This is a genomic window from Roseibium polysiphoniae (genome assembly GCF_014842925.1).
GTDB classification, from domain to species: Bacteria; Pseudomonadota; Alphaproteobacteria; order Rhizobiales; family Stappiaceae; genus Roseibium; species Roseibium polysiphoniae.
This window is the reverse complement of record NZ_JACYXJ010000001.1, coordinates 115,344-769,485: the sequence shown is the minus strand read 5'-3', so window position 1 is coordinate 769,485 and position 654,142 is coordinate 115,344. Positions and strand designations below refer to the sequence as shown.

591 protein-coding genes, 1 tRNA gene and 4 pseudogenes (1 of these 596 running past the window's edge) are annotated in these 654,142 nt (G+C 58.7%); 264 read left to right on the top strand and 332 right to left on the bottom strand.

What is annotated here, in order from left to right; genetic code table 11:
• Positions 1-127 precede the first annotated feature (127 nt).
• Together IG617_RS03510 and IG617_RS03505 are read left to right on the top strand one after the other, a co-directional pair.
• Positions 128-367: pseudogene (locus IG617_RS03510) on the top strand (integrase core domain-containing protein); the annotation flags it as partial.
• Between the two features lie 59 nt (positions 368-426).
• Entirely contained in the window at positions 427-855 is a 429-nt protein-coding gene (locus tag IG617_RS03505; RefSeq protein WP_192107312.1) for a hypothetical protein, read from the top strand.
• Positions 856-951: 96 nt separating this feature from the next.
• Here the strand turns inward: IG617_RS03505 and IG617_RS03500 are convergent, their stop codons facing one another.
• The 6 genes from IG617_RS03500 to IG617_RS03475 all read right to left on the bottom strand — a co-directional run bounded on the left by IG617_RS03500 (position 952) and on the right by IG617_RS03475 (position 8,875).
• The gene (locus IG617_RS03500) at positions 952-1,113 is read right to left on the bottom strand and encodes a hypothetical protein (RefSeq protein WP_162858358.1); all 162 of its coding nucleotides are present in this window, start codon (positions 1,111-1,113) and stop codon (positions 952-954) included.
• Between the two features lie 43 nt (positions 1,114-1,156).
• A complete protein-coding gene (locus IG617_RS03495) occupies positions 1,157-1,357 on the bottom strand; it encodes a hypothetical protein (protein WP_153769338.1) in 201 nt (66 codons plus the stop codon).
• Between the two features lie 102 nt (positions 1,358-1,459).
• Complete coding sequence (locus IG617_RS03490) at positions 1,460-3,523, bottom strand: cyanobactin maturation protease PatG family protein (protein WP_192107311.1); 2,064 nt, start codon at positions 3,521-3,523, stop codon at positions 1,460-1,462.
• A gap of 428 nt (positions 3,524-3,951) precedes the next feature.
• The gene (locus tag IG617_RS03485) at positions 3,952-6,081 is read right to left on the bottom strand and encodes a S8/S53 family peptidase (RefSeq protein WP_192107309.1); all 2,130 of its coding nucleotides are present in this window, start codon (positions 6,079-6,081) and stop codon (positions 3,952-3,954) included.
• Positions 6,082-6,088: 7 nt separating this feature from the next.
• Positions 6,089-7,213 (bottom strand): phosphatase PAP2 family protein, encoded by a 1,125-nt coding sequence (locus IG617_RS03480; protein ID WP_192107307.1) that lies wholly within the window; start codon positions 7,211-7,213, stop codon positions 6,089-6,091.
• Positions 7,214-7,234: 21 nt separating this feature from the next.
• The gene (locus IG617_RS03475) at positions 7,235-8,875 is read right to left on the bottom strand and encodes a hypothetical protein (RefSeq protein ID WP_192107305.1); all 1,641 of its coding nucleotides are present in this window, start codon (positions 8,873-8,875) and stop codon (positions 7,235-7,237) included.
• A gap of 130 nt (positions 8,876-9,005) precedes the next feature.
• Between IG617_RS03475 and IG617_RS03470 the strand changes: the two genes are divergently transcribed.
• The gene (locus tag IG617_RS03470; RefSeq protein WP_192107303.1) at positions 9,006-9,215 is read left to right on the top strand and encodes a hypothetical protein; all 210 of its coding nucleotides are present in this window, start codon (positions 9,006-9,008) and stop codon (positions 9,213-9,215) included.
• Positions 9,216-9,813: 598 nt separating this feature from the next.
• Here IG617_RS03470 and IG617_RS03465 read toward each other — a convergent pair.
• On the bottom strand, positions 9,814-10,758 hold the full coding sequence (locus IG617_RS03465) for an SDR family oxidoreductase (protein ID WP_192107301.1): 945 nt from the start codon (positions 10,756-10,758) through the stop codon (positions 9,814-9,816).
• Positions 10,759-10,926: 168 nt separating this feature from the next.
• Between IG617_RS03465 and IG617_RS03460 the strand changes: the two genes are divergently transcribed.
• Positions 10,927-11,820, top strand: coding sequence for an AraC family transcriptional regulator (locus IG617_RS03460; RefSeq protein WP_192107299.1), 894 nt, complete (start codon positions 10,927-10,929; stop codon positions 11,818-11,820).
• Positions 11,821-11,874: 54 nt separating this feature from the next.
• Here IG617_RS03460 and IG617_RS03455 read toward each other — a convergent pair whose 3' ends face one another.
• From IG617_RS03455 to IG617_RS03425, 7 genes are all read right to left on the bottom strand, one after another.
• Entirely contained in the window at positions 11,875-12,411 is a 537-nt protein-coding gene (locus tag IG617_RS03455; protein WP_192107296.1) for a ricin-type beta-trefoil lectin domain protein, read from the bottom strand.
• Between the two features lie 32 nt (positions 12,412-12,443).
• Positions 12,444-13,007, bottom strand: coding sequence for a YbhB/YbcL family Raf kinase inhibitor-like protein (locus tag IG617_RS03450; protein WP_192107293.1), 564 nt, complete (start codon positions 13,005-13,007; stop codon positions 12,444-12,446).
• Positions 13,004-14,011, bottom strand: a complete 1,008-nt coding sequence (locus IG617_RS03445) for a YHYH protein (RefSeq protein ID WP_192107292.1) — start codon at positions 14,009-14,011, stop codon at positions 13,004-13,006. Before IG617_RS03445 ends, IG617_RS03450 begins: the two co-directional genes overlap by 4 nt.
• A 74-nt stretch (positions 14,012-14,085) precedes the next feature.
• The gene (locus IG617_RS03440) at positions 14,086-14,727 is read right to left on the bottom strand and encodes a PEBP family protein (RefSeq protein ID WP_192107289.1); all 642 of its coding nucleotides are present in this window, start codon (positions 14,725-14,727) and stop codon (positions 14,086-14,088) included.
• Positions 14,728-14,883: 156 nt separating this feature from the next.
• A complete protein-coding gene (locus IG617_RS03435; protein WP_192107287.1) occupies positions 14,884-18,240 on the bottom strand; it encodes an error-prone DNA polymerase in 3,357 nt (1,118 codons plus the stop codon).
• Positions 18,237-19,715, bottom strand: coding sequence for a Y-family DNA polymerase (locus tag IG617_RS03430; RefSeq protein ID WP_192107285.1), 1,479 nt, complete (start codon positions 19,713-19,715; stop codon positions 18,237-18,239). The genes IG617_RS03435 and IG617_RS03430 overlap by 4 nt, the downstream gene beginning before the upstream one ends.
• A complete protein-coding gene (locus IG617_RS03425) occupies positions 19,630-20,217 on the bottom strand; it encodes an ImuA family protein (protein ID WP_192107283.1) in 588 nt (195 codons plus the stop codon). Before IG617_RS03425 ends, IG617_RS03430 begins: the two co-directional genes overlap by 86 nt.
• A 197-nt stretch (positions 20,218-20,414) precedes the next feature.
• Between IG617_RS03425 and IG617_RS03420 the strand changes: the two genes are divergently transcribed.
• From IG617_RS03420 to IG617_RS03410, 3 genes are all read left to right on the top strand, one after another.
• The gene (locus IG617_RS03420; RefSeq protein ID WP_192107281.1) at positions 20,415-21,236 is read left to right on the top strand and encodes a bifunctional allantoicase/(S)-ureidoglycine aminohydrolase; all 822 of its coding nucleotides are present in this window, start codon (positions 20,415-20,417) and stop codon (positions 21,234-21,236) included.
• 7 nt (positions 21,237-21,243) lie between these two features.
• Positions 21,244-21,738, top strand: a complete 495-nt coding sequence (locus IG617_RS03415; protein WP_192107279.1) for an ureidoglycolate lyase — start codon at positions 21,244-21,246, stop codon at positions 21,736-21,738.
• 63 nt (positions 21,739-21,801) lie between these two features.
• Positions 21,802-22,356: a hypothetical protein gene (locus IG617_RS03410; RefSeq protein WP_192107277.1), complete on the top strand. Its 555-nt coding sequence runs from the start codon at positions 21,802-21,804 to the stop codon at positions 22,354-22,356.
• 74 nt (positions 22,357-22,430) lie between these two features.
• Here the strand turns inward: IG617_RS03410 and IG617_RS03405 are convergent, their stop codons facing one another.
• From IG617_RS03405 to IG617_RS03390, 4 genes are all read right to left on the bottom strand, one after another.
• Positions 22,431-25,517 (bottom strand): efflux RND transporter permease subunit, encoded by a 3,087-nt coding sequence (locus IG617_RS03405; RefSeq protein WP_192107274.1) that lies wholly within the window; start codon positions 25,515-25,517, stop codon positions 22,431-22,433.
• Between the two features lie 33 nt (positions 25,518-25,550).
• The gene (locus IG617_RS03400) at positions 25,551-26,648 is read right to left on the bottom strand and encodes an efflux RND transporter periplasmic adaptor subunit (RefSeq protein ID WP_192107272.1); all 1,098 of its coding nucleotides are present in this window, start codon (positions 26,646-26,648) and stop codon (positions 25,551-25,553) included.
• A 23-nt stretch (positions 26,649-26,671) separates the two neighbouring features.
• Positions 26,672-27,238: a TetR/AcrR family transcriptional regulator gene (locus IG617_RS03395; RefSeq protein ID WP_192107271.1), complete on the bottom strand. Its 567-nt coding sequence runs from the start codon at positions 27,236-27,238 to the stop codon at positions 26,672-26,674.
• 247 nt (positions 27,239-27,485) lie between these two features.
• On the bottom strand, positions 27,486-29,105 hold the full coding sequence (locus IG617_RS03390) for an EAL domain-containing protein (RefSeq protein ID WP_209008231.1): 1,620 nt from the start codon (positions 29,103-29,105) through the stop codon (positions 27,486-27,488).
• A gap of 182 nt (positions 29,106-29,287) precedes the next feature.
• On the opposite strand from IG617_RS03390, the gene IG617_RS03385 reads away from it, so the two are divergent.
• The 3 genes from IG617_RS03385 to IG617_RS03375 all read left to right on the top strand — a co-directional run bounded on the left by IG617_RS03385 (position 29,288) and on the right by IG617_RS03375 (position 33,700).
• Positions 29,288-30,184, top strand: coding sequence for a sugar kinase (locus IG617_RS03385; protein WP_192107269.1), 897 nt, complete (start codon positions 29,288-29,290; stop codon positions 30,182-30,184).
• 123 nt (positions 30,185-30,307) lie between these two features.
• Positions 30,308-31,495: a hypothetical protein gene (locus IG617_RS03380; protein WP_192107267.1), complete on the top strand. Its 1,188-nt coding sequence runs from the start codon at positions 30,308-30,310 to the stop codon at positions 31,493-31,495.
• A gap of 63 nt (positions 31,496-31,558) precedes the next feature.
• Entirely contained in the window at positions 31,559-33,700 is a 2,142-nt protein-coding gene (locus IG617_RS03375) for a hypothetical protein (protein ID WP_192107265.1), read from the top strand.
• Positions 33,701-33,716: 16 nt separating this feature from the next.
• Here the strand turns inward: IG617_RS03375 and IG617_RS03370 are convergent, their stop codons facing one another.
• From IG617_RS03370 to IG617_RS03360, 3 genes are all read right to left on the bottom strand, one after another.
• Positions 33,717-35,507, bottom strand: coding sequence for an ABC transporter ATP-binding protein (locus tag IG617_RS03370; protein WP_209008230.1), 1,791 nt, complete (start codon positions 35,505-35,507; stop codon positions 33,717-33,719).
• Between the two features lie 148 nt (positions 35,508-35,655).
• Positions 35,656-37,437: an aspartate--tRNA ligase gene (gene aspS, locus IG617_RS03365; RefSeq protein WP_192107436.1), complete on the bottom strand. Its 1,782-nt coding sequence runs from the start codon at positions 37,435-37,437 to the stop codon at positions 35,656-35,658.
• 173 nt (positions 37,438-37,610) lie between these two features.
• Positions 37,611-38,237: a ParA family protein gene (locus tag IG617_RS03360; RefSeq protein ID WP_192107263.1), complete on the bottom strand. Its 627-nt coding sequence runs from the start codon at positions 38,235-38,237 to the stop codon at positions 37,611-37,613.
• Positions 38,238-38,462: 225 nt separating this feature from the next.
• Between IG617_RS03360 and rnd the strand changes: the two genes are divergently transcribed.
• Positions 38,463-39,638, top strand: a complete 1,176-nt coding sequence (gene rnd, locus IG617_RS03355) for a ribonuclease D (RefSeq protein ID WP_192107261.1) — start codon at positions 38,463-38,465, stop codon at positions 39,636-39,638.
• A gap of 77 nt (positions 39,639-39,715) precedes the next feature.
• Here the strand turns inward: rnd and IG617_RS03350 are convergent, their stop codons facing one another.
• The 4 genes from IG617_RS03350 to IG617_RS21520 form a co-directional block, all read right to left on the bottom strand.
• Positions 39,716-41,242, bottom strand: coding sequence for a Ppx/GppA phosphatase family protein (locus IG617_RS03350; RefSeq protein ID WP_192107259.1), 1,527 nt, complete (start codon positions 41,240-41,242; stop codon positions 39,716-39,718).
• Positions 41,243-41,259: 17 nt separating this feature from the next.
• Positions 41,260-43,479 carry an RNA degradosome polyphosphate kinase gene (locus IG617_RS03345; protein ID WP_192107257.1) on the bottom strand — a complete coding sequence of 740 codons (2,220 nt, stop codon included), beginning with the start codon at positions 43,477-43,479 and terminating at the stop codon, positions 41,260-41,262.
• Between the two features lie 107 nt (positions 43,480-43,586).
• Positions 43,587-44,270 carry a P-loop NTPase family protein gene (locus tag IG617_RS21525; RefSeq protein WP_192107255.1) on the bottom strand — a complete coding sequence of 228 codons (684 nt, stop codon included), beginning with the start codon at positions 44,268-44,270 and terminating at the stop codon, positions 43,587-43,589.
• Positions 44,271-44,282: 12 nt separating this feature from the next.
• Positions 44,283-45,368, bottom strand: coding sequence for an AI-2E family transporter (locus IG617_RS21520; protein WP_192107253.1), 1,086 nt, complete (start codon positions 45,366-45,368; stop codon positions 44,283-44,285).
• A 276-nt stretch (positions 45,369-45,644) separates the two neighbouring features.
• Here IG617_RS21520 and purM point away from each other — a divergent pair, with 276 nt between their 5' ends.
• The 3 genes from purM to IG617_RS03320 all read left to right on the top strand — a co-directional run bounded on the left by purM (position 45,645) and on the right by IG617_RS03320 (position 48,719).
• Entirely contained in the window at positions 45,645-46,727 is a 1,083-nt protein-coding gene (gene purM, locus IG617_RS03330) for a phosphoribosylformylglycinamidine cyclo-ligase (protein WP_192107251.1), read from the top strand.
• Complete coding sequence (gene purN / locus IG617_RS03325; protein WP_192107249.1) at positions 46,724-47,377, top strand: phosphoribosylglycinamide formyltransferase; 654 nt, start codon at positions 46,724-46,726, stop codon at positions 47,375-47,377. The genes purM and purN overlap by 4 nt, the downstream gene beginning before the upstream one ends.
• A gap of 217 nt (positions 47,378-47,594) precedes the next feature.
• On the top strand, positions 47,595-48,719 hold the full coding sequence (locus tag IG617_RS03320; RefSeq protein ID WP_192107247.1) for a DNA alkylation repair protein: 1,125 nt from the start codon (positions 47,595-47,597) through the stop codon (positions 48,717-48,719).
• A 12-nt stretch (positions 48,720-48,731) separates the two neighbouring features.
• Here the strand turns inward: IG617_RS03320 and IG617_RS03315 are convergent, their stop codons facing one another.
• From IG617_RS03315 to pcaQ, 9 genes are all read right to left on the bottom strand, one after another.
• The gene (locus IG617_RS03315; RefSeq protein WP_192107245.1) at positions 48,732-50,831 is read right to left on the bottom strand and encodes a molybdopterin-containing oxidoreductase family protein; all 2,100 of its coding nucleotides are present in this window, start codon (positions 50,829-50,831) and stop codon (positions 48,732-48,734) included.
• Between the two features lie 119 nt (positions 50,832-50,950).
• The gene (locus tag IG617_RS03310) at positions 50,951-51,997 is read right to left on the bottom strand and encodes a YHYH protein (protein ID WP_209008229.1); all 1,047 of its coding nucleotides are present in this window, start codon (positions 51,995-51,997) and stop codon (positions 50,951-50,953) included.
• Between the two features lie 228 nt (positions 51,998-52,225).
• Positions 52,226-54,163 carry a sulfate adenylyltransferase subunit CysN gene (gene cysN / locus IG617_RS03305; RefSeq protein WP_192107243.1) on the bottom strand — a complete coding sequence of 646 codons (1,938 nt, stop codon included), beginning with the start codon at positions 54,161-54,163 and terminating at the stop codon, positions 52,226-52,228.
• Positions 54,163-55,092 carry a sulfate adenylyltransferase subunit CysD gene (gene cysD / locus IG617_RS03300; protein ID WP_153769374.1) on the bottom strand — a complete coding sequence of 310 codons (930 nt, stop codon included), beginning with the start codon at positions 55,090-55,092 and terminating at the stop codon, positions 54,163-54,165. Before cysD ends, cysN begins: the two co-directional genes overlap by 1 nt.
• 74 nt (positions 55,093-55,166) lie before the next feature.
• Positions 55,167-56,015, bottom strand: coding sequence for a 3'(2'),5'-bisphosphate nucleotidase CysQ (cysQ, locus tag IG617_RS03295; protein ID WP_338109932.1), 849 nt, complete (start codon positions 56,013-56,015; stop codon positions 55,167-55,169).
• 230 nt (positions 56,016-56,245) lie between these two features.
• Positions 56,246-57,634, bottom strand: coding sequence for a TRAP transporter large permease (locus tag IG617_RS03290; protein ID WP_192107240.1), 1,389 nt, complete (start codon positions 57,632-57,634; stop codon positions 56,246-56,248).
• A complete protein-coding gene (locus tag IG617_RS03285) occupies positions 57,627-58,124 on the bottom strand; it encodes a TRAP transporter small permease (RefSeq protein ID WP_192107238.1) in 498 nt (165 codons plus the stop codon). The genes IG617_RS03290 and IG617_RS03285 overlap by 8 nt, the downstream gene beginning before the upstream one ends.
• Before the next feature lie 67 nt (positions 58,125-58,191).
• Positions 58,192-59,220, bottom strand: a complete 1,029-nt coding sequence (locus IG617_RS03280) for a TRAP transporter substrate-binding protein (protein WP_192107236.1) — start codon at positions 59,218-59,220, stop codon at positions 58,192-58,194.
• Between the two features lie 200 nt (positions 59,221-59,420).
• Positions 59,421-60,347, bottom strand: coding sequence for a pca operon transcription factor PcaQ (gene pcaQ, locus IG617_RS03275; RefSeq protein WP_192107234.1), 927 nt, complete (start codon positions 60,345-60,347; stop codon positions 59,421-59,423).
• A 149-nt stretch (positions 60,348-60,496) separates the two neighbouring features.
• Between pcaQ and pcaD the strand changes: the two genes are divergently transcribed.
• The 9 genes from pcaD to pobA all read left to right on the top strand — a co-directional run bounded on the left by pcaD (position 60,497) and on the right by pobA (position 68,823).
• A complete protein-coding gene (gene pcaD, locus IG617_RS03270) occupies positions 60,497-61,291 on the top strand; it encodes a 3-oxoadipate enol-lactonase (protein WP_192107233.1) in 795 nt (264 codons plus the stop codon).
• A gap of 31 nt (positions 61,292-61,322) precedes the next feature.
• Positions 61,323-61,673 (top strand): 4-carboxymuconolactone decarboxylase, encoded by a 351-nt coding sequence (pcaC, locus tag IG617_RS03265; protein ID WP_192107432.1) that lies wholly within the window; start codon positions 61,323-61,325, stop codon positions 61,671-61,673.
• 67 nt (positions 61,674-61,740) lie between these two features.
• Entirely contained in the window at positions 61,741-62,499 is a 759-nt protein-coding gene (pcaH, locus tag IG617_RS03260; RefSeq protein WP_192107231.1) for a protocatechuate 3,4-dioxygenase subunit beta, read from the top strand.
• A gap of 3 nt (positions 62,500-62,502) precedes the next feature.
• Entirely contained in the window at positions 62,503-63,129 is a 627-nt protein-coding gene (gene pcaG / locus IG617_RS03255; protein WP_192107229.1) for a protocatechuate 3,4-dioxygenase subunit alpha, read from the top strand.
• 79 nt (positions 63,130-63,208) lie between these two features.
• Positions 63,209-64,066 (top strand): CoA transferase subunit A, encoded by an 858-nt coding sequence (locus IG617_RS03250; RefSeq protein ID WP_192107227.1) that lies wholly within the window; start codon positions 63,209-63,211, stop codon positions 64,064-64,066.
• A gap of 11 nt (positions 64,067-64,077) precedes the next feature.
• Positions 64,078-64,848, top strand: a complete 771-nt coding sequence (locus IG617_RS03245; protein WP_192107225.1) for a CoA-transferase subunit beta — start codon at positions 64,078-64,080, stop codon at positions 64,846-64,848.
• 11 nt (positions 64,849-64,859) lie between these two features.
• The gene (gene pcaF, locus IG617_RS03240; RefSeq protein WP_192107223.1) at positions 64,860-66,065 is read left to right on the top strand and encodes a 3-oxoadipyl-CoA thiolase; all 1,206 of its coding nucleotides are present in this window, start codon (positions 64,860-64,862) and stop codon (positions 66,063-66,065) included.
• A 3-nt stretch (positions 66,066-66,068) separates the two neighbouring features.
• Positions 66,069-67,409 carry a 3-carboxy-cis,cis-muconate cycloisomerase gene (gene pcaB / locus IG617_RS03235; RefSeq protein WP_192107221.1) on the top strand — a complete coding sequence of 447 codons (1,341 nt, stop codon included), beginning with the start codon at positions 66,069-66,071 and terminating at the stop codon, positions 67,407-67,409.
• Between the two features lie 241 nt (positions 67,410-67,650).
• Positions 67,651-68,823 carry a 4-hydroxybenzoate 3-monooxygenase gene (gene pobA / locus IG617_RS03230; RefSeq protein ID WP_192107219.1) on the top strand — a complete coding sequence of 391 codons (1,173 nt, stop codon included), beginning with the start codon at positions 67,651-67,653 and terminating at the stop codon, positions 68,821-68,823.
• A gap of 81 nt (positions 68,824-68,904) precedes the next feature.
• On the opposite strand, the gene IG617_RS03225 is transcribed toward pobA, so the two are convergent.
• From IG617_RS03225 to IG617_RS03210, 4 genes are all read right to left on the bottom strand, one after another.
• On the bottom strand, positions 68,905-69,192 hold the full coding sequence (locus IG617_RS03225) for a hypothetical protein (RefSeq protein ID WP_192107218.1): 288 nt from the start codon (positions 69,190-69,192) through the stop codon (positions 68,905-68,907).
• A 165-nt stretch (positions 69,193-69,357) separates the two neighbouring features.
• Positions 69,358-70,230 carry a helix-turn-helix domain-containing protein gene (locus IG617_RS03220; RefSeq protein ID WP_192107216.1) on the bottom strand — a complete coding sequence of 291 codons (873 nt, stop codon included), beginning with the start codon at positions 70,228-70,230 and terminating at the stop codon, positions 69,358-69,360.
• Positions 70,231-70,343: 113 nt separating this feature from the next.
• A complete protein-coding gene (puuE, locus tag IG617_RS03215) occupies positions 70,344-71,255 on the bottom strand; it encodes an allantoinase PuuE (protein ID WP_192107214.1) in 912 nt (303 codons plus the stop codon).
• Between the two features lie 366 nt (positions 71,256-71,621).
• Positions 71,622-71,996: a hypothetical protein gene (locus IG617_RS03210; protein WP_192107212.1), complete on the bottom strand. Its 375-nt coding sequence runs from the start codon at positions 71,994-71,996 to the stop codon at positions 71,622-71,624.
• A gap of 346 nt (positions 71,997-72,342) precedes the next feature.
• Here IG617_RS03210 and IG617_RS21980 point away from each other — a divergent pair, with 346 nt between their 5' ends.
• Genes IG617_RS21980 through IG617_RS21515 form a run of 3 tightly spaced genes read left to right on the top strand, consistent with a single transcriptional unit; the run spans position 72,343 to position 77,599 of the window.
• Positions 72,343-72,897: a PadR family transcriptional regulator gene (locus IG617_RS21980; protein ID WP_192107210.1), complete on the top strand. Its 555-nt coding sequence runs from the start codon at positions 72,343-72,345 to the stop codon at positions 72,895-72,897.
• A 26-nt stretch (positions 72,898-72,923) separates the two neighbouring features.
• A complete protein-coding gene (locus tag IG617_RS03200; protein ID WP_192107208.1) occupies positions 72,924-74,027 on the top strand; it encodes an efflux RND transporter periplasmic adaptor subunit in 1,104 nt (367 codons plus the stop codon).
• Positions 74,024-77,599, top strand: a complete 3,576-nt coding sequence (locus IG617_RS21515) for an efflux RND transporter permease subunit (protein ID WP_192107206.1) — start codon at positions 74,024-74,026, stop codon at positions 77,597-77,599. The genes IG617_RS03200 and IG617_RS21515 overlap by 4 nt, the downstream gene beginning before the upstream one ends.
• 76 nt (positions 77,600-77,675) lie before the next feature.
• Here IG617_RS21515 and ndk read toward each other — a convergent pair whose 3' ends face one another.
• Complete coding sequence (ndk, locus tag IG617_RS03190; protein WP_153769394.1) at positions 77,676-78,098, bottom strand: nucleoside-diphosphate kinase; 423 nt, start codon at positions 78,096-78,098, stop codon at positions 77,676-77,678.
• A gap of 331 nt (positions 78,099-78,429) precedes the next feature.
• Between ndk and IG617_RS03185 the strand changes: the two genes are divergently transcribed.
• The 3 genes from IG617_RS03185 (at position 78,430) to IG617_RS03175 (ending at position 81,899) form a co-directional block, all read left to right on the top strand.
• Complete coding sequence (locus tag IG617_RS03185) at positions 78,430-78,948, top strand: DinB family protein (protein WP_192107204.1); 519 nt, start codon at positions 78,430-78,432, stop codon at positions 78,946-78,948.
• A gap of 121 nt (positions 78,949-79,069) precedes the next feature.
• Positions 79,070-79,924 carry a DUF4344 domain-containing metallopeptidase gene (locus IG617_RS03180; protein ID WP_192107203.1) on the top strand — a complete coding sequence of 285 codons (855 nt, stop codon included), beginning with the start codon at positions 79,070-79,072 and terminating at the stop codon, positions 79,922-79,924.
• 88 nt (positions 79,925-80,012) lie between these two features.
• Positions 80,013-81,899 carry an ABC-F family ATP-binding cassette domain-containing protein gene (locus IG617_RS03175; protein WP_192107201.1) on the top strand — a complete coding sequence of 629 codons (1,887 nt, stop codon included), beginning with the start codon at positions 80,013-80,015 and terminating at the stop codon, positions 81,897-81,899.
• Between the two features lie 108 nt (positions 81,900-82,007).
• Here IG617_RS03175 and IG617_RS03170 read toward each other — a convergent pair whose 3' ends face one another.
• The 4 genes from IG617_RS03170 to IG617_RS03155 form a co-directional block, all read right to left on the bottom strand.
• On the bottom strand, positions 82,008-82,727 hold the full coding sequence (locus tag IG617_RS03170; protein WP_192107199.1) for a deiodinase-like protein: 720 nt from the start codon (positions 82,725-82,727) through the stop codon (positions 82,008-82,010).
• Complete coding sequence (locus tag IG617_RS03165) at positions 82,724-83,191, bottom strand: MarR family winged helix-turn-helix transcriptional regulator (RefSeq protein ID WP_192107197.1); 468 nt, start codon at positions 83,189-83,191, stop codon at positions 82,724-82,726. The genes IG617_RS03170 and IG617_RS03165 overlap by 4 nt, the downstream gene beginning before the upstream one ends.
• Positions 83,192-83,329: 138 nt before the next feature.
• Positions 83,330-84,568 (bottom strand): saccharopine dehydrogenase family protein, encoded by a 1,239-nt coding sequence (locus IG617_RS03160; protein ID WP_192107195.1) that lies wholly within the window; start codon positions 84,566-84,568, stop codon positions 83,330-83,332.
• 94 nt (positions 84,569-84,662) lie between these two features.
• Positions 84,663-85,760, bottom strand: coding sequence for a carboxynorspermidine decarboxylase (locus tag IG617_RS03155; RefSeq protein WP_209008226.1), 1,098 nt, complete (start codon positions 85,758-85,760; stop codon positions 84,663-84,665).
• Positions 85,761-86,076: 316 nt separating this feature from the next.
• On the opposite strand from IG617_RS03155, the gene IG617_RS03150 reads away from it, so the two are divergent.
• Complete coding sequence (locus tag IG617_RS03150; RefSeq protein WP_192107193.1) at positions 86,077-86,646, top strand: dimethylsulfonioproprionate lyase family protein; 570 nt, start codon at positions 86,077-86,079, stop codon at positions 86,644-86,646.
• Between the two features lie 93 nt (positions 86,647-86,739).
• Here the strand turns inward: IG617_RS03150 and IG617_RS03145 are convergent, their stop codons facing one another.
• The 4 genes from IG617_RS03145 to IG617_RS03130 all read right to left on the bottom strand — a co-directional run bounded on the left by IG617_RS03145 (position 86,740) and on the right by IG617_RS03130 (position 90,373).
• Positions 86,740-87,135, bottom strand: a complete 396-nt coding sequence (locus IG617_RS03145; protein WP_192107191.1) for a rhodanese-like domain-containing protein — start codon at positions 87,133-87,135, stop codon at positions 86,740-86,742.
• A gap of 38 nt (positions 87,136-87,173) precedes the next feature.
• On the bottom strand, positions 87,174-87,806 hold the full coding sequence (locus IG617_RS03140) for a class I SAM-dependent methyltransferase (protein ID WP_209008225.1): 633 nt from the start codon (positions 87,804-87,806) through the stop codon (positions 87,174-87,176).
• A gap of 96 nt (positions 87,807-87,902) precedes the next feature.
• Entirely contained in the window at positions 87,903-88,355 is a 453-nt protein-coding gene (locus IG617_RS03135) for a DNA polymerase III subunit chi (protein ID WP_192107186.1), read from the bottom strand.
• A 518-nt stretch (positions 88,356-88,873) separates the two neighbouring features.
• Positions 88,874-90,373 (bottom strand): leucyl aminopeptidase, encoded by a 1,500-nt coding sequence (locus tag IG617_RS03130; protein ID WP_192107184.1) that lies wholly within the window; start codon positions 90,371-90,373, stop codon positions 88,874-88,876.
• Positions 90,374-90,595: 222 nt separating this feature from the next.
• On the opposite strand from IG617_RS03130, the gene lptF reads away from it, so the two are divergent.
• The 6 genes from lptF to rsmA all read left to right on the top strand — a co-directional run bounded on the left by lptF (position 90,596) and on the right by rsmA (position 98,249).
• Positions 90,596-91,783 (top strand): LPS export ABC transporter permease LptF, encoded by a 1,188-nt coding sequence (gene lptF / locus IG617_RS03125; protein WP_192107181.1) that lies wholly within the window; start codon positions 90,596-90,598, stop codon positions 91,781-91,783.
• A gap of 3 nt (positions 91,784-91,786) precedes the next feature.
• Complete coding sequence (gene lptG, locus IG617_RS03120; RefSeq protein ID WP_192107179.1) at positions 91,787-92,881, top strand: LPS export ABC transporter permease LptG; 1,095 nt, start codon at positions 91,787-91,789, stop codon at positions 92,879-92,881.
• Between the two features lie 49 nt (positions 92,882-92,930).
• The gene (locus IG617_RS03115; protein ID WP_209008224.1) at positions 92,931-95,300 is read left to right on the top strand and encodes an LPS-assembly protein LptD; all 2,370 of its coding nucleotides are present in this window, start codon (positions 92,931-92,933) and stop codon (positions 95,298-95,300) included.
• A gap of 162 nt (positions 95,301-95,462) precedes the next feature.
• Entirely contained in the window at positions 95,463-96,383 is a 921-nt protein-coding gene (locus IG617_RS03110) for a peptidylprolyl isomerase (protein WP_192107175.1), read from the top strand.
• Positions 96,384-96,387: 4 nt separating this feature from the next.
• A complete protein-coding gene (pdxA, locus tag IG617_RS03105) occupies positions 96,388-97,407 on the top strand; it encodes a 4-hydroxythreonine-4-phosphate dehydrogenase PdxA (RefSeq protein ID WP_192107173.1) in 1,020 nt (339 codons plus the stop codon).
• A complete protein-coding gene (rsmA, locus tag IG617_RS03100; protein ID WP_192107171.1) occupies positions 97,407-98,249 on the top strand; it encodes a 16S rRNA (adenine(1518)-N(6)/adenine(1519)-N(6))-dimethyltransferase RsmA in 843 nt (280 codons plus the stop codon). Before pdxA ends, rsmA begins: the two co-directional genes overlap by 1 nt.
• Here rsmA and gmk read toward each other — a convergent pair.
• The 7 genes from gmk to fabD all read right to left on the bottom strand — a co-directional run bounded on the left by gmk (position 98,246) and on the right by fabD (position 104,737).
• A complete protein-coding gene (gene gmk, locus IG617_RS03095; protein WP_192107169.1) occupies positions 98,246-98,950 on the bottom strand; it encodes a guanylate kinase in 705 nt (234 codons plus the stop codon). The genes rsmA and gmk overlap by 4 nt on opposite strands.
• Positions 98,951-98,954: 4 nt before the next feature.
• Positions 98,955-99,848, bottom strand: a complete 894-nt coding sequence (locus IG617_RS03090) for a YicC/YloC family endoribonuclease (protein WP_192107167.1) — start codon at positions 99,846-99,848, stop codon at positions 98,955-98,957.
• A gap of 12 nt (positions 99,849-99,860) precedes the next feature.
• A complete protein-coding gene (mltG, locus tag IG617_RS03085) occupies positions 99,861-100,985 on the bottom strand; it encodes an endolytic transglycosylase MltG (RefSeq protein WP_192107165.1) in 1,125 nt (374 codons plus the stop codon).
• Between the two features lie 145 nt (positions 100,986-101,130).
• Entirely contained in the window at positions 101,131-102,396 is a 1,266-nt protein-coding gene (gene fabF / locus IG617_RS03080) for a beta-ketoacyl-ACP synthase II (protein WP_192107163.1), read from the bottom strand.
• 75 nt (positions 102,397-102,471) lie between these two features.
• A complete protein-coding gene (locus IG617_RS03075; RefSeq protein ID WP_153769414.1) occupies positions 102,472-102,708 on the bottom strand; it encodes an acyl carrier protein in 237 nt (78 codons plus the stop codon).
• A 300-nt stretch (positions 102,709-103,008) separates the two neighbouring features.
• The gene (gene fabG, locus IG617_RS03070; RefSeq protein WP_192107161.1) at positions 103,009-103,746 is read right to left on the bottom strand and encodes a 3-oxoacyl-[acyl-carrier-protein] reductase; all 738 of its coding nucleotides are present in this window, start codon (positions 103,744-103,746) and stop codon (positions 103,009-103,011) included.
• Positions 103,747-103,792: 46 nt separating this feature from the next.
• Entirely contained in the window at positions 103,793-104,737 is a 945-nt protein-coding gene (gene fabD, locus IG617_RS03065; RefSeq protein ID WP_192107159.1) for an ACP S-malonyltransferase, read from the bottom strand.
• Between the two features lie 249 nt (positions 104,738-104,986).
• Between fabD and IG617_RS03060 the strand changes: the two genes are divergently transcribed.
• The 10 genes from IG617_RS03060 (at position 104,987) to IG617_RS03015 (ending at position 114,477) form a co-directional block, all read left to right on the top strand.
• Entirely contained in the window at positions 104,987-105,280 is a 294-nt protein-coding gene (locus IG617_RS03060) for a hypothetical protein (protein WP_192107157.1), read from the top strand.
• 233 nt (positions 105,281-105,513) lie between these two features.
• Positions 105,514-105,957, top strand: a complete 444-nt coding sequence (gene rpsF, locus IG617_RS03055) for a 30S ribosomal protein S6 (protein ID WP_153769418.1) — start codon at positions 105,514-105,516, stop codon at positions 105,955-105,957.
• A gap of 6 nt (positions 105,958-105,963) precedes the next feature.
• Complete coding sequence (gene rpsR, locus IG617_RS03050) at positions 105,964-106,212, top strand: 30S ribosomal protein S18 (RefSeq protein ID WP_153769419.1); 249 nt, start codon at positions 105,964-105,966, stop codon at positions 106,210-106,212.
• Positions 106,213-106,329: 117 nt separating this feature from the next.
• A complete protein-coding gene (rplI, locus tag IG617_RS03045) occupies positions 106,330-106,923 on the top strand; it encodes a 50S ribosomal protein L9 (RefSeq protein ID WP_192107155.1) in 594 nt (197 codons plus the stop codon).
• Between the two features lie 358 nt (positions 106,924-107,281).
• On the top strand, positions 107,282-108,766 hold the full coding sequence (locus IG617_RS03040; protein ID WP_153769421.1) for a replicative DNA helicase: 1,485 nt from the start codon (positions 107,282-107,284) through the stop codon (positions 108,764-108,766).
• 151 nt (positions 108,767-108,917) lie between these two features.
• The gene (alr, locus tag IG617_RS03035; RefSeq protein WP_192107153.1) at positions 108,918-110,057 is read left to right on the top strand and encodes an alanine racemase; all 1,140 of its coding nucleotides are present in this window, start codon (positions 108,918-108,920) and stop codon (positions 110,055-110,057) included.
• A 14-nt stretch (positions 110,058-110,071) separates the two neighbouring features.
• A complete protein-coding gene (gene radA / locus IG617_RS03030; protein WP_192107151.1) occupies positions 110,072-111,466 on the top strand; it encodes a DNA repair protein RadA in 1,395 nt (464 codons plus the stop codon).
• A gap of 81 nt (positions 111,467-111,547) precedes the next feature.
• Positions 111,548-112,165 (top strand): CvpA family protein, encoded by a 618-nt coding sequence (locus IG617_RS03025; RefSeq protein WP_153769423.1) that lies wholly within the window; start codon positions 111,548-111,550, stop codon positions 112,163-112,165.
• Between the two features lie 98 nt (positions 112,166-112,263).
• Positions 112,264-113,736, top strand: a complete 1,473-nt coding sequence (gene purF / locus IG617_RS03020) for an amidophosphoribosyltransferase (protein WP_153769424.1) — start codon at positions 112,264-112,266, stop codon at positions 113,734-113,736.
• Positions 113,737-113,745: 9 nt separating this feature from the next.
• A complete protein-coding gene (locus IG617_RS03015) occupies positions 113,746-114,477 on the top strand; it encodes an SDR family NAD(P)-dependent oxidoreductase (RefSeq protein ID WP_192107150.1) in 732 nt (243 codons plus the stop codon).
• Between the two features lie 100 nt (positions 114,478-114,577).
• Here the strand turns inward: IG617_RS03015 and IG617_RS03010 are convergent, their stop codons facing one another.
• From IG617_RS03010 to IG617_RS02990, 5 genes are all read right to left on the bottom strand, one after another.
• The gene (locus IG617_RS03010) at positions 114,578-115,369 is read right to left on the bottom strand and encodes an inositol monophosphatase family protein (protein WP_192107149.1); all 792 of its coding nucleotides are present in this window, start codon (positions 115,367-115,369) and stop codon (positions 114,578-114,580) included.
• A 96-nt stretch (positions 115,370-115,465) separates the two neighbouring features.
• The gene (gene der / locus IG617_RS03005; protein WP_192107148.1) at positions 115,466-116,908 is read right to left on the bottom strand and encodes a ribosome biogenesis GTPase Der; all 1,443 of its coding nucleotides are present in this window, start codon (positions 116,906-116,908) and stop codon (positions 115,466-115,468) included.
• A 41-nt stretch (positions 116,909-116,949) separates the two neighbouring features.
• Positions 116,950-118,302, bottom strand: a complete 1,353-nt coding sequence (locus IG617_RS03000; RefSeq protein WP_338109931.1) for an outer membrane protein assembly factor BamB family protein — start codon at positions 118,300-118,302, stop codon at positions 116,950-116,952.
• Complete coding sequence (locus IG617_RS02995; protein ID WP_192107147.1) at positions 118,299-118,979, bottom strand: tetratricopeptide repeat protein; 681 nt, start codon at positions 118,977-118,979, stop codon at positions 118,299-118,301. Before IG617_RS02995 ends, IG617_RS03000 begins: the two co-directional genes overlap by 4 nt.
• A gap of 203 nt (positions 118,980-119,182) precedes the next feature.
• Positions 119,183-119,764, bottom strand: a complete 582-nt coding sequence (locus tag IG617_RS02990) for an NnrU family protein (RefSeq protein ID WP_192107146.1) — start codon at positions 119,762-119,764, stop codon at positions 119,183-119,185.
• A gap of 235 nt (positions 119,765-119,999) precedes the next feature.
• Between IG617_RS02990 and IG617_RS02985 the strand changes: the two genes are divergently transcribed.
• Entirely contained in the window at positions 120,000-120,299 is a 300-nt protein-coding gene (locus IG617_RS02985; protein ID WP_192107145.1) for a PilZ domain-containing protein, read from the top strand.
• A gap of 114 nt (positions 120,300-120,413) precedes the next feature.
• Here the strand turns inward: IG617_RS02985 and IG617_RS02980 are convergent, their stop codons facing one another.
• From IG617_RS02980 to IG617_RS02955, 6 genes are all read right to left on the bottom strand, one after another.
• The gene (locus tag IG617_RS02980) at positions 120,414-121,547 is read right to left on the bottom strand and encodes a Gfo/Idh/MocA family protein (RefSeq protein ID WP_192107143.1); all 1,134 of its coding nucleotides are present in this window, start codon (positions 121,545-121,547) and stop codon (positions 120,414-120,416) included.
• 9 nt (positions 121,548-121,556) lie between these two features.
• Positions 121,557-122,303 carry a sugar phosphate isomerase/epimerase family protein gene (locus IG617_RS02975; RefSeq protein ID WP_192107141.1) on the bottom strand — a complete coding sequence of 249 codons (747 nt, stop codon included), beginning with the start codon at positions 122,301-122,303 and terminating at the stop codon, positions 121,557-121,559.
• A gap of 166 nt (positions 122,304-122,469) precedes the next feature.
• Positions 122,470-123,558 carry an ABC transporter ATP-binding protein gene (locus tag IG617_RS02970; RefSeq protein ID WP_192107139.1) on the bottom strand — a complete coding sequence of 363 codons (1,089 nt, stop codon included), beginning with the start codon at positions 123,556-123,558 and terminating at the stop codon, positions 122,470-122,472.
• 5 nt (positions 123,559-123,563) lie between these two features.
• The gene (locus IG617_RS02965; RefSeq protein ID WP_420826137.1) at positions 123,564-124,409 is read right to left on the bottom strand and encodes a carbohydrate ABC transporter permease; all 846 of its coding nucleotides are present in this window, start codon (positions 124,407-124,409) and stop codon (positions 123,564-123,566) included.
• A gap of 97 nt (positions 124,410-124,506) precedes the next feature.
• Positions 124,507-125,403 carry a carbohydrate ABC transporter permease gene (locus IG617_RS02960; RefSeq protein ID WP_153769434.1) on the bottom strand — a complete coding sequence of 299 codons (897 nt, stop codon included), beginning with the start codon at positions 125,401-125,403 and terminating at the stop codon, positions 124,507-124,509.
• Between the two features lie 139 nt (positions 125,404-125,542).
• Positions 125,543-126,781, bottom strand: coding sequence for an ABC transporter substrate-binding protein (locus IG617_RS02955; RefSeq protein ID WP_420826136.1), 1,239 nt, complete (start codon positions 126,779-126,781; stop codon positions 125,543-125,545).
• A 538-nt stretch (positions 126,782-127,319) separates the two neighbouring features.
• On the opposite strand from IG617_RS02955, the gene IG617_RS02950 reads away from it, so the two are divergent.
• On the top strand, positions 127,320-128,396 hold the full coding sequence (locus IG617_RS02950) for a LacI family DNA-binding transcriptional regulator (RefSeq protein ID WP_420826129.1): 1,077 nt from the start codon (positions 127,320-127,322) through the stop codon (positions 128,394-128,396).
• Positions 128,397-128,417: 21 nt separating this feature from the next.
• Here the strand turns inward: IG617_RS02950 and IG617_RS02945 are convergent, their stop codons facing one another.
• On the bottom strand, positions 128,418-129,437 hold the full coding sequence (locus tag IG617_RS02945) for a LacI family DNA-binding transcriptional regulator (RefSeq protein ID WP_192107134.1): 1,020 nt from the start codon (positions 129,435-129,437) through the stop codon (positions 128,418-128,420).
• Positions 129,438-129,692: 255 nt separating this feature from the next.
• On the opposite strand from IG617_RS02945, the gene IG617_RS02940 reads away from it, so the two are divergent.
• The 5 genes from IG617_RS02940 to IG617_RS02920 all read left to right on the top strand — a co-directional run bounded on the left by IG617_RS02940 (position 129,693) and on the right by IG617_RS02920 (position 135,660).
• The gene (locus IG617_RS02940; RefSeq protein ID WP_192107132.1) at positions 129,693-131,324 is read left to right on the top strand and encodes a sugar ABC transporter ATP-binding protein; all 1,632 of its coding nucleotides are present in this window, start codon (positions 129,693-129,695) and stop codon (positions 131,322-131,324) included.
• The gene (locus IG617_RS02935; protein WP_192107129.1) at positions 131,305-132,312 is read left to right on the top strand and encodes an ABC transporter permease; all 1,008 of its coding nucleotides are present in this window, start codon (positions 131,305-131,307) and stop codon (positions 132,310-132,312) included. The genes IG617_RS02940 and IG617_RS02935 overlap by 20 nt, the downstream gene beginning before the upstream one ends.
• Positions 132,313-132,396: 84 nt before the next feature.
• Positions 132,397-133,344: an ABC transporter substrate-binding protein gene (locus tag IG617_RS02930; RefSeq protein WP_192107421.1), complete on the top strand. Its 948-nt coding sequence runs from the start codon at positions 132,397-132,399 to the stop codon at positions 133,342-133,344.
• 71 nt (positions 133,345-133,415) lie between these two features.
• Complete coding sequence (locus IG617_RS02925; protein WP_254170409.1) at positions 133,416-134,471, top strand: sugar phosphate isomerase/epimerase family protein; 1,056 nt, start codon at positions 133,416-133,418, stop codon at positions 134,469-134,471.
• A gap of 16 nt (positions 134,472-134,487) precedes the next feature.
• Complete coding sequence (locus IG617_RS02920; RefSeq protein WP_192107127.1) at positions 134,488-135,660, top strand: Gfo/Idh/MocA family protein; 1,173 nt, start codon at positions 134,488-134,490, stop codon at positions 135,658-135,660.
• A gap of 24 nt (positions 135,661-135,684) precedes the next feature.
• On the opposite strand, the gene IG617_RS02915 is transcribed toward IG617_RS02920, so the two are convergent.
• The 4 genes from IG617_RS02915 to IG617_RS02900 form a co-directional block, all read right to left on the bottom strand.
• A complete protein-coding gene (locus IG617_RS02915; protein ID WP_192107125.1) occupies positions 135,685-136,842 on the bottom strand; it encodes a glycosyltransferase family 87 protein in 1,158 nt (385 codons plus the stop codon).
• Between the two features lie 361 nt (positions 136,843-137,203).
• Positions 137,204-137,617: a transcriptional repressor gene (locus IG617_RS02910; RefSeq protein WP_192107123.1), complete on the bottom strand. Its 414-nt coding sequence runs from the start codon at positions 137,615-137,617 to the stop codon at positions 137,204-137,206.
• Positions 137,614-138,438 (bottom strand): iron chelate uptake ABC transporter family permease subunit, encoded by an 825-nt coding sequence (locus tag IG617_RS02905; RefSeq protein WP_192107121.1) that lies wholly within the window; start codon positions 138,436-138,438, stop codon positions 137,614-137,616. The genes IG617_RS02910 and IG617_RS02905 overlap by 4 nt, the downstream gene beginning before the upstream one ends.
• Positions 138,431-139,297, bottom strand: coding sequence for an ATP-binding cassette domain-containing protein (locus tag IG617_RS02900; protein WP_209008221.1), 867 nt, complete (start codon positions 139,295-139,297; stop codon positions 138,431-138,433). The genes IG617_RS02905 and IG617_RS02900 overlap by 8 nt, the downstream gene beginning before the upstream one ends.
• A gap of 215 nt (positions 139,298-139,512) precedes the next feature.
• Between IG617_RS02900 and IG617_RS02895 the strand changes: the two genes are divergently transcribed.
• Complete coding sequence (locus IG617_RS02895; RefSeq protein ID WP_209008220.1) at positions 139,513-140,490, top strand: bifunctional helix-turn-helix transcriptional regulator/GNAT family N-acetyltransferase; 978 nt, start codon at positions 139,513-139,515, stop codon at positions 140,488-140,490.
• A gap of 79 nt (positions 140,491-140,569) precedes the next feature.
• Here IG617_RS02895 and IG617_RS02890 read toward each other — a convergent pair whose 3' ends face one another.
• The 4 genes from IG617_RS02890 to IG617_RS02875 form a co-directional block, all read right to left on the bottom strand.
• Positions 140,570-141,322: an SDR family oxidoreductase gene (locus IG617_RS02890; RefSeq protein WP_192107119.1), complete on the bottom strand. Its 753-nt coding sequence runs from the start codon at positions 141,320-141,322 to the stop codon at positions 140,570-140,572.
• An 88-nt stretch (positions 141,323-141,410) separates the two neighbouring features.
• Positions 141,411-142,196 (bottom strand): CDP-alcohol phosphatidyltransferase family protein, encoded by a 786-nt coding sequence (locus IG617_RS02885; RefSeq protein ID WP_192107413.1) that lies wholly within the window; start codon positions 142,194-142,196, stop codon positions 141,411-141,413.
• A gap of 112 nt (positions 142,197-142,308) precedes the next feature.
• Positions 142,309-143,028: a phosphatidylserine decarboxylase gene (locus IG617_RS02880; RefSeq protein WP_338109936.1), complete on the bottom strand. Its 720-nt coding sequence runs from the start codon at positions 143,026-143,028 to the stop codon at positions 142,309-142,311.
• Between the two features lie 125 nt (positions 143,029-143,153).
• Positions 143,154-144,095: a LysR family transcriptional regulator gene (locus IG617_RS02875; RefSeq protein WP_192107115.1), complete on the bottom strand. Its 942-nt coding sequence runs from the start codon at positions 144,093-144,095 to the stop codon at positions 143,154-143,156.
• Positions 144,096-144,189: 94 nt separating this feature from the next.
• Here IG617_RS02875 and IG617_RS02870 point away from each other — a divergent pair, with 94 nt between their 5' ends.
• Positions 144,190-144,372, top strand: coding sequence for a hypothetical protein (locus IG617_RS02870; protein WP_192107113.1), 183 nt, complete (start codon positions 144,190-144,192; stop codon positions 144,370-144,372).
• 32 nt (positions 144,373-144,404) lie between these two features.
• Here IG617_RS02870 and IG617_RS02865 read toward each other — a convergent pair whose 3' ends face one another.
• The 3 genes from IG617_RS02865 to IG617_RS02855 all read right to left on the bottom strand — a co-directional run bounded on the left by IG617_RS02865 (position 144,405) and on the right by IG617_RS02855 (position 148,607).
• Positions 144,405-146,237 (bottom strand): ABCB family ABC transporter ATP-binding protein/permease, encoded by a 1,833-nt coding sequence (locus IG617_RS02865; RefSeq protein WP_254170431.1) that lies wholly within the window; start codon positions 146,235-146,237, stop codon positions 144,405-144,407.
• 101 nt (positions 146,238-146,338) lie between these two features.
• Positions 146,339-146,824: a metalloregulator ArsR/SmtB family transcription factor gene (locus IG617_RS02860; RefSeq protein ID WP_192107109.1), complete on the bottom strand. Its 486-nt coding sequence runs from the start codon at positions 146,822-146,824 to the stop codon at positions 146,339-146,341.
• Between the two features lie 211 nt (positions 146,825-147,035).
• The gene (locus IG617_RS02855; protein ID WP_192107107.1) at positions 147,036-148,607 is read right to left on the bottom strand and encodes a LysM peptidoglycan-binding domain-containing protein; all 1,572 of its coding nucleotides are present in this window, start codon (positions 148,605-148,607) and stop codon (positions 147,036-147,038) included.
• A gap of 242 nt (positions 148,608-148,849) precedes the next feature.
• Between IG617_RS02855 and IG617_RS02850 the strand changes: the two genes are divergently transcribed.
• The gene (locus IG617_RS02850; RefSeq protein WP_192107105.1) at positions 148,850-149,458 is read left to right on the top strand and encodes an LOG family protein; all 609 of its coding nucleotides are present in this window, start codon (positions 148,850-148,852) and stop codon (positions 149,456-149,458) included.
• A 61-nt stretch (positions 149,459-149,519) separates the two neighbouring features.
• Here IG617_RS02850 and rarD read toward each other — a convergent pair whose 3' ends face one another.
• From rarD to cysS, 5 genes are all read right to left on the bottom strand, one after another.
• Entirely contained in the window at positions 149,520-150,482 is a 963-nt protein-coding gene (gene rarD, locus IG617_RS02845) for an EamA family transporter RarD (protein ID WP_192107103.1), read from the bottom strand.
• Between the two features lie 25 nt (positions 150,483-150,507).
• Positions 150,508-152,103, bottom strand: coding sequence for a citramalate synthase (gene cimA, locus IG617_RS02840; protein WP_192107101.1), 1,596 nt, complete (start codon positions 152,101-152,103; stop codon positions 150,508-150,510).
• Positions 152,104-152,105: 2 nt separating this feature from the next.
• A complete protein-coding gene (locus IG617_RS02835) occupies positions 152,106-152,594 on the bottom strand; it encodes a GFA family protein (RefSeq protein WP_192107098.1) in 489 nt (162 codons plus the stop codon).
• Positions 152,591-152,959 (bottom strand): endonuclease domain-containing protein, encoded by a 369-nt coding sequence (locus tag IG617_RS02830; RefSeq protein WP_192107096.1) that lies wholly within the window; start codon positions 152,957-152,959, stop codon positions 152,591-152,593. The genes IG617_RS02835 and IG617_RS02830 overlap by 4 nt, the downstream gene beginning before the upstream one ends.
• A 209-nt stretch (positions 152,960-153,168) precedes the next feature.
• Positions 153,169-154,572, bottom strand: coding sequence for a cysteine--tRNA ligase (gene cysS, locus IG617_RS02825; protein WP_192107094.1), 1,404 nt, complete (start codon positions 154,570-154,572; stop codon positions 153,169-153,171).
• 344 nt (positions 154,573-154,916) lie between these two features.
• On the opposite strand from cysS, the gene IG617_RS02820 reads away from it, so the two are divergent.
• The 3 genes from IG617_RS02820 to IG617_RS02810 all read left to right on the top strand — a co-directional run bounded on the left by IG617_RS02820 (position 154,917) and on the right by IG617_RS02810 (position 157,310).
• The gene (locus tag IG617_RS02820; protein ID WP_209008219.1) at positions 154,917-156,581 is read left to right on the top strand and encodes a L,D-transpeptidase family protein; all 1,665 of its coding nucleotides are present in this window, start codon (positions 154,917-154,919) and stop codon (positions 156,579-156,581) included.
• Between the two features lie 119 nt (positions 156,582-156,700).
• Positions 156,701-156,889, top strand: a complete 189-nt coding sequence (locus IG617_RS02815) for a sugar transporter (protein WP_192107092.1) — start codon at positions 156,701-156,703, stop codon at positions 156,887-156,889.
• A gap of 76 nt (positions 156,890-156,965) precedes the next feature.
• Positions 156,966-157,310 (top strand): ArsR/SmtB family transcription factor, encoded by a 345-nt coding sequence (locus IG617_RS02810; RefSeq protein ID WP_192107090.1) that lies wholly within the window; start codon positions 156,966-156,968, stop codon positions 157,308-157,310.
• 107 nt (positions 157,311-157,417) lie between these two features.
• On the opposite strand, the gene IG617_RS02805 is transcribed toward IG617_RS02810, so the two are convergent.
• Complete coding sequence (locus IG617_RS02805; protein WP_192107088.1) at positions 157,418-157,936, bottom strand: CreA family protein; 519 nt, start codon at positions 157,934-157,936, stop codon at positions 157,418-157,420.
• Positions 157,937-158,190: 254 nt separating this feature from the next.
• Positions 158,191-159,138: pseudogene (locus IG617_RS02800) on the bottom strand (MBL fold metallo-hydrolase); the annotation flags it as partial.
• On the opposite strand from IG617_RS02800, the gene IG617_RS21770 reads away from it, so the two are divergent.
• From IG617_RS21770 to IG617_RS02790, 3 genes are all read left to right on the top strand, one after another.
• Positions 159,137-159,259 (top strand): hypothetical protein, encoded by a 123-nt coding sequence (locus IG617_RS21770; protein ID WP_276529802.1) that lies wholly within the window; start codon positions 159,137-159,139, stop codon positions 159,257-159,259. The pseudogene IG617_RS02800 and the gene IG617_RS21770 sit on opposite strands and share 2 nt — an antisense overlap.
• A 287-nt stretch (positions 159,260-159,546) precedes the next feature.
• Positions 159,547-160,044 carry a MarR family winged helix-turn-helix transcriptional regulator gene (locus tag IG617_RS02795; RefSeq protein WP_192107084.1) on the top strand — a complete coding sequence of 166 codons (498 nt, stop codon included), beginning with the start codon at positions 159,547-159,549 and terminating at the stop codon, positions 160,042-160,044.
• A gap of 340 nt (positions 160,045-160,384) precedes the next feature.
• Positions 160,385-161,713, top strand: a complete 1,329-nt coding sequence (locus IG617_RS02790; protein WP_192107082.1) for a DUF2865 domain-containing protein — start codon at positions 160,385-160,387, stop codon at positions 161,711-161,713.
• Here the strand turns inward: IG617_RS02790 and gltX are convergent.
• The 6 genes from gltX to IG617_RS02760 all read right to left on the bottom strand — a co-directional run bounded on the left by gltX (position 161,673) and on the right by IG617_RS02760 (position 169,146).
• Positions 161,673-163,037: a glutamate--tRNA ligase gene (gltX, locus tag IG617_RS02785; protein ID WP_192107080.1), complete on the bottom strand. Its 1,365-nt coding sequence runs from the start codon at positions 163,035-163,037 to the stop codon at positions 161,673-161,675. The two genes, IG617_RS02790 and gltX, sit on opposite strands and share 41 nt — an antisense overlap.
• Positions 163,038-163,126: 89 nt before the next feature.
• The gene (locus tag IG617_RS02780) at positions 163,127-164,344 is read right to left on the bottom strand and encodes an MFS transporter (RefSeq protein ID WP_192107078.1); all 1,218 of its coding nucleotides are present in this window, start codon (positions 164,342-164,344) and stop codon (positions 163,127-163,129) included.
• A 125-nt stretch (positions 164,345-164,469) separates the two neighbouring features.
• Positions 164,470-166,164: an NAD+ synthase gene (locus IG617_RS02775; RefSeq protein WP_192107076.1), complete on the bottom strand. Its 1,695-nt coding sequence runs from the start codon at positions 166,162-166,164 to the stop codon at positions 164,470-164,472.
• Between the two features lie 36 nt (positions 166,165-166,200).
• On the bottom strand, positions 166,201-166,740 hold the full coding sequence (locus IG617_RS02770) for a response regulator (RefSeq protein WP_192107075.1): 540 nt from the start codon (positions 166,738-166,740) through the stop codon (positions 166,201-166,203).
• Positions 166,741-167,033: 293 nt separating this feature from the next.
• On the bottom strand, positions 167,034-167,624 hold the full coding sequence (locus IG617_RS02765; RefSeq protein ID WP_209008218.1) for a GNAT family N-acetyltransferase: 591 nt from the start codon (positions 167,622-167,624) through the stop codon (positions 167,034-167,036).
• Between the two features lie 139 nt (positions 167,625-167,763).
• On the bottom strand, positions 167,764-169,146 hold the full coding sequence (locus tag IG617_RS02760) for a class II 3-deoxy-7-phosphoheptulonate synthase (protein ID WP_192107074.1): 1,383 nt from the start codon (positions 169,144-169,146) through the stop codon (positions 167,764-167,766).
• Between the two features lie 194 nt (positions 169,147-169,340).
• On the opposite strand from IG617_RS02760, the gene IG617_RS02755 reads away from it, so the two are divergent.
• Positions 169,341-170,063 carry a VIT1/CCC1 transporter family protein gene (locus IG617_RS02755; protein WP_192107073.1) on the top strand — a complete coding sequence of 241 codons (723 nt, stop codon included), beginning with the start codon at positions 169,341-169,343 and terminating at the stop codon, positions 170,061-170,063.
• Positions 170,064-170,150: 87 nt separating this feature from the next.
• Positions 170,151-171,308, top strand: a complete 1,158-nt coding sequence (locus tag IG617_RS02750; protein ID WP_192107072.1) for a carboxylate-amine ligase — start codon at positions 170,151-170,153, stop codon at positions 171,306-171,308.
• Here the strand turns inward: IG617_RS02750 and IG617_RS02745 are convergent.
• The gene (locus tag IG617_RS02745; protein ID WP_209008217.1) at positions 171,290-171,943 is read right to left on the bottom strand and encodes a gamma-glutamylcyclotransferase family protein; all 654 of its coding nucleotides are present in this window, start codon (positions 171,941-171,943) and stop codon (positions 171,290-171,292) included. The two genes, IG617_RS02750 and IG617_RS02745, sit on opposite strands and share 19 nt — an antisense overlap.
• On the opposite strand from IG617_RS02745, the gene IG617_RS02740 reads away from it, so the two are divergent.
• Positions 171,942-173,132 carry an aminotransferase class V-fold PLP-dependent enzyme gene (locus IG617_RS02740; RefSeq protein ID WP_192107070.1) on the top strand — a complete coding sequence of 397 codons (1,191 nt, stop codon included), beginning with the start codon at positions 171,942-171,944 and terminating at the stop codon, positions 173,130-173,132. The genes IG617_RS02745 and IG617_RS02740 overlap by 2 nt on opposite strands.
• Before the next feature lie 163 nt (positions 173,133-173,295).
• Positions 173,296-174,837 carry a diguanylate cyclase domain-containing protein gene (locus tag IG617_RS02735; protein ID WP_192107068.1) on the top strand — a complete coding sequence of 514 codons (1,542 nt, stop codon included), beginning with the start codon at positions 173,296-173,298 and terminating at the stop codon, positions 174,835-174,837.
• A 74-nt stretch (positions 174,838-174,911) separates the two neighbouring features.
• Here IG617_RS02735 and gor read toward each other — a convergent pair whose 3' ends face one another.
• The 3 genes from gor to rpiA all read right to left on the bottom strand — a co-directional run bounded on the left by gor (position 174,912) and on the right by rpiA (position 177,712).
• On the bottom strand, positions 174,912-176,288 hold the full coding sequence (gene gor / locus IG617_RS02730) for a glutathione-disulfide reductase (RefSeq protein WP_192107066.1): 1,377 nt from the start codon (positions 176,286-176,288) through the stop codon (positions 174,912-174,914).
• Between the two features lie 146 nt (positions 176,289-176,434).
• Positions 176,435-176,944: a DUF2059 domain-containing protein gene (locus IG617_RS02725; RefSeq protein WP_192107064.1), complete on the bottom strand. Its 510-nt coding sequence runs from the start codon at positions 176,942-176,944 to the stop codon at positions 176,435-176,437.
• A gap of 57 nt (positions 176,945-177,001) precedes the next feature.
• Positions 177,002-177,712: a ribose-5-phosphate isomerase RpiA gene (gene rpiA / locus IG617_RS02720; RefSeq protein WP_192107062.1), complete on the bottom strand. Its 711-nt coding sequence runs from the start codon at positions 177,710-177,712 to the stop codon at positions 177,002-177,004.
• A gap of 261 nt (positions 177,713-177,973) precedes the next feature.
• Here rpiA and IG617_RS02715 point away from each other — a divergent pair, with 261 nt between their 5' ends.
• The 3 genes from IG617_RS02715 to IG617_RS02705 all read left to right on the top strand — a co-directional run bounded on the left by IG617_RS02715 (position 177,974) and on the right by IG617_RS02705 (position 182,591).
• On the top strand, positions 177,974-179,725 hold the full coding sequence (locus IG617_RS02715) for a methyl-accepting chemotaxis protein (RefSeq protein ID WP_192107060.1): 1,752 nt from the start codon (positions 177,974-177,976) through the stop codon (positions 179,723-179,725).
• Positions 179,726-179,817: 92 nt separating this feature from the next.
• Positions 179,818-180,486, top strand: a complete 669-nt coding sequence (locus IG617_RS02710; RefSeq protein WP_192107058.1) for an HAD-IA family hydrolase — start codon at positions 179,818-179,820, stop codon at positions 180,484-180,486.
• Between the two features lie 245 nt (positions 180,487-180,731).
• Positions 180,732-182,591 (top strand): tetratricopeptide repeat protein, encoded by a 1,860-nt coding sequence (locus IG617_RS02705; protein WP_192107056.1) that lies wholly within the window; start codon positions 180,732-180,734, stop codon positions 182,589-182,591.
• 38 nt (positions 182,592-182,629) lie between these two features.
• Here IG617_RS02705 and IG617_RS02700 read toward each other — a convergent pair whose 3' ends face one another.
• From IG617_RS02700 to IG617_RS02690, 3 genes are all read right to left on the bottom strand, one after another.
• Positions 182,630-183,553 (bottom strand): class I SAM-dependent methyltransferase, encoded by a 924-nt coding sequence (locus tag IG617_RS02700; protein ID WP_192107054.1) that lies wholly within the window; start codon positions 183,551-183,553, stop codon positions 182,630-182,632.
• Positions 183,554-183,590: 37 nt separating this feature from the next.
• Positions 183,591-184,772 (bottom strand): acylneuraminate cytidylyltransferase, encoded by a 1,182-nt coding sequence (locus tag IG617_RS02695; RefSeq protein WP_192107052.1) that lies wholly within the window; start codon positions 184,770-184,772, stop codon positions 183,591-183,593.
• Between the two features lie 75 nt (positions 184,773-184,847).
• A complete protein-coding gene (locus IG617_RS02690) occupies positions 184,848-185,420 on the bottom strand; it encodes a radical SAM protein (protein WP_192107050.1) in 573 nt (190 codons plus the stop codon).
• Between the two features lie 449 nt (positions 185,421-185,869).
• On the opposite strand from IG617_RS02690, the gene IG617_RS02685 reads away from it, so the two are divergent.
• Complete coding sequence (locus IG617_RS02685) at positions 185,870-186,550, top strand: TylF/MycF/NovP-related O-methyltransferase (RefSeq protein WP_192107048.1); 681 nt, start codon at positions 185,870-185,872, stop codon at positions 186,548-186,550.
• A gap of 20 nt (positions 186,551-186,570) precedes the next feature.
• On the opposite strand, the gene IG617_RS02680 is transcribed toward IG617_RS02685, so the two are convergent.
• The 3 genes from IG617_RS02680 to IG617_RS02670 form a co-directional block, all read right to left on the bottom strand.
• Positions 186,571-187,083: a KdsC family phosphatase gene (locus IG617_RS02680; protein ID WP_192107046.1), complete on the bottom strand. Its 513-nt coding sequence runs from the start codon at positions 187,081-187,083 to the stop codon at positions 186,571-186,573.
• Complete coding sequence (locus IG617_RS02675) at positions 187,083-188,033, bottom strand: N-acetylneuraminate synthase family protein (RefSeq protein WP_192107044.1); 951 nt, start codon at positions 188,031-188,033, stop codon at positions 187,083-187,085. Before IG617_RS02675 ends, IG617_RS02680 begins: the two co-directional genes overlap by 1 nt.
• 258 nt (positions 188,034-188,291) lie before the next feature.
• Entirely contained in the window at positions 188,292-189,104 is an 813-nt protein-coding gene (locus IG617_RS02670; RefSeq protein ID WP_192107042.1) for a ferredoxin--NADP reductase, read from the bottom strand.
• Between the two features lie 375 nt (positions 189,105-189,479).
• Here IG617_RS02670 and IG617_RS02665 point away from each other — a divergent pair, with 375 nt between their 5' ends.
• Positions 189,480-190,490, top strand: coding sequence for a GlxA family transcriptional regulator (locus IG617_RS02665; RefSeq protein ID WP_153769487.1), 1,011 nt, complete (start codon positions 189,480-189,482; stop codon positions 190,488-190,490).
• Positions 190,491-190,515: 25 nt separating this feature from the next.
• On the opposite strand, the gene IG617_RS02660 is transcribed toward IG617_RS02665, so the two are convergent.
• A complete protein-coding gene (locus tag IG617_RS02660) occupies positions 190,516-191,265 on the bottom strand; it encodes a sulfite exporter TauE/SafE family protein (protein ID WP_192107040.1) in 750 nt (249 codons plus the stop codon).
• Positions 191,266-191,368: 103 nt separating this feature from the next.
• Here IG617_RS02660 and IG617_RS02655 point away from each other — a divergent pair, with 103 nt between their 5' ends.
• The 3 genes from IG617_RS02655 to IG617_RS02645 all read left to right on the top strand — a co-directional run bounded on the left by IG617_RS02655 (position 191,369) and on the right by IG617_RS02645 (position 194,896).
• A complete protein-coding gene (locus IG617_RS02655; RefSeq protein ID WP_192107038.1) occupies positions 191,369-192,604 on the top strand; it encodes a winged helix-turn-helix domain-containing protein in 1,236 nt (411 codons plus the stop codon).
• A gap of 154 nt (positions 192,605-192,758) precedes the next feature.
• Positions 192,759-192,953, top strand: a complete 195-nt coding sequence (locus IG617_RS02650; protein WP_192107036.1) for a YgaP family membrane protein — start codon at positions 192,759-192,761, stop codon at positions 192,951-192,953.
• Positions 192,954-193,225: 272 nt separating this feature from the next.
• Positions 193,226-194,896, top strand: coding sequence for a formate--tetrahydrofolate ligase (locus IG617_RS02645; protein WP_192107034.1), 1,671 nt, complete (start codon positions 193,226-193,228; stop codon positions 194,894-194,896).
• A 19-nt stretch (positions 194,897-194,915) separates the two neighbouring features.
• Here IG617_RS02645 and IG617_RS02640 read toward each other — a convergent pair whose 3' ends face one another.
• The gene (locus tag IG617_RS02640) at positions 194,916-195,992 is read right to left on the bottom strand and encodes an FAD-binding oxidoreductase (protein WP_254170408.1); all 1,077 of its coding nucleotides are present in this window, start codon (positions 195,990-195,992) and stop codon (positions 194,916-194,918) included.
• A 4-nt stretch (positions 195,993-195,996) separates the two neighbouring features.
• Positions 195,997-197,229 carry an aromatic ring-hydroxylating oxygenase subunit alpha gene (locus IG617_RS02635; RefSeq protein WP_420826135.1) on the bottom strand — a complete coding sequence of 411 codons (1,233 nt, stop codon included), beginning with the start codon at positions 197,227-197,229 and terminating at the stop codon, positions 195,997-195,999.
• Between the two features lie 291 nt (positions 197,230-197,520).
• Between IG617_RS02635 and IG617_RS02630 the strand changes: the two genes are divergently transcribed.
• The 7 genes from IG617_RS02630 (at position 197,521) to IG617_RS02600 (ending at position 203,594) form a co-directional block, all read left to right on the top strand.
• Positions 197,521-198,222 carry a corrinoid protein gene (locus tag IG617_RS02630; protein WP_192107029.1) on the top strand — a complete coding sequence of 234 codons (702 nt, stop codon included), beginning with the start codon at positions 197,521-197,523 and terminating at the stop codon, positions 198,220-198,222.
• A 4-nt stretch (positions 198,223-198,226) separates the two neighbouring features.
• On the top strand, positions 198,227-198,913 hold the full coding sequence (locus tag IG617_RS02625) for a DUF1638 domain-containing protein (protein ID WP_192107027.1): 687 nt from the start codon (positions 198,227-198,229) through the stop codon (positions 198,911-198,913).
• A gap of 118 nt (positions 198,914-199,031) precedes the next feature.
• Positions 199,032-199,343 (top strand): virulence factor, encoded by a 312-nt coding sequence (locus IG617_RS02620; protein ID WP_192107025.1) that lies wholly within the window; start codon positions 199,032-199,034, stop codon positions 199,341-199,343.
• Positions 199,340-200,221, top strand: coding sequence for a methylenetetrahydrofolate reductase (locus IG617_RS02615; RefSeq protein ID WP_192107023.1), 882 nt, complete (start codon positions 199,340-199,342; stop codon positions 200,219-200,221). Before IG617_RS02620 ends, IG617_RS02615 begins: the two co-directional genes overlap by 4 nt.
• On the top strand, positions 200,218-201,180 hold the full coding sequence (locus IG617_RS02610; protein WP_192107021.1) for a methyltetrahydrofolate cobalamin methyltransferase: 963 nt from the start codon (positions 200,218-200,220) through the stop codon (positions 201,178-201,180). The genes IG617_RS02615 and IG617_RS02610 overlap by 4 nt, the downstream gene beginning before the upstream one ends.
• An 11-nt stretch (positions 201,181-201,191) precedes the next feature.
• Complete coding sequence (locus IG617_RS02605) at positions 201,192-201,545, top strand: hypothetical protein (RefSeq protein WP_192107019.1); 354 nt, start codon at positions 201,192-201,194, stop codon at positions 201,543-201,545.
• Positions 201,546-201,551: 6 nt separating this feature from the next.
• Positions 201,552-203,594 carry an ASKHA domain-containing protein gene (locus IG617_RS02600; protein ID WP_192107017.1) on the top strand — a complete coding sequence of 681 codons (2,043 nt, stop codon included), beginning with the start codon at positions 201,552-201,554 and terminating at the stop codon, positions 203,592-203,594.
• Positions 203,595-203,604: 10 nt separating this feature from the next.
• On the opposite strand, the gene IG617_RS02595 is transcribed toward IG617_RS02600, so the two are convergent.
• The 4 genes from IG617_RS02595 to IG617_RS02580 all read right to left on the bottom strand — a co-directional run bounded on the left by IG617_RS02595 (position 203,605) and on the right by IG617_RS02580 (position 209,754).
• On the bottom strand, positions 203,605-204,960 hold the full coding sequence (locus IG617_RS02595) for a ferredoxin reductase family protein (RefSeq protein WP_276529801.1): 1,356 nt from the start codon (positions 204,958-204,960) through the stop codon (positions 203,605-203,607).
• A 158-nt stretch (positions 204,961-205,118) separates the two neighbouring features.
• The gene (locus IG617_RS02590; RefSeq protein WP_254170407.1) at positions 205,119-205,961 is read right to left on the bottom strand and encodes a DUF1194 domain-containing protein; all 843 of its coding nucleotides are present in this window, start codon (positions 205,959-205,961) and stop codon (positions 205,119-205,121) included.
• A 105-nt stretch (positions 205,962-206,066) separates the two neighbouring features.
• A complete protein-coding gene (bmt, locus tag IG617_RS02585; protein ID WP_192107014.1) occupies positions 206,067-207,071 on the bottom strand; it encodes a betaine--homocysteine S-methyltransferase in 1,005 nt (334 codons plus the stop codon).
• 121 nt (positions 207,072-207,192) lie between these two features.
• Positions 207,193-209,754: a GcvT family protein gene (locus IG617_RS02580; protein ID WP_192107012.1), complete on the bottom strand. Its 2,562-nt coding sequence runs from the start codon at positions 209,752-209,754 to the stop codon at positions 207,193-207,195.
• 308 nt (positions 209,755-210,062) lie between these two features.
• Here IG617_RS02580 and IG617_RS02575 point away from each other — a divergent pair, with 308 nt between their 5' ends.
• From IG617_RS02575 to IG617_RS02565, 3 genes are all read left to right on the top strand, one after another.
• Entirely contained in the window at positions 210,063-211,634 is a 1,572-nt protein-coding gene (locus IG617_RS02575; protein ID WP_192107010.1) for a trimethylamine methyltransferase family protein, read from the top strand.
• Positions 211,635-212,093: 459 nt separating this feature from the next.
• A complete protein-coding gene (locus tag IG617_RS02570; RefSeq protein ID WP_209008216.1) occupies positions 212,094-219,704 on the top strand; it encodes a type I polyketide synthase in 7,611 nt (2,536 codons plus the stop codon).
• The gene (locus IG617_RS02565) at positions 219,701-221,086 is read left to right on the top strand and encodes an aminotransferase class I/II-fold pyridoxal phosphate-dependent enzyme (RefSeq protein ID WP_192107008.1); all 1,386 of its coding nucleotides are present in this window, start codon (positions 219,701-219,703) and stop codon (positions 221,084-221,086) included. Before IG617_RS02570 ends, IG617_RS02565 begins: the two co-directional genes overlap by 4 nt.
• Positions 221,087-221,104: 18 nt before the next feature.
• Here IG617_RS02565 and IG617_RS02560 read toward each other — a convergent pair whose 3' ends face one another.
• Genes IG617_RS02560 through IG617_RS02540 form a run of 5 tightly spaced genes read right to left on the bottom strand, consistent with a single transcriptional unit; the run spans position 221,105 to position 227,429 of the window.
• Positions 221,105-221,902, bottom strand: a complete 798-nt coding sequence (locus tag IG617_RS02560) for an SDR family NAD(P)-dependent oxidoreductase (protein ID WP_192107006.1) — start codon at positions 221,900-221,902, stop codon at positions 221,105-221,107.
• Between the two features lie 27 nt (positions 221,903-221,929).
• Positions 221,930-223,621 (bottom strand): capsular polysaccharide export protein, LipB/KpsS family, encoded by a 1,692-nt coding sequence (locus IG617_RS02555; protein ID WP_192107004.1) that lies wholly within the window; start codon positions 223,619-223,621, stop codon positions 221,930-221,932.
• Positions 223,618-224,925, bottom strand: coding sequence for a capsule biosynthesis protein (locus tag IG617_RS02550; protein WP_192107002.1), 1,308 nt, complete (start codon positions 224,923-224,925; stop codon positions 223,618-223,620). The genes IG617_RS02555 and IG617_RS02550 overlap by 4 nt, the downstream gene beginning before the upstream one ends.
• Positions 224,909-226,309: a capsule biosynthesis protein gene (locus IG617_RS02545; RefSeq protein ID WP_192107000.1), complete on the bottom strand. Its 1,401-nt coding sequence runs from the start codon at positions 226,307-226,309 to the stop codon at positions 224,909-224,911. The genes IG617_RS02550 and IG617_RS02545 overlap by 17 nt, the downstream gene beginning before the upstream one ends.
• Before the next feature lie 19 nt (positions 226,310-226,328).
• Positions 226,329-227,429: an SLBB domain-containing protein gene (locus tag IG617_RS02540; RefSeq protein WP_209008215.1), complete on the bottom strand. Its 1,101-nt coding sequence runs from the start codon at positions 227,427-227,429 to the stop codon at positions 226,329-226,331.
• A gap of 291 nt (positions 227,430-227,720) precedes the next feature.
• Between IG617_RS02540 and IG617_RS02535 the strand changes: the two genes are divergently transcribed.
• The 5 genes from IG617_RS02535 to IG617_RS02515 all read left to right on the top strand — a co-directional run bounded on the left by IG617_RS02535 (position 227,721) and on the right by IG617_RS02515 (position 237,130).
• Positions 227,721-228,923 (top strand): AGE family epimerase/isomerase, encoded by a 1,203-nt coding sequence (locus IG617_RS02535; RefSeq protein ID WP_254170406.1) that lies wholly within the window; start codon positions 227,721-227,723, stop codon positions 228,921-228,923.
• Positions 228,924-229,060: 137 nt separating this feature from the next.
• The gene (gene folD, locus IG617_RS02530) at positions 229,061-229,972 is read left to right on the top strand and encodes a bifunctional methylenetetrahydrofolate dehydrogenase/methenyltetrahydrofolate cyclohydrolase FolD (protein ID WP_192106996.1); all 912 of its coding nucleotides are present in this window, start codon (positions 229,061-229,063) and stop codon (positions 229,970-229,972) included.
• A gap of 293 nt (positions 229,973-230,265) precedes the next feature.
• A complete protein-coding gene (locus IG617_RS02525) occupies positions 230,266-232,221 on the top strand; it encodes an autotransporter assembly complex protein TamA (protein WP_192106994.1) in 1,956 nt (651 codons plus the stop codon).
• A 15-nt stretch (positions 232,222-232,236) separates the two neighbouring features.
• Complete coding sequence (locus IG617_RS02520) at positions 232,237-236,592, top strand: translocation/assembly module TamB domain-containing protein (RefSeq protein WP_192106992.1); 4,356 nt, start codon at positions 232,237-232,239, stop codon at positions 236,590-236,592.
• A 160-nt stretch (positions 236,593-236,752) separates the two neighbouring features.
• Positions 236,753-237,130: a helix-turn-helix domain-containing protein gene (locus IG617_RS02515; RefSeq protein WP_192106989.1), complete on the top strand. Its 378-nt coding sequence runs from the start codon at positions 236,753-236,755 to the stop codon at positions 237,128-237,130.
• 4 nt (positions 237,131-237,134) lie between these two features.
• Here the strand turns inward: IG617_RS02515 and IG617_RS02510 are convergent, their stop codons facing one another.
• Positions 237,135-238,157, bottom strand: coding sequence for a YeiH family protein (locus tag IG617_RS02510; protein WP_192106987.1), 1,023 nt, complete (start codon positions 238,155-238,157; stop codon positions 237,135-237,137).
• Positions 238,154-239,173, bottom strand: coding sequence for an Ldh family oxidoreductase (locus IG617_RS02505; protein ID WP_192106985.1), 1,020 nt, complete (start codon positions 239,171-239,173; stop codon positions 238,154-238,156). The genes IG617_RS02510 and IG617_RS02505 overlap by 4 nt, the downstream gene beginning before the upstream one ends.
• 280 nt (positions 239,174-239,453) lie before the next feature.
• Here IG617_RS02505 and IG617_RS02500 point away from each other — a divergent pair, with 280 nt between their 5' ends.
• Complete coding sequence (locus tag IG617_RS02500) at positions 239,454-240,911, top strand: NAD-dependent succinate-semialdehyde dehydrogenase (RefSeq protein ID WP_192106983.1); 1,458 nt, start codon at positions 239,454-239,456, stop codon at positions 240,909-240,911.
• Between the two features lie 93 nt (positions 240,912-241,004).
• Here the strand turns inward: IG617_RS02500 and IG617_RS02495 are convergent, their stop codons facing one another.
• The 3 genes from IG617_RS02495 to IG617_RS02485 form a co-directional block, all read right to left on the bottom strand.
• A complete protein-coding gene (locus tag IG617_RS02495; protein ID WP_192106981.1) occupies positions 241,005-243,788 on the bottom strand; it encodes an EAL domain-containing protein in 2,784 nt (927 codons plus the stop codon).
• Positions 243,789-243,846: 58 nt separating this feature from the next.
• On the bottom strand, positions 243,847-244,902 hold the full coding sequence (locus IG617_RS02490; protein ID WP_338109930.1) for a FecR domain-containing protein: 1,056 nt from the start codon (positions 244,900-244,902) through the stop codon (positions 243,847-243,849).
• A 169-nt stretch (positions 244,903-245,071) separates the two neighbouring features.
• Positions 245,072-245,794 carry a glycerophosphodiester phosphodiesterase family protein gene (locus IG617_RS02485; protein ID WP_192106977.1) on the bottom strand — a complete coding sequence of 241 codons (723 nt, stop codon included), beginning with the start codon at positions 245,792-245,794 and terminating at the stop codon, positions 245,072-245,074.
• A 371-nt stretch (positions 245,795-246,165) separates the two neighbouring features.
• On the opposite strand from IG617_RS02485, the gene IG617_RS02480 reads away from it, so the two are divergent.
• From IG617_RS02480 to IG617_RS02460, 5 genes are all read left to right on the top strand, one after another.
• Positions 246,166-246,747, top strand: a complete 582-nt coding sequence (locus tag IG617_RS02480; protein WP_192106975.1) for a YceI family protein — start codon at positions 246,166-246,168, stop codon at positions 246,745-246,747.
• A 107-nt stretch (positions 246,748-246,854) separates the two neighbouring features.
• Positions 246,855-247,439 (top strand): cytochrome b, encoded by a 585-nt coding sequence (locus IG617_RS02475; RefSeq protein WP_192106973.1) that lies wholly within the window; start codon positions 246,855-246,857, stop codon positions 247,437-247,439.
• Positions 247,440-247,460: 21 nt separating this feature from the next.
• Positions 247,461-248,018: a YceI family protein gene (locus IG617_RS02470; RefSeq protein ID WP_192106971.1), complete on the top strand. Its 558-nt coding sequence runs from the start codon at positions 247,461-247,463 to the stop codon at positions 248,016-248,018.
• A gap of 145 nt (positions 248,019-248,163) precedes the next feature.
• The gene (locus tag IG617_RS02465; RefSeq protein ID WP_192106969.1) at positions 248,164-249,801 is read left to right on the top strand and encodes a fumarate hydratase; all 1,638 of its coding nucleotides are present in this window, start codon (positions 248,164-248,166) and stop codon (positions 249,799-249,801) included.
• A 149-nt stretch (positions 249,802-249,950) separates the two neighbouring features.
• Entirely contained in the window at positions 249,951-251,153 is a 1,203-nt protein-coding gene (locus IG617_RS02460; protein WP_192106967.1) for a hypothetical protein, read from the top strand.
• A gap of 681 nt (positions 251,154-251,834) precedes the next feature.
• Here IG617_RS02460 and IG617_RS02455 read toward each other — a convergent pair.
• Positions 251,835-252,476, bottom strand: a complete 642-nt coding sequence (locus IG617_RS02455) for a hypothetical protein (RefSeq protein WP_192106965.1) — start codon at positions 252,474-252,476, stop codon at positions 251,835-251,837.
• Positions 252,477-252,751: 275 nt separating this feature from the next.
• Between IG617_RS02455 and IG617_RS02450 the strand changes: the two genes are divergently transcribed.
• Positions 252,752-253,168 (top strand): hypothetical protein, encoded by a 417-nt coding sequence (locus IG617_RS02450; RefSeq protein ID WP_192106963.1) that lies wholly within the window; start codon positions 252,752-252,754, stop codon positions 253,166-253,168.
• Between the two features lie 116 nt (positions 253,169-253,284).
• Positions 253,285-254,127, top strand: a complete 843-nt coding sequence (locus tag IG617_RS02445; protein WP_192106961.1) for an urea carboxylase-associated family protein — start codon at positions 253,285-253,287, stop codon at positions 254,125-254,127.
• A gap of 53 nt (positions 254,128-254,180) precedes the next feature.
• Here the strand turns inward: IG617_RS02445 and IG617_RS02440 are convergent, their stop codons facing one another.
• Entirely contained in the window at positions 254,181-255,392 is a 1,212-nt protein-coding gene (locus IG617_RS02440; RefSeq protein ID WP_192106959.1) for a multidrug effflux MFS transporter, read from the bottom strand.
• Between the two features lie 144 nt (positions 255,393-255,536).
• Here IG617_RS02440 and IG617_RS02435 point away from each other — a divergent pair, with 144 nt between their 5' ends.
• Positions 255,537-256,118 carry a TetR/AcrR family transcriptional regulator gene (locus IG617_RS02435; protein WP_192106957.1) on the top strand — a complete coding sequence of 194 codons (582 nt, stop codon included), beginning with the start codon at positions 255,537-255,539 and terminating at the stop codon, positions 256,116-256,118.
• Positions 256,119-256,272: 154 nt separating this feature from the next.
• Here IG617_RS02435 and IG617_RS02430 read toward each other — a convergent pair whose 3' ends face one another.
• Positions 256,273-256,482 carry a cold-shock protein gene (locus tag IG617_RS02430; protein WP_153769525.1) on the bottom strand — a complete coding sequence of 70 codons (210 nt, stop codon included), beginning with the start codon at positions 256,480-256,482 and terminating at the stop codon, positions 256,273-256,275.
• A gap of 687 nt (positions 256,483-257,169) precedes the next feature.
• Positions 257,170-258,282 (bottom strand): COX15/CtaA family protein, encoded by a 1,113-nt coding sequence (locus IG617_RS02425; RefSeq protein WP_192106955.1) that lies wholly within the window; start codon positions 258,280-258,282, stop codon positions 257,170-257,172.
• Positions 258,283-258,433: 151 nt separating this feature from the next.
• Here IG617_RS02425 and IG617_RS02420 point away from each other — a divergent pair, with 151 nt between their 5' ends.
• On the top strand, positions 258,434-258,649 hold the full coding sequence (locus IG617_RS02420; RefSeq protein ID WP_153769527.1) for a DUF2842 domain-containing protein: 216 nt from the start codon (positions 258,434-258,436) through the stop codon (positions 258,647-258,649).
• On the opposite strand, the gene IG617_RS02415 is transcribed toward IG617_RS02420, so the two are convergent.
• Positions 258,609-259,604, bottom strand: a complete 996-nt coding sequence (locus tag IG617_RS02415) for a polysaccharide deacetylase family protein (RefSeq protein ID WP_209008214.1) — start codon at positions 259,602-259,604, stop codon at positions 258,609-258,611. The two genes, IG617_RS02420 and IG617_RS02415, sit on opposite strands and share 41 nt — an antisense overlap.
• Positions 259,605-259,815: 211 nt before the next feature.
• On the opposite strand from IG617_RS02415, the gene IG617_RS02410 reads away from it, so the two are divergent.
• Positions 259,816-261,051, top strand: a complete 1,236-nt coding sequence (locus IG617_RS02410) for a GNAT family N-acetyltransferase (protein ID WP_192106950.1) — start codon at positions 259,816-259,818, stop codon at positions 261,049-261,051.
• Between the two features lie 64 nt (positions 261,052-261,115).
• On the opposite strand, the gene IG617_RS02405 is transcribed toward IG617_RS02410, so the two are convergent.
• Both IG617_RS02405 and IG617_RS02400 read right to left on the bottom strand, forming a co-directional pair.
• Entirely contained in the window at positions 261,116-261,667 is a 552-nt protein-coding gene (locus tag IG617_RS02405; RefSeq protein WP_192106947.1) for a hypothetical protein, read from the bottom strand.
• Between the two features lie 150 nt (positions 261,668-261,817).
• Entirely contained in the window at positions 261,818-264,184 is a 2,367-nt protein-coding gene (locus IG617_RS02400; protein ID WP_192106945.1) for a GumC family protein, read from the bottom strand.
• A gap of 226 nt (positions 264,185-264,410) precedes the next feature.
• Here IG617_RS02400 and IG617_RS02395 point away from each other — a divergent pair, with 226 nt between their 5' ends.
• The 6 genes from IG617_RS02395 (at position 264,411) to IG617_RS02370 (ending at position 270,523) form a co-directional block, all read left to right on the top strand.
• A complete protein-coding gene (locus tag IG617_RS02395) occupies positions 264,411-264,938 on the top strand; it encodes a polysaccharide biosynthesis/export family protein (RefSeq protein ID WP_420826134.1) in 528 nt (175 codons plus the stop codon).
• A 107-nt stretch (positions 264,939-265,045) separates the two neighbouring features.
• Positions 265,046-266,275: a glycosyltransferase family 4 protein gene (locus IG617_RS02390; protein ID WP_192106942.1), complete on the top strand. Its 1,230-nt coding sequence runs from the start codon at positions 265,046-265,048 to the stop codon at positions 266,273-266,275.
• Between the two features lie 125 nt (positions 266,276-266,400).
• Positions 266,401-267,909, top strand: a complete 1,509-nt coding sequence (locus IG617_RS02385) for an undecaprenyl-phosphate glucose phosphotransferase (protein WP_192107395.1) — start codon at positions 266,401-266,403, stop codon at positions 267,907-267,909.
• A gap of 2 nt (positions 267,910-267,911) precedes the next feature.
• Positions 267,912-269,180 (top strand): O-antigen ligase family protein, encoded by a 1,269-nt coding sequence (locus tag IG617_RS02380; RefSeq protein ID WP_192107393.1) that lies wholly within the window; start codon positions 267,912-267,914, stop codon positions 269,178-269,180.
• Between the two features lie 44 nt (positions 269,181-269,224).
• A tRNA-Pro gene (locus tag IG617_RS02375) sits at positions 269,225-269,301 on the top strand.
• Between the two features lie 514 nt (positions 269,302-269,815).
• Complete coding sequence (locus IG617_RS02370) at positions 269,816-270,523, top strand: hypothetical protein (protein ID WP_192106941.1); 708 nt, start codon at positions 269,816-269,818, stop codon at positions 270,521-270,523.
• A 38-nt stretch (positions 270,524-270,561) separates the two neighbouring features.
• On the opposite strand, the gene IG617_RS02365 is transcribed toward IG617_RS02370, so the two are convergent.
• The 5 genes from IG617_RS02365 to IG617_RS02340 form a co-directional block, all read right to left on the bottom strand.
• Positions 270,562-271,413, bottom strand: a complete 852-nt coding sequence (locus tag IG617_RS02365; protein WP_192106940.1) for a hypothetical protein — start codon at positions 271,411-271,413, stop codon at positions 270,562-270,564.
• Between the two features lie 840 nt (positions 271,414-272,253).
• Positions 272,254-273,516, bottom strand: coding sequence for a TRAP transporter large permease (locus tag IG617_RS02355; RefSeq protein ID WP_192107390.1), 1,263 nt, complete (start codon positions 273,514-273,516; stop codon positions 272,254-272,256).
• A gap of 53 nt (positions 273,517-273,569) precedes the next feature.
• Positions 273,570-274,124, bottom strand: coding sequence for a TRAP transporter small permease subunit (locus tag IG617_RS02350; RefSeq protein ID WP_209008212.1), 555 nt, complete (start codon positions 274,122-274,124; stop codon positions 273,570-273,572).
• Between the two features lie 65 nt (positions 274,125-274,189).
• Positions 274,190-275,212, bottom strand: a complete 1,023-nt coding sequence (locus tag IG617_RS02345) for a TRAP transporter substrate-binding protein (protein ID WP_192106938.1) — start codon at positions 275,210-275,212, stop codon at positions 274,190-274,192.
• Between the two features lie 38 nt (positions 275,213-275,250).
• Positions 275,251-275,757 (bottom strand): gluconokinase, encoded by a 507-nt coding sequence (locus tag IG617_RS02340; RefSeq protein WP_276529803.1) that lies wholly within the window; start codon positions 275,755-275,757, stop codon positions 275,251-275,253.
• Positions 275,758-275,951: 194 nt separating this feature from the next.
• On the opposite strand from IG617_RS02340, the gene gntR reads away from it, so the two are divergent.
• A complete protein-coding gene (gntR, locus tag IG617_RS02335) occupies positions 275,952-276,959 on the top strand; it encodes an HTH-type transcriptional regulator GntR (protein ID WP_254170405.1) in 1,008 nt (335 codons plus the stop codon).
• Between the two features lie 150 nt (positions 276,960-277,109).
• On the opposite strand, the gene IG617_RS02330 is transcribed toward gntR, so the two are convergent.
• Positions 277,110-278,480 carry a sensor histidine kinase gene (locus tag IG617_RS02330; RefSeq protein ID WP_192106934.1) on the bottom strand — a complete coding sequence of 457 codons (1,371 nt, stop codon included), beginning with the start codon at positions 278,478-278,480 and terminating at the stop codon, positions 277,110-277,112.
• On the bottom strand, positions 278,477-279,145 hold the full coding sequence (locus IG617_RS02325; protein WP_192106932.1) for a response regulator transcription factor: 669 nt from the start codon (positions 279,143-279,145) through the stop codon (positions 278,477-278,479). Before IG617_RS02325 ends, IG617_RS02330 begins: the two co-directional genes overlap by 4 nt.
• A gap of 142 nt (positions 279,146-279,287) precedes the next feature.
• Here IG617_RS02325 and IG617_RS02320 point away from each other — a divergent pair, with 142 nt between their 5' ends.
• The 5 genes from IG617_RS02320 (at position 279,288) to IG617_RS02300 (ending at position 285,443) form a co-directional block, all read left to right on the top strand.
• Positions 279,288-280,376, top strand: coding sequence for a type 2 periplasmic-binding domain-containing protein (locus IG617_RS02320; protein ID WP_209008210.1), 1,089 nt, complete (start codon positions 279,288-279,290; stop codon positions 280,374-280,376).
• Positions 280,377-280,472: 96 nt separating this feature from the next.
• Positions 280,473-282,503 carry a tripartite tricarboxylate transporter permease gene (locus IG617_RS02315; protein WP_192106930.1) on the top strand — a complete coding sequence of 677 codons (2,031 nt, stop codon included), beginning with the start codon at positions 280,473-280,475 and terminating at the stop codon, positions 282,501-282,503.
• A complete protein-coding gene (locus IG617_RS02310) occupies positions 282,500-283,585 on the top strand; it encodes a 4-oxalomesaconate tautomerase (RefSeq protein ID WP_192106928.1) in 1,086 nt (361 codons plus the stop codon). Before IG617_RS02315 ends, IG617_RS02310 begins: the two co-directional genes overlap by 4 nt.
• Positions 283,586-283,594: 9 nt before the next feature.
• Positions 283,595-284,413 carry a universal stress protein gene (locus IG617_RS02305; RefSeq protein WP_192106926.1) on the top strand — a complete coding sequence of 273 codons (819 nt, stop codon included), beginning with the start codon at positions 283,595-283,597 and terminating at the stop codon, positions 284,411-284,413.
• A gap of 52 nt (positions 284,414-284,465) precedes the next feature.
• On the top strand, positions 284,466-285,443 hold the full coding sequence (locus IG617_RS02300) for a D-2-hydroxyacid dehydrogenase family protein (RefSeq protein ID WP_192106924.1): 978 nt from the start codon (positions 284,466-284,468) through the stop codon (positions 285,441-285,443).
• Here IG617_RS02300 and IG617_RS02295 read toward each other — a convergent pair.
• Complete coding sequence (locus IG617_RS02295; protein ID WP_209008209.1) at positions 285,415-286,467, bottom strand: AbrB family transcriptional regulator; 1,053 nt, start codon at positions 286,465-286,467, stop codon at positions 285,415-285,417. The genes IG617_RS02300 and IG617_RS02295 overlap by 29 nt on opposite strands.
• A gap of 66 nt (positions 286,468-286,533) precedes the next feature.
• Between IG617_RS02295 and IG617_RS02290 the strand changes: the two genes are divergently transcribed.
• The 5 genes from IG617_RS02290 (at position 286,534) to IG617_RS02270 (ending at position 292,401) form a co-directional block, all read left to right on the top strand.
• Complete coding sequence (locus IG617_RS02290) at positions 286,534-287,232, top strand: GntR family transcriptional regulator (protein WP_254170404.1); 699 nt, start codon at positions 286,534-286,536, stop codon at positions 287,230-287,232.
• A gap of 1 nt (position 287,233) precedes the next feature.
• Positions 287,234-288,613, top strand: a complete 1,380-nt coding sequence (gene tcuA / locus IG617_RS02285) for an FAD-dependent tricarballylate dehydrogenase TcuA (RefSeq protein WP_192106919.1) — start codon at positions 287,234-287,236, stop codon at positions 288,611-288,613.
• Positions 288,603-289,667: a tricarballylate utilization 4Fe-4S protein TcuB gene (gene tcuB / locus IG617_RS02280; protein WP_192106918.1), complete on the top strand. Its 1,065-nt coding sequence runs from the start codon at positions 288,603-288,605 to the stop codon at positions 289,665-289,667. The genes tcuA and tcuB overlap by 11 nt, the downstream gene beginning before the upstream one ends.
• A gap of 197 nt (positions 289,668-289,864) precedes the next feature.
• Positions 289,865-291,088: a cytochrome P450 gene (locus tag IG617_RS02275; protein WP_192106912.1), complete on the top strand. Its 1,224-nt coding sequence runs from the start codon at positions 289,865-289,867 to the stop codon at positions 291,086-291,088.
• A gap of 92 nt (positions 291,089-291,180) precedes the next feature.
• Entirely contained in the window at positions 291,181-292,401 is a 1,221-nt protein-coding gene (locus IG617_RS02270) for a glycerophosphodiester phosphodiesterase family protein (protein ID WP_192106911.1), read from the top strand.
• 42 nt (positions 292,402-292,443) lie between these two features.
• Here the strand turns inward: IG617_RS02270 and IG617_RS02265 are convergent, their stop codons facing one another.
• The 6 genes from IG617_RS02265 to IG617_RS02240 form a co-directional block, all read right to left on the bottom strand.
• Positions 292,444-293,037 (bottom strand): MerR family transcriptional regulator, encoded by a 594-nt coding sequence (locus IG617_RS02265; RefSeq protein WP_192106910.1) that lies wholly within the window; start codon positions 293,035-293,037, stop codon positions 292,444-292,446.
• A 50-nt stretch (positions 293,038-293,087) separates the two neighbouring features.
• Positions 293,088-293,399: an integration host factor subunit alpha gene (locus IG617_RS02260; protein WP_153769555.1), complete on the bottom strand. Its 312-nt coding sequence runs from the start codon at positions 293,397-293,399 to the stop codon at positions 293,088-293,090.
• A gap of 151 nt (positions 293,400-293,550) precedes the next feature.
• The gene (locus IG617_RS02255) at positions 293,551-294,528 is read right to left on the bottom strand and encodes a beta-ketoacyl-ACP synthase III (RefSeq protein ID WP_338109929.1); all 978 of its coding nucleotides are present in this window, start codon (positions 294,526-294,528) and stop codon (positions 293,551-293,553) included.
• The gene (gene plsX / locus IG617_RS02250; RefSeq protein ID WP_192106908.1) at positions 294,525-295,589 is read right to left on the bottom strand and encodes a phosphate acyltransferase PlsX; all 1,065 of its coding nucleotides are present in this window, start codon (positions 295,587-295,589) and stop codon (positions 294,525-294,527) included. Before plsX ends, IG617_RS02255 begins: the two co-directional genes overlap by 4 nt.
• A gap of 156 nt (positions 295,590-295,745) precedes the next feature.
• A complete protein-coding gene (locus IG617_RS02245) occupies positions 295,746-296,309 on the bottom strand; it encodes a YceD family protein (protein WP_192106905.1) in 564 nt (187 codons plus the stop codon).
• A complete protein-coding gene (locus tag IG617_RS02240) occupies positions 296,299-296,889 on the bottom strand; it encodes a ubiquinol-cytochrome C chaperone family protein (RefSeq protein ID WP_209008208.1) in 591 nt (196 codons plus the stop codon). Before IG617_RS02240 ends, IG617_RS02245 begins: the two co-directional genes overlap by 11 nt.
• An 81-nt stretch (positions 296,890-296,970) precedes the next feature.
• On the opposite strand from IG617_RS02240, the gene IG617_RS02235 reads away from it, so the two are divergent.
• Positions 296,971-297,408, top strand: coding sequence for an outer membrane protein assembly factor BamE (locus IG617_RS02235; RefSeq protein ID WP_192106904.1), 438 nt, complete (start codon positions 296,971-296,973; stop codon positions 297,406-297,408).
• A gap of 76 nt (positions 297,409-297,484) precedes the next feature.
• Here the strand turns inward: IG617_RS02235 and IG617_RS02230 are convergent, their stop codons facing one another.
• From IG617_RS02230 to IG617_RS02220, 3 genes are all read right to left on the bottom strand, one after another.
• Positions 297,485-299,623, bottom strand: coding sequence for a sodium-translocating pyrophosphatase (locus IG617_RS02230; protein WP_192106899.1), 2,139 nt, complete (start codon positions 299,621-299,623; stop codon positions 297,485-297,487).
• 261 nt (positions 299,624-299,884) lie between these two features.
• Positions 299,885-301,102, bottom strand: coding sequence for an MFS transporter (locus IG617_RS02225; RefSeq protein WP_192106898.1), 1,218 nt, complete (start codon positions 301,100-301,102; stop codon positions 299,885-299,887).
• Between the two features lie 291 nt (positions 301,103-301,393).
• The gene (locus IG617_RS02220) at positions 301,394-302,263 is read right to left on the bottom strand and encodes a LysR substrate-binding domain-containing protein (RefSeq protein WP_192106897.1); all 870 of its coding nucleotides are present in this window, start codon (positions 302,261-302,263) and stop codon (positions 301,394-301,396) included.
• A gap of 149 nt (positions 302,264-302,412) precedes the next feature.
• Between IG617_RS02220 and IG617_RS02215 the strand changes: the two are divergent.
• The 8 genes and pseudogenes from IG617_RS02215 (at position 302,413) to IG617_RS02180 (ending at position 308,132) form a co-directional block, all read left to right on the top strand.
• Positions 302,413-303,125 (top strand): annotated as a pseudogene (locus tag IG617_RS02215) (class II aldolase/adducin family protein).
• Between the two features lie 9 nt (positions 303,126-303,134).
• The gene (locus IG617_RS02205; RefSeq protein ID WP_192106891.1) at positions 303,135-303,866 is read left to right on the top strand and encodes an HAD-IA family hydrolase; all 732 of its coding nucleotides are present in this window, start codon (positions 303,135-303,137) and stop codon (positions 303,864-303,866) included.
• Positions 303,863-305,038: an aminotransferase class V-fold PLP-dependent enzyme gene (locus tag IG617_RS02200; RefSeq protein WP_338109928.1), complete on the top strand. Its 1,176-nt coding sequence runs from the start codon at positions 303,863-303,865 to the stop codon at positions 305,036-305,038. Before IG617_RS02205 ends, IG617_RS02200 begins: the two co-directional genes overlap by 4 nt.
• Positions 305,039-305,213: 175 nt before the next feature.
• Complete coding sequence (locus tag IG617_RS02195) at positions 305,214-306,044, top strand: competence protein CoiA (protein ID WP_192106887.1); 831 nt, start codon at positions 305,214-305,216, stop codon at positions 306,042-306,044.
• A gap of 605 nt (positions 306,045-306,649) precedes the next feature.
• Positions 306,650-307,003, top strand: coding sequence for a hypothetical protein (locus IG617_RS02190; protein ID WP_192106885.1), 354 nt, complete (start codon positions 306,650-306,652; stop codon positions 307,001-307,003).
• A 149-nt stretch (positions 307,004-307,152) separates the two neighbouring features.
• Entirely contained in the window at positions 307,153-307,362 is a 210-nt protein-coding gene (locus tag IG617_RS02185) for a cold-shock protein (RefSeq protein WP_192106883.1), read from the top strand.
• Between the two features lie 134 nt (positions 307,363-307,496).
• The gene (locus IG617_RS21585) at positions 307,497-307,736 is read left to right on the top strand and encodes a hypothetical protein (RefSeq protein ID WP_254170403.1); all 240 of its coding nucleotides are present in this window, start codon (positions 307,497-307,499) and stop codon (positions 307,734-307,736) included.
• A 21-nt stretch (positions 307,737-307,757) separates the two neighbouring features.
• Entirely contained in the window at positions 307,758-308,132 is a 375-nt protein-coding gene (locus tag IG617_RS02180) for a DUF6481 family protein (protein ID WP_192106881.1), read from the top strand.
• A 65-nt stretch (positions 308,133-308,197) separates the two neighbouring features.
• Here the strand turns inward: IG617_RS02180 and IG617_RS02175 are convergent, their stop codons facing one another.
• Complete coding sequence (locus IG617_RS02175) at positions 308,198-309,085, bottom strand: LysR family transcriptional regulator (protein WP_209008207.1); 888 nt, start codon at positions 309,083-309,085, stop codon at positions 308,198-308,200.
• A gap of 92 nt (positions 309,086-309,177) precedes the next feature.
• On the opposite strand from IG617_RS02175, the gene IG617_RS02170 reads away from it, so the two are divergent.
• Both IG617_RS02170 and IG617_RS02165 read left to right on the top strand, forming a co-directional pair.
• Entirely contained in the window at positions 309,178-310,359 is a 1,182-nt protein-coding gene (locus tag IG617_RS02170) for an MFS transporter (RefSeq protein WP_192106877.1), read from the top strand.
• A 499-nt stretch (positions 310,360-310,858) separates the two neighbouring features.
• Entirely contained in the window at positions 310,859-312,130 is a 1,272-nt protein-coding gene (locus IG617_RS02165) for an MFS transporter (protein ID WP_192106875.1), read from the top strand.
• 10 nt (positions 312,131-312,140) lie between these two features.
• On the opposite strand, the gene thiL is transcribed toward IG617_RS02165, so the two are convergent.
• From thiL to IG617_RS02095, 14 genes are all read right to left on the bottom strand, one after another.
• The gene (gene thiL / locus IG617_RS02160) at positions 312,141-313,181 is read right to left on the bottom strand and encodes a thiamine-phosphate kinase (RefSeq protein ID WP_192106873.1); all 1,041 of its coding nucleotides are present in this window, start codon (positions 313,179-313,181) and stop codon (positions 312,141-312,143) included.
• A gap of 2 nt (positions 313,182-313,183) precedes the next feature.
• Positions 313,184-313,741, bottom strand: a complete 558-nt coding sequence (nusB, locus tag IG617_RS02155) for a transcription antitermination factor NusB (RefSeq protein ID WP_153769587.1) — start codon at positions 313,739-313,741, stop codon at positions 313,184-313,186.
• 4 nt (positions 313,742-313,745) lie between these two features.
• The gene (gene ribH / locus IG617_RS02150) at positions 313,746-314,195 is read right to left on the bottom strand and encodes a 6,7-dimethyl-8-ribityllumazine synthase (RefSeq protein WP_192106870.1); all 450 of its coding nucleotides are present in this window, start codon (positions 314,193-314,195) and stop codon (positions 313,746-313,748) included.
• A 155-nt stretch (positions 314,196-314,350) separates the two neighbouring features.
• The gene (locus IG617_RS02145; RefSeq protein WP_192106868.1) at positions 314,351-314,965 is read right to left on the bottom strand and encodes a riboflavin synthase; all 615 of its coding nucleotides are present in this window, start codon (positions 314,963-314,965) and stop codon (positions 314,351-314,353) included.
• 32 nt (positions 314,966-314,997) lie between these two features.
• Positions 314,998-316,122, bottom strand: a complete 1,125-nt coding sequence (ribD, locus tag IG617_RS02140; RefSeq protein WP_192106866.1) for a bifunctional diaminohydroxyphosphoribosylaminopyrimidine deaminase/5-amino-6-(5-phosphoribosylamino)uracil reductase RibD — start codon at positions 316,120-316,122, stop codon at positions 314,998-315,000.
• Positions 316,123-316,184: 62 nt separating this feature from the next.
• Positions 316,185-316,661, bottom strand: a complete 477-nt coding sequence (gene nrdR, locus IG617_RS02135; RefSeq protein WP_192106865.1) for a transcriptional regulator NrdR — start codon at positions 316,659-316,661, stop codon at positions 316,185-316,187.
• Between the two features lie 24 nt (positions 316,662-316,685).
• Positions 316,686-317,999, bottom strand: a complete 1,314-nt coding sequence (glyA, locus tag IG617_RS02130; RefSeq protein ID WP_192106864.1) for a serine hydroxymethyltransferase — start codon at positions 317,997-317,999, stop codon at positions 316,686-316,688.
• 196 nt (positions 318,000-318,195) lie between these two features.
• Positions 318,196-318,429, bottom strand: coding sequence for a DUF6898 family protein (locus IG617_RS02125; protein ID WP_153769593.1), 234 nt, complete (start codon positions 318,427-318,429; stop codon positions 318,196-318,198).
• Positions 318,430-318,540: 111 nt separating this feature from the next.
• Positions 318,541-319,791, bottom strand: a complete 1,251-nt coding sequence (locus IG617_RS02120; RefSeq protein ID WP_209008249.1) for a L,D-transpeptidase family protein — start codon at positions 319,789-319,791, stop codon at positions 318,541-318,543.
• Between the two features lie 431 nt (positions 319,792-320,222).
• Complete coding sequence (ldtR, locus tag IG617_RS02115) at positions 320,223-320,735, bottom strand: transcriptional regulator LdtR (RefSeq protein WP_153769594.1); 513 nt, start codon at positions 320,733-320,735, stop codon at positions 320,223-320,225.
• A gap of 153 nt (positions 320,736-320,888) precedes the next feature.
• A complete protein-coding gene (gene mmsB / locus IG617_RS02110; RefSeq protein WP_192106863.1) occupies positions 320,889-321,782 on the bottom strand; it encodes a 3-hydroxyisobutyrate dehydrogenase in 894 nt (297 codons plus the stop codon).
• Positions 321,783-321,856: 74 nt separating this feature from the next.
• The gene (locus IG617_RS02105; RefSeq protein ID WP_153769596.1) at positions 321,857-322,270 is read right to left on the bottom strand and encodes a DUF6163 family protein; all 414 of its coding nucleotides are present in this window, start codon (positions 322,268-322,270) and stop codon (positions 321,857-321,859) included.
• 12 nt (positions 322,271-322,282) lie between these two features.
• Positions 322,283-323,317, bottom strand: coding sequence for an enoyl-CoA hydratase/isomerase family protein (locus IG617_RS02100; protein WP_192106862.1), 1,035 nt, complete (start codon positions 323,315-323,317; stop codon positions 322,283-322,285).
• A 47-nt stretch (positions 323,318-323,364) separates the two neighbouring features.
• On the bottom strand, positions 323,365-324,504 hold the full coding sequence (locus IG617_RS02095) for an acyl-CoA dehydrogenase family protein (protein WP_192106861.1): 1,140 nt from the start codon (positions 324,502-324,504) through the stop codon (positions 323,365-323,367).
• Between the two features lie 352 nt (positions 324,505-324,856).
• On the opposite strand from IG617_RS02095, the gene IG617_RS02090 reads away from it, so the two are divergent.
• The 6 genes from IG617_RS02090 (at position 324,857) to IG617_RS02065 (ending at position 332,800) form a co-directional block, all read left to right on the top strand.
• On the top strand, positions 324,857-327,046 hold the full coding sequence (locus IG617_RS02090) for an EAL domain-containing protein (protein ID WP_192106860.1): 2,190 nt from the start codon (positions 324,857-324,859) through the stop codon (positions 327,044-327,046).
• 161 nt (positions 327,047-327,207) lie between these two features.
• A complete protein-coding gene (hemB, locus tag IG617_RS02085) occupies positions 327,208-328,245 on the top strand; it encodes a porphobilinogen synthase (protein ID WP_192106859.1) in 1,038 nt (345 codons plus the stop codon).
• Complete coding sequence (locus IG617_RS02080; protein ID WP_192106858.1) at positions 328,242-329,495, top strand: threonine ammonia-lyase; 1,254 nt, start codon at positions 328,242-328,244, stop codon at positions 329,493-329,495. Before hemB ends, IG617_RS02080 begins: the two co-directional genes overlap by 4 nt.
• Positions 329,496-329,571: 76 nt before the next feature.
• Positions 329,572-330,060 carry an RDD family protein gene (locus IG617_RS02075; RefSeq protein WP_192106855.1) on the top strand — a complete coding sequence of 163 codons (489 nt, stop codon included), beginning with the start codon at positions 329,572-329,574 and terminating at the stop codon, positions 330,058-330,060.
• Positions 330,061-330,186: 126 nt separating this feature from the next.
• A complete protein-coding gene (locus IG617_RS02070; protein ID WP_192106853.1) occupies positions 330,187-332,019 on the top strand; it encodes a sodium:proton antiporter in 1,833 nt (610 codons plus the stop codon).
• Positions 332,020-332,047: 28 nt separating this feature from the next.
• Entirely contained in the window at positions 332,048-332,800 is a 753-nt protein-coding gene (locus IG617_RS02065) for an arginyltransferase (RefSeq protein ID WP_192106851.1), read from the top strand.
• A gap of 56 nt (positions 332,801-332,856) precedes the next feature.
• Here IG617_RS02065 and IG617_RS02060 read toward each other — a convergent pair whose 3' ends face one another.
• A complete protein-coding gene (locus tag IG617_RS02060; protein ID WP_192107378.1) occupies positions 332,857-333,507 on the bottom strand; it encodes a uracil-DNA glycosylase in 651 nt (216 codons plus the stop codon).
• Between the two features lie 14 nt (positions 333,508-333,521).
• The gene (locus IG617_RS02055; protein WP_192107376.1) at positions 333,522-334,112 is read right to left on the bottom strand and encodes a LabA-like NYN domain-containing protein; all 591 of its coding nucleotides are present in this window, start codon (positions 334,110-334,112) and stop codon (positions 333,522-333,524) included.
• 367 nt (positions 334,113-334,479) lie between these two features.
• Between IG617_RS02055 and rpoZ the strand changes: the two genes are divergently transcribed.
• From rpoZ to recO, 9 genes are all read left to right on the top strand, one after another.
• Positions 334,480-334,881, top strand: coding sequence for a DNA-directed RNA polymerase subunit omega (gene rpoZ / locus IG617_RS02050; RefSeq protein ID WP_192106850.1), 402 nt, complete (start codon positions 334,480-334,482; stop codon positions 334,879-334,881).
• Between the two features lie 105 nt (positions 334,882-334,986).
• Positions 334,987-337,233, top strand: a complete 2,247-nt coding sequence (locus tag IG617_RS02045) for a RelA/SpoT family protein (RefSeq protein WP_192106849.1) — start codon at positions 334,987-334,989, stop codon at positions 337,231-337,233.
• Positions 337,234-337,263: 30 nt separating this feature from the next.
• Positions 337,264-337,845 carry an orotate phosphoribosyltransferase gene (gene pyrE / locus IG617_RS02040; protein WP_192106848.1) on the top strand — a complete coding sequence of 194 codons (582 nt, stop codon included), beginning with the start codon at positions 337,264-337,266 and terminating at the stop codon, positions 337,843-337,845.
• Positions 337,846-337,894: 49 nt separating this feature from the next.
• A complete protein-coding gene (locus IG617_RS02035) occupies positions 337,895-338,485 on the top strand; it encodes a DUF2062 domain-containing protein (RefSeq protein WP_192106847.1) in 591 nt (196 codons plus the stop codon).
• 36 nt (positions 338,486-338,521) lie between these two features.
• Complete coding sequence (acpS, locus tag IG617_RS02030) at positions 338,522-338,947, top strand: holo-ACP synthase (RefSeq protein WP_192106846.1); 426 nt, start codon at positions 338,522-338,524, stop codon at positions 338,945-338,947.
• Positions 338,948-339,071: 124 nt separating this feature from the next.
• The gene (gene lepB, locus IG617_RS02025) at positions 339,072-339,815 is read left to right on the top strand and encodes a signal peptidase I (protein WP_192106845.1); all 744 of its coding nucleotides are present in this window, start codon (positions 339,072-339,074) and stop codon (positions 339,813-339,815) included.
• A gap of 30 nt (positions 339,816-339,845) precedes the next feature.
• On the top strand, positions 339,846-340,553 hold the full coding sequence (rnc, locus tag IG617_RS02020; RefSeq protein ID WP_192106844.1) for a ribonuclease III: 708 nt from the start codon (positions 339,846-339,848) through the stop codon (positions 340,551-340,553).
• Between the two features lie 122 nt (positions 340,554-340,675).
• Positions 340,676-341,575 carry a GTPase Era gene (gene era, locus IG617_RS02015; protein ID WP_192107374.1) on the top strand — a complete coding sequence of 300 codons (900 nt, stop codon included), beginning with the start codon at positions 340,676-340,678 and terminating at the stop codon, positions 341,573-341,575.
• 68 nt (positions 341,576-341,643) lie between these two features.
• Positions 341,644-342,420, top strand: a complete 777-nt coding sequence (gene recO, locus IG617_RS02010; RefSeq protein ID WP_192106843.1) for a DNA repair protein RecO — start codon at positions 341,644-341,646, stop codon at positions 342,418-342,420.
• 55 nt (positions 342,421-342,475) lie between these two features.
• On the opposite strand, the gene IG617_RS02005 is transcribed toward recO, so the two are convergent.
• Positions 342,476-342,823, bottom strand: a complete 348-nt coding sequence (locus IG617_RS02005; RefSeq protein WP_192106841.1) for a hypothetical protein — start codon at positions 342,821-342,823, stop codon at positions 342,476-342,478.
• A gap of 114 nt (positions 342,824-342,937) precedes the next feature.
• Entirely contained in the window at positions 342,938-344,926 is a 1,989-nt protein-coding gene (locus IG617_RS02000) for a putative bifunctional diguanylate cyclase/phosphodiesterase (RefSeq protein ID WP_338109927.1), read from the bottom strand.
• Positions 344,927-345,279: 353 nt separating this feature from the next.
• Between IG617_RS02000 and parC the strand changes: the two genes are divergently transcribed.
• From parC to IG617_RS01985, 3 genes are all read left to right on the top strand, one after another.
• Positions 345,280-347,529 (top strand): DNA topoisomerase IV subunit A, encoded by a 2,250-nt coding sequence (gene parC, locus IG617_RS01995; RefSeq protein WP_192106840.1) that lies wholly within the window; start codon positions 345,280-345,282, stop codon positions 347,527-347,529.
• 124 nt (positions 347,530-347,653) lie between these two features.
• The gene (locus IG617_RS01990; protein ID WP_338109935.1) at positions 347,654-348,814 is read left to right on the top strand and encodes an iron-containing alcohol dehydrogenase; all 1,161 of its coding nucleotides are present in this window, start codon (positions 347,654-347,656) and stop codon (positions 348,812-348,814) included.
• Positions 348,811-349,254, top strand: a complete 444-nt coding sequence (locus IG617_RS01985; protein ID WP_192106838.1) for an acyl-CoA thioesterase — start codon at positions 348,811-348,813, stop codon at positions 349,252-349,254. Before IG617_RS01990 ends, IG617_RS01985 begins: the two co-directional genes overlap by 4 nt.
• 64 nt (positions 349,255-349,318) lie before the next feature.
• Here IG617_RS01985 and smpB read toward each other — a convergent pair whose 3' ends face one another.
• Complete coding sequence (gene smpB / locus IG617_RS01980) at positions 349,319-349,798, bottom strand: SsrA-binding protein SmpB (protein WP_192106837.1); 480 nt, start codon at positions 349,796-349,798, stop codon at positions 349,319-349,321.
• Between the two features lie 67 nt (positions 349,799-349,865).
• Complete coding sequence (gene dapA / locus IG617_RS01975; RefSeq protein ID WP_192106836.1) at positions 349,866-350,744, bottom strand: 4-hydroxy-tetrahydrodipicolinate synthase; 879 nt, start codon at positions 350,742-350,744, stop codon at positions 349,866-349,868.
• Positions 350,745-350,958: 214 nt separating this feature from the next.
• On the opposite strand from dapA, the gene IG617_RS01970 reads away from it, so the two are divergent.
• The gene (locus tag IG617_RS01970; RefSeq protein WP_192106835.1) at positions 350,959-351,885 is read left to right on the top strand and encodes an alpha/beta fold hydrolase; all 927 of its coding nucleotides are present in this window, start codon (positions 350,959-350,961) and stop codon (positions 351,883-351,885) included.
• A 140-nt stretch (positions 351,886-352,025) separates the two neighbouring features.
• Here the strand turns inward: IG617_RS01970 and IG617_RS01965 are convergent, their stop codons facing one another.
• The 5 genes from IG617_RS01965 to parA all read right to left on the bottom strand — a co-directional run bounded on the left by IG617_RS01965 (position 352,026) and on the right by parA (position 363,830).
• Entirely contained in the window at positions 352,026-353,144 is a 1,119-nt protein-coding gene (locus IG617_RS01965; RefSeq protein WP_192106834.1) for a porin, read from the bottom strand.
• Positions 353,145-353,628: 484 nt separating this feature from the next.
• The gene (locus IG617_RS01960; protein WP_192106832.1) at positions 353,629-354,738 is read right to left on the bottom strand and encodes a porin; all 1,110 of its coding nucleotides are present in this window, start codon (positions 354,736-354,738) and stop codon (positions 353,629-353,631) included.
• A 716-nt stretch (positions 354,739-355,454) separates the two neighbouring features.
• On the bottom strand, positions 355,455-357,551 hold the full coding sequence (pbpC, locus tag IG617_RS01955; protein WP_338109926.1) for a penicillin-binding protein 1C: 2,097 nt from the start codon (positions 357,549-357,551) through the stop codon (positions 355,455-355,457).
• Between the two features lie 6 nt (positions 357,552-357,557).
• The gene (locus IG617_RS01950) at positions 357,558-363,098 is read right to left on the bottom strand and encodes an alpha-2-macroglobulin family protein (protein WP_192106830.1); all 5,541 of its coding nucleotides are present in this window, start codon (positions 363,096-363,098) and stop codon (positions 357,558-357,560) included.
• Between the two features lie 78 nt (positions 363,099-363,176).
• A complete protein-coding gene (gene parA, locus IG617_RS01945; protein WP_192106828.1) occupies positions 363,177-363,830 on the bottom strand; it encodes a ParA family partition ATPase in 654 nt (217 codons plus the stop codon).
• Between the two features lie 140 nt (positions 363,831-363,970).
• Here parA and IG617_RS01940 point away from each other — a divergent pair, with 140 nt between their 5' ends.
• Positions 363,971-364,939: an aldo/keto reductase gene (locus IG617_RS01940; protein WP_192106826.1), complete on the top strand. Its 969-nt coding sequence runs from the start codon at positions 363,971-363,973 to the stop codon at positions 364,937-364,939.
• A gap of 60 nt (positions 364,940-364,999) precedes the next feature.
• Here the strand turns inward: IG617_RS01940 and IG617_RS01935 are convergent, their stop codons facing one another.
• From IG617_RS01935 to phnC, 5 genes are all read right to left on the bottom strand, one after another.
• Positions 365,000-366,205 carry a lytic murein transglycosylase gene (locus tag IG617_RS01935; protein WP_192106824.1) on the bottom strand — a complete coding sequence of 402 codons (1,206 nt, stop codon included), beginning with the start codon at positions 366,203-366,205 and terminating at the stop codon, positions 365,000-365,002.
• An 87-nt stretch (positions 366,206-366,292) separates the two neighbouring features.
• Positions 366,293-367,627 (bottom strand): phosphonate ABC transporter, permease protein PhnE, encoded by a 1,335-nt coding sequence (phnE, locus tag IG617_RS01930; protein WP_192106822.1) that lies wholly within the window; start codon positions 367,625-367,627, stop codon positions 366,293-366,295.
• An 11-nt stretch (positions 367,628-367,638) separates the two neighbouring features.
• A complete protein-coding gene (gene phnE / locus IG617_RS01925) occupies positions 367,639-368,487 on the bottom strand; it encodes a phosphonate ABC transporter, permease protein PhnE (protein ID WP_192106820.1) in 849 nt (282 codons plus the stop codon).
• A 75-nt stretch (positions 368,488-368,562) separates the two neighbouring features.
• Positions 368,563-369,483, bottom strand: a complete 921-nt coding sequence (gene phnD / locus IG617_RS01920) for a phosphonate ABC transporter substrate-binding protein (protein ID WP_192106818.1) — start codon at positions 369,481-369,483, stop codon at positions 368,563-368,565.
• A 52-nt stretch (positions 369,484-369,535) separates the two neighbouring features.
• Positions 369,536-370,378 carry a phosphonate ABC transporter ATP-binding protein gene (phnC, locus tag IG617_RS01915; protein WP_192106816.1) on the bottom strand — a complete coding sequence of 281 codons (843 nt, stop codon included), beginning with the start codon at positions 370,376-370,378 and terminating at the stop codon, positions 369,536-369,538.
• A 332-nt stretch (positions 370,379-370,710) separates the two neighbouring features.
• Between phnC and IG617_RS01910 the strand changes: the two genes are divergently transcribed.
• The 3 genes from IG617_RS01910 (at position 370,711) to IG617_RS01900 (ending at position 372,734) form a co-directional block, all read left to right on the top strand.
• Complete coding sequence (locus IG617_RS01910; protein ID WP_192106814.1) at positions 370,711-371,337, top strand: LbetaH domain-containing protein; 627 nt, start codon at positions 370,711-370,713, stop codon at positions 371,335-371,337.
• Positions 371,338-371,540: 203 nt separating this feature from the next.
• Complete coding sequence (locus IG617_RS01905) at positions 371,541-372,134, top strand: L,D-transpeptidase (RefSeq protein ID WP_192106813.1); 594 nt, start codon at positions 371,541-371,543, stop codon at positions 372,132-372,134.
• Positions 372,135-372,356: 222 nt separating this feature from the next.
• Positions 372,357-372,734: a hypothetical protein gene (locus tag IG617_RS01900; protein ID WP_192106812.1), complete on the top strand. Its 378-nt coding sequence runs from the start codon at positions 372,357-372,359 to the stop codon at positions 372,732-372,734.
• 81 nt (positions 372,735-372,815) lie between these two features.
• On the opposite strand, the gene IG617_RS01895 is transcribed toward IG617_RS01900, so the two are convergent.
• The 4 genes from IG617_RS01895 to IG617_RS01880 all read right to left on the bottom strand — a co-directional run bounded on the left by IG617_RS01895 (position 372,816) and on the right by IG617_RS01880 (position 375,519).
• Positions 372,816-373,181: a gamma-butyrobetaine hydroxylase-like domain-containing protein gene (locus tag IG617_RS01895; protein WP_192106811.1), complete on the bottom strand. Its 366-nt coding sequence runs from the start codon at positions 373,179-373,181 to the stop codon at positions 372,816-372,818.
• Between the two features lie 51 nt (positions 373,182-373,232).
• Positions 373,233-374,669: a cryptochrome/photolyase family protein gene (locus tag IG617_RS01890; protein ID WP_192106810.1), complete on the bottom strand. Its 1,437-nt coding sequence runs from the start codon at positions 374,667-374,669 to the stop codon at positions 373,233-373,235.
• 92 nt (positions 374,670-374,761) lie between these two features.
• The gene (locus tag IG617_RS01885) at positions 374,762-375,193 is read right to left on the bottom strand and encodes an SRPBCC family protein (RefSeq protein WP_192106809.1); all 432 of its coding nucleotides are present in this window, start codon (positions 375,191-375,193) and stop codon (positions 374,762-374,764) included.
• Positions 375,190-375,519: an ArsR/SmtB family transcription factor gene (locus IG617_RS01880; RefSeq protein ID WP_192106808.1), complete on the bottom strand. Its 330-nt coding sequence runs from the start codon at positions 375,517-375,519 to the stop codon at positions 375,190-375,192. The genes IG617_RS01885 and IG617_RS01880 overlap by 4 nt, the downstream gene beginning before the upstream one ends.
• Positions 375,520-375,900: 381 nt before the next feature.
• Between IG617_RS01880 and moaA the strand changes: the two genes are divergently transcribed.
• Together moaA and IG617_RS01870 are read left to right on the top strand one after the other, a co-directional pair.
• Positions 375,901-376,893, top strand: coding sequence for a GTP 3',8-cyclase MoaA (moaA, locus tag IG617_RS01875; protein WP_420826133.1), 993 nt, complete (start codon positions 375,901-375,903; stop codon positions 376,891-376,893).
• A 4-nt stretch (positions 376,894-376,897) separates the two neighbouring features.
• Positions 376,898-377,236 (top strand): hypothetical protein, encoded by a 339-nt coding sequence (locus IG617_RS01870; RefSeq protein WP_192106806.1) that lies wholly within the window; start codon positions 376,898-376,900, stop codon positions 377,234-377,236.
• Positions 377,237-377,248: 12 nt separating this feature from the next.
• Here IG617_RS01870 and IG617_RS01865 read toward each other — a convergent pair whose 3' ends face one another.
• Positions 377,249-377,968, bottom strand: a complete 720-nt coding sequence (locus IG617_RS01865; protein ID WP_192106804.1) for a DUF3306 domain-containing protein — start codon at positions 377,966-377,968, stop codon at positions 377,249-377,251.
• Positions 377,958-378,500 carry a DUF3305 domain-containing protein gene (locus IG617_RS01860; protein WP_192106802.1) on the bottom strand — a complete coding sequence of 181 codons (543 nt, stop codon included), beginning with the start codon at positions 378,498-378,500 and terminating at the stop codon, positions 377,958-377,960. The genes IG617_RS01865 and IG617_RS01860 overlap by 11 nt, the downstream gene beginning before the upstream one ends.
• A gap of 187 nt (positions 378,501-378,687) precedes the next feature.
• Between IG617_RS01860 and IG617_RS01855 the strand changes: the two genes are divergently transcribed.
• Positions 378,688-380,757: a 4Fe-4S dicluster domain-containing protein gene (locus IG617_RS01855; protein WP_254170402.1), complete on the top strand. Its 2,070-nt coding sequence runs from the start codon at positions 378,688-378,690 to the stop codon at positions 380,755-380,757.
• A 77-nt stretch (positions 380,758-380,834) separates the two neighbouring features.
• On the opposite strand, the gene IG617_RS01850 is transcribed toward IG617_RS01855, so the two are convergent.
• The 15 genes from IG617_RS01850 to apbC form a co-directional block, all read right to left on the bottom strand.
• Positions 380,835-382,064: a multidrug effflux MFS transporter gene (locus IG617_RS01850; RefSeq protein ID WP_192106800.1), complete on the bottom strand. Its 1,230-nt coding sequence runs from the start codon at positions 382,062-382,064 to the stop codon at positions 380,835-380,837.
• Between the two features lie 101 nt (positions 382,065-382,165).
• Positions 382,166-383,035, bottom strand: a complete 870-nt coding sequence (locus IG617_RS01845; protein ID WP_192106798.1) for a DMT family transporter — start codon at positions 383,033-383,035, stop codon at positions 382,166-382,168.
• A gap of 99 nt (positions 383,036-383,134) precedes the next feature.
• Positions 383,135-384,148, bottom strand: a complete 1,014-nt coding sequence (locus tag IG617_RS01840) for a DUF6352 family protein (RefSeq protein ID WP_192106796.1) — start codon at positions 384,146-384,148, stop codon at positions 383,135-383,137.
• A complete protein-coding gene (locus IG617_RS01835) occupies positions 384,148-384,642 on the bottom strand; it encodes a DUF6505 family protein (RefSeq protein WP_192106794.1) in 495 nt (164 codons plus the stop codon). Before IG617_RS01835 ends, IG617_RS01840 begins: the two co-directional genes overlap by 1 nt.
• 23 nt (positions 384,643-384,665) lie before the next feature.
• Entirely contained in the window at positions 384,666-385,451 is a 786-nt protein-coding gene (locus tag IG617_RS01830) for a biotin/lipoate--protein ligase family protein (RefSeq protein WP_192106792.1), read from the bottom strand.
• A 31-nt stretch (positions 385,452-385,482) separates the two neighbouring features.
• Positions 385,483-385,674 (bottom strand): DUF6494 family protein, encoded by a 192-nt coding sequence (locus IG617_RS01825; protein ID WP_153769650.1) that lies wholly within the window; start codon positions 385,672-385,674, stop codon positions 385,483-385,485.
• A 158-nt stretch (positions 385,675-385,832) separates the two neighbouring features.
• Positions 385,833-386,003 carry a hypothetical protein gene (locus IG617_RS01820; RefSeq protein WP_192106790.1) on the bottom strand — a complete coding sequence of 57 codons (171 nt, stop codon included), beginning with the start codon at positions 386,001-386,003 and terminating at the stop codon, positions 385,833-385,835.
• A complete protein-coding gene (locus tag IG617_RS01815) occupies positions 386,000-387,388 on the bottom strand; it encodes a c-type cytochrome (protein WP_209008203.1) in 1,389 nt (462 codons plus the stop codon). The genes IG617_RS01820 and IG617_RS01815 overlap by 4 nt, the downstream gene beginning before the upstream one ends.
• 9 nt (positions 387,389-387,397) lie before the next feature.
• Entirely contained in the window at positions 387,398-388,525 is a 1,128-nt protein-coding gene (locus tag IG617_RS01810; protein WP_254170401.1) for a formate dehydrogenase subunit gamma, read from the bottom strand.
• Positions 388,526-388,679: 154 nt separating this feature from the next.
• Positions 388,680-388,886 carry a hypothetical protein gene (locus IG617_RS01805; RefSeq protein ID WP_192106788.1) on the bottom strand — a complete coding sequence of 69 codons (207 nt, stop codon included), beginning with the start codon at positions 388,884-388,886 and terminating at the stop codon, positions 388,680-388,682.
• A gap of 94 nt (positions 388,887-388,980) precedes the next feature.
• Positions 388,981-389,580 carry a formate dehydrogenase FDH3 subunit beta gene (fdh3B, locus tag IG617_RS01800; RefSeq protein WP_153769653.1) on the bottom strand — a complete coding sequence of 200 codons (600 nt, stop codon included), beginning with the start codon at positions 389,578-389,580 and terminating at the stop codon, positions 388,981-388,983.
• Positions 389,581-389,594: 14 nt separating this feature from the next.
• Positions 389,595-392,492, bottom strand: coding sequence for a formate dehydrogenase subunit alpha (locus tag IG617_RS01795; RefSeq protein WP_192106786.1), 2,898 nt, complete (start codon positions 392,490-392,492; stop codon positions 389,595-389,597).
• A gap of 93 nt (positions 392,493-392,585) precedes the next feature.
• Positions 392,586-392,777, bottom strand: coding sequence for a twin-arginine translocation signal domain-containing protein (locus IG617_RS01790; protein WP_192106784.1), 192 nt, complete (start codon positions 392,775-392,777; stop codon positions 392,586-392,588).
• A 98-nt stretch (positions 392,778-392,875) separates the two neighbouring features.
• Positions 392,876-393,484: a TorD/DmsD family molecular chaperone gene (locus IG617_RS01785; protein WP_192106782.1), complete on the bottom strand. Its 609-nt coding sequence runs from the start codon at positions 393,482-393,484 to the stop codon at positions 392,876-392,878.
• 576 nt (positions 393,485-394,060) lie between these two features.
• Positions 394,061-395,251 (bottom strand): iron-sulfur cluster carrier protein ApbC, encoded by a 1,191-nt coding sequence (apbC, locus tag IG617_RS01780; protein WP_192106780.1) that lies wholly within the window; start codon positions 395,249-395,251, stop codon positions 394,061-394,063.
• A 261-nt stretch (positions 395,252-395,512) separates the two neighbouring features.
• On the opposite strand from apbC, the gene IG617_RS01775 reads away from it, so the two are divergent.
• From IG617_RS01775 to IG617_RS01745, 7 genes are all read left to right on the top strand, one after another.
• Positions 395,513-396,190 (top strand): SDR family oxidoreductase, encoded by a 678-nt coding sequence (locus IG617_RS01775; protein WP_192106779.1) that lies wholly within the window; start codon positions 395,513-395,515, stop codon positions 396,188-396,190.
• 42 nt (positions 396,191-396,232) lie between these two features.
• On the top strand, positions 396,233-396,829 hold the full coding sequence (locus IG617_RS01770; protein WP_192106777.1) for a GNAT family N-acetyltransferase: 597 nt from the start codon (positions 396,233-396,235) through the stop codon (positions 396,827-396,829).
• A 217-nt stretch (positions 396,830-397,046) separates the two neighbouring features.
• Positions 397,047-397,508, top strand: coding sequence for a BLUF domain-containing protein (locus IG617_RS01765; RefSeq protein ID WP_192106775.1), 462 nt, complete (start codon positions 397,047-397,049; stop codon positions 397,506-397,508).
• 104 nt (positions 397,509-397,612) lie between these two features.
• Positions 397,613-398,491, top strand: a complete 879-nt coding sequence (fdhD, locus tag IG617_RS01760; RefSeq protein ID WP_192106773.1) for a formate dehydrogenase accessory sulfurtransferase FdhD — start codon at positions 397,613-397,615, stop codon at positions 398,489-398,491.
• 53 nt (positions 398,492-398,544) lie between these two features.
• Entirely contained in the window at positions 398,545-399,201 is a 657-nt protein-coding gene (mobA, locus tag IG617_RS01755) for a molybdenum cofactor guanylyltransferase MobA (RefSeq protein ID WP_192106771.1), read from the top strand.
• Positions 399,198-399,719, top strand: coding sequence for a molybdopterin-guanine dinucleotide biosynthesis protein B (mobB, locus tag IG617_RS01750; protein ID WP_192106769.1), 522 nt, complete (start codon positions 399,198-399,200; stop codon positions 399,717-399,719). Before mobA ends, mobB begins: the two co-directional genes overlap by 4 nt.
• On the top strand, positions 399,712-400,974 hold the full coding sequence (locus IG617_RS01745; protein ID WP_192106767.1) for a molybdopterin molybdotransferase MoeA: 1,263 nt from the start codon (positions 399,712-399,714) through the stop codon (positions 400,972-400,974). Before mobB ends, IG617_RS01745 begins: the two co-directional genes overlap by 8 nt.
• An 11-nt stretch (positions 400,975-400,985) precedes the next feature.
• On the opposite strand, the gene IG617_RS01740 is transcribed toward IG617_RS01745, so the two are convergent.
• Positions 400,986-401,633, bottom strand: a complete 648-nt coding sequence (locus tag IG617_RS01740) for a glutathione S-transferase family protein (protein ID WP_192106765.1) — start codon at positions 401,631-401,633, stop codon at positions 400,986-400,988.
• 202 nt (positions 401,634-401,835) lie between these two features.
• Between IG617_RS01740 and IG617_RS01735 the strand changes: the two genes are divergently transcribed.
• Complete coding sequence (locus tag IG617_RS01735; RefSeq protein ID WP_192106763.1) at positions 401,836-402,252, top strand: hypothetical protein; 417 nt, start codon at positions 401,836-401,838, stop codon at positions 402,250-402,252.
• A gap of 59 nt (positions 402,253-402,311) precedes the next feature.
• Here the strand turns inward: IG617_RS01735 and IG617_RS01730 are convergent, their stop codons facing one another.
• Positions 402,312-403,310: an MBL fold metallo-hydrolase gene (locus IG617_RS01730; protein ID WP_192106760.1), complete on the bottom strand. Its 999-nt coding sequence runs from the start codon at positions 403,308-403,310 to the stop codon at positions 402,312-402,314.
• 142 nt (positions 403,311-403,452) lie between these two features.
• On the opposite strand from IG617_RS01730, the gene IG617_RS01725 reads away from it, so the two are divergent.
• The 5 genes from IG617_RS01725 to IG617_RS01705 all read left to right on the top strand — a co-directional run bounded on the left by IG617_RS01725 (position 403,453) and on the right by IG617_RS01705 (position 408,242).
• The gene (locus tag IG617_RS01725) at positions 403,453-404,361 is read left to right on the top strand and encodes a LysR family transcriptional regulator (RefSeq protein ID WP_192106758.1); all 909 of its coding nucleotides are present in this window, start codon (positions 403,453-403,455) and stop codon (positions 404,359-404,361) included.
• 257 nt (positions 404,362-404,618) lie between these two features.
• Entirely contained in the window at positions 404,619-405,395 is a 777-nt protein-coding gene (locus IG617_RS01720) for an ABC transporter substrate-binding protein (RefSeq protein ID WP_192106756.1), read from the top strand.
• Between the two features lie 94 nt (positions 405,396-405,489).
• Positions 405,490-406,203, top strand: coding sequence for an ABC transporter permease (locus IG617_RS01715; protein ID WP_192106754.1), 714 nt, complete (start codon positions 405,490-405,492; stop codon positions 406,201-406,203).
• The gene (locus IG617_RS01710; RefSeq protein WP_192106752.1) at positions 406,200-407,030 is read left to right on the top strand and encodes an ABC transporter permease; all 831 of its coding nucleotides are present in this window, start codon (positions 406,200-406,202) and stop codon (positions 407,028-407,030) included. Before IG617_RS01715 ends, IG617_RS01710 begins: the two co-directional genes overlap by 4 nt.
• Before the next feature lie 60 nt (positions 407,031-407,090).
• Complete coding sequence (locus IG617_RS01705) at positions 407,091-408,242, top strand: trans-sulfuration enzyme family protein (protein ID WP_192106750.1); 1,152 nt, start codon at positions 407,091-407,093, stop codon at positions 408,240-408,242.
• On the opposite strand, the gene IG617_RS01700 is transcribed toward IG617_RS01705, so the two are convergent.
• Positions 408,239-409,147: a LysR family transcriptional regulator gene (locus IG617_RS01700; protein WP_192106748.1), complete on the bottom strand. Its 909-nt coding sequence runs from the start codon at positions 409,145-409,147 to the stop codon at positions 408,239-408,241. The genes IG617_RS01705 and IG617_RS01700 overlap by 4 nt on opposite strands.
• A gap of 359 nt (positions 409,148-409,506) precedes the next feature.
• Here IG617_RS01700 and IG617_RS01695 point away from each other — a divergent pair, with 359 nt between their 5' ends.
• Positions 409,507-410,388, top strand: coding sequence for an NAD(P)-dependent oxidoreductase (locus IG617_RS01695; protein WP_192106746.1), 882 nt, complete (start codon positions 409,507-409,509; stop codon positions 410,386-410,388).
• Positions 410,389-410,423: 35 nt separating this feature from the next.
• Here the strand turns inward: IG617_RS01695 and IG617_RS01690 are convergent, their stop codons facing one another.
• A complete protein-coding gene (locus IG617_RS01690; protein ID WP_192106744.1) occupies positions 410,424-410,927 on the bottom strand; it encodes a DUF302 domain-containing protein in 504 nt (167 codons plus the stop codon).
• Positions 410,928-411,034: 107 nt separating this feature from the next.
• Entirely contained in the window at positions 411,035-411,517 is a 483-nt protein-coding gene (locus IG617_RS01685) for an Lrp/AsnC family transcriptional regulator (protein WP_476705544.1), read from the bottom strand.
• A 236-nt stretch (positions 411,518-411,753) separates the two neighbouring features.
• On the opposite strand from IG617_RS01685, the gene IG617_RS01680 reads away from it, so the two are divergent.
• Entirely contained in the window at positions 411,754-412,728 is a 975-nt protein-coding gene (locus IG617_RS01680) for a sulfurtransferase (protein WP_192106740.1), read from the top strand.
• Between the two features lie 51 nt (positions 412,729-412,779).
• On the opposite strand, the gene IG617_RS01675 is transcribed toward IG617_RS01680, so the two are convergent.
• Positions 412,780-413,412 (bottom strand): uracil-DNA glycosylase family protein, encoded by a 633-nt coding sequence (locus tag IG617_RS01675; RefSeq protein ID WP_192106738.1) that lies wholly within the window; start codon positions 413,410-413,412, stop codon positions 412,780-412,782.
• Positions 413,413-413,547: 135 nt separating this feature from the next.
• Here IG617_RS01675 and IG617_RS01670 point away from each other — a divergent pair, with 135 nt between their 5' ends.
• Positions 413,548-415,086, top strand: a complete 1,539-nt coding sequence (locus IG617_RS01670; protein ID WP_192106736.1) for a sensor histidine kinase — start codon at positions 413,548-413,550, stop codon at positions 415,084-415,086.
• 16 nt (positions 415,087-415,102) lie between these two features.
• Here IG617_RS01670 and cobT read toward each other — a convergent pair whose 3' ends face one another.
• On the bottom strand, positions 415,103-416,128 hold the full coding sequence (gene cobT, locus IG617_RS01665) for a nicotinate-nucleotide--dimethylbenzimidazole phosphoribosyltransferase (protein WP_192106734.1): 1,026 nt from the start codon (positions 416,126-416,128) through the stop codon (positions 415,103-415,105).
• 129 nt (positions 416,129-416,257) lie between these two features.
• Here cobT and IG617_RS01660 point away from each other — a divergent pair, with 129 nt between their 5' ends.
• The 4 genes from IG617_RS01660 to IG617_RS01645 are packed head-to-tail and all read left to right on the top strand — an operon-like array spanning position 416,258 to position 419,378.
• Positions 416,258-417,085 carry an adenosylcobinamide-GDP ribazoletransferase gene (locus tag IG617_RS01660; protein ID WP_192106731.1) on the top strand — a complete coding sequence of 276 codons (828 nt, stop codon included), beginning with the start codon at positions 416,258-416,260 and terminating at the stop codon, positions 417,083-417,085.
• Positions 417,086-417,130: 45 nt separating this feature from the next.
• Positions 417,131-418,426, top strand: coding sequence for an alpha/beta hydrolase (locus IG617_RS01655; protein ID WP_209008202.1), 1,296 nt, complete (start codon positions 417,131-417,133; stop codon positions 418,424-418,426).
• Between the two features lie 29 nt (positions 418,427-418,455).
• A complete protein-coding gene (locus tag IG617_RS01650; RefSeq protein ID WP_192106729.1) occupies positions 418,456-418,674 on the top strand; it encodes a DUF1289 domain-containing protein in 219 nt (72 codons plus the stop codon).
• Positions 418,674-419,378 (top strand): retropepsin-like aspartic protease family protein, encoded by a 705-nt coding sequence (locus IG617_RS01645; RefSeq protein WP_192106727.1) that lies wholly within the window; start codon positions 418,674-418,676, stop codon positions 419,376-419,378. The genes IG617_RS01650 and IG617_RS01645 overlap by 1 nt, the downstream gene beginning before the upstream one ends.
• Positions 419,379-419,381: 3 nt before the next feature.
• Here IG617_RS01645 and IG617_RS01640 read toward each other — a convergent pair whose 3' ends face one another.
• The 3 genes from IG617_RS01640 to IG617_RS01630 form a co-directional block, all read right to left on the bottom strand.
• Positions 419,382-420,230 carry a sulfite exporter TauE/SafE family protein gene (locus IG617_RS01640; RefSeq protein ID WP_192106725.1) on the bottom strand — a complete coding sequence of 283 codons (849 nt, stop codon included), beginning with the start codon at positions 420,228-420,230 and terminating at the stop codon, positions 419,382-419,384.
• A gap of 115 nt (positions 420,231-420,345) precedes the next feature.
• Complete coding sequence (dusA, locus tag IG617_RS01635; protein ID WP_192106723.1) at positions 420,346-421,383, bottom strand: tRNA dihydrouridine(20/20a) synthase DusA; 1,038 nt, start codon at positions 421,381-421,383, stop codon at positions 420,346-420,348.
• A gap of 93 nt (positions 421,384-421,476) precedes the next feature.
• Positions 421,477-422,169: a GntR family transcriptional regulator gene (locus IG617_RS01630; RefSeq protein ID WP_192106721.1), complete on the bottom strand. Its 693-nt coding sequence runs from the start codon at positions 422,167-422,169 to the stop codon at positions 421,477-421,479.
• Between the two features lie 337 nt (positions 422,170-422,506).
• Here IG617_RS01630 and IG617_RS01625 point away from each other — a divergent pair, with 337 nt between their 5' ends.
• Positions 422,507-423,250, top strand: coding sequence for an SDR family NAD(P)-dependent oxidoreductase (locus IG617_RS01625; RefSeq protein ID WP_192106719.1), 744 nt, complete (start codon positions 422,507-422,509; stop codon positions 423,248-423,250).
• Between the two features lie 66 nt (positions 423,251-423,316).
• Here IG617_RS01625 and IG617_RS01620 read toward each other — a convergent pair whose 3' ends face one another.
• Both IG617_RS01620 and IG617_RS01615 read right to left on the bottom strand, forming a co-directional pair.
• Positions 423,317-425,389, bottom strand: a complete 2,073-nt coding sequence (locus IG617_RS01620) for a putative bifunctional diguanylate cyclase/phosphodiesterase (RefSeq protein WP_192106717.1) — start codon at positions 425,387-425,389, stop codon at positions 423,317-423,319.
• A gap of 198 nt (positions 425,390-425,587) precedes the next feature.
• Positions 425,588-426,028, bottom strand: a complete 441-nt coding sequence (locus IG617_RS01615; protein ID WP_192106715.1) for an Lrp/AsnC family transcriptional regulator — start codon at positions 426,026-426,028, stop codon at positions 425,588-425,590.
• Positions 426,029-426,154: 126 nt separating this feature from the next.
• Between IG617_RS01615 and IG617_RS01610 the strand changes: the two genes are divergently transcribed.
• Positions 426,155-427,063 (top strand): DMT family transporter, encoded by a 909-nt coding sequence (locus IG617_RS01610; RefSeq protein ID WP_192106712.1) that lies wholly within the window; start codon positions 426,155-426,157, stop codon positions 427,061-427,063.
• A gap of 27 nt (positions 427,064-427,090) precedes the next feature.
• On the opposite strand, the gene IG617_RS01605 is transcribed toward IG617_RS01610, so the two are convergent.
• The 4 genes from IG617_RS01605 to IG617_RS01590 form a co-directional block, all read right to left on the bottom strand.
• Complete coding sequence (locus IG617_RS01605; protein WP_192106710.1) at positions 427,091-427,579, bottom strand: universal stress protein; 489 nt, start codon at positions 427,577-427,579, stop codon at positions 427,091-427,093.
• 145 nt (positions 427,580-427,724) lie between these two features.
• A complete protein-coding gene (locus IG617_RS01600) occupies positions 427,725-429,422 on the bottom strand; it encodes a methyl-accepting chemotaxis protein (RefSeq protein ID WP_192106708.1) in 1,698 nt (565 codons plus the stop codon).
• Between the two features lie 364 nt (positions 429,423-429,786).
• A complete protein-coding gene (locus IG617_RS01595) occupies positions 429,787-431,844 on the bottom strand; it encodes a trypsin-like peptidase domain-containing protein (protein ID WP_192106706.1) in 2,058 nt (685 codons plus the stop codon).
• Positions 431,845-432,057: 213 nt separating this feature from the next.
• Entirely contained in the window at positions 432,058-434,220 is a 2,163-nt protein-coding gene (locus IG617_RS01590; protein WP_192106704.1) for a TonB-dependent hemoglobin/transferrin/lactoferrin family receptor, read from the bottom strand.
• A gap of 484 nt (positions 434,221-434,704) precedes the next feature.
• Here IG617_RS01590 and IG617_RS01585 point away from each other — a divergent pair, with 484 nt between their 5' ends.
• Complete coding sequence (locus IG617_RS01585) at positions 434,705-435,247, top strand: peroxiredoxin (RefSeq protein WP_192106702.1); 543 nt, start codon at positions 434,705-434,707, stop codon at positions 435,245-435,247.
• Positions 435,248-435,343: 96 nt separating this feature from the next.
• On the opposite strand, the gene cydX is transcribed toward IG617_RS01585, so the two are convergent.
• The 6 genes from cydX to IG617_RS01555 all read right to left on the bottom strand — a co-directional run bounded on the left by cydX (position 435,344) and on the right by IG617_RS01555 (position 444,321).
• Positions 435,344-435,463: a cytochrome bd-I oxidase subunit CydX gene (cydX, locus tag IG617_RS01580; RefSeq protein ID WP_192106700.1), complete on the bottom strand. Its 120-nt coding sequence runs from the start codon at positions 435,461-435,463 to the stop codon at positions 435,344-435,346.
• A gap of 13 nt (positions 435,464-435,476) precedes the next feature.
• Positions 435,477-436,634 carry a cytochrome d ubiquinol oxidase subunit II gene (gene cydB, locus IG617_RS01575; protein ID WP_192106698.1) on the bottom strand — a complete coding sequence of 386 codons (1,158 nt, stop codon included), beginning with the start codon at positions 436,632-436,634 and terminating at the stop codon, positions 435,477-435,479.
• A 4-nt stretch (positions 436,635-436,638) separates the two neighbouring features.
• On the bottom strand, positions 436,639-438,231 hold the full coding sequence (locus tag IG617_RS01570; RefSeq protein ID WP_192107357.1) for a cytochrome ubiquinol oxidase subunit I: 1,593 nt from the start codon (positions 438,229-438,231) through the stop codon (positions 436,639-436,641).
• A gap of 179 nt (positions 438,232-438,410) precedes the next feature.
• On the bottom strand, positions 438,411-440,120 hold the full coding sequence (gene cydC / locus IG617_RS01565) for a thiol reductant ABC exporter subunit CydC (protein ID WP_192106696.1): 1,710 nt from the start codon (positions 440,118-440,120) through the stop codon (positions 438,411-438,413).
• Entirely contained in the window at positions 440,117-441,907 is a 1,791-nt protein-coding gene (cydD, locus tag IG617_RS01560; RefSeq protein ID WP_192106694.1) for a thiol reductant ABC exporter subunit CydD, read from the bottom strand. The genes cydC and cydD overlap by 4 nt, the downstream gene beginning before the upstream one ends.
• Positions 441,908-442,821: 914 nt before the next feature.
• Complete coding sequence (locus IG617_RS01555) at positions 442,822-444,321, bottom strand: CoA-acylating methylmalonate-semialdehyde dehydrogenase (protein ID WP_192106692.1); 1,500 nt, start codon at positions 444,319-444,321, stop codon at positions 442,822-442,824.
• 155 nt (positions 444,322-444,476) lie between these two features.
• Between IG617_RS01555 and IG617_RS01550 the strand changes: the two genes are divergently transcribed.
• Positions 444,477-445,358, top strand: a complete 882-nt coding sequence (locus IG617_RS01550; RefSeq protein ID WP_192106690.1) for a LysR family transcriptional regulator — start codon at positions 444,477-444,479, stop codon at positions 445,356-445,358.
• Between the two features lie 48 nt (positions 445,359-445,406).
• Here IG617_RS01550 and IG617_RS01545 read toward each other — a convergent pair whose 3' ends face one another.
• Positions 445,407-446,261 carry a DUF6030 family protein gene (locus IG617_RS01545; protein ID WP_192106688.1) on the bottom strand — a complete coding sequence of 285 codons (855 nt, stop codon included), beginning with the start codon at positions 446,259-446,261 and terminating at the stop codon, positions 445,407-445,409.
• A gap of 165 nt (positions 446,262-446,426) precedes the next feature.
• On the opposite strand from IG617_RS01545, the gene IG617_RS01540 reads away from it, so the two are divergent.
• The 7 genes from IG617_RS01540 to IG617_RS21920 all read left to right on the top strand — a co-directional run bounded on the left by IG617_RS01540 (position 446,427) and on the right by IG617_RS21920 (position 453,666).
• The gene (locus IG617_RS01540) at positions 446,427-447,140 is read left to right on the top strand and encodes a class II aldolase/adducin family protein (RefSeq protein WP_192106686.1); all 714 of its coding nucleotides are present in this window, start codon (positions 446,427-446,429) and stop codon (positions 447,138-447,140) included.
• 3 nt (positions 447,141-447,143) lie between these two features.
• Positions 447,144-448,037 carry an ROK family protein gene (locus tag IG617_RS01535; protein ID WP_192106684.1) on the top strand — a complete coding sequence of 298 codons (894 nt, stop codon included), beginning with the start codon at positions 447,144-447,146 and terminating at the stop codon, positions 448,035-448,037.
• A gap of 42 nt (positions 448,038-448,079) precedes the next feature.
• Entirely contained in the window at positions 448,080-448,784 is a 705-nt protein-coding gene (locus IG617_RS01530; RefSeq protein ID WP_192106682.1) for a hypothetical protein, read from the top strand.
• A gap of 11 nt (positions 448,785-448,795) precedes the next feature.
• Positions 448,796-449,413 (top strand): methyltransferase domain-containing protein, encoded by a 618-nt coding sequence (locus IG617_RS01525; protein ID WP_192106680.1) that lies wholly within the window; start codon positions 448,796-448,798, stop codon positions 449,411-449,413.
• A gap of 708 nt (positions 449,414-450,121) precedes the next feature.
• Positions 450,122-451,951, top strand: coding sequence for a hypothetical protein (locus tag IG617_RS01520; protein ID WP_192106678.1), 1,830 nt, complete (start codon positions 450,122-450,124; stop codon positions 451,949-451,951).
• Between the two features lie 52 nt (positions 451,952-452,003).
• Positions 452,004-452,738 (top strand): glycosyltransferase, encoded by a 735-nt coding sequence (locus IG617_RS01515; RefSeq protein WP_192106676.1) that lies wholly within the window; start codon positions 452,004-452,006, stop codon positions 452,736-452,738.
• Between the two features lie 160 nt (positions 452,739-452,898).
• Positions 452,899-453,666 carry an FKBP-type peptidyl-prolyl cis-trans isomerase gene (locus IG617_RS21920; RefSeq protein WP_192106674.1) on the top strand — a complete coding sequence of 256 codons (768 nt, stop codon included), beginning with the start codon at positions 452,899-452,901 and terminating at the stop codon, positions 453,664-453,666.
• 12 nt (positions 453,667-453,678) lie between these two features.
• On the opposite strand, the gene IG617_RS01505 is transcribed toward IG617_RS21920, so the two are convergent.
• Positions 453,679-454,611 (bottom strand): DMT family transporter, encoded by a 933-nt coding sequence (locus IG617_RS01505; RefSeq protein ID WP_209008201.1) that lies wholly within the window; start codon positions 454,609-454,611, stop codon positions 453,679-453,681.
• Between the two features lie 209 nt (positions 454,612-454,820).
• Between IG617_RS01505 and IG617_RS01500 the strand changes: the two genes are divergently transcribed.
• A complete protein-coding gene (locus IG617_RS01500; protein ID WP_254170400.1) occupies positions 454,821-455,384 on the top strand; it encodes a MarR family winged helix-turn-helix transcriptional regulator in 564 nt (187 codons plus the stop codon).
• A 24-nt stretch (positions 455,385-455,408) separates the two neighbouring features.
• Here IG617_RS01500 and sthA read toward each other — a convergent pair whose 3' ends face one another.
• Positions 455,409-456,809: a Si-specific NAD(P)(+) transhydrogenase gene (gene sthA, locus IG617_RS01495; RefSeq protein WP_192106670.1), complete on the bottom strand. Its 1,401-nt coding sequence runs from the start codon at positions 456,807-456,809 to the stop codon at positions 455,409-455,411.
• Between the two features lie 29 nt (positions 456,810-456,838).
• Here sthA and IG617_RS01490 point away from each other — a divergent pair, with 29 nt between their 5' ends.
• From IG617_RS01490 to IG617_RS01470, 5 genes are all read left to right on the top strand, one after another.
• Positions 456,839-457,129 (top strand): hypothetical protein, encoded by a 291-nt coding sequence (locus tag IG617_RS01490; protein WP_192106668.1) that lies wholly within the window; start codon positions 456,839-456,841, stop codon positions 457,127-457,129.
• Entirely contained in the window at positions 457,095-458,375 is a 1,281-nt protein-coding gene (locus IG617_RS01485) for a hypothetical protein (protein ID WP_192106666.1), read from the top strand. The genes IG617_RS01490 and IG617_RS01485 overlap by 35 nt, the downstream gene beginning before the upstream one ends.
• Before the next feature lie 75 nt (positions 458,376-458,450).
• The gene (locus tag IG617_RS01480) at positions 458,451-458,594 is read left to right on the top strand and encodes a hypothetical protein (RefSeq protein ID WP_192106664.1); all 144 of its coding nucleotides are present in this window, start codon (positions 458,451-458,453) and stop codon (positions 458,592-458,594) included.
• 171 nt (positions 458,595-458,765) lie between these two features.
• The gene (locus tag IG617_RS01475) at positions 458,766-460,943 is read left to right on the top strand and encodes an anthranilate synthase (protein WP_192106662.1); all 2,178 of its coding nucleotides are present in this window, start codon (positions 458,766-458,768) and stop codon (positions 460,941-460,943) included.
• A 270-nt stretch (positions 460,944-461,213) separates the two neighbouring features.
• The gene (locus IG617_RS01470; protein ID WP_192106660.1) at positions 461,214-461,582 is read left to right on the top strand and encodes a hypothetical protein; all 369 of its coding nucleotides are present in this window, start codon (positions 461,214-461,216) and stop codon (positions 461,580-461,582) included.
• An 82-nt stretch (positions 461,583-461,664) separates the two neighbouring features.
• Here IG617_RS01470 and IG617_RS01465 read toward each other — a convergent pair whose 3' ends face one another.
• The 4 genes and pseudogenes from IG617_RS01465 to IG617_RS01450 form a co-directional block, all read right to left on the bottom strand.
• Positions 461,665-462,825: a methyl-accepting chemotaxis protein gene (locus tag IG617_RS01465; RefSeq protein ID WP_192106658.1), complete on the bottom strand. Its 1,161-nt coding sequence runs from the start codon at positions 462,823-462,825 to the stop codon at positions 461,665-461,667.
• An 80-nt stretch (positions 462,826-462,905) separates the two neighbouring features.
• Positions 462,906-463,427, bottom strand: a pseudogene (locus IG617_RS01460) (PAS domain-containing protein); the annotation flags it as partial.
• Positions 463,428-463,632: 205 nt separating this feature from the next.
• A complete protein-coding gene (locus tag IG617_RS01455; RefSeq protein WP_192106654.1) occupies positions 463,633-464,724 on the bottom strand; it encodes a metal-dependent hydrolase in 1,092 nt (363 codons plus the stop codon).
• A 162-nt stretch (positions 464,725-464,886) separates the two neighbouring features.
• On the bottom strand, positions 464,887-465,927 hold the full coding sequence (locus IG617_RS01450) for an alpha/beta hydrolase family protein (protein WP_192106653.1): 1,041 nt from the start codon (positions 465,925-465,927) through the stop codon (positions 464,887-464,889).
• A gap of 48 nt (positions 465,928-465,975) precedes the next feature.
• Here IG617_RS01450 and IG617_RS21875 point away from each other — a divergent pair, with 48 nt between their 5' ends.
• The gene (locus tag IG617_RS21875; RefSeq protein ID WP_192106652.1) at positions 465,976-467,085 is read left to right on the top strand and encodes a helix-turn-helix domain-containing protein; all 1,110 of its coding nucleotides are present in this window, start codon (positions 465,976-465,978) and stop codon (positions 467,083-467,085) included.
• A 114-nt stretch (positions 467,086-467,199) separates the two neighbouring features.
• Here the strand turns inward: IG617_RS21875 and ilvD are convergent, their stop codons facing one another.
• Positions 467,200-469,044: a dihydroxy-acid dehydratase gene (gene ilvD / locus IG617_RS01440; protein ID WP_192106651.1), complete on the bottom strand. Its 1,845-nt coding sequence runs from the start codon at positions 469,042-469,044 to the stop codon at positions 467,200-467,202.
• A gap of 370 nt (positions 469,045-469,414) precedes the next feature.
• Here ilvD and IG617_RS01435 point away from each other — a divergent pair, with 370 nt between their 5' ends.
• Positions 469,415-470,653 (top strand): GGDEF domain-containing protein, encoded by a 1,239-nt coding sequence (locus tag IG617_RS01435; protein WP_192106650.1) that lies wholly within the window; start codon positions 469,415-469,417, stop codon positions 470,651-470,653.
• Positions 470,654-470,808: 155 nt separating this feature from the next.
• On the opposite strand, the gene IG617_RS01430 is transcribed toward IG617_RS01435, so the two are convergent.
• Both IG617_RS01430 and IG617_RS01425 read right to left on the bottom strand, forming a co-directional pair.
• Positions 470,809-471,909: an alkene reductase gene (locus IG617_RS01430; RefSeq protein WP_192106649.1), complete on the bottom strand. Its 1,101-nt coding sequence runs from the start codon at positions 471,907-471,909 to the stop codon at positions 470,809-470,811.
• 119 nt (positions 471,910-472,028) lie between these two features.
• Positions 472,029-472,640 carry a TetR/AcrR family transcriptional regulator gene (locus tag IG617_RS01425; protein ID WP_192106648.1) on the bottom strand — a complete coding sequence of 204 codons (612 nt, stop codon included), beginning with the start codon at positions 472,638-472,640 and terminating at the stop codon, positions 472,029-472,031.
• 125 nt (positions 472,641-472,765) lie between these two features.
• Here IG617_RS01425 and IG617_RS01420 point away from each other — a divergent pair, with 125 nt between their 5' ends.
• A complete protein-coding gene (locus IG617_RS01420; protein WP_192106646.1) occupies positions 472,766-473,776 on the top strand; it encodes an LLM class flavin-dependent oxidoreductase in 1,011 nt (336 codons plus the stop codon).
• 4 nt (positions 473,777-473,780) lie between these two features.
• Here IG617_RS01420 and IG617_RS01415 read toward each other — a convergent pair whose 3' ends face one another.
• From IG617_RS01415 to IG617_RS01395, 5 genes are all read right to left on the bottom strand, one after another.
• The gene (locus IG617_RS01415; protein ID WP_192106644.1) at positions 473,781-474,488 is read right to left on the bottom strand and encodes an ABC transporter ATP-binding protein; all 708 of its coding nucleotides are present in this window, start codon (positions 474,486-474,488) and stop codon (positions 473,781-473,783) included.
• Positions 474,485-475,240 carry an ABC transporter ATP-binding protein gene (locus tag IG617_RS01410; protein WP_192106641.1) on the bottom strand — a complete coding sequence of 252 codons (756 nt, stop codon included), beginning with the start codon at positions 475,238-475,240 and terminating at the stop codon, positions 474,485-474,487. Before IG617_RS01410 ends, IG617_RS01415 begins: the two co-directional genes overlap by 4 nt.
• The gene (locus tag IG617_RS01405; protein WP_192106639.1) at positions 475,237-476,208 is read right to left on the bottom strand and encodes a branched-chain amino acid ABC transporter permease; all 972 of its coding nucleotides are present in this window, start codon (positions 476,206-476,208) and stop codon (positions 475,237-475,239) included. The genes IG617_RS01410 and IG617_RS01405 overlap by 4 nt, the downstream gene beginning before the upstream one ends.
• Positions 476,205-477,128, bottom strand: coding sequence for a branched-chain amino acid ABC transporter permease (locus IG617_RS01400; RefSeq protein WP_192106637.1), 924 nt, complete (start codon positions 477,126-477,128; stop codon positions 476,205-476,207). The genes IG617_RS01405 and IG617_RS01400 overlap by 4 nt, the downstream gene beginning before the upstream one ends.
• An 88-nt stretch (positions 477,129-477,216) precedes the next feature.
• The gene (locus tag IG617_RS01395; protein ID WP_192106635.1) at positions 477,217-478,398 is read right to left on the bottom strand and encodes an ABC transporter substrate-binding protein; all 1,182 of its coding nucleotides are present in this window, start codon (positions 478,396-478,398) and stop codon (positions 477,217-477,219) included.
• 221 nt (positions 478,399-478,619) lie between these two features.
• Here IG617_RS01395 and IG617_RS01390 point away from each other — a divergent pair, with 221 nt between their 5' ends.
• The 5 genes from IG617_RS01390 (at position 478,620) to IG617_RS01370 (ending at position 483,675) form a co-directional block, all read left to right on the top strand.
• Positions 478,620-479,162: a hypothetical protein gene (locus tag IG617_RS01390; RefSeq protein WP_209008200.1), complete on the top strand. Its 543-nt coding sequence runs from the start codon at positions 478,620-478,622 to the stop codon at positions 479,160-479,162.
• A gap of 240 nt (positions 479,163-479,402) precedes the next feature.
• Positions 479,403-480,395, top strand: coding sequence for a sialic acid TRAP transporter substrate-binding protein SiaP (locus IG617_RS01385; RefSeq protein WP_192106633.1), 993 nt, complete (start codon positions 479,403-479,405; stop codon positions 480,393-480,395).
• Positions 480,396-480,484: 89 nt separating this feature from the next.
• Positions 480,485-481,042 (top strand): TRAP transporter small permease, encoded by a 558-nt coding sequence (locus IG617_RS01380; protein WP_192106631.1) that lies wholly within the window; start codon positions 480,485-480,487, stop codon positions 481,040-481,042.
• Positions 481,043-481,046: 4 nt separating this feature from the next.
• Entirely contained in the window at positions 481,047-482,327 is a 1,281-nt protein-coding gene (locus IG617_RS01375) for a TRAP transporter large permease (RefSeq protein WP_153769724.1), read from the top strand.
• A 166-nt stretch (positions 482,328-482,493) separates the two neighbouring features.
• Complete coding sequence (locus tag IG617_RS01370; RefSeq protein WP_254170420.1) at positions 482,494-483,675, top strand: lytic murein transglycosylase; 1,182 nt, start codon at positions 482,494-482,496, stop codon at positions 483,673-483,675.
• Between the two features lie 7 nt (positions 483,676-483,682).
• Here IG617_RS01370 and IG617_RS01365 read toward each other — a convergent pair whose 3' ends face one another.
• Complete coding sequence (locus tag IG617_RS01365; protein WP_192106629.1) at positions 483,683-484,360, bottom strand: TetR/AcrR family transcriptional regulator; 678 nt, start codon at positions 484,358-484,360, stop codon at positions 483,683-483,685.
• Between the two features lie 124 nt (positions 484,361-484,484).
• Here IG617_RS01365 and IG617_RS01360 point away from each other — a divergent pair, with 124 nt between their 5' ends.
• Complete coding sequence (locus IG617_RS01360) at positions 484,485-486,521, top strand: NADH:flavin oxidoreductase (RefSeq protein ID WP_192106628.1); 2,037 nt, start codon at positions 484,485-484,487, stop codon at positions 486,519-486,521.
• A gap of 38 nt (positions 486,522-486,559) precedes the next feature.
• Here IG617_RS01360 and IG617_RS01355 read toward each other — a convergent pair whose 3' ends face one another.
• The 5 genes from IG617_RS01355 to IG617_RS01335 form a co-directional block, all read right to left on the bottom strand.
• Positions 486,560-487,327, bottom strand: coding sequence for an SDR family NAD(P)-dependent oxidoreductase (locus tag IG617_RS01355; protein ID WP_192106627.1), 768 nt, complete (start codon positions 487,325-487,327; stop codon positions 486,560-486,562).
• Positions 487,328-487,501: 174 nt separating this feature from the next.
• Positions 487,502-488,854, bottom strand: coding sequence for an adenylate/guanylate cyclase domain-containing protein (locus tag IG617_RS01350; protein ID WP_192106626.1), 1,353 nt, complete (start codon positions 488,852-488,854; stop codon positions 487,502-487,504).
• Positions 488,855-488,990: 136 nt separating this feature from the next.
• Positions 488,991-489,815, bottom strand: a complete 825-nt coding sequence (locus tag IG617_RS01345) for an MBL fold metallo-hydrolase (RefSeq protein ID WP_192106625.1) — start codon at positions 489,813-489,815, stop codon at positions 488,991-488,993.
• Between the two features lie 11 nt (positions 489,816-489,826).
• A complete protein-coding gene (locus tag IG617_RS01340) occupies positions 489,827-490,282 on the bottom strand; it encodes a Crp/Fnr family transcriptional regulator (protein ID WP_192106624.1) in 456 nt (151 codons plus the stop codon).
• Between the two features lie 89 nt (positions 490,283-490,371).
• On the bottom strand, positions 490,372-492,966 hold the full coding sequence (locus IG617_RS01335; RefSeq protein ID WP_192106622.1) for an ABC transporter ATP-binding protein: 2,595 nt from the start codon (positions 492,964-492,966) through the stop codon (positions 490,372-490,374).
• A 197-nt stretch (positions 492,967-493,163) separates the two neighbouring features.
• Here IG617_RS01335 and IG617_RS01330 point away from each other — a divergent pair, with 197 nt between their 5' ends.
• The 8 genes from IG617_RS01330 (at position 493,164) to IG617_RS01295 (ending at position 500,555) form a co-directional block, all read left to right on the top strand.
• Positions 493,164-494,384: a glycosyltransferase family protein gene (locus IG617_RS01330; RefSeq protein ID WP_192106620.1), complete on the top strand. Its 1,221-nt coding sequence runs from the start codon at positions 493,164-493,166 to the stop codon at positions 494,382-494,384.
• Between the two features lie 51 nt (positions 494,385-494,435).
• Positions 494,436-495,656 carry a glycosyltransferase family 4 protein gene (locus tag IG617_RS01325; RefSeq protein WP_192106618.1) on the top strand — a complete coding sequence of 407 codons (1,221 nt, stop codon included), beginning with the start codon at positions 494,436-494,438 and terminating at the stop codon, positions 495,654-495,656.
• Between the two features lie 26 nt (positions 495,657-495,682).
• Positions 495,683-496,834 carry a glycosyltransferase family 4 protein gene (locus IG617_RS01320; RefSeq protein ID WP_192106617.1) on the top strand — a complete coding sequence of 384 codons (1,152 nt, stop codon included), beginning with the start codon at positions 495,683-495,685 and terminating at the stop codon, positions 496,832-496,834.
• Positions 496,831-497,985, top strand: a complete 1,155-nt coding sequence (locus IG617_RS01315) for a glycosyltransferase family protein (protein ID WP_192106616.1) — start codon at positions 496,831-496,833, stop codon at positions 497,983-497,985. Before IG617_RS01320 ends, IG617_RS01315 begins: the two co-directional genes overlap by 4 nt.
• On the top strand, positions 497,982-498,743 hold the full coding sequence (locus tag IG617_RS01310) for a polysaccharide deacetylase family protein (protein ID WP_192106615.1): 762 nt from the start codon (positions 497,982-497,984) through the stop codon (positions 498,741-498,743). The genes IG617_RS01315 and IG617_RS01310 overlap by 4 nt, the downstream gene beginning before the upstream one ends.
• Before the next feature lie 180 nt (positions 498,744-498,923).
• Positions 498,924-499,565: a nitrile hydratase subunit alpha gene (gene nthA, locus IG617_RS01305; RefSeq protein ID WP_192106614.1), complete on the top strand. Its 642-nt coding sequence runs from the start codon at positions 498,924-498,926 to the stop codon at positions 499,563-499,565.
• Positions 499,562-500,221 carry a nitrile hydratase subunit beta gene (nthB, locus tag IG617_RS01300; RefSeq protein ID WP_192106613.1) on the top strand — a complete coding sequence of 220 codons (660 nt, stop codon included), beginning with the start codon at positions 499,562-499,564 and terminating at the stop codon, positions 500,219-500,221. The genes nthA and nthB overlap by 4 nt, the downstream gene beginning before the upstream one ends.
• Positions 500,208-500,555, top strand: a complete 348-nt coding sequence (locus IG617_RS01295; protein WP_254170399.1) for a nitrile hydratase accessory protein — start codon at positions 500,208-500,210, stop codon at positions 500,553-500,555. The genes nthB and IG617_RS01295 overlap by 14 nt, the downstream gene beginning before the upstream one ends.
• A 16-nt stretch (positions 500,556-500,571) precedes the next feature.
• Here IG617_RS01295 and IG617_RS01290 read toward each other — a convergent pair whose 3' ends face one another.
• A complete protein-coding gene (locus IG617_RS01290) occupies positions 500,572-501,468 on the bottom strand; it encodes a LysR family transcriptional regulator (RefSeq protein WP_192106611.1) in 897 nt (298 codons plus the stop codon).
• A 97-nt stretch (positions 501,469-501,565) separates the two neighbouring features.
• On the opposite strand from IG617_RS01290, the gene IG617_RS01285 reads away from it, so the two are divergent.
• On the top strand, positions 501,566-501,853 hold the full coding sequence (locus tag IG617_RS01285; RefSeq protein WP_192106608.1) for a DUF1330 domain-containing protein: 288 nt from the start codon (positions 501,566-501,568) through the stop codon (positions 501,851-501,853).
• A gap of 106 nt (positions 501,854-501,959) precedes the next feature.
• Here IG617_RS01285 and IG617_RS01280 read toward each other — a convergent pair whose 3' ends face one another.
• From IG617_RS01280 to IG617_RS01245, 8 genes are all read right to left on the bottom strand, one after another.
• On the bottom strand, positions 501,960-502,556 hold the full coding sequence (locus IG617_RS01280) for a class I SAM-dependent methyltransferase (RefSeq protein WP_192106606.1): 597 nt from the start codon (positions 502,554-502,556) through the stop codon (positions 501,960-501,962).
• 65 nt (positions 502,557-502,621) lie between these two features.
• Positions 502,622-503,809 (bottom strand): ABC transporter permease, encoded by a 1,188-nt coding sequence (locus IG617_RS01275; RefSeq protein ID WP_246541345.1) that lies wholly within the window; start codon positions 503,807-503,809, stop codon positions 502,622-502,624.
• A complete protein-coding gene (locus IG617_RS01270) occupies positions 503,806-504,831 on the bottom strand; it encodes an ABC transporter permease (protein ID WP_192106604.1) in 1,026 nt (341 codons plus the stop codon). Before IG617_RS01270 ends, IG617_RS01275 begins: the two co-directional genes overlap by 4 nt.
• 112 nt (positions 504,832-504,943) lie before the next feature.
• A complete protein-coding gene (locus IG617_RS01265; RefSeq protein WP_192106602.1) occupies positions 504,944-506,839 on the bottom strand; it encodes an ABC transporter substrate-binding protein in 1,896 nt (631 codons plus the stop codon).
• Positions 506,836-508,722, bottom strand: a complete 1,887-nt coding sequence (locus tag IG617_RS01260; protein WP_192106600.1) for a dipeptide ABC transporter ATP-binding protein — start codon at positions 508,720-508,722, stop codon at positions 506,836-506,838. Before IG617_RS01260 ends, IG617_RS01265 begins: the two co-directional genes overlap by 4 nt.
• Positions 508,723-508,887: 165 nt before the next feature.
• Positions 508,888-510,774, bottom strand: coding sequence for an adenylate/guanylate cyclase domain-containing protein (locus IG617_RS01255; protein WP_192106598.1), 1,887 nt, complete (start codon positions 510,772-510,774; stop codon positions 508,888-508,890).
• Positions 510,775-510,962: 188 nt separating this feature from the next.
• Entirely contained in the window at positions 510,963-512,156 is a 1,194-nt protein-coding gene (locus IG617_RS01250) for a CaiB/BaiF CoA transferase family protein (protein WP_192106596.1), read from the bottom strand.
• Between the two features lie 33 nt (positions 512,157-512,189).
• Positions 512,190-512,681: a class I SAM-dependent methyltransferase gene (locus IG617_RS01245; protein WP_192106594.1), complete on the bottom strand. Its 492-nt coding sequence runs from the start codon at positions 512,679-512,681 to the stop codon at positions 512,190-512,192.
• 174 nt (positions 512,682-512,855) lie between these two features.
• Here IG617_RS01245 and IG617_RS01240 point away from each other — a divergent pair, with 174 nt between their 5' ends.
• Both IG617_RS01240 and pepN read left to right on the top strand, forming a co-directional pair.
• Positions 512,856-513,689, top strand: a complete 834-nt coding sequence (locus IG617_RS01240; RefSeq protein WP_192106592.1) for an alpha/beta hydrolase — start codon at positions 512,856-512,858, stop codon at positions 513,687-513,689.
• A 47-nt stretch (positions 513,690-513,736) separates the two neighbouring features.
• Positions 513,737-516,379: an aminopeptidase N gene (gene pepN, locus IG617_RS01235; protein ID WP_192106590.1), complete on the top strand. Its 2,643-nt coding sequence runs from the start codon at positions 513,737-513,739 to the stop codon at positions 516,377-516,379.
• A 28-nt stretch (positions 516,380-516,407) separates the two neighbouring features.
• On the opposite strand, the gene IG617_RS01230 is transcribed toward pepN, so the two are convergent.
• Positions 516,408-516,974, bottom strand: a complete 567-nt coding sequence (locus IG617_RS01230; RefSeq protein ID WP_209008197.1) for a helix-turn-helix domain-containing protein — start codon at positions 516,972-516,974, stop codon at positions 516,408-516,410.
• Between the two features lie 146 nt (positions 516,975-517,120).
• On the opposite strand from IG617_RS01230, the gene IG617_RS01225 reads away from it, so the two are divergent.
• The 3 genes from IG617_RS01225 (at position 517,121) to IG617_RS01215 (ending at position 520,955) form a co-directional block, all read left to right on the top strand.
• Entirely contained in the window at positions 517,121-517,870 is a 750-nt protein-coding gene (locus IG617_RS01225; protein WP_192106588.1) for an AzlC family ABC transporter permease, read from the top strand.
• On the top strand, positions 517,863-518,159 hold the full coding sequence (locus tag IG617_RS01220) for an AzlD family protein (RefSeq protein ID WP_192106586.1): 297 nt from the start codon (positions 517,863-517,865) through the stop codon (positions 518,157-518,159). The genes IG617_RS01225 and IG617_RS01220 overlap by 8 nt, the downstream gene beginning before the upstream one ends.
• Before the next feature lie 441 nt (positions 518,160-518,600).
• Positions 518,601-520,955, top strand: coding sequence for a sensor histidine kinase (locus tag IG617_RS01215; RefSeq protein ID WP_192106584.1), 2,355 nt, complete (start codon positions 518,601-518,603; stop codon positions 520,953-520,955).
• A 120-nt stretch (positions 520,956-521,075) separates the two neighbouring features.
• Here IG617_RS01215 and IG617_RS01210 read toward each other — a convergent pair whose 3' ends face one another.
• The 7 genes from IG617_RS01210 to IG617_RS01180 all read right to left on the bottom strand — a co-directional run bounded on the left by IG617_RS01210 (position 521,076) and on the right by IG617_RS01180 (position 529,725).
• Positions 521,076-521,591, bottom strand: a complete 516-nt coding sequence (locus tag IG617_RS01210) for an arsenate reductase ArsC (RefSeq protein ID WP_192106583.1) — start codon at positions 521,589-521,591, stop codon at positions 521,076-521,078.
• Positions 521,584-521,934 (bottom strand): ArsR/SmtB family transcription factor, encoded by a 351-nt coding sequence (locus tag IG617_RS01205; RefSeq protein ID WP_153769757.1) that lies wholly within the window; start codon positions 521,932-521,934, stop codon positions 521,584-521,586. Before IG617_RS01205 ends, IG617_RS01210 begins: the two co-directional genes overlap by 8 nt.
• Before the next feature lie 98 nt (positions 521,935-522,032).
• Complete coding sequence (locus IG617_RS01200) at positions 522,033-525,047, bottom strand: bifunctional [glutamine synthetase] adenylyltransferase/[glutamine synthetase]-adenylyl-L-tyrosine phosphorylase (RefSeq protein WP_420826126.1); 3,015 nt, start codon at positions 525,045-525,047, stop codon at positions 522,033-522,035.
• Positions 525,025-526,470: an ATP-binding protein gene (locus IG617_RS01195; protein WP_192106581.1), complete on the bottom strand. Its 1,446-nt coding sequence runs from the start codon at positions 526,468-526,470 to the stop codon at positions 525,025-525,027. Before IG617_RS01195 ends, IG617_RS01200 begins: the two co-directional genes overlap by 23 nt.
• The gene (locus IG617_RS01190) at positions 526,454-527,140 is read right to left on the bottom strand and encodes a response regulator transcription factor (RefSeq protein WP_276529799.1); all 687 of its coding nucleotides are present in this window, start codon (positions 527,138-527,140) and stop codon (positions 526,454-526,456) included. The genes IG617_RS01195 and IG617_RS01190 overlap by 17 nt, the downstream gene beginning before the upstream one ends.
• 188 nt (positions 527,141-527,328) lie before the next feature.
• Positions 527,329-528,867 (bottom strand): Do family serine endopeptidase, encoded by a 1,539-nt coding sequence (locus IG617_RS01185; RefSeq protein ID WP_192106579.1) that lies wholly within the window; start codon positions 528,865-528,867, stop codon positions 527,329-527,331.
• A 120-nt stretch (positions 528,868-528,987) separates the two neighbouring features.
• Positions 528,988-529,725 carry a glutathione S-transferase gene (locus tag IG617_RS01180; RefSeq protein WP_209008195.1) on the bottom strand — a complete coding sequence of 246 codons (738 nt, stop codon included), beginning with the start codon at positions 529,723-529,725 and terminating at the stop codon, positions 528,988-528,990.
• Positions 529,726-529,966: 241 nt separating this feature from the next.
• Between IG617_RS01180 and IG617_RS01175 the strand changes: the two genes are divergently transcribed.
• On the top strand, positions 529,967-531,040 hold the full coding sequence (locus IG617_RS01175; RefSeq protein WP_192106576.1) for a DUF2336 domain-containing protein: 1,074 nt from the start codon (positions 529,967-529,969) through the stop codon (positions 531,038-531,040).
• Between the two features lie 19 nt (positions 531,041-531,059).
• Here IG617_RS01175 and IG617_RS01170 read toward each other — a convergent pair whose 3' ends face one another.
• Positions 531,060-532,295 carry a bifunctional alpha/beta hydrolase/OsmC family protein gene (locus tag IG617_RS01170; RefSeq protein ID WP_192106575.1) on the bottom strand — a complete coding sequence of 412 codons (1,236 nt, stop codon included), beginning with the start codon at positions 532,293-532,295 and terminating at the stop codon, positions 531,060-531,062.
• Positions 532,296-532,539: 244 nt separating this feature from the next.
• Here IG617_RS01170 and IG617_RS01165 point away from each other — a divergent pair, with 244 nt between their 5' ends.
• The gene (locus IG617_RS01165; protein ID WP_192106572.1) at positions 532,540-533,535 is read left to right on the top strand and encodes a DUF2336 domain-containing protein; all 996 of its coding nucleotides are present in this window, start codon (positions 532,540-532,542) and stop codon (positions 533,533-533,535) included.
• A 24-nt stretch (positions 533,536-533,559) separates the two neighbouring features.
• Here the strand turns inward: IG617_RS01165 and IG617_RS01160 are convergent, their stop codons facing one another.
• The 9 genes from IG617_RS01160 to IG617_RS01120 all read right to left on the bottom strand — a co-directional run bounded on the left by IG617_RS01160 (position 533,560) and on the right by IG617_RS01120 (position 542,547).
• A complete protein-coding gene (locus IG617_RS01160) occupies positions 533,560-534,039 on the bottom strand; it encodes a cytochrome c-type biogenesis protein (RefSeq protein WP_192106570.1) in 480 nt (159 codons plus the stop codon).
• 5 nt (positions 534,040-534,044) lie between these two features.
• Positions 534,045-536,030: a heme lyase CcmF/NrfE family subunit gene (locus tag IG617_RS01155; protein ID WP_192106568.1), complete on the bottom strand. Its 1,986-nt coding sequence runs from the start codon at positions 536,028-536,030 to the stop codon at positions 534,045-534,047.
• Positions 536,031-536,092: 62 nt separating this feature from the next.
• Complete coding sequence (gene ccmE, locus IG617_RS01150) at positions 536,093-536,527, bottom strand: cytochrome c maturation protein CcmE (RefSeq protein ID WP_192106566.1); 435 nt, start codon at positions 536,525-536,527, stop codon at positions 536,093-536,095.
• 40 nt (positions 536,528-536,567) lie between these two features.
• Positions 536,568-537,722, bottom strand: a complete 1,155-nt coding sequence (ccmI, locus tag IG617_RS01145) for a c-type cytochrome biogenesis protein CcmI (protein ID WP_192106564.1) — start codon at positions 537,720-537,722, stop codon at positions 536,568-536,570.
• A 101-nt stretch (positions 537,723-537,823) separates the two neighbouring features.
• Positions 537,824-539,236: a hypothetical protein gene (locus IG617_RS01140; protein ID WP_192106562.1), complete on the bottom strand. Its 1,413-nt coding sequence runs from the start codon at positions 539,234-539,236 to the stop codon at positions 537,824-537,826.
• 352 nt (positions 539,237-539,588) lie between these two features.
• Positions 539,589-540,026, bottom strand: coding sequence for an RT0821/Lpp0805 family surface protein (locus IG617_RS01135; RefSeq protein ID WP_192106561.1), 438 nt, complete (start codon positions 540,024-540,026; stop codon positions 539,589-539,591).
• Positions 540,027-540,182: 156 nt separating this feature from the next.
• Positions 540,183-541,592, bottom strand: a complete 1,410-nt coding sequence (locus IG617_RS01130) for an ATP-binding protein (RefSeq protein WP_209008194.1) — start codon at positions 541,590-541,592, stop codon at positions 540,183-540,185.
• Positions 541,582-542,250 (bottom strand): response regulator transcription factor, encoded by a 669-nt coding sequence (locus tag IG617_RS01125; RefSeq protein ID WP_192106560.1) that lies wholly within the window; start codon positions 542,248-542,250, stop codon positions 541,582-541,584. The genes IG617_RS01130 and IG617_RS01125 overlap by 11 nt, the downstream gene beginning before the upstream one ends.
• 33 nt (positions 542,251-542,283) lie before the next feature.
• Positions 542,284-542,547: a hypothetical protein gene (locus IG617_RS01120; RefSeq protein WP_209008193.1), complete on the bottom strand. Its 264-nt coding sequence runs from the start codon at positions 542,545-542,547 to the stop codon at positions 542,284-542,286.
• Positions 542,548-542,670: 123 nt separating this feature from the next.
• Here IG617_RS01120 and IG617_RS01115 point away from each other — a divergent pair, with 123 nt between their 5' ends.
• Positions 542,671-543,486, top strand: coding sequence for a DUF1194 domain-containing protein (locus IG617_RS01115; protein ID WP_209008192.1), 816 nt, complete (start codon positions 542,671-542,673; stop codon positions 543,484-543,486).
• Here the strand turns inward: IG617_RS01115 and IG617_RS01110 are convergent.
• The 10 genes from IG617_RS01110 to IG617_RS01065 all read right to left on the bottom strand — a co-directional run bounded on the left by IG617_RS01110 (position 543,474) and on the right by IG617_RS01065 (position 552,868).
• Positions 543,474-544,169: a helix-turn-helix transcriptional regulator gene (locus IG617_RS01110; RefSeq protein ID WP_192106559.1), complete on the bottom strand. Its 696-nt coding sequence runs from the start codon at positions 544,167-544,169 to the stop codon at positions 543,474-543,476. The genes IG617_RS01115 and IG617_RS01110 overlap by 13 nt on opposite strands.
• Positions 544,170-544,180: 11 nt before the next feature.
• Positions 544,181-544,552, bottom strand: coding sequence for a VOC family protein (locus IG617_RS01105; RefSeq protein ID WP_192106558.1), 372 nt, complete (start codon positions 544,550-544,552; stop codon positions 544,181-544,183).
• A gap of 87 nt (positions 544,553-544,639) precedes the next feature.
• Complete coding sequence (locus IG617_RS01100) at positions 544,640-545,035, bottom strand: hypothetical protein (protein ID WP_192106557.1); 396 nt, start codon at positions 545,033-545,035, stop codon at positions 544,640-544,642.
• Positions 545,032-545,247: a hypothetical protein gene (locus IG617_RS01095; RefSeq protein ID WP_192106555.1), complete on the bottom strand. Its 216-nt coding sequence runs from the start codon at positions 545,245-545,247 to the stop codon at positions 545,032-545,034. The genes IG617_RS01100 and IG617_RS01095 overlap by 4 nt, the downstream gene beginning before the upstream one ends.
• A 55-nt stretch (positions 545,248-545,302) precedes the next feature.
• On the bottom strand, positions 545,303-546,235 hold the full coding sequence (locus IG617_RS01090; RefSeq protein ID WP_192106553.1) for a glycoside hydrolase family protein: 933 nt from the start codon (positions 546,233-546,235) through the stop codon (positions 545,303-545,305).
• A 39-nt stretch (positions 546,236-546,274) separates the two neighbouring features.
• Complete coding sequence (locus IG617_RS01085) at positions 546,275-547,000, bottom strand: DUF2793 domain-containing protein (protein ID WP_192106550.1); 726 nt, start codon at positions 546,998-547,000, stop codon at positions 546,275-546,277.
• On the bottom strand, positions 546,993-550,880 hold the full coding sequence (locus tag IG617_RS01080; protein WP_192106548.1) for a baseplate multidomain protein megatron: 3,888 nt from the start codon (positions 550,878-550,880) through the stop codon (positions 546,993-546,995). Before IG617_RS01080 ends, IG617_RS01085 begins: the two co-directional genes overlap by 8 nt.
• Positions 550,868-551,335, bottom strand: coding sequence for a C40 family peptidase (locus IG617_RS01075; protein WP_420826132.1), 468 nt, complete (start codon positions 551,333-551,335; stop codon positions 550,868-550,870). The genes IG617_RS01080 and IG617_RS01075 overlap by 13 nt, the downstream gene beginning before the upstream one ends.
• Positions 551,316-552,209 (bottom strand): DUF2163 domain-containing protein, encoded by an 894-nt coding sequence (locus IG617_RS01070; protein WP_192106543.1) that lies wholly within the window; start codon positions 552,207-552,209, stop codon positions 551,316-551,318. The genes IG617_RS01075 and IG617_RS01070 overlap by 20 nt, the downstream gene beginning before the upstream one ends.
• Positions 552,210-552,232: 23 nt before the next feature.
• Positions 552,233-552,868, bottom strand: a complete 636-nt coding sequence (locus IG617_RS01065; protein WP_192106541.1) for a DUF2460 domain-containing protein — start codon at positions 552,866-552,868, stop codon at positions 552,233-552,235.
• A 92-nt stretch (positions 552,869-552,960) separates the two neighbouring features.
• Between IG617_RS01065 and IG617_RS01060 the strand changes: the two genes are divergently transcribed.
• Positions 552,961-553,215 (top strand): HP1242/YdcH family protein, encoded by a 255-nt coding sequence (locus IG617_RS01060; RefSeq protein WP_192106538.1) that lies wholly within the window; start codon positions 552,961-552,963, stop codon positions 553,213-553,215.
• Positions 553,216-553,237: 22 nt separating this feature from the next.
• Here IG617_RS01060 and IG617_RS01055 read toward each other — a convergent pair whose 3' ends face one another.
• From IG617_RS01055 to IG617_RS00990, 14 genes are all read right to left on the bottom strand, one after another.
• Entirely contained in the window at positions 553,238-553,828 is a 591-nt protein-coding gene (locus IG617_RS01055; protein WP_192106536.1) for a phage tail tape measure protein, read from the bottom strand.
• An 18-nt stretch (positions 553,829-553,846) separates the two neighbouring features.
• Entirely contained in the window at positions 553,847-554,002 is a 156-nt protein-coding gene (locus IG617_RS01050) for a phage tail assembly chaperone (protein WP_192106534.1), read from the bottom strand.
• Positions 554,002-554,391, bottom strand: coding sequence for a gene transfer agent family protein (locus IG617_RS01045; protein WP_192106532.1), 390 nt, complete (start codon positions 554,389-554,391; stop codon positions 554,002-554,004). The genes IG617_RS01050 and IG617_RS01045 overlap by 1 nt, the downstream gene beginning before the upstream one ends.
• Positions 554,392-554,400: 9 nt before the next feature.
• A complete protein-coding gene (locus IG617_RS01040; protein ID WP_192106530.1) occupies positions 554,401-554,814 on the bottom strand; it encodes a phage major tail protein, TP901-1 family in 414 nt (137 codons plus the stop codon).
• Positions 554,815-554,848: 34 nt separating this feature from the next.
• Entirely contained in the window at positions 554,849-555,262 is a 414-nt protein-coding gene (locus IG617_RS01035) for a DUF3168 domain-containing protein (protein ID WP_192106528.1), read from the bottom strand.
• Positions 555,259-555,579, bottom strand: coding sequence for a phage head completion protein (locus IG617_RS01030; protein WP_192106526.1), 321 nt, complete (start codon positions 555,577-555,579; stop codon positions 555,259-555,261). Before IG617_RS01030 ends, IG617_RS01035 begins: the two co-directional genes overlap by 4 nt.
• Entirely contained in the window at positions 555,576-556,145 is a 570-nt protein-coding gene (locus tag IG617_RS01025) for a head-tail connector protein (protein WP_192106524.1), read from the bottom strand. The genes IG617_RS01030 and IG617_RS01025 overlap by 4 nt, the downstream gene beginning before the upstream one ends.
• Before the next feature lie 172 nt (positions 556,146-556,317).
• Positions 556,318-557,604: a phage major capsid protein gene (locus IG617_RS01020; protein WP_192106522.1), complete on the bottom strand. Its 1,287-nt coding sequence runs from the start codon at positions 557,602-557,604 to the stop codon at positions 556,318-556,320.
• Positions 557,601-558,077 carry an HK97 family phage prohead protease gene (locus IG617_RS01015; protein WP_192106520.1) on the bottom strand — a complete coding sequence of 159 codons (477 nt, stop codon included), beginning with the start codon at positions 558,075-558,077 and terminating at the stop codon, positions 557,601-557,603. Before IG617_RS01015 ends, IG617_RS01020 begins: the two co-directional genes overlap by 4 nt.
• Positions 558,074-558,274 (bottom strand): hypothetical protein, encoded by a 201-nt coding sequence (locus IG617_RS01010; protein ID WP_192106518.1) that lies wholly within the window; start codon positions 558,272-558,274, stop codon positions 558,074-558,076. Before IG617_RS01010 ends, IG617_RS01015 begins: the two co-directional genes overlap by 4 nt.
• A 21-nt stretch (positions 558,275-558,295) precedes the next feature.
• Complete coding sequence (locus tag IG617_RS01005) at positions 558,296-558,574, bottom strand: hypothetical protein (protein ID WP_192107443.1); 279 nt, start codon at positions 558,572-558,574, stop codon at positions 558,296-558,298.
• Positions 558,571-559,812, bottom strand: coding sequence for a phage portal protein (locus IG617_RS01000; RefSeq protein ID WP_192106516.1), 1,242 nt, complete (start codon positions 559,810-559,812; stop codon positions 558,571-558,573). Before IG617_RS01000 ends, IG617_RS01005 begins: the two co-directional genes overlap by 4 nt.
• A 66-nt stretch (positions 559,813-559,878) precedes the next feature.
• Positions 559,879-561,252 carry a DNA-packaging protein gene (locus IG617_RS00995; RefSeq protein ID WP_209008191.1) on the bottom strand — a complete coding sequence of 458 codons (1,374 nt, stop codon included), beginning with the start codon at positions 561,250-561,252 and terminating at the stop codon, positions 559,879-559,881.
• The gene (locus IG617_RS00990; RefSeq protein WP_192106515.1) at positions 561,143-561,688 is read right to left on the bottom strand and encodes a hypothetical protein; all 546 of its coding nucleotides are present in this window, start codon (positions 561,686-561,688) and stop codon (positions 561,143-561,145) included. The genes IG617_RS00995 and IG617_RS00990 overlap by 110 nt, the downstream gene beginning before the upstream one ends.
• 1,251 nt (positions 561,689-562,939) lie before the next feature.
• Here IG617_RS00990 and IG617_RS00985 point away from each other — a divergent pair.
• Positions 562,940-564,562: an FMN-binding glutamate synthase family protein gene (locus tag IG617_RS00985; RefSeq protein ID WP_192107334.1), complete on the top strand. Its 1,623-nt coding sequence runs from the start codon at positions 562,940-562,942 to the stop codon at positions 564,560-564,562.
• 38 nt (positions 564,563-564,600) lie between these two features.
• Here IG617_RS00985 and IG617_RS00980 read toward each other — a convergent pair whose 3' ends face one another.
• On the bottom strand, positions 564,601-565,185 hold the full coding sequence (locus tag IG617_RS00980) for an NAD(P)H-dependent oxidoreductase (protein WP_209008190.1): 585 nt from the start codon (positions 565,183-565,185) through the stop codon (positions 564,601-564,603).
• Between the two features lie 357 nt (positions 565,186-565,542).
• On the opposite strand from IG617_RS00980, the gene IG617_RS00975 reads away from it, so the two are divergent.
• Positions 565,543-566,184, top strand: a complete 642-nt coding sequence (locus tag IG617_RS00975) for a TetR/AcrR family transcriptional regulator (protein ID WP_192106513.1) — start codon at positions 565,543-565,545, stop codon at positions 566,182-566,184.
• A gap of 77 nt (positions 566,185-566,261) precedes the next feature.
• Here the strand turns inward: IG617_RS00975 and IG617_RS00970 are convergent, their stop codons facing one another.
• Positions 566,262-567,743 carry a methyl-accepting chemotaxis protein gene (locus IG617_RS00970; RefSeq protein WP_192106512.1) on the bottom strand — a complete coding sequence of 494 codons (1,482 nt, stop codon included), beginning with the start codon at positions 567,741-567,743 and terminating at the stop codon, positions 566,262-566,264.
• Positions 567,744-568,103: 360 nt separating this feature from the next.
• Positions 568,104-568,595, bottom strand: coding sequence for a YcgN family cysteine cluster protein (locus IG617_RS00965; RefSeq protein WP_192106511.1), 492 nt, complete (start codon positions 568,593-568,595; stop codon positions 568,104-568,106).
• 84 nt (positions 568,596-568,679) lie between these two features.
• Between IG617_RS00965 and IG617_RS00960 the strand changes: the two genes are divergently transcribed.
• The 4 genes from IG617_RS00960 to IG617_RS00945 all read left to right on the top strand — a co-directional run bounded on the left by IG617_RS00960 (position 568,680) and on the right by IG617_RS00945 (position 573,028).
• Positions 568,680-570,890, top strand: coding sequence for a transglycosylase domain-containing protein (locus IG617_RS00960; RefSeq protein ID WP_192106509.1), 2,211 nt, complete (start codon positions 568,680-568,682; stop codon positions 570,888-570,890).
• Positions 570,887-571,621, top strand: a complete 735-nt coding sequence (locus IG617_RS00955) for a DUF1214 domain-containing protein (RefSeq protein WP_192106508.1) — start codon at positions 570,887-570,889, stop codon at positions 571,619-571,621. The genes IG617_RS00960 and IG617_RS00955 overlap by 4 nt, the downstream gene beginning before the upstream one ends.
• Positions 571,618-572,178 (top strand): DUF1254 domain-containing protein, encoded by a 561-nt coding sequence (locus IG617_RS00950; RefSeq protein WP_192106507.1) that lies wholly within the window; start codon positions 571,618-571,620, stop codon positions 572,176-572,178. The genes IG617_RS00955 and IG617_RS00950 overlap by 4 nt, the downstream gene beginning before the upstream one ends.
• 151 nt (positions 572,179-572,329) lie before the next feature.
• Positions 572,330-573,028 (top strand): aspartate/glutamate racemase family protein, encoded by a 699-nt coding sequence (locus IG617_RS00945; RefSeq protein WP_192106506.1) that lies wholly within the window; start codon positions 572,330-572,332, stop codon positions 573,026-573,028.
• 6 nt (positions 573,029-573,034) lie between these two features.
• On the opposite strand, the gene IG617_RS00940 is transcribed toward IG617_RS00945, so the two are convergent.
• The gene (locus tag IG617_RS00940; protein ID WP_192106505.1) at positions 573,035-573,367 is read right to left on the bottom strand and encodes a putative quinol monooxygenase; all 333 of its coding nucleotides are present in this window, start codon (positions 573,365-573,367) and stop codon (positions 573,035-573,037) included.
• A gap of 82 nt (positions 573,368-573,449) precedes the next feature.
• The gene (locus IG617_RS00935; RefSeq protein ID WP_192106503.1) at positions 573,450-574,061 is read right to left on the bottom strand and encodes a dimethylsulfonioproprionate lyase family protein; all 612 of its coding nucleotides are present in this window, start codon (positions 574,059-574,061) and stop codon (positions 573,450-573,452) included.
• 138 nt (positions 574,062-574,199) lie between these two features.
• On the opposite strand from IG617_RS00935, the gene IG617_RS00930 reads away from it, so the two are divergent.
• Complete coding sequence (locus IG617_RS00930; RefSeq protein WP_192106500.1) at positions 574,200-574,589, top strand: RidA family protein; 390 nt, start codon at positions 574,200-574,202, stop codon at positions 574,587-574,589.
• Between the two features lie 25 nt (positions 574,590-574,614).
• Here IG617_RS00930 and IG617_RS00925 read toward each other — a convergent pair whose 3' ends face one another.
• Positions 574,615-575,802, bottom strand: coding sequence for a diaminopropionate ammonia-lyase (locus IG617_RS00925; protein WP_192106498.1), 1,188 nt, complete (start codon positions 575,800-575,802; stop codon positions 574,615-574,617).
• Positions 575,803-575,903: 101 nt separating this feature from the next.
• Here IG617_RS00925 and IG617_RS00920 point away from each other — a divergent pair, with 101 nt between their 5' ends.
• On the top strand, positions 575,904-576,383 hold the full coding sequence (locus IG617_RS00920) for an Lrp/AsnC ligand binding domain-containing protein (RefSeq protein ID WP_192106496.1): 480 nt from the start codon (positions 575,904-575,906) through the stop codon (positions 576,381-576,383).
• Between the two features lie 230 nt (positions 576,384-576,613).
• On the top strand, positions 576,614-578,155 hold the full coding sequence (locus IG617_RS00915; protein ID WP_192106493.1) for an ankyrin repeat domain-containing protein: 1,542 nt from the start codon (positions 576,614-576,616) through the stop codon (positions 578,153-578,155).
• Positions 578,156-578,216: 61 nt separating this feature from the next.
• Here the strand turns inward: IG617_RS00915 and IG617_RS00910 are convergent, their stop codons facing one another.
• The gene (locus IG617_RS00910) at positions 578,217-578,720 is read right to left on the bottom strand and encodes an isochorismatase family protein (protein WP_192106491.1); all 504 of its coding nucleotides are present in this window, start codon (positions 578,718-578,720) and stop codon (positions 578,217-578,219) included.
• Between the two features lie 92 nt (positions 578,721-578,812).
• On the opposite strand from IG617_RS00910, the gene IG617_RS00905 reads away from it, so the two are divergent.
• Positions 578,813-579,748: a GlxA family transcriptional regulator gene (locus tag IG617_RS00905; RefSeq protein WP_192106489.1), complete on the top strand. Its 936-nt coding sequence runs from the start codon at positions 578,813-578,815 to the stop codon at positions 579,746-579,748.
• A 45-nt stretch (positions 579,749-579,793) separates the two neighbouring features.
• On the opposite strand, the gene IG617_RS00900 is transcribed toward IG617_RS00905, so the two are convergent.
• Both IG617_RS00900 and IG617_RS00895 read right to left on the bottom strand, forming a co-directional pair.
• Positions 579,794-580,657, bottom strand: a complete 864-nt coding sequence (locus tag IG617_RS00900; RefSeq protein WP_209008188.1) for a hypothetical protein — start codon at positions 580,655-580,657, stop codon at positions 579,794-579,796.
• 81 nt (positions 580,658-580,738) lie between these two features.
• Positions 580,739-580,948, bottom strand: a complete 210-nt coding sequence (locus tag IG617_RS00895; RefSeq protein ID WP_192106487.1) for a hypothetical protein — start codon at positions 580,946-580,948, stop codon at positions 580,739-580,741.
• Positions 580,949-581,133: 185 nt separating this feature from the next.
• Between IG617_RS00895 and IG617_RS00890 the strand changes: the two genes are divergently transcribed.
• Positions 581,134-582,288 carry a DUF2336 domain-containing protein gene (locus IG617_RS00890; RefSeq protein ID WP_192106485.1) on the top strand — a complete coding sequence of 385 codons (1,155 nt, stop codon included), beginning with the start codon at positions 581,134-581,136 and terminating at the stop codon, positions 582,286-582,288.
• A gap of 32 nt (positions 582,289-582,320) precedes the next feature.
• Here the strand turns inward: IG617_RS00890 and IG617_RS00885 are convergent, their stop codons facing one another.
• From IG617_RS00885 to IG617_RS21870, 3 genes are all read right to left on the bottom strand, one after another.
• Positions 582,321-582,695, bottom strand: a complete 375-nt coding sequence (locus tag IG617_RS00885; protein ID WP_192106483.1) for a DUF1491 family protein — start codon at positions 582,693-582,695, stop codon at positions 582,321-582,323.
• Positions 582,696-582,759: 64 nt separating this feature from the next.
• Positions 582,760-583,488, bottom strand: a complete 729-nt coding sequence (locus IG617_RS00880; protein ID WP_192106481.1) for a peptidoglycan-binding domain-containing protein — start codon at positions 583,486-583,488, stop codon at positions 582,760-582,762.
• A 14-nt stretch (positions 583,489-583,502) separates the two neighbouring features.
• Positions 583,503-585,347 carry an ATP-binding protein gene (locus tag IG617_RS21870; protein WP_192106479.1) on the bottom strand — a complete coding sequence of 615 codons (1,845 nt, stop codon included), beginning with the start codon at positions 585,345-585,347 and terminating at the stop codon, positions 583,503-583,505.
• Positions 585,348-585,678: 331 nt separating this feature from the next.
• Here IG617_RS21870 and IG617_RS00870 point away from each other — a divergent pair, with 331 nt between their 5' ends.
• Both IG617_RS00870 and IG617_RS00865 read left to right on the top strand, forming a co-directional pair.
• Positions 585,679-586,143: a DUF5330 domain-containing protein gene (locus IG617_RS00870; RefSeq protein ID WP_192106477.1), complete on the top strand. Its 465-nt coding sequence runs from the start codon at positions 585,679-585,681 to the stop codon at positions 586,141-586,143.
• A 349-nt stretch (positions 586,144-586,492) separates the two neighbouring features.
• On the top strand, positions 586,493-586,927 hold the full coding sequence (locus tag IG617_RS00865; RefSeq protein ID WP_192106475.1) for a SufE family protein: 435 nt from the start codon (positions 586,493-586,495) through the stop codon (positions 586,925-586,927).
• Positions 586,928-586,944: 17 nt separating this feature from the next.
• Here IG617_RS00865 and IG617_RS00860 read toward each other — a convergent pair whose 3' ends face one another.
• The 10 genes from IG617_RS00860 to IG617_RS00815 all read right to left on the bottom strand — a co-directional run bounded on the left by IG617_RS00860 (position 586,945) and on the right by IG617_RS00815 (position 595,202).
• On the bottom strand, positions 586,945-587,769 hold the full coding sequence (locus tag IG617_RS00860) for a DUF6456 domain-containing protein (RefSeq protein ID WP_192106473.1): 825 nt from the start codon (positions 587,767-587,769) through the stop codon (positions 586,945-586,947).
• A complete protein-coding gene (locus IG617_RS00855; RefSeq protein WP_192106471.1) occupies positions 587,766-588,179 on the bottom strand; it encodes a helix-turn-helix domain-containing protein in 414 nt (137 codons plus the stop codon). Before IG617_RS00855 ends, IG617_RS00860 begins: the two co-directional genes overlap by 4 nt.
• 317 nt (positions 588,180-588,496) lie before the next feature.
• Positions 588,497-588,913, bottom strand: coding sequence for a Ros/MucR family transcriptional regulator (locus IG617_RS00850; RefSeq protein WP_192106469.1), 417 nt, complete (start codon positions 588,911-588,913; stop codon positions 588,497-588,499).
• A 351-nt stretch (positions 588,914-589,264) separates the two neighbouring features.
• Positions 589,265-589,609, bottom strand: coding sequence for a monovalent cation/H(+) antiporter subunit G (gene mnhG, locus IG617_RS00845; protein ID WP_192106467.1), 345 nt, complete (start codon positions 589,607-589,609; stop codon positions 589,265-589,267).
• Complete coding sequence (locus tag IG617_RS00840; protein WP_192106465.1) at positions 589,606-589,962, bottom strand: cation:proton antiporter; 357 nt, start codon at positions 589,960-589,962, stop codon at positions 589,606-589,608. The genes mnhG and IG617_RS00840 overlap by 4 nt, the downstream gene beginning before the upstream one ends.
• Positions 589,959-590,435 (bottom strand): Na+/H+ antiporter subunit E, encoded by a 477-nt coding sequence (locus IG617_RS00835; protein ID WP_192106463.1) that lies wholly within the window; start codon positions 590,433-590,435, stop codon positions 589,959-589,961. The genes IG617_RS00840 and IG617_RS00835 overlap by 4 nt, the downstream gene beginning before the upstream one ends.
• Positions 590,436-592,019, bottom strand: coding sequence for a Na+/H+ antiporter subunit D (locus IG617_RS00830; RefSeq protein ID WP_192106461.1), 1,584 nt, complete (start codon positions 592,017-592,019; stop codon positions 590,436-590,438). It lies immediately after the preceding gene.
• Positions 592,020-592,024: 5 nt separating this feature from the next.
• Positions 592,025-592,402 carry a Na+/H+ antiporter subunit C gene (locus tag IG617_RS00825; RefSeq protein WP_192106459.1) on the bottom strand — a complete coding sequence of 126 codons (378 nt, stop codon included), beginning with the start codon at positions 592,400-592,402 and terminating at the stop codon, positions 592,025-592,027.
• On the bottom strand, positions 592,402-592,821 hold the full coding sequence (locus tag IG617_RS00820; RefSeq protein WP_192106457.1) for a Na+/H+ antiporter subunit B: 420 nt from the start codon (positions 592,819-592,821) through the stop codon (positions 592,402-592,404). The genes IG617_RS00825 and IG617_RS00820 overlap by 1 nt, the downstream gene beginning before the upstream one ends.
• On the bottom strand, positions 592,821-595,202 hold the full coding sequence (locus tag IG617_RS00815) for a putative monovalent cation/H+ antiporter subunit A (protein WP_192106454.1): 2,382 nt from the start codon (positions 595,200-595,202) through the stop codon (positions 592,821-592,823). The genes IG617_RS00820 and IG617_RS00815 overlap by 1 nt, the downstream gene beginning before the upstream one ends.
• 521 nt (positions 595,203-595,723) lie before the next feature.
• On the opposite strand from IG617_RS00815, the gene msrB reads away from it, so the two are divergent.
• Entirely contained in the window at positions 595,724-596,128 is a 405-nt protein-coding gene (msrB, locus tag IG617_RS00810; protein ID WP_192106452.1) for a peptide-methionine (R)-S-oxide reductase MsrB, read from the top strand.
• On the opposite strand, the gene IG617_RS00805 is transcribed toward msrB, so the two are convergent.
• Entirely contained in the window at positions 596,129-598,147 is a 2,019-nt protein-coding gene (locus tag IG617_RS00805) for a hypothetical protein (protein WP_192106450.1), read from the bottom strand.
• Positions 598,148-598,625: 478 nt separating this feature from the next.
• On the opposite strand from IG617_RS00805, the gene IG617_RS00800 reads away from it, so the two are divergent.
• On the top strand, positions 598,626-599,594 hold the full coding sequence (locus tag IG617_RS00800) for a hypothetical protein (protein ID WP_192106448.1): 969 nt from the start codon (positions 598,626-598,628) through the stop codon (positions 599,592-599,594).
• 22 nt (positions 599,595-599,616) lie between these two features.
• Here IG617_RS00800 and IG617_RS00795 read toward each other — a convergent pair whose 3' ends face one another.
• Entirely contained in the window at positions 599,617-600,066 is a 450-nt protein-coding gene (locus tag IG617_RS00795; RefSeq protein ID WP_476705543.1) for a winged helix-turn-helix transcriptional regulator, read from the bottom strand.
• 128 nt (positions 600,067-600,194) lie between these two features.
• Here IG617_RS00795 and IG617_RS00790 point away from each other — a divergent pair, with 128 nt between their 5' ends.
• From IG617_RS00790 to IG617_RS00765, 6 genes are all read left to right on the top strand, one after another.
• Positions 600,195-601,043 carry an SDR family oxidoreductase gene (locus IG617_RS00790; RefSeq protein WP_192106446.1) on the top strand — a complete coding sequence of 283 codons (849 nt, stop codon included), beginning with the start codon at positions 600,195-600,197 and terminating at the stop codon, positions 601,041-601,043.
• 84 nt (positions 601,044-601,127) lie between these two features.
• Positions 601,128-602,381: an MFS transporter gene (locus IG617_RS00785; protein ID WP_254170398.1), complete on the top strand. Its 1,254-nt coding sequence runs from the start codon at positions 601,128-601,130 to the stop codon at positions 602,379-602,381.
• A 189-nt stretch (positions 602,382-602,570) separates the two neighbouring features.
• On the top strand, positions 602,571-603,956 hold the full coding sequence (locus IG617_RS00780) for a TadE/TadG family type IV pilus assembly protein (RefSeq protein ID WP_276529798.1): 1,386 nt from the start codon (positions 602,571-602,573) through the stop codon (positions 603,954-603,956).
• A gap of 221 nt (positions 603,957-604,177) precedes the next feature.
• The gene (locus tag IG617_RS00775) at positions 604,178-606,262 is read left to right on the top strand and encodes a S9 family peptidase (protein WP_192106439.1); all 2,085 of its coding nucleotides are present in this window, start codon (positions 604,178-604,180) and stop codon (positions 606,260-606,262) included.
• Positions 606,263-606,424: 162 nt separating this feature from the next.
• Complete coding sequence (locus IG617_RS00770; protein ID WP_192106437.1) at positions 606,425-608,041, top strand: ABC transporter substrate-binding protein; 1,617 nt, start codon at positions 606,425-606,427, stop codon at positions 608,039-608,041.
• 164 nt (positions 608,042-608,205) lie between these two features.
• Positions 608,206-608,550, top strand: coding sequence for a hypothetical protein (locus IG617_RS00765; RefSeq protein ID WP_192106435.1), 345 nt, complete (start codon positions 608,206-608,208; stop codon positions 608,548-608,550).
• 6 nt (positions 608,551-608,556) lie between these two features.
• Here IG617_RS00765 and IG617_RS00760 read toward each other — a convergent pair whose 3' ends face one another.
• Positions 608,557-609,480, bottom strand: coding sequence for a LysR family transcriptional regulator (locus IG617_RS00760; protein ID WP_192106432.1), 924 nt, complete (start codon positions 609,478-609,480; stop codon positions 608,557-608,559).
• A gap of 103 nt (positions 609,481-609,583) precedes the next feature.
• Between IG617_RS00760 and IG617_RS00755 the strand changes: the two genes are divergently transcribed.
• From IG617_RS00755 to IG617_RS00745, 3 genes are read left to right on the top strand one after another with little or no spacing between them, the layout of a single operon-like run.
• The gene (locus IG617_RS00755; RefSeq protein WP_192106429.1) at positions 609,584-609,895 is read left to right on the top strand and encodes a putative quinol monooxygenase; all 312 of its coding nucleotides are present in this window, start codon (positions 609,584-609,586) and stop codon (positions 609,893-609,895) included.
• Between the two features lie 14 nt (positions 609,896-609,909).
• Positions 609,910-610,125, top strand: a complete 216-nt coding sequence (locus IG617_RS00750; RefSeq protein ID WP_192106427.1) for a DUF2798 domain-containing protein — start codon at positions 609,910-609,912, stop codon at positions 610,123-610,125.
• A 23-nt stretch (positions 610,126-610,148) separates the two neighbouring features.
• Positions 610,149-610,523 (top strand): RidA family protein, encoded by a 375-nt coding sequence (locus tag IG617_RS00745; RefSeq protein WP_192106425.1) that lies wholly within the window; start codon positions 610,149-610,151, stop codon positions 610,521-610,523.
• Positions 610,524-610,556: 33 nt separating this feature from the next.
• Here IG617_RS00745 and IG617_RS00740 read toward each other — a convergent pair whose 3' ends face one another.
• From IG617_RS00740 to IG617_RS00730, 3 genes are all read right to left on the bottom strand, one after another.
• A complete protein-coding gene (locus tag IG617_RS00740; RefSeq protein WP_192107328.1) occupies positions 610,557-611,489 on the bottom strand; it encodes a c-type cytochrome in 933 nt (310 codons plus the stop codon).
• A gap of 10 nt (positions 611,490-611,499) precedes the next feature.
• Positions 611,500-611,955 (bottom strand): c-type cytochrome, encoded by a 456-nt coding sequence (locus IG617_RS00735; protein ID WP_192106423.1) that lies wholly within the window; start codon positions 611,953-611,955, stop codon positions 611,500-611,502.
• A gap of 194 nt (positions 611,956-612,149) precedes the next feature.
• The gene (locus IG617_RS00730) at positions 612,150-612,749 is read right to left on the bottom strand and encodes a superoxide dismutase (protein ID WP_153769847.1); all 600 of its coding nucleotides are present in this window, start codon (positions 612,747-612,749) and stop codon (positions 612,150-612,152) included.
• Between the two features lie 294 nt (positions 612,750-613,043).
• Here IG617_RS00730 and IG617_RS00725 point away from each other — a divergent pair, with 294 nt between their 5' ends.
• Positions 613,044-613,619, top strand: coding sequence for a TetR/AcrR family transcriptional regulator (locus IG617_RS00725; RefSeq protein ID WP_192106421.1), 576 nt, complete (start codon positions 613,044-613,046; stop codon positions 613,617-613,619).
• Positions 613,620-613,630: 11 nt separating this feature from the next.
• The gene (locus IG617_RS00720; RefSeq protein WP_192106419.1) at positions 613,631-613,918 is read left to right on the top strand and encodes a YciI family protein; all 288 of its coding nucleotides are present in this window, start codon (positions 613,631-613,633) and stop codon (positions 613,916-613,918) included.
• A 14-nt stretch (positions 613,919-613,932) separates the two neighbouring features.
• Here the strand turns inward: IG617_RS00720 and IG617_RS00715 are convergent, their stop codons facing one another.
• Entirely contained in the window at positions 613,933-614,808 is an 876-nt protein-coding gene (locus IG617_RS00715) for a DUF6159 family protein (RefSeq protein WP_192106417.1), read from the bottom strand.
• Positions 614,809-615,033: 225 nt separating this feature from the next.
• Between IG617_RS00715 and IG617_RS00710 the strand changes: the two genes are divergently transcribed.
• The 4 genes from IG617_RS00710 to IG617_RS00695 all read left to right on the top strand — a co-directional run bounded on the left by IG617_RS00710 (position 615,034) and on the right by IG617_RS00695 (position 617,656).
• On the top strand, positions 615,034-615,714 hold the full coding sequence (locus IG617_RS00710) for a thermonuclease family protein (RefSeq protein WP_192106414.1): 681 nt from the start codon (positions 615,034-615,036) through the stop codon (positions 615,712-615,714).
• A 119-nt stretch (positions 615,715-615,833) separates the two neighbouring features.
• Positions 615,834-616,169, top strand: a complete 336-nt coding sequence (locus tag IG617_RS00705; protein ID WP_192106412.1) for a hypothetical protein — start codon at positions 615,834-615,836, stop codon at positions 616,167-616,169.
• Between the two features lie 133 nt (positions 616,170-616,302).
• Positions 616,303-617,490: a YbfB/YjiJ family MFS transporter gene (locus tag IG617_RS00700; protein ID WP_209008185.1), complete on the top strand. Its 1,188-nt coding sequence runs from the start codon at positions 616,303-616,305 to the stop codon at positions 617,488-617,490.
• Positions 617,483-617,656, top strand: a complete 174-nt coding sequence (locus tag IG617_RS00695; protein WP_192106410.1) for a hypothetical protein — start codon at positions 617,483-617,485, stop codon at positions 617,654-617,656. The genes IG617_RS00700 and IG617_RS00695 overlap by 8 nt, the downstream gene beginning before the upstream one ends.
• Before the next feature lie 18 nt (positions 617,657-617,674).
• On the opposite strand, the gene IG617_RS00690 is transcribed toward IG617_RS00695, so the two are convergent.
• Positions 617,675-618,532, bottom strand: a complete 858-nt coding sequence (locus tag IG617_RS00690; protein WP_192106408.1) for a branched-chain amino acid aminotransferase — start codon at positions 618,530-618,532, stop codon at positions 617,675-617,677.
• A gap of 227 nt (positions 618,533-618,759) precedes the next feature.
• Between IG617_RS00690 and IG617_RS00685 the strand changes: the two genes are divergently transcribed.
• The 4 genes from IG617_RS00685 to IG617_RS00670 all read left to right on the top strand — a co-directional run bounded on the left by IG617_RS00685 (position 618,760) and on the right by IG617_RS00670 (position 621,904).
• Positions 618,760-620,025 carry a SulP family inorganic anion transporter gene (locus IG617_RS00685; protein WP_192106407.1) on the top strand — a complete coding sequence of 422 codons (1,266 nt, stop codon included), beginning with the start codon at positions 618,760-618,762 and terminating at the stop codon, positions 620,023-620,025.
• Positions 620,026-620,100: 75 nt separating this feature from the next.
• The gene (locus IG617_RS00680) at positions 620,101-620,529 is read left to right on the top strand and encodes a VOC family protein (RefSeq protein ID WP_216859542.1); all 429 of its coding nucleotides are present in this window, start codon (positions 620,101-620,103) and stop codon (positions 620,527-620,529) included.
• Positions 620,530-620,644: 115 nt separating this feature from the next.
• Positions 620,645-621,307, top strand: a complete 663-nt coding sequence (locus IG617_RS00675; RefSeq protein WP_192106404.1) for a haloacid dehalogenase type II — start codon at positions 620,645-620,647, stop codon at positions 621,305-621,307.
• 192 nt (positions 621,308-621,499) lie between these two features.
• Positions 621,500-621,904 (top strand): PilZ domain-containing protein, encoded by a 405-nt coding sequence (locus IG617_RS00670; RefSeq protein ID WP_192106402.1) that lies wholly within the window; start codon positions 621,500-621,502, stop codon positions 621,902-621,904.
• A 15-nt stretch (positions 621,905-621,919) separates the two neighbouring features.
• On the opposite strand, the gene IG617_RS00665 is transcribed toward IG617_RS00670, so the two are convergent.
• The 3 genes from IG617_RS00665 to IG617_RS00655 all read right to left on the bottom strand — a co-directional run bounded on the left by IG617_RS00665 (position 621,920) and on the right by IG617_RS00655 (position 626,999).
• Positions 621,920-622,678, bottom strand: coding sequence for a helix-turn-helix transcriptional regulator (locus tag IG617_RS00665; RefSeq protein WP_192106400.1), 759 nt, complete (start codon positions 622,676-622,678; stop codon positions 621,920-621,922).
• Between the two features lie 176 nt (positions 622,679-622,854).
• Positions 622,855-625,020: a methylmalonyl-CoA mutase gene (gene scpA / locus IG617_RS00660; protein WP_192106398.1), complete on the bottom strand. Its 2,166-nt coding sequence runs from the start codon at positions 625,018-625,020 to the stop codon at positions 622,855-622,857.
• Positions 625,017-626,999: a methylmalonyl-CoA mutase family protein gene (locus IG617_RS00655; protein ID WP_192106395.1), complete on the bottom strand. Its 1,983-nt coding sequence runs from the start codon at positions 626,997-626,999 to the stop codon at positions 625,017-625,019. Before IG617_RS00655 ends, scpA begins: the two co-directional genes overlap by 4 nt.
• A gap of 539 nt (positions 627,000-627,538) precedes the next feature.
• Here IG617_RS00655 and IG617_RS21510 point away from each other — a divergent pair.
• Positions 627,539-628,240 carry a helix-turn-helix transcriptional regulator gene (locus IG617_RS21510; RefSeq protein ID WP_192106393.1) on the top strand — a complete coding sequence of 234 codons (702 nt, stop codon included), beginning with the start codon at positions 627,539-627,541 and terminating at the stop codon, positions 628,238-628,240.
• Between the two features lie 390 nt (positions 628,241-628,630).
• Here IG617_RS21510 and IG617_RS00645 read toward each other — a convergent pair whose 3' ends face one another.
• Both IG617_RS00645 and IG617_RS00640 read right to left on the bottom strand, forming a co-directional pair.
• A complete protein-coding gene (locus IG617_RS00645) occupies positions 628,631-629,038 on the bottom strand; it encodes a DUF4332 domain-containing protein (RefSeq protein ID WP_192106391.1) in 408 nt (135 codons plus the stop codon).
• Between the two features lie 44 nt (positions 629,039-629,082).
• On the bottom strand, positions 629,083-629,472 hold the full coding sequence (locus IG617_RS00640; protein WP_192106389.1) for a DUF2780 domain-containing protein: 390 nt from the start codon (positions 629,470-629,472) through the stop codon (positions 629,083-629,085).
• Between the two features lie 174 nt (positions 629,473-629,646).
• On the opposite strand from IG617_RS00640, the gene IG617_RS00635 reads away from it, so the two are divergent.
• The 4 genes from IG617_RS00635 (at position 629,647) to IG617_RS00620 (ending at position 634,190) form a co-directional block, all read left to right on the top strand.
• Positions 629,647-631,197 (top strand): helicase HerA-like domain-containing protein, encoded by a 1,551-nt coding sequence (locus tag IG617_RS00635; RefSeq protein WP_192106387.1) that lies wholly within the window; start codon positions 629,647-629,649, stop codon positions 631,195-631,197.
• A 213-nt stretch (positions 631,198-631,410) separates the two neighbouring features.
• Positions 631,411-632,799: a dipeptidase gene (locus IG617_RS00630; protein ID WP_192106385.1), complete on the top strand. Its 1,389-nt coding sequence runs from the start codon at positions 631,411-631,413 to the stop codon at positions 632,797-632,799.
• A gap of 72 nt (positions 632,800-632,871) precedes the next feature.
• Positions 632,872-633,453, top strand: a complete 582-nt coding sequence (locus tag IG617_RS00625) for an LOG family protein (protein ID WP_192106383.1) — start codon at positions 632,872-632,874, stop codon at positions 633,451-633,453.
• 149 nt (positions 633,454-633,602) lie between these two features.
• Positions 633,603-634,190 (top strand): DUF1131 family protein, encoded by a 588-nt coding sequence (locus IG617_RS00620; protein WP_192106381.1) that lies wholly within the window; start codon positions 633,603-633,605, stop codon positions 634,188-634,190.
• A gap of 26 nt (positions 634,191-634,216) precedes the next feature.
• Here the strand turns inward: IG617_RS00620 and IG617_RS00615 are convergent, their stop codons facing one another.
• Positions 634,217-635,248 carry a phytanoyl-CoA dioxygenase family protein gene (locus IG617_RS00615; protein ID WP_192106379.1) on the bottom strand — a complete coding sequence of 344 codons (1,032 nt, stop codon included), beginning with the start codon at positions 635,246-635,248 and terminating at the stop codon, positions 634,217-634,219.
• 139 nt (positions 635,249-635,387) lie between these two features.
• Between IG617_RS00615 and meaB the strand changes: the two genes are divergently transcribed.
• Together meaB and IG617_RS00605 are read left to right on the top strand one after the other, a co-directional pair.
• Positions 635,388-636,386, top strand: coding sequence for a methylmalonyl Co-A mutase-associated GTPase MeaB (gene meaB / locus IG617_RS00610; RefSeq protein ID WP_192106377.1), 999 nt, complete (start codon positions 635,388-635,390; stop codon positions 636,384-636,386).
• Positions 636,387-636,397: 11 nt separating this feature from the next.
• Positions 636,398-636,991 (top strand): pyroglutamyl-peptidase I, encoded by a 594-nt coding sequence (locus IG617_RS00605; RefSeq protein ID WP_192106375.1) that lies wholly within the window; start codon positions 636,398-636,400, stop codon positions 636,989-636,991.
• A 45-nt stretch (positions 636,992-637,036) separates the two neighbouring features.
• Here the strand turns inward: IG617_RS00605 and IG617_RS00600 are convergent, their stop codons facing one another.
• The gene (locus tag IG617_RS00600; RefSeq protein ID WP_192106373.1) at positions 637,037-638,074 is read right to left on the bottom strand and encodes an aldo/keto reductase; all 1,038 of its coding nucleotides are present in this window, start codon (positions 638,072-638,074) and stop codon (positions 637,037-637,039) included.
• Between the two features lie 137 nt (positions 638,075-638,211).
• Here IG617_RS00600 and IG617_RS00595 point away from each other — a divergent pair, with 137 nt between their 5' ends.
• Together IG617_RS00595 and IG617_RS00590 are read left to right on the top strand one after the other, a co-directional pair.
• Positions 638,212-639,117 (top strand): LysR family transcriptional regulator, encoded by a 906-nt coding sequence (locus IG617_RS00595; protein ID WP_192106371.1) that lies wholly within the window; start codon positions 638,212-638,214, stop codon positions 639,115-639,117.
• 52 nt (positions 639,118-639,169) lie between these two features.
• Complete coding sequence (locus IG617_RS00590) at positions 639,170-640,582, top strand: TIGR03808 family TAT-translocated repetitive protein (RefSeq protein ID WP_192106369.1); 1,413 nt, start codon at positions 639,170-639,172, stop codon at positions 640,580-640,582.
• Positions 640,583-640,591: 9 nt separating this feature from the next.
• Here IG617_RS00590 and IG617_RS00585 read toward each other — a convergent pair whose 3' ends face one another.
• From IG617_RS00585 to IG617_RS00565, 5 genes are all read right to left on the bottom strand, one after another.
• Positions 640,592-641,392 (bottom strand): dimethylarginine dimethylaminohydrolase family protein, encoded by an 801-nt coding sequence (locus tag IG617_RS00585; protein ID WP_192106367.1) that lies wholly within the window; start codon positions 641,390-641,392, stop codon positions 640,592-640,594.
• 30 nt (positions 641,393-641,422) lie between these two features.
• Positions 641,423-642,451, bottom strand: a complete 1,029-nt coding sequence (locus IG617_RS00580; RefSeq protein ID WP_192106365.1) for an asparaginase — start codon at positions 642,449-642,451, stop codon at positions 641,423-641,425.
• Between the two features lie 41 nt (positions 642,452-642,492).
• A complete protein-coding gene (locus IG617_RS00575) occupies positions 642,493-643,677 on the bottom strand; it encodes an aminotransferase (protein WP_192106363.1) in 1,185 nt (394 codons plus the stop codon).
• A gap of 377 nt (positions 643,678-644,054) precedes the next feature.
• On the bottom strand, positions 644,055-645,596 hold the full coding sequence (locus IG617_RS00570; protein WP_192106361.1) for an alanine/glycine:cation symporter family protein: 1,542 nt from the start codon (positions 645,594-645,596) through the stop codon (positions 644,055-644,057).
• Between the two features lie 19 nt (positions 645,597-645,615).
• Positions 645,616-646,050: a universal stress protein gene (locus IG617_RS00565; protein ID WP_192106359.1), complete on the bottom strand. Its 435-nt coding sequence runs from the start codon at positions 646,048-646,050 to the stop codon at positions 645,616-645,618.
• Between the two features lie 245 nt (positions 646,051-646,295).
• On the opposite strand from IG617_RS00565, the gene IG617_RS00560 reads away from it, so the two are divergent.
• On the top strand, positions 646,296-647,879 hold the full coding sequence (locus IG617_RS00560; protein ID WP_192106357.1) for a SulP family inorganic anion transporter: 1,584 nt from the start codon (positions 646,296-646,298) through the stop codon (positions 647,877-647,879).
• 134 nt (positions 647,880-648,013) lie between these two features.
• On the top strand, positions 648,014-649,822 hold the full coding sequence (locus IG617_RS00555; protein WP_209008183.1) for an adenylate/guanylate cyclase domain-containing protein: 1,809 nt from the start codon (positions 648,014-648,016) through the stop codon (positions 649,820-649,822).
• A gap of 29 nt (positions 649,823-649,851) precedes the next feature.
• On the opposite strand, the gene IG617_RS00550 is transcribed toward IG617_RS00555, so the two are convergent.
• The 3 genes from IG617_RS00550 to IG617_RS00540 form a co-directional block, all read right to left on the bottom strand.
• Positions 649,852-650,403 (bottom strand): GNAT family N-acetyltransferase, encoded by a 552-nt coding sequence (locus tag IG617_RS00550; RefSeq protein WP_192106352.1) that lies wholly within the window; start codon positions 650,401-650,403, stop codon positions 649,852-649,854.
• An 11-nt stretch (positions 650,404-650,414) separates the two neighbouring features.
• Positions 650,415-651,545, bottom strand: a complete 1,131-nt coding sequence (locus IG617_RS00545) for a type III PLP-dependent enzyme (RefSeq protein ID WP_192106350.1) — start codon at positions 651,543-651,545, stop codon at positions 650,415-650,417.
• Positions 651,546-652,214: 669 nt separating this feature from the next.
• Positions 652,215-653,285, bottom strand: a complete 1,071-nt coding sequence (locus IG617_RS00540) for an EF-hand domain-containing protein (RefSeq protein ID WP_192106348.1) — start codon at positions 653,283-653,285, stop codon at positions 652,215-652,217.
• Between the two features lie 200 nt (positions 653,286-653,485).
• On the opposite strand from IG617_RS00540, the gene IG617_RS00535 reads away from it, so the two are divergent.
• Positions 653,486-654,142: the 5' portion of a response regulator gene (locus IG617_RS00535; RefSeq protein WP_209008182.1), read on the top strand. 120 nt of this gene lie beyond the right edge of the window; 657 of the gene's 777 nt are visible here — the first part of the coding sequence; the start codon lies at positions 653,486-653,488; its stop codon lies off the right edge, out of view.

Here is a 654,142-nt window from a genome sequence, read left to right as displayed (position 1 = left end):
CACCCGCCTCATGCTCGGCGAGGATCCCGATGATCTGCTCGTCCGTGAATCTTGTTCGCTTCATTGTCCGTCCTCAAATTGGGTCGGACTCTAATCGACAGTGGAGGAAAAATCCCGTGGCAGGTCACATTACATCGCCCCGGGCAAACCGATGCAAAACGGCTTTGTCGAAAGCTTCAATGGCCGCCTTCGGGACGAGTGCCTCAATGAGCACCTGTTCCGCAGCTATCGCCACGCCCGAGAGCTGATCTCGGCCTGGCGCGACGATTACAATCACAATCGCCCACATACGAGCCTCGACGGGCTCGCCCCGTGGCAGTATCACCAACGGTCAATAGAGGACCAAAGCCTGAACACAGCAAACTAAAAAACGCGGACCCCTTGGGGAGCAGGTCACCCACTCTGTTCAAACCGAGCATCGCGGCCATGTGTGCGGAAATTCGCAAGCTCTCTCCTATGCACATCGATGCTGGCCGTCACGGACAGTCGTATGCCAAGAAGAACTACGCCTACCTCCAGGGCAAACACAGGCCAGAGTGGCCGTTGCAGGTCGTGGAAATCGATGAATGCAAGGTCTCGCTTCAGACCATTTTTCAAGGCGATCCCGTCTGGCAACGAAAGGACAACACGGCAAGAAAGGAGCTGGAGGAAGAAGTTGGGTGCTTACAGCTTTCGGCCGCGATCGAAGTTCGCATGAAGTGCATCCTGGCGATGCGGCTGGCTCGCACGGCAACGACTGATCTTGCCATTTCTACCCTGAAAATGGCGAGGTCTGACAAGAATGATCTGGCCAAAGCCGCGGGTTGCGAAATACCCCGGGATATGGCCAGCCGCATCCAGACTGCATGGGCGTGAACATGTCGACGCGAAAGTCAAAGTGTTTCTGCGATTGAAGCAGGAAAGCGCGGACCAGAGAAGAAACGGCCCTTGGGAGGGCCGTTTCAAGGGGTGTTACCGGAACAATCCGCGGAGTGCTTTTTTGCCGAGATCGATTGCGATCGGTGCGGCAGCAGAGGCAAGTGCGCCCCAGAACGCCGGAGCAACGCTTGAATCAATTGCAGAGTTAATCCGGTCTTCACGGTTGATGGACGGGGCTTGATAAGGAAGTTTCATTTTCAATTCTCCAAAAGTGGTTTTGTTTGAATTTGGCCAGGTTTCAAAGGCCGTCGATTGCGGACATTGCAAAGTCTTTTGCAGCGTCCTTTGCGTGGGGAGCGAGGTAGCGCACAGCAGACTGCAGTCCGCCGGTTACGTCATCCCAGTCCAGCCCGAAAAGAGCCGGATCTACGCCTTGCTGGATCGCGGAATTCAGACGATTTGCGCGATCAATGGAAGGGGATTGATAAGGTAGTTTCATTTAAAATACTCCTTTTAAAATAAAGGGCTTATGCCCTGATGGCACAAGATTTGTGCCCATTATGAGCCGCGCCAATTTCCGGCGCGGCGCATCCCGAAAAACTCAGTAGGCGCGCCAGCTGCGCAGTGGGCCAAAGGTGACCGGCATCAGGCCCGTGACATCAACGGTGTAGCGATAGATCATCCGTGCTTCTTCATCACGTTTGAACGGGTTGAAGAACTCGCAGATGATGTCCCAGCAATCAGTTCCGGGTCGGCTGACCGGGCTGCGTTGAACATTCATCGCATTCAGTTCCAGCTTCTTGTTGAAGGCATCCTGAAAAATCTCGCCGGCCACATGGGCGTTGGTGGCTGCAAAGTTCATGGCGCGATGCTGAGGCTCTGCTCCCCGATTGCGGAGCTCGTAATAAATCCGTTCGAGGAAGTTGCGGAGACGATCAATCTCTTCCTGCTTGGCGCTTGGTTTGAGAACGGCCTTTGCCAACTCGTGGGGTGTCCAAGAGAACATCCCGCGCAGGATTGGTGAGACCACGGCAACGGTGTGACCGTTATAAAGCCGGGTTTCGCCGACGATGTTACCGGCAATGGACACTCTATCGATTTTGTCTTCGCTTGGCTTTTGGTCCTGATCGCATTGCTCTGCCATCAAGTCAGCTGTCTTGGTCTCGGGTGTGGCAACCTTTGAGAGGTTCAGGCCCGTCTGATTGATGAGGAACTCGATCATTCGGCCGAACTGTTGAACCGCAAATTGGTTCTGGGGCCGGATTACATAAATCGGGATGCCATCTATCTTGAGGGTCCACTCCAGGGCTGTGGCGGAGTCCAGGAAAGGCGTGCTGCCGTCTGCGTCCCGGAACGTGAGGAAACGGGCCATGGCGATCTCGTTTTCCGGGATCATCGGCTTCAGGTGCGGATGCTGTTCGCCCAGCGAGTGCATTGCTTGCTGGAAGTAGTCACGATTGGTTTCATTGGTAAAATCGTAACCGATGGTGCCGATCGCGAAGACCTTTTTGTCAGCCATGATGTTTGACCCGGCATGCTGCGGGCGCACAGTGTTTGGCTGGGCATGTACGAAGTTTTCAGGGGCACTGTCGCGGATTTGGGCGTGTGTCCGTGGGGCTGCTGGTGATGCATTGAACTCGGCAGCTGGTTGTTGTGTTTGTGCCGGTGCGACATCGGTACACTCTGCCGCCGGTACAATAACTTCAGGAAGACCTGCGGGTTCAACCGAGGTTGCTTCGGGAGCAATGGCGTCAACGCTGGTATCAATCTCAGACATTAAATCAATCCTTTCTAAAACATTTTTTTGAAGAGCCACCTGCTCCGCCCAAATCGGGCGGAGGTTTTCGTGCAAGAGCACGAGATCCAGACGCCTAAAGGCAGTAGGCTTGTCGTCTCCCGAGTGGCTCAATTGGCAGGGGACACAAGAATTCGAGAAAAGCGCTTCCAGTTCAGCCTGCTGGATGTCCGGGCAAGACTGGCGGACAAGGGCGCATAATCCGCTGACCATCGGGGCGGCGAAGCTGCTGCCGGAGATCTTTGCGGTTCCGCCCTCGGCTTGAACACGGATGTCGACACCTGGGCCCAGCAACATCTTGCGGATGAGACGGGGCCCTGTGTTGTTGAAGGATGCAGGTTGCCCTTCAATATCGTGGGCGCCGATGGCCAAAACGGATGATAGGCTGGCTGGGACGGTGTCAGTGGGAAGTCCGTCATTGCCCACGGCTGCAACAATTTGAATGTTGTTTTCTGCGCAGCGTTCCACCGCGTCTCGCAACTCGTCGGTGGGGTGTCCGGTGTTTGAGAGGTTGGCACCGCTAATGTTGATTATCTGGGCGTTTTCGGCGCAGGCGGCATGGATCGCTTGGGCGAGGGTCAGCTGTGAACAGCCTTGAAGGTTCCCTGCTGCATCTTCTCGAAAAACCAGGATTTGGATGCCGGACGCATTGGGGGCAATTCCTGACTTCTTGCCCAGGATGATACTGGTGACCGCAGTGCCGTGAAGTGTGTGATCAGGACCGTCCACCGGGTCGATCTTTTGACCTGCCAGACTTGGGTTGTCGGGATCAAAATTTCCGTCAAGCACAGCGATTTTGATGCCTTCTCCAAATTTGGCGCGTTCTTGGATGGCACGCAGTGCTTCAAACTGATCGCGTAGAACATACATGTCCTGCTCCGGAAAACGGGTTGTGTCCGGCCAAGTCGGCGGACCAAAAAATATTTGTGAGAATTTCGGTTGACGGTTGCGGCCATCTGGCCGCAACCGTCCGGAAAATCAATTTTGTTTCAAATGCTTAAGTCAAAAGGCGTCCAGGCGAACCCGGACAGGCAGTATGAAATGACCCAAAACAGGCCAAGGATCACTGGCGGAAAAAAAGCTGGTTCCTCCCAGAGAGGTCAGGAGTTTTGGGATCAATCCCTTCTCCCCCTGACCTGAAGAAAGATTAACAAGTTCCAAAAAGATGAGAGAGTGAATTGACCGTGAAACTTTCTCGTTCACCCCGTGAGACAAAGTTTCACGCCGTGAGGAAAAAAAAGCCCGCGGAATAGCCGCGGGCAGGAAGATCCAGGAAGAAATGTGAATTTGGCAGGTTTCTATCCCGCCTTGGACACAGGAGGAGCGGTGTGGATCCCGACACATGCCTTGTGCTGAACCATTGTGGTGTCATCATCGGCTTCAGTTGAAGGAAGATCCAGTTCCGCTCCGAATCCATCGAGAAGCGGTCGACCAGCCGCTGCATTGCGCACCATCAGCCTTGCGACTGAGGGCGCTGCCGCACTGGTGCCAATCAGCTTGCTGCGTGTTCCAGAAGTCGTTCCTATGGACCAGATGCCAGGTTGCGTGCGGCTTTGGTCGGTCACAGCAGAGACCTCAGGCTGCGGCCCCCAGGACACATAGCTTCCATCCGGCACCTTCTTCACGCCGCCGGCCCCAGAATAGTCCGAAGGGTGGCCCGATTGCAGGATGTATCCTGAAACCCGGGTGGTGCTGGCGGAGGCTGCTACTGCATTCGTTGCGCCAAAGCCGGAAATGTTTGGAACGTCTGCTGAATATTTCCGGACCGGATTTTTCGGTCTGACGAATTGCATTGCCTGAGGGTTTTCTGGTGCAAGCAAATAGCTCTGCCGTCCATGGGTTTTCAGGTCGCTTGGATCGTCGTCTCTTTGCAGCCAAAGCAGGATGTTTTCCCCCTCTCCAAGTTTCGAAGACTTCGGAGATCGAGACAGCTCTACAGTCCATGTGCCCGATGGAGCTTTGCGGGCGACGCCGCGGCGGTAGATCGTCGGGATGAGCGCGATCATAATACGCCAGCGGTTTCCGCGGTGCTTGTCTGCCGACATCTGACCGATCACCTCACCCTTCAATTCGATTTCTTCAAACCGTCTGGGATCACCATCATCTTGACCGGACAGGTCCATGTCCGGCGAAATATCGATGCTGGTTGGGTTCGGTCCGCCCGGCCTGTCTGGCGGCGTCAAAGTAACTGTGTAGCCCGCAGGATCAATTTCTTCCGGCAACCACATTTCCAGATAACTTGAGGTGCCATCATCCGGCTGCAAATGCCAATGAACCCTCAGCTTGTCCTGGTCAAAATCCTGCTCGGAAAACCTGCCATGTATGCGTGATTGAAAATTGTTGCCAATTGGCATGACAATTTCTGTTGCCGCTTGTTCCTCCCGCCGAAGTTTTAAAAGCTCTTCGATGGAGATTTCCATCTCCGAATTGCCGTCGTGACGACCGGCACTCCAGCCGTAGGAAAAATTCACCACCAGCGGAAGTTCGGGGCTTTCGAAATGCCGAGCAATCCTCCGTGAACGCTCAAAAATGTAGTGCAGGGCGGACAGCATGTACATTTCCTTGCCGAAGCCGGATGTGTCCCACGCGATGGTATTGGGCAGCTGAACGCCGATGATAAGAATGTCGTCATCCAGCGGATAATCGGGATAGATAGACCCGTTTCCTGCCGCCAGACCCAAGACATGTGCTCCGTGGGTGGCATGGCGCATCAGGTGGTTGCCGAGCTCCGGCATATCAGGAGCAGTCGCCTTGGCCTGACGATATAGCTGTCGTTCGTCAGCTGGGAACTGATTTCTCAGTCCGTCTATTTCGGCATTCACGAATTCGCGGCCAAAGGGAACACTAGCGGTCGGCTCTGCTCGGCCGGATTGGAGCCAGCAATGACTGATCCGTGTGCCGCCATCGCTGTTGAGGAAACAGCGATGGGCAAAAGGCAGAGCATCATCAATCACACCGATAATGGCTTTCGGTTTCCGTGGTGGCGGGGTCCATTCGGAAGGTGCGGTATCAACTCTATAGTCGTTGACCCAAGACCCTGGCGCGGCCGGAAAGTTGACCCGAAATCGAGGCGAGATGGCAGCCGGTTGGCGCTTGGCTTGCGTGCGTGCAGAACCCAGCATTCTCGCAACTGTGGTGTCTTGCTGAACGCGCCGGCGTGGATCGTTCATTTGCGGGTCATGGAATGCAAATGGTGTGATCTTCAGCGATTTATGGTCAGGCTTCCACAACGGGGGAAGGCGAACACTCATCTGGTCGCTATCCTGCGGCAGCCCATCTCCTTCCATCAGGGCGGTGTAATACCCAGATGGCCCTTGTGCGATGGCAGGGAAGGCAAACGGTCGGCCCAGCTCTTCAGAAAACACCCAACGCTCATACGGACCGGCGTACCGCTCGATCCGCTCTTCATGAGCTCGCTTGAGGTACATGGTTGCCTCAAACCTTCTGGGTTTCGGTTAGGGCGTTGTCCCACAGCCAGCTGAAATGCGGTGCTGCGGAGGTCTGGAACTGACCGCATGAATGAAGTCCCATGGTTCCGCCGTTCTGTGTGAAGTCAAAATCGGAGAAGTCCTGATTTTGGGGTTCGTAGCGCAGCTCTTCAATCGGCACGCCGGTATGACCGGCAAGGTTTAATATGATCTTTCCGATTGCCGTACCAAGCGTCGCCCCGGCCCAACTATCGATCGGGTAATGAACGCCCGCGACGGTTCGGTTTACAGCAATGCGCTCGGCCAATCCCCGCATCATGACAATGCGGTTGTCCACATCTTCAAATCCGCCCCAGCTTTTGGCCAGCGCTTCAAGAACCGTGAGAACGGCATAGGCTTCCGTCGCATGTGCGGAAGGAAAACTGCCATGCCCTGGCGTCGGGATCATCGGCAGGATACGGCCGTCGATCTGGTCCGGACGGCGGACAGCCAGTGCGTGTTTGGCAATCATGGCCATATGCGCTGCAACCACCTGCGTTGCCGTGATCAGCTCAACGGTGCTCTTGTGTTGTGCCACATGCATGCCAAGGATCATCGAGAAATACTCGGTTGGGAACCCGAGCTGTGAGACAATTTCCGCCCCGCGGTCTCCGCGCAGGTCAGCATAGTCGCGAACATGCGAGCATTGTTCGGCAAGCAGCGCATCTGAGGGCAGGAGCAGTTCCACAAGGTCATGATTGTCGAAGGATAGTGCGATGGAGCGAACGCTGTTTGTATCCTTGGCCTCATAGGAAACTCGGCTCAGAAATTCGCTTAAATAAAGCGAGCCGCGCACCCATGTTGCCCAGCGGTTGTTGTTGGCTGTGTCGTTGAAGGAAAGTGGCGTGCCCGAGATTGCAGCGCCCGGAGGGGTCAAGTGCAAAAGCCCTTCGGCAGTGGTTTGCAGGCCATGGGTGGTCACGGCGGAGTAGCCGCCCGGGTCTTGCGCGCCCAGGAAGCCGCCAATGCCGGTCATCCCGCCGATGCCGCCAATTCCCCCGATCCCTCCGATGCCGCCGATGCCCCCTATCCCTCCAATGCCTCCAATGCCGCCAATGCCGCCGATACCACCAATTCCACCATATTGGGCCATTTCAAAAATCCTTTAACCATCTCAATTAATTCCCGAGGCTGCCATGGCTTTAAGGGCACGGCGACCAAGCTTCTCCTGCGAAACCGGGTGGCTTCGCTCGTAATGTTGCAAACTGTAGGAAGGCCAGATCCGCAGCAGCTCTTCTGCCGCCGTCCGCGCTTCTTCGCGCCGGTCCATAAAATGAAGGGCTGTTATCTTGGCGCGATGCGTGGACAGGTGCTGGTCATTGGTTGTCAGAGAGCGGTTGGCGTAGACCAGTGCGTTCTCAAAATCGTCTGCGGCGATATAGGCCGTGCTTGCAAGACTGTCGTAGTAATAGTTAAAGGGATCGATCGGGGAGAGTTTACGGGCCTGCTGATTTGACGATACGGCTGCTTCCCCGTCGTTCAAGAAGGCTTTCAGCGAGCCGCGCAACAACCACGCCAGGCTCTCGTTCGGGTTGACATCCAGTGCTGATTCAAAGCGTTGGTCGGCGGTTGAAAAGTCATGCACCAGGTTGTTGTGCGCAAAACCGTCGATGGTCAGACTGAGGCTCGATTCCGGATCGAGATCAAGCGCTTTGGCGGTGCAGTCGATAGCCAGTTGCGTGTCCCGCTTCTGGTCCATCGTATAGCCCTTCATGACATTCAGAACATACCATTTTGCCAGCCATGCGTGGGTTTCGGCCAGGTTCGGTAGGCGGCTCGTCGCTTCGCTCAAGAAGTCGCGGGATTTCAGAAAGTCCCGTATCGTTGCGCGGTGCATCAGGCCAACCCCGGAGATCAGAAGGTTTTGGTCGGACACATCGTTCAGCGGTTGCATTCGGCTGCTGGCGATCGCGGTGTCGGAAATGGATTTGGCAACCGTGCGCGCGATATGTTCGATTTGCATCGCTGCGTCATCCAGATAGCTCAGGTTCGCGATCTGGAAATTCCGGTTCCAGAGGATCTGGCCGGACTTGGCATCGAGAAAATCAATGTCGCAGATGATGCCGCTGGCCGAGCGCCGCAAGAAACCGGTGGTAAGAAAATCAACCCCAAGTGTCTTCTGCACTTCCGTGACAACGGTGGTTTTTTCAGCCATTGCGCGCCCGGACAAATGGGAGATGACGCTCAGGAACCTGGAGCGAGACAGAACCCGGCAAGCTTGCTCTCCGATCCAGTCCCCCAATGCCTTCAGGCTTGGATCATCGCCAAGATGGCCGAGGGGCAACATGGTGACCGAGGGTCGGGAGTGCCTTAACGTTGCAGCCGGCATGCTCTGGCACAAGGTTTTCACCTGTGCCGGATTTTCACGGATGGCGGCCACCCATTTGCGAAAGTCCTTTTCTACAACATTCAGATCTTCCAGAAACGCACCGGCGCTTGGGTCGCTGATAAACCGCAGGCGCGCCAGGTCCAGCTCCACATCCGTGTTGGTGGTGCGAAACAGCGTGTCAAACTCGCGTCCCAAGAGCTTTCTGAGATCCGCCAGCGCCCGGCGGAGATTCTGGTGGCCACAGTCATAGCCGGAATAGCCCCACAGGGTATTTTGCAGAAAGGTTCTGGTGCGCCGTCCCATAGGCGCGGTTGCCAGAATGGCAATCAGTGCGCGGTGTTTGGCCCCGCGTATTTCGATGGTGTCCCGCGCCTTTAACCGAACGGCACAAGTCCCGAACAAAGCGATTTCCAGAAATGTAGCCATGATGTGTTACCCCGTTGCAACCAGTACCATTCTGCGGCAGTGGAAACAAAGGGCCTCACAGTAATTTCACAGAAGCCCCATGACTTGCGTTGTTATGATAAAGAAAACAAAGACTTTGAGGTGTGTTTTCATGTCCCAGGGAATAGGGGTAAAAGATCTGGTTGAGTATTTTCGAAACTGGATTTTTGAGCGTCAAAAAGTAATCAGTCTTATCGAAAGCGGGCGGTTGTCGGACGACGAAAAAACGTCCTTGTCGAACATGGTTTTTGTCATCGACCGCATCGGTCCGGCAGATTTGGAGCCACAGGATTTAAACTCTACCAAGCAGAGCGAAATTTAACATGTCTGGAAAAGTGCTTTCTGGAGAGGGGCACACCAAGAGCGGCCAACGCAAAATCTCACGACCTCCGAGCCCAGAGCACGACAGGTCAAACGGCTGCTTTAACTTTCTTTGTACCGAAACCCGCCAATCCCCTCCCGGCCCCATTTCAGACTTTAATCAACGAAGAAGCTGTCGAGTCAGCACTTGATAATATGGCTCGCTGATGTGTCAGAAAGCCTGTTCGCACGCCCTGCCCGACCCAAAAACTCTCGGATGGGAATAGACTCCAAGGTTGTCCTTAAACGGGTCTTGCGACGAGAGGTTCAAAACTTTGGTTCCGTTTGGAACAAAACTTTGGTCCTCCGATATCACGGACATTCTTCCACTAATGATTCCAGAAAGTTACAGACCCCGTTGTTCAATACTTTGGTCCTCTCACCAGAAGATGTCCCGAGTCGCATAGGATGGCCAATTGAGGCCAATAAACGGCTCAAACGGCCCTGAAACACAAAAACCCGCCCATCGGAGATGATCGGGCGGGTTTTCATTGTGGTTCTGCGCTTCACCGGTCGAGCGCTGGACGGCGCGCTGCTGGCGGGAAGACCCAAAGAGAAGCTTAGACCGACCAGGTCAGGGAGGTCTTTTGCTCGGAGATGGTCCAGAGTTTGGCCGCAGCGTCCCGGTCGAGGGCGCAAGGGTCCAGCGGGCAGGCATCGACTGGGCCGACCGTCTCTGCTCTTTTCGTCGGGCCATAGAGCGTTTCCGTCGCCACGTTCTCTTCCGCCGCGCACATGACCTCGGGCCAGGCCCCCTTCTCCGCCGATTGCGCGATGATGGGCGCAAGGATGGCCCAGACGATCTTGTTGAACGTGCTGGCGGTATCCTTGAGCAAGTTGGTGCGTGACGCGCCTGGATGGCAGACCTGGACCGTGACAGCCTTGCCAGCGGCCTGAACCCGGCGCTGAAGTTCGTAGCCAAAGACCATCTGCGCCAGCTTGCTCTGGGCGTAGGCGTTCCAGGCAGTGTAGTTGTGATCGAAGTTCATGTCCTCGAACTTGATCCGCTTCAGCCCCATCTTGTAGGCGTTGCTGCCCACCACCACGATGCGGCCGCGCGACGCCTCGATCCGCTCGAACAGCAGACCGCAGAGGAGAAAATGACCGAAGTGGTTCACCCCCAGCTGGCTTTCAAAGCCGTCCACGGTGAGGTTCTGCCGTGGCACCTGGGCAATGGCGGCATTGCAGATGAGCGCGTCGATCCGGGGCGTTTTTCGCAGCAGTTCGCCAGCAGCTGCGCGCACGCTCGCCAGCTCTGCCAGGTCCATTTTCACGAAGGTCACATCGGCAGTCTCGCCAAACTCTTCCCTCAGGGCGGCGATGGCGGCCTCTGACTTCGCGGTGCTGCGGTTCAGCATCACTACGCCAGCGCCCCTGGACAGAAACGCCCGGCTGGCCTCGAAGCCTGCTCCGCTGTTGGCGCCGGTGATGACAAATGTCTTGCCCTTGAGAGAGCCAAGGCGCTCCGGCGTCCAGCCCTTCGATCCAAAATTGCCCTTGGTCATTTCATGCTCCTGATGTCGGCCGCTCTGTTGCGAGCGGCAGGTATCTCATCGTGTTGAAAGAGCATATAAATCTCACCAGTCAGGCGTAGTAGCCGCATTTATCGCGAATACATGCCTAATTGTATCAAGTGCGTTGATACTGTGAATTTCGGACGCTAGGTTCTGCCCATGAGCAAAGAGCAGATCAGGCACCTTGTTGAAAAGAGCGTGCACGAAGACGGACTGATGGACACCGGCGTGGCGGGCGTGAAGCTGTTTCGCGCAAGCGATCCCGTCCCTTGCGCCCCCGCAGTCTATGAGCCGAGCGTGATTGCGATCGTCAACGGGGTCAAGGAAGCCGTTCTGGATGGCAAGAGATATGTCTACGACAGCAGCCAATACATGTGCTGTCCCATCTCCATGCCGGTGGAGGCCGGCACACCTGCCGCATCGCGCGAGACACCTCTTCTGGGCATCTATATTTCCCTGGATACGCGTGTCATGACCGAGCTGGCCATCGAACTGGAAAGCGTCGCCGGGGCGAGCCGAATGCAAAACGACCCCGCCATACCGCAAGGGTTCACGCTCGCGCGCTGGGATGACGGGTTTACCGAAGCTCTCTTAAGGCTGCTGCAGTTGAGCCAATCTCCGGCCGATATGACCGTCCTTGGCGAAGGCCGGCTGCGCGAGCTTTATTATGCGATCCTGAAAGGGGATGCGGGATCGGCCGCCCGGCGCGCCTTTGGCGTCGGCAATGAGATTGCCCGGGCGATCAGGTATCTGTCGACCCGGTTGAGCGAGCCTGTCACTATCGAGGAGATTGCCGACCAGGCCGGGATGAGCCGCGCCGTGTTTCACCGCAAATTCAGACAGGCGACGACCATGTCGCCGCTCCAGTTTGTAAAGGCCATGCGCCTGAACCACGCCGCCATGAAGATTGCGGGCGGCAAGACCGTGAATGAGGCAGCGCTGGACGTGGGCTATGTCAGCTCGTCCCAGTTCAGCCGCGAATTCAAACGCATGTACGGGCAATCCCCCAGACAATGGGGCCAGGCCGCGCATCCCTCAGCCAGACTGGCGTGAGAGCCGGCGCGATGGTTCCTGCCGGTCTGAGGGGTGCACTCGTGGTCCATCAGATCATTCGACGGAGCTGCGCACATTCCATGTCTGATAGGCGGCTTTCGCTTCGTCACAGGCTTGCAAGGACAGACCCTTGATCTGATTGACATTGCTGCGCCCCGAGCGCGTGTCCTCGCCGAGCGTGAAGCACATGGCCGGCGCGGCTGCCGGACTGATTGCGCCTTGACCGGAGAAGATGAAACTCTGGGCCTGACTGCCGTCGCATTCGGCCAGATCCACGGCAGTCCCAGGTTCGGTTGTCGAGACCTTCGCGCAGACATCAAATTTCGGCATATAGAGGACACCCTCGGCGAACCTGTCGGTTTCGAACGTCTGATCGACGCCAAGAGAGCCGCCGGGGCTGTAGCAGGTGTGGCCTTGCAGACCGTCATCAGGATTTGCCTGTTCGCCCTGCGCGCGGGCGATATCAAGACAATAGCCGGCCTGCGTGTTGTCGAGCATGTCGGTGAGATAGATCTCCACCTCCTCGGAATGGGCAGTCCCGGCCATGAGCAGGGTTCCGAGGAGCGCGGCTGGCAGAAGGCGCTTCGTCATGGGATGGTTTCCTCTTCAACGAATGAAAGCGATCAGTTTTGAAACGTCAGACTGCTCTGAGCAATCACATTCCCTGTGAGAGCGGCAGTCATTTTTGCCCAATCGACCGCCTTGCTGTCTTGATTGGGCAAGATTTCGAGTGTTGCATCAAGTGCATAGAGCGTGATGGTGTACTCATGCACAGCTGCGCCGGGTGAACACGGTGGAGTATATCCCGTTTTATTGTTGTCCTTGTCGGAACCTTCATCGCCGAGAGATGCGGGATTGCCCTTGGGGATCGCGGTCGTTTCCGCGGGGATATTCCAGAGAAGCCAGTAGTGACTGGGGGCATCGCGCCCTTTGAGGGTTCCGCGTGGATAATGATGCATGATCAAGGCAAAGCTCTTGGTCCCGTCGGGAACGCCCGTCCACTCAAGTGGCGGCGACACGCCTTCACCGCCGTCCCGCGTGCATTTTAGATCGGCGGGAAGACGGCCGCCCTCCTCCAGGGCCGGGCTTGTCAGCGTAAAGACCAGCTCTGCTGCAACGCCACCTACGATGCAGTTCAGCGTCGCGAGAAAGGCCATGCCCGCAGCAAGTCGGAACGGTGGTATCATCGGCAGAAATCTCCGGTTCTGATCTTGCCGGCGTTGGTCACGGTCTTGGTTTCGAAGATATAGCAATCTTCGGTGTCAGACGGACGATAGCGAATATAATAGTCCTCGCCCTTATAGCTGTAGTCCATGCTGCGACGGCCATCTTCTTCCTGGGTAAAGATCAAGTTCTCGACCCCGCCCGCAGGAGGACGGCCAGGCTCTGTTCCGCGCCCCGTGGCTTCATTGCTAAGAGGGGCCGTGCGCGGGAGATCGCGAAGGTCTTCAACCTCTCCCATCAGGCATTGCACGATATAGGGGGCATCTTCGGAGGTGTGGTAGCGATAGCCAAAGATCTCATCCGACTGGCCGTTGCAGACATCCAGCATCCCTTCGACAACCGGCGTGCCGTCGGGATTGTTGTCGCCATAGATCGGGAATCCGTCAAAGGCCCAACCGATGATGGCGTCGTCGCCTGCATTTTCCATCTGTGCGATCATGCAGACAGGTTTGATATGATAGTGATAATCGTCGCCGCGACCCGCGTGGCCACCACAGGCATCAAGCTGTTGTGTCTGATAGGTGTCGTGCCGGGTCTGGTGGTGATAGAGATCTTCTTCGGTCATCTCACCGCCGCCAGTATAGTCGAAGATCGGCACGCCATTGACCGCCACGCCAAGTGCCGCGTCATGGGTTTGCGGCGTCTCGCTTAGCACCGGAGCCAGCGGGATCGGGGCATCATACTTCTTGGCGGGAACCGGCACTTGTTCGTTGGTGCCGACGATGCCGGTCATCAGCTCATGATCGGGATAGGTGTCCGACGAGATGATCGCCTTTCCGTCCTTGCAAGTGACCGTCACTTGATCGGAAAAACCGGCCTCTGCAACCGAGGCTTTCACTGCATCGCAACGGGTCTGTGCATCAAGGGTGTGATCCTCATGCGCCTGCACCGGTGCGGCAAGGGCTATGACAGAACCAAGGAGAAAGGCGAGCGTCCTGCGTTTTTTGGCGGTAAAGTTCTGCTTCATGGGGCTTTCTTTCAACACCCGTTCGGCGATGTGTGTTCCGTCGAACGGGTAGATCTCTTGGCCAGAAATACGATTTAGTCCACAACCAGGCGGCAGAGCACCGTGTTGCTTTGCTCAAGATCAGGGCCCCAGATGAGTTCGGCGTCTGGATCCCAATCGATCCGGTCGTAGCCGCCCTTTGGGCTGACCTCGCGCGCGGAATAGACATCCGCCTTAGGCCAGGCTGAGGCGTCAAAGCCAGGCTGGTCCCAGCCGGCGGGCTCCGCCTTCGTCTCAAAACCGCAGGCGCCTTCCCCCGCAACAGGGTTCTTGTCACCTTCGCAAGACTTGTCCAGTGGCGCGGTGTGGGTCACGAGGCACTGCCAATCGGCGTTGCTGACCGCTACCGTGTCGCCGGCAGCGTTCTTGATCTGGAGGATGATGCCGCCATCTCCCATCTGCTGCCGTCTTGTGCCGATGTATTCAAGACCAGTGTCGTTCTGCTTGAAGTCCTTGGCGATAAAGCCGACGACGAAAGGCCGCTCGACCTCGAAGTCAAAGCTCTCGGCATTGAACGAACGCTCGGTCGTGATGGGAACATGATCTTCGGCGACTTGCGTCCCGTTGACCCGCATCTCAAACCAGTTGTCAGCCCAGACATCTGCCGAAAAGGGTTCGGCAGTAAGGGCGGTCGCGGAAAGGGAAAGCAATGTGGCTGCGATGGTCACGAGCTTCATGGCAATGATCCTGATGTCTGGTTGGCTTTAGGATGTGCCTAACACAGGTTTATGGTCCCCGATTGTCGATAATTGTATCGAAATGTAGGGCGCCGCCATAGCTGCCCTGCGTCATCCGGCTGGCCCGCATTTCCTTGAGAAAGGCGCCGGCGGAATTCAATGGAAATCCCGGCTGGGAAAGAGGTGCTTGGCCTGCTCGCGGGGGTGACGCGCGGTGGGGCGTTGACGGATGGGGCGGGGAGCCTCGTCGGCTTGCGGCTGGGTGATGCCGATGGCCTCGTCCAGAGGATGCCCCAGATCCGCCAGACGGTGGGACAGGTCTTCGATATGATCCGCGATGAGATGAACGACGATGCCTTCACGCTCGAGCCGCCCGGTGACACGCAGCAGGCGCCCGCCCATGACAATACGGCGAAAACGGTCATAGACCCTTGGCCAGACCACGACATTGGAGACACCGGTCTCATCCTCCAGGGTGAGGAAGATGACGCCGGAGGCCGTGCCCGGGCGCTGGCGGGTGATGACGAGGCCACAGACACTGGTGCGCCTGAGCGGTGCATCGATCAGCTGATCGTGGGGTGTAAGGCCAGAAATGGCGGGACGCAGAAGCTCCATCGGATGAGCCCGCAGCGTGAGCCGCATGGCCACATAATCCTCGACCACCTCCTCCCCCAGGTGCATGGCCGGCAGCTCTACCTTGGGTTCGCGAATTCCTTCTCCATCCAGCGGGTCGGAGAAGAGCGGCAGCGGCTTTGGCGCACGGATCGCCCGCACCTGCCAAAGCGCATCCCGGCGTGTGAGCCCCATCCCGATAAAAGCATCCGCCTCTGCAAGCCGTTCCAGCACGGAGGGCAGCACCCCTGCCCTCAACCAGAGGCTTTCAGGATCGGGATAGCCGTTGCCCCGCGCCGCCACGATCCAGCCTGCGTCTTCTTCCCGAAAACCCTTGATCTGCCTGAAGCCGAGCCGCAAGGCCCATGTTCCATCGGCGCGACGCTCAAGCGTGTTGTCCCATACGCTGCTGTTCACGCAGATGGGCCGAACTTCCACGCCGTGCTCGCGAACATCCCGCACGATCTGGGCCGGGGCGTAAAAGCCCATCGGCTGGGAATTCAAAAGCGCGCAGGCAAAAATCGCGGGATGGCGGCATTTGAGCCAGGAAGACACATAGGTCAGCATGGCGAAGGCCGCGGCATGGCTTTCAGGAAAGCCATAATCGGCGAAGCCCTCAATCTGGGAAAAGCAGGCCTCTGCAACCTCCCGGGAATAGCCGTTTGCCAGCATGCCCTTGACGAAACGATCCCGGTGATGGGCAATCGTCCCCATGCGCCGAAAGGAAGCCAGAGAGCGGCGGAGCTGGTCCGCCTCCTCGGCGCTATAGCCGGCCCCGACCACGGCGATCTGCATGGCCTGCTCCTGAAACAAGGGCACACCGAGGGTCTTGTGGGTGACCTCCGCTAGCGCTGGACCGAAAGGTTCCGGTTTCTCAAATCCCTGCCGCCGCCTGATATAAGGCTTGACCATACCACCCTGAATGGGACCGGGCCGGACGATCGCCACCTCGATGACGAGGTCGTAAAACGTTCGCGGCTTCATACGCGGCAAGAAGTTCATCTGCGCCCGGCTTTCGACCTGGAAAACCCCCACCGCATCGGCCTTGCACAGCATGTCGTAGGTCGCCTTGTCCTCCTGGGGCACTGTGGCGAGTGTAAAATCCATCTTCTCGTGGCTCGCCAGAAGCTCGAAACTCTTGCGCAGACAGGTCAGCATGCCCAGAGACAGGACGTCGATCTTCAAAATTCCCAAGGCATCGATGTCGTCCTTGTCCCATTCGATCACTGTCCGGCCTTCCATGGCCGCGTTCTCGATGGGGCAGAGCTCGTCAAGACGGCCGCGGGTGATGATGAAGCCGCCGACATGCTGGCTCAGATGTCGGGGAAAGCCGATGATCTCGCCGATGAGGTGAATGGTCTGGGCAAGACGGCGGTTTTCCAGGTCCAGGCCGAGCTGGCGTGCCTGTTCCGGATCGGCGCCCTTGTTGGACTGCCCCCAGATCTGGCCGGACAGACTGGCGGTCACATCCTGGCTGAGCCCCATGACCTTGCCGACCTCGCGGATCGCGGCCCGGGTGCGGAAGTGGATTACGGTGGCGCAAAGCCCGGCACGATGGCGCCCGTATTTTTCGTAAATCCACTGGATGACTTCCTCGCGTCGCTCATGCTCGAAATCCACGTCGATATCCGGCGGTTCGCCGCGATGGCGCGAGATGAAACGCTCGAACACCATGCCGATCATGTCCGGGGACACATCGGTGATCGCAAGCAGATAACACAGGATCGAGTTGGCGGCCGAGCCCCGCCCCTGGCAGAGAATTCCCCGCGCGCGCGCCTCCGCAACAATATCGTGCACGGTCAGAAAATAGGCCGCATAGCCAAGCTCCCCGACCAGGGCGAGCTCCTTGTCGACGAGCTCATACACCCGTTTCGAGGCCCCGTCCGGATAGCGGCGCCCAATACCCTCGCGCACCAGCCTTTCAAGGCGCTCCTGAGGAGCTTCTCCCTTCGATATCTCGTCGGGGTACTCATAGCTGAGCTGGGACAGGTCAAAGCTGCACCGGGCCGCGATCTCGAGCGTTCGTCGCAGCGCGGCCGGATGAGAGCTGTAAAGCCGGGCCATATCCGGCTCACCCTTGAGCCGGCGCTCCGCATTGGGAAGCGCACGGGTGCCGATCCCGTCGATGGTAAGCCCCTCGCGCATGCAGGTCAGGACGTCGGCAAGCTGCCGCCGGGACCCACGGTGCATGAGCACATCACCGACCGCCACCATGGGCGCCGAGGTCTTGAGGGCCAGCATGGCACAGGCATCGAACCAGATCCGGTCCGAGCCGTCATAACGGGGTGCTGCGCCAAGGAAGACATGACCGGGAAACCGGCGGTGCAGCCTTTGAACAGGTTCGCAGGCGGCGGACAGATCACGCGGCGGCAAAGCGATCAGGATCATGCCCCGGCAGCCCTGTTCAAGATCGGCAAGATCAAGATGGCATTCGGCTTTCTCCGCCCGTTGCTTGCCAAGGGTAAGCAAGCGCGCAAGCCGGTGATAGGCCGCCCTGTCCGTGGGCAAGGCGAGCCATTCGACCGGACTATCACGCAGCACCAGACGGGTCCCGACGATCAGCTTCGGCAGCTGTACAGTGTCAGGCCGCTGCAAGTAGATGGACACCCCTGCTTCCTGTCGGGAACTGTGATCGAGCTGATGAGTTGAGCGAATGCGCAGCGCCTCTTCAGCTTCCTTTCGGAGGGTTTTCAAGGCTGAATAGGCCCGAACCACCCCGGCCAGCGTGTTGCGGTCGGTGATGGCGATGGCCTCAAGACCGAGTTCGGCCGCGCGCAGAACCAGCTCTTCAGGATGAGAGGCTCCGGTGAGAAAGGTGAAATTCGACGTCACGCAAAGCTCCGCGTATCCTTGCGAAAACCCTCCGAAGTTTTGAAGATCCGAGCCGCAATGGAGGGTCATGCAAATTCCCCTTGCACGAACCAGCCGGGGCTTTGCGGAGTGTGGAAGAGCCAGAGGCGATGGCCCTGCCTTGTGTTGACTTTCCAATAGTCGCGGACGCCGGAGCGCCAATTGTCGTCCTCCAGCCACCACTCGGCAGCAATCCGTTCAGGTCCCGTGGCCCGTGCCGTGGTGAAGGACATGCGCCGCCAGCGAAATCGCTCGGGCGGGCGATTGCCTTGCCCCATGATCGGTTCGGGCGGAAACATGCGGATCGGCCGTGGACGAAAGCTCGTCCAACCGCCTCTGGGCTCGCTGAAAGCAGCAGGAACAACGGAGAAAGCCCGTTCAGGCACATGACTGTCGACCGGCTGAAACCGTTGAATGTTCTCCAAACCGATCCTTGTGCCGATCCGGGTCATGAGATCATCGAGCTGGTCCTTGCACACGCTTGCGACATGGCTGACCTGCTCGGGCGGCAAGGGCAAGACTTCAACCGCCTCCAGGCGTATCCGGTCGATGCCGTAGCCCGCGTCGACATCTGCAACCCCGCGCGCGAACAGGGGCAGGATACGCTGGGCATCACGCAATGGGCGCGCCAGGCGCAATTCGACCGTCCGCGCCTCCTGGTCAACCCGGCTCAGGGTCAGACAAAGGATGCGCGCGCCAGCGCCATTTTCCTGCAGCTTGCCGCAAAGCCGGTCGAGCAACCGCGCCGTCACACCCATCACGTCATCAACCAGCCCGATCGGCTCGGGCATCGTCATGCGCACGCCATAATGAGGAGGATCTGAAAGAGGTGAAATCTCCTCATTCTGGCGCCCGAGGGCCTGGTCAAGACGGCGGAGCAGGGTGAGGCCGAAACGGCGGGCCAGAGGAGCCCGATCCGTGGTCTCAAGATCGGAAATGGTCCGCAGACCCAGACGCTGAAGCCCCGTGACCAGTTCCGGTTCCAGACGTAACGCCGTCACGGGAAGCGCGCCAAGCGTCTCCAATGGCCTTCCCGGCTCGCATACGCCTTCGCCGTGATGGGCCAGCGCCCAGGCAGCTCCGCGGCTGTCGGCCAACCCAAGACGGACAGACACGCCGGCCCGCATAAGCCTCTGGCGCATGTCGGCCAGCATCGGCGCTTCACCCGAAAACAGATGCGCGGAGCCAGTGATGTCGAGATTAAGACCGTCAGTGCCGTCGATCCCAACCCAAGGGCAATAGCGCAGGGCCCATCGCTGCAGGGCCTGAAGAAAACGCATGTCGGCCGCCGGGTCGGCGGGCCTGCTCTGCAACTCGGGGCAAAAGGCACGGGCGTCGGAATAGGACATGCCCCGATACAGCCCCTGCCGCTCGGCTTTTGCATTCAGGCAGTACAGCCGGTTGGCGTTCTTGGTGTTGAGTGTCAGCGCGAAAGGGCCATCAACCGGACGCGCCCTTAGAACCCGGTCGCTCGCCAACCGGGGAAACCACATGGAGACGACGCGTTTGCGGATCCCACCGAACATTCCAGGCTCCGTTTGTTCCCTTTTTGTTCTTAATAATACTCCAATGCATAAGAGTCGAGTCTTCTCTCTCGGGATCAAACACCGGCGATACGTGCCAACGGGTCTCGGCTGCGTTGGAGCCCATGCCCTCAGGGATAATGCAAAGCCCTGTCGTGTTCCCTGCCCTGGCCGCCAGTTGCAGCCTCCGGCCTTCGCGCAGGTCCAGTGGCTGGATGATTTCGATCACGACAAATGAAAGCGCCTCATTCCGGAGCGCTTCTTCGGCAACGGCAAGACCATCGGCCTGGCTGCCCGGCCGCGCCAGAAGAAGATGTGTGGGATCCAGCAAAGAGGACAGCCCCACAGGATAAAGCTCTTCCCGCGACCAGTTCTTGCTCACCCATAAGGCAGACCCTTGCGCGGCAGACAGCGCGATGGCGGCAAAGCTCAAGGCGGAAGGGCCGCAAACTTCATGCACGCGGGCGCTTTGCAGGGGAAAGGAGGTGAAACGTTCTTGCGACATGAAACCAAAATGGCAGTGAATGGCCTCTTTTTCCAGCCTGTATAAACAGACGAGGGTCCCCTTCTTTGGCAGCAGCACAAAAGCTTGGACGCGCCGCCCTCGCCTCCGTAATATCTTGCCGGATCACATCAATTCGCAAGCTGACCCAGGGCTGCAGCGCCCGGTCCGGCATGCGTTTCCAGTTGCAAGGACTTGGAATGAGCAACAGCTCCTATTATGCGCCCCCCGGCGGCCATCCGCCCCAAACGCAGCTTCTCACCGACCGCGCCATGTTCACCGAAGCCTATGCAGTGATCCCCAAGGGGACCTTGCGCGACATCACGACAAGCTTTCTCCCGTTTTGGGACAAGACGCGCCTGTGGGTGATTTCACGACCCTTGTCCGGCTTTGCCGAGACCTTTTCGCAATACATCATGGAAGTGCAGCCCGGCGGCGGCAGCCAGAAGCCGGAGACGGATCCGGAGGCCGAAGGCGTTCTTTTCGTTGTCGAGGGAAGCTTGAGCCTGACCCTGTTCGGCAAGGTGTTCCAGATGGAGGAAGGCGGTTACGCCTATATCCCCCCTGCCACCGACTGGCAGCTGCTGAACGAGAGCGACGCTCCGGTCAAGTTTCACTGGATCCGCAAGGCCTATGAGAAGGTCGAAGGCCTCGACACGCCGACGGCTTTCGTCACCAATGAAAAGGACGTCACGCCAACGGCCATGGCCGGAACGGAAGGCAAATGGGCCACGAGCCGCTTTGTCGACCCGCAAGACCTTCGCCACGACATGCATGTGACCATTGTCACCTTTGAACCCGGTGCCGTCATTCCGTTTCTGGAAACGCATGTGATGGAACACGGGCTCTATGTGCTGGAAGGCAAGGCGGTCTACCGGCTCAACCAGGATTGGGTCGAAGTGGAAGCCGGTGACTACATGTGGCTGCGCGCCTTCTGCCCACAGGCCTGTTATGCGGGCGGGCCGGGAAAATTCCGCTATCTGCTCTACAAGGACGTCAACCGCCACATGAAGCTGCGGTGAGTTGATCATGTCCAGGACAATCACCATTGAAAGCCTGACACGAGAGGCCTTTTCCCCTTTCGGAGACGTCCTTGAAGCGACGGGCGAGCCGGACAAGGTCATCAATCAAGGGCTTTGTGGACGCTATCACGATCTGGTCGACATCGATCTGTCAGGTGACGGGGCAAAGGCTGGAATAAGCCTGTTCAAGTCGGACAGGCGCACCCTGCCCTATCGTCTGGAGATGGTCGAGCGGCATCCTCTGGGCAGCCAGGCCTTTTTGCCCATGACCCATGAGTCGTTTCTGGTCATCGTGTGCCCTGACGAGAACGGAAAGCCGGGAGAACCCCGTGCCTTCATGACCGCGCCCGGCCAGGGCATCAATTTCCACAAGGGAACCTGGCACGGCGTCCTGACGCCCTTGTCAGAACCTGGCCTCTTTGCCGTCGTCGACCGCATTGGTCCGGGAGACAATCTGGAAGAGGTCTGGTTCGACGAGGCTTATTTGGTCGCGCAAGGCTGATCATTTTCTTTCCTTTTACATCGGTCAGACCATGGCCTGCCGATCACCTGGAGACTTGATTTCATGAACACTTTGCGATCCGCCTGCTCGGCTCTTGCCGGTGCCATGTGTATGTCGGCAAGTCTGATCTCGGCGGCTCACGCCCAGGACGGCGGTTATGACGTTTCCAACCTCCCCGCAGCCATCGCTGCGATTGGGACCGAGCAGCTGGACTGCTATCTGGATGACGCCGTTCCCGCCTTCGGTTTTCAAAAGCTGGACCTTGCCGACGGCGCGACGCTCTATGTGGTGCCCTGTCAGAACGGCGACGTGAACATTGAATCCTACCTGGCGCGGCTCGAGCCGGACAGCAGCGTTACACTGTTCGCATTTGCCGTTGAACCAGGGAGTGGCGCTGAAACCTACCCCTCGGCCATCAACCCGGAAGTCCTGAAGAATGGGCTTGTCGTTCAAACCAGCTCTTTCTACGGACCGGATGCCAATTGCGGCGTGTTCGACATCCATGAACTGAACGAAGATGGCACGGCCTACACTCTGGTTGAACGTAGAGAAAAACCGGAATGCTCGGGCGACTACGCGCCACCGCAGGACTATCCCGTGGTCTGGTCGGCTCGCTGACCTTCAAAAACGGTTCGAACCAAATAAAAAGGCGGCCTTAGAGGCCGCCTTTTGCATATTCATTTGCAGATCACTCAGGCTTGCGCCGTTTCCGCCGTAGCGACCTTCTTGTCCTTCTTCGGCGGGCGGACCCGGAAGAACAAGGCGTAGAGCACCGGTGTCGCAATCAGGGTCAGAACCGTGGCGAAGGCCAGGCCGCCCATGATAGTCACGGCCATGCCGCGGAAGAACGCGTCGTAGAGCAGTGGTGCCATGCCGAGGATGGTGGTGATCGCCGCCAGCATGACCGGGCGCATACGCGACACGCTGGCATCGACGATCGCCGTGTATTTTTCCCGGCCCTCACTGATCAGAAGGTCAATTTCCTCAAGCAGGACGATGGCATTCTTGATCAGCATGCCCGAGAGGGACAGGAAGCCGAGCAGCGACATAAAGCCAAAGGCCGTGTCCGTTCCAAGCAAGGCCAGTGCAACGCCGTTGATCGACATGGGCACCATCAGCCAGATGATCAGCGGTTGGCGCACCGATCCGAACAGGAGGATCGAAATGATCAACATGATCAGGAAACCGAGCGGCAGCTGCGCCCCAAGCGATGCCTGCGCATCATTGGTGCTTTCGTATTCCCCGCCCCACTCCAGCGCATAACCGGCAGGAAGCTGCATGGCTTCGATCTGCGGCCGCACGCGGGCCAGAGCAGATGCCGCGGTTTCCGTACCTGTTGTTTCCGCCTTGACCGTCAGTGTCCGGACGCGGTCGAGCCGGTGGATCAACGTGTCCTGTGGCTCCATGACGAATTCGGACACGACCTGATCCACAGGCACATAGCGGCTCTGACTGGAGCTCCAGACCAGGGTGTCGTAGATCGTCTCGGTGGCGGAAACACCGTCCTGACGCTCCTTGCGCACGATGATCGGGATGGTCTCATCCCCGTCGCGATAGCCACCGGCCTGCACGCCGTCGGTCGCAAACTTCAGGGACTGGGACAGATCCTGCCGTGTGATACCGGCAATCCGCGCGCGATCTTCGTCAAACAAGGGGCGAAGCACCAGCTCGCGCTGACGCCAGTCCGTGCGCACATCCCCCAGTTTGTTGTCAGGCTTCATGAAAATGGCCTGAGCCTCATCCCCGAGCGCCTTGAGCACATCCGCATCCGGGCCTGAGAACCGCGCTTCGATCTTCGATCCCGTGCCGGGGCCGAAGACAAGCCGTTTGGTCATGATCTGGGCCGCCGGGAAGTCGGCATAGAAGCGTTCGCGCAATTCAATGGCCAGCAGATCGATGTCGTCACGGCTTTTCGTGCGGATGATCATGTGGCCGTAGGAGGGATTGGCCGATTCCGGTGAATAGGTCAGCATGAACCTCGTTGCACCGCCTCCGGCGTAGGTCGTGACCGTCTCCACGCGGTCGTCAGCCAGGACAACAGCTTCCATGGCCTTCAGGTCACGTTCGGTCGCGCGGATGTCCGTGCCCTGTGGCGCCCAATAATGCACATAGAAGATCGGCGTGTTGCTGTCGGGGAAGAAGGCCTGTTTCACGCTGCCGAAACTGATCACGCAGGCCACGGTCACCCCGATCAGGATCGCGACGGTCAGCAGTCTGGCATGAAGCGATCCGACCAGGAGCCCCCGGTAGAGCCTGTAGAGGATGCCCTTATAGGGATCGTGCTCCGGTCCAGCTTCGGTGGTGCGGAAAAAATACTTCCCGAAGAGCGGCGTCACCGTGACCGCGAAGACCCAGGACAGCAGCAGCGAGATGCCGATGACCGCAAAGAGCGAGAACAGGAATTCACCCGTCGCATCAGGTGAAAGGCCGATGCCGGAAAAGGCCATGATCCCGATGACCGTCGCGCCAAGGAGCGGCCATTTCGTCTGGTTCACCACCTGACTTGCCGCCGGAATTGCCTTCTGCCCGCGCTGCATGTTGATCATCATGCCTTCGGCCACCACGATGGCGTTGTCGACCAGCATGCCCATGGCGATGATCAGCGCCCCGAGCGAGATCCGCTCCATCTCGATGGTGAAGATGCGCATGAACAGGACGGTTGCCATCACAGTCAGCAACAGAACCGTCCCGACGACGAGGCTTGCGCGCCAGCCCATGAAGAGACAGAGCACACCGATCACGATGACAACCGACATGCCCAGATTGACGATAAAGCCGTTGACGGATTCATCGACAATGACGTTCTGCTGATAGATGGGCTGGATTTCCATGCCGAGCGGCAGATTGCCCTCGATCTCGGCAAGTTTTGCCATCACCCGCGCACCCACGTCGACAATGTTGGTGCCATCGATCTGTGAAACGCCGAGCGTTACTGCTTCCTGACCGTCATGATGGATCAGAAGGCTCGGCTCTTCAGGCTCGCCCAGCTCAAGCGTCGAGAAATCAGACAGGCGGATCATCGCAGTCGAGCCCGGCTTGCCGACGGTGAGGTCTCGGATGCTGCCATATTCGTCAAAGGCAGACGCTGTCATCAGCTGGATGCGCTTGTCGCCGGAAAGTCCCGAGCCATTGGTCTGAATGGCGTTTTCCGCGGACAGCACATCTGCAACATCGGTTAAGGAGATGCCGAGGCCGGCCATCTTCTCCTGCGAGATGTTCAGATAGATATTGTCCTCAGGTTCCCCTGCAATTTCGACCTTGGCAACGCCTTCCACGGTCAGGAGTTCGCGCCGGATCTTCTTCACGGTCTGGCGGATTTCCCGGCGCGAATAACCATCGGCGGTGAAGGCGTAATAGAGCCCGAAGACGTCCCCGAAGCTGTCATAGACCAGAGGTGGCTGGACCCCGTCGGGAAGGTTTCGGGTTTCGTCGTTGACCTTGCGGCGCAGTTCATCCCAGACCTGCGGCAATTCGGAGCCGTCGTAGGTGGGCTTGATTTCCACCTCGATCCGCGAAAGCCCGGGCTGTGAGACAGACGTAATCTTGTCGAGTTGAGGCATCTGCTGGATTGCCGTTTCCAGCTTCTCCGTCACCTCGGTCTCGACTTCGGCCGCTGTCGCGCCCGGATAGGCGGTGATTACCTGCGCCTGTTTGATGGTGAAGGCAGGGTCTTCAAGACGGCCGACTGTGCTGAGGCCCCAAAGCCCCCCCAGAAACGCCAGGAGCACGATCATCCAGGTGTTGACCGGCTTTTCGATTGAGTATCGAGCTATATCCACGGGAATTTATCCGAAATGGCTGTCGTTGCGGGATCAGGGAAGCGGACGGATGGTCTGGCCTTCGCTCAATTGAGCGACGCCGGCCGAAACGATCCTGTCCCCTTTGGCGACGCCATCCGTGACCGGAATATAGTCTCCGGTCACGACACCGACCTCCACGGGCACCTTGGTGACCGCACTGGAGCTCTCGTCAAACCGCCAGACATAGGCCTTCCGGTCTCCGTCCACCGCAACCGATGACGTGGGCACCAGCAGGCTCTTTGCCAGATCCAGCCCCTCCGGCCGGAGCTTCACGATCACAGCCGCCGTCATGCCGGGATAGATCTGCGCATCCGGCTTGCTCTCCATCGCCAGAGTGATCCGGTAAGTCTGTGTCACCGTGTCCACTTCCGTGGAATGCTCGCGATAGACCAGCGGAAATTCCTGTCCCGGAATGGAAGGAAACTCCGCATGAAGTGATGCGACCTGATCCTCAGAGACCTTAGCGAAAAGCGCCTCGGGCACGTTGATGTCGATCTGGATCTCGGAAACGTCCTGCATGCGAACGACGGCCGTTCCAACGCTTACAGTTGTAAAGCTGTCGACCAGCCGCCGGGTGATGATGCCGTCGAAAGGCGCGTGAATCTCGGCGTATTCGAGGTTCTGCTCGGCCGCGGCGAGAGCTTCGACCGCCAGATCATGTTCATTCTTCTGGTCGTCGTAGCTCTTTTGGGAAATGACCGAACGGTCGCGCAGCGTTTCCAGCCGGTCCAGATCCTGCTTGGCCTGCTTGAGCCGCAGTTTTCCTTCGCGGACCGCGCGCTCGTAGTCGGTCGGATCAAGTTTGGCGACCAAGGCCCCATTGTCGATTTCCTGGCTTTCGCGCACCGGAAGCTCGACCAACTTGCCGGCAACCTGGAAGGACAAGTCGACCGTCTGCACCGCCTCGACGCGGCCAGTGAAGCGGCGCGACTGAAGGCCAACCTGGTCTGAAACGGTGAAGATCTTCGCCGGCCGTGGCTGGGCACTCAGGGCAGCCTCAGCTTCCGCGACCTGGTCCGGCCCCTCTTCCTGACACGCTGCGACGAAGGCCGCAAGCATGATCACAGGCGCAAGACGCCGCAAGAAAACACTTTGATTGAGCACACTCATGTCCTGTCTTTCAATCTTTTGGCTCAGCGCCGGCCTTCGACATTCACGCGGCGACGAAGCTCGGCCAGCACAGCCAGACGCTCCTCATCCGTGTGAAGGGCCACACAATGAGCATTCGAAAATTGCAGTCCTTCCAGCGCGGACCAAATCACCAGCGCGCCTGTCAAATCTGCCGTTTCTGTTTGTATGTTGGATTTCAACCGGCTTTTGAGCTCGAGAATCGGAGCCACAAGACCAGGAAAGCTCAAGTTTGCGACCATCAGAGCTCTTGCGACCGACAGTTCGTTCTCGATCCAGCGCTCTGTGACATCGATCATCGCAGCCAGCGTCGGGCTGTCGGCATCCAGATAGAGCTGACGCCGCTCCTCAACATCGACCGCGAAACGATCCGCAACATGCTGCACCATGGCAACGACCAGAATGTCCTTGGTCGGAAAATTGTAGAGGACGCCTCCTTTGGAAAAGCCGCTGCGTTCGGCCACCGCGTCGATGGTCAAGCTGAGCGCACCCGCCTCGCGCACGATATCGAGTGCAGCACCAAGGATCTCGATCTTGGTTGTCGGCGGCTTCCGGGTCTGGCGCAGGTTCATGTTTGACCAATCATGCAGGGATCACTCCTGGGCAGGCTTCTTGGCGCTCCACCACTCGGCGACCTCATCGTAAACTTGCGAGTTTAAATAATCCGTCCGGTCGGTACAGACAAGTGCTAAAAATTAGGCAGATATCGCGAAAACAAGCCCGTGCGACATCAATCGCCTGGCTGGAGGGACATGGACAGGAAATGAAAGCGCAATCTGGTGGAGCCTGCCGCCTCACGCGACCCCGCGAAAAACGACTCTAGGCGGCCTCGCCTGCCGCTGCGGCTTCTTCTTCGGCAGCCTTTTTGGCTGCGTCGCGCTCCGCAAGCTCAAGATTGAGAGCGAATTCAAGATATTGGTTGGCAGGCATGGGTGCTGCGAAATAATAGCCCTGAGCCGCTGTCACACCGAGTTCACGCAGTCTTTCGATCTGCTCTTCCTGCTCGACGCCTTCCGCGATGATGCCCATTCCCAGATTGTCGGCAAGCTCGACCATCGAATCCACAATGGTCGTCGAACTGTCGTCGTCGCCAATCGCATCAATAAACATCTTGTCGATCTTTATGATGTCAATGCCCAGCTTCTGGAGATAGGCCATGCCGCCATGGCCGGTGCCCACATCATCAAGCGCCACACGAACACCAAGCGCCTGCAACTCGGCGATGATCTTGCGCGCAAGCTCAAGATCCTCCAGCGGGTAGCGCTCGGTCACCTCGACCACGATCTGCTGGAAGGAAATATCAGACCCCTCGTAGATGGACTTGATATCGTTGACCACATCCCGATTTCGGAAATGTCCGGCGAACAGGTTGATCGAAAGCTTCAGATCCGGGTTTTCCAGATGAAGCTTGCCGACCTCCTCGCAGGTCTGCTCCATCAGGTGCCGCGTCATGTCAAAGATATGGCCGTTTCTCTCGGCATATTCCATGAACTGCCCCGGTGACACGATCATGCCGTTTGGCCGCCGCCACCGCATGAGAACCTCACAACCGCGAAGCTTACCGGTCTCGATGTCCATGACCGGCTGGTAGTAAGGGATGAACTCGCCATTGCGGATCGCGGCGATGAAGTCGTCGTTGGCTTCATTTTCCGGCCGCCAGGAGAACCAGACGCCAATAGCGACGAAGAGCAAGGCAAAGGCAGCACAGGCGGTCGCTGCAATGATCTTCAGATCGTGAACAACCTGGATCGCCGCCGACTTGGGCGCAACCAGTGTTGCCTCCAGCGGATACCGCCCGGACCGGACCTGGACCACGATGGCATTGTCCGGATTTGAGCTTTCGGAATTGTAGCCTCCGGTCTCGAACCAGAGAATATCGTTGCCAAGCCGCAACTCCGCACGCCGGTAGGCCCGCAGATACTCAGGTCCCGGGTCGGAGGCAATGGCAACCGGCGTCACTTCGGCAAAAAGGCGATAGCCGTTGCCCAGGTCCCAACTGACTACGGCGACGCGCGCACCCAGGAACGACTTGTCCAGCATGCCGATGCCAACCAGCGGTCCATCCTGCTGAAGGATCGGCAGGATGGCCTCTCCTGTCAGTTCCATATCCGGAACGATGCACATGCGCTTGCCATCCCGGTCAACAAGACCGATGGCATCTATGTAGCCTTCGCTGGAAATCACCGACTGCAACAACCCGCGATCTTCCGCATCGCAGGTCTGAATATCGTCACGGTCCAGGCGCTGAAGTGCGGAAACCGTACTGCTGATCGCGTTGTCGGCGCGCTGGATATAGCGTTCGCCCATCGCCTCAAGTTCACGCTCTGCCTGACTTTCAGCGTATTGATTCAAAATCATATTGGCCGCGAAGAGCGGCGCGGTCGCAAGAACAACCGCAATAACGACCGCCCTGACAAATATGATGTAACGCTGTGACAACGACTGCCCCGCAGGTGAACAAACTCTTTAGAACAATGCTCTAAAGGCGTAAACAACCACTGAACACCCTGTCATATTTAACCGATATCAAGGCGTTCGGTGACGCCGTAGACGATAGATCTTCGGGAGATGACTGGCTCCAGGTTTCAGGGTCAGCGCAGCGGGCAACGAAGGAGGCATTCATGCAGGCACTTTTCATCGGTCAGGCCTATATTGACGTAACCTTTCTCGCCGACTGCCTCCCGACCGGAGATGAAAAGGCAATTGCGCGCGACTATGCGGTCAGCTTCGGCGGCAACGCGGTGACGGCAGCGTTTTGCTGCGCCAAGCTGGGCGGCAAGCCTGAGCTCATGTGCTCTGTCGCCGACGATTGGCTTGGCCGCATGTTCCGCGACATGGCGATGCAATACGGCATCACGGTCCACAGCCGGAAGGTCAAGGAATCTTCGCTGTCCTTCATCATGCCCAAAGGCGGCAAACGCGCCATCGTCCGGTGCCGCGATGATGAGTATCTTCACCCTTTCCCGCCCTTGACTATCACGGACCTGCGCGCGCTTCACCTGGACGGCCATATGCCCGATGCAGCGCTCCACTATGCCAAGGCGTGCCGCGAGGCGGGAAAGCTGACCTCTCTGGATGGCGGCGCCGTGCGGAGCAATACCGACGAACTGCTTGAATTCATTGACGCAGCTGTCGTCTCTGAACGATTTTGCCAGCAACTGGGCAAATCCACCGGCGAAACCCTGAACTATCTTCGCTCGAAGGGCTGCCCGATCGGGGCAGTTACACTCGGCGAACATGGCACTGTCTGGTATGAGGGCGATGGCCCGGACACAATTTTGCCCGCGCTTGATGTTCCTGTCGGCAAAGTCATTGATTCCAATGGGGCGGGCGACATTTTTCACGGTGCCTATATTACATCCTATCTGCGAAACCCTGAGGCCGGATGGAGTGACCACTTCCGATTTGCCCGTGGTGCATCGACCCACTCGATCCAGCATCTTGGCAATGAAGCGAGCCTGCCAACGGCAGACGACATTCAACGCGCTATTTCAGAATTTCCTGAGAAAGCAGCCTAAGTTCCACCTGCCTGTCCTGTCGCGAAATCAGGCAGCCCCATCATCTCTCCTTGCGTCGCAACGAGCTCTGGCTCATCGTGCCTGCGGCAGGGATCCAGACCGCAATATGATCCGGAGATTTACATGAAACGCCCAATTCACAGCTCACGCTCCACGCTCACCGCCGGTGTCTGGCTCGGAGCTATGGCGCTTGCATTTTCTGCAGAAGCTTTCACACCAAGCGGCAACCAAACCGCAGATGCATTCCTGGAACTCCTGGAAGCCGAAGGCCGCACGGTTGAAAGCTACTCTTCTGTTGAAGAAAGCGGCGACACGGTCTCCATCCTGGATATCCAGCTCAAGGATGAAGCCGACTCGGACATGTCCGCCTCAATCGGCAAGATTGACCTGACCGGCGCCGTCCAGCTTGCAGGCGGCCGGACCAAGGTTGATGCGCTGGCTCTGTCGGATCTGACGATGGAAGCGTCGGATGGCTCTCTCCATGTTGCCTCCTTTTCCTCAACCGACATGGTTCTGCCTTCAGCGGCAGAAATGGCCGGATCGGACGATGTTCCGCCGATCGCTCCGTCCTACGGAGAGGTCGAGATCCTGGATGCAACGGTCACGGACGACGAGGACAACCAGGCGACCGTTGAACGTATTTTCATTGCGATCGATGCCATGGACGGCGATCTGCCGACCGCCTCGCGTTTCAACATCAAGGGCCTGGTCCTTGACGCCGAAACCATCGACGACGACGCCAGTGAGACAATGGCCGACCTCGGCTATGAGAAAATCACGGTCGACATCGAAGGGGCGGGTAAATGGGACCCCGATGCAGCCACCGTCATCGTGGAGAACCTCAAGTTGACCGGCGAGGACGCTGGCACCTTTCAGATCGACTTGAAATTGGGCGGCGTCACCCGCGACCTGGTCAACAAGTTGAACGAGACACAGGGCGAGCCAGAGGATGCTCTTGGTTTGATCCAGGGTGTGACCGTCGAAACCATTTCACTGAAGCTCGACAACGACAGCATTGTCGAACGCGTTCTCGACCGGCAGGCCAACGAGGCCGGCATGGAACGATCCGAGATGGTCGCTCAGCTTGAAGGCGGCCTGCCCATGATGTTGTCGATGCTTCAGAACCCCGAGTTTCAGAACAAGGTTTCAGCAGCGCTCGGAAGCTTTCTTCAAAGCCCCGAGACCTTGAAAGTCACGGCATCCCCGTCAGCACCTGTTCCGGTTGCTCAGCTCATGGGAACCGTCATGATGGCACCGCATACCCTGCCGCAGGTCCTTGGAATTGACATAGCTGCCAACGAAGACAACTAACGGCAATAAAAACAAGGAAGCCCGGTCAGCACGGCCGGGCTTTTTACTGACCGGGAGGACGTCATGATCAAGCCAACCCAAGACTTGCGGCCAAATCTAATTGGCAGGCTCGCCGCTGTGGGTATGACACTGGTAATCATGATCAGTGCATCGCCCGTTTCGGCTCAAACGGGCAAGGAGGCTGAGGCGCCAGCTCAGGCAACGTCGGCCGAAACCGCGTCCAATGCAGCCACGGGCCTGTTGACCGGATGGTTCGCAGATCTTGATGCCAGCGATGCGTTTTCCGCAAGCTATTCGGCCATCCTGCCCGGCGAACGAAACCGCTCAGCAGTCATCAAAGACGGTGTGCTGAGCTATGAGCTTCCAAGCGACGGCTTCTTCGGTGCAGGTGATCTGAAATTGAGTCTCCGCTTCGATAAGATCGATTTTGATGGCCTTCGCCTGATGGACGGCAAGGTGCATGCGGGCGCAATCGAGGTCCCCGGATCACTGGATATTTCCATCGCGCTCGTGCCAGAACAACCAGACAGCGCTGAAGATACTGCCGTGCCAACGAACACTGGCAGCACCATTGAGATCAGCTATGAAGATCTCCTGATGGAAGGCCTTTCTCTGCCCGTTTCCCTGCCAGATGCGCAGTCTGCGCCAGGCCCGTCGGCACTTGTTCTTTCCTATCTGACCGCACTGCGCGACGTGAAGATCGCACGCGCCTTCGCGACACAGGCCACAGCAACAAGCCGCTTTGATACAGGTGCAATGAGTTCGGCGCTCTATGAAGACATCGTCTTGATCGCCCTTGAAGACGGACGCATCGCGGAGCAGACCGTCGGGAAAATTCGCACAATCGAGGAGATCACGCCGGACCAAGTCCAGTCTCCGCTCACCAATATGGACCTGACTGTTCATGACTTTGTTTTGCGCGGTCTCGACATGGTCCCCCTTATCGCGCTCTTGGGCGGACCTGTGGACGCCGACCGAACAGTTCTGCTCGACCGCGAGGAATTGTCTAGCATCGAATTTTCGACAGATGACGTCTCGGGCACCATCGGCAATGTCCTGATCGAGGACATAGATCTTCTCAGCCTGGAACCACTTTCATTCTTCCCGCTTCTGGACCAGGAGGCCGCCGGCGAGCCAGTGGCAGAACGTGACCTCGCCGCCGCGGCAATGGAAGCCATCGGCGTCATCTCTCTTGGCCGTTTCCAGATCGATGAACTCGAGGTGGAGGCCGAAGATGGCAAGGGATCGATCCGCCGTATCCTTGCCCGTGAGCTAAGCGGTACGGGCGCACGGGAGCTCTCCGTGGATGGCGTGGACATCGAAGTGGTGGACGGAGGCAGCGCCTATGTCGCACACGCAGGGTTAAGCCGGCTGGCTTTTCCGCCCTTCGCCGCACTGCTGGCTCTCGAAGATGTCGCTGAGCCGACCCCGAGCCAGATCCGGGAAGCGCTTCCCACCGTCGGAAAAATTCTGCTGAGCGATCTCGACCTGAACATCGGATCTGCCTCGTCCGATCCGTCAGGCTCAACAGGCAGCACCTGGTTTCAACTGGATCTTCTGGAACTCCTACAGGGCGGATTTGTCTCGAACATACCGACCAGAACTTCCTTGATCGTCGATGGCATCGGCATGCCGACAAGTCTTTTGGACAATTCCGCGCTTGAAACCATGCTGGAAAAGCTCAACGTCAGCGAAGTCGAGATCAATCATGCCCTCTCCTTTGCCTGGAATCCGGATACAAAGGACCTCCTTCTAAGGAACATATCCCTGCAGCTGCTCGACGGCGGAGAGGCGTCTTTATCGCTTGTGCTCGGCAATGTTCCGCCGGCCCTTTTCACAAGGCCTGAGCTTGCCCAGATCGCTCTTGCCTCGGCGACGTTCAAGTCGGGACATCTGAGGCTCGAAAGCGCGGACTTGGTCGCCGCTTTCATTTCTGATGAGGCAGCGAAAAACAGCCTTTCAGAAGAACAGCTTGCCGAAGGTCTGGTCGAGACACTACGCGGTGAGCTCGGGGCCTTGTCGGACACTCAATTCGGCGCTGACCTGATTGCAGCAGTCCGGAAATTTCTCGCAGATCCCGACGAATTAGCCATCGACCTGACGCCGGCGGCACCGGTGCCCATGACCGAGTTGCTCGGCCTTGCGGTGACGAATCCGAACAAGATCCCTGAGCGCCTCGGAGCCCGAGTCACAGCGACGCAGTAGTGCAGAACGGCGGGGTTTAACCGGCGTCCTGCTTGGTCTGCTCCTGAAATTGCAGGTCGCACAAACGGCGATAGATGCCGTCATGGGCATAGAGGCTGGCGTGTGTGCCGCTCTCGACCAGCTTCCCCTTGTCAAGGACGTGGATCTGATCGGCATGGCGCACCGTCGAAAGGCGATGCGCGATCACCAAGGTGGTCCGTCCTTCCATCAGGCGGGTCAATGCGGTCTGCACCTTGGCCTCGGATTCTGCATCAAGGGCAGAGGTCGCCTCATCGAGCAGGAGGATCGGAGCGTCGCGCAGCATCGCGCGTGCAATGGCAATACGCTGGCGCTGGCCTCCGGAAAGGTTCCCCCCGCCTTCGCCCGCCGAGGCCTCATATCCACCAGGCAGGGACATGATAAACTCATGGGCGTTGGCGTCTCGGGAAGCCCGAATGATGTCTTCCTCCGACGCATCCGGCCGTCCAACAGCAATGTTTTCCCGCAGTGACCCGTCAAACAGGAAGGTATCCTGGGTCACAAAGGCGATGTTCGCCCTCAAAGAGGCAATGCGCACATTCGCCAGGTCCTGACCGTCGACAAGCACTTGGCCGCTTTGAGGCGCGTAAAACCTCTCAATCAAACTGAACAGGGTGGACTTCCCTGCCCCGGATGCGCCAACCAGCGCTGTTGTCCGCCCGGCTTCGGCGGTCAGCGTCAGGCCGTTGAGGGCCGCGCTTTCGCCATAGGCAAAATGCACATCCTCGAACCGGACCTCTCCCTCGCTCACAACAAGATCCGTGGACGTGGGGTTGTCCTTGAGCACGGGAACGTCATCGATCAGCTCATACATCAACCTGACGCCGACAAGGCTATTGTTGAGGTTGACCTGCAAACGGGCGAGACGGCGCGCGGGATCATACGCCATCAGGAGCGCTGCAATAAACGAGAAGAAGGCGCCTGGATCCTGCTGGCGCTCGACGACGGAATAGCCGCCATAGAGAATGACCAGAGCAATTGCGAAACCGGCCAACGTATCCATCAGGGGCGACGTCCGAGCGGTGAGCGACACAATCTTGTTTGACTGCCGCTCCACATCCGAGACTGCATTATTCATTCGCCCCTGCATCGTCGGCTCGACGCCAAAAGCCTTGACGACGCGAATACCGCGGATCGTTTCCTGCAGGGCCGACATGATCTGTGTACTGGAAACGAACTGCATTTTTGCGTATTTGCGCACGCGTCGGATCAGGACGCCAACGCCGAGCACCGCAGGCGGCATCACGAGAAGGGCAAAGCCGCTCAGGAGCGGATCCTGAATGATCATCACGGTAACAAGAGCAATCACCGTCAACACGTCGCGGCCTAGTGCGATGACAACGGTGTCGATGACCGATCTGGTGTCCGTTGCACCACGACTGATGCGCACGGCGATGTCACCGAACCCAGTCTTGTCGAAGTAGGAAATATCCTGCTCCGACATGTGCTTGAACAGCTTTTTTTGTAACTTCGCGACAATCGCATTTCCAATACGGCCCAGAACCAGCATTTGTCCGTAGGCAGCGCCCCCCTTGACCAAGAAAATTGCCATCACAGACAGGGCGATGACGTAGATCATCTGCTTGTCGCGATTGATGAAAACCTCGTTGATCACATCACGGAGGATCCAGACACTCGCAGCCGTCGAGGCCGCGACAAGGCCCATGAAAATAAAGGCAAGGACATAACGGCTGGCATATTCGCGAGCGTTCTCGCGGATCAGCCGCTTGATCAACTGCACGGACCCGTCCGGATCGTTCAACATCTGCCACTTGGCTGGATTAAGCAAAATTGTCTCTTTCAAGCAAAAGGGCCGGTTTCCCGGCCCTCGAGATATTCATCGGCCAAATCATCTGACTTGCCCCATATAAGCGGATCGGCCTCAGGGCGCCAGCTGTTCAGGCAGCTTTCTGCCCGTCAGCTATCCCTGCCGATACTCAGCTTTCTGGCAGGTTCAGACGCAGATGAAGCTCACGCAGCTGGGCCGCCTGCGGATCCGATGGTGCGTTCATCATCAGGTCTTCCGCCTTCTGGTTCATCGGGAACATGATGACCTCACGGATGTTCGCCTCATTGGCCAGCAGCATGACAATCCGGTCAATCCCGGCCGCGCAACCGCCGTGGGGGGGCGCACCATACTGAAAGGCTGTGACCATGCCGCCGAAGCGCTTTTCAACTTCTTCCTTGCCATAGCCGGCAATCTCGAAAGCCTTGTACATGATCTCCGGCTTGTGGTTCCGGATCGCACCGGAGACCAGCTCGTGACCGTTACAGGCCAGATCGTACTGGTAGCCCAGGACTTCCAGGGGATCACCTTCAAGCGCTTCCATCCCGCCCTGAGGCATGGAGAACGGGTTGTGCTCGAAATCGATCTCGCCGGTGTCCTCATCCTTTTCATAGATCGGGAAGTCGACAATCCAGGCGAACTCGAACTTGTCGAGATCTGTCAGACCCAACTCTTCTCCGATGATGACACGGGCCTTGCCGGCAACGGTCTGGAAGGCCTTCGGCTTGCCGCCGAGGAAGAAGGCTGCGTCGCCGACTTCGAGACCAAGCTGCTGGCGGATAGCTTCTGTCCGCTCCGGACCAATGTTCTTTGCCAGCGGACCTGCGGCTTCCATGGAGCCGTCTTCCGCCTTGCGCCAGAAGATATAGCCCATACCCGGAAGGCCTTCGCCCTGGGCAAACTTGTTCATGCGGTCACAGAACTTGCGGCTGCCACCTGTCGGCGCAGGGATCGCGCGAACTTCCGTGCCTTCCTGCTTGAGAAGGTTTGCGAAGATCGCAAAGCCGGAATCTTCGAAGTGCTCCGAAACGACCTGCATCTTGATCGGGTTGCGCAGATCCGGCTTGTCGCTGCCGTACCAGAGCGCCGCGTCCTTGTAGGAGATTTGCGGCCAGTTCCGATTGACAGGACGGCCGCCGCCGAATTTTTCGAAACAGCCAGCCAGCACCGGCTCGATGGTGTCGAAAACGTCCTGCTGGGTGACATAGGACATCTCGAGATCGAGCTGGTAGAAATCGGTTGGCGAGCGGTCGGCCCGTGGGTCTTCATCGCGGAAACAGGGCGCGATCTGGAAATACTTGTCGAAGCCCGACACCATGATCAGCTGCTTGAACTGCTGAGGGGCCTGCGGAAGAGCGTAAAACTTGCCCGGATGCAGACGGGACGGCACGAGGAAGTCTCGTGCCCCTTCAGGCGACGACGCGGTGATGATCGGTGTCTGGAATTCGTTGAAGCCGATGTCCCACATACGCTGACGCAGATCCGCAACCACATTGGAGCGCAGCATGATGTTGTTGTGGAGTTTCTCGCGCCGCAGATCGAGGTAGCGGTACTTCAGGCGGACTTCTTCGGGATAATCCAGGTCGCCAAAGACCGGCAGCGGCAGCTCTTTCGCCGCGCCAAGCACTTCCATGTCCCGAATGAAGATCTCGACTTCGCCGGTGCCAATGTCCGGGTTGATGGTCTCGTCCGTGCGCTTCTTCACATCGCCGTCGATGCGAATGCACCACTCCGAACGAACAGTTTCAGCCAGCTTGAAAGCCTTGGAATCAGGATCGATCACACACTGCGTGACACCGTAATGGTCACGTAAATCGATGAAGAGCAGACCTCCGTGATCGCGGACGCGGTGGACCCAACCGGACAGGCGAGTGGTTTCGCCGACATGGGTTGCGCGCAAGTCGCCGCACGTGTGACTACGGTAGGGATGCATGAATTCCTCGACAGTTTCAAAAGCCAATGGGATCTTGTCGCCTCTGCCGGATGGCAGGCTACGTCGGCTGGAAAAGCCACGTCAGCGGGGCAAAGTCAAGGGACCGAGCCATAAACGGCCAGCTTATTGACCGCTTGGGTAAAGATACATCGACCTGATCGACCGGGGCCGAATCAATCCAGCGCCTGCAGCAATGGATGCCATTGGCTCCGGACATCCGCAGAGGCCGTGTCCTTGTAGTCAAAAATGCCGCTCCCGCGGGCTGCTTCGCGTGCGTAAATAACGCGATCGCCAATGCGGCACAGCACCGGATACCCCTTTTCAGACAGGGTCTCTTCAAGGTCGCCAAGCTGCGTGGAACGACGGTTGACCCGGTTGGCGATCACATGGATGTCCGCCTTGCCCTTGCGCACCCGCTTCACCTCGGAGATGCCATCCAGAAACTTTAAGGTCGCATCCCAATCAAAGACGGAGGGCAAGACAGGCACGACGATGTCGCTGGCTTCCGCAATCAGGGACTTGGCCAACTCACTCCGCAATCCTCCGGGTCCGTCGATGATGATCACATCGAGATCCCTGCCCTTGTCTTCGCCGATGTTTTCCGCCTTGGCCCAGTTGAGCGCCTTGATCGGCGCCATCGACTTGCTGCGGCGCTTGACCCATTCGAGAGATGACTTTTGTCGATCCGCGTCAGCCAGCGCCACATCTGCGCCGCGTGCAGCAAAGGAAACCGCGAGGTTCGTCGCCAGAGTGGTCTTGCCGCAGCCCCCTTTGGAGTTGACAACCAGTATCTTACGCATATGCCAGTTCCCTCTTTTCCCTGTTCGTTTCGAGCCGGCCCCAAGCCCCTGTCACCGTCAAGCAGCTGACCCGTTAGCGCTTATTCGCCTGTCGCCTTCATGCAACAGTTCCTGTGCAGAGTTACAATAAGCGCACTTATTGCACCTCCACGACCAAAGACCAAGCCTTCCCCCGCGATTTCGTGGCGACAAAGTGGCGAGACTGCGATATAGCTCCCGATCACCATGCATGTGATTACGAATACAACAGAACTCGCCAACGCTTGCGAGCGCCTCGCCGCCCACGACTATGTCACGGTCGACACAGAATTTTTGCGAGAAACGACTTTCTGGCCGAAACTTTGCGTCATTCAGATGGCTGGTCCGGACATGGCCTTCATTGTTGACGCCCTTGCGGACGGATTGGATCTCGAGCCGTTTTTCGCGCTTATGCGCGACGAGAGCCTGACAAAGGTGTTTCATGCCGCACGCCAGGACATCGAGATCGTCTTCAAGTTGGGCGGTCTGATACCCGCGCCTCTTTTTGACACGCAGGTTGCGGCAATGGTCTGCGGCTTCGGCGACTCGATCTCTTACGACCAGCTGATCTACAAGGTCACGGGCGCACGGATCGACAAATCCTCACGCTTTACCGATTGGGCGCGCCGCCCGCTGACCCAGAAGCAGCTGGACTATGCCCTGGCTGACGTAACACACCTGCGCGATGCCTATCAGTTCCTGAAGGCCAACCTGGCAGAGCAAAACCGCAGCCATTGGGTCGAGGACGAGATGAAAATTCTCACCTCGGAAGGCACCTATCATACGGAGCCCGCCAATGCCTGGCAGCGGCTCAAGATGCGGGTGCGCAAGCCCATCGAGCTGGCCGTCATGATGGAAGTTGCCGCCTGGCGCGAAACCGAAGCCCAGGGTCGGGATGTGCCGCGCAGCAGGGTGCTGAAGGACGACGCCATCTATGAGGTCGCTGCCCAGCAGCCGCAAACTGCGGAGGCTCTCGGCCGACTGCGGACAATTCCGCGCGGCTTCGAGCGGTCCAAATCGGCAGATGAAATCCTCAAGGCCGTCAAACGCGCCATGGCCATTCCGCGGGACGAGCTGCCCAAGCTGCCCAAGGGCCGCCAGGCGCCCGACGGATCCGCCGCTGCGGTCGACCTTCTCAAGGTGCTGTTGAAGCTCGTTAGCGAGGCCCATGGCGTTGCATCCAAGGTGATTGCCACGGTCGATGACCTTGAAAAGATCGCGGCCGACGATCACGCCGATGTTGCGGCCATGAAGGGCTGGCGCCTGGAACTCTTCGGAGAAACCGCGCTGAAGCTGAAACGCGGCGAAGTGGCTCTGGCCTTCCGCGACCGCCAGATCGTTGCGATCGAACAGCAGCCGGAAAACGCAGAAGCGGCTGAGTAGCACTTTCCAACAGTTGAAACAAAAAACGCGCCAGATGGCGCGTTTTTTGTCAGTGGCTCAGCGAGATCCAGCTGCGTTTATGTCGGCAGCACGGCGATCATGCCTTTCGAGCCGATAAGCTTGGCAAATTGCCCGAGACGCTTGCGCAGACGCTCGCCTTCAAAGGTCGACAGATTGGCCGGAAGACGCAGGATAACCATTTCATCGTCTGCCAGAACGGATGTCTGCGGCAAGACCCCTGGCATTGAGGCACTCAACAGGGACGCCACCCGAAGGGCCGCGCCCAGGATCCGCGCGCGCTGGCTCAGACGCTCTGTCGACAGCTTGCGGATCACAGGTGAAAGCCCGTCCTCGTTCAGGCCCTGGTGGCGATAGAAGACGGAGGCCGCCAGATAGGCACGTGCGGCATGATCCAACCCGACAAAGGCGGCATTGGAGATAATGTTGAGGCTCTGCTCGCCCCGGTAGTCAGGATGAGCACGCCAGCCGATGTCGGACAAAAGACACGCCGCATGGCGCAAATGCCGCTCCTGTTCCGTCTCCTCGATCTCGAGTGCGTCGAAAATACCGTCCGTCCACGCAATCAGTTCCTCTGCGTGTTCCGGCGAGCGAGCGCGCAAAATCGACAGCTCCCGGGCCGCCTCGATCACCGGATCCTGCGCCTGGATTTCCGCTGGCAGCTTTTCATGCAGAAGTCCCTCACGCACGCCTGTGGCCGACAAGACGACCTTGTCAGCACGCATGGAGCGCAGGATCTGTTCCAGCACGACAGCGCCAAAGGGCACGAGTGCACGGCGCTGCTTGGACACGACCTCGGCTGAATCGACGCCTTCCAGGTTGACCTTCTGCAGCGACTTGCAGAAGGCAATGGCCTCCTCGCCGTCGATCTCGTAGTTGTGCATCACGTGGAGCGGATATTTCTTCTGCTGCTGGTGCAGCCGTGCAAGAGAGCGCCAGGTACCGCCGACCGCATAAAATACGCGCTCGCCATCGGCCATATCCGGCCACTTGTAGTTGGACAGGCATTCCTCGGCGATTTTCTGCGCCTTGGAGATCTTGCCGTCCGCCTCTTCCTGAATGCGCAGGCCGCCAAGCGGAAACGTGGTGCCCTTGCCCGGTTTGTCGCCGGCCAATTGCACAAGCTCCAGACTGCCGCCGCCCATATCGCCGACGATGCCGCGCGGTTCCCAGAAACCGGCGACGACACCAAGAGCGGAATAATAGGCCTCTTCGTTGCCGTTGAGGATCCGAACGGGTTCGCCCAGGACCTCTTCCACGCGCGCAACGAATTCCGCCCCGTTTTCCGCATCACGCGCGGCGGCAGTGGCAATTACATGGGTCTCCTGAACCCCGATGTGATCTGACAGCGCGCGAAAGCGGTCCAGAGCACCGAGCGCGAGTTGAACCGATTCATCGGAAAGCCGGCCAGTTGCGGCGATGCCTCGGCCCAATCCTGCGAGCACTTTTTCGTTGAAGAGCATGGTCGGCGTCCGCGCCTTGCGCTCATAGACGACCAAACGCACGGAGTTGGACCCGATGTCGACCACAGCGATGGGACCTGAGCCATTGAGCCGACCCCGGGCCGGAGAAAAACGATCAGTCATTTCGTCCAATTTTCGCCTTAGCCCCGTTCCGGGCGCTTTAGAAACGGACGCGGGCGATCGCTCTTGAGCGACTTTCCACGACCGGACAGTGACGGATTTGTCATGAAATAGCGATGGGCGTTGAAGGGCTCTTCGCTCGGCGCGGGAACAACCCGTTCATGGCTGCCGTCTGGCAGGATGCGCCAGCTTTGCTGGTTGTCCTTGAGGTTTGCGACCATGATCTGATCGAGGACCTGTTCGTGCACCGTTGCGGTCTGCAGCGGCACCAGAACCTCTACCCTGCGGTCGATGTTGCGCGGCATCAGATCTGCGGAACCGATGTAAACATGCGCCTGCGGCGACGGCAGACCGTGCCCATTGCCAAAACAGAAGATCCGCGAATGCTCAAGAAAACGTCCAACGATGGACTTCACCCGGATATTCTCCGACAGGCCTGGAATGCCCGGGCGGAGACAGCAAATTCCGCGGATGATCAGATCGATCTGAACGCCGGCTTCACTGGCGCGGTAGAGCGCGTCGATGATCTGGGGATCGACGAGTGAGTTCATCTTCATCCAGATCTGCGCCGGGCGTCCCGCCTTGGCATGGCCAATCTCGGCCTCTGTCAACTCCAGCATACGCGAGCGCAAATTGACCGGAGATACCGCAAGAGCCTTCAATTCCGCGGGCTCGGCATAACCGGTGATGTAGTTGAAAACGCGTGCTGCTTCCTGGGCGATGTTCGGATCGTCGGTGAAGAACGACAGATCCTCGTAAATCCGAGCGGTGATCGGGTGATAGTTGCCAGTGCCGATGTGGCAATAGGTCTTGAGCTCACCGTGTTCACGGCGAACCACCATGGACAGCTTCGAGTGGGTCTTCAGCTCGATAAAGCCGAAGACCACCTGAACACCGGCGCGTTCCAGATCGCGTGCCCATTTGATGTTGGCCGCTTCGTCAAAGCGGGCCTTCAACTCGACAAGGGCGGTCACCGACTTGCCAGCTTCTGCTGCCTCGGCCAGAGCCTTGACGATGGGCGAGTTGTTTGATGTGCGATAGAGCGTTTGCTTGATCGCGACGACATCGGGATCCTGCGCCGCCTGCCGCAGATATTGAACGACCACATCGAAGGATTCGTAAGGGTGATGGACGACGATGTCCTTCTGCCGGATCGCCGCAAAACAATTACCACCATGCTCGCGGATCCGCTCTGGGAAACGGGCCGTATAGGGCTCAAACTTGAGGTCATTGCGTTCAAGGTCGACCAGCTGGGACAGATTGTTGAGCGCAAGAAGGCCGTCAGCGAGGAAGATCTCATGGTCTTCCACATCAAGCGCGCTGGCGACGAATTCACGCAGCGCTGGCGGCGTTGTGTCCTGGATCTCGAGACGGATGACCGAACCGCGACGGCGGCGTTTCAATGCGCTTTCGAACAGGCGCACCAGGTCCTCTGCTTCTTCCTCGATTTCCAGGTCGCTGTCACGGATGACGCGAAAGGCGCCTTTTCCAAGGATCTCGTAACCCGGGAAGAGCCTTCCAATGAAAAGGCCGATCACGCGTTCAATCGCCACGAAGCGGGTTGCCCCTTCCGCACCGTTCGGCAGCTGAACGAAGCGTGCGATCTGACCGGGAATGCGGAGCAATGCGATCATCCCGCGCCCGCCACCGACAGGCGCCAGCTGGAAGACGATCGAAAAACCAAGATTTGGAATGAAGGGGAACGGGTGAGCCGGATCAATCGCCAGCGGCGTCAGCACCGGGAAAATGTAGGACAGGAAATAGTCTTCAAGCCACGACCGGTCCTCATCACTGATGGTCCGGGTGTCGAGGATCTCGATGCCCTTTTCCGCAACTTCGGTCCTGAGCTCACGCCAGATCGACTGCTGCGAAGCCTGAAGACCGCGCACTGCCTCGGAGATCTTTTCGAGCTGCTCGGCCGGTCCGAGACCATCATCCGAACGATGGGTCACGTCCGCTCTTTGCTGACCGCGTAGGCCCGCAACGCGAACCATGAAGAACTCATCGAGATTGTTCGCTGAAATGGAGAGGAACCGCACGCGCTCAAGAAGCGGATGGTTGCGGTTCATCGCTTCTTCGAGCACCCGGTGATTGAATTGAAGCCACGACAATTCCCGGTTCATGAACCGCGCGGGAGAATTTGCAAGATCGCTGATCTCGGTTCCCGGATCCGTCGTCAGAGAGTTGGGGGCGTTCGCCGAGGCCTCAACTGCCTTTGATAGATCGACGCTCTCGTTCATCCCCGTCTCCTTCACGCTGGCAGTTTCCAGCGTACCACCTGATTTCGCGACACCTGACACAGCCGGACGGCTCACAAGACCGACTGTCCAGCGCCGTTTCAAACGTTTCAGCCGTTGCTCGCCTGTACGACTTCGAGCACCCTTCCCGCAAGAGGCTTTGTGATCTTCACGCGGCCCGCAAGCGCTTCCCGATCAATGGCATCGACGGCCCGGCCGGCGACCCCAAGGGAGCGCTCCATGCGGACAACCAGATACTCAACTACTCCCGGATCAATGACAATTTGACGATCTGCGAAGAGTTTCACCAGGACCTGGCGCAAAAGACTGTCGTCCGGCTCAAGAATTTCGACAGGTGTCGCAGCCCTCAGGCGCGACACCAGGTCCGGAAGGGTTAGGTTCCAGGCCGTCGGCCACGTACGACTGGTGATCAGAACGCGCACGCCCGCCTGACGGGCGGCATTGAGCAGATGAAACAGGGCGGTTTCGTCCACACCTTTGTGCGCATCTTCCAGCGCAACGGCACCAGCGGCAACCAGACCCGTCACGCTTTCGACGGTCAGATCTGCCGCCGCGAGGACCGCTGCATCGGTATCCTCATGCCATGCTTCCACGAGATGGGTCTTGCCGGCTCCGACCGGCCCGGCCAGCACAACAACCGCCGAGGGCCAGTCCGGCCACCGCTCCAGGAGATCGAACGCGGCGCGGTTGGAGCTGCCGACGAGATAGTCATCCCGGCCAAGCGCCTGCTCATGCGGCAATTCCAAGGGCAGCTGACGAGGTGGTTCCGCCATATCTTAAAGCGCCTATTCCTCCAGGGCCGCCTCCTGGCGCCCGGTCCCCGTGTACAATGGGCTCGCTAGGTACTGCCTCAGGGCAAAACGCGCAAGTACACCGATCATGGCGGCTGCGGGAACGGCGATCAGCATCCCCACAAATCCAAAGAGATATCCAAAGGCAAACAGCGCAAACATCAAAGCGACCGGATGCAAGCCCGTGCTCTCTCCGACCAATTTGGGCTGCAGGACATTTCCCTCTAGAAACTGGCCAACCGCGAAGATGATACCAACCACAACGATCATGGTCCAATCGGGCCAGAACTGAACCAGAGCCACCCCGAGCGACACGATAAATCCGAGCCCAGCGCCCACAAAGGGAATGAAGCTGACAAGGCCGGCGCCCATGCCGATAAGAAGACCAAAATTCAGCCCGGCCAGCATGAGGCTGATGGCGTAGAACAAGCCAAGAAGCACACAGACGGAGACCTGACCACGCACGAAGCCTGCGACGGCCTTGTCCATCTCCCCTGCGAGCGAACGAATGGTCGTAAGGTGCTGCCGTGGCAACCAGCCGTCGATCCGCGCGACCATACGATCCCAGTCGAGCAACAGATAGAACGCAACGACCGGCGTGACGACGAAGAGCGACAAAACGGAGAGAAGTGCCTGCCCACCGCTCCAGATCGATTTGGCAAGCCCCGCGACCCATCCAGCACCCTGACCAATCAGATCTCCCATGGACGACTGCAGGTCCTCACCCGTCAAGCCAGACATGCCAAGCAACCGCTCTCCAAGATTGCTCGAGAGGAGGCCTTGAAGCTGTTTGACCAATTCGGGGAGTTTTTCAAGGAATGACGCGAGCTGACTCCCAAGAACCGGCAGCACCATCAGGAAAAACACGACAAGAACGACGACGAAGGTGAAGAGAATGCAGAGCGTTGCCCAAAGGCGCCCCATGCCCTTTGTTTCGAGCCAGTCACAAACCGGGTCAAGCAGGTAGGCGACAGCCATACCGGCCACGAATGGCAGCAGCACTTCGGAGAAGACCATCATGAACGCGATGAAAGCAATCAGCGACAGCAGCCAGAACTGAACGTGTCGGCGAAGGTTCATATCAGTCTCTCCATGTTCGTGCGGTCCGGCTCTGTCAGGCGCGGTTGACTGTTCAACCGTTCAAGCTCTGTCGCACTTAGGAATGTCGACCGGCAAAGGTCAAGACCACGACGCAGTCCGGCGTCCTGTGGCAAACGCGCATTGGATCGGGCATTTGCGCGCTCTTCCACCTGTTTCCACTACGGCTGGTCTCGCCCTCCCCTTGTATTCCGCAAAGACAGCCTGTAAGCGCGTGCGTATCTGTTTGGATCCAAGCCGCATGCATCGGAGAGCCTCATGAGCGACACCAAGCCCTCTGGAGATAACGGTCTGACCTATGCCCAGTCCGGCGTCGACATCGATGCAGGCAATGAGCTCGTTCGGCGTATCAAACCTCTGGTCAAGGCGACGTCCCGTCCAGGCGCTGACAGCGATATTGGCGGCTTTGGCGGCCTCTTCGACGTCAAGGGCGCCGGCTTCAAGGATCCGATCCTGGTTGCCGCCAATGACGGTGTCGGCACAAAGCTCAAGATCGCCATCGATACGCGGCAGCATCGCACGGTCGGGATCGACCTGGTTGCCATGTGCGTCAATGATTTGATCGTTCAGGGCGCAGAGCCCCTGTTCTTTCTGGACTACTTTGCCTGTGGTGCGCTCGATCTCGAGACAGCGACCGATGTGGTGGCCGGGATTGCAGACGGCTGCAAGATGGCGGGATCGGCGCTTATCGGCGGCGAGACGGCCGAGATGCCGGGTATGTACGCCGAAGACGACTATGACCTTGCAGGCTTCTCTGTAGGCGCTGTCGAGCGCGGAGAGATCTTGCCACGCAAGGATGTCGGCGCTGGCGACGTCCTTCTGGGCCTCGCGTCCTCCGGCGTCCACTCCAATGGCTATTCCCTTGTTCGTAAGATCGTCGAGCTGTCAGGTCTCTCATGGGAGGACCCAGCTCCTTTCGCTGAAGGCAAGTCCCTTGGCGAAGCGCTGATGACGCCGACCAGGATCTACGTGAAGCCGCTGCTTGCTGCTCTCAAGGCTTCTTCAGGCATCAAGGCACTCGCCCATATCACCGGCGGCGGCCTTCCGGAAAACCTCCCCCGGGTCCTGCCGGCAAACACTTCTGCGAAAATCGATCTCGGCGCGATCGATTGTCCCCCTGTCTTCAATTGGCTTTCCAAGTCTGGTGGTGTTGCCGAAGCAGAGATGCTGCGCACCTTTAACTGTGGGGTCGGCATGGTTGTCGTCGTCGCCGCGGATGAAGCCGACAAGATCAGCGAAATCCTCACCGGTGAAGGCGAGACAGTTTTCCGTATCGGTGAGATTTCCGACGCTGGTGACGCGCCGGTTGTCTTTGCAAATTCCCTGGGCCTTGGCGAATGAGCCCCCGCAAAAAGGTTGCGGTGCTGATTTCCGGGCGCGGCAGCAACATGATGTCGCTTATTTCTGCGGCCATGTCACCAAGCTACCCGGCAGAGATCGGTCTTGTGGTTTCCAACAAGCCCGACGCCGCAGGTCTGACCAAAGCAGCTGATCTTGGTATCAAGACCGCAGTGGTGGACCACCGGGACTACAAGGGCGACCGTGAGGCTTTCGAGCATGCTCTCAATGGCCTCCTGAAGGACAATGCCATCGAACTGGTGGCGCTCGCCGGCTTCATGCGTCTGCTCACGCCTTTTTTGGTCAACGAGTGGCGCGACCGCATGATCAACATTCACCCGGCGCTGCTTCCGAGCTTCAAGGGTCTCAACACCCACGAGCGGGCGCTGGATGAAGGTGTCAAACTGCATGGCGCCACCGTGCATTTCGTCTCTGCGGAAATGGATGACGGTCCGATCATCATGCAAGGGGCCGTGCCCGTGCTCGAGGGCGACACACCTGAAACCCTCGGTGCTCGCGTCCTTGGCGTCGAGCACCAGATCTACCCCAAGGCGCTTGAACTGGTGGCAAATGGCAAGGCCAAGGTCAAAGGCCAGAAAGTGTCGACCACTGGCAGCGACGCCTCGGGTTCTGACGCTCTGATCGCGCCCTGACCTGATTTCGACCGCGTAACGCTCTCTCCATTTCAAATGCGCTCTGGAAACCTGCGGCGCATTCGGGCTTGCTCCTGACATAGCGTTGTCAGGAGGCTGCGTGCCGTCGTCCGTTTTCAGCCCTTTGCCGTCTTGCCGATCACGACCTGCGGGTGTCATCAGAGGTGTGTTTTCCGGACCTGTCCGGACCTCTTCACCTCACAGGGATGCGCCTAAAATGGCTGAGCCACTGAAATACCTTTTTAATCACGCACTGGTCGAAGGCATGGCGGACCATTTCTCACGCCATTGGTCCGGCTTTGATGCAAGGGGCTTTCAGCAGAGCGTTCTGGATGGCTTCGACGAACTGGAGTTGAAACAGCGCTCCAACCGGGTGCTGGAGGGACTAAAGACCTATCTGCCTGAGGACTATGAAAAAACGGCGGAAATCTTTCTCGCTTCGCTTGCTCCTGATGACGATGCCGATCTTGCAGGTGCAGCGATTACAGAGGCGGGAATCGCAGGCTGGGCGATCGCGCCGATGTGCGATTATGCCGGCCAGTTTGGCGCGGCGCATTTCGAAACGTCTATGGACCTGATGAAGGAGCTGACCAAGCGCCTGACAGCAGAGTTCGGCATCCGCTACATCCTCCTGCGCGAGCCGGAACGGTGTCTTCAAACGCTGACAGGCTGGATCGACGACCCGAGCCGTCATGTTCGCCGCCTCATCTCGGAGGGCACACGTCCCCGTCTGCCCTGGGCGATGCGATTGCCTGCCTTTATTGCCGACCCCGCGCCTGTCCTGCCTTTGCTGGAAGCACTCAGGGATGACCGCGAGGAATATGTTCGCCGGTCGGTCGCCAATCATTTGAACGACATTTCCAAGGACCACCCGGATGTCATCGCCGATCTTGCCCGGCGCTGGAAGGACAATGGGGACAGAAACAGAGGTCGGTTGATCAAACACGCCTGCCGCAGTCTCATCAAACAGGGCCACCCGGGCACATTGTCGGCCCTGGGTTATGGCAGCCCGCAAATCTCAGTCGAGGCGTTTCATGCCACTGAGAGGGTCACCCTCGGCGACGCCATTGAGTTCGGCATCACACTCAAGTCAACAGCAGAAACGACACAGCCCCTGGTGGTCGATTTCGTCATCCATCATCGCAAGGCCAACGGTAAAACCGCCCCCAAGGTCTTTAAATGGAAAACCTTCGAACTAGAGTCCGATCAGGACATCCGTCTGCTGAAACGGCACAGCATTCGCCCGATCACCACCCGCACCTACTATCCCGGGACACATTCGATCGAAGTTCAGGTCAATGGACAGAGCGTCGCAAAGGCCGACTTCGAACTGGACGTTTAATCTCTCGGCGCTTTAGGCCTTGCGGATCCAAACAGCGGTATCGTGAAACGCTGCCCCGCCGTAGGGAGCGACCGGATCAGCACCGACGAGCGTGTTGATGCCCTTGCCGTCGACAAAGGCGTCATTCGGCCAGATCCCCTCAGAGATCACGGTGCCTGGCGTCAGATGCTCGTAAAACCGGGCGTGCAGGGTGATGATGCCGCGGTCATTGCCCATCTTCACAAGATCGCCGTCCGATATGCCATGGAGGGCGGCCTCATCTGGCAGAAGCCAGACTTCGGGCCGCTTTTCCTTCTTCCGCCCACTTTCGGTTTCATTGAAACTGGAATTGAGGAAGGAACGTGCTGGCGCAGTCACCAGGCGGAAGGGGTGGCGATCGTCAGCGGCCTCAATGGCATCCCATTGATCCGGCAGCTCGGGCATCGTCGTCCAGGGTCCCATCGCCTGCCCCGACGCTGGCTTGTTCGGCGCTGCCGAGCGGCCCCAATCCGGACGGAAATGAAACTTCCCATCCTCGTGGCCGAAACCGTTGAGAAAGTGGGAGGTCTCAAAGTCAGGCTGCAGATCGATCCAACGCGTCGTCTCAAGCTCTTCCAGAGTTCCGTAACCGGAGTGCTGCAACATCCAGTCGATATGCTCGCGCGCGGTCATTTTGAAGCCTGGATGATCCGGCGCGCCGAGGCGGCGCGCCAGTTCGTTCAAAACATAGAGATTTTCCTTTGGCCCCTCGGGTCCCTCAACAACTTTTGGCCCCAACAACAGATGCTGCTGGCCGCCCCCCTTGTAGAGGTCGTCGTGTTCGAGGAACTGGGTCGCTGGCAAGACAATGTCCGCCATTTGCGCCGTTTCGGTCATGAATTGCTCATGCACCACCGTGAAAAGATCCTCGCGGGCGAAGCCCTTTTTCACAAGTTCCTGTTCTGGGGTTACCGACACAGGATTCGTGTTTTGGATCAACATGGCCTTCACCGGCGGGCCGCCGAGAAGTGCCGCCTCATCGCCGGTCAGGATTCGTCCAATCAGGCTCTGGTCAAGTGCGCGGACAGACGGGTCCTTCAGATCAGGCGCTTCGATCATGGATTTGTCGAGTTCGTAGATGGCGCCATTGTTGTGGAAGACGCCGCCACCTTCATGCTGCCAGCACCCAGTCACGGCACCGATGGAGGCTGCAGCATGCATGCCGACCACGCCATTACGCGAGCGCGTGAAGCCATAGCCGAGACGGAAGAAAGTTCTAGGAACCTGACCGATCAACCGGGCAACTTCTTCGATCTGTGCAACATCGAGCCCGGTGACGGCTGCCGCCCATTCCGGAGTCTTTGACTTTAGATGCGCCTCAAGTTCGAGAGGACAATCGGTAAACTTGGCCAGATAGTCACGGTCCGCCAGGTCATCGCGGAAGAGAATATGCATTATCGCGCAAGACAGAGCCGCATCTGTGCCTGGCCTCAGGACCAGTCCGATGTCCGCCTGTTTCATGGTCTCTGTCCGGTAGACATCGATCACGATGATCTTGGCGCCCCGCTTCTTGCGGGCAGTGATCGCGTGGGTCATCACGTTGACTTGGGTCGCGACCGGGTTGGTTCCCCAAATGACGATCTGGTCGGAGACGGCCATCTCGCGCGGATCAGGCCCTGCAAGCTTTCCAGTGCCTGCCACATAGCCAGTCCAGGCCATGTTGGTGCAGATGCTGTCGAACTGCAGCGAATAGCCCTTGGCATGACGGAAGCGGTGAATTGAATCGCGCTGAACCATCCCCATGGTGCCAGCGTAGTGATAGGGCCAAATGCTCTGCGCGCCGAACTCGGCTTCGATGTCGAGGAACTTTGTGGCGATCAGGTCGAGTGCGGCATCCCAGGAGATCTCTTCAAAACGACCCTCTCCCTTGGCGCCAACCCTGCGCAGCGGCTTCAAAAGCCGGTCCTGGTGGTAGAGACGCTCGGAGTAACGCGCCACCTTCGCACAGATGACGCCCGCGGTATAAGTGTTCAGCGCCGAGCCGCGAAGCCGCCCCACCTTTCCATCTTCCAGAAGTTCGACATCCAGCGCGCAAACCGATGGGCAATCGTGCGGACAGGTAGAAAATGCAGCGGGCTTAACGGACTTGTTCATGGGGAGCGATCTTTCATGGAGACGCTGCAAAGTCATTGGGAACAGGTCAACTGTCAAGCAAAAGCCCGCGCGAGCGCGGGCCTTCGCACCACTCAAGTCTATGCTATCCTGTCAAGGATCTAGCTGCCCGAGCACGGCATCTTGCCGCCACGACGTGCACCTTCGGGACGCGGGCCGGCTCCTCTGGGGGGGCGCATTTCTGCGCCTTGGCCAGGACGTTCGCCGCGTCCGGCAAGCCGTGCCCGTCTCGCTCCGCCACCGCCTTTCAAGCGGCTAAAGCTCTGATCAGGGAACCCCATCCAGCAACGGGGAATGAATGGAAAGCTGTCGGTCAACACATAGTGATACGTGCCATCTGGGTACTCGGGCGTTGCCGCAAAGCGGCCGTTGCACTGGTCCAGATCACCCCTGCCATCCTGATATGCGTAATCCTGGGTAAAGACGCCGTTATAGGGGCCGCCGGGGCCGCTCGGTCGGGTCCCAGATTTTATAACGTAGCTGCTCTTCAGCTTCTTCATTGATGAAGGTTTGGCCGGATCGGAATAGCCATAATTGCCATAGATCGGAAACCCATCCGCCGCATATCCGATCAAGGCTGGTGTCTTTCGACCGCCATTTTGAGCAAACAGACCGGTCGGAATGCCGTGATAGTGGTAAGTACCGTCAGGCTGAACATGGGCGTTGAACTTGTCCAGGCCCAACCTGCAGGCGCCGCCCTTCGCCTCGTAGTTCCATCCAGACTGCCTGTCATTTTGCCAGGTTTCAGCAGTTCCCGGATCCATGAGCACACCGTTCAGAGCAATGCCGAAAGGTTTATTACCGATGGCCGTTGCCCGGTTGTTCCTCTTCGGCTCAAGCGGTATGGCGAGTTGATAGTTTTTCTTGTTGATCGCGTGCGGGTTGCCGCGGTTGGGGAACTTCCCAGGCGTAATGTTGGGATAGCCGTTGGCAGTGATGATCCGCTTGTTCCCCGAAACAGAGAATGTCGCTGAAGCTTCTGCCGAAGAGACAAACATATCCCACAAGGCCTCGGCAGCCGTCTGTTCGATGACTTCGGTTTCGCCCTGCAAATGTAGGCTGCTCTCGTGAGCGCCGACCCCCAATTGCATCGAGATCAAAAAAGCGCCCGTGACCAGCGGCTGAAAAAGTTGATGTTCGAATTTCATGTCTCGTTCCCATACCGTATTGGCCCACGTCATCAGGAACTTGCTGCGTCAAAACCTGATTTCCAAGCCCAAGGTCACCGGGAATTTGTATCGAGATGTAGGCTTGGAAACATTACGCAGAACACAGAAACCCGGCGGTCTCGATTTGAGACGCCGGGCTCATTTGCGGTAATATTCTGAAGCGGTGAAAAAACTAGGCTGATCATCCAGCCGAGACTTCTTCAGTGCTTAACCTCCGGCGTTAGGCGCCAGAAGATACCCGTTTTCTCTTAGGTATTTGATGACTTCTTCTGCGACGTCTTCGGGGTCTTTTCCAACGTTTTCGAGACGCAGTTCCGGGTTTTCCGGAGCCTCGTAGGGGCTGGATATACCGGTGAAGTGCTTGATCTCACCAGCCTCGGCCTTGGCGTAGAGCCCCTTCGGATCGCGTTTCTTGCACTCTTCCAGCGGCGTATCGACAAAGACTTCGATGAACTCGCCTTGTGGCAGCTGCTCGCGCGCCATCTGCCGCTCGGAGCGGAATGGCGAGATGAAGGAGACGAGTGTGATCAGGCCGGCATCAGCAAAGAGCCGTGCCACCTCACCGACCCGGCGGATGTTCTCCACCCGGTCCACATCCGTGAAGCCCAGATCCTTGTTGAGGCCGTGGCGCACATTGTCACCGTCCAGCGTGTATGTGTGCCGGCCTTCCAAATGAAGTTTCTTCTCCACGATCGAGGCAATGGTCGACTTGCCCGAGCCCGACAGACCTGTGAACCACAGCACGGCCGGCTTTTGGCCAAGGCTGTCCGCACGGGCGGTCTTGTCAACCTCAAGCGCCTGCCAGTGGATGTTGGTCGCCCGGCGTAGCGCGAACCAGACCATGCCCGCGCCAACCGTAGCGTTGGTCACACGGTCAATCAGGATGAAGGAGCCGGTGGTCCGGTTGGCCTCATACGGATCAAAGGCCACGGGAGCTGCCAGTGCCAGGTTGCAGAAGGCAATCTCGTTGAGCTCCAGCTGCTTGCCGGCCACATGCTCGAAGGAGTTGACGTTGATCTTGTGCTTGATCTCCGTCACCGTCGCTGTGACTGTCTTGGCACCCATCTTCATGATGTAGGAGCGGCCAGGCATCAGCGCGTCTTCGGCCATCCAGATCAGATGAGCTGCCATCTGATCGGCCACATCCGGACGCGATCCGGCAGCTGCCAGAAGGTCACCGCGAGAGATGTCGATTTCATCTTCAAGGGTGATCGTGACCGCTTCGCCAGCCCTTGCCAAAGGTGCCTCGCCCTGGGGCGTGAGGATCTGGTCCACCTTGGATGTCTTGCCGGAGGCCGAGACGACAAGCTCATCACCGACCTGAACGGATCCGGCAGCGATCGTGCCCGAATACCCACGGAAGTCGAGGTTCGGTCGGTTGACCCATTGCACCGGCAGGCGGAACGGCTGGGCCAGTTCATGTTCGCCGATCTGGACCCCTTCCAGATGCTCCAGAAGGGTCGGACCATTGTACCAGCCCATTTTCTCGCCGCGCCCGGTGACATTGTCGCCATAGCGCGCAGACATGGGAATGGCTTCAAGGCTTTCGAAGTCGAAGCCGGCGGCAAACGTCTCAAAGTCGCTCTTGATCTCGTTGAAGCGCTCTTCGGAGAAGTCGACCAGATCGATCTTGTTCACCGCCAGCACCACGTGGCGAATGCCAAGCAGCGAGGCAATGAAGGCGTGACGTCGGGTCTGAACCATCAATCCGTGGCGGGCATCCACTAGAAGCACGGCCAGATCGGCGGTCGAGGCGCCTGTCGCCATGTTGCGGGTGTATTGCTCATGGCCCGGCGTATCGGCAACAATGAACTTGCGCTTGTCGGTGGCGAAGAAACGGTAGGCCACATCAATGGTGATGCCCTGCTCGCGCTCTGCCTCCAGACCGTCCACCAGAAGCGCCAGATCAATGTCTTCGCCCACAGTGCCGTGTTTGCGGCTGTCTTTTTCCAGGGACGCCAGCTGATCTTCAAAGATCAGCTTGGTATCGAACAGCAGACGCCCGATCAGCGTGGATTTGCCGTCATCCACCGAGCCACAGGTCAGGAACCGCAGCTGGTCCTTTTGCTCCTGCGCCAGGATGTAATCGGTGACCGCCTCTTGCGGGGCTGTGCTTGTCGCCGTGGATGTATCTGTGCTCGACATCAGAAGTAGCCCTCGCGCTTTTTCTTTTCCATGGACGCGCTGTCGTCGTGGTCGATCAGACGGCCGGAGCGCTCGGATGTCCGTGCGATCAACATCTCCTTGACGATGGCTTCAAGCGTATCGGCGTCAGATTCAATCGCGCCGGTCAGCGGATAACAGCCAAGAGTGCGGAAGCGGACCATCTTCTCCATGACCTCTTCACCCGGCTGGATCTCCATGCGCTCGTCATCGACCATCATGAGCATACCGTCGCGCTCGACCACCGGGCGCTTGGCGGCCAGATAGAGCGGCACCATCGGAATGTCCTCGGTCAATATGTATTGCCAGATATCAAGCTCGGTCCAGTTAGACAGCGGAAACGCCCGGATGCTCTCCCCCTTGGCGACACGCGCATTGTAGACGTTCCAAAGCTCTGGACGCTGGTTCTTCGGGTCCCAGCCATGAGAGGCATTGCGGAAGGAGAAGACACGCTCCTTGGCGCGGCTCTTTTCTTCGTCGCGCCGCGCACCGCCGAAGGCTGCATCGAAGCCGTACTTATCGAGTGCCTGCTTCAGAGCCTCGGTCTTCATGATGTGAGTGTGGACCGAAGAGCCATGCGAGAACGGGCCGATGCCCTTTTCCAAACCCTCCGGATTGGTATGAACGAGCAGGTCCAGCCCCAGCCGCTTGGCCGTCTCGTCCCGGAATGTGATCATGTCCCGGAACTTCCAGGTCGTATCCACATGAAGGAGCGGAAACGGCGGCTTGGAAGGATAGAAGGCCTTCATCGCAAGATGAAGCATGACGCCGGAGTCCTTGCCGATCGAATAGAGCATCACCGGGTTGCGGAATTCGGCCGCAACCTCGCGGATGATGTGAATGCTCTCCGCTTCCAACCGACGTAAATTGCTCAGACGTTCGGCCGTCAGGCCTGTTGCCGTGATGTCCATCAGGATCAACCTTTTACAGCTCTCACCAGCCCTTGTGGGAACCGATGCAATAACAAATACGATTCAAACCCAGCTTACGCGGGCTCTGGAACGATCCCTGCCTCGGCCAGGAGCGCCGTGTCGCTTAGCGCGACAAAATGCGGATTGAGAAGATCGGACTTGGTCGCTCCAGCTGGAACCCGGTAAGCGCGAGGTTGCCAGCTCTGCGCCTCAAGAACCTGACCGCCTGCGGCCCTCAAAACAGCATCGCCCGCTGCAATGTCCCACTGCATGGTCGGAGCAAGCCGCGGATAGAGATCCGCCCTGCCTTCGGCCACGACGCAGAGCTTCAGGGACGACCCGAACGACACGCACTCGGCAACCTTGAACCGCTCGATGAACGCAGCGGTTTCCGGAGACAAATGCGAGCGGCTGGCCAAAACAGAAAGGCCCTCAGATGGCGCCTTGCGCACTGTGATCGGCGCCGCATCGACAATCTCGCCATCGACGACCTTCGCCTTGAAAGCCCCCTCGCCGGAGGCATCTCCTGCTGCCAAATCAGCTGGAAGCCTCCCCCCCCAGTAGATGTCGCCAAGCACCGGAGCGTAGACGACGCCAAACACCGGAACGCCCTGGTCCACCAAAGCGATGTTTACCGTGAACTCGCCGTTGCGGCTGACGAATTCCTTCGTTCCATCCAGCGGATCCACCAGGAAATAGCGCTCACCGACCGCAGGGAGTTTGCCCGCTTCAACAGCTTCTTCGGCAACCACAGGAACAGAGGGAAATGCCTCGGCAAGCCCCGCTAGAATAACAGCCTCGGCCCGCTCATCCGCAACCGTCACAGGAGACCCGTCAGACTTCGTCTCAGCCGAAAAATCCTCGCCGTAAACAGACAAAATCTCAGAACCAGCTGAAACGGAAAGAGATAAAAGAAAAGGCACTTGAGAGTGGCCTTGAACTGGATCGGGCACGTTAAATCCTAGTGAGTTTGAATTTCCTGGGAAACTAGCCCCATTCCCCCGATGCCGTAACACATGGCATTTCTCTCAGGAGCACGTGGCGGGGTTTTTTAATCTCAAAAACGGGTTTTGACAAAAAATACTATATCAAAACGAAAAACCCCTCGCTGGTCAGGCAAGGGGTTTTGAGATCTGATGGCAATTTACTCCGGCTAACTGAGCACGGTTGGCACCAGAAGAACGAGCATCGGAAAAGCTATGATCAATCCAATCCGAATAATCTCAACCAGGAAGAATGGCACCACCCCACGGAAAGTCTCCGACATGGGGATGTCCTTCGCCAGCGCATTGATGATGAAGACATTCAACCCAACGGGAGGCGTAATGAGCCCAAGCTCCACCACGATCAGAGCAAGGATTCCGAACCAGATCTTCAGATCTTCCGCATCCATGCCAAATGTGGAAGTCGCAGCCGTTGCGTAGTCGCCGCCATTCAGGTCAATCAGGACCGGCCAGAAAAACGGCACGACAACCAGAATCATCGCGAGCGATTCCATAAAGCAACCGAGAACCACCAAGATCAGGAGCATGAGCACCAGTATCAACCAGGGGTCAAGGCCGCTGGTGCCCGCCCACGTGGCCATCGCCGACGGCAAGCCTGCCCGTGTGAAAAAGCCCTTGAGCACCTCGGCACCGAACAGAATGAAATAGATCATCCCGCTGGTAACAGCCGTTTCCAGCAAAGCAGTCTTCACACCGCCAAAGCGCAGTCCTTCGTCGCTCCAAAACCGCTGCGCAAATCCATAGACCAAGATGGCAAAGACACCGACCCCGGCGGCAGGTGTGGGCGTGAACAGACCGATCCCGAGGCCAACGATGATCGAACCGAAGATCAGCAGAACCGGAATGAGCTTGAGGAGTGCACGACGCCTTTCCGCCTTGTCCATGTCAGAAACCGATGGCGCCAGCTCGGGTTTCCACCGAACAAGGAGCGCGATCACTGCAATGAAGAAGACCACGGCAATAATGCCCGGGATCATGGCGGCCCGAAACATCTCGATGATCGAGGCTTCAACGATGACCGCATAGATCACGAGCGCCACGGATGGGGGGATCAGGATCCCGAGTGTTCCGCCAGCGGCCAGCGCACCTGTCGCCAGACGCGGGGAGTAATTCAGCTTACGCAGTTCCGGCAGTGCCACGCGGCCCATGGTCGAAGCCGTGGCAAGTGACGACCCGCATACGGCGCCAAATCCGGCACATGCGCCAATGGCTGACATGGCCACTCCGCCGCGAAACCGCCCCATGAGCGCGTTCATGCCTTGGAAGAGATCCCGGCTCAAATTGGCCTGGCTGGCGAGATAACCCATAAACACGAAGAGCGGAACGACCGACAGATCGTAGTTGGCCATGTTCGACCAGAGCAGCGATTTGAACTGCTTTACATATGGGCCAAACCGGACATAGGAGGCCGTCAGGGACAGGGCGTATGTGCCGCCGACGCCGACGAGCAACATTGCCAAGCCGACCGGCATCCGCAGTGACAAGAGAAAAAACAGCACGGCGAGACCGGCAATGCCGATGAATTCCATTTCACCCATGGGATTTGGCTCCGAAGGCCTGCACCAGAGAAATGAGCGCCCAGAGCGCCATCGACACAACACCCGGCAGATACCATGGCCACTCAGCCCAGCCCAAAACGGCAGTCATCGTGTTGTCAGAGCGGGTCTCGAGCATGCCGATCCACATCCAGTAAGCAAGAAAGACCGCCAGAGCCATGGTCAGCAGGAGCCACAGCTTGTCGAGTGCCTGTTGCAGCCATTGGGGAAAGGCCTGAACGAAGAGCTCAACAGCAACATGCCCGCGCTTCATCTGACAGTAGGGAAAGAAGCTGAGCGCTGCCGCACTGATCGCCAGACGGACAAAATCCTCATACCCAGGCAGGGCAGACACATAGATCCCGAAATTCTTCAGGATTGAGTCGAGAATCAAAGCGCCGACATTCACCGCCGTTACCAGCACAATTGCAATCACAAGCACGCCACCCAAGAGTGCCCAGAAGCTGATCGCACGCTGCAGCAAAGAGTACATTTTTCAGACCTTGGAAAAGAAACGAACGGCGCTCACACGCCGTTCGTACAGTAGATAAGCCGGAATGCTAGTTGCCGCTGGCTTTGGCGACAGCAGCGCGTGCGGCGTCCACCATGCCCGAACCGTCAAGTCCGTTGCCATTGGCGTCAGCAACCCAGCGTTCAACGACGGGAGCCATCTTGTCTTCAAACACGGCATACTCGTCATCGGACAGGGTGATCAGCTCACTGTTCTCACGAATGAGTTTCTTTCCGCCCTCTTCACTGGCATCCCAGACAGCGCCATAGGTTTCAGCGATATTTCCCATGGAGTGATCATCGATGACCTTCTTCAGATCGTCCGGAAGGCTTTCGTAGCTGTCGTTGTTCATCCCGATCATGAAGGTCGCCGTACCGAAGCGGTAGCTGTTCGGTCCTTCGGTCGAGTGCTTGGTCAGTTCCTGGATCTTGAGCGGCGCCACGATCTCGAAGGGAATCAGCGCGCCAGCAACAATGCCCTTGGACAGAGCTTGCGGAAGGGCTGGAACCGGCATGCCCACAGGCTCGGCACCCAATGCCTCAATGGTCCAGCCGCCAATGCGTGACGGGGTCCGGAGTTTCATGCCGACCAGATCGTCCGGCGTACGAACCGGCTTGTCGACCATGTGAAAGACCTGCCCGCCATGTGTGTGAACGAGGATCGGCTTGACGTCCTTGAAGTCGTCCTTGATCAGGTCCCAGGAATTGGCGATCGCAACGGTTGTTTCCTTGGCGGAGCCGCGATGAACGGTGGGAAGCTCAAACACTTCCGTGCGCGGGAAAACACCCGGCGTGTAGCCCAGAACCGTCCAGACAATATCGACGACACCGTCGCGTGCCTGGCGATAAAGCTCCGGCGGCTTGCCACCGAGAGACATGGCCGGAAAGATCTCAACCTTGATGCGGCCGCCGGATGCCTCTTCGACACTCTTGGCCCAGGGCTCGATCATCTTGGTCTGTGCCGGAGCCTTCGGACCAAGAAAATGGTGAAATGTCAGGGTGACTTCCTGTGCACTGGCTGATGCAGCCAGCATGGTTGCAGTGGCGAGGCCAACCGCAACGGACATTATACGCTTCATACCAAACCTCCCATTCAGTCATACACAATGAGCCAAGGCTTCAAGACGCAAACGCAGTGCATTCGCCCTCCCAAGCCTGACGACAGTGTACCCGAACGCTATGCCATGTCGTTCGTTATGTAAAATAAGCAATCATAGGCAATGAATAATCACTGGTTATGCATTGCCCTTGTCATTTTATGCAGACTAGCTCGCTCCGGTCACAGATGTATGGACATCTTTTCAGCTGATGCCCTCAGAGCGCTCTGGAACATCAACAAGGCCGGGGTTGGCGGCGCATCTGCACGAGTTGTCAGTCCAACCGGACCTGTTGTTTCCGACGTTTCCAGAGGCAATTCAACAAGCTCACCTGCGGCAATGTCACGCGATACGACACCGCTCGAAATGATCCAGACCGCATCAGTGTCGAGCGTATAGGTTCTGCCGAAGGAATTTGAGATGGTCTCGACCCTCTTCGGCAATCGGGTAATGCCATGCGTGATCAAAAGCCGTTCGATATAGGGGCGAATGATCGCCTCCTTCGTCGGATACAGAACCGGGAAGTCGGCAATCCTCCCCAGATCACCGCTCTTTTCATACAAGAGCGGGTGACCTCGCCGAACCACAAACGATACGCTTTCTGAATACAGATGTGCGAAGGACAAGCCAGCCATCTGCTCGGGGTCAGCCAGTCGTCCGACCACAAGATCCAGTTCGCCGACCCGCAGCCGGCTTAGGAGAAACGTGTTCGGCCCCGTGATGAGCGTCAACGTGGTCTCGACACTCTCGGACTGGAAGGTCTGAACTGCATCGGGGACTATGCGGGCGGCGACGCTCGGCAGCACGCCTACATTGAGATAAGATTCGCCGGACATGCGCGCCTGCGCGACACTGTCCAACCCTTGCTTCAACGCCGCCAGACTTGCGCCAGCGTAGTGCAGAAAGACCTCGCCGAACTGTGTCAGTGACACCCCCTTGCGGCTACGCTCGAAAAGACGCACCTCAAGGATATCCTCGAGCTCTTTGAGCGTCTTGGAGACCGCGGGCTGGGTGATCGAAAGTGCATCAGCTGCCTTGACCAAACTCCGCCTTCGGGCAACCTCCAAAAAGCACTGGACATGCCTGTACTTCACTCGAGGATCAATCATGACACTATTCCCAAAAGTTATTTTTCTCGCTTGATTTCTCATTTTACATAACTGAACAAAGAGTAAAATATGCAATCAATCAAAAAGTCACGACAAACCGACAAGCTGCCTGGTCCGCTTCAGGACCGGCGTGAGGAGACACCAGCCAGATGAATATGATCAGGGCGAACGGCCAGGTCCTTCATTTTGCCGATACCGGCGAGCAGGACTTACCGGTTCTTGTCTTCGCCAACAGCCTTGGGACAGACTTCAGGATCTGGGATCGTGTTTGCGCGCAACTTGCCGGAAAGTTCCGGCTCGTGCGCTATGACAAGCGCGGACATGGATTGAGCACGGCCTCTGCGTCTCCCTATGCCATGGACGACCATGTCGACGATCTGACTGCACTTCTGGACGCGCTCCAACTGACATCAGTCATTATGGTCGGACTTTCGGTTGGCGGTCAGATCGCCCAGGGCATTGCTCTAAAGCGTCCAGAGCTGGTCCAAGCTCTGGTGCTCTGCGACACCGCAGTAAGGATCGGTGATCACAAAACGTGGACTGCGCGGATCGAAGCGATCGACGCCGGCGGCATCGAGGTCCTGGCAGAAGCCATCCTTGAGCGCTGGTTCTCTGCAGATTTCAGGACCCAACGCGCTGACGAACTCGAAGGCTGGCGCGCCATGTTGGTTAGAACGCCCAGGCAAGGTTATCTCGGTACCTGCGCGGCGATCCGGGGAGCCGACTTCACGCAGCAGGCTGCCCAACTGAAGCTTCCGGTTCTTTGCGTCTGCGGAACGGAAGACCTGGCAACCACGCCTGAGTTGGTCCAGGCCACCGCCGGCCTCATCGAAAACGCGCGCTATGTTCCCATCGAAGGTGCGGGTCATCTGCCCTGCATCGAGTTTCCCGATGAGCTTGTTGGCGCCATGACCGATTTCTTTCAGGAGAACAGTCTTGTCTGATCGCAACCCAGATTCCCGATATGAAACCGGCATGGCCACCCGGCGCAGCGTTCTGGGCGACGCTCATGTCGACCGGGCCAGTGAAAACATGACGGATTTCGACATCCCGTTTCAGACGATGATCACAGAAGGTGCCTGGGGCACGGTCTGGTCCGGCGATGCACTGACAAAGCGGGAAAGGTCCATCGTGACCATCGCTCTACTTGCAGCACTCGGACATGAAGAAGAGTTGGCAATGCACGTTAGAGCGACTGCAAACACCGGCGCGAGCGCAGAGGACATTCGGGAAGCCCTGATGCATGTGGCAATTTATGCAGGCGTTCCTGCAGCCAACACCGCGATTAAGGTGGCCAAGGAAGCCCTGCTGGGATTGAAGACGTAAGCTTTTCGCTTCTTGAGGAGGAGCGCGAAGAAATGCCCAGAAGGCATTACGCTACCGGGAGAAACCCATGACAATTGAACGATCGAACAGCGAGCGAACGGTTCGGATGGCCGGAGAGTATTTTCAACGCGACCGCAACCTCCAGCCCCCCGCCTATACACCAACCTATAAAACGTCGGTCACCCGGTCTCCGCAAAAGGCATTGCTGTCTCTGGAGCAGTCCTTGTCGGAGCTGACCGGGCCGGTCTTCAATCACAATGACCTTGGCCCGCTCGATCATGACATGATCCTGAACTACGCCAAGGATGGCGAGCCCATTGGCCAGAGGATCATCGTTCATGGACGCGTGATAGATGAAAGCGGTCATGGCGTCCCAAACACGCTGGTTGAAGCCTGGCAAGCGAATGCGGGCGGACGCTATCGGCACAAGAAAGACACCTATCTCGCGCCCATCGACCCCAACTTCGGTGGCTGTGGACGGTGCCTGACCGATGATGAGGGCTACTATTTCTTCCGCACCATCAAGCCGGGTCCCTACCCCTGGCGCAACTACGTCAACAGCTGGCGTCCGGCTCACATCCACCTGTCGGTGTTCGGCCCCTCCTTCACGCAGCGCCTGATCACACAGATGTATTTCGAGGGTGATCCGCTGATCGACATCTGCCCGATCGTCAAGACCATCCCGGACGAAGACGCGATCAAACGCCTGGTCGCGCCGCTCGATCTCAACGCAAGCATTCCCCTCGACTGCCGCGCCTACAAGTTCGACATCGTCCTGCGGGGCCGCCGCTCGACCCTGTTTGAAAACCGTCTGGAGGGCAATTGAGCCATGGTTCAGCCTCTGAATTATTTCAAGGAAACCGCCAGTCAGACCGCTGGCCCTTACGTCCACATTGGCCTTGCGCCCGACTATGCCGGTTTCGACATTTTCGAGACCAACTTCTCCAACGTGGTTGCTGGTCCCGACACCAAGGGCGAGCGCATCAAGATTGAAGGCCGCGTCTTCGATGGAACGGGCGCCCCCGTACGCGATGTGCTGATCGAAAGCTGGCAGGCCAACTCGGACGGCAAATACAGCCATCCGGAAGACACGCAGCAAAAGCCCGTCGAAAAGGATTTTCGCGGCTGGGGCCGGATTTGCTCGGACTTCGAAACCGGTGTTTTCACCATCGAGACGATCAAGCCCGGCCCGGTTCCCGGCCGGAACGGCAAGACCCAGGCGCCCCACATCAGTCTCTGGATTGTCGCGCGCGGCATCAACATCGGCTTGCAGACCCGGCTCTATTTCTCGGATGAAACAGCCGCCAATGGCGAAGATCAGGTGCTCAACTTGATCGAGCAGGAAGACCGGCGCAAAACACTGATCGCGCAACGCAGCGAACGGGACGGCGAGACGGTCTACAGCTTCGACATTTACCTGCAGGGTGACAACGAAACGGTCTTCTTCGACGTCTGACCGGCGCCCGTCCCCCAACAAAACGACCGACCCGCACTTCCCCTGCGGGTCGCTTTCACGAGACCAACGAGTAGGAACCATGGCGAAATTTCAGTCCCTGGCCGATGCGGTTGCCGACAACCTCAACGATGGCGACAGCGTCGCCTTTGAAGGCTTCACTCATCTGATCCCGCATGCCGCTGCCCATGAGGCCATCCGCCAGGGTCGCAAGGATCTGACCGTGATGCGCATGACCCCGGACATGATCTACGATCAATTGATCGGCATGGGCTGCGTGAAGAAGATGATATTCTCCTTTGCCGGCAATCCCGGTGTTGGCCTGCTGCGCCGTTTCCGGGATGCCCTTGAAAACGGTTGGCCGCACCAGCTTGAGATCGAAGAACACAGTCATGCGGCCATGGCGAACGCCTATGAGGCGGGCGCGGCCGGCCTGCCCTGCGCCATTTTCAGAGGCTACCGGGGCGCCGAGCTGACACGGGTCAACCCGAACATCAGGTTTGTCGAGTGCCCCTTTACCGGTGAAAAGCTGGCCGCGGTTCCCGCTCTTCGTCCCGATGTTGCGGTCATCCACGCCCTCAAGGCAAATCGCAAAGGGGATGTGTTCCTCGAGGGTATCACCGGCGTTCAAAAGGAAGCCGTTCTGGCTGCCAAACGCTCGATCGTGACCGTGGAGGAAATCGTTGATGATTTCGAAGGTCTCTCGCCAAATGCGACGGTCCTGCCCGCCTGGACCGTAACCTCCATTGCTGTCGTGCCAGGCGGCGCTCACCCGTCCTACACCCAGGGCTATTACGGCCGGGACAATAGCGCCTACCTGGAGTGGGACAAGATCGCGTCCGACAGGGACAAGTTCATGGACTGGATGAAGGCCAACGTCCTTGACCGGACGCCGGATATTTTCGCCGGCCGTGTTGCACACCTGAAGACCCAAGGCTGAGGAGCGCGGAGATGAGCACCTTCACCCCGACCGAAATGATGACGGTTGCCGCCGCCCGCGCGCTGTCCAACGATGATGTCTGCTTCGTCGGCATCGGCGCCCCTTCGGCAGCCTGCAACCTGGCGCGCCTGACCCATGCGCCCGATATCACCCTGATTTATGAAAGCGGCACCATTGGAACCGCCCCAACGGTGCTGCCGCTGTCCATCGGTGATGGCGAACTGTGCGACACTGCGCTGAACACCGTCTCGGTGCCGGAGATGTTCCGCTACTGGCTACAGGGTGGACGGATCACCGTGGGCTTCCTTGGTGGCGCACAGCTGGACAGGTTCGGCAATATCAACACCACTGTCGTCGGCGACTATGACAAGCCGAAAGTTCGCCTGCCAGGCGGCGGCGGCGCGCCTGAAATCGCCATTTCCTGCGGCGAGATCTTCATCACCATGAAACAGTCGACCCGCGGCTTTGTCGAGAAACTCGATTTCATCACATCGCTTGGTCATGGCAAGGGCGGCTCGGACCGTGCCGATCATGGCGTCCACACCAAGGGACCGACACGGCTTATCACCGATCTCGCAGTCTGGGAGACTGATCCACAGACCAAGGAGTTCACCGTCACCTCGTTGCATCCTGGTGCTTCTCGGAAGGACGTTGAGGACACCGTTGGCTGGCCTGCAAAGTTCGCAGATCATGTGATCGAGACGCCGGCGCCAAGCGCGGAAGAGCTGCAGGTCTTGCGTGATCTGCATGCCCGCACCAAAGCCGCCCACGAAGGCCAATAAGGGAGTCTGCCATGCAACGCGCCTATATCTGCGACTACATCCGCACCCCTTTCGGTCGATTTTCCGGTTCGCTTGCCCCGGTTCGCGCCGACGACCTGGGAGCGATCCCGATCGAGGCCTTGATTGAGCGCAACACGGATGTGGATTGGGCTGCCGTCGATGAGGTGATCTATGGCTGCGCCAACCAGGCGGGCGAAGACAACCGCAATGTCGCCCGCATGTCGTCGCTTCTTGCCGGGCTGCCTGAAACGGTTCCCGGCACCACGATGAACCGGCTTTGCGGCTCGGGTATGGATGCCATCATAACGGCCTCGAGAGCGATCATCTCCGGTCAGGCGGATCTCATTGTTGCGGGAGGCGTCGAAAGCATGTCGCGGGCGCCTTTTGTCATGCCAAAAGCCGAGACAGCTTTCAGCCGGTCGAATGAGGTGCACGACACGACCATCGGTTGGCGGTTCATCAATCCCCTGATGAAAAGACAGTATGGTGTCGATTCCATGCCGGAAACGGGCGAGAATGTCGCCGAAGACTTTTCGATCTCGCGCGAGGACCAGGATGCCTTCGCCTATCGCTCGCAAAAGAAAGCGGCGACAGCCCAGGCGAGCGGCCGGCTGGCGAAAGAAATCGTTGCCGTGACGATCCCGCAGCGAAAGGGTGATCCTGTGATTGTCGAAAAAGATGAGCACCTGCGCCCGGACACCACCCTTGAAACGCTGGCAAAACTGCGCGCGCCTTTCCGAGACGGCGGCACGGTGACAGCCGGCAACGCCTCTGGTGTCAATGATGGCGCCGCCGCGCTGCTGATTGCGTCTGAAGACGCAGTCCGCAAATACGGTCTCACACCGATCGCCCGCATCGTCGGCGGCGCAACCGCCGGTGTTCCTCCGCGCATCATGGGCATCGGCCCTGCGCCTGCCACACGCAAATTGTGCGAGAGGCTTGGCATTGCGCCGAAAGACTTCGACATCATTGAGTTGAACGAGGCTTTCGCTTCACAAGGTCTTGCGGTTCTGCGTGATCTCGGACTTGATGAAACTGCTGAATTTATCAATCCGAATGGTGGTGCCATTGCCATTGGCCATCCACTCGGAGCCTCAGGCGCCCGGATCACGGGAACTGCGGCACTGGAACTGAAAAAACGTGGCGGCAAGCTGGCCCTGGCAACGATGTGCATCGGAGTCGGTCAGGGCATCGCCGTCGCACTGGAGAGCGCTTAGAATATGGGGCCGACTGCCTTCGACAGCCAGATCACGGGTGCGCTTCTGACAGCTCCTGAGACCGCCGCCCTTTTCGAGGACAAGGCCGTCATCAAAGCCATGCTGGAGGTCGAAGGCGCGCTCGCATTGGCGGAGGCCGACTGCGGTCTTATTCCCGCAGAGTCGGCAAAAGCCATCGCAGCGACCTGCCAGGGCCTTCTGATTGACCCGATCAGCCTCGCGGAGGGGACTGCAAAAGACGGCGTCGCCGTCCCTGCCCTGGTTGCGCAACTCCGCGCAGCGGCCGGTTCTGAGCATGCCAGTTTCGTTCATTGGGGCGCGACCAGTCAGGACATTTGCGACACAGGGCTTATCTTGCGGCTGCGCACCGCACTTGATCTTCATGAAGCATCTCTGAGGCAGCTTGCCGGTCAACTGGCAAAGCTCGCGGATGCGCACCGCAACACGCCAATTGCTGCAAGGACACGCATGCAGCAGGCGACCCCAACGAGTTTTGGCTTGAAGGCCGCCGTCTGGCTCTCCGGCCTTTTGCGCCATCTGGAGCGGCTCGACGGCATCAAGTCCCGGCTTTTGTTGCTTTCATTTGGTGGAGCAGCAGGCAATCTCTCCGCCCTTGGCGAGCGCGCGGTCGCTGTTGAAACGAACCTTGCCGCGCGTTTGAACCTTGGCGTTTCGCCAGCTCCCTGGCACACGTTGCGCGACGGTCTTTACGACTACGCCGGCTGGCTGTCGCTCGTGACGGGGACCCTCGGCAAGATCGGCACCGACATCGTGCTGCTGGCGCAGAATGAAATTGCGGAAGTGCGCCCGGGCGGCGGCGGTGGTTCCTCGACCATGCCGAACAAGGTCAATCCGATCGGCGGGGAAGTTCTTGTCGCCATTGCACGCCAGAATGCGGGGCTGCTCGGCACGCTTCAACAGGCGGCGCTTCAGGAGCATGAAAGGTCGGGCGCCAACTGGACCCTTGAGTGGCTGACCCTGCCGCAAATCGTCCTCTCGACAGGCAGCGCCCTGGATCATGCAAACCGGCTTATCGGAGCGCTCGAGGTCAAAGGCGAGACCATGCGCGCGACGATCGAGACATCGAATGGCCTGCTGCTTGCCGAGGCAGCCAGTTTCGCGCTGGCAGAACACATGCCGCGTCCAGAGGCGCAAGCACTCGTCAAGAACGCCTGCAAACAGGTCAATGAAACCGGGACACATCTCTTCGATGTCCTTAGAGGTCTCAGCGATGCCCCCATTGCCTGGGCAGACTTGAAGGATCCCGCGCACCACATGGGCGCAAGCGATGTCATGATTGATCGCGTTCTGGAATCGTATCAGCATCTTGACCTGAAGCGCTAAGATATCGATTCAGCGTCTTCGAAAGTTGAGTCAGACATTTTCGTTCATCTTTTGATTGAAACTCGGCGAGGCGCGACTACGGTCACAGGCTAGCTGACACTCTGCAACAATGCCGAGTGTCGGCCGCCCTCAAACGATCAGTCAAAATGTCCAAGTCTTCGATCAGATGGTCCATTCCGTTTGCCGGCCTGGCTCCTAAGATCCTCCCAACACATCGAAATCGTCCTGGGGAGGATCGTTCATGCGCACACAGGTTGTCATCATCGGAGCTGGCCCGTCGGGACTGCTGCTGTCCCAGCTTCTGCATCTTGCCGGTGTCGACTGTGTGGTCCTGGAGCGACGTGATCCCGAATATGTGCTCTCACGTATCCGCGCCGGTGTTCTCGAACAGGGCATGGTGGACATGCTGGAACGTGCCGGTGTTTCGGACAGAATGCGCAAGGAAGGCCTGCCCCATGACGGCTTCACGCTGAGTGTTACCGACACGCGGCTGCGGATCGACCTCAAGGGCCTGACCGGCGGCAAGAGCGTCATGGTCTACGGACAAACCGAAGTCACCCGGGACCTCATGGACGCGCACCGGGCGCGCGATGGCAAGGTCATCTATGAGGCGTCGAACGTGGCGCCCCTCGACTTTGACGGCCCCAATCCGCGTGTCACCTATGACAAGGACGGCACGAGCCACGAGATCGCCTGTGATTTCATCTGCGGTTGCGACGGATTCCATGGCGTTTCACGCGCGTCGGTGCCGGATGGTGCCATCACCGAATACGAAAAGGTCTACCCCTTCGGCTGGCTCGGGATCCTGTCCTATGTGAAGCCGGTCGATCATGAGCTGATCTATGCCAACCATCCCAATGGCTTCGCTCTTGCCTCCATGCGCTCAAAAAAACTGAGTCGCTATTACATCCAGGTTCCCACCGGAACGGACGTCAATGCTTGGTCTGACGATGCGATTTGGGATGAACTGAAGATCCGTCTTGGCAGCGAAGCTGCCGACCGGATCGAGACGGGTCCTTCCATCGAAAAGAGCATCGCGCCCCTGCGCAGCTTCGTCGCCGAGCCCCTGCGCTTTGGCCGTTTGATGCTCGCAGGAGATGCGGGTCATATCGTTCCGCCGACAGGCGCAAAGGGGCTGAATCTCGCAGCCTCCGATATTCACTACCTCTCCGAAGCCCTGATCGAGTTTTACGGAGAAAATTCCGCCGCCGGGATTGACAGTTACTCGCAAAAGGCCCTGGCACGTATCTGGAAAGCGGAGCGCTTTTCCTGGTGGATGACGATGCTTCTCCACCAGTTTCCCGACCTTGGGCCCTTCAACGCGCGCATGCAGCAGGCGGACATGGATTACCTTGCGAGCTCCCATGCGGCGCAGGTCAGTCTGGCGGAGAACTACGTCGGCCTGCCCTACTAGGACGTCTCGCCAATCAAACAAAAGCCCCGGAGCATCGCTGCTCCGGGGCTTTTTGCTGAATGGGGCCTGTCGCCGGGACTTTCAGTCAATCCTGCGTGCGATGTCCCCAAGTTCCTTTTCAACGGCCCCCAAAAGAGCCGTGGGCATATAGACACCCGCAGCGTGGAGGCGGACAAAGATGTCTCCCATCTCGTCGAGATCGACCGCGTGATAGGCTCTTTGAGACAGAACAATAAGTTCATTGCCATCAACGACCAGTCTCTCGACCGTGCGCTCAGCGGCGTCTGTGTTTAGGGCAACCATGAGAGAAAAACCAAACATGAAAGCTGCAAAAATAAAGACGAGAAAATAGCGGCTCGAGAGGTTCATGCGACACGCACCCTTCGTCAAATTAACAAATCATTAACTCTTCGAAAGTGATAGGTCGCCAGGACACTGGGCACAATGAAAGGTTGTGCTTCGCACCCCAAATTCCAAACAAATGGTTAACTCACCCAGTCAAATCCAAGTCATCAGAAGATGATACATCTCTGATCAAACAGCGTGGCGCGCGCGAAAGTCGGCCGGAGCTTCTCCGGTTTCCTTTCTGAACACCCTGGAAAAATATGCTGGATCTTCATAGCCAAGATCGTAAGAGACCTGGGAAATACTGAGGTCGGAGAATGCGATAAGGCGGCGCGCCTCCAGAATCACCCGGTCGCGAATGCTCTGCGCCGCGGTCCGTTCGGCGAACAATCGACAATATCTGTTCAGCCGCTGCGTCGTCAAACCCATCTCGGCGGCATAAAAGTCAGGGGAACGCTGCGTTCTGAAATGTTCATCAACCAAGGCGCGAAACCGAAAGAGTGAGAATCCCGGCGTTCGGTCAAGTTCACCCACGTCCGCTTTCTTGGAAAAGAGCAAGACAAGCGCCAGACTGAGGAGTGGACGAAACATGTCGCGCCGTCTCCGCCCGTTGCCGAATTCCTCCGCCATTTCTTCAAGACAGAATGTCAAACGCCGCAGGTCTTCCCGCTCCAGCTCGAACACCAGATTGGATGCGGAATGCAATGCAGATCGTTCTGCCTCGGCACGGTTTTCTTCGCGCCCGCCAAGGTAATCGTGGCTGAAGGAAACAACATAGCCCTGGGTATCTGGCGTAAACGTCCAGCCGTGGACTGCACCGGCGGGATTGAAGACCGCCATCTTGGGAGAAATCTCCCGTTCGCCGGTGTCGTCGACAAGATGGCCGGCGCCCTGCGTGATCATCAGCATCTGAAACAAGTGTGCGTGACTGTGTGCACCCAACGACCAGCCGTGCGGCTTCGACCGGGTCCGGATGGTCTCGATATGAAAGAAATCGAAATCCTCAACCGGGTCATTCTCACCGTAGAGGTGGTATCTGGGTATTGGGGTCGCCGAGGCCATGTGCCGGTTTTGGGCTCCTGATGATCAAAAGAACAAGAGAGGTTCCTGTTTGATCACCTTACCCCAGACCATCAGGCCTCGCCAAACGATCGACAACCAGATCCTGGTTGCCCCTACCCTCGCGCATGATGGGCATGCCAGTGCCAGGCAATGTCGATGCGGCGGGCGAGCCAGGCCTTGTCGTGGGACGCCACATAGTCCAGGAACCGCGCCAATGCAGCTGCACGGCCGGGCCGGCCCACCAGCCTGCAGTGTAGGCCAATGTTCAGCATCTTGGGCGCACCAGCCTCGCCTTCCGCGTAAAGCACGTCGAAAGCGTCCTTCAGATAGGCAAAGAACTGATCGCCGGAATTGAAGCCCTGAACGGCCGCAAAGCGCATGTCATTGGTGTCGAGGGTGTAGGGAATGACCAGATGGTCGCCATCGGGCCCGTCAACCCAGTAAGGCAGGTCGTCTGCGTAGCTGTCGCTGTCGTATAGAAAGCCACCTTCTTCCATGACCAGTTTTTGCGTCTGCATGGAGCATCGACCCGTGTACCAGCCGAGTGGCCGCGAACCGGTCACCTCTTCGTGGATGCGGATCGCTTCGCGCATCTGTTCGCGCTCGACCTCTTCAGGCATGTCCGCGTATTCGATCCACTTGAGCCCATGGGATGCGATTTCCCAATCGGCCTCTTTCATCGCGGCGACAGCTTCCGGGTTGCGTTCCAGCGCTGTTGCGACGCCATAGACCGTCACCGGGATTGAGCGGCTGGTGAACATGCGCCACAAGCGCCAGAAGCCTGCGCGCGATCCATACTCGTAGATGGATTCCATGTTCCAGTGTCGTTTACCCGGCCAAGGTTGCGCGCCGACGATTTCAGACAGAAACGCTTCGGAGGCAGCGTCGCCGTGCAAAATATTGTTCTCTCCGCCTTCTTCATAGTTAATGACAAATTGAACGGCCACATTGGCCTCCCCGGGCCAATTGGGCTGCGGCGCAACCCGTCCGTAGCCAACCATGTCGCGCGGATAAGACGATGTCATTTCACGGAAATCCTGATCAGTATCTAGTTGTCTGAGCAAACCCCAACCGGCGCCATGTTGCAAGCGCACAATCACCCCGAAACAGCTGAAGAACGGCAACGCCTCGTCAAAAATACTATTGTATCAAATTTTAGCGGATCGGTTTCCTCGGCTTTAGAAAGTGGATGCCTAAAAGCGGCTCAACAGCTTTTCAAGGAGATGGCTATGCATCTTACATCCGCCGGACTACTGCTCCTGCTCACGGGCGCAACAATGACGCTTTTCGCAGACTTCGATCCAGTCCCTGCGCACGCACAGACTCCAACGGTCCACATGCAGGCCGCCGCGAACCAGCACTAAGGCTGGTCTTGTCAGGACCCGCCTCGATCAGGTCGCGTGTTTCTTGCCGACCCGCGCAGGCACCGGAGCCAGCTGGTGCGTAGTTCCCAGCATCGACGGCCAGTCCTGCTGACGTTTTCCTCCATCACCGTCTTTCGCGCTCAGTATCATGATGGCTGAGCCCATGACCACCGAGGTCAGCGTGATGATGAAGCCCGCCGCCAGCATCACGATGGGCAAGATCGGGTCTTCGGATCGGGTCACAAGCACCCTCAAATTGCCGATGTTGGCCCAGAACACGCCGGCCAGAAAGCCTCCAGAGATCGCCACCCCGAGCACGCCGTTGATCGCCAACAAACGGAACAACGGGTTTTTCGGCAGCATATTTCGGATTGAACGGGAAGATCTGTTCAGCCACAGCATGCCATTTTCCCTTTCTTGCGATGGTTCGTCTGCATTCGGATCGATATCCAAGACCCGACGAACACATTCTGAAGATGGGTCCTAGTCTAGCGCTGAGCCGGATTGGGCAGCAATGCGGCAAATTTCCTTGTTTGCGCCCCGATTGTCGAAGCATCACAAACCTGTTATATCGGCCACATATATATAGACACGATATATATAGAGCGAGTACCCAGTCAAATGACTGATGGTCTGACCATCGGCTATGACGTGCTGGGTCAGAATGCCGGCAAATTGCCGCGACTCGGATGAGCCGAGAAGCGGAGCCTTGAAGCGGCGTTGATTTTCTCGACGCAGGAGTGATGGAATGAGCGTTCGCAGCCTCTGTCTGGCGATCCTCAGTTTTGGCGATGCCACGGGATACGAGATCCGCAAGGAGTCGACCGAGGGCAAGTTCAGCTATTTCGAGGATGCGAGCTTCGGCTCCATCTATCCGGCCCTGGCGCGGCTTGAAGCCGATGGTCTTGTCACGGTGCGCGAAGAGCTGCAGGACGGAAAGCCGACGCGCAAGGTCTATTCGATCACTGAGGCCGGCCGCGCCGAATTCCTAAAAGGTCTTACCGAACCCCAGGCCGCCGACACATTCAAATCACCGTTCCTCCTGGTTGCTCTTTATGCCGAGCACATCGGGCCGGACGCCATCGAAAAAGCCATTGAGCGCCGCCGCAGTCAGGTTCAGGCAGAACTCGACACGCTGGTCGCCCACGGCTGCGACGACTCAGACCCCGCTTCCTGCTGGACGCGGTCTTATGGCGTCGCCTGCATGACTTTTACGCTTAACTACCTCGCCTCCCATGGCGAGGAACTTGTTCGCATTGCCCAAGGCGCTAGCGGCTTCTCCCAGGCCGCAGCAGCCGAATAGGCAAACGAGAAATCTTGGAGTTATCCATGCGCTTGAAATTTTCATATATTCTGGCCCTTGGCCTTGCAGCCGGCATCGGCGCCTGGATGTATTCCGGTACGGTCGTGATTGGTGGACGCGCTGACAGCCCCAACGCGACACCACCTCCGGCGGAACGTCAGGATGCGTCGACAGATGCACTCTTTCGCGTGAAAGTCGCTCATCTGACGGCAACCGAACGCAAGGCCGTTCTCGACATTCGCGGACGGACGGAAGCGCACGCGAAGGTGCAGGTGCGCTCGGAAACCGCAGCCCGTGTCATCGAACGGCCGGCAAAGGAAGGCTCGCGGATCGCCGCAGGCGACATCTTGTGTGTGCTCGACAAGGGCACACGGGAAGCAAGCGTGCTCGAAGCCAAGGCGATGCTGGCCCAGGCCGAACTCGACCATTCCGCCGCGACACAGCTCTCGACCAAAGGCTTTACCGCACAGACCCGCGTCGCCGCAGTTCAGGCCTCTCTCGATGCTGCGCGTGCGCGTGTTGAGGAAGTCGAACTTGAGTTGGACAGGACCATCATCCGCTCGCCCATTGGCGGCATTATCGAAAGCCCGATGGCAAACATTGGCGCCCGCCTTAATATAGGTGACACCTGCGCGACTGTGGTCGACACGGATCCGATGACAGCCATTGGCCAGGTTTCGGAGGTCGACATCGCCAAGGTTTCCGTCGGCATGGCGGCAGAAGTCGAGCTGATCACCGGTCAAACCTTTGACGGCGTGGTGCGCTACATCTCTCCGGCGGCTCACCCCGACACCCGTACCTTCCGGATCGAGGTTGAGGTTCCCAACCCAGACGGGATCGCCCGTGACGGCGTGACGGCACTGACCCGTTTGCCGCTGGCGAGCGAAAAAGCCCACAAGATCTCGCCGGCGATCCTGACCTTGAACGATGCCGGTCAGGTCGGCCTGCGCGCAGTTGGTGACAACAACACGACAGAGTTCTTCCCGGTGACGGTGCTTGGCGGTGAACAGGACGGTGTCTGGGTCGGCGGACTTCCGGAAAGCGTAACCGTGATCACCGTCGGTCAGGATTATGTGACCGATGGCCAGATGGTTGAACCGGTTCTAGAGACCGCCGAGGTGGCCCAATGATCGACATGCTCGAAGGCGTTCTGCGCCGCCCGAAAACGGTTTTCGTGCTGATGCTGGCGCTGCTTGTCGCCGGTGTCTTCACCTATATCGCCATCCCCAAGGAAGACAGCCCGGACATTGACGTCCCGATCTTCTATATCTCAATCGCCCAGTCGGGCATTTCTCCAGAAGATGCGGAGCGCCTGCTTGTGCGCCCGATGGAGACGGAGCTGCGCGGCCTTGACGGCCTCAAGGAGATCACGGCAATTGCCTCTGAAGGCCACGCCGGGATCGTGCTTGAATTTGATATCTCCTTTGACAAGGACGAGGCCCTGGCCGACGTCCGCGACAAGGTCGACCAGGCCAAGGGAGAACTGCCCGCCGAGGCCGAAGAGCCGACGATTGCGGAAACAAACTTCGCGCTTGTGCCGACGATCACCATCGCGCTTTCAGGCAATGTTCCGGAGCGGACGCTCTATCGCCATGCACGGCGGCTGAAGGATCAAGTTGAAGCAATTGACACGGTTCGCTCCGCCGATCTTGCCGGACACCGGGAAGAACTGCTTGAAATCCTGATCGATGCCCAAAAGCTCGAGGCCTATTCGATCAGCCAGCAGGAGTTGCTGTCGACACTCACGCTGAACAACCAGCTGGTTCCAGCCGGCTACATTGACGGTGGCAAGGGCCGCTTCAACGTCAAGGTCCCTGGGCTCGTAGAAACGGCTGAGGATGTCTATTCGCTGCCGATCAAGCAGAACGGTGAAGGTCTTGTCACGCTTGGCGATGTCGCTGAAATTCGTCGAACCTTCAAGGACGCCAACAGCTACACGCGCGTGAACGGCCGGCCGGCAATTGCCCTTCAGGTCACCAAGCGCATCGGTACGAACATCATCGAGAACAACGCAGCTGTGCGTGCGGTGGTGGAAGAAGCATCGAAAGACTGGCCCTCCACGATCAAGGTCGACATGATGCTCGACCAGTCCTCGAACATCTTCGAGGTTCTGGGCTCGCTTCAATCATCGATCCTGACGGCCATCTTCCTGGTGATGATTCTGGTGGTTGCGGCCCTCGGCCTGCGATCAGCGCTGCTTGTTGGTATTGCTATCCCGACCTCCTTCATGGTCGGCTTCCTGATCCTTGGTGGCATGGGATACACGGTCAACACGATGGTCATGTTCGGCCTGGTTCTGACCGTCGGCATGCTCGTCGATGGCGCGATCGTCATGACCGAATATGCCGACCGCAAGATCTCGGAAGGTATGGAAGACCGCGAGGCCTATATTCGGGCCGCCAAACTGATGTTCTGGCCGATTGTCTCGTCAACGGCCACGACACTGGTTGCCTTCCTGCCGATGCTGCTTTGGCCCGGTGTTGCAGGCGAGTTCATGAGTTACCTGCCGATCATGGTGATCATCGTGCTGTCAGCCTCACTGGTCACCGCAATGGTGTTCCTACCGGTGACAGGTGGCATCTTCGCGCAGGTCTCTCATTGGGCATCACGGAATGCGACCGTGCTTCTTGCCCTCGTGTTCGCGGCCCTGTCCGCAACGATCCTCATGAACGCCCCTGTCCTGCCGAGCCTGATGGCCGGCAATGTGCCTGAGGATCTTCTCGGCAATGTTCTGGGCCTTCTGGCAGTCGTCACCTTCGTGGCGGTCGGGGTGGCGAGCTTCTATGTGCTCCGGCCGTTCGTGCACTGGTCACAGGAGCGCGCCAAGGCAAGGCATGAGGCGGAAAAGGCAGATGCACAGGCCCTGTCCGGATCGAACACCTTCGACGTTCGCAAGGTCAAAGGTGCAACAGGTCTTTATGTGCGCGGCCTCAAGCTTCTGGCCGGCAATCCCATCGGCAATATCGTCACCATCGTCCTGATGCTTGGCGGCTGCTTCATGATCTTCACTTCTTTTGCCTCCAATCCGACCGGCGTCGAATTCTTCGTCGATGAAGAACCGGATCAGGCCGTTGTGCTGATCTCCGGCCGCGGCAACATGTCGGCGGCGGAGTCCCTTGTCCTGGTGAAGGAAGTCGAAGCGGAAGTCCTTCAGGTGCCCGGCGTCGAAAACGTCGTCAGCTCGGCAAATGTGCCCGGCGGCGGCGGTGGCCCGGACTTCATCGGCGGTGTGCAGGACAAGCCTGCGGACGTCATTGGAGAGCTTCAGCTTGAGCTGGCGGATTTCTGCTGCCGGCGCGAGGCCAAGGAAATCTTCGCTGAGATCCGTGAACGCACCGCCATGCTTCCCGGCATCAAGGTCGAGACACGCAAGATCGAGGGCGGCCCTCCGACAGGCAAGGACGTTCAGCTGGAGATCAAGTCCACGGACTATGACACCCTGGTTGAAAATGTCGCGCTTGTCCGGTCCCATTTGAACAGCATGGATGGCCTGATCGATCAGGAGGACGACCGTCCCCTGCCCGGCATCGAATGGCAGATCGCCATCGACCGGGAACAGGCAGGCCGTTACAACGCGGACATCGCGTCTGTCGGATCCATGGTTCAGCTTGTCACCAACGGTGTCTTGATCGGCAAATATCGCCCGACCGACAGCGAAGACGAGGTGGACATCCGCGTCCGGCTGCCAGAGACGGAGCGGACCGTCGACCGATTTGACCAGCTGCGCCTCCAGACGCCGCTTGGCCTCGTGCCGCTCGCCAATTTCGTCGATCGTTCGCCGGCCCAGAAGGTATCGTCGATCACCCGTCGCGACGGGCTTTACTCCATGATGCTGAAAGCGACCGTCGATCCTGCATCCGGTTCGACGCCGGACGAAAAGGTCAAGGAACTGGACGAATGGCTCAAGGCTCAGACCTGGCCGGACAACATCTTCCTCGAGTTCCGCGGCGCGGATGAGGACCAGAAGGAATCCGGCGAGTTTCTGATGAAGGCGATGGTCGGATCGTTGTTCCTGATGTTCCTGATCCTGCTGACCCAGTTCAACTCGTTCTATCAAACGTTCCTGACCCTCTCGACGGTGGTCATGTCCGTGATGGGCGTGTTGCTTGGAATGTTGATCACGGGACAGAGCTTCTCGATCATCATGACCGGCACCGGGGTCGTCGCGCTGGCCGGGATTGTGGTCAACAACGCCATCGTCCTGATCGATACGTTCAACCGCTTCCGTGAAGACGGACTGGAGCCGCTCGATGCCATCTTGAAAACATCGGCTCAGCGTATCCGTCCGATCCTGCTGACCACCATCACCACCATCGCGGGTCTTATCCCGATGGCGACGAAGGTCAATTTCGACTTCTTCAACCAGGTGACGGCATATGGCGGCATCACGGCGGTCTGGTGGGTTCAGCTTTCGACCGCAGTCATTTCCGGTCTTGCCTTTTCGACCATCCTGACGCTGGTCATGATCCCGGTCATGATCGCGCTTCCCAGCGTCTGGGTCGGAACCTGGCAGCGCCTGCGCAATCGGAAGGCTGCTGGTCAGAGCCAACCGCTTGAAGAGAGGTCAGAGGTTGAGGAGAAAGCCGAGCCGGCTGCTCCGCTGACTGAAGAAGAGCGGCCTGCCGCCAAGGTGGTGGCGCTGGAAAAGCGTCCGCAGGAAAACAACCGGCCGCTGGAAGGACTTCCACACGCAGCCGAGTAAGCTCACAGCAAACTCCAAAAGCAAAGGCCGGCCCCGCAAGGGACCGGCCTTATTCATTTCAGCGAAGAAATGTGGCTTAGCCGACGATTTCGTTGCCAGCGAACCAGAACGCGATTTCTTCAGCAGCTGTCTCTGGAGCATCTGAGCCGTGGACAGAGTTTTCGCCGATCGAAAGCGCGAATTCCTTACGGATCGTGCCTTCGGCAGCGTCTGCAGGATTGGTCGCGCCCATGACTTCACGGTTCTTGGCGATGGCGTCTTCGCCTTCGAGTACCTGAACGATGGTCGGGCCTGAAGACATGAACTCGGTCAGTTCGCCGAAGAACGGACGTTCGCTGTGAACTGCGTAGAATGCTTCAGCCTGGCGCAGGGACATCCAGACGCGCTTGGACGCAACAACGCGAAGACCGGCTTCTTCGAGCTTGGCAGTGATCGCACCGGTCAGGTTGCGCTTGGTTGCATCCGGCTTGATCATGGAAAATGTGCGTTCGATCGCCATGGTTCTTCATTCTTTCCTGGGTTGGAGCTTCAAAAGCCCGTCAAAATCGCTGCGGCGAGCCATTGCCCGGCGCCGGTTCGAATTTGCGCTTCCTATATCTTTGCGGCGGAACAACTGCAAGGGGCTAGCCCATGACAGTTTCATGTCCAGATCCATGAAATCCGCGAAAAGAAGAGCCGCCAACAAGCGATAAAGATCAAATACAACCAAAAATGGTTTATTCCCTTGCCACAGCCGCCTATTCGTTATTAAACCCCCCCTCGTGATTTATGCATACATTGTAAAATTTGCGATGCAGGTCACAGCGGCGGGATTGGGGGGGACTGGGTTCATGAGAGCCTTTGTGCGGATGATGACGGAATACAATCGCTGGGCCAATGACCGACTGTTTGCAGACTGCAGAACGGTTGACCCGGTCGAGATGAACCGGGATTTCAAGGCGGAGTACGGTTCCATCCATGGGACCCTTGATCATATCCTTCTAGTCGATCGTCTCTGGCTGGCGCGATTTGCCAACCAGCCCGATCCCTTCACGAGCTACCAGGACATGGTGACCGAGGACTTCGACGAACTGGCCGAGCAACGCGCCTACACGGACGAAGACCTCACGCTGTTTTCAGATTCGGTGACCGAGGCACAGCTGGCGAAGGACATTCAATTCAGCACCATCCGCGACCCGCAACAGCTCGCCCAGCCCCTTGGCTCGGCGATGGTGCATCTCTTCCATCACCAAAGCCAATACCGGGCGCAGGTTCAGGTGTTCCTGCATATGCTGGGCGCCCGCTCACAGATCCTCGATCTGCTTCATTTCCAGTGCCAGACCCGCCTGGGCGTCATCTCGTTTCCCTGACCGCCGCGTATTTTTCAGCCCCTGCACATGATGAAACTCTGGAACTTGTCAGTTTCCAGGCTTACTTTCCAATGATCCGAAGCTGTTTCGCGTGGCTTCCGGCTCGAGCAGGAGAGTGAAGATGCCCACCGCGACGCTTGGAAAATGGCTGGACCTTCGTCCTCTCCTCCTTCTGCTCGCGCTGTTGGCATCTGCGGTATTGGCTCCTCCGGCACGCGCCGAAAGCAGCCTCCACGACCGCATGAAAGCCCTTTCCCCGGGGGCGTTGGAAGAGCTTTTCGTCTTTGTCGCCGGGAACACACTCTTCACGCTGCATCACGAAGGTGGCCACATGCTCGTGTCCGAGCTGGGTTTGCCCATCCTTGGCCAGGAGGAAGATGCGGTGGACAACCTGGCGACTGTCACCATGCTCTCGTTCGGCAGCGAAGACATGGACCTGCTGCTCTCCAACGCTATGATCGGATGGTTTCTCGCGGCCGAGACAGACCACGAGGATCTGATCTTCTATGATGACCACGATCTGGATCTTCAGCGTGGATACAGGATGCTATGCCTGATGGTCGGCAGCGACCCGGCCGCTTTTGCAGATCTCGCCTTCGATCTCGATCTGCCGGATGAACGTGCCGAAACCTGCAGCTTCGACTATGAGCAAGCCGCAATCTCCTGGGAGATTGCCACCGAGGCGTATCTGCGCAGCGAATTTGACACACGTCGTCAAATAGCGGTTCGCCACGATGATCCCGGCGTGGAGTTCGAACAGCTGTCGGTCTTTCTCAAGGAAAGCGAGCTGATGGAGACTGTCGCCGAAGAGCTGGACGGTCTTTACAAGCTGCCCGACCCTGTCACCTTTCGGGCGGCGACCTGCGGCGAAGAAAACGCCTTCTGGGACCCTCAAAGCCGCGAACTGACGCTGTGCTACGAACTGGTAGCGGGGTTTGCCGAGATCTATTTCTCGGCGCTGATGAGCGACGGCTAGAGGACTTTGTGCACCATCGGGCGGCTTTCTTACCTCAGGCGTGCGCTAGGGGCTTGAAAGCTGCGGGAACCTCGGCCATTGATCCGCAATGCTACAAATATCCGACCTCACCTACCGCATCGGCGGACGCCTGTTGATCGAAAACGCCAGTGTAACGCTGCCTGCACGGACCAAGACCGGTCTTGTGGGGCGCAACGGCACGGGCAAATCAACGCTCTTCAAGCTGATCACCGGCGACCTCAGCTCTGAGAGCGGCTCGGTCAGCATCCCGAAACAGGCGCGGATCGGTCAGGTTGCGCAGGAAGCGCCCGGCACCGAAGAGAGCCTGCTCGATGTGGTGCTGAAGGCCGACACGGAGCGCGCTGATCTTCTCGCCGAGGCGGAGACGGCAACTGATCCGCAGCGCATCGCTGAGATCCATGTTCGTCTCGCCGATATTGACAGTCATACGGCGGAAGCAAGGGCTGGCGCGATCCTGTCCGGTCTTGGCTTTGATGCCGAGGCGCAGCAGCGCCCCTGCTCCGCGTTCTCCGGCGGCTGGCGCATGCGCGTGGCCCTGGCAGCAGTTCTTTTTTCGGAACCCGACCTTCTGCTTCTTGATGAGCCTACCAACTACCTCGATCTGGAAGGCACCATGTGGTTGGAAAACTACGTCGCACGCTATCCGCATCAGGTGCTGCTCATTTCCCATGATCGCGACCTCCTCAACAAGGCCGTGGACAGCATTGTTCATCTGGATCAACGCAAGCTGACCTTCTACCGCGGTGGCTACGACAGTTTCGATCGCCAGCGGCGCGAGACCATGGTCCTGCAGCAGAAGGCCCGGGAAAAGCAGGATGTTCAGCGCAAGCACATGCAAGCGTTTGTCGACCGCTTCCGTGCCAAGGCCTCGAAAGCCCGTCAGGCGCAATCGCGTCTGAAGATGCTGGAGCGCATGGAGCCGCTTACCGGCCTGATGGAAGACAGCTCGACGCCGATCCACTTCCCGGACCCTAAGGGACGCCTCGCGCCCCCTATCCTGAAGCTCGAAGATGTTTCCGTGGGCTATGATGGCAAGCCTGTGCTCAAGCGCATCACTGCCAGCATCGATCCCGATGACAGGATCGCGCTCCTGGGCGCAAACGGCAACGGCAAGTCGACCTTCGCCAAGCTGATTTCCGGTCGACTGGAGGCCATGGGCGGCGACATCACCAAGGCGTCGAAGCTCAAGATCGCGTTTTTCGCTCAACACCAGATGGACGAACTGCGACCGGCCGAGAATGCAATTGCCCACGTCCGCTCGCTAATGCCCACAGCATCTGAGGCTCAGGTCCGTGCACGCGTGGCCGGCTTCGGTCTACCGACCGAGAAGATGACGACTCCGGCAAAGGACCTGTCGGGGGGCGAAAAGGCGCGTCTGCTGCTCGGTCTTGCAACGTTCGACGGCCCGAACATGATCATCCTCGATGAGCCGACCAACCACCTGGACATCGACAGCCGTGAAGCGCTGGTCATTGCTCTCAACGAATATCAGGGGGCGGTCATCCTGATCTCGCACGACCGCCATCTGGTCGAGGCTTGCGCGGATCGCCTCTGGCTGGTGGGCGATGGCGGCGTCACGCCCTACGAGGGCGACATGGACGACTATCGTCAGTTGATCCTCAAGGGGCCTGACGCCAAGAAAAAGAAGCCCAAGGAAGAAGAGGCTCCAAAGCCGAAGGCGGAAAAGCCACAGGAAAAACGCAAGGACGCGGCGGTCAAGCGCACTGAGCTCAAGCCCCTGCGCAAGCGGATCAAGGATGCCGAGACGGAAATCGCGCGGCTTCAAAAGAAATTGGCGATGATCGACGAGGAACTTGCCGATCCGGGCTTTTACGTCGCGGATGCGGCGCGCGCGGCCAAGTTCGTCAAGGAGCGGGCCTTCTGCGAGAAGAAGCTGAACAAGACCGAAGAGCAATGGCTCGAGCTTTCCGCCCAGTATGAGGAGGCAGGCTGAGACCACAGCCTTCGAGCGCTCCAAGTGTCTCAACAAAAAAGCCCCGGCAAAAACCGGGGCTTTTTTTTTATTTCAGACCGCCATCAGCGTACTATAACGCCCTCAAAGCTAGCAGATTGTTTCACCGGAGTACTGCGCGGGTTTTTTGAAGAGTAATCTCCAATTGCGCTTGAAGACATTCGTCCAGACCAGAAAAGGCAGACCTTTGAAGAAGTCCGCGGCGGAGCCCTTTCCGGCATTCTTCATCGTTCGGATCGCAACGGTCGGCACTGCTGGCCGAAAGAAGCTTCTCGCTGTGATTGGTCGCCCCTCAACCAGCTCCCGGAGTGCCTTTCTGGTCGAAGATGGATTGTTCCAATCCGACCGGAACACGACACAGCCATTCTTGTTGATGATGAAGACCGCATTGGGCATGCTGCCATAAGCTTGGTGTGCAAGACCTTCAAAGGTATCGATGAAGACAGTTCTCGTCTCACCGTCAGCCTCCTTCAGCTGACGTGCACAGGTCGCCTTGTCCTCAAAACTCTTGTGGCCGGGAATGTTGCTTCCAGGATGTGCTTCGCGCACATACAGAACCGCGAAACTGAGATTGCTGAACTCCCTCTCGAGTGGCTGCATGATATTCCGGCGGCTTTGGAACAACGGACAGGTTCTGCTTCCCATTTCCAGAACCAGAAACTCGCCCGAAAAATCGAGTAACCTGCGGATTTCGCCATCTGTTGTCTCCAACGTGAAATCCTTGGCTTTTCCGCCAAGATCGACACCGTCAATGCGGTCAAAATCATAGTCGCTGGTCGAAAACTCATCGTAGTTGTAGCTTGCCATCATGCGCCCCTCTTCTTTCGTGGACCGGCTTCAGAAGTTGCCGACATGGTCTCGGTTATTTTTCTGAGTGTTCTGGTCGTCGTTTCCAGGTCTTCGGGCGAAACCCCTGCGACGGCCTGAGCGAGCAAAGCCTTTGCAATCGGAACAAGACTGCCCTTGAGTTCTGCCCCGTAGCGACTGACATCGATGATGCTTCGCCTTCGATCACGAGGATCTTCGGATCGCGTGACAAAGCCCTTGCGCTCCATCGTGTCGATCAGGCGGGTCACAGTGGTTCTGTCCTTGAAAGTGACACTTGCAAGGTCGCCCGGTGTTTGCGGCCCCTTTTCCCAAAGCACTATCAGAAGGGCCCACTCTTCCGCACTAACGGTGTGACCTGCCTCACGAAACCTGGCTGTGAGCTCGCCTCTGCTGAGAAAGCCAAGTCGGTTCACCCAATGCAGGAAGATATTTTCATAATCAAACATACGTGTATTATACAATAATTGCATATTACACTCAATAATCTGATCGCAGAAATGTCTGAAAACCTGGCAGCGGCTCAGCCAACAAAAAAGCCCCGATAAAAACCGGGGCTTTTCATTTCCATGGTCTGCGTCAGAGCATCAGAAGGTCAGCGGGCGCTCGCCGGCTTCGTCCTTGATGTAGGTCGGCAGACCGATGCGGTTGAGAATATTGAGGAACGGCTTGGGGTCGAGTTCCTCGACGTTCTTCATCGTTTCCACATCCCATGTGCCATCGGCAATGAGCATGGCCGCGGCCACTGGCGGAACGCCAGCGGTGTAGCTGATGCCCTGCGAGCCGACTTCATTGTAGGCGTCCTTATGGTCAGCGACGTTGTAGATGAAGACCTCTGCATTCTTGCCATCAGTCTTGCCCTTCACCAGGGTCCCGATGCAGGTCTTGCCGGTGTAGTCGGGCGCCAGCGAGGACGGGTCAGGCAGGACCGCCTTGACCACTTTCAGCGGCACCACTTCCAGACCTTCAGCCGTCTTGACCGGCTGCTCGGAGAGAAGGCCGAGGTTCTTCAGAACCGTGAAGACGTTGATGTAGTGATCGCCGAAGCCCATCCAGAAGCGCACATCGGCCTGCGGATAGTTGGTTGCCAGCGAGTGAACCTCATCATGGCCGGTCATATAGGCTTTCTGGGTTCCGACAACCGGCAGATCCCACTCCTTGCCGACCTCGAACATCTTGTTCGACTGCCACTTGCCCTGCTGCCAGGAATAGACCGTGCCGGTGAACTCGCGGAAATTGATTTCCGGATCGAAGTTGGTGGAAAACCAGCGGCCATGGGACCCGGCATTGATATCGACGATGTCGATTTCGGAGGGCTCGGCGACATAGTCATCGATGGCAAGCTTGGCATAGGCATTGACGACGCCCGGATCAAATCCGACACCGAGGATCGCCGTGACCTTCTTCTCGGCGCAGCGCTCGCGGCGCTTCCATTCGTAGTTTCCGTACCAGGGCGGTGTTTCGCAGATCTTTTCCGGATCTTCGTGGATCGCAGTGTCCATGTAGGCGGCGCCCGTCTCCAGACAGGCTTCCAGCACATACATGTTGACAAAGGCAGAGCCGACATTGATGACGATCTGCGCACCGGTGTCCCGGATCAGAGCAGCCACTGCCGCCGTGTCCATTGCATTGAGGGCATGAGCCTTCAAAACGCCGTCAACCTTCAGACTGTCCTTTTCGCGGATGCTTTCGATAATCCGCTCACACTTCGCAACCGTGCGCGAAGCGATGTGAATATCGCCGAGCAGGTCGTTGTTCTGCGCACATTTGTGCGCCGTGACCTGCGCGACGCCACCGGCGCCGATGATGAGTACGTTTTGTTTCATTTGGCCCATAGTCCTCCTTGGGTCGGGTTGGCATTCCAGTTGTCGGAAGCCGGGGACCCGGCTTCCCTTCGCAGCAGCTTTACGAGGGTAACCCTCAGGAAAGTGCCGATGCGAAGTCGTCGTAGCCGAAGCTACGGCAAACGTTTACAGACCCATCCAGTTCCTTAACGGCAATGGATGGCATCTTGACACCGTTGAACCAGTTTTTCTTGACCATCGTGTAACCGGCTGCATCCTGCATCGAGAGACGGTCGCCAGGCTTCAAGGGTTCCTCAAAACGAAACTCGCCAAAGATGTCTCCGGCAAGGCAGGATTTTCCGCAAATCATCCATTCTTCCGGTCCGGCATTCGGCAACACCTTGGCGGTTTCCCGGTAGATCAGCAAATCCAGCATGTGAGCCTCGATCGAACTGTCGACGATGGCCAGGTTCTTGCCATTGAACAACGTGTCGAGAACGGTCACCTCCAGTGTCGTCGAGCCGGTGATCGCCGCCTCGCCCGGCTCCAAGTAAACCTGTACCTCATTCTCACCGGCAAACCGCTTCAGCCGTTCCGCGAACTTCTCAAGCGGATAGCCCTCGCCCGTGAAGTGAATGCCGCCGCCCAGGCTGATCCAGTCCATCTGACGGATAAGAAACCCGAAGCGCTGTTCGATGTGGCTGAGCATGCCATCGAAGCGGTCGAAGTCATCGTTCTCACAGTTGTTGTGGAACATGAAACCGGAGACCCGGTCGATGACTTTCGCGATCTGATCAGGATCGTGTTCGCCAAGGCGCGAGAACGGACGCGCAGGATCCGCAAGGTCGAACTCGGATGTGGAGACGCCCGGATTGACGCGCAGGCCGCGAATGTGACTGGCCGATTGCCTGTCGAACCGCTCAAGCTGTCCGATGGTGTTGAACAGAATCTTGTCGGAAGAGGCGATGACCTCGTCGATTTCGTCATCCGCATAGGCGACCGAATAGGCGTGGGTTTCGCCCGGAAACTTTTCGCGGCCGAGCTTCACTTCATAAAGAGAGGATGACGTCGTGCCGTCCATATACTCGCTCATGAAATCAAACACGGACCAGGAGGCGAAACACTTCAGCGCCAGCAATGACTTGGCGCCCGAGTTTTCACGCAGCCAGGCAATCTTCTCCATGTTCGGCAGAAGCTTTGACTTGTCGATGAGGTAGTACGGCGTGGAGATCATCTCATGCCCTTCTGATATCGGCGCAACAGCGCGCAGCGAAAATCACGAAGGGCGCCGATTAGCGCGTCTGGCCGTCACACTCAACGGAAATCGACCCTTCCGCCTGCAAAATCCTCGTTCAGGTCAAGGACCAGCTGATGCATGAGAGGGCATCTGGAGCTCCATCCTGTATCGTCAACAGCTGAAAGGCGGCAGGAAGCCCGTCCCATCAGGCACTTGCACCGAGTAAAACGCTTGCGCTCGCTCTTTGGCGCAGTATAGCGTTTTGGCCGAGCTTTCCAGATTTTCAGCCCCTCCTTTCTCGTTAGCGCCCTGCATGATGGATGTCCTCAAAATAGCCCTCGGCAACCATCTCGTCGCGGCCGATCTACCGGAGGCTTTGACCTCGGGTCTGAAAGACACATTCGCGCGAGACTGGGCCCTGCCTGCTGATCCGGACACCCGGGCACCGATCTGCACTTTGCTAGAGGCAGTTGCCGCGCTCGCCCCGAACGAGGGCACCATTGGCCAGCTGGCATCGGCGCTTGTTCCGATCCTTCCAAAGCTTGTTTGGGTGGTCGACTACCCGGAGCACCCCGTGTTGAAGAAACGTTTCGGCCATGCCGTGCTGCACGTTAGCCCCGACCTCCTCATAGGTTGCAACATCCTCGCGGCGGAGACCGACTATCCGGCCCATAGGCACGCTGCGGATGAGCTTTATGTTCCTATGACGAATGGATCGACGGCTTACTGGCAGCAGACGGGACAAACGCGGCATGTTTCGCCCGGGGAGATTATCCGCCACGCTTCGCGAGAGGCGCATGCCATGAGAACCGGTGCAGAGCCGGTTTTGAACCTGTGGGTCCAGTTCGGGGAAGCACCAGGTGGCCCCACCTGGTTCACTTGAACGATGCGACCGCCTGCATTGGTACAGGAATGGTCAGGAATTCGCACAGATTTCCCACATGCATTCAACAGGCGTTCAACAAGCTTTCAACAGCTAGTCCTCAGGCTTTTCCACCGGACCACCGGCTTTGACCCAGTCAACAAATCCATCTTTCAGATGAGCACATTCAAAGCCCATGTCGTTCAAGGTGGCGGTCGTTAGGGCAGACCTCCAACCAGCGGCGCAGTGAAAGACAAAGGTTTTGGCCTCACCGAACACGTCCTTGAAATAGGGGCTCTCGGGATCGACCCAAAATTCAGCCATGCCGCGTGGACAGTGAAAACTGCCTGGAATGAAGCCAGAGCGTTGACGCTCACGAACATCGCGCAGATCGACAATCACCACATCAGGATCAACCATCATGGCGATGCCATCCTGAGTTTCCACCTCGCGGATGCGCGCGCGGGCCCTAGCCACCAGTTCGGCGGATGAGATCTTCAGCTTTGCCATGGGGCCTCCTCCTCAGGGGCGATTTAACTTGGGGCAATCTAAGACTTGCGGAATTCCGCAAGCACATGCGGGATCGTGCGATCCGGGCGAGCCAGCTCATAGTCTTGAAAGTGCTTCAATGTCAGGCCGTGATCCTCGAAGCTCCGCCACTCAGAGGGCATGAGAGGCCAAGGTGGCCCGTCCGCCTCACTGCCCTCTTCTCGCGTTCGACTGATCAGAAGCAACGTGCCGCCTGGCGCGACCAGTGACGCAATGGCCGGGATTGCGTCCGCACGAAGAGGATCTTTCATCGCCTGGATAGTATAGCACTCGTGAACGAGGTCGAAAGCGCCCTTCCAATCCTCCGGGAGCGCGAAGAGGTCGCCCGCGATATAATCGACTGCGCTTTGCGGAAAGCGCTTTTTCGCCCAAGCGATGGCCTCGCTGGCGAGATCAAAAGCCGAAGTCTTGTATCCAGCGGCAGCCAGCGCTTCGGCATTGTCACCAAGTCCGCAAGCCACATCGAGGGCGCGGCGTCCCTGGCCCGGATTTTTGGCGAGCCAATCCACAAGCACTGCCTTTGGCGCCAGATCCGCCCAAGGCACAGCCGCAGGATCGCCGCCCGCCTCCAGATAGACCGTTTCAAACCAGGCCTGACGATCTTCAGCGTCGCCGCCGGTTGCGCCAGTCAATCGATCATTCCGCTGCCTGGCGGCCTCGCGCCTTGCAAGAAAGTCGCCTGACTTAACATAGTCGTCGTTGTGCACGTTACACCCCTTCGATCCTAATCACGCCTTGAGTTCCCAGCCGCCGTTTTCACGCTGCCGCCAGTAGGTCACCTGAAAGCCCTCGGACTTTGCATCCTTCCAGCGCTGCCGTGCATCACCAAGCGCGTCTGGATCGTTGCCGTCGAACATATAGACGGCACGCTGATAGCCAGCCAGCGGCGGCGGCGCGGCCCTATCCACAAGAAACCGCACATCTGCGGCGTTCGGATTGTCTGCTTCGCTGGTCAGATAGATCGGTTGCTGTTCGGCAAAGCCGTCGGCCTTTGTTCCATGAGGCAGGAAGCTGTCGTCCTGAAACGTCCAAAGATGTGCATCAAGTGCCTCACATCTCTGCTGAGATCCAGCCTGCACGACAACCCGCCAATCGCGCTCAAGGCACTTTTGCAAAAGAGCAGGAAGGGCGGCTTCCAGCGGTTGGTGCATCAGATGATAGAAAAGCACGTCGACGGTCATGAACTTCTCAATTGCCTTCTTCAGCAGCGGACGCTTTCAAGATTCGCGTCCTCTCATGTCGCCACCGCGTCGATCACCCAAAGACCAAATATGCTCGATCCACGGGTGCGACAGCCAGATGTGATGCGGTTGCGCAACACATCGAAATGACCTTGCGGAATTGCGATTGCCAGCATGGACATGTGCCGCGAGTCGTATCATTAACCCTTCGCAAATGTCGATTAGCTAGAGAATTGACCAGGGATATTTCGTGAATCAAATCACGAAAGACGCTGGTCCGGCGTATCAACGGACACGACGTTTCGGGGGACTGAATGATTACGCGCGTTGTTGTGTTTTTTACACTCGTCTTTGCCATTGCAGGCGCTACTGCCAGCCTTGGCCTGGTTGTGACGGAAGAAGCCACGGCCTGCCAGGCCTACAAGACCTGCTAACCGAGCGTTCTTGTTGGCACCGAGCTAAACCAGACAGATTGAAAACCCGCCGTAACCGGCGGGTTTTTTGTTTCTGCGACCGGCTTACGCCTCGTAGAAATCGGCGACGAGACGATCCAGCAATCTAACGCCATACCCAGTCGCCCAGCTCTGGTTGATTTCATTCTTTGCAGGACCGAAGGCCATGCCTGCAATGTCGAGATGTGCCCAGGGAACATCATTTGCGAAGCGTTGCAGGAACTGGGCCGCGGTGATCGAACCCGCGGTCCGGCCGCCCGTGTTCTTCACGTCCGCATTGGGCGTGTCGATCAGCTTGTCGTAGTCCTTGCTGAGCGGCAGCCGCCATACGGTTTCTCCGGAGGCCTTGCCTGCGGCATCCAGCCTTTCAGCCAGCTCGTCATTGTTCGAGAAGACGCCCGCGTTGACATGACCAAGCGCCACAAGCACCGCGCCAGTCAGCGTTGCCAGGTCGATCATGAACGCCGGTTTGAAGCGATCCTGCGTGTACCAGAGCGCATCGGCAAGCACGAGGCGGCCCTCAGCATCCGTGTTGAGGATCTCGATGGTCGTGCCGGACATGGCGGTCAGGATGTCGCCTGGACGATAGGCATTGGCATCAGGCATGTTCTCAACCAGCCCAATGACGCCGATCACGTTGGCCTTGGCCTTGCGTGCAGCGAGGGCGTGCATAAGGCCCGTTACAGCCGCCGCGCCGCCCATATCGCCTTTCATTTCGTCCATACCAGCGCCGGGTTTGAGAGAGATGCCGCCCGTGTCAAACACGACCCCCTTGCCGACGAAGGCCAGCGGAGCCTCCCCCTTCTTGCCACCGTTCCAGCGCATGATCGCCAGGCGTGGTGGACGGACCGAGCCCTGTGCCACTCCGAGCAATGCGCCCATCTTGAGCTTCTTCATTTCCTTTTCGGTGAGGATCTCAACCTCGACGCCGAGTTTTTCGAGACCACTGGCCGTTTTGGCGAATTCCACCGGTCCAAGGTCATTTGGCGGAAGGTTGACCAGATCTCTCGCCAGGCACACCCCATTGGCCACGCCCTCACATGCCGACCAAGCCTTCTTGGCCGCCTTCACATCGTCAACGGCGATTTCCAGCTTGGTCGCAGTAGGCGCCTCGTCGTCCGCTTTTTTCGTCTTGTATGTGTCAAAAACATAAGAACGGAGCTTGGCGCCCATCGCGATGGTGGCAGCATCTTCCGCTGAGACGGGCTCATCGCCTGCAACATCCAACAGCAAGGTCGCCCTGTCGGCTTTCGCTCCTTTCAGGAGCGCCTGGACCGATCCGCCCAGTTTCAGCCAGTCCTCTTCGGCCAGTTCAGCAACATTGCCCAGCCCGACAAGAATAACCCGGTCAAGTTCCAGCCCGGCAGGTGCGATCAAATCCAGCGTCGTCAACTTCTTGCCGGTGAAGCCGCCGACCGAGGCCGCACGCTCCAGACCACCCGCCAGTCCACCCAAGAGCTCTGATGTCGCTGCGCCGAGCGTCAGTCCCTCGCCTGCCAGCAAAACAGCGACACCTGCCTTGGGCGCGCCCGACTTTACAAAAGTTACCTTGGTCAGTTTGGTCATTTTCATTCCCGATGATGCTTGGCCGGTGTGGTCGGCCATATTTCCCGCACAGATGGTGCAGAGGCTGTACATGATCATGGTGCCTTGCCCTGCGCTCGGCAAGTGCTGAGAAATTAATCAAGATTAACCAAGTTTGTTGGTGGGCCGTTCACCAAAAACCGTGTTATTGCGTTGAGAGCATTTGACTTCACTCATTCGGCCTGGTGCCGGTAACCGAGCGGCATGAAGACACTCGAGCGATACATCATCAAGCGCGCGTTTTTCGCCTTTGCCATGACACTGGCAGCGATGACGGGGGTGGTCTGGGCAACACAAGCCCTCCGGCAGCTTGATCTGGTCACCTCCAAAGGCCAGACCATCGTTCAGTTCATCAGCATCACAATGCTCGCGATGCCGTTCCTTGTGGTCATCGTGGCGCCCTTTGCGCTTATGATTTCGCTCATTCTCGTGTTGAACGCGCTTTCCAGCGACAGCGAGCTGATCGTCATCAATGCGACAGGCGGATCCCGCTATCTGGTGCTGAAACCAGTCATGATATTCGCCGTGTTCGTATTCGGGCTCAGCGCATCCATGTCGCTCTACTTCGCACCGCTTGGCCTTGGCGAGCTGCGTGAGGAAATTGCGAGGGTGCGCGCAGATCTGATCGCGAACATCGTCAAGCCCGGGCGCTTCATCACGGTCGAGGATGGATTGACGTTCCACATTCGCAACAGGTCGGGCAACGGCAATCTTGATGGCCTTCTGCTGCACGACACCCGTGATGAGGAAACCGCATTTACGTACCAGGCTGAAACGGGCCAGATCATCGAAGCTGCAGACCGGACGCTCCTGGTCATGCAGAACGGTACGATACAACGCCGTCCGAAGGCCGAAGGCGACATTTCCATCGTCCGCTTTCAGTCTTACGCCTTTGATCTTTCCAATCTGATCCCGGAAGCTTCCGACCCGGTTTTCAAGGCGAGCGAACGGTCCACGCGAAACCTGATGGACCCGGATCCAGATGACGGCTATGCCAACGAGCATCCAGACAAATTGCAAACCGAGTTGCACGAGCGGTTCAGTCAGCCGCTCTACTGCCTCGCCTTCGCGTTGATTGTGTTTGCGTTCCTCGGGCGGGCGCGCACGACACGCCAGAACCGTTCCGTCGCCGTTCTGGCATCCATATGCGCTTGCATTGCGCTGAGGACAGCCGGCTTTGGCATCACTGCCATCACCGGGGCCAACTCCACGCTTCTGACCATGCTCTATTTCGTGCCGACTGCCGGTATTGTGCTGGCGCTCTGGGCGATCATGCGCGACGAGCACATGCCGATGCCGCGCTGGATCAGGGAATCTGTCGACCGCCTCTCGATGATGATCGACAAGATCGCCGCGCGTTTGAATGGTCAAAGCACCGGCGGAGCGTCATAAGCCATGATCCTCGGCCGGACTCTTGGACTTTATTTTTCGGGTCGTTTTTTAAAGGCGATCCTGGGGCTTTTTCTGCTCGCGACAGTCCTGATCTTTCTGTTCGACGTCCTTGAACTTGTTCGGCGCGGGGGAGACCGGGATGGCTTTTCGGTCCTTCGCGTCAGTCTGATCTCGCTGTTGCGCGTTCCCCTTTTGCTCGAACAGGTGATCCCTTTTGCCGTTCTCTTTGGGTCCATAGCCGCCTTTGTGAGCCTCAGTCGCGCCCTCGAACTCGTTGTCACCCGTGCCGCCGGCATCTCCGTTTGGCAGTTCACGCTGCCAGCGCTTCTGGTCGGCCTCGTGCTCGGCATCCTTTCCATCACGGTTTACAATCCGGCCGCGGTCTGGCTGCAGCAGAAATCGGACGAGGCGGCGGCGGGACTGTTTGGCTCAGACCAGGGACTGCTGCTGCAGACGACGGGAGATGTCTGGGTCCGGCAAGATGGCCTTGACGGAGAGTCGGTCATGCTCGCAAAGCAGCTGCTCAATGGCGGCGAGCAACTCTTGACCGTGACGATTTTCACCTTCGACCGGACCGGCACATTTCAAGAGCGCATCGAGGCGAGCGAGGCGCGATTGGGCAATCAGATCTGGTATCTCAAGGATGCAACGGTCTACACCACCGAGCGTGATCCACAGACCTACGGAAGCTACGAGGTCAGCACCTACCTGACCGCCACAGAGGTGCGCGAGAGCATCGGATCACCCGAATCAATTTCATTCTGGAACCTTCCACGCTTCATCGAGTTGGCGCGAAACGCCGGATTGCCGGCCTACCGGTATGCCCTGCAATATCAAACTCTTCTCGCCCGTCCCCTGCTTTTGATGGCAATGATTTTGATCGCAGCGGCGGTTTCTTTGAGGGTTTCGCGTTTTGGAGGTCTCGGCGGAATGATTCTGGGTGGAATCATCGCTGGCTTCGTGCTTTACGTTCTATCTGAGCTCGCGAAGGACTTTGGGGGAGCGGGCATCGTCCCGCCCACAGTCGCAGCGTGGGCTCCGGGGATTTTTGGAGTGCTTATGGGGCTTACCATCCTGTTGAATCAGGAAGATGGGTGAAGAACGCGTGATTTGTCCTTCGAACATTTTTCCTGGACCGGATGCACGGTTGACCGCGCGCGGGAAGCGAACCGCAGCGCGAACCCTTTCGCTCAGCCTCACTCTCACTATTTCGCTTTTTGCAGCAGGCGCTGCTGGTTACAGCACACCAGCGCGCGCCCAGAGCAGCATAACTGACACGCTTGCAAGCCAGGTCAGTGCAGATGCGCAGATGATGCTGGAATCCGCCCAGATCACCTATGACTTCGACCGCGACGTCATTGTCGCATCGGGCAATGTCCAGGTGTTCTACGACGGTTATACGGTCGAAGCTCAACAGATCGTCTTCAACCGCGGGACACAGACGTTGACCGCCCGTGGCAATGTGGTGATGACGGAGCCTAACGGAACGGTCGCCCAGTCTCAGGAAATGATCCTGTCAGAGGATCTCGCCGAGGGTTTTGCCCGGGCGCTTCAGATTGACACGCCGGAGCGCACCCGCTTCCTGGCCGAACAGGCGAGCCGCACTGACGGCAATGTCACGACTTTCGAAAATGGCGTCTATACGGTCTACACCAAACCGACCAATCCGCCGGACAAGCCCCCCTTGTGGCGTATTCGGGCGGCCAAGATCATTCACGACGAAAAAGAACGGACAATCTACTACGAAGATGCGTCGCTGGAGTTCTTCGGAACCCCCATCGCTTACGCGCCGTTCTTTTCGATGCCGGATCCAACCGTCAAGCGCAAATCGGGTTTCCTTATGCCCGGTGGCATCGTGTCGGACAGTCTTGGTTATGGGGTCACTGTTCCCTATTATTGGGCGCTCAGTCCCAATTACGACCTGACGACGACCCTGTCACCGATGACCAAGCAGGGTCTGCTCGGCGAAGCCTCCTTCCGTCACAGGCTTGTATCCGGGTCCTATACGATTGCCGCAGCCGGGCTGTTTCAGGCACGCCCATCCGAATTCGCCAACACCAGTGGTGACGGACGCTGGCGCGGAGCCGTCAAGACCACAGGTAATTTCAAGCTTTCGGAAAACTGGGATTACGGCTGGAACCTGACCTACAAGAGCGACCGTGTTTTCCTGGAGGACTACTCAGCGGTTGGCTTCGATGACAACGGCGAAACCTCTGAGATCTATCTAGAAGGTAATACCGTTCGCAATGGACTGACGTTCCGTGGCTATGCTTTCTCGCTCTCACAGGAAGACTACACCGGCGACGCGGACAACGACCCCAGCTCGGACTTTTCGCCACTTGGGCAGTCCCTTCAGGACAAGCAGCCATTTGTGTTGCCTGTAATCGACTATGACTACGTCTTCTCAGACCCGATTGTCGGTGGTGAATTGTCCTTGACAAGCAATTTCACCTCTCTGACGCGCGCAGAGACGGATGCGTTCCAGGCAACAGGTTCTGATGTTGACCAGTTCCGGGGTGTCGATGGGACCTTCTCTCGTCTTTCGATGCAAGGCGAGTGGCGCCGGACGTTCATCGATCCGCTCGGCCAGGTCTTCACACCTTTTGCCTATGTTCGCGGTGACCTTTTCTTCCTCGCCTCGGCCGACGAGGATGTAAACGCCCTTACTGGCGAAACGTTTGTTGGCCGTGCGATGCCAGCCGCCGGTCTTGAGTACCGCTATCCCTTTATCGCCACATTCGATGGCGGCAACCAGATCCTTGAACCGGTCGCTCAGATCGTGGTTCGCCCGAATGAACAGCGGATCGGCGAACTGCCAAACGAAGACGCCCAAAGTATCGTTTTCGATGCGACGACGCTCTTTGACTATGACAAATTTTCCGGTTTCGACCGGGCCGAAGGCGGATCACGGGTCAACGTGGGTTTGAACTACAAACTGCAGCTGAACAGCGGATACTATCTGAGCGCCTTGTTCGGACGCTCCTACCAGATCGCCGGCGAAAATTCCTATGCGACCTCCGACATCCTTGGGGCGACGTTGGATTCGGGTCTCGAAACCGATCAATCAGACTATGTCAGCAGCCTCTATCTGGACACGCAGTACGGCGTCAGGGTCGGAGCCCAGGCTCGGTTCGACAACGAGGATTTCCAGATCCGCCGGTTTGAAGCACAAGCAACCGGCACCTATGGCCCAGTGGTCTCGTCGATCGCATACGCCTTCCTTGACGCCCAGCCGAGCCTGGGGATCGACGACCCGCGCGAAGAAGTCCTTGGCTCTGCGAGCTTGCGACTGAAAGAGAACTGGCGCGTATTCGGGTCACTGCGCTACGACATTGAAAACTTCGACATGGTCCAGGACGGTTTCGGGCTTGGCTATGACGACGAAGGCTTCTCAGTGTCGCTGTCCTATGCCGAGGACCGAAGCCGGAACAACGACGAAGAGGTCGACCGGACCATCTATCTTCGGGTTGGACTGCGCACGATTGGCAACACGCAGGTTTCGTCCGGCGTTCAATAAAAAAGATGGCCGGCACTTCTATTTCCGGACTTTGCCAAGTTTCCGACACATCCGTGCGTCCTAAAGAGGGCATTCTTTGAATTTGCCGTCAGTTTGTGCAAGATCATCGGCAACATAAAACGTGAGTCATCAGGCCGCTTTGTCGGCGCGGACAGGGTTTCAATGCGCTTCAGGTTCCTAACTCTTTTTCTTCCGATTGTCCTCATGGGCACCCCGTTGCCGAGCGTTGTTGCCCAGACCTCAATCAAGGTCATCGTCAACGATGAGGCAATCACCTCCTATGACATTCAACAGCGGGCGCGCCTGATTACGATGACGCAGCGCAAGGGCGGCGCGACGGCACGGCGCATGGCGGAGCAGGAGCTGATTGACGACAAGTTGAAGCTGACCGAAGCGGCCCGTGTTCGCATTTCCGTCTCTGACAGTCAGATCAATGGCGCCTACGGCAACATTGCTCGAAACGTGAAGATGAGCCAGTCGCAGTTGTCGAACGCACTGCGCCGGGGCGGCGTCAATCCGCAAACGCTCAAGGACCGCCTCAAGGCACAACTTGCATGGTCACAGGTCGTGAGACGCCGCTTCCAGGCCGAGGTAAAGGTCACGGAATCCGACGTTATTGCGGCGTTGCGCAAGTCTGACAAGAAAGACCAGAATACGAGTATCGAATATGATCTGAAGCAGGTCATCGTGGTTGTTCCAAAGAAGGCCAGCGGCGGCTTCAAATCCAAGCGCAAGCGCGAGAGCGATCAAATTCGCAAGGCCTTCAACGGCTGTGAACAAGCCGGCTCTGTTCTTGGACAATACAGCGAAGTTGTTTTGCGCCCGGTTGGGCGCCGGCTCGAGACCGAGTTGCCGGAAAATATGCGCGATAGCGTCAACGACACCGAACCAGGGCGCTTGACGAAGCCCCAGCAGACCGGTCGTGGCTACGAAATGATCGCGGTCTGCAGCAAGCGGGAAATTCAGTCTGACATCGCGGCACGAACCGAGATGGAAAGCGAGCTGCGCGCGAAGGAAGGCGAAGCCCTGTCCCGCCGCTACCTGATGGACCTGCGTCGGCGTGCCACGATCGTAGAGCGCTAAGCCGATGGTGTCCGTCAAGACGCCGCTGGCCGTGACATGCGGCGAGCCGGCAGGAATTGGGCCAGATATCACTCTGATGTCCTGGGCCGCGCGCAAGACGCTTTCACTTCCCACGTTCTACTTGCGTGGCGATCCAGGTTTCATTGGACGCCGAGCACGGCGCCTGGGCCTTGACGTTCCGGTCCAGGTTGTGGAACCGGAAGAAGCGATAGGCTGCTTTTCCAAGTATCTGCCCGTGGTGGCGACCGGTGATCCGGTGGATGATCGGCCCGGCGAAGAGGCTGAGGAAACGGCTCACGCTGTGATCGCCTCGATCGAAGCTTCAGTCCAGGATGTTCGTGAAGGCCGGGCGGGAGGTGTTGTCACCAACCCGATCAACAAGGCTGCACTTTACAGTGCCGGCTTCACCTATCCCGGCCACACCGAATTTCTCGGGCATCTCGCCAACACGCATTGGCCTGATGGCCCGTACCTGCCTGTCATGATGATCGCCGGACCCGAACTGATGGTTGTACCGATCACCATCCATATTGCCCTCAAGGACGTTCCCTTAGCGCTCACTGAAGACCTTATTGTCGAAACCGGACGTATCACTGCAAACGACATGAAAACGCGCTTTGGCTTCTCGGCACCTCGCCTCGCCTTCTGCGGCCTCAATCCGCATGCCGGTGAGAATGGCGCCATGGGCACGGAAGACCAGTCTGTCATTGCGCCGGCGCTCGAGAGATTGCGCTCCGAAGGCATCGACGTCACGGGCCCCTTGCCCGCCGACACAATGTTCCACCCGCAAGCCCGTCAGCAGTATGACTGCGCACTTGGCATGTATCATGATCAGGTTCTGGTGCCTGCCAAGACCATTGGCTTCGATGAATCCGTCAACGTGACACTCGGCCTGCCCTTCGTCAGAACATCTCCCGATCACGGAACGGCCTACGCATTGGCCGGCAGCGGCAAGGCCCGGCCGGACAGCTTCGCCGCGTCGCTTCGCATGGCTGCTGTCCTTTCTGATCCGAGCACCCTTTGATGGCTCAGATTGACGACCTTCCTCCTCTTCGTGAGGTCATTGCGACCCACAGCCTTGATGCGCGAAAATCACTGGGACAGAACTTTCTTCTCGATCTCAACCTCACATCCAGAATTGCGCGGGCAGCCGCTCCGCTTGATGACTGTACCATTCTGGAGATTGGACCCGGACCGGGGGGCCTCACGCGTGCGCTTCTTGCCGCTGGTGCCAAACGTGTCATAGCCATCGAGAAAGACACGCGCTGCCTGCCGGCTCTGTCAGAGATTTCCAGCTACTATGATGGCCGCCTCGAAGTCATCGAAGGCGATGCATTGAAAATCGATCCGGTTGCCCTTGCCGGAGGTGACAAGATCAAGATCGTTGCCAATCTTCCCTATAATGTGGGAACGCAACTTCTGCTCAATTGGATCACCACCGAGGACTGGCCGCCTTTCTGGACCTCCCTGACCTTGATGTTCCAGAAGGAAGTCGGTGAGCGGATCGTCGCCCAGCCCGGTTCCAAAGCCTATGGGCGGCTGGCTGTGCTTGCGGGATGGCGGACCACGGGCGGCATGCTCTTCGACCTTAACCCGAAGGCATTCACGCCACCGCCCAAGGTCACGTCGACGGTTGTTCAGCTCATGCCGCGGGAAAAACCTTTTGCCTGTTCGAGGAAAATGCTCGAGAAAGTCACGGCGGCTGCTTTCGGCCAGCGACGCAAAATGCTGCGTGCCAGCCTCAAGTCACTCGGAGGCCCGGCGGATGACTTGATCGAAGCGGCCGGCCTCACGCCCACCGCACGGGCAGAGGAAATAGACGTCGAAGGCTTTGTAAGGCTCGCAAACTGCTATGCAGAACGCTAGCGCCCCCGTGTCAGCGCGTCCTGCAGGTCGTCAACCATACCGTTCATCAGTTTGGCGACAGCCCCAGAGCGCTTCTGCTTTAGGCGTTCTGCCCTGAGGATCGAACGTACGTTCTCATAAGCGCGTTCAAGGTCCTCATTGACGACCACATAGTCGTATTTCGACCAGTGGCGCATCTCTCCGACCGCCGTTTCCAGACGGCGCATGATGACCTCTTCCGGGTCTTCTCCGCGACCACGCAGCCGCGCCTTCATCTCGTCGATAGACGGAGGAAGAATGAAGACAGAGACAACGTCCTCACGCATCTTTTCATAGAGTTGGAACGTGCCCTGAATATCAATGTCGAAGAGGATGTCCTTGCCGGTCTCGATGGTCTTCTCGACGGGACCGCGAGGTGTCGCATAGAAATTGCCGTGAACCTCGGCCCATTCCAGAAGCTCGCCACGTTCCTTCATCTCCTCAAACGCTTCAGGCGTGCGGAAATGATAGTGAACGCCATCCAGCTCGTTGGAGCGACGCGGGCGGGTCGTGACAGAGATCGAGAGGTCCAGATTGTCTTCCCGCTCCAGAAGCATGCGGGCAATCGTCGATTTGCCCGCGCCCGAGGGCGACGAGAGGACCAGCATCAGGCCGCGCCGCTCTCGCTCGGCCTGATCAGCACTGACCATCGTGCTTGCCTTTTCAGCCGGTGTCTCGGACATGGCCCTACTCCAGGTTCTGTATCTGCTCGCGCATCTGGTCGATGACGGCCTTGAGGTCAAGACCGATGGCCGTCAGCTCAACGTCATTCGATTTCGAGCAAAGCGTATTGGTCTCGCGATTGAATTCCTGCGCCAGGAAATCGAGACGCCGGCCAATGGCACCACCGGCAGAGAGCAGTTCGCGTACGGCATCCACATGAGCGTGAAGCCGATCAATCTCTTCACGAATATCAGCCTTCGTTGCGAGAATTGCCGCCTCCTGATGAAGACGCTGCGGGTCCAATGCACCGCCTGCCGCATCCAGCAACTCGGCAACCTGCGCAGAAAGGCGTGCCTTGATCGCTTCAGGCTGGCGAGAGGGCAACCCCTCGGCTCGACCCGTCAAACTCGCAACCGTGTCGATCTGCTGTGTGATGATGGCGTTGATGGCAGCGCCTTCACTCCGGCGCATGGCCACAAGTTCATCGAGCGCCCAATCAAGGCTTTCCAGCAGTGCCACGAACATGGCCGCCCGGGTTTCCTCATCGTCTTCCTGCTCCTTAAGCTCGAAGACGCCCTTTTGTGCCAGAATACCGTCAAGGGTTGGAGGGGCAACGTCGGGAACACGCGACCGCAGCAACTCAATTGCTTCCAGAACAGATTCCAGGGCGCTCTCATTCACAGTCAGGGCTGCTTCACCCTCATCGCGCTTCATGGACAGGCCGACGGAAACGTTGCCGCGTTTGAGAACCTTCGCGCATCGTTCACGGATCTTTTGTTCGAGATTCTCCAGGCCCGCGGGAATACGGATCCTGACGTCGAGGTTCTTGCCGTTGACGGACCTCAGTTCCCAAGTCCAGCGGACGACGCCTGCTTCGCCCTGAATGCGGGCAAATCCTGTCATACTGGCAAGCGTCATATCGTTCTCCACTTAGTTCGATTGCGAAGCCGGCTGGTTCTTTTCGGCCTCACGCCGTTCTCGCTCAATCTGCCGCCATTTGCGCACGTTCGCCTGATGTTGCTCATAGGTCTCAGCGAAGATATGCCCGCCGGTGCCGTCTGCGACGAAGTAGAGATCCTTGGTGCGAGATGGATTTGCTACTGCTTCCATAGCTGCCCGGCCGGGATTGCCAATGGGACCTGGCGGCAAACCATTGATCTGATAGGTGTTGTAAGGGGTTTCTTTTCTCAGCTCGGATTGCTTGATCGCTGACCGATCTTTCAACCAGGCTTCACCACCATGGATACCGTACAGGATCGTCGGGTCGGACTGCAGTCGCATGTTGCGATTGAGCCGGTTGACGAAGACACCTGCCACACGTGGACGCTCATCCGCCTTGGCCGTTTCCTTCTCGACGATGCTTGCCAGGATCACCAATTCTTCCGGCGACGCGATCGGGAGGTCCTCGCTGCGGCGCTCCCAAATTTCAGACAACAGAGCGCTCTGGGCCTCCGTCATCTGATCGATGATCTGCTGACGGGAACTGCCGCGAGTAAACGTGTACGTCTCTGGCAGGAGTGCGCCTTCTTCCGGAATCTCTGTGATTTCGCCCACAAGGACCGGGTGGGAGCGAACGCGCTCGAGGATCTGCGCCGTCGACCAGCCCTCTGGCACCGTCACCGAGTGGGTCACGGCATTGCCCTCAACCAGATCAGTCATGACATCCTGCATGCTGGTTCCGGCCTTGAAGGCATATTCACCGGCCTTCAGTTTCGTTGCGTTCTTGTAGAACCGCACGCCCGCATTAAAGACCAACTCATCAACGAGCGTGTCCTCGATAACGTTTTGGGCCTTCAACCGCTCGGTGATGCCTGAAAGACCTGAACCGGAGGCGATGACAACCGTACTGTCCTCCGTGAGGGGACCTGCCTGCTCGAAGACCTGCTTGCCGAAATAGAGCGCTGCGCCGGCGCCAAGCAGCGACAGCACCGTGATCGAGATCACCATATTGATCAGGATCACGACTGGATTTCGCACGTGGCGTGAGCGCGGCGGGGGTCCCGGCGCTGGTTCCGGCTGGATCGCTTCGCGCGGGCTTTTCGGCTTGATGCGCATCTAAAACGCTCCTTCTGATAAGTCCGGATCAGATCCGGTCGACCACTCCGGCGCAGCTCATCAAATACTCGTAGCGTAAAAAAGGCGCTGCCGAAGAAAAACGCCGCCTGAGCTCACGCTAGACGGCGAAATGCGGATACGGCGCTTACGCCGCAACTTTCTTGAACACCAAGGAAGCATTGGTGCCACCAAAGCCGAACGAATTCGACAGTGCCACATCAATGTTCATTGCCTTGGGCTTGTGCGCGACCAGATCGATCTCGGTCTCAATCGATGGATTGTCGAGATTGATCGTCGGCGGCGCCATGCTGTCGCGAATTGCCAGCACGGAGAAGATCGCCTCCACAGCACCCGCAGCACCCAGCAAGTGACCAATAGACGACTTGGTCGACGACATGGTCAGCTTGCTTGCAGCATCGCCAGCAAGGCGTGTGATCGCGCCCAGCTCAATCTCATCGCCAAGTGGTGTCGATGTGCCGTGAGCATTGACGTAGTCCACATCTGCTGCACTCACACCAGCCCGCTTGAGAGCCGCTTCCATGCAGCGATAGGCGCCGTCGCCATCCGAAGCTGGTGCTGTTATGTGGTGCGCATCGCCCGACAGACCGTAACCGACGATTTCAGCGTAGATCTTGGCGCCGCGCGCAACCGCATGCTCGTATTCTTCGAGCACGACAACGCCAGCGCCCTCGCCCATAACAAAACCATCGCGGTCCTTGTCATAAGGGCGCGAACCTTTTTCAGGCCGGTCGTTAAATCCGGTGGACAACGCCCGACACGCGGCAAAGCCAGCAAGCGACAGGCGGCAAACGGGCGATTCCGTTCCTCCAGCGACCATCACATCGGCATCACCGAAAGCGATCAGGCGGGACGCATCGCCAATGGCATGTGCGCCGGTCGAACACGCGGTCACGACCGCGTGGTTCGGGCCCTTGAGGCCATGACGGATGGAGACATAGCCACCAGCCAAATTGATCAGGCGCCCGGGAATAAAGAATGGCGACAGGCGGCGAGGCCCCTTGTCGGCCAGAACATGCGCCGCTTCCTCGATCCCCTGAAGGCCACCGATGCCGGAGCCAATCAGAACACCTGCGCGAATCTGGTCTTCATATGTTTCGGGCTTCCAGCCACTGTCAGCCAGCGCCTGGTCAGATGCGGCAAGGGCATAGATGATGAAATCATCGACCTTGCGCTGTTCTTTGGGTTCCATCCAGTCGTCGGGATTGAATGCCCCTTCGGCAGATGGATCGCGCGGGATCTGTGCTGCGATCTGGCATGCCAGGTCGTCGACCTTGAAGTTGGTGACCTTGTTGGCACCGCTCTTACCTTCGAGGATCTTCTTCCAAGAGACATCAACGTTTCCGCCAAGCGGAGACACCATGCCCAATCCTGTTACAACAACTCGCCTCATGAACCCGCACTTGTTTCGGGCAGACAGCCGAAATCGGTCTTGCCTGCCCGTCCATTCGTCATCAAGTCCGGCGAATTAGCCGGCGTTCTTTTCCAGGAACTTAACAGCATCGCCAACCGTCAGGATGGTTTCAGCTGCATCATCCGGAATTTCTACACCGAATTCTTCTTCGAAAGCCATGACGAGTTCAACGGTGTCGAGGCTGTCTGCGCCCAGATCGTCGATGAAGCTTGCAGCTTCCACAACCTTTTCAGCGTCCACGCCGAGGTGCTCGACAACGATTTTCTTAACTCGATCCGCGATATCGCTCATTTTCTATTTCCCTGAGTTTATAGTCTTAAAGCCGAGGCGCCAGTTCTCACCAGTTCTTCGACTTAATCACCGGAATTTCTATCTGCACATTGCACGGGAAAGGTCCATCGTCCCTTTGGGACCGTCGAACCTTCACGGCGTTGAACACGTTCTGGAAGGGCCAGATCTGCAAAACAGTTCGCCACCCTATCCCTTGGAACAATCGGCGGCTAGGTAACACACTTTATCTGCCTTGACCAGCCGCTCCCGGCCGCGCGTACGCGGCCCGGTTTCTTTTTGCCGGAAATTAAATTCCGCCTTTTAAATCATGGCCATGCCGCCATTGACGTGCAGGGTCTGTCCCGTGACATAAGCTGCTTCATCACTGGCGAGATAAACGGAAGCGGCCGCGATCTCGTCCGCTTTGCCCAACCGGCCCGCCGGAACGCTCTGCAGAATTGATTCCTTCTGCTTGTCGTTCAGTTCGTCGGTCATCGCTGTCTCAATGAAGCCGGGAGCGACCGTATTGACGGTGATGTTGCGGCTGGCAACTTCCCGCGCAAGCGACTTGTACATGCCGATCATGCCGGCCTTGGCCGCCGCATAGTTGGTCTGTCCGGGATTTCCGGTGACGCCGACAACCGAGGTAATTCCGATGATGCGGCCCGTCCGGCGCTTCATCATGCCCTTGATGGCAGCACGGCACAGGCGGAAACCAGACGTAAGGTTCACTTCCAGCACCTGATCCCACTCGTCGTCTTTCATCCGCATGAAGATGTTGTCACGGGTGATTCCGGCATTGTTGACCAGAATGTCGACCTTGCCGAGCTTCTCTTCGGCCGCCGGGAGCAGCGCATCGACAGCGGCACGATCAGAGAGATTGGCCGGTGTCACGAACGCGCGCTCACCGAGGTCCGCCGCGAGAACTTCCAACTTCTCTGCACGCGTGCCCGAAAGGGCGACAGTCGCGCCTTGCGCATGAAGTGCACGTGCGATGGATTCGCCAATTCCGCCGGTGGCACCCGTGATGAGCGCTGCTTTCCCCTCGAGGGTGAACATGGTGCTTCCTTCCTTTGGATCGCGACCCAGGCCTTAAAGCTTGGGATCAGCCGTTCAATTTTTCAATGAGAGCGTCGATGTCTTCTGGCGAATTGACTGCGATGCCTGTGGTTTCCTTGGCAATGCGCTTGACGATGCCGGTCAGCACCTTGCCGGTACCGACCTCGACGAATGTGTGGACGCCTTCGCTTGCGAGCCATTCGATTGACTCGCGCCAACGGACGGTTCCCGTCACCTGCTCGACCAGACGCTTGCGGATCTCGCCCGTGTCAGAAATGGGTTGCGCCAGAACGTTTGCGACCAGGGGCACCTTCGGCGCCTTGATGTCGGCGCCTGCCAGTGCTTCGGCCATGGCATCGGCTGCCGGAGCCATCAATGAACAATGGAACGGGGCGCTGACCGGCAACAACAATGCGCGGCGGGCGCCTTTTGCCTTTGCGATGTCAATTGCGCGCTCAACGGCGGCAACATGGCCGGAGACAACAACCTGCCCCGGCGCATTGTCGTTTGCTGCCTGACAGACTTCACCCTGCGCTGCTTCGCGTGCAACGTCCTGGGCAGCTTCGAAATCGAGCCCGAGGAGCGCGGCCATCGCACCCTGACCGACCGGGACGGCGTTTTGCATGGCGTCGCCGCGCACGCGAAGAAGCCGAGCAGCGGTCGCAACATCAAAAGCGCCGGCGGCTGCCAAGGCGGAGTATTCACCTAGAGAGTGACCAGCGACGAAGCTGACGCTACCTGCCAGATCGAGACCCTTTGATTCCAGAACTCGCATGGTTGCCAGGCTAACGGTCATGAGCGCAGGCTGCGCATTGGCCGTCAGAGTTAGGTCAGCTTCAGGGCCGTTCCACATAACGTCGGAAAGCTTCTGACCAAGCGCTTCATCGACTTCTTCAAAGACTGCTTTGGCTTCGGGATAGGTATCAGCCAGAACCTTGCCCATGCCAACGGCCTGACTTCCCTGTCCGGGAAACGTGAATGCGATGCTCATGTGAGACGTGCCTCCGACGACTTGTTCTCTTGTTTTTATTATCAGGCTTACGGGGATTGTCTGGCCCGGCCAGCTGACACAATGGCTGTGGAAGATCGGAAAATCCACTCTTGGGCGCGAGGCTATCGTACGGAGCACCCATGACTGTCAAGAGCTGCGGCCAGATTTGCCCGTATTCAAGGTGTTTCAAGACTGCAACCTGCTAGGCTAGGTTCCAGTTCGCTTGTGACAAAGGACCGGAGAAACGAAATGGCCAGCATTAAGATCCCTCTGCCGAAAGAACCCAAGCAGATGGTGACAGCGATCGTAGCCTATGCCGGCGTAGCAAAGCGGCTGCATCTGGAACTCTCACATCTTGCAGAAACGACAGATATCGATCTGGACGCCATTAAGGCCGATCTGATCAACGAGGCCAAGAAGGCAGTGCCGGCCGGCGACTTCACCAAGGATGAGGTCGGGCTTTACAATACAATGTTTGAAGCGATCGAGACGATCTTCAAACCCATCGACCCAGCACCCCAGGGGCTAGGCCCCAGGTGCTGATCGGATCGACGGTTCCGAAGTCCCTTGCATTTCCGCAAAGATCGGGTATACCCCGCGACGCAACCGGAAACTTGGCCGGGGGCTGAACGGAAGGGCGTGCAAACGTCAGGACACATAAAACTGTCTGTCTTCCCGTGTCTCCGCTCTCGTTTTAGAATTCTCGTTCCTTTCCGGAGGTCACGAGGAGGCTTCGCGCCAGTTTCCGAATTGAAACCAAGGAAAGGCTTTTTTCCATGCCTCTTTACGAGCACGTGTTCCTGGCTCGCCAGGACGTTTCGGCCCAGCAGGTCGAAGCCCTCGTCGAACAGTTCAAAGGTTTGATCGAAACCGCTGGTGGAACTGTCGGCAAGGTGGAAACTTGGGGACTTCGCTCCCTCGCATACCGCATCAAGAAGAACCGCAAGGCTCACTATACTCTGATGAACCTCGACGCTCCGCATGCTGCGGTTGCCGAGATGGAACGTCAGATGGGTCTGAACGAAGACGTTCTTCGCTTCATGACCTTCAAGGTCGACGAATTGGACGATGAGCCGTCTGCCATGATGCAGAAGCGTGACCGCGACGACCGTCGTGGTGGACGCGGCGACCGCTTTGGCGGTGGTGAGCGTGGCGGCGACCGTGGTGGTCGTGGTGGTGATCGGGGCGAACGCGCTCCGCGTCGTGCAGAAGGGGAGTAACAGATCATGGTTGATATCGCACAGATTCCGAGCCGTCGTCCGTTCTTCCGTCGTCGGAAGACCTGCCCGTTCTCCGGTGAAAATTCACCGAAGATCGACTACAAGGACGTTCGCCTCCTGCAGCGCTACATTTCCGAACGTGGCAAGATCGTACCGAGCCGTATCACCGCCGTTTCTGCAAAGAAGCAGCGTGAACTGGCCCGTGCCATCAAGCGCGCTCGCCTGCTTGGCCTGCTGCCTTTCGTCATCAGCTAAGCTGACCCAAAAGCCCGGGGCCATCCCCGGGCTCCCGGATTGAGGCCGACCGGATCCCTTGTGATCGGCCTCTAACCGTCTTCGTGAAAGGCGGGACAGACCGCAGGAGTTACTCCAATGCAAGTTATCCTTCTTGAGCGCATCGCCAAGCTCGGACAGATGGGCGACACCGTCCGCGTTCGTGACGGCTATGCCCGCAACTTCCTTCTGCCCCAGGGCAAGGCTCTTCGTGCAAACAAGGCCAACATGGCCAAGTTCGAAGGCCAGCGCGCCCAGCTGGAAGCCCGCAACCTCGAGCGCCGCGAAGAAGCATCTGCTGTCGCTGCAAAGCTCGACGGCGAGAGCCAGGTCATGATCCGTTCTGCTGGTGAAACCGGCCAGCTCTACGGTTCCGTTTCCAAGCGCGATATCGCTGAGGGCCTCACCGCAGCAGGTTTCTCTGTTGCGCGCAGCCAGGTTGAGCTCAACACGCCGATCAAAACCATCGGTCTTCACAACGTTCTGGTTGCCCTGCACCCGGAAGTCGAAGTCACGGTCGTGATCAACGTCGCGCGCTCTGAAGACGAAGCAAACCGTCAGGCTGCTGGTGAAGATCTCACCGCTCCTGAGCAGGACATCTTCGAATTCGAGGAAGACGAAGAAGACGAGACCGAGGGTGAAGGTGAAGAAGGCGAAGCTTCTGAGGAAGTCGCCGAGGAAGAAGAAGCCTAATCGGCTTCAACGCCTCTCACCTGACCGAATACAGAACGGCGCTTCTCGGGGCGCCGTTTTTGTTTTCAAGGCACTTCAACTTTCGGCATTTTTACCTGTTCAAAGGAAACCTCTCCGCTCAGGTAAAACGCGCGAGTTTACCGTATTTTTGCGCATACGTTAATTTTTGTTAACTATTTCAATAGCTAAGCTTATCAGGCCTCCGAGTCTCTTTCTGTCTGCGACGTCAAGACGTTGCTCCAGATTTCCCCGATGATTTCGACCCGGCTAAGGGAATCGGAGTCAAGATTTTTGATTCCTTGAAGCGCCGCTCAAGATCCGGTTAGACGATACCCACACGGGTCATTCGGGGGACGCCATGAAGGGCAAATTACAGTCAGTTGAAACTGAAGATGCTGCACAGCGACTAGCGCCGCACAACGCGGAAGCAGAGCGCCAGCTCCTCGGTGCGATTCTGGTCAACAACGAGACCTACTATCGCGTTTCTGACTTTCTCGAGCCTTTCCATTTTTTCGTTCCTCCGCATCAGGACATCTACGAAAAGATCGGGCAGCTGATCCGGGCCGGAAAGACCGCCTCGCCGATCACTCTGAAGACCTTCTATCCCGCAGACACCAAGATTGCCGAGCTCAGCGCGACACAGTTCCTGTTGCGGCTCGCGGCGGATGCGGCGTCGATCATCAACGCGGAAGACTATGGGCGAACGATCTATGATCTGGCCATGCGCCGGAACCTGATCCGGATCGGCGAAGACATGGTCAACATCGCCTATGACGCGCCCATTGACGTTCCGCCCAACCAGCAGATCGATGACGCGGAGCGCCGCCTGTTCGAACTTGCAGAAACCGGGCGGCAAGAGGGCGGTTTTGTTAGCTTCGGCGATGCACTTACCGAGACCATCGAGATGGCGCATGCTGCGTGGAATCGTGAAGGCGCGCTGTCTGGCATTTCGACTGGCCTGACCGATCTTGACCGGCTTATGGGCGGCCTGCAGCATTCGGATTTGATCGTGCTGGCGGCACGTCCCGCGATGGGCAAGACCTCTCTGGTTACGAACATCGCCTACAACATTGCTCAGGCCTTTCAGGCCGAAGAACAACCGGACGGCTCGCTCAAAACGGTGAACGGCGGTGTGGTGGGTTTCTTCTCGCTTGAAATGTCCGCCGAACAGCTCGCGACACGTATTATTTCAGAACAGACGGAGGTTTCCTCGTCGAAGATCCGGCGCGGAGACATTACCGAGGAAGAATTCACCAAGCTGGCGGGCGCTGCCCAGCACATGCAGACTGTTCCCCTGCACGTCGATCAGACCGGCGGCATATCCATCGCCTCCCTTGTCGCACGTGCACGGCGGCTGAAGCGCCAGCGCGGCCTCGATCTGATCGTGGTGGATTATATCCAGCTTCTGTCGGGCACATCCAAGACCGCTGGCAACCGCGTCCAGGAAGTGACGGAAATCACCACGGGCCTCAAGGCGCTGGCCAAGGAATTGAATGTTCCGGTCCTCGCCTTGTCCCAGCTGTCTCGTCAGGTGGAAAACCGGGACGACAAGCGCCCGCAACTTTCTGACCTTCGCGAATCCGGCTCGATCGAGCAGGACGCCGATGTGGTCATGTTCATCTATCGAGACGAATATTATCTGTCGAAGACCGAACCGGAAGAAGGGTCTCCGGAGCACGAAGTCTGGCGGGACAAGGTCGAGCGGGTCAAAGGTAAGGCGGAAATCATCATCGCCAAGCAGCGTCACGGGCCAACCGGAACGGTGAACCTGCACTTCGAAGGCCAATACACCCGCTTCTCAGATCTTGCACAAGACGACTACATGCCCGACCGGCACGACTAGCAGGCACCTGTTCAGAGGCCGCTTCTGCGACACTCGGTCGTGCAAAGGCCATGGCTTGGCCTTTGTGTTGGGCTTATCCTGACATTGCCGTGCCAATTCAGTGGCCGATTCTATCAACCGGACTTCAAGAGGCAGCTCCTTGCAGTACGTCATGCGCGCAACTGATAACCTCGCCGGCGGGCGTCTGACAATTGATCGCGATGCCATCGCTGCAAACTGGTCTCTCTTGAAGGGGCTCCTGAAGCCGGGCACGACTTGCGCAGCGACCATCAAGGCTGATGCCTACGGGACCGGTGCCACGAGCACGGCACAGCGTTTGTGGGAAGCAGGCTGCACGACGTTTTTCGTCGCCCTGCCAGAGGAAGGTGCATTAGTCCGCTCAGCGCTGCCTGATGCCACTGTCTATGTCCTCGGCGGCCTCTTTCCCGGCACCGCGTCAGACCTTGCGGGTGCGAACCTCATTCCGGTGCTGAACTCGGTCGCAGAGGTTCGGGAATGGGCAGGTTTTTGCAAGGCAGAAAGCAGAGCCTTTCCTGCCGCCCTGCAGCTGAACACGGGCATGAACCGCCTCGGCATGGATCCTGAAGAATTTGCAGATGTCATGGCGCAGAAAGAGCTGACCGGCAGTTTCGACATTGCCCTGCTCATGACCCATTTGGCCTGCGGCTCCGATCCGGAGCACCCTCTCAACCGACAGCAACTCAATACCTTTGTCGCGGCGACACAGCCCTTCAGCACCCTGCCGCGCTCGATGGCAAACTCGGCTGGCGTTTTTCTCGGACCGGACTACCATTTCGATCTGGCGCGGCCGGGGATCTCGCTCTACGGCGGCAAGGCGCTGGACACTGCGCCGAATATCATGTCCCCGGTTGCCATGGTCGAGGCCAGGGTCATGCAGATCCGCAACGTGCCCAAGGGCCAGACCATTGGCTATGGCGGGGCGGAGACTGTGACCCGTGACAGCAAGATTGCGCTGGTCGCAGCCGGCTATGCGGACGGGCTACATCGACGCGCTGGCTCCAGCGATGATCGGCCGGGCGGCTTTGGCGTCATCGACGGCCACAAGGTCCCGCTGATCGGCCGGGTCTCGATGGACATGATCGCCCTGGATGTGACTGACGTTCCAGGCGAAGCCGTCACGCGCGGCTCCTTTGTGGAAATGCTAGGTCCAAATGTTGCGGCCTCCGATCTTGCAGCTTATGCCGAGACCATTGACTACGAATATCTCACAGGTCTTGGACGGCGCTATCATCGCCGCTACGCCGCCCTGCCCGCGCCACAAGAGCGCTGAGGAGTTTCCGTCTGATGGCACGCCGTTCCACAAGCTTCGTTTGCCAGTCATGCGGGGCGGTCTATCCCAAGTGGACGGGACGCTGCGAATCCTGCGGCGAGTGGAACTCCATCGTCGAAGAGCAAGCCAGCGGTGGTGTTGGTGGCGGTCCGGCCAAGACCAAACCGACCAAGGGCCGCATCGTTCCTCTGGTCGGCCTTCAGGGGGACACCAAGGAAGCCCCAAGGATCCAGAGCGGCATCAAGGAACTCGACCGGGTCACCGGTGGCGGTTTTGTTCGTGGTTCGGCGCTGCTCGTTGGCGGTGATCCTGGCATCGGCAAGTCGACGCTCCTGATCCAAGCCGCAGCCGCCTTCGCCCGTCTGGGGCACAAGGCCGTCTATATCTCCGGCGAGGAAGCCATTGGCCAGGTGCGCCTCCGCGCGGAGCGTCTCGGTCTAGCGGATGCTCCTGTCGCTCTTGCCGCCGAAACCAGCGTCGAGGATATATTGGCCACCCTGCAGGATGGAGAACCGCCTGCCCTGCTGATCCTGGATTCAATTCAGACGCTGTGGACCGAACAGGCTGATTCTCCTCCTGGAACGGTGACCCAGGTTCGCGCGTCGGCCCAGGCGATGGTCCGCTATGCCAAGAAGTTCGGGACCACGCTTGTTCTCGTCGGCCACGTCACCAAAGACGGCCAGATTGCAGGACCACGGGTCGTGGAACATATGGTCGATGCTGTTCTTTATTTCGAAGGCGATGGCGCGCATCAATTCCGCATTCTGAGATCGGTGAAAAACCGTTTCGGGGCGACCGACGAGATCGGCGTCTTTGAAATGACCGGGGCAGGTCTGTCGGAAGTTGCCAACCCTTCGGCGCTTTTCCTAGGCGAACGATCGACCAACTCCCCGGGCGCTGCCGTTTTTGCCGGCCTCGAGGGTTCGCGCCCGCTGCTGATTGAGGTGCAAGCACTCGTTGCTCCCTCGCCGCTCGGCACACCGCGGCGCGCGGTGATCGGCTGGGACACCGCTCGCCTGTCGATGATCCTGGCAGTACTGGAAGCGCGCTGCGGTGTGCGCTTTTCCCAGCACGACGTCTATCTGAATGTCGCCGGAGGTCTCAAAATCAACGAGCCGGGAGCGGACCTGGCTGTCGCAGCGGCACTTGTCTCCTCACTCAGCGGGCTTGCCCTTCCGGCCAATTGCGTCTATTTCGGCGAGATCAGTCTGTCGGGAGCGATACGACCTGTCGCTCAGGCGCAATCAAGGCTGAAAGAGGCCCATAAACTGGGTTTCGACAAGGCATTCTGTCCGAAGGGAAACCTGAAGGATGGAAGGCGTACAGATTTCGCGGCGACGGGCCTCGAGGAACTCGGGGGTTTCATCGCCAAAATTGCAGCAAAGGGTGGATCGGGCGCAGACGCCTGAGTACCGAAGCCCATTGCCTTATGATGCCGACCCGGCGCGCGAAGCGCCGTGGCAGGCACGGACTAGGGACTGAACAGACACATGCCGATCACGCTGCTCGACGGAATACTTCTCGTCATCATGCTCATCTCGGCTGTCCTGGCCATGATCCGTGGCTTTGTGCGTGAGGTCCTGTCCATCGCGTCCTGGGTCGCCGCCGCCGCTGCCGCCTTTCTGCTATACAAGCAGGTCCTGCCCTACGCGAAACAGTATATAGCTCACGATCTCGTGGCGCTCGGCGCATCCGTCGCCGTCGTCTTCATCGTGACGCTGCTGATCGTCTCCTACATCACCATGCGGATTTCCGACTTCGTTCTGGACAGCCGGATCGGCGCTCTGGACCGGACACTCGGTTTCGTCTTCGGAGCCGTGCGTGGCATGCTGCTCGTCGTCGTTGCGCTGATGTTCTTCAACTGGTTCGTTCAGCCGGAACAGCAGCCGGGTTGGGTTCTCAAGGCGAAGTCCCGCCCGATCTTGATTTCCGTGGGAGAGCGACTTGTAGCCGTGCTGCCAGAGGATCCTGAGCGCGCAATCATGGACAAGCTTCGCAATGGCAACGCCGCCGGAACGACAGGTGGCGAGGGTGAAGGCGAGGAAGAAGCTGGATACAGCGCCTCTGAGCGGCAAGGGCTCGAACAGCTCACCACCGGCAGCAACTGACCCAGACTGGAGCGGTAAAACGCTCGTGGTCCAGCGCCGACGTTACGATTTACGATGCCCTGCGCGGCTTGACGCGTGGTAACACAAGGAGCTTCGCCATGCTGGGCGAGACCGATCTCAATGAGTGCTTCGATCCCAATGCCGACCGGCTGCAGGAAGAGTGTGGCGTCTTTGGCGTCCTCGGTCATGAGGATGCAAGCGCGCTGACTGCACTCGGGCTTCATGCCCTGCAGCACCGTGGCCAGGAAGCTGCCGGTATCGTTACCTACGACAACGACCAGTTCCGCGCCGAGCGCCATCTCGGGCTTGTTGGCGATCATTTCTCCAACGCCGAGACCATGGCCCGGCTGACAGGCATGGCCGCCATTGGCCATGTGAGATATTCCACAAGCGGCGAGACGATCCTGCGCAACGTGCAGCCGCTCTTTGCCGAATTGGAAGGTGGCGGCATCTCGATCTGCCACAATGGACATTTCACCAACGCCATGACGCTGCGTCGGCAGCTCATCCAGGACGGTGCTATTTGCCAGTCCACATCCGATTCCGAAGTTGTTCTTCAGCTTCTTGCCCGGTCACGGGAGAAGAAGATCGTGGATCGCTTTGTCGAGGCGATTTCCAAAATGGAAGGCGCCTATGCACTGGTCGCGCTGACCCGCAAGAAACTGATCGGCGCGCGCGACCCCTTCGGCATTCGTCCGTTGGTGCTCGGCGACCTCAACGGCGCTCCTGTGCTTGCCTCAGAGACCTGCGCACTTGATATCATCGGTGCAACCTTCATTCGCGAGATCGAAAACGGCGAAGTGATCGTCTGTACGCCAGGCGGCATCGAATCCTTCTTCCCCTTTGGCAAACGCCCTGCCCGTCCCGACATCTTCGAATACATCTATTTTTCGCGGCCAGATTCAATCCTGGGCGGACGCAGCGTCTATGACGTTCGCAAGGAATTCGGCCGGCAGCTCGCCCGTGAGGCGCCGGTTGAAGCCGATGTGGTCGTGCCGGTTCCCGATTCCGGTGTACCGGCTGCGCTCGGCTACTCCCAGGAAGCAGGCATTCCCTTTGAGCTGGGCATCATTCGAAATCACTACGTCGGCCGCACGTTCATCGAGCCGACGCAGGCGATCCGGACGCTTGGCGTCAAGCTGAAGCATTCGGCCAATCGGAGCCAGATCGAGGGCAAACGTGTTGTCCTGATCGATGACAGTCTGGTGCGCGGCACAACATCGGTGAAGATTGTCCAGATGATCCGCGATGCCGGCGCCTCGGAAGTTCACTTCCGCCTGTCCAGCCCCCCGATCCGCTATTCGGACTATTACGGCATCGACACTCCCGTCCGTGAAAAGCTCCTTGCTGCCAAATACAATCTGGAAGAAATGCGCAACTACATCGGCGCCGATACTCTGGCGTTCCTGAGTGTTGACGGCGTTTACCGGGCCATGGGCCATGAGGGGCGCGACAAGACCAACCCACAGTTCACCGACCATTGCTTTACCGGCGACTACCCAACGCCACTCACGGATCTGTCCGAAGAGCAGGAGTTCGCGCATCCGCCCCGCCTGGTTGAAGTGAGCTGAGGACGCTGGATGTCTAATGATTTTGAAGGCCAAGTGGCGGTCGTCACCGGCGCCTCACGCGGCATCGGCTATCAGGTTGCCAAAGAGCTGGGGAGCCGAGGCGCGCACGTGATCGCCATTGCCCGGACCGTTGGCGGGTTGGAAGAGCTGGACGACGACATCAAGGCTGCGGGCGGCCAATCAGCAACGCTCGTGCCTCTCGACCTGACAGACTACGACGCTCTTGATCGGCTCGGCGCGGCTATCTACGAGCGCTGGAAGAAGCTGGACATTCTTGTCGGCAACGCTGGTCAGCTTGGCGTTCTTGCGCCGCTCGGACATATCAGCCCGAAAGACTTCGACAAGGTCATGGGCGCGAATGTAACAGCCAACTGGCGTTTGATCCGCTCGCTCGATCCACTGCTGCGTCAGTCACCTGCCGGACGCGCTGTGTTCCTCACATCTCATCACGCGCGCGAGGCGACGCCTTTCTGGGGGCTTCAGTCGATTTCCAAGGCCGCTCTCGAGGCCATGGTGCGGACCTATGCTCATGAGACCGAGAAAACGACGCTCCGCGTCAATCTCTTCGATCCAGGACCGGTTCGCACTGGATTGCGCGCCAAAGCCATGCCGGGCGAAGATCCGGATAAATTGCCTCAACCGGCAGATATCGTTCCTGACCTGCTGACAATGCTCGGAAGCGACGTCACAGCGACCGGTCACCTTTTTGATCGCTCACGCGGCACGCTCGCGGCGCTCTAAGGGCCCGTTCTCGCTTTAGAATCAGAAAGGCGCTTCCTGAGCGGACGCGCCTTTTCTTTTTTCAGGCTGCTTAGAGCAGAACGATTTGCGCTCAGTAGCGCTACCGCCGCGGGCCGAAAGACGCCTCGACAATTTCAGCAATGTCCTTGAAGACGCCTGGCCCGCCGACGACGACACGGGTGCCATTGGTCAGCGTATGGTCTGCATCATAGGGCGCGACCATGCCACCGGCTTCCTCGGTGATCAGCATGCCAGCCAGGCAATCCCAGGCGTTCATGTGGGATTCGCAATAGCCGATGAGGCGGCCGGAGGCCGCATAGGCCAACATGAGGCCACCGGAGGCATTACGGAAGAAAACACCACCCTTGGAGACCAGTGCGCCGATGCAGTTGATGGCGTCGCTGGCTTCGGTCCGTCCGTTGAAGCCGACACCCAGGGAGCCATTGGACAAGCTGTCGCTGTCGGTGACCTTGATGGGCCTGTCATTCACGAAGGCGCCTTCGCCCTTGGCGGCGCGGAACGTCTCGTTCGCATTGGGATCATGGATGACGCCGACGATGGTTTCGCCGTTGTAGACGCAAGCAATGATTACACACCATTGCGGGATACCTGCAACGAAATTGGCAGTCCCATCAATGGGATCGATAACCCAAGTGTAGCCGGATGAGCCTTCGACACGGCCGTGTTCCTCGCCAACGATGCCGTCCTGCGGATAGGCTGCAGCCAGTTCCTTGCGAACCAGAGTTTCCACGTCGCGATCAGCTTCGGAAACCAGGTCCTGATGACCTTTTTTCGTTACCGTCAGGGTCTCGAGGCGGCGGAAGTATTCCATTCCCAGTTCACCGGCCTTGCCGGCCAGAGTTGCGGCAAAATCGAGCCGTTCGGACGCCATCAAATGTCTCCTTGAAGGAAAATGGAAAGAAAGGAACAGGACGGCCCCGGAGGCGGGGCCGCTATCACTTAAGTGTCTTTTACGACGGAAAGTTGACTATTGAATCTTGCGCTTTTTCTTCACCGCGTAAGGATTCTCGCCCTTTCGATAGGAAAAGCGGATCGGCGTTCCGTGAATATTGAACGTCTCACGCAGCTTGTTCACAAGATATCGCGTGTAGCTCTCGGGCAACTGCTCGGGACGAGACGCAAAAGCAATGAAGTGAGGCGGCCGCGTCTTGGCTTGGGTCATGTAGCGAAGACGGACGCGGCGGCCGGCAACTGCGGGCGGTGGATGGTTGATGGTGACCTTGTCCAGCCAGCGATTGAGCTTCGACGTGGAGACACGGGAGTTCCAAGCCTCATACGCCTTGAAGACGCTTTCAAACAGCTTGTCGATGCCCTGCCCCTGAATGCCGGACATGGTGACGATCTGAACACCGCGGATCTGATTGAAATAGCGCTCATTCGCATCCTTGATGCGTTTCCAGGCCGCTTCCCGGTCCTCGATCAGGTCCCACTTGTTGACCGCAACGACCAGTGCCCGGCCTTCGCGGGCGACCAGTTCGATGATCTGCAGGTCCTGCTTTTCAAAGGAATTGGTCGCATCCAGCGTGATGACGACGACCTCAGCGAACTTGATCGCGCGAAGGGCGTCTGCAACGGACAACTTTTCCAGCTTCTCCTGAACCCGCGCCTTGCGGCGAATACCGGCCGTGTCGAAAAGCTTGATGTGACGCTCATGCCATTGCCATTCGACGGAAATGGAATCGCGGGTAATCCCGGCTTCCGGTCCCGTCAGCATGCGGTCTTCGCCAAGCATCGAATTGATCAGCGTCGACTTTCCCGCGTTGGGTCGTCCGACGATGGCAACCCGCAAGGGGCGCTCGGTGGTGCCAACCGGCTCGTCTTCCTCGAGCGGCTCACCATCTTCATCAACTTCGATGTTGGTGCGCGCTTCCTCGACTTCGACACCCTCTGCCGCCAGAGCCTCTTCTTCATCAATCCGGTCGACCAGCGGTTTCAGCGCGTCATAGAGATCGGACAAGCCTTCCCCGTGCTCGGCTGAAATTCCGATTGGCTCGCCCAGGCCAAGAGAGAAGGATTCGTAGAGACCGCTCTGGCCAGCCCTGCCTTCCGCCTTGTTGGCAAGAAGGATCACGGGCGTTGTGGTCTTGCGCGCGACTTCCGCGAAATGGGCGTCCAGCGGTGTGACGCCGGCACGGGCGTCAATGACAAAGAGAACCGCATCGGCTTCTGCGATGGCTTCTTCGGTCTGATGACGCATGCGGCCTTCAAGGCTCGCATTGTCCGCGTCTTCAAGGCCTGCCGTGTCGACAATCGTAAAACGCAGATCGCCAAGGCGCGCATCGCCCGGCCGGCGGTCCCGCGTTACGCCCGGCGTATCATCCACCAGGGCGAGCCGTTTGCCGACAAGACGATTGAACAACGTGGACTTGCCGACATTCGGCCGTCCGATGATGGCGACTTTTGCGCCCACGATCATTACTCCTGATAAGCCGCGCTGACCCGGCGTCCGGGTCAGTTAAATGCGGCGACGGCGTCATCGCCGTCCAAAACGATCATTCGCCCACCGGCGACGATCGGGGTCACATAGACCTTGGTCTTTACGTCATAGGTGGCCATGATGTTGCCGGAAGTGGCATCAACCATCGCCATCCGTCCGTCGCTGGATATAGCGACAAGCGCGCCATTCGCAAGCACCGGACCGGCCCAATTGCGACGTTTCTTCTTTTTCTCGGGCCGCGGCAAGGTCGTTGCCCAAAGCGTTTCGCCAGTCTTGCGATCCAGGGCAACCATGCGGTCATCCAGATCGATCATGAACAGCGCATTGCCCGAGACGACCGGCGTGTGCACACTGCCCAGGTCCTGTTCCCAGAGCCTTTCGCCCGACTTCAGGTTCGACGCGATCGTGCGCCCGGCGACTCCGGTCGCATAGACCGTGTTGCCAGAGACGATCGGGCTTGCCGAAACATCTGCAAGACCTGAAACGGCAAGTGTGCGGAATCCGCGCGCAACGCCGTCGATCCAGGCCGGTTCACCGGTCTTGATGTCGAGCGCCATGATCTCGCCCGAAGAGAACGGAACGACGACACGATTGCCAGAAATCGCGGGGCTTGCAGACGACAGAACGCCCGCGGTTTCCTCGATGCCGACATAGTTCCAGGCCTCGGTGCCATCTTCCTGGTTCAAGGCATAGACTTCGTTGGACTGGGTCACGACGATGACGAGGCCATTGCCGGCAACCGGCGCGCCACGTGCCGGCGTGCCCAGATCGCCTGTCCACAGAACCTGACCTGATGCGGCATCAAGTGCTGCGACCTGCTGATAGCCGGTCGCCGCATAAACGATGTTCCCGGACACAACGACGCCACCACCCGGTGCAACATCCTTCTCGCCTTCCGGACGCAAGGCGCGTGTCCAGAGACGTGCACCGCCTGTGCTGAACGCAATGACATCGCCATTGGGCTTGTAAACAAAAATACGTCCAGCCGCGCTGACCGGACGCGCAGATCCACGCAGGGCATCCGAGGTGAAACTGCCACCTGAAGCGCCAATCGATGCGCGCCAGACGCGCGAGCCCGAAATACTGACAGCAATATTGCCCGGGTCGTTGGTCAGACCGCCACCAGCGGTGGTCCAGTCCTGGCCGCCCGAGGCTTTGCCGACCGACGCAGCACGGCCCTCGACAACGGCAGCAGGGTCCGCGCCGTCAAAGACAGGCTTGCGGTCGCCGGGAAGGATCTTCTCCTTGGAGAAGGGATTCAGACTGTCAGAGAATTCAGAAACGCTGCCGCAGCCGGACAGAAGCAAGGAGAACGCCACAGCCGCGCCGAACGCGCGCGCGGCGGCCAGACCAGAACGCTGTATCACTGGGCAGCTCCGTCGCTATCGTCAGCCGCACCGAAGGCGGCATCAATCACCTGGGAGAGAATCCCGACCCGGCGCGCCACATCTGTCGGCGTTGCCGGATCATCCTCCAGAGCAGCGATCCAAGACCGCGCCGTTTCAACATCGCCGGCTTTCCATGCGGCGACAGCGAGGATTTCACGCGCTGCTGCACGGAATGGTCCATCTTCTCCGGTCAGGCCTTCCACCCGGTCGGCAACCGCAGCATAGTCTTCCGTGTCGACGGCCACATAGGCCGCACGCAGGCTCGCAATATCGCGCAGGGTGGCATCGACGCTGCTGTCGCGCGAGAGCGCGTCAAATTCGGCCAGGGCCTCGGTTGTGCGTTCTTCGCGAACCATGTCGGTCGCGGCCCGCAATTTTGCGAGAGCCGGATAGCCACCGGTCGCGTCAGACAGTTCGGCGAACTTCTGCTCCGCCAGCGCAACATCTCCGCTTTCGGAAAGGCGCACGGCTTCAAAGAATGCATCACCTGCCTGCTGTGACTGGCTCTCCTGCCAGTAGAGCCAGCCTCGATACCCGCCGGTACCGACGACGATCAAGACAGCAGCAGCGATAACCCAGGGGCCGAGGCGATCCCAAAGCCGACGGTACTTCTCCTGGCGGATGTCTTCATCGACCTCACGAAAAATATCGGACATGCGTGTCTTGTTCCTGCATTCAGTTTGTTATGCCGACCGTCCATCGCCTCTGTGCGACAAATCAGTTGGCAGGCGCGACACAATATCGACATGCCTCCCAGGAGGCAAACGCCAGTATCGGCTTCTTTTCAACGGTTTGATGGCGCAAGTTAGGCGAGGAGACGATTTATTTCCAAGCCCTTCTGCTCCAAGGTTTCCCGTGCTTACGTCAAGGGGTAGCCAATGACAAGCTCGTGACCCTTCCAGACGAACAAACCATAGGCCACAAGCCCCCCCAGAATGACGAGAACTTCCAAATAGGGACGGCCCTGATCAAGGCTGACCGAAACGATCGGCCCCTCCTCGACGCGCCGTTTCAAGGAAATCCGATCAACCACTGCCCAGGCGAGAAAACTGCCGAACAAGAGCACTGATGCAAGATCTCCGCGCACAAGCAGGTGCGAGAATGCCCAGAGCTTGATTGCAATCAGCATCGGGTGGCGAAACGTTCTCTTGATACGCCCCTGCACATAGGCCCCGATGAGCAGGATAAAGACCGGGATCATGAACAGCATGACCACGTGCCTTGTCCATTCAGGCGGATCATAAAGCATCGGAAGATGCTCAACGCGCGCTGCGCCATAGCCAGTGATGATCAGATACAGTCCGACAGCGGAAATCAGGGAAAAGGCGATCCGATACCCGGCCCCGCCGAAACGTCCGATCAATTTTTCTCGAGTTTGAACAAACATCGGCAGACAGTGAATGCCGAGAAAGACGGCAAGGCCGATAACAAGCGCGTACATGAACCACTCTCCCAAGTTCGTCCTGGCCGAACAGTCGGCAAAGGCGATGGGAACGTCAAGCACGGTCTTGAAGCACCAAGGCTTGATCAAAGGCGCGAGGCGTGGCCCCGCAAAGAAAAAGCCCTAAATTGCGCCGATTTTCGCCCGAAACGGCTGCGACTCTACAATTGAAACAAGCATTTGTTTAGATTCCAGTCCTACAATCCTTCTCTAGATGTATATCGGGACAAAAGCCATGTCTGACGGACAGGACACAATCGAAGAACGGCGCAGCGGCCCTCGCAAGCGGACCCTGAAATCAGGACGTATCGTTTTCGGTGGGCTTTCACAGGTTTTCAACTGCACAATCCGCAACACGAATGAGGACGGCGCGCTTTTGATGCTGCCGAACTCCCTTGGTGTTCCTGGTGCATTCCTGCTCTATGTCGACAATGAATGTACGCGGCGCCCCGTGGAAGTCGTGTGGCGCAAGGAAGACCGGATGGGCGTTCGCTACACCGGTCCGGCTGAAAGCACGCTGAACCGCGCCTCTTAAAAAATCAGCTTGAATGAGCCAAAAACGGCAGCGCCTCACGGCGCTGCCGTTTTTGTTTCTCAATTGGTGTTCACGCTCCAGGGCCAACAGAACCCTGAAGCGCGAGGGAAAGCGTCAGCGCAGCATCGCCAGCGCTTCGTCCTTGCCAAGACTTGCAGGCCGCGAGCACGGCGTCTCGATGTCGACAAAGCTTCCGGTTTCGCCGGACTTCAGGATAGAGGTCATGACATCGACCGCATGAAGCGCTCTGTCCAGGGAACAGCGATAATCCCGCCCTTCAACAAGAGCCTGCGCCATATCGGCCAGTCCGGCGGCCCGGTAGTTGGCCTTCATGCCGTCGCCATGTTCCTCATTCGCGATACCGAAGGGATGACCGTCGTCAGTAAGGGTCTCCGCCTTGCCGTCACTGCCGGTCAGAACCACATCCCCGCCGAAAAAGTTCGGGTCGGGAACATAAAGCGACCCTTCGGTGCCATAAAGTTCCATGTTTTCATGACGATGCGCCCAGACATCCCAACTCGCTGACAGGGTGATGGTCGCCCCGTTTACGAATTCAAGCAACGCATGGATGTTGGTCGGGGTCTTGACCGGGATTTGCTCGCCCGCTCTTGGCTGGCTTGATATCGTTCGCGTCGGTGTTGCCATGGAGGTCAGGGCCGCGACCCGTTTCACCGGCCCCACGAGATTGACCAGATTGGCGATGTAGTACGGTCCAAGATCCAGAATAGGTCCGCCACCTGGCAGAAAGAAGAAGTCCGGGTTCGGGTGCCATTGCTCCATGCCATGGCTCATGACGTGGCATGTGCCGGAGGTAATCTTTCCGACGCGGCCTTCATCGATCGCCCTGCGCGCGCGCTGGTGCGCACCGCCCATGAAGGTGTCTGGCGCTGAACCGACCTTCAGCCCCTTCTCCGACGCCAATTTCTGCATTGCCTTGCCGTCTTCCAGGGTCAGCACCAAGGGCTTTTCCGAGTAGACGTGTTTTCCGGCGGACAAGATCTCCTTCGAGACCGGCCAGTGGGCATCCGGGATGGTCAGATTGACCACGATATCGATGTCATCGGCCTCAAGAAGGTCATGCACCGTGTCGGCACGCACACCGTATTCCTTGCCCCGCGCTTCGGCCGCACCCCGATTGAGATCCGCGCAGGCGCGCACCTCCACGCCCTTGAACAGCGGCAGAAACTTGAAATAGGTGGTGGAGATGTTTCCGCATCCAATGATGCCCACACCAAGAGTGTCGCTCATATTCTTGCCTTACCAGGTCTGAGAGGCTTCAAGGGAGCGCTGCGCGAAACGGGTCGCATCACTCGGCTTGTCGTGTTCCATGATGAACAATTGCGTCGGCGTGGCCTTCAAGGTGTCGATGAGCTTTTTCCAGTCCATCGTGCCCTGGCCCACATCCGCCCAGCCATCTTCGTCTTCGCATTCTCCGTTCGGAGCAATGTCCTTGACGTGAACGGCGCTGAGGCGCTCGCCATAGGCCTTGATCCATTCAAGAGGGTCTCCGCCGCCGCGCACGATCCAGGCGATATCAGCTTCCCAACTAATGTTGGGAGCGTTGTCCAAAATGAGCTTCATCGGAATGGAGCCATCGGCCAGCGCCACGAACTCGAAGTCATGGTTGTGCCAGCCGAAGGTCATGCCACGGGCACCGTACCGCTCGCCAAGAGCTTCAAGGCGCTTGGCAAAGGCAACCCAGCCCGTAGCGTCTTGAGGCCGCTCGCTCGCGTCCAGATAAGGGCAATAGATATGGGTGATGCCGAGAGCCGATGCGATCTCGCAAACCTTCTCTTCGTCTTCTTCGAGCATATGGATCGAGAAATGCCCGGAAGGCATGGTCAAGCCGGTCGCGTCGAGCGCAGCGCGGGTCGCGCCAGTGTCCTCATAGACACCGCCATAGCCTTCCACCTGCGCATAGCCCGCGTCGGCCAACATCTTCAAAGTGTCGGTCAGCGGTGGAAAGTCGCGCGCGCTGTAAAGTTGAAACGAATAATCGCTCATGATCGATCTCCTGTGTAGGCCGTGGGGCCCTGTCTCAATTGGATGAGCCTGCCGCCCGGGGCGCTGGAGGGTAGACACCCGACCGGCAGGCTTCAGATCCGCGGATGAATGCGGACCGTGTGGGTCTGCCTCGTGCGCAGGCAGAAATGTGTGGGGCCTCGGGGCCCTAGATCCGCTCTTCCGTGTTGGCATCGAAGACGGAGGCATGGTCGAGATCAAAGGTGACGACGACCTCTTCGCCGGGGCTAAAGCGGGAATTGCTTTCCGTACGCACGGACATGGACTGATCGCCAAGGCGCAACCAGACGAGGCTGTCGGCGCCCATCGGCTCTTCGAGCTCGACCACGGCGGGCAAGGATGGGCCGGAGGTCTGGTCTCGGGTCAGGGTGAGGTGTTCCGGGCGAACGCCAAAGATTACCTTCTGGCCGTCCGACATGGTTCCTTGCGCGTCATAGCCGGCAAGCGGCACCAGGAGATTCTCACCAAGGCGCACTGATGGCGTACCATCCTGGAGTTCGACCTGCCCCTTGAGGAAATTCATGGATGGCGAGCCGATAAAGCCGGCGACGAACAGATTGACCGGCTTGTTGTAGATGGTCAGCGGCGTATCGAGCTGCTGAATGATCCCGCCCTTCATGACCGCGATCCGATCCGCCAGGGTCAGAGCCTCGATCTGATCATGCGTCACATAGATCATTGTGTTCGTCAGGTTCTGATGGAGACGCTTCAACTCGACCCGAAGCTCGGCACGCAGCTTTGCGTCGAGATTTGACAGCGGTTCGTCGAAGAGGAAGACATCGACATCACGCACGAGCGCACGGCCAATGGCGACACGCTGACGCTGGCCGCCCGACAATTGTGCCGGCTTGCGCTTCAGCAAAGGCTCGATCTGCAGGATTTCAGCGGCCCGCTTGATGCGTGCTGCGATCTCGTCCTTCGGCAGCTTGGCGATCTGGAGGCCGAAGGCCAGATTCTTCTCAACCGTCATCTGCGGATAGAGTGCATAGGACTGAAACACCATGCCGATGCCCCGGTCCTTGGGTTCTTCCCAGGTGACGTTCTTGCCCGAGATAAAGACCTGTCCCTCGGAGATATCAAGAAGGCCTGCGACGCAGTTCAGCAATGTGGATTTGCCGCAACCCGACGGGCCGAGCAGAACCAGAAACTCGCCTTCGTTGATGTCGAGGTTCAGCGAACTCAAAACTTCCAGAGATCCGAAGCGCAGTGTGAGATCGCGGACTGAGACACTTGTCATGACGGTTACCCTTTCACCGCGCCGGCCGCGATGCCGCGCACGAACAATTTTCCGGAAACGAAGTAGACGCAAAGGGGAACCAGTCCGGTGAGGATCGTGGCCGCCATGTTGACGTTGTATTCCTTCACCCCTTGGGTCGAATTGACGATGTTGTTCAGCTGCACGGTCATCGGATAGAGGTCCGGCTTGGTGTAGATCACACCGAACAGGAAGTCGTTCCAAATACCCGTGACCTGCAGGATGATGGCCACAACGAAGATCGGCAGGCTCATCGGCAGCATGATGCGGAAGTAGATCGCCCAAAAGCCCGCGCCATCGACCCGCGCCGCCTTGAAAAGCTCTTCGGGCACAGAGGCAAAATAGTTCCGGAAGAGCAGCGTCAGGATCGGCATTCCGAAGACCGTATGCACGAGCACAAGGCCGGTCAGGCTGCCATAGAGACCGATTTCCCTGAGCATGATGACAATCGGATAGATCATCACCTGGTAGGGAATGAAGGCCCCCACAATCAGGATGGTGAAAAAGAGCTCCGCGCCCTTGAAGCGCCAATTGGCCAGTGCGTAGCCATTGACCGAGGCAATGGCGATGGAAAGCACCACCGAAGGCACAAGGATCCTCACGGAATTCCAGAACCCCCGGGAAAGCCCCTCGCAATTCAGCCCGGTGCAGGCTTCGGACCAGGCTTTCACCCAGGGCGCGAAAGTGACTTCGACGGGCGGTGAAAAGATGTTGCCCAGGCGGATTTCCGGCATGCCTTTCAGCGAGGTCACCACCATCACGTAGAGCGGCAGCAGATAATAAAGCGCAACCACGATCAGCGTGCCGTAGAGGATGATATTGCGACGTGTCAGGACGCGCTTGGGCTTCTCGCCGCGCGGTCCTTCCGAGACGGATCTATCGCCGGCATCACCTTGAGCCGAAAGAGAATTGTTGTTGAGATCTGCGACTTTATCCACGACGCGATTTCCCCCCGAATTCCAGATAGGCCCAGGGGACCACAACGATGACAACAGACAGCAGCATCATGGTCGAGGCGGCAAAGCCCTGACCCAAGTTCTGCGAGAGAAACATTGCGTCATAGACATATTTTGCGGGCACTTCGGAGGCGATCCCCGGACCTCCGCCGGTCTGCGCGACGATCAGGTCGTAGACCTTGATGATGCCGGACGCGATGAGCACCAGCGCCGTGATGAAGATGCCGCGCATCATGGGAATGACGATAAAGACGTAGGTTTTCCAGACCGGAATGCCGTCGACGCGGGACGCCTTCCAGATGTCCTCGTCGATGCCGCGCAGGCCGGCGAGCATCAGGCACATGATCAGGCCCGTTTCATGCCACAGCCCGGCGATCAGAACACCATAGATGACGATGTCGGGGTTATAGAGCGGATCGAAGTTGAAGTTCTCGAAGCCCATGCTTCGGACCACGTTCTGGACGCCGAAATCCGGGTTTAAGATCCACTGCCATGCAAGGCCGGTGACGATGAAGCTGAGGGCAAACGGATATAGAAAGATCGTCCGAAACGTGTCTTCGAACCTGATCTTCCGGTCCAGAAGCGCTGCGAGCAAAAAGCCGACGACCATGGCAAAAACCAAGGAAAGCGCGCCGTAGATGGCCAGATTTTCGATGGAAATCAGCCACTTGTTGCTGGACCACAAGCGCTCGTACTGCGCCAGCCCAACAAACTTTTCCTTCGGCAGCAGCTTGGAGCTGGTGAAGGAATAAAGAACCGTCCAGGCCGTTCCCCCGACGAACACGATGCCTGCGGTTGCGATCATTGGGATCGCTGCCACCTTGGCGCTCAGGTTCCGGTGCCATCTGAACGGGCGCTTTGCAACCGCCATGCTTGAAGTGCCTCTTTTCGGGTCGCTTGATGCAAACCTCAGCCGTTCCCAGGCGCCTCAGTCGGGCGCCCGGATCTTGAAGCCGATCTCGCGCCGCCTCTTTCGGGGGCGCGAGATCGCAGTTCTTGCTGTTCAGGTGTCAGCTAGCGTTGGAGATGATCGACGCGAAACGTGACTGGGCAGTCTCGGCCGAGATCGATGGATCGTTGAAGAACTCGACGAAAAGGTCGTTCACCTGTGTCAGGTCGTCTGCCGACAGCAGCTGATCCGGCGCCTGGATGATGTTCCCCTTGGCGAGGATATCGAGGCCCTTTTTCATGCAGTCATTGGCAGCGTCCAGGTCAACATCGCCGCGAACGGGCAGCGATCCCTTCTTGAGATTGAAGGCAACCTGCGTCTCCGGCGAGATCATGACGCTGGCGAGCTCTGCCTGGGCAGCTGTCACCTCGGCATCATCCACTTTCGGGAAATAGAAAGCGTCGCCACCAGTCTGGATCACTTCATTGACGCCAAGACCGGGAAGACAGGTGTAGTCTTCGCCAGCGACCTGTCCGGCCACCTGAAACTCACCCTGTGCCCAGTCGCCCATGATCTGGCCGGCAGCCTTGCCGGTGATCACCATGCTTGTTGCATCGTTCCAGTTCTGGACGTTGGAATCCTTTGCCATGTCACGGGCAGCAGATGCGGCCTCAAACACTTTCGCGAGCTCTTCGCCACCTGCAAGTTCGGCGTCCTTGCCACCGAAGACGGCGGTATAGGCATCAGGCCCTGCAAGAGCGACGAGAAGCACTTGGAATGCCAGCGTCGTTTGCCAAGGCTGCTGCCCCATGGCCAGCGGGATGATTCCTGCTTCCTGCAACTTCGGCGCTGCGGCAGCATATTCTTCCCAGTTGCTTGGGACCGGAACACCAGCTTTTTCAAAGGCCGCGTTGGAAAGCCACAACCACTGTTGCGAATGGATGTTGACCGGCACGCAATAAATGCGACCATCCAGGGTGCAGCTGTCGAGCAGGCTGGACGGGCGAACGACATCCTTCCAATTGCCGGCTTCGGCAACGTCGGTCAGATCACGCATCAAGCCCGCCTCCACAAGCTCCTCTGCCTGACGACCATGGTTGAACTGCGTCGCAGCCATTGGATCACCGCCGGTGATGCGGGAGATCATGATCGGACGGGCGGTGCCGCCGGATCCGGCGATCGCGCCGTCAACCCACTTGTTGCCGGTCGCGTCGAAAGCCTTGGCAAACTCGGCCACGGCCGCAGCTTCGCCGCCGGACGTCCACCAGTGAGTGACCTCCAGATCGGTCGCGAGTGCCCCTGCTCCCAAAGGCATTGCAACAGCTGCCATCAGCAACCCTGCCCGCTTCATTCCTTTTATCGAACCACGCATTTTATTCCTCCCATAACTGCGTTTTACTGCAACGTTATAGTTAGAGCCTAATCCGGCTTTTCGAAATTTTCAACACGGCTTTAAAAAGTAGGTGTGCCAGTGCGAAGAGCAATCTGGAAAAACAAAGATCAACATCCGGAAACTCTGCACTATTGTCCATAATCGAGATATTATCTAATTGTTTTGATGATTACATTCAATTTTTCGGAACCAATTTTGCACACGCTAAAAGACCTATTCGCAGGCGCAGCACAACCAAGTCACCCCAGACGTACGGGGTGCTCTTCAGCGTGAGAACTTGCGTTTTTTCTGCAACGTTTTAGTATTTCAGGAGTGATCTTTCCTCGCCGCCTACGCACGCTCAGCCCTGGCAAAATTGCAGCGTCTTACCCGATGGCCGCGAATGACCAAGGCGTCCGCAGCAGGAAACAACACAGAAAATAGGCTTTCCCGGCCGATCTTGGGGCTTTAGAAGGTCTGAAATAAAACAATTGGCTTTGCGCAAACTCCGGGCAGGATCCGCGACGTGACCGACCAGACAACCAACGACCTGCAACGTGAGGCTGGCACCTCCGGAGATACCAGCGCGCCGAAACTTGCAGCTGGACAGCGCCCGACGCTCAAGACCATCGCCTTTATGACAGGCCTTGGCATTACGACCGTGTCCAAGGCGCTCAAGGATGCTCCGGACATCGGCGAAGCGACCAAGAAGCGGGTTCGCCTTGTTGCCGATCAGATCGGCTATCGTCCCAACCGCGCCGGCGTGCGCTTGCGGACGGGCAAGACCAACGTCATCAGCCTGATTCTCAATACGGAAGAAGAGATCCTCGGTCTGACAAGCCAGATGATCCAAGGCATCTCGGAGGTTCTTGCCAGCACCCCCTACCACCTGGTGGTGACCCCCTACACGCATGCGAGCGACCCGATGTCCCCCGTGCGCTACGTGGTAGAGACCGGCTCGGCCGATGGCGTCATTCTTTCGCGCACAGAACCGGAAGATCTGCGGATCCGCTATTTGCATGACAAGAAACTGCCCTTTGCCACGCATGGCCGGACGGACATGGGCATCGCCCACGCTTTTCATGACTACGACAATGCTGCTTTCGCGCGGGATGCGGTGGAAATTCTTGCCAAGCTCGGCCGCAAGAGGCTGACCCTTGTCGGACCGCCAAGAAACCTCACCTACTCACGTCATATGAGCGAGGGCTTTCTGGAGGGCATCGCCAAATACGACCTGCAGCAGGTGCCCATGCCCCCGGTGACGATTGACGATGACATTCACAAGCTCGGAGATGCGGTTCATCAGCTGATGACCAGCGATCAGGCACCCGACGGGATCATCTGCGGAAGCGGCAGCGCCGGCATTGCCGCCGCCTTTGGAACAGAGAAAGCCGGGGTAACCCTCGGAAAAGAAGTCGATATCGTCTCGAAGCAATCCTCGTTTGACATGCTCAAGTGGTTTCGCCCCGGCCTCAATGTCATTGACGAGGATTTTCGCGAAGCTGGACGGGACCTGGCACGCAAAGTCCTGGCCCGTATCGAGGGAACGCCGGCGGAAGACCTGCAGACCCTTGCCTACGCGCCGCCCCCAAAGCAGGACTGACAGCTGCGCTGGCTGAGGGGCTCAGTCCGACTCGCGGTCGATCTCGCGCGGTGCGCCGGTGCTGCCACGAATGATCAGCTCGACCGGTAGAATGACCGCCCCTGTCCTCACCGGCTTGCCTTCGACCATATCCAGCATCTTGGTCATGGCCGCTTCGCCGATCAGTCGGCGCGGCTGGCGGATGGTCGTCAAAGGCGGCGTCGTGCAGCTGGAAAACGGAATGTCGTCAAAGCCAATCACCGAGAAATCTCCCGGTACATTATAGCCGCGCTGGCTCAGGGCCAGCAAAACACCGATGGCCATATCGTCATTGGCGCAGAAGAAGGCGGTAGGCAGCGCATCGCGTATGAAGAGCCGCTCAACGGCAAGACGCCCGCCCTCGATTGAGAAGTCACCATCCAGGGTCAGCTCCGGGTCGACTGTGAGCCCGCTTTGACGAAGGGCCAGCTCATACCCCGCCCTGCGTTCGCTTGAGAGGATGTTGTTCGGCGGACCCGAGATATAGGCAATCCGCCGATGACCCAGCTCGACCAGGTGATGAACAGCCGTTCGAGCTCCATGCTGGTTGTCGACGCCGACAAAGGGAACGCTTTCCTCGCAGATCTCCTCGCAGGCCGCCACGATCGGCGGAAGGTGTTGACGCACCTCTGCCGCGCCAAAGGGCAAATGGCCGGTCATCAGGACGATGCCGTCCGCCTTGTTCGACCTGGTGTAGGTCAGATAGGTCGCCTCCGTCTGGGGATCGTTCTCCGTGTTACCGATCAAAAGACCGTATCCACGCCTCGTGGCCACCGCTTCCAGACCGAGTAGAATATTTGCGAAAAACGTGTTCGAGATGTCCGGCACCATGGCCAGGATCATCTTGGACGACTTGCTGCGGAGGCTTTGCGCCATCGCGTTTGCGGTGAAGCCCGTCTTGGCGATCGCCGCATTGACTTTCTTGCGCGTGGTTTCGGCCACTTTGCCGGGATGATGAATCGCACGGCTCACGGTCGCAATCGACACGCCCGCCATCCGCGCCACATCCTCAATCGTCGCCATCTCACGCACTTTCAAACAGTCAACTCCCAGCGCAACCCCGTGCTTTTAGGCGATTTTCGGGTCAACAAGCAAGCGAGCCGAAAGTGTGAACAGAATGATAATGTAAACCTTTACATCAAAAATGAAAACGTTTACATAATTTCCATCAGGAGGAAACTGGCACTGCCGGAGGATGTGATGCTGACCCGTCACGTCCTGGTGTCACGTCAGGATGATTTTATCGTCCGGCGCAAACGGCGACCTGGGAGGAAGACCATGAGCGAACTTCGCACCGGCATTGCTGGTGGCGGCGGGCAAGCTGTTGCGGGCCCTGCCCCGTCGAACGCGCCTGCACAGTACAGGCAGCCCGTGCTGTCCGCGCGGCATATCTCCAAGTCCTTTGGCGACATCCAGGTTCTGTTCGGAATTGATTTCGATGTGCTCCCTGGCGAGGTCCACGCGCTGATCGGCGAGAACGGCGCCGGCAAATCCACCTTGATGAAGATCCTCTCCGGCTATCATCAGCCGACATCTGGCAAGCTGCATCTGGACGCCCAGGAAGTGATCCTGCCCCCTGATGGTCAGGCCGAAGATCTCGGTGTTGTTCTGATCCATCAGGAGTTCAATCTGGCAGAGCAGCTTTCGGTCGAAGAGAACATCTTTCTCGGCCGCGAACTTCGCCGCGGCTGGTTTATCGATCATTCAGCCATGCGCCGACAGACCGAAGAGCTTCTGGCTCATCTGAATGTCGATATGGCGCCGGACGCCACCGTCGCGAGTCTGTCCGTTTCGCAAAAGCAGTTCGTTGAGATCGCGCGGGCGCTGTCACGCAAGGCGCGTGTGCTGATCATGGACGAGCCGACGGCGGTGCTGACGCCGGATGAAACCAGCGCCTTCTTCGAACAGATCCGCCTGATGCGTGAGCGGGGCGTTGGTGTAGTACTCATTTCGCATAAGCTTGATGAGGTCAAGGAACTGGCCAATCGCGTGACGGTCCTGCGCGACGGTCATCAGATCATCACCACGGATGCGGATGAGCTGACCGAAGACGACATGGCACGTCATATGGTGGGCCGCGATCTTTCGGACATGTTCCCGCCGAAGAATGAGCCGGATTTTGATGCGCCGCTGGTTCTCGAGGTTGATGGCCTGAGTGTTGGAACCGCGCTTCGCGACGTCTCATTCAACTTGCGCAAGGGTGAGATCCTGGGGTTCGCCGGGCTTATCGGCTCCGGGCGCTCGGCACTCTTCGAAGCCATCATTGGCCTGCGTCAGCGCACGGGTGGCATTACCCGGTTGAATGGCGAAACGGTCGAAATGACGGCCCTGGACCAGGCTCGCGATCGCGGCATTGCCTATCTGACCAAGGACCGAAAGGGCCAGGGCCTTCTTCTCAACGACGGCTTGAAGGTCAATCTTACCCTGTTTGCGCTTCGGCAGTTCAGCAACAAGGGACTGATTGATGACACGCTTGAGGACGCCGCCCTCGAACGCGCCATTCGGCGCTTCGACATTCGCGTCCGGGACCGATCTGTACCCGTTGGCGCTCTTTCAGGCGGAAATCAACAGAAGCTGCTCCTCGGCAAGGTCCTCGAGATCGACCCGAACATCCTGATTGTCGACGAACCGACGCGCGGCATCGATGTCGGAACCAAGCAGCAAATCTACAATTTCATCGCAGCGCTGGCTGCGGAAGGAAAATCCATCGTCCTCATCTCTTCGGAAATGCCGGAAATCATCGGCATGAGCCATCGGGTCGCCGTCATGCGGTCCGGTCGCCTGACCGGCATCCTGCAGGGCGAAGAGATCGAAGAACATGAAATCATGCGTTATGCGACCGGGCTCAAGAGCCAGGGCACAGCAGACGCAACGGGGGGAACCAACACTCATGCAGACCATGTCGCGTAAGGCCGCAGCCATCGGCTTCGGCCCGTTCGATCTCAAGACCTGGGGACCACTTCTTGCGCTCATAGGGCTGATGGTTCTGGGCACGGCCCTGAACACGTCGTTTCTGTCGGAAGGCAATATCTCCAACATTTTGACACGGAGTGCCTTCATCGGGATCATCGCGGTGGGCGCGACCTTCGTGATCACAGCCGGCGGCATTGACCTGTCGGTCGGAGCCATGGCAGCGGTGATTTCCGGGGTGATGATCATCTCGATGAATGCGCTGATGAATGTCTTTGACAGCGCCAGCCTGATCATTGCCTGCGGCATCCTCTTGTCGCTTGCACTTGGTCTTCTTGCCGGCGCATTCAACGGGCTTGTGACGACGAAAGGCAAGATCGAGGCCTTCATCGTAACCCTCGGCACCATGGGCATTTTCCGGTCGCTTGTGACCTACTTTGCCGATGGCGGAACGCTCTCGCTCGATTTTACCATCCGCGGAGCATACCGGCCGTTCTACTATGGCGACATCCTCGGCATACCGGTTCCGGTCATCGTCTTTGCGGTGGTCGCGGCGATCGGCTGGGTCATTCTCAACCGAACCGCTTTTGGCCGCCACTGCCGTGCGATTGGCTCGAATGAGGCCGTGGCCCGCTATTCCGCCGTTCAGGTCAACCGGGTCAAGACCCTGACCTACATCGTTCAGGGGCTTTGCGTCTCCCTGGCGACGATCATCTATGTTCCGCGTCTTGGCTCGGCCTCCTCTTCGACCGGTGTCCTCTGGGAACTGGAGGCGATTGCCGCGGTGATCATCGGTGGCACGGTGCTCAAGGGCGGATCTGGCCGGATCGGCGGCACGGTGATCGGCGCGATCATGCTGACCATGATCGGCAATATCCTCAATCTGACGGATCTGATTTCCAACTACCTCAACGGTGCGGTTCAGGGCGTCATCATCATCGTCGCGGTCTGGCTGCAGCGCGGTGGTTGGAAAAACAAAGGCCAGTGAGCCCAAGAAACTTGCGCCGCGGTGTCCCGCCCGGCGCACGACCGGGACAGACCCGGAAAACTGGGAGTGGAGGAAAACATGAAGATGACAGGTAAATTCCTGGGACTGGCGGCAGCTTTCGCCATGTCTCTCGCCGGACCGGCACTTGCTGCCGACAAGGTCAAGATCGGGGTATCCATCCCCTCAGCGACCCATGGCTGGGCCGGTGGCTTGAACTATCATGCAAATGTCGCCGTCGACCGGATGGAAGAACTCTATCCCAACATCGACATGATCCTGGTCACCGCGTCCGATGCTTCGGCCCAGGCCAACGATCTTGAGGATCTCGTCAGCGTCCACAACGTGGATGCCCTGGTGATCCTGCCTTTTGAATCCGAGCCCCTGACCGACCCCGTCCGGATGGTCAAGGAAAGCGGCGCTTTCATCACCGTTGTCGACCGTGGCCTCAGCCAGGATGGCATCGAGGACCTTTATGTTGCCGGCAACAACCCGGAGCTTGGCCGTGTTTCGGCCGAGTTCATCAAGGAAAAGCTGGGCAACAAGGGCGACATCGTCGTTCTGCGCGGCATTCCGACCGTGATCGATGAAGAACGCGTCGACGCCTTCATGGCCGGGATCGAAGGCACCGACATCAAGGTCCTCGATATGAAACATGCCAACTGGAACCGGGACGACGGTTTCGAGGTCATGCAGGACTTCCTGTCGCGCTTTCCGAAGATCGATGCGGTCTGGGCCCAGGATGACGACATCGCCATTGGCGTGATCGAGGCGGTCAAACAGGCTGGCCGTGAAGACGAGCTGTTCATTCTCGGCGGTGCCGGCATGAAGGACATCATCAAGCGCGTCATGGACGGCGACCGTCTCGTTCCGGCAGACGTTCTCTATCCGCCGGCAATGATCGCCACCGCGATCGAGCTGACGACATTGAACTATGTGTCCAATGCACCGGTCACCGGACGCTTCATTCTGGGTGCCCCGCTGGTCACTCCGGAAAATGCGGCGAACTATTACTTCCCGGACTCGCCGTTCTAAGCACAGCGAGCCAACCTTGGCAGGCGTCCGACAGGAGGACGCCTGCCCTTTTTTCGTTTGGGAGAACAGACATGAAGACCATGAAGGGGCCGGGTTTGTTCCTGGCTCAGTTTGCGGGAGATGCCGCGCCTTTCAACTCGCTCGAGGCCATCGCGGACTGGGCTGCGGACCTTGGATACAAGGGCCTGCAGATTCCGACCTTCGATGGCCGCCTGTTCGATCTTGATCAGGCAGCTGCGTCCAAAGGCTATTGTGACGACATCAAGGGCATGCTTGCCGACAAGGATCTAGCGGTCACCGAGCTCTCCACGCACCTTCAAGGTCAGCTGGTTGCAGTTCACCCTGCCTTCAACGAAGCCTTTGACGCCTTTGCGCCGGAAGCTGTTCATGGCAACCCCGACGCGCGCACCGAATGGGCGGTCGACCAGATGAAAAAGGCAGCCGTTGCAAGCCGTCACTTCGGTCTGGATGCCAGCGTCAGCTTTCCAGGCGCCCTCGCCTGGCCTTACGTCTACCCATGGCCGCAGCGGCCCGCCGGTCTGATCGATACCGCCTTCGAGGAACTGGCAAAGCGCTGGAAGCCGATCCTCGATATCTATGACGAACACGGCGTGGACGTTTGCTACGAGATCCATCCAGGCGAGGATGTCTTTGACGGTGCCACCTTCGAGATGTTCCTGGATGCGCTCAACGGTCATGCGCGTTGCTGCATCAACTACGATCCGTCGCATTTTGTCCTGCAGCAGCTGGACTATCTGGCATTCATCGACATCTACCACGAACGCATCAAGGCGTTTCACGTCAAGGATGCCGAGTTCAATCCGGACGGCCGTCAGGGCGTCTACTCAGGCTATCAGCCATGGGTTCAGCGGGCGGGTCGTTTCCGTTCACTTGGCGATGGACAAGTGGATTTCGCCGGCATCTTCTCAAAGCTGGCTGCCTATGACTACGACAGCTGGGCGGTTCTCGAGTGGGAATGTGCGCTGAAGCATCCCGAAGACGGCGCAGCGGAAGGCGCACCCTTTATTGCCGACCACATCATTCGCGTCACCGAACATGCTTTCGATGACTTCGCAGGCGGCGGCACGGACGCTGCAAAGAACCGCCGAATGCTGGGATTGAGCTAGAGAAAAGGCACACGACATGACAATCGAAAGCACTGGCAAAACGGGTCACGCCGGCGCCATTCGCCTCGGCATGGTCGGCGGCGGACAAGGGGCGTTTATTGGCGGCGTTCACCGGATCGCCTCGCGCATTGATGGCGACTATCAGCTTGTGGCCGGGGCCCTTTCCTCCGACGCGGAACGTTCCAAGGCCTCCGGGGCCGAGCTCGGCCTGGCGCCGGAACGTTGCTACGCCGACTTCGACGAAATGGCACAGGCAGAAGCGGCCCGCGCCGATGGCATCGAAGCCGTGGCCATCGTCACGCCGAACCATATGCACTTCCCGGTCGCGAAGGCCTTTCTCGAAGCCGGTATCCATGTCATCTGCGACAAGCCGCTGACATCGACCCTGAAAGACGCCGAAGCCCTTGCCGAGGTTGCAGGAGACGCAGGGCGCCTGTTCGTCCTGACCCACAATTATTCCGGCTACCCAATGATCCGCCAGGCGCGGGAAATGGTGCAATCGGGAACGCTTGGTGCCATTCGCCTTGTTCAGATGGAATACGTGCAGGACTGGCTGACGGAAGACCTGGAGTCCTCGGGTCAGAAGCAGGCCTCCTGGCGCACCGATCCTGCGCGGTCGGGTGCAGGCGGCTGCATCGGCGACATCGGAACACACGCCTATCAACTTGGCGGCTTCGTCTCGGGACTGAAGACCGATACCGTGCTCGCCGACCTGACAAGCTTTGTTCCCGGCCGCAGGGTCGATGACAATGTCAGCGTGCTACTGCGCTTTGAAGGCGGCGCGAAGGGCATGCTCTGGGCGAGCCAGGTGGCGCCTGGCAACGAGAACGGTCTGTCCTTGCGCGTCTATGGCGACAAAGGCGGCCTTGAGTGGCACCAGGAACAGCCCAACCATCTCTGGTACACGCCGTTCGGCGAACCCAAACGCCTGATCACGCGCGGCGGTTCGGGCGCAACCCCTGCCGCCGAGCGTGTGACCCGTGTGCCAGCCGGACACCCGGAGGGCTATCTCGAAGGCTTTGCCACCATCTACCGCGAAGCGGCAGAGGCCATCCGGGCTGCGCGCACTGGCGCGTCGGTTTCAAAGGACGTTCAGTTCCCTGGCATTGCCGACGGCCTGAGCGGCATGCGTTTCATTGATGCCTGCATACGCTCCTCGAATGAGGGCGCGGTCTGGACGAAGGTCTGACTTCAACTCAGTGAGCGAAGAGTTTTACTGGACCGGTCGGGGCGTTGTCTCAACGTTTCCCGTCCGGTCAAGAAGCCAGACCGCACCGAACAGAACGAACCCCGTTAGAAGCGGCATAAAACCGGTAAACCAGGACGTCGCGTTGGGATCGATGTGGACCAGAAAAACCGCGACATAGGGCGCGATCCAAAGCAGTCCTGCCGCCAGCTGGAACCAAAGAGGCCATGGCGCTCTACCGGTCGCGAGAAGCAGCAGCGCGACAGAGACATGCAGCCAGTCGTACATCATGAAGGATGGCGCCGCGAAAGCCGCAGCGAGCAACGTGACGCCAACGCGTTCTTCTCGACTTCCGATGTCCCTAACGTACCAAATCAGGCAGGCAGACAAGAAGATCGCTATCACTTGAGTCAAGAGCCGGACACTGTCAGGCGCTCCCAGCTTCCCCGCCATCGTATGTAAAGTCGGCATCAGGTCCAGCAAGAAACCTGCCTGAGTTGCATGTCCGCCGCTGACCAAGGAACCGACAAAAGCCGTCCAAATTGAGAGCTGGTAGATAACAACCGAAAGCAACATCAGCAGAAGCGTTGCAATGGTCGCGACCAGTATCGTCTTCCAATACCCTCTCGCTGCGAGGAAAACAGGTACAAGCAGACCGTATTGCGGCTTGATCGTTGCAAAAGCTAACAGGAGGCCGCTCAACACCGGCCGCTTCCCTGCATTCAAGAGCGCATAAGTCAAACAGAAGGTCACAATCGGTGACAACTGAAGGTAGTCGAGGGTGAAAAATATTCCCGGTGACAGAGCAAGCAAGACAAATGCCGAAAGGGTCGATTTAGGCGCCCAGCAGAAAGCCAACCCAACGAGCGCGAGCGCCGAAACCACCAAATAGGTGACCTTCGCCATCGGATAGGTCAGCGACGCAAATGGCTGCATGAACAGGAGCGCATGAGGCGGGTTCAAGAACAGCAGGTTCTTGTTGCTCTCAGAGAACGGCTCCTGAAAGACCTCAGGGATGTAGGACTGCGCCGCCTGTCCAAGACCGGCAAGTTGCCCGGCCCTGTAGAAGGCCGCGATGTCTTCGTTCTCAGCGGCTCCAAGAGATGCCGGTAGTACAAAGATCCCGCTAAAGTTCGCCCAGACGGCGAGAATGGTGATCATGCTACCCAGCATGATCGAAAGCATGAATATCGTGCCTCCTGGAAGAAACAATTCAGCCTTCTGAATGCGCGAAAAAGTCGGAAATACCGGGAAGAGTACCGCGGACTCCGAACGACGAAACTCGGAAGAAAAAGACATTATCAAACTCAAACAATGAATAGCAGCGTCGAGATTGAAATCAGGGTTGTCACAATTGACTTAAAGCTACGTTTACGTGCAATTCTTTCTGAGCTTATCCCGGTCCGGCGTCACGCATTCAACGGCCTGGAACGCAATTTCGCTGCTGCCGCCAAAGCATGAGGGGCTCCGGAGATCATCGCGATCGCGCAATTGAGAACGACGTTAGCCGTCCAGGATACCGATCCAGAGACCCACAGGCAGTGCGTCAGTGCGCCGTGCAGGTTCGGCAAAGGCCGCGCAGCTCGATCGTGGTTTTGGCCATCTGAAAGCCTTCACCCTTCGCCCAGTCCTTGAGCATATCCAACGCCTTGTCGGGGGTGAATTCTGTCACCAGACCGCACTGCTCACAAATGGCAAATGCGGCACTGTCGTGGGACGTACAGCCCGGATGACGGCAGGCGACAAAGGCGTTCAGGCTTTCAAGACGATGCACCATGCCAAAATCCACGAGCTTGTCGAGCGCACGATAAACCTGCAACGGAGCCCGGAAGCCGTCTGCCCGCAAGAGATCCAGGATGGCATAAGCCGTCAAAGGGCCGTTCGAACCGGTGAGTGCACCCAATACAAGGGCCTGGTTCTTGGTCAGAGACGGTTGATCGTTTTCATGATGCGCGCTCACGAGATTTCTCCCTCACGATTCTTTTTGTCGCCCCTGCCAAAGGACATAGGCATGAGGCTGACCATGAAAAGCGTCAAGGCCGCCACGACAATCGAAGGCCCTGAAGGGGTATCCCACTCCAGTGAGCCAAACAAGCCGCTGATGACTGCGAGTGCGCCAAACAAGGCGGACAGAACTGCCATCTGTTCTGGACTCGTCGAAAACCTGCGGGCGGTGGCTGCCGGCATGATCAATAGCGCGGTGATCAGCAGGACACCGACGATCTTCATGGCAATGGCAATGACGGCCGCCATCAGGAACATGAAGACCAGATTGACCCGTTCCGGGTTCAGACCTTCGGCCGCGGCAAGATCCGGATTGACCGTTGCGGCAAACAGCGGCCGCCAGATCCAGATCAGAACCGCCAGCACCATGGCGCCGCCCACGTAAACCACACCAATATCGGATCGCGACACTGCCAGGATATCGCCGAACAGCAGTCCGAGCAGATCCATCCGGACCCAGGTCATGAAGGCCAGACAGACCAAGCCGACCGCAAGGGCTCCATGAGACAGCAATCCAAGTAGGGCATCTGAAGACAGGGTCTCCCGCTTGCGCAGAAGAATCAGAACGAGCGAGAGGGCGGCAGAGACCACAAAGACCGCGAGCGTCGTGTTGACCTCCAGGAGAAGCGACAGGGCAACGCCGAGAAGCGCGGCATGAGAAAGCGTATCGCCGAAGTAGGCCATCCGGCGCCAGACAATGAAGCAGCCGAGCGGCCCCGCAACCAGGGCGACGCCGACGCCAGCCAAAAGCGCACGCATGAAGAAGTCATCAAGCATGGGTTTTCACCTCGCTGCCTGTGGCGACTTCGGCGTGCCCATGGTGGTGTGTATGATCATCAGCGCAATGCTCCCCGGCGCAGTCGTCCGTCACCGAGCCGTCCGCATGGCGCACACGCCCGTCAGGAAGATGGACATGATCGTGATGATGCTCATAAACCGCCAGGGCCGCGCCCGCGCGATGCCCGAAAAGCTCCCGGAAAGCAGGACTTTGGGAAACTGCCGTTGGCGTGCCGCGGCAACAGACATGGCCGTTGAGGCAAACGACCTGATCGGTCGCCGCCATCACCACATGCAGGTCGTGGGAAATCATCAAGATCCCGCATCCGAGCTCTTCGCCGAGCTTGGAAATCAGATCGTAGATCGCGATCTCGCCGGAATAGTCGACACCCTGCACCGGCTCATCAAGCACTAACAGGTCGGGTTTGCGCGCAATGGCCCTTGCCAGAAGGACCCGCTGCATTTCACCGCCTGACAGGTGGCGGACCTCGGCCTGCATGAGATGAGACACACCTGTACGCTCAAGCGCGGCTTTGGCCTCACCTTCATCCAGACGGCTGGTCAGGCTCATGAAACGGCGCACATTCAGAGGCAATGTCCAGTCGATCATGAGCTTTTGCGGCACATAGCCGATTCGCAGGCCGGGCCGGCGGTATGCTTTTCCATCCGTCGGCTTGAGGATGCCAAGCGCCATTTTCGCGGTCGTCGACTTGCCCGATCCATTCGGCCCGATCAGCGTGACGATCTCACCGGCAGCGACCGAAAGGTCCACGCCTCTGACCAGCCATCGTTCGGAACGGCGAACGCCAGCCTGCTCCAGCCGAAGCAGACAGGACTTCTCATTTTCAGATGTCACCAAGGACACTCTCCGGAGGACCACAAGCTGCGCCAATCGGAGCGTTTCGAACCGAAGGGCATGCTCATCATGTTATAATATTACTATATAGGCTGTCGAAACCGAGACCGCAATCACCTGGAGCCCAAAGAGGAAGGACATCGCTCCTCCTACCGCAAGATTGACCGAATACAAAACATGGCTTGCCAAAGTCCGAGCCAAACACCAATATAGTTGCATTGAACAACTATATTGGTGTGATGATGATCCCGACCTGCCCTGAACCGATTGATGAGATCCGAGAAGCATCCCGGGCGCTCGTGCGCGAGTTCGGCTTTCTCGACAAGACGCTGGCTGGAACCGATCTTTCCCCATCAGCTGTGCATGCGGTGATCGAACTCGGTCTTGCCGGGGAGCTGACGGCAAAGGAACTCTCCTCACGCCTGACGCTCGAGAAGTCGACGATCAGCCGTCTGCTTCGGTCGCTGGAAGACAGGGGCGAGGTCGCCGCGTCGCGCCGCGAAGAAGACGGCAGATCCTACGGCCTGCGACTGACGGATCAGGGGCGCGCCACCTTCGAAGCTGTCACCTTGTTCGGCAAGGAAATGGTTGTAGAGGCCCTGCCCCATCTGGAGGCTGCATCGCCAAAAGATCTTGCCTCGGCGCTCCATGACTATGCCAGCGCTCTTCAAACGGTGCGGACGGGTGTGAAACCGTCCTCCAGATTGCCTGGTTTCGAGATTCTCGAAGGCTATCAGACAGGCATGATCGGCGATGTTTCGGCTCTTCACGCCCGGACCCACGGCCCAATCGTCGGCAACGGCCCCGCGTTCGAGAGCGTCGTCTCCAAGGCGATGGCTGAGTTCATGACCCGGATTGACCATCCGCTCAACAACAGCTGGAACGTCGTCGAGGATCGCCAGATCATCGCCTCGATCACCATCGATGGCCAGGACCTCGGCGACAACATTGCGCATTTGCGCTGGTTCATTCTCTCAGAACGCCTCAGAGGCAAAGGCTTGGGCAAACGCCTTCTGGCAAAGGCCCTCGCTCATTGCGAAATGCAAGGATTTGACGAGATCCATCTCTGGACACTCAAGGGCCTGGAACCTGCAAGAGCGCTCTATGAAAGAAACGGTTTTTCACTGGTCGATGAATACGAGGGCGACCAATGGGGACGCAGTGTCACAGAACAAAAATTCGTCAAAAAGAGCTGACGTCATGCGTCGGCATTAGTTCAGTCAAAAGACTGGGCCGCCGGCCATACCGGCAGCCCAGTCTGACTGGTGGTTCAGTCTAGACCTTGTAGATGGAATTTCCGCCGTCGCACAGCAGGGCGGCGCCAGTGATGAAAGACGCCTCATCAGACAAGAGATAGCGGGCCGTGCTGGCGATTTCCTCTGCCTTGGCCATGCGCTTGAGCGCATGCAAACCAGAGATAAAGGCGTGAAACTCCGGGTCACTGCCGGCCATGTCCGTCAGAGTTCCACCGGGCAGAAGCGCGTTCACACGCAGATTGTTGGCGCCATGTTCCGCGGCAAGCACTTGTGTCAGGCCGACAAGTCCCGCTTTTGCCGCTGCATATGCCCCCATCCCCGGAAACCCGATCGTGTGGCCCACGAAAGACGACGTGAAGACAATGGAACCACCGCCTTGTGCCTCGATCGCAGGAACCTGGTATTTTGCCGCGAGAAATGCACTGTCGAGATTGGTCTTCAGCACCGCCTGCCAATTTTCATAGGACATTGCAGGCACATCGGACATGTCTCCAACCGCGCCCGCATTGTTGAACGCCGCGTTCAGGCCGCCGAACCTTTCGACAGCCAGATGCACCAACGCCTTGTTGTAGCTTTCATCAGTCACGTCGCCCGAAAGGACAACCGCTCGTGACGCCCCCTCACCCAAGCTTTGGCAAACCTCTTCGAGAATTGCTTCTCGCCGCGCTGCAAGGATCAGATTTGCACCGGCTTCCGACAGAAGTCTTGCTGCGGCGGCACCAATGCCACTGCTCGCCCCGGTCACGATAATCGTCTTGTCTTCAAATCTCATCGTCTGGCTCCTCATTGAAAGAGGATGCCTAGATATGCGGGGTTGGGCGCGCGAGAAACCCGATTTGCGAGCAGGCTGTTTTGGAAAATCAGCCCGCGTCGTGCTTGTCGCGATCGCCCAGATGATCGAGATCCGTGTCTTCGCAATCGCCATCGTCATCAGCTGCAAGTGTCTGATCAGATTTCAGATATGCCCGGTGCGAGCGCCAGGAAAAGGGGATCGACAGGAGGTAAAGAGCAGATCCGAGAGCCAGCATCTGGAAAGGATAGCTGACGGTCAGCGCAACGATCAGAACGGCGACGACAAAGAGGGGCAGCACATAGTCGCGGCGGACCCTCGTCCCCACGCGCTTGCCCGAAAAGGTGGGCAGGCGACTGATCATCAAAAACGCCACTCCGATCGCATAGAGAGCAACTCCGGGCGCGAACTCAGGCCAATGTGGCAAGAGCCCAAGAAACTCCCAATAGATCGGCATCAGCACAATCAGCGCGCCCGCAGGTGCGGGTACCCCGGTGAAGAAATTCGCGGCCCAGGCGGGCTTGTGTGGATCGTCGAGAGCGACGTTGAAGCGCGCAAGGCGCAGGGCAGCCGAAATGGCGAAAACCAGCGCTGCAATCCAGCCAAGAGAGCCCGCCTCGTTCAAGATCCAGACGTAAAGCATCAAGGCTGGTGTCACGCCGAAATTGACGAAATCAGCCAGTGAGTCCAGCTCTGCGCCGAAGCGTGACGTGCCCTTGAGCATACGAGCCAAACGTCCATCGAGCGCGTCGAGGACGGCAGCCACCAGCACAGCTCCGATCGCGAACTCCCAGCGGCCTTCAAACGCCATGCGAATGGCGGTCAGGCCGGAGCACAAGGCCATCAGTGTGACCATGTTCGGCAGGATCAGGCGCAAAGGTACACGCCGGAAACGGGGCTGCCGGCGCTCGGATTTTCCGACCGTGTCCGCGTCGTGCTCGTCAAGAGAATCGGTCACCAGCTCGTCCTCAGCTGACGCGTGTCAGCGGTTGGGCCTTGCCGCCGTTTTCGGAAAGATTTGCCAGCACGGTCTCGCCAGCGATCATGGTCTGCCCCAGAGCAACCCGGGGAACCGTGCCTTCGGGAAAATAGACGTCAAGCCGGGACCCGAAACGGATCAGGCCAAAGCGTTCGCCAGCGCCAATGCTCTCACCTTCGCGCACAAAGCAGACAATCCGGCGCGCCACCAAGCCTGCAATCTGAACCACGCCGATCCGGACCTCGCCACGTTCGATCACGAGGCCGTTGCGCTCGTTGTGCTCGCTTGCCTTGTCCAATTCGGCGTTCAGGAACTTGCCTGCCCGATAGGCGACGCGCGTGACCTTGCCGCCCATGGGCGCGCGGTTCACATGGCAGTTGAAGACATTCATGAAAATCGACACACGCAGCATTGGTTCGCTGCCAAGTTCCAACTCTGCCGGCGGCATGACGGGACCGACGTGGCTGACGACGCCATCGGCTGGCGAGACAATCAGATTGTCGTCAACGGGCGTCACACGCGCCGGGTCGCGGAAGAAGTAGCAAACCCAGCCTGTCAGGATCAGACCGATCCAGAACAGCGGATCGACGAACCAGCCGATAACGACCGTCGCAACCAATGCGATCGCGATAAAGGGCCAGCCCTCGCGGTGGATCGGAACGAAGGCCTTGGTGACGGAATCGACGAGTGACATTGGTGTTTCCTTGATTGGTCCGGCTGCCAGGCTGCGATTTGAAATCGGGGCGCCGAACTGACAGCGCCAATAGGCACTGTTCTGTTTTTCGTTTCTGTTGCGGTTCTAGCGGCTTTTTGGCCGGGAATGAACCGTTCTCATCAAACCGATGGCGGTTTTCCCGCTTCGGAGGCCCGACTGCCGCGATAATCGGTCTCCCAATAAGGCGGCTTTCCATATTTCGACTTCAAGAAGTCAATAAAGGCCGAGACTTTTGGCGGCGTGTATTTGCCAGGCGGATAGACGGCGCAGATGTCACCCGTGCGCGCGATCGGATAGTCTTCCATCACCGAGACGACCCTGCCATCCCGCAGGTCTTCCCAAACGTGAGAGATGGATTTGACACTCAGGCCGAGCCCGTGGACGGTGGCGTCATAGGCAAAATCACCACTATCGCCATAAATCGAGTGGGCCACGCGATGCGCGATCTCGCCATCAGGGCCATGGAAGTACCAGAAAGGCATGGCCTCGAGGCCGATACAATCGTGATTGATCAGGTCTGAGGGAGACTTGGGCGTCCCCTTCCGGGCGATGTAATCAGGCGAGGCACAGAGAGCCCGTTTGTTGCTGCCGAGCCGCCGTGCAACAAGCGAGGAATCGGGCAAGGGCGCGCCCCTGATTGCCATGTCATAACCTTCGGCAACGATGTCGACGATCCGATCCGTGCAATCAATTGCGATCCTGATGTCAGGGTAGAGCTCCCTGAATTCGCGCAGGTGTGGAAGCACGTGTTTTCGGCCAAAAAACATGTTGCAGGAAATGCGCAAGACGCCACTTGGTGCTTCGCTGACAGCCTCTAGATGACCAAGTGCCATGTCCATCTCTGACAAGGCAGTGGTGGTGTGCTCCAGAAAGAGCCTCCCGGCCTCGGTCAACGTGGTGCGGCGGGTCGTGCGTGCGAAGAGCTGAGCCCCAACAGCGCGCTCAAGCGTCGTCAGCCGGGAACTTGCAGCAGAGGGAGACAGGCCAAATTCGCGCCCGGCGGCGGACAGGTTGTTCAACGCAGCAACACGTGTGAAGAACCTTAGATCGTCGAGACGCATTATCCCAAAACTCCGAATGATCCTACCCAATCAAGCCTGATTATAGCATTCAATAGCACATGCGACACTCCTCTCATCACGAAAGGAGACCAACATGTTCCACACCGGAGATGAATTCGAAAGACGCGCACGCCTGCATCGTCATCAGGCCATACGCGCGCTTTTTGGCCTGCTGCTTGGCGTCAAAAAGGAGGCGCCGCAGGAACGATCGGTTTCCGAGACCGTCAAAAAGACAACCGAGCGCGCCTGCCTGCCAACTCAAAACGAAGCCGCCTGAATTGAGACGGCTTCGTTAAAAAGCACTTGGGATCAGACGGGTTCGCCCGCGCGAGGACCGCGCTGAACAACGCCAAGTTCGTCGGCCTCCTTGGCGGCCCGCAACCGTTCTTCCGCTTCATCTGCCTCGCGCTGGCGTGCCCACATGGACGCATAGAGCCCGCCCTTTGCCATCAACTGCGCATGCGTGCCACGTTCAGCGATTTCGCCGGCCTCCAGAACAATGATCTGATCTGCATTGACCACAGTGGACAACCGGTGTGCGATCACAAGCGTCGTCCGGTTCTTCGACACCTGATCCAGAGCCGTCTGGATTTCGCGCTCGGTATGCGTGTCCAGCGCGGAGGTCGCCTCATCCAGGATCAGGATCGGCGGTGCCTTGAGGATGGTTCGGGCGATTGCCACACGCTGTTTTTCGCCGCCAGACAGCTTCAGTCCACGCTCGCCGACTTCCGATTGATAGCCATCAGGCAACCGCTCGATAAAGTCATGGATCTGCGCCATGCGTGCGGCTTCCTTGACCTCTTCATCGGTTGCATCCGGACGGCCATAGCGGATGTTGTAGGCGATGGTGTCGTTGAAAAGGACCGTGTCCTGCGGAACCATGCCGATGGCGCTGCGCACGCTCTCCTGGGTCACATCGCGAACATCCTGATCGTCGATGCGCACCGCTCCGCCACTGACATCATAGAAGCGGAACAAGAGCCGTGAGATCGTTGACTTGCCTGCACCGGAGGGGCCGACGATTGCAACCGACTTGCCGGCAGGAACCTCAAAGTCGATGCCCTTCAGGATCGGCCGATTCTGATCGTAGTGAAAGCGGACATTGTCGAAAACAATCCGCCCCTCGACCGCCCGCAGGTCCTTTGCATCGGCCTTGTCCTCAATTTCGGCGGGAACGCCGAGCAGATCGAACATGCTTTCGATATCGGCGAGGCCCTGGCGGATTTCGCGGTAGATGAAGCCAATGAAATTGAGCGGGATGGAGATCTGCATCAAAAGCGCATTGATCAGGACGAAATCGCCGATGGTCTGGGTGCCTGCCATGACGGAGCGCGCCGAGAGCACCATGCAGGCTGCCATGCCGATCCCGAGGATCACGGTCTGGCCCAGGTTCAACCAGGCAAGAGAGGTCCAGGTCTTGGTGGCTGCTTTTTCATATTTCTCCATCGACACGTCGAAGCGTGCCGCTTCCATCTTCTCGTTGCCGAAGTACTTGACGGTCTCGAAGTTGAGCAGGCTGTCGATGGCCTTTGAATTGGCGTCGGTGTCGCTATCGTTCATCTCGCGGCGAATGGCGATCCGCCAGTTGGACGCCTTGATGGTGAACCAGACATAGGCAACGATCATCAGGGCGACGATCGCCAGATAGTCCAGGCCGAACTGATACCAGATCACGACCGCCATGATGGCGAACTCGAGGACCGTCGGGATCCCGTTGAGGATGGTGAAGCGAACGATCGCCTCAATGCCCTTGACCCCGCGTTCGATCACACGAGACAGACCGCCGGTCCGCCGCGCCAGGTGGAACCGCAAGGAGAGCTCGTGCAAGTGCCGGAATGTGATGTTCGCCAGTTGACGTACCGCGTGCTGCCCGACGCGGGCAAAGAGCGCATCGCGCATCTGGTTGAAGGCAACAGCGAGGACGCGAGCCGCATTGTACGCCAGCACAAGCATGATCGGCGCAACGAGGAACGCCGGCAGATTATCGGTCTCTCCCGTCAGTGCATCCGTCGACCAGGCAAAGAAGTAGGGCGAGAACACCGTCACCACCTTGGCAATCACCAAGGCGACGACCGCAAGCAGGACCCGACCTTTCAGGTCCGGACGGTGAGCTGGCCAGATGTAAGGCCACAGGTTGATCAGTGTGGCAAAAGTGGATCCCTCGTCCGCGCTGACAGGGTTTGCGGGCTGCGGATCAGCGCCAGTTGCACCCGTATCGGCAGAAGACTGTGAGGTCTGATCGGTCAAAGAGTGTCTCCAGACGGAATTTCTGTCTTATCGGCAGTGTCGCCGCCCTTGCCTTCAAGGTAGGCGGCTGGCGGCGTGAAAGATGGTGCCGACGCTCCACTGCCCGCTTTCAGGACGGCAGAGAAAAAGGTCTCGGCTGCTGCACTCGCCTCGTGAAGCCTGTCGACATCAAGGTCATAGTGGCAGCAGCGTCCGCGGGTACAGCAGGTCAGCAAACCGGCCTCTTTCAAAACCTGCAGATGCTGTGAAACCGTCGACTGGGCAAGGGGCAAGGCCTGAACAATATCTCCGCAACAGGCATCAGGTCGGTTCGCGAGGGCTTCGATGATCGCAATCCGGGCAGGATGCCCCAAGGCCCTGAAAATGCGCGAGAGATCCGAGTTTGGATCCTGGCCGACATTGTCTCGCCCGCACTCATTCGAACTGTCACGCAAAGACGATCCTTCGCCGGCCCGCGTCGAACCGGTTCGCTTGCCATCCATTAAGCGTCCTCTCCACCTGCCCGGCACATTAAGATTGCACCGGATCTCATCGTAAATATGCGATGAATTAGATGTTTAACAAGGGCGTGAGATCAATTTTACAGATAAGCGCACAGGCTGATGGCGCTAGACCACGTCGAACAGCGCACAAAACGGAGCCGCCGCATCCAGACAGGCTGCGGCGGCTTCATAAAACTCGCGTAAGGTTGTTTTAGTTCTGTTCAGGCGCCCAGTTAAGATCGTCCTCAGGGGTCAGGAACACCTGCCCGGGATAGATCAGATCAGGATTGCGGATCTGCTTCTTGTTGGCCTGATAGATCGTCGTGTAACGAACGCCATCCCCATAGAGACGGCGGGAAATACGCCACAGATTGTCGCCCTTGCGAATGATGACATTCGGCAGAGGCTTGGAGACCGTCACGCCCGCGCTCTCGGAGTTGTCGGCGGATTGACCGGAAGCAACGACCTTGGTCAGGACAATGGCTTCTGCTTCCTTTTCAAAGGTCACGGCAGCGCGCGCCAGAACCTTGCCATCAGCACCAACCATATCCGCGCGCACCTCAACCGAGCCGGGCGCAAGGTCCCGCCGCTCTTCGATCAGCCAACGGTCATTGCTGCCGATAACCCCGTCTCCAATCAGGGCGTCGGCAACATAGACCTGTATCGTGTTTCCAGCCTTGCCAGTCCCGGCCACATAGATCTTGCCGGCCTCAGATTCGACCGCATCGACGGTAACCGTGAGCGCCGCAGGATCAGAGCTTGCCTCTTCGGTTGGCGACGGCGTCGAGGCCACTGCTTCGCTTGAAGGCTTCTGGACGGGTGCCGGTTCTTCAGCGCTACCAACATTGGCGGCCGCGGTTTCGGCAATCGGTTCTCTGACAGGTTTGGCAACCGGGTCTGCCGGACTTGCTGTTTCGACTGGCGCAGGTTCGTCAGTGGCCTCCGACTGCGCCTCTGAAACAACGTCCTCGGCACCTTCAGCAGCCACGTCCGGTGCCGCTGGCTCGACCGCCGCCACAACGGTTTCATCGACAGCGGGTGCGCCCACTTCCGGACTGGTATCGCCGGTCACGTCAGAAGCGGCATCTGCGACAGCCTCAGTGGCAGGAGCTGTTGTCTCCTCTGCTTCCGTCACCGCGACCTGTTGTTCTTGCTCAGGAGCGGCTTCGGCTGGCGCAGTTTCGGAAGGCGCGGCTTCAGCGAGTTCAGGCTTTTGAAGCAAGGTCGACGGCGCATCCGGGCTGTTCAAAACCACGAGGGGCTGCGACGTGCCGTCTTCGGGGACCGATACAGCCAGACGCTGGCTCGAATCGCCGGTCGATGTTCCGTCCGCATTCTGGGTCTGAAGACCGACATCATAGTCACCAGATGGCAGCGGTTCATCCAGAATGATGGTCCACTCGCCCTTGTCGTTCGCTATGCCCTTGCCAACGACTTCTCCGTTTGCCGTCAGTGCCACGATGGCTCCCGGCTCGGAACGTCCTGCAACCACCGCATCACCGGTTGGCTCAACGCCGACCACATCAAACAGAAGGGTTTCTGCCGGCGCGGAGGCAACATCAGGTTCTTCCGCGGCACTGTCTGTGTCATCCGCCGCGCTGGTTGCGGCGACCTCTTCCTCGCCGGACGTGTCGGCAGGCTCTTGCGTCGATTCTGCAACCGATTGCGTTGCGGGCGCCTGGTCGTCATCGCCACTGTTCGAGTAAATATACCCGGTGACCAGCGCGGCGCTCCCTACAAAAAAGGCAGCAATAACGGCCTTGATCAAAGCAGTGTTCGTCATTCTGACTTCCCATCCGCGGCGCGGAAACCCTGTTCCTTCCCCACCGTCAAGATCTTTTCCTGACTGGCTAAAGCATCAGGTCAGCTTCAGCAGTCGGTAAACTTTCACTAAGGCTATGAATATACGCCTTTTTGTATCGCGGCAAGAAATCCGCACCCTGTTTGAAAGGCTTGCCACATTTATGATCTGGGCGCTCAAATGCTGCGCTTGACCTTGCGACCTGCCGGTGCAAAACAAATCAGATGAAAAAAATTCAAAGCGTCTGCGTCTATTGTGGTTCCAGCTTTGGGACCGACCCTGTTTATGAGGCAACCGCCACACGCCTCGGGCAGTTGCTGGCCGAAACCGGTTTGCGTCTCGTCTATGGCGGGGGCTCTGTCGGCCTGATGGGGACCGTCGCCAAGGCGGTTCTGGACGAAGGCGGCCAAGTCACTGGCATCATTCCACATTTCCTCGAAAAACGCGAAGAAATGCTGGACGCTGTCAGCGATTTGACGATTACGGAAAACATGCATGAGCGCAAGCAGCTCATGTTTCAAAAGGCCGACGCCTTCATCGTCCTTCCCGGCGGGATCGGCACGCTTGAGGAAGCGGTCGAGATGATGACCTGGGCTCAGCTTGGCCAGCACAAGAAGCCTGTGCTTCTGGCCAACGTCAACGGGTTCTGGTCACCGCTGCTTGAATTGCTCGATCACATGCGCGCCCAGGGCTTCATCCGTCCGGATCGTGAGGTTCCCTACCTGGTTGCCGACCGAATCGAAGACGCGATTCCCATGTTGACGGATGCCGTCGGCGAAGGTTCGGACGCACCCGACCTTCAAGACAATCGCGCTCCGATGGAAAAGCTCTAAAACTGCCGCTTTTGCCGTATGATGATCGCGACCTGTAAAGGCGAATTGCCTTCCCCCCTCATCATGCAGGCGTCGTGACAGCTCGTTCACGCTCCCTGTTCCAGCGACGCAGGGAGTCGAAGCTAAAGACGGCCAGTGCGACCCAGATGATGACGAATGTCATCAGCGTGGTCTGATCGAGTGGTTCGCCCCAGACAAACACCGCCATGATGAAATGCAGCGAGGGAGCGATGTACTGGAGCAGACCGACCAGCACCAGCGGCAGACGCCGCGCTCCGGCGGAAAACATGACCAACGGCACCGCCGTCACAGCTCCACTGCCGATCAATGCCACCAGGACCCAGGGCTGCTCAAGCACAAAGGCATCGGCGCCCCAGCTCAGGTTCAGCAGCAAATAACCAAGTGCAATTGGCGAAAGCAGGCTTGTCTCGATGAAAAGGCCAGGCGTTGCACGCACCGGAATGATCTTGCGCAGATAGCCATATCCGGCAAATGAGAACGCCAGGAACAGCGAAACCCACGGCAGACCGCCGGCAAGAACAGCCTTTGTCGCGACAGCGAGCGTTGCAAGCCCCACGGCCACGCCTTGAAGCCGCGTCAGTTTTTCCCGAAGAACGACCAGCCCGAGCAGGATGCTTACAAGCGGGTTGATGAAGTAGCCCAATGAAATATCGAGCACTTTCTCCTGACCGATGGCCCAGACGAACACCAGCCAATTGAGCGATACAAGTGTCGCCGATATAGACAAGAGGCCGACCAGTTTTGGTGTCCGCCAGATCTCCAGCACTTCGTCGAAGCGGCGCATCAGCACAAGAAATAGCCCGACGAGCAGCACAGCCCAGACAATCCGATGCGCCACAATCAAATCGGCACTGACCGTGTCGGTCAGCTTGTAATAGGCTGGCAGGAAACCCCAGAGACCATAGGCGCCGAATGCATAGGCAAGGCCGACCTTGATTTCGGCCTGATCACCTGACGCAGCTGGACCGTTGGGACGGGTCGCAGGACCGGGCGCCTTGCTCATGCTGATGCCTTTCGAAGCGCTGACGTCAGGCAGATTCGGCCTTCAGCAACGCATAATTGATGGAGTCGACCAGGGCCTGAAAAGAGGCGTCAACAATGTTGCTGGAAACACCAATTGTGAACCAGCGCCGATGCGCGCTCGTGTCGTGGCTCTCGATCAGAACCCGCGTCACAGCCCCTGTGCCGCCATTGAGGATGCGAACCTTGTAGTCGATCAACTCAAGCCCGTCGATGGCGGCCTGGTATTTTCCAAGATCCTTGCGCAGCGCCATGTCGAGCGCATTCACGGGCCCATTTCCTTCTGCAACCGACATGCGTTTCTCGCCGTCAATGTCGAGCTTGACCACAGCCTCCGAAACGCTGACCAGCTCGCCGATGGCATTATGACGGCGTTCCACCATGACCCGGAAAGAGTTCACGGCAAAGAACCGAGGAACTTCCCCCAGTGCCCGGCGCGCCAACAGTTCGAAAGATGCATCAGCCGCTTCATAGGCGTAGCCTTCGGCTTCCTTTTGCTTCACATCGGCCAAGAGATGGTCGAGGCGCGGATCCGCCTTGTCGACAGCAATTCCTAGCCGCTGCAGTTCGCCAAGCAAATTGCTCTTGCCGGCCTGATCAGAGACGAGAACACGCCGGCGGTTGCCGACGGCTTCCGGCGCCACATGCTCATAGGTCTGGGGATCTTTCAGGATCGCGGAGGCGTGGATGCCGGCCTTGGTCGCGAAAGCGGTCTCGCCGACATAGGGTGCGTGCCGATTGGGTGACCGGTTCAGGATCTCGTCAAAGGCGTGGGAGATTGACGTGATCTCGGCCAGCTGCTCCTTCGCAACACCAATCTCGAAGCGGTCCGAATAAGCCGGTTTCAGGAGGAGTGTCGGGATCAGGCTGATCAGATTGGCATTGCCACAGCGCTCGCCGATGCCGTTCAGCGTGCCCTGGATCTGCCGTGCGCCAGCGTCAACGGCCGCCAGCGCGTTGGCAATGGCATGGCCCGTGTCGTCATGGGTGTGAATGCCCAGATGGTCCCCCGGGACAACGGCCTGAACCTTCGTGACAATGTCCTTGATCTCGTCGGGCAAGGTGCCGCCATTGGTGTCGCACAGCACGACCCAGCGCGCACCGGCGTCATGGGCGGTTTTGGCACAAGCAAGCGCGTAGTCCGGATTGGCCTTGTAGCCATCGAAGAAATGCTCGCAATCGATCATCGCTTCACGTCCGGTGGCAACGGCCGCCTTTACGGTGTCCGCGATAGACTCGAGATTCTCGTCGTTGGTGCAGCCGAGCGCGACCTTGACGTGATAGTCCCACGACTTGGCGACGAAGCAATAGGCATCCACATCCGCTGCCAGGATCTGCTGCAGCCCAGGATCATTGGAAACGGAGCGCCCGGCCCTCTTGGTCATGCCGAAAGCCGTGAACCTGGCTTTCTGCGTGCGTTTTTCGGCAAAGAACTCGTCGTCAGTCGGATTGGCGCCGGGATAGCCGCCCTCCGCGTAGTCCACGCCCAGACGATCCAGCAGCTCTGCAATCACGATCTTCTCGGTGACAGAAAAATCGATGCCGCTTGTCTGGGCTCCGTCGCGAAGCGTCGTGTCAAAGAGATAAAGGCGTTCCCTGGTCATGTTCAAACCTTGTCGTCCGGTGCTGGCGTTTCCCAGCTTTTTGTATCGTGATCGGGGTGTTGGTGATTTTCGACCCCGGCAAAGACCGCTTCGGCAGCGGCCTGGTCGTCAGGCGAGCGCTCAGGCAGCTCCGTCAGCCCTTCACACCAGGGCAAGCGGCTTTCAGTGCTAAGCTGCAGCACCGGGGCAAAAAGTTTCGGCTCATCGAGAGAGGCAATGGTCACATCAATGTTCGACGCCTCGAATTCATAGGTCAGCGGCGTGCCGCAATTGCCGCAGAAGCCGCGGCGCACGAGGTTGGAACTTTGAAAATAGGTTGGCTCACCACGAGTCCAGCTCAGATTTTCCGTAACGACAAGCGCAGCGAAGGGACCACCGACGGCCTTCTGGCACATGCGGCAATGGCAAATCGTCGGCCGCTTCAAACCGGATACACAATAACGGATGGCCCCGCATTGGCAGCCTCCAGAATGGATATCGGACTCACTCATGAGTGCTCCTCCCGACAAACAGCAAGTATGCGGCGGCAGACACCATCCAGATCGTGATGCACCTCCGCAAGCCAGAACCGAAGGACCGTCCAGCCCAAAGCCTTCAGTTTGGCATCACGCCTCACATCGGCATCGGAAATGGACGTCTCGCCGTGTTGCGACCCATCCAGCTCAATGATCACTTTTCGGGATGGCGCAGCGAAATCGACAATGAAACCTTCAATGGGCATTTGCCGGCGAAAGCCGATCCCGCCCAGTCGGTGCGCCCGAATGACTTGCCACAGGCGCTTTTCCTCCGGTGTCATCTGCTTGCGAAGGCGTTTGGCATTCGCGCGCACATAGCCGGGCTGCGTGTGTCTGGGCATGAGACCGTGTTCCCCCCCTCTGTCGGCTCGCGCCGACATCTCCCCCTCCAGGGGGGAGAGTGGAGTGTGTGGGAACGCTCTCATTTTCACAACCGATGGTGAGTCAAGATAGAAGCCTACACCACGCAGCAAAGCCCCCTCTCCCCCCTGGAGGGGGAGATATCCCTGCAAGGGACAGAGGGGGGGAAATGCTGCGCCCATCAAAAACACTAGCGTTTGACTTCCCAGGCGGTCACACGTTTGCCGGTTTCGGAGTCTTTTGAATCCATTAGCTGAATTCCTTCAGAAACCAGTTCATCGCGAATACGGTCCGCCTCGGCGAAGTTCTTGACCTCGAAGAAGGCCAGGCGCTCAGCAATCCGCGCCTCGATTGAGCCCGTGTCGAGGGAAGCTATGTCAACGGCCACCGGCGCGACCCCGAGCAAGGTCGCGGAAGCCGAATAGACCGCAAGCTTTTCCGGATCGCGAGCAGCCTCACCGGCCAGCGCATGGAGCGCCTGGATCGCCGCTGCTGTGTTGAGGTCGTCGCCCAGCGCGTCCATCACTTCGCCCGAAGGCAAGGCGTCTGTTTCAATAACTTCCGGCCACTTGCCGAGCAGGCGTTCAGCCTCCTCCAGCCGCTTGACCGAGAAGTCGATCGGTTCGCGATAGTGGGTCATCAGCATGGCAAGACGCAGGACTTCGCCCGGCCACTTGCGACCGCCGAACTTGTCGGGCTCCAGCAGGTCATGGATGGTGACGAAGTTGCCTTCAGACTTGGACATCTTCCGGCCCTCCACCTGCACAAAGCCATTGTGCAGCCAGTAGTTGGCCATCTTGTCCGTGTCATGGGCGCAGCAGGACTGGGCAATCTCGTTTTCATGATGCGGGAAGATCAGGTCCAGCCCGCCGCCGTGAATATCGAAGACCTTGCCGAGGTGATGCTCGCTCATGACCGAGCATTCGATGTGCCAGCCGGGACGGCCCCGGCCCCAGGGGCTTTCCCAGCCTGGCTCGTCGCCGGTGGAGAGCTTCCAAAGGACAAAGTCACCCGGGCTTTTCTTATGTTCATCAACCGCGATGCGTGCACCAGCCTTCTGGTCCTCGAGATTGCGTTTCGACAGGCCGCCATAGGCCGGCATCGATGCCGTGTCGAACAGCACTTCACCGCTGGCCTCATAGGCATGGTCCTTCTCGATGAGGGACTGAATCATCGAGATCATGCCATCGATATGCTGCGTGGCGCGGGGCTCCACGCTCGGTTCCAGGCATCCGAGCGCCTTGACGTCGGCATGAAACTGATTGGCGGTTTTCTCGGTGACCCTGGCGATGGCCTCATTGAGCGGCAGATCCGGGTAGTCGCGCAGCGCACGGGCGTTGATCTTGTCATCGACGTCGGTGATGTTGCGGACATAAGTGACGTGCTCGGAGCCGTAGAGATGGCGCAGCAGGCGGAACAGCACATCGAATACAATCACAGGCCGGGCGTTGCCGATATGGGCGAAGTCATAAACGGTCGGCCCGCAGACATACATGCGCACGTTTTCAGGATCGATCGGGACAAAGTCCTCTTTCGACCGGGTCAGCGTATTGGTGAGCTTCAGTCCCTTGAAACCGGGCTTCGCTGCGCTCATGACAAAGATCTCCTGACCGGCTGGCCGGGCGATCCGTCTCAAGGTGCGTGATGCAAAGAGGGAACGGCCACAGCCAGCGGTGTCGCTAGCTGCAAATAATGGTGATCGAAATGATGTTCCGTGTGGCCGTCATCATGGGGAGTTTGTCGCCTCTTTCGCCCGACCGGTCAAGCCTGCAGCTTTACAAACGACAGGCTTTGTTAAAATGGCCACCGTTCGGCCGCACAGATCGGCCGAAAGCTGGACAACCACGCCGCATGGACTAGGCTCTTTTCATGGATTCGGACGGCGCGACCCGCGGGGACGCCCACCACAGTTGCAAGGTCAAGCTCCGGGGGGACGTGATGACAATTGGAATTCGAGCAGTCGGTCAAAAGAGATACAGCTCCAGCCTTTTCACCGCCGTCTTCCTTGCCCTTATGACCGGGCCGATCGGCGGACCACTCGCGATCGCACAGACAGAAGTGCTCCTTCCTGCTGAGACGCCGACCAAGGCGGCCGCGCCCTTGAGCTTCGCCTTGCTGGCGGAGATCGGCAGCCGAGACGTCGACGAGAGTGTCGCTGCCTTTTATGAAGCGCGCGGCTATGCACCGATCTGGCTCGATACGGACGGGCTTCAGGAACGCGGACATTTGACCCTGGCTGCTTTTGCCGCCGCCAATGATCATGCGCTCAACCCGGACAACTATGGCCCGCTTCTATTTGCCGAAAGGTTGGACGCCGCACAAAGCGATGAAGACTGGGCAGCTCTTGAACTGGACCTGACCGCGCAGTTCATCCGCTACGCGACACACCTGTCCTCAGGCCGCGTTCAGCCGAATGAAATCAACAAGGCGCTCAATATATTCCCGCATGTGCCCGAACCGGTCGACTTGCTAACCCAGGCCAACGAATCCGTCGATTTCAGTGCCTATCTCGAAGCGCTTTCCCCCAACACGCCGAACTACGCAAGACTGAAGCGCCGGCTTACCCAGTACCGGGACAAGGCAGCGCTGGGCGGCTTTACGGTCATCCCGGATGGCGAGGTTCTCAAGCCCGGCATGGAGGATGACAGAACGGCCCTGTTGCGCCAAAGGCTTGCCGAAGAAGACTATATGCTGGCCACGGACCACAGCGGAACGGTCTACGACGGTGCGCTCGTTGAAGCGGTCAAGGAGTTTCAGGAATATCACGGGCTCTCGGTCGATGGCGTGATCGGCAAGAACACCCTGGCAGAGATCAACGTCCCGATCCGGCAGAAGCTGATCCAGATGGAGCTCAATATGGAGCGCCGCCGCTGGATGCCCGACTTCCTCGGCGACACCTATGTCTTCGTCAATCTCGCCGACCAGAATCTCAAGCTGGTGAAGAACGGCAAGACCTGGCACACCACACGGGTGGTCGTCGGCAAGCCCTACCATGCCACACCGGTCTTTTCCGACGAGATGACCTACGTGGAAATCAACCCCTACTGGAATGTCCCCTATTCCATCGCCACGAAGGAATATCTGCCGAAACTGCGACAGAACCCGAACGCGCTGTCTGCACAGAACATTCGGGTTTTCAGCGGCGAGCAGGAAGTGGCGCCGACACAGGTCGCCTGGAACTCCTATTCGGGCAGCAACTTTCCGTTCAAGCTCCGCCAGGACCCGGGCGGACGGAACGCGCTGGGCCGCATCAAGTTCATGTTTCCCAACCAGTTCAACATCTACATCCACGACACACCGTCCAAGACCTTGTTCGACCGGGCGCAGCGGGACTTCAGCCATGGCTGCATCCGCGTATCAGACCCCTTCGCGCTTGGAGACGTGTTGCTTTCGGACCAGGGATATGACCGCTCACGTCTTGAAGCCATTCGGGATGCGGGAGCTCGCAAGGTGCTCAAGCTGGAAGAGCCGGTTCAGGTCCATCTGACCTATCTGACGGCATGGATGAACAAGGATGGATCGACGCACTTCCGGCGCGACATCTATGATCGCGACGAGGTGCTTCTGAAGGCCCTGGCGCGCGCCATGACCGAGAACCTTTGAGGCATTCCGACCCGCGTTAAACAAACTGAACCCTATCTGAACGAGACCCTCAGGGGCGGTTCAAGGGCCCTCTCCTATTGTCATCCTCATCAACCCCAGATGCGGATCAGGAGCGGGTCATGTTTCAACGTTTGTTTGCAGTCGTTTTTCTCACAGCCGTTCTCGGCGCCCCCTTCGCAGGTCTCTTCAGCCTCGCCGGCGTCACCGAAGCGTCGCCCGCCGTCAGCCAGCAGCGCAGCATGTGCATCACCACAGGCGTTGGCTGCGGTTCCGGCCACATCCTCCTGCCGGCCATTGGCAGGATGTGACAAATCGATTTAAAATTCAGCGCCTATCGTAGCGTATTGCTTGCGATTTCAGGAGGATTTGGGCATTGTCTCGCTCATGAACCAAGAAGCTCTTGAAGATAACGCTGAAGATGCGGCCCGTTTTTTGAAGATGCTGGCCTCCGCCCCACGCCTCCTGCTCTTGTGCAATATGTTCGATCGGGAATGCAGCGTCGGGGATCTGGCGGAGAAGACCGGCATGCGAATGCCGACCGTCTCGCAACAACTTTCTCTCCTGCGCGCGCAGGGGCTCGTGGAGACCCGCCGCGAAGGCACGACAATCTATTACCGACTGGTCAGTGACGCTGCCCAGGAAGTGATGGCTGTGCTCTACAAACATTTTTGTGCGGAAGGAGCCGATCCTGCTGCGGCAGGCCTTCTGGAGATGGCCAGCGCTGACTGAGGCCAGTTGCTTCAGCCTTCGGCGCGCTTCAGAGCATATGCCTCGCCAGAAACCCAAAGGACCGCCAAGAGCGGTCCTTTTCTGTTTTGTACCGGATCAATCGGACATCAATCGTCGAGATAGTCGCCGCAACGCGGGGGCGTTTGATCTCCCCACGGCATCAAAGGCACGGTCGAGGTCGAGTTTTTCGGGCTGCCTTCGATCAGCTTGTCGGAATAGACAAGATAAACCAGGACGTTGCGTTTGACGTCGCAGCCACGCACGATGCGCATCTTCTTGAAGACGAAGGAGCGGCGCTGACGAAACATTTCCTCGCCCTGCTCGAATTTTTCCGTGATTTCAATGGGACCAACCTGCCGGCAGGCAAGAGATACGTCCGAGACTTCCTCGGCGACGCCAACCCAGCCAGAAATCCCGCCCTTTTCCGGCACGGTGAAATGACAGGCCACGCCAGAGACGATGGGATCATCGATCGCATAAGTCGCCAGTTTGTGGTCCGGCGTCAGGAATTTCCAGACGGTCGATTTCTTGAAGATGAGGTCGGGCTCATCCGCAGCTGATGCAACGATCGGCGAGAGTGCCAGTGCAGACAGACACAGAGAAAGAGCAAGAGACGTTATGCGCATTGAGACATCACCGCGTTTTGATCAGGTCCACCCTGATGTGGGCGGTAAACGCGGCAATGTCCAGTCAGTTACAAAATACGAGATGCTTGTCAGGCGTTTTCCGGCTCGCGGACCTTGCCGTCGGCTGCTTGATCCTCGGACGTAGCAGCTTGCTCTTCGGAGGTCTCTACGACCTCTTCCAGGACTTCTTCGTCCAGATTGTCATCTTCGGTGATTTCTGCTTCCGGGCTTTCCGCGAGAGGCTCTGCCACCAAGCCGTGAAGAGCGTCCCACAGATCGCGATCCCGTTCGGCGGTCCAAACCTGAGGCGTGTCGAGACCATGAGCCTCATCATAGGCCCGAGCGACGTTGAACGGCAGACAGTGATCGTGGATCGCATAGTCTCCAAATAGCGGATCCATGACGGATTTCACTGTCAGGAACGTGTCCTTGATCCCCATGCCGGACGCCACGCAGTCGGCGGCGGTGTCGCGCAAGGTGGTGATAAAGGCCTCGGTGTGCTCAAGCGCTTCCATAACGGCACTGCTGCCGATGACCGCATCTCCGCGTCCGGGCATGAGAGCCGACGGCCTGAAGGCACCGATGCGATTGAGTGCACGCGGCCAATCGCCCAGATGGGCGTCGCCGCAGTAGCAGGCAGATTTGGACTCAACCAGATCGCCGGAATACATGACGCCAGCATCGGGAACCCAGACCACCGCATCTCCCATCGTGTGCCCGCGGCCGAGATGCATGATGCGCACATCTCGGTTGCCGAGGTTCAGCGACATGGATGAGGCGAAACTCAGGGTCGGCCAGGTAAGACCGGGAATGCTGTCGGCGTCCTTGAACAGACGTGGGAACCTTGCATATTCGGACTTCCAGTCCGCTTCCCCGCGCTCTTCGATCAAACGACGCGTCAAGTCGGACGCAATGATCTCACTTGCGCCATATGCGCTCGCGCCCAACACCCGAACCGCATGGTAGTGGGTCAGCACGACATGCTTGATCGGCTTGTCCGTGACTTCCCGGATCCGCTCGATGACCTGTTCTGCCATGGCGGGCGTTGCCTGGGCGTCGACCACGAGGACGCTGTTGTCACCAATGATGACACCGGTGTTCGGATCGCCCTCCGCAGTGAAGGCGTAGCAGCCCTTGCCGATCTCGGTGAAGCTGATCTTCTTGTCCTCAGTGTCGTTGGCGGAAGCAAAATCGTTGCTCATGGCAGCTCTTTCATTTTCCGACCCGGCCGAGTTTCTCTTCGTCCCAGGTCTGATTGGTCCAGGCTGGCTTCTTCTGCCCGGATTGCAGACTTTCGCGCCGGACCTTGAAAAGGCTGCATAAAATTCTGCATTCTAAGACGGTCTCAGGTTCGCGGACCGATTCGCAAATCTTGGCGGTCATCACGTGTGACAATTTGCAGTTTTTCAACAGATTGATGCCGCCGCGCAAGGAAATACAAGATATTGTTGTCTTTATGGCAATAGCCAACCCGCAAAGAGTATTGTCACAATGTTCGAGGGTGCTTGCTTCCGTTGAATCGGTCATTTCTCAGCTAAAGACTTTGGCGCGGCCAGGAACGCCTATAAAGTGGCCCTTGCCAAGGCCATGAGAACGAAAGACTTGAGCGCATGAGCGACGAAGATATTCCAGCGCAGAAGACCGACCGCCTTTGCGGGTCTTCCGACAGTGTGCTGGCGCTCGAGGACTTCCTTCCCTACCGCCTCAATCTCGTGTCCGAGACCGTGAGCTATTCGTTTGCCCGGCTCTACGGCGAACAATTTGGCATGACCCGACCGGACTGGCGCGTCATCGCGATCATCGGGCAATGCGGACGCGTGACCGCCAAGACGATCGGCGAGCGCAGCACGATGCACAAGACCAAGGTCAGCCGCGCCGTCTCGACCCTGGAAAAACGTGGCTTCGTCGTTCGCACGCCCAATCCAGAGGACATGCGGGAGATTTTCCTGGAACTGACCCCGGCCGGCCAGAACGTCTACAATGCGCTGGTTCCGCAGGCCTTTGCCTTCACCCGGCATTTGACGGATGCGCTGAGTCCGGAGGAACGGGAACAGCTTGAGACTATCTTGAACAAACTTGTTCAGTCAGCCGCGACCTTCGACGGTTAGGCTTCGAGGTCACAAAAGGAGTTGGTCGGTCGTTGAGCGCTTCTGGATAAAGCGTTGAAAAAGCAGGTTTCTGTCTGATCGAGAATGCAGTCTCGGTCCGGAGTCCCCAAGCTGGTGCCAAGGCATATGCAACAGCCGGTCTGCACCTGAGGATGTCATTGATGCTCGCACATTAACTCCAAATCAGCGCTTTGCTTGCTATGGTGGTTTCACCTGCCGATATTGGTGAGTGGCAGGTGGCGTTTCTGACGCCGATGGGACAGGTTGCACGATGGGATCTGAGTGGCAGGTACGGCGCCTTTTCGGGGCAAGCCGCAGCGCTTTGGTGTTGGTCGCAGTGATGTGCGCCTCTACTGCGGCGGAGGCTGCGACATGCGCGGCCATTCGGGCGGAGCTGGCGAGCCTCGGCAAATCGTCCTCGCGATCAGTCAGTCCCGCGGCGCAGAAGTGGCAGACAGCGCAGCGCCAGCAAAGCAAGGCCATTGCGGCCGCCGAGCGCGATGCACGCTTCTTTCGCTGTGATAGCGCTCCCCAGTCCCCCAAGTGCCAGGGGCTGGGAAACAAGATCAAGCGCATGCAAAAGAACCTGCGTGCCATCGATCGCAAGCTGGCTCAGTCATCCGGCCCGTCAAAGAACAATGTCGAAAGCCGGCGCCGACGCTTGCAGGCAAGCCTGGCCGCGCAAAAATGCAATGCGCCCAAGCCCGCCCGAACCGCAAAGACCGATTTCGGCGGCAATGGCTTTTTTGGCAAGATTTTCGACAAGAAGGTCGAGCAACCTGCCGCAGCCACCGACCAGAACTATCGCACCTTGCCGAATGGCCTTGTCGTTCAAAGGCCCAGAAGAGACCTTTTGCTCGCCCGCTCGCACGATCAGGATCTGACTCAGCTGAAGTCACGCGCGAGCCTTGCCCGGGAAACGCGGTCCAACAGGACCCACATTCCCTCAGGCGGGACATTCCGGACCCTTTGTGTTCGCACCTGCGACGGTTATTTCTTCCCGGTCAGCTTTTCGACAGGTCAAAGCCAATTTGCGGATGACGCAGCCCGTTGCGGTGAAATCTGTCCTGCGGCTCCGACCGAGCTGTTCGTCCATCGCAATCCCGGCGGCCTGGCGGAGGAAATGATCTCCCTTGCCGGTGTTCCCTATGCCGAAACGGAAAACGCTTATCGGTACAAAACCGAATTTGTTCAAAACTGCAGCTGCCGCGACAGCCGAAACACTGCCACCGAGAGCAAGATGACGCCGCTTGCGGGGCACAACAGCGGAGCTTGGACCACGGAGGACGGCCGCGTACAGGTGTCCTTAAGGCTCGATGGGCCAGCGCCATTCTTTGACGGCAAGACTGCCCCACTGCGAAACAGCTGGAGCCAGGATCCGTTGTTGCCTGATCAGCTGCCGAGAGGGACCGATCCGGCCACCCGCATGGATCTGGAAGGCGGCTTCAACGCGGCGATCCGCATTGATGAAGCTACAGAAGAAGCGGGCGTTGCAACGGCAGGCGCCGATACGGCTTCGGACGAGCTGCCGTTGCTGACATCCCGCGCAGCCCAGAAAGCGTCCGCCCCCGAGCCGGTTTTCACCAAGCTCGAGGAAAAGGATCAGACACGGCAGGCGCCAAGCGGGCCTATCCGGGTAGTCGGTCCAGAATATTTTGTCGCCCAATAAGCGGAAGCAGGGCTTTCATGTCCGGCCCATGATCGAGCCCGGTCAGCGCACGGCGCAACGGCATGAACAGCCCTCGCCCCTTTCGGCCCGTCTCGGCCTTCAGAGCTGACGTCCAGGTGCCCCAGGTTTCTTCGGTGATATCGCCTTCCGGCAGGAAATCGCGCGCCTTTGCAACAAATTCGCGATCTTCTTCTTCCACCTTGCTGTCGACGCTGCCGTAGACGATCTGCCAGTAGTGCTGCGCATCGGAGACCTTTTCACAGTTCTCCCGAATAAGCAGCCAGAAGGTCTCGCTCGCGCGAATACCCAGCGACCGGAGCCGATCCTCCACCACCTCATAGGGCATGTCGTGGACCAGTTTCGCATTGAGGCCGTCGAGATCTGCCGGATCAAACTTTGCGGCAGACCGTGACACGGACGACAAGTCGAATTTATCAGCCAGAACCTCGAGATTCGGGACCGGCTCAACCGCCTGACTGGTGCCGGTCAGCACCGCCAGCGAAGCGACCGCCATGGGCTCAAGCCCTGCCTCGCGCAGAGAGCCAATGGAAAGAGCCCCCTTTCGCTTCGAAAGACCTTCGCCGTCGCGGGTCGTCAGAAGATTGTGGTGGCCGAAGGTCGGCATCTCGGCGCCAAGTGCCTTGAAGATCGCGTATTGAACGCCGGTGTTGGCGACATGATCTTCGCCTCGGATAACGTGGGTGATGCCCATGTCGATGTCGTCCACGATGGACGGCAGCGTATAGAGATAGGTTCCATCTTCGCGGATCAGCACGGGATCGGAGAGCGAGGCCAGATCCACTGACTGCTCGCCGCGGCAAAGATCCGTCCAGGTCACTTCTGTCCGCCGCGGCGCAAAGGGATCGCCGTCGTGATTTGGCAGAAGGAAACGCCAGTGAACCTTGCGCCCCTCGGCTTCAAAGGCGGCTTTTTCATCGGCGCTGAGCTTCAATGCCGCCCGATCGTAGACCGGAGGCCGGCCAAGGGCTCTGGCCCGCGAGCGGCGGCGCTCCAGCTCATCGGCGGTTTCATAACAGGGATAAAGCAGTCCCTCGGCCTTCAGCTTTTCTGCAGCAGCGTCATAGGCAGCAACGCGATCCGACTGCCGCTCGACGCGGTCCGGCTGAATGCCGAGCCAGGCCAGGTCAAGCTCGGTGGCGTCGGCAAATTCTGCTTTCGACCGTTCCTTGTCGGTGTCGTCGAAGCGCAGAACAAAGGATCCGCCGTTCTTTTTGGCAAAAAGCCAGTTGAACAATGCGGTTCGGCTATTGCCGATATGGATATGGCCAGTCGGGGACGGCGCAAAGCGAACTGTAACGGTCATAGACCTTGAGGTACCTCCCTGCCTGCGTTGCCGCAAGCCTTCTTTGGCGTTTTACCCGGCTGCGCGATCTCAGCCGCGCTAAACCGGTTTCAAGTTCTATGGCCCCGTCTTTCAGCAATACGCGAAGTCAGGAAGAGCAGTCCAGTGACCAGGGCACAATATCCACCCATGCCCATCAATTGCACGTCGTAGGAGACGTGAAAGTCAATCAGAACGCCGATCAAGCCGGGCCCTGCGGCAGAGGCGAACACCATCATCGCAAAGGCAACGGACCGGATGGCGCCGATGTGGCGTGTTCCGTAGAGCTCGGGCCACAATGCGCCGCCAAGCGTCGCTGTAAAGCCGTTGCTGATGCCCAAAAGCCCCATGAAAACAAAAGCGGCTGCCTCGACGTGAATGTTCGCCAGAACGATGCATGCCAGGGTCAGCGGCAAAAGCATGAAGGGCAGGACGCCGCGGGCCGAGAAGCGATCAATCAGCACCCCCAGCGTCAGGGACGAAAGGATCGCAACCAGCGCCATGACGACGAAGGCTGCGGCAAAGAGCTCTAGCGACCAACCGCGCAAATCGACCAGATAGACCTGATTGAAGAGAATCGCCGTTCCGATGAAGGGCGGCGCAAGGACACCGGCGGAAACACCCCAGAACACCGGATCAAACAATGCCTCACGGCGCGTCCATTGGCGCCCTTCCACCTTCTGACCATCACCGTCGAGAGCTTTCGGCTGGCGGTCCTGCTTGAGCAGCCACAAGATCACTGGCAGCGCGAAAAGAAAAACCAGCGCGGCGGCAGCTGCCCAACTCATGCGCCACCCCAAAAGGCCCGACGTCAGGACAAAGAGCGCAGGAAAACAGCTTTCGGATGCCGGAAAGCCAAGGCTCGCGATGGACACCGCCCTGCCCCGTTGCGCGGAAAACCACCGCCCCATGGCCGTCATCGACGTGTGGGTCATCATGCCCTGCCCGCTCAGGCGAAGGCCGAAAATCACGAAGAAGAGCATCCAGACCGAACTGACATTTGCCATCGCCACACAGAGGCCAGTCAGAGCGAGCATCACGACGAGGGCAACGCGTTGTACAGGGAACGCATCGACGCTGCGCCCGACCCAGGGCAGACAGATCGCCGAGCCCAGTGTGGCGATCATATAGAGCAGCCCAAAATCGCCGTGGCTGAGATCAAACTCCTCGCGCAAATGGCCTGATGAGAGCGAAATATAAAAGGTCTGGCCAAAGCCCGAAAATGTGGTCAGCAGGAACCCTGCTGCAAGCCAGCGGCTGTTGGCGCGCAGGAACGAGGCATAGGACAAAGCACATCCAGACAACGATTGGGGTCAGGGCCGGCAGATTGCAGGCCCCAAGGGAAATTGGTTTTGCACGGAAAGATCCCGTGCCATTTAGTTGAAATCAGGAAAGGCGCACCAGTCAGGCTGCCTCAGCTGCGGTCTCGGAAACGATTGGTAATCGGGTAGCGGCGATCACGACCGAAATTCCGCTCAGTGATCTTCACGCCAGGAGGTGCCTGACGCCGCTTGTATTCTGCAATATACAACAGATGCTCGATCCGGTGAATGAGCGCCTTGTCGTGGCCCCGCTTTTCAATTTCGCTGACCGACATCTCATGCTCGACGAGACAGGAGAGGATATCATCCAGAACATCATAGGGTGGCAGACTGTCCTGATCGGTTTGCCCCTCGCGAAGCTCGGCAGTCGGCACCTTGGAAATGATGTTTTCCGGAATCACGACCCCTTCCGGGCCAAGAAGCCCCTCGGGCCGTGTCGTGTTGCGCCAGCGAGACAGGTGATAGACCTGCGTTTTATAGAGGTCCTTGATCGGGTTGAAGCCGCCATTCATATCGCCGTAGAGGGTCGCATAACCGACGGACATCTCCGACTTGTTGCCCGTGGTCACCACCATTGAGCCAAACTTGTTGGAAATCGCCATCAAGATGACGCCGCGCGCACGGGACTGAAGGTTTTCCTCCGTGGTGTCCTGTTCGCAGCCGGAGAACATGGTGGCCAGGACACGCCCGAACCCTTCGACAGGCTCGGCGATCGGTACGGTGTCATGGCGAATGCCCAACAGCCTTGCGCAGTCATCGGCGTCCGTAATGCTTTCCCGCGAGGTATAGCGGTATGGCAACATGATCGCATGGACCTTGTCCGCGCCAAGCGCGTCGACGGCCATTGCGGCGCAGATGGCAGAATCGATGCCGCCAGAGAGCCCAAGCACAACGCCTGGAAAGCCGTTTTTCAGCACATAGTCGCGCAGCCCCAAGACACAGGCGCGCCAGTTGGCCTCATCAATTCCGGGCAGAGCACTGACCGGGCCATCCGTGCAGACCCAGACCTCATCGTCATTGCGAACCCATTCGGAGATCGCGAGACTGGTTTCGAACTGAGGCATCTGAAACGCCAGGGACCGGTCGGCCTGCAAGGCAAAAGAGCCACCGTCAAAAACGAGTTCGTCCTGCCCGCCGAGCTGATTGCAATAGATCAGCGGCAATCCGCTTTCGACAACCCGCGCAACAACGACCTGCAAACGCTCTTCGGCGCGGTGGCCCCAATAGGGCGAGGCGTTGGGAACAAGCAGGATCTCCGCGCCGGTTTCGGCAAGGCACTCGCAAACTTCGTCGTTCCAGATGTCTTCGCAGATCGGCACGCCGATGCGAATGCCGCGGAAATCCATCGGCCCCGGCAAGGGACCGGCTTCGAAGACACGCTTTTCGTCGAAGACACCATAATTCGGCAAGTCATTCTTGTAGCGGATGGCCTGCACCTCGCCGCCGTCCAGGAGGGCGACCGCGTTATAGAGCTTGCCATCCTCGTCGAGCCAGGGCGTTCCCACCAGCATCGCCGGACCGCCGTCCGCAGTCTGGGATGCCAGCGCATCGACCGCCTTCATGCAGTGGCTGACAAAGGCATGCTTCAAGACCAGATCTTCGGTAGGATAACCGGCGATCGCGAGCTCTGGATAGAGCACCAGATCGGCGCCCAGATCGGCTGCCTCCTGTCGTGCAGCGCGGATCAGCTCGGCGTTGCCGGCAACGTCGCCGACCGTCGGATTGAGCTGCGCAACAGCAAGGCGGAAACGTCCATCGAGGGCGGCAGGCTTGGATGTGCTGGTCATAAGGCTGATTTAACCCGGCTTTTATGCCGTGGCAATCTAAAGCAGCGCCATGGAAACAGGATCTTTCTTCACTCTCGCAGACGCTGCTGCAGCCTTTGTGCCTTGCGCTGCAACACCCGATCTTTTCGGCGTGGCAGCAGCCTGGCCATAAACGCCTTTGCAGCGCCCGTGCAATTCCTGCTTTTGCAGGATATCGCCGATCCGGTCGAAGAGAACCGCGGGAGACACCGGTTTGGCGATAAAGCCGTGCACGCCGAGTTTCATCGCCTCAACGATGGTCGCCTTCTGCGAATGCGCGCTAACGACGACGACCGGGATCGTGCTGATGAATTTGTCCTTGTCGGACCTCAGAATCTTGATGAAATCTGCGCCGCTTACAGGCGCCATCGCCCAATCCACCAGAATGAAATCCGGTGTCCGGTCCAGAACGATTTCGAGGCCATCGGCGCCATCTGACGCTTCGTAGATCTGTCGCACGCCAAAGCCACTCAGCACCGAGCGCAGGATGCTCCGCATGTGAATATTGTCTTCAATGACAAGAAAAGAAGTCTGAGACAGATCCCAAGCCCTGTTCATTCTACCTAGCCCCCACGCTACAACCCACGTGCGAGATATGCGCGCCTCGCGTTAAAACGCGATTACCAAAATTATCGATAGTCGGACATGACGGGAAAAATCTGGAAATAAGCGGACAAAAAAACGGGGCAACACCAGCGCCTACCGAAGACGTGGTCCTGCAGGTGCTGCTCTCCGAGCTAGATCGACCCTCACCCTTTGTCCGGAGATCTACGGGTTGACCGTGCAAGAACTGACACAAGGGCAGCTGACACGGAGGACAATAGTATTCCCGATCTGTCCCTGGGTCTGCGCTATGACACCGGGCGCTCCATAAAGCAGTGAATTTCTGACTGCCCGATTTCCTCAAAACCGTGCCGGCGATAGAGCGATCCCACCGGATTCCAATGTAGATGCTCAAGCCTGACAGGCAGTCTCAACTCATCAGAAATTGTCAGGCAATGGCGTAGCACCTGCGAGCCAATTCCTTGCCTTTGGAAGTCGGGAAACAAATAGAACTCACCGAACCGGACATGGTCCGGCGAGACCTGAAAGGACAGCGTTCCAATACGCCTATCCCTCTTTCTAATTTCAAAGAACGGTTTCGCGGCAAAACGTTGAAGGTGCAAGTTACGCTGAAAACTCTCGTCCCAGCCCCAACGAACAGCAATATGCGGCCCCATCGCCGCACGTTTGGCGTCGAAGGCAAATTCTATGTCGCCCTGCAGCGTTCCAAGCCGTGGAAAGGTTAGCTCAGGCTTCAAGTCAGGGATATCCATGCCGCCAGAATAGCGTGTCGGCAAAGGCACTTCCAACAGGCGAATTGAAGGTGATACGCGTATCCGCGCTGACGTCACAGGAATTGAAAAATTGCGATTTGTACTTGATTGAGATTTTTCAAACATGACCGAGCTCCCAAGTCCTGTAGGACTTGGGGGCTCGGGTTGGTTTTATACCATGCGCCCACATATGCGTGCGGCGCCGGGACCGAAGTCACACCGTCTTCAATCGCCAAACCGCTGTATTCAGCGGCTCAGACCATCGTCAACCGTTGACGGCGATCGGGTCGTCGTGACGGCCCTCGCGTTCAGTCTTGAGGTTTTCCGCAATCAGGAAAGCCAACTCAAGCGCCTGATCGGCGTTCAAACGCGGATCACAATGGGTGTGATACCGGTCACCCAGCTGGTCGGCGGTCAGCGCATGGGCACCACCGGTGCACTCGGTGACATTGCGACCGGTCATTTCCACGTGGATGCCACCGGCATGGGTGCCTTCAGCACGATGCACGGCGAAGAAGGATTCGACCTCCTTCAGGATCCGTTCGAATGGCCGGGTCTTGTAGCCGCCAGCGGAAATGGTGTTGCCATGCATCGGGTCGCAGGACCAGATCACGGACTTGCCTTCCCGCTCCACGGCGCGGACCAGCTGTGGCAGATGATCGAAGACCTTGTCCGAGCCGAAGCGGCAGATCAGGGTCAAACGGCCAGGCTCATTGTCCGGGTTCAAGATGTCGATCAGCTCAATCAGGCCTTCCGGCGTCATGGACGGACCACACTTCAGACCGATCGGGTTCTTGATGCCGCGGAAGAACTCCACATGCGCATGGTCAGGCTGACGTGTGCGGTCGCCGATCCAGAGCATGTGGCCAGACGTGGCATACCAATCACCGGAGGTGCTGTCGACGCGCGTCAGGGATTCTTCATAACCAAGCAGAAGGGCCTCATGGCTCGTGAAGAAATCGGTCGAGCGCAGCTGAGGAACCGAGGTGGAATCGATGCCGCAAGCGCGCATGAAGGCAAGCGCTTCGGTAATCCGGTCCGCCAGTTCCTTGTAACGATGACCCTGCGGGCTGTCGGAGATGAAGCCGACCATCCACTGATGCACCTGGTCGAGGTTCGCGAAGCCACCCTGGGCAAAAGCACGCAGCAGGTTCAGCGTTGCCGCCGACTGGCGATAGGCCATGCTCAGGCGGTTCGGATCCGGAATGCGGCCTTCCGAGGAGAAGGCGATGTCGTTGATGATGTCACCGCGGTAGCTGGGCAGCTCGACGCCATCCTTGGTTTCCGTGTTGGAAGACCGGGGCTTTGCGAACTGACCGGCGATGCGGCCGACCTTTACGACCGGCTGGCTCGCCGCATAGGTGAGCACGACAGCCATCTGCAGGAAGACACGGAAAAAGTCGCGAATGTGATCGGGATGATGCTCTGCAAAGCTCTCCGCACAATCACCACCTTGTAGCAGGAAACCCTTTCCAGCCGCGACATCGGCAAGTTGGCGCTTCAGATCACGCGCCTCACCTGCAAAAACCAGCGGCGGATAGGTCGACAGACGTTCTTCCACGTCCGCCAGGGCCTTTTCATCGGGATATTCCGGAACCTGCAAGATCGGCTTGGATCTCCAGCTGTCCGGTGTCCACTTCTCCGCCATTTCAACTACTCCTGAAACGGGACCGGGCGTCCCAAAATAACATTTCTCGCCATGCCCGGATAATTTTCTTTCACGCAGTGCCCCTCATGTGGAGCAAACGTGCGGCCTTATACACGGCTCTTCCATTCAAGACCACAGGCTGGCACTTTAAAAATGCCAGCAATTGCCAGCCAATTTCATGAAAGATCTTGTTGATGCCTCTAGAGCACAGCCACGCCCCTCAAGACATCGCTCAACGCCTCAACGCAGGACCCAAGATCAGCTACCTGAGAGACTGGGTCTATGGCGGCATAGATGGTGCAGTGACGACATTTGCCATCGTGGCCGGGTCACTCGGGGCCAATTTGTCTCCAGCCATCGTTCTCATTCTCGGGCTCGCCAACTTGCTGGCGGACGGCTTCTCCATGGCAGCGGCGAATTACTCCGGCACCAAGTCGGAAGAAGACGACTATCAGCGGCTTGAAGGCATCGAAGAAAAGCACATCCGTCTTGCGCCTGAGGGCGAACGCGAGGAGGTTCGCCAAATCTACAAGGCGAAGGGCTATGAGGGAGAGGAACTGGAAACTCTTGTCGCCATCATCACCTCGCGCCGCCAGACCTGGATCGAGACCATGATGCAGGAAGAATACGGCATGGCAGCGGTGCAGCGATCTGCCCTCAAAGCTGCCCTGTCCACATTCGCAGCGTTTGTGATCTGCGGCAGCCTGCCCCTTATCCCCTTCGTCTTCGGTCTGTCTGCCTCCGGGACCATCACCACCGTGATGACGGCCTGCGCCTTCTTCCTGATCGGCTCAATCAAGGCGCGCTGGTCGACCCAGAACTGGTTTTTCTCGGGCCTGGAAACAACCGCCATCGGAATGGCCGCCGCCGGCATCGCCTGGCTGGTCGGATATCTGCTGCATGGGCTCATTGCCTAGTCGCGAAGCCCAGACCTTGCTACGCACGTCCGCCCTGCGCTTTTTCCCTGACTTGACCGCTCTGCGAAGCCGTCGGATGCTCGAGACATGACTGAGCCGTCCTTCACCTTGGGTATCGAAGAAGAATATCTTCTCGTTGATCTGGAAACCGGAGATCTGTCGAGTGCTCCGCCCAAAGAGCTCTTTTCGGACTGCGAGGAAGCGCTTGAGGGCCGCGTCAGCCCGGAGTTCCTCAAATGCCAGATCGAAGTCGGCACAAGGGTCTGCTCGACAATGGCAGAGGCACGTGCGGAACTGGCGTTTCTACGCCGCACGATCGCAGACAAAGCCCTTCACTACGGTCTCGCGCCAATTGCAGCTTCAACCCATCCGTTCGGCGACTGGATGGATCAGGCCCATACCAACAAGGACCGCTACAATGTCATCGCCGATGATATGCGGACCGTTGTCGACCGTCTCCTGATCTGTGGCATGCATGTGCATATCGGGATCGAGGACGACGATCTGCGGTTCGACCTTTTCAACCAGCTGACCTATTTCCTGCCGCACCTGCTTGCCCTCAGCGGATCCTCTCCCTTCTGGCAGGGCCGAAAGACAGGGCTCAAGTCCTACCGGCTGGCCGCCTATAACGAGATGCCACGCACGGGCCTTCCCGAGCGTTTCCCAAACGCTGATGCCTATCGCGAGACTGTTGATGTCCTGGTCAGGACCGGCGTGCTTGAGGATGCGACCAAGATCTGGTGGGACCTCCGGCCGTCCGACCGGTTTCCGACGCTCGAAATGCGGATCACCGACATCTGCCCCCGGCTGGACGACGGAATTGCTCTGGCCGCGCTGTTTCGATGCCTTTGCCGGATGCTCGCCAGAATGAGGGCCCAAAACCTGCGCTGGCGGGACCAGTCCCTGTTCCTGATCGCTGAAAACCGATGGCAAGCGGAACGCCACGGAGTATCTGCCGAGCTCATCGATTTCTCGCGCGGTCAACGGATTCCAATGACGGCCCTTGTCGAAGAACTCATCGAACTTGTTGCGGAGGACGCAGACGCGTTCGGCTGCCAGGCCGAGATCGCTCATTTACGAAAGATCGCGCAGGAGGGAACGTCTGCAGACCGCCAGCTCCGGACCTACGAGACGGCAGTAAGCTCAGGCAAGAGCGAGCGGGAGGCGCTCAAAGCGGTCGTGGCAGAGCTTGTCGAAGAGACCATCGCCACAACCGAGCCGGAAGCTCACGCCTCCGCCAGATAAGTCACCTTCTGATCGGCAAGGTGATCGTCGATCATTTCCTGAAGCTCAGGCTGCAGCGACACGGCGCGCGGATAGACGGGTGCATTGCGATCGGCGAGGATCGGAACGTGCCAGCCTCTGGTCGTTTCGATGAAATGACGAATGCCTTCCTCGCCCCAAAACGCGTGGAAGCCCGCCAGAACGCAGTCGACATAGCTTTGCAGGATCGGATTGTCGGCGCAGCCCCAGCCATAATGCTCCGGTTTTGAGCGATACAGGAACATGGCGTCGTCACCAGGCTTTCCTTCCGCATCACAGCGGAAAGCGCTGCCGACGCCGTCAATGCGATGATAGCGCCCTTCGCGCTTGTCGAGTTTTTCAAGCCCAGCCTTGGGTTCGCGCGCGCTGATTCCCCTGATGGAGGTCGTCTCCTCAGGCGCCACACTGAGCGCACAAACGCCCTGGCCCTGCATATTGGCGCCGCGGATCCGCCACTCGCGCACCCAGCCCGTCAGCGATCCGGGTTGAACCTGCGTGTCGGAGCCAAGCGTTGCCACATTGACGAGAGAGCCGTAGCCGAAATAGGTAATGGTCATGAGCTTCATGTAGTTTCCCTGCGAGCGCTCGTAAAGCCTCCCGCCCAAGGACTGCCCCATGCCTTCTGATCTGGATTTGAATGCCGATGACATCACCCTGCTGCGCGGGGACACCCCTGGCTGCGCCAACCGGATCCACTTCAACAATGCCGGAACAGGGCTCGCGCCGCTGCCCGTCCTCAATGCGGTCAAGCAACATCTCGACCTTGAGGCCGAGATTGGTGGCTATGAAGCGCATAGCGCCAACATCGGCGCGCATGAAGCGTTTTACGCCAACACCGCCGCGCTCCTGAACGCTGACAAGTCCGAGATCGCCTTTATCGAGAACGCGACCCGGGCCTGGGACATGGCCTTCTATGGCATCGATTTCAGACCGGGCGACAGGGTCATCACCGGGCGCGCCGAATATGTCTCCAATTTCGTCGCGCTGCTTCAGATGAAAAAGCGTGCCGGGATCGAGATCGATCTGATCGAAGACGACGAGCATGGTCAGATCGACCTGAAGGCGCTCGAAGCTGCAATCACCCAGAAAACCCGGCTGATCGCCCTAACCCATATTCCTACTTTCGGCGGACTCATCAATCCGGCCGAGGACGTTGGTGAAATCGCCGCCCGGCACAAGCTCCTATACCTTCTCGATGCGTGCCAATCGGCCGGACAGGTCCCGCTCGACGTCAAGGCCATTGGTTGCCATATGCTGTCTGGTACGGGACGGAAATATTTGCGCGGACCACGTGGCACCGGGTTCCTCTATGTCAGCGATGCCGTTCTCGACCAGCTTGAACCGCCATTTGTTGATCTGGAGGCAACCTCATGGACCGGTCCGGAGAGCTATGTGCTGAAGCCGGATGCACGTCGTTTCGAGAACTGGGAACGGTATTTTGCAGGTCAGATCGGCCTTGGCGTTGCGGTTGGCTATGCGCTCGGCTTCGGCGTGGATCGCCTCTCCCGCCGGATCATTGATCTGGGTGCGACCCTGCGCAATGGCCTTTCGGAGCTGCCCGGGGTTCAGGTGCATGACAAGGGCCTGGACAAGGGCGGTATTGTTACCTTCCTCGTTGAGGGAGAGGATCCCGTTCTGACCAAGGCCAAGCTCGCAGAAGCCAACATCAATGTGTCTGTCTCGAACGCAACATCGTCACAGATCGACCTGCCCGCTCGCAATCTTTCCGCTTTGGTGCGCGCGTCCGTTCATGCGTTCAACACGAACGAAGAAATCGAAACGCTGCTCGACGTTCTTCGGACGTAGTCCTAGCGGTATTTCGGTCGAAGACGCGCGAGAATACCCCTGCGTCTTCCACCAATTAGAGCCTGTTTTTTCTCTCTTTTCGCTGAAACTCGGCACCTCGCATTAACCCCTCGATGCTATTTTTTGGCCCAGAGACTTCGATCAAGGACCAGGATGGACCTTCGTGGCTGAACAGCATAACCGCAGATATACCGACCGAGACGATGGGCAGTCGCGGCAACGTATTTCCAGTCTGGCGTTCCTTCTCGCCGGCCTATTGATCGCGGTGACGTCGGTCTCCTTGCTCTTCGTCGGGTATATCGCGACGCAGGCGTCGGACGAACAGGCGATCCGCAACGAACGCCGGCTTTTTCACACGACGCTTGCAGATCGGGAACGGCTGATTGTGCGGGAGATGGCCGCGATCGCCCGCTGGGACATGTCGGTTGAGAAAATCGTTCTCGACTTCGATTATGAGTTCGTTCGCGAGCACGTTGGCAGCCTTTGGCTGAACCACGGGCACAACCGCAGTCTTGTTGTCTCAGGCGAAGGACGCATCCTTGCCGAAACGTTCCGGGACTACACCCACATCAGCAACCGGTCCCTGAGCGAAACGCCGGAACTGATGAATTTGCTGGAAAAGGCGCAGACGCTTTACAGCAAGAACCGGGTGCGCGTGCCCGGCGGTTACAGCTACAAGTCCATCCAGTCGTTGGCTCCATCCGAATTCGCAGCCATTTCCTTCGTTGAAATCGACGGGAAAATCGCGCTGGCCGCAGCGATGCCGATCATTCCCGACCACGAGACCGTTCGGCTTCCCGATGGCGAACCAACGATCCTCATTTCGGCAAAGTTCGTCGACGAGCCATTTCTGCGGGATCTCAACGCTCAGCTCTCCTTCAAGGAAATGGCCTTTTCCCGGACGGTGACCGAGATCCAGAACGGCCCGGGACACCTGGTGAACAACATCAAGGGCGAAAGTCTTGGCGCTTTTGTCTGGGTCAGCGAGACCCGTGGCGACACCATCTGGCCGACCGTTGTTCCGGTGATCCTGCTGCTATCCCTGGCTCTTGCAGCGCTCGCCTTTGGCATTGCCTGGCGTATCGGCAAGCTGACGACCTCTCTTCAGGCCAGTGAAAGGCAAAATCGCTATCTCGCCTTGCACGACACGCTTTCAGGTCTGGCGAACCGCCTGCAGTTCAATCGGGTTCTTGCCGCTTCAGTCAAAAACCTGCCCGCAAAACCATTTGCCGTCATCCACTGCGATCTCGACGAGTTCAAAGCCGTAAACGATACACACGGTCATGCGGCAGGCGACGAGGTCATCAAGACCGTCGCCAAGCGCATGAAGGAAGTCGTTGGCCGCGGCGGATTGGTGTCACGCCTTGGCGGCGATGAGTTCGTCATCCTCATGCGGACGGTCACCGATCGCAAAGGGTTGAGGGAGCTTTCAAACCAACTGATTGCCTCGATCGCCCAGCCGATAGAGTTCGCAGAAGGTGCCGAAGCAGAGGTCGGATTGAGTATTGGCATCTCTCTCGCGCCAGACCAGGGCGCCGACGGCGAAGCTCTGGTCGCAGCGGCCGATGCAGCGCTCTATTATTCCAAGCAGCACGGCCGCGGCCGGATGGTCTTTTCCAGCGACCTGCCAGCGCTCGCAAAATCCGAACTCGACGAAAGCGGTCCGGAACCGGCGATCGCTGCTGGCGCAGCAAGCTCTATCTAAAAGCAAAAAGCCGGGGGACGGTCTGATCCCCTGGCTTCTCGACTTTCTTCAACGAAGGCGAAATAGCGCAGCGCCTAGCCGCGAATGCGTTCTGTCGGCTCGCGCATGGTGACCAGTTCCTCGGCAGCAGTCGGATGAACTGCAATCGTGCGATCGAAGTCGGCCTTGGTCGCTCCCATCTCGAGCGTGATGCCAAGCACCTGCGCAAGTTCGCCTGCATCCGGTCCCATGATGTGGACGCCCAGCACCTTGTCAGTATCCGCATCGACGATGATCTTCATCAGCATCTTCTCGTCACGGCCGGACAGCGTATGCTTCATCGGACGGAAGGTCGACTTGTAGATGTCAACGTTCGACGTGACCTTCAGCGCTTCTTCCTGGGTCAGGCCGACCGTGCCGAGCTCTGGCTGGGAAAAGACCGCGGTCGCAATCAAGCTGTGGTTCACCGTCCAGGGCTTGTTGCCGAAAATCGTGTCGGCGAAGGCATGCCCTTCGCGAATGGCGACCGGCGTCAGATTGGCGCGATTGGTCACATCGCCGACCGCATAGACCGACGGAACCGATGACTTGGAGGACGCATCCACCTTGATCGCGCCGATGGCATCCATCTCAACGCCTGCCTGCTCCAGACCAAGGCCCACCGTATGCGGCTTGCGTCCGATCGCATGCATGATCTGGTCTGCTTCCAGCGTTGCCCCCTTTCGGGTCTTGCCCGAAAGCGTGCCGTCTGCCTTTTTCGCGATTTCCGTAAAGGTATCGCCAAGAACGACGCGGATGCCCTTTTTCTCCATCTCGTCACGCACAGCCGTGCGCAAATCCATGTCGAAACCGCGCAAGATCTCATCGCCGCGGTACATCAAGGTGGTATCAACACCAAGACCGTTGAAGATCCCGGCGAACTCGACCGCAATATAGCCGCCGCCGACAACCACAACCTTTTGCGGCAAGTCAGCCAGGTTGAATGCCTCATTCGAGGTGATCACATGTTCGCCGCCGATAAGATCGTCATCAACATTCGGCGAGGCGCCAACTGCAACCAGGATATATTTCGCGGTAAAGGTCTGGCCGGTCGCAAGCAGGCGAACCGTATTCGGTCCCTCCAAAACAGCGCGGCTGTCATGGGGTTCGACGTTCGTCCGCTCCAAATTGCGCCGATAGATTCCCTCTAGCCGGGTGATCTCCTGGTCTTTCGCTGCAACAAGCTTTTCCCACGAGAACTGGCGTTCCCCGACACTCCAGCCGAAGCCTTCCGCGTCTTCGAACTCTTCCGAGAACTTGGACGCATAAACAAAGAGCTTTTTCGGCACACAGCCGCGAATGACACAGGTTCCGCCATATCGGAACTCTTCCGCGATTCCGACCTTCGCGCCATGAGTGGCTGCGATCCGGGCTGCACGCACGCCGCCCGAGCCGCCGCCAATGACAAAGAGATCATAATCAAAGTCGCTCATGGGATCCTCATTGTTTGGTTTGGCCGCTCGCGGGCCTGTTCCGCATCACCTTGAAAGATAAGCGGATATCGGCGTTGATCTTTCAAAAAACAAGGCCGCAGAAGCGGCCTTGTTGCAATTCGGCGTCACGAAGCAGTGAATGACGATTATTCTGCGGCGCGCTTGTCGAGCTCTTCGCGAACAAGGGTGACCATCTCGGTCGAAATCGCATCCTGCCACTGGCGCGCGGCACCAATCGCCAGTGCGGTGATGGTCGGGCCATTTTCAGCGAGCTTTGTGCCGATCGGCGAGCGGTAAAACTCAGCAAGCTGATTAAGTTCTTCTTCGGAGAACCGGCGCGCCCAGATTTCATAGATCGAGTTGTTCAATTCGCTGCGACGCGGCGCAAGCTTCAGCGCCACTTCTGTCGAAACGTCGACAACTTCCTGGGTGCGGGATGGGTCGGACTGGATGAACAAGGTGCGCGTCTGCTCAGCAAGAAGCGGTAGAATGTCATCGAACGATCCCAGAGCCTTGGTTTCCTTGACAACCTGACGAGCCGCTTCGATGTGGCTCTCGCTGAACTCCTGCGCTTGAGCGCTGAGCGGAAGAAAACCGGCGAAGAAAAGAGCTGCACCGACAAAGGGACCAGCGGTCAGCAAGGACTTAAGTTTCATAGTCGAACTCCATCACGGACAGGTCGTTGTACGCCACCTGTCGTCAAATTCCAAAAATCAATTTTCGGCGTCTTGCGCTGTGGCTTCCACAACGAGCACGCCATCAGCTCCGGCCACATAGGCCTTGTCCGCAAGACCGATGAACAAGCCGTGCTCGACAACACCAGGAATGGCCGCCAGGTCTTCTGCAAGGCAGGCAGGATGCTCTATGCGGCCGAGCGCAGCGTCGATGATGTAGTGCCCACCATCTGTGACGAAAGGATGATCCTTGCCGCCACGCAAAACCAGGTCTCCTGACAAACCGTTTTCCGCAAGCGCGGCCTCAATCGCATTCCATGTCGCGGCCAAGCCAAACGGCATCACTTCGATCGGCAGAGCAAATGCGCCGAGCACATCGACCACTTTGCTCGCGTCTGCGATCACAATCATCCGTTTGGAAGCCGCCGCAACGATCTTCTCGCGCAACAGTGCGCCGCCGCCACCCTTGATGAGAACGAGCGAGGGATCCAGCTCATCCGCACCATCAACCGTAAGATCCAGTTGAGGCTCTGCCTCAAGAGTGGTCAGTTGAATCCCTTCGGATAGAGCCAGTTCGCGCGTGCGCTCGGATGTCGGAACGCCGATGACATCAAGACCATCCCGGACGCGCGCGCCCAAGGCTTTGACAAAATGCTCTGCCGTAGAGCCGGTTCCGATCCCCAGCTTCATTCCGGGCATCACATCCTCAACAGCACGCTCGGCGGCAAGGCGCTTCCACTCATCACTCATTCTGCTCGTCATCCCTCATCCGCAGCAGATTTTCACGAAGCAAAGGATCCATGTTGCGAGGGGCCAAGTATGAAGCCCTGCAAATTTGCTTCGCGCGGTCATCTGAGCGGCGTGATTAGCACGCCTTTGATGAGCGGCAAAGGGCAAAGCACCCGTTTGCCGACGAGAAGATGAAAACACGCCGTTAACAAATTAACCATAAGCTTCAAATTACAATTTCTCAATTACTTAAAATTTCCGTTGGTGGAGGAGCCGCAGGGAATGAAACTTCTTAAGCTAAAACGACAATCACCGGAAGTTTCTGCGCCGATACAGTCAGATCCGCCAGTTCTTGAAAGTGAACAAGAATCCACCGATACCAGCGGAATGATGGCTTTTGCGCTCGATTCCATCGAGGATGACCTTCAGGTCGCAGCCAAAGACGTCAGCAAGGACGCGGCTGCGGTTCAGGAGAAGATCTCCGAGCAGATCCAGCTTCTCAGTCACATTCAGGCCGAGAGCGGCGGTCTTCGCGAACAAAGCGCAGAGGCTGCCTCAAACGCGACGGCCCTCGCTGATTCCATCACCGAACTTGCAACGTCCAGCAACGAGATTGGCAAGCAAGTTGTTCTCTCGAACCAGCTGGCGGAACAGGCCCGCGACGTGGCAGATGAAGCCAACGCGGGTGTGCTCGACCTGAAGACCGCGATTGAGGATATCGCCAACGTCGTAAAGCTGATTTCCGATGTTGCCAAACAGACCAATCTTCTTGCGCTGAACGCAACGATTGAGGCTGCCCGGGCCGGAGAAGCCGGCAAGGGCTTCGCGGTCGTCGCCAATGAAGTGAAATCCCTCTCCGTCGAAACGCAAAACGCCACCGATGAAATCGTCGCCAACATCGATCGACTGCAGGTTTCTGCCGAGACCAGTATCGGCTCGGTCAATCGCATCATCGACGTGATTGGTCAGATCCGGCCAAGCTTTGCCGCGGTTGAAGAAGCCGTTCAGGAACAGATCGGCACGACGAGCCAGATTGGTGAACGTGCGAGCGAAACCGCGACGTTTGTTCAGGATGTCACGGGCCGCGCCGATGCGATCGATGCCTCGACAAATGACGCCCTCCTGGTCGCCAATGAAGCCAGTCAAGCCAGTGCCGATATGGGCGTGTCCGCCCGCAATCTCGGCAATCGGTTCACAATGATGATCCGTCAGAGCGCGGTCGGCGACCGACGGAAATCGGACCGTCTTCCGATCAAACTCAAGGGCCATGTTGGCGCGGGCGGTCAGAAGATCGCCATTGAGACGATCGACATTTCCGAGGGCGGACTCCTGTTCAAAGGGTTCAGCGAAGGGTCCCTGGCCACCGGCCAACAGATCAAGATCTCGCTCAATGGTCTCGAAGGCTGCGATGCCAGGATTGTCCACATTTCCGAAAACGGCGCTCATTGCGCTTTCTCTTCGCAGAGTGAGGGCTTCACGGCGGCGCTCGGCCAGCTGATCGAACGCATTCATGCGGACAACCGCGTCTTCGTGGAGCGGGCCCAGGCGGGAGCGGACAAGATTGCCGCAGCCATGGAACATCTTCTTTCCACCCGCCGGCTGACCGTCGACAGCCTGTTCGACACGAAATATCGGCCGATCGAAGGCACGGACCCGCAGCAATACAGCACGGGCTGCATCACACAGCTCGAAGAAGTCATGCCTGAGATCCTGGAAGAAATCCTGTCTCTGGACCAGAGCATGGCATTTTGCACGGCTGTCGACAGGAACGGATATCTGCCGGTTCACAACAAGGCCTATTCCCATCCGCAACGTCCGGATGACCCGGTATGGAATGCGGCCAATTGCAGAAACAAACGCATTTTCGATGACCGCGCGGGACTCAGTGCCGGACGCAATACTCGGCCCTTCCTGATCCAGAGCTACGCGCGGGACATGGGCAATGGTAAATTCGTCTGGATGCGCGAAGTCGATGCACCGATCATTGTGGACGGCAGGCACTGGGGCGGTTTCCGGACGGCCTACAAGCTCTAAAACAGCGAACGTGCGCAGATCCCTTGTCGCGAAGGATTGGAAAGGCTAAGCAGCGGGGCCTCTGATGCCTTCTGCCTTCGAAAGGCCTGCCTATGTCTGTTCTTGTCTTCGATCTCGACGGCACGCTTGTGTCTTCCATGTCAGACCTGACGGCAACGTTGAATGCCGTCCTCGTCGAGAATGGACATCGCGCCGTCGCGCCGGAGAGCGTGCGCGCGCAGGTCGGCCAAGGTGCAAAAGCGCTCCTGCAGAAAGGTCTCGAAGCAAACGGCGTCGCCTGGACCGACGATGACATCACGCCATTGTTCGGCCAGTTTTTGACCTACTACGAGGCGCATATAGCCGATCAAACCCGCCCCTTCCCCGGGGCGATCGACGCGATGATACAGCTGCGGGACGCAGGCTGGCGGCTAGCCGTCTGCACGAACAAGATCGAACGGCTGACACACGCCCTTCTGAACGCCCTCGACATGACCCGTCATTTCGACGCAATTGTCGCGCGCGACACGTTTGCAAATGCGAAGCCTCACGCGGAGCCCGTGCTGGGCGCCATTTCCCGCGCCGGTGGCGCCTGGGAACGATCAGTCATGATCGGTGACACGGCGACAGACATTGACGCCGCCCGCGCTGCGGGCATTCCGGTCGTCGCGGTAGACTTCGGCTACACGCAAGTGCCCGTCTCGGATCTGGGACCAGATCGCATCATTTCCCACTTCAACGAGCTGCCCCAAGCTATCCTGGACCTGCGGCTTTCATCTTGAATAACGAGCCCCACTCGGACTAAGTACCTTGCTGCCATGCCAGCTGATTGACCGGGCAGGATCGTGCTTTCAATGGTGCGCACCAACGCGGCTAGACCACGTTAGGCAGTGGACATGGGCGTCTTTCCACGAAAAATCGCGCCAATGCGGCACCCTCACTGACCTGTCCTCCCCCTCCGGAAGCACTGGCTGCTAGACTTGCCCAAATTGATTCCCGCGGGTGACAGGTAAGGACCGATAGAAAGATGGCGCCAAAGACTGCAGCCAATCCATTGATGGAAAAGATGCACAAGGCGCTCGCCTACCAAAAGCAGGGCGAGATCGAAAAGGCACAACGGCTTTACAAGCAGGTCCTGAAAAAGGTGCCCAACAATCCCGACGCCAATCATCTGCTGGGCGTCTGCTATCGTCAGCTCGGCTTTCCGAAGCGCGCCATGGAGTACATCCAGAAGGCCATCAAACTTGCCGATGACCGCGCGCCTTTTTACGCCAATCTGGCCAGGGCGATGTCCGATCTTCCAGGCACAACGCCGGAGACCACGCTGGCGGTAACCCAAAAGGCGCTTTCTCTTGATCCCAACATCATCGAAACGCAAAACCTACAAGCGATCGCACTGAGCAAGCTGGAGCGTCTGGAGGAAGCCGAGGAGATATTCCAGCGCCTTATTGTCCGCCACCCTGAGCATCCCGATGCCTATCGGAACTACGCCATTCTCCTGCGGGACAACGGCGATCACGACAAGGCAGCGGTTTTCTTTTTCAAATGCACACAGCTTGATCCGGACAATCCGGAAAACTACATCCAGCGCGCAAGGGCCAGACACGAGGCAAATCAGCTCAAGGAGAACGACGCGGAATTGAAGAAGGCCTTGGAACTGTTTCCGGACAATGGCGATTTGCATCACGAGTTGGCCCGCAACTTGTTCAAGCAAAGCCGCACTTTCGAAGGCCTTCCGCACGCGGAGTTTGCAGCAAAACAGGACCCTGACAACTACCATAAGCATGTCACGCTTGGCGTTCACCATAACGCAATGGGCGTACTGGACAAGGCAGCGGTTTCTTACAAGAAGGCGCAAGCCGTTGCGCCTGGAACACTACCAGTTGTCGATTGGAACTTATCTCTTGTTCATCTGGGCATGGGAGAACTTGGCCGGGGTTGGGATTTGCACCGCGCCCGGTTTTTGGACACGAACTCCACGACACTTTGCCGCAAGTTCGAAAGGCCCGAGTGGGACGGAGAGCCTCTCACCGGCAAGTCCATCTTGCTTTGGCCAGACCAAGGCTTGGGTGATGCGCTGCGCAGCGGGACCATTATTCCCGATCTTCTGGAGACCGGCGCCCGTGTACTCATCGAGCTGCCTCCGAAAATTCGGGAGGCCTTTGCCTTCAGCTTTCCTGAAATTGAAATTCGACCAACCGCTTTCGACTCGGCGACCATGATGGCTCAAACCCACGACTATGACTTTCATTGCTCACTAACAGATCTTGCGAAGTTCTACCGTCGATCCCACGAGGATTTTGAAAAAGCAAAATTTCCCGCCTTTACTTTCGACGCAAAAAGGGCACGCGAGTATCTTCATCGCCTGAATGGCTATGAAGAGAAGCCAATAGTCGGAATTAGCTGGAGGTCAAAAAACCTCGCAGAATACCGGGCAAGATACTACCTGTCTGCGCCTGAGATTTCGCCAATTCTGGAGTTTGACGACGTTATATACGTCAACTTGCAGTATCTCAGCATTGAGCGCGAACGTGACTATCTGGCCCAAAAAAGAGAATTCAACTTTCACCATTTAGATGACGTTGACCTATTTGACGACATCCATGCTGCAGCGGCTCTAACTGCCTGTTGCGACCTTGTGATATCGGCCAACACCAGCGTTGCCGATATCGCTGGGTGTTATGGCATCCCATGTTGGCGCTTTGGTCCTCCGGAGGCAATTATCATGCTCGGCAAGGACTATATTCCCTGGTCCCCTTTCACAACGCACTTCCCAGTCGCTGAAGAGGAACCGGCCGTTGCTGTCGTTCCACGCCTAAAAAGTGCGCTGGACATCTGGCTGAAGACTTTTTCACCAGATCAACGCAACGCGCGGCTTGGCCTTTAGGTGGTTTGAACCGATAAAAACGTCGCCCATCAGCGATCTCAAATCCCGGGAGCAGTAGCAACCGCAACGAGCGTGTCTGTCGCGTCTATCTTGCGCAGAGCCGCCTCATATGCCGCTGTGAGTTCGGGCGTATCGAGTATCGAGAGAGTTGACTTATGTCCACCTGGCTTTGCATTCGCGAGCCAAGTCATGTGATTGGACAAGGGGTAGCGCTGGACCCCTTCAATCATAACCTGTTCAAACCCGGCATATGAAACCATCCGCCGTAAGCTCTCCCGTGTATGCAACAGCAAATGCTGGCTCCAAAGGGTAAAGACCTTAAATGCTTCGCAACGAACCTGCGACAAAAGAAGGTCGCTTGCGTGCGGGACCTCGATGATAAGTCGTCCACCTGGTTTCAGCTTGGCCCTCATAGAGGCCAGATCATTTAATGGATCGGGAAGATGCTCAAGTACGTGAAAGCAAAAAAGCGCATCCAGCGAAGCATCTTCGATCTCCTGCAATGAGCGGACGCAACTAATGCCGTCCTGCCGGAGAGCCTTCACAAAGCTTTCCTGCAGCTCGATGCCGATTACGTCTCCTGCATCTGACGAAACAGCTTGGAGAAAAGCGCCTTCCCCACAACCAAAATCAGCAATGCGTTTGCCTGTATAGAATTGGTCATAAGATTTCGACCGTCGCAATGCATCAGCTTTGACCTCATAGTCACGAGCGCCCGCTCGCGCGACGCTCTGCTGCCGATACCCACCGTCGCAATAGGTCTCGTCTCCAACATAAAATGTGTCAATCAATACGACGCCAGAAAGTCTGTCGCGATGGACAATGAGAGGTTTCACATCACGCGTCTCTTCCGCATAGATCTCCAAAGTATCTGCACTCGACAGGTTCAGAACCTCAAGGGTCTCCCGAATCCGATTGCGGACTTCACGTGCATTGGCTGAAGGTCCACCCTTCAAAGTCATGTCGTCTCCAATCCCCTGTCCGCTGTAGCACGCGGTTTCAATTGCCGAGGAGTTTCCTCGAAATCAACAAGTCACAAAACTCACGCACAGCGCCCTGCCCGCCGCGTCGCTCCAGAACAACATCAGCCTGCGCCTTTACCTCCGATTGCGCACTGCATGGTGCGGCACTGAGACCACAGGCAAGCATCGCAGGCAAATCGCTGATGTCCTCGCCGATGAAGGCGATCTCGCCCCACTCCAGTCCCTTGGCAAGGCGCCATTCGTTCAAAACTTCTTTCTTGTCATAAGGGTGGGATCGAAATTCCATTACAAGCTTGCGCGCTCGCGCTGCAGCTAGTGGACTATGCTCACGCTCAAGCATGAGAAGGTCGGTTCCCCGGCCAATCAAAAGATCCAGCCCCATCTCGTCACTGCGATTGCACCTGATAGATTCAATTCCGTCAACGGAAACGAATACGCTGTTGTCAGTATGAACGCCTTCAAAAGCGCTTACCAACGCTTTAATCGGCGCTATCGCGTCCATATTGATCGCACCTGTGAAAGGCTCGGTCTTGATGAAAGCCTCGGCAATGTCCCAGTCCTGGGAGGTGTCTATCTCGATCCAGGTCGAGTCCAAAGGCACAAGTATCGTCTTTCCGCAGTAGCGATTTTCCGTCTCGAGAAACTCTGGAACGCGCATGGCGTAGACGGCGCCATTTTCGCGATATCGTGCGGATATGTCCTGTCGGCGGATTCTGGGCAAGCTGGGGTCGTGATTAAGCCCTACGCCTGCGCCGTGCTCATCGACTTCCCAGTAGAAGCCGTGATCGTCAACGACAGATATTGCGCTGGTCGCATCCTCAGACAAAAGAGCTTCAACCACCTGATCAACATGGTGTGCGAGTGTGAAGGGAGCTGTGCATTGAAGAAAGACAAGAACGTCCGGCGGGTCCGCTAGCAAGGACGGCTCGTTGCGAAGTAGATGTATCAGCGCCGATTCCGAACTGGCAGTTGGCCCGCTCAGCTCATCCGGGCGCTGAAACCCGATCGCACCATACTTATGCGCCACTGAAAGAATTTGCTCAGAGTCACTGGATACGAACACATCGGAAATGAACCGCGACCCGCGTGCGGCGCGAACCGTTCGCCCCACAAGAGGAATCCCGTTCAGCGGACGAATGTTCTTCCCCGGCAGCCCAACCGATCCACCACGGGCCGGAATAGCGGCAACAATTTTCATTTCAGAGGCTCCAGGACCGCCCAATTTCCTCTTTCCGCTCCATCACTCATTCCCCGGCCTTTCTCGCGAAAACGGTCACGAACAGCACGCCAGCTGAGCCTTCTCAAATCCGTGGTCACGAATGGTCTTTGCGTCGTGTGCGATCTTGAGGATGATGTCATCGCCCTCACTATGGGCAACAGCATCCAGTTCTGGGATCCAGCCAAACAGATCGGTTCGAAACTGGGTCGCCAGTCCGCCGCCGCTTACGAGCATTGCGTCAGGATCAACCGCCTTGATCATCCGAGCGATTTGAGTTTGCCACTTCAGCGTGGTGATCAGGCCTGACAATCCTATCACATGCTGGCTGCCGACCTTATTGAGCGTTCGCGATATAAGACCGCCTGCTTCTTCGAAGGTAAGCGTTCTGCCATGTTCCAAGCCACGCTTGGCAGCATCTTCATCCCGCACGCGATAGATGTTGAGATCAATAATGGTCGGTTCTGCGCCATATTCGCGCAGACGCGCGGCCAGCAACGCAGGACCAAAAGACGGATTGTTGGGTTTGGCCTGTTCCCGGATCGGCATATTGATGAGCGTGACTTTCACCCCCGTCAGGGATGTATATTTAAGCTCATCAAGAAATGCCCCGGGAAAAACAACGTTCATTCGTCGTGCCTGCTATGCCCTGATTTGCGCTCTGTGCGACCTGCGGGCGCTGTCCCAGATGCACACCTGTTCAACCTTAAGTCCTTGCGGCCTAAAGCCATGTCATAATACTGGAGACGGCAGCTAAAAATGCAGCGGGTATAGGCTTATACCCCATATTCGCATCAGTGCCAGCGGGCTCCGAATCTCGTCTAGAAACATTTGCATTAGTTGAATCGTCTCACAAGTGAGATTTATCACCATGGCTCACCGCCCTCCACTGGTGGTGAAGTCTTCAGCGAACTGCCCAATATGGTTAGGTGCCCAGGGTAACGCTTGCCATCATCTTGTTGATAGGTTGGCGCAGCTCGGGCTCTTGACTTGCTCGACAATCTCGAAGGCCTACGATCTAGCTACGGTCGAAATGCCGGTCGAGCCTAGAAATACATACGTAAGCAGGGACACGCTCCATGGCCTCCTCTTCCCTTGAGATCCGGGACCTCAAAAGTGACGATATCTGGGACCATGAGAACGGCTATTTCTGGTTCTCGGAACCTTCCCGCTTAAACAAGGCGCTCGCGCAGTATGACCTGTACAAGATGATTGTGGACTTGCCTGGCGACGTGTTCGAGTTCGGCGTTTTCAAGGGCTTGTCTCTTATCCGGTTCGCGACCTTCCGCAATTTCATGGAGGATCAGACCTCTCGCAGGATCGTCGGTTTCGACACGTTCGGAAAATTTCCGACCACGAACATCCTCTCAAGCGACGACCTCAAGTTTGTTGATGATTATGCATCTGAAGCGGGAGATGCGCTTGCGAAGCAGGATCTCGAAGCCATTCTCGAGAGGAAGGGTTTTACCAACACGAAGCTGATTGAAGGCAATGTATTCGACACTCTGCCCGAATACCTCTCTAGCAATCCCGCCACGAGAATCGCGCTCCTGCATCTGGATATGGACGTGATGGAGCCGACTGACTTCGCGCTGGAGCTTCTTTACGACCGCGTCGTTAAAGGCGGCATCATCATGTTCGATGACTATCAGGCCGTCGCAGGCGCCACGATTTCTGTGGATCGCTTTATCGAGAAGACCGGATTGAAGCTGGAAAAGTTGCCCTACTACCGGCAACCCGCGTTTGTCAGAAAGCTATAATTTCAGCGTTGAACCGCTCTTCATGTCGCCGACTGCAACATCTGTTCCTTGATCAGCAGATCACTCAGCTCCCGAACCGCGCCGTCGCCTCCGCTGCGGCTCAGCAGAATTGTTGCGACCTGCTTGATTTCAGGGTGCGCATTTGCCGGAGCTGCCGCCAGCCCACAAGCCTTCATACACTCCAGATCGTTGATATCATCACCGATATAGGCAATTTGGCGCCACTCAAGGCCATGGTCCTTTCGCCAATCGTCCAGGAATGACAATTTGTCGATCACCTTGTGGGCAACGTCCATCTGGAGTTTGGCAGCTCGTGCCGCGACAACCTTGTTGGCCTCACGCGATAGCATCAGCAGACGGACGCCGCGATCCCGCAATCGCTCAATGCCCATGCCGTCAGCGCGGCTGCACCTTACGAACTCACTTCCGTCTTCACCGATCAGGACGCTGTTGTCGGTATGCACACCGTCGAAATCGGTAATGACTGCCCGAATTTGATCAATCGGCTTTGCGACCTCCGAGCAGTTCGACATCAGGAGACCTTGTTGAGCAGCTTCTTGCTTTGAAAGGCCTGCGTGCCTTCGCGCCACTTCAACTTGTGCCGCTGAGGCACTTCAATATCGAGAATATCCATCGGCTTATAAGTCAACGCCGATGCAACTGTCTTGATATCGGAACAAAGCTGGCGCAGTTCCTGAGGCTCCAGACTGGCGGAATGGTCAGTTCCCTTCCAGGCGCGGTCGAGCGTGAAGTGCCGCTCAATGTAGGAGAAACGGCCCTGGCCGTAGCGCTCTGCTCCTGCCGCACCAAGGGCTGTGGCAGCGACATCAATAGCAATACCGAGGTGATGACCCGAAAAGCCGATTGCTCCGACCCGGTCGCCATAGCGCTCTTGCAAATGATTTATTTCGAGAAGGCAGACGTCCTCGGGCGGAACCGGATAGCCGGACGTGCACGCGTAGACCACCAGGTCCTTGGCCCGACCCAAACCTTCATAAAACGAAATCAGCGCATCGAGTTCAACGCGTGTCGTCATGCCGGTTGAAACGTGGATCTCGCCGTCGAATTCCCGGCAGACAAACTCCTGAACATCGAAATTCTGATTGGTCGCAGACGGCACCTTTATCATCGCCGGTTTCAGCGCGACAATCTCACTTGCGGACACGAGATCCCACACAGACGTCGAATATTCTATGCCGTGACGTCTGCACTCTTCTTGTAATTCCCTATGCTGCCCTGCGGAGAACTCGAGGAATTCGCGATGCTCACCATAGGTTCGGCCATAGGAATTTTTCGGCACAGGATGAGGGCTGTTGTAAACGCTCTCTGACAGAAGTGTTTTGTTGTCGCGCTTTTGAAACTTCACGACATCGGCGCCACATTCACGAGCGGCGATCTCAATCATCCGGCAAGCAATTTCCATGTCGCCTTTGTGATTGCATCCGACCTCGGCAATCACGCTAATTCCGCAGTCGCTTTTCATGTCGCGGGCTGTCTCTTGGAGTGTATAGCGCCTGTAAGCGCCTAAATGTTTGGCAAGACTGTAGCCACTGGCGGTTTAATGCGAAGCCATTTTACGCTTTTCCCACCGATTTCTGGCAAATTCGGCCGCGAAAAGTCAGCCTCTGCCAATCTCGCATTCCCCGGCACACTTTTGAGACGGCGCCAAACAGCAATGCCCGGCAGTGCCGGGCATTGCTTAAACGGTTAAGAACTGCATGCCGTGGCGCTTGTTATTTGCTCAACCAACAAACGCGCGTTCGACGACGAATTCGGCGGGTTTGTTGTTGGCGCCTTCGGTCAGGCCGGCTTTCTCGAGCAAGACCTTTGTGTCCTTGATCATGTCCATGGAGCCGCAGATCATGCCGCGATCGATCGCCGGGTCCAATGGCGGGACGTCCAGATCGGTGAACAGCTTGCCGTTTTCGATCAGGTCGGTGATGCGTCCCTTGAACGGATAGTCCTCTCGCGTCACCGACGCATAGTGGACCAGCTTCTCCTGAGCGAGTTCACCAATCAGCGGATCGTTCTTGGTCGCTTCGACCAGGTCGAGGCCGTATTTCAACTCCGCCACGTCGCGGCAGGTATGGGTCACAATGACCTGCTCGAACTTTTCATAGGTGTCCGGATCGCGGATCAGGCTGGCGAAAGGAGCAAGCCCCGTGCCGGTGGAGAACATATAGACGCGTTTTCCGGGGACCAGGGCGTCATTGACCAGGGTTCCGGTCGACTTCTTCTTCATCAGCACGGCATCGCCCGGCTGGATCGTTTGCAGGTGCTGGGTCAGGGGGCCGTCGGGCACCTTGATGGAAAAGAACTCCAGCTCCTCGTCCCAGGACGGGCTCGCAATCGAATAGGCGCGGTAGAGTGGCTTGCCGTCAATCATCAGGCCGATCATGACAAATTCACCGGACCGGAAGCGGAAACTGGCGGGCCGCGTCATGCGGAACTTGAAAAGACGGTCGGTGTAATGCTGGACCGAAGTGACTTCCTGGACGTAGGCGCCGGCAGGCGCGGCAGCTTCCAGATCGGCAGCCTTGGCAAGAACGTTCATGTTGTTTGGACTTCCGCTCACGATAGTGTCGACATATTCAGGCTACTCTCTAACACCTGCCCAGCCTTGATTTGAAGCAATGACGGTCTCTGATTTGCACAATTGGCAGAAAATTGATCCCGATCGCCCCTCCGGCACCGGCAAATTTCCCTGCCGCCAAGGCACGTTTCTCCATCTCTGGCTCACAAAAGTGCATTTGGCGCAAAAATCGCCCAGAAATGGCTGAAGCGTTGTGCAGGTGCTTGGTGACTGCACCACAACGAGGGAATAATTAAGTTCAAGTGCAGGACTTGTTTGACAGAAACGAGAATCCGAAGCACTCTCGAAATAATAAAAAAACTTACACTTTCCAGACACTTCAAAAGGACTGAAACCATGTCCGAACAGGAACAGTATTCAGAAGGAAAACGGATAGCATTCGTAATCCTTGATCGCTTCTCGATGATAGCGTTTTCATCGGTCATAGAACCTCTGCGACTAGCAAATAGGCTGATCGGAAAAGAGTACTATACCTGGAAGACTTACTCCTTAGACGGCAATCCTGTCACGGCGAGCAACGGCGTCGAAATTTCGGTTCAATCTTCTATTCGCGAACTGGAAGACGCTGACGTTACACTTTTGTGTACTGGGCTGGATGTTGAGCGGCTTCCGGTCGACCCGGAGCTGGGCAAACGCCTGCGCCGCCTGAACGCGATGGGCCGAACTTATGGCGCCATCTGCACAGGGTCCTATCTGCTTGCCAGATACCATCTTCTGGACGGTCGCCGTTGCACCATTCACTGGGAAAACCTGCGCTCATTGCGCGAAGAATTCCCGGACGTTGAAGTGCGGGCCGACATCTTCGCCATCGACCGCAATTGCATTACCTGCGCGGGCGGCATGGCCTCCATGGACATGATGCTGCGGCTGATCGCGATCCAGCATGGCGCACATCTGGCCCATGAGATTGCTGAAGTGTCACTCTACCAGAACATCCGTTCCGGCGAGAGCGCCCAGCGCCACGACGCAGAGGCGCGCACGGGAATTTCGAACGCCAAGATCCTTGATGCGGTGCGTATCATGGACCTGCACATCGAAGACCCACTGAGCTGCCAGCAGCTCGCGATGACCGTCAGCCTGTCCCCGCGCCAGCTGGAGCGGCTTTTCCGCCGTCACTTCAACTGCACGCCCGGCCAGTATTACCTGCGCCTTCGCCTGGAGACCGCTCGCGATCTTCTGCGCAGAACAGGCCGGCCTGTGCTGGATGTCGCGCTTGCTTGCGGTTTTGCCTCAACCTCGCATTTTACAAAATGCTACCGGGAGCGATTCAGCTGCACGCCGACCGAGGAACGTCAGACCTACCAGTGGGGCAGTGACGCAGCTGGAGCGCGCCAGGCGGTTCGCTGACCAGAACCGCTGAAGCGAAACCGGGTCAGCCTGAGAAAAACGGTCTCACGACGATGAAGAGACCAAGGATCAGGAGACCGGCATAAAACAATTTCCGGAAGAGGCTTTCCGATAGCCTCTTCCGGATCGCCTGCCCCGCGAAGAAGCCCAGGAATGCGGGAGCTGTCGCCCAAAGCGATGTCAGCCCCATATCCGATGTCATCAGGTTGTTTCCCGAAAGCGTCAGCGCCAGTGCAATCGTTGAGCCGAGAAACAGCATGCCCATTGCCTGCACGAACTGATTGCGGTCAAATCCCAGGCTTTGCAGGTACATGACCCCAGGCACGGCATAGGACCCGACCATTCCGGTCAGCACGCCATTCACCGCCCCGAAGACAACACCGAAGGACTGCTCCCGCCTTGCGGGCGTCTTCATCTGATAACCGGAAAAACCAAGAAGGGCGTAGGCGACAAGCACAACGCCCAACAGGGAGGACATCAGGGAGAGGTCAGCCCCTTCCAGCACCAGACCTCCGAGCCAAACCATGCCGGTCGCCAGGAGCAGAAAAAGCCAAATTCGTTTCAGCACCTCCAGGGCGTGCCCGCCGGTCAGGGCCTGCAGGACATTGGTGGCAAAGGTCGGCACCAGCATCAACGCCATGGCCGTCGGAAGGTCGGTGACAACTGTCATCAGGCTGAGCGCAACCGTTGGCAGTCCAAGTCCGATGACACCTTTCACAAGGCCGGCCAGAATGAAGACACCAATGATCAGGGGAACAAGAATCGGATCGGTCATCCGGGAAGGCTAATGAATGCGGCCCGAGAAGGAAACCACTCGGCAATCGCCACCTCGCATTTCGGGTTCACCTCGCGCGCTAGATACTGCTACCAATTGTCAGATGACCAAGCCTCTCGACACGGCCGCCCTGCCGCATCTTCCCAATTCCACCGCCCGCCGCCTGTTCATGTCGCGGCATGGCCTCTTGCAGACACCCAAGGGGCCCGGCAAAGGCGCTGATTTGCTCGAGGTCATCGAAGACCTCGGCTTTGTTCAGCTTGACAGCATCAACACCGTCGCGCGGGCGCACCACATGATCCTAGCAGCCAGGCGACCGGCTTATCGCGAGAAGTTTCTGAAGGCACTCTACGAAAAGGACGGACACCTGTTCGAGCACTGGACGCACGATGCTTCCGTGATTCCGATCCGTTTTTATCCCCACTGGAAACTGAAGTTCGCGCGGGATGCTGAGAAGCTGAAGAGCAGGTGGCGCAACTGGCGGCGTGATGGCTTCGAGGAAAAATTCGATGCGGTGCTGAAGCGGATTGAAGCGCATGGGCCGGTGACATCCGGAGATGTGGGTGAGGACGAAGAGCGCAAGAGCCGCGGCTGGTGGGACTGGCACCCTTCCAAGACGGCGCTTGAATACCTCTGGCGCTCGGGCCAGCTTGCCGTCTGCCGCCGCGACGGTTTTCAAAAGGTCTATGATCTGAGTGACCGGGTCATCCCGCAACCGCAACTGGCTGCCCTGCCCGCCCCTCAGGAAACGGTCAGCTGGGCCTGCCAGGAAGCTCTCACGCGGCTGGGCTTTGCCACCTCCGGAGAGATCGCCGCATTCTTTGATATCGTGACGCCGCTTGAGGCAAAGAGTTGGTGTGCGCAAGAACTCGCCGCAGGCCGGATCATCGAGGTTCAGGTCGGCTGCGGCGAAGGCCACGCGCCGCGGCGCAGTTTTGCCTTCCCGGAAGTTCTGGCCGAGGCAGACGCTTTGGACGCAGCGACGTCGCGCCTGCGCATCCTTTCCCCCTTTGATCCGATGCTGCGGGATCGGAAGCGCGCAGAACGTCTGTTCGGTTTTCACTACCGGATTGAAGTCTTCGTGCCTGAACCCAAGCGCAAGTACGGCTATTACGTCTTCCCGGTTCTGGAGGGCGAGCGGCTGGTCGGACGTATCGACATAAAGGCGTTTCGAGCCGAAGACAGGCTTCAAGTCACGGCCTTTTGGCCGGAACAGGGCATCAGATCGTCGAAGGGCCGTCTCGCCAAACTTGACGGCGAACTGGCGAGAATGGCGAGGTTCGCCGGGGTCTCCAGGGTCGACTATACCGACGGCTGGCTCCGTACGCCGCTCAGCTGAGCTTTCTCATCCTCTACGGACACCTGCACTCTACGTGAACCTCCGCAGGACGCTTTGCCGCAAGGATATCTTCTGGCAAGACAAGCGCAAAGCGTATATGTTCACTTTATCGAATATATATCTTGGCCGAGTTGGCCCTGCTGGAGACTGTAAAATGTCCATGGAACGCAAACTGATCTTCGTCGCTGGTGCAATCGTCCTGGCCTCCGTCCTTCTCGCCGTCTACCAGAATCAGAACTGGTTATGGCTGACAGGCTTCGCCGGCGCCCACATGATGTTCGCTTCAGCCACCAACATGTGCCCTCTCGTTCGTTTTCTGACACGCAACAGCAAGGCAGAACTCAGCTGAGCCACCTGCTCCATCTGCTCTCGCTTCGTGCGCCAAGGGAACGAGTGTGAGCTTGCAGCCCCGAAGCCAGCCGGTGCGTTCGCGCCTCGGCCGTCTTTGGGTTTCCTGCGCACCCCTCATAGTGTCGCTTTCACTCCTTGGACTGTCGTATCTGTGATCTTTGTTGCAGCGCGCATACCTCTAGCGTCTTGAACGACATCAAATAAGCTCTCGCCAACGGCAAGGCGGCAGTAAATATAAGTCATCACGATCGCACGAGAGGAAGCCCAGGCATGAGCAGTGATATCGAGATTGCGCGCGCGGCGAAGATGCAGCCCATTGCCGATATCGGCGAACAACTTGGAATTCCAGAAGACGCCCTCATCCCCTTCGGCCGAACGAAGGCCAAGATCGGGAGCGATTTCCTGAGGTCTCTCGCAGACCGACCAGATGGAAAGCTTGTTCTCGTCACGGCGATCAGCCCCACACCCGCCGGTGAAGGCAAGACCACGACCACTGTCGGGCTCGGCGATGGTTTGAACCGGATCGGCAAGAAGACAGCCGTATGCCTGCGCGAACCTTCTCTCGGTCCCTGTTTCGGCATGAAGGGTGGAGCCGCTGGCGGCGGCAAGGCGCAGGTCGTGCCCATGGAGGACATCAACCTCCATTTCACCGGTGACTTTCACGCCATCACCTCTGCGCATAATCTCCTGTCGGCGCTGATCGACAATCACATCTACTGGGGCAATGCGCTGGAGATCGACACCCGCCGTGTCACCTGGCGCAGGGTCATGGATATGAACGACCGCGCCCTGCGGACGATCGTCAGCTCCCTAGGAGGTGTCTCAAACGGATTTCCCCGAGAAGCCGGTTTCGACATCACGGTCGCTTCCGAGATCATGGCAATCCTCTGCCTCTCAACCAGTCTGGAAGACCTGCAGGACCGCCTCGGCAACATCATCGTCGCCTACAGGCGCGACAAGAGTGCGATCACGGCGCGCGAACTTGAGGCAGACGGTGCGATGACTGTCCTTCTCAAGGAGGCAATCCAGCCAAACCTGGTCCAGACCCTGGAAAACAACCCGGCCTTCGTCCATGGCGGCCCGTTTGCCAACATCGCCCATGGCTGCAACTCGGTTATGGCGACAAGGTCCGCGCTCAAACTTGCCGACTACGTGGTGACGGAAGCGGGATTCGGTGCCGATCTGGGCGCCGAGAAATTCTTCGACATCAAGTGCCGCAAGGCGGGGCTTTCCCCCAAGGCGGTGGTGATTGTCGCAACCGTCCGTGCGCTCAAGATGAACGGCGGTGTCGCGAAAGAGGACCTGGGATCAGAGAATGTCGACGCTGTGACAAAGGGCTGCGCCAATCTGGGCCGGCACATCGAGAACGTCAAACAGTTCGGCGTGCCTGCGGTGGTCGCGATCAATCACTTCACCGCCGATACGGATGCGGAAGTCGCCGCCATCAAGGCCTATTGCGCCAACCACGGCACAGACGCCGTCCTGGCGACGCATTGGGCAGATGGAGGCGCGGGCACTGAAACTCTCGCGCACAAGGTGGTCGAGCTTGCCGAAAGCGATACCGCCCAATTTGCTCCGCTTTACAATGACGAGCTGCCGCTGTTTGAGAAAATCGAGCAGATCGCGAAGCGGATCTACAGGGCAGATGAGGTTCTCGCTGACAAATCGGTGCGGGATCAACTGCGCCGCTGGGAGGCCGATGGCTTTGGACATCTCCCAGTCTGCATGGCCAAGACCCAGTATTCTTTCTCGACGGACCCAGCCCTGCGCGGCGCACCAACCGGTCACAGCGTGCCGGTGCGCGAGGTCAGGCTTTCGGCGGGCGCCGGTTTCGTAGTGGCAATCTGCGGAGAGATCATGACCATGCCCGGTCTGCCGAGCGTTCCTTCAGCGAACCACATCGGGCTGGACGACAACGGTCAGATCGAGGGGCTATTTTAGCCCTACGACCGGGCGGCGTTCACACGTCCACATCCACCTTGCCGATGGGATGCGAGCAGCAGGCGAGAATATAGCCGTCAGCGATCTCGTCTTCCGAGATGCCGCCGTTGTGCACCATATGCACCTCGCCCTTGCGCTTCTTGACCTTGCAGGTGCCGCAAACGCCAAAGGTGCAGCCTGAGGGAATGTTGAGGCCGGAGGCGCGTGCAGTTGCCAGAACCGTATCCGTCTCCATGCATTTGGCCGTGACACCGGACAGGGCAAAGCGGATTTCGGCACCCGCATCCTCATCAGGCACAACGTCATCAACGGCCGGTAGTTCTTCAACGGCCTGCGCCGGCGCATGGAAGCTTTCCTGATGGTAACGGTCCATATCAAAGCCGAGGCCCTGGAGCGCTTCGCGGACCGCCTGCATGAAGGGCTCGGGGCCACAGCAATAGACCTCACGTTCCAGATAGTCGGGCGCCATAAGCCCGAGCATCAGCTGATTGAACTGGCCCTGGTAGCCTGTCCAGGGACGATAGAGGTCCGGGCCATCAACAACGAACTTCAGATTGATGCCCTGTGACCGGCTGGCCATATGCTCAAGCCGTTCCCGGAAGATGATTTCCGACGGGCGGCGCGCGCAATTGATGAAGACGATATCCGGCTCTGACCCCAGGTCGAACATCCAGGTGGTCATGGACATCATCGGCGTGATGCCAGATCCCGCAGAGATAAACAGATATTTGTCTGAAGGATGATGGACCATGGAGAAATGGCCCGCCGGGCCAATCGCCTTGATCTTCATGCCAGGCACCAGGTTGTCCAGCATCCACCGTGTGCCAATGGAGTTTTCCTGGGCCTTCACGGTGACAGACAACGAGCGCGGACGCGATGGTGAAGAGGAGATCGTGTAGGTCCGGTGAAGCGGGCCGCCTGGAACAGGGATCTCCAGTGTCAAAAACTGACCGGTCAGATAGTCGAACAACGCACCGGAGGGCGCGCGGAACGAAAAGGTCATCGTGTTGGGCACTTCCGGAATCACGGAAACGCATTCCAGCAACTCGCTGTCTTGCCAGACACCGGTGCCCTGGATTGGAGATACGTCGCTCAAGGTCTTACTCCGCTGCAATCGCTTGCGGCGCGACGCTGCGGCGCAAGGTGTCCAGGTACCAGTCTACAAATTGCAGCACGCCAGACTCCTGCGACGGTGAATAGGGACCAGGCTCATAAGCCGGTGAGTTGATGCCGTTCTGGTTGTCCTCAACCACCTGACGATCCTCGTCATTGGTCGACATCCAGACTTCGGTCAGGTGCTGAAGGTCGTAATCGCGCCCCTCGACCGCGTCCTTGTGCACAAGCCACTTGGTCGTCACCTGGGTTTCCATGGGCGACACAGGCGTGACACGGAAGACGATCGAGTGATCGGCAAGGAAATGATTCCAGGTTGAGGGGTAGTGGAATTTCAGCAAGGTGCCGGCGTCGGGCAGCATGACGCGACCGAGCCACGGCGTGACCGCAAATTTTCCGTCCATGGTGTAGCTGAGTGCACCCTCCTTGAGCGGCATGCGCGCCAGACGGAACTGACCGTCTTCGGCCAGATGGAACTGCGAGGGCAATCCCTTGGCTTCGCAGCGGTCGAAATGCGACTGCAGGTGCGGCGGGGTCTCGCCGCCCTCGCCGATGCCCGACACGGAAGGATCATCCGGGAACGTCCGGCAGAGCGCAGGGTGATTGCCGCCGCAATGGTAGCATTCACGGTTGTTTTCCCACACCAGCTTCCAGTTTCCGTTCTCGGTAATCGTGCTTTCGAAAGCGACTTTCGCATTCTCGAGCCCATGGGGCGTGAGATAAGGCCGCGCAGTTTCTGCAAAGCGCTCGAAGTCGGGCGGCGTGTCCGCGAGGCAGATATAGACCAGCCCCTCAAGCTCGCGGCAGGCGACTGATTTCAGGCCATGTTTGGAAGCGTCGAAGTCTGCCCCCATGTCACGCGCCCACAGAAGGCTTCCGTCGAGTTCGTAGGTCCACTGGTGATAGGGGCAGACCAGCTTGGGCGCATTGCCCTTTGCCGCCTTGCACAGGATCGAACCGCGGTGACGGCAGGTGTTGTGGAAGGCACGGATCTCGCCATCGGTTCCGCGAACGAGGATGATGCCATAATCACCGACACGGTGCGTGACGTAGCTGCCCGCCTTGGGAAGCTCGCAGGTGGCGATGGCAAACAGCCACTCTTTGTAGAAGAAGGTTTCCAGGTCCATCTGGTAGATGTCCGGATCACTGTAAAATGCCTGCTCGAGGGCATGACCTTGGCGGTGGCGATGCAGCAGTTCGAGCGTTTGTTGAGCCGTCAACATGGGCGTGACTCCAGAAGCCTGTAGGCGAGAATATGCGATGACAAGAAACCGTATGTCTCCATTGTGCTTAGCACCACAAGAACACACCGCATTGCAACGAAACCGACACCGAAATGCCGGTTTCGGACACGCCTGTCCTCTGGGCTGATTATCGGCGGATTCACTTGTGGATGAGTGGGGCCAAATCTGTCGCAGGTGCGACTTCGCACGTCGTTTTAAAGATACCCCGACCGCCGACCCGGATTCATTGTCGATGACAGGCGCATACCAGCCAGGGACGGAGCCACCATGTCGGACGATGATATCGATCTCGCCAGCCTCACCGACGACGAACTCGTCGAGCAGATGCATGACGACCTCTATGACGGCCTGGCGGATGAAATCCAGGAAGGGGTCAACATCCTTCTGGGACGTGGCTGGACACCCTATGACGTCCTGACCAAAGCCCTTGTCGAAGGCATGAGGATTGTCGGCGTCGACTTCCGCGATGGCATCCTGTTCGTTCCAGAAGTTCTTTTGTCCGCCAATTCCATGAAGGCGGGCATGAGCATTCTGCGGCCTCTTCTGGCCGAGACCGGCGCGCCGAAGGTCGGCAAGATGGTCATCGGCACGGTCAAGGGCGACATTCACGACATCGGCAAGAACCTGGTTTCCATGATGATGGAAGGCGCCGGTTTTGAGGTGATCGACATTGGCATAAACAATCCGGTCGAAAACTATCTGGCCGCATTGGAAGAGCACAAGCCCGACATCCTCGGCATGTCGGCCCTCCTGACCACGACGATGCCCTACATGAAGGTCGTGATCGACACGATGATCGAGAAGGGCATTCGGGACGACTATATCGTCCTGGTCGGCGGCGCGCCGCTCAACGAGGAATTCGGCATGGCTGTCGGCGCCGATGGATACTGCCGCGATGCGGCGGTGGCCGTAGAAAGCGCCAAGGACCTGATTGCGCGCAAGCACAATCAGCTGGCCGGCAAGGTCTGAGACCATGTTGCGGGAAGAGGCAGTGTCCGCATTCGACACCCCTCTCCCTCACGGTGAAGATCGCGCGCCTGCACGTGCGAAATCGGTTCTCGTCATCGCCTGCGGCGCCCTTGCCCGCGAGATCCTGGCGATTTGCGCGGCCAATCAACTCGATCATGTCGAACTGACATGCCTTCCTGCCCAGCTTCACAACACCCCCGACAAGATCCCCGAAGCTGTCAAAGCCACAATCGAGGAAAACCGAGACCGCTACAGCGAGATTCTGGTTGCCTATGCCGATTGCGGCACCGGCGGTCTTTTGGACCGGGTTCTCGAAGACACTGGCGCCCGGCGGATCGACGGCGCGCATTGCTACGCGTTTTTCGCCGGCCTTGAGGCGTTTGACCGGCTTGAACAGGATCAGCTCGGCACATTCTATTTGACCGATTTTCTGGCACGGCACTTTCAGACGATGGTGGTCGAACCGCTTGGACTCGACTGGAACCCCGAACTGCGTGACCTTTATTTCGGCAATTATTCGCGCGTGCTCTACATGGCGCAGACCGATGACCCCTCGCTTGAAAACGCCGCCCGGTTTGCCGCAAAGAGGCTGGGCCTGCCCTTCGAGATGACCCGCACCGGATACGGCTTGCTGGGCGATTTCCTGAACGCTCCGGGCAACGCCTCTGACCCGGGCAGCCAGCGCTCATGAGACAAAGTTTCCCTGCGTCGTTTTTCCATTCCGCCATGACGCAATCCCTCGTCTGGACACGCGACCGGCCCGACACTGTTGGTCCAGACGCGCTCGGGGGAGGAGCGAGGGAGCACTGATGGCACATAAAATCATCGTCTACTGGCGGGATATTCCGGCCCAGGTCCTGATCAAGAAAGGCCGCAAGGCTTCGCGCCGTGAATTGCCGCCGGTCTTCATGGAGGCGATTGACGCCTGCGCGATGAAAGTCGGCGCGAAGGACAGCGAAGCCTATCTCGCCGAATGGCGCCGATCCGACCCGGTCGAGGTCTCCGATGATCTGGAGCCGGAGGCAGACAGCGCGCTCGCAGAGATTGTCGACACCTATCAAAAGCCCTTGATCAAAACCCTTATCGCCAACGCCGGTTGGGCAGCTGGAGACAGAGCATGATGCAGATTGCAACGCCCCTGCCCGCTTCCACCGAGATGTCGCCTCGGCAAGTCTTGGAAAAACCGGAGCTTCTTGAGCTCATTCCTGCCGGAACGCGCGTTTATGTGACGGATCTCGGCAACGCGCCGGAGGATCAGATCGTCGCAGCCAGCGCACGGCTGACAGAGAATGGCCATCTGCCGGTGCCGCATATGGCCGCGCGGCGCTACCCCAACCTTGCGGCTTTCGAGCGGCGGATCACGCGTCTCACACAAGAGGCAGGCGTCCGCCACGTCCTGGCGATTGCCGGCGAAGCGGAGTTCAGCGGGCCCCTCACCTCATCCGTTGCGCTGCTTGAGACCGGACTGTTCGACAAGCTTGGCATCCAAAGCGTTGGCGTGGCGGGTCATCCGGAGGGAGCACCAGATATCCCCCCTGAGATCATCCGGAATTTCCTTGAACGCAAGCATGAGCTGGCAACGGAAAGCGACGCCGATTTTCACATCGTCACCCAGTTCGGCTTCGACCCGGTGCGGCTGAACCTCTGGCTCGACACGCTGACACAATGGGGCAACCGGTTTCCGGTCCATGTCGGCGTTGCAGGGCCTGCCAAAATGACCACCCTGCTGAAATACGCCGCTTTCGCCGGGGTCGAAAACTCCCTCAATTTCCTGAAGAAACGCGGCGGCTCCGTGGTCTCCATGCTGACCGGATATGACCCGGAGACAATGGTCGCGCCGCTCGAGGCGCGTCTCCAGCGCGAACCGGAAACACCGCTGGCTCAGATCCATGTCTACCCGTTCGGCGGCATTGCCAAGACATCCGAGTGGCTCAATACGCGCGGCAGCTGGTCCTTTCGGGACGCAGGCAGTGTGACACCCCAGGAGATCGCCCAATGACCCGCACCGTTGTTGCCTCGGCCACGAAAGAAATCACGATCGGCTTCGATCAGCCGTTTTGCGTGATCGGCGAACGGATCAACCCCACGGGCAGAAAGAAGCTTGCGGCGGAAATGATCGCCGGCAATTTCGACACAGTCACCGCAGATGCACTGGCGCAAGTCGCTGCCGGTGCCACGATGCTCGACGTCAATGCCGGCGTCACAGCCGTCAATCCGAACGAGACCGAACCTCCTCTGCTTGTTCAAACACTCGAGCTGGTTCAAGGGCTTGTCGATGTCCCGCTTTCCATCGATTCCTCTGTGACGGCGGCCATTGAGGCCGGCCTGAAGGTCGCCAAGGGCCGCCCGCTGGTCAATTCGGTGACGGGAGAGGAAGAGAAACTCGAAGCAATCCTGCCATTGATCAAGAAATACGATGTGCCTGTGGTCGCCATCTCCAATGATGAAACCGGCATCTCGGAAGATCCCGATGTCCGCTTCGCGGTCGCCAAGAAGATCGTTGAGCGCGCAGCCGACTTTGGCATTCCGGCGCATGACATCGTGGTTGACCCGCTGGTCATGCCGATCGGCGCAATGGGCACGGCCGGGGACCAGGTGTTCAAGCTGCTCAGACGGTTGAAGGAAGAGCTGAAGGTGAATTCGACCTGTGGTCTTTCCAATGTTTCCTTCGGCCTGCCCCATCGCCACGGCATAAACTCGGCGTTCATTCCAATGGTGATAGCATCAGGCATGACCAGTGCCATCATGAACCCCTGCCGACCACAGGAGATGGAAATGGTACGGGCCGCAAATGTTTTGGCCGGACACGATGCCAATTGCCAAGACTGGATAATGGCCTATAGAGATCACGTACCCGCATCAGGGTCGAACGCAACAGCTTCCCCGGACATGACGAAAGGGGATGGTGGGCGACGCAGAGGTGGCCGAGAAGGCCGCCGGCGCCAGAGCGCAAGCTAAAGGAATATTGAATGGGCCGAAAGAACACCCTGGCACGCGACTTCGCGAGCCTCTGGTTTCACGCGCCACTGGTCATCGCCGCGAGATCACAAGCGATGGCGACAGCATATCTGACCGGACAGTCTCAGGACGATACGGAGATCAACAAGATGTTCTCCGAAAAAGCCGCTGCAACCGCGGAAGGCACGCAGGCCTTCAACAAGGTCATGATCGAGGGAACGGTCGCCGCGATGACGGCCATTGCCTGCGGACGCACGCCCGTATCAGCAGCGATTACCGGCGAAAAAGCCGCCGGGGCGTTCATTGGCCCCTATGCCAAGCGGGTACGTTCGAACTCCGACCGTCTGGCCTCCAACAAGGGCTGATCGACCGTGAGCGAGGCCCCGCAAACCGCGAAAGTCGTATTCCAGCCCAGCGGACGGCGGGGCACATTCCCAATCGGCACGCCTCTGCTGGACGCGGCTCGCTCGCTCGGGGTCTATGTGGAATCTGTTTGCGGCGGGCGCGGCATTTGCGGCCGGTGCCAGGTCCAGGTTTCCGAAGGCGCATTCGCCAAGGAGGCTCTGACAAGTTCGGCCGAACACCTTGGAGACGAAAGCGAGGCGGAGGCCCGCTACCGCTCACTGCGCAATATGCGCGCTGACAGAAGGCTCTCCTGTCAGGCGAAAATCCTCGGCGATCTCGTGGTCGATGTACCGACCGACGCACAGACCAATCGGCAGGTTGTGCGCAAGCGCGCAGAGGCCAAGGCCATCACGCCGAAATCCTCGATTTCGCTCGTCACCGTCACGCTTGCCGAACCAGATATGGAGACGCCTCGCGGTGATGCGGATCGGCTGCGCGAGGCGGTTCGCGATAAAATCGGACGCGATCAATTATCGAACGATTTTATCACGATAGATCCGTTTCTTCTTCCAGAGATTCAAAAGCTTCTGCGCCAGGGAAAGTGGTGCGTGACGGCAGCGGTTCACCACGATGGTGACGCGCCGGCTTCCATTGTTGCTCTCTGGCCGGGTGAAAAGACCACTGTCTACGGACTCGCCGTCGACATTGGTTCAACAACCATTGCAGCCCACCTTTGCGACCTTGCCACCGGCAGAACCGTGTCGTCCGCCGGCACGTCCAATCCGCAAATTCGCTTCGGCGAGGACCTGATGTCGCGCGTCTCCTACGTGCAGATGAACCCGGCCCGGCTGCCCGATCTGACACGCACCGTGCGCGAGGCGATCAATGCCCTGATCGGAAAACTTGCTGCGGACGTCGGTGCCGAGCGCACCGATATTCTTGATGCCGCCTTCGTTGGCAATCCGGTGATGCACCACCTTTTCCTCGGCATCGACCCGGTCGAACTTGGCGGCGCGCCCTTTGCTCTTGCGGTTTCTGATGCGCTCCATCTCAAGGGCCGGGATCTGGATCTGGAAATGAACCCGGGCGCTCAGATCTACATGCTGCCCTGTATTGCAGGCCACGTGGGTGCGGACGCAGCCGCTGCGACCCTCGCAGAAGCCCCCGGTTCGAGCGACGAGATCACACTGCTGGTTGATGTTGGTACCAATGCCGAGATCGTTCTCGGCAACCGGGAGCGTCTTCTGGCGGCCAGCTCACCGACAGGCCCGGCCTTCGAAGGCGCGGAAATCTCGTCCGGTCAACGGGCAGCTCCCGGCGCCATCGAGCGCATTCGCATCGACAGGAACACGTTGGAGCCCCGCTACAAGGTCATCGGTCTTGACGAGTGGTCGGATGAAGAGGGCTTTGCCGGGAAGATCGATCAGGTCGGTGTCACCGGCATCTGCGGTTCAGGTATCATCGAGGCGGTGGCCGAAATGTTCCTCTGCGGCCTGATCACCGAAGACGGCGTCATTGATGGCGCGACGGCCGCACGCACGCCGCGTATCGTCGCCACCGGGCGAACCTTCTCCTATTCGATTGCCACGGATGGCATCGAGATCGCGATCCAGCAGACGGATATTCGCGCGATCCAACTTGCCAAGGCCGCGCTCTATGCCGGCGTCAAACTCCTGCAGGACAAGCTTGGCACCAACCGCATCGACCGCATCCGTCTTGCTGGCGCCTTTGGCAGCTATATTGATCCGAGCTACGCCATGGTGCTGGGTCTCATCCCCGACTGCCCACTGGACGGCGTGTCGGGTGTGGGCAATGCCGCGGGAACGGGCGCCCGCATGGCTTTGCTCAACTCAGACCACCGCCGCGAGGTGGAAAAAACCGTGCGCGACATCGAAAAGATCGAAACGGCACTCGAGCCGAAATTCCAGGAGCATTTCGTCAACGCGATGGCCCTGCCGAACAAGGTCGACCCGTTCGAGCACCTGCGCGCCGCGATGTCATTGCCTGAACGCCGCGAACCGCCCGGGGACAGCGGCACACCAAGGCGCCGCCGCCGTCGCCAGAGCTAGCTGGTCGCTGTTATTCGCCAGGTTGGGTCCGCTGCTCCCTACGGCGTGCAAGCTCCGAAAGACCACGGTCCAACAGCCAGTTCGCGAGTTTGCGTAGGCCGATGCCGGACCGCATCTCGAACTCCTCGAAATGGAAGCGGGATCCGCGCAACCCCTTGGAGATAAGTTCTGTCCTCAAAGCTGATCGCATGGCTTTCGGACCACAGAAATAGACATGCGTGCGCCCGAGATCCGCAGCCGCTTTAGCGGCAATGATGTCTGGTGTCAGCCGCTCGCCATTTGCCGAAGAAAGCAGGACCAGCTCAAACGCTGGAACATCGGCTGCAAGCTGCCTGAATTCCTCTGCAAAGAAGGCGTCTGACTCTTCGCGGACGCAGTAGTAGAGCGTGACCGGCCCGCTCTCACGCGTCTTCAGGCTTTCGGCAAAGGCAATAAACGGAGTAACGCCTATACCTGCGCCGATCCAAACCTGCGGGTCGCGGCCTGATGGCAAGGTGAAATGACCGAAAGGACCGGTCACAGTAGCGTCCCCGCCCTCATCCAGGTTTTGGCCAAGCCGCCGGGTGAAATCTCCCAGATCCTTGATGGAAAAGCGCAAGGAGCCGTCTTCGGCAGGAGCACTGCTCAAGGTGAAAGGATGCTCCTCACTAAGACCTGACTGCGCGAGCTGCAGGAATGCAAACTGGCCGGCCTTGTGACGCATTCCCCTGCCCTTGGGCGTCAGCGTGATTTCGGTCACCGTCCCCACATGCCTGATCGCCTTGACCACGTAAGCATGACCGACGGGCAGCATCGGCCGCAGCAGGATCATGTAGAGGTAGCTCGCCAGGCCCAGCAGACAGAATGCAGACACATAAAGACCGAGCGGCTCGGCGTTCTGGAAGGGCTTTTCGATAAAGAAGAAATGGAAAGCGCCCATGGCAAAGAAGACACCGATAAATCGATGCGTCCATTTCCACAGATGATAGGGAATGAAGGTGATGACGGAGGCGAAGCCAAGGATCAACAGGCCGTAGAGACTCACCTCGCCAATGTCTTCGGCTATGCCGGACAACGCCTCACCACGAATACCGTCCATTTCAGCATCAATGATGTCATGCAGTCCAAGAGCAGCAATCGCGATCACGGCGATCCATTTGTGCAGCACATAAATCCGGTCCAGGCTGCCGAAAAACGTCTCCAAACCTTTGATCCGGGTCGCAAGAAACTGGTTGATGCCCATTAGGATCAAAGATGCTGACCCCAGATACTGACTGAATGACGCGCCGGCGTCATGCTGGCCAGCAAGCCCCGCAAACCAATAGACAGGCCAAAGCGTGGCCGCAGCTATGAGTATAACTCCGAAAATACGCAAACAATCCCCCATGACACCGCGCTTTTCGCGTCCGCGGTATATCGAAAAACACTGTTTTTCTCAGAGGGTCCTAGAAGAACTATGTAACAGATTCAACAAACGAAAATTTGCACCTGTCATTTCTGGCGACTTTCACTTGCACCAAGTGCCTGTTTTTCTTCTATACGCATTCACCGATCGAAATCGTCGTATTGCCACATGCGTTGCTGCCTGATCTTTTCGCCGATCAGGCAGTCATAGGGCTTTTGAAACAAGAGCTGGGCGCGCCAGACGCGTGGCACCGACAGGTCGTACCCGATCTCCAGGACCAGCTTGCGCCGCACAGCTTCAGCAAATTGATCCCAGGCGTTCACCGGGACCACAAAGCTGCCCGGACCGCCGATAACACAACGCCGGTAATACTCGTCGAGATCATCGATGTTGAACTGCGACCCCAACCCACCGCGTGTCATCATCGGTAGGCCATTGATCGTAATGCCCTGCTTCAGCGCCTCGTCGCGCGCCTCGGTCACCGGAAGCCCCTGATTGTTCGGACCGTCGCCCGAGATGTCGATCACATGCCGATCCGCCAGATAGGGCAAACTGTCGAAAAGGCTGGTGCCGTGCTGGATGGCGCCGGAAATCGATGTTCGCCGCGCGCCTACGCTGTTGCCTTCCAACAGCTGCGCTGCGATCGCCGCCGCATCAGCCGGGCTTTCAACAAGTGTCCAGCCGAGGATTTCGCGGGAATGAAAATTGCCCGCCCATTCGAACATCGTGATGGCGATCCGCCGATAGGCTCCCTGGCCGATGGCCCTGATGACCTCCGGGCTGGAAATGGCCGATGCATAGCCTTGCCGCTGAATGCGCAGTTCTTCGTAAGACATCGAGCGAGAGACGTCGACGGCCAAAACCAATGCGACATCGATGCGCTCCTGCGCCTTCAGCGGGAGGCACGCAAAAAGAAGAGCAGCGATTATGACGCCGGCAGCCGGCTTCAACGCACGGATGTATCCCATGGGAACAGGGTACATCAATTTGGCACAGCTCCCTAGGCTCGATCCTTTAAGACCTGCCTAAAGATCGCACTCCACCTGCTCAAATTGGCGGTTTCAGCCAAAAGCCGGACGCAGAAAGAGTTAGCCCCGCCGGCGGTTCCGGCGCGGAGATTCACCGCTTTCGGCCGCCTTGTTCGGCGGTGACACCAACGGGCCAATGCGCTCGATGACATCTTCCACAGAGGGACGATCTGTCTTCTCATGGCTGTCCAGCGCGCCGCGCATCGCTGCAAGATGCGACGCGGAGGTGCCACAGCAGCCGCCGATGATCCGCGCGCCCGCATCAACGGCAAGGCGCGCATAATCTGCCATCAAGTCAGGCGTTCCCGAATAGATCAGATCCTTGCCGCTGATCTGCGGAATGCCGCAGTTTCCCTTGGCAACCACGATCGCCTCCGGATCGGCTTCTGTAATCTCCAGGATCGCCGCCAGAAGGTCGGAAGCGCCAACGCCGCAATTCGATCCGATGGCGACAGGCGTGCAGGAGAACTCCGCGCGCAGATCGTTCAGGCCCTTGGGTGGCAGACCCATCATGGTCCGTCCGGCTGTGTCGAAGCTTGCCGTAAGAATAAGTGGCACGCCCTTGTCTTTCGCCGCTTCGCTGGCGGCTTTCATTTCTTCCGCCGCCGACATGGTCTCGACCCACAAGACATCAACCCCCGCCTCGACCAATGCTTCCATCTGCTCGGAAAAGGCCTCTACCGCTTCTTCGTACGTCAGGGCTCCGAGCGGCTGAAACAGCTCGCCGGTCGGTCCGACCGATCCGCCGATCAACACTTCTCGTCCAGTCTCAGCCGCCGCTTCACGGGCACGGTCAACGCCGGCTGCGTTCAACTCACGCACCCGGTGGGCGTCGTTGCTGAGCTTGAGCCGGTGCTTGTTGCCACCAAAGGTGTTGGTCAGGATGATATCCGCACCAGCGTCCAGAAAACCCTTGTGCATTGCCCGGATCTTGTCGGGCTCGTCCACATTCCAGAGCTCGGGCGCATCGCCGGATTGAAGCCCCATGTCGAACAACGTCGTGCCGGTGGCGCCGTCGGCAAGAAGAATGCCCTTCTCTGCCAGATGCTCTTCCAGTTTGGACATTTGAGTGTCTCTCTTTATCTTTTTGCATCAGTCGGCCAGAGCTTGAGCAAGGAAGCAATACCGGTGACTCGATCTAGTCAAACCGACCAAACCAGCCCTGATCTCGCCCCGCCACTCAGGCCTAGCTGCGCGGCTTCAGGTTCTCCGGATCATAGAGCGGCTTGTAGCCGACGGCGACCACTTCGACCGGATACGTCTCCGAGAAATACTCGACCTCCAGCTTCCGGCCTACCTGGCAATAGTCATAGGGCAGATAGGCAAGCGCGATGTTCTTGCCGATGGTCGGCCCGTAGGCAACGGAGGTGGTGTAAGACAGGCGCCCCAGCTCGTCGACCAGGGCTTTCCCGGTTCCTGGCGCCATGACCGGCATGGCCCCGACCGGGTAGCGCTGAACACCGCTGGCGTCGGTGTTTTCGCTCATGACCAGGGTACAAAGCATGGCCGGCTGATGCTCACGCGCCTTATACTCGACGTGTTTGGCCTTGCCTCGAAAATCAGCCGCCTTGACTTTAGGACGGGCCAGATCGCTTTCCATCAGATTGTATTGCGTCAGCAGATCGGCGTTTTGCAGACGCAGGCTCTTTTCCATACGCCTGGAGTTGGCATAGGTTTCGACACCGACAGCCATGATGCCCAGCGCGCGCAGGGCATCCCAGACAGCCAGGCCATCTTCATACTTCATGTGAAGTTCCCAACCCTGCTCACCAACATAGGAGAGCCGGAGCGCCGTCACTAGCTTGCCGGCAATCTCGATCTGGCGGATCGCGGCGAAGGGGAAGTTTTCCGGATCGAGCTGAGCCGGGTCGGCAACCGCCTTTTTCAGTTTTTCGCGGGCGTTCGGACCCCAAATGCCGATGGTGGTGAACTGCTCGTTCACATCGGTTACCGTGACATCGAAGCCCTTGTCGGCCGCGACACGCTTTGCATAGTGGTAGTCACGCGGGCCCGCATCAGCACCATCAATAACGCGGCAGCGATCCTCCATCCGGATCACGGTCAGATCGGCACGGACCATGCCCTCATCATCAAGGAAGTGGGTGTAGATCCCCTTGCCGATGTTGCCGTCCCCGCCGATCTTGGCGGCGCAGAGCCATTCCATCAGCTCGACATGATCCGGGCCTTCGACGTCGAACATGTAGAAATGCGACAGGTTGATGAGGCCGCAGTCTTCACTCAGGGCCAGATGCTCGGCATTTGAAACACGCCAGAAATGGCGGCTGTCCCATTCATTTTGTCGAACAGGAACCTTGTCGCCATACTTTTCAAGAAGGTGTTCGTTGGCCGCGTAGCCATGTGCTCGCTCCCAGCCGCCAAGTTCCATGAAATAGCCGCCGAGTTCCTTCTCGCGCTCATAGAAAGGCGAGCGCTTGATGTTGCGGCTCTTCGCATAGGGCTCACGCGGGTGGATCGCCGGGAAGTAGATCTTCTGCGCGGCTTCGTAACAGCGGTCCTCGATATAGCTCTCTGTCAGCTGGTGACCATAGAAGCGCGAATAGTCGATCGTCGCGTGATCGATTTCGGTGCGGCCGTCAGTGATCCAGTCCGCGATCAGCTTGCCGTATCCAGGTCCGTCCTTGACCCAGATCGCAACACAATACCAAAGCCCGCGCACCTTCTGGCTCTCGCCGCAAGATGGACCGCCCGCCGCAGAGACCTGGAGCAGGCCATTGAAGGAATGGCTTTCATTATATCCCAGCTCGGCAAGGACAGGCGTCAATTCCATGGCGCGCTCTAGTGGCTCGATCACCTGTTCCATTTCCAGGTCCCGCTGCGACGGCGACAAGCGCGCTTCTTCCTTGGACTGGAGATCGCGAGGATGACACATGCGTGGATTGGTCGGCTCGTAGTAGCCCCACTCGATCTGACCGCCTTCGGTCGTCTTCGGGTCGCCCGTGTCGCGCATATAGGCCGAGTTGCCCTGGTCGCGCAGCAACGGATAACCGATATCCTTGCCGGTGCCTTCAAACTCGTTGTAGGGACCAAAGAAGGTCAGTGGGTGGTCGACCGGCATCACCGGTAGGTCCTCTCCGACCATATCGGCAATCATGCGGCCCCATAGGCCGGCACAGACGATGACGTGATCGGCCATAATGGTGCCGCGATGGGTCACCACGCCCTTGATCCGACCGTCCTCGACCAAGAGGGATTGTGCGGGCGTGTTCGCAAAGGCTTTCAGCTTGCCGGTTTTTTCGCCTTCGTCCACCAGCTTGCCCGCAACGGTCTGCGAGCGCGGAACAACAAGACCCGCATCCGGATCGAACATGCCGCCCTGAACCTGGTCTTCCTCGATCAAGGGGAACATCGCCTTGATCTCGGCCGGATCAACGAGACGGACGTTGGTGCCGAATGCCCTGCCGGACGTCACCTTGCGCTTGATCTCTTCCATCCAGGCGTCATCGCCCGTGCGCGCCACTTCGAGACCGCCAACGCGTGCGTAGTGTCCCATTTTTTCGAAGAAATCGATGGAGTACTGCGTTGTCCAGACGGAGAGATAGTCATGGCTTGTCGTGTAGCAAAAGTCTGAGGCGTGGGCCGTCGAGCCGATGTCAGTCGGGATGCCGGACTTATCGATGCCGACGATGTCATCCCAACCGCGTTCGATCAGATGGTGTGCGACGGACGCGCCGACGATGCCACCAAGACCGACGATGACGACTTTTGCCCTGTCAGGAAATGCTGACATTTTTCAATCCTTTTGCATGTTCTCGGGCAAGCAGCTGCTGCCGAGCGACAGGTCTCCGTTGAGCGATCAAATTAGGCACTCGGAGAGACCTGAATTTGCCCCGGACCGACATGCGCTGTTCTTAAGCCGCCATTGCCGTTTTCACGCCTGACCCTGGGTTCCAGACACTTCCTGCCCCGCGGACATTTGAACCATGCCGCTTTTGGAGTAGGAAAGGACGGAACAAAGCTTCGGCATTTGGTCAGTCCGCGTCAGGATAACCATGAACAAGTGCGACAAGCGCGATCAAGATGCCGAGGGAGCCCCACATGACCGACCAGGCCGATCCAAGCCTTTCCGCAAGCGCCGCGCCTCGTGCTTCGGGCCGCAGAGGGCGATCAGCGCGCAAGGAACGCCGCCAGTCGGGCTCGGGCCAGATCTTTGCTCCCTATCTCAGCCGAAACATTCCGGTTCTCGATTACCTGAGCGATGAAGGCTGCGAAAAGATCGAAGCACAAACCGATCGCATCCTTGCGGAAATCGGCCTGGAGTTCCGGGACGACCCCGAAGTTCTCCAGATCTGGAAAGAAGCGGGCGCAGAGGTTTCCGGCGAACGAGTGCGTTTTCCCAAGGGAATGCTGCAGGAACTGGTCAAGACAGCTCCCGCCCAGTTTACCCAGCACGCACGAAATCCGGCGCGAAATGTTGAGATCGGCGGCAACAATACCGTGTTTGCACCGGTCTACGGCCCCCCCTTCGTCACGGACCTGGACCAGGGGCGCCGCTACGGGACGATTGAAGACTTCCGCAATTTTGTGAAGCTGGCCTATATCTCGCCGTTCCTCCACCACTCTGGCGGCACCGTTTGCGAGCCTGTTGATCTGCCGGTCAACAAGCGCCATTTCGACATGGTCTACAGCCATCTCAAATATTCGGACAAACCGTTCATGGGGTCGGTGACCGCACCGGAGCGGGCGGAAGATTCGGTCAAGATGGCGCAGATCGCCTTTGGCGAAGATTTCGTCGACCAGAATTGCGTGATGATCCAGCTGATCAACGCCAATTCTCCCCTGGTTTTCGACGGCACAATGCTTGGCGCCCTGAAGGTCTACGCGCGCGCCAATCAAGCCTGCATCGTTTCGCCCTTCATCCTTGCCGGCGCCATGAGCCCCGTCACGGTCGCAGGGACCCTTTCGCAGGTTTTGGCGGAAGCACTCGCCGGCTGCGCTCTGACACAGCTTTTGCGTCCAGGTGCACCGGTGGTCTTCGGTGCCTTTGTAAGTTCCATCTCCATGCAGTCCGGCGCACCGACATTCGGCAGCCCGGAAGGCACATTGCTGCTGAATGGCGCCGCCAAGCTCGCAAGGCGAATGGGCCTGCCCTACCGCTCAGGAGGATCTTTCACCGCCTCCAAGTTGCCCGATGCACAGGCCGCGCAGGAATCGGCTCACACAATTACGGCCACCGTTCAGGCAGGCGTCAATTTCTGCCTCCATTCGGCTGGCTGGCTCGAGGGTGGACTGTGTTCTTCCTACGAGAAATTCATTCTTGATGCGGACCAGCTCGGCATGATGCATGTTCTGGCAAGAGGCATCGACCTTTCAGATGAAGCCATGGCCATGGATGCGCTCGAGGAAGTGGGCCCGGGAGGGCATTTTCTCGGCGCCGAGCACACGCAGCGCAACTTTGAAAGCGCATTTTACAGGTCGTCGATTGCCGACAACAATTCCTATGAGCAGTGGCTTGCTGACGGCCAGATGGACGCCGCAAAGCGCGCAAATGCCATTTGGAAACAACAACTTCAAGAGTACACAGGTCCGGACATCGACCCCGGAATCGATGAAGCGCTGCTGTCTTTCATGGCCGAACGTAAAGCGTCCTTTCCGGACAGCAATGTTTAGCATGCGATGAGAGGCGAGATACTCTCGCAAGCTCGCGTAGCTAAATTCTCTGGTGTGCTTCGTTAGGCTTGAGCGGGATCTTCCAAGCCACTCGAGGCTCATTTAACGGGAACGGCTTTGCGGCCCCCTTTGTTCCTTCGCGCCTTATACCCCTCAATTGCACATCTTTCCTCTAAACACCGCAGGAAGAGCCATTTTCAGCGCTATTTCGGAGTTTCATTTTTTCCAAATGCTCTTATTGATATCCATTCCCCTTCGGCGGAAGACCTGAACCATTATAGTGGCAACTGCAGAACCGCTGGGGTACTATCGATTTTAGAAATTTTAAAAGCTGCGCCTGAGGGGGCGTTTTCAAGTTGAAGGGGACCGAAGTCAGAATGTTAATAGCTTAATCTCAATAGATTTTTTGAACCACAATTGTAGAAATCGCGTCAAGCGTCGTGTAGTGAAGGTCGACTTGTGGCATCCCTTACCTCCAATATTGATATTCTAGGTTTCTCCAATCGGCTGCCGGGCGCGAATTCGTCAGATGAATTTTGGAAGCTGCTCGCAGATGGCACCTGTGCCGTCACCTCCATTGAAGAGGATCGTTGGCCCCTCGCGCGATTGGGTCATCCAAACAAGGCCGCTCCTGGAAAGTCATACACATGGGCAGCAGGTCAGATTGATGATGTCTGGGGCTTCGATCCTTCGTTTTTTGGAATCTCTCCACGCGAAGCCCTGCAAATGGATCCGCAGCAACGGCTTTTGCTGCAGTTGGTCTGGGAAGCCCTGGAGCACGCGAATGTCAAGCCAAGTGACCTAGCGGGCAGCAACACTGGGGTTTATGTCGGCGCATCCTCGCTCGACTATCATCACCGGTTTCTGGTTGACACTGCCAATTCGGACATGCAGTTCATGACCGGCAATACCTTGTCGATCGTGTCGAACAGAATCTCCTATATCTACGATTTGCGTGGACCGAGCTTTACCGTCGACACCGCCTGTTCCTCCTCACTTGTCGCGCTCCATGAAGCTGTTGCAGCGCTTGAAAGCGGCCAAATCGACACGGCGATCGTTTGTGGTGTCAGCCTGCTGCTCAGCCCCTTCGCATTTGTTGGCTTTTCCCGTGCCACGATGCTGTCTCCGACCGGCCTGTGTCAGGCATTCGATGCCAATGGCGACGGTTATGTGCGCTCTGAAGGCGGCGTGGCGATCGTCCTTCGCGCAAATCGGGCCGGAAAGCTCAAAGGCAGCCGTAGCCACGGCAAGCTGCTTGCCAGCGGCATCAATGCCGACGGCCGTACTGTCGGCATGTCCCTGCCTTCGCCCTATGCGCAGGCAGACCTCCTGCGTGAAATGTATGAAGGCCTTGGTATCTCGCCGAAAGATCTCGCCTTCGTTGAAGCACACGGTACAGGAACACGGGTCGGAGATCCGGCTGAAGCGGACGCTCTTGGCAAGGTGATTGGCCAAAAACGCGATGCGGTTCTGCCGATTGGTTCGGTCAAGACCAATGTGGGACATCTGGAGCCGGTCTCCGGCCTTGTTGGCCTTCTCAAAGCGCTTCTTTCGCTGAAGAACGACTCCTTTCCGAAATCTCTTCATTTCCGCGACCCAAATCCGGATATCCCCTTCGAAGAACTCAATCTTCAGGTCGCTGCAGAAGCCGTACCTCTCGCGAAGTCAGAAAAACCGCGTCTTGCTGGAATCAATTCCTTCGGCTTTGGCGGCACAAATGCCCATACCGTGGTCGCAGATGGTGACGCGGATGATGCCAGTGTCAGCAGCTGCGATCCTACAGCGCCACTGGTTCTGACCGCCCGCTCAAAGGAAGCCCTGAAAGAGCTGGCTGGATCTTTCCGCGATCTGATGAAGGAAACCGACGAGGAAGGAGCGGCGCATCTCGGCATGAGCTCGGCGCACGCTCGTGACCTTTTGTCGGAGCGCCTGATTGTGCAAGGCGCGACCGGCGATGAAAAGATCGCCGCGCTGACGGCCTATCTTGAAGGCGATGCGGGAAGTGAAACTGTATCCGGCGACGCGATGCGCTCGGCGGATAATGTCGGTTTCGTTTTTTCCGGCAATGGCTCCCAATGGGCCGGCATGGGGCAGGACGCCTACCAAAAAGACGCCGTCTTTCAGGAAACCTTCGAGAAAGTCGACCGGATTTTCATGGGTGTTGGCGGCTGGTCACTTTTGACGACCATGTTTGCGGAAGATCTGGAAAGCGATATCGAGCGCACCGAGATCGCCCAACCGTTGCTGTTTGCGATCCAGGTCGCGATCGTTGAATCCCTGCGAAGCCGCGGCGTTGAGCCGGACGCAGTCGCCGGTCATAGCGTCGGCGAAGTGGCCGCGGCCTGGTGTTCGGGCGCTTTGTCGCTGGAGCAAGCCGTGACGGTGATCCACGCAAGGTCTACCGAGCAGGAGGTGGTGCGGCACCTGGGCTCGATGGCGGCGTTGCTGCTGCCGGCGGAAAAGGCAATTGCTGCCATTGAAGCCAGTGGCCTGCCACGGCTGGAACTTGCGGCGATCAACAGCCCGCGCAGTGTGACAATTTCAGGCGACACGGACAGCCTTGACGCATTTGCCAAGTTTGCGCGCAAAAACAAATGGGCGATGCGGCGTCTGAACCTCGCCTATCCATTCCACAGCGCTCTTGTCGACCCGATCAAAGAACCACTGCTGAAGAGCCTCGCGAGCGTCTCTCCGGAAGCGCCCAAAATCCGCTTCTACTCGTCCGTGGACGCGGATGAAGAAGCCGCGATGCTGGACGCCGACTACTGGTGGCGTAACGTTCGTCAGCCAGTGCTCTTTGCCGATGCGATCAGCAACATGATCGATGGCGAAATCGGCGTTCTCGTGGAAATCGGCCCCAAGGCCGTGCTCGGCACCTACATGAACGACGTGCTACGCGGCGCCGGCAAAAAAGCCAAGGTTCTGGCGAGCCTCGACCAACCGGGCAAGAATGCCAAGCCGATTGCCAACCCTGTGGTTCACGCGGCAAGTGGCATCCTTGCCAGCGGAGGCAAGGTCGATCTTTCCAAATTTGTTGGGACTATGCCTGCCTCGCTCGCGGACCTGCCGCTCTATCCCTGGCAGAACACCAAGATCAAACCAGAGCCGACGACTGAACAGGTGGATTTCATCTTCGGGCAGACGTGGCCATTGCTCGGCTATCGTTTCCGCAAGGATACGGCCGAGTGGTTCAACCATGTCGACGCGGATGCCATTCCCTGGCTTGCCGATCACAAGGTCGAGGAGTCTGTTGTCTTCCCGGCTGCTGGCTATACGGAAATGGCCCTGCGCGCCGCTTTGCGCTGGACCAAGGGAGAGACTGTCGAACTTCGTGATCTGGACATTCTCCGTCCGATTGTGATCGAGGACTCCGAGACCTTCGAGACCCAGGTCAGAATCTCTCCGGATGACAAGGTGATCGAGATTCTCTCGCGCCCGCGTCTCCAGGAGGGCGATTGGGCCCTGAACGCACGTGGCCACTTTGTGTCTGTTTCCAACGACAGCCGTGCGTCCTGGATCAAGACCGAAGAAACGGTTTCATCGACCCTCGATCACGACGAACTTTATGAGATTACGCGCAGCTTTGGCCTGGAATACGGACCTGCCTTCCGGCGTGCGGAGAAAGTCGTTACACATGATGAGCGCACCGCGACCGTCTACCTGAAGCCACAGAGCGAAGTCCTCGCAAAGAGCGAACTTGCCCTCTGTCCGACGCTTGTCGACAGCGGTTTTCATGGACTTTTCGCCCTGCTTCAATCCGTTGAGGGCGTTCCTGAAAAAACCAGTTTCCTGCCAATTCGCATTGGCTCTCTGCGTTTGCTAAAGTCAGACACACCGCCTTCAACCGTGCGTATCAAGGTGACGAAAGCCTCGCCGCGTTCGATCGAAGCCAGTTTTGAGTATCTGGATGCTGAGGGCGACGTCATTGCCCGGCTGTCGCAAACTCGCTTCCGCGCAGTAAAACTGGGGCGCGAGACGCGTCCGAACGAACTGGTCTACCGCCAGCTGGCAGCGCATTTGCCGGAAGCGGACCGTCTGTCGCCGGTCGGCCAGGTAATCGGCGGAGACTTTGTCGCGTTCGCCGCCGCAGGCGGCCTTACGTCCGATACGCCGCAAGACCTTTCCGACCAGACTTTGCTTGTCGAGGCGCTTGGCAGAACAATCAGCCATGAAACGCTGTGGTCCTATTGCAAGGATGGTATCCTTGATGCCGACGACCTTTTGTCGACCGAGAGATGGTCAGAAAGCTCGAAGCCACTTGCATTTTCCTTGCTGAACTGGCTCTGCGAAAGCGGTTTGGCCCAAGCGGCGGAGGAAAACCGCTGGACACTGGGTGATCCGTCCGAAGGGCCTGGCGTCGACACCCTCATGCAGACGATTGCGGTCGAAGCTTCCCGGCACATCGCCGAAGCTGCCTTGCTTGCGAGACTTTCAACTGACCTTCCTGAGCTCCTTGCGAACGGTTTGAAGAGCACGGCTCGCGACCTTTATGCAGGTGGATTGTTCGAAGCTTACATAACGGCCTCTCCAGCGGCCCTCGCCCTGACTAGCGCCCAGAAGAAACTGGTGTCGGAAGTGATCTCGGGTTGGCCGGAAGCGCATCCTTTGCGCGTCCTGGTTCTAGGGGCGACCTCCCTCGACATCCCGCAAACCGTCGATGAGTTACTTGATCCGCGCCGGATGGATGCGGTCGTTACGGATGCAAGCGATGCGGTCCTGGGCCGTGCCGCCCGCCTTTGGTCTGGCAGCACTTCCAGTGAATTCGTCGAGTTTTCTGATGAAGCATTGGCTGCGAAGGCTCCCTACGACCTTCTGATTTGCGCCTCTTCGCTTTCGGATTTTGATCAGGACCAGCGCGGTCGTCTGGCCGGGCTTTTGGCCCGGGACGGTCTGCTTCTGGCGGCCGAACACCTGCCCTCACCGCTGACCGATCTTCTCATGGGTGTCGGCGCGGACTGGTGGGACGATGGCGCGCTTGGTGACTTCCCTGTCTCGCGCCAGGGATCTGATTGGTCCCAGTCCTTGACGGCAGTAGGATTTGAACGTGTAGAGACTGCAGCGCTCGATAGCGCTGACGCAGAAGTTGATCTGATCGCGGCGCGCGGCGCGGTGCTGAAAGCCGCCAATGACGATGCGCTCAGTGCCGATCCTGAACAGGAAACAGCCGAGCCCGTTGATCAGCCAAACACCAATTGGCTGCTGATTGCCGACGGTCAAGGCCCCTCGAAGAAGCTTGCCGATGCTGTTTCATCCAGCCTGTCGCGAGACGGAGCGGCGACGCGCCTGGCGGTTCTCGGCGACGAGACTGTGCTCACCGATGACGGCGTGCTCAACATCAATTTCGATGCCGAGCTGGAGACCCTGAAACCATTCGTCACGGCAAGCGATCTGCGGATTGTGTATCTCCTCGGTGCCTATGACGGTGACAAGGATGCGCTTTCATCTGCCGACCACCGCATATGGCCGCTGACAAGATTGCTCAACGCCATCGGCGCCGATGATGCCGCCGTCACGATTGTGGCGCCGGGCGGCGCACAGGATCTTGCCGGTGGCTCAGCACATTGCCCGGCACAGACCGCGACCTGGTCTTATGGCCGTGTAGCCATGAACGAGTTCCCCCAGGCGGGTATTCGGCTGATCGACCTGTCTCCCGACCTTGAACCAGGCATTGCGGCCGTCCGCCTTGTCGAGGAACTACAACGTCCGAATGGCGAACGGGAAATCATCATCGAAGGCGGCAAGCGCTCCGGCCTGCGCATCCTGCAAGGTGGTGTTCTGCCTGAAGCAACCTTGCCGGCGGGCGCTGAACCTGGAATGCGCCTCGACATACTGCGGCAGGGCGCGCTTGACCAGCTGTCCTGGCAGGCAATTGCCCGCCCGCGCCCTGAAAGCTCGGAAGTGGAAATTGCGGTCGAGGCAAGTGGCCTTAACTTCCGCGATGTCATGTGGGCACTGGGCCTTCTTCCCGAGGAAGCCCTGGAGGACGGGTTTGCCGGTCCGACGCTGGGGATGGAGTGCTGTGGCACTGTGGTCTCCTGCGGTCCAAATGTGACCCGCTTCCAACCGGGCGACAAGGTGATAACCTTCGCCCCGGCGTGTTTCGCAAGCCATGTGACCGTGGACGAAAGCGGCTGTGCGCCGATGCCGTCCAATGTGTCCTCCGAAGAAGCTGCAACGATCCCGGTTACCTTCCTGACCGCGTATTACGCCCTGGTTCATCTGGCCAAGCTGTCGGACAGCGAAACGGTTCTGATCCACGGCGGTGCCGGCGGCGTCGGCCTTGCGGCCCTGCAAATCGCGAAGTGGCGTGGAGCCAAGGTCATCGCGACCGCCGGCTCGGTCGAAAAACGTAACTTCCTCAAGCTGCTTGGCGCGGATGTTGTCCTTGATTCCCGCTCTCTCGAGTTCGTCGATGCGGTGATGATTGACACCGATGGCGAGGGCGTGGACGTGGTGCTGAACTCGCTGTTTGGCGAGGCCATGGAGCGCAGCATCGAGGTCCTGAAGCCATTCGGCCGCTTCCTAGAACTGGGCAAGCGCGACTATTATGGCAACACGCGGATCGGTCTGAGACCGTTCCGGCAAAACCTGACCTATTTCGGCATTGACGCTGACCAGCTGCTGACCCGTCAGCCGGCGCTGGCAGAAGATCTCTTCACAGATCTGGTCGGCCTTTTTGAAGATGGCACCCTGAGTCCACTGCCGCATCGGGTTTTCGATGCCAATCGGGTCGTCGATGCTTTCCGCCTGATGCAGCAAGCCGGACACATCGGCAAGATCGTGCTGCGCCCACCGAGCGTGCCGGTCAGCCTGCCTGAAGCCTCGACGCTTTCCTTCAAGGCGGACGCAACTTACGTAATTGCGGGCGGCTTCGGCGGCTTTGGTGTCGAACTGCTCAAGCGCCTGGGAGATATGGGCGCGCGTCACCTTGCTGTTCTCAGCCGTCGTGGAGACACGACCGAGGAAGCACAAGCTGCCATCGCCGAGCTTGCAGGCGCTGGCGTTACCGTCCGGGCGTTTGCCTGCGACATCACCGATGAAGCTGCGATGTCCGGCGCCTTTGAAGCAATTCGCGCCGATATGCCTGAGATCAGGGGTGTGTTCCACACCGCGATGGTGCTGAATGATGTGCTGATCGCCAACCTTGATCACGAAGGCCTTTCCAAGGTGCTCGCCCCAAAGGTTCGCGGGGCCGAACTCCTTGACGCCCTGACGGTCAATGATCCGCTCGATCATTTCGTGCTCTACTCATCTGCCACAACCCTTGTCGGCAACCCGGGACAGGCAAACTACGTTGCCGCCAATGGCTATCTGGAGGCACTTGCCCGCAAGCGCAGAGCTGAAAGCCGCCCTGCCCTGACCGTTGCCTGGGGGGCAATCTCGGACGCGGGATACCTGACCCGCAACGAGGATGTGAACGAGATGCTGTCCCGCAAACTTGGCCGCCATGCGCTGTCGGCAAAAGAAGCGCTCGATGGCCTGGTGGCCTTGATGGCCCTGCCGCAAGAGAGCCTCGAGACGGCAGCCGTCGGCTATGCCCGCATCGACTGGCAATCAGCGCGCAAGGACCTTGCCCTGCTGGATACTCCACTCGTCAGCCTTCTTGGCCTTGGTGATGGTGATGACGGATCAGCCGGCGAAGGCGCCATCGACCTTCACGCGCTTCTGGAGGGAATGGACAATGTGGCGGCGGCACAGACCGTCGCAAAGCTTCTGGCTGGCGAAATCGGCAAGATCCTCCGGATCGCACCGGAAGAGATCGACGCTCACAAGCCACTCTCCGAGATTGGCATGGATTCGCTGATGGCTCTGGAACTGCGTATGAGCGCAGAGCGCCAGTTGGGCATCGACATTCCGTTGATGTCGCTTGCAAACGGCGCAACCCTGATCGATCTGTCCACGCGCGTTGCCAACCGCGTGCTCGGGGAAACCGGCGAAGACACCATCTCCTCGGACAGCCGTCAGCTGGCCAGTCAACATGTTGCCGATGATCGTACAGAGACAGAGGACCTTAGCGATATTGCCGACAAGGTCGAAAGCAAGAGCCGTGAATTGGGGTCGTTCCTATGACTGACAGCAAAGACAACCCCAAGGGAATGGCCGCCAACGAGCGCGCCAAACTGATGGACAGCCTCAGATCCGGGCATCGGTCTTCGCGCCAGCGCAGACCCGAGTCCAAGACCGTCACGGCGCCTCCGCCAAAACGCAAAGCCTTTGACTTTCGCGAGCTGCCGCAGATCAAGCAGCTGCAAATGCAGCGGGCGGCTGCGGACATGATGGGCATCGAAAACCCCTTCTTTCGTCCCCACGACGGGCTTGCGGCCGGAACCACCGAGATCGACGGCAAGACCTTCGACAATTTCGCCTCCTACAACTACCTCGGTCTGAACGGACACCCTGAAATCAACGAAGCGGCAGCACATGCTGTCGAGACGTTTGGAACCAGCGTTTCCGCCAGCCGCATCGTTGCCGGCGAACGCCCTCTCCACGGTGAGCTGGAAGATGCTCTGGCACGGGTTCACGGTGTCGAGTCTGCCATTGTCATGGTGTCCGGCCACGCGACCAATGTGACGACCATCGGGCATCTGATGCGCAAGGGTGATCTGATCCTGACCGACAGCCTGGTGCATAACTCCATCGCCGAGGGTGCGCGGCTTTCGGGTGCGACCCGTATCAATTTCCCGCACGACGATCTGAACGCCCTGGAGAAGCTCCTGGCCGAAAACCGGCACAAGTTTGACAACGTTCTGATCATCGTCGAGGGCCTTTACTCGATGGATGGTGACTTCCCGGACCTGAAACGGGTCGTCAAGCTCAAGCAGTCCTATGATGCCTGGCTCATGGTCGACGAGGCCCATTCGATCGGTGTATTGGGTGAAACAGGCAAGGGTATTGCCGAACACTATGGTGTTGATCCCCAAGAGGTCGAACTCTGGATGGGAACGCTCAGCAAGACCTTTTCGTCCTGCGGCGGCTATATCGCCGGGTCCCGGGTGCTTTGCGAATACCTGAAAGTGACGGCACCAGGGTTTGTTTTCTCGGTCGGCCTGGCGCCAGCTTTGACGGCTGCCGCCATTGCTTCCATTTCCGTCATGGAACGCGAACCAGAGCGGGTCAAAAAGCTGCAAGCCAATGGGCAGCTCTTCCTGAAGCTGGCGCAAAAGGCAGGGCTGGATACCGGCCCGAGTGCTGGGTACTCCGTTGTCCCGGTGATCGTCGGCGATTCCGTACGCGCGGCCATGTTGTCCAACAGGCTGCTGGCGCGGGGCGTCAACGCACTGCCGATCATTTTTCCGGCGGTCGCGGAGAAATCAGCGCGGCTGCGGTTCTTCATCACGAGCGAGCACACCAGCGAGCAGATCGAACGCGCTGTTCGGATCACTGCGGAAGAACTCGCCGAGCTTTCCGGAGAAGGCAGCGCCGTCGACAAGCTTATCCGCGCGACACGCTAAACAGAGCGCTCGTACCGGCTACTTTCTGAAGCGCGGATCTTCCTCGATCTCCGCTTTGAAGCCGCCCATGAAGAGATCTGAAATGCGGGCCGGCAGAAGATTTTGCAGCCGTATCCCCGTCGCCAGCACGAAGGGAAACGCGTAGAAGGCGCGTTTTCGTTCGATCGCCTGACGCATTTTGCGCGCAGCTTTCTCGGCAGACATCTCGAAGGGCTTCGAACCTTTATGGCGGGCCGACATCGGTGTTGTCACGAACCCCGGGCAGATGATCGAAACATCCACGCCGAAGGGTTTCAACCAACCGCGAAGGGAATGCCCGTAGGCGATCACGGCTGCTTTGGACGCAGAGTAGCTCGGCATGTCCGGCAAGGCGCGCATACCCGCAAGCGAGGCCACCAAGACGATATGACCACGTCCTCGCAATCGCATCGCCTCGACCACACCCATCACCGTATTCACCGCGCCGCGGTAGTTGATATCCAGCTGCCTGTCCGCCTCGGCGTCGCCTTCACGGCTCCTGTTCGGGCCCAGACCTGCAGTGACCCCGGCATTTGCAATAATCATGTCGACAGGGTGCCGGGCATCCAGATCGGCTAGAAAACTGTGAAGCGCATCTCTGTCGCGTACGTCGAGCGCAGCTGTTTCGACGGCGGCACACTGCTCGCTGACAGCCGCCGCGAGAGCCTCAAGCTTCTCACGGTCCCTTGCGATCAAGACCAGCTTGCGGTTTGGACGTGCCAATTCGTGCGCGAGTGCGACACCGATACCGCCGCTCGCACCTGTCATGACAATCACGTCTTGAACATCATGGCGCATTTTCAAGCCTTCCAAAATTCTACAGTCTCAAAGACCGATCTTGCGACCTAACCAGGACGCTCTGCGCAAAAAGTTTGCCTTGAAAACATGCCATCTGTTTCGCCGCAGCCCTGCCAAACGCTCGATCAGAAACTCCGGCGTACATGGCAAAAGGGTAACCGGGTCAATCGTTCTAGAATAGACACAGAGCGCCAGGTAAACCACTTCTTCAATGGATCTTTCGCGCGTCCGGCGCTCGCTTTGTGTCAGATCTTCGCTCAGTCCCCACCCTGCATAAAAAGGCAGCCCGTGGACCGTAACATCCTTGCCGCGAATGAGAGCCTCAAAGCCCGACAATGAGGAGAAAGTCTCAATCCTGTCAACAGCTTCAATCAGGTCGATGATATCTGCGTGCCGGGCGATTTCATCCGCGTGCTGGAGAACCTCATGGGTTTCCAACTTACCTTTTCGCAAGCCGGTTTCCACATCAGGATGAGGTTTGAAAACAATGTGTGCCGCAGGCCAGCGCTCGCGGGCGATGCGAAGCAGGTCCCGGTTGACATTCGGCGTGTTCGCACAGTCGATGGTCGTTGACTTTGACTTGCGGACGGCGGCGTCATCGGCAACCTGTCCAGGTACGAGAACGAGCTGCTTGTCTTTGGGAAACTTAAAACGACGGGCCTTGCCGAAATTGTACTTTGATACGCGTGCGGCGATCATTGCCTTGATAAGCGTAGCTCCACGCTCCCACTCCTCGGGCGAAACCTCGTAGGTCTCGAGCAGGGTTTCAAGACGACTGGGCCGCGAAGGGTCATAGTAGATCCCGGTGTCGTCCATCGCCAAGGCCGCGCCTTTGGCCAGCCCTGCGCCGAGCCCCACCGATCTGAGAAAACCGTCCTCGATCCGAAGCAATTGAACCTGGGCGTCGCGACAGGCCAGTTCAAACTCCGGACGGGTTCGCCCGGCCCACGACAAGACGCGACCGCCAGTCTTCGAGGCTTCTGCGAGGGTTTCCGCGTCGCTGTCATGAAAACTGACGCCACCGCCCGTTCCCTTGAAGGTCGCGTTGATCGCCGGGTGGTTCCAGTATTGTGCGCCATAGCAGTGGGAGGGAACGTCATTGGCGTTCCAGCTTTCCTGCATCATCCCGGCGACTGACAGCATGTTCTCGAAGCTGCAACGGCTGCCATCATAAGGTTCGAACCAGCGGCAGTGATGCTTCAAAAGGTTGCCTAGGTATTTGTCGAGGTCTTCGCCCTGATCCTCTACCGCAGCGGCCCACCTTGCCCAAAAGCCCTTGGGTTGCAGTGTCCCCGCCTTCGGCTGATCGCCGTTCAGCAGGCTACGAAGGGTCGCATTCTCGCTTTCCGGGTCACTGAGAATGCCATTGTCCAGGTCAGATATATTCTCACGCCAGCGCAGGAGCATCTTGCCGGCGGAGACGTCCGAGCTGCCATCCTCGGTAAGAAGGCTCGCTATCACGGCGCCCTCGAAGCTTTCCAGATCCTTCGCAGTCTTTGCGGAAATTCCGATATGAACCAGCGACGCCGGGAAAAACTTCTCATCAATCGCAAATGGCCCGGGCAGGATGACTGTCAATTGTCGCGCGCCATCGGCCACGTTCTTGCGATGCCGTTGGTAGAGCGCCTCGTCGGGGCCAATGAGAAGACCGTCCAATCCAGCGAACTTGGGCTTAAACGGCTTCAGCGCCGGGTCGATGACTTTAGGTTCGTGGTTCATAGCGGCACACCGAGCGCACGTGCCTTTTCAAGCCGCGGCGGGACAGGACTGAAGGCGCCGGGTTCATTGACGCTTAGATCCAGGATCCTTTGAGCCATGTTCTTCGCCGCAGCTTCAACGCCCTCGCGATTGTGGATCGAACCACGCACCTGGACCGTCGCTGCGATGGCTCTCAGATAGTCGGTGAGCAACCCAAGGTCCGGCCGCTCCGGTGACGTCCAGAAGCCGGACAGATCTCCCTGATGGGTCATGCCCTCGATGTCATAGTGCGCTGGCATCAGGCTTTTGACGGGAACACCGGCTTGCATCGCCTCAATGCCCGCCGTCGAATTCAGTGTCACAAGTCCCGAGGCGCCATCGAAAAGATCTCCAAGCCGTCCGCCGTCAAGAAAAACGATCCGCTCCGCCAACTGATGCCGTGTCTTGAGCTCTGCAACAACGGCCGGCCAATTTTCAAACCCGACGTCCAGAGGATGGGTCTTGATGACAAGCTGGCTCGCAGGCGGCGCATTCTTGGCAAAAGAGGTGACAACCGTTTCGATGACTTCAGCGAAGCTTTTGTAGGGCGAATGAGCGCGTAGCTGAAAGTCGCCCTCCAATTGAAGGGGAAAAATAAAGTAGGGATTGCCGGTTGCCCGCAAGGCGTCGATCTGCCGCCTCACCAAACGGTCTCTTCGTCGTTCGGTTGACAGACGCCAGGCGCCGCGCAGGTATTCAAGAACCGGCGGATAGAGCGTGTGCCGTTGGTAGTGCGGATAGAGCGGCTTAAGAAAGACATTTGTCAGATTGTAGATGACATCGGGCACAATCTCGAGCGCCGTGGACTTCGGGAACAGGGGCGCAAAATCTATGTCACCAACGCGATTTGCAATCGCCCGTATGGCATCCCCATCATTGGGAAACCGGCTCAAGGTGGCAAGGCCTTCCCGCTCAAGCGTCATCCAGCCGGACCTCAGTAGTCCCAGCTCCGTCACGAAGACCCGAATGCCCCGTTTGTTCGCCTCGGTAATCGCTGCCTTGTGATAGATGCGTTGATCCCCGTGGAGGACGAGATCGGTTATCCCTTCGCGCTCCAGAAACCCGGCGATATGGCTTGGCCAGGCATCGGTCTTATTTTTGAAGGAGCTCGTCCCGGCCCCGTGCCAATGAAGCCAGTCACCTGAGCAGAAGTTGATCCGCCGCACCCGGCAACCTGCCGCCAAAAGTTCTGTGCCCAGCTTCTTGTAGAGCGGAGACAAGGGTCCCTGCAAAAACAGAAATGTCCGGCGCGAAGCGTCCGCTGGCAATTCAGCCCTGCCAGACATGGGTCCAGCGTTCTGTCTTGCCGCGTGACGCGATCTGTTCGTCGAATGTTGTTGCAATTCCCAGATCGCGCGCCCGCTTCAACCGCGGAGCCACATCACAAAGCGCGCCAGGGAGATTGACGCTTCCAGCCGCCAGCCTGCGTGCGATTTCATAGGCTCCCGCGCGCCTGCCATTGTCCGTATAAAAGCAACCCTTGACCTGTATGGTCGCCGCGAGCAGACGTTCGAGTGCATCAAGAAGCTCAGGGTCCGGTTTACTGCCTTCGCGCCAGAAGTCATCAATCGGTTTCTGGCAGGTCAAGCCATTGATATCATAGAGGGAAATACCAAGAACCTTGGTTGGGCAAGACACCCGCAGAGAATGCAGCCCCGAGGTCGAGTTGATCGTCAGGGCCCCAGCAGAATGGCGCAAAAGCAGATCCAGATTTCCGCCGTCGATCACATAGACGCGTTTCTTGACGCCATAGCGCTTGGCGATGGTGCGCAAGATCTTGCGCCAAGGCTCCATGCCGTTGTCGAGGGGGTGAACCTTGAACACCAGCCGCGCTGCAATGGGCGCAGACTTAGCGAAAGATCTGATAACGTCTTCAGCCGCTTCTGCAATGTGGTCAAACGGCGAATTGTAGCGCAGTTGATAATCGCTCTGCAGCTGAAGGGGAAAGACGAAATAGGGGCAGCCTGACGATATGACGTCGTCGATCAGGTGGGCCGCATTTCTGGCCCGCCGGCGAGAGAGCATGAGTCTCGGTATGTTGCTCAGGTAGTCGACCAGCGGGTGATAGAGCTTGTCGCGGACATAGCGCGGATAGAACGCAGCGAAGAGCACGTTCGACATATTGTAGGTGACCTCGGAAACCGCTTCAGCTTCAAAGGAAAACGGAAAAAGAGGCCGCCTGTCAATTTCCGGCAAACCTGCTGCGGCTTCGCGAATGATGTCAGGATCTTTTGGAAAGCGGGAATGCGCCGACATCCCGTCTCTTTCCAGAGTAATCCAATCCGGACGCAGGTATCCGAACTCATACGTGGTGCAGGTCAGCCCTAAAGAATTCCCGACCTCGGCTGCAGCCGAATGATAGGGAACGCGATCCGCGTAGTAGATCAGATCAGTGACGCCATTTTCTTTGCAAAATTTCGCAAGCCACTTTGGCCAATCCGCAAGCGTCCCCCGATAGGAGCGGGCACGCTTGTCGTGCCAGGAAAGCCAATCCCCCGGGCAAAGGTTGAGGCGCAAGGTTTTGCATCCCAGCAACTCGAGCTCGTCAGCGATTGTCCTTGCGAAGATCGAGGGGGGCCCTTGCAGGAACAAAAAGACCTTTTGTTTGGCAGCAGGCTTGCTCACACCACACCCGATTTCCTCGGCGTCGGGCGGATCGCCCGACACCATTGCGCATCTTTAAAGGAGACTACTCGGTAATACCCTGGACGGTCGAGACATTGCTGATCAGCGGCGCGATGATCTGCAAGAACTTGCCGAACTCGGCAGTCGGATGGTTCGACACGTAAAGTATGTCCTTGTCACGCATTTCGAAGAAACGCGACAGGAAGAAGCCATTCGGATCGCGCAAACTCAGCTGATAGACAACCGGCACCAGTTTTTCATTCGCAACATGCTTCGCCAGCTCCGGGCGAATATCCCGAACAAGATCGGAGTCTTCATAGCGGAAGAGGAAAATACCTCCAGAGTCGGCCTTGAAATCGTTGAGCCCGCCAACCGTCGCGAGTGCTTCCGCAAGTGTCACACTCTTGGTCTTGAACGGAACAAGCTGGTTCGATTTCACCGCGCCAAATGCCGAGAAAGTCCGAGGCCGGTGTGACAACAGAATGTTGTCATTTGGCGACACGAGAACATTGTTCTCCGGGTAGTCGATCAGGTGCTCCATGCGGGTCGTACCCGAGCGGCGACCGCGTTTGAGCGTGACCACGGTTTCATAGGTTGCCTCGCGGGAACCTCCAGCAGTAGCAACCAAGTCAAGGAGCCGGGTCTGACGTAGCGGCAACGGATAGACACCAGGCTTGGCGACATCGCCAACCACGACCGCCGTCTTGCTCAATTTCTGCTGCAAAGACACGAGCACCTGGGGCTCAACAGCCTTGCCAATCAACTTGTTCTGGATGGACTGGCGTAAGCCTTCAACGCTCAACCCAGCGGCGCGAATGCGGCCAGCATAGGGTATGAAGATATAGCCAGTCTCATCAATCACAGCCGGTATCTGACTGCTTCCGCTGTCGGAACTGGAGAACAGACCATCTGGAGCAGCCTCCCATATCCCGACCGTGAGAGTATCGCCCACGCCAAGAAGCGTGCTTGAGCCGCCGCTGCCTACACCGCGGAACTCATTTGCAAACGCCAGCGGTCGATATCGCTTGATCACGTCGATGTTTTCACGATCGATTCGGATGATCGAATAACCGTTCTGGGAGGAATCTGCCTCTATATCCTGTGAAGAGATATTGATCGCCCCAGGCCCATCGCCCGGCAGCGCCGCACATGACGCAAGTGCCATGGACAAAATAACTAAAGCCGCAAATCTCATTACAAACCCATTCCACCCAACCAATCGCAGGCTTGGTAACACGCCCAGACGCACCGTGTCCAAGAAAGCTTCGTGATTTTTGGTCGCGCATCAATTATCTGTTGTTCCCCGGCAACACTCCACTCTGAAATCGTTAACGAATTGAGATCAGGTCACTTTTTTCCGGCGCTTTGCTGCCGCAAGGGAATAGAAAAGGGCAATATTTCGGTTTGATTGAGCGAATCGCCCTTTGCTCCAGAGAAGCCTAGATCGGATGTCCTGATGGCCAACGCAATTCCTTCTGTCGCCGCCGAAATGTCCGTCATCAAGACCGCCAGCAAGCTCTTGAACTGGCTGATTGACGACGCCCTGCCTGTTTGGTCGACCAAGGGCGCTGACAGGCAAAACGGCGGGTTCTATGAAGCTCTTGAATTGCAGACGGGCGAAGGCTGCGCCGTTCCCAAGAGAGCGCGCGTGCAGCCAAGGCAGATCTATAGTTTCATAGAAGCCGGCCGCCTTGGATGGGACGGTCCAGTCAACGATCTCGTCGCCGGGGGACTCGATTGGTATCTGGAGCACTATGGTCTTGAAGACGGTTTGATCGCGGCAGCAGTCGCGCCGGACGGTGCCGCGGCCGACGCGAGCTTTGACCTCTACAATCACGCGTTTGCACTGTTCGGCATGTACCAGGCCGCCGAAGTTCTGCCCGAGCGCAAGACGGAGCTCCTGGCCCGCTCGAGGGACATGCTGGCAATGCTGCGCCGTCAATACGGGCATACAGAGCGCGGATTTCGAGAGAAAAACCCGGACGAGCCTCCGCTTTGCTCCAACCCGCATATGCACATGTTCGAGGCTGCGCTCGCCTTGGAGCAAATTGACACCTCTGGACCATGGCTTGCCCTCTCCGACGAGATTGCCGGTCTTGCCATGGATTGCTTTATTGATCCGGTGAATGGCGGCCTGAGGGAGTTTTTCGACCTTGACTGGTCGCCCATGCCGGATGATCGCGGACGTGTGATGGAGCCTGGCCATCAGTTTGAGTGGGCCTGGCTTCTGGTCAGATGGGGCACCTTGCGCGGCAACGCCAAAGCGCTGCAGATGGCGCGGCGCCTCTACCAGATTGGCGAAACCCGCGGGATCGACACGGATCGGCAAGTGGCGATCATGGCGTTGAACGACGATTTCTCAGTGCGCGACCCGCTTGCGCGTCTGTGGGGGCAGACGGAGTGGATCAAGGCTGCGGTGGCTCTTGCCGCCCATTCAACGGGCATCGAACGCGAGGCCTATCTTGAGGACATCGTCCGCAGTTCAGATGCGCTTTTTCTCTATCTCAACGCTGCACCGGCTGGCCTTTGGAAGGACAAGCTCAGGCAGGACGGTTCTTTTGTCGATGAGCCCGCGCCAGCAAGTTCCTTTTATCATATCGTTTGCGCGATCGCGGAGCTGGACCGCATCGCGAAAACACTCGTCCACGCCGCGGACTGACAATTTTCATCCTACGCGTTGGCCCCGACCCGGAGACATGACGCACAAGCAGATCTCGATGCCCGGTTTTCGGGCTTTCCCGATCGGCTTCAGCTTTCTATAGAGAGCATGAGTTTCAGATACCAAGGGGACCGGCCATGTCACAGGCACGCATCATTGACGGCAAGGCGATAGCCGCATCCGTACGCGACGAGATCTCAAGCCGTTCGGCAGCGCTGTTCGAGGCCAGCGGCGTGCGTCCGGGGCTTGCCGTCGTGCTTGTTGGCGAAGACCCGGCAAGCCAGGTCTACGTCCGCAACAAGGACGCCACGGCGGCCGCATGCGGTTTCCATTCCGTCAAGCACACGCTGGACGCAGACACGTCGGAAGCAGATCTTCTGGATCTGATCGGGCACCTGAATGAGGATGCTGCGATCCACGGCATTCTCGTACAGCTGCCGCTGCCCGGTCATATCGACGAAAGCAAGGTGCTGCGGCTGATCAAGCCGGAGAAGGATGTTGATGGGTTTCATCCGGTCAACGTCGGCCTGCTGACAGCCGGGGAGCGCGACACTGCCCTTGTTCCCTGCACGCCGGCCGGAAGCCTTGTTCTGTTAAAGAGGACGCTGGGCGACACGCTCTCCGGCATGAACGCCGTGGTCATTGGACGCTCGAACATCGTCGGCAAGCCCATGGCCAGCTTGCTTCTGCAAGAAAGCTGCACGGTTACGATCGCCCACAGCCGGACCAAGGATCTGCCAAACGTTGTGCGCGCGGCGGATATTGTGGTGGCTGCGGTCGGGCGTCCGGAAATCGTGCGCGGTGACTGGATCAAGCCGGGTGCAACCGTCATTGACGTCGGAATCAACCGAATTCCGGCGCCTGAACGCGGCGAAGGCAAGAACCGTCTCGTCGGCGACGTTGCATTCGATGAGGCCGTCGGCCATGCAGGGGCCATTACGCCGGTCCCGGGCGGCGTTGGACCGATGACCATCGCGATGCTCATGGCGAATACTCTGACCGCGGCGCGCCGGCAGCTTGGTCTCGCAGAGGAAGCTGCTCTTTTCTAAGCAGCTTTTGGGCCCAGACGGCGCGCGAGAACCTGCGCCCAGTTGTTTTCAAGGCTTTTCCATGGTCTATCGGGTGTCAGGGTCTCTTAACCAAGAGACCCTAAACTTTCAAAGGGGATGGAACAGTCTGGCGGACAGAACGAGGGCAATATTCAGTCCTTTGATCAACCTGGACACGACCCGTAACGGGACCTCCCTGACCTGCCGCTCTATGACGCTGGCAGGACCGATCGAGCAGGCGGCAGTAAGTGGTGAGTCGACCGTCTAAAGCGCGCAGGACCAGCGCCCGCGCAATGTTCTGGAGTTCAACTGCCAGCCTCTCGGTTGGCGGCAGTGTTTCTTTGTGCCTGCGTAAGAGCCTCTCCTGCCTGACCCTCGTGGCTTTGTCCGTACTGCCTTTGGGCATGATGTCAGAGCCCGCCGCGGCCTATGAGCTTTTTGGCTTCAAGTTTTTCGAGAAGGAAACCGAGCCGGTCGAAACGGTGCCGGATCCCCTGCCCTACACGACAGAATTGACGGTTTCGGGCGGCCAGGAAGATCTGCAGAAAAGCCTCAAGGCCGTCTCGCTCCTGGTCACAAAGGAAAAACAGTCTCCCTCGGGACAGGCGGGGCTTCTTTCCCGCGGTCTTGCTGATCTCGACCGGCTGGTCGCCCAGCTCTACACCAGCGGCCACTACGGCGGTACCGTCGACATCCGGTTTAACGGCACGGGCCTCGAAACGGCGCTTGAAACCGGTACAATCCCCGGTGCGCGCCCGGTCGTCACCACGATCAATGTTTCGCCGGGGCCTCAATTTACCTTTGGCCGCATTGAGATCGACGCAGCTGGGGCCGACGGCCCCCTTCTTTCCGAAGAACCCTCCTTTTGGGGTCTGACGCCGGGAGACACGGCCAGCTCCGGTAAAATTCTCCAGGCGGAAAGCCGGATCGTTCTGGTCCTGCGCGGACGAGGCTATCCGAAAGCCAAGATCAGCGAACGCGTGATTGTCGCAGATCACGCGACCAACAAGCTGGACGTTCGAATCGCCGTCGAAACAGGCCCTCAGGCGACCTTCGGCACTGTCAGCGTTGGCGGAACCGAGGTCACGGACCCGGAGTTCGTCGCGCGGCAGGCGATGATCCCGGAAGGCACGGTCTATTCGCCGAAAGAACTAGAGGACGCGCGGAAGCGGTTGAACAACCTCGGCATTTTCTCCTCGATCCGGCTAGTCGAAGGTGATGTGATCGGCCCGGATGGCCGCTTGCCGATCACGATCGAGGTCAGCGAACGCAAACGCCACGTAATTGGTGCCGGCGCCTCATGGTCAAGCACGGAAGGCTTTGGCACGGAAGCCTATTGGCGGCGCCGAAATCTCTTTGGCCGCGGAGAGCTGCTGTCCATCGAAGGCTCGGTCGGGCGTATTGGCAATTCCGAACTTGAAGAGATGGAGTATTCAGCGCGGATCGCGTTTGAAAAGCCGGGTGCGTTCGGCCCACTGACCAAGTTCACCACAAGCCTTGGGGCCAAGCAGGAAGCGCCGGACGCCTACACCAGCCGCAGTGTGACACTGGATGCCTATCTGGCACGCGAGTTCAGCGAAAAACTTCATGGCCGGGCCGGCGCAGAGATCTTCTACGCCAATGAGGAAGACGCCTTTGGAACCGGCGACTATCTCCTTGTCGGCCTGCCCGCAGACCTGACCTACGACAGCCGCGACGACAAGCTCAATCCCTCGAAGGGGATCTTTGCTGCCGCAGCGGTCGAACCGGCCTATGACACCCTCGGCCAGAACGCCATGGTGTTCCTCAAGGCGACGGCCTCCAGCTACATCGCCCTCGACAAGGCGAAGCGTTTCATCCTTGCAGGCAAGATCTCGGGCGGCAGCATTCTTGGGCCAAGCGTCGAGGACATCCCGGCCAGCAAACGCTTTATCGCCGGTGGCGGCGGATCGATTCGCGGCTATGCCTATCGGAATGTCGGGCCGCGAGTCGATGGCGAAGTCGCGGGCGGGCGCAGCCTTCTGGAACTTTCCGGAGAGGTTCGCGTCAAGATGACCGAGACCATCGGTGTCGTCGCCTTTGTCGACGCCGGGAATGCCTATTCGGACAGCACTCCGGACTTTGATGAGCCTTTGAAGATAGGCGTGGGTGCTGGCATAAGGTACTTTACGCCGATCGGGCCGCTTCGTATCGATGCCGCGGTGCCTCTGGATCCGGAACAGGATGATCCCGACTTCGCGCTTTACGTCGGTCTCAGCCAAGCGTTCTAACCTCGGAAGAGCGATTTGAAACGACTTCTCAAAGGCCTCCTCTGGCTGGTTTTGCTTGTTGCCTTGCTGCCTGTTCTTGCCCTTGCCGGCATGCAGTTCGAGGCGGGGCGGACATTTGTCTCCGTCCTGATCAGCAAGGTTGCCTCGTCTCCCGAGCAAACCATTGAACTGGAAGACCTTTCCCTGAGCTGGTCCCTTGATGCCGGTCTCGGTGCACTTCGGATTTCGGACAGGAACGGCGTCTGGCTGGATGCAAATCGTCTTGACGTGACCTGGTCACCCCTCAGCCTTTTGAGAGGCAAGGTGGACATTGAGACCGTTCATGCCGAGGCGATTGCGCTTTTGCGCGAACCTCTACCTGCCCCGGCCAGCCCTGACGAAGAGACAGACGAGGAGGAGCCACAGAGTTTCGGCCGATCCGCACCGGAAGCCCGCCTTGGCAAGCTGACGATTGACAAATTCGTGCTCGCCGCGCCGCTCTTGGGCGAAGAACTTTCCCTCGCCGTCAATGGCTCCGCGGTGGTTTCAAACGACCCGCTGGATCTGGCGGCCAAACTCGACATTCAGCGCATCGACGAGAGCGGCGGAACGATCCTCGCAGACATACGCTTTGCACCGGATCTCGAAACGCTCGACTTCGATTTGACCGTCCGCGAACCGCGCGAAGGGCTCGTCGCACGGTTGCTGGATGTTCAGGATCTGCCGGCGCTGGACCTGACCCTGACCGGCAATGGGCCTCTCGACAATTGGGCAGCAGAGCTTGCCCTCGCCCTTGACGGCCGCGAGACGGTGAGCGGAAAGGCCGTGCTCAAGGAAGCAGGCAGCAATCGTCAACTGGATGTGGACCTCGATGGCAGCCTCGCGCCGTTGATGCCTGACCTTGCGACCGCGTTCTTTATCGGCACGACAGATCTCAAGGGCACCGCTGTCTTTGACGAGAGTTTTCAACCGACCTCGGCGGACCTCACGCTCAAAACCCAGACACTCGAGTTTGCAGGGCGCGGCAACTACGACCTTTCGACGGAGACCGTTGGGGCCTCGGCAAATCTCAAGGTCAGCGCCGGTGATGGCAACCTGATCGCTCTCGACGTGACCGACCGGCGGCTGGCCTTTGGTCCGTTGTCCGTGGACACTCAACTTTCCGGAACACTTGAAAACGCCACCTGGACGGTCGACGTGCTGGCACAAAGCCTGTCCACGACCGAAGGTGATATCGGTCAAACCCACCTAAAACTCGCCGGTACCAATGCCAAATTGACACCAGAGCAGCAGAGCAGCGATTTCACGCTTGATCTGAGCGTAGACAACTTGCGTCCCTCAGACGCAAAGCTGCAGGCCATCTCTGGCAAGAGCGACCTTTCGGCGAACGGCGCGGTTTCCGCATCCGACGAACAGATTTCCCTGCAAGCTGCGCGGCTTGTAACGCCGGCGGGAACGCTCGACCTGGCATCTTCCGTCTTTTCGCCAGACCATTTCGACACGAGCGGCAAGGTCGGCCTGGGCAACCTGTCCATGTTCTCGGCGCTGGCCGGGCAGCCTCTGGCAGGTTCCCTCGCCCTGACGTTCCAGGGCAAGGGCGACCCCGCAGACAAAAAGGCCGATCTTGATGTTACCGCGAACGGCCGCAATCTCAGCCTGGGCCTCGCGCAGCTGGATGCGCTCTTGCGCGGCTCAACAACCCTGACAGCCAAAGCGAAAGTCGACGGTGTCGATGATCTCGAGCTGACGTCTCTGGTCTTGAAGGCGCCGGGGCTGGACACATCAGGCACCGCCAGTCTTGATGCAGACGCGCTTTCGGCCAGGCTCACCGGCGCATTTCCCGACCTGTCGCTCTTGAACCCGGAAGTCGCCGGAACGCTCAAGTTCGCGCTTTCCAGTGACGGCCCGGTTTCTGCGCCCGAGATTGCCGCGGACCTTTCCTCGGAAAATCTTGTGCTGTCCGGAACACCGCTAGAAAAATTCAAGCTGACGGCGGAGGCAACCGCCTCCGCGTCCGCTCCTCAGGGCCGCATCGAGACATCCGGCGAGCTCAATGGCGCACCGCTGACACTGACCGCGGATCTTTCCAGCGCGGACGGTGCCGCAACCATCGAGAATCTAAACGCGGAAGTCGACGGCAACCGGATCACCGGACGCTTTGAGATCGCCGACCTTGCAAAGGCGCCCGACAGCCTGTCGGGGCGCCTGACGATTGATGCGCCGACGCTGGCGGCTCTTTCGCCGCTTGCCCTGCGCCCGATCAGCGGCAGCCTCACCGGCGACATCGAGGTTACGGCCACAAATGACACGACGCAGGCCGTGACCCTCGACATCAAGGGCAGTGCGCTGTCCGCCGACAGCCTCGAGATCGGCGACCTGACGGCGAATGCCAAGGTGACGACACCTTTCGACGCGCCGCGCGTCAACGGGTCGGTACTGGCCACTCAAATCATCGCAGGCAGCATGCCGATCCAGAGCCTCAAGCTGGATGCAGACAACCAGGGCGCGGAGACAGCATTCACCACCGCCGTGCGCCTGACCGATGGTGCGAGCGCCGACGGTCTCGACGCCAGTGGCCGCATCGTTCAGGCCGATGAGACAATCACTCTGGATCTCGAAGCCTTCGATGGCACCTATCAGGGTCTGAAGACCTCCCTGAAGGAACCTGCGCGCGTCACCTATGCGGGCAATGTTGCGCAGATCGAGAGCCTGATCCTTGCGCTTGGCTCGGGATCTCTTTCCGTGACCGGAAGCGCCGGGGACCAGCTGGACATCGCTGCCGAGCTCAATGCCGTGCCACTCGCGCTGGCAAATGCCTTTGCCCCCGGAACAGGCCTTGGAGGAACACTATCGGGCAAGGCGACAGCCAAGGGGCCAGCTGCCGAACCTGTCGCAGACTGGACGCTGACTGCAAACGGTCTGACGGCAACCCAGCTTTCCAGCAACGGTTTGCCGGGGTTGAATGTCGAAAGCACCGGCACGTTCAAGAACAACCTGGTGACCCAGAAGACAACCGTCAGCGGCGCGGAGGGACTTGCCCTGACCGCAGACGGCCGCATCGGGATCGAACGTCCCCAATCGCTGGACATCGCGCTCAGTGGACGCTTTCCGCTGGCCTTCCTGCGCCGTCCGTTGACTGAAGCGGGACTGCGCGCCAAAGGCGGCATCGATCTTTCCGGCTCCGTGTCGGGTACCCTCGCCTCACCCCAATACGCGGTAACGGCAAAGCCGAACGGCATTTCCCTGACCGAGCTGACGACCGCACTGACGCTTCAGGACGTGACCGGCTCCATCGACGTGACACCTGCCGGAATCACGCTTTCCGCGCTACAGGCCAAGCTGTCGAGCGGCGGATCGGTGTCTGCGTCCGGAACGGTCGGTCTCGGGCCGGGTCTCGAGGCCAACATCAAGGCCAAGGCCGACCAGGCCCGCTACATCGACCCTGGCCTGGTGACCTCAGTCGTGGACGCCGACATCACTGTCAGTGGCCCTCTTTCGAGCAGCTCCCAAGCGGCCCTCATTTCCGGACTGATCACGATCGGGAAGGCCGACATCTCGATCCCCGAGACCCTGCCCGGCTCGGTGTCGCCTGTCGCTGTGCGCCACCTGAATGCGCCCAAGGCGGTCCGCGAACAATTGGCCGAACTTGGCGCGGACAAGCAGGAAAGACAGACCGAAGACACACCGGGCCTGCCACCGAAGCTGGATGTGAAGGTTTCGGCCCCCGGACGGATCTTCGTGCGTGGCCGTGGTCTCGATGCCGAGCTTTATGGCGATCTCACCATCGCAGGGACGACAGAAGACCCGCAGGCGGTTGGCGCCTTCTCGCTCAAGCGCGGCCAGATGGATATCCTGACGCGGCGCCTGGCTTTCTCCAAGGGGTCAGCCACCTTCTACGGATCCCTGACGCCGATCATCGACTTTCTTGCCTCGACGACTGTCAACAGCACCACTGTCAACGTCAGCGTCGAAGGGCCTGCCGACGACCCGGTCATAGGCTTCACGTCCTCGCCCGAGCGTCCACAGGACGAAGTTCTGGCACTGCTTTTGTTCGGCAAGGAGATGGGTTCGCTTTCGCCCAGCCAGATCGCCCAGCTTGCGGCGACCATCGCGACGCTGACCGGGGGCAATGACAACGGGCCTCTGGCACAGATCCGCAAGTCGCTTGGCCTTGATGCGATCGACGTCAACACGGACGGCGATGACGGCCCCAGCGTAGGTGTCGGCAAATACCTTAATGACAACATCTATCTCGGCGTCGAGCAGGGTGTTGGCGAGGGCGGCAGCCGGGTCAAGGTCGACATCGATCTGGACCGTGGTCTCAAGGTCAGGGGCGAAGTCGGCGCTGACGGTTCGTCCAAGGCGGGCATCTTCTTCGAAAAAGAATACTGATGTCACAAGGCCCGAGGGCCTTGAAAATTCTGACAATGTGCAGGTTCGAGAGCGTCCGGCTCTGTCCGCAAGCCGACCCTCAACTTATCGACCATTGTCATTCGGGTCGTGCCTGTGTCAGGTTTGGCCAATCAAAAAGAGCAAATGAGGAAACAATTTTATGATCCGCCCGAAAGCTGCCAGCGATCCGTTCACACCTCCTGCGACGGACTACACGCTTGGGGAGCGGATCTGCCGTGCACGCGATTCCGTCGGATTGTCGACCGCACAGCTGGCCCGGCGCCTTGGTGTGAAGACCACCACCCTTCAGGGCTGGGAGAGCGATCGTTCCGAACCGCGTTCGAACAAATTGGTCATGCTCGCCGGCCTGCTCAACGTCAGCCCCACCTGGCTGCTTGTCGGTCGTGGAACCCCGCCGCAGATCGATGATGCGCCGGCAGCCAATGCAAGCATGCGCCAGTCCCTTGACCGGGTGCAGGCGCAGGCCCTCGCCCTCGTCGACGAGATCGAACGCCTGAAGCTTTCTCTCGACGACTGAAGCCTTAAATCTGCAGAACGAAGAGCGTGATGCCGAGGGCCATGGCCGCCAGGAAGATGGTCTCGGCAACGATCACGCCGATATGCCGTGGTCCGAGCGCGGCCATCGCCCGGAGCGAGGTCTTGACGCCCAGCGCCGAGATCGCAGCGATGAGCAGCCAGCGCGAGGACACCTGCAGGCCTTCCTGAACCACGGGCGGGATCACACCGGTCGAGTTCACCAGCAGCAGCGCGGCAAACGCCACAGCAAACCAGGGGAAGGACGCCTTGCCCGAGTTGGCAGCGGTTCCGTTCTTTTTGGCCGCGTAGCCATAGGCAAAGGCCAGGATCAGCACCACGATGGGAAGCATCGCCACGCGCAGCAGCTTGACGTAGGTGGCAATGTCGCCGGCCTCGTCGGATACCGCATAGCCGGCGCCGACGACCTGGGCGACGTCATGGATCGTCGCTCCGAGCAGAATGCCGATGCCCACATCCGAAAAGCCGAACAGGCCGAAGACAATCGGATAGGAAATCATGGCGATGGTCGACAGGGTCGTCACGGCGATCACCGTGAAGAGCGTGTCGCGCTCCGCTTCACGGGTTTGCGGCAGGGCCGAGGAAATCGCCAGGGCCGCCGAGGCTCCGCAAATGGCGACCGCGCCGCCGGTCAAAAGGCCGAAATCGCGGCTGCGCCCGAGCAATTTCGCTATGATCCAGCCAAACAGAATTGTCGCTGACACGCAGAAGATCACCAGCAGGACCGGCCCAATGCCCAGAGACTGGATCTGCTGCAGCGTGACGCGCGCGCCGAGCAAGGCAACGCCGATCCGCAGCAGCTTGCGTGCCGTGAACTCGATGCCCTGGACGCAGGGACCTTCCTGGGACAGGAAGTGAAAGGCGATGCCCAGCAGCAGCGCAAAGAGCATCACCGGCCCGCCATAGTGGTCGGACAGGAAACCGGCAGCCCCTGCGATGGTGAAACACAGCAGAAGGCCCGGCAGAAGGGTCGCGGCTTGATCGGAGAGCTTACGGATATTCAAGGTCATGCGGCTTCCGGTCCCTTTGCAAGATGACGGACTTCCTCAAGGATCGGGGTCGGCAGGCTTACCCCTTCCCGTTCGGCCCTCTCCCGGAGAGCGAACCTGCGGCTGCCCGGCAACCGGGCGCCCTCCTCGCCTTCAACCGCTTCAACCAGCGTGGTGATGCGGTCGCCGAAGACACCGCCCGAGATCATGCCCGGGTTCAGCGCAAGGATCACCTGGCCAAGGTCCGGCACACCGCCGTCGCCGGTAAAGAGGCTTGAGGCTTCAAACCCGAAACTGCCGCCAACAATCGCCGCCGACATGACCTCGACCATCATGGCGAGCGCTGCGCCCTTGGCTTCGCCGATGGGCAGCATCGTGCCAGCTATGGCCGCGGTGGGATCCGTGGTCGCATTGCCATCCTTGTCCAGCGCCCAGGTGTCGGGAATCGTCGTGCCGGCCCGTTCCGCCGCCATCACCTTGCCACGCGCGACGCGCGACATGGCCAGATCAATGACCAGCGGCTCACGGCCCGGCACGGGCGCGCCAAAGGCAATCGGGTTCGTGCCGAACATGGGATTCTTGCCGCCCCAGGGCGCAATCGCCTTATGCGCATTCCCGAAGACAAAGGACACCAGCCCCTTTTGAGCCAGCGCCTCACAATGGGAGCCGCCCTGTCCGAAGTGATGCGAATGCCGGATCGCGGCCATCGCGATGCCGTGCGCCCTGGCCATCTCCGGCAGGGTGTTGAGCACCAGGTCAATGGCCGGATAGGCAAAGCCATAGCCCGCATCGACCCGAAGAAGCGATGAGCTCACCTTTTCGAGCGTCGGCGTGACCGTTCCTTTCACCTTGCCTGTCCGAAGCTGCGCCACATAGGACGGCACGCGGGACAGACCATGTCCAGGCTGCCCGGACGCTTCCGACAGAACAAGCGCATCGGTTACGAACCTTGCATTTTCTTCGGAGGCGCCGTTGGCGGTCAAGGCGCTGAAAACGAGGCCGCGCGCTTCGTCGAGCGAAATGGTGGTGTGGGTCATTGGCAAGGGTCTTTAAACCGGAGGAGATGGCAGGCCACTTCCCAATAACGATCCTGCGCCCCGGTGGCAATACGCCGCGCCAATCGAGAGCCCGATCCCATCAGGAACACGTGTTGCCGCTCTCGTTGAGCTTGACCCGTGTCGCCGCACATTGTTTGCTGCTGCCATCTTCAGTCTTCGCCGGGCGGACGGTGATTCCGTCCCAGTCCCCGGCAATTCAAACATCTCCGAACCGACCAGACCGAAAAGGGTCTGGGGCATGGCCAGAAGGGAACCACAGATGAGTCTCGACACGACCCTTATGAAAGAAGCCGTCTACATTGCGGGCGAATGGATCCCGGCAGACAGCGGCAAGACCATTGAGGTCATCAATCCGGCCACCGGCGACACCATTGGCACGGTGCCTCATTGCGGCGGCGCGGAAACCGCGCGCGCCATCGATGCCGCCCATGCCGCTTTCGGCCCCTGGAAGGCCAAGACGGCTGCCGAGCGCGCCGGCCTGATGCAGAAGCTGGCCGATGAAATCATGGCCAACATCGATGCGCTGGCCGAAATCCTGGTCACCGAAATGGGCAAGCCCCTGGCCGAGGCAAAAGGCGAAATCGCCGGCGGTGTGAATTACATCCGGTTCTTTGCCGAGGAAGCACGCCGGGTCTATGGCGACATCATTCCCTCTCCCTGGACCGGCAAGAAGATCTTCGTCACCAAGGAAGCGGTCGGGGTTGTCGGCGCCATCACGCCGTGGAACTTCCCCAATTCCATGATCGCTCGCAAGCTGGGCGCGGCCCTGGCAGCGGGCTGCACCATGGTCATCAAGCCCTCGGAACTGACGCCTTTTTCCGCCCTCGCCTATGGCGTCCTGGCTGAAAAGGCCGGTATCCCCAAGGGCGTGATCAACGTCCTGACCGGCGATGCGCCCGAGATCGGGACGGAGATGTGCTCCAATCCCAAGCTGCGCAAGATCACCTTCACCGGCTCCACCCGGGTCGGCAAACTGCTGGCGTCCAACGCAACCGCCAACATGAAGAAGATCTCGATGGAACTGGGCGGCAACGCGCCCTTCATCGTCTTCGACGATGCGGACATCGACCGGGCTGTTGCCGGGGCGATCGCGTCCAAGTTCCGCAACTCCGGCCAGACCTGCGTTTGTGCCAACCGGATCTATGTTCAGGCCGGGATCTATGACGCCTTCGCCGCCAAGCTCAAGGCAGCCGTCGAGGCCGAACTCAAGCCGGGCAATGGTCTGGAAAGCGGCTCCACGCAGGGCCCGCTCATCGACGAGCGTGCGATCACCAAAGTGTCCGATCACCTCCAGGATGCTCTCGCCAAGGGGGCAACCCTGATCAGCGGCGGGGAACGGGCCGGCAACGTCGGCACCTTCTTCCAGCCGACCATCGTGACCGGTGCCACCTCGGAGATGAAAATCGCCACCGAGGAAACCTTCGGTCCCCTGGCCGCGCTGTTCAAGTTCGAGACTGAAGCCGAGGCCCTGGAGCTTGCCAATGCGACCGAGTACGGGCTTGCCTGCTACTTCTACAGCCAGGACCTTGGCCGGGTGTTCCGGGTGATGGAAGAGCTGGAGTATGGCCTGGTCGGTGTCAACGAAGGTGTCATCACCACGGAAGTTGCGCCCTTCGGCGGCGTCAAGGACAGCGGCATGGGCAATGAAGGCTCGAAGTATGGCCTCGATGACTACCTGAACATCAAATACTCCTGCATCGGCGGCCTCGGTCAATAGGCCCTTCCGCCCGGACCCGCTGGACGACACGCAAACAAAAGCCCCGCAGGACCTCCTGCGGGGCTTGTTCGTCGGAACAGCGTGACACCAACATTATGCGGCGGTCTTCAGCAGCTGCGCGATGCCATCCGCACGGATGGGCTTTCCGAACAGATAACCCTGGCCGATGTCGCAGCCGAGCGCGCGCAGCTTTTCCTCCTGCTCTTCCGTCTCGATGCCCTCCGCAACGACCTTCATCTTGAAAATGCCTGCAAGGCTGACAACTGAACTCACGATCGCAGCCTGAGGCCCCTCATCGCAGACTTGATCGATGAAGGATTTGTCGATCTTGATCTTCGAGAACGGGAACCGGGGTATGTATCCGAGACTGGAATAGCCTGTCCCGAAGTCATCGAGAGCAAGACTACAGCCCATCTGTTTCAGCGCGTCGATCGTCGTATCCAGTTGAAGCCGGTCATCGACAAAAAGCGACTCCGTCAATTCCAGATCCAGAAAATGGGGCGAAAAGCCTGTCTCGGAAAGCGCGTCCTGGATCGCATCAACAAAATCAGGCGCCGTGAACTGGAGCGGCGAAACATTGATTGCAAGACGGAGCGGCTCTGACCAGGCCATTGCCTCTTTCATCGCCTGTTTCATGATCCAAGTACCGAACTCTACGATGAGCCCGCTTTCTTCGGCGATCGAAATAAATTCAGCCGGAGAAATGTCGCCCAGAGCGTCATTTTGCCAACGCATCAAGGCTTCGACACCCAACAGCCGCCGGTCCTTCAGATCCACAAGAGGCTGGAAGACAACATGGAGCTCACCTTTTTCCAGTGCGCGAGCGAGTTCTGTTTCCAGCACTCTGCGCCTTTGCAGATTGAGCCGCATCGCCTCTTGGTAGCGAACAATCGAATTGCCGCCAGCCTGGCGGGTGACGGAAAGGGCATTGCCTGCCTCACGCAATGGCGCCTCGGCGTTGAACGCCCCCTCGATCAAGAGCGTGTAGCCCACACTGACCGTGACAGGTATTCGGCTGCCAAGCAGAAGATATTCGCCTTTCAAAACATCGGCCATCAGCTTCAGGCGCTCCTGCAACACATCTTCCGACGCCACAGAGCAGAGGCATGCGAGACGGTTATCGCCGATGGACGCGGCAAGGCCAGGACCAGGCAGTACGGTGATCAAGCGTCCGGCCATCGCTTTTCGTAGGAGGTCGGCGACGCTGAAACCGAGAGACGCAACGATTTGATCTATTCCATCCACCGCGATCAGAGCAACACAGTGGATCTGGTCTTCGCATGCATCAGCGGTACGGAGCGCCTCGAGGCGCTCCTCGAAACCGTTGCGATTGATCAGGCCGGTAATCGGGTCGTGGCTAGCAAGGTAGGCAAGATGGTCGGCGGCCCTGCGCTCGTCGGTGACATCGCGGCACGTAAGGCTCACCAGGCGCACTTCGGCTTCGGAGAACGATGTTTCCTGATTGAGATCAACCTGGGCGGAGCAGGTCACGATAAATTCGATGGTACGCGTTTTGCCATCTGGCAGTTTGATGGAAGCTTCCTGAATTCGGGCTTCATGATCGTTGACTTCGGCACAGCTCAAAGCCCTGTCGACTTCCTGTATCATCACGTCGGGCAGGCACTCCTTTGCAGAGATCCCGACTTTCACCGGATTTGGCAAGACCTGAGTTGTGGCACGGCTGGCCGCACGAATGATCCGGTTCTGATCAACTACGAGAATGCCATCAAAGCTGTCATCGAACACCCGCCCGAGCATCAACCGGCTGTTTCGGGTCTCAAACTGCGAAATGCGCAGAAGCAGCTTTTGCAGGCCTATCTGGCTCAGCGTCATGAAAGCGAAGAAAAACACAAGAACGACGTGCGCGGCGGCTGTGTCCGGTATCACGGGCGCCCGAAACTGGATGACAAGCGCCAGAGCCTCCAGACTCAACCCAATTGCTAAGAGCAACAACGCTCTTAAGCGCCAATCCACGCGCACCAAGGTCAGGACAGGCAACGCCAGTATGATTGCAAGCAGGAGAATTTCCAGCCCGCCACGATGGGTCAATGCGCGATCCTGTGCAATCGACTCCGCCGCCAGGGCCTGGATCACAGCGCCGGGCAAGACACCATAAAGGGGCACGGAAAACAGATCTCTTAGCTCCTGGGCGCTGGCTCCAATCAGTATTTTCTTGCCCTTTAGCTTGTCTGCCCCAACCTCACCGCTCAGGACGTCGACAAAAGAAAAGCGCTCAAGGCGATCTGCGGCGATCCCGAAATCGATGTGGAACATCTCGCCGACAACACCGCCGTGCCCGCCCAGCAGAGACGCCAGGGAGAGAACCGGCTCGCCATCGAACTCCTCCGCCCAGAGGGCTTGCCAAACCCGGCCGTCCGCATCGATCGGAACGCTCACAACGGTAGGCCACGCTTCGCCCGCAAAGTCGTCAATCGGCCGATTGACCACTGTCTCAGAGGATGCCGAAGCGCCCGGCGCCGATGCGTTCTGACGAAACATCGCGAGGCTGACGATGCCACCGGCACGTTCAATCGCTGCGGCAAAGGCCGCATCATCATGCTGATTGGACCGGCTGCTGAAATCAATGTCGAACGCGACCTCAGCGACCTCAAGATCAACAAGGGCATCAAGGAGATCGCCGTAGACCTTACGCGGCCAGGGCCACACGCCCACCTCTCTCAGGCTCTTTGCATCCAGGTCGACGATCACGATCTGGCCGGTCGGTTCACGTTCGGTCAGCGAAAAGCGAAACTCGTCAATCGCCCGCTTGAGCGGAGCAAAAACCCCTGAAACCTGAAGGAAAGCTATCACTAGAGCAATAGCAATATAGGCAAGGAGGGTCGAATTGATCCCGCTTCTTGCGGCAGTCGTTGCCAAGCGGTTCACCTGCTGATCCCCCTTAACAAGATGGATAGATCACCCGAACGGAAAAGCATCAGTCCTCGTTGCCCTTGCCGTTGCCGCCTGCGTTTGAGTTTCCGGAATTTCCGTTACCGTTGCTGTTGCCACCGGCGTTGGAATTGCCGCTGTTGCCATTTCCATTGCCACCAGCGTTCGAATTGCCGGAATTGCCGTTACCGTTGCTGTTGCCGCCGGCGTTGGAATTGCCGCTGTTGCCGTTTCCATTGCCACCAGCGTTCGAATTGCCGGAATTGCCGTTGTCGTTGCCGTTGCCGCCGGCGTTGGAATTGCCGCTGTTGCCGTTTCCTGCGCTATCTGTCTCGGTATCGCTGGTGGAACCAGAAGAACTGGATGTGCTGCTTGAGGTCGCTTCACTTGTTGTCGTGGGAACATTTGTTACAGCAGGCGTCACGAAAGTCGGCGCTGCCTTGGCGCCTTTTTTCACCGTCGGCAGGACTTTGCCGCCTACGGTCAGCCCAACTTTTCTCTCCGGCTCGGTCGACGCCAGCTGCCCCGGCCCAAGGTTGACGCGATCACCTGATGCGAAGTCATTCACGCCGACAAGCCCACGTTCGACAGACACGCGCGCGGTTTTCTTACCGACTTTGACGGCAAAACGCGTCCCCTTGACCACTGCGGCAAGAAAAGGGGTTTCGACTGAAAAATGCGGCCGTGAGCGTTTGACAACATCGATTTGCAGATCGCCACTCTTTTGCAGAAGCGTAGTCTTGCCACCCTTGCTGCGATATCGCGACAAAGCAAAGGTCGTATTCGGCCCGACAAGGATCGTTTCAGCTCCACGCGCGATAAGCGCTCTTGCGCCCTTGCGCGTTGCGACCGTGAAGCCCTTTTGAAGTGGCATTCCGGTCTTGGCTCGAAATGCCTTCACACCGGGAGCCACGAGATACACCGTTCCCGATACCCGCTTGATCACCCAATCGGCGGCAAAGCCCGGTCCGGAGACTAAACTCAGACCCACGACCAGTAGGAACAGAGGAGCGATCTTGCGGCAATAGCCCTTCTGGGCCTGCCTTCGCTTCAGACTCCGCGCAAATGCCCAAGCGAAGGTTTTCTGAAATTGATCCGTCACAGCAATGCATCTCATTTTCTTTGAAACCCACAAAGAAAATACATTGCTGTATTTAACAGATGAGAAACACGCAATTTCTAACGTCAATTGCATGAAATATCACTAACTACATCTTAACACCAAGACATAGTGAAACCTTGAAAAGGAACGCTGCGTCATTTTTTTAAGTTCAGTCTACGTCGGCAAGAAGATCGGCTTCAACCTCGCGAAAGAGGTTCACGGCGTCGATGTTCATCTGCTCGACGCCGCAGCGCACCGCGGTTTCAAAGACAGCCCTTTCCGAGCCGCCATAGAACATCTGGGTCAGGAGCCCGGCTGCCTTTGCCTCGGAACAGCGCTCGGGCGTCAGAGTGTTCTCGTTGAACTCGAGGATATGCGCCCCGAGAGCCACGGCGCGTTCGACTGAGCCGACATGCTCAAACAGCACCATCCGGCGAAAATCAGGCACCCGAGCGCGGGTCTCGGCGCGAATGCCCTGATCGAAGGAGAAGGTCCAGGCGTCGGCCAGCAGACGGCGCGAGGCAAGCTTGTCCCGCACTCTTGCCGGATCGGCCAGCTTGATTTCCGCGTAGGTCGCGATCCGGCCCTTGCATGCATCCAGAAAGGCGTCGAGACGCGGCACGCGCTCACCGGCAAACTCGGCTCCAAACCAGCTGCCTGCATCCAGCTCATCGATCTCGGCAGACGTCATGTCGGAGAAATAGCCGCTGCCGTTGGTCGTGCGATCCACTGTCTCGTCATGCATGACGTAGAGCACATCGTCCTTGCTGGTGCGAATATCGAATTCGACCGCAAAGGCTCCGAGGGCAATGGCACCTTCAAGGGAGGCCATGGTGTTTTCCGGAGCGGTTTGACTTGCCCCCCGGTGGCAAACGATTTTGGCCTTGTGCACGGGCCTCTCCCTGATTTTTGATCTGGCGCCCGCATCACGACGTGATGTAAAACCCCGTCATGTCACGGGAGCGCCCGGGATTTGATGAAAAATTGCTGCTTCGAGACTGCCACGATTCGAGTGATCAGCAGATGACAAGCCGGCAACAATCAGGGCGATTGTTTCAGTTTCAATGCGCGCCGGAGATTGCATCGCGGTCGCCGTCTTCAAGCGATCCGGGCATTGCGTTCATTTGATGACAATCAAACGCGCAACTGTTCACTTACATTTGACAGTCAGTCAAATTGTCACACGCAGGATCATGTCTATTTGTCGCCCATGGCACTCGATCCCGAGAGCCTTTGCGACTCTCTCGAATTGAGGTTTTTAAAATGATCCGTTTCGCATCTTCCGCCCTCGCGTTTTCGCTTCTGGCCGGCGCTGCCGTTGCCGAACCTGTCGCCTACGACTTCGACAAGTCCCACGCAAACCTTGCCTTTTCCTACAATCACCTTGGCTACTCGACCACCGAAGGCCGTTTTGGCGAGTGGGAAGGCACGCTTCTGATCGACCAGGATGCGCCGGCCAATTCGTCGATTGAGTTCGTCATCGACGTGAATTCCCTCGACACATTCTGGGCCGACCGCGACAAGCATTTCCTCAGCGCAGATTTTTTCGAAGCGGAAAAGTTTCCAAAAGCGAGCTTCAAGAGCACATCGGTTGAAAAGACCGGTGAAAACACGCTGAAGGTCACCGGCGACCTGACCATCAAGGACGTTACCAAGCCCGCCGTTCTGGACGTGACCGTCACCCAGATCGGCGACCACCCGATGGCCAAGAAACCAGCGGCCGGTTTTGCCGTCACCAGCACGATCAAGCGCTCGGACTATGGCATGGACAAGTTTGTTCCCTATGTAGGTGACGAGATCACTGTCACCTTCCACGCCGAGACTCTGAAAGCGGCTACAAACTAAGGCCTTCTGGGCCTCCCGGCCGGTGTCACCCCTCGGCACCGGCCCCCTTCTTCATTGACACGGCCTGCCGCCGGAGCTTGCTCCAGTTCAGCCTTGTGGAGTGCGTCATGATCCGCAATACATCCGGTGGTTACGGCCGCGTCGCGATTGTCTTTCACTGGACAATGGCGCTTCTGATCCTGGCGATGCTGGCGCTCGGTCTTTACATGACCAGCCTTCCGCCCACGGACCCGGAAACGTTCCGGCTCTACCAGCTGCACAAGTCCCTCGGCTTCGTGGTGCTTGCGCTTGCGGTGTTGCGTCTTGCCTGGCGGCTCGTGAACCCATCGCCGAAGTTGCCCGATGGCATGAAAGCCATCGAAAAACTGGCCGCTCACCTGGGTCACGCTGGTCTTTATGCCTTCCTGTTTGCCATGCCGATCACTGGCTGGATGATGGCTTCGGCCTCCCCCTGGGGCATTCCGACCATCGTCTTCGACGTCCTGCCGGTGCCGCATCTGCCCGTGCCGGAAGCGCTCGGAACACAAGCCGAGGCAGAGGCCATCTTCAAGCTCCTGCATGAATACGGTGCCTACCTGCTGATAGCGCTGATTGTTGCCCATGCAGCAGCTGCCCTCAAACACCATTTCATTGCCCGCGACGACACCTTGAGACGCATGCTCTCCACCGCCCCGGCGCGCGCCAAGATCTGACCCATTTCGAAGGAAATCATCATGCCGCTGAAATCAGTCCTCTCTGCCGCCGCCCTGTCAGTCAGCCTGCTGGCACCGGGCATTGCCCTGGCTGACACATGGACCGTCGACCCAGCCAAGAGCCAGCTTGCCTTTGAGGTCGTTCAGGCCGGATCGCCGCTGACGGGCGTTTTTGAAACCTGGACCGCCGAAATTGAATTCGATCCGGACACGCCGGAGACAGCCGAAATCTCCGCCGAGATCACGACGCTGAGCGCCGCCACCGGCAACCAGCAGTTCGACGGCACCTTGCCCGGCCGCGGCTGGTTCAATGTCAATGAATTCCCGGTCGCGACCTTCACGACCACGGAGGTCAGCCCGGCAGGGGACGGCGCCTATGTCGCCAATGGCACATTGACGATCCGCGACATCTCGCTGCCGATTGCACTCGCCTTCACGCTCGACATTGAAGGAGATACGGCGACAGCCAAGGGCGAGGCCAAGGTCAACCGCACCGACTACAAGCTCGGCGCCGAAGTGAACGGCGATACAGTAGGTGAAGTGGTCACCGTAACGCTTGATCTGACGGCAACGCGCTGATCGCGGCAAAAAACATCGGCTTCGACAAATTGGGAAGGCAGCGGCGCTTGGCGTTTGCTGCCTTTTTGCCTTATGACACGCACATCCGTTTTGCCACGCGCCCTGTGTCTGCTCAGCGCGCCAGCCAAACCAAGAAGGCCCTGAGATGAACGCTCCGACGACCCCGCCCAAGTACCAGCACAGTTCCCTGTTTCCCTTGAGCGAGGACAAGACGCCCTACCGCAAGCTGACCTCAGACCATGTGAAGACCGCCGAATTCAACGGCGAGGAAGTCCTCATGATCGAACCGGAGGGCCTGCGCCTTCTGGCCGAGGAAGCCTTCAAGGACATCAACCACTACCTGCGGCCCGGACATCTGGCCCAGCTGCGCAAGATCCTGGACGATCCCGAGGCGACCGAAAACGACAAGTTCGTGGCCTTTGACCTGTTGAAGAACGCCAACATCGCCGCCCATGGCGTCCTGCCCATGTGTCAGGACACGGGCACGGCGATCATCATGGGCAAGAAGGGCCGCCGGGTGTGGACCGACGGCACCGATGAAGCGGCCCTGGGCGAAGGCTCGCGCGATGCCTATTTCAAGAAGAACCTGCGCTACTCGCAGCTCGCGCCGATCTCCATGTTCGAGGAAAAGAACACCGCCAACAACATGCCGGCGCAGATCGAGCTCTATTCCGACGGAGAAGACGCCTACAAGTTCCTGTTCATGGCCAAGGGGGGCGGCTCGGCCAACAAGACCTTCCTGTTCCAGGGCACGCCCTCGCTCCTGACCCACGACCGGATGATCGACTTCCTCAAGGAAAAGATCCTGACGCTCGGCACGGCGGCCTGCCCGCCCTATCATCTGGCCATCGTCATCGGCGGCACCTCGGCCGAGATGAACCTGAAAACGGCCAAATACGCCTCCGCGCGCTATCTCGACAACCTGCCGACACAGGGCTCGGAAGACGGCCATGCCTTCCGCGATCTGGCCATGGAAGAAGAGATCCACAAGCTGACCCAGGCGACGGGCGTCGGCGCCCAGTTCGGCGGCAAATACTTCTGCCACGATGTCCGCGTCATTCGCCTGCCCCGCCATGGCGCGTCCCTGCCCATCGGGCTGGCAGTGTCCTGCTCGGCGGACCGCCAGGCGGTCGGCAAGATCACCAAGGACGGCATCTTCCTGGAACAGCTGGAAATGCAGCCGGACAAATACATGCCGGAGATCACCGACGACCATCTGGACGACGAGGTCGTTCACATCGACCTGACCCGGCCCATGTCCGAGATCCTGGGCGAACTGACCAAACACCCGATCAAGACCCGCCTGTCCCTGACCGGCCCCTTGATCGTGGCGCGCGATGCGGCCCACGCCAAGCTGCGCGAACGGCTGGAAGCGGGCGAGCCCCTGCCCGACTACATCAAGAACCACCCGGTCTATTATGCCGGCCCGGCCAAGACCCCCGATGGCATGCCGTCAGGCTCCTTCGGCCCGACCACCGCGGGTCGGATGGATTCCTTCGTCGACCAGTTCCAGGCCGCCGGCGGCTCCATGGTGATGCTGGCCAAGGGCAACCGCTCGCCCCAGGTCCGCCGTGCCTGCCAGGCCCACGGCGGCTTTTATCTCGGTTCGATTGGCGGCCCGGCTGCCCGTTTGGCGCAGGACTGCATCAAGAAGGTCGAAGTGGTCGAATACGAAGAACTCGGCATGGAAGCGGTCTGGAAGATCGAAGTCGAAGACTTCCCCGCCTTCATCGTCGTCGACGACAAGGGCAACGACTTCTTCAAGGAACTGAACCTGGGGTGATCTGCACCTGAAACCGGTTTGAAAACGCGAAACCCGCTGGCTGGGAGGCTGGCGGGTTTTGTTTTGTGTCGACTATTGCGAACCAAATGCTAACCCCTATAAGCTCGCAATGGTTGCACTTATCTACATGATTGCCGTGGATTAAATTGATGGCAGAATTTCTCAGTCAGGCTAATGAGCAAGACTTCCCACTACAGAAAAAAAATATCAACATATACAATTATAGTGGCGAAGATCACCTAACCAATACAAACAACTACGCCGCATATTTGCAAGAATTTTCAAAAATTCTTGGAATTAGTATTCATTATAATGTAATATCTGAGCCTAAATACTCAATATTTCCTTATATAAACTTAGAAAAGGCCCTTATTCAAGGAACTTTACTCGATGCCATTCGACACCTCGTAAATCAAATGTCATTTGTGTATGCAAATATAATTCAAGATATTCTAAATGACAAAACGACTGCAGAGAACGGAAGCTCGAAATCTTATTTCAAGATAAAGTATCCATCAATAGAACCAACGGGCCTGCGAAATTTCGTTGCATCACATCATGACCCCGAGGAAATTGCAGGAACCTTTTTGGGAGACCTCAAGGCTGACTTTCCCGAATTCATTGCCAGCATTCAGGCGCCTGAACGCAGAATCATCGAGCAAGCCATTTCTGAGTACGGTGATTGGCTATCTGAAAAAAGCAAGAAAAAACTGGATGACGCGACCAAAGTTCTATCAAAAGCACAACAGCGAACAGAAGAAGCTCATCGGAAGACTGACGAAGCTCTTAGCGCGGAAGAAGCTGGAGAAACCGCTGAAGGCCTCGAACGCCTCACCGCACATTGGAAAGATAAGGCCCAACATCATCAGGTAAGAAGATCAAGTAATATAATTCTTTTTGTAAGTATACTGGCAGTTTCACTTCTTGTTTTGATGCTCAGTCAAGCAGGAATTCTCCAGGCTTCGATAGTCAGGCTCTGCGGAGACTCAGCCTTTTGCCCGACACCTTGGCAACGGTTTTTGCATGACGCGGCGCTTGCAGCCAAAACAAATGGAAGTTGGATATTTGCGATCCTGAGCCTGAAAGGCGTTCTAATACCTATACTGGGAGTTACTTGGCTTCTACGTATTTTGAGTAGACAAAACAACGCTCATTTCGCTCTTGAAAATGACGCACGCCAACGATTAGCTTTACTATTCTCATTCGTTCGGCTTCAAGAACTACCTGAAGTCAAGCTTACCGATGACGAACGCTTACTCATTCTACAGCAGCTTTTCAAACCCGCTGACAGCCCTGCAAAAGATGACGGCCCACCCACTGCGACCGAACTATTGTCCAAGTTTAAAACTTAATGAGCACCATTGTTAAGCTTCAGGAGTTGACCGTCGTGGTCCTGCGATGCATGCAGTGGCGTTACCATAGGCACGACGTTGCAGTCTCGCCGGGCGTCGCCGGGACAACCGCGAACGTGGCGGGCTACCCCAGCCTTCGCAGCGGTCATCCCCGCCCCGCGAAACGGAAATGTGCGGGGATCCAATGCCCCTTTCGGCGGAACGGAACATGGGAGTGGGTTCAAAGGTTGCCGCAAATCCAGGTAGCTTGAGCCGAACTACTCCGGGAATGAGTGGATCCCCGCACAAGGTGGGGATGACGCCGGTGGCTGGCGCAGCGTCAAATGTAACGAACGCTCACCCCTTCCCCGTCATTGCAGGACCTGATCCTGCAATCCATGCCGTGACGTCTCCAGGCAGCACGGCTTCTGATTGCCGCACGGCAACGGCATGCCCCCCCCCAAAAAGCGGAAATGGGGTCGAGCCATGGGATGAACGCCGATGAGTGGTGCTGGGTGGGAGGCACCCATCGCGATCCGCGCCATTTTTCGAGGCAGCGCTGCGTCACAGCGATTGACGCCGACGCGCTAGGCTCGGCCTTGTTTCGAGGATGTACCGATCGCCGAAGACATGCGGGCGTGTCGAGATGCACGACACTGCCCGCCCCTACCGAGCCTCTTAGCGCCTGACGCCGCAAGAGCGTCAGAATGTCCGCTGGTCACACTTGCTTTTCAGGAGATTGGTCGCTTCAGACGCGACTTGCGTCGCGATTTCGTCCGGGGCAGCGCCTGCGTAGACGAGAAAGGACAGGGTCTCGCCCGAAGACGGCATCTCCGTTTCGATGCACGCGGCCACATAGTCCGCTTCCTTGCTGTCCAGATTCCGCTTCTCGCCTTTTTCCCAGCAGGCGCCAAACATGTTGATCCGGAACGGCAATTTGTTGTTGCACGCGTTGCTGGGGCTCAAGTCCTTGCCGATCTGACTTCCGTCCTTATAGGCGCGGATTTTCAGGTCAAAGCCCTTCGTATCGGCTGGAAAGGTGAACGCGCCGGGCCCTTCGTAGTGACGAAGGCCGCACAGCACCTCGCCCTTCTCAAGCGCCGCCCATTTGATTCCCCCCATGAGGGTGCTTCCGATTGCCGGCAACCAGTCAGCGGCCGTGTCCAGCACATCGATGCTGTTCCCGCCCGAAACGGTGCACATGGCCGTGACTTTGAAGTCGTCGTCGACGTCTGCCGTTGTAAATCCGAAATGATTTGTCTGCTTGGTGTCATAAGCCTGTGCGGACACAGCGATTCCTGCTGAAAAGATCACTGCAAGAACGCTCAACTTCAATAGACGCATAATATCTCCCTCGTGAAATCATGTTCAGGATTTCCTGATGGATATCCTAGTCTGTGCCGTTTGAATTGCAATCACATCAAAGGCGGGAAACTGCGCGGCATGAGCGTGGGACGCCAATCAAAATCAGACAAATTCCGGCGTTTTCCGCCCCTCTTGTGATCGGGATCACGTCTCTGCCTCAGCGTTCCGGATTTACTGAACATGGCATTCAGACCGGGTTCAGCCGAAATGCAGATAGTGATGATCACGCACCTTGAACACACAGGAGACACGTCATGAAAACAACAGCCCTTGCCGCAACCCTTGCCCTCGCGGCCCTTTCGTCCTCCGCATCGGCAAACGATCTGGCAGCGCCCGGCGAAACCGCGCTGAAGGTCACCAAGCTCCAGATGGGCATCAAAGGGCCAGCTGTTGCCGCCTGCCCGGCAGACGCCGAACTCAACATCTGGGTCTTCACCAACAAGGAAGGCACGGTTCCTGTCTATATCGCCAAGGCCGGCGGCGGCGTGACCGGACCGCATCAGGTGACCACCAAGAAAACCGCAAACGGCACCTACATGGGCACCTATTTCCGAGATCTTACCATTCATCAGCCGATCGATGCCCGTTACCGGGCTTCTGCGCCTCAACACAAGCAGCTGTCCAATTGGGTTCCGTTGAAGGCAAGTTGCTCGTTCGGGCTCGGCGGCTAGGCCTCCCCGCGCCTTTCACGCCTGGTCATTGGCCCCTAGTCATCGCCTGCGGGCCATGCCAGTCTGGCCGCGATGCGGAGATCGTTCCGCAGGCACGACGTGACCAGAGTTTTTCCATGAACCAACCTCAAGATGCCGCCACCCGCCGGGCTGTGAAGCCGGTGATCTGTTATCCGCCGGAAACATTGCCCGAGCCGGATCTCAGCCTTTATGCCGCCGCCCGTGAAACGGCTGAAAAGATTGATGAAGTGCTTGTCGCCCCGCGCGAGGCCGCCAGCATCAAGGTGCCGGCCGGCCATTTCCTGAAGATGTCCTCCGTCGAGGGCTCACAGGTCGGCGATCTCAATCTCTTCAACCTGCATGACCTCAGCGAACGGTTCTATTCAGGCAAGACGCGGGCGCTGCACGGCACCCACGTGACCACCGGCGACCGGCTGTGGTCCTCCTTCCCGACCCTGCGCCCCATGGCGACGGTGACGACGGACACGCTCGACTGGTACGGCATCGATGAATTCGGCGGTTCGGTGCATGACGTGATCGGGACGCGCTGCGATCCATATACGGGCAAGGTACTGAGCGGCACGGATTACCATCATTGCTGCCATTCGAACCTGACCCGGGCGCTGGCCGATGCCCGCAAACTGCCGCTTGAAGAGTCCGAGCGTCATGTTCACGACGTGCTCAATGTCTTCATGTGCACCGGGTTCACCCGGGACACGGGCCAGTATTTCATGAAGGCCAGCCCGGTGCGTCCGGGCGACTATCTGGAGCTTTTCGCCGAGATCGACCTGCTGGCGGTTCTGAGCGCTTGTCCGGGCGGTGATTGTTCATCCGAACACACCAGCGACGTTGCCGCCTGCCATCCCCTGTTGATGGAGGTCTTCCGCCCGGGCGACGGCACGCTCGGCAACTGGTCGCAGCCTGCGGTCAATGGCTACGACCGGAGCCACGGCCGCTAAGCCTCAGATCAGAAACAAGGTGCTGCGGACGATGGTCTCCGCAGCGCCTGCATTCAGGTGGTGGCCACTTCCTGTGGCCGGATCAGGCGGCCTGCAAACCAAAGCGCCAACGCGGCCAGAGCCGGGACAAAGATCCCGATCGCCATGGGAGACGCATCCTCCGCCGTCATGAGGGCTACCACGGTCGAACACAGGAAAGCGATCGCAAACTGGCATGCGCCCAGGAGCGCCGAGCCGACGCCCGCCCCTCCGCGCGCTGCCTCCATGGCAATCGACATGGCATTGGCGCTCAAGAGACCGACGAACCCGATGGCGAACCAGAGCGGCACCACGAAGACCCACAGGTTCTGTGTGGACGACAGGGCAAACAGGCCGCCGCCAAGGAGAGCAAAGACCGGCAGGCAAGCGGTCAGAAGAAACTCCGGGCTGTAGTGGTTCAAGAGCCTCGTGTTGACGTGGGAAAACACCGCCAGCGATGCCGCGACCAGACCGAACAACAGGCCATAGGTCATGTTGTCGAGGCCATAGACACCCTTGAAAACTCCTGCCGACGCCGTGATGAAGGCGAACATGGCTGCCTGAACCAGCGCGGCGACGAAAGCCGGGATCAGGAAGCGCGGATTGCTGACCAGTCTGGCATAGCCCTTGAAGGCGTCACGGAACGGCGTATCGCCGCGCTGTTCCTTCGGCAGGGTTTCCGGCAGGACGATCATCGACAGGGTTGCGGATGCAAGACCGAGGATCACCATGAAGACGAAGATCGACTGCCACCCCCAGGCGGTCAGGAACAAGCTGCCGACAAAGGGCGCCATGACCGGGCCGATGGTCATGAGCATCACCAGCACGGTCATGGTCTTTGCAGCTTCCCTGCCCTCGAAGAGATCGGTGACCATGGCACGGCCGACGACCATACCGGCACAGGCGCCAATGGCCTGAACCGCGCGCAAGCCGTTGAAGATCGTTACATCCCCGACGAGAAGCAAGGCGACCGAGGTGACGGTGAAGACCGCGATCCCGACGATCAAAGGCCCCTTGCGCCCAAAACCGTCGATGGCAGGCCCCATGATCAGCTGACCGACGCAAAGCCCCAGAAAAAACAACGACAGGGAGAGTTCGACGGCGGCATCGCTGGCGCCCAGGCTATGGGCGAGCTGATCCAGGCCTGATAGATACATGTCCGTCGCCACGGGCGGAAAGACCGCCAGCAGCGCCAGAACAGTGACGAGCAGGACATAGGGCGTCCCGGTTTTCGCCGAGGTTGGCATGAAGGTTCTCCAAGGGGCGTTTTCAGCCGCCATTGTTTTTGGGTCGCACAGCTCCTATTAAGAAACTGCAGTTCCGTATTTAAATACGAGACTACCGTCTCTTATTCAAGATGGTGCTGCAGATTTTTATTCGGGAGAAGAAAAATGACCGAAATCCCGCGACAGGCCGGACGGCCCAGGGAGGAAGCGACCGCACCGGCGCTGATGGACGCCGCGCGGCGGCTGGTCCGAACGAACGGCTACGACAAGGTCTCCATCACGCAGATCATCAAGGAAGCTGGCGTGTCACGGCAATCGCTTTACCGTCGCTGGCCGACCAAGGCGGATCTGGTGCTTGAGGCCTTCTTTGAATCGGCCTCTCAAGGCGCCTTCGGCGACGAGCGTCACCCGGACCAGGGGTCTGCGCGTCAACGCCTGCTTGATCTGTTGATCAGCATCTTCGACCACATCGCCCGCGATGGCGCCGCCATGCGCAGCCTGATTGCGTCTGCCCAGGAGGATCCGCAATTTCGCGCCAGCTTCATCGAGAAATTCGTTCTGCCACGCGAGGAAATCGTGACCGACATCCTTCAGCGGGCCGTTGAAAGCGCTGAACTGCCGCCACAGAGCGATGTCGCAATGCTCTCAGCAATGATCCATGGCGCATTCTGGTACCGGATGCTGAACGACTGGCCGCTTAATACAGCCTTTGCCAAGGCAATGGTGTCTCAGATCTTCGGGTCCTGACGGCGCCCAGCCTTGCCGTCTCGGCAACAGCTTTTGAGCCGCTGAAAATTGTTATCCCTCAAAATGCAAAAAAGGCCGGGCGTTGGCCCGACCTTTTTCAATCTTCATTTTCAAGTCGCGCCAGCCATTCCGGCAGCGCCCTGAAAAATAAGACTTAGACTTCCTGCAGGTTGTCCGCAGCGGACTTGCCGGAGCGACGGTCCTGAACAACTTCAAAGCTGACCTTCTGACCTTCGGTCAGAGGCTGCATGCCAGCGCGCTCAACAGCGGAGATGTGAACGAACACGTCGTTGCCGCCATCTTCCGGCTGGATGAAGCCGAAGCCTTTGGTGGAGTTGAAGAACTTAACGGTTCCAATAGCCATAACGATTTTCCTTTTCAATCGGTCATGTAGGGGTGCCTTTGGCAAGATTGCCTCGGGCGATTAGCTCGACGTTGAGAGGAAAGATCGTTCAGTTCGCGGTTGCCCACGCCGTAACAAGTTCTTCAAGCAATATCGATGCGCAGGAAATAGTCCTAGTTCGTGACCAATTCAAGGCTTTTCACCCGGAAAAAACGAATAATACCAGACTGGTCCCTGCCGACCCTGTCAGAAACACTTATCCCCCCTCATCAAACCTGCCGTATTATCACCCCTGTTCCTGCCATCACGGGGCCGCTAATGGACCGTCCGTTCGCGGTGGCGGGGACCGGGTTTCGAGGGGCTCTCTGCCGTGTAACGGATGGCAGAGGGCGCCGGTGACTGGCAGCTTGAGACTTCGGCGGGGAGTGACGCCGTATCTCTCGGGCGCGTTTCGTATCTGGCAAGCCGGAGGACGCTCTACTTCCGGCGCGCAGAAAAGAGAAAGACGCAAGTTCGGTCATTTGGGACACGAAACCTGGGCAGGCGCAACGGCCTTGTCACTTCCCACATTCCCAATACCGCCCGGCAAGTCCGGAACGCCTGCCATCCCGTTTCTGACGGGAAACCGAGAACCAGCCAAAACGCCGGGGAGAGGAGATCCTGCGGTGGACCTGGTGCTGCCAGCGAGTTGGCGCAGGTGCTCTGCGCCTAGCTTTCGACTACGGCGGGCCGTGGATAAGGTCCCTTCAACATCGCCAGATAGTCTACCGCAGCACCCAGAACGAAGACAGCGAAGGCCTGATGCCACAGGGCCAGATGCAGCGGCACAGACATGACCAATGTGGCAATGCCGAACACCACCTGAAGCGCCACGAAACCGACGATATGACGAGCTGGCATCATCACCTGCTTGCGGCCGCTGACCTTTTTCGACCGGATCATCAGCCAGAGTGCGACGACCACGAGCACATAGGCGGTGACCCGGTGCTGGAACTGGACGGTCATGACGTTCTCGAAGAGGTTCGCCCACGCCGGAGACATGGCCAGAAGGCCCTTCGGGATCACCTGCCCGTCCATCAGCGGCCAGGTGTTGAACGTGAAGCCGGCGTTGAGCCCGGCCACCAGACCACCCATGAAGATCTGCAAGAACACCAGCGCAAGGAACAGCCAGCCGACACCGCCGAGTGCCCGCGCCTCCTCTGCATTGGCGCTCTCGCGCGGGGCAAGACGGCGTGCAATCCAGAACAGATAGGCGAATATCACGCAGGCAAGGGTCAGGTGGGCCGCAAGGCGGTATTGGCTGACGTCAATCCTGTCGACGAGGCCCGACGCGACCATGTACCAGCCAAGAGCGCCCTGGAGGCCGCCCAGAACCAGACCAACAACGAGGCGCGGCTTGAGCCAGGGTTCGATGCGGCCCTGGATCCAGAAGATCGCCATGGGAACGAAGAAGGCAATGCCGATGAACCGGCCCAGCTGACGGTGGCCCCACTCCCACCAGAAGATGAACTTGAACTCTTCAAGGGACATGCCCTTGTTGACCACCTCATACTGAGGAATCTCGCGGTACTTGGCGAATTCCTCTTCCCATTCGGCAGCCGACAGCGGCGGGATGACGCCATGGATCGGTTTCCACTCGGTGATGGAAAGACCTGATTCCGTCAAACGTGTCGCGCCGCCGACAACCACCATAGCCAATACCAGCAGGCAAATGCCATAGAGCCACCAACGGATCAAAGTGCGATTGCGCTCAAGGCGCGAAGACCCTGCGTTGGCGCTGGCAAGCCCGGCGTTGTCACCTGTCTTGGAGGAAGCAGACATTTCCCATCCCGTCTTTGAACCCGGGATCACTGCCCGGATTTGACCTAACACCGGGGGAGATATAGGTGCATGACAATGGCGGCAAGTCGCGGGCCGGTGTTTGCGACACTCTAACGCTGCAAAACCCTATCAGAAAAGTGAGTTCCCCAGCATGGTTCCCTCATTTCGAAAGTTCGTCGGCATGGTGGTTCTTGTGGTGTTTGTGATCGTCTATGCGCTGGTCGCCATGGTGATCGGCGACATGACCTTGCAACAATCCTCGACACTCATGCGCCTGGCCTATTTCGCCGTGGCAGGACTGGCCTGGGTCATTCCGGCCGGCGCCATCATCTGGTGGATGGAAAGAGGCGGGAAACGCCCGACCTGAAGCTGCGGCCACGGCAGGCCCAGCGGGCCACGTGGTAAAGGGCGAAAGGCGCACCGGTCAGATATTGGTCGATCACATAGGGATCCTGGAAACGGCCGTTCAGGGAGACCCTGGGAAGCAGCATCGGATCGCGGGCATTCACCGACTTGAGCAAGCCGGGAAAGGTTGTCACGGCCGAGTTGAAACCAGCTTCACTCAGGATCTGTGCGTCCCGTTTGCTGACCGCGATCTTGTTGCCATAGGGATAGGCGAAGTGTTTCGGCTTGCGCCCTAGCTCCTGCTGCATGCGCTCGATCCCGCGCTGGATGTCTGATCTGGCGTCTGCAGCTCCAAGACGTGCCAAAGCATGATGCGCATGGGTGTGGGCCGCCAGGGTCACCAGCGGATCTTGCGCCAGCTCCCTGAGTTCGTCCCAGGTCATCATCATCTCGTCGGCGAGACCTGCCAGGTCGAAATCATAACGCTCCGCCAGCTGGCGAATGATCTCGCGCTGCTGCTTTTCGTCGACTTCCTGGGTCAACCATCGTGTGAGCTGCTCGTAGCAGGCGTCCTTTTCCGCCACCGTGCGACAGGAAATCGCCTCACCTGCCGTTTCGGCTGACAAGCGGATCTCGTCATTCTGACCGATGATGCGCTCAAGCGCGATCCACCAGAGTTCGGTCTCGCGGTCGATAAGCCCCGTCGCCACGTAGATGGTGAAGGGAACATTCAGCTCTTTCAGGATCGGGTAGGCAATCTTGAGATTGTCGCGGTAGCCGTCGTCGAAGGTCAGGGCTGCATAGCGCTGATTGCCATAGCCGCTCTTGAGAAGATCAACCGCTTCATCAAGCGCGATGATCTCATAGCCGTTGCCGCGGATCTGCTCGATCGACTGGCGCAGGAACTCCGGGGTGATTTCAAGATGCAGATTTGGCTGATATTCGTCGTCACGCGCAGGGCGAACGTGATGCATCATGAAGATTGCACCACAACCCTGAGTAAACGGCGCCATAACACGGCCAAGCCCACTGCTGCGCAAGAGCTTGAAAGCATTTTGGAATATTCTTTGACGAGCACCCATTTGTGTCGGTCGACCCCTGATTTCTGGCAGCAGATTAGGCACTGTTTCTTTAATTTTTATTGCTATTTGTCTCTAGAGTTGAACGAGCAGGATGGAAACCGAGCACATGGTAGCGACCGGGGCAAACGCCCTTGCATCAGACCCTGATGAGCGCCTCGTCGGATCGGCCGATAAAACCACAGGCTGCAACCGACAGACGGTCGAACTGCGCCTGGCGCGGCTGGATGATTTCGCCTCCGCAAGTGACTTCATCGCCCAGCTGGGCGAGGACAGGCTCACCCTGCCCTACCATGAAGCGTCCTGGATCAAAGCCTGGCAGACAAGCTTTGGCGAGATAGAACGCTGCGAACCGGTTCTTGTCGCAGGTTTTCTGGATGAGCAAGCCGCCTTCTTCCTGCCGCTTGCCCTTCAGAAGAAGGGGCCGCTGCGCGTTCTTAGCTTCCTGGGTCAGAACAAGGCCAATCAGTCCACGGGACTGTGGCGCCGTTCAGCCGTGGGCGCTGTGGCACCAGCTGTTCTACAGCGGCATTTGTCGGCGCTCGGAAAGACGTTCGAGGCGGACCTTCTGCAATTGGCCAATCTGCCGGAATATTTGGGCGAAAGCCCCAATCCGCTTTGTTTGGGTGAGCTCGTTCAAAGCCCGAGCCCGGTTTTCATCGGGCCCTTGTCAGACGATTTTGATGATCTGTTCCGGACCAGTCACAGCAAGGCCGCGCGTAAAAAACTGGCCAAGAAACAAAAGTCCCTCGAGGCTGCCGACAACTTCCAGATTGTCTGCGCGACGACTGACGCTGACATCGAGCGCGGACTCACTGCCTTCCTTGAGCAAAGAGCGGTGCGCGCCGCAGCGACCGGAATTCCGAATGTCTTCACGGGCGAGAAGGAAAAGCTGTTTCTCGAAACCCTGCTGAAGTCAGGCCAGCAACAGGAAGAGACTGGATTGAACCTCTGGTGGCTGGAATGTGAGGGCGAGATTCGGGCGACCTATCTCAGCTGCCGGTCGGGCGACCGGCTGATCGGTTATGCCAACAGCATTTCCCATGATAACATGACAGCTCACAGCCCAGGCGTCGTGCTGCTGAAGGAAATCATCGCGAGAGCCTGCGCGGACCCGGGCCTCCATTGCCTCGACCTTGGCCTTGGCGATGAACGCTACAAGCGATCCTGGAGCGAGGCGGTCGCGCTTTTCGACAGCTCCACGCCCCTGACGTTCAAGGGCAAGATGGCGTTTTTCGCCTTCAGCAAGAAGCAAGTCCTGAAAGCGCGGATCCGAAAATCAGAGACCCTTTGGCCGCTCGTGCGCAAGATGCGCGCCCTGAAAGCACGTGTGCGGCCGAGCTAGATTTGCACACATCGCTTTAAGCACCGGATCCATAAGTCCCGATGCAAATCAGAGCGCATCGCCTTCATTCAGCGTTGGCGGCTTTCCAGTGCTTGGTTATTAAAGCAGGCTCCAGCGCAAATGCAAAAGTATATACGAATGCACCGAGCCACAGAGTGTTCAGCGCAATCAGCAAAAGCTCCGGCGGCATGAGCACATACTTTGGTGAGAATTGACTACTATTGAATTTTACGATTGGCGTTATTACAAATACAAATACAAACCCAAAATACGCTACGTAAAAATCTTTTCTGTATTTAAAATAGTTAAAACCACTTTTATTTACAATATATTTTATCTGGCACGTAGAAATATATAATAACATCAATACATACAGTATACAAAATACAAATAATATCATCATTGATTCTAAAATAGAATAATAATCAGCCCCATATCTATCGACTATTTCTTCTAAAAATAGCCAATCCGGAAGAAGGACGCGGGAAATCCTGTCAATAAAATCAACGGAGAAAACCGTAAAACCCATCATGTGGAAGATACAGTTTGCGAGAAAAAAAACAACTATAGCTCTGTATACGCTCTGGTATTTGGCCTTTACGCGATCTTTTTCCATCACCTTCCCATAAGCTTATGGGATTTTTGGATCCCTATACGAAGCACAACCTATAGCCGTATAATATATCTGTTGAACGATTTCGAACCCGTCACTGCCTTTCCTGTACAAAACTGGCTCAACCGTGAAAAAGCTGGATATTTTCGGCGCTTAGGCCGCCCGACCCGACCCGCGGCGCTTTTGGTTGCCCTGAGCAATCACCTCGACTGCAGCGCCCGTGTTTCGAGCCAGAAGGCGCGCTGCGCTCTTCAGCTCATGGTCATAGCTCGCATCGCCGGACATCAACAGGACACGATCGGCCCTGCGCAGAAGATTTGCGCTCGCAAGCGAGCCGTCAATGGCTCCAAGGTCGATCACGACCGCATCATAGGTGTCGGCGATGGCGTCGACCGCCATCTGGAAGCGTTCGCCGTTGGCCATCTGGTCATCGATCTGCTGGGTTCCGGCTTCAATGATGTGCGCCGGAGAACCGGCATCGCGATAGACCACCTTGGAAAAGACCACGTCGCCAGCGACGAGATCGGAGAAGCCTTCCGCCGCTTCCGGTGTCCCGATCTCCGGAAACACTTCGAGAAGCAGCACGCCCGCCCCTTCTTCCGCGGCGCCGCGTGCCATCTCGAAGGCGCGGTTGTGTGACACAGCGGGGTCGTCGACGCTCAGCACGACTATAACGCCCTCGACGGCAAGCGGTGCCGGGCCGTCTTCGGGCGCGACCGCAAGAGCAGCATCAATCTTGCTCGCGCGATCATACTGTTGATCGGCGCGATCGGGCTGAATATCACGCTTGTCTTCACGAGCGCGTGCCGCTGGTTTGGCAAGGTCCACCGCGCGTTCCAGCAAGGTCTTGCGGCTGGTCTCCCTGATCGCCTTTTCCTCGGGTTCGGCAGCGACAGCAGGCTGCGGAGCTGGTTCTGGTTCGGCCTCAACGTGTCTCGCGTCGGCAGCCATCTCCTGAACATAACGGGCTGCGGCCTGTTTTTCATCGCCATAGGAAAAGCTCGCAGACATGGCGACGCCCTGGGCAGCGGCCGAGGAAGGCCAGTTGCCATAGTGCCCGCCGCCCGGAGGTGTCGGCTCCTGCGGCTGGCGCAGCGACGCGGAATCATAGGCCACCGGATAGAGCACGTTGCCCGATAGAAACTCGCGCATGATCACGAAGGTGCAGCCGATCACGAAGGTCGCCAGGGCGGCAATGATCGTGATGGCGATCACCTTCGGCGCGTAGGGTTCGATCGGAACCGCCGCCCGTGAAATGATGCGCGCATCGGCTGGCAGGGCCTGCGCCCGCAGCCGGGTGTCGGCATCGCGGAAACTGCCGATCAGCTGATCCAGCTGACGCGCCTTGGCATTTGCCTCCCGCTCCAGCTCCGCCAGACGCACCTGGTCCGAATTGGTCTGGGCCGCAGCGACCTTGAGCTCACCAAGACGTCCTTTCAGAGCCTCAGCCTGCTGGTTGGCGACCTTGGCGTCGTTCTCCAGACCGACGAGCACCTTGCGCGCTTCTTCGCGGATGAGCCGGTTGTAGTCAGCCAGCTGCGACTGCAGCGCCTTCAGCTGCGGATGGTTCGGCAGCAAGGTGATGGACAGTTCAGCGATGTTCGACTGGATCGCCACCTGCCGTTCGCGCAGACGCTGAATCAGGAGAGAGTCGAGAACTTCACTCGCGGTTTCGAGCGAGCCACCGGATTTCAAGAGCTCCCGGATCAGGTCCGCCTTCGCCTGGGACTCCGCCTTGTCGGCCTGCGCCTGCGAATAGCTGCTGCTGATCTCCGCCAATTGCTGCTGGTTCAACGTCAGATTGTCGGTTCCCATCAGGAGATCGGCATGAGCGCGAAAATCCTCGACCGCCTTGCGTGCGGCCTGGACTTCCGCTTTCAGGCTTTCGATCTGGGGTTCCAGCGATGTGGTGGCAAATTCAGTGGTCTTGCGCTTTGCGCTGGACTGAAGGGCAATATACTCATCAAGAATTGTGTTGGCGACGGCCGCGGCCAGTTCCGGATCCTGTGCGGAAAAGTCGACGGCAATGACGCGCGAGCCTTCAAGCCGGTAGATTTCGAGGTTTTCGTAGAAGACCTTCAGCACCCGCTCTTCGGGAGAAATGCGGGCCGGATCGCGGGAGATACCCAGCATCACAAGCGCATCGCTGACAATGCCCGCACCGCTGTCGGCCTCGAATTCGGCAATGGACGCAAGACCAAGGCGCTTTGCGACCCGGCGCGCCAGATCAGCCGATTTCAGCAGCTGCACCTGACTGGCAACACCTTCATTGTCGAGAACCGCCCGTTCCTCTTCAACGCCGCGTGTGGTGCCGGGATAATCGGAGTCCTTGCTCTCGATCAGCACCCTCGCCTCGCCCCTGTATTTGGACGGAACGAACTGAAGGACTAAAAAGACACTTGCCGCGACGATGAAAACCAGCGGCAACAGCCAGCGCAAGGCGCCGCCGATTGCCCTCAGCAGGCCAGCCAGGTCGAGCGCCATGTCATCATCTTGCACCGCGTTGCGGGTCGAACTCATTTCAATACTCCAGAACGAACTCCGCAACTATGACGAATTAGGGTAAGCGATCGGTTAAGCCCCTGTCCGGCGCACGGAAAGCGGCGTTAATTTTTGTCTCGGCAATTTTGACAGTGTTTCATGGCCGTCCGAAATCTCTTCACCGAGCATTAACCATGACTTGCGATGGTGCGAATGACCTTTAGGAGAGTCGTGAATGCCCATCAGACTGTTTCTTGTTCTGGCCATGTGCGCCAGCATGGTGGCTTGCAGTGGCTACAAGCGCCCGCCAACCGCGTTCCATGAAACGCTGACACAACCCTATCGCCTGGATTCCAGCGACAGGCTGCGGATCATCGTGTTCGGTCAGGACGACCTCTCCAATACCTATGTCATTGACCAGGCAGGCTATATTTCCTTCCCGCTGGTGGGCAGCGTGGCCGCGCGCGGCAAGACACAGCAGGAGCTGTCAGCCGAGCTTGGGCGCAAGTTGCGTCAGGGTTACCTGCGTGATCCGGACGTCTCGGTCGAAGTCGACACCTACCGCCCCGTCTTCGTCATGGGCGAAGTGCAAAACGCGGGCCAGTACACCTATGTGGCAGGCATGACCGTGCAGAATGCCATAGCGACCGCAGGTGGTTTCTCGACCCGGGCACAACAGCAGGATGTTGACATCACCCGTCAGATCAATGGTGAAATCCTAAACGGCCGTGTGCCTATTTCGGACCCCTTGCGGCCGGGAGACACGATTTACGTCCGCGAGCGCTATTTCTGATCCTGTCCCTGGGTTAACCGGGGACTCATCTCCCTTCTCTACAGTGCAGGCATTCAGCTTCACGGGTTCAAAAAGAAACCTGGAGGCTGCAACAGGGAGCCTGCACCATGACCAAGGATCCGCTCCGGATCATTCACTGCGTACGCTCGCCGATCGGCGGCATATTCAGGCACATCAAGGACCTCGCGACCAGCCAGGCAGCGGCAGGTCATGAAGTCGGCCTGATCTGTGACAGCACGTCCGGCAGTGACTACGACAATGCCATCGTCGAAGACCTGCGCCCGCAGCTTTCGCTCGGCGTCGCAAAGTTTCCGATGCAGCGTCAACTCACGCTTCAAGACCTGCGTGCGACACGTGACCTTTACAGACATATTCGCAGCCTCAAGCCCGACGTTCTTCATGGCCATGGCGCCAAGGGCGGCGCGTATGTGCGGACCATCGGAACGTTGCTGCGCTTTCAGGGCCAGGAAGTCACCCGGATCTACTGCCCGCATGGCGGCAGCCTCCACTACGATCCAAACCGGCTGGAAGGACGCGTCTATCACACCATCGAGCGCCTCCTGTCGCGTTTGACGGACGGGTTGATCTTCGTATCCGACTATGAATATGCCGCGTTTGAAACCAAGGTTGGTCACCCGCAGGCCCCGGCCCGGGTCGTCTACAACGGTCTTCAGCCGAGCGAATTTTCTCCGGTCTCCGAGAATGAGGACGCTGCGGACTTTCTTTACATCGGCATGCTGCGCGATCTGAAGGGCACCGATCTCTTCATTGACGCGCTCCACAACATCAAGCTCAAGACCGGCAAAGCGCCGACGGCACATATTGTCGGCGAGGGTCCGGACGAGACCCGATATCGCAAGATGGTCGAGACGCTTGGCCTGAGCGACACTGTCACCTTCCATGGTGCACTGCCGGCGCGTCAGGCCTTCCGCATGGCAAAATGCGTGGTGGTGCCGTCGCGGGCTGAGGCGATGCCTTACATCATTCTGGAAACGGTTGCCGCACAGCGGCCGCTGATCGCCACCCGTGTCGGCGGCATTCCGGAGATTTTCGGCCGCTATGCCTCGCGTCTGATCGAACCGGGTCACATCGACAAGCTGACCACCGCCATGGAACGGGCGATGGCCAACCCGGAGGCGATGCAGGCTGCTGCAGTTGAGCAGCGCAGCTGCCTTGCCGAGACATTCTCCATCGACCTGATGAGCGATCGCATTACGACGCTCTACCAGCAGGTCCGCGGACAATTGCCAACTGACAAACCCATTTCAGCCCCCGCCGCAAGCGTTTCATCGACGTCATCGGCCCAATCCGTTTATGCCAGATCGAGCAACAGATAATGAAAAACCTGGCGCCAGAAGCAGACAGTTCTTCAGAGCCAAACTCCACCTTTCGGTCAGCCCCTGATCTGAGGAGCAGGTTGACAAGCGGCCTGCGCCGGACCGGCGCAGAGCCGACCGCGCCAATGAGCCATGAGACCAATTCGGCGCCGTCCGGGCCTTCGGTCCACTCGCCGGCCAGCGGCGGCCTGTCGAACGAGGCACAGGAAATTGCAGAATCCCTGCATGATGACGGCGTATCGGTGCCAGTCCTGACGGGAACCGTTCGCCTGGTGGACATGGTGCTTATCGCCGCCACCGGCGTCATCGCAGCCATGACCGAGGCGGGTGCGACGCAGCTAGGCCTGGTCCATGGCATTGCCGTGGCGATTGCCATGCTGTTCTCCCTCGCCTTCTTTCAGGCCTCCGACGCCTATCAGGTGTCCGTCATGCGACGGGGCCTGTCCCAGATCGGCCGGATCGGCGCTGGCTGGACGCTCGTCTTTGCCATGATCTTCCTCATTCAGATGACCACGGGTCTCGGGTCCGGCCTGTCCCAGAACTGGATCGGCGCGTGGTTCGTCCTCGGAATGACCGGGCTCGTGAGCGCCCGTCTCGTGGTCTATCGCATCGTCCGCCACTGGATGGAAAGCGGCCGCCTGGAGCGCCGCGCCATCATCGTCGGCGGCGGCACGGCAGCAGCCGACCTGATCCATGAACTGGAATCCCAGTCCGACAATGATATCCGCATTTGCGGTATCTTCGATGACCGTGCCAACGACCGCTCCCCGCCGGTCGTGGCCGGTTATCCGAAGCTTGGCAACATTTCGGCCCTGGTCGAGTTCTCGCGCCTTGCCCGGATCGACATGCTGATCGTCTGTATTCCGCTGCGGGCCGAACAGCGAGTCTTGCAGCTGCTGCGCCGGCTTTGGGTGCTGCCCGTCGACATTCGCCTGTCGGCCCATACGGACAAGATCCGCTTCAGAAACCGCGGCGCGTCCTTCATCGGCACGGTTCCCTTCGTTGACGTGGTGGAAAAGCCGATCACCGACTGGGACATGGTCGCCAAGCGCGTGTTCGACGTCGTGTTTGCGAGCCTGGCCCTCATCGCCCTGTTTCCGGTCATGATCGCGGCTGCGATTGCCATCAAGCTGGACAGCAAGGGGCCTGTGTTCTTCCGCCAGAAGCGCTACGGCTTCAACAACGAGATCATCGATGTTTTGAAGTTCCGCTCCATGTACACGGAAATGGCCGATCCTGACGCCAAGTCGGTTGTCACCCGGAACGACAGCCGGGTCACCCGGGTCGGACGCTTCATCCGCAAGAGTTCCATCGATGAATTGCCTCAGCTGTTCAACGTTCTGCGTGGTGACCTGTCCCTCGTCGGTCCCCGCCCTCATGCGGTCAACGCCCATACGGACAATCACACCTGGGACGAAGTGGTCGACGGTTATTTTGCCCGCCACAAGGTGAAGCCCGGCGTGACCGGATGGGCCCAGATCAACGGCTGGCGCGGCGAGGTCGACCGGCCGGAAAAAATCCAGAAGCGGGTCGAATGCGATGTCTACTACATCGAGAATTGGTCGATCCTGTTTGACCTGAAGATCCTCTTCATGACCCCCTTCAGCCTGTTCAACACAGAGAACGCCTATTGAGCATGGGGACCGCAGATCCCCGGACGATTGGCACCGTCCGGCCACGGCTTCCGGTGCGCGCAAGCAGCATCGGTGACGGAGCCCTGTGGCTGGCCGCCTTTCTGTCCGGGTTCGTGATCCGCGAACCTGCCCCTTACGAGCTCTATATGGTCGGCCTGACCGTCGTCTGGCTTGCCTTCGACCTGAAGCTGCGGCGCGAGTTCGGTCCGCTGATCGTCTGCATGATGCTCTACATCACCGGCGGCATTGCCGCGATCCCGCTGGCGCGGGAGATGGACGATGCCATCATCTATATTGCCGTTTCAGGCTTTCTCGCCATCACGGCGATCTTTTATGCCGCCATTCTGGCAGAACGGCCAGAGCGTTATCAGCTGATCGAAAAGGGCTATCTGGCCAGTGCCGTGCTCGTGTCACTGTTCGGCATCGCCGGCTATTTTCACTTGTTTCCCGGCGCCGATTTCTTCACGCTCTATGATCGGGCGCGCGGCACCTTTCAGGACCCCAATGTCTTCGGCCCGTTCCTGGCCCTGCCCACCGTCATCCTGATCCAGCGGCTGTTGACGCAGCCCTTGCGCCTGTCTCTCGCCTATCTGCCGGCGCTCGCGATCCTGGTGCTGGCGATCTTTCTCAGCTTTTCGCGCGGCGCCTGGGTCGTGCTCGCGGCAGCCTCGATGATCGTCTACCTTCTGGCGCTCATCACCGAGCAAAAGGCGGTCCGCCGGCTGCGCCTTCTGGCGCTCGGCGCCCTCGGCATCGTCGCGCTCATTGCGCTCCTCGGCGTTGCCCTGTCCATTGACAGCGTCGCGGAAATGTTCGAGCAGCGCGCGCGCCTTGTGCAGGACTATGACGGCGCGCGTCTTGGCCGCTTTGCCCGCTATGCCCTTGGCTTCCAGCTGGTGATGGAACATCCGCTCGGCCTGGGAGCGCTGGAGTTCAACAAGTATTTCCCCGAGGATGAGCACAATGTCTATCTGAAGGGGTTCACCACCTATGGCTGGCTCGGCGGCACGGTCTATCTGCTGCTGGTCGGCTGGACGCTCGCCCGCCTGACGCCGCTGCTGTTCAAGGTCCGCGACTGGACCCCCTTCGTCCATTGCCTCTTTGCCATTCTGGTGGCCCATGTGATCCTGTCGATCATCATCGATACGGACCACTGGCGGCACATGTACATGCTGTACGGCCTCGCCTGGGGCCTGATTGCGGCCGACAGGCTCGAGCGGCCGCGCGGCCTGCACTTCTCTCGCACAAGAACTGTGGACCAAGGCGCATGAAGCGCCTTGCGCTGAGGCAGCGAACCGGTTAGGTAGGTCCCGTTCGGGCAGTAGCGCAGCCTGGTAGCGCACTTCACTGGGGGTGAAGGGGTCGTCGGTTCAAATCCGGCCTGCCCGACCATTTTCCGAACATTTTGGCATTTTCATCGATAGGTTGATCGAACTCCGGTCAACCTTTGATCGGCCTGCCCATGGCTTTTTCGCGATAGTGCAGCGCGCAACTTCGTTTGGCAAAACGCGCAACTTCACTTGGCATCCAGTTTTAAGTTTGGGCAATTTGTTGCTTTCGGACCAGAGCAGCCATTTGATGTCGCTCCTATCAGCTTCCGCTAAGCGCCCTCAATTCGGTCATTCAGCTGCTTGGGTTCAACTTCCACCACCGGACATTCGTTGCGAGTCGAACAAACGACCGGGATGCGGACAGAGCGATCTTTCGCTGCGGCTGCGCCAACGGCCGATTTTTGAAAGCTGCTCGTCCAAATAATCGGCCTATTGCCGACCGTTGGTTTCCCAATTGTCAAACATGTTGCGCAATTTTTCGAGGACGCGAGGAAACCGCTTAAGTTAATATCAAGCCGGTTTTATCATCACTGCGGTCACTGTTGCGCATGTGACAACCCAAGGCGCTAGAAAAGATGGCGAGAAAACCCCCAGTTTCACAGGACGCGCGATTTCACTATGAAATTTGGTCCGGACCGAGCAAAGAACACGAAGCGCAAAAACCAAGCATCAGTTACGTTGAAAATCATAATGCAGACTGGGATTATGGATTAGCCTCGGACGATTACAAGTTGGCTACTGATGCTTTGATCGCTGAACAATTGAGCAATCCGCACTTGGGAAATTGGACTGCACCCATTTGCCATCTCATCCGGCAAACTATGGAACTACAGCTCAAATCTTTGCTTCAAATGATTGCTTGGAAGACGGGTGCTGCAGAAAACAATCTCACATTCACCCACGATTTGGGTTCACTATGGTCCCGTGGCAGAAGTTTCCTGATCGAGAACGGTTATGCCATAGCAGATGACAAACGTTTGAAATTTGCAGATCGATTGGTTGAAAACCTGCACGCGATCGATCCGGCTGGTGACCTCTTTCGTTTTGGGACTTCCAAACATCAAGCCTTCGGAAAACTCAAAACCTATGATCGGGTCGGATACGATCAGGGACTTTTGTTTACGGAATTTGACCGGGCACATTCGTGTCTGGCCCATTGGACTTCGGTTATAATGCGGCAAATGATTGCGGAAGAAGAAGGATGGACAGAAGATCCGTACTTTGATGCGGATGATTTCCCCAGAGATGATCCAAACATGGAGCCACCTTCTGGTGGAGAATAAGTTTTGAAAAATTGCTCTGCAATCTTGGAGATTGATCGTCAACGCAAGGGGAGATCGGAGCGCCAGTTAGTTATGTCACCGAGCGCGGACGCCGAAGCTTTCACGCGTGCCTCCATGCCCGGATCAACATTCGGCCCAAACCCAACCGATTTGACGGCGGTACGATAACTTTCTTCCCACAGCGGTAATTCTACGAAGCGTACGGGGCCATAATGACCCTCTCTTTGTTGAACAGCCAACGCAGGTGTTTCATCCCCGTCGCTGCGGTTTCCACCCGAATCGAATAGCCCGTACTCCGCTTTGCTATCAGTGATCGTCAGCCGAGATATGCGTATCTCCATTTCCGAGCGAAACCGTGGGTCCTTGAATGCGTATAGATCAAGTACAAACCAAGTCGCGAGTTCCGCCAGTTCATCGCGGTCCTCCGGATTTTCTTCATACCGGCTTTGCAGCATCGCAAGGCCGGCATTCACAAAATCTCGCAGATAGTCGGGATCATAAGAAACACGTCTAATTGCAATACCGGCGCGCTCAGCGAGCCAATAGGCATCGAGCCCCAGTACACAGCCTTTGCCCCCATCCGCATATCTGTCCCATAGTCCAGCATCGTCCGGGTCTTCGGTGAAGCAACCGATCATCATAACAGTCGCTGGTTCGTGGGTAATCAATTTGATATTCACCAAGAACCGGGGCACTTCTTCGATCCAGACTTCGCGATTTTGATATGCTTCTATGAATTTTGACTTTGCATATAGATACTCGGACTTATCATTCATCATCGAAAATTCTGATAAGCGCAGCACATTGCTTTGAAGAATAGCTTCTGCTGCCTCGACAGAAGTGTAGTGGTACAGAATCTGCCCCTGTACGGCCTCATAAAAATGTTTCACTAGGGACGCTCGCTATATTGACTGCTCACTCTTTTGCGCAAGCTTGCACCGTCAAAAAGCGCAGTGTTCAACGCCTTGCTCAACAATTGCTGCACCCTCTGCTATAGTCACAACATTTGTACGCGGTTCATCCGCACCCGTGGCCGGAAGAGCAACGTAATCCTCTCCCATCATCATTTTGTAATGTCCACCTTGATCAGTTCCCTCGAAAATTCTTTGGAACACGTTGAGGTTGCGTGCAATCATCTAAGCCAAACATATTGCCTCCCAACAACGACCCGATCCAATGTCAGCATCCTTATCTCGATCAAAAGAGACAATCAGCACGATCAAGTCAAATGGCAGCTTTCCCTCATCATTGCCCGCAAGCCGTCAGTCCGCTTCTGGCCCCAAGCTGGTCATGAGTTCAATTCGCAACCGACATCCCAAACCACTACCGTCTTACAAGATAGGCAGCCTTGAGAGTTCTCCATGCATAAGCCGCTGCCAGGGGGGCGACTCCGTTACCGGCTGACCGGGATCGCTTTACCCGGTTGGCAATCCCATTCGCCAATCCAAAGAATTCGGGTTGAAGATCCAGACGCCCGGACAGGTGCGTGTCCCAGGTTTCAAGGTCACATGGAGAGGGTGCGAAGATGGGTAAACCGGCTTTTTGAAGGTTCGTTAAACCCATCCCCGTCATGGTGAGCCAGAGGGTCGTCCTGAACCGGAAAGCGCCCTTGTCGACCTGGTCAATGACAAGCGAGCCGTCGTAATCATCTGCCCCAAATGCCGGCTGAACAAAAGAAAAAGGCCACCGCTCGGTCTGAGCGATGGCCGGTCGTCTTTGCGTCCGCCAGGTTACCTGCCGGTGATCCAGGGCGCTGCAATCAGAATGGCCAGTGCCAGCATCTGCATGGCGATGAATGGCAGGAGCGACCGGAAGATGGTTCCCAGCGATATGTCCGGAGGCGCGACGCTCTTCAGATAGAAGGCCGCGGGCCCAAATGGCGGCGACAGGAAAGACACCTGCATGTTCATGCAAAAGAGCACGCCGAACCAGACGGGGTCGTAGCCAAGCTGCGTGATGATCGGCACGAAGATTGGCATGGTCAGAAGGGCAATGCCAACCCAGTCCAGGAACATGCCGAGGACGAACAGGATCAGCATCATGAACAGCAATATGATGGTCGGATCGTCCGAGATGCCGGTGATCAGCGCCGAAACGAACTTGATGCCGCCCATCAGGTTGAACACGCCAACCAGGGCACTGGCTCCGATCCCGATCCAGACGATCATGCCGACGGTCTGAAGGGTCTGCAGCGCCGCCCCTTTCAGCAGGCCGAGCGAGAATTCGCCGCGCAAGATGGTGGATACAAGCACGCCGGCGACGCCGACAGCCGAGGCTTCGGTGATGCTTGCCACGCCGCCATAGATCGAGCCTAGGACACCGGCCACGACCAGCAGAGGCAGGAACAAGCCTTTCAGGAGCCGAAGCTTTTCACCTATGGAAACAGGCTCTTCGTCGGGAATGGGGGCAATGGCCGGGTTCAGGTAGGCCCGGATCAGCACATAGGCCACATAAAAGCTCGCCAGCATGAGGCCGGGGATAAAGGCGGCGGTGAAGAGATCGCCGACGGAGACGTTCGCGGTCAGACCATAGATGATGAGCACGATGGACGGTGGCACCATCGTGCCGAGTGCACCGCCTGCGCAGACCACGCCGATCGCGAGCTTCTTGTCATAGCCAAGCCGGAGCATCTGCGGCAGCGCGACCAGGCCGAGCAGAACAACCTCCCCGCCGATGATGCCGCTCATCGCCGCCAGAATGACAGCCACCACGATGGTCTGAATGGCGACGCCGCCCCGCAGGCGCCCGCCCAGCAGTTTCATCGCATCGAAGAGATCGCGCGCAATGCCCGATCGGTCCAAAATGGCCGCCATCAGGACAAACATGGGCACGGAAACAAAGACGAATGACGATACGAAGGTGTAGACCCGGCTCGTGATCAGGGGAACGACCATCGGCCCGAACCAGCCAAGGGCGAACACCAGGGCAACGAGCAGCGTCACGAACGCCAGCGGAATGCCGGAGACCAGCAGCCCCAGGAGCATCACGAACATCAAAAGGGTACCGCTCTCGATCCCGAGCGATTGAAAAGATCCGAAAATGTCAGTCACCGGCGCCCCCGCGCGTAGTTAAAGGCCAGGAGCAGAAACTGGACGGCCATGACCGCCAGAACGGCCAGGAGAAAAATCTTGATCGCACCTGGATAGACCGGGTCCCAGGCACTGCCGGACCGCTCCAGACGGAAGCTGCCATCAGGCCGAAATGCGGCTCGGAGAACCATGGTCCACGCCGCCCATGAAAAAATCGCGCTCGCACCGGCGCAAACCAGCGAAATCACGATGTCGAGAAGCCTGCGCAGACGCCTGGGCAGAACGTCATAGATCAGAACGACCCGGATGTGCTTGTCGCGCGCAGTACAATAGAGCCCGCCGTAGATGAAGGCCGTTCCGCAGAGAAAGATCGTGGTTTCATGCGCCCAGATGGTCGGCGCATTGAACAGGTAGCGAAGCAGCACTTCATTGATGAGAATGACCATCGACAGGACGATGCCGATGGCGAACACGATGCCACCCCGGTCGATCCACCGGCCAAGCATCCCGGCCTCGGCAATGGCACCCGGGTCTTCTTTTTCGATTGCGTGAGCGTCTTCCAAGTCGGACACCTGAGCTTCCCTCCTTCCAATAAAAACGGGCGCCAGGGGCGCCCGTTCTCATTTAACCACTCAGATCACTGCATCAGGCCGTTTTCTTTGAGGTAGCCGGTCAGGACGTCATAAACGCGCTGCGCGTTTTTGGAGCGGCCCGCAACCTTCTCCCATTCGCCCTTGGCGATGGTGCGGAACTTGGCACGTTCCTCGGGTGCCCAGTCAATCACGGTCACTTCACCGCCTGCCTTGGCTTCCTCGATCGCCTTCATGTCGCGTTCGGCCAGCGCTGCAACCTGGCTGCGGGAAAACTCGGCAACACTTTCGGTCAGGGCTGCCTGTAGGTCAGCCGGAAGGGCATCCCACTTGGCCTTGCTCATGGAGATCTCGACCAATGGCATGGAGTGGAAGCCGGGATACACGGGGAAAGGCGCAACGCCGTGCATGCCCTGGGCATGGTTGGTCGAGAACACGGTGTAATCCGCCGCATCGATCACGCCCTTGTCCAGCGCCGTGAAGACCTCGGAGCCCGGCAGGTTGACCGGAGCGGCGCCAGCTGCCGCAAAGACCTGCTGCACGAGCCCTTCAGGTGCGCGCATCTTCAGGCCCTTAAGGTCATCAACACCGTTGAGCTGGACCTTGGAGACGAAGGCCTCAAGGCCGGGTGTGGTCGCACCGATGAAGTGCAATCCATAGGGCTCAAGAAGCTCATTCATGAGTTCCTTGCCGCCGCCGTTGTCCATGAAGGCAAACATTTCGTCGGGAGACGACCAGGCGCCAACCGGATTGGCAACGAGACCAAAGGCCGGGTCCTTGCCGGAGAAATACGACGTGTCTGTGATGTGACCGTCGAGAATGCCGGCCACGATCGCATCCTGTGTTTCGTTGTGCGCAACAATGGATTCCACAGGCAACAGTTCGATGGCGATACGCCCGCCCGTCTTGTCGCTTATGCTTTCAGCCCAGCCTTGCTGCAGCTGAAAATTCGGATTTCCGGCGGGATCGGATGACTGAAAACGGAACTCGAAGTCCGCGGCCAGCGCCGAAGAGGCAAAGGCCCCGATGGCGACGGTCGCCAAAGCGATTTTGGAAAATTTCGTCAACATTTTTTTCCTCCCAGGTTGTGCTGCATCGTCCGAAATTGTCAGACAATGCTTTGTGCGGGCGCACCCATGCGCCGCAATTCATCAAGTGCCGTCACGACCACATCGTCGATCGGCACATTTATCTCGAGGGCAATGCCGCTTTCATCGTCTTCAAGCGGCTCCAGAATATCCAGCTGACTATCCAGCAGCCCGGCTCCAACGAAATGGCTTGTGCGTGCTGCAAGCCGTTCGGCAATCAGCGCCCGGGGACCGGCCAGGTGCAGAAAAACGCTATTCCCAAGCGCGCCACGGATACGATCGCGGTAGGCGCGCCGAAGACAGGAGCACGCCACAACGGCGCCACCCGTCGACTGGACCTGCCGCTTTGCAGCGGCGGAAACCGCATCAAGCCAGGGCAACCGATCCGCGTCGGTCAATGGCAGGTCCCGAGCCATTTTGCGCCTATTCTCATCGCTGTGGAAATCATCGGCCTCCACCATCGCCACGCCGAGTGCGTCGGCCAGCCGGCGGGCCAACAGGCTCTTCCCCACACCGCAGACCCCCATCACAAAGACAGGACTTGCAGCGACGGGTCTTGAGGCATTCCCCCCTGTCTCCCCATGATCCATTTTTATCGTTGCCCTTGTTTCTTCACGGCACATACAAAATGACAGCGCTAACATTTGTCAAATGATTAGTTTTCATCTAAGTTCAAAACCCGTAATGAATGAATGATAAATTACTGATTTTACGAGGTAATTTGAAAGCAAATTTATCAGATGTCGCCAAGGAAGCCGGTGTTAGCGCTATAACAGTGTCGCGCGCACTTCGCCATCCGGACAAGGTGTCGAAGAAGACGCTGGACAAGATCATGTCCGTCGTCGACCGTCTCGGCTATATCCCCGACCCCGCCGCGCGGGCGCTCGCGGTCGGCAAGACCAATGTCATCGGTGTCGTCGTTCCCTCGGTCACCAACAACGTCTTTTCAGACGTCATGCGCGGCATCTTTGAGACATCGGAGGGATCTAAATGGCAGATCCAACTCGGAAATTCGCGCTACTCGCCGCTGGAAGAAGAACGGCTCGTACGAACCTTCCTGAGCCAGAAACCGGCGGGCCTGATCCTGTCGGGCCTTGAGCAATCGGAGGCGACCTCGAAACTGCTGATGAATGCCGACTGCCGGATTGTCCAGATCATGGAATGCGGCCCGGCGCCCTATGACATGATGATCGGCTTTTCCCATATCGAAGCGTCGCGGGTCGCAACGCGCCACCTCCTCGAAAAGGGTTACAAGAAACCCGGTTACATTGCGGCACGGCTCGATCCGCGCAGCCAGCGGCGCCTGCAAGGTTTCGAAGAAGTCACCACCGCTGCAAAGCTCTACGATCCGGCACGGATCGTGACCACCCCCCGGCCCTCAACCGTGACGCTCGGCTGCGAACTCACCGCAGATCTTTTGTCCAAGGCACCTGATACCGACGCGATCCTCTGCAACAATGATGACCTGGCGCTCGGCGCACTGTTCGAATGCCAGCGGCGGGGATTGAACACCCCGAACGAAATTGGCATCTGCGGTTTCAACGACCTGGAGATGATGGCCGTGGCCAATCCTGCGATTTCCAGCGTACGCACCCACCGCCTTCAGATTGGACAGCAAGCCATGAGCATGATGGACGCGGCCCTGGCTGGCCCCGAGCCCGACCCGAGCGTCATTGACGTCGGCTTCGAAATGAGTGCGCGTGAAAGCACGAACCGCTCCGCCAAATAGGCGGTAACTCGGCGGCGCGGCAGAAACATTTTTCGCCAATATTTTCAATTCAATAGAGTGGATTTCTGGCAATCTGAATCATGCAGTTGGCATCTGAACATTCGCCACATGCGGTTCCGAGATTGCGGACATGCGCGGGCCGCAGGCCCCTCAGGGATCGTATTCCATGGTCAACGTCAGGCTCGCCCCCTTGTCGACCTGGTCAATGACAAGCGAGCCGCCGTGATGTTCGGCGACGGACAGGGCAATGGCCAGTCCAAGGCCACTGCCGTCGGAGGGTTCTACCTGCGAAAACCGGCCAAACGCCGCATCGCGTTGTTCCGGTGAAAGCCCCTTGCCATCGTCGGCGACCGTGACGCGCGCAGCCACCTCATCGCAGGCGCAGTGAACGCTGATGGCGCTCAAGCCGTCACCACCATGTTTGAGCGCATTGTCGATCAGGTTCTTGATGGCCTCGGCAACAAAGAACCTGTCGCCACAAACCGGTATCGCCTGGTCGGGAGCAACCAGTTCAAACTCGATGCCCCTGGACAGAACAGAAGGGCCGATATCTGCGCAGATTTCCTGCACCAGGGCTCTCAGATCATATTCCACCGGTGCTGTCTGGGTGACGGGCTGCTTCAAGCGCTCCAGTGACAGCAGCTGGTCGGCAACCCGTGCGGAAGCGCGGGCCGCATTGACCAGTTCTGCTGTTCGCAGGTCCCTGTCGGCCATTGTAGGGGCATCCCTGACGGCCTCTGCCATGGACTGAACCGCCGCCGCCGGATTGCGGAGCTGATGCGCCGCATCGGAGATAAACACCTGTTGTGCCCTGATGCTTTCTTCGACCTGCCCGAACAGGCGGTTCAGCGTTCGCACAATTCCCTGAACCTCGACAGGGACCGGACGTCGGATTTCACTCAGATCGTTGGGCGAGCGAATGGAAATTGCGTCCTGAAGGTCCAGCAGAGGGCGCAGGCCGCGTTCGACGCCGAACCAGACGACCAGGGCAAGGGTCACCAGAAGCGCGACCATGACCGCCACCAGCCGGATCGCCAGCTCAATCGCGAAGGCCTGACGATCGGCCAGTCTCTGCCAGACCGTGACCGTGGCGTCGGCGGTCAGATTGTCCATCGTGATGCGTTCGGTCACGCTCAACACCCTGACGCGTTCGCCGCGATAAGTGGCCTCGAAAAAGCGCGGCGCATAGCCTTCATCGGCGCTGCCCCCGGGCAACGCCGGCGGATAGGCGTAGCCGGTGATGTAGATGCCGCCAGGTCCCGTCGCGTGGTAAAAGACTTCACCGCCCGAAACGTCTTCGATCAGGTCGCGGGTTGAGGGCAGCAAGGCGTCGCCATCCGAGATGGCCACATCTCGGGAAATGGCCAAAGCGGCGGATAGAAGTGTCCTGTCGAAAAGCTCTTCCGAGGTTTCCTGGGCGGTGGTGTAACGCCAGTATCCCAGGAGTATGGCCATCAGAACGAGGGGTGTCAGGATGAGCGCAAACAGCCGGGTTCGCAGCGAAGTTCCACGCCAGATCATCCAGTGACCTCAATCATGTATCCCAGACCACGGGCGGTCTTGATCGAGATGCCGTGCTCGGCCAGACGGCGCCGCAGCCGGGAGACATGCGGCTCGATCGCCGTGTCGTCCATATCGGCGCCAACCCCATAAACGTGATTGATCAATTGCGACTTGGAGACAATGCGTCCACGCCGCTCGAGAAGGCATTCCAGAACGGCCAGTTCGCGGCGCGGAATTTCCAGTCTTTCGCTGCCGGCCCGCACCTGTCTCGTCGTGCGATTGAACTCCAGTGCGCCAAAGGTCTCGCTGACGCCGATCTCGAGATCCTTGCGCCGCGACAGGGCCCTGATCCGGGCCTCCAGCTCATCCATCTCAAAAGGCTTGACCAGATAGTCATCCGCGCCCGTGTCCAGCCCCTGGACACGGTCTTTCGTTTCACTGCGTGCGGTCAGAAGGATCACCGGCGTGCTGTCTGCCCGGGCGCGCAATGAACGCAGAATTTCAAGTCCGCTCTGTCCGGGCAGGTTGATGTCGAGCACCACAAGGTCGGCGCCGTCCTGCGACAGGAACACATCCGCATCATCGCCATCATGAAGGATATCGACCGCATGTCCACGATCGCGGAGCCGATAGGCAATGGCATTCGCCAGGGCCTTGTTGTCCTCTATGATGGCAATTCGCATTTTTCTTGCTCCTGCAAGCTTATTGCAAGGTTGGCTTTCAATGGTGGCGACATTGAACGGGGAATCAATCCCCGAAATCATAGTGACATGCTCTGAGGCGAAGAGGCGCTAAAGTGCATGTCAGGTCAACTGGGAGGATCTAATGACCATTTCTAGCTTTGTGCGCAATGCTGTCTGCGGACTTGTTGCCACCACCGCCTTGACTGCGCCTGCAGTTGCGGAAGTCGATTTCGCCGGCAAGACAATCGAATGGGTGATCCCGTTCTCCGAGACAGGCGGTTCAGCCAAATGGGCCAACTTCTTTGCGCCGCTTCTGGCTGATGCATTGCCGGGCAAGCCCACCGTTGTGGTCAAGTTCATGCCGGGCGCCGGCTCCACCAAGGGCGCAAACTGGTTCCAGAAACAGAAGTATGACGACGGCACGCTGCTTTTCGGATCTTCCGGTTCGACACAGTTCCCCTATCTGCTTGGTGACCCTCGTGTTCGCTATGAATACAAGGACTGGAACGCAGTCATGGCTTCCGGCACCGGCGGCGTCGCCTATCTGAATGCCGACGATGGCGCAAAGTTCGACGGCACCGCGAATGCCCTCAAGGACACGAACTTCATTTATGGCTCCCAGGGCGCAACCCGTCTTGATCTGGTGCCGCTTCTCGCCTGGCAGATGCTTGGGATGAAGGTCGAGCCGGTCTTCGGCATCAAGGGCCGCGGTGATGGCCGCCTGATGTTCGAACGCGGTGAAGCCACCATCGACTACCAGACATCTTCCGGCTACCTGAAGGGCGGCGTCGACCTGGTTGAACAGGGCAAGGCCGTGCCGATGATGACCTGGGGCGCATTGGACGCCGACGGCAACATCGTTCGTGATCCGACGTTCCCAGACATCGCGACCTTCAAGGAAGTCTGCGAAGCAACGGATGGTTGCGAGACCTCCGGTGAAGCCTGGGATGCCTGGAAAGCCTTCTTTGTCGCCGGGTTCCCGGTTCAAAAGCTGGCCTTCCTGCCTGCAGGCACGCCGCAGGATGTCATCGACACCTACACCGCTGCCTTTGAAGCGGTCGTTGCCGATGCAGACTTCGCGAAGATCTCCTCAAAGCGCGTCGGCAAATATCCGGTCTTCACCGGTGAAGGCGCACAGACAGCTCTTGGGACGGCGACAAACGTTCCGGCGGAAGCAAAGACCTACGTCCTGAACTGGCTCAAAGAAGCCTACGGCGTTGAGCTCAAGTAAGTTTCAGCCTCGGCCGGGTGCGCGGCTCTCCCCATCGACCACAGCCGCGCTCCCACCCGCCTGATTTCCTGATAAATTTTTAGAAAGGCAGCTTCCATGGAAGCGTTCGACGTAGCTCTGCCTGCGCTCGGAGAAGCGTGGGCTCTGATCCTGCAACCCGTTGTCCTGGGATACCTGTTTCTCGGGGTCGTGATGGGGCTCGCGGTCGGGGTTTTCCCCGGTCTCGGCGGCATCGCAGGTCTCTCGCTTTTGCTGCCTTTCATGTTCGGCATGGACCCGATCCTCGGCCTTGCACTGATGATCGGCATGGTCGCGGTTGTGCCAACCTCCGATACATTCGCATCGGTCTTGATGGGCATTCCAGGCTCGTCGGCGTCTCAGGCCACCGTGCTGGACGGCTTTCCGATGGCAAAGAAGGGTGAAGCCGCGCGGGCGCTTTCGGCCGCGTTCGCCTCGTCGCTGTTCGGCGGTCTGATCGGCGCCAGCTTCCTCACTGTCTTCATTCTCGTCGCCCGGCCCATCGTGCTTGCCTTCGGCTTGCCGGAAATGCTCATGATCACGATCCTGGGGCTTTCCATGGTCGCGGTCCTTGCGGGCCGCATTCCTCTCAAGGGGCTGGCTGCGGCTGGCCTCGGACTGATGGTCGGCACGATCGGCGAGGCGGATGCGGGCGGCAGCCTGCGCATGGCGACCTATGACATTCCCTATCTGACGGACGGCCTCAAGCTGGTCATCGTCGGTCTCGGTGTCTTTGCAATACCGGAAATCGTCTCCCTTCTCCGGCAAGATCGTTCGATCGCAAAGGGCTCAAGTCTTGGCGCTGGATGGGTCGAGGGGATCAAGGACTGGTTTGCCAATATCTGGCTTTCCGTGCGGTGCTCGATCATCGGCGTTGTCGTCGGCATTATTCCTGGCTTGGGCGGATCGGTCGTCGACTGGATTGCCTATGGCCATACAGTCCAGACCACAAAGGACAAGAGCAACTTCGGCAAGGGCGAAGTCCGCGGTGTGATCGGACCGGAGAGCTCGAACAATGCCAAGGAAGGTGGCGGACTTGTGCCGACGCTTCTGTTCGGCATTCCAGGTTCCGGCTCCATGGCGATTTTCATTGGCGCGGTCGCCCTGCTCGGCTCTGGTGACATTGAAGTCGGCCCCGGAATGCTGAAGAGCAATCTGGACATCACCTACTCCATCGTCTGGCTGCTTGCCCTTGCAAATGTCCTGGGAACGGTTCTGTGCATCGCAGCCTCTGGCGGCATCGCCAAGTTGACCACGATCCGCTTTACCTATCTTGCGCCGTTCCTGTTCATGTTGATCAGTTTCGCTGCGTTCCAAAGCGGTCAGAACTTCGAAGATCTCCTTGCCTTGTTTGCCATCGGCCTCATTGGCATCTTCCTGCGCCGTTTTGACTGGTCGCGCCCGGCGTTCCTCATTGGCTTTGTCCTTTCAAACCCGGTCGAGAAGTTCACCAATCAGGCTTTTCAGATCGCAAGCTTCCGCTTTCGCGAGAGCTTTGAAAGGGGCATCGACTACGTCTTCAGCCCGATCGTGATCGTGCTGATCATCATCACGGTCGTGTCCGTCATTTTGGGAATTCGCCAAGCCAAGACGATCATGGCCGAGGGCGACGTCCAATCGGGCTCGAAGCGCGCGCCGCTCGTCTTTTTGCTGGTGATCGCAGGTTACCTGCTGTTCGCGCTGGTCAACGCCAACATGATCCCCGACTACAATATGACCGACAAGGTCATTCCACTGGTCGTTGGCGGCCTGTCCCTGGCCTGCTGCTCGATCCTGCTCATCCAGATGATGCGTCGGCCCGAAGGTGATGTGATCTTTGCGGACAAGGAAATTGCCGGCGAAGATGCGGACGCACCCTATGGGCTCTGGCCGACACTGGCGTGGTTTGCCGCGCTGATCACAGCGACCTGGTTTGTAGGGTTCATTCTGGCGCTGGTCGGTTTCCTGATCACGTTCCTCAGGGTTCGCGCCGGCTGCGGCTGGGTCAAGACCTTGGCCCTGACCGGTGCGGGGATCGGCTTCATGTGCCTCATGGCCGGTGCATTGAACCGGGACTTTCCTCCTGGTCTCCTTCAGGGAGCGGCCGATCTGCCGTGGCCGCTGAAATGAGCCAGACCGCGATCCCATTCATCTTCATGCGTGGCGGGACGTCCAAAGGTCCCTACTTCCGGCGCGAGGAAGTGCCTGCCGATCTGGAGGCTTTGTCAAAGGTCCTGATCGACGCCGTAGGAGCCGGTCATCCACTCAACATCGACGGCATCGGTGGCGGCGCCGCGGTGGCCACAAAGGTGGCGATGTTGTCCGCGTCCGACGATGACTGGGCCGACGTCGACTATTTCTTTGCCCAGGTCTCCGTTGAGGAAAAGCTGGTCGACTTCAAGCCGACCTGTGGCAACATCCTGTCCGGCGTCGGACCGGCGGCGATTGAATTGGGTCTGGTGAAACCCACCGGGGATGAGACGGAGATCCGCATCCGGGCCGTCAACACCGGCGCCCAGGTGATTTCCAGGGTCCAGACGCCTGGCGGTGTTCTCACCTATCAAGGCGACACAGAAATCGCGGGTGTGCCTGGTGCCGCCGCACCGATCCTGCTGTCCTTCATGGGCGTTGTCGGGTCATCCACCGGAGCCTTCCTGCCAACAGGAAACCTGAGAGATACTGTTCAGGGAATTGAAGTCACCTGCATGGATGTCGCCATGCCGCTGGTGATCGCCCGCGCGAGTGACTTTGGTCTGACGGGGCACGAAAGCGCGGAGCAGCTCGACGCCGACACAGCCTTCTTCGAGCGCATGGAAGCAATCCGCATCGAGGCGGGCAAAAGAATGGGTATGGGAGACGTCTCCAAATCGGTGACGCCAAAATTCGGTCTTCTGGCCCCCGCCAATCAGGGGGGCACGATTGCCGCGCGCTACTTTATGCCCTGGAAAACGCACCCGACCATGGCCGTGACAGGTGCGCAGTGTCTTGCGTCATGCGCCCTCACCCCCGGCTCCGTTGCAGATGGTCTTTTGACACGCCCGTCGACCAGTCCTGTCGAAGTCGTGCTCGAACATGCCTCCGGCACGATCGATGTCCTGGTCGACTATTCCTCGGACAACGGCTTCGAGTTGAAGTCTGCCGGTCTGGTGCGCACCGCCAGAAAACTTGCAGACGGGCATGTCTATATCCCTGACATTGTCGCAATCGGATAGGCGGTCAGAATGAGCATCTACAATATCCTCGTGGCCTTCAACGGATCGGAAAGCGCCGTTTCGGCACTGAAATATGCCGCGTCTCTTGCCCGCAATGGCGCGCATGTCACGGCGCTTCTGGCTCACTCCAAGCATGAGGTGATCGAAAGTCGGGCGGCATGGGTTCCTGCCAAGGCGAAGGAAATCATCGAACAGGCAAATGCCGACATTCTCGACGAAATCGAGACGCGGTTCGAGGCCATGCGCGACGGTTTGGCACTTGGTGACAGACTGCACTTCCAACGCGAGGCGGGCCGTGTCGATGCGGTGATTTCCGAATGCGCGCGCGGCTACGACATTCTGATCATGGGGCAGGATCGCTCTGAAGGCACGGATGAACACGTCATGCAGCACCCCGATCGCATTGCCTTGATGAGCGGGCGTCCGGTCCTGATCGTGCCGGAAGGGTATGATTCTGTCGCCAGGCATGAGCGCGCGGCGATTGTCTGGGACGGTAGCCGCGCCTCCGCCAGGGCTCTCTCGGACAGTCTAGGTGTTCTTGAGGACCAAGGCGAGGTCACGGTTCTGACCGTGGAGGACCAGCCCACACCACGCCCCGTTTTGGAGCTCATGCAGCACCTTGAACGCCATAAGATCAACGCAAGCCACAAGGTCATTGCACCGGTGCCTGGTATCGCTCGGGCACTGATCGCCTATTGCGCGGAAAATGATCCCTGCGTGCTGGTCATGGGCGCCTATGAGCACTCAAAGTTTCGCGAGGACTTCCTCGGCGGGGTCACCGCAAGGGTTCTTAAAAACACCTCGATTCCGGTCCTTCTGTCGCACTGATACGGCGGAGAACCGCGAACCATCTAAGTCAACACAGCCGGATTGAAGACCGATGAAAGTCCATATTCTCGATGATTGGTTTGATACGCTTCGCGGCCTGCCCTGCTATGACAAGCTCGATGGTCAGGACGTCACAGTCTGGAACGACCATGTTGAGGACGAGGCGTTGCTGGCAGATCGTCTGAAGGACGCCGACGTGCTGGTCCTGTTTCGCGAACGCACCAAGGTGACCCGGACGCTGCTGGAGAAATTGCCCAACCTGCGCCTGATCAGCCAGCGCAGCGTCTATCCTCATGTTGATGTTCCCGCATGCACGGACAATGGCGTTCTGCTGTGCTCCAACATGCATGCTGGCACACCGTCCTATGCAGCCGCTGAACTGACCTGGGCTCTGATCATGTGCGGGATGCGTCAGCTTCCCAAACAGATGGCCTCCGTCAAAGCAGGCCAGTGGCAAATGGGCGTGGGCAAAACCCTGCGGGGACGACGTCTCGGTCTCTACGGCTACGGCCGTATCGCCAAGACAGTCGCCGGCTATGCCGAGGCGTTCGGGATGAATGTCGTCTGGTGGTCATCCGAGGACGGGCGCGCACGCGCGAAAGCGGACGGCGCAGTTGTTGCCGACAGTCGGGAGGCCTTCTTTGGCGACAGTGATGTGGTTTCAGTCCATGTCCGGCTGAAGCCGGATACAAAAGGCATCATCACTTCGGCAGATCTCGCGCAGATGCAGCCAGGTTCGGTCTTCGTCAACACATCCCGTGCAGGGCTGATCGCCCCTGGAGCTTTGCTCGACGCTCTGAACACTGGCCGGCCCGGCACAGCGGCCATCGACGTTTTTGATGTCGAGCCGCAATCTGACCCCGCCGACCCGCTCCTCGCTCATCCCAATCTCATCGCGACGCCCCATATCGGCTTCGTCACCGAGGATGAGTTCGATCTGCAGTTCTCAGATATTTTCGATCAGGTGAAAGCCTATGGCGAAGGCGCTCCAATCCACATGATCAACCCCGAGGTCTGGCGCGCTGGATGATCGCAGCTATGAGTGGCGCCCCGGTGATCACCAGGACGATCCGGGTCAGATGATGGGCGATGACAAAACCAAGGTCTGAGCCCGTCACGATCGCCAGAACCGTCATTTCCGCCTGCCCTCCCGGGGCAAAGGCAAGAAAAGCCTCGATCGGATGACCAAGTCCGAAATGCATCACGATCCAGCTGAACACGGCTGAGAGCACCGCGAGCACGGCAACATAGGAAAGTCCGGCTGAAACGATCCAGCGAAATTCCGACAAGGTCATGCCGACGAAGTGAACCCCGATACCGGCTCCGATCAGGAACTGCGCCGCGAGGATCGCCTCGCGCGGTGGGCGCATGTGGATCACATCTGTCAGGGACAGAATCGCGGTCACAATCATCGGCCCGAGGATGGACGCCCCGAAAAGACCAATCCGCTCTCCTCCTTTCCAGCCAACGATGGCCGCCAGGGACATGATCAGCAGCTCTGACAGGGGGAAGCCCATAACCGGTTCGCCCAGCGGATGGCTCAGGCCTGCGCCATAAACATTCACGAGCAGCACTGGCGCAATGGTCACGATGAACAGGATCCGTGTCGCATGGACCAGCGACAGCGAGCGGGCGTTCCCGCCGGCCTCGGTTCCGAAGATCACCATGTCCTGAAGCCCGCCGGGCATCGCCGCATAGTAGGCGGTCGGGCGGTCAAAGCCCCACACACGCTGGAAGAACGGCACGCCGATCAGGCCGCACAGCCCGATGAAGATCGGCACGAGGGCGATCGACCCAGCCATGGCGGGGGCATTGGCAAAGAGCGCAGGCGAAATCGACGCACCGATCGCCACCCCGAGGATCGAGCGTGCGCCGACGGATATGGCTCCGAAGCCTTTCAATTCCATCCCGGATAACGCTGCCAGCAAACAGGCAATCATCGGCCCGAAGAGAAACGGCAGCGGCAGGTCGAACAGATAGAACACCGCGGTTCCAGCACAGGACACTGCGAGTGTCGCGGCACGCATTTTCACGGTTCGACTGGAGAAGGACATCCGCATTTCACCTGATTGACATTTATGTATCCAACTGTATACATTTGGATGCGAAAAGCAAGGATCATGTTTGAGATGACATCCGAGGACAATCTGCAAGACGGCACACAGGAAGGCCCGCAAGGAAATTCCGCTTACCGGCAACTTCTCGAAGAGATCCGGTCTGGCCAGCTGAATTCAGGCGACAGGTTGCGGGAAACCGAACTGGCGGAGCGATTGGGCGTGAGCCGCACGCCGGTGCGCGAGGCCATTCGCCAGCTTGAGGCCGATGGCATCGTCTTCCACGTCCCGCGCCAGGGAGCGACCATCCGCCAGCTCGATTATTCAGAGGTCATGGAGCTCTATGAGATGCGAGCGGTGCTTGAGGGAACCGCGGCGCGCCTCGCCGCTCAAGCTGCCTCCGAGATCGAAATTGAAGAGCTGGAAGCGCTCAATCTCGAGCTAAAGGCGGCGGGAAGCTCGCCGGATGCGATTTTGCTCAATCGCCAGTTCCATGCAGCCATCATGGACGCGGCCAAGAACCGCTTCCTGCTCGGTGCCGTCACCACCTTGCAGAAGACGCTCATGATCCTTGGCCCCACGACATTGAGCCAGGCCGACCGCGCCGAACGGGCGATTGAAGAGCATTTCGGGGTTCTGGAAGCCATCAAGGCGCGTGACGGTCGGCTGGCAGAGGCAGCGATGCGCTCTCACATTGAATCTGCACAGCGTGTTCGTGTCCGCGCCTTGCGGTCCCGCCCGTTCTTCGACGAGGGGCTGCTGTAAGATGGCACATGATGTGGTTGTCATCGGTGGCGGGAATGCGGCTCTTTGCGCAGCGATGACTGCGGCAGAAGCCGGCGCCAGCGTGTTGATCCTCGAGACGGCTCCCAAGGCCTATCGCGGTGGCAACTCACGCCACACGCGCAACTTCCGCTGCATGCACAAGGGGCCATTGGGTCCGCTTGTCGATGACTACAGCGAAGACGAATATCTGGCCGACCTGATGAAGGTGACGGCCGGAAAGACCGATGGAGACCTCGCCAGGCTTGCGATCCGCAGCTCCGAAGAATGCCTCCCCTGGATGCAGGACCATGGCGTGCATTTCCAGCCGTCCCTGTCAGGCACCCTGTCTCTCGCTCGCACGAATGCCTTCTTCATGGGCGGCGGAAAATCGCTGGTCAACGCCTACTACCGGACCGCTGCAAAACTCGGCATCGACGTTCTGTATGAGGCACAGGTCACCCATCTGGAACTTGCTGGCGATCAGATCGCGTGGATCGACTACAGCCACGGTGGCGAGATCCACCGCATCACGCCCAAGGCGGTCGTTGTCGCATCCGGCGGATTTCAGGCCGACACGGAGTGGTTGACCCGCGCCTGGGGCCCGGCAGCGAAGAACTTCCTTATTCGCGGGACGCCCTACAATCGCGGCGTGGTTTTGGCCGATTTGCTGGATCAGGGTGTACAGTCGGTCGGGGATGCCGATCAATGCCACGCCGTGGCCATCGACGGCCGGGCACCCAAGTTCGACGGCGGCATCGTCACGCGTCTTGACTGCGTTCCCTTCTCCATTGTCGTCAACAAGAACGCCGAGCGCTTCTACGATGAGGGCGAGGACGTTTGGCCCAAGCGCTATGCGATCTGGGGCCGGCTGGTGGCTGCTCAGCCCGATCAGGTCGGCTATGTCATCATCGACGCCAAGTCCCTGAACCTCTTCATGCCGTCGGTGTTTCCACCTTTGAAGGCGGACACGATCGAGGATCTCGCGAGACAGATGGGATTGCCTGCCGATAGGCTGCGTTCGACCGTCGATGACTTCAACGCTGCCTGCGGGGATCAAACCGGCTTCCATCCGACAGAGCTCGACGGTGTGGCGACCTCCGGACTGACGCCTGCCAAGACCAACTGGGCCCGGCCGATCACCGAACCGCCGTTCTACGGTTACTCGCTGCGCACCGGCGTAACCTTCACCTATCTCGGCCTGAAGGTCGATGAGAACGCCCAATGCAGCACGCAAGACGGTCCCATCAAGAACCTCTGGGCTGCGGGTGAAACCATGGCCGGGTCCATTCTCGGCCAGGGCTATCTGGCCGGCTTCGGGATGACCATCGGCACAGTCTTCGGACGTATCGCGGGCCGGGAGGCCGCAGCCCATGCAAGCTGATCTGATCCAGGAAGCCCGGCGTCAGGCCGAAATCTGCCACGCCTGCCGCTATTGCGAGGGCTATTGCTCCGTTTTTCCGGCCCTCCACCGTGAGCGGTTCCTGACCGACGGCGACATCACCCAGTTGGCCAATCTCTGCCACAACTGCAGAGGCTGCTACTACGCCTGCCAATACACTGCGCCCCATGAATTCGACCTGAACCTGCCCAAGGCCCTGGCGGAGGTTCGGCGTAACAGCTGGGAGAGCTATGCTTGGCCTGCCCCGGTGGCCCGCAAGTTCCACACCCACGGCGGTGCCATCGCAATTGCATCGGTTCTGGGGTTCGCTGCCATGTTTTTGGCAATCCGCCTGATCGGGTCGGCTGGCGGGGACGGGTTCTACGCTGCCTTTTCGCATGGCGCGATGGTGGCGATTTTCCTGCCGGCGTTCTTCTTCCCCCTGGCGAGCCTTGCCATCAGCTTGAAGAAATACTGGTCATCGGTCGGTGGCACACGCATCGACTTGAAGTCCGTCGCGCGCGCATTCGGCATGGCCGCCGAGATGAGAGATCTTTCCGGTGGTCACGGCGATGGCTGCAATTTCGAAGAGGAAGATCGTTTCTCCCACGCCCGGCGCCATGCGCATCAGGCCATTCTGTACGGCTTTCTTCTGTGTTTTGCGTCCACCTCCGCAGGCACACTGATGCACTATTTTCTCGACATGCCGGCTCCCTATCCGCTGTGGTCCCTGCCGAAGCTGTTCGGTATTCCTGGTGGGGTGCTGCTGACAGGTGGCTGCGCCTGGATGATGTCTTTGAAACTACGGTCGGACCGCACCCTCGGAGATGGCAATGCCTGGGGCGGCGACTTCGGCTTTATCGCGCTGCTCGGGTTTGTCGCGCTCAGTGGTCTGGCGCTCTACGTCCTTGGGAGCACGGCCGCAATGCCCCTTCTTCTGGCGCTGCATCTTGGATCTGTGTTGAGCTTCTTTCTGCTCACGCCCTTCACCAAGATGGCCCACGGCTTTTACCGGCTGACCGCATTGATCCGGGATGCGCAACAAAAGCAAGCATAGTCACCCGAGAATCTCTCGCTGGAGCTTCTTGTTTGCGCCAACGTAGCTAGAGAGAGATGGCAAGATGTCATCTCGATCCAACTCTACAACCCACTGCAAATCCGCTTTTCTCAAGACTTTCAATTCGCTAGGCTGACACATTGGCAGATGGATTCAATCCGTTCTGCCTGAGTGCTTTCGTCAGTTCCGGACCCATCATGCCCCTCGCCTTCGATCCGCTTTCGCCTGACTTTGCCCGGGATCCCTATCCGTTTTATGCAGCTTTGCGCGAGACGCCCGGGCTGACGTATTTCGAGGACTTCGACATCTGGCTGGCGGCGCGGTTTGAGGACGTGGGCCAGATCGCCCTGCATCCGGCAATGGTGCGCTCGCTGGAGGGACTTGTCAGCCCTGAGGAAATCGCGGAGCAGAAGCGGGCGGGCAACTGGCACGACATGGCGAACCATTCCCGCTTTGTGCAATTCTCCCTGCTCGACAGTGATGGCGCGGTGCATGACCGGCTGCGCAAGCAGGTGTTCAAGCTGTTCACGCCCAAGATGGTCAACACGCTGCGCAGCGAGATCCAGACCTATGTGGACGGCCTGATCGAAAGTTTGAGCGACCGCAAGGAGATCGACTTCGTCGAGGATCTGGCCGCTCATGTGCCCGGTCACATCATCGGCCGGGTGCTTGGGGTTCCCGATGCAGATTGTCCTCAGCTCAGGGTCTGGTCCGAGAACATCGTCCAGTTCTTCGACATCGATCGGTCGGACGCGCGCAAGGAGCTGGCCGAGCGCAACACGACCGAGTTCTTTCATTATCTGCAAGGCCTCAAGGCGGAGCGCTTGAAAGCCCCGAAAGACGATCTGATGTCGGCGATGATCGTTGCTGAACAGGCCGGGCTGATGAACGAGGACGAGTTCTTTTCCACCGCCATGCTGATCCTTATGGCGGGCCACGGATCGACCATCGATGTGCTGGGCAGCGGTCTGCATGCGCTGCTGAAGTTTCCGGATGAGATGCAGCGCCTGCGACAAGACCCCGGCCTGATGAAGACAGCGGTGCAGGAGATGTTCCGCTATGAGAGCCCCCTGCCCTTCTTTCATCGTTACACGACGGAAGAGGTTCAGATCGCAGGGCAGAGTTTTCCGGCCGGCACGAAATTCGGCGTGCTCTATGGGTCTGCGAACCGGGACCCGGCACAGTTTCCAGATGCCGACCGCTTTGACGTGGCCCGCGCTCCCAACTGGCACATTGCCTTTGGCCGCGGCGCGCACTTCTGCCTCGGCAACCACCTGGCGCGGCTCGACATGGACATCATCTTTTCCGCGCTCTTGAAGCGGTTCTCGTCCATCGAGTTGACCGACCCGGAGCCTATCTACAAACCGGGTCTCTCCGTCAGGGGTCCGGCGTCTCTGGGAATTCGCTGGCAAGCTGCGTGAACAGCGATATTGTATTGTCCCAATGCAGCGTCATGGTCCCGCAACGCCATGATCTGGCGCTGACTTTCCCTTCCCCATTTCCAGGAGCTTTCATGCACCGCCTTTCCTTCACCTGTCTGATCGCAGCCGGCGCGACGCTCGGCGCCTCCGGGTTTGCCAACGCCGACACCCAGGTTCACCTTGGGCCGCGACCGCTTTACCTGGTGGACCAGATGGAAGATGGGGCGCTGAAGGACAAGCTTCTGGCCTGCGCCGCCACACCGGCTGCAAAAACCGACTTTTCCATTGGTCACCGCGGCGCTGCCCTGCAGTTTCCCGAGCACACGGCGGAAGGCTATGTCGCCGCCGCGCGGATGGGCGCCGGTATCATCGAATGCGATGTCACCTTCACCAAGGACAAGGAGCTGGTCTGCCGCCATGCGCAGGACGATCTGCACACGTCGACCAACATCCTCGCGACAGATCTGGCCGACAAGTGCACGCAAAGCTTCACCCCGGCCGGCAGTGGCTCGGACGCCACAGCAGAGTGCCGGACCAGCGACCTGACCCTGGCTGAATTCATGTCGCTCAAGGGCAAGATGGATGGCCGCGACAAGACCGCGGCAACCGTCGAAGACTACATGGCGGCCACCGCAGGCTGGCGCACGGACCTTTATGCGCCCACGGGCACGCTGATGACCCATGCTCAGTCGATCGAGCTGATCAAGGCCCAGGGCGGCAAGTTCACGCCTGAGCTGAAGTCTCCCGCCGTCAAAATGCCCTTCGATGGTTTCTCGCAGGCCGACTACGCTCGGAAGATGATCGACGAGTACAAGGCTGCCGGCGTCGCCCCAGAAGATGTCTGGCCCCAGTCCTTCAATCTGGACGACGTGCTTTACTGGATTGAAAACGAGCCGGAGTTCGGCAAACAGGCTGTCTATCTGGATGGCCGCTACGGCCGCAACGGGATCGATCCGAGCAATGCGGAAAGCTTCAAGCCGTCCATGGAAGAGCTGAAGGACATGGGCGTCAATTACCTGGCGCCGCCCATCTGGATGATGCTGGCTCTGGACGACGACAAGCAGATCGTACCGTCCGTCTATGCCCTCGCGGCCAAAGAGGCCGGTCTCAAGCTGATTGCCTGGACGCTCGAGCGCTCCGGTCCGCTCGCCTCAGGGGGCGGCTGGTACTTCCAGACCGTCAAGGACGCCATGGACAGCGACGGGAAGCTCTACGAAGTTCTCAACGTCTTGTCTGAAGATGTTGGTGTGGAAGGCGTTTTCTCTGACTGGCCGGCCACTGTGACCTATTACGCCAACTGCATGGGCAAGTAGAAACGCATCAGGCGGTCGCCCTCTTGGCGGCTCGCCTCTTTGCTATCGCGCCTGATCCAGAATGCGCTTGCACTCAAGCAACTCAAACAGCGTGGACTGAAGCCGGCGGACGTCGTCCTTGGACATGGCCTCCGGCGCGTCCGCGGCCTGACCGGCTTCCTTTTCAGACCGGAAGCGGTCCATGAAGCGCATGGATCCGGGTGCTTTTTCAGCCGCTTTGCGTGCGGAGGTCTCCGGCAGAACGTCGCGAGGCGTTGCCTCCTCCGGCGCAGCGTCATCGGCCTGCGGCACCGGCGGTGTTTCCACCACCTTGGGCTTTGAGACGGCTTGCTGGGTGGCAGGAACCGGCAGCGCATCTTCGCGCCAGATCTGCATGACGAAACGCGGGCCCTGCTCTTTCAGGATCCGCTGCACACCCTTGATGGTGTAACCTTCACCGTACAAGAGATGGCGAATGCCGCGCAAAAGCTCTACGTCATCTGGACGATAATAGCGCCGGCCGCCGCCGCGCTTGAGCGGCTTGATCTGGGTAAAGCGCGTTTCCCAGAATCTGAGGACATGCTGCGGCAGATCCAGATCATCCGCCACTTCGCTTATGGTCCGGAACGCATCCGGGCTTTTGTCCTGATTGGTCATGTTCGCTGGATCACAAGAGGAAGGTCCGGCTGCAAGGCCCGCTCAACCGATCAGGAGTTCTGGCCGGTCAGGGCGTCGTTGATCCGCTGCTTCAGCACGTTGCTGGGCTTGAAGACCATGACGCGGCGCGGAGAAATCGGCACTTCTTCGCCGGTTTTCGGGTTTCGCCCGATCCGCTCGCCCTTGGATCGAACGACGAAGGACCCGAAGGAAGACAATTTGACGGACTCTCCCGTCAAAAGGCACTCCGAGATTTCCGAAAGAACCCGCTCGACCAATTCAGACGACTCCGTGCGCGAAAGGCCAACCTTTTGATAGACCGCTTCACACAAATCGGCGCGCGTGATAGTTCTGCTGCCCATGACCACTCCCCGGCGAAGCCAACGATCTGGCTGATTTTGCTATAGAACTTACCGTATCCGGTTACGCTATTGCCTCACGGCAAACTGGTCAACAGGGACTCTGCAGTTCAGCCGAAATAACACCTAGTCTTTTCGACCAAGTGACGCGCCCTCACCAGCGCAGCAGAGCCGATCCCCAGGTAAAGCCGCCGCCCATGGCTTCAAGAAGAATGATGTCGCCTTCCTTCACCCGGCCGTCACGCACAGCCGTGTCGAGCGCAAGCGGGATCGAGGCAGCCGAGGTGTTGCCGTGGAGCTGAACCGTGGTGACCACCTTCTCCGGCGCGATGCCGAGTTTCTTGGCACTGGCGTCGATGATCCGCTTGTTGGCCTGGTGGGGAATGAACCAGGTCAGATCTTCAGAGGACAGGCCTGTGGCCTTGTAGGCGTCCTCGATAACGTCGGTGATCATACCGACCGCGTGTTTGAAGACCTCACGGCCTTCCATGCGCAGGTGGCCGGTTGTCTGGGTGGCCGACGGACCGCCGTCAACGTAGAGCTTTTCCTTGTGCTGCCCGTCCGAGCGCAGGTGCGAGGTCAGGATACCCCGGTCGGCGATGGTTCCCTCGCCTTCCCGCGCTTCGAGAACCACAGCCCCGGCGCCATCGCCAAAGAGCACGCAGGTGGTGCGATCTTCCCAGTCAAGAATGCGGGAAAATGTTTCCGCGCCGATGACAAGTGCCCGTTTTGCCATGCCAGTGCGCAGATAGGCATCGGCGGTTGCGAGCGCATAAACAAAGCCGGAGCACACTGCATGGACATCAAAGGCAAAGCCGTGATGGATGCCAAGTCGATGCTGCACGGTGACGGCGCTGGCCGGAAAGGTGTTGTCGGGCGTGGCGGTCGCCAGAATGATGAGATCGATGTCCTGTGCATCGACGCCGGCGCTCTCCAGCGCAGCCGTGGCCGCATTGAACGCCAGATCGGAGGTTACCTCGCCTTCGGCGGCAATGTGGCGCTGCTTGATTCCTGTCCGCTGGACGATCCATTCGTCCGAGGTATCGACCGTCTTTGCCAGGTCGTCATTGGTCAAACACTTGGCTGGCAGGTAGCTGCCGGTTCCAAGAACGGTCGAACGGATCACGCTCACAAATCACCTTCCGGGGTAGGCGCGGCGTCGGCGAAGCGGCCGCGATGATAATGCACAAGGTCCTGAGCGATCTTGTCGGTCAGGCCATTTCGAACCATGTCATAAGCCAGATCAATGGCTGCTGCATAGCCTTCTGCGTCTGTTCCACCGTGGCTTTTGATCACAATGCCATTGAGGCCGAGAAACACGCCGCCATTGACCTTGCGCGGATCCATCTTCTCGCGCAGCCGGTCAAAGGCGCTCTTTGCGAAGATGTAACCGATCTTGGACATGAAGGTGCGGCTCATGGCAGAGCGCAGGTATCCGCCGATCTGTTTGGCGGTGCCTTCTGCGGTCTTCAGCGCGATGTTGCCGGCAAAGCCCTCGGTCACGACCACATCAACGGTGCCCTGACCAATGTCGTTGCCTTCAACAAACCCGGCGTAGGACAGCGAGCGCAGCGGCGTTTCGCGCAGGAGGCGGCCGGCAGTGCGCACCTCTTCCAGGCCCTTCACCTCTTCAACGCCGATGTTCAAGAGGCCGATAGAAGGTTTTTCAACGCCAAACAGCGCGCGCGCCATGGCTCCGCCCAGAATCGCAAAATCGATCAGCTGCTGGGCATCCGCGCCGATGGTCGCGCCCACATCCAGCACCACGGATTCGCCGCGGGCCGTCGGCCAGATCGCCGCAATCGCCGGGCGCTCAATGTTGGCCATCGTGCGCAGGCAGAACTTCGACATGGCCATCAGGGCGCCTGTGTTGCCGGCAGAGACCGCGACCGCTGAGTCGCCTGTCTTCACGGCCTCGATCGCCCGCCACATGCTGGAGCGCCAGCGCCCCTGGCGCAGCGCCTGGCTTGGCTTTGCGTCCATTGCGACCGACACGTCGCAATGATGGAATGTCGAGGCGTCGCGCACACGCGGATACTTTTCCAGAAGCGGCAGGACCACCTTCTCGTTGCCATAGAGCAGGAAACGGATATCCGGATGACGGACGAGCGCAATCTCGGCGCCCGGAATCACGACTTCCGCGCCGTTATCACCGCCCATTACATCGAGGGAAATTGGAATGGTTTTCGCCATAGCCGGTCTTTTGAAGTGCTTTCCTTGGTCGGCCAGACTGCGATTATCTTGGCGCAGGACCTGAGCTCCACCGCATCTTTCGGAGCTCCTAAACGGTGGCGAACATAACGCTTTCCAGCTGTGAAACAACCATTTTCAAGCCGTCATCCTGAGGTTTTAGGCCTCAGGTTCGTCCTTCAGCTTTGCCAGAGCCGCAAATGGCGACGGCGCCGGTTCGTGCTCTTCCGCGTCATCGGTCTCAACGGCTTCGAACTCTGCCCCGGGCTTGCGCGGAAACGCGTCGACATTCAACGCCAGCTGCTCGCAGACAACGGCTCCCAGATCGAGAACCCCGTCAACCATCACGTCCGGCGGATCAAGGGTCTCCAGTTCGATCTCGATCTCCCCTTCATCGTTCAGGTCGCGCGGGCGTTTTGGACGGCTGGACACCGGCTCAAAGGTCCGATCGACTTCATCGAAGAGCTCCTCAACGAAGGGCTCGAGCGTCACGACGCAGGTGCGCTGCAACTTGCCTTTCACGGTTCCGGTGACACGTACACCGGCCTTGCGCCACGGCTTGAGGCGAAGGTCCGCGGTCAAGGTTTCAATGCCGTCGAGCTCATAGGCCTTTGCAATCCGCTGGCGCTCTCCCTCATTGAGTTCAAGCACCACCTGACGCTCTTCATTGCCCAGACGGTCACCCGCGATCTTGTGCGAAAAGGGGAAGGTCTCAGTTGCCATTTTCTTCTTCCTTGTCGGCAAACGGCTCGGGGTCCGGGAACGTCAGCCCGCCGGAGATGATAGCCTCCGGTGTCTGGCTTTTCAGGTCCGCGGCCGCGGCGATCAGATAGCGCGCCAGCGCCTTTTCCGAGCCTTTGCTGTCCGTATCGGGATAGATATTTCGCGTCAGGGCCTCGGCCAGACCATCCACGTCACCTTCTTCAAGGGCTGGCATATAGGCATCGGCACGGCCATAAAAAGCCTCTCCCAGCGCCTTGATCTTTTTCGGCACGCGCACATCGGACACGCCCATCTCGCGCAAGCTTGCATCCATGTCGTTAAAGAAGACGTCGAAGACCCTTTGCGCGAAATCCGAGATGTCCTTGCTTTCGCAGCGCAACCGGCCGAACAGAAGCACCGCATGGACGACGATCATGTCGAAGCGGCCATCGACCGTGTCTGGAACGGCCATGCGTTCATAGAAGGGCATTTGCCGCGCTTGAGCCACGATCTGTGAATAGACCTTGAGCTCTGCGTCGTGCTTTTTGCGGCGGAAGAGGCCGAAGAGCATGGTGATCTCCATGATAACTGGTGTTGCCATGTGCCCTATCCCACGATAGGGACTTTGCCAAGAAACGATTGTTGACACCGGCCGTGATGACGGCCCTACAGGAAGACCCGCATGAATATCAAGGCGCATGCCGTCCTCATCCCGCTTCTTGTCGCCCTGCCGCTCGGCGGCTGCTTCACGCAGACCTATACCCACGGCCACGTCATTTCCAATGACATGCTGTCCCAGGTCCAGGTTGGCTCTTCCAAGGAACAGGTTGAGATCGTTCTCGGCTCGCCCTCGACAACCTCGAGCCTCAGCGGCGACGCCTACTACTATATTTCGCAGGTCACCGAGACGACGGCCTTTCTTGCGCCGGACATCGTCGAACAGCGGGTGGTCGCGGTTTATTTCGACGAAGACGGCTACGTACGTGACCTGGCCAACTACGGCCTGCAGGATGGAAAAGTCATAGACTTCATCTCGCGCAAGACACGCACCGGCGGATCGGATTATGGCTTCCTGACCCAGATTCTGCGCGGCGCTGCAAACCCAAGCCTCGGCCTTTAAGGCAAACACATCTTCGAATGCGAAAGCTCCGGCAGGGCCTGCCGAGGCTTTCTTTTTTTCGAAGTGCTGACGACAATCAGTGCGCCAAGACCGCCAGCAGCAAGAGCGCAACGATGTTGGTGATCTTGATCATCGGATTCACCGCCGGACCTGCGGTGTCCTTGTAGGGATCGCCGACCGTATCGCCCGTGACGGACGCCTTATGCGCTTCCGAGCCCTTATGGTGGGTGACGCCGTCCTTGTCGGTGAAGCCGTCCTCGAACGACTTCTTGGCGTTGTCCCAGGCTCCGCCGCCAGCCGTCATGGAGATGGCGACGAAGAGACCGGTGACGATCACGCCAAGCAGCATGGCGCCAACCGCCGCGAAAGCCTCCGACGGCGTTGCAACGGCCCGCACCACAAAGAAGACAAACAGTGGCGAGAGCACCGGCAGGAGCGAGGGAATGATCATTTCCTTGATCGCCGCCTTGGTCAGCATGTCCACGGCGCGGCCGTAGTCAGGCTTTTCCGTGCCCTGCATGATGCCCGGCTTTTCCTTGAACTGGCGGCGCACTTCCTCGACCACGGCGCCCGCAGCCCGGCCCACCGCTGTCATGGAAATGCCGCCAAACAGATAGGGCAGCAGACCGCCAAACAGCAGACCGGCAACCACATAGGGGTTCGACAGGGTGAAGAGCGTGTCGACGTCAATGCCCTCGAAGATCGACCCGGGCTCTGCCGTGGAGGCAAAGAAGCGCAGATCTTCCGTATAGGCGGCAAAGAGCACCAGCGCGCCGAGGCCTGCAGACCCGATGGCATAGCCCTTGGTGACAGCCTTGGTCGTGTTGCCGACCGCATCAAGCGCATCCGTTGTGGCACGCACTTCGGCCGGCAGATCCGCCATTTCCGCAATCCCGCCGGCATTGTCCGTGACCGGACCGAAGGCGTCGAGTGCGACGACCATTCCCGCCAGGGCCAGCATGGTCGTCACCGCGATGGCGATGCCGAACAGTCCGGCCAGAGCGTGGGCCACCAGGATGCCCGCGATGATGATCAGCGCCGGCAGTGCGGTGGCTTCCAGCGACACGGCCAGTCCCTGGATCACATTGGTGCCGTGACCGGTGACGGACGCCTGGGCGATAGACCGCACGGGGCGGTATTCCGTGCCCGTGTAATATTCCGTCACCCAGATGATCAGTCCGGTCACCAGAAGGCCGACGATGCCGCAATAGAAAAGGTCCATCGCGGTAAAGCTGACGCCTCTTGCCGTCGTGTAGACGGTGCCCGCGCCAAGCCAGCTGAGTGTGATGATCAGGAACGCGACGGCCGACAGCACCGCGGTGGCGATGAAGCCCTTGTAGAGCGCACCCATGATCGAGTTGTTGCTGCCGAGCTTGACGAAGAAGGTGCCGATGATCGAGGTCACGACACAGGCCGCACCAATGACCATGGGCAGAAGCATCAGCTGTTCAGCGACAGCCCCGGTGAAGAAGATCGACGCCAGAACCATGGTCGCGACCAGGGTCACGGCGTAGGTCTCGAACAGATCCGCTGCCATGCCGGCACAATCGCCGACGTTGTCGCCGACATTGTCGGCGATGGTGGCCGGATTGCGCGGATCGTCTTCGGGAATGCCCGCCTCAACCTTGCCGACGAGATCGCCGCCGACATCTGCACCCTTGGTGAAAATGCCGCCGCCCAGACGGGCAAAGATGGAGATGAGCGATGCGCCGAAGCCAAGCGCAACCAGGGAATCGATCACGACCCGGTCGGTTGGCGCATAGCCCATGGGTCCGGTCAGGATGGCATAATAGACCGCAACGCCCAGAAGCGCGAGGCCGGCAACCAGAAGACCAGTGACGGCGCCTGACTTGAAGGCGATCTCAAGACCGGCAGCCAGGGACTGGCTGGCGGCCTGGGCCGTGCGCACATTGGCACGCACAGAAACCATCATGCCGATGAAACCGGCCAGGCCCGAAAGAACCGCGCCGATCAGAAAGCCGATTGCGGCCGTGCCCGACAGCAACAGCCAAGCCAAAACAAAAACGACCGCCCCGACAATGGCGATCGTTGTGTACTGGCGTGTCAGATAGGCCTGAGCCCCTTCCTGAATTGCGCCGGCTATTTCGCGCATGCGCTCCGATCCGGCATCGGCGGCCATGACCGACTGGATGGCCCAGCCCCCGTAGGCAATGGACAAGAGCCCACAGACAATGATGACGACTAACTCGCTCATAATTCCTCCCAGAAATGTCGCGAGCCCGATGTCAGCTGGTTTGTTCTTGTGTTTCGATCCGGCTCGCCCTTGACCGAACCGGCAAGACCGGTCCGTCAACACGGGAACTACGATAGCAGCAAAAATCCAAGTGCCGTCAAGTTACTCGTTGAATTAACTTAAAACTCACCCTTGGGCATTTTAAGACGCGATGCAGCAATTTACTGGCACGCAATGCAGCATTCACTTTTCTTTTCTTGCGGCGCAACAAGCACTTGACCCTCAGACGGCGTTGTTTCGCCGTTCATGGGTCAAAAGCCAGCCAAGCAAAACCAGGCAGAGCAAAACGAAGGGAAACACCAACCAGTTGACCGTCGACCAGCCGAAGACATCCAGCAACTGGCCGGAGGAGAAGGAGGCAAAGGCGACAAAGCCGAAGACCAGGAAGTCATTTGTGGCCTGCACCATATTGCGCTCTTCAGGCTGATAGGTGTCGGTCAGCATGGCTGTTGCGCCAATGAAGCCGAAGTTCCAGCCGAGGCCGAGCAGAATCAGTGCGCTCCAGAAATGCACCAGCTCGATGCCCATCAGCGCCACGATGGCACAGGCGGCCAGCATGGCGAGACCGATGGCCACGATGCGCTCCTTGCCGAAGCGGGCGATCAGGCTGCCGGTGAAGAAGCTGGGGCCGAACATGGCCAGAACGTGCCACTGGATGCCCAGCGCCGCATCGGTCTCCGACAGACCGCAGGCAATCATCGCCAGTGGTGTTGCCGTCATCACCAGGCTCATCAGCGCATAGGATGTGACGCCGCAGGCAGCGGACACGATGAAGCGCGGCTGGGCCATGATCTGGCCAAGCGGCCGGCCACCGCGGGGCGTGCCCTTGACGTGCACGGGCTTCGGGATCTTCAGGAAGGCAACCAGCACGAGCGAGATCAGCGCGAGGCCGGACTGGGCCACATAGGTGCCGGCAAAGAGGATCGGGTCAAAGGCGTCCTTGGTCCAGATCACGGTCTGGGGGCCGACAATGCCGGCCAGCACGCCGCCGGCCATGACCCAGGAGATCGCCTTGGGCTTGAACGCGTCGCTGGCGGTGTCTGCGGCTGCAAAGCGGTATTGCTGGGCAAAGGCATTGGCAAAGCCAGTGAGGCAGGCGCCCAGGGAAAACAGCAGGAAATCCTCAATGAAGATGGCAAAGGCGGCTAGAAGACCGGCCACACAGCCCATCAAGCAGGCAGCCATAAAGCCCGGCCGGCGACCGAAGCGGCGCATGATCATGCCGGCCGGCAAGGTACCCAGCGCCGTGCCCAGCACCATGGCCGAGACCGGCACGGTCGCCAGCGACTTGTTCTCCTCCAGCAGCATGTAGCCGACCAGGGAGCCGGTGATGATCACGATCGACGCGGAGGCCGCGCCCACGGCCTGGGCCATGGCAAGCAACAGCGCATTGCGGCGGGCCAGGCGGTCATCGACAGCGGCGGAAGCAGAAACAGACATGAGAAATCCGGAGTTCACCCGGCCCGGGGCCCCGGACCGATTCATAAGACGCACAATAGCGCCCCTCTCCTACACCAGCTTTGCCCCTGAGGCAGCAATTGATTGGCGGGAGGGGGAAGCGGGGGTGAGGAGCGAGAGAAGCGGGCATTCACGAGAGCTGCTCGGACCCCTGCAGTCGGCCCAAAGGCTGACATCGGCGCTCGGTGCGGCGAATGCCCGGAAAGAGCCCATACCTCCCAACTTTCTGCGATGAAGCGAATGTCGGCTTCCAAGGTCGCGGCCCGGATGCCCTCAAGCGTGGTTGCGAAGGCTTGAAGCAAAAGATGCAAGAATGATCCCTGAGACAAGCTCGTTGTTCGGCGCGGTTTTTTCTGAGCAATGAAGTGAGATGGCGACTTCTGGCAGCGGTGGCAAAGCGATTTGCCCGTCAACGATTTGCAAAGTGGCCGGGATACAGGACGCTTCCATGACACCCAAGGTTGAACCGTCGAGAAGTGCGCGTTCGATCAACCCGATGCTGCGTGTTGAGTAGGCGACCCGCCATGTTCTCTCTGTCTGTTTGAGCGCATCCATTGCAACCACTCGGCTTGCGCAGTCATGCGGCCAAAGGGCCAGCGACAAACCGGCCTCGGGATCATCTGTAAAGCCGGGTGCGGCCACCCAGTGGAGCGGCTCGTAGCATATGATCTGTCCAGATACAGAGCCGGATGTGTGGACCCCAATCGCGATATCTAGGTCTCCGCTACCAAGTGCCCGGAGCAAATCCGGCGTGTTCTCGCAAACAACCTCGATCTGAAGTCGCGGATGTTGCGCGCCGATAATCGACAGTATCTTTGGCAGCACGAGAGTTGCGTAGTCGTCCGGCGCACCGATGCGAACGCGACCCTCAGCCTCGGGGTGCCGAAGCTGCGAAAGCGCAGCATCGTTCGCGAGAAGGATGCGCTTCGCGTAGACCTTCAGCGCTTCCCCGGTCGGGGTGATTGCAACCGATTGGCGTGTCCGCTCAAAGAGCGGCTTGCCCACGATCTCTTCCAGACGCTTGATCTGAAGGCTGACGGCGGATTGTGTCCGCGCGACAGACTGCGCAGCTTTGGTGAAGTTCAGGTGAGCCGCAACCGCCATGAACGACCGCAACAGGTCGATTTCGAGATCACGCTGCATAACCGATATTCCCAATGCTCATCAATATTAGAAATATAATTCGTTTCTCACATAACTGAAAGAGCGATACCTCGGGTCCAGCCTTGGTGCCTGAACGGCTTCATTGCTGAGAGAGACGACAGCGGCCAAAGTTGGGAAGGTATCAGAACATGAACGAGGCGAAGGCGCGACTGGACCTTGCGGCCGTCCATCGGATTTCGGCGATGGAGGGCTTGAATGAGGGAACCTGGACTCATTTCAGTTGCAAGCTCAAAAGCGGTGAACAATACCTCGTCACCCCCGGCTCCACCCATTTTTCAATCGTCTCCGCTAGCTCCTTGCTCCTGTATGCCCGGGATGGTGAGCTGATCTCCGGGGACGGTGAGGCGAACCATGACGCTTTGCCGATCCATCTTCCGATTTATGAAACCCGGCCAGATGTTGGCTGCATCCTGCACTTCCACTCTCCGCACGCGACAGCGCTGACGGTTCTCGAAGACATGCGCTTCGACACACGATTGAGCCAAACAGCAGCCTACTTTCATGGGAAAGTTAGCTATCTGACGACCTACGCCGTGCCGCGCACCAACGCGGCTGAAGGCGACGAAATGGCTGAAGCCTCGGCGCAAAGAAGGTTCTTTTCATGAAGAACCACGGCGTTCTGATCGCCGCGTCATCTCTCGCCGACGCATCGGTATCGGCCTACCAGCTTGAACGGGCCTGCCAGATACAACTCCTCGCGACAGCAACCGGGGCCAGCACCGAACGCATGAGCGAGGAATTCGCTGAGATGCTCGCCCAGGAAGAGTGCAACGGCGAACCCGGTTATCTGGACGGCATGAAGCGCCTCCTTGAGCGGGCACAGCCGGATTTCAGGGAATAGGACAGCGACATGGACGATTTGAAAGAACTGTTTGCCAAGAACAGGCCAACGACACTCACCTTCGATTGCTATGGAACGCTCGTTGATTGGGAAGGTGGAGCCGCCAAGGCGCTGCGAAACATCTACGGTTTTGCAGAGCAGCTCGTATCCGACGACGTGCTGATAGACCTATTCCTGGAGTTGGATGCGCTAGTCATTCGCGAAGGGATATTTCCCTACAGTGCAGTCCTCCAGATTGTTGCGGATCGCATCGCTGAAAAGCTGCTCGGAAGCCCGACCCCTGAACTCAGCAAGGCCTTCCCGCAATCCCTCCCATCTTGGCCAGTCTTCGCAGAAACGAATGAGGCTCTGACGCAGCTCTCACAGCACTTTCGCCTGGCGATTATCTCGAATGTCGATGACGATCTGATCGCAGGGACACTGACCCAGATCAGTGCCCCTTTCGATGAGGTCATCACCTCTCAACAAACCTCAACCTACAAACCGGACAGGCCGATCTTTGAGGCTGCTCTGCGCAAACTGGATGAAGAGCCGGGTCGCATCGTCCATATCGCCGAAGGTCTCGGCGAGGCTCGCCCCGCGACCGCGTTGGGCATGAAGAGTGTTTGGGTGAAACGCTCAAAGCGCTCCGATGACGGTAGCAAAGCCATCCCAAATGCCAACGCGCCAAGTCTCATGGCGATTGTCGAGGCCGCACAGTCCAGCCTCGTGGCGCCCCATCAAATCAAAGCAGGTAAATGATGATCGATATTAAAAGAATCCGCTCGGAAACTCCCGGCTGCCAGCACGTGCTACATTTCAACAGCGCAGGTTCATCGTTGATGCCCGCACCGGTTTTTGATGCGCTGCAGCGCGTCCTGCGCGGCGAGAACGAGGTTGGCGGCTATGAGGCGGAACGGCGCGCTCAAGATGACATTCAAGCCTTCTACACCGAGTTCGCCGGTCTGCTGAACGCCGACCCCGACGAGATCGCCTATATCGAGAACGCAACTCGGGCCTGGGACATGGTTTTCTACGGGCTGAACCTGAAGGCGGGTGACAGGGTGATCACTCACGAATCCGAATACGCATCCAATTACCTCGCCTTCCTGCAACAGTCTCGGCGTCTCGGATTCGAGATTGATCTGGTGCCGTCTGATGCCTCCGGCCAGATCGACGTGGAAGCCTTGGATGGCATGATCGGACCGAAAACGAAGCTCATCGCAATCACCCATGTCCCAACGCAAGGGGGGCTGGTGAACCCTGCTGCCGAAGTCGGGAAGGTCGCAAAGAAACACGGCGTTATTTACCTACTCGATGCCTGCCAGTCTGTTGGTCAGCTTCAAGTCGATGTCGCAGAGATCGGATGTGACATGCTTTCCGGCACGGGACGTAAGTTCCTGCGCGGCCCAAGAGGGACCGGGTTCCTCTATGTCCGAAAGGAAATTCTCGACCAGATCGACCCACCATTTGTTGATCTGCACTCTGCAACCTGGACCGAGACAACCGGATACGAGCTGGCGGACGGCGCGAGGCGTTTTCAGAACTGGGAAAGCTTCGTCGCGGGGCGCGTTGGTTTGATGGAAGCGGTGCGATATGCCCGTGCCTTGGGGATGTCCCACATCGAAGACCGCGTTATCAAGCTCGCGCAGGATCTGCGCGACGAGCTATCAACGGTGAATGGCGTTTCCGTGCATGACCTAGGGCAAAAGAAATCCGGGATTGTCACATTCACCAAAGACGGCATCGAATCCAAAGCAATCGCAGACACTCTTCGCGATCAAGGGATCTATGTGTCCGTCGCGCCTGTCACCGGAGCCAGACTGGACTTCGAAGCCCGCAACCTTCCGGCAATGATCCGGGCGTCCGTGCATTACTTCAACACGCACGATGAGATCGCTCGGTTTGTCGATGCGGTGAAGGTGATTTGCTGAAAGCGGCCGTTTAATCTTCAAGCTCAAACGGCAGCAAAGTCCGCATTGCAGACCTCTGTGCGGAGCGCAGCCAAGGTCTGAAACGAGCCCAAAGATACCAAAACCAAATTGGGTACCTTTCTCTAATTCCCGGTGATATGGAGCGGATGTTGGACACAAGCAGAGCGGAGGCTCTATGCAATACGCAATTGTAGATGATGGCCGTCGGGAAGCGTTTCGAGGCGGCAGGGGGACCTGCCCGACTTGTGGTGCCAGCATGCATGCTAAATGCGGTCCCCGAGTCATTCACCATTGGGCGCATCAAGGTCGGCGTAATTGTGATCCGTGGTGGGAAAACGAAACCCAATGGCATCGTGAGTGGAAAAATTTGTTCCCTGAACCGTGCCGAGAGGTTTCTCATACTGCGCCAAATGGCGAGATCCACCGTGCTGATATTAAAACACCTACTGGCATCTACATCGAGGTGCAGCACTCAAGAATGACCGATGCTGAGCGCATTTCTCGCGAAGCCTTCTACCAAAATCTCGTTTGGGTGATCGACGGAAAGCCATTTCGCAAAAACTTTGACATATACCACATGCTGCCAGACCCAATGTCCGACTTGGCGCAGGACTTGGTATGGTCCAAAGCGGCACGCCGTATGAACGGTGCGAACCGTGGCCTGTTCTTTCGTGTTTCGGCGAATCAGGACGATTTTCCGGGAGCAACAAAAGCCACGTTACGCTCCGGATGGATTGAGGGGATTGATAAAATTGAAGCCGAAGTGAAGGCAAGCTACCGTGGACATCACCAATATGATTGGGTCCGCCCCCGGAAAACATGGCTCGATGCTACTTGCCCAGTTTACATTGATTTCGGTGATGATTGGCTTTGCAGGTTGGAAGTTTACGATGAGACGGGGTTGAAATGCATTCGCTTGGTTGCCAAACGACAGTTCATTCATGACGTAATGACAGAAGCATCCGTGGCCGACATCGCTTCGCGGTTCTATTCAATTTCGAGCTGAGCGGTTAGCTACAACCGAGGTAACACAAAATAGAATTGATTACCTTGCTATATAGCGAGTAGCAGCTTGGTCCGCAGACCCGCCGTTTGTGTAGAGCGCAGCGAACTGTCGCATCCCGCCATTTCAAAAATTTGCTGCGTTGGAACGAAAGTCAGCTTGCGGGGCCCGTTATCAAGCCGATGAACGTCCAAAATGAAGGCGCATCGCAGTCTTCGATTGAGCTGACGGTGAAGGAAGCTCAGAGGCAAGTCGTGCAAAAGCCCCGACCAGCTGGAAGAGCTGTTTGCACCCGCAGCGCCTCCCCTCCTGCGTCATCCCCGACGTGATCGGGGATCCATTGGCACCCGAACCGTTTGTCTAGGTGCACGAGAGTCGCCGAAAGACCTCGGCGCGTTCGCCACTTTCTCCTGGCCTGCGAGGTGGATTGGATCCCCGATCACGCCGGGGATGACGGCCTGTCGGGTTTGACCCTCCGATGCCTTGTCTTCGTGTCCGCTGTCATCCCCGCCTTCGTCGCCCAGGCCAGAGACGCGCCGCAGAACGCGGATCTGACACGACAGAGCATGTGAGGAAGCGCTGCTTGGATCCTCGGGACAGGCCCGAGGATGACTGCCGATGGCTGGGCGGTTCAGACACCCGACCCTTCTCGCGATGAGCATTTGCTTTGCGTCTCGAAGCATGGCGGCGCAATCCGCCGAAGCGGCCATTCGTTGCACCGTCGAAGACCATTACCGCAAGACGGCGGCTGTGCGGACAATCCCGCCGTTCAATCCTTTGACGGTGAATCAGCGATGGGTCTCAACGCCGACCGGCGCCGCAAGTTATTGAATTTGCATATGCTGGAGGGGCACGCTGTGGAGCCGATCAACAGCCAGCACCTCAGATCAGCCTGTGTTGTGGCCCGTGCAAGTGCAATTTTCCCTCACCTAAAAGTTGACATTCTGCCTGAAAACCCCTAGAAGTACGCATCGATATTTTTTTGCTGAGCTATGGTTACAACGCGTTTGGCACCGCGTTCTGAACGAATTCTCCCTTTAAAGCATCGCTATCATCAGCCGCTAGCCCTTGGCTTGTCGGTTCCTCTCTCTATGCTATGAAAGGGTTCATCATGACCACTGGCACAGTAAAATGGTTCAATTCCACCAAGGGCTTCGGCTTCATCCAGCCTGACAATGGCGGCCCGGACGCATTCGTCCATATCACCGCTGTCGAGCGTGCTGGCATGAACGAAATCGTTGAAGGCCAGAAAATCGGCTACGACATGGAGCGCGACACCAAGTCGGGCAAGATGTCCGCCTGCAATCTGCAAGCCGCCTGATAGATCCGGAATCTGCTTTCCCTTGACCTCGGATGTACTGGCACCGTCGAAAGCATGAGACCAAACAAGGTCAGGCAAGTTGCCTGGCCTTTTTCGTAACTGCTCACCGGTGAGCGGCCTCCACGAGGAAAGCCATGTCCGAGAATTATAGCAAACTCCGCCAACAGGCCGAAGTCGCCTTTGGTAAAACCCAGTCGCAACTCTTCGAACGCAAACGTGCGATTGAAGACCTGAACTCGATCGTAATCGCCCGCGACGAAAAGACCCAGAGGCTGCGAGAGGCTCGGCTTGCCAAAGAATTGCAAGACTGCATGGCCTCAGAAACCAAGCCCTCTTCGAAACGCGCAAAAAAGTCTTTAAGTCGCTCGGCGTAACCCATCAATTGGAATTGAGATTTGAAGAATATTAGAAACAACGAACACTCCGACCGCCGCAGCGCTGCGAAAGACGCCAAGGCAGCTCTTGTTGAGGCTTTTCGTGCTGCCAAGGAAACTGCAGAACCGACCCGAGAAGCCAGACAGATGGAACGGCGTTTGGTCGCGGAAGCTCGTGACAAGCGCCGCGCCGAGCGCGAGCAGGTGAAGCTTGATGAGCGAAATCGCGTTGCCGCGGAAGCAGCAGCACGAGATGCGGCCGTTGCTGCGGCAGCTAGAGCTGAAATCGACGCGCGCGAGTTGGCTGATAAGAACCGTATCGAACGCGTCCTGCAGGACGAAGCAGCCCGTAAAGCTAAACGCGACCAGCGCTACGCAAATCGAAAGGCCCGTTAGGCCTGAAAGTGTCATGACGCGAAAGTCGTCGATTTGCCAGGCAAACTGAAGGCCGCACAAACACCTCAGCCTTCGCCAATGGTTCCCAACCAGTCCAGGAAAACGCCCAACCGGCGCAGACCCGAGACGCGGGTGAGATAGAGCGCGGAGATATCCAGCGGTTCCACATCAAGCTGACCAGGGAACAACTCAACCAGGCGTCCCGCGCGCAGGTCTTCGGCGATCATGAAATCAGAGAACCGTGCAATGCCCAGACCGTTCAGCACCAATTGACGCACCGCTTCGCCATTGCCAGCGGTCAAAGCCGGAGACACACGCACCGGGGCTTTGTGGTTGGCAAAGCGCAAGGTGTTTATGTGCTCGGGTATGGCGAACCGCACTTGCTCCAGCTTCGCGAGGTCGGCTGGCGTCTCCGGCCAACCGTGGCGATCAAGATACGCCGGGGCGGCCACCAGTTTCCAGGCTGTGCGCCCCAAGGGGCGATGCAACATTTCGCTATCGGGCAGCGGACCCAGCCGAATGGCAACATCTGCATGACTGCCAATCAGATCCACCAGCATGTCAGTCATGTCGATCGACAACTGGATGTCCGGGTATTGCGCGCGAAACTCTGGCAGACGCGGGGCGAGGACATGCAGGACATAAGGTACGGGCGCGTTGACACGCAGAGGTCCAGCGGGGGCCTGGCCGCTCGTTGCTATTTCTTGCAGGCTTTCGCTGCGGTCCAGAATTTCGCGCGCCTCGGCCAGAACAGCGGCGCCTTCGGGCGTGATTTCGATGGACCGCGTGGTGCGCCTGAGCAATGTGACGTTCAGTTGCTCTTCCAGCCGGGTGACCGAGCGGCTGAGTGTTGACGCGGAAACGCCCCTGCGCCGCGCGGATTCAGCGAAGCCGCCATCATCGACGATCCCGACAAAAGCAGCGAGGTCCCCCATGCGCAATAATTCGTGCACTTTTTGCAATGATCCATTCCAGACATGTCTATTCTCGCAATAGATAATGACAGGCATATACGGCGTCGACATCAAATTTATGGAGAGAACCGATGCCACTTGCCCTATGGGCGCTGACCATCAGCGCTTTTGCCGTCGGAACGACCGAGTTCGTTATCGTTGGCTTGCTTCCCACCATTGCCGCCGATCTTGGCGTCTCAACTCCCTCTGCTGGCCTGCTCGTCAGCCTGTATGCACTGGGCGTCACCATTGGTGCACCGGTGCTGACCGCACTGGCCGACCGGGTGCCGCGCAAGACACTGTTGCTGCTCCTGCTGGCGCTGTTCACGGTCGGCAATGCCTACGCCGCCTTTGCGCCCGATTATAACAGTCTTGTCGTTGCGCGCTTTATCACCGGTCTCGCCCACGGCGTTTTCTTTGCCATCGCCTCGACCATCGCCACTGACCTGGTGGAACCTCAAAAGGAAAGTTCGGCCATTGCCTTGGTGTTCCTCGGCCTGACAGTCGCTTTGGTGACAGGTGTGCCTTTGGGGACGTTCATCGGTCAAAACTTCGGCTGGCAGTCGACCTTCCTTGGCGTTGTCGCTCTTGGCGTGATCGGCTTTGTCGCCTCTGCCGTCCTGGTGCCAGCCAATCTGACCCGTACCGCGTCTGCCGGGATCAAGGCGCAGTTGCAGGTGCTGACGTCGCCGCGGTTGCTGCTGGTCTATCTGATCACGGCCGTCGGCTATGGCGGTAACTTCATCGCCTTTACCTTCCTTGCGCCGATGTTGAATGAAGTCACCGGCCTGTCCGCAGGAGCCATCAGCCTTGTGATGCTGCTTTACGGCGCCTCTGTCGCTGTGGGGAACATCGCAGGCGGCAAGTTGTCGGACCGTATCGGTGCCGTGCCCGCACTGACCCTGATCTTTGCAGGTCTGGCGGTGGCGCTGCTGGCGCTTGGGTCGACCCTCACCAACCCGATCGCAGCCATCGCGGTTACTGCCTTTTGGGGCGGCTTTGCCTTCGCCAACGTGCCGCCGCTGCAATCCTATGTCGTGCAGATCGCACGCGAGGTCTCACCCGGTGCGGTTGATGTGGCTTCTGGACTGAACATCGGTGCGTTCAATCTTGGTATTGCCGGCGGGGCATTCGCCGGTGGGTTTGTTGTAGAAGGCATTGGACTGGCCGCCACGCCTTACATCGCTGCTGGCGTTGTGGTTGTCGGGATCGTTCTGGTGCGCCTTTCAGGTCGCTTGAACGTCCCCTCGCCGCAGATCGTCGCCGCCGAATAGGCTCCCCTTGCCCCGCCGTAGCACTCCAGCGAGCGGCGGGGCGAGACACTCAACTGGTGCCACCTGTCAACTACCTTGCACAGACAGCGAACGACTGCTTTCAAGATCAGGTTGAGCCCTCGAACGTCCGAAATGAGGGCGCATTGCCGTCTTCGACTTGACTGACGGCGAAGGTGCATCAGTAGTAAGTCGACCATGTGCGGAAACGCTGCATGGATCCTCGGGACAAGCCCGAGGATGACCACCGATGTGTTGGGGGCGGGGGCGCGACGCTCGCTGCCCGCCTCGCCAGGAGCGCGAGCTGCGCGTTTCAAGAGCTGATCGCCAGTCGGTCTTGAACCTCTCGCAGGCCCTGCACACGCACCCGGTCCTCCCTCTTCTTCCCTCTCTCCCTGTCGCAAATGGACGATCATGTGGCGCTGCAGCATGAGCGGTGCGTTTGGGGTCGTGCGATTGGTCCGGAAGCATCGCAACGCTGCGAGGCTCAAGAGGGCTGATCATGGTTCAAGTGTTGCACGGGATCTGGGCGCTTCTGATCGGCGTGGTCTTCATCATGCTGGGCAACGGCATGCAGTTCACCCTGATCGGCCTGCGCGGCGGGATCGAGGGGTTTTCGGCCGCTGAACTTGCCATCATCACCTCGGGCTATTTCGTCGGCTTCCTGTCCGGCGCGCGCCTCGCCTCCAAGCTCATCCGGCGCGTCGGTCATGTGCGCGTGTTCGCGGCCCTCGGCAGCTTCATGTCGGCGGGTGTGATCGCCTTTCCGCTGCTGACCGAGCCATGGGCCTGGACGCTGTTGCGGCTGCTCGTCGGCTTCTGCATGTCCGGCATCTATGTCACGGCGGAAAGCTGGCTCAATGATGCGGCGACCAACGACACCCGCGGCAAGGTACTTTCGACCTACATGATCGCGCAGACGCTCGGCATCATCGGCGCACAGGGTCTTTTGACCCTCGGCGACGCGGGCACCTCCACGCTCTTCATCTGCGCCTCGATCCTTGTTTCGATCTCCTTCGCGCCGATCCTGTTGTCGGTGGCAAAGGTTCCAGCGGCCGAGGTCGCCCGTCCCATGCCATTGCGCGATCTATTCCTGCAGTCGCCGCTCGGCACGGTGGGGATCTTCCTGCTGGGCTGTATCTATGCGACGCAATCGGGCATGGGTGCGGTCTTCGGGACACAGATCGGGCTTGCCCCTGACCAGATCGCGTTTTTTGTCGCCATGCTGTTTGCCGGCTCGCTGCTGCTGCAATATCCAATCGGCTGGCTGTCGGACCGGATGGACCGGCGCAAGCTGATCTTCGGGTCGGCGTTTCTCGGAGCCCTGGCGTGTGTCATGGGCTGGCTCAACGGCGGCGAGCTCTGGCACATGATGGCGGCAGCGTTCTTCGCCGGCGGCGTGACCGCCCCGCTCTATGCGCTGTTCCTGGCCTATACCAACGACACACTGCCGCTGGAAGACATGGCGGCGGCCTCCGGCGGGTTGGTTCTGAGCTTCGGCATCGGCGCGATTTTGGGGCCGCTCATCACCGGCTGGGCGATGGAAGAATATGGCCCGTCCGCCTTCTGGCTCGTGCTGACCCTGACCTTCGGCGCCATCGCGCTCTATGCGCTTTACCGGATGACCCAACGGTCCATGGTGCCGGTGGAAGACACCGAGAGCTATCTGAGCGTCTTGCCGACCGCCTCGCCCGTGGCCGTCGAGGCAGCCGGCGTCTGGGCAGCAGAACAGGCTGAAGCTGAGGCTGAGGAAAGCACCAGGACCGACTCCTAGCCCCCCCCCTTTAAAAGTGCTGAAATCCGGGAAACTGGTCGATCGGAAGCGGACCATCAGCCCCTTGAAGCTGCAGGTGTCCGCTGCCGGGCGTGACCTTGCCGATACGTGTGACCGGGCAGCCGGCCTTCCTGGAATCAGCCTCGAAGGTGCTTGCCCTGTCTTCCGGCACACAAGCCAAAATTTCATAGTCATCGCCGCCATTGAGGCAGGCCTGAAAGGTCGGTTGATCGGCCTTCGAAATGGCCGTCAGCGCTGACGACAGCGGCACGTCGGCAAGCTCCAGCAGGAGATCGACGTCAGACGCCCGAGCAAGGTGAGCCGCGTCTGCCAGAAGACCGTCGGAGATGTCCATGGCGGCGCTGGCGCTGGCGCGGACCGCGCCGCCGAGCTTCACCTTGGGCTGGGGCAGCAGGTAACGGTCGAGGATATGGCGATGATCGCTCTCAGAGAGGCCCATACGGTGGGCGAAGCCCGGATCAAGCCGCGCTTTCAGACCGGCAGCGGCATCGCCGATGGTGCCGGTCACATAGAGAAGATCGCCAGGCGCCGCTCCGCTCCGCCGCACCGCAGTGCCGACGGGTGTTTCACCAATGGCCGTCACAGAAATCTGCAGACCCTCTCCGGTGCGGATGGTGTCTCCGCCCAAAAGGACTACATTGAAAGCAGATTGATCGCCGGACAGACCGCAGCAGAAGCGCTCCAGCCAATCTTCGCGCCAGTCGTCAGGCAGTCCAAGCCCAAGCAGGTAGGCGGTCGGAACAGCGCCCTTGGCGGAGAGATCCGACAGATTGACCCGCAGTGCCTTGGCGGCGATCGCCTCGGGCGGGTCGTCTGCAAAGAAGTGGACGTCGGCGGCCAGCATGTCCTTGGTCAGAACCAGCTCGTGGCCGTCATGAGGCGCATAGACCGCCGCGTCGTCAGTGAGGCCGAGGCTGCCCGGATCGCTGGCCAGGGGCGCCAGATAGCGCTTGATCAGCTCAAACTCGCCAATCCTTTGATCTGGGCTGGCTTGCTCTGGTCCTGCCTCTTGCGGCCGGTCACCGGCCATCGTCACGCCTCGCCGGTGCCAGCCTCGTCCGGCTGCACGTCGGGCGCCACGAATTCGCTGTTGCGCAGGTCATGGGCCAGCCGGTCCAACACGCCGTTGACAAGACCCGGCTCGTCTTCCTGGAAGAACGCCTTGGCGACATCGATGTATTCGGAAATGATCACCCGTGCCGGCACATCCTTGCGCCGCAGCAGCTCAAACCCGCCGGAGCGCAGGATGGCGCGCAACAGGCTGTCGATGCGCTTCAGCGGCCAGCCTTCGCTCAAGGCTGTGTGAATGAAGGGATCGAGGAATTTCTGATCCGCAACAACACCCTTGACGATGTCCTTGAACCATTGTTCGTCCGCATCGCGGTATTGCTCGCCGTCCAGCTCCTTGCCGAGACGGAACGCGGTGAATTCGCTCACCACATCGGAGAGCGGCGCACCGCCCACATCCATCTGATAGAGCGCCTGCACAGCCGCAAGACGGGCAACGCCGCGCTTGTTCGCCGGGCGCGGACCATCGTCTTTCGGTTTTGAGTCCGTATGGGGCTTCGATTGCTCGACCTTGTCGGTCATATTGTTAAACTCCGAGCCTTTCGCGCAGGGCGATCATGGCCAAGGCTGCTTCAGCTGCCGCGCCGCCCTTGTTCTTTTCACTGACCTTTGCCCGTGCCCAGGCCTGGGCGTCGTTTTCTACGGTCAGGATTCCGTTGCCGATCGCCAGGTCCGCGTCGACCATCAGATCCATGATGACCCGAGCCGATTCATTGGCGACGATATCATAGTGGGAGGTTTCGCCGCGGATCACTGCGCCCAGAAGCACAAATCCATCGTAGAGCTCACCATCGTTTTCCATAGCGGTCATAACCATCGAAAGGGCCGCAGGAATTTCCAGAACGCCAGGCACAGCGATGCGCTCGTAAGTTCCGCCTGCCGCCTCGATCGCCTGGATCGCGCCTTCGGCGAGGGCGTCTGCAAGATCGTCATAGAAACGGGCTTCGATGATCAGGATCTTCGGTGCTGAGGCCATGGGTCCATTCGTCTTTCTTGAGGGTCGCGACAGGAACCATGCCCGTGCGAATTTGTCCACCCCGTTCCCTGCCCCGGCGGGCTATCGCTGGGGAGAAAAACAAGGTCTGGTAAACGCGAGCCGCTCTGGTCGGCTGCGCCAATCGCTGCCTTCAGTTACGCCTCGTGCGTGAATTCCGCAAGACGTGCTGCATAACGGGCCATCATGTCGACTTCAAGATTCACGAGATCGCCCTCCTGGCGGTCGCCCCAAGTGGTGACGGCGAGCGTGTGCGGGATCAGGAAAACGGAGAACAGCAGCCCCTCGGCCTCATTGACCGTCAGAGACGTCCCGTCGAGGCAGACCGAGCCTTTCTTGGCGATGAAAGGCGCGACTTCGCGGGAGACTTCAAACTGGAAGTAGACGCTGTCTTCGTGGTCGGTCCGCTTTGTGATCTTCGCGGTGCCATCGACGTGGCCGAGCACGAGATGACCGCCCAGTTCCGTACCCATGGCGAGGGAACGCTCCAGGTTCAGTTTCTGGCCGGCGGACCATTGGCTGGCCGTTGTCAGCGCAAGGGTTTCTGCCGCCGATTCAACCTCGAACCAGTTGCTCCCGTCAGCGCCATGGCCCTTGGCCGTCACCGTGTGGCAGGGACCGCCACAGGCAATGGATGCACCAAGATCGATGCCATTGGGATCATAAACAGTCTTGATGCGAGTCCTGATCCCCGCCGGAATCTTCTCGACCGACAGGATCTCGCCAAGGTCGGTGACAATACCGGTGAACATGTCAGGCCCCACTTCCAGTTTCAGATGCAGATTCAGGTGCGTTTGCGCAAATAAAGATAGGCGTCACCATTCAGACGACCGCTGTCGATACATTGATATCTGGGATCGGCCAGCACCGCTTCAAGGTCAAGACCGTGCAGGGCCGGTATGCCGCCCGCACCGACCTCAACCGCTCCCGTCACCACACACAGATCATCGACACATTCCGTGCTCAGGAAGGCGCTGGCAATACGTGATCCGCCCTCGATCATCAGCCGCGTGATACCACGGGTTCCAAGCGCGCGCAGGGCCACAGACGGCGCGATACGGCCCTCTTCCAGCGGAACGCGCACGATCAGCACGCCCTCATTCGCCAAGGCCTTGATCCGCTCGGGATCGGCGTCGTTGCCTGCAATCAACCAGACCGGCACATCTGCGGCAGTCTGAACCAGCTTTGAGTTTAGCGGCAGCTTCGCCGCGGCGTCCAGAACCACCCGGACCGGAGACTGATCCGCCATGCCCGGCAGGCGGCAGGTCAGCTGCGGGTCATCAGCCAGGGCGGTGCCGATGCCCACGAGTATCGCGTCATGGGAGGCGCGGAATCCATGGACGTGGCGCATGGACAAGGGGCATGAAATCCTGACCTGACCGGCGCCAGGGCGGCCGATGAAACCATCCTGCGAGACCGCCAGTTTCAAGAACACATGGGGGCGCTGTTCGGTGATCCGAAGTGCGAAGCCATGGTGGAGGTCTGCACAGGCCTTTGCCTCGACGCCAACAACCACGTCGATGCCCGCCTCTTGCAACATCGCGATGCCCCTGCCTGCAACGCGCGGATTGGGATCGCGCATGCCGATCACCACACGGGTGATGCCGGCCTCGATCAAGGCGCTGGAACAGGGCGGCGTGCGTCCGAAATGGGAACAAGGCTCAAGGGTGACATAGCAGGTCGCGCCACGTGCCCGCTCGCCTGCCTGGCGCAGGGCGTTTACTTCCGCATGGGCGCTGCCTGGACGGGAGGTAACACCACGGCCGACAAGAACATCGTCGCCGTTTTCATCCTGTGCGACGATAATCGCGCCCACGGACGGGTTGGGCCACACACGTCCCAGGCCGCGGCGCGCAAGACGCACGGCCGCCAGCATGAAACGGCGATCCTGTTCGGCACTGGTCGTCATGAGTTTCGTGTCACCCTCTGGCTGGACGATTGAGGCATGAGCGCACGAGCGGGCGCTCCGTCCTACAGCTCGACCAGAGGCTGGCCATCCGGTCCACTCAATTCATCGAGAAGTGCCTCGAAATCCTTGGCTTCCCGGAAATTCTTGTAGACCGATGCAAAGCGGACATAGGCCACGTCATCGATTCCCTTCAGGCCTTCCATGACATGGTTGCCGATGGTCTCGGCAGTGACATCGCTTTCACCGGAACTTTCCAGCTGGCGGACGATGCCGCTGACCATCCGCTCGATCCGCTCAGGCTCGACCGGCCTCTTGCGCACGGCGATGGACACCGAGCGCATGAGTTTTTCACGATCAAACGGCACGCGGCGTCCTGACCGTTTCAGCACCATGAGTTCGCGCAGCTGCACGCGCTCGAAGGTGGTGAAGCGTCCGGCACAGGTGTTGCAGACCCTGCGCCGGCGAATGGCCGTGTTGTCCTCGGTCGGACGCGAGTCCTTGACCTGGGTTTCATCACCGCCGCAATAGGGACACCGCATGCTGTTCTCCGTTAGGCGGCCAAATCAGGCCGGATAGATCGGGAAGCGAGCCGTCAGGGCCTCGACCTTCGCCTTCACCGCAGCTTCGACGGCGGCATTGCCATCTTCACTGTTTGCAGCTTTCAGGCCATCGAGAACTTCCGTAATCAACAGACCAACTTCACGGAACTCGGCAATGCCGAAGCCGCGGGTCGTTGCTGCTGGTGTTCCAAGACGGATTCCCGAGGTGATCATAGGCTTCTGCGGATCGTTCGGCACACCGTTCTTGTTACAGGTGATGGCTGCGCGGCCAAGGCTGTTTTCAGTGTCGCGACCGGTCAGCATCTTGGGACGCAGATCAACCAGCATCAAATGGGTGTCCGTACCGCCGGATACAATCTCGACACCACCTTCACGCAGTGTTTCGGCCAGCACCTGGGCATTGGCACGCACGGATTTGACGTAGTCCTTGAAGCCTGGCGCCAGCGCTTCGCCGAAGGCCACGGCCTTTGCAGCGACGACATGCATGAGCGGGCCGCCCTGCAAGCCTGGGAAAACCGCAGAGTTGATCTTCTTGGCGATCGCCTCGTCATTGGTCAGAACCATGCCGCCGCGCGGTCCGCGCAGGGTCTTGTGGGTGGTCGTGGTCGCGACATCTGCATGAGGGAACGGGCTCGGATGCTCTCCGGCCGCCACAAGACCGGCGAAATGAGCCATGTCGACCATCAGGAATGCGCCGACTTCGTCAGCAACTTCCCGGAACTTGGCAAAATCGATCTGGCGTGAATAGGCGGAGCCACCGGCAATGATCAGCTTCGGCTTGTGCTCACGAGCAAGCTCGGCCATCGCGTCATAGTCGATCAGGCCCGTTTCGAGATCCAGACCGTATTGAATTGCGTTGAACCACTTGCCAGACATGTTCGGACGGGCACCATGAGTCAGGTGACCACCTGCATCCAAGCTCATGCCCAGGATGGTGTCACCTGGCTTGATCAGCGCCAGGAAGACAGACTGGTTTGCCTGGCTGCCCGAGCTCGGCTGAACGTTGGCAAAATCGCATCCAAACAGCTTCTTGGCACGATCAATCGCCAGATCTTCGGCGATATCGACGAACTCGCAGCCACCGTAGTAGCGCTTGCCCGGATAGCCTTCAGCGTATTTGTTGGTAAGAACCGAGCCTTGCGCGTCCAGAACAGCCTGGGACACGATGTTTTCAGAGGCGATGAGCTCGATCTCATGCTGCTGACGACCGAGTTCCTTTTGGATCGCACCGAACAGCTCGGGATCGCTCTCGGCAAGCGGACGCGTGAAGAAATCGGAGAAAGAAGACTGGCTGGTCGCGGAATCCGTCAAAGACATCGCACCTTCCTTTTCAGCTGGAGCTCGACAAGTGGGGCACTATGCCCTGCAGCGCGACATCGGCATCAGCAGCCTGCCGCATTCTGTTGGCGTCGGAACTACCATAGAGACGACAGCGATCCAAGAGCCACGCCGACGCAGGGCCTCACAAAACCGACACCCTTTGGGCGAAACATATTTGAGGATCTTGCTCGCGTCAGACAACGCGGCCGCGTGCCGGTGATGGCGCGGCTGGCGGCGCTTCGCGCTCGATCCGGCGCAAGAGTTTGCGAACAGCGAGATTTTTGAGATCTGCCGAGGCGGCCTTGGACGGCCCGATGACCACCACTTCGATGCCCGTCGATGCGTCAATCGCCGTCACCTTGACCTGTTGGCCGACGGGATGAAACTCGATGTAGATTTCGCCTGGAACGGGACCTTGGCGGCTCATGGATGCAGACTCATTCCGCGATCAGATAACTCAGAACCATGAGAAAGACACGCCCGGCCGGACTTGGCAAGACCTGCTCCAAGTCCGGGACCGGTCGAGATCATGTGTTGGTCAGAGACGCGCCGTGAACCCGGCAATGTCATCTGGGGCGGAATACAGACCATCGCGGTTGTAGATATCATCGCGGAACTGGATGACACCATCAGCAGTCGACCAGGCGGTGATGTAGGTGAGATAGAGCGGAATGCTCGACTTGAGCCGGACATCCTCGCGCTCGCCTACGCGGATCATGTCGTCAACGCGCGCACGGTTCCAGTCCGGTGTGGTGGACTGAAGCAGCCAGGTCACGAGTTCCTTGACGTTCTGCACACGCACGCAACCTGAGGAGTGGAAGCGATAGTCACTGCCGAAGAGAGACTTCGAAGGCGTGTCGTGCAGATAGACCTGATGCTGGTTGTGGAAGTTGATGCGCACGCTGCCGAGGGAGTTGATCTCGCCCGGTTCCTGACGGAACTGATATTTCGTCGCTTCTTCCGTGTTCCAGTCGATCTGCTGCCAGCTGAGCTCATTGCCCTTCCAGTCGAAGATCCGGATCTTGTTCTTGGCCAGATACTGAGGGTCTTCCTTCATCTTCGGGATCAGGTCCTTGCGGATGATCGAGACGGGGACGGTCCAGTAGGGGTTAAAGTTCAGCTCGTAGATCTTGCTGTTGAGGATCGGCGTCTGCCGGTCGATCTTGCCAACAACTGCGTTGTGGCGCGAGCGGACATGGCCGTTTTCAACGGCTTCGATCTCGGCTGCGGGTATGTTGACCATCACGTAGCGGTCGCCCAGGAAACCCGACATGGCACGCAGGCGTATCAGGTTGGTCTCAAGCTGACGCAGGCGCACCTCAGCGGGGACATTGAGCGCCGTCACTGTGGAACTGCCCAGAACACCGTCCGGGATCAGGCCGTGGCGCATCTGGAACCGGCGCAGACCCGCGTCAACGTAGGAATCGAATGTGTTGGAAAGGCCGGCGGTCTGTTCAAGATCGCCAGAGGCCATCAGACGCTTGCGCAGTTCAAGAACGCGCGCATCCTTTGCGCCGATACGCAGCGGGCGCTTGCCGGCATCGCTGACCCGGCCCCAGCCGCCCAGCTGCACAATCCGTGAATAATGGTCGATTGCTACGGAGATGTAATTTGCCGTTTCGGGTGAAAGCGTCGGGTTCGACGACTTCATCGCCTGCAGCGATTCCATCGTCGCATCGAAACGATCTTCCCACTCAACGCGCTGCTGATGCTGACGCAGAGCTTGAAGAGGAGACTGTGACTCGGCGATCGCGGTCACGCTAAAGCCGACCAACATCGACGACAGCATCGCGCCACAGACGGCGAACCTGCCAAGGTCGCCCTTTCCGCCAAAACGCGCGGCTTTTGCTACAGTAGAGCGCAGCAGTTCGGGACGGAAATCAAAAGATCGGCCAAGGTTCATCATCGTGCACATCACCAGTCGAAATTCGCAGCTAGGAACTTACGTGGTGCCTAGCATTATCTTGCTTAACAAAATGGCGTCAAAAAAGGCCAGCTGGGCACATCATCTTCGCACAATCCCCTTAACCAAGCCATTTCAATGTGTCCAGATCATGTCGCAGTGCCACAATTGAGCTCTGACGAAACGCATCCGCAGGCAAATTTTGGTCAAGCGGGCGACTTCCTTCCTGCCCGACACGAGGCCGATGGCAGAACGAGGAACGCCGTCCCAGTTTACCCGGAACGGCGTTTCTCGTCATCTGGATCTGTCGCTAAATTTTAGAGACGATACAAGATCTGGTCGGTCCAGAAGCGTTCCAGACGGCGGAGAGACTTGTTCAAGGAAACAAAGTCTTCCGGTCCGATCTCGCCCACCTGCTCCACCGACAGCATGTGACGCTCGTAAAGATCATTGACGATCCTTGCGACTTCCTGGCCCTTGTCGGTCAGGGAGACACGGACCGAACGGCGATCCATGCGCGAACGCTGATGGTGAATGTAACCGGTCTCGACCAGTTTCTTCAGATTGTAGGATACGTTTGACCCCAGGTAGTAGCCGCGTGTCCGCAGCTCGCCTGCCGTCAGTTCGGCGTCGCCGATGTTGAATAGGAGCAGAGCCTGCACACTGTTCACATCGGACCGGCCCATACGGTCAAACTCATCCTTGATAACATCGAGGAGTCGACGATGCAGCCGCTCAACGAGCGTCAGCGCTTCCAGGTAGAGCGGTTTGATTTCCGTCTCCCCTTCGCCCTGTACCACTGCATCGACTGCCCTTGTTGCGGTGATCATATGTTTGCGCCTCTATATACCTGTCACTCGGTGGATATTTTTCCCACCTTGATCATCACAGTACACAGACGCTTCTAAAATCCGCTTAAGAGACACGCTGAATCAGAAGTTAAATGTTTTCAGGCGTTTGTCCAAAGGCTTGAAACATTTGATTCATGATGTTCCGCGCAGGTATTTCACGATACCCGAGAAGTCGACGCCTTCACCGCCTGAATTGCAGAACAGGGAGTAAAGCGCGGCGGCCTGCGCCCCCAGTGGCGTCCCTGCCCCTGAGGAATGTGCTGCGTCCTGGGCCAGCTTCAGATCCTTGAGCATCATTTCAGCCGCAAAGCCAGGCTGGTAATCCCGGTTCGCCGGAGAAGACGGCAGGGGTCCCGGGACGGGACAATAGGACGTCAACGCCCAGCACTGCCCAGAAGCGGTTGAGGAAATGTCGAAAAGTTTCTGCGGATCGAGACCAAGTCGTTCAGCAAGGACGAAGGCTTCGCTGACACCGATCATCGAAATGCCGAGGATCATGTTGTTACAGATCTTGGCAGCCTGCCCGGTGCCCGCGTCACCGGCGTGAACGATCGTCTTGCCCATGATGTCCAGAAACGGCTTGGCGGCAGCAAATGCATTTTCGGGTCCGCCGACCATGAACGTCAGCGTTCCGGCCGTCGCGCCGCCGACACCACCAGACACGGGTGCGTCGACCATCGGCATGTCCTTGCCGGCAGCAGCGGCGGCGACAACGCGCGCGCTGTCGACGTCGATCGTGGAGCTGTCAATCAAGAGCGTGCCAGGACGTGCGTTGTCGAGGATGCCGCCTTCGCCCTGATAGATCTTGCGCACATGGGCACCGGCCGGAAGCATGGTGACGATCACATCAGCGCCTTCGGCAAGATCGGCAACGCTCTCGGCACGGCTTCCACCTGCAGCCTCGAGCGCAGCCAGTGCTGCCTCGGACAGATCAAAGCCGGAGACCTTATGGCCTGCCTTGACCAGGTTGGCAGCCATGGGGCCGCCCATATTGCCAAGCCCGATGAAACCGATGTTCGTTGCCATGTTTTCCTCCCGATGGCGAATGACTGAAAACCCGGCGCCAGGGCCAGGACGAAGATGATCCCGACAAAGTCCCGCTAATTGGTGCGGTTCTCACGCTCCATCAGATACATGAGCAGGAGATAGATGGCGATCGTCAGAATGTAGAAGGAGATCTCGTAAGGGCGGCGCCCATAGATATCGGAAAAAAGGGAATGCATCACGATCTGGCTCATGGCGCGAAAGAGCCACATCACCGTTCCCCAGGACACCGCCAGCCAAAGGCCCGTGGCCGCCACGAGATCGAGCACGGCGAAAAAGACGGTCGCTGCCTGCCATTCGATTGGCATGTCCCAGAACCACAGGCCGCGCCAGGGCACGAAGCCGACGATGCGCGCCCAATGGATGATGCCACCGCCGACCAGGAGCAGCGCAATGCCTCTGAGATACCAGATCAGGACCGTGCTCCACGGCGGGCGCGTTTTGATAAGGTCCTGGAAGCTGGTGATCATGGCCGGATCCGATCAGGTCAGTGGAAGGTCGCCTGTTGTTGGTTCTTCGAAATACGCCTGCAGATCGGCGCTGTCTACCTGATCTAACTGATCGGGCTGCCATTTTGGCGCATGATCCTTGTCCACAAGCACCGCGCGCACGCCTTCAAAGAAGTCATGACCTTGGAGAACCTGGCTGACAATTCGGTATTCGAGTTTCATACAGCCATTGAAATCCAGGGAAGCGCCCCGGCGCATCTGCTCAAAGGCGAGATGGACGCTGGTCGGGGATTTTGAGCGGATGGCAGCGGCGGTCTTTGCTGCGAATTCATGGCCTGAAGCGTCAAGCTGCTCCATAATTGCCGACACCGAGCCGGCAGAAAAGGCCGCTTCAACCAGATCGGCTTGTTTCATCAATTCGGACGCACCAGCGTCGACGGCACAGGCTTCGATTGCGCCATCGACGTCGTCACTCGTTTCCAGCGCCTTCAAAAGCTGCTCGACGCCGTCCCGGTGAATGGTGTGGGTCAGGACACCGGTTTCATAGGCGTCCGCCTGTTTCAGGCGCCCGGCGCTCATGGCGCAATAGGTGCCGGTGAAGCGCGGCATGCGCGGCAAAAAATAGGTCCCTCCGACGTCCGGAAAGAAGCCGATGCCGGTTTCGGGCATGGCGAACATCGTGAATTCCGTGCCGACGCGGTGACTTCCATGGGCAGAGAGACCGACACCGCCACCCATGACGATGCCGTCAATCACTGAGATATAGGGCTTGGAGAACGCCTTGATCTGCGCGTTCAGCAGATACTCATCGCGAAAGAACTCGGGAAGCCCAGCCTCTCCCGCCAGCTTCATGTCATAGATCTTGCGGATGTCGCCGCCGGCACAAAAGGCTTTTTCCCCCGGCCCGGTCAGGACCACATGGCGAATGCTGTCATCGCCGGCCCATTCTGTCAGCTTTGCCGCCAGTGCGGTGACCATCGGGTGATTGAGTGCGTTGAGCGCCTTGGGGCGATTGAGCGTGACAACGCCGGCAAAGCCGCGCTGTTCGAAGAGAATGTCGTCGGTCAAGGGCGAGGCCTCCTGGGGATCCGAAATTTCTAGCTGAAAGGGCCCGGTCACTCCGCCAGAAGCTGGCGGGCAATAATGACGCGCATGATCTCGTTGGTGCCTTCCAGAATCTGGTGCACGCGCACATCGCGCAGGTAGCGCTCGATCGGATAGTCGCGCAGATAGCCATAGCCGCCATGAAGCTGCAGCGCTTCGTTGACCACCTTGAAGCCGGTATCAGTCGCCAAACGCTTCGCCATAGCTGCCATTTTGGTGGCATCCGCAGTCTTCCCGTCGACAAGACCGGCGGCCTTGTGGAGCAGCAACCTTGCCGCCTCCAGCTCGGTTGCCATGTCCGCTAGACGGAACTGCAAGGCCTGGAACTCTGCCAGGGCTTTGCCGAACTGCTTGCGTTCCTTCAAATAAGCTGTTGAACGGTCGAGACAGGTCTGGGCAGCGCCGAGCGAACAGGCGCCGATGTTGATGCGTCCTCCATCGAGGCCGGCCATGGCGATCTTGAAGCCTTCGCCTTCGGCACCGAGCCGGTTTGCCTTGGGGACGCGGCAGTCCTGAAAATTAACCTGAGCGGTTGGCTGGCTCTTCCAGCCAAGCTTCACTTCCTGCGCGCCAAAGGACAAGCCGGGCGTGTCCTTGTCGACCACGACACAGCTGATTCCCTTGGGGCCCTCCCCGCCGGTCCGCACCATGGTGACATAGACATCACTGACGCCGCCGCCGGAAATGAATGCCTTTGAGCCGTTCAAAACATAGTGATCGCCATCCTCTCTAGCCGACGTCCTGAGACTGGCCGCATCCGATCCGGATCCCGGCTCAGTCAGACAGTAGCTGGCGAACCTGGCCATGGTGCAGAGATCGGGCAGATAGGCTTTGCGCAGCTCCTGCGACCCATAGGTGTCGATCATCCAGGCGCCCATGTTGTGAATGGAGATATAGGCGGCCGTCGATGTACAGCCTTTGGCCAATTCCTCGAATATGATCGCCGCATCGGTGCGCGTCAGGGACGAACCACCAACATCCTCGCGCACATAGATTCCGCCAAATCCGAGAGATGCCGCCTGACGCAGGGTCTCCTGGGGGAAATACGCCTTTTCATCCCATTCCCGGGCATAGGGCTCCATCTCGTCTCGCGCAAAGGCCGAAGCCATGTCGCGAAACGCACGCTGATCCTCACTGAGCGAAAAATCCACTGCTTGTCCTCCCAAGAATGGCCTCGCGCGTTGGCCGCGAGATCCGCAATCCTCCTATCAAATGCGATTACGCTGTTTTGACGTAAACGTCAAACAAATCAAAAAAGCGAAATATAACAATAGGTTTGTTAGATACCTTCATTCCGTCGCGCTCAAAATGGACAGATTTAAGCTGGCCTCAGGCAGCACAACTTTCTTAGTCGGCTTATAATAACTACCGACACTCTTCGGCTTTCCGCCCATGTCATTTTCTACGATTTATATTATTATTTACAACTTTCACTCTCATATCACGTTGGAGTTACGCCACGCCTTTTGGCATATGCGCCGAGGCCTCGTTGCGGAGCAATAAATGCAAAGTACAAATCGCACGGATGCGAAAATATCCCGGCTAAAAACCGGAATTCTGGATCTATCTGAGCGATTTGAACACAATCCATACTTTATCGCGACACACCGAAGCTTGGCGCTCTCGCTGCCGCTGATCATGCTCGGCGCCATCGCCCTGCTGCTTCGGCACCCGCCCTTTCCGGCATTTGGCTTTCTCAAGAGCCCGCACTTCACAAGCTTCTGCGATGCGCTGATCGACTGTAGCTTCGGCATCGCGGCGCTGGTCGTACTGATCGGGTTCTCGATCACGTTGACGAACCTTCAGCCGTGGAGACCGGGTCAACTGCGTGCGAACTCGGCATTGACAACAATGGTCGTGGTTTCCTGCTTTTTCGTCATCGTCGCCCCAGATGGCGATGCAGGTTTCTTGGAGGTTCTGTCCCTCCGCGACAACATCCTCACTGCGCTGGCAACATCGGCCCTCGCAAGTTGGCTGCTGTTCAGGCTGTCGCAGTTTCGCGCCCTCCGTTTACCTGTCGGCGCGTTCGGGCATGATCCGCTTATTGGTGATGTCTTTCTGCTCATGCCGGCCGCCATGGCGACAATCGTGATTTTCTGCATCGCCAAGATGCTGTTGATGATCAGCATTGCCCCCGGGCTCGAAGCATTGTTCGCAAGTTTTCTGGTCTCCATTCCCGCAATGGCGAATGACCAGCTGATCTATTCGCTTCTTTATGAATTCTCTGCCCAGGTGCTTTGGTTTTTCGGCCTTCACGGGCCCAACATTCTTTCCCCGGTGCATGAGGTCGTTTTCGATCAGGCCGCTGATGCAAACGCGCTGGCCGCGCGCGCCGAAACGATGCCTCCCTATATTCTCACCGCGCAGTTCTTTGACTTCTTCACCCGCATGGGCGGGTCAGGCAGCACCCTTTGCCTCATTCTCGCGCTGGTGATCGCAGGAAAAACGGCCACAAGCCGAAAGTTCGCGTTCATTGCGCTGATACCGGCCCTGTTCAACGTCAATGAGCCATTGATGTACGGGATCCCTCTTGTTCTCAATCCGCTCTATGTCATTCCCCTGATCACCACGCCTTTGGTGCAAGCCTTCGTCGCCTACAATGCAATCGACCTCCACCTTGTGCCGCGCATAACCGAATATGCCACCTGGACGACACCGGTCTTTGCCAGCGGTTACCTGATCACGGGCTCCATCGCGGGCTCTTTGCTGCAGGTCGTCGGTCTGGTGATTGGAACGCTGATCTACGTCCCCTTCGTTCGACTGTCTGAACAGGTGGGCATGCTGAGGAATGTCAAACTTCTGGAAACACTGAATAACCAGGTTGAGAGCCAGCACGCGCAGTTTGCCGGTGCTCACCTTCTCGAAATGCATGGGGCTGAAGGTCGGCTGGCGACAACGCTGGCCCGCGACCTTGACGAGGCCGTGAAAAGCTCCAATCAGCTGTTCCTGGAGTATCAGCCGCAAATCAATGTCAGAAACCGGGAGGTTTCGGGCACGGAAGCGCTGCTGCGTTGGGAGCACCCGTCTCTTGGCCGAATTGCGCCTCCCCTGATCATCGCATTGGCCGAAGAAAGCGGATATCTGGACGAGCTCGGCTTCTTCATCCTGCGCGAGGCTTGCACGAAACGCGCTGAATGGAGCCACTGGCTTGCGGAGGATTGCACGCTCGCCGTCAACGTCTCGCCTCGCCAGCTCAGCAACCCCGACTTCTGCGAAAAGGCTCTCCACATCATTCGAGAAAGTGGGCTGACACCCAAACAGGTCGAACTGGAGATCACCGAGACCAGCGCCCTGCTCCCGGACAAACGCGCCGTGCTGACACTTCATGAACTTCGGATCGCCGGCGTCAGGATCGCCCTGGATGACTTCGGCATGGGGCACACATCGATCCACTATCTCAAGGAATTGCCTCTCGACACGATCAAGATCGACCGGTCCCTGACAAATGTTGCCCTCAACAAGGCAAACGAGTTGATTGTAAAGAGCATTCTGGAACTAGGCGAGTCTATGAGCATCTCGGTCATGGTGGAAGGCATCGAGGAAGAGGAACAGCTCGAAAGGTTCATGTCGCTCGGCTGCACCGTCTTTCAGGGCTACCTCTTCAGCAAGCCCATGCCAGCTGTCGCCTTTCCGTCTTTTGCCCAGTCGCTCTATATGGAAGACGCCAAGCAGAGCGAGAGCGCACCAGCCTGAGGCCCTACCCCTGCATCGCTTGTATTGGGCCATCAGCCTGGCGAACAGCAATGCTTGAGCTCGGCTCACTTGACTTCGATGGCCGCCTCGCGCCATTGAGGTCGTAAGGTTGCGCCGAACAGGCGTTCGCACCACGTCCTCCTCCAGCTAGGAACCCGCACATGCCTTCGTCTTCCCGTCCCCCCGCGATCACTTCCGAGTCTATGGATGAGATCCTTGGGGGTCGCCGCATGCGCCGCAACCGGGGCTCTGACTGGAGCCGGCGGCTGGTGCGCGAAACGGTGCTGACGGTCCATGACCTGATCTGGCCGATCTTCGTCGTTGAAGGTACCGGCATCCGTCAGGCCGTGGCATCCATGCCCGGCGTCGAGCGCCTCTCCGTAGACGAGGCCGTCAAGGACGCGGTGAAGGCAGAAAGTCTCGGTATTCCGGTTCTGGCCCTCTTCCCCTACACGGACGATGCGCTTCGCGACGCGAGTGGCAGCGAAGCCCTCAATCCGCAAAACCTTGTCTGCCGCGCCTGCCGGGAGATCAAGAAACTCGGGTTGAACATCGGCCTGATGACGGATGTTGCGCTAGACCCCTACACCAGCCACGGGCACGACGGACTTCTGGACGGTGAAACCATCCTCAACGACGAGACGGTCGATCAGCTTTGCCGCCAGGCCCTGACCCAGGTCGAGGCAGGATCCGACATCATCGGACCTTCGGACATGATGGACGGCCGGGTGGCGGCCATTCGCGGTTCGCTCGACAACGCCGGCCTTCGCCACACCCAGATCATGGCCTATACTGCCAAATACGCGTCTGCCTTCTACGGCCCGTTCCGGGATGCCATCGGAACCAACGCCACCTTGATCGGCGACAAGCGCACCTACCAGATGGATTGCGGCAACACGGATGAAGCCATCCGCGAAGCCGAACTGGACATCTCCGAGGGCGCGGACATGATCATGGTCAAGCCGGGACTACCCTATCTGGACATCGTCTGGCGCCTCAAGGAAAGCTTCCGCATGCCGACCTATGCCTATCAGGTATCAGGTGAATTCGCGATGATCGAAGCGGCGAATGCCAACGGCTGGATCGACGGAGAGCGCGCCATGCTCGAAAGCCTGATGGCTTTCAAGCGTGCGGGCGCCGACGGCATCCTCACCTATTTCGCGCCGCGGGTGGCGAAGCTGCTGACCGAGCGCACATGAGTGACGCTTTTTCTCACTCCGATCCGGCGCAAGTCACGATCGAGGGTATCCGCAAAGCCGCTGATCTCATCAGCGGCGCGGTTCTCAAGACGCCCTGCCTGCCCGCTCCGCGCCTGTCACGACTGACCGGCGCCGATGTCTATGTGAAATACGAGAACATGCAGGTCACCGGCGCCTTCAAGGAACGCGGTGCCCTGGTCAAGCTTTCCAGCCTAGGCGAGAGCGAACGCAAACGCGGCGTGATCGCCGTTTCCGCCGGCAACCACGCCCAAGGGGTTGCCTATCATGCCGGGAGACTGGGCATACCGGCGACGATCGTCATGCCGGCCCTGACCCCGTTCGTGAAGATTTCCGCGACGCGCGACTATGGCGCAGAAGTGGTTCTGATCGGCAACACGCTCGCGGAAGCAAAGGCCGAGGCAGACAGGCTCGCCGCCGAGAAGAACCTCGTCTGGGTGCATCCTTATGATGATGCCCACGTCATTCACGGTCAGGGCACCATCGCGCTTGAAATGCTCGAGGCCCAGCCGGATCTCGACACGCTCGTCATTCCGGTCGGCGGCGGGGGACTGATTTCCGGTATGGCCGTCGCGGCAAAGGCAATCAAGCCGAGCATTGAAGTCATCGGCGTGGAAACCGTACTATATCCAGGCATGTGGGGCGCGATGCACGGCAAGGACGTTCGTTGTGAAGGCGCGACCATTGCCGAAGGCATCGCCGTGCGAGACATCGGCCTGCTGACCACTGAGGTCGTCAAACAGACCGTCGACGAGATCATCCTTGCCAAGGAAAGCACGATTGAGCAGGCGATCAACGCCTATCTGACGCTCTTGCGAACCATTGCCGAAGGCGCTGGCGCGGCCGGGCTTGCCGGAATGCTGACAGATCCGGACCGCTTTGCCGGCAAGCGTGTCGGTCTCGTGCTGTGCGGCGGCAACATCGACCCGCGGCTCTTGTCCAAGATCGTGGTCAGGGAGCTTGCACGAGATGGGCGGCTGGTCTCCATTCGCATCGACACGCCAGACCGTCCTGGTGTCCTGGGCGAGATCGCAACCACCATCGGCGACATGCAGGGCAATGTGGTGGACGTTGCCCATCACAGGCTGTTCCTGAACGTTCCGGCCAAGGGCGCAACCCTTGACGTTACCTTTGAGGCCTTCGACAGACCTCATGGCGAGGAGATCGTCACAGCCCTCCGGCAGCGTGGATTTACGGTCCGCCACCTTGAAATCGGCGAGCGGATGGACTGACGGAGAGCAACCTCCGATTTGCAATTTAGGGGGAACGTCCCCAAATCAAGCGCTGAATACAAACGGAGACCTGCACATGTCCGCCGACTTTTCCAATGCCGACGAACGACGCGATGCCTATGACGCGCTTGTGCAGCCCGAGCTGTTCGAGGGGGTGCGGACCCGCAGGATGTTTGCATTCCTGATCGATGCGATCGCCGTCGCGATCCTGTTCCTGCCCGCCGCCGTGCTGGTTTTCTTCCTTGGCATTTTCACGCTCGGCCTTGGATGGCTGTTGTTTGCAGTGCTCAGCCCGATCCTGCCAATCGCCTACACGGCCTTTACCCTTGGCGGGCCAAACGCGGCAACGCCGGGGATGCGCGCGATGGGCCTTGAGATGCGCCTCTGGTATGGGGCCCGTCCCTATCCGCTGCTGGCGGCTGTCCACGTCATACTGTTCTGGTTTTCCATATCGCTTCTGACGCCCCTGATTTTGCTGATCTCGCTGTTTTCGGATCGCAAACGGCTGCTGCATGACATTGTGCTGGGCACACTTGTGATGAATTCCGAGGCTTTGCGCCGCTAAATCCGTCCGGCAGGCATGAGATTTCACATTCGCTGGTGAACAAGCGAGTTGGTTCTTTCACTTGCTGCCACCGATGCTCTAAAGTGCTGACCTTGGGCTTCGGCCAGGATCGCAACGGGCTGGTGAATGCTGGTAATTGATTTCCCCATGGCGCTGACCTTTCTGGTCCTGGTGTCCACGGTCGTTCTTTATGCAACCGAGCGCTACGCCATTGAGGTCATCGCGCTCGGGTCGGTTGTCGCCTTCATGGCGATTTTTACGATTTTTCCAGTCGAGGTGGACGGGGCACCGATCGTTCCGGCTGATTTTCTTGTCGGCTTTTCAAATTCGGCACTGATAACGGTGATCTGTCTTTTGATCATCGGCCAGGGGTTGTTTCAGACAGACGCGCTTGAATACCCCGCCAAGATGATTGTGCGCTGGAGCCGGGGTCGGTCACATCTGGCGACTGTGCCGGTTCTGCTGGCGGTGGCTGTCTTGAGCGCCTTTTTGAACAACACGCCGGTCGTCGTGATGTTCCTGCCGATCCTGAGCGCAGTTGCCGCGACCATGGGACAATCGTCTTCCCGTGTTCTGATGCCGCTTTCCTTCATCGCGATCCTCGGCGGTATGACCACGTTGATCGGTTCGTCCACCAACCTTCTGGTCGCCAATTTTGCGGCCCAGACATCGGATATTCGGCTGAGCTTTTTCAGCTTTACCGCCATTGGCCTGCTCATGGCGGGCACCGGCTCCATCTATGTGCTGTTCCTCATGCCTCGGCTGCTCAAGCCGCGCAAAACGATGGCCGACGAAATTCAGGGCGCGTCCGGCAAGCAGTTCATCGCCCAGATCAACATCACCTACGGGCACCCGCTCGTGGGCGTCGAATCCGTTTCAGGCATGTTTCCGGCACTCAAGGACATGACCGTTCGCCTCGTCCAACGGGGCGAGAAGCCTCTGCTTCCGCCCTTCGAGAATGTGGTTCTGTCGCCTGGAGACACGGTGATTGTTGCCGCGACCAGAACGGCCCTTGCCAATGCGCTTTCCAGGCGTCAGCCCCTGCTCGACACGGAAACCACCGGGCAGACGGACAATGGCGAAGCCACCGGCACACCACCCGGGTCCATGACCCTGTCCGAAGTGGTCATCGCCCCTGCTTCTCGGCTGATGGGCCGCACTTTGCTGCAATCGGGTTTCCACGCTGAAACCGGCTGCGTGGTCATGGGCATCCAGCGCCGGAGCCGCATGCCGCGGATGGCAATGAACGACATGCGCCTGGAAGCCGGCGACGTTCTGCTGGTCGCCGCGAGCGCAGAACAGATCGCCCGGCTGCGCGGCAACCGCGATGTTCTTCTGCTTGACTGGTCGACCGCAGAGGTCCCACGCCGTGTCTATGCGCCCCGCGCCCTGGCCATTTTCGGCGCTGTCGTTGGCCTGGCCGCTTTCGGCATTGTGCCGATTGTCGCCGCAGCAACCGCGGGCACTTTCGCCATGGTGGCCTCAGGGTGTTTGAACATCCGGCAAGCCATGCGGGCAATCGACAGCCGCATCTTCATGCTCGTCGGAGCCTCGCTCGCCGGTGCCGTTGCGCTTCAGGCAACGGGTGGCGCCAACTTCATCGCAACCGGCCTGGTGGAGCTTCTCGACGGGAGCTCTCCGTCCGTCATGCTCTCCGCGCTGTTTCTGATTGTCATGATTTTGACCAATTTCCTGTCGAACAATGCGGCAGCAGTACTGTTTACGCCGATCGCCGTTGATATCGCCAATCAAACGGGACAATCGCCGGAAGCATTTATTGTCTGCCTGATCTTTGCGGCGAACTGTTCCTTTGCCACACCGATCGGATACCAGACAAACCTGATCGTCATGGGTCCGGGCCACTATCGTTTCTCGGATTTTCTGAGAGCCGGAACGCCTCTGGCGATCCTTTTGTGGTTGACCTTCTCACTGGTCGCGCCATGGTATTATGGGCTTTAGGCTGCCCTTGGGAGAGTAACGAGGACAAGTGACGCGCCACCCGACGGACCATCCTCAGTTCTATCTGACCGCTCCGGCGCCCTGCCCCTATCTGGACGGGAAACAGGAACGGAAGGTGTTTACACATCTGATTGGCCAGCACGCGCCCTCGCTCAACGATGTGCTCACCCACGGCGGCTTCCGGCGCAGCCAGAACATTGCCTATCGGCCCGCCTGTGAAGACTGCCGCGCCTGTATTTCGGTCCGCGTTCGCGTTGATGACTTCGAATGGACCAAATCCCTCAAGCGCCAATGGAAGCTCGGCAAGGATGTTGTCGGCGCACGACTGCCGCCCGCTCCTTCCGCCGAACAATATGATCTTTTCCGATCCTATCTGACCGAGCGCCATGAAGATGGCGGCATGACGGAGATGAGCGTCCTGGACTATGCCATGATGGTCGAGGACACGCACGTCGAGACGATGGTCCTCGAGTACCGCAAAAGTGGCCCCGACAGCTTCATCACCGGCGTTGGCGAGGGACCGCTTCTGGGTGTCGCGCTGACCGATCAGCTCGCAGACGGCCTTTCCATGGTCTATTCCTTCTACGATCCGGAAGTGACCGGCGTTGGCCTTGGCACCTACATGATACTTGATCACATCCAGCGGGCGCGCCGTATGGGTCTGCCTTATGTCTATCTGGGCTATTGGGTCGAGGGATCGCCGAAGATGGCCTACAAGGCACGCTTTCAGCCTCAGGAACATCTTGGCCCAGACGGCTGGACGCTTTCACCTGGCCAATAAAGCCAGTAACCGCGCCTTCTCGCATCAATTGAGGCGCTGATCAGACCTGCAGCCCTCTAGGCTTCAGGCAGAAACTCTCGAATGTCTGAAAAAACGGACCGGAACATCTCGGTCGTCAGCCGACCCGTGTTCGTGTTGTAGCGCGAGCAGTGATAGCTGTCGAACATCACCAGATTGCGAACACCCAGCTCATGGCGCGCGCCATGGCCGAAGGCAAAGCTCGCGCGGCGCAGCTCCATCGCGGACAGGAAGGTTTCATGCGCAATGCGGCCCAGGGCAAGGACGGCACGAATGCTGGGATTGTCATCAAGCGTCGACAGGAGAAACGGCCGGCAGGCCTTGATCTCTGCGCCCGTCGGCTTGTTCTGTGGAGGCAGGCAGCGCACCGCGTTGGTGATCATCGCATCGCGCAGCTGAAGACCGTCATCCGGCCGGGCGTCGTAGTGTCCCGTCGCAAAGCCGAAATCGAGCATTGTCTCATAGAGAAGATCGCCGGCGTAGTCGCCGGTGAAGGGCCGACCGGTGCAATTCGCACCGCGCATGCCCGGCGCCAGGCCCACGATCAGGAGTCGTGGATCTGTTGACGTGAAAGAGGGGACAGGTGCGTTGAACCAATCAGGATGCTGCGCATTCATCTCCTCGCGAAAGGCGACAAGGCGCGGGCAAAGGTCGCAATCAAGCGGCGGATCGGTCGGCACCGTCCCCATCATCACATCAGATCTCAGTAGTCGTCATCTTCATCATCGATGTCGTCCGCGACGGGCGCAGGACGAACTGGACGTTCAGACGGATCACGACCGATCTTGTTGGCAAGTGTCGACAGGTCGATGAAGTGATCGGCCTGACGGCGCAGATCGTCTGCGATCATCGGCGGCTGTGTCTTCAGGGTCGACACAACACTGACCTTGCGGCCACGACGTTGCAGCGCCTCAACAAGATAACGGAAATCACCGTCTCCGGAGAACAGGACCACGTGATCAACCGTCTCAACGATCTGCATCGCATCAACAGCCAATTCGATGTCCATGTTACCCTTGACCTTCCGGCGGCCGGAAGAGTCGACAAACTCTTTCACAGGCTTGGTGATGACCTTGTAGCCATTATAGTCAAGCCAATCGATCAGCGGACGGATCGAAGAATATTCCTGGTCTTCGATGAGCGCTGTGTAATAATAGGCGCGAAGCAGATATGCTTGTCCCTGAAATTCTCTTAACAGCCGCTTGTAATCAATATCAAACCCAATCGCCTTCGCAGTCGAATACAGGTTTGCACCATCAATAAATAAAGCAACTTTCTCTCGTGCATCAAACATTGTCGAGGGAACCTTTCTTATTGTTGTACAGCCTCCCGGAGCAGCGATCAAAAGACGCAAATTTCTGCGCCCCGCGACCCACTATCACGCTGCATATAGTTCCGGCTGGGCCTGTTGACGACCCTCTAGCCTTGCTTTTTCTTTACCCGTTCGGTCACAAGTTTATTTTTGTTACTGACCGATATCTTTGCCCTACACTATCTACATCTGCTCAAGCAATCATAAAGAGCCTGCAAGAAAGGGTTCTGCAAGGTTTTCGCCAGCAAAATGGACATCAAACGCCCGCGGGCTTTCTCGGGGGTTGCTTTCGCGAAGCCTGAACAGTATACGCTGATCAATCAGGATCCCCAAACTATGGAGACGTCGTATGGCGCGCGTGACCGTCGAGGACTGCATCGACAAGGTCGAGAATCGTTTTGAGCTTGTGCTTCTGGCCGCTCATCGCGCTCGCATGATCTCGAGCGGTTCGCCGCTGACACTGGACCGGGACAACGACAAGAACCCTGTCGTCGCCCTCCGTGAGATTGCCGAGCAGACCGTAAGCCCGGAAGACATGAAGGAAGATCTGATTCACTCCCTTCAGAAGTACGTCGAAGTCGACGAGCCGGAAGCCGAAGCTGTGCCGCTCGTCCCGTCGAGCGCATCTCAGCAGACGACACAGGTCAATGCCGTGGACGACAGCGCCGTCGAGTTCGACCGTATGTCCGAGGAAGACCTACTGCGCGGTCTCGAAGGCCTTGTTCCGCCGGAACGTTCGGACGACATTTGATCGCATTGACTGCGACATCCCAGGTGGCCGGTTTCGGCCACCTGTTAAGACGGAGCGGCCCCGCTCCATGTGTTTCCCCGGCTATCATGTGAGTCGGTTCCGGCCATGATGCGCCAATATGAACTCGTAGAACGGGTCACCCGATACAATCCCGACGCGGACGAAGGCCTTTTGAACAAGGCCTATGTTTACGCGATGCAAAAGCATGGCCCGCAGACGCGCGCCTCTGGCGACCCCTATTTTTCCCATCCTCTCGAAGTTGCTGCCATCCTCACCGATCTGCATCTGGATGACGCGACCATTGCCGTCGCGCTCCTGCATGACACCATCGAGGACACCGACGCAACGCGGACGGAAATCGACACCCTGTTTGGCGAGGAAATCGGCAAGCTCGTAGATGGGCTGACCAAGATCAAGCGACTTGATCTTGTCTCACGAAAGGCCAAGCAGGCCGAAAACTTCCGCAAGCTGCTCCTTGCGATCGCTGACGATGTCCGGGTTCTGTTGGTCAAGCTGGCCGACCGCCTGCACAACATGCGCACGCTCTACCACATGCCCGAGCACAAGCGTGGACGCATCGCCGAAGAGACGATGGAAATCTATGCGCCCCTGGCCGGACGCATGGGCATGCATGACATGCGCGAAGAGCTGGAGGACATTGCCTTCAAGACGCTCAATCCGGATGCCTATGAGACGATTTCCGAGCGGCTTGCAGAGCAACGGGAAGACAATGCCGAGCTGATCCTCGAGATCGAGCAAACGCTGACCGAGCGGCTCGCCGAAAGAGGCATGGCGGCGGTGGTCAAGGGCCGTGAAAAGCGGCCTTATTCAATTTTCCGCAAGATGCAGCAGAAGTCGCTCGGCTTCGAGCAGCTTTCCGATATCTACGGCTTTCGCGTTACGGTCGGAACGCTGGAAGCCTGCTATCGCGTCCTGGGTGTCATTCACACCACGTGGCCAACGGTTCCGGGCCGCTTCAAGGACTATATCTCGACGCCGAAACAGAACGACTATCGCTCGATCCATACGACCATCGTCGGACCGTCGCGCCAACGTGTCGAACTGCAGATCCGGACGATCACGATGGACCGTGTGGCGGAACTGGGCATTGCCGCCCATGCACTCTACAAGGACGGCGAGACCGGAGGCCGCAACATTGCGCGGCACACCGAGGATTGCCGCGCCTACGAATGGCTGCGCCGCACGATCGATTTGCTTGCCGAAGGCGATACGCCGGAAGAGTTCCTGGAAAACACCAAGCTTGAACTGTTCCACGACCAGGTTTTCTGCTTCACGCCGAAGGGGCGTCTGATCGCCCTGCCCCGTGGGGCCACGCCGATCGATTTCGCCTATGCCGTCCATACCGGCATCGGTAACACCTGCGTCGGCTGCAAGCTGAACGGCAAGATCATGCCGTTGGTGACAGAGCTGCGCAATGGCGACGAAGTGGAAATCATCCGCTCGAAGGCTCAGACCCCGCCCCCTGCATGGGAAGCCATTGCGATCACCGGCAAGGCACGTGCGGCGATCCGCCGGGCGACTAGGGAATCTGTTCGCACCCAATACGGCGCATTGGGCGAACACATACTAAAGCGCGCCTTTGCGCGCGCCGACAAAAGCTATTCCGAAGAGCTTCTCGAAACGGCACTTACCGAGCTCAACCAGGCCAGCATCGCAGACCTACTGGCCGCGGTCGGGCGCGGCGATGTCAGCGCTCAGTCCGTGCTGAAATCCGCCCATCCCGATTATCAGGATGACAGGGCCGCTCTGACCAGCCCCATGCCGGAAGAAGGCTGGTTCGGCCTGGAAAAGGGAGCCGGCCTCAAATTCCGTATTCCCGCCAATGAGCTGGACGAAGCAGTCAGGGATCACGTCGCCAAGAACGATGACCCTTATGGACCGGCCCTGCCAATCCGTGGGCTATCGGGCGACATTCCGGTCAGCTTCGCACCAAATGGCGGCGCGGTGCCAGGCGACCGCATTGTCGGCATCTTGACACCCTCTGAAGGGCTCACGATCTATCCGATACAATCGCCGGCGCTGAAGGAATTTGATGATCAGAGCGAACGTTGGGTCGACGTTCGGTGGGATATCGATGTAGACAACCCAGAACGTTTTCCGGCGCGGCTTTCGATTTCGGCAGTCAACGAACCGGGTTCTCTTGCGGCGATCGCGCAAACGATTGGCGAAAACAGCGGCAATATCGATAATGTGAAAATGGTGCGCAAAGCGCCAGATTTTCACCAGATGATCATTGATCTCGAAGTATGGGATCTGAAACACCTGAACCGGATCATCAATCAGCTCCGGTCAAGAGCCACAGTCTCCAGCGTTACGCGGGTGAACGGCTGAGGCAGGCAACCGGAGAGGAGCAGCCATATCATGACGCGCGACGAAGTCTTGCAACAGTTTCGAGAAGCCGGTGCCATCATGGAAGGCCATTTCATCCTGTCATCCGGCCTTCGCAGCCCGACCTTTCTGCAAAAGGCGCGCGTGTTCATGTATCCGGATCGGACGGAGATCCTCTGCAAGGCATTGGCCGAGAAGATCAAGGCCTCCGATCTGGGCCACATCGACTACATAATTTCTCCAGCAATGGGCGGGATCATTCCTGGCTATGAAACGGCCCGTCACATGGGCATTCCGGCCATGTGGGTGGAACGTGAGGGCGGTGAATTCCGGCTTCGCCGCTTCGAGCTGCCCAAGGGCGCCCGCGTGATTGTGGTTGAGGATATCGTTTCCACCGGCCTTTCCAGCCGGGAAACTGTTACATCACTTGAAGGCCTTGGTGCGAATGTCCTTGCTGTTGCCTGTCTGATTGATCGATCTGCGGGCGAAGCGGATGCAGGCGTGCCAATCATCGCCTTGGCGGACTACAAGGTTCCTGCTTATGAGGCTGACAAGCTGCCGCCGGAACTTGCGGCCATTCCGCCCGTAAAACCGGGAAGCCGCGGCCTCGCCTGACGGGCGGAGCGAGCAACTTTACACTGACGAGAAAGTAGCCGCAGACCAGATGCTGTTCCGACGTCGAAAAATCCCCACGAGAGTTGAACGCCTGCGGGTCGCCGTCTGGCCTCGGCACAGCTGGGTTCGCTCGACGCGCTATTACGGCAAACGGGTTCTCAGGCTGACAGCGACGCCCCATGCCATCGCCATCGGATTTGCTGCGGGAGCCTTCGCCTCTTTCACGCCGCTGATCGGCTTTCACTTTCTCTTGTCCTTCGCGCTCGCGTACGTTGTTCGCGGGAACCTGATCGCCGCCGCCCTTGGCACGTCCGTTGGCAATCCGCTGACGTTCCCGCTCATCTGGGCCTCAACGTTCAAGCTCGGCGGCTGGATCTTGAGAGGCAAAGCGCCAGCTCCCGGACATGTGGAAATTCACGAGCAGTTTCAGGCGCGCCTTTTGACCAAATCGGTGGATATGCTTCTGCCGATGCTCAAGCCCATGCTGGTCGGTGCAATACCGCTTGGACTGATTGTCGGCACCGTCAGCTATTTCATCGTCTTCAAGAGTGTCGAGGTCTATCAGAGGCGCCGCCGGCATTCCCTGGCGCGCAAACGCGGCCTGCTCTCCGACGACATGAACGGCGACATTGGCGAATAGGCACGCTATTTTCTTCAAGACACACGGAACCGCCCCATGATCCTTGGCATTGGCAGCGACCTGATAGACATCCGGCGGATTGAAAAGACGCTGACCCGCTTCGGTGAGCGCTTCACAAACCGCGTCTTTACAGAAGTTGAGCGGGCGAAATCCGACAGGCGCGCCGAGCGTGCAGCCTCCTACGCCAAACGATTTGCCGCCAAGGAAGCCTGTTCAAAAGCGCTCGGCACAGGGCTGAGAATGGGTATTGCCTGGCGCGAAATGGGAGTGGTCAACCTCCCCTCGGGCAAACCAACCGTCGCATTGACTGGCGGAGCGGCGGAGCGCCTGATAGCGATGACGCCGGAGGGCTTTGTTGCGCGTGTGGACCTGACGATCACGGATGATTTTCCGCTGGCGCAAGCCTTTGTCGTGATCACAGCATGGCCGGCCGACTGGCCTGAGGCGCCGAACCCGGACTGACCACGATGCCGCAGCGCATTGCCTCTGCCGTTGCAAGCAGATAAGAGTTTCGCGGGGCAATGATTAAGCCACTTCAGTTTGCGGCGGTTCTGCCGGCAAGCATCAGCCAAGGGACGACAAAAGCGTGACGGACACCAAGACGGACAAGGACGGCGGTCTCTACGAAACGGTCAAGATCATCGTACAGGCGCTGTTGCTGGCCCTGATCGTGCGAACCTTTTTGTTCCAGCCATTCAACATTCCTTCCGGTTCGATGAAGGATACCCTGCTGATCGGCGACTATCTCTTTGTCTCCAAGTTCAGCTACGGTTATTCGCGCTATTCGTTCCCTATGGGTCTTGGTCCGTTTTCAGGCCGGATCATGGGATCAGAGCCTGAGCGCGGCGATGTGGTGGTCTTCAAGTTGCCGAAAGACAACTCGACCGACTACATCAAGCGCGTCATCGGTCTGCCCGGAGACCGGGTTCAGGTCATCGACGGTGTCGTCCACATCAACGATCAGCCGGTGGAACGCGAACAGATCGACGACTACATCGAAGACACCGGCTTCGGCGTTCAGCGCGTCGCGCGGTACCGCGAGACCCTGCCCAACGGTGTAACCTACGATACGCTGGATCTGACCAGCCGCGGCACGTTGGACAACACGCGGGTCTATGAAGTTCCCGAAGGACACTACTTCATGATGGGCGACAACCGCGACAATTCCACCGACAGCCGGGTGCTCTCTGCTGTTGGCTACGTGCCGTTCGAGAACCTCGTCGGACGCGCTGAAATCCTGTTCTTCTCCGTGAAGGATGGCGAACCGGCCTGGATGGTGTGGAAATGGCCCTGGACAGTGCGTTGGGACCGAATTTTCAAGACGCTCTGACGCGAAAAAACAAACGCCAAGGACACCGCCATGCCGCGCGATGATACCGGCAAAGCCATGACCGAGCTGAAACAGCGCCTGGGGCATGACTTTGCGGACGACAAGCTTTTGACGGTTGCCCTGACCCATGCAAGCGCGCTCGATCCATCCGAAAGTGTGACGGGCAGCTATCAGCGGCTGGAATTTCTCGGTGACCGCGTCCTCGGGCTCGCTGTTGCGACGATGCTCAACGAGCACTTTCCAGATGCGGATGAAGGTGAGCTGGCGCGGCGCTTCAACCATATGGTCAAGCGCGAGACCTGCGCCGAAATAGCAGCCGAGCTGCGCATTGGCGAAGCCATGCGGATCGGCCACAGCGAGGCGCAGACCGGTGGACGCAAAAAGGCCGCTCTTCTGGCCGATATCTGCGAAGCGGTGATCGCTGCCATCTATCTCGACGGTGGGTTCGAAGCGGCTGAGCGTTTCATCCAGCGCCTTTGGGAGCCTCGTATGCTAACCTGGAGCGGTCCCTTGCGCGATGCAAAGACCACGCTTCAGGAATGGGCCCAATCGAGAGGGCTGCCGACACCGCGCTATGACGTTATCAGCCGCGACGGTCCGGACCATGCGCCGCGATTTATCGTTGGTGTTACAGTCCAAGGACTGGCCCAGGGCAGCGGCAAGGGCGGATCGAAGAGAATTGCAGAACAGAGTGCGGCGGAAGCCGTTTTGCGCCGGGAAGGCGTGTGGAACGAATAGGACCGGTCTTGAACCAGAACAACGACAACAATGACGGCGACTTCGACGAGGGTCATGACGATGACCTGCCGCAAAAGGCGCCCAGATTCGACATTCCCCTACCCGATCCGGACGTCGCGCCCATGCCTGACGACACGCGTGCGGGGCTCATTGCCCTGATCGGTGCGCCGAATGCCGGCAAGTCGACGCTGATCAATCAGCTCGTTGGCACAAAGATTTCGATCGTCACGCACAAAGTGCAAACGACACGAGCCATCGTGCGCGGTGTCGCGATGCACGGCAAGTCCCAGCTTGTTCTGGTCGACACGCCAGGCATCTTTCAACCCAAACGACGACTCGATCGCGCCATGGTCGACACGGCGTGGGGCGGCGCGCGTGATGCGGATGTCATCGCGCTGCTCATCGATGCGCGCAAAGGTATCGACGAAGAAGTCGAGGCCATCATGAAACGCCTTGAAGGCATCAAGACACCGAAGGTGCTGATCCTCAACAAGATCGATGTCGCAAAGCGCGAGAAGCTGCTCAAGGTGGCCCAGGCGGCCAATGACATCATCCGCTTCGATGAGACCTTCATGGTGTCGGCCCTGAATGGTGATGGCGCGGAAACCGTTCTGGATTATTTCGCCGAGCAGGTTCCCGAAGGCCCTTGGCTTTACCCGGAAGACCAGCCCTCCGACCTGCCGCTTCGTATTCTGGCAGCCGAGATCACGCGCGAGAAACTCTTCGAACGGCTGCACCAGGAACTGCCCTACATTTCGACCGTCGAAACCGAGAAGTGGGAAACCCGAAAGGATGGTTCTGCCCGGCTCGAGCAGACCATCTACGTCGAGCGGGACAGCCAGAAAAGCATCGTCCTTGGTCATCGCGGCCAGACGATCAAACAAATCTCGCAGTCGTCCCGTCACGAGATCTCCGAGATCATTGAAGCGCCGGTGCACCTGTTCCTTTTCGTCAAGGTGCGCGAGAATTGGGCCGACGATCCGGAGCGCTATCGTGAGATGGGGCTGGATTTCCCCAAATAGCGCCTAGCAGCACACGAATGCGGCCTGTTTTTGAGGCGCCTATGCTTGCCCTCGGCTAAGGTTACATCATGGAATGGACCGAAACCGGCATTGTGCTGAGCGCACGCAAACATGGCGAAGTCGACGTCATCCTTGAGGTGATGACCCAGGAGCGCGGTCGGCACCTCGGGCTGGTGCGTGGTGGCCGCTCGCGAAAGCACCGACCGGTCCTGCAGCCTGGCAATTCTGTTCAATTGAACTGGCGTGCCCGCCTGCCTGCCCATCTTGGGACTTTTTCTGCGGAACTCGTGCAGCCACGTGCCGCGACATTGATGGGCTCTTCGCTCGGGCTCAACGCCGTTCAACACCTGGCAACACTGGTTCGGCTTTTTCCAGAGCGCGATGCGCACCCTCAGATCTATAACGCGCTCGAGCTCGTTCTGGATCATCTGGATAGCCCCGAGATCGCCGGGCCACTTCTTGTCCGGTTTGAACTCGAACTCCTCAACGAACTCGGCTTCGGTCTCGACCTCACCTCCTGTGCGGCGACAGGGCAACAGGACGATCTGGCCTATGTCTCGCCCAAATCCTCTCGCGCTGTCAGTCGCGATGCAGGCAGGCCTTATCATGACAAGCTTTTGCCGCTGCCTGCCTTTCTGGTGGAGGGCCAGCGTCAGCAGGGCAGTGAAATCAGTTTCACGGACATTTCTGAGGGTTTTCGGCTGACATCGTTCTTTCTGGAGCGCGTCCGGCAGGCGTCTCAAAACAGTCCTTCGAACAGGCAACCTGTCGACCTGCGAGCGCCCATGCTCACGGCGCTGGAAAAGCAGTATCGCCAGAACCAGCCTTGGAATTTCATTGACTAGTCATGCAAAAAGGGGCTCAAGGCCCCTTCTCGCATTGACAAATTTTACGGAAATCTCAGCGGCCGACTGGCCGTTCGATGCTGCCGTTGCCGTAGATCTTGCGATACCCATCGCGGCCCTTGGGACCTTTGCTTCCAGCAACCGGGGCATCAATCGGTTTTTGTCCAACCTTGAGCAGGCGACCAGAGCGATCCGTACCGATGTTGATGAAACCCGGGTTCGACTTTTTCTGACTGGCGCCGGCAACCGGGGCATCAATTGAAGCGCCCGGCTTCAGGAAGATCAGATCGCCATGGCTGCGAGAGAGCGAGGTAAAGCCGGCACCCTGTGCAAAGACGCTTGCGGGAAGAACGACGATGGCTGCTGCGAGTGCTGCGGACTGAAGAATGAACTTGCGGGTCATGGACTTGCTCCTGTTTTTCGATGGTTCGATCACCGACCCTTGCCGGTAAACAGGAGATGGGAGGGGCCTCAATCACCTTCAAAACACATGAGTGTTGTCGTCGCGTGATGTCGATCAGGCCCTCAGAGGAACGGCCTCTGCGTCCTCCCCCTGGGCGAGGAAGTTCTTCACATCCTTTCCGGCGATTGGCCGGGAATAGTAATAGCCCTGGACCATGGACGCGCCGAGGCTCCTGACCACCTTGAGCTCTTCCTCTGTTTCCACGCCCTCGACGATACAGCCAATGCCCATGTCGCGGCTGAGGTTCAACAGCGACTTGACGATGCCGTATCCCGCAGATCCGGTGCAGATGTCACTCACGAACGAGCGGTCGATCTTGATCTTGTCGAGCGGAAAGCTGTGAAGGTGCTTGAGACTGGAATAGCCGGTGCCGAAATCATCCAGGGCGATCCGAACACCGATTGCCTTGAGCGCGGTGATCACACGCATGACATGCTCGAAATCCTGGATCATTGCCGTTTCGGTGAGTTCAAAATCGATCCTCTTCGGGTCGAAACCACTCTTGCGGATCTGGTCTGCAAGATGCGAGGCATGCTGGAGCGTCGCGACATTCTTGGCCGACAGGTTAAAACAGAGACGAATGTGCTCGGGCCAAGCCTTCGCTTCCGTCAACGCCTTTTGAAACAGGATCTCTGTCAGCTGGTCGATAAAGCCACACCGTTCCGCCACACCGATGAACACATCTGGCACGACTTCACCGAGGGTTGGGTGGTTCCATCTGGCCAGGGCTTCAAAGGCCAGGACCTCGTTGCTTTCAATCTGAACGATCGGCTGAAACGCGACCGAAATTTCATCGCAAAAGCCGGATGCATAAAAACCGCGCTCAATCTCGCGCGTCCTCAAGATTTCCTGCTTATGCTCTTCCCCAAACAGAAGAACCAGTCCGCCCTTCGCCCTTTTGGCCTGGTAGAGCGTGTAGTCAGCCATTTCGTAAAGCTTGTTGGCCGAAGCTTCGCCTTCGGACCGTCTTGCAAACCCGACCGAGCCCCGAATGCTTAACACGGTCTCTTCAAAGGTGAAGGGATCGCTCAGGAGGTCGCAGATACGCTGGCCGAGATCAAGCAAGCGCTCATCGTCATAATCACTTTGGATCATGATGCCGAATTCGTCGCCGCCCAGTCGCGACAGGAAAATATCGTCGTCAGAGATCGCCACGAGCCGGCTTCCCACTTCCTTCAGCAGGAAATCTCCAACCCGGTGACCGTAGATGTCATTGACCGACTTGAACCCATCAAGGTCCAGCAACCCGACCGCGAGCGGCTTCTCCCGATCCGTTTCGCTCTGCAAGATCTCTTCCAGCCGAGCAAAGAAACTACGGCGGTTCGGCAACCCCGTCAGACTGTCCAGATTGGCCAGACGATGGTTTTCATCGCTGAGCTTCTGCGTTTCCTCCTGACGCTGAACCAGCTCTTTCTGTTGCTTCAACAGCACCTTGCGGGAAACGATCAAGGCCTCAAAGTCCTTGTAGTTGATCCACAAGATGGCAAGCATCGCCATGGAAACCAGGAAGACATTGAGTGATTTGGCAGCGAATACAGAATTTCCCGAGATCAGAACGATAGCGATGAATGCACCATTGGCAATCAATGTGACACTGAAGGCCGCGGCGCGCACATGCATCAGGCAGAAGATGCAGCCGACGACCGTGATGCCGATGAAAAACGCGACATGGCTCTGGGCGAATGGATCGCCATAGGGAAACAGCAGCAGGCCCCAAAGACTGAAGCAAACCGCCAAGACCGATCCGAATGTGAACGTGCGCCGCAGGGCTTTGGCCGCGTCTTTTGGGCTTGGCTCATGATTGCGCGATTGCCACCAATAGACTGTTCGGACACCCGCAACGATGGTCAGCCCGACAGGCACATAGACGGTCAGATAGATCGGAGCTGTCTTGAAGAAGGTCGTGACCAAGGCCCATGCGTTGACCACAACAAGGAAGTAGAGAAGCGGAATCTGTCGGGAGTTCGCCCGGTGCTGGGCCAAAACAAGATCGTCGTTTATCCCTGCCGTCTTGAAAAGTCTGATAAAATCAAACGTCTTCACCTGAAATCCAATCTTCCCAAAATCAATCGATCCAAAATGAACGCTTGCCGCAGGCCCTCGCCTGCCGTCTCCGGATCGTCCAGAATCGCATTCTTACCTAACGGCATTTACAACGGCTTAATCCGAGCTTTCGGCGCCGTCAAAGAATACATTGTTTTGCGATGATGATTAATTCTACTTTGATGAAAGAAACTCACGGCTGCTTCATGCGCTATCTTCAACCCTTAGCATTTACTCAACCGCGTATTTCACGCCTCTCCCAACGGTGCAAAACGGTGAAAAACTGCCGATTATGAGCGCATTTTCGTTCGGGCTGATTGTACGGAACGTCCAGACCGGCTACCTGATTATTCATGGGTAATGAGCTGATTCCGCCGGATGGCGTTGAGGGAATTGATCTTCGCGAAGCGCTGGAAGAGCGCTACCTCGCCTATGCGCTGTCGACCATCATGCACCGGGCACTTCCGGACGTGCGCGATGGGCTCAAACCCGTGCATCGCCGCCTTCTCTACGCCATGCGCCTCCTGAAGCTAGACCCAGGCTCCGGCTTTAAGAAATGTGCGCGCGTCGTCGGTGACGTGATCGGTAAGTACCATCCCCATGGCGACCAGGCGGTATATGACGCCCTTGTTCGTCTGGCTCAGGATTTCGCGCAGCGCTACCCTTTGATCGAAGGCCAGGGCAACTTCGGAAATGTGGACGGCGATGGCGCTGCCGCCATGCGTTACACCGAAGCGCGCATGACCGATACCGCCAAGCGCCTGCTTGCAGGGCTGGACGAGGACGCGGTCGATTTCCGGGAGACCTACGACGGCGAGGACAAGGAGCCCATCGTTCTGCCGGCCGGTTTCCCGAACCTTCTGGCCAACGGCTCCTCAGGCATCGCCGTCGGCATGGCGACCTCGATCCCGCCGCATAACGCTTATGAATTGTGCCAGGCGTCGCAGCACCTGATCAAGAACCCGAACTGCGAGGCAGAGGAGCTGCTGCAGTTCATCCAGGGGCCGGACTTTCCGACCGGCGGCTTGTTGGTGACCGATCAAGGCGCGACGCGCGAGGCCTATCTGACCGGCCGCGGCAGTTTCCGCGTTCGGTCGCGATGGGAACGCGAGGAGCTGGACCGCGGACAGTGGCAGATCGTTGTCACCGAGATCCCCTACCAGGTTCAAAAGTCGCGCCTGATCGAAAAGATAGCCGAGCTTTTGATCGCCAAGAAGCTGCCACTTCTCGATGACATTCGCGATGAAAGTGCGGAAGACGTTCGGGTTGTGCTCGTGCCCAGGTCGCGGAACGTCGATCCAGCGATCTTGATGGAATCACTGTTCAAGCTGACCGACCTTGAAAACCGGTTCTCGTTGAACATGAATGTCCTGTCCCAGGGCAAGGTTCCCATGGTCATGGGCGTCAAGCAGGTGCTGCGCGAATGGCTCGATCACCGTAAGGAAGTGCTGGTTCGACGGTCTGAGTACCGTCTGGCTCAGATCAATCACAGGCTCGAAGTTCTCGAAGGCTATCTTGTTGCCTATCTGAACCTCGATGAAGTGATCCGCATCATCCGCGAGGAAGATGATGCCAAGGGCACCTTGATCAAGACCTTTGAACTGACCGATGTTCAGGCTGAAGCCATCTTGAACATGCGACTGAGGTCGTTGCGCAAGCTCGAAGAACTCGAGATCCGCAAGGAACACGACAAGCTTTCCGCGGAAAAAGACGGACTGATCAAGCTGCTCGGATCCGATGCGCGCCAATGGACGAACATCAGCAAGGAAATTGGTGAGATCTCCAAAGCCTACGGCCCCGAGACCGACATCGGCAAACGCCGAACCGGATTTGCGGATGCGCCAGAGCATGACATCGTCGACATACAACAGGCGATGATCGAAAAAGAGCCGATTACAGTGATCGTTTCGGAAAAAGGCTGGATCCGTGCCCTGAAGGGACATCAGGCGGAGCTCGGGAACCTGTCCTTCAAGCAAGGCGACAAGTTGAAGCTGTCGTTCCATGCCGAGACGACAGACAAGATCCTGCTCTTTTCCACCGGCGGCAAGTTCTTCACGCTTGGTGCCGACCGGCTGCCGGGCGGGCGCGGGCACGGCGAACCGATCCGCCTCATGGTCGAGATGGACGAGGCCCAGGACATTATCAGCGCCTTTGTGCACAAACCGGGACGCAAGCTCTTGCTGGCAAGCAATGAAGCACGCGGCTTTGTCGTTCTGGAAGACGACCTGATTGCCAACACGCGCAAGGGAAAGCAGGCTCTGAACCTCACCGCGCCGGCCGAAGCGACGCTTTGTGTCGAGGCCAGCGGGGACCAGGTGGCCGTTATTGGTCAGAATCGCAAGTTGCTGATCTTCCCGCTGTCTCAGATCACGCAGATGACGCGCGGCCGCGGTGTGCGTCTGCAAAGATATCGCGACGGCGATCTGTCGGATATTCGCACCTTCAAGGGCGATGATGGTCTGACCTGGATGGACGCTTCCGGGCGCAGCTTCAACCGCTCCCTGGAGGAATTGGCCGAATGGTGCGGCGAACGCGGCCAGGCTGGGCGCCTGCCGCCGTCCGGTTTCCCGAGATCCAACAAATTCGGAACGCCTGGCCTTTAATGAGCGCCAGTCGTTTCTGCCTCGGCATATTGGCAGAGCCGGATGTCACGAATTTTCCTCGACGCGGCCACCGGGCCAAGTCATCCTGATGAAAAGAGAATCCATTTCGTCGGGGGAGCAAATGATCCGCAGTTTTGCCTTTAATACCAGCGCCAGAATTTTGTTTGAAAATGGCGCTGCCTCGCGGATCAGCACTTCAGGCGCGCCTTTTCTCGGCCCCCGGCCCTTCATCGTCACTGACAAAGGCATCATTGCGGCTGGGCTGCTGGAGGAGACGATTGCCGACCTTTGCGAGAGCGGCCATTCCCTTGAGCTTTTCACTGCGGTGACGGCCGATCCGGCGCGTGCTCTTGTGGATCAGGCCGTGGAGGCCGCGCGACATCACGAGGCGACTTCGATCATCGGTTTTGGCGGCGGATCGTCGCTGGACGTCGCCAAGCTCGTAGCGCTGCTTCTTGGCAGTGATGAAGACCTGGACGAGGCTTGGGGTGTTGGCAACGCAAAAGGCCCACGCCTGCCGCTCATTCTCGTTCCGACAACGGCGGGAACGGGGTCTGAAGTCACACCAATTTCGATTATCACGGTCGAAGACGATGAAAAGCGCGGGGTTGTCTCGCCCGTTATCTTGCCCGACCTGGCCGTTCTTGACCCCCAACTCACCATTGGCTTGCCCGCGCATGTCACAGCAGCAACGGGCATCGACGCCATGGTCCACGCAATCGAGGCCTATAGCTCCACCAGTGACAACAACAACCCGGTGTCCAAGGCACTTGCTGTCGAGGCACTGAAACTTCTCGGCGCGAACATAGAATCCGCCGTGTTTGAGCCACGCAACGAGGCCGCCCGCGGCGCGATGTTGCTGGGCTCCATGCTCGCAGGGATGGCCTTTGCCAATTCCCCGGTTGCGGCAGTTCACGCCCTCGCCTACCCAATCGGCGGCACGTTTCATGTGGCCCATGGACTGTCCAATGCTCTGGTTTTGCCGCATGTTCTTCGCTTCAATGCGATCAAGGCTGCCGACGCATACTCCGATCTTGCGCCGCGCGTCTTTCCGGAACTGGCCATGCTGAACGACAAGCAGGACCGCGCAGCGGCTTTCGCGGATGAACTGGGGCGTATGACCGAACGGCTGGGCCTGCAAACGACGCTTAGAGAGGTCGGCATCCGTTCTGAGGATCTGCCGAAGATGGCAAGAGACGCGATGAAGCAAACACGGCTCTTGATCAACAATCCACGGCCCCTTTCAGAAGCGGATGCCCTTGCGATCTACGAGGCGGCGCTTTGAGCGTGCGACCCACACCTGCCGCCAGAAACAGCTTCGCGGAATTTCGTCAAATCGCCACGCGCTGGATGGATGTGGATATCTACGGGCACGTCAACAACGTACAGTATCTGAGCTTCTTCGATACGGCTGTAAACGGTTGGTATGTCGACAAGGGATTGATCGATCCAGCGCGTTCACGCAACATTTTCCTGGTTGTCGAGACCGGGTGCCACTACTTTGCAGAACTGAAGTTCCCTGAAACGATCGATACAGGCATCAAGGTTTCAAAACTTGGTTCATCGTCAGTGGTTTACGAGATTGCCTTGTTCAAGGAAGGCGAAGCTGAAGCAGCCGCTCAAGGACGTTTCGTTCATGTGCTTGTCGACCGAGAAACCCGCCGACCAGCCCGCATCCCCGACGCCATGCGCGAGGTTTTGATGGGCCTGAGCGCCACGACATAACGAGAGGCTGGAGCGTGGACAGCCCGCGGTAAAACCCACAGGTTATCCACAGACTGCACACAGGTTATCGGTAGTTTTTCATAATCCTGGATTTCTCACGGTCCCAGTCGCGTTTTTTCTCGGTTTCGCGCTTGTCATGGACCTTTTTGCCGCGCGCCAACGCGATCTCGAGCTTCGCCCTGCCCTGCTCGTTGAAGTAGAGCTTGAGCGGAACGATGGTCTTGCCTTCCTTTTGCACGGCACCGGCAAGCTTGCCGATCTCACGCTTATGCAGCAGGAGCTTTCTTGGGCGCCGCGGCTCGTGATTGAACCGGTTTCCCTGAAGATATTCGGGGATGTAAACGTTGTAGATCCAGATCTCGCCGTTGTGCTCGGCCGCGTAGGATTCGCCGATGTTCGCCTTGCCGGTGCGCAAGGATTTCACCTCGGTTCCCTTCAGCTCGATACCGGCTTCCACAGTGTCTTCAATTTCAAAGTTGAAACGGGCCTTCCTGTTGTCGGAGATGATCGTCCGACCGGGAGGACCTCCGTGTTTGGGGGCCATTTTCTTCTTGTCCTTGTCACCTGGAACCCGGCGTGGTCGCCGGGTTCCGTCGCCTTTTTAAGGCTCGTTAGTTGATCAGGCCGGCATGTACCATGGCCGAACGGATCTCGACCTGTGTCTCCTCAGACACGGGCACCAGCGGCAAGCGAACATTGTTGTCCAGCTTGCCCAGCAGCGACAGCGCATATTTTGCACCGGTCGGGTTCGGTTCAATGAACAGAGCCTGATGCAGTGGCGCCAACCGGTCCTGAATCGAGATGGCGGTTGCGTAGTCGCCAGCCTGACAGGCAGCCTGGAACTCTGAACACAGCTTCGGTGCGACATTCGCTGTTACCGAGATGCAACCGGTTCCACCATGCGCATTGAAGCCAAGCGCAGTGATATCCTCGCCGGAGAGCTGAACAAAGTCAGGACCACACAGGTGGCGCTGCTGGCTCGCCTTTGCAAGGTTCGCGGTCGCATCTTTCACACCGGCAATATTTTTGCAGGTCTTGAAAAGCTCAGCCATTGTTTCCGGGGTCATGTCGATCACGGAGCGACCAGGGATGTTGTAAATATAGATCGGGATTCCGACCGCTTCATCAATCGCCCGGAAATGCGCCTTCAAACCAGCCTGGTTTGGCTTGTTGTAATAAGGCGTGACGATCAGCAGCGCGTCCGCACCCGCCTTTTCAGCAAAGTTTGCAAGATCAATTGCTTCGGCCGTGTTGTTAGACCCGGCACCAGCCATCACCGGAACGCGTCCGCCGGCGGCCTCGATGCAAAGCTCAACCAGCCGCTTGTGCTCATCATGACTGAGCGTCGGGCTTTCACCGGTCGTGCCCACAGGCACGAGGCCGTTGCTACCCTGTTTTATCTGCCAATCGACAAAGTCCTGAAACCGTTTCTCATCAAGCGCCCCGTCCTTGAACGGTGTGATCAGCGCTGGAATCGATCCCTTGAACATTTCGGTTTCCTCTATCGGTTTGGCAGTCAATATCAGGCCGCGCCTGAATGGATCGGCACCATAGTCGTCTGCCGGTTTCGGGGCAATCCCAAACCCTTTAGCCCGCTGAGTATCTTGCGCTTTTGCCGCATCAGTGACCTTGCGGATCTGGCTATCTGGTCGCAGCTCTCCTACCATTTGCTCAAACGGAAAAATACCGAGAGGAAAACAGGCCATGGAGAACAACCACACTAGCGAATCCGCGGCACGTGCCGGCCCGGCGACATGCCCGGAACCGATCACTTTCCGCTGGAAGAGCCATGACGGGCTGAACCTTCATGGTGTCGATTGGCAGCCGGATCCTTCAGTCGCAGCGGACTTTCCGCCGATCCTCTGTCTTCCGGGACTGTCCCGCAACACAAAGGACTTTCGCGAAATCGCCCAGTTCCTCCAGCGCCAGGGACTGAGGGTCATTGCGCTTGACTACCGGGGGCGCGGGCAAAGCGACTGGGATCCGGAATGGCACAATTACGCAATCCCCATCGAGGGCCACGATATTGATGCGGCCATCAATCACCTTGATCTGCAACGCTTCTCGATCCTCGGCACCTCCCGCGGCGGAATTCATGCCATGGCAATGGCCGAGAGATTTGGCCCCGATCGGATTGCCGCGATCGCGCTCAACGACATCGGCCCTCATATCGAGATGAAGGCCATCCATCGGATCGCCGCGACGCTCGGCAAAACCATGAGCTTTCCCAGCAAGGCCGTCTGCGGCGAAAGGTTGAAGAGCCTTCTTGGTCAGCAGTTTCCCAAGCTGTCGCGCGACAACTGGATCCATCTCGCCGAGCAACTCGGCGCGGAAACACCCGGTGATTTCCGGCTGGAATATGACCCTGCGCTCGGCAAGACATTGGCCCTAAACGATGAAGCGGCGCCGATTCCGGATCTTTGGCCCTTGTTCGAGACGATCGCGCCGATACCCGTGCTCGTTTTGCGCGGTGAACACTCTGATCTTCTGAGCAAAGAAACCTGTCAGAAGATGGCCGGAGTGCACCCCGGCACCGAGTGTTTGACGGTCCCCGACGAAGGTCACGCTCCGCTGCTGTGGGATGAGCCGACGCAGAGCCGGATTCTTCAATTTCTCGCAAGGCACTCTTAGGCGGCCTTTTCGAAGCACTGCTTTTCCGAAGGCTTTCCGGAAGCTGCCCACGCCGAAAACAATCAAAAGAAATCAAATCGAAAAAGCAAAAAGCCCGGCGTTGCCGCCGGGCTTTTCTTCAATCCTAGGAAAGGATCGAATTAGAACGTGCGCTGTACGCGGAAACCAGCGAGGATCTCGTCCTGGTCGCCGGCACCGTCAACGTCGGTGTTCGCATAGCCCATGTCGACACCGAGCGTGAGGCCGGAAACCGGCGTCCAAGCAACAGAACCGTCGATTGCCCAACGAGTCACGTCAGTGGTAGAGTTGCCGAGGTCAACGTCCATGTAGGAACCGTCGAGAGCGAGACCAACGGTCGAAGTTGCCTGGTGGTAGACACCAGCAGACAGAGAGTAACCAGTGGAGGTGTCGCCGTTTGGAGCGGCGTCATAGACAGACTGGCCGTTGTAGGAGTCGCTAGAACCGATGTAAGCCAGAGCGCCATCAGCATACTGAGCCTGGAACGCAATGTTGGAACCGGAAGCAAGCATAGGCAGATCGATGATCACACCACCACCGATGGCCCAACCAAGAGCGCCGTCGTCAGAAGCACTTGCCGGACGAACGTTGTGGAGAGCAGCCATGATCTGTGCTGAACCCCAACCCTGGTCAACGCGCAAGTTAGCGACGAAGTCAGGAATCTTGTGGCCAGCGTAGTCACCAACTTCACGGAAGGTTCCGTCTTCAACGGAGAGAGTTGCAGAGAAACCGTTACCGAAGGCTGCGGTGTAAGCAGCAAGATCGGTGGTCACATCAGACCAGTTACGAGTGACAACACCCTGGTTGGCCTGGCCGGTGAAGAAGTCGAAGAACGAAGTTGCGTGACCGAAAGTCAGGCCGCCCCACTGGATGTAGGCTTTGCCGAGCTTGGCATCATCATCAGATTCAATTTCATACTCGATGAATGCGCGCAGCAGACCGAATTCGGTGTTTGTTCGAGCGTCGAGGTACAGGTAGCCCTCTGCATTGAAGTCGAGAGCTTCATCGCGACCGCCCCAAGTGCCGTCATCGGCGAAGTTGTTGGCGACGTAGTTAGCACGAACACGACCACCTACACGCAGGCAAGTTTCGGTGCCCGGGATGTAGTAGAAGCGAGCGCCGTAAGCGTCACAGACGCGAACGTAGTCAACTGGCTCCGGAGCAACCGGAAGATCGGCAGCCTGGGCGCCGGTGGCAGCAGCTGCAGCAGCAGCGCCGAGCATAAGGCTCTTAAAGTTCATTTCTGACCTCCAAATCAGTCATGTTAATGACGACTTGCCTCATTGAGGCTGGGCATCTGCCGCTAGTCATCTAATCCCCGCGAAAATCTCTGGAGATGCCCTGACCCGAATGTTGGATATCCGGAAGTGCAAACCAGTGCGGCCCGAAAGCCGCTCGCAAAATGACCATACGCATCGGGATTGGAGTCGCAACAACGAAAAGCCGAACAGACCCGCCACGGCTTTGTTTCAAATTCCGGTGTTGCGTGAATGACACAGATTTGGCGTTCGCAGTAAGGTTTCGTTAGGAAAGAAGACCCGCCTAAAGCGAAAATCACCGCATTTTCAGTTCTCAACGCTCCCCGCACGATCGTATCAACCGGCTCAAAGCGCGTTCTGATTCCCCCTTTAGAACGGGGACAGCCCGGCAGGGTGGAATCTGCCGGGCTGCATGACTGACCGGAGATCAGAAGATCAACTGGCCAGGATTTTTAGGATCCTGAGATCAGAACGTGCGCTGAACGCGGAAACCAGCAAGGATCTCGTCCTGATCGGCATCATCGACTTCGGTGCTCGCGTAACCAACATCAACACCAAGCGCCAGACCGGAAACCGGAGCCCACTGAACGGAGCCGTCGATTGCGTAGCGCGTCACGTCGGTTTCATCGCCAAGCTCGAGATCCATGTAGGAGCCATCAAGCGCCAGACCAATGGTCGATGTTGCCTGGTGGTAGACACCGCCGCCAATTGAGAAGCCGGTGGACGTGTCACCATCAGCTGCATAGTCGGAATAATCCGAATCCGCACCGATGTAGGCCAGTGCGCCATCAACATAAGTTGCCTGGAACGCGATGTTGGAACCGGAGGAAAGCATCGGCAGGTCGATGGTCACACCACCACCGATTGCCCAACCAACGGAACCGTCAACCGATGCATCCTCGGGGCGAACATTATGGATCGCGCCCATCACCTGAGCGTTACCCCACCCTTGATCGACACGCAGGTTTGCAACAACGTCCGGGAACTTCGAGCCGGCATAGTCGCCATTTTCCCGGCTAGTGCCATCTTCAATAGAGAGCGTTGCGGAGAAACCATTACCGAATGCAGCGGTGTAAGCAGCAAGGTTTACCGTGGTGTCGGACCAGTTGCGACCAACGACACCGATGAAAGCCTGACCGGTGAAGTAGTCAAAGAAAGACGTCGCGTGGCCGAAGGTGAAGCCGCCCCACTGAACGTAGGCCTTGCCAAGCGAGAAACTTTCGCCGCCGTTGGTGTTGGTACCGTAGATCTCTGTGAAGGTACGCAGCAGACCGAACTCGGTGTTGGTGCGGCTATCGAGATAAAGGTATCCGCGAGCATAAAAGTCGTAACCGTCTTCTGAACGATCGCCCCAATCGCCGTCGTCCGCGAAGTTGTTGGCAACGTACTGAACACGAACGCGGCCACCTACGCGCAGGCAGGTTTCGGTGCCCGGGATGTAATAGAAGCGCGAACCGTAAGCGTCACAGACGCGAACGTAGTCGACGGGCTCCGGAGCGACCGGAAGGTCGGCAGCCTGGGCGCCGGTGGCAGCAGCTGCAGCAGCAGCGCCGAGCATAAGGCTCTTAAAGTTCATTTCTGACCTCATAGATCTCTTCTGGTCCAGCAAGCCGCTTATCGGCAAGCTTCGCCAATTCGTAATTCACGCGGCCCATACATTACTATTTGTAATTCTAAGGTTTGCAGGACCCGCCGTTCACGAAATGAAAAAACCACAGCGAGACTCGATCACGCAAGACAGATTGTAATTACACTGCTCTGTTTAGTTTTTGTGTGCTATTTTTGCAATATATTGTTTTTGCTGTTTATTTTATCTCGATGAAGAAATCCATTGAACATCACTGGAATAGATCAGAAGAGGACACCCTCCACATCACCTTCGCACCCAGAAACTCTCTCGACCCGACAGAGGATTTTTTTCTCGCAAAATTACATATTTTTGTTATTTAAAATTACACTATTACGTTTACTTATCACTTTTTTCGTGAGCAAATTACACTAATGAGTATAGTTTGCATTTAAGGTGTTTATCTTCACTTTCAAGAGATGAAACAGGTCTCTTGAAAACACCGAATACGAGCCTGAAAAGACAAGGCCACAGGCTTCAAAACGGAAGTTTCCGAACGGTAATTGCAGAAGTGTCGAATCGGACAGCTCAGCGAGGGATACCTTCCCCGCCCCTAAGCCCTACAAGCCCATCATTTGGGGCTTGCGTTGCGGATGAAGCGGCGCGCAAGACGCACGAAAGCCGGCGGACTTGAGGGGGCATCTCTGAAACACCAAGCGCTCAATCTAGCGGATGAACAGATCGACAGTATCGCTGAGACCCGCTGAATCGACGACGGTTATGCTCGTCGCACCCGGACCTTCGGGCTCAAACGACAATTGGGAGGCAAAGCTTCTTGCCGACATCGGCTGGCCGTCGACGAACCAGCTAAAGGGCCGCGTTCCCCCCTGAAGCTTGACGACAAGTGGCAATGTCTGCCGCCCCTCCCCCAGTCCGAGGTCAATCGTGCCAGACTGCGGCGGGTAACTGATCTCCAGAGAACGGAGCGCGCCAGCGGCCGGTTTGTGCACTCTCGCAGCGCGCAATGGCAAAGGCAGGTCAGCAGCCGCCATCTTCAAGGTCCCGCTGGGTGCAGCCGGGAGTGGGGCGGGGGATTTCTTCAGCCTTTGAAAGGCTTCGAACAACAGCGGAACAGCAGAACCGGCGCCGGTCATTCCTGGCAATGGCGTGCCGTCAGCACGTCCAACCCAGACGCCAACAACATCCCGGCCGTCGTAGCCCATCGCCCAGGCATCCCGATAGCCATAAGCGGTGCCGGTCTTGTAGGCGATCTGGTTGGCACCGGCGGCGCGGGGCTGCGGCAACCCGGCAAGCACATCGCCAACATGCCATGCAGCGACCTCTTCCAAGATCCGGCGTGACCTTGGGCGGTCGCTTCCAGATGCCTCCAGGTGCAGTGAAATCGAATGACCGCCATTTCCAAGCGCGCCATAAAGCTGGGTCAGATCCCACAGACTCATTCCAAGGCCACCAAGACCAATCGCCAGTCCGGGAGCATCCGCACCGCCAATGACAACCCCTGCCCCACTTCGCTTGAGTCTTGCCACCAGCTTTGCTGGCCCTACGGCTTCGAGCAGCTGGATCGCAGGCGTATTCAAGGAGAGCTGCAAGGCCTCTCGGACGCTGACCCGTCCCTGATAGGCCAAATCAAAGTTGGTGGGCTTATAGCCACCAATGTCGATGGGACGGTCGTCAATTGTGCTTTCGGGATGCGCAATGCCGTCTTCGAACGCCAAGCCATAGATGAAAGGCTTGAGCGTTGATCCCGGCGACCGGATGGCGCGGGTCATGTCAATGTGCCCCAATCGCGCTTCATCCATCAGATTCGGCGACCCGACGCTCGCCAATACCTCGCCGCTTTGATGATCTGCAACGAGGAGCGCTGCAGAGACCTTTGGACCCATAGCATCTATGCGTTGATCAATCAGGGTTTCCAGTGCCCGCTGAAGAGACGCATCCAGGGTCAGGCGATGGATAGTTTCGATTTCTTTCGAGGCGACCGCTGCTCTTGCGGCATGCGCTGCGAGGAAAGGCATGGAGCGCCGTCTGACCGGCACATTCTCCTCACGTGCTGCATCAGCATCGCCCTGTGACAGCACGCCGGCAATGACGGCACGATCCAGCACACGATCACGCGCCGCCTGCGCTGCCGATTTAAACCTGTCCGGTCGCCGCGCTTCCGGTGATTGCGGCAAAGCAACGAGCAGTGCCGCCTCCGCAGGTGTCAGGCGTCGCGGTTCCTTGCCAAACCAGGTCAGTGCGGCTGCCCGTATTCCCTCCAGATTTCCGCCGAAGGGCGCGCGCAGTGCATAAAGCTGGAGGATGTCCTCCTTGGAAAGATCTGATTCCAGCCTCAGTGCCGCGAGGATCTGATGGTATTTGGCCGAAAGGCTGCGCGTCGGCCGCTCTTGCAGCAGGCGCGCAGTCTGCATTGTGAGGGTCGAAGCGCCCGAAACGACATGGCCAGAGGACAGCAGCTGATAAGCTGCGCGGAGCATGGCCGAGACATCAACTCCGTGATGCTGATCAAATCGATGATCCTCATAGGCCTTGAGCATCTTCCAATAGAGCGGATCGACGTCGCGAACGGCGACGGGCAAGCGCCATTTCTCGTCCGGTGTGGTGAAGGCGCGCAAAAGCTGCCCATTGCGATCAAGAACAGTCTTTGAGATCGTCAGATCGGCTGGGGCCAGGCTCGGAGGCAGGGCCCGGTAGTCCAGATAGACCTTGCCCAGACCCGCCACGGTAGCAACACTGAAGACAGCCAGGGCGATGGCAGAAAACCGCCACCGTTGTTTGGTTCCTGTGCGCAAGCCCTTCACGCCTGTCTACCGAACCGGTCCAAGAACCGACAGACGACCCGTGCCGGTGATTGCGCGGCGCTCGGGCCGATACATATCCTCGACGGACGCCGGAGGATGCGCATAATTGCCCGGTGTCACGGCACGAGCGAGATACGCAAAATTCAATTCCGAGCCGCCTGAGCGCGTCTGATCGACAGAAACCTCGAACCTGTCGCCGTGGAACTGGGCGTGCTCGGGCTGATCGACGGTCTTCAGCCATCGAAGCGCGCCGATATCGCCGGAACGGACCAACCGTGGATTATCAATGGCAAGGCCCGCTGGAATACGATCGACCACCATCAGGCGTCCCGGCGTGTCGGTCAGGGCGCGAACAGTGACGACAACAGCGAGGCGTGTGCTGACCGGAACCGCCCCGGGATCAACCAGGTTGCCATCCAGATCAAAAATCTGACGTTCAATGACATAGTCCGTACCACCGGCAGGTTCTGGCAACAGAGGTTGGCCGGACACCGAAACCAGCAGTTCAGTGCCCTCGCCACCCCGGTTTTCAATGCGGGTTATTTCGCGCTCAAGCGTCAGGCCGGAGAATGACCAGACAAGCCGTCCGGGTGTCTCCTCGCCATTGATCGCAATTTTGGTGGCCGTCGCCTGCTCATTGAGCTCGCGTGCGGCCATCAAGAGCCAAGCCATGTCTTGCGTGGAATAATAGGACCGGCCCTCCTGGGCAGCCTTCACGAAATCACTGGCACGAGACTGGTCCGGGCTGTCGGCGTCTGACGCCGACACATAGGTGAGAACGCCGGCACCATCGCGCAGCGCAGATCCATAGTCCGCCCGGTAACCGCTCTTTGAACGTTCGCCCAACGCCAAGGTCGCGGCCCTGAAACCTTCCTCGGCACGTTTGGCCTCGCCGTAGAGAGCCAGACTTGCGGCAAGCTGCGCCTTGGCAAGCGGCGTTGAGAAGGCGCCAAGCTTGGCATCCAGATAATATCTGAGATCCCCCATGGACGCCCGGCTGTTGCGGGCAAGCACATAGAGGCCATAGGCGATTTCCTCGCCGCCTTCGGTGAAGTCGGAGGCATAGGCCAGGCGGTTTTCTAGGTTGTCCAGCGCCGTTTCGAAGGCCAGTTCAGGCACTTGATAGCCTTCCTCGCGCGCCCGGGTGAGGAAGTCGACCACATAGGCGTCGAGCCAGGGATCATAGCTGCTGTAGCTGTTCCAGAGTCCGAAGGATCCGTCAGATGACTGGTTTGCCAGAACCCGCTGGATCGCCTTGACGACCCGTTCCCGTATCTCCGGATCTTCCCCAAGGCCAGCGGCAGTTGCCACCTGGTTCAGATAAAGCAGCGGCAGGGCCCGGCTGGTTGTTTGTTCGGTGCAGCCATAGGGATAGCGGTCGAGCGCATCCAGAAGACCGGCCACATCGATACGAGCTGCGCCTCCGGCCGTCACTTTGACCGACACGGTTTCGGGCCGCAGCCCTTCAAAGCTTCCCGCATCGAGAGAGAGACCCGCGCCCCCAGAAAGAGTGAAACTGGACCTGCGAACCACATCTGGCTGGGTATCGCGCACATCCAATCGCATCCGTTTGACCACCTCCGTGCCGTCGGGGGCCGCCAAAGCTGCGATGATCGTCGTGCTGCCTTGCTCGTCGAACGCGGAGACCGGCACTCGAACAAGGGTTTTCTCGCCTTCACCAAGCTCCAGCTGACGCACCTGAGGGCCCTCGCGGTCCAGACCGGCCGGTCCTTCTGCAGACAGGGTAAGGTCGTAGACGCCTGCAGGACCTTCGACGTTGTCGATCTCAAGCTGCAGCCGTGAAACATCGCCGGGTGCCAGGAAGCCAGGCAGACTCGCGGTCAACACCATCGGCGCGCGAATCTCGACGTCCTGAGATGCGTGACCAACGCCCTCCTTCGTCCAGGCCACGGCCATCAACCGCAGTGTGCCATTGAATTCAGGTATCTCGAAACGTACGACAGCCTTGCCCTCGTCATTCAGCGCGACGAGACCGGAAAACAGCGCCAGCGGCTCTTCATCCGGGGGCGGCGCTTCAAGGCGCATGGCCATGGCATCACCACCAGAGCGGACCTTGCCGCGAACGCCAAGCGTGCGATCGATGAGCTGGCCGTAGAGGTCGCGCATCTCCGCACCCAACCGCCGCTGGCCGAAGTACCAGTCCTCTGGTGCTGGCGGCTCAAACCCTGTCAGGTTGAGGATGCCAAGATCGACGCCGGCGAGCGTTACGTATGCCTGGGTGCCGGCAGCAAGTCCCGCCACCTCGATGGGCACTTCCAGGGTCGTGGACGGCCGCAGGGTTGAAGTCGCAGACAGGCTGATATCAAGATCACGCTCCCCCGGCTCGACCTTGAGCCAGGAAAGCCCGACCGACCGAGACGGCATCCGTTTGTTCTCAAGGTCCATGGGACGATAAAGGCTCGCGGTCACATAGGCCCCTGCCCCCCATTCTTCCGTTACCGGCAGGCCAACTTCTGCCTCACCACCTTCTACTTCGATCGTCCGCGAGTTCAACAATCCACCTGAGACGACGTTCACCACGGCGATTCCATCCATTTGGGACGTCAGGCGCAGGGTTGCCGTTTCGCCGGGACGGTAACTTTTCTTATCGAGACCAACATCGAGATAGTCGGGCGTCTCGGATGTGGCATCGGCAGTGTACCAGCCCGCCGAGAATTCGACGCTGGTTGCCGTCGCCTGAGGTCCGCCGGATTGAACTTCAAGCCGGTATCGGCCCCACTCCACGGGCAAAGACAGGCTTCCGGCCTGTCCGGCTTGTATCGACAAGTCGCCGTTTGCCACGCGCTTGGTCGTGGTGATCGGCTCATAGTTCCACGAGCCATCGGTCCGGTACCATTGATAACGGCGTTCGATGCGCGAGAGAGTCCAGGAAAGGTCTTCGGCTGCGCGCGGCGTACCGTCCTCACCGAGCAGAACCACGTTGAAAGAGGCCGGGCCGCCTTCGTCAACACCGCCATCGAACAGCGGCTTGAGGCCGATCTTTTCGCCATCCTGGGCAACCGGCAAATTCAACCTGCGCTCGACATAACGACCGCCGGTCTCCACCAGTCTTGCCACCAGCTCGCCCTTGTAGAGGCCGGTGATCCCGGCAATTTCCGGCAAGGTCACGCCGAAGGACAAGCCACCATTGGCATCGGTCTTCAGGCCAGACGGCAGCGTTTCGCGTGTCGGATAGGAAATGTCGTCGGCAAGACCAAAGATGTACCCCGGCTGACTGGGGAGCTCCCGGGTTGACGTCACGATGATGTCGCCTTCCAGGGTCTGACCGCTCGCTGGGGAGCCATAAAGGAACCTTGCCTCGACGGACACCGGTGTTGCTGCGCTGCGGCTGAAGGACTCGGCGCTGGTTTCCAGGTCGAAATCCACACGTTCAGGCTGATAATCCTCGACCAGGAACGTAGACTGGGACAATGCATCGCCCTTGGGATCCACGAAGACCTTCCAGGACCAGACGCCCTGTTGTGCCCCGGCGTCCAGGCTGAAGTCCTTAAGATGACCACCGAGACCGGCGTCCTGCACCAGATAGCGCGAATGTTCGACGCCATCGGGACGATCGAGAACAAAAGTCAGAGGCAGGCCCTCCTGGGCCACAGCCCTGGACGTGCGGATGAGCGCCTGAGCATGCACTGTCTCGCCAGCCTTGTAGATTCCGCGGTCTGTCCAGCCGAAGACATCAAGAGGTCCCGGCGCCGCTCGCCCTTCGACGCCACGGTCGCTCAGGTCGAAAGCGGGCTTTCTCAGATCCAGGAAGGAATAGTCTCGGGCCTGCGTTTCAGCGACCACAAGGCTTGGCGCCATGCCGCCCCGTCCGCGGCCAAGCCCGGGCGCAAAGCGGCCAAAACCGTCGTCGTCCGTGGTCACCTCGCCGAGGATTTCGTTGTTGACCGCAAGAAGCTTGAGCGACACGCCGGGGATGGCTTCGGCAGTGTTGAGAGAACGAACATTCACGGCGATGCCGTCATTTCCGCTCAAGGAGGACAGACCCAGATCGGAGACAATGAACCACTGCGTCGCAAGTGGACCCCACTTGTTCTGCGTGTCGAGCTTGGAGCGGGCCGTCATTGCGTAAACGCCCGGCTTGATATCGAGACCGATCTCGTTCAGCGGCACAGCCGTGGTGATGTCCCTGTTGAGGCTGTTTTCCGTTTCGACTGTTCCGGACCAGACCTTCTCGCCCAGATCATCCGTCAGTTGTTCGGCCTGATAGCTTCCCAATTGACGGAGGAATTTGCCGTCGCGCACAACACCTGCCAATGCACGGTCGCCGACGCGGAAGATCTCTGCGGCGACTTCGCTCGTGTTCACTGAAACGATGGGGATCGTCGGCTCGCCGCCGGCGGGCAGAACATAGGCGCGGCCGATGAACTGAACGGATGGCGCGCGATCGCGGACGTAGATGTTGAGGTCCACCGATTTCTCAAGAACCTCGCCGTCTGCCGCGGGCAAACCGCTTCTCACGCTCAGGCGGTATCTTTCGCCATGGGTAACGCCATCGACGCAGACCTGTGCCCCGTCGGCCTCAACAGAGGTCGTTCCCTGCCCGGTGACGGAGACATAGGGCGAGAAATCGGTGTTACGCGGCAATGAAGACGAGAAGACCACACAGATGCGCGGCGCGGCGGCGTCGGCTGCCACCGTGTGATTGAGAATCCGGAAGCCGTGTTCTGCGACCATCTGATCGTAGCGGCGGCGAAGACCGGGAATTTCATCCAGCGCAAGAGCGGCGCGCAGGGCCTTGATCGCCGGCTTCCACTGCTGGCGCGCAGCAAGAGACGATCCTATCAGCTCGAGAGAACGCGCGCGTTCAGTTGCACTTATGGAGCGCAGATAGGCGTTGATGGACGAGGATGTCGCGTTTTCCTGTTTGCGCTGACGCTCCTGCCAGTCTTTTGGGCTCTGCATCAGCTGGGCCATGGCGAGCCCCTGCCAGGCTTCCAGGTCGCCGGGTTCCAAAGCAATAAGCGCTCCGAAATCAGCCTCTGCGACAGGTCCGTCCTTGTTGAGTATTTTCTGACGTGCCTCGCGGCGCAGCTGGTCTGCTGTCAAACTGGTCGTGATAGGGCTTTGCTGCAAACGGGCAGAATATGTCTCAGCCGTTTCAAGCAGACTACTTTCCAGAAATCCTAGATCTGCCTTGCGGTCGGCCTGTTGGTCTTCCCGTGGCTGCTCGACTGAAACGACCCGGCCGGCAATCGCTCCGACGAAGCTCTGCAACTGACCGAAGTCAGACTTCAAAAAACACCAGCCGGCCGAGGTGTTGTAGGTAAAGGCGCGGCACATGTTGTCGGCGAGACACACAGCCTCACAGCCTGACAGGTCAACGTCCTTGACGGTCCGGTAGTCGCCGCCAAAAAAGTCGGCATCTTCGATGGTGACGATACGCCTTTCTTGCGCGTGAACCGGAACCGCAAGCGCCAACGCTGCGAAAGCACCAATGGCAGCGCAAATGGCAACCCACTGGGGCAACAGTGACCTCAACCGCCGACCACCGACCTTCGCGGCTTCCAAGACATACCGAAACGACATAACCACCTCCCCCTGGGGCATCGACAAACCTGCCGATGGGTAACGGTACACGCGATCATGACGTTGCCAAGGCAGAAATTAAAAATTGTCGGGCTGAAAGCGCTGGACCAGCTCCGAGATAAAAGCAGCGACCTCTTTCGAGGCCTTGCCTGAGGGCGCGATCTCCATCACCGTCCTGCCCGTGCCCATGGATGATGCAAAGGCCGTCCGGTTGCCAAGCCGTGCTTCGAAGATCTCGAAGCCGGACTTCGCAATCGCCTCTGTCATTTCCTGTGTCAGAGCCGCGCGTGGCGGCACACGGTTGAACAGGAGCACTGCCTCGGTGTCTTCCCGCTCTGCCAGCTGTATCGTCTGCCCGGTCGCCCAAAGATCAACGGGTGTGGGCTGTATCGGGACAATCACGAGGTCAGCTGCATCGATGGCCGGTTTCGCTTCGACATCGGTTTTCGGCGGCGTATCAATGACGACGAATTCATGGGACCGCGCAAGGGACTTCGCCTCCCTTCGCGAGCCCCAGCCAGAAGCTGTTCGAAACGCCAGACCTGTCTGATCTTCGCCGAGCAACTCCTCACGCGCCTCGAACCATGTGCCGAGGGAGCCCTGCGGATCCACATCCAGTACAGCGACAGGCCCTTCCGCCACCTTCGACAAGGCAACAGCGATATGAGCAGCCAGCGTTGTCTTGCCCGAACCACCCTTTTGTTGTGCAACCGTCAGAATATGCCCTGCCATTTTGATCCTCCAACCCCACCCGCAAATATACTGCGCCGCAATATCGACCGTGACAACTGCTTCTCCCAAACACGGTCTTTACGAGCGCGACCGGATCATATCTTTATCGTCGAAACACCCTGTCATTTTGGAGGACTGTCATGAAACTCGTTCCCTTGGGGCGCACCGGCATCAAGGTGTCAGAACTTTGCTTCGGCACCATGTCCTTTGGCGGCGACGCTGATGAGACCGCAGCTGTGGCTCTGTATGGCGCATGCAGGGATGCAGGCATCAATTTTTTCGACTGCGCGGATGTCTATTCCGATGGCGCCGCCGAAGAAATCCTGGGACGGCAAATCGCTCACGAGCGCGATGAGCTTGTCATTACATCCAAGGTCTGGGGCCAGACCGGAAAGGACGCCAACTCAGGCGGAACAAACCGGCGCCATGTGACCAGGGCCATCGACGCAAGCCTTTCGCGGCTTGGAACAGACCGGCTGGATGTCTATTTCGTTCATCGTTTCGACGACGAGACACCTTTGGAAGAAACCTTGCGCGGGCTCGAGGACGTGGTCCGCGCGGGCAAGGTTCTTTACCTCGGCGCCAGCAATTATGCCGCTTGGCAGGTGGCAAAGGCACTCGGTATCAGCGCGAAGGAAGGCTGGGCACGGTTCGATGTCCTCCAGCCGATGTACAATCTGGTGAAACGCCAGGCAGAGACCGAAATCCTGCCGCTGGCTCAGTCAGAGAACCTCGGCGTGATTTCCTACAGCCCTGTGGGCGGAGGCCTGCTTTCGGGCAAGTACCGGCCCGGCGTAAAGCCCGATGGCAGCCGGCTTGCGGAAAACGCCATGTATGCCGCGCGCTACGGCGAAGATTGGACCTATGAGACGGCAGAACGCTTCACGATGTTTGCAGAGAAGATGGGCGTTCACCCCGTGTCCCTCGCGGTTGCCTGGGTTGGCGGGCACGACGGTATCACGGCGCCGATCATCGGAGCGCGGCATACGGAGCAGCTAAAGCCGTCATTGCAATCCATCGACATCGACATGACCGAAGAGCTTCGCAGCGAGATTTCGGCCTTGTCGCGGACGCCGCCGCCTGCGACTGACCGGCTGGAAGACCAATAGCCTCAGACGATAAGCGCCCCGGTTTCTGACCGGGGCAGCTCTCGCATCACAACTGCGCGCTTACTGGCCACCAAGCTTGTTGTAGATCGTCCAGCCGGGACGACCTGTCACAGGAAGGCCATAGCGGGCTTCCGCCTTTTTGATGCCCGCGCGGGTGGCAGGGCCCACCTTGCCGTCAGGCTCGCCGACATCGAAACCGTTGCGATTGAGCAATTTCTGCAGCTCCAGCCGCTGTGCCCGCGACAATCCCGGATCATTGGTCGGCCAAGGCGTCTTGAAAGGCTCACCGCCGGAAACAAGCTCAGACAGCAGCGCAATCGCGAGCCCATAGGACGTCGAGGCGTTGTAGGACCGCAGTGCCTTGAAATTGCGGGTGAGGAGAAACGCGGGTCCGTTCGCCCCGGCAGGCCGTATCAGGGCGGTTTCCTGCCTGCTCTTGAACTTGCTGCCGTCGATGTTCCTGAGGCCCCGTTTCGTCCATGTGCTCATGGATGCATATTTCTTGCGCCCCGACGGACCTGAATAGCCTTTGGGCACCTTCACCTCGAAACCCCAGAGGCGGCTGTCGCGCCATCCCGCGTTCTTCAGGAAGTTGGCCGTCGATGCCAGGGCATCGGGCACGGAGTTGACCAAGTCTTTACGGCCATCACCGTCGAAATCGACCGCCAGACTGATGTAGGTCGAGGGCATGAATTGGGTCTGGCCGAACGCACCTGCCCAGGATCCACGAAAATCGCTGTGGGGTACGTCACCGCGCGAGGCAATCTGCAGGGTCTTGATCAGCTCACCGCGGAAGTATTTAGAACGCCGCCCACCGGCACACGCCAGGTTTGCGAGCGCATGAGGCGTATAGAAATCGCCACGGAACTGGCCATAGTCGCTCTCGATGCCCCAGACAGCCAAAACGACGTGACGATCAACACCGAAGCGTTTTTCGACCGACGACAGCGTGGAGCGATGTTTCTTCAGGAGTTTCTTGCCGTCGGCGATCCGCTGCGGATCCACCAGAAACGCCATGTAGTCCCAGATCTGGGTCTTGTGTTCCGGCTGCGAGGTCGAGAAGCGAATGACCTTCTCATCGTAGGCAGCGCCGGAGAGCATCTGGTTGGCGACCTGGGGCCGAACCCCGGATTTCACAGCCTGAGCCTTCAAGGCGTTCACGCAGCTGTCGATCGACGCCGCTTGCGCCGGAATGCCACCGGAAAGAGCCAATAGTCCTGAGATAAGCCCGGAAAGACACACGCCTTTCCGGGTTAAAGCCGACATTTCAAATCGCATTTCCAGCCCCGCAGATCGCCGAATCGATGCCAGACACGCTGACAATCTATCGAGTCTGAATTAGGGCAAACACTGCTATTTGCCCTCGATCAGCTTGCGGCGCAGCCAGCTCGATGTCTGGTCCATCGCGATCACGACGAGGATCGTCAGGATGATGATGTAGCTGGTGTTCTCCCAGTCGCGGGAAGTCTTCATCGTTTCTACCAGCATAAGGCCGATACCGCCAGCACCAAGCGCACCAATCACAGTCGCCGAACGCGTATTTGATTCTAGATAGTAGAGCACCTGAGATAAAAAGACCGGAAGAATCTGTGGGATCACACCAAATCGATACCGCTGCAACTGGTTGGCACCTGTCGCCCGAACACCCTCTACCTGCTTGTTGTCAATGTTCTCAAGCGCTTCAGAGAACAGCTTGCCGAGTGAGCCCGTGTCGGTGAAGGCGATTGCCAATGCACCGGTCAGCGGGCCAAGGCCGAAAGCCCGGATGAAAATCAGCGACCAGATCAGCATGTCGATGCCGCGCAGGAAGTCGAACAGACGCCGCGTTCCAAAGCGCATGAACATTGATGGCGTAAAGTTGCGAGCAGCGAGGAAGGCGAGCGGCAGGCCGAAGGCAGCCGCCGTTATGGTTCCAAGCACGGCCATCATGATCGTTTCCAGCAGCGCGAGGAAGATCTCGCCATGCTGCCAGTCTGGATTGTCCAGGAACTCATGCACAATGTGCCAGAGATTTGAGTATTCCGGATCCAAGCGATCAGCGCTGAGTGCCAGTGCATAGAGCTGGCTGAAGGACATGCCATAAAGGTCGGAGTTGAAGGAGAACCAGAAGTTTTCCCAACCGCCGAAGAAATTATGCACCTCGATCTTGGTGCGTGTCACCTGCACACGCCGGTCAAGGGTCGGGCGCGCATCAAGCTTCTTGGGGTTCGTTTTCAGCCAGTCCGGTTGATCTCCGGGTGGCACAGTTATGTCGACCCCGGAATTGGTCGCCGTCGCAGTGATGACGCCGTAGCCGGGAACCGTGAAGTTCATGGTCTTGTCGACGATCTCGACGAGATAGCCCTCGCCCAGATCCACAACCGAATTGGAACCGTCAACCTGGACCCAATCGGGATAGTTGGTGTCATCATAGGCCGCCCGGCGCTCGCCCTCGATGGCGACTTCAAGCTGATCCCTGCGGATGTTCTTGGTGACGTGCACCTTGTAGGCGACGGAGTCGGTCGCGAGGATGGCGGCACGGTCCGGCTGCGCCTTGGACAAGAGCCCGGCGACGTCGAAGGCAAACCATGTGTAGATCAGGTAGCCAAGGATCACCAACGGAACGAGCATGGTGAAAAGGGTTCTGTTGCGGACTTTGGTCCAGACCAGATCAGGCGTGATAACCGGCTCAAGGGTATCGATGGACATGGATTTTTCCCTTAGTGAGCTCGGCCGGAGCCGACCAGCTTGCCGCGAAGGTAGGACGAGACCTGGTCGATCAGCATGATGGTGAGGAAAAGCAGCACAAAGATCGCAGCGGTTTCATCGCCGGCTCCCTGCCCCCAACCGATGGTGCGTCGCAGCTCCTGGCCGATGCCGCCGGCACCAACGAAACCGAGGATGGCCGACGCACGCACATTGATTTCCAGGCGCAGCAGGAAATAGCTCAGGTAGTTGGGCGCGACCTGCGGCAACACCGCGTAGCGGATGCGCTGCAACCAGCTGGCGCCACAGGCGCTCAGACCTTCGATCGGTTTGCGATCGATATTCTCGTTCACCTCGGAGAATAGTTTGCCAAGTGCACCCGCGGTGTGAAACGCGACTGCAATCATGGCCGGGACCGGGCTCGATCCGAGGACGAAAATCAAAAACAACGCTACAATAAGTTCTGGAAAGGCACGCATGATGTCCATCATGCGGCGCACGACCGGGATCAGCGGGCCCCAGCTGTCGACGTTTCGGGTCGACGCCATCGCCAGCACGAGCGCCATGGCGCCGCCGATCAATGTTGCCACACCGGCGATATTCAAGGTTTCAAGCATCGCCGGCACGTATTGAATGATCAGACCGAAGAATGCAGGTCCGGCGTTCCAGGCCTCAAGGACAATTTCACCGGGGTAGTCAAAGAATTTCGAGAGCCCCTGAAGGAAGCCGCCGGAGTTCATTTCGTTTGATTTCGAATATCCGGAAACCAGAACGGCAACGACCAGCAACAATCCGATCAGGGAGTAAAGCTGGCGACGTTTGCGTAAGGAGAGGATTTCCTGCTCCAAAGCGGCGACGGCCATGTCCAAAGTCCTTAAAAGAAGTCCAAAGAAAACGCGGGCCGATGAGCGGCCCGCGTTCCTGTTTCAAAAGAACGATTAGTTCTTGTTCTTCGCCTTGCGCGCTTCAACGATGTTGACGTAGGCTTCGTGGGTGATCGGCATGAAGCCCTTGGTCTCACCAGCTGCGATGTTGTAGGCGCAGTCAGGGTCCATGGAGTTCAGGGAAGCGATCAGGCCAGTCATCTTGATCTTGACGTCAACCGGCAGCTTCTTGGACAGAACAATCGGACCTTCCGGAATGACCGGGGACTGCCAGATCTGCTGCAGTTCGGTCATGTCAACCAGACCAGCATCAGATGCCTTGCGCAGGGCGCCGGAGTTGTAGCCATCTTCCCACTCGCCAAGGCCGTCGGCCCAGGTTACGCCAGCGTCGATGTCGCCGTTGGAAACCGCAACGATTGTCTGCTCATGACCACCGGTGAACTTCACGTCGCCGAAGTATTCGCCCGGCTTCATGGAGTAGCCTTCCTGCGGGATGGCGATGGACGGGATCAGGTAACCGGATGTGGAGTTCGGATCACCGAAGCCGAAGACCTTGCCCTTCATGTCGTCAAGCGAGTTGATCTCGCTGTCAACGCGCGCAAAACCGATCGAGTAGTAGCCGTAGCCGCCATCGACGTTGACCTTGACGAGAACCGGATCAACAGCTTCCGGGTCGGTCAGGTGAACCTTCGCGTAGGAAGAAGCACCAAGCCATGCGAGGTCGAGGTTGCCGCCGAGCAGGCCTTCGATAACGCCGTTGTAGTCGGCAGGAGCGAAGAGCTTGACCGGAACGCCGAGAAGATCAGCAGTCTTTTCTTCGAGGCACTCGTAAGCGCGCAGGCGGTCGGAAGCGTTTTCGCCGCCGAGGATGCCGATGCGGAATTCGGTGATGTTGTCTGCAGCAACTGCGGAAGTTGCATTCAGGGCAAGCATGCTGACCGCAGCAAGGGCGGCAAACTTAGAAACGAGGTTCATCTGGGGCACTCCCAAAGAGATGGATATTGATGACGTTTGAAAGCAACCGGGTCTAAACCACAGCCGCAGCTGCCGGCGTCATCGCACCGGCAGGATCTGTTTTCCGAACGCTTGCGTCCGGTGTATCGATGGCGGTCGATGTCGCCGCCTCGTTGAAACTCTCGTCGGCGCCGTAAATCTCGCGGGCCACATCGGTGGTAAGCAGCTCCGGCTCGCCGTCGAACACAACCTTGCCATCACGCATTCCGATGACGCGGTCGCAATAGTTGCGCGCAGTATCGAGAGTGTGGAGGTTGCAGATCACGACCTTGTTGTCGCGTTCATGGATCTCGCGCAGGGCGTCCATGACGATCTTGGCGTTCATCGGATCGAGCGATGCGATCGGCTCGTCAGCCAGAACCATGTGCGGGTCCTGCATGAGAGCGCGGGCAATGGCGACGCGCTGCTGCTGTCCGCCGGACAGTTCCTCTGCCCGTTTGGTCGCTTCCTGGACGATGCCGAGGCGATCAAGCGCTGCAAGCGCCGTGTTCACATCATCGGCGCTGAAGATGTTGAACATGCTCTTGAGCGTCGACTGAGCGTTCAACCGGCCGAGCATGACGTTGGTCACGACATCAAGGCGCGGGACAAGGTTAAACTGCTGGAAGACCATGGCGCAGTCGCGCTGCCAGCGGCGCATCATGGCGCCCTTGAGGCTCAGGATATCCTCGCCATTAAAAATGATCCGGCCGGATGTTGCCGGCGTCAGGCGGTTGATCATCCGCAGAAGCGTGGACTTGCCCGCTCCGGAACGCCCGATGATGCCGACCATATGCGGCTTGTCGATGGTGAAGCTGACCTGGTCAACCGCTGTGCGGGTGCCAAAGTCCTTTGTGACGCTTTCGAAGTGGATCACCCGGAGGCCCTGTCGCTGAATTAAAATTTCCAGCTGCGACAAGAGCCACGACTATATTACAGAGAAATGACAAGAACCTCTTGTCGCCTTGAAGTTTTGACAACTAATAAATGACAGTTCAGTGACATAAAAAATTCATACTCAATAGAACCAGGAGATACTTCTGAATTAAACCGATATTTTCAAATACATATCGTGATTCAACCCTCTTCCGACCAGACCTGACGCTCTATATGACTTTAAAAATTCATCAAAACGTCATCAAAATGCAATCCAACCCGATCCGCGGCGGCGTAATCACGGCAGGTTCTTTCTTTCCTGCAAGGTGACAAATGCCCGGTCCAGCCGACAAATCCGCCCTGACCTCCGCCCCGAACATTCATCCTGATGCGATCGTATTGGAGTCAGAGCTCGGCATCTGGACCGAAGTCGGTGCTCATACTGAGATGCGCCAGAGCCAGATGGGCGACTATTCCTACATCGTCCAGGGCGGTGACGTCGTCTGGTCAACCACTGGCAAATTCTGCTCCATCGCCCGAAATGTGCGCTTGAATCCAGGCAATCACCCGACCTGGCGCGCGTCGCAGCATCATTTCAGCTATCGCGCTGCAGCGTATGACTTGGGTGACAACGACGACAGTTTCTTCGAGTGGCGAAAGAAGGACTGGGTGACGCTTGGCCACGACGTGTGGATCGGCCATGGGGCAACAGTGCTTGCAGGTGTTTACGTGGGAACCGGTGCAATCGTTGCTGCCGGCGCGGTCGTCTCCAAGGATGTGGTACCCTACACGATCGTCGGCGGCGTTGCTGCCAAGGAAATCAAACGCCGCTTCTCGGAAAGCCAGGGCGACGCTCTGCAGGAGATCGCCTGGTGGGACTGGGATCATTCGACGCTCAAAGCCAGGCTTCCCGACTTCAGAGCCCTTTCGATCGATGCCTTTATCGAGAAATACCGCTAGCAGAACGTCTCAGCAGCGCCAGCAAAATCACTAAAATCCCGCTTTGCGTGTACCAACGCCACCGCTCGCGCTCACAAATCCGTGAGCAGGCCTTGATGGACGGCGCCATGTGATAGCATTAACCCAACGGCAAGGCTAAAACTCTAGGATTAGATGAGTTTAATTTCGTCTAGTTTTTAATACCGAACCATTGGGGACTTAGGATGGGAAAGGGAATTTTCGCGATCTGCGCGATGCTGATCATGTTTGTGACCAGCGCAGCGTTCGCCGCACCGGGTGGTCAGTTTTTCGATCCGAACACCAAGAAATGGGTGACCTACGGTCCATCCTACGGTGGAAAGTCGCCGATCCGGCGGAAAAAGGTCAGCTATAAGGGGCCTTACAGCCCTGGAACCATCGTCGTCGATACGGAAGAGCGCCGCCTCTATCACGTTCTGCCAGGTGGCAAGGCCATGAAATATGGCATCGGCGTCGGCAAGGACGGCTTCCAGTGGTCCGGCACGCACCGGATCACCCGCAAGGCGGAATGGCCGGGCTGGACACCTCCGCCGCAGATGCGTGCTCGCGAACGCGCCAAGGGCCGGATCCTGCCGGCACACATGAAGGGTGGCCCGAACAATCCGCTGGGCGCACGCGCGCTCTACATCGGCTCGACCCTTTACCGCGTACATGGCACCAATCAGCCTTGGACAATCGGCAGCGCCGTTTCATCCGGCTGCATTCGCCTCGCGAACGAAGACATCATCCACCTGCACAAGAACGTCAGCGTTGGATCGAAGATCATCGTCAAGCGCTGATCTCTTTCTGAGATCCGTCGAAAAGCCGGCCTTGCGCCGGCTTTTTGCATTTAGGGCGCCCCTCAGACAGCTGGCATCTCGCTCCTTTCTCTGGCTAAATGAGAAAAAAGGGAGAGCCAGATGCCTTGCCAAGAACTTGGGAGAACAAGGGGGCGTCAGCCATCAGCAGCGTCATCCCAGCACTCAACAGCCAGGTGCAATATCCTGAACCTGGGGCTGTCGATGGTCCTACTGATTGCAGTTCAATCGAGTCCTGCGAAAGCACAGACGCCTTTGGCCGAACGCGGACTGGCCCTTTCGAAACTCCATTGCGCCCGTTGCCATATCGTCAGCGAGTCGGACCGCTTCACTGGCACATCCTCGACGCCGTCTTTCAAGATCATGATCGAGTTTCTAAAGGACTGGGAAGAACGTTTCGGCAGCTTCATGGCGCGGAACCCGCACCCTGCCCACATCCGGCTGGACGGGGACGACCCGCGGCCCGAACACCTGCCGGCAACCATTCGCGAAGTGATTCTTTCACTCGACGACATCGAAGCGATCCTAGCCTACGTGGACCAGATGGCAGTTGATTTGGGAAAGAAACAGCCTGACGACTGAGAACTCCATCAAGTCACGGCCGGCCGCAGCGGCAAGACTATCACCGTTTCCTTTGTTGGATCTCCGGCGGTGGAAACGACCCTACCGTTCGCGGGTAAGGCCTTTTTCTTCCAGTTCGTTCAGATACCCGCCCCAGTGCTTGTCCTTTTCGTTGGCAAGCTCGAGGAAATAGTCCCAAGTGAAGATACCGGTGTTGTGCATGTCGTCGAAATGAATGCGGACGGCATAGTTGCCGACCGGTTCGATCTTCATGATGCCGACATGCGATTTACCCGGCACCGTCTTTTTCTGCGAGGGGCCATGTCCCTGGACTTCTGCAGAGGGCGAACACACGCGCAGATATTCGGCGCTGTATTCATGGGTTTCGCCCGTATCGAACGACACGAGCAGCGTCTGCTTGTCATTCTTCAGGCGCAGTTCCGTCGGCCAGGTTTTCTGTTCGCTCACGTGCGGTGTCTCCAGTGCTTTGCGCGGACGATAAGCGCGTCACAGCAAAGATCAAGCCGCGTCTTCGTTTGCCTGCTTCACCAACTGGTAGCCCTCCAGAGCGGCATCGCGGGCCTTGAAATGATCCACGATCGGCCTGGGGTAGGTTTCCCCGAGCCGGAGACCTGCCTTTTCGAGCGCTACCTTGGGCGCTTCGAAGGGAGCGTTGAGATAGGTTGTATCGAGCTCTTTCAGTTCCGGCACCCATTTGCGCACATAGTCACCTTCCGGGTCGAACTTTGCGCCCTGGGTCATCGGATTGAAAATCCTGAAATAAGGCGAGGCATCGGCTCCACTGCCGGCCACCCACTGCCAGCTCGCCGAGTTGTTGGCCAAGTCCGCATCCAGCAGCGTATCGCGGAACCAGGCCTCGCCATGGCGCCAATCCAGACGCAGATGCTTGATCAGAAAGCTGGCGACAATCATGCGCACGCGGTTGTGCATGTATCCAGTCTGCCAAAGCTCGCGCATGCCGGCGTCAACAATCGGATAGCCGGTTTGGCCGGACTGCCAGGCCCTGAGGTCTTCTTCGCTCTCGCGCCATGGATAGGCGTCGAAACCTGGCTTCCAGTTCGCATGCGGGATCGTCGGGAAGTGGTAGAGCAAGTGATAGGCAAACTCGCGCCAGCCAATCTCGCTGAGAAACTTGGCGGCATCCTTGTCGAGGCCGTCCCTGTGCTCCGCAGCGGCAAGCGTCTCCTGCCGGATCTGACCTGGCGAAATCTCGCCGAAATGAAGATGTGGGGACAATCTGGAGACGTTTGGCAAATCCGGCCGGTTGCGCAGTTCGCCGTAGCCTTCCAGATCCTTTTCAAGAAAGGCACTCAGGCGCTCTCTCGCTCCCTGTTCGCCAGGCGTCCAGAGCCGGTCCCAACCTTCGGCCCAGTTCGGCTGCGCTGGCAGAAGCTCCAAGTCATCAATCGTGCTTTCTGCTTCGAAGGAGGCCAATTCAAGTTTTTGAGGACGTGGGAGTGGCGCTGAAAAAATCTTCTGTTGGGCCGCGCGCCAGAACGGCGAATAGACCTTGAACGGACCGCCGGTTTTTGTTTCCAGCTCCCAGGGTTCGAACAGAAGAGACGCCTTGAAACTGCGGACATTGACGCCCGCCTCTTTCAAGCTCGCCTTGATTTCGCTGTCTCTTTCGATGGCCTGCGGTTCATAGCACCGATTCCAGTGAACGGCCTCCGCACCGGTCTGTTCGACCAGCGCTGGAAGCGCGACCCTCGCGTCACCGCGCAGGATCAAAAGGTCGCCCAGGTCCTGTTTCAAAGATCTCAGACTGTGGTGGAGCCACCAACGGCTCGCACCACCAAGAGCATGCGTCTCCCCGCTTGTTTGCGGGTCTTCCAGGATAAACACCGGAAGAACTTTTCCCTGCGCGGCGGCTTCGCTCAAGGCAGGATTGTCGGAGAGGCGGAGGTCCTGACGGAACCAAACGATGGTGATCATGAGCCATTCTTTGTGAGCGTTTTCAAAGCTTACGCAAGTGTGGGGCTTCAGATCACAGAAAATATCGCTTGTCCGCAAGGACCCCTGCTCTCCTATGCGAGGATCAAGGCCTTGATCGTGTCGCGCAGCTTGCCAAAGTGCTCATCCCAACCCCGGTCAAGGGCCGTCAGAAGAGACATGGCTGCCTCTCCCGCCGCAGCCTCAACGCCTTCATGGTTCAAGGAAAGTCGCGTACCGCCAGCTGTTTCTTCCAGTTCCCAGGTCACTTTTGTCATGGCGCCATTCAACGGCTTCACCGTGAAGGACCAGACAAGCCGGCTGACGGGCCGCATTTCGAGCACCGAGCCCCAACAGAGCTTTTCGCCGCTGTCGCGATCGAGCAAGGCGTAATCCTCACCTTGCACCAGATCAGCATTTGCCGGATGGAACCACTTTGCCAGCTTGTCCTTCTCCGTCAGAAAAGCCCATACGGTTTCACGCGGGGCCGCAAAAAACACAGTTTTTACAACAATGGTACCAGTCATTCCTGTTCTCCCGTTTCACTTTCAATGGCCGTTTTCAAGCTGGCAAGACGTTCGTCCCAGAACTGGTCGAAATAGCCGAGCCACTCGATGGCACTCTTCAATCCGGCCGGTTGAAGCTTGTGAATGCGCTCACGCCCTTCCGCCCGGCTGGTGATCAACAACCCGTCCTCAAGCATGACCAGATGTTTCTTCACCGCCGCGCGGGTCATGTCGAAATGGCCCGCGATTTCACCCAGCGTCATGCTGTCCTTCTTCAGAAACATCAGGATTTGCCGCCTGGTCGGATCAGCCAGAGCGCGGAAGGTCTGCTGCGGACCGAGATTCATTGGCTCCTCCCCTTTCCAGTGGACAGCCCTGAAGGCGCTTCATCCAGCAACATCGCTCTTAACTCCCTTCGCTCATAATGATACCAAAAAGTATCATATTAAAATGATACCTGCAAGTATCATTTTTTTCTCGAAGAATTTCAGAGAGCAGGGAAAGGAAAACGACTCAAAACGGCGGAGTGAAGCTGGGTCAAAAATCTTTGTCCTTTCCGGATATTGCGCTTGGTCCAAATTGCATTAGGTTGGTTTCAAGTGCCGAAAAGGCATCCGGCCGGACGCGCGGCGGGATAAAGGGAGAGATGAATGTCGGGTGGTACGACGGACCGTTCAATGTCCACTTCAGCGCCCATCGATCTGGGCAACACCCCCAGGGAAAAGCCGATGATGATCGACCCGTTCGGGCGCGCTGTGTCTTATCTAAGGGTTTCGGTGACAGACCGCTGCGATTTCCGCTGTGTCTACTGCATGGCCGAGGACATGACGTTTCTGCCCAAGCGCGAGGTTCTCTCGCTTGAAGAACTCGACCGGCTTTGCACAGCCTTCATCGAAAAGGGCGTCCGCAAGCTCCGTTTGACCGGCGGCGAACCGCTGGTCCGCAAGAACATCATGAGCCTGATCCGTGGCCTGTCGCGTCATATCGACAGCGGCGACCTGGAAGAGCTGACAATCACGACCAACGGCTCCCAGCTTGCCAAACTGTCGTCCGAGCTGAGCGATTGCGGCGTGAGGCGGATCAACGTCTCCATGGACACTCTGGATGCAGATCGTTTCAAGGCGATCACCCGCTGGGGAGACCTGGGCAAGGTCATGGAGGGCATTCAGGCCGCGAAAGACGCCGGCCTCGCCATCAAGATCAACATGGTCGCTCTGAAGGGCGTCAACGAGCATGAGATTATTCCGATGATGGAATGGTGCCATGCCAATGGTCACGATCTGACCCTGATCGAAACCATGCCGCTGGGCGAGATCGACGGTGACCGGACGGATCAGTACCTACCCCTCTCGCTTGTCCGCGCGCGCATGTCCGATGCCTTTACGATGGAAGACATTCCCTACAAGACAGGTGGCCCTGCCCGCTACATGGCGGTGAAGGAAACCGGCGGCCGTATTGGCTTCATCACGCCGATGACCCACAATTTCTGCGAAAGCTGCAACCGGGTCCGCGTGACCTGCACCGGTCAGCTTTACATGTGCCTCGGCCAGGACGACATGGCCGACCTGAGGGCGCCATTGCGGGCCTCGGAAGGCAACGAGCTTCTGAGCGCTGCCATCGATGAAGCCATTGGCCGCAAGCCGAAGGGACATGATTTCATCATCGACCGTCGCACCAAGCAGCCCGCCGTTACACGGCACATGAGCGTGACCGGCGGCTAGCACCATGGGCGCCGAGCAAGATCGCAGCTCGAAATCGGCCTCCTCGTTGGATGGCAGTGGAGGAAGGCTTGTCGCGCTTGCGATCGCAATTTCTTGTCTTGCATTGATGGTCTGGCTTGGCCGCGAGGATGTTCCCTTCGTGCGTGATGCCATCGCGATGGTCACGGGCAAGGAACCAGAAGCGCAAACGTCAGGCAATCCGGAACTTGATGCCTGTCTCTCCAACCGTGTCGGTGACATCGACCAGCTGCTCGCAGAAGGCATGATCAAGGACAGCCAGTACCCGTCCTTCAAGCGCCGCGCGACATCCTATTGCGAAACACAGTTTCCGGCGGGTGGCTAGAATCCACGATCTCTAGTCCGTCGAGAAGCTCATGCGGCGGCGGATCGGCACCTTCTGGAGCGGGGTTTCCTGCTCCGCAGTGGCCTCAGAGGTTTCAATTGCCATCTGCCCCTCGGCGTGGTCCGGCAAGGGAAGCTCTTCCGCCTCTTTCAGTTCTTCGACTGGGGTCGGCTCACCTTCTTCCTCTGGTGAAACAGACTGCTTCGTCTCAGCGTCGGTCTCAAGATTCGAGGTTTCACCGGAGGCCAGACGTTGGCGTGCATCCGCAAGCCTGGCTGACTTCTCTTCCATTTCCGCGGCCACTTCCTCGGCCTTGTCGGCGTAGCCCTTGCCGACTTTCCAGGCGCTCTGGAAATGTTCGAGAGCGCCCTCGGCAACTCTGAAGTCCTCATCATAGTCGTTAAGACCGTCGACCACCGCGAGAACAGGATTGCTGCGCCAGAGTTTGCGAAGGGCAGCATTCTTGAGTTCCGTTGGAACCCCCTTTTTCATGAAGACGGTGAAATCGGATTCATAGACAAGGCTGTCCAGATCAACAGCTTCGGCGGCCTCACGATTGGCTACAAGTTCCGGATCCTCCGGCGTGTCTGGCGCAGCCGCGCCGTCTTGAGCATCCAAGATCGCCGGTTCGCTGGCTTCATGGGAGGCCGCTTCTGCATCGTCCGCTTCGCCCCGCTTGCGACGGGACCAGCGCTGAAGAAAGCCTTCGCCTTCGGAGGTCTCACGTGTCATCGCGTGTTGTCCCCTCGCGCCGTCCTCCGGGCTCAAAAATCGGCACCTTGCCGAATTTCAGCTCTTCCCCGGAATGCGGCACGCGCTTTCTCTTCCTGAATTTCTCCGGATCAGGCATCTGCTTCAAATAGTCGACCATCCAATGAAGAATTTCGGTTGGGACCGGCAGACGCTCAACCATACCTTCGCCGGAATCAAGTGCGCCCATGGCCTCATAAGGATCTGCGGTGACACCGCGCACCTTGAAGGGAACCGGCTCACTGTCAGCGTCGTCCAGCATCACCCAAAGCGCTGGGGCCTCGGTCTCAATGTTGGCATCATACGCCTCTCCCATGCGCCGGTGCAGGGTCAGGGCAACCGGACCGAAGGTGAAGACACGAGCGTCGCCATTCGGTTCGGCTTCCTGCCATGTTCCATCGCCGCCAGAATCAGGCAGAACGGCGACCGGCAGCCAAGTGTGATCGACCCAGGCATGTTGGCTCTTTCGCTGTTCCAGAACGATGCAGACCTGACGTGTGATCTCGACTTCCAAGGCGTATTCTCCCGATCTCTCAAGTTCATTTTAGGCCATTTGCGGTCTCGGGCAAACCTTTGAAAAAACGAGGATCATTTGCAGTGAGGGGCAAGAGTTTCACCCCAGTTCGACCTTGCAAATGATGTCACCGCCTATAAACTTGGAATAATTATAAAAACGGGGCCAGCCCCACCGGAGAACGCCGATGTCAGCTTCCCAGATGCCTGCCAGCAAAGGCCGCATCCTCGTCTGCAACTGTTTCAAGACAATGGCGCTCGATGACACGGCCCAGGCTCTCGGCGAGCGCCTTGCCGCCCCTGTTTGCAGTCAGTTGTGCCGCGACGAGATCAACGTATTTGAGACCGCACTCGAGGGTGACAGCCCGCTGACCGTGGCATGTACCCAGGAAGCGCCGCTCTTTCGCGAGATTGCCGAAGAAGCTGGCACTGAAGATCGGGTTCGCTTCGTCAACATCCGGGAAACCGCGGGCTGGTCCGCCGATACGGTCGACCCGACACCAAAGATCCTCGCTCTTCTGAAGGATGCAGATAACGCCTCGGCTGCAAGGCCGACGCCGGTCAAAACCATTGCATCCGATGGTCTGTGCCTGGTCTACGGTGCCGGGCAAGCTGCCCTGGATGCCGCATTGGCGCTGGAAGACAGCCTTTCGGTGACATTGGTTCTCACGTCGAGTGACGATGTCGTTCTGCCCTCCGTGCTGCCGTTTCCGATCTTTCGCGGCCACATCAAGACGCTCAAAGGCTCGCTCGGAACCTTTGACGTCGTGCTCAACGGCTATGCGCCGATGCTTCCCTCTTCGCGACGCACGCCCGAATTTCTGATGCCGCGCGACGGGGCAAAATCAAGCTGTGCGCTGGTCGTTGACCTCAGCGGCGAGATCGCTCCGATCACCGCGCCGCAAAAGCGCGATGGCTACCTCCGCGCGGACCCTGCCGACCCACTCGCCGTCGCGCGTATCTTGCGGGACGCGGGCGACCTGGTCGGGGAGTTCGAAAAACCACTCTATGTTGCCTATGACGCCGATATTTGCGCCCATAGTCACGCAGGCAAGACCGGTTGCTCCAACTGCCTCGACGCCTGTCCTGCGGGCGCGATCCAGTCGACGGGCGAGAAGGTAGCAATCGACGCTGGCATCTGCGGCGGATGCGGCAGCTGCGCAGCCAGCTGCCCGACCGGCGCCATCAACTATCAGTATCCCCATCGCGAAGACCTGCTTGGACGCGTTCAAGGCCTCCTGATCGGCTATCAAGAGGCAGGCGGAAGCGCACCTGTGCTTCTCATTCATGACAGCGACCATGGCGCAGATGTCATTGGTGCTCTGGCCCGTTTTTCGGACGGCTTGCCGGGCAATGTCCTGCCCATGGGTCTTCATGCCGCCACAGGCTTTGGCCATGAAGCGATGATTGCTGCCTTTCTTGCCGGGGCTGAGCGGATCTTGTTCCTGAGTGATCCCGCCAACCGGGATGAGCTGCTGCCGCTGAAAAACGAGGCCGAGCTTGCCCGTGCCCTTGTCACTGGAATGGGACACACTGCCGAGAACAGGATCACGATTGTCTGTGACAGCGATCCGGACAAGCTCGCCGAGGCGCTGTCTGCTGGACCGGTTGCCTTGCCGTTGATCTCAGCGCCGCGGCGAATTGCTCCCGTGGGCGGCAAACGGGACGTGGCCCGCCTGGCCATCACGACGTTCCACAGTGCATCGCCAGATGCTCCGGCTCTTTTCCCCTTGCCGGAGAAAGCTCCTTACGGCCGGATTGAGATTGACAGCGACGGCTGCACGCTCTGCCTAAGCTGTGTTTCGGCTTGTCCGGCAGGTGCGCTTTCCGACAACCCGGATCGCCCTCAGGTCAGTTTCATTGAATCAGCCTGCGTCCAATGTGGCCTGTGTCAGACCACCTGCCCGGAAAACGTCATCTCGCTCGAGGCTCGGTTCAACACGGAAGCTTCGGCCATGCAGCCAGTGGTTCTCCATTCGGAAGAACCTGCGACCTGCACCTCCTGCGGCAAGGCCTTTGGCACCAAGTCCACCATCGAGCGGATCAAAAGCCAGCTGGCAGGCAAACATCACATGTTCCGTTCGGACGCTCAGGTCAATCTGATCGAAATGTGCGACGACTGCCGTATCAACGCGCAGTGGAACATGGAGGACAGCCTGCTACGGACCAGCCCGCGCCCACGTCTGCGCACCACGGATGACTATCTAGAGGCTCAGGAAAGCGGTCTTTCGGTCGAGGATTTCCTCAAAGAGCATTAGAACTCCGATGCGGACACACAAAAAAGGCGATGCCCAGAAATGGCGTCGCCTTTTTTCTTGGTCCGGAGACGGAGGTGTCAGGCGCGGCGTTCCAGGGCAACGGCCGCAAAGACGCAGCTGTAGGCTCCGATGGTTCCCAAAGCCATCACTGTCACCATCGGCCAGATAGACGCGGGCCACATGGCGTCGGACAAAAGCCAGGCGACAAGAGCACTGGTAAAGGCGCCCAGTCCGATCTGAAGACTGCCGCTCAGGCCTGAAGCCGCACCGGCAAGTTCCGGCTTCACACTGACCGCGCCTGAAACGGCGCTTGGCAGGCAGATGCCGTTGCCCAGACCGATCATGAACATGGGGAGAAACAAGGCAAGCGGATGCGCCAGACCAAGCCCGGCATCAATGATCAATGCGACGATCGCAATCGCCGGCAGCGCTGATCCAACCACCACCATCTTCAGGATGCCGACGCGTGCGGCGACCCGGCCAGAAATGCCATTTCCAACGATGTAGCCTACCGCGACGAACATGAAGTACAGCCCCATCTCGGCGGGGCCCATGCCGAACTTTTTGGCGGCAATAAAAGGCGCGCCGCCCAGGTAGGCGAAATAGACGGATGACGTGAACATGGCTGTCAACGCATAGGCCCAGAACAGCTTGTGACGGCCAAGGCTGCGATAGTTGCGCCAAAGTCCCGATAGCCCCCCGCTGGAGGTCCTTTTGTAATTCGTCTCATGAAGGTTGAACAAGGACGCAACAAGAACGACTACACCGAGCCCGACCATCAGGTAGAATCCCCCCTGCCACCCGTAGCTTTCGTCCAGCAGCCCGCCGAACACCGGACCGAGCATTGGACCGACGGTCATGCCCATCGTCACGTAGCCAATCATGCTGGCTGCCTTGTCGCGCTCATAAAGGTCGCGAACGATGGCACGGCCCAAAGAAAGGCCGGCGCAGCCGCCAATCGCCTGCACGACACGTGCGAGGATCAAGATCTCTATGGTCGGAGCCAACAGGCAGAGAACGCTTCCGACCACATAAAGCGCCATCCCGGCCAGAATGACGGGGCGCCGACCATAGCGATCCGACAAGGGCCCCAGGAAGATCTGCGCCAAGGCAACTGCGGCAAAATACACCGACATTGTCAGCTGGACCGTCGCCGTGGTGGTGTCGAATGCCTCGACCATGCCGGCAAGAGATGGGAGGAATATATTCATAGAAACGGGCGCGACCGTCGAAATCGCGATCAAAATCGCAAGTGACGGGACCCGTCTCGGGGCCGTTTCATATGCTGTCGATGTCTTGGTTGTCATGCGGCGGACGCAGGCCCCTCGCGGAAGGATGGATTGTGGACAATAAGAGGCGCATCCGGCGAAAACAAGCTCACCGGATGAGAAGAAAGATGTTGATTTGACTATCCGCCTGACAGACGCCTTTCGCGCCAGAAGCTGTAGATGCCAGTCAGAATGATGATCGTTGTTCCGATGATTGTCATGGCATCGGGAACCTCGCCCCAGACGAGGAACCCAATTGCCAGCGCCCATAAAACCGCCGAGTATCGAAAGGGAGCGACTACGGAAATATCGCCGGAGCGCATGGCCAGAATGATGAAGATATAGCCGAAGAGGATAAACCCGGCAGCGCCGGACAAACTCAGATAATCCTGAAGGGCCATCGGCTGCCAGCCCTCTGACACCGAGAGCCCAGCCCCCATGATCGTTACGCCCACAGCCGTCATGAGACTGACGCCATAGGTCGGGATTTCCTCAGGCATTTGCCGGGTCGAGAGATCGCGTATCGCCATGAACATGACGCCTGCCAGCGCAACGAGCGCCCATGCGTCGAAGCCTTCGAACCCGGGCCGGATGATGAGCATCACACCTGTCAGGCCGACGCCAATTGCCGTCCAGCGCCGCCAGCCGACGGGCGCCTTGAGGAAGATGGCAGCAGCTGCGGTCACGACCAGGGGCAGCGCCTGAAGAATTGATGTGGCATTTGCGATGGGCATGCGCATCAAGGCGGTCAGATACAGGAGCGTCGCACAGACCTCGGCAAGGGTTCTGAGAAGAACCATCGGATGGATGAGAAGCCGCGCCGAGCGGAACACGCCAGTGACCTGGCAGACGATCGCCAGCAGGACAATACAGATCGCGCCACGTACAAAAATCATCTGCCCGAGTGGCAAATTGTCGGATGAAAACTTCACCAGGGTGTCATTGAGCAGGAAAGCAGCATTCGCCACGAGCATCGCACCAATTGCAGGCCCGTTGTCTCGAATTTCCAAAACAGCTCTCCATGAAAAGCGAACAGGGGCATGCCCATTCGCCGACCCTGCTTAGACCTTGGTGATCGACCGCGCAATGCCGGTTTTTATCGAAAGCACCTAGCTTCCGGACGCCAACGGCAGGTTCACCAGAAGGTTTTGTGGCTTCATCCGAATCTTGTTGTCACGGCTCATGGCGAGACCAAGCCAGACCGGTTTGCCGCGCAGATCCGACCGCATGTACGTTCGGTTCTCGAAGTCCATTCTGAAAAGGCAAAGGATGCGCATATTGTCCGCCTCGGAAATGCCTTCCTCGTTGTAGAGCGCGTTGAGGATCGCCGTGGCGTCCGCATCCAGACCAATGTGCCAGGACCATTGCTCGTCGCGGATCTTTTGAACCGGCTGGATGCGGACATCCACACCGGTGAAATGGCGGATCCAGTCCTCCAGCACACGCGCAAATGCGTCCGGTCCAGGTTGGGTAAAGCGAAAGTCAAGCGCTGTATCAAACCGGTCGGAGCGATCCCAGTAGATCTCGCCATTTTCCTCGCCGATCACATCGAGCGCAACTTCTCGCATGGGCGTTCCTGCTTCCATGAGAAGTGCTCCCAAACCACCAAGGCCGCCTGTTTCAGACATCATCTCGACGATCTCCGCGTCGGCGATGGTGACGGTGCCTTCGTTCAGGCTGACCATCTGCTCGCGAAAGAAGAGCTCAGCGGCGCGCAGGCGAACGGGATCCTGGCAGTTGCGCAAAATGTTGCGCAGGATCAGATGAACCAATTGGTCGATGAAGACCGGCGGCACGGAAATGGTCTGCGCCTTGAAAAGCGCAGCATACGCCGCCTCAACGGTCTTGTGTTTCAACAGGTGATCGCGAAATCCCAGAACAACGCGATAGTTGTCCGCCGTGTCCTGATCGACCATCGGCGCGAGATCTTTGTCGCTCACCTCGGTAAAGGGATCGGTCATGAGCTGCTCGAAGAGCCGGTGCTCGACCTCGCAGGACTCTTCCACCGGATGGATCTCCGGCCGGGTCAGATAGGCTCGCACCAGGTCAGGTGTGACACGCAGCCAGCCGTTGCCTTCCCGTTCAACGAGGTGATATCCGGCAGACTTCCAAAATGGCCACATCAGGGCTCCTCCACCACGTCCCAGACCAGCGCATGCGGCTTTTCTCCGGGCGGGGTCACAATATGAAAACGTTCCTTGATAAGACCGTCGTCGCCGATTTCACGTTTCAAGGCAAGCAGGGTGTTGAGCGCCGCACCTTCGGCAAGCTCCCGTCCGAAGGCGACTTCTTCGCGCGCGGCCGCCAGCGCTGCCTCTTCGCCAGGTGCACCAAACTGGTCCAGAAGATGACCCGCCAGCAGTCTTTCGCAGTTGGCGACATCCTCCTCACTCGCCTCAGAAACGCTGACGACGGTTGTGAACCCGAAAGAACCAAGCGCAAGGAAGCCACTGACGAAAGCTTGCCTTTCCTTTCCAGCGATTTCGGCAGGATCACCGTAGCGACCGAGTGAAAAGACGAAGCTACCGGGAATGGCCCACTCGTTTTCAGCGGCCACCACCGGAAAAACATGGCTGTCGGAAGCGTCGAAACGGATCGCACGCAGCAGTCGCGGCATGGCTCAGGCCTCCTGGTTGCCGGTCAGACTTCGGGCTTGTCGTCTTGACCAACGACAGGCAAGGCACAGGTTTCTGGCGAAAGGTGATCGGCCGCTGCGAAAACCCGCGCGTCGTCGCCGACCTTCAGCAACAGGTTGCCCTGATTGTCCAGGCCCATGAAGTTGCCGATGACGGGTGTTTGGCCCTTAACAAGCGACACGGACTTTCTGTAACCATCGCAGCGGAACAGCCAGGCTTCATGCACTGGCTTGAAGCCGTCGCTCTCCCAGCGGTGAACCCATGTCAAAAAGTGGCGCGCAAGGGATTCAAGAGCTGGAACGGCTTCAACGTCCACGCCCCCCTCGTCCCAAAGGGTCGTCGCCGCAAGATCCTCTCCCGGCTCGGCATCCGACGTGGGCTTCAAGCCCAGCTCCAGGCCGACGACCATCCAGTCGGGCGCACCGTTCTCGTCATCGCCTTCGCTAACAACCATCCGCGCCATTCCCAGGCTTGCCCGGTTGGCGTTGATTGCTGTGGGCCAATTCCAAGAGATTCCCATCTCCGGCGGACAGATCGCCCCGAGCGCATCTGCAGCCGAGACCATCAGCACGAAGAGCATTTCCTGAACCCGGCTGCGCTCCACATCCGGTTCGAGCACGATTGCAAAAGCGATTGTCTCCGTGGCGCACGACCAAAAGAGATCGCCAGCCTCCCCTTCTCCACTTCCAGCTGCCGATACGGCTGCTTCGAAAGGATCAAGCGGTGGCAAAACCGGATGGCCACTCAACAAGGGTGGCAGCGAGGGATTGAAATTCAGCGGCTCGTTCATGGATAGGTTCTCTGGATCGTCGCAAGCCGCATCAGTCGAGTTCGATCTTGCCCTTCACCTCATGAACGAAGTCCGCGCCATCAATCGTCAGCGTGACCTTTGCGTCCAGCGCGCCGGAAGAAAGGTCCGCCTTGCGGACGTAGTCTTCCAAAGCTTGCTGCGAGGTCACGCCAACCTGCTTGAGGAACTTGCGCATGGACATGTTGAATGTGTCGTTGTTCATCGATGGGTCTTTCATGGACTGAAGGCGAACGCCTGAACTGATCGTGATATTGAGAGCACATCAGTCAGAGACTTCGCGGGTTGCAAGTCGCTGACATTCTGATTCAACCAGCTTCGAGATTGAATCCGAACCGCGCCTTAAAACACTGTTATAACTGCTTAATCATGAGCGCCTGAGCGGTGCCCCATACCCGGGTCCAGACGGACAGCGTCGTTCTTGTGACTGGTATTGACGCTGACGGCCGAATAGTCGAGCTGCTTGGTTAGAACGAACCAGGCTCCTAAGCTGATCAGGGACATGGCACAAACGCCAAAAACGAATGCCTTCATTGGGCTATTTCTCCCGTGGGGTTGGACGGAGGGTTTGGATCCGTCGCGCGTTTCAGGAAGGCCACCAGCGCATCGCGGTCTTCTACGGATTTAAGGCGCTGGATTGGCATTTTCGATCCTGGCGTGATCACATCCGGACCGTAGTCAAACAGGTCAGAGATTGTGTTCTCGTCCCAAATGAAATCGGCGGCCAGCAAGGCCGGCGAATAGGCATAACCGGGCAAGGTGCCGGCCTTGCGCCCAAAGACGCCATAGAGCGTTGGACCGGCCCGATTTCCCCCGTCCGGCGTCAGAGTATGACAGACGGAGCACTTGCGAGCGAATTGGAGTTCGCCAGGATCATCGGTATCAGACACCTGGAACCGGCGCGGAAAGTCCACCTCGATCGGCTCGAAGGGCTTGCGCGGCGCGACTTGCCAGAGATGAAGCTCATCATCGAGGCCTGCGTAAAACAACGCATGTCCAGAGTGCGTGAACGCCAGGCCCCAGACCGGACCATAGGGATTTTGAAATTCCTCCAGAAGCTCCCAGGTTTCGGTATCGAAGACGCGGATGACTCCATCACCACCACCACTGGCGGCCCGTTTTCCGTCTTGTGAGATCGCAAGAGACAGAACCGGCCGGCTATGTGCCGGAAGGACCTTTGTTTCCGCTCCGGTCTCGATATCAAGCACGCCAACCTTGCCATCGGTGACACCGAAAAGAAGGCTTCGTCCATCGGGCAAGGCCTTGAGCGCATTGACGCCCCAGCCAAGGTTGACCAGTTCCCGTTCGAAAGACCCGCTGGCGAGATCAAATTGACGGATCCCGCCGTCATAGGACGCGGTGAAAACCTTCTTGCCGCTTGTCGAAAAGGCGACGGCATTCACGTTGCCCCGGTGGGCATCAAGCGTTGCCACAAGACCCGGCTCAGTGGCCTCAAGATCGTAAATCCGCGCTTCGTTCTCCCAGGATGCGATCGCAACGTGGCGCCCGGTTGGAGAGACAGCAAGGCTGAGCACCTTTTCGCCGCGGCCTGGAAACCGGTGCTGGATGGTGCCCGTTGCAAGATCCCAGACGATCACGTCGCTGTCGTCGGCCACAGTGACCGCCCTGTTGCCAGGAAGGAACGCGGCGTCATTGACCGCAGCGTTGTGGCCGGTCAGCCGCAGAGGATCGGAAAGCTTGCCATGCGCATCGGGCTCTTGCCAGAGCAACGCCGTGTAGTCAAAGGACGTCGACAGCAGACGATCGCCGTCCCGCTCAAGCACTACAGATTTCACGGGACCGCCGTGGCCGACCAACCGGTCGGGCCAGTCCGCCGCAGCGGGTCCTGTCACTGTCAGAAGCCCGGCGACCGGCAGTGCCAAAACACCAGCTGCGATGCGCCATGACGCCCGGTTCATTTGAGTGTCCTACTCGGCAGGTTGCGGCGCAGATCCGCTGCCGGGGGCGTCATGAATATCGTCCTGGTTTTCTTCGACCCAGAGAGAATGGTGTTCCTTGGCCCAGTTCAGATCCACTTCACCCGATCCCATCGCGTCAAAGGCGCGTTCCATGCCGATGGACCCGATGTAGATGTGACCGAAGATCACGCAGATCATGAAGACCGCCATGATCGAATGCCAAAGGCTGTTGAGCTGCTGCTCCTGCAGGACTGTCAGCGCCGTCGGCAGCTCGGTTCCAAGGATCATGTTGATCTTGCCGAAAGTGCCGGCAAAGAAGTGCGTGGTGAACGGGAACATCAGCGCCCAGCCCGAGATTGACAGGGATACGCCCCCGACGATCACCAGCCAGAACAGGATTTTCTGCCCCGCATTGAACTTTTTGGCTGGCGGATGCAGCTTCGACGAGAACATGCCACCGCCTTGAAGCAGCCACTTGATATCCGTGCGGTCCGGCAGATTGTGCTTCACCCACATGACCAGGATCATCACAAGCCCGGCCATGAAGGCGAAGGCGAGATAATTGTGCAGATATTTGCCCATCTGGGTAATGAAGCCGAAGGCTCCATCCCCGATCAGGGGTTTCAACACATAGCGACCATAAAGAATATTCAACCCGGTCAGGCCGAGAATGACGAAAGACACGGCCAGCATCCAATGGCCTAGCCGCTCGACCTCGCGGAACCTCGTGATTGTCTTGTCCGATGGCCCAGCTTCGATGCGAATCCGGCCACGAATGGCGTAGAACAGACCGAGAATGACGATCGTACCGAGCAATGCCCAGCTGGCGTAGAGTGACAGAGGACCGTTGCGAAGTGAGCGCCAGGCCTCGCCCTCGGACTGGATCAGGGTGCCTGCCTTCTTGTCCGGGATCGATACGTTGCCGTTCACGCCCTCGCGCACGGCACGCCAGTAGTCGGACTGGGAGTTCACGCCCAAAGTGTCGCCCGGAACAGCGCCGCCGATCGGGTTCTGTTGATCAACGGGGTCCTGCCTCAGGGACTGCGCCAGCGAATGACCCGGCAGCAAGACAACACATGTCAGCAGAAGGCAAAGCAAGACAAATGCGCTCAAGATCGTCCGCATCGCTGTTGTCATCCCGTTCCCGTCCATAGGATCCTCCTGGGTCAATTCATGTCTGCTGTCACGCAGTGGTCCGACCTTTGCCCGCTGGATGCCGCCTGCCCCTGCAAGGCCGGATCTGCGACTGCGGTCGAACCTTCTTTGAAATCATCAATCGGCACGCAGCCGATCAAAATTGCTGCTTCATGCCTCGTGCGCGAAGCTCGCGGCGTTGTTCTTCCGTCAGTGCATGGTCCTGCTGGCCGTGATAGACGCCCTTTTCCAGCGTGATCACACGGTTTTCTTCAGATTCCCGGCAGCCAGTCAGGGCGGTGAGGCCCAGCAGAGAGATGGCCAAGGCCAGTTTTGCAGACCGTCTGGTCAATTCACAGCTCATCTACGCTTTCCTGCAGTTTCATGGCGAAAGAACGGAGACAGCTGGTGAGCCGCCTCCGTCCCTGTTTCGTTTCATTGCACAGAAGAAGCGGAACCTAAAAGTTTCCGGCCTTCTGATCATATGCAGTGCCCCAGCCCCAGGCGCCGGAGCCAAAGCCACGAGCGACCACGCGCTCGCGGTAGATCGCGGAGACAACGTCACCGTCACCTGCCAGCAGCGCCTTGGTCGAGCACATTTCCGCACAAAGCGGCAACTTGCCCTCGGCCAGACGGTTGCGCCCGTATTTCTGGAACTCGGCAGCCGAGTTATCTTCTTCCGGGCCACCGGCACAGAAGGTGCACTTGTCCATCTTGCCGCGGGAGCCAAAGTTCCCGACCTGCGGATACTGCGGCGCGCCGAAGGGGCAGGCATAGAAGCAATAGCCGCAGCCGATGCAAAGGTCCTTGGAGTGCAGCACCACGCCCTCGTCGGACTGATAGAAGCAATCCACCGGACAGACGGCCGTACACGGCGCATCCGAACAATGCATGCAAGCGACCGAGATCGAGCGCTCACCAGGCTTGCCGTCGTTGATCGTTACAACACGGCGGCGATTGATGCCCCAAGGCACCTCGTTCTCGTTCTTACAAGCAGTAACGCAGGCGTTGCACTCGATGCAGCGTTCAGCGTCACAGAGGAATTTCATACGTGCCATGAGTCTTCCCTCCCTTAGGCTGCGCGCTCAATGCGGCACAGAGTGGCCTTGGTTTCCTGCATCTGGGTCACGCTGTCGTAACCGTAAGTCTGAGCAGTGTTGGTTGCTTCACCGAGGACATATGGATCGGAGCCCTTCGGATACTTGGAGCGCTGGTCCTCGCCCTGGTAGTGACCACCGAAGTGGAACGGCATGAAGGTCACACCGCGGCCAACGCGTTGGGTGGTCATGGCCATGACCTTGACCTTGCCGCCTTCAGGACCGTGCACCCAGACCATCTCACCATCACGAACACCGAGGTCGTTCGCGTCAGCAGGGTTGATCTCGATGAACATGTCCTGCTGCAGTTCAGCAAGCCATGGGTTGGACCGGGTCTCGTCACCACCGCCCTCGTATTCGACCAGACGGCCGGAGGTCAGGATCATCGGGAAGTCCTTGGAGAAGTCATTCTCCTGGATCGACTTGTAGGCCGTGGGGACACGCCAGAAGGTCTTATCCTCATAGGTGGCATACTTGTCGAGAAGATCCCGGCGATTGGTGTAGAGCGGCTCGCGGTGGACCGGCACCGGATCCGGGAAGGTCCACACGACGGCGCGGGCCTTGGCGTTGCCGTAAGGCGCACAGCCATGCTTGATCGCGACGCGCTGGATGCCGCCCGAAAGGTCGGTCTTCCAGTTGGTCTTGTCGCCGGCAACTGCCTCGATGGACGCGCGTTCGTCGTCCGTCAGGTCGCCATCCCAGCCAAGGCTCTTGAGCATCGCCATGGTGAACTCGGGATAGCCATCCTGGATCTCGGAATCGACCGGCCAGGAATCTTCAGCCAGAAGATTGTCACCATCCCGTTCAACGCCGAAGCGCGCGCGGAACGGCATGCCGCCTTCGGCGACCGGCAATGACGGATCATAAAGATTCGCAGAGCCTGGATGGCCCATTTCGGCTGTGCCCCAGCACGGCCACGGCATTCCGTAGAAATCGCCGTCGCATGGCCCACCGAGCGCCCGAAGCGTCGTGCGGTCGAACGTATGCTGGTTCGCCATATGGAGCTTCATGCGCTCCGGCGACTGACCGGTGTAGCCGATCGTCCACATGCCCTTGTTGAACTCGCGGGTGATGTCTTCAATCAGCGGCTCTTCGCCATTGACTTCGATGTTCTTGAACATCTCGTCGGCAAAACCGAGCTTCTTGGCCAGCTTGTACATGATGGTGTGGTCAGGCAGGCTCTCGAACAGAGGCTCGACAACCTTCTCACGCCACTGCAGCGACCGGTTGGACGCCGTGACCGAGCCGTAGGTCTCGAACTGGGTCGTCGCCGGTAGAAGGTAAACGCCATCCTTGCGGTCCGACAGAACGGCCGACATGGTCGGATAAGGATCGATCACGACCAGCGTGTCGAGCTTTTCCATCGCCACTTTCATGTCCGGAAGACGGGTCTGGGAGTTCGGGGCATGTCCCCAGAACACCATGACCTTGGTGTTTGCCGGCTGCTGCAGCTTGTCTTCATCCTCGAGGACACCATCGATCCAGCGGGACACGGGAATGCCCTTCTGGTTGATCATGGCGACATCCTTGCCGTCAGCGCCCTTCATGGTGTTGAAACGACCGCGAATGTAGTCGTTCTCAACATCCCAGACGCGGGACCAATGAGCCCATGCGCCATCGGACAGGCCATAATATCCGGGCAGCGTATCGGCGAGAACGCCAAGATCCGTTGCACCCTGAACGTTGTCGTGGCCGCGGAAGATGTTGGTGCCGCCACCAGCCTTGCCCATGTTGCCGAGGGCAAGCTGTAACACGCAGTAGGCGCGGGTGTTGTTGTTGCCGTTGGTGTGCTGGGTGCCACCCATGCACCAGATTACGGTGCCGGGACGGTTGTTCGCGAGGGTTTTGGCAACGCGTTTCATCTGAGAGCCGGGAACGCCCGTGACACGTTCGACTTCTTCAGGATCCCAGTTAGCGACTTCGGCCTTGATCTGATCCATGCCCCAGACACGCTGGCGGATGAATTCCTTGTCTTCCCAGCCATTTTCGAAAATGTGCCAGAGAATGCCCCAAACCAGCGCAACGTCCGAGCCTGGACGGAAGCGAACATATTCCGTTGCGTGTGCCGCGGTGCGCGTAAAGCGCGGGTCGCAGACGATCAGCGGAGCGTTGTTTTCTTCCTTTGCCTTCAGCACATGCAGCAGAGAGACAGGGTGTGCTTCGGCCGGGTTGCCGCCGATGATGAAGATGGCGCGGGAATTGTGGATGTCGTTGTAGGAGTTGGTCATCGCTCCATAGCCCCAGGTGTTGGCAACACCTGCAACCGTGGTGGAGTGACAAATACGCGCCTGGTGGTCGACGTTGTTCGTGCCGAAGAAGGCAGCGAACTTGCGCATCAGATAGGCCTGCTCGTTGTTGTGCTTTGCAGAACCGAGCCAGTATACGCTGTCCGGACCCTCGGCATCGCGGACCTGAAGCATCTTGTCGCCAAGTTCTTCGATCGCCTGATCCCAGGAGATGCGCTCCCATTTTCCGCCGACCAGTTTGGTCGGGTACTTGAGACGGCGCTCGCCGTGAGCGTGTTCGCGCACCGAAGCGCCCTTGGCGCAATGGGAGCCGAGGTTGAACGGGCTGTCGAAACCAGGTTCCTGGCCGACCCAAACACCGTCCTTGACCTCAGCCAGAACCGTACAGCCGACGGAGCAATGGGTGCAGACCGACTTCTTGATGTCGACCTTGCCAACCGTTGCCGCCTGAGCCTGCGCTTTTTGCACCATGCCGCCGGAGGCAGCCGTCACAGCAGCAAGACCGCCAGCCGCTACGCCTGAGCGCCGCAGAAAGGTTCTACGATCCATTGTCGCCGAGCTGAAATCAGCAAAGGCGGAGGACAAACGGCCGCGCCGCGCGACCCCACTTGTCTTTTTCCTGAGCATTCTCGTTTCTCCCTCAAACGGGACAGCACAAGGGTCACCCTGCCAGTCCCGGGCTTGCCGCTTCATCGCGTCTGAAGCAGCGAGCCAATTGCTTTAAAAGCGTGCGGTTTCGTAGACTTTCTTGACGTGGTCGGTTTCCCGATACCCGGTACCTGCGTCCGTTCCCGCCTCAACAGCTTCTGCGCCACCGGCAACGATTGATGCACCACCTGCGAGGGTGCCGAGACCGGCAAGCTTCAGGAAATTGCGCCGATCGGCGGTATCCTTCGTTTTTTTGTCCGTCATCGTTTCACTCCAGCTCTCTGATTTTCCGCCATCCAGCCTCTCCAGACCATGGACAGCGACATCCAGCTTCTCGGCGCCGCGACGCGCCGCTTTCCGACTTACTCTGTCATGGCGAAAGCGTCGGCCTCCACCGCCATGAAAACACGTCCGAGCGCCCCGACAGCTGCGTAGAACGCGTCCGTATCAGTTGCGCTGAGATCCTTGAAGAAATGTCCGGCCCAGGATCCGATGTGTTCAACGAAAAACTGCCGTTGCTCATCAAGGGTCGCCACCTGGCCGAAATCTCCCGAAATGAGACCTTCCATCATCTGCATGAGGGCTGCGATGTGGTCCTCTGGCTCCGAAACACCTTCCGAGCGCTCGATGCCATAGCGAGACATGGTGGCGCGAAGGTCAGCCAGCGGCTTCTCGTGCAAGAAGCCGGTGAGATAATAGGATCCGTAGGGGACAAATTCGCCGCGGCCGAGACCGATAAAAAGATCTTCATAGGCCCGGGAGAGGTTTTCGGCGGTCGCACTCTCAGCAGCGGCCGACAGACCGGCGAGCGCTTGGCCTACAGGCGTATCGTCAGACTGAAGACCGCGAATGGCCTGCAGATCCTCGTTCGACGGAGCTGCCTGCAGCATCCGGCCGATGAAACCATATAGGATTGCACGATCCGCATCTTCAGACGCGATCTCGGCTTGAACCGACGTCACCTGTGACATCCAAAATTTCTCCCTCAGTGGCCGATGATTGCTCCGAATGACAACGGTCGCAAATGAAATCATTTTTGCATCGCAGTATTGAATGCAAATTCATGCTTTTAGAATACTTTTAGATTCATCTCTGAAATTAAAATAACAAAAGACACTAAAACGGCATTTCAGGATGCGCTGCAGCAACCGGGAAAGCGTGTTCTGATTTGAATCAGCGTTGATAAATCAAGCAGTTCGACGACAAGAGAATCTCGCCGAGCACTCCCGTGAGGCGGTCAGAATAGGGGCAGGCCTTCGGCATTTACAAATATAAATCAGATACTTAAGAATCATCACGCCACGCTATCAGTACCCCTACGCAACTTTTACAATGGGTCAGGCAAGGTTTCGCGGAATGATTTTATCGCGCCAAATCGGCCAACTATATTGCATTGCACAACGACACTCGATGAAAAAGACCTTTTCACCAGCATCAAAGCTGTACCCAAAGCTCATAAAAAAACCGACCCGCATGACGGGTCGGCTTCAGGCTGATTTGGTCAGCGTAACGAGCTCGGCATCTGGCGAAAACCGCCGTCTTGGACGCTACTCCATCACGATATTGGGGGCGATTCTTGCCCCCTCACCTTCATAGCGAGCGATTTCCTCCATAACTCGCGATGCGATGGCGCGGTAGACCGTCGTGTGCGCACCATCGGGGTCGGAGACGACAACCGGCGTACCTGCATCCGATGTTTCTCGGATCTGCATGTCGAGCGGAACTTCTCCAAGGAAAGGCACGCCAAGTTTTTCCGCTTCGGCCCGGGCACCGCCGTGACCGAAAATATCGTGCCGTGCGCCGCAGTCCGGGCAGAGGAAGTAGCTCATGTTCTCGACAATTCCGAGCACCGGTACATCAACCCGGCGGAACATGTTGAGCCCCTTGCGCGCATCAATGAGTGCCAGATCCTGAGGCGTTGAAACGATAACGGCGCCAGCCAGCGGCACCTGCTGAGCCATGGTGAGCTGCGCATCGCCGGTGCCGGGTGGCATATCGACGACAAGAACGTCGAGTTCGCCCCAGGCGACTTCCCGCAGCATCTGGGTCAGGGCGGAAATCACCATCGGGCCGCGCCAGATCATCGGCGTCTCTTCTTCGACCATGAACCCCATGGACATGACCTTGATGCCGTACCCTTCCAGCGGCTTCAGAATCCGGCCAGAAACGGGTTCCGGCCGGCCTGTAACATTAAACAGACGCGGAACGGACGGACCGTAGATATCGGCATCCAGCACCCCGACCTTGAGGCCGTTGGCCTGAAGGCCCAGCGCCAGATTGGCCGTGGTCGTCGATTTGCCGACACCGCCCTTGCCCGACGCGACTGCGATGATCGTCTTGACGCCCGGCACGCCCGGCTTCTGGCCGGTCTGCTCTGGAGCCTGGCTCTTCGCTCTCGCCTGCATGGGCGGGGGAACATCTCCGACCTGCGCCTTGCTGGGCGCGGGACGAACAGGAGCTGCAGGTGCAGACCCGGAGCTCCCAGCCGCCTTTTCAGCTGTCAGTGCGACCATGGCCGCTTCGACACCGTCGATCTCCTTGACGACCTTCTCCGCCGCCTGACGAAGGGGCTCGAGTTGCTGGGCACGTTCGGCCGGCACAGTGATCGAGAAAGCCACACGGCCGTCTGACACAAATACATCCGAGACAAGACCAAGTGACACCAGATCCCCCTCGAGATCCGGTCCCTTGACCTTGGACAATCGGTCCAGCACGGCTTCCTTGATCGCTTCGCTCATTGAAAATTCCTGATTTCGCATCCCTAGGCCGGGCAAATCACCCGGCGGTTGTGCTTAACGTAGTCATGCTTGGTCCGGCGTCAATGAAACCGGCGACACAACATGCCCTGCACCTTTGGTCTTCGCTCGCAGTCGTAAAGACCATTCCAGGGAAGATCACCTTTGCATGGTGTCGCATCAACCTATAGGTCTTTGGTGACCTCATATCCTGGCCTTGCGTTCGGCGCTTTGGCCTCACCTCTATCTGCAAGAGCGTTTTCCATGACAAGCATTCTGATCACTGGCGCAAATCGCGGAATTGGCCTGGAGCTCGCCAAAGCAGCGGTCGACAAGGGCTGGTTGGTCCACGTTTCGGTTCGAACACAGGCGCAGGCTGAAGAGCTGTCTTCTTTGCTGCCGGATGTGCAAACGATGGTCTTTGACGTGACCGACCAGGAGGCAATTGCAAAGGCGGCGGCCGGTTTGAGGGCACCGCTCGACGTTGTGATCAACAATGCAGGCGTCATCGGGCCGGACAGACAGTCCACTTTGAACATGGACTTCGAAGGCTTTGCCCAAACCCTTGCGATCAACACGCTTGCTCCGCTTGCGATCGCCCAGGCGTTTTTGCCTCATCTGCGCCAGTCGGAACACGGCAAGATCCTGACGGTCTCCAGCCAGATGGCCTGGATGGGCTATGCCAAGTCCGACCGGATCGCCTATCGATCCTCGAAAGCTGCGGTCAATAAGGTCATGCAAGGTCTTGCGACCGACCTAGAAGCCGAGAAAATTGCCGTTTGTCTGATCGATCCGGGCTGGGTGAAGACCGATATGGGCGGTGCGGAAGCTGACAACGATGCGGGAGATGTTGCCAAAGGCATTTTGAAGATCGCAGAGGACCTCAAGATTTCAAAGACGGGCGCATTCTTCAAGTGGACGGGCGAAGAGCGGCCGTTCTAGTCTCGATCCCAGACGCAAGATTCGTTTTCAAAGGCTCCCCCAATGTGCTGGCCCGATCCCTTTTGCACCCAAGGCAATTTCGTAAGCCTGGTTCCGCTGAGTCTTGACCATGCGGACGATCTTGCCGCCGCAGCCGCTGACGGGGATGTCCACAAGCTGTGGTACACGAGCGTACCGGCGCCCAAGGCCGTTCCGGCGGAGATCGAGCGCAGGCTGGGCCTTCAAAAAGAAGGTTCCATGCTGCCTTTCGCCATTTTGGGCAAGTCCAGCGGCAAGGCCGTCGGCATGACAACCTACATGAACATCGATGCGCTCAACCGACGCGTCGAAATCGGCTCGACATGGTATCGCAAGGCCGTGCAGCGCTCGCCGTTCAACACTGAGTGCAAGCTACTCCTGCTGCGGCACGCATTTGAGGAACTGGACTGTATCGCGGTCGAGTTCCGGACCCACTTCCTGAACCGGCAGAGCCGGACCGCGATCGAACGCCTTGGCGCAAAGCTCGACGGCATATTGCGATCCCACCAACAGATGGAAGACGGATCCCTGCGCGACACGGTCGTCTATTCCATCATCGCCAGCGAGTGGCTTGCCGTGAAAGCAAACCTCGCCTGGCAGCTGGAAAAACCACGCAGCTAATCTTTATCTGCTTTATCCGCCAGCTATATTGTCACTTTTTCTATTCGCAAATCCTGCAATCTAATCACTTTTAAAGTTCAACCCAAATCAATCAGATGCATAATCCAAATTATACTATTGGATTCAGACTATTTTCATTCCCAAGCGACAGCGTTTCCTTTCGAGATAATTTTGACTTCGCAGCAGTCAAAAGCTCATCGCAAGAAAGGGTAACAAGATGCAGGATCTTTTCTATCTTTGCTACAAGAGCGAGATGTCGGACACACAGGACCGAGCGGTCGCGGACGCCCAGGTCGCCAATATCCTGGATGCGGCACGACGGCATAATTCCTCGGCACGCGTGACCGGCTGTCTTCTCTTTACCCACGACTACTTTTTTCAGATCCTCGAAGGTTCGGAAAAGGACGTCAAAACCACCTTTGCCCGTATCAGCAAGGACACGCGGCACAAGAATATCGAGGTGCTGAGCCAGGGCGCGCTCGACATGCGCCGGTTCCCTGAATCGTGGATGGGCTTTTCGGAACACGCTGTTTCGGAAGAAGCGCTTTTCGGAGAGATCGGAGAGGCCATCGCCGACGCAGACGGCAACCTCACCTACTCGGAAGCGATGGTGGTGTTGAGCAACATTGCCCACCTGATGGATCCATCCAGCGACCAAAGGGCGACGGCCACAGGCTGAAGCCGGGTCAAATCGTGGTTGCGACGCTTCGCACGCCGGTTAAGCCCTTGCGCTCTATTCCACGGCTCTCATAATCTGGCGGAGTAATCCACCGGAGTCGTTTCTTGACCGACAGCTACCTTCTGCGCCCGGAGCCTGAAGCCGAAGGCCTTTCCACATCCGTGGAAGGGATCGATCAGGACGGGCAGCCCGTGACCACACGCGTTGTCACCGAAAAGGCGCTCACGCTCTTTCTCAATTCCCAAGAAGTCGTCACGATGATGACCATCGGCGACCATCCGGATTTGCTCGCCGTAGGTTATCTGAAGAACCAGAACATGCTGCAGGCGGACGACGTCATCACCGGCATCGACTATGACGACGATCTTGAAGTGGTCGTGGTCCGCACGGAACGCGAGACCAACTACGAGGAAAAGCTGAAGAAGAAGGTGCGCACCTCTGGCTGTGCGCAGGGCACGGTCTTCGGCGATGTCATGGATGGTTTTGAAGGCATCGAACTGAAGCAATCAGCCGAGCTCAGGACCTCCTGGCTATACGCCCTGACCAAGGCCATCAACACAACGCCTTCACTCTACCTGGAGGCTGGCGCCATCCACGGCTGCGTGCTCTGCCAGGGCGACAAACCCCTTGTCTACATGGAAGACGTCGGTCGCCACAACGCTGTCGACAAGATCGCTGGCTGGATGACGCTCAACCAGGTGACGCCCGCTGACAAGATCTTCTACACCACGGGCAGGTTGACCTCGGAGATGGTGATCAAGACGGTCATGATGGGCATTCCAATTCTCGTCTCGCGTTCCGGCTTCACGGCCTGGGGCGTTGATCTGGCAAGAAAAGCCGGTCTGACCCTTGTCGGGCGCGCACGTGGCAAGCGATTTGTCGCCCTCGCGGGCCAGGACCGCATAACATTCGACATGGCGCCGGAAGCCGCTGACGACGAACCCGCCGACGCGCGCCGCAAGGGTGCTTTCAGCGATGGCTGAGGCAGACCGCCACCAGATAGAGCGCCCACAGGCTCATGGAACTTGAAAACACAATGACATTGCAACCGTCCCATCCGATTTCTCCGAACAAGGTTCTGGCCTGCGTGCTTGCGGGCGGCCAGTCGCGCCGGATGGGCGGCGGCGACAAGACCCTGCTGGAGATTGGCGAAAAGCCAATGCTGGCGCGGGTGCTGGACCGTTTGCGGCCTCAGTGCGACAAGATCATTCTGAACGCCAATGGCGATGCAAAACGGTTTGCCGCATACGAACTGCCGGTTGTCCCCGATACAATCGGCAACTACGCGGGCCCCCTCGCCGGCATTCTGGCGGGACTGACCCATGCTCGCACGCATATGCCTGAGGTCACCCACGTGGTATCGGTCGCGGGCGACACCCCGTTCTTTCCGACGGATCTGGCAAACAGGCTTTGTGCCGCCGTGACGTTTGACCGCCCTGTGATCGCGCTTGCGACATCCAAGCACAAGCTGCACCCGGTCTTTGGCCTTTGGCCCGTCGAGCTAGCTGATGATCTGACAAACTGGCTGGCCGCAGGCGAAAGCGGCAAGGTGCTGGCTTGGGTTGATCGTCACGACAGCGTCGAAGTTGACTTCGCCGACGATCCGGTCACCGGTCTTGATCCGTTTTTCAATGCAAACCGACCCGAAGACATCGCCACCGCACATAGAGCGCTTGAAAGAAATTCTGCATGAGCAACAATCGTGTCTTCGGCGTCACCGGATGGAAAAACTCCGGCAAGACGCAGCTTGTCGTACGACTGGTGGAAGAATTCACGCGGCGCGGCTTCAAGGTTTCAACGGTCAAACACGCCCACCACAACTTCGACATCGACCGTCAAGGAGCGGACAGCTATCGGCACCGCGAGGCAGGGGCGAGCGAGGTCGCATTGGTATCGGGCCGCCGCTGGGCGCTGATGCATGAGTTGCGCAGCGAGGACGAGCCGCCACTGGACGCCATACTTGACCGTCTGGCGCCCTGCGACCTGGTGATCATCGAGGGCTACAAACGGGAAAGCCATCCAAAGATCGAAGCAAGGCGCCGGGAGAGCAAGAATTCCGAACCGCTGTCGGAAAGCGATCCGGCCATTGTGGCCATTGCAAGCGATCACGCTATTTCTGACCAAAGACTTCCGGTCTTCGACCTTGATGACATTTCATCAATTGCCGACTTCATCGCTGCCGTGAGCGAATTGAAAGAGACAGATGGCTGATACAGGCAAACTGCTGGACGACTGCTTCCTGCACGACCGGGACAGGCTTCGTCATCACGAAGCCCTCGATATCTTGCGTGAACGCTTGTCGCCTGTTGCCGGCACCACTCGAATTCCACTCGAAGAGACATTCGGCCGAATTCTGGCGGAAGAGATCGTTGCGAACCGCGATGTGCCACAGGCGGACAATTCAGCGGTCGACGGTTATGCCTTTCGCTTCACCGACCATGATCCGGCGGGCGGCTTCTTCCGTCTGGAACAACGCATTGCGGCGGGCCATCCGAGCGCAACCGAGATCGGGCCCTGGGGCGCCGCGCGCATTTTCACCGGCGCCATCATGCCGCCCGGCTGCGATACGGTCGCCATGCAGGAAGACTGCGAGCTTCACGACCAAGACGGCCAGTCTTTCGTCATCGTCCCGGCCGGGCTGAAACCGGGAGCCAACTGCAGAAAAGCCGGCGAGGATGTCGTCGCTGGAACGGTGCTGCTCCACCCCGGACACCTTCTCAGACCCCAGGACGTTGCTGCCATTGCCTCGACAGGACAGGCACAGGTGCTGGTCTATGAAAAACTCAAGATCGGGCTGCTGTCGACGGGTGACGAGATCCGGCGACCGGGCACGGATCTGGACGCTGGCGAAGTCTACGATTCCAACCATTTCCTGCTGCGGTCGCTCACCGAAACATTGCCGGTGGAGATCGAGGATCTTGGCGTTCTGAAAGACGACGCCGCATTCATCGAAGAAACGCTGTCTAATGCGAGTGAGCGCTGCGACGTTCTGCTGACAACAGGCGGCGCAAGTCGCGGCGAAGAAGACCATATTCTCACAACGCTGGACCGGCTTGGCAAACGGCACATGTGGCAACTCGCCATCAAGCCCGGGCGTCCAATGATGTTCGGCCAGATCGGGTCCTGTGTCTTCCTGGGTCTTCCCGGCAATCCGGTCGCGGCGATGGTGTGTTTCCTGCTCTATGCGCGGCCGGTGCTAAGCGTTTTGGGCGGCGGTCCGTTTCTGGAAGCCCGTCGCTTTCAGGTGCCCGCGGATTTCTCCGTGCCACGGAAGAAGACGGACAGACGAGAATTCTACCGCGGTATTCTGGCCAGCGATGAGACGGGCAGAACCATCGCACGTAAGTTCGAGCGCGATGGTTCCGGTCTGATCACAGGCCTGCGCGAAGCCGACGGGCTGATTGAAGTCCCCGAAGAGGCAACGTCGGTAGAGCGCGGCAGTCTGGTTGACTTCCTGCCCTTCTGACGTCAAAAAACCTAGACTTCTTCAGCCTCTATGATCCAGGTCTCATCAAGGGCTGCCTTTTCCCATTCCTTCCAGGCCGGCAGTGTTCTCATCTTCTCCAGATAGGCTGTCGCAACCGGGTCGCTCGTCGCCTCATAGGTTGCAAAACGGCTCACGACAGGCGCGTACATCGCGTCGGCCATGGTGAAGCCGCCGAAGAGAAACGGGCCGCCTGAGGTTTCGAGGCAGTCGCTCCAAAGACCAACAACGCGGTCGATGTCCTTTTGGACCGATGCGCTGACCGCAAGCGCCCCGGCCGGCCGGTGAAAGTTCATCGGGAATGCGGAGCGCATAGCCGAAAAGCTGGAGTGCATTTCGGCCGAAGCTGCGCGGACACGGGCCCTCGCAGATCTGTCCGCAGGCAGGAGGCCGGCACAGGGATAAATCTCGGCTATGTATTCGATGATCGCCAGAGACTCCCAGACCGTCAGGTCTCCATCCTTGAGCACCGGCACCTTCACCGTCGGCGAAAAGGTCTTGAAGGCCGGATTGCCGTTGTCGAATTCAAACGGGACAAGTGTTTCGCGAAACGGGATGTCGTTTTGCCTGAGGGCCAGCCAGGGCCGGAACGACCAGGACGAATAGTTCTTGTTTCCGATAAACAGCTCAAGATCAGGCATCAGGCTTCTCCTTATGGGCAGACAAGCCAACCGGCAAAACCTTTCCGATGGACCGCTTTTGCCTATCTAAGACGAGCAACGAAGAGCGTCCAATTCAATAAAATCATGTTTTCAATGAGTATTTTCGATCGGTAACATTGGCATCCGCCTTGCTTGACTCTCAGCTCAAAGCTGAATGCGTGTTTAAGAGGCAGGATTTGCAATGACTTCTACCGGGCCGATTTCGTCCGCCGTTACATTACCCCAATCGAAGCAAACATCTTCGGACGCAGATGCCGACACCGCCGCGTTCAATTTTGAGGATGTGCGCCAGACCATGATGCAACGCTATCTGGAGTGGACCGAGTTGCCAGAGGATCAGCGAATCCGGCACCGCTATCTCAGTCACCATGGCCTCGACGAAAGTGGTCTGTCGAACCTTTCGCCGTCCGAGCGCGCCATCCATGAGGAAAAGATCGCGGAGATCAGCAAGCATCCGGTCTTGAGCAATGCGACGGAAAACAACGCAATCGGCGATACGCTCAGCCGTCCTGTGCTGTCCTTGCATGCTGTGCTCGGCCTCGCCGAAACAACCGAGGAAAAAGCACGCGCGCCACGAAGCGCAGCGCAACAAGGCTGAGACATGGAAACAAAGGCTCCGGCATAGCTGAACATAAGCCACGCCGGAGCCCTTATATCCTAGTTGCTGTACTGCCAGTCAGCCGGTGCGAACCGATAGCCATCTCCGGAACGCGCCACGTGGCCGAAGCCAGGGAATGGCAGATGAGACCCGGCGACAAGGTGACCGTCGCTGGAAACCTCATCCAGAACCTTGCGGCGGGTCTTTGCCGCCTGCGCAGGATCGGTATCGAACGCGATCCCCCAGTCGGGCTGGGCGAATTGCAAGCTACTGACGTGAACCGCGTCGGCAATGATAAACAAACCATCATCGCCACCGTCGACACGGAACCCCACATGACCCGGCGTGTGCCCCGCAAGATCCACTGATGTCACGCCGGGAAGCAGCTCCTTGTCGCTACCAAAGAGTGTCTGGTTGGCGGCGTAGGCATCTGCGGACTTGCGTGCTCCAAGGAAGAACGGCTTGAAGGCGTCTGGCGCCGCATTCAGGGCCGCGTCATCAAACCAAAAGCGGTAATCGGTTTCAGGCAGCAACAGCTCTGCATTTTCAAAGGCCTTGCTGCCGTCCGGCTTCAAAACCCCGAAGAGATGATCAGGATGCATATGAGTAATCAGCACCGCATCGATCTGCTCCGGAGTAACACCGGCCGCCGCCATGGCACCGCCGAGCTTTCCGAGTGTTGGCCCCATCTGGTCGGAGGTGCCCGCGTCAACGAGAACCAGCTTGTCACCGGTGTTCAGAAGGAACGCGTTGATCGGCAGGCGGTAGCCCGAACCTTCCACAAAAGCTTCCTTGCGCAGGTTTGCGGCGATGTCTTCATCGTGCCCGAGGACCTGCTCTGAACCGATATCCAGGTATCCGTCCAACAAGGCCGTTACTTCAAAGGACCCGACCTTTCGGCGAATTGCGCCGGCCATTGGCTGACCTGCCAGCGGCGCGCTTGCACTTGCAGAGGAAACGGAAAGGCCTCCGGCGGCGACCAGCGCAGAGCCTGCTGCCAACGTCGATGCGCCAGTCAAAAAACCGCGGCGATCCAATCTTGTGCTTGCTTCCGACATTTCAAATACCTCACTGCCATGTGTGACCGCAACGCAACCAACGCATTGCCTGAATTGCCACGGCTGAGAGATGATCTATTTCTTTTGATTTTGAAGCGGGCCATTCCTTATATTTCTTATTCGCGCTGCTTATATATAAACGATGGACAAGATCTCCACTCTCTCCAGTTTCGTCGCCGCCGTTGATCTGGGCAGCTTTTCCGCTGCCGCCAACTCGCTCGGCATCTCGCAGCCCGCAGTCAGCCAGCAGGTGCGCGCACTCGAGCGGCAACTCGGCGCACGTCTGCTGAACCGGACGACCCGGCGTTTGGCGACCACGGAAGCCGGTGAGCGGTACTACATTCATGCGAGAGATATTCTTGAGCGACTGGCCGAGGCCGATCAGTCGGTCCGTCGTTTCGATGATGAGATGACCGGCTGCCTGTCGATCGGTGCGGCGCCGGGTTTCAGCGAAGGTCTGCTGGCAGACTTCTTCATCGGCTTTCAGAAGCGAAATCCGAAGCTATGCCTGAATCTCTCGCTTTCGGACAATTTTCAGGACCTGATCCACGAGGGGCTGGATGTCGCCATTCGGCTCGGAGATATCCGCGACGATCGGCTGATCGTGAAGAAGCTCGGGCTGGCCGAGCGCGGCCTTGCGGCCTCTCCTGAATACCTGGACACCCATGGCAGGCCCCAAGTGCCTGAAGATCTGGTGCGCCATCGCTACCTGCTCTACTCACAGCTCCAGACAGGGCATGACGTGCCCTTGACCAGTACTGAGGGTGAACGGCGAACCGTTCGTATCACACCGACACTGCGCGCCAACAATTCCTCCCTGCTCCGTCGCGCGGCGCTTGCAGGTCTCGGGATCGGTCTGGCCCAAAATTGGTTGCTGGACCCACTCGTGAAGGAGGGCCAGCTCGAGTATGTCCTGCCCGAATGGAGCTATGCGCCTCAGCCTGTTCACGCGGTCTACCCCTCGAACCGCTACATTCCGTTGAAAGTCCGTCATTTCGTTGAGGAGATTTCCGGCTTCTTCATCGAGCAGGGAGCGGTCAAAAACCGCTGAGCGAACCACTGCCCCATAAAAAGCTTTTTAGATGCAAGATCTTACTCGCACGCATTTCGGAAATGCGAGTTGTCCACAAAAGTGCCCGCGAGTTTCCGCTAGGATGCGCAATCAGCACACGAAAACAGAGCCTTAACTCACGGTTTTTTTGTAGGCACGCTTGAATTTTGGGCGGAAGTGTATGGAATAGGGGTGTCGGGTAAAGAATGGCGTTGTGAAGCCACATCAGCCCTCAACAGTTATCAGGGGATTTTTACATGCGTATTAAGCATTTGGCAGCGGCAACCGCTCTCGTTTTGGCCGCGGTCGGCAGTGCGGAAGCGAAAGACTGGTCCAAGGTCCGTATTGGAACAGAAGGCGCCTATCCTCCCTTCAACTCGCTTACCGCCGACGGCAAGCTGGTCGGCTTCGACATCGACATTGCCGACGCACTTTGCGAGGAAATGAAGGTCGAATGCGAATTCGTCGTGCAGGATTGGGATGGCATGATCCCGGCGCTTCAGGCCGGCAAGTTCGATGCAGTGATCGCCTCCATGTCGATCACCGAAGAGCGCCTGCAGAAGGTCGACTTCACCAACAAATACTACAACACTGGCCCTGCGATCGCGGTCCCCAAAGACAGCGCGCTGACCGGCACCACCGACGAAGCGTTGAAGGGCGCGCTTCTGGGCGCTCAGTCTTCGACAACGCATTCCAACTATGCGGAAGAAAAGTTCCCTTCCGCCGATCTCAAACTCTATCCGACCCCGGATGAGTACAAGCTAGACGTCGCCAGCGGCCGCATCGACGCCGTGATCGATGATGTTGTTGTTCTCTCGGACTGGCTCAAGAGCGATGACGGTGCCTGCTGCAAGCTTCTCGGAGCCCTGACGCCGGATCCGGAAATCAACGGCATTGGCGCTGGCATCGCGATCCGCAAGGAAGACGGCGACCTGAAGGCCAAGTTCAACACGGCCATCGAAGGCATCATTGCCAGCGGCAAATACAAGGAAATCAACGACAAGCACTTTGATTTCGACGTCTACGGCGGTTAACACCGGTCTCGGGATTGATCTTGGGCGCGGCAGCATCCGCCTGCCGTGCCCATCATCTCGCTGAAACAACATCCGGAGAGGCATCGCCAGGCGCATGAACGAGGCTTTGACGCTCATATCCTTTGGCGACGCCGGTTGGGGTGATGAAATCGCCCAGGGCGTGTTCATTACGATCACGCTGGCGCTGGCAACGCTGCCCTTCGGTCTCTGCCTCGGCTTTTTTCTGGCGCTTGCGAAAAAGGCCGACGATCCGTCGATGCGGATGGCGGCAAACATCTACACCACCATCTTTCGCGGCCTGCCTGAACTCCTTACGCTCTTCCTCGTCTATTACGGCGTTCAGATCGGCATTCAGCAGCTGGTGAAGTTCGCCGGATTTGACCTCTATATCGAGGTCAATTCGTTTGTGGCGGGCATGGTCGCTCTTGCTCTGGTCTTTTCCTCCTATGCGTCCGAAGCCTTTCTGTCTGCCTTTCGAGGGATACCCCAGGGCCAATATGAAGGCGGCTATGCGCTTGGTCTCTCGCGTGGCCGCACAATGTGGCTCATTGTCCTGCCACAGCTCATCCGGCTCGCCCTGCCGGCGCTCGGAAACCTCTGGCTGATCCTGCTGAAAGAGACGGCCCTCGTGTCCGTGATCGGCCTGGCGGATCTGGTACGCCAGGCGGGCATTGCGGCGAGAGTCACCAAGGAACCCTTTCTCTTTTTCGGAATCGCCTGCCTGATCTATCTCCTGCTGGCGATGATTTCATCTTTCGGGCTGGTTCGCATCGAGCGTTGGTCCAAACGAGGTGAGGCCGCTCGATGAGCTCCCTTGTGCAGTCCATAACTCCTCGCCCAGCGCCAGCCCGGCCCGCACGCGCCTGGAGCGCAACGCGCATTGCCGGGCATGTTCTGATGGCGATGTGGATCATCGCAGGCGCATGTCTCGTCTATTATCTGGCTTCGAATATCTTTAGCCCCTTCGTGCAAAAGTACTGGGGCAAATATCTCGAAGGCTTCGTCGTCACGCTTCAGATCGTCTTTGTTTCGCTTGGACTTGGCGCAGCTCTCTCGGTGCCGATCGCACTGGCCCGTGCATCCAAGGTGGCGCTGCTTCGCTGGCCTGCCTACGGCTACGTCTATTTCTTCCGCGGCACCCCGCTGCTCGCCCAGACATTTCTGATTTATTACGGCGCCGGGTCATTCAGGGCAGAGCTGACAGACGTTGACCTGTGGTGGTTCTTCCGCGACGCCTGGTACTGCATCATTTTCGCCTTCACGCTCAACACGTCCGCCTATCAGGCCGAAATTCTGCGGGGGGCCGTCGAGAATGTATCCAAGGGACAGTGGGAAGGTGGCCGCGCCCTTGGTCTGACGCAACCGGTGATTTTCTTCAAGATCATCCTGCCGCAAGCCCTTATGGTTGCGCTCCGGCCCTATGGAAATGAGATCATCCTGATGATCAAGGGTTCGGCCATCGCTTCCATCGTCACCATCTACGACCTGATGGGTGAAACCCGGCGTGCCTTTTCGCGATCCTATGACTTTCAGGCCTATATCTGGGCTGCGGTCTTTTACCTGATCGCGGTAGAAACCCTGAGGCGCATCTGGGATCGTCTGGAAGCCAAACTGACCCGGCACCTGAAACGCTGACAACGTTTCTCAGGTCTTCTATTTTTCTCTCCACCTCTTTGCCCTTCAAGGATCCCGGCCATGGTGAAAACCGATCTTCATACGGACAGCCTGCTCGCGCACGGTGGCGGAGGCTTCGATGCGGCAACAGGAGCTGTCGTCCCTCCCATCCAGACGGCCACGACCTTCGTGCGGGACGAGAATTATGATCTGGTCAGCGGCAATCATCTCTACAGCCGGGACGACAATGACCTGTTCCGCAAGACAGAAGGCTTGATCGCTCACCTTGAAGGCGCCGCGGACAGTCGGCTGTTTGCCTCGGGCATGGCGGCCATTGCGGCGATCATGCGCACGGTCAAGCCTGGCGGAACCATCCTGCTCCAGTCCGACATTTACTGGGGCACTACACTCTTCTTCCGCAAGAATTGCGAGCGGACGAACATTGCCCTGATCGAAGTGGATGCGTCCGACCTGTCTGTTCTGAAGGACACAATCGAAACGGCACAGCCTAACCTGATTTTCCTTGAAGTTCCGAGCAACCCTTTCCTGGCCGTGGTGGACATTGCTGCCGTTGCTAAGCTCGCCGAATTGACCGGTTCCACCGTCTGCGTCGATGCGACCGCTGCAACGCCGCTGATCATGAAGCCCCTGTCCAAGGGTGCTGATCTTGTGGTGCACTCAGCAACCAAGGCGCTGAACGGCCATTCGGACGTACTAGGCGGGGTGGTCTCCACCGCTTCGGCGGATACCGAGGCATGGCAATTTATCTGCGCAGAACGCCACGATGCCGGCGCGGTGATGGGATCTTTTGAGACTTGGCTGCTTCTTCGCGGCCTGCGCACTCTGTCACTCCGGGTTGAGCGAATGAACGCCAACGCCCAGGCTCTGGCCAAACATTTCGCTGCCCATCCGAAGATCGCCGAGGTGCTTTATCCGGGCCTTGAAACACACAAGGCTCATGAGCTTGCCAGCAACCAGATGAGTGGCGGCTATGGTTCCCTCATGTCTTTGATCATGAAGGGATCGCGCGAAGATGCGCTCAAGGTAACGGCTGCCTTAAACCTGTTTCAACGAGCAACCTCTCTTGGCGGCGTTGAAAGTCTAGTGGAGCACCGCGAAACCATCGAGGGGCCTGACTCAGGCATCCCCGACACACTGCTGCGGCTTTCGATCGGGATCGAACACATCGACGACCTGATCGGCGACCTGGAGCAAGCTCTCAACACGGTCTAGGCCGTTGAAGCCGCGCAGCAAGCCTCGGCTTCGCGCGCGCGCTGCCTGATCCAGGTGATAAAGGCCTTGAGTGGCGGGCGGGGAACCCCAGGCTTCCTGACAAGGTAATAGCCCGATGTCTGGGGCTTCATGTCCTCGAACAACACGCGCAAGGTGCCGGCCTGAATGTCGTTCTCGACGAACACCCTTGCGGTCGCGGAGATACCATCTCCTCGGCGCAAGCCATCCAGAACCATGTAGCCGGGCAAATGGGTGATGTTCAGCTTTGCACGCGGAACCACTCCTTGTCCCTCGAGCCAGATCGACAATTCGTTGGTGCCCAATTCCTGCAGCCAGGGGAAGTCCTGGATATCCGATGGATCGGTGAGTTCGCGGTCGCCCAAGAGCTTGTGCGCGCCAACCACGACGTAGTTTGAAGCCAGCAGCTGTTGGGCCTCCAGCCCGGGCCAATCGCCGTTGCCAAAGCGGATTGCGAGGTCAACACCGCCGGGAGCGAACTCAACCACGTCGGCCGTCGGATTGAGCATGAGTTCGACGTGCGGGTTTTCCTGCCGGAAGTCAGAGATACGCGGCATCAACCAACTCACCGCAAAGGACGGCGTCATGGTGATGTTGAGCGGCCGTTCCTCATCGTTGCGCCGCAAGTCCTCGACCGTTTCGTAAATCCCCGCAAACGCATCACGCAGCCCCGCCGCCAGATGTTCGCCATCCGATGTCAGGCCAAGTCCCCGCCCCTCCCGCACGACCAGCTGCGTTCCAAGTTGCCCTTCCAAGCCGCGAACCTGCTGGCTGACGGCGGCATGGGTGACATTGAGTTCACGTCCTGCTGAGGAAAAGCTCTTTTTCTCTGCCACAGCAGAAAACGCTCTCAAGGCGCTCAGTGAAGGCAGTCGCCGCCAATCCATATGTAAATCCAACTTACATTTCAAAATTTTTGCTGACTCGCATCAAAACAGCAGAAGCGCGATATTTCAAGCATCGAAGCACTGGAGGAATGTAAGTCATGCTAAACATATATGCATCATCCCTGCTGACCGCGAGCCGGTTCACCCCATTCACACGTCCCACCAGCACCTTGACTGATGGGCTTGCAAAAAAGACGCAGACGCCGTCCATTAAGCTCATCAAGCGGTATCGCCCACGGTTCTGGATCTGATCAGTTTGCCTGAAGGATCCCGGCGAAAACCTGAGCGAAAACCCGATCAGACTGACAGGCCCGGCCACTAGCCGGGCCTTTCCTTGCAAGCGGAGGGAGCCAGGGAACATGGCAAAAGTTGCATTCATTGGACTTGGAGTGATGGGTTATCCGATGGCAGGATACCTCAAGACCAAGGGCGGACACGATGTCACCGTCTACAATCGCACCACCGCCAAGGCGGAAAAATGGGCTGCGGAGTATGGCGGTTCTTTTGCCAAGACGCCGAAAGAAGCCGCAGAAGGCTGTGATTTTGTTTTTGCTTGCGTGGGCAACGACGCGGATCTCAGGTCCGTGACCACTGGCGAAAACGGCGCATTTCACGGCCTCAAGGACGGGGCCATCTTCATCGACAACACGACCGCTTCTGCCGAAGTTGCCCGCGAGCTTTATGCGGCGGCGAAAGCGCGCGGATGCGGCTTCATCGACGCACCTGTGTCAGGTGGCCAGGCTGGTGCTGAAAACGGCGCCCTGACCGTTATGTGCGGCGGCGATGCCGACGTCTTTGAAAAGGCCCAACCGGTCATCGAGTGCTTTGCGAAGTTCGTCGGTCTGATGGGCGAAAGCGGCGCAGGCCAACTGACCAAGATGTGCAATCAGATCTGTATCGCAGGCCTGGTGCAGGGCCTGTCGGAAGCTGTTCATTTCGCCAAGAAAGCCGGGCTTGATGTCCCAAGCGTCATTTCGGCGATCAAGGGCGGAGCCGCCCAGTCCTGGCAGATGGAAAATCGCTGGGAAACCATGAACGCTGGGCAGTTCGAATTCGGCTTTGCCGTCGACTGGATGCGCAAGGATCTGGAGATTTGCCTCAACACGGCCAATGACACCGGCGCACGTCTGCCAGTCACAGCACTGGTCGATCAGTTCTACGCTGAGGTTCAGGCCATGGGCGGCAATCGCTGGGACACGTCCAGCCTGATCGCTCGTCTGGAAAACGCCGACAAGAAGTAGTCCGACGTCATCCAGACACAGGACCTTGCAGCCGGCTACTCGCCGGCTGCCTCCTTCACGATGCCATCCAACAGCGCATTGACCTCTCCGATCGCCTTTTTCGAAGCCTCGGAACCGGTTTCAGCAAGATGGCGAAATCCGACCATCACCGTTCCCGGATCAGTGGCCGCCTCGTAAGCGAAGACCGCGTATGGGCAATAGGCAATGTTCGCGATGTCAGCTTCCATCACCTTGCGTGACAGGTTGGCGGAGCAGAAAAGCATGGCTTCGGCGTTGGCGTAGAGATCCTTCGCGCCACCGACATCATCCTTGGTGCGCGCCAGCATCTCGCCGATGTGTGACGTATAGTCGATCACAAGCCCACGATTGACGATCGCAGATTCCAGATCGAACCGCACATCCTCAAAGTCTCCGGTCACCTGGTAGACGGTGACGCCCTCCGGCCCGGACCCTTTCGCCATATCGGCCGACGACGCTCCGACCGGCATGGCAAGCGCCAAGCCGGATGCAACCAAGGCTGTCTTGAACAAACCAGTCATCACTGTTCCTCCCGTGTGAAATGACGGCTTCACAATAGTGGAAACATTGCCATTCGGCTTGAGACATCTCAAATCTCATATGTTTTTTAGCCGCAGCTGGATGCGCCTCACTCCCCCCTCGGCTTCTCCTTGGGCACATAGGCCAGCGGCAACTGCGTTGTGTATTTGATCTGCTCCATCGCAAAGGTCGTCGACACATCCGTGATATCGATCTTGGCGATCAGCTTCTTGTAGAAGGCATCATAGGCCTCGATGTCCGGCACGCAGACCCGGAGGAGATAATCCACCTGTCCGGCCATGCGGTAGAATTCGACCACCTCCGGAAACTCGCTGATCACATCTGCAAATTTCTTTAGCCAGTCCTCAGAGTGCTGGCTCGTGGTGATCGCGACAAAGGCGGTCACCTTCGCATTCACCTTGGCGGGATCGAGCAAGGCGACACGCGCCGTGATCACGCCCTCCTCCTCCATCTTCTGAATCCGCCGCCAGCAAGGCGTTGTCGACAGACCAACCCGGCGGCCGATCTCAGCGACGGGAACAGTGCAATCCTCCTGCAGGATGGAGAGGATACGGCGGTCGATACGGTCAATCATTGCTCTGACACTCCAGATCCGTCAGGCCGTTTGGACAAAACCAGGCCGGATTCAGTTTCCGAGGCGGCAGACCCTCCTTGGAATGAATTTCCAATTCGAGTCCCCCAAGGAGAATTTGAGATTTTTCTTCTAACATCAGGCGCCTTTACGCTTGATGAACCCCATCTAGAGTGCCAATTCCATCATCACAAGAGAATTTTTTTCCAAACCCATCACACATTGGAGAGATCCGGATGCTTGGAAGCCTCAAATCCCTTTCCGGCCCGCTCGCCGGTTTCATCACAGCGATGACGGTTCTTGCAGCCCCCGTTACTGCGGCACCTGACGTGACCCCGCTTGTGTCGACCGAATGGCTTGCATCGAACCTGAACAATGACGAGATCGTCGTCATCGACACCCGCTCGAAGATCTCCAAGTCCGGCAAGGATGACTATCTCAAGGGCCATATCCCGGGAGCCGTCTGGTCGGAGTATCCGGGGTATTGGCGGACCGAACGGGATGGCGTCGTCGGTGTCCTGCCGTCCGTTGAGAAGCTGGAAGCTGCTCTTTCCGAGTTGGGCGTGTCCGAAGACAAGGCTCTCGTCATCATCCCCGCCGGTTCCTCAAGCCTCGAATTCGGCTCAGCGGCACGTATCTTCTGGACCATGAAGTACCTCGGCCATGACGCAGTCGCGATCCTCGACGGCGGACATGCAGCTTGGGTTGCAGAAGGCCGCGAGCTTGAAACAGGCGACGTCACGCCCGAAGGCGATCTGTTCGTCGCTGAAGTCCGCGATGAGCTTCTGGTCTCCACGAACGAAGTCGCTGAAGCGATGGGCACGGAAACAGTTCTTCTGGACGGCCGTCCTGAGGCACAGTTCTCCGGCAAGCAGAAACACGGCAAGGCGACCCGCTTCGGGCACATTCCCGGTGCGGTCAACTTCGATCAGGACAAGTTCTACAACAAAGGCTCGAACCGCTTGAAGGACAAGGCCGAGATCGCTTCGCTCTTGCCGGCAAGCCTCAAGGACAACTCAGCCAAAGTGGTGTCCTACTGCAACACCGGGCACTGGGCCGCGACCAACTGGTTTGTGCTGACGCAGGTGCTCGGACAGGAAAATGTCACACTCTATGACGACAGCATGGTCGGCTGGAGCCGTGACGAAAGCCTGCCGATCAAGGCGACGGCAAAACCGGAACAGCCTACCAAACAAGTCAAAACCAACTGATCACTGGGTCTTTACAAAAGACCTTTGACTCAGCCTGACTGATCGCCCGGCTCATAAGAGCCGGGCGATTTTTTGTTGTAGTACCGGAAGAAGCTCGCTCTCGAACCACGCATTCTTCTTCAGCCAGCTGTTGTTTCGCCAGGACGGATGGGGCATTGGCACCACCGCCGGACAACGTTCAGCCTCCAGGTATTCCCTCCAGTTCCCCACTGTCTCGGTCAGGCTTTTCTTCTTGTCTCGTCCCAGATGGTAGGCCTGCGCGTATTGGCCGATAACAAGGATCAGCTCAATTTGCGGCATGGCGGCAAAGATCCGGTCGTGCCAGTGCGCGCGGCATTCACGGCGCGGCGGCAGGTCGCCGCCCTTGCTGTCCAGTCCGGGAAAGCACAGGCCCATGGGGACGATCGCAACTTTCGTGGCATCATAAAACGTATCAGCGTCGACCCCCATCCACTGTCGGAGGCGATCTCCCGAGGGGTCGGTGAAAGGCCGCCCGCTTTTGTGGACCCTTGTTCCAGGCGCCTGACCGCAGATGCAAATCCGAGCCTGGTCCGAGAGCTGAATGACCGGCCGGGGCTCGTGGGGAAGCGGCGCGGCCAGTGGCTCCTCAACACAAATGCGGCAAGCAGAAATCTCCTTTGCCAGATCTCTCAGCTCATCCTTTGCCCTTGCTGCGCCAGGCACCCGTTTCTCCCAACCCTCGGTCTTTGCTTACGTTTCGTTTACCACATACCTGAGGGCGATCTTAAGAAATCGTGAGTCAGATAGGTCAAACGACAACCTACCGATCAAGCTTTTGAAAAGAGTGTTCCGACGGACATGGGATACGAGGCCCGCACCATCCGCGACGAGAAGACCGCCATCAACCGGAAACGGGCGATGCGTCGGCGCGAGGTTGCGCGGACGGTCCGCGATGTGCGCACGCGCATCGGATCCAGCGACAGCCTGCCCAATGACTTCGAGCTCGAGCGACAGCACCTTTTTGCGGACACGCGCCTGAACTCGGCCTTTGCCGTCCCGATGCTTGCCCTGATCGTTGCGGCCATTTCGTCGCTCTGGATCCATCCGGCGCTCGTCGGCTTCTGGTTCATCCTGAATTTCTGCATGCATCTTCTGGCGATCGGAACCTGCCGGGCCTATGAAAAGGCGCCTTCCGCCAGCCGGCAGGAGAAACCATGGCTGCGGCGCTTCACGCTGAGCGACCTGCTTTACGGCAGCAGCTGGGCCCTGTTCTTTCTCTTGCCGAAGCAGAACCAGACGGGCGACGGATTTCTGGTCTTCCAGTTCGCCACAATGCTGATCGTGGTCGCGATCACGACCATGCAATCGGCCACCCTGCCCCGCGCCTTGCTGGCGGGCACACTACCGGTCTCGCTGACGGTCACGGCGACTTTTTTGAAGCAGCCAGAACCGATCCACTACACGCTCGCGGCGATGGCGGTCGGCGCTCAGGGCTTCTTCTTCATTCTGGGCAATCAGCTACTTAAGAACGCAAATACGATGCTCGAGTACCGAGCAGAGAAAGATCACCTGATCGCGGAGCTGGAAACAGCCAACGCGTTGTCAGACGAATCCAGACGCCGGGCGGAAGAGGCAAACCTTGCCAAGTCGCGCTTTCTGGCCACCATGAGCCATGAACTGCGGACACCGCTGAACGCCATTCTCGGTTTTTCCGAGGTGATGAAGGACGAAGTCCTCGGCCCGATGCAAAACGCCAACTACAAGAGCTACGCTGCTGATATCCATCATTCAGGCGCACATCTTCTGAACCTGATCAACGAGATCCTCGACCTGTCGCGGATTGAGGCCGGGCGTCATGAATTGCAGGAAGAAGCGATCTACATCGACGCCCTCGTGGAAGAGTGCTGCAAGATGATGCAGATCCGAGCCAAGGCCAAGGACATCAGCATCCAGGAAAGCCACACCGGCGACCTTCCGCGGATCTGGGGCGATGAACGCGCCCTGCGCCAGGTTATCTTGAACCTCTTGTCAAACGCGGTGAAATTCACCCCCGTCAATGGCACGGTCCAGATCACGCTGGGACGCACGGAAGATGGCGGCCAGTTCGTGTCCATCAAGGACAACGGCCCAGGCATTCCTGAAGCCGAAATCCCCGTTGTGCTGCAAGCCTTCGGACAGGGCGCTGTTGCGATCCAAAGCGCAGAACCAGGAACCGGTCTCGGTCTCTCGATCGTTCAGGCGCTTGTCGCCATGCATGGCGGCCACTTCGATCTGCGGTCCAAGTTGCGCGAAGGCACCGAAGTGATCTTCACCCTGCCCAAGTCACGGGTGATGGAAAGCATGCCGGCCTATGAAACCCCGGCCGATCGGAACGCCCAGTACCGCCATCGCGCATGACGCGCAGACCCGCGGCTTAGCCGTCTTTAGAGGCCACACCTGCATCAGCGAACGTCGCCATACCGGAGTGCATTTCGGCCGCGGCCTTGACGATGCCGGCAGCAACGGCCGCGCCTGATCCTTCGCCGAGACGCATCCCGAAATCGAGAAGAGCCGACTTTTCCATCAGATCCAGTGTGCGACGGTGAGCGGCTTCCGCAGACACATGTGCAAACAGACAATGATCCAGACCGCTCGGATCCATCGCATAGACCACCGCAGCCGCCGCGGTGGTGACGAAGCCATCGATGATCAAAGGCACGCGCTGAAGGCGTGCGGCAATGATGAGGCCGACCATGGCTGCGATTTCACGCCCACCGACACGCCGCAGGACTTCCAGAGGGTCTTTCTCGCCGTTCAACCGTGCGACGGCTGCCTCAACGGCCACGCGCTTACGTGCAAGGCCTTCATCGTCAACCCCGGTGCCACGACCGATCCAGTCTTCCGCCGAGCCACCGAACAGCCCGTTGAGGACCGCTGCAGCGACCGTCGTATTGCCAATTCCCATCTCGCCCAGGCAGATCAGATCGATACCACCAGCCAAAGCCTCCATACCGTAGGCCATGGTCGCGGCACAATGAGCCTCGTCCATCGCGTCTTCTTCGGTGATCGATGGGGTCGGCATTTCAACGGCAAGATCAAACACCTTCAGACCGACGTCATTTGACCGGCAGATCTGATTGATCGCGGCGCCGCCAGCCGCGAAGTTCTCAACCATCTGACGGTTGACTGAACTTGGAAAGGCGGAGACGCCCTGGTCGGCAACACCGTGGGCTGTTGCGAAGATCGCAACAAGCGGACGTGTCACCTTTGGTTTTTCATTGCCGGACCAGGCTGCCAGCCACTCGGCAATTTCCTCGAGCTGCCCCAGTGAGCCAGCCGGCTTCGTCAGCTGTGCGTCGCGCGCCCGGACCGCCGCCAGTGCACCTTCGTCCGGACCCGGCATGGATTGCACCAGATTACGGATATCGTCGAACGGCAGGGCGGATTCAGAAATGGACATGGGGGCGTTGCTCCGGAGGTAGCCTGTTGGGGCCTGTTATGAGCCTATTGTCATCGGTCTCAGGTCTTGGTTCCACAGTTGCGCCGATCTATAACGGCCACCGGACAAAAAACAAGGTTGGGATACGTCATGGACAGGCAAGAGGACCGGCACAGGCTTGATCTGCGCCTCGCCCTGGCGGACCTTGTCGCCGACACAGCCGCCTGCGTCCGGTTCTTTTCCCGTTTGCCGGTGCCCAAACTCTGCAGCGCAGACGATCCGGCCCGCCTGCCGGACTTTTCCCAAATTTCCAGAGCGATTCCACTCGCCGGCATCGTGGTCGCCATGCCGGCGGGCCTTCTCGTTCTGCTACTCGGGCTGAGCCAGCTGCCCACGCTCGCCTCCGGCTTTCTCGTTGTTGGCATGCTCGCCATGGTCACCGGAGCCCTTCATGAGGATGGGTTGGCGGATGTCGCCGACGGTTTCTTCGGTGGACATACGCCGGAAAGACGCCTCGAGATCATGAAGGACAGCAGGATCGGCGCCTTTGGCTCAATCGCGCTCATCGTGTCCCTAGGCCTGAAAGCGGTACTGATCGCGGCCCTGCTTGACCGCTACACGCCGCTGGAAGCCATGGTGATCCTTCTCGGCGCCGAAAGCCTCGGCCGGACGCTGATTGTCTGGCAGTGGTCTACCTTGCCAGCGGCACGGCCGGACGGACTTGCGCACCGCTTTGGCGTTCCGATATCAAAAACATTCAAGCAGGCATGTATCTTTGGAGCAGCGTGTCTGTTGCCGACCCTGCCGGTGCTTCCGCTGCCCTCTCTTGCCCTCGGGTTGATCCTAGCCCCCCTCGCCGCCCATGGTGTCGGCATGCTTGCGAAAGCCAGGATCGGCGGCTTCAGCGGCGATGTACTTGGCGCAGTTCAACAGGTCGGCACTTTGGTTTTTCTCGCTGGCTGCCTCGCGGTCGCTTAGGCTCCATGAGGAAACCGTTGCGAGCATTCGGAAAGACTGGCATTGATGCGTGAGTGGATCGCGCAGGACAAGGCCGCGCATCGGGAGATCATGTTGAGCGCGTACCCTGACCAGACAATCGCCGGAACCATGGCCGGGGCTCAGTCATCGACCAGCGGCAGGTTGCTGGCGTGGCTCTTCGTTTTCATCGCCAGTATTTTTCTCGTTTCCTGCGGCTCCCGGCCTGAAAGTGGCGCGCTCGCGATCAGCACGGCGAACGCCCCGGGGGCGGTTGAGCATGAAATTCTGATCTATACCACGCGCGAGAAAGACGACCGTCCCGACACCTATTTCAACGGCGAACGCGGCGAAGGTGTCAGTTATGCCAAGGCGACGGTTTCAGTCCCGCCCGAGCCGGCCCACAAGCCCGGACAGATCGAATGGCCATCTAGACTGCCCGGCGATCCGGAAAAAGAGTTCACTGCCCGCTCTGCGTCCTACATCGCCGACAAGGCCGCCATGCGCCAGGAGCTGAACGCGAAGCTGATGCAGCTCCCCAAGGGAAAGCGCGACGTTTTCCTCTTCATCCATGGCTACAACACCATGTTTGCCGAGGGGCTCTACCGGTTCACCCAATTCGTCCATGATGCGGACTATCCGGGCGTACCAGTGCTGTTCACCTGGGCCTCACGCGGTCAGCTAACCGATTATGTCTACGACCTGAACAGCGCGCTTGTCGCCCGCACCGCGCTCGAGGAAACGATCCGCGACCTTTCCAACAGCAAGGCCGAGCGGATTGTCATTTTGGCCCATTCCATGGGCAACTGGCTTCTGATGGAAACGGCCAGGCAGGCCCCTGCAGCTGACCTGAAACGTCTGAGCTCCAAGATCGAGCAAGTGGTCTTGGCTGCCCCAGACATTGATATCGACGTTTTCAAGGATCAGCTGCGCGCGCTCAGCAAAAAGGCCAAGCCCAAAAAACCCTTCATCATTCTCGTCTCAGAGGACGACCGCGCCCTGGGCATCTCCCGGAGGATCGCCGGTGGTAAGGCGCGCGTCGGAGCCTATGACAATGAGGCAGAACTGGCGGAGCTTGGTGCAATCGTTGTCGACCTGACCAAGGTCGAGAGTGGGGATTCCGCGAACCATTCCAAGTTCGCTCAAATAGCGGCGCTCAGCCCGGAACTCCGTGCGGTGCTCCAGCAACGGGACCTCAACACTTACAACCCACGCGAGCCAAACCAGATTGGTCAAGCAAGTCAGGACCTTGGCACCTTTGTCGCGAGCACTGCGCAGATCGCGATCACACTGCCGGTGGCTGTGCTGACCGCTCCGATCACGCTTGCGACCGGTGGCCGTTAGGCGCTTTTGCAGGCTAACTGCTCTGGCAGATGACCACTTCAAAGCCTATATCCTCGAGCATGAAATCACCCTGCACCAAGATTTGCCAGATCGACAGAACCAACGGCCTTTGCCTGGGCTGTTATCGCACCCTCGATGAGATCGCGGGTTGGGGCCGAATGTCCGATGCGGAGCGCGAAGTCATTCTGCTCGGCCTGGAGGGACGGCGAGCAACTCGACCTGAATCGCTTGCCGAGATGACTGACTGATGCGCGGCATTCGAGGCATCGTCATAGGCGTTCTGATCACGGTCATGGCCGGTGCGGGGCTTTATGCGCTTGTCGACTTTTCCGGCGATCCCGACAATCTCGATTTTGATCAGACCGGCCCGCGGATCGTCGCTCTTTCGGTCCTTGCCTTTGTCTTTGTTGCAAGCCTTGTCTTCGGCCAGCCGCGGGTTCGCGACATTGTGCAAGGGGTGTTCTTCTGGGGTGGTCTGTTGGCGCTTCTCGTCGTTGGATACACGTTCCGGGCAGACCTGATCCAGGGTGGCTACCGGGTGCTCGGCGCGCTTGCACCGGGTCTTGCCGTACCTCAAGACGACGGCACCATCCTTATTGTCCGTGACGCCAGCGGGCATTTTTCCCTGGAAGCCAATACCAACGGCGCAAAGACCCGCTTTCTGCTCGACACAGGTGCAAGCGCCGTTGTGCTGACGCGCGAAGATGCGGCCCGTGCGGGCTTCAGTGATTCAGAGCTGACCTTTTCAGTCCCGGTTCAGACCGCCAACGGCGGCGCGCTGGTGGCTCCGGTCAGGGTCCGGACGCTCTCCGTGGGCGATCTCTCGCTCACAGACGTACGAGCCTTTGTCGCGCGCGAGGGGGCACTGGACACGAGCCTCTTCGGCATGACCGCGCTCAATCGCCTGTCCAGCTGGCGGATCGAAGGCGATCGGCTCGTCCTGACGCCCTAAGGCTCAATAGCCATTGAGGCTGAGCAGGAAGCGCAACGCGACCACCAGCAGGAAACAACCGAAGAAGATTTCCATTTTCCGCCTCGGCAGCGAATGGGCGACCTTCACGCCGAAGGGTGCCGCAAAGGTTGTCACCGGAATTATCAGGGCGACACCGAGCAAATTGACGTAGCCAGCCGAGAACGGAGGCAGGTTTTCAGCGCCCCACCCTGCCCAGATCAATCCGAGGGTCCCGGGTATTGAGATCATCAATCCGGTTCCCGATGAAGTCGCCACCGCTTGATGGATGGAGCGGCCATAAAGCGTCATGAAGGTGTTGTTCATCACGCCGCCGCCGATGCCCATCAGCGTCGAGAAAAAGCCGATGGCCGCCCCGCACAGTGGCCGGATCGGAAATCCGGGAATGTCGCTGCCAAGGCGCCAATGGGGTTTGTCGAGAAGCATACGCGCTCCAAGAACCAGCGCGATCACGGCAAAGATCGCCTTGAGGCCGTCGCCGGAGACATAGGCTGCAACAAGCGATGCGCCAACGACGCCAAGCGGCAGTGGAATGAGCCAGGACTTCAACAGCTCCAGATCCGCTGCACCACGTTTCTTGTGGGCCATGAACGACCGGATGGAGGTGGGCACAATGATCCCGAGCGACGTGGCCACCGAGATATGCATTCGAACGCCCTCATCCACGCCCAACACAGTCAGAAACTGATAGAGCACTGGCACGAGCACAGCGCCTCCACCGATGCCGAACAGTCCGGCGAGAAACCCTGCGATCAGGCCTGAGCCGACCAGAGCGAGTCCGAGGCCGACATACTCCATGATCTGGCTGTCACCAGAAATTGCGCTGAAATCCATGGGGGTTTGCCTTGAAGAGGGAAATTAGTTTCAAACGAGCATAAGGTACGCCGATTCCCGTGGGCAATCACTTGGACGAAACGAGAAAGCTGTTTCGCCGCCTTTAGGCTCGCGTTTAGGCAGCGGTATCAGCTCTCAAGTCACCGTCATCAGTGCTGTCGCATGGACGCACGGCCGAAAGCGCCTGTTCGACCACTTCCAGACCGGCGTCCGGCTTGATCGCCTCGACGGTCAGGATCCTGCGCCAGGACCTTGCGCCCGGTCGCCCGTGAAAAAGGCCGAGCATGTGACGCGTCATGCGCGCAAGCTTCACGCCTTGTTTCATCTGCGCTTCGAGGTAGGGCATATAGGCCTCGACCGCCTGCCATGGCGATACATCCTCGCAAGTCTCGCCATAAATCCGGCGATCGACCTCACCCATGAGCTGGGGCGTATAATAGGCAGCGCGACCGAGCATGACGCCGTCAAGATCGGGCAGGAAGCTTTCGGCCTCCTCCAGCGTTGCGATGCCGCCGTTGACACCGATGAAGCGATCTGGAAAGCGCTGCTTGAGACGGCGAACGCGATCGTAGTCGAGCGGCGGAATATCCCGGTTTTCCTTTGGGCTCAGGCCTTTCAGCCAGGCTTTGCGCGCGTGAACCCACAATGCATCTGCACTTTCGACAAATACGGCGTCCGCCATGGCATCCAGCGCGGGCTCCGGGTCCTGCTCATCGACACCAATGCGGCATTTGACGGTCACCGGAATCTCGACCGCTGCCTTCATGGCCGAAACGCACTCAGCCACCAGTTCAGGTTCCTGCATCAAGCAGGCGCCAAAACTGCCCGACTGAACGCGGTCAGACGGGCAGCCCACATTGATGTTGACCTCGTCATAGCCGTAATCCTCGACGATCTTCGCGGAGGTGGCCATGTCCTTGGGATCAGAACCGCCAAGCTGAAAAGCCACGGGATGCTCGATCTCCGAAAAGCCCAGCAAATGCTCGCGATCGCCATGAATGACCGCGCCGGTCGTCACCATCTCTGTATAGAGCAACGCATTGCGGCTCAGTTGCCGGTGCAGCGCCCGGCAATGGCGATCGGTCCAGTCCATCATCGGGGCGACGGCAAAGCGTGGCTGATGGCCGGAGTAAAGGCGGTTTTTGGTCGTCATGAGCGGGTGCATATCACTCCGTCGCCATTTTCGCAAAGGCAGGACCTGCATGGCACGTCTCCAGTTTAGCCGCTCATCGAACGTGTCCGAGCCTCACTCAGTCTCGGTCTCGAAGTAATTTGCATTGATGGTCGAAATTCTCTCGATCGTGGCATCAAGCCGGGAAAGATGGATCATGCCTGCCTCCACCGCCTTCTCTTCATCGCCGCCAGTCACCGCTGCGACGATGGCGCTGTGATCGTCAAGCAGCTGGGGCATCCTGTCCTCCTTGGCAAGACCCAGCATGCAGAGGCGGTCGACCTTGGCCTTCTCCGCTCTGATGACATCGAATGCGAAATCTACTTTTGCGATCTCGCAAAGAAGCTCGTGAAACGCGTAGTCGAGGGCGCCGAACGCCTCGTAGTCCTGCTCGGCGATCACCTTGCGCTGGTCGGCAAGGCATTTCTCCAGCAAGGCCGCCCCGCCGTCATCACAGAGCCTCGCTGCGCGCCGGAAGACTTCGGCTTCGACAGCGGCACGAACGAAGCGCGATTTTTCAATCTCCCGGGATGAAAATCGCTTCACCTCGGTCGCCCTTTGCGGCCTGATCAGCAGAAGGTTCAGGTTTTCCAGTCTGCTGAAGGCATCGCGCACCGGCTGCCGTGACACGCCGAACTTCGCAGCAATATCCGCTTCGGAAATCCTGTCGCCGGGCCTCAGACGCATGGACGTGATGTCATCGTAGAGATCATCGAAAATCTCATCGACGCTGGTTCGTCGCCCGCCAGCCTGATTTTCCTGCGTCATGAACACCTCTTTCGTGGACCCGCTTGATAGCCACGTCTCATCGAAAACACCACCACATCAAGCGAAACTGCCAAATGCTCAACAGCGGTTTCTCGTCCTGAATTTTGAACTAGTATTCCAGATTGACGACTAGTATACTAGTTTAAAATCAAGAACGTTCGTGCGTGGAGGAAAGCAGAAATCGGACGGCTTGATTGCGACGAGCCCTCTTGCAACGAGTTGCGTGTTTTCCAACACGCGCCGCCTTGCCGACAACCGTGACACCCTGACGACAGTTTCCAAAACAGATCGACGCCAGCGCCTGCTGGCCGATTGTCATTTCAAAGAAGGAAAACCCATGAAGCTCAAAGGTAAAACCGCAATCGTGACTGGTGCGGGCCGTGATATCGGACGCGCTTGCGCTCTGAAGCTGGCCGAAGAAGGCGCGAACATCGCGCTCAACTACTTCTCAAGCAGCAAGGGTGCCGATGCAGCCGTTGAAGAAATCAAGGCCAAGGGCGGCAATGCCTTTGCACTTCAGGGCGACTTGAACCAGCAGTCCGATGTCGACGCGCTGGTCGGCAAGACCGTTGAGGCCTTTGGCGCAGTGAACGTCCTGGTCAACAACACCGGCGGCCTGATCGAGCGCGTCAAGATCGCCGACATGTCCCTTGAGCACTGGCAGGCGGTCATGGACCTGAACCTGACAAGTACCTTCCGGATGATCAAGGCTTGCTTGCCGCACCTTACAGAGGGCGCCATCGTCAACCTTGCCAGCCAGGCTGGCCGCGACGGTGGCGGCGGCGGCGCTGTTGCCTATGCGACCTCCAAGGGCGCAATGATGACCCTGACCCGTGGCCTTGCGAAGGAACTGGGTCCGAACATTCGGGTCAACGCCCTTTGCCCTGGCATGATCGACACCGACTTCCACAACATCTTCACCAAGGATGAAGTGCGCCGGAATGTCGAAGCTGCCACCCCGGTGAAGCGCCAGGGCACGCCGGAAGACATCGCCAATCTTGTACTCTTCCTGGCCTGTGAAGACTCTGCCTTCATCACCGGCGCAAATGTCGACATCAACGGTGGAATGCTCTTCAGCTGATGTGATCGCTTAGCACTTGATGCCGAATTGCCCCGGAGCGCCCAAGCGCTTCGGGGTTTGTTGTTTTTAGATCCGCTTACGCATCTCATGATCTTCACGCGCACCCTGCAAGCTGCCCTCAACGAAAACGGCGGAGGCATCGGTAGGACTCAAGGGTTGGGAATAGAGGAAACCCTGCGCCAGATGCGCACCCTTTTCGACCACGAAACGGGCCTGATCCTCGGTCTCGACCCCTTCGACCACGATGGTTTTGCCGAGACCAACAGCCAGATCGATGACACCTGCAAAGAGACGCCTTGTCTGTTCGTCCAATCCAAGGTCGACAACGAACGACCTGTCGATCTTGATTTCCTCGAATTGCAACTGGCGGAGATAGGACAGCGAGGAATATCCGGTTCCGAAATCGTCGAGCGCCGCTCGAACGCCCTTCGCCCGGAGCACTTCCAGCACATCGTGAAAGTCTCCCCAATTCTCCATCAGGACCGTCTCGGTGACCTCCAGCGTGAGCTGTTCGCCGGGCAGACCTGTTTCAAACAGGATATCCAGAATATCTTCCGCGAGTCCCGCTCCCTTGAACGTAAGCGCGCTCATATTGGTGGAGATACGCACCGGCCGCGCGCTCCGTCTTCCCAGTTCAACGGCGAAGGAAGCGGCACCGCGCAAAATCTCGAGGTCGATTTGCCGGACAAGCCCATTTTCCTCAGCGACCGGGATGAACTGATCGGGGGAGATCACAAGATCATACCAGTTCCAGCGTGCAAGGGCCTCGAACCCGTGAATCTGGCCGTTGCCCAGATCGATCTGTGGCTGAAACACCGGATAGATTTCGCCGTTTTCAATCGCAATTGGGAGGGCAGACGAGAGCGCCGCCCGCTTCCACATGCTGTCCTTTAGCTCGCGATCAAAACTGCGGTAGCGCCCCTTGCCTGCCCGCTTTGCTGCATAGAGCGCTGTATCGGCGGCTTTCAAAAAGGCCGATGCATCGCCTCCGGTAATGTCGCCCAACGCCGCAACGCCGACAGAACAGCGGCTCTGGATCGACAACCCCTCATGGGAGAGTGGCGCCGCCATGCTTTGCACGATTTTCTTACCCAGCTGGTCTGGATGGGTGAGCTCTCCTCCCATGCGCAAAAGGACTGCGAATTCATCGCCACCGAATCGGGCAACCAGTCCGGTCTCTTCATGTACGAGAGATGACAGGCGCTGCCCAACCTCCGCCAACAGAGCATCACCGGCGTCATGTCCCATCGTGTCATTGACCGACTTGAAGTTATCAAGATCGATCAGAGCGACAAAAACATCCTCACTTTGACCGCTGGAGCAAGCCTCCACCTCGACGTCGAGGCGGTCACGAAACATCGTTCGATTGGAAAGCCCGGTCAGGGCATCGTGGGAACTGAGGAAATTGGCAAATGCCTCAGCTTCTCGTTTGTCCCTCTCCGCCCTGACCTGCCCCTCAAGACTTGTGACGACACGATTCATGCGGCGCCGTTCGCGGCGCGCGACGAGACCGCCACCCAAAAACGCCAGAACGCCGGCGCTCACTGCATAGGCCAGGTTGTTGTAGGTCACCGACGTGAGATCGCTCTCGACAACATAGGCGCCCATGACGTCGCCAAGTTCGTATTTGGGGCCGCCGAGCTCCACGTTGTGGCAACTGACGCAGTCTGGATTGGAGGCGACAGACGGAAAAATCGTGCGCCCGACAAAACGGCCCTTCTCAAAGAGATTCTCTTCAATGACGGAATGATCGCCGTCGTCAGCAATTTGCTTGATCGCCGCTCGGACGCGGGGATCGTTTTCGACCGTGCGCAGCTCCAGTCCCGGCGTACCAGGCATGCGCATTGTCACGCTTATCTCCTGGCTCTCCTGCCTGCTTTCGACAAACTCTGCAAGGTTCTCGATGCCAAGACGACGAAAGGAGGCGGGAACAACGTTGTGGTCGTTGCGTTCAGCCGCAAAGGTGCTTGTGAACGCATCGGTGGCCTCCACAAGACGCGTGCGATCATTCGCCTGGGAACGAATGAGTTCAGCTGTCAGAATAAAAAAGAAGCCGCCGGCCACGACCAATGCGCCGAGAAGGACGACGAAGGCTGGCCCAAAGGAAAAACCGGCTCTGGTCTCCTCAAATTCCCTCATAATTACCGTTTTCCGAACACTCTAAAATATGAATAAAACTAACAATAACACTCGAAAATTAACGCAAGGTATTTGTAAAAAATCACAATAATTAAATTTTAAATCAATTCTTACTCTAAGTAAAATTAGCCATATATTTCAAGAATTACCAACCCATTCAATTCCAGTGCTCCGCTCCTGGCCCAACAGAACAACCGCTCACCCGATCGGTGGCAAGCGTCTGGTGACCGGCTGAGCCTTGACAACGGCCGTGCTTGTTTCGGATTTCTCCGAGACCTTGTCGAGGATCTCATCCAGCTCTTCCATGGATCGAACATGCAGGCGTGCGATGAAGCAATCCTCTCCGGTGACCTTGTCACACTCGGTGATCTGCGGAATGTCCTGCAGCATCTTTTGCACGACATGCAGGGTGCCAGGCAGCGGACGGACACGCACCATGGTCTGAAACAGGTAGCCCACGGCCTTGGGGTCCACATCAATGGTAAAGCCGCGGATCACACCACCCTCTTCCAATCGACGCAAACGATCCGACACGCTTGGTGATGACAGGCCGACGCGGCTTGCCAGCTCCTTCAAGGGCAGCCTCGCATCCCCCAAGAGTTCTTCCAATAGCTGGCGATCAATGTCGTCAATCTTCATTTGTTAGGACCTCTTCTAATTTTACCTCACAATAACAGGTAAAATCAAAATACCACCTTCCGCGCCTCATGGAAAACGTCATAGCCATCCGTGATGCTTCCTGCAGTTGAAACAGGAGCGAATGACATGGAAACTCAAAACCTTCGCGGCGGCGCCGAAATGACCGCTGCCATGCTGATATCCGGCACCATCGGATGGTTCGTCCTTCAATCAGGCGAACCTGCGCTGCAGGTCGTGTTCTGGCGGTGCGGCTTTGGGGCGCTTGCCCTTCTCGTCGTGTGCTGGGCGCTAGGCCTTTTCCGCCGCAGCAAGCTGACACTGGGATTGTTCGCTTGGGCCGCTCTTGGCGGCGTTGCGATCGTCCTCAATTGGGCGCTGCTCTTTACTTCGTTCTCAAAGGCCAGCATTGCCGTATCAACGGTTGTCTACAACACGCAGCCCTTCATGTTGACAGCCATCGCCATGATCGCCTTTGGCGAGCGCCCCGGCCTTCGCAAACTGGGCTGGCTGGCAATCGCCTTCGCCGGTGTGGTGATGATCATCAGCACCAAACCCGGCAGCAGCTACATCGGTGCAGACTACGGTCTGGGCATCGCACTCGCCCTTGGCGCCGCGGCTCTCTATGCAGCCGCAGCGGCCATCACGAAAAAATTGAAAGGCGTACCGCCCCACTTGATCGCCCTTATACAGGTCAGCGTTGGCGTGCTTATGCTTGCACCCTTCATGTCATTTGCGGAGCTGCCGCAGACACCTGGCGCCTGGGCCAGCCTCGCCACGCTTGGAGTGGTGCATACGGGGGTGATGTATGTTCTGCTCTACGGCGCAATCCAGAAGCTGCCGACGACGATGGTGGCAGCCCTCTCCTATGTCTATCCGATTGCCGCGATTGTCGTTGACATGGTGGCCTTTGGTACTGCCCTGCAGCCCATCCAGATCCTTGGTTCGGCCGCAATCATTCTGGCTGCTGCGGGCGTATCCATGGGCTGGCCGTTGCTGCCCAGGTTCGCGGGGCGGCCGCTCCAGCCCGGCGAATAGGTCAGCTTCCTGTCGGTGAAGCTTGACCTACTTTACCGAAAGGCACGTGCAGGTCGCTTTGGCGAAAACAGTGTTGGAGACACTCCCGTGAGAGGATTGGGTGGCATCAGTGACACCCCGGCACCCCATAACGATCATGCTCGCGCTCAGCTTTTCCTGTGCGATCAGAATATTTTCCGCGGGAGAACCGACACTTATTGGCGCTACCTCGGCCTCGACTCCGCGCCTTGTGACCTTGGCCCTGGCCTGGTCCAGAATTTTCTCGCCGATCAGACGCAAGACAGCCTCGGGAGCGGGTTGGGTCGTCCGGCTCGCAGCCAGCTTCAGCTGCTCCTTCAATTTGGGCGGAAAGGTCTTAGCGACAGAAAGCCCGAGAAGATCGGCAGCCCCTTTGCCATCGGCCAGGATATGAAGAAGCACAATCCGTCCATCGTATTTTTCTGCCAGATCGCAAGCGATGCTGATGGCCTTGCTCGCATGATCCGAACCATCCACCGGCACCAATATCGTGTGCATGACTTAACCTCTTCTCAGATCGCCTGACCTGGGCACAAGCCTATCCCAGAAACGTCTGACAATTCCCATAACATTCGCAGCGTCAAACAAAATTGGCGCGGACGTTTCCGCCCGCGCCATTCTTCAGTCACTTGGTCTGACGGGATCAGGCTGCCTCGGCAGACGCGTTTTCCTTGATACCATTCAGGAAGGCGCCGACTTGTTCGCGCAACTCGCGCGCTTCGCTTTCAAGGCTACGGGACGCATTGAAGACCATGTCAGCCGCTTCGTTGGTGACGCTTGCTGCTTCGGAGACGCCGGCAATGTTCGCCGACACCTCTTGCGTGCCGGAAGCCGCCTGCTGAATGTTGCTGGCGATTTCCTGGGTTGCAGCGCCCTGCTCTTCAACAGCTGCAGTGATGCTGGAGGTAATATCGTTGATCTTGCCGACGGTGTCGGTGATCGCCGCGATCGCGTCCACTGCCTGGCTGGTCTCGCCCTGGATGCTGGAGATCTGGCTCGAGATCTCTTCCGTAGCTTTGGACGTCTGGGTCGCAAGCTCCTTCACCTCGGCAGCAACAACCGCAAAGCCTTTACCGGCTTCACCGGCGCGGGCCGCCTCGATCGTTGCGTTAAGGGCCAGGAGGTTGGTCTGCTCGGCAATCGCCTGAATGAGCGTAACGACCTCGCCGATCTTGCCAGCAGCTGCCGACAAGCCCTGAATGCGATGGTTCGTCTCTGCTGCCTGGGAGGCCGCCTGCGAGGCGATTTCGCTGGAAGAGCTAACCTGACGGCCGATCTCGGTCACAGAAGCTGCGAGTTCTTCTGCAGCTGCAGCAACAGTCTCGGTGTTGGCTGATGCACTGGCCGCTGCGCCCTTGACCGCATCGCTTTGCGAGGTGGTCTGCTGAGCGCCGGCGTTCAGGCTCGTGGAAGCCGACTGAAGGCTTTCAACCGAAGCCGTGATCGTTTCCAGGAGGCCGCTGACTTTCACGTCGAAGCTGGAGGAGAGACCCTGGATATTGCGCGAGCGCTGAATGTCCAGCTCCTGGCGTTCGCTGTGCTGTGCTTCAAGTTCACGGCGAGCATTTGCGTTGGCGACGAACGTCTCCATGGCATCAGCCATTTCGCCGATCTCATCACCGCGGTTTACACCGTCAATGGTGATATCTGTATCGCCCTCTGCCAACCTCTTCATGCTCTGTGTCAGCGTCTTCAGAGGACCAGCCATGTTCCGGATTGCTGCGGTAGCGATGAACGCGACGACGAGGCCACCAACGAGAAGGAAACCGAGCAGTTCCAGTGCCTGCGACCAGAATGCCGCGGCAACATCATCAACATAGATGCCAGTCGCGACGACCCAGCCCCATGGCTGGAAAGGTGCGGCCCAGCTGGCTTTGGGCAGGAGTGCCTCTTCGCCCTTGCGATTCCACATGTAGCTGACGACGCCGCCGCCAACCTTAGCGGTCTCGATCATCTCGCGGACGTGGAACTTGCCAGTCTTGTCCTTCGAGTCCCAGGCGTTGTTGCCCTCAGTCGCCTTGTTGCTGCTGACGAGGCGGTCGCCCTTTTCATCGAAAACGAAAGCATAGTTACTGCCGTCATAGCGAATGGCGCGAATAACATCGCGTGCCTGCGTCTGTGCCTGCTCACGTGTGAGCTCGCCGGATTTTTCCAGTTCATGGAAGTAGGTGGCAACCGAGTTGGTTACCTCTACGATGGTCTCTGTCTTGGCGATCCTCTCTGCGTAGAGGACCGAGCGCAGAGACAAAAGTTCGTAGCCGACAAGAGCCAGGGTAAAGACCGCGAGGCTGATGACTGGGATCCAGATTTTGATGCTGATGCGAAAACGGTCGAGATTCATTTGACTTTGCCCGATTTGAAACCACTGCGTGAACCTTGCAGCGCACAAATTAAACAATGCTGAAGATCCCAGGATTGTTTGCTGGTCTTTTCGGACTTCAAGGTTCTCTTCTTAGCCATTGAAACAAAGCTGGTTTTTCCAGGCGAGCCTGACCTGATTTGAGAGGCGATTTCACGGAGCTCGCACTTCTGTTGCGGCATCAATGCCTTATGCAGAGTTGCACCGAAAGCGATTGCCCTGCCCCACGAAATGACGGCCATTGAAACGGCTTACGCTGCCGCTGCAGAGGTAGTTGGATTTTTGGATGTGATTGCTTTGATCGGCTGCAATTCCCACAGCAAAAGCCGGACCATTTTGGTGCGCCCTAGCGGGGAATGGGTTTCGGCGGCGGTGATTCGATGAAGCGAGAGGCAGCTTCTGCCTGAGTTGCATCGACCTCTTTCATTTGCGCCAGGGCCTGTCTTGCCAAAGCCTGATCGCCGCCCCAGACGCCCGACTGGATCGCAATGCGTAGAGCTCTTGGATCCTGCGGCGCATTTTCCAAAACAAACCGGGCGTGTGTCAGCATTGCCTCGTACCGACCAGCCAGTTGCATCGAGGTCAGAAGCGAGAGCCTCGCGTTGAGAGAATTCGGCACTTGGTCAACTGCTGCCTGATGCAAGGTTATGGCTTCTTCCAAAGCACCCGCCATGCCCAGCAGCCGACCGGCCTCCAGGTATTGCCCCTGATTTCGCGACAGCTGGCAGGTTTCGCTGATCCGCTCGACCAGATCTGCCTCGATCTCTGACGCCGGGTTCGCCCCGGCTTGTTCCATCGCTTTGGAACAAAGTGCGAGCGCACGGCCCAGCGCACCGTGAACGGCAAGAGCGTCAGGCGTATTGCGGCCCGCCAGAAGGGTGAGAACATCCTGCGCAGGCAAAGCCTCAAAGCGCCCCTCGCCGCCACCGGCAGCAATGCCGACCAGCCTGCCTTCGCTGTCTACAAGGGCACCTCCACTGACACCTGGCTGCATCCGGCTTGTAATATGGAGCCTTCCAAGCTCTGCATCCGTGGCCGGAAGGAGAATGACTTCGCCTGGCGCAAAGACCCGCACTTGCCGCCGGGCAATATCAGCGCCGACCGCATGCAGAGGGCCCTTGCCAGTAATGTGTTTGGCGGGAGTAAGGACCGCGCCATCCTCCGGCAGGCCATCCACCCTGATCAGAGCAAGATCTCCCCGATAGGAAGACGGAATAACCTCGCCCCTCAGAGGCCCTGATGGCGTGAAGACCACGACCGTGGTTCGATCAGCCACAACATGGCGGTTGGTGACCAGAAGATCCGTATCGATACGCGTCGCACTTGCCAGCGGGTCAAAGCTCTCGACCGGAAAAACCGCCTGACGCGTCCTGCAAATCACATGGGCATAGGGGCAGTCTGGCAGGCCGACGTCGCTGCGATCCTGCTGAGCGCCCACCGGCACCTGGTCGGGAAATTGAAGGTCGATTGAAAACTGGCGACCGCCCCGCAGGACGGTGACGCTGGCACCTTCCCAGTGACGCACCAGAGCCAGAGCGGAAATCACACCCCGCGGCGATCGGATCGTACGGTCGTTCAAGGCAAGGATCAGATCTCCTACCTTCAAACCGGCTTGTTGTGCAGGACCGCCGGACGCAAGCGAGGCAATCTTCGCACCAGCATGGACCTGCAGTTCGGCGCGAGAGGGGTTTTCCAGCCCCCAACCTGCAGAGACATAGGAGACCTTCCCCGTTGCGCTCAGGTCTTCGATCACACGGGCGAGAAGCGCGCTGGAGACGGCAAAGTTGACGCCAATGTTGGTCTCGGCTCTTGAGGCGAAAATAGCAGAGACCATGCCGACCAGCCTCCCCTCCCCATCAACGAGCGCACCTCCAGAACTGCCGGGATTGGCCGCCGCGTCAGTCTGAATGAAATCCTCGACCGGATTAAAGCCGGCATTGGAGACATGCCGCGCAGAAACCACGCCGCAAGTGACCGAGAGACCAAGCCCATAGGCATTTGAGATCACGCAGGCCCGGCTAGCGAGCGATGGATGCGGCGCCGTTTCCAACAGAGGTAGATCCTCCGGGACTTTCAGCAAAGCGATGTCGCTGGCCTCATCCTGGCCAATCAGCTCCGCAGGAAGGATCCGGCCGTCGGCGAGACGCACGTCGATACGCTCGGCCGGTTCAATGACATGAAAGGCTGTAGCGACAAGACCATCTTTGCCGACCACAACGCCTGAGCCCTCAGGAGCAGCACCGGGCGGCGTTCCTCCGCCCCCTTGCGGTTTCCCCGGCCAGACCGGCAAGACGGAGACCACTGAATCCAAAACGTCTTCCGGCAGGGACTGGGCGGAAAGCCTGTGTGGGTTGGCTGTGACGAAAGTGAGAAGCCAAACTGCGACAAGCAAACTCCGGATCATCGATCCTTTCTCCCGATTGGCAACTTCACGCGGTGCCGGATTGTTCCTGCCAAAGATCCTAGCCGAGGAGGCGATCGATCACCAGAACAAGCCATCAGCCGGTCAACTTCTCGGCGCGCAGCCAATGCCAAAAAGCCCGGGCAGATCGCCCGGGCTTTTGGCTGTTCGGATTGGAAATGCCCGGTCAGAAGGACTGCACGTCCAAGCGCTTGCCTAGAATTTATAGACCAGGTTTGCCTTGAAGCTCCGGCCACTTTCGGAATAGTAGCGATCCGGCTGAGACAGACTGGAGGTCGGCAGGCTGACCGCATTGTAATAGGCTTGATCGAAGACATTTTCGACGCTGGCGGACAGGCTCAACCCCTCCACCTGCTCAGGTTTCCAGCTCGCACGCAGGTCGAGAAGGCCGTAGCCAGGCGCGTAGCCTTTCGACAGGCCAACGTTGTCGCGGCTGCCGGCGATGGTCCAGGTGGCGCCAACGCCCCATTCCCCATTGTCATATCCCAGGTCGAAGATGCCCCGGAATGGCGGAATGGAGCTGATCGTTTCACCTGTATTCTCGTCCTGCCCCTCAATCATGGCAATGGTTCCCGAAACCCGCCAGTTCGGGCGGAATTTCCAGTGAACATTTGCCTCGATGCCGTAGATGCGTACGTCGTCGCGGTTGATGTATTCCGTCACACCGAAGGGGTACCCTGACAGGCCAAGCGAAGCGGCGGTCACTGACTGGGTGTCGATGAAGTTCTTGTAGAGGTTCAAGAACCCTGCAGCGCCGCCACCAAAGTTGCTGTCACCCAGTTCGATGCCCAATTCGAAGCCGTTGCTTGTCTCGGCTTCCAGGTCCGGATTGCCGATGGTCAAATAGGTTGCCGGAGATCCATAGGTGGTGAAAAGCTCGTCTGCTGTTGGCGCGCGGAAACCCTGGGCCCACTGGCCATAAACCCGGCCGAAGCTCCAAGAATATTCGGCAAGCAGCTTTCCAGAGACGGCTGCATCGGTGTTTTCCGCCAGGTTCTGGATCGAAGTGTCGTTGCTTTCATATGCAGCGGTGGAATTCGGATCATGGCTATACCAGTCGAAGCGAACGCCCGGCGTGATGGAGAAACCGCTCGTGCCCAAAGCAATCCGGTCCTCGAGGGACGCTCCGAATGTCAGGCTGGTCACATCCGGCTGATAGGACTGGTTCACATGATAGAAGCCACAGGAATAACTGTAGACCGAGGAACAGGCATCCTCTCCGGACGTAAACTGGGTGGTCTCGCCCCAGAAGCCATCGGCAGCAAACAGGAACCGGTTTTCAAGTCCGAACAGTTCTACGGTCTTGTTGAAATCACCGTGTGCGCCGACACCATCTTTCGAGATCTTGTCACCGCGATTGTAGGGCCCTGCCAGGGTGCCGGTTCGGGTCGCATTTGTATCATAGTTCAGTTCAAGGGATTGCCAGTAGCCAAGGAGATGCGCCTCATCGACGAAGGCTCCATCGGTCTGTGCCTCGAAATCATATTGCGCAGAAATCCGGCTTCGCTCGCTGGTCTCTTCCGCTTCATAGTCGGTGTAGGTGGACGAGATGCTCGTCTGCGCGTCGACATCGTCCTTGAGATAGAAGTGCTCGCCGATGATACCGATCTGATGGCCTTCTCCAAAGTCGTGATAGAGTTTGCCGAGAACATTGTACTGATCGTAGTCAGCCGGGTTCGCCTCGGTGCGTGTGGTGCCGCTACCGCCGATATCGCCCTTGTTGCTCGTCTCGTTGCCGAACTTGTAGCCCCCCTGAAGGAGCACGGAGGTGCCACCGACCCGAGCAGCCGCAGCCTGGCTTGCGCTCAAGCTGTTGTCGGCCGAATCGTAGGTGACCTTGCTTTGACCGCCCCACGTCTTGCCCTCCTTGATGATATCTGCGGGATCAATGGTGCGCAGACCCAGCATGCCGCCCAACACGCCCGAGCCGTAGCGGGAGGAGTCGCTGCCTTTCAGAATGTCAACCTGGTTCAATGTATCAAATCCGAAGGTGCTGACACCACCTGAAGCCCCGTATACCGGTTCGGTCATCCACGGCACTGGCACGCCGTCGATCGTTGTGAGAACCCTCGATCCATCGAGACCGCGAATGTTCACGCTGCCGTCGTCTTCATTGAAATCGACACTGGGGTCCAGTTTCGACAGATCGCTCAAACTTTCGATCTGGCGCTCTTCCAGTTCGTCGGCGGAAATCGTGTTTACAGTCGCACCAGTGACTTCCGCGTCGCCCTCGCCCGCAACGAGGATCTTTTCAAGCAGCGTCTTTTCCTGCTCCTGGGCAAAACCGGAAGTGATCGGCGATGTTGTGAGAATGACGGTGCTGGCAAGCAGCATCGCCATGCGCGCATGATATGACATACGACAAGTCCTTAGTGTCTAGCGATGAAGTGAGCGGCGTGTGCTGGCGCGAAAGGCGGTCGCCTTCGCAAGCTGGCAGCGGGAAAGCCCGCGGGCGGTCTACGGCTGGTTCAGCCGCTCGCCTAACCTGATATTTATACTCATGAATTAAAAAACATGATGAAAATAGTCAAGTTATTTTCGTAGCCGACAAATTCCTGCCACTTTGCAGCGATCTGACCACCGGCTGACAGACGTCAGAAATCGCACGACATAAACGGAAATGGATGACGGTAGACCTTACGTTTTCAAATACTTGCAAAAGGCACTTTTAAAACAAAGACTTCCCGCTTCGCAAAACTCTTGTCGCACCGCATCATTTCGGTTAGCCCTAGCGGTCATGGATAGAGTCGCCTGGTCCTGAGCGGAAGATCTTTGGATGTCTCCTGCTCGTCTCGGGCGTGCCTATCACGCCATTTCGAGAAACGATTTTCAGGAGAAGACCATGACCGGCAAAAAGGTGCCAGACGTTACCTTCCGCACCCGCGTTCGCGATGAGAGCATCGAAGGCCCGAACCCCTTCCGCTGGGAAGACAAGACTTCCGCTGACTATTTCGCTGGCAAGAAGGTTGTCCTCTTCTCCTTGCCCGGAGCTTTCACCCCGACCTGCTCGACGTTCCAGCTTCCGGATTTCGAAAAGCTCCATGAAGAGTTCCAGGCCGAAGGTGTCGACGAAATCTACTGCGTCTCGGTCAACGATGCCTTCGTCATGAACGCATGGGCCAAGGCTCAGGGCGTCGACAAGGTCAAAGTCATTCCGGATGGTTCCGGTGAGTTCACCCGCAAGATGGGCATGCTGGTCGCCAAGGACAATCTTGGCTTTGGCATGCGCTCCTGGCGCTATGGCGCGATCATCAACGATGGCACCGTCGAGCAGTGGTTCGAGGAAGAGGGCTTCTCGGACAACTGTGAAAGCGATCCATACGGCGTTTCTTCGCCGCAAAATATCCTTGAAAAACTGCGGTCTTCGAAAATCCAGGCCGCCTGATTTCAAGTTCCCGTCCGGCGGAACCAAAGAACCCCGCACAGCGGCCGCTCTGCGGGGTTCTTTTTTGATATCTCTCAATTTGAGCGCACGAATATCTCAGGCGCCGCGATCGAGTTTCCGTTCCTCGTCATCCTCACGCATCTCCAGCCACATGGCGTTCAAGACGGCGAGGCAGACTGCCAACGGCATGCCGAGGATCCAGGCGAAGTACCACATTTCTCAACTCTCCTCAGTAGGCCGTATCATGGTCACGTTCGATGGTTTCCTCGTCGACCTTACCCCACAGGACCTTGTAGACCCATGCCGTGTAGATCAGGATCAACGGCAGGAAAATCGCGGTCGCAACGAGCATGTTGAACAAGGTCGCATGGCTTGATGACGCATCCCAGACCGTCAGGCTCGCCTCCGGCTGGATCGAACTTGGCAGAATGAAGGGGAACATCGACAGCCCGACCGTGGAAATGATCCCGACAACGGCCGCCTTTGAACAGAGGAACGTCAGCCCCTCAAACCGGGTTTGAAGCCCGACAAGCGCGCCGAGAGTTCCCAGAAAGCCAAGTGCCGGTGCAATCATCATCCAGGGATGCAAGGCATAGTTTGCCATCCAGGCGCTGCCTTCAACGATTGCCTGCTTGGCCAGCGGGTTGGCCTGCATGTTCGGGTCAATCTCGCTGGTGATGCGGAACCCTTCGACGTAACCGGTCGAAACCAGCCAGCCCCCGAGCGCAAAAAGCACCAGGGAGACGATCGCCGCAAAGGAGCCGTACCGCCTGCCGCGAACAGCCACAACGCCCCCTGCCCGCATGCCCAGCCAGGCGCCGCCATGCACGACGAGCATGCTCACGGACAAAAGCCCGCACAGGAGAGAGAACGGAGAGAAGAGCCCGAAGAAAGACCCCTCGTAGGTCATCCGCAGGTCTTGATCGAGACTGTAGGGAACGCCGAGAAGAACGTTCCCCACCGCTACGCCAAAGACCAGGGCCGGCACAAAGGAACCCGTGAAGAGCGCCCAGTCCCAGGCAGAACGCCAGGAAGGATCGGGGCGCTTGGAGCGATATTTGAAGGCAACCGGCCGCAGGATCATGGCTGCTAGAACGATGAACATCGCCAAATAGAAGCCAGAGAAACTGATCGCATAAAGCGGTGGCCAGGCGGCGAAGATCGCGCCGCCTCCCAGGATGAACCAGACCTGATTGCCTTCCCAGGTGGCGCCGATGGTGTTGATCGCGATACGTCGTTCCACGTCGCTTTCGGCGACGAAGGGCAGCAAGGTCCCAACACCCATGTCGAAGCCATCCGTCACAGCAAACGCGATCAGGATAATGCCCAGAAGCGCCCACCAGAGCACTTTGAGGACTGAGTAGTCGATGAGTTCGTAGAGGATCATGAAACTACTCCGCAGCCATTGGAATTGGGGTCGCGGCCTCAGCCGGGGAATGCTCGGGCAGCTCGCCGTCCTCCGGGCCCTTCCGGATGTATTTGATCATCAGGGCAACCTCGATCACGAGCAGGACGGTGTAGAGCAGGACAAAGCCCGCCAGCGTGAGCAACACTTCGGTCACAGACAGGTTGGACACTGCCTGAGCCGTCGGCAACATGCCCTCGATGATCCAGGGCTGGCGGCCATACTCAGCAATGATCCAGCCCATCTCGCAGGCAATCCACGGAAGCGGGATCGACAGAACCGCGATCTGCAAAATCCAGCGCTGGTTACGGCGCAGATGATCCAGCTTGCCGGAGGAAGCGAGGTAGAAAAACACTCCCGTCAGCAAAATGAAGAAGAAGCCGCAGGCAACCATGATGCGGAAGGCATAGAACATGGGCCAGACGTTCGGCACCGCAGACCAGGCAGCGGCATCGATTTCCTCGTTGGTCGCATTCAACGGATCTGCCGCGAAAGGAAGCAGCAGATAGGCGTAGCCTAGATTGTGCTGGTTGATCTGGAAGGTCTCACGGACTTCCTGGTCGACATCGCCGTTGGTTGAGCGGATCTTTTGCAAGGCATCCCATGCGATCACACCCTGACGGATGCGGTCCTTGGAGGACTCGACTAGTTCCTTGATCCCGGGAATTTCCTCGGTCAGGGACCGGGTCGCGATCAGACCCATGACATAGGGGACTTCGATTGCGAAGGAATTGTCGCGCTTTGCCATGTCGGGGAAGGCAATCAGATTGAAAGACGCGGGAGCCGGTTCGGTCTCCCACATGGCTTCGATCGTCGCCAGTTTCATTTTCTGATTGAGGTTTGCCTCGTAGCCACTTTCATCGCCGAGCACGACAACGGAAAGAGCAGAAGCAAAACCAAAGGCAGATGCGATAGCGATGGACCGGCGTGCAATAGCGACATGCCGGCCTTTCAGCATGTACCAGGACGAAATACCGAGCATGAAGATCGCCGCAGTGACATATCCCGCCGAAACCGTGTGAACGAACTTCGCTTGAGCCACCGGGTTGAACAGCACATCAAAGAAGCTCGTAACTTCCATGCGCATCGTCTCGGGGTTGAATTCCGACCCGATCGGATGCTGCATCCAGCCGTTGGCGATCAGGATCCAGAGCGCGGAAAAGTTCGTTCCGATCGCAACAGCCCAGGTCGCGGCCAAATGCTGGCGCTTTGAAAGCCGATCCCAACCGAAGAAGAAAAGGCCGACGAAGGTAGCTTCCATGAAGAATGCCATCAGGCCTTCAATGGCGAGCGGTGCGCCGAAGACATCACCAACATACTGGCTGAAATAGGCCCAGTTCATGCCGAATTGGAACTCCATCGTCAGGCCAGTGGCGACACCCAGGACGAAATTGATCCCAAAGAGCGTGCCCCAGAATTTGACCATCCGCTTCCAGATCTCACGGCCGGTCATCACATAGACCGTTTCCATGGTCGCCAGCAGGATCGACAAGCCGATCGTCAGGGGAACGAAAAGAAAATGGTAGAGAGCCGTCATGGCAAATTGCAGCCGGGACAGGCTGACGACATCGAGTTCCATCGCGTCACCTTTCGTCATTCGGCTCCGTGGGATGACGGTGCCGAGAATCAGGGTAATCCCTTATGAGCGCAAAGGCTATTCCAAGCTGATTAGACTTTTATGATCGCCAGACGATGGTGGGACCACTGGGCGCAGAGGGATCAGCGCGGGCCCGAATTTTCCGAACCCGCGATCCCGGTCTATCGCCAGTGCGCCGCCGCTGCCATAGGCTGATCTGCGGCATCCAGCCTCAGGATGCGATCGGCCCGATCGATCTCCGCCTGTTTGTGGGCAATCATCAGGACGGCGGCATCGCCGCGAAAGCGCTGAAACCCGTCTAGAACCTGGGCTGCCGTGACCTCATCAAGGCCTTCGGTCAACTCGTCGAGAATGAAAAGATCGGGCTGCGTCAGATACGCACGGGCAAGGCCAAGACGCCTTTGTTCGCCGCCAGACAGGCCGACTCCGCCTTCGCCAAGCATGGCTTGAAGCCCTGATGTGTTGTCGGAGATGCGATCCTTCAGCGCTGCCACTTCCAAGGCTTGCCAGAGCTGACTGTCGCTCGCCTGCGGGTTCGCGATCCTCAAGTTGACTGCAACCGAATCGTGAAACAGATATGGCTTTTGTCCCAGAACGGTGATGCGACGACGCAGCTCCTCTTCCCGAATCGCATCAAGTCCCTGACCGCCGAGCTGTATGCTGCCACCATCCGGGCGCAATAAGGCAGAGGCGAGCGCGGACACGGTCGACTTGCCGCAGCCGCTCCTGCCGACAAGTGCCAACCATTCTCCGGGAGCGATTTCAAAGGAAAGGTCCTCGAGGACCTGACGCTCTGCTGCTGGATAACCAAACGAGACACGCTCGAAGGCGAGCGCCGCCTGACCCTGCTTCTGCTGACCACCATCCGCCACGTTTTGGACTGCTCGGCCTTGAGACCGTGAACCCGTTCCATTCGGTTCAACGCCTTCGACTGCCCGATGGGCAGCAAGCCGAGTGCGGTCCAGTTTGGAAAGACCCGGAATGATCATCGACACCACTTCGGGCAGTCCGAGTACCACCAGTAGGACGGCGACCGCGACTGCGATGGCGACACCACCTTCACCAACGGTCCAGATAATAGCGGCAAGGGTCAGGGCAAGCGCCACCTGTCCGGCGAAGCCGGTACATGCGCTGAGAAGACTGCTACGCGCCTCGATCGCTTCTTCGGCGTCGGCGAGACGGTCCTCCGCGGCCCGAATTGTGCCGGCAGCGGCCTCCAAGCCGCCATAGACCGCGAGATCACGGCGGCCTGCAACGAGATCGACGGTACGAAGGCGCACGGCATCTAGAGCTGCTTCCTGTCGGCGCGCATCCCGCCGCTTCTTGCGCGTCATCAGATGCACACTGAGACCAGCGATAAACACTAAAAGGACGACGGGTCCGATGGCAAGGATCAGGCTGATCGACGCGACCCACGCGACCGACAAGAGCCCGACTGCACCTGCCAAGATGCCTGGCACCACAAGGCGAAGATAGACCGCGTCCAGAGCCGTAATGTCAGAAGTCAGCCGGTTAAGCGCCGCGCCACTGCGAGGCTTCGCGCCATTTCCCGCCCGATGCGCTTGGCCCTCAAAAATCCTGCAGCGAAGATCTGTGAGAAATCGAAAGGTCGCATCATGCGTGAGCAGTCTCTCGCCATAGCGCCCCGCGGTTCTTGCAATCGCGAGCCCTCTGATTGCAGCACTTGGCAGAAAGATGTTCAAGAACGCGCCACTCATCCCAGCCAGCGCTGCCGCGGTGATGAACCAGCCCGCGACACCCAAAAGCGCAATGCCGGCAATCGCAGGAATGAGCGCAACAAGGATCCCACCGGCAAAAGCCGTGCGGTGATGGCTCCATTGCCATTTGATCAGCTTCGCGAGACCGCTCATGCCTCCACCTCCTCGCCGATCTTTTCGCTAAGGCGAATATGCCTGGCAGTAATACAAAGCAGTTTGGGATCATGGGTGGCGATCAGCAATGTCCGGCCGCGGGACATCGCCTTGAGTCCCTCGATCACATCCTGCGCAGTCTCATCGTCAAGACCAGCTGTCGGCTCGTCAGCAAGTATGATGGACGGTGCCTTGCGCATGGCCGCTCGAGCCAGGCCAATTCGCCGTATCTCCCCCACAGACAGGCCGAAACCATCCTCGCCGATCACTGTGCCCAATCCTCGTGGCAGCCGCTCGACCAGATCAACGGCGCCCGCCAGTGCAAGCGCTTGCCACATGTCTTCGTCGCTGGCGCCAGGCTCAGCCTTGCGCAAATTGGCCCTCACGCTGCCTTGAAACAGGCGCGGCGCCTGACCGACCCAGGCAAGGGACTGCCGCCAGGCCATCAAATCCATCTGCGCAAGATCGCGTCCACCGACCAGAATTCTTCCCTCGCCGAGGTCATGCAGGCCAAGGAGACAATCAATTATCGTGGTCTTGCCGGAGCCGCTTGGCCCAAGAAGCAACGCGGTTTCTCCAGCGGCGACCTCAAGATCCATCGAGTCCAGCACCCTACGCCCGCCAAGAGTAAGGCTGACGCCTTCAAAACGGATCGGAACGGTTGGTCGCAAGCATGAGGCGTCCAGCTTTTCAACGGTATCTTGAGCAGAATCAGAAGCGGGCAGTGCTTCAGAGCGTGCCCTGATATCCCGATCCAGATCAGACAGAGTCTCGGTCGCGGCCAGTCCGGCAGCGCGATCGTGATAGGCAGCGGCGTAGGCCCTCAGCGGCGCAAAATAGTCTGGCGCCAGCAGGAGAATGAAGAGGCCGGTGGTATAGCCAAGTGGCGCGCCCCAGGTTCCGATTTCGACATCGCCGAGCAGGGAAAACCCCACATAGACGGCGACAAAGGCAATGCCGAGCGCGCTGAAGAGTTCAAGGACGGTGGACGAAAGAAAGGCAATGCTCAACACCTTCATCGTGCCCTTGCGAAATGCCTCACCCACGGTCCGGATTTGGTCTTTCGTCCGGCCGACCGCTCCGAAAAGCCGCAAGGTTTCGAGACCCCGCACCCTGTCAAGAAGAAACCCGCTCATGCGAGTGAGTTCCGCCTGTTGACCTTCACTGGCGGCTTTCGCTTTCAAGCCGATCAGCGCCATGAACACCGGGATCAACGGGCCGGTCACCAGCAGGATTATGGCCGCGAGCCAGCTCACCGTTGCCGTGGCCAGGATGATCCCCACGGGAACCAGCGAAACACGTATCTTTTGCGGGTAGAAATTCGACAGATAGGGCCCAAGGGCGTCGACCTGATCCCCGACATGGGCAGCAACGGCGCCGGAGGACGGCAGTGCGCTGGCTGGGGATGCCCCGGAGATTGCCTCGAGCAACGCGCCGCGGACCCGGCTCTTCACCGCCCTTGCGGTCTGCCGCGCCCGTTTGCTTGCCTGCAAGTTCAAGAACATGCGCAAAGCAGCGAGCAGGACGAAAATCATCAGAAAAGTGACCGTTCGCCAAGAGGAACCGCCATCAAGATTTCCTTCCGGAGCGACGAAGCTGGAAACGACCGATGAGATCAGCCAAGCCTGCGCGATCCAGAGAAGATCCGACAAGGCAAACAACCGGCCCGCGCCCTTTAACTTGCGCGTTTCCTGCTCGCTCAGCGCAGCAAGGCCCTTTTCCTTATCGGAGGGATCGCTTGCTGCCTGAGGCATCTTCTGTGCCTGGTTCACATCAGCCGCAGACATCAAGGCCCCGACGATCACGGCCGGAAGGCGCGTCCATTGTAGACGTCACAAGCGATATATCCGTCCAAGCAGGCGCCATTCTCTCCCCAACGCTCGTTTTAAAACAGAGCTGTATTTTTTTCGAACCGACCGATTTGAAGACATTTGAGCTAAGGGCACCCGGCTCCTCCCTGCCCGTCTTCAAATCCTTGACGCCCCCTCGCAGAACCGGTGCTTGAAGACCGCTCCGCTCAAGATTGCCTGAAAGGCCGTTTTAGGGCGAATTCGGGCAAAAAACCAGTTATCCATTCTGTGACAAATAGCGTTCCTTGCGATCGTGCCCTTGCGCCAAATCAAACCGAAGGCACCGAGCAATCGATGTTCGGTCTGAGAAAATCGATATCAACAGCCGACCAGCGCACGACAGCACACACCCATCACTTACCTTGGATTGCAATCAGGAGAACTCAGGCAAAGGCTCTGTGTCTCAACGTAACCCTTGGATAAATTCGAAAGCTAGAGAAAATGATCAAGTCCCTGAAATAAAATGACTTATTTGCATCTTCATCAATTTTGACCACTAGGTAAATTTACCGTGGAATGAATGCACTAGAAAAAACAAATGCAATTCAGCGCGATTTGTGGTTGTAATGGTGCCATTGTTATAAATCGATGTTTTGAATTTTTTTGAAATCATTCCCGGATGGCACCGACCGCAAATTTTCGAGCGGATCATTGGTTCCCATCTCTACCTTGCAATGAGGTACCCGTAATCAACTTTAAAGCCGGCAACCTACACCGGCTTCTTTTTACCTACTTGGCAGCCCCTAAATTTTTAGGGGCGCCGTTTCAGGCCAGAAAACCTTATGTTCCGGTGCAAATGCAAAAGGGCGACCAAACGGCCGCCCTCTTTAGCTTCAGCAACTTGATGCTGGTTACTTCATTGTCGGGATGGAGAATTCCGCCCCTTCCTTGATGCCGGACGGCCAGCGGGCTGTCACGGTCTTGGTGCGGGTGTAGAACTTGAAGCCGTCTGGACCATGCTGGTTCAGGTCGCCGAAGCCGGACTTCTTCCAGCCGCCGAAGGTGTGGTAGGCGAGCGGCACGGGGATCGGCACGTTGATGCCGACCATGCCGATGTTGACCCGTGCTGCGAAATCACGCGCGGTATCGCCATCGCGTGTGTAGATCGCGGTGCCATTGCCATATTCATGATCCATGGCGAGGCCCAGGGCCTCTTCATAGGTCTGGGCACGCACCACCGACAGGACAGGACCGAAGATCTCGGTCTTGTAGATGTCCATGTCCTTGGTGACCTTGTCGAACAGGCAGCCGCCCATGAAGAATCCGTCTTCATAGCCCTGCATGGAGAAGCCGCGGCCGTCGACCACCAGGTCGGCACCTTCCTTGACGCCTTGATCGACCAGTCCCTTGACACGGGTCAGAGCTTCCTTGGTGACAAGCGGACCGAAGTCAACATCATCGCCGGCAGTATAAGGGCCGACTTTCAGGGCTTCGATCTTCGGTGCCAGTTTGGCAACAAGGGCATCTGCAGTCGCATCGCCGACCGGGACGGCGACGGAAACGGCCATGCAACGCTCACCAGCTGCACCATAACCTGCGCCGATCAAAGCGTCGGCGGCCTGATCCATATCCGCATCCGGCATGATGATCATGTGGTTCTTGGCGCCACCAAAACACTGCGCACGCTTGCCGTTCGCCGTTGCGCGGGAATAGACGTATTGCGCGATCGGTGTCGAGCCAACAAAGCCGACTGCCTGAATGACCTCATGATCGAGGATGGCGTCGACAGCGCCCTTGTCGCCATTGACCACATTGAGCAGGCCGGCAGGAAGACCCGCTTCAATCATCAGCTCGGCGAGCATGATCGGCACGGAGGGATCGCGCTCGGACGGCTTCAGGATGAAGGCATTGCCGCAAGCAATCGCTGGGCAGAACTTCCACATCGGGATCATGGCCGGGAAGTTGAACGGCGTGATACCAGCCACGACGCCAAGCGGTTGGCGCATGGAGTACATGTCGATGCCGGGACCTGCGCCTTCGGTGTAGTCACCCTTCAGGAGATGCGGTGCACCGATGCAGAACTCGGCGACTTCGAGGCCACGGATTACGTCGCCCTTCGCATCCGGCAGCGTTTTGCCGTGTTCGCGCGACAGAGCTTCAGCCAGCTTGTCCATGTCGCGGTTGAGAAGCTCAACGAACTTCATCATCACGCGGGCGCGGCGCTGCGGATTGGTCGCGGCCCATGCCGGCTGCGCAGCAGCGGCATTTGCAACGGCTGTGTCGAGTTCGGCATCTGTCGCCAGCGCCACCTTGGCCTGAACTTCGCCCGTCGCCGGATTGAAGACATCGGCAAAGCGACCGGATGTGCCTTCGACGTGCTTGCCGCCGATGAAATGACCAATTGTCTGCATGGCGTTTCTCCCTGAAACTTGTCGGGTCGATAGCGACCTGAGTGTACGTGGATCTTTCTTGCCTTTTATTTTTGTCGTAAACAAGCAGATGAAATCCGCATCCATTGTGCAAATTTCAAAGCAAGCTCGCATAACTCACACAGGCCTACACTGCCATGAACTGGGATGACATTCGCATTTTTCTGGCGGTCTCGCGCGCCGGGCAAATCCTGGCGGCCGCAAAGCGCCTGGGGCTCAACCACGCCACGGTCGCCCGCCGGCTTACCGCCCTGGAAACCGCTCTTGAAACTCGGCTGTTCGACCGCTCGACCAGCGGCTGTTTTCTCACAGAGGCAGGATCCCGTTTCCTGGACAGCGCCGAGAGGATGGAAGCGGAGATGATGTCAGCCCGCGCCGACCTTGGTGGAAACTCGCTGGAAATCAGCGGCACGGTGCGGATCGGCGCGCCGGACGGCTTCGGTGTTGCCTATCTGGCACCGCGCCTTGCGGCCCTGACCCGCGCTCACCCCGGCCTGACAGTCCAACTCGTACCCGTGCCAAGATCGTTTTCCCTGTCCCGGCGCGAGGCAGATATAGCCATCACCATCGACCGGCCGGAACACGGCCGGCTGATTGCCGCCAAGCTGGTCGATTACTCTCTCGGCCTTTACGCATCCAAGGACTACATTGCCCAAAAAGGCATGCCGGCCACGGTGGCTCAACTCACGACGCATGATCTGGTCGGCTATGTCGAAGACTTGGTCTATTCCCCGGCCCTCAACTACGCAGCAGAAGTCACACGAGACTGGCCGGCGCGCTTCGAAGTCGCCTCAGCGCTTGGGCAGACAGAAGCTGTCAGAGCAGGCGCCGGCATCGGCATTCTGCACGCCTTCATCGCCCGGAGCGATGAGACATTTGTGCCAGTCCTGCCTGAAATCAAACTCACCCGTGCCTATTGGACCGTTCAGCACGAAAGCACAAAGCCCTTGCGCCATGTGGCTCTGGCCCTGGAGTTCGTACGCAAGACGGTGGCCAAGGACCGGGCGATGTTTGGCTAGGCGGGATGCTGGCTGACCGATGGGCTTGGGCGCGTTCCACAATCAGCCTCACCGCTGAAACCCGTCAGCTGGCCGGATCAGATCCGGCTCGCCGAAATTCAGGATGATGTTCAATCTTTGAGAGGCAGCCGGATCGCCGGTCAGATTCGGGTCTTCGGGCGCAACAGACAGGCGTACGCCGCGGTCGGTCATCTCAAGCGCCTCGAAGTCCGATATTGCCTGCAAAAAGCGATCGGGCACAGCCCAGCTGTAGCGATCTGACAAAGCCCCGATTACGGAACGGACCGTTGCCTCGCCATATTCCATCTGGCGGGGATCCTCGACATTCAGCTTGAGCCGCAAATAGTCGACACGGTCTTCCGACCCGCCACGCAGCAGGAAGAACAGTGTCGCCGATCCGAAATCAACACTTGGCGTGGTCAACGGAACCACGTCGGAGGCACATTGCCAGCGCCCCCGCCTGAACGGTGCTTTGGTCCACCCGCCGTTGGGCAATCCGATCTCGGTCAGCTCTGCGCAGAGCTCTTCCGGCTTGCCGAGAAATGTCAGCTTCAAGCGGGCTGGCACCTGAATATCCGGCGCTGTCAGGCTATCCTGCGCATCAGCGGAAAAGCCGGCGAGCGGATCAGGCGGCGGTGCGGCAACTTCCAAATCCGGCGGCTCAACCAGCTGAAGGTTTGACAGGACAACAATCGCTGCAAACGCCAACAGCATGAGCGGCAGAGCCATCAGAAGCACCCTGGTCCAGTCCGTTTGCCGCGGCAACCCGTCACCTGAAACCGGCCCGGCTGCAGGCGGCGCTTTCCTGCGCTCTCCCGCAGGCACCTCATCGCCCCAGGTGATCCCGGTGCGTCTTGGACGCTGAGCCGGTGCGGCTGGTTTCTTTCTTCGGCCTGCTCTCATCACGTGTCTGCCCGGGGCTGCTGCACAGCTGTTTTGCCATAGGCCCGGCCCGGCGTATATGGATCACCGCAACCTGATCCCGAGATTTTCCGCTCTTCAAAAACGGCTCGCCCTTGATCCATCGCGGCGCTGCCGGTTACATGATCCGAATTCCCGGGAGGTAGCATGACCACGAACGAATTGCCTTCGGACAGCCCGCAGCTGCGGCGGGCCATCATCGAGACCGCACGTGCCTTGCCCGTCAAAGGGTTGACCAAAGGAACGTCCGGCAATGTCAGTGCCCGTATCAACACCGGATTTCTGATCACACCCTCCGGCGTTCCCTATGACGATCTTACGGAAGACCTGATTGTGCCGATGGATCTTGACGGCGGCTATACCGGCGAGATCCTGTCGTCTTCCGAATGGCGCATGCATCTTGATATCTACCGGGAACGCTATGAGGCCGGCGCCGTGGTCCACTGCCACTCCCCCCGTGCCACCGCCCTTTCCTGCCTGCGCCTCGGCATTCCGGCGTTTCACTATATGGTGGCCCTGGCCGGTGGCGACCGGATCGACTGCGCACCTTATGCCACTTTCGGAACAAGCGCGCTTTCCAAGGCCATGCTGCCGGCTCTCGAAGGCCGCACTGCCTGCCTTCTGGCCAATCACGGGCAGATCGCGTTCGGCCCGACCCTATCCAAGGCCCTTGGCACCGCGGAGGGCGTTGAAGATCTGGCCGATCAGTATCTGTCTGCTCTCATCGTCGGTGATCCGGTCATTCTCGACGAGGATGAAATGAGCGAGATCCTGCGCAAGTTCAAGAACTACGGCAAACAGAAGAGCGACCAGGACCCGGATGCCGGGGCTGCTTTCGAAATGCCGATCAAAAGAGGATAGATCATGAGGCTCGGCATTGACTGGGGCGGCACCAAGATGGAGATCATAGCGCTGGATGCCAATGGCGCTGAGCTCTACCGGGAACGGGTTCCCACGCCGCGCGACGATTATGACGGCTGCCTCGAGGCGGTGGCGGCGCTCGTCAGCGGAGCGGAAGCCGCGACGGGTGAGACCGGCACGCTCGGGCTCGGCATTCCGGGGTCAATTTCTCCGGCGAGCGGTCTGGTCAAGAACGCCAATTCCACCTGGATGAACGGCCGACCGCTGGACCGCGACCTCGAAGCACGACTAGGACGCCAAGTTCGCATTCAAAACGACGCCAATTGCCTTGCGGTCTCGGAAGCGACCGACGGCGCGGGCGCGGGCTGCCACTTCGTTCATGCCGTCATCATCGGCACGGGCTCAGGCTCGGGGATCGCCATCGACGGCAAGGCGCACCGGGGCGCCAACGGCATTGGCGGCGAATGGGGTGCGATCCCTGTGCCCTGGATGACATCTGAGGAATTTCCCGGGCCAACCAACTGGCTGGGTCACCCCGGCGCAATCGACCACTGGTGCTCCGGTACGGGTTTCCAGGCAGATTATCTCGAGCGATCAGGCAAGGCGCTCAAGGGCCACGAAATCATGGCCCTCAAACGCAGCGGCGATGCTGTTGCAGGAGCCACCTATGAGGCCTATGCTAGCCGCCTCGCCCGCGCACTCGCCATGGCTGCCAACCTGATGGATCCTGACTGCTTCGTTCTCGGCGGAGGCATGTCGAACGTGGATGAACTATATAACGATCTAGCGAAGCTGATGGATCCGTATGTAATGTCTGATCATTACGAGGTTTCGATCCGCAAGGCCAAGCACGGCGACAGCTCCGGTGTCCGCGGCGCGGCATGGCTTTGGGAGTAGAACTCCTATACCTCCACGGCATCAACACAGAATATTATGTCCATGGGCGCAAAGATGAAGATTGTCAGTTACTACACCCTAAATACTCCTTATGAACTTGAGGTAAGACAACTTGAGAAGAGCCTAAACGACGTCGGCGTCGACTATATAATCCGCGGATTACCTGCGAGACCCACCTGGGTGGAGAACTGCGCGCAAAAATCCGAGTTTATCCAGGCAGTTTCTGCTGAGCTAAACGAAAGTTTTTGGTGGCTTGACGCGGATGCAGTGCTCAACACTGAACTGCCTGATCTTGAAGATTGTGACATAGCTGCTCATATCAAAGACGGCTGGCGCCTTATGAGCGGTACTGTATTCTTTAGTAATTCACCGGCCTGTAAGAGTATCATCGATTTGTGGTCTCTCTATTGTCGACAACACCCACATGTATGGGATCAAGTTATGTTAATGATCGCCATCCACAACAACAATATAACTGAAAATTCTAAACTGAATTATTTACCTGAGCATTTTTGCAAGAAAAAATTCAAATCGAGAAAAGAAAAAATTTCTCACAATTTGAAATCCTTTCTAAACCTCACTCCAAAAACAATCGTCTTACAAAACCAGCTATCGCGAGAAACTAAAAAAGAACTAAAATTCAAAAACCTTCGTGAATTCTCTTCTGACGATCTGTCAGACGAAGTAATACAAACACTGAAATCGAGATCAGATAAAGAAATATCAATGTCCATTTTCGATTCATAGGAATGCCTTGGATGACCTTGCACAGACACCAGCTCGAAGTGGGTGTTAATGAGATTCTCACACAAAACAAAATCTCCGGCCCCACTTTGGATTTTGGTGGAGACCGCAGCATAGACTATGGAGTTTTACCTTCTGATAGATATATCATTAATGTTGATAGTTCTGCGTCTCCAGACCTACTTTGTGATATTACCCAACCTTGGCCGGTCACGCTGGTAAAGGAAGTTCAAAAGGCTAAATTAATTGTATTATCAGAGCTACTTGAACACTTATTTGATATCGAGGACTTCTGGAATCAACTCGCAAGCCACATAAAAAGCGGTACGCACATACTGATTTCGACGCCATTTGTCTACCACGAACATGGAGATCCTTTTGATTATCGCCGCTTTACTGAAACTTACCTGATATATCTATGCAAAAGATCTGGCTGGGAAGTCGTTCAGTCGAGAAAAATTGGAACACTTGGCACAGTAGTCGTAGATTTAATTGAAAAGTTCCACCCAAGGTCGAAAAATAAAAAAATTATACTCTATTTTGTCAAAAAACTCTTGATGAATCAAGAGAAGAATAAAAACTCCAATCGAGTTTACTCTGGCACTATTATACTTGCGAAAGCTACATTATGATACACTTTCACACATTCCTCTGGAAACCGAGAGGGACATTCAAACTTCCTAAACAAAAACTCAATGTGTCATTCACACAGAAACACGTAAACAAATTACACCAACGAGTAAAAAATTACTGCCCGCAAAGATTCCGCTTCACACTCCACGCTGATCCAAATTGCTTGGAAAGGAAGGATTGTAAGTATGAGGTATCACCTCTCTGGTCAGACCATCGAGATCTTGGCGGCTGCTACCATCGACTAAAGGGGCTGGACATTTTCGCGCGGACAGATCCGAATAACATTCATGTAATGCTTGATTTGGATTTCTTCCCTAGAAAATTATTCAAATCAAATCTAATCTTCAATTATGATTACGGCTTTTATCACACCAACGAAGGAAGAAAACATCTAAATTGCGGATTTTATTACTTTAAAGGAGACAGCCTCAATCATATATGGAATAAATTCAACGATAATCCAAGCGAATTCTTAGAGTGCAAAAGCTTTGAAGGCAGCGATCAGAAAGTTATTCGGGTTCTTTTAGCAGATAACGCTCCAGAGATCAGTAACAACCAGGCAATTAGATCTTTAAATCACCTACCAAGATATCGATTTGTAGATAGAGAAATCTCAGCAGTCAGTGCACATGGAGCTGTAAATCCGTATTCCTTTAAATCTTGGCGAAGATACCCATTACTTTGATGAGGTCGGTAAAAATAGCCCGATGCGAACATTTTCTAAAAATGATGAAAAATCTATCCGAATGAATGCACCTACCGATGCCACTGCTTTAGTTGCGCTCGACCTTAAACAGGCACAAGCGTTTAAACATCTACACGCTAGAGAACTAACCTGCGTAGCTTACTCACCCGACGCTGCAAATTTTTTAAAATTTAATGGCTTAAACACAATCGAATTAGAAAATATCATTACCACATCTACACATTCGGAAATACTTCTAAAATCAGAAATTCTCATAAATAACATAGAAAACACTCTTTCAACTGATGGTATTCCCTCAGGGGTTGTTGAAAGTTGTCGCATTTTTCTTTTTAATTATATACCAGCCCTGCTTCTCTTGGAAGAAACGTTAAAAAAAATCCCTTTCTCATCATTTGCAATCGAATCTCGCGGACGAATTTTGGCTGGAATTTCTCAAGATGCGGCAATCGGCGAATTGGCGTGCCACTTGGGCGATAGCTACTTGGCGCTTCTCCCTAACAACCGGTGCAGCAAATTGAACTCTTACCTTTGTCACTTCTCAAATAAAATCATTCAGCGCCTTGTACTCCATCGCCCCATGGCGCTTCAACTAGATAGAGCAACTCCATTTACTTCAAAAATTTGCAATACAATAGCAAATTCCAATCAAAATATTGTAATCGCTTCTGCTCGTCCTCCAGGGAAAACGATAGCTTCTACCATTCGCCGAACATTAAAATCAGTTTGTAGTATATTTTTGTCTCGTGGGCGAAGATGTGAGGTCACACTGTTCCGAGCACCATTGCCCAGGCAGTCAAAACATTTAAGCCCGTTACGAATTAATCCGAGCAAGGAGATTTCGACCGCTGTCGCAGATGCCATCAACAAAGGCCTAAACCGACATATGGCCAACATCGCACAGGATGTAATCGCAGGACAACTTCTGGCCCGGCACGCAAAGCCGCAAGTAATTGTCATCGACCATTTGATCCAGCCATCAGTGTATCAGGCCGCCGTCGATTTTGCTGCCTCAGGTGTTCCGGCTCTAATGGCTAATCATGGAAGCGACACAGCCCAAACTGACCGATTGTCGAAACTTGGGGCGAAATTCTGGGCGCGTCATGGCCGAATTATCTTGCCGGGCTTAGATACACTGTTTTGCAAAGGCCCATTGACGGCTAAACTTGCGAAGGAAATGCACGAAAATACCCCTCAGATTCTTCCAATCCGCATCGGCCCGAAACACAAATCTTTCAAAAAAGGTTCCGATGCCTTTCTGATCATTATGGCGGGAAACTATCGTGAGCTGTGCAACTATGTTCCATTTGTCACCGAAACGCCTGGAGAGTATCTTCGCGGCCTACTGGAGTTCTCAAGGGCAGCTTCCCAAGTGGATGGTATTCGCTTAGTGATCAAGCTGAAACCGAATAAAACCGGACTTCCCGTCGAATGGCTCAATCAAGAGCTAAAAAAGCCAGAGTATTGTGGGAGAGTTGAAATTGACACCGAAACTCCACTTGGTCAGCTCTTCGGCACAATGGACCTCCTCGTCGGCAACAACTCAGCGACGCTCCAGGAAGCGCTCGACAATCGCATCCCACTGCTTCTGAATACATGGCGCAGAAAATACTTCCATTTCCCGGCAAGTTTTGTGCCGCCAACTGCCAATAGACGTGCCGCAGTTTATGCTGTTCGTTCCGCCCACGAGTTGGGACCAATGCTCAAAGCGCTGCGAGATTATCACCAGGATAGGCTTGCCGATGAAGAGGTTTGTGGATTGGTCTGGACGCCTGAAGAATTGGCAACGACGGATGAATTCTTGAGGCATATACTTGATCAAACTCCACACTGAATTTACACAATTGTAGCTTGAAATCCTTTTCTGATTCCGAAGGTGAGATAAAATGCATGACAGTGTTGTCAGGATTTTCGTCGGCTACGATCGCCGGATCCATGTTGCGTCAACAACACTCGCGCATTCCATAACGGAACACAGCAGTGTTCCAGTTAGTGTCCTGCCGCTGAATCTTCGCAATATGAGAGATATTTTCTGGCGAAACACGGATCCAAACCAGTCGACAGAGTTCTCATTTTCCCGCTTTTTGACGCCTTATCTTTCGGGTTTCTCCGGCTGGTCTATCTTTATGGACAACGACATCGTCTACCTTGATGATATCGCCAAGCTTTGGGCGCTGCGAGATGACAAATACTCTGTCATGTGCGTGAAGCACGATCACAACCCGACTGAAGACACGAAATTTCTTGGCGAGAAGCAGACCAGGTACGAAAAAAAGAACTGGTCCAGCGTGATCTTGTTCAACAACGCGAAGTGTACCGCGCTGACCCCCGACTACGTGAATTCTGCGACCGGCCTTCAGCTCCATCAGTTCAAATGGCTCGAGGGTGATCACCTGATCGGCGAAATCCCAGCAAGCTGGAACTATCTCGCCGACTACACCAAGGGCGTCGAGACACCGCAGGCCGTCCACTATACGGACGGAGGGCCATGGTATCCAGAAACGGAAAACGCGGAATACGCGGCGAAATGGTTCGAGGCCTACCGATCAGCGAACTACTGTGAAGTGGCCGACCTCGACAAGCTGCTTGAGATGACCAAACGCAGCGAAGCCAAGACCTGAACCAAGCGACCATTTTTGCGGATGGCTTTGATTGAAACCGCCGCCGTTTTTCTGATCTGCGTTTTCGTGCCAAGCTTTGCATCATGGTCAGTGTTGCCTTGACTTCACCGTTTTGACAGGGCGTGGTCGGGCGGTGTTCATCATCCAGACGAGGTTTTAAATGCTCAGACCAATCATCGCAGCGGCTGTGTCCGCCCTGCTCTTGTTCATCCTGCCGGCCCAGGCGGAGGAGCTCAAGGTCACTGATATCACGATCGGCACCGGAGAAGAGGCAAACGTCGGTGAGACGGTGGTGGTGCATTACACCGGCTGGCTGATGGACGGCACGAAGTTCGATTCCAGTCATGATCGCAATCAGCCGTTCTCGTTCACCCTCGGCGAGCGGCGGGTCATTCCCGGCTGGGAACAGGGCGTTGAAGGCATGAAAGTCGGCGGCAAACGCGAATTGATCATTCCGCCGGAACTTGGCTATGGCCGCCGGGGTGCAGGAAATGTCATCCCGCCGAATGCGACGCTGAAGTTCGAGGTCGAGCTGCTCGAGGTCAAGGGCAAGAAATTTTCCGACATCGGCAATGATGAGCTGAAAGCAAAACTAGCGGCCGGAGTTCCGGTCGTCGACATCCGGCGGCCCGATGAATGGAAGGCCACCGGCGTTCTCGCCGGCAGCCATCTGATTACGTTCTTCGACGAAAAAGGCCAGGTCAATCCGGCCTTTGGAGACGAACTCCAGAAAGTGATCGCCGGACCTGGCGACGAGATCGTTTTCATTTGCCAGTCGGGCAATCGCAGTTCGGTTCTGTCTCAACATCTTTCGGAGAAAGCCGGCTTCACCCAGATCGCAAATGTCCAGAACGGCATCGCAAGCTGGATCGAAACCGAAGGTGCGGTGGGTCCCGCGAGCCTTCCTGACAATTGCTGGCTTTGCTAAGAACTCACCCACTCAGTTTTTTCGACTGACAAAATAGATCCCGGCCGCGATTGCCGTTGCCGCAAACAGCTTTGTTGGGCTTGGCACTTCGCCAAACACCATATAGGCCAGCGCCAGGCCGACGACGGCCGCGACAGACCCAATCTGACTGAGGTAGACCGGCCCAGCCAGCTTCTGAAGTTGGAAATAAAGCGCATAGAGCGTTGAAAACAGTCCCACCTGCGCGGCCAGCAACGCCATCGCCTGCCAACCATATGTGGCTGGCGCAAGCTCCGTTCCCAGCACCGCGTTCAAAACCGACAGCGTGATAAAGCCAAAGGCCATCATTCCTGCAGACAGAAATTGCGGACTTGCCGCGTCTGGCCAATAGGCACTGCGATAGATGTTTCCAATGCTGATGAGCACCGGCATGACCAAAGCCGCCAGATACCAGGCCGTATTGCCCGGCGACTGACCAAGCCCCTGCCAGGCCAGAAGCACGCCGCCCGCAACGCCGAGGCCAACTCCGGTCAGGCGTCGACCGCTTAACCGTTCCCGTCCCAGCACCACGGAGAGCGCGTAGGTCAGAACCAGCGGAAAGGCAAAGCACAAGGCGATGAAGCCAACGCCGACGTGGCGTGCCGAAGCATATGCCAATGCGTTGGGAACGGCGAAAAGCAGGCCGGAGAGTGCGCAGTAGAGCGCCAATTGGCGAAACTTCGCCGCGCCCGACATAGCCAGCTGCTCCTCAGGACGCTCGCGTGCTGATCCAGCCTTCCAGAACGCCACGACTGCGAATTGAACCATGGCTGTTCCCAACAAGGACCATTGCAGCAATGCGATGGGCGACCATCCGGCGGTAGGTGCCCATTTGGCAAACACCGCCGATCCCGCAAGCAATGTTCCCACGATCACCAGAAAGACGACCGCCCCCGGGATCACCTGCGCTGCGCCGTCTCCTATCAAAGTTCTCTCCGCTCCGTTTTTCCTCGCGGCTAACCCCACTGCCCGTTCTGTCGACGCCACCATGTCCAAATCCTCTCTGCTGTCACAGCCATTCGCTGATTTCAGCTATATCGGATTATTTATCTTAATATCAAGATACTTGTTATAAAGATTCTTGCAATTTGACAAAGTGAGGCCAAGCCGCCATCACGTTCAAAGGCGAAACCGAGATGAGAACACCGATGGTGAAAGAGGCTGAAATCGGCCAGAAGAGCGCTGCACCCAGCTCGGAAAACGGAACGATTGGTGACCGTGCTGCCGTAGCGCGAGACCAATGGAACCGGGAAATTCCCGGGCTGGACCTGGCACCCATGGTGCTGCTTGGCCGCCTCAATGAGGCATCCCATGTTGTGTCCACCGAGCGCCTGGCACCGATTTTCAAGGCAGCTGGACTGAAACAGGGAGAGTTCGATGTGCTGGCGACCCTGGTTCGCTCGGGTCCGCCTTACAAGCTGATGCCGACGGAGCTCTACAGGTCGACCATGATGAGTTCCGGCGGCATGACCGCCCGGCTGGACCGGCTAGAGAAGTCTGGACACATCACGCGTTGCCCGCACCCGGAGGACCGGCGCGCGCTCATGGTCTGTTTGACAGACCAGGGCCTGAAGCTCATCAAGGCCATGATGCCGGACTATATCGCCTGCCAGCAAAAGACAGTGAGTGGCCTGAGCGACGCGGAGGTCGAGCAACTTTCCGCGCTGCTGGAGAAATTCATCGCCTCAACGGCCCGGTAAAGGACCGCAAGGCGGGCCTTTCCCTCACTCCTCGACCATCGGCATCCTGTTCCAGGCGTCGAGGGCGGCGATCTTATAGGCCTCGGCGAGGGTCGGATAATTGAAGGTGTTCTCGACGAAGTATTCGAGCGTGCCCTTCAGGTTCAAGACCGCCTGTCCAATGTGAATCAGTTCAGTCGCCCCCTCACCCACGATGTGGCAGCCTAAAAGACGGCGGGTCTTGAGGGAGAAGATCATTTTGAGCATGCCGGAATTCAGGCCCATGATATGGCCGCGCGAGGTCTCCCGAAAGCGCGCAATGCCGCACTCGTATGGAATGCCCCGTTCCTTCACCTCTTCTTCGGTCATGCCGACAGTCGAGATTTCCGGCACCGCGTAGATGCCATAGGGAAAGTACTCGGGCGGGTCATAGGCCTTTTCGCCGAGTGCATGACAGGTCGCGATCCGGCCTTGCTCCATGGACGTCGAGGCCAGGCTTGGAAAGCCGATGACGTCGCCCGCGGCAAAAATATGCTCGACGTCTGTCTGAAACGTCTGCGCATCGACCTTCAACCGCCCGCGATGATCCACAGTCAGGCCGCAGGCATCAAGGTTGAGCGGCTGGGTGTTGCCCATGCGACCGGCGGCGAAAAGCACCACGTTGGACCGGATGCAACGGCCACCTTCCAGCTCGATCTCGCATTTTCCCGGACCATGTTTGGTGATCTTTTCGACCTTTGAGCCAAACCGCATGACAATGCCGCGGTCGCGCAGCTCGTGGGTAAAGTCTGCCACCAGCTCGCTGTCGATGAAATCGAGCATCGTGTCGCGTGGTTCGATCAAAGTGACATGCACATCAAGCGCGGAAAAGATGGTCGCATACTCGATGCCGATCACGCCGGCGCCGATTACGGCGATGGACCGAGGCAGGTCGACCAGCTCGAGGATTTCGTCGCTATCGAGAATATACTCTCCGTCGAAGGGCACATAGTCCGGCCGGAAAGGCTGGGTTCCAACGGCGATCAGGAATTTGTCGGCGGAGAAGTGAAAGGTCTCGCCCGCCTCGCCTTCAACCTCGATGCTCTTCTCATCGACGAATTTCGCTTCGCCTCGAAGCGTCGAAACCTGGTTGCGCGCGAATTGATGCTCCAACACCTCGATCTCGTGGTTCAAGGTGATGTGCAAACGGGCACGCAGATCATCTGCGGAAATGTCCTGCTTGACCCGGTAGGACCGGCCATAAAAGCCACGCTCGCGCCAGCCTGACAGATTCAACGCTGTCTCGCGAAGGGTCTTGGATGGGATTGTTCCCGTGTGAACCGACACGCCGCCGACCCGGCGGCCGCGTTCGACCACCAAAACGTCCCGTCCGAATTTGGCAGCCTGAATAGCGGCGCGGCGCCCGGCAGGCCCGCTGCCGATCACAATAAGATCATAATGTTCCATGTATCAGCGCCCCGTGCTGAGATTTTGTTGTGGCCACACTCCAGACCGCACTCATCACAACCTTACCGAAAAAGATGAACGCGATGTCAAAACTGGCTGAAATCAGACGATTTGGTGAGATTTCTCGTAAGAAACCACGTTTAAAGGATACCCATGGCGCGCTATCCACCGAATTTGGGGCCAAACGCGCATCCGGTGAAATGGACAAGAAAACAATCACAGATTGTCTTTACCTAACGGCAATGCTAGCTTGTTCTGGTGATACCGTTGCCGGGGGGATACGGGATGTCCAGCCTCAAGCCTCAGATGAAAGCCGTTGAGAGCACAAGCATCGGCATCTTCGTAATGATCGGGTTCCTGTTCTTTCTGATCGTGCTTCTATTCGGTTTTTCCGCCTATATCACACGCACCTCGACCGATGCGCAGACGGCTGGTGGGGTCAGCCTGGACAAGCTCATTCATAGCATCGAGGAAATGAACAAGGTGGATGAGGAGCTGCGCAGCTCAAGTGAGACGCTGGCACAATTGATTCAAGCCAAGACCGTCATCGAGAGCGAGATTGAATCCGCGAAACGCTCCTTGAACGTCCTGAGCACCAGCACCGGCGATATCATCGGCGGCCAGCTGGCTGACCTCTTGCTCGTCGTGACCCAGGATCCTGAAAGCAGCTTGAAGAAGACCATGCTGGATGCAATGGCGGTCGATCGGGAGGAGATCACCGAGGGGCCACTTTCCTTTGCACAAACGCGCCGTTTCGTGACCAATGTCCAGACGCACCCCTTCGGCTCGGAAGAGCAGAAACAGCGGGCAGATCTTCTCGTCGCGGAGGTTTCCAAGACCTTGACCGTCTATACGGACAAGTTCAGCACAGTCCGTTACGAAATCTCCCAAAACAACGTTCAAAAGTTCAAGCACGACCTGCAGATCAATTCTGAAAACACGCGGCAGGTCGAGCTCAAGAATCGCCGTGCGACGGTGGTCGCCGACATTCCAGAAGATGGCAGAGCCCGGTTCTCCTCGCTTAATCTTTTCGACGGCACGCTGCTGACCTTTATCAAGATGCCGACCATCATTCTAACGCTGCTCGTCACGATTGCCGCCGGAGGACTGGCATCTCTGGTCTCTTTCACGCGAAAGTTCCTGCGCACGGAAAAAAACAACGTTGGCGTTAGCAGGCTCCTGACCAATGTGGCCGAGGGCATTGCCGCGTCAATCGGGATCTTCCTCTTCGCCGGCACCGGTATGCTGATGCTGACACAGGGCAGTGGCGGCGACGTCGGCAACCGTGTCGAACTAAGTCCCTATATGGTCGCGTTCATCGCTTTTCTTTCAGGTTTCATGGCCGAGAGCGCCTTCGCCAAGATCGAAGACTCGGGCAGAAAGCTCTTCAACACAGATGATGCCGAAGTCGACGAAGCGGACGAAGAAGAGCCCGTGCAAGGCACGAAACCTGACAAGCAACCACGACCAAAAGTGCCGGAAAAAGATACGCCCAGCGCAGAGGGAAAGACCGGCAAACGCGAAGCCAAGCCTACAATCAACGCAGGAGCCCTGCCTGCGAGCTGAACAGGTCATCGGGTACCAGACACCGATCAAACGTCCACAAGGTCAGCTTCCGCGATTGTGCGAAATGATGACGGAATGGCGAACGCAACCCATCCGTCCCATTTCCTGATTGCCACTCCAGCCATGATCCGCTATGCCATTTCCCATGAACATGATCGCGATCCAGACTTGGTGGTGGCGGGACGCTTAATCGGCGGCCAGCGCTTTTCCATGTCTTGAACGTGATCAAAGCAGACAAAAGGCCGCCGCGGGTTTCCGCAGGCGGCCTTTGTTTTGTTTGAGCAAGTTCATTTGACCGGGCGTCGGCCTCACCGAACGGTGAGCACTCCGAGGCCTCAGAAAATTTCAGGACGTGTTTCCAACCGCGCCCACACCAGAGGATGAGTTACCATGCCGGCACTGGCTGACCAGACATTCAACTGCCAAAGCGGGATCACCATTTCGCGAACGTCCCGCCCTTCCGATTATGAAGCCGGCACGTCCGCGTGGATTGATCGGCTGGATGCAGAACGTGGCGCGGTCCTGGCCTCGTCCTATGAATATCCGGGGCGCTACACCCGTTGGGACATGGCGCTGGTCAACCCGCCGCTGGTGATGGAAGCCAATGACCGAACCGTCGAAATCAGAGCGCTCAACGACCGCGGCAAGATCCTGATGCCAGCGGTCGTCCGGGCGCTGAAGGCGCATCCCGATGTGGCAAACTTCTCGAGCTCGGATGAACGCATAGACCTCACTGTGAAGAAGCCGGACCGGGAGTTCCAGGAGGAAGAACGTTCGCGTCAGCCATCAACCTTCTCGATCGTTCGAGCGCTCAAAGACCTCTTTGCTTGCGACGACGATCAGCTCGGCCTCTATGGCGCGTTCGGCTATGACATTGCCTTCCAGTTCGAACCCATTGACCTGAAGCTGGAGCGGCCAGGTGACCAGCGGGACGTTGTCCTGTTCCTTCCCGATGAGATCCTGATCGTCGATCACCATGGCAAGCGTGCTTACGTGCTCGAATATGACTTCGAGATTGATGGCAAGAGCACCAAGGGACTACCGCGCGACGGCGACAAGAGCCCTTACATGCCGGCCAACGAAGTCCCGGGCCGGGGCGACCACGAGCCTGGCGAATATGCCAAGCTGGTTCACAAGGCCAAGGACTACTTCCGCCGCGGCGATCTGTTCGAAACAGTCCCCGGCCAGACCTTCTATGAAGCCTGCCCGAACCCGCCATCGGCCGTTTCCCGGCGGCTTCAGCAGATCAATCCGTCGCCTTATTCCTTCTTCTTTAATCTGGGAAACCGCGAATACCTCGTTGGCGCTTCCCCTGAGATGTATGTTCGGGTGACCGGCGGACGCCGGGTCGAGACCTGCCCGATTTCAGGCACCATCCGACGCGGCAAGAACGCCATCGAGGACGAAGCTCAAATCCGCAAGCTTCTGAATTCGGCCAAGGATGAGGCCGAACTGACCATGTGTTCGGACGTTGACCGCAACGACAAGAGCCGGGTCTCTGTTCCAGGTTCGGTGAAGGTCATCGGGCGCCGGCAGATCGAGATGTACTCCCGTCTGATCCATACGGTCGACCACATCGAGGGTATCTTGCGCGAGGATATGGATGCGCTGGACGCCTTTCTATCTCACACATGGGCCGTGACCGTTACCGGCGCTCCAAAACGCTGGGCGATGGAGTTCATCGAGCAGAATGAAAAGAGCCCGCGCGCCTGGTATGGCGGCGCCATCGGCGCCGTTCTCTTCAACGGCGACATGAACACCGGCCTGACGCTCCGGACGGTCCGGATCAAGGATGGCGTCGCGCAGATCCGCGCTGGCGCAACACTGCTTTACGACAGTGTTCCCGAGGACGAGGAAGCTGAAACCGAACTCAAGGCGGAAGCCATGCGCGCTGCCGTTCGCGAGGCAGGGCTGGCAACCAAGACCGAGGACAAGACCCAAAAGGCAAAGCTTGGCGAAGGCCTCAAAATATTGCTGGTCGATCATGAGGACAGCTTCGTCCACACGCTTGCGAACTATTTCCGCCAGACCGGCGCAGAGGTCGTCACCTACCGCTCGCCCGTCGCCGACCACGTGTTTTATGACGTCAATCCCGACCTCGTCGTGCTGTCGCCTGGCCCCGGTTCGCCAAAGGACTTCGATTGTGCGGCAACCATCGGCCGGGCACGTTCGCGTGGGTTGCCAATCTTTGGTGTCTGCCTGGGCCTTCAGGCGCTCACCGAGGCGCTCGGCGGCGAACTCGGCCAGCTTGACGTTCCGATGCACGGCAAACCGTCCCCGATCTCGATTTCCGGCAACTCCATCCTGTTTGATGGCCTCGAGGCGCCGGTCATCGTCGGGCGCTACCATTCGCTTTTTGCGAAGAAGGACAAGTTGCCCTCCGACTTCCGGGTCACCGCAGAGACGGAGGATGGTGTCATCATGGCCATAGAGCATGACGAGGAGCCAATCGCGGCGGTTCAGTTCCATCCAGAGAGCATCATGTCTCTCGACCAGGATGCGGGCCACAAGATCATCGAGAATGTCGTCAGCCGGCTGGCCAGGGCAAAGACCTTAGCGCCCGCCTGAGCCGACTTCGGCAATTGGACAGTTCAAGGCGGGCTTCGGTCCGCCTTTTTCTTTATAGAAGCGCGCACCGCGTGGGCCCGCGCAGAACGAAAAACCGCTCCATCGGTTGCCGCTTGGAACAGCAATTTCACCAAAATTTTCGTGATCATTTTTTTCGGAACGATCCCGGCATTTCGTGTGTTTGCCCCTCGAGCGCCGAGGCTGAATAAGAGCTTCACATCCTGAAAAAGATCAGCACCCGGCGCCGAAACAACAAAGGAGCAAATCACTATGCGTTTTACCAAGACCCTTTTCGCTGGCCTCTTCGCTTCCACGGCCATGATCAGCGCCGCACAGGCAGATGGCAAAATGATCGGCGATGCCAATGGCGATGAACTCATCCGCCCGAGCGCTGCCGTTCAGGCCGAAGTTGAAGCAGATGCACCTGCCAAGCCTTTCGAAAAGAGCGAAGCTGTTACCGGTGATGCAAATGGCGACCGTCCGATCCTGCCAGGTGCTTCCGCTGCTGCCAATGCAGAAGCTCGTATGGACGAAGCAAAAGACGTCCCGGCACGTGGCTCCAAGGACATGGTCGGTGATCTCAACGGCGAAGAAAAGCTGAAGATCCGCCGTGAGCTGGAGAACCGCTCCGACTCATAAGTTCAGGTTCCCGAGTAACCTAAAAAAGCCGCGCAGATCCTCTGCGCGGCTTTTTGTATTTCGAACTCGTTTGCCGGAGACGCTAGCCGACTTTTCTCGCTGTCTCCAGGAAGGTGATCATTTGCCTGCGAAGTTGCTGGAGATTGATCTCCTGCTGTTGGAGATTGCTTGCGGCCCCAACGACCCTTCCGCTCACCTCATATGTCTCAGCTGTCGCGGACTGAACACCAACAATGCTTGCGGTAACGTTCGTCGCACCGGTGGCGGCATCTTCCACATTGTGGGCGATTTCCCCCGTTGCCAGGGTCTGCTGGTCCACAGCGGAGGCAATGGCAGACGAAATCTCACTGACGCGCTCAATCGCATCGCTGATCTCGGCATTGGCCTCAACCGCATTGGCTGTGACGGACTGGAGACCTGAAATCTGCGCGTTGATGTCCTCGGTCGCATTGGCCGTCTGACTGGCCAGCGCCTTGACCTCTTGCGCAACAATGGCAAAGCCTCTTCCCATCTCACCGGCCCGAGCGGCCTCGATGGTGGCGTTCAAGGCCAGCAGGTTGGTCTGGGCGGCGATGTCGTTGATCAGCTGAACCACTTCGCCGATTTTCATCGAACTGCGGGAAAGACTGTCGATTTCCCGACTCATTCTCTGCGACTTGTCCACCGCTCCACTTGCGATCTCGGCTGCAGACACGACCTGCCGGTTGATCTCCGTGATGGAGCTCGTCAGCTCTTCGGTTGAAGCGGCAACACTGTGCATGTTGGTCGAAGCTTCTTCTGCACCGGCGGCCACCATGACCGATTGCTCATTTGCTTCGGAGCAAGCCCGCGCGACATTCTCGGAAACCACATTCAGGTCACCAACGGTATCGGTCACCGACTGAACCACGTCCTGAAGCTGACCTTCGAAATCAGACCCCAGCTTGCAGAAGTCGTCGTGCTTTTCCTTGATCGACAGTGTGGCCTTGTTGATGCTGGTGGCCGCTTCCTTGAAGCTTCCAACCATCCCCTTCTCGGCAATCAGACGGAAGTGCTGGTTGCGGCCGACGTAGTCGAGGCAGGCCTTGGACTCGCGCAGGTAAGCATCTGTCCGATCTATCAGGAGATTGATCGCGTGCATGAGCTCTGCCGCTTCGCCGGTCTCTGAAATATTGGTGATCCGCGCCTCGAAATCGCCATCCGCCACAGCACGGCAGACGGATATGGCTTTTCTCAAGGAAGATTTGTTCAAGCCTGAAAACATGTCGATTGTTCCAATTGAATTGCCTGGTCACGCGGCAGAGACACCTGCCCCTCGCGGCTTGCGCGCAAATGAGGTTTTCCCAGCGTCGCGATGTATTCGTCGTAGGCGACACCTTCGCGCGCGAGCAGATCCTTCATCATCTGCTCTCCGGCCAGCATGCCGGTCTTGCGGTCCCCGTGACGCGTTTCTTCTCGAAGTAGATCGCGGTAGAGCGGGATGATTTGGTTCTCGAGGATCTCACGATCAGGAACCCTGCGGTTCGAGTGGTAACCGATGATGCGGCCTGACCTATCCCTGCTCGGGGTGACGTGGGCATAGACCCAGTAGTGATCGCCGTGCTTAGTCCGGTTGATCACATAGGCAAAGATCTCCTGCCCGGCCTCAACTGTTTGCCACAGCAGCTTGAACACGCACCGCGGCATCTGCGGATGCCGGATCAGGCTGTGCGGCTGACCGAGGACTTCCTTTTCCGTAAAGTCAGCGATCTTGAGGAAAACATCATTCGCGTAGGTGATGTGGCCCTTCAAATTGGTTTTGCTGACAATGATATCGTTGTCGCCGAAGGTTCTTTCGATCCCGGTAACCGTAACGTTTCTTGACATGACTATCTGCTGCGTTTTTCCGCGGAATATCTGGATTTTTCAGTCAGGGTGGACTGCCAGAAGTCTAGGTGACCGCGGATAAACGCTTAGTAAATTCTAACATAGCTAGTAATACTTAGAATACGTATGTACTCGCCCTTCAGAAGCGTCAGATGCCCTAGGCATAAGTGGGGTCCGCGCCTATGTTACCATCTGGGTTCCACCCCTAGCCTGCAGGCTGTATCGGCCCTTCGACGGCGCAAGTCATGGTGCTGCCGGCGTCAAAGCCCTCAACGGCCTCGGCCGCCCGAACAGCCTGCTGCCCCAAGAGCCGTGCGACCATCCAATCGCCATCCCCATTTGATAGCGCTCGGTGGCTCATTTCGCGTTTCGGGGAAATTGCCTGCGCGCCGTCACCTGCCTGCTCTGCAACAGCGAAGCGAAACACATAGGCCGGTGTCATGCCCATCCTGAGGTCCGAAACAACAATCTGATTTTCGACCATCTCGGCTTTGAAATATCCACGGCTAAACCAAACCAGCTTCTCAAAGGCCTCGTTGTCCTCAAGGCAGGCAGTCAGATCGGGACGCCGTGGATGACTATAGATTTTGGCCGGAGCATCATCATCGAGGAGCGACAGATAAAGGTTGTGATAGGTGCCGTTTTCGATGCCGATCACCTTCCAGAGAACGGAGTTGAAGGGCGCTGCGAGTGCCATCATCTGATCCGGCTCGATCCCGGCTTCGGCAAAGACGTCCCTGGCCCGGTTTTCCATATGGGATTGAACCGCGACACCAAAGCCAAGATAGGCCGTGCTGAAGACCACTGCCGCCGCTATACCGCGTGAAAAGCCCTTCGACCAATCCTTCTTGAACAATGCCCAGAGGACGATACCAAGCAGTGGCAGCGTGTAGAGCGGGTCGATGATGAAGATGGACCCGACGCCCAAGGGCTCAGGGTAAACAGGCCAGAGAAGCCGGGTGCCATAGATCGTCATTGCATCCAGCAGCGCATGGGTCGACAGGCACAGGAAGACGGCAAGCCAGGTCAACCAGCGATGATCGCGCAGGCCCTTGAACAGCCGTACCAGCCCCTCACCGATCAGAGGCGCCGCCAAGGCATGGACAAAAAGAGAATGGGTCCATCCACGGTGAAACACGAAGGTATCGACCGGATCGTCGAAGGGAATGAAAACATCCAGATCCGGAAGAGTTCCAAGAACGCCGCCCACAAGCGCTGCTTTTCTCGGGCCGAGCTTCTTGCCGAGAACGACGGTCGACACGGCGGCGCCAAGAACGAATTGTGTCAGAGAATCCATATGTGAAACGATGTCCGGATGACGACGAGCGGTCTGTTGTGGGGCAAATCTCACTCTGCCATATGCTGTAGCTGCCTGAAATTGCAAGCTTTGCTGTTTAAGCACATGCGGACAAGGGAAGACGACGGCTTTTTCAGCCGCCGCCTGCGAGCGCTTTTGCGCCTAGTTCCTTTGCTCACCCGGCAGCTGCAGGAAGTCCGAGACTGCGTCGATTACCTGCCGATGGACGACGGCCCGATCAGACCCCGCCGGGTTGTCACAGATCGGATCCTCTCCTTCCTCCTGTAGAATGAAGCGTGCCTTCTCCTTGCAAAGCGCGAGGAAAGAAAAATGGTTGGATGGCGCTATTTCAACGTGCGTGGCGTTTGGCAGGCGATCCGCCATGCCGCTGCCCTTCTGTCCAACATTGACCTGAAACGGCAGGGTCTCCTGCGATCCCAGATTGATCAGAAGCACCGATTTTTCCATGGAGGCGATGCTCTCGTCGGTAAAGGCATATGGCCAGCCCGGATCAACCGCGATGGTTCCGGCCAACCTGGGATCCGCATAGTTGCCGTCGGTCAGAGCAAAATTGACGTTTCTGAAATCAACACCGCCCTTGCCATAGAAGTCACAGCCCGGTGCTTTCGGATTGTCGGCACAATAGTCACCGATCTTGGAGGCCTTAAGCGTCAGGCCAATGCTTTGAAGGGCCGCACCACCGCCCAGCGAAAAGCCAAGTGAAAAAATTCTGGACCGGTCCACCTTCTGACCAAACTCCTGATCGTTCAGAAAAAGATCCAGAGCAGCCGACAAGTCATGAACCCGATCGGAGAAGCGTGTGGACCGCCGAGGGGAACTGTCGCCGGACGTGCTACCCGGATGATTGACCGCCAGCACCATCGCACCGCGCAGCGCCAGCTCCGACGAGAGCCAACCGAGGCTGTCCATATTGCCACCAGAGCCATGGGAGAGCACGACGAGTGGGAATTTCCCGTCAGCAATCTTTGGCCCTATGAGGGCCTTCGTGCCATGAAAAAGAGGATTGTCGCCAATCGGCACCGCATAGGTTCTGGAACCGGCAGGATACCAGACAGACCCTTGGATGAGATGGCTGCGATGACTGGCCTTGATATCAAACCGGTCATAGCCACTGAGCGTTTCGGCCTCGGCTCCCGTGACGAGGGAACCAAGAAGGCCAGCGGCGAAAAGAAGGTGTTTCATCGAATTGGTCTTTCCTGTGGTGGATCACAGGATGGAGACTGTTGAAACGTGAGACGAAATACGTCCTATATCCGGTTCAAGGTCGTCCTGAAACCGGATCTGGGACAAGGCCAACCAGGTTCAAGCGCGATCGGTGCCATGCCAGTTCTACCCATTTCGATGTTTGCCGCCCTGGTTCTGGCCTATGTCTGGCTGCGTGCGTTTCTGGCGCGAGACACGCCCGTCATGGTGCAGATCCTGATCCTGGCCTGTGCCATCCAGTCCATGATCATCTCCTTCAACCAGCACTATGGGGTCTCATGGCTTGGCCCTGTGCAACCCGTGACGGCCATGGTGATTCCAGCGCTTGCGTACCTCGCCTTCGCCAGCACCGCCATTCGTCCTCTGGCATGGAAGCGGGACTGGTTTCACGTGCTGGGTCCTGTTGCGGGCGCAATCTGTTTCTTCACCCTGCCCGATATCATGGATGGTCTGGTTGTCGCTTCCTATGTCGGCTATGCGGTGCTGCTTCTAAGAGCCACGCTTTCGGGAGCTGATGCCCTGCCCCTGATACGGCTGGAGCACGGAGACCGGCCGCTCGTTCTGTGGCGCGTCGTGGGACTGGCCTTGCTGGCGTCCGCATTCAGCGACGTGGTCATCATTGCGATCATGGCCACCGGCCAGGAGTGGCTGCGTCCCTGGGTCATCTCGATCTTTTCGTCCGGTGTCCTGCTGATGATCGGTGTCTTGAACCTGTCGGACATGCTGAAAGACACCGCCGACAAAGACAACTCAACCAAAGAGGCAGCTTCCGGCACCGGTCAGACTTCGGACCGACCTCAAGCCTATGACGCAGATCCTGACCTGTTCGCCGCGCTTGAAGACCTGATGAAGGGCGAAAAGATCTACCTTGATCCGAATCTGACGCTTGGCCGCATCGCGCGGCGCCTCAAGGTCCCTGAGAAGTTGCTTTCGGCGACGATCAACGGCTACTCGGGAGTGAATGTCTCCCGCTACATCAATACCTTCAGGATTGAACACGCTTGCCAGGAACTGAAGGCGGGGGCAAATGTCACGTCCGCCATGTACGCGAGCGGCTTCAACACCAAGTCGAACTTCAACCGCGAGTTTCTACGGGTGAAGGGCTGTCCGCCAAGCACCTGGCTCGACGCGGCCTGACGTCTCTGTTGTCAGCAGCTTTCGCGTCCAAACCAAGCCCGTTGGGCTTTCGCAACGTAAAAAGGCAGGCCCGGCGGCCTGCCTTTCCGTATTCAAATCTGCGTTTTGCGCCCGTCAGTCGACGACGCGAACGGCGCCCTTTGACGCAGAGGTCGTCAGGGCTGCATACGCCCGCAATGCTGTAGTGATCTTGCGCTTGCGCTTTTCGACCGGTTTCCAGGCCGCATCGCCCTTCAGGTCCATCTGTGTACGGCGCTCAGCCAGTTCGCCGTCAGAGAGGTCGACCTTCATCACACGGTTCGGGATATCGATGACGATGGTGTCACCTTCTTCCACGAGACCGATCGCGCCGCCCTCGGCAGCTTCAGGCGAAATGTGACCAATGGACAGCCCTGAGGAGCCGCCTGAGAAACGGCCGTCGGTGATCAGCGCACAGGCCTTGCCAAGCCCTTTGGACTTCAGATAGCTGGTCGGATAGAGCATCTCCTGCATACCAGGCCCGCCGCGCGGCCCCTCGTAGCGGATCAGCACCACATCACCCTCGTGAACCTTGCCGGTCAGGATCGCGCTCACAGCGCTGTCCTGGCTCTCAAAGATCCGGGCCGGTCCGGAGAACTTCAGGATGCTCTCATCAACGCCGGCGGTTTTCACGACACAGCCGTCTTCGGCGATGTTGCCATAAAGAACCGCGAGACCGCCGTCCTTGCTGTAGGCATGTTTGCCGTCGCGGATCACACCAGAGGTCCGATCGAGGTCGAGCTCATCCCAACGGCGCTCCTGACTGAAGGCGACCTGTGTCGGGACGCCGCCAGGAGCTGCCTTATAGAACTTGTGAACGCTTTCGGAGTTGGTCTGACAGACATCCCAGCGCGCCAAGGCTTCCTTCATGGAGGCCGAGTGGACCGTCGGATTGTCCGAGTGCAGGTGCCCTGCCCGATCCAGTTCGCCGAGGATGCCCATGATGCCGCCAGCGCGATGAACGTCTTCCATGTGGATGTTCTCGATCGCCGGTGCGACCTTGCACAGCACCGGGACCTTGCGGGACAGACGATCAATGTCATCCATCGTGAACCCCACTTCGCCTTCGTAGGACGCAGCAAGGAGATGAAGGATCGTGTTGGTCGAGCCACCCATGGAGATATCCAGGGTCATGGCGTTTTCAAAGGCCTGGAAATTGGCGATGGAGCGCGGCAGAACGCTTTCGTCATCCTGCTCGTAGTAGCGCTTCGCCAAATCGACGATCAGATGACCTGCTTCGACGAACAGCCGTTCCCGGTCCGCATGGGTTGCCAGTGTCGAGCCGTTGCCTGGCAGCGCAAGGCCGAGGGCCTCCGTAAGGCAGTTCATCGAGTTTGCCGTAAACATGCCCGAGCAAGAGCCGCAAGTCGGACAGGCGTTCTGTTCCATTTCCATCACGTCGGCATCTGATGCACTGTCATCTGCGGCCATGACCATGGCGTCGACCAAGTCAACCGCCTTCGCGACGCCGTTTTCCAGAACAACCTTGCCGGCCTCCATCGGGCCGCCAGAAACGAAGACGACCGGAATGTTCAGACGCATGGCCGCATTCAGCATGCCCGGGGTGATCTTGTCGCAGTTGGAAATGCAGACAATGGCATCGGCGCAGTGGCCGTTGACCATATATTCCACGGCATCGGCGATGACCTCGCGCGAGGGCAGCGAATAGAGCATGCCGTCATGCCCCATGGCGATGCCATCATCGACCGCAATGGTGTTGAATTCCTTTGCGATGCCACCGGCTTTTTCGACTTCCCGAGCGACCAGCTGACCAAGATCTTTCAGGTGCACATGGCCAGGCACGAACTGGGTGAAGGAGTTCGCGATGGCAATGATCGGCTTGCCGAAATCATTGTCCTTCATGCCGGTTGCGCGCCACAAGCTGCGCGCGCCCGCCATGTTGCGGCCATGGGTCGAGGTTCTTGAACGATACGGGGGCATGATCTTGCGTCCTCAAAGGTCTTCTTGTCTTTTCGGCTGTCCTCCCCGGGGAAATCCCCAAACAGCCTTTGGTCTCAACTGGTGTTTTGTCAGGTTTTTGAAAGAGGCGAAAGGGCGGAAAGCGCAAAAACAGTACGCTGCGGTACGGTTGCCATTTCACGGTTCTGAAGCTTGGGCAGGCGATGCGCTGTCTGACAGGAGGCGAGAGCGCATCTTCGGCGTATGCGGCCGATGGGGCACCGGTCTTGCGAAACAACCCATGGCAACAGCTAAAAGAGGGCCGATATACCCGTCATTTCAGACAATTATGCAGTGGTTTCTTAAGTATTGATTCATCATAAATAGGGCGACAGACATTCAGGATCGCTTTATGAAACTCGACACCCCCACCCTTTTGATGGCCGTGACGATCGCCTACTACACAGGCGCGCTCATTCTTGCGGTTCTGGCGCTCTCGCTCAGGTCGTTCCCACGCCATATTCGCCTCGGCTGGGGGTTTTGGGCGTTTGCGATGCTGCTGTCCGGCTCTTGTGCAACGCTTGTCAGCATGCGCGGATCGATTTCCGACCTGCTCAGCATCGCTCTTGCCAATGCCTTGATGCTGTTCGGCTTCGGCCTGAGACCCAATGCACTGAGCATGCTGAACCGGGATCAGGTTTCCTATCCCTGGCTGCCGTTCCTGCTCTCTTTCGGCTGGCTCGGGCTCTACCTGGTCCCGTGGTTTCGGGACGATCTGCTTGCGCGCACGCTCTACGTCAATCTCGCAAGCATCCTCGCAATGGGGCTTTGCATCCGTCAGTGCTGGCAGGCGCTCAAGACGCAGAAAATCAGTTCCTTGCTTCTGATGGCTGTCTTCACCCTCGACATTTTCGTTCGTACGAACCTGATCATGATGCACCTGGGCAGGACATTTCCGGATTTGCAGGCCAGTTTTCAGACGACGACGCTGCAGCTCACCATCATCGTGCTCATCATCGCGGTTGTGCTGAAAATCCTTGGATTGGGCATTGCAGTCTTCGAGCAGATGACAGGGACCTTTGCAGAGCAAGCAATGATCGATCCTCTGACCGGTCTTTCGAACCGACGTGCCTTTATCTCCGCGACAGAGGACCGGCACGCAAAAATGGACACGCCGGCAGCGCCCTATGCCTTGATGGTTCTCGAGATAGACGACTTGCAAGGCATCAAAGACCGTTACGGCAATGCCATGAATGATGCGCTGCTGCGTCTGCTTGGTCGCATCTGCTCGGAAACCGCCAAGACCGCTCCAGAAACCTGCCGTCTTCGCGATGATCAGTTTGCACTGTTTCTGCCGGGTGTCGCGCAGGTCGAAGCGGACGCGATCGCAACGCGGCTATCGCGCTATCTGACCGTCGAGGGAGCACGGGCTTCAGACAAGCAACTGGTGGTTACGATGAGCATCGGGCTGTTTTGCGGAAATGCCTCGGTGCCACTCAGCCGCGCGCTGGAGATCGCTGATCACTGTCTGCATCGGGCCAAGTCCAAGGGTGGAAATCAGACGGTGTTCAACAGTGGTGACGGTGAAGGACCGGTCAAGTCCGCCGCGATGGCTGCACCTTTTGCAACGCGGAAGAAGACCGTCGCCTGACGCCGGCAAATTCCTCGCCAGATACAAAACGACCGGTGCGGGAGAGGAAGACCGCACCGGTCGTTTCGTCGGCTGCCTTGCCAGTTGTGGAGGTCCATCAGGGGCAATGACGGAGGCAATGCAGCCGTAGCTTGTTGTCTTTGAAAGCTTATGAGTTAGGCGGGCTCGACCTCCGCCAGGGTCGGGTAGTCGGTGTAGCCTTCGCGGCCGCCACCATAGAAGGTGGACTGATCCCACTCATTCAACGGCGCATCCGCCTTCAGCCGTTCGACCAGGTCCGGATTGGAAATGAACGGCCGGCCAAACGCAACCAGATCGACCTTGCCGTCGGCCACTGCGTTGACGGCCATCTGGCGATCATAGCCATTGTTGCCCATGATTGGTCCGAAGAAGCGATCGTAGAGCTTTGCCAGGCTGGCCCCTTCCGGAAGATCCCGCGGACCGCCCGTCTGGCCTTCGACCACATGCAGATAGGCAAGGCCGTAGCCATCAAGCAGATCGACAACCTTGCCGAAGAGCGCCATCGGATCGCTGTCTGAAATGTCATTGGCCGCCGAGAACGGGCTGATGCGGACGCCGACCTTGCCGGCCCCGATTTCCGACGTGACCGCATCCATCACCTCTTTCAGGAAGCGTGTCCGGTTTTCAATCGAACCGCCGTAAGCATCCTCGCGCTTGTTGGCACTGTCGCGCAGAAACTGGTCGATGAGATAGCCATTTGCGGCATGCACCTCGACGCCATCGAAGCCGGCCTTCATGGCGTTGGCTGTGGCCTTGCGATAGTCCTCGACGATTGCGGGAATTTCACGAAGCTCGAGCGCGCGCGGCTGCGGCGTATCGACAAATTGCTCGCCGTCAAAGGACTTCGACTGGGCGGCGATTGCGGACGGCGCGACCGGAGAAGCACCATCAGGCTGCAACACAGGGTGTGAGATACGGCCAACGTGCCAAAGCTGGATGACGATCTTGCCGCCTTTCGCATGGACAGCGTCCGTGACCTTTTTCCAGCCTTCGATCTGAGCGTCGGAGTAAATGCCCGGTGTCCAAGCATAGCCTTTTCCCTGAGGAGAAATCTGGGAGGCTTCTGTGACCAGCAGGCCCGCGCTTGCACGTTGACCGTAATAGTCGGCATGGATCTCATAGGGGGCGTCATCTTCGGCACGTGCCCGGTTGCGCGTGAGGGGTGCCAGAACAATTCTGTTCTTCAGTTCGATTTCTCCTGCCCTGAGGGGAGAGAAAAGTTTGAGTTCGCTCATGCCGGTCTCCTCGAGACATTGCTAGTCGTATCGAGCCCATATTTTGGACCATTTAGTCCAGAATTGACCGCACCATGGGATCCTACAGGTGCCGAAAACTCCGGATGTTTACAGAAACCCTATGGCGTGAAGAGCTCACGCGCCGCGTCCAGGGCTCCTGAAATCTGCTCCGGCGGCAGGCCGGATTTGCGCAGGGTCACCGTGCCTATGGCCAAGGCCGAGAGAGCACGTGCTTTTGCGCTGGCAGACGCCGGATCGTGTGGCGAAATAGCTTGCGCAAGAAGATCCTCGATCCGCTTGAGATGATGGCGGCCAATCTCAGCCACCTCCTCCTGATGCGGGGCCAGTTCGGTGATGCAATTGACCAGCATGCAGCCGCGCGGCCCGCCAGTGGGGTCAGCAAGCGCTGTCATGATGGTCGCAACGGGATCGTCGGAAGGCTGTTCGGACAGGTCTTTCAAGGCCTCGATCGCGGCCTGCGAGTAGCTTTTCAGGGCCGCGATGAAAACACCCTGTTTTGAGCCGAAAGCCGAATAGAAGCTTGAACGGGACAGGCCCATGACGCTCGTCAGGTCGTCAAGTGATGTGACCTCATACCCCTGCCGCCAGAAAACCTGGAGCGCTGCATCAAGCACTTCGGCCTCATCGAAGGCACGAGGGCGGCCCGGGCCACATGTGGCCTTGGCAGACGCCTGCGTCTCGGAGGTTGATTGGCAACAATCCCTGATCATGGAGGGCATATTGGACCGGTCGGTTCCAAATACAAGAGCCGGGTCTAACAATTTGGACCGAGCGTTCCTATTTGCTGATCAACACTCTGTCTGCAGAGGCGAAACAGGCAAGACAAAGGTCTTTCATGATCCCCTTTTCCCTACTTGATCTCTCCCCTGTTCCGGCCGGTCACAGCGTCCGCGAGGCCCTGGCCAACACGAAAGATCTAGCTCAACACGCAGAACAGCTCGGCTACAAGCGCTACTGGATGGCGGAGCATCACAACATGCGCGGGATCGCATCAGCCGCAACTGCGGTTCTGATCGGGCATGTGGCCGGGGCCACCTCGACCATGCGCGTCGGGTCCGGCGGCATTATGCTTCCCAACCATGCGCCGCTTGTCATCGCCGAGCAGTTCGGCACTCTGGCAGAGCTTTATCCGGACCGCATAGACCTGGGCCTTGGCCGTGCGCCTGGAACGGACATGCAGACGGCCCGCGCCCTGCGCCGCTCCATGGACAATGCCGACAATTTCCCCGAGGACGTTCTGGAGCTGTTGGCCTATCTGGACGACCCAACTGATGGCACGAAAATTCTCTCAGTGCCCGGTGTAGGCACCAAAGTCCCGGTTTGGATCCTGGGCTCCAGCACCTATGGCGCGCAGATGGCGGCCCACTATGGACTCCCCTATGCTTTTGCCTCTCATTTTGCCCCGGCGGAGCTCTCCAATGCGAGCAAGATCTACCGACGCTCATTCCGCCCTTCAAAGTATCTTGAAAAGTCGCACTTCATGCTGGCCGCCAATGTCTTTGCTGCCAACACGGATGAGGAAGGTGCTTATCTGAGAACGTCCATGCAGCAGGCCTTCATCAACCTGCGCACGGGCAGACCTGGTCCCCTGCCCGCACCTGTCGCAGATCTTGAGGCCCTTGTCGGCCCGGTCGCCATTAAAATGGTGGAGGACGCCCTGCGGATCTCTGCCGTCGGAGCGCCTGAGACCGTCAAGGCAAAGCTGCTGGAGCTGATCGCGACCTATGAACCGGACGAGCTGATCTTCACCGGCCAGATCCACGACCACCAATCCCGCAAACGCTCTTTCGAGATTGCGGCGAAGGTGATGGAACAGATCAATGGCGAGCGGCAAGCAGCAGAGTGATGCCTCAGGCCCCGAGATAACGTTCGCGCAGTTCCGGAGCGGCTTTCAAGTCGGCCGTACTTCCGGTCCAAACCGTGCGGCCTTTTTCCAGGATCACGTGCCGTTCTGCGAGCTTTTCAAGCGCCGAGACATTCTTGTCGACGATCAGGATGGATTGGTCTCGGGATTTGAGGGTTTCCAGACAGGCCCAGATCTCGGCCCGCACCAGCGGTGCGAGGCCTTCGGTGGCCTCATCCAGGATCAGCAGCTTGGGATTGGTCATCAGCGCCCGGCCAATCGCAAGCATCTGCTGTTCACCGCCGGACAGCTGACTGCCGAGATTGCGACGGCGTTCTTGAAGCCGCGGAAAGAGCTCATAGACAGCGGCGAGGTCCCAGGCCCCTGTCTTTCTGGTAAGAGCGGAAGTAGCGACAAGGTTTTCCTCCACGCTCAAGGTCGGAAAGACCTGACGCCCCTCCGGCACCAGACCAAGCCCAGCCTTTGCGACCTGATAAGATGGCTGACCGGTCATGTCTCGCCCCTCGATCGCCACCTTCCCCGCCTTCGAGGCGATCATGCCCATGAGGCTCTTGATTGTTGTCGTCTTGCCCATGCCGTTGCGCCCCATAAGGGTCACAACTTCCCCGGCGAGGATGGTCAGCGACACATCAAACAGAACCTGAGCTTCTCCGTATCCGGCCTGCAGATTGTCGACCTGAAGAAGAACGCTCATGCCAGTTCCTCCTCGCCCAGATAGGCTTCGCGCACTTTGGGATCGGCTCGGATCTCGTCGGGCGCGCCACTTGCGATGATCTCGCCATAAACCAGCACGGAGATACGGTCAGCCAGTTTGAAGACCGCGTCCATGTCATGTTCGACAAGAAGCATCGGGCAGCGCTGCTTCACCGCCAGAAGGATCTCGATCAGTCTCGCGGTTTCTTCCGGCCCGGTTCCGGCCATGGGCTCGTCCAGCACCAACAGCTTGGGCTCGCCTGCAAGCGCCAGCGCCAGTTCCAGCATGCGCTTTTCGCCATGGCTGAGGTTCCCGGCGCGCAGGCTGGCCCGATCTGCCAATCCGACTTCAGTCAGGATTGACGCCGCCTTCTCGTTCAGGTCTTGGTCCCGTGCAGCGTTGCGGAAGAACCTGAACGAATGGCCCTCATGGGCCTGAACACCGAGCGCCACATTCTCGAGCACCGTAAATTCAGGCAGGATCGCAGTGATCTGAAAGGTGCGGCCGAGCCCAGCCTTGGCGCGCTCCGCGACCGACCAGCCTGTTACGTTCGTGCCGCCGAAAAGGACCTGCCCGCTGTCTGATGGCGTCGCACCGGAGATCTGGCCAATCAGGGTCGTCTTGCCCGCGCCGTTGGGGCCGATCACCGCATGGATCTCGCCAGGCAGAACCTTGAGCGAGAGGTTCCTGGTCACCTGAAGTGCGTCATAGGCCTTGTTGAGGTCTTTCAGCTCAAGGATTGGACAGGTCATTGGTCAGCCTCTCCCCTGCTCTGGCGGCCAATCTGTCCCGGGATCAGGCCCATCAGTCCGCCGCGACCATAGAGCACGACCAGAATCAGCAATGGTCCGAAGACAAGGCGCCAATGTTCCGAGTAACCAGAGAGCACCTCCTCAAGGACCATATAGGCGATGGTGCCGAGGATCGCGCCATGGAGCGAGCCAAGCCCGCCAAGGATGACCATGACGATCAACTCCCCGGACCGGTGCCAGGACATATAGGCCGGCGAGACAAATTCAGACTGATTGGCCATCAGGGCGCCCGCGACACTCGCGATCATCCCGGCGATGACATAGGCCGCCAATCGATATCGATAGGGGTCAATGCCCATGGCTTCGAGCCGGGGTTCGCTTTGTTTAGCTCCCTTCAGCACACGTCCGAACCGGGAGGCCGCAAAGGTGCGCAGCAGCAGATACGCGGCCGCAAGCACGCCGAAGACAAGATAATAGAACGATGCATCGCCTGTGAAGAGCCCGGTGCCGAAGAGTTCCGATCGGCCCCACATTGTCAGCCCGTCATCACCGCCATAGGCCGACAAGGAGGTCGCCGTAAAGTAGGCCATCTGACCGAAGGCCAGCGTGATCATGATGAAATAGACACCACGGGTTTTCAGGCTGATCGCGCCGGTGATGAGCGCAAAGAGCCCGCCTGCCGCTACCGCGAGCGGAAAGGAAATCCAGGCTTCCCAGATGTCATGCTCGGACAGGATTGCCACGGCGTAGGCGCCAAACCCGATGTAGGCGGCATGGCCGAAACTGACCATGGCGCCCAGCCCGAGGATGAAATCCAAGCTGATGGCCACGATCGCAAAAACCAGGATGCGGGTGAAAAACAAGAGGACAAAGCGGTCGTCGAAGACGTCGGCATAGGCCGGCACCAACGCCAGCGCCGCAAAGAGCGCTAGCGGCAGGATGGTGTTCTTCAGGAGGGAGCCGGTCATGCGCTGCGCACCGGAAAGAGACCACTGGGCCGGAAGAACAGAACACCGGCCATGAGGATGTATATGAGCATAGAGGCAATGGCGGGACCGACGTCATTGGCGGCGGCAGGTGGCAGCAACACCCTTGCGATGTCCGTGGCGAAGGAGCGCCCAAGCGTATCGACAAGGCCGATGATCAGTGCCGCCAGGAAGGCTCCGCGGATGGAGCCTATGCCGCCGATGACGATGACCACAAAGGCGAGGATCAGAAGGTTGTCGCCCATACCGGGCTCAACGGACAGGATCGGCGCAGCCATGATGCCGGCGAACCCGGCCAGCATGGCGCCGAAACCGAAGACGAGCATGAACAGCCGCCTGATGTTGATGCCCAGCGCCGCGACCATCTCCGGGTTTGTCGCGCCCGCGCGCACCAGCATGCCAATGCGGGTCTTGGTGACCAGCACATAGAGCAGCACCGCAACGGCAAGGCCGGTGACGATCAGCGCGATGCGAAAGACGGGATAGGCGAAATTCGCCATCAGCTGGATCGAGCCATCAAGCAATTCAGGAACCGGCAGGGAAAGCGGCGCTGCGCCCCAGAGGACCTTCACCGCCTCGTTCAGAAACAGGATCACGCCGAAGGTGGCCAGCACCTGGTCGAGGTGATCGCGGTTATAGAGATGTCGGAAAACCAGGAACTCGAGCAGAAGGCCGCAAATGAGCGCCGCGATCAGGGCGAGGGTGACCGCCAGCCAAAAGGAGCCGGTCAGCTGATAGCAGGCGACCGCCAGATAGGCCCCGAGCATGTATTGGACGCCATGAGCCAGATTGATGAAGTCCATCACCCCGAAGACGAGCGTGAGACCGGCTGCGATCAGGAACAGGAGAATGCCGAGCTGCAACCCGTTGAGGGTCTGGACGGCCAGAAGGGTGACGCTCAAGAGATTTTCCCGACAGGCAGTAGATGACGCTGCAAACAGAGAGGGTCCGAACCAATTGGTCCGGACCCTGGAATTCAGGCTTTTCGCCTTACTTCATGCGGCAGGAGCCGGCGTAGGCATCGCCAACGTCATCGAAAACCTTTTCGACGAGCTGGGTGACGTATTTGCCCTCTGCGCGCTTCACAGCCTCGACCAGGTAGAAATCCTGGATCGGGAACTGGTTGTTGTTGAAGCGGAAGTCGCCGCGAACGCTCTCAAAGGGAGCTGCTGCAAGGGCCGACAGGAGTGACTTCTTGTCCTGAACGCCACCTGCCATGGAGACCGCACCGTCGATCAGCCGGGCCGCGTCATAGCCCTGTGCCGCGTAGAGCGAGGGCGGATAACCGTATTCGGCTTCGAACGCGCGGACGAAACGAGCATTCGCTTCATTGTCGATGTCTGAGGCCCACTCGGCACCGGAGTAGAGGCCGACAGCCATGTCCTTTGTCGCCGGAAGCGTCGTCTCATCCACGGTGAAGGTCGACAGGAACGGGATTAGGTCCTTGAGACCTGCCTGGGAGTACTGCTTGACGAGATTCACGCCCATGCCGCCAGGCATGAAGGTGAAGAGCGCATCAGGCTGTTCATCGGCAATACGTGCAAGTTCGGCGGAAAAGTCCAACTGGCCGAGCTTGGTGTAGATTTCCTGCACCACCGTGCCGGAATAGTGCCGCTTGAAGCCTGCGACCGCATCCTTGCCAGCCTGGTAGTTCGGAGCCATCACGACAACCTTGCCGTAGCCCTTCTGGCTGGCGTAGCGGCCCATGACTTCGTGGTTCTGGTCATTCTGGTAGGAAGTGGAGAAGAAGTACGGGCTGCAGCCGCGACCAGCAATCGGAGACGGGCCTGCGTTGGCACCGATGAAGATTGTCTCGGACTGGATGATCGGCTTGTAGACCGCCATCATCACGTTGGAGAAAACAACGCCGGCCATGATGTCGACCTTGTCGCGCTCCAGAAGCCCCTGAACCTTGGTGATTGCACCGTCTGGTTTGAGCTCATCATCGACCACGATGACTTCCGTCTCGATGCCGCCCAACCGGCCGTTGGCCTGCTTCACACCCAGCAGGAAGCCGTCACGCATGTGTTGGCCAAGGACTGCAGGCGGACCGGACAGCGTCGCCAGGAAACCGACTTTGAGGCCTTCTGCAGCGGCCGGCGCGACGGTGCCGGTCAGAACGGCAGCGCCCAGTCCGGCGCCAAGCGTCAGGGCGGACAAGATACGTTTCATGAATTGATCCCCTTGTGATCGGTGTCACCACGGCCGCATCAGGTGGGTTTCAAATCCCGTTTGCCCTGCCCGGCTCTTTGTTCGCTAGCATTTAAAGAGTAAAACTATCCGGATGTTAAGCCCTTGGCTGACAATCTTCATCAAGAATGTCCGCCGCAAGCCCTGCGCAATCCATGCGATGTACCGGTGGAGAGCGTCCAACACGGCATGAGGATAGCTGCATGCGCCCTTCCGGCAAGTCCAGAAGACAGACCCGCAAGTTCAGTTGCATGGCCCTTCTTGCCGCAGCGTTGATGAGCCCTTATGCGTCTACGGCCGTGATGGCCGATAGCTTGCCGGAGCCAGACGCGCTTCCAATCCCACTGCCTGCCGTGCCTCAAGGACCGAACTGCGACGCCTATGCGCGCGGCTATGCGGACAGTTATCGCGGCAACGGCGATCCAACCGGCGATATCGTCGCGGGCGGCATGGAAGGTGCAGTTGCCGGTGGCGTGTGGAGAGGCCCAGGCGGAGCTCGCCGGGGTGCAAGGGCAGGCGGTGCGTTGGCCGTGCTCGACAATCTCGCGGCCTATCCTGGCGGCTGGCAGGCCCTTTACGACATGGCTTATCAGATTTGCCGAAACGAGACTTCCGGCGTGACGCACAGACCAAGCACACTGGGCGACCCTTCCGTCAACTGCCGCTCTCGTGCCGGTGTGGCCAGCAGCAGTTCGCGGGCGCCATTAGGCGCAAGATCCGGCGCTTCCGGTCTCAACTGCCGCTAGCGGCCGAACTCACTAAATCTCCTTCGGCGACTGACCTCGGACGACTTGCATCGACAGCTAGGTCATCTTGGAATTATTCTATAATTCAACTTGCTGAATTATTGCATTGCACAAATCATTATCTTGCCCGGCCTTCAGGACAACTTCTCAATTATGCACTTGATCTAACGACTGCTTTCAGGAAAAATCGGAACTTGGGAGAATTTAAATCGTTTTAATTTTGCTCTGGGAGGAACATTTATGACCACTAAAATCAGCAGAAGAGCTGTGCTTGCGACCAGTGTTGTTGCGGCAACCCTGATGGCTTTCGGCGCCCCGGCATTCGCCAAGGCCGAGAAGTCTCTCAAGTGGGCACATGTCTATGAAACGACTGAGCCTTACCACAATTGGGCTGTCTGGGCAGGTGAGGAGCTGGCCAAACGGACCGACAATCGCTACGACATCGAGGTTTTCCCGGCGTCTTCACTCGGCAAGGAAACCGACATCAATGAAGGCCTCGGGCTTGGCACGGTAGACATCATTTACACCGGGCAATCCTTCGCCGGCCGGTCTTTCGGTCCGATGGCCATCGGCGGCACACCTTACATGTTCCGCGATTATGATCACTGGGCAGCCTATCGCGATTCCGAGCTTTTCCAGGAGATGGCCAGCGGCTATCTGGATGCTTCGGGCAATCATGCCATCACCCTGACCTACTATGGCCAGCGTCACGTGACGTCCAACAAGCCGATTCTCAGCCCGGACGACATGAAGGGCCTCAAGATCCGCGTGCCCAATGCGCCGCTTTATATGATGTTCCCGAAGGGCGCCGGTGCCAACCCGACACCAATCGCGTTCTCCGAAGTCTATTTGGCTCTGCAGCAGGGCACGGTTGATGCACAGGAAAATCCGCTGACCACCATTCAGGCCAAGAAGTTCTACGAGGTACAGTCGAACATCAACCTGACCGGTCACATCACGGATTCTCTGCTGACCATCGTTGGCGGTCCGGCTCGCGACCAGATGGACGATGCGGATTACCAGATCCTGGTCGAGGTCCTCAAGGAGGCAGCCGCCGGCTGCACCGCCGACATTCAGCAGAATGAAGCGTCTCTGGCTGACTGGTTCACCGAACAGGGCAACACCGTCAACGTTGTTGACCGTGCTCCGTTCCGTGAAGTGACAATGCCGCTTCACAACGGTCCTGACGCAACCTGGACAAAAGAGCAGTACGACGCGCTTCAGGCACTTTAAGAACCAACTTTGGTCCGGGCCTATCGTGCCCGGACCTTCCCACCTCGTCACATTTCTCTGAATCACGGTTCCAAGTCGGGGAGTGCTGCATGACCGCACCCGGTATGCCGCAGCATCAGATTGAACTGGAAGAAGAGCAGATCGACCTCAGCGACCTTCGCTGGCACGACAGCCTCGTTCTTCTGGTTTTCTGGTTGCTCTTTTCTGTTGTCTTTCTTCAATTCTTCACACGTTACGTTCTCAACGACTCTCTCGGCTGGACCGAGGAGATCGCACGCTACCTGCTGATCGCCGTGACCTTCATCGGAGCCGTGATGGCCGTGCGCAAGGAAAGCATGATCGCGGTCGAAATCTTCTATCGCTGGTTTCCCAGAGGCCTCCGCCGGGCGCTTCAATTCGGTGTCGATCTGGTCTCCATCATCTTCTACGGCACAATGGCCATGACCTGCATGCGGCTCGCGCAGCGGACGCGGCAGAAGATGGTCTCGATCGAAGTCAGCAAGTCCTATGTCTACTGGGGCGTTTCCATCTGCTTTGCCTGCATGTGTCTTCTGGCCATCTGGATCCTCATCAAGCATCTGCGCACTGGCACCAGCCACCTGATCGATCCGGAGCAACCGGACGAACCTGCCACCGGATCGGAGTGAACGCATGGCGCTTCTCATGCTTTTTGGCCTGTTGTTCGGCCTTATCATCGTGGGCGTGCCCGTTGGCATCGCGCTCGCCGGATCCTCCCTCGCCTTCATTCTGGTAACGGGCCAAGTCCCCGATGTCGTCGTCGTGCACCGGATGATCAACGGGGTCGACAGTTTTGCACTTCTGGCCGTGCCCTTTTTCATCTTGGCCGGCAACCTCATGAACACGGCCGGCATCACCAACCGGATCTTCGCCTTCGCGCGGGCCATGATCGGCTGGATGCGGGGCGGGCTTGGCCATGTGAACATCGGTGCATCGGTTATCTTCGCCGGAATGTCGGGCGCAGCTGTCGCTGATGCTGGTGGTCTCGGAGCCATCGAGATCAAGGCGATGCGTGATGCGAAATATGATCCGGGGTTTGCCGTTGGCATCACGGCGGCGTCGTCGACCATCGGACCGATCATCCCCCCGTCCTTGCCCATGGTGATCTATGGCGTCATGGCAGGAGCCTCCATCGGCCAGTTGTTTGCTGCCGGTTTCATTCCTGGCCTGCTGATGGCTGTCGCTCTGATGATCATGGTCGCGTGGTATGCCCGTAGCCGCAATTACCCCCGGGACCAGGCATTTCACTGGAACGTGCTTGGCGTCACCTTCAAGCAGGCTTTCCTGTCTCTGCTCACGCCGGTCATTATCGTAGGCGGCATCTTGTTCGGCGTCTTTACGCCGACCGAAGCTGCAATCGCCGCCTGTGCATGGGCCTTGTTCCTGGGCGTCATCGTCTACCGGACATTGACCCTGAAACGCTTCCTCAGGGTCTCTTTCGACACCATTGAGACGACATCCGTGGTGCTCTTCATCGTCGCAGGCGCTTCGATCTTCGCCTGGATCCTGACGTCGAACCGGGTGACAGAACAGTTCGCGGGCCTCATCCTTCAGGTCTCGGAGAACCCGATCATCGTTCTGGCATTGATCAACGTGATCCTGATCGTCGTCGGCTGTTTCCTGGAGACGGTTGCCGCCATCACGATCCTTGTTCCGGTGCTGCTTCCGATCGTCACCCATGTGGGCGTTGACCCGGTGCATTTCGGCGTCGTCATGGTCCTGAACCTGATGATCGGTCTGCTGACACCGCCGGTTGGCATGGTGCTCTACGTGCTATCGCGCGTGTCGAAGATCCCCTTCGAGCGCTGCCTTTCGGCCACCATGCCGTTTCTGGTGCCGCTCGTTCTGGTGCTGCTGCTGGTTACCTTCGTCCCGGCCCTGTCCATGTGGTTGCCGACGCTGATCTACCGCTAGCGGCAATCCGTCGATCAAATCAGATGGGGCGGTCTAAGGACCGCCCCAGTTGGTGGAGAAGATGCGCAAGACGGTTGACCTTGCTGACGTGTCACCGTCAACTAGGGGCAATATGCTCGTCGCGTTCATTGCCGCCACTGCATTTTCCTTTGACCAGAGAGATTTCATGACCCGCGCCAGATTGTTCGCTCCAATCACCGCCCTTGTCCTTGCCGCGACTGCACCGGCGGCTCATGCCGCTCAATGTGGCGGCGATTTCCGCCAATTCCTGGCTGGCGTCAAGCAGGAGGCGCTGTCCATGGGCCTTTCCGCCCGCGCTGCCGACCGGACACTTGGCAACGCGCAGATCGATCGAAAAGTCCTGTCGCGGGATCGGGCCCAGGGCGTCTTCAAGCTCGACTTTCTGACGTTTTCCAAGCGTGCAATTTCCGGCTATCGCATGAAAAACGGCGCAGCCAGAATGAAACAGTTCGGCGGTGTCTTCAGCCGCGCCGAGAGCGAATACGGCGTACCTGCGCCGGTCATCACTGCCTTTTGGGCCCTGGAAACAGACTTCGGCGCCGTGCAGGGCGACTTCAACACGGTCAACGCCCTGGCAACGCTCGCCCACGATTGCCGCCGCCCGGAGCTGTTTCGTCCGCAGCTGATTGCTGCCATCCACATGGTGCAAAACGGCGATCTGGATCCACGGACCATGACCGGCGCCTGGGCTGGCGAAATCGGTCAGGTTCAGATGCTGCCCGAAGACATCATCAAGTTCGGCAAGGACGGGGATGGAGATGGCCACGTCAACCTGAAGGCCAGCTCGTCCGACGCGATTTTGACCGCGGCTGCATTCATCCAGAACCTCGGGTGGCAACGCGGACAGCCCTGGCTGCAGGAGGTCACCCTGCCTTCAAACTTCGCCTGGGAAACGACCGGTCTGGGCAAGCGCAAGAACGGCAGTGACTGGGCCCGCATGGGCGTCAAAGCCCGCAGCGGCAAGATTTCGAACCTGCCGGCCTCGCTGATCCTGCCACAGGGCCGGAAGGGACCAAAGTTCCTCGCCTATCCGAACTACAACATCTATCTGGAATGGAACCAGTCGTTCATTTACACGACATCCGCGGCCTATTTTGCAACGCGCCTTGCCGGCGCGCCGCGTTATGATGCGGGAAGCCCGGACAAGGGGCTGTCGGATGCCCAAATGAAGCAGCTTCAGACCAAGCTCAAGTCGATGGGATACGATGTCGGCAAGGTAGATGGCATCCTCGGCAGCAATACCCGCGACGCGGTGCAGAACGTTCAAAAGCAACTCGGCATGCCCGCCGACGCCTGGCCGACGCCTGCGCTTCTGTCAAAGCTCTAGGAGAGGCTTACGTTGCTTCCAGGCCGAGGCGCGAGCGGAAACGGGCGAGTTCGGAACCGGTTGCGGCCTCACCACAGAAAATGCGTACATAGGCGGGAACGCGTGCGATGCGTTCCTGCATAGGTTCGCGCACCTGCATGGAAATATACCCGATCTGAGTGAGATAGACCGTGCGCGCCCGAGCGTCGGCTTCCGCCTCCTCAAAGCCTTGCCGCTGCAACAACCGAACGAGTGCGGCAAGACGCAGTTCGTCGGTGCTGTTGACCCGCGACATCACCTCGTCTGACTGCAGGGCCCAGCCACGGACCGCAAATTCAAGCTTTGGATCAAAGGCCTCCTGCTCCAGAAAGCAGTGAATCACGTTGAGCATGCCCTCGGCCGGCGTCTCCGCATAGGCCTCGCTTGCCTTGACCAGTGCCGTCGTGTTTTTCCCGTCCCAGTGATCCAGCAAAGCTGCCAGCAAAGACGTGCGGTTTTCAAAGAACCAGTAGAAGCTTGTGCGCGAGAGGTTGAGCTGGCTCGCTAGCGGCTGAATTTTCACCGCATCCACGCCGCCTTCCATCAGCGCGGACAGCGCAGCCTTCAGCCAGAGGTCTCGTGAGCCACGCCAGCCTGCGTCTTTGGTGGCCACGTCCCTGGTGGCCGCGTCTTTCGCTGCGACCGGCCTGCTGTCTTCGATATCCATAGTGCCTTCTATAGGCGATTTCCGCCGCGCGACGCAACAAAACCGACATCAATGACCATAAACTTGACAGTCATGTATATTTTCAATTCTACTTTGGATGTCTTTAGCCGAAGCCGAGGCCCACATGTCCAGCGATCCCCTCCTCCAGCCATTCCAGCTCAAGCATCTGACACTGCGCAACCGGGTGATGATCACGTCCCACGAGCCTGCCTATCCCGAAGACGGCATGCCCAAGGACACCTATCGCGCCTATCACGTGGAACGGGCAAAGGCAGGTGTTGCGCTCACCATGACCGCGGGCTCGGCATCCGTCTCGAGGGACAGTCCGCCGGTCTTCAACAACATCCTGGCCTGGAAAGACGAAGTCGTCGGCTGGATGAAGAAACTCACCGACGAGTGCCACGATCACGGCGCGGCGGTGATGATCCAGCTGACCCATCTGGGTCGGCGGACCCGTTGGGACAAGGCTGATTGGCTGCCGGTCATTTCGGCGGGCCACGAGCGTGAACCAGCACACCGGGCCTTTCCCAAACAGGCCGAGGACTGGGACATCGCGCGGATCATCACGGATTATGCAGATGCTGCAGAGCGCATGAAAGCAGCTGGGCTGGACGGGATCGAGCTGGAATCCTACGGCCATCTGGTCGAACAATTTGCCTCCCCGCTGACCAACAATCTCGACGCCCCCTATGGCGGCGACCTCGACAACCGGATGCGGTTCACTTTCGACATCCTACGGGCGATCCGGGAGCGTGTCGGGACTGAATTCATCGTTGGCATCCGGTATTCGGGGGATGAGGACCTGCCCGGCGGCCTCACCAAGGAAGACGGCATGGAGATCTCCCACAAGCTGAAGAACAGCGGGTTGGTGGACTTCCTCAACATCATCCGGGGGCACATCGATACCGACCCCGGATTAACCGATGTCATCCCCGTTCAGGGCATGCGCAATGCGCCGCATCTTGATTTCGCGGGCGAGATACGCGCGGCAACAAGGTTCCCGACGTTCCACGCGGCCAAGATCCCCGATGTCGCCACCGCGCGTCACGCTATCGCCAGCGGCAAGCTCGACATGGTCGGCATGACGCGGGCGCATATGACCGACCCTCATATTGTCGCCAAGATCCTGGCCGGTGAAGAGGAACGAATCCGGCCCTGTGTCGGAGCCAACTACTGCCTCGATCGCATTTATCAGGGCGGCGCTGCCTATTGCATTCACAACCCGTCAACCGGACGCGAATTGCAGCAGCCGCATCAGATCGCAAAGTCGGAGGTGCCCAAACGCGTTGTCATCGTCGGCGCCGGGCCTGCGGGCCTGGAGGCTGCACGTGTTTCAGCCGAACGTGGACATGAAGTCATCGTTCATGAAGCTGCCAACAACCCCGGCGGCCAGATCCGCCTGACGTCGCTGAGCGAACGACGCCGAGAGATGATCTCCATCATCGACTGGCGTTTCCAGGAGTGCACACGCCTCGGAGTCACATTTCGCTTCAACAGCTTTGTTGACGCATCCACCGCTCTCGAAGACGACCCGGATGTGATTGTCATCGCGACCGGTGGCCTGCCGCATACCGAAGTGCTCCAGTCCGGCAATGAGCTGGTCGTTTCGGCCTGGGATATCCTGTCGGGCGACGTCAAGCCTGGGTCGAATGTCCTGGTTTATGATGACGCAGGCGATCACTCCGGCCTTATGGCGGCGGAAAAAATCGCGGCAACCGGCGCGAAGGTGGAAATCATGACACCGGACCGGTCCTTCGCCCCCGAAGTCATGGCGATGAACCTCGTCCCTTACATGCGATCCCTGCAAAAGCTCGACACGACATTCACCGTGACGTGGCGGCTTCAGTCGGCAAGCCGTGACGGCAACGAACTTCTGGCCGAGGTTGGCAGCGATTACGGCGACTTCACGCGGCAAAGACGGCTCGACCAGATCGTGGTCAATCACGGCACACGGCCGCTGGATGAGCTCTATTTCGAGCTGAGGCCAGGCGCGTCGAACCTGGGAGAAGTGGACTATCAATCCCTCATTGACAGTGCGGCTCAGACGGTTTCATCGAACCCGGACGGCAGCTATCAGCTGTTCCGCATCGGCGACGCTGTGGCGGCCCGCAACACGCACGCGGCCGTCTATGACGGATTGCGCCTGGCCAGGACGCTTTAAGCAACGACCGAGGGCGGCGCTGACGCGCCGCCACCTTCTCAGCGCGGTGCCATGCGGATCGCGCCGTCGAGGCGAATGGTTTCGCCGTTGAGCATCTCGTTCTCACAGATGGATTTGACAAGCTGGGCATATTCCGAGGCCCGGCCGAGGCGCGAGGGAAACGGCACCTGTTTACCAAGACTGTCCTGCACCTCCTGAGAGAGGCCAAGCAGCATCGGCGTTTCGAAGATGCCAGGCGCAATCGTCATAACCCTAATTCCGGATTGAGACAGATCGCGCGCAATGGGCAGTGTCATTCCGGCAATGCCTGCCTTGGATGCAGCATAGGCCACCTGACCGACCTGGCCGTCAAAGGCTGCCACGGATGCGGTCGAGATAACGACCCCGCGTGCACCGTCCTCATTGATCGGCTCTTGCGCCGCCATGGACGCAGCGGCCAGCGATGTACAGCGGAAGGATCCGACAAGGTTGACGGCGATCACCTTCTCAAACATGTCCATCGGATGCGGCTCACCGCGTGAAACGGTCTTGGCGACGGGCGCTATGCCGGCGCAATTGACAAGAAGGCGCTCCACGCCGTGGGCATGGCGGGCGGCCGCAAAGCCTGTCTCGACGCTTTCCTGATCCGTAACGTCGACTTCAACGAAGAGACCACCGATCTCCTCGGCAGTGGCCTCGCCCTGCTCCTTGTCCCGGTCGAAAATCGTGACCCTTACGCCCTCACGGGCCAGCATGTGGGCGGTCGCTGCGCCCAGCCCTGACGCACCGCCCGTGACAACGGCAGCGATCGTTTGATTCAGTTGCATCTTCCCTCCAGGTCAATTTACAAATCAAACCATTGTTTTTAAATAGTTTTCATTGATAAATTGACTATTACGTCAATATAAGATTAAAAATGAACCCAAAGACGCTTGCGGTCAAGAGGCTGATGCCGTTAAGGGAGCGTTGGGACAGTCAATGCCACGAGCTGTCTGGCCGACTTATACGAGCACCGCGAGATCTATCGGCTTGCCGAGGCCCGACACCAAGACAGCCGGTCGCTGCTCGGCCTCCGGTCCGGTATAGCCCTGTTCTCGAGCGAGGGCGTAGGTCTTGCTGTCGGTCAGGGCAGCACTGTGTTGATGCTTGTTGGCGTCTTCCAGCTTCGCGGCACGGTTCACCGCGTCTCCGATCACCGTGAACTCCAGCCTGTCGGTACTGCCAACGGTTCCAACCATGATCGATCCGGCTGCGACAGCTGTGCCCACGCGCAGAGGCTCCGGCCAGCCCGCTTCTGTGAAGCGCGATTGCTGCGCGGAGATCTCTGTTACCAGTCGCCGTGCGGTTCGCACTGCGTCGGCCGCATAGGTCGAAGACGGCATTACAGCGCCAAAGGTGGCAAGAATGCCGTCGCCCAGGAACTTGTCGACCCGGCCGCCCTCGTCCTTGATGATCTCAAGCGCGAGCCCCTGGTAGGCTGCCAGAACGGCCATGACCCTTTCAGGCGGCAGCGCACTGGCGGTTGCTGTGAAGGAGCGAATGTCGAGATAAAGGATCGCGGCATTTCGAACGCTCCCCTGCCCGGCAATCAATGCGGCTTCGGACGTCGTGATGGAGGCCGCAACCTCAGGCGCGAAGAAACGGCGCAGGTCGGTCGCGGCGGCCTGATCTCGCGTCGCTTCGAAGAGCATCACCCTGCCCCGGTAAAGGGCCGCGCTCAAAACGCCCGTGACCATCAGGATCACCATCGTCTTGTCGAGTTCGGCGCCGATCAGGATCGTGTTGCCCGTCAGGTAGTCAACATAGTTGCGGGTCACCCGCATGTGATCCATGTCAGCCAGCACCGCATAGGCGACGAGACCGAGCCAACCGGCAACCGCCACAAGGCCAGTCGTGAGGACAAACCGCGGATCGAACCGCAAGGCGCGCAGGGCGATGAAGATGAAGACATACATCAGCGTCGGGGCCTTCAGATAGAAGGTCGGGTGCTGGCCGTATTGAATGTGGAAGGAAAAGATCAGGCCAACGAGCAGCGCCATATCGACTGCGATCGACAGAAGCAGCAGCCATTTGGGCAACTCGACCCGGTAGGACAAGGCAAGACGGGCGATCGTGAAAATGAAGTAGCCGCCCAGCGCAACAGGCACAAAATTGAAGCCACTGCTGCCTTCCGCCTTGGGTGCGATTGCATAGAGGGCCGAGAAAAACAGCACGATCACCAGCTGTACCCAACCGATCAGACGCTCCGAGGCGATTTCGCGCTGATGGATTTCCGCCCGCACCCGGGCCGGCAGGCCGCTTTCGGGCGGGCCTCCCTGGAGTATATAGCGGATCCAACCACCCAAACGCGCCATCTAATCCTCATCGTGTATGCTGCTTGCAGGCCATGCTGATGGATCTGCGAGCCAGGCGCAACCGCGGCTAGCGCTTTGTGATGGGACGTGATCAGACGCGCCAAGACAGCTTCTTCCGAGAGTAGATCAAAGCCCGTCAGGGAACGATCAGCATGCCTTCCTTGGCAATGAGGGTACCGGGATGGATCGCTTCGGCAGCCTTCGCGATCTCATCGAGCTCATCATCGCTGCGACGCGGATCGTGATGAATCAACACGGGAACTTTCACATTCGCCTGTCCGGCGAGTTCCAGCGCTTTCTGCCATGTTGAATGGCCCCAGCCCTCGTAGGTCGGATATTCCTCATCCGTGAACATCGCGTCATAGATCATATAATCGACGCCTTCGACAAAGCTCCTGACGTTGGCATCAATTTCCGGGTTGCCATGCTCATGATCGGTGATGATTGCAATGGACTTGCCCCGATATTCAAAGCGATATCCGCAAGCGCCGCCCGGGTGGTTCAGCTTCACTGTGCGGATCACAAGCTCGCCATCCCGCTCCAAGGTATCGCCGGCGGAGAAGGACTTGAACTCAACCGCTTTCAGGGTCTTCGCGGCGACCGGGAAGATCGGCGGCGACATGATGCGGCTGACGATGTCAGCCAGACTGGTCTCGTCCTGAAAGTGCCCTGCCCATGCGCGGACCTTGAAGCGCTCATCGTAAGCAGGCTTGAAGAACGGCAGACCACAAATGTGGTCAAGGTGCGTGTGGGTGAAAAGCAGGTCAAATTCACGCGGCATCGCTTGGCACAGATTCATGCCGAGATTTCTTGCGCCAGAACCACAATCCACCAGAATCAGAGCATCGCCAGCGCGAATTTCCAGGCAGATTGTCTCCCCGCCATAGCGCAGGGTGCTCGCGCCCGGTGTCGGTGTTGACCCCCTGGCGCCCCAGCAGCGAAGCGAAAATTCTGTCGCCAATCCGTTTCTCCTTAAGCCGCGGCGTCCGAGCGGGCAGCGGCAAGATCACGTGTCGTGCGCTCAAGTCGCAGTGCCAAGGTTCTCATAACCTCCAGCGACATTTCAGGAAACTCCTTGAGCAATTTCAGGAAATCATCTTTCGATACCGTTAGGACATCCATATCGGACGCTGCAATCAAGGTTGCTGTCCGTGGAACGTCGCACAAAATGGCGATTTCCCCCACGATCGAGTTTTCTTTCACCTGTGCCACGACCTTCTCACCGTCAGGCGTGTTGACGATCACATTGGCAGCGCCCTTCAAGAGGATGAATGCGCTGTCGCCTTCCTCCCCTTGTGTACACATGCGTTCGCCAGCCTTGTACTCCATACGGTCGGAGATGAAGGCAAGCAGTCGGAGTTTGGTTTCGTCGATCCCGCGAAACAGGGGCACCTTTCTGAGGGCCTCGACTTCAGTTTCCAAAGACACAGTTACCTCCTTTGCCGTTTCCGGCAATCTTGCCCTGGCGATCGTTTAGAAAACGCCCGAGTGCAGAAAAGCACCTTGTTCGCCCGGCCTCAAGCATGCTCATCGCTATCTTGGGACATACGCCCTTGTTCCAAAACCAATTTCTTTTGAAATCCGCTGGCCGCCGCTGCGTTAGGCGCGCCAAACAAAAAGGTTCGTCCCTTGAGAATTTCTTGCAGGGTCGCACGCAACGCCTGATCTTCTTCACCAACACCGGTGGCAATATCGTCCAGGATGGTGAGCTTGGCGTTTTTCAAAAGCGCGCGGACAAGGGCCAGTCGCCTGCGTTGTCCCGCAGACAGACGCGAACCTGAGACTCCCACATGGTAATCAAAGCCGGCAAAGACAATGGGCTCGCGCAGACCGGTCTCTTCGACGATGGTGCGGATCACCGCATCGATGCGCTGACGGGCGTCCCGCCGGTCGACACGCGGGCGACCGAAGAGCAGATTGTCCTCGATGGTCAGCGGCGGGAGGTAAAGCTCCGGATCGATGGCAACAAAACTGTCACCGGTCGCGACCACCTTCTTGTGGAAAGTGGCGCGGGCCGCGACCACGGCCTCCTTCATGGCGTCGTCCATGACGCCAAGACGGTGCCGCGCAGGAACCAGTTTGAACGCCAGTGCAATCAGGCGGTCCTGATCGGCCTGGGTCAGTCCCGGCCTTTGCTGTTCGGAGCGCGCAACACGGGTGATCCGATCAAATTCGGGCAGATCATCCTGCGTGATGAACGAGTAGTTCCCCAACAAGCCGCTGTCGCCGCTGACATTGGCAAACAGCTCAACCATGGTCTCCGCAATCTTCAGGCCGATTTCGCGGAGCTTTCCATCCAGCCCGGTTTCCTTCAAAAACGCCCGGACCTCAGGCAGCTCAGGCACATTTTCCATGCTGATTTCAGGATCGGACGGCACAGCGAAGAAGAGGTTCTCGGCAAGGCTCGCACTGGCGTTGAATTTCGAGATATCCCAGAGTTCGACGAGGCCGGCAATTTCGGGATCCCCGGCAATACGCGCAGCAAGTTTCCTGCGCACCGCCAGGATACGATCAGCAAAAACGTCGTCCATAGCCGGATCAAAGCGAGACTGCAGACCGAGACGATAGATGTCGGATTCCAGAGAGACCGCCTTCAGAAGGTCTAGGGCGCGTGCGTCCAACCCATGCATATCCTCGACACCTGCGGCCGAGAAATCATCCCAGACAGCGGCAAGATCGTAGGTCGGGTTTTTGGTTTCTGCAGCTTCCGCTAGCCGTCGCTTGTAATCACTGAGCGCGCTTCCTTCCCGCTCAAGCTCGGCAAGCGGTCTATGGCGGAGACCGTAGTAGAGATTGTCCCGGATCGTCCCCGTCCAGATATGTACTGCGCCGCCGACGTAGGCGATCTCGCGGCCCAAAGTGGAGGCGGTGAGTTTGTCCAGATCCCGTGTTCCGATCTTCACGGTTCCGGAGGCCGGGCTGACAAGTCCGGCTGCCAGCTGCAACACCTCCGATCGGCCTGATCCATCGGGACCGATGATCGCAAAGGCGGCTCCCTCGGGAACCTTCAAATTGATGTCCGTCACCTCCTGACCAGCGGCGCCGCCAGAGAAACTTACACCCGACATCTCCAGGTCACCGGTCAGCTCGACGCACTCATCGGCGGTCAGACGCTCGACCGGATAGATATCCGCCGGGTCAAAGTTTTCGACGACCGTCTGATACTTCACATCCACATCGGCGACGAGCTGGTAGTAGGCCAAGAGTTCCTTCCAGGGGCCAGCCAGATCCTTGTAAGCAGCGATGACCGCCAGCAGCGCACCCATGCTCAAATTGCCTTCGATGACGAGATAACCACCGATCAGGTAGAAGAAGAACGGCGTCAGCTGATTCATGAAGTTATTGAGAAACTTGATGAAATATTTGCGATTGAAGATCTCATAGCGGATCTTGAAATTCTCGTAGAGACGGTCCGAAAGATCCGCCGAATGCCAGGCCGCGGCATCGTTTGCGTGGATCTCCGGCACGCCGGAAATGCTCTCGCCAACCTTGTCTGCGATCAGGCGAACGTTCTTCACGCGCCTGCGCGACAGCAGGATCACCTTGCGCTGCAGCTTGGGGATCACATAGCCCTGAACCGGATAAGACGAGATTGCAGCGAGACCCAGAAGCGGATCCTGCATGAAGATAAAGCCGAGCTGCACCACCAGCATCCCGCCCTGATAGGCCGGCAGAGCGAAAGCCTCACCAATGAAACCGCCGACGTCCTCGACCTCGGAGGTGATCATTGGGATGATCTCGCCGGAGCTCACCTTCCTGAAGTGTGGCAAGCGAAACCGAAGGACCCGCTGAAAGAGCTCGAAGCGCAACCGCCGCAGCATGCGCTCACCCAAACGCCCCTTATAGACGTTGATGTAGAGCTTCAGACCGTTGGAGAGGACGACGAGCCCGAGGAAGCCGACACACAGCAGCAGCAGGTAGGAAATCTGGTCGAACTCAAAGCCAAAAATATCTCGTGGAAAGTCATCGCCCTGCACTGCGTCATTGACAATCAGCTTGGGCAATTCCAGGAGCACATAGCTTACCGGATAGGACAGCACGGTGACGAGAAGGATGAAAATCTGTTGCTTGGCGCTAAACTTCCAAATGAAGCTAAAAAGGCTTTTTTCCATTACCCCATCCAGATTGACCCGCACCAACGTCGTGCACCTGTCGGATTTTTAGTATATTACCCCTCGAAGGGGGATGTGCCACTGATGTTTGACCTTCAAGCCAAAGATCAGGTCAGTTACAAGTAAGACCCGACCGAGGGCCTGCCAAGTGCAGGTGTCAACACCGCGAGCCGGATCGGCGCAACGAATGGGGAAGTATGCGGTCGAATTCACCGAAAATTTTGATCTACAGCCACGATTCGTTCGGGCTGGGTCATCTCCGCCGTTGCCGCGCGATTGCTCATTCGCTCGTCGGGACCTTCGATGACCTGTCGGTTCTGATTCTGTCCGGATCTCCGATCATTGGCAGTTTCGAGTTCAGGTCGCGGGTGGATTTCGTCCGGATTCCTGGCGTTATCAAGCTGCGCGACGGCGAATACACCCCGCTTTCCCTGCATTTGAACATCGATCATACCCTGGCGATTCGCTCCTCCATCATCGAGCACACCGCAAAAGTCTTTGATCCAGACATTTTCATCGTCGACAAGGAGCCATTGGGTCTGCGCGGCGAAGTCGTACCGACGCTCGAGGCACTGAAGGACACGGATACACGCCTTGTGCTTGGCCTGCGCGATGTCATGGATGATCCGGAAATCCTGCGCCACGAATGGGAGCGCAAGAACGTCTATCCCGCGCTGCAGTCGCTTTATGACGAGATCTGGGTCTATGGCCCAGAAGGCATCTGCAACCCCGTTGAGGGAATCGACCTGCCGGAAGGCATCGAGGAAAAGCTGCGCTACACCGGCTATTTGCGCCGCAGTCTTCCTGAAGGCGCCGAGACGGTTCCCAAACCCTCTCCCTTCGGAGAAGAGCCCTATATTCTGGTGACTCCAGGCGGCGGCGGCGATGGCGTCGAGATGGTCGACTGGGTCATGCGCGCCTATGAAGCGCGCAAGTACCCGCTGTTTCCTGCCCTGATCATTCTCGGTCCCTTCATGCCGGCTGCATCAGTTGCCCAGTTCGTTGAGCGCGCCGAACACTTGCGCGACGTTGAAATCATTCGCTTCACGCCGCAGATCGAGCCCTACCTGGCCAATGCCACGGCGATTGTTGGCATGGGCGGCTATAATACGTTCTGCGAGATCCTCTCGTTCGACAAACCAACGTTGATGGTTCCGCGCATCGTTCCACGCCGCGAACAAGCGATTCGGGCAGCGCGCGCCGAGGCAAGCGGCCTGCTGAATGTTCTGCCGATCGACGCCTATCCGGACCCGGACCTGATGACCGAAGCACTGGTGGCACTGCCGAACGCACCGCGTCCATCAGCTGCCGGTGTCGAGAACCTGCTTGGCGGCCTCGAACTCATCGAGGAACGTGTCGGCGAGATCTTCGAGGAAAATCGACCGGGCCAATCTGAGCAGAAGCTCGTCAACTTCTAGGGCGCCACTCCCGGACCAAAGCCCAACACGACCAATCACAAGAGAATTCCCATGTCCCGCATCGCCGTCGTGGTCAAAGGCTATCCGCGCCTTTCCGAAACCTTCATCGCCCAGGAAATCCTGGGGCTGGAACGGCGGGGCATCCCGATCCTGATCGTGGCGCTTCGAAAGCCCTATGATCCCTTCATCCACGAATTGCACCGGCAAATCTCGGCCGAAGTGCTTTACCTCCCCGAGTACGTCAAGGACGATCCTGCTCGTGTCGCCAGAGCAAAACGCTGGGCCGAAAGCCAGCCGACCCATGCCGCTGCCAAAGCACTTTTCGATGCAGATTTCACGCAAGAGCACAATGCCGGCCGCCAGCGGCGGTGGGCACAGGGCTGCGTCTTTGCCCATGAGTTGCCCGAGGACATTTCCTGGATCCACACGCATTATCTGCATACGCCATGCTCGGTTGCGCGCTATGCCGCGCACCTATCGGGCCGCGGATGGTCCTTCTCGGCCCATGCCAAGGATATCTGGACAAGCCCGGAATGGGATCTCCGGACAAAGCTGGACGACGCGGCCTGGGGTGTGACATGTACAGGTGTCAACACCGCGCACCTGAAAGGCCTTTCGGCGGCGCCCGAGAAGGTCGAACTCGTCTATCACGGCCTTGACTTCACCGGCTTCCCGATGCCGCGCGAGACACCCTCCACGCGCGACGGCTCAGGAGAGCCCGTCCGGATTCTGTCGGTCGGACGTGCCGTTGAAAAGAAGGGTTATGACGACCTGCTTCACGCATTTGCGCAGTTGCCCGATGGCCTCAACTGGCAATTCGTTCACATCGGTGGCGGGGAACTCTCCGATCAATTGCAGCAGCTTGGCGAAAAGCTGGGCCTTTCGGACCGCATCATCTGGAAGGGCGCACAACCGCGCGAAGAGGTGATCAAGGCATGCGCCGAGGCCGATCTCTTCACCTTGCCGTCCAAACTCGCGAAATCCGGCGACCGGGACGGTCTTCCCAACGTTCTGATGGAAGCCCAATCCATGGGCCTGTGCTGCCTGTCGACACAGGTCTCCGCGATACCGGAACTGATCACTGACGGCAAAACCGGCCGTCTTGTGCCCCCCGCAGACCGGGATGCACTGAGCGCGGCGCTGGCCGAGTTGATTGCGGATCCCGCCCGGCGTGATAAGCTTGGCCGCGCCGCTTCGGACCATGTGCGCAAGGAATTTGCCAGCGCGCCAGGGCTTGATCACCTGGCCGAAAAATTCCGCAAGGTCCTCTAAGGTTCTCAAGCACCGGGATCAGCCTCTTGAAGATCGCCTTCACAGCGCCGATGAAGCCGCTGGACCATCCGGTCCCGTCCGGCGACCGGACCATGGGGCGCCTGATTGTCCAGGCGCTTGAGTCGCGCGGGCATGACGTTCGTGTCGCCAGCCGCTTCCGCTCTTGGTCGAAAGACAGCGGCGAGGACGTTCAGCGCGCGATCCGCGACGAGGCTCTGGCGGAAGCCGACCGGGTGGCTGGCGAATGGCTTGCCGAAGGCTACCGGCCGGATGTGTTTCTGACCTACCACCTCTATCACAAGGCACCGGACTGGATCGGCCCCGCGCTTGCCGACAAATTCGGCATCGCCTACGCCATCGTCGAGGCAAGCCGCGCACCAAAGCGCAAAACCGGCCTCTGGGCCTTCGGCTTCGAGGCTGCCGATGCAGCCCTGGCCCGGGCAGATCAGGTCGCGGCCCTTCACAAGGCAGACAGCGAATGTCTGGCTGACGTCGTTTACAAGGATCGGCTGAGGGTTCTTCTCCCCTTTCTGGACGCAGAACCATTTGAAGAGGCGGCTCGACATGGCGCGGCCACGCCACATTCTCCGCTGAAGCTTTTGACCGTGGGCATGATGCGTGACGGCGACAAGACCCGTTCCTACGAAGTTCTGGCCGATGCGCTTGCCCGCGTTGCCGACCTGCCCTGGGAACTGACCATCATTGGCGACGGGCCCAATCGCGAAAGTATTCTGGCGCGCTTTCCTGAAACCCGCGTCCGATGCCTTGGAGCCATGGAGCCGGAAGATCTTCCGGACCTCTATGCGGCCCATGACCTCTTTGTCTGGCCGGCCATCCGCGAAGCCTTCGGATTTGTGTTCCTCGAAGCACAGGCCGCTGGCCTCGGCGTCGTCGCGGGAGACACATTCGGCGTTCCCGACATTGTCCGGCATGGCGAGACAGGGCTGTTGTCAGCGGAAGGCGACGCTGAAGCCCTTGCCGCCAATCTGCGCCAGGTTCTTGAAGCACCTGACCGGGCCAAGACCCTTGGCGATGCCGCCCGAGCCCATATCGCGGCCAACCACAGGCTGGAGGCTGGAGCCCAGCGTCTCGACGCCCTGCTGGAAGCGGCTCTCGATCAACGCTGGGACCGCACGCCAGCGCCCTCCCGCCCAGCAATCGTTCCGGACCAGACATGACGCATTCGGCTTTCATCCATGTTCAGCATCTCCTGGGCACAGGTCACGCGGTGCGCGCCGCCGCCATCGGCAAAGCGCTGACGGCCCGTGGTGTCGACGTGACCCTGGCAACTGGCAACCTGTTGCCGCCAACCCTGGACACCACCGGCCTCAAGGTCGTGCAATTGCCGCCGGTAAAGAGCCCGGACGCTGTCTTCAACCGGCTGGTGACGCCGGACGGCGACCCGATTGACATTGCCTGGGAGGAAATGCGGACGGCCGCAACATTGGACGCCTTTGCGGCCAAGCCCCATGATCTGCTTCTGACCGAAACCTATCCGTTTGGGCGCCGCCAGTTCGAGTTCGAGCTCTCTGCGCTTTTGGATGCCGCACGGCGGCGTGACAGGCCGCCGCTGATCGCCACATCCATCCGGGATATTCTCGTGCGCAAGCAGGAGCTTTGGAAAGAGGAATGGATGGCCGATCAGGCCGTGAAGTTCTACGACCGGATCCTGTGCCACTCCGACCCGGATTTCGTTCAGCTGTCCGACAGTTTCCCCTTTGCCGATAAGGTCGAGCATCTGCTGCGATACACGGGCTTTGTCGGCGGCGGCAAGCGCCCCGTCCCGCCCGATGGCGTGGGCGAAGATGAAGTGATCATTTCCTGCGGTGGCGGCGCAGTCGCCGAAGGACTGTTGATGGCCGCTCTCGAGGCCCGCCCCCTCTCCCGGCGCGCTGAAGACACGCATTGGCGGATTTTGGTCGGCCACGATATTTCCGAAGACGCCTTCCAGACCTATCGCAAGAGCGCAGGCGACGGATTGATCGTGGAGCGCGCGCGAAGGGATTTTCCCGGACTTCTGGAGCGGGCGCGGCTGTCTGTTTCTCAGGCAGGCTACAACACGGTGCTGGATGTGCTCATTGCCGGCGTCCCGGCGGTCTTCGTGCCCTTTGCCCAGGTAAAGGAAACCGAACAGACCCAGCGGGCCAACGCTCTCGCTTCCCATGGCCGGGCTGTCGTCACACCGGAACAGAACCTGACGCCGGAGCGGCTCGCCGCGGCGATCGACGACGCACTTGCCCTGCCCCGATCGTCTCATCAGGTTCTGCTCGGCGGCGCAGAAAAAAGCGCCGATATTCTTCTGGAAGACTTGAAGGCCCGCGCTGCATGAGTTCAGACTTTGACCGTTTCCAGGCTGAGCTGACCGTCCATCTCGACTGGTTTGCCGAACGCGGCAAAAAGGTTCGTTTCTGGTGGCGGGATGATGATGCGGTTGAGCCGACCGAGGATCTCGACCGCCTGCTTGCGATCGCCAATGCCCATGACGTTGATGTCGCCCTTGCGGTCATTCCCAAACATGCGAGGGAAGCGCTTGCAGAGCGGCTTTCAAACGAACCTCATGCGGTCATCTTGCAACATGGCTTTCAGCACAAGAATTTCCAGCGCAAGGACTTGGGCGAAAAGGCCGGCGAACTGGGCTCACGTCGGGATCCGGATCAGTTGATCGCAGAACTTGCCGAGGGCAAGGCGCGTCTTGAGGAACTCTTTGGCGGTCGCTTCGTGCCGGCCATGGTCCCGCCCTGGAACCGGATTGCGCCCGAGATCTCGCGCCGCCTGCCCGGCATTGGTCTCGATGGCTTGTCGACCTTCACCTGGCATCATTTCCCCCGTCCGGGGCAGGTACAAAGCCACGTCGACATTATCAAGTGGAAGAAAGACCGCCGCTTCATCGGCTGGAACAGCGCCCGCCTGCGCCTCGACCTGCAGCTCTGCCGCCGCCGGACCAACCCGTCCGAGCCGCTCGGCATTCTCAGCCACCACCTCGCCCATGAAGACGGCTGCTATGAGTTCCTCGACCGCTTCCTCAACATCGCCGCACACCACCCGGGGGCTGAGTGGCCGCGGGTGAAGGATCTGTTTTCGAAGTAGCGCTTTTTCTTCCGACCACGCCATTCAATCTCCCTCGTGATGGGGAGATGTCTGCGCATGCAGACAAGAGATGTGATGAAGGCCCTCCTCTGCTTGATCAAATCCGCGTGGCAGCTCTTGGCCCGGGAAGTGAAATGATCCTAAGATCAGTGTCCCGCCATCGCTTCCTTCGGAGCCTTCATGTCTTCTCACGACCATGATCATTCCCACGATCACAACCATTCAGAGCTCTCGCCGATTGAGCTGCGGGTGCGTGCGCTGGAAACGCTGTTGACGGAAAAGGGCTATGTCGACCCGCCGGCGCTGGATGAGCTGATCGAGACCTATGAGACAAAGATCGGCCCGAAGAACGGCGCGCGTGTTGTTGCAAGGGCCTGGAGCGATCCTGCTTATCGGGACCGGCTGATGAGCGACGCGACCGCCGCGATCGCCGAATTCGGCTTCACCGGCCGTCAGGGTGAACACATGGTGGCGGTCGAGAACACGCCGGACACCCACAACATGGTCGTTTGCACCCTTTGCTCCTGCTATCCGTGGACGGTGCTGGGCCTGCCACCGGTCTGGTATAAATCCGCGCCCTACCGCTCCCGCGCCGTGCGTGACCCCTCCGGCGTTCTGACGGAATTCGGCGTTCGCCTGCCGGAGAAGACCGGCATCCGCGTCTGGGATTCGACCGCGGAAGTGCGCTACCTCGTGATCCCCATGCGGCCGGAGGGCACCGAAGGCTGGAGCGAAGACCAACTAGCCGAGCTCGTTACCCGAGACAGCATGATCGGAACCGGGTTGGCGCTGTCGCCGCAGGCTCTGGAGGCGGCCCGATGAATGGCGCGCAGGACCTCGGTGGCCAGATGGGCTTTGGCGCGATCGAGCTGGAGGAAAACGAGCCGAATTTTCACGGCAAATGGGAAGAGCGGGCCTTTGCCATCACCCTTGCCATGGGCGCGACCGGCTCCTGGACGCTCGACACCTCCCGCTTTGCCCGCGAGAGCCTGCCTCCCGCCATCTATCTTGGCACCAGCTATTACGAGATCTGGACAAGGGGCCTGGAAAAGCTCTGCCTACAGGCAGGGCTGTTCAGCGAAGACGAGCTTGCGAGCGGCCACAAGATCCAACCGCCTTCGCCGGTAAAACGCGTCCTGCAGGCTAAGGATGTGGCGGCCACCCTTGCCAAGGGCGGGCCCGTGGACCGGCCGGAGACAGCCCCTGCCGCCTTCAAGGTTGGTGACAGGATCCGCACCAAGGTGATGCATCCGGAAGGCCACACGCGCCTTCCGCGCTATGCCCGGGGCTGCGAAGGTGTGATCGAAGCCGTTCACGGCGTCCACGTCTTCCCCGACACCAATGCGCGCGGCGACGGCGAACAGCCGACCTGGCTTTATGGTGTTGCTTTCAAGGGCACGAACGTCTGGGGTCCGGACAGCGATCCGAAAGTAAGCCTGAGCCTTGATCTCTGGGAGCCTTATCTTGACCGCCTCTGATCTGATGGATGCCTCCCCGGCCATTCCCATCGGTGAGGACGGCCCGGCCTTTTCCGCCCCCTGGGAGGCCAAGGTCTTTGCCATGACCCTGAGCGCCTATGACGCTGGGCTTTTCACCTGGAAGGACTGGGCACAAACCCTTGGCGCGGAACTGGCCAAGGACGCGCCCGGCGCGCCATGCAAGCCCTATTACGAACACTGGCTGACAGCCTTTGAGAAACTGCTGGCCGCCAAGGGCCTCACCTCTCTTGCCGACCTCGGCAGACTTCAGGACGCCTGGGACAAAGCCGCCCGCGCCACACCCCACGGCGAACCGATTGCGCTCAAGAGCTAGTTCACTCTCCCGCAGATCAGGCGCTGACACCCAGAAATCGACCCGAGTTGGCCTTGAAATCATCAGCTGCAAAACGCACGAACCGGCGTATCCGCTCGACGTTTTTCAGGTCGGGATGTGTCAGCACCCAGATATCGAAGTAGCGGCTGAGTTCGAAGCCGGGAACACGCTCAAGTTCAGGATCCGTGTCACCCAGAAAGCAGGGCATGCGGCCGATTCCCATCCCGGCCCTGACGGCAGACTGCGTTGCGATCATGTCGTCGCAGACCACGGTCGTATGGGCATTTGGAAAACGTGCCCGAACCTCCTTTGGCGGCTGCTTGCCCCACCATTTGAACGAGACGCTCTCAATTGCCTCCGCGCTCGAACTGCTGGCAAAGGCTTCCGAGTGGCTGCGCAGATACTCTCTCGAGGCGTAAAAGGTTCTGTTTTGGCCTGTTGCAAGGCGGCCAAATAGGTTTTCGTCCGGGCGATCTGTCACCCTGATGGCCACATCCGCCTCACGCCGGTGCAGACTGAGGATCTCGTTTGCCGCGTTCATTGAAAGTTCAATACGCGGGTGAAGCCGGGCGAAGCGCGCCATGGTGTCGGCAAGACCGGACTGGAAGATCAGCTGGGCGGCCGTGACCCGCAAGGAGCCTTCCAGCACGGTATCCTGAGCGGTGATACGCGTGTCCAGACTGTAGAGTTCGGTCTCGATCCGCCTGGCGCTCTCGACCGCCTCGCTGCCTGCGGGCGTGGGCGTCAGCCCATCCGGCAAACGCTCAAAAAGGCGGGTGCCAAGCCCCTCCTCCAGGGCAGAAAGACGACGCGACACCGTCGTGTGATTGACGCCCAGCTTGCGCGCTGCCGCCGAGAGATTTCCGGCCGTGGCAACGGCCAGCACAAACTTCAGGTCATCCCACTTTTCCATAGTGTGCATTATTGCACATATTGGTTTCAAATTTGTGGAATTTTACACAGGTCCATCTGCAGCTAGTTTCCTCTTACCCGAAACCTGGAGATGACACATGACTGTTCAAGCCATTGCCCTGATCACGGTGACCGACAAGGAGACGCTCGGCAAATACCGCGAGGTCGCAGGCGAGGCTCTCGCCAAACACGGCGGCCGGGTGGCAGCCGCGGACCCTGCTCCTGCCGTCCTGGAGGCCGCCTTCGACGCACCCGATATCGCCGCCCTGCTCGAGTTTCCGACCGTCGAGGCTGCAACGGCCTGGCGCGAGGACCCGGCCCTGGAGCCAATCCACGCCCTGCGCAACACCGGCGGAAAATCCACCATCGTGGTTCTGCCGTCCTGATCGAGGCACGGCTGAAAACAAAAAAAGGCGGCCCAAATGGCCGCCTTTTTCCTGTTCCTCGATCTTTGGCTGCTCAGCGGACGGGCTTGAACACACCCCGTTCAGGTCAAGCCGTAACCGGCTTGACGAGGCGCATGCGCCAGGTGACGCCCTTCTTGTCGGAGACGAGACGGTAGTCGTCGAGGACTTCCCATTTGCTCTCGTCGTCCGTAGCTTCCCAGAGTTTGGCGATCAGCTTGTTCGCGCCACTTTCCGGCCGCTTGGGCGAATACATGGACAGCGCGATGACGCCATCGTCCTTCAGGAAGGGCGCATAGCGCGCAACAACGGCAGCCGGATCTTCGGCGAAATGCAGAACCTCGTTGAAGACGATGGCCGAGAAACGCTCACCATCCTGCGGTTCGAACGTGTGCATGTCGCCGGCGCGAAGGGATGCGATCGACGGGTCGACATTGGCGATCTCCAGGGCGGCCGGCGCGAGATCCATGCCGACATAACGCTTGATGCCCATGGGCTGCAGGCGCTCATAGAGCAGGCCTTCGCCGCAGCCGATGTCCAGAACCTCGTCCATGGAGTTGGACAGGTTGAGCCACATGCCGATGATGCCGTAGCGGCCGCTTTCGGGCAGCGAGCGCAGGAAGGCCCAGCGGCCCGCTTCATATTCCTCGTCCCACCCTTCGGCGGTGCTGGCATTCTTCGACATGGGGTCTCCGATTGGCTTGCACCGCAGCTCAGACGCCGCGGCACCGATTCAAATTCGTCTCGGGATCACTTATAGGGATCGGCGGCGTCGCGCAAACCATCACCGAGGAAATTGAACGCCAGAACCACGATGATGATCGGGATCACCGGCGCCATCAGCCAGGGATAGACCGTGACGACCGAGATGTTCTGCGCCTCGTTGAGGAGAACACCCCAGGAGACCGACGGGCGGCGAAGGCCGAGATTGAGGAACGACAGAGCCGTCTCCCCCAGGATCATCGAGGGGATCGACAAGGTCGCAGAGGCAATGATGTGACTGGTGAAGCCCGGCAACAAATGACGGGTAATCACACGGCCCGGCTTGGCTCCCATCAACACTGCGGCGCGGGCGTACTCCTCTTCGCGCAGGGACAGAAGCTTGGAGCGTACGGCTCTGGCAAGGCCCGGCCAATCCAGAAGGCCGAGAATGATGGTCAGGCCGAAGTAGATCCAGACCGGTGCCCAGGTCACCGGAAGTGCCGCCGAAAGCGCCATCCAGAGCGGCAGTTCTGGCAACGAGCGCATGATCTCGATCAGCCGCTGGATCAGATTGTCGGCAATGCCGCCGAAATAACCGGCGATCCCGCCGAAGAAGAGACCGAGCACGATGGAGATCGCAACGCCAACAAGGCCGACAGTCAGGGACAGCCTCGCGCCGTAGATCAGACCCGAAAGCTGATCCCGCCCGAGACGGTCGGTCCCCAGCAAAAACAAGGTCCCCCCCTCGGCAGGGCAAACGAGATGGAAGTCGGCGGTGAAGAGATTCCAGAACCGGTAGTTTACGCCCCGGCAGAAAAAGCGAAGTTTCTGCACCTTGGTCTTGTCGTCGGTAAAGACCCACTTCAGGTTGACCATGTCCACTTCGGACTTCATGCCATACACGAACGGCCCGACAAATTTGCCTTCGTGGAAGAGGTGCAAGGGTTGCGGCGGCGCATAAAGATGCAGACTGTCGCGGGTGTTCGGCGTGTAGGGCGCAATCTGCTCTGCAAAGGGAACGCAGAGATAGAACAGGATCAGCACAACCCCGGACCAGACAGCAACCTTGTGGCGTTTGAACTTCCACCACATTATTTGCCATTGAGACGCCTGGTAAAAGCGTTCCTGCTCGGCTGTCAGGTCTTCGGTGGTCGCGGGATTGAAGGGAGCCGGATCGACGTAATGTTCCACGGTGCTTCCGTTTTCCGTGCCGTTGCCGTTCATGTTCGCGCTCATGAGGACGCCCTCCCGCCAAGACGAATGCGGGGATCAAGGACGGCCAGCAGAAGGTCGGACACGAGCATGCCGAACAGCGTCAGCACCGCCACAAAGAGCAGGATGAAACCGGAGAGAAACTGGTCCTGACTTTGAAGGGCCGACAGAAGGACTGGCCCGACCGTCGGCAGATTCAACACCACCGAGACAATAACGGAACCTGACACCATGGACGGGATCAGGCTGCCGATGTCGGCGATGAACGGATTGAGCGCCATGCGCAGCGGATACTTGGTCAAAAGCTTGCGCTCGCTCAGGCCCTTGGCTCGGCCGGTCGTGACATATTGCTTGTGAAGCTCGTCGAGCAGATTGGCCCTCAACCGCCGGATCATGGCGGCCGTGCCCGACGTCCCGATCACAATTGTCGGAACGATCATATGTGCGAGGATGGAGAGCCCTTTATTGAGGCTCCAGGGCTGATCAATGTATTCGGGCGCCATCAGACCGCCGACGGACAGTCCGAACCATCTGTTGAACAGGTAGAGCAGGATCAATCCGAGCAGGAAGTTTGGAACCGCCAGGCCGAAATAGCCCAGCAAGGTGAAACCGTAGTCCCCCCAGGAGTATTGCCGGGTCGCCGAATAGATCCCGATCGGGAAGGAAACGATATAGACGAAGAGGATGGTGGCGAAGTTCAGAAGGACCGTGAGCGGCAGCGTCGGGCCGACCACGTCGGACACCGGCTTGTCGAACTCGAAGGACCACCCCCAGTTCCCCTGGATCAGGCCGTCGAAGCCATGGGGCCCGGGCCAGACACCGACCCAGATCAGATAGCGTTCGAAAAAGGGGCGGTCGAGCGCGAATTCCTTGCGCAGGAACTCAAGCTTCGCAACCGAGGAGGATTCTCCGGTAGACTTCAGAGCTGCGATCTGGTTCGAGATGTAATCGCCCGCCGGAAGCTCGATGATAAAAAACGTCAGGAAGCTGATGACAAACAGCGTCGGGATCATCGCCAAGATCCGGCGCGCTATATATTGCAACATTGAAACGTCCTCAGCTTCCCCGCACCCGCCTTTTTCAGGCACGGTGAGTCTTTCATAAAATTCGGCCTTCCCACTCCCGAACCGGGACCGGGAAGGCGCGTTGTTTCCAGCCTTATCGGGCCTTGTCGGAGAGGTAGAACTCGTCCATCCGGTGAAGACCGAAATGTGCGCCCGGATCCCAACCGTAAATCGCCGTCAGCGGCACATTCTCCACGCCGTTGATGACAACCGGTTGGGGAACTTCGGACACAAGACCGATACGGATCGTTTCTTCCGCATGGATGTCCAGGATTTCGGTCCAGATCTTCTCGCGTTCCTCCTTGGAGGTGGACACGAGCCACTCGTCATAGAGAGCCATCAGACGCTCGGCAGGTGCCCAGTCAGGCTTCTCGCCGCCCTCGCCTGCTGTTTCATGATAGTCACCCCAGGCATGCCAGGCGAGAACGTCGCCGTGGACGGGAACAAAGTCCGATGGCGGCATTTCGGAGGTCGGGATGCCGTTTTCAACGCCCCACCAGACCGACATGACAAGGTCACCCGTGATGGCCCGCTCGCGCAGGATGTCACGCTGGCTCGGCTTGACGAAGAGCTTGACCCCGATTTCCTTCCAGGTCTCGGCGACAAGCTCCAGTGCATCGTCCTGAACTTGTGCTTCGCCGGATGTCTCGACAATGATCTCAAGCGGCCGGCCGTCCGGCATCATGCGCGTGCCTTCACCGTTGCGCTCGGTCAGGCCGATCTCGTCCAGAAGAGCATTGGCTTTTTCAGCGTCATAGCTCGCCCATTTTGTCAGGTACTCCGACTGGTACAAGGGACTTGCACTGAGCACCGTGTCGTTGCCGGACTTTCCAAGGCCGAAAAAGAGCGTCCGGTTGATCATGTCCCTGTCGATCCCAAGGGACAGGGCATGGCGGAAGCGCGTGTCGCGCAACAGCGCGCGCCAGACAGGGTCCTTGACGGTCAGGTTCGGCAGAATCGAGATTTCCGAGCCTTTGGCGTTCGCCCACAGAGCCGTCGTGTAGCCCTGGTTGGCTTCTCCCTGCTTCAAGACGGTGATGTCGGAGAAGGACAGGTTTCGTGCCTGCAGGTCGCTTTCGCCCGCCTGGGTCTTGGCAGCGATCAGCTTCTTGTCGGCAACGGTCATGATGACGTTGTCGATGTAGGGAAGCTGCTGGCCGGAGCTGTCGACGCGGTGATAGAAAGGATTGCGCTCGAGCACGAACCTGCGATCGCTTTCGCCATCCCGGCGCTTCCAGGGCTGAAGCGTCGGAATTTCCGGATTGCGGGCGTTGTACATATCGTCTTTTTTGTTGTGAAGCGGTGCCCAGCTCCGTGCTTTCACTTCCGCGGCCGCCTTTTCGATAAAGGCCGGGTCGCCGTATTTTTCATGGAACTGCTTCAGATAATGGGCCGGACGATAGATGAACGGCGGTCGTGCCTTGGCCAGCTCCGGCAGGAACAGCGGGTTCGGATTATCCCAGGAAAAACGAACGGTTGTCTCGTCCAGGACCTCGAACTTCGGCCCCTTGCCATTGACCGTCAGGAACGGCGGCAGGCCTGACGGGTTCAGGCTCTCATTCAGCGCGACATCCTCGAAATAATAGCGGATATCTTCTGCGCCAAATGGTGCACCGTCGGACCACTTGTGGCCTTCACGCGTGTTCAGCGTGAAGACCCGTCCGTCCTCGACTTCAACGCTTTCCAGAAGGTCCGGAAGGAGCTCCAGCGCTTCGTTATAGCCAACCAGGCGCGCATAGCCCCAGACGTTGATCAAGCGAACGTCTTTCGAGCGGCCGATCAAGGTGTCCAGGGTTCCGCCATGCGTTCCGACAGAGCGGCCTGTGGCCGCCAGATCGACAACCAGGGGCTCGGTTGGAACGCGCTCGGCGACCGGCGGCAGGTCAGCGTCGAGGCCAGGTGTTTCCTTCAGTTCCAGAGCAGCCGCCGAATTGGCGGCAAGTGAAGTGGCGATGAGCGCTGATGCACAGAGCCCCGTCCAGAAATTCATGCTGCAGTCCCCCTGAGAGCGCTCTGGGCCTCCACGCCCGGTGCGCATACAAAATGATCTTTTTCAAATTCAACAAGTGTCGGCTCAACGCCGTCGACCACACGGAAAGGCTCGGGCCATTCCGAGGGATCGGACGCCCGGCTTTCGCCAAGGGCGGCAAAATCGAGCGGTGTCTCGAGATCCGGCTCGGGAACGGCCGACAGAAGCGCCTTGGTGTAAGGATGGAGCGGATTGGAGACGATCTCCCGGGTTTCCCCGATCTCGACCACACGTCCACGGCACATGACCGCAATGCGATCGGCGATATAGTCGACCACCGCGAGATTGTGACTGACGAACAGATAGGTCAGGTTCAGGTCCCGCTTCAGGTCCTGAAGCAGGTTGAGGATCTGGGCCTGCACCGACACATCAAGCGCTGACGTCGGTTCATCGCAAAGCAGGAACTCCGGGTTGAGCGCGAGCGCCCTGGCAATGCCGATGCGCTGGCGCTGACCGCCGGAGAAGGAATGCGGATAACGACGCAGGAAGCGGGCATCGAGGCCAACCAGATTCATCAGGGCGCGTGCCCGCTCGGCCTGGTCTTCAGGTGTGCCGATGCCATGGATCTGCAGTGGTTCGGTCAGGATGTCGTTGACTGTCATGCGCGGGTTCAGTGACGAGAACGGATCCTGGAAAATCAGCTGCACGCGGCGCCGATAATCCATCAGATCGCCACCGGACAGCTCCGCGATGTCCGTCAGGCCCTCGCCCCGGTCGTAAAAAACCTGACCTTCGTTGAGATTGATCGCCCTCAAAATCGCCTTGGCGGCCGTGGTTTTGCCCGAGCCGGATTCGCCCACCAGTCCCAGGCATTCGCCGCGCCGGATGGTGAGGTTGATGGTATCCAGTGCTGTCAGCGTTTTCGGCGCTGTGCCGAACAGGCCGGCCTTGCGAAGATTGAATCTCTTGGTGGCGTTCTTCACCTCCACCAAGGGCTTGCCGGGTTCCACAGTGCACTCGATCCGGCTCTTCTTCAGATCTTCGGCGTGAACCTCAATCGGACGAATTGGTGCCAACCGCTCACTCTTGTCCATGTGAAAGCTTGGAACGGCCTTCAGGAGCGCTTTCAGATAGGCATGTTGCGGATCGTTGAAGAGCTGCTGCGCCGTGCCCTTTTCCATGATGCGGCCATGATAGATCACCACCACCTCGTCGGCCATGTTGGCAACGACGCCGAAGTCATGGGTGATCATCAGAACGGACATTTCCAGCTCTGACTGGACGTCCTTGATCAGCTTGAGGATTTCAGCCTGGATTGTCACGTCGAGAGCGGTTGTGGGTTCATCGGCAATCAGGAGCGCCGGACGGCAGATCATCGCCATTGCGATCATCGCCCGCTGGCGCAACCCGCCGGACAGCTCGAAGGGATAGGCATCAAGAGACTGCGCAGGGTCGGGGAACTGCACCAGGCGAAGCATTTCGCGCGTCAATTCACGCGCTTCAGCGGTGCCAACATTGCGATGGAGAAGCGCGGCTTCGCCAATCTGGTCACCAATCGTGTGGAGCGGCGACAGCGATGTCATCGGCTCCTGAAAGATGATTGCGATCTGATTGCCGCGCAGATGGCGCATCTGCGGGCCCTTGCGCTCGAGCTTGGTGATATCGACCGGCGGCTCGCTGCCGCGCGGATCGTCCAGAACGACGCTACCTGATGTCACATGGGCCGACTCGGGCAAAAGGCCCATAATCGTCTGAGAAATAACGGTCTTGCCGGACCCGGACTCTCCCACCAGCGCCACGGTCTTGTTCTGTGGAACGGTGAAAGAGACATCGTCCACCGCACGGACTTGCCCTTCCGCAGTTTTAAAATCGACGGTCAGGCCGTCGATCGACAGAACATTCACAGCCAATCCCCTCTGCTGCGATTAATCGCTTTATCCAGAAGCAGTAAGCCTCCGTCATTGGGGAAAAGACAACCACAAATCCCAGTCACTTAGCAACGGAAAAGGCTGAAATAGGCGAAGTGTGACGCAGATCACATTCCGGCGGCCAAACGTGAGGCCTGGAGCTTATTCAGCGGCGGTGGGGGATAACACATCCGAGGTGTCCGGCGCGGCGCAGAACGGATCAAGTTTCCAGACCTCAAGAGACGTCGAACGCCCCCTGAGAGAGAACTCGCCGGCGTGATCCTTTCCAGGCTCGGCAGGCAGACGCGCGACGGTTTCGGCACTCGCCAGAATGACGACCTCGTCACCATCGCCGACTTCCCTGCCGAGCGTCTGAAGCCTCTCGGTCACATTGACCGTGTCACCGACGACCGTATAGTTCCACCGGTCGAGAGCGCCGACATTGCCAACCACGGCAGTACCCGTGTGAATGCCGATCCGCATGCACAGACGGTTCTCGCCGCGTTCTTCCGCCTGATCATTCACCTTCTGCAAGGCAGCTGCGATGTTTCTGGCCGTGCGCACGGCGGCAGCGGCATGATCGGCTCGTGCATCGGGAGCGCCCCAGAAGGCCAACATGCCATCGCCGATAAACTTGTCGACGGTTCCGCCCTCGCTCTCGACCGCCTCCACGAGAATCGCGAAGTGATCGTTGAGATAGCTCGCCGTCTCGCTGGCGCTCATATGTTCGGACAGGGCGGTAAAACCAACGATATCGGTGAAGAGAATGGTCAGCTCCGCCTCGCGCGCACCGGCTGCGTCCTTGCCGCCAAGCCGCATCAGTTTGGCGAAGAGCGACCTGGGAACATAGGTGTTCATCGCCCTCAAGCCATCCACCATGGAGTTGAAGGCGACCGCCACCTGATCAAGCTCCTGGACACGGCTGCGCGGCAATGGCTCGACTTCGTCAAGCGCCAGACTTCCCACGCGCTCGGATTGTTTGGCCAAAGCCTTCAGCGGCCTTGCAACGCGCCGGCCCATCCAGATCGCCACCAGAACCGCGATGATCAACGCGCCGATGCCCACGGCAGCGGATCCCGTCAGCCGCCTCACCTCGCGCGAAATGGTCACGCCCCGGAAGTACTGACCAATGATCCAGGGTTCGTCGGAATATCCGGGGATCACAACCCGCATCATGATGAACTCGTCATCAGCCGTCTCGATCCGCGACACTTCGATGCCAAGTTCTGCAGCCTTCTGGAAGCTCTCCAGCCGATCGGCGGCGTTCATCGCCGCGAGGACAGGATCTCCCAGATCTTCGCGCGCAACGGGCAAGGTCTTGTCGGTCACCTCCCCGGTCTGGAAGACCTTCATGTCGGAGTGAACGACGACGTCATCGCCGTTGGCAATGATAAAGGTCGTCGAATCCTCCCCTTCGTCCAGGGAGTGGATTGCCCGGCCCAGCGCCTTGAGCGAGCTGGCGGCCGTCAACGTGCCGATCATTTTTCCATCGACCACAAGCGGCACGGAAACATTGGCGAACTGTCCGACGTCATTGTGCAAGAGCGCGCCCCAGGTGGGCCCACTATCGACGGTCAGCCGCGGCAGCATATAAGTGCGTTCACCGCCAGGTGGGATCTGGCGCTTGAAAGGCCAGAGCTTGCCGTTGGGCCCCTTGAACACACCAAAATTGTCGTCGTTCAGATCCGTCGCGACCAAAACATTGATGCGCGAATTGGATGCCACTGCCAACGACATCTTCTCGAGTGCCTCGTCAACATTGTCGAAGCTGATGGTGCCGTTATCGAAGAAGGGCTTGACGTCAACGACGGCTTGCTCGACGGAGGCAAAGTGATCTCGCAGCTGCCGGTCGATGGCCTGCGTGATCAGGATCGCCTTGTCATTGAGCAGCGAGAAGGTGTTCTTGAAGTTGGCCAGGACCGAAAGATACAACACCAGTGCAAGAGCGACGGCAACGAAGCCGCCGAAGCTGAACGATATGATCCGGGTCAGCGGCACCTTCAAGCGGCGCTTCTGTCCTTTTTCATCAATCTTGCGAATATCGCTCATACGCTTTAGCGCCTTCTTGTCCAGCCGGACATTTTCATCCCATTCCGCCGCGCCGGTGCGAATCCGGTCGAGCAAATCAAGCAAGGCGCTTAGCGGCAATTGTGATGCAAATTGTGGCGAACAGCTGATTGGTTTTCAACCAGCTGCCGTGTCACAGTTTATGTCGGCTGTTACAATCGGACGCTTTGTCAGCCGTTGTCATTGGCGCTGCGCGGCGGCAGGCCGAATTCGATGAGAATTTCATCAGTGTGTTCGCCTAGCCTTGGCGCAGCCTTGTCGAGCACCAAATCGCTGTTGGAAAAACGGATCGGCGTCCGCACAGACGATACAGAGCCGCCCTTCACGCCGGTCGCCGGCAGATCAACTTTCATGTGCCGATGGGCGATCTGGGGATCGTTGAAGACATCCTCGACCGAATTGATCGGGCCAGCAGGCACACCTTTGGCTTCCAGCGCCGAGAGAAGCTCATCGCGGCTGTGATTTTTGGTTTCCGCAACCAGAATGGGAACCAGGGCCTCACGCGCTGCCACGCGCGCCGCATTGGTCGCATAATCAGGATCTTGCGCAAGTTCGGGCCGCCCGAGCACGTCACAGAGTTTCACGAACTGGCTGTCATTGCCCACAGCGATGATCAGATGACCGTCCGAAGCAGGTACCACTTGATAAGGCACAATGTTGGGATGTGCGTTGCCAAGGCGCTTGGGCGACGTGCCCGATACAAAATAGTTGAGCGCCTGGTTGGCCAGCACGCCTGTCAACGAATCAAGCAGTGCCATGTCGACATGCTCACCAACGCCCGTCTGGTCACGCCGGCGCAAGGCAGCGAGCACGCCGATGACGCCATAAAGCCCGGTGAAGATGTCGGCAAAGGCAACGCCGATTTTCTGAGGCTCGCCGTCCGGATCGCCCGTCAGATCCATGATGCCGCCCATGCCCTGGATCATGAAGTCATAGCCGGCACGATGCGCATAGGGCCCGTCCTGACCGAAGCCCGTCACCGAGCAATAGACCAGTTTCGGATTGACCTCTTTCAAGCTCTCGTAGTCGAGCCCATATTTCTTCAGTCCGCCGACCTTGAAGTTCTCCACCAGGATATCCGCGTCAGCGACGAGGCGGCGCACGATTTCCTGCCCCTCTTCGGTGCGGAAATCGACCGTGATCGAGCGCTTGCCCCGATTGCAGGCGTGAAAATACGCGGCATCACCAGACGCACCGTCCTCGCTTTCGACAAAGGGCGGTCCCCAGCCGCGGGTATCGTCTCCAGCCGGGCTTTCCACTTTGATGACGTCGGCACCGAGATCGGCGAGGGTCTGTCCGACCCAGGGTCCCGCCAGAATGCGGGCAAGCTCAACGACTTTCACGCCCTCAAGTGGTGCGGTCATGCGTCTCTCCTGACACGGCGTGAAGGGGAAGGCTCAGCCGTGCTTTTTATAAAGATGGTACCGGCCCGGGCGAATGCCCTCCGGTTTGGGAAGTTCGTCGAAGTTGCCGAGATCCAGCGCCAGACCCGACAGGACGTAGCCACCCGGCTTTGTATGCTGGTCGACCAATGGTGACAACCATGAGGAGGTTGCCAGATCGGTGGTCGGGTCGCCAGAGCCCAAATCACAGTGAATAAAGGCCGCCGGTTCGCCGATGCGTGGTCCGCAGAAGGCCAAAGTGTCGCGGATCTCGCCAAAGATCATATGGTCGCCGTCGGGAATGCAGCTCGGATGACAGGCAAGATCCCTGTCAAAGACGAAAATCTCGCGGTCGTCGAGGATTTCGCGGATGTGATCATAGGTGCGACCATTGCCGAGGCCGAGTTCCAGAACCGGGCCTTCAACGGATTTGACGCGTTCGGCGACATCCTCAAGCAGGGTTTTCTGGGCTGTCAGGCGACGAATAAAGCTGTCGAGGCGGCTCATGGGACTTCCTGTTTCTAGCGCGTCATTCAGGTTCGGACCGGCTGTGTCTTAGCCCGCTCGAGCGTCGAGGTCAAAACACCGCTCGAGCGCCCGGACGTGTGGAGAAAAAAGGCTTCTCTTGCGCAAAGACCGGGCGCCATGCTTCAAGGGCCGCATCATTTGAGGGACAAAATCATGGCGACCGGCCAGATTGATCTGGAAGCGGAATACAACAACAGGGCACGCGTGCCGGAGCATCCGGAGATCATCTCCGGCTGGATGGCCGACGCGTCCGCCTATCGCGCGGCGCGCAGCGATGCAGCTCTGGACCAGCCCTATGGCGAAAAACCGCGACAGGTCTTCGATGTGTTCTCCGCCCAACCCGGTACGCCGGAGCAGCCGCGCACCGCGCTCTTCATTCATGGTGGTTACTGGCAGGCCTTGGACAAGACTGCCTTTTCCCATATGGCACGAGGTCTCAATGCCCACGGCTTTGACGTTGCCGTGGCCAACTACAGCCTCTGCCCCGACGTCGAGATCGGTGACATCATCAGCGAGATGGATGCGCTGGCTGCCCATCTCTGGCGCACCTACGGCAAACCCTTGCTTGTCTATGGCCACTCCGCCGGCGGGCATCTGGCGGCAGCGCTCATGGCAACGGACTGGGCGGCCCGCGACCTGCCTGAAGCTCTTGTTGATCGCGTCATGCCGATCTCGGGGCTTTTCGACCTCGCGCCCCTGATCCCAACAAGCATCAACACGGCCTTGAAGCTCACGGACAAAAGCGCTCTCGCAGCATCACCGCTAACTTGGCCTGTTCCCGCCGCGGGTCGCTTTTCGGCCGTCGTCGGCGGTGACGAATCTTCGGAATACCGGCGCCAAAGTCGTGACCTTGCACGTCGCTGGAATGGCCCCGGCCTGGAGGGCGAACTGGACATTCAGGCAGGCGCGAACCACTTTACGGTCATCAATCCCCTGGCCGACCCTGGCAGCGCTCTTACGCGCAGCCTTGCTCGGCTGGGCGGCTGAGACAGCCAGACCAACGCTAACAAGAAGACACAAAACAAGGATTTCCAATGCGCCCTGAAACGGCTGTCGCCATCCATCTGGAGGATTATGCTCCCGCGGCCTATCAGATCGACACGGTCGATCTCGACATACAGTTGAGCCCGCGCTCAACCGACGTCTTTGCGCGTCTTGCCGTTCGCCGGCACGAAGACACCGACCCGGGCGCTCCGCTGGAACTGGATGGGGACGAGCTGGAGCTCGTTGGTCTGACGCTTGACGGAATGCCGTTGCTTGAGGACGCCTACAGCGCGACGCCTTCCAAGCTGGTTCTCAATGCACCGCCGGCAGAGCCGTTTACCCTGGAGATCCGGACCCGGATCGACCCGGACAGCAACACCGAACTCATGGGCCTCTATCGGTCCTCGGGCACTTACTGCACCCAGTGCGAAGCTGAAGGCTTCCGCCGCATCACCTATTTCCTCGACCGTCCGGACATTCTTTCGGTCTACACAACGCGGATCGAGGCGCGTAAAGGCGATGCGCCGATCCTTTTGGGAAATGGCAATCCGGTGAGCGCCGGCGATGTTCCAGGCACAGACAGGCATTTTGCCGTCTGGCATGACCCGCACCCAAAGCCCTCTTATCTCTTCGCCATGGTCGCAGGCGACCTTGCCCATGTGGCAGACACATTCGTCACGACGTCAGGGCGAAAGGTCGATCTGAAGATCTACGTCGAACATGGCCGCGAGGACCGTTGCGCCTGGGCCATGGACAGCCTGAAGCGCTCGATGAAGTGGGACGAGGATGTTTTCGGCTGCGAATATGACCTCGATGTCTTTAACATCGTGGCGGTCTCCGATTTCAACATGGGCGCCATGGAGAACAAGGGCCTCAACATCTTCAATGACAAATACGTTCTGGCTGACCCGGAAACGGCGACTGATCAGGACTATGCCAACATTGAAGCGGTCATTGCCCATGAGTACTTCCACAACTGGACCGGCAACAGAATCACTTGCCGCGACTGGTTCCAGCTCTGCCTGAAGGAAGGGCTGACCGTTTTCCGCGACCAGGAGTTTTCCTCCGACATGCGCTCACGGGCCGTGAAGCGCATTGCCGATGTCCGGTTGCTGAAGTCACATCAGTTCCCCGAGGACGCAGGTCCCCTTGCCCATCCGGTGCGTCCGCGCAAATACACCGAGATCAACAACTTCTACACGGCCACGGTCTATGAAAAGGGCGCCGAAGTGGTGCGGATGCTGAAGACCCTGCTCGGGCCTGACGGCTTCCGAAAAGGCATGGACCTCTACCTTGAACGCCATGACGGCGACGCCACGACCATCGAGGCTTTTCTCGTCTGCTTTTCAGAGGCGACGGCGACAGACCTTGGTCAGTTCGCCCGCTGGTACGATCAGGCAGGCACGCCGCAAGTCGACGTCAAGAGCCGCTACGACAAACGCGCTGGCGAGCTTACTTTGGACATATCCCAGTCGATCGCCCCGCTGCCCGGTCAGGCGTCGAGTGAGCCTGCCGTGATCCCCCTGCGCTTCGGGCTTGTCGGTCGCAATGGTGAAGACATGAGCTTCGAACGGGTCACAGGTGCAAGGCTTCAGGAAGATGTGCTCATCCTCGAAGAGCAAAGCCAAAGCGTGACCTTCACCGGCCTGAAGAGCAGACCGGTTGTTTCGCTTCTGCGCGGTTTTTCGGCGCCAGTTCGGCTTGAGGACCATCAGGATGCGGATGACCTGCTGTTTCAGGCGCGCCAGGACAGCGATGATTTCAACCGCTGGCAGGCCATTCAAACGCTGGCGACCCATGACCTGATCCGTCTTGCCGGCGAAGCGCGCACCGGCAAGGAGTTGAAGGCGGACGCCCGGCTGGTTGAAGCCTTCGGCGAGACCCTTCTGAATGAGGAGCTGGATCCGGCATTCCGGGCGCTCGCGCTGCAATTGCCGAGTGAAGCGGATCTGGCACGCGACATCGGATCCAATGTGGACCCCGACGCTATTCATCAGGCACGGGCGGTGCTGCGCGCGGCCATTGGCTCAGAAAACGCCGGTGCATTCCGCGCTGCCCTCGGAGCAAAACCACAGGGCAGTTTCAGTCCCGACGCAGATGCTGCAGGCAAACGTGCCCTGGCCAACCAGGCGCTTGCCTATTACGCTGCGTCTGGAGCGTCTGATGTTGATGACCTTGTAATGGCAGCCTTTGTCGACGCGGACAACATGACCGATCGCATCGCGGCGCTTACCCTTCTGGTTCACGACAATCTAAAGGACGCCGAGCAGGCTCTGGAGATCTTCCGCAAGCGCCACGAAGCGACATCGCTGGCCATGGACAAATGGTTTATGGTGCAGGCGACCGCGCCTCTCGCCGACGGCCTTGAAAAGGTGAAGGCCCTGACAGCCCATCCCCTGTTCGACTTTGCCAATCCAAATCGTGTCCGCTCGCTGGTTCATGCCTTTGCGACAGGAAATGCCACGCAATTTGCGAGACAGGATGGATTGGGCTTCGAGTTTGTGGCCGGCAATGTACTCGTGATCGACCAGCGCAACGCTCAGGTGGCCTCACGCCTCCTGACCTGCTTCCGTTCCTGGCGGGCCTATGAAGAGGGCCGCTCCAAGCTCGCAGAAACAGCGCTCTTGAAGATCTCGTCGGCTGAAGGACTTTCCCGCGACACGCGCGACATTGTCGACCGCTGTCTGCAGTGAGCCCTTGGGACCAGGGCTGAGTGTCCGCTCAGCCCTGCACTTCCATCACGATCACGAGAACCGCGTTGTCCGACAGGCTTTCATAGCTATGCGGAACATCTGCCGGGTAACGATAGTAATCTCCGGGTTCGAGATCTTCGGCCATACCTGCCGGACCGGTTCTCACCCGGCCTGACACCACCAAAACATGCTCCACCGTGCCCGCCGGATGGGCCTTTGCGGAGCGGATTTCGCCCTTTTTCACTTCGGCCCGATAGAGGTCCCGCCGCACGCCTGGGGGGCAATTGGCCAGAAGCGTGGTGCGGAAGTCCGCATGATCGGCCGAGACCGGTGTCCCCTCGCCCGCGCGGATCAGTTTTGTCTCGGACGCTTTCGTTTCGAACAGGAAGCTGAACGGCACATTGAGCGCGTTGGCGATTGCCCAGAGCGTTTCCACGCTTGGATTGCCCTGCCCGGCTTCCAATTGCGACAAGGTAGACTTTGCAAGCCCCGCCTCTTTCGCCAGAGACGAGAGGCTCATGCCGGCCCGTGTCCTTTCCCTTTGCAGGGCGCGGGCAATGAGGGCAATCGGCGTCAGGGTCGGCGACATGGGCATAGGGACAGCAGAGCTCCGACGGATCGTTCGATAAGTCAAACGTAGTTCGATTTGACAAACAAATCCACTTCGTTCATTTTTACGAACAACGTTCGATATAGCGCTCGAACGCGAAATTCTTCCGCGCAGCTCTGACAGGTGCCCGCATGTGTATTCACGATGAAGCTCCCTCCACTTCCCAGGAGCCCACCACCACCTCCACATTCTTGGTGGATGTGAAGGATGGCGCTCGCGACGCCCTGCCGATCCTCTTTGCTCTTGTGCCTTTTTCAGCCGTTTTCGGCGCGGTCGCCATGGAGCGTGGTCTGTCGCTCGGAGAGCTTCTCTTCGCTTCCATGTCGATTTTCGCGGTCGCAAGCCAATATGTAATGCTGGATCTCTTTGGTCAGAAGGTGCCGGTCTGGTCGATCGTTCTGGCAGTTCTTGCTGTCAACTTTCGGCACGTGCTCTATTCGGCAGCTATTGGCCGGCACATGCGAGGGTTTTCCGGCCCACAGAAAGTGCTCGCCTTCTTTTTCTTGTCGGACCCGCAATATGCAGCATCTGAAAACCGGGCAGCCGGGCCAGGGCTTCGTCCAGCCTATTATTTCGCCTATGCCGCGACCGTCTATCTGACCTGGATCAGCGCCAACGTGATCGGCGCGCTGTTTGGCTCGCTGATTGAAAACCCGGCGGCTTTCGGTTTCGACTTTATCCTGCCGCTTTATTTTATGGGGCTCGTGGTCGGGTTTCACACACGCCCCGGCTTTCTGCCAGTCCTTGTTACCAGCGCCTCGTTGTCGCTTGCGGTCTATTTCACCCTGGGAAGCCCCTGGCACATCACTCTGGGCGGTCTTGGCGGGCTCGCTATCGCCGCAGCCCTCAGCACACCCAGAAAGGCCACGATCGATGTCTGATATCGTCTTCCTCATCGCCCTTTGCGCGCTGGTCACCTATCTGACGCGTATCGGCGGACATTTGGTTCTCTCTCGCTTCGGCGCCATAAACCACCGCGTGGAGGCAGCCCTCAACGCGGTGCCGGTTGCCGTCCTGACAGCTCTGGTGGCTCCGTCTGTGGCAACACAAGGTCTCGCAGAGGCTGTCGCCATTCCTGTCACCGCGCTGATCGGCTTGCGCAAGTCGCTTGTTGTCAGTGTTTCGGGAGGGATGATCTGCCTGCTGGCTCTGAGAGCCATCGGCTCTTGAAGCGCGCGCAAGAATCAATTGCTGACAAAGACGTCTGGCCACAGCCCAAAGATCGTCCTGCCGCTACTCAAGACCTACTGCCGAGACTTTTATCCAACGCCAGTATTGCGATCGTCTATCCACTGGTCGTTCGACCGCTCTTGACTCGCCGCATGACGACGAAACTGAAAAATAATGGCAAACTGCCATTGAGGAACTCTGCAAGTCACCTTGCTGACACCTCAGATTCTGCGAAGTATGAAGCGCGAATTTCTTGCCCCTTACACGCCATTGATGCAGGTTGCCACAATAGTTAACACGCAGATCAGAAACCACTTGCAGCGTTAACCATTTTTTTCTTTGCGGACTCTAGACAAAACTGCCGCCGTCGATTCAAATGAAGTGATTCGGGGGGCAGGAAGCCAACCGTTCCAACATTCATTTAATCGGGGCAGACTTCCGATGGCGCGGGCATTTTCCGGCAGCGCGTCCATGCGACGCCTTGCTCGAATCACAGCTTCCAAGACAGGCAGGACGACCCTGACAGGCCACCTGCGCCTGCTGGCTCAGCCGACCTATCAGCGACTGCTGCGGTCCGAGCCGCTCATGCGTCGGATCATCCCTGCGCTCTGCCTCATCTTCATCGCCTGCCTTGCCATATACCGCGTTCTGGAATTGTCTTATGACTATCAGGACACCGAGCGTCAGGCTCGCGACGAAATTGCCCTGACAGCCACCGTTGTCTCATCCCATCTTGCCCACGAAGAGGGCCGCCTTCCGGAACTCGGCTACCGCTCTGCCCTGCAGCGCATCCTCGCAGACAGCCTGCCGGCCGGCGCGACGAGCCACGGACGCACATTCCTCGTCGCCGACAAGGATGGACTGATCGTTGCCAGTGCCCCGCTCCGCCCGATGCTCGAAGGCCTCCCGATCACGGACCTCTTCGGAGCCTCGCAGCCCCTGACCGTCTTTGGCGCCCGGGCCGGTGTCATGGCGATCCCGGCGACCATCGGCAACGAGACCATCGAGACATTCGCAACCGTCCACCATCTTGATGGGCGCCTCGGCATGATTGCCGTGCTGCAGCCGGACGCTGATATCTTTGCCGAGTGGCGACGAGACGTTTCTGCCAATGTGACCCTCTTCGTCGGCACGGCAGCCATCCTTCTGGTTCTGATCTACGCCTTCTTCGCCCAGTCCACCCGCGCAGAACAGGCCGACGACATGTATGCGGCCACGCGCAGCCGGATCGATGCGGCCCTGAACCATGGCCGCTGTGGCCTGTTCGACTGGGACCTCTCCCGTGGCCGGATTTTCTGGTCATCATCTCTCTATGAACTGCTGGGCCGCAAACCGAAGGATGACATCCTGTCCTTTGCCGAGGTCTCCGAAATCACCCATCCCGATGATGTTGACCTGCTGCAGCTTGCAGAAGAGCTGCTGGAAAGCGGTGATGGCACCGTCGACAAGATGTTTCGCATGCGCCATGCGGACGGACGCTGGATCTGGCTCCGGGCGCGCGGCGAAATCCAAAGCGAGGCCGGGCGCAGCGAACCGCATCTGATCGGCATCTGCATCGACGTGACGGAGCAACATGAGCTGGCCGAGCAGAGCCGCACGGCGGACCTGCGCCTGCGAGACGCGATCGAGACGATTTCCGAAGCCTTCGTCCTCTGGAACGCCAAGAACGAACTGGTCATCTGCAATTCCAACTACCAGTCCCTGCACAGTCTCCCGGCGACCGCGGTCAAACCAGGCACCCCCTATCAAAAGGTCATGGCCGCAGCAGAGAACGGCGAAGTCACGGGGCATCCGGTCAAGGTCAGTCAGCGTTCCGACGCCCCGAGCGGCAGCTACGAGGCCCAGCTTGACGACGGGCGCTGGCTCCAGATCTCCGAGCGCCGGACCAAGGATGGCGGGTTCGTCTCGGTTGGTACGGACATTACGCCGCTGAAGCTTCACGAAGAAAAGCTGATGGACAGCGAGCGCAAGCTCAAGGCGACCATCACCGACCTGCAGAAGTCACGTCAGACCCTTCAGATTCAGGCTGAGCAGCTGGTCGAACTGGCCGACAAATACGGCGAAGAGAAAACCAAGGCGGAAGACGCGAACCGCGCCAAGTCCGAGTTCCTCGCCAATATTTCCCACGAACTGCGCACGCCGCTGAACGCCATCATCGGCTTCTCCGACATCATGAACCAGGAGATGTTCGGACCGCTGGGCACCGATCGGTATTCCGAATACTGCCAGGACATTCACAACTCCGGCACCTATCTGCTCAATGTGATCAACGACATCCTGGACATGTCCAAGATCGAAGCCGGCCGCATGTCCATCGACACCGAAGCGCTCAACGCCGGCGAGGCAACCCACGACGCAGCCCGGATCATCACGGCAGCCGCTTCGGAGAAGAACATTTCGGTCACCTGCGACGTGGTGCCGGAAGATCTGCCGGTCGCAGCCGACCGCCGCGCGCTGAAACAGGTGCTTTTGAACCTGCTTGCAAACGCGGTGAAGTTCACCCCCGACGGCGGCCAGGTCCGGCTCGTTGCACGGCGCGAAGACAAGCTGGTCCGGTTCCAGATCATCGACACGGGGATCGGCATTTCCGAAGCGGACATCGAACGCCTCGCAAGACCGTTCATTCAGGTCGAAAACCAGTTCACCAAGAGCCACAAGGGTTCAGGCCTCGGTCTTGCCATCGCCCGCTCGCTGATCGAGCTGCATGGCTCCAAATTGACCATCGACTCCAAGGTCGGCGAAGGCACGACCGTCAGCTTCAGCCTGCCTCTGGGCGAGCCTGCCGACGTCGCCTGAGTGGGCTGTCCCCGTCACCTATCATTCTGCAACCAGACAAACAAAAACGGACGCCAGATGCGGCGCCCGTTCAGCCAATCAATTCTATTGGCACGTCTGGAAACCAGACGCTCCGCCTGATCAGGCGGCGCCGTCCATGGCGTCGGCCTTGCCGATGTCATCGAGGCGTTTTTGCAGCGACAGCTTGTCGATGCTTTCCAGCGGCAGACTGGAGAAAATCGAGATGCGCGCATTGAGCATGCGAAGCGTCTCGGAAAAGGCCAGGCGTCTTTCAGCTTCATTGCCTTCGACCGCCGCAGGATCGGGCACGCCCCAGTGAGCCGTCATCGGCTGGCCCGGCCAGAGAGGGCAAGCTTCGCCGGCCGCATTGTCACAGACCGTGAAGACGAAATCGAGTTCGGGTGCGTCCGGCACCGCGAATTCGTCCCAGCTCTTGGAGCGGGCGAAATCGGTCTTGAAGTTGGCGTTCTCCAGCAGCTCAAGCGTATAGGGGTGAACTGCGCCCTTGGGGTGAGAGCCGGCGGAAAAGGCCTTGAACCGGCCCTGTCCAACCCTGCTCATCACCGCTTCGGCGATGATGGAACGGGCGGAATTTCCCGTGCAGAGGAATAGCACATTATAAACTTTTTCAGTCATTTTCAGTCTCCCAACAGTCGCAAACAAGCGTGTCAAGCAGGGGTGCACAGTGTTCGGGATTTCCGCCGCAGCAGTCCTCCACAAGGAAGGACAGCAAGCCACGGATCCCATCGAAATCGGCCCTGTAGCGGATCGCCCGCCCCTCTCTCTCGTTCCGGATCAGCTTCGCCCGCAAGAGGATGTTCAAATTGGTCGACATCGTGTTTTGCCGAACGCCAAGCGCGTCGGCGATGTCACCAGCGAACATCCCCTCAGGTCCCGCTTTCACAAGAAGGCGGAAGACATCCAGGCGGGTTTTTTGACTAAGAGCCGAAAAGGCAAAGAGTGAGGTCTCGATATCCATATTTCAAGAATACTAGATATGTCGAAATATGGCAATAATTCTGTCCGCCTTGCCTCGACATTTTTTGCAAGGTTAGAGAAAGCCTCGGCTTTTCGGCTCTAGGTGGAGGATGGCACTTCGACCTTGCCGACGATTTGCTCGAACCGTGCCCTGACGCTCTGCTGTATTTCGGCAAGTTCCAGCTCAAGCCGCGCGAGATCGGGCACACCAGCTGCGTGCAGCAGGAGATCGCGGACGCCACGCGGCGCCTCGGTCGGCACGAACTTGCCCGTCAGTGCCATGCGCAAGACCTGGGTCAGGCGATGATAAAGCCTTAGTGCAGACAGCAACTGATCCGCGTCACCGCTGCTCAGACAGCCAGCTTCGCGCAGCTTCGCAAGCGCCTCTTCGGTTCCCTGCGCCAGAACATGCGGCTTGTCATGCGCATGGGCGAGCTGCAGGAACTGGGCGATAAATTCGATGTCGACGAGGCCGCCAGCGACCTGCTTGAGATCCCAAATGTCCTTGGTGCCCTTTTCCTTCTCAATCCGGGCCCGCATGGACCTGACATCATCGGCCAGGGCCGCCCGGTCGCGCTCTTTGGCCAGCGTTTGGCAGAGATGGTGCTGGATCTTGGCTGCGAAGCCTTCCGAGCTTGAGGCGATGACACGCGCCCTGGTCAGGGCCATGTGTTCCCAGGTCCAGGCTTCCTTTTCCTGATAGGCAATAAACCCGCCAAGGTTCGTCGCCAGCGGCCCGGCGTTGCCGGAGGGTCTCAGGCGGAAATCCACCTCATAAAGGCTTCCCTCTGCCGTGGGCGCGGAAAGAGCCGTGACAAGCCTCTGGGTCAGGCGCGTATAATATTGGGAGATCGCCAGGGGCCGGGCACCGTCGGACTTGCTGACGCCCCCCGGCGCTTCGTACAATAGGATCAGGTCGAGGTCTGAGGCGGCGGTCATTTCCCGGCCACCGAGCTTGCCCATGGCGAGCACCGCGACCTGTCCGCCGGGCACATGACCATTGCTCTCGGCGACATGCGCCTCGACCCGCGTCAGGATCCTGTCGACGACCACTTCTGCCAAACGGGCCAAAGCGTGCCCGACCTTGTCGGCGGACAGCGTGTCGGAGACCAGCCTCAGGCCAATGAGAAACTGCTGTTCCTGGGCAAAGATCCGCGCCCGGTCGAGGGCTTCCTCGTAGAACCGCGCCAGTTCCAGCGTCAGATCCAGGCCGTCGCGAAACTCCTCGTAGCTCGGCATGGCACCGAAGAAGGCCGGGTCCAGCACCGTATCCAGAACGTGGATCCGGCGGGACACGGTTTCCGCCATCCGCGGCGCCGACCCCATGACCGTCGCCAGCAAGTTCAGGAGCTCGGGGTTGGATTTCAGCAAGGCAAAGAGCTGAATTCCGGCAGGGAGTTTGGCCAGAAAACTGTCAAAGCCGCGCAGGGCCGCATCGGCGTTGTCGGTTCCGGCCAGCGCTGTCACCAGCACCGGATGCAATTCGGTCAACCGTTCACGCGCCATGGCCGAACGTGTGCAGGCATAACGCCCGAAGTGCCAGGACTTGATGATGTTGACGGCATCACCGGGCTGCTTGAACCCGAGACCTGAAAGCGTCTCGAGGGTCTCAGGGTCATTGTCGTCGCCGGTGAAGACAAGATTGCCCAGGTCGGAGGCCAGCTCCGGTTCATCCTCGAAAAGCTCTGCATAGTGACGCTGAACCCGTTTCAGGCGCGCCATGAAGGCTTTCTCGAAAGCCTCCCGGCTGTCGAAGCCCATCAGATAGGCGATCCGCGTCAGGCCTTCCTCGTCCTTGGGCAACAGCTGGGTCTGTTCGTCGTTGAGCATCTGGATCCGATGCTCGACCGCCCGGAGAAATATATAGGCCTCGCGCAGCTCTTCACGGGCATCTTCCTTGATCCAACCGGCCTCCAGAAGGCCGTCCAGCATGTCGAGCGTGCGCCTGCCGCGCAGGGCGGGATTTCGCCCTCCGGCGATCAGCTGCTGAGTCTGGACGAAGAACTCCACCTCGCGGATGCCGCCCCGGCCGAGCTTCACATTGTGGCCAGCAACGGCGAACTTGCCATGCCCCTTGTGGATGTGGATCTGGCGCTTGATCGACTGAACGTCCGCAATGGCGGCAAAATCTAAATATTTGCGCCAGATGAAGGGCGTGATTTCCGCCAGAAAGGCGTCGCCTGCCTCAATATCACCCGCACACGGCCGGGCCTTGATCAGCGCAGCCCGCTCCCAGTTTTGCCCGAGGGATTCATAGTAGGACAAAGCCCCTGGCACGGACATGGCAAGCGGCGTCGCACCCGGGTCGGGCCGAAGGCGCAGATCCGTGCGGAAGATGTAACCTTCCGCCGTCCGGTCCTGCATGATCTTCACCAGCCGCCGGGTCATGCGGACAAATTCGACGGAGGGTTCGGCATTCTCGGCAATCGGGCTGATCGCCGGGTCGTAGAGAATGATCAGATCGATGTCGGACGAATAGTTGAGTTCCATTGCGCCATGTTTGCCCATGGCCAGAACGATAAAACCGGACGCTTTTTCAGGGTCATCAGGATCGACGGGTGTGAATTTCCCCTTCGCCGCCATTTCCGTCAGGCAAAAGCGAATGGCCGCCGACAGGGCTGCATCAGCGAAGCCCGCCAGACCTGCCGTGACCTGGTCGAGATCAATCGCGCCGCCGATATCCGCCAGCCCCAGCGTCAATGCCAGATCCTGCTTCAACAGCCTCAGATCGCGCATCACCTCCGATTCGCTTTCGCCCAAGGTCTGGCGCGCGCGTTCCAGCAAAGTGGCAATGCGTTCGGCAGGGTCGTCCTTCAGGATGTCAAAAAGCCGCTGCGGATCTGCGAGAGACAAATCCCTCAGATAAGACGTGTTCGACAGGATTGCAGAGAGAAAGGCCTCGACCTTCGGGTGATCGCGCAGAAGGCCAGGCAAATCAGGTCCGTCTTCATGCGCACGTGCCTTTTCCAGCACATCGGCCAGAAACAGGGCACCCTTGTCCGGGTCAATGGAGGGTGGATCGACAGTGAGAGAAAGATAGAGAGGCTTGCCACCGGACTTGCCCGGCATTGCCCGCGTTTGATCTTTCCCGCTAACTGCCGTTTCCTGACCCATGATCGGCTACGCCCTTCCCGTTCGGTGTCTTTTTTTCATCCGCCAGGGCCAGGTCGATGCTGACCTTGAGTCCTGGTGCCGCATCTTGCAGACGAAGGGTCCCGCCGTGCAAGCGGGCAATCGCGCGCACCAGACTCAACCCCAAACCATAACCCGGCTTGGTCCGGCTTTCGTCCAGACGCACAAAACGCCCTGTCACCCGGTCTCGGTCTGGCCCGGAAATGCCCGGCCCGGTATCGCTGACGGTAAGGACCATACGGCCTGCCTCCGGCGCCGCCTTGATCAGGATCACCGGACCGCCCTCCTCCGGGCGGCCATACTTGAGGACGTTCTCGACCAGATTGACCACGCATTGCGCGATCAGGTCGCGATTGCCGAAAACTCTCGCCGGCTCTTCGACCGTCACCTCCAGCCGGCCATCCTCGTCCTCGACCACCGGTGCATAGAGCTCTGCCATCTCATCGATGACAGCCTTCAGGTCAAAAGGCTCCATACCGGCTTCCGGCGACATCGCCTCGACCCGGGCAATGCGCAATAGCGCATCGAAAATCCGGATCAGGTTGTCGCTGTCCTCAATGGTGGCTTCCAGCGCTTCCCGGTAGTCGGGCTGGTCCCTGCCCTCGCGCAACACCGTCTCGACCCGCGTACGCATGCGGGTGAGCGGCGTCTTCAGATCATGGGCGATGTTGTCGGTGACATCCTTCATGCCCTGCATGAGCAATTCGATGCGTTCCAGCATATCGTTTAGGTTGGTCGCAAGCCGGTCGAATTCGTCGCCATTGCCGGCCACAGGCAGACGGCGGGAAAGATCGCCATGCATGATCGTCTGACTGGTCGCGGCGATGTCATCGATGCGCTTCATCACCCGGCGGCTGACAAAGAACCAGGTGGCACCGGCCATGAGCACGACTGCGATCAGCCAGAACCGCAAGGCACCCGACAAAATGGCGGAGAACCGCAGTTGCTCGCCAAGATCCCGACCAACAAGCAGGCGAAAGCCGCCGCGCAATTCAAAGATGCGCACGAGCGCCTCACGCTCGACCTCGCCGCCAGCCTCGACACGTCCGTACTTCATTCGCCGCACGTCACCGTCGGCCTCATCCAGGACAACGGTCGGCAGGCGGGAAATGTTGCCGACAATGGAGTTGCCGGCAAAATCGACCAGAAGGTAGATGCTTGCGTCCGGACGCCTCGCCCGGCGCTCGATGCTCTCGACCACCGCGCGCACACCGCCGCGGACATATTCCTCCGACAGGCCGGAAATTTCCGCGTCCACGGTCTGCACCACCTGGCTTGCCATGAGCTCGGTGGTGTTGCGCGAGATGTAGATCAGGAGAAAACCGGACAGGCCGGTGAAGATCGCGATGTAGAGCAGCGACAGCTTGAAGGCTGTCGTTCTCAAAATCCTAGTCAGCCGTGTCACGGATCGTATACCCCGCGCCGCGGATTGTGTGCAGGAGAGGTCTGTCAAAATCCTTGTCGATCTTGCCTCTCAACCGCGAAATGTGAACATCGATGACGTTGGTCTGGGGATCGAAATGATACTCCCAGACGTTTTCCAGGAGCATGGTTCTGGTCACCACCTGACCTGCGTGCTGCATGAGATACTCGAGCAGGCGGAACTCGCGCGGCTGCAAGGGGATATCCGTGTCGCCGCGGCGGCAGGAATGCGCCAGGCGGTCAAGCACCAGATCGCCAACCTGATAGGTGGTGACGACCTCGCCACCGGCCTTCGGACGCCGTGACAGTGCTTCGATGCGTGCCTGGAGTTCGGTAAAGGCATAGGGTTTTGGAAGATAGTCGTCGCCGCCCGCCTTGAGGCCCTTGACCCGGTCATCGACCTGACCGAGCGCGGACAGGATCAGGACAGGCGTCTGGTCACCGGCCTTGCGAAGCTCTTCAATCACCGAAAGGCCATCGCGCCGCGGCAGCATGCGATCGACGATCAGAACGTCGTAGGTGCTGCCGAGCGCCATCTCGAGACCCGTTTCACCATCACCGGCCTGATCGGCAAGGTGACCCAGTTCTTTCAGGCCCTTGGCCAGGTATGCCGACGCTTCCGCGTCGTCTTCGATGATGAGAATCCGCAACATCTTCTCCTTTTACAGAAGATCACTTTCAAAAGGCAAAGAAACCGAGAGAGAAAACACCGGTGGCAGATCCTTCTCAGGATCTGCCACCGGACGTCTCGACAGGTCCAGGCGGGAATGGGGCATCAAACCTGGACTTGCCGAAGGCGCTCGGGAACCGGCAGGGGCACGCCGGTTCCCGAGTGTCAGGGTCAGCCGATGTTCATCGGCAGAGCCACGAACCGGGTGGCGTCGTTGTTTTCGATCCGGAAGAGCACAGCCTTGCGGCCGTTTTCTTCCGCGTCGGCGACCGCCTTGACCACATCGGACGGCGTCTTGACGGCAACACCTGCCACTTCGACGATCCTGTCGCCACGGCGAAGGCCTTTTTCGGCGGCCGCGCCACTCGGATCGACTTCGGCAATCACGACACCTTCGCCATCGACGCCGGCTTCATCGGTGGTGACGAGTTCAAGACCCATGTCATCCAGGCTGGTCCGCTCCGGGGCGACAGGCTCCGCAGACGCGACCTTTTCAGCTTCTGGCAGCTTGCCGAGCGTGACCTCGATGGTCTTTTCCTTGCCATCGCGCCAGACGGTGATGTCGACGTCCGTGTCGGGCTCGTAAGCCGCGATGATCTTGGACAGCTCACGCGGTCCTTCGACCTTTGTGCCGTCAACGGACAGGATGGTGTCGCCGGACTTCAGGCCTGCCTTTTCGGCCGGGCTGCCGTCCTGAGCATCGGCGACAATCGCACCGCGTGCTTCATCGAGGCCGAGGCTTTCGGCAATGTCATCGCTGACGCCCTGGATATGGACGCCAAGCCAGCCGCGCACGACAGAGCCGTCGTCCCTCAAATCCATGATCACATCTGTCGCAGTCGATGCCGGGATGGCGAAGGCGATGCCGACATTGCCGCCGGAAGGCGAGAAGATCGCGGCGTTCACACCAATGACTTCACCCTTCATGTTGAAGGCAGGGCCGCCCGAGTTGCCGCGGTTGACCGGCGCATCGATCTGGATGAAATCATCGTAGGGTCCAGCGCCGATGTCTCGGCCACGGGCCGAAACGATCCCTGCGGTGACGGAACCGCCAAGGCCAAAGGGATTGCCGATGGCAACGACCCATTCACCCACATGCGGCGCGTCGTCTGCGAATTTCACGTAGGTGAACTCGCGGTCCGCATCGACTTTCAGGAGTGCAAGATCCGTGCGCTTGTCCGCGCCGATCAGCTTGGCATCAAATTCCTTGCCATCGTCCGTGACAATGGTGAACTCGGTACCCTTGTCGATGACGTGATGATTGGTAACCAGATAGCCGTCTTCACTGATGAAAAAGCCGGAGCCCTGGGACATGCCATACTGGCGGGGTTGCTGCCGTTCGCCACCACGGCCCTGCGGCTGGCCCTGTTCGCCGAACTGACGGAAGAAACGCTGCAGCGGGTGGTCCTTGGGCAGATCTTCAAAGAAGTTGTCGCCGCGACCGCCGCCGAAGTTCATCATGCGCGGCTCGACTTCCTGCTTGACGCGAACGCTGACGACTGCCGGCTGAACAGCCGTTACCACGGGAGAGAAATCGGTCGGGCCTGCCACATCGACCTTAACGGCGTCTGCCAGGGCAAACTGGTTCGGAACAACGGTCTGGGCAGACAGAACGCCGGCAACGCCGAGCGCCATTGCGCCGGCCAAAAGGCGGGTCCGGCGAGAACGCAAGCCGCGGGCGGTTTCTGTGGTCTGGCTGTTTTGCATCATTAAAGTCCTTTGGTGACGATGGGTCAGAAATCAGGGACGGACGCTTCGCGGGGAAGAAGCATTCCGTCCTGTCACGACGGACTATGTTGGGAGTCGCCTTACAGCCGCCTGTCGAGCGGATTAAGCTTTTGTAATCTTGGCAGGAGCGGCAGCGGAGAAGATCATAGGCGGATCACCGGCCTTCCAGGTCTGGTACTTCGGCATGATCGAGGCAAAGCGCTCGCTGTGTTCGAAAGCCCGCAACCAGGCCTTCAGCCGCGGCCAGTCCTCCGCGTCGAACCAGTCCCGGTCAACATTCGCGAACTGGCGCAGGAACGGCAGAAAAGCGTAGTCCGCCAAGCTCGCCGAGTGGCCGAACAGCCAGGGCCTGTTGGTCAGACGCTTTTCCAGATCGCTCAAAATGGCAGCGGCGGCAGCTCTTTCGCCTTCAGAAGACGCGTCGGGATACCGGGTGTCATACTTGTACCGGTCGAGATGCCTCTTGAAGTCACCGTCGAGCTTTTCGATCAATGCCAGCATCTCCTCGAGCGTGCCCTCATCGGGCGTCAGCCAACCCTCAGGATCGGCCTGCCGAAGCGCCCAGAGCATGATGTCTAGGCTCTCGTCGATGACGGTGGCGCCTCGGGGATCAAGACACGGCACGGTACCGCTCGGCGAAGCAGCCAGAAACTCAGGCGCCTTGTCGCGCAGCAGGACCTCGCGCAGCTCCACATCCAGGCCTGCCGACAGAAGCGCCAGGCGCGCGCGCATGGCATAGGGACATCTGCGGAAGGAATAGAGGATCGGAAGTGTTGTCATCGCGCATTCTGTCGAAGAAATCGGCTGGCCCGTCAAGACCGCCATCTTTCCCTGCGCCATTTCCCATGAGGTTCTCCCGAGCACAATCTGCACGGATCCGTTGAGGCAAAAATCTTTTCCAAAAGAGAGAAAGAAATCATCGAAGGAAATTACTGTCAAATCTGACAATAAAAATCCTCTTCCCTACGTATTCAACCCCATGAGAAAATCAGATTTCATCGAAATTCCCACCTACTTTCTTACAGTTATTTAAGCTCCTTCAGGCAGTTTGCCTGCACACGTTTCAACACTCGGGTTTTTCATGCTCAACTCATTGGTCGACCTTGCCAAGGAAAGCTGCAGCGACAAACGTCGCGAGCTTCTGGGCCAGGTCTCGGCGCTCTTCATTGCGGACGCAGATCGCTACACCAGCGAAGAGATGACGCTCTTCACCGGCGTTCTCAAAAAGCTCATCAATGACGCGGAAACCCAGGACAAGGCGAAACTCTCGGCGCGGCTGGCCCATGTCGATGAAACGCCGAATGACCTGGCGCTCGAACTGGCAAGTGATGATGCGGCGATTGCGAAATACATGCTGCAATATTCCAATTCGCTCACCCGCGACGACCTGATCCTGCTGGCCCGGAGCAAGGGACAGGACCACCTGCTGGCCATTTCAAAGCGCGATCATCTGGAAAGCAGGCTGACCGACATCCTTCTGGAGCGCGGCGAACAACCCGTGCGCCGGTCGATTGCGGACAACCCCGGCGCCGAACTGTCGGAATGGGGCATGCGCCTGCTGATGAAGCTGGCGGGCAGCGACGCGCCGCTGCGCGAGAGCATGACCCATCGCGCCGATCTTTCGGCGGAGCATTTCGAAAAACTGATCAGCCTGCTTCCGGAAGATCAAGGTGAGAGCGTCCGCAAGATGCATGCGCAGAACAGCCAGCTCGTCGAGAAGATCCTGCACGATGCCGGAAAGGCCGTGGCGGGCGGCTCGCTCGAGCGCAGACGCTCGCGCCTGGATGCCAAGGTGGCGCTCAAGGACATTCGAAGCGGCAAAACCAGCTTGAATGAGGTTTTCCTGGCCTACTCGCTGTCACGGAACCTGTTTGACCTCGCCTTCATCCTTGCCGAGGTTTCCAGCCTCGATCAGAAATACGTCACCAACGTGATGATCAGATACGAGATCGACGGTGTTGCGGTGCTTTGCCGGGCGCTTTCGATCGGCACCAGCGAGTTCAACATGTTCTGCAAGGCGCGCGGTGCACACCTGAAGCTGTCCAAAAACGCGATCGACAACTGGATGCGCGATTATCAGCTGTTGTCGGAGGAAGAAGCCCAGCGGGTTCTGCGCTTCATCAAGGTCCGCCTGAAGATGGCCGAAGCCGCCTGACCCGCGTCAGGCTGGCCTCTTAGGGGTCAACGGCTTTGGTCACAATGGCGGCGCCGGCCTCAAGTGTCTTGTGCACCGGGCATTTGTCAGCGATTTCCAGCAGTCTCTCCCGGGTTTCGGGTGACAGATCGCCCTCGACAGAGATTCTGCGTTCAAACCGGTCGATACGTCCGGACTGACCGCGATGCGCCTCGCTGCAATCTTCGCAATCAGCCGCATGCACCTTGCCATGGACAACGGTCGTCGAAATGCGCTCGACCGGCAGGCCCTTCCTGTCGGCATACATGCGCAGGGTCATGACCGTGCAGGCTCCTAGCGCGCTGGACAGCAGATCATATGGGGACGGTCCACTGTCGAGACCTCCGACACCTGTCGGCTCATCCGCAATCAATCTGTGCGCCCCGCTGGTGACCGCCACCTGGAACTTGCCAAGGCCCGTCTCAGCCACCTCGACACCCTCGGCGGTTTCATGCGCAACGGCTTGCGGCGACGGATCCAGATACCGGCTTGCCCAGGCCGAAATGACACGGGCCGCATAGGCCGCGTCGCCCTCCCGGCTCAGCAAGTGGTCTGCATGATCCAATGACACGAAGCTCTTGGGATGTTTGGCCGCCACGAAGATCTCCGTGGCATTGTCGATCCCGACGGTCTCATCCAGCGGTGCATGCAGAACCAGCAGCGCCTTGCCGAGCTTTTCGATCTTCCGGGTCAGGACCTGGCCGGTGGCGTCCTCGACGAACTCCCTGCGAATGGTGAACTCGCGCCCGGCGAGCATGACCTTCCCCTCGCCGTCCCGCTGAATGGCATCAAGCGATCCCTCGAAATTCTTCAGGACATGACCAACATCGGAGGGCGCGCCAATGGTCGCAACGGCACGGACATCGGGCAAGTCACCGGCCGCTGCCAGAACGGCAGCGCCGCCAAGCGAGTGCCCGATCAAGAGCTGCGGCGCCTGGTAATGCTCAGAAAGGAACGCGGCCGCATGCTTCAGATCCTCGACATTGGAGGAAAAATCGGTTGAGGCGAAGTCTCCGCCACTTGCACCAAGACCTGTAAAATCAAACCGCAGCACGCCGATGCCTTCGGCAATCAGTGCTTCGGCGATATGACGTGCGGCCGCGATATCCTTGGAACAGGTGAAACAATGCGCGAAGAGCGCGAACGCACGCACGTCCCCGGTCGGCATATCAAGGCGAGCGGCCAGCTTTACGCCGCGCGCGCCCTCAAATTCCAGCTTTCGTGCCCTGTTTGCCATGCGCCCTCACAACTTTGACATGCGGAACATCTCATCCCGCTCCGATCCTGTCATTGAAATAAGTCGTGGCAGCGCCGTCACAAGTAAATTGCCCATAACGATAATGTGCCCCGGAGACTGACGAGCATCCACTTCTGAGATACCGCCCTAAGATTGCAAAAATTACCAATCTTTAAACACCGCCTTATCCAATTGTGAAGACTTTAACAGCTACACTAAAGACTAGATTGGAACTGGTCGGATTATGCTCGATTCTCTTATAGAACAGGCAAAGGACATCTCTAGCGACAAGCAGAAGAAGCTTGTCGAGCACGTGACGGCACAGTTTGTCGAGCGTGCAAGCCTGCAGAGACGCGAAGAAATCGAGACCTACAACGGGATTTTGGAAGGTGTCTACGACAAGCTTCCCCCCGAAGACCGGCAAAAGATCTCCGACCGTCTGACCGATGTGGAGGCCACCTCCTCAGTGCTGGCGGCCAAGGTCGCCCGGGACGATCTGCCGATCGCGCGCAGGATGATCTCCGAATCCAAGTCCTTGAAAGAGAACGACCTTCTCAAACTTGCTGCGGAAACCAGCCAGGAACACATGCTGGAGATCGCCAAGCGAGATCATCTCAGCAGCCGGCTGACCAAGAAGCTTATCGATCGCGGCGGCAAGGCCGTTCACAAGTCCCTTGCGCTCAATCTCGGCGCCGAAATGACGGCGGAAGACTTCGAGAGGGTCGTCAAGGAATTGCCGAAACAGATGGGCGACAAGGTCCGGCATCTGCGCAAGTCCAACGAGCAGCTGCTAGAGGATCTGTTCAAGGACGACAGCGAGGCCATGACGGGCGCGCCGATCGAAAAGAAAGAGACGCGCATTCCCGTCCGGCAGTGGATGATGGGCATCAAATCGGGCCAGGTAACCCTGACCAAGGCCATCTCGCAGATGGCGATGGAAAAGAACCTCTACGACATCACCCTCATGCTCTCGGTGGTCTCGGGCCTGGAACACAAGCATGTTCTGAGCCTGATGAACCGCTTCGATTCGTCCGGCATTGCAACGCTCTGCCGGGCATCCGGTATCGATGACACCGCCTATTCGGGCATTTGCACCTGCCGGTGTCATCATCTGAAATTCCCCACATCGACCGGGAACAAGTGGCTGACAAATTACCACGTTCTCGATCCGACCGACGCAAAGCGGCTGCTTGAACTGATGAAGTACAAGCTGACGTCCGTGAACGGCGAAGCCGCCTAAGGCTCCTTCAAAGCGTCAATCCCGCTAGGATTTGGGCTCTTGCAGCAAGCTGTCGAGACGGGCCTGCTCTTCGTCACTCAAGGGCTTGGGGGTTGTGTTTGCCACAGCGCTCTTGCGCCGGCGGACCGCGAGAAAGAGACCCACGAGTCCAGCCAGAAGGGCGATAGGCCCGGCCGCCCAAAGCACCAGATTGTGCCAGGCAAACCGCGGTTTCAGCAGGACAAATTCGCCATAGCGTGACACCAGGTAGTCGATGACCTGGGCATCGCTGTCGCCGGCAACAAGACGTTCCCGCACCAGAACCCGCAAGTCTTTGGCCAGAGGCGCATCGCTGTCGTCGATCGACTGGTTCTGACACACCATGCAGCGCAGGTTGGCCGACAGTGCGCGGGCACGTTCCTCCAGAACCGGATCGTCGAGCACTTCGTCTGGCGCGACCGCCCATGCCGGACCGAGCCAGAGAAACGCCAGGGTGAAGACCATGAAGACGGACTTGAGCTTCATCTGGTCTACTCCGCCGCCTGTGGGGAAGGCGTGGCGCGCCGCGCCGGCTTGGGTGCTCCGACACGAAGACGGCGGTCGGCAATGGAGACAAGGCCGCCGAAGGCCATGATCATGCAGCCGATCCAGATCAGCGTCACGAGCGGTTTGAAGTAGACCCGAACGTCCACCGCGCCATTGTCACGTCCCTCTCCAAGCGAGAGATAGAGCTGCGAGAACCATGAGGTCATGATCGCCGCTTCCGTGGTCGGCATCTGGCGCGCGGTGTAAAGCCGCTTGGACGGCTCCATCTTCTCAACAATGGTTCCGCCGGTCCGCACGGTGAAATGCCCGACGTCCTCACGATAGTTCGGCCCCTTGCGTGGCACCACGCCATCGAAGGTCAGCTCATAGCCGGAGAGTTCGACATTGTCGCCCGGCTTCATGGTCAGGATACGCTCTTCCTGAAACGCGGATGCGGTGACAATGCCCAGGACCGTCACACCGACGCCGAAATGGGCGATGGACGTGCCCCAGGCAGAGCCCGGCAGGCCCTTCAGACGCGCGAACCCGCGGGACAGACCAACTTCGAAGAGTTTCACCCGTGTCAGGATCTCGACCATGGCACCGGTCATGACCCAGACGGCCAGGCCGACACCCAGAGGCGCCATCACACGCTCAAAGCCCCAAAGCCAAAGCGTGAAGAGACAGGCAAGGATGGCGATGCCAAAGGCCGCGTAAAGCCTCTGGCTGGCGGCAAGAAGATCGCCGCGTTTCCAGGCCAGCACCGGCCCGAATGGGACTGCAATCAGCAGCGGGATCATCAGCGGCCCGAAGGTGAGGTTGAAGAACGGCGCGCCAACGGAAATCTTTTCGCCCGTGATCACATCCAGCGCGAGCGGGTAGAGCGTTCCGACGAAGACGGCGACGGTCGCTGCGGTGAGGAAGAGGTTGTTCAAAACCAGCGCCCCCTCCCGGCTGATCGGCGCGAACAGACCGCCCTGCTTGAGCATCGGGGCCCGCCAGGCATAGAGCGTCAGCGAGCCGCCGATGAACAGGCACAGAAGAACCAGAATGAAAACGCCGCGCTCCGGATCGGTTGCGAAGGCATGGACACTGGTCAACACGCCCGATCGCACGAGAAAGGTGCCCAGCAGGGAAAGCGAGAAGGTGAAGATTGCCAGGAGGACAGTCCAGACTTTCAGAGCATCGCGCTTTTCCATGACGATGGCCGAATGCAATAGGGCAGTGCCTGCGAGCCATGGCATGAAGGAGGCGTTCTCGACCGGATCCCAGAACCACCAGCCGCCCCAGCCGAGCTCATAGTAGGCCCAGTAGGATCCCATCGCGATGCCGGCGGTGAGGAACACCCAGGCCAGAAGGGTCCAGGGCCGCACCCACCGCGCCCAGGCCGCATCAAGCCGTCCCAAAATCAGGGCCGCGACAGCAAAGGAGAAGGTGATCGAGAAACCGACGTAGCCGACATAAAGCAGCGGCGGATGGATCGCGAGGCCGATGTCCTGAAGGATCGGATTGAGGCCATTTCCCTCAAGCGGCGCTTCGGCGATCCGATTGAAGGGATTTGAGGTGGCCAGAATGAACAGGATGAAACCGGCGGTGACCCAGCTTTGCACCGCCAAGGTGGCCGCACGCAGGGAAGCTGGAATGTTGGTGCCGAAGAACCCGACAAGCGCACCGAAGAACACAAGGATCAGCACCCACAGCAGGACGGAGCCCTCGTGATTGCCCCAGACACCGGAGATTTTGTAGATCAGCGGCTTGGCCGAATGAGAGTTTTCCCAGACGTTTACGACGGAAAAATCCGAGCTCAGGTAGGCAGCTGTCAGCGCGGCAAAAGACAAGGCCACCAGCACGAAGAGCGCGACCGAGACAGGCGGAGCGATCGCCATCAGGCGGCTGTCCTCGCGCACGGCACCAACCATCGGCAGCACCGACTGGATGAGTGACAGCGCAAAAGCCAATACGAGAGCATAATGTCCAAGTTCAACGATCATGGCGTGTTCTCACGTTCCCGTTTCTAGCTTGCCGACAAGAGATTCAGCATGGGTGGCAAGGTTCATTCTCCCTGCCAAACGCCCTGTTGCTTTAGCGCCTCGGCAACTTCCTTGGGCACATAATTCTCATCATGCTTGGCCAACACGTTGTCGGCAACGAAGACTCCACGCGCATCGATCACGCCTTCGGTCACCACGCCCTGCCCTTCACGGAAAAGATCTGGAAGAATACCCTTGTAGGTGACCGAGACCGAGTTGACCGTGTCGGTCACCTTGAAGGACACATTGGCATCATCGGACCGCACAACCGTGCCTTCCTCAACCAGTCCGCCCAGTCGGATACGCTGGCCTGGCGGGATTGCCTTTTCGGCAATATCAGTCGGGCTTTGAAAGAAGACGATCTGATCGTTCAGCGCAAAGAGAATAAGACCGACCGCAACCGCCAGAACGGCTCCGGCGATCCCGATCATGGTCAGGCGCCTTTGTTTTCTTGTCATTTGTTCGCGTCCGTTTCCTCGTCGTCGAAAGCTCTGCCCCTCAGGAGCCTTCTATACCGGCCTTTTCGGCCATTTCATTGATCCGTCCCAAGGACGAAGTATCTTCTGCAAAGACCTTGCGGGCTTTTGTCAGCGCCGCCGCCGCCTTGTCGCCTTCGCCCAGCACGGAATATGCCCGGATCAGCCGAAGCCATTCGTCAACACTCCCGCCGGTGTCATCGAGCCGTTCGGCAAGTCCTTCAACCATCCCGGAGATCATGGCCGTGCGGTCCTGGTCCGTCATGTCGCTTGCAGCGGCGACCTCTTCAGCACTTGGCCCAGGAAGTGCCTCCCCTGATCCAAGCCGGCCCGCCATCTGCGTTCCACCAAGCTTGGCAAGTTCCGCCTGAGCGACCGGAACCCAGGCTTCGCTCGGGTCCGCGCCCTCGAGAAGGGATGACCAGGAGGCAATTGCCTCTTCTGATTTGCCTTCCTGACCAAGGGCCAGCGCGAGAAAGAAACGGGGTTTGACGGCGCCCGGCTCAAGCGCAACCGCGCGCTCGAAAGCGGCCTGCGCATCTGCGCTGACGATGCCGTCATTCGCGACGGTCAGCGCTTCGCCGAAATCCGTTTCAAGTTGTGCGGTCGCGCCCAACAGGCGGATCGCATTGGCGTAGGCGTTGGCTGCGGCCTTCGGGTTGCCCATGCGCATATAGACAGGAGCCACCACGCTCCACCCCTGGCCGTCCTGCGGATTTTCTGACAGATGCCGCTCAACGCGCGCAACCAACACATCGACCGACTGGTTTTCCGCAGGTTCCGACAGGCGTGCGAACAGTGGCTGATCGGGCAGATCAGGCGAGCCGAGGTAGAGATAGAGCCCGAATGAACCAAGCGGCAGGAAAACCAGCGCGGTCACCATGGCAAGGCGAAGCAATGCACCGCTCTTGCTTCCGGTCTCAGCGCCGTGCTGGCGTTCATCGGCGGCCAGCAGGCGACGGGCGATTTCAGTTCGCGCGGCAACGGCAGCTTCGGTTTCGATCAATCCGCGCTCGAGGTCCCGGTCAACTTCTGCAAGCTGCTGGCGGTAGACTGCCGTGTCGGCGGTCTGCTCGGCTTCCACGGGATCTTCCCGGCGCGCACTGCGGGCCAGTGGCACAAGAATCGACAGGGCGGCGGCGGCCGTCATGACAGCAATCAGGATCCAGAACATCATGGAGCACTATAGAGCGCGACCGCGTCAGGAAGGCAAGCGCAAGACTATGTGACCAGCCGTCGCGGAAAGACTTGGCGCCGAAGGCCGACCAATGCAGAAAACTACTGGCGGCGCATCTGTCCGACGGCGGCTTTCTTCACAGGACCTGGCGCAAGTGTTTCCGCCTTGGCGACGATCTTGGTGCTCAAGGCGGTCTGACGGCTTCGACGAAGTTGCTGTGCATAGTCGCCGCCGAAATAAATCTCCGACAGCATGATTGCCACATCAACGGCGGCAAGGTGGGCTTCCCGCTCCTTGCCATCGGTCTTGTGAAGATCACTGATCAGCGACCTTGTCAGGATTTCGAGGGTTTGCTCGACCGCCTGCCGCGTGCGCTTGCCAATATCATTGACCGCAAAGGTCTGCGAGGCATTTCGGACCATGACCACGACCCGAAGCGCCCGCACCGCTTCGTCGATAACGGTCTGATCCTGATCAAGTTTTCCGTCTTCATCAAAGCCGGGAACCAGCAGAGAGCGGCGGACAGCGCTGTGCGCATTTCGCAGCTCGCTGGTGACGATCTCCGAAATGTCTTTCTTGGTCGCCGACAGGCGTTTTTGCCAAGTCCCGGCGTGGGACAGGTCCATGTCGAGTTCCACGCCGCGCACCAGGCTGTGATACTCCGACAGAGCCTGGGAGAAAGCGACGGGATCCGGATTGTTGTTGCGGTGCTCATGAGCAAGGATGTTCAGGCGTTCGGCTTCACTCAGAACCACATCGACGAAGGGTGAAAACTGCGAGTTGCTGATGGCCTTGGGATCATCGCTTCGCGCCAGACGTCCGGCAAAAGAGCAAAGGGCCGAAGGTGTGTCCGCGCGCTCCAGAAGCGCTGCAGCGACCACCGAGATATGATCGGGAAAGCGGGTCGACGCTTTTTCGACCAGTTTCAGAACGCCATTGCCGGTCTTGAGACCTGCCGCATCGAGACTTTCCGGCACAGCTTTCAGGAAGGGCATCAACCAGCCTTCGGCCGCGAAAATCTTGTTGATGTCCCTGAGTTCCTCGATGCCGCGTTCGCCGCCCACTTCCATGCCGAGCCGGCGCCGATCCTTGTCGGAAATCTCGATCTTGTGAAGCACATCGCCGACGGCCTCGACGGAGCTCTTGCGCAGGCTCTTGACCAGCGTTTCCATCCGCTCTTCGCTGACGGTGTCCTGTTCGGCCTGATCCAAAACGCGTTTGACGTCGCTTGGCAGGACATCGCGGCTGATCCACTGCCAGACACGGTTGAGCACCGCGCGATTGACACGGCCTTCCTGCTTGGTGGGCAGATGTTCGTTGATCAGGAACTCGTCAAGCGGCGTGAAGAAAAGGCGCTGAACCTGATTGCGGCGCAGCACGCCGCGCGGCAGATCTTCCAGTTGAGGATCGGGTTTTCGAAGAAGATCAAGTGATGCCGCAAGTATCAATTCGACATGAGCGTCGGCACCACCGGATTTCTTTACACGCTCCAGATTTCGGACAAGTGTCTCCACAGCCCGCGGAGAGAGCTCTTGCAAATACCTTCGGATCTTGTTGGTAACAATCTCGGTTTCTGACATCTTCCGCCGACATAAACGTGCGCCGCCCAGACGGGAAGATATCTGCAGACCTTTAAACAAAGGTTGAGAAACCACGAATGCGCTGCAATGGAGCAACGAAAAATGCATTCGGTGACAATAACTTAGGGAGACGCCCTGAAGAGAGCTGCCGCGAAGCCCTCAGTCCGGGGCTCCTGAATGGCCGTGTTCAACGGGATTGGCGAAAACTTGTCCTATGGCCCGAATAACCTTGAGGAAGTCATGACGACACGGACGAAAGTCAGCCTCTCACCCGTTTACTGCGCCCTCAGCTGAGCGTTTTCCAGGACCCGTCTTCCTGACGGCAAGCGGTGCCGCGAGAGGTCAGAGCCGCGCCATTCAGGATCATCTCGTGGGTGAATTCCCGGCAGGATGTGTCGTTGACCTGGTAGACCGGCCCGGGACGAACCTGGCCGCTGCGACCGGTTTCCTCATTTTGCCAGGATACGGCAACACCGTTGGCGCGTGCACGCAGCGCCCGTTTCTGGGCTTCAGCGACTGCCTTGTAGTCGGATCTTTCGAGGGACTGGCCGAATTCGTTGTTCACCAGAACAGCGATCGCCGTGCTGGCTTCATCTTCCGCGACGCCGGAGGTGCTGGCACCGAACTGGCTTCCCCATGTCCCCTGGGTTCCGCCGGGCGCGGAACTGCAGGCACCAAGACCGACGGTCATCAAAATGAGGCATGAAAGAGTGCGAACCCGCATTAATCGCTCCGTCGTCATGACGCCATTGGCCCTGAAGATGATGGCCCTAGAAATGAATCAACTCTAGTCTTTACACTTATAGGCATTTTTTATGGCGGAACTACGCCGATGACTGGGCAAAGACTGTGACAGAGGTCACAATTGCGTAACGGAATGTTACACAGAGGGCAAGATCAGCCGCGCGCGCAAGCCGCCTATCTCGGCCCGGTCCAGCTCCAGCCGTCCGCCGTAAAGCCCTGCAAGATCAGCAACAATGGAAAGCCCCAGCCCAGTTCCAGGCACCGTCTCGTCCAGCCGACGGCCGCGTTTGACCGCCTCGCGCCGCTCTTCCTGCGACAGGCCCGGGCCATCGTCCTCGACAATCAGTTCGAACAATTCGCGCGTCGCCTCACCCTGCTGCAATTGCCGGACATGGACGACAACTTTGGAGCTCGCCCATTTGCAGGCGTTGTCGAGCAGGTTTCCGGCAAGCTCTTCCAGATCCTGCTGTTCGCCCCTGAACCTCAGGCCGTCGGGCATGGCATCTGCCAACTCGACATCCCGCTCCCGGTAGATCTTGGACATGGCCCGCGTTAGTCGGGACAAGACCGGCTCGACCTCGCAGGAGACGCCGATGACGCGTCTTTGCGCGGCCATCCGGGCGCGCTCCAGATGATGCTGGATCTGGGTCGACATGATTGTCGCCTGTTCGGCGACCTTGTCGGCAAAAGGACCGGATGCCGTCCGCGCCTCATTTGAAATCACGCTCAAGGGTGTTTTCAGACCATGGGCCAAATTGCCCACATGGGTTCGGGAGCGTTCGACAATCTCGCGATTGGAATGGATCAGAGCATTGAGCTCCACCGCCAATGGCGCCAGCTCGACCGGTAGATTCTCGTCGATCTCGTCGGCTTCGCCGCGCCGCACCTCGCCAAGGGAGGCTCGTAGACGCACAAGCGGCCTAAGGCCGACGCGCACCTGAAGGAACACCGCACCAACGAGACCAGCGCCAAACACCACCAGCGTCAGAATCACCTGATTGGCGAAGTCACGCACGTCGGCACGAAAACCCGCGGTCTCGGCGGCAACGGTGATGATGTACTCCGCACTGCCAAGCCCGATGCGTTGCTGGCGCACCCGGACCTCTTCGTTGCCCGGTCCCGTGCCGAAGGAACTACGGTTTTCCGCGGAGCCAAGCGGTGCGACATCAAGCGGGTCACCGACCAGCGACAGAGACGCGAATTGCACCTTTTCGCCGTTCACCGCTTCCGCGACCGTCCAGTACCAGCCGGACAAGGGCAAGGAAAACCGCGGCTCGCCAACTCCCTTGGGCTCGCGGACAGGCGCATCTTCGCCAGCGGCCGGATCGGGCACCATCTCGGCCAGTATCGATTTCACATAGACATCAAGCTGAGCATCGAACGCACGCTCGCTGGCGGACTGATAAAGTTCGACCAGGATGAAGCCGGCCACCGCCAGCGCAAGCACGGACCACACGGCCGCGACGACAACGAGGCGCCCGGACAGAGAGCGCGGCTTGCGCCTTGGTCCGACGGGTTGTCCGCCCTGCACCGGCTCACTCGTCAACGGGTTCGCCCAAGCGGTAGCCAAGTCCGCGGATGGTCTCAATCATGTCCGCGCCGATTTTTTTGCGCAAACGACCAACAAACACTTCCACGGTGTTGGAATCACGATCGAAATCCTGCTCGTACAGATGCTCGGTCAGTTCCGTGCGGGAAATGACCTTGCCCTGATGATGCAGGAGATAGGACAGCAGGCGATACTCGTGGGAGGTCAACTTGATGGGGTTGCCATCATGGGTGACGCGCCCTGCCCGCAGGTCCAGACGCACAAGTCCGCACGTTATTTCATTGGAAGCGTGGCCGGCTGCCCTGCGTACAAGCGCACGTACACGGGCCAGCACCTCCTCCATGTGGAAGGGCTTGGCGACATAGTCGTCGGCGCCCGCATCTATGCCGGCCACCTTGTCCGACCATCGATCGCGGGCGGTCAGGATGAGGACCGGCATGGACCGGCCATCCCGGCGCCAGTTCTCCAGGACAGACAGACCGTCGAGTTTCGGCAGGCCGAGATCCAGCACCACCGCATCATAGGGTTCCGTATCGCCGAGAAAGTGACCTTCTTCGCCGTCGAACGCCGTGTCGACCGCATAGCCCGCCTCGCCCAGCGCCGTCACCAGCTGACGATTGAGATCGGCATCATCTTCCACCACGAGCAAGCGCATCTGAAATCCTGTCGTTCTTAAAAATCAATAAAGTCAGCGGCTGGCGTTCAGCACCTTGGTCTGGACCTTGCCGCCGACCAGAACCGACAGCCGATAAACATAGCGGCCACCTTCAATGCACAGCTGCGCCTTGACGATTTCCCCGCCCGCAGCCGATTTCATCGACCCGAGCGATGCGGCCTTGCCGCTCGCAACCGCCTGACGCGCCTCGCCCTGGGACAGGCACTGCGCGCTGGCAGGCACCGCCGTCAGCAGGGTCAGAACAAGAAGGGCAAAAACACGTTTCAAAAGTACCACCTTCGGGCTTCCAGGGTCGGGCGCTGTGGAGAGGCAGACCTTCTGCCTCATCTGCCGCGCCGCCGACATCTATCACGTCATATTTGACCGTTTTCTAGCAGGGCCCAGCTGAACACGACATGAATGACGGAACAAGCCTTTCGGGACGAGGATTTTTTCGGCACCATGTTTGAAATGGGCTGGAACGCTGAACAGAGAGGCGAGACGATGCTGGGGAAAACGAAAAGACGCGCTGCTTGTGCTTTTATAGCAGCGACGCTTCTGGCCGCACCGGTCCCTGCGTCGGCGTGCGCCCTGGCCCTCGTCGTCGCCATGGACGGATCATCAAGTGTCAGTCCGGAAGAGCACACGTTCCAGCTTGAGGGCCTTTCCGGCGCGCTCAAGGACGACGACGTACGCAAGGCCATCCAGGGCCTGGGCGGCATCTGGTTCTCCAGCTTCGAGTGGAGCGGACGCTATCAGCAGCATGTTCAGGTCGACTGGCGGTTCCTGGAGAGCGACGACAGCATTTCCGCTGCGGCCGCTGAGCTTGCAGCCTCCGACAGAGGCTACACCGAATTTCCGACAGCGCTTGGATACGCCCTGGGCTTTGCGGCCGTCCATATGGCGAAAGTGCCGGAACCCTGCGCGCGCAGGGTCGTGGACGTGGCCGGTGACGGCATCAACAACGAAGGTTTCAGTGCCGACAAGGCTTACCGGGCCTTCGCCTTTGACGGGATCACGGTGAACGGCCTGGCGATCGCTGGAGCCGATCCGGACCCGGTTGCCTACTACCGGGACAAGGTCATCCGGGGTCCTGGCGCTTTCGTCGAAGTGGCCAAAGGCTTCGGCAATTATCGTGCGGCCATGAAACGCAAACTTCTGCGGGAGATCCGGAGCATGAATTTCGCATCGGCTGAACCGGCATCCAGCATGGGTCCGTTCCATCACCGGCGATGATGACCCCGCTCTTCCATGCTGCGATAGAAGTCCTTGAGCGTCTTGCCCGGTTCATGGCGGAAGCAGTCCTGTAGATCCGTGATCGTATCGATCCGATCCAGACGAAACATTCGGAAGTCGGTGCGCAACTCGCACCAGGCAACCAGCGTCCAGACCTTGCCCCAGAACCACAGGCCCAGCGGACGCACCGTGCGCTCGGACGGTTTGTCCTCACGGTCGCGATAGACAAGCGTCAGCCGCTTTCGGCCATCGCTCGCAGCTTCCAGCACATCAATCCGCTCGCGAACCTCAGGTGTCATTTCCGGCGCAATGGCATGGACCTCAACCGAGCTTGTGCGCTCGCGCATCGGGTCAGGCAAAACCGCGTCGATCTTGATCAGGGCCTCTTCGGCCGCCCGCGCCATCTCCGCCCCGCCCCATGCGCGGATCAGACGGGCCCCGGCAATCAGTGCCACGATCTCATCACGGGAAAACATCAGTGGCGGGAGATCAAAGCCTGAGCGCAGGATGTAACCCACGCCCGCAGCGCCATCGATCGGCACGCCCGATGCCTGCAGGTCCGCGATATCACGGTAGATCGTGCGCTCGGACACTTCCAGCCATTCGGCCAGCTGCCGAGCGCGGACAAGCCGGCCGCCGCGCAGATATTGCACGATTTGGAAAAGGCGGTCGGCTCGTCTCATCATAGGGCTCCTCAGCGGCTGAAAAGTCCGATGGAATTGCCATCAAGGTCAAGGCAGTAGGTGAATCGGCCATCCGGGATGGCAATCGGGTCCGAAACCACTTCGCCGCCGGCCTTTGCCAACCGGTCCATGGTTGCTTCTAGCGTATCCGGACACAACAGATGGATGGTCGGGCCGGTTCCCTTTGCAGGCGGCGTGCCGGGATAAAGGTGCCCGGCCACGCCATCCTTCTTGGCAGGGAACATCGCCACGGGATTAGGCCCCATGTCGACGATCTTGTTCAGTTCGGTCTGAAAGACCTCATTGTAGAAGTCGATGGACTTGTCGAGGTCGGTGACCGGCAATTCCATCCAGACCGTGAAGTCATCAGGTTGAAAGCTCATTTTCGTCTCTCCTGTCAAAAACAACAGGCAGACAGTCGCACAGGCCTCCTGACAGCCTTCTGTCAGGAGCGTGTCCGGCATGCGCAGTTATTTCGGGCGGATCGACCGGCTGATGCTCTTGACGCCGTCGACCAGAAACAGGCTGGTGATGATCGCGCCGCCCCAGTCGCGCAGAACCGGAACTTCGGCGATTTTCCAGCCAAAACGGAACACACTGTCGAGACAGACTGCGGCCCACCAGAGCCCAAGAGGCAGAACAAAGACCAGTCGCCCAAGCCGTCCTGCAGAGAAAAACTGGCCGTTTTCTGCCAGCAAGACCTTCCGGGCTTCGCTGCGCGCGGCAATTTCCGCCCGGATTTCTTCAGCCGCCAGTTCGGCAGCAATCCTGTCCTGCTCGGTTTTGCCGTCGAGACGTTGTCTGGCGTGGGCCAGCAAGCGTTCCAGCACGGATCCGGACAGCCAGGTGAGAATCGCAGCGATCATGCCTCACCCCTTTTTGCGACCCAGCCAGCCGACCCCTTTGTGACATGACGCAGCAGGATGTTGACGAGTCCGACAGCAACGATGACCCAGGGCGTCATGTTCGCTGGCAGGATCGCACTCAAGTCGACAGCGCTCAGCTGCTCGGCCAATTGAGTGCAGACGACGAGAATTCCGACGACGCCGTTGAACAGAAGAGTTTTCCAGCCAGACATTTCCCGCTCCTTTTCCAGATCGGATTTTCCGTCACTTTGCAGAGAGAAATTGGGCTTAGTGGCTCTCGGCCGGCGCCAGATGAATCACGGACGCTTTCCGACGCGCCCAGGTAAAAAGCTTGCCCCGGTAACGCCAGGCCAGCCCGATCAGCAGGCTCAGCGCCAGCACCACCCCTGCGGCAATGAGCACTCGTTCCCAGTCGAAGCCGCTCGTTCGCAGCGCGGCGGCCGTGCCCGCGCAGGTGAGCCCCGAGGCACGATGGCTGGTTCCCCGCTCTATCTTGCGCTGCAACGCCGACAGTGTGGCCGGGCCCACGCGTCCATCGATGGCGAGAGGGGGATGATCGCGCTGAAAGGCGAGAACGGCATGGCGCGTTTTCGGTCCATCCAGGCCATCTGCCGAACCGGGCCGATAACCCAGGTGCGCCAGGTGTTGCTGTGCCAGCTTCAGAGCCTGGTCGAAATCAGCGGACAGTGACCCGGTTGCGGGGGAGCCAGAGGCAAAGGAGCCATAGCTGCCGTCCAGCAGAAGATCCGCCTCGTCCTTGCGGCGGCGGACGAGACCCGGCAAGCGCCGCCCCCCAGCGGTCGTTCCCGTCTTGGCCAGAAGCTGGGCCGCAAGCGTGTCCTGCCCAGCCTTCAGGGCCTTGGCCCACTTCCAGGTCAACGCTCTTGGTCCCAGGTTGTAGACAACCGACACACAGGCATCGAATTGGGTCTGATCCAGGTGAGGCAACGCTCGCTCAACCGGTGGGCCGTACTCTTCGTCCAGCAGGGTAAGCAACAGACGATTGGCCTCTTCGCGGCTCAGACTGTCTCCCACTTTCAGCGGGCTGCCGTGCTGCTTCAGCCACCAGGAGGCAAAAACCCTTGAGCGCATCGTGAACCCGTAGCCGATTGTTACGACACCCGCCGGATCCAGGTATCCCCGCGAGACGAACCCCTCGTGCGCGGCGATGAAAGCGACGCCTTTTTCACTGACCCGCATGGCAAATCTCCCTTCCATCATTTTCTCAGGTGCGTCCCGTCAGGACTGCGGCACGACCGGCAAGAGGCAGTGCACAGCAACGCGCACCGCGCCGCCGGAAAAGCTGCCGCCATTGGCCGTCAAACGGACCTGCGTTGGGGCGTAAAAGGCGCTCGGACCAATGACACCGGCATTGGTCGCGCCGACCGAAACGCCCAGTGAGCCGCCGAATTTCGAAGGCTCTCCCGCCAAGCCGCAGTCGTAGGACGCAGCGCCGCTGATGGTCGTGATGGTCCGGCAGGAGACACCGAAAACGATGGTCCGGTCCTGAATGAGCGCGCTGGTTTCGGCATAGGCGCCGGAAAGACCGGAAAGCTCTTCTTCCAGCACCGCCAGCCGGGTTTCTGCTCCGTTTTCCGAGCGCGCGACCAAACGATCAGGTCCAAGCAGAGGACCAACGTCCTGCCAGCCGCTACCGGTCAGAACAATCAGGGCCTCTTCATCGGCCACGAAGGCCACCAGCCCTTCGAAAGCTGAATGGAACTGCCAGACACCTTCGCGCCAGAGCGCAATGTCTCCGTCCCGGCCCAGCCAGTCTCCCGAGGCGCCTGAGGCAACAAGATAGGCCGCGCCATCCTCGGCGGCGGGCGGAACAACGATGCTTCGGGAGGCGAGGTGCAGATGGGCCAGCGCATCAAGGGTCAGCAGCGCTTCATTGTGGGTGACATGCTTTTGCGCCTGCGCGGCCGCCAGAAGCGGCAGGGCAAACCGAAGGGTCTCAGACATGACTTGTTGCCTTTCTTTGGAAGCCACGCCCGGCCGTGGCAGACAGCTGGCAGACGGCGAAACTCAGCTCGCTCACCTGGGCACCGAAATCGGCGACCTCGTCTGAAGCCGGGTAGAAAACAGAAGGGATCGACGACGAGAGGGTTCTGAGAACCGCGCCACCGATCCCAAGAATGTCGACCTCATAGGCCTCACTCTCCTCCGCCAGAGGCACCTCCACCTGAGCCCAGCTGTCGCCGCCACGCCGGGTCTGGCGGATAAAGTTGATCTCGATGCCATCGCTCAGCCGCCGGGCCTTGAGATGAACCGGGGCGAGCGGCAGGGCGCCGCGACCTGAAGCAGCGTGGGCGAAGACCAGAGCAGACGGATCATCGACGGCTAGTCCGGCGGGCACCAACCTGTAGTGCTGTTCGAGGCCAAGCTGGTCAGAGGAAAGCGGCACCAAGGGAACAGTCGCAGCGTCGAGAAGAACGACATCCGCACCTGCCAGCGCCCCTTCCCGCATCTCCGGTTCTGTGCCCACCTGTCCACGCAAGAGGGTCGTCAGCCGGTAGGTCCGGACGCCGGTCAGCTCAGCGTCGACGAACTGCAGGACCTCGAAACCGCCGCCGGCCGGCCGCACAGCCAGCGCATTTGCGCCCGCCAGAACAGCGTCTCGCGGACGCGCCTGCAGAAGCCCGCCATAGATCTCGACATCGATGTGATTTGCATGGTCCCAGTGGCCAAGCGGACCCGGTGCAAGATCCGAGACCAGTTGGCCCAGCGTTGCGGGACGGTCGAGGGTCGATACCGGTTGAAAACCGCTGCCGGTCGCAGAGCGCATGAGCGTCAGCGCGCCGGGCCAGGGACTTGCAAAGGCCGCCAATCGAACAGGAGCTTCGGGGTCCTCGTCAAAGAGAATGGGCAGGTCCATCAGGAAGCCATGGGGCACTCCCGGCACGACGTCCTTAAATGGCTTGACGACCGGATCCGGCGCAGCGGTGACAGGTGCCAGAGCACCGCCGACACGCACAGCTTCGATCCGGCGAACATCCGTGTCTTCAATGGCTTCGACGCGAAACTTGAGCGGCGGCGAGAAGCTTTTGCCCGGCACATTTGCGATCTCAAGGACATCGCCCGGGTCCACATCAAGGCGGGCCGGTGACAAGGCAAACTCTGCGCGTTCGCGTTCTCCCCAGATCCGGGCAAGCCGGTGATCAGCGGCCTGCTGAAGCGCTTGAGGAGCGCTGACTGCCGCCAGATCCAGCGTCTCGATCTGGCGCGATCCGACCTCGAGCCTGCGCGACGTCACCATCCGGCGCTGATAGTCCGCGGTCACGTCTTCAGCGCCGATGCGCACTTCCGACGGCAGTTCGCCTTCCTGCGCCCGGGTGCGCGACAAAACCGGCTTGTCGGCGTCCGGATCGACCAGATCATCGGCAGCAAGGGCCAGATCAACGTCGGTCCGGGCTGCTTCCAGGCGGATGTCAGTGCCGCGATCGGAGGCTGTCGCCCCAAAGGCCGTCAGCAGCGGTTCGATGACCTGGCGGCTGGAGACCGGCCCCGAAACCGCGATCCCTTCCAGGGTCCCGGATACATTGCCGACCGACACGTCTTGCGCGGCGATGCCCTCGTCTTCCAGATAGTGCTCCAGAAATCCCTTTAGCGTCAGGCTGCCGAGCCGACCGGAAAGCCAGTGCCCCACCTGCCAGTTGGCACCATCGGACCAGACATCCAGATAGGAGGGAAAGGCCGGATAGGGCCGAGCATCCCAGGTCCACAGATGGATGTTGGCGCTGTCGACCATACGCCCGCCATAGACCGGTGAAATCGGGTTCTGGCCGGTCTCGAAATCCGGGTCCTCAGGATCGTAAAAGCTGAGAGCGGCCTCAAGCGCACGCCGCTGGATCAGGTCGTCTCGGGTCCCATTTGAAAAATGCGGCAGCGCGCTTTCTGACGACTTCGGATCGACGAAAACATTGGGCTGGTTCGCGCCCTTGTCGATGGCCGGAACACCAAGTTCGGTGAAGCGGATCGGCTTGCAGGCTGGAACCCAATCGGTCGACTGCCCGGCTTCTACGCCGCCAAAACGCTCCACATGAAGGTTTTCCCACCAGCCTCTCAGATCCTTGGCACGGTAGACCCAGGGCTTGTTGTAGATCCCATCTGAAATCGGCGTTCGTGTGCCCGAACGGCGATCAGCCTCCGAGGCGTAGTACCAGTCGAAATACTCACCGCCGGCGATGCCCGCCTTGAGCATCTCCATGTCATAAGGGTCCGTGTTGCCATCAGGGTCTCCGCCCCTGCGCATGTCAGCCATGGGCAGGTAGTTGTCGATGCCGATGAAATCGATATCGGAAGATGCCCAGAGAGGATCGAGCGGAAACCTCAACTCGCCAGCGCTCACCTGATGCGCCCCATATTCGGACCAGTCGGCGGCGTAGGAAAGATCTGTGCCCGCTGTCAAAACCGGCCGCACCTCGACTGCAAGATCGATCAAGCTACTGACAAACGGATAGGTCCCCGATGTCGTCTGCGCCCTGGTCAGGCCGCGCAGCTCCGAGCCGATCAGAAAGGCATCCACCCCGCCGGCAGCTTCCGCCAAATGCGCCATGTGCAAAACATGACGGCGGTAAGACCATTCGCCCGGGCCGCCATAGGCGATCGCGTCGCCCGAAACCGAGAAGTCGCTTGCGCTTGTTGTGCCGAAAAAGGCTGCAGCATCCTGATCCGGATCCGCGCCGGGCACGATCCTGCCGCGCCAGGGATAGGCGGCCTGCTCTGACCCGCCGTAGGGGTCCGGCAAGCTGTTGCCCGCCGGGATGTCCATAAGAACGAACGGATAAAGCATGACCCGAAGCCCACGGTCCTTCAGGTCCTTGATCGCGGCAATCACGCTTGCGTCCGATGGTGTTCCGCCAAATGCGGGCTTGCCATCAATTCTTGAGACTTCGTCCGCCTCCTCACGGGCCAGCCCCGCGACCGACCAGATGCCGCCAGTCGTGGATTTGGTGTTTTCCTCGACCTTCGGGCGAATGCTGCATTGTGACGCCCTCAGATCATCGCCGAACCAGGCGATCACAAGTGCGACGCTTTCAAGGTTCGGGCACAGAGCCTGCAACTCGTCCAACGAGGCGACCCAATCGCTCGGCGCCTGCGTGACATGATGGTTGAGGCTTTCGGTGACGCCGGGCCTCGGCGTCGAACTGACGGCAGTCGGCTGGTAGACGAATTCGCCTGCCCCGGGGATCAAGGTGATCGCCCGGATGTCTGTCTCCAGACGCTCGACGGACCGGATCACTTCAAAGGTCAGTTGCGGCAGACGGTTGCCGAATGTCTCCAGCGCCAGACGCTCGAACACCACATAGGCGGTTCCCCGATAGGCCGGTGTGCCGCCCTGCAGTCCCGATATCAGCGGATCGGGTGCCTGATCCGGCGCGCCAGAGTAGATCCGCATGGTGATGCCGGATGTGTCCAGCGGCTTGCCGTCAGCCCAGATCCGGGCGACCCGGCTTATAGGTCCCTCACTCAATGCGACCGCGAAATTGGCGTAGTAGGCATAGGATCGTACAGTCGTAGACGAGCCACCGCCTTTGCCACCCTGACTTTCCTCCGAAACCTCTTCTTCAAATCGCGTGGCCCAGATGACCTGTCCGGCCAGCCGCACCCGGCCATAGATCCGCGGCAAGGAGGTGCCTTCGTTCGAGGCCTGGACGGAGAGGTCGGAAAGTCGGCCCGTCTCCACGGTGGTCGAAGAGCCGAACAGGCCCTGGTCCACGACCGACCCTGCGACGGCGCCCGCAGCCTTGCCGAGAATTCCGCCAAGACTGCCAAGGCCGAAAAGGCCACCGGCCGCACCACCCAGTGCCTGTCCGGCGGCGGTCAAGATCAGGGTTGCCATTGGGCTTGCTCCGGAAATGAAAACACATGGGCAATGCGCCGACGCCAGGCCGGCACGAGTGGGCTTTCGACGACGCCGACACGCTCATAGGCGTGGATCACCAGCCCGGGTGCGCTCACGATCGCAACATGTCGGGCGGGCAGATGCTCCCTCCAGCGAAACAGGAGAACGTCCCCCGGCACTGCGGTGTCCGGCGCCTGTTCGATCAGCCAGCGCCTTGCGGCTTCGACAAGGCTCTCGCCAGTGCCGGACGCCGTCCAGTCAGGCTGATAGGCAGGCACTGGTTCAGGCTCGGCGCCATAAAGCGCCCGCCAGACGCCGCGCAGAAGACCCAGGCAATCGCACCCTGCGCCCTTGCAGCTGGCCTGATGCCGATAGGGCGTTCCAAGCCAGGATGCCGCCTCGCTCAGAGCCGCGGCACGTACTGTGGAGGTATCAGGAGACAAGGATGCCACCATCGTTCTCGCCCGTGTTGCGGGTCGGATAGGAGAGAACGAAATCTGTCCCGGGCATGTGTGGAAAGCCCTGGAAGTTCAGCTCGTTGGAGAACTTTGCACGGCAGGTCGAGACCTGCTTGTCGCATCCGGCGGAAACGCGTATCTGCGTTCCCGTCTCAAGGCTTGACGGTGGCGCTTGCCACAAGCCGATCCGCGCGACGGCTTCCTCCAGCCGATGCGCGGCAACCTCGGACCGAAAGCCGGCGTGTTCGCCCGTCAGAACCTCCAGCCGCCCGCCGTTGAACCAGCCTGACGAAAACGCGGACAGGCCAGCGATCTCGAGTTCGCCCAGGTCGCCGGCAAGTGTGACCGTTCCCTCGGCCTGATATGCCGGGGCTGACAGATCAACGCCGCAGCGGCCATCGCCGAGATCCGCATCGCAGGTCCTGGCGAAGACCCGGCCACGCTTGACCTCGAGCAAATGGGACAACCCGCGCAGTTCCGCCTGAAATGCATCGCCGTTTCGGCTGACTTCGCCGACGCGGGCTCTGCGCAGAAGCTGCGTCTGGGACGGATCCGCCCAATTGACCAGATGGACCTCAACGCTTGCACCATCCCAAAGTCCCGCCTCAAGATCATCATCGGACAGACCGAACAGAGAAAGCGCTCCGCTGACGTCACCGCCGCCAGTTGCAAGCCCTGGACCAGCAGCCAGGCTGCTGGTTTCCAGACCGTTCTGTGGCTGGCAGGACAGGCCATCGACGGTCAGAGATCGATCATGATCGGTGAAACCGATGCGTTGACCGTCCTTGCGCGTGACCACCCAGCAATGGGCAAGCGTCGTCGCCCAGCCGGCCAAATGGCCAGCAAGTTCGGATGAAATGTCTTTCATGAGAGCGCCCTATTTCGCGGAAGTCAGATCCGGATCTCGATCAGGGGGATCGAGGGAATGTCGCCCGCTTCGAAATGGGTCAGGCTCACCTCGAGCCGATCCGTGTCGAAGCGCACGGGAACGTCAAAGAAAAAACCGGCAGTGATCTGCGCGCCGTCGGCAGGCGGAGAGGCGAAGACAAGTTCGCCGGTCTCGGCGTTCAGCCAGGCATCAACCCCGACCGTCACCTCGGCGCTTTCGACGGCCACCTTCAGACTTGCTGGATCAGCAAGGCGTATTTCCCGCGCATAGGCCGCCTCGCCCTCGCCGTAGGTCTTGGTCAACGCAAAGGTATCAGTGACCCCATCGCCGTTAGCGATCTCCTGGTCAAAGGCTGTGGGCATACCGCCGCCGTCGCGGGTCGAATGATCGAAGGGGTCGCGAAACCGGAAGCCGAACAACCGTCCGCGCGCTCTTTCAAACAGCGAGAGGACAGCCCTGAGATCGACAAGAGACCGGATCCCGGTGGAGGCGTCATAGCGCCGCCGACTGTCGGCCCAGCGTGCGTTGCGGGCCTCAAGGCCAGAGGCCAGAAGCACCACTTCCGTGCGCCGCTCCGGGCCTCCCAGAGCGCCAAAAGCCACTCCTGAGGGAAAATACTCATCCAAGAAAGAAACCATCAAATTCCCCCTGCGAGCGGGTCGCAATTGATCTGCCTCAAGGTGGCTTGCAGGCACCCTCTTCATGTTGGTCGTCATTCAAGGAGGACCAAATGAGTCACGTACCGCACGAACTGCACGAAGAATTCCCCGACGCCGCCGAGGCCTTGCATGCGCTCAAGGCGAACGACGCCCATTTCGTCAAGCTTTCGGACGAATACCACGCGATCAACCGCGAAATTCACCGCATCGAGACCGATGTCGAACCTGCCTCGGACGAGGCGCTGGAAGACCTCAAGAAGAAGCGTTTGTCACTCAAGGACCAGATCGCTGCCATGTTGGCGGTGAGCGAGAGCACCGGCTCCTGAGCCCCTCCTTTTCAGGCCGGTGTTAGAGCCCGCGCCGTCCCCGTCCGACGGCGCGGGCCACCATTGCAGAGACCTGCGTTTCGGATCGCCGAAAGCTTTCCGCATCCTTGGTGGCAACATTGATCTGGACCCGCGGCTGCGCGGCTCCAGTGCCGTTCTGAACACCAAGTCTGCCGTCATTGCCGCGCACCAGCGGCAAGATAGCTTCGGCGCCAGCTTCACCGGCCAGCCCTATTCCGCCAGACGCACCGCCGCCGCCAAGACCGAAGTAGGTCGGCGACGCGACGATGCCTCCTTTGGCAAATGGGGTCACCGCGCCCAACGCACCTGCCACGGAGCCGCTGATCCCATTGGTTAAACCGCCGAAAGCGCTGGAGAAAGCCGTTTCGGCCAATCCTTCCAGGGGTTTCAGCGCGGACCCGAGCAAACGGGACGACGTGGTCAGCGCGATCTGCCGAAAGACCGCCTCGAGCGATTTGCCATCGACGAGAGCTGCCTTGAGGCCACCGGTGAGCGCGGTTGAAAAGCTGCCCGCCGAGCGTGAAATTTCCTGCATCTTCAGGGAGAACGCTGAAAGCTCTTCCAGCGGAACGTCAAGTTGAACATCTGTCATCTCAGGTGCCTTTGTTGTCTACCGGTCCGGGTGGCGCTTCATCATGCGTTCGAGGACACTTCGCTTAAGCCCAGTTGCGGATTTCTGCCAGCCCAGCGCTGCAGCAAGTTCGCGCGGGGTCGACGACCAGAACACGGCTGGCGACCAGCCGAGGCGCCCGAAAGCGACCTGCATCAACCCGCGCCAGGGAAAGGGGCGGTCTGGTTCTGGCCTGCCTCCCCCTTGGAGGAAGGCAGGTTGAGCGCTTCCTCTTGCCCATCGCCAAAAGTCACCCTTAGGAGATCTGCGGCGATCGCCGCATATCCGGTCACGCCGCCGGCAGATGTCATCAGGGCCAGCTGGTCGTCGGAAACATCATTGCCCGCACCGCGTAATCCGGCCCCGAGAATCCTGATCAGATCGCGCGCGGAAAAGCGCCCGGTCGAAAAGCGATCCACCAGGGCTTGAAGGTCCTCACAGGAAAATGCGTCTTCCAGTTCCGCCAGAGCCCCGAGGGTCAAGACCAGGGTCCATTTGCGACCGTCGAGACCGGCACTGATTTCGCCGCGCAGATGATTTGCCATGCAGGCCTCCTAAAGGGCTGTGAATGTGATGGGCCCAGCCGACTCCAGCGCGATCTCATAGGTCACCTCGCCGTCGTGACGGCCGGCATATTCCAGTGCGGTGACCTGAAATGCCCCTTCCAGCGTCCCGAAATCGGGGATGATGACCTGCCAAGGGCAGATGGTCCCGTCGAAGAAGATCTGACGCACGGCCGCGTCACTTGCCTGGTCGCGGAACAGACCGGAGCCGGCAAGACTTGCGCTGCGGGAGCCCGCCTGCGCCAGCAACTCCCGCCAACGCCCCGCGCTGTCCGCATTGGTGATGTCCACGGTCGCCGCGTTCAGCGCCACCCTGCGGGTGCGGAGCCCGGCAACGGTTTCAAAGCTTCCGCTGGACGTCTGGTCCAGCTTGAGCAGCAGATCGCGTCCTGCCTGTGCGGTCATGGCAAATGTCCTTGTTGGATGATTGAAGGCTGCGTCAGGCTTCAGGCTCGGTGACAACTCGCAGGGACAATTCGGCCCGGAAGGTGCGGCCATCGCGCAAAAGCCGCGAAGACATCTCGGACACCTGAAGTCCGACAAGCCGGTGCCCCGAAAGGAGCAGGTCCGGTTCCATCACAAGCACCGACGTCCTCTGGATGATCGCGAGCGCTTCATCGCGGCTTGCCTTGCGTGACAGGGCCGCAAGCCGGAGGTCATGAACCAGACCTTCTTCGGGCAGGTTCAGCAAGGGTCGGGCGCCAAGCGTCTCCAAAACCAGAAAGGGAAAGGCTTGTCCCCTTGGCGGTGCATCGAAGATGCGCCCGGGGCCAACAAGGCCGGTCAGCGTCGCGTCGGCGGCAAGCCGGCTGAACAGGGCGCTGCGCAGGGCCAGTTGCGAATGAGTGCTCATGTCCCCTCCTCCTCTGCCAGGCAGATGATTTCTCTTGATCGGTCATCGGCCGCCGTGGTCGACAGAATGCGAAAGGCACGCGGGCCACACAGGACCCGCCAGCCACCGGCAAGGTCGTCTCTGTAGCGAAGGCGAAGCTGATGGGTCGCGATGCCCTCGAGCCGTCCGCTGCGAAGCGTTTCGCTTTGGCGAAGCGGCTTGATCTGAGCGAAGTCGTCGCCCGCAAACAGATAGACAAGGCTCGCCGATCCATCGGCCGCCGCCGTGTGCACCGGTTGCTCAAGCGCCACCGGCGTGCGGTAGGCCCCCGCCCTCACAGTTGCAGCACCCGGTTCACCGACATCAGCCGGTCGAGCCCATGGGGCAGGCTCGTCATGGCAAGGTCCGTCCCCGCCTCACGGTTTTCGAACCAATGTGCCGCCAGCAGACGGATTGCCTGGCGCAGCGGCGCGGGCACGTCCTGCGCGTTGTCGCCATAGCCGGCGGAAAAGTCGATCTCGGCCCCGAGCAAGTTGGCAGAAGGCACGCCAGCTCCAAGGCCAATGCGGATGCGTGCCGGATCCGAAGACCGATCCAGCGTGTAGTCGGACGGGTCAAGCACATGACCGTTGCCGTCCAGATCATAGACGGTGATCTCGTCGACAGAGAGCACCGGGGCAATCGGCAACGACACGATCCGGCCCATCGGCCACGCCTCGAGATAGAGCCGCCATCCTTGGCGGATCAAGGCACGCCGGGTTTCCCGCTCGATCTGCTGACGGGCGGCCTGAATGAAGCCGGACAGGAGATCTTCTTCCTGGGCACCGGTGAGCCTTAGCTGATTGCGCATCTCGGCCACCGTAACCGGCTCAAGGGCCGGCGGCGTCACAACGACGGACGTCATGGCGTTATCCTTTGCCTGAAACAAAAAAACGCCGGATCCGTCAACGGGACCCGGCGAAGTGGGGAGGGTTACAAAAAAGCACTCACTGCGTGCAGCCACAGCTATTGCAGCCTAGCCTTTCGCCAAGCTTGCCGCAGCGCACAAAATATCGTCAAAAATACGAATGCTATTTTTACGAAGAGAAGGTCAGGAGCTTGATGGCATCAAAGTCCTGAACGCCGCCGCCCACGCGCTTGGTGGTGTAAAACAGCACATAAGGCTTGGCGGAATAGGGATCACGCAGGATCCGCACGCCCATCCGGTCGACAATCAGATAGCCGCGGCGGAAGTCGCCGAAAGCGATCGCCGGGGCATCAATGGCGATGTCCGGCATGTCCTCGGCTTCAGTGACGGGGAAATTCAGCAAGGTGGCGGCAGCGCCTGCGCTGGCCGGTGGCTGCCACAGGTAGTTGCCGTCGCCGTCCTTCAGTTTGCGCAAGGCGCCTTGCGTCCGCCGGTTCATGACGAAGCGGGCGTTCTGGCGATAACCGCTCTTAAGCGAATAGATTAGATCCAGCAGCTTGTCGCCCGGTGCGAGTGTTGCAAAGCCGCCTGCCTCTCCGGTCGAGATGGTGCCCAGCGAGCCCCAGGCCCAGGCAGTTTCCGCAACGCGGGGCACCGACAGGAAGCCGGTTGGCTTGTTCACGCCGTCGCCATTGACGAAAGCAGCGCCCTCCTGTTCGGCGAAGGCCGTCTCCACCTCTTCGGCGATCCAGGCATCCATGTCGATGGCCGCATCGTCGAGCAGGCTCGCTGTGGCTGCGGGCATGGCGTAAAGCTCCATGGCCGGGAAGCTTAGTTCGGCAAGTGTCGGCGTCGAGGTTTCAGGACGTGCGGCCGTTTCGCCGACCCAGCCGGTCTGCGGTCCCGAGATCGAGAAAGGCTTCTTGTAAGTCGCAGCAGAGACCTGACGGACGCCGGCGATCGCGCGGATCGGCGAGACCTCGGACAGGCGGCGCAGGATGCCTGCCTCGGTTTCCTCGGGCACCAGATAGCCGCCATCGGGATCGGATGACGCGCTCAGAGCCTTGACCTCGAGCGGGCGCAGGGCCTGTTCCCGGCCGGTACGAACATAGCTTTCAAAGGCGGCCTTGTGCTCGATCGCCTGACTTGTCTGTCCACGCTCGGCCTGTCCGCCGCGTGCCGGACGGCGGCTCTTCAGGGTCAGGTCGTCTAATCGCCTCTGGGTGGCGTCAAGCGCCTCGTCCAGACGATCCAGCTTTTCCAGCGTCAACACATCGGCACTGCCGCGTTCTTCCATCTCCGCGAGCCGGGCGTCATTGACCTGCCGATAGCTCTCGAAGCTGCGGAAGAACTCATCGAAAGTCCGGGCGACGTCCTCTCCGCCGGCGGCAACGACCGGAGGCATCGTACCGGCCTTGGTTTCAAGAGATGAGGCATGAGGATCATGGGTGTTCATTGCGGTCTCCTTGACGGTATCGGATGAGAGCTGCTCGGCAGAAGGCGCAGGCGCGCGCCCTCCACCTGCGGAAAGGTGACGAGCGACACCTCCCAGAGATCGATTTCGACCAGTGTGCGCGTGGGCTGACCGGCACGGCGTCCTGCCCCGCCCGCTGTCTTCAGGGCCCTGAAGCCGATGGACAGCCCGCTCAAGGCCCCGGCGGCCACAAGAGCTGCGGCCTCGCGAGAAAGCGCAACATCGGGCAACAGGCGGCCGGTAACGCGCAGGCCCCTTGCGTCTTCGGTCAGATGGGTCCACACGCCGATGGGCTTTGCCGGATCGTGCTGCCACAACATGGCGACGCCGGACGCCCGTCTGCGCGCCAGACTGCGGGCAAAAGCTCCACGCCTGACAAGGTCGCCAGCTCCATCGCGCTGGCCGAACAGGCTGGCGTAGCCGGTGATGACCAGTTGATGCGGCGCCTGCCTCACCTGCGCGGCTCCGGCCCCGCATCTGCGGCGGCGAGCACATGCAAGGTCTCGGCAAAGCCGTGAAAGGTGTCGCGGTGGCTGGCACCAGCGCCGTCAGCGCCGGTAAACCGCGCAAAGCTTCTACGCAGACGCCCAGGCAAATGGCGCGCAAAACGCCGGACAACAAAACCCTTCTGCGATCCTGAAGGTTCGGACATCATCGCAACTCCCTGTTTTGCTCAGTCGGTTTTTTCACCAGCGTCATGAGTCGCTTGCAGCGGATCCTTGAATCGACGGTCCAAGGACTTCCCATTTCGCCTTGTGAGATTCACAAATTGATTCAAGTTCCGGTTCAGGCGGGCGATTTCATCGACGAAATGCGTGAAGCGTCGGTTCGAGAACGTCAGTTCGCGGATCAGCAATGCGGCCAAGGTCGTCGTCGCCACAGCCCAGAGGAAAAGCGCCAGATGTGCCAGGTCGCCGCGCTCGATCACCGAGCGGGTGATTTCCTCGCTCACGCTTCTGCCCCTGCCGGCGGTTCTTGCACCTTGCGGCCATAGCCAACCGCCAGGCGTTTTTCGTCGTCGTCCAGAAAGCCCGCTGCCCCGACCCGGCGCCACAGGGCTTCGCGCTCTGACGAGAGCGCCTCGACCGCATCCGCATCGGGCTTCAGCAGAAGATCCGCGCCATAGGCCGGGCCGAGCCAGGCGGAGAGCGCGGAGGCCGTACGGGCGACCAGGGGTAGAACCGCGGAGCGCCAGAAGGCACGGCTGGCTTCCTGGTAATTGGCATAGGTGTTGTCGCCTGGAATACCGAGCAACATGGGCGGCACACCGAAGGCAAGCGCGATCTCCCGCGCGGCCTGGTTCTTCGCCTCGATGAAGTCCATGTCTTTCGGCGTCAGCCCCATGGGCTTCCAGTCGAGCCCGCCTTCGAGCAGCAGCGGCCGGCCCGCATTGCGCGCGCCCTGATAGCCGCTTTCCAGCTCTGTCTTCAGCCGTTCGAACTGATCCGCCGACAGGTTCACCGCATCTCCTGCGCCATAGACCAGAGCGCCGGAGGGCCGGGCCGCATTGTCGAGCAGGGCCTTGTTCCAGCTGGCCGCCGCATTGTGGATGTCGAGGCTCATCTGGGCCGCTTCCACGGGGGCAAAACCATAGTGATCATTGAGCGGATGGAAGAGCTTCAGATGCCGCACCGGTGCCACACCTTCGTCGCCCGGAGCCGCCTCCGCGGCCAGGCGCACCGTCCGGCCTGCGACCGTATAGTCGAAGGCTTCCGGCCAGCCGCCCGGCCCCGGCACCACCTTGACCCGGTCAGGCCTGAGCGCGTGGAGTTCGCGAGGCTCACCATCGACGGCCACCTGCTCCAGATAGGCGTTGCCGGCAACCAGCAGATAGCCGTAGAGGCTTTCGAGAAAATCGCCGCCCGCTTCCAGCCGGTTGGGCCGGGAAAGCAGCGCCAAAAGGGGATGGGTGTCCAGCTCGTGCTCGCCCTCAAACAGGGTCAGGGGAACGGAGCTTGCGGCCTCGGCCACCATGCGCACGGCGCGGTAGACGATCGGGTTCTTGGCATAACCTTCACGGGCGAGAGCCGCATAGTCACGCGGGCTCCAGACTGGTTGGGCCTGCCCCTGAATGGCCAGCAAGGGGCCGGTGCGCGAGGCCTTGACCTCGGCTGGCGCCTCCTGCGACCGGTCGGCCGTCACCGCTTCGGGGCGCGCCCAAAGTGATTCAAGTGCTGTCTTCAAGCTCATGACTTAAAATGCCTTTTCGGCGCAGTTGAGAAAGTGATTCAAACGACAGGTCAGGAATACCTAAGCCTACAAACGCCTGACCCGAGGTTCGGCTCTTGGGCCCAGAAGCAGTTCCGAGATCGCCCAAACCAATGCATCCAGCCGGTCGGGCGAGCGGCCCGTGGACAGGCCTGATGGCCCGAAATCGACCATCTCGTCCTCAAGCTCCGGCAGGGCGCCAACGTGCCGGATACGGTCCTGGTCGTAGAGCATGGCGACAGGCTCAGCCCGCGAGAACTTGCCTCGTGTCGCCCGCACCTGTTTGACCGGCACCGAGGGGTCCGCCCCCGATATCACCTCGGCCACCATCTCCCCGCCCTGGTTCACCTCGGCGACCAGACAGTCCGCGCTCAGTCCGTGCCAGAGACCGGTGGCGGCAGAAGCCCAGTCTGCGGGTTTGGCGCGGGCCATGGAGCGATCGGCCAGAACATAGGCTGTGCCGTCCTCGGCGAGGCCCGCGGCCACCAGACCGCAGGCGTCGGATTTTCGTCCCGAGGAGGCAGGCGGATCGATGGCAATCACGATGCGCTGGAGATCTTCAGGCGCCCTGTCGACCCGGATCTGCTCCAGCCGATCCCGCGACCAGAGTGCGTCGGGCCGGTCCTCGATCAGCTCGCCGTCCAGCTCCTGCCGTCCGAGCCTTGTGCCGGCATAGCGCGAGACCACCGTCTCCAGAAACCCCGGTGCCAGAAACGGCGCATTCGCCTGTGTCGGCGCATGGCTGACCGCCGTGGTCGGCAGACCGAGCAGGCGCTTTAACAGCGGCACGGGCCGGGGTGTCGTCGTGACCAGTTGCCGGGGCTCCTGGCCCAGGCGCAAACCGAATTGCAGCATATCGAAAGTCTCCTCGGCGTGGCGCCACTTGGCGAGTTCATCGCACCAGGCAATGTCGAATTGGGGCCCGCGAAGGGCCTCAGGGTCCTCGGATGAAAAGGCCTGGGCCACCGCCCCGTTGGGCCATTCCAGACGGCGCCGTGTGGGCGTCCAGCTCGGACGGTCGCGCTTGCCATGCACCGACAAGAGCCCCGACACGCCTTCCACCATGACCTCGCGCACGTCAGCGAAGGTTTCGCCGACCAATGCGATGCGCCCTGATGCGCGGCCGGCCGTTTGACTTCCAGCGCTTGGCCAGCCGGCGCCCAGCGCCATGGCCTTGACCCATTCGGCCCCGGCGCGGGTCTTGCCGGCGCCCCGTCCGCCCATCAGCAGCCAGACCCGCCAGTCGCCCGACGGTGGCATTTGATGTTCGTGGGCGAAGGTCGGCCAGTCGGTCAGGACAAAACGCATTTCCTCAAGGGACAGCTGCTCCAGCGCCTGTTCCAGCCTCTGCGCCCGGGCACAGGCGGCCAAGGCGCTGCGCAAGCTGCGCGCGGAGCTCGTCTGCGTCCTCAAGGTCGTCATTGCTTGTTTCCCCCGGCTCGTCCTCATCCGCGCTCTCCGGCCCCACCGTCTTTTTCAGGTCGAGCAGCAGGCTCAGGGTGCGGGCGAGGCTCGCCAGGGTCTTCACCGTCCGATCGATCTCGACGATGCTCGCGCCCTCGCCGCCCTCGGCGGCCTCTGCCAGCAGCGCGTTAAGCCGCGTCTCGACGCCGTCCACCTGGGCTTCGAAGGCCCTGTAAAGCCGGACAATCATGTCAGGCCGCTCGCCGGGATCCGCGTCCTCAACCAGGCGCGCCACCTCCTCCGGCAACTCATCTGGAGGCGGCGGATCTGCAGCGGCACCCGGTTCAGCCGGTTTGGGGACACGAAGCGGCAGCCCGCGCTTGATCCGCTCCCGCGCTTCCCGCTCTGCCAGAAGGATCTCCTTGCGGTCCCGGTTCCTGATCGCCTTCGCCACGTTGCCCCTCCTCACACCGGCCACCGGACGCGGCCAGCAAAAAGGCGCGTCCGCCGAAGCGCCGCGCCTGTTATCCCTCAGATGATGGCCCGCGCTCCGATCGTCCCGTCAGCGCAAGGTTTCAAAAACGTCGATCATTCAGTGACTTGGGAAACGTCTTTCGCAGTCATGAAAAAAGGGCCGGAAACTTATCCCCGCCCCTTACAGCCATGCGATGATTGCCACCGGTCCCGCCACCGCGCCTGAGCCCTCAAGGCCCCAAACGCACTTCTTCGACCATGACAAAACCCTAGCAGATCATCGTCACGCTGTCAAGAATAAATTCCTATTATTTTGTTTCCCCGATCTGAGGTGTCGCGTCCTCTGCCTTCCCTGCGCAGGCAGGGATCCAGTAGGCGCAGACGCTTCGGTCAGAGCCGGGAGGGCGCCGCTTACTCGGTCCCGGATCTCCGCTGCGCTGCGTCCGGGACGGCATCGAGGGAGAGGCTTGCTCCACGAGTATTGTGGCAAGGCCGGTTTGCATCCATTCAGCCGTCATCCCCGCCTCGCGCGGGGATCCACGCATTTCCAGAGATGGAGCGGGTGTGAGCACTGAGGGTCTGCAAGCCATCGAGACCGGCCCTCTTCCGCGGCAAATCCCCTGCTCGACGAACCTTGGACCAGATCCCCGCACAAGGCGGGGATGACCGCTGAGGGTGCGGTGGGCGTCAGTCTCTCCATCGTCATCCTCGGGCTTGTCCCGAGGATCCACGCGCCAAACGAGAGGTCCTATGGATTGCCGGGACAGGCCCAACAATGACGCAGGAAAGGTCTGTTCTGGGGCACCTGGTGTAGAAGCGCCGCCTTCCACCCCTCCGCCGTCATTGCAGGACCTGATCCTGCAATCCATGCCGTTCGGGTGTCTCAAATCGAAGTGGTTCTCATGGGCAAAGTCACGGCATGGATGCCATGGTCGATCCATGGCATGACGGAGGCTGGAGAAGAGGCGTGTTCCGACACTCCAGGCGGAGACGGCAATCTCCAACCGAACTGATTTCATTCTGCAACAAAGCCGCTTTATGGAAGGGGATCAGTGGCATGCTCGAGCGGCGTCCCCTTCCCTAACTCCGCAACACCTGCCATGACTGACATGACCGACCCGGGACGACTGCCGTTCTGATTGCCAGCCAGCTGGAGACTATCTTCGTGATCCCCGCCCGCTATTTCATTTTCTGCCTGTGCCTCGTGCTCACCGTCATTGCCCTGATCCTCATGCTGACGGTGAACTGGCATTTCCTCTGGCCGCTGCTGGTGTTTGCAAGCCTGTCGGCCGTGGGCATCCGCGACCTGATCCAGGGGCATCACTCGATCCTGCGCAATTATCCGGTGATCGGCCATTTCCGCTTCATGTTCGAGGCGATCCGGCCGGAAATGCGGCAGTATTTCTTCGAGAGCAATCTGGATGGCGCGCCGTTTTCGCGCGAGAAGCGCTCGCTGGTCTATGACCGGGCCAAGAACATCGAGGGCAACAAGCCCTTCGGCACGGAATACAACGTCTATGCTCAGGACTACGCCTGGATGAACCACTCCATGGCTCCGCGCGAGGCGGCGCGCAACACGGAGACCTCTGGCAGCGGTCCGCATCTGTCCAAGGCGGATCCGGCCCAGGACGAGCGCCTGCGGGTCACCATCGGCGGGCCGGCCTGCACCCAGCCCTATTCGGCCTCGATCTTCAGCATTTCGGCCATGAGCTTCGGCTCGCTCTCGGCCAATGCGATCCTGGCCCTCAACAAGGGGGCGAAGGCCGGCGGCTTTGCCCATGACACCGGCGAAGGCAGCGTGTCGCGCTATCACCGGGAGGGCGGCGGCGACCTGATCTGGGAGATCGGGTCGGGCTATTTCGGGTGCCGCAGTGAGACCGGCGGCTTCGACGCGGAAAAATTCGCGGCGCAAGCCACCAACCCGCAGATCAAGATGATCGAAATCAAGCTCAGCCAGGGCGCCAAGCCGGGCCACGGCGGCGTCCTGCCCGGCGCGAAAGTGACCGAGGAAATCGCCGAAGCTCGCGGCATTCCCGTCGGCGTGGAGTGTATTTCCCCGGCCGGTCACTCGGCCTTTTCAACGCCCCTGGAGCTGATGGCGTTCATCGGCACGCTCAGAGAGCTCTCTGGCGGCAAGCCGGTGGGTTTCAAGCTCTGCGTCGGACACAAGTGGGAGTTCATGGCCGTGGTCAAGGCGATGCTGGAAAGCGGCATCCGCCCGGACTTCATTGTGGTGGACGGCACGGAGGGCGGCACGGGCGCCGCGCCGCTGGAGTTCACCAACCGGCTCGGCACGCCCCTGCGCCAGGGCCTTGCCTTCGTGCACAACACGCTGGTGGGCGCGGGCCTTCGCGACGAGATCAAGCTGGGCGCCAGCGGCAAGCTGATCAGCGCCTTTGACATCGCCAGCTCCCTGTGCCTGGGCGCCGATTGGGTCAATTCGGCCCGCGGCTTCATGCTGGCGCTCGGCTGCATCCAGTCCCAGAGCTGCCACACCAACCGCTGCCCGGTCGGCGTTGCGACCCAGGATCCGAAGCGGCAGAAGGCGCTCGTCGTGCCGGACAAGGCCACGCGGGTTGCGAATTTCCATCGCAACACGGTCAAGGCGCTGATGGATTTCGCCCATGCCGCCGGACTGGAATCGCCCAAGGGCTTCAAGCCCGAGCATGTCTATGTGCGGGAGGGCAGCCGTGACGTTCTGCCCGCCAGTGCCGCGCTGGACTGGCTGAAACCGGGCGATCTCCTGATCAAGGACGACATTCCCGGCTTTACCACCTATTGGGCCATGGCCGACGCCAAGACCTTCGAGCCAGTCAAAAGCCTGGCGGCTGCCCGCGAAGAACGGCACGGCTAGGCCGTACCGCTTCGTTTTTGCAGCTTTCACTGTCCGTCTCAGGCAGCCCTGCGGCCGAGATCTTCCACCTTGTCCAGCCAGTCCTTGCGCTGGTCAGGGGTGGACTTGATCATGGAAGCGAACTGGCTGAAGCGGTTGGGGGAAAAGCCGACGAACTTCAGGATCTGGCGCTGGGTCTGCTTTTTCACCGATGAATCGTAGATCCACCTGAAAAACACCGGCGGCGTGTCCGATGTCATCAGGATCCTGGAGCTGCGCCCCTTCAAGAGCGGATCGGGCATGTCCTTGCCCCGGTTGTATTTGAACGCCTTGCCCGGCAACAAGGCCCGATCGAAGAGGCCCTTGAGCCGCGCCGGCAGGCCGCCCCACCACAGGGGATGGGCCAGCACAAGATGGTCGCACCAGACCAGGTCGTCCCAAAAGGCCTGGAGATCGGGCTCCAGCGGCGGCGCCTTCTTGAAATCCGAAGTGCCGAAATCCGGGTTGAACGTCATTTCCGCCAGACGATGCACGCGCACGTCATGGCCCGCGCGCGCCGCGCCCTTGGCGTAACTTTTGGTCAGCGCCTCGCAGTAGCTGCCTTGTGCCGGGTGTCCATCCAGGATCAGAATTTTCCGGGTCATCATGTCTCTCCTTCGCCTTCGCATTAAATATTGACCGTGGTCATTTATTGATGCGTCATCGCAGCGAATGCAAGTTATTTTGACCGCGGTCAAATTATTGGGATAGCGTTCCGGGTGATGAAGCTTGGGCTCAGTCGGTGTGAATACACCCTGATAGATTTCTCAATATTTCCGCCCAAGCGATTGATTTCGTGACGCCTTCTCTATCCCCTTCACAGGCGGCGCCCTCACCCTTGCAGTCCAGACCTGTCCGTAATCGACAAACTATTGACCGTGGTCAAATTAATGTGATTGGCTTGATCATGCTGGCAGGGCGATTCTGGCCTTCGTGAGCAACAAGCTGGAGAGCCGACCGGAATGACCCGAAAACCGCAAAAAAGGACCCTGGTGACGCGCAGCAAGATCCTGGCGTCTGCCGCTGATCTTGCCGCCGAGCATGACCGGGGACTGGAGGGTTTGACGGCCGAAGCGATCTCGGAGCATGCCGGCGTGGCCAAGGGCACGATCTTCGCCCATTTCGGCGACATGGATGGCTTGCTGTCCTACCTGTTGCTCGACCGGCTGCGGGAGCTGCGCGCAGGGGCCGATGCAGATGACACGCCTCTGGCTGAGCTGTCAGCCGACCCGGTCGCGACTTTGCTCGACAGGATGATGTCCCTGATTGAGGTGATCACCGAAAGCCAGACCATGCTGCGCGTGTTCATGGACAACATCGGCGTCACCAAGGGCCATTGCGCTCCGGAATTCGTCGAAAACCTCGATGCGCTCGATGGCAAGCTGCAGAATTTTCTCGCCTATTGGCAGACAGCTGCGGAGATCACTCCTGCCCTGCGCAAGGATCGCGATCCGGCGGAAATGGTCGACGGTCTGATCGCCTTCATGATCCACGGGGCGATCCTCTTCCGCTCCCATCAGGTTGATGATCTTGGCAAGATCCGACAACGCCTGACCCGGCATGTGGAAGCCTTCCTGCTGTCGCCTGCCCCGCGGACGGACTGAAACGCGCTTCGTGGCACAAAAGGAAATCCGCTGCCGGCATCCGGCAGCGGGTTCTCAAGACCAATCAGGAGGTGGGATCAGCTCAGGGCCTGAGAGGCATCACGCACGCGTACCATGACCGCTTCAACCTCGTTGGTCGCACCGGAAATGTCTTCCAGGTTGCCAGAGATGGATTGAACACCCTGGGCCGCCATCTGCATGTTGCCCGAGATTTCCTGGGTGACCGAGGACTGTTCTTCGACCGCGGTCGCGATGCTGGAGGAGATCTCCGACAGCTCCTGGATAATCCCGAGGATGGAGCCGATAGCCTCTTCCGACTGCGAGGTCGAGCTCTGCACGGATTCAATCTGGCCACGGATGTCTTCCGTCGCCTTGCTGGTCTGGGATGCCAGGCTTTTCACTTCGGAGGCAACGACCGCAAAGCCCTTGCCTGCCTCGCCGGCGCGCGCCGCCTCGATGGTTGCGTTGAGGGCCAGAAGATTGGTCTGGTTGGCGATGCTTTCGATCAGTTCGATGACCTCGCCGATCTTCTGGGAATCGGTTGCCAGCTGCGACATGATCTTGGAAGACCCGTCCGCCTTCTCGACCGCGCTGTCGGAAATCGACATGGCCTGGGCGACCTGGCGGCTGATTTCGCCGATCGAGGCGACAAGCTCTTCGGAGGCTGCAGCAACGGTCTGAACGCCGGAGGAGGCCTGCGAAGACGCGCTGGACGCCGAAGCAGCCTGGCTGTTCGCCTTGGTGATGGCATCTGCCATGCCGTTGAGGTCGGCATCAATCTCCGATTGGATCGCGCGGCGGCGTAAACGATCTTCCATCTGCGCGGTGATGTCGGTGGCAAATTTCACCACCATGCGCGGGTTGCCCTTGGCGTCGAAAATCGGATTGTACGTCGCCTGGATCCAGATCTCGCGGCCACCCTTGGCAATCCGCTTGTATTCGTTCGACTGAAATTCACCCTGACGCAGGGCATTCCAGAAGGCGGCGTATTCTGAAGATGCAGCCTCGGTCGGATCCATGAAGATGCGGTGATGCTTGCCCCTGATCTCATCCATCGAGTAGCCGACAGCGCCAAGGAAATTGTCGTTGGCTTCGATGATGGTGCCGTCCAGCTCGAACTTGATCACGGCCTGAGCGCGGTTGATCGCCTCAATCTGACCGTTGGCCTCCGCTTCCTGCTGCTTCCGCTCGGTGATGTCGACGGCAAGCTTGACCACCTTGATGACCTTGCCACCGGAATCAACGACCGGATTGTAGGACGCCTGGATCCAGACTACATTGCCTTCGCGGGTGTAGCGCGGGAACTCAGCTGACTGATATTTGCCGCTGCGAAGCTCTTTCCAGAAGGTCTCGTATTCGGCGCTTTGACCGTAGTCCCGCTCCACGAAAATGCTGTGCTTCTTGCCCTTGATGTCCGCCAGACCATAGCCCATCGTGCTGAGAAAATTCTCATTCGCGTCTACAATCGTACCGTCGGGCTTGAACTCGATTATTGCATGTGACTTCCCGACAGCCTGCCAAATACTATTGACATCTCCGTGAAAAATAGAATCGAGCATTACTTAATCTCCAGGGAAAACGCGCCCCTTCTTTTCATCAGCGCGTATATTCAAGTTCCCTTGAGTTAAAATAATAATTATTTCAGATATATTAATTGGAACACATACAAAAACTGACAAAAATGCCAGGAAACAAGCCAATACTGTTATTTCTTTCCATGCGCAAACATAAATACCGCCACCCAGAGTTCGTAATATTCACCCTTGGCGGGAGATATTCCAGATATACATCAAATCGAATTCCAAAAAATGATGTGAAGAGCCCATTAACTGGCATCCGGAAGAAATACTACATATCCATTAACCTTGATCCGGGGCCAGACCAGAATACGTCGGTGAATCGCGGCAAAAGCGGCCCTGCTAACGGGCAGACGCGGGTACCTCGTTCGGCCAGGCCACCACGTGGGCCTCGAGCTCTTCCACCGGGACACTGGCTTCCGTGACGGTTCGGCCGCGAACCGAAACGCCGGCCTGGTGCACTGTTTCCGCATCGCCAGAAACCAGGGGGTGCCACCAGTAGAGATCCTGTCCGTCGCGGATCAGGCGATAGCCACAGGTTGGAGGCAGCCAGGTCAGCTCCTGCACTTCTTGCACGGTCAGCTGGATGCAATCGGGCACCGTCGCCGCCCGGTTGTCATAGTCCTTGCAGCGGCAGCTCGTTCCATCCAGAAGCTCACAGGCGACGTCCGTCCAGACAATCGCCCCCGAATCCCAGTCCTCGAGCTTGTTCAAGCAGCACCGCCCACAGCCATCGCAAAGCGATTCCCATTCCCCTTGCGTCATTTCGGCCAGGGTTTTGACCTTCCAGAACGGCGGGCTTTCAGGATTTTCAGGCGAGGTGATTGATTTCATCAGCGGTTTCGAGTTCCTTTGGGACAAGAGGTTCGGCGCGGCCTATCATGGTTGAACGCCCGCCAGCAAGCAGGACGTGGTCCGTTGAGCGAAGACGAAAGCAGACAGAGCCCCTCGGAACCGACGCCTCCCCCCGCGCCCGAGCCCGTCTCCGTGCCGCGGCAAAGGCGCAGTTTTGGCCAATTCCTGCTGGCGATCGATGCCTTCGTCGACACGGTTCTATGGACCATCGGCAGCGCCCTGCGGCGGACCTTCGAATCCTATGATGCTTTCCTGCGGCGCTTTCGCGCAAGAGGCATCTGGCGTGCGCTGGCGGAGCTGGGCTCGGATGCCTGCACCTATGGTGCCATTGGCCTCGTCATCGTGCTCGCCTTCGCCCAACCCGCGTTTGAGGCAACACGGTATGCGGACTGGCGCACGACCGACGACTTCGCGGTGACCTTTCTTGATCGCTTCGGCAAGGAAATCGGCAAACGCGGGATCGTCCTCAATGACACGGTGCCGCTTGAAGAAATTCCCGACGTCCTGATCAAGGCGACGCTTGCGACCGAGGATCGGCGGTTCTTCTCCCACTTCGGCATTGACATCGTCGGCACCTTTCGCGCCATGGTCGAAAACGCGCGCGCTGGTGGCGTCGTTCAGGGCGGTTCATCGCTGACCCAGCAGCTGGCGAAGAACCTGTTTCTGAGCAACGAGCGAACCTTGGGCCGCAAGATCAAGGAAGCCTATCTGGCCCTCTGGCTGGAGGCCAATCTGACCAAGCAGGAAATCCTGAAGCTCTATCTGGACCGGGCCTATATGGGCGGCGGTGTCTTCGGCGTGACAGCCGCTGCAGAGTTCTATTTCAACAAGAATGTCCGTGAACTGACACTGGCCGAAAGCGCCATTCTGGCAGGTCTCTACAAGGCACCAACGAAATACGCCCCACACGTCAATCTGCCCGCCGCCCGCGCCAGAGCCAATGAGGTGCTGACCAACATGGTCCAGGCCGGGCTCCTGACCGAAGGACAGGTGATTGGCGCGAGGCGCAACCCGGCCATTGCCGTCGACCGGTCTCAGGATCAGCTGCCGGAGTATTTCCTTGACTGGGCGCTGGACGAGGTGAAAAAACTGGCGCGTCGAAACCCGGCCCTGGCACGCGACCGGATCGTCACCGTCCGCACCACCCTCGACCCCGCCTTGCAACGGCAGGCGGATCTGGCGGTCGAAGCCACCTTGAGAGACAATGCCAAGGCCCGGGACGTGGGCTCGGCGGCGCTCGCGGCGATGGTTCCGGACGGCGCCGTGGTCGCCATGGTGGGTGGGCGATCCTATGGCGACAGCCAGTTCAACCGCGCCGTCAACGCCCTGCGTCAGCCCGGTTCCGCCTTCAAGCCCTTCGTCTATATGGCCGCCTTCATGAACGGCTATTCCAAGGACAGCATTGTGCCCGACAGGCCGATCACCATCGGCGGCTGGAGCCCGCGCAATTATGGGCGCAGCTACCGCGGTCCGGTGAGCCTGAAGGTGGCGCTGACCAAGTCGATCAACACGGTGCCCGTTCGTCTTGCCCAGGCCATCGGCCGCGACAAGATCGTGGAGACCGCCTATGCCATGGGCATCACCAACGAACTCAAGATCTCCAAGTCCCTGCCCCTTGGCGCCTCCGATGTGTCGGTTCTCGACATGGCCGCGTCCTATTCCACCTTTGCCAACGGCGGGCAGAAGGCAACGCCCTATGCGATCGTGGAAGTCAAGAACAGCGACGGGACCGTTCTTTACAATCGGGACCGGGACGAGATGGAAGCCCCCCGGGTCCTTCCGGCCGACAAGGTGGAGGAAATGAACGAGATCCTCGTCAATGTGGTCGAGGCCGGCACAGGCCGCAGAGCGCGCATCGACGGTGTCGTTGCAGCCGGCAAGACCGGCACCACCTCTGCCTACAGGGATGCATGGTTCGTCGGATACACGGGCAATTTCGCGGCGGCGGTCTGGTTCGGCAATGACGATTTTACCTCCACCCGCCGGGTCACGGGCGGCAGCCTTCCCGCCATGACCTGGCAAGCCTTCATGGACTATGCCCATCGGGACATTGATCTTGCGCCCATGCCCGGCGTCGATGCGGCGGACCTTGCCCGCTTCCCCAAGGCTCTGGTGAAGGACGAGAGCGAAAACAGGCCTCAGCCGCGCGTGCTCAACCGGCAGACCCAAGGCGTTCTGAAAGACATCGGCAAGGCACTAAGCGCAATTTCACCGCTTGCCTCAGCCCCACCGGCTGAGAGCACGCCCCCGACAGACGTGGCGGCCCGGCAATGAATGTCGCCCCCAAAACGCCGACGTCTCAGGTGCCACTTCACAGCGAGGCCTCATGGTATGAGCCGGACATGCCGGCGATCATCGCCCCGCGCCGACCCACGCCGATCCGCTCGCTCTTTGCAGTTCTTCTGATCCTGTTTGCCGGTTCGCTTCTGGGCATCACCTCGGCCTATCTGATGATCGAACGGGATCGGCCCTTCCTGTCCGTGACCATCGGCCCCTGGTCGGCCTATCCGGAGGCCGGAACGTCGGAAGCAGATCCCTACTCCGTGGCGATCTACACGCGCAGCGCCCGCATTCCCCTGGCATCGGGTGAAGGTCTTGCCATCAGCGCACGCACCGACAGCTCGGGCGCCACGCTCAATCCCGCCTGTGACTACCGGATTTCCGGTCAGACGCCGACGGCACGTCTATGGACCCTGACTGCAGCGGATAATCATGGCCGGCTGGTGCCAACCCTTGCCGGCAGAACCTTTCTCACCAGCCGTCAGATCCTGCGCAAGGAAGACGGCAGCTTCGAGATCACTGCCGCCCGCGCACCTCGGCCCGGCAACTGGCTTCCCCTCGGGCTGCCAAGAGCTTCCGAGACAGGCGCTGACGGCATGGCCACGGCCGGTGGCATCGGGTCCGGGCTGATGTTCACGTTCAGGCTCTACGACGCTCCGATCACGACAGGCTCCGCCCTGGATGGTGCGGTCATGCCCCTCATCGAAAGGCTGTCCTGCTCATGAGCCTGTCTCCACGCCTTGCCTGGCTCACCGGACTGGTCGCAACGCTCAGCCTTGCCGCCGTGGTGCATATCCTCGTGGTGCTGACGATCCCGCAGAACACGAGCCACAGCGCCTATGCCGACGTCGCAAACTTCGGCCCGGATCGCCAGTTCAACCTGCTGCCGGACGTGCAACCGGGCGCAGAGCCCCTGCCGGCGCTGGACCCGGCGATGAAACATGCAGCCTGCCGCTTCACGCTGGACGAGGGGCCGGTGCTGTTCACCGCCTCGATCCCCGTGCCCTTCTGGTCGATCGGCCTTTTCAACGAGGCGGGAGAAGCCGTCTACAGCCTGAACAACCGGACATCAGGATCGGACATTCTCTCAATGCTCCTGCTGACGCCGGAACAGCTGTCAATCATTCGGGAAAATCCGCCTGAGGACCTGGATGAGCTGATCGTTCTGGAGATCCCGGCCACCAACGGCTTTGCCCTCTTAAGGGCCTTTGTACCGCATGCCCATCAAAGCAGGGAAGTGGATACGGCGCTGAGCACCGCCTTCTGCGGGTCTTTGAGCTGACGCCTTTCTCTGTCTGTTAAGCGCAGCCTCCGGCGCCCTGTCGACGACGACCTACTCACATGTTTCCGTCCGACCATGACGGCACCAGCGTTCGCGCTTTACCTGGCTATCCGATAGTCTTTGCCTTCGGGAATCAACGGGACGAAAACGAATGAAGAAAATCGGAATGATCGGTGGACTGAGCTGGGTCTCGACGGCTGAGTATTACAAGCGTGTCAATGAGATAACCCAGATGACCGCTGGCGGGGTTTCCTCGGCACGCATCGTCCTGGAAAGCGTCAATCGCCAAGACTATGTCAGTGCTGTAATTGACAGGGGCGACGAAGCTGCTGCCTGCCAGCAGATCGCGGACTCGGCACGATCGCTCCAGTCTGCGGGGGCCGATTTTATCGTGATTACCTGCAATGATGTGCACCGGTTTGTGCCTACCATCGAGCCCATGATCAACATTCCGTTTCTCCACATCGCGCAAGTGACAGCGGAGGCTGTGAAATCGAAAGGCCTCGGCCGCACAGCTATCCTGGGCGTGAGAAAAACGATGGAGGGAACCTTCTTTCCAGAGGTTTTTGCTCGTAATGACCTGGAAACTGTCGAGCCCAACGAAGCTGAAAAAAAATTCATTCACGACAGCATCTACGAGGAGCTGGTCCACAATCGTTTCCACGAGGAAACGCGTGGAAAGTACAAGGACGTGATGGCTGCCATGGGCCAACGTGGCGCGGACAGCGTCGCTCTGGCCTGCACGGAAATCCCGTTGCTTATCTCTCCCGGAGAGTGCCCGCTCCCGGCGTTTTCGACAACCGAGCTCCATTGCCAGGCAGCTGTTGCCCGAGCCCTTGATGCGAGGTAACTCGCGTTAGAGCTCAGGTCGGCCACCAAACCCTTCAAACCCGCCAGTCGTTTCGGTCACTTCCGCCTCGTAGTGCGCGATCATTGGCATGACCTGATGCTCGATGCGCTCGTTCCAGACAGGCCCGTTGTAAAAACCTTCCTTGAGGGTCTCGCGCGATTCAAGCGTTGGAAAGGCTCGCATCCAATGCACCTTGTCAGGATTTTCAAGATCTCTCAGGGGGCCGAAGACCAGCATTCCTGCTTCGCGAAGTGCAGCGCGATTTTCCCGTTCGAAGAAGTCGATGAACTCTTCCCGGCGGCCTGGCTTCAATGTGTAGCGGCGTATCTCGATGATCATGTTCAAAGCCGATCCTGGTAAAATGAAGTTCCCGGAAAATGCCTGGGGTTATCCGGCATGACGTCCCAGGCCTCTGCCGCGCTCACGCGGTCAGAAGAAGCCAGAATGCCAGAAGCGGTTCGGATCCCGAGCGCATGGCGTGCAGTATTCCCGGTGAATTGTAGAAGGACCCGCCGGGCCCGGGCTCGAACCAGTCACTGCCGCCGTGGGTAAACTCGCCGCGCGACATGCAAAGATAGGTTTCTTCCGGTGGGTGATCGTGATCAGGGTAGCGGACATCTGGCGCAAGCAGGGAGACACCGAGCCAGACGTCCGTCCGCCGCTCCAGTCCACCGGGCCCGATGATCAGCGTATTGGCATGTCCCTGGTCGAACGTGTCGCTTGCTGCGGCCGTCGTGCCCTTGCGTTTGCTCCAGGAAAGGGCCGGCTCCAGCGCCCGGAATGTTTCCGCGAGTGCTGCGAGATCTGCATCCGGAAAGCGCGTCGGATCGATCATCTGATCGAGATGCGCGTCGCAGACAGGCAAACGGGAGCCTTCATTGGCGGGGGTTGCGCGCGGTTTGTCCGCCGGCGCAGCCAGGGCCGAAAAAGAGCGGCTGACAGAGCGCCGCGACTCTTCTCCCTGGGCACGTTCTTTGAATGCGGTTTCGGCCGCATCAACAAAGGCTTGCAGCGCGGCAGAGCGGTTTTGCATGAGATCTTCCTGAAGCGGGCGTCGAGGTCGTCTGTCAACGCTAGGGTGTCCGGCTGCCGCCGTCAAACACGTCGCGCAGCCATCGAACTGTCGAGGATCGGCCGCTATGATGCCTCAGACAAGCCATCAGGAGACCACATGACACGCCAGGCGATCGTCCCAAAGGAATTGCAGTCCTACTATTCGGACTGGAAAATGGCGCCGGGATTGATCTCTGGCCAACACGTCTTCCTTACAGGATTTACAGGCACGGATCCGGGGGGAAACCTGCCAGAGGACCCGGAAGCGCAAATTCGTAATGCCTTTGAAAAGATTGGTCTTGTCTTGCGCGAGGCCAATCTGGACTACGGGTCACTTGTCGAGATGACCAGCTATCATGTTGGCCTTCGCGCCCATCTGGAAGTGTTCAAGGCCGTCCGCGCCGACTATGTGGTCGAGCCCTATCCGGCCTGGACGGCGATTGAAGTGGCCGGCTTTGTTCAGGAAGGTGCGATCGTCGAGATCCGGCCGATTGCGGCATTGGATTGAAACCCTCGGATCGCTGTATCCCGGCCTAGATCTCGCCCTTGATGATCTGGTCGTAAATAACCGGATCGGTGACGCCTTCGGAGCCAATCAACACCACACGGGAGCTTTCATTCAGCCCAAGCGCCGCGCGCAGGTTTGGCTGCGTTGCCGCGCAGATCAGACCGCAAAGTCCCGCGACCCCGCTCTCGCCAGCTTGGACGCGAGCGCTTTCAGGTTCGAAAGACGCAAGCATGCGCACAGTCGGCGCAACCACCTCTTCCGGTATCGTCAGGAACCCACTCGTTTGCGAAGCCAGAACGGACCAGGCAACCTCGGACGGCTCACCGCAGGAGAGCCCGGCCATGATCGTCTCTTCGGCGATCTGAACAGCAGTGGAGCGGCCTGCCTTGGAACTTTCAAAGAGGCACGGTGCGAGCTCCGGTTCCACCACATAGACCTTGGGTGCTTCAGTCCCCCAGTCCTGCCTGAAAACTGCAGCCACCGCAGCGGCCAGTCCACCCACGCCGCCCTGCAGGAAAACATGGGTGGGTGGTGTTGCGAGATCACGCGTGATTTCGCGCGCCATCACACCGTATCCGGCCATGACCTCGATCGGCGTTTGAGTATAGCCGGTCCAGGAGGTGTCGGAGACGATCAGCCATCCGTTCTGCTCAGCATCGAGGCGGGTCTGCTCCACCGTCGCGTCATAATCGCCATCAATGCGGATAACGTCTGCGCCCAGCGCGCGCATGGCATCGACGCGGTGCTCGCTGACCTCGGCATGAACATAGATCCGGCAGGATACACCACAACGGGCCGCACCCCAGGCAACCGAGCGGCCATGATTGCCGTCCGTCGCTGAAATCACGGTAATATCCTTTGCCTCTGACGGAAATGCGCGGTCTCGGACCTTCGCCAGGGACACGTCCTTGCCAATACGCTTCGATATTTCCCGCTGCAGGACGCACATCACCGCGTAGGCACCGCCCAGGGCTTTGAAGCTGCCCAGGCCAAAGCGATCGCCCTCATGCTTGTAGAGAACTTCGCCCAGCCCCAGATCCGCCGCCAACGGACCGAAGCTGAGCAAAGGCGTCTTTTCATAGCCTTCCCAGCTGCTGACTTCGTTTTCCGCGCGATCGAACTGCTCTCGGGTCAACAGGTCAGGCAGCAGACGTTCGCCTGTCAGTCCTGCGTCGAAATAGCCCGTGTTTGAGTTTGCGAACAGGTCCAACATCAATCGCTCCTTTTCATCTCTGACGAGAATTTAGTTCATCAGCTGTAAGAGTTGTGCTCTATTTTCTCGCATCAAATGAACAATTCTTGCATGTGAGCGCCGTGAAGAAAGAAACCCTCTCGTCTGATCTGGACACGTTTGATCTCGCGATCCTGAGGCTCATCCAGGAGGACAACACCATCCCTCACCGCATCATCGGCGAGCAGGTCAATCTTTCTGCGCCGAGCGTTCAAAGGCGCATCAAGCGGATGCAGAAAGCCGGCGTGATCGCCGCGCAAACGGCGGTTCTGGAACCGTCAAAAGTTGGATTGCCCTTGACGATCCTGGTGGAAGTCGAGCTCAAGGCGGAAACAGGGGGCCAGATCGACGCCATCAAGGCCGATTTTTTGGCCGCCCAAGAGATCCAGCAATGCTACTACGTCACGGGCGAAGCGGATTTCGTGCTCGTCATCCTGGTCGGCGACATGGCGGAATATGAGGCCCTCACCCAACGCCTCTTTTTCGGCAACGCCAACATCCGCAAGTTCAAGACCTTTGTCGTCATGGACCGGACCAAGGCGTCCGGAAGCCTGAACATCTGACCGGCGCGCGCCCCGGCCAGGATCATCAGACCTTCCCAGGACCGCGCCGTGTCTCATTTACATGCGACCTTGCCCGGCAGCATGATTTGTGTCTAAAACACACTGCTATCGGGTTAGCCTCCAGGTCCGCGGAAAGCCGTCATCGGCACCCCATCGAATAGATGACGACCAGATTTCGGTATGTCTCATGCTCGACCTCAGCGGACCATCGAGCCAAAGTGAGGACACCGATGACAAAGTCTCTGGACCAACTCCGCCGCGACGCCAAAAACCTGCGCAAGGCACATCAGTCGAACGATGTGCAAGCGCTACAGCGTCTCAAAAGCCATGCACCCCGGACAGATACGGCGGCACTGAAACATGCCGACTATCTCCATGTCATTGCGCGCGAGGCAGGTTTTCCGTCCTGGCCAGCCCTGAAACTCGCGGCAGATCTCCTCGGCATGGATCTCGCGACCAAACGTCAGCGATTGAAGCTTGCCCTGTCTGCGGGCCATTTCAGCACGGTGGAGCAATTTCTCGCCGACACGCCAGACATCGCTGATGGCGATTTCGGACTATGTCTTGGCCTGTACCGCAAGCCGGACGTTCTTGCCGCTCTCGACAAGTCACCGCAACTCGCGACCGATTTGATTGCCAATCAGGCGCCTCCCCTGACTGTCCTCGCGCGCTCCAAATGGGTTCATCACAAACCGGACCTGTCAGAGGACATGCTGGAGATCGCACGAGCCCTTCACGCAAACGGTGCCGACCTCGATCAGGGGGTCGCATTTTCCGCAGACACCGAACACACGCTCTCGCCGCTCTATTTCGCCATTGGCCACGCCAACAACATGACACTTGGTCGATGGCTGCTCGACAATGGCGCCGACCCCAACGATGGGGAAAGCCTCTATCATTCCACAGAGCTTGGCCATCATGACGGCTTGCGCATGCTTCTGGCGCATGGCGCAGACCCCAAAGGCACCAACGCTTTGCTGCGGGCAATGGATTTTCATGACAAGGAGGCCATTCAGCTGTTGCTGGATCACGGCGCGCGCGTAGACGAGTTTGACGCCGCTCCGTTTGGAGGCGAGGTGCCATGGGTCATCCCGGCACTCCACCAGGCAGCGCGTCGCATGGTGCCGGCAGACCTGATCACGCTGTTGTTGGACAATGGGGCCGATCCAAACCGGCGGTTCGAAAGCACAACGCCCTATGCCTATGCACGCGTTTTCGGGCACACGGAATTGGCCGACCAACTTGCGGCACGGGGCGCTGATCAAACACTGAGCCCCGTGGAGACCGCCCTGGCCGGCGCAGCTGAGGGCCACTCGGCTGAGGGTAGACTTGACCCGGAGGAGATCCCGGACGCCTATCGCAATATCATCCGAATGCTGACGTCATACACGGCGAAACTCGACCACATCAAACGGCTTGTCGCCCTGGGTGTTGAGCATGACCGCCCGGATGCGGAAGGCTTGACGCCCGTGCAGATCGCCGGCTGGGAAGGTCTGCCCGAGGTCATGGACTACCTGCTGAGCCTGAAGCCTGACCTCGCTCATATAAACGGCTATGGCGGCACCCTTCTCTCCACCGTCCTGCATGGGGCAGAGAATTGCCCGGGACGAGACGACCGGGACCACATTTCGTGCCTGCGTTTGGCATTGGCGCATGGCGTTGACCTGCCACGCCGCGCCCTCGACCATGTGGCTTCCGATGAGATTTCGGAATTCCTGCGGGATTGGGCCAGCGAGCATCCGGATCAAGTCGTGGAAAACGGCGTCGTCTAGAACGTGCCAACTCAACGCAAAACGCCTTCCGCATCCGGATGCGGAAGGCGATGCCCCGAGACTAGGTCCAAATTTCATCCGCGGTTTTGAGGCGGAGCTTTGAGCCCAGTGCGTTCAGCGCAGTGTTGTGAACAATCTCGGATGGCCCAGTGCAAAGATCGCCAATGACTGTGACGTCCAGGCTGTCGGCAGCGCGTGACATTGCGGTGAAAACCACACAGTTCTGGGTCATCATTCCGCACACGAGAAGCTCAGTCGTGCCCTCAAGCACCTTGGCAAGATCCGTCTTCTGAAAGGCATCGGCGAATTGCTTGATCACGACGGGTGCGTCGCCAGCTGCCGCCAGAACCTTGGGGCGAATGGTATTTCCGGTGCCGTTTGCCGCGAACAAACCCGTGGGTGCGGGAGAGACGTGGCGGACAAGAACGATGCGCGCCCCCGCCTGCCGCGCCTGGTCAATCGCATCGACGACGCTGGTTTCAATCTCCTCGGCCTGATGCAGTGGCAGGACACCGCCCGGGAAATAGTCATTTTGAATATCGATCACGAGAAGAGTTCGGCTCATCAAAGTTTCTCCTTTTCACTGGAGATTGAATTACCTTTCCACGAAGGCCTGCAGCAGTGGCCCAAAGGACATTATTCGATTAAATTGGGCCAATGGACATTGCAGTCATTGCCTATGAGGGTATCAACCCGTTCATGCTGTCGACGCCGCTTGCGGTCTTTGGAGGTGCAGGACTTTCAAATGATCACAGGGTGTTCGTTTGCGCAGAAGCGAACCGGATATCCACCTCTGCCGGAATAACCCTGGAGACACCGCATCTGCTGGACGCGGCAGAAGAGGCCGATGTCGTCATCCTGCCGGGATGGCGAGATGCCAGCGAAGCAGTCCCACCCGCGATCGTCGAGCAGCTGCGATCTGCTAATGCCCGCGATGCCGTCGCTGTCGGTCTGTGCCTTGGCGCATTCGGACTGGCGGAGACAGGCCTTTTGGATGGACGGCGTGCCACGACGCACTGGGCCGCCGCGGAGGCGTTCCGCGACCGTTTTCCGGCCGTTCAGATTGACCCAACGGCGATCTTTATCGATTCCGGACCGGTTCTGACCTCAGCGGGCGTTGCCTCCGGACTGGACTGCTGCCTGCATCTCCTCGCCCGCCTCTCCGGCGTTGCAGAGGCCAATCACGTGGCACGCGGACTGGTGCTGGCGCCACAGCGCGGCGGCGAACAACCTCAGCTGATCGAGCGGCCATCTCCTGCTTCGACGGCCGAAGCGCGGGTCGCCGACATCCTTGAACGCCTTTGGGCCGACCCGACAGGGCATCCATCTCTTGATGTCCTGGCGGCCGAAGCGGGAATGAGCCGCCGCAGTTTGAGCCGGCACATACGCAGCCGGACGGGCGGAAGCCTGGGAGGTTGGTTGCGGCGGGCAAGAATTGCGCGGGCTCAAGATAGTCTGCTGCGCGGTGGGAAGGGACTTGAAGGCATAGCCGTGAACTGCGGCTTTCCAGACGTACAGTCCCTGCGCAAAGCCTTTCGCACCGAACTGGGCATGACCCCGACCCAGTGGCTCGCCAGACAAAGGGTCGGATGAAGCCTATCGGTCAGATGCCGCGCCTCAACGGATGGGCCCGGGTTTCTATTTCTTGGGTGCAGGACGTTCCGTGCCCCAGCCGGTGTAGATCCGTGAGCGTTTGGTCTTGCCCTCGACGGTAAAGCGGTCCTTCTTGACGCAGCCGTTTTCCGCAAGACGCACTTCCGCCTCCAGCGTGCGGATCGCGTTGTTGGCCTTCCACAAGCGATCGGCAGACGGCGTTTCGATCTCCAGACTGTCGAGGGCCTTTTGATAGGCGGTGATGCGGTACCGCAGGGCCTGCCCGACCCAGGAGATCATCATCCGGTTTTCCCACACGCGGGCCTTGGCGCCCTCATAGGTCTCTTCGGTGGCGACCGGCTTGTTGGCCAGAACCCTCAGGCGCTCCTTGTCGGCGGCCTGGACGCGCATTGCGACCTCGCAGAAGGGCCAGACCAGCTTGGCATCCCCCTCTGCATCGGCGGCCACGCGATCGTAGCGGGCGTCGCTGGAGCGGAACTTGTCCGAGCGCAGGAAGATGTAATAGAGATCGACCGGCACCCTGCCCTCAACCTCAGGCAAAACGCGGGTGCGCGAGAGCTCAACAACCGTGCCGCCGATCCAGTCCTTGGTCCAGGGCGGCCGGATCAATCCCCAGCCGCGTTCGCGCAGGAGCTCCTCGTCGTTGGTCATGTTGAACTTGGAAACGGGATCGCCGCGATAGCGCGCAGCGGCCTCACCGGCGGCCGGCATGACCTTGTCGTGGAATATGTTGGGGCGGGCGCGGTCGAAGTCACCTGTCGGGCGGCTGCAGGCGGCCAGCAGCATGGCGAGCATGGCGGCAGCGCATACAGTCCGGCCGGCCATCACCAAAGGTTGACGCGGCCTTGCTTCATTCGACAGTGGCTCAGGCGTAGATGTCACGCCCATAGGGCTTCCCCGTAGCTTGGCACCGGGCGAGAATCAGCCCTTGCGCTTTCAACCTACCGGAAAAGCAGCGTTCACTCGAACTCAGTCGAGGTCGGAAGCGAGTGTTCCGGCAGTTCTTCCGATGGTTCCGATTCGTGCGGCCAGATCAAGGGCCTCGCGCTCGTAACGAACACCTGGGAAGAGGACAACCTCTCCAGAAGGTGCGGAAGTGGCCGACCGGCGGTCGCTTCGCTTGGGGGTCAGTCGTGAAAGGGGCCGTTGCGCGGATGCAAAGTCCAAAAGGGTGCCCATCTCGTCTCCTCCTTCGGTTCGTCTCTTCCTGCATACGCAGGGACGGTCAAATGGGTGACGCAATACTCTTTCTAAAAATGATTAGGCCGCTTTCAGGGTTAACAGTGTGCTAACGCTTTTCGTTTTATTTTAGTCAACGAACAGCAACCGTTCGCTCCGCTGTTGGTATTGCGTAGACGAGAGCCATGAACCGTTTGTCCGTCCCCTCGCCGGAGGTTTCTTCCGGCCATGAGACTGCCCGCCGGCAGTCCAGTCCCTCCCATGCCGAAGGCGTGCTTCTGGCCGCCTCCGAGCTGTTTGCCGGCCGTGAGGCCCATGACAGCCGGGACAAGACCCTCTTCCGGGAACTTGCGCTCAATCTTCTGCCGCAGACGGACGAAAGCGACCGGCGCCGCATCGCCTGTCATCTGGTGCGCCATCCCGCCACCCCGCCAGAGGTTCTGGCGGCGCTGGCGGCCGACGAAGACGCCCTGACCGCCTATCCGGTGCTGCGCAACGCGCCGAGCCTTGATGAAGATATTCTCGTGGCCCAGGCGGAACGCGGCCCCGACAGCCTGCGCAAGGCCATCGCCGAACGCACGGATGCCAGCCCGAAGGTGCTGGAGATCCTGGCTCAAGCCGGTGGTCCGGATGTGATCGCTCTGCTTCTGGAGCGCACCGACATTGATCTCGACGAAGCAATGGTCTCAATGCTTTGCAAAAGGCCCGACATTTTGAAGCGTTTCGGCAAGGATCTGGTTGACCGCAAGGTCCTGACGTCCAGCCAGATGCTGACGCATTTTTCCCGCCTGGACGCATCTCTGCGCCAGGAGGCCATCGCCTCGGCCGAACTTGCCAGTCTGATCAACCTGACCCGCAGCGGCTCCCACAAGCCTGCCCGTCCGGTGTTCAAACAAAGCCTTCTGAAGCAATTGCACCACAGTGCACTGACCGGTGGCGCAGAGCAATTTGCTCATGAGCTCTCCTACGCCCTCGGTCTGCCAGAGACCTTCACGCATGATATCGTTGCCAACGACAGCGGTGAAACGCTTTCGATCTGCCTGAAGGCGCTGGGCTTCACGGACGCAAAGGCATCACAGATCCTTGTGCGTCTCCTGGGCGAGCGCCTGCCGCTGAAGGGAATGCGTGATCTGCTTGAGGTGTTCGGCAACATCAGCCACGGCGCGGCGATGCTTCTGGTCAACCGCTGGGTCGGTGAAGAAACGCCGCACGACCAACGGACCTCGCGGTCTGAAGCGCAGCATCTCGTCCAGAATCAGGAACCGGCACGCCCTGCCCGGTCCGGCGACGCGACATGGCAGGAACTGGACGACATCGAAAAACTGCTCCGGTTCGGCTGAGCAGTCGACGCCAATGCTGAAGCTTCGCTTTTCTAGAACTTGAAGAAAGGATCGGGAGCCTTTTCCGCTTCTTCTTCGGCGAGAGGCAAGTCGATCTTTCCCGCCTCAGAATCGACCTCGACCATCCAGTAGTCTGGGTCCATCCGGGCTTCGCGTTCAAGACGCGCGGTGATGTCCGACCGGGGCACCTTTTCCAAAATCTGCTCGAACAGGCGCCCTTGGGGCTGATCCATGAACATGGCCTGGGGCGCGGGGCCATAAAAATCATAGCTGCCGTCAAGCCGGTCGACGGCAATGAAGATGGCGCCGGCTTCCGGCGCGCCCTTTTTCTGGATCGCCGCAAAGCCGTTTTCAGCAAAGATCCGCCGGACCAAGGCTGTCACGAAGAAATCGGAAGTCACGCGCATGAGGCTGGCTCTTTAGGTCGCATAAGGCGGGCCAAGGCGGCCCGAAAGTCAGACAGGCGGGCGATCAGTCAACTCGCTTGCCGCTGACCATCTCCAGCCGTTCGATCACTGCGGGCGTCAGCTCGCCTGTGATCGGCAGCCCCCGGTCCAGCTCGAACCTCTGGATTGCAGAAGACGTATTGTCGCCCATCACACCGTCCGCGCTCAAGGGGCCGTAGCCAAGATCCGACAGAAGCTGCTGAATGCGGGCAAGACGCGGATTTTCCGGCTCCAGCGGCGGAGCCGATACAGTCTTGGCGGCCAGGGCCGAGGCACCGATTGGCTTTGGTCGCGGCACGGGAGGGCCTGAAGCCACAACGTCCGTGCCCTGCAGTGTGATCAGCGCGAGAAGCTCGTCGGTGGCCTCCCCCGTTTCCAGACGGCCATGCAATCTCTCATAGTGCCGGATCGAACGCTCGGTCGCGGGACCCATCAGACCATCAAGCGGTCCCTCATAGATCCCGATGCGGCGCAGGCTTGTCTGCAGGTCAAGCACAAGAGCGGACACTTCCTGCACGACGATACCGCGCAGATCATCCGGCTCGATCGCCTGCGGACGGTCACGGGTCGCAAAGAAGGGCGCGGGGTGACGGCCGGGCTGGAGGCTGACCGCATTGGCGACAATCAGACAGCCGGTGAGTGCCATGACAACGGCGCCACCGGCGGCGACCGGATTGTCGCGCGCAATGCCGCCCGCTCGGGCCATCATGCCGTCGGTTTCGTCTTCGAAGTCTGCCTTCTTGCCGCGCGCCATCTGCTTCCTTCCGCTCATGCGCTGTGGGCGAGGACGACCGGATCAACGGCGGAAACGCGCTCGCTGACGGTCATGCTAGTATCTGTCTGCTGGTTGCTGCCAGCACTTTGTGGCTCGGCGCGTGCCGCTCGCATGGCTCCAGCAGGAAGCTTTACAGAGACGGTCGTCCCCTTGCCGTTACGGCTTTCGACCTGCAATGCGCCGCCATGAAGTTCGGCAAGTCCCTTGACGATGGACAGTCCCAAGCCGCTGCCGCTGTTTCGCGGGCTGTCTTCGGCTTCAATACGCACAAACGGCTGGCCGAGGCGTTCGATCATTTCGGCCGGGATGCCGATGCCCTGATCGCGCACTTCGAGCACCTGGAACGGCCCTTCGGTGCGGACGGAGATGGAGACCTTGCTGCCCTTGCCGCTGAACTTGATCGCATTTGTGAGCAGGTTGATGACGATCTGCTTCAGCGCACGGCGGTCTGCTGGAAGAACCGGAAGACTGTCCTGATCGGCAAAGACAAGCTCGACCCCTGCACGCTCGGCAATCGGCGCCATCATCGCACGGCAGCTCTCGAGGCAGGTGCCCAGGTCAACCGGCTCAATCGTCAGATCCATATGGCCGGTCTCGATGCGAGACGTGTCCAGAATGTCATCCACGACCTGAAGCAGATGCATGCCCGACTGATGGATCAGCTCGGCATATTCCCGGTTTTGCGCGCTCGACACCTGTTCGGCGGGCATGGCGCGCAGCATGTCGGAGAAACCGATGATCGCATTCAGCGGTGTGCGCAGTTCATGACTTGCGCTTGCAATGAACCGCGTCTTGGCGATAGAGGTTTCCTCCGCCATCTCCTTGGCCTGACGCAATTCCTGATCCTGGGCCTTGCGCGCGGAAATGTCCTGAAGCGCCAGCCGAAGGCTCACGTCGCCCTCGTTTGAGGTCATTTCGCGGAACCTCAGGCAGACCCAGATGTACTCGGCAGCGCCATTTTCACCAGGGGCGTTCGCTCCCTTGCGCAGACGCAGTTCGACGTCGGAAACATTCTTGCCGCAACGCGCCTCATCAAGACGGGTCAGATAGAAGGGCCGGTCCGAGACATGAACGCGCTGGAACAGCCAATCTCCCCGCGCCTGACGGCAGGAAAGCCCAAGAACCGTCTCAAGAGGACCGCCGAGGACCTTTGCGGTGCCATCTGGTTCGACTGAACAGACGATATCAGTTGCCGTATCGTTGAGAAGCTTCAGGCGTTCTTCGCCCTGCTGCAGGGCCTTGCGAACGCGCATATGGTCCAATGCAAGCCTCAGGGCGAGAATGGACATATAGGCGCAGGCCGCCAGGGCCGAAATCAGGGTCGCATGCGGTGTGGCAAGCGCGAAAGACGCCGGAGCCTGCGGCACCACCGCCAGAAGAACAACAAGCCCGGCGCAAAAAGCAGCTGATGCGGCGATGATCCGGCGCGAGCCCGAAAGCGCGGCTTCCATCGGCACAGCGGCGAGCCAAACAAGGGCGAAAGAGGACAGACCGCCGGTGAACAAACAAAGCCCGGTCAGAAATATTCCGAAAAGAGCGGCAGAAAAGGCGTGCGCGCGCTCAAGGTTGCCGGTCTGGGACAAATACATCGCCAGTGGCCACTGGCCGAGCATCCAGGCCAGGACCAGAGCAACGGGAAGGCTCGTCGGTCCGATGAGCGCCAGATGCAAGGGAAGAATCAAAAGCGCAATGGCGCCGCCACCCAGGCAACCGGCCAGAAAACTGCGATGACGCGGCTCCTGCAAGGGGTCGCCCAAGACGGCCGGATAGACCAGTCCCGACAGCTGAGATTGGATGTTTTCCGTCAATCCGGAGAATTTCGACAGGTGGTTACGCACGATACACTACCAAGCCCAATACGCAGGCGAAGGGATCCAACTGATTTCGCTTTATTTTGCCGCCGACCACTTAAGGAACGATAAAGGATAAACCCCAATCGGGCCTGTCGAGGCAAAAAATGCAATCGGATCCAAGGCTTGGTCCGGAATAGATAAAATTTGATCCAATTTTTCTGAAAACTTGCCTCAAATACCTGTTTCATTTGATGAAAAACGCGCTTCTGGGTTCAACGCGGCCTTCGGATGTGCCTGCTAACTTGAAACAATAAGAAAAGCACTGCCGTCTGGCGCGACGAGCATTGCAAGACGAATTGAACTGAAGGGTAGCAACATGTTCTTTCTGCTAAGGACAGCATTCTGGCTGACGTTGGTTTTGGTTCTGATCCCGCTCGGATCAGACACAGAATCAGATGCGAACGAAAACATCGATCCGATCGCAGCGTATTTTGCAGCGCAAGCGACCGTGGCCGACCTCGGCGGCTTCTGCGACCGCAATCCTGGAGCCTGCGAAACAGGTGGCAACGCCTTGTCCGCAATTGGAGCCCGGGCCCGTGACGGCGCGCGGATCGTTTATGAGTTTCTCGATACCCAGGTCGCAGACACCAACGTTGCCGACACCACGACCGGCCTTGCGCCCGTCGAACAAGATCATTCGGACCTGATCACCGGCTCGACTTCTTCTGGCACCTTGACCTCTCAGGATATGGTCACGCCGTGGCAAGGAAACGAGACTTCGGCTTTCAGTCCGACTTTCGAAATTGGGCCCGTACCGCGGCCCAACCCTCGCGCGGGATAATTCCGTACGAGGGGCCGTGTTTCGGGGAAATGACCTCTTTTCCGAAAACCGGCTGTTTGCGCCCCGCTTGACCGGGACCGGTGGCAACACTCTGTCGCCTCCGTTTCCGGAATTGACGGCAACACTGAAGCGGATCTTCCGCTGCGCCGCAAATGGATAGCTGCCCATTCCATTTGCGGCGTCTCTTTCTTTCCAGAAAGAAGAAAGACGCCTGCCCCCAAAGGCCATTTCACGGCCGGTTGCCGATTTTTCCTGCGCTCACGGTCCGCTTCGATTTGCAAGTCGTGCCCCGGGAGCTATATCAAGCGTCAGATCACCCTTGATTTGACCGGCGGGCCAAAAGAGCAACATGACCAGCACACTTGATGACATTGTCGAAAGCTTCGAGTTCCTCGATGACTGGGAAGATCGCTACAAATATGTGATCGATCTTGGCCGGGAACTGCCTGAGCTGCCCGAAGGTGAGAAGAACGAGGCCAACAAGGTGCGCGGCTGCGTTTCTCAGGTCTGGTTGGTGACAGAGATTTCCCGTCGTGATGATGGCCAGCCGGTGATTGCCTATCGCGGCGACAGCGATGCGCTGATCGTGCAGGGGCTCGTGGCAATCGTGCTTGCGCTTTTCTCGGGAAAGAGTGCCCAGGAAATTCTCGACACGGACGTCGACGGCCTGTTCGCGAAGCTTGGTCTCCAGGAACACCTGACGCCACAGCGCTCCAACGGACTGAAATCGATGGTGGCGCGCATTCGCGCCGATGCCGAGGCCGCGCTCGCGGCAGCGGCATAAGGATCCGGACAGTCCTTTCAGTTGGGACGGTCTGCGCGGATCCGGCCATCGCCGTTTCCTGCGGTGGTCAGATAGCCATAGCGGCTGGCAAGACCTGTGAGCGCGATCTGGAGCACGACCTTTCCAGACCGCGCCGGCCAGCCCCGCTCCGCCTCGACGGTCTTCAAGCCCTTGAGATGGCAGCAAACATCTACAAGCAGACCCGCGAGAGCTGGCTCCAGCCCTTTCAGGACCCTCTCGACACGTTGCCGGGCGGCGATGACATCATCCGACAGGTCGGCTGCCCTGCCCCGATTGCCGGTCGTCCCGCCGCCTCCTCCCGTGCGCCAGCCGCCTGACATGGTCGGCATGAGCCGCGCGAAGCCATAGTCCGCGCGCAACCGTTCGCCAGCTTCGACCTGCGCGCGGTCCAGAAGAGCCCGGCCGTTGCGGTCCTTGCGACTCGCGAGCCAGGCAAGCGGACTTTCGCAAAGGTTTACCGGCACCGTCGTGCGACCACCGCCCTGCGGATCTGAGATATTCTGAAGACGTATTTCGCGGTGCTGCTCCAAATAACCATCTCCCGCGCTCAACCAGCGTTTGAGCGCCTGTCGCCCGGTCGAAGACAAGATAAGCGTTTGCTCCCGTGCCCACTCCACGTGCCCCTGACGCTCGAGCACCGCGACGAGATCCGGATTGTCCACGGGCCGCTCAGACCTGTCTGGCCGCACCAGGGTCCACAGCTGTGCTTCCCCCTTCCCAAGGTCACGCTTCAGATGCGCTCCCGTTTGAGCCAGGGCTTTCAGCAAAGAAAGCAGACGCTTGCGATCCGGCGGCGCTGTTCTCGCCGACGCGCGGCTCATTGAACGCCTCCCAGGGCCAGCTCGGCCGCCATTTCCTGCCGCATGCTGATCAGACGCTCGATCTGGCCCACCAGTTCATCAAAGATCGGGTCCTCCCGCCGCTCCTCGATGCCACGGCAGGCATGCGCCACCGTCGAGCGGTCGCGTCGGTAATGACGTGCGACATTGATCAAGGGCATGCCGATCTCGACGTGGGCCAGATACATCACCAGCTGCCGGGCTTCGGCCATATGCGCCTTGCCGCGCGTTGTCCGGTAGAGATCCGTGGGTTGGATGCAGTAGGCCCGGGCGACATATCCCTCCGCAAGATGCAGATGCGCGGCGGTGCGATTTTGGGCCAGCAAACTCGTCAGGCCTCCTGGTCCGTAGATCGGGCGCTGAGGGACAGACCCCTCCCGGCAATCGCTCATTGCAGTCCTCCAATGCTGTCGAAAACAAAGGCCTCACCTGAACTAGGCTTATTTTCCTACATTGTAGTCGTGCAATTTATGGTTAGGGATAAGTTTTCGAACAACCTTAAGATGACGCCAGTTCAAGTATCTCCCGGAGCGCGTGTGGTCCTTTCAAGATAATGTATTTCCTAGTGTTTTTTCATCGCGATCAAAGTCGGCGCACTTTCATCGGAATTGGTGCCTTGAGGGAAAACAAAAAAAAGCCGCCCGGAACCCCGAGCGGCTTTTTTAGTTTTTTCAGACCGGCGTCCGTATGACAGACGCGGAACTGTTCCTTACTTGGAGCGCTTGCGCTGCTGGCCAAGGCCCATCTTTTTGGCGAGCTCGGAACGAGCCGCAGCATAGTTGGGAGCAACCATCGGATAGTCGGTCGGCAGGTCCCACTTTTCGCGGTACTCTTCCGGGGTCATATCGTAATGGGTGCGCAGGTGACGCTTGAGCGACTTGAACTTCTTGCCGTCTTCCAGGCAGATGATGTAATCGGCCATGACCGACTTCTTCACCGGAACAGCCGGCTTGAGCGGCTCGGGCTCAGGCTCATGAGAGGCTGTGGACGTGCGCTGAAGGGCACCATAAACCTCATTGATCAGATTCGGCAGGTCCGTAGAAGCTACGGTATTGTTGCTGACATATGCAGAAACAATATCAGCGGTCAGGTCAATAAGATTGGTATCCACCGGACTATCAGTCATTTTCCACCTGTTCTTTAGTTCTAATCAGGAATTTTTTCTGTCTGGCCTCGCAAGCATCTTGATGCGCCATACACCGCAAATAACGGTTACTTGCTATTGGCACTAATCAGAAATTAATCTACTTGGCAGGCAACGATTGCGCCCTTATATCGCTCCGCCTTGAGGTCGACAACCCCTCATTCTTAATAATGACAGTAATTTTTCTAGAAAAATTCTATGTAGGGAAATATTTCACATGTTCATAAGCTGAGACACTTTGAAATCTACTCGGTATTTTAGCCATATTTCATGCAAACAAGCGTCAAATAGCACTTTCGTTACACGCACCTACATAGCACCGGATACGTAGTATCACTTATCCGGACCGAGTACACCCTTGAGTGCATCAATTTTGGTGTCAGCGCAAGGCCGATACCCGACTGCATAGGCAGCTTTCGCCAGCAAATGCGCCGAAACCGGGGCGGTCAGCAGAAAGAACACCACGCCGGCGACAGCGCGTGTCACCACTCCGAGATCTCCGGCATAGACCGCCAGCGCCAGCAACATGACGCCCGAGCCGAGTGTCCCGGCCTTGGAGGCCGCATGCATGCGCATGTACAAATCATTCAGGCGCAGAAGACCTACTGAGGCAACAAGCGCAAACAGCGCGCCGGCCACCAGCATCAGGCCCACAATAATATCGATCGCCGCTGTCATTGACCGGCCTCCCTGCGCTGAACGCTTTCCTCAACTTCCTGCATGATCGTCTCATCGCCGGCGCTGCCCCTGTTCAGGACGAAGCGGGCAAAGGCAACGGTAGCGAGGAAGCCGACAAGGCCAAGGGTGATGGCGATGTCGATATAGAGATAATAATCTGTGAGCACACCGATGGCCGCGATAAAGCCGATGCCGACAGCGACCAGCATGTCGAGCGCGATGACCCGGTCAGGCAGGGTCGGACCGCGCACAGTCCGGTGGACGATCAGCAGAAACGATATGGTGAGGACCGCCAGCGAGATGTGCACGCAGACGTCCAGAAAGTTTTCGGCGAAGGCTGCAATGGGTGTCATCGGAACACCTCCAGGATCTTGCGTTCAAACCCGTTCTTGATGTCGTCGATCGTCGCCTGCGGGTCCGGCACGTCGATGCAGTGAACATAGAGGGTCTTGCGGTCTTCCGAGACATCCACGGACAGGGTTCCCGGTGTCAGCGTGATCAGGTTGGCCAGCATCGTGATTTCAAAATCCTGGTCGACCGTCAGCGGATAGGCGATGATTCCCGGCTGCAGATTCATGTTTGGCCGCATGACAATGAGTGCAACGCGCCAGGCGGAAAGAACCAGCTCGTAGATAAAGAGAACCGCGAGGCTGATTGCCTTGCCTGCCCGGCTGAAATAGCTCCCAGTCCCGACCTGTTCACGGATCAGGTAAAGGGCGCCCGTCGACAGGACGAAGCCGAACATCAGATTGACGGCGGTGAAGCTTCCCGAAACGGCGCCCCACGCCAGCGCCATCAGGATGTTGATGAGGAACAAGCCAGTCATCTACAGACCTCCGAAGACTGAGCGCACATAGCCAAGGGGCTCGACAACGCCGCTTGCTCCGCGCGAGACAACCTGCAGCATCCATTCCGGCTGCAGGCCGAAGTAAACCACAAGAGCCGTCAGGATGCCGATCGGGAGCCAGAGCGCCGCAGAACCAAGTTGGCCGATTGGACTGATCCGGACCGTTGACGTTCCGTCCGCCGTTCCTTCCGGTCCGCCGCGCCAGAACGCAAAGATCCAAATCCTGCCGATGGCGAGTGTCGTCAGGAAGCCGGACAGCAGGATGACACCGGCAAGCCAGTACCGGCCGTCGCCGAGAGCTGCGTCCACCAGCATGACCTTCGGCCAGAAGCCGGAGAACGGCGGCAGGCCGGACACGGCAAATCCAAGCACCAGGAAGACAGCGGCGAAGGCCGGGCTTGCCTGATAGAGGCCACCCAATTCGCGCAGACGGTAGGAGCCGCCCATCAGCATCATCACGCCCGCGGCCATATAGAGCGCGGTCATGACGATGATGGAATGCACCGCATAGAAAATCGCGCCGGAGATGGCGAGGGTCGAGCCGACCGCGACGCCCCCCAGCATTGAGCCGATGCCGGCGATCACCAGATAGCCCAGGATCCGGCGAACTTCGCCCTGTGCCAGGGCGCCCATGGCGCCGGACATCATCGTGGCCATGGCGACCAGCGCAATCAGGTCGGCCATATAGGCTCGGGAGCCCGGCAGCAGCAGAACGAAGACGCGGATCAGCGCATAAACGCCGACCTTGGTCAAAAGACCGGCGAAGACCGCAGAAACAGCAATGTTCGGCGTGTGGTACGAGGCCGGCAGCCAGAAGTTCACAGGGAAAGCTGCTGCCTTCATGGCGAAGGCCAGCAGATACAGCGCGGCGATCGTTGCCAGCGTTCCCGACGCGCCATTTTCAAGCGCGGCAACCTTGGTTGCCAGATCCGCCATGTTGAGCGTGCCGAACATGCCGTAGAGAAGGCCGGTGGCGATCAGGAACAGGTTTGTGCCGATTAGGTTGAGGATGCCGTATTTGACCGACCCGTCCAGCTGTGGCCGATCATTGCCCAGGACCAGAAGACCATAGGAGGAAATCAGCAGGACTTCGAACCAGACATAGAGGTTGAAGATGTCAGCCGTCAGGAAGGCGCCCGAGACGCCTGTCATCAGAAGCAGCAGGAACGGATAGAAGCCGTAGCGGCGGCCGGTGTTGTCGATGGTGGCGCTGCCGTAGAGCGCAGCGCAAAGCGCAACAATCGAGGCAATGGTCGAGAGCGTGACGCCAAGCGCATCGGCGGTAAAGGCAATGCCGAATGGCGGCAGCCAGTTGCCCATGACCATGGTGATCACGCCCTTGTCCAGGACGCGCGCGAGCAGGCCGATGTTGGCGGCCACCAACAGCACCATGAAGATCAGGCCGATCTTTGGCTGAGCCTGCGTGTTCTTGCGGGTCATCAGGCACAAAGAGCCGCCAAGCAGCGTCAGGATCGACGGCGCGACAATCAGCCAGTCACCGGCGGAGACCGGAGCGACGGCCATGGCCTGTGAGATATCAACGGAAACGGAGGAACCGGCCATGGAGATCAGTATCCTTGCGGGGGAGCTTGTTCGTCGGCGGGCTCTGCAACGCGCATTTCGTTGGCGTCATCTGTGCCCAGCTCCTGGTAGGCCCGGAAAGCCAACACCAGGAGGAACGCGAGGAAGGAAAAGGAAATCACGATAGCTGTCAGCACCAGCGCCTGCGGCAAGGGGTTCGCGGTCTGAACGGCTGGCGTGTAGAGCTCTTCCGGGATCAGCGGCGGTACTTCGCGCGTCAGACGCCCGGCTGTGAAGATCAGCAGGTTGACCGCGTTGCCGAGGATGGCAATGCCCAGAAGCATCCGGACCAACTCCTTCGACAGCATCAGATAGACCGATACGGTGAAGAACAGGCCGATGAGGATCGAAAGACCGGTTTCCATCAGTCGCTCTCCCTTTCTTCCAGGGCCAGTGCAATGGAGGCAATGGAGCCCACCACGACAAAGTAGACCCCTATGTCGAACAGCATCGGCGTCGACAGATCCACGTTGACGTCAAAGAAGCGGAACGAGAGCCACTGGCTGGTCATGTAGGACTGCTTCAACAGAAGAGACGGCAAACCTGCGAGAACCGCGATGAACAGGCCAAAGGCCGAAATACTCATCGGGTGAAACACGATGGCGCGGCGCACGGATGCAACGCCGCAGGCGATGCCGTAGATCGCCAGCGCGGAAGCCGCGATCAGCCCGCCGATGAAGCCACCGCCGGGCTCATTGTGGCCGCGCAAAAGCACGAAGACCGAAAACAGGATCATCAGCGCGGCCAGATAGGGCGCGATGGTGCGGAAAATAATCGTGCGCATCAGCTTGCCTCCACCCGTTTGGCCAGCGCTTCGGCACTGGCATCCTCATCGACCTTGACCTCTGGCTTGGTACGCACCCGGATCAGGGCGAGGACACAAAGTCCGGCCAGCACGACCACGGCGATCTCGCCCAGCGTATCAAAGCCTCGGAAGTCGACGATGATGACGTTCACGATGTTCCGGCCGTGGGCGATGGTCCGGCTGTAGGCCGTGAAGAAGTCGGACAGGCGGCTGTCGAATGGCTGCTGAGTGATCGCCATCAAGGTGAGCGCAATGCCCGCTCCCACGCCTGCGGAAATCGCACCGGTCACCAGCGCGGCACCGGCCGGGCGATGATCGCGCGGCGACAGATTAAGGCGCGTCATGACAAGAGCCAGAATGACCACGGACAGGGTTTCAACCATGAACTGGGTGAAGCTCAGGTCCGGAGCTCCGAAGAGCATGAAGATGAGCGCAACGGCAAAGCCCTGAATCCCGAGGGAGACGATGGCCGTCAGCCGGGTCTTGGCGACGAGAACCGCGATCAGCCCCAGGAAGGCCATGCCCAGGATGCCCCATTCATAGAAGGCATAGTCCGGCATGGCTGGCATGGACGGCAGGCCATCGTTCAGGAAGGCAGGCACCAGCACCGCAGCCGCCGTGACGCCGAAGGTGAGCATCATGTAGGTCTGCATCTTGCCGCCCTGGACCAGGCGGGTGACAGCAGCCGACAGGGAGACAATACCGGCGACAAACTGGTCGAAGCCCTTGTCCGGGCCCCAGCCGATTGCTGCAAGCACGCTCGCGACCAGTGCCCGAAGGCGCGCGAGCTGGAGATAGAGAACAACGCCGAGCGCCACGGTGAGGACCGACAGGATCAGCGGCGCGCTGATGTAGCCCGGGATCAGATGCAGATCGACATGAGCGCTCTGACCGGTCAGGGAGGACAACATCGGACCGATGAAGAGCTCGCCTGTCTGATGGGCGAAGAACGCAGCGGCAAAGCCTGCCAGCGACAGCACCAGCGGACCGGCAAAGAGCAGGACGGGGCCTTCATGCGCATGTTTCGGCGTTTCGACCGCCGGGCCGAAGAACGGCTTGATCGCGACCGCAGCGGCAATCACCAGCATGAGCGAGTTGCCGAGAACGGCCGTCCCGGTGACGAGCAACGAGCCGGCTCCCATCTCCCAGGTGCCCTCATAAAGGACTTCCTTGGCGATGAAGCCGATGAAAGGCGGCAGGCCGGACATGGACAGAGCGGCAAGGCAAGCAGCGGCGAATGTGATCGGCATGGCGCCGCGCAAACCGCCAAGCTTGGTGACGTCGCGGGTTCCTGTCTCGTGATCGATGATGCCGGCGACCATGAACAGCGCGCCCTTGAAGAGCGAATGCGCCAGAAGATACAGCACCGCGCCCTCTAGCGCCTTTTCCCAGCTGGTGCCGACAAGCATGACCAGCAGCCCCAGGGAGGCGACGGTCGTATAGGCCAGCATCAGCTTCAGATCGGTCTGGCGCACCGCCAGGATCGTGCCGACGAGAAGCGTCACCCCGCCGAAGATCGGCAGGACCGTGGTCCAGAGTTCGGTGTCGCCCAGCAGCGGATGCATGCGCATCAGCAGATAGACACCGGCCTTGACCATCGTGGCGGAATGCAGGAACGCAGACACCGGCGTCGGTGCTTCCATGGCGTTCGGCAGCCAGAAGTGGAACGGGAACTGCGCCGACTTGGTGAAGGCACCGCCCAGAACCAGAATGAAGATCGGCAGGTAAAGACCGCTGTTCTTGATCACATCCGGGCTCGACAGCAGCACGGACATCTCGATCTCGCCGGTGGCACCGATGATCAGGATGAAAGCTGCTAGCAGCGACAGACCGCCACCGCCGGTCACCACCAGCGCCTGCAGCGCGGCACGGCGGGAGGCGGCGCGCAGATGATCGAAACCGATCAGCAGGAAGGAGGTGATAGAGGTCAGCTCCCAGAAGATGAAGAGCGTGATCAGGTTGTTGCCGGTCACCAGTCCGAGCATCGCACCCATGAACAGGAACAGGAACGAGAAGAAACGGCCCTGCTGCGGGTGACCGTTCAGATAGCCGCCGGCATAGAGAATGATGAAGGTGCCGATACCGGAAATCAGCAAGGCAAACAGCGTCGACAGCCCGTCAATGTAGAAGGACAGATTGATGCCGTAGCTTGGCGCCCATTCGACGGCCGGCGTGAAGGTTTCACCATGGGAAACCGGGCCGATGTATCCGGCGAAATGGTAGAAGATCCAGGCGGGCACCAGCGCCAGGATCCAGGCAGCGTTGTGCTTGAAGATCTTGGTCGCGAAAGGGGCAACAACTGCGGCCGCAAAGGGCGCAAGAACGGCCAGGATGGTGGTGTCTATCGCTGCAGGCGTCATGCTGTCTCGATCGCTTTTTCCGAAATGTACACGGCGGGCGATTGCGGTTCGAATCGACGCATTTACGCCGATTTGTGAATTGGCTTGTCTTACGTGCCTAGTGTTTGACACGCAAGAGTTAGAAAACTCTTTCCGCCACTCGCCAACAAGCGAAACCAGCGTTGCCTATAGTCTATCTCGTGTTGATTACCTGTTTTTCAATCGAGAACCTGCGTTTTTCGGGAGGACCAAGTGCTTTTTTGGGCGTCTGAATTTTGATGGCGCCCCTTGGAAGCAATCTAATCTCGATCTGTTCATCCAAACCTTGCTTCAGAGCTGATTATTCATCTGAACTCTTCCTCGGCGCCCCGGCCCTTCAAGCTCCCGTCAAAGCTCTCCTGCCCGCTCGATAGACTTGTGTTTTGAAGGTCTGCCGAACACACTCCCGCATCTTGCCGAAGGGCCGTTTGACGCATGCTCCCCTTGCCGCGCGTCATGCAGGCGCCTATTTGGTTGCTTCGGGAAAAGCAGGGAGACAGGTGATGAGCGCAGACGACAGCAAGGTTCGCAAGAGTGCCGCCGAGTGGCAGGAGCAGCTCACGCCGGAACAGTTTTACGTTCTGCGGCAGAGCGGCACGGAACGCCCGGGCACGGGCCCGCATCTGAACACCTTCGAACATGGCCGCTATGATTGCGCCGGCTGCGGACAGCCGCTGTTTCTGTCCGACACCAAGTTCGACGCCGGCTGCGGCTGGCCGAGCTTCTTCAGGGCCGTGACACCGGAGGCGATCACCGAGATCGAGGACAAGTCCCTTGGCATGGTGCGCACGGAGATCCGCTGCTCGAACTGCGACGGACACTTGGGTCATGTCTTCCCCGACGGCCCGCCGCCGACCGGCCTCAGATACTGCCTCAACGGCCACGCCATGGTGTTCACGCCGGAGTAATCAGTCGTCCCGGCGGATCATGCCGGTGACCGAGGCAGCGGCAATGGCTGTCACGACCCAGCCGAGGATGACAAAGATCTTCTGCACCCCGAACATGGACCACCCCCACCAGCTGCGCTCGGTGGATGGGGTCCAAGCCTCCGTTTGCCCGATGTCGATGATCGGGATGACCACATCGGCGGCATAGAAAAACGGCTCGAAGGTCTCATAGTCCTGGCCATAAAGCTCGATCCATGCTTCTGATGGCCGCCTTTCTGTCTTTGCCAGCTCTTGCCAACCTTTTGAGATCTGGATGACATCCGAGTTCGGCGCCAGATCTCCCATGTTCCACGAGACTTGCGCGAGCACCGTCATGACGGCGATCAGCAAAGCCATGGCCAGCAGGCTTCGACCCGGCTTGTAACCATAGCCGGAGACATAACGGTAGATCCGGTCGCCGCCGCGATTGAGAAACAAGCGCATGACCGCCTTTGCATTGTCCCAACGAAGCTGATTTCGGAAGTCCTGCTGAAGGAACTCCGCAACCATCGGATCACGGCTTTTGGTGGCCTCAGTCTTACCGAACCTCTGCTTTGATAGCTCCAACCAGGTCACGCTTAACTCCGGCGTTTTGGCGGCGCTCGTTGCCAGTTTTCTCGCCGTGTCTTCACTTGCATTTAGAATAAAACGTCGAAGCTCGCTCCGGAAATGGCGCTCATCGGACCATCGCTTGCGCGCGGCCCTGCGTTGCTGGACTTCCTTTTCGATCAGGATTTCTCGCGCCTCGCGCCGGTGGCCGGTCTCGCGGAAAAACCTAGCAAGCTGCTGGTAGGGCTGCGGGTAGAAACTGCCATCGAATTTCGCGCCCTTCTTCAGCCAGGCCTTGCGCATCTCAAGATCCAGCGGACCGGCCAGATTGTCATAAGTCAAGCCAACCAGCGCCACGTCCGCCACCTTGTCCCAGCTCGCGGCATCATCGACCAGATCGCCGAGATGGGCACTATTCAGATCAACGACACCTCTCACCGATTTGACGTGACGCCAATAGAGACCACTCGTCACCACTAGCCGCTGGCCGTTGAGAGCATCACCAACCCCACCGTCTAGCTCTGCGTCATGGAATTCCAGTTGACCGCTGACCTCCGCACCGGAGAAGCTCACCACGCCTTTACTCTTCAACCCTCGCAGAAACACGCTCTCCGCCGCTCGAATGCCCTGCACGTTGAGAGCCATTCCACTGCCACCATCCAGCTCTGCGCTTTCGCATTCCAATTGACCGCCGATCTGAGCACCGGCCAGGCTCACCTCTCCCTTGCTCTTCAGCCTCTCCAGTTTCGCATTCCCCGTCAATCGAACACCCTGCGCGTTGAGAGCATATTCACCTGCTCCATCCAACTCGGCATCCTCGCAATCCAGCTGTCCGCCGATCTGAGCGCCAGAGAGACGGACCTCGCCTTTGCTTTTCAACGCTCGCATAAACACGCCTCCCGTCACTCGAACGCCCTGCGCATTCAAGGCCGTTCCATCACCACCATCCATCTTGGCGTCCATGAAGCTAAGCTGACCGCCGATCTCCGCACCGGATAGACTTAGTTCACCCGTGCTGTTCAACCGTCTCAAAAGCATGGCGCCCGTTACCCGAATGCCCTGCGCATTGACACCTGGCATCGCGCTGCCATTCAGATTGAGGGCTTCGAACCGCGCTTGCAGCGCCGCGATTTTCTGTTCGAATCGACAGTTGAGGAGTCCTGTCGCGCCTTTGGCTGTGGCGAAGCTTAGGTCGAGCCGGCCGGAAATCCAGGCGCCCGTCAGGTTCACACCCCATTCGTGAACCTCGCATTCTTCACAGCCGCCAAGGATCAGATAGCGCAGCAGATCCGCGCGGATGGTCTGTTCAGGGCTTGGGCCACTTGGGCGCTCGCCATCGCCGAGGACAGTGGGAACACCATCCTTGCAGTTGTCCAAAAGCTGCTGTTCCGCCTCGGTCAACTTTTCGTCTTTCGGCAACGCCTCGATATCGGCAAAAGTTCTGATTGGCATGAAAATCACTTATGTTGAAATGTTTTGGCCGCAAGCTTAGCCGCGCGGCAGGTATTCAACAACTCTGGCGGGAAGCGCCTCCCCTGACTCTCATCCTCGCCCCGCGTAGCGGAAAAGTGCGGGGGTCCAATCCACGCCTCGGCTTGCGATGAGCGCCCAACCTGGCTTTGCCGGTCACGGCGGATGCTTCGACCAGATTTCAGCAGCTCTGGAATGGAGTGGATCCCCGAACACGTCGGGGATGACAACAGGTGGGTGTAGCAGCGTCAGTCGTCGCGGCGGATCATGGCTCCGGGCAATTGGGAAGATGCGCTCTGGCGGGAACAGAATGCGCTGGCCTGTTCGCAGGACCGGTCCCCATAGCGAGGAGAGAGCCCTTCCCTGCTGTTTCGTGAGGAGATGTGATCGCGCGTGAACGGCAGAGCGGCTATGAAGGTTTCAACTCTTCGAAACTTTACCTTGCGAGGTCTGCCTGCCCGTGATCCTTTCCGCTTCGCTCCTGCCACGCCTTCTGGCAGCTCTTGGTCTGCTTCCCGTTCTCTCCCTGCCGGCCAGTGCCGGTTCGTGGAAGCTGGACATGCTTGATAAACAGCCATCGGCCGAGACATTCGCAGAGACTGGCCGCGCCGCGCCCCAGAGCGGGGACCGCAAGGGCCTGCCGGATGGCCGTATCGCGACGCCTGACGTGCAGCAGGACATTTTCGAGGCCTGGTACAGCGCCCCGACCGAGCGCTACCGGCATGGCGCGCTTGGCGATGTCATCGAGGGTGGAGCCCTGAGCGTCCGCACCGCCTCCGGCGAGCTTTTGAGCTACAACTTGCCCGAAGACAGAGTGTTTGAAGACCGCACCCCGCGGCTGGTGGATCTGGACGGTGACGGGAAGACGGAAGTCATTGCGATCGTCGCCTTTGCAAGGGCCGGTGGCGCGGTCGGGATCTACGGGATCGAGGACGGCAAACTTGTCGAGCGGGCCGTTTCCGCGCCGATCGGGCGATCCAACCGCTGGCTGAACATTGCCGGGATCGCGGATTTCGCAGGGCTTGGCCGCCAGCAGATCGCCTATGTCGAAACGCCCCACATCGGCGGCACCTTGAAGCTGCTGGACTGGCAGGGCGACCGGCTGAAGGTCATCGCCGCCACGCGCGGTTTTTCCAATCACCGAAACGGCGCCCGAGAGCAACGCCTCTCTGCCGTTTTGGAGGATCAGGCTGGGCAGGTCCTTGTGGTGCCGTCCGACACGAGATCAACGCTGCGCATGATGCAGATGTCGAATGGCCAATGGCGGGAGCTTGCGACGCTCGCCCTGCCCGGTCAGCTGAAGACCCTGCTTCCGCTGTCAGTCGACGGTGCTTCCAGCCCCTGTCTCATCGCGCAGCTGGAAACTGGCCAGACCGCGCGCATCTGCGAGAGCGACAGGCCAACGCCGACAGCCAAGCCCGGCAACTGATGCGGTTTGACCGCAGGATGGCCTAGGCGTCGTTTGAAGCGGCCTGTCTGGTCTCGTCTCCTGCCTTCAGGATCCGGCCGATGTTGACTTCGATCCAGTCGGCGAAGTCCCTCACTTTTTCCGCCGCCTCCCGGCCGAGCGGGGTCAAAGTGTATTCCACGTGCGGCGGGACGACCGGATAGGCCTTGCGGTGCACGAAGCCGTCCGCCTCCAGGGTCTGCAGCGTCTGCGCCAACATCTTTTCGCTGACCCCGCCGACCTTCCGGCGCAGCTGGGCAAAGCGGTGTGCGCCTTGCATCAACGCCAAGAGCACCAGAACGCCCCAGCGGCTGGTCAGATGCTTGAGGATATCGCGAGACGGACAATCGCCGCCCAGGAGTTCGCCGCGACGCACGATTTCCGAAAGCCGTGTGCCGTCGCCGTCCTCCATCTGATCCGACTGCATCTCTGCTCCGGCAGAATTTTTGGCCATCATGCAGCACCTTTCATGGCTCAGGGTGATCTTTTTTCAAACTAACCTTTTTGTATGTACTTACGAATAGAAAGCTTTCAAGCCATATCGGGCATCTGGAGCCAATTTCCAACCAAGGAGACATCCAAATGCTCGCTCTGACAGGTGCCAACGGCCAACTGGGCCGCCTCGTTCTGCAATCACTCGCCGACAGGCACATCAAGGACGTGCGCGCGCTCGTCCGCTCCCCCGACAAGGCCGCTGATCTGGCGTCCGACACGGTGACCCTGGTCGAAGCCGACTACGACCGGCCGGAAACGCTCGATGCGGCGCTTGAAGGTGTTGACAGGCTGCTGCTCATTTCCGGCAGCGCGATCGGCCAGCGGACCCGGCAACATTTGGCCGTGATCGACGCCGCCAAAAAGGCAGGCGTTGCGTTCATCGTCTACACGAGCCTGATCAACACCGTGAGTTCGCCTATGATTTTGGCGCAAGAGCATGAGGCGACAGAAGCGGCGCTCAAGGCCTCCGGCATCGCCCATGTGATCCTGCGCAACGGCTGGTATGTGGAGAATTACGCCGGCGCGGTGGACGCAGCCCTTGCCCATGGCGCGGTTGTCGGCGGATCCGGAGACGGGCTCATTTCCGCCGCCAGCCGCAAGGATTACGCAGAAGCGGCCGCCATCACCCTGACCGGGGATGACACCTCCACGCGCATCCATGAACTCGGCGGCGCCCCCGCCTTTACCCTGGCCGAGCTTGCCGCGGAAATCTCCAGCCAGACCGGGCGGGACATCCCGTTCCAGAACCTGCCGCAGGCAGACTATGCCAAGGTTCTGGTTGCCGCCGGTTTGCCCCAGGGCTTTGCCGATATCCTGGCTGATTCAGGTGCCGCTGCTGCAAACGGCGCGCTTTACACCGCGAGCACGGATTTTGAGGACATCATCGGCCATCCGACCTTGTCCCTGAAGGCCTTCGTTTCGTCGGCGGTCTCGTAACCCAGGCGGATGAGCGCCGCCACTGGCGCTCATCCATCGCCCCTGCTAGGCTTCGAAGACCATTCTCGACGTCCAGGTCTTTCCTTGTCCGCCTCCCTCCCCACAACGGCGACCGACACGGTCGACGGTGCCGCATCGTGGTTCCGTCTTGCCATCTGCATTCTCTTGGGCACCGTCGGCGGCGCAGGCATTTGGGCGGTGGTCGTGGTGCTGCCTGCCGTTCAGGCGGAATTCGGCGTCGACCGCGGCGAAGCCTCGTTTTCCTACATGCTCACCATGCTTGGCTTTGCGGCAGGAAACTATCTGGTCGGACGCTGGGTCGACCGCTACGGCGTCGTCGTGCCTGTCCTTCTGTCCGCGCTCTCCCTCGGGGCAGGATTTGCCCTTGCGGGGCTTTCGACCGGCATCATCACCTTCTCGCTGGCCCAGGGACTTCTCATCGGCGTGGGCACGGCAGCGACCTTCGGCCCGCTGATTTCGGACCTGTCGCACTGGTTCGAGAAGCGGCGCGGCATTGCGGTGGCCTCGGCGGCCTGCGGCAACTATCTCGCCGGCGTCCTGTGGCCGAGCTTCATTCAATGGACATTGGGCTTCACGGACTGGCGCAGCACCTATCTGATGATCGCGGTGTTGTGCGTTGTCATCATGGTGCCGCTCAGCCTGTTCCTGCGCGCGGCCCCTCCGCCACCAAGTAACGAGGCCTCCGGCAAACCGGAGTCGGCGGATGCAGGCCCTCACTCTTCTGGTCTTCGCTCGTCAGGCCTGTCGCCGCTGACGCTTCAGATCCTGCTGGTGCTCGCCGGGCTCGGCTGCTGTGTCGCCATGTCGATGCCGCAGGTCCATATCGTCGCCTATTGCGTCGACCTTGGCTATGGCGTTGCGCGCGGCGCCGACATGCTGGCGATCATGGTCGGGGCCGGGGTTGTGAGCCGTCTGGCGTCCGGTTTTCTCGCAGATGCTATCGGCGGCGTCCGCACGCTCCTGGTCGGCTCGGTCCTGCAATGTGCCGCGCTGTTTTTGTATCTGCCCTTCGACGGACTGGTCTCTCTCTACCTCGTTTCCCTGGTGTTCGGCCTCTCCCAGGGCGGCATCGTGCCCAGCTACGCGATCGTGGTGCGCGAATATCTGCCAGCGAAGGAGGCGGGGCAGAGAGTGGGCCTCGTGATCATGGCTTCAATCCTCGGCATGGCCCTTGGCGGCTGGATGTCCGGCTGGATCTATGACCTGACAGGATCCTATGACGCTGCGTTTTTGAACGGTATCGCCTGGAACTTCATGAACATCGGACTGATGGTATTTATTCTGATCAAAAGCAGACCCGCTCACGTACATGTCTGAACGTAACCAGATCATCGGCGAATTGAGGATCTGGAGCGCTGCTCCGAAAGTGACCATTTTCTTGGATTTTTCAGTAAAATTCGAGTGAAATTCTATTTATTTCACCTACCGAATTTATTTCTTCTTTTTTCACAGTCCCTCGGTAAAACAGCGCAGGTGAACAACAGTTCGTGGGGCGAACGACATCCAATGAGCAATATCTCTCGCAACCTGCGCTCGATAGCCAGGCGATTTCGCACTCATTCATGCCAACGTCCGCTTGCTGACTTTGCGCGCGACGGGAAAGGCAGCGTTGTCGTCATGTTTGGCCTCGCGTCGATGCTGATCGTCACGGTATCGGGCGCAGCCATCGACTATGCGTTTGCGCTCAACTTTAGAAGCGAACTGCAGAACTCACTGGATGCGGCGGTTCTGGGCGCCGCGGTTCTGGAGACAGACGACAAGGTTGCCGAGGCCAGCACCATCTTCGACGTCAATTACTCCCGCAAACACGTCGGCAGCGTCGCATCCAGGTTTCTGGATGCAGACAACATCGTGTCAGGTTCGGCGACGGTGGAGGTGAACACCAACTTCCTGTCGATCTTCGGCATTTCGGAAATCTCGGTCTCCGCAGAATCCGCAGCGGCATATTCATCCGTTCAGACCTGCATTTATGTGCTCGATCCGTCTGCAAGCAACGCGTTCAAGGCAAATGGCAGCGGGGAAGTCGACGCGCCGGAGTGCGAGATGCATGTGCATTCCAGCTCGAACTCTGCGGCCTATCTCGATTCAAAGAAGATCGAACCCCTGCGCCTGTGTGTCCGCGGTAAGATCGCAGGCAATGCCCGCCCCTTTGCGGATAACTTCGATGAGAACTGCGATGTCAGCGATGATCCTTACGCCGACACAATGGCCTCGGTTTCCGACGGCGTCGTGTCCGAGCAAAGCTGCACTACGAACTTCCCCGACCCGAACAAAAGCGAAATGGTTTTCCAGCCGGGCACCTATTGTTCCTGGCCGCCGATCAATGGGCACGTGACATCCGTCGTCTTTGAAGAGGGCGACTATTACATCAAGAGCAGTCTCTCGATGAATGCAAAGGCAATGACCTTTGGAGACGGCACTTACGTTTTCGACGGCGCGAACCTGACCTTCAATGGCTCTGCCAAGACCGTGTCCCTGGGCGAAGGGCTTTATGTCCTCAAAAACGGTGCCCAGATGATCTTCAACGGTCAGGAGGTGTCCGGTAGCAACGTCAGCATACATCTTGCCGACGAAGACTCTGCCTTCCTGACGGTTCAGGGCAGCTCAGAGGTCAATTTGGACGCCCCGGACAATGGCACCTACAAGGACCTCCTCATCTTTGAAACGCCCGGCCTTCAGAGTTCAAACAGCCAGTATAAGCTCGACGGGGAAATGAACATCGAGGGGCTTGTGTACCTTCCAAGCCGGAACCTTCACTTCAACGGCAGCGGCGAAGTCAATGGCGACGAGCTGACCCTGGTGCTTAACCAGCTCTCACTGGATGGTGACATCACGATTGAAAGCGGTTCGGGCTCCGGTGGCGGCTCCTACAACGCCTATCTGCTGCGCTAGAGAGCCTTCAAGCTGGCTTTCCAGGCTGCATAAAAACACCAGGGCTCCTCCGAGCTTTTCGACCGGAGGAGCTGGTCGGACTACCGCGATCCACGTGACGTCCCCGGCGAGACAGACCCTCGGTTTCTGTGCCCTTGCGATCCTGATGCCGGCACTTTGATGCTTTCCCAGCATAGCTACCTCTTGCCTCGCTCAAACAAAAATCCTACTTCGGTCGAATGATGACCAAACCGCTTCCTCCGCGTGCTCAGGCACGCCCCGTCACCCTTGAGACCCACGGCATTCATCGGCAGGACGATTACGCCTGGCTGAGAGCAGACAACTGGCAAGATGTCATGCGTGACGGCCGGGATGTGCTCGATGATGACATCGAGGCCTATCTCGACGCAGAAAACGCCTATCAGGACGCCATGATGGCGCCGACCAAGGAGCTGCAGGACACGCTCTTTGCCGAGATGCGCGGCCGGATCAAGGAAGACGACAGCTCGGTCCCCTCGCCCGACGGTCCCTACGCCTATGGCATCAAATATGTGACGGGCGGCCAGCATCCCAAATTCCTGCGCACCAAACGGGATGGATCAGGCGAGGAAATCCTTCTGGACGGCGACAAGGAAGCCGAGGGCAGAGCCTATTTCAAGTTTGGCGGCGCGGGTCATTCGGACGACCACAAGCTGCTGGCCTGGGGCTATGACGACAAGGGCTCCGAGTTTTACTCCCTGCAGATCCGTGATCTGGAAACCGGCCTGGACAGCGAGACGCGTATCGAGGACACCGCAGGCGGCGGCGTTTTCTCCGCCGATGGCAAATATCTGTTCTATGTGCGGCTCGATGACAATCACCGGCCGTCGAAACTCTTCAGACACGAAATCGGCACCGACCCGTCGGCCGACATTCTGGTGTTCGAGGAAGAGGATGCCGGGTTCTTCATGGGCGTTGGCAGGACCCAGTCCGGCGACACGATTTTGATCGACATTCACGATCACGAGACGTCGGAAGTCTGGACCATTCCGGCCCATAGCCCGCTGGATCCACCGCACCTGATCGCTCCGCGCGACACGGGCGTCGAGTACTCGGTCGAGGACAATGGCGACAGCTATTACATTCGCACCAACCTGGGTGATGCGGAAGATTTCAAGATTGTCACCGCCCCCAAGGCTACGCCAGGGCGCGAGTTCTGGGCAGATCTTGTTCCGCATGTGGCCGGCCGGCTGATCCTGTCTCACGGTCTCTTCAAGACCTTCATGGTGCGGCTTGAGCGCGAAAACGGATTGCCGCGCATCGTTATCCGCCGGCTTGCCGACAACATCGAGCACGAAATCTCCTTCGACGAAGAAGCCTATTCGCTCGGGCTGAGCGGTGGCTATGAATTCGACACGACGGACATTCGCTTCACCTACTCGTCCATGACCACGCCGAGCCGTGTCTTTGACTACAACGTCGAGACGCGTGAGCGCTTGTTGCGCAAGGAACAGGAAGTCCCGTCGGGTCACGATCCGGCCAGCTATGTCACCCGGCGCCTGCAGGCCCCGGCGGGTGATGGCGAGACCGTGCCGATCTCCCTTCTCTACCGAAAGGACACGGTTCTCGACGGCTCTGCCCCGTGCCTGCTCTATGGCTATGGGTCTTACGGCATGTCCATGCCCGCCAGCTTCAACACCAATGCGCTGTCGCTGGTGGACCGTGGATTTGTCTATGCCATCGCCCATGTTCGCGGTGGCAAGGAAAAGGGGTTCCGCTGGTACAAGGACGGACGCCGGGAGAACAAGAAGAACACGTTCACCGACTTCATCGCGGCGTCCAAGCACCTGTCATCGGAGCGCTTCACCTCTCATGACCGTATTGTCGCGCAGGGAGGCTCTGCCGGCGGCATGCTCATGGGCGCTGTCGCCAACATGGCGCCGGAAGCCTTTACGGGCATCATCGCCGAAGTTCCCTTCGTCGATGTCCTGGCCACCATGCTGGATGACACGCTGCCGCTGACGCCGCCGGAATGGCCCGAGTGGGGCAATCCGATCACCGACAAGGCAGCCTATGATTATATCGCCAGCTACTCGCCCTACGACAACGTTGCCGCGAAAGAGTATCCGGCGATCCTCGCTGTCGGCGGATTGACCGACCCGCGCGTGACCTACTGGGAGCCTGCGAAATGGGTGGCCAAGCTGCGCGCGACCAAGACGGGTGACAGCCTCTTGATGCTGAAGACCAACATGGAAGCGGGCCATGGCGGCGCGTCAGGCCGCTTCGACCGGCTGAAGGAAGTTGCCCTTGTGCAGGCCTTCGCACTGATGGTGACCGGTAAGGCCTAGGCTTGAAGCGACAAGCTGCCATCAGCAGCAGGTCGCGGCACACCCGGGCGACATTGCGAAATTGTGAAGAGCCGGCCGTTCTTTTTGGAGCGGCCGGCATTTCATTCACGGGCAAAAACACGCAATCTCCCGACAAATTGATCATGCATGAGGGGACACAAGATGATCGCAACGAAAACATCGCGCGGGAACTCATTTGCCTGCGTCGCACGCGAAGGCCTGGCGGCCAGCTTACTGGCCGCCACATTGCTCGCGTCGGTCGGTGGTACAACTGCTGCCGAGCTGCGCTGGTCATCGCCTACAGATCCGCAAACCATGGATCCGCATGCGGTCAACTCCGCACCTGTTCTCGGCTTCCTCAACAACGTCTATGAAGGCCTTGTCCGCCGCAACAAGGAGATGGCGATCGAGGGCTCGCTCGCAAAGAGCTTTGAGCCCGTCGGCGAAGACGGTTGGCGCTTCCATCTGCGCAAGGATGTCATCTTCCATGACGGCTCGGCCTTCAACGCAGAGGACGTTCTGTTTTCCTATCAGCGTGCGTCGTCGGAACAGTCCGACACCAGCTCCTGGTTTTCCCCGGTCAAGGAGGTGGTTGTCGTCGACGACTACACCGTCGACTTTCTGACCCACCGGCCGGACCCGATCTTTCCCGACTCCATCGCCAACTTCATGATCATGGACAAGGGCTGGTCCAAGGCCAACGGCACGGAACGGCCGGCACAGGAAACCGAGACTTTCGCAACGCTGAATGCAAACGGCACTGGTCCCTTCATGATCGTGAAGCGGGAACCCGGCGTCGAGACCGTTCTCGAACCCTTTGAGGGATGGTGGGACACGGCAGAGCACAATCTGACCAAGGCGACGTTCCTGCCCATCGCCAATCCGGCGACCGCCGTTGCCGGTCTACTCAGTGGCCAGGTCGACCTGATCAATCCGGTTCCGGTGCAGGACATTGACCGGATTGCGTCGCAAGATGGTCTGAAGCTGCACCAGGGCATTGAGGCGAGAGTGATCATGCTGGGCTTCGGCCACAGCCATGACGCGCTGAAATACTCCAAGGAAACAGAGGGCAAAAACCCCTTCCAGGATGTGAAGGTTCGCAAGGCCGCCCAACTGGCCATCGACGCCGAAGCGCTTGTCGACAAGATCATGCGCGGCAATGCGGAAGTTGCCAGTCAGCTGGTGAGCCCGCAGATGAAGGGCTACAGCAAGGCTGCCGAAGATCGCGCCAGCTTCGACCCTGATGCGGCCAAGGCGCTGCTTGCGGAAGCTGGCTACCCGGACGGTTTTTCCTTTGGCCTGATGTGCCCGAATGACCGCTACATCAACGATGAAGCGCTCTGCAAGGCGATGGCGGCCATGCTGACCAAGGTCGGCATGAAGGCCAACCTCACGGCCATGCCCGTGCGCAACTACTGGAAAGAGCTGCGCGCCGGCAACTACGACATGTATCTTCTCGGCTGGTCTCCGGGCACTTTCGACGCCGAACATCCGATCCGTTTTCTCGTCACCACGCCGAACACGGAAAAGAAGCTCGGCAGCTGGAATTTCGGTGGTTATTCGAACGCCGAGGTCGATGAACTCTTGCCCAAGATCCAGCGTGAAATTGATCCGGCCAAGCGCCAGTCGATGCTCGACGACATCGCTGTGACGGTCAAAGACGATGTGGTCTATGTGCCCTTGCACATTCAGCCGCTGCTGTGGGGCTCCAAGGCCAATATCGATCTGACCCAACGGGCGGACAACTTTGTGATGCTTCGCTGGATCCACATCGACTAGCGGTCAGTGCAAAACCTTGGGACCGCGCCCGCTCGCTTCCGGGCAATGAGTGCGGTCCCGTTTTCAATCTTGGCAAGCCAGCCAAAGGACGTTACGGATCACAGGTGCCGGGAGTGCAAAGCACCTCAGGCACGAGGCACATCGAAAACTGCGGAGAGTTGAGAATGGTTCCTTCCAAGATGGCGAAGATCTGCACTGCGGTCCTCGCGCTCGGCTTCCTCTCCGCATGCCAAATTCAGACCCCCAGCGACCTCCTCTTCGCCCCGACCTATGACACGCGCTATGTGCCGCACACCTACCAGACGAGGTACGACTGCAAGTCCTTCAAGGCAGCAGGCAACACCTCTGGATGGCGCGGGATCGTTGGCGGCAAAAAGTACGACTTCGACCGGACCTTCAACGTTTCGCGCGAAGGCTGCTTCAAGACCAGCCAGGAATGCCAAACCTTCCTGACCTATATGTCCGGATACATCGACTTCCCGATCTACAGCCGGTGCCAGCCGATCTGATTTTTCCTAGGATCGCGGCTCGCCACAGACAGGAACCTGTCCCTGCAGGACCGGCATCCTGCCAATGTGGGCCTGCATGAAGTCCCTCAGGCATTTTGCCCGCGCGCTCAGCAATCGACCTGTCGGCCAGATCGCAAAGGCTTCGCGATCCGGTCCCTGCCAATCGGTCAGGACACGGCACAACCGGCCGCTTTCGAGATCATCGACCATTTCACTTGCTGGCAGCAGGGCAATGCCCAGACCGTCGCGCGCCAACTGGCGGGCAAGACCGATGTCGTCCACCTGCGTTGTCGCCTCAAGTCGCATGGCTTCCGTGGAGCCGTCCCGTTTGTTGCGCATTGACCAGCGGGGCAGCCCGTTGACGGCGATGATCCGATGGGCAGAGAGGTCGGACAGGCGATCAGGCGTTCCATGCTCCGCCAGATACTCGCGAGAGGCAACGACAATGGTCGAAACCACGCCAAGGCGTCTCTGAAACAACTGAGAGTCCTGCTGTGGGCCGATACGCAGTGCCAAATCGACCTGCCCGTCATAAATGTCCTGCAACTTGTTGCCGAGGCGCAAATCCAGACGGATCTGAGGATGCCTTCGCACAAATGCTGACCACATGGGCTGCAGAATGCCGACCGAAACATTCGTCGGCGCCAGCACCGTCAGTTTGCCGCTGATTTGATGAAGTTCGGCGGACATGGCGCGGGTTGTCGCGTCAAATTGCTGAACAAGCTCCGCGTAGGCCTCAAAATAGGCCTCCCCCTCCGACGTCAGACTGAATTTGCGCGCCGAGCGATGGATCAACCGACACCCGAGCACATGCTCCAGTTTCTGTAGCCGGCGTGTCACCGTTGCGGCAGGCAACCCAAGCTCGACCGCAGCCGCCGCAAGGCCGCCGCTTCGAACAATGTGCACAAAGAGTGAGATGTCGTCCAACATGATTTCATTTATGGAATTTAATCATGATCAATTCAACATTTTTTCCACTTAATGAAATCGATAGAAGTGTCTTCGCCATTCAATTGCGAGGAACGGAGATCACATGGAAACGCTTTGGGTAAGTGCCGGCATCGAACTGACACCTGGGACTGATGCAGCAATCGCTGAACAGGCCTTGCAGCTGCTGATGGAAAAAACCTCTCGTGAACCGGGGTGCATCCTGTTCGAGATCCGTCAGCAAAAGGCTGACCCGTCCAAATTCACGCTTTGGGAATGCTGGGTGAACCAGGCGGCCTTGACAGCGCATTTTGAAGCGCAGCACACGCTCGACCATCTGGCGAAGAACTACACACAGGTGGCCTACATCGAGAAGCTGGGCAAGATCGGTGCGCATCGCACTGCGGCCAACAGCTGAGCACCGACGACAAGATGAAAACACGCCTCGTCTTTTCGGCGCTCATGTCCTTCTTCCTGTCGTTCTTGATGTCCGGCTGGGTCACCCTCATCAACCTGGGCTGGCACGACGGTTTCGCTGACCAATGGATGTCAGCGTTCCTGCTTGCCTGGCCCGCGGCCTTTTCGATCGCCTTCCTTCTCGGACCGCTCATTCAGGCGCTGACGGCACAAATCATCCGCCGCATCTGAGTCATCTCAAAAGGAAATTTGTCATGCCTCTCACCCGGATCAATCTTCCAGAGCTCGGTCTGCCGGTCGGGCCCTATAGCCACGCCGTACGGCACGGCGACACGCTTTATACTTCGGGTTTCACCGCCTTCGGAACCGGTGCCCAGTCCGCCTCCGCTTCAGCACAGGCAGCTGCCATATTCGACCAGCTTGAGCGCATTGCGACCAGCCAGGGATCTTCGATGGAAAAGCTGGTCAAGGTTACGGTGTTCATCACCGACCCCGCCAGCATCCCGTCGCTGCGCGATGCCCTCACTGAGCGCTACGCAGAACAGGTCCCGGCCAGCTCGATGGTGATCGTCAACGGTCTGTTTGCGCCAGAACTTGCGCTGGAGGTCGAAGCCATCTTCGCGCTCTGAGCTGGTCGCTGCTTGTCGGGACCGCGTTTTGCGTCAATTTGTGTCGGCGGCCGGAAGGGCCTGCAGGTAGGCGGCGATTGCCTCCCGGTCGCCAGCCGGCAATCTGGCCATGTTTTCCTGCACGGAGACCATCTCGCCGCCGACGCTGTCATACTCAGGGGTAAAGCCACTTTCGAGGTAGTAAGCGATGTCGGCGGCACTCCAACTGCCGATATCAGATTCCGGATCAAGTCCTGGCACCCTTCCCTCGCCGGAGGCTGCTGCCGCACCGGACATCCAACGAGACTTGTCCAGTCCGCCCATAAGATCGCGCGGCGTATGACATTCGCCGCAGTGCCCGGGTCCCTCGACCAGATAGCGGCCGCGCTGCCAGAGATCGGGATCAGCGTCGCTTCCCGCCGCCGGTGCAGACACCACTGGTTCGGAACTCAGATTCAAGAGCTTCCAAAGGCCAAGGCCGCGGCGAATATTGAAGGGGAACCCTAGTTCATGGGCCGCTGCCTTGCCGCTGACGGCTGGCAGAAACGTCATGAAGGCGTAAAGATCGGCGACATCAGACAAGGTCATCCGCGCATAGGAAGTATAGGGGAAGGCTGGGTAGAGATGGCTTCCTTGAGGAGACGTTCCTGTCAGCATGGCATTTGCGAAGTCGACTTTCGACCAGCCGCCGATGCCGTCCTCCTGATCGCTCGAAATATTCGGCGCGACAAAATCGCCGAAGGGCGTTTCCAGCTTGAGCCCGCCGCCCAGCAACAGCTTGTCGTCACCTGTCGCACCGGGTGCAGCATGACATGACGTACAGCCACCAGCCCAGAACAGCAGTTCCCCGTTCACAGGATCACCGGAGGGGAGATCCGCGATCTGCGTCTTCGACAGGGTTTCGGGCACAGTCAGTATCCAGCCTGCCGCAGCCCCTGCCAGACCAACGATCACGAGAATTGCGACAAGCTTTTTCAACGTCCTTATCCCTCAGGCGCTATTTCTTTACGCGGAAGGCCTCATGGCAGGACTTGCAGTTGCCGAAGACCGGACCCATCGCCGCCTTGAAGGCATCCACGTCCGCCGGTCCGCTCTTGCCAGACGCTGCCATCGCCGCGCCGGTCGTTTCAGAAAACTTGGCAAGAGCGGCTTCGAAACCTGCTGCGTCTTCCCAGATTTTCGGTGAGGCAGTGGTGTCACCCGCTTCCGATCCTGCCGGAAAGAAAGAGCCAAAGGAATGGGCGGATGCGTCCATGGCGGCAATAACCGCCTTGCCCGCGGCTGGGGTATAGGCAACTTCGCCCTTCATCATGCCGCCGCCAAGACCGGCTGCCGCACCAACAGACTGCATGATGGATTTTCTGATTTCGATCGGATCATCAGCCGCGATCACAGATGTCACACCGAGGGATGTCACGGCGGCGAGCGCCATTCCCAGTACCAGTTTACGCATTTCGCTCTCCTCTCCAAGAGAACTGAACACTGGCAATTATACCCGGACCGATCAAGCAAAGGATGACAGATCACGAGCCTGTGATCAGACATGAGATATAAACGAACCGCAATGGAAACACTGAAAAGAGAACAGGAATGCAAAAACCCCGGCGCGAGGGCCGGGGTTCTCGAAACGCGGAATTTCGATACCGATCAGGAAGCGGCTTCGTAAAGCTCGAGGACGTAGTCCCAGTTGATCAGATTGTCGACGAAGGCTTCGAGGTACTTCGGACGCGCGTTGCGGTAATCGATGTAATAGGAGTGTTCCCAAACGTCACAGCCAAGCAGTGGTGTTGCACCATGAACCAGCGGGTTTTCGCCGTTCGGGGTCTTCATCACTTCCAGCTTGCCGTCCTTGAGCGCCAACCAGGCCCAGCCGGAGCCGAACTGGGTCGCGCCAGCAGCCATGAAGTCTGCCTTGAACTTGTCGTAGCCGCCCAGATCGCTGTCGATCTTGGAAGCGAGAACGCCTGGGAGAGACGTGCCACCGCCGTCCTTCTTCATCCAGTTCCAGAAGTGCAGGTGGTTGTAATGCTGGCCCGCATTGTTGAAGAGGCCAGCGTTCTTGCCGAAGCTTTCCTTGACGATCTCTTCAAGAGTCTTGCCTTCAAGACCGCTGTCTTTCAGAAGATTGTTGCCGTTGGTGACATAGGCCTGATGGTGCTTGTCGTGGTGGAATTCCAACGTCTCGGCAGACATGTAGGGGCCGAGAGCATCATAGGCATAAGGCAGTGCGGGAAGTTCGAAAGACATAGCAAAACTCCTTTGGGTCCGGTGACCGGCGGAGGCTGTCAGGACCGATAGGGCCCCTTTCGTCTCCTCCGCTTCGAGGCGCAATTTAGGAGCCCCGAAGCGAGACGGCAATGTCCGAGTCGCGAAATAAAAAAATATTTTTGTTGTTTTTTCCCCCTTGCCGCCGCCTGCCCCAACTCATTGGCCGAGATTCAACGAGCTATTTCAGCCTTGACTCTTCTGGGACAATTGTCCTAATTCACTTTATAGGACAAGCGTCCTAAATGAATTTTCTTGGGTTCAGGTGATATTCGCATGAGCAAGCATTCAACGCGCGGCCAGATCGTAGAGGCGGCAGATGAGCTATTTTACAGCCAGGGCTTCGAGGCAACATCGTTTGCCGACATCGCCGGCGCGGTCCAGATTTCTCGCGGGAATTTCTACTATCACTTCAAATCGAAGGACGACATTCTGGACGCTGTCATCGATCGTCGCATCGCAAAAACACGCGAATTACTTGACCGCTGGGAGGCAGATGGAGATACGCCTGAAACACGGATTGGCTGCTTCATTCTGATCTTAGTCACCAACCAGTCGAAGATCATGGCCCATGGCTGCCCGGTCGGAACGCTCGCGATCGAACTGACGAAACTCTCCCACAATGCCCAACCACGGGCGAATGAGCTCTTCACCCTTTTCAATGACTGGCTCACTGGTCAATTCAGGGCACTCGGCCGCAAGAATGACGCCGAGGAGCTTGCCCTACACCTCGTTGCACGCAGTCAGGGCGTTGCAGTCCTCGCAAACGCCTTCAAGGATGAGAATTTCGTTCGGCGGGAGGTTGACGCGATGACCGACTGGGTTCGCACGCACATCCAAGCCGCCAACTAGGGAGTCCCCCAGTGTTTATCGTTTTTCTGAAATTCGCCGAGAACAAAGCCGCTGCCCCGCACTTTATGGAACAGCACAAGGCCTGGATCCAGAAAGGATTTGACGACGGAGTCTTTCTGCTTGTCGGCAGCTTGAAACCCAATGGCGGTGGCATGGTTCTGGCGCGCGGCTCTGATCGTGACGCGCTGCAAGCTCGCATCGATCAGGACCCCTTCGTGGTGGAGAAGGTCGTAAGCGCGGAAGTCACCGAGGTTGCGCCGAACAGGGCAGACGACAGTCTGGCGTTTCTGGTCGCCTGATCCGTACAGCGTGTTCAGCTGTCCTTTTTCCCAAAGGCACTGCGAATGGTCCGCTCGTCGAAATACTGCGGCACGACGCCCTCAACGGCGTAAATGTAAAGTGCAGCCTTCAAGATCGACGACAGGGTCGTGATAATCAACGTCGTCGCCGTGAACCAGAGAATGGCGGCGGCCCATAAGGAATAGGCAACCGACGGCTGATCCACAAAACGCACACCGCCGGCGGCGATCAACAAGAAACCGATGATGCCCGCCAGCGTACCCAGCCCGGCGAGACCAGCGTGGGAGGCCAATGCGGTTCCCCAGGTCTTGCGCATGGCCGAGACGGACCGTTTGACCGCTTCGATCGGTCCGACCCGGTCCACCACCAGCACTGGAATGGCGAAATAAATGGCGATGGCCCAAGCGGTCCCTATCGCACCGATGAACAGGCGCGCCAGTCCGTCGAACCGGCTTTCGATCATCTGGATGATGTAGCCGATGGTGGAGGCAAAGAGAGACCAGACGAAAATCTGGTGAATGTTGCGGCAAGAGGACCGCAGCCCGTCCATCACCGTCGGGTCCCCTCCGGCAAAGCGGATCATGGCGCAGGTCAGGAGCGCGGCGTTGAAGAAGATCACAATGAAGGAACAGGCGAAATAAATCAGAAAACCGCCAATGATGACCCGTGGGTCATTCTGGAAGTCGGCTTCGCTCTCAAAGGAATTGACGAAGGTCTCAAACTCACCTGAGGACCACATTGGCCAGAAGATGCCGCCAAGCAGACCGAATACGGCCAACGTGCTGAGAATTGGGAAGATCAGCATTTCCTTGTCCAGCATCAGCACTTTCCAGCAAATGCCACCAAGTGAAAACGCCGTTTCGATGCTCTTTGAAAATTTCTCAAACAATGAACTGCCCCCTAGTTCGGCAAGACCGACGACAGGAAACACCAAATTCGTTGTTTTTCCCTGAAGTCACTTCGAAGCGGCGGTGTTTCACGCTCCCGGCTCCCAAACGTCCATCCACAGAGAACACGGCACACGCAGGACCAATGCCGGCGATCGGCTTGCAGCCACATGCGGCCAACGCCACGCTTTGACCTCCCGCAGATCTGATTCGAAACGGTTTTCTCAATGTGCAGACGGTTTATATCGCGCTCGCGAGCGCTTTTTCTTGCGCTCGGCATCATTGTCATCCCGCTTCCTGCACTTGCAGACGGCACATCGGGTGGAAGCGTCCGCGTGATCGACGGGGACACCATCGAGTTTGGCCAGGAAAAGATCCGGCTGGACGGCATCGACGCACCGGAACTCGCTCAGTCCTGCAAGACCTCCGCCGGCAAGACCTGGCCCTGTGGAAAGGCCTCCCGGCGCTTTCTAGAGCGCCTGGTCGAGACCGGCCAGGTCACTTGTACGGGCGATCAGCATGATGCCTACGACCGGCGCATTGCGACCTGCCATGTGCGCGGCCGCAATCTAAACGCCGAGATGATCCGTTCAGGTCATGCGCTGGCCTTTCGCCGCTATTCCACGACTTATGTGATGGAAGAGGAAACCGCGCAGCTTGGGCAGAAGGGTCTTTGGGCAGGAACCTTCGAAGCGCCCTGGGACTACCGGGCGAAGAAATGGCAGGTTGCCAGTCAGGCCGTGCCAGAGAACTGTCCGATCAAAGGTAACATCTCCGCCAATGGCCGGATCTATCACACGCCGTGGTCACCGCATTACAACCGAACCCGGATCAACGAGGCGGCGGGCGAACGCTGGTTCTGCTCCGAAATCGAAGCCATAGCGGCCGGCTGGCGCCCGCCGGAATGACCTCCAAAGGTGAGTGAATTCACAGAAGTGTGATCGCTGTCACGCCGGCAAGGAGCGATTGGATCTAAATCATTTCTCACGGCGATTTCGCCGTTTCAAATCTTTTTGGGAGAAATGAAATGACCTTGAGAAAATCAATTTTGACATCGATCGCCGCCAGCGGCGTCATCCTTACTGCGTCCGCATTCAGCGCGACAGCAGGCCCTGGCATGGGATCAAACCTGGGCGAGTGCTATAACAACTGGGTTTCATGGTGTAACAGCACGACCCCCGGATATCCGAACCAATGCTATACTGATAGCTTGAAGCTCTGCGACGAGAAGCATGCGTCCGCGACAAGCCAGATCCCCGGTGCATCGCTGCAGGCCATGAAGTCGTCCAGTCTGCGCAAAGCCACGCGTAAGACGACAGTCGTGACACCGACCGCTTTGAAGCCAGCCCGCAGTACCAACTAAAATTGCCCGCTTTCGCGCTTCAAAAAGCCTTGCAACAGGACGCTGTTGCAAGGCTTTTGCGCGATCACTTGCCAGTTCCCATTGAGCAGGCCACACTCCGCCGGGTTCATTTCTTCAAGGTGCCCGCCCGCCAATGCCTCCTCGTTTTCCGTTGCATCTTCGCCTTGCCATTGGCGGCCTGTTGTCGCTTGCCGCAGCGATGGGCATCGGACGGTTCGTCTATACGCCGATCCTTCCCTTCATGGCGGAGGCGGTTCCCCTGGCGCCGAGCGAGGCGGGACTTGTCGCCGCGGCCAATTTCCTCGGCTATCTGATCGGCGCGCTCGCCGGGTCCTTTGGCCACCTTCCCGGTTCCAAGCGCAATTGGCTGCTCGGTGCGCTTTTCGCGAGCGCCTTGACGACGGCGGCAATGTCCCTGGACACCGGCTTGTTGGGCTTCTGCCTCTTCAGGTTCGCAGGCGGTTTTGCCAGCGCCTTCGCTATGGTGTTTTCCTCCGCCCTTGTCCTCGACGGGCTGACCCGGGCCGGCAAGCCCGGGTTCGCATCCCTACATTTCGCCGGAGTGGGATGCGGGATTGCGCTGTCCGCACTACTTATTTCCGGGCTTTCGCACGCTGGAAGCGACTGGCAGGACCTTTGGCTGTCGGCCGCCGCAGCCACATTGATCCTGCTCTTGGCCATTGTTCTGCTGCTTCCGGCAGAACTTCCAGAGACGTCCCATGCCTCGCAAACAGACACCAATGAGACGAGGGCACCAGACCGTTTTCCAGGTGCGCTTTGGCGACTGATCGCAGCTTATGGCCTGTTCGGCTTCGGCTATGTGGTGACGGCAACCTTCATTTCGGTGATCGTCAGGGCGGATGCCGGACTGAGCGGACTTGAAGAACTGGTCTGGCTCATTGTCGGCGTCACAGCTGCTCCCTCCATCTGGTTCTGGAGCAGGATCGGAGCGCGGGCGGGCGCCGCCACAGCGTTTTCTATCGCCTGTCTCGTGGAGGCGGTTGGCGTCACACTCAGCGTGTCTGGCGGCGGGCCGGTCCTCATGGTTCTGGCCGCGGCTCTCTTGGGGGCAACCTTCATGGGGATCACGGCGCTTGGTCTCATGGAGGCCCGAAAACTGACAACCGGTGACCCGCGCCGTATTCTCGCCTTGATGACCGCTAGCTTTGGACTCGGGCAAGTGATCGGTCCCTGGTTCGCCGGGGTTCTTTACGATCTTTCCGGAAATTTCCAGGCAGCCTCCCTTGCAGCAGCCGGAGCACTGGTCTTGGCCGCCGCATTGGGGTATCGGGGCACAAACAGTGAGGTTTCCCGTGACTGAAGAGAAAGACCAAACGGCTTCGAGCTGGGCCTCCCTCAAGGAGGAACTCGTCTCGGAAGGCAAGTCAGAGCTTGTCGAAGCGATCGAACTCCTGATTCAGGAAGGCCGGCGCATGGACGCCGCCCAGATTCTGAAGCACTTGAGCCGGCTCAGCCGGTACCACTAGAACTCAGCTGCATCCCCGCTATGCGTGGGAAAATTCCCAGTAGAGCTCACGCGCCTTGGACGCGATCGGCCCAGGCTGAAGATCACGCGTCTCGATGCGATTGACCGGCACGACCTTGTTGTAGTTCCCCGTCGAGAAGATTTCGTCCGCTTCCAGAAATTCGTCAAAGCCAAGCGTGCGCTCATGGACGTTGTAGCCAGCGTCACGCAAGAGCTTGATCACCCGTTGGCGGGTGATGCCATTGAGGAAGGTGCCGTTTGGGACCGGCGTATGAACCTCACCGGCCTTGGCCATGAAGATATTCGCCGAGGTCAGCTCCGCCACATTGCCCAGCATGTCGCAGACGACAGCGTTGTCAAAGCCCTTGCCCTTGGCTTCCACCATGGCCCTAGCGTTGTTGGGATAAAGGCATCCTGCCTTCGCATTGACCGGCATGCACTCCATGGTCGGACGACGGAAGCTCGAAAGGGTGATGCTGTTGGCTGCGCCCTTGCCGGACATGGGTGCATCAAAGACGCACATGCAAAAGCGCGTGCTGTCGGGATCTGCGGCGATCACACCCGGCCCGTCCGCCTCTGCCCAATACATCGGCTTGATGTAGAGCTGCTTGTCGGGGGAAAACTTCGCGGTGGCGTCGGAGCAAAGCTCCATCATCTCGCCAACCTGCATCGTCGGCTTGAGACCGAGCGCAACGGCGGAATCATTGACGCGCTGACAATGCAGATCGAGATCGGGCATCACACCCTCGAAGAACCGGGCACCATCGAACACACTGGACCCGAGCCAGGCCGCATGGGAGCGAGGCCCCATCATGGGCGGATTGCCCTCGTGCCATGTGCCGTCGATCCAGGTCCACGTCTCGCTCCAGCCGCTCATCGTCCCTTTGTCCTTTCGTGGTGATTTGCTGACCGGAGGAAACGCCCTGACGTCTTCCGCGTCAACACCCGTTCTCCTGGCGACACAAATTCAGCTATATAATTTCCCAGGCAGACAAAAATCTGAAAGTCTCAAACCGCATTTCACATGTAAGTGAAATTTCTTATGCGACAGGATACCGCGCGACCGGGTTCTTTCCGCTGGTGCGCGAATGGTAATATTTCACTATGCGCCAGCCGAAACTTCTGACCACATTACAAAGCTATTCAAAAGCCTCCTTCCTTGCCGACCTTCAGGCCGGCAGCACCGTCGCGATGGTGGCCATTCCCCTTAGCCTCGCGATTGCCATCGCCTCAGGCGCCGATCCGGCGACCGGTCTTTTCACGGCGATCATCGGCGGGTTCTTCATTTCCCTGCTTGGCGGAAGCCGGGTCCAGATCGGCGGGCCAACCGGCGCCTTCATCGTCGTGGTCTATGGCGTCATCGCCGAGCACGGCTTCGACGGCCTGGTGCTGGCGACGTTCATGGCAGGACTGCTCCTGATCATCGGCGGTTATTTCCGGGCGGGCAGCCTGATCGCCTTCGTCCCCGAGGCGGTGGTCAACGGATTTACGATCGGCATTGGCATCATCATCGGCACGAGCCAGCTGAAGGATTTCCTTGGCCTCACGGCCGAAAATGTGCCCGCCGAACTGATCGACAAGCTTGAAGTGCTTTGGGAGGCGCGCGACACGCTCAACCTGTCCGCCCTGGCAATCGCCTTTGCGACGCTCGTGCTGATCATCCTGCTGCGGCGCCTTGCACCGCGGTTTCCAGGGCTGATCGTTGCCGTCGCCGTCGGATCACTTTTGGTCGGCCTGTTCGCGCTGCCGGTGGACACGGTCGGCTCACGTTTTGGCGCCCTGCCCAGCGCCTTGCCTGTGCCCGCTTTGCCCGAGGTTTCCTGGGCACGGATCGTTGAGCTTTTCCCATCTGCCGTCGTGATTGCGTTTCTGGCCGGTGTTGAATCCCTCCTGTCCGCCCTCGTCGCCGATCGCATGATTGAGGGACACCACAGACCCAACGCCGAACTGACGGCCCAGGGCGTTGCCAACATCGCCTCAGCCCTGTTCGGCGGCCTGCCCGCGACGGGCGCTATCGCAAGGACGGCGACCAATATTCGCGCGGGCGGTCAGACCCCGGTCGCAGGTATCGTCCATGCCCTGGTGATCCTCGCGGTCCTGATGCTGGCGGCACCGCTTGCCGGCTACCTCGCCATGCCCGCGCTCGCAGCTCTTCTGGTTCTGACGGCCTGGAACATGAGCGAACCGCATAAATGGCGCGAATATGCCAGCGCGCCCATGGAGGACCGCCTGCTTCTGCTTTTGACGCTGGTCCTGACCGTGCTCGTCGATCTCACGGTGGCGATCGGGGTGGGCGTTTCAATCGGGCTCGCTCTGCGTCTCAGGGCGCGAAAGAATGTCGAAAGCGACTGGACACCTCCGGATAGATAATTCTCAAGTTGCGGGTTCCGGTCCCTGCCTCCCTGTTCCATAGTGCGAGCCGTCCCATGCGAACCGGAGCTTGCCTTGGAACAGCGCATCACCATGACCACCCTTGCCGTTGATGATCTGGCAGCGAGCCGCCAGTTCTTCGAGGACGGCCTCGGCTGGACAGCCGCGGAAGGCAGCAACGACCAGATCGCGTTCTATCAACTGCCCGGTTCCGCCTTTGCGCTCTACAGCCGCGCCGCGCTGGAAAAGGATCTTGGCCGCACGCTGTCCCGCGACACACTCGGCGGCATCACACTCGCGTGGAATGGCCGCAGCGAAGGTGAAGTCGACGCGGCGTTTGAACAGGCGGTTGCGGCAGGGGCAGAGGTCGTCACCCGCCCGGAAAAGACCTTCTGGGGCGGTTATTCAGGCTATGTCGCCATTCCCGGCGGCCATCTTCTGGAGATTGCCCACAATCCTTTCTGGACACTTGCCGGGGATGGCAGCGTATCGCTGACCGGCTGACCCAACGTATTTTTGCGGCCTCTGCGACCATAGTGGCGCCCTGTGCGGCTTGACGCGCCGTGGCGCGAGCTGTCATCTGACCGCATTGACGTCCTCATTCTGCTGGAGTTTTCCGATGGCTCATGCCGCTTACGTGTTTGACGCTTATGGCACCTTGTTCGATGTGCATGCGGCGGTCCGAAAGCACGCGGAGAAACTCGGGCCTGACGCCCAGGCGTTTTCCTTTGTCTGGCGGCAGAAGCAACTGGAGTATTCCTGGGTGCGCGCGCTCATGAAAAAGTACCAGGATTTCTGGGCGCTGACGGAACAGGCGCTTGATACCGCCTATGCGCTTTATCCGTCGGCAGACAGGTCCCTGCGAGATGATCTCCTGAACGCCTACTGGACGCTCGACTGCTACGCGGAAGTGCCGCAGGTGCTGACGGATCTCAAGGCCACCGGTGCGAAGATGGCGATCCTGTCCAACGGATCCCCGGCCATGCTGGATGCAGCTGTTCAAGCTGCAGGCCTCGCCGAACTGCTGGATGAAGTATTTTCCGTCGACGAGCTGAAGACCTACAAGACCGACGAGCGGACCTACGAAATGGTGACCAATCATTTCCGCATCTATCCCGATGCGGTCTCGTTCCAGTCCTCGAACCGTTGGGATGTGGCCGGCGCAACCGCATTCGGCTTCCGGACGGTCTGGATGAACCGCACCAACCAGCCGGATGAGTACACCGATCTTGCGCCCAATGCGGTCCTGAATGACCTAACGGGTCTCGCAGGCCTCGGCTAAGGCAGAAGAAGCGCAGATCTTCGACCAGGCTGCAAGTTCAAGCGGGCGTTTAGCCGCCTCCCGCGCAGCCTGTCTTGCTGCGCCACAAGCTTCGCACAATTTACAAGGCTTAGACCGGGAACCGCAGCCGTCTGTTGACCGGTTCCCCGCGCGTTCCGCGGCGGCTGCATGGCGACAAACCAGGCAGGACCCATGGACACCAAGCATCGTTTCAAGGAAGAAAGACACCATCCGCGCCGCCGCGCGCGCTTGCGGGGCGGCAAGCTCGCTGATCTCAAGGACAAATTCCTGACCGACTGCACGCTTTTTGATGTGTCCGAGGGAGGTGTCGGCCTTCTTGTGCCTGAAGACGTGATCCTCCCCCTCGAAGTGCTGCTTTACGACGACCGTGACAAGACCTTGGCGTTGGCAAGGATCTGCTGGCGCAATGGCAAGCAGATCGGCATCGCCTATGAAGTTCCGCCTGCCTCGGTGACGCTGTTCAAGGCGCAAAAACTGCAAGCCCTTCAATTCAGCCGCTATGCCGTGAGCGAGGACGAAGCCAGGTTCAAGAAAGACACTGAAGCTGAAGGTGGTCCGAAGAAAACCATCGCTTAGCGCTGACGCCCAGTTTCACAGCAGTCTCGAGCGCTGCAGGGTGATGAGGTTCAACCTCATGGCCTTGGTTGTCGCCATCAGGCGGTTCGTGACCTCAAGCTTCTTAAAGATGTTCGACCAGTGGAACCGGACGGCGGGCTCGGAAACCCCAATTTGATCTGCAATTTCGACGTCGGTCTTGCCCTCTGAAGCCCAACACAGAACCTCGCTCTCGCGATTTGTCAGCGCCGGACAGCCATCCGCCTTGTGAAAGCTCAAGAAGCGATCCTTAAAGACCGTGGCCAGCAGGTTGACCTCCGCGAGCTCGGAATAGCTTGGGTCCTTGATCACGTCGCGCCGCGAAAGTCCGACCCCTGATATTTCTCCAGAGCGGCTGACAAAGGGAATGCCGACCCCGTCGGCAAGACCTGCGTCCGCGGCCAGGTTCATCATGGTCTGTACTCGTTCACGCACGATGGGCGCGACGCGCTCGTCGGCGAGCTTTGTCCTGGTCGCCTCGCCCCAATAGAAAGCGGCCTGCTTCTTGAAGAGGTAGTAGACGACAGGATCGATGTCGAAGAGGGATTGCTCGCCGTAGAACTCCATCCAGTCGTCCGGATAGTTCGTCGTGAAGCCGTGCATCGCTGCGTGGTCAATGGATGGGTGATCGGTGATCAGCGTGAAACAGGCGTTGTCATAGCCGTAGTCCTGCACGGCAGAATAGAATATCTGGAACGCTTCTTCACCCGAAAGAGCATTCAGGATGCTTTCGACGTGCGCCCCAAGATCTGCCATGTCGCCCCCGACCTATCGAAAATGATAGCTACACCGTCAATACTCGCGATGGTAGCGTATTCTTGTTTTCGCCATCCGGCTCCAATATTTTTATTTTTTCGATGCGGCCAGTTTTCTGGCCGCATCTTTTTTTAACCTGACGCAGGTGCAAGATCGAAAGACGTGCAGGATTACTTCTATTCAGCTGCTTCCGCAGGCTCATACCCAAGCGCCGCGTTGAGTTTGGCAATCAGATCAACCGCGGCCTCTGCGATCACCGTTCCCGGTGGGAAAATCGCGGTCGCACCTGAGGCATAGAGCTCGTCGTAGTCCTGCGGCGGCACGACGCCACCGACCACGATCATGATGTCTTCGCGGCCCTCGTCCGCGAGCGCCTTCTTCAACGCCGGAACAAGCGTCAGATGGCCGGCGGCAAGCGACGACACACCAACCACATGGACATCGTTTTCGACCGCCTGGCGCGCGGCCTCTTCCGGCGTCTGGAACAGCGGGCCGATATCGACGTCGAAGCCGAGATCAGCAAAGGCGGATGCGATCACCTTCTGTCCGCGGTCATGGCCGTCCTGCCCCATCTTGGCGACGAGAATACGCGGCCTGCGGCCGTCGTTTTCCTCAAAGGCCTCGACGAGCTTCAGAACCCTCTCGATGGTATCGGACATGGCGCCTGCCTCCCGCTTGTAGACACCCGAGATCGACTTGATCTCAGCCTTGTGGCGACCGAAGACCTTTTCCATCGCCAGGCTGATTTCACCAACCGTCGCCATGGCCCTTGCGGCCTTGACGGAAAGATCAAGCAGATTGCCCTGCCCTGTCTTTGCGCCTTCGGTCAGCGCCTCGAGCGCCGCCTGTGTCTCGGCCTCGTTGCGCTCAGCGCGCAGGCGCTCGAGCTTCGCAAGCTGCTGCGCCCGGACGTCTGCATTGTCGACCTTCAGGACGTCGATCGGCTGTTCGCTGGTCGGCTTGTACTTGTTGACACCAACCACGGTCTGCGCTCCGCTGTCGATCCGCGCCTGGGTCTTGGCGGCCGCCTCCTCGATCCGAAGCTTGGGAATGCCCTTTTCGATCGCCTTGGCCATGCCGCCGAGGTCCTCGACCTCGCGGATATGAGCCAGGGCCTTTTCCGCCAGATCGTTGGTGAGTTTCTCGACATAGAACGAGCCACCCCAGGGGTCGATGACCGATGTGGTGCCGCTTTCCTGCTGCAGGAACAGCTGGGTGTTGCGGGCAATGCGCGCGGAGAAGTCCGTCGGCAGCGCCAGCGCTTCGTCCAGTGCGTTGGTGTGCAGGGACTGGGTGTGCCCCTGTGTTGCCGCCATGGCCTCGACACAGGTGCGAATGACGTTGTTGAAGACATCCTGTGCCGTCAACGACCAGCCCGAGGTCTGGGAATGGGTGCGCAGCGACAGGGATTTCGGGTTTTGCGGCTGGAAATTCTCCTGCATCAGGGTCGCCCAGATCAGGCGCGCCGCGCGCAGCTTGGCGACTTCCATGAAGAAGTTCATGCCGATGGCCCAGAAGAACGACAGACGGGGTGCAAATTTGTCGATGTCCATGCCCGCAGCCACACCGGCGCGGGCATATTCGATTCCGTCGGCAATCGTATAGGCCAGCTCCAGGTCCGCCGTCGCACCGGCTTCCTGCATGTGGTAGCCGGAGATCGAGATCGAATTGTACCGTGGCATGTTCGCACTGGTGTAAGCGAAGATGTCGGAGATGATCCTCATCGAATCCTTTGGTGGATAGATGTAGGTGTTACGGACCATGAACTCCTTCAGAATGTCATTCTGAATGGTGCCTGAAAGATCAGCCTGAGCAACGCCCTGCTCCTCCGCCGCAACGATATAGAGCGCCAGCACAGGCAGAACCGCGCCGTTCATGGTCATGGACACACTCATCTTGTCGAGCGGGATGCCCGAGAAGAGGGTCCTCATGTCGTAGATGGAGTCGATCGCCACACCAGCCATGCCGACATCGCCTGCAACGCGCGGGTGATCGCTGTCATAGCCCCGGTGCGTCGCCAGATCGAAGGCAACCGAGAGGCCTTTCTGACCAGCGGCAAGGTTGCGCCTGTAAAAGGCGCTGGAAGCTTCTGCCGTCGAGAAACCAGCATACTGACGAACCGTCCAGGGCTGCTGGACGTACATGGTCGGATAAGGGCCACGCATAAACGGCGGCAGCCCGGGCCAGGTGTCGAGATGAGCCAGCTCGGCCGTGTCCTCAGCTGTATAGACGCCAGGCACGTCGATATCTTCAGGCGTAAGCCAGGGTTCAGCGCTTCCCGCCTCCGCCTTGCCGAGGACATCCTTGAAAGCGACCTTGGAGAAATCAGGGATCGTGGTCATGCCAAAGCCTCCTCACCTGGCGCCATTCCCAAACGGGTATGAAGCTCCTGCAGCAGTTCCAGAAGATTACCGCCTGCATATATATATGTATCGACCCCTGCAGCCTGCAGGTCCGCCTCCAGATCACCAGGCTTTCCGGCCAGATAAAGATGCTCTGCGCCTGCAGCCTTGAACGCCTTCGCCGCGTCGACAGCCTGGTCCTGATAAACGCTGTCAGACGAAACGAGGCAGGCAATGCGTGCATCAGACGCCTTGAAGGCCTCTATCAAGTCTTCAAGGCTGTCCATAGCCTCGCCGCCGAGGCTGTGGATGCCTCCAGCTGCGAAGGCATTGGATACCCAGCTCGCCCTTGCGGTGAACTGTGCAAGCGGTCCAAGGCACGCCAGGAAGATCTGGGGCGGACCGCCTGCATTGGTGTCCGCCCGGTCCCGAAGCTGCTCAAACGGCTCTGCCAGACGCATGCGGCGAAGGGGGGTGATCGAAAAGGCCGCCGTGTCAGACATGGCCAGAGGCAGAAGGCCGGCGATGGTCGCCCCATTGGCAAAAGCCGTGCACATGGACCGAAACCGCTCGCCCGTGGCTGAATCGGAAACCTCGACTGCGGCGCCAAGTCCTTCCAGCTCGACCGACTGACCCTCGAGAACCGCAACAGGCTTTTCGTCCAGCGAAGGAAACTCGCTTACGCCGGTGATCGGTCGTTTGCGCCGGGCGACATCAAGATTGCGCTGGCTGGCGGCCGAACTGATCTTTTCAATGAGTGTGCCGCTGGCGAGTGCCTCGAAGATCCCGCCTTCGGCCTCTATCTCCTGCAGCCTTGCCCATGCGCTGTACACAAGAGCCTCTGTTCGCGCCTCGATAGCGCCAGACCCTGCAGAAGGGTCCGCCACCATATGAAGCTGGCTTTCTTCGAGAAGAATTGACTGGGTGTTGCGCGCAAGACGCCGGGCAAAGCCGTCGGGCAAGCCGATTGACCGCGTGTGGGGAAGCACGGTTATGCCGTCTGCGCCGCCGATGCCGGCCGCAAATGTGGCCACCGTGTTGCGAAGAAGGTTTACCCAGGGATCCACATCGGTGAGCATGCGGAAAGAGGTTTGCATGTGAAGCTTCAACGGTGTCTGCGGAAGACCACAAGCATCCAGGATCGAGGCCCAGATGCGGCGGGCCGCCCTTGCCTTTGCAATCGTGCCGATCTGATCCGCGTCCGCGGTCAGCACAACCGACAAGTGGTTTTGCCAGTTCGCAACCGGTATCTCGCGGCTGGAAAGAGCGCGCATATAGGCGATGCTGGTCGCCATGGTGCAAGCCAGTTCCTCGGCGGCTCCAGCGCCCCCGCCATGCCAGACCCGTCCGTCCGCGCCGAAGCAACAGCTGTTCGCCCCCATCTGCTCAAGCGCGTTGATCGCATCGCCAAAACGCGCCCAGTGCTCTTCAAGCGGCAGGTTCAAACGACCGGATGACGCAAGTCGTGATGCCGGGTCGTTGCCGAGGTTGATTTCGACGCGCGCCGGATCAATCGCCTTTTTCTCGAGATAGGCGATCAACATGGCCAGGAAGCCGTTGCCGGCATAACCGGCAGAGATACGGAGCTTGATCAGGTCGAGATAGACCCCGTCGAGCAAGGTCTCCATGTCGGCAAGGGAATTGACACGAACGCCTGAGCTACCCTCGGTGGTCTCGGCCGTTTCGAAAATCAGCTCCAGACCATCTGCGCCACCTTCGAGATCCTCGTGGATCTGGCGATTGGCGCTTGCCGCGTCGGGGATATCGATCCGCTGAAAAACAGTCCATGGCTGCTGCGCCGCGCGCGCCTTTCTAGGCTCGACATCAGCACGCCTATTATAAAGAGGGGCGATGTCGATCCCCTCGTCGGTTTTGCCATGAAGTTTTGTCCTCGGCGCGCCCTTTAGAGCTCTATCGACTGCGGCCAGCCAAGCGTCTTCCGACTGAGACAAAAAGTTCTGGGGTAAGTTCAACGTCATCTCGATCTCCCAATGCCCTCCGTTTTAGTCCCTGACGGGAAGGCAAGGCAACTCAGCAGATCGGTTAAGGCTGCGGGCGGGGTCCGGATCGCGAGAAACACGCCGATGGTGACACCAGCGACTTCCACCTCGGCAGAATCACTCAAAACCCATCTGCCCGAATGCTTCGTCTCCAGGATTCGCAGCGGCTTGATTTGGTAAATGAAACCTTTCCAAACTACCGCAGGGACAGCGCTATTTTTGCCAGTGGTATTCCGTGTGAAACAAATGGACAAAAAACTGGCGTGACAGGCCAAGTTTGAGCACTTTAAGTGATGGCATGCAGGATATTTCTAATGTAACTTCTACATACTGCCGCATGGGAAAGTAACAACCTATGCAACGCATAAACCAAAAACAACTTAAAAGGTGAGGAAAGGAACCAACAAAAAAGCTCCAACAAATCCCATCTGCAGTACATTGCTAAGAAATCGTAAAAATACGACTAGCGCTGAACTGCACAAAGCGAAATTAAATCGCTATAACAACGGATGTGCACAATGCTTGATCAAACCGAACTCAAGAACAAACTGCGCGCAATTGCGGAAGCCAACGCCGCTCATCACGTGCTTGATATTCTGGAATCCAACCTGCGCCGCATGGGAGCGACCCACGTTCTCGTTACCGGCCTCCCTATGCCGAACAGACCGATCGACAGTCTTGTTCATCGCTTCCGCTGGCCCGATCAGCGCAACGACGGCATCGAAAGCACCTCTCTTTCCGCCAATGACAGTGCATTGATGCTGGGCCTTGCGTCCAACCGTGCCAAGGTCTGGAACATTTCCGCTGGCGACATGGAGCATTCCGATCTGCTGGCCGCCGCTGGTGAAGGCAATCAGGTTGTCATCGTTCCGGTGACCGAGCTGCATCCTTTCCAGGCGTTTGTGTTTGCAGCAGGCCCATCGATCCAGGCGACCAAGTGGGAACTGAACGCTCTTGAACTTCTGTCAGGTGCCGCTCTCGCCCGCCTTCGCGATCTGGGCGTCGTCTCTGGCCAGCGTCCCGGCGCACTTTCGACCCGCGAACGCCGCGTTCTCGAGCTGACCGCATTCGGCAAGACCGCTGGTGAAATCGCGGATGTTCTCGAGATCTCACAGCGGACCGTGCATGCGCACCTGCAGAACGCAAGCGTCAAGCTGAACGCCTCGAACAAGACACACACTGTCGTCGAAGCGCTTCGCTACGGTCAAATTCGGGTCTGATCCGAAAACGGTGACTGCCAGCGGCTTCATGTGATTGCGCGCTGGCTTCCAAAGAACCAGGGCAAAGAAGCCTTGGCCACCTTTTGGGGGGAAATGATACGCGTCGACGAGTTTTTGCCGGCGCGGGACATTCAAGGTCTCAATCACCAGAGATCCCGCTGACCACAGTCAGCTCGGCATAAACCCCAAGAAGTTTGCGCACAATTCAGCTCGAACACGGTTCGTTCCGCGCGCTCCAATCTACCTTCTCCGCTGAAGCCCTTTCATTCCTTATTTTCGGCTCGCGCTTTCAAGCTGCGAGCATCGTCTGTGCTGACAGTCCGCACCGGCCACAAAAAAAGACGAGACGTTGCCGCCTCGCCTTTCTGCATTGATTGATACAAAAAGCAGTCAGTAGGACATCATCGCAGGCAATTCCTTGGCCTGCTCGACCCACTTGGTCACCTGTGCCGTTCCCGGCACCTGGCGCACCAGCTTCTTTTCAACATTCACTTCAGACATCTTCTCTGCAAGGTTTTCCGCATTGCGATGCTTCAGTTCCTTGACCGTGTCCACGCCTGCAGCTTCCAGAAGCTCGGAATACTCTTCACCGACACCGCTGATGCGCATCAGGTCAGCCATGTTGGCCCACTTGAGAATACGGCCTGCTTCGATACCGGTTTCGTCAGCGAGCGCCTTTCGGCCCTTCGGGTCCTTTGCGCGCTCAAGATAGGCTTCCGTGGTCTTGATCCCAACGGCGCCAAGCTTTTCAGCGTATACCGGACCAATTCCCTCGATTTCAGAGATCGAATACGACATTTCCAAAGTTACTCCCTAATTTCCCCGAACTTCATTTGGGACAACTAGACGATCTGGCTCAATCCCGGGATCTTCGAAATCACTTCATCTACTGCGTCATCCCCTGCTTTTTCCTTAGCATAGCCAACAAGCTGGCGCACAACAGATTGTACTTCGCCCATACCGAGGCCTTCGGAGGTCAGCTCGTTCAATGCGCCCATGGCGCCCATTCCCGGGACCATGCCGCCCAAGCCGCCGAGCAGGCCACCACCCTTGGAGTCAGCCTCACGTTCTGCAACAAGTTCGGCGGCACCCGGCAGAGCGTCAAAAATCTGTTGCATCTGTTCGGCAGGACCATCCTTATTGAGAAACTTGAGGATAATTGCCACGGCGTTGCGTGCAGCATCCTCACTGATCCCAGTAGCGGATACGATGCGGGTGATGAGTTCTTCCATTTCGGTCTCCCAATGAAGGCGGGCCAGACGGGAACGTTCGGCCAAGATGATGACAAGGGCTATACACTGTGTAACAGCCCGGCGTCGACGGGAACATGACGTATTGGGAAGGCTTTTTTCGTCTCGTTTTGTATCGTGCGAGACTTGGGCAGGCACCGGGGAGACTGGAGCGGAATGGACAGCATTTATATTGGTGGCAGCACCAAAGACGAGAAACTTCTGCTCAAGCTTGCAAACCGGCATGGATTGATTACTGGGGCAACCGGAACCGGCAAGACCGTCTCGCTCCAGATCCTGGCGGAAGGCTTTTCTGCTGCGGGCGTCCCCGTCTTCTGCGCCGATATCAAGGGAGACCTTTCCGGACTGTCGACCGCCGGCACCGAAAAGGACTTCCTGGAAAAACGGGCCGCCGACATCGGGTTCTCCGACAGTTACACCTATGAGGCCTTTCCCACGGCCTTTTGGGACCTTTACGGCGAACAGGGTCACCCGGTTCGCACCACCGTCACCGAAGTTGGTCCGCTGCTGCTGGCACGTCTGCTGGAGCTCAACGACACCCAGGAAGGTGTCCTGAACATCCTTTTCGAGCTTGCCGACGATGAAGGCCTGCTGCTGCTCGACCTCAAGGATCTTCGCGCGATGCTGGCGCATGTCTCCGACCGGGCATCCGAGCTTTCCCGGCTTTATGGCAATGTGTCGAAGTCATCCATCGGCGCCATTCAGCGGCGCCTGCTGGTTCTCGAACGTCAGGGCGGGGACAATCTTTTCGGTGAGCCGGCGCTTGATATCCGCGATTTCATGCGCACGGCGCACGACGGGCGCGGCGTCATCAACATTCTGGCAGCCGACAAGTTGATGAATTCGCCAAAGCTTTATGCTGTGTTTTTGCTCTGGCTGCTGTCGGAACTCTTTGAAGAACTGCCCGAGGTCGGCGATCCCGAGAAGCCGAAACTCGTCTTCTTTTTCGATGAAGCGCACCTTCTCTTCAATGACGCGCCCAAAGCATTGATTGAAAAAGTGGAACAGGTCGTGCGCCTGATCCGCTCAAAAGGTGTCGGCGTCTATTTCGTCACCCAAAACCCGCTGGATGTGCCCGATACGATCCTGGCGCAGCTGGGCAACCGTGTGCAGCATGCGCTGCGCGCCTTCACCCCCCGTGATCAAAAAGCCGTGCGCGCAGCTGCCGAAACCTTCCGGCCAAATCCCAAGCTCGATACGGAACGGGTCATCACCGAACTTGGCGTCGGCGAGGCGCTCGTTTCCACGCTTGAAGGCAAGGGCATCCCGTCGATTGTTGAACGGACGTTGGTGCGCCCGCCCTCGTCGCGGCTTGGGCCGGTGACCAAGGCAGAGCGGCGTGAACTGATCCAGTCGAGCGCGGTGTTCGGGCTTTATGAGCGACTGAAGGACCGGCACTCGGCCTACGAAATGCTGGAACAACGCGCCCAGGACGAGCTGCGGCAAGAAGAAAAGCAACGGAGCAAGGAAGACCGCCACACCCAAAAGCATGGCGAACCCCGGCGAACACGTTCCGGCTTCGAACTGCCCGACTTTGGCCGCGACGACCGTCCCCGCCAAGAAAGCAGACGCAAAACCACCAGCCGCCGCAGCAATCGTGACAGCGTTCTGGAGGCCGGCATGAAATCAGCAGCACGCAGTCTCGGCACTTCGCTCGGGCGAGCTCTGGTTCGAGGTCTTCTGGGCTCCCTCAAGCGCGGGTTTTAGAACCGCGACGAGGCAACCGACTTTGCTGGTTCAACGCTGGAGATTGGCACGGGCATCCACAGGTGCGGAACCACCGACTGGCCTGGATTGAAGGGCGAGAAGATTGCGGCCAGCCGCTTTCGATTTGCACCGCGCTCGAAGATGTGGCCAATTAGGTCTCCTCTTCGGGCACGACCCGAATCTCAATTCTTAAGACAACTCCAAGGATGACCGATGAGCACCATCGAGAAGGTCCTCACACGGATCGACGCCGATCTGGACAACTCCCTTTCGCGCCTGTTCGACCTCTTGAAGATCAAGAGCATCTCGACCGATCCTGCCTATAAGGACGAATGCCGTACGGCGGCGGAATGGCTGGCGAAAGAACTGACCAGCATCGGCATCGACGCAACAGTCCGCAGCACCGCAGGCCATCCGATGGTCGTCGGCCACCGCAAGTCCGGCAAGCCGGGACCGCATGTGCTTTTCTACGGCCACTATGACGTTCAGCCTGTCGATCCGCTGGAGCTGTGGGACACCGATCCCTTTGAACCACGGATCGCAACCCGCGAGGATGGCACGAAAATCATCGTTGCCCGTGGTTCGGCCGACGACAAGGGCCAGCTGATGACCTTCGTCGAGGCGGCCCGCGCGTTCATTGCAGAGACGGGCGATCTTCCCATCGACGTCTCGGTCCTGTTCGAGGGCGAGGAAGAATCCGGATCGCCGTCGCTGCATCCCTTCTTGACTGCCAACAAGGACGAGTTGTCCTGCGATCTGGCCCTTGTTTGCGACACGGGCATGTGGGACGCCGATACCCCGGCCATATCGATCATGCTGCGCGGCATGGTCGGCGATGAGGTCATCGTGAAGGCGGCCTCCCGCGATTTGCATTCCGGTCATTATGGCGGCGCGGCGCAGAACCCGAACCACATCGTCGCCAGCATCATTGCCGGGCTTCATGACGAAAACGGCCGGATCACGCTGCCGGGCTTTTATGACGGCGTCATCGACATGCCCGAAGAAGTCACCGCTATGTGGGACAAGCTCGGCTTCTCAGCCGAAGACTTTCTCGGTGACATCGGGCTGAAATACATGCGCGGTGAAAAAGGCCGGCAGGCGCTTGAGCACATCTGGACACGGCCGACTGCAGAAGTAAACGGCATGTGGGGCGGTTATCAGGGCGCCGGTTCCAAGACGGTAATCCCGGCTGAAGCTCATGCCAAGTTCACGTTCCGCCTCGCCGGCGACCAGGATCCGGACAAGATCCGCGATGCCTTCCGGGCGTATGTGAAATCGAAGATCCCCGCAGATTGCACTGTCGATTTCATTGCGAAGGACGGCAGCCCGGCCTTGCGCCTCGACTTCGACATGCCGGCCCTGGCCAAGGGACAGGCAGCGCTCAAGGCGGAATGGGGCAAGGATGCAGCCCTCACCGGTATGGGCGGGTCCATCCCGATCGTGGGTGATTTCAAGCGCATGCTCGACATGGATTCCCTGTTGATCGGCTTCGGCCTTGAGGATGATCAGATCCACTCGCCAAATGAGAAATACAACCTCAAGAGCTTTCACAAGGGCATCCGCTCCTGGGCGCGCGTGCTTGACGAGTTGGCAAAGGACTGATGACATTCAGCGGGCCGCTGGTGCGGCCCGTTTTCTTTTGAAACCGACATCTCAGCAACGACGAGACACAACATGAAATCCGTTTGCGTCTTCTGCGGTTCCAGCTACGGATCGAACCCGGTCTATACCCACGCCGCCAGTGAAACCGGTACGCTGATCGCCAAACAGGGGCTTACCCTGGTTTATGGCGGCGCCAAGGTTGGGCTTATGGGCACTGTTGCCGATGCGGCTCTGGCTGCCGGCGGCGAAGTCATTGGCGTCTTGCCCACCTCACTGCAGGAAAAGGAGCTCGCTCACGACGGCCTTTCGGAACTCCACATTGTCGGTTCGATGCACGAGCGAAAGGCCCAGATGGCGGAGCTGTCCGACGCCTTCCTGACCCTGCCCGGCGGAGCTGGGACGATGGAAGAACTGTTCGAAGTCTGGACCTGGGGCCAGCTCGGTCTGCACAACAAGCCCTGCGGCTTTCTCAACACCCAAGGCTTTTATGACAAGCTTCTCGGCTTCCTGGATTTTCAGACCCAAGAGGGCTTCATGAAGCCGGTGATGCGCGACATGGTCCAGGCGGCCGCCAATCCCGCTGACCTCCTCGAGATGTTTCGGGCCTATCAGCCGCCCGCCACGCCCAAGTGGATCGAAGCCGAGGAAACCTGACGCCGCCTTCTTCCGACCGCCACGGCTTCAGACAATCCATCTGTCGACAATCTGTTAACCCGTCTTTGCATCGCGCATGGACGGGTGCTAAGAGCTGGCTTCGCTGGAATAGTCCCTCCAGCCAGTTCCCTTCCGGAGTTTCCTGTTTCATGCGTTCACCGCTCCTTGGTTTTGCCTGTCTTCTCGGTCTTCTTGCCGCTGCATGCTCTCCGACAGTCGATTACGACGGCCCTGTCCAGATCGCCCGAACATCAAATGTGACGCTGGTGCAGATCAACGACGACACAGTTGGCGGCATCACTGCGGAAACCACCTATGGCGAGAAGTCGATCGCAGCGGCTCTGCCCGGCTTCACCACCGAAGGCGTTCAGACCGCCGTGGAAGACACCACTGAATGGGCGATCGCAGCTTTCAATTCGGACGGTTTTCAGGTTCTTCAGGTCTTCAAGGGTAAGGGTGGCAAGGTGCGCACAGTCCATGGCGTGACCCACCATTTGCAGGGGCCAAATGGCGAGCGGATCGGCATGACCTTCTCTGAGATCGGCTCTGCCAGCGCAGATTGCCGGGTCGGACGCAACTTGTGGCGCGGTATGGCAATCTGCAAATCCAAGGGGCACAAGAACGTCGAACTCGTCTACGCGATCCCTGGATACCAGGGACCGTTCGATAGGCTTCCCCCGTCCAAGGAGCTTTTCGACGCCCAGTTGCAGCGGATCGTCTGGACGCCCCGCTCCTGATCCATACTTAGCTGCTGTCGAAATGACTAGACGTGTGGCTCTGAGTTGACCGGCACGGCACCCACCGGCCGCCAGACGTTGCGCTTCTTGGCATATTTCTCCATCGCATCTGCGATGGGCATGAAAAGCTGCAACTCCCGCTCTCGGATGCCGGGCAAGGACTTGGGATCAAGCCCCGTCCACGGCAGGAAGGGGTTCCGGCGCATGTGCCAATGCACTTCGCAGCGCACAGTCGGCTTGTCGGACGGCGTCCGCCCATGAAAGGCAAAGGTATCCGCCACGACCAGCGTATTGGCCGGCACGGCCATGCGCTTGGGCTGGGGCAAACCGAGTGCCTCCAGTTCCTCTGAGCTGATCCGGAATGAGCCGCTGGCATGATGGGAATCCTGGCCGCGACTTGCAGACATCGAGCACTGATGCTGCCAATCGAGGCGTTTTTCCATCAACTTGTGAGAGCCAGGAACAAAACAGAAGGGGCCATCGTCCTCGCCAACGTCCTGCAAAAAGAGCCAGGCTTTTGAGGTGGCATGGAACGTGTCCGCATGGACGTTTGTCTGCGGATCTTTCTTGCCAGAAGGCTGAGCGATGACGGTCTGCAGAAAACCCATGGGCTGTCCGCTCTGAGAGGCAGCATAGCGGATCTGGGCCACCGCTCTCGGATCTCGAAGTGCGCGCGCAATCGCTGGATTGACGTTCAGGATAGCCGGGGGCAAGGGCGTCATCCGCGTCACGGCCGCACCCTGGCGCATCTCACGAGCTTCGAACGGCTTTCCGAAGATCTCCTGTTTCAGGGCTTCGAAGTCCGCGTCAGGCAGGAAATTACGCGTAACAAAATAGCCGTTTTCATCAAAAAACGCGCGGTCCTCTGAGTTCAGTGTCGAGGCCAGCCTCTTGCGCCGTGCCGCCGCAAGATTGGCCGCGATCTGGACCCGCTTTTTATGAAGCCCCCAGCTGTTGAGAGTCTCGCTGCCCAGGATCGGGTTTTTCTTCAAGGACTTTTCGGCTCCGACGACACCCATCAACCAGAAGGGTGCGTTCAGATAGGCAAGGGGTTTCATTGAATTCCTCGACAAAGACTCAAACCAACAGAAGGCAAAGTTACCATGCGGCTTCCGCTTTCAACAGCCTTTCAAACCTCAACTTCGTAAGACCAAGTTCCACCGTGACGGCGGCCGATTCCTCGGCTAAGCCTTGGGAATGACCGAGACAGCACCTCGCAAATCTCTCGACCCGAAGGCTCTGGCTGCCGGAATACGCGCAGGAAACCGAGCGAGCCTCGCCCGCGCGATCACGCTGGTCGAGTCGCGCAAGGCAGAGCATCGCGCCATCGCCCGCGGGCTGATCCAGGACTTGCTCCCGCTTACGGGCAATGCCCAGCGCGTGGGGATTACCGGCGTTCCGGGCGTTGGAAAGTCGACCACGATCGATATGCTCGGTTCCAATCTGACGGCCCAGGGACACAAGGTCGCGGTCTTGGCCGTGGACCCGTCCTCGACGCGCACCGGCGGCTCCATTCTGGGCGACAAGACCCGGATGGCGCAGCTGGCGGTGGATCAGAACGCCTTTATCCGGCCCTCCCCTTCAGCTGGCACGCTCGGCGGCGTTGCCGCCAAGACGCGCGAAACCATGCTGCTGTGCGAGGCTGCAGGCTTCGACATCATCCTGGTGGAAACAGTTGGCATCGGACAGTCGGAGACCACTGTCGCCGATATGGTGGATTTCTTTTTGGTGCTGATGCTGCCAGGGGCCGGCGACGAACTTCAGGGCATCAAGAAAGGCGTGCTTGAGATCGCCGACATGATCGCGGTGAACAAGGCCGATGGCGAGAGTGCGCTTCGCGCCCAAAGCGCCGCCTCAGACTACCGCGCTGCCCTTCATATCCTCGCGCCGCGCTCGCCCACCTGGAGCCCGCCCGTGGTGACCATCTCGGGGCTCGCGAATGAGGGCCTGGATGCCATGTGGGAGCAGGTAACCCACCACCGGGACAAGATGAGCGCGACCGGTGAATTTCAACAACGCCGCGCGGACCAGCAGGTCGCCTGGATGTGGGACCTGCTGCAACAGCGCATGATGGAAGCTCTGACGGGCAATGCGCAGACAGCCGAGCGGCTCAAGCGCCTCGAAGGTGAAGTGCGCGAAGGGCAAACGGCCGTCTCCGTCGCCGTTGAGGAAATCTCCAGTCTGATCGGCGTTTGAAAAGAAACCTTATGACCAAAACCATTCTCGTCACCGGCTTTGAGCCCTTCCCCGGCATGCCTATCAACCCTACCGCTCAGCTGATCGCTCGTTTGCCAAGACGGTTGCCCCCGAGAGCAGGGATCCGGTTCGAGTTTGTTCGGCTACCGACCACCTGGGCCGGACGGCAGACGGTCACCGAGCAATTGCGCAAGGATCTGAAGCCCTCTGCGATCATCCACTTCGGCGTTGACGGAACACGGCGTGGCATCAACATCGAGACCCGCGCAGTCAACCGCGCGACACTGGTCAAGCCAGACGCAGAAGGTCATCACGCCGCCCCCGGCCCTCTGGAACAGGACGCGCCTGCGGCCAAGGCATCAACCTTGCCGGTACGGGCATTGAGAGATGCGGCAGCTCGAAGCGGAGTGCCTGTTTCCCTGTCACACGACGCCGGCACCTATCTTTGCAACGCCACGCTCTGGGACAGCATCTCGAGCGGCACTCCGAGCGTCTTCATCCACGTACCACCGCTGCCAAGAGGAAAGTTTGACACGAGACCTTCCCTGCAAGACATCGAAGCAGCAGCGGTCCAGATTTTGTCTGAAGTCGCGCGGCGGATCTAAAAATCTTTCGAACTCGGCCTCCGCACGACCTCCGTAGACTGGCTCCTATCCCGCGAGAGGCGGGTCGAGAAGGGCAAACCCCTCCTGACGTCGATAGGGGAAGTGCGGATAAGGCGCTTCCTTGAGGCTGGCTTTGTCCAGCTTTTCAATCTGCTGATCGGTCAAGGACCAGCCAATTGCACCGAGATTTTGCCTCAGCTGTTCCTCGTTGCGCGCTCCGATGATCACCGAAGACACCGTCGGCCGCCTCAAGAGCCAGTTGAGCGCGACCTGCGGGATGGTCTTTTCAGTTTCTTCTGCAACCTCGCCCAGAGCGTCGATTACCTTCAGCAAATGCTCGTTGTCCACCGGCGGACCAAAGTCTGCGGTATCATGAAGACGGCTGAGTTCTGGAAGTGGGCGGTCTCGTCTTACCTTGCCGGTCAGGCGCCCCCAGCCGAGTGGGCTCCAGACAAGTGCGCCCAGGCCCTGATCTGCTCCGAGCGGCATGAGATCCCATTCATAATCACGTCCGATCAGCGAATAATAGACCTGGTTTGCGACGTAACGCGGCAGGTTATGTCTGTCGGCGATGGCCAGTGACTTCATGATCTGCCACCCGGAAAAATTCGAAACGCCGACGTAGCGAAGCTTGCCTGCTGTTACCAAGGTGTCCAGTGTTCCGAGAACCTCCTCGATCGGGGTACTCGCGTCAAAGGCATGCAGCTGGAAGATGTCGATGTAGTCGGTTCCAAGACGGCGCAGAGCGTCGTCTACAACCTGGATCAACCTCGATCGCGACGTCCCACGGTCATTTGCACCTTCACCGGTCGGCAAGCCCGCCTTTGTGGAAATCAAAATCTCGCCTCGGCGGCCTTTGATTGCCGCACCCAGGACCTCCTCGGACGCCCCCTCGGAGTAAACATCGGCGCTGTCGAAGAGATTGACGCCAGATTCCAGACAGATGTCCACCAACCTCCGGGCTTCAGCGACATCCGTCCTGCCCCATGCGCCAAAGAGGGGTCCGGAACCTGCGAACGTGCCAGTGCCGAAACTGAGAGCAGGGACCTTGAGGCCAGACGAACCGAGTGAACGGTATTCCATGCGAGTTCCTTTCCGAAGGTAGTTTTGACCAGACGCGGCCGGAATAAGGCTCGCTTCTTTCGGAACTCAATTTAGATTTGAGAAGATCAATGATATAGATAGCCCAATCTCATATCATTCATGAATTGAATTCACTAATGGCTCGCTACGACATTAATCGGTTTTGGGAAATGAGCGTCTTCATCAAGGTGGTCGAAGGCGGCACTTTCTCGGCAGCGGCGATCACCTGCAACATGACACCATCGGCTGTAAGCAAGCTGATTTCACGATTGGAAAAGCGGCTCGAAGCACGGCTTCTCACCCGCTCTACAAGACGCCTGCAACTGACTGCCGAGGGCTGTTCCTTCTACGAGCGATCAAGCCGTATCCTGTCTGATCTCGATGACGCAGAGCGTCAGGCGAATGCGGGAGAGCACCCGGCTGGACGCATTCGCATAAGCACAAGCGCCTCCTATGCAACACATGTTCTAATCCCGATTATCGGCAGTTTCGCTGAACGTTATCCGGACATTACCCTCGACATCATTCAGACCGACGTGGTGGTCGACCTGCTGGCGGAACGAACCGACGTTGCGATCAGAGCTGGCCAGATGACTGACAGCAGATTGACGGTGCGCAAACTTGGCGAAACGGCCCGCGTCATCGTGGCTTCGCCGGAGTATCTCGCAAAAAATGGAACACCTCAGTCGGCAGAGGACCTTCACCGCCATCGGATCATCGGCCCAACCTATGCACGGACAATCGAAGGCTGGCCCTTGAGGGGAGAAATGGACGTCTTTCCCATGGCGGTCAAAGATCATATCCAGGCCAGCGACGGTGAGGCGATCCGCCAATTGGCGCTTGCAGGCGCAGGACTGGCGCGCCTGACCGCCTTTACGGTCCAGGGTGATATTGCTCACAAGCGTCTCGTTCCGGTGCTCGAGCATCTCAACCCCGGAGACCGGGAGGCGTTCCATGCAGTCTATGTCGGCCAGGGCGGACCGGTCCCCGCCCGAGTAAAAGCATTGCTGGACTATCTCAAGGAGAACGGAAAGGTTTACTAGTATCGGGTCCAACTGCAACGCCATCCGGCACAGGCGTTGCAATACTCTCCGCATGAGCCGATTTTTTTCCAGATCCGGGACACAAGTCCCCTCGCCTGTCGACTTAAGCCGCCGCACGTTTCTTGCTGGCACATTGGGTGGCACCGCCTTGTGCCTATCCGGGACGGCCTCGAGCGCGGCCATTCAGATCGCAGACCTGCGCGGTTCCATGGATGCCAGCGAGCTGGGACTGGTTCCAAATGCCTCGGACGATCAGACGGCACTCTTCCAAAATGCGATCAACCGGGCGGTCGAGAAAGGACGTGCGCTGTTTCTTCCGGCCGGCAACTATCCGGTTGCCAATCTGCGCTTTCCCTCAGGCACGCTCATTGTTGGCGTTCCAGGGCGCACCCGCCTGATCTACCAGGGCGGAGGCGGACTGCTGGCCACAGCAGAAGGTGTCTCCAATGTCTCGCTGTCTGGCCTTACGTTTGACGGTGCCAACCGCAGCATTGGCGGTCACACCGAAGGCCTCCTGCATTTCGTTGGCGTTCGCGAACTGTCCCTGACGGACAGCTCCATTGTCGGTTCGGCGCAAAGCGGTGTTGTGGCTGACCGGTGTTCGGGCCGGATTTCGGGCTGCATTGTCACCGGCGCCGCCGAAGCGGCCATCCGGTCGAACGAAGCCACCGGCCTTCAGATCACAGACAATGTCATTGCCGACTGCGCCAATGGCGGCATCTGGGTACACCGCTGGAAGCAGGGCGAAGATGGCACCCTGGTCTCCGGCAACCGGATTGAACGCATCGGCGCGAAACATGGCGGGACAGGCCAGTGGGGCAACGGCATCAATGTTTTCCGCGCAGATGGCGTGGTCGTCTCCGGCAATCGTATCGCTGACTGTGCTTTCTCCGCGATCCGATCCAACACGGGCTCAAACGTTCAGATCATCGGCAACTCCTGCCTGCGCTCCGGCGAAGTCGCGATCTACTCGGAATTTGCCTTTCAGGGCGCGCTGATTTCCAACAACCTGATCGACGGCGGCACGACCGGCATTTCCATCGCCAACTTCATGGATGGTGGCCGCCTGGCTGTCTGTTCAGGAAACCTGATCCGCAATCTCTCCGCCACGGGGCCTTATCCGCCAGAAGTTGCAGGCTTCGGCATTGGCATCGCTGCAGAGGCAGACACCACCATCACCGGCAATGTGATCGAAGGTGCTCCGCGTTTTGGCCTGTTGCTCGGCTGGGGCCCGTACATGCGCAACATCGTTGCCTCGCAGAATGTCCTGCGGTCCTGCGGCACCGGCATCGCTGTCACTGTGGTGGACGGAGCCGGATTAGCCGTGATCAGCAACAACGTGGTTCAAGGGTCCGACAAGGATGCGATCGTCGGCTACCGCTGGCTCGACAAGGCCACCCGTGAACTCAACAACACCCAGGACTGGTCACATCTGTCTGTGATGGGCAACCAGGTCGCGGCCTAGGTCCGGCAATCAGTCGAGACTGAAACGCAGGGACAAGCAGGACAGGCCGCCGTCGACCTTGCGGGCTTCGTGGGTCGGCAGAACGACGGTCTTGAAGCCGGCGGCCTCAACTACATCTCGCGTCTTAGGATAGCCCTCGGGCACCAGCACAACGTCGTTCACCCGGATCACGTTTGCCGCATACTCTTCATCTTCCGGCACCTGAACGGTCTTCCGATCACCGAAAAATCCGCTGTCGATCATGACATTGGTCGCGAGGATGACACCTTCGCCCAGGGTCGAACAGGCGGTCTTGAAATGCAGCACCCCCTCAGGCGTTTCGGCGACGCGGGCGTTGTAGCCCCATTCCGCCAAAAGCGCAGCGAAAGCATCCGCGCCGCGCCTGTCTGTGCGGGCGGACAAGCCAATCAGAATTTCATCATCCAGCGTCAGGACGTCGCCGCCATCCACGTGCCCGTCTCCAGGGATCTCGACAACCGTGTCGAAACGCGCCTCGAGCGCGGCGCGAATTTCAGCTGCCTCGCCCTCTCGGCTTGCTGTACCGGGACGCAAGAGAATGGCACCTTCAGGCAGGCAGAATGCGGGATCTTCTACAAAGCAGCTGTCGGGAAACCCTTCCAGTTGCGGCAGTACATCGACGGTCAGCCCGGCCGCTTTCAACGCATTGACGTAGGCGGCATGCTCAGCGCGAAAGGCTTCTCCGCTGGGGTTGCCTGTATCAACAGCTCTGAGGCCATCTGCCACGCTGTCGGCAGGAACGCGCGTGATTGCGTGAGTGAAACGCCAGGAGAGACCTTCGCGATGCGGCATTGGGCGAAACCTTGAGTTTTCAGACTGAGCTTAGGCGAGCGCGTCCTTGAGGGCGGAGAGGAAGGTTTCGGACGGCTGGACTTCGCCAGCCTCGAAACCGACACGGGTGCGGATCGGCGGATTGACATAGGCATCCAGTGCCTTGGCTTCTTCTTCGCTCTTGTCCAGCAAAACTTCAAGAACAGCGCCCATCATGGTCTCCGCGCCGCGCGTGCCACCGTCGTCGCACTTCAGCGCAACGCCGAGGCCCTTTTCGGGGATCGACGCGCAGAAAACACCTTCCGCGCCGAACTTGACGAAAACGCGCCCCTTGAAGGCCGCCATGATGTCGGTGCAGAAACGCTCCGTGCCCGCCACCATGAAGGGTTCGTTGACGCAGGCCTCATACAGACGCTCGCAGGCCTGCGCCCGGTTCGGCTCCAGATCCTTGCCTGTGCCGAAGACTGCAAAGGCTCGCGCGATACCCTTCAGCGGACTGGCATAGGTCGGGATCGAGCAGCCGTCTGTCCCGCAGACATCTGCCGTCAATTCCTCGCCGGTAAATTCTTCGACCGTGGCTTTGATTTCCTGCTGCACTGGATGATCCGGCAGCACATAGCCCTTGGTAGGGGCCCCCAGAACCTTGGCAAGACCAAGAAACCCGGCATGTTTGCCCGAACAATTGTTATAGAGCGCGCCCGGCTCCTCATCGGCTCGGACCAGATCGGCGATGTCCTCGAGCCGCTTCGGCCACTGAGAGCCGCACTCCAGATCATCCTCGCTCAGGCCAGCCTTGATCAGCATCACACGGGCGGATTTGACATGAACGCCTTCGCCGTTGTGAGACGCACAGCAAAGCGCCAGTTCCGCGTCATCGAAATCCAGTGCGTCGGCGGCTCCGCTCTCGACCAGTGGCAGGGCTTGAAGCACCTTGATGGCGGAGCGCGGAAAAACCCGGGCATCCGCGTCGCCAATCGCGCAGACAAGCTTGCCACTGTCATCGACAACCGCCAGAGACCCACGGTGACGGCTCTCCACCAACTTGCCGCGGGTGACTTCAACGGTGACTGGATTGGTCATAAACGACACTCCTTGGTCGGAATTTGAATGGCTGAAGCGGCTTAGTGGGCCACCACCTCCTGAAGATCAGCCGTCATCCAGTTTTCCAACCGGCTCATGGCCTCATCAATGACGTGATCCTGTTTGCAGAAACAGAAGCGGATGAAGTTGGTCGGCGCGTCGCCGCCGTAGAAGGCGGACACAGGAACAGCTGCAACACCGGCCTCTTTGACCATACGCTGACAGGCCTCAACGTCCGTGTCGCCTATGCCAAGCCCCGTGATGTCGCAGGTCAGGAAATAGGTTGCCGCGCAGGGCAGAACGCCAAAGCCAAGTTTTTCAAGCGCCCCGGCCATGCGATCGCGTTTGGCCGCAAGGTCCGAAGCGAGGCCCTCATAATAGGCCTCATCCTTTGTCAGCCCCGCAGCGACGGCCTTCTGCAGGTTCGGCGGCGTGGTGAAGGTGACATATTGATGGGCCTTGGCAATCGGGTCGATGAGCTGTGCTGCGCCCGTGATGTAGCCGACCTTCCAGCCGGTCAGCGAGAAGGTCTTGCCCGCAGAGCCAATGCGCAGGGTGCGCTCGGCCATGCCGTCAAACTTCATGAGAGGATGATGGCGCGTGCCGTTGAAGACCAGGTGCTCATAGACCTCGTCGCAAATCGCATAGACATCATGGCGAACACAGAGCTCTGCGATGGCCTTGAGCTCGTCTTCGGAGAACACCTTGGCAGCCGGGTTCATCGGATTGTTGATCAAGATCGCCTTGGTTTTTTCCGTGAAGGCGGCTTCCAGCGCCGCAAGATCGAGGGCCCAACTTGGCGGCGTGACCCTCAGACGTACTGGGATGCCGCCCGCACGCTTGACCAGCGGCAGATAGCAATCATAGAGCGGCTCGATCAGGATCACCTCGTCGCCCGGTTCAACGAGCGCAAGAATGCAATCATTCAGCGCTTCTGTCGCACCGGAGGTCACGACAACCTGGCTCTGCCAATCGATATCCAGGCCGTAGAACCGCTTGTTGGCGGCAGCGACCGCCTGGCGAAGTTCTGGCAGGCCCAGCATGGGCGGATACTGGTTCGGTCCGTCAACCAGTGCCCTTGCCGCGGTCTCACGAATGTCCAAGGGACCGTCCACATCGGGAAATCCCTGCCCCAGATTCACGGCTTCATGCGCCATTGCCAGCCGCGACATGGTTTCGAAAATCGTGGTTTCCAGCCCAGTGAAAACGGGATTGGTGGATTTCATCTTGGGACCTCCCGGCCGATCGCGATTTACACGCGATTTCTAGTGTCTAATTTCGCGTTGTAGCCTTGAAGATGAACCGCGTCGAGTGGGTTTTCTTTCGTGTCTTAAAACCATGTGAAGCCCGGCCTTTTGTGAGCAAAAGCACCCAAGGTAATCGACCGGCTTCTCCATCCCCGAAATTGCGTCCTAAAGAGGATAAATGCTGCGTTTGCGCTTACCTACAGCCCGCACGGCGGCGTGCTCTTGGGACACGCTTGCGACAAGCTCTTGCCCAACTCGCTCGGCGGCTGCCCTTACAGAAAACCTGATCCTGCATGCAAAAAGCCCGGAGCGATCTGTCCCGGGCCTTCTTGTTTGTCCGTGCTGTGTTCTAGGGCTCAGTGGCTCTTGAACTTGCGGATTTCACCTGATTTCAGGCGTTCCATGTAGCTGATCATCTCCCGCTTCACGACCGGCATCAGGACATAAAGTCCAATGATGTTGACGACCGCCATGGCGAAGATGGCCGCATCGGAGAAATCAATGACCGGCCCAAGATTGGCCGCGGCACCAATGACGACGAAAATGCAGAAGATGACCTTGAAGACGATCTCCTTGGATTTGCCTTCACCGAACAGGTAGGTCCAGGCTTTCAGACCGTAGTAGGACCAGGAAATCATTGTCGAAAAGGCGAAGAGGATCACCGCGACGGCCAGGACATAGGGGAACCAGCTGAACGCACTGCCGAAGGCAGCCGAGGTCAGACCAACACCGGATGCGCCGGAAGCGGTCACGATGCTGCCGTTCTCAACCAGATAGTTTCCGGTCGCCGGATCGATCACCAACTGCTGCGTGATGATGATCACCAACGCGGTCATTGTACAGATGACAACCGTGTCGATGAAGGGTTCAAGCAGAGAGACGACACCCTCGGTGATGGGTTCCTTTGTGCGAACCGCAGAGTGCGCGATCGCCGCAGAACCGACGCCCGCTTCATTGGAGAAGGCCGCGCGCTTGAAGCCCTGGATCAAGGCCCCGACGAAACCGCCCGCAATGCCCAGACCGGTAAAGGCGCCTTCGAAGATCTGGCCAAATGCCCAGCCGACCTTGTCCACGTTCATCAGGATGATGACCAATGCGGCCAGCACATAGAGAATGCCCATGAAGGGCACGACCTTTTCGGTCACGCTTGCGATCGACTGCAGCCCGCCGATGATGACAGCAAAGACGACGCCGGCGAAAATGATGCCGGTGATCCAGCCTGGATAATCACCAACGATGCCAGCGATCTGCTGGTGCGCCTGGTTGGCCTGGAACATGTTGCCGCCACCAAGCGCACCAAGGATACAGAAGATCGCAAAGAGCACCGCAAGGATTTTCCCGCCCGGAACACCCCGTTCGGCAAAGCCCTTGGTGATGTAATACATCGGGCCGCCGGAGACCGTACCGTCGGCATATTCATTGCGGTACTTCACGCCCAGCGTACACTCGGTGAACTTGGAGGCCATGCCCATCAAACCCGCGAGGATCATCCAGAACGTTGCGCCCGGGCCGCCGATGCCGACGGCGACGGCCACCCCGGCGATGTTCCCCAGCCCGACGGTTCCCGAAAGGGCTGTGGCCAGTGCCTGGAAGTGACTGACCTCCCCTGCATCATTTGGATCCGAGTAATCGCCTTTGACCAGCGAAATCGCGTGACCAAAGGCGCGGAACTGAATAACGCCGAAATAGACGGTAAAGATGGTTGCGGCGACGACTAGCCAAGCAACGATCCAGGGAAAGCTGGTGCCTGGAAAGGGACTAAAGATCAGGCTGACAAACCAGCCCGTCGAGGAAGAAAACAAGGCATTGACCTGCTCATCAATGGATTGAGCGACCGTTGGACCTGCTGAAAGCACAAGGGCCGCAGCTCCGAGCGCGGCTTTTCTGATTGTTTGCATGACACCCTCTGGATTTTTCTTATGGAACGATGGTCACAGGCACGTCGGCGTGCTGGGCAAGACTGCCGGCAACCGAGCCAAACACGCGGGTCGACAGGCTGCTGTGGCCTGTGCGCCCGATGAAGATCTGGTCTGCGCCGCAATCTGCTGAAATAGACATCAGCGTATCGACGATATTGCCGTAGCGGATCACGCTCTCAACTTCGGCATGTTCAGACTTGATCTTCGCAATCAAGGGACCAATCAATGCCTGTTCGGCACGCTTGAGTTCCTCGTTACGGCGTTTGTGTCGCTCTTCAATTTCAGTGGGTGTCAAAAAGGAATAGGGAGACCATTCAAGTACATGCGCCACAACCAGAACTGCATTGCAGCTCTTGGCCTGGGCTATGGCAAAGCGTATCGCACCCTCGGATGCTTGGCTGCCATCGTAGCCGACAACAAATTTCACACTCATAATTTGCCCCTTCCTGACAACTTTAACGATGTCACGAAAGCACAATGTAACCGAACTGTCACCAATCCTTAATAAATCATGTAGAGTCGCTTCCCTTGCTGCGATGCGAAACATTGGCTAAAAGTCGGTCAAATTGATTTGGATCAAGATCTGGCAGCGAGGCCAGATCGCTGCCATTTCCAAACTCTGCCGAACAAATTGATCGCGACCAGCTAACGGCCGCCAGAAACAGATTGGAGTTGTCCTTGTCCGCACGCGCCGAGGCACCTGCCCCCGTCACTTCGACAAAACTGACCCCGAACCGGATCAAGATCGAGCTTCTTGCAGGCCTGACTGTTGCGCTCGCATTGGTTCCCGAAGCCGTCGCCTTTGCCTTTGTTGCGGGCGTCAATCCGCTCGTGGGCCTCTATGCCGCCTTCTTCGTCGGCCTGATCACCGCCTGTTTTGGTGGACGCCCGGGCATGATCTCCGGTGCGACCGGTGCGCTCGCCGTGGTCATGGTTGCCCTCGTAGCCCAGCACGGCGTTGAATATCTCTTCGCCACCGTGGTGCTCATGGGGATCATCCAGATCGCCGTCGGCCTTTTGAGGTGGGGCAAGTTCATCCGGATGGTGCCGCACCCCGTGATGCTTGGCTTCGTCAACGGTCTGGCAATCGTCATCTTCCTTGCCCAGCTTGGCCAGTTCAAAGTCGACGACGGCGCAGGTGGCTTCAACTGGATGACCGGTTCCGATCTCTATCTGATGCTCGGCCTCGTGGCCCTGACGATGGCCGTCATCTGGTTCCTGCCCCGGCTTACGGGCGCGTTTCCGGCGCCGCTGGCCGGAATTCTCGTGGTATCGGCTCTGGTACTCGGCTTCGGCCTCGACACGCGGTCGGTGGGCGATCTCGCCTCGATCGCTGGAGGCTTGCCGGAATTCCACATTCCCACGGTGCCACTCACCTGGGAAACGCTTGAGATCATCCTACCCTACTCGGTGGTCCTGGCCGCCATTGGCCTGATCGAGTCCCTTCTGACGCTGAACCTGGTGGCGGATATGACCAACACCAAGGGTGGAGCCTCTCGTGAGTGTTTGGCGCAGGGCGCCTCCAACGTGGTGACTGGCTTCTTCGGCGGCATGGGCGGCTGTGCCATGATCGGCCAGTCCATGATCAACGTGAAATCCGGGGCACGGACCCGCATCTCGGGCATTGCCGCGGCGCTCTTCCTGCTGTCGTTTGTCCTCTTCGCCGCCCCGCTGATCGAGCAGATCCCGGTCGCGGCACTGGTTGGCGTGATGTTCATGGTCGTGATCGGCACCTTCGCCTGGACCAGTTTGAAGATCATGCATAAGATCCCGATGACCGACGCCCTGGTGATTGTGATCGTGACCTGTGTGACGGTCTACGCGGATCTGGCCATGGCCGTTGTCGTCGGCGTGATCATTTCGGCGCTCGCCTATGCCTGGAATGCGGCCAGCCGCATCGATGCCCGCACCGGCATTTCCAAGGAAGGCTGGAAGGTCTACCGCCTGTCAGGTCCTCTCTTCTTCGGCTCCGTGACAGGCTTTCAGGACCTCTTCGACATCAACACTGATCCAGACGACGTTGTCGTTGATTTCATGGACAGCCGTGTTGTCGATCACTCGGGTCTCGAGGCCATTGACGCGCTGGCCTCCAAGTATGTAGCAGCCGGCAAGCGCCTTCACCTTCGTCACCTTTCGCGCGATTGCCAGAAGCTGCTCGAAAAAGCCGGCAACCTTGTCGAGGTTTCGGTTCTCGAGGATCCGGACTATGAGGTTGCCGTCGACTATGGCGACAAGTTCGAGGCGCCGCAGAAGTCGAACTGACGCTTTGAAAGGCGGGCCTTACACGGCCCGCCTTTGATCTTTTGGACCGGCGGTAAAGGCACCAGATGCCTTTACCTGCAAGCGCCCTTCAGCCGATACTCGGACCGGCTCAAACTCCGGACGGATTCGGCGACGTGAAACTGCGCAGACGCATCAAACTCACACCGACCTTGACGATCGTCATCGGCACATTTGTGCTCGTGACCGCCGCACTCGTGCTCGTGGTTCAGGTCATCATGTCGGAGAAGATCGTGCGCACGCTCGGCGGCACGCTCGTCGACATCGGTATGGACGCGCTTCAGAACGACTTCGCCTCACAGCTTGATGCGATCGAGGCACAGGCCGCGTTTACGGCCAAGGCCGTTATCGCTGGTTCGGTTCTGATCGATGACGTTGAGGAGCTTTCCACCTTCACCTACGGCGCACTCGCCGGAACACCCCAGGCATCCCTGCTGATTGTCGCCTCGAATGACGGCTACGCGGTTCAGGTCGACAGGGGAGCCGGTGATGGCGTGATCGTGCCGTTCAGGGCACCAGTCGCAAAACTGCCGAACCTTGCTCCCCAGATGGAGAAAGCAAGAGACGCGACCGAAGGCTTCTGGACACCCGTTCAATTTGTTCCCGGGCGCAGCCACAGCTATGTCGCCTATGTCACCCCCATTCGGGATGAAGACACGTTTCTGGGGGCCGTGTTCGTAGGCGTTTCGCTTGAACGCCTCTCCATCATCACCAAGAAGGTCTCGACGGACGATCTGACCGTCTTTCTGACTTACGGCGCAGGCAAGCTTCTCGCGCATCCTCGCCTGGATGAGGTCGAGGACCAGCTTTCTCCAAACGCTCCGCTGATCGACATGAAGTCCATGCCCGACACCTTCCTGGCGAGCCATGAGGATCACGAGCCCCAAGCTGCTGAAGACTATCATTTTTCCGGCGAGATCGATCTTCTGGCGGGATTTGATGCGGACGGCGCCCGCCGGTTTGTTGTGTACGAGGACAGCGGCGAAAAATTCGGAACGCTGCCGATCAAGATCGGCGCGCATTTTTCAGCCAACGTCCTTGAACAACCGCTTCACCTGCTCACACGCTCGATCCTCATCGGGCTCGTGCTCCTGGGTCTTTCGCTTGTCGCCACGGGTTTTCTCGCCCATTACATCGCGCGTCCGATCAAACGCGCAGCCGATGGTGCCCGCTCGGTCGCGCGACTTGATTTCGACGCGGTCAAACCGCTGCCGGGAAGCGCGGTGCGTGAGTTGGAAGATCTCGCGAACGGCTTCAACGCCATGCTTGGTGGGCTGTCTGCCTTCATCCGCTATGTGCCGAAATCCCTCGTCAATCAGCTGATCCGGGAAGGCCGAGCAGACGCGCCGCCCGAGGAGCGGGAGCTGGCGGTTCTCTTTACCGATATTGTCGGCTTCACGAGCTTGTCGGAAACCATGACCACCGGTGAGATCGCGACCTTCGTCAACCAGCACCTGTCACTGATTGGGGCTGAAATCGACGCCCATCAGGGCACCATCGACAAGTATATCGGCGACAGCGTCATGGCCTTCTGGGGCGCACCACAGCGCATGGATGCTCCCGACATTCCCGCAGCTGAGGCGGCAATCGGCATTGCCAGAGCGATCATGGCTGACAATGAGGTCCGCCGTACAAACGGTCTGCCGCCCGTCCGCATCCGCATCGGGCTTCACAGGGGCCCGCTTGTGGTCGGCGATATCGGCGCCGTCGGCCGGGTCAATTACACAGTGATCGGCGACACCGTGAATGTGGCGTCTCGCCTGGAATCCCTGGGGCGGGATGTAGATCCAGACGCCGAGGTGATCATCCTGGCCTCCGGCGATATCGGAGCGCGCCTTCCCTCCTCGATCCCCTTTGAGCCATTGGGAGCTCACAAGGTCAAAGGCAAGGACGCGCTCGTGGACGTCATTCGGCTGAAGCCCTGATCAATGGACTTCTGACCGCTGGTCCGCGGTCAGGCGGCAGTTTCAAAGACATCAAGCGTAAGAGGCATGCCGACCTGTTGTGCCAGATCCGTTGCGCCTGTCGGCAAAAGACATCCGGCGAAGCCAGCCAGGTGCCCGGCCTTGAGTTCAAGCGCCAGAAAACGCGCCCGTTCCACAGGACCTGGAAGCATCAGATTGTCGATCAAGCCCGCATTGAAACCGAAACGCTGATAATAGGCGTGATCTCCGACCAATATGACAACCCCGAAGCCTGCCATGGCGGCCTGGTTGATTGCGTGGCGCATAAGGCGTTCGCCGACCTTCTGGCTCCGGCAGCTCGTTTCAACGGCGAGTGGCCCAAGAAGCAACGCATTGCGCCCGGTTTCATCCGCGACGTTCCAAAGACGGACCGTGCCGACCAGAGCACCGGCTTGGTCCAGCGCGCTGTAGGCGAACGCAGGTAGACGACCTTCACGGAGACGCTCGGATGTCTTGGCAAAACGATCCGGGCCAAAACTCAGGTCGAGCAGGACCTCACGGGCGCCGACATGTGCCGGCGCCTCATCAACAATGTCGATCATCCTGGAAGGCCCTATATGACGAAGGATGCCAAGGGCGCGAAGCCGTTGAAGCCGACACTCGAATAGGTGGTCGTATACGCTCCGCAGGCCTCAATCAGTACCTTGTCGCCGATGGAAAGCGAAACGGGCAGCTCGTACGGCGTCTTTTCGTACATGACATCAACGCTGTCGCAGGTCGGACCGGCCAGAACGCACGGCGCCGTCACGTCGCCATCACGCGGTGTGCGGATCGGGTAGCGGATCGCCTCGTCCATGGTCTCGGCCAGACCGTGGAACTTGCCGATATCAAGATAGACCCAGCGGACCTCGTCCTCGGCCGACTTCTTCGAGATCAGCACGACTTCCGCTTCGATCAGACCAGCGTTGCCGACCATGCCGCGCCCCGGCTCGATGATCGTGGACGGCAAACGGTTGCCGAAGTGCTTGGTCAGAGAGCCGAAAATGGCTTCGCCATAGCTCGGCACACCGGGCACGTCCTTGAGATAGCGGGTCGGGAAGCCCCCACCCATGTTGACCATTTTCAGCTCGATGCCGCGGAGCGCCATCTCTTGGAAAACGCCCGCTGCCATGGCGAGAGCGAGATCCCACGCGCCGAGGTTGGCTTGCTGGGAGCCGACATGGAAGGAAACTCCGTGTGCGGTGAGACCGTTTTGATGGGCGAATTCGAGCACATCGGGTGCCATGGCAGGGTCGCATCCGAACTTGCGCGAAAGCGGCCATTCTGCTCCGACTCCGTCGCAGAGGACGCGGCAGAAGACTTTGCTGCCGGCTGCAACACGAGCGATTTTTTCGACTTCTTCGACGCAATCGACCGCGAAGAGGCGGACGCCGAGCTGATAGGCACGCGCAATGTCACGCTCCTTCTTGATGGTGTTTCCGTAGGAAATGCGGGCAGCGTCCGCGCCTGTGGCCAAGACCATCTCGATTTCGCCAACAGATGCACAGTCGAACGAGGACCCGAGGCTTTCCAGCAAATTCAGGATCGCGGGATCGGGATTGGCCTTCACCGCATAATAGACAGAGGTGTCCGGCAGGGCCTTGGCAAAGGTTTCGTAGTTGTCACGCACGATGTCGAGGTCGACAACAACACATGGGCCGTCGGCATCACGTCGTCGCAAAAAGTCCAGAATGCGTTCGCTCATCGGGGTCTTCCCCTTCCAATTCATAACAGACCACACCATTGCATTGCCGGCGGGCCTCAGGTTCACGTCGCAGGGTGCTGAAAGTGCAGAGCAGCGGCCCCGGGATGGAACCGGAGCGCGGAATACGACTTGCAGCGACGGTTGGGCAATGCTGTCCTGAAAGACAATAAAGCTTTCCCGCGTCGGGAATGCCGTTGATTGGATCGGAAGACCGAACCGCACGTCGGGCAAGGATGTAACAAGTGCCTCATCAGTGACGCCGGAGGTTGGAGACCCCAGCCGAGACCAAAAGGCCCTCTTACGTCGTTGCTTTAAGCCGTCCGGATTTGCTGCCCCGCCCCTTGGCGGTGTTATTTGGCAGCTACCCCTTAAGAGGCCTCCTTTTCAGGGACCCCATGAACGGCCTCGGGCACGTGCGAATTTGGGCAAGACGTAGATGCGATGAAATCCTGTCATGATCAAGGGGAAATTTGCATCGCGCGCATTTTTTTGAGTGGGGCTTTTCTGATCGAAAGCCCAGAGACAGCGCAGCGCCCTGAATGGTGCCGGGCGCGTACCCAAAAAAGAAAAAGGGGCCGCGAAAACGCGACCCCTCTCATGATGAAAGCTGGAACCTGCGGGGGCATCAGGTGGACCCGCCTTCATCTTGCTTCGGCAAGCGGTTGGGCATCAGCCCCGCTGCTTGCGGCCTTCATGGTCGTGATGGCCTTTGCCATGACGGGCCTTCTTGCCACGCTTGAAGTCTGCCTTGGTCACAACGTCATCGCCGTTGCGGTCCATACGCTCGACCAGATTGGCGCTGCGCTTGGCGTGTTCTTCTGCCGTGATGGACAGATCGCCATCAGCATCGAGCTTCTGGAACATCCGAACGACGCGACCCTCGTTCATCGTCATCCAGATCGTGCTGAAGTCGGTCAGTTCAAAACCGCCGGAGCCATCGGTATCAGCGGATGCGAAGAGCTTGCCGCGGACATCTTCAAACTCGGCACGGGTGACCTTGCCGTCCTTGTCGGTGTCGAGCATGGTGAAGATGTTCTCCATCATGCGGCCACGCATTCCGCTTTTTCCGCCCTTGAAACCACGGCGACCTTCATGGCCGCGCTTTTCCATTTCGTGGCGCGGACCACGTGCCTCACGGTCATTGCCTTTTTCTTCGCCACCCGGGCGTTTGCCCTTGCCGGCATGTTGATCAGGACCGCTCTCGCCGTCTTTCTGGCCCATGCGCTTGCCCTGTTCAGGCTTGCCGCCACGCGGCCCGGACATACGCTCCAGCTCGCCGTTGCCGTCGCGATCCAGCCGCGAGAACATGCGATCAGTCATACCGTTGAATTCTTCGGTCGTGACCGTGCCGTCTCCATCCTTGTCGAGACGCTGGAAAACTCGAACGCGCTGGCGGGAGGTCTTCTCTTCAAAGCCGGCCTTGAATTCGGAAAGGTCGATCGCACCGCTTGTATCGGCATCACCCTCTGCAAACTGCTTGGCGACGACTTCATCGATTTCAGCCTGGTCCACGACGCCGTCCTTGTTGGCGTCAAAGCGTTCCATGAACTTCCGGCCCTGGTGGCAGCCGCCTTTGCGTCCGTGCCCCATGCCACGCCCCATTTCGTCACCGCCCATGCCACCGTTCATGGCATACTGACCCTTCACCGGCGCCGGGCTTTGTGCCTGAACTGCGGTGATTGCAACGCTGGCGACGCCAGCGGTCAGGGCAGCGATTGCGATTTTCTTCATGGGTTTCATGATCTGTCAGCTCCTTGGTTGCTGCGTTGATGAACAGAACATAGGAACGACTTGTCGCAAAAATACGGGCCAAAACAGCGACAAGTGTCGCGGTGTGTGCCGGTTGGCGGGCGGGTTACATCTTGTTACAAGATTGCGCTGTCCGACCGCAGAATTCACTTTAGCTATATGACAAGAGCTTTTCCGACGTTAGCAGACAAATGCCGGCATCGGACCATGAGGATCAGGGCAGACTTCCGGAGACCGACTTGAGCGAACCCAGCCCCCACATTCTGGTCGTAGACGATCACCGTGACATTCGCGAGACCCTCGCGCGCTATCTCGTCAAGAACGGCATGCGCGCGACGACCGCGGAAAGTGCTGCCCATGCCCGAAAGGCGCTCAAGGCTGCCTCCATCGACCTCGTCGTTCTCGACATCATGATGCCAGGCGAGGACGGCCTGTCGCTGTGCCGCCATCTTGTCGAAGGCAGCTCCCTGCCCGTCATTCTCTTGACGGCCATGGCCGAAGACACCGACCGGGTTATTGGTCTTGAGATCGGCGCTGATGACTATGTCACCAAGCCCTTCAACCCTCGTGAACTGCTGGCGCGGATCAGGGCGGTTCTGCGCCGGACCAGTGCGGTGCCGAAAGAGCGTGACCCTCTCGAAGAAGAGAAACTGGCCTTTGAAGGCTGGACATTGAACGTTCCCAAGCGGGAGCTGACCGACCCGGATGGTGTCGGGGTTTCGCTCTCCAGCGGCGAGTTCCAGCTGCTTTGCGCATTCCTGAAGCGGCCAAAGATGGTGCTGAACCGCGATCAATTGCTCGACCTGACCACCGGGCGCACACCAAATGTCTTTGACCGGTCGATCGAC

What these genes read in the sequence shown, in the direction of transcription:
- IG617_RS01080 (WP_192106548.1), bottom strand. Translation starts at nt 550,880, where the DNA reads ATGGCAACCCTGATCTTGACCGCCGCCGGACAGGCACTGGGTGGTGCG.
- IG617_RS02890 (WP_192107119.1), bottom strand. Translation starts at nt 141,322, where the DNA reads ATGAGATTTGAAGACAAGACGATTATCGTGACCGGGGCGAGCAGTGGC.
- IG617_RS01070 (WP_192106543.1), bottom strand. Translation starts at nt 552,209, where the DNA reads ATGAAAGACATTTCATCCGAACTTGCTGGCCATTTGGCCGGCTGGGCG.
- IG617_RS02695 (WP_192107052.1), bottom strand. Translation starts at nt 184,772, where the DNA reads ATGAAAATTGTTGCCGCTATTCCGGCCCGTGGTGGATCGGTTGGGCTG.
- fabD (WP_192107159.1), bottom strand. Translation starts at nt 104,737, where the DNA reads ATGAGCATCGCATTCACGTTTCCCGGACAGGGAAGTCAGGCCGTTGGC.
- IG617_RS00820 (WP_192106457.1), bottom strand. Translation starts at nt 592,821, where the DNA reads ATGCGCACGATTATTTTCCGCACCATCGCGCCCTATCTGGCCGCGCTG.
- IG617_RS02045 (WP_192106849.1), top strand. Translation starts at nt 334,987, where the DNA reads ATGATGCGCCAATATGAACTCGTAGAACGGGTCACCCGATACAATCCC.
- IG617_RS01180 (WP_209008195.1), bottom strand. Translation starts at nt 529,725, where the DNA reads ATGGCGCAGGGAAAGATGGCGGTCTTGACGGGCCAGCCGATTTCTTCG.
- IG617_RS02835 (WP_192107098.1), bottom strand. Translation starts at nt 152,594, where the DNA reads ATGAGTGAGTCCGATATCCATTCTGGAGGCTGCCAATGCGGGGCCATC.
- lptF (WP_192107181.1), top strand. Translation starts at nt 90,596, where the DNA reads ATGAAGACACTCGAGCGATACATCATCAAGCGCGCGTTTTTCGCCTTT.
- IG617_RS00750 (WP_192106427.1), top strand. Translation starts at nt 609,910, where the DNA reads ATGAAAACACGCCTCGTCTTTTCGGCGCTCATGTCCTTCTTCCTGTCG.
- IG617_RS02555 (WP_192107004.1), bottom strand. Translation starts at nt 223,621, where the DNA reads ATGAACCACGAACCTAAAGTCATCGACCCGGCGCTGAAGCCGTTTAAG.
- IG617_RS01375 (WP_153769724.1), top strand. Translation starts at nt 481,047, where the DNA reads ATGGCGCTTCTCATGCTTTTTGGCCTGTTGTTCGGCCTTATCATCGTG.
- IG617_RS02195 (WP_192106887.1), top strand. Translation starts at nt 305,214, where the DNA reads ATGCAATACGCAATTGTAGATGATGGCCGTCGGGAAGCGTTTCGAGGC.
- gor (WP_192107066.1), bottom strand. Translation starts at nt 176,288, where the DNA reads ATGAGCGACTTTGATTATGATCTCTTTGTCATTGGCGGCGGCTCGGGC.
- IG617_RS01175 (WP_192106576.1), top strand. Translation starts at nt 529,967, where the DNA reads ATGCTCAACTCATTGGTCGACCTTGCCAAGGAAAGCTGCAGCGACAAA.
- IG617_RS02145 (WP_192106868.1), bottom strand. Translation starts at nt 314,965, where the DNA reads ATGTTCACCGGTATTGTCACCGACCTTGGCGAGATCCTGTCGGTCGAG.
- IG617_RS02410 (WP_192106950.1), top strand. Translation starts at nt 259,816, where the DNA reads ATGGTAGCGACCGGGGCAAACGCCCTTGCATCAGACCCTGATGAGCGC.
- IG617_RS03425 (WP_192107283.1), bottom strand. Translation starts at nt 20,217, where the DNA reads ATGTCGCAAGAACGTTTCACCTCCTTTCCCCTGCAAAGCGCCCGCGTG.
- IG617_RS02480 (WP_192106975.1), top strand. Translation starts at nt 246,166, where the DNA reads ATGATCCGTTTCGCATCTTCCGCCCTCGCGTTTTCGCTTCTGGCCGGC.
- IG617_RS02035 (WP_192106847.1), top strand. Translation starts at nt 337,895, where the DNA reads ATGCTGTTCCGACGTCGAAAAATCCCCACGAGAGTTGAACGCCTGCGG.
- pcaG (WP_192107229.1), top strand. Translation starts at nt 62,503, where the DNA reads ATGGTTCAGCCTCTGAATTATTTCAAGGAAACCGCCAGTCAGACCGCT.
- IG617_RS02200 (WP_338109928.1), top strand. Translation starts at nt 303,863, where the DNA reads ATGATGATCGATATTAAAAGAATCCGCTCGGAAACTCCCGGCTGCCAG.
- IG617_RS01595 (WP_192106706.1), bottom strand. Translation starts at nt 431,844, where the DNA reads ATGATCCGGAGTTTGCTTGTCGCAGTTTGGCTTCTCACTTTCGTCACA.
- IG617_RS02700 (WP_192107054.1), bottom strand. Translation starts at nt 183,553, where the DNA reads ATGACTTTGAAGGGTGGACCTTCAGCCAATGCACGTGAAGTCCGCAAT.
- IG617_RS00710 (WP_192106414.1), top strand. Translation starts at nt 615,034, where the DNA reads ATGTGCAGACGGTTTATATCGCGCTCGCGAGCGCTTTTTCTTGCGCTC.
- IG617_RS00690 (WP_192106408.1), bottom strand. Translation starts at nt 618,532, where the DNA reads ATGAGCGGCTGGAGCGAGACGTGGACCTGGATCGACGGCACATGGCAC.
- IG617_RS02855 (WP_192107107.1), bottom strand. Translation starts at nt 148,607, where the DNA reads ATGACGAACACTGCTTTGATCAAGGCCGTTATTGCTGCCTTTTTTGTA.
- IG617_RS01465 (WP_192106658.1), bottom strand. Translation starts at nt 462,825, where the DNA reads ATGTTTTCAGGCTTGAACAAATCTTCCTTGAGAAAAGCCATATCCGTC.
- IG617_RS01615 (WP_192106715.1), bottom strand. Translation starts at nt 426,028, where the DNA reads ATGAAGATTGACGACATTGATCGCCAGCTATTGGAAGAACTCTTGGGG.
- IG617_RS01275 (WP_246541345.1), bottom strand. Translation starts at nt 503,809, where the DNA reads ATGAGCGCGAACATGAACGGCAACGGCACGGAAAACGGAAGCACCGTG.
- pcaH (WP_192107231.1), top strand. Translation starts at nt 61,741, where the DNA reads ATGACAATTGAACGATCGAACAGCGAGCGAACGGTTCGGATGGCCGGA.
- IG617_RS01900 (WP_192106812.1), top strand. Translation starts at nt 372,357, where the DNA reads ATGGTCCTACTGATTGCAGTTCAATCGAGTCCTGCGAAAGCACAGACG.
- IG617_RS01545 (WP_192106688.1), bottom strand. Translation starts at nt 446,261, where the DNA reads ATGAGAGCAGGCCGAAGAAAGAAACCAGCCGCACCGGCTCAGCGTCCA.
- IG617_RS01165 (WP_192106572.1), top strand. Translation starts at nt 532,540, where the DNA reads ATGCTCGATTCTCTTATAGAACAGGCAAAGGACATCTCTAGCGACAAG.
- IG617_RS01160 (WP_192106570.1), bottom strand. Translation starts at nt 534,039, where the DNA reads ATGAAGCTCAAGTCCGTCTTCATGGTCTTCACCCTGGCGTTTCTCTGG.
- IG617_RS00675 (WP_192106404.1), top strand. Translation starts at nt 620,645, where the DNA reads ATGGCTCATGCCGCTTACGTGTTTGACGCTTATGGCACCTTGTTCGAT.
- rpoZ (WP_192106850.1), top strand. Translation starts at nt 334,480, where the DNA reads ATGGCGCGCGTGACCGTCGAGGACTGCATCGACAAGGTCGAGAATCGT.
- IG617_RS03290 (WP_192107240.1), bottom strand. Translation starts at nt 57,634, where the DNA reads ATGGGTGAAATGGAATTCATCGGCATTGCCGGTCTCGCCGTGCTGTTT.
- IG617_RS02075 (WP_192106855.1), top strand. Translation starts at nt 329,572, where the DNA reads ATGTCCGCCGACTTTTCCAATGCCGACGAACGACGCGATGCCTATGAC.
- pobA (WP_192107219.1), top strand. Translation starts at nt 67,651, where the DNA reads ATGCGCACACAGGTTGTCATCATCGGAGCTGGCCCGTCGGGACTGCTG.
- IG617_RS02450 (WP_192106963.1), top strand. Translation starts at nt 252,752, where the DNA reads ATGAAAACAACAGCCCTTGCCGCAACCCTTGCCCTCGCGGCCCTTTCG.
- IG617_RS01905 (WP_192106813.1), top strand. Translation starts at nt 371,541, where the DNA reads ATGGGAAAGGGAATTTTCGCGATCTGCGCGATGCTGATCATGTTTGTG.
- IG617_RS02745 (WP_209008217.1), bottom strand. Translation starts at nt 171,943, where the DNA reads ATGGGGCAGTCCTTGGGCGGGAGGCTTTACGAGCGCTCGCAGGGAAAC.
- IG617_RS02860 (WP_192107109.1), bottom strand. Translation starts at nt 146,824, where the DNA reads ATGGATGGCAAGCGAACCGGTTCGACGCGGGCCGGCGAAGGATCGTCT.
- IG617_RS02315 (WP_192106930.1), top strand. Translation starts at nt 280,473, where the DNA reads ATGGAAGCGTTCGACGTAGCTCTGCCTGCGCTCGGAGAAGCGTGGGCT.
- moaA (WP_420826133.1), top strand. Translation starts at nt 375,901, where the DNA reads ATGATGATCGACCCGTTCGGGCGCGCTGTGTCTTATCTAAGGGTTTCG.
- IG617_RS03060 (WP_192107157.1), top strand. Translation starts at nt 104,987, where the DNA reads ATGGCCAGCATTAAGATCCCTCTGCCGAAAGAACCCAAGCAGATGGTG.
- radA (WP_192107151.1), top strand. Translation starts at nt 110,072, where the DNA reads ATGGCACGCCGTTCCACAAGCTTCGTTTGCCAGTCATGCGGGGCGGTC.
- IG617_RS03420 (WP_192107281.1), top strand. Translation starts at nt 20,415, where the DNA reads ATGAGCAACAGCTCCTATTATGCGCCCCCCGGCGGCCATCCGCCCCAA.
- sthA (WP_192106670.1), bottom strand. Translation starts at nt 456,809, where the DNA reads ATGGAACATTATGATCTTATTGTGATCGGCAGCGGGCCTGCCGGGCGC.
- IG617_RS01710 (WP_192106752.1), top strand. Translation starts at nt 406,200, where the DNA reads ATGAGCTCCCTTGTGCAGTCCATAACTCCTCGCCCAGCGCCAGCCCGG.
- IG617_RS01605 (WP_192106710.1), bottom strand. Translation starts at nt 427,579, where the DNA reads ATGCACACGATATTGGTGCCGGTGGATGGTTCGGATCATGCGAGCAAG.
- IG617_RS01225 (WP_192106588.1), top strand. Translation starts at nt 517,121, where the DNA reads ATGTGTATTCACGATGAAGCTCCCTCCACTTCCCAGGAGCCCACCACC.
- IG617_RS02545 (WP_192107000.1), bottom strand. Translation starts at nt 226,309, where the DNA reads ATGGTGTCGGGCGATCCGCCCGACGCCGAGGAAATCGGGTGTGGTGTG.
- IG617_RS02460 (WP_192106967.1), top strand. Translation starts at nt 249,951, where the DNA reads ATGGCAGAATTTCTCAGTCAGGCTAATGAGCAAGACTTCCCACTACAG.
- IG617_RS00670 (WP_192106402.1), top strand. Translation starts at nt 621,500, where the DNA reads ATGGACACCAAGCATCGTTTCAAGGAAGAAAGACACCATCCGCGCCGC.
- IG617_RS00895 (WP_192106487.1), bottom strand. Translation starts at nt 580,948, where the DNA reads ATGGGCACCCTTTTGGACTTTGCATCCGCGCAACGGCCCCTTTCACGA.
- IG617_RS02330 (WP_192106934.1), bottom strand. Translation starts at nt 278,480, where the DNA reads ATGATCTGGCGTGGAACTTCGCTGCGAACCCGGCTGTTTGCGCTCATC.
- IG617_RS02630 (WP_192107029.1), top strand. Translation starts at nt 197,521, where the DNA reads ATGTCGGACGATGATATCGATCTCGCCAGCCTCACCGACGACGAACTC.
- IG617_RS03135 (WP_192107186.1), bottom strand. Translation starts at nt 88,355, where the DNA reads ATGACCGTCGACGTGCTTTTCTATCATCTGATGCACCAACCGCTGGAA.
- dapA (WP_192106836.1), bottom strand. Translation starts at nt 350,744, where the DNA reads ATGTTCAAGGGATCGATTCCAGCGCTGATCACACCGTTCAAGGACGGG.
- IG617_RS00590 (WP_192106369.1), top strand. Translation starts at nt 639,170, where the DNA reads ATGAGCCGATTTTTTTCCAGATCCGGGACACAAGTCCCCTCGCCTGTC.
- IG617_RS01355 (WP_192106627.1), bottom strand. Translation starts at nt 487,327, where the DNA reads ATGCAACTGAATCAAACGATCGCTGCCGTTGTCACGGGCGGTGCGTCA.
- IG617_RS02235 (WP_192106904.1), top strand. Translation starts at nt 296,971, where the DNA reads ATGAATATCAAGGCGCATGCCGTCCTCATCCCGCTTCTTGTCGCCCTG.
- IG617_RS02540 (WP_209008215.1), bottom strand. Translation starts at nt 227,429, where the DNA reads ATGGCACTTGCGTCATGTGCGGCGCTGCCGGGCGATGGGCCTGGGGCG.
- pepN (WP_192106590.1), top strand. Translation starts at nt 513,737, where the DNA reads ATGCGCCCTGAAACGGCTGTCGCCATCCATCTGGAGGATTATGCTCCC.
- IG617_RS21980 (WP_192107210.1), top strand. Translation starts at nt 72,343, where the DNA reads ATGAGCGTTCGCAGCCTCTGTCTGGCGATCCTCAGTTTTGGCGATGCC.
- IG617_RS02990 (WP_192107146.1), bottom strand. Translation starts at nt 119,764, where the DNA reads ATGTACGCGCTTGTTATCGGCCTTGCCGTCTTTCTCGGCATTCACTGT.
- IG617_RS02125 (WP_153769593.1), bottom strand. Translation starts at nt 318,429, where the DNA reads ATGAGCCGCCAAGGTCCCGTTCCAGGCGAAATCTACATCGAGTTTCAT.
- IG617_RS01420 (WP_192106646.1), top strand. Translation starts at nt 472,766, where the DNA reads ATGATCCCCTTTTCCCTACTTGATCTCTCCCCTGTTCCGGCCGGTCAC.
- IG617_RS01430 (WP_192106649.1), bottom strand. Translation starts at nt 471,909, where the DNA reads ATGAGCGAACTCAAACTTTTCTCTCCCCTCAGGGCAGGAGAAATCGAA.
- IG617_RS01170 (WP_192106575.1), bottom strand. Translation starts at nt 532,295, where the DNA reads ATGGCAAACAGGGCACGAAAGCTGGAATTTGAGGGCGCGCGCGGCGTA.
- pdxA (WP_192107173.1), top strand. Translation starts at nt 96,388, where the DNA reads ATGGTGTCCGTCAAGACGCCGCTGGCCGTGACATGCGGCGAGCCGGCA.
- IG617_RS01700 (WP_192106748.1), bottom strand. Translation starts at nt 409,147, where the DNA reads ATGGATTGGCGGCGACTGCCTTCACTGAGCGCCTTGAGAGCGTTTTCT.
- IG617_RS01110 (WP_192106559.1), bottom strand. Translation starts at nt 544,169, where the DNA reads ATGAGACGAGCCGACCGCCTTTTCCAAATCGTGCAATATCTGCGCGGC.
- mmsB (WP_192106863.1), bottom strand. Translation starts at nt 321,782, where the DNA reads ATGGCAACGAACATCGGTTTCATCGGGCTTGGCAATATGGGCGGCCCC.
- IG617_RS03250 (WP_192107227.1), top strand. Translation starts at nt 63,209, where the DNA reads ATGGCGAAATTTCAGTCCCTGGCCGATGCGGTTGCCGACAACCTCAAC.
- IG617_RS02820 (WP_209008219.1), top strand. Translation starts at nt 154,917, where the DNA reads ATGACAATTGGAATTCGAGCAGTCGGTCAAAAGAGATACAGCTCCAGC.
- IG617_RS03170 (WP_192107199.1), bottom strand. Translation starts at nt 82,727, where the DNA reads ATGATGGCAAGCTACAACTACGATGAGTTTTCGACCAGCGACTATGAT.
- phnD (WP_192106818.1), bottom strand. Translation starts at nt 369,483, where the DNA reads ATGAACCTCGTTTCTAAGTTTGCCGCCCTTGCTGCGGTCAGCATGCTT.
- cydX (WP_192106700.1), bottom strand. Translation starts at nt 435,463, where the DNA reads ATGTGGTACTTCGCCTGGATCCTCGGCATGCCGTTGGCAGTCTGCCTC.
- dusA (WP_192106723.1), bottom strand. Translation starts at nt 421,383, where the DNA reads ATGACGACCAAAAACCGCCTTTACTCCGGCCATCAGCCACGCTTTGCC.
- rpsR (WP_153769419.1), top strand. Translation starts at nt 105,964, where the DNA reads ATGGTTGATATCGCACAGATTCCGAGCCGTCGTCCGTTCTTCCGTCGT.
- IG617_RS01855 (WP_254170402.1), top strand. Translation starts at nt 378,688, where the DNA reads ATGTCAGCTTCCCAGATGCCTGCCAGCAAAGGCCGCATCCTCGTCTGC.
- IG617_RS00565 (WP_192106359.1), bottom strand. Translation starts at nt 646,050, where the DNA reads ATGAGTGTGAAATTTGTTGTCGGCTACGATGGCAGCCAAGCATCCGAG.
- IG617_RS02750 (WP_192107072.1), top strand. Translation starts at nt 170,151, where the DNA reads ATGACTGAGCCGTCCTTCACCTTGGGTATCGAAGAAGAATATCTTCTC.
- IG617_RS01740 (WP_192106765.1), bottom strand. Translation starts at nt 401,633, where the DNA reads ATGCCTGATCTTGAGCTGTTTATCGGAAACAAGAACTATTCGTCCTGG.
- IG617_RS01100 (WP_192106557.1), bottom strand. Translation starts at nt 545,035, where the DNA reads ATGATCGCTGCGATTCTCACCTGGCTGTCCGGATCCGTGCTGGAACGC.
- IG617_RS21520 (WP_192107253.1), bottom strand. Translation starts at nt 45,368, where the DNA reads ATGAACCTTCGCCGACACGTTCAGTTCTGGCTGCTGTCGCTGATTGCT.
- IG617_RS00655 (WP_192106395.1), bottom strand. Translation starts at nt 626,999, where the DNA reads ATGACGTTGAACTTACCCCAGAACTTTTTGTCTCAGTCGGAAGACGCT.
- IG617_RS21515 (WP_192107206.1), top strand. Translation starts at nt 74,024, where the DNA reads ATGATCGACATGCTCGAAGGCGTTCTGCGCCGCCCGAAAACGGTTTTC.
- cysS (WP_192107094.1), bottom strand. Translation starts at nt 154,572, where the DNA reads ATGAGCGCAGCGAAGCCCGGTTTCAAGGGACTGAAGCTCACCAATACG.
- IG617_RS02515 (WP_192106989.1), top strand. Translation starts at nt 236,753, where the DNA reads ATGATCCGCCCGAAAGCTGCCAGCGATCCGTTCACACCTCCTGCGACG.
- IG617_RS02960 (WP_153769434.1), bottom strand. Translation starts at nt 125,403, where the DNA reads ATGGCGGTTGCAAAGCGCCCGTTCAGATGGCACCGGAACCTGAGCGCC.
- acpS (WP_192106846.1), top strand. Translation starts at nt 338,522, where the DNA reads ATGATCCTTGGCATTGGCAGCGACCTGATAGACATCCGGCGGATTGAA.
- IG617_RS00965 (WP_192106511.1), bottom strand. Translation starts at nt 568,595, where the DNA reads ATGAAATCAATCACCTCGCCTGAAAATCCTGAAAGCCCGCCGTTCTGG.
- IG617_RS02740 (WP_192107070.1), top strand. Translation starts at nt 171,942, where the DNA reads ATGCCTTCTGATCTGGATTTGAATGCCGATGACATCACCCTGCTGCGC.
- IG617_RS02395 (WP_420826134.1), top strand. Translation starts at nt 264,411, where the DNA reads ATGTGCGCCAGCATGGTGGCTTGCAGTGGCTACAAGCGCCCGCCAACC.
- IG617_RS01720 (WP_192106756.1), top strand. Translation starts at nt 404,619, where the DNA reads ATGCGTATTAAGCATTTGGCAGCGGCAACCGCTCTCGTTTTGGCCGCG.
- IG617_RS02205 (WP_192106891.1), top strand. Translation starts at nt 303,135, where the DNA reads ATGGACGATTTGAAAGAACTGTTTGCCAAGAACAGGCCAACGACACTC.
- IG617_RS01385 (WP_192106633.1), top strand. Translation starts at nt 479,403, where the DNA reads ATGACCACTAAAATCAGCAGAAGAGCTGTGCTTGCGACCAGTGTTGTT.
- ndk (WP_153769394.1), bottom strand. Translation starts at nt 78,098, where the DNA reads ATGGCGATCGAACGCACATTTTCCATGATCAAGCCGGATGCAACCAAG.
- IG617_RS03110 (WP_192107175.1), top strand. Translation starts at nt 95,463, where the DNA reads ATGCGCTTCAGGTTCCTAACTCTTTTTCTTCCGATTGTCCTCATGGGC.
- nusB (WP_153769587.1), bottom strand. Translation starts at nt 313,741, where the DNA reads ATGACCGACAAGGTCGAGCAATCGAAGCCCCATACGGACTCAAAACCG.
- IG617_RS01890 (WP_192106810.1), bottom strand. Translation starts at nt 374,669, where the DNA reads ATGATCACCATCGTTTGGTTCCGTCAGGACCTCCGCCTCTCCGACAAT.
- IG617_RS01220 (WP_192106586.1), top strand. Translation starts at nt 517,863, where the DNA reads ATGTCTGATATCGTCTTCCTCATCGCCCTTTGCGCGCTGGTCACCTAT.
- IG617_RS01095 (WP_192106555.1), bottom strand. Translation starts at nt 545,247, where the DNA reads ATGTCTGGCTGGAAAACTCTTCTGTTCAACGGCGTCGTCGGAATTCTC.
- IG617_RS02920 (WP_192107127.1), top strand. Translation starts at nt 134,488, where the DNA reads ATGACAATCGAAAGCACTGGCAAAACGGGTCACGCCGGCGCCATTCGC.
- IG617_RS02685 (WP_192107048.1), top strand. Translation starts at nt 185,870, where the DNA reads ATGGCCTCCTCTTCCCTTGAGATCCGGGACCTCAAAAGTGACGATATC.
- IG617_RS00615 (WP_192106379.1), bottom strand. Translation starts at nt 635,248, where the DNA reads ATGAAACCCCTTGCCTATCTGAACGCACCCTTCTGGTTGATGGGTGTC.
- IG617_RS03285 (WP_192107238.1), bottom strand. Translation starts at nt 58,124, where the DNA reads ATGTACTCTTTGCTGCAGCGTGCGATCAGCTTCTGGGCACTCTTGGGT.
- IG617_RS02425 (WP_192106955.1), bottom strand. Translation starts at nt 258,282, where the DNA reads ATGTCTGCTTCCTCCAAGACAGGTGACAACGCCGGGCTTGCCAGCGCC.
- pcaC (WP_192107432.1), top strand. Translation starts at nt 61,323, where the DNA reads ATGGCCACCCGGCGCAGCGTTCTGGGCGACGCTCATGTCGACCGGGCC.
- IG617_RS02810 (WP_192107090.1), top strand. Translation starts at nt 156,966, where the DNA reads ATGAACCAAGAAGCTCTTGAAGATAACGCTGAAGATGCGGCCCGTTTT.
- IG617_RS03375 (WP_192107265.1), top strand. Translation starts at nt 31,559, where the DNA reads ATGATCAAGCCAACCCAAGACTTGCGGCCAAATCTAATTGGCAGGCTC.
- IG617_RS02995 (WP_192107147.1), bottom strand. Translation starts at nt 118,979, where the DNA reads ATGTCCGATATTTTTCGTGAGGTCGATGAAGACATCCGCCAGGAGAAG.
- IG617_RS03210 (WP_192107212.1), bottom strand. Translation starts at nt 71,996, where the DNA reads ATGCTGTGGCTGAACAGATCTTCCCGTTCAATCCGAAATATGCTGCCG.
- cydB (WP_192106698.1), bottom strand. Translation starts at nt 436,634, where the DNA reads ATGATCCTCTACGAACTCATCGACTACTCAGTCCTCAAAGTGCTCTGG.
- rnc (WP_192106844.1), top strand. Translation starts at nt 339,846, where the DNA reads ATGCCGCGCGATGATACCGGCAAAGCCATGACCGAGCTGAAACAGCGC.
- IG617_RS01190 (WP_276529799.1), bottom strand. Translation starts at nt 527,140, where the DNA reads ATGTTGCGGATTCTCATCATCGAAGACGACGCGGAAGCGTCGGCATAC.
- IG617_RS00940 (WP_192106505.1), bottom strand. Translation starts at nt 573,367, where the DNA reads ATGATCATCGAGATACGCCGCTACACATTGAAGCCAGGCCGCCGGGAA.
- IG617_RS03505 (WP_192107312.1), top strand. Translation starts at nt 427, where the DNA reads ATGTGTGCGGAAATTCGCAAGCTCTCTCCTATGCACATCGATGCTGGC.
- IG617_RS00770 (WP_192106437.1), top strand. Translation starts at nt 606,425, where the DNA reads ATGATCGCAACGAAAACATCGCGCGGGAACTCATTTGCCTGCGTCGCA.
- IG617_RS03495 (WP_153769338.1), bottom strand. Translation starts at nt 1,357, where the DNA reads ATGAAACTACCTTATCAATCCCCTTCCATTGATCGCGCAAATCGTCTG.
- purF (WP_153769424.1), top strand. Translation starts at nt 112,264, where the DNA reads ATGCTGGGCGAGACCGATCTCAATGAGTGCTTCGATCCCAATGCCGAC.
- IG617_RS01240 (WP_192106592.1), top strand. Translation starts at nt 512,856, where the DNA reads ATGGCGACCGGCCAGATTGATCTGGAAGCGGAATACAACAACAGGGCA.
- IG617_RS03475 (WP_192107305.1), bottom strand. Translation starts at nt 8,875, where the DNA reads ATGGCTACATTTCTGGAAATCGCTTTGTTCGGGACTTGTGCCGTTCGG.
- IG617_RS02275 (WP_192106912.1), top strand. Translation starts at nt 289,865, where the DNA reads ATGCCCCTCGCCTTCGATCCGCTTTCGCCTGACTTTGCCCGGGATCCC.
- IG617_RS01730 (WP_192106760.1), bottom strand. Translation starts at nt 403,310, where the DNA reads ATGTCGGAAGCAAGCACAAGATTGGATCGCCGCGGTTTTTTGACTGGC.
- rsmA (WP_192107171.1), top strand. Translation starts at nt 97,407, where the DNA reads ATGGCTCAGATTGACGACCTTCCTCCTCTTCGTGAGGTCATTGCGACC.
- IG617_RS02940 (WP_192107132.1), top strand. Translation starts at nt 129,693, where the DNA reads ATGAGCGAACTTCGCACCGGCATTGCTGGTGGCGGCGGGCAAGCTGTT.
- IG617_RS03225 (WP_192107218.1), bottom strand. Translation starts at nt 69,192, where the DNA reads ATGAACCTCTCGAGCCGCTATTTTCTCGTCTTTATTTTTGCAGCTTTC.
- rpsF (WP_153769418.1), top strand. Translation starts at nt 105,514, where the DNA reads ATGCCTCTTTACGAGCACGTGTTCCTGGCTCGCCAGGACGTTTCGGCC.
- IG617_RS00700 (WP_209008185.1), top strand. Translation starts at nt 616,303, where the DNA reads ATGCCTCCTCGTTTTCCGTTGCATCTTCGCCTTGCCATTGGCGGCCTG.
- tcuA (WP_192106919.1), top strand. Translation starts at nt 287,234, where the DNA reads ATGGCACATGATGTGGTTGTCATCGGTGGCGGGAATGCGGCTCTTTGC.
- IG617_RS03090 (WP_192107167.1), bottom strand. Translation starts at nt 99,848, where the DNA reads ATGACGCTTGCCAGTATGACAGGATTTGCCCGCATTCAGGGCGAAGCA.
- IG617_RS03185 (WP_192107204.1), top strand. Translation starts at nt 78,430, where the DNA reads ATGAGAGCCTTTGTGCGGATGATGACGGAATACAATCGCTGGGCCAAT.
- IG617_RS01705 (WP_192106750.1), top strand. Translation starts at nt 407,091, where the DNA reads ATGGTGAAAACCGATCTTCATACGGACAGCCTGCTCGCGCACGGTGGC.
- IG617_RS00950 (WP_192106507.1), top strand. Translation starts at nt 571,618, where the DNA reads ATGAGCCTGTCTCCACGCCTTGCCTGGCTCACCGGACTGGTCGCAACG.
- IG617_RS00880 (WP_192106481.1), bottom strand. Translation starts at nt 583,488, where the DNA reads ATGGCGCGCGGCAAGAAGGCAGACTTCGAAGACGAAACCGACGGCATG.
- IG617_RS01330 (WP_192106620.1), top strand. Translation starts at nt 493,164, where the DNA reads ATGCGGTCGAATTCACCGAAAATTTTGATCTACAGCCACGATTCGTTC.
- IG617_RS01790 (WP_192106784.1), bottom strand. Translation starts at nt 392,777, where the DNA reads ATGACGGACAAAAAAACGAAGGATACCGCCGATCGGCGCAATTTCCTG.
- IG617_RS01910 (WP_192106814.1), top strand. Translation starts at nt 370,711, where the DNA reads ATGCCCGGTCCAGCCGACAAATCCGCCCTGACCTCCGCCCCGAACATT.
- IG617_RS02775 (WP_192107076.1), bottom strand. Translation starts at nt 166,164, where the DNA reads ATGACCAGCACATCCAAGCCTGCCGCCCTCGATGGACGTTTCCGCCTT.
- IG617_RS00605 (WP_192106375.1), top strand. Translation starts at nt 636,398, where the DNA reads ATGACCAAAACCATTCTCGTCACCGGCTTTGAGCCCTTCCCCGGCATG.
- IG617_RS00545 (WP_192106350.1), bottom strand. Translation starts at nt 651,545, where the DNA reads ATGAGCGAACGCATTCTGGACTTTTTGCGACGACGTGATGCCGACGGC.
- IG617_RS02875 (WP_192107115.1), bottom strand. Translation starts at nt 144,095, where the DNA reads ATGCGTCTCGACGATCTAAGGTTCTTCACACGTGTTGCTGCGTTGAAC.
- pcaQ (WP_192107234.1), bottom strand. Translation starts at nt 60,347, where the DNA reads ATGATTGATCCTCGAGTGAAGTACAGGCATGTCCAGTGCTTTTTGGAG.
- IG617_RS02765 (WP_209008218.1), bottom strand. Translation starts at nt 167,624, where the DNA reads ATGTTTGAAAAATCTCAATCAAGTACAAATCGCAATTTTTCAATTCCT.
- scpA (WP_192106398.1), bottom strand. Translation starts at nt 625,020, where the DNA reads ATGACCACGATCCCTGATTTCTCCAAGGTCGCTTTCAAGGATGTCCTC.
- IG617_RS00955 (WP_192106508.1), top strand. Translation starts at nt 570,887, where the DNA reads ATGAATGTCGCCCCCAAAACGCCGACGTCTCAGGTGCCACTTCACAGC.
- IG617_RS02060 (WP_192107378.1), bottom strand. Translation starts at nt 333,507, where the DNA reads ATGGGGACGGTGCCGACCGATCCGCCGCTTGATTGCGACCTTTGCCCG.
- IG617_RS01550 (WP_192106690.1), top strand. Translation starts at nt 444,477, where the DNA reads ATGAACTGGGATGACATTCGCATTTTTCTGGCGGTCTCGCGCGCCGGG.
- IG617_RS00865 (WP_192106475.1), top strand. Translation starts at nt 586,493, where the DNA reads ATGACCAGCACACTTGATGACATTGTCGAAAGCTTCGAGTTCCTCGAT.
- thiL (WP_192106873.1), bottom strand. Translation starts at nt 313,181, where the DNA reads ATGGCCGGTGACCGGCCGCAAGAGGCAGGACCAGAGCAAGCCAGCCCA.
- IG617_RS00735 (WP_192106423.1), bottom strand. Translation starts at nt 611,955, where the DNA reads ATGCGTAAACTGGTACTGGGAATGGCGCTCGCCGCCGTGACATCCCTC.
- hemB (WP_192106859.1), top strand. Translation starts at nt 327,208, where the DNA reads ATGCCTTCGTCTTCCCGTCCCCCCGCGATCACTTCCGAGTCTATGGAT.
- mobA (WP_192106771.1), top strand. Translation starts at nt 398,545, where the DNA reads ATGACATTGCAACCGTCCCATCCGATTTCTCCGAACAAGGTTCTGGCC.
- IG617_RS01680 (WP_192106740.1), top strand. Translation starts at nt 411,754, where the DNA reads ATGCTTGGAAGCCTCAAATCCCTTTCCGGCCCGCTCGCCGGTTTCATC.
- ccmE (WP_192106566.1), bottom strand. Translation starts at nt 536,527, where the DNA reads ATGACAAGAAAACAAAGGCGCCTGACCATGATCGGGATCGCCGGAGCC.
- IG617_RS01215 (WP_192106584.1), top strand. Translation starts at nt 518,601, where the DNA reads ATGGCGCGGGCATTTTCCGGCAGCGCGTCCATGCGACGCCTTGCTCGA.
- IG617_RS02080 (WP_192106858.1), top strand. Translation starts at nt 328,242, where the DNA reads ATGAGTGACGCTTTTTCTCACTCCGATCCGGCGCAAGTCACGATCGAG.
- IG617_RS00795 (WP_476705543.1), bottom strand. Translation starts at nt 600,066, where the DNA reads ATGGCCAAAAATTCTGCCGGAGCAGAGATGCAGTCGGATCAGATGGAG.
- IG617_RS02005 (WP_192106841.1), bottom strand. Translation starts at nt 342,823, where the DNA reads ATGACCCGCAAGTTCATTCTTCAGTCCGCAGCACTCGCAGCAGCCATC.
- plsX (WP_192106908.1), bottom strand. Translation starts at nt 295,589, where the DNA reads ATGGCGAAAACCATTCCAATTTCCCTCGATGTAATGGGCGGTGATAAC.
- smpB (WP_192106837.1), bottom strand. Translation starts at nt 349,798, where the DNA reads ATGGCCCCCAAACACGGAGGTCCTCCCGGTCGGACGATCATCTCCGAC.
- IG617_RS02755 (WP_192107073.1), top strand. Translation starts at nt 169,341, where the DNA reads ATGCCTCTAGAGCACAGCCACGCCCCTCAAGACATCGCTCAACGCCTC.
- IG617_RS01250 (WP_192106596.1), bottom strand. Translation starts at nt 512,156, where the DNA reads ATGACCGCACCACTTGAGGGCGTGAAAGTCGTTGAGCTTGCCCGCATT.
- IG617_RS02870 (WP_192107113.1), top strand. Translation starts at nt 144,190, where the DNA reads ATGTTCCACACCGGAGATGAATTCGAAAGACGCGCACGCCTGCATCGT.
- IG617_RS02345 (WP_192106938.1), bottom strand. Translation starts at nt 275,212, where the DNA reads ATGTTGACGAAATTTTCCAAAATCGCTTTGGCGACCGTCGCCATCGGG.
- IG617_RS00850 (WP_192106469.1), bottom strand. Translation starts at nt 588,913, where the DNA reads ATGACTGATAGTCCGGTGGATACCAATCTTATTGACCTGACCGCTGAT.
- IG617_RS01115 (WP_209008192.1), top strand. Translation starts at nt 542,671, where the DNA reads ATGACGGAACAAGCCTTTCGGGACGAGGATTTTTTCGGCACCATGTTT.
- IG617_RS02760 (WP_192107074.1), bottom strand. Translation starts at nt 169,146, where the DNA reads ATGGCGGAGAAGTGGACACCGGACAGCTGGAGATCCAAGCCGATCTTG.
- IG617_RS00685 (WP_192106407.1), top strand. Translation starts at nt 618,760, where the DNA reads ATGCGCCAGCCGAAACTTCTGACCACATTACAAAGCTATTCAAAAGCC.
- IG617_RS01270 (WP_192106604.1), bottom strand. Translation starts at nt 504,831, where the DNA reads ATGTTGCAATATATAGCGCGCCGGATCTTGGCGATGATCCCGACGCTG.
- IG617_RS01540 (WP_192106686.1), top strand. Translation starts at nt 446,427, where the DNA reads ATGACCACGAACGAATTGCCTTCGGACAGCCCGCAGCTGCGGCGGGCC.
- IG617_RS01515 (WP_192106676.1), top strand. Translation starts at nt 452,004, where the DNA reads ATGCATGACAGTGTTGTCAGGATTTTCGTCGGCTACGATCGCCGGATC.
- IG617_RS01870 (WP_192106806.1), top strand. Translation starts at nt 376,898, where the DNA reads ATGGGCGCCGAGCAAGATCGCAGCTCGAAATCGGCCTCCTCGTTGGAT.
- IG617_RS02475 (WP_192106973.1), top strand. Translation starts at nt 246,855, where the DNA reads ATGATCCGCAATACATCCGGTGGTTACGGCCGCGTCGCGATTGTCTTT.
- IG617_RS01125 (WP_192106560.1), bottom strand. Translation starts at nt 542,250, where the DNA reads ATGCGCTTGCTCGTGGTGGAAGATGATGCCGATCTCAATCGTCAGCTG.
- parC (WP_192106840.1), top strand. Translation starts at nt 345,280, where the DNA reads ATGGGTAATGAGCTGATTCCGCCGGATGGCGTTGAGGGAATTGATCTT.
- IG617_RS01025 (WP_192106524.1), bottom strand. Translation starts at nt 556,145, where the DNA reads ATGACGTCCGTCGTTGTGACGCCGCCGGCCCTTGAGCCGGTTACGGTG.
- IG617_RS01230 (WP_209008197.1), bottom strand. Translation starts at nt 516,974, where the DNA reads ATGCCCATGTCGCCGACCCTGACGCCGATTGCCCTCATTGCCCGCGCC.
- lptG (WP_192107179.1), top strand. Translation starts at nt 91,787, where the DNA reads ATGATCCTCGGCCGGACTCTTGGACTTTATTTTTCGGGTCGTTTTTTA.
- IG617_RS02650 (WP_192107036.1), top strand. Translation starts at nt 192,759, where the DNA reads ATGTCCATGGAACGCAAACTGATCTTCGTCGCTGGTGCAATCGTCCTG.
- IG617_RS02925 (WP_254170409.1), top strand. Translation starts at nt 133,416, where the DNA reads ATGAAGACCATGAAGGGGCCGGGTTTGTTCCTGGCTCAGTTTGCGGGA.
- IG617_RS03345 (WP_192107257.1), bottom strand. Translation starts at nt 43,479, where the DNA reads ATGAACGAGAGCGTCGATCTATCAAAGGCAGTTGAGGCCTCGGCGAAC.
- era (WP_192107374.1), top strand. Translation starts at nt 340,676, where the DNA reads ATGCCTGACGACACGCGTGCGGGGCTCATTGCCCTGATCGGTGCGCCG.
- IG617_RS02790 (WP_192107082.1), top strand. Translation starts at nt 160,385, where the DNA reads ATGTGCGCCTCTACTGCGGCGGAGGCTGCGACATGCGCGGCCATTCGG.
- IG617_RS01010 (WP_192106518.1), bottom strand. Translation starts at nt 558,274, where the DNA reads ATGTCCGAACCTTCAGGATCGCAGAAGGGTTTTGTTGTCCGGCGTTTT.
- pcaD (WP_192107233.1), top strand. Translation starts at nt 60,497, where the DNA reads ATGAATATGATCAGGGCGAACGGCCAGGTCCTTCATTTTGCCGATACC.
- IG617_RS00915 (WP_192106493.1), top strand. Translation starts at nt 576,614, where the DNA reads ATGACAAAGTCTCTGGACCAACTCCGCCGCGACGCCAAAAACCTGCGC.
- IG617_RS03400 (WP_192107272.1), bottom strand. Translation starts at nt 26,648, where the DNA reads ATGAGTGTGCTCAATCAAAGTGTTTTCTTGCGGCGTCTTGCGCCTGTG.
- IG617_RS02620 (WP_192107025.1), top strand. Translation starts at nt 199,032, where the DNA reads ATGGCACATAAAATCATCGTCTACTGGCGGGATATTCCGGCCCAGGTC.
- IG617_RS00600 (WP_192106373.1), bottom strand. Translation starts at nt 638,074, where the DNA reads ATGGAATACCGTTCACTCGGTTCGTCTGGCCTCAAGGTCCCTGCTCTC.
- IG617_RS00635 (WP_192106387.1), top strand. Translation starts at nt 629,647, where the DNA reads ATGGACAGCATTTATATTGGTGGCAGCACCAAAGACGAGAAACTTCTG.
- IG617_RS01715 (WP_192106754.1), top strand. Translation starts at nt 405,490, where the DNA reads ATGAACGAGGCTTTGACGCTCATATCCTTTGGCGACGCCGGTTGGGGT.
- IG617_RS00975 (WP_192106513.1), top strand. Translation starts at nt 565,543, where the DNA reads ATGACCCGAAAACCGCAAAAAAGGACCCTGGTGACGCGCAGCAAGATC.
- IG617_RS01775 (WP_192106779.1), top strand. Translation starts at nt 395,513, where the DNA reads ATGACAAGCATTCTGATCACTGGCGCAAATCGCGGAATTGGCCTGGAG.
- IG617_RS00780 (WP_276529798.1), top strand. Translation starts at nt 602,571, where the DNA reads ATGAGCAATATCTCTCGCAACCTGCGCTCGATAGCCAGGCGATTTCGC.
- IG617_RS02510 (WP_192106987.1), bottom strand. Translation starts at nt 238,157, where the DNA reads ATGACCTTGAATATCCGTAAGCTCTCCGATCAAGCCGCGACCCTTCTG.
- IG617_RS01645 (WP_192106727.1), top strand. Translation starts at nt 418,674, where the DNA reads ATGCGCGGCATTCGAGGCATCGTCATAGGCGTTCTGATCACGGTCATG.
- cobT (WP_192106734.1), bottom strand. Translation starts at nt 416,128, where the DNA reads ATGTCCATTTCTGAATCCGCCCTGCCGTTCGACGATATCCGTAATCTG.
- IG617_RS02305 (WP_192106926.1), top strand. Translation starts at nt 283,595, where the DNA reads ATGAGCATCTACAATATCCTCGTGGCCTTCAACGGATCGGAAAGCGCC.
- IG617_RS00790 (WP_192106446.1), top strand. Translation starts at nt 600,195, where the DNA reads ATGCTCGCTCTGACAGGTGCCAACGGCCAACTGGGCCGCCTCGTTCTG.
- IG617_RS01810 (WP_254170401.1), bottom strand. Translation starts at nt 388,525, where the DNA reads ATGACAACAGCGATGCGGACGATCTTGAGCGCATTTGTCTTGCTTTGC.
- IG617_RS01060 (WP_192106538.1), top strand. Translation starts at nt 552,961, where the DNA reads ATGAGTCACGTACCGCACGAACTGCACGAAGAATTCCCCGACGCCGCC.
- IG617_RS01640 (WP_192106725.1), bottom strand. Translation starts at nt 420,230, where the DNA reads ATGGATTTCAGCGCAATTTCTGGTGACAGCCAGATCATGGAGTATGTC.
- IG617_RS02850 (WP_192107105.1), top strand. Translation starts at nt 148,850, where the DNA reads ATGAAAAAAATTCAAAGCGTCTGCGTCTATTGTGGTTCCAGCTTTGGG.
- IG617_RS00705 (WP_192106412.1), top strand. Translation starts at nt 615,834, where the DNA reads ATGACCTTGAGAAAATCAATTTTGACATCGATCGCCGCCAGCGGCGTC.
- IG617_RS00815 (WP_192106454.1), bottom strand. Translation starts at nt 595,202, where the DNA reads ATGACGCCTGCAGCGATAGACACCACCATCCTGGCCGTTCTTGCGCCC.
- IG617_RS00985 (WP_192107334.1), top strand. Translation starts at nt 562,940, where the DNA reads ATGCTGACGGTGAACTGGCATTTCCTCTGGCCGCTGCTGGTGTTTGCA.
- IG617_RS01530 (WP_192106682.1), top strand. Translation starts at nt 448,080, where the DNA reads ATGGGCGCAAAGATGAAGATTGTCAGTTACTACACCCTAAATACTCCT.
- IG617_RS01210 (WP_192106583.1), bottom strand. Translation starts at nt 521,591, where the DNA reads ATGACTGAAAAAGTTTATAATGTGCTATTCCTCTGCACGGGAAATTCC.
- IG617_RS00860 (WP_192106473.1), bottom strand. Translation starts at nt 587,769, where the DNA reads ATGAGCCGCGCGTCGGCGAGAACAGCGCCGCCGGATCGCAAGCGTCTG.
- IG617_RS01435 (WP_192106650.1), top strand. Translation starts at nt 469,415, where the DNA reads ATGAAACTCGACACCCCCACCCTTTTGATGGCCGTGACGATCGCCTAC.
- IG617_RS01835 (WP_192106794.1), bottom strand. Translation starts at nt 384,642, where the DNA reads ATGCCGCGACTGCTGCGTGCGATCCGTTTCGACGCTTCCGACAGCCAT.
- IG617_RS02225 (WP_192106898.1), bottom strand. Translation starts at nt 301,102, where the DNA reads ATGTCTGTTTCTGCTTCCGCCGCTGTCGATGACCGCCTGGCCCGCCGC.
- IG617_RS02985 (WP_192107145.1), top strand. Translation starts at nt 120,000, where the DNA reads ATGTCTGACGGACAGGACACAATCGAAGAACGGCGCAGCGGCCCTCGC.
- IG617_RS01035 (WP_192106528.1), bottom strand. Translation starts at nt 555,262, where the DNA reads ATGAGCACTCATTCGCAACTGGCCCTGCGCAGCGCCCTGTTCAGCCGG.
- IG617_RS03145 (WP_192107191.1), bottom strand. Translation starts at nt 87,135, where the DNA reads ATGGCAAAGCTGAAGATCTCATCCGCCGAACTGGTGGCTAGGGCCCGC.
- IG617_RS03015 (WP_192107150.1), top strand. Translation starts at nt 113,746, where the DNA reads ATGTCTAATGATTTTGAAGGCCAAGTGGCGGTCGTCACCGGCGCCTCA.
- IG617_RS01725 (WP_192106758.1), top strand. Translation starts at nt 403,453, where the DNA reads ATGGACAAGATCTCCACTCTCTCCAGTTTCGTCGCCGCCGTTGATCTG.
- IG617_RS01770 (WP_192106777.1), top strand. Translation starts at nt 396,233, where the DNA reads ATGTGCTGGCCCGATCCCTTTTGCACCCAAGGCAATTTCGTAAGCCTG.
- IG617_RS01380 (WP_192106631.1), top strand. Translation starts at nt 480,485, where the DNA reads ATGACCGCACCCGGTATGCCGCAGCATCAGATTGAACTGGAAGAAGAG.
- IG617_RS01670 (WP_192106736.1), top strand. Translation starts at nt 413,548, where the DNA reads ATGGGATACGAGGCCCGCACCATCCGCGACGAGAAGACCGCCATCAAC.
- IG617_RS00905 (WP_192106489.1), top strand. Translation starts at nt 578,813, where the DNA reads ATGGACATTGCAGTCATTGCCTATGAGGGTATCAACCCGTTCATGCTG.
- mnhG (WP_192106467.1), bottom strand. Translation starts at nt 589,609, where the DNA reads ATGACAGCGGCGATCGATATTATTGTGGGCCTGATGCTGGTGGCCGGC.
- IG617_RS03385 (WP_192107269.1), top strand. Translation starts at nt 29,288, where the DNA reads ATGCAGGCACTTTTCATCGGTCAGGCCTATATTGACGTAACCTTTCTC.
- folD (WP_192106996.1), top strand. Translation starts at nt 229,061, where the DNA reads ATGTCACAGGCACGCATCATTGACGGCAAGGCGATAGCCGCATCCGTA.
- IG617_RS02440 (WP_192106959.1), bottom strand. Translation starts at nt 255,392, where the DNA reads ATGCCAACCTCGGCGAAAACCGGGACGCCCTATGTCCTGCTCGTCACT.
- IG617_RS03245 (WP_192107225.1), top strand. Translation starts at nt 64,078, where the DNA reads ATGAGCACCTTCACCCCGACCGAAATGATGACGGTTGCCGCCGCCCGC.
- IG617_RS01335 (WP_192106622.1), bottom strand. Translation starts at nt 492,966, where the DNA reads ATGGAAAAAAGCCTTTTTAGCTTCATTTGGAAGTTTAGCGCCAAGCAA.
- IG617_RS00775 (WP_192106439.1), top strand. Translation starts at nt 604,178, where the DNA reads ATGACCAAACCGCTTCCTCCGCGTGCTCAGGCACGCCCCGTCACCCTT.
- IG617_RS21920 (WP_192106674.1), top strand. Translation starts at nt 452,899, where the DNA reads ATGCTCAGACCAATCATCGCAGCGGCTGTGTCCGCCCTGCTCTTGTTC.
- IG617_RS03485 (WP_192107309.1), bottom strand. Translation starts at nt 6,081, where the DNA reads ATGTACCTCAAGCGAGCTCATGAAGAGCGGATCGAGCGGTACGCCGGT.
- IG617_RS02105 (WP_153769596.1), bottom strand. Translation starts at nt 322,270, where the DNA reads ATGATCACCAGCTTCCAGGACCTTATCAAAACGCGCCCGCCGTGGAGC.
- IG617_RS00885 (WP_192106483.1), bottom strand. Translation starts at nt 582,695, where the DNA reads ATGCGCGTGACTTCCGATTTCTTCGTGACAGCCTTGGTCCGGCGGATC.
- IG617_RS02290 (WP_254170404.1), top strand. Translation starts at nt 286,534, where the DNA reads ATGTTTGAGATGACATCCGAGGACAATCTGCAAGACGGCACACAGGAA.
- rarD (WP_192107103.1), bottom strand. Translation starts at nt 150,482, where the DNA reads ATGAGCAAGGCGCCCGGTCCTGCGACCCGTCCCAACGGTCCAGCTGCG.
- IG617_RS02090 (WP_192106860.1), top strand. Translation starts at nt 324,857, where the DNA reads ATGCAAAGTACAAATCGCACGGATGCGAAAATATCCCGGCTAAAAACC.
- IG617_RS00595 (WP_192106371.1), top strand. Translation starts at nt 638,212, where the DNA reads ATGGCTCGCTACGACATTAATCGGTTTTGGGAAATGAGCGTCTTCATC.
- IG617_RS03160 (WP_192107195.1), bottom strand. Translation starts at nt 84,568, where the DNA reads ATGAAACAAAACGTACTCATCATCGGCGCCGGTGGCGTCGCGCAGGTC.
- cydC (WP_192106696.1), bottom strand. Translation starts at nt 440,120, where the DNA reads ATGAGCGGTCTCGCGAAGCTGATCAAATGGCAATGGAGCCATCACCGC.
- IG617_RS00855 (WP_192106471.1), bottom strand. Translation starts at nt 588,179, where the DNA reads ATGAGCGATTGCCGGGAGGGGTCTGTCCCTCAGCGCCCGATCTACGGA.
- IG617_RS00585 (WP_192106367.1), bottom strand. Translation starts at nt 641,392, where the DNA reads ATGCCGCATCGCGAAGGTCTCTCCTGGCGTTTCACTCACGCAATCACG.
- glyA (WP_192106864.1), bottom strand. Translation starts at nt 317,999, where the DNA reads ATGTCTTTGACGGATTCCGCGACCAGCCAGTCTTCTTTCTCCGATTTC.
- IG617_RS03175 (WP_192107201.1), top strand. Translation starts at nt 80,013, where the DNA reads ATGCTACAAATATCCGACCTCACCTACCGCATCGGCGGACGCCTGTTG.
- IG617_RS00765 (WP_192106435.1), top strand. Translation starts at nt 608,206, where the DNA reads ATGGTTCCTTCCAAGATGGCGAAGATCTGCACTGCGGTCCTCGCGCTC.
- IG617_RS21510 (WP_192106393.1), top strand. Translation starts at nt 627,539, where the DNA reads ATGCTTGATCAAACCGAACTCAAGAACAAACTGCGCGCAATTGCGGAA.
- IG617_RS02415 (WP_209008214.1), bottom strand. Translation starts at nt 259,604, where the DNA reads ATGATGCATCACGTTCGCCCTGCGCGTGACGACGAATATCAGCCAAAT.
- IG617_RS03220 (WP_192107216.1), bottom strand. Translation starts at nt 70,230, where the DNA reads ATGGCCTCGGCGACCCCAATACCCAGATACCACCTCTACGGTGAGAAT.
- IG617_RS02605 (WP_192107019.1), top strand. Translation starts at nt 201,192, where the DNA reads ATGGGCCGAAAGAACACCCTGGCACGCGACTTCGCGAGCCTCTGGTTT.
- IG617_RS01965 (WP_192106834.1), bottom strand. Translation starts at nt 353,144, where the DNA reads ATGAACTTTAAGAGCCTTATGCTCGGCGCTGCTGCTGCAGCTGCTGCC.
- IG617_RS00570 (WP_192106361.1), bottom strand. Translation starts at nt 645,596, where the DNA reads ATGCAAACAATCAGAAAAGCCGCGCTCGGAGCTGCGGCCCTTGTGCTT.
- IG617_RS02815 (WP_192107092.1), top strand. Translation starts at nt 156,701, where the DNA reads ATGTTTCAACGTTTGTTTGCAGTCGTTTTTCTCACAGCCGTTCTCGGC.
- IG617_RS02935 (WP_192107129.1), top strand. Translation starts at nt 131,305, where the DNA reads ATGCAGACCATGTCGCGTAAGGCCGCAGCCATCGGCTTCGGCCCGTTC.
- IG617_RS00725 (WP_192106421.1), top strand. Translation starts at nt 613,044, where the DNA reads ATGAGCAAGCATTCAACGCGCGGCCAGATCGTAGAGGCGGCAGATGAG.
- IG617_RS01885 (WP_192106809.1), bottom strand. Translation starts at nt 375,193, where the DNA reads ATGACTGGTACCATTGTTGTAAAAACTGTGTTTTTTGCGGCCCCGCGT.
- IG617_RS02770 (WP_192107075.1), bottom strand. Translation starts at nt 166,740, where the DNA reads ATGAACAGGGCTTGGGATCTGTCTCAGACTTCTTTTCTTGTCATTGAA.
- IG617_RS03435 (WP_192107287.1), bottom strand. Translation starts at nt 18,240, where the DNA reads ATGACCCTCCATTGCGGCTCGGATCTTCAAAACTTCGGAGGGTTTTCG.
- ilvD (WP_192106651.1), bottom strand. Translation starts at nt 469,044, where the DNA reads ATGCCCCCGTATCGTTCAAGAACCTCGACCCATGGCCGCAACATGGCG.
- IG617_RS01660 (WP_192106731.1), top strand. Translation starts at nt 416,258, where the DNA reads ATGGACAGGCAAGAGGACCGGCACAGGCTTGATCTGCGCCTCGCCCTG.
- IG617_RS00980 (WP_209008190.1), bottom strand. Translation starts at nt 565,185, where the DNA reads ATGACCCGGAAAATTCTGATCCTGGATGGACACCCGGCACAAGGCAGC.
- IG617_RS01310 (WP_192106615.1), top strand. Translation starts at nt 497,982, where the DNA reads ATGAGTTCAGACTTTGACCGTTTCCAGGCTGAGCTGACCGTCCATCTC.
- fdh3B (WP_153769653.1), bottom strand. Translation starts at nt 389,580, where the DNA reads ATGGCACGTATGAAATTCCTCTGTGACGCTGAACGCTGCATCGAGTGC.
- nthA (WP_192106614.1), top strand. Translation starts at nt 498,924, where the DNA reads ATGTCTTCTCACGACCATGATCATTCCCACGATCACAACCATTCAGAG.
- IG617_RS02885 (WP_192107413.1), bottom strand. Translation starts at nt 142,196, where the DNA reads ATGGTCACACTGATGGCCTTGTGCTCCGGCCTGACCGCCATTCGCATG.
- IG617_RS02580 (WP_192107012.1), bottom strand. Translation starts at nt 209,754, where the DNA reads ATGTCAGCATTTCCTGACAGGGCAAAAGTCGTCATCGTCGGTCTTGGT.
- parA (WP_192106828.1), bottom strand. Translation starts at nt 363,830, where the DNA reads ATGGCAGGGCATATTCTGACGGTTGCACAACAAAAGGGTGGTTCGGGC.
- IG617_RS03280 (WP_192107236.1), bottom strand. Translation starts at nt 59,220, where the DNA reads ATGAAGCGTATAATGTCCGTTGCGGTTGGCCTCGCCACTGCAACCATG.
- IG617_RS01280 (WP_192106606.1), bottom strand. Translation starts at nt 502,556, where the DNA reads ATGTCGAAGAATGCCAGCACCGCCGAAGGGTGGGACGAGGAATATGAA.
- IG617_RS00935 (WP_192106503.1), bottom strand. Translation starts at nt 574,061, where the DNA reads ATGCAAAACCGCTCTGCCGCGCTGCAAGCCTTTGTTGATGCGGCCGAA.
- IG617_RS01315 (WP_192106616.1), top strand. Translation starts at nt 496,831, where the DNA reads ATGACGCATTCGGCTTTCATCCATGTTCAGCATCTCCTGGGCACAGGT.
- IG617_RS02830 (WP_192107096.1), bottom strand. Translation starts at nt 152,959, where the DNA reads ATGCCCAGACACACGCAGCCCGGCTATGTGCGCGCGAATGCCAAACGC.
- IG617_RS02320 (WP_209008210.1), top strand. Translation starts at nt 279,288, where the DNA reads ATGACCATTTCTAGCTTTGTGCGCAATGCTGTCTGCGGACTTGTTGCC.
- IG617_RS02390 (WP_192106942.1), top strand. Translation starts at nt 265,046, where the DNA reads ATGACCAAGGATCCGCTCCGGATCATTCACTGCGTACGCTCGCCGATC.
- IG617_RS01245 (WP_192106594.1), bottom strand. Translation starts at nt 512,681, where the DNA reads ATGAGCCGCCTCGACAGCTTTATTCGTCGCCTGACAGCCCAGAAAACC.
- IG617_RS00925 (WP_192106498.1), bottom strand. Translation starts at nt 575,802, where the DNA reads ATGTTGGACCTGTTCGCAAACTCAAACACGGGCTATTTCGACGCAGGA.
- phnE (WP_192106820.1), bottom strand. Translation starts at nt 368,487, where the DNA reads ATGGCCGTCGCCGCTTTGGAGCAGGAAATCCTCTCCTTACGCAAACGT.
- IG617_RS03380 (WP_192107267.1), top strand. Translation starts at nt 30,308, where the DNA reads ATGAAACGCCCAATTCACAGCTCACGCTCCACGCTCACCGCCGGTGTC.
- IG617_RS01830 (WP_192106792.1), bottom strand. Translation starts at nt 385,451, where the DNA reads ATGAACGAGCCGCTGAATTTCAATCCCTCGCTGCCACCCTTGTTGAGT.
- IG617_RS02655 (WP_192107038.1), top strand. Translation starts at nt 191,369, where the DNA reads ATGACCAAGCCTCTCGACACGGCCGCCCTGCCGCATCTTCCCAATTCC.
- IG617_RS01065 (WP_192106541.1), bottom strand. Translation starts at nt 552,868, where the DNA reads ATGGTTTCTTTCTTGGATGAGTATTTTCCCTCAGGAGTGGCTTTTGGC.
- IG617_RS21525 (WP_192107255.1), bottom strand. Translation starts at nt 44,270, where the DNA reads ATGGCGGAACCACCTCGTCAGCTGCCCTTGGAATTGCCGCATGAGCAG.
- IG617_RS01570 (WP_192107357.1), bottom strand. Translation starts at nt 438,231, where the DNA reads ATGGAACTCGATGTCGTCAGCCTGTCCCGGCTGCAATTTGCCATGACG.
- IG617_RS03165 (WP_192107197.1), bottom strand. Translation starts at nt 83,191, where the DNA reads ATGTTTGATTATGAAAATATCTTCCTGCATTGGGTGAACCGACTTGGC.
- IG617_RS01450 (WP_192106653.1), bottom strand. Translation starts at nt 465,927, where the DNA reads ATGAAACACCTTCTTTTCGCCGCTGGCCTTCTTGGTTCCCTCGTCACG.
- IG617_RS02260 (WP_153769555.1), bottom strand. Translation starts at nt 293,399, where the DNA reads ATGGGCAGCAGAACTATCACGCGCGCCGATTTGTGTGAAGCGGTCTAT.
- IG617_RS02310 (WP_192106928.1), top strand. Translation starts at nt 282,500, where the DNA reads ATGAGCCAGACCGCGATCCCATTCATCTTCATGCGTGGCGGGACGTCC.
- IG617_RS02165 (WP_192106875.1), top strand. Translation starts at nt 310,859, where the DNA reads ATGGTTCAAGTGTTGCACGGGATCTGGGCGCTTCTGATCGGCGTGGTC.
- IG617_RS00745 (WP_192106425.1), top strand. Translation starts at nt 610,149, where the DNA reads ATGCCTCTCACCCGGATCAATCTTCCAGAGCTCGGTCTGCCGGTCGGG.
- gltX (WP_192107080.1), bottom strand. Translation starts at nt 163,037, where the DNA reads ATGACCGTTACAGTTCGCTTTGCGCCGTCCCCGACTGGCCATATCCAT.
- nthB (WP_192106613.1), top strand. Translation starts at nt 499,562, where the DNA reads ATGAATGGCGCGCAGGACCTCGGTGGCCAGATGGGCTTTGGCGCGATC.
- IG617_RS01290 (WP_192106611.1), bottom strand. Translation starts at nt 501,468, where the DNA reads ATGGAAAAGTGGGATGACCTGAAGTTTGTGCTGGCCGTTGCCACGGCC.
- IG617_RS01200 (WP_420826126.1), bottom strand. Translation starts at nt 525,047, where the DNA reads ATGGGTCAGGAAACGGCAGTTAGCGGGAAAGATCAAACGCGGGCAATG.
- pyrE (WP_192106848.1), top strand. Translation starts at nt 337,264, where the DNA reads ATGACGCGCGACGAAGTCTTGCAACAGTTTCGAGAAGCCGGTGCCATC.
- IG617_RS02325 (WP_192106932.1), bottom strand. Translation starts at nt 279,145, where the DNA reads ATGCGAATTGCCATCATAGAGGACAACAAGGCCCTGGCGAATGCCATT.
- IG617_RS02575 (WP_192107010.1), top strand. Translation starts at nt 210,063, where the DNA reads ATGACCGACCAGGCCGATCCAAGCCTTTCCGCAAGCGCCGCGCCTCGT.
- gmk (WP_192107169.1), bottom strand. Translation starts at nt 98,950, where the DNA reads ATGTCCGAGACACCGGCTGAAAAGGCAAGCACGATGGTCAGTGCTGAT.
- rplI (WP_192107155.1), top strand. Translation starts at nt 106,330, where the DNA reads ATGCAAGTTATCCTTCTTGAGCGCATCGCCAAGCTCGGACAGATGGGC.
- bmt (WP_192107014.1), bottom strand. Translation starts at nt 207,071, where the DNA reads ATGTCCAAACTGGAAGAGCATCTGGCAGAGAAGGGCATTCTTCTTGCC.
- IG617_RS02675 (WP_192107044.1), bottom strand. Translation starts at nt 188,033, where the DNA reads ATGAAAAGCGACTGCGGAATTAGCGTGATTGCCGAGGTCGGATGCAAT.
- IG617_RS03025 (WP_153769423.1), top strand. Translation starts at nt 111,548, where the DNA reads ATGCCGATCACGCTGCTCGACGGAATACTTCTCGTCATCATGCTCATC.
- IG617_RS02245 (WP_192106905.1), bottom strand. Translation starts at nt 296,309, where the DNA reads ATGGCAACTGAGACCTTCCCCTTTTCGCACAAGATCGCGGGTGACCGT.
- IG617_RS01960 (WP_192106832.1), bottom strand. Translation starts at nt 354,738, where the DNA reads ATGAACTTTAAGAGCCTTATGCTCGGCGCTGCTGCTGCAGCTGCTGCC.
- purN (WP_192107249.1), top strand. Translation starts at nt 46,724, where the DNA reads ATGAGCCCCCGCAAAAAGGTTGCGGTGCTGATTTCCGGGCGCGGCAGC.
- IG617_RS01935 (WP_192106824.1), bottom strand. Translation starts at nt 366,205, where the DNA reads ATGTCGGCTTTAACCCGGAAAGGCGTGTGTCTTTCCGGGCTTATCTCA.
- IG617_RS03460 (WP_192107299.1), top strand. Translation starts at nt 10,927, where the DNA reads ATGAGCAAAGAGCAGATCAGGCACCTTGTTGAAAAGAGCGTGCACGAA.
- IG617_RS01585 (WP_192106702.1), top strand. Translation starts at nt 434,705, where the DNA reads ATGACCGGCAAAAAGGTGCCAGACGTTACCTTCCGCACCCGCGTTCGC.
- IG617_RS01630 (WP_192106721.1), bottom strand. Translation starts at nt 422,169, where the DNA reads ATGACGCAGGAAAATCAGGCTGGCGGGCGACGAACCAGCGTCGATGAG.
- IG617_RS02915 (WP_192107125.1), bottom strand. Translation starts at nt 136,842, where the DNA reads ATGCTTTCGATCATGCTGGGTAGCATGATCACCATTCTCGCCGTCTGG.
- IG617_RS01525 (WP_192106680.1), top strand. Translation starts at nt 448,796, where the DNA reads ATGACCTTGCACAGACACCAGCTCGAAGTGGGTGTTAATGAGATTCTC.
- IG617_RS02945 (WP_192107134.1), bottom strand. Translation starts at nt 129,437, where the DNA reads ATGGCGACGATTGAGGATGTGGCGCGGATGGCGGGCGTGTCGATTGCG.
- IG617_RS03180 (WP_192107203.1), top strand. Translation starts at nt 79,070, where the DNA reads ATGCCCACCGCGACGCTTGGAAAATGGCTGGACCTTCGTCCTCTCCTC.
- IG617_RS03040 (WP_153769421.1), top strand. Translation starts at nt 107,282, where the DNA reads ATGAAGGGCAAATTACAGTCAGTTGAAACTGAAGATGCTGCACAGCGA.
- IG617_RS01285 (WP_192106608.1), top strand. Translation starts at nt 501,566, where the DNA reads ATGACTGTTCAAGCCATTGCCCTGATCACGGTGACCGACAAGGAGACG.
- IG617_RS02120 (WP_209008249.1), bottom strand. Translation starts at nt 319,791, where the DNA reads ATGCTGTCGTCGATGTTGGTCGGCTTTAGCGTGACCGCGATCGCCGAG.
- IG617_RS00625 (WP_192106383.1), top strand. Translation starts at nt 632,872, where the DNA reads ATGAAATCCGTTTGCGTCTTCTGCGGTTCCAGCTACGGATCGAACCCG.
- IG617_RS01055 (WP_192106536.1), bottom strand. Translation starts at nt 553,828, where the DNA reads ATGACAGATGTTCAACTTGACGTTCCGCTGGAAGAGCTTTCAGCGTTC.
- IG617_RS01785 (WP_192106782.1), bottom strand. Translation starts at nt 393,484, where the DNA reads ATGTCACAGGTGACGTCGGTTCAAGCCGAGATCGCGTCTGAAGATGCG.
- IG617_RS01265 (WP_192106602.1), bottom strand. Translation starts at nt 506,839, where the DNA reads ATGAATTTCTGGACGGGGCTCTGTGCATCAGCGCTCATCGCCACTTCA.
- IG617_RS02560 (WP_192107006.1), bottom strand. Translation starts at nt 221,902, where the DNA reads ATGCGCCATGATGTTCAAGACGTGATTGTCATGACAGGTGCGAGCGGC.
- IG617_RS00995 (WP_209008191.1), bottom strand. Translation starts at nt 561,252, where the DNA reads ATGACGACCTTGAGGACGCAGACGAGCTCCGCGCGCAGCTTGCGCAGC.
- IG617_RS00630 (WP_192106385.1), top strand. Translation starts at nt 631,411, where the DNA reads ATGAGCACCATCGAGAAGGTCCTCACACGGATCGACGCCGATCTGGAC.
- aspS (WP_192107436.1), bottom strand. Translation starts at nt 37,437, where the DNA reads ATGCATCCCTACCGTAGTCACACGTGCGGCGACTTGCGCGCAACCCAT.
- IG617_RS01555 (WP_192106692.1), bottom strand. Translation starts at nt 444,321, where the DNA reads ATGCAGACAATTGGTCATTTCATCGGCGGCAAGCACGTCGAAGGCACA.
- IG617_RS01820 (WP_192106790.1), bottom strand. Translation starts at nt 386,003, where the DNA reads ATGAAGGCATTCGTTTTTGGCGTTTGTGCCATGTCCCTGATCAGCTTA.
- IG617_RS00900 (WP_209008188.1), bottom strand. Translation starts at nt 580,657, where the DNA reads ATGGGCGTGACATCTACGCCTGAGCCACTGTCGAATGAAGCAAGGCCG.
- IG617_RS02505 (WP_192106985.1), bottom strand. Translation starts at nt 239,173, where the DNA reads ATGACCCACACCACCATTTCGCTCGACGAAGCGCGCGGCCTCGTTTTC.
- IG617_RS01370 (WP_254170420.1), top strand. Translation starts at nt 482,494, where the DNA reads ATGACCCGCGCCAGATTGTTCGCTCCAATCACCGCCCTTGTCCTTGCC.
- IG617_RS01865 (WP_192106804.1), bottom strand. Translation starts at nt 377,968, where the DNA reads ATGACACGTGAGACCTCCGAAGGCGAAGGCTTTCTTCAGCGCTGGTCC.
- IG617_RS00620 (WP_192106381.1), top strand. Translation starts at nt 633,603, where the DNA reads ATGCGTTCACCGCTCCTTGGTTTTGCCTGTCTTCTCGGTCTTCTTGCC.
- IG617_RS21770 (WP_276529802.1), top strand. Translation starts at nt 159,137, where the DNA reads ATGGCAGCTCTTTCATTTTCCGACCCGGCCGAGTTTCTCTTCGTCCCA.
- puuE (WP_192107214.1), bottom strand. Translation starts at nt 71,255, where the DNA reads ATGACATCGTCTTATCCGCGCGACATGGTTGGCTACGGACGGGTTGCG.
- meaB (WP_192106377.1), top strand. Translation starts at nt 635,388, where the DNA reads ATGACCGAGACAGCACCTCGCAAATCTCTCGACCCGAAGGCTCTGGCT.
- cimA (WP_192107101.1), bottom strand. Translation starts at nt 152,103, where the DNA reads ATGACCAGGGAACGCCTTTATCTCTTTGACACGACGCTTCGCGACGGA.
- IG617_RS01185 (WP_192106579.1), bottom strand. Translation starts at nt 528,867, where the DNA reads ATGATGCAAAACAGCCAGACCACAGAAACCGCCCGCGGCTTGCGTTCT.
- IG617_RS01155 (WP_192106568.1), bottom strand. Translation starts at nt 536,030, where the DNA reads ATGATCGTTGAACTTGGACATTATGCTCTCGTATTGGCTTTTGCGCTG.
- IG617_RS01625 (WP_192106719.1), top strand. Translation starts at nt 422,507, where the DNA reads ATGAAGCTCAAAGGTAAAACCGCAATCGTGACTGGTGCGGGCCGTGAT.
- IG617_RS02380 (WP_192107393.1), top strand. Translation starts at nt 267,912, where the DNA reads ATGGGGACCGCAGATCCCCGGACGATTGGCACCGTCCGGCCACGGCTT.
- IG617_RS03490 (WP_192107311.1), bottom strand. Translation starts at nt 3,523, where the DNA reads ATGTATGTTCTACGCGATCAGTTTGAAGCACTGCGTGCCATCCAAGAA.
- IG617_RS00870 (WP_192106477.1), top strand. Translation starts at nt 585,679, where the DNA reads ATGTTCTTTCTGCTAAGGACAGCATTCTGGCTGACGTTGGTTTTGGTT.
- IG617_RS02500 (WP_192106983.1), top strand. Translation starts at nt 239,454, where the DNA reads ATGAGTCTCGACACGACCCTTATGAAAGAAGCCGTCTACATTGCGGGC.
- IG617_RS02240 (WP_209008208.1), bottom strand. Translation starts at nt 296,889, where the DNA reads ATGGCAACACCAGTTATCATGGAGATCACCATGCTCTTCGGCCTCTTC.
- IG617_RS01325 (WP_192106618.1), top strand. Translation starts at nt 494,436, where the DNA reads ATGTCCCGCATCGCCGTCGTGGTCAAAGGCTATCCGCGCCTTTCCGAA.
- IG617_RS02455 (WP_192106965.1), bottom strand. Translation starts at nt 252,476, where the DNA reads ATGCGTCTATTGAAGTTGAGCGTTCTTGCAGTGATCTTTTCAGCAGGA.
- cysN (WP_192107243.1), bottom strand. Translation starts at nt 54,163, where the DNA reads ATGTCGAGCACAGATACATCCACGGCGACAAGCACAGCCCCGCAAGAG.
- IG617_RS02265 (WP_192106910.1), bottom strand. Translation starts at nt 293,037, where the DNA reads ATGACCAATCAGGACAAAAGCCCGGATGCGTTCCGGACCATAAGCGAA.
- IG617_RS03440 (WP_192107289.1), bottom strand. Translation starts at nt 14,727, where the DNA reads ATGAAGCTCGTGACCATCGCAGCCACATTGCTTTCCCTTTCCGCGACC.
- IG617_RS03410 (WP_192107277.1), top strand. Translation starts at nt 21,802, where the DNA reads ATGAACACTTTGCGATCCGCCTGCTCGGCTCTTGCCGGTGCCATGTGT.
- IG617_RS01650 (WP_192106729.1), top strand. Translation starts at nt 418,456, where the DNA reads ATGACCACTTCAAAGCCTATATCCTCGAGCATGAAATCACCCTGCACC.
- ldtR (WP_153769594.1), bottom strand. Translation starts at nt 320,735, where the DNA reads ATGATCACCGCAACAAGGGCAGTCGATGCAGTGGTACAGGGCGAAGGG.
- IG617_RS00970 (WP_192106512.1), bottom strand. Translation starts at nt 567,743, where the DNA reads ATGCTCGATTCTATTTTTCACGGAGATGTCAATAGTATTTGGCAGGCT.
- tcuB (WP_192106918.1), top strand. Translation starts at nt 288,603, where the DNA reads ATGCAAGCTGATCTGATCCAGGAAGCCCGGCGTCAGGCCGAAATCTGC.
- ribH (WP_192106870.1), bottom strand. Translation starts at nt 314,195, where the DNA reads ATGGCCTCAGCACCGAAGATCCTGATCATCGAAGCCCGTTTCTATGAC.
- IG617_RS00580 (WP_192106365.1), bottom strand. Translation starts at nt 642,451, where the DNA reads ATGACCAATCCAGTCACCGTTGAAGTCACCCGCGGCAAGTTGGTGGAG.
- IG617_RS00665 (WP_192106400.1), bottom strand. Translation starts at nt 622,678, where the DNA reads ATGGCAGATCTTGGGGCGCACGTCGAAAGCATCCTGAATGCTCTTTCG.
- IG617_RS02795 (WP_192107084.1), top strand. Translation starts at nt 159,547, where the DNA reads ATGAGCGACGAAGATATTCCAGCGCAGAAGACCGACCGCCTTTGCGGG.
- IG617_RS00640 (WP_192106389.1), bottom strand. Translation starts at nt 629,472, where the DNA reads ATGGAAGAACTCATCACCCGCATCGTATCCGCTACTGGGATCAGTGAG.
- IG617_RS02435 (WP_192106957.1), top strand. Translation starts at nt 255,537, where the DNA reads ATGACCGAAATCCCGCGACAGGCCGGACGGCCCAGGGAGGAAGCGACC.
- IG617_RS03075 (WP_153769414.1), bottom strand. Translation starts at nt 102,708, where the DNA reads ATGAGCGATATCGCGGATCGAGTTAAGAAAATCGTTGTCGAGCACCTC.
- IG617_RS01415 (WP_192106644.1), bottom strand. Translation starts at nt 474,488, where the DNA reads ATGAGCGTTCTTCTTCAGGTCGACAATCTGCAGGCCGGATACGGAGAA.
- IG617_RS01350 (WP_192106626.1), bottom strand. Translation starts at nt 488,854, where the DNA reads ATGGCGCGTTTGGGTGGTTGGATCCGCTATATACTCCAGGGAGGCCCG.
- cysD (WP_153769374.1), bottom strand. Translation starts at nt 55,092, where the DNA reads ATGGACATCACGGCAACAGGCCTGACGGCCGAACGTCTGAGCAATTTA.
- IG617_RS01610 (WP_192106712.1), top strand. Translation starts at nt 426,155, where the DNA reads ATGGAAACTCAAAACCTTCGCGGCGGCGCCGAAATGACCGCTGCCATG.
- pcaF (WP_192107223.1), top strand. Translation starts at nt 64,860, where the DNA reads ATGCAACGCGCCTATATCTGCGACTACATCCGCACCCCTTTCGGTCGA.
- IG617_RS00730 (WP_153769847.1), bottom strand. Translation starts at nt 612,749, where the DNA reads ATGTCTTTCGAACTTCCCGCACTGCCTTATGCCTATGATGCTCTCGGC.
- IG617_RS02975 (WP_192107141.1), bottom strand. Translation starts at nt 122,303, where the DNA reads ATGAGCGATTATTCGTTTCAACTTTACAGCGCGCGCGACTTTCCACCG.
- IG617_RS02595 (WP_276529801.1), bottom strand. Translation starts at nt 204,960, where the DNA reads ATGGGGGATTGTTTGCGTATTTTCGGAGTTATACTCATAGCTGCGGCC.
- mltG (WP_192107165.1), bottom strand. Translation starts at nt 100,985, where the DNA reads ATGCGCATCAAGCCGAAAAGCCCGCGCGAAGCGATCCAGCCGGAACCA.
- IG617_RS02470 (WP_192106971.1), top strand. Translation starts at nt 247,461, where the DNA reads ATGCCGCTGAAATCAGTCCTCTCTGCCGCCGCCCTGTCAGTCAGCCTG.
- IG617_RS01520 (WP_192106678.1), top strand. Translation starts at nt 450,122, where the DNA reads ATGCGAACATTTTCTAAAAATGATGAAAAATCTATCCGAATGAATGCA.
- IG617_RS03500 (WP_162858358.1), bottom strand. Translation starts at nt 1,113, where the DNA reads ATGAAACTTCCTTATCAAGCCCCGTCCATCAACCGTGAAGACCGGATT.
- IG617_RS01805 (WP_192106788.1), bottom strand. Translation starts at nt 388,886, where the DNA reads ATGAGCTGTGAATTGACCAGACGGTCTGCAAAACTGGCCTTGGCCATC.
- IG617_RS00575 (WP_192106363.1), bottom strand. Translation starts at nt 643,677, where the DNA reads ATGAAATCCACCAATCCCGTTTTCACTGGGCTGGAAACCACGATTTTC.
- IG617_RS02550 (WP_192107002.1), bottom strand. Translation starts at nt 224,925, where the DNA reads ATGTCTGGCAGGGCTGAATTGCCAGCGGACGCTTCGCGCCGGACATTT.
- IG617_RS02420 (WP_153769527.1), top strand. Translation starts at nt 258,434, where the DNA reads ATGGTTCCCTCATTTCGAAAGTTCGTCGGCATGGTGGTTCTTGTGGTG.
- IG617_RS00760 (WP_192106432.1), bottom strand. Translation starts at nt 609,480, where the DNA reads ATGTTGGACGACATCTCACTCTTTGTGCACATTGTTCGAAGCGGCGGC.
- IG617_RS02430 (WP_153769525.1), bottom strand. Translation starts at nt 256,482, where the DNA reads ATGGCTATTGGAACCGTTAAGTTCTTCAACTCCACCAAAGGCTTCGGC.
- IG617_RS02185 (WP_192106883.1), top strand. Translation starts at nt 307,153, where the DNA reads ATGACCACTGGCACAGTAAAATGGTTCAATTCCACCAAGGGCTTCGGC.
- IG617_RS00830 (WP_192106461.1), bottom strand. Translation starts at nt 592,019, where the DNA reads ATGGCCGGTTCCTCCGTTTCCGTTGATATCTCACAGGCCATGGCCGTC.
- IG617_RS02355 (WP_192107390.1), bottom strand. Translation starts at nt 273,516, where the DNA reads ATGTTCGTGATGCTCCTGGGGCTGCTGGTCTCCGGCATTCCGCTGGCG.
- IG617_RS00835 (WP_192106463.1), bottom strand. Translation starts at nt 590,435, where the DNA reads ATGACTGGCTTGTTCCTCATCAACATCCTGATGGCGCTGGCGTGGGGC.
- IG617_RS03450 (WP_192107293.1), bottom strand. Translation starts at nt 13,007, where the DNA reads ATGATACCACCGTTCCGACTTGCTGCGGGCATGGCCTTTCTCGCGACG.
- IG617_RS02805 (WP_192107088.1), bottom strand. Translation starts at nt 157,936, where the DNA reads ATGCGCATAACGTCTCTTGCTCTTTCTCTGTGTCTGTCTGCACTGGCA.
- recO (WP_192106843.1), top strand. Translation starts at nt 341,644, where the DNA reads ATGGAATGGACCGAAACCGGCATTGTGCTGAGCGCACGCAAACATGGC.
- IG617_RS01405 (WP_192106639.1), bottom strand. Translation starts at nt 476,208, where the DNA reads ATGACCGGCTCCCTCCTGAAGAACACCATCCTGCCGCTAGCGCTCTTT.
- IG617_RS01590 (WP_192106704.1), bottom strand. Translation starts at nt 434,220, where the DNA reads ATGTCATATCATGCGCGCATGGCGATGCTGCTTGCCAGCACCGTCATT.
- IG617_RS01470 (WP_192106660.1), top strand. Translation starts at nt 461,214, where the DNA reads ATGCGTTTTACCAAGACCCTTTTCGCTGGCCTCTTCGCTTCCACGGCC.
- IG617_RS03480 (WP_192107307.1), bottom strand. Translation starts at nt 7,213, where the DNA reads ATGGCCCAATATGGTGGAATTGGTGGTATCGGCGGCATTGGCGGCATT.
- IG617_RS00945 (WP_192106506.1), top strand. Translation starts at nt 572,330, where the DNA reads ATGAAGAAAATCGGAATGATCGGTGGACTGAGCTGGGTCTCGACGGCT.
- IG617_RS02625 (WP_192107027.1), top strand. Translation starts at nt 198,227, where the DNA reads ATGTTGCGGGAAGAGGCAGTGTCCGCATTCGACACCCCTCTCCCTCAC.
- IG617_RS02295 (WP_209008209.1), bottom strand. Translation starts at nt 286,467, where the DNA reads ATGTCCTTCTCCAGTCGAACCGTGAAAATGCGTGCCGCGACACTCGCA.
- rnd (WP_192107261.1), top strand. Translation starts at nt 38,463, where the DNA reads ATGCATGTGATTACGAATACAACAGAACTCGCCAACGCTTGCGAGCGC.
- IG617_RS01475 (WP_192106662.1), top strand. Translation starts at nt 458,766, where the DNA reads ATGCCGGCACTGGCTGACCAGACATTCAACTGCCAAAGCGGGATCACC.
- IG617_RS03430 (WP_192107285.1), bottom strand. Translation starts at nt 19,715, where the DNA reads ATGTTCGGTGGGATCCGCAAACGCGTCGTCTCCATGTGGTTTCCCCGG.
- IG617_RS03350 (WP_192107259.1), bottom strand. Translation starts at nt 41,242, where the DNA reads ATGACTGATCGTTTTTCTCCGGCCCGGGGTCGGCTCAATGGCTCAGGT.
- apbC (WP_192106780.1), bottom strand. Translation starts at nt 395,251, where the DNA reads ATGAGCGAAGCGATCAAGGAAGCCGTGCTGGACCGATTGTCCAAGGTC.
- IG617_RS02340 (WP_276529803.1), bottom strand. Translation starts at nt 275,757, where the DNA reads ATGGGGGTCTGCGGTGTGGGGAAGAGCCTGTTGGCCCGCCGGCTGGCC.
- IG617_RS03150 (WP_192107193.1), top strand. Translation starts at nt 86,077, where the DNA reads ATGATGGATGTCCTCAAAATAGCCCTCGGCAACCATCTCGTCGCGGCC.
- IG617_RS00645 (WP_192106391.1), bottom strand. Translation starts at nt 629,038, where the DNA reads ATGTCGTATTCGATCTCTGAAATCGAGGGAATTGGTCCGGTATACGCT.
- IG617_RS01105 (WP_192106558.1), bottom strand. Translation starts at nt 544,552, where the DNA reads ATGAGCTTTCAACCTGATGACTTCACGGTCTGGATGGAATTGCCGGTC.
- IG617_RS01940 (WP_192106826.1), top strand. Translation starts at nt 363,971, where the DNA reads ATGAAACTCGTTCCCTTGGGGCGCACCGGCATCAAGGTGTCAGAACTT.
- IG617_RS01050 (WP_192106534.1), bottom strand. Translation starts at nt 554,002, where the DNA reads ATGCAGGTCGCTTTCGGGCGCCTCGGCTGGTCGCCAGCCGTGTTCTGG.
- nrdR (WP_192106865.1), bottom strand. Translation starts at nt 316,661, where the DNA reads ATGCGGTGTCCCTATTGCGGCGGTGATGAAACCCAGGTCAAGGACTCG.
- IG617_RS01795 (WP_192106786.1), bottom strand. Translation starts at nt 392,492, where the DNA reads ATGCTCAGGAAAAAGACAAGTGGGGTCGCGCGGCGCGGCCGTTTGTCC.
- IG617_RS01690 (WP_192106744.1), bottom strand. Translation starts at nt 410,927, where the DNA reads ATGACTGGTTTGTTCAAGACAGCCTTGGTTGCATCCGGCTTGGCGCTT.
- IG617_RS02680 (WP_192107046.1), bottom strand. Translation starts at nt 187,083, where the DNA reads ATGTCGAACTGCTCGGAGGTCGCAAAGCCGATTGATCAAATTCGGGCA.
- IG617_RS01360 (WP_192106628.1), top strand. Translation starts at nt 484,485, where the DNA reads ATGTCCAGCGATCCCCTCCTCCAGCCATTCCAGCTCAAGCATCTGACA.
- IG617_RS02705 (WP_192107056.1), top strand. Translation starts at nt 180,732, where the DNA reads ATGGCGCCAAAGACTGCAGCCAATCCATTGATGGAAAAGATGCACAAG.
- phnE (WP_192106822.1), bottom strand. Translation starts at nt 367,627, where the DNA reads ATGTCCATCGATACCCTTGAGCCGGTTATCACGCCTGATCTGGTCTGG.
- IG617_RS01365 (WP_192106629.1), bottom strand. Translation starts at nt 484,360, where the DNA reads ATGGATATCGAAGACAGCAGGCCGGTCGCAGCGAAAGACGCGGCCACC.
- IG617_RS00890 (WP_192106485.1), top strand. Translation starts at nt 581,134, where the DNA reads ATGAACCGTTTGTCCGTCCCCTCGCCGGAGGTTTCTTCCGGCCATGAG.
- IG617_RS02400 (WP_192106945.1), bottom strand. Translation starts at nt 264,184, where the DNA reads ATGAGTTCGACCCGCAACGCGGTGCAAGATGATGACATGGCGCTCGAC.
- IG617_RS01695 (WP_192106746.1), top strand. Translation starts at nt 409,507, where the DNA reads ATGGCAAAAGTTGCATTCATTGGACTTGGAGTGATGGGTTATCCGATG.
- IG617_RS02980 (WP_192107143.1), bottom strand. Translation starts at nt 121,547, where the DNA reads ATGAGCGACACTCTTGGTGTGGGCATCATTGGATGCGGAAACATCTCC.
- IG617_RS01425 (WP_192106648.1), bottom strand. Translation starts at nt 472,640, where the DNA reads ATGATCAGGGATTGTTGCCAATCAACCTCCGAGACGCAGGCGTCTGCC.
- IG617_RS03315 (WP_192107245.1), bottom strand. Translation starts at nt 50,831, where the DNA reads ATGAACAAGTCCGTTAAGCCCGCTGCATTTTCTACCTGTCCGCACGAT.
- IG617_RS02610 (WP_192107021.1), top strand. Translation starts at nt 200,218, where the DNA reads ATGACCCGCACCGTTGTTGCCTCGGCCACGAAAGAAATCACGATCGGC.
- alr (WP_192107153.1), top strand. Translation starts at nt 108,918, where the DNA reads ATGCGCGCAACTGATAACCTCGCCGGCGGGCGTCTGACAATTGATCGC.
- IG617_RS01765 (WP_192106775.1), top strand. Translation starts at nt 397,047, where the DNA reads ATGCAGGATCTTTTCTATCTTTGCTACAAGAGCGAGATGTCGGACACA.
- purM (WP_192107251.1), top strand. Translation starts at nt 45,645, where the DNA reads ATGAGCGACACCAAGCCCTCTGGAGATAACGGTCTGACCTATGCCCAG.
- IG617_RS02590 (WP_254170407.1), bottom strand. Translation starts at nt 205,961, where the DNA reads ATGTACCCTGTTCCCATGGGATACATCCGTGCGTTGAAGCCGGCTGCC.
- IG617_RS02465 (WP_192106969.1), top strand. Translation starts at nt 248,164, where the DNA reads ATGAACGCTCCGACGACCCCGCCCAAGTACCAGCACAGTTCCCTGTTT.
- IG617_RS00840 (WP_192106465.1), bottom strand. Translation starts at nt 589,962, where the DNA reads ATGACACCCATTGCAGCCTTCGCCGAAAACTTTCTGGACGTCTGCGTG.
- IG617_RS00805 (WP_192106450.1), bottom strand. Translation starts at nt 598,147, where the DNA reads ATGCCAATCAGAACTTTTGCCGATATCGAGGCGTTGCCGAAAGACGAA.
- fabF (WP_192107163.1), bottom strand. Translation starts at nt 102,396, where the DNA reads ATGAGGCGAGTTGTTGTAACAGGATTGGGCATGGTGTCTCCGCTTGGC.
- IG617_RS02230 (WP_192106899.1), bottom strand. Translation starts at nt 299,623, where the DNA reads ATGAGCGAGTTAGTCGTCATCATTGTCTGTGGGCTCTTGTCCATTGCC.
- IG617_RS03395 (WP_192107271.1), bottom strand. Translation starts at nt 27,238, where the DNA reads ATGAACCTGCGCCAGACCCGGAAGCCGCCGACAACCAAGATCGAGATC.
- IG617_RS03320 (WP_192107247.1), top strand. Translation starts at nt 47,595, where the DNA reads ATGGCTGAGCCACTGAAATACCTTTTTAATCACGCACTGGTCGAAGGC.
- fabG (WP_192107161.1), bottom strand. Translation starts at nt 103,746, where the DNA reads ATGTTCACCCTCGAGGGGAAAGCAGCGCTCATCACGGGTGCCACCGGC.
- IG617_RS01485 (WP_192106666.1), top strand. Translation starts at nt 457,095, where the DNA reads ATGTCCAGCCTCAAGCCTCAGATGAAAGCCGTTGAGAGCACAAGCATC.
- IG617_RS02565 (WP_192107008.1), top strand. Translation starts at nt 219,701, where the DNA reads ATGACTGACAGCAAAGACAACCCCAAGGGAATGGCCGCCAACGAGCGC.
- IG617_RS03200 (WP_192107208.1), top strand. Translation starts at nt 72,924, where the DNA reads ATGCGCTTGAAATTTTCATATATTCTGGCCCTTGGCCTTGCAGCCGGC.
- IG617_RS01410 (WP_192106641.1), bottom strand. Translation starts at nt 475,240, where the DNA reads ATGACCTGTCCAATCCTTGAGCTGAAAGACCTCAACAAGGCCTATGAC.
- IG617_RS03465 (WP_192107301.1), bottom strand. Translation starts at nt 10,758, where the DNA reads ATGACCAAGGGCAATTTTGGATCGAAGGGCTGGACGCCGGAGCGCCTT.
- IG617_RS00755 (WP_192106429.1), top strand. Translation starts at nt 609,584, where the DNA reads ATGGAAACGCTTTGGGTAAGTGCCGGCATCGAACTGACACCTGGGACT.
- IG617_RS01390 (WP_209008200.1), top strand. Translation starts at nt 478,620, where the DNA reads ATGCGCCCTTCCGGCAAGTCCAGAAGACAGACCCGCAAGTTCAGTTGC.
- IG617_RS01395 (WP_192106635.1), bottom strand. Translation starts at nt 478,398, where the DNA reads ATGAAACGTATCTTGTCCGCCCTGACGCTTGGCGCCGGACTGGGCGCT.
- IG617_RS02970 (WP_192107139.1), bottom strand. Translation starts at nt 123,558, where the DNA reads ATGACAAGTGTCTCAGTCCGCGATCTCACACTGCGCTTCGGATCTCTG.
- IG617_RS01085 (WP_192106550.1), bottom strand. Translation starts at nt 547,000, where the DNA reads ATGTCTGAGACCCTTCGGTTTGCCCTGCCGCTTCTGGCGGCCGCGCAG.
- ribD (WP_192106866.1), bottom strand. Translation starts at nt 316,122, where the DNA reads ATGACGACCAGTGCCGAACAGGATCGCCGTTTCATGCTGGCGGCCGTG.
- IG617_RS03455 (WP_192107296.1), bottom strand. Translation starts at nt 12,411, where the DNA reads ATGACGAAGCGCCTTCTGCCAGCCGCGCTCCTCGGAACCCTGCTCATG.
- IG617_RS02190 (WP_192106885.1), top strand. Translation starts at nt 306,650, where the DNA reads ATGACTGCCGATGGCTGGGCGGTTCAGACACCCGACCCTTCTCGCGAT.
- IG617_RS01205 (WP_153769757.1), bottom strand. Translation starts at nt 521,934, where the DNA reads ATGGATATCGAGACCTCACTCTTTGCCTTTTCGGCTCTTAGTCAAAAA.
- IG617_RS02645 (WP_192107034.1), top strand. Translation starts at nt 193,226, where the DNA reads ATGAGCAGTGATATCGAGATTGCGCGCGCGGCGAAGATGCAGCCCATT.
- IG617_RS03445 (WP_192107292.1), bottom strand. Translation starts at nt 14,011, where the DNA reads ATGAAGCAGAACTTTACCGCCAAAAAACGCAGGACGCTCGCCTTTCTC.
- IG617_RS01655 (WP_209008202.1), top strand. Translation starts at nt 417,131, where the DNA reads ATGCGTGAGTGGATCGCGCAGGACAAGGCCGCGCATCGGGAGATCATG.
- IG617_RS02690 (WP_192107050.1), bottom strand. Translation starts at nt 185,420, where the DNA reads ATGAACGTTGTTTTTCCCGGGGCATTTCTTGATGAGCTTAAATATACA.
- IG617_RS01255 (WP_192106598.1), bottom strand. Translation starts at nt 510,774, where the DNA reads ATGAGCGATATTCGCAAGATTGATGAAAAAGGACAGAAGCGCCGCTTG.
- IG617_RS02405 (WP_192106947.1), bottom strand. Translation starts at nt 261,667, where the DNA reads ATGGAAAAAGATCGCGTAAAGGCCAAATACCAGAGCGTATACAGAGCT.
- IG617_RS02370 (WP_192106941.1), top strand. Translation starts at nt 269,816, where the DNA reads ATGGCGAGAAAACCCCCAGTTTCACAGGACGCGCGATTTCACTATGAA.
- IG617_RS02070 (WP_192106853.1), top strand. Translation starts at nt 330,187, where the DNA reads ATGCTGGTAATTGATTTCCCCATGGCGCTGACCTTTCTGGTCCTGGTG.
- IG617_RS02525 (WP_192106994.1), top strand. Translation starts at nt 230,266, where the DNA reads ATGTTCTGGAGTTCAACTGCCAGCCTCTCGGTTGGCGGCAGTGTTTCT.
- IG617_RS03010 (WP_192107149.1), bottom strand. Translation starts at nt 115,369, where the DNA reads ATGGCGTCCGAACGGCTCGATTTTGCCGCAACTCTGGCCGGCAAGGCC.
- IG617_RS03155 (WP_209008226.1), bottom strand. Translation starts at nt 85,760, where the DNA reads ATGATCTCCACGCCGTACTACCTCATCGACAAGTCAAAGCTTCTGCCG.
- IG617_RS00825 (WP_192106459.1), bottom strand. Translation starts at nt 592,402, where the DNA reads ATGGAAACCGGTCTTTCGATCCTCATCGGCCTGTTCTTCACCGTATCG.
- IG617_RS01600 (WP_192106708.1), bottom strand. Translation starts at nt 429,422, where the DNA reads ATGAATCTCGACCGTTTTCGCATCAGCATCAAAATCTGGATCCCAGTC.
- IG617_RS00930 (WP_192106500.1), top strand. Translation starts at nt 574,200, where the DNA reads ATGACACGCCAGGCGATCGTCCCAAAGGAATTGCAGTCCTACTATTCG.
- IG617_RS01745 (WP_192106767.1), top strand. Translation starts at nt 399,712, where the DNA reads ATGGCTGATACAGGCAAACTGCTGGACGACTGCTTCCTGCACGACCGG.
- rpiA (WP_192107062.1), bottom strand. Translation starts at nt 177,712, where the DNA reads ATGAGTGATGAGTGGAAGCGCCTTGCCGCCGAGCGTGCTGTTGAGGAT.
- IG617_RS01950 (WP_192106830.1), bottom strand. Translation starts at nt 363,098, where the DNA reads ATGTCGTTTCGGTATGTCTTGGAAGCCGCGAAGGTCGGTGGTCGGCGG.
- IG617_RS01825 (WP_153769650.1), bottom strand. Translation starts at nt 385,674, where the DNA reads ATGAACAACGACACATTCAACATGTCCATGCGCAAGTTCCTCAAGCAG.
- IG617_RS01045 (WP_192106532.1), bottom strand. Translation starts at nt 554,391, where the DNA reads ATGGCAAATCATCTGCGCGGCGAAATCAGTGCCGGTCTCGACGGTCGC.
- IG617_RS02670 (WP_192107042.1), bottom strand. Translation starts at nt 189,104, where the DNA reads ATGAACGTTCTTGCCAAGGCTGCCGATCTGGAAGCTGCCGCGCCTGCC.
- IG617_RS00540 (WP_192106348.1), bottom strand. Translation starts at nt 653,285, where the DNA reads ATGAAACCCATGAAGAAAATCGCAATCGCTGCCCTGACCGCTGGCGTC.
- IG617_RS02660 (WP_192107040.1), bottom strand. Translation starts at nt 191,265, where the DNA reads ATGACCGATCCGATTCTTGTTCCCCTGATCATTGGTGTCTTCATTCTG.
- msrB (WP_192106452.1), top strand. Translation starts at nt 595,724, where the DNA reads ATGAGCGCAGACGACAGCAAGGTTCGCAAGAGTGCCGCCGAGTGGCAG.
- IG617_RS01135 (WP_192106561.1), bottom strand. Translation starts at nt 540,026, where the DNA reads ATGCGGGTTCGCACTCTTTCATGCCTCATTTTGATGACCGTCGGTCTT.
- IG617_RS02615 (WP_192107023.1), top strand. Translation starts at nt 199,340, where the DNA reads ATGATGCAGATTGCAACGCCCCTGCCCGCTTCCACCGAGATGTCGCCT.
- IG617_RS01040 (WP_192106530.1), bottom strand. Translation starts at nt 554,814, where the DNA reads ATGACCGCACAGGCAGGACGCGATCTGCTGCTCAAGCTGGACCAGACG.
- IG617_RS01535 (WP_192106684.1), top strand. Translation starts at nt 447,144, where the DNA reads ATGAGGCTCGGCATTGACTGGGGCGGCACCAAGATGGAGATCATAGCG.
- IG617_RS02905 (WP_192107121.1), bottom strand. Translation starts at nt 138,438, where the DNA reads ATGCTTGATGACTTCTTCATGCGTGCGCTTTTGGCTGGCGTCGGCGTC.
- cydD (WP_192106694.1), bottom strand. Translation starts at nt 441,907, where the DNA reads ATGTCTGCGGCTGATGTGAACCAGGCACAGAAGATGCCTCAGGCAGCA.
- IG617_RS01735 (WP_192106763.1), top strand. Translation starts at nt 401,836, where the DNA reads ATGACTTCTACCGGGCCGATTTCGTCCGCCGTTACATTACCCCAATCG.
- IG617_RS02170 (WP_192106877.1), top strand. Translation starts at nt 309,178, where the DNA reads ATGCCACTTGCCCTATGGGCGCTGACCATCAGCGCTTTTGCCGTCGGA.
- ccmI (WP_192106564.1), bottom strand. Translation starts at nt 537,722, where the DNA reads ATGATGTTCTGGATCCTGATTGCTGTCATGACGGCCGCCGCCGCCCTG.
- mobB (WP_192106769.1), top strand. Translation starts at nt 399,198, where the DNA reads ATGAGCAACAATCGTGTCTTCGGCGTCACCGGATGGAAAAACTCCGGC.
- IG617_RS03360 (WP_192107263.1), bottom strand. Translation starts at nt 38,237, where the DNA reads ATGCGTAAGATACTGGTTGTCAACTCCAAAGGGGGCTGCGGCAAGACC.
- IG617_RS02055 (WP_192107376.1), bottom strand. Translation starts at nt 334,112, where the DNA reads ATGTTTGATGCACGAGAGAAAGTTGCTTTATTTATTGATGGTGCAAAC.
- IG617_RS01850 (WP_192106800.1), bottom strand. Translation starts at nt 382,064, where the DNA reads ATGACAACCAAGACATCGACAGCATATGAAACGGCCCCGAGACGGGTC.
- IG617_RS03130 (WP_192107184.1), bottom strand. Translation starts at nt 90,373, where the DNA reads ATGACCAAACTGACCAAGGTAACTTTTGTAAAGTCGGGCGCGCCCAAG.
- IG617_RS00550 (WP_192106352.1), bottom strand. Translation starts at nt 650,403, where the DNA reads ATGATCGACATTGTTGATGAGGCGCCGGCACATGTCGGCGCCCGTGAG.
- IG617_RS02725 (WP_192107064.1), bottom strand. Translation starts at nt 176,944, where the DNA reads ATGAAACTTAAGTCCTTGCTGACCGCTGGTCCCTTTGTCGGTGCAGCT.
- IG617_RS02930 (WP_192107421.1), top strand. Translation starts at nt 132,397, where the DNA reads ATGACAGGTAAATTCCTGGGACTGGCGGCAGCTTTCGCCATGTCTCTC.
- IG617_RS03470 (WP_192107303.1), top strand. Translation starts at nt 9,006, where the DNA reads ATGTCCCAGGGAATAGGGGTAAAAGATCTGGTTGAGTATTTTCGAAAC.
- IG617_RS02715 (WP_192107060.1), top strand. Translation starts at nt 177,974, where the DNA reads ATGAAACTTCTTAAGCTAAAACGACAATCACCGGAAGTTTCTGCGCCG.
- IG617_RS00910 (WP_192106491.1), bottom strand. Translation starts at nt 578,720, where the DNA reads ATGAGCCGAACTCTTCTCGTGATCGATATTCAAAATGACTATTTCCCG.
- IG617_RS01840 (WP_192106796.1), bottom strand. Translation starts at nt 384,148, where the DNA reads ATGTGGCCATTTTGGAAGTCTGCCGGATATCACCTCGTTGAACGGGAA.
- IG617_RS02535 (WP_254170406.1), top strand. Translation starts at nt 227,721, where the DNA reads ATGGCCAACGCAATTCCTTCTGTCGCCGCCGAAATGTCCGTCATCAAG.
- IG617_RS03310 (WP_209008229.1), bottom strand. Translation starts at nt 51,997, where the DNA reads ATGAAATTCGAACATCAACTTTTTCAGCCGCTGGTCACGGGCGCTTTT.
- IG617_RS02385 (WP_192107395.1), top strand. Translation starts at nt 266,401, where the DNA reads ATGAGCCATGAGACCAATTCGGCGCCGTCCGGGCCTTCGGTCCACTCG.
- IG617_RS01000 (WP_192106516.1), bottom strand. Translation starts at nt 559,812, where the DNA reads ATGAGCTTGAAGACAGCACTTGAATCACTTTGGGCGCGCCCCGAAGCG.
- IG617_RS01880 (WP_192106808.1), bottom strand. Translation starts at nt 375,519, where the DNA reads ATGAATCTCGGTCCGCAGCAGACCTTCCGCGCTCTGGCTGATCCGACC.
- IG617_RS01480 (WP_192106664.1), top strand. Translation starts at nt 458,451, where the DNA reads ATGGCGAACGCAACCCATCCGTCCCATTTCCTGATTGCCACTCCAGCC.
- pcaB (WP_192107221.1), top strand. Translation starts at nt 66,069, where the DNA reads ATGGGGCCGACTGCCTTCGACAGCCAGATCACGGGTGCGCTTCTGACA.
- IG617_RS02300 (WP_192106924.1), top strand. Translation starts at nt 284,466, where the DNA reads ATGAAAGTCCATATTCTCGATGATTGGTTTGATACGCTTCGCGGCCTG.
- IG617_RS01620 (WP_192106717.1), bottom strand. Translation starts at nt 425,389, where the DNA reads ATGAGGGAATTTGAGGAGACCAGAGCCGGTTTTTCCTTTGGGCCAGCC.
- IG617_RS03415 (WP_192107279.1), top strand. Translation starts at nt 21,244, where the DNA reads ATGTCCAGGACAATCACCATTGAAAGCCTGACACGAGAGGCCTTTTCC.
- IG617_RS21585 (WP_254170403.1), top strand. Translation starts at nt 307,497, where the DNA reads ATGTCCGAGAATTATAGCAAACTCCGCCAACAGGCCGAAGTCGCCTTT.
- IG617_RS02220 (WP_192106897.1), bottom strand. Translation starts at nt 302,263, where the DNA reads ATGCAGCGTGATCTCGAAATCGACCTGTTGCGGTCGTTCATGGCGGTT.
- IG617_RS02445 (WP_192106961.1), top strand. Translation starts at nt 253,285, where the DNA reads ATGAACCAACCTCAAGATGCCGCCACCCGCCGGGCTGTGAAGCCGGTG.
- IG617_RS01970 (WP_192106835.1), top strand. Translation starts at nt 350,959, where the DNA reads ATGGAGAACAACCACACTAGCGAATCCGCGGCACGTGCCGGCCCGGCG.
- IG617_RS01090 (WP_192106553.1), bottom strand. Translation starts at nt 546,235, where the DNA reads ATGCGGGTCAGTGAAAAAGGCGTCGCTTTCATCGCCGCGCACGAGGGG.
- IG617_RS01455 (WP_192106654.1), bottom strand. Translation starts at nt 464,724, where the DNA reads ATGGATTCTCTGACACAATTCGTTCTTGGCGCCGCCGTGTCGACCGTC.
- IG617_RS02270 (WP_192106911.1), top strand. Translation starts at nt 291,181, where the DNA reads ATGCACCGCCTTTCCTTCACCTGTCTGATCGCAGCCGGCGCGACGCTC.
- IG617_RS01500 (WP_254170400.1), top strand. Translation starts at nt 454,821, where the DNA reads ATGAGAACACCGATGGTGAAAGAGGCTGAAATCGGCCAGAAGAGCGCT.
- IG617_RS02710 (WP_192107058.1), top strand. Translation starts at nt 179,818, where the DNA reads ATGTCTGTTCTTGTCTTCGATCTCGACGGCACGCTTGTGTCTTCCATG.
- IG617_RS02665 (WP_153769487.1), top strand. Translation starts at nt 189,480, where the DNA reads ATGTCCGAACAGGAACAGTATTCAGAAGGAAAACGGATAGCATTCGTA.
- IG617_RS01815 (WP_209008203.1), bottom strand. Translation starts at nt 387,388, where the DNA reads ATGAACCGGGCGTCATGGCGCATCGCAGCTGGTGTTTTGGCACTGCCG.
- IG617_RS01020 (WP_192106522.1), bottom strand. Translation starts at nt 557,604, where the DNA reads ATGAACACCCATGATCCTCATGCCTCATCTCTTGAAACCAAGGCCGGT.